The organism is Natrinema versiforme (genome assembly GCF_005576615.1).
Lineage (GTDB): Archaea > Halobacteriota > Halobacteria > Halobacteriales > Natrialbaceae > Natrinema > Natrinema versiforme_A.
The window spans coordinates 1,235,129-2,138,992 of record NZ_CP040330.1 but is presented as its reverse complement, the minus strand read 5'-3'; the positions used below and the strand labels follow the sequence as shown (position 1 = coordinate 2,138,992).

The 903,864-nt window shown below is 64.6% G+C and carries 878 protein-coding genes, 11 tRNA genes, 3 rRNA genes and 11 pseudogenes (1 of these 903 running past the window's edge); 465 read left to right on the top strand and 438 right to left on the bottom strand.

Annotation, left to right across the window (positions count from 1 at the left end; translation table 11 throughout):
- Positions 1–63: 63 nt before the first annotated feature.
- A complete protein-coding gene (locus FEJ81_RS10515; protein WP_138245248.1) occupies positions 64–684 on the top strand; it encodes a DUF7509 family protein in 621 nt (206 codons plus the stop codon).
- A 226-nt stretch (positions 685–910) separates the two neighbouring features.
- Here the strand turns inward: FEJ81_RS10515 and FEJ81_RS10510 are convergent, their stop codons facing one another.
- Positions 911–1,231: a DUF7344 domain-containing protein gene (locus FEJ81_RS10510; RefSeq protein ID WP_138245247.1), complete on the bottom strand. Its 321-nt coding sequence runs from the start codon at positions 1,229–1,231 to the stop codon at positions 911–913.
- 146 nt (positions 1,232–1,377) lie between these two features.
- On the opposite strand from FEJ81_RS10510, the gene cysS reads away from it, so the two are divergent.
- Together cysS and FEJ81_RS10500 are read left to right on the top strand one after the other, a co-directional pair.
- A complete protein-coding gene (cysS, locus tag FEJ81_RS10505) occupies positions 1,378–2,898 on the top strand; it encodes a cysteine--tRNA ligase (RefSeq protein WP_138245246.1) in 1,521 nt (506 codons plus the stop codon).
- Between the two features lie 155 nt (positions 2,899–3,053).
- Complete coding sequence (locus FEJ81_RS10500; RefSeq protein WP_138245245.1) at positions 3,054–3,755, top strand: DUF6517 family protein; 702 nt, start codon at positions 3,054–3,056, stop codon at positions 3,753–3,755.
- A 45-nt stretch (positions 3,756–3,800) separates the two neighbouring features.
- On the opposite strand, the gene FEJ81_RS10495 is transcribed toward FEJ81_RS10500, so the two are convergent.
- From FEJ81_RS10495 to FEJ81_RS10480, 4 genes are all read right to left on the bottom strand, one after another.
- Positions 3,801–4,826, bottom strand: a complete 1,026-nt coding sequence (locus FEJ81_RS10495) for a presenilin family intramembrane aspartyl protease PSH (protein WP_138245244.1) — start codon at positions 4,824–4,826, stop codon at positions 3,801–3,803.
- Between the two features lie 132 nt (positions 4,827–4,958).
- Entirely contained in the window at positions 4,959–5,216 is a 258-nt protein-coding gene (locus tag FEJ81_RS10490) for an H/ACA ribonucleoprotein complex subunit GAR1 (RefSeq protein WP_138245243.1), read from the bottom strand.
- Positions 5,216–5,497: a signal recognition particle subunit SRP19 gene (srp19, locus tag FEJ81_RS10485; RefSeq protein WP_138245242.1), complete on the bottom strand. Its 282-nt coding sequence runs from the start codon at positions 5,495–5,497 to the stop codon at positions 5,216–5,218. The genes FEJ81_RS10490 and srp19 overlap by 1 nt, the downstream gene beginning before the upstream one ends.
- A gap of 108 nt (positions 5,498–5,605) precedes the next feature.
- Complete coding sequence (locus tag FEJ81_RS10480) at positions 5,606–6,670, bottom strand: PGF-CTERM-anchored ABC transporter substrate-binding protein (RefSeq protein ID WP_138245241.1); 1,065 nt, start codon at positions 6,668–6,670, stop codon at positions 5,606–5,608.
- Between the two features lie 60 nt (positions 6,671–6,730).
- Between FEJ81_RS10480 and btuC the strand changes: the two genes are divergently transcribed.
- From btuC to gatE, 3 genes and pseudogenes are all read left to right on the top strand, one after another.
- Complete coding sequence (gene btuC, locus FEJ81_RS10475; protein WP_138245240.1) at positions 6,731–7,828, top strand: vitamin B12 ABC transporter permease BtuC; 1,098 nt, start codon at positions 6,731–6,733, stop codon at positions 7,826–7,828.
- Between the two features lie 110 nt (positions 7,829–7,938).
- Positions 7,939–9,168, top strand: a pseudogene (locus FEJ81_RS10470) (ATP-binding cassette domain-containing protein); the annotation flags it as partial.
- Positions 9,169–9,234: 66 nt separating this feature from the next.
- Complete coding sequence (gene gatE / locus FEJ81_RS10465) at positions 9,235–11,154, top strand: Glu-tRNA(Gln) amidotransferase subunit GatE (protein ID WP_138245238.1); 1,920 nt, start codon at positions 9,235–9,237, stop codon at positions 11,152–11,154.
- Between the two features lie 31 nt (positions 11,155–11,185).
- Here the strand turns inward: gatE and FEJ81_RS10460 are convergent, their stop codons facing one another.
- Positions 11,186–11,668: an Lrp/AsnC family transcriptional regulator gene (locus tag FEJ81_RS10460; RefSeq protein WP_138245237.1), complete on the bottom strand. Its 483-nt coding sequence runs from the start codon at positions 11,666–11,668 to the stop codon at positions 11,186–11,188.
- A gap of 179 nt (positions 11,669–11,847) precedes the next feature.
- Here FEJ81_RS10460 and FEJ81_RS10455 point away from each other — a divergent pair, with 179 nt between their 5' ends.
- Complete coding sequence (locus FEJ81_RS10455; RefSeq protein WP_138245236.1) at positions 11,848–12,798, top strand: DMT family transporter; 951 nt, start codon at positions 11,848–11,850, stop codon at positions 12,796–12,798.
- A 156-nt stretch (positions 12,799–12,954) separates the two neighbouring features.
- Entirely contained in the window at positions 12,955–13,626 is a 672-nt protein-coding gene (locus FEJ81_RS10450) for an HTH domain-containing protein (protein ID WP_138245235.1), read from the top strand.
- 60 nt (positions 13,627–13,686) lie between these two features.
- Here FEJ81_RS10450 and FEJ81_RS10445 read toward each other — a convergent pair whose 3' ends face one another.
- Positions 13,687–14,721: a hypothetical protein gene (locus FEJ81_RS10445; protein WP_138245234.1), complete on the bottom strand. Its 1,035-nt coding sequence runs from the start codon at positions 14,719–14,721 to the stop codon at positions 13,687–13,689.
- 86 nt (positions 14,722–14,807) lie between these two features.
- Positions 14,808–15,575: an RNA methyltransferase gene (locus tag FEJ81_RS10440; RefSeq protein WP_138245233.1), complete on the bottom strand. Its 768-nt coding sequence runs from the start codon at positions 15,573–15,575 to the stop codon at positions 14,808–14,810.
- Positions 15,576–16,495: 920 nt separating this feature from the next.
- On the opposite strand from FEJ81_RS10440, the gene FEJ81_RS10435 reads away from it, so the two are divergent.
- The 4 genes from FEJ81_RS10435 (at position 16,496) to FEJ81_RS10420 (ending at position 21,467) form a co-directional block, all read left to right on the top strand.
- Positions 16,496–17,731: a Cdc6/Cdc18 family protein gene (locus tag FEJ81_RS10435; protein WP_138245232.1), complete on the top strand. Its 1,236-nt coding sequence runs from the start codon at positions 16,496–16,498 to the stop codon at positions 17,729–17,731.
- Positions 17,732–17,933: 202 nt separating this feature from the next.
- Positions 17,934–19,178 (top strand): class I adenylate-forming enzyme family protein, encoded by a 1,245-nt coding sequence (locus FEJ81_RS10430; protein WP_138245231.1) that lies wholly within the window; start codon positions 17,934–17,936, stop codon positions 19,176–19,178.
- 92 nt (positions 19,179–19,270) lie between these two features.
- Positions 19,271–20,464, top strand: a complete 1,194-nt coding sequence (folP, locus tag FEJ81_RS10425; protein WP_138245230.1) for a dihydropteroate synthase — start codon at positions 19,271–19,273, stop codon at positions 20,462–20,464.
- Positions 20,465–20,759: 295 nt separating this feature from the next.
- The gene (locus FEJ81_RS10420; RefSeq protein ID WP_138245229.1) at positions 20,760–21,467 is read left to right on the top strand and encodes a 6-hydroxymethylpterin diphosphokinase MptE-like protein; all 708 of its coding nucleotides are present in this window, start codon (positions 20,760–20,762) and stop codon (positions 21,465–21,467) included.
- Between the two features lie 33 nt (positions 21,468–21,500).
- On the opposite strand, the gene FEJ81_RS10415 is transcribed toward FEJ81_RS10420, so the two are convergent.
- Complete coding sequence (locus FEJ81_RS10415; protein ID WP_138245228.1) at positions 21,501–21,686, bottom strand: hypothetical protein; 186 nt, start codon at positions 21,684–21,686, stop codon at positions 21,501–21,503.
- A gap of 312 nt (positions 21,687–21,998) precedes the next feature.
- Here FEJ81_RS10415 and FEJ81_RS10410 point away from each other — a divergent pair, with 312 nt between their 5' ends.
- Positions 21,999–22,439, top strand: coding sequence for a hypothetical protein (locus FEJ81_RS10410; RefSeq protein WP_138245227.1), 441 nt, complete (start codon positions 21,999–22,001; stop codon positions 22,437–22,439).
- 135 nt (positions 22,440–22,574) lie between these two features.
- On the opposite strand, the gene FEJ81_RS10405 is transcribed toward FEJ81_RS10410, so the two are convergent.
- Complete coding sequence (locus tag FEJ81_RS10405; RefSeq protein ID WP_138245226.1) at positions 22,575–23,735, bottom strand: tubulin/FtsZ family protein; 1,161 nt, start codon at positions 23,733–23,735, stop codon at positions 22,575–22,577.
- 379 nt (positions 23,736–24,114) lie between these two features.
- On the opposite strand from FEJ81_RS10405, the gene FEJ81_RS10400 reads away from it, so the two are divergent.
- On the top strand, positions 24,115–24,390 hold the full coding sequence (locus tag FEJ81_RS10400; RefSeq protein WP_175416398.1) for a HalOD1 output domain-containing protein: 276 nt from the start codon (positions 24,115–24,117) through the stop codon (positions 24,388–24,390).
- Positions 24,391–24,427: 37 nt separating this feature from the next.
- Here FEJ81_RS10400 and FEJ81_RS10395 read toward each other — a convergent pair whose 3' ends face one another.
- The 8 genes from FEJ81_RS10395 to trmB all read right to left on the bottom strand — a co-directional run bounded on the left by FEJ81_RS10395 (position 24,428) and on the right by trmB (position 33,219).
- On the bottom strand, positions 24,428–25,396 hold the full coding sequence (locus FEJ81_RS10395) for a sugar phosphate isomerase/epimerase family protein (protein ID WP_138245225.1): 969 nt from the start codon (positions 25,394–25,396) through the stop codon (positions 24,428–24,430).
- 133 nt (positions 25,397–25,529) lie between these two features.
- Positions 25,530–25,775 (bottom strand): DUF7127 family protein, encoded by a 246-nt coding sequence (locus FEJ81_RS10390; protein WP_138245224.1) that lies wholly within the window; start codon positions 25,773–25,775, stop codon positions 25,530–25,532.
- 89 nt (positions 25,776–25,864) lie between these two features.
- Positions 25,865–26,983 (bottom strand): Gfo/Idh/MocA family protein, encoded by a 1,119-nt coding sequence (locus FEJ81_RS10385; RefSeq protein WP_394349635.1) that lies wholly within the window; start codon positions 26,981–26,983, stop codon positions 25,865–25,867.
- 120 nt (positions 26,984–27,103) lie between these two features.
- Positions 27,104–28,291, bottom strand: a complete 1,188-nt coding sequence (locus tag FEJ81_RS10380) for an ABC transporter ATP-binding protein (protein ID WP_138245222.1) — start codon at positions 28,289–28,291, stop codon at positions 27,104–27,106.
- A 4-nt stretch (positions 28,292–28,295) separates the two neighbouring features.
- On the bottom strand, positions 28,296–29,330 hold the full coding sequence (locus FEJ81_RS10375) for a carbohydrate ABC transporter permease (RefSeq protein ID WP_138245221.1): 1,035 nt from the start codon (positions 29,328–29,330) through the stop codon (positions 28,296–28,298).
- Positions 29,330–30,280 carry a carbohydrate ABC transporter permease gene (locus tag FEJ81_RS10370; protein WP_394349659.1) on the bottom strand — a complete coding sequence of 317 codons (951 nt, stop codon included), beginning with the start codon at positions 30,278–30,280 and terminating at the stop codon, positions 29,330–29,332. Before FEJ81_RS10370 ends, FEJ81_RS10375 begins: the two co-directional genes overlap by 1 nt.
- A gap of 127 nt (positions 30,281–30,407) precedes the next feature.
- The gene (locus FEJ81_RS10365) at positions 30,408–31,874 is read right to left on the bottom strand and encodes an extracellular solute-binding protein (protein ID WP_138245220.1); all 1,467 of its coding nucleotides are present in this window, start codon (positions 31,872–31,874) and stop codon (positions 30,408–30,410) included.
- A gap of 277 nt (positions 31,875–32,151) precedes the next feature.
- The gene (gene trmB, locus FEJ81_RS10360) at positions 32,152–33,219 is read right to left on the bottom strand and encodes an HTH-type sugar sensing transcriptional regulator TrmB (RefSeq protein WP_138245219.1); all 1,068 of its coding nucleotides are present in this window, start codon (positions 33,217–33,219) and stop codon (positions 32,152–32,154) included.
- A 138-nt stretch (positions 33,220–33,357) separates the two neighbouring features.
- On the opposite strand from trmB, the gene FEJ81_RS10355 reads away from it, so the two are divergent.
- Positions 33,358–34,368, top strand: a complete 1,011-nt coding sequence (locus tag FEJ81_RS10355; RefSeq protein ID WP_138245218.1) for a mechanosensitive ion channel family protein — start codon at positions 33,358–33,360, stop codon at positions 34,366–34,368.
- A gap of 117 nt (positions 34,369–34,485) precedes the next feature.
- Positions 34,486–34,929, top strand: coding sequence for a universal stress protein (locus FEJ81_RS10350; RefSeq protein WP_138245217.1), 444 nt, complete (start codon positions 34,486–34,488; stop codon positions 34,927–34,929).
- 45 nt (positions 34,930–34,974) lie between these two features.
- On the opposite strand, the gene FEJ81_RS10345 is transcribed toward FEJ81_RS10350, so the two are convergent.
- On the bottom strand, positions 34,975–35,385 hold the full coding sequence (locus FEJ81_RS10345; protein ID WP_138245216.1) for a universal stress protein: 411 nt from the start codon (positions 35,383–35,385) through the stop codon (positions 34,975–34,977).
- Between the two features lie 184 nt (positions 35,386–35,569).
- On the opposite strand from FEJ81_RS10345, the gene FEJ81_RS10340 reads away from it, so the two are divergent.
- The 6 genes from FEJ81_RS10340 (at position 35,570) to FEJ81_RS10315 (ending at position 41,195) form a co-directional block, all read left to right on the top strand.
- Positions 35,570–35,809, top strand: a complete 240-nt coding sequence (locus FEJ81_RS10340) for a DUF5816 domain-containing protein (RefSeq protein ID WP_138245215.1) — start codon at positions 35,570–35,572, stop codon at positions 35,807–35,809.
- 354 nt (positions 35,810–36,163) lie between these two features.
- The gene (locus tag FEJ81_RS10335) at positions 36,164–37,402 is read left to right on the top strand and encodes an ABC transporter substrate-binding protein (RefSeq protein ID WP_138245214.1); all 1,239 of its coding nucleotides are present in this window, start codon (positions 36,164–36,166) and stop codon (positions 37,400–37,402) included.
- A gap of 51 nt (positions 37,403–37,453) precedes the next feature.
- Positions 37,454–38,530, top strand: coding sequence for an ABC transporter ATP-binding protein (locus tag FEJ81_RS10330; protein WP_138245213.1), 1,077 nt, complete (start codon positions 37,454–37,456; stop codon positions 38,528–38,530).
- On the top strand, positions 38,530–39,474 hold the full coding sequence (locus FEJ81_RS10325) for an ABC transporter permease (RefSeq protein WP_138245212.1): 945 nt from the start codon (positions 38,530–38,532) through the stop codon (positions 39,472–39,474). Before FEJ81_RS10330 ends, FEJ81_RS10325 begins: the two co-directional genes overlap by 1 nt.
- Positions 39,471–40,274 carry an ABC transporter permease gene (locus FEJ81_RS10320; protein ID WP_138245211.1) on the top strand — a complete coding sequence of 268 codons (804 nt, stop codon included), beginning with the start codon at positions 39,471–39,473 and terminating at the stop codon, positions 40,272–40,274. The genes FEJ81_RS10325 and FEJ81_RS10320 overlap by 4 nt, the downstream gene beginning before the upstream one ends.
- Positions 40,275–40,571: 297 nt before the next feature.
- Positions 40,572–41,195, top strand: coding sequence for a helix-turn-helix domain-containing protein (locus FEJ81_RS10315; protein ID WP_229504699.1), 624 nt, complete (start codon positions 40,572–40,574; stop codon positions 41,193–41,195).
- Between the two features lie 2 nt (positions 41,196–41,197).
- On the opposite strand, the gene FEJ81_RS10310 is transcribed toward FEJ81_RS10315, so the two are convergent.
- The 4 genes from FEJ81_RS10310 to FEJ81_RS10295 all read right to left on the bottom strand — a co-directional run bounded on the left by FEJ81_RS10310 (position 41,198) and on the right by FEJ81_RS10295 (position 46,222).
- On the bottom strand, positions 41,198–42,535 hold the full coding sequence (locus FEJ81_RS10310) for a glutamine synthetase family protein (RefSeq protein ID WP_138245209.1): 1,338 nt from the start codon (positions 42,533–42,535) through the stop codon (positions 41,198–41,200).
- Positions 42,536–42,630: 95 nt separating this feature from the next.
- Complete coding sequence (locus FEJ81_RS10305) at positions 42,631–44,076, bottom strand: ethanolamine ammonia-lyase reactivating factor EutA (RefSeq protein WP_138245208.1); 1,446 nt, start codon at positions 44,074–44,076, stop codon at positions 42,631–42,633.
- A gap of 20 nt (positions 44,077–44,096) precedes the next feature.
- Complete coding sequence (gene eutC, locus FEJ81_RS10300; RefSeq protein ID WP_138245207.1) at positions 44,097–44,843, bottom strand: ethanolamine ammonia-lyase subunit EutC; 747 nt, start codon at positions 44,841–44,843, stop codon at positions 44,097–44,099.
- On the bottom strand, positions 44,840–46,222 hold the full coding sequence (locus FEJ81_RS10295) for an ethanolamine ammonia-lyase subunit EutB (protein WP_138245206.1): 1,383 nt from the start codon (positions 46,220–46,222) through the stop codon (positions 44,840–44,842). Before FEJ81_RS10295 ends, eutC begins: the two co-directional genes overlap by 4 nt.
- 393 nt (positions 46,223–46,615) lie before the next feature.
- On the opposite strand from FEJ81_RS10295, the gene FEJ81_RS10290 reads away from it, so the two are divergent.
- Positions 46,616–46,924 (top strand): DUF7116 family protein, encoded by a 309-nt coding sequence (locus FEJ81_RS10290; protein ID WP_138246758.1) that lies wholly within the window; start codon positions 46,616–46,618, stop codon positions 46,922–46,924.
- A gap of 47 nt (positions 46,925–46,971) precedes the next feature.
- Here FEJ81_RS10290 and FEJ81_RS10285 read toward each other — a convergent pair whose 3' ends face one another.
- Complete coding sequence (locus FEJ81_RS10285; protein ID WP_138245205.1) at positions 46,972–48,183, bottom strand: pyridoxal-phosphate-dependent aminotransferase family protein; 1,212 nt, start codon at positions 48,181–48,183, stop codon at positions 46,972–46,974.
- A 135-nt stretch (positions 48,184–48,318) separates the two neighbouring features.
- Between FEJ81_RS10285 and FEJ81_RS10280 the strand changes: the two genes are divergently transcribed.
- From FEJ81_RS10280 to FEJ81_RS10265, 4 genes are all read left to right on the top strand, one after another.
- On the top strand, positions 48,319–49,317 hold the full coding sequence (locus FEJ81_RS10280; protein ID WP_138245204.1) for a metal-dependent hydrolase: 999 nt from the start codon (positions 48,319–48,321) through the stop codon (positions 49,315–49,317).
- A gap of 84 nt (positions 49,318–49,401) precedes the next feature.
- Positions 49,402–50,019: a hypothetical protein gene (locus FEJ81_RS10275; protein WP_138245203.1), complete on the top strand. Its 618-nt coding sequence runs from the start codon at positions 49,402–49,404 to the stop codon at positions 50,017–50,019.
- Positions 50,012–50,671, top strand: coding sequence for a hypothetical protein (locus FEJ81_RS10270; RefSeq protein ID WP_138245202.1), 660 nt, complete (start codon positions 50,012–50,014; stop codon positions 50,669–50,671). The genes FEJ81_RS10275 and FEJ81_RS10270 overlap by 8 nt, the downstream gene beginning before the upstream one ends.
- Before the next feature lie 86 nt (positions 50,672–50,757).
- Positions 50,758–50,958, top strand: coding sequence for a dodecin (locus FEJ81_RS10265; RefSeq protein ID WP_138245201.1), 201 nt, complete (start codon positions 50,758–50,760; stop codon positions 50,956–50,958).
- A gap of 157 nt (positions 50,959–51,115) precedes the next feature.
- On the opposite strand, the gene FEJ81_RS10260 is transcribed toward FEJ81_RS10265, so the two are convergent.
- From FEJ81_RS10260 to FEJ81_RS10245, 4 genes are all read right to left on the bottom strand, one after another.
- Positions 51,116–51,490, bottom strand: a complete 375-nt coding sequence (locus FEJ81_RS10260) for a HesB/IscA family protein (protein WP_138245200.1) — start codon at positions 51,488–51,490, stop codon at positions 51,116–51,118.
- A 92-nt stretch (positions 51,491–51,582) separates the two neighbouring features.
- Positions 51,583–51,804: a hypothetical protein gene (locus tag FEJ81_RS10255; protein WP_138245199.1), complete on the bottom strand. Its 222-nt coding sequence runs from the start codon at positions 51,802–51,804 to the stop codon at positions 51,583–51,585.
- Between the two features lie 86 nt (positions 51,805–51,890).
- A complete protein-coding gene (gene hisD / locus FEJ81_RS10250; RefSeq protein ID WP_138245198.1) occupies positions 51,891–53,189 on the bottom strand; it encodes a histidinol dehydrogenase in 1,299 nt (432 codons plus the stop codon).
- 43 nt (positions 53,190–53,232) lie between these two features.
- Positions 53,233–53,454, bottom strand: a complete 222-nt coding sequence (locus FEJ81_RS10245; protein WP_138245197.1) for a hypothetical protein — start codon at positions 53,452–53,454, stop codon at positions 53,233–53,235.
- A gap of 225 nt (positions 53,455–53,679) precedes the next feature.
- Here FEJ81_RS10245 and FEJ81_RS10240 point away from each other — a divergent pair, with 225 nt between their 5' ends.
- The 6 genes from FEJ81_RS10240 (at position 53,680) to FEJ81_RS10215 (ending at position 61,220) form a co-directional block, all read left to right on the top strand.
- Entirely contained in the window at positions 53,680–54,312 is a 633-nt protein-coding gene (locus tag FEJ81_RS10240) for a metal-dependent hydrolase (RefSeq protein WP_138245196.1), read from the top strand.
- 1,202 nt (positions 54,313–55,514) lie between these two features.
- Positions 55,515–56,988, top strand: a 16S ribosomal RNA gene (locus FEJ81_RS10235).
- 154 nt (positions 56,989–57,142) lie between these two features.
- Positions 57,143–57,214: transfer RNA gene (locus tag FEJ81_RS10230), tRNA-Ala, on the top strand.
- Positions 57,215–57,437: 223 nt separating this feature from the next.
- Positions 57,438–60,359, top strand: a 23S ribosomal RNA gene (locus tag FEJ81_RS10225).
- Between the two features lie 128 nt (positions 60,360–60,487).
- A 5S ribosomal RNA gene (rrf, locus tag FEJ81_RS10220) occupies positions 60,488–60,609 on the top strand.
- The 16S, 23S and 5S rRNA genes sit together here with 1 tRNA gene alongside, the layout of an rRNA operon.
- Positions 60,610–60,806: 197 nt before the next feature.
- On the top strand, positions 60,807–61,220 hold the full coding sequence (locus FEJ81_RS10215; protein ID WP_138245195.1) for a DUF7344 domain-containing protein: 414 nt from the start codon (positions 60,807–60,809) through the stop codon (positions 61,218–61,220).
- Positions 61,221–61,696: 476 nt separating this feature from the next.
- On the opposite strand, the gene coxB is transcribed toward FEJ81_RS10215, so the two are convergent.
- Complete coding sequence (gene coxB, locus FEJ81_RS10210; RefSeq protein WP_138245194.1) at positions 61,697–62,473, bottom strand: cytochrome c oxidase subunit II; 777 nt, start codon at positions 62,471–62,473, stop codon at positions 61,697–61,699.
- A 218-nt stretch (positions 62,474–62,691) separates the two neighbouring features.
- Between coxB and FEJ81_RS10205 the strand changes: the two genes are divergently transcribed.
- The gene (locus tag FEJ81_RS10205; RefSeq protein WP_138245193.1) at positions 62,692–64,980 is read left to right on the top strand and encodes a DUF6789 family protein; all 2,289 of its coding nucleotides are present in this window, start codon (positions 62,692–62,694) and stop codon (positions 64,978–64,980) included.
- Positions 64,977–65,561: a hypothetical protein gene (locus FEJ81_RS10200; RefSeq protein ID WP_138245192.1), complete on the top strand. Its 585-nt coding sequence runs from the start codon at positions 64,977–64,979 to the stop codon at positions 65,559–65,561. Before FEJ81_RS10205 ends, FEJ81_RS10200 begins: the two co-directional genes overlap by 4 nt.
- A gap of 78 nt (positions 65,562–65,639) precedes the next feature.
- Here the strand turns inward: FEJ81_RS10200 and FEJ81_RS10195 are convergent, their stop codons facing one another.
- A complete protein-coding gene (locus FEJ81_RS10195) occupies positions 65,640–66,590 on the bottom strand; it encodes a manganese catalase (RefSeq protein WP_138245191.1) in 951 nt (316 codons plus the stop codon).
- Positions 66,591–66,800: 210 nt separating this feature from the next.
- Here FEJ81_RS10195 and FEJ81_RS10190 point away from each other — a divergent pair, with 210 nt between their 5' ends.
- Positions 66,801–67,196 carry a hypothetical protein gene (locus FEJ81_RS10190; protein WP_138245190.1) on the top strand — a complete coding sequence of 132 codons (396 nt, stop codon included), beginning with the start codon at positions 66,801–66,803 and terminating at the stop codon, positions 67,194–67,196.
- Between the two features lie 55 nt (positions 67,197–67,251).
- Positions 67,252–67,443: a hypothetical protein gene (locus FEJ81_RS10185; RefSeq protein WP_138245189.1), complete on the top strand. Its 192-nt coding sequence runs from the start codon at positions 67,252–67,254 to the stop codon at positions 67,441–67,443.
- Positions 67,444–67,487: 44 nt separating this feature from the next.
- On the opposite strand, the gene FEJ81_RS10180 is transcribed toward FEJ81_RS10185, so the two are convergent.
- On the bottom strand, positions 67,488–68,402 hold the full coding sequence (locus FEJ81_RS10180) for a cytochrome c oxidase subunit 3 (RefSeq protein WP_138245188.1): 915 nt from the start codon (positions 68,400–68,402) through the stop codon (positions 67,488–67,490).
- An 82-nt stretch (positions 68,403–68,484) separates the two neighbouring features.
- On the bottom strand, positions 68,485–69,876 hold the full coding sequence (locus FEJ81_RS10175) for an NAD(P)/FAD-dependent oxidoreductase (RefSeq protein WP_138245187.1): 1,392 nt from the start codon (positions 69,874–69,876) through the stop codon (positions 68,485–68,487).
- Between the two features lie 205 nt (positions 69,877–70,081).
- Between FEJ81_RS10175 and FEJ81_RS10170 the strand changes: the two genes are divergently transcribed.
- Together FEJ81_RS10170 and FEJ81_RS10165 are read left to right on the top strand one after the other, a co-directional pair.
- Positions 70,082–71,056 (top strand): D-2-hydroxyacid dehydrogenase, encoded by a 975-nt coding sequence (locus tag FEJ81_RS10170; RefSeq protein ID WP_138245186.1) that lies wholly within the window; start codon positions 70,082–70,084, stop codon positions 71,054–71,056.
- 160 nt (positions 71,057–71,216) lie between these two features.
- A complete protein-coding gene (locus FEJ81_RS10165; protein WP_138245185.1) occupies positions 71,217–71,648 on the top strand; it encodes a universal stress protein in 432 nt (143 codons plus the stop codon).
- A 27-nt stretch (positions 71,649–71,675) separates the two neighbouring features.
- On the opposite strand, the gene FEJ81_RS10160 is transcribed toward FEJ81_RS10165, so the two are convergent.
- The 3 genes from FEJ81_RS10160 to asd all read right to left on the bottom strand — a co-directional run bounded on the left by FEJ81_RS10160 (position 71,676) and on the right by asd (position 73,919).
- Complete coding sequence (locus FEJ81_RS10160; protein WP_138245184.1) at positions 71,676–71,984, bottom strand: HalOD1 output domain-containing protein; 309 nt, start codon at positions 71,982–71,984, stop codon at positions 71,676–71,678.
- A gap of 50 nt (positions 71,985–72,034) precedes the next feature.
- A complete protein-coding gene (locus tag FEJ81_RS10155; protein WP_138245183.1) occupies positions 72,035–72,682 on the bottom strand; it encodes a helix-turn-helix domain-containing protein in 648 nt (215 codons plus the stop codon).
- Between the two features lie 202 nt (positions 72,683–72,884).
- Positions 72,885–73,919, bottom strand: a complete 1,035-nt coding sequence (asd, locus tag FEJ81_RS10150) for an aspartate-semialdehyde dehydrogenase (protein WP_138245182.1) — start codon at positions 73,917–73,919, stop codon at positions 72,885–72,887.
- Between the two features lie 225 nt (positions 73,920–74,144).
- On the opposite strand from asd, the gene FEJ81_RS10145 reads away from it, so the two are divergent.
- Positions 74,145–74,402 (top strand): hypothetical protein, encoded by a 258-nt coding sequence (locus FEJ81_RS10145; RefSeq protein WP_138245181.1) that lies wholly within the window; start codon positions 74,145–74,147, stop codon positions 74,400–74,402.
- A 213-nt stretch (positions 74,403–74,615) separates the two neighbouring features.
- Here FEJ81_RS10145 and FEJ81_RS10140 read toward each other — a convergent pair whose 3' ends face one another.
- On the bottom strand, positions 74,616–74,807 hold the full coding sequence (locus FEJ81_RS10140) for a 30S ribosomal protein S17e (protein ID WP_006432730.1): 192 nt from the start codon (positions 74,805–74,807) through the stop codon (positions 74,616–74,618).
- A gap of 148 nt (positions 74,808–74,955) precedes the next feature.
- On the opposite strand from FEJ81_RS10140, the gene FEJ81_RS10135 reads away from it, so the two are divergent.
- Positions 74,956–75,963, top strand: coding sequence for a hypothetical protein (locus tag FEJ81_RS10135; RefSeq protein ID WP_138245180.1), 1,008 nt, complete (start codon positions 74,956–74,958; stop codon positions 75,961–75,963).
- Positions 75,964–75,969: 6 nt separating this feature from the next.
- On the opposite strand, the gene FEJ81_RS10130 is transcribed toward FEJ81_RS10135, so the two are convergent.
- Positions 75,970–76,611, bottom strand: coding sequence for a DUF447 domain-containing protein (locus FEJ81_RS10130; RefSeq protein WP_138245179.1), 642 nt, complete (start codon positions 76,609–76,611; stop codon positions 75,970–75,972).
- The gene (locus tag FEJ81_RS10125) at positions 76,608–77,459 is read right to left on the bottom strand and encodes a triphosphoribosyl-dephospho-CoA synthase (protein ID WP_138245178.1); all 852 of its coding nucleotides are present in this window, start codon (positions 77,457–77,459) and stop codon (positions 76,608–76,610) included. Before FEJ81_RS10125 ends, FEJ81_RS10130 begins: the two co-directional genes overlap by 4 nt.
- Before the next feature lie 129 nt (positions 77,460–77,588).
- Here FEJ81_RS10125 and FEJ81_RS10120 point away from each other — a divergent pair, with 129 nt between their 5' ends.
- Complete coding sequence (locus FEJ81_RS10120; RefSeq protein WP_138245177.1) at positions 77,589–77,933, top strand: cupin domain-containing protein; 345 nt, start codon at positions 77,589–77,591, stop codon at positions 77,931–77,933.
- A 92-nt stretch (positions 77,934–78,025) separates the two neighbouring features.
- Here the strand turns inward: FEJ81_RS10120 and FEJ81_RS10115 are convergent, their stop codons facing one another.
- The 5 genes from FEJ81_RS10115 to FEJ81_RS10095 all read right to left on the bottom strand — a co-directional run bounded on the left by FEJ81_RS10115 (position 78,026) and on the right by FEJ81_RS10095 (position 82,391).
- A complete protein-coding gene (locus FEJ81_RS10115; RefSeq protein ID WP_138245176.1) occupies positions 78,026–78,787 on the bottom strand; it encodes a tRNA-dihydrouridine synthase in 762 nt (253 codons plus the stop codon).
- Between the two features lies 1 nt (position 78,788).
- Complete coding sequence (cofD, locus tag FEJ81_RS10110; protein WP_138245175.1) at positions 78,789–79,781, bottom strand: 2-phospho-L-lactate transferase; 993 nt, start codon at positions 79,779–79,781, stop codon at positions 78,789–78,791.
- Between the two features lie 124 nt (positions 79,782–79,905).
- On the bottom strand, positions 79,906–81,459 hold the full coding sequence (locus tag FEJ81_RS10105; protein WP_138245174.1) for a hypothetical protein: 1,554 nt from the start codon (positions 81,457–81,459) through the stop codon (positions 79,906–79,908).
- A gap of 116 nt (positions 81,460–81,575) precedes the next feature.
- Positions 81,576–81,809 (bottom strand): HalOD1 output domain-containing protein, encoded by a 234-nt coding sequence (locus tag FEJ81_RS10100; protein ID WP_202979382.1) that lies wholly within the window; start codon positions 81,807–81,809, stop codon positions 81,576–81,578.
- A gap of 111 nt (positions 81,810–81,920) precedes the next feature.
- Positions 81,921–82,391 carry an Lrp/AsnC family transcriptional regulator gene (locus FEJ81_RS10095; protein WP_138245172.1) on the bottom strand — a complete coding sequence of 157 codons (471 nt, stop codon included), beginning with the start codon at positions 82,389–82,391 and terminating at the stop codon, positions 81,921–81,923.
- Positions 82,392–82,539: 148 nt separating this feature from the next.
- Here FEJ81_RS10095 and ligA point away from each other — a divergent pair, with 148 nt between their 5' ends.
- The 10 genes from ligA to FEJ81_RS10045 all read left to right on the top strand — a co-directional run bounded on the left by ligA (position 82,540) and on the right by FEJ81_RS10045 (position 91,223).
- Complete coding sequence (ligA, locus tag FEJ81_RS10090) at positions 82,540–84,339, top strand: ATP-dependent DNA ligase LigA (protein WP_138245171.1); 1,800 nt, start codon at positions 82,540–82,542, stop codon at positions 84,337–84,339.
- A gap of 67 nt (positions 84,340–84,406) precedes the next feature.
- The gene (locus FEJ81_RS10085) at positions 84,407–84,925 is read left to right on the top strand and encodes a hypothetical protein (RefSeq protein WP_138245170.1); all 519 of its coding nucleotides are present in this window, start codon (positions 84,407–84,409) and stop codon (positions 84,923–84,925) included.
- Positions 84,926–85,052: 127 nt separating this feature from the next.
- Complete coding sequence (locus FEJ81_RS10080) at positions 85,053–86,210, top strand: MFS transporter (RefSeq protein WP_138245169.1); 1,158 nt, start codon at positions 85,053–85,055, stop codon at positions 86,208–86,210.
- Positions 86,211–86,349: 139 nt separating this feature from the next.
- Complete coding sequence (gene hisC, locus FEJ81_RS10075) at positions 86,350–87,504, top strand: histidinol-phosphate transaminase (protein ID WP_138245168.1); 1,155 nt, start codon at positions 86,350–86,352, stop codon at positions 87,502–87,504.
- Positions 87,501–88,055 carry an adenylate kinase family protein gene (locus tag FEJ81_RS10070; protein ID WP_138245167.1) on the top strand — a complete coding sequence of 185 codons (555 nt, stop codon included), beginning with the start codon at positions 87,501–87,503 and terminating at the stop codon, positions 88,053–88,055. The genes hisC and FEJ81_RS10070 overlap by 4 nt, the downstream gene beginning before the upstream one ends.
- Positions 88,052–88,666, top strand: a complete 615-nt coding sequence (locus FEJ81_RS10065) for a CDP-alcohol phosphatidyltransferase family protein (RefSeq protein WP_138245166.1) — start codon at positions 88,052–88,054, stop codon at positions 88,664–88,666. Before FEJ81_RS10070 ends, FEJ81_RS10065 begins: the two co-directional genes overlap by 4 nt.
- An 86-nt stretch (positions 88,667–88,752) precedes the next feature.
- Positions 88,753–89,298, top strand: a complete 546-nt coding sequence (locus FEJ81_RS10060) for a multiprotein bridging factor aMBF1 (protein WP_138245165.1) — start codon at positions 88,753–88,755, stop codon at positions 89,296–89,298.
- 69 nt (positions 89,299–89,367) lie between these two features.
- On the top strand, positions 89,368–90,012 hold the full coding sequence (gene tpiA / locus FEJ81_RS10055; protein ID WP_138245164.1) for a triose-phosphate isomerase: 645 nt from the start codon (positions 89,368–89,370) through the stop codon (positions 90,010–90,012).
- Positions 90,013–90,084: 72 nt separating this feature from the next.
- Positions 90,085–90,513, top strand: a complete 429-nt coding sequence (locus tag FEJ81_RS10050) for a hypothetical protein (RefSeq protein ID WP_138245163.1) — start codon at positions 90,085–90,087, stop codon at positions 90,511–90,513.
- A gap of 71 nt (positions 90,514–90,584) precedes the next feature.
- Positions 90,585–91,223, top strand: a complete 639-nt coding sequence (locus tag FEJ81_RS10045; protein WP_138245162.1) for a toll/interleukin-1 receptor domain-containing protein — start codon at positions 90,585–90,587, stop codon at positions 91,221–91,223.
- Here FEJ81_RS10045 and FEJ81_RS10040 read toward each other — a convergent pair.
- A complete protein-coding gene (locus FEJ81_RS10040; protein WP_138245161.1) occupies positions 91,196–91,930 on the bottom strand; it encodes a J domain-containing protein in 735 nt (244 codons plus the stop codon). The two genes, FEJ81_RS10045 and FEJ81_RS10040, sit on opposite strands and share 28 nt — an antisense overlap.
- Positions 91,931–92,397: 467 nt before the next feature.
- On the opposite strand from FEJ81_RS10040, the gene FEJ81_RS10035 reads away from it, so the two are divergent.
- From FEJ81_RS10035 to FEJ81_RS10025, 3 genes are all read left to right on the top strand, one after another.
- On the top strand, positions 92,398–92,823 hold the full coding sequence (locus FEJ81_RS10035; protein ID WP_138245160.1) for a DUF3054 domain-containing protein: 426 nt from the start codon (positions 92,398–92,400) through the stop codon (positions 92,821–92,823).
- A gap of 296 nt (positions 92,824–93,119) precedes the next feature.
- Positions 93,120–93,335, top strand: a complete 216-nt coding sequence (locus tag FEJ81_RS10030) for a hypothetical protein (protein ID WP_138245159.1) — start codon at positions 93,120–93,122, stop codon at positions 93,333–93,335.
- A gap of 84 nt (positions 93,336–93,419) precedes the next feature.
- A complete protein-coding gene (locus tag FEJ81_RS10025; protein WP_138245158.1) occupies positions 93,420–94,418 on the top strand; it encodes an ornithine cyclodeaminase family protein in 999 nt (332 codons plus the stop codon).
- Between the two features lie 83 nt (positions 94,419–94,501).
- Here FEJ81_RS10025 and FEJ81_RS10020 read toward each other — a convergent pair whose 3' ends face one another.
- Both FEJ81_RS10020 and FEJ81_RS10015 read right to left on the bottom strand, forming a co-directional pair.
- On the bottom strand, positions 94,502–95,986 hold the full coding sequence (locus tag FEJ81_RS10020; protein WP_138245157.1) for a zinc ribbon domain-containing protein: 1,485 nt from the start codon (positions 95,984–95,986) through the stop codon (positions 94,502–94,504).
- Entirely contained in the window at positions 95,983–97,161 is a 1,179-nt protein-coding gene (locus FEJ81_RS10015; RefSeq protein ID WP_138245156.1) for a thiolase domain-containing protein, read from the bottom strand. The genes FEJ81_RS10020 and FEJ81_RS10015 overlap by 4 nt, the downstream gene beginning before the upstream one ends.
- Before the next feature lie 177 nt (positions 97,162–97,338).
- Here FEJ81_RS10015 and FEJ81_RS10010 point away from each other — a divergent pair, with 177 nt between their 5' ends.
- Entirely contained in the window at positions 97,339–98,337 is a 999-nt protein-coding gene (locus FEJ81_RS10010; protein ID WP_138245155.1) for a DHH family phosphoesterase, read from the top strand.
- Positions 98,338–98,366: 29 nt separating this feature from the next.
- Here the strand turns inward: FEJ81_RS10010 and FEJ81_RS10005 are convergent, their stop codons facing one another.
- Positions 98,367–98,831: an Hsp20/alpha crystallin family protein gene (locus FEJ81_RS10005; protein WP_138245154.1), complete on the bottom strand. Its 465-nt coding sequence runs from the start codon at positions 98,829–98,831 to the stop codon at positions 98,367–98,369.
- Positions 98,832–98,983: 152 nt separating this feature from the next.
- On the opposite strand from FEJ81_RS10005, the gene FEJ81_RS10000 reads away from it, so the two are divergent.
- From FEJ81_RS10000 to FEJ81_RS09960, 10 genes are all read left to right on the top strand, one after another.
- Entirely contained in the window at positions 98,984–99,673 is a 690-nt protein-coding gene (locus FEJ81_RS10000; protein ID WP_138245153.1) for a type 1 glutamine amidotransferase domain-containing protein, read from the top strand.
- Positions 99,674–99,805: 132 nt separating this feature from the next.
- The gene (locus FEJ81_RS09995) at positions 99,806–100,852 is read left to right on the top strand and encodes an ABC transporter ATP-binding protein (protein WP_138245152.1); all 1,047 of its coding nucleotides are present in this window, start codon (positions 99,806–99,808) and stop codon (positions 100,850–100,852) included.
- On the top strand, positions 100,849–101,742 hold the full coding sequence (locus FEJ81_RS09990; protein ID WP_138245151.1) for an ABC transporter permease subunit: 894 nt from the start codon (positions 100,849–100,851) through the stop codon (positions 101,740–101,742). Before FEJ81_RS09995 ends, FEJ81_RS09990 begins: the two co-directional genes overlap by 4 nt.
- Positions 101,743–101,924: 182 nt before the next feature.
- The gene (locus FEJ81_RS23170) at positions 101,925–102,101 is read left to right on the top strand and encodes a hypothetical protein (RefSeq protein WP_175416397.1); all 177 of its coding nucleotides are present in this window, start codon (positions 101,925–101,927) and stop codon (positions 102,099–102,101) included.
- An 88-nt stretch (positions 102,102–102,189) separates the two neighbouring features.
- Positions 102,190–102,396, top strand: a complete 207-nt coding sequence (locus FEJ81_RS09985) for a hypothetical protein (RefSeq protein ID WP_006432697.1) — start codon at positions 102,190–102,192, stop codon at positions 102,394–102,396.
- 105 nt (positions 102,397–102,501) lie between these two features.
- Positions 102,502–102,939, top strand: coding sequence for an RNA-binding protein (locus tag FEJ81_RS09980; protein WP_138245150.1), 438 nt, complete (start codon positions 102,502–102,504; stop codon positions 102,937–102,939).
- A gap of 207 nt (positions 102,940–103,146) precedes the next feature.
- Complete coding sequence (locus tag FEJ81_RS09975; RefSeq protein WP_229504698.1) at positions 103,147–103,755, top strand: TetR/AcrR family transcriptional regulator; 609 nt, start codon at positions 103,147–103,149, stop codon at positions 103,753–103,755.
- Positions 103,752–105,221 (top strand): MATE family efflux transporter, encoded by a 1,470-nt coding sequence (locus tag FEJ81_RS09970; RefSeq protein ID WP_138245148.1) that lies wholly within the window; start codon positions 103,752–103,754, stop codon positions 105,219–105,221. Before FEJ81_RS09975 ends, FEJ81_RS09970 begins: the two co-directional genes overlap by 4 nt.
- A gap of 171 nt (positions 105,222–105,392) precedes the next feature.
- On the top strand, positions 105,393–106,631 hold the full coding sequence (locus FEJ81_RS09965) for a cation:proton antiporter (RefSeq protein WP_138245147.1): 1,239 nt from the start codon (positions 105,393–105,395) through the stop codon (positions 106,629–106,631).
- Positions 106,632–106,735: 104 nt separating this feature from the next.
- Positions 106,736–108,499: a YcaO-like family protein gene (locus FEJ81_RS09960; protein ID WP_138245146.1), complete on the top strand. Its 1,764-nt coding sequence runs from the start codon at positions 106,736–106,738 to the stop codon at positions 108,497–108,499.
- 114 nt (positions 108,500–108,613) lie between these two features.
- On the opposite strand, the gene FEJ81_RS09955 is transcribed toward FEJ81_RS09960, so the two are convergent.
- Complete coding sequence (locus FEJ81_RS09955) at positions 108,614–109,102, bottom strand: hypothetical protein (protein ID WP_138246757.1); 489 nt, start codon at positions 109,100–109,102, stop codon at positions 108,614–108,616.
- Positions 109,103–109,255: 153 nt separating this feature from the next.
- On the opposite strand from FEJ81_RS09955, the gene FEJ81_RS09950 reads away from it, so the two are divergent.
- Both FEJ81_RS09950 and cmk read left to right on the top strand, forming a co-directional pair.
- Complete coding sequence (locus FEJ81_RS09950; RefSeq protein ID WP_138245145.1) at positions 109,256–109,771, top strand: cupin domain-containing protein; 516 nt, start codon at positions 109,256–109,258, stop codon at positions 109,769–109,771.
- Positions 109,772–109,820: 49 nt separating this feature from the next.
- Positions 109,821–110,432 carry a (d)CMP kinase gene (cmk, locus tag FEJ81_RS09945; protein WP_138245144.1) on the top strand — a complete coding sequence of 204 codons (612 nt, stop codon included), beginning with the start codon at positions 109,821–109,823 and terminating at the stop codon, positions 110,430–110,432.
- A gap of 100 nt (positions 110,433–110,532) precedes the next feature.
- Here cmk and guaB read toward each other — a convergent pair whose 3' ends face one another.
- A complete protein-coding gene (guaB, locus tag FEJ81_RS09940) occupies positions 110,533–112,035 on the bottom strand; it encodes an IMP dehydrogenase (RefSeq protein ID WP_138245143.1) in 1,503 nt (500 codons plus the stop codon).
- A gap of 598 nt (positions 112,036–112,633) precedes the next feature.
- Here guaB and FEJ81_RS09935 point away from each other — a divergent pair.
- The 8 genes from FEJ81_RS09935 to FEJ81_RS09900 all read left to right on the top strand — a co-directional run bounded on the left by FEJ81_RS09935 (position 112,634) and on the right by FEJ81_RS09900 (position 118,487).
- A complete protein-coding gene (locus tag FEJ81_RS09935; RefSeq protein ID WP_138245142.1) occupies positions 112,634–113,539 on the top strand; it encodes a DUF5794 domain-containing protein in 906 nt (301 codons plus the stop codon).
- A 52-nt stretch (positions 113,540–113,591) separates the two neighbouring features.
- Positions 113,592–113,766 (top strand) — tRNA-Trp (locus FEJ81_RS09930).
- A 78-nt stretch (positions 113,767–113,844) separates the two neighbouring features.
- Complete coding sequence (locus tag FEJ81_RS24515; RefSeq protein ID WP_138245141.1) at positions 113,845–114,144, top strand: DUF7563 family protein; 300 nt, start codon at positions 113,845–113,847, stop codon at positions 114,142–114,144.
- Positions 114,141–114,650, top strand: a complete 510-nt coding sequence (locus FEJ81_RS24405) for a hypothetical protein (RefSeq protein WP_138245140.1) — start codon at positions 114,141–114,143, stop codon at positions 114,648–114,650. The genes FEJ81_RS24515 and FEJ81_RS24405 overlap by 4 nt, the downstream gene beginning before the upstream one ends.
- The gene (locus tag FEJ81_RS09915; RefSeq protein WP_138245139.1) at positions 114,647–114,934 is read left to right on the top strand and encodes a hypothetical protein; all 288 of its coding nucleotides are present in this window, start codon (positions 114,647–114,649) and stop codon (positions 114,932–114,934) included. The genes FEJ81_RS24405 and FEJ81_RS09915 overlap by 4 nt, the downstream gene beginning before the upstream one ends.
- Positions 114,935–114,936: 2 nt before the next feature.
- Positions 114,937–116,556, top strand: a complete 1,620-nt coding sequence (locus FEJ81_RS09910) for a DUF7845 domain-containing protein (RefSeq protein WP_138245138.1) — start codon at positions 114,937–114,939, stop codon at positions 116,554–116,556.
- A gap of 336 nt (positions 116,557–116,892) precedes the next feature.
- On the top strand, positions 116,893–117,738 hold the full coding sequence (locus tag FEJ81_RS09905; RefSeq protein ID WP_138245137.1) for a hypothetical protein: 846 nt from the start codon (positions 116,893–116,895) through the stop codon (positions 117,736–117,738).
- A gap of 494 nt (positions 117,739–118,232) precedes the next feature.
- Positions 118,233–118,487, top strand: coding sequence for a DUF7692 domain-containing protein (locus FEJ81_RS09900; protein ID WP_138245136.1), 255 nt, complete (start codon positions 118,233–118,235; stop codon positions 118,485–118,487).
- 422 nt (positions 118,488–118,909) lie between these two features.
- Here FEJ81_RS09900 and FEJ81_RS09895 read toward each other — a convergent pair whose 3' ends face one another.
- The 8 genes from FEJ81_RS09895 to FEJ81_RS09860 all read right to left on the bottom strand — a co-directional run bounded on the left by FEJ81_RS09895 (position 118,910) and on the right by FEJ81_RS09860 (position 124,846).
- Positions 118,910–119,293, bottom strand: a complete 384-nt coding sequence (locus tag FEJ81_RS09895; RefSeq protein WP_138245135.1) for a hypothetical protein — start codon at positions 119,291–119,293, stop codon at positions 118,910–118,912.
- Positions 119,290–119,559, bottom strand: a complete 270-nt coding sequence (locus tag FEJ81_RS09890; RefSeq protein ID WP_138245134.1) for a hypothetical protein — start codon at positions 119,557–119,559, stop codon at positions 119,290–119,292. The genes FEJ81_RS09895 and FEJ81_RS09890 overlap by 4 nt, the downstream gene beginning before the upstream one ends.
- A gap of 235 nt (positions 119,560–119,794) precedes the next feature.
- Positions 119,795–120,970 carry a hypothetical protein gene (locus tag FEJ81_RS09885; RefSeq protein ID WP_138245133.1) on the bottom strand — a complete coding sequence of 392 codons (1,176 nt, stop codon included), beginning with the start codon at positions 120,968–120,970 and terminating at the stop codon, positions 119,795–119,797.
- A gap of 193 nt (positions 120,971–121,163) precedes the next feature.
- Positions 121,164–121,970, bottom strand: a complete 807-nt coding sequence (locus FEJ81_RS09875) for a hypothetical protein (protein ID WP_138245131.1) — start codon at positions 121,968–121,970, stop codon at positions 121,164–121,166.
- Entirely contained in the window at positions 121,967–122,485 is a 519-nt protein-coding gene (locus tag FEJ81_RS09870) for a hypothetical protein (protein WP_138245130.1), read from the bottom strand. The genes FEJ81_RS09875 and FEJ81_RS09870 overlap by 4 nt, the downstream gene beginning before the upstream one ends.
- Positions 122,486–122,552: 67 nt before the next feature.
- Positions 122,553–124,229 carry a hypothetical protein gene (locus FEJ81_RS09865; protein ID WP_138245129.1) on the bottom strand — a complete coding sequence of 559 codons (1,677 nt, stop codon included), beginning with the start codon at positions 124,227–124,229 and terminating at the stop codon, positions 122,553–122,555.
- Positions 124,226–124,396, bottom strand: a complete 171-nt coding sequence (locus FEJ81_RS23165; protein WP_175416396.1) for a hypothetical protein — start codon at positions 124,394–124,396, stop codon at positions 124,226–124,228. Before FEJ81_RS23165 ends, FEJ81_RS09865 begins: the two co-directional genes overlap by 4 nt.
- An 18-nt stretch (positions 124,397–124,414) precedes the next feature.
- Positions 124,415–124,846 carry a hypothetical protein gene (locus tag FEJ81_RS09860; RefSeq protein ID WP_138245128.1) on the bottom strand — a complete coding sequence of 144 codons (432 nt, stop codon included), beginning with the start codon at positions 124,844–124,846 and terminating at the stop codon, positions 124,415–124,417.
- Positions 124,847–124,934: 88 nt separating this feature from the next.
- On the opposite strand from FEJ81_RS09860, the gene FEJ81_RS09855 reads away from it, so the two are divergent.
- Positions 124,935–125,120, top strand: a complete 186-nt coding sequence (locus tag FEJ81_RS09855; RefSeq protein WP_138245127.1) for a hypothetical protein — start codon at positions 124,935–124,937, stop codon at positions 125,118–125,120.
- A gap of 195 nt (positions 125,121–125,315) precedes the next feature.
- Here the strand turns inward: FEJ81_RS09855 and FEJ81_RS09850 are convergent, their stop codons facing one another.
- Entirely contained in the window at positions 125,316–125,726 is a 411-nt protein-coding gene (locus FEJ81_RS09850) for a type IV pilin domain-containing protein (RefSeq protein ID WP_138246756.1), read from the bottom strand.
- A 325-nt stretch (positions 125,727–126,051) separates the two neighbouring features.
- Here FEJ81_RS09850 and FEJ81_RS09845 point away from each other — a divergent pair, with 325 nt between their 5' ends.
- The 3 genes from FEJ81_RS09845 to FEJ81_RS09835 all read left to right on the top strand — a co-directional run bounded on the left by FEJ81_RS09845 (position 126,052) and on the right by FEJ81_RS09835 (position 128,434).
- Complete coding sequence (locus FEJ81_RS09845) at positions 126,052–126,858, top strand: hypothetical protein (protein ID WP_138245126.1); 807 nt, start codon at positions 126,052–126,054, stop codon at positions 126,856–126,858.
- A 142-nt stretch (positions 126,859–127,000) separates the two neighbouring features.
- The gene (locus FEJ81_RS09840; protein ID WP_138245125.1) at positions 127,001–128,011 is read left to right on the top strand and encodes a Cdc6/Cdc18 family protein; all 1,011 of its coding nucleotides are present in this window, start codon (positions 127,001–127,003) and stop codon (positions 128,009–128,011) included.
- A gap of 141 nt (positions 128,012–128,152) precedes the next feature.
- Positions 128,153–128,434 (top strand): hypothetical protein, encoded by a 282-nt coding sequence (locus FEJ81_RS09835; RefSeq protein ID WP_229504695.1) that lies wholly within the window; start codon positions 128,153–128,155, stop codon positions 128,432–128,434.
- A gap of 5 nt (positions 128,435–128,439) precedes the next feature.
- On the opposite strand, the gene FEJ81_RS09830 is transcribed toward FEJ81_RS09835, so the two are convergent.
- A complete protein-coding gene (locus tag FEJ81_RS09830) occupies positions 128,440–128,703 on the bottom strand; it encodes a winged helix-turn-helix domain-containing protein (protein WP_138245124.1) in 264 nt (87 codons plus the stop codon).
- 234 nt (positions 128,704–128,937) lie between these two features.
- On the opposite strand from FEJ81_RS09830, the gene FEJ81_RS09825 reads away from it, so the two are divergent.
- The 10 genes from FEJ81_RS09825 to FEJ81_RS09790 all read left to right on the top strand — a co-directional run bounded on the left by FEJ81_RS09825 (position 128,938) and on the right by FEJ81_RS09790 (position 134,395).
- On the top strand, positions 128,938–129,360 hold the full coding sequence (locus FEJ81_RS09825; protein WP_175416395.1) for a PadR family transcriptional regulator: 423 nt from the start codon (positions 128,938–128,940) through the stop codon (positions 129,358–129,360).
- Positions 129,357–129,680: a hypothetical protein gene (locus tag FEJ81_RS09820; protein ID WP_138245123.1), complete on the top strand. Its 324-nt coding sequence runs from the start codon at positions 129,357–129,359 to the stop codon at positions 129,678–129,680. Before FEJ81_RS09825 ends, FEJ81_RS09820 begins: the two co-directional genes overlap by 4 nt.
- On the top strand, positions 129,670–130,008 hold the full coding sequence (locus FEJ81_RS09815; protein WP_138245122.1) for a hypothetical protein: 339 nt from the start codon (positions 129,670–129,672) through the stop codon (positions 130,006–130,008). The genes FEJ81_RS09820 and FEJ81_RS09815 overlap by 11 nt, the downstream gene beginning before the upstream one ends.
- Positions 130,001–130,267 (top strand): hypothetical protein, encoded by a 267-nt coding sequence (locus FEJ81_RS09810; protein WP_138245121.1) that lies wholly within the window; start codon positions 130,001–130,003, stop codon positions 130,265–130,267. Before FEJ81_RS09815 ends, FEJ81_RS09810 begins: the two co-directional genes overlap by 8 nt.
- On the top strand, positions 130,264–131,292 hold the full coding sequence (locus FEJ81_RS09805) for a tyrosine-type recombinase/integrase (RefSeq protein ID WP_138245120.1): 1,029 nt from the start codon (positions 130,264–130,266) through the stop codon (positions 131,290–131,292). Before FEJ81_RS09810 ends, FEJ81_RS09805 begins: the two co-directional genes overlap by 4 nt.
- A 341-nt stretch (positions 131,293–131,633) precedes the next feature.
- Positions 131,634–132,065: a hypothetical protein gene (locus tag FEJ81_RS09800; RefSeq protein WP_138245119.1), complete on the top strand. Its 432-nt coding sequence runs from the start codon at positions 131,634–131,636 to the stop codon at positions 132,063–132,065.
- A gap of 216 nt (positions 132,066–132,281) precedes the next feature.
- On the top strand, positions 132,282–133,013 hold the full coding sequence (locus FEJ81_RS09795) for a DUF2321 domain-containing protein (RefSeq protein ID WP_138245118.1): 732 nt from the start codon (positions 132,282–132,284) through the stop codon (positions 133,011–133,013).
- A 191-nt stretch (positions 133,014–133,204) separates the two neighbouring features.
- On the top strand, positions 133,205–133,345 hold the full coding sequence (locus FEJ81_RS23160) for a hypothetical protein (protein ID WP_175416394.1): 141 nt from the start codon (positions 133,205–133,207) through the stop codon (positions 133,343–133,345).
- A 123-nt stretch (positions 133,346–133,468) separates the two neighbouring features.
- A complete protein-coding gene (locus FEJ81_RS24180) occupies positions 133,469–133,603 on the top strand; it encodes a hypothetical protein (protein ID WP_267877904.1) in 135 nt (44 codons plus the stop codon).
- Positions 133,604–133,696: 93 nt separating this feature from the next.
- The gene (locus FEJ81_RS09790) at positions 133,697–134,395 is read left to right on the top strand and encodes a Bax inhibitor-1 family protein (RefSeq protein ID WP_138245117.1); all 699 of its coding nucleotides are present in this window, start codon (positions 133,697–133,699) and stop codon (positions 134,393–134,395) included.
- Between the two features lie 51 nt (positions 134,396–134,446).
- Here the strand turns inward: FEJ81_RS09790 and FEJ81_RS09785 are convergent, their stop codons facing one another.
- Positions 134,447–135,469: a M48 family metallopeptidase gene (locus tag FEJ81_RS09785; RefSeq protein ID WP_175416393.1), complete on the bottom strand. Its 1,023-nt coding sequence runs from the start codon at positions 135,467–135,469 to the stop codon at positions 134,447–134,449.
- A gap of 139 nt (positions 135,470–135,608) precedes the next feature.
- Between FEJ81_RS09785 and FEJ81_RS09780 the strand changes: the two genes are divergently transcribed.
- From FEJ81_RS09780 to FEJ81_RS09770, 3 genes are all read left to right on the top strand, one after another.
- Positions 135,609–138,395, top strand: a complete 2,787-nt coding sequence (locus tag FEJ81_RS09780; protein ID WP_138245115.1) for a PAS domain-containing protein — start codon at positions 135,609–135,611, stop codon at positions 138,393–138,395.
- 151 nt (positions 138,396–138,546) lie between these two features.
- Complete coding sequence (locus FEJ81_RS09775) at positions 138,547–138,945, top strand: hypothetical protein (protein WP_175416392.1); 399 nt, start codon at positions 138,547–138,549, stop codon at positions 138,943–138,945.
- A gap of 204 nt (positions 138,946–139,149) precedes the next feature.
- On the top strand, positions 139,150–139,743 hold the full coding sequence (locus tag FEJ81_RS09770) for an NADPH-dependent FMN reductase (protein WP_138245114.1): 594 nt from the start codon (positions 139,150–139,152) through the stop codon (positions 139,741–139,743).
- A gap of 21 nt (positions 139,744–139,764) precedes the next feature.
- On the opposite strand, the gene FEJ81_RS09765 is transcribed toward FEJ81_RS09770, so the two are convergent.
- The gene (locus FEJ81_RS09765) at positions 139,765–140,409 is read right to left on the bottom strand and encodes a hypothetical protein (RefSeq protein ID WP_138245113.1); all 645 of its coding nucleotides are present in this window, start codon (positions 140,407–140,409) and stop codon (positions 139,765–139,767) included.
- Positions 140,410–140,877: 468 nt separating this feature from the next.
- Here FEJ81_RS09765 and FEJ81_RS09760 point away from each other — a divergent pair, with 468 nt between their 5' ends.
- The 6 genes from FEJ81_RS09760 (at position 140,878) to FEJ81_RS09735 (ending at position 148,881) form a co-directional block, all read left to right on the top strand.
- A complete protein-coding gene (locus tag FEJ81_RS09760; RefSeq protein ID WP_138245112.1) occupies positions 140,878–141,429 on the top strand; it encodes a hypothetical protein in 552 nt (183 codons plus the stop codon).
- 167 nt (positions 141,430–141,596) lie between these two features.
- The gene (locus FEJ81_RS09755) at positions 141,597–142,649 is read left to right on the top strand and encodes a DNA-methyltransferase (protein WP_138245111.1); all 1,053 of its coding nucleotides are present in this window, start codon (positions 141,597–141,599) and stop codon (positions 142,647–142,649) included.
- A 127-nt stretch (positions 142,650–142,776) separates the two neighbouring features.
- Positions 142,777–145,932 (top strand): PAS domain-containing protein, encoded by a 3,156-nt coding sequence (locus tag FEJ81_RS09750; RefSeq protein ID WP_138245110.1) that lies wholly within the window; start codon positions 142,777–142,779, stop codon positions 145,930–145,932.
- A gap of 109 nt (positions 145,933–146,041) precedes the next feature.
- On the top strand, positions 146,042–146,347 hold the full coding sequence (locus FEJ81_RS09745; RefSeq protein WP_138245109.1) for a HalOD1 output domain-containing protein: 306 nt from the start codon (positions 146,042–146,044) through the stop codon (positions 146,345–146,347).
- A 125-nt stretch (positions 146,348–146,472) separates the two neighbouring features.
- On the top strand, positions 146,473–147,351 hold the full coding sequence (locus tag FEJ81_RS09740) for a universal stress protein (RefSeq protein WP_138245108.1): 879 nt from the start codon (positions 146,473–146,475) through the stop codon (positions 147,349–147,351).
- Between the two features lie 126 nt (positions 147,352–147,477).
- Positions 147,478–148,881 carry an aryl-sulfate sulfotransferase gene (locus FEJ81_RS09735; RefSeq protein ID WP_138245107.1) on the top strand — a complete coding sequence of 468 codons (1,404 nt, stop codon included), beginning with the start codon at positions 147,478–147,480 and terminating at the stop codon, positions 148,879–148,881.
- Positions 148,882–148,973: 92 nt separating this feature from the next.
- Here the strand turns inward: FEJ81_RS09735 and FEJ81_RS09730 are convergent, their stop codons facing one another.
- Entirely contained in the window at positions 148,974–149,495 is a 522-nt protein-coding gene (locus FEJ81_RS09730; RefSeq protein ID WP_138245106.1) for a DedA family protein, read from the bottom strand.
- Between the two features lie 159 nt (positions 149,496–149,654).
- Here FEJ81_RS09730 and FEJ81_RS09725 point away from each other — a divergent pair, with 159 nt between their 5' ends.
- Positions 149,655–150,164, top strand: coding sequence for a metal-dependent hydrolase (locus tag FEJ81_RS09725; RefSeq protein ID WP_138245105.1), 510 nt, complete (start codon positions 149,655–149,657; stop codon positions 150,162–150,164).
- A 20-nt stretch (positions 150,165–150,184) separates the two neighbouring features.
- Here FEJ81_RS09725 and FEJ81_RS09720 read toward each other — a convergent pair whose 3' ends face one another.
- Both FEJ81_RS09720 and FEJ81_RS09715 read right to left on the bottom strand, forming a co-directional pair.
- Positions 150,185–150,679, bottom strand: a complete 495-nt coding sequence (locus FEJ81_RS09720; RefSeq protein ID WP_138245104.1) for a metal-dependent hydrolase — start codon at positions 150,677–150,679, stop codon at positions 150,185–150,187.
- 73 nt (positions 150,680–150,752) lie between these two features.
- Positions 150,753–151,772 carry a lysylphosphatidylglycerol synthase transmembrane domain-containing protein gene (locus FEJ81_RS09715; protein ID WP_138245103.1) on the bottom strand — a complete coding sequence of 340 codons (1,020 nt, stop codon included), beginning with the start codon at positions 151,770–151,772 and terminating at the stop codon, positions 150,753–150,755.
- Between the two features lie 393 nt (positions 151,773–152,165).
- On the opposite strand from FEJ81_RS09715, the gene FEJ81_RS09710 reads away from it, so the two are divergent.
- From FEJ81_RS09710 to FEJ81_RS09690, 5 genes are all read left to right on the top strand, one after another.
- Complete coding sequence (locus FEJ81_RS09710; protein ID WP_138245102.1) at positions 152,166–153,752, top strand: sulfatase; 1,587 nt, start codon at positions 152,166–152,168, stop codon at positions 153,750–153,752.
- 129 nt (positions 153,753–153,881) lie between these two features.
- Positions 153,882–154,742 carry a hypothetical protein gene (locus FEJ81_RS09705; RefSeq protein ID WP_138245101.1) on the top strand — a complete coding sequence of 287 codons (861 nt, stop codon included), beginning with the start codon at positions 153,882–153,884 and terminating at the stop codon, positions 154,740–154,742.
- Positions 154,743–154,828: 86 nt separating this feature from the next.
- Complete coding sequence (locus tag FEJ81_RS09700; RefSeq protein WP_138245100.1) at positions 154,829–155,812, top strand: glycosyltransferase family 4 protein; 984 nt, start codon at positions 154,829–154,831, stop codon at positions 155,810–155,812.
- The gene (locus tag FEJ81_RS09695) at positions 155,813–156,910 is read left to right on the top strand and encodes a glycosyltransferase (protein ID WP_138245099.1); all 1,098 of its coding nucleotides are present in this window, start codon (positions 155,813–155,815) and stop codon (positions 156,908–156,910) included.
- A gap of 277 nt (positions 156,911–157,187) precedes the next feature.
- On the top strand, positions 157,188–158,444 hold the full coding sequence (locus FEJ81_RS09690; protein WP_138245098.1) for a hypothetical protein: 1,257 nt from the start codon (positions 157,188–157,190) through the stop codon (positions 158,442–158,444).
- Between the two features lie 3 nt (positions 158,445–158,447).
- On the opposite strand, the gene FEJ81_RS09685 is transcribed toward FEJ81_RS09690, so the two are convergent.
- The gene (locus FEJ81_RS09685; protein ID WP_229504694.1) at positions 158,448–158,759 is read right to left on the bottom strand and encodes a hypothetical protein; all 312 of its coding nucleotides are present in this window, start codon (positions 158,757–158,759) and stop codon (positions 158,448–158,450) included.
- 118 nt (positions 158,760–158,877) lie between these two features.
- On the opposite strand from FEJ81_RS09685, the gene FEJ81_RS09680 reads away from it, so the two are divergent.
- Positions 158,878–159,186: a hypothetical protein gene (locus FEJ81_RS09680; RefSeq protein ID WP_138245097.1), complete on the top strand. Its 309-nt coding sequence runs from the start codon at positions 158,878–158,880 to the stop codon at positions 159,184–159,186.
- A gap of 325 nt (positions 159,187–159,511) precedes the next feature.
- On the opposite strand, the gene FEJ81_RS09675 is transcribed toward FEJ81_RS09680, so the two are convergent.
- Positions 159,512–159,662, bottom strand: a tRNA-Met gene (locus FEJ81_RS09675).
- A 192-nt stretch (positions 159,663–159,854) separates the two neighbouring features.
- Here FEJ81_RS09675 and FEJ81_RS09670 point away from each other — a divergent pair.
- On the top strand, positions 159,855–161,015 hold the full coding sequence (locus FEJ81_RS09670; RefSeq protein WP_138245096.1) for a DUF7115 domain-containing protein: 1,161 nt from the start codon (positions 159,855–159,857) through the stop codon (positions 161,013–161,015).
- Between the two features lie 98 nt (positions 161,016–161,113).
- Here FEJ81_RS09670 and FEJ81_RS09665 read toward each other — a convergent pair whose 3' ends face one another.
- Both FEJ81_RS09665 and FEJ81_RS09660 read right to left on the bottom strand, forming a co-directional pair.
- Complete coding sequence (locus FEJ81_RS09665; RefSeq protein ID WP_138245095.1) at positions 161,114–161,395, bottom strand: hypothetical protein; 282 nt, start codon at positions 161,393–161,395, stop codon at positions 161,114–161,116.
- Positions 161,396–161,457: 62 nt separating this feature from the next.
- Positions 161,458–161,880 (bottom strand): DUF5830 family protein, encoded by a 423-nt coding sequence (locus FEJ81_RS09660; protein WP_138245094.1) that lies wholly within the window; start codon positions 161,878–161,880, stop codon positions 161,458–161,460.
- Between the two features lie 194 nt (positions 161,881–162,074).
- On the opposite strand from FEJ81_RS09660, the gene FEJ81_RS09655 reads away from it, so the two are divergent.
- Both FEJ81_RS09655 and FEJ81_RS09650 read left to right on the top strand, forming a co-directional pair.
- Entirely contained in the window at positions 162,075–163,049 is a 975-nt protein-coding gene (locus FEJ81_RS09655) for a transcription initiation factor IIB (RefSeq protein WP_138245093.1), read from the top strand.
- Entirely contained in the window at positions 163,050–163,313 is a 264-nt protein-coding gene (locus FEJ81_RS09650; protein ID WP_138245092.1) for a MarR family transcriptional regulator, read from the top strand. It begins immediately after the preceding gene.
- A gap of 33 nt (positions 163,314–163,346) precedes the next feature.
- Here FEJ81_RS09650 and FEJ81_RS09645 read toward each other — a convergent pair whose 3' ends face one another.
- Together FEJ81_RS09645 and FEJ81_RS09640 are read right to left on the bottom strand one after the other, a co-directional pair.
- Complete coding sequence (locus tag FEJ81_RS09645; protein ID WP_138245091.1) at positions 163,347–164,504, bottom strand: multicopper oxidase domain-containing protein; 1,158 nt, start codon at positions 164,502–164,504, stop codon at positions 163,347–163,349.
- 177 nt (positions 164,505–164,681) lie between these two features.
- A complete protein-coding gene (locus FEJ81_RS09640; RefSeq protein ID WP_138245090.1) occupies positions 164,682–166,043 on the bottom strand; it encodes an NAD-dependent succinate-semialdehyde dehydrogenase in 1,362 nt (453 codons plus the stop codon).
- Positions 166,044–166,235: 192 nt separating this feature from the next.
- On the opposite strand from FEJ81_RS09640, the gene FEJ81_RS09635 reads away from it, so the two are divergent.
- Positions 166,236–166,541, top strand: a complete 306-nt coding sequence (locus FEJ81_RS09635; protein WP_138245089.1) for a cupin domain-containing protein — start codon at positions 166,236–166,238, stop codon at positions 166,539–166,541.
- A 10-nt stretch (positions 166,542–166,551) separates the two neighbouring features.
- Here the strand turns inward: FEJ81_RS09635 and FEJ81_RS09630 are convergent, their stop codons facing one another.
- Positions 166,552–167,184, bottom strand: a complete 633-nt coding sequence (locus FEJ81_RS09630) for a uracil-DNA glycosylase family protein (RefSeq protein WP_138245088.1) — start codon at positions 167,182–167,184, stop codon at positions 166,552–166,554.
- A 146-nt stretch (positions 167,185–167,330) separates the two neighbouring features.
- On the opposite strand from FEJ81_RS09630, the gene FEJ81_RS09625 reads away from it, so the two are divergent.
- Entirely contained in the window at positions 167,331–167,822 is a 492-nt protein-coding gene (locus FEJ81_RS09625; RefSeq protein ID WP_138245087.1) for a metal-dependent hydrolase, read from the top strand.
- A 33-nt stretch (positions 167,823–167,855) separates the two neighbouring features.
- Here the strand turns inward: FEJ81_RS09625 and FEJ81_RS09620 are convergent, their stop codons facing one another.
- Positions 167,856–168,734: a COX15/CtaA family protein gene (locus FEJ81_RS09620; protein WP_138245086.1), complete on the bottom strand. Its 879-nt coding sequence runs from the start codon at positions 168,732–168,734 to the stop codon at positions 167,856–167,858.
- Between the two features lie 150 nt (positions 168,735–168,884).
- On the opposite strand from FEJ81_RS09620, the gene FEJ81_RS09615 reads away from it, so the two are divergent.
- The gene (locus FEJ81_RS09615; protein ID WP_138245085.1) at positions 168,885–169,988 is read left to right on the top strand and encodes a M24 family metallopeptidase; all 1,104 of its coding nucleotides are present in this window, start codon (positions 168,885–168,887) and stop codon (positions 169,986–169,988) included.
- 41 nt (positions 169,989–170,029) lie between these two features.
- Here the strand turns inward: FEJ81_RS09615 and FEJ81_RS09610 are convergent, their stop codons facing one another.
- The 4 genes from FEJ81_RS09610 to FEJ81_RS09595 all read right to left on the bottom strand — a co-directional run bounded on the left by FEJ81_RS09610 (position 170,030) and on the right by FEJ81_RS09595 (position 173,588).
- Positions 170,030–170,737: a helix-turn-helix domain-containing protein gene (locus FEJ81_RS09610; RefSeq protein WP_138245084.1), complete on the bottom strand. Its 708-nt coding sequence runs from the start codon at positions 170,735–170,737 to the stop codon at positions 170,030–170,032.
- Positions 170,738–170,885: 148 nt separating this feature from the next.
- Entirely contained in the window at positions 170,886–171,968 is a 1,083-nt protein-coding gene (locus FEJ81_RS09605; RefSeq protein WP_138245083.1) for a glutamate--cysteine ligase, read from the bottom strand.
- A 184-nt stretch (positions 171,969–172,152) separates the two neighbouring features.
- Positions 172,153–172,887 carry a hypothetical protein gene (locus tag FEJ81_RS09600; protein ID WP_138245082.1) on the bottom strand — a complete coding sequence of 245 codons (735 nt, stop codon included), beginning with the start codon at positions 172,885–172,887 and terminating at the stop codon, positions 172,153–172,155.
- Entirely contained in the window at positions 172,884–173,588 is a 705-nt protein-coding gene (locus tag FEJ81_RS09595) for a hypothetical protein (RefSeq protein ID WP_138245081.1), read from the bottom strand. The genes FEJ81_RS09600 and FEJ81_RS09595 overlap by 4 nt, the downstream gene beginning before the upstream one ends.
- Positions 173,589–173,997: 409 nt before the next feature.
- Here FEJ81_RS09595 and FEJ81_RS09590 point away from each other — a divergent pair, with 409 nt between their 5' ends.
- Positions 173,998–174,627 carry a DUF7282 domain-containing protein gene (locus FEJ81_RS09590; RefSeq protein ID WP_138245080.1) on the top strand — a complete coding sequence of 210 codons (630 nt, stop codon included), beginning with the start codon at positions 173,998–174,000 and terminating at the stop codon, positions 174,625–174,627.
- 75 nt (positions 174,628–174,702) lie between these two features.
- Here FEJ81_RS09590 and FEJ81_RS09585 read toward each other — a convergent pair whose 3' ends face one another.
- The 5 genes from FEJ81_RS09585 to FEJ81_RS09565 all read right to left on the bottom strand — a co-directional run bounded on the left by FEJ81_RS09585 (position 174,703) and on the right by FEJ81_RS09565 (position 179,615).
- Positions 174,703–175,725 (bottom strand): zinc-dependent alcohol dehydrogenase family protein, encoded by a 1,023-nt coding sequence (locus tag FEJ81_RS09585; RefSeq protein WP_138245079.1) that lies wholly within the window; start codon positions 175,723–175,725, stop codon positions 174,703–174,705.
- 254 nt (positions 175,726–175,979) lie between these two features.
- Positions 175,980–176,615: a fibrillarin-like rRNA/tRNA 2'-O-methyltransferase gene (locus tag FEJ81_RS09580; RefSeq protein ID WP_138245078.1), complete on the bottom strand. Its 636-nt coding sequence runs from the start codon at positions 176,613–176,615 to the stop codon at positions 175,980–175,982.
- Entirely contained in the window at positions 176,608–177,477 is an 870-nt protein-coding gene (locus tag FEJ81_RS09575) for an NOP5/NOP56 family protein (protein WP_138245077.1), read from the bottom strand. The genes FEJ81_RS09580 and FEJ81_RS09575 overlap by 8 nt, the downstream gene beginning before the upstream one ends.
- Before the next feature lie 120 nt (positions 177,478–177,597).
- A complete protein-coding gene (locus FEJ81_RS09570; protein ID WP_138245076.1) occupies positions 177,598–178,725 on the bottom strand; it encodes a DUF63 family protein in 1,128 nt (375 codons plus the stop codon).
- A gap of 86 nt (positions 178,726–178,811) precedes the next feature.
- A complete protein-coding gene (locus tag FEJ81_RS09565; RefSeq protein ID WP_138245075.1) occupies positions 178,812–179,615 on the bottom strand; it encodes an inositol monophosphatase family protein in 804 nt (267 codons plus the stop codon).
- 193 nt (positions 179,616–179,808) lie between these two features.
- On the opposite strand from FEJ81_RS09565, the gene FEJ81_RS09560 reads away from it, so the two are divergent.
- Positions 179,809–185,034: a S8 family serine peptidase gene (locus FEJ81_RS09560; RefSeq protein ID WP_138245074.1), complete on the top strand. Its 5,226-nt coding sequence runs from the start codon at positions 179,809–179,811 to the stop codon at positions 185,032–185,034.
- Positions 185,035–185,601: 567 nt separating this feature from the next.
- Here the strand turns inward: FEJ81_RS09560 and FEJ81_RS23155 are convergent.
- From FEJ81_RS23155 to FEJ81_RS09550, 4 genes are all read right to left on the bottom strand, one after another.
- Positions 185,602–185,775 carry a hypothetical protein gene (locus tag FEJ81_RS23155; protein WP_175416391.1) on the bottom strand — a complete coding sequence of 58 codons (174 nt, stop codon included), beginning with the start codon at positions 185,773–185,775 and terminating at the stop codon, positions 185,602–185,604.
- A gap of 393 nt (positions 185,776–186,168) precedes the next feature.
- A tRNA-Leu gene (locus FEJ81_RS09555) sits at positions 186,169–186,251 on the bottom strand.
- 174 nt (positions 186,252–186,425) lie between these two features.
- On the bottom strand, positions 186,426–186,554 hold the full coding sequence (locus FEJ81_RS24175) for a hypothetical protein (RefSeq protein WP_267877903.1): 129 nt from the start codon (positions 186,552–186,554) through the stop codon (positions 186,426–186,428).
- A gap of 93 nt (positions 186,555–186,647) precedes the next feature.
- On the bottom strand, positions 186,648–187,142 hold the full coding sequence (locus FEJ81_RS09550) for a DUF309 domain-containing protein (RefSeq protein WP_138245073.1): 495 nt from the start codon (positions 187,140–187,142) through the stop codon (positions 186,648–186,650).
- 291 nt (positions 187,143–187,433) lie between these two features.
- Between FEJ81_RS09550 and FEJ81_RS09545 the strand changes: the two genes are divergently transcribed.
- The 5 genes from FEJ81_RS09545 (at position 187,434) to FEJ81_RS09525 (ending at position 191,306) form a co-directional block, all read left to right on the top strand.
- Positions 187,434–188,231, top strand: a complete 798-nt coding sequence (locus FEJ81_RS09545; protein WP_138245072.1) for a M14 family metallopeptidase — start codon at positions 187,434–187,436, stop codon at positions 188,229–188,231.
- Between the two features lie 149 nt (positions 188,232–188,380).
- On the top strand, positions 188,381–188,725 hold the full coding sequence (locus FEJ81_RS09540) for a glutaredoxin family protein (RefSeq protein WP_138245071.1): 345 nt from the start codon (positions 188,381–188,383) through the stop codon (positions 188,723–188,725).
- A gap of 119 nt (positions 188,726–188,844) precedes the next feature.
- Positions 188,845–189,429 carry a DUF7110 family protein gene (locus FEJ81_RS09535; RefSeq protein ID WP_006432636.1) on the top strand — a complete coding sequence of 195 codons (585 nt, stop codon included), beginning with the start codon at positions 188,845–188,847 and terminating at the stop codon, positions 189,427–189,429.
- Between the two features lie 120 nt (positions 189,430–189,549).
- Positions 189,550–189,876: a DUF7577 domain-containing protein gene (locus tag FEJ81_RS09530; RefSeq protein WP_138245070.1), complete on the top strand. Its 327-nt coding sequence runs from the start codon at positions 189,550–189,552 to the stop codon at positions 189,874–189,876.
- Between the two features lie 458 nt (positions 189,877–190,334).
- Positions 190,335–191,306, top strand: coding sequence for a phosphoadenosine phosphosulfate reductase family protein (locus FEJ81_RS09525; protein ID WP_138245069.1), 972 nt, complete (start codon positions 190,335–190,337; stop codon positions 191,304–191,306).
- A gap of 140 nt (positions 191,307–191,446) precedes the next feature.
- On the opposite strand, the gene FEJ81_RS09520 is transcribed toward FEJ81_RS09525, so the two are convergent.
- The 6 genes from FEJ81_RS09520 to FEJ81_RS09495 all read right to left on the bottom strand — a co-directional run bounded on the left by FEJ81_RS09520 (position 191,447) and on the right by FEJ81_RS09495 (position 196,668).
- Positions 191,447–191,647 (bottom strand): DUF7333 family protein, encoded by a 201-nt coding sequence (locus FEJ81_RS09520; protein ID WP_138245068.1) that lies wholly within the window; start codon positions 191,645–191,647, stop codon positions 191,447–191,449.
- Between the two features lie 121 nt (positions 191,648–191,768).
- On the bottom strand, positions 191,769–193,037 hold the full coding sequence (locus FEJ81_RS09515) for an RNA-guided endonuclease InsQ/TnpB family protein (RefSeq protein ID WP_138245067.1): 1,269 nt from the start codon (positions 193,035–193,037) through the stop codon (positions 191,769–191,771).
- Positions 193,038–193,203: 166 nt separating this feature from the next.
- Complete coding sequence (locus tag FEJ81_RS09510; RefSeq protein ID WP_138245066.1) at positions 193,204–193,974, bottom strand: hypothetical protein; 771 nt, start codon at positions 193,972–193,974, stop codon at positions 193,204–193,206.
- Between the two features lie 152 nt (positions 193,975–194,126).
- On the bottom strand, positions 194,127–194,957 hold the full coding sequence (locus tag FEJ81_RS09505; RefSeq protein ID WP_138245065.1) for an aldo/keto reductase: 831 nt from the start codon (positions 194,955–194,957) through the stop codon (positions 194,127–194,129).
- Between the two features lie 194 nt (positions 194,958–195,151).
- Positions 195,152–195,898: a proteasome assembly chaperone family protein gene (locus FEJ81_RS09500; protein WP_138245064.1), complete on the bottom strand. Its 747-nt coding sequence runs from the start codon at positions 195,896–195,898 to the stop codon at positions 195,152–195,154.
- A gap of 71 nt (positions 195,899–195,969) precedes the next feature.
- Positions 195,970–196,668 carry a hypothetical protein gene (locus FEJ81_RS09495; RefSeq protein WP_138245063.1) on the bottom strand — a complete coding sequence of 233 codons (699 nt, stop codon included), beginning with the start codon at positions 196,666–196,668 and terminating at the stop codon, positions 195,970–195,972.
- Positions 196,669–196,789: 121 nt separating this feature from the next.
- On the opposite strand from FEJ81_RS09495, the gene FEJ81_RS09490 reads away from it, so the two are divergent.
- Positions 196,790–197,698: an RsmB/NOP family class I SAM-dependent RNA methyltransferase gene (locus FEJ81_RS09490; RefSeq protein ID WP_138245062.1), complete on the top strand. Its 909-nt coding sequence runs from the start codon at positions 196,790–196,792 to the stop codon at positions 197,696–197,698.
- Positions 197,698–198,213, top strand: a complete 516-nt coding sequence (locus FEJ81_RS09485) for a DUF7122 family protein (protein ID WP_138245061.1) — start codon at positions 197,698–197,700, stop codon at positions 198,211–198,213. The genes FEJ81_RS09490 and FEJ81_RS09485 overlap by 1 nt, the downstream gene beginning before the upstream one ends.
- Before the next feature lies 1 nt (position 198,214).
- Here FEJ81_RS09485 and FEJ81_RS09480 read toward each other — a convergent pair whose 3' ends face one another.
- Positions 198,215–198,667 (bottom strand): response regulator, encoded by a 453-nt coding sequence (locus FEJ81_RS09480; protein ID WP_138245060.1) that lies wholly within the window; start codon positions 198,665–198,667, stop codon positions 198,215–198,217.
- 121 nt (positions 198,668–198,788) lie between these two features.
- Positions 198,789–200,324, bottom strand: a complete 1,536-nt coding sequence (locus FEJ81_RS09475; protein ID WP_138245059.1) for a DUF790 family protein — start codon at positions 200,322–200,324, stop codon at positions 198,789–198,791.
- A 121-nt stretch (positions 200,325–200,445) separates the two neighbouring features.
- On the opposite strand from FEJ81_RS09475, the gene FEJ81_RS09470 reads away from it, so the two are divergent.
- Positions 200,446–201,021: a diadenylate cyclase gene (locus FEJ81_RS09470; RefSeq protein WP_138245058.1), complete on the top strand. Its 576-nt coding sequence runs from the start codon at positions 200,446–200,448 to the stop codon at positions 201,019–201,021.
- Between the two features lie 48 nt (positions 201,022–201,069).
- Here FEJ81_RS09470 and FEJ81_RS09465 read toward each other — a convergent pair whose 3' ends face one another.
- Both FEJ81_RS09465 and FEJ81_RS09460 read right to left on the bottom strand, forming a co-directional pair.
- Positions 201,070–202,533, bottom strand: a complete 1,464-nt coding sequence (locus FEJ81_RS09465; RefSeq protein WP_138246751.1) for a DEAD/DEAH box helicase family protein — start codon at positions 202,531–202,533, stop codon at positions 201,070–201,072.
- A gap of 86 nt (positions 202,534–202,619) precedes the next feature.
- The gene (locus FEJ81_RS09460) at positions 202,620–202,922 is read right to left on the bottom strand and encodes a hypothetical protein (protein ID WP_138245057.1); all 303 of its coding nucleotides are present in this window, start codon (positions 202,920–202,922) and stop codon (positions 202,620–202,622) included.
- A gap of 113 nt (positions 202,923–203,035) precedes the next feature.
- Between FEJ81_RS09460 and FEJ81_RS09455 the strand changes: the two genes are divergently transcribed.
- The 6 genes from FEJ81_RS09455 to FEJ81_RS09430 all read left to right on the top strand — a co-directional run bounded on the left by FEJ81_RS09455 (position 203,036) and on the right by FEJ81_RS09430 (position 210,614).
- On the top strand, positions 203,036–204,244 hold the full coding sequence (locus tag FEJ81_RS09455; protein ID WP_138245056.1) for a nucleotide exchange factor GrpE: 1,209 nt from the start codon (positions 203,036–203,038) through the stop codon (positions 204,242–204,244).
- A gap of 189 nt (positions 204,245–204,433) precedes the next feature.
- Positions 204,434–206,365: a molecular chaperone DnaK gene (dnaK, locus tag FEJ81_RS09450; RefSeq protein WP_138245055.1), complete on the top strand. Its 1,932-nt coding sequence runs from the start codon at positions 204,434–204,436 to the stop codon at positions 206,363–206,365.
- A 252-nt stretch (positions 206,366–206,617) separates the two neighbouring features.
- Positions 206,618–207,802: a molecular chaperone DnaJ gene (gene dnaJ, locus FEJ81_RS09445; protein ID WP_138245054.1), complete on the top strand. Its 1,185-nt coding sequence runs from the start codon at positions 206,618–206,620 to the stop codon at positions 207,800–207,802.
- Between the two features lie 78 nt (positions 207,803–207,880).
- Positions 207,881–209,062, top strand: coding sequence for a sugar-transfer associated ATP-grasp domain-containing protein (locus FEJ81_RS09440; protein ID WP_138245053.1), 1,182 nt, complete (start codon positions 207,881–207,883; stop codon positions 209,060–209,062).
- 105 nt (positions 209,063–209,167) lie between these two features.
- Positions 209,168–209,761, top strand: coding sequence for a DJ-1/PfpI family protein (locus FEJ81_RS09435; protein WP_138245052.1), 594 nt, complete (start codon positions 209,168–209,170; stop codon positions 209,759–209,761).
- A 103-nt stretch (positions 209,762–209,864) separates the two neighbouring features.
- The gene (locus tag FEJ81_RS09430) at positions 209,865–210,614 is read left to right on the top strand and encodes a hypothetical protein (protein WP_138245051.1); all 750 of its coding nucleotides are present in this window, start codon (positions 209,865–209,867) and stop codon (positions 210,612–210,614) included.
- A 25-nt stretch (positions 210,615–210,639) separates the two neighbouring features.
- On the opposite strand, the gene FEJ81_RS09425 is transcribed toward FEJ81_RS09430, so the two are convergent.
- Positions 210,640–212,226, bottom strand: coding sequence for an FAD-dependent oxidoreductase (locus FEJ81_RS09425; protein WP_138245050.1), 1,587 nt, complete (start codon positions 212,224–212,226; stop codon positions 210,640–210,642).
- A gap of 183 nt (positions 212,227–212,409) precedes the next feature.
- Here FEJ81_RS09425 and FEJ81_RS09420 point away from each other — a divergent pair, with 183 nt between their 5' ends.
- The 6 genes from FEJ81_RS09420 (at position 212,410) to FEJ81_RS09395 (ending at position 216,339) form a co-directional block, all read left to right on the top strand.
- Positions 212,410–212,844, top strand: coding sequence for a DUF2267 domain-containing protein (locus tag FEJ81_RS09420; RefSeq protein ID WP_138245049.1), 435 nt, complete (start codon positions 212,410–212,412; stop codon positions 212,842–212,844).
- Positions 212,845–212,996: 152 nt separating this feature from the next.
- Positions 212,997–213,788 (top strand): prolipoprotein diacylglyceryl transferase, encoded by a 792-nt coding sequence (locus FEJ81_RS09415; protein WP_138245048.1) that lies wholly within the window; start codon positions 212,997–212,999, stop codon positions 213,786–213,788.
- 81 nt (positions 213,789–213,869) lie between these two features.
- Positions 213,870–214,469 (top strand): FAD-dependent oxidoreductase, encoded by a 600-nt coding sequence (locus FEJ81_RS09410; protein ID WP_138245047.1) that lies wholly within the window; start codon positions 213,870–213,872, stop codon positions 214,467–214,469.
- Between the two features lie 139 nt (positions 214,470–214,608).
- Complete coding sequence (locus tag FEJ81_RS09405) at positions 214,609–215,112, top strand: YciE/YciF ferroxidase family protein (RefSeq protein WP_138246750.1); 504 nt, start codon at positions 214,609–214,611, stop codon at positions 215,110–215,112.
- Positions 215,113–215,122: 10 nt separating this feature from the next.
- The gene (locus tag FEJ81_RS09400; RefSeq protein ID WP_138245046.1) at positions 215,123–215,944 is read left to right on the top strand and encodes an alpha/beta fold hydrolase; all 822 of its coding nucleotides are present in this window, start codon (positions 215,123–215,125) and stop codon (positions 215,942–215,944) included.
- Positions 215,941–216,339, top strand: coding sequence for a MoaD/ThiS family protein (locus tag FEJ81_RS09395; RefSeq protein ID WP_229504693.1), 399 nt, complete (start codon positions 215,941–215,943; stop codon positions 216,337–216,339). Before FEJ81_RS09400 ends, FEJ81_RS09395 begins: the two co-directional genes overlap by 4 nt.
- Positions 216,340–216,371: 32 nt before the next feature.
- On the opposite strand, the gene FEJ81_RS09390 is transcribed toward FEJ81_RS09395, so the two are convergent.
- Complete coding sequence (locus FEJ81_RS09390; protein ID WP_138245045.1) at positions 216,372–218,039, bottom strand: aldehyde ferredoxin oxidoreductase C-terminal domain-containing protein; 1,668 nt, start codon at positions 218,037–218,039, stop codon at positions 216,372–216,374.
- A 118-nt stretch (positions 218,040–218,157) separates the two neighbouring features.
- Between FEJ81_RS09390 and FEJ81_RS09385 the strand changes: the two genes are divergently transcribed.
- From FEJ81_RS09385 to FEJ81_RS09370, 3 genes are all read left to right on the top strand, one after another.
- Positions 218,158–218,814 carry an HAD family hydrolase gene (locus tag FEJ81_RS09385; RefSeq protein ID WP_138245044.1) on the top strand — a complete coding sequence of 219 codons (657 nt, stop codon included), beginning with the start codon at positions 218,158–218,160 and terminating at the stop codon, positions 218,812–218,814.
- 88 nt (positions 218,815–218,902) lie between these two features.
- Complete coding sequence (locus FEJ81_RS09380) at positions 218,903–219,829, top strand: hypothetical protein (protein ID WP_138245043.1); 927 nt, start codon at positions 218,903–218,905, stop codon at positions 219,827–219,829.
- Positions 219,830–220,521: 692 nt separating this feature from the next.
- Positions 220,522–221,451, top strand: a complete 930-nt coding sequence (locus FEJ81_RS09370) for a M48 family metallopeptidase (RefSeq protein ID WP_175416480.1) — start codon at positions 220,522–220,524, stop codon at positions 221,449–221,451.
- 67 nt (positions 221,452–221,518) lie between these two features.
- On the opposite strand, the gene FEJ81_RS09365 is transcribed toward FEJ81_RS09370, so the two are convergent.
- Positions 221,519–221,788: a hypothetical protein gene (locus FEJ81_RS09365; RefSeq protein ID WP_138245040.1), complete on the bottom strand. Its 270-nt coding sequence runs from the start codon at positions 221,786–221,788 to the stop codon at positions 221,519–221,521.
- Between the two features lie 253 nt (positions 221,789–222,041).
- Between FEJ81_RS09365 and FEJ81_RS09360 the strand changes: the two genes are divergently transcribed.
- A complete protein-coding gene (locus tag FEJ81_RS09360; protein ID WP_138245039.1) occupies positions 222,042–222,629 on the top strand; it encodes a GNAT family N-acetyltransferase in 588 nt (195 codons plus the stop codon).
- Positions 222,630–222,662: 33 nt separating this feature from the next.
- On the opposite strand, the gene FEJ81_RS09355 is transcribed toward FEJ81_RS09360, so the two are convergent.
- Entirely contained in the window at positions 222,663–222,920 is a 258-nt protein-coding gene (locus FEJ81_RS09355; RefSeq protein WP_138245038.1) for a hypothetical protein, read from the bottom strand.
- Positions 222,921–222,976: 56 nt separating this feature from the next.
- On the opposite strand from FEJ81_RS09355, the gene FEJ81_RS09350 reads away from it, so the two are divergent.
- The 5 genes from FEJ81_RS09350 to mce all read left to right on the top strand — a co-directional run bounded on the left by FEJ81_RS09350 (position 222,977) and on the right by mce (position 229,093).
- Entirely contained in the window at positions 222,977–223,306 is a 330-nt protein-coding gene (locus FEJ81_RS09350; protein WP_138245037.1) for a hypothetical protein, read from the top strand.
- An 87-nt stretch (positions 223,307–223,393) separates the two neighbouring features.
- Positions 223,394–225,076: an acyl-CoA mutase large subunit family protein gene (locus FEJ81_RS09345; RefSeq protein WP_138245036.1), complete on the top strand. Its 1,683-nt coding sequence runs from the start codon at positions 223,394–223,396 to the stop codon at positions 225,074–225,076.
- Positions 225,077–225,372: 296 nt separating this feature from the next.
- Positions 225,373–227,637: a PQQ-dependent sugar dehydrogenase gene (locus FEJ81_RS09340; RefSeq protein WP_138245035.1), complete on the top strand. Its 2,265-nt coding sequence runs from the start codon at positions 225,373–225,375 to the stop codon at positions 227,635–227,637.
- Between the two features lie 144 nt (positions 227,638–227,781).
- On the top strand, positions 227,782–228,615 hold the full coding sequence (locus tag FEJ81_RS09335) for an aldo/keto reductase (RefSeq protein WP_138245034.1): 834 nt from the start codon (positions 227,782–227,784) through the stop codon (positions 228,613–228,615).
- A gap of 94 nt (positions 228,616–228,709) precedes the next feature.
- Positions 228,710–229,093: a methylmalonyl-CoA epimerase gene (mce, locus tag FEJ81_RS09330; RefSeq protein ID WP_138245033.1), complete on the top strand. Its 384-nt coding sequence runs from the start codon at positions 228,710–228,712 to the stop codon at positions 229,091–229,093.
- Positions 229,094–229,148: 55 nt separating this feature from the next.
- Here the strand turns inward: mce and FEJ81_RS09325 are convergent, their stop codons facing one another.
- A complete protein-coding gene (locus FEJ81_RS09325; protein WP_138245032.1) occupies positions 229,149–230,108 on the bottom strand; it encodes a hypothetical protein in 960 nt (319 codons plus the stop codon).
- Between the two features lie 135 nt (positions 230,109–230,243).
- Here FEJ81_RS09325 and FEJ81_RS09320 point away from each other — a divergent pair, with 135 nt between their 5' ends.
- Entirely contained in the window at positions 230,244–230,714 is a 471-nt protein-coding gene (locus tag FEJ81_RS09320) for a DoxX family membrane protein (RefSeq protein ID WP_138245031.1), read from the top strand.
- A gap of 58 nt (positions 230,715–230,772) precedes the next feature.
- Here FEJ81_RS09320 and FEJ81_RS09315 read toward each other — a convergent pair whose 3' ends face one another.
- Entirely contained in the window at positions 230,773–231,411 is a 639-nt protein-coding gene (locus FEJ81_RS09315) for a ferredoxin--NADP reductase (RefSeq protein ID WP_138245030.1), read from the bottom strand.
- 273 nt (positions 231,412–231,684) lie between these two features.
- Here FEJ81_RS09315 and FEJ81_RS09310 point away from each other — a divergent pair, with 273 nt between their 5' ends.
- Complete coding sequence (locus FEJ81_RS09310; RefSeq protein ID WP_138245029.1) at positions 231,685–233,442, top strand: 2-oxoacid:acceptor oxidoreductase subunit alpha; 1,758 nt, start codon at positions 231,685–231,687, stop codon at positions 233,440–233,442.
- Positions 233,439–234,305: a 2-oxoacid:ferredoxin oxidoreductase subunit beta gene (locus FEJ81_RS09305; RefSeq protein WP_138245028.1), complete on the top strand. Its 867-nt coding sequence runs from the start codon at positions 233,439–233,441 to the stop codon at positions 234,303–234,305. Before FEJ81_RS09310 ends, FEJ81_RS09305 begins: the two co-directional genes overlap by 4 nt.
- A 126-nt stretch (positions 234,306–234,431) precedes the next feature.
- Here FEJ81_RS09305 and FEJ81_RS09300 read toward each other — a convergent pair whose 3' ends face one another.
- Positions 234,432–235,094: a DUF6517 family protein gene (locus FEJ81_RS09300; protein WP_138245027.1), complete on the bottom strand. Its 663-nt coding sequence runs from the start codon at positions 235,092–235,094 to the stop codon at positions 234,432–234,434.
- 141 nt (positions 235,095–235,235) lie between these two features.
- Between FEJ81_RS09300 and FEJ81_RS09295 the strand changes: the two genes are divergently transcribed.
- Positions 235,236–236,405 (top strand): pyridoxal phosphate-dependent aminotransferase, encoded by a 1,170-nt coding sequence (locus FEJ81_RS09295; RefSeq protein WP_138245026.1) that lies wholly within the window; start codon positions 235,236–235,238, stop codon positions 236,403–236,405.
- 587 nt (positions 236,406–236,992) lie between these two features.
- Here FEJ81_RS09295 and FEJ81_RS09290 read toward each other — a convergent pair.
- Positions 236,993–237,559: a type 1 glutamine amidotransferase domain-containing protein gene (locus FEJ81_RS09290; protein WP_138245025.1), complete on the bottom strand. Its 567-nt coding sequence runs from the start codon at positions 237,557–237,559 to the stop codon at positions 236,993–236,995.
- A gap of 233 nt (positions 237,560–237,792) precedes the next feature.
- On the opposite strand from FEJ81_RS09290, the gene FEJ81_RS09285 reads away from it, so the two are divergent.
- The gene (locus FEJ81_RS09285; RefSeq protein WP_138245024.1) at positions 237,793–238,758 is read left to right on the top strand and encodes an NADPH:quinone reductase; all 966 of its coding nucleotides are present in this window, start codon (positions 237,793–237,795) and stop codon (positions 238,756–238,758) included.
- Between the two features lie 89 nt (positions 238,759–238,847).
- Here FEJ81_RS09285 and FEJ81_RS09280 read toward each other — a convergent pair whose 3' ends face one another.
- A complete protein-coding gene (locus tag FEJ81_RS09280; protein WP_138245023.1) occupies positions 238,848–239,243 on the bottom strand; it encodes a DUF7344 domain-containing protein in 396 nt (131 codons plus the stop codon).
- A gap of 139 nt (positions 239,244–239,382) precedes the next feature.
- On the bottom strand, positions 239,383–240,390 hold the full coding sequence (locus tag FEJ81_RS09275) for a TIGR04024 family LLM class F420-dependent oxidoreductase (protein ID WP_138245022.1): 1,008 nt from the start codon (positions 240,388–240,390) through the stop codon (positions 239,383–239,385).
- Positions 240,391–240,628: 238 nt separating this feature from the next.
- Here FEJ81_RS09275 and FEJ81_RS09270 point away from each other — a divergent pair, with 238 nt between their 5' ends.
- The 3 genes from FEJ81_RS09270 (at position 240,629) to FEJ81_RS09260 (ending at position 244,288) form a co-directional block, all read left to right on the top strand.
- Entirely contained in the window at positions 240,629–241,045 is a 417-nt protein-coding gene (locus FEJ81_RS09270) for a hypothetical protein (RefSeq protein WP_138245021.1), read from the top strand.
- Positions 241,046–241,149: 104 nt separating this feature from the next.
- On the top strand, positions 241,150–242,574 hold the full coding sequence (locus FEJ81_RS09265) for an FAD-binding oxidoreductase (RefSeq protein ID WP_138245020.1): 1,425 nt from the start codon (positions 241,150–241,152) through the stop codon (positions 242,572–242,574).
- 166 nt (positions 242,575–242,740) lie between these two features.
- Positions 242,741–244,288, top strand: a complete 1,548-nt coding sequence (locus FEJ81_RS09260; RefSeq protein WP_138245019.1) for a TrkH family potassium uptake protein — start codon at positions 242,741–242,743, stop codon at positions 244,286–244,288.
- Positions 244,289–244,294: 6 nt separating this feature from the next.
- Here the strand turns inward: FEJ81_RS09260 and FEJ81_RS24170 are convergent, their stop codons facing one another.
- The 3 genes from FEJ81_RS24170 to FEJ81_RS09250 form a co-directional block, all read right to left on the bottom strand.
- Positions 244,295–245,644: a sensor histidine kinase gene (locus tag FEJ81_RS24170; RefSeq protein ID WP_267877939.1), complete on the bottom strand. Its 1,350-nt coding sequence runs from the start codon at positions 245,642–245,644 to the stop codon at positions 244,295–244,297.
- Positions 245,530–246,102 (bottom strand): histidine kinase N-terminal 7TM domain-containing protein, encoded by a 573-nt coding sequence (locus tag FEJ81_RS24165; protein WP_267877902.1) that lies wholly within the window; start codon positions 246,100–246,102, stop codon positions 245,530–245,532. The genes FEJ81_RS24170 and FEJ81_RS24165 overlap by 115 nt, the downstream gene beginning before the upstream one ends.
- 106 nt (positions 246,103–246,208) lie before the next feature.
- Positions 246,209–247,900: a thiamine pyrophosphate-binding protein gene (locus tag FEJ81_RS09250; RefSeq protein ID WP_138245018.1), complete on the bottom strand. Its 1,692-nt coding sequence runs from the start codon at positions 247,898–247,900 to the stop codon at positions 246,209–246,211.
- Between the two features lie 130 nt (positions 247,901–248,030).
- Between FEJ81_RS09250 and FEJ81_RS09245 the strand changes: the two genes are divergently transcribed.
- Positions 248,031–248,891: a UbiA family prenyltransferase gene (locus tag FEJ81_RS09245; protein ID WP_138245017.1), complete on the top strand. Its 861-nt coding sequence runs from the start codon at positions 248,031–248,033 to the stop codon at positions 248,889–248,891.
- 46 nt (positions 248,892–248,937) lie between these two features.
- Here FEJ81_RS09245 and FEJ81_RS09240 read toward each other — a convergent pair whose 3' ends face one another.
- Entirely contained in the window at positions 248,938–249,189 is a 252-nt protein-coding gene (locus FEJ81_RS09240) for a hypothetical protein (protein ID WP_175416389.1), read from the bottom strand.
- Positions 249,190–249,339: 150 nt separating this feature from the next.
- Positions 249,340–249,615, bottom strand: coding sequence for an amphi-Trp domain-containing protein (locus FEJ81_RS09235; protein ID WP_138245016.1), 276 nt, complete (start codon positions 249,613–249,615; stop codon positions 249,340–249,342).
- Between the two features lie 773 nt (positions 249,616–250,388).
- Between FEJ81_RS09235 and FEJ81_RS09230 the strand changes: the two genes are divergently transcribed.
- Together FEJ81_RS09230 and FEJ81_RS09225 are read left to right on the top strand one after the other, a co-directional pair.
- Positions 250,389–250,802 carry a hypothetical protein gene (locus tag FEJ81_RS09230; RefSeq protein WP_138245015.1) on the top strand — a complete coding sequence of 138 codons (414 nt, stop codon included), beginning with the start codon at positions 250,389–250,391 and terminating at the stop codon, positions 250,800–250,802.
- A 268-nt stretch (positions 250,803–251,070) separates the two neighbouring features.
- Positions 251,071–251,355, top strand: coding sequence for a hypothetical protein (locus FEJ81_RS09225; RefSeq protein ID WP_138245014.1), 285 nt, complete (start codon positions 251,071–251,073; stop codon positions 251,353–251,355).
- Positions 251,356–251,630: 275 nt separating this feature from the next.
- Here the strand turns inward: FEJ81_RS09225 and FEJ81_RS09220 are convergent, their stop codons facing one another.
- The 3 genes from FEJ81_RS09220 to FEJ81_RS09210 form a co-directional block, all read right to left on the bottom strand.
- The gene (locus FEJ81_RS09220; protein WP_138245013.1) at positions 251,631–252,809 is read right to left on the bottom strand and encodes a redox-regulated ATPase YchF; all 1,179 of its coding nucleotides are present in this window, start codon (positions 252,807–252,809) and stop codon (positions 251,631–251,633) included.
- Between the two features lie 95 nt (positions 252,810–252,904).
- Positions 252,905–254,026, bottom strand: a complete 1,122-nt coding sequence (locus FEJ81_RS09215) for a hypothetical protein (RefSeq protein WP_138245012.1) — start codon at positions 254,024–254,026, stop codon at positions 252,905–252,907.
- A gap of 43 nt (positions 254,027–254,069) precedes the next feature.
- Entirely contained in the window at positions 254,070–254,801 is a 732-nt protein-coding gene (locus FEJ81_RS09210) for a GNAT family N-acetyltransferase (protein WP_138245011.1), read from the bottom strand.
- Positions 254,802–255,039: 238 nt separating this feature from the next.
- Between FEJ81_RS09210 and FEJ81_RS09205 the strand changes: the two genes are divergently transcribed.
- Positions 255,040–255,489: a hypothetical protein gene (locus FEJ81_RS09205; RefSeq protein ID WP_138245010.1), complete on the top strand. Its 450-nt coding sequence runs from the start codon at positions 255,040–255,042 to the stop codon at positions 255,487–255,489.
- A 71-nt stretch (positions 255,490–255,560) separates the two neighbouring features.
- On the opposite strand, the gene FEJ81_RS09200 is transcribed toward FEJ81_RS09205, so the two are convergent.
- The 3 genes from FEJ81_RS09200 to FEJ81_RS09190 all read right to left on the bottom strand — a co-directional run bounded on the left by FEJ81_RS09200 (position 255,561) and on the right by FEJ81_RS09190 (position 258,697).
- Complete coding sequence (locus tag FEJ81_RS09200; RefSeq protein ID WP_138245009.1) at positions 255,561–256,130, bottom strand: DUF7344 domain-containing protein; 570 nt, start codon at positions 256,128–256,130, stop codon at positions 255,561–255,563.
- 448 nt (positions 256,131–256,578) lie between these two features.
- Complete coding sequence (locus tag FEJ81_RS09195) at positions 256,579–257,277, bottom strand: helix-turn-helix domain-containing protein (RefSeq protein WP_138245008.1); 699 nt, start codon at positions 257,275–257,277, stop codon at positions 256,579–256,581.
- 499 nt (positions 257,278–257,776) lie between these two features.
- Positions 257,777–258,697 carry an HhH-GPD family protein gene (locus FEJ81_RS09190; protein WP_138245007.1) on the bottom strand — a complete coding sequence of 307 codons (921 nt, stop codon included), beginning with the start codon at positions 258,695–258,697 and terminating at the stop codon, positions 257,777–257,779.
- A 161-nt stretch (positions 258,698–258,858) separates the two neighbouring features.
- Here FEJ81_RS09190 and FEJ81_RS09185 point away from each other — a divergent pair, with 161 nt between their 5' ends.
- The 3 genes from FEJ81_RS09185 (at position 258,859) to FEJ81_RS09175 (ending at position 259,999) form a co-directional block, all read left to right on the top strand.
- Positions 258,859–259,128 carry a hypothetical protein gene (locus FEJ81_RS09185; protein WP_138245006.1) on the top strand — a complete coding sequence of 90 codons (270 nt, stop codon included), beginning with the start codon at positions 258,859–258,861 and terminating at the stop codon, positions 259,126–259,128.
- A 76-nt stretch (positions 259,129–259,204) separates the two neighbouring features.
- Complete coding sequence (locus tag FEJ81_RS09180; RefSeq protein ID WP_138245005.1) at positions 259,205–259,528, top strand: hypothetical protein; 324 nt, start codon at positions 259,205–259,207, stop codon at positions 259,526–259,528.
- Between the two features lie 123 nt (positions 259,529–259,651).
- Positions 259,652–259,999: a hypothetical protein gene (locus FEJ81_RS09175; RefSeq protein WP_138245004.1), complete on the top strand. Its 348-nt coding sequence runs from the start codon at positions 259,652–259,654 to the stop codon at positions 259,997–259,999.
- A gap of 459 nt (positions 260,000–260,458) precedes the next feature.
- Here FEJ81_RS09175 and FEJ81_RS09170 read toward each other — a convergent pair whose 3' ends face one another.
- Positions 260,459–262,363: a DHH family phosphoesterase gene (locus FEJ81_RS09170; protein ID WP_138245003.1), complete on the bottom strand. Its 1,905-nt coding sequence runs from the start codon at positions 262,361–262,363 to the stop codon at positions 260,459–260,461.
- 151 nt (positions 262,364–262,514) lie between these two features.
- Here FEJ81_RS09170 and FEJ81_RS09165 point away from each other — a divergent pair, with 151 nt between their 5' ends.
- The 3 genes from FEJ81_RS09165 (at position 262,515) to FEJ81_RS09155 (ending at position 264,029) form a co-directional block, all read left to right on the top strand.
- Positions 262,515–262,922, top strand: coding sequence for an FAS1-like dehydratase domain-containing protein (locus FEJ81_RS09165; protein WP_138245002.1), 408 nt, complete (start codon positions 262,515–262,517; stop codon positions 262,920–262,922).
- Positions 262,923–262,993: 71 nt separating this feature from the next.
- Complete coding sequence (locus FEJ81_RS09160) at positions 262,994–263,488, top strand: Mov34/MPN/PAD-1 family protein (RefSeq protein WP_138245001.1); 495 nt, start codon at positions 262,994–262,996, stop codon at positions 263,486–263,488.
- A gap of 103 nt (positions 263,489–263,591) precedes the next feature.
- The gene (locus FEJ81_RS09155; protein WP_138245000.1) at positions 263,592–264,029 is read left to right on the top strand and encodes an FAD synthase family protein; all 438 of its coding nucleotides are present in this window, start codon (positions 263,592–263,594) and stop codon (positions 264,027–264,029) included.
- Between the two features lie 116 nt (positions 264,030–264,145).
- Here FEJ81_RS09155 and FEJ81_RS23150 read toward each other — a convergent pair whose 3' ends face one another.
- The 4 genes from FEJ81_RS23150 to FEJ81_RS09145 form a co-directional block, all read right to left on the bottom strand.
- Positions 264,146–264,301 carry a hypothetical protein gene (locus tag FEJ81_RS23150; RefSeq protein ID WP_175416388.1) on the bottom strand — a complete coding sequence of 52 codons (156 nt, stop codon included), beginning with the start codon at positions 264,299–264,301 and terminating at the stop codon, positions 264,146–264,148.
- A 126-nt stretch (positions 264,302–264,427) separates the two neighbouring features.
- Entirely contained in the window at positions 264,428–266,155 is a 1,728-nt protein-coding gene (ilvD, locus tag FEJ81_RS09150; protein ID WP_138244999.1) for a dihydroxy-acid dehydratase, read from the bottom strand.
- Between the two features lie 114 nt (positions 266,156–266,269).
- A complete protein-coding gene (locus FEJ81_RS23145; RefSeq protein ID WP_175416387.1) occupies positions 266,270–266,431 on the bottom strand; it encodes a hypothetical protein in 162 nt (53 codons plus the stop codon).
- Between the two features lie 61 nt (positions 266,432–266,492).
- A complete protein-coding gene (locus tag FEJ81_RS09145) occupies positions 266,493–267,200 on the bottom strand; it encodes a glycosyltransferase family 2 protein (protein ID WP_138244998.1) in 708 nt (235 codons plus the stop codon).
- 153 nt (positions 267,201–267,353) lie between these two features.
- Here FEJ81_RS09145 and FEJ81_RS09140 point away from each other — a divergent pair, with 153 nt between their 5' ends.
- The 8 genes from FEJ81_RS09140 to FEJ81_RS09105 all read left to right on the top strand — a co-directional run bounded on the left by FEJ81_RS09140 (position 267,354) and on the right by FEJ81_RS09105 (position 276,068).
- A complete protein-coding gene (locus FEJ81_RS09140) occupies positions 267,354–268,331 on the top strand; it encodes a beta-ribofuranosylaminobenzene 5'-phosphate synthase family protein (protein WP_138244997.1) in 978 nt (325 codons plus the stop codon).
- Between the two features lie 59 nt (positions 268,332–268,390).
- Entirely contained in the window at positions 268,391–268,720 is a 330-nt protein-coding gene (locus FEJ81_RS09135) for a transcription factor S (RefSeq protein WP_138244996.1), read from the top strand.
- A 262-nt stretch (positions 268,721–268,982) separates the two neighbouring features.
- Positions 268,983–269,711: a plastocyanin/azurin family copper-binding protein gene (locus FEJ81_RS09130; RefSeq protein ID WP_138244995.1), complete on the top strand. Its 729-nt coding sequence runs from the start codon at positions 268,983–268,985 to the stop codon at positions 269,709–269,711.
- Between the two features lie 119 nt (positions 269,712–269,830).
- Positions 269,831–270,562, top strand: a complete 732-nt coding sequence (locus tag FEJ81_RS09125) for a GNAT family N-acetyltransferase (protein ID WP_138244994.1) — start codon at positions 269,831–269,833, stop codon at positions 270,560–270,562.
- Between the two features lie 102 nt (positions 270,563–270,664).
- Complete coding sequence (locus FEJ81_RS09120) at positions 270,665–272,011, top strand: DNA polymerase Y family protein (protein ID WP_138244993.1); 1,347 nt, start codon at positions 270,665–270,667, stop codon at positions 272,009–272,011.
- 135 nt (positions 272,012–272,146) lie between these two features.
- Positions 272,147–273,466 carry a J domain-containing protein gene (locus FEJ81_RS09115; RefSeq protein WP_138244992.1) on the top strand — a complete coding sequence of 440 codons (1,320 nt, stop codon included), beginning with the start codon at positions 272,147–272,149 and terminating at the stop codon, positions 273,464–273,466.
- Positions 273,467–274,127: 661 nt separating this feature from the next.
- Positions 274,128–275,417 (top strand): MFS transporter, encoded by a 1,290-nt coding sequence (locus FEJ81_RS09110; protein ID WP_138244991.1) that lies wholly within the window; start codon positions 274,128–274,130, stop codon positions 275,415–275,417.
- Between the two features lie 93 nt (positions 275,418–275,510).
- A complete protein-coding gene (locus FEJ81_RS09105) occupies positions 275,511–276,068 on the top strand; it encodes a carboxymuconolactone decarboxylase family protein (protein WP_138244990.1) in 558 nt (185 codons plus the stop codon).
- A 29-nt stretch (positions 276,069–276,097) separates the two neighbouring features.
- On the opposite strand, the gene thrC is transcribed toward FEJ81_RS09105, so the two are convergent.
- The 4 genes from thrC to FEJ81_RS09085 all read right to left on the bottom strand — a co-directional run bounded on the left by thrC (position 276,098) and on the right by FEJ81_RS09085 (position 279,350).
- Positions 276,098–277,276 (bottom strand): threonine synthase, encoded by a 1,179-nt coding sequence (gene thrC / locus FEJ81_RS09100; RefSeq protein WP_138244989.1) that lies wholly within the window; start codon positions 277,274–277,276, stop codon positions 276,098–276,100.
- Between the two features lie 126 nt (positions 277,277–277,402).
- Positions 277,403–278,224: a fumarylacetoacetate hydrolase family protein gene (locus FEJ81_RS09095; RefSeq protein WP_138244988.1), complete on the bottom strand. Its 822-nt coding sequence runs from the start codon at positions 278,222–278,224 to the stop codon at positions 277,403–277,405.
- Positions 278,221–278,568, bottom strand: a complete 348-nt coding sequence (locus FEJ81_RS09090; RefSeq protein WP_138244987.1) for a cupin domain-containing protein — start codon at positions 278,566–278,568, stop codon at positions 278,221–278,223. The genes FEJ81_RS09095 and FEJ81_RS09090 overlap by 4 nt, the downstream gene beginning before the upstream one ends.
- Positions 278,565–279,350 carry an SDR family oxidoreductase gene (locus tag FEJ81_RS09085; protein ID WP_138244986.1) on the bottom strand — a complete coding sequence of 262 codons (786 nt, stop codon included), beginning with the start codon at positions 279,348–279,350 and terminating at the stop codon, positions 278,565–278,567. Before FEJ81_RS09085 ends, FEJ81_RS09090 begins: the two co-directional genes overlap by 4 nt.
- Positions 279,351–279,838: 488 nt before the next feature.
- Here FEJ81_RS09085 and FEJ81_RS09080 point away from each other — a divergent pair, with 488 nt between their 5' ends.
- Positions 279,839–280,642 carry an IclR family transcriptional regulator gene (locus FEJ81_RS09080; protein WP_138244985.1) on the top strand — a complete coding sequence of 268 codons (804 nt, stop codon included), beginning with the start codon at positions 279,839–279,841 and terminating at the stop codon, positions 280,640–280,642.
- 24 nt (positions 280,643–280,666) lie between these two features.
- Here FEJ81_RS09080 and FEJ81_RS09075 read toward each other — a convergent pair whose 3' ends face one another.
- Positions 280,667–281,959, bottom strand: a complete 1,293-nt coding sequence (locus tag FEJ81_RS09075; RefSeq protein ID WP_138244984.1) for a nickel pincer cofactor-dependent isomerase, group 22 — start codon at positions 281,957–281,959, stop codon at positions 280,667–280,669.
- Positions 281,960–282,051: 92 nt separating this feature from the next.
- Between FEJ81_RS09075 and FEJ81_RS09070 the strand changes: the two genes are divergently transcribed.
- The 6 genes from FEJ81_RS09070 to FEJ81_RS09045 all read left to right on the top strand — a co-directional run bounded on the left by FEJ81_RS09070 (position 282,052) and on the right by FEJ81_RS09045 (position 288,520).
- On the top strand, positions 282,052–283,164 hold the full coding sequence (locus FEJ81_RS09070) for a mandelate racemase/muconate lactonizing enzyme family protein (RefSeq protein ID WP_138244983.1): 1,113 nt from the start codon (positions 282,052–282,054) through the stop codon (positions 283,162–283,164).
- 23 nt (positions 283,165–283,187) lie between these two features.
- Positions 283,188–284,408 (top strand): mandelate racemase/muconate lactonizing enzyme family protein, encoded by a 1,221-nt coding sequence (locus tag FEJ81_RS09065; protein WP_138244982.1) that lies wholly within the window; start codon positions 283,188–283,190, stop codon positions 284,406–284,408.
- Positions 284,409–284,546: 138 nt separating this feature from the next.
- Positions 284,547–284,978, top strand: a complete 432-nt coding sequence (locus FEJ81_RS09060; protein ID WP_138244981.1) for a universal stress protein — start codon at positions 284,547–284,549, stop codon at positions 284,976–284,978.
- Between the two features lie 226 nt (positions 284,979–285,204).
- The gene (locus FEJ81_RS09055; RefSeq protein WP_138244980.1) at positions 285,205–286,242 is read left to right on the top strand and encodes a TAXI family TRAP transporter solute-binding subunit; all 1,038 of its coding nucleotides are present in this window, start codon (positions 285,205–285,207) and stop codon (positions 286,240–286,242) included.
- A gap of 53 nt (positions 286,243–286,295) precedes the next feature.
- Positions 286,296–288,290 carry a TRAP transporter permease gene (locus tag FEJ81_RS09050; RefSeq protein ID WP_138244979.1) on the top strand — a complete coding sequence of 665 codons (1,995 nt, stop codon included), beginning with the start codon at positions 286,296–286,298 and terminating at the stop codon, positions 288,288–288,290.
- Complete coding sequence (locus FEJ81_RS09045) at positions 288,287–288,520, top strand: hypothetical protein (RefSeq protein WP_175416386.1); 234 nt, start codon at positions 288,287–288,289, stop codon at positions 288,518–288,520. The genes FEJ81_RS09050 and FEJ81_RS09045 overlap by 4 nt, the downstream gene beginning before the upstream one ends.
- On the opposite strand, the gene FEJ81_RS09040 is transcribed toward FEJ81_RS09045, so the two are convergent.
- Together FEJ81_RS09040 and FEJ81_RS24160 are read right to left on the bottom strand one after the other, a co-directional pair.
- Positions 288,498–289,151, bottom strand: a complete 654-nt coding sequence (locus FEJ81_RS09040) for an acetyl-CoA hydrolase/transferase C-terminal domain-containing protein (RefSeq protein ID WP_202979395.1) — start codon at positions 289,149–289,151, stop codon at positions 288,498–288,500. The two genes, FEJ81_RS09045 and FEJ81_RS09040, sit on opposite strands and share 23 nt — an antisense overlap.
- Before the next feature lie 30 nt (positions 289,152–289,181).
- Positions 289,182–289,313, bottom strand: coding sequence for a hypothetical protein (locus FEJ81_RS24160; RefSeq protein WP_267877937.1), 132 nt, complete (start codon positions 289,311–289,313; stop codon positions 289,182–289,184).
- Positions 289,314–289,522: 209 nt separating this feature from the next.
- Here FEJ81_RS24160 and FEJ81_RS09035 point away from each other — a divergent pair, with 209 nt between their 5' ends.
- Positions 289,523–290,500, top strand: coding sequence for an NAD(P)-dependent oxidoreductase (locus FEJ81_RS09035; RefSeq protein ID WP_138244978.1), 978 nt, complete (start codon positions 289,523–289,525; stop codon positions 290,498–290,500).
- 154 nt (positions 290,501–290,654) lie between these two features.
- Here the strand turns inward: FEJ81_RS09035 and FEJ81_RS09030 are convergent, their stop codons facing one another.
- Entirely contained in the window at positions 290,655–291,290 is a 636-nt protein-coding gene (locus FEJ81_RS09030) for an IS6 family transposase (protein ID WP_138246746.1), read from the bottom strand.
- A 363-nt stretch (positions 291,291–291,653) separates the two neighbouring features.
- Here FEJ81_RS09030 and FEJ81_RS09025 point away from each other — a divergent pair, with 363 nt between their 5' ends.
- The 5 genes from FEJ81_RS09025 (at position 291,654) to FEJ81_RS09005 (ending at position 296,845) form a co-directional block, all read left to right on the top strand.
- Entirely contained in the window at positions 291,654–292,178 is a 525-nt protein-coding gene (locus FEJ81_RS09025; protein ID WP_138244977.1) for a helix-turn-helix domain-containing protein, read from the top strand.
- Positions 292,179–292,251: 73 nt separating this feature from the next.
- Positions 292,252–293,145 (top strand): alanyl-tRNA editing protein, encoded by an 894-nt coding sequence (locus FEJ81_RS09020; RefSeq protein ID WP_138244976.1) that lies wholly within the window; start codon positions 292,252–292,254, stop codon positions 293,143–293,145.
- 133 nt (positions 293,146–293,278) lie between these two features.
- A complete protein-coding gene (locus FEJ81_RS09015; RefSeq protein WP_138244975.1) occupies positions 293,279–294,517 on the top strand; it encodes a mandelate racemase/muconate lactonizing enzyme family protein in 1,239 nt (412 codons plus the stop codon).
- 402 nt (positions 294,518–294,919) lie between these two features.
- A complete protein-coding gene (locus FEJ81_RS09010) occupies positions 294,920–295,573 on the top strand; it encodes a bifunctional 4-hydroxy-2-oxoglutarate aldolase/2-dehydro-3-deoxy-phosphogluconate aldolase (RefSeq protein ID WP_138244974.1) in 654 nt (217 codons plus the stop codon).
- 72 nt (positions 295,574–295,645) lie between these two features.
- Positions 295,646–296,845: a S1C family serine protease gene (locus FEJ81_RS09005; RefSeq protein WP_229504780.1), complete on the top strand. Its 1,200-nt coding sequence runs from the start codon at positions 295,646–295,648 to the stop codon at positions 296,843–296,845.
- A gap of 53 nt (positions 296,846–296,898) precedes the next feature.
- On the opposite strand, the gene FEJ81_RS09000 is transcribed toward FEJ81_RS09005, so the two are convergent.
- Positions 296,899–297,111, bottom strand: a complete 213-nt coding sequence (locus FEJ81_RS09000; protein WP_138246745.1) for a hypothetical protein — start codon at positions 297,109–297,111, stop codon at positions 296,899–296,901.
- Between the two features lie 137 nt (positions 297,112–297,248).
- Here FEJ81_RS09000 and FEJ81_RS08995 point away from each other — a divergent pair, with 137 nt between their 5' ends.
- The 3 genes and pseudogenes from FEJ81_RS08995 to FEJ81_RS08985 form a co-directional block, all read left to right on the top strand.
- On the top strand, positions 297,249–297,422 hold the full coding sequence (locus FEJ81_RS08995) for a protein translocase SEC61 complex subunit gamma (protein ID WP_138244972.1): 174 nt from the start codon (positions 297,249–297,251) through the stop codon (positions 297,420–297,422).
- Positions 297,422–297,859: a transcription elongation factor Spt5 gene (locus tag FEJ81_RS08990; protein WP_138244971.1), complete on the top strand. Its 438-nt coding sequence runs from the start codon at positions 297,422–297,424 to the stop codon at positions 297,857–297,859. The genes FEJ81_RS08995 and FEJ81_RS08990 overlap by 1 nt, the downstream gene beginning before the upstream one ends.
- 174 nt (positions 297,860–298,033) lie before the next feature.
- Positions 298,034–298,102, top strand: a pseudogene (locus FEJ81_RS08985) (transcription elongation factor Spt5); the annotation flags it as partial.
- A gap of 144 nt (positions 298,103–298,246) precedes the next feature.
- Here the strand turns inward: FEJ81_RS08985 and FEJ81_RS08980 are convergent.
- On the bottom strand, positions 298,247–298,534 hold the full coding sequence (locus FEJ81_RS08980; protein ID WP_138244970.1) for a DUF7565 family protein: 288 nt from the start codon (positions 298,532–298,534) through the stop codon (positions 298,247–298,249).
- 111 nt (positions 298,535–298,645) lie between these two features.
- Between FEJ81_RS08980 and FEJ81_RS08975 the strand changes: the two genes are divergently transcribed.
- Together FEJ81_RS08975 and FEJ81_RS08970 are read left to right on the top strand one after the other, a co-directional pair.
- On the top strand, positions 298,646–299,074 hold the full coding sequence (locus FEJ81_RS08975; protein ID WP_138244969.1) for a hypothetical protein: 429 nt from the start codon (positions 298,646–298,648) through the stop codon (positions 299,072–299,074).
- A gap of 37 nt (positions 299,075–299,111) precedes the next feature.
- Positions 299,112–299,864: a PHP domain-containing protein gene (locus tag FEJ81_RS08970; protein ID WP_138246744.1), complete on the top strand. Its 753-nt coding sequence runs from the start codon at positions 299,112–299,114 to the stop codon at positions 299,862–299,864.
- A 48-nt stretch (positions 299,865–299,912) separates the two neighbouring features.
- Here FEJ81_RS08970 and FEJ81_RS08965 read toward each other — a convergent pair whose 3' ends face one another.
- From FEJ81_RS08965 to FEJ81_RS08955, 3 genes are read right to left on the bottom strand one after another with little or no spacing between them, the layout of a single operon-like run.
- Positions 299,913–300,356, bottom strand: coding sequence for a Mut7-C RNAse domain-containing protein (locus FEJ81_RS08965; protein WP_138244968.1), 444 nt, complete (start codon positions 300,354–300,356; stop codon positions 299,913–299,915).
- 37 nt (positions 300,357–300,393) lie between these two features.
- Positions 300,394–302,145, bottom strand: a complete 1,752-nt coding sequence (gene polX, locus FEJ81_RS08960; protein ID WP_138244967.1) for a DNA polymerase/3'-5' exonuclease PolX — start codon at positions 302,143–302,145, stop codon at positions 300,394–300,396.
- Complete coding sequence (locus FEJ81_RS08955; RefSeq protein ID WP_138244966.1) at positions 302,142–302,582, bottom strand: DUF5788 family protein; 441 nt, start codon at positions 302,580–302,582, stop codon at positions 302,142–302,144. Before FEJ81_RS08955 ends, polX begins: the two co-directional genes overlap by 4 nt.
- 159 nt (positions 302,583–302,741) lie before the next feature.
- Between FEJ81_RS08955 and FEJ81_RS08950 the strand changes: the two genes are divergently transcribed.
- From FEJ81_RS08950 to FEJ81_RS08940, 3 genes are all read left to right on the top strand, one after another.
- Entirely contained in the window at positions 302,742–303,683 is a 942-nt protein-coding gene (locus tag FEJ81_RS08950) for a rhomboid family intramembrane serine protease (RefSeq protein WP_138244965.1), read from the top strand.
- 78 nt (positions 303,684–303,761) lie between these two features.
- Positions 303,762–304,553, top strand: coding sequence for an endonuclease V (locus FEJ81_RS08945; protein ID WP_138244964.1), 792 nt, complete (start codon positions 303,762–303,764; stop codon positions 304,551–304,553).
- Between the two features lie 181 nt (positions 304,554–304,734).
- A complete protein-coding gene (locus tag FEJ81_RS08940; protein WP_138244963.1) occupies positions 304,735–305,673 on the top strand; it encodes an SDR family oxidoreductase in 939 nt (312 codons plus the stop codon).
- Positions 305,674–305,700: 27 nt separating this feature from the next.
- Here FEJ81_RS08940 and FEJ81_RS08935 read toward each other — a convergent pair whose 3' ends face one another.
- On the bottom strand, positions 305,701–306,231 hold the full coding sequence (locus FEJ81_RS08935; protein WP_138244962.1) for a DUF7097 family protein: 531 nt from the start codon (positions 306,229–306,231) through the stop codon (positions 305,701–305,703).
- 103 nt (positions 306,232–306,334) lie between these two features.
- On the opposite strand from FEJ81_RS08935, the gene FEJ81_RS08930 reads away from it, so the two are divergent.
- The 4 genes from FEJ81_RS08930 (at position 306,335) to FEJ81_RS08915 (ending at position 311,299) form a co-directional block, all read left to right on the top strand.
- Complete coding sequence (locus FEJ81_RS08930) at positions 306,335–307,012, top strand: CPBP family intramembrane glutamic endopeptidase (RefSeq protein ID WP_138244961.1); 678 nt, start codon at positions 306,335–306,337, stop codon at positions 307,010–307,012.
- 107 nt (positions 307,013–307,119) lie between these two features.
- Positions 307,120–307,506, top strand: coding sequence for a DUF192 domain-containing protein (locus FEJ81_RS08925; RefSeq protein ID WP_138244960.1), 387 nt, complete (start codon positions 307,120–307,122; stop codon positions 307,504–307,506).
- Positions 307,507–307,730: 224 nt separating this feature from the next.
- A complete protein-coding gene (locus FEJ81_RS08920) occupies positions 307,731–309,263 on the top strand; it encodes a (R)-citramalate synthase (RefSeq protein WP_138244959.1) in 1,533 nt (510 codons plus the stop codon).
- A gap of 362 nt (positions 309,264–309,625) precedes the next feature.
- The gene (locus FEJ81_RS08915; RefSeq protein WP_205522424.1) at positions 309,626–311,299 is read left to right on the top strand and encodes a right-handed parallel beta-helix repeat-containing protein; all 1,674 of its coding nucleotides are present in this window, start codon (positions 309,626–309,628) and stop codon (positions 311,297–311,299) included.
- A gap of 59 nt (positions 311,300–311,358) precedes the next feature.
- Here FEJ81_RS08915 and FEJ81_RS08910 read toward each other — a convergent pair whose 3' ends face one another.
- From FEJ81_RS08910 to FEJ81_RS08895, 4 genes are all read right to left on the bottom strand, one after another.
- On the bottom strand, positions 311,359–312,969 hold the full coding sequence (locus FEJ81_RS08910) for a 4Fe-4S ferredoxin N-terminal domain-containing protein (protein ID WP_138244957.1): 1,611 nt from the start codon (positions 312,967–312,969) through the stop codon (positions 311,359–311,361).
- Between the two features lie 567 nt (positions 312,970–313,536).
- Positions 313,537–313,621: transfer RNA gene (locus FEJ81_RS08905), tRNA-Ser, on the bottom strand.
- 119 nt (positions 313,622–313,740) lie between these two features.
- On the bottom strand, positions 313,741–316,431 hold the full coding sequence (gene ppc, locus FEJ81_RS08900) for a phosphoenolpyruvate carboxylase (protein ID WP_138244956.1): 2,691 nt from the start codon (positions 316,429–316,431) through the stop codon (positions 313,741–313,743).
- A 409-nt stretch (positions 316,432–316,840) separates the two neighbouring features.
- Entirely contained in the window at positions 316,841–317,770 is a 930-nt protein-coding gene (locus tag FEJ81_RS08895; protein ID WP_138244955.1) for an NAD-dependent epimerase/dehydratase family protein, read from the bottom strand.
- 143 nt (positions 317,771–317,913) lie between these two features.
- Between FEJ81_RS08895 and FEJ81_RS08890 the strand changes: the two genes are divergently transcribed.
- Positions 317,914–318,366: a MaoC family dehydratase gene (locus FEJ81_RS08890; RefSeq protein ID WP_138244954.1), complete on the top strand. Its 453-nt coding sequence runs from the start codon at positions 317,914–317,916 to the stop codon at positions 318,364–318,366.
- Between the two features lie 79 nt (positions 318,367–318,445).
- Here FEJ81_RS08890 and FEJ81_RS08885 read toward each other — a convergent pair whose 3' ends face one another.
- Positions 318,446–318,730 carry a sulfurtransferase TusA family protein gene (locus FEJ81_RS08885; protein WP_138244953.1) on the bottom strand — a complete coding sequence of 95 codons (285 nt, stop codon included), beginning with the start codon at positions 318,728–318,730 and terminating at the stop codon, positions 318,446–318,448.
- On the bottom strand, positions 318,723–319,703 hold the full coding sequence (locus FEJ81_RS08880; protein ID WP_138244952.1) for a hypothetical protein: 981 nt from the start codon (positions 319,701–319,703) through the stop codon (positions 318,723–318,725). Before FEJ81_RS08880 ends, FEJ81_RS08885 begins: the two co-directional genes overlap by 8 nt.
- Positions 319,704–319,865: 162 nt before the next feature.
- Between FEJ81_RS08880 and FEJ81_RS08875 the strand changes: the two genes are divergently transcribed.
- Positions 319,866–320,765, top strand: coding sequence for a hypothetical protein (locus tag FEJ81_RS08875; RefSeq protein WP_138244951.1), 900 nt, complete (start codon positions 319,866–319,868; stop codon positions 320,763–320,765).
- 49 nt (positions 320,766–320,814) lie between these two features.
- Here the strand turns inward: FEJ81_RS08875 and FEJ81_RS08870 are convergent, their stop codons facing one another.
- Positions 320,815–321,447: a hypothetical protein gene (locus FEJ81_RS08870; protein WP_138244950.1), complete on the bottom strand. Its 633-nt coding sequence runs from the start codon at positions 321,445–321,447 to the stop codon at positions 320,815–320,817.
- Positions 321,444–322,085, bottom strand: coding sequence for a hypothetical protein (locus FEJ81_RS08865; RefSeq protein ID WP_138244949.1), 642 nt, complete (start codon positions 322,083–322,085; stop codon positions 321,444–321,446). The genes FEJ81_RS08870 and FEJ81_RS08865 overlap by 4 nt, the downstream gene beginning before the upstream one ends.
- A 75-nt stretch (positions 322,086–322,160) precedes the next feature.
- Between FEJ81_RS08865 and FEJ81_RS08860 the strand changes: the two genes are divergently transcribed.
- Entirely contained in the window at positions 322,161–322,763 is a 603-nt protein-coding gene (locus FEJ81_RS08860) for a metal-dependent hydrolase (RefSeq protein ID WP_138244948.1), read from the top strand.
- Positions 322,764–322,988: 225 nt separating this feature from the next.
- Positions 322,989–323,435, top strand: a complete 447-nt coding sequence (locus FEJ81_RS08855; protein ID WP_138244947.1) for a hypothetical protein — start codon at positions 322,989–322,991, stop codon at positions 323,433–323,435.
- A gap of 353 nt (positions 323,436–323,788) precedes the next feature.
- Here the strand turns inward: FEJ81_RS08855 and FEJ81_RS08850 are convergent.
- Positions 323,789–323,863 (bottom strand) — tRNA-Glu (locus tag FEJ81_RS08850).
- Between the two features lie 117 nt (positions 323,864–323,980).
- Positions 323,981–325,240 carry a helix-turn-helix transcriptional regulator gene (locus FEJ81_RS08845; RefSeq protein ID WP_138244946.1) on the bottom strand — a complete coding sequence of 420 codons (1,260 nt, stop codon included), beginning with the start codon at positions 325,238–325,240 and terminating at the stop codon, positions 323,981–323,983.
- Positions 325,241–325,430: 190 nt separating this feature from the next.
- On the opposite strand from FEJ81_RS08845, the gene FEJ81_RS08840 reads away from it, so the two are divergent.
- On the top strand, positions 325,431–326,009 hold the full coding sequence (locus tag FEJ81_RS08840; protein ID WP_138244945.1) for an MBL fold metallo-hydrolase: 579 nt from the start codon (positions 325,431–325,433) through the stop codon (positions 326,007–326,009).
- A gap of 78 nt (positions 326,010–326,087) precedes the next feature.
- Here the strand turns inward: FEJ81_RS08840 and FEJ81_RS08835 are convergent, their stop codons facing one another.
- Genes FEJ81_RS08835 through FEJ81_RS08825 form a run of 3 tightly spaced genes read right to left on the bottom strand, consistent with a single transcriptional unit; the run spans position 326,088 to position 328,381 of the window.
- Positions 326,088–326,918 carry an ATPase gene (locus FEJ81_RS08835; RefSeq protein WP_138244944.1) on the bottom strand — a complete coding sequence of 277 codons (831 nt, stop codon included), beginning with the start codon at positions 326,916–326,918 and terminating at the stop codon, positions 326,088–326,090.
- Positions 326,915–327,181 (bottom strand): DUF5827 family protein, encoded by a 267-nt coding sequence (locus tag FEJ81_RS08830; RefSeq protein WP_138244943.1) that lies wholly within the window; start codon positions 327,179–327,181, stop codon positions 326,915–326,917. Before FEJ81_RS08830 ends, FEJ81_RS08835 begins: the two co-directional genes overlap by 4 nt.
- Positions 327,182–327,241: 60 nt before the next feature.
- The gene (locus tag FEJ81_RS08825) at positions 327,242–328,381 is read right to left on the bottom strand and encodes an RNA ligase (protein WP_138244942.1); all 1,140 of its coding nucleotides are present in this window, start codon (positions 328,379–328,381) and stop codon (positions 327,242–327,244) included.
- 125 nt (positions 328,382–328,506) lie between these two features.
- Here FEJ81_RS08825 and FEJ81_RS08820 point away from each other — a divergent pair, with 125 nt between their 5' ends.
- Complete coding sequence (locus FEJ81_RS08820) at positions 328,507–329,196, top strand: RNA ligase partner protein (protein ID WP_138244941.1); 690 nt, start codon at positions 328,507–328,509, stop codon at positions 329,194–329,196.
- 36 nt (positions 329,197–329,232) lie between these two features.
- On the opposite strand, the gene FEJ81_RS08815 is transcribed toward FEJ81_RS08820, so the two are convergent.
- The 8 genes from FEJ81_RS08815 to FEJ81_RS08775 all read right to left on the bottom strand — a co-directional run bounded on the left by FEJ81_RS08815 (position 329,233) and on the right by FEJ81_RS08775 (position 335,992).
- Positions 329,233–332,262, bottom strand: coding sequence for an FAD-binding and (Fe-S)-binding domain-containing protein (locus FEJ81_RS08815; protein WP_138244940.1), 3,030 nt, complete (start codon positions 332,260–332,262; stop codon positions 329,233–329,235).
- 222 nt (positions 332,263–332,484) lie between these two features.
- Positions 332,485–333,087, bottom strand: coding sequence for a superoxide dismutase (sod, locus tag FEJ81_RS08810; RefSeq protein ID WP_138244939.1), 603 nt, complete (start codon positions 333,085–333,087; stop codon positions 332,485–332,487).
- Positions 333,088–333,294: 207 nt separating this feature from the next.
- A complete protein-coding gene (locus FEJ81_RS08805) occupies positions 333,295–333,696 on the bottom strand; it encodes a DUF7344 domain-containing protein (protein WP_138244938.1) in 402 nt (133 codons plus the stop codon).
- Positions 333,697–333,967: 271 nt separating this feature from the next.
- Positions 333,968–334,432 carry a nucleoside-diphosphate kinase gene (gene ndk / locus FEJ81_RS08800; protein WP_138244937.1) on the bottom strand — a complete coding sequence of 155 codons (465 nt, stop codon included), beginning with the start codon at positions 334,430–334,432 and terminating at the stop codon, positions 333,968–333,970.
- The gene (locus FEJ81_RS08795) at positions 334,429–334,788 is read right to left on the bottom strand and encodes a 50S ribosomal protein L24e (RefSeq protein ID WP_138244936.1); all 360 of its coding nucleotides are present in this window, start codon (positions 334,786–334,788) and stop codon (positions 334,429–334,431) included. Before FEJ81_RS08795 ends, ndk begins: the two co-directional genes overlap by 4 nt.
- On the bottom strand, positions 334,788–335,012 hold the full coding sequence (locus FEJ81_RS08790; RefSeq protein WP_006064297.1) for a 30S ribosomal protein S28e: 225 nt from the start codon (positions 335,010–335,012) through the stop codon (positions 334,788–334,790). The genes FEJ81_RS08795 and FEJ81_RS08790 overlap by 1 nt, the downstream gene beginning before the upstream one ends.
- Positions 335,013–335,023: 11 nt before the next feature.
- Positions 335,024–335,386 carry a 50S ribosomal protein L7Ae gene (gene rpl7ae, locus FEJ81_RS08785; protein ID WP_138244935.1) on the bottom strand — a complete coding sequence of 121 codons (363 nt, stop codon included), beginning with the start codon at positions 335,384–335,386 and terminating at the stop codon, positions 335,024–335,026.
- Between the two features lie 225 nt (positions 335,387–335,611).
- Positions 335,612–335,992 (bottom strand): putative zinc-binding protein, encoded by a 381-nt coding sequence (locus tag FEJ81_RS08775; RefSeq protein ID WP_138244934.1) that lies wholly within the window; start codon positions 335,990–335,992, stop codon positions 335,612–335,614.
- A 131-nt stretch (positions 335,993–336,123) separates the two neighbouring features.
- On the opposite strand from FEJ81_RS08775, the gene tmcA reads away from it, so the two are divergent.
- A complete protein-coding gene (gene tmcA, locus FEJ81_RS08770) occupies positions 336,124–338,415 on the top strand; it encodes a tRNA(Met) cytidine acetyltransferase TmcA (RefSeq protein ID WP_138244933.1) in 2,292 nt (763 codons plus the stop codon).
- 50 nt (positions 338,416–338,465) lie between these two features.
- Here the strand turns inward: tmcA and FEJ81_RS08765 are convergent, their stop codons facing one another.
- Positions 338,466–339,206 carry an SDR family NAD(P)-dependent oxidoreductase gene (locus FEJ81_RS08765; RefSeq protein ID WP_138244932.1) on the bottom strand — a complete coding sequence of 247 codons (741 nt, stop codon included), beginning with the start codon at positions 339,204–339,206 and terminating at the stop codon, positions 338,466–338,468.
- 76 nt (positions 339,207–339,282) lie between these two features.
- Between FEJ81_RS08765 and FEJ81_RS08760 the strand changes: the two genes are divergently transcribed.
- The 3 genes from FEJ81_RS08760 to FEJ81_RS08755 all read left to right on the top strand — a co-directional run bounded on the left by FEJ81_RS08760 (position 339,283) and on the right by FEJ81_RS08755 (position 341,054).
- The gene (locus tag FEJ81_RS08760; protein WP_138244931.1) at positions 339,283–339,768 is read left to right on the top strand and encodes a DUF456 domain-containing protein; all 486 of its coding nucleotides are present in this window, start codon (positions 339,283–339,285) and stop codon (positions 339,766–339,768) included.
- A 44-nt stretch (positions 339,769–339,812) separates the two neighbouring features.
- Positions 339,813–339,977, top strand: a complete 165-nt coding sequence (locus tag FEJ81_RS23140) for a hypothetical protein (protein ID WP_175416385.1) — start codon at positions 339,813–339,815, stop codon at positions 339,975–339,977.
- A 177-nt stretch (positions 339,978–340,154) separates the two neighbouring features.
- On the top strand, positions 340,155–341,054 hold the full coding sequence (locus tag FEJ81_RS08755; protein WP_138244930.1) for a carboxypeptidase-like regulatory domain-containing protein: 900 nt from the start codon (positions 340,155–340,157) through the stop codon (positions 341,052–341,054).
- 31 nt (positions 341,055–341,085) lie between these two features.
- Here FEJ81_RS08755 and FEJ81_RS08750 read toward each other — a convergent pair whose 3' ends face one another.
- The 4 genes from FEJ81_RS08750 to FEJ81_RS08735 all read right to left on the bottom strand — a co-directional run bounded on the left by FEJ81_RS08750 (position 341,086) and on the right by FEJ81_RS08735 (position 346,175).
- Positions 341,086–342,834 (bottom strand): glutamate--tRNA ligase, encoded by a 1,749-nt coding sequence (locus tag FEJ81_RS08750; RefSeq protein WP_138244929.1) that lies wholly within the window; start codon positions 342,832–342,834, stop codon positions 341,086–341,088.
- Between the two features lie 85 nt (positions 342,835–342,919).
- Entirely contained in the window at positions 342,920–343,624 is a 705-nt protein-coding gene (locus FEJ81_RS08745; protein ID WP_138244928.1) for a hypothetical protein, read from the bottom strand.
- 150 nt (positions 343,625–343,774) lie between these two features.
- Positions 343,775–344,827 carry a geranylfarnesyl diphosphate synthase gene (idsA3, locus tag FEJ81_RS08740; RefSeq protein WP_138244927.1) on the bottom strand — a complete coding sequence of 351 codons (1,053 nt, stop codon included), beginning with the start codon at positions 344,825–344,827 and terminating at the stop codon, positions 343,775–343,777.
- A gap of 1 nt (position 344,828) precedes the next feature.
- Positions 344,829–346,175 carry a ribonuclease J gene (locus FEJ81_RS08735; protein ID WP_138244926.1) on the bottom strand — a complete coding sequence of 449 codons (1,347 nt, stop codon included), beginning with the start codon at positions 346,173–346,175 and terminating at the stop codon, positions 344,829–344,831.
- A gap of 367 nt (positions 346,176–346,542) precedes the next feature.
- Here FEJ81_RS08735 and trkA point away from each other — a divergent pair, with 367 nt between their 5' ends.
- Positions 346,543–347,874 (top strand): Trk system potassium transporter TrkA, encoded by a 1,332-nt coding sequence (gene trkA, locus FEJ81_RS08730; RefSeq protein WP_138244925.1) that lies wholly within the window; start codon positions 346,543–346,545, stop codon positions 347,872–347,874.
- Positions 347,875–348,030: 156 nt separating this feature from the next.
- Here trkA and FEJ81_RS08725 read toward each other — a convergent pair whose 3' ends face one another.
- From FEJ81_RS08725 to FEJ81_RS08710, 4 genes are all read right to left on the bottom strand, one after another.
- The gene (locus tag FEJ81_RS08725; protein ID WP_138244924.1) at positions 348,031–348,234 is read right to left on the bottom strand and encodes a hypothetical protein; all 204 of its coding nucleotides are present in this window, start codon (positions 348,232–348,234) and stop codon (positions 348,031–348,033) included.
- Complete coding sequence (locus FEJ81_RS08720) at positions 348,234–349,781, bottom strand: TrkH family potassium uptake protein (RefSeq protein ID WP_138244923.1); 1,548 nt, start codon at positions 349,779–349,781, stop codon at positions 348,234–348,236. Before FEJ81_RS08720 ends, FEJ81_RS08725 begins: the two co-directional genes overlap by 1 nt.
- 133 nt (positions 349,782–349,914) lie before the next feature.
- Positions 349,915–350,601 carry a potassium channel family protein gene (locus FEJ81_RS08715; RefSeq protein ID WP_138244922.1) on the bottom strand — a complete coding sequence of 229 codons (687 nt, stop codon included), beginning with the start codon at positions 350,599–350,601 and terminating at the stop codon, positions 349,915–349,917.
- 139 nt (positions 350,602–350,740) lie between these two features.
- Positions 350,741–350,983: a hypothetical protein gene (locus tag FEJ81_RS08710; protein WP_138244921.1), complete on the bottom strand. Its 243-nt coding sequence runs from the start codon at positions 350,981–350,983 to the stop codon at positions 350,741–350,743.
- 210 nt (positions 350,984–351,193) lie between these two features.
- Here FEJ81_RS08710 and FEJ81_RS08705 point away from each other — a divergent pair, with 210 nt between their 5' ends.
- On the top strand, positions 351,194–352,738 hold the full coding sequence (locus FEJ81_RS08705) for a TrkH family potassium uptake protein (RefSeq protein ID WP_138244920.1): 1,545 nt from the start codon (positions 351,194–351,196) through the stop codon (positions 352,736–352,738).
- A 75-nt stretch (positions 352,739–352,813) separates the two neighbouring features.
- Here the strand turns inward: FEJ81_RS08705 and FEJ81_RS08700 are convergent, their stop codons facing one another.
- Together FEJ81_RS08700 and mvk are read right to left on the bottom strand one after the other, a co-directional pair.
- Positions 352,814–353,554: an isopentenyl phosphate kinase gene (locus FEJ81_RS08700; protein ID WP_138244919.1), complete on the bottom strand. Its 741-nt coding sequence runs from the start codon at positions 353,552–353,554 to the stop codon at positions 352,814–352,816.
- Complete coding sequence (mvk, locus tag FEJ81_RS08695; protein WP_138244918.1) at positions 353,551–354,537, bottom strand: mevalonate kinase; 987 nt, start codon at positions 354,535–354,537, stop codon at positions 353,551–353,553. The genes FEJ81_RS08700 and mvk overlap by 4 nt, the downstream gene beginning before the upstream one ends.
- A 138-nt stretch (positions 354,538–354,675) precedes the next feature.
- Between mvk and FEJ81_RS08690 the strand changes: the two genes are divergently transcribed.
- Complete coding sequence (locus FEJ81_RS08690; protein ID WP_138244917.1) at positions 354,676–355,599, top strand: thiamine-phosphate synthase family protein; 924 nt, start codon at positions 354,676–354,678, stop codon at positions 355,597–355,599.
- Positions 355,600–355,686: 87 nt separating this feature from the next.
- Here FEJ81_RS08690 and FEJ81_RS08685 read toward each other — a convergent pair whose 3' ends face one another.
- From FEJ81_RS08685 to moaA, 15 genes are all read right to left on the bottom strand, one after another.
- Complete coding sequence (locus FEJ81_RS08685) at positions 355,687–356,103, bottom strand: hypothetical protein (protein ID WP_138244916.1); 417 nt, start codon at positions 356,101–356,103, stop codon at positions 355,687–355,689.
- 163 nt (positions 356,104–356,266) lie between these two features.
- Positions 356,267–357,079, bottom strand: coding sequence for a 30S ribosomal protein S2 (rpsB, locus tag FEJ81_RS08680; protein ID WP_138244915.1), 813 nt, complete (start codon positions 357,077–357,079; stop codon positions 356,267–356,269).
- Entirely contained in the window at positions 357,076–358,281 is a 1,206-nt protein-coding gene (gene eno / locus FEJ81_RS08675; RefSeq protein ID WP_138244914.1) for a phosphopyruvate hydratase, read from the bottom strand. Before eno ends, rpsB begins: the two co-directional genes overlap by 4 nt.
- A complete protein-coding gene (locus FEJ81_RS08670; protein WP_006432492.1) occupies positions 358,278–358,463 on the bottom strand; it encodes a DNA-directed RNA polymerase subunit K in 186 nt (61 codons plus the stop codon). Before FEJ81_RS08670 ends, eno begins: the two co-directional genes overlap by 4 nt.
- Before the next feature lie 2 nt (positions 358,464–358,465).
- Positions 358,466–358,660, bottom strand: coding sequence for a DNA-directed RNA polymerase subunit N (locus FEJ81_RS08665; protein ID WP_138244913.1), 195 nt, complete (start codon positions 358,658–358,660; stop codon positions 358,466–358,468).
- 12 nt (positions 358,661–358,672) lie between these two features.
- On the bottom strand, positions 358,673–359,071 hold the full coding sequence (locus tag FEJ81_RS08660) for a 30S ribosomal protein S9 (protein ID WP_138244912.1): 399 nt from the start codon (positions 359,069–359,071) through the stop codon (positions 358,673–358,675).
- Positions 359,065–359,514 (bottom strand): 50S ribosomal protein L13, encoded by a 450-nt coding sequence (locus FEJ81_RS08655; protein ID WP_138244911.1) that lies wholly within the window; start codon positions 359,512–359,514, stop codon positions 359,065–359,067. Before FEJ81_RS08655 ends, FEJ81_RS08660 begins: the two co-directional genes overlap by 7 nt.
- A complete protein-coding gene (locus tag FEJ81_RS08650; protein WP_138244910.1) occupies positions 359,511–359,864 on the bottom strand; it encodes a 50S ribosomal protein L18e in 354 nt (117 codons plus the stop codon). Before FEJ81_RS08650 ends, FEJ81_RS08655 begins: the two co-directional genes overlap by 4 nt.
- A gap of 156 nt (positions 359,865–360,020) precedes the next feature.
- Positions 360,021–360,105: transfer RNA gene (locus tag FEJ81_RS08645), tRNA-Leu, on the bottom strand.
- Positions 360,106–360,234: 129 nt separating this feature from the next.
- Complete coding sequence (locus tag FEJ81_RS08640; RefSeq protein WP_138244909.1) at positions 360,235–360,984, bottom strand: DNA-directed RNA polymerase subunit D; 750 nt, start codon at positions 360,982–360,984, stop codon at positions 360,235–360,237.
- Between the two features lie 3 nt (positions 360,985–360,987).
- Complete coding sequence (locus FEJ81_RS08635) at positions 360,988–361,377, bottom strand: 30S ribosomal protein S11 (RefSeq protein WP_124177304.1); 390 nt, start codon at positions 361,375–361,377, stop codon at positions 360,988–360,990.
- Between the two features lies 1 nt (position 361,378).
- A complete protein-coding gene (locus FEJ81_RS08630; protein WP_138244908.1) occupies positions 361,379–361,900 on the bottom strand; it encodes a 30S ribosomal protein S4 in 522 nt (173 codons plus the stop codon).
- On the bottom strand, positions 361,900–362,427 hold the full coding sequence (locus FEJ81_RS08625; protein WP_138244907.1) for a 30S ribosomal protein S13: 528 nt from the start codon (positions 362,425–362,427) through the stop codon (positions 361,900–361,902). Before FEJ81_RS08625 ends, FEJ81_RS08630 begins: the two co-directional genes overlap by 1 nt.
- 71 nt (positions 362,428–362,498) lie before the next feature.
- Positions 362,499–362,581 (bottom strand) — tRNA-Ser (locus tag FEJ81_RS08620).
- A gap of 198 nt (positions 362,582–362,779) precedes the next feature.
- Entirely contained in the window at positions 362,780–363,796 is a 1,017-nt protein-coding gene (moaA, locus tag FEJ81_RS08615) for a GTP 3',8-cyclase MoaA (RefSeq protein WP_138244906.1), read from the bottom strand.
- Positions 363,797–363,965: 169 nt separating this feature from the next.
- Between moaA and FEJ81_RS08610 the strand changes: the two genes are divergently transcribed.
- Entirely contained in the window at positions 363,966–364,643 is a 678-nt protein-coding gene (locus FEJ81_RS08610) for a helix-turn-helix domain-containing protein (RefSeq protein WP_138244905.1), read from the top strand.
- A gap of 59 nt (positions 364,644–364,702) precedes the next feature.
- The gene (locus FEJ81_RS08605) at positions 364,703–364,918 is read left to right on the top strand and encodes a hypothetical protein (RefSeq protein WP_138244904.1); all 216 of its coding nucleotides are present in this window, start codon (positions 364,703–364,705) and stop codon (positions 364,916–364,918) included.
- Positions 364,919–364,951: 33 nt separating this feature from the next.
- Here FEJ81_RS08605 and FEJ81_RS08600 read toward each other — a convergent pair whose 3' ends face one another.
- Positions 364,952–366,418: an RtcB family protein gene (locus FEJ81_RS08600; protein ID WP_138244903.1), complete on the bottom strand. Its 1,467-nt coding sequence runs from the start codon at positions 366,416–366,418 to the stop codon at positions 364,952–364,954.
- 117 nt (positions 366,419–366,535) lie between these two features.
- On the bottom strand, positions 366,536–366,997 hold the full coding sequence (locus FEJ81_RS08595; RefSeq protein ID WP_138244902.1) for an archease: 462 nt from the start codon (positions 366,995–366,997) through the stop codon (positions 366,536–366,538).
- A gap of 166 nt (positions 366,998–367,163) precedes the next feature.
- Between FEJ81_RS08595 and FEJ81_RS08590 the strand changes: the two genes are divergently transcribed.
- The 4 genes from FEJ81_RS08590 (at position 367,164) to bcp (ending at position 370,476) form a co-directional block, all read left to right on the top strand.
- Complete coding sequence (locus tag FEJ81_RS08590; protein WP_138244901.1) at positions 367,164–367,640, top strand: GNAT family N-acetyltransferase; 477 nt, start codon at positions 367,164–367,166, stop codon at positions 367,638–367,640.
- Between the two features lie 95 nt (positions 367,641–367,735).
- Complete coding sequence (priS, locus tag FEJ81_RS08585) at positions 367,736–368,911, top strand: DNA primase small subunit PriS (RefSeq protein ID WP_138244900.1); 1,176 nt, start codon at positions 367,736–367,738, stop codon at positions 368,909–368,911.
- Positions 368,908–369,879, top strand: coding sequence for a DNA replication complex subunit Gins51 (locus FEJ81_RS08580; RefSeq protein ID WP_138244899.1), 972 nt, complete (start codon positions 368,908–368,910; stop codon positions 369,877–369,879). The genes priS and FEJ81_RS08580 overlap by 4 nt, the downstream gene beginning before the upstream one ends.
- Positions 369,880–370,002: 123 nt before the next feature.
- Positions 370,003–370,476: a thioredoxin-dependent thiol peroxidase gene (bcp, locus tag FEJ81_RS08575; RefSeq protein ID WP_138244898.1), complete on the top strand. Its 474-nt coding sequence runs from the start codon at positions 370,003–370,005 to the stop codon at positions 370,474–370,476.
- A 31-nt stretch (positions 370,477–370,507) separates the two neighbouring features.
- Here bcp and FEJ81_RS08570 read toward each other — a convergent pair whose 3' ends face one another.
- On the bottom strand, positions 370,508–370,834 hold the full coding sequence (locus tag FEJ81_RS08570) for a HalOD1 output domain-containing protein (protein ID WP_138244897.1): 327 nt from the start codon (positions 370,832–370,834) through the stop codon (positions 370,508–370,510).
- Positions 370,835–371,152: 318 nt separating this feature from the next.
- Here FEJ81_RS08570 and FEJ81_RS08565 point away from each other — a divergent pair, with 318 nt between their 5' ends.
- Complete coding sequence (locus tag FEJ81_RS08565; protein WP_138244896.1) at positions 371,153–371,989, top strand: TrmB family transcriptional regulator; 837 nt, start codon at positions 371,153–371,155, stop codon at positions 371,987–371,989.
- A 60-nt stretch (positions 371,990–372,049) separates the two neighbouring features.
- Here the strand turns inward: FEJ81_RS08565 and FEJ81_RS08560 are convergent, their stop codons facing one another.
- Both FEJ81_RS08560 and FEJ81_RS08555 read right to left on the bottom strand, forming a co-directional pair.
- Positions 372,050–374,311, bottom strand: a complete 2,262-nt coding sequence (locus tag FEJ81_RS08560; protein WP_138244895.1) for a CDC48 family AAA ATPase — start codon at positions 374,309–374,311, stop codon at positions 372,050–372,052.
- Positions 374,308–374,556 (bottom strand): DUF7127 family protein, encoded by a 249-nt coding sequence (locus FEJ81_RS08555; RefSeq protein ID WP_138244894.1) that lies wholly within the window; start codon positions 374,554–374,556, stop codon positions 374,308–374,310. The genes FEJ81_RS08560 and FEJ81_RS08555 overlap by 4 nt, the downstream gene beginning before the upstream one ends.
- 235 nt (positions 374,557–374,791) lie before the next feature.
- On the opposite strand from FEJ81_RS08555, the gene FEJ81_RS08550 reads away from it, so the two are divergent.
- Positions 374,792–375,589, top strand: coding sequence for an alpha/beta fold hydrolase (locus tag FEJ81_RS08550; RefSeq protein ID WP_138244893.1), 798 nt, complete (start codon positions 374,792–374,794; stop codon positions 375,587–375,589).
- A 33-nt stretch (positions 375,590–375,622) separates the two neighbouring features.
- Here FEJ81_RS08550 and panB read toward each other — a convergent pair whose 3' ends face one another.
- On the bottom strand, positions 375,623–376,435 hold the full coding sequence (gene panB, locus FEJ81_RS08545) for a 3-methyl-2-oxobutanoate hydroxymethyltransferase (protein ID WP_138244892.1): 813 nt from the start codon (positions 376,433–376,435) through the stop codon (positions 375,623–375,625).
- Between the two features lie 135 nt (positions 376,436–376,570).
- On the opposite strand from panB, the gene FEJ81_RS08540 reads away from it, so the two are divergent.
- On the top strand, positions 376,571–376,804 hold the full coding sequence (locus FEJ81_RS08540; protein ID WP_138244891.1) for a DUF5822 domain-containing protein: 234 nt from the start codon (positions 376,571–376,573) through the stop codon (positions 376,802–376,804).
- A gap of 50 nt (positions 376,805–376,854) precedes the next feature.
- Here FEJ81_RS08540 and FEJ81_RS08535 read toward each other — a convergent pair whose 3' ends face one another.
- From FEJ81_RS08535 to FEJ81_RS08515, 5 genes are all read right to left on the bottom strand, one after another.
- The gene (locus FEJ81_RS08535; protein WP_138244890.1) at positions 376,855–377,394 is read right to left on the bottom strand and encodes an HAD family hydrolase; all 540 of its coding nucleotides are present in this window, start codon (positions 377,392–377,394) and stop codon (positions 376,855–376,857) included.
- A 132-nt stretch (positions 377,395–377,526) separates the two neighbouring features.
- Complete coding sequence (locus FEJ81_RS08530; protein ID WP_138244889.1) at positions 377,527–378,702, bottom strand: acyl-CoA dehydrogenase family protein; 1,176 nt, start codon at positions 378,700–378,702, stop codon at positions 377,527–377,529.
- A gap of 90 nt (positions 378,703–378,792) precedes the next feature.
- Positions 378,793–379,710, bottom strand: coding sequence for a dihydrodipicolinate synthase family protein (locus FEJ81_RS08525; RefSeq protein ID WP_138244888.1), 918 nt, complete (start codon positions 379,708–379,710; stop codon positions 378,793–378,795).
- 169 nt (positions 379,711–379,879) lie between these two features.
- Complete coding sequence (locus tag FEJ81_RS08520; protein WP_138244887.1) at positions 379,880–380,560, bottom strand: helix-turn-helix domain-containing protein; 681 nt, start codon at positions 380,558–380,560, stop codon at positions 379,880–379,882.
- Positions 380,561–380,873: 313 nt separating this feature from the next.
- On the bottom strand, positions 380,874–382,151 hold the full coding sequence (locus tag FEJ81_RS08515; protein WP_138244886.1) for an HAD family hydrolase: 1,278 nt from the start codon (positions 382,149–382,151) through the stop codon (positions 380,874–380,876).
- Positions 382,152–382,306: 155 nt separating this feature from the next.
- Here FEJ81_RS08515 and FEJ81_RS08510 point away from each other — a divergent pair, with 155 nt between their 5' ends.
- The 3 genes from FEJ81_RS08510 to FEJ81_RS08500 all read left to right on the top strand — a co-directional run bounded on the left by FEJ81_RS08510 (position 382,307) and on the right by FEJ81_RS08500 (position 385,414).
- On the top strand, positions 382,307–383,431 hold the full coding sequence (locus FEJ81_RS08510) for a glucose 1-dehydrogenase (RefSeq protein ID WP_138244885.1): 1,125 nt from the start codon (positions 382,307–382,309) through the stop codon (positions 383,429–383,431).
- A complete protein-coding gene (gfcR, locus tag FEJ81_RS08505; protein WP_138244884.1) occupies positions 383,428–384,081 on the top strand; it encodes a transcriptional regulator GfcR in 654 nt (217 codons plus the stop codon). Before FEJ81_RS08510 ends, gfcR begins: the two co-directional genes overlap by 4 nt.
- A 181-nt stretch (positions 384,082–384,262) precedes the next feature.
- Positions 384,263–385,414: an alpha/beta hydrolase gene (locus tag FEJ81_RS08500; RefSeq protein WP_138244883.1), complete on the top strand. Its 1,152-nt coding sequence runs from the start codon at positions 384,263–384,265 to the stop codon at positions 385,412–385,414.
- A 150-nt stretch (positions 385,415–385,564) separates the two neighbouring features.
- On the opposite strand, the gene FEJ81_RS08495 is transcribed toward FEJ81_RS08500, so the two are convergent.
- Positions 385,565–386,527: a transcription initiation factor IIB gene (locus tag FEJ81_RS08495; RefSeq protein WP_006184711.1), complete on the bottom strand. Its 963-nt coding sequence runs from the start codon at positions 386,525–386,527 to the stop codon at positions 385,565–385,567.
- A gap of 162 nt (positions 386,528–386,689) precedes the next feature.
- On the opposite strand from FEJ81_RS08495, the gene rnhA reads away from it, so the two are divergent.
- Positions 386,690–387,283: a ribonuclease HI gene (gene rnhA / locus FEJ81_RS08490; protein ID WP_138244882.1), complete on the top strand. Its 594-nt coding sequence runs from the start codon at positions 386,690–386,692 to the stop codon at positions 387,281–387,283.
- 271 nt (positions 387,284–387,554) lie between these two features.
- Positions 387,555–388,244 (top strand): DUF7108 family protein, encoded by a 690-nt coding sequence (locus FEJ81_RS08485; protein ID WP_138244881.1) that lies wholly within the window; start codon positions 387,555–387,557, stop codon positions 388,242–388,244.
- On the opposite strand, the gene FEJ81_RS08480 is transcribed toward FEJ81_RS08485, so the two are convergent.
- Entirely contained in the window at positions 388,241–388,600 is a 360-nt protein-coding gene (locus FEJ81_RS08480) for a PadR family transcriptional regulator (protein ID WP_138244880.1), read from the bottom strand. The two genes, FEJ81_RS08485 and FEJ81_RS08480, sit on opposite strands and share 4 nt — an antisense overlap.
- Positions 388,601–388,805: 205 nt before the next feature.
- Between FEJ81_RS08480 and FEJ81_RS08475 the strand changes: the two genes are divergently transcribed.
- The 6 genes from FEJ81_RS08475 to FEJ81_RS08455 all read left to right on the top strand — a co-directional run bounded on the left by FEJ81_RS08475 (position 388,806) and on the right by FEJ81_RS08455 (position 393,018).
- On the top strand, positions 388,806–389,336 hold the full coding sequence (locus FEJ81_RS08475) for an inorganic diphosphatase (protein WP_138244879.1): 531 nt from the start codon (positions 388,806–388,808) through the stop codon (positions 389,334–389,336).
- Between the two features lie 169 nt (positions 389,337–389,505).
- Positions 389,506–389,640 (top strand): hypothetical protein, encoded by a 135-nt coding sequence (locus FEJ81_RS24155; protein ID WP_267877936.1) that lies wholly within the window; start codon positions 389,506–389,508, stop codon positions 389,638–389,640.
- Positions 389,641–389,828: 188 nt separating this feature from the next.
- Positions 389,829–391,172, top strand: a complete 1,344-nt coding sequence (locus FEJ81_RS08470; protein WP_138244878.1) for an alkaline phosphatase family protein — start codon at positions 389,829–389,831, stop codon at positions 391,170–391,172.
- Between the two features lie 53 nt (positions 391,173–391,225).
- Entirely contained in the window at positions 391,226–391,594 is a 369-nt protein-coding gene (locus FEJ81_RS08465) for a hypothetical protein (RefSeq protein WP_138244877.1), read from the top strand.
- A gap of 113 nt (positions 391,595–391,707) precedes the next feature.
- Positions 391,708–392,121, top strand: coding sequence for a DUF371 domain-containing protein (locus FEJ81_RS08460; protein WP_138244876.1), 414 nt, complete (start codon positions 391,708–391,710; stop codon positions 392,119–392,121).
- Positions 392,122–392,199: 78 nt separating this feature from the next.
- Positions 392,200–393,018: an endonuclease III domain-containing protein gene (locus FEJ81_RS08455; protein WP_138244875.1), complete on the top strand. Its 819-nt coding sequence runs from the start codon at positions 392,200–392,202 to the stop codon at positions 393,016–393,018.
- Positions 393,019–393,124: 106 nt separating this feature from the next.
- Here the strand turns inward: FEJ81_RS08455 and FEJ81_RS08450 are convergent, their stop codons facing one another.
- Positions 393,125–393,532 carry a hypothetical protein gene (locus tag FEJ81_RS08450; protein WP_138244874.1) on the bottom strand — a complete coding sequence of 136 codons (408 nt, stop codon included), beginning with the start codon at positions 393,530–393,532 and terminating at the stop codon, positions 393,125–393,127.
- Positions 393,533–393,848: 316 nt separating this feature from the next.
- On the opposite strand from FEJ81_RS08450, the gene bluB reads away from it, so the two are divergent.
- The 5 genes from bluB (at position 393,849) to FEJ81_RS08425 (ending at position 398,957) form a co-directional block, all read left to right on the top strand.
- Positions 393,849–394,550, top strand: coding sequence for a 5,6-dimethylbenzimidazole synthase (gene bluB / locus FEJ81_RS08445; protein ID WP_138244873.1), 702 nt, complete (start codon positions 393,849–393,851; stop codon positions 394,548–394,550).
- A gap of 351 nt (positions 394,551–394,901) precedes the next feature.
- Positions 394,902–396,050, top strand: a complete 1,149-nt coding sequence (locus tag FEJ81_RS08440; RefSeq protein ID WP_138244872.1) for an ABC transporter substrate-binding protein — start codon at positions 394,902–394,904, stop codon at positions 396,048–396,050.
- A gap of 24 nt (positions 396,051–396,074) precedes the next feature.
- Positions 396,075–397,223, top strand: coding sequence for an ABC transporter ATP-binding protein (locus FEJ81_RS08435; protein WP_138244871.1), 1,149 nt, complete (start codon positions 396,075–396,077; stop codon positions 397,221–397,223).
- 2 nt (positions 397,224–397,225) lie between these two features.
- Entirely contained in the window at positions 397,226–398,161 is a 936-nt protein-coding gene (locus FEJ81_RS08430; protein WP_138244870.1) for an ABC transporter permease, read from the top strand.
- The gene (locus tag FEJ81_RS08425; protein WP_138244869.1) at positions 398,154–398,957 is read left to right on the top strand and encodes an ABC transporter permease; all 804 of its coding nucleotides are present in this window, start codon (positions 398,154–398,156) and stop codon (positions 398,955–398,957) included. The genes FEJ81_RS08430 and FEJ81_RS08425 overlap by 8 nt, the downstream gene beginning before the upstream one ends.
- 392 nt (positions 398,958–399,349) lie before the next feature.
- Here the strand turns inward: FEJ81_RS08425 and FEJ81_RS08420 are convergent, their stop codons facing one another.
- Positions 399,350–401,284, bottom strand: a complete 1,935-nt coding sequence (locus FEJ81_RS08420) for a beta-CASP ribonuclease aCPSF1 (RefSeq protein ID WP_138244868.1) — start codon at positions 401,282–401,284, stop codon at positions 399,350–399,352.
- A 358-nt stretch (positions 401,285–401,642) separates the two neighbouring features.
- Here FEJ81_RS08420 and FEJ81_RS08415 point away from each other — a divergent pair, with 358 nt between their 5' ends.
- Positions 401,643–402,128 (top strand): hypothetical protein, encoded by a 486-nt coding sequence (locus FEJ81_RS08415; protein WP_138244867.1) that lies wholly within the window; start codon positions 401,643–401,645, stop codon positions 402,126–402,128.
- Between the two features lie 50 nt (positions 402,129–402,178).
- Here FEJ81_RS08415 and FEJ81_RS08410 read toward each other — a convergent pair whose 3' ends face one another.
- Positions 402,179–402,721 (bottom strand): hypothetical protein, encoded by a 543-nt coding sequence (locus FEJ81_RS08410; protein ID WP_138244866.1) that lies wholly within the window; start codon positions 402,719–402,721, stop codon positions 402,179–402,181.
- Between the two features lie 126 nt (positions 402,722–402,847).
- On the opposite strand from FEJ81_RS08410, the gene nucS reads away from it, so the two are divergent.
- The gene (nucS, locus tag FEJ81_RS08405; RefSeq protein WP_138244865.1) at positions 402,848–403,591 is read left to right on the top strand and encodes an endonuclease NucS; all 744 of its coding nucleotides are present in this window, start codon (positions 402,848–402,850) and stop codon (positions 403,589–403,591) included.
- 44 nt (positions 403,592–403,635) lie between these two features.
- Here the strand turns inward: nucS and FEJ81_RS08400 are convergent, their stop codons facing one another.
- The 3 genes from FEJ81_RS08400 to FEJ81_RS24330 form a co-directional block, all read right to left on the bottom strand.
- Positions 403,636–404,091, bottom strand: coding sequence for a YbhB/YbcL family Raf kinase inhibitor-like protein (locus FEJ81_RS08400; RefSeq protein ID WP_138244864.1), 456 nt, complete (start codon positions 404,089–404,091; stop codon positions 403,636–403,638).
- 94 nt (positions 404,092–404,185) lie between these two features.
- On the bottom strand, positions 404,186–404,329 hold the full coding sequence (locus tag FEJ81_RS23135) for a hypothetical protein (protein ID WP_175416384.1): 144 nt from the start codon (positions 404,327–404,329) through the stop codon (positions 404,186–404,188).
- A gap of 12 nt (positions 404,330–404,341) precedes the next feature.
- The gene (locus tag FEJ81_RS24330; protein WP_324618340.1) at positions 404,342–404,644 is read right to left on the bottom strand and encodes a hypothetical protein; all 303 of its coding nucleotides are present in this window, start codon (positions 404,642–404,644) and stop codon (positions 404,342–404,344) included.
- On the opposite strand from FEJ81_RS24330, the pseudogene FEJ81_RS24325 reads away from it, so the two are divergent.
- Positions 404,552–404,866: pseudogene (locus FEJ81_RS24325) on the top strand (GNAT family N-acetyltransferase); the annotation flags it as partial. The gene FEJ81_RS24330 and the pseudogene FEJ81_RS24325 sit on opposite strands and share 93 nt — an antisense overlap.
- Before the next feature lie 101 nt (positions 404,867–404,967).
- On the opposite strand, the gene mutS reads toward FEJ81_RS24325, so the two are convergent.
- Complete coding sequence (gene mutS / locus FEJ81_RS08390; RefSeq protein ID WP_138244863.1) at positions 404,968–407,778, bottom strand: DNA mismatch repair protein MutS; 2,811 nt, start codon at positions 407,776–407,778, stop codon at positions 404,968–404,970.
- 142 nt (positions 407,779–407,920) lie between these two features.
- Here mutS and FEJ81_RS08385 point away from each other — a divergent pair, with 142 nt between their 5' ends.
- Complete coding sequence (locus FEJ81_RS08385) at positions 407,921–409,339, top strand: helix-turn-helix domain-containing protein (protein ID WP_138244862.1); 1,419 nt, start codon at positions 407,921–407,923, stop codon at positions 409,337–409,339.
- Between the two features lie 30 nt (positions 409,340–409,369).
- Here the strand turns inward: FEJ81_RS08385 and FEJ81_RS08380 are convergent, their stop codons facing one another.
- Positions 409,370–409,720 carry a CHY zinc finger protein gene (locus FEJ81_RS08380; protein WP_138244861.1) on the bottom strand — a complete coding sequence of 117 codons (351 nt, stop codon included), beginning with the start codon at positions 409,718–409,720 and terminating at the stop codon, positions 409,370–409,372.
- Between the two features lie 504 nt (positions 409,721–410,224).
- Here FEJ81_RS08380 and FEJ81_RS08375 point away from each other — a divergent pair.
- Complete coding sequence (locus FEJ81_RS08375) at positions 410,225–411,070, top strand: hypothetical protein (RefSeq protein ID WP_138244860.1); 846 nt, start codon at positions 410,225–410,227, stop codon at positions 411,068–411,070.
- A gap of 470 nt (positions 411,071–411,540) precedes the next feature.
- Here FEJ81_RS08375 and FEJ81_RS08370 read toward each other — a convergent pair whose 3' ends face one another.
- Positions 411,541–411,798: a winged helix-turn-helix domain-containing protein gene (locus FEJ81_RS08370; protein WP_394349655.1), complete on the bottom strand. Its 258-nt coding sequence runs from the start codon at positions 411,796–411,798 to the stop codon at positions 411,541–411,543.
- 326 nt (positions 411,799–412,124) lie between these two features.
- Here FEJ81_RS08370 and FEJ81_RS08365 point away from each other — a divergent pair, with 326 nt between their 5' ends.
- Complete coding sequence (locus FEJ81_RS08365) at positions 412,125–412,808, top strand: zinc ribbon domain-containing protein (protein ID WP_138244859.1); 684 nt, start codon at positions 412,125–412,127, stop codon at positions 412,806–412,808.
- Between the two features lie 94 nt (positions 412,809–412,902).
- On the opposite strand, the gene gvpO is transcribed toward FEJ81_RS08365, so the two are convergent.
- The 3 genes from gvpO to gvpA are packed head-to-tail and all read right to left on the bottom strand — an operon-like array spanning position 412,903 to position 414,816.
- Positions 412,903–413,442, bottom strand: a complete 540-nt coding sequence (gene gvpO / locus FEJ81_RS08360; protein WP_138244858.1) for a gas vesicle protein GvpO, halophile-type — start codon at positions 413,440–413,442, stop codon at positions 412,903–412,905.
- A 60-nt stretch (positions 413,443–413,502) separates the two neighbouring features.
- Positions 413,503–414,528 (bottom strand): gas vesicle protein GvpN, encoded by a 1,026-nt coding sequence (gene gvpN, locus FEJ81_RS08355; protein ID WP_138244857.1) that lies wholly within the window; start codon positions 414,526–414,528, stop codon positions 413,503–413,505.
- Between the two features lie 6 nt (positions 414,529–414,534).
- Positions 414,535–414,816, bottom strand: a complete 282-nt coding sequence (gene gvpA, locus FEJ81_RS08350) for a gas vesicle protein GvpA (protein ID WP_138244856.1) — start codon at positions 414,814–414,816, stop codon at positions 414,535–414,537.
- 386 nt (positions 414,817–415,202) lie between these two features.
- Here gvpA and FEJ81_RS08345 point away from each other — a divergent pair, with 386 nt between their 5' ends.
- From FEJ81_RS08345 to gvpM, 8 genes are all read left to right on the top strand, one after another.
- Positions 415,203–415,826 carry a GvpL/GvpF family gas vesicle protein gene (locus tag FEJ81_RS08345; RefSeq protein ID WP_138244855.1) on the top strand — a complete coding sequence of 208 codons (624 nt, stop codon included), beginning with the start codon at positions 415,203–415,205 and terminating at the stop codon, positions 415,824–415,826.
- A gap of 2 nt (positions 415,827–415,828) precedes the next feature.
- Positions 415,829–416,083 carry a gas vesicle protein GvpF gene (gene gvpF, locus FEJ81_RS08340; protein ID WP_138244854.1) on the top strand — a complete coding sequence of 85 codons (255 nt, stop codon included), beginning with the start codon at positions 415,829–415,831 and terminating at the stop codon, positions 416,081–416,083.
- Complete coding sequence (locus tag FEJ81_RS08335; protein ID WP_138244853.1) at positions 416,084–416,674, top strand: Hsp20/alpha crystallin family protein; 591 nt, start codon at positions 416,084–416,086, stop codon at positions 416,672–416,674.
- Positions 416,671–417,594: a hypothetical protein gene (locus FEJ81_RS08330; RefSeq protein ID WP_138244852.1), complete on the top strand. Its 924-nt coding sequence runs from the start codon at positions 416,671–416,673 to the stop codon at positions 417,592–417,594. Before FEJ81_RS08335 ends, FEJ81_RS08330 begins: the two co-directional genes overlap by 4 nt.
- A 77-nt stretch (positions 417,595–417,671) precedes the next feature.
- Positions 417,672–418,292 (top strand): gas vesicle protein GvpJ, encoded by a 621-nt coding sequence (gene gvpJ, locus FEJ81_RS08325; protein WP_138244851.1) that lies wholly within the window; start codon positions 417,672–417,674, stop codon positions 418,290–418,292.
- Positions 418,289–418,633 carry a gas vesicle protein K gene (locus FEJ81_RS08320; RefSeq protein WP_138244850.1) on the top strand — a complete coding sequence of 115 codons (345 nt, stop codon included), beginning with the start codon at positions 418,289–418,291 and terminating at the stop codon, positions 418,631–418,633. The genes gvpJ and FEJ81_RS08320 overlap by 4 nt, the downstream gene beginning before the upstream one ends.
- Entirely contained in the window at positions 418,630–419,592 is a 963-nt protein-coding gene (gene gvpL, locus FEJ81_RS08315; protein WP_138244849.1) for a gas vesicle protein GvpL, read from the top strand. The genes FEJ81_RS08320 and gvpL overlap by 4 nt, the downstream gene beginning before the upstream one ends.
- Positions 419,589–419,912, top strand: coding sequence for a gas vesicle protein GvpM (gene gvpM / locus FEJ81_RS08310; protein ID WP_138244848.1), 324 nt, complete (start codon positions 419,589–419,591; stop codon positions 419,910–419,912). Before gvpL ends, gvpM begins: the two co-directional genes overlap by 4 nt.
- Positions 419,913–420,021: 109 nt before the next feature.
- On the opposite strand, the gene FEJ81_RS08305 is transcribed toward gvpM, so the two are convergent.
- Both FEJ81_RS08305 and FEJ81_RS08300 read right to left on the bottom strand, forming a co-directional pair.
- Entirely contained in the window at positions 420,022–420,237 is a 216-nt protein-coding gene (locus FEJ81_RS08305) for a hypothetical protein (RefSeq protein WP_006432768.1), read from the bottom strand.
- Between the two features lie 369 nt (positions 420,238–420,606).
- Positions 420,607–421,617, bottom strand: coding sequence for a Gfo/Idh/MocA family protein (locus FEJ81_RS08300; RefSeq protein WP_138244847.1), 1,011 nt, complete (start codon positions 421,615–421,617; stop codon positions 420,607–420,609).
- Positions 421,618–421,752: 135 nt separating this feature from the next.
- Between FEJ81_RS08300 and FEJ81_RS08295 the strand changes: the two genes are divergently transcribed.
- Positions 421,753–421,998 (top strand): glutaredoxin family protein, encoded by a 246-nt coding sequence (locus FEJ81_RS08295; RefSeq protein ID WP_138244846.1) that lies wholly within the window; start codon positions 421,753–421,755, stop codon positions 421,996–421,998.
- 422 nt (positions 421,999–422,420) lie between these two features.
- Here the strand turns inward: FEJ81_RS08295 and FEJ81_RS08290 are convergent, their stop codons facing one another.
- Positions 422,421–423,482 (bottom strand): zinc-dependent alcohol dehydrogenase family protein, encoded by a 1,062-nt coding sequence (locus FEJ81_RS08290; protein ID WP_138244845.1) that lies wholly within the window; start codon positions 423,480–423,482, stop codon positions 422,421–422,423.
- A gap of 1,225 nt (positions 423,483–424,707) precedes the next feature.
- Here FEJ81_RS08290 and FEJ81_RS08285 point away from each other — a divergent pair.
- Positions 424,708–425,472 carry an IclR family transcriptional regulator gene (locus FEJ81_RS08285; protein WP_138244844.1) on the top strand — a complete coding sequence of 255 codons (765 nt, stop codon included), beginning with the start codon at positions 424,708–424,710 and terminating at the stop codon, positions 425,470–425,472.
- Positions 425,473–425,685: 213 nt separating this feature from the next.
- On the opposite strand, the gene FEJ81_RS08280 is transcribed toward FEJ81_RS08285, so the two are convergent.
- Positions 425,686–426,459 (bottom strand): SDR family NAD(P)-dependent oxidoreductase, encoded by a 774-nt coding sequence (locus FEJ81_RS08280; RefSeq protein WP_138244843.1) that lies wholly within the window; start codon positions 426,457–426,459, stop codon positions 425,686–425,688.
- Between the two features lie 109 nt (positions 426,460–426,568).
- On the opposite strand from FEJ81_RS08280, the gene FEJ81_RS08275 reads away from it, so the two are divergent.
- The 7 genes from FEJ81_RS08275 to FEJ81_RS08245 all read left to right on the top strand — a co-directional run bounded on the left by FEJ81_RS08275 (position 426,569) and on the right by FEJ81_RS08245 (position 434,869).
- Positions 426,569–427,612 (top strand): zinc-dependent alcohol dehydrogenase, encoded by a 1,044-nt coding sequence (locus FEJ81_RS08275; protein WP_138244842.1) that lies wholly within the window; start codon positions 426,569–426,571, stop codon positions 427,610–427,612.
- A 75-nt stretch (positions 427,613–427,687) separates the two neighbouring features.
- On the top strand, positions 427,688–428,923 hold the full coding sequence (locus tag FEJ81_RS08270) for a mandelate racemase/muconate lactonizing enzyme family protein (RefSeq protein WP_138244841.1): 1,236 nt from the start codon (positions 427,688–427,690) through the stop codon (positions 428,921–428,923).
- A 431-nt stretch (positions 428,924–429,354) separates the two neighbouring features.
- Entirely contained in the window at positions 429,355–430,632 is a 1,278-nt protein-coding gene (locus FEJ81_RS08265) for an ABC transporter substrate-binding protein (RefSeq protein WP_138244840.1), read from the top strand.
- 52 nt (positions 430,633–430,684) lie between these two features.
- Complete coding sequence (locus FEJ81_RS08260; protein ID WP_138244839.1) at positions 430,685–431,638, top strand: carbohydrate ABC transporter permease; 954 nt, start codon at positions 430,685–430,687, stop codon at positions 431,636–431,638.
- Between the two features lie 2 nt (positions 431,639–431,640).
- Complete coding sequence (locus tag FEJ81_RS08255; protein ID WP_138244838.1) at positions 431,641–432,573, top strand: carbohydrate ABC transporter permease; 933 nt, start codon at positions 431,641–431,643, stop codon at positions 432,571–432,573.
- Between the two features lie 3 nt (positions 432,574–432,576).
- Complete coding sequence (locus tag FEJ81_RS08250) at positions 432,577–433,722, top strand: ABC transporter ATP-binding protein (protein ID WP_138244837.1); 1,146 nt, start codon at positions 432,577–432,579, stop codon at positions 433,720–433,722.
- Between the two features lies 1 nt (position 433,723).
- Complete coding sequence (locus FEJ81_RS08245; protein WP_138244836.1) at positions 433,724–434,869, top strand: ABC transporter ATP-binding protein; 1,146 nt, start codon at positions 433,724–433,726, stop codon at positions 434,867–434,869.
- 81 nt (positions 434,870–434,950) lie between these two features.
- Here the strand turns inward: FEJ81_RS08245 and FEJ81_RS08240 are convergent, their stop codons facing one another.
- Complete coding sequence (locus FEJ81_RS08240) at positions 434,951–436,339, bottom strand: GntP family permease (protein WP_138246741.1); 1,389 nt, start codon at positions 436,337–436,339, stop codon at positions 434,951–434,953.
- Positions 436,340–436,731: 392 nt separating this feature from the next.
- A complete protein-coding gene (locus FEJ81_RS08235) occupies positions 436,732–437,598 on the bottom strand; it encodes a fumarylacetoacetate hydrolase family protein (protein ID WP_138244835.1) in 867 nt (288 codons plus the stop codon).
- 110 nt (positions 437,599–437,708) lie between these two features.
- Here FEJ81_RS08235 and xacF point away from each other — a divergent pair, with 110 nt between their 5' ends.
- From xacF to gfo6, 5 genes are all read left to right on the top strand, one after another.
- Positions 437,709–439,148 (top strand): 2,5-dioxovalerate dehydrogenase, encoded by a 1,440-nt coding sequence (xacF, locus tag FEJ81_RS08230; RefSeq protein ID WP_138244834.1) that lies wholly within the window; start codon positions 437,709–437,711, stop codon positions 439,146–439,148.
- Positions 439,149–439,802: 654 nt separating this feature from the next.
- Entirely contained in the window at positions 439,803–440,978 is a 1,176-nt protein-coding gene (locus tag FEJ81_RS08225) for a mandelate racemase family protein (RefSeq protein ID WP_138244833.1), read from the top strand.
- Positions 440,979–441,151: 173 nt separating this feature from the next.
- Positions 441,152–442,546 carry a GntP family permease gene (locus FEJ81_RS08220; protein WP_138244832.1) on the top strand — a complete coding sequence of 465 codons (1,395 nt, stop codon included), beginning with the start codon at positions 441,152–441,154 and terminating at the stop codon, positions 442,544–442,546.
- Between the two features lie 134 nt (positions 442,547–442,680).
- Positions 442,681–443,172, top strand: coding sequence for a universal stress protein (locus FEJ81_RS08215; RefSeq protein ID WP_138244831.1), 492 nt, complete (start codon positions 442,681–442,683; stop codon positions 443,170–443,172).
- An 85-nt stretch (positions 443,173–443,257) separates the two neighbouring features.
- Complete coding sequence (gfo6, locus tag FEJ81_RS08210) at positions 443,258–444,331, top strand: D-xylose 1-dehydrogenase Gfo6 (RefSeq protein WP_138244830.1); 1,074 nt, start codon at positions 443,258–443,260, stop codon at positions 444,329–444,331.
- Positions 444,332–444,444: 113 nt separating this feature from the next.
- Here gfo6 and FEJ81_RS24150 read toward each other — a convergent pair whose 3' ends face one another.
- On the bottom strand, positions 444,445–444,573 hold the full coding sequence (locus FEJ81_RS24150; protein WP_267877935.1) for a hypothetical protein: 129 nt from the start codon (positions 444,571–444,573) through the stop codon (positions 444,445–444,447).
- An 866-nt stretch (positions 444,574–445,439) separates the two neighbouring features.
- Here FEJ81_RS24150 and rdfA point away from each other — a divergent pair.
- The 4 genes from rdfA (at position 445,440) to FEJ81_RS08190 (ending at position 450,815) form a co-directional block, all read left to right on the top strand.
- Positions 445,440–446,066 (top strand): rod-determining factor RdfA, encoded by a 627-nt coding sequence (gene rdfA, locus FEJ81_RS08205; RefSeq protein WP_175416381.1) that lies wholly within the window; start codon positions 445,440–445,442, stop codon positions 446,064–446,066.
- A gap of 62 nt (positions 446,067–446,128) precedes the next feature.
- Positions 446,129–448,090, top strand: a complete 1,962-nt coding sequence (locus tag FEJ81_RS08200) for an archaea-specific SMC-related protein (RefSeq protein WP_138244829.1) — start codon at positions 446,129–446,131, stop codon at positions 448,088–448,090.
- Positions 448,091–448,852: 762 nt separating this feature from the next.
- Positions 448,853–449,632, top strand: coding sequence for an SRPBCC family protein (locus tag FEJ81_RS08195; protein ID WP_138244828.1), 780 nt, complete (start codon positions 448,853–448,855; stop codon positions 449,630–449,632).
- Between the two features lie 13 nt (positions 449,633–449,645).
- Complete coding sequence (locus FEJ81_RS08190) at positions 449,646–450,815, top strand: zinc-dependent alcohol dehydrogenase (protein WP_138244827.1); 1,170 nt, start codon at positions 449,646–449,648, stop codon at positions 450,813–450,815.
- Between the two features lie 54 nt (positions 450,816–450,869).
- Here FEJ81_RS08190 and FEJ81_RS08185 read toward each other — a convergent pair whose 3' ends face one another.
- On the bottom strand, positions 450,870–452,327 hold the full coding sequence (locus FEJ81_RS08185) for an MATE family efflux transporter (protein ID WP_138246739.1): 1,458 nt from the start codon (positions 452,325–452,327) through the stop codon (positions 450,870–450,872).
- A 257-nt stretch (positions 452,328–452,584) separates the two neighbouring features.
- Here FEJ81_RS08185 and FEJ81_RS08180 point away from each other — a divergent pair, with 257 nt between their 5' ends.
- Both FEJ81_RS08180 and FEJ81_RS08175 read left to right on the top strand, forming a co-directional pair.
- Positions 452,585–454,585 (top strand): helix-hairpin-helix domain-containing protein, encoded by a 2,001-nt coding sequence (locus FEJ81_RS08180; protein ID WP_138244826.1) that lies wholly within the window; start codon positions 452,585–452,587, stop codon positions 454,583–454,585.
- Between the two features lie 142 nt (positions 454,586–454,727).
- Positions 454,728–455,147 (top strand): hypothetical protein, encoded by a 420-nt coding sequence (locus FEJ81_RS08175; RefSeq protein ID WP_138244825.1) that lies wholly within the window; start codon positions 454,728–454,730, stop codon positions 455,145–455,147.
- Between the two features lie 72 nt (positions 455,148–455,219).
- On the opposite strand, the gene FEJ81_RS23130 is transcribed toward FEJ81_RS08175, so the two are convergent.
- Both FEJ81_RS23130 and FEJ81_RS08165 read right to left on the bottom strand, forming a co-directional pair.
- Positions 455,220–455,360 (bottom strand): hypothetical protein, encoded by a 141-nt coding sequence (locus FEJ81_RS23130; protein ID WP_175416380.1) that lies wholly within the window; start codon positions 455,358–455,360, stop codon positions 455,220–455,222.
- A gap of 565 nt (positions 455,361–455,925) precedes the next feature.
- The gene (locus FEJ81_RS08165; RefSeq protein WP_202979394.1) at positions 455,926–456,399 is read right to left on the bottom strand and encodes an Lrp/AsnC family transcriptional regulator; all 474 of its coding nucleotides are present in this window, start codon (positions 456,397–456,399) and stop codon (positions 455,926–455,928) included.
- Between the two features lie 362 nt (positions 456,400–456,761).
- On the opposite strand from FEJ81_RS08165, the gene FEJ81_RS08160 reads away from it, so the two are divergent.
- Together FEJ81_RS08160 and lpdA are read left to right on the top strand one after the other, a co-directional pair.
- On the top strand, positions 456,762–457,769 hold the full coding sequence (locus tag FEJ81_RS08160; RefSeq protein ID WP_138244822.1) for a tyrosine-type recombinase/integrase: 1,008 nt from the start codon (positions 456,762–456,764) through the stop codon (positions 457,767–457,769).
- A gap of 128 nt (positions 457,770–457,897) precedes the next feature.
- Positions 457,898–459,283 carry a dihydrolipoyl dehydrogenase gene (gene lpdA, locus FEJ81_RS08155; RefSeq protein ID WP_138244821.1) on the top strand — a complete coding sequence of 462 codons (1,386 nt, stop codon included), beginning with the start codon at positions 457,898–457,900 and terminating at the stop codon, positions 459,281–459,283.
- A 531-nt stretch (positions 459,284–459,814) separates the two neighbouring features.
- On the opposite strand, the gene FEJ81_RS08145 is transcribed toward lpdA, so the two are convergent.
- A tRNA-Val gene (locus FEJ81_RS08145) sits at positions 459,815–459,889 on the bottom strand.
- Between the two features lie 40 nt (positions 459,890–459,929).
- Positions 459,930–460,208, bottom strand: coding sequence for a DUF7553 family protein (locus FEJ81_RS08140; RefSeq protein WP_138246738.1), 279 nt, complete (start codon positions 460,206–460,208; stop codon positions 459,930–459,932).
- A 148-nt stretch (positions 460,209–460,356) separates the two neighbouring features.
- On the opposite strand from FEJ81_RS08140, the gene FEJ81_RS08135 reads away from it, so the two are divergent.
- Together FEJ81_RS08135 and FEJ81_RS08130 are read left to right on the top strand one after the other, a co-directional pair.
- Positions 460,357–462,123, top strand: coding sequence for an adenine deaminase C-terminal domain-containing protein (locus FEJ81_RS08135; protein WP_138244819.1), 1,767 nt, complete (start codon positions 460,357–460,359; stop codon positions 462,121–462,123).
- A gap of 106 nt (positions 462,124–462,229) precedes the next feature.
- On the top strand, positions 462,230–462,424 hold the full coding sequence (locus FEJ81_RS08130) for a hypothetical protein (protein WP_138244818.1): 195 nt from the start codon (positions 462,230–462,232) through the stop codon (positions 462,422–462,424).
- 70 nt (positions 462,425–462,494) lie between these two features.
- Here FEJ81_RS08130 and FEJ81_RS08125 read toward each other — a convergent pair whose 3' ends face one another.
- Positions 462,495–463,028: a cob(I)yrinic acid a,c-diamide adenosyltransferase gene (locus FEJ81_RS08125; RefSeq protein ID WP_138244817.1), complete on the bottom strand. Its 534-nt coding sequence runs from the start codon at positions 463,026–463,028 to the stop codon at positions 462,495–462,497.
- A 124-nt stretch (positions 463,029–463,152) separates the two neighbouring features.
- Here FEJ81_RS08125 and FEJ81_RS23125 point away from each other — a divergent pair, with 124 nt between their 5' ends.
- On the top strand, positions 463,153–463,329 hold the full coding sequence (locus tag FEJ81_RS23125; RefSeq protein WP_175416379.1) for a DUF7838 family putative zinc beta-ribbon protein: 177 nt from the start codon (positions 463,153–463,155) through the stop codon (positions 463,327–463,329).
- A 160-nt stretch (positions 463,330–463,489) separates the two neighbouring features.
- Here the strand turns inward: FEJ81_RS23125 and gcvPB are convergent, their stop codons facing one another.
- Genes gcvPB through FEJ81_RS23120 form a run of 3 tightly spaced genes read right to left on the bottom strand, consistent with a single transcriptional unit; the run spans position 463,490 to position 466,514 of the window.
- Complete coding sequence (gene gcvPB / locus FEJ81_RS08120; RefSeq protein ID WP_138244816.1) at positions 463,490–465,004, bottom strand: aminomethyl-transferring glycine dehydrogenase subunit GcvPB; 1,515 nt, start codon at positions 465,002–465,004, stop codon at positions 463,490–463,492.
- Positions 465,001–466,338, bottom strand: a complete 1,338-nt coding sequence (gcvPA, locus tag FEJ81_RS08115) for an aminomethyl-transferring glycine dehydrogenase subunit GcvPA (protein ID WP_138244815.1) — start codon at positions 466,336–466,338, stop codon at positions 465,001–465,003. Before gcvPA ends, gcvPB begins: the two co-directional genes overlap by 4 nt.
- Before the next feature lie 2 nt (positions 466,339–466,340).
- Complete coding sequence (locus FEJ81_RS23120) at positions 466,341–466,514, bottom strand: hypothetical protein (RefSeq protein WP_175416378.1); 174 nt, start codon at positions 466,512–466,514, stop codon at positions 466,341–466,343.
- Between the two features lie 38 nt (positions 466,515–466,552).
- On the opposite strand from FEJ81_RS23120, the gene FEJ81_RS08110 reads away from it, so the two are divergent.
- Positions 466,553–467,269, top strand: coding sequence for a DUF2270 domain-containing protein (locus FEJ81_RS08110; protein ID WP_175416377.1), 717 nt, complete (start codon positions 466,553–466,555; stop codon positions 467,267–467,269).
- Positions 467,270–467,286: 17 nt separating this feature from the next.
- Here FEJ81_RS08110 and FEJ81_RS08105 read toward each other — a convergent pair whose 3' ends face one another.
- Positions 467,287–468,444 (bottom strand): AI-2E family transporter, encoded by a 1,158-nt coding sequence (locus tag FEJ81_RS08105; RefSeq protein WP_138244813.1) that lies wholly within the window; start codon positions 468,442–468,444, stop codon positions 467,287–467,289.
- Between the two features lie 202 nt (positions 468,445–468,646).
- Between FEJ81_RS08105 and FEJ81_RS08100 the strand changes: the two genes are divergently transcribed.
- Positions 468,647–469,093, top strand: a complete 447-nt coding sequence (locus tag FEJ81_RS08100) for a DUF5518 domain-containing protein (protein ID WP_138244812.1) — start codon at positions 468,647–468,649, stop codon at positions 469,091–469,093.
- Between the two features lie 317 nt (positions 469,094–469,410).
- Here the strand turns inward: FEJ81_RS08100 and hmgB are convergent, their stop codons facing one another.
- From hmgB to FEJ81_RS08085, 3 genes are all read right to left on the bottom strand, one after another.
- Positions 469,411–470,748 carry a hydroxymethylglutaryl-CoA synthase gene (hmgB, locus tag FEJ81_RS08095; protein WP_006431684.1) on the bottom strand — a complete coding sequence of 446 codons (1,338 nt, stop codon included), beginning with the start codon at positions 470,746–470,748 and terminating at the stop codon, positions 469,411–469,413.
- A 225-nt stretch (positions 470,749–470,973) separates the two neighbouring features.
- Positions 470,974–471,552 (bottom strand): DUF2150 family protein, encoded by a 579-nt coding sequence (locus tag FEJ81_RS08090; RefSeq protein ID WP_138244811.1) that lies wholly within the window; start codon positions 471,550–471,552, stop codon positions 470,974–470,976.
- A gap of 169 nt (positions 471,553–471,721) precedes the next feature.
- Positions 471,722–472,573 carry a TatD family hydrolase gene (locus tag FEJ81_RS08085; protein ID WP_138244810.1) on the bottom strand — a complete coding sequence of 284 codons (852 nt, stop codon included), beginning with the start codon at positions 472,571–472,573 and terminating at the stop codon, positions 471,722–471,724.
- Positions 472,574–472,824: 251 nt separating this feature from the next.
- Between FEJ81_RS08085 and FEJ81_RS08080 the strand changes: the two genes are divergently transcribed.
- Positions 472,825–474,396, top strand: a complete 1,572-nt coding sequence (locus tag FEJ81_RS08080; RefSeq protein WP_138244809.1) for a Na+/H+ antiporter NhaC family protein — start codon at positions 472,825–472,827, stop codon at positions 474,394–474,396.
- Entirely contained in the window at positions 474,393–474,665 is a 273-nt protein-coding gene (locus FEJ81_RS08075; RefSeq protein WP_138244808.1) for a DUF7513 family protein, read from the top strand. The genes FEJ81_RS08080 and FEJ81_RS08075 overlap by 4 nt, the downstream gene beginning before the upstream one ends.
- A gap of 51 nt (positions 474,666–474,716) precedes the next feature.
- Here the strand turns inward: FEJ81_RS08075 and FEJ81_RS08070 are convergent, their stop codons facing one another.
- Positions 474,717–475,187: an NYN domain-containing protein gene (locus FEJ81_RS08070; RefSeq protein WP_138244807.1), complete on the bottom strand. Its 471-nt coding sequence runs from the start codon at positions 475,185–475,187 to the stop codon at positions 474,717–474,719.
- Positions 475,188–475,460: 273 nt separating this feature from the next.
- On the opposite strand from FEJ81_RS08070, the gene FEJ81_RS08065 reads away from it, so the two are divergent.
- On the top strand, positions 475,461–477,077 hold the full coding sequence (locus tag FEJ81_RS08065; protein ID WP_138244806.1) for a S8 family serine peptidase: 1,617 nt from the start codon (positions 475,461–475,463) through the stop codon (positions 477,075–477,077).
- A gap of 33 nt (positions 477,078–477,110) precedes the next feature.
- Here FEJ81_RS08065 and FEJ81_RS08060 read toward each other — a convergent pair whose 3' ends face one another.
- Positions 477,111–478,592 (bottom strand): aldehyde dehydrogenase family protein, encoded by a 1,482-nt coding sequence (locus tag FEJ81_RS08060; RefSeq protein ID WP_138244805.1) that lies wholly within the window; start codon positions 478,590–478,592, stop codon positions 477,111–477,113.
- 217 nt (positions 478,593–478,809) lie between these two features.
- Between FEJ81_RS08060 and gcvT the strand changes: the two genes are divergently transcribed.
- Together gcvT and gcvH are read left to right on the top strand one after the other, a co-directional pair.
- Positions 478,810–479,907 (top strand): glycine cleavage system aminomethyltransferase GcvT, encoded by a 1,098-nt coding sequence (gcvT, locus tag FEJ81_RS08055; RefSeq protein ID WP_138244804.1) that lies wholly within the window; start codon positions 478,810–478,812, stop codon positions 479,905–479,907.
- Positions 479,904–480,287, top strand: coding sequence for a glycine cleavage system protein GcvH (gcvH, locus tag FEJ81_RS08050; protein WP_138244803.1), 384 nt, complete (start codon positions 479,904–479,906; stop codon positions 480,285–480,287). Before gcvT ends, gcvH begins: the two co-directional genes overlap by 4 nt.
- Positions 480,288–480,443: 156 nt before the next feature.
- Here gcvH and FEJ81_RS08045 read toward each other — a convergent pair whose 3' ends face one another.
- Both FEJ81_RS08045 and FEJ81_RS08040 read right to left on the bottom strand, forming a co-directional pair.
- Positions 480,444–482,651, bottom strand: coding sequence for a universal stress protein (locus tag FEJ81_RS08045; protein WP_138244802.1), 2,208 nt, complete (start codon positions 482,649–482,651; stop codon positions 480,444–480,446).
- Between the two features lie 411 nt (positions 482,652–483,062).
- Complete coding sequence (locus FEJ81_RS08040; protein WP_138244801.1) at positions 483,063–483,773, bottom strand: helix-turn-helix domain-containing protein; 711 nt, start codon at positions 483,771–483,773, stop codon at positions 483,063–483,065.
- A 149-nt stretch (positions 483,774–483,922) separates the two neighbouring features.
- On the opposite strand from FEJ81_RS08040, the gene FEJ81_RS08035 reads away from it, so the two are divergent.
- Complete coding sequence (locus FEJ81_RS08035; protein ID WP_138244800.1) at positions 483,923–484,567, top strand: metal-dependent hydrolase; 645 nt, start codon at positions 483,923–483,925, stop codon at positions 484,565–484,567.
- A gap of 44 nt (positions 484,568–484,611) precedes the next feature.
- Here the strand turns inward: FEJ81_RS08035 and FEJ81_RS08030 are convergent, their stop codons facing one another.
- Positions 484,612–485,373: a competence/damage-inducible protein A gene (locus FEJ81_RS08030; RefSeq protein WP_138244799.1), complete on the bottom strand. Its 762-nt coding sequence runs from the start codon at positions 485,371–485,373 to the stop codon at positions 484,612–484,614.
- 357 nt (positions 485,374–485,730) lie between these two features.
- On the opposite strand from FEJ81_RS08030, the gene FEJ81_RS08025 reads away from it, so the two are divergent.
- The 5 genes from FEJ81_RS08025 (at position 485,731) to FEJ81_RS08005 (ending at position 491,714) form a co-directional block, all read left to right on the top strand.
- Positions 485,731–487,098 (top strand): hemolysin family protein, encoded by a 1,368-nt coding sequence (locus FEJ81_RS08025; RefSeq protein ID WP_138244798.1) that lies wholly within the window; start codon positions 485,731–485,733, stop codon positions 487,096–487,098.
- Between the two features lie 186 nt (positions 487,099–487,284).
- Complete coding sequence (locus FEJ81_RS08020; protein WP_138244797.1) at positions 487,285–488,250, top strand: hypothetical protein; 966 nt, start codon at positions 487,285–487,287, stop codon at positions 488,248–488,250.
- Between the two features lie 232 nt (positions 488,251–488,482).
- Positions 488,483–489,754 carry a PQQ-like beta-propeller repeat protein gene (locus FEJ81_RS08015; protein WP_138244796.1) on the top strand — a complete coding sequence of 424 codons (1,272 nt, stop codon included), beginning with the start codon at positions 488,483–488,485 and terminating at the stop codon, positions 489,752–489,754.
- A gap of 88 nt (positions 489,755–489,842) precedes the next feature.
- Positions 489,843–491,357: a replication factor C large subunit gene (locus tag FEJ81_RS08010; RefSeq protein ID WP_138244795.1), complete on the top strand. Its 1,515-nt coding sequence runs from the start codon at positions 489,843–489,845 to the stop codon at positions 491,355–491,357.
- A 156-nt stretch (positions 491,358–491,513) separates the two neighbouring features.
- Positions 491,514–491,714 carry a C2H2-type zinc finger protein gene (locus FEJ81_RS08005; protein ID WP_138244794.1) on the top strand — a complete coding sequence of 67 codons (201 nt, stop codon included), beginning with the start codon at positions 491,514–491,516 and terminating at the stop codon, positions 491,712–491,714.
- A gap of 11 nt (positions 491,715–491,725) precedes the next feature.
- Here FEJ81_RS08005 and bioD read toward each other — a convergent pair whose 3' ends face one another.
- From bioD to bioB, 4 genes are all read right to left on the bottom strand, one after another.
- Positions 491,726–492,478 (bottom strand): dethiobiotin synthase, encoded by a 753-nt coding sequence (gene bioD, locus FEJ81_RS08000; RefSeq protein WP_138244793.1) that lies wholly within the window; start codon positions 492,476–492,478, stop codon positions 491,726–491,728.
- The gene (locus tag FEJ81_RS07995; RefSeq protein WP_138246737.1) at positions 492,475–493,698 is read right to left on the bottom strand and encodes an aminotransferase class I/II-fold pyridoxal phosphate-dependent enzyme; all 1,224 of its coding nucleotides are present in this window, start codon (positions 493,696–493,698) and stop codon (positions 492,475–492,477) included. The genes bioD and FEJ81_RS07995 overlap by 4 nt, the downstream gene beginning before the upstream one ends.
- 168 nt (positions 493,699–493,866) lie before the next feature.
- Positions 493,867–494,928, bottom strand: coding sequence for a Gfo/Idh/MocA family oxidoreductase (locus tag FEJ81_RS07990; protein ID WP_138244792.1), 1,062 nt, complete (start codon positions 494,926–494,928; stop codon positions 493,867–493,869).
- 27 nt (positions 494,929–494,955) lie between these two features.
- On the bottom strand, positions 494,956–496,062 hold the full coding sequence (bioB, locus tag FEJ81_RS07985) for a biotin synthase BioB (RefSeq protein ID WP_138244791.1): 1,107 nt from the start codon (positions 496,060–496,062) through the stop codon (positions 494,956–494,958).
- 243 nt (positions 496,063–496,305) lie between these two features.
- Here bioB and FEJ81_RS07980 point away from each other — a divergent pair, with 243 nt between their 5' ends.
- Both FEJ81_RS07980 and FEJ81_RS07975 read left to right on the top strand, forming a co-directional pair.
- The gene (locus FEJ81_RS07980; protein WP_138244790.1) at positions 496,306–497,217 is read left to right on the top strand and encodes a haloalkane dehalogenase; all 912 of its coding nucleotides are present in this window, start codon (positions 496,306–496,308) and stop codon (positions 497,215–497,217) included.
- A gap of 410 nt (positions 497,218–497,627) precedes the next feature.
- The gene (locus FEJ81_RS07975; RefSeq protein ID WP_138244789.1) at positions 497,628–498,614 is read left to right on the top strand and encodes a hypothetical protein; all 987 of its coding nucleotides are present in this window, start codon (positions 497,628–497,630) and stop codon (positions 498,612–498,614) included.
- Positions 498,615–499,089: 475 nt separating this feature from the next.
- On the opposite strand, the gene sucD is transcribed toward FEJ81_RS07975, so the two are convergent.
- Both sucD and sucC read right to left on the bottom strand, forming a co-directional pair.
- Positions 499,090–499,962 (bottom strand): succinate--CoA ligase subunit alpha, encoded by an 873-nt coding sequence (sucD, locus tag FEJ81_RS07970; RefSeq protein ID WP_138244788.1) that lies wholly within the window; start codon positions 499,960–499,962, stop codon positions 499,090–499,092.
- A complete protein-coding gene (gene sucC / locus FEJ81_RS07965) occupies positions 499,959–501,110 on the bottom strand; it encodes an ADP-forming succinate--CoA ligase subunit beta (RefSeq protein WP_138244787.1) in 1,152 nt (383 codons plus the stop codon). The genes sucD and sucC overlap by 4 nt, the downstream gene beginning before the upstream one ends.
- Positions 501,111–501,482: 372 nt before the next feature.
- Between sucC and FEJ81_RS07960 the strand changes: the two genes are divergently transcribed.
- Entirely contained in the window at positions 501,483–502,316 is an 834-nt protein-coding gene (locus FEJ81_RS07960) for a UbiA family prenyltransferase (protein WP_138246736.1), read from the top strand.
- A 182-nt stretch (positions 502,317–502,498) separates the two neighbouring features.
- On the opposite strand, the gene FEJ81_RS07955 is transcribed toward FEJ81_RS07960, so the two are convergent.
- Positions 502,499–502,726 carry a DUF5795 family protein gene (locus FEJ81_RS07955; RefSeq protein ID WP_138244786.1) on the bottom strand — a complete coding sequence of 76 codons (228 nt, stop codon included), beginning with the start codon at positions 502,724–502,726 and terminating at the stop codon, positions 502,499–502,501.
- Between the two features lie 316 nt (positions 502,727–503,042).
- Positions 503,043–503,840 carry a helix-turn-helix transcriptional regulator gene (locus tag FEJ81_RS07950; RefSeq protein WP_138244785.1) on the bottom strand — a complete coding sequence of 266 codons (798 nt, stop codon included), beginning with the start codon at positions 503,838–503,840 and terminating at the stop codon, positions 503,043–503,045.
- Between the two features lie 172 nt (positions 503,841–504,012).
- Between FEJ81_RS07950 and FEJ81_RS07945 the strand changes: the two genes are divergently transcribed.
- On the top strand, positions 504,013–504,342 hold the full coding sequence (locus FEJ81_RS07945) for a hypothetical protein (protein WP_138244784.1): 330 nt from the start codon (positions 504,013–504,015) through the stop codon (positions 504,340–504,342).
- A gap of 3 nt (positions 504,343–504,345) precedes the next feature.
- Here the strand turns inward: FEJ81_RS07945 and FEJ81_RS07940 are convergent, their stop codons facing one another.
- The 4 genes from FEJ81_RS07940 to FEJ81_RS07925 form a co-directional block, all read right to left on the bottom strand.
- The gene (locus FEJ81_RS07940) at positions 504,346–505,113 is read right to left on the bottom strand and encodes an MOSC domain-containing protein (RefSeq protein WP_138244783.1); all 768 of its coding nucleotides are present in this window, start codon (positions 505,111–505,113) and stop codon (positions 504,346–504,348) included.
- 126 nt (positions 505,114–505,239) lie between these two features.
- Entirely contained in the window at positions 505,240–505,494 is a 255-nt protein-coding gene (locus FEJ81_RS07935) for a HalOD1 output domain-containing protein (RefSeq protein ID WP_138244782.1), read from the bottom strand.
- A gap of 197 nt (positions 505,495–505,691) precedes the next feature.
- The gene (locus FEJ81_RS07930; RefSeq protein WP_138244781.1) at positions 505,692–506,780 is read right to left on the bottom strand and encodes an SMP-30/gluconolactonase/LRE family protein; all 1,089 of its coding nucleotides are present in this window, start codon (positions 506,778–506,780) and stop codon (positions 505,692–505,694) included.
- 168 nt (positions 506,781–506,948) lie between these two features.
- Complete coding sequence (locus FEJ81_RS07925) at positions 506,949–507,251, bottom strand: amphi-Trp domain-containing protein (RefSeq protein ID WP_138244780.1); 303 nt, start codon at positions 507,249–507,251, stop codon at positions 506,949–506,951.
- Positions 507,252–507,384: 133 nt separating this feature from the next.
- On the opposite strand from FEJ81_RS07925, the gene FEJ81_RS07920 reads away from it, so the two are divergent.
- The 4 genes from FEJ81_RS07920 to FEJ81_RS07905 all read left to right on the top strand — a co-directional run bounded on the left by FEJ81_RS07920 (position 507,385) and on the right by FEJ81_RS07905 (position 512,435).
- Entirely contained in the window at positions 507,385–507,681 is a 297-nt protein-coding gene (locus FEJ81_RS07920; RefSeq protein WP_138244779.1) for an ArsR/SmtB family transcription factor, read from the top strand.
- A 124-nt stretch (positions 507,682–507,805) separates the two neighbouring features.
- A complete protein-coding gene (locus FEJ81_RS07915; protein ID WP_138244778.1) occupies positions 507,806–508,909 on the top strand; it encodes a sodium:calcium antiporter in 1,104 nt (367 codons plus the stop codon).
- Between the two features lie 83 nt (positions 508,910–508,992).
- A complete protein-coding gene (locus tag FEJ81_RS07910; protein ID WP_138244777.1) occupies positions 508,993–510,084 on the top strand; it encodes a sodium:calcium antiporter in 1,092 nt (363 codons plus the stop codon).
- A 203-nt stretch (positions 510,085–510,287) separates the two neighbouring features.
- A complete protein-coding gene (locus FEJ81_RS07905) occupies positions 510,288–512,435 on the top strand; it encodes a PQQ-dependent sugar dehydrogenase (protein ID WP_138244776.1) in 2,148 nt (715 codons plus the stop codon).
- Positions 512,436–512,544: 109 nt separating this feature from the next.
- On the opposite strand, the gene FEJ81_RS07900 is transcribed toward FEJ81_RS07905, so the two are convergent.
- The 3 genes from FEJ81_RS07900 to lrp all read right to left on the bottom strand — a co-directional run bounded on the left by FEJ81_RS07900 (position 512,545) and on the right by lrp (position 516,353).
- A complete protein-coding gene (locus FEJ81_RS07900; RefSeq protein WP_138244775.1) occupies positions 512,545–514,647 on the bottom strand; it encodes an outer membrane protein assembly factor BamB family protein in 2,103 nt (700 codons plus the stop codon).
- A 15-nt stretch (positions 514,648–514,662) separates the two neighbouring features.
- On the bottom strand, positions 514,663–515,601 hold the full coding sequence (locus FEJ81_RS07895) for a hypothetical protein (protein WP_138244774.1): 939 nt from the start codon (positions 515,599–515,601) through the stop codon (positions 514,663–514,665).
- Positions 515,602–515,897: 296 nt separating this feature from the next.
- Positions 515,898–516,353 (bottom strand): HTH-type transcriptional regulator Lrp, encoded by a 456-nt coding sequence (gene lrp, locus FEJ81_RS07890; protein WP_138244773.1) that lies wholly within the window; start codon positions 516,351–516,353, stop codon positions 515,898–515,900.
- 478 nt (positions 516,354–516,831) lie between these two features.
- Here lrp and FEJ81_RS07885 point away from each other — a divergent pair, with 478 nt between their 5' ends.
- Entirely contained in the window at positions 516,832–517,485 is a 654-nt protein-coding gene (locus FEJ81_RS07885) for a ribonuclease HI family protein (RefSeq protein WP_138246735.1), read from the top strand.
- A gap of 251 nt (positions 517,486–517,736) precedes the next feature.
- Positions 517,737–518,450 (top strand): chlorite dismutase family protein, encoded by a 714-nt coding sequence (locus FEJ81_RS07880; protein ID WP_205522423.1) that lies wholly within the window; start codon positions 517,737–517,739, stop codon positions 518,448–518,450.
- Between the two features lie 109 nt (positions 518,451–518,559).
- Here FEJ81_RS07880 and FEJ81_RS07875 read toward each other — a convergent pair whose 3' ends face one another.
- The 4 genes from FEJ81_RS07875 to FEJ81_RS07860 all read right to left on the bottom strand — a co-directional run bounded on the left by FEJ81_RS07875 (position 518,560) and on the right by FEJ81_RS07860 (position 522,792).
- Complete coding sequence (locus tag FEJ81_RS07875) at positions 518,560–519,384, bottom strand: IS5 family transposase (protein WP_138244771.1); 825 nt, start codon at positions 519,382–519,384, stop codon at positions 518,560–518,562.
- Positions 519,385–519,849: 465 nt separating this feature from the next.
- Positions 519,850–519,924: transfer RNA gene (locus FEJ81_RS07870), tRNA-Glu, on the bottom strand.
- A gap of 203 nt (positions 519,925–520,127) precedes the next feature.
- Entirely contained in the window at positions 520,128–521,516 is a 1,389-nt protein-coding gene (locus FEJ81_RS07865; RefSeq protein ID WP_138244770.1) for an alkaline phosphatase family protein, read from the bottom strand.
- A gap of 55 nt (positions 521,517–521,571) precedes the next feature.
- Complete coding sequence (locus tag FEJ81_RS07860) at positions 521,572–522,792, bottom strand: inositol-3-phosphate synthase (RefSeq protein WP_138244769.1); 1,221 nt, start codon at positions 522,790–522,792, stop codon at positions 521,572–521,574.
- A gap of 301 nt (positions 522,793–523,093) precedes the next feature.
- Here FEJ81_RS07860 and FEJ81_RS07855 point away from each other — a divergent pair, with 301 nt between their 5' ends.
- The 6 genes from FEJ81_RS07855 to FEJ81_RS07830 all read left to right on the top strand — a co-directional run bounded on the left by FEJ81_RS07855 (position 523,094) and on the right by FEJ81_RS07830 (position 528,263).
- The gene (locus FEJ81_RS07855) at positions 523,094–523,894 is read left to right on the top strand and encodes a TatD family hydrolase (RefSeq protein WP_138244768.1); all 801 of its coding nucleotides are present in this window, start codon (positions 523,094–523,096) and stop codon (positions 523,892–523,894) included.
- A 2-nt stretch (positions 523,895–523,896) separates the two neighbouring features.
- Positions 523,897–524,727, top strand: coding sequence for a sugar phosphate isomerase/epimerase family protein (locus FEJ81_RS07850; RefSeq protein WP_138244767.1), 831 nt, complete (start codon positions 523,897–523,899; stop codon positions 524,725–524,727).
- 1 nt (position 524,728) lies between these two features.
- Positions 524,729–525,709 (top strand): UbiA family prenyltransferase, encoded by a 981-nt coding sequence (locus tag FEJ81_RS07845; protein WP_138244766.1) that lies wholly within the window; start codon positions 524,729–524,731, stop codon positions 525,707–525,709.
- Between the two features lie 67 nt (positions 525,710–525,776).
- A complete protein-coding gene (locus FEJ81_RS07840; RefSeq protein ID WP_138244765.1) occupies positions 525,777–526,625 on the top strand; it encodes a sugar phosphate isomerase/epimerase family protein in 849 nt (282 codons plus the stop codon).
- A 77-nt stretch (positions 526,626–526,702) separates the two neighbouring features.
- On the top strand, positions 526,703–527,440 hold the full coding sequence (locus FEJ81_RS07835) for a fumarylacetoacetate hydrolase family protein (RefSeq protein WP_138244764.1): 738 nt from the start codon (positions 526,703–526,705) through the stop codon (positions 527,438–527,440).
- A gap of 112 nt (positions 527,441–527,552) precedes the next feature.
- On the top strand, positions 527,553–528,263 hold the full coding sequence (locus tag FEJ81_RS07830; RefSeq protein ID WP_138244763.1) for an MBL fold metallo-hydrolase: 711 nt from the start codon (positions 527,553–527,555) through the stop codon (positions 528,261–528,263).
- A 115-nt stretch (positions 528,264–528,378) separates the two neighbouring features.
- Here FEJ81_RS07830 and FEJ81_RS07825 read toward each other — a convergent pair whose 3' ends face one another.
- The 10 genes from FEJ81_RS07825 to FEJ81_RS07780 all read right to left on the bottom strand — a co-directional run bounded on the left by FEJ81_RS07825 (position 528,379) and on the right by FEJ81_RS07780 (position 540,082).
- The gene (locus FEJ81_RS07825; RefSeq protein WP_138244762.1) at positions 528,379–528,684 is read right to left on the bottom strand and encodes a hypothetical protein; all 306 of its coding nucleotides are present in this window, start codon (positions 528,682–528,684) and stop codon (positions 528,379–528,381) included.
- Between the two features lie 304 nt (positions 528,685–528,988).
- Complete coding sequence (locus FEJ81_RS07820; RefSeq protein ID WP_138244761.1) at positions 528,989–530,080, bottom strand: DNA topoisomerase IV subunit A; 1,092 nt, start codon at positions 530,078–530,080, stop codon at positions 528,989–528,991.
- The gene (locus FEJ81_RS07815; RefSeq protein ID WP_138244760.1) at positions 530,077–532,554 is read right to left on the bottom strand and encodes a DNA topoisomerase VI subunit B; all 2,478 of its coding nucleotides are present in this window, start codon (positions 532,552–532,554) and stop codon (positions 530,077–530,079) included. Before FEJ81_RS07815 ends, FEJ81_RS07820 begins: the two co-directional genes overlap by 4 nt.
- A 231-nt stretch (positions 532,555–532,785) precedes the next feature.
- Positions 532,786–534,294, bottom strand: coding sequence for a dihydrolipoyl dehydrogenase (locus FEJ81_RS07810; protein ID WP_138244759.1), 1,509 nt, complete (start codon positions 534,292–534,294; stop codon positions 532,786–532,788).
- Between the two features lie 110 nt (positions 534,295–534,404).
- Positions 534,405–535,403, bottom strand: a complete 999-nt coding sequence (locus FEJ81_RS07805; RefSeq protein ID WP_138244758.1) for a potassium channel family protein — start codon at positions 535,401–535,403, stop codon at positions 534,405–534,407.
- Entirely contained in the window at positions 535,400–536,659 is a 1,260-nt protein-coding gene (locus FEJ81_RS07800; RefSeq protein ID WP_138244757.1) for a hypothetical protein, read from the bottom strand. The genes FEJ81_RS07805 and FEJ81_RS07800 overlap by 4 nt, the downstream gene beginning before the upstream one ends.
- A gap of 109 nt (positions 536,660–536,768) precedes the next feature.
- Positions 536,769–537,296 (bottom strand): SPW repeat protein, encoded by a 528-nt coding sequence (locus FEJ81_RS07795; RefSeq protein ID WP_138244756.1) that lies wholly within the window; start codon positions 537,294–537,296, stop codon positions 536,769–536,771.
- Positions 537,297–537,396: 100 nt separating this feature from the next.
- Complete coding sequence (locus FEJ81_RS07790) at positions 537,397–537,819, bottom strand: universal stress protein (protein ID WP_138244755.1); 423 nt, start codon at positions 537,817–537,819, stop codon at positions 537,397–537,399.
- A gap of 52 nt (positions 537,820–537,871) precedes the next feature.
- Positions 537,872–538,651, bottom strand: coding sequence for a sulfite exporter TauE/SafE family protein (locus tag FEJ81_RS07785; protein ID WP_138244754.1), 780 nt, complete (start codon positions 538,649–538,651; stop codon positions 537,872–537,874).
- 174 nt (positions 538,652–538,825) lie between these two features.
- Positions 538,826–540,082 carry an NRAMP family divalent metal transporter gene (locus FEJ81_RS07780; RefSeq protein WP_138244753.1) on the bottom strand — a complete coding sequence of 419 codons (1,257 nt, stop codon included), beginning with the start codon at positions 540,080–540,082 and terminating at the stop codon, positions 538,826–538,828.
- A 758-nt stretch (positions 540,083–540,840) separates the two neighbouring features.
- On the opposite strand from FEJ81_RS07780, the gene psmA reads away from it, so the two are divergent.
- The 4 genes from psmA (at position 540,841) to gyrA (ending at position 547,001) form a co-directional block, all read left to right on the top strand.
- Positions 540,841–541,581, top strand: a complete 741-nt coding sequence (psmA, locus tag FEJ81_RS07775; protein ID WP_138244752.1) for an archaeal proteasome endopeptidase complex subunit alpha — start codon at positions 540,841–540,843, stop codon at positions 541,579–541,581.
- Positions 541,574–542,290, top strand: a complete 717-nt coding sequence (psmB, locus tag FEJ81_RS07770; protein WP_138244751.1) for an archaeal proteasome endopeptidase complex subunit beta — start codon at positions 541,574–541,576, stop codon at positions 542,288–542,290. Before psmA ends, psmB begins: the two co-directional genes overlap by 8 nt.
- Positions 542,291–542,401: 111 nt before the next feature.
- Positions 542,402–544,333: a DNA topoisomerase (ATP-hydrolyzing) subunit B gene (gene gyrB / locus FEJ81_RS07765; protein WP_138244750.1), complete on the top strand. Its 1,932-nt coding sequence runs from the start codon at positions 542,402–542,404 to the stop codon at positions 544,331–544,333.
- 181 nt (positions 544,334–544,514) lie between these two features.
- Positions 544,515–547,001: a DNA gyrase subunit A gene (gene gyrA, locus FEJ81_RS07760; protein WP_138244749.1), complete on the top strand. Its 2,487-nt coding sequence runs from the start codon at positions 544,515–544,517 to the stop codon at positions 546,999–547,001.
- 120 nt (positions 547,002–547,121) lie between these two features.
- On the opposite strand, the gene FEJ81_RS07755 is transcribed toward gyrA, so the two are convergent.
- Positions 547,122–547,655: an Rrf2 family transcriptional regulator gene (locus tag FEJ81_RS07755; protein WP_006431609.1), complete on the bottom strand. Its 534-nt coding sequence runs from the start codon at positions 547,653–547,655 to the stop codon at positions 547,122–547,124.
- A gap of 218 nt (positions 547,656–547,873) precedes the next feature.
- Positions 547,874–548,554: a metal-dependent transcriptional regulator gene (locus tag FEJ81_RS07750; protein ID WP_138244748.1), complete on the bottom strand. Its 681-nt coding sequence runs from the start codon at positions 548,552–548,554 to the stop codon at positions 547,874–547,876.
- A gap of 96 nt (positions 548,555–548,650) precedes the next feature.
- Here FEJ81_RS07750 and rocF point away from each other — a divergent pair, with 96 nt between their 5' ends.
- Both rocF and FEJ81_RS07740 read left to right on the top strand, forming a co-directional pair.
- On the top strand, positions 548,651–549,571 hold the full coding sequence (rocF, locus tag FEJ81_RS07745) for an arginase (protein ID WP_138244747.1): 921 nt from the start codon (positions 548,651–548,653) through the stop codon (positions 549,569–549,571).
- 115 nt (positions 549,572–549,686) lie between these two features.
- A complete protein-coding gene (locus tag FEJ81_RS07740) occupies positions 549,687–550,856 on the top strand; it encodes an NAD(P)/FAD-dependent oxidoreductase (RefSeq protein ID WP_138244746.1) in 1,170 nt (389 codons plus the stop codon).
- 147 nt (positions 550,857–551,003) lie between these two features.
- Here the strand turns inward: FEJ81_RS07740 and FEJ81_RS07735 are convergent, their stop codons facing one another.
- Positions 551,004–551,549, bottom strand: coding sequence for an acyltransferase (locus FEJ81_RS07735; protein ID WP_138244745.1), 546 nt, complete (start codon positions 551,547–551,549; stop codon positions 551,004–551,006).
- A 149-nt stretch (positions 551,550–551,698) separates the two neighbouring features.
- Between FEJ81_RS07735 and FEJ81_RS07730 the strand changes: the two genes are divergently transcribed.
- Complete coding sequence (locus FEJ81_RS07730; protein WP_138244744.1) at positions 551,699–552,061, top strand: DUF7344 domain-containing protein; 363 nt, start codon at positions 551,699–551,701, stop codon at positions 552,059–552,061.
- A 43-nt stretch (positions 552,062–552,104) separates the two neighbouring features.
- Here the strand turns inward: FEJ81_RS07730 and FEJ81_RS07725 are convergent, their stop codons facing one another.
- Positions 552,105–552,914, bottom strand: coding sequence for an Nmad3 family putative nucleotide modification protein (locus FEJ81_RS07725; protein ID WP_138244743.1), 810 nt, complete (start codon positions 552,912–552,914; stop codon positions 552,105–552,107).
- A gap of 184 nt (positions 552,915–553,098) precedes the next feature.
- On the opposite strand from FEJ81_RS07725, the gene FEJ81_RS07720 reads away from it, so the two are divergent.
- On the top strand, positions 553,099–553,284 hold the full coding sequence (locus FEJ81_RS07720) for a hypothetical protein (protein ID WP_138244742.1): 186 nt from the start codon (positions 553,099–553,101) through the stop codon (positions 553,282–553,284).
- 87 nt (positions 553,285–553,371) lie between these two features.
- Here FEJ81_RS07720 and FEJ81_RS07715 read toward each other — a convergent pair whose 3' ends face one another.
- Positions 553,372–554,430: a zinc-dependent alcohol dehydrogenase family protein gene (locus FEJ81_RS07715; RefSeq protein ID WP_138244741.1), complete on the bottom strand. Its 1,059-nt coding sequence runs from the start codon at positions 554,428–554,430 to the stop codon at positions 553,372–553,374.
- A gap of 109 nt (positions 554,431–554,539) precedes the next feature.
- Here FEJ81_RS07715 and FEJ81_RS07710 point away from each other — a divergent pair, with 109 nt between their 5' ends.
- From FEJ81_RS07710 to FEJ81_RS07700, 3 genes are all read left to right on the top strand, one after another.
- Positions 554,540–555,274 carry an MBL fold metallo-hydrolase gene (locus tag FEJ81_RS07710; RefSeq protein WP_138244740.1) on the top strand — a complete coding sequence of 245 codons (735 nt, stop codon included), beginning with the start codon at positions 554,540–554,542 and terminating at the stop codon, positions 555,272–555,274.
- A 192-nt stretch (positions 555,275–555,466) separates the two neighbouring features.
- A complete protein-coding gene (locus FEJ81_RS07705) occupies positions 555,467–558,388 on the top strand; it encodes an efflux RND transporter permease subunit (RefSeq protein WP_138244739.1) in 2,922 nt (973 codons plus the stop codon).
- Positions 558,385–559,140: a TrmB family transcriptional regulator gene (locus FEJ81_RS07700; protein ID WP_138244738.1), complete on the top strand. Its 756-nt coding sequence runs from the start codon at positions 558,385–558,387 to the stop codon at positions 559,138–559,140. The genes FEJ81_RS07705 and FEJ81_RS07700 overlap by 4 nt, the downstream gene beginning before the upstream one ends.
- A 33-nt stretch (positions 559,141–559,173) precedes the next feature.
- Here FEJ81_RS07700 and FEJ81_RS07695 read toward each other — a convergent pair whose 3' ends face one another.
- Entirely contained in the window at positions 559,174–560,241 is a 1,068-nt protein-coding gene (locus FEJ81_RS07695) for an mRNA surveillance protein pelota (protein WP_138244737.1), read from the bottom strand.
- A 200-nt stretch (positions 560,242–560,441) separates the two neighbouring features.
- On the opposite strand from FEJ81_RS07695, the gene FEJ81_RS07690 reads away from it, so the two are divergent.
- Both FEJ81_RS07690 and FEJ81_RS07685 read left to right on the top strand, forming a co-directional pair.
- On the top strand, positions 560,442–561,029 hold the full coding sequence (locus FEJ81_RS07690; protein WP_175416375.1) for a hypothetical protein: 588 nt from the start codon (positions 560,442–560,444) through the stop codon (positions 561,027–561,029).
- 84 nt (positions 561,030–561,113) lie between these two features.
- Complete coding sequence (locus FEJ81_RS07685) at positions 561,114–561,653, top strand: HTH domain-containing protein (protein WP_229504769.1); 540 nt, start codon at positions 561,114–561,116, stop codon at positions 561,651–561,653.
- A gap of 14 nt (positions 561,654–561,667) precedes the next feature.
- On the opposite strand, the gene FEJ81_RS07680 is transcribed toward FEJ81_RS07685, so the two are convergent.
- The 4 genes from FEJ81_RS07680 to FEJ81_RS07665 all read right to left on the bottom strand — a co-directional run bounded on the left by FEJ81_RS07680 (position 561,668) and on the right by FEJ81_RS07665 (position 566,350).
- The gene (locus tag FEJ81_RS07680; protein WP_138244736.1) at positions 561,668–561,961 is read right to left on the bottom strand and encodes a hypothetical protein; all 294 of its coding nucleotides are present in this window, start codon (positions 561,959–561,961) and stop codon (positions 561,668–561,670) included.
- Between the two features lie 113 nt (positions 561,962–562,074).
- Complete coding sequence (locus FEJ81_RS07675; protein ID WP_138244735.1) at positions 562,075–562,329, bottom strand: hypothetical protein; 255 nt, start codon at positions 562,327–562,329, stop codon at positions 562,075–562,077.
- Positions 562,330–562,544: 215 nt separating this feature from the next.
- Positions 562,545–564,707, bottom strand: coding sequence for a ribosome rescue protein RqcH (gene rqcH / locus FEJ81_RS07670; RefSeq protein WP_138244734.1), 2,163 nt, complete (start codon positions 564,705–564,707; stop codon positions 562,545–562,547).
- A 332-nt stretch (positions 564,708–565,039) separates the two neighbouring features.
- Positions 565,040–566,350 (bottom strand): cation:proton antiporter, encoded by a 1,311-nt coding sequence (locus FEJ81_RS07665; protein WP_138244733.1) that lies wholly within the window; start codon positions 566,348–566,350, stop codon positions 565,040–565,042.
- Between the two features lie 158 nt (positions 566,351–566,508).
- Between FEJ81_RS07665 and FEJ81_RS07660 the strand changes: the two genes are divergently transcribed.
- The 5 genes and pseudogenes from FEJ81_RS07660 to FEJ81_RS23735 all read left to right on the top strand — a co-directional run.
- Entirely contained in the window at positions 566,509–567,126 is a 618-nt protein-coding gene (locus FEJ81_RS07660) for a hypothetical protein (protein ID WP_138244732.1), read from the top strand.
- A 129-nt stretch (positions 567,127–567,255) separates the two neighbouring features.
- The gene (locus FEJ81_RS07655) at positions 567,256–567,699 is read left to right on the top strand and encodes an SPW repeat domain-containing protein (protein WP_138244731.1); all 444 of its coding nucleotides are present in this window, start codon (positions 567,256–567,258) and stop codon (positions 567,697–567,699) included.
- A 565-nt stretch (positions 567,700–568,264) separates the two neighbouring features.
- On the top strand, positions 568,265–568,909 hold the full coding sequence (locus FEJ81_RS07650; protein WP_138244730.1) for a hypothetical protein: 645 nt from the start codon (positions 568,265–568,267) through the stop codon (positions 568,907–568,909).
- 120 nt (positions 568,910–569,029) lie between these two features.
- Positions 569,030–569,857 (top strand): ZIP family metal transporter, encoded by an 828-nt coding sequence (locus FEJ81_RS07645; RefSeq protein ID WP_138244729.1) that lies wholly within the window; start codon positions 569,030–569,032, stop codon positions 569,855–569,857.
- A 480-nt stretch (positions 569,858–570,337) separates the two neighbouring features.
- Positions 570,338–570,607 (top strand): annotated as a pseudogene (locus FEJ81_RS23735) (IS200/IS605 family transposon protein TnpB); the annotation flags it as partial.
- An 88-nt stretch (positions 570,608–570,695) separates the two neighbouring features.
- Here FEJ81_RS23735 and FEJ81_RS07635 read toward each other — a convergent pair.
- The gene (locus FEJ81_RS07635; protein WP_138244728.1) at positions 570,696–572,357 is read right to left on the bottom strand and encodes a tRNA uridine(34) 5-carboxymethylaminomethyl modification radical SAM/GNAT enzyme Elp3; all 1,662 of its coding nucleotides are present in this window, start codon (positions 572,355–572,357) and stop codon (positions 570,696–570,698) included.
- A gap of 196 nt (positions 572,358–572,553) precedes the next feature.
- Between FEJ81_RS07635 and mbhE the strand changes: the two genes are divergently transcribed.
- The 7 genes from mbhE to mnhG (FEJ81_RS07600) are packed head-to-tail and all read left to right on the top strand — an operon-like array spanning position 572,554 to position 578,803.
- A complete protein-coding gene (gene mbhE, locus FEJ81_RS07630; RefSeq protein WP_138244727.1) occupies positions 572,554–575,031 on the top strand; it encodes a hydrogen gas-evolving membrane-bound hydrogenase subunit E in 2,478 nt (825 codons plus the stop codon).
- Positions 575,028–575,492: an MnhB domain-containing protein gene (locus FEJ81_RS07625; protein ID WP_138244726.1), complete on the top strand. Its 465-nt coding sequence runs from the start codon at positions 575,028–575,030 to the stop codon at positions 575,490–575,492. The genes mbhE and FEJ81_RS07625 overlap by 4 nt, the downstream gene beginning before the upstream one ends.
- Positions 575,489–575,845, top strand: a complete 357-nt coding sequence (locus FEJ81_RS07620) for a sodium:proton antiporter (RefSeq protein ID WP_138244725.1) — start codon at positions 575,489–575,491, stop codon at positions 575,843–575,845. Before FEJ81_RS07625 ends, FEJ81_RS07620 begins: the two co-directional genes overlap by 4 nt.
- A 49-nt stretch (positions 575,846–575,894) precedes the next feature.
- Positions 575,895–577,544, top strand: a complete 1,650-nt coding sequence (locus FEJ81_RS07615) for a complex I subunit 5 family protein (protein WP_138244724.1) — start codon at positions 575,895–575,897, stop codon at positions 577,542–577,544.
- Positions 577,544–578,149, top strand: a complete 606-nt coding sequence (locus FEJ81_RS07610; protein ID WP_138244723.1) for a Na+/H+ antiporter subunit E — start codon at positions 577,544–577,546, stop codon at positions 578,147–578,149. Before FEJ81_RS07615 ends, FEJ81_RS07610 begins: the two co-directional genes overlap by 1 nt.
- On the top strand, positions 578,142–578,432 hold the full coding sequence (locus FEJ81_RS07605; protein WP_138244722.1) for an MrpF/PhaF family protein: 291 nt from the start codon (positions 578,142–578,144) through the stop codon (positions 578,430–578,432). The genes FEJ81_RS07610 and FEJ81_RS07605 overlap by 8 nt, the downstream gene beginning before the upstream one ends.
- A complete protein-coding gene (mnhG, locus tag FEJ81_RS07600) occupies positions 578,429–578,803 on the top strand; it encodes a monovalent cation/H(+) antiporter subunit G (protein WP_138244721.1) in 375 nt (124 codons plus the stop codon). Before FEJ81_RS07605 ends, mnhG (FEJ81_RS07600) begins: the two co-directional genes overlap by 4 nt.
- Before the next feature lie 8 nt (positions 578,804–578,811).
- Here the strand turns inward: mnhG (FEJ81_RS07600) and FEJ81_RS07595 are convergent, their stop codons facing one another.
- The 3 genes from FEJ81_RS07595 to FEJ81_RS07585 all read right to left on the bottom strand — a co-directional run bounded on the left by FEJ81_RS07595 (position 578,812) and on the right by FEJ81_RS07585 (position 581,997).
- The gene (locus FEJ81_RS07595) at positions 578,812–579,330 is read right to left on the bottom strand and encodes an SHOCT domain-containing protein (protein WP_138244720.1); all 519 of its coding nucleotides are present in this window, start codon (positions 579,328–579,330) and stop codon (positions 578,812–578,814) included.
- A 132-nt stretch (positions 579,331–579,462) separates the two neighbouring features.
- On the bottom strand, positions 579,463–581,643 hold the full coding sequence (locus FEJ81_RS07590; RefSeq protein ID WP_138244719.1) for a DHH family phosphoesterase: 2,181 nt from the start codon (positions 581,641–581,643) through the stop codon (positions 579,463–579,465).
- Between the two features lie 90 nt (positions 581,644–581,733).
- The gene (locus FEJ81_RS07585; protein ID WP_138244718.1) at positions 581,734–581,997 is read right to left on the bottom strand and encodes a hypothetical protein; all 264 of its coding nucleotides are present in this window, start codon (positions 581,995–581,997) and stop codon (positions 581,734–581,736) included.
- 380 nt (positions 581,998–582,377) lie between these two features.
- Between FEJ81_RS07585 and FEJ81_RS07580 the strand changes: the two genes are divergently transcribed.
- A complete protein-coding gene (locus tag FEJ81_RS07580; RefSeq protein WP_138244717.1) occupies positions 582,378–583,106 on the top strand; it encodes a metal-dependent hydrolase in 729 nt (242 codons plus the stop codon).
- Between the two features lie 89 nt (positions 583,107–583,195).
- Here the strand turns inward: FEJ81_RS07580 and FEJ81_RS24400 are convergent.
- Positions 583,196–583,787 (bottom strand): annotated as a pseudogene (locus FEJ81_RS24400) (metal-dependent hydrolase).
- Positions 583,788–583,798: 11 nt separating this feature from the next.
- Positions 583,799–583,993, bottom strand: coding sequence for a hypothetical protein (locus FEJ81_RS07570; RefSeq protein WP_138244716.1), 195 nt, complete (start codon positions 583,991–583,993; stop codon positions 583,799–583,801).
- Between the two features lie 193 nt (positions 583,994–584,186).
- On the opposite strand from FEJ81_RS07570, the gene FEJ81_RS07565 reads away from it, so the two are divergent.
- From FEJ81_RS07565 to FEJ81_RS07550, 4 genes are all read left to right on the top strand, one after another.
- Positions 584,187–584,582 carry an OsmC family protein gene (locus tag FEJ81_RS07565; protein WP_138244715.1) on the top strand — a complete coding sequence of 132 codons (396 nt, stop codon included), beginning with the start codon at positions 584,187–584,189 and terminating at the stop codon, positions 584,580–584,582.
- Between the two features lie 234 nt (positions 584,583–584,816).
- Entirely contained in the window at positions 584,817–585,881 is a 1,065-nt protein-coding gene (locus FEJ81_RS07560) for a ComEC/Rec2 family competence protein (RefSeq protein WP_138244714.1), read from the top strand.
- A gap of 6 nt (positions 585,882–585,887) precedes the next feature.
- Complete coding sequence (locus FEJ81_RS07555) at positions 585,888–586,172, top strand: DUF3006 family protein (protein WP_138244713.1); 285 nt, start codon at positions 585,888–585,890, stop codon at positions 586,170–586,172.
- A 280-nt stretch (positions 586,173–586,452) separates the two neighbouring features.
- Positions 586,453–586,953, top strand: coding sequence for a gamma carbonic anhydrase family protein (locus FEJ81_RS07550; RefSeq protein ID WP_138244712.1), 501 nt, complete (start codon positions 586,453–586,455; stop codon positions 586,951–586,953).
- 36 nt (positions 586,954–586,989) lie between these two features.
- Here the strand turns inward: FEJ81_RS07550 and FEJ81_RS07545 are convergent, their stop codons facing one another.
- The 3 genes from FEJ81_RS07545 to FEJ81_RS07535 all read right to left on the bottom strand — a co-directional run bounded on the left by FEJ81_RS07545 (position 586,990) and on the right by FEJ81_RS07535 (position 589,736).
- A complete protein-coding gene (locus tag FEJ81_RS07545) occupies positions 586,990–588,009 on the bottom strand; it encodes an amidohydrolase family protein (protein WP_138244711.1) in 1,020 nt (339 codons plus the stop codon).
- Between the two features lie 150 nt (positions 588,010–588,159).
- A complete protein-coding gene (locus FEJ81_RS07540; RefSeq protein WP_138244710.1) occupies positions 588,160–588,369 on the bottom strand; it encodes a hypothetical protein in 210 nt (69 codons plus the stop codon).
- A gap of 134 nt (positions 588,370–588,503) precedes the next feature.
- Positions 588,504–589,736 carry an HD domain-containing protein gene (locus FEJ81_RS07535; protein ID WP_138244709.1) on the bottom strand — a complete coding sequence of 411 codons (1,233 nt, stop codon included), beginning with the start codon at positions 589,734–589,736 and terminating at the stop codon, positions 588,504–588,506.
- 109 nt (positions 589,737–589,845) lie between these two features.
- Here FEJ81_RS07535 and FEJ81_RS07530 point away from each other — a divergent pair, with 109 nt between their 5' ends.
- On the top strand, positions 589,846–590,094 hold the full coding sequence (locus tag FEJ81_RS07530; RefSeq protein WP_138244708.1) for a hypothetical protein: 249 nt from the start codon (positions 589,846–589,848) through the stop codon (positions 590,092–590,094).
- Positions 590,095–590,197: 103 nt separating this feature from the next.
- On the opposite strand, the gene FEJ81_RS07525 is transcribed toward FEJ81_RS07530, so the two are convergent.
- From FEJ81_RS07525 to FEJ81_RS07510, 4 genes are all read right to left on the bottom strand, one after another.
- Positions 590,198–591,202 (bottom strand): zinc-binding dehydrogenase, encoded by a 1,005-nt coding sequence (locus tag FEJ81_RS07525; RefSeq protein WP_138244707.1) that lies wholly within the window; start codon positions 591,200–591,202, stop codon positions 590,198–590,200.
- An 87-nt stretch (positions 591,203–591,289) separates the two neighbouring features.
- Positions 591,290–591,781, bottom strand: a complete 492-nt coding sequence (locus tag FEJ81_RS07520; RefSeq protein ID WP_138244706.1) for an SHOCT domain-containing protein — start codon at positions 591,779–591,781, stop codon at positions 591,290–591,292.
- 460 nt (positions 591,782–592,241) lie between these two features.
- A complete protein-coding gene (locus FEJ81_RS07515; RefSeq protein WP_138244705.1) occupies positions 592,242–593,369 on the bottom strand; it encodes a Gfo/Idh/MocA family protein in 1,128 nt (375 codons plus the stop codon).
- Positions 593,370–593,484: 115 nt separating this feature from the next.
- Complete coding sequence (locus FEJ81_RS07510; protein WP_138244704.1) at positions 593,485–596,046, bottom strand: glycoside hydrolase family 3 protein; 2,562 nt, start codon at positions 596,044–596,046, stop codon at positions 593,485–593,487.
- A 186-nt stretch (positions 596,047–596,232) separates the two neighbouring features.
- On the opposite strand from FEJ81_RS07510, the gene FEJ81_RS07505 reads away from it, so the two are divergent.
- Positions 596,233–596,829 (top strand): hypothetical protein, encoded by a 597-nt coding sequence (locus FEJ81_RS07505; RefSeq protein WP_138244703.1) that lies wholly within the window; start codon positions 596,233–596,235, stop codon positions 596,827–596,829.
- Between the two features lie 287 nt (positions 596,830–597,116).
- On the opposite strand, the gene FEJ81_RS07500 is transcribed toward FEJ81_RS07505, so the two are convergent.
- The 10 genes from FEJ81_RS07500 to FEJ81_RS07455 form a co-directional block, all read right to left on the bottom strand.
- Entirely contained in the window at positions 597,117–597,734 is a 618-nt protein-coding gene (locus FEJ81_RS07500) for a nitroreductase family protein (RefSeq protein WP_138244702.1), read from the bottom strand.
- A 252-nt stretch (positions 597,735–597,986) separates the two neighbouring features.
- Entirely contained in the window at positions 597,987–599,063 is a 1,077-nt protein-coding gene (locus FEJ81_RS07495) for a methionine synthase (protein WP_138244701.1), read from the bottom strand.
- The gene (locus FEJ81_RS07490) at positions 599,060–600,064 is read right to left on the bottom strand and encodes a 5-methyltetrahydropteroyltriglutamate--homocysteine methyltransferase (protein WP_138244700.1); all 1,005 of its coding nucleotides are present in this window, start codon (positions 600,062–600,064) and stop codon (positions 599,060–599,062) included. Before FEJ81_RS07490 ends, FEJ81_RS07495 begins: the two co-directional genes overlap by 4 nt.
- 138 nt (positions 600,065–600,202) lie before the next feature.
- Positions 600,203–601,426: an outer membrane protein assembly factor BamB family protein gene (locus FEJ81_RS07485; RefSeq protein ID WP_138244699.1), complete on the bottom strand. Its 1,224-nt coding sequence runs from the start codon at positions 601,424–601,426 to the stop codon at positions 600,203–600,205.
- Positions 601,427–601,497: 71 nt separating this feature from the next.
- Positions 601,498–602,070 (bottom strand): HemK2/MTQ2 family protein methyltransferase, encoded by a 573-nt coding sequence (locus FEJ81_RS07480; protein WP_138244698.1) that lies wholly within the window; start codon positions 602,068–602,070, stop codon positions 601,498–601,500.
- Entirely contained in the window at positions 602,071–603,237 is a 1,167-nt protein-coding gene (locus FEJ81_RS07475) for a mechanosensitive ion channel family protein (protein WP_138244697.1), read from the bottom strand.
- Between the two features lie 117 nt (positions 603,238–603,354).
- Positions 603,355–604,194, bottom strand: coding sequence for a 16S ribosomal RNA methyltransferase A (locus FEJ81_RS07470; RefSeq protein WP_138244696.1), 840 nt, complete (start codon positions 604,192–604,194; stop codon positions 603,355–603,357).
- A gap of 197 nt (positions 604,195–604,391) precedes the next feature.
- Positions 604,392–604,988, bottom strand: coding sequence for a DUF655 domain-containing protein (locus tag FEJ81_RS07465; RefSeq protein ID WP_138244695.1), 597 nt, complete (start codon positions 604,986–604,988; stop codon positions 604,392–604,394).
- A 278-nt stretch (positions 604,989–605,266) separates the two neighbouring features.
- On the bottom strand, positions 605,267–605,623 hold the full coding sequence (locus FEJ81_RS07460) for an RNA polymerase Rpb4 family protein (RefSeq protein WP_138244694.1): 357 nt from the start codon (positions 605,621–605,623) through the stop codon (positions 605,267–605,269).
- A 6-nt stretch (positions 605,624–605,629) separates the two neighbouring features.
- Positions 605,630–605,938, bottom strand: coding sequence for a 50S ribosomal protein L21e (locus tag FEJ81_RS07455; RefSeq protein WP_138244693.1), 309 nt, complete (start codon positions 605,936–605,938; stop codon positions 605,630–605,632).
- Positions 605,939–606,169: 231 nt separating this feature from the next.
- Between FEJ81_RS07455 and FEJ81_RS07450 the strand changes: the two genes are divergently transcribed.
- The 3 genes from FEJ81_RS07450 (at position 606,170) to FEJ81_RS07440 (ending at position 608,606) form a co-directional block, all read left to right on the top strand.
- A complete protein-coding gene (locus FEJ81_RS07450; RefSeq protein ID WP_138244692.1) occupies positions 606,170–607,336 on the top strand; it encodes a cystathionine gamma-synthase in 1,167 nt (388 codons plus the stop codon).
- Between the two features lie 84 nt (positions 607,337–607,420).
- Entirely contained in the window at positions 607,421–608,110 is a 690-nt protein-coding gene (locus FEJ81_RS07445; RefSeq protein WP_138244691.1) for an MBL fold metallo-hydrolase, read from the top strand.
- A 61-nt stretch (positions 608,111–608,171) separates the two neighbouring features.
- A complete protein-coding gene (locus FEJ81_RS07440; protein WP_138244690.1) occupies positions 608,172–608,606 on the top strand; it encodes a hypothetical protein in 435 nt (144 codons plus the stop codon).
- A gap of 96 nt (positions 608,607–608,702) precedes the next feature.
- Here FEJ81_RS07440 and FEJ81_RS07435 read toward each other — a convergent pair whose 3' ends face one another.
- Both FEJ81_RS07435 and FEJ81_RS07430 read right to left on the bottom strand, forming a co-directional pair.
- Positions 608,703–608,969 (bottom strand): elongation factor 1-beta, encoded by a 267-nt coding sequence (locus FEJ81_RS07435; protein WP_138244689.1) that lies wholly within the window; start codon positions 608,967–608,969, stop codon positions 608,703–608,705.
- Between the two features lie 9 nt (positions 608,970–608,978).
- A complete protein-coding gene (locus FEJ81_RS07430) occupies positions 608,979–609,158 on the bottom strand; it encodes an HVO_2753 family zinc finger protein (protein WP_006184530.1) in 180 nt (59 codons plus the stop codon).
- A 396-nt stretch (positions 609,159–609,554) separates the two neighbouring features.
- On the opposite strand from FEJ81_RS07430, the gene nreA reads away from it, so the two are divergent.
- Positions 609,555–610,856 carry a DNA repair protein NreA gene (gene nreA / locus FEJ81_RS07425; RefSeq protein WP_138244688.1) on the top strand — a complete coding sequence of 434 codons (1,302 nt, stop codon included), beginning with the start codon at positions 609,555–609,557 and terminating at the stop codon, positions 610,854–610,856.
- Between the two features lie 161 nt (positions 610,857–611,017).
- On the top strand, positions 611,018–612,454 hold the full coding sequence (arcD, locus tag FEJ81_RS07420) for an arginine/ornithine antiporter ArcD (RefSeq protein ID WP_138244687.1): 1,437 nt from the start codon (positions 611,018–611,020) through the stop codon (positions 612,452–612,454).
- A 24-nt stretch (positions 612,455–612,478) separates the two neighbouring features.
- On the opposite strand, the gene FEJ81_RS07415 is transcribed toward arcD, so the two are convergent.
- The 4 genes from FEJ81_RS07415 to FEJ81_RS07400 all read right to left on the bottom strand — a co-directional run bounded on the left by FEJ81_RS07415 (position 612,479) and on the right by FEJ81_RS07400 (position 615,201).
- Positions 612,479–613,561, bottom strand: a complete 1,083-nt coding sequence (locus tag FEJ81_RS07415; protein WP_138244686.1) for an AI-2E family transporter — start codon at positions 613,559–613,561, stop codon at positions 612,479–612,481.
- 139 nt (positions 613,562–613,700) lie between these two features.
- On the bottom strand, positions 613,701–614,138 hold the full coding sequence (locus FEJ81_RS07410; RefSeq protein ID WP_138244685.1) for a DUF302 domain-containing protein: 438 nt from the start codon (positions 614,136–614,138) through the stop codon (positions 613,701–613,703).
- Between the two features lie 75 nt (positions 614,139–614,213).
- Positions 614,214–614,861 (bottom strand): CPBP family glutamic-type intramembrane protease, encoded by a 648-nt coding sequence (locus FEJ81_RS07405; protein ID WP_138246733.1) that lies wholly within the window; start codon positions 614,859–614,861, stop codon positions 614,214–614,216.
- Positions 614,862–614,913: 52 nt separating this feature from the next.
- Positions 614,914–615,201 carry a DUF5789 family protein gene (locus tag FEJ81_RS07400; RefSeq protein WP_138244684.1) on the bottom strand — a complete coding sequence of 96 codons (288 nt, stop codon included), beginning with the start codon at positions 615,199–615,201 and terminating at the stop codon, positions 614,914–614,916.
- 137 nt (positions 615,202–615,338) lie between these two features.
- Between FEJ81_RS07400 and FEJ81_RS07395 the strand changes: the two genes are divergently transcribed.
- On the top strand, positions 615,339–616,328 hold the full coding sequence (locus tag FEJ81_RS07395; protein WP_138244683.1) for a cell division protein CdpA domain-containing protein: 990 nt from the start codon (positions 615,339–615,341) through the stop codon (positions 616,326–616,328).
- 181 nt (positions 616,329–616,509) lie between these two features.
- Positions 616,510–616,776, top strand: coding sequence for a HalOD1 output domain-containing protein (locus FEJ81_RS07390; protein ID WP_138244682.1), 267 nt, complete (start codon positions 616,510–616,512; stop codon positions 616,774–616,776).
- A gap of 71 nt (positions 616,777–616,847) precedes the next feature.
- Here FEJ81_RS07390 and FEJ81_RS07385 read toward each other — a convergent pair whose 3' ends face one another.
- Positions 616,848–617,333 (bottom strand): metal-dependent hydrolase, encoded by a 486-nt coding sequence (locus FEJ81_RS07385; RefSeq protein ID WP_138244681.1) that lies wholly within the window; start codon positions 617,331–617,333, stop codon positions 616,848–616,850.
- 124 nt (positions 617,334–617,457) lie between these two features.
- Positions 617,458–617,970 carry a CinA family protein gene (locus FEJ81_RS07380; protein WP_138244680.1) on the bottom strand — a complete coding sequence of 171 codons (513 nt, stop codon included), beginning with the start codon at positions 617,968–617,970 and terminating at the stop codon, positions 617,458–617,460.
- 156 nt (positions 617,971–618,126) lie between these two features.
- On the opposite strand from FEJ81_RS07380, the gene FEJ81_RS07375 reads away from it, so the two are divergent.
- The 3 genes from FEJ81_RS07375 to FEJ81_RS07365 all read left to right on the top strand — a co-directional run bounded on the left by FEJ81_RS07375 (position 618,127) and on the right by FEJ81_RS07365 (position 622,107).
- Positions 618,127–619,227 (top strand): pyridoxal phosphate-dependent aminotransferase, encoded by a 1,101-nt coding sequence (locus FEJ81_RS07375; protein ID WP_138244679.1) that lies wholly within the window; start codon positions 618,127–618,129, stop codon positions 619,225–619,227.
- Positions 619,228–619,336: 109 nt separating this feature from the next.
- Entirely contained in the window at positions 619,337–620,785 is a 1,449-nt protein-coding gene (locus FEJ81_RS23110; protein ID WP_175416373.1) for a hypothetical protein, read from the top strand.
- A gap of 68 nt (positions 620,786–620,853) precedes the next feature.
- Positions 620,854–622,107, top strand: coding sequence for an ArsA family ATPase (locus tag FEJ81_RS07365; RefSeq protein WP_138244678.1), 1,254 nt, complete (start codon positions 620,854–620,856; stop codon positions 622,105–622,107).
- 35 nt (positions 622,108–622,142) lie between these two features.
- Here FEJ81_RS07365 and FEJ81_RS07360 read toward each other — a convergent pair whose 3' ends face one another.
- Entirely contained in the window at positions 622,143–622,598 is a 456-nt protein-coding gene (locus tag FEJ81_RS07360) for a universal stress protein (protein WP_138244677.1), read from the bottom strand.
- 121 nt (positions 622,599–622,719) lie between these two features.
- Positions 622,720–623,109 (bottom strand): tautomerase family protein, encoded by a 390-nt coding sequence (locus FEJ81_RS07355; RefSeq protein WP_138244676.1) that lies wholly within the window; start codon positions 623,107–623,109, stop codon positions 622,720–622,722.
- Between the two features lie 109 nt (positions 623,110–623,218).
- Between FEJ81_RS07355 and FEJ81_RS07350 the strand changes: the two genes are divergently transcribed.
- A complete protein-coding gene (locus tag FEJ81_RS07350; protein WP_138244675.1) occupies positions 623,219–625,045 on the top strand; it encodes an SLC13 family permease in 1,827 nt (608 codons plus the stop codon).
- Between the two features lie 195 nt (positions 625,046–625,240).
- Here the strand turns inward: FEJ81_RS07350 and purF are convergent, their stop codons facing one another.
- Positions 625,241–626,713 carry an amidophosphoribosyltransferase gene (gene purF / locus FEJ81_RS07345; protein ID WP_138246732.1) on the bottom strand — a complete coding sequence of 491 codons (1,473 nt, stop codon included), beginning with the start codon at positions 626,711–626,713 and terminating at the stop codon, positions 625,241–625,243.
- 294 nt (positions 626,714–627,007) lie between these two features.
- On the opposite strand from purF, the gene FEJ81_RS07340 reads away from it, so the two are divergent.
- Positions 627,008–628,831 carry a MutS-related protein gene (locus FEJ81_RS07340; protein WP_138244674.1) on the top strand — a complete coding sequence of 608 codons (1,824 nt, stop codon included), beginning with the start codon at positions 627,008–627,010 and terminating at the stop codon, positions 628,829–628,831.
- Positions 628,832–628,874: 43 nt separating this feature from the next.
- Here the strand turns inward: FEJ81_RS07340 and FEJ81_RS07335 are convergent, their stop codons facing one another.
- Together FEJ81_RS07335 and FEJ81_RS07330 are read right to left on the bottom strand one after the other, a co-directional pair.
- The gene (locus tag FEJ81_RS07335) at positions 628,875–629,489 is read right to left on the bottom strand and encodes a DUF6735 family protein (protein WP_138244673.1); all 615 of its coding nucleotides are present in this window, start codon (positions 629,487–629,489) and stop codon (positions 628,875–628,877) included.
- Positions 629,490–629,647: 158 nt separating this feature from the next.
- Positions 629,648–631,162, bottom strand: coding sequence for an HTTM domain-containing protein (locus FEJ81_RS07330; protein ID WP_138244672.1), 1,515 nt, complete (start codon positions 631,160–631,162; stop codon positions 629,648–629,650).
- 166 nt (positions 631,163–631,328) lie between these two features.
- Here FEJ81_RS07330 and FEJ81_RS07325 point away from each other — a divergent pair, with 166 nt between their 5' ends.
- Positions 631,329–631,985, top strand: coding sequence for an HAD family hydrolase (locus FEJ81_RS07325; RefSeq protein WP_138244671.1), 657 nt, complete (start codon positions 631,329–631,331; stop codon positions 631,983–631,985).
- A gap of 50 nt (positions 631,986–632,035) precedes the next feature.
- On the opposite strand, the gene FEJ81_RS07320 is transcribed toward FEJ81_RS07325, so the two are convergent.
- Entirely contained in the window at positions 632,036–632,488 is a 453-nt protein-coding gene (locus tag FEJ81_RS07320) for an SRPBCC domain-containing protein (protein ID WP_138244670.1), read from the bottom strand.
- An 85-nt stretch (positions 632,489–632,573) separates the two neighbouring features.
- Here FEJ81_RS07320 and FEJ81_RS07315 point away from each other — a divergent pair, with 85 nt between their 5' ends.
- The 4 genes from FEJ81_RS07315 to FEJ81_RS07300 all read left to right on the top strand — a co-directional run bounded on the left by FEJ81_RS07315 (position 632,574) and on the right by FEJ81_RS07300 (position 636,373).
- Positions 632,574–633,857 (top strand): DUF7405 family protein, encoded by a 1,284-nt coding sequence (locus FEJ81_RS07315; protein ID WP_138244669.1) that lies wholly within the window; start codon positions 632,574–632,576, stop codon positions 633,855–633,857.
- Between the two features lie 124 nt (positions 633,858–633,981).
- Entirely contained in the window at positions 633,982–634,995 is a 1,014-nt protein-coding gene (locus FEJ81_RS07310; protein ID WP_138244668.1) for an alcohol dehydrogenase catalytic domain-containing protein, read from the top strand.
- A 62-nt stretch (positions 634,996–635,057) separates the two neighbouring features.
- Positions 635,058–635,834, top strand: a complete 777-nt coding sequence (locus FEJ81_RS07305) for an NAD-dependent epimerase/dehydratase family protein (protein ID WP_138244667.1) — start codon at positions 635,058–635,060, stop codon at positions 635,832–635,834.
- Positions 635,835–636,046: 212 nt separating this feature from the next.
- Positions 636,047–636,373: a DUF7535 family protein gene (locus FEJ81_RS07300; RefSeq protein ID WP_138244666.1), complete on the top strand. Its 327-nt coding sequence runs from the start codon at positions 636,047–636,049 to the stop codon at positions 636,371–636,373.
- Between the two features lie 64 nt (positions 636,374–636,437).
- On the opposite strand, the gene FEJ81_RS07295 is transcribed toward FEJ81_RS07300, so the two are convergent.
- Positions 636,438–637,571: a glutathione S-transferase family protein gene (locus FEJ81_RS07295; RefSeq protein WP_138244665.1), complete on the bottom strand. Its 1,134-nt coding sequence runs from the start codon at positions 637,569–637,571 to the stop codon at positions 636,438–636,440.
- A gap of 111 nt (positions 637,572–637,682) precedes the next feature.
- On the opposite strand from FEJ81_RS07295, the gene FEJ81_RS07290 reads away from it, so the two are divergent.
- Positions 637,683–638,792 carry a DNA methyltransferase gene (locus FEJ81_RS07290; RefSeq protein WP_138244664.1) on the top strand — a complete coding sequence of 370 codons (1,110 nt, stop codon included), beginning with the start codon at positions 637,683–637,685 and terminating at the stop codon, positions 638,790–638,792.
- Between the two features lie 223 nt (positions 638,793–639,015).
- Here FEJ81_RS07290 and FEJ81_RS07285 read toward each other — a convergent pair whose 3' ends face one another.
- Positions 639,016–639,678, bottom strand: coding sequence for a potassium channel family protein (locus FEJ81_RS07285; RefSeq protein WP_138244663.1), 663 nt, complete (start codon positions 639,676–639,678; stop codon positions 639,016–639,018).
- Positions 639,679–639,860: 182 nt separating this feature from the next.
- On the opposite strand from FEJ81_RS07285, the gene FEJ81_RS07280 reads away from it, so the two are divergent.
- Complete coding sequence (locus FEJ81_RS07280) at positions 639,861–641,297, top strand: NCS2 family permease (protein ID WP_138244662.1); 1,437 nt, start codon at positions 639,861–639,863, stop codon at positions 641,295–641,297.
- Between the two features lie 136 nt (positions 641,298–641,433).
- Entirely contained in the window at positions 641,434–641,691 is a 258-nt protein-coding gene (locus FEJ81_RS07275; protein WP_138244661.1) for a glutaredoxin family protein, read from the top strand.
- Between the two features lie 58 nt (positions 641,692–641,749).
- Here the strand turns inward: FEJ81_RS07275 and FEJ81_RS07270 are convergent, their stop codons facing one another.
- Positions 641,750–642,715, bottom strand: a complete 966-nt coding sequence (locus FEJ81_RS07270) for a transcriptional regulator (protein ID WP_138244660.1) — start codon at positions 642,713–642,715, stop codon at positions 641,750–641,752.
- Positions 642,716–642,882: 167 nt separating this feature from the next.
- On the opposite strand from FEJ81_RS07270, the gene FEJ81_RS07265 reads away from it, so the two are divergent.
- Positions 642,883–644,202 (top strand): tRNA(Ile)(2)-agmatinylcytidine synthase, encoded by a 1,320-nt coding sequence (locus FEJ81_RS07265; protein ID WP_138244659.1) that lies wholly within the window; start codon positions 642,883–642,885, stop codon positions 644,200–644,202.
- Between the two features lie 70 nt (positions 644,203–644,272).
- Here the strand turns inward: FEJ81_RS07265 and FEJ81_RS07260 are convergent, their stop codons facing one another.
- From FEJ81_RS07260 to FEJ81_RS07250, 3 genes are all read right to left on the bottom strand, one after another.
- Complete coding sequence (locus FEJ81_RS07260; protein ID WP_138244658.1) at positions 644,273–644,476, bottom strand: VNG_1110C family protein; 204 nt, start codon at positions 644,474–644,476, stop codon at positions 644,273–644,275.
- 515 nt (positions 644,477–644,991) lie between these two features.
- Positions 644,992–645,225: a UPF0058 family protein gene (locus FEJ81_RS07255; protein WP_138244657.1), complete on the bottom strand. Its 234-nt coding sequence runs from the start codon at positions 645,223–645,225 to the stop codon at positions 644,992–644,994.
- A gap of 144 nt (positions 645,226–645,369) precedes the next feature.
- Positions 645,370–647,004: a hypothetical protein gene (locus FEJ81_RS07250; protein ID WP_138244656.1), complete on the bottom strand. Its 1,635-nt coding sequence runs from the start codon at positions 647,002–647,004 to the stop codon at positions 645,370–645,372.
- A gap of 220 nt (positions 647,005–647,224) precedes the next feature.
- On the opposite strand from FEJ81_RS07250, the gene FEJ81_RS07245 reads away from it, so the two are divergent.
- The 4 genes from FEJ81_RS07245 (at position 647,225) to FEJ81_RS07230 (ending at position 653,276) form a co-directional block, all read left to right on the top strand.
- On the top strand, positions 647,225–648,337 hold the full coding sequence (locus tag FEJ81_RS07245) for an OBG GTPase family GTP-binding protein (protein WP_138244655.1): 1,113 nt from the start codon (positions 647,225–647,227) through the stop codon (positions 648,335–648,337).
- A 144-nt stretch (positions 648,338–648,481) separates the two neighbouring features.
- Positions 648,482–650,179 carry a Na+/H+ antiporter NhaC family protein gene (locus tag FEJ81_RS07240; RefSeq protein WP_138244654.1) on the top strand — a complete coding sequence of 566 codons (1,698 nt, stop codon included), beginning with the start codon at positions 648,482–648,484 and terminating at the stop codon, positions 650,177–650,179.
- A 48-nt stretch (positions 650,180–650,227) separates the two neighbouring features.
- Positions 650,228–651,016, top strand: coding sequence for a VOC family protein (locus FEJ81_RS07235; protein WP_138244653.1), 789 nt, complete (start codon positions 650,228–650,230; stop codon positions 651,014–651,016).
- 250 nt (positions 651,017–651,266) lie between these two features.
- Complete coding sequence (locus FEJ81_RS07230) at positions 651,267–653,276, top strand: hypothetical protein (RefSeq protein ID WP_138244652.1); 2,010 nt, start codon at positions 651,267–651,269, stop codon at positions 653,274–653,276.
- 29 nt (positions 653,277–653,305) lie between these two features.
- Here FEJ81_RS07230 and FEJ81_RS07225 read toward each other — a convergent pair whose 3' ends face one another.
- From FEJ81_RS07225 to FEJ81_RS07215, 3 genes are all read right to left on the bottom strand, one after another.
- Positions 653,306–653,683, bottom strand: coding sequence for a universal stress protein (locus tag FEJ81_RS07225; protein WP_138244651.1), 378 nt, complete (start codon positions 653,681–653,683; stop codon positions 653,306–653,308).
- A 338-nt stretch (positions 653,684–654,021) separates the two neighbouring features.
- Positions 654,022–654,333, bottom strand: a complete 312-nt coding sequence (locus FEJ81_RS07220; RefSeq protein WP_138244650.1) for a DUF7521 family protein — start codon at positions 654,331–654,333, stop codon at positions 654,022–654,024.
- Complete coding sequence (locus FEJ81_RS07215) at positions 654,330–654,677, bottom strand: ArsR/SmtB family transcription factor (RefSeq protein WP_138244649.1); 348 nt, start codon at positions 654,675–654,677, stop codon at positions 654,330–654,332. The genes FEJ81_RS07220 and FEJ81_RS07215 overlap by 4 nt, the downstream gene beginning before the upstream one ends.
- Positions 654,678–654,760: 83 nt before the next feature.
- Here FEJ81_RS07215 and FEJ81_RS24395 point away from each other — a divergent pair, with 83 nt between their 5' ends.
- The 4 genes from FEJ81_RS24395 (at position 654,761) to FEJ81_RS07200 (ending at position 658,993) form a co-directional block, all read left to right on the top strand.
- Positions 654,761–655,027, top strand: a complete 267-nt coding sequence (locus tag FEJ81_RS24395) for a sugar-binding protein (RefSeq protein WP_138246731.1) — start codon at positions 654,761–654,763, stop codon at positions 655,025–655,027.
- Positions 655,028–656,126: 1,099 nt separating this feature from the next.
- Positions 656,127–656,291 carry a hypothetical protein gene (locus FEJ81_RS23105; RefSeq protein ID WP_175416372.1) on the top strand — a complete coding sequence of 55 codons (165 nt, stop codon included), beginning with the start codon at positions 656,127–656,129 and terminating at the stop codon, positions 656,289–656,291.
- A 265-nt stretch (positions 656,292–656,556) separates the two neighbouring features.
- Complete coding sequence (locus tag FEJ81_RS07205; RefSeq protein ID WP_138244648.1) at positions 656,557–657,621, top strand: glycerophosphodiester phosphodiesterase; 1,065 nt, start codon at positions 656,557–656,559, stop codon at positions 657,619–657,621.
- 244 nt (positions 657,622–657,865) lie between these two features.
- Entirely contained in the window at positions 657,866–658,993 is a 1,128-nt protein-coding gene (locus tag FEJ81_RS07200) for a tyrosine-type recombinase/integrase (protein WP_138244647.1), read from the top strand.
- An 80-nt stretch (positions 658,994–659,073) separates the two neighbouring features.
- Here the strand turns inward: FEJ81_RS07200 and FEJ81_RS07195 are convergent, their stop codons facing one another.
- The 9 genes from FEJ81_RS07195 to FEJ81_RS07155 are packed head-to-tail and all read right to left on the bottom strand — an operon-like array spanning position 659,074 to position 667,598.
- Positions 659,074–660,921 carry a Na(+)/H(+) antiporter subunit D gene (locus tag FEJ81_RS07195; protein ID WP_138244646.1) on the bottom strand — a complete coding sequence of 616 codons (1,848 nt, stop codon included), beginning with the start codon at positions 660,919–660,921 and terminating at the stop codon, positions 659,074–659,076.
- A complete protein-coding gene (locus tag FEJ81_RS07190) occupies positions 660,918–662,852 on the bottom strand; it encodes a proton-conducting transporter transmembrane domain-containing protein (RefSeq protein WP_138244645.1) in 1,935 nt (644 codons plus the stop codon). The genes FEJ81_RS07195 and FEJ81_RS07190 overlap by 4 nt, the downstream gene beginning before the upstream one ends.
- On the bottom strand, positions 662,852–664,450 hold the full coding sequence (locus tag FEJ81_RS07185) for a proton-conducting transporter transmembrane domain-containing protein (RefSeq protein WP_138244644.1): 1,599 nt from the start codon (positions 664,448–664,450) through the stop codon (positions 662,852–662,854). Before FEJ81_RS07185 ends, FEJ81_RS07190 begins: the two co-directional genes overlap by 1 nt.
- A complete protein-coding gene (locus tag FEJ81_RS07180; protein ID WP_138244643.1) occupies positions 664,443–664,820 on the bottom strand; it encodes a cation:proton antiporter subunit C in 378 nt (125 codons plus the stop codon). Before FEJ81_RS07180 ends, FEJ81_RS07185 begins: the two co-directional genes overlap by 8 nt.
- Complete coding sequence (locus FEJ81_RS07175; protein ID WP_138244642.1) at positions 664,813–665,349, bottom strand: MnhB domain-containing protein; 537 nt, start codon at positions 665,347–665,349, stop codon at positions 664,813–664,815. The genes FEJ81_RS07180 and FEJ81_RS07175 overlap by 8 nt, the downstream gene beginning before the upstream one ends.
- Positions 665,349–665,888 (bottom strand): DUF4040 domain-containing protein, encoded by a 540-nt coding sequence (locus FEJ81_RS07170; protein WP_138244641.1) that lies wholly within the window; start codon positions 665,886–665,888, stop codon positions 665,349–665,351. Before FEJ81_RS07170 ends, FEJ81_RS07175 begins: the two co-directional genes overlap by 1 nt.
- Positions 665,885–666,289 (bottom strand): monovalent cation/H(+) antiporter subunit G, encoded by a 405-nt coding sequence (mnhG, locus tag FEJ81_RS07165; protein WP_138244640.1) that lies wholly within the window; start codon positions 666,287–666,289, stop codon positions 665,885–665,887. Before mnhG (FEJ81_RS07165) ends, FEJ81_RS07170 begins: the two co-directional genes overlap by 4 nt.
- Positions 666,286–666,567, bottom strand: a complete 282-nt coding sequence (locus FEJ81_RS07160; protein WP_138244639.1) for a cation:proton antiporter — start codon at positions 666,565–666,567, stop codon at positions 666,286–666,288. The genes mnhG (FEJ81_RS07165) and FEJ81_RS07160 overlap by 4 nt, the downstream gene beginning before the upstream one ends.
- A complete protein-coding gene (locus tag FEJ81_RS07155) occupies positions 666,564–667,598 on the bottom strand; it encodes a monovalent cation/H+ antiporter subunit E (protein ID WP_138244638.1) in 1,035 nt (344 codons plus the stop codon). The genes FEJ81_RS07160 and FEJ81_RS07155 overlap by 4 nt, the downstream gene beginning before the upstream one ends.
- 257 nt (positions 667,599–667,855) lie before the next feature.
- Between FEJ81_RS07155 and FEJ81_RS07150 the strand changes: the two genes are divergently transcribed.
- The 5 genes from FEJ81_RS07150 to FEJ81_RS07130 all read left to right on the top strand — a co-directional run bounded on the left by FEJ81_RS07150 (position 667,856) and on the right by FEJ81_RS07130 (position 671,109).
- Positions 667,856–668,041, top strand: a complete 186-nt coding sequence (locus tag FEJ81_RS07150) for a CbtB domain-containing protein (protein WP_138244637.1) — start codon at positions 667,856–667,858, stop codon at positions 668,039–668,041.
- Between the two features lie 5 nt (positions 668,042–668,046).
- The gene (locus FEJ81_RS07145) at positions 668,047–668,823 is read left to right on the top strand and encodes a CbtA family protein (protein ID WP_138244636.1); all 777 of its coding nucleotides are present in this window, start codon (positions 668,047–668,049) and stop codon (positions 668,821–668,823) included.
- Positions 668,820–669,152, top strand: a complete 333-nt coding sequence (locus tag FEJ81_RS07140) for a (2Fe-2S) ferredoxin domain-containing protein (RefSeq protein ID WP_138244635.1) — start codon at positions 668,820–668,822, stop codon at positions 669,150–669,152. Before FEJ81_RS07145 ends, FEJ81_RS07140 begins: the two co-directional genes overlap by 4 nt.
- A gap of 167 nt (positions 669,153–669,319) precedes the next feature.
- Positions 669,320–669,910, top strand: a complete 591-nt coding sequence (locus FEJ81_RS07135; RefSeq protein WP_138244634.1) for a MaoC family dehydratase — start codon at positions 669,320–669,322, stop codon at positions 669,908–669,910.
- Between the two features lie 128 nt (positions 669,911–670,038).
- A complete protein-coding gene (locus FEJ81_RS07130; RefSeq protein ID WP_138244633.1) occupies positions 670,039–671,109 on the top strand; it encodes a quinone-dependent dihydroorotate dehydrogenase in 1,071 nt (356 codons plus the stop codon).
- A gap of 13 nt (positions 671,110–671,122) precedes the next feature.
- On the opposite strand, the gene FEJ81_RS07125 is transcribed toward FEJ81_RS07130, so the two are convergent.
- Both FEJ81_RS07125 and allB read right to left on the bottom strand, forming a co-directional pair.
- A complete protein-coding gene (locus tag FEJ81_RS07125) occupies positions 671,123–671,371 on the bottom strand; it encodes a hypothetical protein (protein ID WP_138244632.1) in 249 nt (82 codons plus the stop codon).
- A 162-nt stretch (positions 671,372–671,533) separates the two neighbouring features.
- Positions 671,534–672,901, bottom strand: coding sequence for an allantoinase AllB (gene allB / locus FEJ81_RS07120; RefSeq protein WP_138244631.1), 1,368 nt, complete (start codon positions 672,899–672,901; stop codon positions 671,534–671,536).
- Between the two features lie 426 nt (positions 672,902–673,327).
- Between allB and FEJ81_RS07110 the strand changes: the two genes are divergently transcribed.
- From FEJ81_RS07110 to FEJ81_RS07085, 6 genes are all read left to right on the top strand, one after another.
- Complete coding sequence (locus tag FEJ81_RS07110) at positions 673,328–673,510, top strand: hypothetical protein (RefSeq protein WP_138244630.1); 183 nt, start codon at positions 673,328–673,330, stop codon at positions 673,508–673,510.
- Between the two features lie 14 nt (positions 673,511–673,524).
- Entirely contained in the window at positions 673,525–674,022 is a 498-nt protein-coding gene (locus tag FEJ81_RS07105; protein ID WP_138244629.1) for a hypothetical protein, read from the top strand.
- A 185-nt stretch (positions 674,023–674,207) separates the two neighbouring features.
- Positions 674,208–674,927 carry a hypothetical protein gene (locus FEJ81_RS07100; protein WP_138244628.1) on the top strand — a complete coding sequence of 240 codons (720 nt, stop codon included), beginning with the start codon at positions 674,208–674,210 and terminating at the stop codon, positions 674,925–674,927.
- A 191-nt stretch (positions 674,928–675,118) separates the two neighbouring features.
- Positions 675,119–676,108 carry an NAD-dependent epimerase/dehydratase family protein gene (locus FEJ81_RS07095; protein ID WP_138244627.1) on the top strand — a complete coding sequence of 330 codons (990 nt, stop codon included), beginning with the start codon at positions 675,119–675,121 and terminating at the stop codon, positions 676,106–676,108.
- A 480-nt stretch (positions 676,109–676,588) separates the two neighbouring features.
- Positions 676,589–677,080, top strand: a complete 492-nt coding sequence (locus tag FEJ81_RS07090; RefSeq protein ID WP_138244626.1) for a helix-turn-helix transcriptional regulator — start codon at positions 676,589–676,591, stop codon at positions 677,078–677,080.
- A gap of 154 nt (positions 677,081–677,234) precedes the next feature.
- The gene (locus tag FEJ81_RS07085; RefSeq protein ID WP_138244625.1) at positions 677,235–679,529 is read left to right on the top strand and encodes a DUF7282 domain-containing protein; all 2,295 of its coding nucleotides are present in this window, start codon (positions 677,235–677,237) and stop codon (positions 679,527–679,529) included.
- A gap of 187 nt (positions 679,530–679,716) precedes the next feature.
- Here the strand turns inward: FEJ81_RS07085 and FEJ81_RS07080 are convergent, their stop codons facing one another.
- Both FEJ81_RS07080 and FEJ81_RS23100 read right to left on the bottom strand, forming a co-directional pair.
- The gene (locus FEJ81_RS07080; protein ID WP_138244624.1) at positions 679,717–680,220 is read right to left on the bottom strand and encodes a DUF7344 domain-containing protein; all 504 of its coding nucleotides are present in this window, start codon (positions 680,218–680,220) and stop codon (positions 679,717–679,719) included.
- 359 nt (positions 680,221–680,579) lie between these two features.
- Positions 680,580–680,741, bottom strand: coding sequence for a DUF7563 family protein (locus FEJ81_RS23100; RefSeq protein ID WP_007109247.1), 162 nt, complete (start codon positions 680,739–680,741; stop codon positions 680,580–680,582).
- Between the two features lie 591 nt (positions 680,742–681,332).
- Between FEJ81_RS23100 and FEJ81_RS07075 the strand changes: the two genes are divergently transcribed.
- The 3 genes from FEJ81_RS07075 to FEJ81_RS07065 all read left to right on the top strand — a co-directional run bounded on the left by FEJ81_RS07075 (position 681,333) and on the right by FEJ81_RS07065 (position 683,357).
- Positions 681,333–681,665, top strand: a complete 333-nt coding sequence (locus FEJ81_RS07075) for a winged helix-turn-helix domain-containing protein (protein ID WP_138244623.1) — start codon at positions 681,333–681,335, stop codon at positions 681,663–681,665.
- Positions 681,666–681,895: 230 nt separating this feature from the next.
- The gene (locus tag FEJ81_RS07070) at positions 681,896–682,171 is read left to right on the top strand and encodes a PadR family transcriptional regulator (protein ID WP_006431458.1); all 276 of its coding nucleotides are present in this window, start codon (positions 681,896–681,898) and stop codon (positions 682,169–682,171) included.
- Positions 682,172–682,367: 196 nt separating this feature from the next.
- Entirely contained in the window at positions 682,368–683,357 is a 990-nt protein-coding gene (locus tag FEJ81_RS07065; protein WP_138244622.1) for a DUF1616 domain-containing protein, read from the top strand.
- A gap of 313 nt (positions 683,358–683,670) precedes the next feature.
- On the opposite strand, the gene FEJ81_RS07060 is transcribed toward FEJ81_RS07065, so the two are convergent.
- A complete protein-coding gene (locus FEJ81_RS07060; RefSeq protein ID WP_138244621.1) occupies positions 683,671–684,207 on the bottom strand; it encodes a DUF7344 domain-containing protein in 537 nt (178 codons plus the stop codon).
- A 467-nt stretch (positions 684,208–684,674) separates the two neighbouring features.
- Here FEJ81_RS07060 and FEJ81_RS07055 point away from each other — a divergent pair, with 467 nt between their 5' ends.
- From FEJ81_RS07055 to FEJ81_RS07035, 5 genes are read left to right on the top strand one after another with little or no spacing between them, the layout of a single operon-like run.
- A complete protein-coding gene (locus tag FEJ81_RS07055; protein WP_138244620.1) occupies positions 684,675–685,262 on the top strand; it encodes an acyltransferase in 588 nt (195 codons plus the stop codon).
- Entirely contained in the window at positions 685,259–686,476 is a 1,218-nt protein-coding gene (locus FEJ81_RS07050; protein WP_138244619.1) for a DegT/DnrJ/EryC1/StrS family aminotransferase, read from the top strand. The genes FEJ81_RS07055 and FEJ81_RS07050 overlap by 4 nt, the downstream gene beginning before the upstream one ends.
- Positions 686,473–687,498, top strand: coding sequence for a Gfo/Idh/MocA family protein (locus FEJ81_RS07045; protein ID WP_138244618.1), 1,026 nt, complete (start codon positions 686,473–686,475; stop codon positions 687,496–687,498). Before FEJ81_RS07050 ends, FEJ81_RS07045 begins: the two co-directional genes overlap by 4 nt.
- Positions 687,498–688,979, top strand: a complete 1,482-nt coding sequence (locus FEJ81_RS07040; protein ID WP_138244617.1) for a nucleotide sugar dehydrogenase — start codon at positions 687,498–687,500, stop codon at positions 688,977–688,979. Before FEJ81_RS07045 ends, FEJ81_RS07040 begins: the two co-directional genes overlap by 1 nt.
- Positions 688,972–690,066: a glycosyltransferase family 2 protein gene (locus tag FEJ81_RS07035; protein WP_138244616.1), complete on the top strand. Its 1,095-nt coding sequence runs from the start codon at positions 688,972–688,974 to the stop codon at positions 690,064–690,066. The genes FEJ81_RS07040 and FEJ81_RS07035 overlap by 8 nt, the downstream gene beginning before the upstream one ends.
- A gap of 148 nt (positions 690,067–690,214) precedes the next feature.
- Here the strand turns inward: FEJ81_RS07035 and FEJ81_RS07030 are convergent, their stop codons facing one another.
- Both FEJ81_RS07030 and FEJ81_RS07025 read right to left on the bottom strand, forming a co-directional pair.
- The gene (locus FEJ81_RS07030) at positions 690,215–690,421 is read right to left on the bottom strand and encodes a hypothetical protein (RefSeq protein ID WP_138244615.1); all 207 of its coding nucleotides are present in this window, start codon (positions 690,419–690,421) and stop codon (positions 690,215–690,217) included.
- A gap of 105 nt (positions 690,422–690,526) precedes the next feature.
- Complete coding sequence (locus tag FEJ81_RS07025; RefSeq protein WP_138244614.1) at positions 690,527–691,627, bottom strand: DUF354 domain-containing protein; 1,101 nt, start codon at positions 691,625–691,627, stop codon at positions 690,527–690,529.
- Positions 691,628–691,790: 163 nt separating this feature from the next.
- Between FEJ81_RS07025 and FEJ81_RS07020 the strand changes: the two genes are divergently transcribed.
- The gene (locus FEJ81_RS07020; protein WP_138244613.1) at positions 691,791–692,780 is read left to right on the top strand and encodes a glycosyltransferase; all 990 of its coding nucleotides are present in this window, start codon (positions 691,791–691,793) and stop codon (positions 692,778–692,780) included.
- A 95-nt stretch (positions 692,781–692,875) separates the two neighbouring features.
- Here FEJ81_RS07020 and FEJ81_RS07015 read toward each other — a convergent pair whose 3' ends face one another.
- The 4 genes from FEJ81_RS07015 to FEJ81_RS07000 form a co-directional block, all read right to left on the bottom strand.
- Positions 692,876–693,844: an NAD-dependent epimerase/dehydratase family protein gene (locus FEJ81_RS07015; RefSeq protein WP_138246730.1), complete on the bottom strand. Its 969-nt coding sequence runs from the start codon at positions 693,842–693,844 to the stop codon at positions 692,876–692,878.
- 5 nt (positions 693,845–693,849) lie between these two features.
- Positions 693,850–694,779, bottom strand: coding sequence for a DUF362 domain-containing protein (locus FEJ81_RS07010; RefSeq protein ID WP_138244612.1), 930 nt, complete (start codon positions 694,777–694,779; stop codon positions 693,850–693,852).
- Positions 694,776–695,885, bottom strand: coding sequence for a Gfo/Idh/MocA family protein (locus FEJ81_RS07005; protein ID WP_138244611.1), 1,110 nt, complete (start codon positions 695,883–695,885; stop codon positions 694,776–694,778). The genes FEJ81_RS07010 and FEJ81_RS07005 overlap by 4 nt, the downstream gene beginning before the upstream one ends.
- Positions 695,886–696,006: 121 nt before the next feature.
- Positions 696,007–696,939, bottom strand: coding sequence for a polysaccharide deacetylase family protein (locus tag FEJ81_RS07000; RefSeq protein ID WP_138244610.1), 933 nt, complete (start codon positions 696,937–696,939; stop codon positions 696,007–696,009).
- A 269-nt stretch (positions 696,940–697,208) separates the two neighbouring features.
- Between FEJ81_RS07000 and FEJ81_RS06995 the strand changes: the two genes are divergently transcribed.
- Positions 697,209–698,801, top strand: coding sequence for an alkaline phosphatase family protein (locus FEJ81_RS06995; RefSeq protein ID WP_138244609.1), 1,593 nt, complete (start codon positions 697,209–697,211; stop codon positions 698,799–698,801).
- A gap of 96 nt (positions 698,802–698,897) precedes the next feature.
- Here the strand turns inward: FEJ81_RS06995 and FEJ81_RS06990 are convergent, their stop codons facing one another.
- Positions 698,898–700,295, bottom strand: coding sequence for a PAS domain-containing sensor histidine kinase (locus FEJ81_RS06990; protein WP_138244608.1), 1,398 nt, complete (start codon positions 700,293–700,295; stop codon positions 698,898–698,900).
- A gap of 189 nt (positions 700,296–700,484) precedes the next feature.
- A complete protein-coding gene (locus tag FEJ81_RS06985) occupies positions 700,485–701,792 on the bottom strand; it encodes a hypothetical protein (RefSeq protein ID WP_138244607.1) in 1,308 nt (435 codons plus the stop codon).
- Positions 701,793–702,175: 383 nt separating this feature from the next.
- Here FEJ81_RS06985 and FEJ81_RS06980 point away from each other — a divergent pair, with 383 nt between their 5' ends.
- Positions 702,176–703,969, top strand: a complete 1,794-nt coding sequence (locus FEJ81_RS06980; protein ID WP_138244606.1) for a hypothetical protein — start codon at positions 702,176–702,178, stop codon at positions 703,967–703,969.
- Between the two features lie 558 nt (positions 703,970–704,527).
- Positions 704,528–705,481, top strand: a complete 954-nt coding sequence (locus FEJ81_RS06975; protein WP_138244605.1) for a hypothetical protein — start codon at positions 704,528–704,530, stop codon at positions 705,479–705,481.
- A 716-nt stretch (positions 705,482–706,197) separates the two neighbouring features.
- Here FEJ81_RS06975 and FEJ81_RS06970 read toward each other — a convergent pair.
- The 4 genes from FEJ81_RS06970 to FEJ81_RS06955 form a co-directional block, all read right to left on the bottom strand.
- The gene (locus tag FEJ81_RS06970; RefSeq protein WP_138244604.1) at positions 706,198–708,264 is read right to left on the bottom strand and encodes a right-handed parallel beta-helix repeat-containing protein; all 2,067 of its coding nucleotides are present in this window, start codon (positions 708,262–708,264) and stop codon (positions 706,198–706,200) included.
- Between the two features lie 489 nt (positions 708,265–708,753).
- Positions 708,754–710,217 (bottom strand): flippase, encoded by a 1,464-nt coding sequence (locus tag FEJ81_RS06965; RefSeq protein WP_138244603.1) that lies wholly within the window; start codon positions 710,215–710,217, stop codon positions 708,754–708,756.
- Positions 710,218–710,251: 34 nt separating this feature from the next.
- Positions 710,252–711,424 carry a Gfo/Idh/MocA family protein gene (locus tag FEJ81_RS06960; RefSeq protein ID WP_138244602.1) on the bottom strand — a complete coding sequence of 391 codons (1,173 nt, stop codon included), beginning with the start codon at positions 711,422–711,424 and terminating at the stop codon, positions 710,252–710,254.
- 501 nt (positions 711,425–711,925) lie between these two features.
- Positions 711,926–712,522, bottom strand: a complete 597-nt coding sequence (locus FEJ81_RS06955; protein WP_138244601.1) for a DUF7344 domain-containing protein — start codon at positions 712,520–712,522, stop codon at positions 711,926–711,928.
- An 822-nt stretch (positions 712,523–713,344) separates the two neighbouring features.
- Here FEJ81_RS06955 and FEJ81_RS06950 point away from each other — a divergent pair.
- Entirely contained in the window at positions 713,345–714,304 is a 960-nt protein-coding gene (locus FEJ81_RS06950; RefSeq protein ID WP_138244600.1) for a transcription initiation factor IIB, read from the top strand.
- On the opposite strand, the gene FEJ81_RS06945 is transcribed toward FEJ81_RS06950, so the two are convergent.
- Entirely contained in the window at positions 714,297–714,485 is a 189-nt protein-coding gene (locus FEJ81_RS06945) for a hypothetical protein (protein WP_138244599.1), read from the bottom strand. The genes FEJ81_RS06950 and FEJ81_RS06945 overlap by 8 nt on opposite strands.
- 135 nt (positions 714,486–714,620) lie before the next feature.
- Between FEJ81_RS06945 and FEJ81_RS06940 the strand changes: the two genes are divergently transcribed.
- On the top strand, positions 714,621–716,546 hold the full coding sequence (locus FEJ81_RS06940) for a DEAD/DEAH box helicase (protein WP_138244598.1): 1,926 nt from the start codon (positions 714,621–714,623) through the stop codon (positions 716,544–716,546).
- Between the two features lie 129 nt (positions 716,547–716,675).
- The gene (locus FEJ81_RS06935; protein ID WP_138244597.1) at positions 716,676–718,397 is read left to right on the top strand and encodes a helicase HerA domain-containing protein; all 1,722 of its coding nucleotides are present in this window, start codon (positions 716,676–716,678) and stop codon (positions 718,395–718,397) included.
- A gap of 70 nt (positions 718,398–718,467) precedes the next feature.
- Here the strand turns inward: FEJ81_RS06935 and FEJ81_RS06930 are convergent, their stop codons facing one another.
- Positions 718,468–719,589, bottom strand: a complete 1,122-nt coding sequence (locus FEJ81_RS06930) for a DegT/DnrJ/EryC1/StrS family aminotransferase (protein ID WP_138244596.1) — start codon at positions 719,587–719,589, stop codon at positions 718,468–718,470.
- A 246-nt stretch (positions 719,590–719,835) separates the two neighbouring features.
- On the opposite strand from FEJ81_RS06930, the gene FEJ81_RS06925 reads away from it, so the two are divergent.
- Together FEJ81_RS06925 and FEJ81_RS06920 are read left to right on the top strand one after the other, a co-directional pair.
- Positions 719,836–721,464: an alkaline phosphatase family protein gene (locus tag FEJ81_RS06925; RefSeq protein WP_138244595.1), complete on the top strand. Its 1,629-nt coding sequence runs from the start codon at positions 719,836–719,838 to the stop codon at positions 721,462–721,464.
- Positions 721,461–722,471, top strand: a complete 1,011-nt coding sequence (locus FEJ81_RS06920) for a lipid II:glycine glycyltransferase FemX (protein WP_138244594.1) — start codon at positions 721,461–721,463, stop codon at positions 722,469–722,471. The genes FEJ81_RS06925 and FEJ81_RS06920 overlap by 4 nt, the downstream gene beginning before the upstream one ends.
- Before the next feature lie 132 nt (positions 722,472–722,603).
- Here FEJ81_RS06920 and FEJ81_RS06915 read toward each other — a convergent pair whose 3' ends face one another.
- On the bottom strand, positions 722,604–722,846 hold the full coding sequence (locus FEJ81_RS06915; protein WP_138244593.1) for a hypothetical protein: 243 nt from the start codon (positions 722,844–722,846) through the stop codon (positions 722,604–722,606).
- A 305-nt stretch (positions 722,847–723,151) separates the two neighbouring features.
- Positions 723,152–723,445 carry a MarR family transcriptional regulator gene (locus FEJ81_RS06910; RefSeq protein ID WP_138244592.1) on the bottom strand — a complete coding sequence of 98 codons (294 nt, stop codon included), beginning with the start codon at positions 723,443–723,445 and terminating at the stop codon, positions 723,152–723,154.
- A 376-nt stretch (positions 723,446–723,821) separates the two neighbouring features.
- On the opposite strand from FEJ81_RS06910, the gene glmM reads away from it, so the two are divergent.
- Complete coding sequence (glmM, locus tag FEJ81_RS06905; protein WP_138244591.1) at positions 723,822–725,147, top strand: phosphoglucosamine mutase; 1,326 nt, start codon at positions 723,822–723,824, stop codon at positions 725,145–725,147.
- Positions 725,148–725,230: 83 nt separating this feature from the next.
- Here glmM and FEJ81_RS06900 read toward each other — a convergent pair whose 3' ends face one another.
- Positions 725,231–725,437, bottom strand: a complete 207-nt coding sequence (locus tag FEJ81_RS06900; RefSeq protein ID WP_138244590.1) for a DUF7563 family protein — start codon at positions 725,435–725,437, stop codon at positions 725,231–725,233.
- Between the two features lie 391 nt (positions 725,438–725,828).
- On the opposite strand from FEJ81_RS06900, the gene glmU reads away from it, so the two are divergent.
- On the top strand, positions 725,829–727,010 hold the full coding sequence (glmU, locus tag FEJ81_RS06895; protein WP_138244589.1) for a bifunctional sugar-1-phosphate nucleotidylyltransferase/acetyltransferase: 1,182 nt from the start codon (positions 725,829–725,831) through the stop codon (positions 727,008–727,010).
- 450 nt (positions 727,011–727,460) lie between these two features.
- Here the strand turns inward: glmU and glmS (FEJ81_RS06890) are convergent, their stop codons facing one another.
- Entirely contained in the window at positions 727,461–729,272 is a 1,812-nt protein-coding gene (gene glmS / locus FEJ81_RS06890) for a glutamine--fructose-6-phosphate transaminase (isomerizing) (RefSeq protein ID WP_138244588.1), read from the bottom strand.
- A 646-nt stretch (positions 729,273–729,918) separates the two neighbouring features.
- Between glmS (FEJ81_RS06890) and FEJ81_RS06885 the strand changes: the two genes are divergently transcribed.
- Complete coding sequence (locus FEJ81_RS06885; protein ID WP_138244587.1) at positions 729,919–730,101, top strand: DUF5786 family protein; 183 nt, start codon at positions 729,919–729,921, stop codon at positions 730,099–730,101.
- Between the two features lie 189 nt (positions 730,102–730,290).
- On the opposite strand, the gene FEJ81_RS06880 is transcribed toward FEJ81_RS06885, so the two are convergent.
- From FEJ81_RS06880 to FEJ81_RS06855, 6 genes are all read right to left on the bottom strand, one after another.
- On the bottom strand, positions 730,291–731,046 hold the full coding sequence (locus FEJ81_RS06880) for a helix-turn-helix domain-containing protein (RefSeq protein ID WP_138244586.1): 756 nt from the start codon (positions 731,044–731,046) through the stop codon (positions 730,291–730,293).
- A gap of 241 nt (positions 731,047–731,287) precedes the next feature.
- Positions 731,288–734,569 (bottom strand): bacterio-opsin activator domain-containing protein, encoded by a 3,282-nt coding sequence (locus FEJ81_RS06875; protein WP_138244585.1) that lies wholly within the window; start codon positions 734,567–734,569, stop codon positions 731,288–731,290.
- Between the two features lie 264 nt (positions 734,570–734,833).
- A complete protein-coding gene (locus FEJ81_RS06870) occupies positions 734,834–735,256 on the bottom strand; it encodes a universal stress protein (protein ID WP_138244584.1) in 423 nt (140 codons plus the stop codon).
- 378 nt (positions 735,257–735,634) lie between these two features.
- A complete protein-coding gene (locus FEJ81_RS06865; RefSeq protein WP_138244583.1) occupies positions 735,635–736,363 on the bottom strand; it encodes a cytochrome c biogenesis CcdA family protein in 729 nt (242 codons plus the stop codon).
- A 1-nt stretch (position 736,364) separates the two neighbouring features.
- Positions 736,365–736,955: a TlpA family protein disulfide reductase gene (locus FEJ81_RS06860; RefSeq protein WP_138244582.1), complete on the bottom strand. Its 591-nt coding sequence runs from the start codon at positions 736,953–736,955 to the stop codon at positions 736,365–736,367.
- A gap of 1 nt (position 736,956) precedes the next feature.
- The gene (locus FEJ81_RS06855) at positions 736,957–737,718 is read right to left on the bottom strand and encodes an SCO family protein (protein WP_138244581.1); all 762 of its coding nucleotides are present in this window, start codon (positions 737,716–737,718) and stop codon (positions 736,957–736,959) included.
- A gap of 183 nt (positions 737,719–737,901) precedes the next feature.
- On the opposite strand from FEJ81_RS06855, the gene FEJ81_RS06850 reads away from it, so the two are divergent.
- Entirely contained in the window at positions 737,902–739,029 is a 1,128-nt protein-coding gene (locus FEJ81_RS06850; RefSeq protein WP_138244580.1) for a DUF7350 domain-containing protein, read from the top strand.
- A 111-nt stretch (positions 739,030–739,140) separates the two neighbouring features.
- Here FEJ81_RS06850 and FEJ81_RS06845 read toward each other — a convergent pair.
- Positions 739,141–740,396, bottom strand: a pseudogene (locus FEJ81_RS06845) (RNA-guided endonuclease TnpB family protein).
- A gap of 1 nt (position 740,397) precedes the next feature.
- A pseudogene (tnpA, locus tag FEJ81_RS06840) lies at positions 740,398–740,789 on the bottom strand (IS200/IS605 family transposase).
- A gap of 371 nt (positions 740,790–741,160) precedes the next feature.
- Here tnpA and FEJ81_RS23095 point away from each other — a divergent pair.
- Together FEJ81_RS23095 and FEJ81_RS06835 are read left to right on the top strand one after the other, a co-directional pair.
- Positions 741,161–741,337, top strand: a complete 177-nt coding sequence (locus FEJ81_RS23095; protein ID WP_175416325.1) for a hypothetical protein — start codon at positions 741,161–741,163, stop codon at positions 741,335–741,337.
- Positions 741,338–742,715: 1,378 nt separating this feature from the next.
- Positions 742,716–743,921, top strand: a complete 1,206-nt coding sequence (locus FEJ81_RS06835) for an orc1/cdc6 family replication initiation protein (RefSeq protein WP_138244579.1) — start codon at positions 742,716–742,718, stop codon at positions 743,919–743,921.
- Between the two features lie 198 nt (positions 743,922–744,119).
- On the opposite strand, the gene FEJ81_RS06830 is transcribed toward FEJ81_RS06835, so the two are convergent.
- Positions 744,120–745,268, bottom strand: a complete 1,149-nt coding sequence (locus FEJ81_RS06830) for a M24 family metallopeptidase (RefSeq protein WP_138244578.1) — start codon at positions 745,266–745,268, stop codon at positions 744,120–744,122.
- Positions 745,269–745,494: 226 nt separating this feature from the next.
- On the opposite strand from FEJ81_RS06830, the gene FEJ81_RS06825 reads away from it, so the two are divergent.
- The 3 genes from FEJ81_RS06825 to FEJ81_RS06815 all read left to right on the top strand — a co-directional run bounded on the left by FEJ81_RS06825 (position 745,495) and on the right by FEJ81_RS06815 (position 748,761).
- On the top strand, positions 745,495–747,210 hold the full coding sequence (locus FEJ81_RS06825) for an alpha,alpha-trehalose-phosphate synthase (UDP-forming) (protein WP_138246729.1): 1,716 nt from the start codon (positions 745,495–745,497) through the stop codon (positions 747,208–747,210).
- 3 nt (positions 747,211–747,213) lie between these two features.
- Positions 747,214–748,050 (top strand): trehalose-phosphatase, encoded by an 837-nt coding sequence (gene otsB, locus FEJ81_RS06820; RefSeq protein ID WP_138244577.1) that lies wholly within the window; start codon positions 747,214–747,216, stop codon positions 748,048–748,050.
- A gap of 357 nt (positions 748,051–748,407) precedes the next feature.
- The gene (locus FEJ81_RS06815) at positions 748,408–748,761 is read left to right on the top strand and encodes a winged helix-turn-helix domain-containing protein (protein WP_138244576.1); all 354 of its coding nucleotides are present in this window, start codon (positions 748,408–748,410) and stop codon (positions 748,759–748,761) included.
- 47 nt (positions 748,762–748,808) lie between these two features.
- Here FEJ81_RS06815 and FEJ81_RS06810 read toward each other — a convergent pair whose 3' ends face one another.
- The 5 genes from FEJ81_RS06810 to FEJ81_RS06790 form a co-directional block, all read right to left on the bottom strand.
- Complete coding sequence (locus FEJ81_RS06810) at positions 748,809–749,618, bottom strand: zinc metalloprotease (RefSeq protein WP_138244575.1); 810 nt, start codon at positions 749,616–749,618, stop codon at positions 748,809–748,811.
- Between the two features lie 53 nt (positions 749,619–749,671).
- Complete coding sequence (locus tag FEJ81_RS06805) at positions 749,672–749,992, bottom strand: hypothetical protein (RefSeq protein WP_138244574.1); 321 nt, start codon at positions 749,990–749,992, stop codon at positions 749,672–749,674.
- 246 nt (positions 749,993–750,238) lie between these two features.
- Positions 750,239–752,356, bottom strand: a complete 2,118-nt coding sequence (locus FEJ81_RS06800) for a bacterio-opsin activator domain-containing protein (RefSeq protein ID WP_138244573.1) — start codon at positions 752,354–752,356, stop codon at positions 750,239–750,241.
- 147 nt (positions 752,357–752,503) lie between these two features.
- Complete coding sequence (locus tag FEJ81_RS06795) at positions 752,504–752,755, bottom strand: MTH865 family protein (protein ID WP_138244572.1); 252 nt, start codon at positions 752,753–752,755, stop codon at positions 752,504–752,506.
- A gap of 90 nt (positions 752,756–752,845) precedes the next feature.
- Complete coding sequence (locus FEJ81_RS06790; RefSeq protein WP_138244571.1) at positions 752,846–753,619, bottom strand: hypothetical protein; 774 nt, start codon at positions 753,617–753,619, stop codon at positions 752,846–752,848.
- A gap of 175 nt (positions 753,620–753,794) precedes the next feature.
- Here FEJ81_RS06790 and FEJ81_RS06785 point away from each other — a divergent pair, with 175 nt between their 5' ends.
- Positions 753,795–754,184, top strand: a complete 390-nt coding sequence (locus FEJ81_RS06785; protein WP_138244570.1) for a ribbon-helix-helix domain-containing protein — start codon at positions 753,795–753,797, stop codon at positions 754,182–754,184.
- A gap of 45 nt (positions 754,185–754,229) precedes the next feature.
- On the opposite strand, the gene FEJ81_RS06780 is transcribed toward FEJ81_RS06785, so the two are convergent.
- From FEJ81_RS06780 to FEJ81_RS06765, 4 genes are all read right to left on the bottom strand, one after another.
- A complete protein-coding gene (locus tag FEJ81_RS06780) occupies positions 754,230–755,840 on the bottom strand; it encodes a cobyric acid synthase (protein WP_138244569.1) in 1,611 nt (536 codons plus the stop codon).
- A 133-nt stretch (positions 755,841–755,973) separates the two neighbouring features.
- On the bottom strand, positions 755,974–757,446 hold the full coding sequence (locus FEJ81_RS06775) for a hypothetical protein (protein WP_138244568.1): 1,473 nt from the start codon (positions 757,444–757,446) through the stop codon (positions 755,974–755,976).
- Positions 757,443–758,198 (bottom strand): ABC transporter ATP-binding protein, encoded by a 756-nt coding sequence (locus FEJ81_RS06770; protein WP_138244567.1) that lies wholly within the window; start codon positions 758,196–758,198, stop codon positions 757,443–757,445. Before FEJ81_RS06770 ends, FEJ81_RS06775 begins: the two co-directional genes overlap by 4 nt.
- 96 nt (positions 758,199–758,294) lie before the next feature.
- Positions 758,295–758,984 (bottom strand): cob(I)yrinic acid a,c-diamide adenosyltransferase, encoded by a 690-nt coding sequence (locus tag FEJ81_RS06765; RefSeq protein WP_138244566.1) that lies wholly within the window; start codon positions 758,982–758,984, stop codon positions 758,295–758,297.
- 129 nt (positions 758,985–759,113) lie between these two features.
- Between FEJ81_RS06765 and FEJ81_RS06760 the strand changes: the two genes are divergently transcribed.
- Entirely contained in the window at positions 759,114–759,473 is a 360-nt protein-coding gene (locus FEJ81_RS06760) for a winged helix-turn-helix domain-containing protein (RefSeq protein WP_138244565.1), read from the top strand.
- A gap of 42 nt (positions 759,474–759,515) precedes the next feature.
- Here FEJ81_RS06760 and FEJ81_RS06755 read toward each other — a convergent pair whose 3' ends face one another.
- The 4 genes from FEJ81_RS06755 to msrA form a co-directional block, all read right to left on the bottom strand.
- A complete protein-coding gene (locus FEJ81_RS06755; RefSeq protein WP_138244564.1) occupies positions 759,516–760,736 on the bottom strand; it encodes an FAD-dependent oxidoreductase in 1,221 nt (406 codons plus the stop codon).
- Between the two features lie 128 nt (positions 760,737–760,864).
- Complete coding sequence (locus FEJ81_RS06750) at positions 760,865–761,290, bottom strand: CBS domain-containing protein (RefSeq protein ID WP_138244563.1); 426 nt, start codon at positions 761,288–761,290, stop codon at positions 760,865–760,867.
- A gap of 89 nt (positions 761,291–761,379) precedes the next feature.
- Positions 761,380–762,399 carry a hypothetical protein gene (locus tag FEJ81_RS06745; protein WP_138244562.1) on the bottom strand — a complete coding sequence of 340 codons (1,020 nt, stop codon included), beginning with the start codon at positions 762,397–762,399 and terminating at the stop codon, positions 761,380–761,382.
- Between the two features lie 160 nt (positions 762,400–762,559).
- Entirely contained in the window at positions 762,560–763,090 is a 531-nt protein-coding gene (gene msrA / locus FEJ81_RS06740; protein ID WP_138244561.1) for a peptide-methionine (S)-S-oxide reductase MsrA, read from the bottom strand.
- Positions 763,091–763,210: 120 nt separating this feature from the next.
- On the opposite strand from msrA, the gene FEJ81_RS06735 reads away from it, so the two are divergent.
- On the top strand, positions 763,211–763,981 hold the full coding sequence (locus tag FEJ81_RS06735; protein WP_138244560.1) for an enoyl-CoA hydratase/isomerase family protein: 771 nt from the start codon (positions 763,211–763,213) through the stop codon (positions 763,979–763,981).
- Position 763,982: 1 nt separating this feature from the next.
- Here the strand turns inward: FEJ81_RS06735 and FEJ81_RS06730 are convergent, their stop codons facing one another.
- A complete protein-coding gene (locus FEJ81_RS06730; RefSeq protein ID WP_138244559.1) occupies positions 763,983–764,648 on the bottom strand; it encodes a 2,5-diamino-6-(ribosylamino)-4(3H)-pyrimidinone 5'-phosphate reductase in 666 nt (221 codons plus the stop codon).
- Between the two features lie 174 nt (positions 764,649–764,822).
- Between FEJ81_RS06730 and FEJ81_RS06725 the strand changes: the two genes are divergently transcribed.
- The 5 genes from FEJ81_RS06725 to FEJ81_RS06705 all read left to right on the top strand — a co-directional run bounded on the left by FEJ81_RS06725 (position 764,823) and on the right by FEJ81_RS06705 (position 770,909).
- Positions 764,823–765,512, top strand: a complete 690-nt coding sequence (locus tag FEJ81_RS06725) for a metallophosphoesterase family protein (RefSeq protein WP_138244558.1) — start codon at positions 764,823–764,825, stop codon at positions 765,510–765,512.
- 21 nt (positions 765,513–765,533) lie between these two features.
- Positions 765,534–768,044, top strand: coding sequence for a polyphosphate kinase 1 (gene ppk1, locus FEJ81_RS06720; protein WP_138244557.1), 2,511 nt, complete (start codon positions 765,534–765,536; stop codon positions 768,042–768,044).
- 277 nt (positions 768,045–768,321) lie between these two features.
- Positions 768,322–768,549 (top strand): DUF7511 domain-containing protein, encoded by a 228-nt coding sequence (locus FEJ81_RS06715; protein WP_138244556.1) that lies wholly within the window; start codon positions 768,322–768,324, stop codon positions 768,547–768,549.
- Positions 768,550–768,824: 275 nt separating this feature from the next.
- A complete protein-coding gene (locus FEJ81_RS06710; RefSeq protein WP_138244555.1) occupies positions 768,825–769,820 on the top strand; it encodes a phosphate uptake regulator PhoU in 996 nt (331 codons plus the stop codon).
- 105 nt (positions 769,821–769,925) lie between these two features.
- On the top strand, positions 769,926–770,909 hold the full coding sequence (locus tag FEJ81_RS06705; RefSeq protein ID WP_138244554.1) for an aldo/keto reductase: 984 nt from the start codon (positions 769,926–769,928) through the stop codon (positions 770,907–770,909).
- Positions 770,910–770,996: 87 nt separating this feature from the next.
- Here FEJ81_RS06705 and FEJ81_RS06700 read toward each other — a convergent pair whose 3' ends face one another.
- The 3 genes from FEJ81_RS06700 to FEJ81_RS06690 form a co-directional block, all read right to left on the bottom strand.
- On the bottom strand, positions 770,997–771,368 hold the full coding sequence (locus FEJ81_RS06700) for a 30S ribosomal protein S8e (protein WP_138244553.1): 372 nt from the start codon (positions 771,366–771,368) through the stop codon (positions 770,997–770,999).
- A gap of 253 nt (positions 771,369–771,621) precedes the next feature.
- The gene (locus FEJ81_RS06695; RefSeq protein ID WP_138244552.1) at positions 771,622–773,115 is read right to left on the bottom strand and encodes an outer membrane protein assembly factor BamB family protein; all 1,494 of its coding nucleotides are present in this window, start codon (positions 773,113–773,115) and stop codon (positions 771,622–771,624) included.
- Positions 773,116–773,118: 3 nt separating this feature from the next.
- Positions 773,119–775,374, bottom strand: a complete 2,256-nt coding sequence (locus tag FEJ81_RS06690) for an NADP-dependent malic enzyme (protein ID WP_138244551.1) — start codon at positions 775,372–775,374, stop codon at positions 773,119–773,121.
- A gap of 153 nt (positions 775,375–775,527) precedes the next feature.
- Between FEJ81_RS06690 and FEJ81_RS06685 the strand changes: the two genes are divergently transcribed.
- Positions 775,528–775,995 carry a phosphopantetheine adenylyltransferase gene (locus tag FEJ81_RS06685; protein WP_138244550.1) on the top strand — a complete coding sequence of 156 codons (468 nt, stop codon included), beginning with the start codon at positions 775,528–775,530 and terminating at the stop codon, positions 775,993–775,995.
- Between the two features lie 201 nt (positions 775,996–776,196).
- Here the strand turns inward: FEJ81_RS06685 and FEJ81_RS06680 are convergent, their stop codons facing one another.
- Positions 776,197–776,505, bottom strand: coding sequence for a transcription initiation factor IIB family protein (locus tag FEJ81_RS06680; protein ID WP_138244549.1), 309 nt, complete (start codon positions 776,503–776,505; stop codon positions 776,197–776,199).
- Between the two features lie 233 nt (positions 776,506–776,738).
- Between FEJ81_RS06680 and FEJ81_RS23090 the strand changes: the two genes are divergently transcribed.
- The 4 genes from FEJ81_RS23090 to FEJ81_RS06665 all read left to right on the top strand — a co-directional run bounded on the left by FEJ81_RS23090 (position 776,739) and on the right by FEJ81_RS06665 (position 778,951).
- Positions 776,739–776,912: a hypothetical protein gene (locus FEJ81_RS23090; protein ID WP_006431372.1), complete on the top strand. Its 174-nt coding sequence runs from the start codon at positions 776,739–776,741 to the stop codon at positions 776,910–776,912.
- A 46-nt stretch (positions 776,913–776,958) separates the two neighbouring features.
- Positions 776,959–777,043 (top strand) — tRNA-Leu (locus FEJ81_RS06675).
- Between the two features lie 326 nt (positions 777,044–777,369).
- Positions 777,370–778,182: a diadenylate cyclase DacZ gene (gene dacZ, locus FEJ81_RS06670; protein ID WP_138244548.1), complete on the top strand. Its 813-nt coding sequence runs from the start codon at positions 777,370–777,372 to the stop codon at positions 778,180–778,182.
- A gap of 1 nt (position 778,183) precedes the next feature.
- On the top strand, positions 778,184–778,951 hold the full coding sequence (locus tag FEJ81_RS06665) for a mechanosensitive ion channel family protein (RefSeq protein ID WP_006431370.1): 768 nt from the start codon (positions 778,184–778,186) through the stop codon (positions 778,949–778,951).
- A 65-nt stretch (positions 778,952–779,016) separates the two neighbouring features.
- Here FEJ81_RS06665 and FEJ81_RS06660 read toward each other — a convergent pair whose 3' ends face one another.
- Positions 779,017–779,838 (bottom strand): nucleoside phosphorylase, encoded by an 822-nt coding sequence (locus FEJ81_RS06660; protein WP_138244547.1) that lies wholly within the window; start codon positions 779,836–779,838, stop codon positions 779,017–779,019.
- A 60-nt stretch (positions 779,839–779,898) separates the two neighbouring features.
- Here FEJ81_RS06660 and FEJ81_RS06655 point away from each other — a divergent pair, with 60 nt between their 5' ends.
- Positions 779,899–780,333, top strand: coding sequence for a DUF488 domain-containing protein (locus FEJ81_RS06655; RefSeq protein ID WP_138244546.1), 435 nt, complete (start codon positions 779,899–779,901; stop codon positions 780,331–780,333).
- A 105-nt stretch (positions 780,334–780,438) separates the two neighbouring features.
- Here FEJ81_RS06655 and cdd read toward each other — a convergent pair whose 3' ends face one another.
- The 7 genes from cdd to FEJ81_RS06620 form a co-directional block, all read right to left on the bottom strand.
- Positions 780,439–780,837: a cytidine deaminase gene (gene cdd, locus FEJ81_RS06650; protein WP_138244545.1), complete on the bottom strand. Its 399-nt coding sequence runs from the start codon at positions 780,835–780,837 to the stop codon at positions 780,439–780,441.
- 75 nt (positions 780,838–780,912) lie between these two features.
- On the bottom strand, positions 780,913–781,959 hold the full coding sequence (locus tag FEJ81_RS06645; RefSeq protein WP_138246728.1) for an ABC transporter permease: 1,047 nt from the start codon (positions 781,957–781,959) through the stop codon (positions 780,913–780,915).
- On the bottom strand, positions 781,952–783,199 hold the full coding sequence (locus FEJ81_RS06640) for an ABC transporter permease (RefSeq protein WP_138244544.1): 1,248 nt from the start codon (positions 783,197–783,199) through the stop codon (positions 781,952–781,954). The genes FEJ81_RS06645 and FEJ81_RS06640 overlap by 8 nt, the downstream gene beginning before the upstream one ends.
- Complete coding sequence (locus FEJ81_RS06635; RefSeq protein ID WP_138244543.1) at positions 783,196–784,839, bottom strand: ABC transporter ATP-binding protein; 1,644 nt, start codon at positions 784,837–784,839, stop codon at positions 783,196–783,198. The genes FEJ81_RS06640 and FEJ81_RS06635 overlap by 4 nt, the downstream gene beginning before the upstream one ends.
- Positions 784,840–784,843: 4 nt before the next feature.
- Positions 784,844–785,896: a BMP family lipoprotein gene (locus FEJ81_RS06630; RefSeq protein WP_138244542.1), complete on the bottom strand. Its 1,053-nt coding sequence runs from the start codon at positions 785,894–785,896 to the stop codon at positions 784,844–784,846.
- A gap of 129 nt (positions 785,897–786,025) precedes the next feature.
- On the bottom strand, positions 786,026–787,468 hold the full coding sequence (locus FEJ81_RS06625) for a phosphohexomutase domain-containing protein (RefSeq protein ID WP_138244541.1): 1,443 nt from the start codon (positions 787,466–787,468) through the stop codon (positions 786,026–786,028).
- A gap of 82 nt (positions 787,469–787,550) precedes the next feature.
- Positions 787,551–788,189, bottom strand: a complete 639-nt coding sequence (locus FEJ81_RS06620) for a MaoC family dehydratase (RefSeq protein ID WP_138244540.1) — start codon at positions 788,187–788,189, stop codon at positions 787,551–787,553.
- Positions 788,190–788,455: 266 nt separating this feature from the next.
- Here FEJ81_RS06620 and FEJ81_RS06615 point away from each other — a divergent pair, with 266 nt between their 5' ends.
- The 5 genes from FEJ81_RS06615 (at position 788,456) to FEJ81_RS06595 (ending at position 792,284) form a co-directional block, all read left to right on the top strand.
- Positions 788,456–788,770 (top strand): AbrB/MazE/SpoVT family DNA-binding domain-containing protein, encoded by a 315-nt coding sequence (locus FEJ81_RS06615; protein WP_138244539.1) that lies wholly within the window; start codon positions 788,456–788,458, stop codon positions 788,768–788,770.
- Positions 788,771–788,778: 8 nt separating this feature from the next.
- Positions 788,779–789,264, top strand: a complete 486-nt coding sequence (locus FEJ81_RS06610; RefSeq protein WP_138244538.1) for a hypothetical protein — start codon at positions 788,779–788,781, stop codon at positions 789,262–789,264.
- A gap of 42 nt (positions 789,265–789,306) precedes the next feature.
- A complete protein-coding gene (locus tag FEJ81_RS06605; protein WP_138244537.1) occupies positions 789,307–789,855 on the top strand; it encodes a poly(R)-hydroxyalkanoic acid synthase subunit PhaE in 549 nt (182 codons plus the stop codon).
- Entirely contained in the window at positions 789,852–791,435 is a 1,584-nt protein-coding gene (gene phaC, locus FEJ81_RS06600) for a class III poly(R)-hydroxyalkanoic acid synthase subunit PhaC (RefSeq protein WP_138244536.1), read from the top strand. Before FEJ81_RS06605 ends, phaC begins: the two co-directional genes overlap by 4 nt.
- 105 nt (positions 791,436–791,540) lie before the next feature.
- The gene (locus FEJ81_RS06595; RefSeq protein ID WP_138244535.1) at positions 791,541–792,284 is read left to right on the top strand and encodes a beta-ketoacyl-ACP reductase; all 744 of its coding nucleotides are present in this window, start codon (positions 791,541–791,543) and stop codon (positions 792,282–792,284) included.
- 19 nt (positions 792,285–792,303) lie between these two features.
- Here the strand turns inward: FEJ81_RS06595 and FEJ81_RS06590 are convergent, their stop codons facing one another.
- From FEJ81_RS06590 to FEJ81_RS06545, 9 genes and pseudogenes are all read right to left on the bottom strand, one after another.
- Complete coding sequence (locus tag FEJ81_RS06590; protein WP_138244534.1) at positions 792,304–792,942, bottom strand: hypothetical protein; 639 nt, start codon at positions 792,940–792,942, stop codon at positions 792,304–792,306.
- A 2-nt stretch (positions 792,943–792,944) separates the two neighbouring features.
- Positions 792,945–793,772, bottom strand: coding sequence for a DUF4330 family protein (locus FEJ81_RS06585; RefSeq protein ID WP_138244533.1), 828 nt, complete (start codon positions 793,770–793,772; stop codon positions 792,945–792,947).
- Between the two features lie 94 nt (positions 793,773–793,866).
- A complete protein-coding gene (locus FEJ81_RS06580) occupies positions 793,867–794,355 on the bottom strand; it encodes a metal-dependent hydrolase (protein ID WP_138244532.1) in 489 nt (162 codons plus the stop codon).
- On the bottom strand, positions 794,348–794,881 hold the full coding sequence (locus FEJ81_RS06575) for a DNA-binding protein (RefSeq protein ID WP_138244531.1): 534 nt from the start codon (positions 794,879–794,881) through the stop codon (positions 794,348–794,350). Before FEJ81_RS06575 ends, FEJ81_RS06580 begins: the two co-directional genes overlap by 8 nt.
- Positions 794,882–794,969: 88 nt before the next feature.
- Positions 794,970–795,440, bottom strand: coding sequence for a VanZ family protein (locus FEJ81_RS06570; RefSeq protein ID WP_138244530.1), 471 nt, complete (start codon positions 795,438–795,440; stop codon positions 794,970–794,972).
- Positions 795,441–795,684: 244 nt separating this feature from the next.
- The gene (gene hepT, locus FEJ81_RS06565; protein ID WP_138244529.1) at positions 795,685–796,107 is read right to left on the bottom strand and encodes a type VII toxin-antitoxin system HepT family RNase toxin; all 423 of its coding nucleotides are present in this window, start codon (positions 796,105–796,107) and stop codon (positions 795,685–795,687) included.
- Positions 796,107–796,553, bottom strand: a complete 447-nt coding sequence (locus FEJ81_RS06560; RefSeq protein WP_138244528.1) for a nucleotidyltransferase domain-containing protein — start codon at positions 796,551–796,553, stop codon at positions 796,107–796,109. Before FEJ81_RS06560 ends, hepT begins: the two co-directional genes overlap by 1 nt.
- A 657-nt stretch (positions 796,554–797,210) precedes the next feature.
- Positions 797,211–800,024, bottom strand: coding sequence for a type IV pilin N-terminal domain-containing protein (locus tag FEJ81_RS06550; protein WP_138244527.1), 2,814 nt, complete (start codon positions 800,022–800,024; stop codon positions 797,211–797,213).
- 213 nt (positions 800,025–800,237) lie between these two features.
- Positions 800,238–800,923: pseudogene (locus FEJ81_RS06545) on the bottom strand (GDP-mannose 4,6-dehydratase); the annotation flags it as partial.
- Between the two features lie 62 nt (positions 800,924–800,985).
- On the opposite strand from FEJ81_RS06545, the gene FEJ81_RS06540 reads away from it, so the two are divergent.
- The 3 genes from FEJ81_RS06540 to FEJ81_RS06530 all read left to right on the top strand — a co-directional run bounded on the left by FEJ81_RS06540 (position 800,986) and on the right by FEJ81_RS06530 (position 803,071).
- The gene (locus tag FEJ81_RS06540) at positions 800,986–802,206 is read left to right on the top strand and encodes a Cdc6/Cdc18 family protein (RefSeq protein WP_138244526.1); all 1,221 of its coding nucleotides are present in this window, start codon (positions 800,986–800,988) and stop codon (positions 802,204–802,206) included.
- A 134-nt stretch (positions 802,207–802,340) separates the two neighbouring features.
- Positions 802,341–802,694, top strand: coding sequence for a hypothetical protein (locus tag FEJ81_RS06535; RefSeq protein ID WP_138244525.1), 354 nt, complete (start codon positions 802,341–802,343; stop codon positions 802,692–802,694).
- Positions 802,695–802,828: 134 nt separating this feature from the next.
- Positions 802,829–803,071 carry a hypothetical protein gene (locus FEJ81_RS06530; RefSeq protein ID WP_138244524.1) on the top strand — a complete coding sequence of 81 codons (243 nt, stop codon included), beginning with the start codon at positions 802,829–802,831 and terminating at the stop codon, positions 803,069–803,071.
- Positions 803,072–803,923: 852 nt separating this feature from the next.
- Here the strand turns inward: FEJ81_RS06530 and FEJ81_RS06525 are convergent.
- Positions 803,924–804,163 carry a MarR family transcriptional regulator gene (locus FEJ81_RS06525; protein WP_138244523.1) on the bottom strand — a complete coding sequence of 80 codons (240 nt, stop codon included), beginning with the start codon at positions 804,161–804,163 and terminating at the stop codon, positions 803,924–803,926.
- Between the two features lie 800 nt (positions 804,164–804,963).
- Here FEJ81_RS06525 and FEJ81_RS06515 point away from each other — a divergent pair.
- From FEJ81_RS06515 to FEJ81_RS06495, 5 genes are all read left to right on the top strand, one after another.
- The gene (locus tag FEJ81_RS06515) at positions 804,964–806,214 is read left to right on the top strand and encodes an RNA-guided endonuclease InsQ/TnpB family protein (RefSeq protein WP_138244521.1); all 1,251 of its coding nucleotides are present in this window, start codon (positions 804,964–804,966) and stop codon (positions 806,212–806,214) included.
- 98 nt (positions 806,215–806,312) lie between these two features.
- Positions 806,313–807,794: a sugar transferase gene (locus FEJ81_RS06510; RefSeq protein ID WP_138244520.1), complete on the top strand. Its 1,482-nt coding sequence runs from the start codon at positions 806,313–806,315 to the stop codon at positions 807,792–807,794.
- Between the two features lie 194 nt (positions 807,795–807,988).
- Positions 807,989–809,794, top strand: coding sequence for an ABC transporter ATP-binding protein (locus FEJ81_RS06505; RefSeq protein WP_138244519.1), 1,806 nt, complete (start codon positions 807,989–807,991; stop codon positions 809,792–809,794).
- Between the two features lie 84 nt (positions 809,795–809,878).
- Entirely contained in the window at positions 809,879–810,889 is a 1,011-nt protein-coding gene (locus tag FEJ81_RS06500; RefSeq protein WP_138244518.1) for an alkaline phosphatase family protein, read from the top strand.
- 69 nt (positions 810,890–810,958) lie between these two features.
- Positions 810,959–812,098, top strand: a complete 1,140-nt coding sequence (locus FEJ81_RS06495) for a glycosyltransferase family 61 protein (RefSeq protein WP_175416370.1) — start codon at positions 810,959–810,961, stop codon at positions 812,096–812,098.
- Positions 812,099–812,145: 47 nt separating this feature from the next.
- Here the strand turns inward: FEJ81_RS06495 and FEJ81_RS06490 are convergent, their stop codons facing one another.
- Genes FEJ81_RS06490 through FEJ81_RS06480 form a run of 3 tightly spaced genes read right to left on the bottom strand, consistent with a single transcriptional unit; the run spans position 812,146 to position 814,617 of the window.
- Positions 812,146–812,598, bottom strand: coding sequence for an NUDIX domain-containing protein (locus tag FEJ81_RS06490; protein WP_138244516.1), 453 nt, complete (start codon positions 812,596–812,598; stop codon positions 812,146–812,148).
- The gene (locus FEJ81_RS06485) at positions 812,591–813,559 is read right to left on the bottom strand and encodes a GDP-L-fucose synthase family protein (RefSeq protein ID WP_175416369.1); all 969 of its coding nucleotides are present in this window, start codon (positions 813,557–813,559) and stop codon (positions 812,591–812,593) included. Before FEJ81_RS06485 ends, FEJ81_RS06490 begins: the two co-directional genes overlap by 8 nt.
- Positions 813,556–814,617 carry a GDP-mannose 4,6-dehydratase gene (locus tag FEJ81_RS06480; RefSeq protein WP_138244514.1) on the bottom strand — a complete coding sequence of 354 codons (1,062 nt, stop codon included), beginning with the start codon at positions 814,615–814,617 and terminating at the stop codon, positions 813,556–813,558. Before FEJ81_RS06480 ends, FEJ81_RS06485 begins: the two co-directional genes overlap by 4 nt.
- A 127-nt stretch (positions 814,618–814,744) precedes the next feature.
- Between FEJ81_RS06480 and FEJ81_RS23630 the strand changes: the two genes are divergently transcribed.
- The 5 genes from FEJ81_RS23630 (at position 814,745) to FEJ81_RS06455 (ending at position 821,076) form a co-directional block, all read left to right on the top strand.
- Positions 814,745–815,908 (top strand): O-antigen ligase family protein, encoded by a 1,164-nt coding sequence (locus tag FEJ81_RS23630; RefSeq protein ID WP_138244513.1) that lies wholly within the window; start codon positions 814,745–814,747, stop codon positions 815,906–815,908.
- Between the two features lie 378 nt (positions 815,909–816,286).
- Complete coding sequence (locus tag FEJ81_RS06470) at positions 816,287–817,438, top strand: glycosyltransferase family protein (RefSeq protein WP_138244512.1); 1,152 nt, start codon at positions 816,287–816,289, stop codon at positions 817,436–817,438.
- Between the two features lie 116 nt (positions 817,439–817,554).
- Complete coding sequence (locus FEJ81_RS06465; protein ID WP_175416368.1) at positions 817,555–818,697, top strand: glycosyltransferase family 4 protein; 1,143 nt, start codon at positions 817,555–817,557, stop codon at positions 818,695–818,697.
- Positions 818,690–820,294, top strand: coding sequence for an alkaline phosphatase family protein (locus FEJ81_RS06460; protein WP_138244510.1), 1,605 nt, complete (start codon positions 818,690–818,692; stop codon positions 820,292–820,294). The genes FEJ81_RS06465 and FEJ81_RS06460 overlap by 8 nt, the downstream gene beginning before the upstream one ends.
- A gap of 116 nt (positions 820,295–820,410) precedes the next feature.
- On the top strand, positions 820,411–821,076 hold the full coding sequence (locus tag FEJ81_RS06455) for a class I SAM-dependent methyltransferase (protein WP_138244509.1): 666 nt from the start codon (positions 820,411–820,413) through the stop codon (positions 821,074–821,076).
- A 48-nt stretch (positions 821,077–821,124) separates the two neighbouring features.
- On the opposite strand, the gene FEJ81_RS06450 is transcribed toward FEJ81_RS06455, so the two are convergent.
- The 3 genes from FEJ81_RS06450 to FEJ81_RS06440 form a co-directional block, all read right to left on the bottom strand.
- Positions 821,125–822,087, bottom strand: coding sequence for a polysaccharide deacetylase family protein (locus FEJ81_RS06450; protein WP_138244508.1), 963 nt, complete (start codon positions 822,085–822,087; stop codon positions 821,125–821,127).
- Complete coding sequence (locus FEJ81_RS06445) at positions 822,084–823,637, bottom strand: alkaline phosphatase family protein (RefSeq protein WP_138244507.1); 1,554 nt, start codon at positions 823,635–823,637, stop codon at positions 822,084–822,086. The genes FEJ81_RS06450 and FEJ81_RS06445 overlap by 4 nt, the downstream gene beginning before the upstream one ends.
- A 110-nt stretch (positions 823,638–823,747) precedes the next feature.
- Entirely contained in the window at positions 823,748–824,866 is a 1,119-nt protein-coding gene (locus FEJ81_RS06440; protein WP_138244506.1) for a glycosyltransferase family 4 protein, read from the bottom strand.
- Positions 824,867–825,120: 254 nt separating this feature from the next.
- On the opposite strand from FEJ81_RS06440, the gene FEJ81_RS06435 reads away from it, so the two are divergent.
- Together FEJ81_RS06435 and FEJ81_RS06430 are read left to right on the top strand one after the other, a co-directional pair.
- Positions 825,121–826,392 carry a nucleotide sugar dehydrogenase gene (locus FEJ81_RS06435; protein WP_229504765.1) on the top strand — a complete coding sequence of 424 codons (1,272 nt, stop codon included), beginning with the start codon at positions 825,121–825,123 and terminating at the stop codon, positions 826,390–826,392.
- A gap of 50 nt (positions 826,393–826,442) precedes the next feature.
- Positions 826,443–827,375: an SDR family oxidoreductase gene (locus tag FEJ81_RS06430; RefSeq protein WP_138244504.1), complete on the top strand. Its 933-nt coding sequence runs from the start codon at positions 826,443–826,445 to the stop codon at positions 827,373–827,375.
- A 1,190-nt stretch (positions 827,376–828,565) separates the two neighbouring features.
- On the opposite strand, the gene FEJ81_RS06420 is transcribed toward FEJ81_RS06430, so the two are convergent.
- On the bottom strand, positions 828,566–829,498 hold the full coding sequence (locus FEJ81_RS06420; protein ID WP_138244503.1) for a UDP-glucuronic acid decarboxylase family protein: 933 nt from the start codon (positions 829,496–829,498) through the stop codon (positions 828,566–828,568).
- Between the two features lie 1,011 nt (positions 829,499–830,509).
- Here FEJ81_RS06420 and FEJ81_RS06410 point away from each other — a divergent pair.
- Positions 830,510–831,377 (top strand): annotated as a pseudogene (locus tag FEJ81_RS06410) (zinc ribbon domain-containing protein).
- Positions 831,378–831,599: 222 nt separating this feature from the next.
- On the opposite strand, the gene FEJ81_RS06405 reads toward FEJ81_RS06410, so the two are convergent.
- From FEJ81_RS06405 to FEJ81_RS06360, 10 genes are all read right to left on the bottom strand, one after another.
- Positions 831,600–832,235, bottom strand: a complete 636-nt coding sequence (locus FEJ81_RS06405) for an IS6 family transposase (RefSeq protein ID WP_138244501.1) — start codon at positions 832,233–832,235, stop codon at positions 831,600–831,602.
- A gap of 631 nt (positions 832,236–832,866) precedes the next feature.
- Positions 832,867–833,145, bottom strand: a complete 279-nt coding sequence (locus FEJ81_RS06395; RefSeq protein WP_138244500.1) for a hypothetical protein — start codon at positions 833,143–833,145, stop codon at positions 832,867–832,869.
- 69 nt (positions 833,146–833,214) lie between these two features.
- The gene (locus tag FEJ81_RS06390; protein WP_138244499.1) at positions 833,215–835,671 is read right to left on the bottom strand and encodes an MFS transporter; all 2,457 of its coding nucleotides are present in this window, start codon (positions 835,669–835,671) and stop codon (positions 833,215–833,217) included.
- 68 nt (positions 835,672–835,739) lie between these two features.
- Positions 835,740–835,904 carry an HVO_A0556 family zinc finger protein gene (locus FEJ81_RS23085; RefSeq protein ID WP_175416366.1) on the bottom strand — a complete coding sequence of 55 codons (165 nt, stop codon included), beginning with the start codon at positions 835,902–835,904 and terminating at the stop codon, positions 835,740–835,742.
- A 97-nt stretch (positions 835,905–836,001) separates the two neighbouring features.
- The gene (locus FEJ81_RS06385) at positions 836,002–836,829 is read right to left on the bottom strand and encodes an undecaprenyl-diphosphate phosphatase (RefSeq protein ID WP_138244498.1); all 828 of its coding nucleotides are present in this window, start codon (positions 836,827–836,829) and stop codon (positions 836,002–836,004) included.
- Positions 836,830–836,910: 81 nt separating this feature from the next.
- Entirely contained in the window at positions 836,911–838,713 is a 1,803-nt protein-coding gene (gene glmS, locus FEJ81_RS06380; protein WP_138244497.1) for a glutamine--fructose-6-phosphate transaminase (isomerizing), read from the bottom strand.
- 2 nt (positions 838,714–838,715) lie between these two features.
- Entirely contained in the window at positions 838,716–839,897 is a 1,182-nt protein-coding gene (locus tag FEJ81_RS06375) for a sugar phosphate nucleotidyltransferase (protein ID WP_138244496.1), read from the bottom strand.
- A 119-nt stretch (positions 839,898–840,016) separates the two neighbouring features.
- Positions 840,017–841,087 (bottom strand): NAD(P)H-dependent flavin oxidoreductase, encoded by a 1,071-nt coding sequence (locus tag FEJ81_RS06370; protein WP_138244495.1) that lies wholly within the window; start codon positions 841,085–841,087, stop codon positions 840,017–840,019.
- Positions 841,084–841,629 carry a cyclic pyranopterin monophosphate synthase MoaC gene (moaC, locus tag FEJ81_RS06365; protein ID WP_138244494.1) on the bottom strand — a complete coding sequence of 182 codons (546 nt, stop codon included), beginning with the start codon at positions 841,627–841,629 and terminating at the stop codon, positions 841,084–841,086. The genes FEJ81_RS06370 and moaC overlap by 4 nt, the downstream gene beginning before the upstream one ends.
- Positions 841,622–843,100 (bottom strand): NAD(P)H-hydrate dehydratase, encoded by a 1,479-nt coding sequence (locus tag FEJ81_RS06360; RefSeq protein WP_138244493.1) that lies wholly within the window; start codon positions 843,098–843,100, stop codon positions 841,622–841,624. The genes moaC and FEJ81_RS06360 overlap by 8 nt, the downstream gene beginning before the upstream one ends.
- 105 nt (positions 843,101–843,205) lie before the next feature.
- Here FEJ81_RS06360 and FEJ81_RS06355 point away from each other — a divergent pair, with 105 nt between their 5' ends.
- From FEJ81_RS06355 to FEJ81_RS23080, 3 genes are all read left to right on the top strand, one after another.
- Positions 843,206–843,703 carry a hypothetical protein gene (locus FEJ81_RS06355; RefSeq protein WP_138244492.1) on the top strand — a complete coding sequence of 166 codons (498 nt, stop codon included), beginning with the start codon at positions 843,206–843,208 and terminating at the stop codon, positions 843,701–843,703.
- A 120-nt stretch (positions 843,704–843,823) separates the two neighbouring features.
- Positions 843,824–844,144: a hypothetical protein gene (locus FEJ81_RS06350; protein ID WP_138246726.1), complete on the top strand. Its 321-nt coding sequence runs from the start codon at positions 843,824–843,826 to the stop codon at positions 844,142–844,144.
- A 142-nt stretch (positions 844,145–844,286) separates the two neighbouring features.
- The gene (locus FEJ81_RS23080) at positions 844,287–844,445 is read left to right on the top strand and encodes a hypothetical protein (protein WP_175416324.1); all 159 of its coding nucleotides are present in this window, start codon (positions 844,287–844,289) and stop codon (positions 844,443–844,445) included.
- Between the two features lie 19 nt (positions 844,446–844,464).
- On the opposite strand, the gene FEJ81_RS06345 is transcribed toward FEJ81_RS23080, so the two are convergent.
- Positions 844,465–844,743 (bottom strand): acylphosphatase, encoded by a 279-nt coding sequence (locus FEJ81_RS06345; protein ID WP_138244491.1) that lies wholly within the window; start codon positions 844,741–844,743, stop codon positions 844,465–844,467.
- Positions 844,744–844,836: 93 nt separating this feature from the next.
- Here FEJ81_RS06345 and FEJ81_RS06340 point away from each other — a divergent pair, with 93 nt between their 5' ends.
- Together FEJ81_RS06340 and FEJ81_RS06335 are read left to right on the top strand one after the other, a co-directional pair.
- A complete protein-coding gene (locus FEJ81_RS06340) occupies positions 844,837–845,853 on the top strand; it encodes an MBL fold metallo-hydrolase (protein WP_138244490.1) in 1,017 nt (338 codons plus the stop codon).
- Entirely contained in the window at positions 845,853–846,098 is a 246-nt protein-coding gene (locus FEJ81_RS06335; protein ID WP_138244489.1) for a hypothetical protein, read from the top strand. Before FEJ81_RS06340 ends, FEJ81_RS06335 begins: the two co-directional genes overlap by 1 nt.
- Positions 846,099–846,123: 25 nt before the next feature.
- Here FEJ81_RS06335 and FEJ81_RS06330 read toward each other — a convergent pair whose 3' ends face one another.
- Together FEJ81_RS06330 and FEJ81_RS06325 are read right to left on the bottom strand one after the other, a co-directional pair.
- On the bottom strand, positions 846,124–846,441 hold the full coding sequence (locus FEJ81_RS06330; RefSeq protein WP_138244488.1) for a DUF3784 domain-containing protein: 318 nt from the start codon (positions 846,439–846,441) through the stop codon (positions 846,124–846,126).
- Between the two features lie 63 nt (positions 846,442–846,504).
- The gene (locus FEJ81_RS06325) at positions 846,505–847,386 is read right to left on the bottom strand and encodes a DNA-3-methyladenine glycosylase family protein (protein ID WP_138244487.1); all 882 of its coding nucleotides are present in this window, start codon (positions 847,384–847,386) and stop codon (positions 846,505–846,507) included.
- Between the two features lie 144 nt (positions 847,387–847,530).
- Between FEJ81_RS06325 and FEJ81_RS06320 the strand changes: the two genes are divergently transcribed.
- Positions 847,531–848,019 (top strand): DUF555 domain-containing protein, encoded by a 489-nt coding sequence (locus tag FEJ81_RS06320; RefSeq protein WP_138244486.1) that lies wholly within the window; start codon positions 847,531–847,533, stop codon positions 848,017–848,019.
- A gap of 158 nt (positions 848,020–848,177) precedes the next feature.
- Here the strand turns inward: FEJ81_RS06320 and FEJ81_RS06315 are convergent, their stop codons facing one another.
- The 4 genes from FEJ81_RS06315 to FEJ81_RS06300 form a co-directional block, all read right to left on the bottom strand.
- Entirely contained in the window at positions 848,178–848,414 is a 237-nt protein-coding gene (locus FEJ81_RS06315; protein WP_006431330.1) for a UPF0058 family protein, read from the bottom strand.
- 289 nt (positions 848,415–848,703) lie between these two features.
- Positions 848,704–848,883, bottom strand: a complete 180-nt coding sequence (locus FEJ81_RS06310) for a DUF7836 family putative zinc-binding protein (protein WP_138244485.1) — start codon at positions 848,881–848,883, stop codon at positions 848,704–848,706.
- Positions 848,884–848,992: 109 nt separating this feature from the next.
- Positions 848,993–849,973, bottom strand: a complete 981-nt coding sequence (locus FEJ81_RS06305; protein ID WP_138244484.1) for a transcription initiation factor IIB — start codon at positions 849,971–849,973, stop codon at positions 848,993–848,995.
- A gap of 208 nt (positions 849,974–850,181) precedes the next feature.
- Complete coding sequence (locus FEJ81_RS06300) at positions 850,182–850,469, bottom strand: DUF357 domain-containing protein (RefSeq protein ID WP_138244483.1); 288 nt, start codon at positions 850,467–850,469, stop codon at positions 850,182–850,184.
- A 140-nt stretch (positions 850,470–850,609) separates the two neighbouring features.
- Here FEJ81_RS06300 and FEJ81_RS24390 point away from each other — a divergent pair.
- Both FEJ81_RS24390 and FEJ81_RS06295 read left to right on the top strand, forming a co-directional pair.
- A pseudogene (locus FEJ81_RS24390) lies at positions 850,610–850,771 on the top strand (DUF389 domain-containing protein); the annotation flags it as partial.
- 531 nt (positions 850,772–851,302) lie between these two features.
- Positions 851,303–852,679: an FAD-dependent oxidoreductase gene (locus tag FEJ81_RS06295; RefSeq protein ID WP_175416478.1), complete on the top strand. Its 1,377-nt coding sequence runs from the start codon at positions 851,303–851,305 to the stop codon at positions 852,677–852,679.
- A 575-nt stretch (positions 852,680–853,254) separates the two neighbouring features.
- Here the strand turns inward: FEJ81_RS06295 and FEJ81_RS24145 are convergent.
- The 3 genes and pseudogenes from FEJ81_RS24145 to FEJ81_RS06285 all read right to left on the bottom strand — a co-directional run bounded on the left by FEJ81_RS24145 (position 853,255) and on the right by FEJ81_RS06285 (position 856,922).
- Complete coding sequence (locus tag FEJ81_RS24145) at positions 853,255–855,618, bottom strand: BGTF surface domain-containing protein (RefSeq protein WP_267877934.1); 2,364 nt, start codon at positions 855,616–855,618, stop codon at positions 853,255–853,257.
- Between the two features lie 159 nt (positions 855,619–855,777).
- A pseudogene (locus FEJ81_RS24385) lies at positions 855,778–855,882 on the bottom strand (surface glycoprotein); the annotation flags it as partial.
- 437 nt (positions 855,883–856,319) lie between these two features.
- Positions 856,320–856,922: a TetR/AcrR family transcriptional regulator gene (locus tag FEJ81_RS06285; RefSeq protein ID WP_138244480.1), complete on the bottom strand. Its 603-nt coding sequence runs from the start codon at positions 856,920–856,922 to the stop codon at positions 856,320–856,322.
- Between the two features lie 268 nt (positions 856,923–857,190).
- On the opposite strand from FEJ81_RS06285, the gene FEJ81_RS06280 reads away from it, so the two are divergent.
- Both FEJ81_RS06280 and FEJ81_RS06275 read left to right on the top strand, forming a co-directional pair.
- The gene (locus tag FEJ81_RS06280; RefSeq protein WP_394349649.1) at positions 857,191–858,801 is read left to right on the top strand and encodes a COG1361 S-layer family protein; all 1,611 of its coding nucleotides are present in this window, start codon (positions 857,191–857,193) and stop codon (positions 858,799–858,801) included.
- 3 nt (positions 858,802–858,804) lie between these two features.
- Positions 858,805–861,336, top strand: a complete 2,532-nt coding sequence (locus tag FEJ81_RS06275; RefSeq protein WP_138244478.1) for an efflux RND transporter permease subunit — start codon at positions 858,805–858,807, stop codon at positions 861,334–861,336.
- A gap of 95 nt (positions 861,337–861,431) precedes the next feature.
- Here the strand turns inward: FEJ81_RS06275 and FEJ81_RS06270 are convergent, their stop codons facing one another.
- The gene (locus FEJ81_RS06270; RefSeq protein WP_138244477.1) at positions 861,432–862,295 is read right to left on the bottom strand and encodes a sulfite exporter TauE/SafE family protein; all 864 of its coding nucleotides are present in this window, start codon (positions 862,293–862,295) and stop codon (positions 861,432–861,434) included.
- Between the two features lie 103 nt (positions 862,296–862,398).
- Between FEJ81_RS06270 and FEJ81_RS06265 the strand changes: the two genes are divergently transcribed.
- The 3 genes from FEJ81_RS06265 (at position 862,399) to FEJ81_RS06255 (ending at position 863,585) form a co-directional block, all read left to right on the top strand.
- Positions 862,399–862,794, top strand: a complete 396-nt coding sequence (locus tag FEJ81_RS06265) for a CopG family ribbon-helix-helix protein (RefSeq protein WP_138244476.1) — start codon at positions 862,399–862,401, stop codon at positions 862,792–862,794.
- A gap of 201 nt (positions 862,795–862,995) precedes the next feature.
- Positions 862,996–863,235, top strand: coding sequence for a hypothetical protein (locus FEJ81_RS06260; protein WP_138244475.1), 240 nt, complete (start codon positions 862,996–862,998; stop codon positions 863,233–863,235).
- Positions 863,232–863,585: a type II toxin-antitoxin system PemK/MazF family toxin gene (locus tag FEJ81_RS06255; RefSeq protein WP_138244474.1), complete on the top strand. Its 354-nt coding sequence runs from the start codon at positions 863,232–863,234 to the stop codon at positions 863,583–863,585. Before FEJ81_RS06260 ends, FEJ81_RS06255 begins: the two co-directional genes overlap by 4 nt.
- Before the next feature lie 80 nt (positions 863,586–863,665).
- On the opposite strand, the gene FEJ81_RS06250 is transcribed toward FEJ81_RS06255, so the two are convergent.
- The 3 genes from FEJ81_RS06250 to FEJ81_RS06240 form a co-directional block, all read right to left on the bottom strand.
- Entirely contained in the window at positions 863,666–864,070 is a 405-nt protein-coding gene (locus FEJ81_RS06250; RefSeq protein WP_138244473.1) for a hypothetical protein, read from the bottom strand.
- A gap of 194 nt (positions 864,071–864,264) precedes the next feature.
- Entirely contained in the window at positions 864,265–864,600 is a 336-nt protein-coding gene (locus tag FEJ81_RS06245; RefSeq protein ID WP_138244472.1) for a chorismate mutase, read from the bottom strand.
- Positions 864,597–865,469: a shikimate kinase gene (locus tag FEJ81_RS06240; RefSeq protein WP_138244471.1), complete on the bottom strand. Its 873-nt coding sequence runs from the start codon at positions 865,467–865,469 to the stop codon at positions 864,597–864,599. Before FEJ81_RS06240 ends, FEJ81_RS06245 begins: the two co-directional genes overlap by 4 nt.
- A 161-nt stretch (positions 865,470–865,630) precedes the next feature.
- On the opposite strand from FEJ81_RS06240, the gene FEJ81_RS06235 reads away from it, so the two are divergent.
- Together FEJ81_RS06235 and FEJ81_RS06230 are read left to right on the top strand one after the other, a co-directional pair.
- Positions 865,631–866,062 (top strand): DUF5796 family protein, encoded by a 432-nt coding sequence (locus FEJ81_RS06235; RefSeq protein ID WP_138244470.1) that lies wholly within the window; start codon positions 865,631–865,633, stop codon positions 866,060–866,062.
- Positions 866,062–866,307: a DUF7508 domain-containing protein gene (locus FEJ81_RS06230; protein WP_138244469.1), complete on the top strand. Its 246-nt coding sequence runs from the start codon at positions 866,062–866,064 to the stop codon at positions 866,305–866,307. The genes FEJ81_RS06235 and FEJ81_RS06230 overlap by 1 nt, the downstream gene beginning before the upstream one ends.
- A 33-nt stretch (positions 866,308–866,340) precedes the next feature.
- On the opposite strand, the gene FEJ81_RS24140 is transcribed toward FEJ81_RS06230, so the two are convergent.
- Both FEJ81_RS24140 and FEJ81_RS06225 read right to left on the bottom strand, forming a co-directional pair.
- Positions 866,341–866,475, bottom strand: coding sequence for a DUF7128 family protein (locus FEJ81_RS24140; protein ID WP_267877933.1), 135 nt, complete (start codon positions 866,473–866,475; stop codon positions 866,341–866,343).
- Positions 866,476–866,592: 117 nt separating this feature from the next.
- Complete coding sequence (locus FEJ81_RS06225) at positions 866,593–867,495, bottom strand: ribonucleotide-diphosphate reductase subunit beta (protein WP_138244468.1); 903 nt, start codon at positions 867,493–867,495, stop codon at positions 866,593–866,595.
- Between the two features lie 86 nt (positions 867,496–867,581).
- Here FEJ81_RS06225 and FEJ81_RS06220 point away from each other — a divergent pair, with 86 nt between their 5' ends.
- Positions 867,582–868,214 (top strand): helix-turn-helix domain-containing protein, encoded by a 633-nt coding sequence (locus tag FEJ81_RS06220; protein WP_138244467.1) that lies wholly within the window; start codon positions 867,582–867,584, stop codon positions 868,212–868,214.
- Positions 868,215–868,315: 101 nt separating this feature from the next.
- A complete protein-coding gene (locus tag FEJ81_RS06215) occupies positions 868,316–870,565 on the top strand; it encodes an AAA family ATPase (protein ID WP_138244466.1) in 2,250 nt (749 codons plus the stop codon).
- A 30-nt stretch (positions 870,566–870,595) separates the two neighbouring features.
- Here the strand turns inward: FEJ81_RS06215 and FEJ81_RS06210 are convergent, their stop codons facing one another.
- The 3 genes from FEJ81_RS06210 to FEJ81_RS06200 all read right to left on the bottom strand — a co-directional run bounded on the left by FEJ81_RS06210 (position 870,596) and on the right by FEJ81_RS06200 (position 873,699).
- Positions 870,596–871,768, bottom strand: a complete 1,173-nt coding sequence (locus FEJ81_RS06210) for a TrkA C-terminal domain-containing protein (protein ID WP_138244465.1) — start codon at positions 871,766–871,768, stop codon at positions 870,596–870,598.
- Complete coding sequence (locus FEJ81_RS06205) at positions 871,765–873,075, bottom strand: hypothetical protein (protein WP_138244464.1); 1,311 nt, start codon at positions 873,073–873,075, stop codon at positions 871,765–871,767. Before FEJ81_RS06205 ends, FEJ81_RS06210 begins: the two co-directional genes overlap by 4 nt.
- Positions 873,076–873,186: 111 nt before the next feature.
- Positions 873,187–873,699: a DUF7382 domain-containing protein gene (locus FEJ81_RS06200; RefSeq protein WP_138244463.1), complete on the bottom strand. Its 513-nt coding sequence runs from the start codon at positions 873,697–873,699 to the stop codon at positions 873,187–873,189.
- Between the two features lie 74 nt (positions 873,700–873,773).
- Here FEJ81_RS06200 and FEJ81_RS06195 point away from each other — a divergent pair, with 74 nt between their 5' ends.
- Entirely contained in the window at positions 873,774–874,838 is a 1,065-nt protein-coding gene (locus FEJ81_RS06195) for an ATP-binding protein (protein ID WP_138244462.1), read from the top strand.
- A 92-nt stretch (positions 874,839–874,930) separates the two neighbouring features.
- On the opposite strand, the gene FEJ81_RS06190 is transcribed toward FEJ81_RS06195, so the two are convergent.
- The gene (locus FEJ81_RS06190) at positions 874,931–877,162 is read right to left on the bottom strand and encodes a CDC48 family AAA ATPase (RefSeq protein ID WP_138244461.1); all 2,232 of its coding nucleotides are present in this window, start codon (positions 877,160–877,162) and stop codon (positions 874,931–874,933) included.
- 216 nt (positions 877,163–877,378) lie between these two features.
- On the opposite strand from FEJ81_RS06190, the gene larC reads away from it, so the two are divergent.
- Positions 877,379–878,752 carry a nickel pincer cofactor biosynthesis protein LarC gene (gene larC, locus FEJ81_RS06185; RefSeq protein ID WP_138244460.1) on the top strand — a complete coding sequence of 458 codons (1,374 nt, stop codon included), beginning with the start codon at positions 877,379–877,381 and terminating at the stop codon, positions 878,750–878,752.
- Positions 878,753–878,865: 113 nt separating this feature from the next.
- On the opposite strand, the gene FEJ81_RS06180 is transcribed toward larC, so the two are convergent.
- Positions 878,866–879,393 carry a hypothetical protein gene (locus FEJ81_RS06180; RefSeq protein ID WP_138244459.1) on the bottom strand — a complete coding sequence of 176 codons (528 nt, stop codon included), beginning with the start codon at positions 879,391–879,393 and terminating at the stop codon, positions 878,866–878,868.
- A gap of 746 nt (positions 879,394–880,139) precedes the next feature.
- Between FEJ81_RS06180 and FEJ81_RS06175 the strand changes: the two genes are divergently transcribed.
- From FEJ81_RS06175 to FEJ81_RS06130, 10 genes are all read left to right on the top strand, one after another.
- Positions 880,140–881,657: a hypothetical protein gene (locus FEJ81_RS06175; RefSeq protein ID WP_175416364.1), complete on the top strand. Its 1,518-nt coding sequence runs from the start codon at positions 880,140–880,142 to the stop codon at positions 881,655–881,657.
- A gap of 583 nt (positions 881,658–882,240) precedes the next feature.
- Positions 882,241–882,795: an acyltransferase gene (locus tag FEJ81_RS06170; RefSeq protein ID WP_324618338.1), complete on the top strand. Its 555-nt coding sequence runs from the start codon at positions 882,241–882,243 to the stop codon at positions 882,793–882,795.
- A complete protein-coding gene (locus tag FEJ81_RS06165) occupies positions 882,792–883,865 on the top strand; it encodes a DegT/DnrJ/EryC1/StrS family aminotransferase (protein WP_138244456.1) in 1,074 nt (357 codons plus the stop codon). The genes FEJ81_RS06170 and FEJ81_RS06165 overlap by 4 nt, the downstream gene beginning before the upstream one ends.
- Positions 883,855–884,844: a Gfo/Idh/MocA family protein gene (locus FEJ81_RS06160; RefSeq protein WP_138244455.1), complete on the top strand. Its 990-nt coding sequence runs from the start codon at positions 883,855–883,857 to the stop codon at positions 884,842–884,844. The genes FEJ81_RS06165 and FEJ81_RS06160 overlap by 11 nt, the downstream gene beginning before the upstream one ends.
- Positions 884,837–886,249 (top strand): nucleotide sugar dehydrogenase, encoded by a 1,413-nt coding sequence (locus tag FEJ81_RS06155; protein WP_138244454.1) that lies wholly within the window; start codon positions 884,837–884,839, stop codon positions 886,247–886,249. The genes FEJ81_RS06160 and FEJ81_RS06155 overlap by 8 nt, the downstream gene beginning before the upstream one ends.
- On the top strand, positions 886,242–887,561 hold the full coding sequence (locus tag FEJ81_RS06150) for a nucleotide sugar dehydrogenase (RefSeq protein WP_138244453.1): 1,320 nt from the start codon (positions 886,242–886,244) through the stop codon (positions 887,559–887,561). Before FEJ81_RS06155 ends, FEJ81_RS06150 begins: the two co-directional genes overlap by 8 nt.
- Positions 887,561–888,703, top strand: a complete 1,143-nt coding sequence (locus FEJ81_RS06145; protein ID WP_138244452.1) for a glycosyltransferase family 2 protein — start codon at positions 887,561–887,563, stop codon at positions 888,701–888,703. The genes FEJ81_RS06150 and FEJ81_RS06145 overlap by 1 nt, the downstream gene beginning before the upstream one ends.
- Positions 888,696–889,739, top strand: a complete 1,044-nt coding sequence (locus tag FEJ81_RS06140) for a DUF354 domain-containing protein (protein WP_138244451.1) — start codon at positions 888,696–888,698, stop codon at positions 889,737–889,739. The genes FEJ81_RS06145 and FEJ81_RS06140 overlap by 8 nt, the downstream gene beginning before the upstream one ends.
- Positions 889,736–890,617, top strand: coding sequence for a polysaccharide deacetylase family protein (locus FEJ81_RS06135; protein WP_138244450.1), 882 nt, complete (start codon positions 889,736–889,738; stop codon positions 890,615–890,617). Before FEJ81_RS06140 ends, FEJ81_RS06135 begins: the two co-directional genes overlap by 4 nt.
- Positions 890,614–891,633, top strand: a complete 1,020-nt coding sequence (locus tag FEJ81_RS06130) for a GNAT family N-acetyltransferase (RefSeq protein ID WP_138244449.1) — start codon at positions 890,614–890,616, stop codon at positions 891,631–891,633. The genes FEJ81_RS06135 and FEJ81_RS06130 overlap by 4 nt, the downstream gene beginning before the upstream one ends.
- Positions 891,634–891,714: 81 nt before the next feature.
- Here FEJ81_RS06130 and FEJ81_RS06125 read toward each other — a convergent pair whose 3' ends face one another.
- A complete protein-coding gene (locus FEJ81_RS06125) occupies positions 891,715–893,541 on the bottom strand; it encodes a hypothetical protein (protein ID WP_138244448.1) in 1,827 nt (608 codons plus the stop codon).
- A 374-nt stretch (positions 893,542–893,915) separates the two neighbouring features.
- The gene (locus tag FEJ81_RS06120) at positions 893,916–894,890 is read right to left on the bottom strand and encodes a hypothetical protein (RefSeq protein ID WP_138244447.1); all 975 of its coding nucleotides are present in this window, start codon (positions 894,888–894,890) and stop codon (positions 893,916–893,918) included.
- Between the two features lie 381 nt (positions 894,891–895,271).
- Between FEJ81_RS06120 and FEJ81_RS06115 the strand changes: the two genes are divergently transcribed.
- A complete protein-coding gene (locus FEJ81_RS06115; protein ID WP_138244446.1) occupies positions 895,272–896,510 on the top strand; it encodes a GNAT family N-acetyltransferase in 1,239 nt (412 codons plus the stop codon).
- 34 nt (positions 896,511–896,544) lie between these two features.
- Here the strand turns inward: FEJ81_RS06115 and FEJ81_RS06110 are convergent, their stop codons facing one another.
- On the bottom strand, positions 896,545–897,813 hold the full coding sequence (locus tag FEJ81_RS06110; protein ID WP_138244445.1) for a heparin lyase I family protein: 1,269 nt from the start codon (positions 897,811–897,813) through the stop codon (positions 896,545–896,547).
- 364 nt (positions 897,814–898,177) lie between these two features.
- Between FEJ81_RS06110 and FEJ81_RS06105 the strand changes: the two genes are divergently transcribed.
- On the top strand, positions 898,178–899,998 hold the full coding sequence (locus tag FEJ81_RS06105; RefSeq protein ID WP_138244444.1) for a hypothetical protein: 1,821 nt from the start codon (positions 898,178–898,180) through the stop codon (positions 899,996–899,998).
- A 24-nt stretch (positions 899,999–900,022) separates the two neighbouring features.
- Here FEJ81_RS06105 and FEJ81_RS06100 read toward each other — a convergent pair whose 3' ends face one another.
- Both FEJ81_RS06100 and FEJ81_RS06095 read right to left on the bottom strand, forming a co-directional pair.
- Positions 900,023–901,483, bottom strand: coding sequence for an oligosaccharide flippase family protein (locus FEJ81_RS06100; RefSeq protein WP_138244443.1), 1,461 nt, complete (start codon positions 901,481–901,483; stop codon positions 900,023–900,025).
- 262 nt (positions 901,484–901,745) lie between these two features.
- Positions 901,746–902,948, bottom strand: coding sequence for a carboxylate--amine ligase (locus tag FEJ81_RS06095; protein ID WP_229504764.1), 1,203 nt, complete (start codon positions 902,946–902,948; stop codon positions 901,746–901,748).
- 249 nt (positions 902,949–903,197) lie between these two features.
- Here FEJ81_RS06095 and FEJ81_RS06090 point away from each other — a divergent pair, with 249 nt between their 5' ends.
- On the top strand, positions 903,198–903,476 hold the full coding sequence (locus FEJ81_RS06090; RefSeq protein WP_138244442.1) for a hypothetical protein: 279 nt from the start codon (positions 903,198–903,200) through the stop codon (positions 903,474–903,476).
- Positions 903,477–903,491: 15 nt separating this feature from the next.
- Here FEJ81_RS06090 and FEJ81_RS06085 read toward each other — a convergent pair whose 3' ends face one another.
- Positions 903,492–903,864: the final stretch of a hypothetical protein gene (locus tag FEJ81_RS06085; RefSeq protein WP_138244441.1), read on the bottom strand. 482 nt of this gene lie beyond the right edge of the window; 373 of the gene's 855 nt are visible here — the last part of the coding sequence; its start codon lies off the right edge, out of view — the gene reads right to left on this strand; its stop codon occupies positions 903,492–903,494.

Below are 903,864 nucleotides of genomic sequence, written 5' to 3'. Positions count from 1 at the left end.
TTGCCAAGCCAGCGTTCGCTGAAAACACCCTTATTTAAGTAGCACTGGTGAGTCGGTCAGGGTATGGCTCGGGAAATCACCCGGGATCTCGTTGCCGACCGGCTCGGAACCGTCGGATACGACCGCTTTCTGCTTTATCTGATGGGGCCGTACAAGTCGTTCAACCTGAACTACGTGCTGACCGACGAGGAACTGCAGGACGTTTCGGTCGAAGACCTGCCCGGTCCGTTCGAGAAGCTCTTCCAGAACGAGGACGCGATAGACGAAGCGAAAGCGCTGCTGCGGCGCGTACAGGGCTCGCTCCGGGCAGACCCGGGAGTGAACGCGTTCCTCGCGGTCGACGTCGATATAGAGACGGACGAGATCGACGCGGTGACACAGAGCATCGAGTACACGCGGTGTGCGAACGCGACCGTGTTCGTCCTCCCGTTCCTCGGCCACAATTTCGGCGTCGGAGAGGAAGCAGGGAGCATTCTTGAAAACGTCGCGAAAGCGAAGGGAGATCGGATCGTTTTCGTTCACGAGACGAACGTGACCAGCGAGATGATCCGGTCGGCACGGAGTCGATGGGACCTCCGTATAGAGACCTACGAGACGGAGGCGGAACTGATCGATACGGTGCGCCGGTTCGTCGTCACGACGATGAACCGCGAGCGGTTCGGCGACCTCGAGTATCTGGACTGACAGCGACGGCCGGAACGGTCCGCTGCGGACGCGAACGACCGGGCGGAACTGATATATGGCTCATGCCGAACGGTTGCGTATGTTGATACAGGCCGCGACGGAGACGGCGGACGGGCGGACCGACGGGACCCGAGAGCGGCGTTGGCGGGCCGACCTGTCGTAGCATCGCCGTCGTCTCGTCGGAACGTGGCCCTCGTCTCGAGCACTGAGAGAGCCGACGGACGGCTCACTTCCCGCGTCGGTACCAGTCGGGTTCCTCGCGCAACCGAACGGTGCCGCGGTCTGAATCATGAACGATCGTCCCCGCGTCCTCGAGCCGCGGCAAATCGACGTGGACGAGCCGAACCCGGAGCGGCGTGCGGTCGAGCGATTCCTCGTCGTCGCTCGCCAGCGCGTCGACGAGTCGGTCGACGGTCGCGCGGTCGGCTCGAGACTCGAGGTGTGCGACGAGCCGGTGTCGGCGCTGCATCGATTCCCACTGGATTCTGTTCGGGGTGGTGCCGTCGTCCGCGCGGACGGCACCGGAGACGGCGACGTCGTGTTCCATCTTTCTGGTCGTCACGTCGACCAGTACGTCAAAAGGGATTCTGACGAATGCGTCCAAACGTTCGCTCGGTTCGCGAGAATGCGCCGCGAGCGCCTCGTCCGGGTGCCATCACACCGTTTAACTTTCGTCCGGGGGAAGTGAGCGTCATGACCCTGCACGTGACGAACACGTTGACGGGCGAGAAAGAGCCGTTCGAGCCACGGGACCCCGAGAACGTTCTCCTCTACTACTGTGGCCTGACGGTCTCCGACCCGCCGCATCTGGGCCACGCGCGGTCGTGGGTCCACGTCGACGTCATGCACCGCTGGCTCGAGCACCTCTCATACGACGTGCGTCACGTCGAGAACTTCACCGACGTCAACGAGAAGATCGTCGCCCGCGTCGGCGAGGACGAGTTGGGCGAGGACGAGAGTTCGGTCGCCGAGACCTACATCCAGCGGACGATCGACGACATGCGCTCGCTGAACCTCCTGCGCGCGGAGGTCTACCCGCGGGTGTCCGAACACGTCCCCGAGATCATCGACCTCGTCGAGACCCTGATCGAGAAGGGCTACGCCTACGAGTCCAACGGCTCGGTCTACTTCGACGTCACCAGCTTCGACGAGTACGGCAAGCTCTCGAATCAGGAACTCGGCGAGATCGAGTCACAGGGCGATCCCGACGAGCGCACCGAGAAGCGCAATCCGGCGGACTTCGCCCTCTGGAAGGCCGGCGGCGTCGACGCCGATGCGGTCGCGGAACACCGCCACGAGGGCGTCGACCACGGCGGCGATCCCCCCGAGGGGCTGACCTGGGACTCGCCGTGGGGAGAGGGCCGCCCCGGCTGGCACATCGAGTGCTCTGCGATGAGCATGACCCACCTCGATGAGACCCTGGACATCCACGTCGGCGGCCGGGATCTGGTCTTCCCTCACCACGAAAACGAGATCGCCCAATCCGAGGCGGCGACGGACCAGCAGTTCGCGAACTACTGGCTCCACTGCGAACTGTTCCAGATGGACGAGGAGAAGATGTCCTCGAGTCTGGGCAACTTCGTCACGGTCGAGGAGGCGATCGACCGCTGGGGGACAAACGTCATGCGAACGTTCCTGACCGCCGGCTCCTACAACAGCAAACAGCTCTACTCCGACGAGACGATCGCCGAGGCCGAGGAGCGGTGGGACCAACTCGAGCGGGGCTACGAGGCGGCCGTCGAGGCGCTGGACTCGCCCGATGCGAGTTCGAAGGTCACGGACGAGTCGTTCCGCGACGAGATCGACGGCGCGCGCGAGGCGTTTACGACCGCGATGAACGACGACTTCAACACGCGGGAGGCCCAGTCCGCGCTGCTGTCGGTCGCGACGGCGATCAACCGCCATCTCGAAACCGAGGACGAAGGCGGCGACGGCGATGCTTCCGGGGGCTGCGATTACCGCGGGCTCCGGCGGGCCGTCGAGACGCTCGAGGAACTGGGCGGCGTGCTCGGGCTCTCCTTTGCGGGCGAGACGACGGGGTCGGCGGAACTCGCCGGCGACGTCGTCGATCTCGTACTCGAGGTTCGCGAGCAGGAACGCGAGGCCGGCAACTACGAGCGCGCCGACGAACTGCGCGACGAACTCGAGGGGCTCGGAATCGAAGTGCAGGATACGGACGACGGGTCGACGTACCGGCTGCCCTCCGGCGAGTAACGGCTGTTCCCGTTCCGGTCCCGATCCGGATCTCGATCGGCGACGGCTTCGGTCGCGTTCGACCGGACGCCGGCAGTGACGCGCAGCTGAACGGTCATCAGGGAGTGAAGACCACCGCGGCGCTTATTTCTTCGAGTCTGGTCGGAGTGAGTGATATGGATCGACGGCAGTTCCTCGGCGCGCTCGCGGCAGGCAGTGTCGGTACGGTAGCCGGCTGCCTCAGCGGGTTCGCTGACGACGCGACGACGTTTACCGCGGCACCGGCGCGCGTCTCCGAGGACGCGGCGTCAGAAACCGGCTACGAGTATCGGGGGACGCGCAAACGCGTCGACGAACGACAGGTCGGCGGCGAAGAGATCGAGGCGACGAGCTACCTCAGCACGTACGACCGGTCGATCGACCTGCCGTCCGGACGGTTCGGCGACGAACCGGTTCGGGCCGGCGCGTTCGGCGTGGGCACGACGCCGCAGATCAACGTCGGCGGCGAGGACTTCAACCCGATCAGCGACTTCTCGGACAGGGAGATCGCGGCCCGCATTCAGGACCACTACGAGGGTCTCGAGATCGTCCGCGCCGTCGGCGGCCGGGCGCTCGAGGCGCTGGGTGTCCGATTCTCCCTCGAGTCCTACGAGGGGACCGCGTCGCTACAGGGCGAGTTCGATATCGAGGTCGTCCTCGATATCTTCCGGCGCGAGCACGAGGACGACCACATCGTGGTCGCCGCGATCTACCCCGTCGAGGACGTGCTCCCATCGGAACAGGAGCGGATCGACACGCTGATCCGCGGCCTGCAGAGCTACGACGACCTCGAGGTCGACATCGTCGAGAGCGACGGCTGGGACAGTTCCAGCAACTGAGCCGACTGCGTCGAGGATACCGTTTTTGCTCGCGATTTCGTAGCCCTACAGCCCGATCGCGGTGGCGATCGAGAGCCCGCTCGCGAGCGCGCCGAGCAGGTAGCCGCCGATCGCGCCGCCGTTGAGCAGCGGTAGTCCGGCGTGGGCTCGCCCCTTGAGGACCATCCACATCAGTACGAGCAACCCGGCGATCGTTCCGAGCAGCGCGCCGAGTGCCGGCAGGTTGAGCGCGATTCCGGGAACCGCGAGCGTGCCCACGTCGAGGAAGGCGGCCGCGCTGGCGACGAGAATCGTCGGAATGACCGCGTCACCGAGACCGATGAACAGCGCGTCGCGCTCGAGCGCGCCCGCGTCGGGTTCGTCGGTGTCCGCGTCGGGTTCGTCGGTGTTTGCGTCGGTCTCGGTTTCATCGGACTCGTCGCCGCCGTCCTCGAGAACGTCGTCGGTGCTGCCGGCGGCGAGATAGGAGTACGAGAGGGTCATCGGGATCACGAGGACGACGGGAATCTTGAGGTCCATGACGCCGTCGGCGAGGTCGAGCATGTGTTCGGTGCCGTAGACGCTGATGGCGTCGTAGATCGCGAGCACCGAGAGCAAGACCAGCGCGGGGAGCAGTCCGAAACTGATCCCGAAGAGGGCGGCGGCACCGGCACCCATCACGACCCCGGCGCTGTCGATGACGTACCACTCGGGGTACCACAGCAGCGCCGCACCGACGGCCAGCGAGGCCGCGATCGCGAGGGCGTCGGCGACTCCCCCGGAGACGAACGGCCCGACCAGCGACGGGACGAGTTCGGCGAAGACGTACCACGAGATCATCACGCTGACGCCGACGAGCAAGAGCCTGATGAGGTTGTCCAGATCGTACTTGAACGCGGCGAGCATGAGCCCGGTCGCGACGAGCATGACGCCGACGTAGAGGATGCTGTTGGTCGGATCTTGGGGGTTCTCGACGGCCTGGCGCTCGGACTCGGTAAAGGGCTCGAGCAACGCGAGCGCACCGAGTTGGACGCCGAGAAACAGGAGGACCGTCACGCCGACGGCGGCAAGGATCCGGGTTCGGTCGTTCATGGCGCGGCGTTTGCACCCCGCTCCTATTGGCTTTTCCACTCCGGTTCTCGGGACTCGAGCGACAAATTGCCGGCCCGGGCGAGCGACTCCGGGCTACCGTTACCGTGCCATCGCGGTTCCGCGGTTCCGCGGCTACCGCGCGTACAGCGTCGACCCCACCAGCGACGGCAGGTGGACGCCGTCATCGGGCGTCACCGCCAGATACGGTCTGGAAACGGGGCCGAAGACATCGACGACCCGGCCGACATCCTCGAGGTCGTCGTCGAGGACCATCGTGCCGATCTCGTCGCGGAACGCGTCGGTATCGCCGGCGTCGTCACCGTCGGTGTCGTCCGCCCGGAGGACCGCGAGGCCCTGTGCGGTGCGGACGACGGATCCGACCCGGCGCATCAGTCCCGCATCGCGACGACGTACGCCGCGACGGCTTGCACGAGGTCGTTCTTCGTCGAATCGTCGGCGCCGCGGACGACGACTCGGCCCCGGTCGGCCCAGTGCTCTCGGGAGTAGGACTTGTCCCGCTCGATCGTGGCGTCGTACCCGATCTGCTGGACGGCCTTCGCGATCTCGTCGACCGTCGGTTCCTCGACCGCCAGATCCTCGGACACGCGCCGTCCCTCGGCCCGCGAGAGGGCCGCATCGAGATAGGCGGGCCAGATGACGTTCTCGACCATGCGCGTTGCTGGGAGGGCCGGCGAGTAAACCCTTTTCAAAACGATACGTCGGAATTCGACGCGAGTTCGAACGGAACGCGCGAAAACGGAGCGGTATCGGGGTTCGGACTACCGTCGGCTCGCGACGACCCCGCTGACGGCCAGCACGGCGACCAGCGCGGCGGCGACGCCGAACCCGGGGATGGCGCTCTCGCCGCTCGCGTCGTCGTCAGATCCGTCGTCGCTCTCGGCACCCGCCTCGAGTTCGTCGCTCGCCTGTTCGTAGGCATCGGGGTGGACCGTCTCGACGATGTTCACGATCGCGTCGACGATCCCGGGCGCGGGCTGGCTGATCTGATTCGCGTCGATGGCGAGGACGTTGCCGTCCTGATACGCCGTCGTCGCCTGCACCGACTGGTGGACCGGCGGCTCCTCCCTGTCGTCGGGATGGATGATCCAATCGGGGTTCTCGTCGACCACCGTTTCGGCGTTGATCGTCCCGTAGTCCTCGATTCCGGCGCGCTCAGCGACGTTTTCGACGCCCGCTGTCGTCATCGCTTCGTGAATGAACGTCCCCGTGCCGGCGGTGTAGCCGTCGCCCATCGCGTAGTACGCCAGCGGACGCTCTTCGTCCTCGAGTGCGGTCTCGACGATCTCGAGTTGCTCGTCCATCCAGTCGACGGTCTCCTCGGCCCCGTCACACTCGCCGGTGAGTTCGCCCGTCGTCAGGACGTTGTCGCGGACATCGTCGAGCGATTCGGCGTTATCGAACTGATAGACGGTGAGACCAGCGTTGCGGAGTTGCTCGACGTTCTGGGTCTCGGTCGCGTTGGCGGCCAAGACGAGGTCGGGGTCGAGATCGACCACCCGCTCGGGAACGAGCTGGTAATTGTCGGAGATGGCCGTTCGATCGCCGAGTTCGAGGTCGCTCGTCGCCGGGTTGTTGGGCATCCCGACGAGCCGGTCCTCGGCTCCGATCTCGAACACCGTCTGGGCGTCGCTCGGCTGGAGCGCCACGACCGACTCGGGCGCTTCCTCGAGCGTGATCGTCTCGCCCGTGGCGTCGGTCACCTCGAGGGGAAACTCGCAGTCGGCGGTCGATTCGCCGCCGTCGTTCGACTGCCCGGCTGCGGCGGGCGCGAACGCGGAAACGGCGAGCAATACGGCCAACAGGACGGTAAGTTGTCGTCGCATCGTCCCACCCTCCACCCCACTTCAACAAATATTTGGCTGCTGCAAGCGTGCTTGTCGTGTATGTACCGACCGGCCCGCACGGCGGCGTGGTCGGCCGGACTCCTCGTCCTCCTGGTCGCCGTTACCCTCACCAGCGCCGCGCTCGGCCCGGTCAGGATCGACCTCGTGACGGTCGCGATGGCGGTACTGAACGCGGTCGTCGTCCCCGTGGGCGTGACCGTCGGTAGCGCCTCGCTTCCGCTCCTCGGGGTCTCGGTTCCGGTCCCCGGGCTCGAGTACGCCGCGGTCTTCTCGTTCGATATCCCGGCGACCCGCCAGATCATCGTCGCGGACATTCGGCTGCCACGCATCGCGCTCGCGGCGACGGTCGGGCTCGCACTCGCCGCCGCGGGGACGGTGATGCAGGGGTTCTTTCGGAACCCGCTCGCCGATCCGTCGATCATCGGCGTGTCGTCGGGGGCCGCCGCGGGCGCGGTGGCCGCGATCGCGTTCCCGGCGCTGATTCCCGTCGGCGGCCTCCACCTCTCGGCGTTCGTCGGCGCGCTCGGGACGGCGTTTCTCGTCTACGGGATCGCGACCGACGGCGGGCGGACGCCGGTCGCGACGCTGTTGCTCGCCGGCGTCGCGGTCCAGGCCTTTCTCGGCGCGATGATCTCCTACATGCTCGTCCACAGCGGCGACTCGCTCAGGGAGGCCGTCTTCTGGATGATGGGCCACCTCAACAACAGCCAGTGGAGCGACGTGCAGTTCGCCCTGCCGATCGCGCTGGTCGGCGTGCTGATCCTCTGTGCGTTCCGGCGGGAGCTGAACGTCCTCCTGCTCGGCGAGGAGGACGCCCACCACCTCGGGATCGAGGTCGAGCGGACCAAACTCCTCCTGCTCGCGCTCGCGAGCGTCGTCACCGCCGCCGGCGTCGCGGTCGCGGGCGTCATCGGCTTCGTCGGCCTCGTCGTCCCGCACATCATGCGGCTGATCGTCGGCCCGGACCACCGAATCCTGCTGCCGACCAGCGCACTCGCGGGAGCCTCGTTCCTCGTCGCGACCGACACCCTCGCCCGGGCGGGGCCGGCCGTCGTCCCGGTCGGAGTCATCACGGCGGCGCTCGGGGCGCCGTTCTTCCTGTTCCTGCTCACCCGACGGGAGGTGCACTCGCTGTGAGCGGCCCCGACTCCGAATCCGGGGACGGAATCACCGGCCACGACTCGGCGTCGATCTCGATCGCGGACTGCTCGCTGTCGTTCGGCGACCTCTCGGTACTCGAGGACGTTTCCCTCGAGATCGAGCCGGGGGAGTTCGTCGGCTTCGTCGGGCCGAACGGGGCCGGGAAGACGACGCTGCTCCGGCTCATCAGCGGCGCGCTCGAGCCCGATTCGGGAACGGTCACGATAGACGGCGTCGACGTTCACGACGCGTCCTCGCGGACCTCGAGCCGGCTCGTCTCCGTCGTTCCCCAGGACACGTCGCTCTCGTTTTCGTTCCCCGTCCGGGACGTCGTCGAGATGGGGCGACACCCCCACCGCTCGCGGTTTTCCTCGCCGTCGCCCGAGGACCGCGCCGCGGTCGAGCGCGCCCTCGAGCGGACCCGCACGGCCGACCTCGCGGACCGTCCGATCGACGAGGTCAGCGGCGGCCAGCGCCAACGGGTCGTGCTGGCGCGGGCGATCGCACAGGCGACGCCGGTCATGCTGCTCGACGAGCCGACGGCGAGCCTCGATATCAACCATCAGGTCGAGACCCTCGAGTCGGTCCGCGAACTGGTCGCGGAGGGCCGGACCGTGGTCGCGGCGATCCACGATCTGGATCTGGCCGCGCGCTACTGCGATCGGCTCGTGTTGCTCGCCGACGGCGCGGTCGCTCGAGACGGTCCCCCGTCGGCGGTGGTGACAAGCGGGGCGCTCGCGGACTCGTTCGACGCGAACGCAGTCGTGACGCCGAACCCGGTGACGGGGACCGAGACAGTGACCGCGTTCGCGACCGACCGCGAGGCGGCGTCGCTTCCGGATCGAGTACACGTACTCGGGTCCGGCTCGGCCGCTGCCGGGGTCATCGCCCGCCTCGAGGCCGCGGGCATCGAGGTGACGCTCGGCCCGGTCACGAGCGGCGATTCGGCGGCCGAGACGGCCCGCTCGCTCGGAACCGACGCGCTCGTACTCGAGCCGTTCACGCCGATTTCTTCCGCGGACCGAGCCGATGCCGAGCGGTTGGTTCGCGAGGCCGACGTGGCGGTCGCTGCGGGCGTCGGCGCCACCGGCGGGGAAATCCTCGAGCGACTCGACGGGACGCCACCGCTCGTCGTCGTCGGGGATCGGTCGGCCGCCGATTCGTCGCGTTCGGAGCCCGCGATTCGAAACGCCGCCGACCGGGAGCGGGACCGGAACTGGGACCAGAGTCGAGAGGGAGCGCTCGAGGCGACGACGGAGACGGTCCTCGCGGCGGTCGCCGAAGCGGCCGCGCGATGGACCCAGTCGGCGTCCTCGACTGAGTCGGCCGAGGACTAACGGACCGACCGGCGGGGACGGCCGGACTGGACGGTTTTTTACCCCTCCGCCACCGAGTGGCCGCCAATGACCGAGTACGATTACGAGTCCCTCGGACTCGTCGCCGGGCTGGAGATCCACCAGCAACTCGACACGGCGACGAAGCTGTTCTGCCAGTGTCCGACCGAGCTTCGCGAGCCCGCGGAGTCGACGCGTTCGTTCACGCGCTATCTGCACCCGACCCGGAGCGAACTGGGCGAACTCGACGACGCCGCCGTCGAGGAGAGTAAGGTCGAACGCGAGTTCGAGTACCTCGCCTACGACACGACCTGCCTCGTCGAGGAGGACGACGAACCGCCCCACGAACTCGACGAAGAGGCCCTCGAGACGACCCTCGAGGTCGCCCAGCTCATGGACATGAGCCCGGTCGATCAGGCCCACGTCATGCGCAAGATCGTCGTCGACGGCTCGAACACGACCGGCTTCCAGCGCTCGTCGCTGATCGCCACCGACGGCGAGATCGAGACCAGCGAGGGCACCGTCGGCATCGAGGACATGCTGCTCGAGGAGGAGAGCGCCCAGCGCGTCGAGGAGACTGACGACGGCGTGCGCTACAGCCTCGACCGGTTGGGGATCCCGCTGGTCGAGATCGGCACGAGCCCGGACATCTCGAGCCCCGAACAGGCCCTCGAGGCGGCCGAACGGATCGGGATGCTCCTGCGCTCGACCGGGAAGGTCAAGCGCGGACTGGGGACGATCCGACAGGACGTCAACGTCTCCATCGAGGAGGGCGCTCGCGTCGAGATCAAGGGCGTCCAGAGTCTGGACGATATCGACGACATCGTGCGCAACGAGGTCGCCCGGCAGGCCGAACTCGTCGAGATTCGGGACGAACTCGCGGAGCGCGAGGCGTCTGTCGGCGACGTACAGGACGTGACCGCGGTCTTCGAGGAAACCGAGAGCGGCGTCATCGGCGGCGCGCTCAGTTCGGGTGGTTCCGTGATGGCGGTGCCGCTGTACGACTTTGACGGCATCGTGGGTCGAGAGATCGCCCCCGACCGCCGGCTCGGCACCGAACTCTCGGACCACGCGAAGCGCCACGGCGCGGGCGGGATCTTCCACACCGACGAACTGCCTGCGTACGGGGTCACGGAGGAGGAGGTCGCGGCCCTGCGCGATGCGGTCGGGGCGGGCGAGGCGCAGAGCGCCTCGAATTCGGCGAGCGGCGAGCAGCCGCGAGCCGGCCCCGAGGACGCCGTCGCGATCGTCGCCGCCGACACCGAGATCGCGGAGTCGGCCATCGAGGCCGCCGCAGAGCGGGCCGAAACCGCACTCGAGGGCGTCCCCGAGGAGACCCGCGGCGCGAACGACGACGGGACGACGCGGTACCTGCGGCCGCTGCCCGGTGCGGCGCGGATGTACCCCGAGACGGACGTGCCGCCCGTCGAGCCGGACCCGAGCGAGGTGCCCGAGCCCGAACTGCTGACCGCAAAGGTCGACCGCTATCAGGACGAGTACGACCTCGGCGAGGGGCTGGCCGAACAGGTCGCCTACGGCGAGTACATGCCGCTGTTCGAGGACGTCGTCGCCGACGGTGTCGACCCGACGCTCGCGGCCTCGACGCTCGAGTCGACGCTGACCGAACTGCGCCGGGACGACGTGCCCGTCGAGAAGCTGACTCGGGAGCACCTCGAGGGCGTCCTCCGCATGGTCGAGGACGGCGACCTTCCCAACGAAGGGGTGGGCGCCCTCCTGACGGCACTGGCAGCAGAGCCGGATCGAACTGCCGAAGAAGCCGCCGAGGAAGAAGGACTCGGCGGCGCCGACGAGGACGAGGTCCGGGAGGCGATCGCCGAGGTCGTCGAACGAAACGAGAGTCAGGTCGAAGAAGAGGGCATGCAGGCCTTCTCCGGGCTCATGGGCGAGTGCATGGGCGCGCTGCGCGGGAAGGCGGACGGCGACCTCGTGAGCGAACTCCTGCGCGAAGAAATCCAGAAGCAAGCGTAACGCCGGTCGCGCTCGAGCTACGTCCCGTGTTTCACTCGTCGGTCAGTTCCTCGAGCAGCGTCGCTAACTCGTAGCTCTGGAGCGCGTCGCGTTCCTCGACCGCCGAGATGACGAACGTCGAGTCCGTTCGCTCGACGCCCTCGAGTTGCTCGAACTCGGCGATCAGCCGCTCGACCATCCCGCTATCGCTGAGTCGGGCGATGACGATGAAGTCCGTCTCGCCCATCGTGAAGTAGACGTTCGTGACGCCCTCGACGGTCAGCAGCCGGTCCGCGAACTCCTCGTAGGAGCCCTGATAGTCGGCGTGGATCTCGACCAGCACTGTGACGCCGAGGCCGAGTTCCTCGAGGTCGATGTCGTAGCGGTCGTTTTCGATGATCCCCTCCTCGCGGAGGTTGTTGAGCCGGTAGTGGATCGTCGAGATCGGAATGCCGGTCGCCTCGTGGAGCCGTTCGGGACTCCCCGTCTCGCGTTCAGCGATCGCCTTGAGCAGGCGCACGTCGCGGTCGTCCATAGCGGCGGTACGACCGCGTCACACATATGTTTGCCGACCGATGTAATTGGAGATTTCTACAAGACACACATAGACCGTAGAGCGGTATTCGAAACACATCCATATGTGTGATTTTCAATTCGGCAAACGGCGGTTTCTCGTAGAAGGACCTAAATACGGCCATCAGTTTCGAAGGGAGTATGACAATGTTGCGTTCAGTGCCAGACGGGTACCGCGAAGCGGTGCTCTTTTCGATACTCGCACTCTGTTGGGGAAGTTCGTTCGTCGCGATCGAAGTCGGCCTCGAGTACGTCCCGCCGCTGTTGTTCGCCGGCGCTCGGTACGCGATCGCGGGCGCGATCGTCTTCGGGTACGCGGCCGTCGCGAGCGATCGGCTCCGGCCGGTCGGCCGGGCGGAGTGGGCGGCCGTCGCCATCGCCGGCGTGTTCGTCATCGCGCTCTACCACGGCCTCCTGTATCTCGGCGAGTTGTACGTCTCGGGGGCGGTTGCGGCGACCATCGTCAGCACGGCCCCGATACTGACGGCGGCGTTCGCCGGCGTCTTGCTCCCGGAGGAGCGGCTGGCACCCGCCGGCGTCGCGGGCTTCGTGCTCGGACTGGTCGGCGTGATCGCCGTCGTCCAGCCCACCTCGGTCGGGCTCGAAAGCAACATCGCCGTCGGTGCCGTCCTGGTGTTCGGTTCGGCGGTCGCGTTCGCCCTCGGAGGCGTCCTCGTTCGGCCGCTCGACTCGGCGCTGCCGATCGAGACCCTGCAGGCGTGGGCGATGCTCATCGGTGCCGGCGTCTTGCTGGGTTGGTCGGTCCTCCGCGGAGAGTCGGTCGCGTCGGTCGAACTGACCCGCGAGATGCTGCTCTCCTTTGGCTACCTGACGATCGTCTCCGGCGCGTTCGCGTTCTTCCTCTACTTCGAACTGCTCGAGCAAACCGGAGCGACGCAGGTCGTCCTCGTCAGCTACGCCGAACCGGTGGTGGCGATGGGTGTGAGCTGGGTCGCCTTGGGCTATCTCGTCGATTCGCTCACGCTCGTCGGCCTGCTGACGATCCTCGCGGGGTTCGTCGTCATCAAACGCACCGCACTTCGATCCCTGCTTCGCTCGGTGCTCGAGGGGCACTCGACCGCGACGTCGTGATCACGGCTCCGGCCGGTCTCGTCCGACAGAAGCCGACGGCATCACTGCTGCCGTTCGATTCCCGATTGTTCCGGACAGTCACGCCGACCGGCTACAGCCCAGATCTGCGTCGTCGAAAACATTTATCCGGATACACATTGCCGACTCACGTGACCGATGACTGCAACGAGAGACACTGACCCAGCGGAACTCACTGCGGTGTGTCACGTGCGTGCGCCGCTGCTGCTCGAGCCGGTCGACCGGCAGATCGAGACCCTGCAGGCCTGCGAATCCGAAGGGGCGATCGACGACCTGCTGCTCCGGAGTTGGCCGAAGGAGGTCGCGCTGTCCGAGGAGAGCCCTCATCAGGAAGTCCTCGCGAACTACGAGCGGTTCCTGCAGTGGGCCGACGAGCGAGGCGTGACGGTTCGCCCGCCGTTCCGGGAGCGCTCGACGACCTCACAGGTCACCGGGACGACCCGGGAGCTGCTCGTGACGCCGCTGGTGTGTCTCGAACTCTACGCCGACGACGAACTAGTCGGCGTCTTCCCCCACTCCGACGAGGCGACCGAGGAGACCTACACCACCGACGAGGCGATCGCGACGCTTCGAACCGGCGAGATCCCGACGCCGTTCGGCTCCGTCGACGAGACGGACGCGGACCTCGAGTCGGCGACCTCGAGTACCTGCCCCGACTGCGGCGGGTCCCTGATCGACGGGCAGGGGCTGTTCACCTGTGGGGACTGCGGATGGGCCGGGACCGTCACCGAAACCGGGCGGTACGAGTCACAGTCAGAGCAGTCGGAACAGGGGAGCGAGCAGTCGGTCGCCGAACCGCGATCGCGATAGACGAACGCGGCGGTGTGCGAACGTGCCGGCCTGTGACAGGTCACAGCGATTCTTCCGAACCTACTCTCGAGCGAACTCCCCGCCGTACTCGGCGTCGATTTCGACCGTCGATCCGGTCGTGACGAAGTCGACGGTTTTCGCCTCCGTTCCGAGCGCCGACTCGAGGCGCGCTTTGTCGACGCTGGCCTCGCTGCTGTAGGTGACGATGGCGCTCGCGGTCGCGGCCGCATCGGTGCCGGTCACCGCGAGTTGCTGGTGGATACCGAATGCCCCGTCGAGGGCTCCGAATTCGAACTGGAGACTCTCCTCGTCGGTCGCTTGGTCGCTCGAGAGGGTTTCCGAAGCGAATTCGTCGCTGTCGGTGTACAGACAGCACGCGATCCCGCCGTTCTCGCCGGCCCGGAGCAACCGCTCGAACTTCCCGTCTGCCTCGTGTTTCGGCTCCTGGTCGCCGGCGGCCGTCGCGACCGTTCGCTCGACGGCCGCGACCGGATCGAAGCCGGCGTCGCTGCCGTTCGGATAGGAGTAGGCGTAGATGTCGTCCGCGACGCCGACCACCTCGTCGCTCCCGTCGTCGGTGTAGACCGCATACGCGTCCGTCTCGGCCGCGACGGAGTAGCTCGCGCTCTCGAGGTCGGTCGCGAGGCCGTCGCGGTCGTACGAGCCGACGAACGCGTACACACCGTCGGCGTAGACGAACTGCTCCTCACCGTCGGGCGTTTCGTTGTTGTCGAGGTAGGCGTCCCGGCCGGTCGAGGAACTGAGTTGCTGAATCGCGAACGAACAGAGGAGCGCGATGACGACCGGATTCCCGACGAGCGGGTCCGTCGGCTCCTCGCCAGCTTCGGCACCCTCGTCCTCGAGCAGGGTGTTCATCGTCCCGACATCGATCGAGCCGTAGAAGTAGGCGGCGCGATCGTTCGTCGGCAGCATCGAGGCGTACGGCGGGAGGTCGCCGTCGATCGTCTCGTTCGAGCCGTCGTCCTCGTCGGTCGCTCCGTTGCCGTTCCCGTCGGACGTCTCCGAACAGCCGGCGAGGAGTGCCATCCCACCGCCCAGCAGACTCAACGCTTTCCGTCGGCGAAATTCAGTCATCCTATGGTGGTGCTTACTGCGACCGTATTACTGTACTGGCCGCCGAGAGCGGCTGTTTTGAGGAGATTGACAGGTGTCGGGTGCGGTCAGTCCTCGGCCGGGCGCTCGGTCGCTCGCCGGAGGAGCCCCAGCATCGTATTCGCCTCGCGCTCGGTCAGATCGGCCCGGCCGAACACCCGGCGGAGCATCCGCATCGTCTTGTCGCGCTTTTCCTCCGGGCGGTTGATCTCCTCGAGGAGTGCCGCCCACTGGTCGTAGAGCCGATCGACGGTGGGCTCGGGGGCGCGGACGCGCTCGAGGTCGGGCAGCTGCGTGTCGTCGTCCCCGAGGGCGAGCGATCGGAGTTCGTAGAGCGTGATCGTCGCGGCCTGCCCGAGATTGAGGACGGGGTATTCGGCGTTCGCGGGAATCGAGCAGATCTCGTCGATTCGCGAGAGTTCTTCGTTCGTCAGGCCGACCCGTTCGCGGCCGAAGACGAGCGCGGTCGGTGCCTCGACGGTCGGCAGCCGGTCGGCCAGATCGGCGGGCGTCGAGTAGGGGAATCGAACGTGGCCGTGGTCGTCCTCGTTGGTCACCGCGGTACAGCCGATCGTGTGGTAGTTCTCGGCGAGGTGGTCGAAACTGATCTCCGTGGCGTTCGGGAGAATATCCTCTCGAGCGTGGCCCGCGTAGCCGTAGGCCTCGCCATCGGGATCGAGTTCCGGCGGATCGACGAGCAGGAGGTCCTCGAAGCCGAAGTTCTTCATCGCGCGGGCGATCGTTCCGACGTTGCCGGGCGACTGGGCGTCGACGACGGCGACGGCGGGCGGCGTTCGATCCGCGGGACGCCCGGTATCCGACGTGTCGTCACTCATCGGTCTGTGACGTGCGGGACGAATCCGCGTCCGATTGTTCGATGCCGGTTCGACTTTGGCTTTGATTCCGACTCCGCCTTCGGAGATGACGGTTCCCTCCGACTGAGACGGTGTGACGATGTGCGTTCATAGCCGGAGTACCGAGCGGGAACGCAAAAAGGAGCGCGTTCGATTCCCGATCCATCGACTGTTCATGCTAGAGTTTATCTTACTATACTTGTTGTACTTGTTTTGTTGTTCTTGTTTTCTCACTAGTGAGTACTAGTAACTAGATTCTAGAAGTTATTGTCTACATAGAGATAGGTATGGAGGGTGGAAAATACGTACCCGCTGTTAGAACAAACTTATACCGGTATATCCGGACTATTGCCCGAGTCGTAATCGCTACACGACACATGAGAGAGGGACACACCCCCCTCGCGTTTGTAAGTCGAATAATGTGTGGCGGTATTGTTTCGGAACACACCGTTGTCGCGGCTGTAAAATCGTCCTGAAATCGGCATCAATCGCCGGATATCTCCGGATAACTCGTCCCCATCCCCACCGTCTCGCCGTTACAAACGCGACGGGGGTGGGTGTCCCCTGCGGGACCGGCGGATCGTTCGCTCGCTCCGTTCTCGAGTCGACATCTCGTTGAACCCGCGGATAACTGTCCTCGCGCATACCGCGGGAAGTTGCTCCCGGGATCGGGGCTATGAGGGCCATCACCGGCCGCATACCGCGATAATTACATCCGCGACGGGGGTGTCCGTCTCCGATCGCGCCCGGATCCACGGTTAGAAGCGCGAGGGAGGCGCCGGGACTGTATATGAGTCATGCCGCCGTTGTCCCTCACTCGAGTCGCTGAGACGGGTGGTTTACACCCGCGATCGATCCCCACATCTTTATTTCAATCCAGTTGGAAGGAGGCGGGTACTGCAATGTCCGCCAACGACGATCGAGACCCGCTCTTTCGGTACGACGATCCGGTTTTCGCCGACGAGCGCCTGCTCGAGATCACGCACCTGCCTGGTCCGGATCGGATCGTCGGTCGCGACGAGCAGATGCAACGGGTTGCGGACGCCCTGAATCCGGCGATCTTCGGGAGCGAGCCCAACCACCTGTTCATCTTCGGCAAGACCGGCACCGGCAAATCACTCATCTCGCGGTCGGTGACACAGCGAGTGATCACCGAGGCCGGCCACGACGATATCACGGTCAAGTACGCCTTCATCGACTGCGGCGAGCAGAACACCGAGGCGTCCATCGTCAAGACGATCGCCCAGATCGTCAACGAACCCGACGCGAGCGGGGTCACCGTCCCCGACCGCGGCCTCGGCACCGGCGACTACTACAAGCGCCTCTGGCAGGCCGTCGACCACTGTACCGACGTCACCATCGTCATCTTAGACGAGATCGACATGCTCGAGGACGACGAGGTCCTCCGCAAACTCTCCCGTGCGGGCGAGAACCGACGCATTTCGGACTCGAGTATCGGTATCATCGGCATCTCGAACAAGATCGACTTCCCCGATCACCTCTCCGAGCGGGTCAAATCGAGTCTCTCGCGGGACGAACTCGTCTTCTCGCCGTACGACGCGAACCAACTCGTCGAAATTCTCGAGAAGCGCCGCGACGCCTTCCACGACGGGGTGCTCTCCGACGATGTGATTCCGCTCACGGCCGCACTGGCCGCCCAGGAACACGGCGACGCGCGCAAGGCGATCGACATCCTCCGGAACGCGGGGCGCATCGCGAAGAAGCGAAACGATACGCGGGTCACGGCGGACCACGTCCGCGACGCCAAGGAGAAGACCGAGGCCGACCGGTTCAACGAATTGATCGAGGGGTCGCCACAGCAGGCCAAGGCGATCCTTTACTCGCTGACGCTGCTGACCGAGAACAGCTCGGAGAAGGAGTTCCCGACGAAGATCATCTACAACCAGTACAAGGAGGTCGCCAGCCGACTTGACTTCGATGTGCTTTCCGAACGGCGAGTACAGGAAATTCTGCAGGAACAGAACTTCCTCAACGTGATCCAGTCGGAACGTGAGGGCCGCGGTCGCGGCCGCGGTGCACACGCGAAACACCGCCTGCTCGAGAACCCCTCGATCGTCAGGAAGGTGCTCCTACGGGACTCGCGGTTAGCCGTGCTCGAGGACGAGGACGGGGACTAACAGTTCGATCGGCTCGCTTGCCGACCGCTCGTTTCGATTCTCTCTTGCTCCTTTCAACTCCCACCCGTTGTGTTTCTGCCCGGTCGTTCCGAAAATCGTCTCAGATCGAACGGCATATTTGGACACAATAATACGAATGTTTGACTATCTCGAAGAGAGTGAAATTTTATAACTACCTCTCTCGACGTGAGACTATAAACAGATGTCGAACTTCGTGAAAGAGCTACAATCGGTAGCGATGGAGATACCGGGGGAGACGGCGGTAGAGTGCGAGGAGCCGATGACGTTTTCGCAACTCTGGTCCGCGACGGACTCGTTCGCGGGCGGCCTTCAGGATAGAGAGATCACGACCGGGGACAGGGTTGCGGTTCATACGTCCGATCCGCGCTCGTTTCTCATCGCGGTTTACGGAACGCTCAGAGCCGGCTGCGTTCCCGTGACGCTCCCCGCGTGCTACGAGAACAGGGCGGTCAGACGGGTCCTGAGCGAGACAGAGGCGAAGGCGCTCGTCACGGACTCGAGTCCGATCATGTCGCTGTTGACCAGTAGCGAAGCGCTGCGCGTCGCCGTTACCGTTGATACCGACACCCGGATGGGCGTCTCGCTCTCGTCGCTGCTCGAGGACGGGAGCATGAACGGCTCGAACTCGCGGACCGGAATCGACGTGGTGCGTCGACCGGACGACGCGCCTGCACTGATCGCGTACGTCGACCGAGACACCGCGCCGCCCGTCGACCGGGGTGACGAAGCGCCACTCGCCGTCGTCTACACGCATGCGACGCTCACCGCCGCCGCGACCGCTGGGGCGTCGCTCCGCCCGGAGGGTGCCGACGGCGCTGACGGCGACCTCGAGTCCCACTGCAGCGGACTCCAGCTTTCGAACCCGATCGAATTCATGTACGGAGCGAACGCGACGCTTACCGACGGCGGACGGTACCACCCGATCGCGGAGCCGGATTCGGAGGCGATTCGCTCGCTGATCGTGACGGCCGATATCGATCGGACGTTCCTCACCCCACAGCAGTACCGCGACCTCCGGGCGAGCGATCTCTCGACCGAGGAGTACGACCTCACCGTCGTCGAGTCGACGCCAACCGCCATCGGCGGACAGTCCGGCGATACCGGCGACGCCGACCGGCTCTTCGGGCTTCCGGAGACCGGTCTCACCCACCGTAGAACGCCGGACGACCTCGAGTCCGGGACGATCGGAACACCGCTTTCAGACGTTCGAGCGCGAGTCCTCGAGCGCGCCGACGGCGACGAACTCGCGGTCGCCGGCCCGGCGCTCATGGACGGCTACTTCGAGCGATCGAGCCTGACCGACGAGATGACCGAGACGCTCGACGAGGCTCACTGGATTGCGACCGGCGTCCCGGTGCAGTCCCGGAACGACGAGATCGTCCTCGCAACGGAATCGGACGCCGCTCGAGCCGCGTCGACGCGGTGACCGTCGCTCCGTCGCGATGGTGAGCCCGCTGCGAGGCGATACCGGTTCGCCGGAACCGCGGTGCCTTTTTGTCTCGCTTCCTCACTCGGGGTATGAACAGCGTCGACGCCGCCGGCTTGGGGATCGGTGACGACCATCCGCCCCGGATCATGGGCGTCCTGAACGTCAGCGAGGAGTCGCCCTACGATCCGAGCGTCTACGACGACCCCGGCGAGGCGGCACGGTACGTCGACGAGTCCCTGATCGGCGAGGGTGCCGACATCGTCGATGTCGGCCTCGAGTCGGCGAACAAGCGGTTCGACGTGCTCTCGGCCGAGGAGGAACTCGAGCGGCTCCACGTCGCGCTCGAAACCATCGAGAGCGTCTCCGGCGATGCGATCTTCTCGATCGAGACGCGGTATGCCGAGGTGGCCGACGAGGCGATCTCGCGGGGGTTCGACATGGTCAACGACATCTGCGGCTTCGCCGACCCCGAGATGCCGACCGTCTGCGAGGACCACGACGTCGCGGTCGCGAAGATGGCGAGCCCGCCGGACCTCGAGCGGCCGGGTGCCGTCGAGGAGACCGACTGGGCAGAGCGGAAGTCCCCGGAGTGGGCGTCGCAGGCAGGGTACGTCGAGCAGGTCTACGAGGCGCTCAAACAGAACGGCCTGACGGACAAGACGATCGTCGACCCCGCCTTCGGCGGCTGGAGCGAGGCCCAGACCCTCGAGGACGACCGCGAGACCTTCCGCCGACTGCGGGAGTTCCGCGCGCTCGAGCGGCCGATGCTGGTCTCGATCAACCGGAAGAACTTCCTCGGCGAGATCGCGGGCCGCGAGACCGACGAGCGGCTGCCGGTCAGCCTCGCGGCGACCTCGATGGCCGTCGAGCGCGGCGCACACGTCATTCGGACCCACGACGTGGCCGAGACCCGGGACGCGGCGCTGATCGGGGACGCCTTCACCGAGCGTGCGAGCGTCGCCGGCGACGGGGTCGCGGTCTCGCAACTGGACGTTCATTCGACCCGCGAGTTCCGGGCACAGCTCAGAGAGCGCGGCGTCGACCCCGCGTTCGCCGACGACTGGCGGACTCAACTGCTCGAGGTCGAGGGTCTCGACGCCGATGCAAGCGAGCGGCTGCTCGCGGTCGCGGCGGAGCACGGCGCGGATGTCCAACGCGCGTCTGACGGTGATCTCCTCCTCATGGGATCGGAGACGAGTATTTCCGACGTATCAGAACGTCTCGAAGACGAAAGCGGCCGCCTTAGCGATATCGGAGCGAAGCTGTCAAAGCTGCTGCGTTAAGAGAAAGCTTATGCCGGATGCTTCGAAAGGTGGGAGTGGACGCCGGGCGGCCTCCCGGGTAGGGGTACTTTGGAGGCGACCCCCGGCCCATAACACGGAATTATTGTGGTACTACGTTGCCCAGTGACGACTGGGTCCCTCGCGAGGAACTGACAGATACCGAACTGGACGAGCCGCTGTGCCGGCGTGGTCGACGCGACCCATCGCCGACCGATCCGAACGGACCCAGCGGGTGGCGAACCACCGCCGACACCGAACACACAAACCGGTCGAACGACGAGTACGGGTATCCGCCATGAAGTTCGACGAGTGGGAACCGGTCTACGAGGCAATTCTCCGCGATTTCGGCTACGACCGAGCCGGCGACGAGCAGGTGCGTGACCGCCTCGCATCGCTGCTCGAGGACTCGTTCGATCCCGCCGAACTGGGAATCGGTCCCGAGACGACCGTCGCCGTCGCGGGTGCTGGGCCGTCCCTCGAGACCGACCGGGACCTCGAGCGCGCTCGCGAGGCCGATGTCGTCGTCGCCGCGTCGACTGCGGTCGACACCCTCGCGAGCCGCGGGATCGACGCCGACTGCATGGTAACCGACCTCGATAAGAACCCGGAGACCGTCGTCCGGCTCACCGACCGGGGCGTTCCGGTCGCGGTTCACGCCCACGGCGACAACCGCGAGGCGATTCGCGACGTGGTCCCCGACTGCGACCACGGGTACGTGTTGCCGACGACGCAGGCCGCACCGCGCGGTCCGGTCCGCAACGTCGGCGGCTTTACCGACGGCGATCGAGCCGCGTTTCTCGCCGATCACCTCGGTGCCGCCCGGCTCACCTTCGTCGGCTGGGACTTCGACGACCCCGCGGTCGACCCGCCGAAAGCGCGCAAGCTCGAGTGGGCCGAGCGGCTCCTCTACTGGCTCGAGTCGCGCCGCGACGAGCGGTTCGACGTACTCGACGGGCGACGTGATTCGATCGAGACGAGCGCGATTCCGCTCGAGTCGCGGTGAGCCGACAGTCGACGGCTGCCGGTCTCGATACGTTCACCGAATCCGATACTCGACGATGTCGTCGCCGCCACAGGACGGACACTCCGCCGTCGACTCGAGGGTCGTGCCACACCGCCGGCACTCCTCGATGACCGTTCGGTCGGTCCCCCGGGACAAGACCGCCGCGAGTGCTTTCCGCATCGTCGACTGCGTCGTGGTATCGTTCTCCTGACCCCTCATGGCCGTTCAGTTGCGGATATCACAATTCGTTATTGTCTCGTTATCGTGACTGACACGAGCGGCGATCGTTCGATCCTGTGGTAATCGGTCCCTATAATCTCGGTGCCCGCCTGCGATTGGTCTATTTGAGATGTCTCGGCCTGTCCCGAATCGTCGTCGACCGCTCGTTCAACCGATTCTCGCCTCTCTGCCGTCCGGGACGCCACGTCTCCGATCGAGCGCGGGTTCGGCCGATCGCCGCCGCGACGCGATCGCGATTCTCTCGAGTATCTGGGAATAACAGTTAAGACGAACAGGTCACCACGATACGACGTGGATCAACGAATCATCGTCACGACGCCGTTTCTCGTCTATCTGGCGCTCTGCGGGCTGTTCGGCCTCGCCCAGTCGACGGTCGAGGCCCCGCTCACGCAGGGGCAACCGGCGTTTATCGCCATCGTCGGGTTGGTCGGCCCGCTGGTCGCGATCGGGCTGATCTGGGCGCGAAACTACGCCTACGGCGCGCCGGTGTTAGTCTCGACGATGCTCACGAACGCCTGGTTCGTGACGTATTTCTTCTTCCTTCACGACAACCCGGCGAACGTCTTCGCGGTCTCCGGCGACGGGTCGACCGCGTTTCTGGCGTCGACGATCGGACTGATCGCGGGCTCGCTGCTCACCGCCGGCGTCGGCTGCTGGCTGTGGTACCGCGAGAGTCCCGGATTCCGCTCGGCGGTCGACAACCTCGTCGGCCCGTCCGATGCACGGAACTGACTCGAGGGCCCCGGTTTCGCAGTCGCTATCCAGATTCTGTCCGATAGTGACGATGGAGGAGTCCGTTCGGTAGCGATGATAGAACGATGTGCCGTCTCGATGACTATCGAGCAAAGAATCCGTCAGTCGGAACCGCTAGAACAGCGCGTCGAGTTCGCCACCGGTGTCCATCAGCGACGCGAAGTCTTCTTCGGCGCTGGCCCGGACGTTCTCGGTCGTCTCCTGGGCCTCGATCGCGACCTGCTGGAGCTGGTCGATCCGCGGCACGTCCGTCACACCCGACAGCAGGGCGATCGCGCCGACTTCATCCCGGTTGGGGATCGGGTAATCGCCGCCGCGGATCTCCATGCTCCCGGTCTCGTCCTCGAGCCACTGGCGGCCGCGCTCGACGCCCTTGCGGTTGAGCTGGCTCGGCGGACCGGTGGCGACGACCAGCCCGCGGTCGGTGCTGCCGACATCACACGGCAGCGTGAGCCGTCCGAGGGTAGCCTTGCGGACGAGGCTGGTCATCCGGTTCGTCGCCGCGCCCTCGTCGAACTCGTCGCCGCCGGTCAGCGAGGAGAGCAGGCCGTCGTCCGTCTCGACGACCTCGCTGGCGTAGCCGATCGTGGAGACGCCGCCGCCCGAGAGCGTGTTGATGATCTCGCTCGAGTCGACGACGCTCTCGGCGACGTGATCGCCCTGTTCGACCTCGCCGGCGGCGAAGAGGAGGCCGAACCGCTCGACGATTTCACGGTTGATGCGGTCGTAGCCGCCCTCGACGGATTCGCCGGCGCTGCGCCAGACGTCGTTGTCGAAGACGAGCAGGTTGTCGACCTCGGTGACGAACGTCTGGAACGATCGGGCGGCGTTGAGCGTGTAGATCCCGCCCTCGTCGGTCCCGGGGAGGATGCCGAGCCCGTAGACCGGCTGGGTGTAGATCCGCTGGAGGTGTTTCGCGAGGACGGGCGCGCCGCCCGACCCGGTGCCGCCGCCCATGCCGGCGACGATCAGGAACGCGTCGATCTCGTGGACCGGGACCCGGTCGATCGCGCCCTGAATCTCGTCGATGTCCGCCTCGGCGACTTCCGCGCCGAGTTCGTTGTCCGCGCCGACGCCGTGGCCTTTCACGCGCGCCTGTCCGATGAGGACGCGGTTCTCGTCCGATACGTTCTCGAGTCCCTTGAGGTCCGTCGTCGCCGAGTTGACCGCGATCGCCGATTCGATGAAGCCGCCGCCGATCGAGTCGTCGAACGCCAGGAACTCGTCGACTACCTTCCCGCCTGCCTGACCGAAGCCGATGAGTGCGAGTTTCATAGCTGTCTGTCGTGGCCGTTCCCCGGCGCGACCGCGACCGATCAGCAGGGACCGGGCGGATCGACCGGGATTGGAACGGGTTCCACGTCCGGTGGATCGGCGGAAACGGATATTGTTATGGCCATCGTATAGGAGATAAAAAGACTCTCATGGACTCACTACTCTCTTCTAATCATGACTTTCATCGAGTGATACCAGTCGGTCCGTGACGTGGCTACTCGAGCCCCGGGAGCGAGACCGGGGTGAGCGATCGAGAGAACGGACCGATCAGCGGCCGATTCAGACGCGGTAATCAACCGCCACAGCAGATATTACGGCTGTTCATCAGCCACGTATTTTTGCCATTACCCTTATCAGCTGGACTGTCATAGACGACAGTATGTCCACTTCGGACAACACGTCGACGCCCGATGGGGAGGTGCCGCCGACCCAGGCGATCATCGAGGCGATCGCCGCCGAGGAAGGCGTCGGCGTCACCGAGGTCGAGCCACCGGCGTACGACCCGCTGTTTACGGTCATCAACCCGGAGGCGCTCGACGAACTGTTCCACACCACCGCCGGAACCGCCGGCGACGTGGTCGTCCGACTCGAGTACGAGGGGTACGAGATCGTCGTCCGCCCCGGCAGCGATATCGAGGTTCGTCCCCTCCGCTGACCGGGTCACTGGCCCGCTCGAGGAGCCGCCGGTCGGCTCACTCGGCCCAGTAAGCCTCGCCGGGCTGGGTCTCGAAGACCGCCCGCTCGAGCAGATCGATCGCCTTCTCGAGTCCCTCGCGGGAGCTGGTCAGCGAGTCCTCGTGTTCGATGCTCAACGCGCCGTCGTAGCCGACCATCCGGAGCGTCGAGACGATGTCCTTCCAGTGGGTCTCGTCGTGACCGTATCCCACGGAGCGGAAGAGCCACGAGCGGTTCGGCTCGTCGTCGTAGGCGGTCGTATCCAGCACCCCTTTCTCGCGGGCCTGTGCGTCGTAGATCTTGGTGTCTTTGGCGTGGACGTGGTGGATCGCGTCTCGCTCGCCCAGATACCGGATCGCGTCGGTGATCGTGATCCCCTGCCAGTAGAGATGCGAGGGATCGAAGTTCGCGCCGATCCGCTCGCCGGTCTCCTCGCGCAGTCTCGCCATCCCGTGGGGCTCGTAGACCAGCATGTTCGGGTGCATCTCGATGGCAATGTCGACCCCCTGCTCGGCGGCCACATCGGCGATCTCGCCCCAGTAGTCGATCGCCCGCTCCCACTGGTACTCGAGCGCGTCGGCGTGCTCGGGCGGCCACGGGGCCGTGATCCAGTTCGGGACGTCGTCGTTCGGCCCGCCGGCCGGCAGCCCCGAGAAGCAGGTGACGGTCCCGACCTCGAGTTGGGAAGCCAGCCGGATCGCCTCGCGGAGTTCGGTGTCGGCTTCTTCGGCCCGCTCCTCGTCGGGGTGGAGCGGGTTGTTGTGGATCGCGAGCGCGCTAATCCGCATGCCGTACTCCTCGAGCAGGTCGCGAAGTTCCGCCTGTTCGATCTCGTCGTCGAGGTACGCGGCCCGCTCGAGGTGGTCCTGTCCCGGGTGACCGCCGACGCCGGGTTCGATCGCGCCGACGCCGAGTCCGTCGAGATAGGGCAGCGCGCTTTCGAGCGGTTCATCGGCCAGCGGCGGGGTGTGAACGCCGATCTCCATGGAAACAGCGTCCACAGCCGGGAAAATAAAGACGTGGGGCGCACGCGCTCGGTGGCGACGGTTCACCGAGCGCCGGTCGGGGGACTTCGGACTCGAGGGCACCGAGTGACGGGGTGTCCGGATCGCGGAATCGTCAGCCAGAGATCGTCAGAATCCCATCGTTGACGGTAACGTCGCTCGCGCCGGCCGGAACGTCGAACTCGAACTGTGTCTCGCCGACGGTGACGATCGCCGTCTCGTCGATGATGTCGACCGTCGGCTTCTCGCCGGTGGGGCCGAAATCGACGGCAATGATGCTCTCGTCCTCGTACTCGCGATTGCTGATCGTGACGTCGTCCTCGTCGCCGGCCACGTTTTGCAGTTCGGGAGGCGTCTCCATGATTGGCCGTTGGTGGCTCTCCGCCGTAAACGCCGTGCACGCTATTGCCCGCTCGAGACGCGTCCGGCAGTCGTCGATCCGTCCACCCCTTATTCGTCGATCGAAGCGGTGCGGCCCTCGTCGCTCGAGCGGTAGATCCCGTTGATGACTCGCTGGACCGTCAGCGCCTCCGCGACGCTGTTGCCGCGGTCCTCCTCGCCGACGATCCGGTCGAAGAACTCCCGTTGTTCGTCCGAGTGGGTGTCGTTCTGTCGCGTCTCGATCGACGTGTCCTCGAGGTGGTCGGGACCGACCTTGCTCGCCGAGTGGAAGGTGAGATCGCCCTCGAGGAGGTCGAACCGGGCCGCTGAGTCGGTACCGCGGGCGACGAACTCGTGGGTCGCTGGCCGGTTGGTCGCCCACGCGACCTCGAGGGAGATGGTTCGGTTCCCGGCACAGCGGATGAAGGCGCTGGCGGAGTCGTCGACGTCGAACCCGGCGGGGCCCGCGTCGTCGGCCCACATGTCGAGGTAGGCGTACTCCTCGCGGGAGCCGAACTCGCTGCGGGCGACGCCGTTTACCGCTTCGACCTCGGGATAGCCGAGCAGGTAGAGGGCGAGATCGATGGCGTGGACGCCGAGGTCGATCAGCGCGCCGCCGCCGGCGATCTGTCGCCGGGTGAACCACGAGCCCCGACCCGGGATGCCGCGCCGCCGGACGTAGTTCGCCTCGACGTGGGACACGTCGCCGAGGTCGCCTCGTTCGATTCGGTTTCGCACGATCTGGACGGTGTTCGCGAACCGATTGTTAAAGCCCACCATCGCGTAGCCGTCCGACGCATTCGCCGCCTCGGCGATCCGTTCGGCGCTCTCGATCGAGTGACCGAGCGGTTTCTCGAGCAGGACGTGGAGGTTCCGCTCGAAGGCGTCGACCGCGTACTCCTCGTGATACTTGTTGGGCGTCGTGATGATGACGGCGTCGACGGTGTCGTAGAGTTCCCGGTGGTCGTCGTAGACATCGACGTCGTACCGTCGGGCGAAGCGCGTTCGCGCCTCGGCGGCGACGTCCATCCCCCCGGCGAGTGTCACGCCGAGGTCGACGAGTCGCTCGGCGTGGTACTGGCCGATGTTGCCGAGGCCAACGATGCCGGTTTCGATGTCGGATCGATCTCCTATCATTTCTCTGTGATTCTGGAACTGCCGGGGCCGTCTCGTTTCGGACTGATACACCCGTGACCGCTATATCGAATTCTTTGACTCGAGCGACTTCCGTCCGTCGCCAAACGATGCGAGGGGCGGCCGGCCGACGGACAACTCGGAGGACTCGAGCGCGCTCGAGTCGCTGGCGGCTTAGCTGTCGGCTTCCGTCGGCGTCGTCCCGGGCTCTCGCTCCGAGAGGTCGGTGATGCCGTGGACCAGCGCGTCGCCGGTCGCGGTATCGAAGAGATGGATCTTCGACCGGTCGAGGACGACGTCGATCTCTTGGTCCGCCTCGATGTCCGTGTCGGGGGTGACGCTCATCAGCAACTGATTCGGCGACGTGGCGGGATCTTGATCCATCGACCCCGTCGCAGCCTCGGAGAGCAAGACGTAGACGAAGACCTCGTCGCCCATCGGCTCTAATACGTCGGTTCGAGCACTGATCGGGTCCGTCGGCGAACCGACCGTCTCGACGAACCGCGACAGGTGGACGTCCTCCGGCCGAATCCCGAGTGTTACGTCGTCGCCGACCGTAACACCCGGAATCCGCGCCGGATCGAGATCGACGGTGAAGTTGTTCGTCTCGAGGCCGCCCTCGACGAGTGTCCCCTCGACGAAGTTCATCGACGGGGAGCCGATAAAGCCCGCGACGAACAGGTTCGCGGGCTCGTTGTAGCAGACCAGCGGCGGCGCGATCTGCTGGAGTTTGCCGCCGTTCAGCACCGCGATTCGGTTCGACATCGTCATCGCTTCGGCCTGATCGTGGGTGACGTAGATGACCGTCGCGTCGAGCTCCCGGTGGAGCCGCTGGAGCTCCGTCCGCATGTGGACCCGCAGCTTCGCGTCTAAGTTCGCCAGCGGCTCATCCATCAGGAACACGTCCGGGTTGCGAACGATGGCGCGAGCGATGCCGACCCGCTGTTGCTGGCCGCCGGACATCTCCTCGGGCATCCGGTCTAACATCCCCTCGAGTTGGACGATGTCGGCCGCCTGCTCGACGCGGCGCCTGACTTCCTCGTCGTCGTACTTCCGGAGGCGGAGCCCGAAGGAGATGTTCTCGTAGACGTCCATGTGCGGGAACAGTGCGATGTTCTGGAAGACCATCGCGACGCCCCGGTCTTTGGGTGCGAGGGTCGTCACGTCGTCGTCGCCGATGTACACCCGGCCCTCGGTGGGCTGGGTCAACCCCGCGACGGTCTCCATCGTCGTGGACTTTCCACAGCCCGAGGGGCCGACCAGCGTGACGAACTCGCCGTCTTCGACCTCGAGGCTGATGTCGTCGACCGCCGTTTCCTCTCCGTACCGTTTCGTGACGTTCTCGAGTCGTACTCGTGCCATTGTGTTACTCTTTGAGTGCGCCTGCAGTCAGCCCGCTGACGATCTTTTCCTGTGCGATGACCACGAGGATCGCGACGGGGATGACCCCGAGGATGCTCGCGGCGGCCATGAGGTGGTACATCACTTCGTACTGCCCCTGATAGGCGAGAATGCCGTCGAGGATGGGTGCCCAGTTCTCGGGCTGGCCGTCCGTCATCAGGAACGAGAAGAAGAACTCGTTGTAGACGGCGATGAAGGTCAACACGCCCGCGGTCGCGACGCCGGGTGCCGACAGCGGGATGATGACCCGGAAGAGCGCGCCCAGCCGGGTCGTCCCCTCGACGCGAGCCGCGTCCTCTAACCCGTCCGGAATCTGCGAGTAAAACGTCGTCAGAATGAAGATCGCCAGCGGCATGAAGATCGCCGACAGCGGCGTCACGAGCGCGAAGGGCGTGTTGTAGAGGGTGCCGTCGCCGGTGATCGGCTCGAGGAAGAAGAAGGAGGTGTTAAACAGGTCGTTCAGCGGGATGAAGAACGCGGCTGGCGGGAAAAAGGAAATCACCAGCACGAGTAACATGAGCGGCGTCCGGCCGGGGAACTCGAGGCGGCCGAAGGCGTAGCCCGCGAGGCTGGCGATGACGAGGACGACCACCGTCGAAGCCAGCGCGATCACGAAGCTGTTGAACATGTAGACGTGGAAGGGGATGACCTGAAAGACCTCGACGAACGCGCCCGGATTGAAGCCGTTGGGCGTGAAGACGATGTCCTGAAGCTGGCCTTCCGGCGTCAGTGCGACCATCAGCAGCCAGTAGAACGGGAACAGCGTCGTAAAGAGGAAGAAGATCGCCGCAACGTAGAACAGCGCCCGGTAGACCCGTTCGGGGTGGGAGATGGAGTCGGCGACCCACTGCTGGAACGGCCCGCGGTCGAGTTCGGCGTCGCGGTCGTCCTCGAGGATCGACGTGCCGCCGTCGGGCCGACGGAGCGTCGGATCGCGGGACAGTTCGGTCTCAGTGTCGCCAGCGTCGGTCGGATCGATGGAATCTCTGGGATCACTCATCAGTACATTCCTCCGTCGGTGTCGCGGAACAGGACCACGTAGCCGCCGATTATCAGCCCGATCACGAGCGCCGTCGCGAACGCCACGGCGGCGGCGGTCGCGTAGATCCGCGTGCCGCCGAACATCGCCTCGACGACGAGGCAGGTCAGCGACGGGACGGTCGTACAGCCCGCGGTCGACTCGATCAGCCCGAAGACCCGCATCGCGTCCATCGTTCGGAACAACATCGCGACCAGCAGGGCCGGCATCACGAGTGGGAGCGTGATCAGTTTGAACCGCTGCCACGGCGAGGCCCCCGCAACGCGAGCGACGTCGTACAGGCTCCGGTCGACGCTCTGGAGCCCGGCGAGGATCAGCAGGGCCATGAACGCCGAGGACTTCCAGATGTCGGCCACGAGGATGATGATGAAGGCGTCCCGGCTGTTGGCAAGCGGCGTCGAACTGAAGATGCCGAGGCTCTGCATGAGGTCGGAGCCGAACCCGACCGTCGGCTGGAACAGCAGGAAGAAGATCATCCCCTGAATCACGATCGGTACCGCCCACGGGAGGATGATCGCCACGCGGACCCAGCGCCGACCCCGGAAGTCCTGATCGAGCACGTAGGCCTGCCCGAACCCGATCACCGTCTCGAGGACGACGCTGATGACCGCGAACGCGAGCGTGACGAACAGCGCCTGCTGGAAGAACGGAACGCCGAGTTCGATAAAGGGGAACGACGACGACAGTCCAACGTCGAGGAACTGCCGGGCCAGTCGGGCGTTCCCGGTGAGAATGTCGACGTAGTTTTCGATGCCGACGAACTCCCCAAGGGGTTCCATTCCGCGCGTCTCGTCGGCGCGCAGCGACATGACGAACGTTCGGAGCAACGGGTAGAACGCGATCAGTGCGAGCAGCGCGAACGCCGGGAGCAACAGAAGGTAGGCGTACGCTCCCTCGCTCAGGTTTTCCATCCAGTTGACGACGGCGTTGCCGGTCCGGTCCCGGTCGCGCTCCCGGCCCGTTCCGGTCTCGCCGGTCACCGCGCCGCCGTCGGTCGCCAGCGGCGGCGCGATCTCGGTTTCGGTCTCAGTGTCGGGATCAGTCGTCATTCTCGGATACCTCCGCTTCGCTCCGCTCGAGTCGCTCCGCGAGGTCGTTCATCGCGGTGTCGGGTGCTTTCGCTCCGCGGTACGCCGCGTTGACCTCCTGATAGATCAGCGCCGACTGTTCGGGCCAGAGGTCGGTCACCGGCCGCGGAATCGCGTTCTCGCCGGCCGCTTGGAGCTGCTCCGTGTACCGCGCGGACGGGCCGATCTCGTCGGGATCGGCCTCGGTGATCAGGTCGATGTTCGGTGGCAGGAACCCGCCCAGTTCGAAGATCGTGAGTTGGACTTCCTCGGTGGTGAACGCCTCGAGGACCTGCAGGGCCTCCTCGCGGCGCTCCGTAAACGGGCTCACGGCGAGGTTCCACCCGCCGAGCGCCGCGGCGGTGCCACCGACGCCCTCGTACTCGGCCTCGTCTTGGGAAATCGCGGTGGGTCGGGCCATGACGCCGAGATCCTCGCCGAATCCGTCCTCGCCGCCGGTCTCGGCGATCGCGAACGGCCAGTTACGGTTGGCGACGGCGTTGCCGTCCGCGAAGGGATTGAGCGATTCCTGTTCGGTCCACTGCACGACGGCCGACGGGCAGATATCGGGGAAGCCATCGAGCCCGTTCGGGTCGTCGCCGTCGATGAACGCGCGCATCATCCGGATCGAGTCGACCGTCCACTGCTCGTCGACGGTGATCGGGCGGTCTCCGGCGGTAAACAGGTTCTCGGTGCCGCCGAAGTACGCGCCGCCCCACGTCGTCATCACCTCGTTGAACGAACAGCAGGCCAGCCCCTCGTACGCGGCCGCCTGCGTCGTGAACCCGTAGTCGACGTCGGACTGGCCCATCGCGTCGTCGACGGCCGTCGCGAACGTCTCCCACGATGGCGGCTCGCTCCCCCAGTCGCTGGTGTCGTGGCCGGCGTCCTCGATGAGATCCTGCCGGTACAGCATGAGCCCGAAATCCGGGAACAGCGGAATCGCGTGAATGTCGCCCGTCTGTGGATGTTGAGCCGTCTCGAGGATCGCCTCGAGGTAGTTGTTCTCGACGCTGCTGACGACATCGTCCGGGAGCGCCTCGCTCAGGTTGAGGGTCTGCTCGCGCAGGATAAACGGGATCGTCCACCCGCTGTCCATCATATGAATGTCGGGTGGGGCACGTCCCGCCTGGAGGGTCGCCTGCGCGTCTTGCATCCGCTGTGCGGAGTCGCTGACGACCGTCTGAATCTCGACGCTGATGTCCTCGTCGAGGCCGGCGTCCCAGAGCGCCTGCTGAATCGAGGGCTCGTCGCCGTCGCTGTGCATGATCCCCGCGATGTCCGAGGCGGCGGTCATCACCACCGTTCCCGACTGGCGACCGCGACCGAGACAGCCGGTGACGGCGACCGCCCCCGCCGTCGACGCCGATGCAGCTTTCAGGAACGACCGCCGTCTGAGGCGGGAGCGGTCGCGTCGGCCGGTGGTATCGCGTTCCATGCGCGGCAACGGACCACGTTCTCCACCTTAATTGTTAGCTATAAATATGGTAATAAAATGTGAGTGTTCGACTATCGTTTCGGTTATGGTCAGCCATTGTCGAACGCGGCCAGGCGCGCCATCGACCTTCGTTCAGTAAGACTCACGAATCAGCCACTAATTACCGATTGCCGATCGCGGCCAGCATATGCCGGCCGACGGACTACCATTCGGCGGATCGAACCAGAACGGTCGTTTCAATCGATCGCGTGACTCTCGAACTACCGCGACGTGACGATCACTGATCCTCGAGCGCCGGCGGTTCGTTCCGACCGATGCGGATCTCGTGGGCCTCGACGTCCTCGAGGGCGGCGACGCGGCCACCGACGGAGACGTCCTCGCCCGCCTCGGTTTCGACCGTGAGGCTGGCGACTTCTTCGCTAACTTCGAAGGAGATGTCACGGACGCGACCGCGGACGATCCGCTGGCCGCCGACCTCGACATCTCGACCGTCTATCGTCGCGTAGAACTCGCCGCCCTCGTCGAGGAGGTCTTTCACGCACCGCCGGATGGACGCGTACTTCCGGGGATAGGTCCGGGCCGCGCCGTCCTCGCCGAGCAATCGCTCGGCGGTCGTCCAGAGGACGGTACCGAAGAAGCCGGAGATGAGAAAGCCGAGCGCCGACCGGTTGAAGATGACGCCGTATCGGTCCTGGTCGTCGCGCAGCGCGTCTTGGGTCGCATAGATCGAGTAGTTGCCGTCCGCGACGGCGATGACCGGCGTCGTGATCCCCCGTCGAGCGCGGGCGGTCGACGCGACCTCGCCGTATTCGAACTCCGACGGTTCGGGGGCCTCGCTCGCCGGCGTCACGATCAGGTCGACGCTCACGCCGGCCTCGACGGCCGCGCGCAACTCCGCCTCGAACCGGGTCAGCAGATCCGGCGTCAGCGACAGCGAGAGTTCGAACTCCGCGGCGTCGATGACCTCCTCCAAGTAGCGCAGGATCGTCGACCGCGATTTGACCAGCGAGACGGCCTCCGTATCGCGGGCCGGCGCGGTGTACCGGGCCTCGAGTTCCGAGATCATCTGCTCGAAGGAGGTCTGGACGTCGTCGAAGGCCTCGCCGGGATCGATCGCGACGACCTTCATGGGCCGGGACTCGCGCAGTTCGACCAGTCCGCGGTCGCTCAGACTGCGGACGGTGTCGTAGACCCGCGGCTGGGGGATGTCCGTTCTGTCCGCAATCTCGCTCGCCGTGAGCTGGCCCTGCTCTAATACGGTGAGGTAGGCGTCGATCTCGTACTCGCCGAGATTGAATCGATCGCCGACGCGTTCGACGGTCGAGCGGAGTTCGTCTGGTGCCATACGACACCATATGCCCCCGACCGCTAAATGATTTATTATACATCGAGTAGCACGCGTTTTCGAAATCGGGTTGTTTCATATCGGTGCCTGAGCCTGACGGTCAGAACTCTTAACCACACCGGGCCTGAGCCTGTTGGTATGCGCGGGGTCCTCCAATCGGATGGACGCTCGATCGCCGAGGACATCACGAACGAACTTCCAACGTGGGTCCCCCAACAGGCGGTCGAAATCGTCCTCGCAATCGTCGTCCTCGTCGCCGGCTGGTACCTCTCGAAACTCGCCGTCCGACTCGCCGGCCGCACGGTCGCTCGCCGGATCGAGCGGCCGAGCGTCACCCGGACAGTCTTGCGGGGGATCAGGCTCACCGTCATCATCTGGGCCGGGACCGTCGCCGCCGGTATCATCGGGGTCGGCAGCACCCAGATCCTCCTGTCGGTGACCGTCATCTCCGCCGTGATCGCCATCGTCCTCGCGCCGCTCGTGGGCAGCCTGATCAACGGCCTCTACGTGCTGGCCGACCGCCCCTACGAGATCGGCGACATGATCGAGGTCACCGACGCCGGCCACCGCGGGTTCGTCGAGGACATCACGATCCGCTACACGAAGATCTTCACGCTGCAGAACTCCTTTATCGTCATCCCCAACTCCGAGATCCACGCACGCGACGTTATCAACTACTCCGCGGAGGACGAACGCACGCGGATTTCGGTCGGCTTCGAAGTCACCTACGACAGCGATCTCGAGGCCGCTCGACAGGCCGCCGAACGGGCCGCTCGGGGCGTCGACAACGTCATCTCCGGCGGTCCGGACATCCGGATCGGCAGCGCGCGATACGCCGCGGCACCGAACTGCGTCATCGACGAGTACGGCGATAACGGGGTCCTCCTCGAGGTCTACTTCTGGATGAACCATCCCTACAAACAGGTGGTCGTCCGATCCGCGGTCCAGGAAGCCATCGGCGAGCGCTTCGCGGACATCGACGTCGAGTTCGCCTACCCGCGTCGCCACCACGTCTTCGACGACTCGAGCGGCGTCGCACGGGTGTCCGTCGACGACTCCGGCTTCGAGCGACCGGCTGCGGGCTCGCCCGTCGAGCCGGGCGAGCGGTCCGAGCCGAGCGAGAGCCCCGCCGATCCGGCCGATCGGTGACGGCCGCGGGGTCGATCGAACGACGGTCCTCGAGCACTCCCGGTTCGCGGTCTCCCTCGCCCACTATCGTGGGGGTAATTTATGCTATCGCCGGTTCAATTCGAAGGCAGCCGACAGATGTACGACGACATTCTCATTCCCACGGACGGTAGCGAGACGATTCCCGAGACACTCGCCCACGGACTGCCGATCGCCGCGAACAACGACGCGACGGTCCACGCGCTGTACGTCGTCGACAGCCGCGTCACCGCCGCCGCCGACGAGGACACCAGTACCGACCTCGAGCGCTCGCTCGAGGACGAGGGCCGGGAGGCCGTCGCCACCGTCGAGGAGCGAGCGGCGTCCGAGGGACTCGAGACCGTCGGCGAGGTTCGAACGGGGACGCCCTCGAAGACGATCCTCGAGTACGCCGACGAGCAGGGGATCGACCTGATCGTCATCGGGACGCGGGGCAAGAGTCCGCGAGAGAAAGTGACCTCGTTGGGAAGCGTCTCGGAGCGGGTGGTCGACAACGCCTCGATTCCGGTGTTCGTCGTCCGTAACGCCGGCAAAAACGAGTAACGGAGAAACCGAACGAGAGACAACGCAGAGACGACGCGTGAGAAGCTACGCGCGTGCGCTTTCGACCGTGATGACCTCGCAGTCGAGGTGGCTCCGCAGATAGCGGTCGATGTCCGGATTGTCGGTAAAGCGCTGGAAGATCCGCCGCAGGCGACTCGCCTGTTTGCTCCCGATGACGACGGCGTCAGCCGCCTCCGCGGCGACTTCATCGAGGATGCTCTCCTCGACGAGAAAGCCGGTCCGGACGACGTAACGAGCCCGCTCGAGTCGGCCGAACGAGCTTTCGACGGCGTTTTTCAGGTCGATACGCGTCACTTTCTTCCCGTTCTGGTAGAGGTCGACGTGCAGGATCGTCAACGCTGCCTCGCGCTCGCGAGCGACCTCGATAGCCCGCTCGAGCGTTCGCCGCGAGTGCTTTGACAACGGATACCGAACGGGAACCACGACCAACGACATTAGCCGTTCGAACGTTTTCCGTCCGGGTAAACCTTTCAGTACGGACAGTCTACACTGCGAATCTATCTCATATGGTGACTAATACCACTGACGGAATTGGACCGCTCTCTCGGCACGGCTCGTGGCGGCGAATCCGACCCGGACAGACAGTCATTTACCGGGAGCGGGCGTACGAACAGCCAGCATGCAAACCTTGTCGACCGACGACGGTGAAACCGTCTACATCTCGGAGACGGACGGCGACAGGGGATCGAAGGGGCCGTTTCTCGTCGCCTTCGAATCCTCCGACGCGGAGCGCCGTTACGGCTGGTTCTGTACGAACTGCGAGAGCCTCGATAACGCGATGGACTCGATGGGACGGATCAAGTGCAACCGGTGTGGTAACTTCCGCAAGCCCACCGAGTGGGACGCCGCCCACGAGTAACGTCGCCCGCGCCGTTTTTCCGAGAGACTGACCGCGTTTCGACCGACCGAAGCGGCGGTTCTCGCGCTCCGACGCGGTACTCGAGACCAGTGAGAGACGATATCGTCGGTTCAACTGCCGTCGGTCTCGACCGACCGTGTCCGCATGAGCGGGATTGCTCCGTCCCACTACCCCGAAATCACGGACACTCCCTGTTTGGGGCTGGCAGTGGTTTACGTCTATATAAGCGGTCGGTGATATGCGCCATAATCACCAAGTGAAATACGGATAAGGAGTGTGTATGGTATCAATTACGGGTATTGGGAACAACTTCATCCAGTTCTCGAAAGCATCCGGTGACTCCGGGGAGCAGCGATGGTAAACCAACCGTCGTTCGATCGCCGCGCCGTGCTCCGTGGCGTCGGCGGTGCAGCGGCGTCGGGAGTCGCCGTGCTGGCCGGCTGTCTCGGCGGCGAAGACGAAATAGAAGGGGCCGAACCGTGGCAAACCGACGAACTCGCCGAAGTTCCCGCGGAGGAGCATCCCGCGCTCTACGAGCCGTCGGAAACCGAACGCGATTCATCGGAGACGCTCGCCCATCTCACGTGGACGGGATACGATGCGGAGAACGTCCAGGGGCCGTTTCGCGAACAGTTCAACGCCAACACGAACATCGACCTGTTTACGGACAACGCACAAGCGTTCAATCGCCTGCAGTCCGGCGAGTGGCGACAGTTCGAACAGTGTACGTTCGACATGGCGTGGGTCCCGCGACTCGCCGAAGCCGAACTGATCCGCCCGATCGATTACGAGAGTTGGAAGCCGTACACGTTCGATCAGTATATCGACCTCTTCCAGCCCGAGAACGGCTACAAGTACGCGTTCGTTAACGAGGACGATTACACCTTCGACGCCGACGGAACGCTGTACACGTTCCCCCAACGGTTCGGTTGGGCATCGTTTGCAGTGAATACTGATACCGTCGCGGAGTCGGATTACCAGTCGTACGACATCGCGTGGTCCGACCAGTACGACGTCGGCGTCTACGATCTGATGTTCTGGGGCATCCAGATCATCATGCTCCGAGAGGGGATCGACCCGTTCAAAGAACACACCGACGAGGAAATCGAACAGGTCAGACAGGCGACCTTCGATCTCTTCGATAACGCCTCGACCCTCCTGACGGACTTCGCCTCGATGAATCAGGCGCTGACCTCCGGCGAAATCGATATCGGTTTCATCAGCGGCAACTGGATCAACGGATCGCTTCGGCGCGACGGCAACTACGAATTCGAGGCGGTCGTCCCCGACGAGGGATCGGTCATTTGGGTCGAATCGACATCGTTCGTCAAGGGCCCTCAGCCGAACGTTTCGGACAACTACATGGCCTACATGATGCGGGGCGAAAACGCACTGGAGCTGTCGTGGCCGGATTCGGGCGGCACGAACGTCGTCCCCCACCGGACCGCGTGGGAGAACTACACCGACGAACAGCGGCGGGTCCTCCGAATCGACGAGATCGAAGACATCATCGAACAATCGGTGTTCTACGAGGGCGTTCCCGACCTCGAGAAGTTCGAGCCGATCTGGCGCGAAGCGAAGACGAGGATGTAAGCGGACCGAGACTGACTGCAACAAGAATTTACCGGAATTACGTTCTAACAGATGCTCAAAGCTGCTAACTTACGAAAGGAGTATGGATCGACCATCGCCGTCGAAGACGTCGGATTCGAGATCGAATCGGGATCGTTCGCGACGATCGTCGGTCCCAGCGGGTGCGGGAAGTCGACGCTGCTCAGAATGCTCGCCGGCCACCTGTCACCGACTGCGGGCCGGATCGAACTCGACGGGGTAGACATCACCGACTCGCCGCCACAGCAGCGGCCGACGAGTCTCGTGTTCCAGTCGTGGTCGCTGTTCCCGCATATGACCGTCGCAGAGAACATCGAGTTTCCGATCGAAGCGCGAAATTTGGAACCGAACGGGCGAGTCGAGCGACTACTCGAACAGGTTCGGCTCGATCCCGAGGAGTTCGCCGATAAGCCGGTCAGCGATCTCAGCGGCGGCCAGAAACAGCGCGTCGCGCTCACGCGGTCGCTCGCGTACGAACCCGATATCCTGTTGCTCGACGAACCGCTCGCGTCACTCGATTACGTGTTACAGAAGAAACTCCAGCGCGAACTAACCGAACTCAACGCCGAGTTGAACACGACGTTCGTCTACGTGACACACTCCCTCGAGTCGGCCTTGATCATGAGCGACCAACTGTTCGTCATCGACGACGGCTCGGTCGTCCAGCGCGGCAGCCCGGACGAGATCTATCAAGAGCCGGCCAACAAGTTCGTCGCGGAGTTCATGGGCGATACGAACGTTTTCCCGATCGATGTCGTCGACCGGGCCGACGGCACGGTCCGTATCGACCATCCCATGCTCGAGGGTACTCGAGAATTCCCCTACGGGCCCGCCGATCGGCCGGATCCGGAGTATCTGGTCGTCCGTCACGACGACACCGTCGTCAAACCCACACTCGAGAGCGAGATCGGGATTCAAGTGACCGTCGTAAACGTTCTCAACAAGGGGAACACGGCGCTGGTCGAGGTACGGGGGACACGCGACGACGCGGAGTACGTCGCTGAAATGCCCCTCGACCGGGTCGCGGAGATCGGGCTGACGGACGGCGAAGACGCGTACCTGCAGTGGGTACCCGAGAAAACGCACGTCCTCACCGGGGGCGGCTCCTGATGTCGGTCAAAGAGTTCGTTCGCTCGAAGGTTCCGGCGGCTATTGACCGGCCCGGTCGCCGGCTCGCGTCGGTCTCCTCGCTGGGCCCACCGGGCGGGCTCATGCTTCCGTTGCTCGCGCTGCTGGCGTTCATGTTCGTGGGTCCGATCGTCGCGATCGTTCTGTTCTCGGTACAGACCGAGAACGTAATTTCGCTTTCCGTGGCCGACTGGACGCTCGAGGCCTACCGGGAGATCGTACGGGGAACGCTCAGCGGCGAGGGCGTCTACGGGGAGGTGACGCTCAACACGATCGTCATCAGTGCGCTGACGACGGTCGTCGCGTTCGTCGTTTCCTACCCCGCCGCCTACGCACTCGCGACGAAAGTTCGTCGATTCAAACTCCCCATTCTGATCGCGCTCATTATTCCGCTCTTTACGAGCGTCAACATTCGCGTCTACGGCTGGGTGCTGTTCTTGATCAACGACGGCGTCTTCGACCTCCTCGCCGGAAGCGTCGGATTGGACGTCCCGTCGATCATTTACACTCGCAGCGCCGTCGTGCTCGGAACGGTGTACGTCTATCTCCCCTACATGCTGTTCCCGATCTACCTCTCGATCAGTACGATCGACGACTCGCTCCTCGAGGCGGCGGCGGACCTCGGTGCGGGACGAGCGAAACAGTTCGTCGACATCATCCTCCCGCTGTCGAAACCGGGGGTCATCATCGGGTCGTTGTTCGTGTTCGTCCTGAGCCTCGGAGCGGAGGTCGAAGCGGAACTGCTCGGCGGCGGGACGGTCTACACCGCGGCGAGTAACATCAGTTACTCGTTTGGCTACTCACAGAACTGGCCGCTCGGCTCGGCACAAGCCGTCGGCCTGTTGCTCATCACGACGGTCTGTGGCATCGTAATCTTGCGGACGATCGATCTGGCCGAAATCGCATCGCGGGGTGGTTCCCGATGAGCACGCGCTCGAACCGCTCGTGGCTCCCTCGACTGTCGACCGGCCTCTGGTACGGCTACCTCGTCCTCATCATCGCGTTCCTGATGACGCCGTTGCTCAGCCTCATCATCGCGTCGTTCGACAGCGGCCAGACCTTCTCGTTGCCGTTCGAGTTTACCCTCGAGTGGTACCGAAACGCCGTGACCTCGACGAGTGTCCAGTCCGCCGTCGACTCGACGATCCGCATCTCGGTTCCGGTGACGATTCTCAGCACCGTTATCGGTACGGCGGGGGCGATCGCGTACACGCGCTACTCGTTCCGCGGTCGGGAGTACTTCAAGATCGTCGCGCTCTTGCCGATCTTCTTCCCGTTGATTCTCCTCGGCCTCGGGATGTCGATGTGGGCGAGCGTGACCGGACTCGGCTACGGTATCGTGCCGGCGATCATCGGCGAAACCGTCTGGATCTCGCCGATCGTCATGTTCGTCGTCTCGATCAGCGCACTCGGCGTCGACCCGAACATCGAGGAGGCGGCCCGTGATCTCGGTGCCGACACGCTCACCATCTACAAGGACGTGCTGTTACCCCTCATCGCGAACGGAATCGTCTCGGGTGCCATCTTTGCGTTCGTCCTCTCGTGGAACAACTACTACATCGTCTCGTATCTCAAGGGCTCGGAGATCACCATCACGACGTGGATTCACGGGCGAATGACCCAGGGGTTCACGCCGGTCGTCCCGGCACTCGCCTCGCTGATCTTCTACGCATCGCTTCTCTTGCTCCTCGTGGCGATCGTTATGGAGGTGCGGTCCGAGAGGTAATAGGCCAGGTTTCCGATCGGATCGCCGGGGCGATCCACTCCGATCTATTAGCGAACATTCGTTCTACTTTTCCCAAAATGCGTATATATAATATAATGAGTGATCTAAACAGTGGTAGAAATGCGTATATACTGGCCGTACCAGTTACGAATGTAATCAAACGGAGGCGCGACCGTGCTCGAATACACGTTTTATATACGACACGACGGCTGCTGGACCGAGACGATAAACGAGACGTTTCCGGATGTCACAGCGACGATAATCTACTCCTATCGGCTGCTCGGGAGTAGTATTACGATGATCGAGCTCAACAACGTTCGAGGCTCGGCGATCGACGAACTCGTCGCGTGGCTCGACGACCATCCGGTGATGACGACGGCGCAGCTGCTACAGTACGACGAGGCGAGCGAAAACGCGTACGTCTCGCTCGTCGGCGAGTACGACGACGACACCGAACCGGTCCTGAACGTGCTCCTCCGAAACCGGTGTTTCCCGACCGTTCCGGCGACCGTCGCCGACGGACGGGAACACTGGAGCGTGATCGTCCCGACGAACGAAGCGGTAAGTCAAGCCCACGACGAACTCCGGAATCTCGGCTCGATCACGGTCGACTCCCTCGGCGCACCCGAACTCGACGGGCTACTGACCGGACTGATCGATATCAAGCAGGCCGTCCAACGTCTCTCCCCTCGACAGCGCGAGATTCTCGCTCGAGCAATCGACCGTGGCTACTACGATTCGCCGCGAGCCTGCAGTATCGAAACCCTCGCCGAGACCGACTCGGCGAACGCATCGACCGTCGGTAATCACCTTCGTCGGTCCGAGGCGAAGATACTCGAGGCGGTGTTTCCCCTGTTGACGGATGCCGGGCCGACCACGGGAGACGCGACGACCGACGAGTACGTCTCCTCGCGGACCTGAACTCAGAACGCGTCGAGATACGTCTCGCGTTCCCACTCGGAGACGGCTCCCTGATACCGGTCGAACTCGTCTCGCTTTATCGAGATGAACGATTCCACGAGCGGCTCACCCAGTTGGCGAGCCACGACCTCGTTCGCTTCGAGATGGTCGAGTGCAGCCCAGAGGGTTCGCGGGAGCCGTTCGTGTTCCTCTCGCTGCGCGTTTCCAGTCGTCGGCGCGGGCGGGTCGCGCTGATTTTCGATGCCGTCCAGTCCGGCCGCGAGCACGGCAGCGAGCACGAGATACGGATTCGACGACGTGTCGGGGAGGCGGAACTCGAGACGGGTGGCGGGGCCCAGATGCGGGGGAACGCGGAGCACGGTCGATCGGTTGTCCGGCCCCCACGCGATAGAAACCGGGGCCCAAGAACCGGGTCGTAACCGCCGGTAGGAATTGACCGTGGGCGCACAGACCGCCGTAAGCGCGTTCGAATGTGCGAGGAGCCCTGCGATGGCGTGTCGTGCAACCGCCGAAATCCCGGCTCCGTCGGGTCGCGTTCCGGACGGGAACTCGAGGTCGTTCGTCTCGGCCGCGAACGCGTTCGTTTCCAGCGCGTCGTCCCACAAGCTCAGATGGACGTGCATTCCGTTGGCGTCCGCCCCCGTGTACGGAGCCGGCATCATCGAGGCTGTCACCCCGTGCTGGTTGGCCACCGACGTGAGCATGTGCCGAACGAAGGCGACGCCGTCGGCAATTTCGATCGGATCTCCGTGTTCGAAGGTAATCTCGTACTGGCCGGGCTGGGATTCCTGATGGACACACGTCACCTCGAGTCCGGCGGCCGTCATTGCGTCGGTCCAGTCGTCTATCAACTCCGTCGCCCGATCGAGCGCGTCCATTGCGTACGAGCTTCGGTCGTTGAACGGTTCGTAGCCGCCGTCGTCGGCCGATCGAAGCACCGAAAACTCCAGTTCGATACCGACCCGTGGAACGTATCCGGCCGCTTCGAGCGCGGCGGTCACGCGATCTAGGGCAGTGCGACTACAGAGGGCAAACGGCGTTCTGTCGACGTGTGTGAGATCGGCGAACGCGAGCCCGACTCCCTCACGCCACTCGAGCGGTATCGGCGGCGCTGCATCCGGAACAGCGACGACGTCACCGCTTTCGGGACCGTAGGTTGAGTTCTCGAGAAGTCCCGGCTCGAGCGTCAGCTCCGCGACTCCCGCTGCGAATCCGAACCCGTCCTCGCGTTGCCGGTCGAAAGTCGATGCGGGGACGACGTTTCCGCGGGCGATGCCGTTCAGGTCGGTCCACAGCACTCGTACCCGGTCGTACTCGCTCGCTGCGCTGTTCGAACCCATGTGATACTCGGAGAGAAGCGACCCGATTGGGTTAAATCCTCACATCGAGATCCGAGATGACAGTCGTTGCACCATCGCTTTCGCTCGATAGCCAATCATTCGTCAAATACGAGCGTCTTGATCGTTACCGGAACGGCGGCGTTTTCCGCGACCGGCGTTCCGAGATCGACGTACTCGTCTTCGGTGACCGCGAGTTCGTCGAGGACCATCACCGATTCGGCGTCGATCATCGACTCGAGCAGTTGGCCGAGCACTTTCGCGCAGTTCTGTTCGGTCAATAGAACCAACGGCTGCGATCCGTCGAGTCGGGCATCGCAGGCAGCGGCGATCCCCCGCGCGACGAGTCGAAGCCGGTCGTAGGCGAGCGGCCCCACGCTCGAGACGTGGAGGGCGAACAGCCCGGTAATATCCCGGCGGTTCCGGGCGGTTCGGAGCACCGCCGCCGTCCGCGCTCGCACGGCGTCGACGGAGTCCGCCGCCTCGAGTCCCTCGAGTGCGAGCACCGGGAGGTTTCTGGCCGGCAGCAACGCGGCCGCCGGAGCGATCGTTCGACCGGTAAACGTCGTCGTTCGCGTTCCCGCGCCGATGACGGTCGCCCGGATGTCTTCGGCCGACTGCCGGACCGGGAGCGCGTCGAACCGCTCGTGGGTTCGGATCGCGGCGGCGAGACGAACGCCGAGATCACCGTACTCGAGGGGATCGCGAGTATCGACCGCGGGGTCCGAAACGAGGCGACCGACGCCGCCGGTAAACACGACTTCATCGATATCGACCGCAGTCTCGGGGAGATCGGTAACCGCCAGCGCCCGCGTCGTCTCGTCGAACGGCGGCCCCTCGATGGCATCGAAGACACGATCAGCCAGCCGCCGTGCGAGCGCGTTCCAGTCCGCGTCCGACCGCGTCGACCCGATGTCGATCGCGGAGCGGTCCGGCGGCCGACAGCGCCTGATCGGTTCCGCGACCGCGCGGACGAGCCCGTCGTCGTCGAACCGGACGAGCCGGCCGCCGACGTCGAGACATCGCGTCTGCAACGGTTTGCCGTCTTCGAACACGGCGATGTTCGTCGTCCCACCGCCGATATCGACGGTTGCGATGGTCGACCCATCGGTACCGCTTCGATCTCCGGCACCGGACCCGTAGCCGGCCAGCACCGCCTCGAGCGACGCGCCGGCCGTCGCGACGACGAACTCGCCGGTGCGTTCCGCTAACCGGGTTATCAACGCCTCCGCGTTGGCTTTCCGCGCCGCTTCGCCGGTCGCGATGACCGCACCGGTATCGATTTCGTCCGGCGTCAATCCCGCCTTCCGCACGTCGGCATCGATGCGTTCGCCGACGGCGTCGGTGTCGATTTCCTGATCGCCCGCAAACGGTGTCTGCCGGATCGGACTGCGGTAGCGGACCCGCCGCTCGACCACGTCGACGGTCGCTGCACCGTTGTACGTAGGGGCAGAGAGGACGAGATCGCTGACGATCACCTGCGTTGTCGTCGTTCCGATATCGATGCCGATGCTGGACAGCGTCTCGGGGTCCGCGCCGGGCATCTACGGCCACCTCGGACGAGTCACGGATCCCCTCTCTCTGAGCCGCCGCGCTCGGCCTCGCACAGTTCTTCGAGGACGGCTGCGATCTCGGCTCCGGCCTCGACGGGCGGGATGCCGTTTCGATGGATGTTCGAAATGACCGACTTCTCGGATGTCGCCCCGCCCCGTTCCGGATCGGCGACGAAGTACGCGCTCAAGCTCTCGTTCGTCGCCAGTCCGGGCCGTTCACCGACGAGATTCACACAACAATCAGCCCCGAGTTCCGCTCCGATCGCGTCCATCACGTCGACTCGACCGTATTCGACGAAAATCGGCGTGCCGACATCGAGGCCCCGATCGGCCAGTCCGTCGCGTAACACCGGCAGCAACTCGGGAACGTTCGTCTCGACTGCGGTCGAACTGAGCCCGTCACTGACCACGATCTGTATCTCCGGGTCCATCGTGCAGTCCGCTCGAATGCGTTCGGCCGTCTCCTCGGAAATATTGCGCCCCTGACTCGGGTCCGCGAGGAATTCCGTCTTGCTCTCGGCTCGAGATCGGACACTCACGAGGTCGAGGTCCGCCACGAGGTCGTTCGGAACGTGCGTGGTCACGGCATCGCGCGCTTTCGCGTGGTCCAGTCGAAACCTGAGAAGCGTCTCCGTCCGCGGTCGCGATCCCGTCCGGCCGACGCCGACTCGAGACGGATGCGCGTCTCGGATGCGCTCGAGTCGGGGTTCGTCTTCGGGGCCTTCGACGCCGCTCGTCCGGTCGTGATTCGGGGTCATGGCTGGGTGAATATCGTCGGATCGCCCGCGCGATCGGTCAACCGCCCGTCGTCGGTGATTCCTGTCTCCTCGAGCCACGCCTCGAACTCGGGTGCCGCTTGCAGCCCGAACAGGGACCGGAGGGTGGGTCCGTCGTGGTAGCTGTTGGACTGGTAGTTGAGCATCACGTCGTCGCCCATCGGCACCGTGATAAAGAAGTTCGCACCGGCGGCGGTCAGCAACACGGCGAGGTTCTCGATGTCGTTTTGATCGGCCTTCGTGTGGTTCGTATAGCAGGCGTCGATCCCCATCGGCAGCCCGTGGAGTTTGCCCATGAACACGTCTTCCAGTCCCGCGCGAATGACCTGCTTGCCGTCGTAGAGATACTCCGGCCCGATAAAGCCGACCACGGTGTTGACGAGGAACGGATCGTACTCGCGGGCCAACCCGTAACACCGGGCCTCGAGGGTGAGTTGATCGACGCCTTCGTGTGCGTCGTTCGAAAGCTCCGCGCCCTGCCCGGTTTCGAAGTACATGACGTTCGGTCCATCCCCGAGACAGCGGTTCGTTCCAAGTTCGGCTGCCTCGTCGAGCAACTCGACATCGATACCGAACTCCCGATTCCCGCGCTCGGTGCCGGCGATGCTCTGGAAGAGCAGGTCGGCCGGTGCGCCGTTTCGGACCGCGTCCATCTGGGTCGTGAGATGCGCGAGGACGCAGTTCTGGGTCGGGACATCCCACCGATCGATGAACTCCGATGTCGCTTGCAGGAGTTCCTTGACCTGTGTCGCATCGTCGCTTACCGGATTAATACCGATCACGGCGTCCCCGACGCCGTAGGAAAGTCCCTCGCGAACACTGTGAAGGATATTCTCCGTATCGTCGGCCGGATCGTTGGGTTGGAGTCGGAACGAGACGGTTCCCTCCGTTCCGATCGTACTGTTACAGCGCGCGACGACGGTCATCTTGGCGGCGGCGACTACGAGATCGAGGTTCGACATGAGCTTCGTGACGGCCGCGATCATCTCGCTCGTTAGCCCTTTTCTGAGCGCTCGAATCTCCTCGTCGCCCGTCGACTCCGCGAGCAGGAACTCCCGGAGGTCGGCGACGGTCCATCCGGCGATTTCCTCGTAGGTGTCTTCGCAGACACCGTCCCGAATCGTCCGTGTGACCTCGTCTTCGTCCGCGGAGACGACGGGATTCTCGTACAGTGTCTCGAGGGTCAGTCGACTGACGACATCTTTCGCCGCGATACGCTCCGCGCTCGAGGACGCCGCGAGGCCCGCCAATTCGTCGCCCGACTTTCGCTCGTTCGCCTTGGCCAGAACGCTCCGGATCGAGTCGAACTCGTGTTCGGTTCCCTCGAGCGTGGCCGTGTACTCGGTTTCGTCGCTACTCATAGTGGCTCCGCTGTAGTCCTCGCTCGAGTCGCGATAGACTCTGCCCGATCATCGCTGTGTACGCCTGTTCTTCGCCCGTTGATCGATTCCGTCGCGGTACATTGTGTCTCAAATCAACCGCTCAACCATTGGGGATTATGGCGTCCATCTGTGTGTGTTTATACGCAGTCGGGAACAGAACGACCGGAAAGGACGAGAGAACATCCATTATGTGCATGAAAGCGGTCGAAAACCGATCGAATAGAATTCGCCACAGTTAGCAATCGAGATTGGCCGGCAAAACCGAACTCCGCTCAATTGTTCCTTGCACACGTCTCCGAGCACAATATCGTGCTACGTACTAACATTTATGGTGGATGCCGACATAGGGTGTAGTGAATGGGTCCTGTTAACATGCGACTCGTCGAGCAGGCCAGGTCGATCTTCGCTGAGTTGGGCTACACCGTCGAAGGCAACGGCCCCGAGTTCCGCGCCGAACGAGCATGGAAAGTCGTCCACGTCAACACCGTCCTCGAGACAGGAGAGCTCCCGTCGTCGGCATCGGGACAGTTCCACTGTTTCGTCGCCGAACCCGAGGACGCGGACGACCTCGAGGCGCGACTCGAGCGGGCGAACCCGAACTACGAGTGGGCCATTATGGTCGTCGACGGAGAGGACTATCAGGTCGAACGAGCGCCACCAGGACCGCGAGTAACAGCGTAGAATAGCGTCGAACGGACGGCCTCGAAATCGGCCGTCGCGGGAATTCCTTATTCTTCGAGCGCGCGTCGCGTCGCAGTCACACCGGCTCCCGGATCGACGTCCGCGCCCATCGACTCGAGGACGTCGCCCAGCGCCGTCACCACGTAGATCACGTTCTCGGGTCGCGCGGAGTGTCCCATACAGCCGATCCGGAAGATCTCGCCGGCGAGATCGCCGAGTCCGCCGGCGATCTCGAGGTCGTACTGCTCGATCAGGGCGTCACAGACTTCCCCGTCGTCGATGCCGTCGGGGACGCGGACGGCGTTCAGGCTCGGCAGCCAGTACTCGTCGGGGGCGTTCATCGCGAGCCCCATCGCTTCGACGCCGGCTTTCAGCGCGCCGGCCAGTCGCTCGTGGCGCGCCCAGCGGTCTTCGATCCCTTCCTCGGCGACGAGCCGCAGCGCCTCCCGGATCGCGTAGACGTTCGTAATCGGCGCGGTGTGATGGTAGGCCCGTTCGTCGCCCCAGTAGCCCTCGAGCAGGGAGAGGTCGAGATACCACGAGCGCGGGTCCTCCTCGCGGGAGAGGACCTTCTCCATCGCCTCGTCCGAGAGGGTCAGTGGGCTCGCGCCCGGCGGACAGGAGAGACACTTCTGGGGGCCGGAGTAGGCTACGTCGATGTCCCACTCGTCGACGCGGAGTTCGACGCCGCCCAGCGAGGTGACGGTGTCGGCGATGACGAGCGCGTCGTGGTCGTGGGCCGCCGCAGTGAGTTCCGGCACGTCGGGCTGGAGGACGCCCGTGCTCGTCTCCGCGTGGACGAACCCGAAGACGTCGGGGTCGTGTTCGGCCAGCGCGTCCGCGACATCGTCGGGCTCGAGGGGCTCGCCCCACGGCGCCGATACCTCGACGACGTCGCCGCCCGCGCGTTCGGCCATCGAGGCCATCCGGCCGCCGAAGTAGCCGTTCGTCGGGACGAGCATCGTATCGCCGGGCTCGACCACGTTGCCGATCGCGGCCTCCATGGCCGCCGACCCGGTCCCCGAAACGGGGATCGTCCACTGGTTGTCCGTACGGAACGTGTAGCGCAGCAGCTCCTGGACCTCGTCCATGATCTCGATGAACGAGGGGTCGAGATGCCCGACGAGCGGCGTGCTCATCGCTCGGAGCACGCGCGGGTTCACGTCGCTCGGTCCGGGCCCCATCAGGGTGCGATCCGGCGGTGTGAGTTCGCCAACGGACGGCGCGCGAGACACCTCGTTCGGCGCTTCCTGAGCCATGGGCGTGTGCTCGAGTGCCACTCGCAAAGAGCTACCGGCAGCGGCGAAGTATCGGCCCGCAATCGACTCTCCGTGCGCGTTCGTCATACGGCGGGGCGATCAGTATAAGACCACCCATCACGTAGCCGATACGTCGTGTTTATCGGTCACGCCCTGCTCGCGTTCGCCCTCGCGGCACTGGTCGCCGACTGGCGAGGCTGGGAGCGCCGACAGGCGCTTCTGGTCGGTGTCGTCGCGGGCGCGTTCGCGACGATTCCGGACATCGACGTTACCTACGCCCTCGTCGGCCTCCTCGAGTGGAACGCCGGAGACGGCGCGCTCGCGGCCTCGTCGGCCTTCTGGGACGCGAGCCGAGGCGTCCACCGATCGGTCACGCACTCGCTGATCGTCGGCGCGGTCGCAGCGCCGGCGTTCGGATCGTTCGCGGTCCGCGGTCCGGGTTCGGGCCGCGTTCGGCTCGCCCGCAGCGTCGGGCTCGGGATCCTCGTGGCCCTCGTCGCGGTCGCGTTCCTCGAGGGCGGTCCCGTCGCCGCGTTCGTGATGGGGCTGTTCGCGGCGAGCGGCGTCCTCGTCGCCGTCGGAGCCGCTCGCGCAACGGCCCTTTCAGTGAGGACGATCGTGCTCGCGGCGCTCTGGGGTCTCTGGTCCCACCCGTGGGGCGACCTCGCGACCGGCTCGCCCCCTGATTGGGTCTATCCGTTCGAATCGACGCTCCTCTCCACCCGGGTCGTCCTCCATCCGGACCCGACGCTGCACCTCCTCGGCGCGTTCGCGATCGAACTCGCCGCGATCTGGCTCGCACTCGTCGCGATCTGCCGGCTCACCGACCGGTCGCTCCTCGCGTTCGTCGACCGCCGTGCCGCAGTCGGTGCGGCCTACGGCATCGCCGCCCTCGCGGTGACGCCGCCCACCCTCGAGGTCTCCTATCACTTCGTCTTCTCCATCCTCGGCGTCGGCCTCCTCTGTGGGGTCGTTCGGGGTCCGCCCTCGCCGACCTCCCCCGGGTTGCGGCCCCAGTCTCTCCCGCGACCGTCGACCGACTCGACGCTCGAGGTCGCGCTCACCGCCGTGACCGCGGTGACCGTCGCGCTCGCGGCGTACGCCGCCGTCTACCTGTTCGTCGCTCCCGCGTGAGCGGCGGCGCGTTTCGGTCGGTGTCAGTGGTGTTTCAGTTCCCGACTACATACGCTTTAGTGAGAACGGTCAATAGCAGCCACTGTGTCTCAGACTTCACTCGAGGAATTGATCGCCGACGGCCGAGCGAACGCGGCGATCGCGTGGCTCTTGATCGTCGCGATCGCGGCTATCGGCGTCGGCGAACTCGTGACCGGCGGTATTCTGTGGGCGACGTTCGCGACGGTTCTCGTCGCCCTCGCGTTGCTCCCGCCGATCGCCTTCCGGTCGTCGCTGGCGATGCTTCCGTGGGAGGTGCTGCTGTTGGCCGCCCTCCCCGTGCTCGGCATGGCCCTCGGCGCGAGCCGATTGACCGGCCACTTCGCGGCGTACCTCTCGGTCGCGGCCATCGCGCTCGTCCTCGCCGTCGAACTGCAGTCGTTTACGCCCGTGGAGATGACCCCCGGCTTCGCCGTCGTCTTCGTCGTCGTCACGACGACGGCCGCGGCGGGGCTGTGGGCGCTGCTGCGGTGGAGCGCCGCCCAGACGCTTGGCATCCCGTTTACGGCCGACCACGACGCGGTGATGTGGGAGTTCGTCTACTCCGCTCTCGCCGGTCTCGGCGCCGGCGTGGTCTTCGAACTGTACTTCAGACGGTTCGTCCGCCCCGAACACCGCCTTCCCGCCGATGTCCACCCGCCCGCGGAGGGAGACGATGCGTAACCTCGCGAACCGGCTCCCGTCCCAGCACCGCCAGCGTCAGCTCACCTACCTCATGGAAATCGGGCTGATCGGCATGCTGTTCGTCGGTATCGAGCGCGGCAACGGCGGGATCGTGATCAACACCGCGGTGGCGCTGCTCGTGACCCAGCTGCCGCCCCTGCTCGAGCGCGACTACGAGATTCCGATGGACCCGCGGCTCACGCTCTGGATCACCACCGCCGTCTTCCTCCATGCGTTCGGAACCGTCGGCCTGCCGGGTGCCACCCGAACGCTCTACAGTCAGGTCTGGTGGTGGGATCACATGACCCACGCGCTGTCGGCGTCGCTGGTCGCCGGCGTCGGCTACGCCACCGTCCGCGCGTTCGACGAACACGCCGAGGGCGTCCACCTCCCGGGCAAGTTCATCGCGGTGTTCATCCTCCTGTTCGTCATCGCCTTCGGCGTCCTCTGGGAGATCCTCGAGTTCGCCATCGCGCTCTCGGCGCAGGCGCTGGGAACCAGGGCCGTCCTCACCCAGTACGGACTCGGCGACACGATGCTCGACTTCGTCTTCAACTCGATCGGTGGCCTCGTCGTCGCGCTGTGGGGCGGTGCCTACCTCACGGACGTCTCCGGCGCGATCCGGGACCGCCTCGAGACGCGGTCCGACTGATCGCCGCGTCTCGCGGGCAGTCGCTGCGATTTCCGCCCGAACGGACGCCGTGTTTTACGGACCCAGGGTGCGTAGAAACCGGAGCCATGGTATTCAAGAAGATTACGCTCATCGGCACCAGTCCCGAGAGCTTCGACGCCGCGGCCGACGACGCCATCGACCGCGCGGAAGCGACCCTTCAGAACGTCCAGTGGATCGAAGTCGACGAACTGGGCGTCGAACTCGCCAGCGCCGACGACCGGGAGTACCAGGCCGAGGTCACCGTCGCCTTCGAACTCGAGGAGTAGGCCGGGAAGTCGGCGCTTCGCCGCCGAAAATCACTTTTTCGCAGATCTGGCTCGTGAGCCGCGGCTGTCTCGGTGAGAGGAAGCAGCGAAAACGGTGACGACGGTGAGACCGTTGTGAGTCTCGTGCAATCAGCCAAGTCCCTCGAGCGTCGACGCGTTACGTCCGGAACGATTCGCCGCAGCCGCACTCGCTGACGACGTTCGGATTGTCCACGTGGAACCCTTCGGCCTGCAGGCCGTCCTCGTAATCGAGGACGCTGCCCTCGATGTACTTCAGGCTCGCCGGATCGACGAACACCCGCAGGTCGTGGTGCTCGTAGATGGTGTCGTCCTCGTCGGGCTCGTCGTCGAACCGCATTCCGTAGGAGAGACCGGCGCAGCCGCCCTGCTGGACGAACAGCCGCAGGCCGGCCTCCGTTACGTCGAGATTCTCCCCCTCGAGCAGGGAGAGCGCCTGCTCGGCCGCGTCTTCGGTCACTTCGATCTTCGGACGCGTGTCGGCCTCCCCGCCATCCATACTGTCCGTGCTCATACCCTCTCATTCCGGCGCAACGATGTTAACTGTGACGCCATTCACCCACGAACGGACTAGCTGAATCCGGTTACGAATCGTCTCGCACGGGTTCACTCGCCGTAGCAACTCGAGCGGCGGCGGAGCGAGCGGTAGTATGTCCCGAACTGCCGCTCGTCGTTTCGCGAGAGCTCGATGTCGTGTTTCGCGAGGAGTTCGAGCATCCGCTCGAGCTCGCAATCGTACCACATCGAGAGGAGCCGCACGTTCCGCTGTGCGTAGTCGTAGTTGCGTTCGAGGACGCGCCCGTCCGTTGGGTCGACACGCGGTTCCATCTCACCACCTACTCCACCCTCCAGCTACGTAAAACCAGTTTGCGACTCCGTAACCTGAAACTGCCGACAGATGCCGTTTCCGTTGGTTATTTCTCAGTTTCCGATCCGGCCTCGAGTCGCGTTCGGACGCTCTCGGCGTGGGCCTCGAGCCCTTCGGCGTCCGCGAGCGTCGTGATCGTCTCGCCCAGTCCGGCGAGCCCCTCACTCGAGAGGCGCTGGACCGTCGTCGATCGGAGGAACGTCTCGACCGAAAGGCCCCCGGCGACGCGCGCGCCGCCGTTGGTCGGCAGGACGTGGTTGGTCCCGCTGGCGTAATCGCCCGCTGCAACGGGGGTGTTCGGTCCGAGGAAGACGCTGCCCGCGCTGTCGATGCGCGCGAGGATCGACTCGTCGTCGTCGGCGATGATCGAGAGGTGCTCCGGCGCGTATTCCTCGGTAAAGAGGATCGCTTCGCTCATCGACCGGGCGCGGAGGACGCCACTCGCGTCGTTTGCGAGCGCCTCTCGAATCACATCTTCGCGCTCGCGCGCGCTCGCTTGCTCGTCGACGGCCGCGGCCACGGCGTTCGCGGTGTCCTCGTCGTCGGTGACGGCCACGACCGATGCGTTGGGGTCGTGTTCCGCCTGTGCGACGAGTTCCGCGGCGACGAGTTCGGGAGCCGCGCTCTCGTCGGCGACGACGACCACTTCGCTCGGCCCCGCGAGGAAGTCGATCTCGACGTCACCCCGGACTTCGGCCTTGGCCGCGGTCACCCACTTGTTCCCGGGACCGACGATCTTCTGAACCCGGGTGATCGTCTCGGTGCCGTAGGCCAGCCCCGAAATCGCCTGCGCGCCGCCGACGCTGAAGACCGCGTCCGCGCCCGCGGCGTGGATCGCCGCCAGCGTCACCGGATTCAGGTCGTCGGCCGGCGGCGTGACGACCGAAACGTGGTTCACACCGGCTACGACCGCCGGCACGACGCCCATGATCGCGCTCGAAGGATACGCCGCCGAGCCGCCGGGGACGTAGACGCCCACGCGCTCGAGCGGCCGAAAGCGGCGGCCGAGTTCTCGTCCCGTATCGAACTCCCGCCGCCAGTCCTCGGGGAGTTGGGCCTCGTGGAACTCGCGGACGTTCACCGCGGCCGTCTCGATCGCGTCCCGGATCTCGGCATCGATCTCCTCGTAGGCCCGCTCGCACTCGTCGGTGATCTCGAGGTTCCCGACCTCGACGTCGTCGAACTCGCTCGTGAACTCGCGGACGGCGACGTCGCCCTCCTTGCGGACGCGGTCGACGATCTCGCGAACGTCTCCCCTTACGGCCTCGATGCCCGCGTCGCGCTCGAAGAAGGCCGCGCGGTCGTCCGGCCCGAGGTCGGCGATCGTCTGCACGTCGATTGTCATGCTCCGGAATTCGACCGGCGGGCGAAAAACGGTTTCCTTCCGCTCACGCGTCGGAGTCCTCGACGGTCCAGATTCCGACCGCATCGAGGGTCGCTCTGATGAACAGGTAAACGAGCAGTCCGAAGCCGATCAGGGCGAGGGGTGCCTGCAGCAGTTCCGCGGTTTCCGTCTCGAGGACGATCCGGCCGATGCCGCGCACGAAGAAGCTCACGATCACGAGCGCGAACGCGATGACCGCGAGTTTGACGAATCCCGATCGGTCCATGCGTAGTCGTACGGCTACGGCACATAAGTCGTGTCGATCGTCGCTCTACCGACATCGTCACTGACCCCTCTCGGCGACGAGACGGCTGACGACCGTCGAACAACCGCGGCGTAATCGACTGCTACCGGTCACTGAAATAGCGAGCACGGGCCGAGAGACACGTCCGCTCCGCCACCGGCCTACAAGCAAGCCATAACTATTCGTCCGACGCCGAAGTCTCCGAGTATGTGGCCGTGGGAACACGCGATCGTCGGCTATCTCGCCTACTCGCTTTGCTGTCACACCGTTTTCCGCGATTCGCCGGGTGGCCTCGAGGCCGTCGCCGTCGTTTTCGCCGCCGTCCTCCCCGACCTGATCGACAAACCGCTCGCGTGGGAGTACGGCGTCTTCGATGTCGGCTACGGGATCGGCCACTCGGTCTTTTTCGCGGTGCCGCTTGCCATCTTTGTTGGAACTATCGCCCACGCGGGCGCACGGCCGCGAGCGGGTCTCGCCTTCGGACTGGGATACCTGTCACATCTCCCCGCCGACATCGCGGACACCGCGTTCCGGCAGGGTTACCTCCTGGTCGACCTCGCGCTCTGGCCGATCGCAACGGTCGAGGGACAACCACCCGGTCCCGGCGTTCTCGAGGCTTTTCTCCTGCTGTTCGGTCGCTACGCCGGCGATATCCTCGCGGGAAATCTCTCGACGTACCTGTGGGTCCAGCTCGGCCTCGCCGGTTTCACCGCGCTGGTCTGGCTCCTCGACGGCGCCCCGGTCCTCCGCGAGTTCCTGCAAGCGAGTCATCGAGCGGTCAGAACCCTCTCGGGACGGGACACGGCCGCCTCGAGAGAGAACGAATCGAATCGACGATAGTTTCGGCCGTCTGCGCCTCCCGCCACTACCCCAGAGGTCGTCCGGCGAACGCTGTTCTACCCGTCGACCGGTGTGGCATCGCCCGCGACTCGTCCGGCGTCAGCGTCGGCCCGCTCGAGCTCGACTCCGTTCTCCGCCGGGTTCCTCGAGTATGCGCTGTTCGAGCGGTGTCGTGAACCGCTGGCCCTTGTAACGATGACAGCGGTCTCGCGGCCACGCTCTGTCAGTGTCGCAGTTACCCGGTTTTATCGCTATTATCTACCGCGACTGGCAGCCGTGCACTCATCAGTGCGACACATCGAGCACGAGACGGTCTGCTGTCGACTGCGGACGACTCGAGGAAACGGTGCCGATCTCTGTCGACGGAACTGCCAGTCGTTCGGTTCACAGCCGCGCTTGACTCCTTGTCCTCATTCGTTCCTGACACCTGCCAGGACGCCGCTGCAGCTGACGACTGGCTACGGATCGTCACAACTCCGGAATCGTACTCGAGCGCCCCGCTCGAGTCGACTCTGACGATACTGCTCGCCGGATCACCGTCCACGAAATCTCGTCCCCGCGTGAATGCCCAACGTAGGCCAATGAGCATCCGAGACGACGGCCTTATGTGTTCACCCGGCTTTCGACAGTAATGCGAACGACGTGGCGCTCGCCGCCACGTTCCCTCCGGCCGCAACCCGGCGCGGAGGTAGGCACTGTATCCATCTCTCGTCGAGGACCCGGTTCGTACCGGATCTCCTCTCTCGAGGGCACTCGGATTATCGCGGCCGACGCCGAATCGACGGCGTTGCAGTACGATGTCCTTATATAATCAGGACTCGTACTATAGAGTACGCGGAAGTCCCCGCCGGATGCGGTTTCCGACGGAGTCTTGATCCGATGCCCTTATATGTACGAGGGCAGTTGGATATAGACGCGAAAGAAGATGTGATCGACGGGACGTTCAACTCGTTCCGTCATCCCGGATGGTTCCGGTCCGAAGGGGTTATGTACCCCTGACGACTTAGAAATACATCCGCACGAGATGAGGATTCCACCCCTGCGGTCCGCCGTACAGATGGGATCTGATGTTAGCCTTGGTAGTTCGGTGACGCCCGCTCGGTCGTCGAGTCGGAGTCATCGAACGTGGACCATTATGTGTGAGTGTGTACTAACATTCACCGCCAATAGACCCTCCCAGCCAAGCTGGGAGATCATATAGCATTCCGGTTGATCCTGCCGGAGGTCATTGCTATTGGAGTCCGATTTAGCCATGCTAGTTGCACGAGTTCAGGCTCGTAGCAGATAGCTCAGTAACACGTGGCCAAACTACCCTATGGATCCGGATAACCTCGGGAAACTGAGGCTAATCCGGAATAGCGTTCATCGCCTGGAGTGGCACGAACGCGAAACGTTCAGGCGCCATAGGATGTGGCTGCGGCCGATTAGGTAGACGGTGGGGTAACGGCCCACCGTGCCCATAATCGGTACGGGTTGTGAGAGCAAGAGCCCGGAGACGGTATCTGAGACAAGATACCGGGCCCTACGGGGCGCAGCAGGCGCGAAACCTTTACACTGCACGCGAGTGCGATAAGGGGACTCCAAGTGCGAGGGCATATAGTCCTCGCTTTTCACGACCGTAAGGTGGTCGTAGAATAAGTGCTGGGCAAGACCGGTGCCAGCCGCCGCGGTAATACCGGCAGCACGAGTGATGACCGCTATTATTGGGCCTAAAGCGTCCGTAGCTGGCCACGCAAGTTCGTCGGGAAATCTGCGCGCTTAACGCGCAGGCGTCCGACGGAAACTGTATGGCTTGGGACCGGAAGACCAGAGGGGTACGTCCGGGGTAGGAGTGAAATCCCGTAATCCTGGACGGACCACCGGTGGCGAAAGCGCCTCTGGAAGACGGATCCGACGGTGAGGGACGAAAGCTCGGGTCACGAACCGGATTAGATACCCGGGTAGTCCGAGCTGTAAACGATGTCTGCTAGGTGTGGCACAGGCTACGAGCCTGTGCTGTGCCGTAGGGAAGCCGTGAAGCAGACCGCCTGGGAAGTACGTCCGCAAGGATGAAACTTAAAGGAATTGGCGGGGGAGCACTACAACCGGAGGAGCCTGCGGTTTAATTGGACTCAACGCCGGACATCTCACCAGCATCGACAACGTGCAGTGAAGGTCAGGTTGATGACCTTACTGGAGCCGTTGAGAGGAGGTGCATGGCCGCCGTCAGCTCGTACCGTGAGGCGTCCTGTTAAGTCAGGCAACGAGCGAGACCCGCACTCCTAATTGCCAGCAACACCCTTGTGGTGGTTGGGTACATTAGGAGGACTGCCAGTGCCAAACTGGAGGAAGGAACGGGCAACGGTAGGTCAGTATGCCCCGAATGTGCTGGGCGACACGCGGGCTACAATGGCCGAGACAGTGGGATGCAACCCCGAAAGGGGACGCTAATCTCCGAAACTCGGTCGTAGTTCGGATTGAGGACTGAAACTCGTCCTCATGAAGCTGGATTCGGTAGTAATCGCGCCTCAGAAGGGCGCGGTGAATACGTCCCTGCTCCTTGCACACACCGCCCGTCAAAGCACCCGAGTGGGGTCCGGATGAGGCCAACGCAACGTTGGTCGAATCTGGGCTCCGCAAGGGGGCTTAAGTCGTAACAAGGTAGCCGTAGGGGAATCTGCGGCTGGATCACCTCCACAGACCGGGACCGGGGCGTCGCCCCGGCCCACCCTAACTCGTGGCGCGTTGCGCCACGCGGTGCACGTTCGATCGACCATCGGTTGGCCGATCGGGCACCTTTGAACTACCAAGGCTAACATGATACGCGCTGTCCACCCACGTGGGTGGACGTGGGCCCATAGCTCAGTGGTAGAGTGCCTCCTTTGCAAGGAGGATGCCCAGGGTTCGAATCCCTGTGGGTCCATGGCTCGGTGCGGATCGAATCGTGCCCCTTAAGTGGGGCAGACGACTTCGATCTAATCCGACGAAAACTGATGCACCACTCCGCGTAAGTGCGAGTGGGAAGGGTTAATGCAGGCTCGCTGTCTACGAGCGTGCAGATGAGACCGTGTGTACGTGTAGTCCAGGCGTCCACTGGACCCGTTCCCGGGTCACGATGTTGCGACTTTGTCGCAACGCCGATCCGATGAACGTGGCTACTGTGCCAGCTGGTGGATCGCTCGGCTTGAGAGCTGATGAAGGACGTGCCAAGCTGCGATAAGCCCAAGGGAGCCGCACGGAGGCGAAGAACTTGGGATCTCCGAATGGGAATCCCCACCGCAATTGCTTCGCGCAATGGGGAACGTCGAGAATTGAAACATCTTAGTATCGACAGGAAAAGAAAGCAAACGCGATGTCGTTAGTAATGGCGAATAAACGCGACACAGTCCAAACCGAAGCCTTCACGGGCAATGTGGTGTTCGGGCTGACAAGCACTCTCAGAAACTCGACACGAAGTCTCTTGGAATAGAGCACGAGACAGGGTGACAGTCCCGTACTGTCGAGGAGTAAGAGACGAGTCAGTTCCAGAGTATCGGGGGTTGGATATCCCTCGTGAATATCGCGGGCATCGACCGCGAAGACTAAACACTCCTCAAGACCGATAGCGAACAAGTAGCGTGAGCGAACGCTGAAAAGCACCCCACGAAGGGAGGTGCAATAGGGCGTGAAATCAGTTGGCGATGGAGCGACAGGGCACACAAGGTCCCGGACACAATGAATCAGGTGCGAACCTGTAGTAAGAAGTTTGGGAAGCCGGTGTTCTGTCGTACGTTTTGAAAAACGAACCAGGGAGTGTGCCTGTTTGACGAGTCTAACTCGATTATCGAGGAAGGCGAAGGGAAACCGACATGGCCGCAGTGCTTTGCACGAGGGCCGCCGTGTTCAAGCGCGGGGAGTCAAACGGGCACGACCCGAAACCGGACGATCTACGCAAGGACAAGGTGAAGCGTGCCGAAAGGCACGTGGAGGCCTGTTAGAGTTGGTGTCCTACAATACCCTCTCGTGATCTTTGTGTAGGGGTGAAAGGCCCATCGAGTCCGGAAACAGCTGGTTCCAACCGAAACATGTCGAAGCATGACCTCTGCCGAGGTAGTTCGTGGGGTAGAGCGACGGATTGGGGGACCGCACTCCGAGAGGAGTGCGCCCCCCTGTCCAACTCCGAACCTACGAACGCCGCTTGACGCAGGGAGTCCGGTGCACGGGGTAAGCCTGTGTACCGTGAGGGAGACAACCCAGAGCTGGGTTAAGGTCCCCAAGTGTAGACTAAGTGCGATCGAAGGTGGTCTCAAGCCCTAGACAGCCGGGAGGTGAGCTTAGAAGCAGCTACCCTCTAAGAAAAGCGTAACAGCTTACCGGCCGAGGTTTGAGGCGCCCAAAATGATCGGGGCTCAAGTCTACCACCGAGACCTAGCAGCACCACTCAGACTGGTGATCTTGTAGGTTGGCGTTCTGTTCGGGTGGAAGCACGGTCGAGAGATCGTGTGGACCGTTCAGTAACGAAAATCCTGGTCATAGTAGCAGCGTTAGTCGGGTTAGAACCCCGACGGCCGAACGAGTAAGGGTTCCTCAGCAATGCTGATCAGCTGAGGGTTAGCCGGTCCTAAGTCAGCCCGTAAGTCGAAGCTGACAACAGGGAAATAGGTTAATATTCCTATGCCAGTGTGCACTCAAAGCCAACGCTTTGGGGCCGCCTCTGCCGGGTTTTCGCCCGGTCGAACAGTCGAACTTCGTGGAAGCCGTAATGGCACGAAGCGAACGAATGACTGGATAGCGTAAGAGAGGCCAACCTAGAGCCCGTGAAAAGGCGAGCACACTGTCCGTACCGAGATCCGACACAGGTACTCGTGGCGGCGAAAGCCAAGGTCTGTCGGGAGCAACCGACGTTAGGGAATTCGGCAAGTTAGTCCCGTACGTTCGCAATAAGGGATGCCTGCCTCGCGAAGAGGCAGGTCGCAGTGACTCGGGCGCTCCGACTGTCTAGTAACAACATAGGTGACCGCAAATCCGCAAGGACTCGTACGGTCACTGAATCCTGCCCAGTGCAGGTATCTGAACACCCCGTACAAGGGGACGAAGGACCTGTTAACGGCGGGGGTAACTATGACCCTCTTAAGGTAGCGTAGTACCTTGCCGCTTCAGTAGCGGCTTGCATGAATGGATCAACGAGAGCGCCACTGTCCCAACGTTGGGCCCGGTGAACTGTACGTTCCAGTGCGGAGTCTGGAGACCCCCAAGGGGAAGCGAAGACCCTATAGAGCTTTACTGCAGGCTGTCACTGAGACGTGGTCGCCATTGTGCAGCATAGGTAGGAGCCATTACACAGGTAGCCGCGCTAGCGGCTCACCGAGGCAGCATTGAAATACTACCCGATGGTGACTGCGACTCTCACTCCTGGCGGAGGACACTGGTAGCCGGGCAGTTTGACTGGGGCGGTACGCGCCTGAAAAGATATCGGGCGCGCCCCAAGATTTCCTCACCCGAGTCGGAGACTCGGGGAAGAGCGCAAGAGCAAAAGGAAGTCTGACAGTGTCCGGCACAACGACGGACGCTGACGCGAAAGCGTGGTCTAGCGAACCAATGAGGCTGCTTGATGCGGCCCATTGCTGACAAAAAAGCTACCTTAGGGATAACAGAGTCGTCACCCGCAAGAGCACATATCGACCGGGTGGCTTGCTACCTCGATGTCGGTTCCCTCCATCCTGCCCGTGCAGAAGCGGGCAAGGGTGAGGTTGTTCGCCTATTAAAGGAGGTCGTGAGCTGGGTTTAGACCGTCGTGAGACAGGTCGGCTGCTATCTATTGGGGGTGTTACGGTATCTGACGGGAACGTTCGTATAGTACGAGAGGAACTACGAATGGGTGCCACTCGTGTACCGGCTGTTCGAAAGAGCACGTGCCGGGCAGCGACGCACCACGGGGTAAGAGCTGAACGCATCTAAGCTCGAAACCCACCTGAAAAAGAGATACCACCGAGATCACTCGTAGAAGACGAGTTCGATAGACTCGGGGTGTACGCACCAAGGCAACGAGGTGTTGAGCCCGCGAGCACTAACCGATCGAGCCACACATTCATACTACATCGCATTGGATCCGTGACGCGTGAACGGGTCCGGACGCAAACTGGACTACACGTATACTACGGTCGTAGACACGCCACCGATTACGGTTTGACGACGGTTCGAGTCCGTCGGTCGGCATTACGGCGGCCACAGCGGCGAGGTGCCTCCCGTACCCATCCCGAACACGGAAGATAAGCTCGCCTGCGTTACGGTTAGTACTGGAGTGGGCGACCCTCTGGGAACCCCGTTTCGCCGCCACCACTCATACTCAGACTTTCACCCTCACAGAGCGGCTGCTAAAGCAGTCGCTCTGTGGGGGTTTTCTGCGTTTCTACCGACAGTGGTGACTCTGGATTGAATTTAGAACAGTACTGTTCCATGAACCGATTCCGTTCCCCATCGATCCACCAAATATTTTTGGAGCGGGGCTTAACCAGTAGCATCTTGGATAGAAAACCATGGACATAGGGGTAGCAAATCCCGATCTCGACACTATTTACGAACTCCTCTCTGAATCCCGTCGTCGGTACGTTCTGTACTACTTTCTGGAAAGCCAACACGCGAACATCGACGGATTGGCTCTCCAAATTTCGGCATGGGAGCAGGACATATCGATCGAATCCGTCACAGAAGACGAAAAGGAGGCAGTTACGCTATCGTTGATACACAAGCATCTGCCGCGGCTCGCCGATCACGACCTCATTACGTATGATCAACGAAGCGGTGACATCGTTATTGGAAACGACTTCGATTCGGTTCGGTCGACTGTAATACGCGCGAGAGATACCGAATCGATTGATCCGGTGGTCAGTAATCCGACCGAATCATTTCTCTATAGTGATCCGTTGGCGGACCCGACGGATACCGAGTGAGTTTCACTACACTCCGAACTGCCGACTTTCGTTTTGAAGTTGGCGAGAATGACGGTGCGTCATCGGATGTGGAACGAATACAGACAGCGCTCCCGTAACATTCGACGATCCGTGACAGAGTACTAGCCAGATTCCAGCCAGTGTCGGCTGTGGGTATGACGCTACTGCTGATATCAGACTCGAGGCGGTCGGTAGTCGCCACTGCAGAGGTGTGAAAATGTCACCCGGAACACTAACGTCCAGCCTCATCCCGTGGCGGCGTGCCGCGTCGGCTGGCTAACCCTCGTGCCGGGCGGAGAACTCGTGGGAGTTCCCGAAGTACGACTGTCGCGTGCCCGGGTTCGCCGTGCTGTCATCGCACCCGGATGGGTCTGCTCGGACGGGGACTAAAGGCACGCACTTGGCCTAGGTACTGGGCCCGTTTAACTCTTCCATGCTCGGTCCGTCGCGGGTGGGTGGTCCAAAACGATCGCTGTTCAGTTGGGGTCCGGCGTGTCGGTGACGGTTCCGTTGTTCTCCGCGAGCCACTGGTCGTAGGTGTCGCGGTCGACGACGACGACCTCGGCGTCCATCCGTGAGTGGCCGGCACCGCAGAACTCGGCGCAGACGGCGTTGTAGCGGCCGGGTTCGGAGACGATGGTTCGAGCGCGGGTGTAATCGCCGGGGAACGCGTCCTGTTTGACGCCCAAGTCGGGCACGAACAGCGAGTGGATCACGTCGTCGGCGGTGAGCCAGAACGTCACATCTTCGTCGGCGGGTATCACGATCTCGTTTTCGGTCGTCACGTTCGCTCCGGGATAGGTCGCCTGCCATTCCCACTGGTAGCCGCGAACGTGGACGACCTCGTCGTCGGTTTCGGGAAGGTCGTCGAACGATTCGATACCTTCTTGGCTCCCGTTAGTATCGACGTCGTTCGCCTGCGACGGTGAGACGTACGGATTGACGAGGACGCTGTAGCCGGACAGCCCCACGAAAAGCAGGATGATCGCCGTCGCGGCGGTCCACGTGATCTCGAGGGCGGGGTCTTCGGTGGTCGGCTGGGGATCGTCGTTGTCGTGAAACTTGACGGCAGCGTAGACCAGGATCATGAGGACGAACAACGTCAACGGGAGAGCGACGTAGAGCAGTTGGTACTCGAGGCCGTCGATGAGGTCGCGGTTTTCAGACTGTGCGACGGCCGTCCCGGTCAGTGTGAGGAGACCCGAGAGCGCTGCGAGGGCGAGTGCGACGGTCGTGCGTCGGCGGCTACCCATTGGCGGGAGTTTCACGACCGGCGTGATATACGGCCTGCACGGATCGTTGAACTGTCACGATGTCGTACCGGTTTAGGAGTCGGATAGGGTGCGCAGACGTATCATAGGCGGGGACACTCACGGAATTGTCGGTCCATATTTATTGAGGTCGGTGGTGAGTCCATCGCTATGCACGGCGACGAGCGGTGCGGTCGGATCACCGGCGGTGACGGGCGACGATGAACCGTGCGCTCGTCGAGGTCTCGCTGTTCGGGGCCGTCATCGTCGGCTGTTTGCTGGTCGTCGGCTTCGCACAGCGATTGCGAGCCGAGCCGTCACCGGACGGCGGCTACGCGACGGATCGCGAGCGACGGCTGGGGCTCGGTGATGCGAAGGCGGCTGCTGTCCGCTGGACGACGACGACGAACCACCGCGAGATCGGCTTGCTCTACATCGCCTTTGGTACCGTCGCGGCGATCTGGGGTGGGATCGACGCGATGATGATTCGAACGCACCTGCTGACTCCCGAGGCGAACCTCTGGACCGAGCAGACGTACAACGAACTGTTCACGATGCACGGCCTGACGATGCTGATCTTCTTCGTCACGCCGGTGTTCTTCGGGATCGGGAACTACTTCCTGCCGCTGCTGATCGGGGCCGACGACATGGCGTTTCCGCGGCTCAACGCGATCGGGTTCTGGCTGTTGCCGCCCTCGCTCTTGCTCGCTCGGCTGGGGATCGTCGCCGAAGTGACGGGAGCGGTGCTCGCGGTTATCGTTCCGAACGACTGGATCTCGGTTCTGCTGGCGTTTCAGGAGCCCGCGATCGGGTGGACGATGTATCCACCCTTATCGCTCGCACCGAATCCGCAGACGAATTTCCTCTTACTGGGGCTCCACTTGAGTGGCATCGCTACCACGATCGGCGCGATCAACTTCATCACGACGATCATCTACGAGCGCGACGAGTCGATCGGCTGGGCGAACCTCGACATCTTCTCGTGGAACATGCTCATCACGAGCGCGATCGTGATCTTCGCGTTCCCCCTGCTCGGCACGGCCCTGCTCATGTTGCTGTTCGATCGGAACTTCGGGACGACTTTCTTCGCGGTCGAGGGCGGTGGCCCCATCCTCTGGCAGCACCTGCTGTGGTTCTGGGGCCACCCGGAGGTGTATATCATCTTCCTGCCGGCGACCGGACTGATGAGTCTCATTTTGCCGAAGTTCGTCGGCCGCAAGCTGTTCGGGTTCAAGTTCATCGTCTACTCGACGATTGCCATCGGCGTCCTCTCGTTCGGCGTCTGGGCGCATCACATGTTCGTCACCGGTGTCGATCCCCGCGTCCGGGCGAGTTTCATGGCCACCTCGATTGCCATCGCCGTCCCAAGCGCGATCAAGGTATTCAACTGGATCACGACCATGTGGAACGGTGACGTTCGGCTGGCCGCGCCGACGATCCTCTGTGTCGGTTCGATCGGCCTCTTCATCGTCGGCGGCGTCACCGGTATCTTCCTCGCGGTCATTCCGGTCGACGTTATCTACCACGGGACCTACTACGTCGTCGGCCACTTCCACCTCATTCTGATGGGGATCATTCCCCTGATGATGTTCGCCGCCAGCTACTACTGGTATCCGCTGCTCACCGGCCGGATGTACGACCGCCGGCTCGCGATCTTCCAGTCGGTCCTGCTGGTCGTCGGCTCCGCGCTCACGTTCATGACGCTGATGGCGCTCGGCTTCCTCGAGCTGCCCCGGCGGTACGCTACGTACCCCGCCGGTTTCTCGGGGCTGCAGATCGTCGCGACCGTCGGCGCGTTCATCATCGGGATCAGCGTCCTCATGTGGTTGTACAACATGATCTGGTCGTACTTTCAGGGGACACCGATTGAGACCGCCGATCCGTGGGAGCTGAAGGCGACCGAACAGTTCACGCCCGAGTGGCAGTGGTTCGAGGACCGCCTCGAGCGAAAGCGTGGCGTGCCGCCGAGCGAACCCGATTCGGTACGCCCGTCGTACGTGCCCGCACAGGACGAGCGCCCGCTGTCGATCTACGGTCGGATCGAGCCGGTCGCACGGACCGTCGCGAGCGACGCCGGTGTGGGTGCGACCGGCGGCTTCATCGGCACGCTGCTCATGTCGGGCGCGCTCCTCGCGGCAGTGGTACTGGGCGTGTTCGACCTCGAGTCGATCGCGACCCTCGCGACGCTCGTCGGGTTGCCGTCGAATCTGGCGCTCGGGTACGGCCTGTTCCTGATCGCCGGGACGGCGGTCTGGCCCCTGTTGTTCCTCTCGTTGGGCGAGTACCTGCCGGGTGAGCTCACCCTCGTCACCGGGCTGTGGTACGCGACGGTCATCGCCTCCGGATTCGCGATCGGGTTCTACACCGGCCAGACCGGGCTCGAACTGGTGACGTATCTCCTCTTCGTCGTGCTCGCACACTGGATCTACGGACTGGGGCTCGCCGGGACGATCGCGTCTCTCGGCGGCCGCCAGCGTCGTCCGTCTACGGGGGAGGGCGGAAACGAATGAGTTCCGGTGATGACCCGTCTCCCGACGCGACCCAGCCGCCCGCCACCGACGAGACGGGGCCGGTCGAACCGACCACGGGATCGGAGTCGCTGCTGTTGACGTACGCCGCACCGTTTCTGGGCGTCCTCCTGATCGCCGCCGGCCTCCCGCTCGCGATCGTCGGCGGCTACGTCGTGATTCAGGACAGCGTCGGCCTCTGTGGCGACCCCAGTATCACGGCGACGCCGGTCGACGAGTACGACGGAGCCCCGGAAACCGTCGAAGAACTACCCGCCTCGGAGCTCTCGCCGGCCGAGCGACGAGCCCTCGAGGAAGCGATCGACAGCCCACTCCGGGAGGGGACGGTCGACGGCGACCTCGCGAACCGGGCGGCGCTGCTCGAGGGTGCAATCGTCGAGTACGAAGGCAACCGTTACTACGTCCAGATCACGTCTCAGAACTCCTGTCTCGACGTCGAGCCGCTACTGTTCCCGATCGGGGCGATCGCGATCCTCGTTGGCATCGCCGGCGTTCTGACGCCGCCGATCTACCGGAAGATGGCGGGGTTCGAGGAGCGGATGCGACGCGATCGGACGGACTGACCCCTTCTGTACGCACGGGCTACGGAAAACGGCAGAATGCGGCGGTGATGGCGTCGAGACGCGGCGATCTCAGTTGTTCTATTCGTCCGTACTCGTCGACTCGTTCGCGGCGTCCGAGTCGGCCGTGGTGTTTGAGTCGGCCGTGGTGTTCGAGTCGGTCTCGGTATCCGTCTCCGCGGCATCCGCCGACTCGCTGGTCTCGCCCGACTGGGCGGTCCGGTTCGGCACGTTGTTCGTCATCGGGTCCGGTTCGGGCGCGATCACTTCGCCGTCACCCGGCTGTTCGGCGGCGTAGGAGAACTGGCCCTTGCCGTCCGGCGCTTCGCCCTCCGTCCACGGGTAGCCGGGATCCGGCTGTTGCTCGCGTCGGGTCGACATGAACGTGTAGTTGAAGTCCTGATTCTCCTGTTCCTGCGGGAAGCTCGCGGGGACCGGCACCGGATCGTCGAGCGTCTCGAGGGCCTCGAGCCACTGGTTCTGGTGCATGGTGTCTCGAGCGATCAGGTAGGAGAGCATGTCCTTCATGCCGGGATCGTCGGTGTATTCCCAGAGCCGCGTCGCGAGGGTGCGGCCGGTCGACTCCGCCATCACGTTCGCGTAGAGGTCGCCGGCGAGGTTCCCCGATGCGACGATGTAGTTGCCAGTAAACGGCGCGCCGTTACTGTCGACCGGCATCGCCGACTGGCCGGCAGAGAGGAACTGCCGCGGATTCTGGCCCGTCATCGACGCCGCGGCGGCCGCCGTCTCTTGGGCGTCCTCGCTCATCTGTTTGGGCGACCCTCTGAGGTTCTTCGTGACGGCCGACGCGAGCATTTCGATGTGGCCGAGTTCCTCGGCCGCGGTCTCCATCAGCAGGTTTCGATACTCCTCGTACTCCTCGGGCAGGGCCCACGCTTGGAACATATACTGCATGGCGACGCGCATTTCGCCTTCCTGGCCGCCGATGGCTTGCTGGAGGAGTTTCGCGAAGTGGGGGTCCGGTTCCTCGACGGTAACCTCGTACTGCAGCTCCGGTTCTTGGAAGAACATCCACTTGTCCCTGCCGACATCCAGTAGGATAAACCACTGTTGCGGACGGTAGAGAACATTCCATCGATTGGTAATAGTTCGATATAAATCAGTCAGAGATGGCGGAAGACGCGCTGATACATCCGAGATCGACATTCGCAAGATCCCTAATCAGTCATTGTGTCATCATGGCAAACAATTATAACGGCTCCGGTAGTCGGGGATCAGCGCATGAGTGAGGATACATGGACGACATCGCGGCGCGCGTTCGTCACGTACGGTGCGGTATCGACCGGAACGCTGTTCGGTGCCACCGGGGCGACGGCCGCCACGGGATCGGAACCGACCGACAGCGAGCCGGTCGAACAGGGCGTGATGCGTCCCTATCAGTTCACCCCGGGTAGCCGAGCGACGGTCGTCGAATCGGACCTCGACTGGCAACCGGCCCGGTTCGACGATGCCTATCAGACCAACGTGGTCGCCTACGACCACGCGCCGTCGTATCGTGCGTTCCTCTTTACCGATCCCGACGCGACGCTCGAGGCGGATCAGTCGTTCGAGTTCGGGGGCGTACAGGGATCGCCCGGGACCGCCGACCGACAGTTCGTTACCGTCGGCCTCGAGTGACGGCTCGGCCACCGGGGTTTTTCCCCGCTGGCTGTGGTACGAACCCATCCCCGAGGTGACCCTGGTGGGCAACAACGACGACAAACAACGAGCGGCGGCGACGTGTGAGCACTGCGGGGAGTTCGGTATCGTACAGGTCTGGCCGGACGGCAGTCTCCAGCCGCTCGGCCAGTCGAATTTCTGCGACTGCGAGTCGCCCGAGCTACAGGTCCTCGCGACCGATCTCGATCACGACGAGATCCCGTGAACCCGTTCGGGCGGTGCTCGCGAGTGACCGCGTGACCCCTTCGATCACATCGACGCGCCGACGTAGAGGACGACCACGAGGAAGAGCCAGACGACGTCGACGAAGTGCCAGTACAGCGAGACGGTCGCGACCGACGTGTCGCGCTCCGGGCCGTAGTGACCCCGAACCGCTCGCCAGCAGAGCACCGCGATCCCACCGACGCCAAGCGCGACGTGGAGCCCGTGGAGGCCGGTCAGCCCGAAGAAGGCGCTCCCGAAGACGCCGCTCGAGAGGGTGAATCCCTCCGCGGCGACGAACTCGTAATATTCGTAGACCTGCCCGCCGAGGAAGACGAGTCCGAGCGCGAGCGTCGTCCCGAGGAGTCCGAGAAACCGGCGTCGGTTGCCGTCCTCGAGCGCCTCGTGGGCGTAGTGGAAGGTGATGCTGCTGGCGATCAGGATCGCGGTGTTGACGACCACGAGCGACCCCAGCAGCGGCGGGAGTTCTGCGGGCGGCCACGTCCCGATGCGGACGAAGAAGTAGTAGACGAACAGCGCGCCGAACGTCGAGACGTCGGTGCCGAGAAAGAGCAGCGTCGTCGAGACGTACGACGCGCGGGAACTCGGGTTCCCCTGCGCGTCGCGCGCCGGTGCCAGAAACGCCTGCTCGACCCAGCCCGCGACGCCGGCCAGCAGGACGACCGTCCCGACGACGGCGAGTGCGACGCCGAGCAGCGGCGGAGCGAGGCCGGTTTCGGTCCCGAAGATGGTGATCGCGACCCCGCCGTAGAGCCCGGCCGCCCCGGCGGCGGCGACGAGCGGCCAGCGACTCCGGTGGTCGTGTCCGTGATCGTCGTGGTCGCCGCGGCCGCGGTGGTCGCCGTACTCCTCGGGTGCCTGTCCCTCGGGAACGCCGTGGCCCGAGCCGTCGGCTCGAGGGGCGCTCTCGTCGGGCGGATCGGTGCGTCGACCGGAGCCCATACCGCCGCTTCCACGTCGACCCCGAAAAAGGATCACCGCGTACAGGCAGTTAGGCCGCCGTTACATCCCACGCGCGGCCGGCTCAGTAGAAGTAGTCGTCCTCGGAGAGGTGGACGTAGCGGCCGTCGCGGTACGCGAACTTCTTTCGCTTGTACGTCGCGAGGATCTTCGCGGCGTCGATGCCGGCGGTGTACTTCTTGCTGACGAGGGCGTCGTCGGCTCCGTTGCCCTGCATGTCGTTGATGGTGTCGAACGCCCAGTCCCAGTCGTCGGGCCCGTAGTCGGCGACGATGTCGCCGAACGCGACGTTCCGCAGGATCTCGTCGCCGATCGCGTCCTTCCAGATCTCGTTGTAGTTCTCGAGCGAGTCGGTCGCGGCGAGCCGGCCGGCGATTTTGCCGGTGCGGACGGCGACGTGGTAGCCGCCCTCGTGGAACGCCGAGGTGGTACCCATCGCACCGCCGGCGACGGCGATGTTCGCGCCGACGGGGGACTCGATCGGCCGGGTCGACGAGATCGGGTAGGTTTCGGTCCCCTTGGACTTCCCGCGGTCTTCGACGCGCGGAATGTCTTCCTCGATATCGTACTCGTCGCCGTATTCCTGTTCTAAGAGTCGGGTGATGTACTCCGCACCCGAAGGGAGTCGCTCGTCGTCGGGCCGCAGGAGTTTGTACGAACTCGGGTCGTCGACGTCCTCGAGGGTCATTCCGATCGGCATCGTCAGCCCGACGCGGGCGACCGTGCCGTCGTTCGGGAAGACCCACGGATAGGCGGTCTCGCCGGGCATGTACCCCCACCAGAACTTGAGGGTGTCCTCGAACTCCGCGAACAGTTCCTCGGGGAACTCCCGATACTCCTGGTAGGCGATGTGGTTGGCCTCCGGCGGCGAGAGGTGATCGGAGACGCTCCGGCCGGGCGCGGTGAACTGGTCGAGCGCGTCGAGGGTGATCCGGCGCTGGGGACCGTCCGCGAGGACGACGTACTGGGCCTCGAGTTCCTCGCCGGTCGAGAGCGTCAGCGTGTGGGTCGGCCCCTTCGAACTCGTGGCTCGCAGGTCGGTCTCGAGGTCTTTGACGCCGACGCCGACGCGCAGGTCCGCGCCCGCGTCAGTGGCGCGTTCGTGGAGCCAGTCGTCCATGCGCGTGCGGTGGAAGGTGTAGCCGAACTTCGGGTAGCTGGCCTCCATGCCGGTCGACCGCAACTCGACGCGACTGTTCGGGCCGACGAACTCCGTCGCCTCGAGTTCGCGGTGGATGACTTCGTCGGGAATCTCCCGGTAGTCGAAGCCCATGATGTCGATCCAGTAGTCCAGCATCCCGGCGGCGTCGGTCGAATCCGGCCCCGGCCCCTCGCGGTCCTCGCGAGGCACCCCCTGCTCGAAGAGGACCGTCTCTGCGCCGTGGGCGGCGGCCCGTTCGGCCGCGGATGCACCAGCGGGACCCCCGCCGACGATCGCGACGTCTACGCGTTCCATACGCCGTTTGGACTCAGTGTGTCGTTATAAAATCTGCGAGGTGGACTTTCAGCATACCGTGCATTCGTCCTCGTGATCGGCTGACGACCGTGTGATGGCACCCCGTGATACGGAACCCCAACAGTGAGTCGCGGCTCACAGCCAGGCGAGCGATCGGGATGCCGCGAGACGAACGTTTTTCATCGCACTGGACGACTCCACGGACATGAGCGACGCCGATACACCGGACGTACTCGTCCTCCGGAAGGGAACGCACGGCACGCCGATCGAACAGTACGCCGACGCGATCCGCGACCGACTGCCCGACCGCACCGTCGAACTCGCGCGAACCCCGGCCGAAGAGCGCGAGGCGATTCGGGACGCCCGCTTCGTCACCGGGATGACCCTCGAGGACGGCCTCCTCGCGGCCGCCGAGAACCTCGAGGTCTTCGCGTGTGCCTACGCGGGGACCGGCCACCTGCCCCTCGAGGAACTCGAGGAACGAGGCGTCGCAGTGACGAACGCCTCGGGCGTCCACGGGCCGAACATCGGCGAGCACGTACTGGGTGCGATCCTCAGTTTCACCCGTCGGTTCCACGTCGGCGCGCGCCGCCAGCGCCGCCGCGAGTGGCGACATTACCAAGCCCACGAGTTACAGGGATCGACGGTCACCGTCATCGGACTCGGCGCGATCGGCCAGTCCGTCTGCGACCGGCTCGAGCCCTTTGGCGTCGACACGATCGGCGTGCGGTACTCCCCGGAGAAGGGCGGGCCGACGGACGAGGTCGTCGGCTTCGAGGGCGACGGGTTCGACGACGCGCTCGCGCGGACGGACTACCTCGTGCTCGCGTGTCCGCTCACCGAGACGACGCGCGGACTGATCGACAGTGAGGCCTTCGTCACGATGGACCCCGAGTCGGTGCTGGTCAACATCGCCCGCGGCCCGGTCGTCGACACCGACGCGCTGGTCGAGGCGCTGCGCTCGAGTTGGATCCGCGGGGCGTCCCTCGACGTGACCGACCCCGAGCCGTTGCCCGAGGACCACCCGCTGTGGACCTTCGAGAACGTCCAGATCACGCCCCACAACGCGGGTCACACGCCGCGGTACTACGATCGGCTGGCCGACATCGTCGCCGAAAACCGCCGCCGGTTCGACGAGTCGGATGCGGACGCCGACCTCGAGAATCAGGTGCTACCCTGATCGACGCGGCGGGCTGGCCCGCGCTGGCTTGCCCGAGTCGTCCGACTCACTTTTTTCACCCCCTGCGACGAATCACGAGTATGGACCGATATGCAGCCGACGGGGTCGCTCGAGCGGGACAGATTGCACGCGCCGGGACGACCAGTACGGGAGGGGTTCGATGCCGCTAACGTTCGACGGAACGGTGCTCGTCCCCGTGGCCGACCCGGACGACGGCGAGCGGACCGCGACGGCGCTCGCCCCGTATCTCTCCCCCTCGAGTACGGTGCTCGTCGTCAACGTGATCGAAAAGGCGGGCGGAGCACCCGACAAGGCCTCGGTCGAACAGCGCGAGGAGTACGCCAAAGAGATCTTCGAGCGCGCTCGCGGCCCCCTCGAGGGGGAGGCGGGAACGGTCGAGACGGCGATCCTTTTCGGGACTGACATCGTCGAGACAATCTTCGAGGCGGCGACGGAGCGCGACGTCGAGGCCGTGGTTTTCGAGCCCCGCGAGGGGAACCGGTTCGTGGAGCTACTCACCGGAGACGTGGCGCGACGGCTGGTAAAAGAGGCGTCGGTTCCGGTAGTGGCGCTGCCGCAAACCGATTCTTGATTGCCGACTCGCGGGACGAACCTCCCCTTATCGCAGATCGACGAGCGCGACACAGCCCGTCTGGTCGACCGTGACCTGATACCGGGCGTACTCGAACGTAACGGAGCCGACGGAGCGGCCGGTGTCCCCGGTCGCGTGAAACAACGAGTCCAGCGCAGTGGGGTCGATCGAGTCGTACAGCGGGCCGAACTCGTCCGCGAGTTCGAGGCTGTCGATCACCTCGGAATCGGCGATTGCGGTGATGACCGCTTCGCTGAGGGGTTCGTCCGGATCGGCCTGATACGCGTTGGCTCCGTCCTGCAGTCGCGACTCGCCGGGTGAAGGCTCAGTTTCCATACTACACGTATCCGTCCGACGCGGGAAGCGACCACGATTGGATGGCCAACCTATGAAGAGGGGGCGCGTTCGCCGACCGTGCTCCGGAGCAGATTGGCCTGTCCTCGTCGGAGGCGAGCGGACAGCGCCTGATCGGAAATGTCGAGTTTCGCGGCGACCGCCGAGAGCGTCGTCTCCCGCGGCACGTCGAAGTAGCCCTCCTCGAGTGCGATCAGGAGCGCTTCCCGCTGGCGCTCGGTGAGCCCGTATCGATCGCCCGCGGGATCCGATTCGTGGAAGATCCGCTGGATCCGAAACGAGATCCCCTTCTCGCGACAGATGTCGCGATACGCGAACAGCGCCTCCCGCGTCGGGACGCGAGCGCGAATCTTCGTCTCCGACGTGACGGTAATCTCGAGGTAGCCGATATCGTACTTCGCCGCCGTCGGATAGGTCAGGTGGTCCTCTCCGCGCGCCGACAGCGTGACGCTGTAGAGGCGACGATCGCCCGGTTCCTCGAGGAGGGTGAACTCGTCGACGGTGTCGTCGGCGGCCAGTGCCGCCGGGACACTGGCGAGGTCATCGCCGTAGACCCACGATATGAGCTTCGTCGCCCCCGTCTCGGACTGATAGATCTCTTCGACTTCGATCCGCGAGACGGCCTCGACGGTCCGTCGAAGGATCGGCGTCGCGATTTCGAACTCGACGATAAGGGCCATGCGGCTCTCACTCCCTCGTGCTACAACGCGAGGCAGTGTTATACTGTGGCAAGGGATATGATCGACGGACACTCGGAATGGCGTATTCTGATCCGGAGATTGAGGCTGCTAGGGCCGGTGGCGGTCGTTAGCTATCCCTTGAAACGAAAACGAGGGCCGTTTCCTACTGAACGCACAGACTGTCGAGACCGCCGTCTCTCCGCTAGATGTAGCCGTTCTCGAGCAGCAGTTCGCCGTTGAGCACGCTCGCGCCGGCGGCACCGCGGATCGTATTGTGGGCCAGACAGTTGTACTGCAGGCCGAAGGGCGATTCCTGCAGGCCGCCCGCGGCGACGGCCATACCGCCGCCGAGCGTGCGGTCCATCCGGGGCTGTGGTCGGTCGGGCTCCTCGAAGACGTGAATGAGCGGGTCGGGCGAGGAGCGCAGATCGAGCGACGGGTACTCCCGCATGGCCTCGGCGGCCGCGTCGGCGGTGAGTTCCTCCTCGGTCTCGACCCAGACGTTCTCGAGGTGGCCGTCGATCGTCGGGATGCGGTTACAGGAGGCCGCGACGTTCATGCTGTTGTGCGATAGCTCGGCACCGTCGAACTCGCCCAGCAGTTTGCGGGACTCGGTCTCGAGTTTGTCCTCCTCGCTGCCGATGTAGGGGATGGCGTTGTCGATGATCTCCATCGAGCTGACGCCGTCGTAGCCCGCGCCGGAGACGGCCTGCAGGGTCGAGACGTGGACCTTCTCGAGGCCGAAATCGGTCAGGGCCGCGAGCGTCGGGACGAAGGTGATCGTCGAGCAGTTGGGGTTCTTGACCATCGCGCCGTCCCAGCCGCGCTCGTCGCGCTGGACCTCGAGCAGGTCGAGGTGTTCGGCGTTGACCTCGGGAATCACGAGGGGGATGTCGTCGTCCATGCGGCCGTTCGAGGAGTTCGACGAGACAACGTAGCCCGCTTCACAGAAGCCGGGTTCGACCGCCGCGCCGACGCTCGAGGGGAGCGACGAGAAGATCAGATCGACGTCGTTGGGGACTTCGTCGGGATCGGTCGCCATGACGGTCATCTCGGCGATCTCCTGCGGGATGGGGCTGTCGACGCGCCACTTCGCGGCCTGTCGATACGTCTTGCCGGCACTGGAGTCGCTGGCGGTCAGCGCTGCGATTTCGAACTCCGGGTGGGGCTCGAGGAGCTGAATCAGTCGCTGTCCGACTGCGCCGGTCGCACCGAGTACGCCTACTCGTACTGCCATTTTCCGCCACTCCGAGTCGTGTCCGCAAAACCGTTTGGGTTTACGGTAGCGAGTGTCAATCGTCGGAGTTGCCAGTCCCGGTCGACACCGTGTCGGTGACCGAACAGGTTGCCCGTAGCGTCGCGTTATGCGCGGATAGAAGCTATTAAGAAACGGGAGTGCCAGCTATCGACCGATGCATTACCGACAGGATCGACTCGAGGCCGCCGGCCGGAGGCGGTCCCGATGACGAGTTCGACCACGAGTACCGGTGATCGGGGACTGCTCGACACGCGATTTAGTATGGGCGCAACGGCCCTCGCAGCGATCGCGGCGCTGGCCGGTCTCTTCTTCGGGTGGACGGGCTACAACGACGGCATGCTCCCGGTCCTCGGAACGGACCTGAACATCCTGACGGGTATGATCGGCCTCCTGTTCGGTGTCGGAATCGCCGTCGTCGCGTTCGTCGCCGCGCTCTACATGCGGCCCGGACTCGACGAGTAACGCAGGTACAGGACCGTTCTCCGCGCGATCGATCTTCGTGGTGGTAGCATTCAGACGCTCAGTGATCACATCGGCCAGCGCGACGCGAGGACCGCCACTCAGGACTGGTGCCGAGTTCGAAATCCGAGCTAGAACTGAAACGGGAACCTGTCCTAAACCGGGCGCAGTCGCTCGAGCGCGCTCGTGGCGAGTACTCGAGGTGAGAAGACCGACTTATGCGGGAACTTCGGCGCCTTTCTTTCGAGTCACGTAGCCCGCGATACGGTTGCGGACGCCTTTGGACTCGACGTTCGTGAGTTTCGTGACGCTCTCTTTGTTCTGCTCGAAATCGGTCGTGAACGCCTCCGGATACCGCTCCAGGAGGAGGGTCCCGGTCTTCTTGACGTAGGCCGGTTTGATTGCCATGTGGGATGGTTCCGTCCAGAGGCTCTTAATCCCTTTCTCTTCGCCTCCGAACCCCGCCGCCGTTGGTCCGGTTCCGATCGCCCGTCGATGGCAGCGATGTCTCCGTTCACCTGTATTTTAAATACGAACGGGCGGGCAAACCGCCGTGATGGTACTCCATTTCAGAGAGGCGACGGACGTCTACCGGAAGACGCTGCCGTACGTTCTCCTGCAGTTCGGTATCGGGGTCGCGTTCGCACTGATCGGCGTGCTCTATCTGGGGCTTATCGGGTGGCTCGGATTCAGATTCGCCGCGGGCGGGGGCGGAGCCAGTTTGCTCATCGTCGCCGGCGTGATGCTGTTCGGCCTCGTCACCTTCGGGGCGATCTGGCGACTCGTCCAGCGGTACGTCCTGTACATGGTCAAAACCGGCCACGTCGCCGTCATCGCCCACGTCGTCGAGGAGGGTAAAGCGCCGGACGATCAGATCAGCTACGGGATGAATCAGGTCCAAGAATACTTCGTCTCCGCGTCCGGGCTGTTCGTGATCAACGACGCGATCGACGCGGTACTCAAACAGTTCAACCGCGCCGTGGCGCGGTTTCAGGAATTGATCCCGCTGCCGATTCCCCAGCAGTTACAGACGCTGCTCGAGGTCCTCCAACGGTCGGTCGTACTGGCGGTTCGATATCTCGACGAGGCGATCATCGCGTACATGTTCGTCGCCGAGAGCGAGAACCGGTGGCAGTCGGCTCGCGATGGCATCGTCCTCTACGGGAAACACTGGAAGGCAGTGCTCGGCTCGACGCTGCTCGTGGTCGGCGGGATGTACGTCCTGTCGTTCGTCCTCCTGACCCTGCTCGCGCCGTTTGCGGTCGTGCTCGATGTCCTCCCGACCGCGCTCGAGGCGATTTCGTGGCTGTTGGTCGCCGGGCTGATCGCCATCGTCCACACGGGCATCGTCAAGCCGTGGGTGAAGACGGTCGTGATCACGACCTTCCTCATCGAACAGCGCGACGACGTCCCCGACGCGGAGACCCGAGACTGGATCTCGGAGCGGTCGGAACGGTTCGCCGACGTGGTCGAGAAGGCCGAGAACGACGAGCCGATCGACGAGAATCGATCGGAAACAGGACCCATATCGGGCGTCGGCGAAGCCGGAAACGATCCGACCTGACGTAACTCACCACGAGGAGTGCTCGCGCACGCGCTCGAGCGCCTCGCGCTCGCGGGGGCCGCCGGCGCGGTCGACGACGGAGGCGCAGTACGCGAGTCGATCCCGAAGTTCGCCCTCGTCGTACTCGGCGACGCCGAGTCGCGACGCGGCGACGGTCGCCTCGACGACGGCCCCGAACCCGCGGTCGATCGTCGGGACTGCCTCGCGCTCGACGGTCGACTCGACGGGGTGGAGTGTCCACGCTTCCCAGTCCGTTCCTCCGCTGGTCCCGGTGTCGACCTGCTTGACCGCGACGCGCGTCCACGCGCACGAGGACTCGAGAACCGGCTCCGCTCGCTCGACGATCGAGAGGGCGGCGTCGGCGAAGGCGACCGGATCGTCGACGAACTGGACGTACCCCTCGCCCTGCCGGTGGAAATTCCGACGGGTACGGGTGTTCCCCCACGTCCGCGCGGTGACGGGATCGTCGGCACGGAGACCGAGCGCGGCGGCGTTCCACAGCCCGTTCGGTCCCAGCGTCGTCACGACAGACTCGGTGACGCCGGACAGTTCGACCGGCCACTCCGCTGTGTCCGTCCCGCCCTCCCCAGTGGCCGTCGTTTCGCCCGGCCCCGCGTCTTTCCTTCCCGCGTCCCGATCGTCGCTCATAGCTCGATCGCCTCGTGCTCGAGCGCGATGAACAGCCCGGCCGCGGTGATGTCCGCCGTCGTACCGGGATTGACGCCGCGGTCGACGAGGTCCGCGGCGAAGGCCTCGACGGCCTCGCGGTCCGTCTCGAGGGCGTCGTCCGCGACGAGGTCCGCGGCCCGATCGGTCACCTCGCGGGCGGTGGCCTCGTCGTGGCGCGTCGCGACGAGCGTGTCCGGCCGCTCGGCGAGGACGGAGAGGAAGACCGCCGCGGTTCGATCCGGGATCGGGCCGTCGGCCTCGGCAAGTTCTTCGGCGGCCGCGAACGAGCGGTCGAAGCCGCGGACCCACTCGCGGGCGACGCCGTCGCCGGGAACGCTTCGCTCCATGATATCGAACAGCGTTAGCCCGCGCTCCTCGAGTGCCGGGATCGCGTCCGCGCCGCGGCGAACGTCGAGGGCCGCCATGTCTTCGGGCGGCTCGTCGACCCCTACGTCGACGTGGTCGAACGCGCGGTAGAACGACGCCGCATCGCCGACGGTCGTCTCCCGGACGACGGCCTCGGCGACGGGCTGTGAGAGTTCCTCGCGGGCGGCGCGGACGAGCGGGACGAGCAACAGGAGCGACCCGAACTGGGTGTTTCCGCCCTCCTGTGTCGCCATCTCCTCGACGGCCCGCTCGAAGGCCGGCCCGACCGCCGCCCCGTCGGCCGCCAACTCGAGTCCGTCGCGGGCACCCACCGCGCCGGCGAGGAAGTGCTCGAACCGCAGGTCCGCGAGGTCGCGGTGGCGGTCGACGTTCCCCGGTTTGGGGGTACTCGCGACCTCGAGCAGCAGCGCCAGTTCCGCATTACCTGCCGGTGATCGCATACGCCCAATTGCTTCCGGGAGGGCTTAGGGATAGGGATTGAGCCCGGCGACGGGTCGGCGACGAACAGCGAACGACAAGCGGTAAGCGCGTCCCCTCAGTTTAAGTGTCGAACCACCGACTGCTCGCGTATGGGATACGATACGGCCGCGAAGACCGATCCGGAGTCAGTCATCGACGAGGAGTGGGGCGGAATGTGGTTCCTCAAGGAGGACCTCGATACCGCGGAACTCGGCATCTCGGTCCTCGAACTCGAGCCCGGCGGCAAGGGCATGGAACACGACGAGTCCGACTCCGGGCAGGAGGAGGTCTACTACGTCGTCGAGGGAGCGGTCGAGGTCGACCTCGCGGACGCCGACGAGACGGTCGCACTCGAGACGGACGAAGTGATACGGCTGGACCCCGACGAAACGCGCCAGATCCACAACCGCGGCGACGAGCGCGCGAAACTCGTCCTGGTCGGCGCGCCGCTGTAGTGTCGTCGGATTCAAAGCAAGACGCTGCGCAGCCGCACCGGCTGTTTCTCGGAAAATAATTCGGAACCCGACCTTATCGGTACCGCCAGCCGCTATCGGCTCGCCTCGAGACCCATACGCCGTTCTACCGCATCACGAACGCGCTCGAGCACGACCGGATTATCGCTCGGCCGGCCGACGCTGACGGCGTCGGCACCGTACTCGACGTACTCGTGGACGGTCTCGTCGTCGCGGACGCCGTTGTTGGCGATGACGAACAGGTCGGTCGCGTCGACCACGTCGGCGATGACGGACTCGGTGTCCATCGCGTCGACGTGGACGAAGTCCGCGCCCGCAGCCTCGAGCCCGCGAGCCAGTTCCGGGAGCTCGACCCCGGGCACCTCCGCGCGAACTTTCACGCCGACGGTCGCGCCGGTCTCGGCCGCGCGGTCGACGTAGCCGGCGAGGCGCTCGCCGTCGCGCAGGAGCGTTTCCCCGCAGCCGACGGCACAGAGTTCGTCCTGCCGGCAATGGGCGTTGATCTCGAGGTAGGCGTCCCGGTCCCGGCAGACGCGGGCGGCCTCGGCGATCGGTTCGGCGGTCGCACTCCGGACGTTGAACGCCGGCTGGATCGGCGTCTCCGCGAGCGCCTCGAGTTCGCGGTCGATGAAGGCGAGGGGCTCTTCGGGGAGGAATTCGGTCCGTTCGCGCTCGACGAGTTCTCGCGCGGCCGCTCTCGACTCTCCATCGAGTGCGATACCGCCGAGGAACGCGGCACCGGCGTACTCCGCGCCGGCTCGCGCCCAGTCGGCGTCGGCCTCACCGCTCAAGCTTGCGAGCGCGAGCGGCGGCGTGAACGACACGGTCGAGGCCATCTCAGGGCAGGTTCTCGATCGCGTGGTTGATCGCGCGAATCATCCGCTTGGCGTCCTCTCTGGAGTCGATCGCGATATCCGTCTTGACGGTCGGGCGGTCGAACTCGGTGTCGTCGTTCTCGTCGATCACGAACGCGTCCGCGAACGGGTAGGCGGCCGCCAGCCCCGCCGTGCTCGGCTCCGCGTTGACGGCCGCCATCAGATCGCCGGCCGGCCCGGAGAACGCATCGTCGCCGAGGAACGGCGAGACGGCGACGACCGTCGTCTGGGCGAGCGCGTCCGCTACACCTGGTAGCGCGAGCATCGGCCCGATGCTGGTGACCGGGTTCGAGGGGCCGATGATAACGTCGTCCTCGAGCGCCTCGAGGACGCCCGGCGCGGGCTCGGCCTTCGAGGAGCCGCGGAACTCGACGGTGTCGACGGCCGGCTCGCCGCGGTGGGCGACCCAGTACTCTTGAAAGTGCATGTGTCCCTCGTCGGTGTGGACCAGACTCGCAACGGGGTCGTCGCTCATCGGGAGGAGGTCGATGGTGAGTCCGAAGGCGCTCGCGAGCCGCTGAGTCGCCTCGCTCAGCGTGTGGCCCTCGTCGAGGAGGCTCGTCCGCGTGATGTGGACCGCCCGGTCGCGGTCGCCGATCGTCATGAACTCGGCGACGCCCGAAAATCGCCGCCAGTTCGCGAGGTCTCGGCCCTCGGTCTGTTTCTCCTCGGGGAGATACTGCGGGCCGTCGGGGAGCCCCGCGGCCGACGCGATGTCCGAAAGCGCCGAGTTGGTTCGATGCGTGTCGCCGTCGATGCCCCACCACGTCTCGCGGTCGAGGATCCCACCGCCCTGAAACAGCAGCGTATCGACGTCCGGCGAGACGAAGAGCCCGCCGAGCTCGATGTCGTCGCCCGTGTTGGCGACGACCGTGGTCTCCTCCGGCGAGAACGCGGCGGCAGCACCGTCTAACAGCTTCGGTGTTCCGGTGCCCCCGGAGAGGAAGGTAACCATATCTACACCTCTCGAGCGTGGCTACTTAATCGCTTTCGGCCGCTTTGCGCGTTTCGGAGCCCGCGGCGAACGGTCGGGTGTCTCGACCGCGCGTTTCGATCGGCGATCGCGATCGCACCGCCCGCTAGTCACCGATCCAGTCCGCGAAACTCCCCTCGAGCAGCGTCTCCGACTGTCGCGCGACGTACCGCTGTTGCATCGCCTCGATCGCGTCGCCGAGGGCCGCGCCGTCCTCGAGTGCCGCCTCGACCTGCTCGCGTTTCCAGCGGGCCGGCGTCACCCGCTGGCGGACCCGCCGGCGGAGCGGGTAGAGGTACTTCGCGGCGTCTTCCTCGCTGAGCCCGCGGTTGGTCAGCCCGTCCTCGGCGTGGGCCAGCAGGTCCTCGTAGAGCGCGAGACTGTCGGTCGTCTCCTTCCCGTCGTTGGTGATCCACGTCAGGTCGGCCGCGAGGCCGTCGACCATCGCGGCGTAGAAGTTCTCCCGGGCGCGCTGCCAGTCGAGTTCGACGACCGGGTGCTCGAGACGGGTCAGACTCTCCATCAGGCCGGCGAAGGCGGCGAGGAAGGACACCGAATCGCGGACCGTCGGCTGGGCGGGGATCGGGCGGAACTCGATGCGGGCGTTGGCGGCCGAACGGGTGGGGCCGCCGAAGACCGGCCGGACCCACCGCCAGTAGGTGCCGTGTTTCCGGCTGAAGTGGGGGAACTGGTCGTCGAAGCGCTCGCCGCCGTCGACCGGCATCGGGACGATGGTGTCGTCCGCGGCGATTCGATCGATCGCCTCGTCGACGGTCTCTAAGTCGTGCGGAAAGCGGACCTTGCCTTCGCCCGTGGTCGGGTCATTGAGCACGGTTTCGAAGACGCTGATCCGGTGTTCCATCCAGCCATCCCGGAGGACGTCCTCGGCGGTCGCGTCGTCGTCGTAGAGATCGGCGGGGAAGAACGGGGAGTTGACGCCGAGCGCGAGGAGGGGGCCGGCGATCCGCAGCGCGTAGTTGAAGTAGTCGGGGAGGTCGGGGGCGTGGGCCACCTGATAGTGGGGCTGGATCGACGTGATGAGGCTTTCGGGCATGACCGTATCGGTCTGGACGGAGACGTGGGGTGCCTCGATGCGCATCCCCGCGGAGTCGGCCTGATCGGTGTTCGCCATCGCGTGGTAGCGGGCGGAGTCGCTCATGTTCGTCGCGACCCGGATCGCGCGTTCGGTGCCATCCGCGTCCGTCGTCGTCCGCTCGACGCTGTCGGTGAGGTAGGTCTCCGCGTCCTCGCCTTCCGGCGGAATCGTCCAGAGCGCGTCGCTGACCAGTCGCATTCGCTCCGACTGGGTCACGTCGAGGGCCGTCTGCAGGCGCGCCTTGACCTCCGACTCCTGGGCGGCCAACCCCGGTGCGTTCAGCGGTTGCGGACTGGTCGTCATCTCGGCGTTGTGCAGGCCGAGTTCCTTCTCGAACCCGATCAACTCGAGCAGTCGGCGCGGGACCCGCCGCAGGGCGCAGTCGTCGGCCTTGACCGCGTAAAACTCGTATTCGAGGCCGACGATCGCCTGCGGGTTGTCGAAGACACCCTCCTCGACGGCGTCTTTGATGACCTCGGCGTCCGCCTCGGCCCGCTCGCGAAAGTCGACGGCGTCGACCGTCAACACGTCCGCGACCCGTGCGGCGAGTTCCTCCTCTGGCATACCTCCGAGTGCGCGCGCGATTGTCTTGAAAGCACGTCCCTCGCGCTCGAGAACGCCGTCGCGATCCATCGAAACCGAAGTGGGCGAGGGGTGGAGTTCGGGTCGGAACGGAGACGCTAGCGTCGTTTCTCGCTCGTCACGTTGACGTCGTCGGGTCCGGAGACGGTGACGCGGAACCCCTCGTAACTGAACGAGAGTTCGCCATCGAACCCGTGGTCGAAGAGCGCGTCAAGTGCATCCGGCTCGACCGAGTCATAGAGCGGCGCGAGGTCGGTGCTGTCGACGCCTTTCTCCACGCTGACTTTCCGGAGGACAGCCATACTCGGGGGTGAATTTGACAGGCGTTCCATACCGATACGATGTTTCTTCATACTCAAATAGTCTGGTAATAATACGGTTCCACAACGCAAGTCAAAAAGTTATTTTCCGGCTTCCCGACGGGTAACTCGACGAGGCGTCGCTCACGGCGCACTCTTTTTCGGTCCGAACCCGTTGAACGGGCGACTGTACTCCTGTTTGAGCACCTCGGACCGATTCACGTCGATGCCGCTCCGCTCGAGGGATTCGATGATCGCTGCGATTTCGGTCGTCGACTCGCCGATGATTTCGACGTGGAGGTTCTCCTTGCCGGCCAGAATCTCTCGAACGGTGATGACGCCGTGTTTCTCCAGCGTTTCGGCCGCCATTTGTTCCCGATCTGCGAGCGGAACCGTACAGAAGAGGAGGAAGTGATGATGAATGCCCGCCGCCTCGTAATCGAGGACCGTCTCGTAGCTCTCGATAACGCCGCGCTCCTCGAGTTTGGAGATCCGGTCGCTTACCGTCGTCGACGAGACGCCGACCCGCTCTCCGATCTCTTCGTTCGTGATCTCGTATACGTTCGTCTGTAACAGAGAGAGTATTTCCTGATCGGTTGCGTCCAAATTCTCCATGACGTGACTCTTTACGTTCTGCCGATAGTTCTTTTCCCAAACTGCATTGGACCACCGACGCCGCCGTTTCCGGCCGTGGTTCCGACGGCACGACCGTCACCGATCGGTCTCAGAACCGTTTTACTCCCCGCGGCGATACACACCGCCGATGGAGTTCGCCACGTTCGCCGACCGCGCCGGGACGATCGAAGCCGAACCCGCCGACCTCGAGATCGTGGCTCACGTTCGGGAGCTGCTCGCCGACGCCGGCGACGATAGCGAGGAACGACGGGACTCGCAGGATGCGGTGGAACCGCAGACCCTCGAGATCGCCGCTCGCTTCGCGCAGGGGCGGGTGTTCCCCGCGTGGGATTCGACGACGCTCGACATTGGGCCGAGCGCGTGTTACGAGGCGATCGCCCGCGCCGCGGGGACGAACGTGAGCAGCGACGACGTCGAGGACCGACTCGCCGAGGTCGGCGAGATCGGCGACGTGGCCGCGAGTTACGACTTCGGCGGCCAGCAGGGGCTCGGTGCGTTCACTGGCGGCGACACCGACGGTGGGACCGGCGGCGACCTCACCGTCCGCGAGGTCGCCGACACGCTCGCGGACCTCGCCGCTGCCGAGGGGTCGGGCAGCCACGACCGCAAAGTCGACCTGCTCTTCGGACTGTTCAACCGCTGCTCGAGCGAGGAGGCGCGTTATCTCGCTCGACTCGTCCTCTCGGAGATGCGCATCGGCGTCGGCGAGGGGACCGTTCGGGACGCCATCGCCGACGCGTTCGACGTACCCGAAGAGCGAGTCGAGCGCGCGCTCCAAGTTTCGAACGACTACGGACAGGTCGCCCGGATCGCGTGCGACGAGGGGGTCGACGGACTGGACGCGATGGATCTCGCGGTCGGTCGCCCCGTCCAAGCGATGCTCGCACAGGCGGGGACGGTGACCGACGCGCTCGAGGAGTGGGAGACCGCCGCCGTCGAGTGGAAGTACGACGGGGCGCGGGTGCAGTTGCATCACGATCCCGATGGACTCGGCGAGTCCGGCGGATCGACGGCGGAGACGCGCGTCTTCTCGCGGAACATGGAGGAGGTCACCGACGCCCTGCCGGAAGTCGTCGAGTTCGCCGCGAGTAATCTCGAGGAGCCCGCAATTCTGGACGGCGAGGTCGTCGCGATCGACGAGGACGGCTCGCCGCTTCCCTTCCAAGAGGTGCTCAAGCGATTCCGTCGCAAGCACGACGTCGCGAAGGCCCGCGAGGACGTCTCGGTGCGGCCGGTCTTCTTCGACTGTCTACACGCCGGCGGGGAGGACTTGTTGGAAGAACCGTTGACGGCGCGCCACGACCGGCTTCGGTCGGTTCTGATCGGCGCTGACTCCGACGCTGTCGATGATGCCGGTTCCGACGCGGCCACCGTCGACGACGAGGACATCGAGGGCCTCTCCTTGCTCTGGCGGACCGACGACCCCGACGAGATCGAGGCGATCGACGCCGACGCGCTCGAGGCCGGTCACGAGGGGATCATGCTCAAGAACCCCGAGTCGACGTACTCGCCGGGCCGGCGGGGCAAACACTGGCGCAAGCGCAAACCGGACGTGGAGACGCTGGACTGCGTCGTGACCGGCGCGGAGTGGGGTGAGGGACGGCGCGCAACGTTCCTCGGCACGTTCGAACTCTCCGTGCGCGCGGGCGACAACTTGAAGACGGTCGGCAAGGTCGCGACCGGGATCACCGACGAGAAACTCGCGGAACTGACCGACCTGCTCGAGCCACACATCGCGGCCGAGGAGGGACAGGCGGTCGACCTCGAGCCCGAAGTCGTCTTCGAGGTCGGCTACGAGGAGATCCAGTCCTCGCCGACCTACTCGTCGGGCTATGCGCTGCGATTCCCGCGATTTCAGGGCGTGCGCTACGACAAGGATCCCGAGGGCGCGGACTCGCTCGAGCGGATCGAACGCCTTCGGGAGTGAGCGCCACAGCACGCGCTATATAGCACTATTAGTTACGTTTACGATATATCGACTGGCTCGGAGACGTATGCCCTCCAGACGGACGCTGCTGTCTACGGCCAGCACCGCGGCGGTCGGTGCGGTAGCCGGCTGTACGGTGGCCTCGTCGGATCGAAGCGTCGACGGATACGTCCAACTGAAGTCGATCGAGGCGTGGAAGCGTGATCCGGACGGCGAGGAACTGTCCAAGGACGTCATCATCCGTGTGTGGCCGAAATCGCGCCCGGGTCCGCGCGAACCGGAACTGAAGATCCTCGACGACGAGTGGGCCGACCGGTTCGACACGCCCCTCGAACCGGTCGTCTCCGACGAGTTACACGACGACCTCGATCGGACCTACGAAACCCTCCAGTACACGGTCGGCGTCTGTAGCGAGGAATGGATCGACAAATACGACGACGGCAACGAGATAGTGTGCCATAACGCCTCGGTCTCTCGAGAGGAATTCAACACGGCACAACTCTACGATCACGTGCGTGCGTCGTACGAGAACCACGAGCTATCGATCCACTCGCGGGAGGGTGAGTGGACGTTCGACTCGGAGTGATCGAGCGACCGAGTCCGGCACGGATCTCGAGGCGAGACTGTCGATACCACCCACGGTATCGTCGAGAAACGGTGGTAGACGGTTCCGATTTCGGAACTCTTGATACCGATTGTCGGAAAGACAGACCGTGTCCCGGACCCGACTCTTCGCGTCCCTGTGCGGTCTCGTCTTTCTCCTCAACCTCGCCAGAATCATCTTCGCTCCGCTGCTGGACGTCTTCATCGGCGAGTTCGGAATCGGCGAGGCGACGGCGGGGCTCATCGTGACCCTCGTGTGGGTCGGGACTGCCTCCCCGCGACTGCCCACCGGCTGGCTGCTGACGAGAGTTCCGAGACACCACGTCGTGATCGGTTCCGGATCGGTTCTCGCGATCTCCGCGGTGCTCGCCGCGAACGCGAGGACCGTTCGACACCTGCTGATCGGGGCCTTCCTCATGGGCATCGCCTCCGGCGTCTACTTCGTCGCGGCGAACCCGCTGCTAAGCGAACTGTTCCCGTCGCGGGTCGGCCGCGCGATGGGGATCCACGGCGCCGCCAGCCAGATCGGTGCGGTGGCCGCCGCCCCGTTCATCGCGCTTACGCTGCTGGTCGACTGGCGGCTCGCGCTGTGGACGATCGCCGTCGGGGCGGTGCTGTTGACGGTCGCAGCGTGGGTCACCGCGCGACGGACCGAGTTGCCGTCGGCGGGCGAGGCCGACCGCGAGTTCGTCGCCGGCGCGCTCTCGGAGTGGAAACTCATCGTGACGGCGCTGGCGATCGTCGGCGCGACCTCGTTCGTCTGGCAGGGGCTGTTCAACTTCTACGAACTGTACATGCAGTCGAAGGGGCTCTCGAGCGGTGCGGCGGGCACGCTGCTCACGATCGTCTTCGCCGCCGGCGTCCCCGCGTTCTTCTTCAGCGGCGATCTGGCCGACCGGTTTCCCCACGTGCCGTATCTGCTCGGCATCGTCGGGACGTTCGCCGCGACGCTGCTCCTGTTGACGGCCGTCGAGGGATTCCTCGCGCTGGCCGTCCTCAGCGCGGCTGTCGGGATCGTTATCCATGCGCTGTTCCCGGCCACGGACGCGTACCTCCTCGATACGCTCCCGGACTCGACGCGGAGCAGCGCCTACGCCGTGTTCAGCTCCGCCTGGATGCTCGCACAAGCGCTGGGCTCGTCCGCCCTCGGGCTGGTCATCGAGCGGGGGTACACCTACGATGGGGTATTCGCCGGCGCTGCGATCTTCCTCGGGGTCGCGGTCGTCGGGCTCGTGGCCCTCGAGCGGACCGGACGGCTCCCGAGTTGACCCGTCATTAAGCAGAACGTGCCGCTGGCGGGACCGCACGATTCGGGGTCGAACGCTCCCGCCCGCGACGACCCCTCGCAATCCCCCATCCCGAAGACAGGTAAGCACCCTTAAGACCCACGGCCGACAGGATTCCCGTATGCAACCGCGCGACCTGTCCGATCACGTCGCATACGAGGCGGGTCGAGGCATCGAGGAGGTCGCCCGCGAACTCGGGCGCGATCCCTCGGAGTTCGTCAAACTCGCCTCGAACGAGAACCCGCACGGTCCCTCGCCGGCCGCCGCCGTGGCCATCCGCGAGACGGCCTCGAGCGTGAGTTCCTACCCCAAAGCCGCCCACGCCGACCTCACGAGCGCCGTCGCCGACCGCTGGCGCGTCGCCGACGAGCAAGTCTGGCTGGCAAACGGCGGCGACGGGGCGATCGACTACCTCCACCGGGCGGTCCTCGAGCCCGGCGACAGCGTCCTCGTCCCCACGCCCGGCTTCGCCTACTACGGGATGAGTTCCCGGTACCACCACGGCGACGTCCGCGAGTACGAACTCTCGAAGGCCGATGATTTCACGCAGGACGCCGAGACGGTCCTCGAGAGCTACGACGGCGACCGGCTGGTCTTCCTCACCAGCCCGCACAACCCGACCGGCTCGACGATCCCGCTCGAGGAGGTCGCAAAACTCGCCGACGCAACTGACGACGAGACGCTGGTCGTCGTCGACGAGGCCTACGGCGAGTTCGCCGACCGGGACAGCGCCGTCGCCCTGCTCGAGGGCCGGGACGGGTTCGAGGCCCGCGACGATGTCGCGGTCCTGCGAACGTTCTCGAAGGCCTACGGGCTGGCCGGAGTCCGACTCGGCTACGCGATCGTTCCTGGGGAGTGGGCCGACGCCTACGCCCGCGTGAATACACCCTTCGCGGCGAGCGAACTCGCCTGCCGGGCCGGCATCGCCGCCGTCGACGACGACGAACACGTCGAGCGCACCGTCGAGACCGCCCGCGAGTCCCGCGCGTACATGCGCGAACACATCGACGCCCACGTCTGGGAGAGCGAGGGCAACTTCGCCCTCGTCGACGTGGGCGACGCCTCGGCCGTCGCCGAGGAGATGCAACAGCGGGGCGTCATCGTCCGCGACTGCTCGAGTTTCGGCCTTCCGGGCTGTATCCGCATCACCTGCGGTACCGAGGACGAGACCGAACGCGCCGTCGAGACGGTAAACGACGTGCTCGCGGATCTCGATCTCGAGCCGGGGCCATCGGACGGGGCCGACGAGCCGGACGCGGAGGTCGCCGACTCATGAGACTCGCCGTCACCGGCACGCCCGGCACCGGAAAGACGACCGCGACGGAACTGCTCGAGTCCCGACTGGCCGATGCGGACAGCGGCGACGGGGACGAGCCGATAGCCGACCTCGAGGTGATCCACCTCAACCGGATCCTCGAGGACGAGGAACTCTACACCGAGGTCGACGCCGATCGCGAGAGCAAGATCGCCGATCTCGACGCGTTGAGCGAGTGGCTTGCGGGCCGCGACGATGTCGTGATCGAATCGCACCTCTCCCATCACGTCGACGCCGATCGAGTCGCCGTGTTGCGGTGTGAGCCGACGACGCTCGAGGAGCGACTGCTCGAGCGCGGCGAGTCCGACGCGAAAGCTCGCGAGAACGCAGAGAGCGAAGCGCTCGACGTGATCCTCTCGGAGGCGGTCGAGGAACACGGCCTCGAGTCGGTCTACGAGATCGACACGACCGACCGCGATCCGGCCGCCGTCGCCGACGAACTCGAAGCGGTCGCGGCGGGCGAGCGCGACCCGAGCGCCGGCGGGGTCGACTTCGTGGGGTACCTGACATGACCCTCGACAAGTTCCGTCCGTACGTCTCGCGGTTTCTCGACCCGTTCGTCAAGGGCTTCGACCGCGTCGGGATGACGCCCAACGGGGTGAGCGTAGTCGCGTTCGGCATGGCGATCCTGGCCGCGGTCGCGTTCGCCCTCGGCGGGCTCGAGGACCCGGTCTGGTACGCCGTGGCGGCGGCGCTCGTGTTCCTGAACGGCTGGCTGGACATCGTCGACGGCGCGCTCGCGCGCGAACAGGAGGTCGCCTCGGCCGGCGGCGATCTGCTGGACCACGTCCTCGACAGGTACGCGGACATCGTCGTCATCGCCGGATTGGCCGCGGGACTCGAGGACTACCTGCTCGGCTTCGCCGCCGTGACCGGCGTCGTGATGACCTCGTATCTAGGGACGCAGGCCCAAGCCGTCGGGCTCGACCGGGTCTACGGCGGCCTCGTCGGTCGCGCAGACCGACTGGCGATCATCGGTATCGCCGGCTTCCTCGCGTACCCGCTGGCGGGGACGACGCTGGCCGGGTTCACGCTCGTCGGCTGGCTGCTTGTCTTCCTCGCGGTCGTGGGCCACCTGACCGCGCTCCAGCGGTTCTACTACTCGTGGGCCGCCCTCGAGTAATCCACGTCTCACTCCGTTTACCGGGCGTTCTGCCCGGCTGCAACCGCGCCGCATGCTTTATCCCTTACCGGAATATAGAGTCTGTCATGGTTCAGTGCGAGATGTGTGGGGCCGAGACGTCGTCCCCGAAAACCATCAAAGTCGAGGGCGCGAAGCTAGACGTGTGTTCGGACTGCACGGACTTCGGCACTGAAGTCAAAGACACCTCGAGTTCGAGTTCGTCGACGAAGTACTCGACCAGCTCGAGTTCGTCCTCCTCGGGCGGGGGTGGCCAGTCGTCCGGTTCGAGCGCGAGTTCGTCCTCCTCGGGCGGCTCGAGCCAGCGCCGCTCGGACATGTTCGACGACATGGACGAGCTCGCGACCGATTACGACGATCGCGTCCGCAACGCTCGCGAGAACAAGGGGCTGAGCCAGTCCGATCTCGCGAACGAACTCAACGAGAAGGCGAGCCTGATTCGCAAGATCGAACGCGGCGACACGCTGCCGAGCGACAAGGTCCAGTCCGAACTCGAGGACTTCCTCGAGATCTCCCTGAGCGCACAGGGCGGGTCGGCGGAGGACTCGGAGTGGTCCGGCGGCTCCTCGACGGGAAGCTACACGCTGGGCGATGTCGTCAAGCGAAAGGACTGACTGAGCATCGCTCCTCGATCACGTCGCTGACTCGCAAGCTATTTCTTCCGTGCGGGTGCGGTTGCCGATATGTTCGTCCTGGTTAATCTGAAGACGTATCCGTGTGATCCGATCGAAGTCGCGGAAGCCGTCCGCGATGTGAACGAGCGTACCGACGCCCGGCTTGCCGTCGCGCCGCAGGCGGCCCATCTCGAGCGGGTCGCCGAGACGGGCGCGGAGACGTGGGCCCAACACGTCGATGCGATCGAGCACGGGAGCAACACCGGCCACGCGCTCGCCGAGAGCGTCGCCGACGCGGGCGCGGTCGGCACGCTGATCAACCACTCCGAGCGACGGCTGAAACTGGCCGATATCGACGGCGCGGTCCGGGCGGCCGAGCGCGCGGACCTCGAGACGGTCGTCTGTGCGAACAACCCGGCCCAGATCGGCGCGGCCGCGGCGCTCGGCCCGGACGCCGTCGCCGTCGAGCCGCCGGAACTCATCGGCACGGGAACGCCGGTCAGTCAGGCCGACCCCGACGTCGTCGAAGACGCCGTCGAGGCCGCGGCGAACGTCGATTCCGAGGTCTCGGTCCTCTGTGGTGCGGGCATCAGTACGGGCGACGACGTCGTCGCCGCGGGCGATCTCGGCGCCGAAGGCGTCCTGCTCGCCAGCGGCGTCGCGAAAGCCGACGATCCGAGCGCGGCCCTCGAGGACCTCGTCGAACCGCTCTGAGCCGTCGCGGAGCGCCTCGGATTCGGCCACAGTGCCGACCGACTTTTCTCCGTCCCCGCCGAAGGTGTGTGCATGACTGACAATGGAAACGAAAACGGGGCGGAGGCCGCGACCGCAACGGGGGAGCGATCCGTCGCCGTCACGCTCGAGAACCGGTTGATGAGCCACGGGCTCTACCTGACCTCGTTCGCGTGGCTGGACGACACCGAGCCGCCGGGCGAGGACGGGGCCGGGATCGAACTCGAGTACGAGGCCGTCTCCGAGGCACCCGCCGTCACGAACGACGAGGTCGGGGCCGTCCTGCGGACGCTCCTGACGATCGGCGACGAGCGGGAGTGGACGCCCGGCCGACTCGAGGTCACGTCGCTGACGACCGACGGGGACGTTCGCGGGTGGTGGTACGTCGAACGCGAGTGGTTCGACCGACTCGGTGACGAGCTCTCACAACTCGAGTTCTCCCAGCGTGTGCTAAACACCGTGAAAAATTACCAACGCGAGTGAAACTGTCGTTACATTCGATCGGAGAGATAGATTAATAACGCCGCATACGCCTGTGTTTCGTAGACGATCTCATGACTGGAGAACAGGTGTACGTTTCCCACGCGCCCGGTGACCTCGATCTCGTTCAGGACCTGTTCTCGACTGTCAAGAACTTCCCCTTCGGCGTGCATATCGCACTCGAGGAGATCGAGTCCGGCCGGTCGCGAAAGCGACTCGAGGGCCGACTCGCCAACAGCGATCTCGTCGTCGCGGTGTTGACCGAGGACGAGGCCGGAAACCGCTGGATCGAACAGGAAATCGGCTACGCGGTGGCGAAAGGGATCCCCGTCTTGCCGCTCTACGACGAGGGAACCGGTCCCCACGGCTACATCAGTGACGTCGAGGGCGTGGCGATCGATCGAAGCGATCTCACGGTGACGATCTTCAATCTGCTCTGTCGGCTGCGGGGGGCCCTCGCCCCGTTGGGGGCGCTGTCGGTCCCAAACTGGTACATTCGGTTCCCGTGTACGGTCCCCGACTGCGGGCACCCGGTCACGCTCGAACTCGAGGAGGGCCAGACGAAGCTCTGGAAACTCCACAGTCACGGCAAACTCCTGACGGCGGCGTGTGCGTCCTGCGAGTCGACGTACTACTTCAACCCGGCGACGATCGGCTTTATCAGCCGCGCGGACGGTGAGGAGACTCAGTCGTCGGCTCGGAGCCGCTCGTAGGCTTCGGTGACGAGTTTGAACGCCGACTGACTGCCGCTCTGTCGGTCAGGATGGGCGCGCTTGACCTGCGAATGAAACGCCTCGCGGATCGCCTCGTCGCTCGCCTCCGCGTCGACACCGAGCACCTCGCGGGCACGCTGTTTTCGCATGGCGACGTCGGTGATGATCCCCTTCTCCTCGGCGTCGGCTTTGCAGTCGGGACACAGCCGCTCGGTTCGCTCGTCGATCGTCGTGACCCGAAAGCGTTCCGCGGCGACCGGTTCTCGACACTGGCTACAGCGGTTTCGGTCCCCGTCCGTTTCCGGGGAGCCGGTTTCACCGCCGTCCCTCTCGCCGGATTCGGCTGCCGTCTCCGATCCGGCGGTCCGAGCGGCGTCCGCGCCGGTCGCGTCCGCGTCGGCAGCGTCCGAGCCGCCGTGTCCCGGTGCTTCGGCTACACAGGACGGACAGCACGACAGGACCGTTCCGTCATCGAGCACGATGTCCTCGAGCTCGGCCGTGAGACAGGGTTCGGTACAGCCGTCACAGGTGTCCCGACGCTGATCGAGCGAGTCGCCTTTCCGCGCGGCCGCTCTGGCGTGGGGCTCACACTCCGGACAGCAGACGACCTGCTCGCCGTCCGGCATCGTCACCGTCGTCAAGTCCTCGAGCCCGACCGTTCGGCCGCACCCGTCACAGCCGGCCCGACGTTCGCCGACTACAGCCATCACGCGAGCGGTTCGGGTTCGTCCCATATTAGTTCTTCTGCTGACAGTCACTGCCGACGTCATCTCGCCGGCCGAAGCGATCGTCTCGCAGTACACTCGCCGATCCGGGCTCGAGTCTCGAGCAGACCGCTCGAACGGACGGGTGTAGGAACTGCTTACCGAACGCGGGGGACTTGGAAACCCGGCAATCGACGCTGAACGGGATCGATAACAAAGTGGTCCCCCGTCGACCGACCGGTCGTGCGAGGCGACCCTCGCACGGAGACGCGCTGTCCGATGGACGGAACTCGGCGGCCGGCGTCGCCGAGTTCCTCCTCTCCTGTCAGGGATTTCAGCGGCTGTCACGATCGAGACGAGTTCGGCGTTCGTCTCGAGTAAATCCGCTTCTCGACTCCCGTCTCCGGACTCAGTCCCATCGCTCGAGCGGAATCGGGAAATCAATAGGACCCCGGACCCGAGGGTCGCGTATGGACACGGCAGTTCAAACCGGGGCTCGTGATAGCGCGGCCGGCCGGCAACGAGTCGGTATCGCGGTGATCGACACCGTTCTCATCGCCGGATTCGTCCTCCTCGGCCGCATCGAACACGGCGGGAATCCGCTCGCCGAACCGCTCGCCTCGCTCGAGACGATCGCGCCGTTCGTGATCGGCTGGCTCGCTGTCGCGCTCCTCGCGGGGATTTACACCCGCGACCGCCCCGTGGGACGCGACGGGCTACGGCTGACGGCCGTGGCCTGGATCGCGGCGGCGAACGTCGGGCTCATGCTCCGGGCCTCCCCGTTGTTCGAGGGGAGTGCGACGTGGCCGTTCCCGCTGGTCATCACCGGCTTCGGACTGCTGGTCTTGCTCGGCTGGCGACTCGGATACACCCTATACCTATCAGTGGCGAAGTAATTCCTCACGCCGGTGATCAGTGCTGCGAACGTGAACGGAATCGAACGTATAAGAAATAGATAGTGTAATTCTCCCGCAGTAGGTAGACCGTTTCTTCTTCCGGTCTCTGACCAGTAGCGGCGATCGGAACGTGGATCCGAACCGCTCGAGCAGTAATACATCATTATACTGTCCCATGATAACCACTTCATAAGTTATGGGTATGCACCACTGTGGATATCCATTAGAGATCCGTCTACCATGAACCGATTATGGGAAACACTTATATGGCTATTCCTCATACTATAGGATAGATTATGACTGGATATTACGACATTGTTCTCGGCCTCATCCCAGTCGCACTGCTCGGTATCACCGCAGCCCTGATGCTCGTCGGACTGTCTCTGACTACGGCGGTGCCGCTCGGATCGCTGGTCGCGATGGGAATCATCGGACACGCAATGTTCGTCAATACGCCGGCCGACTCCGCCGACGAGCCCCGGTCCGCGCGCCCGCCGATTAACGCGGACTAATCTCACTGTCTCTCCGTTTCTCTCCCCTCTTCCTCGTTTCGCTCATCCGATTGGTTTTCCCGTCTCCGTTCCGTGCTATCGGCCATGACCGACACGCTGTTTCTGACCAGTGCGGCCGTCGACGGGCTCGCGACCCCGGCCGAGTACGTCGACGCCGTCCGCGAGGGCTACCGCCAGCGCGGCGACGGCGCGCCCGCCCGGCCGCGATCGAAGTTCCTCCGCGCTGACCCCGAGGGAATGCTCACGAGCTACGCCGCCGTGCTCCCCGAAACCGGCGCGATGGGCGGCTACATGTACAGCGCCGGCTTCGGTGCCGGCGACGCTTGGTTCATGACGCCGCTGTTCGACGCCGAGAGCGGCGCGCCGCTGGCCCTGCTCGACGGCGCGAGCATGAACCCGTTCAAGACCGGTGCCGCGGGAGCCGTCGCCGTCGACGAACTCGCCCGCGCGGACGCCGACACCCTCGCGATAATCGGCAGCGGCGCGCAAGCGCGAGGCCAACTCCGCGCGACCGCGACCGTCCGGGCGTTCGACGAGGTCCGCGTCTACTCGCCGACGCCCGCGAACCGCGAGGCCTTCGCGGCCGACTTCGACGCCGATCTCGAGGCCGACGTTCACGCGGTCGACTCGAGCACCGCCGCCGTCACGGGCGCGGACGTCGTGATCACGGCGACGAAAGCGAGCGAGCCGGTCTTCGACGGCGACGACCTCGAGCCAGGGACCCACGTCACCGCGATGGGCCAGTACTCGCCGGACAAGCGCGAGTTAGATACGACGACCATCGAGCGGGCGACCTACGTGCCCGACCTCCGCGAGCGGGCGACGGTCGACGCCGGCTCGTTCATGCAGGCGCTCGAGGCGGGTGCGATCACCGAGGACCACGTCCACGCGGAGTTGGGCGAGATCGTCGCGGGGAACGCGCCCGGTCGGACGAGCGACGACGAGATCACGGTCTTCGACAGCGGCGGCACAGGGATCGAGACGGTCGCCGCGGCGTACATGCTCTACGAGCGCGCCAGCGAACGGGGGCTCGGACAGACGATCGAGTTCGCACCCGCGAGCGAGGCGCTGACTGGCGACTGACCGCTCGAGACCGCAGTGCTTGATGGCCGAGCGTGGAGAAACGAACGAAATCCGTTTTCGACGCCGGTTCCGACTCGAGCTAGCTACTCGCCGGCGGGTCGAATCTTGAACCCGTAGCGGGTGACGCCTTCCTGCGTGTAGATCCGGCGGATGGTCGTCTCGACGCGGTCGCCGACCGCGAACGCGTCGGGCTCCGCGTCGGTGCCCATCGCCGGGACGCTGACGGTCTCGTCGCCGCCGTCTGCTCGTTGGGTCTCCGACACAACGCTGGTCTCGAGGGCGACGATCGCGGCCGCGTAGTCGCCGGACTTGGCCTGCTGTTCGGCGAACTCCGGCGGTGCGCCGCCCTGCGAGATGGTCGTCACGGCCTCGATCGTCCCCTCGCCGGCGAGTTCGAGGGGCTCGTACTCGGCGAGCGCACCGCAGTCGTCACACGCGCCTTCCGGCGGGAACGAGAGCGCGCCACACTCCGAACAGCGGCCGGCCTCGAGCCGGTAGCGCTGGGGAAGCGAGCGTTTCCACGAGGGGACGCTGACGTACGCGCCGCCGCCCGACGGCGGCCCGGTGGTCACGACGCCGCGCTGGCGCAGGTACTCGGCGTAGGAGAGCGGGTCCGACCCCTCGAGTGCGGTCTCCGCGGGCACGTCGCCCTCGGCCGAAACGACGAACGCGTCCGCGCCCGCGCCGCTGCCGTGGGAGACCCCCAATACCGACTCGTAGCCATCTGCGAGCGCCGTCGCGAGCGAGACGGGGACGCTCGCAGCGCCGAGGTCACCCAGTTCGTGAACCGTCGCGGCGGCCTGGATCTCGTCGGTCCCGACGCCGGCCGCGCCCGCGGCGCGGTAGGGCAGCTTCCCGTCGGGTGCCTGAATCGCGGCTGCCTCGGGCTCGGGCTCGACCTCGAGGCCCGAGACGGCCCCGCCGATCGTCTCCGAAAACGCCTGCCGGTCGTACTGGGTGACGCCCAGTCCTTGCGTCTCGTCCTCACCAGTGTCCCGGAACCGGGTCCCCGGATACGGCGCGGAATACTCCGCGCGGTCGGTGATTTCGGCCGGGCCGTCGCCGTCCGTTCGTTGCGTCCCCGACGCAACGCTCTCGACGACGAACGCGGCGCTGCCGGCTCCGGCGGCGTGGTCGATCCCGTCGTCGGGGTCGCCCTTCGGCGCGTCGGCGGCGACGACCAGCGCGGTGGTCGACTCGGCCTCGAGCGCGTCGAGGCCGGCCCAGAGCGCGCGGGTGCCGGCGCGCGTGCTCCCGGTGAATACCTGTCTGGTCGCCGCCTCCGAGAGCGCGAGCATCGCGCCCAGCCGGGCAGTCGGGTCCTCCTCGGCCGCCGGCGGTCGCGAGGACGCGAACCCGAGCCAGTCGATTTCGCCGGGGTCGGTCTCGGCCGCCTCGAGCGCGCGGGTCGCGGCCTCGTAGCCCATCGTCAGGGCGTCCTCGTCGGCCGAGGGGACGGCCTTCTGGGTGACGCCGGCGGCGTGGAACTGGCCCCACGCTTCCTCGAAGGCCTCGCTACTGATGCGGAATTGCGGCGCGTACGCGCCGACGCCGGTGATCGCGCTCATGCGTCCACCTCCGATTCCTTCTCGAAGACGTGGATCACTGACGCACCGCCGCTGCCGCCGACGTTGTGGGTCAGCCCGCGGGCGGGGTTCTCGACCTGTCGCTCGCCCGCCGTGCCGGTGAGCTGTTTGTAGGCCTCGACGACCTGTCCGGCTCCCGTCGCGCCGATGGGGTGGCCCTTGGACTTGAGACCCCCGGAGGTATTCACTGGGAGATCGCCGCCGAGTTCGGTCGCGCCGGACTCGATCAACTGACCCGCCTCGCCCTTCTCACAGAAGCCGAGGTCCTCGTAGGCCAGCAGTTCCGCGATGGCGAAGCAGTCGTGGACCTCCGCGAAGTCGAGGTCGTCGGGCCCCACGCCGGCCATCTCGTAGGCCGACTCGGCGGCCCGCTGGCTCGCGGGAACGCCGGTGTAGGTGTCGCGCTGGAAGAGGCCGACGGTGTCGCTGCCCGCGCCGACGCCGGCGACGCGGATCGGATCGTCCGTGTAGTCGTCGACGACGTCCTCGCTGACGATCAGCGCGCAGGCCGCACCGTCCGAGGTCGGACAGCAGTGATAGAGATTCAGCGGGTCCGCGACGACCGGGGCGGACTGGGCGTCCTCGAGCGAGCACTCGAAGCCCAACTGCGCGTGGGGGTTCTTGGCCCCGTTTGCGTGGTTCTTCACCGCGACCCGCGAAAGTTGCTCGCGCGTGGTGCCGTACTGTTCCATGTGGACGCTGGCCATCTGGGCGTAGACGCCGGAGAAGGTGGTGCCCGAGAGCCGCTCCCACTCGGTCTCCCCGGAGACGCCGAGCCAGTACTTCGTCGCGTCCGAACTCATGTCGGACATGATCTCGAAGCCGCCCGCGAGGACGACGTCGGCCATCCCCGATTTGACGGCTTGGACCGCCTGCCGGACCGCGAAGCCGCTCGCCGCGCAGGCGTTTTCGACCCGCGTCGTCGGCACGCCGTCGAGGCCCACGTGTTCGGTCACTGCCGGGCCGGAGAGGCCGAGTTGGCGGCCGCCGACGCCGAGGTTGCCGATAACGGCCTCGTCGATATCCCCGGCCTCGAGTCCCTTCGGTACGCTGTCAGTCGCTGCGTCGAACGCCGTGCGGAACAGGGATCGGTAGCTCTCGGAGGGGAACGCCCCGTAATCCGACTGCCCCGCGCCGACGAGGTACGCGTCTCGCATACTCGCCTTTCGGTGAGCCGCTGTGAAATAAGTGTACACTCGCTCACGGTCGATCATCACAAACGCGCTGCGGCGAGAGCCGGCGGGGTGAGCGATCGCGTTCGAGAACGGAGAGTGGCATTCAGGCGTACTGAGACGCGACACGGGATTCAAGCGTCTCGTTGACGTACCACGGGTATGTCACGCGCGGCCGAGCTCGTGTCCGCCCTCGAGACGACCGACTCGCTGGCGATCGTCTGCCACGACAATCCGGATCCGGACTGTCTCGCCAGCGCGCTCGCGCTCGAAGCGATCGCTCACGAACACGACGTGGGGGACGTGACGATCGCCTACGGCGGCGAGATATCCCACCAGCAAAACCGCGCGTTCGTCAACCTCCTCGACATCAGCCTCCAGACGATTTCGACGACCGATCTCGAGGAGTACGACAGCGTGAGCTTCGTCGATCACAGCAGTCCGGGCGCGAACACGGAAGTGCCGTCGGCGGTCACGCCCGACGTCGTCGTCGATCACCACCCCGGCGAGTCGGCCGCCGCCGCGTTCGAGGACGTCCGCACCGACTACGGCGCGACGGCGACGATCTTCGTCGAGTACCTGCGGGAACTCGAGGTCGACCTGACCACGCGGCTCGCCTCTGCGCTGCTCTTCGCGCTCCACCGGGAGCGACTGGACTTCGTTCGCGAGCCGACCCGGCGCGAGTACGAGGCCGCGCTGTCGGTCTACCCCGACGCGGAACTCGAGACCCTCGAACAGCTCTACGGCAGCGCGTTTTCCCCGGGAACCTTAGACGCCATCGGCCGGGCCATCGCCAGCCGGGAACGCCGGGGCTCCTCGCTCGTCGCGAGCGCCGGGAAAACGACCGAGACGGACGCGCTCCCGCAGGCGGCGGACTACCTGCTCAACCTCGAGGGGGTGAACACGGTCTTGGTCTACGGCATCGTCGACGACGTGATCCGGCTGAGCGGCCGCTCGATCGATCCGCGGGTCCACATGGGCGAGACGTTAGAGGAGGGGTTCGACGAACTCGGCGCGGTCGGCGGCCACCACGACATGGCCGGCGGTCGCATCGAACTCGGCCTGTTCGCCGACGACGGCGACGACGCCGACGAACTCCTCGAGTTCGTCGGGGAACGGCTCACCCGCCGGTTCTTCGATGCATTGAATCTCGACGATTGATGGAGCCGATCGCTCGGCTCGCTCGCACCTCAGTCGATATCGATCGACCGGGCCTCCTCGTCCGACTCGCGTTTCGGCAGTCGGATCGTCAGGATGCCGTTGTTGACGCTGGCTTTGACTGCGTCGTCGTCGACCGGCTCGGGAAGGCGAAGCTGCCGACTGAACGATTTCGTCTCGCGCTCGCGTCGGATGTAGTTCTCCTCCTCGCCCCCGAGATCCTGACTGTGCTCTCGCTGGCCCGACACGGCCAGCGTCTGCCCGGAGAGGCGCAACTCGAGGTCGTCGCTCTCGTAGCCGGGAACGTCGATCGTGACGACGAACTCGTCGCCCTCGTCCGCGAGGTCCAGACTCGTCTCCGCGCCGCTCATCGAGAGATCGAGTTGGCTCCGCTGGTCGACTTGGGTTTCCCACGACTTCGTCGCCGTCTCGATCTGGCGGTTCAGTCGGTCGAGCAGTTCGTCGATACCGTCGAACGGGCGGGGTCGATCTGCCATGGTATCTCTTCTCGAGTGTAGGGGGTCGACGGCGAAAAAGGCCACCTCAGGCCTGTGTGATGGTCTCGCACGCTAATATGTTAGGAGAGGGACTTGCGGCAGAACCGAGGGGTGGGCTGGTCGTTTTTACGCTCCCGAACGTAGCGTTGGATATGACGGACGCACTATTCGTCGTCAGCGAAGAGGGGTACTGGGGAGAGGAATGCGTCGAGCCGCTCGAGACGCTCTCGGCGGCCGGCGTCGAGATCACGGTCGCGACGCCGTCGGGCAGCCCGCCGGTCGTCGACGAGCGCTCGATCGATCCCGACGAGGTCGGCGAGGAGACCGCCGAACACGTCCGGGAGGTCGCAGAGAACGACGAGCGGCTGAACGACCCGATCCCGGTCGCACAGGCCGACGCCGAGGGGTACGACGCCGTCGTCTTCCCCGGCGGGCACGGGACCGCGTGGGACATCAATCAGGACAAACACGCCCGACAGCTCCTCCGGGACGCCGTCGAGGGCAACGGCAAGGCGCTCGTCGTCTGCCACGCCGTCGGCATGCTCGGCTTCGCTCGGGACAGCCACGGGGCGTTCATCGTCAACGGCCGCGACGTGACCGGCTTCCCCAACGAGTGGGAAGAAGGCATCGTCGACGAGCAGGACCGTATGCCCGACGGCCGCAAACTTCCCTACTGGGTCGAGGACGAAGTGAAAGCCGCCGGCGGCAACTGGGACGCCGAACTCGACGCCGACACCAGCGTCACCGTCGACGGCGACCTCCTCACCGCCCGCGGCCCCGGCTCCTCGAGCGCCGCGGCCGAGACGCTGCTCGAGGAACTCGATATCGAACTCGAAGCGTAGCGGAGTCGACTCGACTCGTCCGATCGGGTCCGCTACCGACCGTCGCTGCGTCAACCCGGACGGGGACGGTTCTCGTTCCGTCGTGCTGACAGCCCCTGAGCTATTTCTATCTGTTCGTGTTGAGCGAGTCACATGCCGGCAATTCGAACGCGGGGACTCACGAAACGGTACGGTGCCGGCGACGAGGCCGTCGTCGCGCTCGAGGCGCTCGACCTCGAGGTCGCGGAGGGGGAGGTGTTCGGCTTCCTCGGGCCGAACGGCGCCGGAAAAACGACCACGATCGACCTGCTGCTGGACTTCGTCCGGCCGAGCGAGGGGGACGCGACCGTCCTCGGCTACGACACGCAAGCTGAGACGGACGCGGTCCACGACCGCGTCGGGGTGCTCCCGGAGGGGTTCGACCTCTGGAACCGCTCGTCGGGCCGTCGTCACCTCGAGTTCGCGATCGAGTCACAGGACGGGGACGCCGACCCGGAGACCCTGCTCGAGCGGGTCGGTCTCGACCGGGACGACGGGCGGCGGCCGGTCGGGGAGTACTCGAAGGGGATGTCCCAGCGCCTCGCCATGGCGATGGCGCTGTCGGGCGACCCGGATCTGCTGATCCTCGACGAGCCGTCAGGCGGACTCGATCCCCACGGCATCCGGACGATGCAGGAACTCGTCCGCGAGGAGGCGAGGCGGGGGACGACCGTCTTCTTCTCGAGTCACATCCTCGGACAGGTCGCGGCGGTCTGTGACCGGGTCGGGATCCTGGACGACGGCGAACTGGTCACCGTCGACACCATCGAGGGGCTCCGGGAGACAGCCGGGGTGGGCTCGCGACTCGTCATCGAAGTCGCCAGCGCGCCCGGCGCGTCGGTCGACGACCTGACCGCGATCGCGGGCGTCACCGACGTGACCCGCGCCGAAGACGGGCTGCACGTCTCGTACACCGATCCGCGCGCCAAGGCGACGGTCGTCCATCGGCTCGTCGAGTCCGACGCGGCGGTGCTCGACTTCGATATCGAGGAGGCGACCCTCGAGGACCTATTTGCGGCGTTTACTGGCTCGGACGCCGATGTAGGTGGCAGCGATGCGGGCCTCGAGCGCAATGCGGACGCGAGGGTCGAGGGAGAGGGCGACAGTGAGGGAAGCGGCGAAGGCGCACTCGGGGCGGGCCCCGAGGAGGTGGACCGATGACGTGGGTCGCGATCGCGCGCAAGGACTTCGAGGATATCGTGCGTTCGCGGATGATCTGGGGGATCATCGGGATCTTTCTGGTTCTGATGGGGATCGTCACCGTCGGCGCGTCGTCCCAGATCGAGGATCCCGCCGCGACGGACGTCATCTTCTTTTTCACCAACGTCGGCGGCCAGCTGTTCGTCCCGATCATCGCCCTGGTCGTCGGCTACATGGCGATCGTCGGGGAGCGCCAGTCGGGTAGTCTGCGAATCCTGTTCGGGCTCTCCCACAACCGCCGCGACGTGCTCTTCGGCAAACTCGCGAGCCGGACCGGCGTCATCGCCGCTGCGACGCTCATCGCCTGCGTCTTCACCGTGGTGCTGATGCTCGCTCTCTTCGGTTCGCTGCCCGTCCGGACGGTGCTCGCGTTCGTCGCCCTGACGCTCCTGCTCGGAGCCGCCTTTACCGCCATCGCCGTCGGCGTCTCGGCGATGACCGCCACCCGGACGCAGGCGATGGGCGGCGCGATCGGCAGCTACATCCTCTTTACCCTGCTGTGGCATCCGCTGGTCGCCGGGCTCCACTACCTGCTCGAGGGGGACCTCGTCGGGCTCGAGGCCCCGGGCTGGTATCTCTTCGCGCTCCGGCTCAACCCGCTCGAGGCGTACAGGCAGGCTATGAGCCTGCTGGTCGACGGCTACGTGCCGGCGCTGGTCGGCTGGGAGACCATCGTCGAAGACGTTCCCCAGGGGGCGTTTCAGCAGGGAACGCTCGCGGTGTCGGACCGCGTCGTCGGGGACGTGCCGTTTTACCTGTCGGAGTGGTTCGCCGCCGTCGTGCTGGCGGTCTGGATCGTCGTTCCCGTCGCGATCGGCTACCGACGCTTCGAGCGGGCCGACCTGAACTGAGCCCCTCGAGACGGGGTTGGCGATCGGCGGCGACTCGCGGCCCGCCGGTCGGTCGCCGGAGGCATCTGTCGACCGGGGTCCCGCCGTCGGTCGATTTCCTGGTATCTCGGCGTTTCGGCCGCTGACGGCGGTTACGGACCGCAGACCGAGCGAGTTATCAGCGCCGGTTCCCGAGCACACTCGTGGGTTCCGCCCGATCGAACACGTCCGACCGATCCAGTTCGTTGCAGAGTCGCGGCTATCACATCACCGTCGACGACGGCCGCGACTCCTTTTTCGCACTCAGTATCGAGGATCCGACCAGCGAGGACGCGTGGCTGATGTCGGACACCGTCGTCGCGCTCGAGGAAATGCGATAACTACCGTCGAACTCCGCCCGCGCCGATCGACGCTCTCGTCTTGGCTCGAATCAGTCCCTTTTTACACGCAGACGGGGAACGACAGGCTATGAGCTTCGAGGAAGACGATCGCGTCGTCCTGCACGACGAGCACAGCGAGTTCGACGGCGAAACCGGTACCGTCTCCCAGACAATGGAGTCGATGTTCGGCGACGTCACCTACACCATCAGCTTCGAGGACGGACAGGAAGCCGGCGTCCCCGAGGACGACCTCGAGGCGGCCGACGAGGCCGACGCCGAAGACGACGAGGAATAACCACCGCTCGCGGGCCGATTTTCCGTCGGGTCCGCTCGCCGACTGTCACCGCGCCGGACCGACGCGACTGCGCCCACACTACCCACATCGAGATTCGAATCGCAGATGCCACAGATTCCGCTTCACTACGTCGATTTACGGACGTTTTGCTACGCCACCGAGGACGAAAAGCGCGTCGAGGAGGCGCTCCGAACCTTCCTCCCCGAGGAGTTCGAGATCGAACGCGCCGAGAGCGAGGGCCACTACGGCGACCGCATCCTCGTCCTCTCGGCCCGCGTCGAGAACGCCGACGACGTTCGCCACGTCCTCTCGCGGCTGGCCGACCTCGAGTCCTTCGACGAATTGATCGACGAACTCGACGAGCGGGTTACCGAGAACACGGAACTATTCCTGCGGCTCGACAAGCAGGCCGCCTTCGAGGGCGACGTTCGCCTCGGCGCCGGGATCACCTTCCGCGGGAAGGTCGAGGCCTACCCGGCGAAGAAGGCACAGGCCGTCGAAAACGCCGAGGAAGTCCTCGAGCGACTGCGCGAACAGGACTGAGCGGCCTCGCGGTCTCACTTCGTCCGCGGAGTCCGTTCCGTTTTCCGGCGGCTACTCAACGTCCGACACCGACTGTTACACCGTTCTCGAGCACCGGTCGGCACGTCTCCGACCGAACGTGACTCTGGTTGCGAAGGGCTTTTGACTGGCCAGTCAGTATGCCATATAGAACTGTTCTGAATGACGGACGAGACGAGAGACGATCTTATGGAGGCGACGTATCGAGCACTCTGCAAACACGGGTACGCGGAGCTGACGATGCAGGATATCGCCGAGGAATCGACCAAGAGCAAGGGCACGCTTCACTACCACTTCGAGGGCAAGGGCGACCTCCTCGAGTCGTTTCTGGAGTATCTGTTGGATAGATTCGAGGAGCGGACCCGGACGGTCCCCGGCGAGACGCCAGCCGAACGGCTCCACGAGTTCCTCGACGAACTCCTGACGCCGTCGGACGACGACTCCGCCGAGGAGTTCCGCACGGCCATCCTCGAGATCAAGGCCCAAGCGCCGTACAACGAGGCCTATCAGAACCAACTGAGCGAGTTCGATAGCGCGCTCCACGATCGGATCGCGGGCCTCGTCGCGGACGGCCTCGAGTCGGGCGAGTTCCGCGAGGGGGTCGACCCTGACGAGACGGCCGACTTCCTCACGACGATGTTCCACGGCGCGCAGACGCGGGCGGTCGCCGTCGATCGGTCACCCGAGCGGACGAAGCGGTACGTCCACGACTACATCGACGACACGCTACGCGCAGCCGAGACGAGCAGTGATGGCTCGAAGACGGGAAACCGTGATCCCACGGAGGCTGGCGAATGAGCCTATTGGACCGGCTTTCCGGTCTGTTCAAGGGCCGCGAGGAGTTCGAGCTGACGGAGGGCGGCATCGCGAAGCCGCTGTTCTATCTGTCGCTGCCGATCATCGTGACGAATCTGCTGCAGACGGCCTACAACCTCATCGACACGTTCTGGCTGGGCCAGTACAGTACCGAAGCACTCGCGGCGATTAGCTTTGCGTTCCCGATGGTCTTCCTGCTTATCTCGGTCGGGATGGGGTTATCAGTCGCCGGGAGCGTCCTCGTCGCCCAGCACATCGGTGCGGACGAGGAGAGCGAGGCTGAGTACGCCGCCTCTCAGACGGTGGCCCTGTCGCTGATCGGGGCGGTAATCCTTGGCCTCGTCGGTTTCGCCTTCGTCGAGGAACTGCTGGCCCTGCTCGGGGCGTCTCCGGACGTGTTGCCGCTGGCGACCGACTACATGCAGGTCATCTCGCTGGGCATGGCCTTCATGTTCGGCTTCTTCGTCTTCATCGCGCTCATGCGCGGCTACGGCGACACGATCACGCCGATGCTCGTGATGTTCGGCTCGGTGGTCCTCAACGTGATCCTCGACCCGTTCCTGATCTTCGGCTGGACGGTCGTCGAGAACGCACCACTCGTGGGTACGATCAGCTTCCCCGAACTCGGCATTCAGGGCGCGGCGATCGCCACGGTCTTCTCCCGCGCGCTCGCGCTCGTCGTCGGACTGGCGATTATGTTCCGCGGAACGCGGGGTGTCCGAATCCGGCTTCAACAGATGCGCCCGGACCTTTCCTTCGCCAAGAAGCTCGTCTCGATCGGCTTCCCGGCATCGATCGAGGGCATGGGTCGTGCGCTGTCGATCAACCTGCTGTTGGTGATCGTCGGGCTGTTCCCGACCTACGTCGTCGCGGCGTACGGGATCGGAACGCGCGTGTTCTCGGTCATCTTCCTCCCGGCGATCGCGGTCGCCCGCGGGGTCGAGACGATGACCGGCCAGAACGTCGGTGCCGACAAACCGGACCGCGCGGAGGCCGCCGCCGACTTCGCCGCCAAAGTCATGTTCGTCGTCCTCGGGGTGCTGGGCGTCGTGGCGTGGCTCGCTGCGGAGCCGATCACCGCCGCGTTCACCGACGACCCCGAAGTCATCGAGGTCGGCGTCACGTTCCTCCGATACGTCGCGCCCTCCTTCGGGTTCATCGGCGTCATGCGAGCCTACAACGGCAGCTTCCGGGGAACCGGAAAAACGCTCACCGCCGCCGCGATCGTCCTCGTGACCTACGCGCTCGTCCGGCTTCCGATCGCGTACGGCCTCTCGCAGACGTCGCTGGAGTACCGCGGCATCTGGATCGCCTTCGCCGCTTCGAACGTCGTCGGCGCGGGGCTCGCCTACGCCTGGTACCGACGGGGGACGTGGCGCAGTGCCGACGTGACCGACGATCCGGCGGCTCCGGCGATCGGCGAACCGGATGCGAGCACCGACGACTGAGGATACGGTCGTTTCAGTGACGTGTGGTATCCACTCCAGTAAAGTGTCGCGAGACTGCGTCTTTGATCGAACTCGAACTCCATGGGAGCGTCAAATCTGAACCGCCGTTCACGGGTTGACGAGCGCGTACAGCGGCGCAACTGCCCGATCCGTGACGCGTGGTGGTGATCAATGGTCGAAACCGTCTCGATCGACATTCTGAGTCTCCTGCTCGTCCTCTCGGTCGCGTGGGTGTTCGGCGCGGTCGCCGAGCGCTTCGGCTATCCGACGATGATGGGGGAGCTGTTCGCCGGCATCGCGTTCGGGCCCGCGTTGCTCGGGCTCTTACACCCCTCGGAACTGCTCTCGGTGCTGTCCGAACTCGGCGTGTTCCTCCTGATGGTCTACGTCGGGATGGAGGTCGATCTCAGGGAACTGTTCGAACTCGGCCCCCAGTCGCTGCTGATCGCCTTCGGGGCGTTCGTCATCCCCTTCGGACTCGGCTACGCGGCCGGGATCTGGCTCGCCGTCTCTACCGGCGCGGCGCTCTTTCTCGGCCTCGCGATGGCCGCCACGTCGCTGGCGACGAAATCCCGGATTCTGGCCGACCTCGAGCTCCTCGATACCCGAATCGCGAACGTGTTGCTCGGCGGCGCGCTCGCCTCGGACGTGGGCGTGCTCATCGCGTTCGCCGGCGTCGACAGCTACGTGACCGCGGGCGCGCTCGATCCGGCCGAAATCGGCGTGATCCTCCTGCAGGCGATCGGCTTCTTTGCGGTGACGCTGCTGATCGGCTACCGATTCCTGCCGGTCGCGTGGCGGTACATCGAACGCCAGCGCGAGCGGTACGGATTCGTCGATCGGACGACCGCCTTCACCTTCGCCCTGCTCGTCTCCTTGCTGTTCGCCCAACTCGCGACGCTCGCGGACCTGCACATGATCATCGGCGGCTTCATGGCGGGCATGTTTCTCCGGCAGGCGGACGTCGAGCCGGGGCTCTACGAGCACATGCACACGGTCATCTACGACCTTGCGATGGGGCTGTTCGCGCCCGTCTTCTTCGTCACGGTCGGCTTCCAGATCACGTTCGACGTGTTCTTCGACTCCTTTGCCGTCCTCGCCGGACTTGTCGCCATTGCGTTCCTCGGCAAGATCATCGGCTCGTGGCTGTTCTCGCTGCCGACGTCACTGACCTCCCGCGAGGGGCTCGTCGTCGGCTTCGGCATGAACGGCCGCGGGACCGTCGAGATCATCATCGCGCAGGTCGCTTACGAGGCCGGGGTCATCGGCGCGGAAATGTTCTCGATCCTCGTGTTCATCGCGATCTTCACGACCGCGCTCGTCCCCGTCACCGTCACGTGGGGCGTGCGCCTGCTCGAGGCGGCGGACGAACTCGTCTACGTCGATTCGGCGGCGACGACCGAGAACTGACTCACTGACTGCGGCCTGCCGTTCTCCTCGCACGCACCTGCTCGCGGCTCGGCTCGCGGGCCTCGAGCGGGGCGTTTTTGCCGCCCGCGCCAGCAGGTAGGGGTATGCAAGTCCACGTCGTGGGCGACGACCCCGTTCGCGAGGCCGTCGTTACCGCACTCGATGATGTCGATATCGGCGTTCGGGACGCCGATCCGGCGGACCTCGGCGACGCTCGCTTCGCGGTCGTCAGCGATGTCGCTGGCTCGCCGACGTTCGAGCGGGCGAACGAGGCCGCCCGAACCGGCGGGACACCTTGGATCGCCGTCGAAATCGGCGGCGTCGGCGGGCAGCCGCTGCCGAACGTCGACGCTGCGGTCTCCGGGTTCGCGCCCGCTACGGGCTGTTTCGACTGTCTGCGCGCTCGCGTCGCGTCGAACCTCGAGGAGCGAGCCGACGGCCCGCAGGCCGATCGCGCCGCGGCGCGACTCGCCGGTGCCGTCGCCGGCCGGGAGTGCGTGCGCATCTTCTCGGGCGACGAGGGCTCGATCATGGGACACACGCTTGAGGTGCCACACGCCCGGCGGGAGGTCCTGCCGGTCCCCGGCTGTGCGTGTGCGGCGGGCGACCGGGATCGCACGCTCGAGCGCGACGCCGAGACGCTCGCTCTCGACGCCGCCGTCGAAGCCGCCGAGCGGGCGGTCGACGATCGCGTCGGTCCGATCGCGAGCATCGGCGAGATCGAGTCGTTCCCGGCGCCCTACTACCTGTCGACGGTCGCGGACACGACCGCGTACAGCGACGCCAGCGCGCCGAGACAGGCCGCCGGCGTCGCCACCGACTGGAACGCCGCGCTGATGAAAGCCGTCGGCGAGGGCCTCGAGCGCTACTGCGCCGGCGTCTACCGCGAGGACGACTTCGTCCGCGCGAGCGAAGCCGACCTCGAGAGCGCGGTCGCTCCGACGGACCTCGTTCGACCGGACGACGCGCCCACCTACGATGCCGGCGATGAACACCGCTGGGTCCCGGGCGAGGACCTCACGACCGGCGAGACGGTCCACCTGCCCGCTGCGGCGGTCCAGTTCCCACAGCCCGGCGAGTCGCTGGTCCCGGCGATCACGACCGGGCTGGGTCTCGGTTCCTCGACGGTCGACGCGCTGATCTCCGGGCTGACGGAAGTGATCGAGCGCGACGCGACGATGCTCGCGTGGTACTCGACGTTCGAGCCGCTCGAACTGTCGGTCGAGACGCCGGAGTTCGACGCGCTCGAGCGCCGCGCCCGGAGCGAGGGGCTATCTGTGACGCCGCTGCTCGTGACCCAAGATATCGACGTGCCCGTTGTCGCCGCGGCCGTCCACCGGGATCCGGACGCACTCGAGGACGGCGACCCGGTGTCGGCCGACGACGACGCGTGGCCAGCGTTCGCAGCCGGGTCGGCGGCCGGGCTCGACGCCGAAGCGGCCGCGGCGTCGGCGCTCGAGGAGGCACTCCAGAACTGGATGGAACTGCGGGACCTCGGGCCGGACGGGGCCGACGATGCGGGCGGCGAAATCGGCACGTACGCCTCGTTTCCGGAGCGAGCGCGGGCGTTCGTCGACGCCGAGCGGACGGTTCCGGCGGCGAGCGTCGGCCCCGATCCCGTTCCGACGGGGACCGATCGGCTCGAGGCGCTGTGCTTGCGGACGGCCGACGCCGGGCTGACGCCGTCCGCGGCGCGGCTGACGACCCGGGATATCGAGGCGATCGGCTTCGAAGCGGTTCGGGTGCTCGTCCCCGGCGCGCAGCCGCTGTTTACCGGCGAGCCATTCTTCGGCGAACGGGCCCGGACCGTCCCGGCGGATCTCGGCTTCGAACCACGCCTCGAGCGGGCGTTCCATCCATACCCCTGACCGGTCCGGCAGACGCGAGGATCGGCGGCGAAGACGCCGTCGGCTCGGCGGGTCGATTCGGTTCGAATCCGGCCTCGAGAATCTTCGCTGTGGGGCTCGATCGCTGGTGGGCCGTTAGTCCGTCGACTCGTTCGGCGTTTCGTTCGCCGTCTCGTTCGGATCGCCGCCGCTCGGGTCGGACGCGTTCGCCTCGGGATCGCCCGTTCCGGGCTCGGCGGTCGGACTCGCCTCGTCCGTTCCGTCTCTCCGATCGACGTCCAGAATCAGGTCCTCGTCGGTGAGCCGAACGGTGACGGCTTTCGTACTCGAGGTGATCGTGACTTCCTTGAACGTCTCTTCGTCGGCTTCCCGTGCGTATCTGGTCACGCGCAAGGTCTGCTCGGTCGCGTCGAGATGGGGCAGCGACGCCGACTCGTTCGCCGTGACCGTGTAACTCTCGTCGTAGGTCTGGCGGTTCGTCCCGGTCTCGTAGGCCTCGAGCGTGAGGTCGTAGTGGCGGTCGGACTCGCTGTGGACCTCGATGGGCACCAGCCCCTGAAAGCTGCCCTTATAGTGCTCTCGTAAGTTCTCGATACAGCCCGAGAGTCCCGCGACGGCGGTCACCCCGGCGGTTCGAAGTGCTGTACGACGGTTCACGTGTGGCACTCGGGGGCGGACGACCGTAGGCGTTACTCTTCGGGGCAGTGACCCCGCCGATCGCACCCGTCTGATATCCTCTCCCACGGGATTTTTGCTGCAGGAGCCAAACGACGGAATATGGAGAAAGTCGCGATCGACGACGTAGATACCGAACTCAATCCGATGGGCGTTCACTCGGTTAGACGGCCGATTTCGGACACGCTCGGGTTCTCCGACTTCGCGATGAACTACTTCGAACTCGAGCCTGGCGAGTCGTTCTCCGGCGGGATGCACACCCACCACGATCAGGAGGAGGTCTTCTACGTACAGGAGGGGACCGCGACGTTCGAGACGCGCACGTCGCAACGCGACGCGGACGACGCGAGCGAGGAAAAGAGCGAAGTCACCGTCGACGAGGGCGAAGTGATCCGGTTCGAGCCCGGCGACTTCCAGCACGGCTACAACGACACCGACGAGCGAGTCGTCGGCTTCGCCTTCGGCGCGCCCGAATCGAAACACGATTGGGACCAGATCGAGTCGCTGGTCTACTGCCGGGACTGCGAGGCAGAAACCGCCCACGGCCTCGAGCTCACCGACGAGGGGAACTTCCGGATGACCTGTACCGAATGCGGCCACGCGTTCGTCCCCCAGTGATCCGAGCCGGAGGGGAAGGTTGTTGATGTGGGGCCGATAGCATCAGCATATGGCTGCACAAGACAGTTCGAGTGAGGGAATCGACACGACGCTTTTCGTGACCGTTTCCGGGCCGCCGGGCTGTGGCGCGACGACGCTCTGTGAACGGCTCGCCGACGCGATGGGCTGTCCGTACGTCTCCGGTGGGGACATCTTCCGCGAACTCGCGGACGATCGGGATATGAACCTCAATCAGCTCACCGCGAAGGCCGACGAGGACGACGATATCGACCGCGCCTTAGATCAGCGGCTCCAGCAGATCGCCGAGAAGTGGGGGATGGCCAACAAGCCGTTCATCCTCGAGTCCCGGCTGGCGGGCTGGCTCGCCGGCGAACGCGCGGACCTGCGGATCTGGCTCGACGCGCCCGAGGACGTGCGTCTCGATCGCATCGACGACCGCGGCGAGACCGACGCGGAGATGCGCGTCCGCGAGGTCAGCGAAGCCGGCCGCTATCAGTCGTACTACCAGATCGACATCGGCGACCGGTCGTTCTACGACCTCCACATCAACACCGCCCGCTGGAGCAAGTCCGCCGTGTTCACCATCGTCCGATCCGCGATCGAGGAGTACGATCCGGAACTCGACGAGGGATCGTTCACGACGCCGATGATCGATCCGTAGGTCGGAGTTTCGATCAGAGCGGTACCACACCGTCTCGGTCGGAAGCGGACGACCGCGATGGCCACGTTATCGCGGTCGCGATTCCGCCACGGGTTTTTCGCTACTCGCTGTCCGGCGAGTAGTTCGGCGCTTCGTCGGTGATGACGACATCGTGGGCGTGGCTCTCGGCCTGTCCGGCCGCGGAGACGCGGACGAACTCGCTGCGCTCTTTGAACCCGGGGATGGTCTCCGCGCCGACGTATCCCATGCCCGACTGCATGCCGCCCGCGAGCTGGTGGAGTTCGGACTTCAGCGTGCCCTTGTACGGCGTCGCCGCCTCGACGCCCTCGGGGACGTACTCGTCTTCCTCGTCGGGTTCGTCCTTGAGATATCGGTCGCTGTCGCCGGATTTCATCGCGCCGACCGATCCCATGCCGCGGTACTGCTTGTACTTCTTGCCGTTCATCGTGACGACCCGGCCCGGCGCTTCGTCGGTGCCGGCGAAGTAGGAGCCGAGCATGACCGCGTCGGCACCGGCCGCGACCGCCTTGATCGCGTCGCCGGAGTACCGGATGCCGCCGTCGGCGATCACCGGTACGTCGTGTTCGGCGGCCACGTCGGCGACCTGCGCGACGGCCGTGATCTGGGGCATCCCCGACCCCGAGACGACGCGCGTGGTACAGATCGACCCCGGACCGATGCCGACCTTGAGACCGTCCGCGAAGTCGACGAGGTCCTCGGCCGCCTCTCGAGTGCCGATGTTACCGACGACGACGTCAGCGTCGACGGACTCCTTGATCGCTCGAGCGCCGTCGATGACGTTCAGGTTGTGCGCGTGCGCGGTGTCGATAAACAGAACGTCCGCGCCGGCCTCGTCGGCGGCCTCGGCGCGGTCCTGCTCGAACGGACTGACGGCGACGCCACACCGCAGTCGGCCGTCCTCGTCGCGGACCGCCTCGCCGTACTCGCGGCGCTGGAGAATGCCCTGCATCGTGACGAGGCCAACGAGCAGGTTCTCGTCGTCGACGACGGGGACGCGCTCGATCTTGTGCTCGTACATCAGGTCGAACGCGTCGCGGGCGTCGATGTCCTCGTGGGCCGTGATGACCTCGTCGGTCATCGCTTCGGTGACCGGGTCGTCCTCGTTGACCTCGAGGTGAGGTCGGATGTCCGTACTCGAGATGATCCCGAGGACCTCGCCGTTGGTGTTGACGACGGGTGCGCCGCCGACGCCGCGACGGGCCATCCGTTCGTCGACCTCGCGGACCGTCATTTCGGGGTCGGCGGTGACGACCGAATCGAGGGGGATGATGAGTTCGTCGGCGCTCTTGACGCGGCCGATCTCCTCGACCATCTCGTCGATGTTCATGTTGCGATGGAGGACCCCGAGGCCGCCGTGGCGGGCCATCGCGATCGCCATGTCGCTCTCGGTGACGGTGTCCATCGCGGCCGAGAGGATCGGCACCGAGACCTCGACGTTTTTCGAGACGCGGGACGTGAGGTCCGCGTCGTCGGGTTCGACGCGGCTCTCCTTCGGACGGAGAAGGACGTCATCGAACGTTAGCGCTTCCGGTACCTGCAGTTTCGAAGAATAGGGCTCGTGCTCGGGAACGTCGTTCGCCATGTAAACCGTCCGGACCCCCGGGCAAAAAGCGTTGCGAGATGAAATCAGTTGCGAACGGTTGACGGGGCTCGCAACGGCCGATTCGTCTAGTCGCGTTGGAGCGCCTCGCCCGGTCGCGGTCCGGTTCCGAATCCGGGTGCGGTTCGGATTCGGAACCGGCTCCAGTTCGCGAGTTCGGCTCTCGTCTGCGAGTCGTCCCCGTCGCGTCTTTCATCGTCGTGCGTGACAGTCCATTCGATCGCCGATACTCGAGGCGATCTCCCCGACGGGTACACAGATCGCTGCCAGACCTGTGCATTTCAGTACGAATCTGTCCGCTACTGGCGAAACAGTTCCGGGTCGTGAAATCCCGTCTCACACAACGTTTATTGACAGTCCTCTCGTTTCCCCGAGTATGTACGCTGTGAGTGCAGCCGTCGCCCGAACCGCTGGCCGGACGAGTTTCGACTCCGTCGCTGCCCAGTTCGGGAATTTTACACCAAAACTCACAGCGCGAGGCCCGAAATTCGATGCGATCGACCGGTGTGCGGACCGGTCGGTACGGGACCGCCCGTCATATCGCCCACAGGCCTCGGGTCACGGCCATCGGCCCTGACCGATGAGTACGTCACAACACCCGGTCGCGCTCCAGATGGAGCGCATCATCGGGGGTGATGCCAAGCTCCTCGCGCTGGTGATGATGCTGCCGTTAGTCGACGGCGTCTTCCCCGCGTTGATCCTGGCCGGAGCGCTCAACGAGCCGCTGGGTGCGATTCAGGTCGGCCTGCTGATCTTCGGCGGCAGCGCCACCGTCGCCGTGATTCTGGCGGAAATGGACGGTACGCCCCGCGAACAGGCAACGGTCGTCCTGCTCGTCGGGATCCCGCTGATACTGCTCGCGGCGGTCCAAGCCGCGCTCGCGCCGGCGATCGAGAGCGTGCTCGACATCGACATCTTCGAGCGGTTCGCGGCGCTTGTCATCCTCGCTATCGCGGCCAAGACCGCCAGCGCGACGATCGGCGACTACCTTCCCAACCCCGTCGTCGTCATCGGACTGGGACTGGTCGCGAGTCTCAATCCCGCCGGAGCGACGTTCGAGGTGATGACCAATCTCGTCCTCGTCGCCCACGCGACGCTGGCCGCCGCCGTCGGGGTGGGCTTCGCGCTGACGATCGCGCTCACCGGGCCGTACCTGCGGGAGTACATGGACATCGACCGGTTCCGCTTCGGGAGCGCGGTCGCGCTCGGACTGCTCCCGCTGTCCCTGCTCTGGATGGCCTTCGGACAGGCCCCGCTGGCCGCCCTGATCGTCGCCGGCCTGTTCGCCGTCGACCTCCCGCTCGGCGGCGACGACGCCGACTCGAGCACCGGCACGGACGACGCGGCCGCCCAGATGGGCGCGCTGGCCGACGGCGGAGAGAAAGGCGACTCGAGCGAGCCAGTGGCCGCCGAGAGCGAGGACGAGCCGGACGCGTATCCGGGCGACGACGGCACGGACACCGCGGGGCGGGCCCCGTGGCTGTAGGGCGATTCTGAATCGAAACCACTTTAGGTCGGATGGCCTAACGAAGACTCGAGGGGTCGTGGCCAAGCCAGGCATGGCGGCTGACTCCAGAGGCAACGCGCCCGGGACGACACTCCAGACTGATATACTGATCGGGCACCTGATCAGTGCTCGTGTGATGACCCTCTGGAGTTCCGAGGCGCACCGGAGATATCAGTAGATCGGGGGTTCAAATCCCTCCGACCCCACTCTCACCTTAATTTTAACTTAACCCTTCGGAGAGAAACGTCTCGGAGAGAACTCTCTTCCAACGGAGGGATCCGTTGATGCAGCGTTGGGTTCGATCCAATCAAAATCCGCAGCGCTGCCTTGAGTGCGGAGCACACGTCACGCCTGAGTTCCGGCGCGGCTACGGCGACGAGAACGATCACGCACACCGCTGTTCTGACTGTGATACGTACACCCGACTGAGCGACGGTAGTGCGGCAGGCCAGAACGTCGCGATCGCCGATCCGCTTGATGATCCGACTCGGTTCAACGAGAGCTACGATGATCTCCCGTCCCACGTGCAAGCGGTTTGTCGGAGCGGGTCTAGCGAGGTTGCAACCGACGGTGGTTCGCGATGAGCCAGCCGCAGCAGTCTCAGTTAGCCGCCTCGAGACAGGCTGGCGATCGGTCCGAGTCTGTTGTCCTCGAGCACGTCGATAAGCTTCGGTATGTCCCAGATACGGAAGCACCGCACTACGATGCGCTCGCCGAAGGTCTCCTTGAGCCGAGCTCTGAGATCCCGTTCGTCGGGATCGTCGTCCTCGAGTCCGGAACAGCGGTTGAGATTAAGAGTGTCTCTGTCGTCTACGGGCAGCGTCAGCGCCGCGGTCGATTTCAATTGCGTCGAGTGCAGCACGAGGCGCTGCTCGAATGCGGGGGTGTCTACCTGTTCGCCGTCTGTGCGCCCCACGATCGCGAGTTGATCGCCGCAAAGATCGTTCCGGCGACGCAAGTCGACCACCTCATTAGCGTCGTTACCGAGGGGTGGCGCTCGGCAGGTGAGGGGCGCAGCGAGGAATACGTTCAGTTCACGTGGGCGCGCGTGTTCGATCCCGGAGAGATCGAGGACGGTGATCGGCGATGAACGTCGACGCCGATCGGGACGACCGCGACCTCGAGGCCGAACTGGCGAGCCCGTCGGCCGGCCAGATCGGCATTCCTGTCGACGCAGTCTGCGTGGGCTGTGGGCGGACGCGGGTCAAGCGGGCGAGCCTCGAGGAGATAGACCAAGGCGAGGCCGACCCCACGACGCTCGAGGCGACGGCCTGCACGTCGTTCAAACACGTCTGCTACCCGTGTCAGGGTGCGACGTGGTGGAACCCGGTCGCTATCCTGACCGGGTTGCTCGAGAGTGAGCGAGGTGAATAGCGGTGTCCCAAGTCGAGACGACACCGCACGAGATCGAAGGGCGCTGGAAGTGGCCTGACTGGGGCCGCGGACCCTACGACGCGCTCTCGTCGGTCATGCTCGGGCCCCCCTTCGAGGGCTACCTCGAGATTGACACCGAGATCGACGGCGAACCGTGGCACCTCGAGGTGAGCTACAGCAAGTCGGGATTCGCGCCGCGACTGTCGGATGGGATCAACGCTGAACGCCTGTACGAGTGGGACATCGTCGGCCGCGGTCGCGGTGAACGGAAAGCGTCGTACAACATCGGTCCGCGATTCCCGGATATGCGCCACTGGGAGAGCGGCGAGCGACTGCAACTCCCGTGGGAAAATCAGGTCGGCGAGGTCGACGGTGTGGACGTCGAGTTCCACATGAGTAACCTCGAGCCCGAGCGCGGACTCGAGTTGCTCCCGGAGTTCTTCGGGGCGATCTTCGATCACGCCGGCGAGCGGATTCACTCGGAGTATTTCCGGACCGAACCGCATTCGGCGAGCCGGATGTGGGCGTACGAGCGGTACGTCCGGATTCGTCGCGAATGGGCTGAAAAGCTCTCGTCGGCCGGTATCCTCCAGAAGGTCGCACACTATCTCTCCGACCTCGAGGGCGTGAAGGCCGAACTACACATCGATAACAGGGAGATCGTCAACCACCAGAACAGGCTATTTCTGAACCCCACGTCGGCCGGCGAACTCCTACCCGGCCACACCTACGGGCGAAAGTTCGAAATCTACCAGCTGAAGGACCCGGATGCGGTGTCGAAAGATCACCCGTCGTACCACCCGAAGGTAGAGGTCTTGGTAAACAAGTCGATGAACGACGGTGAAGCGTGGGCGTGGGCCGATCGTCACGAGGTTACCGAGCAAATCGAGGAGACGCTGTTGAACGCGCTCCACTGGGAAGATATCCCGCTCGGTCCCGACGGTAGCGGTGTCTACATCGCGGACGATCACTTCGACGCAGTTGCTCGAGACGATCTCGTCGAACTCTACGAAGATCCGACGCCGCGCCTCGAGGCGAAGTCGGACCACCTGTTGATGACGACGCTTCGAGACATGGGCGAGACCGCTCGGGATGTGACCGAGACGGTCGCGACCGACGGCGGTGCGACCGTCGACGGTCTCGCCGACGAGCTGGGGAAGCATCCGGCGACGATCTACCGGGCGATCAAAGATCTCGGCGAGGTCCTCGAGCTAGATCAGGGCGACGTATCGTTCCGAGCCCGGAAGTACCGTGAGGAACTCCGGGCACTCGTCGAGTCGGCCGAGTACGCGATCGAGAGCTACGCCGATCGGATGCAGCATATCATGGGCTTGGCCGATCACGTCGCCGAGTCCTCACCGTTTCAGGAGTGGCTCGCGAAGAACGGTGCCGACCTCGAGTTCGACGAGAACGGCGAGCCGCGACAGATGCGGATCGACACGATTCTCTCCCGACTGAAGTCGGATAGCTTCGAGAACGTCGCGACGATCGCCAGCGAAGCCCTCGAGAAGTGGTCAAAGTCGGGGAACGATCCGACGGCACTCCGCGGGATCGAGTTGACCTGGAAGACTCCCGGCGGTGGAACCGAATCCGGATTCGTCGGTGCGATCGCCGATCGCTGAAGCGGCCCGCATAGTGGCAACACTCTCGGTATCGCTGTTTTCTGCAAATTCAGTTGACTAACTCTATTCTCTATACAATTCTGGTTGTAGCCAGCGCCCTCGAGGGCGGGGTCGGCACCGCGATCGCACCGCACGCCTGCGGGGTCGTTTCGCGCTTCGCGCGAAAACCCCCTTGGCGGGTGTCGCCAAGGCGACAGCGCCAAAAAAATACAGCGCCCCACCCCCGCCTTCGCAGATCTCCAGTTGAAACACACGAAACGGTGGTGGAGAAACATCACCTCCTGCGAATTCCATGGTAGAAGAAATTATTAGGATACGGTTAATTTGATAACCATAATGTCTGATGGTGGTCTGATTGAAAGAGACTATGACGGTTCTCCTGATTCCAGTTCAGGGGGCACCTCTACGGAGAAGTCTCCAGTTGATTTGTTATATAGTTGGCTGGAGGCATTCACTGATGAGGTATTGGTAGATAGGGAGAAATTGGAGATGACTTTATTAATTTCTTCAGATATATTTCTCATAACTTCATTATCTTCTGATGGATATGAAAAGATCAAAAATATGTCCACAATTGGGCTGAAACCGGTTGGTGTTTCTGACGGGGACGCTATTGTTATAGTATATACAAAATCAGAGGATTCAATATATGAACGTAGTGTGAATTATGGGATAAAGGAAGTTGCTACAGGATTGTTGATCCGATTCCACGAAAAGCATATAGATGAGGCAAAAGATGTGTTTGACCCTGAGTTTATCGTTCGATTAGATGACTCGCGAGTGTTAGCTGCTGTAACTGATTCGGAACTCTACGATCCGAATACTGGTATTTTGTACTCTGGATCAAATCAATTTAGTCTTACAACCATTTCTCACTGGGAAAATGAAATTGGCGACTCCATATTGATGACTCAGGATTTGAAAAGAGTGGTGGACTTGAAATTCAGGTCTGATGTGCTATCAGATAGTATGATAGATCCCGATGGAAAATCCAGAAGCAGTAAAGTATCTCTTCCACTCCTAGTAGTTACCGTATCAACAGCAACTCTCTTTGCGCTCTTAGTCGTCTCAGGAGGTTTGTCTATAGATTTCCGATATCATGAGCACATTGGAATAATCGCCCTGATTGCCCTTAATGTGGCAATTTTCTACCAAGACTTGAATGAGTCGGTGGCACAATGAAAAACATTAGTGTCCACGAGCACATTAGGGTGATTTCCTACATTTTTTCGATATTGGGGACAGTACTACTTTTGATGAGTATCTATTTCAATGCTGCAGCCTTTGGAACGTCTAATTCCATCCTTCAAGCAATTGAATTGCTCTCGATGGTGTTTAAGAACACAGGTACTTTGTGTGGTTCCATTGGTGGTGGAGTCATGCTAATATCGGAAGGCGTGAAAAGATCGGGATCGACTTCAAACAGTCGAAGCGAAGCATCATCATAAACTGCTTCTATTCACCTAATAGCTCTTCTCCCTGGGGTTGTACGTCGACAGAATCCGTTTCCCGAATATGCACACGAGCCGCGACTCGTCGTGTGCATATCGCGAGTCGATCCATCACTTGCGCCGCCGTTCTTCTCTGGATGGCCAACATATTTCACTGATTTCGGGCCGAAATGGGTCGTTCAGTGAGCCGAAAAAACTAGGATTTCGGGGGTCGTGTGTACGAGTATGCGAATCAGAACCGACGGCGACTACGCATACCGACGGGACGCGATCGAACGTGCAGCTGACTTCTACGACTGCAACAAGACGAAAGCAGTGGTGAGTGCCTGCGACGACGTTCCGAAGTTCGTCCAAGCGTCCCGCCAGGTCCTCGAGCGCGACGACCTCACCCTCGAGCAGCGTCGGGAGATCGCCGAGACGCTGTCGACGCGAGCGGTGACCTTCGAGGTCAGTACCGAGATCGTCACCGAGACCGAGTGAGTGTTTCCTCTCAGTACTGGTTGCTGGCTGTGAGTAAGCGTACCGCTGGGGATTCGATGTCTCGAGAAACGCCGGCCAGAGACCGGCGTTAGAGCCCCCATCCCTCAAGTGGTGTGTCAATTGGGGTGGGTCTGAGATCGGGTGTTTGACAATATGGCTATTGGCATCACGGTGGGACGATCTCAGCGCGGCGAGGGTCCGGATGTCTCGGGCCGAACGGATCCTGTCGGGCAACGACCGAATCCATTCCTCGCCACCTGAGACTCGGGGTTGTGATAAAATAACCCTGTTGGCCAATTGATATCATGCGTTACAATTAATAGCAGTATCCAAAAACAACCACATGCCTCCGTATGCCTTCCCCCACTTCCGGAGGTCACCCCCACTCCCCCTTTCGCTTTAACTCGCGTCCGGCATTCGCGCTAAAAAACAGCGTTAATCTGGATCTTCGCCTGTTCGGTCCCACGGTGATCGCCACCACCGTGCCACCGGAGCAGCGGAAGGTCGCTCGAGCGAACCATCTTGTCCTGCAGGAGCGTTAAGCCCGATCTCCCGTGTGGTCGGTAGACGACGAAACAGTACCAGCCGTCGCGACGCCGGAGTTTCTCGTGATACTCCTGGTAGACCTTCCAGTTGCCGGGCTGCCCATCGGCGTGTTCGTGCATTGTACTCTTGATCTCGACGGGCGTGCCGTCCCCGAACCTCGCGTCGTGCCAGCTGGCCCGCTCGAGGTCGAACCGTCGTTTCTCGGCCATCCGTTTCTCGACGGCGGTCCCGAAGTGATTGGCGCGTTTCGAGCGGTTCACAGGTCCGTCCTCCGGTCATCGCGCCAGCGCCGATCCGCTCGAGCGACTGTGTAGGTCATCAATCCGCCGACCGAGCCCGCGGTTACCGAGAGGCCCCACGCGCGATGGGTCACCGCCACGATCGCGACGATGAGGAAGACACCGATCACCGCGAGCGTCTGTTGGTCAAAGACGCCTCGCTCGAGGTCGCGCCGGAGTTCGTACGCGAGATCGATAGCGGTCGATCGAGCCACGAATAGGATGGTCGCGAGAAGCCGTGCAGTCATGCCGATCTCCCCCTTTCGCGCGGGCCGCGATTTTTTCGAAATCGACTCTCAAAAATATCATATTTCTTATATCTACACACGCGCTCCGCGCGTCGATATATATACGCCTCCGCTGACTGCGAGACGTTGTGCCCATCGCTCGCTTCGCTCCCGATCGGGAGCGAGCGCGGTGGGCTGTGGGCCTCTAAACTAAAGGGGGTCAGGTTGCGCTTTACGGCTTTCCACCCCGACGCTGTCATGCGATCACCTGCTCGACGGTGTCAACCCAGTCTCGCTTTTCTCCGCCTTCATCGATGTCTTTCCACCAGTTTGAGACGGTAGCGTGGCTGTACGGGACGAACTTGGCGGTTTCGCGGGATGACATACCCTGCTTTCGGCACTCTTCCATCGTCCACGCAGCTACCTGTTTGACCTCGCCTTCGGCGATCGCCGGTCCGTCCTCGTCGCCGGCAGGAGCGTTCCACGACCAATCAGCCTCGTCGTTCGTGTGCGGTTCGAAGTCAGCAGGTGGAATGCCGGTAAACGGCCGCGGGTCGACATCTTGCAGTTTCCCGCCTGAGATCCGATCGGCAACGATCGCCTTCCCCTTGTCGTTGCGATCGGGCTTCTTGATGATCGTCCCGACGCGCCAGAGCATCGGATGAATCGACGATTCGTCGTGCCCGATATAGATGAGCATCCCGTTGTACTTCCGGATCTTGAACACGAGCGGCCCCATCAGCTTCCGGACTTTCTGTCCGTCTTCGCCCGTGCCACTCGCGTTCGTCGAGAACTCGTCACCGACGAACGCTTTCGGCCGTTGTGAGTTCTCGACCGGGTTCCCGTCTTGACCGACCCATTCCTCGAGCAGGGGGTAGTGAGGAATCCAGCCGTCCTCGACGGTGCCGTCGTCGCGGACCCACTCGTCGTTGCGCGGGAGCGTCCGGATATTTGAGCCGACGAGGAGATCGCCGTTGACCCACCGGTCACGCAGCTGCAGGAGGAGGCACGCGAGGTTCGTTTTCCCGGCCCCCATCTCACCCAGCACGACGATCACCGGAGCAGGGCCGGCGACGATCTCCTGCAGGCGCGTGATTGCCTTGATACCCGAGAGGTCGGCCTTCTGGCTTGGGTCGCCGATGTAGTGTTTCAGCGTGACCGTGTCGCCGTTCTCGAGGGCGTCGCGGGCCGTGTGGCCACCTTCTCCGCGGAGGATGTCACGATTCTTCTGTACGTCCATGTAGGTCGCTGCTGCCTTCCCCTCCCAGCGGTCGGGATCGTGATGCAGTGCCCGGACGGTCATCTGTCGGTCGATCTGTTCGTCGCGGACGAACCCCGTGTGCGGGAGCACTTCGTCCGGGTCCCGATCGAGGTTGCCGCGCTGCCACTCTCCAAAGCCGCCGACCGTGTAGTTGTCCTGTTCGTCACTCATCGGTCGGTCCACCTCCATCGACTCGGTCTGTGGCCAATGAGAAGTGGCGTTGACTCGGTTTTCCGCTGCTTCAGAAGCGCTGTTTTGAGAGTGGTATTTGTACGGCCGGTACCAGCCGTGGCTGCTTCATCGAACATGAACAGTACTGGTGGGTCGATCATCTGATTCCGGAGTTCGCCGTCGTGGATGTATCTCATCGGTCCGTTCCTCCGTCGGTTGCTGCTGGCTCTGCTGCCTGTTCGTCAGCCTCGACGGGCGTGCGCGGCCCGTGGTCTTCGGTGTAGTCGTCGACGTACTGCGAGATATCCTTGATTTCGTCCACGTCGCGGGCTTCGGCGTCGTCCTTGGCTGCCTCGAAGCGATCTTTCACCGTCGTTCGCGGGTTCATCAACCCGCGTTCGTCGGCTTCGGCTTCCTCGTTGATGACGTCGCCTTGGATCTGGAGTCCCATCTTCGAGATGCGGCCACGGAGTCGATTGTACTCGAGGAAGGCGTCGACGAGGTCGCCGTGGATGTCCTCGAGCATGGCCTTGATCGTGACGAGTTTGGAGTCGGCGAGCTGGCTGAAGTAGCAGCCGCGCACGACGAGTTGGCCGGTGTCCTCGTGATAGGTGAACTCGCGGACTTCGAAGGCGTCGCCGTCGTTGCAGTGGTACGGCGACGGCCCCTCGACGGTCTTCTCGCTCCAGACTTCGGGAGCGACGTAGAGCTTCCGGCGGGTATCGTCGATGCCGTTGATGTGGTAGACCTCGACCATGTTCCGGTTACGGAGCTTCCGAGCGCCGGTGACGAACATCCCCAGTAGTGGCGGCCCCATGAGCAACAGCGCGGCGAAGATCCCCTTCGTGATCGGCGGCACACCGGGTATCTCCGGCTGGATGATGAGCAACAGCACACCGAGCGTAACCGAGAGACCGAGGACGACTAGCTGACCCTCGGCGAGTACGTAGGTGAGCCGATCGGCCCAGCCGCCGAAAGTGCCGCTCGTCTTATCGCTCATGCCTCGATCACCCCGCTACTCTCCGAGCGGATGACCCACCACGCGGCGAGCGCGGCAAGGACGACTGTCATGAGAACGCCGGTGAAGAGGCCGCTCTCACCGCCGAACGTCGCGAATGGGTTCGCTTCCTGTTGCTCCTCGAGGGCGGTCGAAAGTCGGACGGTGTCGCCGTCGACGGTGACGCCGACTGCCGACCCTCCTTGCACGGTCTCGACGGGGAAGGTGAAGACGTGGATACCTCGCTCGAGGTCGTGGCTGGTCTTCGGCACCTGAATAGCGCCGGACTCGCCAGCACCGGCGAGTGCATCGGAGATTTCGACGGTACCGCTGATGTTCATCGCGACGGCGACCTGGACTCTGTCCTCGCCGAACTCCCAGCCGACAATCCGGTGTGCGTCACTGAATCGAACCGTCTCGCTGTTCTCAAGTGTGTCGGCGGCTGTGAGGTCGCCGCCGAGTTCGCCGCTCTCGACAGTCGCATTCGTCTTGTTCCCTGCCTGTGCCGACGCGCCCATACTGCCCATAAGCCCAAGGCTCAGGACGACTATCGCCAGAACTGCAAAAATCCGTTTCATGGGTGGATTAGGGGCGGATGACGACGATGACGACGACGGCGACACCGGCGACGATGACTACTAAGCCGACGACCGCACCACCGGCTCCGACACCCTCGAATGGGTTCGAAATGGTGACATCCGAGCCACTGTCGCCGTCATCCTCTGAGACGATTTGCTCACGCTGCTGAGATGCTTCCTCGAGCGCCTCGATATACGCTGTCGCGTTGTACTCGTCATAGGTTGGGTCCTTCCAATTCACGTCTTCCACTTCGTTACCGTCCGAATCGTAGATTGTCGTGATGGTGAGGTTACCTTGATAGAACGTCGTCTCGTTGGCCCCGCCATCGGTCACCATCGTCGTGGTGCCATCGAGATTCGACACGTCGTAGGTTTCGCCCTTCTGGAAGCCGTTAACGGGCGTTTCGGACGAGAACAGCAGGCCCTCGTAGGTCTCGTTGACGCTGTTATACTCGTAGCTCACCGATCCATCTTCAGACGCGATCCGCTCGCGCTCAGTCGCACCCTCGAACTCAACGACCATCGTTGAGTCAAGATCGGTACCGGCGAGATCCAGCGTCGAGCGCAGTGCGAGACTGAACCGGTCTTCGGTGACGTTCGACTCATTATCCGCACCGGACATGTAACGCACCATGCCCTCGGCTCCACGAACCTCATTGGGGTCGAGATCGCCGGAATCCATCGCCGCGTACAGGTCCTCCGCAACGGACGCATCGTAGTTGTTTTTGACCGTCTGAGCCTGCTGCTCAAGTTGATATAGCCGCTCGCCGACCAGCCGATAGTCATACGCAGTATCGGCTTCGAGTCCCGCCTCCGGCACGTTCATCACCGACATTCCCGGCACCCACTTCATCGTCGTATCCCCTTCCATAGCGGTATCTCCACCGTTGTACGGCATATCAATGGTCTCGGAGGTTTCGTTATAATCCTCTAAGGACGCCACAGCCGACCAAGAGGAATCGCTACTGGTGACACTGCCACCGTTACCGTTCACGTACAGTTGAGGATAGACCACATCATAGGTCGTCCCGTTAGCCAACTCATAGGTGCCATCAGCAGTGCCTTCCCAGTCCATCGACTCCATATGAGCATCGTAATACGTCATCGTCCCGGTCGAATATGGAGCGATAAACCGGTCATCCATCTCTGACTGCTGCTTAGAGACGTTAATGAGATAATCCAGCCGAGCAGTATGCTGAGAACTGATCTCCAACAGGTTCCGCTGGTGGACGGAATAGTAATCGGATATCGCCCTAGATGCGTCAGCCGACGCCGCAGCCGCCGACTGGTTGTTTTGGTAGGACTCCGCGATCTCATTCCGCGCCTCGAGCGATGCCAGCGTCTCCGTGTCTTGGAGATAGTTTTGGTAGACGGTATCTTGAGCGTCCCACGATTCCTTGACAGACTGCGCTGAAACGTGCGTATCCGCCTCGATTGCCGCCGTATCCTGCGACGTATCGATCTGGTCTGCGGAAAACGACGAGTGCCCGCACGAGATCGGGAACGCGAACCGAAGGTTCGAGTCACAGGTCCCTTCATACGAGCCGTCGATCCAGCCGTCATCCTCCTGAGCCGCCGCCGGCTCCGCCGCCGCGATCGGCGCGACGACCGAGCCGACGAGCAGGAACGCGAGCAGAACCGTGAAGGCGCGATGGGCTATGGGCCGTGGGCTGTGGGCTGTCACAGGAACCACCCCCCGACCGAGATGAGGAGAGTCGCCACCACGACGTAGGCCGTGATCGAGCCGACCACGAACAGCCCGAGCGCGAGGAACGTATCTTCCGCCACCTTGAGCGCGGTCCCCAGAGACCTGTACCAATCCGTCGTACCGCTGAGAACGTTGGAATTCATTGAATCGAACCTCGAGAGTTACTTGTAGGCGATCAGGTAGAACGCCGCGCCGTTCAGGAAGACCGTGAACCAGCCGACGTACCACATCGACTCGAGGGTGACAGCGACAGCTGGGACGAGCGCGCCGAGGACGTTCAGAATCACGGCGAGTAAGAGCACGACCGTCTCAACGTCCGTGTAGTCCTCTGGCGTGGCTTCGTTCGTGAGCCACCCGATCACCAAGACCCCCATCGAAATGATGAACGCGTAGGTAATCTCGGTCCCGTGAGCGCTATACAGCGCGTCGGTCAGTGCGAAATTCAGCGGCTCGCCGAACTGGAGCGTGCCGACCGAGCCGATCGCGAACGACGCGAGCACGAAGATCGGCGCGAGAATGCTGTCTGTAAGGTCGATACCGTCTTCCCGACGCACGGTGTCGGGGACGTACTTCTGTGGTAGGCTCAGTGCCATACGACCGGTCGTCATCCCCTCCCGTCGAAAAGGTCGGGAAAACCAAGGTTCACCAAACTTTATACCAAGGCGGGTTGCCGCCCGCTGCATGGCACTGAACAAACTCAGACGCTTAGACCAGAACTCGCTCGGAATTACCCTGCCGAAAGACGATCTCCGCGTCGAGGGACTGCTCGATGAACACGGCGACCTCGAGGGAGAACATCACCTCCATATCCGCCATGTCGGCGACGGCGAGTGGACGGTCGAACTCGTCGAAGGAATTGGCACATGATCAACGATCTACCTGATGGGCTTGAGGACACTTCGGAGGTGGTCCATCTGGCCCTCGCGAGGTGCACCTGATAGGTAGTACTATCTCGTAGGCCTTCTTGAAACTGTATGATGTATGATAAACAGATATTATTTAGATAATAGAAGCTATCTACCTTTTAGTCACTAGTCAAATAAGAAATAACTGAATATTGACTTATGCGCTGTACTCGTCGGTCCCAATGACGGTTTCGCTCCCGTCGTAGGTTGCAGTAACGGTGACGGTGTCACCATCACTAAGACCGTTGCCGCTGTCGTCACAGGTCACTGTATTACCAACGCTCGTGATACTCTGCGTACTACCTGTGTTTGGACACTCAACAGTCACTCCATTATCAGTCCGGTCGTCTGACATAAGAGTGACTGTAATTCCATCAGAATCCTGACTAAAGTCGAGTCCAGCTTGCGCGCTCTGACTCTGGCCCTGGCCCATATCGAGCACGAAGGCGGCGATAACGGCAGCGAGGATGACCGTTATTGCCACCATCAAAATGACCCCGATGACTGGGCTTACTGCCCGTTCCTGTTCATTACCGACCAACTTATTCCGAACTGATTTTCCGTCCATCATTTGATTCTCACGCATCGTCCATGAACGGTAGGAACGCTTATCCGGCCCCCCGTGGGACCGAAAGATGCAGGGGGAAAGGGCCAACCCTACAACCCCGTTTTCTGCGACCACCGTCGTCACCGATGCTAATAGCAGCGAGGCCACCGGTACCATATAAGCATATGGGATCGTGATTGTTCAACTATACAGGAAGGCTTTTAGAACTGATAATCAGCGGGTGCTATCCACCGTACAGCGGAACCTTGAAACGACGCCGTCTTGCGATTTACCAAAGACATCGAAAAAGAATAGTGATTTGACGACTCGCGGCTATCGACCCACCATGTCCAATCCTGACGCGCTCGTCACAGAACAAGCCCTCGCGCGCACCTACGACGGCGGCGATTATGATGATGTATGGGAGGTGGTCAATCAGTACCGTCGTGCGATCACCTATCATGCCGACAATCCAAAAGCGGGAATCGGTGAGATCGTTCGCGTCGCGGATGCATCTCGAGTCTCGGTCCAGTCGTGGATCGACGACGGGGCAACCCCATCTGTGGTCCAGGGCCTCTACACGGCTCACGAATACGACTGGATTGGTGTCACCTATGAGGACCTTACGCCGCTGAATATCCTCGCTGCGTCCGTCTACTCCTCTGGAACGATTAGCATCCACAACTGGCACCCGACGTTCTCGGTTGACGATATCGAAAATTCGCTGGTCCTGAATGCGCTCGAGTTGATCGGTGTCGGTCACCAAGATGTCGAGACAGGTGCCGATCAATCCGGGCCGGCGGTCAGACCCGCGACGGATGCCGCGGTTCTTGGGCGTGTCCTCTCTGTGCTTGGCGTCCCGGCTGGCAGCAAGGCAACTCCCGATGATCTTTCGCTCCCATGGTATCTCGAGGAGGCCCCCGAGTCGGTCCGCAAACGGTTCGTCGATATTTATCTCGAGAACCGCGCCCACCCGAAACCGGACAGTGCGGGCTTGCAAATCTCGGAGAGCCGCCCTCGATCCTATCGCGAGGAGCTTGCCGAACTGATCGAATCCGTTGCGGGTGAGAGCGTGACTGCCACCGATAGTACAGTGATGATTTCTGCGGATGCGGCGCGTGCGCTTGGCCTCGAGTCCGAGAATACGGCGTGATCGGTACCGTCGCGAACTCGAGCCCATCGAGAGTGGGAAAACAGTACGTCGATGAACTGCTCTTGGCACCTCGCAACTATAGAACCCATTCACCGCCGATGAAACAATCAGTAATTAATAGATAGTCTGATAATGTCATCTCATGATTACGGATGCTCGAGCCCTCAGACCATCTCATATCCCGAGTGATCTCCACCACCGGGACGCGAAAATCGAGCAGTTGGCCGACGCACTCCGGCCCATCGCGGACGGAGACACCGGTGAGAACGTACTCGTCTTCGGTCCAAGCGGCACGGGGAAGACGACCCTCGCGAGGTTCGTCGTTCGCGAACTCGAGCAGGAGACGCTCGACTTCCGCTGGGGCTATCACAACTGCATCTCCGGCTCGTCGAAAGCCGAGGTCCTCCACGGCGTGATGCGCGATGCTGACCTCGGTGCAAATCTCAAGAAGTTGGGTTCGCCGACGAGTGCGTTCATCGATCGGCTCCGCGAGAGCGACAAGCGCGTTGTCGCGATCATCGACGAGGTCGATGTGCTCGAGGACGACACGACGTTGCAGGCGCTCATCGATGTGCCGAACGTGACGATCGTCGCGATCACGATCGACGAGGACGACCTCTTCGCACACCTCGATTCTCGCGTTCGGAGTCGGCTCCGGAGTTCGGAGACGATCACGCTGGATCGGTTCAACCACGAACAGTTGGTCGACATCCTCCAAGCTCGTATTCGGGCCGGGTTGCGGCCGGGCACGATCTCCAGCGACGCGATCGACTACATCGCCGATATCGCTGCCGGCGACGCTCGCGAGGCGATTGGACTCCTTCGGAGTGCATCGCGGTCCGTCTCGCGGGACGACGACCGTTCGCAGATCACGACCGAGGTCGTCGACGACGTTCGTTCAGCTGCCCTCGAGGAGATCCACCTCGAACGCGTCGAGGACCTCGGGACGCACAAGCGGTTGCTCTACGATATCATCGAAGCGGCGCGGAAGGTCTCGGGCTCGCAGTTACACGAGACCTACGAACAGCGCGCGCAGAACCCGAAGGCCAAGAGCACCCGTCGACGGTACCTCGCGAACCTCGAAGAGAAGTACGGGTTGATCGAATCGAACGGAAACGGGAAGGGAAAGGTCTACGCCGTCCCCGACTTCTGAGTTTTCCGTTCATTCCGTCCGTTTTCCGCTCATCGGGATAGCGACTCTGTAACGCCTACTATTGTCCTCGAGAGCAGTTTTCGACCGTTTTCCGTTCATCTCCGCTCTGGTCTTATCCATATCTGCGGCTTTCACTCGCCCATGTCTGTTCGAACAGGCCAGTCGAGATCGGGCGAATCGCGGTTGAGTACGGAACTCGAGGACGGCCGATCCGTCGACGTCGAGATCACCGGTTCGCCGGACAACAAGAAACGGATCGATGTTCGCGTCGAGCGCGGGCGGCACTGGGTGCTCGCGGTACAGGACCAGGTCGCCGGCCTGATCCTGACGCTGAACGAGAACGGCCAGCGCATCGATAATGAGATCCCCAGTTGGCTCGAGCCGCTGCTCCGACGACTCGGACTCAAGGGGATCGAAGCGTGACGGATTCAGTCTTCCGTGGGCTCGAGAGTCTCGGCGTCGACTTCTCCGGCGAGATACTGCTCCCCAAGGTCCGTGATTTCGTAGTATCCTCGTTCGACACGGGTAACAAGCCCGTATTCAAGCAGAACAGAGAGACGCCGGCTCACATGGCTTCGAGACTTCCCGATGTTCTTTGCGACCACCTGTGGAGACAGCAACAGACCCGACTCGAGGATTTCGAGGATTCTCTCATCGGTTGGCAACTGCATCCAGTCTCCAGGCTGTCGCATTGTTTCTGGGTCCAATACCAGATTCTTACCGGTATCGATACGTCAGAATCTTGCAACCAATACGGGATTGATTTGCAACGAATTAGTGATAAAGTATATGATGGTGTAGTCACGACTGATCCGGTAACGCGAGTTTCACGTGGGCCCGACTGTCCGTTGGGTCCGCTCGGAAAATGCGGTCCGGTGCTTAGGACACCGGGTCCGCGCGGCTCGCGTAAGTGTGGTACGCAAGCCATGTACGACGACAATTCGCGGGGTCTTGAAAGCCCCGACACGACCGACGCATCGACTGCTTCTGACCAGCGACTCGTGGCCGACGGCGGCACGACGTGGGGTGATCTCACTGGCTTCCAGCGCGATACGCTGGCGGCGATTGCTCGCCTCAAGCGCGACGACGAGACCAGTTACGGGCTCGCGATCAAGCGCCGTCTCGAGCGAGATTACGACGGAGTCAACCACGGGCGACTCTACACGAATCTGGACGACCTCGTCGACGATGGGCTCGTCGAGAAGTCCGCACTCGACAAGCGAACGAACGAGTACGTGCTCACCGACAATGGGCGCGCGCTGCTAATCCAGCGCGTCGAGCGCCTCGCGGACGCCTGCGAGATCGGGATCGCCGCGACCGACGGCTCGGGGGAGGGCGATCGCGCATGATCGACATGGACGAACTCTCTGACGAGGAGATCGAGGCCGTCGTCAACACGCGCGGGTTTCAGAAGATGCTCGCCTACCGTCGGCTCTCCGATGGGATCGAAGTCCTCGAGGACGAGGACCAGATCTTCGAATCGATGGTCGCCTCGATTACGAAACAGCATTCGCAGGTCCGCTCCGAAGAGAGCACCCGCGAGTTCTTCCGGCTGTTCCGTAGCGAGGTCGAGACGTTCACCGAAGGGCTCGCCGACGAGGAGAGCAGCGCGAACCAAGGCGACCTCGAGGACCTCTACGTCGACGACGGTGATCGCGATGGGGAGTGACGAGTTCCTCGCGCTCGAGGCACAACTCGAGGTCCTCGAGCGGCAGGCCGATGCGGTCGAACGACAGACCGCGGCGATGGAAGCGATCGCGACGGAGATGCGATACCAGAACGCGGTGCTGTGCGAGATGGTCGCCTGTCTGGACGACCTCTCGGCTCGCGTCGACGACCACCACATGCCGGACTACCCGCCGCACGATCGGTCCGGGCCCGCGCTGCAGACGTGGATTCACGATCGCCTCTTCGAGCGCGACCAGCTCGAGGACGACGGCCCCGAGTTCCGTTGGGGGAACCCGGAGAACTGGAACGGTGGTGATCACGATGAGTGACGACAGCAGTTCGAAACCGGATGAATCGATCCCGTACGTTCGTGAGATGGAGGTCTACGACAGCGCAGAGGACGTGAAGATCGTGCGATTCATCGGGGACAGCAGGACCGTCGAAGTCAGGATCACCGACGACGTGATGGTCGAGTTCGCCGAGGTCGCCGAGGACGTTTTCGATCGGATTCACGCGGACATGGCGGAGATGAACGACCTTCTCGATGAGGTTCGCCGTGACTCGGTTCGGGACGGTGATCGATCGTGAGCCGGGATCTCTCTCCGCGGGAGGCCCGCGATCGGTTCCTCTCGAGACGGAAGACCGAGAACACCGACCGAACCCTCCGCACCTACGAGAATCGTCTCACGCGGTTCGTGGAGTTCTGCGAAGAGCGAGACATCAGCCGTATGTCCGAACTTTCTGGATGGGACCTTGACGAATTCCGGGCCGATCGGGAAGCTGCGGACATTGCCCCGACGACCTTACGCGGATCGATGGTCGCTCTGAAACAGCTACTCGATTACTGCGAGTCCGTCGAGATCGTCGATGACGGGTTTGCCGACAAGGTGAACGTTCCGACTGTCACACGATCCGAAGAATCGAGCGACCAGAAACTTGCACACGACGATGCCGAGAAGTTGATCGACTTCTACCGTTCGTCGAGAAAGTGGCGGGGTCGACCGGAGCACACCGTACTCGAGGTTGCTTGGCACGTCGGGTGCCGAATGAGTGGGCTACGGGCGCTGGACCTTCGGGACTACAACGCCGATGACCAGACGCTCGAGTTTCGCCACCGACCGCCGTTCACTGGTCTCAAAAACAAGGAGCAAGGCGAGCGGGTCGTCGGTATCTCCGAGCAGGTCGTCGAGGCTCTGGATACGTACATCGCCAGAGAACGCGTCGAGAAGCGCGACAAGAAGGGACGAGAACCGTTGTTTTGTGCCCGTCAAGGCCGTCCGTCGAACTCGACATTCCGGGCTTGGAGCTATCAGGGCACTCAACCGTGTTTGATCACGAACTGTCCGCATTCGAAGCGACGGGAGACGTGTAACTACACGCGGCGGAACTTCGCGAGCAAGTGCCCGAGCAGTCGCGCGCTCCACGCCGTTCGTACGGGTTCGATCACTTGGCAGTTGCTCCAAGGTCTCGACATCGAGACGGTCGCGAAGCGCGTGAATGCCCGTCCGGAGACGATCCGGCGGCACTACTACAAAGCCGGTCTCCACGAGGAGTTCGAAGAACTGCGAGCAGATGTCACTCTGAAACTTGACATTCAAGACACCCATGAGTAACTCAACCGTTCAAAATCAGCGTCGTCAAGCCCTGTTAGTTTCGCGTGGTTCAGGAGAGGTGCGCCCTCCGACCCCACTTCCTCAACGACTATTCATAACCCATAGACAGAGTGGGTTTCTTATAACTGAACCTCTGCGTCGGATTTGATATTTCAGTCGTGGAACTTACGGTGGTCAGCTCTGTCTGGCAGTTCTGCCGTAGGTAGGTTGGTGAAAGTGATAAATTTCACTCCGCCCCAATGCGTTAGTGTTTGGTGCCTATCTGTTGCACAGAATTCCGAATAATCCCACAAGCAGCATTCAAGACAAGAAACTAAACCTTCGAGTCTTAACTACATTCTATGCCAGATATAACTGGCTCAATCATAACGCAGTCACAGCGAAGAACCTTCTTTGTCAAATCTGTCATTCTTGTAGTCGGTTCACTTTTAATTCTGACTGGGAGTGTTATCCGCAGTAGTTCACCATATCTTGGCTACTCTATGTGGGTACTGGGAGTGGGTATTGACTGGTACATTATCTATATTGTATATCGAGAAATGAACGGCATTAGAACTGATATCGAAAATACACGCGATAATATTCAAGAGACAGAAGAAGAGATACTTGAGACGCAAATGAAGGTCGAGAATACGGCCCAGCGGATCGAAGGAATTGCCACTGATATGTATGATCGTCAGGGGAGTACAGATCGGTTTGGGAATCTGGAGAGGAATTACGAGAACCTTGCCGAGAATATTAGCAATGATGAATCTGATCCATACCAGTACTAAGGATCTCTAACCCTGCTCTATTTGAATTCCATTCTTAGAGATATTTATCCGTAGCGAAACAATTCATTACAGCCATAGATCGGATGGCAGAACCATATAAAACAATATTTACTTTAGAAATATACTGAATATATAGTGCAAATAGAACGGTCTATTCGACCAACTACGGAGCGGCAGAACGAGAAGAATAAGGTGTAGAAGAATATTCAACCGACTATGACAACCTATGGTCAAGTTTGTGAGACCGGACATATTCTTAATCATAGTACAAATACCGAATGGTTAGCTGGTGACAATAATTACTGTCCTACTTGTGGCGGGGAAGGACTAACAGAGTGTCCTAATTGTCAAAATAATAAAATTATAGTTTCAGATGATGTGCTTTCAAGCGATGCTGAGCTGACACGAGCTGATTTACCCCTTTACTGTGGAAATTGTGGAACAACATTCCCGTGGGCGGGTAACGATGAGGACCCTCAAAGAATCAACCAGCAATTCGTAGCTACGGATCTTGTCGAAGAAAGGTACTACCAGAATATCGTTGATGAAATAAATAGGGTATATCAAGTAGGAGCAGACAGTGCCACCTTGGTACTAGTCAGAAAAGCAATAGAGAACTCCATCATCGACATTCTGCGGAATGAATACACCCTATCTGAGTCTCATCTATTCTTTGATGGAAATATTGGACAACATCGTGGACTTTCAGAGTTGGTCGATAATCTGGATGATCGACTTGATGATTTCGATCAATACAATGTTGGTACCAATCAAACATTGATAACTCGGATTAACGAATTGAAGGAGAATGGAGACATAGAGGCACATTCTGTAGCATCAAATCATTCTCAAGTAGAAATGGATGAATATTCAGAAAAGGCTAATTTTGTTCTAAATATACTTTTCGAATTGAGGCGCAGAACCTGGGAAGAGAATAATTCAAACTAACATCTTCATTGCGTTCCTACCGAGTATACACTCTCCTATTCGAGTCTTAGCGAGTGTCTCCAAGAGGACAGCACCAAAAATCAGCGCCCTATCCCCACTCCGCTGAGTTCCAGTTGAGACAGATGATCTGAGAGTTATTCCAGAGATGGATCGCCACCATATTTTTACCACATAGCCTCTGATCGAGTAGTATGGACTCTGAGACACTCACGTATATCGTGTCTATTGTGGTGATATTCCTCGTGATTTGTGCAACGATGGCCTTGGCGGTCGCGTCCGGGGCGGTAGACATTGTCACCGACTACTACGGGTGGATGGTGTTTGGGTTCTAATTCTCAGACCGGAATCGAGGGAGATCGCTCGAGCCACACTCCTTTTCCCTGCCGTAACAACACGGCGAGTACGGACGCCGCACTCACGGGTCGCTTAAGGCCGCTGCCGACCGAAGCGAGGTAATGAAGACACAGGAGACGTGGGCCGTCCGCCGGTGTGAGGTCTGCGCTCGAGTGACGATCGTCGAGACTGCGAGCGCACAGCGCGTGTGTGCCTGTGGCAGTACGGCGCTGCAGGAGTTTGATCGGCGTCGATAAGCCGTTGCAGTCCCGGCCGCTTTCCGAAAGCGTTGGTCTCCGCAACTAGCACAGTAATATTTATCAACTAATTCTATAGTTGTGTTCACGGATATGTCATCAGTTCACAGCAGTACACAGACCGACCAGTACGCGCCGACAGTCAACGTCTCGAAGGTCGCGGGGATCGCGACCGCGCTCGTCGCGGTGAATATCCTGTTGATGCTGGTGGGGAGTTACACCCCGCTCGCGGATCTCGGTCTCGTCCTCTTCTCGAACTACTTCATCGGAATCGCCGTCTTCGCCGCCACGATCGGTGGCGGCTTCTGGGTGTCGAACAAAGGAATCCAATCGGGGAACGTTCCGGTCGCAGGCGCCGGCGTCACGCTGATCCAGTTCGGCTATACGCTCCTCGGGTCCGCGATTCTCGTGATCGCTCCTCCTGCGCTTCGAGTTCCGGCCCTCGCCATTACGACGGTCGTAACCGGACTCCTCACGGCCGGTATCGTGCTCGTCGTCTACCGCACTGACCGATCGTTCGCGCGCTGGCAGACCTACTCGAAGGGGCTGTTCATCGCCGGCTTCGCCGCGGGTGCCGTCGGGTACTTCCTCAATCCCATGCTCGTGCTGTTCGCGTCCGTCCTGTTCTTCCTCGGCTTCGTCACGGACCTCGCGTACGAGATCTGGGCCGTCAAGGAAAGCAGGTACGCGAGCCCGATCCGGAACGCTATCGGCATCTACGTCGCCGTGATGGGCGTTTTCATCCACATCCTACGGATGGTGCTGTACGTTCTCTCCCTCCTCAATAACTGATCGGCGGTCCACAGGTTTCGATCCAAGTTCCGACCGTCGTCGCACCCAGTCTCATTGTCCGTCGCTCGTTCGCTCGACGACCATCGTCTCGAGGTGCTCGAGTCGCGTCTCGATATCGGGGTGGGTCCGGAGCAGTCCCCGCGAGCCGACCGCCGTCTCGCGCGGGAGGATGTCCAGCGCGCCGGCGGATGTGGCCCACGTGCGTTTGTCCTCGCGCGGACGCTCTCGGTTGTCGGAGAGCCTCTCGAGCGCGCTGGCGAGGTCGCTCGGGGAGCCGGTCAGTTCCGCAGCGCCGCGGTCGGCCGCGAGTTCGCGACTGCGCGAGAGGACGGCGATCGCGAGCTGACAGGCCCACCGCTGAAGAGTCGTCAGCACCGACAGGGCGGCCCACAGCACGAGGTGGGCCAGATAGGCGAGCGGCTGGGAGACCAGCAGCCTCCGCGACGGTGGGTCGTCGGAGCCGACCTGCTCGGCGATGAGCATCGGGACGAGTACGAGGTTCATGATGCGGCTGTCGCCGTTGACGAGGTGGCTGAGCTCATGGGCGAGAACGGCCTCGAGTTCCGCCGCCGAGAGCCGATTCAGGAGTCCCGTCGTGACGATGACGGTACCGTTGGACCGTCCGCCGAGGGCGTAGGACTCCGGACGCCGCCGGTCGGCGACGTAGATGTCCGGCTCTGGAACGTCTGCCTGCTGGGCGAGCCGGCGGACCACTTCAGCCAGTTCGGGGTGTGTCTCCGACGCCGGCGCGCCCGCCTTCCCAAGTTCCGTCCGGAACGCCCGGATCTTGGCTCGAACTGGCCGAAAGTACAGGAGCGGAAGCAGGACGGTCCCGGCCGCGATCACGATGGGAGCGGGGTTCGTGAGTACCCAGTGGAGTAATCCGTAGTACTCGCCGAAAACCGGCAACAGGAGGGTCTCGAGCGCGTAGAGGACCGGCAGGAGCACGAGCCACGCGAGCACGCCGCCGGCGACGATCGCCGTGACGGCGATGGCGACCGAGACGACGAGCAACACGGTCAGTGCGACGCCCATCCGCGAGAGCAGCGACAGCCGGAGCCGGGCGCGTCTCATCACTTCGTTGTTACCTCTATGCGACCGATTCCGTGACCTCCGGTAATGGGTGTTCCGCATTCTGTGGCGGAGGCAACGACGGAATCGCACGCGCCCGACGGGGAAGGGCTTATTCGGTTCCCGGTAAAATGTATCGTGAATGACTTCAGCTTCGCGTGCGGATCTCGACTCTGCAGCACGGGTCTCTCTCCGGCAGCAGGAGGTCGTTGCCGATCTCGGGGAGCGCGCGCTCGAGACCGACGATCTCGAGCAGTTGCTCGCCGACGCCGCCGATGCCGTCGTCGAGACGCTCGATGTCGCGTTCGCGTCGGTACTCGAGGTGTGTCCCGAGGGGAACGGGGGACGCCTTCGACAGGGAGCCGGCTGGAGCGACGAGTGCGTCGGAACTCACGTTTCGACCGCGCCCGACTCGCAGACGGGTCGCGCACTGCACGTTGACGGACCAGTCGTCGTCGAGGACCTGCACACTGCGGCGGTGTCGGGGTCCGAGTTACTCGCCGATCACGGCGTCGTTAGCGGGATCAGCGTCGTCATCGGCTGTGCGGATGACCCGTGGGGTGTTCTGGGCGTCCACGCGACCGAGCAGCGACAGTTCACGGACCGCGACGTGACCTTCGTCCGGAGCGTCGCGAACGTCCTCGCGACGGGGATCGAGCACGCGCGGACCGAGCGCCGCTTCGACGCAATCTTCGACGATCCGAACATCCTCGTCGGCCTGCTCGAGCCCGACGGAACGGTACTGGACATCAACGGAACGGCGATGGAGTACGTCGACGCCGACCTCGAGGACGTGACCGGGGACCCCTTCTGGGAGACCCCGTGGTGGATCGCGAGCGGCGGGGACGAGCGAGCCGACGACCTCCAGTCCGAGGCCCGCGAGTGGACCGAACGGGCTGCGGCCGGCGAGTACGTCGAGTTCGAGACCGAACTCACCCGGCCGAACGGCGACCGGTACACCATAAACGGCGTCTTCAGACCGGTCACGAACGACGACGGCGAGGTCGTCTCGATCATCGTCTCGGATCGCGACGTGGCCGAGCGCAAGCGGCGCGAGCGCCACCTCCGCGACGCGAAGGAACAGCTCGAGGCCGCGACCGAGGCGGGCGCAGTCGGGACGTGGGAGTGGCACATTCCCGAGAACCGAATGATCGTGGGGACCTCGTTCGCGGACACGTTCGGGATCGATCCCGACGACGCTCGCGAGGGCGTGCCCCTCGAGAAGTTTATCGACGCGATTCACGAGGACGACCGCGACCGCGTCGCGGCGGCGATCAATGAGGCTGTCGAGACCGGCGATACCTACGAGGAGGAGTACCGCGTCTGGAACGCGGACGACGACCTCCGGTGGGTGGTCGCTCGCGGTCACGTCGAGCGAGACGAGGACGGGAACCCGGTCACGTTCCCCGGCGCGCTCACGGATATCACGGACCGGAAACGGGCCGAACTCGAGGCCGAGAAGCAGCGAAAGGAGATCCAGACCCTGTTCGACGTGTTACCCGTCGGTGTCGTGGTCGCGGACGAGGACGGATCGCTGCTCAGGGCGAACAACGCCGCGAAGGAGATCTGGGGCGGTGATGTCTTCGATGCGGACGACATCACGGAGTACGAGAAGTACTCGGCGGTCTGGGCGGAGACGGGTGAGCCGGTCGATCCCGAGGACTGGACGATGTCGCAGGTGCTACGGGGCGAGGCGGTGTCGGAGCCGAACGTCTACGAGATCGAGCCGTTCGACGGCGACCGACGGATCGTCATGGAACACGGGATGCCGGTCCGAGACGAACGCGGGAACGTGAGCCGCGCAGTCGTGACGCTGACCGACATCACCGAGCGCCGGGAGTACGAACGGGCCCTCGAGGAGCGCGAGCGCCAGCTCTCGGCGCTGATGGAGAACGTTCCCGGGATGGTCTATCGCTGCCGCAACGAGCGGGGCTGGCCGATGGAGTTCGTCAGCGACGCCTGTCGCGAGATCACCGGCTACGAGCCGGACGCGCTGGAGCGGGGAACGGTCGACTACGGCGAGGATATCATGGTCGACGAGGACCGCGAGGCGGTCTGGAACGCGATCCAGCGGACGACGGACGACCGGGAGCCGTTCTCGGTGACCTACCGCATCGAAACCGCCGACGGTGAAATTCGGTGGGTCCGCTCGTACGGCCGGGTCCTCGCCGCCGACGAGGGGGAGCGCGCGACCCTCGAGGGGATCATCTCCGACATCTCCGATCGGAAACGCCTTGAGAACGACCTCAAGGAGTCGAACGAGCGCTTAGAGCAGTTCGCCTACGCGGCCTCCCACGACCTCCAGGAGCCGCTCCGCATGATCACGAGCTACCTGCAACTGCTCGAGGCCCGGTACGACGACGCCTTCGACGAGGACGGCGAGGAGTTCCTCGCCTACGCCGTCGACGGGGCCGAACGCATGCGCGAGATGATCGACGGCCTCCTCGCGTACTCCCGCGTCGAGACGGGCGGCGACCCCCTCGAGCCGGTCGACCTCGACTGCGCCCTCGCCGACGTTCTCGACGATCTGCAGCTCCATATCGAGGAGACCGATGCCGACGTGACCGTCGACGACCTCCCCGTCGTCGAGGGCGACGCCAGCCAGTTGCGACAGGTGCTCCAGAACCTCCTCGATAACGCACTCACCTACCACGGCGACGAGCCGCCGCGAGTGCGCGTCGACGCGGACCGCCGGGGCCAAGAGTGGGCGATTTCGGTCCACGATTCGGGGATCGGAATCGATCCCGCCGACCAGGAGCGCGTGTTCACCGTCTTCGACCGGCTGCACACCCACGAGGAGCACGAGGGAACGGGCATCGGGCTGGCGCTGTGCCAGCGCATCGTCGAACGCCACGGCGGCGAGATCTGGCTCGAGTCCGAGCCCGGCGAGGGGACGACGTTCTCGTTTACGCTTCCGGCGGCCGAGTGAAGTAGCCACTGAACCGATTTCCACACTGATCGCAACGCCGCCGAGCGGTCAGTACGGATCGTCGACCGGTCCGATCTCGAGCCCCGGTGAAGTTACCAGCTGTGGGATACGATCGACGCTCTCAAATAGGTGGCACTCACTACGAGCACGTATGAGTCGGACACGATCCGCAGACGGTGCGTCGGTGCTGGTCGAACGAACGGCCGGGCTGACGGCGGCACTCGGCGCGTTCGTCATGGTATCGACCGTCGTTTTCACGGTCACGGGAACGATGGGTCTTCACAACGTGCTCGTCGGTGCACTGACCGCGATCCTCGCGTCGTTCCACGCGTACCGAACGGGTGAGAAGCGGTCGCCGAGTATCGTCCTCGCGGCGATCCTCGCGCTGCTCGGTATCTGGATCGCGGTCGCACCGACGGTCGCCTTCGGCGTCGATCGCCAGCTGGTACTCGGGATCTGCGGTATCGCCGGTGCGCTCATCGCGATCCTGTCACTCGCCGGCGTGTACGGGAGCTTCCAGACATCGAGCACCGCTGCAGCGAGCGCGTAAGGCCGATTCCGCCGATTCCGTTTTTCCGCGACGTCCGTTTCGGCAGTCGATCGTCACCCGATTTCGATCGCCAGCACACTTCGCAGAACTCGCGGTGAACAGCGCCGACACGGCCCCGAATCCGTCCGATCGAGACGAACGGCATTCGTGTCAGCGTCCGTTTCGTTCGGACCGTTTTTCCCGTTCCCCGTCGTCCGGAGGGCCATGAGCGACAGCGATGTCCGCGTGGTCGCACTCTGTGGCAGCCTCCGCGAGGAGAGTCACACCCGGACCGCACTCGAGGTCGTGCTCTCGGCCGCTGAGGAGGCCGGAGCCGAGACGGAACTGCTCGATCTCCGCGAGTACGAGTTGCCGATCTTCGACGCGGATCGCGATCGCGAGGCGGCCGGCGACGCCGAGAAACTGGCGGCTCGCGTGCGCGCGGCCGACACGATCGTTCTCGGGTCGCCGATGTACCACGGCTCCTACGCCTCGCCGCTGAAGACGGCGATCGACTACTGCGGATTCGACGAGTTCGCGGACGCGACCGTCGGACTCCTCGCCGTCTCGGGCGGGGCCTTTCCCGTGACGACGTTAGAACACATGCGCTCGGTCTGTCGGGCGCTGAACGCGTGGGTGATCCCCCACGAGGCGGCGGTTCCGAACGCGAGCGCCGCCTTCGAGGACGGCGAGTTCGTCGATCCGAAACTCGAGACGCGGGTCCGAACGCTGGGCCAGCGGGCGGTCCAGTACGCGGCGATCGAACCGGATCCGGCCTCCTTCGAGAGCGATCAGAACGTGGGCGCACAGGGGAAGTGAGCGGCCGATACCGCCGCTTTGTCAGGGATCGAGGAGCCGCTGGAACCGGCGCTGGTGGGCGACGAAAGCGAAGAGCGCGAAGACGAGTGCGCCGATGTGGAGGGCCTCGATCCGGACGACGACCGTCGTGAACCCGAGCGCGACCGGCGCTGAGGAGAGCCCCCAGTCGGTAAACCACGCGGTCGCGAGCAGCGCCGACGCACCGGCGGCCATCAACACCCCCGGGACCACCGGCGTGAACGTCACGTCGTAGTTCGCCGGCAGCCTGAACGCGTATCGCTCGAGGACGAACTGTGCAGTGAGGATTCCGGCGAGGAAGGTCGTCGCGATGGCGGCACCGGTGGTGCCACCGATCAGTTCGGCGGCGAGCAGCCAGACGACCCAGCCGGTGGTGAGGACGACCACTGCACTGAGTCGGTGTGGCTCGAGGAGGTCGTCGAGTTCGCTGACCGTCGCGCCGAAGATACCCGTTCTGAGCAGGGAGCCACAGAAGAGGATCCCGAGCCCCGCGAGCGCGGTCGATGTCGTCCGCGAGCCGACGACGAGACCGAACCAGAGGCCGACCGCGAGGGTTTCGACGGCCGCCGCCGAGAGCGCGGCGGTGACCCCGACGACGCGTCGCCGCGTCGTTCGGCCGAGCACCTCCGGCTGGCGGATGACGCTCATATCACGTCTCCTTTCGGCGGCATCCCTTTCGTTATGGAAGGCATTCTCCGAGCCGAGCCACGACTGGCCGCTCCGATGTGACCTTATACCGCGGGAAGATTCCGATTTATCGATCGCGACGGCGGTCCGATCGCAGACGACGGCGCTCGTTGCGCTCGGCGCGACCATCGATCGCCCGCGTCCGCGCGGACGAGTACCCCTCCGCGAACGGTCGCCGGTCGGCCAGTCGATGAGTGACGTCCCACACGCTCTATTTCCCCAGTACAGGGCATCTCTCGAGGGACGCGCTCGAGCCGCCGATCGGTACTGTACACTGCTATCGCCCCGCACCCTGATAGTTGGAGACTCAGTAGACGATCGTTATACGACGTGTTGGGGCGGGTAACTTTACAATAATACGTGTCGAGCCCGGATCACTGACGGAAACAGGGGATAGAACTATGTACGGCGGTGTGGTCGTGGCGGATTATGCCCGAGATGGAACAACAAGACAAAACGCTGTCCGAGCTCATCGTCAAAGAAGCGATCAACAAAGGAATGGACTCTCCCATGCGCGACTCGATTCTCGAGGCCGTCGAGGAATCCGAGGGCTCTCGATCCGGCGGTCGGCTGCCGCTTGCCGGGGCCCTGTTCGGCCTCGGCGCGGCCGTCGGCTTTCTCGTGGGCCGACAGTCGCCGGAACTCGAGGACTCCCCGATCGAGGACCTCGAGGAGCCGGAGATCATCGAGGACGTGATGGAGACGACGGAGGAGACCGGCGGGATGTCCGAGATGACGGAGGAATCCGAGTCGGAGACGGACGACTCCGGCTCGCGACGACTTCCGGGGATCCTCCTCATGCTCGGTGCCGTCGCGGGGGCAGTGCTCCTCCGGCGTCGCCTCTCCTCCGGCGAGGAAGAGGAGTGGGAGCCGATCGAGGAGTTCGAACCGGCGACGGGCGGGGAGTCCGAGGAGGAAAGCGAGACGGAGGACATGGCGGAGTCCGGAGCCGAGGAGACGGACGAGGAAATCGAGGAGTAACGCCGACCTGCCGTCCCGACTGGATTCGACCGTTTCCGGTCGGTCGCTGTGTCCTGCTCGTCGTTTTTGATCCCTCACTCGCGTCCCATCGCCGACCTCGGTACCCGACGGGCTCGAGCGCCGCCTGACGAAGCACCTAAGGGAGCCACGCCGACAGTGTGAACCCAATGGAGACGACCCACCGCGTGTTCGTCGGTGACTCTCGCGATCTCTCGGGGGTGGACGACGAGTCGGTCGAACTCGTCGTCACGTCCCCGCCGTATCCGATGATCGAAATGTGGGACGACCTCTTTACCGAGCTCGATCCCGCCGTCGGCGACGCGCTGGCCAACGGGGACGGCCGCGCCGCGTTCGAGGCGATGCACGCCCAACTCGAGCGCGTCTGGGACGAACTCGAGCGGGTGCTGGTCGATGGGGGGATCGCCTGTATCAACGTGGGCGACGCGACCCGGTCGGTCGACGGCAGCTTTCGGATTTACCAGAATCACGCCCGCGTGCTCGAGGCCTTCGAGGAACGCGGGTTCGAGCCGCTGCCGGACGTGCTCTGGCGCAAACCGGCCAACAGCGCGGCCAAGTTCATGGGCAGCGGGATGATTCCGCCGAACGCCTACGTCACGCTCGAGCACGAGTACATTCTGGTGTTCCGAAAGGGGGCCGAGAGCCGCGAGTTCGAGCCCAAGGCCGACCGCCGGTACGAGGCTGCCTACTTCTGGGAGGAGCGCAACCAGTGGTTCACGGACGTCTGGACCAACGTCACGGGCGAACTGCAGTCGATCGACGCGACCGACGACGAACTCCGAGAGCGGTCCGCGGCCTACCCGCTCGAGATCCCTTACCGCCTGATCTGTATGTACTCGGCTTACGGCGACACCGTCCTCGACCCGTTCTGGGGGACCGGGACGACCACGCTCGCGGCGATGTGTGCCGGCCGGAACTCCGTCGGCTCCGAACTCGAGGACGCCTTCCTCGAGGTGTTCGACGACGGCGTCGACGAGGTCCCGGCGCTGTCGCGGTCGGTCGGCCGGGCGCGCCTCGAGCGCCACCGGGAGTTCGTCGAGCGCCGCCGCGAGGACGGCGAGGGGTTCGAGTACGAGGCCGACTACTACGAGACGCCGGTCGTGACGGGGATGGAACGCGGCATCCGACTGCGCGAAGTCCGCGATATCGAGGGGATCGACGACGGCTACCGGGTCGAGCACGCGCCGCTCGTCCTCGAGTGAGTCATCGCCGGACCGTTTCGATCTCTTCCGTCTCTCGTCCACCCGTTCGGGAGTGTCTCGACAGTGGTTCGCTCGTTGAAACTGCAACCGACGCGAAGTTTTTACCCGTGCCGACCTACCCAGCGGTATGGCCCGCGGTCTCGAGGACGCCGAGACGACCCCGGTACACGCCCTCGTCGTCGGTTCGTCCGAGTGGATTCGAACGGCGACGGCGGGGCTCGCAGACGAGTCGGTGACCGTGACGGACGCGGTCGCGACCGCGTCTGCGGTCACTGACGGACAGCTCGACGCGGCGAACTGCCTCCTGACCGACGACCGCGACGTGTTCGACGCCGTCGGCGAGGCGTGTCCGATCGTCTACGCCGTCGATCCGGCGCGAACCGAGTCGATCGACCGCCTGCCCGGCGATCCCGACGTGATCGCCAAGACGACGATTCAGGAGCCCCGGCTCCTGGCCCAGCGGCTCCGCCGGGCCGTCGAGTTCGCTGCGATGCAGCGAACTGTCGACCGGCGAACGGAGCGGTCACAGACGTTGATCGAACACTCCTCGGACCTGTTGCTCGTCATCGACGCCGACGGCGATATCTCCTATGCCAGCCCGGCCGTCGAAGACGTCGGGGGATTCGAGCCCGACGAACTGTGCGGGACCCACATTCGCGACTATATCCGCCCCGACGACGCGCAAACGGTGATGGACGCGCTCGACGCCGTTCTCGAGTCCGATTGCGGCGCGTCACGAACCGTCGAGTACACGTGCCAGCACGCGGACGGGGACTGGTACGTCCACGAGGCCGTCCTGACGAACCGACTCGAGGACGACGCCGTCGATGGTGTCATCGCTTCGATTCGGGACATCACGGAGTATCACCGCATCGAGCAGGAGTTGAGCGAGTCGTTCAAGCGCGTCACGGATTCGTTCTACGCGCTCGATGCGGACTGGCGGTTCACGTATATCAACGATCGCGCGCTCGAACAGCTCGATTTCGACCGATCGGATATCCTCGGCCGGCATATTCTCGATGTCTTCCCGGAGATGACCGGGACGGTCTTCCAGCACGAGGCCGTCGAGGCGATGTCGTCTCAGGAGCCGCGGACGGCCGAAGGGTACTACGAGCGCTACGACGCCTGGATCGAGGCGCAAATCTACCCCTCGCAGTCGGGGATCTCCGTCTACTGGCGGGACGTGACCGAGCGCGTCGAGCGCGAGCGGGACCTGACCGAGCGGACGGAGCGGTTACAGACACTGGTCGAGAACGTCCCCGTCGTCCTGTTCGCCCTCGACGACGAGGGCACCTTCACGCTCTCGGAAGGCAGCGGACTCTCGAACCTCGGCTTCGACCCCGAGGACGTCGTCGGCAACTCGTTTTCCGATCTGCTCGAGGACTATCCCGAGGCCTGTGCCGACGCGGAGACGGCCCTCGAGGGGGAGACGGTCACCTCGCGCAGACGGCTCGGTGATCGCGTCTTCGAAACGTGGTACCGACCGATCACGGACGACGACGATACCGTCGACCGCGTGATCGGGGTCGCGAACGACGTCACCGAGCGGGTCCAGTATCAGGAGGCGCTCAACGCCTTGCACGAGGCGACCGGACACCTGCTGACCGTCGACTCGAAAGCGGACGCCTGTGAGTACATCGTCGACATCGCGACCGACGTGCTCGATCTCGACGGCGTCGTCTACCGGTTCGACGATCAGGCGAACGAACTCGTCCCGGCGGCGTGGTCGCCGGCCCTCGAGTCGGCGTTCGGTTCGCCGCCGCGGCTCCAGCCGAACGACAGCATCGTCTGGGACACGTTCGTCAGCGGTGATTCGTCGGTGTACGACGATGTCAGAGACGCGGCCAACGTCTACGACGAGTCGACCGCCGCCCGGAGCGGTCTCTACGTCCCGCTCGGCGAACACGGCGTCTTCGTCGCGCTCTCGGCCGAACCCGCCCAGTACGACGACGACACCGTCGAACTCGCCCAGCTGTTCGCGGCGACGGCCGAAGCCGCGCTCGATCGCATCGGACGGACCCGACGGTTACACGACCGCGAGCGCGAGCTCAAGCGACAGAACCGTCACCTCGAGCGGCTCAACGAGGCCAACGAGGTGCGCCAATCGATCGAACAGCTCCTGTTGCTGGCCGAGTCCCGAACCGAGATCGAGCGCGGAGTCCCCGAACTGCTCGCCGAACTCGAGGACTGTTCGTTCGCGTGGATCGGCGAGCCGGACCCGAGCGGCAATCAGCTGCAACCGCTCTCTCGAGCCGGTCTCGAACGGGAGTATCTCGACGCGGTGACGGTAACGACGGTCGACGAGTCGGCCGCCGAACCGGCGGGACGGGCGGCGCGCACGCGAGCGCCGGTCTCCGTCGAAAACGTCGCCGAGTCGGTCCACGACGGCGAGTGGCGGGGCGATGCGCTGTCGCGAAGCTTCCAGTCCGTCTACGCCGTGCCGCTCGTCTACGACGGCTTCCTCTACGGCGTCCTGTCGATCTACGGCGAGGAACGGGACGCGTTCGACGAGACGCTCCGGTCGACGCTGGCGGAACTCGGCGAAACGATCGCCTACGCGATCGATGCGGTCAAACGGAAGAACGCGCTCGTGAGAGACGACTACACCGAAGTGGAACTCGGGGTCGCGGCCGATGCGACCCTGTGTCGACTCGCGGCGTTTCTCGGCGAACCGGTCTCCTACGAGGGCACGACGGTACGGGCCGACGGCTCGGAGATCGCGTTCGTCGCCGTCGAGGAACTGGCGGACGATCCGGCCGAATGCATCGATCGCGGTTCGATCGACGGGATCAGCGGAGTATCGACGATCGCCGAGCACGAGGACCAAACGCTCCTGCAGGTACAGCTGACCGATCCCTTCCTCGGATCGATCGCCGATACGCACGGCGCGCGATTGCGCGAGTTCGCGGCCGACGAGTCGGGTGGCCGCGCGATCATCGACGTGCCGGAGGCCGCCGAAGTCCGCGCCGTTCTGTCCGGGATCACCCGAAGCGGTCCGTCGGTTTCGATGGTCGCTCGGCGCGAGCAGCGAACGGACGATCCGTCCGCGCTCGGCGGCCCCGCGCGCAACGCCTTGCTCGGTCGGTTCACCGACCGGCAACGCGAGGTCGTCCAGACGGCCTACCACGGTGGATTCTTCGAGTGGCCGCGACAGGCTACTGGCGAGGACATCGCCGCGTCGCTGGATATCTCCTCGCCCGCCTTTCACAAACACGTCCGGTCCGCGGAACGGAAGCTGTTCGCGGCGCTGTTCGAGGGGTCGACCGCGGCTGACATTAACTGATTAACCCTCTATTTCGAACGGCGTTACACAGTTAACAATCAGACTCTTTACGATAACTCGTGAACGGGTAAATGACTTCCCACGGACGTACTGGGGGTACGTACAATAAATGACAGAAATGACTTCACGATCACCGTCGACCGCGATGGGGGATCACTATTCCGTGCAATACGATAGACTCGACGACGAACCGCTCAGCGTTGCCGTTGCAGACGCCGTCGCAACGTTCAGTAACGAAGACGTCACCGAACTCGAACCACTCCATTACTCGATCAACGCCGATGCGCTCGAGCGGCTGTTCGAGCCGCGTGCGAACGGCCTGCGCTCCGGCGGATCGGTAACGTTCGAGTACAGCAACTGTCTGGTGACGGTCACTGCTGACGGCGAGATTCGCGTCAAGTCGCCCGAGCGCTAAGGGCTCTCTTTCGCGCCGATAGTTGCGATTTTGACGCTGTCCCTCTTTTTGCTCGTCGTTGGCACGAGTCGACCCCGACAACGACATCCCATAAACGTAAGCGGATCGGTACCGAACCGCTATCCATGACTACTCGACTCCTCGTCCCGACCGACGGGAGCGACTCCGCGAGGGCGGCCCTCGAGCACGCGCTCGATATCGCCGCCGACCGGGAGGCGACAGTCCAATTGCTCTACGTCGCGGACACGAAGAAACCGAGTTTGACCCGGCTCGGAACGGACGTCGTCGACGTTCTCGAGCGAGAGGGCGACGAGATCCTCGATGCCGCGGCTGCGTTGGCCGAGGATCGAGGCGTCTCCGTCGAGACGGATGTCGTTCAGGGCGATCCGCGGACCGCGATCGTCGAGTACACGACCGGCGGCGAGTTCGATCTCGTGGTGATGGGCGCCCACGGCCGGCGCGGAATCGGCGAGTACGTCCTCGGGAGCACCACGGATTGCGTCGTAAACCGGAGTGGGATACCCGTGTTGACCGTTCGTGCGGCCGACGAAGCGAGACGGGTGTATCCGTACGGCGACGTGCTCGTGCCGACGGACGGCAGCGACCACGCGTCGGTCGCGCTGGACCGAGCCGCGTCGGTCGCCGCGCGACACGACGCGACGTTGCACCTGCTGTCGGTCGTCGACGAACTGCCGGAGGTGATCGACGCGGGATCGACGCAACTCTCCTCGCAACTCGAGGAGAACGTCCAGGCCGTCCTCGACGAGGCCGAAGCGACCGCGAGGCGAGCGGGCGTCGACGAGATCAGGACCTCGATTACGGCCGGCCCCGTGCCTCGGGAGATCACGAGCTACGTCGACGAGGAGGAGATAGACCTCGTCGTGATGGGGACCCACGGCCACACCGGGCTCGACCGCCACCTGCTCGGGAGCTTCACCGAGCGCGTGATTCGGACATCGCCCGTCCCCGTCCTGACCACGAGACGCGCGGACGAACTGGAGTGAGCGCCGCGGTGACGACCCGATGGGTCCGCCGAACCGACGGCGAAACGAGTTCGAACCCGACTGTCACAGACTGCAAACGACGGACAATGGTACTTCGGAGGGGACAGCAGTATTCGGTAGTACTCAATGCCTGACCGATCACGCCCCCCGCTCGCTCGGGCCCGATCGATTCTCACGCGAACCCGGCTCCGGGTCGCGTTCGTCGTCGTTATCCTCCTCTCGGCGGCCGTCGTCGCCGGCGCGGCGTCGAACGACCTCTCGACGGCGACGGAAGACGACGTACCGGAGGCACCGTCGACGGAGAACCACACGGTCGTCACCGAGTCCGGACGGGCCGGCACCATCACCGCCTACGAACCCGACGGTGAGGTCCTCTATTACAATAATACGCGGACGAAGTACTTCGACGTCGATCCCGTCGAGGGCGATCCGTTGACGGTCGAGTACACCGCGACGGACACGATTCACTCCGAGGGCTCGACCTGTTCCGAGCCGCCGTGTGCGCGCAACGTCATCGAGCGCGCGAACCTCTCGACCGGCGAGGTCGAGGTGCTCTACGAGCGCTACGATTACAAGGAGACCGCCGGCGAGTGGCACGACGCGGACCGCATCAACGAGACTCACGTCGTCGTCGCCGACATCGTCGCGGATCAGGTATTCATCGTGAACACCGAGACGGAGGTCGTCGAGTGGCTCTGGGACGCCCAGAGCGACTACCCCGTCGAGGGCGGCGGCCCCTACCCGGAGGACTGGGCGCACATCAACGACGTCGAATACATCGAGGAGGGCGAGATGGAGGGCCGGATCATGGCCAGCCTCCGGAATCAGGATCAAGTCGTCTTCCTCGACCGGGAGGAGGGGCTGGTCGACGACTGGACGCTCGGCGCGGAGGACGAGTACGACATCCAGTACGAACAGCACAATCCCGATTTCATCCCCGAAAGCGAGGGTGGACCGGCCGTCGTCGTCGCCGATTCCGAGAACGGCCGCGTTCAGGAGTTCCAGCGCGAGGACGGCGAGTGGACCCGTAGCTGGGAGTGGGCGGACGACCGAATCCAGTGGCCTCGAGACGCCGATCGACTGCCCAACGGGAACACGCTCATCACCGACACCCACGGCAACCGCGTCATGGAGGTCAACGCCTCCGGCGACGTCGTCTGGCAGGTCGAATCGACGCTCCCCTACGAGGCCGAACGGTTAGAGACCGGTGCCGAAAGCGAGGGCGGGCAGAGCGCCGCGGAACTCGGCCTCGAGTCCCGGACGACGGCCGAGAGCGACGACGAGAGCAGTGGGCTCTTCGGAGTCGATCCGCTCGGCTTCCTCGGCGGCCTCCTCGAGTCGATCCTCCCCCATCGGATCTACAACGGCCTCCTCTTCGCGAGCCCGGTCTGGATGGGAGCGTCGGAGTTCGCGGCCGTCGGGATCGCGCTCCTGACGGGGCTGGTCTGGGCCGGCCTCGAGATCAGGTGGCAGCTCCGGGATGCGGGGGTCAGGTTCCGGCTCCCGGTCTACCGGCAGGGCAGGGACTGAGCCCTGATCGTGACCTCGACGACGTCGCTTCCTCGCTTCGTGACGGTTCCGACGCCGACTGCGGTTCCCGCGACAACCGGCCGCGCTCATGCTCAGACGAGCAGATAGCCGCCGAGCAGGTACAGGCCGGCCAGAATCGACTGGAAGGACAGCGAGCCGACCGCCGACAGGACGAGGAACGATCGGCCGTCCATCTCCGATAAGCCGGCGGGGACGGTGAGCAGCCCCCGGACGAACAGCATCGTATTGCTCGCGGCGACGGCGAGACTTCCCCACCGGTCGAACCAGCCGTCGAACCGCTCGAGTCGCGACTCGGTGACCGGGAACCAGCGCTTTCGCAGGACGTACTCCCGCCCGGCACGACGGACGAGCCCGAACAGCAAGAGTTGGCCGACCGTCGTCCCGACGACTGCGAGGGCGACGATCATAACCGCCGTTGGAATCGACGATCCGATCAGCGCCAGCGCCGACGGCACGACGAGCTCGCTGGGCATGAACCGCAGCAACATCGCACCCTCGAGGACGCAGATCCCGAACAGCACTGCGAGCCCGAGTTCCGAGGTGAACAGGGACTCGAGCCAGGGCGGCGTTTCGGTGAGTTGGAGGGGAACCATCGCGTTCGTCGTCTCGAATTTGACCGTATCGGACGACTGAAGTCGTGGGCTTGCAGTTGCAGCCGTCGTAAGTACGTGCGCTCTCGTGGTCTCAGATCCGCGTTCGGCGATCGGAGCGCGGCATAACTTATATCGGGGTCTCAGTCGATAGGTGAGCCAATGGAACTCGGGCTGGTTTTCTTTCTCACCGTCGCGTTCGCGACACACGCTCTCGTCGGCGTCGCCCTTGTTCGCGGGTTCTCCGATGTCGGTCCGCGAGTCGGGCCGTGGCTGGGGGCCGTCTTCGGGTTCGTCCCGGACGCGGACTTCCTCTTCCCGGCGGCGTGGGGGTGGCCGTTCGTCCACCGTGGGATAACGCATTCGCCCCTGTTCGTGCTGTCGGTCGTGGGCGGGGTGTACGCGCTCAGTCGCCGTCGCTCGTTCGCGCTCGCCGCCGGGCTCGCGACCGGGTCACACCTCGTCATCGATTCGCTCTCGCCGATGGCGATTCCGTGGGTGTTCCCGTTGCGGGCGACGTGGACCCCCGGACTGGATGTCCACGGCGTGATCGCGACGCCCCTGCTCTGGTCGGTATCGCTCGGCATCGTCGCGCGGCGCACCGACGATTTAGACGCCGTCAAACAGTGGTGGTCGCGAGACGGCAGCGTCCGAGGCCGTCAGTCGGAGTAACTCGCCGATCGCCACCGCCATCACACCGGCTGACCGGCTGCCAGCAACAGCGACGCCAGTAACGCGGCCGAGCCGGCGAGCAGAAACGCGCGATTGATCCGGCCGTTCTTCGATTTGAACCACTCGAGCGTGACGTGGACCCGCGAAAGGGGCGCGAACGGCGAGATCCCCATCGGCGTCACGATATCGCCCGCGAGGTGTGCGAGAATCCCGCAGGTCCCGACGACGAAGCCGAATCCGAACCCGAAGCCGCCGTCCGCCCCGAAACTCGAGCGAGCGACGAACACCGTACCGATCCCCGCCACTGAGCCGAACAGGAGAGCGAACCAGACGGTGTGGGTCGGGCCGCGGTGGTCGATCCGCTCGACGTTCTGGTCGATATCGGGGAGGTTCGCCGCCGCGAGCGCGAGGACCGCGCCCCAGAGCGCCAGTTCGAGCGAGTAGAACGCGCTCACCAGCGGCACGAACGGCGCGTACAGAAGCGCGTTGAATCCGGCGTGGCCGTCGCGATACATCGGTCTCGAGTCGTCTCTCTCTCTCTCTCACTCGGGGATCGGACGGGTTAACTGCTCGGCCGGCGTGGCCGACTCACAGGACGTTTCGCATCCCCAACGCCGACACCGAGGCCCCGCCGACGAGTATCGGCATCCAGTAGACCGCGCCGCGGAAGATCAGGACGGCCGCGGTGACGATCGACGCTTCGATACCCGTCGTCGGGACGAGCAGCGTGACGAACGCGGCCTCGATCCCGCCGAGCCCGCCCGGGAGCGGGGCCGCACCGGCGATGTTCGCGAGCGGGATCACGAACAGCAGGATGTACGGCGGGACGCTGTAGCCGAGAGCAGCGAAGGCCGCCAGCAGCGCGGCCACCTGAAAGAGCCAGCCACACAGCGAGAGCCCGACCACGGCACCGAGTCGCCAGCGGTCCGTCGCGATCCGCTCGATGTTCTCGAAGAACCGCCCCATTCGGTCCGCGAGGTCGTCCTCGAGCGTCTCCGAGTCGAATCGCTCGAGGCCGAGCCTGCCGAGACGGGGCGCGATGATGGCCGGGAGTCGGTCGATGATCGTCTCGCGGTATCGCCAGACGAGGCCCATGACGAGCAGGATGCCGCCGATCAGCACGACGGCCGATCCGACGGCCGTCTCGAGGCGGTCGCCGACGGCGGCGGTGGTCGCGTAGTAGCCGACCCCCACGAAGACGAGCGATATCGAGGGGATCACGTTGAGGACGTCGACGCTCGCGATCCCGACGAGACCGGTCTCGTAGCGGGAGCCGGAGACCTTCGAGATGAGCAGCGCCGCGATCGGTTCGCCGCCGGCCTGTCCGAACGGGGTGACGTTGTTGGCGAAGACGGCACCGGCATAGACGAGAAACGACTTGCCGAGCGGGATCTCGACGCCGAGCGTCCCGAGAACGGTCCGGAGCATCAGACTCCAGACGGCTAACCAACAGAGCGCGAGGGCGAACGTCGCCGCGACGAGCGACGGCCGCGCCGAGAGCAGGGAGTCGAGGATAGAGCGCGCGCCGACGATGAACACGAGGACGGCAAACACCGCGATGGCACCGAAGGCACCGATGAGAAACGTGCGCCGGTTTCGCTCGTCCATGGCTGGTATGGAATCTCAGTCGACTTGAAACGTCTGATCGATCGCGGCGAGCGGGCTCGGTCGCCTATCGCGATCCGCCGTTTCGGGCGATCGAGACGCTCGGTCCTCCGGTAGGACAGGCCCCCTCGAGCCGTTCCGAGAAGCCGGTCTCGTCTCCGCTATCGACGGCCCCTCCCTTCAGGGTATCCCGTTCAATGACTCACTACGGCGCCGGCGAGACGATTCCGATACCGTACCGGCTCCATAACAAATTGTGCGCCCGGTCGAATGCACCCAGTGAGTCACCTGAACTCTTCTGCCGTCCCGTCAGCGCCCGCTCTCCGATGCAGTAACGGGGTGGGCTCACGGTCGACCGCTCGCGAGACAGCAGCCGTACAGGGGACGGGGACGGCGATGGAGACGGAACCCGGCACCCGCCAGTCGAACGTCCTCTTCGTCGTCCTGGATACGGTCCGGAAGGACCGTCTCGGGCCGTACGGCTACGAGCGGGGGACGACGCCCGAACTCTCGGCGTTCGCCGAGGAGGCGACCGTCTTCGAGTCGGCGGTCGCGCCCGCGCCGTGGACCTTGCCGGTCCACGCCTCGCTGTTTACCGGCCTCTACCCGAGCCAGCACGGGGCCGATCAGGGGAGTCCCTACCTCGACGACGTCACTACCCTCGCGTCGGTGCTGTCGGCGGCGGACTACGACACGGCGTGTTTCTCCTCGAACGCCTGGATCACCCCCTACACCGGCCTGACCGACGGCTTCGACGCCCACGACTCGTTCTTCGAGGTCCTGCCTCGAGACGTCCTCTCGGGGCCGCTCGCGAGCGCGTGGCAGGCGATCAACGACAACGATTACCTCCGAGAGATGGCGTCCAAACTCGTCAGGCTCGGCGCGATGGCCCACGAGAAACTCGCCAGCGGCGAGGGGGCCGACACGAAGACGCCGTCGGTCATCGACCGAACGAAGTCCTTCATCGACGACAGCGAGAGCGACGAAGGCTGGTTCGCGTTCGTCAATCTGATGGACGCGCATCTGCCGTACTACCCGCCCGAGGAGTACCGCGAGGCGTTCGCCCCCGGTGTCGACCCAGATACGGTCTGTCAGAACTCGAAGGAGTACAACGCTGGCGTCCGGGACATCGACGACGAGGAATGGGCGGACATCCGGGCGCTGTACGACGCCGAAATCGCACACATGGACGCCGAACTCGGTCGCCTGTTCGACTGGCTGCGCGCGACCGGCCAGTGGGAGGAGACGACCGTCGTCGTTGCGGCCGACCACGGCGAACTCCACGGCGAACACGACCTCTACGGCCACGAGTTCGCGCTCTACGACGAACTCGTCAACGTTCCGCTGCTGGTGAAACACCCCTCCCTCGAGGCCGAGCGGCGCGACGATCTCGTCGAACTGCTCGACTGCTATCACACGACGCTCGACGCGCTGGCCGTCGATCCCGACGCCGCGGTCGGCACGGGCGGGGACGACGTCCCCGTCGCCCTCGACCCGACGCGGTCGCTGCTCTCGAGCGAGTACCGAGCGTTCGACGGCGTCTCGGATCCGGACCCCGGCCAGCGAGCCGTCCTCGAGGCCGACGGCAACGCCGACTACGCGTTCATCGAGTACGCCCAGCCGGTCATCGAACTCCACCACTTGGAGCAGAAGGCGAGCGAGGCCGGCGTCACGCTGCCGGCGGATCACCGGGCCTACTCGCGGCTCCGCGCCGCGCGGGGCACTGACCGGAAGTACGTTCGCGCGGACCTCGTTCCGGACGAGGGCTACCGGCTCGACGACGATCCGAGCGAGGAGTCGCCGGTCGATCCCGCGGACGACGACCGCGTCGCGGCCACCGAACGGGCGCTCGCCCGGTTCGAAGACGCCGTCGGCGGCGCGTGGGACGATCCGACCGAGACCGACGCCGATGCTGGGGACGCGCTCGAGGAGGCCGACGAAGCGACGCAGGATCGGCTCCGCGAACTCGGCTATCTGGAGTGAACGTCGTCCTCGATCCGGCTGGCGAAACCCTGGGCAAGCGTGGCGATCCGTCGGATCGAGCGAGTCGGTTCCGGTGACTTTCAGGAACCAATAAGAATACAGTGGTCGACTCGAAAGGTACCGCAACTAATGGAGGACCAGCACTTCCTCGAGTCGGAGTGGGACTACTGTCTCGTGCTGGATGCGTGTCGGTACGACGTGTTCAGCGAGGTCTATGACGAGTATCTCGACGGGACGCTGGAAAAACGCTGGAGCGTGGGATCGTCGACCCCGGAGTGGGCCTACCGGACGTTTACCGGCGATCACGATATCGCATACTTTTCAGGGAACCCGTTTATTAACGATCTCGGTATCCCACTGAACGAACTCAAATGGGGGGCCAGTTGCGACTACGAGTGGTCGGCAACCGAGCACATCAGCGACGTCTTCGACGTCTGGAAGACCGGCTGGGACGACGATCTGGGGACGGTGCCACCGGAGAGTATCGCGGAGGCGTTCCGGAACAATACCGAGGCCGTCGAGCAGGCCGACCGGACGGTGCTCCACTACATGCAGCCACACGCGCCCTACCTCTCCCGCGGAAAGGGCCAGAAGCTCAAGCAGATCCAGAAGGGAATCCGCAAACAGGAGGAGGCCGAAAAGGCCGAAACCGATGGCGGCGGCGCACTCTCGTCGCTCGGCGATACGATTCGCCCGAAAGTCGAAGACAAACTCGAGGGCAGCGAACTCGCCCAGAAAGCGGGGCTCTGGCTCGAGCTCGACCCCGCGGACCTCGTCAAGAACGGGACTCGAGAGGCGGCCCTGGAGCTGTACGAAGAGAACCTGCGGATCGCACTCGAGTCCGTCTCGGAGTTGGTCGACGAACTCGACGGTCGAGTCGTCGTGACGGCCGACCACGGGGAAGCCTTCGGCGAGGAGGGCGTCTGGGAACACCACATCGAGACGCACATCCCGCCGCTAATGGAGGTACCGTGGCTCGAAGTCGAGTAACGTCGCAGTCGACCGACCGTCGCGAGCCTCGATTCGGTCCCGGATCCGCGAGTGTCAGACGGTCGTTACGGTTGGTGTAGTCCGGTATGAAGATCAGCCACTACTTCGAGTTCGAGGACCACGTCACCGGCGGGATCCGCGAGTCCGTCGTCCACCAGCGGAAGATGCTGGATCAACTGGACCTTCGGTACACGACGGCACCGACGCTCGAGGCCGACGTTTTTCACTGCAACCTCATGGGCCCCCGATCCGTTTGGTACGCCAAACGCGCTCGCTCTCGCGGCGTTCCCGTCGTCGCGAACACCCACGTCACCGCCGAGGACTTCGGGGATAGCTTCCGATTTACGAACGCGCTTGCCAAACCGCTGCGACCGTACCTCGAGCGGGCCTACGGGCTGGCCGACGCGCTGGTCTGTCCCTCCGCGTACAACCGCCGGCTGATCGACACCTACGCGGACGTACCGACGACCGTGATCTCGAACGGCGTCGACCGCGAGAAACTCGAGGGGTTCGAGTCGCTCGAGGCCGAGTACCGCGAGCACTACGACCTCGAGTCGCCCACCGTCTTCCTCGTCGGCCACGTGATCAAGCGCAAGGGCCTCGAGATGTTCGTCGAACTGGCTCGCCGACTGCCCGAGTTCGACTTCGCGTGGTTCGGCCCGCTCGATCTCTCCCTGAAGGGGCGGGAAACGACGAGACTGATCGAGGAGTCGCCGGACAACTGCACGTTCACCGGCTACGTCGACGACATCCGCGGCGCGTACGCGGCCGGCGACATCTTCTGTTTCCCGACGCACGAGGAAAACGAGGGGATCGCGCTCTTGGAGGCGATGACCGCCGGGAAGCCACTGGTCGTCCGGGACATCGAGACGTTCTCGTGGCTCGAGGACGGCGAAGACTGTCTGAAGGTTGCCGATTCGGGCGCGGACGGGTTCGTCGACGCGCTGGAACGGCTCGACGACCCCGCGCTCCGGGATCGGCTCGGAGCGAACGCGGCCGACCGCAGTGAGGCGTTCTCGCTGTCGTCGGTCGCGAACCAGTATCAGTCGCTGTACGAGGAGGTGGCCTGAATGAAAATCGGATTCTTCACTGACAGTTATTTCCCCGAGATCGACGGCGTAACGTACACGATCAAACTCTGGCGCGAAGTGCTCGAACGGAACGGCCACGAGGTGTACGTCATCTACCCGGACGGCGACTACGAACCGGGCGAACGCGAAATTCCGGTCACATCGCTCCCGAACCCGTTCTACGCCGGCTACCGGATCCCGCTTACCAAACGCACCTCGACGCTGCCCGACCTCGACATCGTCCACTGTCACGGCCCCGCGCCGATCGGCATCCTCGGACGCTACTACGCGTGGAAACACGACCTGCCCACGATCTACACCCACCACACGCCGCTCGAGGAGTACTTCCACCAGAGCATCAAACTCGAGTCGGTCGCGAACCTCCTCTCGAGCCTGTACGTTCCCGTCGAGAACAGCTTCCTCGGCAGTTTCGATATCGTGACCGCGTCGACGGAACGGATCGACCGCGACGTCGAACACGTCCAGCTTCCGGTCGGGATCGATATGGATTTCTTCCAGCCGACCGAGGAAGACTGGTATCCCGACCGGACAGTGATCGGCTACAGCGGGCGGCTCAGCATGGAGAAAAACGTCAACGAGATCCTCCGGGCCGCCGAGGAACTCCCTGAATACGACTTCGTCATCGTCGGCGAGGGCCCCTATCGCGACTCCCTCGAGCGAAACGCGCCCGACAACGTCGACATCCGGGAGTTCCTCCCCCGCGAGGAGTTACCCGCCTTCTACTCCTCGATCGATACCTTCGTCACCGCCTCGACCGCGGACACCCTCGGGCTCTCGACGCTCGAGGCCAACGCCTGCGGGACCCCCGTCGCGGCTACCGACGCGCCGCCGTTCGACCGAACGATCGGTTCCGACAACGGCGAGCGCTTCGAGTACGGCGATCTCGACTCGATGGTCGAGGCGATCGAAACGTCGCTGGCGACCGACTACGAGACCAGAGTGGCCGTCGAACGCTATTCCGTCGAGTACACGATGACCAACCTCGAGCAGCTGTATCACAACGTGCCGCTCTCGAAAGACGAGGCCGCGACGGTCGTCGAGAGTCCGTGGGGACTCCCCGAGGAAGAGCGGAGCTGAGGTGATACTCGGCGGTCGCATTGTTCTCTCGGTACGCTCGAGCGAATCGGATCAGAAGCGGCAGTACCGTTCTGTCTGATTGACTGCTATACTATCAAGAATTTCACGGACAGAGGGTCTGACGCGGCCGAGGAGAAGACCTATATGCGAACCGTCTAGCCTGCCACGTAACCCAACGGACGGGACCGGACCCGCCGTTCGCCACCATGCTATCTCGAACACGCACCGACGGAGGTGACCGGCTATCGATCGGCGGACGCTGATCGCGCTCGGGGCGTTGGCCCTTGTTCTCGTCGTGCTGGTCCTCGGGTCGACCGCGAGTACCTCCGCTCCGCCGGCTGACCCGGCAGTCGACCGGCAGGAACAACTGGTCACCGTCGACGGAAACTCGTCGCTGTGGCCGTACACGAGCAGCGCGACGACGTTCGAGCAGCGGACGCTCGCGATCAACGTCATTGCCGCCGGCGATCCCGCGGAGACGCGCCGTCACTTGGAGGAACGGAGCCGCGGCGACTGGAACGAGACCAGACCCGATCAGGCGGACGTCGGTACGGCGAGCGAGGACACGACCGCGACGGAAAACGAAACTGCGGTAGCCGAGGAACCCGCCGGCACGGCGACGTCGTGGGGGCACGCCGACGGCTCGACCCGATACGTCTACGTCGCCGCCGAAGACGACCCGACCGACGGCGTGTGGCTCGACGAGAGCTACCAGTTACACGACGGCGACTACCTCGGCTCGCGCCACCACATTCGGGCCTACGAGTCTCCCCACGACGGCGACGAGTGGACGGCGATGCAGGCCCATCAGGAACACTGGGACTGGTTCCGGCTCAGCCACACGGTCACCAGCGCCGAGAACTCACAGCGATACGTCGAACGCGAGTTCATGGACCGCCGGTCCGTCTCGACCGTCTCGCGCGAGCATCTGGGCAACGGCCGCGGCTTCGACTCCGACGGCTGGGTGGCGATCGTCGACCTCGAGACCGGGGGCGACGACCCGCCGGTCCCCATGGGGACGGTCGCCGTCCTCTCGGGTGCGATGCTCGTCGGCCGCGTCGCCTCGCGGACCGCGCCTCGAGAACTGGTCGCCCCGCGCGTTCGCCACGCGTTCCTGTTGGCCGGGTCGCTGATCGGGCTCTACCTCTTCGTCAGATTCGGCGCGGTCGGCCTCGAGGCGCGACTCGGCGATCTCGATCCCCGAGTCATTGCGGGCGCGTTCTACCCGCTGCTCGCGGTCGGACTGCCGGTCTGTACGTACGCCTTCGCGCGCCCGCTGGATCGGTCGACAGCATTCGCCGCCGCCTCGGTCGGGTTCGCGACGGCGATCCTGCTCGATTACACCCTGCTCGGGGTGACGCGACTCCCGGTCAACGTGTTCGTCCATCGGTTCTCGACGGCGATCGCGCTCGGCTTCATCGCCGTCGGCGCGTCACACGCGGAACGGATCGACCCCGAGGACCACGGCTTCGTGCGAATGGGGGCGCTCCTCTGGGTCGTGACGCTCCTCGTGCCGCTGCTCCGATTTCTGTAACGGTCAGTGCTCCAGATCGTCGGGACTCCGATACGGCCGCGACCACTGCGTCGTCGCCTGTGTGTAGCCCACGACGCCGACGAACGTGACGACGTAGCACAGCCACCGCGGGACGCCAAAGCCCTGTATCCAGATCGTCATCACGAGCGCCCACGCGACGAGCACCGCCGTATCGCGACAGATTCGCTCCCCGTTGTGTCGGCAGTAGGCGAGCAACCGGCGGCGCCGCGACTCGAGGACCGGGCGGTTGTCGCCGTCGGTCTCGGTCCCGCTCTCGACGGCCGTGGCGGCTCGATCGAGTTTCGCTCGACTCACTCTGCCCCACTGCTTCGCGAGCGGTGGAATACGCTTTTTGGTTCGACCGATCGGCCGCGGCCGCCCACCCGTGATCGCATGCGAAGACGTAACCCGCACGCGACACGATTGTCACCCCATGGCTGCCGACGACGATCGACTCGAGGGAGAGACCGTGACCGGGACCGGAAGCCGCCTGTCACGCCTTCGAACTCGAGTGAGGACAGGAGTCACGGATCGGCTCGAGCGGCTTCGCTGGTGGTACGCACTGCGAGTCGCCGGCGCGCCTCGCTGTGCGGTCTGTGGCGACGAAGCGGCGTGGATCGCGGAAACAGAGGGCGAACCGCGCTGTTTCAAGCACATTCCCAGCGAGGGGATGGAGGCGATTCGAGAGGTCCGACCGGAGGACTGCAGGACCGATTGGGATGCTGTCGCCGACGGCTCCTGATCGTATTTAGGGTCTCTCGAGCGAGAGGGCGATTGTGACGGTCCGTTCGCTCTACGAGTGCATGCTATAGAGTCCCCAGTGGGCGTGAGACACCGGTTCGGCACTCTCTTCGAGCATCTCGATGGTGCCACTCGTCTTCGACCGATGATGATTATAGGAAACATGTTCAGGGAGGGCTCCGAACCACGGAAAGACTCACTCCGTTCGTCTTTCCTGCCTTGCGCTCACTTCGTTCGCACAAGACCTACGGGTTCGTCGCCCCATCTCGGGCACTGGCTTTCAGACTCGTCACTCACTCCGTTCGTGACGTTGCGTAGAAAGCCAGTGCCCGGGGAGGGCTCCGAACCCTCGATCTCCGCATGTCCCAGGTCCGAGGCTCGGCAGTCCTCGAGGGACACGGAGGCTTCCAAGGCGAAACCGCACCGAATCTCTGAACCCTATGAGTGCGGCGCTATGTCCAGCTAAGCCACCCGGGCTCGGTTACGAGTAGTGCGGTCCGTTTCTTTAACCTTTGTATTCGGATCCGCCGTGCAACGCGGACCCACGGAGCGATCGCCCGCCGCTACGGGGTCGGACTCAGTGACAGGACCGGTGTGCTCGCGTGAGTCGCACGGAACTGCGGGTGTGGGCTAGCAATCTTTATCAAACGGTGTTACGAACAGCGCCCCATGAGCGTTCCCGGCATCGTCCACTCTACTCTCGATGGCGAGGAGATCGCCGCGCGGGTCTCTCTCGGCAGCGACGACGAACTCTTCATCACTCCCACGAGGACGATCGTCTACCGTGCCGACGGTCTCCTGAGCGACGAATCGGCCGACGAATACCCCCACGACGCCGATCGGTTGACCCTCTCCGAGGGGCGGCGCAAGACGAAATTCACCCTCGAGTACGCACTCGAGGGCGAGCGATCCTTTGCCGTGCCCGCGGGGAAAACCGACGACGTATTACATCCCGTCCTCGCCGGCGTGTTGAACGGCAACGAGATCACCGGGCCCGGCGAGACGGTCATCAAGCCCTACCGATTCAGCGAACTGACGCTGATCATCACGAGCGATCGGCTCGTCAAACACATCGGCGGTGCGGTCTGGGACGAGGACTTCGAGGAGTACCACTTCGACGACGTGACCAGCCTCTCGTTCGAGGACGGCAGCGTCGCCACCCAGATCGTCCTCACGGCCAACGGCCGGCCCCAGCGGATCAAGGCCCCCAACGAGGAAGCGAACGATCTCCGGGAACGGCTCCAGCGGGCGCTGTTCGACTACCACGACGTCGGCTCGCTCGAGGAACTCAACGAGCAGATCGGCGTCGACGACGAGCCGACCAGTAGCGGCGGATCGGTCGACTTCGGCGGCGGCGTCGACCCGCTCGATGCCGACCCGCCTGAACCCGACGATCGCGACGTGACCGCCGAACAGACGACCGAGACGGCGGACGCCGGATCGACCGATCCGCTCGCCGGCGGCGCGACGGACGATGTCGCGACCACCGAAGCGGCGACGGCGGGCGACGGGCAGTCGGCCCAGTCGTCGGCTCGAGCGGCCGCGGAAACGGACGAGCACGCCACAGAGCCCGATACCGTAGCGGGGAGTACGGAAGCGGAGACCGGGTCCGTCTTCGAGGAGGTCGCTGAGACGGAGCCGTCGGCCCCTGCCGACGCCGGTTCGACGCCAGCGGCGACTCCCGAGTCGGCACCCGCGGCCGAGACCGACCCCGAACTGCTGGAGCGACTCGATTCGCTCGAGGACGCGGTCGAACGGCAAAGCGAGATCATCGAGCAACAGCAACAGACGATCGATCAGCTGATCGCGGAACTCCGGCAGGGCCGATAACGATCACGGGAGCGGCGGAGTCCGTGTCTTTCTCTCTTCGGATTCGAACGCACGATTGTCGGCTCGGTGGACCGTCGATCTCCGCAGACTCCTGGTGGTCACTCGCTGAACGGCGGGACGTAGTCGAGTGCGACCGCAGCGATCGCGGCGCCGAGAGCGACGAACACGGTGCCGACGACGACGCCAGTCCGAGACGGTCCCACGAGCAGTCCGTACACGCCTGTGACCACGAAGAGTAAGGCAATCGCGAGCAGAAAGACGGTTCCGAGCACGTCAAGCAACGCGTCCGTGATCGCGGTTCGAAGTACCGTGTAGAGTTCGCCTTGCGTGAGCCCGTGGGCGTCACCGGGATCGGCGTCTCCGTCGGTATCCGTCTCCATACCGCAGAATGTGTTGATATAGTTATAAAAATGACGGGATCGCAACTCGAGTCGAGCCCGTTCTACCCGTCCCGTCCCGTCACTTTTCGGATACACGAGGAGCCAAAGGGGCCGAGTTCCCCTGCCTCGAGGTCGATGAAGTAGCCGGTCGATAGCCCGGAGCCACAGCGCCGACAGGAGAACTCTCCCTCTTTCGTGATGACGTCACGTTCGAAGCGGACGTACTGGGAACTCTTCGGGCGGACGATGCCGTCCTCGCGTTCGATGATCCCGCGGAGTTCCGCCTGATCGAGGATCGTTCGAGTTACCGTCGGATCGGCCGTGACCGTCTCGATCCGGTCGACGGCGTCGGCGAGCGAGAGCGATTCGTGCTCGAGGCGGGCGAGCAGCGCCAGACCAAGCTCGACGCGGTCGTCGTCGGCCTCGAGGTCCGTGTCGACGCCGGATTCGCGTTCGCTTTCGGTCCGGTCCCCGTCGCGAGTCATTGTCTGTGCTGTCGTCTCGGGGCGAATAAACGTTGCTCCTCCCGAATCCGCTTGCCACCGCTCCGGGGTCGTCGCCGCGCGTCGTCCGTTCCCACGCGCTGGGAATCCGCCGTTCGTTGATACCCGTGCTTCCCTCCAATCCAAGCGAAGCAATCACACGCGGCCGGGGTCGCACCCCGGCGGAGACAGAACCAATGACTCAGACGATCGTCGGTACGGCTACTGAGGAATCGGCCCGGAACGGAGAGCGCGAGATCGCTCCTGAACGGCGGGGGGCGGAGTGTCCGGAGTGCGCCGGGTCGGTCCACCGCGACGAAGAGCACGGCGAGCGGACGTGTACGGAGTGCGGGCTCGTCCTCGACGCGGACGCGATCGATTACGGTCCCGAGTGGCGGAACCTCGACGACGGCGCCGACGACCGACGGCGGGTCGGCGCACCGGTATCGAAACTCCGACACGACAAGGGACTCAGTACGACGATCGGCTGGCGAGACGAGGACGCCTACGGCAATCAGATCTCGGGCCGAAAGCGCGAACAGCTCCGGCGGTTGCGGACGTGGAACGAACGGTTCACCTCGAAAGACGCCGCCGAACGGAACCTGAAACAGGCCTTCGGTGAGATCGAACGCATGGCGTCGGCGCTCGGGCTGCCGGAGCCGTGTCGCGAAACGGCCGGCGTCCTGTACCGCCGCGCCGTCGACGAAGGACTGTTACCCGGCCGCTCGATCGAGGCGATGTCGACCGCCTGCCTGTACGCGGCCGCCAGACAACACGGCACGCCGCGGACGCTGGTCGCGTTCACATCGGTGAGTCGCGTCGAGAAACTCCCCATTCAGCGAGCCTATCGCTATCTCTCGAGCGAACTCGGGCTCCAGATCGAACCCGCCGATCCGATCCACTACCTCCCGCAGTACGCCTCGGAACTCGAGATCAGCGACGACGCCGAGCGGCTGGCTCGGGAGATCCTCGAGGCGGCGAAAGCACAGAGCCTCCACAGCGGGCGGAGCCCGGCCGGGCTCGCGGCGGCGGCGATCTACGGGGCGGCGCGGCTCACGAACGAACGACTCACGCAGGAACGGATCGGCGAAGAGACCGGCGTGAGTCGGGTCACAGTCCGAAACCGATACCGAGAGTTACTGGACGCTTACGGCGAGGTTCACGATCGATAGATGTCTCGACAACGACTCGAGCGGACCGTCCTCGACGCGCTCGCGGACGAGTCGCCTCGCTACGTGGTGGATCTCGCCGCGGCGATCGACGAACATCCGATAACCGTCGAACAGGCCTGTGACCGCCTTCGCGACGGTGAGAACGTCCGTTCGGTCGGCTGTCGTCGGTACGAGATCACTGCGGTCGGGCGTCGGCGGGTCGATGACGCGCAACCGGCGACCGGCGAGTCGGCCGTCTCGACGGAAACGGAAAGTCGGTCGTAACCGCGGTCGGTGACGCGTCGGTGTTTTCTGCGATCAGCCCTCGTAGCCCGCGTACTCCATGAGGTTGGCGAAGATGTCGGTGTCCATCGCGTCGCGGTAGACGATGCCGTTGACCATGCCGCCGGGGTAGGAGTTGCCGTTCATCGCGTGGTCGACCTTGTGACAGTGCATCAGGTAGATGCCGGGGTCGGCGTCGGCCTCGAACTCGACAGTGTGGCGTTCCGCGGGCGCGATGTTGGTAACGTCCTGTTCGTACTGGGCCGCCTCGGGGATCTGCCCGCCGTCTTTCTCGATGAGCCGGAACCGGTGGTTGTGCGTGTGCATCGGGTGGGACATGTAGCCCGCATTGACCATGTGCAGACGGACGGTGTCGCCGTGGTCGACGATGATCGGCGACCCCTCCTCGGGGTGGAGCGTCCGTGGGAGGCTCTTCCCGTTGATGGTGAACACGTCGGGGTTCCGGTTGCGGGGACTGTAGTCAACGTCCTTGCCGGCCATCTGACGGTTCACCCGCGAATCCCAGTCTTTCAGCGTGAAGAAGTACTCCTTGTCCGCGGGCTCGTACCCCTTCGGATCGACGCGGAAGATGCCGTACATCCCCATGTCGATGTGGCGATGGGTCTGGTAGTGGCAGTGGTAGAGGTGCGTACCCGGGACGTTTGCGGGAATCGTGTACGTGTGTTTCTCGCCGCCGTCGACCCGAATACCGGTCGTCGTGGGGACGCCGTCGTTCTCCCAGGTCTTCTTCGCGCCGTGGAAGTGTAGCGTGTGCGGGTGCGGGTTCCCCGTGTTGTCCAGCGTCACCTCGATGTCGTTGCCTTCGGTCGTCCGGAGGATCGGCCCCGGAACGCTCGGCTTACCGTCGTCGGCCTTGAACGCCCAGACCTGCGGGAGTTCCACCGGGCCGCCCATCGAGTCCATCGGGTGGACGGCGTGTCGGGACGTCACCGACTGTAGCGTCACGCTGCCGCCCTGTTCGTCGACTTGGACGACCTCCGGCGAACTCGTCCACGGGAGGTCGGAGTCCGACGACTCCGTCGACCCCTCGTCGGATTCCTCCGGCTGGGAACCCTGCTCGGCCCCCTGACTCGTACAGCCGGCCAGTCCGGTCAGTGCCGCTACGCCGCCGGTCGCAGCAACGAATTCGCGTCGCGATAGCCCCAGTCCGGGTGCGCCGATACGATCACTCATGACAACTGGTCCTAAGAAGGCCCCGTGTATAACGGGTAGAGCAGGTTCTTAGGAATCGGGAAGTCCCGAGAACATGTTCACCGATACTACTTAAACGACGGACGCTGCGCCTCGAGCGCCAGAAAGATGTCCGCGACGTATCCCGAATTCGGGACCCGAAGCCGGGTCGGCGGATCGTTACTCGACCCAGACCGTCTTTCGATTGACGAACTCGAGCATTCCCTCCCGTGCGAGCTCGCGGCCGTACCCCGAGTCGTTGACGCCGCCGAAGGGGACTCGCGGGTCGGACTTGACGAGTTGGTTGATGTAGACGCAGCCGGCGTCGATGTCCCGCGCGAGACGCCGGCCGCGCTCGCGGTCGGTCGTCCAGACGCTCGCGCCGAGGCCGAACCGGGTGTCGTTCGCTTTCGCGACGGCCTCGTCTTCGTCATCGACTTCGAAGACGGCGGCGACCGGCCCGAACAGTTCTTCGGTGGCCGCCGGACAGTCCGCCGGCACGTCCGCGAGCACGGTCGGCGGGTAGAACGCACCCTCGCGATCCAGCGGTTCCCCGCCGGTGAGTACCGCCGCACCGGCCTCGACGCTCGCGTCGACCTGTTCGTGGAGGTCCGCCATGAGGTCCGCGCGCGCCTGCGGGCCGATATCGGTCGCCTCGTCCATCGGGTCGCCGACGGTGAGCGATTCGACCTCCGCGACGAACTCCTCGAGGAATTCGTCGTAGACGTCGGTGTGGACGAGGAACCGCTTGCCGGCGATACAGGACTGCCCGCCGTTCTGATTGCGCGCCCACGCGCCCGTCTCGGCCGCGTCCGCGACGTCGGCGTCGTCGAGGACCACGAACGGATCGCTCCCGCCGAGTTCGAGGACCGATTTCTTGAGTTGCTCGCCCGCCGTCGAGGCGACCGCACGGCCCGCCGGGCCGCTCCCGGTAACGGTTGCGGCCTCGACGCGGTCGTCCTCGATGAGGTCGGCGACCAGATCCGACGGGATCAGCAGCGACTGGAAGACGTCCTCGGGATAGCCGGCTTTCCGGAACACGTCCTCGATCGCCTGCGCGCAGCCGGGGACGTTCGAGGCGTGTTTGAGCAGCCCGACGTTCCCCGCGGTGAGATGCGGCGCGGCGAACCGGAATACCTGCCAGAACGGAAAGTTCCACGGCATCACCGCAAGAACGGGTCCGAGCGGGTCGTAGACCGTCTTCACGTCCGTTCCGGGCGGACTCGGATGGGCGTCGGCCTCGAGGTAGGCGCTGCCGTGTTCGGCGTAGTGGTCACAGACCCACGCGCACTTCTCGACCTCGCCGATGGCCTGCGAGATCGGTTTCCCCATCTCTCGGGTCATCGTCTCGGCGTACTCGCGTTTGTTCTCCCGGAGCACGTCCCCCGCCGCCGCGAGCAACTCCTCGCGTTCGCGAATCGGTCGCTCGCGCCACTCCGCGAAGGCGTCGGTCGCCTGCTCGAGGGCCGCCTCGACGTCTGCCTCGGTGTGTTCCTCGATCGTCTCCTCTCGTTCGCCGGTGGCCGGATTGACGACCTCCATGCATACTCGTTATTCGTTATACCTTGTTTAACTTTTCCCGAATAGTTGTAACTCAGTTCGAACTGACCTCGTATTTCTGTCCTGAGGACGATTTGGTACTGCCCGCTCGAGTAACTCGCATCCGCTCCCGATCACCGTCGGCCGAACCTGTTCGTTCCAAGTTACATGCCCGCGTACCCCCACCGTTCGCGTATGCCCGAAGTCACGTCGCTGGAGACGCTCGAGGAAGCGCCCCACGCCGAGGTATTCGAGGACCGCATCCCGCGGACCGTGCGACTGCGACTCCACGCGGACGAGCGGGTCCCGAAACACCGCCATCCGGAGTCGAACGTCGTCATCCACGTCATAACCGGTGCCGTCGAACTCACGCTCGGCGAGGCGGTCTACGACCTCGAGCCGGGCGATGTCGTCCGGTTCGACGGCGATCAGGACGTGTCACCTTACGCGGTCGAGGAGAGTACGGCGCTCGTGGTTTTCGCGCCGAAAACGGAGTCGTAACGGCCCGCCGTCAGCCGACCAACGTCGCGACGCCTTTCGTCTGCCGGTAATCGCTCGCGAGTATCGCCTCGAGTTTCGAGACGATCGCCTCGCGGTCGCTGTCGGTCCACTCGACCGGGTCCGCGACGGGAACGACCATGAACCCGCGGCCGCGGATGTCGCGGGCGTGAAGCGACGGCATGTCGAGGTCGAACCGTCGGCGCTGGGTCGTGTACTCCCGGAGGACGTGATCGGTCGCGCGAGCCCCGACCGGGAGGAGGATGTGGGCGTTGATCGCGCGGAGTTCGGCGTCGAAAAAGCGCTCGAGGTCGGCGTAGTCCTCGTCGGTCGGGCGCTCCCCGTCCGGGAGGCTACACATGTGGACGTAGCTCCAGAAACAGTTCTCGAGGACGGGTTCGTCTTGCGGCCCGCTTGCGAAACCGGTCTCGCGGAGGATGTCTTGGACGGCGGCTCCGGCTTCGGTTTCGGTGAAGGGAACGCCGGTGGTTTCGCCGCCGTGGACGCCGGGGAAGTCGCCGATGACGTGGAAGTCGGCGTTGGCGTCACCGTAGCCGAACGCGGCCGGCCGGTCGCCGGAATCGGAGCGATCGAACGGCGGTCGCAGTCCGAACGGGTTGCTCGTCCTGTCGGTGACGTTTTGCACGCACGGGAGATAGCGAGCGGCGGTCAAAACCCTAGCGGTCGCGGCGGACTGCTCCGGCGGAGTCGCCGTTTCCCGCCTCTCGGCCGGTCTCGACGGCCGATCCGATGACGGTGGGTTTATATTCAGTCGTATAGATAATGGTTTATATGTATCAGGAGGGGCACTACGGCGGTGCGCTTCTGGCGTACGCGCCCGTTGGCACCGTCGTCTCCCTGTGGGGACACGCGCCGGTCGCGATCGTCGGCGGCCTCGTCTGCGTGGGGCTGTCGACGCTTCCTGACTTCGATCACCGACTCCCGCTGATCGAGCACCGCGGCCCGACCCACACGGTTCCGTTCGCGTTACTCGTCGGTGCCGGCCTCGCCGCCCTGGCCACCGTCCTCGTCGATGCGTCCTCGGCCTTTGCCGACGCTGGATTCGTCACCTTCGCTTTTCTTATCGGTCTCGTCTCGATCGGTTCGCACCTCGTTGTCGACGCGCTGACGCCGATGGGCATCCGACCGTTCTGGCCGCTCTCACGGCGGCGCTACTCCGTCGATCTGACGACGGCGGCGAACCCCCTCGCCAACTACGGGCTGTTCGGACTCGGCGTCGGGGCCGTCCTCGTCGGGACCCTCATCGTCGTCACGCTCGGCTGAGTTCGATCCGAGAATTGGGACGATTCGGCGGGCCTACGGCGAGAGCGCGTCGGCCGTTCCGCTCGAGTCGCCCGCTCCGCGAGTGAGGAGGATTCCGGCGACGAACGTCACGAAGAGCGCGACCGCGGCGACGAGATAGGGCACCTCGAGCGCGGGGTCGACGGCCTGCCGGCCGAAAAAGAGGACGGCGATCACGATCGGCGGTGCCGCGAGCAGCGGGGCCACGGCGCGGCCCGCAAAGCGACGGCGGCCGATCATCGTCGCGACGATCGCCGCGCCCAAGAGCGTGAGGGTCACGCCGTACTGTGCCATCTGCATGGTGGGCGAATAGCTCGAGAGTTCGGAGCCGACGACGGGACTGAGCGCGACGTGTGCGGGCAGCGCGACGATGCCGACAGCGAGCGCGCCGGTGACGTGAGAGCCGGTCAGTCGGTGGGCCCAGACTAGGACGGTGGCGACGAGGAACAAGGTGAAGATGAGAACCGCCGTCCAGAAGTGCAGGGAGAGGATGTCCATCGTGTACTGCGTGACGGTCTCGCGGCCGAGCGCGACCTGTACCGGCGTCAGGACCATCCCGAGGACGACCAGTGCGGTCACCCGCCGGTCGATGTCGGGGAGTCGCCACGCCGCGAGCGCGGAGCCGATGATGGCGAAGCCGGCGAACATCGCGACGAAGCGGTGGAACCACTCGTAGAAACTCGGCAGGCTCCCCGGGAACAGGTTGTAGGGCCCGGCGTCGCACTGGGGCCAGTTGGCCTCGCAGGCCAGCCCTGAACCCGTCGCCTTCGCGGCGATACCCAGCAGGATCGTCGCCGCGACCATGACGAGCGTAACGGTCAGCAGATGCCGAAAGCCGAACCGATCGATCAACGATCGCAGTCTCGAGTCGGGCGCGTGATTATCGTACGACACGGGCGTTCAGCGGCAGTTAGGACGGGCCGTACTTATGTTGACCGAGTCACCCGGTCGCCACGCAGTGAGCGTTTCGGCGGCCCGTACCCGACCGTTCGGCGACGACCCGGCGTTCGCCGCATTCAAGAACACCCCACGCCAGCACACGACATGGACAAACGCGAGCGACTCGAGGCCGTCCTCGAGTCCCACGACCTCGATTCGGTCTGGTTCGCCCGGCCGAACTCGTTTGCGTGGCTCACCGGCGGGAACAGCGTGATCGACCGCGAGAGCGACACCGGCGTCGCCGCGATCGGCTACGACGGCACCGATGTTCGCCTCGTGACGAACAATATCGAAGCCGACCGCATCGCGGCGGAGGAACTGCCCGATCTCGAGGCGAGCGAGGTGTCGATCGAGCGGTTCCCGTGGCACGCGTCGTCGCTGTCCGAAGCCGTCGCCGAACGCGTCGGCAGCGACGAGCGGGCCGCCGCGGATATCGATATCCCCGGCCTCGAGCGCGTCGATCCGACGACGGTGCGCCAGCCGCTGACCGAGCGCGACCGCGAGCGATACCGCGAACTCGGCGGGCAGACGGCCTCGGCCGTCGAATCGGTCTGTCGGGAGCTCCAGCCCGGGGACACGGAACACGAGGTGGCGTCGGCGCTGCGGATCGCCCTCTCGGCGCGGGACATCGAAGCGCCCGTCGTACTCGTCGGCGGCTCCGAACGCGCCCAGCAGTACCGCCACTACACGCCGACCGAGGCCGAGCTCGGCGACTACGCGCTGGTCTCCGTCACCGCCGAGCGGGCCGGCCTTCACGCCAGTTGTACCCGGACCGTCGCCTTCGATCCCCCGTCGTGGCTCGAGGACCGACACGAGGCCGCCGCGCGCGTCGAGACGACGGCGCTGGCGGCGACGCAGGCGGCGGCCGAAGACGGTGGCGACGCGGGCGACGTCTTCGCCGCCGTGCAGGACGCCTACGACGCGGTCGGCCACGCGGGCGAGTGGGAGCACCACCATCAGGGCGGGGCCGCCGGCTTCGCGGGCCGGGAGTGGATCGCCACACCGGACCACGACGCATCCGTCAACGTACCGATGGCCTACGCGTGGAATCCGACCGTCCAGGGCGCGAAAAGCGAAGACACCGCACTCGTCACCGACGACGAGATCGAGGTGCTGACGGCGACGGATCGGTGGCCGACGACGACCGTCGAGGCGGTCGATCGGGAACTCGAACTCGAGCGACACGGAATCCTCGACCTCGAGGCGTAGCGACGGAGCCGACGAGACGACGGGTTTTGGGCCGGAACGGACTAGTCGTCGATATCGCGACCGTCGGCATCGTCACCCTCTGTGGCGTCGCCGGTCTCGTCCGACTCCGTGTCGACGGTGTCGATCTCCATGTCGTCTTCGAACTCGATGACATCGGCGTCGGCATCGGTCTCGGGGTCTGGGTCGGCGTCCGATTCGACCTCGTCGGCCGGCGGCGGTGCCGTATCGTCGACGGTGATCTTCACCGGTTCGACGTCCTCCTCGAGTTCGGGTCTGGACTCGCGTTCGTCCTCGCGGTCGAGGACGCGATCGAGCGTGAAGATGGTGTTCAGTTCGTGTTGGACCTGATCGACGACGCCGCCGACGAGTTCGCTCGGCTGGATCGCCGTGTACTCGTAGGGGTTGTTCCCGGCACCCTCGTTGGCGCGTTTCTCTCGCGTCACGCGGTCTTCCTCGTGGAGCTCCGCGAGCGCTTCGCGGACGGTGCTGGGATAGAGGCCGGTCCCCTTCGCGACCTCCTCGGAGGTGCTTCCGGGGTTCGCCAGCAGGTACACGTAGATCTTCGCGCGGGTCTCCGTGTCCAGAATCCACGAGAGCAGGTCGACGATCCGCTGGTCGAACTCCTCGACGGTCGGGCTCCGGCCGAAGTCGCCCCCATCGTGCTCGACGAATTCGTCCGCCCCCTCGAGCGATTCGTCTCCGTCGTCCGCGCCGTCGCCCGGGCGCTCGTCAGTGTCGTCGGAACTCATCTGTGGCTTCTCGTACAGGACGAGGCTTCGAGCGGAGTTAAACCTTTGCGGGGTGTCAACGCGATCGTCGCGCCGCCATAGCGACCGCGTATCGGTCGATCGAGCGGCTCGAAGCGGGCGTTTTCTCGAGGAAACGACTACCGCGGACCTACTGGGTCTGCAAACGGAGGGAATCACACAGCGCGTCGGGGCCCTCGTCCTCGAGCAGGCGACGTTGTCGATCCGCGCCGCTTTCGCGTTCGTAGACGTCCTTGATGCCGTCGATCCCCAACCGCTCGCACTCGCGGTCGACGAGTTCGCCCAGTCCGACGGTGCCCTCGAGGTCGCGGTCAATAAAGGAGGCGTCCTGCCCGTAGCGGATGGCCCGCCACTTGTTCTCGTCGAGCAGTTCCCGGCGATGGCGGTGGCCGCTCGTCCCGTCCTCGTAGGCCTCGGACAGCGCCTCGACGAGCGCGTGGGTGTACTCGACGAACGCGAGCACGACGTCGGGATCGGCCTGCCCGTCCGGGGTGCGCACTTCGACGCTCCCGTGGGCCGTGTGGGGGCGCACGTCGTACCAGAGTTCGCCGCGGTCGTTGATCGAGTCGGTCTCGAGCATCCGGCGTTCGAACCGGTCGAACGCCTCGAAGTCCTCGAAGTAGGTCGGCATCCCGGTGTTGGGAAGCGCCTCGAAAATCTTCGCGCGGGCCGATTGGAGGCCGGTGTCGAACCCGTTCCAGTACGGCGAGTTCGCCGACAGCGCGAGCATGATCGGCACGTACCACCGCAGTTCGTTGGCGATCCAGACCGCCTTGTCCGCGTCGTCGACGCCGACGTGGACGTGGACCCCCGCGGTCGTGTTCCGGTGTTGTGGGTACTGAATCCGGTCGAGTTGCGAGCGATAGCGGGGCTTTTCCGCATGCTCGAGTTCGCGCCACTTCGCGAGCGGGTGGAGGCCGGCGGCGGCGATCTGGTAGCCGTGGGCCTCCGCGTGGTCGACGAGCGCCTGCCGGATCGCGAGCAGTGAGTCGCGGGCATCGTCGGGGTCCTCGATCAGCGGCGTCTGGGTCTCGATGACGAACTTGAACAGTTCGTGGTCCAGTCGGCCCTCGAGGATCTCGGGGGGTTCGTGTTCGTAGACGAGTTCGTCGGTCCCGCTGGTGGGACGGCCGTCCTCGTCGACGACGAAACACTCCTCTTCGATCCCCAGCGTACCCATGCGCGTAAACGATTCCCGGGACCCGCGTTCCATCGTTGCCACGTTTTGCCCGCGGCGATAAATACGGTTTGGACTCGGAACCGCTCGGCCGAGACGGCCGACTTCAGACGGCCAGAAAGCAGTACGCTATCTCCTCAGCGATCGCCGTAGAGCAGTCAGCGATGTTCTACCCCGAGATCACGCCACAGTCGAGCGGTTCCACGGGAGAGGATAGTCGTCAGTCGTCCCGGGCGTCCCACGGACACGGGAGCATATCGGCGACCGACTGGGTAGCCACGATCCCGTCGTCGGTGACTGCGACCGTTCCGTCGGAGCGCGAATCACTGATTCGCGCATCGAACGCATCCGTCGCTTCGTGCCCCGTTCGCGCTCGAGCGGTCAACTCGTAGCGACCGAACTCGTCGGTCGCCTCGAGGTCGCGTTCCTTGCCCGGTTCGAGCGAGACCGTCTCGTCGACGACTCGCTCTCCGTCAGCAGCGGTCAGTTCGACGTGGACCTCGTGATCGCGGTCGGCGCTATTGGTGACGGAGACGACCGCTGGCTCCGGCAGTCTGACCGTGTCGGTCGCCTCGAGTTCGAGCGTCCGTGTCTCGCCATCCATTTCGACGCGTGGATCGTAGGGTGTGCCATCGACCACCACGAACGACCTGTCGGGATCGACGGCGTCGTCGAACAGGAGATCGTCCGTCTCGTACCGTCCGTCCTCGAGTGCGGCGTCGACCTCTGCCCGAATCGCGTCGGGCAACGACTCGTAGTCGATCGACACGAGGTGACACTGTTCGAACTCCCCCTCCGTCGTCGACTTCGGGCTGCCGTTTTCGGTCGCATTGTCTCCGTCATCAGTGGACTTCGACCCCGGTTCGGTCGTCCGATCCATCTCGAGGCAGCCGCCGAGACCGAGGCCGAGACTGAGGGATGCCCCTCCCGTCGCGAGAATCGAGCGTCGATTCATGTCGTTACTGAGACCACGCCCTCAGTGGAGTTGAAGTGGACGCGTCGCTCCCGGCCGACGGTGAGGCTCACGCGGGCGAGTTCGACGTTCTCGGGGCGTTCGACGCGAACGACCGAGTGCCGCGAGGTCAGGTCGTCCGTCCGTTCGTACGGCGTCGTCTGACACCCGTGGAGACGGAGGCCGCGGTCTGTCCGCTCGGCGCGCTTCCAGTGGTGGGCGATCGATCCCGAGCCGAAGCCGGACTCGACGACCAGCAGGATATTCTCCGCGAAGTCGATCTCGTCGATGGGTTCTTGGGTGTCCTCGCCGCTGCCGTTGTCGCTGTCGGCATCGAGTTCGAATACCTCACGGACCTCGTCCGCACTCGTGAGGGCTCGAACGGCGTACACCTCGTCCTCGATGTCGGCCGTCGATAACAGCAGGTCGGCGCGGGGAGCCGGTACCGTCTGGAACTCGAGGTCGGAGTCCCCCGACATGTTTGAACAGAGAGACAGTTGGTTCCACTCGTCGCGGTCGTTAGGTTGTGCCTCAATTTCGTAGGGCGGTTCGTCGACGCGAGGGTCTTCCGGAATCGCGCTCGTCGGTTCCGTTCCGCCGTTTCCGTCGCCGTTCCCGCTACGGTCGTCGGCCTGTAGACAGCCGGCCGACGCGACCGTCGCAAGGGCGGTTCCGGCGAGGAACCGCCGTCGATCCAGTGTCATCTGTTCCTCCCTACGGTGGGATTTTGTAAAGTTCTTCCAGTAGGTGAAAGACGCACTTGAGCTACGTCGCCGCGATTCCTCGTTCCCGGACGGGACAGTCTGCTCGACCCCCGTTGTACGAGTCCCCGGCCCGGGGTCCTGACACCGCGGTCTCTCAGCCCTCACGGGGCCGATCGACGCTCTCGAGCGTTCCACTGACGGATACCTCGCACTCCGATACCATCTCGAACGCTACTGTGGGTTCGGTGCTCCCTCGAGATATCTCCTCAGAACAACGACATTACACCACTGAGCGGGGTCGGAATAGGTCTCTTACCCTGAGCCCTCGTTCCGGCGAATTCGGATATTTCTACTCCTGGAACGCTCGAACGAAACCGCCGGTTTTTGTCGACCTGTGACGGTACCGTCGATGGATATGATGCCACGTACAAGAACCGTCGGTATCGCAGTGATCGCGGCGCTCGTCCTCCTCTCGGGGGCGAGCATCGCGTTGGCCGCGACCGACGCCGGCACGGTCCAAGACAACGAGACGGAGAACGAAACGGCGACGGTGACCTTCGAGAACCAGACGTCGAACGGGACGGCAGTCGCGGTCAATAACACGACGCTACCCGAGGGCGGCTTCGCCGTCATCCACGCGGCCGCGCCCGTCGACGGGGACAACGCCACCGACGACGAGAACGGCGACAACGCCACCGACGACGAGAACGGCGACAACGCCACCGACGACGAGAACGGCGACAACGCGACGGCGGACGAGAACGAGACGGTCACGAACCTGTCCGAGGAGTACGAGCCCGGAGACGTCCTGGGTAACTCCACTCACTTGGAGTCCGGCGATCACGAAAACGTGACCATCGAACTCAACGAATCCCTCGAGGAGAGCCAAGTCCTGATCGCGATGGCCCATCAGGACACCAACGACAATCAGACCTATGACTTCCCCGAGGCCGACGATCCCTACGTCACTGACGAGGAACCGGTCACCGACGACGCGATGATCACGCTCGAGGAGGACCAGAACGAGACGGCCGAGTGACCGAGTGTCGGCACGCTCTTTATCCCAACGCTCGGGAATCCTCGCCCTTCAGGGCGGGGAGGATGTCAATTTAGCTCACTCGAGCGAAATGACGACCTTGCCCTGGTGGCTCCCGTCTTCAACGTAGCGATAGGCCTCGCGGATGTCTTCTGGCTCGAAGCCGAACGTACGGTCGATAACCGGCTCGATAGCCGCGGCTTCAATCGCGCTGTTCATCCGGTCGAACATTGCGCGACTACCAACGCCCATCGAGCCCTTGACGGTGAGCCCTTTCACCAGAATCGGGCCGGGATGGACCTGCCCGTCTTGGCCAGAGAGGACGCCAATCAGGTGGACGTGGCCGTCGAAATCGGCGGCTTCCACCGACCTCTCGAGGGTTCCGGGGCCACCGACCTCAATGACGTGGTCGACGCCGCCGGTCTCTTCTCGAACGGCCTCGCCCCACTCGGGTGTCTCCTCGTAATTGAGTGTCCACGTCGCGCCAAGCTCGCGGGCGCGTTCTAATTTCTCGTCGCTCGAGGAGGTGACAAAAACGTCGGCGCCTCGCATCGTCGCGAACTGCAGCGCGAACATGGAGACGCCGCCGGTACCCAGCACTAAGACTGTGTCATCGGCAGTGAGGTCGACCTCTTCATGGAGTTCACGCCACGCAGTCAATCCAGCGCAGGACAGCGTTGCTCCCTGTTCGTACGAGAGGGTGTCAGGAAGGACTGCGAGACTGTCGGCCGGGAACGTCACGTACTCCGCTAAGGCTCCATCACTGTTGCCGCCGGTCGTCCGTCCGATCTTCTCAGGTGCGACCGGGCCGTCAACCCAGTCGGGCGCAAAGGGCGTTGCAACGCGGTCGCCCTCCGAGAGGCGCTGTACGTCCTCGCCGACTGCAGTAACCTCGCCGGCCCCGTCAGAAAGTGGGATGACCGGCAGTTCGGCACCGGGGTACGTGAGGTCCGAATTAGCAATCGATAGGTCCCGGTAGTTAAGAGAGGCCGCTCGAATCTCGACGAGCGCTTCGTCAGCCGCCGGTTCGGGACGGTCGCGTTCGACTTCGACGATTCCTGAGTAGTCACTCGAGGACTCCTGAACTTCGTAGGCTTTCACAACGAACCGAAAGAACGTGAAGGGGTTGACTCTTCGGTCCGGTGAGCGTTTTGCCGGATTCGCGAACACTCGACGGTGCAAGCGTCTCATATCGGCCAGCTCCTCTTTCTACTAGCGCGGTACGCAGAGTACGCACCGCGCAATTTCCCCGCCCCTGTAGGGACACCACAGACTGCGTCCGATAGTGTCGATACTTGTTGCAACTACTACAGCCGTCGGCCCAGCGCTCCCGGATCAAATGTGGTGGACCTCGATCAGAGCGGCCGCGCGACGATTCCGAGATGGTCCGCGTGATAGCTCTCGAGCCGCCGCGTCTCCACGATCTCGTACCCCCCCGAAAGCTCCTCGCGAACGTCCTCGAACACGGCCGCCGGCTCTCGAGTCACGTCCTCACTCCGGGCCTTCACGGCCAACAGGAGTCGCCCGTCGTCGGCCAGGAACTGCCGGTTCTCGAGCGCCACGCGGGCCTGTCCTCTCGTCGCCACGTCTTGGACGATCACGTCGACATCCGACTCGACGACGTGGGCGTAGGTCTCGGGCTTGCGGGCGTCTTTCAGCAGCGGAAAGAGCCGCTCCCGGCTCTCGGCGGTCTCGAGCAGGTCCCGGACCGGTCGCGCGGCGAACTCGACGGCGTAGGTCGGGCCGGCGAAATCGGCGACGTGGCTCACGGTGGTCCCGCTCGCGGCACCCAGATAGAGCACGGTTTCACCGCCCGCGAGGCCGGTGTCCATCCCCAACTCGAGCATGGCTCCCAACTTCGACCGGTTCGGGTTCCACGCGCGCCACGCTCCATCCGTCGGCTCGCCGTAGACCGGTTCGCCTCGTGTCGCGAGTCGCTCGGCCCCGTCGAATTCGCGGCGCTCGACTCCCGCCGGAAGCTCGTTACTCATCGCCGGCACCTCCGTCGCTGTCGTCGTCTATCGTCCGCGCCTGAATCGTCTCGATCCGCTCGGCCAGTTCCGCCTCGAGTTCGGGTTTCGACTCGCCGGAGTAGTGGTCGACCCGGGCCGCGATGGCGAGTTTTCCCGCCACGGCACGCGCCGCGGAGCCCCGATTTTCGGGGTGTGTGCCCCGAACCGCGTCGTGCGTGTAGATGATGCCGTGTTTGGGCGAGGGCGCGTGGCCCCGCAGGTGGGCGAACAGGGCGTCCTCGGCGCCGAGCACCTGGATCGTCCCACTGGGTTTCTTCGCGAGTTCCTCGAGGCCGCCGGCCAGCGAGATCAGCCGGGCCGCCAGCACGGGCTCGGCCAGCGTCGCGAGGTTCGGCGCGACGGCGGGCGTCTGGCGCTGGACGAACTCCCGGAGATCGTCCGCCTCGTCCGCGAGGTCGGCGACCCGTTCGGCGAGCGAGCGGATCGCGGGTTCCTCGAGGCCGTCGTCCGAGTCGCCGCTCGCCAGCGCTCGAGCGTAGTCGACGCCGGTTCCCGCCTCGGGGTCGACGGTGCCGGCCCACTCCGCCAGCCGCTCGGCGAGTTCGTTCGCCGTCCGATCGCAGTCGTCCATCGCGCGCACCGCGTGGACGAGTTGGCGGTCGTCGGCCCGCTCGCGCTCGGTCACCGCGGCCCGCGTCGCCGCCGTCGTCGCCTCGCGGAGGGCGTCGTAGTACTCGTCTTCGTCGCTCGCGAATCCGGCCTCGAGCGCGAGGGCGGGCCAGTCGCGCGGTTCGTCGGCGCTCCCCTCGCGAACCGCGGTGATCGTCGCATCGGGATCGTCGCGGTCCCCGGCCGCGAACCACCCGTCCGTATTACTCATGTACGCTCGTTCCCGCCGCGGGCGATTAAAGGCCCCGTTCACGGATTCCGGTGAGCAAGGCCGGTAGCGGCGGCTCTCGAGCGGGGAGGCGAAGCCGAACGAAACGCAAAAAGAGCCGTCTCAGACGCCGAACGTCGCCCGCAGCATGTCTCGGGTGCCGGGACCGAGGCCGACGGCGACGACGGTGATCATGAGGAGGATCGCGTAGCGCGGGCTGTCCTCGAAGACCGTCTCGTCGAAGATCCAGATGACGAAGACGGCGGCGACGACTTTCACGAGCAGGAACGGCCACGCCGACCCGGTGGCAGCGACGACATCAGCGGGGAGCACGTCCGCCGTCGTGTCCGCGATTGCCCGATTGATCGGGTGCTTCGGGACGAGGTTGGCCGGCAGGCCGAGGGTCGTCGCCCAGTCGAGGCCGATGACGTTCGCGACCCCGTCGACCGCGTGGGCCCAGATGACGACGATGCCCATCGACTGCGTCCCGCGGTTGAGTTCCGGCGCGTACCGCTCGAGTGCGACCCACGTGATCGCCGTGGTCAGGGTCGCGCCGACGAGGACCACGACCGGAATGAGCGGATAGAACTCGGCGTAGGGTTCCGTCGCCGCGACGTAGGCCAGATAGGCGATCGTGATCGCCAGCGCGGCCGTGCCGATCCCGGCCAGCGGGTACTCGTAGCCCGAGACGTGGTCGTTGCGATCGAGCCAGACGGAGGTGACGACCGCGAAGAGGGCGATGAAGAAGACGGTAAAGTAGATCAGCGGGCTGATGATGAACCCGGACCACGGGAGCTGGATCGCCATCTCGCCGGTCGCTTCGAAGGCGGCGGCGTTGGCGTCTTCGACGACCCGCAGCGCCCCGCCGAAGAGCATGAACGGGAACAGCGCGAAGAAACCCGCGCGGTAGCGTTCGATCTCGAGGCGGCGGACGAGGAAGATCACGCCGAGTAGCAACAGGACTAACGTCGGGATGTAGCCGGCATACGAGACGAAGGTGTAGCCGGGTTCGGCGGTCGGACCCGCGTTGGCACCGGCCTCGCTGCAGGGTATCTGCTGCCCGCCGGCCCACGCGACGCAGTTCCAACTGTGGGCGTCGGCGACGACCGGCCCCCAGAAGTACTGCCAGATGATTTCGACGTACACCTGCTGGTAGAACAGGACCGCGCCGAGGACCACGACGGCGACGAGACTCGCGACGGTCGCGGCCCAGACCCGCTCGGCCCCGTACCGGTCGATGAAGTCGTCCATACCGAATCCCGTTGGGGGGAGCGCTTACCGTTTCCGGTTTCAATACGCGTGACTATCCGCTCGTCCGACCGTGGGCACCGGTCGGCTCAGTCCTCGATCTCGCGGGCGGCCGCGAGCACCTCGTCGTGAATCTCGCCGTTCGAGGCGACCAGTCCCCGGCTATCGTGTCGCCAGCGGTCGCCCTCGAGGTCGGTCACGACGCCGCCGGCCTCGCGGATCAGTCCGACGCCCGCGACGGTGTCCCACGAGTTCGCCCGCAGATTGGTCATGGTCCCCTCGAGCGCGCCCGAGGCGACCATCGCGAGCTCGAGTTGGGCGCAGCCAAAGCGGCGCATGTCGCCGAATCGCTCGACGGTGGCACGGGTGGCCGCGGCGTACTGGTCGCGCTGGTCGAAGTCCCACCAGAAGGTCGGACAGACGGTGGCCGCTTCGGGGTCGGTACAGTCGCTGACCGACAGCGGTTCGTCGTTGCGAAACGCGCCGTCCGGCCCGACGCGGTAGACGTCACCCAGCGCGGGGCAGTCGAAGGCGGCGCCGACCGGCTCGCCGTCGACGACGGCGGCGACGGCGGTTCCGAACGTCTGCGCGCCGTCGACGTAGTTGCTCGTCCCGTCGATCGGGTCGACGATCCACGCCGGCCCGTCCTCGGGGACGGCCTTCAGCGCGCCCTCCTCCTCGCCGACGATCGGGTCGTCCGGGAACGACTCGCGGACGGTCTCGATGACGGTCTCCTGTGCGTCGCGATCGATCTGCGTCACGACGTCGGTCTTCCCGTCTTTCTCCTCGATGGTGAGATCGGTTCGAAACGAGTCGGCTGCGACGGCGGCACCCGCACTCGCGGCGCGAACTGCGACGGCCGCACGCTCGGGATCCCGTTCGGCTTCGCTCATTGTCCGTTCTCGGTGGGCCGGGCTGAAAAGTGGTTGTGCTGACGATCTATTGGCCGGTTTCCGCTCCGATTCGGATAACTATCCAACAACATACAATCAGAACTGAATTATGTCTCTATAATTGTTCATTCAGTCATCGATAGAGATAAAACTGCCACAATGTATTTACCACCGTACTCTCCACCTCGGCTGTATGTCTCCCCGCCCGTCCGGGACCGGACGGCGACTGCGGTCCGGCCTCGCTCTCGGCCTGCTCCTGCTCGTCGTCTGCGGTCTCGTCGCGACGCCCGTCTCGAGCGGCGCGACTGTTGCCCCCATCACCGTCGAAGACTCGCCAAACGCCGAGGACACCGCGATCCGCGTCGACGACACCGACGGCTCGAGCGGGCTGACGATCGATCGAGCGCTCGAGAGCGACGCCGATGCGGAGACGGTCGAGGTGATCGTCCGGTTATCGGAAGCGGACCCGTCTCCCGGTGCGACTCCGGTGCAGGCCGCGGAGGCGTTCAAGCGGCACGCGGAGCGGACGCAGAGCGAGGTCGTTTCGTACGCGCGCTCGACCGACGGCGTGGCGATCCGCAACCGGTTCTGGGTGACCAACGCCGTGTTGCTAGAAGTCGACACGAGTCGCGTCGACCTCGAGTCGTTCGGCCGGTTCGAGGACATCTCGACGCTCCACACGAATTTCGAGGTGGAACTCGACGGCGCGGCCGCCGCGGGCGCGTCGGCGGGATCGACCGGTGACGCGACGGCGACGACGGCGTCGACCGAGTCGGTATCGACTGACGGAGCGGACGCGACGGACGGACTCGCAGGGATCAACGCGCCCGCGGTCTGGTCCGAGTACGGGGCGAACGGCTCCGGCGCGACGGTCGCCGTGCTCGACACCGGCGTCGACGTGTCCCACCCCGACATCGACCTCTACACCGCCGATCCGTCGCACCCGACCTATCCGGGCGGCTGGGCGGAGTTCGACAGAAACGGGAACAGAGTGGCCGAGTCGACGCCGCGGGACTTCGGCGACCACGGGACCCACGTCAGCGGCACGGTCGCGGGCGGCGACGCGAGCGGCACCCACATCGGCGTCGCACCCGGCGTCGACCTGCTCCACGGGGCCGTCCTGACGAACTGCGACGACACCTGTAGCGGGTCGTACTCGCAGGTCATCGAGGGGATGCAGTGGGCGATCGAACGGGACGCCGACGTGGTGAGTATGAGCCTCGGCGTGCAGGCCTACGAGGAGAAGTTCGTCGACCCGGTTCGGAACGCGCAGTCGTCGGGAACGATCGTCGTCTCCTCGGCCGGTAACAACGGTGACGGGACCAGCGGATCGCCGGCGAACATCTACGAGACGTTCGCGGTCGGTGCCGCGACCGACTCCGGCGAGATCACCGACTTCTCGAGCGGCGAGACCGTCGTGACCGACGACGCCTGGGACTCGCCGCCGGCGGACTGGCCGGCCGAGTATACGGTTCCCGACGTCGCGGCCCCCGGTTCGTGGGTCGAGAGCGCGGAACCCGGCGGCGGCTATCAGTTCAAGTCGGGAACCAGCATGGCCGCACCCCACGTCACCGGTTCCATCGCACTCCTGCGCTCGGTCAATCCGGCGCTCCGGCCCGACGAAATCATGGCCGCGCTCGAGAAGACGGCGTGGAAACCGAGCGGTGCCGACCCGGGACAGGACACCCGGTACGGCTACGGGATCGTCGACGTGAAAGCGGCGGCCGACGCGACCTCGCTGACGACGGTGTCGGGAACCGTGACCGATCGGGCAGGGGAGCCGATCGCTGATGCGACCGTCGCGGTCGACGGCGGCCGATGGACCGCGACGACCGACGAGCACGGGGCGTACGAACTGCGGGTCGTCCCCGGCGATCGGACGGTCGTCGTTGACGCACCCGGCCACAAGTCCGATACCGCGACCCTCGAGCTCCCGGCGGGCGAGACGGTGACCTACGATGTGACGCTGGACTTCGTCGATCGCCCTGCCGACGAGGCGTTGCCGGACCCGATCGAGGCGAACGGAACGGTGACGACCGCGTTCGACGTGGAGGCGCTCGAGTCGCTCACGGTCACGCCGACCGAGAACGCGACGCTCGAGGAGACCGGACTCGAGTTCTCGGTCGACGGCCGCAGTTTCGGACCGAACGAGACCATCGCGTTCGACTCGGCGGTCACCGACGACCAGTTTGCCGTCACGACGCAGCTCCCGGCCGACCTGAACGGCACGCTCGAACTCGACTACGAGTTCGCCCGCGGGAACGAGACCCAGACGATACGCGCGGGCCCGGTGCGGGTCGTCCCGGAAATCTACGACGTCGGCGTCGTTGCCGGCCCCGACGACCCCGCCGCAGCGCGACTGCGAACCGAGTTGGCCGACAGCCTCCCGATCGCCTACCGGACGAGCCACGTCAACACCACTGATGCCGTGTCCGCCGCCGAATCGGGCGCGTACGATGTCTTCGTCGCACTCGAGTTGCCCGCGCCCACGACCGACGGCGATGGGAATCCGACCGCAGCGTTCGTCGACGCGACGGCGGCCAACCGGACCGGCGTGCTCTCCCTCGGCAACGGCTCCAGTGACGACGCGCTTGGTCGACTCGCACGGGACACGTCCGCGGTCGGGGGGCTCGAGACCGCGAGCCACGACGGGCCGCTCGAGGTCGTTATCGACGAGACGCACCCGCTCTTCGCCGGCGTCGGCACCGAGCGGGAGGCCGTGACGCTCCGCGAGAACGCGACGACCCGGACGTGGTTCGATGCGAAGGGCGCGCAAACACTCGCGTCGTCGACCGACGACGGCGTGCTCGCGGACGGGACGGCCGTGTCGATCGATCGGTCGGCGAACCGGATCGTCCTGGGAGCGACGCCGCGGTCCGGACCGCTGACCGACGACGGGCGATCGATCGTAACCAGCGCCGTCGAGTATCTCGGCGCGGGGCGATTCCACGTGACCGAGGATTTCGACGCGTACGGCGTCAGTGGCGGCGCCGCGGAAACGGCGACGGTCGGCGTCCCCGAGACCGGCTCCGTCGCGATCGAGTTCGCCGAAGGGACGACGGTCGATCCGGCAAACGTCACCCTCGCGGTCAACGGGACCGAAATCGCGCCGGGCGAGGAAGTCTCGGTCGACGACGCGACCGTCAAGCGGGGGCTCGCGGTCGACGTCTCGGTCGCCGACGGCATCGACGGCGAAACCGTCCGACTCGCGGCCACCTTCGAGTCCGACCGCGTGACGACATCGGCGATCCGCTTCGAGGGCGAGCCGCCCGCGCGATACGCCGGCACCGTCGCGGTCAACGGCAAGCCGGCCCGGGACGGCCTCGCCGTTCGGGCTACGTACGACGGAACTGTCGTCGCGGAAACGACGACCGCCGACGGCCGGTTCGGCGTTCCGATTGGAGACGGCGGCAGTGGGGTACTCGAGGTCAACGCCGCCGACGTTCCCGAAAACGCGACGCTGACCATCTCGCTCGAGAACGCCGCGCTGGACGCGTCGCCGACGTGGACCGCGGGCGAGGAGTCGCGAACGGATCTCGCAGTCTCCTACGACGACCCCTTCGACGCGGCAACCGTCACCGCCCCGCGGTGGACGGCGGCCGGCGACGAGATCGGGATCGCGGTCGCATTCGACGGCGGCGCGGCGCAGTACGTCACCGATCGCGCGTGGCTCGAGGGGTACGAGACCGAGCCGCGGAACCGGTGGAACGCGACGCACACGTACGGCTCCGAGGACGAGGGCGTCGTTTCGGCCGGCATGGAACTCACGGATCTGGCCGGCGAGACCCGAACGGTCTCGACGCGCGTGCTGGTGATCGACGGCTCGCCGGCGACGGTCAACGGAACCATTAGCCTTCCCGCGTCCGGGTCGGGAACCGACGGGACGGCCGAGAGCGGCGTCGGCGGCTCCGTTTTCGTCACGCCGGCCCACGGCAACTGGATCGACGAGCGCCCGGTCGAGAACGGGGCGTTCGAAGCCGCGACCGAGGGGAACGTGAGCACGCACGGCGTCTTCCTCGAGACATCGGGCGCGTACCCGCTCTATCGGACTATCCTCGACCGCGCGGTCAGTGACGGCGAAACGGTCGCCGTCGAACTCGCCGCGGGCCACGAACTCGAGGTCGCGGTCACGGACGAGAACGGCGTCGGCGTTCCGAACGCGACGGTCTCGGTCATGCCGATCGACGCCGGCGAGACCGACGACGCCGTCGTCACGCGCGAGACGACGACCGACGAATCGGGGCTGTGGACCGGTCCGAACGGCGACGGATCGGGCGCGTCGGTCGACGGCCCGGTGACGATCACCGTGACGCCGCCCGACGGCGCCGGACTCGTCGACGAGACCGTCGTCCGAACGCTCACCGTCGACGAGGACACGACCGCGACGTTCGAGTTCGCGGAGCGCTCCCGCGAGAGCGGCGATGGTGGTAGCAGCGGCGGCAGTGGCGGTGGCGGCAACGGCGGTGGCGGCAGTGGCGGTGCCCCCATCGGCGGGCAGCCGGGCGGCGTTCGTGACGGCAACGAGACCGCCGGCGACGCGATGAACATCACAGCGACGACAGTGAGCGACGGCCGCGCACTGCTCGAGGTCGACGGATCGGGGGCAGGCCGGTCGGCGACGACAGCGCTCGACGGCGTCGGTGCGGACGGCGTCTCGTTCCGACGCGTCGGGGTCGTGTCGGCGACGGACCGAGCGAGCTACGCGTTCGCGCTGCGCGCCGGCAACCTCGGGGCCGCCGCTCCCCGCGACGGCGCGTTCGCGTCCGCGGACTTCGACCACGACGCGGGCGACGCGATCGACTCGCTGACCCTCGAGTTCGCGGTCGCCGAGGCGGCGCTTCCGGACGGCGCGATGCCCGAGGATGTCGTCGTCTCACAGTACCGAAACGGCGAGTGGCAGTCCGTCGAGACGAGCTACGACGCCGGAACCGAGACGCACGCCGCGACCGTCTCCGGGCTCCCCGCGATCGCGATCAGCGCGGATCCACAGGAGAATCGCCACCGGTCCGCCAGCGTCGAACCGGCGCTCGAGGTCGTCGACTCGAGCATCGAGCCGACCGAAACGCGGGCCGGCGACCCGATCCGGATCGACGCAACGATCGAGAACGTCGGCGACGGGGCCGGCACCGAGACGGTCACCGTCGCCGCGGACGGCGCGGTGCTCGCGACCGAACGGGTCGATCTGGCTCCCGGCGACCGACGGACGATCTCGTTCGAGGCGACCCTCGAGTCCTCGGCGACGATCACCGTCGACGGGTCGGCGATCGGCGACGTGACGGTGACCGACGGATCCGGAGCCGACGGGTCAGCGGTCGACGAGCCGAATTCTCAGTCCGATACCGTGCCCGGATTCGGCGTCGGCGCCGCGATCGCAGCCATCGCGACCGGGCTCGTTGCCCGCGCGTGGAGTCGCCCCTGATCGCTGCGTGGGGCTCGTCGGACGCTCCCACAGACGAGTCGGCGATCCAGTCGCAGATCAAACCGCGGTGAGCGATCGGGCTCGATGACCGGTCGATTTTCGTTCGAGTCACCGACTCCGTTCTCGGTTCGTCGGTACTCCGACCCGGTCAATCACCGTGCGGTGGCGCGCGCCGTGGCGCGGTTCGCCAGCGACGAACCGCGATACAATGCCGTGCGAGGTCTTCGCGAACGTGTGAGCGAAGGCGTGTCAGTGCCCGCTCTGACAATGGCTGAGCGAACGCCGGTCGGCGTGAGCGAATCGGCTGGGGAGGGCGTGGCGATTCCCTGCCGCCACGAGAGCAGGACAGGTGTCCTCATCGTCAGTCCCTGCTGAATTCGGCCGTGCTATTCATACCGAGACTGCTCATGTCGCTCACAGACATCCAAAGATCGGCAAACGACAGCCTTCGAGGCGGCGACTCGAGGGCCCGCTTCCGACCCGGCCGCCCGACGGGGTGGTGTGGTGATTTCGAACGATACCGTCGACCGGCCGGCTGATCGTCGGGGCTCGAGCCGGTACCCCGAGTCAGTCATCGCAGTTGCCCAGTCCGGGCGGCACCGAACAGCCACAGGGGCTGGCCGAGGCCGTCAGGGGACCGGTCGCGGTGACGAATCCGACCGGTTCGCCACACCGCGGACAGTCGGGCAGCGGTGACGTGTCGTCACCGCCGTCGTCACGCTCGTCGGACTCGCTACGCATCCCGACCGCCTCTCGATGGACTGCGGGGAGTCGACACTAATCGCGTCGGGCGATTCGATCGCCGTGCGGGATGTTTATATCCCGGAACCAGTAACGGAAACATGGTAACTGAATCCCGGTATGGGATTTGGAAACCACGTCTCGGGTGCTCTCTTCACCCGGGGCATTCGTGTGCTGCCCCTGATTTCGGCGTGTGGCTTCCAGTTTGTCAGTTGAATTGTTGTGCCTTATATCTACTGCAAATAGAATGAAAGAGAGTCCGGTCGCTCGAGCGCAAGGTCGGACTCCTGACGGCTGAGGCGGTACGTATCGACGGTCAAGTCACTAGGAGGCGAGTGTCGGCAGAAGGTTTGCGAGGGCAAGACGCTCCGTCTTGCCGCGCACTATGGTGAGTGCGAGGGGAGGGGATCGAACCCACGAACTCCTACGAGAGCGGATCTTGAGTCCGCCGCCGTTGACCGCTTGGCTACCCTCGCACGCAGTTCGCTCTGAGGCCGTCGCAGGGGTTAAATCGTCCGATTCCCGCTCAAGGATTCGCCGGTGTCAACGCTCGCCGAGAGCGTGCTGCAAACCGGCCTCCGGGAGGGGACTGCGCTACGACCCGCTCGAGGACCGCCGAGAACACGTCGGCGGAGACGGACCCGACGCGATCACGTCGCCCGCGTCTCGAGGTCCGCCTCGGTGTACCGGCGACCGCAGTTCAGGCACTGGTAGCCGCCCTCGATATGGGCGTAGAGCCGCTCCCCGCAGTGCTGACACCGGCCGTAGGGTTGAGGCATCTATTCGGTGTGGGGGACCGGATCGAGATAAAGACGGCGCTTACACATGCGCCGAGCGGCGTGCTCGACGGCGGTGTCGATACCTCACCCCGCTCACTCGAGTCGCGCCGCGTACTCGCGGTCTGCCTCCCTCGCCACCGGGTACTCCCCGTCGAGTTCGATCCGCCACCCGTGGAGTACCGACGGGTCCTCGAGCGCGTTCGTGAGCGTGGTCCGCACGTCGAGAAGGGCGACGCCGTAGTAGTCCCGGGGCACGCCGCGGAGGTATTCGAGCGCGGTTTCGAAGAGCGACCGCATCCCGGCGTCGTCCTCGAAGTCGAAGTGTTTGTACGCCCCGGCGGCCACCTGCACCATCCCGTGGAGAAACGCGCTCTCCGTGGTCCCGTTGCCGTAGTTGTACCACTCCGCTTCGAAACAGTCGTGTGACTCGTGGAACTCGCCGGCGTTGTACAGCCGGACGCCGTGAATCACGGCTCGCCGGAGCGTTCCGTGCTCCCACCCGTTCGACGGCCCGCGGTCGGCGTCCCACCCGGCCGGCGCGTCGGAGATCGGCGGCCCGACGGAGTCGTCGCGGGTGTGGTCGTCCATGGCCGTTCCTTTTCGCCCCACCCACGTAACCGCGTCGGACGGGTGGATTCCGTAACGGACGTTTATATCCCGTGAGTCACTCTCCCGTGCACGGAATACGTCGACGAAATCCCGGCGACGGACGATCTCGTCGCGGTTCACCGAGCGTGACAGGTCGGCGGTGCTCGGTCCACCGATTCCCCTCTCAGTGGGATCTGTTGGCACGGTACCGGCGGTTCGAGCCCGACGGCTGACCCGTCCGCGCTGTGAAAGACCGAATCGCCTTTCCCGTTTCGGCCCAACTATCACGTAATGAGAGTCGCACAGCTCGGGTCGGGAACGCCGGAGATCGCAGTCGTCGCGGGCGTTCACGGGGACGAACCCTGTGGCGTCCGAGCCGTCGAGCGCTTGCTCGACGAACGCCCGACCGTCAAACGGCCGGTCAAACTCATCGTCGCCAACGAGGACGCCCTCGAGCGGCAGGTTCGCTTCGTCGACGAGGATCTCAACCGCGCGTTCCCGGGCGATCCGGACGCGAAGACCCACGAAGGACAGCTCGCCCATCGACTCGTCGAGGAACTCGAGGGCTGTCTGACCTTCTCGATGCACTCCACGCAGAGCCACGCCGATCCATTCGCCATCGTCAACGGGGTCAGCGAGACGGCGCGGGAGATCGTTCCCCAACTGCCCGTCTCGGCGATGGTCGAGACGAGCAACTTCGCGGAGGGGCGGCTCTTCTCGGCCGTCGACACCGTCGAAGTCGAGTGCGGACTGCAGGGCTCGGAGACGGCCGCCCAGAACGCCGACCGACTGACTCGTGCCTTCCTCACCGCGGTCGGCGCACTGCCCGGCGACACCGTCCGGCGCGACCTCCCGGTCTACCGGCTCACCGACGTTATTCGCAAAGGACAGGCCGACACCTACGAGGTCTTCGTCGAGAACTTCACCGAAGTCGAGGCGGGGGATTCCTTCGCCGCGGCCGACGGCGACGAACAGGTCGCCGCCGAGCCGTTCTACCCGGTTCTCATGTCTCCGAACGGCTACCGGAACGTCTTCGGCTACGCCGCGGAGAAACTCGAGGTCCTCGAGACGCCGACTGCGGCGGACTGACGAATCGATTCTCTCGCCGATTTACCGTTGTCGCCGTTGGTTTCCGTTCTTATCCAGCAGCCCCTGTGTTGCAGATCGAGTGCGATTCGGGTCCGATCGTGAGTGCCGATGACGCAAAGCATATCCCCGTCACGGCCGTAGCTGCGGGTATGGAGTTCCCACCGAATCAGGGTCTCGATCAGGAGGAGGTCAACGAGCAGGTCGCCGACGCCATCGCGGAGAACGAGGTCGTCCTCTTCATGAAGGGGACCGAGCTCATGCCCCAGTGTGGCTACTCCCGCAAGGCGCTCGGCCTGATCGACCAGTACCGCGACGAGTTCGAAACGATCGACGTCCTCGAGTCCCTCGACGAGTACCGCGCGGCGCTCAACGAGGAGAGCGGCTGGGAGACTATCCCGCAGACGTTCGTCGACGGCGAGTTCGTCGGCGGTTCCGACATTCTCGAGGAACTCGATGAACGCGGCGAACTCGAGGAGACGCTGACCGGCGCATAACTGTCGCGACGCCGAGAGTAATTTATATATCCTGATATTTCACGGATTTAATAGCAGGTCATATAAGTCACGCGCTCGTACTAACGGATCACGAGTATCGCCGTACACACCTTCCCACAATGTCAACAGAGGAATCCAGACACGTTTATCGGCTGCATTCGACGCTCGAACTGCCCCTCGAAGATCTCCACGACCACATCGACGACGCGACGTTCCCGGAGGGAGTCACGGACGTCGAGATCACCCGGCGCAATAACACGCTGATCCTCAAGGCCGTCGCCGAGGACCAGTCCGTCAGCAAGTACACTCCCACGGCACAGCTCAAGGCGAGCGTCACGGAGAACCGGGTCTACGAGGAGGATCCGGACGAGCGACGCCAGAAGTCGTTCAGTTGGGACGAGGAAGAAGAGGAGGAGATCGAATCGGAACTCGTCGAGTTCGCCGCGTTCAAGGGCGACCGCGAGACCGTCCTCCAGAACTCGCTGTTGCAGTACCAGATGTTCCTCGTCCTCTGTGGAATCGCCGAAGCCGCCGAGAAGGGAACTCTGACGGCGATTTCGGAACGTGACGGCGACCTCGAGGCGACCCGAATCGTCGACGGCGAGCCGCGACCCGCCGACATCGAAGTCGTCGAGGGGCCGCGCGATCACGGCTCGGGACAGGGCGGTGTCAACTGGCGGGACAACAAGTTCATCACGGACTAAGCGCCCGGTCTTCTCGTCGGTATCCCGCTGAACCGAATAGCCGTTCGTTTTCCACTCGAGTCTCCACCCGCCGCGAGCACCGGCGATAGACGTTTGTACCCCCGATGGCGAACGGCGAGTATGGACGATCCGGGCCCGTACGCGCTCCTCGGTCGCCTCGCCGTCGCGGCGTTCGTGATGATCGCCCCGACGCTTTGCTTTCTGGGACTGGTCCGGGGCCTCGAGCGGCTGCGGGACGACGAGTTAATCGACGCGTGGGCGCGGACGCGAGGGACGGACGGCGCACACGATATCGCACCGGACGACGACGTGCTCGCCGTACTGGCCACGGAGATGGAGCTCGAGGCCGCGGATTCGTCGAGCGTTCGCTGTCCGTCGTGTGGGACGCCCAACCGGGCGGGCGTCTCGTTCTGTCGCGACTGTCAGGGCCGCATTCGCTCGTCCTGACGGTCCGATCGACCCCGGACCGATGTCTCACTCGACTCCGTCCTCACTCCTCGCGCACATCGACTCGCCGGTGACCTCGCGGGCAGGTGCTCCCATCGCCGCGTCGTGACCTCCCGCCGGGATCGATCGCGGTGATGGTGATCCAGCCGCTCTCGACCTCGAGCGCGACCGACTGCCCCCACAGACGCACCCGTGACTGTTTCTCCCTCCGTCTCGTTGGCGATCGTTTGAGTTTCATCTCGGTCGCCCCGGCCTGCAACATTTACCGCTATCCTCGATGCCGAGCTGCTCGTTCGAGCGTTCCGAAACCGAGTCGATCACCCGTGACCGCTCGCGGGAGAACGGGGCTCGTAGCGATTCGGCGACCGGTCCGACACACTGTGTGCCCCTCCGTAATCCCGTCAGAGCTTTCCGCCGACCCAAAGGATTTACACCTGCTAATTATATCTAATTACGAGATGGCCGAGAACTTTCCCGACTACGTCGACGTCGACTATAGCGACGGCGAGGGTGAAGATCCCGAGGAGTACCCCCACATTCAGGACAAGATCGAGAAGGCGATCGAAGTCACCCGCGAGGGCCTAGAGGAGTACGAGAACCCGGCGGTCATGTGGACCGGCGGTAAGGACTCGACGCTCACGCTGTACTTCATTAAGGAGGTCGCCGACCGCTTCGATCTCGAGGTACCCCCCGCGGTCTTCATCGACCACTACCAGCACTTCGATGAGATCCACGACTTCGTCGACCACTGGGCCGACGAGTGGGATCTCGAGGTAATCTACGCGCGCAACGAGGACGTCGGCGAGTACGTCGACGAACACGGCCTCGAGCCCGGCGACGACATCGACATCTCGGAGCTCTCCGAACACAACCAGCACCACGTCGAGGACATCCTCGAGTACGAGGAGGACACGTTCCCGTTCCTGCTGGACACCTACGTCGGCAACCACCTGCTGAAGACGGTCGCGCTCAACGACGCGCTCGAGGAGTACGACATCGACGGCGTCATCTCCGGTGTGCGCTGGGACGAACAGGAGGCCCGCGCCGACGAGACGTTCTTCTCGCCGCGTCACGACCCCGACATCTACCCGCCCCACGACCGCATCCAACCCATCCTGCAGTTCGACGAGGCCGCGGTCTGGGACGCCTTCTGGAACTTCGTGGTGCCGGACACGGTCGAGAACTTCCCCGAGGAGGGCTACGTCCCCGAGGCCGACGACGACCTCCCCGAGGGCGTCGAGCAGGACGACGTCCCGATCTCGCCGAAGTACTTCGCCGGCTTCCGCTCGCTCGGCAGTGAGATCAGCACCGAAAAGAACACCGAGGACCCCGCGTGGCTGCAGGACCTCGAGGGAACCACCGAGCGCGCGGGCCGCGCCCAGGACAAGGAAGACCTGATGGAGCGCCTGCGCGACCTCGGCTACATGTAGGCCGCTCGCAGTCGACCGCTGACTGACGTTTCACACCGCTTTCCCCGGTTTCGATCGCTCGAGCGCTGCCGCTGCTGTGTCGCAATCGAGCGCAGTCACATTGTGCCGACAGCGAGAACGATAGACGCGACGAGAAGTCGTTACCGACCCCGAGCAGTCGCGCGGTACTCCCCGTGTTTGACGCCGAGGGCGAGCATGAGCAGCCCGAACGCGATCATCGACGGTGCGACCATCATCATAATCGTATCCGTCGGCATCATGTCCATACCGATCAGGCCACCGACGCCGAGCGCGATCACGACGACGAACACGGCTGCCGTCTTGGGAAGATCGAATTCCATGTGCAACCGTTGGGAATCCCACACCTAATGGTATCGGGAATCGGCAGTCCGTTCACGACCGTTGGTCGGAAATTGACATCCTCCCCGCCCTGAAGGGCGAGGATTCCCGAGCGTTGGGATATTACGGTTCGCAACCCACCTGTTCGCTTGGTACGAAACGCCCCGAGGTTTGATTGAACAGGTAGGCTACTGGCCGTGCCAAACGACCGGTACTCATATCCCCAGTCGGAGGATTCTGAGTTATCTTTCTGCGAATGTTTACCGCACCATTCACGTCTGCGTTCATCGTCGCACCACACGACTCACAGACGTACAAACCACGCTCTACACGATTCGCATCGCACTTCCGCCCACAACACGAACACGTCTTGCTCGTGTCCCGCTCGCTCTTCCGGTCAACGAGAATACCGTGTTCCTCAGCCTTGTATTCCAGGAGCGTCGTGAAACGGTCAAACTCCCATCCGTGGAGTTTCTTGTTCCCGCGTTTGCCCCAGTTCCGAGACTCGCCGTTCTCGTCTTCTCGAATCTTGCTCAAGTCACCGATGGCGAGGCGACCGACCTCATGGTCGATACACCGCTCAACGATGTGCTTGGAGAGAGCGTGCAGGAAGTGGTCCTTCCGCCGAGAGAGTTTCTGACGGGCACGAAGCGCACGCCGAGACGGGCCGTTCTCACCCTCGGTGTCGTACTCGTCGTGGGTGAAGTAGTGCTTGTCCTGCTTCAGCACGTTCCCCGGATACAACTCGGCGTCCCCGTCATCGTAGGCGATGGCGAGGTAATTGCTGATGCCGAGGTCGATTCCAGCAGTGTTGTCGCCGGGTGCGTCCTCGACGGGGATTTCGACTTTGCAGACGAGGTGGAGTTCCCAGCGGTCGCCGTTCCACACGGCTCGCACTTGCTGGATGTGTTCCACAGTCACATCTGGGCGGGTTTCGTACTCTGCGAGAATGAAGTCCGAGCGGTGGCTCTTCAGGTTGAAGCCTTTGCTCAGACGGAGTTGGTTGTGCTTGGAATCGTGCTTGATGCCGTTCTGCTTCCACGTCACGGTGGAGCGTGGGTGGTTGTCGCCTCGCTTCCGGTATCCGGGGGGATTCGCGTCCGTGTCGCCGTTCTTGCGCTTTTTGAACCAGCCGTTGAACGCTTCAGCGAGTTCTTCGAGAACGCGCTGACTTGACTGAGAATGTAGGTCACTATAGCGTTCGTGGTCTTTTAATTCGCGCTTGAGGTCGGCTTCAGACGGAATCTCGCCGGTTCCGTCCCATTCTTGTTGGGAGTGGTAGCGGGCGACGTTCCACAGTTTGGATGCTGAGTGTCCGCAGTCATCGAGGTCGCCGCGCACCTGTTGGTGGTTGACGATTTTTGCCCGATATGTGCGAGTTGTCTCCAGCATCGTCCTGTGTTCATAAGTACTTATGGAAATTAGTATATTAAAGGTAACGAGCGGGGCGTGGAATATCCCGCCGTGCCGTCGACTGTGGATTGGTAGGGACTTGTCGGCTGTATCCCCGCCCTGAAGGGCGGGGTTTTAGCCTTATAACTTCCATAAACCGCGCGGATTACTGCGAGGGTCGAACCAGATTCGCCAGCGCGACGACGCTGCCGAGGAACCAGCCCAGCGGGAAGGAGATGCCGACCCACATCCCGGCGTAGGCCGCCCCCTCGAGCGTGTAGTTGCCCCGCAGGAACTCGCTGATCCCGCCGACGAACAGGACGTTGTCGAGCACCCAGACGGCGAAGTCGTAGCTGGGGTCGAGGACGTAGGGATGCAGCGACGGTGTCACGAGGGCGGCGACGACCGGCGGGAGGAACAGCGCCGTCATCGCGAACGGGTAGGCGAAGACGACCGTGAGCCCCCGGCCGCCGACCTTCGCGGACGTCGCTGCGAGCGCGGTCGCGACGGTTGCGACGCCGCTTGCCGCTGCGACCGCGATGACCGCGTCGAGGGGGATGTCGACCTGATTCATGTACGACATCGCACCCCAAGCGATCGTCAACAGCCCCCAGCCGAGCAGCGCGATGCCCGTGACGCCGACGATGCCGAGGCGGGTTCGTGTCGAGTCGAGTTTCGCCGCGTAGTAGCGGGTTCCGAGGCCGAGGACGGTAAGCGGATAGAGGACGAGCAAGCCGATGACGCCGAGGACGCTCCAGCCGTGATAGCCGATCTTCTGCGGGAGCGTCTCGGGCTTCCACTTGCCCATGACGGAGTGGCCGCGGCCACGTTGCCGGGGGAAGACGATCTCCATCCAGGCTCCGTGTAACCGCTGAATGTCGGCTCTGACCGCGCCGACGAGCCCCCCACCACCACCGCTTTTCGAGCGGGTAGACATACGCGAGCCAAAAAGCCGGTGTACCGTAAACTTTCCTGCTTTTTCTTCTCCCGCGACACGTCTCCGAAACCGGCCTCCCGTCCGCGAAAAACGGTGTGCAGACGGTTTCAGGGAACCCTGTGACGAGCTATCGCAGCGAACGCCGTCGCCGGTCAGTTCCAGGGCGCGAAGCCGGGATCGACTTCGCGGCTCGTCTCGTCGATCGCATCGATCGCATTGATGTCTTCGCGATCGAGTTCGACCGTCACGGACTCCCAGTTGTCGCCGATGTGGTCCTCGCCGGTCGCTTTCGGGATCGCGGTAACGCCCTTCTCGCGTGCCCACGCGAGACTGACCTGCGCTTCGCTGGCGTCGTGTTTCTCCGCGATCTCCCGAATCTCGGGCTGGTCGAATACCTGTCCGCGCGCCAGCGGCGAGTAGCCGACCACCTCGATATCGTAGTCGTCGCAGGCCTCTCGGATCTCCTCCTGTGGGAGCAGCGGATGGAGTTCGACCTGATTCGCGAAGATCGGTGCGTCACAGACGTCGACGGCCTCCTCGAGCTGTTCGGGCTGGAAGTTGCTCACGCCGACGTTCTCGATCAGCCCCTCGTCGTAGAGTTCCGAAAAGGCCGAGAGCGTCTCCTTGGCGTCGTACTCGTCGGCCGGCCAGTGGATGTACAGCAGATCGAGGGAGTCGACGCCGAGTCGGTCGAGGCTGGCCCGAGCCGTCTCGAGGACGTCGTCGTGTGCGAGGTTCGAGGTCCAGATCTTCGTCGCGAGGAAGATATCGTCGCGATCGACATCCGCGGCGGCGATCCCCTCGCCGACGGCGTCCTCGTTGTCGTAGGCTTGGGCGGTGTCGATATGTCGATACCCCGTCTCGAGGGCCGTCTGAACGCTTTCGGCACACTGTTCGGGGTCGTCGTTCTGCCACGTCCCGAGGCCGAGCATCGGCATGCCGTTCGCAGTTGGACACGTCTCTGGATCGATTTGTTCAGTCATAGTCGAACGGTGGGAGACGACGAGAAAAGGGGTTGCGTTTGCAGTAGCGTCTTCCGCAAAGGATGTGTGAGATTCGGTACCGAGACGGTGCGCTCGCCGCGAAATCGATCTCTCCCATCGAGAGCGAATCCGACTCGAGGCGGGGCCTCCTCGGGTTCGTGTTGGAAACGCTCAGATATCGGCCGCGAGCGAGCCTACTGGTACATCCGCAACGGTTGGGCCTGCGAACTCTCGTCTTGCCCGATCGCCTGCATCTGCTGGGCCAGTTCCTCCCGTTTCGCTCGGATCTCCTCGGCGCGGTCGACGAGTTCCCCCACGTCGACGTCGAGATCCGTGATCGGGCCGATACCGTCCTCGAGCAAGACGCTCGCGGACTCCGGATCGGGGAACTGCGGATCGCACTCGACGACCAGCCCGAGGCTGCCGTAGCCCTCCTGTGCCGCGCGGTTGATGAGCGCCCCCGTCGGTCCGGTGATGACGCCGTCTTCCGGCGGGACCGGGATGTCGGTCGCCTCGAGCGCCTCGCCGCCGTCGCCGGTCGCGATGCCGTAGATGTCGGGTCGGTCCTCGCCGTCGCGCTCGGCGGGGAGCCCGCTGAGATAGATCGGCGTCGCGTCCTGCTCGACGATCCACCCGGTGAGACAGTCGGCGACGCTCTCGACGGCCTGCGAGGCGATTGGCGCGTCGCTCTGGAGCGCGATGACATCGTGTTCCTCGCTGACGTAGAGACGGACCGGCGGGCGAGCGGTTCGGTCGCCGCCGCGGTAGACGCCGATTCGGGGGAGCCCCTCGCAGTGCACGCTCGCGTAGTAGCGCATGTCGAGTTGCTCGACGAGGTGATCGGTCGCGATCTTGCCGACGAGGCCGACGCCCGGGAACCCTTCGACGAGCGTGGGGTTCTCGAGGTCCGCGTCCGGTCCCTGCAGGCGGATTGCTGCCATGGTCGGACCGATGCGCGTCAGCGCCATAAAATCGAGGGCGGATGATCCCGGTATCTCAGCTGTGCCCGCTCTCACGGCGAGTAGACGAGCATCTCCGTCGATCCCGACTGAAACTCGAAGGGGACCGTCTCGAGGGTCGGCTCGTACCCCTCGTCCGCGAGCATCGAGACGGCGGACTCGAGGTGGACGGACGGTTCCGCGTCGAGCCCTTGGAGCGGATAGACGCGGACCTCGTCGGTCGCGACGCGAGCCAATTCCCGGAGCGACTCGCGGTGGAACGCCTCGCCGAACCGATCGCCGTACAGGAACAGGAAGTGCGACGAGAGGACGAGCGAGAACGAATCGCGATCGAACGGTAGCGACGGCAGCGCCGCAGCGACGTACCGCTCTCCCGTCCCGTCGTTCGCGTAGTCCTCGAGAAATCGGTCGGCGGCCCGCCGGAGATAGCGGCGGCGCTCGGCCGGCGAACCGTAGAACGACCACTCGAACAGCGCCCGTTTCTCCGGGAGCTGTTCCCCGACCGATTCGCGATCCTCGCGACATCGCCGTTCGAGTTCCGTGACCGATCGATCGTAGACGACGTCGGCCCCGACGGCGTCGATCCCTCGTTCGGTCGCAGTCGCGACGAACGACGCGACGCCCGAGGGACAGTCGAGCACCCGTCGCCCCTCGAGTTCGGTTGGCTCGAGGTCGAACATCGCCACGTACTCCTCGAACGTCCGTCCGATGACGGCACAGTCGGTCACCTCGAACGTCGTCGGTTCGCCCATGGCGTACAAGTATATACTATATTGTATATATTTGTCCGTCTGACGGGGTGGTTCCTCGTCAGTACAGCCACTGCCGAACGCTTCGAAACCCACAAACGCCAGTCGCTCGAACCCAGAGCAAATGGAGCCACTCGAGCGGTATCGACCGATCATCGACGATTTCGACGCCTTTCTGGCGGCCTGCGAGCGGCCGCTCGGCAACGCCGTCCGCGTGAACACGATCAAGGCGACCGTCGAGCGCACGCTCGAGGCCCTCGACCGGGAGGGCGTCGGCTACGAGCAGGCCGACTGGAACCCCCGCGTCGTGGACCTCGAGACCGATTCGCCGGGATCGACGTGGACCTCCTTTCACGGCTTTACGCACGGGCAGGAGGAGGTTTCGGCGGTGCCGCCGGTCGTCCTCGAGCCCGAGCCCGGCGAGCGGGTCTGGGACTGCTGTGCGGCCCCCGGCGGGAAGGCGACCCAGATCGCGGCGCTGATGGACGACCGCGGGACGGTCGTCGCGAACGACAACAACCTCGGCCGGATCTCGGCGCTGCGCTTTAACGCCGAGCGACTCGGCGCGACCAGCCTCGCGGTGACCAACGCCGACGCGCGCAATTACTCGCTGTCCCGCTTCGATTTCGACGAGTTCGACCGCGCCCTCGTCGACGCCCCCTGTTCCTGCGAGGGGACGATCCGGAAGAACCCCGACGCGCTGGACAACTGGTCCGAAGGCCACATCTCCTCGGTCGCGGGCATCCAGAAGGGAATCATCCGCCGGGCGATTCAGGCTACCCGCGAGGGCGGCACCGTCGTCTACTCGACGTGTACCTTCGCGCCAGAGGAGAACGAGGCCATCGTCCAGCACGCGCTGGACACCGAGTCCTGTCGCGTCGTCGACTTCGACCTCGGCCTCGAGCACTCCCCGGGGCTGACCGAGTGGGAGGACGACGAGTTCGACTCGAGTCTCGAGAAGGCGGCCCGAATCTATCCCCACCAGAACGATACCGGCGGCTTCTTCGTCGCGAAACTGGAGGTGACCGCCTGATGGCCGACCGAAACGACGGCCAGCGGTTCGACCGGCTGCCGGCAACCGAGGCCGAGCGAACCGTTGAGGGGCGGGCGACGCGCGAGGAAGTCGTCGACTTCTTCGCGGATCGGTTCGGCATTCCGCCGGAGACGTTCGAGGACTACTCCGTCTGGGAGAAGGGCGCGGGCAAGATCTGGATCTACGGCGGCGACGCGCCGACCCCCATCGAGATCGAGGCGATCGGGATGACCTGTCTCCGGACGCGACAGGAACACTGGAAGCCCACGACGGACTTCGTCCAGCGGTTCGGGGTCCACGCGACCGACTGCGTGATCGAACTCGACCGCGAGCAGGCTCGACGGTTCGCGAGCGGCGAAGATCAGGACCTCGAGCGATGGGACGGCGACTGGGGGTATCTCATCGCCGCCCACAGCGTTGCGGGGAAGCGCGAACCGATCGGCGTCGGCCTCTACGTCCACGGGGAGCTCCGTTCGATGGTCCCGAAGGGGAGACAGCGCGACCTCGAGTCGTAACTTACGAGGGAACCGGCGGCAGCGTCGCCTCGTCGATCCAGAACGATTCGACCGCGCGGCCGATGTCGGCGAACTCGTCGGGATCGGTCGGCTTGGTGAGGTAGGCGTTCGCACACAGTTCGTAACTCTTGACGATGTCTTCGGTCGCCTCCGAACTCGTGAGGACGAGCACCGGCAGCGAGGAAAGCGCGGGATCGTCCTTGATCGTCTCGAGCACTTCGAACCCGTCCGTTCGCGGGAGGTTCAGATCCAGCAACATCAGATCTAGATCGGGGCCGGCCTCGACCGCGGCGCGGTCTTGCAGGAACTCGATCGCGGCGCTGCCGTCGGTAACGGTATGAAACGTCGTCGCGAACCCCGCCGATTTGAACGCCTCCTCTATGAGCCGGACGTCGCCGGGATTGTCCTCGACGAGCAAAATAGAGACGGGGTCGCTGGAGGGAGCCTGGGACACTATGTACAACTAGGATCTTATCCGGTTAAGGCTGATTACAAAGTACGTTGGGTGTCGATTTCGCCGCCGGACCAGTCGCCGTCGCTCGGCTATCGTCTTCTCTATCGGTGATACCTACCGCTCACTTCCGTTCGACGATCGTTCCGCCGGCCAGCCCGTCCCACTCGACCCGGTAACCGAGCCGCGAGAGGACCGCGCTCGAGTCCGAGATGCCGCGGGCCTCGAGTTCCGCTTCGGCGTCCGAAAGGGCCATGTCCGACTCGATCGCGTCCGCGAGCGACTCGAGGACAGCGGGGCGAATCAGCGTCCGCCCGACGCGGTCGTGCTCGGGGAAGTCGACGTCCGCGAGCGCGTCCGCGCTCACGCTCCGGCGTTCGGCCAGCGTCTCGAGTGCGATCGCGTCTTCCTCGGGCCGCAGTTCGTCGGGCAGTCCGGCCGCGCTCTCGGCGACCAACTGGCGTTCGTACTCCCGGAGGACGTCGGCGACGTCTTTGACCCGCACCGTCCCCGAGTACGGGATCGCCCGGTGGTCGCGGGCGGCGATCTCCTCGCCGACGCCCAGCGATTCGTCGACCGCGACCAACATGTCCACGTCCTCGAGGTCAGAGAGCTGCGAGAGCTTCTTCTCGACGTACTCGGGTGTCCAGAACCCCATGATCTCGAAGTAGAGGCGGAAGTCGCCGTACTCGTACTCGAACGCGAAGTCTGGAATCATCACCCGGGTCCCCGTCGCGAGCGGCTCCGGTTCGCGGACGAGTTCCCAGTCGAGATCCAGATTCGAGAAGCGAGCGGCAAAATCGGCTTCGACGCCGCTGTCGAAGGTCACGTCCGCGATGGGCTCCGCGTCGGGCACTCGAATCGGGTCCTCGTGGCTGAGCGCGAGCGTCCGTTCGGTGCCCCGGTCGTCGATCGTCGCCTCGAGCGACCACGCCTCGCTCTTCGCGACGGTTCGGAGGAGTCGCGCGAATCGAGTGCCGTAGCGCCGCGTCGCACGGAAGAGGCGGGTCGGGCCCGTGACGACGACTTCGCGATCGGACAGGCCCTCGCTGCCGTCCGTCGACTCGCCCTCGAGCCGCCGGATCTCGTACATCAGTCGCAATCGCTTGATCGCCGAGATCAGCGCTTTCGGCTCGCTCGAGCGGACGCGCACCTCGGTCGCGTCGAACAGCGCGGTCTGACAGAGCGAGAGATTGTACCGACTGAGCAGTTCGTCCGGGTCCCAACGCGCGTCGACCGCGGTGAGGACCTGTCGCGTCTCGAGGTCGGCGTAGAGCGCGGTCTCGAGGGCGTCCGCCGACACGTCGAGGGACTCGCTCGCGCGGATGAGCGCCATCGCGCGCTCGTCTTCGGTGACGACGCCGACCGCTTCCGCGGCTTCGAACGCGGCTTTGCGGGCGCGCTCGGGGTCGATTTCCGCGTCCGTCTCGAAGGTCGCTTCGCGCTCGAGCAGCGCCGAAAATCCGCGGACGAGTTTGAAATCGTCCGCGTCGCGCTCGAGGTCCGTCAGTGCGCTCTCGAGATCGGCACGGGGCTGCCCGACGTGGCCCTGATACGTGCCGATGACGCGGGCGGCCAGTGGCCGATGGCTCCGGTCGGCGAACTGCGGGTGGTAGCCACCGCCGGCCCGCGAGACGCGCAGCAGGTCCTTCGTCAGCATCTATCTCGTGTCGGCGCGGCGTCGCCAAAAGTGGCCCGGACGGCACCCGCTCGAGCCGTCTTCCTCCTCTCGCGACCGTTCAGGCAGCGACATTACGGCGATCCCGTCCCAACTCAGTCGTATGGATCGCTCGGCGCTCCGGATCGAGTACGAGACCCACGACGGCGTCCGGGAGCTGGTCGACTGTCTCGTCCACTCGTTCGAAGGGATCAGCCTCGACTTCGACCGGTGGGACGAGCAGTACGTCAAGGGGCCCGGCATGTACGTCGCCGTCGTCACCGGCCCCTCGGTCGCGGACTTCGCGGATCCGATGGGGGACAACACGTGGCCGACGGACCGCTGTCGCGACGTTTGTCTGGATCTGGACACCTTTTTCGAGGCGGCGCGGGAGGTGGCGATGACGCGGGACGGCGCGCTCGTCGTCAGCGTCGACGGCGTCGTGCAAAATCAGATGGTCCGATTTCGGGACATCGTTCCCGGCGCCCTCGAGGCCGCCGAGGAGACCGACAGCGAGTACGAGGACTGGATGGGATCGCGCCACATGAGCGCGCTGGACACCTCACGACGGCCGAACGTGATCTCGACGGTCACGCTCAGCGAGGAGACCGGCCGCGTGACGATCTTCCAGCGCGGCTCCTTCCAGACGTTCGAGCGCTCCGAACTCGGCGGACAGTGGAACGTGGACGGCTACGAGTGACGTGACTGTGATTCGTCGCTCTCATCGGTCTCTCCCGCTCGTAAACGGCTACCGCCGCCGACTGGCGACGCGTTCCTCCCCGGTGTCCTCGCTCACCACTTCGTAGAGCAGCGCGCGACTGCCGTCGGCCGTCGGCCGCAGAATCCGTCCCAACCGCTGCGTGAACTCGCGTTCGCTGCCGCTGCCCGAGAGCACGACCGCGACGTTCGCGTCGGGGACATCGACCCCCTCGTCGAGCACGTTCGAGGTCGCGATCCGGGTGTAGGTGCCCTCGCGGAAGCGCTCGAGGATCTCCCGTCGCTCCGCGGCCCCGGTCTGGTGGGTGATCGTCGGCAGCAGGAACCGCTCGCTGACATCGTACGCGAGGTCGTTGTGCGCCGTGAAGACGATGGTCCGCTCGCCGCGGTGGTCGTCGAGGACGTCCGCGAGCGTCGCGAGCTTGTTCTCGCTGCCGAGCATGATCTCCCGTGCGCGCTGGCGCGCGAGCAGCGCCTCGCGGGCTTCGGGGTCGGAACCGGACCGCTTGACGAGTTCCCGATAGTCCGAGCCGCTTCGCATCTCGATGTTCGATTTCGCGAGGTAGTCCGTGAAAACGCCCTGTGCCCGCTCGTACTCCTCGCGCTCGTCGGGGGTCAGCGAGACCTCGAGTCGCTTGACATCGTAGTTCGCGAGGTGGTCGCCGGCGAGTTCGTCCACGTCGACGCGGTGGACCAGCGGCCCAACGATCTCCTCGATGACCTCGTGTGCGCCGTCGGGGCGCTCGAAGGTCGCGGTCAGTCCCACCCGGGCGGGCGCGGCGAGCAGCCGCGCGATTTCGCGGTAGCCCTCGCCGCCGAGGTGGTGGACCTCGTCGAAGACGACGAGACCGAACCGGTCGCCCACCGAGTCAGCTTTGAGGTACGCCGAGTCGTACGTCGAGACCGTGATCGGCTCGAGGCGCTGTTCGCCGCCGCCGAAGCGCCCGATCGGGGGTCCGAACTCGCGCTCGAGTTCCCCGACCCACTGCTCGAGCAGGTCGATCGTCGGCACGACGACGAGCGTCGGCACCGAGAGCCGCTCGATCGCCGCCAGCGCGATGACCGTCTTGCCGCTGCCGGTCGGCAGTTCGAGGACGCCGGCGGGCGCTCGCGGGACCGAATCGAGGGACGGCGCATCGGCCCAGCGGTCGGTCTCGAGCCACGCCTCGAGGGCCGTTTCCTGATAGTCGCGGAGTTCGTACGCCGAGTGGAGATCGGAGACGGACTCGAGATCGAGGACCCGGTCGTCGATCGCGGCGTCGGCGTCGGTCAGTGCTGCCCGCAGGGCGGCGTAGCCGCCGGCCGGAACGCGCCAGCCGTCGGTCCGCGGATCCGCCTCGAGATCGGGAACCGACGCGCGGAGCGACGACGGCGAGACCGACGCTCCCTCGAGGCCGTCGATCCGGATCGTGCCGTCCTCGTATCGGAGTTCGATCGGCGTCGCGCCGTCGCTCGATGTCCGCGTCACGGGCCACAGTCGGGGCAGGACGTACAAATACTGTCGGGTGTTCCCCTTCGTCCACCGCCGTCGGTCCTCGCGTGGTGCGCTGCCCGACGCGGAGCCGGGGCCCTCTCGCCTCGTCACTCGCCCTTCCGTTCGTCGAAGTGCGTTTCACAGAGCACGTGAAAGACGGTACCGTCGGATTCGACGTCTCCGCGGGGCGTTTTCTTCAGCAGCGTGATGGCGTAGGCCGCCTCCTCCTCACAGTCGATGCACGTTCCGCCCGCGCCGGAGAGTCCCTTAGTCTTGTCGCCGCGGTCGCGTATCTCGGCGCAGTCCCGACAGAGCCACCACTTGTTTTCGGTGTCCGAGACCTCGAAGATCCGATGGGCCATCTTGTGCTGGTCGAACCGCACCTGCGACCCACAGAAGAGACAGTCCATAGGGAAACCCGTTCCCAGCAGCGCCATAACGGTTCTCCACGAACTGTAAGGGACTCGCACGCGCCGATCCGGCTACCTCAACCCTTTTATTACCGCTGTTCGTTGACTGGCACATGAGCGAAGACGAGGGCACGAACACGTCCGCCCAGGGTGTCCCGTCCGAGGAGGAATCCGACGACGGCGAGACGGCCGACGCGGATCCCGGGGCGTCGACGGACGGGGAATCGGAACCGACTCCCGACTCGAGCGACGCGACATCGGACTCCGCGAGCGCGGACGCCGACTCGAGTCGCGACGCGACCGACGGGGACGCCGACGCGCCGTCGGAAACCGAGCCGGCCGCGGATGCGGACGACGCATCCGGGGACGCGCCGGAAACGAGCGAGGACGTCCAGCGGGTCCTCGACCGGGTCACCGAGTACGACGACGAACTCGCCCGCAAGGTCAACTCGATCGTCGAGGAGGCCCGCGATCTCAACGGCACCGTCTCCCACCAGCGCGAGGAACTCGAGGATCTCACGGAACGCATCGAGTCCCAGGCCGAGACCATCGGCGAACTGCAGGACGAACTCGACGAGTACGAACAGGCGATCGACGAGCGCGACGAGCAGCTGGCGGAGTACGAGGCGGAAGTCGAGGACCTCAAGAGCCGACTCAAGCGCAAACAGGCCGACTTCCAGAACTACAAGAAACGCGCCAAGAAGCGCCAGCAACAGATTAAAGACCGCGCCACCGAGGACCTCGTCGAACGGCTCATCGGCGTCCGCGACAACCTCAAACGCGCACTCGAGGAGGAGAGCGGCGACGCCGAGAGCCTCCAGGACGGCGTCGAGATGACGCTCCGGGAGTTCGACCGCATCCTCGAGGACGAGAACGTCTCCGAGATCGACCCTGAACCGGGTGCCGAGACCGACCCGCAGCGCCACGAGGTCATGATGCAGGTCGACAGCGATCAGCCCGAGGGGACCGTCGCCGATGTCTACACGCCCGGCTACGAGATGGGCGATAAGGTCATCCAGAACGCACAGGTGACCGTTTCCAACGGCGAACTCGCCGATGCGGAGGGTGACGATGTGGACGCAGAAGCCGACGAACAGGGCGGCGAACAAGCCGATGATGCCGACGGTGAGGCGGCAGACGAGACGGCCGAATCCGACGGCAGCGAGGACACAGCAGTCGACGCCGACGCAGACGACGATTCGACCGAAGGAGACGATTCGTCGGCTGCTGCCGAGGGGGGAGACGACGACGGCGAGGCGATCGAACTCGGCGGCGAAGTCGCCGCCGACGGCGAGGACGCTCCCGCGGACGAGGACGAGTAACGCGAGTGGAGACCACCCGCGACCACGACGCCGAGCGCCTGACCGACCGAGTCACCCCGGATTTTACCGCGTTTTTACTACAATCCAACTGCCGCGAGAGCGGCTGTAACGCGCCGTTTCCGGATTTTATTCGGTCGTGCTGTCTGGCTAGTAACCTTTAAAACAAAGTGCGCACAATACCCCTCCACAATGGCGAGCAACAAGATTCTCGGAATCGACCTCGGGACGACGAACAGCGCGTTCGCGGTGATGGAAGGCGGCGATCCGGAGATCATCGTCAACGCCGAAGGCGAACGGACGACGCCCTCCGTCGTCGCCTTTACCGACGACGAGCGACTCGTCGGGAAACCGGCGAAGAACCAGGCGATTCAGAACCCCGAAAAGACGATCGCCTCGATCAAGCGCCACATCGGCGAAGAGGACTACACCGTCGAAATCGAGGGCGAGGAGTACACGCCCGAAGAGATCTCGGCGATGATCCTCCAGAAGATCAAACGCGACGCCGAGGACTACCTCGGCGACGAGGTCGAAAAGGCCGTCATCACGGTCCCCGCGTACTTCTCCGACCGACAGCGCCAAGCGACCAAAGATGCCGGCGAGATCGCCGGGTTCGAGGTCGAGCGCATCATCAACGAGCCGACGGCCGCCTCGATGGCCTACGGCCTCGAGGACGATCAGGACCAGACCGTCCTCGTCTACGACCTCGGTGGCGGCACCTTCGACGTCTCTATTCTCGATCTCGGCGGCGGCGTCTACGAGGTCGTCGCGACCAACGGCGACAACGATCTCGGCGGCGACGACTGGGACGAGGCCATCATCGACTGGCTCGCCGACGAGTTCGAGGACGAACACGGGATCGACCTCCGGGACGACCGACAGGCCCTCCAGCGGCTCAAGGATGCCGCCGAGGAGGCCAAGATCGAACTCTCCTCGCGCAAGGAGACCGAGATCAACCTCCCGTTCATCACGGCGACCGACGACGGCCCGATCCACCTCGAGGAGTCGATGACGCGCGCCAAGTTCGAGTCGCTCACACAGGACCTGATCGACCGGACCGTCGAACCGACCGAGCAGGCCCTCGAGGACGCGGGCTATAGCGAGGACGAGATCGACGAAGTCCTCCTCGTCGGCGGCTCGACTCGGATGCCACAGGTCACCGAGAAGGTCGAAGAGCTGACCGGCAAGGAGCCCCAGAAGAACGTCAACCCCGACGAGGCCGTCTCGCTGGGCGCGGCGATTCAGGGCGGCGTGCTGGGCGGCGAGGTCGACGACATCGTCCTGCTCGACGTGACGCCGCTCTCGCTGGGTATCGAGGTCAAGGGCGGCCTCTTCGAGCGACTCATCGAGAAGAACACGACGATTCCGACCGAGGAGTCCAAGATCTTCACCACGGCGGCGGACAACCAGACCACGGTGCAGGTCCGGGTCTTCCAGGGTGAGCGCGAACTCGCCGAAGAAAACGAAATGCTCGGCGAGTTCCACCTGACCGGCATCCCGCCGGCCCCCGCCGGCACCCCGCAGATCGAGGTCACGTTCTCGATCGACGAGAACGGCATCGTCAACGTGAGCGCGGAGGACAAGGGCAGCGGCACCACCGAGGAGATCACCATCGAGGGCGGTGCCGGCCTCTCGGACTCCCAGATCGAGGAGATGCAGCGCGAGGCCGAGAAACACGCCGAAGAGGATCAGCAAAAGCGCCAGCGCATCGAGGCCCGCAACACCGCCGAGGCCACGATCCAGCGCGCCGAAACGCTGCTCGAGGAAAACGACGAACAGGTCGACGACGACCTACGCGCCGACATCGAGGGCGCGATCGAGGACCTCGAGGCGACGATCGACGACGACGAGGCCGACGCCGAGGCCATCGAGTCCGCGACCGAGGCCCTGAGCGAGGAACTCCAAGAGATCGGCAAGCAGGTCTACCAGCAGGAAGCCGGTGCGGGCGCTGCCGGCGGTGCCGCTGGCGGTGCGGCCGGCGGCGCAGCGGGCGCCGGCGGTGCCGGCATGGGCGGCGGCCCCAACCCTGGCCCTGACGCCGGCGCTGCCGACGGCGAGGGCGAGGAATTCGTCGACGCCGACTTCGAGGACGTCGACTTCGAGGACGACGAAGACGAGGAGTAACGCCGATAACTCGCCACCTGCCCTCGATTCGCCGCTCGGATATTGGATTCCACGCGTCAACGTGAGGGTAGTTCCGCGGTGAGCATCCGCGAGCACAGCGAGCGGTTCCCCGCCGAAGCGGACGGAGTCCGCGGAGGCGGTCTTTTTCATCGAAGTTTTTGCGCCGAGTGGTTCGCCCGTGGCGAACCCGAGGCGGAAAAAGTTCGGAACGGTCGTTTCAAGTGTCTCAACCGAGTATCGGTGGCACAACGAATGAGCGAGGACTTCTATGACGTTCTCGGCGTGAGCCCCGACGCGTCTACCGAGGAGATAAAACAGGCGTATCGGTCGAAGGCCACCGAGTACCATCCGGACGTCAGCGACGACCCCGACGCCGAGGAGAAGTTCAAGAAGATCCAGAAAGCGAAGCAGGTGCTGACCGACGAGGAGAAACGCGAGGCCTACGACCAGATGGGTCACGACCGCTACGAGCAGGCCGAGAAACACGGCTTCGACGCCAGCGACGCCGGCGGTGCCGGCGGGATGGGCGGCGGCCCGTTCGGCGGCATGGGTGGTGGCGGAATGGGCGGCGGTGGCATGGGTGGCGGCGGTCTCGGCGATCTCTTCGAGCAGGTCTTCGGTGGCGGTGGTGGCGGCGGTCGCGGTCGCCGTCGACCCCGCAAAGGGCGAGACCTCCGAACCGAACTCGAGATCGACTTGGAGGAGGCCTACGAGGGCGCCGAAAAGCAGTTCACCGTCGAGCGACCCGAGGAGTGCGATGTCTGCGAAGGCGAGGGACACCCGCCGGAAGCCGACGCCGAAACCTGCCCGCAGTGTCAGGGCCGCGGGCAGGTGACCCAGGTCCAGCAGACGCCGCTCGGTCGGGTCCAGCAGACGACGGCCTGTCCCCGCTGTGAGGGCGAGGGGACGCTGTACTCGGAAACCTGCGGCGAGTGTCGCGGCGAGGGCTACGTCCGGAACGAGGCGTCGCTGACCGTCGAAGTCCCGGCCGGCATTCAGGAGGGGCAAACGCTCCGCATGGAAGGCGAAGGCGCGCCCAGCCCCGAGGGCGGTCGCCACGGCGACCTGCTGATCGACGTCTCGATTCGCGAGCACGAGGAGTTCGAACGCGACGGCGACGACCTCCAGTACCGGCTGCCGATCTCGTTCCCGCAGGCCACCTTCGGCGACACCGTCGAAGTCCCGACGCTCGAGGGGGCCGCCGAGTTCGAGATCCCCGACGGGACCCAGAGCGGCGAGACGTTCCGCCTCGAGGGCAAGGGCATGCCGCGGCTGCGCGGGCGCGGACAGGGCGATCTCTACGTGCAGGTCCAGGTCGTCACCCCCGAGAGCCTGAACGAGGAACAGCGCGACGCGCTCGAGGAGTTCGCCGAAGCCGGCGGTGACGAAATCGAAGTGAAGGAAGGCTTCTTCGAGAAGATCAAGCGGGCGTTTTAACGAGCGAAACAGTTCTCGCTGGCGGGCGGATCGTTATCTCGCCGATAAGTATGGGCCACGCCCCCGAAGTCGTCGTCGATGGACATCGCTCGACTCTATCGGACGGCGGATCAGGGACGCAAGCTACTCCGCGCGGAACGGCGGACTGGCTCGTCGTTCGACCTCTCGCCCCGTCGCCGGCTCCGGCTCTACCGACGCGGCTTTCTGAGCAAGTCCGGCGTCATCTACGACTTCGAGTCGCACGATCCGGCCGCGTATCTCACCGACTTCCAGCGGTTCGTCGGAACGAAGCGGATCAACGGCCACTGGAACGCGCTGATCGACAACAAGCTCGCCTTTCACCGCGTCCTCGGGGAGTTCCCAGAGCATCGCCCGGCGGTGTACGGATTGCTCGCCGACGGACGGTTTCACACGTTCGACCCGGCCTCCGAGCGGGTGACCGTGACCGACGGCGGTGAGCGAACCGTCGGTTCGCGATCCTCGTCGGAGGTCCCCTCCGACGGCGGCATCGAACTCGAGCACCCGGACGAGTCGGCGACCGCGGGACCGACACCGGACCCACTCGAGTGGCTCGACGACCACCTCTCGGAGGGGGAGCGCCTCGTCCTGAAGTGGTTCAGCGGCGGCGGCGGGAACAACGTTCACTTCCTCGAGCGGGCGGACGGCGAGTACCGCTTCGACGGCGAGCCGACGGGCGAAGCCGCCCTCGCCGAGAAACTCGCGGACCTCGAGCACTACCTCGTCTGCGAGTTCGTCGAACAGGCCGACTACGCGGCCGAGTTGTTCTCCGAGACGGCGAACACGCTTCGGGTCCTGACGATGTACGACGAGCGGGCTGGAGAGGCGTTCGTCCCGATCGCGATCCACCGGATCGGGACCGCGGATTCGGTCCCCGTGGACAACTTCTCGAACGGCGGACTGAGCGCTCATATCGACCGCGAGACGGGCCGTCTCGGTGCGGGGGCTGAATATCCCCACGACGGCGTCGTCGACTGGCACGAGACCCACCCCGGAACCGGCGCTCGTATCGAAGGGACGACGGTTCCGGGCTGGGACGAGATCCGCGAGCGCCTGCTCGAGATCGCGGAGACGCTCTCACACGTCCCCTACGTCGGCTGGGATCTGGTCGTCACCGACGAGGGCGAGTTCCGGATCATCGAGGCCAACAGCTATCCGGGCGTCGCCTCGCTCCAGGTCCACCGGCCGCTGCTGGCCGACGATCGGACGCGGCGGTTCTACCGCGAACACGGCGTCATCTGAGGCGACCGACGCCGCGCGAGCGACTCGTCGCTTCTCCTCTGACAGTCGTGATACCATTCAACATGGTTATGCCCGCTGCACCCGAACGGACGGACGGGAATACCCATGCCAGCACAACAGATCCTGCTCCTCGCCGGCGATTACGTCGAGGACTACGAGATAATGGTCCCGTTTCAGGCGCTCCAGATGGTCGGCCACGAGGTCCACGCCGTCTGTCCCGAAAAGGAGGCCGGAGACACCTGTCCGACCGCGATTCACGACTTCGAGGGCGACCAGACCTACACCGAGAAGCCGGGGCACAACTTCGAACTGAATCACGACTTCGAGGCCGTCGACCCCGCGGACTACGACGCGCTGGTCGTCCCCGGCGGCCGCGCGCCCGAATACCTCCGGACCTACGACGAGATCCTCGAGATCACCCGGCACTTCTTCGCGGAGGACAAACCCGTCGCGGCGCTGTGTCACGGCGTCCAGCTCCTCGCGGCCGCGGACGTCCTCGAGGGCCGAACCTGTACCGGCTATCCGGCGCTCGAGGCAGATGTCCGGATCTCCGGCGGCGAGTGGGAAGACGGCGTCACGCGGGACGGCACCCTCGTGACCGGGCAGGCGTGGCCGGACCATCCCGACTGGCTCGCGCAGTTCCTCGAGGTCCTCGGAACCGATGTCGATCACGCCGAGCCGGCGGCCGCGGACGACTGATCGCGAGCGACGGGGACCGAACCTCGCCGTATAGCGGGGATCGAAAGCGAGACGGGCGACGCGAGTCGGCGTCCTTTTTCTTCCCCAGGACGCAGTCTCGCGTATGAACGCTGGGACGGTCGACGACCTGCTCACCCGGGAGCTGCGGGACGATCGGATCGGGCTCGTCGACGCGACGGGCCGGGAGTACGACTACCACTGGCTCTGTACGACCTCGTGGAAGGCCGGCAACTTCCTGCGCCATTCGGGCGTCCGCGAGGGCGTCACCGTCGGCGTCGTCGGCGACGGCCCCCTCGCACTGCTCGCCTGTTTCGGGACGACGCTGCTCGAGGGGACGACCCGTTTCGATCCGCCGACTGACCTCGCGGACGCGGCGGACTTTCGGACCCTCGTCGCACCGGTCGAGTCGCTCGCGGACTACGACCTGCCCCGAGGCGCACAGCGCGTCGGCTACGGGGACGAACCAGACGCGCCGGATGTCCACCACTTCGACGCCGGCCTCTGGAGCGAGAACCCGTCGTTCCCGCCGCTGGCGATCGATCCGGAGACCGCCGTGCTGACCGACGGCGAGCGAACGGTCACACACGGGCAGGTCCTCGAGGCCGCGCGCGGCGTCGTCGAAGCCGCCGGCCTCGAGGCGGACGACCGCGTGGTCGTTCGCGCGCCGCTGTCGGACCCCCGAACCGTCGCGGCCGGCGTGATCGCACCGCTGCTCGCCAAGGGCGTGATCGTGCTTTCGGGCGACGAGGACGAGAGCGACGGCGAACGCGGAACCTACGCCGTCTCGAGCGAGGGAGTCGAGTCCGTGCCCGAACCGAACCGGATCGACCTCGAGTCGGTGTCGCTTCCGTAGCGTCGACCGGTTCTCGAGGTCTCGACTACAGTTCTCGATACAGCAGTCCCTCGACGGCGGGTCCCGACAGCACCTCGCCGTCGTGGGTGAACCGCGAGCCGTGACAGGGGCAGTCCCACGTCCGTTCGGCGTCGTTCCACCGAACGAGACAGCCCATGTGCGGACAGGTCGCCGACACGGCGTGGGTCGTCCCCTCCTCGTCGCGGTAGACTCCCAGCGGCTGGTCCGTTCGCCGAACGACGCGAGCGTCCCCGGGGTCGGGGAGGCCGTCCGAACCACGCGCCTCGAGCGACGCCAGCAGCGACTTGATCCGGTCGCCGACGAAACTCCCGCCGACCTTGGCGTTCTCCTCGAGGAAGCGCTTCGCGGAGGCCTTCGGTGTGAACCGCTGGGGGTCGAACACGTCGGCCCACGGGTTCTCCCCCTCGGTAATGAGGTCGGCGAGGATCATCCCCGCGGCGGTGCCGCCGGTCATCCCCCAGCCCTTGAACCCGGTGCCGACGTAGACGTGCTCGGAGAGCGGGTCGATCTGACCGATAAAGGGCACGTCGTCGACCGGCGAGTAGTCCATGGTCGACCATCGGTACGCGATCGATTCGACGTCAAAGTGCTCGCGGGCGAACGCCTCGCAGCGCCGGTAGCGTTCGGAGGTCGGCACTCCGTCGACGCTCGGCTTGTGGCTCTGGCCGCCGACGATCAGGAGTTCCTCGGCTTTTCCCTCCTCGTCCGAACCCACCGACTCCGTCACCGGATACCGCCGTATCGTTGCCGGCGGCGAGGCGGTGTTGTAGTACATGCCCGCCGGCGGCGAGCCGTCGATGCGGACGGCGAGCAGATAGGCTCGATGGGGGTGCATCCGCGCGAAGTAGCCGGCTCGATCGAAGAACGGGAAGTGCGTCGCGACGACCACGTCGTCGGCGACGACATCTCCCCGCTCCGTTTCGACGCGACACGGTGAGCCGGGTTCGATCTCGAGCGCGCGGGTCTCCTCGAAGACGTAGCTGTCCTCGCCGTGGATCTCGTCTGCGATCGCGAGCAGGTACTTCCGCGGGTGGAACGCCGCTTGCTCGTCGAAGCGAACCGCACCGTCGACCTCGTACGGAAGGGGTGTCTCCTCGACGTACGAGGCGGGGAGCCCGAGCCGTTGGGCCGCGTCGACCTCGTCGCGGACCTGCGAAACGTCGTCGGGCGAGGCGGCGTAGGTGTAGGCCTCGGTGCGCCGGAAGTCACAGTCGATGTCCGACTCCTCGACGCGCCGCTCGACGGCGTCGATCGCCGCCTCGTTGGCTTCGGCGTACTGGCTCGCCTTCTCCTCGCCAAACTCGGAGACGAGGGTGTCGTAGACCAGCCCGTGCTGGGAGGTGAGCTTGGCCGTCGTGTGTCCGGTCGTGCTCTCGACGATCCGATCCGACTCGAGGACTGCAACGGACTGACCGGCTTCTTTGAGTTCGATCGCCGCGGTCAGCCCGGTGATGCCGCCGCCGATGACCGCCGCGTCGACCTCGAGCCCGTCCTCGAAGGGGTCGTAGTCGGTCGTCGGCGTCGTGGCCAGCCACAGCGACTCCGGGTCCGGGGACTCGGTTGCGGGTGCAGGTGCGGTATCGTCCGACATTGGAATCAACGCGTCGAGCTATCCACACTCGGCCCAAAAGGGGTCGGGGGTGAAATCGCTCGCTCGAGCGACCCGTACCGATCACCGACCGATCGCGTCTTCCGCGCCCGTCGCCTCGCTGAACGGTCGGGCCGATCGACTATCATGGACCGGTTTTTTCGGCGGTCGCGTGGTCCACCGCCTATGGACTACCACGAATTCGTCGGCGAGGTACAACACCGGCTCGAGCTCCCCGGGATGGGCGAAGCGGTGCGGGTGATTCGTGCCGTCCTGCTGACGCTCGGCGAGCGGATACAGGCGGGCGAAGCGTCCGATCTCGCGGGGCCGCTCCCGATGGAAATCGACCGGTTCCTGCTCGAGGCGGAGTCGGGCCAGCAGTTCGATTTCGACGAGTTCGTCGGCCGCGTCGCCGAGCGCGCGGGACTCGAGGACGACGAGGACGGCCGGCCGGAGGCCGTCTACTACGCACAGGCGATCGTCGCGCTCCTCGCGGAGATCGTCCCGGGAAGCGAGTTCGAGGAGGTGCGGGCGAACGTCCCGGACGACGACTTCGAGCAGTTGTTCGAACTCGTCGGCGTCGACGAAGCGTTCGAGGAGGAAATGGAACGAAGCAACTGACGACCGCCGCGGGGTGGACGCCGTGACGAGGCTCGAGAGATGGCGGTACAGTCGAGACGCGACGCAGTTCGTCGCTGTCACCTCGAACTCCGACGGGACGACTCGGCGAATCCGGCACAGGACGATCGAACGATCGGCCGTAACTGAAGACGATGGGAACTCAGAAACCCGACACATCCGCACGAAACGGACACGGTAGCGCTGTCGAGACGAACGTATCGTCCCGCGCGAAGCGAGCCGGATCGGCGCTCGCCCGATACGGACGGAACGGATCGATCGCCGTCCTCGCCGGCTGTGCGCTGCTCGTACGCGCCGCCCGGTCGTCGACCGGTACCGGGACTCGAGCGGGACAGGCTCTACTCGGAGGGGCGTTGTTTGCCGTCGGGTTCCGACAGCAGCAGGCGGACGGCGGCCCCACTGCCGGCGAGATACTCGCTCGCGACGACGGCGAACGCTCCGAACGGACCGGCGATTCGAAGACGGTCGCCGACGATGCCCACACCGCACGCGAACGAAACGACGTCACGAGCCAGCCCGAGACGAATCCCCGCGGCGTCTCGGGTGAGCCGGACGTGGAGACGGTGACGGAAGCCGACGACGGCGACGTCCGGTTCACGGCGACGGGCGATGAACTGCGCCCGAAACCGTCCCTCGAGGACGAGGCATCGACTGATCCGCGGAATACCGACGCGGGAGACGACGGCGTCGAGATCGACCTCTCCGAGTCCGCGCTGGCCGACGAGGCGAGCGAGGCGACCGGTCCCACTCCCGAGCAGGCCGAGCCCGCCCAAGTCGAGGACACCGAACCGGATCGGAGTCCGTCGGAAGACACCTCTCACATGGAGGCCGACGTGCCGGACGGCAGCGACTCCGACGCCGCTTCCGGTGCAGCCGACGACGAGCGACCGGGCGACGGGTCGACCGGCACGGGCGACCTGACATAACGACGGCCGACGAGCAGCGACTTAAGACAGTCTCGATCGCTGTCGGAATTTTTTATCCCGTCGTCCGTGGTCGCTGCGAGTATGCCAGATGTCGTAATCGTCGGCGGCGGCGCAGCCGGACTGAGCGCGGCCCTTTTCACCGCGAAAAACGACCTCGAGACCGTCGTCTTCGACACCGACGAGACGTGGATGCACAAGGCTCACCTGTTCAACTATCCGGGAATCCGGAGCATCAGCGGCAGCGAGTTCATGGAACTGACCCGCGGACAGGTCAGCGACCGCGGGGCGGACATCCGCGTCGGCGAGGAGGTCACCGACGTCGAACCGGGCGACGACGGGTTCCGGGTCGAGACCAGCGTTGCGTCGGAGACGCAACGAGCAGACGGCGAAGCCGTCGACGACGGCGAGTACGAAGCGGACTACGTGGTACTCGCGACCGGTGCCGACCGTTCGATGGCCGAGGACCTCGAGGTCGAGTTCGCCGACGACGGCACTGTCGACGTGGACCTCGACACGGAGACGAGCATCGAGGACCTGTACGCGACGGGCGCGATGGTCCGGGACGAGGAGTGGCAGGCCGTGATCGCGGCGGGCGACGGTGCGTCGGCGGCGCTTGACATTCTGAGCAAGGAGAAAGGCGAGCACTTCCACGACTTCGACGTGCCGGACGACGTGGCCTGATCGGAGTCGAACGGAGACGCGTGGAACAGGATATGCGGTTTCGTCGATGTTCGGTCGGAAAATCACTGGTCAGCGACGCGCCTGCGTGTTCGTGGCCCACGACTAAGCGGCTGGTCAGTGGTAGTTCACCCGTATGGCAATGAACGATCTCCACGAGCTGTTCGTCCACAAGCTCGCCCAACAGTACTACATCGAACAGGAACTCGTCGAGACGTTAGACGAGATGGCCCGCAACACGACCAACGACCGGATGAGTCAGGGGTTCGCCGATCACCGCGACGAGACCCAGACGCAGGTCCAGCGCATCGAGGACGTCTTCGCGGCGCTCGACCGACCCGCGGAGGCGCGGGACTGCGCCATCCTCGACGGTCTCGAGGAGGACCGGCGCGAACTCGAGGCTGAAATCGAAGACGACGAACTGCTGAACATGGTCTACCTGAACGCGGGGATGATGACCGAGCGCGTCGAGATGACGGCCTACGAGGGGCTGACGACGATCGGGGAGCAGCTCGAACTCGGCAACAACGTGCAACAGCCCCTCGAGTCGAACTACGACGAGGAGAAGTCCGCCTTCCGCGAACTCGAGACGATGGCGACGGCGAAGGACATGAAGTCGCTGTGGGATCGCCTGACCCCGTCGTGAACCGAGCGTGATGCGAAGCGATACCGGGGAACTCCCCGGGTCTCACCCCTACGTGCGTACCGGGACCGGGCGCAGTTCGCGAGCGCTCGTCGTCCTCCCGGGCATCGGCGACGCGATGTTTTCGGGGACCTATCCGTCGTTTTCGGGCTGGGGACTCGCGCCGTACTTCGCGCGATACCTCGACGAGTATACGGTCTACGTCCTCAGCCGGCCGCGCGGGCTCCCGGCGGGGTACGATCCGGACGACGCCGTCGACTCGCACGAACGGGCGTTCGCGGAGATCGCGGACGGGAACGAGGCGGTCGACGTGATCGGCGTCTCGATGGGCGGACTGATCGCGCAGGAACTGGCCCGCCGGCGGCCGGATCTCGTCGACCGCCTCGTCCTCGCGAACAGCACCGCCCGCATCGCTGACGACGCGGAGTCGACGGTTCGGGAGTTCGAACGCCACGCCCGCGAGCACGACTGGGCGTCGATCCGCTCGGGGCTCGCCGCCGTGATGTTTTCCGACGCTCGAGCGATCACCTACCCGCCGACCATCCAGACCGTCGGCCGATTCCTTCAACCGCGACCCGCGGAGCCCGCCGACGTCTGGCGCTCGCTCGAGTTCGCGCACGAGTTCGATAGCCGGGACCGGCTCGAGGAGATCGATCGACCGACACTCGTTTTCGGCGGCGGCCGCGACCCGATTTTCCCGCCGCCGCTCACGAGAGAGATCGCGGTCCGAATTCCCGACGGCACCGTGACGCTCGCGCCCGGATCGAAACACGCCGCCTTCCACGAGCGAAAACTGACGTTCGACTCGCGAGTTCGCTCGTTTCTCGAGCGGTGAGCCGCCGATTCGCCGACCCGCCGCTAGTCGCTCGCCTCCTCGCCTCCCTCGATTACAAGGGACGCCGCGTCGAACGAGACGGTGTGCAACTCGAGTGCGTCTTCTTCGGCCCGTTTCGCGACGCCGTCGGCGAGAAGACGGTCAGGTACGAGACGGACGCCGACACCGTCGGCGACCTCTTGGACGAACTCGAGGCGGCGTATCCGGGCCTCGAGGGCGAACTCGAGGCGGCGTATCCGGGCCTCGAGGGCGAACTCGCGGCCGAGGACGACGGGCTGGCGGGGGACACGGTCGTCACGAAGGACGCGAAGCACGTCGTCCACATCGACGGCCTCGAGACGGCCCTCGAAGACGGTGCCGTGATCCGGCTGGTGCCGTCGGTGTACGGCGGATGAGCGGGCAGTTCCGTTCCCGTTGTTTCTCCGGCTCAGTCCGCCGACGGTGCGATCGGCTCGAGGGCCCTATCCGGAACGACGCCGTCCTCGGTCCAGCCCCGCGCCGCGTAGTACTCGTCGATCGCCGCCTCGAGGTCGGGGATCTCGTAGGGGAGGCCGTCGTCGCTCCGGTCGAACCCCCGCTGGTTGTTGAAGTGGCGCTCGCGGCGAACGGTCCGCGCGCCGATTTCCATGAGGGCGGCGTAGTCGGCGTCGAACAGCGTCTCGAGCCGATCCGGGGTGACGTAGTCGCTGCCGAACGCACAGACGATGCCGGTGTCCCGGAACGCCGAGGCGTTTTCCTCGTGGACGAGTCGCTCGGCCTTCCCGAGGGTGCCCTCCGGATCGAGTTCGCCGCTGTACTCGGGAGTCAGCATGCCGGCGTACATGTGGTCCGCACCGCGGTTCGCGACGGCATAGGAGAGCCCCTGCCCGTGGAGGACGCGCCCGTCGTGGGCGGCGAACTCGGTGCCCTTGACGGTGTAGTTGTCGACGCCGAGGTCGTCGTGACAGCGGTCGACGCCCTCCGCGAGGCGGTCGCCGATCCCCTCGCGATAGGCGATCTTCTCGGTGAGTTCCCGCGCGAGGTCGGCGTTGCCGAACTCGTCTTCGCTCGCGAGGTAGGCCGCGACGGTGACCCCGGCGGAGATCGTGTCCATCCCGAGGGAGTCACACAGTTCGTTCGCCTTCATCACGTCGACGATGTCCCCGACGCCCTGGCTCGAGCCGAACGCGTAGACGGTTTCGAACTCCGGGCCCTCGGTTTCGACGCCGGCCTCCTCGTCACGCGTCGGGAGCTTACAGGCGTAGGCACACGCCGAGCACGCGCCTTTCTCGTACTTCTTCGCTTCGACGGCGTTGCCGCCGATCCGGTCTGCGTGTTCGAACCCGTACTCCTCGAAGTACCGGGTCGGAAGCGCGAAGTTGTCGTTGATGAACTCGGTGCTGCCCGTCGTCCCCTGTCGCCGCAGTAGGTCGTCCGATTGCGCTGCCTCCCGGTGGATCTCCATCTCCGGCGGGTTCGGGATTTCGACCGGCGGCTCCGCATCGCCCTCGAACGTGACGCACTTGACGTTCTTCGATCCGAGAACGGCACCCAGTCCGCCGCGACCGAACGCCCGCGAGTCGAAGGTCATCGCCGAGGCGAACCGGACCCGGTTCTCGCCGGCCGGCCCGATCGCGATACAGTTGTCCGGCCCGAGGTCGTGGCGTTCGGCCATGTACTCGGACGTTTCGGGCACCGTTGCACCCTCGAGTACGGGCACTTCCTCGAACTCGACGCCGCTGTCGGTGACGTGGACGGCCAGCAGCTCGTCGCTCGCCCCCGCGAGTTCGAGGACGCCGATCCCCGTCCCGACGACGTTCCGCGAGAGGTAGCCGCCGGCGTTGCTCGAGACCAGCCCGTCGGTCAGCGGCGAGAGGGCGGTCATGTTCAGCCGGCCGGTAAAGGACATCCGGGACTGCTGGAGCGGTCCCGGTGCGAGATAGGCGCGGTTCTCGGGACCGAACGGGTCCGCGTCGAACGGGATCCGTTCGTGGGCGAGCGCCGTCGCGACCGCCCGCCCGCCGACCGCCGCCTCGAGCGTGTCGTCGATGCTCGTCTCGGTCGCCGTTCGGTCGCCCACGTCGACGGTGAGAAGCGGTCCTTCCGCGTGTAGCATGGGACCACACACCACGGCGATCGCCTTAGCTCTGGGCCCCGACCGCCGCGGCGATCGCGGGCTGCCGAGCCGATGATCGCAACAGAATTATAATCCCGCCGGAAATACCCGTGCCAGTATGACGTACGATGCGGTCCTGTTCGACTTCGACGGGGTCGTCGTCGAGAGCCCGTCGTCCCAGCGGCTGTCCGCTGCCCTCGACCGAACGTACGAGCAACTCGGCCGGTCCGAACCGGCGACCGAGACGCTACAGGCGCTCCTCCGGGGCGACTTCGAATCGATCGCCGAGCGCTGTCGCAGCCTCGGCATCGAGACCGACGCGTTTTGTGCGCAGGCCGCCCGCGAGATGGTCCGTGCCCAGTGTGAGGAAGTCGAGCGCGGGCTGCGCTCGGCCTACGACGACGTGGCCGCCGTTCGGTCGCTCGAGTTGCCCCTCGGCATCGTCAGCGACAACCACCCGTCCGTGGTCTCGACGCTGCTCGACCGGTTCGGACTCCGGTCGCTGTTCGAGACCGTCTACGGCTGTCCGCTGACCCCCGACGGGCTCGCCCGGCGCAAGCCCGATCCGACGAACATCGAGACCGCGATGGACTCCCTCGAGGCCGACGACGCGCTGTACGTCGGCGACCGAGCCGTCGACGTGCGGGCGGCCGACAACGCGGGCATCGACTCGGTGTTGCTCTCGCGATCCGACGACGACGCGCGACTCGAGTCGGACGTGACCCCGACCTACCACCTCCCGTCGCTCTCGCGGCTTCCCTCGGTCCTCGAGTAGCCCGCCCTTTCCGCCAGCGAGACCGTGATCGCGGGCCGGTGGCAGATTCGTGGTCGCGCTTTTTCCGCCCGCTCGTCGTAGCCAGCGTATGGAACCCGACGATACGTGGGCGAGCCTCCGGCAGCAGTGTGAGGCCCTCGAGCCGGGTACCGAACTGCTGACGCCCGTCTCCGAGCGGCCGTTCGAGGTCGAGCGGACCGACGACGACCGGATCGTCGTCCGGTTCGGCGACAGCGGGGAGACGCGACCGCTCTGGCGCGAGCAGTTCGTCGTCTTCCTCGAGCGACTCGACGAGGGCGAGGTTTCGATCGACCACCTCCAGCCGGGGGTCGAACCGCACGCCAGCGTCGTGACCCTCGCCGACGAGTACGCTGCCGACGACGAAACGATCAGGTACGACGCCGACGGGACCGCCGGGGACAGTCCGTTTCTCGTTCCCGCGTCGGACGCCCGAAACCCGCCCGAACGCGTCCACGACGACGCCCTGTTGCTGGCCGCCTTGCTCGAGGAACTCGACGCCGACGATCCCGCGGCCCTCGATACCGACTCGCTGACGGACCTCTACGTGCTCGCGTCCGACCTCCAGCACGGCTCCAACCGGGTCCGGCGATCGGCTCGAGACCCGCTGCTCGAGCGACTCGGGCCGGACCAGGAACTCCACGGCCGCTACGGAACCGTCCGACGGACGACCCGGGAGCGACGCCAGCCCAAAGACGCCGAAACGATCTTCGCCGCCCTCGACGAGCGCGGCATCCCCCGCGAGTGGGTGACGGGCGTCGACCGGGACAAACTGGATGTCGTCCTCGCCGTGACCGATCTCGAGGAGAGCGAGGTCTACGACGTCGACGAGGATGTCTACGTCCAAAAGACCAGCGTCGACGAGGACGAGAAGTACTCGCGGCTACAGGGGATCGCCGACCGGATCGACGACCTCGAGGGTGCCGAGGGCGAGGAATTACGCGACGAACTGGACGCCATCGAGGAGCAACTCGAAGAGGCGCTATCGGCCGGCTGATTGCTCGAGAAGCAATGCTGGCTGACAGCCATGTCACATTCCGAGTTCGATCGGTTTAAAACATTCACGATTCGACACTTCCATTGTTAGAACAACAGTTAGGTGAGTATGCAAGTCTATCAGAACAGGTTGATCATCCGAAAGGTTATCCATCGAAATCACCTACAGCAATTTATGTCGCCCGATGAAACTACCGCTGGCGGTGGCCTCTATGCCAGACTCCCGTTCAGAGTACAACTCGGAATTGCACTGCTTAGTTCGGTGTATCTTGTGGCGGTACTGACCGACATCATCGAGGACCCGATCCCATCAGATGTGTGGGCAGTCCTGTGGTTCGCGGTAGCTGTTGGCTTACTCGTACGTGCGGTGCATCTGAACAGACGGTCGTGAGATACCCACACGCAACGTGACTTTCAACTGTTGGATCGTTAGTTTCGCCCACCTCGTGTAGTGCTTCAAGACGTAACTCCGATCGAAGTCTGCGGGATCGATGCTACTACATCATATTCGTCGAGCAGGGGATGACTGCGAGGTGAACAAGCACTTGCCATACAGCTATATCAAGCTAGTTGGACGCTTTACACGGTGTTGATGGGGAGAGAATCGGAGTGAGTTCGATACCCGTTTCAACCGGCCGCCCGTAGGTCGGTTCGACACCGATGTCTGCTCGTCCCGCGGGGACCCGGCTCCTGATGGCACTGGTCGGCTGCCTGCTGTTGGTGTGGTATCTCGGACTGGCGGCTGTCTGTTACTGGGCGCTGTCGGTGCTCCGGGCCTCGGCGCCCGACCCTGCGACGGCGGTCCTGTTGATCGTCGCGGTTGGGCTCCTCGGCGGCTACCTGAGCTATCGGCTCGGCACGAAACAACTCCTCTCGAGCCTCGAGGCGGTCGAACTGCCGCGTTCACACGCGCCCGGGTTCTACCGGCGGATCGACACACTCGAGTCCCGCATGGCCGTCGATTCGCCCACGATCCTGATCGCCCGGCTGCCAATGCCCAACGCCTTCGCGCTGGGCAGCAAGCGAAACGGCGTCGTCGTCCTCGACCGCTCGCTCCTCCGGGTGCTGTCGCTCGACGAACTCGAGGCACTCGCCGCCCACGAACTCGCCCACCTCGAGCGCTACGACGCGTTCATACAGACGCTCGCCTACAGCGTCTTCCGGACCGTCGCGGGGCTGGTCGTTCTGGTGCTGGCTCCGTTCTTGCTCCCGCTGGCCGGGATCGCTCGAGCGGTCGCGTGGGCGCGCGGCGATCCGGCGTCGTGGTCGCGGACGGCGTTCGGCCGACTGCTGCAGGTCGTCGAGGGCGGCGTCGTGGCCTGCTTTCTCCTCGTGACCCTCGCCGTCCGCGCACACTCGCGCCGGCGGGAGTACGCCGCCGACGACCGCGCCGCCGCGGTCACCGGCAAGCCGGTCGCACTCGCTCGCGCGCTCCGGACGATCCAGCGCACCGCCGAGCCCGCACAGGGGTTGCTCTCGACCCTGTACGTCCACACCGAAGCGGACGAAGACGAGTTGACCCGACTCCTCTCGACCCATCCCTCGACCGACGACCGGATCGAACGGCTGCTCGAGCGAACGCGAACCGCCGCTCGTGATTCGTCTCGAGAATCGATTCGATGAGCGATGCTGTCCGGTCTCGGAGTCGGTCCGATCACCGGCACCGCCCGCGGTCGCGGATCGTTCGTCGCTACCGGACGTTGGTCCAGCCACAATCGACGCAGACGTCGGATTCGCCGTCGGGTACCGTGTACCCGGTACAGACCGGACAGTCGGTCGCGAGGGTGCCGCCGTCGGCGACGACCCGGTCCGACGACCGATCGGCCTCGAGCAAGTCCGGAAGGGACGGGTGACACGCCGCACAGACGCGCTGGGTCCGTCTGTGCGTCATGGTCTCAGTTCGGATTCGGTGCGTGAACCGTCGAGCCACCTCGTCGCCGCAGCGTTCGCATTCGGCCATGATATGCCAACAATGAACACGATGGGTGAAAAGTATTTCCCACGTGTTCGGATATACTGAGATATATGGGATCACTATCTATCCTAACTCGAGTATAAAACATCATTCATGGATATATGGTGCCAAAATAGATTATTTGTCTGATAGTGTCTCGAGCGAGCGCGTCGCCGCCGTCACAGCGGCGACAGCGCGGCACTGACGAGTTACTGGCAACCCACAAACGCTTTTGGCTGCACACCTCCTACGTCGCATCATGTACGTGCGGGACGCGAAAAACAGGGAAGAGGTCTGGTTGCTGGATCACATCGAGTCGATGGGACTCGACGAGACGGCGTTTCGCTCCCGTGACTACGTCATCGCCGTCGACGAGGAATCCGGTGAGAAGGCCGGGTTCGGCCGCATCCGCATCCACAAGACCGACGACGGTGACGAGTCCGTCTGCGAACTGACCAGTATCGGCGTCCTCGAGGGCTGGCGCGAGCAGGGCGTCGGGGCCCACATCGTCGAACGGCTCGTGGAGTACGCCGGGGATCAGGGGTTCGAGACCGTCTACGTCCTGACCGGGACGGGTGCCTACCTCGCCCAGTTCGGCTTCCAGCGGCTCGAGGAGTCCGAACTGCCGGCGGTTCTGCAGGAGCGCCTCGAGGACAAACGGGAGGGTACCGATCCCGACGCGGTGCCGCTGACGATCGACGTCGACGAGTTCCGGATGCCCGACCGGTTCCGGGAAGCGTTCAAGCGCGCGCCGGAGGGGCGCGACGAGACGGACGACGAGGAGTCGCCGGAGGACTTCGGCATCGATCCCGACTCGGCCACGTACAAGTACGATACGGGCCGGTAACCGACGCGGATGACACCGGTCGTTCGGTCCGTCTCACCGGTCCGATCCCGCTCCGGCGGGCCGCTGGTCGAAGCCGTGACGGAACGCGATCCAGCCGATTCCCGAGAGAAAGAGCATCGGCGGGAGGATCGCGAACGCCCACAGCGGGTCCAGTCCCCAGCGGAGCAAGAGCCCAAGGTTCACCAATCCGAGCGCCAGAAACGGCGCGACGTAGCGGGCGGCACGGCGGCGGTCGCCCGCGTCGTCCGCCCGCCCCGGCGGCTCCGACAATCCCGACGAATCCGCGGTCATAGGCGGGCCGTCGACGCCTCGAGACATAAGCGGTAGTGGCGATCCGAGTGACAGTCATGACTTCGAATAAACCCGATTCGACGGTCGAGGGCGGCGAATCAGCCGACGGCGAGGACGACGCGGTGTGCGTCTGGCTCGTCGAACGAACCTACGGGGACGACGAACTCAATCTCGTCATCCTCGTCTACGCGACCGAAGACGGCCGCCGGTACCACCGCCGCGAGCGCGCGCTCACGAGCTTTACCGGCCCCGCTCGAGAGACGAAGGCCGGTCTCCGCGTCTCGACGGACGCGCTCGGAACCGTCGACGACCCGGCGATGCGGGAGCGCTACGCCGAGGAGGCGTCGCGGATGGCCGACCGACACGACCCGGACGACAACGTCTGAGGCGATTTCAACCGTCCCGGCGAGACGAACGGGAAAGCTTGACGTGTTCATCAAAGTTGAAGCCCCGGCCCGTCCACGATAACCATAATGTTCGACCCCGATGAACTCGAGGAGATCCGTGCCAGCAAGGCGGAGTGGCACGAGGCGGACGTCGAGCCGGTCCTCGAGCGGTTCGGCGAGCGAAAGGAAACGTTCACGACTGATACGGGCGGGCAGGAGGTCGACCGGCTCTACACGCCCGACGATATCGGGGACCTCGACTACGAGGAGGACCTCGGCAACCCGGGCGAACCGCCGTACACGCGCGGGGTCTACTCGACCGGCTACCGGGGCCGGCTCTGGACGATGCGCCAGTACGCCGGGTTCTCGACGCCGGAAGACACTAACGAGCGCTATCACTACCTGCTCGATCAGGGCCAGACCGGGCTCTCGATGGCCTTCGACCTGCCGACGCAGATGGGCTACGACTCCGACGCCGCGATGGCCGCGGGCGAAGTGGGGAAGGCCGGCGTCGCGATCGATTCGCTCGACGACATGGAGACCGTCTTCGACGGGATCCCGCTCGACGAGGTCTCGACGTCGATGACGATCAACGCGCCCGCATCGGTGCTGCTGGCGATGTACATCGCGGTGGGCGACCAGCAGGGCGTCGACCGCGAGGAGCTTCGCGGGACGATCCAGAACGATATTCTGAAGGAGTATATCGCGCGCAACACGTACATCTATCCGCCGGAGTCGTCGATGCGGATCATCACGGACATCTTCGACTTCTGTGCCTCTGAGACGCCGAAGTTCAACACCATCTCGATCTCGGGCTACCACATCCGCGAGGCCGGTTCGACGGCCGCCCAAGAACTCGCCTTCACGCTGGGCGACGGCATCGAGTACGTCGAGACGGCTATCGAGGCCGGCCTCGACGTCGACGACTTCGCGCCGCAGCTCTCGTTCTTCTTCAACGGCCACAACAACATCTTCGAGGAAGTCGCCAAGTTCCGCGCGGCCCGCCGGATGTGGCACGACATCATCGAGGAGCGCTTCGATCCGGACGACCCCAAGTCCAAACAGCTCAAGTTCCACACCCAGACCGCGGGCTCGATGCTGACCGCCCAGCAGATCGAGAACAACGTCGTCCGCGTCGCCTATCAGGCGCTGGCCGCGGTGCTCGGGGGCACCCAGAGCCTGCACACGAACGGGAAAGACGAGGCGCTCGCGCTGCCGACCGAGGAGTCCGTCCGCACCGCGTTGCGAACCCAGCAGATCCTCGCCCACGAGTCCGGCGCGGCCGACACCATCGACCCGCTGGCGGGCAGCTACTACGTCGAATCGCTGACCGACGAGGTCGAGGAAGAGGCCTACGAGATCATGGACGAGGTCGACGACCGCGGCGGCATGCTCGAGGCCGTCGAACAACAGTGGGTCCAGCGCCAGATCCAGGACACGGCCTTCGACCGCCAGAAGGAGATCGAGGAGAAAGAGCGGATCATCGTCGGCGTCAACGAGTTCGAGGTCGACGAGGACCCGGCGATGGACGTCGAGGAGGTCACCGAGGAAGACCAGCAGCGACAGATCGACAGCCTCGAATCGGTCCGCGAGTCCCGCGACGACGAAGCCGTCGACGCGGCCCTCGAGGCGCTGCGCGACGCGGCGCGGAGCGACCAGAACCTGATGCCGTACATCATCGACGCGGTCAAGGCCTACGCCACGGTCGGCGAGATCTGTAACGTCATGCGCGACGAGTTCGGGGAGTACCAGCCCGGCGGCGCGGTCTGAGAACCTCGTCGGGATTCGGCCCTCGGCGTCGAAGTCGAATCGGTCGGCGAGACTCCCCAGCGGATCCGTGCCGATCCTGTGTGACCAATTCCCAAATAGAAGCCCGAGAGCGCAGTCCGAGCGGTTGAATCTCGAATTAGACTCGAGTAACATCGCCGATGTCTCTCGAGTAATACCGTTTTACACCCGACTCCGTCGGGCGATTCGGAGACAATCTACTATTGGGCTAGGAATTCGGGGAAACAGTCGAACCGGTTTATCCTCGTATCGGGCAACGGCGCTGGTGTGAGCCCAACATGAGCGAGCAACCCGACGAGCGATCGACCCCCGGAACGGAGTCGGCCGGCAACTATCCATCGACGTCCCGCCGCCGCGTACTGCAAGCCGCCGCGGCCGCGGGTGGGGTCGTCGGTCTGGGCAACGTCGCACTCGCCCAGGAGACCGAGTCGATCGAGCTCGGCGGCGAGACGAGCGGCTGGATCGGCGTCGCACCCGAGGAAATCGCGGACGAAACGAACCCGACGCTGGAACTCGAGGAGGGAACCACCTACGAGATCACGTGGGAGAACCTCGACGGTGCCGCCCACAACCTCGTCATCGTTGACAGCGAGGGCGAGGACCTCGAGCGGACCGAACTCATGAGCGAGCAGGGAGAGACGCAGTCCCTCGAGTTCGAGGCGACGAGCGAGATGGCCGAGTACTACTGCGAGCCCCATCGAGCGACGATGCGCGGAGATGTCTCGGTCGGCGGTGGCGGTAACGGAGCGGCCGAAGAGTCCGGAGACGGTGAGGCGGAGGCCTTCTTCGAGCCGGGAACGGAGATCGGCGTCCAGACGCTCGCGGAGGGAATGACCGCGCCGACGGACTTCGCCGTGGCGGACGAAGACGAGGACCGGTACTTCGTCGCCGACCAGACCGGCGAGCTCTGGGTCGTCACTGACGACGGCCTGCAGGACGAGCCGTTCCTCGATGTCAGCGACCAGCTCGTCGAACTCGGGACGTTCGAGGGCGACTATGCGGACCCGAATCAGGACTACGACGAGCGGGGGCTGCTCGGCGTCGAGTTCCACCCCGACTTCGCGGAGAACGGCCGCTTCTTCATCCACTACAGCGCCCCGCCGAACGACGAGACGCCCGAGGGCTGGAGCCACGTCGAAGTCGTCTCCGAGTATCAGGCGAACGGGGACATGAGTCAGGCCGACCCCGACTCCGAACGGGTCCTGATGGAGTTCCAGAAGCCCCAGTACAACCACGACGCCGGGCCGATGGCGTTCGGCCCCGACGGCTACCTCTACGTCCCGATGGGCGACGGCGGCGGGGCGAACGACGACATGGAGGGCCACGTCGAGGACTGGTACGACGACAACGCGGGCGGGAACGGACAGGACGTCAGCGAGAATCTGCTCGGCGGCGTCCACCGGATCGACGTCGACGTCGAGAGCGACGAGCGGCCGTACGGCATTCCGGACGACAACCCGCTGGTCGACGTCGACGACGCCCGCGACGAGTACTACGCGTGGGGGATGCGAAACCCGTTCGGCATCTCGTTCGACAGCGACGGCCGGCTGTTCGTCTCCGACGCCGGGCAGGACCTCTTCGAGGAGGCGAACATCGTCGAGGCCGGCGGCAACTACGGCTGGAACATCAAGGAGGGGACCCACTGCTTTAGCACGGACAGCCCGAGCGATCCGCCGGAGGACTGTCCCGACTCGGCCCCCGACGAAGCGCCCTACGACGGACAGGAGCTTCAGGACCCGATCGTCGAGTACCCGCACGTCTACGACGGCGAGCCGGTCGGGATCACGATCATCGGCGGCCACGTGTACGAAGCCGGTGATATCGAGGAACTAGACGGCAAGTACGTCTTCGGTGACTGGACGGCCGACCCGGCCCGTCAGGAACCCGCGGGTCGGCTCCTCGCCGCCTCGGAGCCCGAAGACGGCGGCGAATCGATGGGCGGCGACGCCGGCGGCAACGAGACCGAAGGGATGAGCCCCAACGAGTCGGAAGCCCCCGAAAACGCGACGGAGGACACGCAGGACGAGCCCATCGACGAGGGGAACGAAACGGCCGGTATGAACGAGTCGGCCGGTATGAACGAGTCGGCCGGCATGAACGAGTCGGCCGGCATGAACGAGACCGCAGGAGATGGCGGCGGAGCGGACGCCGCGGATCAGGAGGTCGTCCCTCGAGACGAACTCTGGGACATGGAGGCCCTCCAAGTTTCGGGCACCGAGGACGGCTCGTTCCCCTACTTCGTCCGGCAGTTCGGTCACGACGACGACGGGAACGTCTACGTGCTCGCGAATCAGGAGGGCGTTCCCGAAGGCGACACGGGCGCGGTCATGCAGATCGTCCCGCCGGACGAGGGCGATTCCCTCTCGGCACCCGAGACGGACGACGAGGCGGCTCCCGAAGAGCAGGAAGCCGACGAGAACGCGACGGAGGACACGCAGGACGAGCCCATCGCCGAGGGCAACGAGACTGCGGACAACGAAACCGGGATGAACGATACCGCGACCAACGACACCGAGGCCGACGCCAACGCGACCGACGCGTAACGCCTCGAGTCGTCACCCGCGACGGAGAGCCGATCGACTCGCGCCGTCGACGATTTTTTTCGGAATCCGCCGAGCAGCGATATCGGTCGGCGGTCGTTCCTCGCCGGGGTGACCTTGATACCGAGCGGCGGTGTACGGCCGTCCATGAGCACGAATACGACGACGGGGACCGTCATCGCGCAAGGGGCCGAGGTCCCGGCGCTCGGGCTCGGTACTGCGCGCATGACCGGCGACGACTGCCGGCGAGCCGTCGAAACCGCACTGGCGGTCGGCTACCGACACGTCGACACCGCCCAGCTGTACGACAACGAGGCCGCGGTCGGCCGGGCGATCGCCGAAAGCGAGGTCGACCGCGAGGACGTCTTCGTCGTGACGAAGGTCCACCCCGACAACGCGGCCCCCGCAGACGTGCGCGAATCCACGCAGGCGAGCCTCGAGCGGCTCGAACTCCAAACCGTCGACCTCCTGTTGTTACACGGACCGAGCGACGAAGCGCCGCTCGCGGAGACGATCGGTGCGATGAACGACCTGCAACGTGACGGGCTGGTCGACCACATCGGCATTAGCAACTTCGGGGTCGACGGGCTCGAGGACGCGATCGCCCGTTCCGAAACGCCGATCATCACGAATCAGGTGGAGTACCATCCCTTCCACCGGCGCGATGACCTCCTCGCGTACTGTCTCGAGAACGAGGTCCTCCTGACGGCGTACAGCCCACTCGCGGAGGGCGATGTCGTCGGCGACGAGCGGCTGGCGGCGATCGGGGAGCCATACGGCAAGTCGGCGGCACAGGTCGCGTTGCGATGGCTCGTCCAGCACCCCTTCGTCGCGGCCATTCCGAAGGCGGCGAGTCGGGAACACATCGAGGCGAACGCCGATATCTTCGACTTCGAACTCTCGCCCGAGGAGATGCGCGCCGTGTTCGACCTCGGCGGCGGGGTTTCGGATCGACTGGCCGCGCAGTTGGGGCTCGAGTGATCGGCCGCTGACGCCACAGTCCGTCGCTCGATCCGGATCGAATCCAACGAAAAATCATAACAGTAACACGGCCCCTCCACGCAGTACGATTACGATGCACTTCGATCACGCCGGGATCGCGACCGACGACGCAGCGGACCTCGCGGCACTGTACGGCGACCTTTTCGGCCTCGAGGTCGCCCACGAGGAGGCGTTCGACGGCATGCGAGTCGTCTTCCTCGACTGCGGCGACGGCTATTTCGAACTGCTCGAGCCGCTCGAGGAGGGGACGATTTCGCGCTACCTCGAGGACGACGGGGCGGGCGTCCATCACCTCGCGCTCGCGACGGACGACCTCGAGGGTGCCCTCGAGACGGTCCGCGACCACGACGTGACGCTGATCGACGAGGAGCCGCGACCGGGCGCGTGGGGCCACTCGGTGGCATTCTTGCACCCGGCGGACACCGGCGGGATTCTGGTCGAACTCGTCGAGCACTGATTCGAGCCGCCGATATCGGGTCGATTTGCCGCCGCTTTCGGCCCCTTTTTGGCCGTTAGTCCGCCGAATACTCGGCCGCGGTGATCTGCTGGTCCTCCTCGTCGCTCCGATGATGGACTTCGACGCGGTTCGGATAGCGCCCCGAGAGGTCGATCCGCGCCTCGTAGTCGACGACGCCGAGGCAGTCGGTACAGTTGTCGGCTTCCTGTTCGCCGACGGCGACGGTCACCGTGAGAACGTCACCGCCCTCGTCGTAGGCCGCGTCCGCGAGCGACAGGCCGTGACAGGGCGTCGGCGTTCCGATGTCGCCGTCGACGACGACGGCCTCGTCCGCGAACTCGACGGTCGCACCGTCGCCGTCGGTCCGGCCCGCACACTCCCCCTCGCCGACCGCGAGCGACGCGTCCGTGACTTCGGGCACTGGACAGGGGATCGACGTCGAGGTCGATTCGGTCTGCACGCCGGATTCGCTGAGCGCGATGCTCGTTCGAGAGCGAGTACAGTCGAACGGCCGCCGGTCGACGCCGTCGGTCACGGTCGACTGACTCGTGCCGTCGTCGCTACTCGTGGCCACGGTGACCGTGTACGACCGCGGCTCGACGAGGACGAGTTCGAGCGCCTCGCCCGCCGCGATGTCGAGATCGCGCTCGAGCAGTGCGTTATCATCTCGCTCGTCGCTACTGTCCTCGCTATCGCCACCGTCGCTCCCGCCGCCATCGCCGCCGTCGGTCGTAATCTCAACGGAGATCGTTCGATCCGTCTCGCCCTCGTTCCGTAACTCGAGTTCGTGTGGCGGGTGCGCGGCGAGGAACGGCACCTCGTCGGGGTCGCCGACGACGATCGGGTCGTCCGCTTCCGGTTCGGCGGCGTCCCGGTCGGTTCCGTCGCTCGAGTCGGCGGATTCGTCATCGATATCCGGACGCTCCGACTGGAGCCGTTCGAACGTCGAGCCCGTACAACCGGCCAGTCCACAGATCGCGCCGGTCGTGCCGGCGAGGAGGTCTCGTCGTCGCATACGCGATCCCACCACGGTGAGGGATAAACACCTTTGTCACGGGCTCTAACCTGTGTTTTTCAGAGACTGTCAGCGCTCGCGAGACACGCAAATGTCACGGCCGTACTGAAACCCGTCGCGCGTCTACGCCACCGTATGCGTAGCCCCTTCCAGCGCGAGACGCAACACAGTAGCGAGCGTGGAACGCTCCGCCGGGCGGAAGCGGACGAGAACTCGGTCGCCGAGAGCGGGCCGTCCCGGCTCGGGCGGGTCCTGTTCGGTGCCGTCCTCGCGTTCATGGCAATGGACAACCTCCGGAACCTCGAGGCGCGGATCCAGTACGCCGAGTCGAAGAACGCGCCGATCCCGTCGCTGTCGGTGCCGGCGACGAGCGGCGGGCTCCTGTTCGGCGGTCTCGGCGTGGCGCTGTGGCGAGTCCCCGCCGCGTCGGCCGCCGCGGTCGCGGGATTTTTCGCCGGTGCGACGCCGGTGATGCACGACTTCTGGACGGTCGACGACCCCGAACTGCGACAACAGGAGTTCTTCCACTTCGCGAAAAATGCCGCGCTGCTGGGGGCGGCGCTCGTGTTCGTGAAACTGGGACTGTCCGAGGATCCTCGAGAGTAAGAGCGAGTCCGTCGGTCGGCGACTCGAGGCCGATCCGATAGCGCGGCCGCCGCCGTCGTCAGCCGAAGTTCTCGATCAGCGCCTCGTCGGCGTCGCCGCCGGCGTCCTCGATCGCGTCGGCGACGGCCGTGACGAAGCCGTCGAAGCCGAAGGCGTACAGCTGCCCGTCCTCGCGGTGGGACGCGATCGCGTCCGCCAGTTCGTCGGCCGCGTCACCGTCAACGAAGACGACCGTCGCGCCCGCGTCCTCGAGCGCCTCGAGGCGCTCGGTGTGGGCGGGTTCGTCGGCCTGATAGATCACGACGGCGTCGTGTCCGGCGTCGTGGGCCGCTTCGGCGATCGCAACCGCGGGGCCGACCCCCGGGCCGCCGGCGACCGCGACGACGTCGTCCTCGCCCTCGTAGGTGATCCGGCCGAACGGTCCGTCGACGTGGACGGTCTCGCCGCCCTCGAGGGCAGCGAGCCACGGCGAGAGGTCGCCGTCCGGGTCGACGCCGACGGTGAGTTCGAACGTCTCGCCGACGGCGGGCGACGAGAGCGTGTAGTGGCGCGAGAGCACCTCGTCGTCGGGCCGGGCCCGGAGCAGGACGAACTGTCCCGGCAGGGCGTCGAACCCCTCGGGCGTCGCGAGCTCGAGCGTGACGGTATCGGGGCCGACTTCGCTGACCGATTCGACAGTGACTGGGGTCCCTTCCATGTCGAATTCGTTCGGCGGCCGGTTGAAAAGGCGTTCCGTTCCGCCACTGACGACGGGTCGACTTGCGTACCTATTCGATGCTCCGGAGTATTACTCGGAACTCAATTACAAATTCTCCGCGTCGCCGTTTCTTTCTCGAGATATCGCCGTCTTCGTAATTAATAACGACTAATCGTCGTGTTTGTCTATGCCGAATATATCATTCGTCGTCGCAATCTGTCGGTTGGGGTTTCAGAAGCCTTTTCATTTATGGGGGGTAAGGCTCAGGACAACATGGCTGAGGACCTCAACTGGGCGGTCGGAGGCGAGGCCGGGGACGGCATCGACTCCACGGGTAAGATCTTCGCTCAGGCACTCGCCCGAGCCGGACGGCACGTATTCACCTCCAAAGACTTCGCGTCGCGTATCCGCGGCGGGTACACGGCCTACAAGATTCGGACCTCCGTCGACAAGGTCCAGAGCGTCGTCGACCGACTCGACATCCTGGTCGCGCTCACCCAGCGGACGATCGACGAGAACTTGGACGAACTCCACGAGGGCAGCGCCATCATCTACGACGGCGAGCGCTCGTGGGACGCCGAGATTCCCGAGGAGATGACGGCGGTCGACGTCCCGCTGAAGTCGCTGGCCGAGGAGGCCGGCGGCGCGATCATGCGCAACATCGTCGCGCTCGGTGCCGCGTGTGAGATCACCGGCTTCGATGTCGAATATCTGGACGAAGCCCTCGAGAAGCGCTTCGGTGGCAAGGGATCGAAGATCGTCGAGAACAACAAGGAAGCCGCCCGCGCGGGACAGGAATACGTCCAGGAGAACTACGATCTGGACCACCTCGGCTACAACATCGACACGACGGACAACGATTACGTCCTCCTCAACGGGAACGAGGCCGTCGGGATGGGGGCACTCGCGGCCGGCTGTCGGTTCTACGCCGGCTATCCGATCACGCCCGCGACGTCGATCATGGAGTATCTCACCGAACGGATCGAGGACTACGGCGGCCACGTCGTGCAGGCCGAAGACGAGCTGTCGGCGATCAACATGTCACTCGGGGCCGCACGCGCCGGTGCCCGATCGATGACCGCCACGTCGGGTGCCGGGATCGACCTCATGACCGAAACCTTCGGGCTGGTCGCGACCAGCGAGACGCCGCTCGTCATCGCCGACATCCAGCGCTCCGGTCCCTCCACGGGGATGCCGACGAAACAGGAACAGGGCGACCTCAATATGGCGCTCTACGGCGGCCACGGCGAGGTCCCGCGATTCGTCGTCGCCCCCACCTCGATCACCGAGTGTTTCTGGAAGACGGTCGAGGCGTTCAACCTCGCGGAGAAGTATCAGACGCCGGTCTTCCTGGTCTCCGATCTGGCGATGTCGGTCACCGAACAGACGTTCCCGCCGGAGGCCTTCGACATGGACGAGGTCGAGATCGACCGCGGCAAGCTCGTCGACGAGGACGAGGTCGACGAGTGGCTCGACGCGCAGGGCCACTTCCGCGCCCACGCCGTCACCGAAGACGGCGTCAGCCCGCGTGCCATCCCCGGCACGACCGACGCCGCCCACATGTCCACCGGCCTCGAGCACGACGAACTCGGCCGTCGGACGGAGGAAGAAGACGAGCGCGTCCATCAGGTCAACAAACGAAACCGCAAAGTCGAAACCGCACGAGAGAACGAGGACTGGGACTACCGCGAGTTCGGCAACCCGGACGCGGACAACCTCATCATCTCGTGGGGGTCGAACGAAGGCGCGCTCATCGAAGCGCTCGACTACCTCGAGGACGACGGGATCGACGTCCGCGTCATCTCGGTGCCCTACATCTTCCCGCGGCCAGATCTGACCGAGGAGATCGAGGCTGCCGAGGAGACGATCGTCGTCGAGTGTAACGCGACCGGGCAGTTCGCCGACGTGATCGAACACGACGTGCTTACCCGCGTGAAGCGCATTAACAAGTATACGGGCGTTCGATTCAAGGCGGACGAACTCGCAGACGACATTACCGACAAACTCACCGAAGAGGTGCCAGCACAATGAGCTCCGACGTACGATTTACCGACTTCAAGTCCGACAAGCAGCCGACGTGGTGTCCCGGATGCGGCGACTTCGGGACGATGAACGGCATGATGAAAGCCCTCGCGAACACCGGCAACGATCCCGACAACACCTTCGTGGTGGCCGGGATCGGCTGTTCCGGCAAGATCGGGACCTACATGCACAGCTACGCGCTGCACGGAGTCCACGGTCGCGCCCTGCCGGTCGGAACCGGCGTCAAGATGGCCCGGCCCGACGTCGAGGTCATGGTCGCCGGCGGCGACGGTGACGGCTACTCGATCGGTGCCGGTCACTTCGTCCACGCGGTCCGCCGGAACGTCGACATGACCTACGTGGTCATGGACAACCGCATCTACGGCCTGACGAAGGGACAGGCCTCGCCGACCTCGCGCTCGGACTTCGAGACCAGCACGACCCCCGAGGGCCCCAAACAGCCGCCGGTCAACCCGCTCGCACTGGCGCTGGCCTCCGGCGCGTCCTTCATCGCGCAGTCGTTCAGTTCCGACGCGATGCGCCACGCCGAGATCGTGCAGGAAGCCATCGAGCACGACGGCTTCGGCTTCGTCAACGTCTTCAGTCCCTGTGTCACGTTCAACGACGTCGACACCTACGACTACTTCCGCGACAACCTCGTCGACCTGCAGGAGGACGAGGACCACGATCCGAACGACTACGAGGCCGCCAAGGAAGTCATCCTCGACAGTGATAAGGAATACCAAGGCGTGATGTATCAGGACGAAAACTCCGTGCCGTATCACGAACAGCACGGCGTTACCGAGGACATGTCCGAGATCCCCGACGGCGCGCCCGAGGACGCGATGGATCTCGTCCGCGAGTTCTACTAACGCCGCGTCGCCGTTCGGCGCAGTTCCCCATTTCAGCCATTTTCAGTGACCGAGAGCCGCGGCGCTACGCGATGAGCGCTCGAGAGAACGCAGACGCGTTTGCCTACCTACCGGCTCGAGATGACTTTAGCTATCGAACGGGTGCTCGACGGACTCCATCAGCACTTCGACGTTCGCGGATTCCTTCGTATTCATCTTCGGGAGGGTTCCGAGCAAGACGAGCAGATCGTCCTCGTGGGTGAACGACGTGATCTTGATCTCGATGTCGATCGGCTCGCCCGCGAGGTCGGATTCGCCCATGAAGACGTCGGTTTCGCGTTGCTCGTCCAGAATCGGGAGTTCGAACGACTCCTCGTGCTGGATGTTGCGGATCTCGCCGCCGTCGATCTGGTTCAGGAACTCCGCGAGCAACTCCTCGTTCGACATGTCGTCGAGCGGGTTGACCGAGCGGCCGGCGACCTCCATCCCCGGGATCGAGACGGCCGCGAAGGCGCTGCCCTCGCGCTCTTGCCCCTTGTATTCGAGCTGTTTGGAGTAGACCGAGGTCCAGATCGAGGCCTCCACGTCGCGTTCGATGCCGGCGGGGAGTTCGACGGTTCGATCGATCGTCTCCTCGGTAACCTCTTTCTCGTCGTAGCCGGTCTCCTCGAGGGCCTCGTCGGTCGGTGCGACGCGGTCGGAACTGAACTCGAGCGGTCCGTTGCCGAGGACGAAGTCGAGACAGCCTGCTGTCAGTGCGAGCGTCCCGGTCGCGCCCGCGGCGAGCAGCGATCGTCGAGATGTCGTCATTATCCCAGAATTCGAGAGGGAGGGCATATTCCTTGTGGCACTGTTAGTCTCGCAGACAAGAGTCTCACGGCTTCTGATAGCCGTTTGACGCGACTGGCGAACACATCAAGAGTTATCGGGGTCGACAACCCCCGTGTAGCCATGACCGAATTCGCACGGCGAGTCGAGCAGGTGTCGATCAGCGGCATCCGCGAAGTGTTCGAGGCCGCGGGCGACGACGCGATCAACCTCGGGCTCGGACAGCCCGATTTCCCGACCCCCGCCCACGCTCGCCGCGGCGCGATCGAAGCGATCGAATCCGGCCGGGCCGACGCCTACACCTCCAACAAGGGCACCCAACAGCTCCGGGAGGCAATTTCGGCGAAGTACGACCGCGACTACGGTCTCGAGGTCGATCCCGGTGACGTGATCGCCACGTCCGGCGGCAGCGAGGCGTTGCACCTCGCGCTCGAGGCCCACGTCGATCCCGGCGAGGAGGTCATCTTCCCGGATCCCGGCTTCGTCTCCTACGACGCGCTGACTCACATCGCCGACGGCACGCCGAAGCCGGTCGGGCTCCGGGAGGATCTCACCCTCGATCCCGCCACTGTCGAGGACGCCATCACCGAGGAGACGGCGGCGTTTATCGTCAACAGCCCCGCGAACCCGACGGGGGCCGTCCAGAGCGAGGCCGACATGCGCGAGTTCGCCCGCATCGCCGACGAGCACGACGTGCTCTGTCTCTCCGACGAAGTCTACGAACACATCGTCTTCGAGGGCGAGCACCACTCGCCGCTGAAATTCGCCGACACGGACAACGTGGTCGTCATCAGCGCCTGCTCGAAGACCTACTCGATGACCGGCTGGCGGCTCGGCTGGGTCGTCGCTGGGGCGGCTTCGCCGCCTTCGCCTCGTCGCGCCGACGGCGCGACGCAGACCAATCGCCGCATCGAGCGCATGCTCCGGGTCCACCAGTACGGACAGGCCTGTGCCTCCGCGCCCGCGCAGTTCGCCGCCGAGGCCGCCCTGACCGGTCCGCAGGAGCCGGTCCAGGAGATGGTCGAGACGTTCGAACAGCGGCGGGACCTCGTCCTGGACGGGCTCACCGACGCCGGACTCGAGGTCCCCACACCCGAAGGCGCCTTCTACGCGATGCCGAAGGTCCCCGACGGCTGGTGTGACGAAGTGCTCGAGCGCGGCGTGGTGGTCGTCCCCGGCGACGCCTTCGGCGCGAACGGCGAGGGCTACGCGCGACTCTCCTACGCGACCGGCACGGAGGAGTTGAAGGAAGCGCTCGAGATCATGGACGCCGCGACGCAGGCGGTTCGATAATCGGTCCCTTCTGTGCTTTCGGTTAACGCTGCTCCTCGAGTCCGCGGTCCGGATCAGTGGCCGTCGCTGTCTCGGCGTTCGAAGAGCGATCACTCTCTGGGTCATCACTGATTGTGGTGCGCGCTGGGTTGCGGCGAGCGAATCGGCCGGGGAGATAGCTCTGTTGCGATTTGATTCTTCGGGGAAATATACTACCGATAGTCGTTCTTGAACCCGTTAGCGATCAGTGTCTATCCCCCTGCGTTTCTCACACTCTCCACAAAAGTTCGCGGAGAGGTCCGATACCGAACTGATATGCTTCTCTGAAGTGAAGTGATCGTGGGTCGCGTAGTGGTCTGCCCACCCACAACGAGTGTTTTCTGCGAAGTGCCACTTCCGATCTCCCTTCCGTTTTATCTCCACTCTGATACGTAGACAGTCAAAATGTATCAGTGTTAGGTACTTCCACTGTTCTGGACAGTGGGAGTCCCACCGCGTTCGCTGCGAATGGAACAGCGTCCGCGTCCGTTCGCGACTCGACTCGAGCGACTCGTCACCGAACGACTACCGGGAACGGGTGCCGCCCGAATGGCGACGAAAACGGACAGTTAGCTGCTCGCCGTCGCGAACTCGTCGACGATCGTTTCACAGAACGCCTCGAGGTCACCCGGATTCCGGCTCGTCACCAATCCGTCGTCGACGACGACCTCCTCGTCGACCCACTCACCGCCGGCATTGCGAACGTCGGTCTGCAGGCTGTGGTAGGACGTTAGCTGCCGTCCGTCGACCACGTCTGCCTCGATCAGCGTCCACGGGCCGTGACAGATCACGCCCGCCGGCTTGCCAGCCTCGACGTGCTGTCGCAGGAGGTCCACCCCGGCCTCGCTCGTCCGGAGCGTGTCTGCGCCGACGGTCCCGCCCGGGACGATCAGCGCGTCGTAGTCGTCGGCCGAGACGTCTTCGAACGATTTCTCGATCTCGTAGCTGTCGCTCTCCTCGAGGTCGTTGTTCACAGTTTGGGCCTCGCCGGACTCACTGCCGAGCACGTCGACGGTCGCGCCGGCGTCGGTGACGGTCGCCTTCGGCTCGGTGAACTCGACTTCTTCGGTGCCTTCCGCGGCGAGGAAGATTCCCACTGTGGTGTCCTCGAGCGGTTGCTGATCGGATTCGCTCATATCGACAGCGAGGGGGCTCGTGCAGACAAGGATTGTACTTGCTGGTGCAACATAGTCGCCACTGGAACGATTTACACACCGATCGCGAAGCCGGCATGCGATCGGGTGTGCAGTGACTTCCAGTGACGACTATCGGCAGTCGGGGCCCCGACGGGAGCGGGCCGCCCGTTGGGGGTGTCCGCTCTGCCGTCACGTATACCGTTTTACGGTCCCGCTGCGTGCTACCGAGTAGGATGCGAGCTGTACGCCTTCACGAGCACGGCGACGCGGACGTACTGCAGGTAGACGAAATCGACCGCCCGGAGCCCGCCGCGGACGAACTACTGGTCGAGGTGGCTTCGGCCGGCGTCAACCCCGTCGACACCTATTTCCGAGACGGTTCCTACACGCCGGTCGACGTTCCGTTCACTCCCGGCGTCGACCTCGCGGGCACCGTCGCCGAGACGGGAGCCGCCGTCGACGGCTTCGAGGCGGGCGACCGCGTCTACGGCACCGGTATCGGGAACGGCTCCTCACAGGGGGCCTACGCGGAGTACGCGACGGTCCCGACCGACCGCGTCGTCCACCTCCCCGACGGCGCGGACCTGACCGAAGCCGGCGGCGCGGGCGTCGCCACCGTCACCGCGTGGCGCGCGCTGGTCGATCACGCCGACCTCGAGCCCGCGGAGTACTGTCTGGTCCACGGCGGCTCCGGCGGCGTCGGACACGCCGCGGTCCAGATCGGGGCCGCCGTGAGCGCGCGGGTCATCACCACTGCGTCCGAGGAGTACCACGACGGACTCGCCGACTACGGGGCCGAGACGGTCCTCGACTACGCGCGCGACGACCTCGCCGACGCCGTCCGCGACGCTTCCGACGGCGGCGTCGACGTGGTGCTCGACCACCGGCTGGACGACTACCTGCAGTTCGACGCCGACGTTGCCGCGACCGGCGCACGCGTCATCGGAATCGGCGAAAACAGTCCGGACCCCGGCTTCACGAACGACGGTGCCGCCCGGTCGAAGGACGTTAGCTACCAGTTCATGAGCATGTTCAACACGCCGGACCTGCGCGTACCGCTGCGCGGCGTCGCCCACCTCATGAACGTCGGCAACCTCTCGATCGACGTCGCACAGTCGTACGACCTCGAGGAGGCCGCGGCGGCCCAGCGGGCAGTCATGAACGATAGCTTCCTCGGAAAACTCGTCATCGAGCCGTAACCGAACGGTCGGTCGATGCTCGAGAAACGGAGATGGGAATGGGAACCGGAGACGGATGAGAGACGCCGGTGACAATCCGGCTATCCGGCTTACTTCGGGGGTTCGTTGACGGCGTCCTGTCGGGACAGCAGCGCTCGTCCGCGGTCGCGGAGCGTGACCGTTTCCGTCTCGGTTTCGTAATCGACCACGTCCGCGTTGGCTAACTTCGGTATGTGCGTGTGGTGCAGCGAGATGCGGACGGCCCGGCGATCCCTCGCTGAGACGTCGCCGTGGTCCGAAATCGCGTTCGGTTCCGCGCCCGCTTCCTGCGCTGCGATCTCTACTGCCAGTTCCGTGAGCGCGGCGGAGCCGTCGGTCTCGGCGAGGTACTGCAATACCGCGCGACGGCGGTGATCCGCCAACAGGTCCATCGCCGTATCCACGGCGTCGGACTCCGTCTCGCCGAACGCGGTGAGACTCTCGGGCGAACTCAGTAGTGGGATCATACATCGGATACGCGCCGGACCGTATATATGCGACGTGTGAGTCCGATCGAAACACTCCCGCGAGTGTCCCCGGACGAAGCGGGGCGGGGACGGAGTCCATCGCACCGGCTCGCTGGTCGGAGACGGCGGAAATCGCCGATCAAGCGAGTTCGGCGATCGCTTCCATCGTCGTCCGCTTGTCCGCCTCGGTCATGCCGTCGACGAAGCCGACCCGAACGGCGTCGACGGCCTCGATCTGGCCGTAGTCGCGGACCCACTCGCGGACCTCCTCGGGAGTGCCCGCGGGGGCCAGTTCGTCGAGTACGTCGTCGGGCAGGGCGTCAGCCATCGCGTCCGTGTTCCGGTCGTCCCACGCGGCCCGGATCTCCTCGACCACGTCGGGGTAGCCCTGTCCGGCGACCGAATCGCCGTAGTAGGGGCCGTAGGCCCCGAGCATGAACGCGATCGTGCCGCGAGCCTTCGCGCGCGCTTCCTCGCGGTCCTCGCTCGCGACGCCGCGAACGATCGGCGCGACCCGCAGGTCAGAGAGCTCCTTCCCGCCGAGTTCGGCACCGCGTTCCAGATCATCGAGGCGATCCCGCAGACCGTCTTTCGTAAACAGTTGGGGTGCCCAGCCGTCGCCGAAGCGGCCGGCCATCTCGGTGGCTTTGGGACCGAGAGTTCCCACGTCGATCGGCGGCGGGTTCTCCGAGGGGCCGCGTTCGTACCCCAGCCCGGGGATCTCGAAGATATCGCCCTCGTAGGAGGGGGTGCCCTCCTCGTAGACGTTGCGCATGATCTCGATCACCTCGCGGGTGCGCCGGAGCGGGCGGTCGAACGCCTGGCCGTGCCAGCGCTCGGTGATCGCGGGCGAGCTCGGTCCGATCCCGAACCGGTACCGCCCGTCGGCGGCGGCTTGCATCGTGAGCGCGGTCTGGGCGAGCATCGACGGCGTGCGCCCGTACGGCGAGATGACATCGTTGGAGATGCCCAGTTCCTCGGTGCGGTCGGCCGCCAGCGTCAGCGGCGGGACGATGTTCCAGCCGGTCGTCTCGCCGACCGTGAGCCGGTCGAAGCCCAGTTCTTCGGCCTGTATGGCCCGCTCGGCGACCTCCTGTGGCCGGTCGTAGTCACCGAGGCGCACCAACAGATCCAGTTCGGCGGTCACAGTGCTCCCCTCCGCGATCGCCCTCGAGTCGCGCGGCAAACTGTCATCATCATTGATAGCGTTATGCACTCACATAAAATTGGACCGTTTCCGTCCGTTCGTGCGAGGGAGTCGTCGTTGAGACGATTCTTCGCCGCTTGAGGGTACGACATACCGCCGCTGGACTGCCTCACGCACTCGCTCACGGAGATTTCCAAAACCGGAACGTTCTTTCTTACTAACAGTAAATCCCCTATCCATGTCGGTCTCGAATTCGGACGTCGACGATCGCGTATTCAAAGTCATCGGCGGCGGATCGGCGGTGATGAACGCCGTCGCGTTCACCGCCGTGGGTATGATCGCGCTGGACAGTATCGTCTACGGCGCGATCGCGGGCGTCTTCGCGGGCGCTGGGGCGTCGCTGTTCCTCCCGTGGTTTCTCCGCGTTACCGCCGCCCAGAACGAGGCGAGCGAGGAGGGAGGCGTCTCCGACGCCGCCAGTCGCGCGGACGGCAGCGCGCGAACGGGCGTGGTCGGCCTCGGACTCGAACTCGGCGGCATCGGAATGCTCGCCGCCGGGTTCGCCCTCGACGAGCCGGACCCAGTCTTCGGGATCCTCGTCGCCCTCGCGGTCGCGGTCGTCGTTTCGCTCGCGGCGGCTGTCGTATTCGACTGAGCGACTCGAGCCGCGGTCGGCGGCTCGTTCCGTCCCGCTACACCTCGCGTTCAGCGCGCGAGCCAGTGGGAAACGTTGATGCTGCCAGTGACTAACGTGGGCATATGACACACGACTGTTCGTTTCTCGAGGAGATCGCCCTCGCGGACGATCAGGTCTCGTTCGCTCCCGGACGACTGGAATCCCACGCCACCGATTTCGGGACGGAGCGAACCGACGAGGGGACGCTCCCGGACGCCGTCGTCTGGCCCGAGTCCACGGCCGACGTGTCGGCGGTCCTCGCCGCCGCGACCGACCGCGGCGTCCCGGTGACCCCCTACGCCGCGGGGACGGGACTCGAGGGAAACGCCGTGCCGGCCCACGGGGGAATCAGCCTCGATCTCACGCGCATGGACGACGTGGTCGACTACCGGCCCGACGACTTCCAGATCGATGTCGGCCCGGGGATCATCGGCTCGGACGTCGACGAGTACGTCGCCGGCGACGGCCTGTTCTTCCCGCCGCTGCCCTCCTCGGGCGACATCTCGACGATCGGCGGGATGATCGCGACGGACGCCAGCGGCATGAAGACGGTCCGGTACGGCGAGATCGCCGACTGGGTGCTCGGCCTCGAGGCGGTGCTCGCCGACGGCACCGTCATCGAGACGGGCTCGCGAGCGAGCAAGACCTCGAGCGGCTACAACCTGACCGATCTCATCGTCGGCAGCGAGGGCACCCTCGCGGTGGTCACCGAGGCGACGCTCGAACTCGCGGGCCGCCCCGAGCAGATCCGCGGCGGCCGGGCGATCTTCGAGACCCTCGACGACGCGGCTGAGGCCGTCTTCGACGCGGTCCGGACCGACATCGACGTCGCCCGGATCGAACTCGTTGACGGGCTGAGCGCGACGATGGCGAACGACTACCTCGGCAGCGACCTGCCCGACGCGCCGATGGTCTTCCTCGAGTTCCACGCCAACCACGGCGTCGACGAGGAGATCGACCTCTGCCGGTCGATCTTCGAGGACCGCGACGTCGTCCGCTTCGAGATGAGCGACGACGACGCCGACATGGCGACACTCTGGAAAGCGCGCCGGGAAATGGCCTACGCCGTCTCGACGTACGATTCCGACCTCGAGCCGCTCCACCCCGGCGACGTGACGGTCCCGATCAGTTCCTACCCCGAGGTCGTCCGCGAGACGAAACGGCTCGCCGACGACTACGATCTCCTCGTCCCCTGCTACGGCCACGCGGGCGACGGCAACCTCCACTACGGCGTGCTCGCCGACCCCGACGATCCCGAACAGGTCGAGCGCGGCGAGCGCCTCTACCGGGACATCGTCGAACTCGCGATCGGACTGGGCGGGACCGCAACGGGCGAACACGGTATCGGCGAGGGGAAACAGCAGTACCTCGAGCCCGAACACGGCGCCGGCGCGGTCGAGACCATGCGGGCGATCAAGCGGGCGCTCGATCCGACCGACACGCTCAATCCGGGGAAGATCTTCCCCGAGACGGCCGACGGCGAGCGGGTTCGGGGCCTCGAGCGCTGAGCGGCCGGTCGAACCCGCGGCTTCGCTCGCTGCCGACGGCGGGCGACGCGGGCGACGGCGTACGCGAGTGCGACCGAGACACAGTCTTTATTGCCGAACACGGAATCTGTCGGAAGTAGCTGCCGTTTCGTCGCTCCGAGCCGTTCGCAGTGAGTAATTGATACGTATGATAGGTCGGATTCGCGTCGACGTTCGATCCAGTTGTAGCCTCGTCGGAACGGTGTTGAAGTATCTCTCGCTGACGCTCCTGTTTCCGACGGTCGTCGCGCTGTACTACCGGGAGTCTCCGCTGCCGTTCCTCGTCGCACTCGCCGTCGCAGTCGCCGTGGGCATGGGACTCGAGCGCCTCGAGTCGGAGCCCAAACTCGAGCACCGCGAGGCGTTTCTGATGGTCGCGCTGACGTGGCTCGTCGTGCCGGCCATCGGAATGATTCCGTATCTCGTCGCCGGCACGGGGACGATCGCCGATCCAGTTAACGCGCTGTTCGAGAGCGTGAGCGGCTTTACGACCACCGGCGCGACGGTCATGGGCGAGATTTCCGTCGACACCCACTCCCGATCCGTGCTGATGTGGCGACAAGTCACCCAGTGGCTCGGCGGGATGGGGATCCTCGTGCTCATGGTCGCGATCCTCTCGGAGCTCTCCGTGGGCGGCACGCAGCTCATCCGGGAGGAAGCGCCGGGGGTGCAAGTCGAGAAGCTCACGCCGCGGATCAAGCAGACGGCGCGGGCGCTCTGGCTGCTCTACGCGTGGTTTACCCTCGCCGCCGTGGTCGTCTACTATGGCCTCAACCTCGTCGGGCTGGCTCCGAACATGACGTTTTACAACGCCGTCGCCCACGCGCTTACGAGCCTGCCGACCGGCGGATTCTCGCCGGAAGGGCGCAGCATCGAGGCCTTCGAACCGATCGTCCAGTGGGCGGTCATGCCGTTTATGGTCATCGCCGGGACGAACTTCGCGCTCTACTGGTACGCGTGGCGCGGCCGGCCCGAGCGCCTGACCGGCAACGCGGAGTTCCGATCGTACCTGCTGTCGATGGGGATCGTCGGGGGCCTCCTCTCCGTGCTGTTGTTCCTCGGTGTCGGCCTCGCGACCGTCCCCGACGGCATCGCCGCGATCCCGGGCAGCCTCGAGCGCTCGCTTCGCCACGGGCTCTTCCAGACGCTCGCGATCGTGACCACGACCGGCTACGCCAGCATGGACTTCAATACGTGGAGCGAGTCGGCGCAGGCAATCTTGCTCTTCGCGATGTTTCTGGGCGGGTCGGCGGGCTCTGCGGCCGGCTCGATCAAGATCGTCCGCTGGTACGTCGTCGGGAAATCCATCCGTCGCGAACTGTTCAGGACGATCCATCCCCAAGCCGTCCGCCCGGTTCGAATGGGCGGGACCGGGGACGTCGTCGACGAGGAGACGATCCACAGCATCTTCGTCTTCATGGCGCTCTTTCTGACGCTGTTCGTCGTCTCGACGGTAGTGCTGTTCCTCGACGCACACCGCACCCCCGACCTCTCGCTGTCGGCGCTCGAGGCGACGAGCGCGACGATCGCGACGCTCGGAAACGTCGGCCCCGGCGTCGGCGTCGTCGGGCCGATGAACAGCTACGAGCCGTTCTCCGATGCCGCGAAGCTGTACATGGTCTTTCTGATGTGGATCGGCCGGCTGGAGATCCTCTCCGTGCTGGTCATCCTGACGCCGGCGTACTGGCGCTCGTAGCGCCGATTACTCGCGGTCGGCGGCCGGAGCCGCCGACGGTCGGTCCGCCATCTCCGGCGTCGACTCGGAAACCTCGACGCCGGTGATCTCGAACCTCGCGCCGCCGGTCGCGGCTTCGGTCGCCGTCACGGACCAGCCGTGGTCGGCACAGATGTCCGCGACGATCGAGAGCCCGAGCCCCGTCCCGTGTTCGCTCGTCGTGTACCCCGCCTCGAAGACCGCCGCCGGATCACCCTCGAACCCGGTCCCCGAATCGGCGACGTAGAACCCGTCCTCGAGCGTCCCGACCGTGACGGTGATCGGCGTCTCGTCACACGTCTCGCTTCCGTCCGATCGCACGTCTCGAGCCGGCGATCCGTGGTCGACCGCGTTTCGAAACAGGTTCTCGAGCAATTGCCGGAGCTGCGTTCGGTCCGCGTCGACCGTTCGCTCGTCGTCGATCGAGAGGGACGCCCCGCCGGTTTCCACCGTCGACCACGCTTCGGTCGCGACGTCGGCGAGCGCGACCGGCCGCACCTCGAGTGCGGCTCGCCCCTCCCGGGCGAGCGCGAGGACATCGTCGATCAGCCGTTCCATCCGCTCGTGGGCGTCCGCGATCGTTTCGACGTGCTCCGGATCGTACTCCTCCTCGAGCAGTTCGAGGTAGCCCTTCGAGACCGAAAGCGGGTTCCGCAGGTCGTGGCTGACGACGCTCGCGAACTCGTCTAACTTGCGGTTCTTCCGCTCGAGTTCGCGTTCACGGCGGACCCGTTCGGTCACGTCGTGGACGATGACGGTCCAGCCGATCGGGCGGCCGCGGCCGTCGTCGATCGGCGCGGCCGAGAGTTCGTAGTAGGACCGATCGCCGCCGTCCGCGAGCGAGAACTGGGCGGCGTCGTCGCCGGTCTCGTCGGCTGCCCCCTCGCTGCCGTCGCAGCGGTCCGACGCGTCGATCACCGCGTTGAAATCGACCGGCAGGACGGTATCGATCCGCTCGCCGACGAGTTCGTCGCGGCCGAAGCGAGACCGCGCAACCGGGTTGCTGTCGACGATCCGCCGGTTCGAGTCGACGACGAGGACGCCGTCCTCGAGGTTCGCAACGACCTCGTTTCGGGCGATCGGCGTGATCTCGAGGAGCCGGTATCGGTAGAGGCCGACCGTGAGCGCGAGGCCGGTGACCGTCAGACCAATCGGCGTCGTGCCGATGATCTCGAGCGACGACGACGCGACGACGGCCGTCGTCCACGGGACCGCGACTGCGATCAGGACGGCGAGCCCCTGCCAGCGGTGGAGGCGGTTGCTCCGGACGACGAGTTCCAAGACGATAATCGCGGTGGCCGCGAGACAGAGCGTCGCGTACCCGAGGTGGGCGAACAGCCCGATTTTCGGCGTCGCGGTGACGACGGTCGCCGACTGCCCCACGGGATATCCAGCGCGACCGTCGCCTCAACCGGCGTGCCCCACAGCAGCCGCATCCGGTCGTTTGTCGCCAACAGGCCGATCATAACGGCCGGCTCGATCACGAGCAGTCCCAGCCGACGACGGGTGAGCCACCGATCCCTGCCCGTGTACTCGAGGGCAAACACGAGAAACAGCGTCGGGATGACGGCGGCGGGCAGCCACTGGAGGTCCGCCCAGCGGGCCTTCCAGAGGAACGTCGCCGATTCGATCTCGAGGACGTGTGCGCCCAGCCAGAGCGCGACGCTCGCCATGAGCATGGTCAGAGGAACCGAGCCGGCGGCTGGACGCGACCGCGCCGCCGCGACTGCGGTGCCGACGGCGACGACCAACGAGAGCAAGAGGACGACGCTGTAGGGGTTGATCACCCATCCCATCCGTGAATACGCTTTCTGCGGCGAGGATATCCAAGTGTCTACCGGCCGCGCGGCGGCGAATCAGGGCCGGATCGACGACCGGAGTCGCGGAGTGGTCGGCGGCGTCTCAGTCGTGGACCAACACGTCGAGCACGTCGGGGCCGTCGCGCTCGAGGGCGTCCTCGAGGGGGTCCTCGATCCCGTCGGGTGTTTCGATGCGTTCGGCGCGAGCGCCGTGGCTCTCGGCGTTTTTCACGAGATCGACGGCGGGATCGAAGTCCATGCCGACGAAGTCGTAGTCGTCTTCCTCGCCGCCCATGATTTTGAGCGTGTTATCCTTCAGGATGCGGTAGTTGCGGTTGTCGGAGATGACGACGGTGAGATCCAGATCGTAGCGGGCGGCGCTGTAGATCGAGTGCGGGTAGTACTGGTAGGAGCCGTCACCGATGAAGCCGACCACGTCGCGCGGGTCGTCCAGTTGCGCTTCGGCGACGGCGGCACCGACCGACGCCGGGAGCCCGTAGCCGAGGCCGCCGCCCTTGTTCGACGTGTACTGCTCGGGTGCGAGCTCCCACCGCACCAGCATGGCGTACTTCGAGGTGACGCCCTCGTCGACGATGGCGGCGTCACCCGCAACTCGCTCCATGGCGTCGACCAGTTCGGCCTTCGAGGAGCGTGGATCGTCCGCCTCGTCGCCCTCGCCGTAGCCGGCCATCTGGGCCTCGACCGTCTCTTTGACCTCGGCGACGACCTCGATCCGATCAGCCACGGTATCGTCCGAGAGCCGCTGCTGGACGCGCTCGGTGAGGCCCTGCAGGACGAGTCCCGGATCGCCGATCACGGCCGCGTCGGCGGGCTGGTTCTTGCCGACCTGCCAGCTGTCGTCGCTCAGGTGGATGCAGGTCGTGTCGGAATCGACCAGCGCCTCGTCGTGGCGTGTCAGCGTCGTGTTCGTCGACACTCCGGCGAAGCAGATCGTATCGGTGTCCATCAGCATCGACGCCAAGCCCTCGCTGGTCGGGAGGTGGGACACCCACTGGTCGTGGTCCGTCGGGAAGTCCACCTCCGAGGAGAGGATCTCGCCGTGGACGCGGGCCCCCGTCGCCTCCGCGAGTTCGACCGCCGCGGCGACGGCGTCGGCGCCCGAGCGAGCGACGTGATCGCCGACGACCAGCACCGGTTCGTCGGCCTCGGCCAGCAGGTCGGCAGCGCGCTCGAGCTGGGCGGGATCGCCGCTGCCGGCGTTGGGAATCGGGCCGAGCCGTTCGGGTTCGGCGTCGGTTTCGGCGAGCATCACGTCGAGGGGAAGCCCGAGAAAGACCGGACCGGTCGGCGGCGTCATCGCGACTCGGAACGCCCGCCGGAGCATCGTCGGCAGCGCCGAGACATCGAGCACCTCGTCGGACCACTTGCAGAACTGCTCTGCCATGTCGACCAGATCACCCGAGAGGATCGGCTCCTCGTGGCGGAAGTCGGTGCTGTGGTTGCCCGCGGTCACGACCAGCGGCGCGCCGGCGATCTTGGCCGCGTAGAGGTTGCCCAGTCCGTGGGCCAGTCCCGGCGCGATGTGGAGGTTCGCGACGCCGACCGGCGTGATCGACTCGTCGTGATGGGCGTGGTACCGCCGTCGCTGGGCGTAGCCGCCCGCCATCCCGACCGCGATGTCCTCGTGGAGCCCGAGCCGGTACTCGAGGTCGCTCTCGCCGATCGCGTCGACGATCGGCAGTTCGGTCGTCCCCGGGTTGCCGAAGACGTAGTCGACGCCGTAGGATTCCAGAGCGTCAGTGAAGAGGTCCGCACCGGTGTAGCCATCCGTCATGCACCCTCGTGGCACGGCACAGCACATCAAATTGTGTGTTTCGGAAGCCGCCCGGCTCGGTTCCGCGATCCGTTCCAGCGCGTGCGGCCCCGACCCGGGTATTATACAGCAGTTCGTTGTCACTCGAGGCATGCGCCTCGCGAGAGACGGGTCGGGTATCGGCGCGACGGCTCGAGCGCTCCGGTCACAGATCCATCCCGTCTTCATGACGCCGCCGCTGGCCGCGTCGCTGTTCGGGGCGATCCTCGCGGGAAGCGTCGATCCGCTGCTCGCCGCGGTCCACGTCCTCGCGATGTTCGCGGCGGTCTACACGGCCCACGTGAAAGACGGCTACGTCGATTTTCACGTCCGCGGCGAGGACGACGACCATCCGCTGACCGCGAGCGGCTGTCGGATCGCACTCGCCCTGTCGACGGTGGCGTTCGCGCTGTGCTGTGTCGCTCTCGGTTTTCTCGTCGGTCCGTTCGCGGTCGCGCTGGTGCTCCCGACGTGGCTGATCGCCTACCACCACGCGCCACAGCTCGACATGAATCCCGTGACGGCGACGACAGGCTACCCGCTCGGCATCGCGCTGTCGGTACTCGGCGGGTTCTACGTGCAGGCCGGGACGATCACCGCCGTGCCCCTCGGCTTCGCCGTCGTCTTCCTCGCGCTCCTCTCGGGGATCAAGGTGATCGACGACGCCCAGGACTACGCCTACGACCGGTCGATCCGAAAGCGGACCGTCGCGGTGGCGGTCGGCCCCGACCGTGCCTACGGCGTCGCCTACGGGCTGATGGCCGTCGCATTAGTCGCCGTCGTCGGCTTCGCTATCGCCCGCATCTTCCCCCTGACGGCGCTGCTCGCAGCCGCCGCGTTCGCCGCGGTCGCCGCGATCTCGCGGCGGGCCGACCCCGAACTCGCGACCATGTTACTCATCCGCGGCTCGTACGTCTTCCTCGCCGTGCTCGTGGCCGCCGTTCGATTCGATCCGCTCGCCGCGCTCGTGTGAATGCGAGTGTGAGTTCGTCGACCGCCGCCGAAAACCCGAGCCGACCTTACAGCGATTCCCGGAAGCCACACCGCGGACAGTACATGCTCCCTGCTTTGACGAGTGTGTAGCTCTCGTTACAGCGGCCGCACGGACAGCCTACCGAGACGCCTACCTCGGTCCCGAGCGCAGCGACCGTGTTCTTCAACAGCCGTTGCTGGCGCTCGGCCGCCTCGAGTCGCTCGCTCAGGGCGGCCAACTGCGCCGGGATCGTTCGATCGCGCCGGGGCTGTGAAACGCGGGACGGATGGGGTGCCATGAGCCGTCTACGTCGCCAGCGACGAAAAGCACATCTCCACCCGACAGCGGCCGTGAAAATGCGAAATTCCATCGGATAGGTCCGGGCCGAGCCGTCGCTGACCGCGGTTCGTTCGGATGCTCGACCGCTCGAGCGGCCCGCCGCCGCTCGCTATTCGGCCTCGGCCTCTGTGGACCCCTCGGAGACGTTCGGCGGTTTCCAGTCCAGCTTGACCGTCACCGTCTCGCGGTTCCCGCGCAGGATCGACGATCGCTCGCGGACGCCGACCTCGTAGGCGATCGACTCCGACGGCCGCAGATCGACCGTCTTGTTCCCCGTTCGAACCGTCGCCTCTCCCTCGCCCTCGAGTTCGTCGGCCAGCTCACGGAGGTGTTCGGCGGCCTCTTCGCGCGTTACTTTGTCGGCGGAGAGTGTCTTATCCACCATGGGACGACCTACCACGAGCCCCGGAATAAATCGTCCCCCTAACGACGTTATATTGGTGGAAGCGGACTATCAATCGGTTTTGGGGCGTGAGAATAACTCGAGAGATAGTTTCATTCAACCTGATTTGTCCGTACTCTCAGGAGAGGGTATCTTCTCGTTTCACAAATTGTACTACTTAGACGGCAACCCTCTCACACACCATCTTATTACCCACCCTTCGATCCTATCCCCATAAATAGGGAATGGATGGCAAGAAAGCATCCAAAACAGAAAAGAAGCGCCGTAAAAACCGCATCGGAACTGCTATTGCTCACAATGACAGTATTTGGTGAAGCCTGTTTGACCAGTGTTGCTAGTACGTAGTGACTCGTTACAGCCATCAGCAGTACTCCAATAGTGAATAAGAATGATTCGCATAAATATTTCATACAACATTTAATACATCATGTTACTAAATAACTATTGGTTCTAAATCATTTTACGGGGTTGTGAATTCTCTTATATCAGTATTCAGCTACACTCAAAATCTTGGTCACTGACCGAGTCCACGTGTAGCACAACAGTCAGATCCCATTCCGGTCTACCCTGATTTTGCGATCATTACAGATACGAATATGTCAGCAGAATATATAGAAACTGAAAATAATTGGAGTATATGGAGCCGTCATTTCGTCGTGACACCTCATTTTTCTCATGAGGAGCGATTAGATCACGCAACTCGGACGTCCCGCAAGAGGTAATAGTTTTCTCAGAGGAACAGCATGGTTTATGCTATGCCCTCCCGACGCGAAACACTCCTCGCTGGCGGAACCCTTCTGAGTTCGACGTTCGCTGGCTGTCTGGATACATTCAGAACAACTGGCTCACTTCAGGAAGTACAAGTTGATCTCCATAACGGAGATGACGAAACTCACACGTTTCATCTTGCTCTCGAACTCGAAACCGAAATCATGGAATGGGAGTCGTACTCTGTCGATGCAGAAACCGCAAAACAGGTCGTGATCACGCCGCTTGAGGATTCATCACCCGTAGCGTTACATGGAACTGTTGATGACTTTGCAGATGATGTTGAGTTCCTTGGAGTTGACGGCTTGGATGAAGATTTTTGTCTCCAAGTATCCTTCTGGTATCAGCTTGGCAATGGTCAACTCACTCAACTTGCACAATCAGCCGATATTAGATGTTGATATTTGATAGCAACCAGAGAGACGAAGTGTTGTTACGGTAACTGTACCACCTGTACTGGTCGCCACACCTGCTTAAAATACAGTATCTAGTTTGTTAATTCGATATTAGTTAGAACTGAAATTTTGATTACCGATACTGAGTCCACACAGTGTACACAACGTATAAATCCATCTTGATCTACGCCACTCTGTGCGGTCACTGCACGTACGAACCTGTCACGAGATTATGAACAAGAAATTACTTATCATCAGAAATTAGGCCGTTAATATGAACCGGCGCGAGTTTATCGGTTTTGCTGCGGGAGGTGGAATCAGTACAACGGCAGGCTGTCTGTTCGCTGATAGCGAGGAGTATGCGACGTTGCAGGAGATGTATTTTATTAATGTCCATAGCAGTCCTGTAACGGTGGAACTCAGTGTCGAGAACGAAAATACCGAAGACATATTGCATACAGAGGAACGTGAAATCTCGCCAGAAACGGACTGGTATCCCGATTGCGTCTGGCCGGATGAACCCATCACAGTAGTAGTTAACCACATTAATGACAATTGACGGACTAGTTTCACCACGTCAGATGAAGACGGTTGTCTGAGTCTACTAGTCGAGGTACGTGAACAGCAACCGCCACTGTACCTTCATAACTCCTCTGAGTGCCCTGTCGGGTCGCCACGGTGTCATACGGATACCGAGGAGTAGTGGGACACGAAGATACGAGGGATGAATTTTGGCTACCAGCGTCTCGTGTGTTTTCCACCTACCGTTACCTACGTGACCCATATTGATTGCTGTGATAAACTAAAACTAATGGATAGAAGATTGGAAATAATTTAATTAGTACTCACGATCTTGATCACGTCGCCCTCCTCGAGTTCGTACTCCTCGCCGATTTCCCGGTTCGACTTGGCATTAACAGCGTGCAGATAGCCGTCGCCGATGTCGGAGTGGACGCTGTAGGCGAGGTCGACGGGCGTCGAGCCATCGGGCAGCAGGAAGGCGTCGGGGAGGACGTTACCGCTCCCGTCGGACCACTTCGAGGCGTCCTCGACCGGATAGGCGGTGAGGTGATCGAGCAGGTCGTAGACCGCGTGATCGAGCGCCGTCTGGACGCCTGTGCCGCCCCACTCGGCCATCGTGTCCGCGAGGCCCTCGAGGGCCTCGCGCTGGGCGTCGTTGACGTCGTCGCCGATTGCGATCGTCTCGTCGCCGGGGTCGTACTCGATGAGGCCGTTGTCGGCGGCCCGGCGGAGCGCGAGTTCGCCCTCCGCGGTGGTCGGGATGACGGGCTTGTCCAGCTCGAGCAGGCGCTCGACGTTCTCCTCGGGGGCGACGTCGATCTTGTTCGCCGCGACGACGATCGGCTTGGTCCGCCGGCGAACGTCGCGTGCGAGCGCCTCGCGGTGGTCGTCCTCCCACTGGATGGGGTCGTCGGGGTAGTCGAGATCCCGGAGGGTCATCGCGATCTGTTTCGGGGACGCGCCGAAGCCGGAGAGCATGTCCGCCAGCGCGTCGTCGATGTCGAAATCGGGCGAGCGGGACTTTCGCTCGACTGACTCCCAGTTGTTCTCGACGATGCCGGCCAGCCAGAGGTCCATCTCCTCCTCGATGAAGTCGATGTCCTCGAGCGGGTCGTGGTCGCCGATATCGACGGGCTCGCCCTTCTCGTTCGTGCCGCCGGAGGCGTCGACGACGTTGACGATCACGTCCGCGTTCGTGAGTTCGTCGAGGAACTGGTTGCCCAGTCCCTTCCCCTCGTGAGCGCCGGGGACGAGCCCCGCCACGTCGAGCAGTTCGATCGGGACGTAGCGCTTGCCGTCCTCGCAGTTGTCCGCGTTACACCGCTCGTCGCGCTCGAGGCAGGGACAGTCGGTCCGGACGTAGCTCACCCCGCGGTTGGCGTCGATCGTCGTGAACGGATAGTTGGCGACGTCTACCTCCGCCATCGTCGCCGCCGTGTAGAACGTTGACTTGCCGGCGTTCGGTTTCCCGGCAAGCGCGATCGAAAGCATGCCTTTCGGTAGCGCCGTCCGGAGGAATTGTCTTTCGATTCGACCGACCTCGCCGACCGCACGACCCGCTCGAGCGGCCGGCAGTCCCCCGAGCGCTATCTCGTCCCCGGTTCGAACGACTCGAGCAGCGCCGCCGCTTCGCGGACGCCCTCTTCGAAGACGGCGTGGTCGGACGCCGAGACGCGATCGGTGTGTGGGTCCCAGTCGACGGCTCGAATCTCCGCTAACTCGGGCAGCGTCGCGTGTCGCAGTCCGATTGCGACGGCGTCGGCCGAGTCGTCCACGTGATACGAGACGGCGCGAGCGAGGGCGTCGACCGATCGGTCCGCGCCGTCCCACTCGTGGTACAAGACCGCGAGGGCGATGCGGGCGCGCTCGCGCCGGAGGACGTCGAGGACCGTCTCGGCCGTCGACGGAACGGCCGCGACGGTGTCGACACCGGGATCCCGCGCCGGTGTCGGCGACTCGAGCGGGTCGTGTGAGCCGACGGGATCGGCCGAGACATCGCGGGCGGACGCCTCGAACGCGTTGGGGAGAGTACCGTCGACCCCGCTCCCTTCGGACGGTTCCACGGGTTGCGCGGGAGCGCCGGTCCGGCCGAGCGGATCGACGTCGGTCCAGAGCGGGGTCGTCGTCTCAGGTATCGCCGGCACGTCGCGTTGCGACTCGAGCGCGGTCGACGGGAGCGCAGTGGTCGTCGCCGATTCGCTCGACGCCGTGGTCGTCGCCCTCGAGTCGGACGGCTCAGTCGGTGCCGGCAGCGCGACACCGGCCGCTCTCGGCGGTCCGCTCGAGCCGATCGACTCGTCGGGCAGCTCCCGGACGGCGCTCACGAAGCCGGTCGCACCGCCGACGCCGGCCAGCGTCGTCGTCAGCCCCAGCGGGTCACGGACCGCACTGCTCTCGAGGGTGACATATCCCGTCAGCCAGAGCGCGAGCGCGCAAGCGAGGACGATCCCGGCCGACACCTGTGTCACGGCCCGCCAGCGATCGGCCGACGAGACGTTTCGATCGGCCAGCCAGTAGCCGCCGGTGGCCAGCCCGGTCGGGACGAGCAACGAGACGAACAGTTCGAACGCGACGATCGGCCGGGCGGCGGGCGTGCCGAGCGTCTGGACGATGCCGGCGATCGAGAGAACGAGTCCCATCCCGACGATGGCCGCGGTCGATTCCCCCCATCCCTCGGGCTCGAACCCGACGGGGGTCACGTAGCGCATACCCGTCCGTTTCAGGGACGGTTACATAAATCGAACTGTCAACTCAGAGTTCGACAGCCATCATCACCTCGTCGACGTAGTGACCGTTGAGCTTGTAGTGATCTTCCCGGATCGCCTCGGTCTCCCAGTCGTGTTCCTCGAGGAAGGCGATCGCCTCCTCGTTGGTCGAGGGCACGCTCTGGTAGACCTTCTCGTAGCGGTTCGAGCCGGCCCACTCGAGGCCCCGCGAGAGGAGGTGCGAGCCGATGCCGTGGCCGCGGTAGTCTTCGAGGACGCCGACGGTGAGTTCGGCGGTGTGGCTCAACTTCTCTAACTCCGGGGCGTGGAGGTGGACCCAGCCGATGACCTCGTCCTCGACCGTGGCGACGAAGAACATCCGCGACTGGAGTTCGTTGTGCCGGAGCAAGGCGTTCTCGTGGTCGATCTCGTCGGCAACGCTCTCGGCCTCGATGTACGTCTTCTCCTCTGCGACCTGCCGGATCGCGCCGACGATTCCCGCCAGATCCTCCTGTCGTGCCGGTCGGATGTGGAACTCGAGGTCCTCGGCGACGTACTCCTCCTCGGCCCCCGCGTCGATCGTGACCCGTAGTTTGCCGTCGGCTTCCTCGAGTCGACCGTCACGTTTGAGGATCGCGATGTGGTGGCGGAATCCGCTCGGATCGAGATCGAGTCGCTCCCGGGTTTCCTCGGGGTCGACCGCACCGTGGCGCTCGACGTACTCGTAGATCCCTTTGCGGTCCGCGTGACCGAACTCGAGCGTCTCAGTCGATTCCATGGTATAAGATACCACCCAACAATACTTAGTCCTTGGCCGGTCCAATGCCTCGTCGCAACTGGCCCGTCTTCCCCGTCGTCCCGGTGCGACGCTCCGGAATCTCCCGGTGAGACGTTCGGAATTCACCCTTAAGGCGACAACTGGTACAGGCGGAGGGCCTTCCGCAGGTAGTTCTTCGGCTGAGTACGCGAGGTGAACGCCGCCCGATCGATGTCGGCAGTGGGCATCTCGCGTCGCAATGATCGGATCGAACGTGGTGGTTGCTGGCTGCGCGCTCGCCGTCGCGGTAGCGGTCGGACTGGTGGCCCACGAGTGGATGCACGCGGCGGTCCTTCGACTGGCACGCGTCGAGTACTCCGTCTCCTATTTCCCCGGCCGTCCCGACGGGATCATCGCGCTCCTGACGACCCGTCCGTGGGCCGCCGTCTACCCCCGTCCGACCGGCGGCGAACCGCCCTGGACGCTCCGCCTCGCGGCGCTCGCGCCGTTCCTCCTCGCGATTCCCGTCTTCGGGCTCGCCGCCGCCGGCTACGTGACGACCGACACGCCGGTCGTCGCCGCGGCGGCCATCGGCTGGCTCGCCTGTGCGCTCCCGAGCCCGCAGGACTTCTCGGTCGCCTTTCACGCCCATCGGCTCCTCGAGCGGTCCGCCGAGCCGAACGCGGCAGCCCCTTCCCGCGCCGACTGACGGTCGTCGTTTGGCTGCCGCTCGGACGAGACCCTGATTCGACGAGTGAGGACTGCGGACCGAGAACCGACCTACCGGCAGTATGCGTCGGTCGACCACGCGTGTGCGCCCGTGACGACCGCAAACGAGCCGAGAACGATCCCCGCGCCGACGAGCCCGGGGATCGGAACGAGCCCCGCCGCGATCGCGCCGACCAAGAGCGTACAGAGAGCGACTGTCCCGACGTACCGCCGGAGCCACAGCTCGGACGAACCGGTTCCCCGAGACGGCTCGAGATACGAATCGAGCTGTGCCGTCAGCGGCGTCGCCTCGACCCAGCCGCGGTCCTTGTCGTAGTCGACGATCCCGTGGTTGTCGAGTTTCGGCAGATGGGACTGGTACAGCGAGATATAGACGCGCTGGCGTTCGCTGGAATTGAGCTGTTCGACGGTCGTCTCTTGCTCCCACGCGGCGACCTGCTCGGCGAGTTCGCGCAACCGGACCGGGCCGTCTGCCGCGCGGAGATAGCGGAGCACGTCTCGACGGCGCTTCGTCTGGAGGAGGTGGTAGATATCGTCCAGCGAGAGGTCCGACGGGGCGTCGCCTGTATCGGACGCTCGAGGCGACACGTCGACGCTGTCCGTCCGGCTGCGTCCGATCACTTCAACTCTCGCCTGACTGTATTCCCGACCAACAGATAAAACTAGGCACTGGTTCGGCTGAGATTCGACCGATCGCAAAAAGCCGATTTCGGGCCGTGAGACGGCCCGTCGGTGGTCCGATTGGGACGCGGCCACACAGCCACGAATGACCGCGAATCGGTATCTGAGCACGGGTGATCCACCGGCGCTCGCAGCGACGTAGAGTGCGTCGGGCGGTCGGCACCACGCCGACATCATATTATTGGACTGTCCAGTAATAAAGCTATCTGTTGGCTCAAATAGCTCCAATCACGAGTGATATTGTGGACATAGGAATTAAAATTGGCCAGTCATTAGATGGACGACCACTATGGTATTGGTGTAGGGGTGGGGGAGCGGTAGAGCGATAGTGCGGAGCACCGGTGAATTCCATCAGGCGCGTGACTCGAGCCGACGAGCGGCGGTCGGCTCAGGGATCGATCTCCATCGGCGCGGTCCGATCGGACAGTTCCGCGCTGACGAGGGCGGCGTGGCTCCGCCGGAGCCGTTCCGAGAGCGCCTGATGTGAGACGTCTAACTCCGCGGCCAACTCCTTGAGCGTCACCCCTCTCGGAACGTCGAAATAGCCGAGTTCGTGGGCCTTGTGAATCGTCTCGTACTGCGTCTCGGTCAGGGGCGTCCGTGCGCTCTCGAGGTCGTCCACTCCGCTGATTCGGGTGACATCGGCCCGGAACTCGTACTGCTCGAGGAGTTCGTGACACGCCGAGACCGAGTCCCGATCGTGAAAGAGCAGTTTCACCGCCCACTGGCCCTCGTGGCCCCTGGCCGTCAGGATCGCCCCGTCGTTTTCGGTGACGATCTCCTCGAACAGTTTCACGCCGTCTCCGAACTCGAGGCGGAACAGCCAGCGGTCGCTCCGGCTGATGTCGGTCCCGTTGTCCGCCGAAGACTCCCCGCTGTCGTCGGCTACGCTCGCGATCACGTCGACCGACGGATCCGCCTCGAGTGCCCGGTAAACGGTGTCACGGTCCGAGCCGCTCGTCCAGACGAGCGGTGGCGAGCCACCGATCATTCCGCCGACCTGAAACTCGAACGTCGGCGCTCGATCGAACGTGCGAGCGAATCCGAGTCGGTCGGCCGGAATCCCGAGTTCGACGACTGTGGTCATCACCGAAGTCCACCACAGAGACGTATAGACGGATTTGGTTTCCGGTAGCCTTTCCCGCCACCCAATTCCGACGACTATCACTTTCAGCCGACAGTTCACTGGGGTAATCTATCGGTCTGCGTGTGTCGTATCGTCGGTATCGTCCGTCGCTCGAGCCGTGACGGTTGCATCCGCATTCGCGGTGGAGTGTCTCGGATTCGTCTCCAGTACGGGAGTGGATGTCCGAATCGAGCCAACCTCCTGTCGAACGGAACCGTTCTCAACCTGTGAAACTCCCGATCAGATACAAGTAGCATCGCAACCTTTTTTTTTCGACCGGTCACCGGCGGAAACTGACCGACAGGGAATGCACGACGACCGCCGACCGGTGCGTTCGCCGGTGCAGTCGGCGACGGCTGCACCCCCGGCGGCGGACCGACTCGCTCGTCGCTGTGCGAGCTGATTTTCCGACTCGAGAGAACGCGGCAGAGAGAATCGACCCCGTCGCTGAACCGCTCCGTTAGCGCTGGAGCCGTGCGACTGGCTCCGCTCCATCGTCGTCGAATTCGACCAGCCCGTCCGACTCGAGGTCCGTGAGGAGGTCCGTGAGCCACTCGCGGCCGTACTCGCCGTCGGGGGCGTAGTCGACACGGATGCGGTGGCCCAGAGTGTCCAACTCGAGTTCGTCGTACTCCCGGAGGGTGCCGATCACGCGGCCGCGGAACTGCCGGCGGCTCCCTTCGAAACTCGGTTGGGTCGGCACGTCGGGGGCGGTGAAATCGCCGCTGGCGTAGGCGCCACACCATTCGCGCCACGGACAGCCGACCTCGTCGCAACGGGGCGTCTGCTCACAGGCGACCCCGCCCAGTTCCATGATCGCGTTGTTCCAGACCCGCGAGCGGCCCGCTGGCATGAGGTCGCTCGCGGCGTCCTCGAAGGCCGCGTCGTCGTCCGGCACGTCGAAGGCGCGGTAGAGGACCCGTTTGACGTTCGTGTCGACGACCGCGTCGCCGTTGTTGAACGCGAAGCTCGCCACCGCGTTGGCGGTGTACGGACCGACGCCCATCAGCTCCTGTAGTTCCGCCGGCGTCTCGGGGAACTCGCCGCCGTACTCGTCTTCGACCTGGCCCGCCGCCTCGTGGAGGTACTTCGCCCGGTTGTTGTATCCCAGACTGTGGTCGGTCCAGAACCCGACGACATCAGCGCGGTCGGCGTCGGCCAGTTCAGCGGTGGTCGGCCACCGCTCGAGGAACCCCTCCCAGGCCTCGACGACGCGGCCGAGTTGGGTCTGCTGGCTCATGACCTCGCTGACGAGGATTTCGTAGGGGTCGTCCGTACGTCGCCACGGGAACTCGCGGTGGTCGTCCTCGTACCACTCGATCAGCGCCTCGCGCACCGCCCCGTGGTCGTCGGGTAACTGCGCCCCGTCCCCTGCTGTCATCGGCGAAGGTTACGCCGTCGGCTGTAAGTCAGTGTCGCAATTCGGCGGCCCGCGTCCGGGACTGTCACGCCGCCCGCCATTCGGGAGCGCGAGATCCGTCGGCGATGCTCGAGACGAGCCGAATCACAGTATTTTTCGCGCCAAAAGGATAGGTATTCCACATGAGTTCGTACTCGCTCGGATCGGTGCTGATCCTCCTCGGGTTCGCGATACTCGTCGGTCCGTTCATCGTCCTGTTCTTCCTGACGATCGGACCCGCCGGGTGGGTGCTCCTCGGCGGATCGCTGATCGTCGTCGGGGCCCTCGTCTCTCTGTGGGAGAACGCCCGTTCGGACGGGTCCGATCGCCGAACGTGGACGAACTGCGACAACTGTGGGAGATGCATCTACGACGGCTCTCACGCTTGCACGCATTGCGGTACTGACCGCTGACCGACGCCCGGTGCGCGACGCCGCGGCTCGAGGCGACCACGAAAGGTCTATCCGACCGGCTCGAGTCCCCTCCCGTATGAGCCTCGACGATCTCAACGATGACGTGACGGCGTCGTACACCGACATCGGCGACGAGTTGTCGCTGTCGCTCGACCGCGAGACGCGCAACGAACTCGCCCTGCTCGAGTCCGCCCTCGAGCCCGAGGAGACGGACGAACTCGTCCGCCGGGCGATCCACATGCTCTTTCAATCGACCGTCGACACCGGTAAACTCGACTTCCAGTTGCGGTCGGCCTACGACGTGACCTACGACGAGTACCTCTCGGGGATGACCTTCGAGGAGATGACCGGCGCGGATCAGTATCCGTCAATGGACGACGAGCGCCGCTACCAGTTCTAACAGTCGTTGGTCCTACGATTTCTTTATTCGGAATTGGGCGCGAAGCTGATATGCTCGATCCGATAAGTGCATCTGCGAACTGAACACCAGAAGTGTTATTGACCCAATTGGGACATCTGATGTATGGGAGACAAAATCTCATTTGATGGTCTAACACTTGCTGGCGTTGCGAATGACGAAGATGGTGAAGTGGGAGCAGATACAGTTTTCCACTTTGAGCAGACCGGTGAACGAATCTATGCAAACTACTCTGGTGGCGATATTGCAGATGGTCACTTGGTTGGCACGTTTGATGGGGAGCAGTGGGACATCAGATACACCCAAATAAATACAGATAACGAAACCGCGACTGGCCACTCTGTTGGTGATGTCGAACTCCTTGACGATGGGCGTGTGAGAGTTGAAGATGAGTGGGAGTGGGAATCAAAACCCGGTACTGGTGAATCAATTCATGAAGAAATTGATGAGTAGATAGTCGTCACAAATCACATCGTGACTGGTCACTATTTGTCCTGTACTTATCGCGAGTTTCACGAGTTTATAGACAGAAACCGTACTACTATCTACTGCTACCGCTCGCGACCGTCGGCGACTCGCCGGCGAACAGAAATTCTCAACGATAGTTCGGTCGTGATATGCCGACGCATTCTAGCACTATGCAGTCTCGAATCGCCATAATAGGCGAACTTATCAGTGCTCAGTTCCTCGAGTCACATATGGCAATCAGTCAACATTCACTCGAATCCGAATATCATTGTCCCGAATGTTCGGGCTCGCTCTCGGCCCGATACGAGTCACTCGCCTGTGACGACTGCGGCTACACGCCGCGTCACGGCGCTGACTGAGCCGACTCGTCGGCTCCTCGAGACAGATGTCCAGTACTGCTAGAAAACGAATTTTTCGCCGATCCAACCCTTGTCGAGTCGCGTTTTAGTCGTCGATCGGGGCCGCACTCGAGAGCGCTTCGTCGATGTCGGCCTCGGCCATCTTCTCGACGAGGGCGTCGATCACTTCCTCGCGCTTGCCGGTGACGAACTTGATCGAGCCGACGACGAGGTGCCCGCCGCCGGAGACGCCGCCGCCCGCGATTTCGGCCTCGAGTTCGGAGACCATGTTCGGGATGTCCAGTCGGACGCCGTCACTGCGGAGCACGGCGAAGTCCGGACCGTAGCCGACCGTGATGACCGGGTCGCCGGTCTCCTCGATCTTGCGATCGTGGATCTCGCCGGTGGTCTTCCCCGGCGCGGGGTAGGTAAACCGGTGGGCGTAGTTCTCGACGTCGATCCGGTAGAGGTGAGCGCCGTTCTCGAGGGTCTCGTGTTCGAGGTGGGGCATCGCGGCCTCGAGTTGCTCGTCGACTTCCTCGCGTCCGCGGTCGGCGAAGAAGTCCACGAGTTCGCGGTGGCGCTGTTCGTCGTCGCTGTCGACCTGCAGCAGGTCCTGAATCAGCTGGTCGCCGGAGTTGTAGCGCAGCCAGAAGGCGGCGTAGTCCAGCGCCTCGCTGACGTCTTGCAGCCGGTCCTCGTCGTAGCCCTCCTCGGCGGCGAGCTCGATGTAGTCGTCCATCGCGTCGGCCTTCGAGCGGTCCGAGAGGCCGGCGACGGCGGGGACGTGGCGGAGTTCCTCGCCCAGATCTGGGTAGATCATCCGCGCGAGCTCGACACAGAGCATCCCGGTCGTGATCCGGTAGTCCTCGTCGTGGAGGTAGGGATTGACGTGGGCGTCGAGCAGGTCCTCGACCGCGTCCGGGTCGGGGTGGTGGTGGTCGACCGTAACGATCGGGATGTCGTAGTGGGCCAGCGTCTCGTAGGCCGGGACGTCCTCGGCCGTCGAGCCGTTGTCGAGCATCAGCAGGAGTGGGAGCTGCTGGCCGTGTTTCTCGCGGTCCTCGAGCGCGAAATTGAGGTCCCGCGTAGCGTCTTCCATCTCGTAGAACGGCGCTTTCGCGGGCAGCCGTTTGATGAGGTGGCGCGGCGCGTCCTCGTCCTCGTGGACGTCGGCGATAAAGCGCTGGAGCGCGATCTGGACGGGGACGGCGGCACACATCCCGTCGCCGTCGGCGTGGTGGCGCACGCGGATCGGCCGCCCCTCGAGGACCGTCCGGCGGAGCAGTCGGGCGACTTCCTCCAAGTCCGGGCGGAGTTTCTCGAAGGCCGGCCAGTCGATCAGCGGTTCGACGTCGTGGGATTCGGCGCGGGCGTCGAGCGCGTCCTCGAGTCGCTCGCGGGCCTCGGCGGCGTCCTCGCCCTCGAGTTTCGAGAGGCCGTCGACCTCAATTTGGACCGACCCCTCGCGGTGTTCCGGCATGCCGGTGACCCGGACGACGTCGCCGACTTCGATGGTGGGATAGGCGCGGACGCCGGCCTCCTCGAAGGCGGCACAGGGCACGACGCCCTGTTCGTCGGAGACGTGGAAGATCGTCGGGCCGCCGGTCTGTTTGACCTGCGTGACCGTCCCCTCGAGGTGGATCTGTTCGCCGATGGCGCCCTCGAGTCGGTCGGTCCCGGTCAGCGAGTAGTCGTGGCCGACCGCTTCGACCTCGTAGTCGTCGATGTCGACCGGCTCGAAGGCCATGTCGCCGTTCTCGCGAACGCTTTCGAGTTCGACGACGAGTTCGTCGCCGACGGCGAAGGTGCCCTCGAGGACGGATTCGTGGACGAGTCCGGAGACGGAGTCGGAGAGATCGACGAAGACGCCGTAGTCGACGATACCGTTGATCTCGGCGAGATAGTAGCGGCCTTGCTCGACATCGTCGGCGGTACAATCGGAAGCGAGATCGTAGACGACGGAATCCCCGTCGTCTGCGCCGGGGTCCCCGGCGGAGTCACGCGTCATCTTGGTTCGCTGTTTGAGGTGGTCGCGTATAACCCTTGTCAAGAAGCGATGGGGACTCGAGCGGCCGAGTTCTCATCGAAGCGGTCGCCGGTCTCGAGTGACAACAGCGTGAGCAGTAGCTACAAAAGGAATCGTCGGGACCAGTTATAGCATGGACGTTTCACACCCGCCCGAGGAGGGCGACGAGTACACCGTCGAACGGACCTTCGATCACGAGAATGTCCGCGAGTTCGGCGAGCTATCGGGCGACCAGCAGCCGATCCACACCGAGCCGGACGAGGCGGGCCGACTGACCGTACAGGGGCTGCTCACCGCGACGCTGCCGACGAAGATCGGCGGCGATCTGAACTACATCGCCCGCGGGATGGAGTTCGAGTTCGTGCAACCGGTCCACACCGGCGAGCGGATCACCTGCACCTGTCGCCTCGAGTCGGTCACCGAGTGCGACGAGTACTACGACATCCAGAGCACCGCGGTCTGTACGAACGAAGACGGCGAGGACGTGCTGCGAGCCGACATCGACGGCATCATTCCGAAAGACGCCGTTTCGGACGAGTGAGGCAGTGATCGTCTCCCGAGCCGAACCGGTGCATCGGAACGTTTAGCAACCGCAAGGCCGCAGGTGGGGATATGGGGCTGTTCGACGCGCTGTTTCGCTCGAGCGAGATTCTCGGCATCGCCGAGGAAACCCTCGAGTTCGCGCTCGAGTCCTCGGAGGCGACCCACCCGAACGAGTACATGGGGTTCCTCCGTGGGACCGAGGCCGAACGCCTGGATCTGGACCGGGAGGGGCTGGTCATCACGGATATTCTCGTGGTGCCCGGCACCGAGTCCAACAGCGTCAGCGCGACCGTCAAGACGAATCAGATTCCGAACGACGTGAAGGCGCTGGGGAGCATCCACTCCCATCCCAACGGGGTGATCAAGCCCAGTAACGCGGATCTGGACACGTTCGGTCGCGGGAGCGTCCACGTCATCATCGGGGCACCCTACCGCCAGACGGACTGGAAGGCGTTCGATTCACAGGGGAAACCGACCCAGCTGAACGTGATCGACGTCGACCTGCCCGAGACCGAGGAGTTCTTCGATTTCACGCAGGCGGATATCGACGAGGAACTGCGATGACGCGACGTTCGCCTCTCGAGACGATGCTATCAGTGACTACCACACGACCGACGACGGGATCGCCACGGAAACCGCACGCCGCCGGATCGACGGCGAGGCAGCCATGAGCCGGACAGTCATCGCGCAGGGAACCTTCGACATCCTCCACCCCGGCCACGTCCACTACCTCGAGGAGGCCGCCGCGATGGGCGACGAGCTCCACGTCATCGTCGCGCGGACGACCAACGTCGACCACAAGGCGGCCCCGATCTGTCCGGCGAGCCAGCGCCGGGACGTCGTCGGCGCGCTCGAGGCCGTCGACGAGGCCCGACTCGGCCACGAGGAGGACATCTTCGTTCCGATCGAGGCGATCGATCCGGACGTGATCGCGCTGGGCCACGACCAGCACCACGACGACGACGCTATCGCGGCCGAACTCGAGGCCCGCGGGATCGACTGCGAGGTCCGCCGGGCGAGCGCTCGGGAGGCGGGCGACGACGCCGACGAACAACTGCTCTCGACGCGGCTGATCATCGATCGGATCCTCGAGCGTCGCGGGTGAGGCAGTGAGGGAGTAGAATCGTCTCGCGGGCCGTTCGCGGACGATGGCTCCGTCGAGAAATCGTAATCGGGGCCGATACCGGCCCAATTGATGGCTCGATCGACGACTCGATTCGATCAGTTCTCGAGGACGACCGGCGGCGGCAGCCGGAGCGAATCGACCGTGTGCCCCGTCTCGACGAAGTGCTCGATCGCTTTCTCGGACACCTCCTTTTCCGTGTAGCCGTCGGCAGTGCTGATCTGCCAGTCACACTCGAGGCAGTATTTACACATTCGTCTGTCTATCCGGTAGTCGGTCACATAGGCGGGAAAGACTCGTGCAGGAAATCGAAGGCGGCGGGATCGCGAAACCGTTACCCGCGAGCGGGTGAATCGGGACGGCCGGACGGGAGCCGGCGACTACTCGTCTTTGACGCCGGGGTTCGTCACTGCGCCGTTGGCCGCCGAGCCGAACGCGCGGCCGAACTTCGCCAGCACGCCGCTCTCGTAGTTGGGGTCGGGCTGCTCCCACTCCTCCCGGCGGGCCTCGAGTTCCTCCTCGCTCAGGTCGACCGCGAGGGTCCGGTCCTCGATGTCGATGGTGATCACGTCGCCGTCCTCGATGAGGCCGATGGGGCCGCCGGCGAACGCCTCGGGAGCGACGTGGCCGATCGAGAACCCGCGAGTCGCGCCGGAGAAGCGGCCGTCCGTGATGAGCGCCACGTCTTCGGCGTGGCCCTGTCCGGCGACCGCGCTCGTGACGCCGAGCATCTCGCGCATGCCGGGGCCGCCCTGTGGCCCCTCGTTGCGGATGACGATCACGTCGCCGCTCTCGACGCGTCCCTCCTGGACGTACGCCATGGCGTTTTCCTCGTTCTCGAAGACCCGGACGGGGCCCTCGTGGTGGAGGTCGTTGTCGCCGGTGACCTTGAGGACGGAGCCGCCGGGCGCGAGGTTGCCCGTCAGGATGCGGATCGCGCCCTGCTCGTCTTTCGGCTCGTCGACGGTGTAGAGGAAGTCCGCGTCGAGGTCCTCGATCGCCGGCGGGTCGAGCGCCTCGAGTTCCTCGCCGATCGTGTCGCCCGTGACCGTCAGCGCGTCGCCGTGGAGCAGGTCGGCCTCGTAGAGGGCGTTGAGGACGACCGGGACGCCGCCGACCTCGTGGAGGTCGTGCATGACTCGGGAGCCGCCGGGCTGGAGGTTCGCGATCTTCGGGGTGCGCCGGCTGATCTCGTCGAACTCCTCGATGGAGAGGTCGACGCCGGCCTCGGCGGCCATCGCCAGCAGGTGGAGGACGGCGTTGGTCGAGCCGCCGACGGCGACCTGTAGCGCGATTGCGTTCTCGAACGATTCCTTGCTGAGGAAGTCGGAGGGCTTGCGCTGCTCCTCGACGACCTCGACGGCGAGTTCGCCGGCCTCGCGGGCGACGTCGTAGCGCGATTCGGCCTCGGCGGGCGGGCTGGCGCTGCCCAGCGGCGCGAAGCCGAGCGCCTCGGAGATCGAGGCCATCGTGTTTGCGGTGAACATCCCGCCACAGGAGCCCGCACCGGGACAGGCGTTGCGCTCCATCTCATCGAGTTCCTCGCTTTCCATCTCGCCGTCGGCGACGGCACCGACGCCCTCGAAGAGGTTCTGGACCGTGACCTCCCGACCCTCGTGCTCGCCGGGCATGATCGAGCCGCCGTAGAGGAAGACGCTGGGCAGATCCGTTCGGATCGAGGCCATCATCATGCCGGGCATGTTCTTGTCGCAGCCGCCGATGGTGACCAGCCCGTCCATGCGCTCGCCGAACGAGACCAGTTCGACGGAGTCGGCGATGAGTTCCCGGGAGATCAGCGAGGCCTTCATCCCCTCGGTTCCCATCGAGATGGCGTCGGAGATGGTGATCGTCCCGAACTCGATGGGCATGCCGCCGGAGTCGTCGATTCCCTCGAGGGCGGCATCGGCGACGTCGTCGAGGTGGACGTTACACGGTGTGATGTCCGCTGCTGGGTTCGGCACGCCGATCATCGGCGAGCCGAAGTCCTCGTCGTCGAACCCCATCGCACGGAACATCGCGCGGTGGGGGGCCTTGTCCGGACCTTCCGTCACCTCGCGGCTCCGCAACTGCTCGTCTTTTCCGTAGTCGAACTCGTCGTCGCTGCTCATGGTCGGACCTTGCGTCGAAGGGGCATAAGTCACCCTTTCTCGGCCAATCGTTCGTGGGGTTTTGATTCCGGCGAACAAGTTCGGCCGAGAGCGGGGGGTTGTCGTTCGCGGCGGTCAGGTCCGGAGCCAGAGCCGCGGATGCGCCTCGCGGAGGTGGTCCTGATACCGCTCGACCAGCGCGGCATAAGAGCTCTCGACCGCGTACCAGTCACACCGGTCACAGCCCCGTTCGACCGCACCATCCGGCCCGTGATCGAGGTCGTCGGTTCGGTTCATCGTCTCCGTCTCCAGAGTACCCCAATATCTGTCTTCTGGCCCGAATCGGCTCGAGTTGCCGTCAAAAGTAGTCTCGAGTCGGCGACGATCCGGGCAGTGCGTACTCGAGGTAGCCGACGAGATAGGTCCAGAAGAGCCGCGCGTAGCCGACCCGGTTCTGCCGTCGGGTCGACGTTTCGACGGGACAGGTGTGATCATAGACGACCGGTCCCTCGCGGGCAAGCCGCAGGGAGAGGTCGGTGTCCTCGAGAAACTGTAAGTCGTCGTCGAACCCGCCGATCGCCTCGAACGCCGTCCGGCGGACGCTGCAGTTACAGCCCGGTTGCTGGACGAATCCGACCGGCCAGCACGCGCGATACCACCAGTCCGAGAGGACCCGAAAGAGCGCACGGTGACGGAGTCCGCCCTCGAGCGGCCGGAGCGGGCCGCCGACGCCGACGACCTCAGGAGTCGCGTAGTGGCGGTAGTGACGGCGCACCCAGCAGGGCGGAACGATCGTATCGGCGTCGGTGAACAACACCACCTCGCCGCCGGCGACCGCCGCACCCAGATTTCTGGCCGGCCCGGGACCCGCCCGGCGGTCGTCGACCACCACGCGGTCGACCGCCGGATGTGCTCGAGCGACGCGCTCCGTGGTCGCATCGCTCGCGACGACGATCACCTCGAGTCGCCCGTCGAAGAGTTGGGCCGCGAGCGAGTCCAACGTTCGCTCGAGGCGGGAGCCCTCCTCGCGAGCGGGGACGACGACCGAGGCGTCGGCTGCCGGCATCGTCGGGGACTGTCGGGGCGAGCAATATAACCGCTGTGTCTATCGACCGCGCTGGGGTTGCGCCGGGAAATCGGTACAGTACCCCGTCTCAGTCGTTGCCACCGTCGAAACCCCCTTCCCGAGGGGGTTCGTAGCCGGGCACGATCACGATTCATGACGACCGCGACCGTCAGCGCGGGCGCGCGCCTCCACGTCGGCTTCCAGAACCTCTCGCTCGCTCGCGAGCGGCTCTACGGCGGCATCGGCGTCGGACTCGCGGAGCCGCGAGTGACCGTTACGGCCGAGCCCGCCGCCGCCGTCGAGGCCGCCGATCCCCTAGTCCGGGCGTACGCGAACCGCGCCGTCGACATCCTCGAGGTTCCCGGCGTCGCGCTCGCGCTCGAGGAGTCCCTGCCGCGCCACGTCGGGCTTGGCAGCGGGACCCAACTCGCTCTCGCCGTGCTCACGGCGACGGCACGAGCCCACGGCCTCGAGCCGCGAGTTCGCGAGCGCGCGCCGGCGATGGGCAGGGGCGGTCGCAGCGGCGTCGGCGTCGCGACCTTCGAGGGCGGCGGCTTCGCCGTCGACGCCGGCCATCCGACGAACCGGTTTACCACCGAGCCGCCGGCTGAGGGCGATTGGACGGTGCCGCCGGTCGTCGCCCGCCACGACCTGCCCCCGGAGTGGCGGTTCCTCGTCGTCGTCCCCGACGCCGAACCCGGCCGTAGCGGCGACAACGAGGACGCGAGCATGCGCTCGGTCGTCGAACGCGCCGATCCCGCCGTCGCCGACGAACTCGCCGGCGTCGTCACCCGGAAACTGCTGCCGGCCGCCGCCGCGGGCCGCCTCGAACCCTTCGGCGAGGCGATCGCCGAAATCGGCCGCAAGAACGGGGCGTGGTACGCCGATGCACAAGGCGGCGTCTTCCGGCCGCCCGCGGGCGAACTCGTCGAAACGCTCGAGGACTGTCCGGTCCTCTCCGGCGTCGGCCAGTCGTCGTGGGGCCCGGTCGTCTACGGTGTGACCGACACCGCCCACGCCGACGAGGCCGAGGCCGCGGCCGCCGCCGCGCTCGCGGACCGCGGGCTCGACGGACGGGTTATCCTCGCGGAGCCGGCCGAGACCGGGGCTCGAGTCCGAACGACGGACTGACAACGCTCGAGTCGATCGAAGTGGAGCGTTTTTGCGTGCCGAGCCCGTAGCGGCCCGATATGCAATTCTGCGACGACTGCGGCTCGATGATGAAAGCCGAGGGCGACCGCATGGTCTGTACGAACGACGACTGCGGGGCCTCGAACGAGCGGGACCGCGAACAGGAGGACGCGTTCGTCACGACGGAGTCACAGACCGACGGCGACGTGATCGAGTCCAGTGAGGAGGCCAACTTCGAGGGCAAGCCGAAGGCCACGGACGTCATCTGCGACGAGTGTGGTGCGGAGGAGGCGTGGTACACGCTCAAGCAGACCGCCTCGGCCGACGAGCCGCCGACGCGCTTTTTCAAGTGTACCGACTGTGGAAACCGCTGGCGGGAGTACAACTGAGTCCGGTCTCGCTTCGATACCGTCGCGTGATCGTTCTCGGTGATTACTCTCGAGATGTCGGCTCGCTGAGACGTCCGCTCAGAGGTTCAGTTTCGTCCCGTAATTCTCCGTTTCCGACGCCGGAAACCGCTCTCGAGGGGTGCTGTGATCACTCTCCTGAGTGGTGGTAATATAACTGTACAAATGACACTCAACCATCAAGAGTAGATTGGTCGTGCAATGATCTCACACATATACTCTCGACGGACGATAGATGGCGGTCATGGACCGGAGACAGGTTCTGAAAGCGGCCGGCGTAACGTCGACGATTCCCCTCGCGACCGGACTGGGCGCAGCAAGCGGTGACAATGGAAACCACAGCGAGCGGGAGCAGCAAGCGTGTTCACAGGCGGACTGCATTCATCCGGTGCTCGGCTACTCGGGCCTCGAGGGCGACGAGCAACTGCCGGGATCACTCCGGCCCGATCACGCGGTCGAGTTGGAAACACGGCCGACGGAGGGACGACCGGTTCCGGAGTTCTTCTTCGAGCCGACCGGACTCTTCGTCGAGCCCGGCGACGTGGTCCAGTTCCAGCTCGCGACGCCCGACCACACCGTCACCGCATACCACCCTCAGCACGGCCGGCAGCGCCGTGTCCCGGAGGGCGTCCCGCCGTTTTCGTCGCCGGTGTTGGGGATGGATACGTTCTGGCTGTACCGGTTCGACGAACCCGGCGTCTACGACGTGCTGTGTTCGCCCCACGAGATCTTCGGCATGGTAATGCGCATCGTCGTCGGGGAGCCGACGGCCGATTTCGGCCCGGAAGGGGCCGTCGAGACCGAGGACGGTGAGGTCGAACTCCGCCCGCCGGAACTCACCGCCGAACTGGTGTACGCCGATCCGACTATGGATCCGGCGACCATCGCGGAACGCGGTTCAGTCAGTTGGGACGACCTCGCGGCCGAGAGCAAACAGCTCCTCGTCGAGTTCCCCGAGCCACCGGCGGAGTGAGAGCGGTCGGGCGGCTACTCCATCTCTGTCCGACATCTGTTCCGATCCAGGCTCGGTGAATGATGTGCTATACGATATCGATGAACAAGGACTAAGCGGACGGCCCGCATATCGGGAGTATGGACGCGATTGAACGGCCGACGTTTGCGTCCGACGCCAGCAGACGCATCTACGAGTACGTCGAACGCCACGGAACCGTCGAGCGCCACAAGGTATTGGACATCCTCTCCCTGCCCGCCGAGGAGTTCCGAACCCGGCTCGAGGGGCTGAAATCGGACGGCTATCTCGAGGAAGAGGGCGGCACGCTCCGGATCGCACTCGAGTTCGGCGCCGTCGAGAAACACGAGTTAGACGAGTTCACCGTCACCGTTCGCCCCGCTCGGCAGGCTGACTTCGACGGCCTCGTCGACACTATCCGGGACGTCACGGCCAAGGAGACCTACGTCGTCGCCGAGACGATCGCCGAGCAACTGCTGTACGAAGACGCCGTCACCAGACACAACCCGGTGCAGTCCCGGACGTTCTTCGTCGCGACCGTCGACGGCGAGGTCGTCGGCTGGACGCACCTCGATTGCGAGCAGACCGATCCGGTTCGGGAAGTCGCCCGGCAGACCGTCGGCGTCCGCGAGGCCCATCGGGGATGCGGGATCGGTAGCAAACTCCTGCAACGCGGCCTCGAATGGGCCGAAGCGAACGGCTACCGCAAACTCTACAATAGCGTGCCGGTCGTCAACGACACCGCGCTCGAGTTCCTGACCGTACACGGCTGGGATACCGAGGCGATCCGCCGGGACCACTACACGATCGACGGCGAGTACGTCGACGAAGTGATGATGGCGCGCGAACTGTAGCACCGTTGCTGGACGGCGGCGGTTCGCCTATCGGACCGCCGACCGCGACCGCACCGCGGGCGCAACGTTCACGTCGGTCCGGACGAATCGACCGGTAGACGAATGTCCGACGGGCCGCGGCTGCCGGGCGTCGAGCGCGAGGCCGACGAGGACCGGATCGTCTGCCACGTCGACGCCGACTGCTTCTACGCCTCCTGCGAGCGGTTGCGCGAGCCCGAACTCCGCGAGGAACCCCTCGTCGTCGGTATGGGCTACGAGGAGGGGGAGACGATCGGTGCCGTCGCCACCGCCAGCTACGAGGCCCGCGAGTTCGGCGTCGAGAGCGCACAGGCGATCTCGACGGCTCTCGAGCGGCTCCCCAGACGCGCGGCGTTCGAAAACGGGACGCTCGACGATTCCGACCTCGAGCGCGACGAAACGGGCTACTACCGGCCCGTCGACATGGACTATTACGAGTCCGTCGCGGCCGACGTTCGCGAGATTCTCCACGACTGCGCCGGCGTCGTCCGCGAGGTCAGTATCGACGAGGCCTACCTCGACGTGACCGAGCGGACCGCGTGGGAGGTCGCGGACGGCTTCGCCCGCCACATCAGGGACCGCATCCGCCGGGAGGTCGGCGTCACCGTCAGTGTCGGCGTCGCCCCCACGATGAGCGCGGCCAAGATCGCCAGCGACTTCGACAAACCCGACGGACTCACCGTCGTCGAGCCCGGCGACATCCGGGACTTTCTCGCGCCGCTCGAGGTCGACCTGCTCCACGGCGTCGGCCCCGTTACCGCTCGAGAGCTTCGAGAGATGGGGCTCGAGACGGCGGGCGACGTGGCCGCGACCGACCCGGAGCCGCTGGTCGAGCGGTTCGGCGAGCGCGGCCGGGAGCTGTACGACCGCGCGCGCGGCGAGGACGACCGCCGGGTCGAGCCGAAGGGCGATCCCAAAAGCTTCTCGCGGGAGTCGGCTTTCGCCGAGCCCGTCGAAGACCCCGACCCGAAGTACGAGCTGATCGAGACGCTCGCGGCGGCCGTCGCGGATCGCGCCCGGCGCGAGGGCGCGCTGTACCGGACCATCGGCGTCAAAGCCGTCACGCCGCCGTACGACGTCAACACCCGCGAGAAGTCGCTTCCCGGCCCGATCGACGACCCCGACCTCGTCGACCGTATCGCTCGCGACCTGTTCGCCGAGTTCGAGCGCGAGCCGGTCCGCAAGCTCGGCGTCCGGGTCGCCAATCTCGAGTTCGCGACCGCCGACCAGACCAGCCTCGAGGGCTGGGAGTCCGCCGCCGGATCCGACCCCGAAACCGAACTCGAGGTTGAGGCCGAGGCCGAGACCGAGGTTGAACGGGAGTCCGCGGACGAGTCCGAGCCCGAACCGGACGCCGATCCCGATCCTGATCCGGACCCGGCGTGTGGCGATCGCTTGGTCGGCCAAACGTCTCTCGCGGATTTCTCGTAAGCGGCGGTTCGCGGGCCGGCTCGGCCGAAACAGCCACTGTCCTCGAGCAAACAGTATACCGAACCGGAAAGAACACCGAAATTATAACCCCGTCCCGATAACTATCGTCACAGAACACATCGCCCCTATGCTCATATGACAGAGGATTTTTACGACCTTCTCGAGATCCCGCCCGACGCCTCCCAAGACGAGATCAAGGACGCCTATCGCGATCAGGTCCGCGTCTACCACCCCGATCTGAACGACGACGACCGCGCGCAGGCCCAGTTCACCGCGGTCAAAACGGCCTACGACATCCTCGGTGACCCGGTCGAACGGCAGGCCTACGACCGACTCGGCCACGAGGATTACGTCGCGAAGCGAACCAGCGGCCTCCCCTCCCCCGACGTCTGGAAGAGCGACGACGGAGACGAGGATGACTCGAGCGGCACGGAACTGAGCTATTCGGAATCGGAGACGGCGTCCGCCGAAGCGTCGACCGCGTCGTCGGCTGGCGCCGCAGCGTCCAGTTCGTCGACCGGCGGTCGGTCGTCGTCGACCGCCGGCTCGAGCGGGGCGACGTCGACGGCCGGAACGGCGTCGGCCTCGGCTAGCACCGCCAGCGGTGCCTCGAGTACAGCAAGTACCGGAACTGGATCCGGAACGGGGACGGGGTCCGCCGGCAGTAACGGGTCGGGAACCAGTAACCGAACCGGTGGGTCGGGCGGCGGGTCCGCTCGCGGAACCGCCCGATCCGGCGGGACCGCGACCGGTTCCGGGTCCGGAACCGCTGATACCGCCGGTAACCACCTCACCCGCTGGTGGCGGCGACAGAACTTCTCGTTGCCGCTGATCTGGCTCTCCGTCCTCGTCTACGCCGCCGGCCTCGGCCACTTCGGCCTCGAGAATCAGGACGGTCTCGGCTCGCTCTGGACCGACCTCCGGTCGACCGGTGCCGACCCGGCCGGGCTCTGGACGCTGCTCTCGGAGAGCCGCCACGGGCTCGAGACGACGCTCGCGTTCGTTCAGGGCGTCGAATTCGTCGCGCCGCCGCTCGAGGCGACGCTGTGGTACGGCGCGCTGGCGGGTGTCGTCGCGCTCGCGCTGGTGAGCCTGCTCGTCGTTCGTGCGGTCACCAGAGAGAACACGTGGGGGCGGCTGACGATCAACGAGACGATCGTCGTCGCGCTCGCGCTGGGGGCGACGACGACGTTGGTCGGCGGTCCCCTGCTCGCGGGTGCGGTGCTCATGCCGTTGCTGTTCGGCGTGATCGTCCGCCGGACCAGACGCGGCCCGGGCTGGAAGCCGTCCTACGGCTACGTCCTCCCGGTCCTCGCGCCGCTCGCCGGATTCGGCGTCGCCGCGGCCGGCGCCGCGTCGCTCCCGATCGATCTCGCCGCGTTCGTGATCCTCCCGCTCGCGGGCGCGCTGGGACTGCCGCTGCGGGCGACCATCAGAAAGCACTTCGACCGGTAACGCTCTGCGACAGACCGAACAGTCGGCGGTCGGACGCTGACCTTTCTACGTTTTCTTCCGGAGAATGTCTTCAATTGTCAACTACGACCGAGTCTGCACTCCGTTAGCGGTGGCGTCTATACCTACTTCCTATAGATACTATATCTGGTACTATCTTGCATTTACCAGATAAAGAATACTTATCTAAACGACTATTCTACGAGTTATATGATTTCTAGGCGTATCTTGGCGTGACTTATCCCGCACTTATCTGGTGTAGGAGGCTCGTAACCGCAGCCCGCCATTCATTCCGAGTTGTCCAAAAGATCTGGACGAATAATATTGTTCAGGAAAATATTTTCGGGTTATAAGAAACTATTAGCTATTATAGCGGGAATTTTACTTTCTTATTGTATATCCTAAGCTACCAGTCGTGTCATACATTTAGTATATGGGTGCCGGCTGTGTATCTATTTTACTCTTTCCGACACATATCTAAATATGATAGGACGTGTTGAGACAACGATCGGACCGGGGACGCAGCTGACTCCACGGGTCGCACCTGTTGACGGAGCGGAACTCGGTCGGCTTCACAGAGCTGCCGCGAAGCCGACACGATCGTGTAAACGCTGCTGGAAGACGTGCTTTTACCATCCGAGACGATGGCCAGACGAGTAGTGCTATGGATACGAACGACCGGTCTATCATCAAATTCGTAATGCTATCCCACGCGATGGTACACACCTACGAGCTCTCTATCCCGATTCTGATGCTCCTGTGGGTCGGCGAGTTCTCGATCTCGATCGGCTCCCTGGCCGTCGTCGTTTCCGCGGGCTACGCCATGTTCGGGTTAGGAGCGCTTCCGAGCGGTATCCTCGCCGATATCTACGGATCGCGAACGCTGATCGTCTGCTGTCTCGTCGGTATGGGCGCGTCGTTTCTCCTCCTGAGCGTGGCACCGACCCTTCCAGTACTCGTGCTCGCGCTGGTTTGCTGGGGCGTCGCAGCGAGCATCTACCATCCGGCGGGGCTCGCACTCGTTAGCAGGGGCGTCGTCGACCGCGGATCCGCGTTCGCCTATCACGGGATGGCGGGGAACGCCGGCATCGCACTCGGTCCGCTGGCGACGGCACTGCTCTTGCTCGTCGTCGACTGGCGGATCGTCACCGCCCTGTTGGCGATTCCCGCCTTGCTCGTCGCGCTGTACGCGCTGTGGGTTCGATTCGACGAAACCGCAGGCACGAAGGACCGGCAGGCGAACGCCGACTCGAGCAACGCGACCTCGGCATCGTCGCTATCGGAACTATGGTCTGGCTCGAAGGCACTGTTTGCAACCGGTTTCAGCATCGTCTTCGTCATCGTGATGCTCAACGGGCTGTTTTACCGCGGGGCATTGACGTTGCTCCCCGAGATACTCACCACGATGCTCGAACCGGTCGTCGGCGATATGCAGGTCTTCGACCCAGATTCCCCGATGGCGGCGGAGTTCGAACCGTCCCGATACGTCTATACGGGCCTCCTGATGGTCGGCATCGGTGGACAGTACGTCGGCGGAACCCTCACCGAGCGAGTAGCGACCGAACGAGGACTGATGGTCGTCTTCGGATCGCTCGCGGTCACAGCACTCGTTTTCGTTCCCGCTGCACGGGCGAATATCGCCCTGCTCGCTCTGGTCAGCGCAGTGCTTGGATTTCTGCTCTTTATGATCCAGCCGCTCTATCAGGCGACGATCGCACAGTACTCCCCGGCGAACGCTCGCGGCCTCTCCTACGGATTCACGTACGTCGGGACGTTCGGAATCGGCGCGCTCGGTGCCGCGATCACCGGACTTATCTACGACGGTTTCGGTGCGTTCGCGATGTTTACGACGCTCGCCGGCTTCGCATTTCTCGCGTCCGCACTCAGCTATTCGTTGCTCGCCAGCGGCTATACCGGGGGGAGTCAGGGCACAGCGGAGCCTGGAGACGATTAGCGTCGGTCCCGCGTTGAAACGCCAATCTCGAGCCAATCTGAACCGTCTCTCGACGCGTCAACTATTACACTCGGGTCGTCGAAACGGTGTGTGATGAGCGACCAATCATCGAGGATACCGACGGTCTCGCGGAGATCACAGGTGCCCGAAGACCAGCACGAACAGTACGACCGCATCGCGGACACTCGCGAAACAGTCAGCGGTCCGTTTCCAGTGCTCCTGAACAGCCCGGAGCTGGCCGGACGGGTGGGCCATCTCGGGACGTACGTCCGATTCGAGAGCAGCCCCTCCGGACGGGAGCGGGAACTCGCGATTCTCACGACGGCCCGCGAGTTCGATTGCGCCTACGAGTGGGCGTTTCACGAGCCGGTCGCCCGGCGAGAGGGTGTTCCGGCGAACGCGATCGAGGCCGTCGCTCGCGAGGAGTCTCTCGACAAGTTGGCCGATACCGACGCCCTCGTCGTCCGGTACGGCAGGGAGTTGCTCCGCGAACACGCCGTTTCCGAAACGACGTTCCAGCGCGCCGCCGCTCACTTCGGCAGTCAGGGAATCACGGACCTAACCGCGACGATAGGGTATTACAGCATGCTGGCGTGCGTGTTAAACGCGTTCGAAGTCCAGCCGGAGGACGAACCTCCCTTCTCGTCGTAAGGCGCACTCGAGACGGATCGAGAACCGAGTTAGGTATCGACGATGGACGTCAGCGCTCCTTCGATGTCGGCGACTCCGATCGTTCGACTCCGGATGTCGGTGTCGTAGCGCTCCTTGTATCCCGACCCGGTCAGAATCGCGACGACGTCGTCACTCGCCTCGAGAGCCCCCGTCCGTGACAGCTGGCGAACGCCGGCGACTGCGACGGCACTCGAGGGCTCGACGGAGACGCCGGCTCTCGTCGCGATCCGGTCCATCGCCTCGCGGATGTCCTCGTCGGACACCGAGACGACCGCGCCGCCGGTGTCGCGAGCGGCCGTCAGCGCACGCGTGCCGCTCGGCGGGTCGCTGTTCGCGATCGACACGGCGATCGTCTCCGCCGGCGTCACGGGTGTCACCGCCGCCTCGCCGTTTCGATAGGCGGTCGCGATCGGATCGCACGCGGCCGCCTGACAGAGGATCAGCCGCGGGACCTCGTCGATCACGCCCGCTCGAGTGAGTTCTCGGAGCGCCTTCCAGATCGAGCTCGCCTGTCCGCCGCTGCTTATCGGGAGGGCGATCGCGTCCGGCACCGCCGGTGCCAGTCGCTCGAGAATCTCGTAGGCGACCGTCTTCTGTCCGGCGACGCGGAGCGGCGTATCGGCATTGACGAAGTTCACGCCGACGTCGAGCGAGAGCGTGTCCGCGTAGAGCCGCCCGTAGTCGCCGTCGACCCTGAAGACGTGGGGATCGTGACGAGCGATCAACTCGAGTCGCTCCGGCGGCGTGTCCGCCGGGACGAACACCGCACACTCGAGGTCGGCGCTCGCGGCGTACGCGCTCGTACTCAGCGCCATGTTTCCGTGGGAGACGGTGCCGACCCACTCCGCTCCGCCCTCGATCGTCCCCCTGATTCCGACCGCGCTCCCCCGGTCCTTGAAGCTCCCCGTCGGGTTTTGCCCTTCGTTTTTCAGGGACAGATTACAACCGACGTAATCGTCGAGGCGATTCGCGCGGAATAGCGGCGTCCCGCCCGGCGCGATTCCGGTCGAATCGGACACTGGGAGGACGTCGGCGTACCGCCACATGTCGTCGATCGATCCGGCGTCGGGCCACTCGAGTCCGTCCGGATCGACATCGAACCAGAGCGGCTCGCCGCAGTCACAGCGTTTTCGCTCGGCGGCCGTATACGCCTCCCCGCAATCGTAACACGAGACCGTTCGCTCCATTTGCCGTATCGGTCTCGCCGCGACGGTAAAACGCTTTGTCAGCCGGAGGCCGGAATTGGAGTCGGGCGGCGGTCACGTCCGTCCGAACTCGTTCGTGTCGACGCCGAATCGGTCTCCCGTCAGCAGTCAACGGACGACCGGCGCGTCGACGGAGCCGATCGTCTCGACGGACGCGCGAACGTGATCGCCCGGATCGATCTGCTCCGCTCCGGGCGTTCCCGTGCTGAAGAGATCGCCCGGCCGTAACGTCATCACGTCGGAATGGAACGAGACGATCTCTCGGGGCGGGAACAGCATGTTGCTGACCTCGTTCTCGGCCGCGACCGTCTCGTTGACGATCGTCTGGACCGTTATCTCCTCGAGCGACGGCGGTTCCTCGGGCACGGCGATCGTCGGTCCGACGACGAGGAACGAGTCGAAACTTTTGGCCCGCGTCAGGAATCGCGGGTTCCGCTGGAGAATATCCTCAGCGGTCATGTCGATGACCGGGAGGTAGCCGGCGATCACGTCGTCGGCTGACTCCTCGTCGACGTTGCGACACTCTCGACCGATCAACACGGCGAGTTCGGCCTCTGCCGTCACGCCGTCAGTCTGCTCGGCCGGTGGGAGCCGGATCGGTCCACCGGGCCCGGTGAGGGCGTTGTCGGGTTTCAGGAAGCTCGCCGGTTCGTCGGGCCGCTGTTCGTCCAGATCACCGGCGTGTTCGGCGTAGTTCAGGCCGATTCCCCAGAGCTTCCCGAACCGGGAAAGCGGCGGTCCGAACCGGACGTGCTCCCGGTCGATCCGGTCGGCGGGAGCATCGTCGATGTCGGGCAGCGTCCCGCTCGCAGCGCGGGGAAGCGCGTCGCGGACGGTCTCGGCGTCCGGAGCGGCCGACGAAAGGGGGACGAACCCCTCGCCGTCACCGAGCAGCGGTCGCCCATCGGCAGTTCGTGCGAGGTACTTCATTCGTCCCTGTCGGTCCAGAAGTCGAACGATCGGCCGGGCGCGAAGACGTCCAGTCCGACCGCCAGTTCGTCGCCCGTGTTCTCCACGCGGTGGGGTTCATCGGACTCGAGCAGGACGGAGTCGAACTTCTCGAGGGTCACTTCGTCGTCCTCGGTCGCGACCGTGAGTTCGCCCTCGAGACAGAGACAGACCTGCTCGTTCTCGTGGTCGTGCATCGGTGAGCTGTGTCCGGGCGGTTTCTCGAACCACTCGAAGGAGAACTGGTCGCTGCCGGCCATCGAGACGCGCCGCCAGCCGTCGTCGGGTTCGTACGTCTCCGCGTCGTCGAAGTCGACCGGCCTCATAGGGTCGCCCCCGTGGAGCCACCGTCGATCAGTACGCTCTCGCCGTTGATATACCCCGACAGCGGCGACGAGAGGAACGCGACGGTGTTACCGAGTTCCATCGGATCGCCGATCCGATCGAGCGGGTTGCTCGCCCAGTCGTCGAGCCCCTCCTCGTAGGAGTCGTAGTCGCCGCGATCGACCGCCTGCTCGACGAGGCTCTCGATTCGCTCGGTCTCGTGGGGACCGGGGAGGACGGCGTTCGTCCGTACCTCGGGAGCGAACTCCTTCGAGAGGGTCTTCTCGAGACCGATAACGCTCATTCGGACCGAGTTCGACAGCACGAGGCTATCGATGGCTTCCTTGACGCTTCGGGAGGTTATGTTCACGATGGTGCCCTCGCCGTCGCGGAGGTGGGGTTCGGCCTCGCGCGCGAGTCGGACGACGCTCATGACGAGCAAATCGTACGCCTGATACCAGTCCTCGTCGTCGGTGTCGAGGAACGGCCCGGACGGGGGACCACCCGCGCTCGTCACGAGGTGGTCGATCCCGTCGAACTCGTCGACGGTGGTCTCGACCAGCGTCTCGATATCGTCTTCGTTCGTGAGATCGGCCTGTTGGGCGACGACACGTCCCGAGGCAACGTCCTCGATATCGGCTTTCGCGGCGTCGAGGCGCTCTTCGTCGCGGCCGTTGATGACGACGTTTGCACCCTCTCGAGCGAGGGCTTTCGCCGACGCTTTTCCGAGTCCGCTCGAGGACGCGGTTACCAGCGCTACGTTTTCCGTGAGTTGTAGATCCATTCGTCCGTATTCCCCCACGAGAGGGGCAAAAAACTTGTCGTTGCGGTAAGTGATACCACCCACCAATCACGATGATTTGGTCATCAGTTCCCCATACTAGCAGTAGCTCTAGTTCCATATCGCGGAATTGCTACTTTCCTCTCGATAAAGCGGTATCCCCAGATCGGGCTGACAGACTCAATGCGACGGAAATACCGATCGTTTCTCAGTATTATTGATCGTATTATCGCGCCCTCTACAGCATCCTTTACATTCATATTTTCGTAATCTAGGGGCACTTGATCAGGTGATGGAGGCACGCTCCTTTCCGCATTGCGGAAGTCAGTTAGTCGGTGGAACAGGCGGGCAAATTCTCGGAGCAGCGGAATTTGATCGCGCTCGAGGGCGTTGTTCCGGACGAACGGACTCGATCGCGATTGCGGGTGCCGTTCTGAACGAACGAGTTCCATATAGCGGAACTTTTAAACTGTAAAAAACGATGTCATCGTATGACAGAACGAGACGCCGGCGGTGGAAATCGGATCGGAAGCACGAAGACGAGTTTCGCGATCGTCCACGAGCTTCAGGAAAACGGGCCGTCCCGTCTCTCCGAGATCGCCACCGAACTTGATCTCACCGAGAGTACGACACATCGTCACCTCAACACGCTCTGTGACCTCCGGTACGTGTCGCGGCAGGGCGAACGATATCAGATCGGGCTCCGATTCGCACGGCTCGGGCGAGCGGCACGGACGAGAGACCCGGCGTACGAGACGGCGCGGCAACACGTCCAGGACCTCGCCGAGGAGACCCAGGAGCGCTCGCAGTTCGTCGTCGAAGACTACGGTCTCGGTATTTACCTCCACGTGGAAACGGGCAGCAAGGCAGTCCGAGCCGGGTTCGACGTCGGTCGACAGATCCACCTCCACGGGTCGTCGGCCGGCAAGTCGATCCTCGCTCACTACCCGCGGGACCGCGTCGACGAAATCTTCGATCGCTGGGAACTGCCGGCGCTCACCGACAACACCATCACCGATCGCGAGGCGCTGTACGACGAACTCGAGGCCGTTCGCGAGCGCGGGGTCGGGTTCAATCGGGAGGAACACGTCGACGGAATCAACGGCGTCGCGGTCCCCGTCGTGCGGGACGGATCGGTTCTCGGTGCCCTCGCGGTCGCTGGTCCGTCCCATCGGTTGAACGGGGATCGACTCGAATCGGAGGTACCCAATATGCTGCTCACAGCCGCGAACGAACTCGAATTAAACATTACTTACTCGTCACCGGACAGTTCGGCCGACCACATCGTCGAGTGAGCGAGGCACAGACGGTCGACCGTCTCACTCGAACAACGCCGTCCCGTCGTCGAACGTCAACTGGACCCGATTTCGAACCGCGACCTCGTCCTCGATGTCCTCGAGCAGAGCGTCCGAGACGTAAAACTCGTCGAGGTCAGTCGTGTTCTCGATCCAGGCAACCCTAGCCGTCTCCGGGTCGTAGCCGCCGAGTGCGTTCAGTGCGACCCTGAGTGCTAGTTCGTCGTTCGGTGCGACGGGAGGAAGCTTCGCTTTGGCGAGTGACCCGCTCGTCAGCGCGTTCGCGTATGTTTTCCGCAAATCGAGTTGGTCGACGGCGGCTCGACGGGTTATGTCCGCCAGTCCGATTCCGTTGCCGTTGCCGCTCGTCTCGTCCGTAAGCCCGCGGGCGTAGATGAGATCGATCGCGGGTGTCTCCGGATCGGGCGCGTTGATGACTTGGTACCTGCCGATCACGTTCGTATCCATTCCCGCACCGGAGATTTCCTTTCCGAGTTCGTCGACGACGAGCAGATCGATATCGTCGACCGGGAGCGTCGCCATCTCTGCACGAGCGCGTTCGAGCAGTTCCGGTCCGCGCTCTTCGAACGCGGATCCCGGAATCGCTTCGATGACGCCCGTCTCCTCGTAGAAGTTTTCCACGAGCGCGAGTCCGCCGAGCAACGGGACCGACTCCCTGATAGCCGCAGTGAGTGACTCGATCGTCGGCACGTACCCCTCGGCGAGCGCCGTCGAGTGGAACGCTTGCGCCCCCTGTTGCTTGCCGAGGCCGACCGTGAGCATCTTACAGAGGCCGCTTTCGATCCGACCGGTGAAGTTCGTATGCGGCTTGACTCGATTTATCACCATCACTGCGTCGGCCTCGAGCGCGGCGGTGGCGAAGTAAACCGGCGTCTCGGTCCCGTCGACGGACACGTCGTCGAGTTTCGCGACGTCCATGCGCGCATCGATCGGCGCGCCGATACGGTCCTCGGTGATATCGAGCGCCGCGAGAATTTCGCGTTGGCCCTCGGAAGTCGCACCGCCGTGACTCCCCATTGCCGGGACGATGATCGGTGCGAACCCTCGTTCCTCAATGGCCGTGACCGTCTCGGCGACGATATCCGCAATCAGGTGAATTCCCCTGCTGCCGACGCCGACGGCGACCGTCGATCCCGGCTCGAGCTCCTCGAACGCGAGTCGATCTACCTCCGATCGGACCGTCTCTAGGGGGTCTGCAATAGTCTCAGTAGCCGGCTCGTAGCTGACTCGAGCGAACGACGGGTACGGTTGCGAGTCGATGAGTTTCGCTATATCTGCCTGCTCGGGAAACTCCATACCCGATGTCTAGCCGCCCGACGTATAGTTCTCCCCTCGTAATACTTGCCTGTATGTGAGTATCTTTCATTGTTCTCCCTCGTCCTCCCGGTATGGAGATCGACCGCGTCGAGTCCTTCCCAGTAGAAATACCGCTGGAGGAGCCGGTATCGTTCTCGAACAGAACCCTCACGTATCGGGATCACGCGATCACGTACGTCCGGACCGAGAGCGGCCATGAAGGCGTCGGCTACTCGCTCGGATACGAGGGAGCGGGGCTCATCTCGGAAGCAGTGGAGTCGCTCCTCGCGCCGATCGTCGTCGATGAAGATCCGCGGGACACCGAGCGGTTGTGGCGAGAGATGTTCGATGGAACGGTCCAGATCGGCCGATCGGGCGTCCTCCTTCGCGCGATCTCGACGGTCGACATCGCGCTCTGGGACATCAAAGCGAAAGCCGCCGACCAGCCGCTGTACAAACTCCTCGGCGGCCACGCCGATTCGGTCCCCGCGTATGCGAGCGGGGGGTACTACCGCGACGAGAAGGGCCACGAAGGGCTCCGCGACGAGATGCGGCGCTATCTCGACGAGGGCCACGACATCGTCAAGATGAAAGTCGGCCGCCGGTCGATCCCCGACGAAGCGGACCGAGTCGAAGCCGTTCGCGACGAGATCGGGCCCGATCGGACCCTGTTACTCGATGCCAACGGTGCCTGGTCGGGCACGACGGAGGCGATCCGAGCATGCCGCGCGTTCGAACCGTTCGACCCGTACTTCATCGAAGAACCGGTCATGGTCGATAGCGTCGGCGCGATGACGGCAGTCAACGACGCCATCCCGTACCCGGTTGCGACTGGCGAACTCGAGGGACCGCGCTATTCCTTCGAGCGACTCATCGCTGACGGCGCTGCGGACATCTTACAGCCCGACGCGACCGTCTGTGGCGGCATCACGGAGTGGCTCAAGATCGCCCACTACGCGGCGGCCAACGATATCCAGATCGCGCCACACTACAACTGGAATCTTCACTCGTCGCTGCTCGGTGCGATCGAGAACGGACTCTGGACCGAGTACTTCTACCGCGATATGGACGTGAAAGTATTCGACGACATCGTCGAGAGTCCGCTTCGGCCCGACGATACCGGGATGATTCCGCTCCCGGACGATCCGGGCCACGGCGTGCGGCTGGACGAAGACGCGCTCGAGCGATTCAGACAGACAAACTAGCATGACTACCACTACACAGAACAATGAAAGACTTCTCAAACCAGATATCGAACCGGAACGCGGATCGCGACGTCGAAATAACCGACATTCAGACCTCTGTTGTCGACGGCAACTTCGAATGGAACCTGATCAAGATCGAAACGGACGCCGGTGTGACGGGGATCGGCGAGTCCTATCGTGGCGGCGGCGTTCCCGAACTCGTCGAATACACGAAGCGGTTTCTAATCGGCGAGAACCCGCTCGACGTCCAGCGACTCTACAGGCGAATCATTCAGGAGATGTCCGGCCACGGCGGGACGACAGGCAAGGTCATTACCGCCGCATCGGGCATCGAGATCGCGCTGTGGGACGTCGCCGGGAAGATCCTCGACCTCCCGGTCTATCAACTCCTCGGCGGGAAGTTCCGCGACGAGGTTCGGATTTACTGTGACTGTCACGCGGGCGAGGCCTACGCCGTCGAGGATGGCTATACCGAGTACGCCGACGCCGACGCGTACTCACCCGAAGCGTACGCGAACGAAGCCCGCCGCGTCGTCGACATGGGCTTTACCGCGCTCAAGTTCGACCTCGACCTCGAGATGGACAACAATCCGGATCCGTTCAACGGTCGGCTCAGTAACGGCGCCATCGAACACAAGCGAACGATCGTCGAGGCCGTCCGCGAGGAAATCGGCTACGATGTCGATCTGGCGTTCGACTGTCACTGGGATTACTCGGTCGAGAGCGCCAAACGGCTCGCCCACAAACTCGAGGTGTACGATCTCATGTGGCTCGAGGACCTGATCCCGCCGGAGAACATGGACGCACAGACGGAGGTCACGAAGGCGACGAAGACCCCGGTCGCGACCGGTGAGAACCGGTTCCGGGTTCACGAACTCTCCGACTTGATCTACGACCACGGCGTGGATATCGTGACGCCGGATCCGACGACCGTCGGCGGACTCGGCGAAACGATGCGGATCGCGGACCGCGCCGAAGAGAACTACATGCCGATGTCGCCCCACAACGTCTGCAGTCCGATCGGGACGATGGCCTGCGTCCACCTCGGTGCCGCCATCCCGAACTTCGATCTCCTCGAGTATCACGCCCTCGAGGTCGACTGGTGGAACGACTTACACACCCGCGACGAGGCGCTCATTCAGGACGGCTACATCGAAGTGCCGGAGGCTCCCGGTCTCGGGATCGAACTGGACGACGCGGTCGCCGAGGAACACCGACTCGAGGGGACGGACGGCTTCGAATAGCGCTCGGAGAAACTCCCCTCGGCGAGTAGACGGTTCGGACGGGACTCGATGCGACCCCGTCGTCCGGTACCGTACTGTTATTTGTGGTGTGTTATCATGAACCAGAATTTATTATCTAGCAGCGCGCTAGCTGACGGCATGTATCGAATACTCGTTCCGATCGGCGAAAACGAACAGCGGGCCCAGACGGCGGCGGACATCGTCACCGAACTTCCCGGACCGGCCGCCGAAAAGGAAGTCGTCCTGCTGAACGTCTTCGAAGGGTTCGAAGTCTCCGGAGAAGGCAGATCGATCAGCTCCGAAGACCTCTACGACAAGAGCGCGTTCCCGTCGAGCGTCACGGCCGTCGAGGATCACCTCGAGGCGGCGGGAATGTCGGTTACGAAGCGCCGAGAACACGGTGATCCGGCGGACCAGATTCTGGCGACTGCGACGGAGATCGACGTCGAGACGATCGTCATGAGCGGTCGGAAACGGAGTCCGACCGGGAAAGCGTTGTTCGGGAGCGTCACACAGTCGGTACTGCTCGGTGCCGATCGACCGGTGACGGTAACGATGCGGGAGGGGTAGTACTGAGACTGCGTAGAAACGGAAACGAGTTCTCGAGCACGTAGCTCACTCGGACGGCTCTGCCGGGGACGAGACCGTCGGTGCTGCGCTCCTACAAGTCGGTCGCATTTGTATCGTTACTCGGAATATAATGACATTATAACTCTCCAATGTCATTGTTCCTGTACTCACTAGTAGAAACCAAGAGGTAGATTGTTAACCGTGCCATGTAATACCACAAATGGATATGCCAGAAGATGGTGTTAATCGACGCCGATTCATTCGAGGGGCAGCAACTGCAAGCGCGATCGGTCTCGCCGGCTGTATCGGCGGTGGTGGCGGCGATGAGATGCAGCTTCGCGTCGGCACCTCCGCGGGCGGCACGCAAGACGTCGGTCTGGCCGTCGAACGCGCGGTAAGCCAACACAGCGACGAACTCGATTACTCGACGGTCGAGAGCCCCGGCTACATCGGGACGCTGTACCGGCTTGATCAGGACCAGTTCAACGCGGGGATCACCGACAACAACTCGATGTCGAAGGCGGTAGAGGGCCGCGGTGACTTCGAGGACCGCGGGGTCGACCTGATACCCTACCAGGGATTCGCCGCGTTCCCGTACAGTATCTACATCGTCGCTCGTGATGACACGGATATCGAAACGTTCGACGATCTCGCCGGTGCGAACGTGTACCCGGCTGAACCCGGGTACTCAACGCGCGCGACGACGCTGGATGTCTGGAGTCAGGACCCGACGGCGGACGTGTACGACGAAATGAACATCATGGACATGGGTGTCAGCGACGCGCCGGGTGCCATGGAGGAGGGGCGCATCGACGCTGCGATCGCCTACGGGACGCCGGGCGTCAGCTACACCGGCTGGGTGACCGAGTACGACGCCCGCGTCGACGTCCACTACGTCGAACCAACCGATGCACTCGAGCAATCCGCCGACACGTACGCCGGGGCCAGTTCCTCACGGACCCCGTACGAGGACTGGGGCCTCGAACAGGACATCGGGACGGACGAGGTCTTCACTTGGGACCTGCAAGTCAACTACGTCTTCCACCCGGACGCCAGCGACGATGCGGTCTACGAACTCTGTCGCGTCGTCGACGAGCACAACGATACCGTCAACGAGGCCGAAGATCAGTTCAATGACTTCGAATCGACGGAAGACATGCTCGGTCAAGCCCTCGAGGGCGACGACTTTCCCTTCCACCCCGGTGCGGTCGAGTATTACCAGGATAACGACGCCTGGGACGACAGTCTCCCCACTCCGGAATAATCGACCGATAGCATCGAAGAGGGGACGCCCCAGCTAGTATACGACTCCATACAATGACTTCAGAAACAGAATCCAACCGTTCGTCGGTATCAAGAGTTCCCCGCGTGCTCGATGTTAGCGTGACACTCAGCTCGCTCGTGTTCTGGGCGATCGTCCTCTACTGGGCGCGCACGCAGGGGTGGGCCCGAGTAAAGTACGGCGTGATTTTCATCGGTGCGATTCTCACCGTGTACGCGCTCGATCAGACGCGGCAAGCGTACGAAGGGGGCGATCGGATAGACGCCGCCGTCCTGTTGCCGGCCTCGATCGTGCTCATCACGGCATCAGTCTACTTCGCCATGAATTTCGAACGCGTCTACGTCCACCAGCAGGGGTACGCGTTCGAACACGAGTATATGTTAGCACGCCTCATTATTCTTTCGATACTGTATCTCACGTGGCGCGAGTTCGGGAACCTGTTCCTCGGACTCGTCGGCGGGGTCATCCTGTACGGGATGTACGGGAACATGGCCCCGGGGATACTGAACCATGGCGGGATGACCGAACTGACGCTACTGCAGTCGTTGGTCACTGATCTGTACGGCTTCTACGGAAGCCTAACGCAGTTGACCGCCGCGTGGATCGCACCGTTCCTCCTGTACGCCGGCCTGCTGTTTGCCTACGGCGCGTTCGATCTGATCCTTCGGGTCGCGATCGAATCGGCGAACTACATCAGGTCCGGTGTGGCCCAGACGGCGGTACTGTCCTCGACTGTCATCGGGTCGATTAACGGCTCCTATACTGCCAACGCCGCTATGACGGGTTCGTTTACTATTCCGACGATGAAAGACAGCGGGATGGCATCTCATCGAGCGGCCGCCATCGAAGCCGTCGCATCGACCTCCGGACAGGTCCTCCCGCCCGTTATGGGTGCGTCGGCGTTCGTCATGGCGTCGTATCTGGGTGTCGCCTATCTCAGTATCGTCGTCGCCGGGATCGTTCCAGCGGCGATTCTCGTCGCGTCGGTCGGTATCGCCGTCCACTACACTGCGATCAGTGACGCGAGCAGTCAGGAGATGGACTTCACCGAGTTCTTCGACGAGGAACTGTCGAACCGACAGAAGCTCACCGAAGCGGTCCGGTTCGGCATTCCGTTCTTCGTCCTGATCTATTTCCTTGGGATCGCCCAGTACACGGTCATGACGGCCGCGCTCTGGACCATCGTCTCGATGGTCCTCACCGGCGTCTTCTTCCCCATGGTTCAGCGCCTGATAGACGACTCGGTGTTCGGGGCCCTCTCGGAGTTCGTCACCCAGTTCTGGAACACGATCCACGGCTTCCGCCGCGGTGCGATAATCCTCGCACCGATCGCGATCATTCTGGCAGCGGTCAACGGCGTCGTCGACATCTTCAGCGTGACCGGCGTGCCGAACAAGATCGCGCTGCTGCTGATCGACCTCTCGGGCGGCGTCCTACTGCTCGCCGTGCTCCTCGCGATGCTCGTGAGCATCCTGATGGGCGTCGGGATGCCGACGGTCGCGGCGTACGTCATCGTCGCGATCCTCATTGCCCCGACGCTCATCTCAGACTTCGGCATTCCCGAGATCACGGCTCACTACACCGTGTTCTACGCCGCAATTCTGGCGGGCATTACCCCGCCGGTGGCGACCGCAGCCGTCGTCACGGCCGGCATCGCCGAGGCGAACTTCTGGCGGGTCTGTGGCGCGGCGATCAAGATCGCTGCACCGCTATTCGTACTACCGATCGCGTTCGTCTACAATCCAGGAATGATCTCCATGTCGTTCGGACTGACGACTGTGATAGCCGGCTCGTTGGTGCTCCTGGGTGCGATCACGATGATTTACGGGCTCAACTACCCGTTCAGGATGGGCTTCGGCCGCCGGCTCGCGCTCCGGCTCGCGTTGACCGTCGTCGGGACCGTCGTGATGGTCTATCCCGGCCGATACGTCAAGCTCGCCGGAATTGCCCTGTTCGTCGGTGTCTTCGTTATGGAGAAGGTGATGGTCCGCGGCATGAAATTACCGTTCCTCAGAGGGGTAGGACAATGAGCGCAGGATCGTCCGACGAGCCACCTGAAGAGATGGTCGACACCGAGAACGTCGGCGGACTCGAGGAGATCCTTCCGCCCCACTTGATGCCGATCTGGAGCCGGGTCCAACTGATTCAGGACTTCCGCAGCACCCACGGCAAGACATACATCTCGATCATGGAGGCGATCATCGCGATCATCCTCACCGTCGGCTACCTCTACTGGCTCACCCTCTACTTCGGCGGGTGAGCGTCGGCGGGACTCTCCGTCTCGCGGATTCGTTGCGGTCGCTCGAGCAATCGGAGCGAACGCGACGATCAGTACCGACGCGAAGCCGACGTTCGCCGTGACCCGACGCCGAGAGGAGCGAATCGAGCGCGCGGAGATGGCGGTTACGCCTGCCACTCGACTGCTCGCTGGACGTCGTGGGGACGTGGTTGTGCTGACTCCGAACGCTCTCGAGGTAGTCGCGGAGTCGAGATTCGAATGAAGGATGAGCGTAGTTCTCGATGATCAGTTCGGCGCGTTCGACCGGTGACCAGCCACGGACGTCCGCGACCCCCTGCTCGGTGACGAAGATGTCGATGTCGCGTTCGGTGTGATCGACGTGGAACGTCATCGGGACGACACGCGAAACATCACCGTCGTCGTGCGTCGACGGGAGCGCACAGATCGTCAGCAGTGCGTTACGGTTGAAATCACCCAAGCCGCCGACCCCGTTTATCATTCGTTTCCCACCGACGTGCGTCGAGTTGACGTTTCCGTAGATGTCGAATTCGATCGCGCTGTTCACGCCGATGACACCGAACTGATCGATCAGCTCGGGATGGTTCGAGACGTCCGCCGACCGGAGAACGATATCCTGCGCATCGTTCGACATCCGCAAAGAGGCGATCTTGCCCCTCATCGGTCAGGGCCAGGCCGTCGCGCTCGCACATTCTAATCCACCGGCGTCGAGCATATCAAACAGTCCGTCCTGAATGACCTCCCCGAAGTAGACGACGTCATGGTTGCCGAACTCGATCTCCTTAAGTTCGCCCATCAACGCGTTGCCGAGCGAGCCAACGCCGAAACACACAACGCGAAGAACCGGATCGGTCTCTCCGGGACGGGACACGACCGACAGAGCACCTCGATGCAGGTGCTCGAGACCCGAGTGGACCATTCCGGCGCTCGGTCCCGGATGGCAGCACCTGAAGATGTGATTCGTTCGACAAAGGGCCTATGTAACACTCCCCGTTTGACGAATGTATGGTTAACCACGAGTGGACCGTCCTGCTTCCCGCCGAGATTCATCCGGCAGGGCCGAAATCGATCGCCGATATCGCGACCACGGTGAGCCGAGACGAATACGAGACTCGAGCGCAACTCCTCGCCGACGCGGATCGGTTCGACGCGGTTATTACGCGCACCGAACCGATCGACAGGGAATTCATCACCGCTGCGTTCGAGCTCGAGATCATCTCCAAACACGGGGTCGGATACGACAACATCGATGTCGATGCCGCGACCGAAAACGGCATCCCCGTGACGAATACGCCGGGCGTCAATTCGCGCGCGGTCGCCGAACACGCGATTACCCTGTTGCTGGCGGTGCGGCGACGCCTTCGGCTGGCGGACGGCGCCGTTCGATCGGGAACCGGAGAGAGATACGACACTGTCACCGACCAGTTCCGGAACGATACCGTCGGACTGTACGGCTATGGGGACATCGGATCCGAAGTCGCGAGCTTGGTCTCCAGCCTCGGGATGGACTGTCTTGTCTACGATCCGTACGTTGACGAAAGCGAACTAGCCGCACACGTCACGAAGGTCGATCCGGTCGCCGATCTGTTCGATCGGGCCGATGCAGTTTCCGTCCACGCACCGCTGACACCGGAGACGCGGGCCGCCATCTCCGAGGCGGAATTAGGGCGATTGGCTCCGTTTGGGATACTCATCAACACGGCGAGAGCCGAAATCGTCGACCGCGACGCGCTCATCTCGTCGCTCGAGGCGGGCGAGCTCTCCGGTGTCGGTATCGACGTGTTCGCCGACGGGCCACCGTCACAGGCGCATCCGCTACTCGAGTACGAAAACGCCGTGCTAACGCCGCATATCGGGGCCCAGACGACCGAAGCGCTCACCGAAATGAGTCGTCGATCGGTGAACAACGTGCGATCCGTACACGACGGAACGATGCCGGAAACGACGCTTAACGGCGATGAACTATCGTCTCCACTGTCGTAGACCCGACCGCTCGAATATGGTGCCGATCTCAGACGCATCCGAGACAGAGACGAGTGATTGTCTATGCCAGAAGTGAGCGTTAGATTACCATAACTCAATATTATCGTTTAAAATATATGTTACCGAATCAATCTCTCCCTGTGATCGGCATTGGTCAGATTAGCTGGTTCCAGCAGTATGCGTAGCTCTGCAACCATGTTTCAGCAGTTGCTGGATCGGCGTTTCTGAAACAGTTTCCAAACTGAGAGGTATGTCGCTTTATCTCTTGGAAGAGACGTTCGACAGCGTTCCAATTTCCATGTTTTTCGTATCGAAATCGGAGCCCAAGATGATGGAGTGCAGCTTTGAGCCAGAGTGCTGAATCGACGAGAAACACGGCGTCTTCGACATCGTGTTTCTCTGTGAGTTCGCGGAGAAACATCTCAGTGAGTGCGGTTGTACGCGTTGAATAGAGCTTGAAATGGAGGAATTCGTGTGTTTTGGGATCGATAGCAGCGTACAGCCAGTAGCGTTGATCGTCGAGTTGGATCACGGTTTCGTCGAGCGCAACGTGATCCGGCTGTTTGCCAGCTGCCGGCTGTAAATCGGCTTTTTGCACCCAATTATGGATCGTCGATCTTGCCCGTTCGACACCGAATCTCTCTAAGACAGAAACAGTATCCGAAAGTGATAATTTGGCCAGATGGAGCTGGATACTCAGTCGCATCAGTTCGCGCGGTGTCGCCTCGCGCTCCACAAAATCTAATTGAATGCCGCTACTAGAGCCGTTGAGGCGGCTGAGTTCTGGCATGGACACCTAGAATTCTGACCGCCTCGCTTTTCAGACCGTATCTGAACAGCGCCTCGCCGACAGGCCCTCATACCTATGGTTCTGCCCATATGAACACAATAATATAAATAAGCGATATAATTCAGATATATGTGCTAAGAGTGTAGTGCATATGTGGCCTATATTCTCACAACGGCATACGATATTCAATGTCGTATATTATTAATAGGTTGGAGTACATGTATGATCCATTGATTATATATGGAGCTGGTACCTTCCCTCTCCGGGAAGAAATACGAATAGGGAAGAGGTCGCCTGACCGGTATCGATCGACACCACCCACGGTACCGAACAGTTGAAATGCGACAGATGCCAAAGCCTCGCATGGCCAAATACTCGACCGGTTCGTCCGGCGGTGGTGGCGGGACGAACTGCGAACTCTGCGGTGCCGAGAGCAACTCGCTCACGCTCGCATCGGTCGCCGGAGCCGAACTCGAGGTCTGTCCGGACTGTGCGCCCCACGACGATTCCGAGACGCACGGCCGGGACGAGAATCGGAGTCGGAGCGAGCAAGACAGCGGTTCGGACGACGAAACTAACCGCAAACGGAAGGCGGCCCAGAACGTCGCGAAGGCGAACCCGGTCTGGGACGGCGACTCCGAACACTGGGAGAGCGAGGGGACGAACTACGACGACGACCCCCTTCCCTACCTCGTCTCGGACTACGGCGAGGCCCTCGTCGAGGCCCGGCGGGACGCCGGCCTCCAGCGCGAGGAACTCGCCGAGGAACTCGGCGCGCCGGCGAAAGACATCCTCGCGGTCGAACAGGGACGCGCGACCCAAGCCGGCGTCGGCGGCGGACTGATCGAGGCCCTCGAGGAGCGCCTCGACGTGACCCTCGCGGAGTAAGCGAGACTGTTTTCTCGAGTTCGTGACCGTCTCGGCGAGCAGACTTTTAAGCGATGGCAACAGACTGTGACCGATGACCGGGCAACGGGCGGCAGCGGAGCCGTACGCCACGCGGTTCGAGACCGAGGTGACGTCGATCGACGGCCGACGGGTCTGGCTCGAGCGCAGTCACTTCTTCGGTGCGAGCGGCGGACAGCCGGCCGACCGCGGAACGATCGGGGATATCGCGGTCGCGGACGTGCAGTTCGTCGACGGCGAACAGGTCCACGTGCTGGCCGAGGACCCGTCGTTCAAGCCGGGCCACCGCGTCCTCTGTTCGGTCGACTGGTCCTTTCGGATGTACTGCATGCGAGCCCACACTGCCAGTCACGTCCTCGTCGGGGCCGCCCGGCGACTGCTCGAGGGGGCGACCTACGCCGGCCTCGAAATCGGCCCGGAGACGGTTCGCGTCGACCTCGAGACGGGGACGGTCCTCGACGACGAGACGCTGATCGAACTGGACGAGGCCGTCAACCGCGTCGTCTGGGAGTCACGGCCGGTGGCGTGGGACGACGTGCCGATTGCGGAGGCGCGCGAGCGCGAGGCGGTCGCGTTCGACGCCGAGGGTGCCGACGCGGGCGCGGTACGAAAGGGCCGGGTCCGCATCGTCACGATCGAAGACGAACCCGTCAATCGGGGTGGGAACCGCCTCTCCGGGGCGACCGGCCCGACGGATCCGTGGGACGTGTCGGCCTGTAGCGGCACCCACGTCCGGAACACCCGCGAAGTCGGCCCCGTGACGGTGCTCGGCCGCTCGAGTCCCGACGCGGGCGTGACCCGAATCGAATTCGCCGTCGGCCCGCAGGCGATCGATCGACGAACCGCAGAGAAGCGGGCCGCTTTCGCCGCGACATCGGCATTGGATGTCGATCTCGAGGAGGTCGGCGACGAACTCGAGCGCGTGCGACCCGCCAGCGGGCGACAGTAACGGCAAGGGGTGCAGGCGACGGCTCTCGCAAGCGACGAATTCATATCTGCGCGTTTCCACCGCTCGACCAACGGTGTCGAGACTGCCTCCGGCAGGTAGAAACTATTACTAACTTACGAGTGAATTTGTTCCCATGGGAGTCGATTACTCGCAGTTGCACGATCCGAACGCCGAGTACACGATGCGTGACCTCTCGGCAGAAACGATGGGCGTTACGGGCGAGCGCGGCGGCGGCCGAGACGTCGAGATAACGGACATCCAGACGACGATGATCGACGGGAACTTCCCGTGGACGCTGGTCCGGATCTACACCGATTCCGGCATCGTCGGCACGGGCGAAGCCTACTGGGGCGCCGGCGTCCCGGAACTGATCCAGCGGATGACGCCGTTCCTCGTGGGCGAGAACCCGCTCGACATCGACCGGCTGACCGAGCACCTCGTCCAGAAGATGTCCGGCGAGGGCTCGATCGGCGGCGTCACCGTCACCGCGATCTCGGGCATCGAGGTCGCCCTGCACGATCTGGCCGGGAAGATCCTCGAGGTCCCAGCCTATCAGCTGCTGGGCGGCAAGTACCGCGACGAGGTCCGCGTCTACTGTGACTGTCACACCGAGGACGAGGCCGACCCCGACGCCTGCGCCGACGAGGCCGAACGCGTCGTCGAGGAGCTGGGCTACGACGCCCTGAAGTTCGACCTCGACGTGCCCAGCGGCCACGAGAAAGACCGCGCGAACCGCCACCTCCGCGAGCCCGAAATCGAGCACAAGGCCGAGATCGTCGAGAAGGTCACCGAGCGCGTCGGCGACCGCGCCGATGTCGCCTTCGACTGCCACTGGACCTTCTCCGGCGGCAGCGCGAAACGGCTCGCGAAGCGCCTCGAGGAGTACGATATCTGGTGGCTCGAGGACCCCGTCCCGCCGGAGAACCACGACGTCCAGCGGGAGGTCACCCAGAGCACGTCGACGCCGATTACCGTCGGCGAGAATGTCTACCGCAAGCACGGCCAGCGCCGCCTGATCGAAGAGCAGGCGCTGGACATCGTCGCGCCGGACATGCCCAAGGTCGGCGGCATGCGCGAGACGCGGAAGATCGCGGATCTCGCGGACATGTACTACGTCCCTGTCGCGATGCACAACGTCGCTTCGCCCGTGGCGACGATGGCCGGGTCCCACGTCGGCGCGGCGATTTCGAACTCGCTCGCCGTCGAGTACCACTCCTACGAACTCGACTGGTGGGAGGACCTCGTCGAGGAGGATGTCATCGAGGACGGCTACATCGAGATCCCCGAGGAGCCCGGACTGGGCGTCACGCTCGACATGGACGTCGTCGAGGAGCACATGGTCGAGGGCGAGGAGTTGTTTGACGAAGCGTAAGCTTCGTCGGGCTCGCCGAGCTCTGCTCGGCGGTGTTTGACGAGGCGTAAGCCGACGTCAAGCCAGCAAATCTCCGATTTGCGTTGTTCGACGCGGCGTAAGCCGCGTCGAGCTCGGAAGGCGAGCATCGCGAGTCTTCCGCTGTTCGACGAAGCATAAGCTTCGTCGGGCTCGCCGAGCTCTGCTCGGCGGTGTTTGACGAAGCGTAAGCCGATAGCCCCGGCGACTTCTCGCGGGTCCGATCGCGCTCGAGGTGCGTGCCACTGACCGCGACTGCTTTTTCGATCGTGAGTAAATTTATTGGGGCCGGGGACAGACGGTTCGCCGTATGGAACGTCTCGCCGGATGGAGTAGACGGTTCGCGAGCGAGCGTCGAACGGCGGTCGCAGGAGGGACGGACGAATGACCGAGAAGCGGGCAGTCAGAGAGCGGATCACCGAGAGCGGTGTCATCGCGGTCCTCCGGGGCATCGACGAGGACCAAATCGTGCCGGTCGCTCGAGCGATCCACGACGCCGGCGTCGACGCGCTCGAGATCACGGCGGACGGGACGCGCGCGGCCGAGCAGATCGCGGCCGTCGACCGTGAACTCGCGGACACCGACGCGGTCGTCGGGGCGGGGACCGTCCTCGACGCGCCGACCGCACAGGCCGCGATCGACGCGGGCGCCGAGTTCGTCGTTTCGCCCCACACCGACCCGGACGTGGTCCGGACCTGTAACCGCCACGGCGTCCTCGTCGCGCCCGGCGTCATGACGCCGACGGAGGCCGTGACGGCGATGGAAGCCGGCGCGGACCTCCTCAAGATGTTCCCCGCGTCGACGGTCGGACCGGGCCACATCGGCGCGCTCGCGGGGCCGCTGGGCGATGTCGACATCATTCCGACGGGCGGCGTCTCGCGGGAGAACGTCGCCGACTTCTTCGACGCCGGTGCGGTGGCCGTCGGTGCCGGCGGTGCCATCGTGGACGATTCGGCCGTCGCCGACGGCGACATGGACCGGGTCCGAGAGACGGCCGCCTCGTTCGTCGAGGCAGTCGACGAAGCGCGAAGCGAGTAGTCGACCGGGGCACGCTCGGCGACCGCGTTGCGAGCAACCCCGAACCGATCGGCTGTTGCTGGGAACCGTTTTATACCGCTCGTCGGGGTGGCAATGGGCGTGACTTCAGACCCAGACCGTTGCACTCGCAGACGGCTACTGCGTGCGACCGGCGTCGTCGGTGCAGCCGGGGCCGCCGCGGCGTTCGGGCTCGGCGGTTCCGGAGCCGGCGTGGCCCAAAACGAGTCCGCGGACTCGAACGCATCGGACGGGGCAGAACAGCCGGCGGAGACAGAGGTGGACAGCGAGTACGCGGCGGTGTACCGCGATACGATCGACTCCGTCGTTCTCGTCACCGTCACTGGGACAGGCGGGCCCGAGCCCGGCGGCGGCGGACTCGGAACCGGGTTCGTCATCGACGACGAATACGTCCTGACCAACAACCACGTCGTCGAGGCCGCACGCGAGGGCGATATCGAACTCCAGTTCAGTAACGAAGAGTGGCGAGCCGCGTCGATCGTCGGGACGGACGCCTACAGCGACCTCGCCGTCCTCCGCGTCGAGGACATGCCCGAGGTCGCGTCCGGTCTGTCCCTTGCCGAGTCCGAACCGATCATCGGACAGGAGGTGCTCGCGATCGGCAACCCGCTCGGACTCGACGCGTCGGTCTCGCAGGGGATCGTCAGCGGAACTGGCCGCTCGCTGCCCAGTCCCACCGGGTTCTCGATCCCGGCCGCGATCCAGACCGACGCGCCGATCAACCCCGGGAACAGCGGCGGGCCGCTGGTGAGCCTCGAGGGGGAGGTACTCGGCGTCGTCTTCGCGGGCGCCGGCCAGACCATCGGGTTCGCCATCTCCGCGGCGCTGGCGAACCGCGTCGTACCCGCGCTCATCGAGGACGGATCGTACGACCACGCCTACTTGGGCGTCGGCGTCCAGCCCGTCGGTCCGGAAATCGCCGCCGAAATCGGCCTCGAGGAAGCGACCGGCGTGCTTGTCATGGAAGTCGTCCCCGACGGCCCCGCCGACGGGGCCCTCCAGCCGGCCAGTACCGCTCAGCCGGGCAGCGGTGACGTAATCGTCGCTATCGACGGCGAGGAGATCCCGAATCAGCCGGCGCTCTCGTCGTATCTCGCGCTCGAGACGTCGCCCGGAGACACGATCGAACTCGAAATCGTCCGCGAGGGAGAGCGCCGGACCGTCGAGGTCACCCTCGAGGAGCGGCCGGAAGCCGAACGGCCGCGGACCCCGATCGGCGGCCCGCGCGAGGAGCCGCCGGCCACGGATCCCTAATCGACCTCGGCCACCCGCTCGAGAACGGATCGCTTCGCTGCGAGTCGCCGATCTCAGCCTGCTTCCTCGTCCGCATCGGATTCGTCTGCCTCCTCGGCTTCCTCGAGGTCATCCGCGTCCTCGCGGGGCGCGTTCTGGGTTCCGAGGTCGCCGTCTCCCTCGTCGACTTCGTCCGGATCGCGGTCGATCCGCTCGAGTTCGTCCTCGATTTCGGCCTCTCGTTCCGCCTCGTACTCGTTTGCTCTGTCGGAATCGTCTTCAGCCATGTAGAGGCGTTCGACCTCGAGCGGTTTGGACGCGGGGCCGTCGAGTGCAACGTCGCCGACAGCGCCGGGCGCCCGGCCGCGGACGTTCACGAGACACGAAAGACAGATAAAAGACCCCACGCTGTGAATAGACAGATATGGACGTTCCGTACGACCTCACCTCGTACATTCGGGTGTTGAAAATGGCGACGACACCCACTACTAACGAGTTCTTCCAGGTGTCGAAAATCGCCGGTGCAGGGATCCTCCTGGTCGGTCTCATCGGATTCCTCATCGGTGCGATCATGCTGTTACTGCCGGGTGGCATCTAATGGGAATCTTTGCTGTCAAAACGACGGCGAGTCAAGAACGCACCGTCGCGGACATGATCATCAACCGCGAGGAGCCGGAGATCCACGCCGCGCTCGCCCCCGACTCGCTGACCTCCTACGTGATGGTCGAAGCCGAGGGGAACGCGGTCCTGAACCGCGTCCTCGAGGACATTCCCCACGCGCGCAGCATCGTCCCCGGCAAGTCGGATATCTCGGAAGTCGAGCATTTCCTCTCGCCGAAGCCGGACGTCGAGGGAATCGCCGAGGGCGACATCGTCGAACTCATCGCCGGCCCGTTCAAGGGCGAGAAAGCGCAGGTCCAGCGGATCGACGAGGGCAAGGATCAGGTCACCGTCGAACTGTACGAGGCGACGGTTCCGATTCCCGTGACGGTGCGGGGCGACCAGATTCGCGTACTCGATAGCGACGAACGGTAGTTCGTCGGACCATGCGAACGGCGCTTCGCGCCGTGAGCAGACTCCGACGAGCGATAGCGAGTCGGTTCACTCGGTGCGAACCTTAGGTGAGCACTGAGATCGTTTTATACTACATTTTGCGAGGAGCGGTAGCTGAGCACGGCGAGGCTACCCGACGACGTAAAATTTAGGTGCGCGACGGTTCCGATTCCCGTGACGGTGCGGGGCGACCAGATTCGCGTACTCGACAGCGACGAACGGTAGTTCGTCGGACCATGCGAACGGGTTCGCAGCACCCGAGAGCAGCGAGCACCGAGGGAGTCTTAACTACAGTTTGCGAGCAACGATAGTCCTACACGGCGAGAATATCGGTCGCGGCCCTAACACGGCCAACTCCGAGACCGGTCGTTACCGCTTCAGTTCCGTTGCGATCGCTTGCATGTCCGCTTCCGACTCGATCTCCTCGAGCAGCTCTTCGCGTTCCCGGACTTCCTCGGAACTGGCACCGTAGGCGCGGACGTACTCGGCGCGGCTGTGGTCGGTAAAGGCGTGACGGATCGCGAGGTAGCCGTCGGGGACGACGGTCCCACAGACCTTACACTCGCGGCGCTGGTGCTCCGTCGCCTGATGGACGACGGCCGACTCGACGTCCTCGAAGACTGCTCCACAGCCGTCGATCCCGCATTCCCATGCCATTCGATACTGCCACTCGAACGGCCGTCCTAATGATCCTTTCGCAGCGATACCCCTCGACCGGAAGCGGTGTGCCCGACAGCCCTTCGTCCCTGCGGCCCGTCCCCTCGAGATATGCCGGCGACTAACAGGTCGACGCTGGCCGCGTTCGACGCCGACCGCGTGCGCCGTGTCGTCCAAGAGACGGTGTCCGGCCCGCTGTACGCCTTCTGCGAGTACGACACGGAGTCGTTTCGACCGCTCTATATCGACGATCGAACGATCTCGATGTACGACAGCCGCGAGGCGATGCTCGAGCACTTCGAGCGAATCCACACGAACGTGCACATGGACTTCATGCAGAGCAAACTCTTCCGGAATACGCTGTTTCCCGAGGCCGAACGGGTCGAGTACATCACCACGTCGATGGACTTTCTGAAGATCCTCCGGGTCTACGTCGGCGACGACGGGCTGTTCATCTCGATCGACCCGGACGAGCCCGTCGTTCCCATCGTCGACGCGATCAAGGGGACCCTCGAGTGGCCGCCGAATCAGAATTCATAACTCGGCTGTCCCGGAAGTAGTGATCGTGACCGATGGAGTGACGTTCCGAATCGACTGTCACGTGAAGGTGCTCTCCGATCGCGTCGTCGAGCGGGCCAAGCAGATCGGCCTCGACGCGGTCGTCTATGCACCCCACTTCACCCGCCTCCCGGAGATCCGCGAACGGGCGGCGGCGTACTCCAGCGAGGACCTTCTGGTGATCCCCGCCCGTGAGGTGTTTACCGGGTCGTGGCGGAACCGAAAACACGTCCTCGCGATCGGCCTCGAGGAGCCCGTCCCGGACTTCATCCCGCTCGAGGCGGCGATGGCCGAATTCGAGCGACAGGACGCGACGGTGCTCGTCCCCCATCCGGGCTTTGCGAACGTGAGTCTCGGCGAGGGAGACATTCGGACGCACGCGGAGACGATCGACGCGATCGAGATTTTCAACCCGCGTCACCTCCCGCCGGACAATCGCCGCGCGCGGAAACTGGCCGACGAGCTCTCGATGCCGCCGTTTACCTCCTCGTACGCCCATCTCCCCCGATCCGTCGGCGTGGCCCACACCGAATTCGACGCGGCCATCGAGAGCGAGAACGATCTCGTGACCGCACTCGAGGACGGCATCGCTCGCCGCGTCGTCTACGACAACGGCTTCGATCGGTGGGCGACGACAGCGGCGGAACTGGGCCATCTCGTCTACGAGAATACGTGGAAGAAGATCGACCGACTGTTCCTCTCGGGGACGGAGCCGACCCATCCACAGCACATCGCCTACGACGGCCGGTTCGACGACGTTGCCGTCTATTAGCGCTCCCTGTCGTCCGCGCTCTCCCGTTCGATAGCGCGGCTTCGCGTCTCAGATTTCCGAGAGCGTCGCTACGACTCGATCCCAGTGACTGCCGCGCCAGAAATACTGTCCGCAGTCGCGACAGACCCACATCTCGACTCCCGAGGGGTCCGGGGCGTACGCCGGCGTCGTGGTCGCCGGATCGACGTCCGCGAGCGGGCCGTTACAGCGGCCGCAGAACGCGGGTTCGGCGGCCGGCGAGAGGTCGAGCCCCGCAGCGTCTAGTTCAGCGAGTTGGGCATCGACCTCGCGGGACTCGAGCAGGATCGCCTCGTCGGCACGACCCGCGAGTTCGACGTCTCGAGTGACGACCGTTCGGCCCTCGTCCCGGGCGACGGCGAGCAGGTCGTCGTCGGCCTCGAGCCCGCGGTCGCCGGCGTCGGCGGTATCGTAGTTGCATATTCGCAGGTAGGCGACGAGCCCGCCGCACATGACATCGAGGAGTAGTTGCATGGTGTTGGAGTGCTGTCGGAGGGAGAGACCGAATCGATCAGTGAAGGAACTCGCGGAGGTCCCCGACCGCCCACGTGTTGATCACATCGTCGGGTTCGGCCCACCCGCGGCGCGCGGTGTGGACGCCCCAGCGCATGTACTCGAGCGTCGAGGGCTGGTGGGAGTCCGTGTTGACCGAAATCGGCGCGCCCTCCTCGAGGGCGGCTTGGACGGCGCTGCCCCACAGGTCCAGCCGGCGGGGATTGGCGTTGACCTCGAGTGCGGTGTCGTGAGCGGCGGCGGCTTCCCCGAGCGCGGTCGCGTCGAACTCGAGGCCGGAGCGCTCGTTGAGCAGGCGGCCGCTGGGATGGCCCAGTACGTCGATCGCCGGGTTCTCGATGGCGTGGACGAGCCGCTCGGTGGCGGTTTCGGCGTCCTGGTCGAGCGCGCTGTGGGTCGAGGCGACGATCACGTCCAGCGTCTCGATCACCTCCGCGGAGAGGTCGATCTCGCCGTCGGCGTCGACGTTCGCTTCGATGCCGGCGAAGACCTCGATCTCAGCCTCCTCGCCGACCGCACGAATTTCCTCGGCGTACTCGAGGATCTCGGTATCGGAGAGCCCCATGCCGCCGACGATCCCGGGTCCCTCGGCGTGGTCGGCGATGCCGAAGTAGTCGTAGCCCCGCTCGGCGGCGGCCTCGACCATCGCGGCAACGTCGGTGTTGCCGTCGGACCACTCGGTGTGGCTGTGCAGGTCGCCGCGGATATCGTCTCGAGTGATCAGCGCCGGTAGCTCGCCGCGTTCCGCGGCGGTGATTTCGCCGCGATCCGTTCTGAGTTCCGGCGGGATCCACGGCAGGCCGAGCGCGTCGTACATCCCTTCCTCGGTCTCGCCGGCGACGCGCTCGCCGACGCGCTGCCCGCTCTCCGGGTCCTCGATTTCGCTTACATCGAAGGCGCCGTACTCGTTGAGCTTCATCCCGCGGTCGATCGCGTAGTTGCGCAGGGCAACGTTGTGGTCCTTGCTCCCCGTGAAGTACTGCAGGGCGGAGCCGAACTCTTCGGGGACGACCACGCGCAGATCGACGCGACTCTCGCCGATACGGATGCTCGCCTTCTCGGGGCCGGATTCGATCTCGTCGTCGACCGACCTCCATCCGACGAACGCCTCGACGACGTCCTCGCCGGCGTCAGTCGCCGCGAGCACGTCCACGTCGCCGATCGTCTCGCGCCACCGGCGGATCGACCCCGCCACCTCGCAGCGCTCGACCGCGTCGATCAACTCGAGGAATTCGAGCACGTCGTCGGCGAGCGGTCGCGCCTCGCCCAGCAACTGGCGCTGGCCGACGGTCCGGGCGAACTCGAGGTTCTCGAGGATATTCTGCTCGGTCTTCGGGCCGAATCCCTTGACCTCCTGTACCTCGCCGGCCTCGGCGGCCGCCTCGAGGTCGTCTAACGTCTGGACGCCGAGTTCGCGGTAGAGCTTCCCCGCGGTCTTGGGGCCGACGCCCTCGATGCGGGTGATATCAGCGATGTCGATCGGGAGATCGGCCCGCAGTTCCTCGAGTTCGTCGATCGAGCCGGTCTCGACGTACTCGATAATCTTCGAGGAGATGGCGTCGCCGACCCCGTCGATGTTCTCGACGGTCTCGTGATCGCCGGCCTCGATCCGATCGGCGAGCGGCGACGGGTGCGAGCGGATGTTCTCGGCTGCGCGCCGGTACGCGCGGGGTTTGTAGTCGACGCCGTCGGCCTCGAGCAGGTCGGCGAACTCCTCGAAGCGGGCGGCGAGTTCGGCGTTGGTCGTCATCGGCCCCTCCGGGAACTGGTGTCGTCGTCCTGTCCCAGCGCCTTCTTGAGGAACGACATCCAGCGCTTGCGGTCCTGGGCCTGCTGGACCTGCTGCTCGCGCTCTAAGTCCGTCGGTCCCAGACTCTCGAGGGCGTTTAACGCCCGATCGATGCCGATGATGCTCTGGGCGAGTTCGTCGCCCACCTCGCGGCTGATGTCGCCCTCCTCGATCCGCTCGAGTCGCTCGAGCCGCTCGCGTCGCAGGTTCCGCTTTGCCTGCTCGACGCGGTCGCGTTCGCCGGCCGGGACCGTCTCGCGGCGCTTGATCTCGAAGACGAACGTCCGGAGGTCGATCTCCTCCCCCTGGACCGTGATCGTCTCCGGGATGTCCGCGCCGACGGTCGCGCCCTCGCGCTCGACGCGCTCGAGCAGTTGCTTGCGCTCGTACTCTTGCACGTCCAGAGATGGGGGACGGGGAGGCAAAAATGTACAGTCTACACCGACCTGTCACCAGCGTCGGCGGCCCAGACTCGAGCGTTGGGCCGTTCGCGCGCGCCGATAGTTATGACGGTCAAACCCCAAATCCCTTAGCGGCTCCCCACATACCCCCGGTCAATGGCCAAGTGCGACGTGTGTGGGAAGGACGAAAACATGCCGTACAACTGTCGGCACTGCGGCGGGACCTTCTGTGCCGACCATCGGCTCCCCGAGAACCACGACTGCTCGGGGCTGCAAAACTGGAACGATCCACAGGGCGTCTTCGACAGCGGCTTCGACGACAGCGTCAGTTCCGGTGGGAATACCTCCCGGGCCTCGAGTCTCATGGACAAGCTTCCGATCGATACCGGTCCGGGCGGGCCGCTCGCGTACTTCCGCGGGAACGCGACCTACACGTTCCTGCTCTTGATCTGGGTCACGTACGCGCTTCAGGCCGCCGCTCTGATCGTCGGCGGTGTGTCCCTTCACCAGTCCTTGTTCGTTCTCTCCTCGCAGCATCCGGAGTACGTCTGGACCTGGGTCACGTCCATCTTCGCCCACTCGCCGTTTCTCCTCCCCGGCGGTAGCTTCTTCCACATCGTGGGGAACAGTATCGTGATATTCTTCTTCGGCCCGCTCGTCGAGCGCTACGTCGGGTCCCGGAACTTCTCGATCCTGTTCATCGTTAGTGGCGTCCTCGCCGGACTCGGCCAAATCGGGATCACGGCCGCACAGGGAAGTTCGACTGCCGTCCTCGGAGCCAGCGGTGCCGCACTCGCGATTCTGGGCGTACTGACAATCCTGAACCCCGGGCTCAAGGTGTACCTCTACTTCATCCTCCCGGTTCCGATCTGGCTGCTCACCGCCGGCTACGCGTTCATCAGCGTCGCATTCCTCGGAGTCGGTAGTGGCGGTGCCGGCGGCATCGCCCACATGGCCCACCTCGTCGGGCTCGTGATCGGGCTCGCCTACGGCGAGTACGTCAAGCGAAACCGAAACGTCAGCGCGCCGAACCAGCTCCAGTTCGGCGGTGGCGGCCCTGGCGGACCGGGCGGTCCGGGCGGTCGCCGTCGGTTCTGATACTTCGACCCGTCCGCGGGACCGTCGTCCCGCTACAACCCCGCAACTGATTTTCACCCGGCGTCTATTCGCACTCAGATGAGTCAGCCTCGTCCCGATCTCGCCCCCGACGCCGGCCTCTCGCGCGATGAGATGGAAGCGCTTCAGCGCGAAATCGCCGACGCCGCCGTCTTCGAAGACGCGTTCGCGTTCGACCCCAACACGATCTCGAACCCGCTCGCGACGACCTCGAGCGGGGGACAACCGCCGGTCGTCGTCGGCGTCGACCAGTCGTTTCTCACGAACGACGACGGCGATCAGGACCGCGCGCTGAGCGCCGTCGTCGCGATGCGTGGCGGCGAGGTCATCGAGCGCGTCTTCGCCGTCACGCCCCTCGAGATCCCCTACATCCCTGGCCTCCTCTCCTTTCGCGAAGGCGCGCCGATCCTCGCGGCGCTCGAGGAGTTGTCCGTCGACCCGGACCTGTTCCTGTTCGACGGCAGCGGCCGCATCCACTTCCGGCAGGCCGGCATCGCGACCCACATGGGCGTGGTCAGGGACGTGCCGAGTATCGGCGTCGCTAAGAGCCTGCTCTGTGGGTCTCCCCGCGGAGATACCGACGACCTCCCCGAAGGGACGACGGTCGGCATCGAATCGAACTCCAGAGTCGACGCGCCCGACGGGACCCTGCTCGGCTATGCCGTCCAGACCCGACAGTACGACTCGCCGAACCGGTACATCAACCCGCTCTACGTCAGTCCCGGCCACCGCGTCGGCCCCGACACGGCGGCCGATATCGCACTCGCGCTTTCCTCGTCGTACAAACTCCCGGAGCCGGTCCGACTGGCGGACAAGTACGCAGACGACGCGAAGAAAACTCTCGACGACTAGGCCCGCGACTCAGCCACTGGCCACAGCTGCCTGACCAACCGCCCGTTGTGGGTGGGACTTTCGAGGTGTTTGCTGTCCCGTATCGATCGTCCGAGTCGTCGTCATCTCAACGATGTCTTGAAATTACGGATAGCGCGACAAACCGTCGATACTTAGGTATCGTCTCTCGAACCCGTCACACATGGCCACCGCTGAGGACGTCGAGAGGACAGCCGATGACGGGCCGGACGGGACCGTCGTCGAGGACGACCGCGGCCGCGAGACCGCCGGGACCGACGACGATCGCTACACGCGCAAGAAATCGGTCCTCATCACCGGCTGCTCGTCGGGGATCGGCCGCGCGACTGCCCAGGCCTTCCTCGCCGAGAACTGGCAGGTCTTCGCGACGGCGCGCAACGTCGACGACATCGCGGCCCTCGGGGAGGCGGGCTGTGAAACCCTCGAGTTGGACGTTACCGATCCCGAACAGGTCGCGTCGGTCGTCGAGCGGGTCGTCGATATCGCCGGCGCGATCGACTGCGTCGTCAACAACGCCGGCTACGCCCAGATGGGGCCGCTCGAGGACATCGCGACGGTCGACCTCCACCGGCAGTTCGACGTCAACGTCTACGGCCCCCACCGGCTCACCCGTGCCGCGCTGCCGCACATGCGCGCACAGGGCGCGGGCCGGATCGTCAACGTCTCGAGCATCATCGGTCGGATCTCGTTCCCCGGTGCGGGTTCCTACGCCGGCTCGAAACACGCGCTCGAGGCGATGAGCGACTCCCTGCGCGCCGAGGTCGACGAGTTCGGAATCGACGTCGTCGTGATCGAACCCGGTCCGGTCGAGACGAACTTCTCCGACCGCGTCGACGAAGAACTGCCCGAAGACGAGCGGACGCCGGCCTACGAGTCGCTATACGACCTCTACGACGAGGCCCAACTGATCGGCGGCGGGGGCGGCGGTCCGTTCGCATCCGATCCCGAAGACGTCGCGAAAGCGATCGTCGAATCCGCGACCAGCCCCGATCCGCCGGCGCGGTACCCGGTCGGCCCGCTCGCCCAGTACGGCGTCTACGCGCGCTACCTGCCGGATCGACTGCGCGATGCGGTCTACGGCCTGCTTCGAAAACTCGTCTGAATCGCCGCTCGCCGAACGGACGGCCGCCTATCCGTCGTCACCATCGTATCGCTCGGCCGCCGACTCGAATCCCAGTTCCGACTGTTCGCGGCCGCGACGCTGCTCGAGCGCGGCGATCGCGTCGGGTTCGGGCGCGGCGTCGTCGGTGATCCGCGCCCAGGAGTTGTGGACTTTGGCGTGGCACCACCGACAGAGGTAGATCGTGATCTCGTGGGAGAGGGTCTCGCCGTCGCGCGCATACGAGAGGTGGTGTTCCTCGAGCAGCGGGCGTTCGTCGTCGTGGGCCATTCGCTTTTCTTCGAGCCCGCAACGGACGCACTCGCGGTCGCGGTTGCGCGAGCGGAAGTGCGGGCAGTCGGCCCACGACCAGTCCGATTCGGGGTCGACCACGGGACACGCGTAGTCGTCGGCTGCGCGATCGCGACCGAATTCCGGGTCGTGTCCGTGGTGCTCGAGGGCGTACCGACACTGTCCCTCGCCGGTGAGGTGGTCACAGAGCCCCGCGAACTCGTAGGGGTCGTCGACGCCGACCGAGGTCCCTTGCGGCGTTTTCTCCATCGTCGCTCGGCCGTCCTTGGGGCACCGAGTAGTTGAAGGTGGCGTCCGGCGGCTGCGGTTCGACACGGAAAGCTAGAATATGTCACGGTTACAACTCGAATCCATGAGCAGATCGAACTCGATCACACTCGCCGCCGCCGTCGTCGCCGGATGGATCGCCCTCGAGTTCGCGCTTCGACGCGGCCTCGTCATCGCCGCCGCTGCCGTCGGCGTTGACCCGGGGTTGGTCGACGCCCTCGTCCTCGCGATCGGCTTCCCAGCCATCGCGGCGGTCCTCTCTTGGTACGCACTCGAGCGGGGACAGGACCGCGAGCGGTGGGGCTGGGACTGGACGCCGCGAGCCCTCGGAGCCGGCGTCCTCGCGGCGCTCGTCGGCTTCGTGCTGGTCGCCGGTGCTGCACAGGTCGATTCGGCGCTGTTCGGCCTCGACGAGAGCGCGACGACGCGCGGCGACGGACTGTCCGCGGCGATCGCGCTCCTGTTGCTCGTCGGGAACGGGGTCGTCGTCCCGATCGCGGAGGAGCAGGTCTGGCGGGGGATCGTCCAGACGAACCTCGTCGACGGCTGGGGCGTCCCTGCGGGGATCGCGGTGACGGCACTCCTGTTCGCCGGCAAGCACGTGATCGTGGATCTGTCGGTGATCCGCATCACGACGCTGCTGACCCTCGGCTTCCTCTTCGGCGTCGTCCGTCATCGCTGGGGAACCGCCAGCAGCACGGTGACACACGTCCTGATCAACACCGTCTCGACGGTCGGTCTCGTCGCGGCGGCGTTCGGCTGATCGCACCCGATCGACGGCGAGGGTGGGCCGGCGTCCGCGGTTCCGACCGCCCCGACCGACCGCCATCGGCGGGAAGGTTTTTGCTGTCGCCGTTCCGACTCGAGGGCGTGCGACTCGTCCACGACCCGGTCTCTGCTGACGACGAATCCAGCGATGATGATACCGACCGCGACGCTCGGGTACTGGCGACGCAGGTCGACCTCGCGGACTCGATCGTGAGCCAGACGCTGGGGCTCATGTTCCGGCGATCGATTCCGGACGACTACGCGCTGGCGTTCCAGTTCGGGTCGGCGAAGACGCGGGACCTCCACATGCTGTTCGTCTTCTTCCCCATCGACGCCGTCTGGATCGCCGACGGCGTCGTCCGGCGCGTCGAGACGCTCCGCCCGTGGCGGAGCTTCGCTCGCGCGGAAGCGGACCTGATCGTCGAACTCCCCGCCGGCACCGCGGCCGATGTCGAACCCGGCGACCGACTGGGTCTCGAGAGCGAGTGAACGGCCGCAGACGACCGAACGCGACTCGCGCCGCGAGCGCGGTGTGGCGTCCGAACCCGGCCGCATCGAGCCATGACCGGCGGATTTAAGTCAGCATGATACGTTAGCCCACAGTACAATGGCACGAGATTCCATCTCAACGCCGGACGACGAGGATAGAGGAAGTCGGGGCGACCCGGCTGGATGCGAAATTCTCCGACGAAACTAAGCCTACTTCATCACCCGTGCCCGTACCTCACTCCGCCGAACAGACGATCGAATCGGACCGTACAGTGCGCCTTCTCGACACGACGCTTCGCGACGGCGAACAAGCGCCGGGCGTCTCGCTTTCCCCCGACGAGAAAGTCGAGATCGCCCGCTCGTTAGAGCGAGCCGGCGTCTCCGTCATCGAAGCCGGCAGCGCCTGTACCGGGGCGGGTGAGCGACAGGCGATTTCGCGGGTGACCGACCTCGATCTGGACGCCCGCGTCACCAGTTTCTGTCGCGGGATGAAAGGCGACATCGACCTCGCGCTCGAGTGTGACGTCGACGGCGTCCACATCGTCGTCCCCGCCAGCGACCGTCACGTCGAGGGCAAGGTCGGCACCTCCCGCGAGGACAACCTCGAGAAAACCGCCGAACTCGTCGCCTACGCGAAAGACCACGACCTCTGGGTCGAGGTCATCGGCGAGGACGGCTCCCGGGCGGATCTGGACTACCTTGAGGAGCTAGCCGAAACGTCGCTCGACGCGGGTGCGGATCGGTTCTGCTTCGCCGACACCGTCGGTCACACGGGGCCGGAACACACCTACGAAGCCGTCTCCCGACTCGCCGAACTCGGCCCGGTCAGCGCACACACCCACGATGACCTCGGACTGGGCGTGACCAACGTGCTCGCAGCCATCTCCGCCGGTGCAGACCTCGTTCACTGCACCGTCAACGGGCTGGGCGAGCGCGCCGGCAACGTCGCCTTAGAGGAAGTCGCGATCGCCCTCTCACACGTCTACGACCTCGAAACGCTCGAACTCGAGGAGCTGTACGATCTCGCACAGATCGTCTCTCGGGCGACGGGGGTTCAACTCGCGCCGAACAAGGCCGTCATCGGCGAGAACGCCTTCACCCACGAGAGCGGCATCCACACCGACGGCACCCTCAAGGACGACAAGATGTACGAGCCCTACGCGCCCGAAACCGTCGGCCGTGAGCGCCGGCTCGCGCTGGGCAAACACACCGGCCGCGCGGGCGTCAAGGCCACCCTCGAGGAACACGGCGTCGAGGCCGACGACGACGAAATCGCCGAGATAGCGAACCGCGTGACCGAACTCGGCGACCGCGGCCGCCGGGTGACCGACGCCGACCTCCTCGCCGTCGCCGAGGACGTGACCGGTGACGACCGCGAGCGCGTCGTCGATCTGCTCGATCTCACTGCCACCAGCGGGGGTGCCGTTCCGACCGCGAGCATCCGACTGGCCGTCGACGGCGAGGAACGCGTCGCCAGCGGCACCGGCTCCGGTCCCGTCGACGCTGCCGTCTCCGCCGTCCGCGAGGCGCTCGGCTCGATGGCCGACGCCGAACTCGAGTCCTATCACGTCGACGCCGTGACCGGTGGGACCGACGCCGTCGTCACCGTCGAGGTGACGATGGTTCGCAACGACCGCTCGGTGACGGTCGCCCGCAGCGAGGCCGACATCACTCGCGCGAGCGTCACGGCGATGGTCGACGCGCTCGACCGACTGCTCGCGTCCGACCAGCAGCCGCTCGCACCGGCCGACGACTGAGCCGACCACTTCGTCCCACTCGTCGGCTGACCCACCATCGTTTTCGACGATCCGGTGCCGATAGTTCGACTCGAGTCGCTCGAATACGCGTGCTTTCGGACAGTCGACCCTGTCGGATCAATAATCAGACAGCTATTGGCCTGCCGTCTCACAACGGACTCGTGGGGAGCGCGATTCGGTCCGGTATAGTCGGCAATTTCTCCGCGACGGCGCCAGGATGACTGCGTCTGGATATGCGGGCCCCTACTGCGATCGTTCAAAACAGTTGCAGGCAGGAAACAGAGTGCCAGCGGTTTACAGCGGCACAAGTATCAGTAGACTGGTTATAACAAATCGTGCAAGTTCGTGACAGTCTGGACGTGATGGAAGATGACCATCAGCGAGACCAATCGACTAGTACCGCTGGCAAGACGACGCGCCGTTCGTACGTTCGACTGCTCGGTGCGGTGGGGCTCGGCGGCGCGCTCACTGGGGTCGCCGCGACGGGTTCACAGAGCGGCGTCGCTGCGGCACAGAGCAACGGTAACGGTACCGGCTCCGCAGGCGGGATCCGCGTCAGCGATTCGGGGACGATGGTCGGCGACGACGTGGCACAGCTGGATTTCGGTGCGTCGTTCTCGGCGACCGAGTCGGGTTCGGACACTGTCACCGTAGGGAGCGAGACGAACCCGAACATCGTCAACGTCCGCGAGGATCTCGGCGTCGAACCCGAGGGGGACGATTTGTGGGCTGCGATCGAGGACCACTACACCTCGTTCGAACCGACGGACCGCAACCACTGCTACGAGATTCCCGCGGGAACGTGGCACGTCGAGACCGACAACATCCACTTCGACGCCCACGAATTCCTCGGCATCGTCGGCGCTCCCTTCGCCGTCCTCGAGGTCGCCGATCAGGACGTCGATCGGCTGATGACCGTCGGATCACTGGACGCGTCGCTTCCCCACGCACAGCGGACCGTCATGCGCGATCTCCAGGTCGACATTCGCGGCGACTACGACGCCGGCATCGCCCGCTGGTTCACCTACCGGTACGGGCACATGGAGAACATTTCGATGCGGGGAAAACGCGACAAGTTCAATCCCCAGTACGGCGGCGATCGGCACACGATTCTGGTCGACGGCGTCCGGCCCTCGACGACCAACGTTATCAGCGGCTGTCACCTCAACAACGGCGATACGAAGTACGACCGATCGACCCACGTCGGTCACGCGATCCCGTTCAGTTCGGACGTCTACAACCACGGCACGAACTACTGGGAAGGCTGTCAGGTATCCGGCTACATCGACAACGGAATCTACGTCTCGGGCGACGACGGCCGAAACATCGTCACCGGTTGTCACGTCCGGAACTGTGCCGGTGCCAGCATCCGAATCGGCCCGAACGACCACGTCCAGGACTGTCAGATCACGATGACCGAACATCCCGGATTCCCGTGGTCCGGCCTCTGGCTCGAGAACGGCGGCGGCCAACTGGTCTCCCAGCTCCTGGTGAACAACCAGATCAAGAAGGACACCGAGATCGTCCGCCTCACTCAGGACGGGCCGGCCCGGTTGACCGACGTTCACATCACCGACGAGGGAACCGATGGCCGGGCGATCCGCGTCAACGACAACGACGACGCGCCGACCGCGTTCGACGGCTGTACGATCACCGACCGCTCGAGCCCGTCCACGGCCGATTACGCGGTCTACGTCCGGTCGTCGAACGTCTCCTTCGACGACTGCGAGTTCGATATCGCGCCGCAGTCGTCGACGGATCGACACGGCGTCTTCGTCACCGACGGCGGCGACGACCTCGACCGACTCACGCTCGAGAACTGCACCATCGACGCCGACGGCGCGAGCCTTCGGTTCGCCGAGAGCGGGGCGGACCACACCGTCGAGAGTTCGTTCTTCGAGGGACTCGTCATGAGCGACCCCGAGACGACCCTCTCGTCGGTGCTGTGGACGGGCAACCGCCACCGCGGCGAGACTGCCTTCCGCGGCGAGCGCTCGCAGTGGCAGGGTGACTTCAACTTCGGATTCGACGTCTGAATCCCGCCGATCGAGCGGCGGCGGGACAGCGCATGGACTCGAGCCAGCACGCCGGCCGGTTAGGAGTAATCGAGACCGATCGTCTGGTCGTCGAGGACGTCCTGTCGAACGTCGACCATTTCGACATCCTCGTAGCTGGTCGGCCCTTCGACCTGCTCGGCGTTCGGTCCCGGCTGGTTTCCGAGATAGGTGACGTTCGGGTTCGTCCCGATGTCCTCGAGGAGTTCGAACTGTGATTCGGGGCCGTCGGCGAACGCCTCGAAGCGCTCCTGTGCGAGTTCCTCGCTCGGCCCCTGAAACTCCTCGTCGTCGCCGGGTTCTTCCCCGAGTTCGAGCCGGACGAGGATGTCCTGCGTCTCGAGGTCGAGCCCGCTGTCCTCGATCGCACTGACGACCGAGAGGACCGTTTCCTCCTTGTCCGGCAGGCTATCGCCCGCTGGGGCCTCCTCTTCGTACTCCTCGGTCGTCAACTCGACCCCTTTCGCGAGGGCGACCGCTTCTTCGGTGAGGTCGTCGACGGCGTCGAGGACGGCATCCAGATCGCCGTCGACGCCCTCGAGCGACGATTCGACCGAGTTCGGCGACGGGAGTTCGGAGTCCATCCGGATGACCGTTCGGGCCCGGCTCGGGTTCTCCTCGTAGCGCTGCGGGTCGCTCGCGGGGTTGTTCTTGTCCCCGAACTGGATTACGTTCGGCGGACAGGCCTGCTCGCAGGCGGTCGTCCCGACGAGTTCCTCGCCCGCGTTACCGTCTTGGCGAGCCGGATCGAAGACGCACTTCGACATGACGCCCCGCGGCGCGCGCCGACTGACCGGCCGCCCGCGCTCGTCGTAGATCCCTTCGGGCTCGAGTTCCTCCCGCTCGACGTCGGGCTCGTCCCACTGGAAGTAGTTGACGCCATAGGGACAGGCGACCTGACAGTACCGACAGCCGATACAGACTTCGTAATCGGTCAGGACGAGTCCGCCCTCGTCGCGCGTGTGGCGGGCGGTCGTCGGACAGACCTTCTCGCAGGGGGCGTCCGTGCAGTGCTGGCACGGCCGCACCAGATAGTTGAAGTCCCGAACGCTGTCGAAATCGTCGGGGTCCGGCGACTCGACGTTGCCGTCCTCGTAGGCGAGGACGTACATCCAGTTCGCCCCGTCGTCCCACTGGTGTTCCTGATTGCAGGCGGTCACACAGGAGAGACAGCCGTCGCAGTGCTCGAGGTCGATCGTCATCCCCCACTGGGTTCCTTCGGTCTCTTCGGTTTCGGTCGTCTCCTCGGCGGCGATATCGGCGGGCTCGCGGTTCTCCGCCGTGGCCCACGCACCTAGCCCGAGGAAGCCGGCACCCGCACTCGCTTTCTTGAGCATCTCGCGCCGGGACTCCTCGCTCGCACCCAGTCGCGAGAGCATCGATCCCATCCCACCCTCGTCGACATCGTCCGGGCTGGCGATCGGTCGTTCGTCCTCGCCGAACTCCTCCATGACATCGTCGTGATACCGCTCGTGGAACTCCGCTTCCGCCAGTTCCCCCTTCGTCACTCGCATGGCGTCTTTCGCCATCTCCATCCCGAGTTCCGTGTCGTACTCCGTGTCCTCCAGTACGTCCTCGAGTTCGTCTTGCCACGCCTCTCCGAGCGGATGAAACGCCTCCTCGTCGTCCCCCGGCTCGTCGTCGAAACTCATCGGTCCCACCGCGTCGCGGCTGTTGGTTCTCGAGTGGCAATCATTGTGGCTTGAGTCACTGCACATATCACTAGTATGGTCGTAGTGACCCTGCCTGCGAATGACGGGCGAGAAACCGCTCGCGTGCTCGAGAGTCCGGTCCGGCGGGTTTCAGAACGGAGGGTCGTGAGACGGGCCTCGAGCGGTCGGGATACTCGAGAATCGTCCAAAACTCGGAGTGGATCCCGTTGTTCGCTGTTTACCGCCACTGTAACAGCGCCGAGAGGGAGATTTGAACTACGCCGAGACGTGCTCGCTCGCGGCTTCGCCGCTCGCAATCGCGGTCGCATAGCGACCGCGCTCTCGCTGCGCTCGTCTTCTCTCGTTCAAATTCCCGCATCGTTTTCCAGCAACGAGGATTGATTCGCGCCGCTGTGCGGCGCTCATCGGTTTGTTGCTGGAAAAGCGCCGAGAGGGAGATTTGAACCACGGTCGTTTCGCTTCGCTCCACTCCCTGATTCAAACTCCCTGCCGTTTTCCGACGAACGGACGACTCGCTGCGCTCGTCGGTTTTGTTCGTCGGAAAAGCGCCGAGAGGGAGATTTGAACTCCCGAGTCCGTGAGGACAGTAGATTTCGAATCTACCGCCTTGGCCGGGCTAGGCTATCTCGGCTCACTCATACCTACCCGAGTGACGTTTTTACCCGTTTCGATTTTCTCGCTCCCTGTGATAGGTTCGCTCACGCCGATCGGGGTTGTGGCCCGCTCAGCCTCGAGCGAACCCGCGCTCGCTTACCCCGTGTTCTTCATGCCGGCCGCGATTCCCTTGACCGTCAGTCGGAGCGTCCGCTCCTCGATATCCGTTCGGTGGTTTCGGTTGAGCAAGTGGACTTGGAGGACGTTCAGCGGGTCGACGTACGGGTTCCGGCGCTCCAAGTTCTCGCCGAGCCAGTCGCGGGTGTGCAGGCGGTCGCGCTGCCCGATCTCGGTGATCAGGTCGGCGGCTCGCTCGTACTCGTCGGAGACGCGGGGGAAGAACCGCTCGCGAAGTTCCGGATCGGCCATCTCGGCGTACCGCTCGGCGATCTCGAGTTCGGTCCGTGACAGCGAGAGCGCGGCGTTGTCGAGGGTCGTCCGGAAGAACGGCCACTCGTCGTACATCTCTTGGAGCGTCTCCATCGATCCGCCGTCCTCGAGATACGCTTCCATGCCGGTCGCGATGGCGTACCAGCCCGGGAGGATACACCGCGATTGGGTCCACGAGAACACCCACGGGATCGCCCGCAGGTCCTCGACGGTCCGCTCACCGCTCCGGGAGGCCGGACGCGACCCCAGATCGAGGTCCTCGATGACCGTGATCGGCGTCGCCTGCTCGAAGTACTGGACGAATCCCTCGCTCTCGAGGAGGTCCCGATATTCCTGCCGAGCGGTATCGGCCATGGTCTCCATGGCGTCGACCCACTCCTCGTGAACCTCCTCTTCGGGTTGGTCGATCGCTTGCTTTCGCGCCCGAAGCTGGGCGTTGAGCATCTGTTCGATGTTGCGCTCGGCGATGCGGGGGTTGGCGTACTTCTCGGCGATGGCTTCGCCCTGTTCGGTGAACTTGACCTGTCCGGTCACCGTCGAGTTTGGAAGCGCGAGCAGGGCCTCGTTCATCGGCCCGCCGCCGCGTGAAATCGAGCCGCCGCGGCCGTGGAACAGCCGCATCGTCACGTCGTGGTCGTCACAGATTTCGCCGAGTCGGCGCTGGTTCTTGTACAGCGACCAGTTCGCCGCCAGAAACCCGTTCTCCTTGTTCGAGTCCGAGTACCCCAGCATGATCTCCTGGGTCTGTCCGCGGGCCTCGAGCACCTGCGCGTAGGCCTCGTTCTCGAACAGGGTACCCATGATCCGGCGAGCACCGGAGAGGGCGTACTCGGTCTCGAGCAGCGGAACGATATCGATCCCTGCGTGCTCGGGCAGGGACACCACTCCGGCCTGATCGGCCAAGAAGAGCACCTCGAGGACGTGGCTGGGTTCCTCGGTCATCGAGATGCAGTAGGTGTCGATGGCGTGGCTGCCGTACTCGGTCTGCCAGTCGGCGAGACTGTCGAACAGTCGGAGGACCCGCTCCGAATCGTCCGAGAGGTTCTCGGTGTCGCTCAGATTGATGACGGATTCCTCCTGCAGGACGGCATCGGTCAGGAACTCGACGCGTTCGTCCTCCGAGAGTCCGTGGTAGTCGATCCCTTCAGCCTCGAGGGCTTCCGCAATGGCGTCGGTGTGTTTCGCCTGATGCTCTCGCAGGTCGAGACTCGCGAGCGAGAAGCCAAACGTGGCGACCTGCCGGCGGATCGGGTCGACGTGGGCGTCGACGACGCTCTCGGCTCCGTTGTTCCGCAGGCTCGTCGCGATCACTTCGAGGTCCTCGAGGAGATCGTCGACATCGTCGTAGCCGCCCGGGCGGACGTCGCCGACCCGGCGGAGGCGCTCGCGCATGAGCTTGAGTTTCTGCCGGTAGGGCTCGCCCGGATACCGCTCTTCGGCCGTCCGAGCGCTGCCGGGCAGTCGCTCCCGGTCCGCCTCGAGGGAAGCCTGGAAGGCGGAGCCGGCGTCGATGCGGCTGCCGTCTTGGCTCAGCACTCCCGAGAGACGCTTGAGTTGGGTTCGGTACTGCTCGACGATGACCGACCGCTGGCGCTCGAGTGTATTGGCGGTCACGTCGGGAGTCACGTAGGGATTCCCGTCGCGGTCGCTGCCCGCCCACGACCGGAATTCGAAGAGTTTCGGAATCTCGAGGTTGCCCGGGAGTTCCTCGTCGATGGCGTCGTCGAGTTCGTCGTAGACTTCGCCGACGACATCGAACAGCGTGTTCTCGAGATACCACTGGACGTTGCGCGCTTCGTCTTCGGGTTCAGGTTGGCGGTTGCGAACCTGTGGCGTCTGCCAGAGGCTGGTCACCTCGGCGTCGATGTCCCGCCACACCTGACTTTCTTCCTTATCGGTCAGCAGCCGCTCGTCTAACGTTTCGATGTACGTCGAAATCTCCCGGAGCTTGGATTTGACCGTCTTCCGGCGGGCTTCCGTCGGATGCGCCGTGAAGGTCGGCTCGATCAGCACGTCGTCGAGTACCTGCTGGACGGTTTCGATATCGGCCTCGCCGAGTTCCTCGGCTGCGGTCTCGAGGCTGTCGTCGAGGGTCCCCTCCTGAGACTCAGTCCGGATCGTCCGAACCCGCTCGCGCTCTTCGGCGAGGTTGATCAACTCGAAGTAGGTCGTGAACGCACGGGCGACGATCCGCTGTTGGTGTGGCGAGAGGTTTTCGAGTTCCGTGACCAGTGGATCTCGCGACTCGAGTTCGCCTGAACGGTACTCGATGGCGGCCTGTCGACACGACTCGACGGTATCGAACGCCCTGCGAGACGTTTGGTCCTCGAGAACGTCCCCGAGCAACGCGCCGAGTTCGCGGACGTCCTGTCGGACATCCCTGTTGTGAAGTCGCATATCATGGAGATATAGATGCCATGGTAAAAATCCCTCGCAGGAGCACTGATTCGCCCGTTCATCGGATCCCGTGATGACTATTAGCAGGGTTCGACAGCCGACGAACGGCCAATGTCGGCTCGATAATCAGTGCGGCGAATCGGTACGGGAACCACTAGCTCGAAACCAGATATTTACTACGAATGTAAATTATATCCCTCGTTGAACGAGCGATGGCTCGAGAGAATTCACGACTGCAGACCCTCATTCTATGCAATTAATAATCATCTACACATCGAGGACCGAGCCGGATTCAGTTTATATCATGCTGTATTTTCTCGTACGGAAATCAGCCGCCACTCGCGTTCGAACTGAACGGTCTCGAGACGAGTCTCGAGCGCCACCACGGACGCCGACAGTCCAAGGGTCGTTATTCGTCGGTGTACTGCGCACAGACGCGGCGAATCCCCTCCTCGAAATCGATCCGGGGCTCCCAGCCGACTTCCTCGCGAATCTTCGAGGCGTCGGCACAGGTATCGTGGACGTAGACCGAATCCGGGATCGGGTTCTCGACGTACTCCGGTTCCACCTCGGTCCCCAGTTCGTCGTTGAGCATCTCGACGACCGTGTTGAAATCGTAGGCGTCGCCGGTCCCGAGATTGTAGATGCCGTCGAGTTCCGCCGCACCGGCGGACTCGAGGCCGCGGACGATATCGGAGACGTGGGTGAAGTCCCGCGTCTGGGTGCCGTCGCCGTAGAGCACGGGCGACTCGCCGTTGGCGATGTCGTCGGCGAACTGCGCGATCACGTTGGCGTACTCGCCTTTGTGCTCCTCGGCCCCGCCGTAGCCCTGATAGACCGAGAAAAATCGCATTCCGGCCATCGACATGTCGTAGTGGTTCGAGAAGTACTCCCCGTAGCGCTCACGCGCCAGTTTCGAGGCTTCGTAGCCCGTGTTGACGCTGACGTCCATCTCCTCGGGCGACGGCTCGGTGCGGCTGCCGTAGATCGACGACGTCGAGGCGTAGACGACCGTCTCACAACCCTCCTCCCGGGCCTGCTCGACCACGTTGACGAACCCCTCGACGTTCACTCTGGCACCCGTCGTCGGATCCTCCTCGTGCATCGCGTACGAGGACAGCGCCGCCAAGTGAAACACCACGTCGACGTCCGTCGGCAGGTCGTCGTCCAGAACGCTCGCGTCGACGAACTCGACCTCGTCGGACAGGTTCGCCGGCGTGCCCAGATAACAGTCGTCGACGACGGTCACGTCGTTCGTCTCGGCGAGGTGATTCGCCAGATTCGAGCCGATAAACCCTGCGCCGCCGGTGACGAGAACGGTCTGCTCCTCGAGAGTCATACGGAAATCCCCTACCCGGCAACGAATAGATGTTGTGAAACCTCGACTAGAACTGATGACGCGGCACCGAAGCCGACCCGCGGACTGCTCCCATTCTGCCTCGGCCCACAGGCTCTTGCCGATACGTACCACACCACACGGTTATGCGGTACTACGAGGATATCGAGGTCGGCAAAACCTACGAATTCGGCGAATATCACGTCACGAAAGAGGAGATCCTCGAGTTTGCAGAACAGTACGATCCCCAGCCGTTTCACACCGACGAGGCAGCCGCCGAGGACTCGGCGTTCGGCGAACTGGTCGCCTCGGGCTGGCACACCGCCGCGATGTGTATGCGGATGCTCGTCGACGGCCCGATGCAAGACCGGGCCGGCATGGGTGCCCGCGGCGTCGACGAACTCCGGTGGAACCGGCCCGTCAGGCCCGGCGACACGCTCTCGATCCGCACCGAGGTCGTCGACAAGCGCGTCTCCGAGAGCGACCCCGAACGCGGCTACGTCGATAGCCGCCTCGAGGGAGTCACACAGGACGGGGATGTCGTCATCTCGTGGATCGGACTCGGCATGATCGCACGCCGAAATCCGGGAGACGACTGAGTTGCCGACGACAGCGCCGGCCGAAACGGGGCGAGTATGATGGCCCCGCAGCCGGAACCGGTGCCCGAGCAACTGCCGCTCAGGAGCGGTGTATCTCGAGGTACGTCGTGTACTCTTTTCGGAGCAGTTTGCGCCGATTCGTTTCGATCGCCAGCAGTTCGTGGTCGGTCTGTGCCGCCAGCTGCGAGTACTCCCGTTTCGCCCGTCGATCCGTACTCCGAACGCGAAGTATCGACCCGTTCTCGAGGTCCTCGAGCGCGCGCTGGACGCGAGCGATGCCGCTCGCACAGCCCCGTCCCCGGTTGTCGACCGTCAGGTCGGGATCGACATCGGGGGCCGTTTCGGGAATCTCGACCTCAGTCATCGCCCTCTCCTCCGCCGGCATTCCCCGCTCGTCCGGCAGCCGTTCCCTCGAGGTCGCAGACGCCCTCGACGGGCGAGCAGGCCCGCCACATCGGACAGAGTTTGAAGATGACGGCCAACAGCCCGATGCTGCCGATTTTGGCGATGACGGCCCATCCGATCGCCGTCCCCGCGTAGCTCTCGAGGCGGACGCCGAAGACAGCGACGGCCTGATACGCTCCGGTCAGGAATATGAGCGGGATGATGAACCGAACCGTCCAGCGGAAGCGCTCGAGTTGGTCGCCCGCCGCTCGAACGACGGCCGTCGTCGGTCGCTTCTGTCCTGTCGGGACGGCGATGAAGATGTTCCAGACGGCCCCGCCGATCCACGCGGCGAACGCGAACAGGTGTATCGTCCGGACGCCCGCCGCGACCGGGTCGAACCCGCGCAGACTCACCTCCGCGATCCCCGTTCCCGCGACGACCGCCAGCGAGAGGGTCAGCGCGAGGAGACCGGCTGGACTCCGGAACTGAGTCTCGGCGGTTCCCGAGCGCCGTGTCGTCACGGCGATCGTTCCGAGCCACGCTGCGAGCAGCACACCCAACCCGACCGTGAGCCCCCCGGCTCCGAGCGCCGAGCCGTACGCCGCGAGGACGATCGGCCCGGTCACCGCAAGGAGAGCGACGGCCCCGGTCGCGATTCGATCGAATCGCGCGTACATCTCGGCACAGTAGTCCCCGGCGTTCGCTCCGAGATCCCGCGGCCGCACGAAGCAGTGTTTCCAGACGAGGCCGCCGGTGAGCACGCCCGTCGCGACGAGGTACGACCACTTGGCGAGCGTGACAGCCACCGACTGGCCGCCGAACCGGCCGGTCACCCACGTCCCGAGCAGCGACCCGGTCAGAATGACGGCGAGTGCGACCGTCGGCAGGAGGTATCTATCGAAGAGATCGGTCGAGACGGTCGTCCGAACGCCCGCCGGTGAATCAGACATGGCTGGTCACTCGCTCGAGGATTGTCGCTCACCGACGCTAAGTTCGATCGCGGACATATTCGCCTCGCGGTGCAGCCGGCGGACGAGCACTCGCCGCCCAGTCCCCGAACATCTCCGGAAACAGCGTTTCGGTCGGCCGAACCCGAGTTGTGGCGAGTGTCGATGGACCGACCAGCACCCGATGCCGATCGAACGACGGACAGCCGCTGGGAGCGGTCGTCCGGCGCGGACCGCGCGGAACCGATCGTCGAGCGCCGTCCGTACGTCGAACTCGCGCTCGAGCACCCGGACCTCGAGCCGACCGCGTACGGCGACTCGTTCTTTCCGGACGCGATCCCGTACGCGCTCGAGGGCACCCATCGTGTCTTTTACTGGCGGCCGACCCTCGAGTCCGGATCGGGCGAGCCGGGCGAGTGGAGCGGCGTCTGTGCGACGACGGAGTCGCTTTCGCCGGTTACGGACCGTGGGCCGACCGACTTCGATCTCGTGTCGCGACGTGACGAGACGACGGCAGTGACCGTCGACGGGACGATCGCCGGCGATTCGACGCGGACGCTCGTGGAGTCCTACGCCGTCCCCGACGTTCGAATCCGGGCGCTGTCCGAGTCGCGCCTCGAGGTGCTGGTCGACGGCACCGCGGTCGTCGTTCCGGCGGGGACGCGACGGCGCGTCTCGCTCGCCGAGCGGACGGTGATCCGAGTCGACGGGGAGGAAAGCCCGACGGAGACGACGCCCGAACTCCGCGTTCGATTCCCCGGTCAACGCGAGCTACACCATCCGGTGATCGGGGCGAACTACCGGTTGTTCCCGTCGTTCGGGCTCGACCTCGAGGCCGTTCCGTCCCCGCTCGCCGTCCCGACGGCCAATGGCGAACTCGATCACGAAGCCCTCGCGGCGTCGCTGGGCGTCGACCTCTCCGCTCGCCCCTATCCCGAACGCGTGCTCTGGCAGGCGTTTGCCTACACCGCGTTCGATCCGCACGCGGATTCGGTCCCGGAACTGTGGCAGTTTCCGACGGGCCATCTCGCGCTCTCGGACGACCAGATCGGCGGTGATGACTGATCGACAGCTATCCGTCAGCGGTCGGGTTCGGGCAGGAGAAACCGTTTCGTCAGGACTGCACCGTGAGCAGCCGCTCCCGGACCGTCTCGGCGACATCGGTCAGGTAGACCTGTCCGAACAGCCCCACGAGGAGCGCGCCCAGCGAGTTGAACATCAGATCGCGGACCGTGTCGTCGAGCCCGTGCTGGGCCAGCGGCATTGTCAGGCCCGTCTCAGCGGCGAGGATGTCGAGCCCGAACTCGAACAGCTCCCAGATGACGCCGAAGGCCATCACGACGGCGAAGATGTAGACGAACGCGATCCGACTCGGGATGTGGATGTCGTCGACGTGGAGGTCGACCGCTCGAGCGGCCGTGTAGCCGACGCCGGCGATGAGCGACGCCGACAGCGCGTGCGTGAGGTGATCCCACCAGCCGATCTGTCCGTACAGCCCCGCCGACCCGAGCGTGTGGAGGAACACGGCGGACGTGATCCAGAGGGCGAGCCACGGATCCAACGGCAGGTCGTAGTTGCGTTCCAACAGCGCCGGCAGGACCGTGATCAGGAGCGCGACGCTGCCGTTGACGATCGCCTTCGGTTGGCCGTCGAGGAGTCCGTAGCCGACGAGCGCGACCAAGACGAGTTGCATCGCCCGCGTGAGCCGTCGCTGGTTTCGAACCGAGGGCCGCGGCAGCCGCGTCATCGGCGCACCGCTCGCCTGAGCGCGCGCCGGAGCTGTCGGTCGCGGCGTCTGAAGTAGGCGTCGAACAACACGCCGGCCGCCAGCCCGGCGACGGTCACGGAGAGCCACTCAGCCATCAACACCTCGTTCGTCGAGAGATACGACGTGCCGAACGCCCGATCCAGGTTCCATCGGACCATGGTCCAGGCCGCGACCGACGCCAGCGTCGTCAACACGACGAACGCGATGGCGAACCAGTGGGTCACTTGCAGCGACGTGAACATGTGGAGCTCAACTGTGATGAGCAGCGCCAGCCCGGCGACCGCGAGGTAAGCGGCGAACGTCCCGACGCTGCCGCCGAACAGTCCCCGAACGAGGATGGGCAACGTCGCGATGACGAGCAACTCCCACGGCAACATGACGCGCCACTCGCCGTAGGCGACGGGCGGAATCAGAACGACCGTGCCGACCCCGGCGACGAAGACGAGCCACTGGCGGTCGAAATCGAGCGCGCTCTCGACGAACACCGTCGCGAGGACGCCGACCACCAGCCACGCGAGGAGGGCGTTCGTTCGACCGCTCCGAAACAGTCGTTCGAACACGTCCGCCGCCGCGTCCGCGCGGGGTTCCGGCGACACATCGCTATCGTTCCTCGGCATTTTCGGGTTCGACACACCATCGAGTCATAAATCCGCCGGTGGGCTTATCTCGCCGACTCCCCTTCGAGGTGATATATGATGCTCCCGACACACGCGCTGCTGGGGCTGGCCATCGCAGCGCCGTTCGTCGTCTTCGCCCCGGAACTCGCACCGGCGGCGCTCATCGGGGGGTTCCTCGGCGGCGTCCTCCCGGATCTCGATCTCTACGCGGGACATCGGCGAACGCTCCACTATCCGACGCTGTACGTGGTCGCTTCCGTCCCGATCGCGATCGCGGCAGCGCTCATTGCAGCTCCGTGGCTCGTCACCGCCGCGTTCCTGCTCGTCGGGGCCGCCCTCCACTGTCGGATGGACCGCTACGGCGGCGGCCTCGAACTCCGGCCGTGGGAGGGGACCTCCGACCGAGCGGTCTACGACCACGTGCGACGCCGCTGGCGAGCCCCGAAGCGCTGGGTTCGGTACGACGGCGCGCCGGAGGACCTACTGCTCGCGGCGCTCGCCGGCGTCCCGCTGTGGATACTTCTCGACGGGCCGTTCCGATGGCTCGTCGGTGCCGCCCTGCTGGTCGGCGGGCTGTACGTCCTCTTTCGCCGGCGGCTCGCGAACGCCGCGCCGGTCGTCTTCGACGCCGTCCCCGAGCCCGTCGACGACTACGTCCCGAACCGGTACAAGCAATAGAGAGTACTGATACGATCACCAGACGCCTACCACGGCCGTAACGCCATCGCCGGGACGGGCTCCGACGGCGGCTTACTCGAGTTCTTGACCCTGACGCGGGACGTACATGTCACGTCGATCTCAGAACGGATCGCTCGCCGACTCTTGCCGCTGATCATACCACGGTCACAGTGAAAACGACCAGTGACTTTACCCTACAAGACGGTGGCCCACACTCGAACGACGATGAGTGAAGGTTCAATCAGCCTTCCCGGCCGGAGCCAAAATACCGCTCTGACGGTAGTGATCCTCATCGGCGGATACGTGCTCCCGTTCATCGCGGACCACCTGAGCGGTCCCCGCGGGGTCGGTGAAACGCTGCTGTTCTTGCTCGGACACACGTACTTCCACTTCTATCTGCTCTGTGTGGCCGTGACGGCAGTCGTATTGGGAATGGCGTGGTACTATCTCGAGGCGCGACCGCTGGCCTGCAACTACGCGCTCAGTGGGATCGGATACGGACTCGTTACTGGGATCGTCTTCTCCGCGTTCTACGTGGTGTTTGGCACACAGATCTACTCGTTCGTAATGAACGAAATCTACGTGGCGATACTGCTGGGGATTGGGTTCGTCATCGGATCGGTCACGGTCACAGGGGTGTTACGTCGCTACACGATCGGGTATCGGTCCTGAGGTCGAACTGGCAGTTGAGATACCGACGGCCTCTGAAAAGTGATTGGTGGCGAACGGATACGATCGGTGCTGTTGCCGGCGCACCGGTGCCCAGTTCGGTGCGGATGCGCTTCTCAGCGTCGAATTTGCCGATACGCCGGGGTTGCGTGAGTTCCATCAGCGCGTAGCGGGTGTCGGGGGACACCATCGCTCAGGCGGTCTTGGTCGGGATGGTGCCATGTGAGGTCGTCTCGATTCGTCGGGTTGACGAGGTGTCGTTCATCGATGCCGACGATGGCGTGCCCACCGAGGTTTTTGGATACGGCTTGCTCTTATAGCACGGAAGTCGTCTGAACCCTTCGAAAACAGCAGTATGCTCCGACTGGGATTCGAACCCAGGTCATTGCCGTGAGAGGGCAATATGATTGGCCGGACTACACCATCGGAGCGGGCTTCGTCTCCATCCAATCGTAGCGCAGTACGATGTTTAAGGATTCCGTTTCGTCTCGAGAGTGGCGGACAGTCCCACGCAAGAACCGATCAACGACGGGATACCGGTGCGGCGATCACTCGTCGAACGGCGACTTCGTCGCTTCGGGTTCGAAGCCCTCGAGGCTGATGATGTTTTCGCGGCCGACGCGGAGTTTGCTGATGGTGCCGTCGTCTTCCATGTCCGAAAGCAGCATGCTGACCTTGGATTTCGACCAGCCGGTTTCGTCGACGATGTTGACCTGTTTCATTCGGCCGCCGTTCTCGCGGATGAGTTTGACGACGCGGTCCTCATCGGTCATGAGCGCATCGTCGGTGAGGGGTGCCGCGTCATCCGAGTCGGGGGTCGCGTCGGCGTCCGGTGTGGACGCGCCGGCGTGAGTTGCGGCGGGCGGTCGCGTCGACTCGGACGAGCGTTCGGCCGCGCCGGCGCCACCGGCCGGATCGTCGGCACCGGGACCGTATCGTCGATACCAGACCACGGCTGCGATCCCGATCCCGGTCACGAGGAGCCCGGCGACGAGATACCAGACGATGTCGGCACCGGTCATCGCCGTAATCGGGTCGCCGCTCCCGCTGCCGGCCGCGGCACTGTCGGGCCGCTCGAGAACCGCACGCGGGCGGCCGTCGACGAACTGCTGTTGACCGTTCCACTGGACCGAGTTCGCCGACTCGAGCGAGTTGCCTGCGTACTCCCCGTTCGGTTCGATAGAGCGGAAGGTGAGGTCGCCGCCGGCCTCGTAGGCGATCGCCTGCCCGGGCGGCAGGTAGAGGTCCTGGAAGACGTCACCCGCGACGACGGTCCCGTCGTTGACGGCCGCGAACCCGTTCCAGGTAAACGACATCTCGATGACCCCTCGCTTGCTCGGCCACTCCTCGATTCGGGCGGACCGCCGGAAGTCCGTCGCCTCCATCTCCCGGCCGGTCTCCGCCGAACCGGCCTCGGTCAGTAACCGCGATCGGTTGATGAACTGATCGTAGAGGCCGGTTTCGTTCGCTTCGAACCGCTCGATGAAGGTCTCGAAGTTCGCTTCGGCCTCCGTCTCGTTCTCTTCGTTCGCGAAGTGGCGTTCGTACCGGAACGTCCACGTCGCGCTCCCGTTCTCGTAAATCGTGATATCGAACGTCCGATTGTCGAAGTTCTGGGCTTCCTGTGAGACGAACGGACTTGAGTCAGCAGCGTCGGCCGTCGTCTCGACCTGTCTCTCCGCGAGAGCGGGCTCCGTCGCCGACGGGTCGGTCGGTCCGGCCGTTGCCGAGGCGACCGATCCGCTGATACCGGCAACGGACGCGAGGATGACGAGAACGACGAGTCCGACGGAGACCGGCCGATTCATTCGTCTACCACTACGTGCCGGAGCTAAAAATGCTTGTGAATACGTGAGTCGATCGAAATAGACGCCGCTCTGCGCTATTTCCTACGTTGCAGGTCGTCAGGGTGGTGTTTTCCGTTCAAACACGTTTGCCGTCCGCCGTCGACCGACCTGTGTCGATACCCACAAATCGGTCGACCGCGTATCGGTCGCCATGATCACTAATCTCGCGGGGAACGTGCAAGCGTTTACCAGCAACGTCTTTCTGGTGACCGGCGACCGGCCCGTACTCGTCGATACCGGGGCGAACTTCGACGTCGTCGACGCCGTCCGTTCCGAGGTCGACGACCTCGAGGCGGTGATCCTCACGCACACGCATCGTGACCACGTCGGCAATCTCGAGGCGGTCAAAGACGCCTTCGGTGTCGACGCGTGGGGGTACGACGCCTCGATCGAGGGCGTCGATCACGCCATCGCCGACGAGGAGACAGTCCGGTTGGGCGACCACGAGTATGTCGCGCTTCACACGCCCGGCCACAAGGACGACCACCTCTGTTTCTACTCCGAGGCGGCGGGGGTCCTGTTCGCGGGCGATCTGATCTTCCAGAACGGGAGCTTCGGCCGCACCGATCTCGAGGAGGGCGATCGAGCGACCCTGATCGAGAGCATCGATCGGGTACTCGAGCGGATCGATCCAGAACTCGCGGCAATGCACACCGGCCACGGGTCGAGCGTGACGAGGGAGCCCTACGATCACGTCGAACTCTCGGCACAGATGGCGCGCCAGTCCTGAGTCCTGACCGCACCGGGAACCGCTCCACAATCCGGCATTTCTCTCCGCTCGCGAGCGGAGACTCCGGATCCGGTCCGGTTAGCGCCGTGCGGCGGCGTCGAGGACCGCGTCGTAGGCGTCGGCGTACGCGTCCGCGATCCGCACGGGGTCGGTCCGGGCGTCCTCGCCGAGGGCCGGAAGCGACACCCGCTCGAGCGGATCGAGGTAGTCGAGGGCGTCGCCGACGCGCTTCTCGACGGCCCCGTCTCTGGGGCTCGAACTCGCGATCTCGCAGGCGCGACAGTAGCGGTCGCCGGCGTAGGTCCGCACGCGGCCGGGTTCGACGGCCGCGACCGCGGCGACCGAGGACGGATCGAGCGCCTCGAGCGGCCGCGCGATGTCGCTGTAGGACTCGACGACGGCGACGTCTTCCGACTCGATGTCGGCGGCCAGTCGCTCGAAGGCGGGGACGTACCGCTGCCGAGCGAGGTCGTTGAACTCGTCGACGGTCTCGACGGGAATCGCGTCCTCGAGCGGGAGCGCCTCGGCGACCGCGTCCGGTATCTCGGCGGTCGCGTTGCGGACGAACAGCGGGTCGTCGCCGTCGCGACCGACGCGGTCGACGAGGAACTCCCTGTCGGCGCGTCCGAGCAGCCCGCTGTCGCCGCCGGGGGCGGGCCGCCACAGCCGGTGGACGGGATTGAGTCGCTCGGGCGGGCGGTCGCGGCCGTCCGCCGCCGAGAGCCGGGCCGCGTCCTTGCCGTACAGTCGACCGTCGGCGAGCGCTCGCCGGCAGTCGTCGTGATCGAACCAGAAGTCGTTGCCGGCGCGGGGTTTGTAGCCGACGCCCCCGGTTCGCTCGAGCAGGCCGGCCGAAAACGTGGTCTTGCCGGCGTCGACGCGGTCGGCACCGACCACGAGGAGGATCATTCTTTCAGGCCGTAGTAGCCGGGTTCATCCTCGTCTCGTGGCTCGGCGACCACGAGGTCGTCCGCGTTGGTCATGACCCACGGGATCGCCCAGTCGAGCAGGATGTCCTCGGTCTCGGGGTCGAGTTCGGCGTCGGGCTCGACGCCCTGCAGCATGCGGGCGATCTCGTAGACAGTGTACATCTGGTCGTCCTCGAACAGTTCCGCCGGCGTATAGAAGTCACACGGCGGCAGCTCCTCGAACTCCGATTTCGAGACGGGCATACCCCTCCGTACCGCGGGCCGACGCCTAAATGATTCGTTCGCGCTCGAGATCGCGCACCATTACTCGTCCCGCGTGCCGCCGTCCAGATAGTACCGGATCCGATCCCGGCTCGACTCTGCGACTTTCACGAACTCGATGACCCGCTCGCCGTCCTCGAGCCGATCCGACTCGAGGTCGATGGTGAGCGACTGCTCGCGGAGGTGCTCGAGGAGCGCGTCGATCGCGTCGGGATCGCCCCTGACCGTGTGCCGTTCGCCGATCGTCTTGCCGTCTGCCACGTCCCGAATGGTCGAGACCATCGGCTCGAGGATCGACTCGCCGAGATCGTGTGCTCGCTCCCGGAGGCGATCGTCGTCCTCGTCGAACTCGGCCGCCTGAAACGCGTCTCGAACGATTCGGGAGAAGACGAAGTCGCGGCCGTGCTCGAACGGCAGCGAGAACGCGTAGGCGAGTTCCTCGCGGTGCTGGGACGCCGTCGTGTACTTGACCATCGACTCGCCGTCGCCGGATTTCATCACGACGCCCTCCCGACCCGCTGTCTCGAGATCGTCGATCGCATCGCCGACCGTTTCGACCGCGGCCGACGGCTCCGCCCGTCCGAACTGGCGCGGTTGGCTGAACCCGTACTCCGCACAGAGCGACCGCCGATCGGCCACGGCGAGGGGGTCGCCGGACTCGCGGACGCGGACGTCGAACACCCGGAACTCGTGGGAGCCGACGCCCTCGTAGTCGTGGGTCGTGTAGGGCGTCTCGGGCCCGATCAGTTCGGTACAGAGGGTCTTTTCCGGGTGATCCGCGAAGAACTCCTCGAGCGGGAGCAGATCGCGCGCCCGCGAGGTCGTGTACGGACAGACGTAGCCGCTTCTGGTGAACGCGAGGGGGTCGCTCCCCTCGCCGTCGGGAACCGCGATCCGGACGTTGAACCCGTCCAGTTTCTCCTCGATCGCGACTGTCTCGTTCTCTTCGAAGAACGAGGGGATACCGGGATCGAGCACGAGGATCCGCGGCACGCTCGGATAGCCTCGGACGACGCTGTCGGTGTCCGCGACGATGACGGTCCCGCGCTCGACGCCGTGGCGGGCGGCGGTGAGGATGTAGTGCGTCCGGCCGGCTACCGACCGCTGCTCGAAGTGCTCGAAGAGATCGGCCGGGTCCTCCGCGGTCGCCTCGAGCCGGTCGAGGTAGTCCTCGCGGTCCATACGTCGTTCGACCACGTTCCCGCTCAAAAACACCGGGCCGGTCCCGATCGTCAGTCGGATCGATCGCGGCCGCCCCGGAGTTCGGCGGGATGAGGCCTATGTGCGTTCCCGCCGAAGGCACGACTATGCCCGGGGAACTGCCGCGCCAACAGTTCGTCCTCGACACGTCGCTGTTCATCACCGAGGAGATCCGGCGGGACGACGAGTCCCTCGAGGCGGCCGTCGTCCGCCTGCTCGATCTGGTCGCGACCGCTCGGCTCGAGCTCAACATCTCCTGTTACGTGCCGCCCTCGATCCACGACGAACTCGCGACGATGTTGCGCGAACGGGATGTCGACGAGGCGGTGTTCTCGCGGCTCGATACGTGGGTCGTCCGCAAGAGTCCCGACCGGTACGGCGTCACGATTCCGGCGAACATCGTCTACAACTTCATCGACGAGATGAGCGATCGAGTCGATCGCGGGCTGCGCGTCTCCGAACAGGCGATCCGCGAGGTCGAACAGCTCGATCCCGAAGCCCTCGCGGCCGAACCGAACACCGACGACGGGCGCGAGGAGTACATGACCGACGCCGATCGGATCCTCTCGAACATGCGGGACAAGTACCGCCGGGCGCTCCGGCAGGGCGTCCTCGATTCCCGGGAGGACTTCGACCTGCTCGTTCTCGCGCGGGAACTCGACGCCGGCGTGGTCACCGAAGACCGGGGCATCATCTCGTGGGCCGACGAGTTCGGGCTGCGGTACGTCCGCGGCGGGCAGTTCCCGACGCTGCTCGAGGAGTACCTCCGAGCGGCCGGCGTCGAAGACGAGACGTAAGGGGCCTGCAGACCGAACTCGATGGCACACCGGCCGCTACGATTCGAGTCCCCGCGCGAGTAATTCGACGGGATGGGCGGGCCGGTCGTAGCCCTCGAAGTCGCCCACCTGCGTTCGACAGGAGGTGCCCGGCGCGACGACGATCGACTCGCCGTCACCGTCCGCCCGTCCGACCCCCCTGGCCTCGAGTTCCTCTCGGAGCAGCGAGCCGATCGCTTTCGAGAGCTCGTAGTGTTCGGCCTCGTAGCCGAAACTACCCGCCATGCCACAGCAGCCCGAGTCGACGGGGTCGACGGCGTAGCCGGCCCGCCGGAGCACGCCGACGGCGTGATGGTCCGCGCCGCGGGCTTTCTGGTGGCAGTGGCCGTGGAAGATCAATCGCGCGTCCGCATTCTCGGACTGGGCGAACGGCAGGTCCTCGTCCAGCCGCCGCTGGTCGACGTACTCGCAGACGCCGAAGGCGTTCGCCGCGAGGAGTTCGACCCGCTCGTCCGCGAGCAGGCTCCGGTACTCGTCGACGACCATCGCCGCGTCGGAGGGCTCGACGAACAGGACCGCCCAGCCGCGCTCAAGGTACGGCTCGAGGTCCGCGAGCAGTTCCCGGCCCTGCTCCGCCGCTACGTCGAGCATGCCGGTCGAGTAGGCCGCCCGACCGGTCGGACCCAGATCGGGAATCGCGACGCGGATGTTCGCGGCCTCGAGGACCTCGACGGCGGCCTTCCCGAGTTCAGGGGTCGAGTAGTTCGTCTCCGTGTCGGGAAAGAGGACGACGCCGGCCGTCGCGTCTTCGGCGGCGACCTGTGGCCCACCTCGCTGCCGGAACCAATCGACTAGCGACTCCCGCCGGAAGGTCGGCAGCGTGCGATCGGCAGCGATTCCGACGGTCTTCTCGAGTGCCGTTCGCGCACCCGGAAGCGCCGTCGCGCGGTTGGCAATCGGCGCGAACGCGCTCCCGACCGCGGCGAGCCGGTCGACGTTCGCGAACAACCGTTCCCGCAGGCTCGTCCCCTCGCGGTCGTGGTACTGGTGTTTCACTTCGGCCTTGAGCTTCGCGAGGTCGACTCCGGTCGGACAGTCTCTCTGACAGCCCTTGCAGCCGATACAGAGGTCGAGCACCTCGTCCTGAAACCGCTCGCCGTAGAGTTCCTCGGGGTCGATCTCGCCGCTGATCGCCGCCCGGAGCAGGTTGGCTCGCCCCCGCGTGGTCGCGATCTCCTCCTCGGTCGCCCGGTAGGTGGGACACATCACGTCGCCGTCGGTCTGCCGGCAGGTGCCACAGCCGTTACAGAGTTCCACGAGGTCGGCAAACCCGCCCTCGTCGTCGAAATCCAGCGTCGTCCGGGGCTCGAGCGCGGCGTAGTCCGGGCCGTAGCGGAGGTGTTCGCGGATGTCGGTCGGGTCCTCGTCCCGGTAGACTACCTTCCCGGGGTTCAGCCGCCAGTCCGGATCGAACGCCGATTTGAGATCCTGAAACGCCTCCCAGAGATCCGGCCCGTACAGCTTGGGGTTGAACTCCGTCCGCGCGAGGCCGTCGCCGTGCTCGCCCGAAAAGGAGCCGTTGTGTTCGCGGACGAGATCCGTGACGTCGTCGGCGATCGCGCGCATTTTCTCGACGTCGTTCTCCGCCTTGAGATTCAGGACCGGTCGAATGTGGAGCGTGCCGACCCCCGCGTGGGCGAAGTAGGCCGCCGTGGTGTCGTGGTCCTCGAGAATTCCCCGGAATCCCGCGACGTACTCCGCCAGCTCGTCGGGCGGGACGGACGCGTCCTCCACGAAGGGGTAGGGCTTCGGATCGCCCTCCATGCTCATCAGCAGCGGGATGGCGGCTTTCCGGAGCTTCCAGAGTTTGTCCTGTTTCGCCGGCGAGAACGCCTCGATCGAGCCGAACGCCGCCCCGCCGTCGACGAGATCGGTCGTCGCGGCCGCGATCGCGTCCGGCAGGTCGTCGACGACTTCCGAATCGAACTCGAGCATCAGCGCCGCCTCGGTTCCCTCGGGAATCGGCTCCGCGTACTCGGCGTACTCCGCCGACTCCGCGGCTAACCGGAATACCTCGTCGTCCATGAGTTCGACCGCGCTGGCCTCGAGCGCGAGGGCGTCGGGGACCGCGGCCAGCGCCTCGAGCAAGTCGTCGTAACAGTAGACGCCCAGTGCGGTCTCGTCGGGTCGGGTCACGAGCGAGAGCGTGGCTTCGACGACGACGCCGAGGGTCCCTTCGGCACCGACGAGCAGTTTCGAGAGGTTGAGTACCCGGTTCCCTTCGGGGCCCTCCCGGATCACTTTCTGTAGGTTGTAGCCGCTGACGCTCCGCTTGAGATCCGGATACCGCTCCTCGATCTCCGCCGCGTTGTCCTCGACGAGTGCGCGTACTGTCCGGTAGATTTCGGCCTCGCGGTCGTCCTTCGAGACGATCCGGTCCCATTCGGGGCTATCGAGGACGACGTCTCGAGTGCGGATCAGCGACCCGTCGGCGAGGACGACCTCGCACTCCTCGACGTAGGCGTCGGTGATCCCGTACCGTACCGAGTGTGCGCCCGTCGAATTGTTCCCGATCCCGCCGCCGATCGTCGCCCGGTTCGACGAGGCCGGATCGGGGGCGAACCGGAGGCCGTGGGGCTCGAGTGCGGCGTCGAGGTCGTCCTGGACGACCCCCGGCTGAACGACGGCGGTCCGTTTCTCGGGATCGATAGCCCGAATCTCGTCCATATGTCGTGACAGATCGAGGACGACACAGCCCGGCCCGACCGTCTGTCCGGCGAGCGAGGAGCCAGCCCCCCGCGGCAGAACCGGCGCGCCGTGGTCGGCCGCGACGCGCATCGCCGCACGGATGTCGTCGGTATCCCGCGGGAAGACGACGCCCGCCGGTTGCGCGCCGTAGATGCTTCCGTCGGTCGCGTAGAGGACGCGCGTGTACTCGTCGAACCGCACGTCGCCGTCGCAGGCGGCCCGAAGGCCGGCCGCGAGCGCCCCGCCGTCACCGTCTGATCCCGTCTCGAGCGGTGTGCCCCGTCGCTCTCCGTTTCGATCCTCGACCGTCGCGTCGACGCTGCTATCCTCGGCGGCCATATGCGATGATTCATCGTGATACACGCAGTTAAACCGTGGTACTCGGTCACAGTCCGTGTAGTGTTGGGAACACACAGCCGAGCGATTGAGGAGACGAGGGAAACGGTCGACGAACGTCTTGGCTGAGAGGGTGAGTGTGAGACTGACCGCTATCGGCGGTATCCATCACTGGACTCCAAAAAAGTCGAGATAGACAACTCGTCGCGTCTACTGCCGGTTAGATCACTCGAAGTGATCGAGACACGTCTGGTACTCCTCTTCGGCCTTCTCCCAGTTGACGACATCGAAGAAGGCGTCGATGAAGTCCCCGCGGTCCGGACCGTAGTCGTAGTAGTAGGAGTGCTCCCAGACGTCCAGCGCGAGCACGGGATGTGCGCCCCAGAGCGCGCCCTGGTCGTGCTTGTCAACCGCGATGTTGCGAAGCTGCTTCGCGACCGGGTCGTAGACCAGCAGCGCCCAGCCACCGGCGGCACCGGCTGCCTTCTGGAACTCGCCCTTCCAGCCCTCGTAGGACCCGAAGTCCTCCTCGATGCGATCCGCGAGATCGCCTTCGGGTTCGCCGCCGCCGTTCGGCGACATGTTCTCCCAGAACAGCGTGTGGAGATAGTGACCACAGCCGTTGTGGGTAACGTCCTTGAGGGCACCGGGCGTCGAGCTATAGTCGCCGTCCTCACGGTTCTCGGCGAGGGTCTCCTCGGCTGCATTGAGGCCGTTGACGTAGCCCTGATGGTGCGTATCGTGATGCCAGGTCAGTACCTGTTCGGACAGAGCCGGTTCGAGCGCGTCGTAATCGTACGGCAGTGGTGGAAGTTCGTGATCAGCCATAGTATGCACCTCACGTCCTGTATCGGTATCTCGCCTGTTAAGTTTTGAGGAGTGAGACGATATCACACCTCACAAAGTCACGGCCGCTCCGTCGTGCGATTTACCGACACGTCACTGGTTCCACCACGGACTAGGTCTTAAAGCTTTCAGCGGCTCCCGGTCGGTATCCCCACTGTCGTATCGATCACCACTAGCCGCCTCGTCGGACTACTTGATTTCCTTGTGGTGTGCGTGTTCGAGCCACTCCTCGAGCGACGGTTGACTCCAGTATCGAACCGTCTCGCTCCGCTGATCGTGTTCGAGGATCCCCGCGTCCTCGAGTTTCGGAAGGTGAATGTGCTGGAGTTCCGTCCGGACGCCCGTTTGACCGGCGGCCGAGTCGGCCACGGTAATCGGTTCCGCTGTATCCCCCTCGTCGCCGTCTATCGTCCGTTCGAGAGCGATAACGTTCTCGGCGAGGTTTTCGACCGTCGCGACACCGGCCGGCCGGTCGTTCAGGTAGTAGAGCGCGTACCGCCGCCGACTGTTCGAGAGCAGTTCGAAAACGAGATCGAGCGACGGCGTCGCATCCCCCGTCACTGCCGTCGCCTCGCCCTCCCGTTCACGCATTCACGAACCACCTACCGTATGTTACCATTCGAAACCACCAAGGGAGCCTACTACAGCCCTCACATTAGACCTTACGTCTCCCTAGAAATATACGTGTGTTAAATCCGATATTATTCTCGGCATGTGAATAGTGACGCGTCGATAGCTCGACGAACAGCAATTTCCGGACCGGTCGCTGTGGCTGTGAGATTGAATCGGCGGCACTCCGAACACTCGTGACCGCTACCGATCGTTCGGTTACAATAAAACGGCTTTCAGGCCGTCGAGAAGCTTACTCGTAGAGCCACTCGGCGTCGTGCTGATCGTAGTCGATCAGTTCGTCGTCGTCGAAGTGGATCCCGATTTCGCGTTCGTTTGCGCCCTCGTCCTCGTGGTCCGCCGCGTGGACGACGTTCCGACCGAGATCGAGCGCGTAGTCGCCCCGGATCGTGCCGGGTTCGGCCTCGAGCGGGTCGGTCTCGCCGATCATCTGGCGGACCTGTCGGGTCGCGTCCTGGCCCTCCCAGACCATCGGGACGACCGGTCCCGAGGTGATGAAGTCGACGAGGTCGTCGTAGAACGGCTTGTCCTCGTGTTCACCGTAGTGTTCTTCCGCTCGCTCGCGGGGCATGTTCTCGACTTTGATACCGACGAGCTTGAGCCCGCGGTCCTCGAGTCGAGAGACGACTTCGCCCACGAGTCCGCGCGCGAAGGCGTCGGGCTTGACCATCACGAAGGTTCGCTCGTGATCGCTCATGCTTCCTCGGCTTCGGTTTCCTCGGTCTCGTCGACGGTTTCGTCCCCGGCGGGCACGTCTTCCTCGTCGTCGTCGACCGCTTCGGCCTCCGTTTCCAGGTCCTCGTCTTCGCCGGCCTCGACCTGCTCGGTCTGGTCGGCCTCCTCGTCAGCAGGCGTGTCGGCCTGTGTGGGACCCTTGCCGCGACGACCTTCCTCGGTCCACTCGAGGTCGCGCGGTTCGCGCCCGAGCTTGTAGTTTTTCTCCGCCTTGGAGTCGACGAAGTGGAGCACGCTGCCGTCGTTCTTGACGTACATGATGCCCGTGCCGGGTTCAATCTCTTCGCCCGTGTAGTCGCAGGTTCGTTTCTCGACCATTATTGTCCTCCGATGGAGTCGGCCTCGCGGGCGGTCTCGCGAAGTTGGAGTACGTCCCCTTCGCGGACCGGTCCGAGGCAGTTCCGGGTGATGATGCGTCCCTGATTCTCGCCCTCCTTGATTCGGCATTTGACCTGCATGGCTTCGCCGTGCATGCCGGTCTTGCCGACGATCTCGATGACCTCGGCGGGCGTGGAGCCGCTTTCTTCCTCTTCAGCACTCATCTCTGATCACCTCAGTCGAGGTCCTCGAGCTTATCAGCGATATCCTCGACGTCGTCTTCGGCTTCGCCGGCGTCGACGACCGCCGCGGCGGCCGAGCCGACCTCGAGGCCGGCCGCGTGGCCGACATCGTCTTGGGTCTCGATGAAGACGACGGGAATACCCTTCTCGTCGGCGAGCTCGGGCAGATGCATGACGATCTCCTCGGGGGAGACATCCTCGGCGACGTAGACGAGCTCGGCGTTGCCGCGCTCGATCGCCTTCGTGGTTTCGTTCGTTCCTTTCTTTACGCGTCCGGTGTCTCGTGCGACCTCGAGCGCTTCGAGAGCGTCGTCGGCGAGGTCGGCTGGGATGTCGGTATTGACGTAGACTGACATTGGTTGTTCACCTCTCCTACACGTGGGCTCGCGCTCCCCTGCCGTCCGGGCACTGGGTACCCGTGCCGGACCGATTCCGGCGGAAGTCCTGTGAAGCTAGGAGCATCATCAACCCCGCGTAGGGTGTACACTCGAATAGCGCTGCCCCCCTTAAAAGCGTGTTCAAACGCACGAGGCCGTGGGATACCACCGCACGGCCCGATAGCAGTGATCTATCCCGAATAGTCAATTCTGTTTCATATGCTTCTCGATGCCCGCCTCCAATTCTCGTCGCAGCGTCTCGGCTTCGTCCTCGTCGTAGTCCGTGTGGTACTCCTTCGACACGCCCTCCCGTGCGAGGTTGTAGTGCAGGTCGGGCAAGATGTCGTGGTGATCGAGACACTGCTTTGCGCATTCCAGCGGGCAGCCGTCGATGACGACGATCTCCCGTCCGGACGTCGCGGTCTCGACCAGCGGCGCCACGTCGCCGCCGACGCCGGCGATACACGACATCTCTGCGATCCCGTCCCTGTCCAGCGAGACGGCCAGATCGTTCGCCATCTGCGCTGCGCTCGAGCAGCCCGAACAGGAGTACACCAGCGGGCGGTCGTCGGCTGCGTCGGTCATACCGAAATCCCCGCTCGAGATCCCGATAACGGTACTCCCGTACATGTGCGCTCGACGCGGGGATCGGCCGGGATTCCGTCGCCCCCAGAACGTTCCGGAGCCTATTACTCTCGCGGAGCCCACGTCGGCGCATGGACGTCGATGCGGCCGCCCTCGCCGAATCGCTCCGCGAGGAAGCCGAGCGAGCGAACGAGCGACGGCTGTTGGTGCTCGCGGGCGACCACGAGCGGGGGTACGACGCCCTCGAGTCGATCCTCGAGGCGCTTCCGGTCCCGATCACCGGAACGACGCTCGTCGGCCCCGACGACCGGCTCCGCTGTGAACGGCTCCGGCAGGTCAACGCGGACGACCTCCTCGGGACGACGCGGGACGTTATCGCGGTCGACGCCCACGCGGAACTCCAGCCGAACGCGCTCGGGAAAGTCGCCGGAGCGGTCGACGGCGGCGGCCTCCTGATCCTGCTGACGCCGCCGCTCGAGGCGTGGCCGGAGCGCCGCGGCGAGTTCGACGCGTCGCTGGCCGTCCCGCCGTTCGAACTGGACGCGGTCACCGGCCGGTTCAGACGCCGCCTCGTCGAGACGCTGCGAGCCCACCGCGGGATCGCGATCGTCGATCTCGACCGCGATCGACTTGAGGCCGACGGGCTGACCGATCCGGCTCCCCGACTGGCGACGGCAGCGCCGGCCCCTCCACCGGATCACCGGTTTCCCGCCGCTGCTTACGAGGCCTGCCTGACGGCCGATCAGGCCGACGCCGTCGCCGCCTTCGAGTCGCTGCTCGAGGACGGACAGGCCGTCGTCCTCGAGGCCGACCGCGGCCGGGGCAAGTCGAGCGCCGCGGGGCTGGCCGCGGGGGCGTTCGCCGCCGATGGCGAGGACGTGCTCGTGACCGCCCCCGCCGCGCGGAACGCCGCGGAACTGTTCGACCGGGCGGCGGAACTCTGTGCGACGCTCGCGGACGACTCCGATCGCGGCCACACCGTCGAATCTCACCGGATCGAGACGGCCGCCGGCGGCTCCGTTCGATTTCTCGAGCCCAGCGCGGCCGTCGACGACCTCGAGTCGGCGGACATCGTCATCGTCGACGAGGCCGCCGCGCTCCCGGTCGCGACGCTCGACTCGCTGCTCGCCGCCGGCCGGGTCGCGTTCGCGACGACGATCCACGGCTACGAGGGTGCTGGGCGGGGCTTTTCGGTCCGGTTCCGGGACCACCTCGCCGAGAGCGACCGCGCGGTGACCGACTGCACGCTCGTCGAGCCCATCCGGTACGCGGCGGGAGACCCCGTCGAGGTGTGGGCCTTCCGCGCACTGCTGCTCGACGCGCGTCCCCCGGTCGACCCGCTTGTGGCCGACGCCACACCCGAGTCGGTCGACTACCGGCGGCTCGAGCCCGACGACCTCCTCGCCGACGACCGCCTGCTGCGGGAGGCCTTCGGGCTGCTCGTCCTCGCACACTACCGGACCGAACCCAACGACCTCGCGCGGCTGCTCGACGCGCCCAACCTCGAGGCGCGGGCGCTCCTCTCCGAGGGCCACGTCGTCAGCGTCGCCCTGCTCGCACGCGAGGGGAACCTGCCGGCGGAAACCCGATCGATGATGTACGAGGGCGGCCGGGTGCGGGGCAACATGCTGCCGGACGTGCTGACGAGCCAACTGCGAGACGAGGCGGCCGGCGAGCCGGCCGGCCTCCGGGTCGTCCGCATCGCGACCCACCACGCGGCCCGCTCGCGGGGGCTGGGCTCGCGCCTGCTCGAGCACATCGGTGAGGAGTTCGCCACCGGGAGCGACGCCGGTGACGAATCCGGTGCCATCGACTGGCTCGGCACCGGCTTCGGCGCGACGCCCGGCTTGCTTGCGTTCTGGCGCGAGAACGGCTACCGGACGGTCTTCGTCTCGACGACCCGCAACGACGCCAGCGGCGAGTACTCCGCGCTCATGCTCGCGCCGACGAGCGACGCGGGACGGGCACTCCACGACCGCCACGCCGACCGGTTCGTCCGCCGGTTCGCCGCCCTCTGTTCGGACCCGCTCGACGACCTCGAGCCGGACGTGGCTCGAGCGGTGCTCCGGAGCGTCGACGCCGACGCCGGACCCCCGCTCGCGTTGGCCGACCACGAGTGGGACCTCGTCGCGAGCGCGGCCTACGGCCCGGGACTGTTCGCCGTCGATCCCGGTCCGTTCAGGGACCTCGTCGTCCGCTATCTCGTCGACAACCCCACTGATATCGACCTGAGCGGCCGCGAGGAACGCTTACTCGTCCGCCGCGTGCTGCAGGGTCGGGACGTGGAAACCGTCGCTGACCGCCTCGGCTATCACTCCTCGAGCCAGTGTCTGCGAGCGCTCGGCGACGCCTTCCGCCCGCTCGTCGATCTGTACGGGACGGACGCGGCGCTCGAGGTTCGGGACCGGTTCGTCGACGAGTGATCAGCGGGCCTGCGTCCAAATCGAAATAAATGCGGCTCCGCACACCGAACTTAGAACAGTCGCCGAAGCACTCCTTCCGGAGCCAGATCCAGGAACCACGCGATCAGCCGCCACCGCCGCGTCACGTAGACGTGGCTCCGCTCCTTCCGGATCGCTCGAGCGATCTGGGCCGCCGCCATTTCGGGTGAACACTCCCAGAAGCCGCCCAGCGAGAGGTCGGTGTCGACGAAGCCGGGTTCGATGGTCGTGATCGTCACGTTCGCATCGCGGTCGGCCTGCCGGTCGCGCAGCCCCTCGAGATACGTCGAGACGTAGGCTTTCGACGCGCTGTAGGCCTGCGTCCCGCCGCTCCCGAAGTGAGCGGCGACCGAGGAGATCCCGACGAGGTGGCCGTCGGCCTCGCTCGCGTGGTCGGGCGTCTCCTCGAAGTACTCCATCGCGGCCGTTGCCATGGCGGTGAACCCGCGGACGTTGACGTCGACAGTCTGCCGTTCGGCCTCCCACTCGAGGTCGTGATTGACCGGTGCGACGCCGGCGCTGATGACGACGAGGTCGACCGACGGCATCGCCTCGGCGAGTTCGAAAAACCCCCGCCGGGCGTCCTCGGTCGCGGAGATATCCATCGTCGCGACGTACGATTTGGTCGGCAGTTCCGCCCCGATCCGTCGCATGCGCTCCGTCCGACGGGCGGCCAGCCCGATCTCGTAACCGTCGGCCGCGAGCCGCCGGGCCAGCGCTTCGCCGATGCCCGACGACGCGCCGACGATGATCGCGCCGCGCTGTTGTGTCATGATCACACGTTCGAAGCCGGCAACGTAACGCTACTGAAGGCGGTAGGCCTTTGCCGCGGTCCGTCGTCGAGGGCGTATGGTCGATGCGGTCACCATCCTCGCAGTCGCGTTGCTCGTCGGCGGCGTCGTCGGCACGGTCGTCCCGCTGGTCCCCGGCGGTCTCCTCTCGCTCGCGGGCCTCGGCGTCTACTGGTGGGGCTCCGGCTTCTCCGACCCCGGAACGATCACGCTCGCGGTCCTCGCCCTCCTCGGTGTCTTGACCGTCGTCGTCGAACTCTTCGGCGGCTCGATCGCCGCTCGAGCCGGCGGTGCCTCGTGGGTGACGAGTGCCGCCGCGGCCGTCGTCGGCATCCTCCTGATGGTCGTCACCGGCCCGGTCGGGCTGCTCGTCGGACTCTTCGGGACCGTCTTCGTCCTCGAGTTCGTCCGCAACGGGGAACTCGAGGGAAGCACGCGCTCTGCCGTCTACACGACCGCGGGCGTCCTCGCGTCCACGGCGGTACAGGTCCTGTTGACGGTGTCGATCCTGCTCGGCTTCCTCGTCGCGGTCGTCCTGTTCTGAGCCGCGGCGCAACGACTGTATCCGTGGGTCTCGTTCGCACGCCTATGGAGTGTTCCGAAGGCGACTGCGAACGTCCCGCCGCAGTCGAGTTACACGTCCCGTGGGACGAGAACCGGCTCGTCTGCGCCGCTCACGCTCGCGTGCTGGGAAGGCGGGACGGCGTGGTCGCCGACCCGCTCCCGGACCGAGGCGACGAGTTACTCGAGTGACCGACTCGAGCGCAACGAGCGGTCTCGCTTCGGGTTCGGTTGCCGGAGCACGGCCGTCGCCGTAGCCGGCGAGTCAACGGACCGGAAAGACAGTATTTCGCGTCTATCGCCGTTTCTGACGCTTTTCTCGTACGGAACTGTTATGCACGAATCTCCCGGTGGTACGGTCGAAACCCCATGACAAGCCATCGCCGACAGATTCTCCGGCGGACGGCGCTGCTCGGTTCGGGACTGTTCGGAACCGCGTCCGGAACCGCCGTAGCGGCCGCCAGTGAAACCGACGACGGACGTATCGAGGGAACGATAACCCATTTCGGCACTCCGGTGGACGAGGCGACGGTGACCGCCGATGACGGGACCGAAACCACGACCGACGAAACGGGTTCGTACACGCTGTCCCTCGAGCCCGGCAAGTACACCCTCATGGTCACCGCCCCCGGATACACACCGGTTTCGACCACTATCAACGCCGCGAACGACGAAACCCGTACGAGGGAGTTCGCCCTCGAGCGTGAGTGGGGACCGGGCACCGGCGAACTCGAGGTGTACGCGACCCCGGTCGGTGGCGGCAGCACGATCCCGTGTGAGATCACGGTCTTCGGTGACGACCGGTACGACGTCACCGCATCGCGCGGCTCGATCCCCGACGGCGATCGCTGGGGGAGCGGCTTCGACGTGAGCGAGGGCTGGTGGGAGATCTTAGTCACGGACGCCGAGGGATACAGTGACGGCTATCAGGAAGTGCGCGTCGAGGACGGCGAGACCGCATTCGGCTGGGTCCAACTCGAGGCGGGCGACGACGAGATTTCAGAAACGGGGCGGATCGAGGGGCGCGTCGTTGACCCGAACGGAACCGCCGTCACCGACGCGACGGTCCGGACCGGCGGCGCACGGGTATCGGTCGACGGCGAGGGCGAGTTCGATCTCGAACTCGAGCACGGCCAGCACTCTCTCGTGATCGATGCAGTCGGATATCAGCGAGTCACAGGCGACGTACAGGTCAAATTCGGCCGGACGACGGAGCTGAACGTTACGGTCCGGCCGAGCGCCCCGGGAAACGGCTCAGAGCGGGCGTGATGGTCCGATAGCGTAGTCGATCGGACTCGCGTCAGGGATGCGCGTAATAGACGACCGTCTCCCCGTCCTCGTCGTCGCTGTCGGCTTCGTGGCGGTCGATCCGGGCGAAGCCGACGCGCTCGAACTGCACCATCTCGTCGGGCTCGAGGTCGCCGACTCCGGGTTCGGCGTGTCCTCGCACGTCGCCGTCCATCGTCCGCATGCGGACGGGGACGCTCTCGTCGGCGGGGACCCAGTGGACGACGTCGACGCCGCCCTCGCGGACCGCGTCGATGTCGTCGTCCGTGTACCGGAGGACGCCGTCGTTGAAGCGGAAACAGCCGAATCCCTTCAGCCAGATGCGCTGGTCCCCGTCTTCACTCTCGTCGGGAATGTCGGCTACCTCGAGCATGACGGAGTCGCTGACGGGAATCTCCCGAACGCCGCGGCCCTCGTGGTTGGGGTGCAGCGGCGGGGTCGCTTCGGCGGGTGGCTCCCCGGCGAGGGGGATCTGGTTGCCGTCGCGAACGAGGAATCGGCGGTCGGTTTCGTCGTCGATCAGGTCGCGGTTGTTCGCGTAGATCGAACTCATCGCGAGGTCGACGTCGGTGGTCGAGGTGCCGAGGCCGGTCATCGCCTCGACGATGGCCTCGCCGCGGATGCCCCGTCGGCGCAGGCTCTTCAGCGTCGGCGCTCGCGGGTCGTCCCAGCCGTCGAGTTTCCCCTCGTCGATCAGCGCCGAGATGGTCGACGTGCTCACCTTGACATCGTAGTCATCGAGTTGGACGTGCCCCCAGTGGATGACCTCGGGATACTCCCAGTCGAAGTAGTCGTAGACGAACTGCTGGCGTTTGGCCGAATCCTGCAGGTCGATCCCGCGGATGATGTGCGTGACCTCGAGCAGGTGGTCGTCGACGCCGGACTGGAAGTCGAGCATCGGCCAGCAGCGGTACTCGCTGGCCTCCTCGCGGGGGTGGGGCGTATCGATCATCCGGAACGCGACCCAGTCGCGCAGGGCGGGATTCTTGTGTTCGATGTCCGTTTTCACGCGGAGGACCATGTCGCCGCTGCTGTACTCGCCGTCGATCATGGCCTCGAACTCCTCGAGAACCGTCTCCGAATCCTTGTCGCGGTGGGGACAGGCCTCGCCGGAATTCTTCAGCTCCGAAAACTCCTCGCCCGAACACGAGCAGGTGTAAGCGCCGCCCATCTCGATGAGGTCGCGGGCGTGGTCGTAGTAGGTCTCGAGTCGGTCGCTCGCCTTGTACGTCGCGTCGGGTTCGAAGCCGAGGTAGTCCAGATCGTCGAGGATCGCATCGTAGGCCTCGAGATCGGGGCGCTTGGTTTCGGGGTCGGTGTCGTCGAACCGCACACAGAACCAGCCGTCGTAGCGCTCGCGGTAGGTGCCGATGACGGCGGGCATCCGGGCGTGACCGACGTGCCACGGGCCGTTCGGGTTCGGCGCACACCGCATCCGGATCTCGTCGTAGTCGTCGGCGTTCGGCAGGTCCGGCAGGTCGTGTTCGTCCTCCTCGTCTTCGGCCTCGATCTCCGCGAGTTCCTCGGGTGCGAGTTCCTCGAGACGCTCGCGTTTGGCCTCGTAGTCGAGGTCGTTGACCCGTCCGACGACGCCGCCGGCGATGCCCGGAATCTCGTCGCCGTGCTCGCGAAAGTCGGGATTGTCGCCCATCAGCGGCCCCATGATCGCGCCGACATCGGCGTCGCTCTCGTGTTTGACGGCGTTTAACAGCGCGTGCTTCTCGGCCTCGCGCTCGATGCGCTCGCGTAACTCGTCGTTCATTACCTCGGGATAGTCGCGCCCGGCCCAAAACCCTCGCGATTCGCCGTGTCGTCCGGTCCGAAGACCGCGGGCCTCAGTTTCGGTCTCAGTCCTCGAGGTCTTCGGCGTACACTCTCGAGTTGAGGACGTTGCTCATGAGGATCATCGCGGCCGTGTCCGCGGCGGACATTCCACCCTCGGTCTCGTTTGCGCTCGCGTTGTTGGTCGTGCCGTCGTCAGCGCTTGTGTTACCGCTCTCGGTTTCGTTATTGCCAGACCCGTCGTCACCCTCGATTCCGTCACTCGACCCGCCGTCGTCGCTACTGCTCTCGTTGCCGCCGTCCTCGCCGCCGTCGACGGCCGCGTTGTACCGCTCGCACCACTCGGTCTTGACGCCCCAGCCGTGTGCCTGCCCCTCGAACGGGTTCGCCACCTCCGCGTAGAGCATGTCGATCCCCGCGTCGTTTTTCACGAGGTTCTCGTTGTAGACGGTCGTGATGACCTCGAGTTCGGTCGTCGACTCCGATTCGGTCGCGGCGTTCGACTCGTAGACCAGTACCAGATCGGAGCCGTCCTTTCGGAGCGATTGGACCGAGAGATCGTTTCGTTCGACGAGTGCGTAGAACTCGCCGGGCGTTCCCTCCCGGGGCTCGCTCGGCTCGACTGGTTCGATTTCGTTCTCGTCCGATCCGGTCGTCCCGAGCAGCGAGCCGACACAGCCGGCGGTCGCGGCCGTACCGACGGCCACAGCCGTGCCGAGAAATCGCCGCCGGGAGGAGCCGGATGGTCCGTGCGGGGAGTCGTCAGTCATACTCACCGCTCGGGGAGGTACCTGCAAAAAGACCCGGACGATATCGAACGGTGAGTTCGGCCGGCAGACGGGTCTGTGTCTCTCGAGCAGCGCACGACTGTCAGAACTCGCGAACCGAGGCGAGAAGAGCCGCCCCGAGCGATCGTCGCTTCAGTAGCCCCGTTGGATCAGGTAGTCCGCGATCTCACAGAGCAGGTCGCGGGCCTCGTTGTCCGGCAGCACCTCGAGTCGGTTCTTCCCCTGCTCGACCAGATCCTGGGCCGTTTCGTTGGCGTAGGAGATCGAGCCGGCCTCCTCGAGTTCGGTGACGGCGTCGTCGATCTCGGCCTCGGTGACCGCATCGACGTCGTCGGTGTCGACCAGATTGTCGACGTCGACGCCCTGCTCGCGGGCGTGGACGGTGATCAGCGTCTGCTTGTTCTCGACGAGGTCGCTCCCGCGCTGTTTGCCGAGTTGCTCGCTGGGAACGGTCAGATCGAGGACGTCGTCCTGAATCTGGAACGCGCGGCCGATGTCGAGCCCGTAGCCGTAGAGCGCGTCGATCGTCTCCTCGTCGGCTCCCAGCAAAATCGCCGGGAGCGACGCCGAGGCAGCGTACAGCACGGCCGTCTTCTGCTCGACCATCTCGAGGTATTCGTCCGGCGAGACATCGATACGCTCCTCGAACGTGACGTCGAGTGACTGACCCTCGCAGATCTTCGTGCAGGTGGTCGCGAGCACCTCAAGGGCTTCGACGATGCGATCGGGATCCGCACCCGTCTCGAGCATGATCTCGAAGGCCTTCGAGTAGAGCGTATCGCCCGCGAGAATGGCCGTCTCGAGGTCGTACTCCTTGTGAACGGCCGGAACACCGCGCCGGAGGTCGTCGTCGTCCATGATGTCGTCGTGGATCAGGGTAAACGACTGGATGACCTCGACGCTGACCGCGGCGGCCATCACGTCCACCGCGTGGCCCTTCTGCAGCGAGGTGAACGACCGGTACTCGCCCGACAGCGGCTCGGTATCGGTCAGTGCCTCCGCGGTCGTCAGGAGCACCGCCGGCCGCAGCCGCTTGCCGCCGGCGTCCAGCAGGTATCTGGAAGCCTCGTAGAGTCGTTCGGGCCGCTGGATCGGTAGCTCCTCGGGAATCGCTTCGTTGACCTGCTCGCGGCGCTGCCGGATCGCCTCGAGCACCGCCTCTTCGCGTGCCTCGGGACTCGTCATATCAGTCGACTAATTGGATGAGGTTCCCGTTGCGCGTCACGTGGAGGTCTCGTCCCATCTTGTAGCCCTCGCTCTCACAGAGGTTGACGTAACTGGAGTAGCCGCTCATGTCCTGGTGGGCCGGGATGATGTTCTCGGGCTGGAGCGCGTCGAGCATCTCGTAGTGGCCCTCCTGATTGAGGTGGCCGGAGACGTGGATGTCGTCGTAGACCCGTGCGCCCTGCATGCCGAGCAGTTTCTCGGCCTGATAGCGCTGGCCCTCGTTGGTCGGTTCCGGAATGACGCGAGCGGAGAAGACGACCTTGTCGCCTTCCTCGAGTTCGTACGGCGTCTCGCCGCGGGCCATCCGTGTGAGCATCGCGCGGGGTTCGCCCTGATGACCGGTGACGATCGGCAGGTAGTTCTCTTTCCCCTCGTTCATGATCCGCTTGAACGTGCGGTCGACGGACTTGCGGTGGCCGAACATCCCCAGATCGGAGGGGAAGTCGACGAAGTCGAGCCGTTCGGCGGTCCCGGAGTACTTCTCCATCGAGCGGCCGAGCAAGACCGGCTGGCGGCCGATATCGTCGGCGAATTCGACGAGGCTCTTCACGCGAGCGATGTGACTCGAGAAGGTGGTCGCGACGATGCCGCCGTCGTAGTCCTCGATGCTGTAGAGGACGTCGCGGAGGTGTTCGCGAGCGACCGTCTCGGAGGGCGTCCGGCCCTTCTTGTTCGCGTTGGTACAGTCCTCGATGTAACAGAGGACGCCCTCGCGACCGATCTCGCGGAACCGCTCCATATCGATCGGGTCGCCGATGACGGGCGTATGGTCCATCCGTTTGTCCAGCCCGTAGACGACCGCACCCTCGGGCGTGTGGAGGACCGGGTTGATCGCGTCGATGATCGAGTGGGTGACGTTGACGAACTCGAGGTCGACCTCGCCGGAGTCGCCGATCGCCATCGTCTCGCCGGCTTCCATCTTGACGAGATCGTTCTCGACGCCGAACTTCTGCTCACCCTCGATCTGCTGTTTGACCAGTTCGATCGTAAACGGTGTCGCGACGATCGGTGCGTTGTACCGGTGGGCCAGCTTCGAGATAGCACCGATGTGGTCGAGGTGGCCGTGAGTCGGCACGATGGCTTTCACGTCGCCCTCGAGGTCGCTCATGACCCGGTCGTCGGGGATAGCGCCCATGTCGATCAGGTCGAGGCTGTGCATCCGTTCGGTTTCGACGTTATCGTGGATCAGGACCTGCGAGAGGTTCAGACCCATGTCGAAGATGACGACGTCGTCGCCGGCGCGGACGGCAGTCATCTGCCGTCCGACTTCTTCGTAGCCGCCAATGGTTGCGATTTCGATTTCCATGGTTCGTAGCACTGAAAGCCGCTCTATGGACTCTCATCGAAACGGTCCGCGGACGCCCGGTCGTGTACGGCCCCGGCGTCTTGCAGCGCGTCGGCCATCCCGCTATGCGCTCGGTGCGACGGCGGTTCCGTCTTCGATAGCTCGCGACATCGCAAGCCCCGAACGCACTTGCCCGCGGGTTTCGCTACTGGCACATACACGCCCGGGTGTTAAAAACGCAGTGGGTTAGCTCGTCACCCGTGACGCCGCCCGTATCGTCGGTTTACGGCACCTCAGCGGGAACCTGTCCGGATCCTTCGAACACCGCAATCCATTTGCCGATCGCTCCGAAACCGGTTGCCACTATCATGCTTCCGGAGGGATCGTCGTGTACGTAATCATCGTCGGAGCCGGCGAGGTCGGCCGGTCGATCGCCGCCAATCTGGAGGACGGCCACAACGTGGCCGTCATCGATCAGGATGCCGATCTCGTCGAAGAACTCACCTACTCGCTGGACGTGCTCACGATCCGCGGCGACGGAACTGACCTCGAGACGCTGCGCGAGGCCGGCCTCAAGCAAGCGGATCTCGTCATCGCCTGTACGGACAACGACGAGACGAACGCGGTCGTCTGCGGCGCGGCGAAGGCGACGAGCGAGGTGTTTACCATCGCGCGGGTCCGCCGCCGCACGCTGCTCGAGACGTGGCAGGGGTCACAGGGAGCCTTCGGCGTCGACTTCATGGTCTGTACGGACCTGCTGACCGCGCAGGCGATCTTCCGGATTTCCGGCCTCCCGAGCGCACACGACGTGGACACGTTCGCCGGCGGCCTCGTCCGCATGGCCGAGTTCGACATTCCGACGAACAGCCCGATCGCGGACCGGACCGTCAGCGAGGCCGACTGCTACGATTCGCTCACGTTTGCCGCCATCTTCCGGGACGACGAGATGGTCGTCACCAGAGGCGACACGGTCATTCGGGGCGGGGACCGGGTCGTCGTCATCGGCAGTCCGGAGTCGATCAACGAGTTCGCCGACGAGGTCGCCCGAACGCCGGACGAGGCCGAGGAGGTCGTCATCGTCGGTGCCAGCGAGGTCGGTTTCCAGACCGCCCGCGAGTTCGAGGACCACGGGTTCCGTCCGCGGCTGATCGAACGGGATCCCGAACGGGCCCGCGAGGTCGCCGAAGCGCTCCCGAATACGATGGTCATGGAGAGCGACGCGACCAACTCCGAGTTCCTCGCCCGCGAACACGTCGGCGAGGCCGACGTCGTGATCGCCGCCCTCGACAGCGACGAGAAGAACCTACTCGTCTCCCTGCTCGCCGACCGGCTCGGCGTCGATCGGACCGTCGCTATCATCGAGAATCCCGAGTACGCCGACCTCTTCGAGACGGTCGGCATCGACGTCGCGATCAATCCCCGCGAGGAGACCGCCGAGGAGATCGTCCGCTTTACCCGGACCGATAACACCGAGAAGGTCGCGATGCTCGAGCACGACCTCGCGGAGGTCATCGAGATCGAGATCGGGGAAGAGAGCGTCCTCGTCGGCCGGAACATCGCCGCCGCGACGAACGACCTCCCCGACGGCGTCGTCATCGGTGCGATCTCCCGGGGCGGCGAACACATCACGCCGCGCGGATCGACGGTCGTCCAGCCCGGCGACCACGTCATCGTCTTCGTCGACGCGGCGGCACTCGACGAGGTCGTCGAACTGATTTAGGACTCCTGTCTTCGTCTACTCTCGATATGCGCAGTCGATCACCGCCGGATAGCTGGTAGACGGATCTGGTTTCGGCCAGTATTCGCGACTCGAGATCGCGACCGCTCGAGTCCTGACCCTGATCTCGATCACACTTCCCGTCGCGGCCTCGCCGATTCAGTGGCGAATGCCGCGGTAGAGAACGTACGCGACGAAGAACACGACGTAGGCGGCGGCGAGCCCCGTCGTCACGACCGACCGACCGACGAGCGCGATCACGAGTATCAGGAGCGGGCCGACGAGCAGGAGCGAATCGAAGATCCGGTCTTCGGCTCCCGACTCGAGGAGCTCGCCGACGATCGGCAACTCGTTAATCCGCATTAGTAGAGCCCTCCGCGGCGGAAGCCGGCTCGTAGCAGCACCAAGACGGGAATGATCTCGAGGCGGCCGATCCACATGTTAAAGAGGAACATGATCTTGCCGAGCGTCGGCAGCGATTCGGGGCCGGTGATCCCCGCGGAGAGGCCGACGTTCCCCTGTGCGCTCGCGACTTCGAAGAGCACGTTCTCGAGCGTGTACTCGCCCTGCGGGAGCAACAGCAGAAGCACGAACGTGCCGATTCCGAGGAAGATCAACCAGAGCGCGGTGATGATCGCCGCTTCCTCGAACTCCTGGCGCATCTCCTGTTCGTTGAGGCGGCGGCCGTTGATCCGCAGTCGGCGAACGGCCGTCTCCGGATAGAAGACGTCCGAGATACGGAATCGGATGCCCTTCAGCAGCGTGAGCGCCCGGATCAGCTTGATCCCGCCGACCGTCGACCCGGCCGCGCCCCCGATGAGCATCCCGAAGGAGACGGTGAGCTGGGCTTGGGTCGGCCAGCGTCCGAGCGCCACGTTGGTCGCGTCGACGGCGGTCTGGAAGCCGGCACAGGTCGCCGCCGAGATGAACTGGAACGAGCCGTACCGGAACGCCGTAAACAGGGAGTCGTACGTGTCGCCGACGTACACTAACGCGGTGAGCAGGGCCGTTCCGATCCCCATGTAGATGAACACCCAGCGGGTCTGAAGGTCGGCGTAGAGGTTCCGCAGGTCGCCCCGCAGGATGAGGTAGTGGACCGGGAACGCGATGCTGCCGAGCAGCATGATCGGCAGCAGCGCGAAGTCGATGGCGGCGCTGTCGTAGGTAGCGATCGAGTTGTCGGTGATCGAGAAGCCGCCGGTCGCGAGGCCGGTCATGCCGTGGTTGATCGCGCCCCAGATCGGCATCCCGACGACCCAGAGCAGCAGGATCGAGACGAACGTAAAGAGGATGAAGATCCACCAGATCGTCTGCACGGTCGAGACGATGCTCGGATGGATACGCTCCGAGCGGGCTTCGCTCTCGTAGAGGGTGAGAGAGCCGCTCCCGGGACGAGCGAGGATCGCCGTCGTCAGGACGATCACGCCGACGCCACCGACCCACTCGATGAACGAGCGCCACCACTGCAGCGTGCGGGGCAGGACCTCCTCGTTGTCGGTCATCGTCAGTCCGGTGCCCGTAAAGCCGCTCATGCTCTCGAACAGCGCGTTGAGGGGGTTCGTAAATGCCGCTAGCGTCGACGTCTGCGAGGGCTCGCCGAGGATCGGCGGCGCGAACTCGACCGTCCACGCGATGAGGACGAACGGAAGTGAGCCAAAGATTGCGACGCAGAACCATCCCAACGCGGCGATGATCATCCCGTGAAGCTTGCCGGGCTTGGTCGCCTTCCGGAACCGCGAACTCAGGGCGTAGCCGATCGCGAACGGAATCAACCCGGAGACGAGCAACGCCGGAATCGCGTAGTACTCGCCCCAGACGATCGGAATGAGGATCGAGACGAACAGGAGACCCGCGAGCGCCTGAAACATGCGCCCCAAGTCCCGGCCGATCGTTTCCACCGCCTCGTTCATGTCTCTCCCCTTGCACCCGCCGAACTTGCGTCTATACTGCGCTGACGATCACGTACTCGAGTCGGCGACCGTTCGCTCGAGGCCGTCCGTCGCGGTCGATCGGGACGGTACTCCCGCGCGCTCGTGTCCGTCATCATCGTAATCGGTCTTCGGGGTGGCCGAACACGTCGGTGAGTTCGGGATCGGCACCGAACGCCGAGTAGACGGTGAGCAAGTCGCCGGCCTGGACCGTCGTTTCTCCGCGCGGCGTGATCGGTTGGTCCTGTCCGTCGCGTTCGATCGCGACGATCAGGACGTCCTCGGAGAGGAGATCCTCGTCCGCCGCCTCGATGAGCGTCTTGCCGGCGATCGGCGCGTTTTCGGTGACCCGGATCTCGAACACCTCCGCCTGTTCGCCGATCTGCATGTAGTCGACGATCGCCGGGCGAGCGACCGCTCGGTAGAGGTATTCGGCGATGAGCTCTTGGGGGTTTTCCATCGTGTTGACGCCGATCTGGCGGAACACGTTCATGTGCTCGGGATCGTGAACGACCGAGACGATCGTGGGGACCTCGTGTTCCTGCCCGAGCAGGCAAACCATGATGTTTGTCGGGTCGCGGTCGGTCGTGCTGATCAGGGCGTCCGCTTTCTCGATTCCAGCGTCTAAAAGCGCGTCGTGGGCCGTTGCATCGTCGTTCAGGACCAGACAGTCGTACTCGCTGGCGACGCGATCCGCGCGTTCGGGGTCGTTCTCGATGACGACGACCTCGTTGCCCGACCGGGTCGCGATATCGATGAGCGGCATCCCGATATCGCCCGCACCAACGATGACGATATACATTATATCCGTCTTCTTGCGTGTCCGTTGAAAATATATCGCTTTACTGACCTCGAAGGGATCCGCGATCTCGAGCCCGAATCGGCCGAGCCGTCTCCGTCCCGGTACCGCGTAGGCCGCTATCGACGGGCCGACCCCGAGGTCACTTCCACGGCGGCGTCTGCCGTCGCCGCTTCGACCGCGCTTCGGATTCGGACAGAATCCGTTCGATCGCCCAGCCGACCCACAGGAAGACGACCGCCATGAAGACGACCATCTCGAGTCGGATGACGGACCCGTATCGCACCGCGAGGACGAGGGCCGTGATCGCCACCGCCGCGGCGACGACGCTGAACACGTCGTAAAACGAGTGGGGGTGACGAACGCTTGGTAATCGAACGCTCATGCGTGAATATACGCGCCGTTCGTATATAGCTCCTCGTCACAGATCGCAGACAGGATCTCCCCGCCGAATTGGTCGGATCGACGCCGCGAGTCGCGGTAACCCGGGGTCGACGACCGTCGCGGTGGCGGGTGCTTACGATGGATTAATAGGACCGAATCGAAATGCCGTTAGATATCGTGTCCAGACGTGACTGCGAAATAGGGGTGTTCCATGCGGCTCCGTACTGATTGGCGCGCCAGTCTGGCGCTCGTCGGAACCGTCCTCAAGTATCTCTCCGTCCCGCTGGTGATTCCGCTCGTCGTGGCGCTCATCTACGGCGAGCCCGTGTTCCCGTTCGTCGCGACGATCGCGCTGACGATCGCGGTCGGCTACGGCCTCGAGCGACTCAGCCCCGGGCCGGACCTGCAGGTCCGCGAGGCGATGTTGTTCGTGGCGATTTCGTGGCTGGCCGTCGCGATCGTCGGCGCGGTGCCCTACGTGCTCGCGGGCTGGGGGACCGAATCGACGCTCGCCCATCCCGTCAACGCCCTGTTCGAGTCGATGTCCGGGTTCACGACGACCGGGGCGACGGTGCTCGGCGAGATCTCGCTCGAGCGCCACTCCCACGCCGTGATGATGTGGCGACAGCTCACCCAGTGGCTCGGCGGGATGGGGATCATCGTATTGATGGTCGCGATCCTGCCGGAGATCGCCGTCAGCGGCGCACAGCTCGTCGAGTCGGAAGCGCCGGGGCCGGAGCTACAGAAGCTCACGCCGCGAATCGCCGAAACCGCGCGGATCCTCTGGCTCGTCTACTTCGCCTTTACCATCGTTTACATGGCCATTCTCTACGGGCTCCACCTGGCGGGGATGGCACCCGAAATGAACCTCTACAACGCCGTCGCCCACGGCTTTACGACGCTCCCGACGGGCGGGTTCTCACCGGAGGCCGACAGCGTCGCGGCGTTCTCCGCGATCGTGCAGTGGACCGCGATCCCGTTCATGATCATCGCGGGGACGAACTTCGCCCTGTTCTGGCACGTCTTCAGCGGGGAAGGTCACCGCTTCGTCCGCAACTCGGAGTTTCGCGCCTATATCGGCGCGATCGGTGCGCTGACCGTTCTCCTCGCAGGAATCCTCTATACCGGTGCCGCGCCGGCGCTCGGCGACCTCGGCGGCGTGACCGATGGGGTCCTCGAGAACTCGCTGCGACAGAGCGCCTTCCAGATCGCGTCGCTGCTGACCTCGACCGGCTACGCGACGAGCGACTTCGTCGACTGGAGTTCGACGGGCAAGATCGTCCTCCTCTTTGCCATGCTCGTCGGCGGCTGTGCCGGCTCGACCGGCGGCGGCGTCAAGGTCGTCCGGTGGCTGATCGTCTTCAAGGTGCTCCGCCGGGAGCTGTTTACCGCCTCCCATCCCGAGGTCGTCCGCCCGATTCGGCTCGCCGGCAACGTCGTCGACGAGGACGCCATCCGAGGCGTGCTCGGCTTTACCTTCATGTACCTCCTCATCTTCGCGATCGCGACGCTGCTCATCGCCCTCGACGCCAGCCGCGTCGCCGCCATCGACAACATAACGCCGCTCGAGGCGTTCAGCGCGAGTCTCGCGACGATCGGGAACATCGGCCCCGGATTCGGGTTCCTCGGTCCGTTCGGCAGTTATCTGGACTTCCCGATCCCCTCGAAGCTCCTGATGATCTTCCTGATGTGGATCGGCCGCCTCGAGATCATCCCGGTCCTCGTCATGTTCACGGGCGGGTTCTGGACCCGCTGAGCCGTCGTCGCGTTTCGAACGCCGCTAGTTCTCATCACGATCCACCAAAAGAGAGAGCAAACGACCGCGACGAGCTCAGTCGATCGTCGTCCCCGGATTCTCGCCCTCGAGGAACGAGGCGAGCGCCTCGAGCCCGAAGATCGACGCCGCGGCCTCGAGCTCGAGCAGCGTCCGCACCTTGCCGGCCATCCCGCCGGTCACGTCCGTCGCGTCGCTGGCCCCGAGGACGTCGGCGACGGTCTCGAAGTCGCCGATCCGGCCGATAACCGCGTCGTCGCCGTCCAACACGCCGGGAACGGTCGAGCAGAGGCCGACCCGGTCGGCCCCGAGGTCGCGAGCGAGGGCCGCGACCAGTTCGTCGCCGCTGATCACCGTCGCGCCCGCGCCGGCGTGGGCGATCACGTCGCCGTGGAGGACCGGGACGAACCCCTCGCCGAGCATCGTTTCGACCTGCCCCGTCGGGAGGTCGAGGTCCCCCGCCCGGTCGCGGTGGGCCGCCGAGAACGGATGGACCGGCACCGCGTCCACGTCGCGCTCGAGCAGGCGGCCCAAGACGAACTGGTTCAACGTCTTCATCGCGCCGTGGATGTCGAGGGCCGCGCTCGCATCGTGGGTTCCGTCAGTCGTGCTAACGCCGTGCTCGCTGGCGTTGTGGTGGCCGAAGCTCCCGCCGCCGTGGACGATCACGAGGTCCTCGAGGCCGGCGTCTATCGCCGCGGCGACCGCGTCGGCCGCTCGCTCGAGGGCTGCGCTGTCGAGGGTCTCCGGGCGGCCCTTTTCGGTGATGACGCTGCCGCCGAGTTTCAGGACGATCATTCGAGGCGCTTCACCCCTGTTTCGGCGAGTTCAGCGCGGAAGGCGTCCTCACAGCCCGGCGTAAACGAGAGGGCGGTTTCCGTCTCTTCGGTGGGGTCGAGCGCGACCATACAACCGCCGCCGCCGGCTCCGGTGAGCTTCGCGCCGTGGGCGCCCGCGTCGCGGGCCGCCCAGACCATCGTATCGAGCGACCGCGATGAGACCCCCAGCGCGGAGAGGAGGCCGTGATTGAAGTCCATCAGCCGCCCGATCTCCTCGACGTCGCCGTCGGCGAGCGCGTCCTCGCCGTTCCGGACCACGTCCCCGATCGCTTCGACCGTGTCGGCCGCGAAATCGTACTCCTCTCGCAGGGCGCGGACGCCTGCGACCAGCTGCCCGGTGTCCCCTGCACCGCCGTCGAATCCGATCACGATCGGCAGGTCCGGTGCCTCGAGCGAGCGGCAGTCGTCGCCCTCGACGCGGACCGCACCGCCAGTCGCCGAACAGAACGTGTCGGCCCGCGAGGCCTGTCCCTCCTGGACCTGTGACTCCGTCTGATAGGCTCGCTCGGCGAGTTTCTCGGGCTCGAGCGTGACGCCGAGTTCGCGGGTCGCGGCGTCGATGGCGGCGACGACGACCGCCGCCGAGGAGCCGAGCCCCGCACCAAGCGGGATGTCGCTCTCGATCGTGACGTCGAAGCCGGCGTCGTCCTCGCCGGTCACCGCGCGCACCTGCTCGATCGCGTCGTCGACGTACTGCGTCGCCGCCGTCACCAGCGACTCAGGCACGTCGACATCGGGGCGACTGTCCGCGGTCGCGCCGTACTCGACGGTAAACCCGTCGAGACTGAGATCCTCGGCGTTGACTCGGAGGCGACCGTCGTCCCGTCGGGTCGCCTCGACTCGTGCCCGTCGCTCGATCGCACACGGAACGGCGGGTTCGCCGTAAACCACCGCGTGCTCCCCGAACAGATACACCTTCCCGGGAGCGCTCGAGAGTGTCATGCCCGGCCGTTCGTCCGACGACGGTTAATAGCTATCTTTGTCGTCGCTGCCGCCCGGTGGTGATCCGTCGATCCGACGGCCCGTCGACTCCGTGCCGGCGGAGGCGGACTTATGTGCCTGCAGTCGAACCTCGGTCGTATGTCGCTCGTCTTGCCGAGTGAACTCGTCGTCGATCGGTTCCTGCCGACGGTACGGGCGATGCTGGCCACCCGGCTCGCCGACCGCGGACTGACCCAACGGGAGATCGCCGACGAACTCGGCGTGACCCAAGCCGCCGTCAGCAAGTACGTCGGCGGCGAAAGCGGCGGCGACGACCGCTTCCGGGACGACCCCGAAACCGTCGCGACCGTCGAACGCATCGCGGACGGCCTCGCGAGCGGCGAGCTGGACGGCTACGACGCGCTCGCCGAACTCCTCTCGCTCGTCCGCAGTCTCGAGGATCGGGGCCCGATCTGTGAACTCCACGAAGAAGAGATGCCCGAACTCCGCGGACTGGGCTGTGATTTGTGCGTTCGCGGGCTCGACCCCGACGTGCGGGCCGAACGGGACGTGCTCGCGAACGTCCGCACCGCCGCGCGAACCCTCGCTTCGATTCCCGGCATGGCCGACGTCGTTCCGAACGTCGGGACGAACGTCGGCATGTGCCTGCCCGATCCCCGCGACGAGACCGATGTCGCTGCGATCCCCGGTCGGATCTACGCCATGGGCGGACGGATCGAGATCCCGGCGAACCCCGAGTTCGGCGCGTCCAAACACGTCGCGACGGCGGTCATCGCCGCGACCGCCGTCGAATCCGAGGTTCGGGGTGCCATCAATATCGCTACCGACGACGACCTGCTCAAGGCTGCCCGAGAACACGGCATCGACCCGCTCGAGTTCGACGCCGACTACGAGGACCGCGGCGAACACCTCCGGAGTCGGTTCGCGGACCGCGGAACGGTCCCCCGCGTCGTCTACCACCGCGGCGCGTTCGGGATCGAACCCGCGACCTACGTCTTCGGCGCGACGGCCGCCGACGCCGCCGAACTGATCACGGACTTGCTCGAGACGGCCTCGTCGTAATCGGTTGCCGGTCCACGGCACTTGCGCTGTGCCCGCCACGACGCAAGCGGCGGCACGTCGGTACGAACGCTACGTCTCACGGCGGAGTCACCTGCGGAGGTCACACTCCGAACTGTCGCTCTCGCGTTCCCGCTCGAGGGTCCGATAGCCGGTAACCAGTCGGTCGGGAATCTCCTCGGCGTTCGCGTACAGGCTCTCGAGAACGACACTCACCTCCTCGAAATCGCGACCGCGGTAGGCGCACAATGGGTCGTTTTCCCACTGGACGAACCCCGCCTCTTCCAGTAGCGGGAGATGATGGTGGCATAATCGAAGCCGCAACTGTTCGAGCTCCGACGACCCGTTTTGGTTCGATGCGGCCTCCGGCAACCGGATGGACTCGCCGGCCGAGACCTCGATCAGTGCTTCGACGATCCGTCGTCGCGGTTCGGCCGACAGTGCAGTAAACACTCGATCCCACCGGCGAATCTGGTCTTCCGTGGTGTGTGACCGTGGGCCATCCATACCATCATTACTAATTCGCTATACGGTAAACGTTGTGGGAGGGTGTCACTGAACACGACTGCCGCTATTTTCGACCCAGAGGATCCATCCGTTCGAACTTCCGAACGCAGTCGCTATCAGACCGGCGGCAACGAGAAAACGAACAGTATCGATATCGAACGTGTTAGACGCCGCTCTCGAAGTCCTCGAGCGAGTAGGACGGCTCGGCACCGCGGCGATCGAGGACCTCGTTAGCGAGCAGCCAGTAGACGACCGAGAGGGCCTTGCGACCCTTGTTGTTCGTCGGGACGACGAGGTCGACGTTACTGACCTGGTTGTTCGAGTCACACATCGCGATGACCGGGATGCCGACCGTGATGGCCTCCTTGACGGCCTGGGCGTCGCCGATCGGGTCGGTGACGACCAGCACGTCCGGCTCGATGTAGCCGTCGTACTTCGGGTTCGTCAGCGTGCCCGGGATGAAGCGACCGGTGCGGGCGCGAGCGCCCACGGCCTCGGCGAACTTCTCCGCCGGGAACCGACCGTACTGGCGCGAGGACGTGACCAGAATCTGCTCGGGGTCGTAGTTCGCGAGGAAGTCCGCGGCCGTACGGATCCGGCCGTCGGTCTTCGAGACATCGAGGACGTAGAGCCCGTCGGTCCGGACGCGGTGGATGAACCGGTCCATGTCCTCGGTCTTCTGCTGGGTCCCGATATGGACGCCGGCGCCGAGGTAGTCCTCGACGGGGATCAGCAGGTCCGCCTCCTCGTCGGACATGACGTCGTCGTCGAGGGTCGGACCGGCATCCTCGGCCTCGGCGTCGTCGTCGGCTTGTTCTGCGTCGGCCGCGGGCGATCCCTCGGCGTCGGCGGGCTGTTCGTCTACTGGCTCGACGTCGTCGGCGTCGGCGGCGGGGCCAGCCCCTTCGGCTGGCTCCTCGTCGATCGCCTCCTCGGCGGCGTCGAGCCCTTCCTGGGTTGCGTCGTTCTCTGTCATGTCGCGTCGTCTGCGATTCGAATGAGCTCGTTGAGCTTTGCGGTTCGCTCGCCGCCGACGGCACCCGTCTTGATGAAGGGCGCGTCGGTCGCAACGGCGAGGTGTGCGATTGTCGCGTCTTCGGTCTCGCCCGACCGGTGGGAGACGACCGAGTCGTAGCCGTTCTCCGTCGCGAGTTCGATCGCGTCGAAGGCGTCGGTCAGCGTCCCGATCTGGTTCGGCTTGATCAGGATGCTGTTTGCCGCGCCGCGATCGATCCCCTCGACGAGCCGATCGGTGTTCGTGACGAACAGGTCGTCACCACAGATCAGCGTCTGGTCGCCGACTTCGTCCGTGAGGTCGGCGAAGGCGTCGTAATCGTCCTCGTCGAGGGGATCCTCGACGTAGACGAGATCGTACTCTTCGACCAGTTCGGCGATGTACTCGATCTGCTCGTCGGTGTCGCGGCTCCGGTCGCTGTACTCGTACGTTCCGGAGTCGGAATCGTACAGCTCCGCACCGGCGACATCCAGTCCGAAGCCGATGTTGAAGCCGACTTCCTCCTGAACCATCGAGACCGCCTCGGCGACGACTTCGAACGCCTCGCCGTCGTCGATCGATGGTGCCCACGCACCCTCGTCGCCCTTGCCACAGGGAACACCGCGTTCCTCGAGCAGGTCCGCGACGGCGGCGTGGACGGCCGCGTTCGCGAAGACGGCGTCCGCGACGCTGGGTGCACCGACGGGTGCGGCCAGGAACTCCTGGATGTCGGTCGCGTCGGCGGCGTGTTCGCCGCCGCCGACGACGTTACCGAGCGGAATCGGGAAGTTCTCGCCGCGGAACGTCCCGCCGAGATGCTGGAACAGCGGGGCACCGAGCACGTCGGCACCGGCCTTGGCGGCGGCCATCGAGATCGCGACCGCGCTGTTGGCACCGATCTCCGAGAAGTCGTCGGTGCCGTCGGCGGCGTGCAGTGCGGCGTCGACGTCGCGCTGGTTGCCCGCGTAGACCTCGCCGACGAGCCGGGGAACGGCGTGTTCCCGGGCCGCGGCGATCGCCTCGCCCGGCGGCCGCTCGACGGCCTCGTACTCGCCGGTACTGGCACCACTCGGTGCTGCAGCACGGCCGAAGCCGCCGCTCTCGGTCACGACATCGGCCTCGACCGTCGGATTTCCTCGCGAGTCGAGGATGCGACGCAGCCGGATGTCGGTGATGAGCGTCATTTCCTGTCGTACCCCCGTTTGACGGTAAACGGCAGCACGCCGGCGTCGTACTCCTCGGCGGCGATGAGGATCGGTTGGGTCTGCTCAGTCTCGGTCAGCACCGGCGCGCCGTAGGAAATCTGCAGCGCTCGAGCGCCGAGGATGCGTGCCTTCTCGTAGCGGTTGTGCTGTTGTTGTTGCATTGTTACTGGTACGGGGAGACGACGTCGACGAGGTCTTTGTGACTGACGAGCATGCGCCGACAGCAGTAGCGCTCGACGCCGAGTTCGTCGAGAACCTTCTCGGGGTTCTCGTCGCCCTCGTTGGCTCGCTCGTCGAACTCCTCCCAGTGTTCGGCGACGACGTTGCCACAGGTGAAACACCGGACCGGTACCATCATGCTTGTATCACCTCAGCGGTAGGACTTCTGGTAGCGAGCCCGAGCGCCCGGGCCGCCCCACTTCTTCGGTTCGGACTGGCGGACGTCGTTGACCAGCAGCGACCGGTCGAAGTCCATGAACGCGTCACGGAGCTCGGCGTCGTTCGTGTGCTGGACGATGCCGCGCGCGATGGCGGTTCGGACGGCGTCTGCCTGTCCACTGATACCGCCACCCTCGACGCGAACGTCGATATCCATCTCCCCGCGTAGGTCCTCGCCGACGATGCGGAACGGCTCGAGCATCTTGAGCCGGGACATCTCGGGTTCGACCAGTTCGACGGGTTGGGAATTGATTCGAACTCGACCCTCGCCTTCGCGCACCGTGGCGCGAGCGACGGCCGTCTTTTTCTTGCCACTCGTATTGGTTACCATGTGACGTTAGCACCTAACTGTTCGGACACTTCGTGTAGGTGGACGAAGCGGATGTTCGACAGGCGATCCAGCGACGTCCCCTCGAGGACTTCCGTCTCGTGGTCGTCGTCGTTCTCGTAGGGGTTGCCGACGTAGACGCGGACGCTGTCGAGTGCCTCGCGGCCACGGGGTTTCTTGTACGGCAGCATCCCACGAACGGACCGCTTGAAGATCATGTCCGGTCGTTTGGGGTAGTAAGGCCCGCGGTCCGAGCCCATGTTTAGCCGCGTGCGGTACGTCTCGAAGATGTCGTCTTCGTCGCCGGTGATGACCGCGTCCTCGGCGTTGACGATCGCGATGCGGTCGCCGTCCAGCGCGCGCTGGGCGACTTCGCTTGCGACCCGACCGAGAATACAGTCCTGTGCGTCGACGACGAGATCTGCGTCGAACTCTGCGAGACTCATCGAATCACCCGGACGTTAGACCCTTCGGGGTTGTCCTCGAGCGCTTGCTCGAGGGTGACCGACTCGCCGACCTGTTCGATCTTCGTCTCTGCGGACGAAGAGAACTTGACGGCGGCGACGGTGACGTTTTTCTGTAGTGCGCCGGAGCCCAGCACTTTGCCGGGAACGACGACAGTCTCTTCTTCGCGTGCGTACCGCTCGATGCGGCCCAGGTTCACCTCAGCGTGGGTGCGCCGGGGCTTCTCGAGTCGATCCGCAACGTCTCGCCAGATATCGGCGTCCGTTTCGCGGGACGTCGACTTCAGCTCGGCGATAAGATCGTTGAGCCTCGGATTAGTCTTGCTACTCATTGGTATCCTCCAACTGCTAACTGATCGACGACGCGAGGAACTGCGCCGTCGACGATGGAATCGAAATTGTTGTCCTGACGGCCGACGCGTCCGCAGTGATCGCAGTCGATCTGCAATCGTCCGGTCACGGAGTGTCGGTCGGCAGTAGAGAAGTGATGCAGGGAGCAGGATTTGAACCTGCGGACTCCTACGAGACAGCGCCCTGAACGCTGCGCCGTTGGCCTGACTTGGCTATCCCTGCTCGCACTTCCGTCTACCCGTCGCCCCTTCAAACCCCTTTCGATTCCAGTGGACACGCGATCGCCGGTCTCGTCGCTCACGGCGTCGGCGAGCGGCGTGCCCGAATTGGGTTGGGGGCGTCGGTTCATATCTACAGCTGTACTGCGTCTTCGAGTTCCGTCGCACGCGCCGCGATCGTGTCCGCGGCTCGCGTGACGAGCTCCTCGATGGGGAACGAGCCGTCCGTCTCCACGTGGAAGACGAAGGCGTTCGGGACGTCCTCGACTCGGACCTCCTTGCCCGGATAGCGGTTCGAGAGGTCGTGATCGAACTCGCTCGTTGCAACGAGTTCGCCGTCGTCCTCGATGACGCCGCGGATGATCCGGCTCTCTTCGTCCTCGAACTCGGGGAGATCGCCGTCGACCTCCACGCGCTGGAGGTGTCGGTAGCCGACCGCGACCCCTCCCTGATGTTTGGCGTGGTTCTTTCCGCGGTTGACGACGGCGTCGGCCTCGGCCTCGAGGCGCTGGCCGTCCTTGAGTTCGATAATCGGGACGTTCTCGTCCGCGGGTTGGACGAGGTCGTCATTGGAGACGAGGTCGCCGGAGTAGGCGGTCGCCGGCCCTTCGACGTCGATCGAGAGCGTGACGGTGTCGTCCTCACCGAACTCGCCGACCGGCGGCGTCGTCAGCGGGACGAGCCCCATTCGGAGCGCGAGTTGCTCGTCGAACATCACCGACGAGTTCTCGACGAACCGGACGGTGTCGATCGCCATCGTCGGCACGTCGGCGACCATCGCTCGACGGATGCCGTTGGCAAACCCGGGTGTCACGCCGCGAACGAGGAACCGCGCTTCACGATCCTCGCGTTCGACGAACTCGACGTCGTACTCTGCACTCATGGTCTAGTAGCCGCCCTTGCCTTTCGGAGCGCGCGATCCGTCGTGCGGGATCGGCGTGACGTCCTCGATGCGCCCGATCTCGATGCCCGAGCGGGCGAGCGCGCGGATCGTCGCCTGCGCACCCGGACCGGGGGACTTCTGAAGGTTGCCGCCGGGGCCGCGCACGTGAACGTGCAGGCCCGTGATGCCGGCCGCTTTGACCTCTTCGGCGACGGACTCGGCCATCTGCATGGCCGCGTACGGCGACGCCTCGTCGCGGTTCTGCTTGACCGCCGTCCCACCGGAGGACTTGGCGATCGTCTCCGCGCCCGTGAGGTCGGTCACGGTCATGACGGTGTTGTTGAACGATGCGTGAACGTGGGCAATGCCCCATTTATCGTCGTCCTGACTCATGTTACTGACCCTCCGCGCGTTCGGGGTGGAGTTCGTCCGCGAGCGGACTGTTCTCGTCGAAGGCCACCAGATCCTCCTCGTCGATGTCGACGACGTAGGAGGGAACGCGGTGGCGCTGGTCGCCGACCACGATGTGGCCGTGGATGATGTACTGGCGGGCCTGCTGGGCCGTGTTCGCCAGTCCGGAGCGGTAGACGACCGTCTGGAGTCGGCGCTCGAGGACGTCCTCGACCTCAAGCGACAGGATGTCGCCGAGTTCGTCGGTCTCGTCGAGGATGCCGACGCGCTTGAGCCGACCGAGGAACTCCTCGGAACGGCGGATGACGGTTTCGTCGTCCTGGGCCTGACCGAGCAGTTCTCGGGCCTCGCGCCGGTAGGAGCGAAGCTCGGACTGTGCTCGCCAGAGCTCTTCTTTGTTCTTGAGACCGTAGCGGTCGACGAGGGAGTGCTCGCTTGCGATGCGTTCTCCCTGGTAGGGGTGGTTCGGCGTCTCGTATTGCTTGGTGTCAGTGCCGAGTGGCATTATTCACCCTCGTCCTCTTCGTCGGCGGCGGCCTCCTCGGCCTGTTCTTCGCGGATCTCTTCGACGTTGACTCCGATGGTGCCCTCCGTTCGGCCGGTGGACTTGGTTCGCTGACCGCGAACCTTCTGGCCGCGCTTGTGGCGCGTGCCCTTGTAGGAGTCGATCATCTTCATCCGGTTGATGTCGTGCTGTCGAGTCAACTGGAGATCGTTGCCGATCTCGTGGGTCGTCTCGCCGCTGTAGAAGTCGTCCTGTCGGTTGTTGAGCCAGTCGGGGACTTCGTCAGCGTAGTTCTCGACGACTTCGATGACGCCATCGATGACGTCGTCGTCGAGTCGGCCGAACGTCGCCGTTCGGTCGACACCCGCTTCCTCGGCGATGAGTCGGGCGGTTCGGCGACCGATCCCGTTCATCTCCGAGAGCGAGCGCTCGACGGACTTCGTCCCATCGAGGTCGGTTTGCCCGATGCGGACGAAGTATCGAAGATCTTCGTCGTCTTCTTGTTCTTGAGGTTCTTCGGCGCTCATGTGTCGTGTATCTGTGTCTGGTCTGCGCGCGTTGCAAATTGACTGGCGGGAAAACGCCAGCAAATGTCCGACGTTGTGGCGGGGATTTGAACCCCGGAGGCTTGACGCCACATGGTTAGCAACCATGCGCCTTAGGCCGCTTGGCTACCACAACTCCGTCGGTCTATCGTCGCCCTTGCGGACTCGGGGATCGCTCCCCTACACGTAACGCACTCGGTCCTACCCCCGTCTTCTACTTAAGGGCAACGAAAGGTGGCGACAGATCGTGTGGCCCGCTCTCGTACCATTCCCCGCTCGAGTCCCGGAGATTCGACTCGAGTCGGCGACCGAGAGTCGAAAACCTGGTCCGGAGTCAGGCCCCGGCGTACTCTTCGATGTACTTCTCGTTGATCTCCCACTCGCCCTCCTCGTTTTGGATCATGTACTCGCCGTAGTAGGGAACCCGGTCGGCGACGACATCGCGGAACGCCTCGCGGATTTCGGGTTTGGTCATCTCGCCCATCGTCTTGAGGTCGTCGTTGCGGTTGAGACAGCCCTTCAGGTACCCCTCGTGAGTCACGCGGACGCGGTGGCAGTTCGCACAGAAGGTGGGGTTCTCCACGGGATCGACGATTTCGACCATGCCGCGACCGGCGGCGTCCGATCCGGTGTCGGCCGCGTCGCTCGCCCCATCGCTGACCCAGTACCGCTTGCGGTCGTGCATCTCGCGGTGTTCGACCTCGTCGGCCTGCTCGGCCAGCCAGTCGTGAACCCGCTGGATGTCGATGTTCCACTCCGGCTTGCCCGTCAGTTCGGGCATGTACTCGATCAACTGGAGCTGAAGCCCGTCGTTCGCCGCGACGTGGTCGACCATCTCCGGCACGTACCCCGCCGTGTGCTCGAAGACGACCATGTTGAGTTTCACCGGATCTAAGCCCGCGTCCAACGCCGCCTCGACCCCCTCGAGGACCTTCTCGTAGGCTCCGCTTTTCGTCACCGCGGCGAAGTCCTCAGGATCGAGCGCGTCCTGCGAGACGTTGACCCGCTCGAGTCCGGCGTCGACGAGATCCTCGGCCCGACCGGGAAGGAACGTGCCGTTCGTGGTCAGCGACACCTCCATCTGGTCGGGCGTGCGTTCGATGATCTCCGCTAAGTCCTGTCGGAGCATCGGCTCCCCACCGGTGAACTTGACCGCGTCGACCCCGAACTCGGCGGCGACCTCGAGGAATCGGACGACGTCGTCGGTCGACATCTCGTCGTCCTGCGGGTCCATTGGTCCGCGGGTGTCCCCGAGCCCCTCGTTGTGACAGTAGACGCAGTCGAAGTTACACCGATCGGTGAGGGAGACGCGAACCCCGGTGACCTCCCGCCCGAAGTCGTCGGTGAGCATGCCACTGAGTTGCAGCCGGATCCGCTTAAACGCGCCGGGAATTCGAGCGGCTCGTAACCGATTTCGGTTTCCGAATGCTGTCAGCGCGGTGCAACGACGGCACGCGAGTCGCGGGGCCCGAGTCGAGCGGAGTCGGACACTCTTGGTCGTCCGCGTGGTGATGGGTCGCATGAGTACCATCGCGGAGCTCGCCGTGCCCGCCGCGGAGTTCGCGCTCCGGCACACGCTCGAGGCGACCGACGACCTCGATGTCGAGATCGAACGCGTCGTGGCGTACGACCCGGAGCACGTCATGCCCTACGTCTGGTTTTCGGGCACCGAGCCGACGCTCGAGACCGTCGACGACGCGCTGGCGGACGATCCGAGCATCGAGGCGGCGGAACGGTTGACGGACCTCGGCGACGAGTCTCTCTACCGAATGAACTGGGTGGACGACGTGACCGTCATCCTCCACCTGCTGACCGAGGAGCAGGCGACGGTCCTCGACGCACAGGTCGAAGGCAAACAGTGGCGGTTCCGCGTCCTCTTCCCGGAACGAGAGGCGCTCTCCCGGACCTACGACTTCGCGACCGACGAGGGATTGAGCGTCGAGATTCGGAAGATCCACCGGCTCGAGGAGAACCGCCACGGCCGGTTCGGGCTCACCGACGCCCAGTATGAGACGCTGGTTGCAGCCCTCGAGCGCGGTTACTACGAGATTCCGCGCGGGATGGACATGGACGGACTGTCGGACGAACTGGGGATCTCCCATCAGGCGCTCTCCGAGCGACTCCGGCGCGCACACCGCACGCTCGTCGAGGAGGTGGTCGACATCGGCGGGTCGGATGCGCGCGATGAAAACGAGTGATTGCGCGGCATCCACCGGCCGGCAGAAGACCTACCCCGTCCACGCTCGAAGGGGGCGGCATGGACGAGGACATGCTCGCCGACCAGCGTCGCCTCGTGGAACTCGTCGAGGAGGAGGGATGGGACGTGACCGACCTCGAGATCTCGGCCTACGACAGCCCCTGGGCCGACGAGGACGACCCCGAAGCGACGGTGACGATCACCGCGCGGAAACCGTACGAAGGCGAGGGCGACGATGACGACGAAGACGACGAGAGTCCGTATCGGCTGAAGTAGGGCTCGAACGACCGAGCCGATGGCCTCGATCGATCAGCCCTTGATATTGCAAACGGGGAAGGTCCGCGCGACCTTGTCGCCGATCCCTAACTCGTCGGAGACGCGGACGACCTCGTCGACGTCCTTGTAGACGCCCGGCGCTTCCTCGGCGATCGTGGCCCCCGATTGGGCCTTGACGTAGATCGCCTGCTGGTCCTCGAGGTCTTGCTGAACGTCGCCGCCCCAGTACTCGTTTTTGGCCTGCGTGCGACTCATCAGTCGGCCCGCCCCGTGGGCAGTAGAGCCGAAGGTGAGGTCCATCGAGTTCTCGCCGCCCCGGAGGACGTAGCTCCCCGCGCCCATGCTACCGGGGATGATCACCGGCTGGCCGACATCGCGGTAGGCTTTCGGCACCTCGGGGTGGCCCGCTGGGAACGCCCGCGTCGCGCCCTTCCGGTGGACGTAGAGTTCGCGCTCCTCGCCGTCCTCGCCGACGGTGTGGGTCTCCTTCTTCGCGATGTTGTGGGCCACGTCGTACAGCAGGTGCATGTCCATGGACTCCCACGAGCGGTCGAAGACGCGCTCGAAGACCCGCCGCGTGCGGTGCATGATCAGCTGGCGGTTGACCCACGCGAAGTTGATCGCCGCGTTCATCGCGCCGTAGTAGTCCTCGGCGAGCTGTGATCCCGCGGGCGCGGCCGCGAGTTCCTTGTCCGGAAGCTGATCCAGCAGCCCCTTGTGCTGTTGCTCGATCTTCCGCAGGTAGTCGTTGCAGGTCTGGTGGCCCAGTCCGCGGGAGCCACAGTGGATCAGGACGACGATCTGGTCCTCTTCGAGCCCGTAGGCCTCCCCCACGCCGGCGTCGAAGACATCCGTGACGCGCTGGACCTCGAGGAAGTGGTTGCCCGAGCCCAGCGAGCCGATCTGGTTCTTGCCGCGGTCCTTGGCCTTCTGGCTCACCTTCTCGGGGTCTGCACCCTCGCGCATCCCCTCATCCTCGCAGTGGCGTAGGTCCTCCTCGACGGCGTGGCCGTTCTCGAGCGCCCAGTCGACGCCTCGAGCCAGAATTTCGTCGACGGCGTCGATTCCGGGCTCGACGATGCCGCCGCCGCCCAGCCCCGACGGAATATTCGCGAAGAGGGAGTCGACGAGTTCCTCCTCGCGGCCCTGGATCTCGTCGTATGTCAGGTTCGTCCGCATCATCCTGACGCCGCAATTGATGTCGTAGCCGACCGCTCCCGGCGAAATACAGCCGTCTTCGGCGTCGAGTGCACCTACCCCGCCGACGGGGAAGCCGTACCCCTGATGCGTGTCCGGCATACAGATCGCGTGGTTGGTGATGCCGGGCAGGTGGGTCGTGTTCGTGATCTGCTCGAGGCTCTTGTCCTCCTTGATCTCTTCGAGCAGCGCTTCGCTCGCCAGCACTCGTGCGGGGACGCGCATGTCGCCCTCCTGTGGGATCTCCCAGACGTGCTCGCGCACCCGCTCTAACGTGATGCCGTTCGCGTCGAAGGTGGTCATACCCGAAAGTCGAACCCCGGCGATGAAAGATGTTCGTCTTACCAGCGACCTCGAGAGACCGTCTCACTGACGGATTGGGACGACGACTGGACCCGATGCAAGCAGTTGGGTCTCGGATTAGACATCGAAAACGACGTACGCTTCCCAGCTGCCGGGCTCGCCCTTACCGACGCGCTCGAGGCGCATCTCCGAGTAGGTCACCGCCTTCACCTCGCGGGCGTCGACCGCTGCGAGGGGGACGCCGCGGGCGCTGGCCTCGAGGTGCCAGTCGTCCGGTTTGCCGTCCGCGCTCGATCCGTCGGCCGACGCCGGTCCCGCAATCGAGTCGACGCGGTGGTCAGCGGGGAGTTCCGCTCGGGTATCCCGCAGGTAGATCAGTTCGTCGAGGTAATCGAACAGGAGCGCCTCGCGGCGCTCCGCGGTCACGGAGAGCGAAAAGCGGTCACCGGTCTCGGCCGGTATCTCGTCACACGACGCGGCCGCGAGGCCGTCGGCCACCGCGGCGAAGACCGACTCGAGCGAGTCGCCGGTCGCCGACACCGCGATGTCGGCCGTGTGGTCGCGTAGTTCGAACCCCATTTGGGTGCCTCTTTTCTGCCGTGACTCCTATGCCCGTCGTTTCTGACGCGACCCGGCGAATCATGTGATCGCAAAAACAAATCGACCGCACATGTCGTCTCTGTCTGACGTTCCGGAGGATCGACTGCCGGTGGAATTATATTGACGACGGTGGTAGGCCACGGTAGTGAGCGTCAACATCGACAGTCGCGTCGTCGCCCCGGGGAGCGACGATTTCGTCGACGAAGCCTGGCAGCTAAAGGAGGAGATCAATCGTCAGGAGGATGTGCTCAAGCAGCGACACGATTTCTTTACTGACGCGTATCGTCGGTCGACAGTCCACTGTTACGTTCAGGACGGCGAACTCATCGGATTCGCCGCCGTTCGACGCGACGGCTACATTCTCTTTCTGGCGGTCTCCCCCGGGTTCCGCGGCGAGGGGATCGGGAAACGACTCGTCGCCCACGTGGCCGACGACCACGACACGATCACGTGTCACGCCCGCACGAGCAACGAGAACGCGTTGCAGTTCTACGAACACCTCGGCTTCGAGATCAAGCGCCGGATCGACAACTACTACGAGGACGGCGGTGACGCCTATTACCTGAAACTCGGCGCCGATGTCGGCCTCGCCGACCGAATTTCCGACCTGATCCGTCGGTGAGTCGAGTCGACCGTCGCGTTGTCGCGAGACGATGAGTCGCGACGCCGACCCATTCGGCAGGGTTATACACCACCACCGACGACTACCCGAAGCGCATGGAGGAGCGAACGAGGGCCTATCTTCGGGGCCGGTTCCGCGATCACTATCGACGGACAGCGATCACGCCGCCGCCCGCGGCCAACGAACGCGAGTGGGGCTTTATCCCGTGGACGGAGGGCCCGGACACGACCATGGTCCGCCACCGTTCGCTGCTCGAGCTGGGCGACCTCTCGGAGTTTCTCGTCCGGAAACGCCCGCGCCACGTCTACTTCTCGGCGGGGCGCTTTCGCGATCCGGGCGCGAGTTCGATGCACGAGAAAGACTGGCAGTCCGCGGACCTCGTCTTCGACCTCGACGCCGATCATCTGCCGGGTGTCACGCTCGGCGAGGACAGCTACGCCGAGATGCTCGCCCAGTGTAAGGACGCCCTGCTCCGACTACTCGATTTCCTCGAGGACGACTTCGCCTTCGAGGACCTCGAGATCGTCTTCTCGGGCGGCCGCGGCTATCACGTCCACGTCCGCGACGCGAACGTCTTGGACCTCGATCGGGAGCACCGGCGCGAAATCGTCGACTACGTCCGGGGCATCGGCCTCGAGTTCGACGAACTGATCGAGACCGAGACCGTCGCCGGGTTGGGACGGAAGACGCCGACGGAACGCCGAACGCTGCGGGTCGAGGGCGGCTGGGGGGCTCGCATCCACGACCACTTCATGGCCTTCATCGACGAGTTGCTCGCGGCCGACGAGGACGACGCCCTCGAGCGACTGCAGGCGTTCGACGGCATCGGCGAGGGGAAGGCCCAGGCCACGCTGAACGCGGCCCGCAACAATCGGGAGCAACTCGAGGCGGGCAACGTCACCGTCCACACCGCGGTCGCGCAGTTGGCCGAGCGGTTCGCCGGCGAGGCCGTCGAGCGGGACAACGCGCCGATCGACGAACCTGTCACCACGGACACGAACCGACTCATCCGCCTCCCCGGCAGTCTCCACGGCGGGAGCGGGCTGAAGACGGTGCGACTCGAGCGCGACGAGATCGCGGATTTCGACCCGCTGGTCGACGCCGTCCCCGAGACCTTCGTCGGTCACGAGATCACGGTCGACGTCAGCGACGGCGGCGAGGTCGAACTCGGAGGAGATACCTTTACGGTCTCCGAGGGTGACCAGTCACTACCCGAGTACGTCGCCGTGTTCCTGATGGCACGCGGCCGCGCCGAGAAGGAGAAAGAATGAACCTCGACGAACTGCGTTCGGTCCAGAGCAAGGAGCGCCAGAAGGACAGCCTCCAGAACCTGCGTCCCTCGTTCTATCAGGAGGTCGGCGAGTACATCGCCGATCTCGAGGACGAACGCGACCGCGTCGCCGAGCAGGCCGAGGACCCCTTTTCCGCGCCCGAGGTCGGCCGGCTGACCGACGAGATCGAGACCGCCAAGGACGTCGTCGAAGCGATCTACGAGCGCCGGATGGGCAAACTCGTCAAACAGGCCAGCCTCGCCGCGGCCGGAATGGCGGCCGACGACGAGGGGCTGACCGCCGAGGAGGCCGACCTCTTCGACGATCTGGTCGACCGCATCGGTTCGAACAAGAGCCGGGTGCTCGACGTCCTCGAGGGCGTCGAGGGCGCGGCCACCGACCCCGACGCGGGGTCCGACGCCGCGGCCGGTGGACCCGGCGCCCGCGAATCCCGTCCCGACGACCCGTCACCGTCCGGCGCGGCCGGGGACGAGACTCCGCCGGCACCGCCCGAGGAACCGGTGGGGGCCGGAGCCCCCGAAGCGGGCGGGAAACCGGGGGCGGACGGCTCGAGCGCCGTCTCCCCCGCCGACGTGATGGGCGGAGAGGGGCCGTCGGCGGACGCGCCGGAGGCGGACGCCGTCGACGGGAGCGAGCCGGCCGATCCGGCGAACGGTCCACCGGACGGCTCTGGCGACTCACAGGGCGACAGTGTACCCGACGGGGCCGCTGGGCCGGACTCCGACCCGGTCCCGCCGAACCCCGACGCGGATCCAGCGGCCGGCGAGCAGGACGCCGGTGCAACCGCCGATGTCGATCGGACGACGGTTCGGATCACCAGCGACATCGGCTCGATTCTCGGCGTCGACGACCGCGAGTACACGCTGACGAGCGACGACATCGTCACTCTTCCGGAGCAAAACGCGGCTCCCCTCGTCGAACGGGAGGCCGCCGAACGGCTCGAGTGAGTCGGCCTCGACCTACTCGCCGTTTTCTCAACCCCGCTCGGTTTCCGTTCTCGAACTGTGTCCCTCGGACGCGGAGCCGCGTGAAATCGCAACGTATACGGTAGCGGTCACTAACTCGCATCCATGCTCGATGTCGGCGACGAAGCGCCGGAGTTCGAACTGCTAAACCAACACGGAGAGACGGTCAGCCGCTCCGATTTCGAGGGGAAGCGGCTCGTCGTTTACTTCTATCCTCGCGCCAACACGGAGGGCTGTACCACCGAAGCTTGCGGGTTCAACGACGCGCTGTCGCAGTTCGAGGACCGCGACGTTTCCGTCGTCGGTATCAGCGACGATCCCGTCGACGACATCGCCGACTTCGCCGACGACTACGACCTCGCGTTCGATCTCCTCTCCGACGAGTTCGGCGAAGTCGCGACGCTCTACGAGTCCTACGGCGAGAAGCAGCTGTTCGGGAACACCTTCGACGGCGTCTTCCGGAACACCTACGTCGTCGGTCCGGACGGCCGGATCGAGGCGGTCTACGAGGGCGTCTCGCCGGACGGCCACGCCGACGGTGTCCTCGCGGACCTCGAGCCGGCGGACATCGCCCACTGACGGGGAGCAGCCCGCGTTCCGTTCCCGTCCGTTACCCGTTCGATTCCCCCTCGGAATCGGTCGGGCCCAGAACGCGAACGCAACCGCGGTCGGAAACGCGGAGCAGGTACTCGTTCAGAGATAGTTCGACGGTAACGCCCGCGTCCTGCCGATTCTCGTCCATGAGCGCGTCGAGGGCCTCGGGATCGACGTGGTCGTACAGCGTGAATCCGTGCTCGGTCGTACATTCGATCGGATCGGTATCGAGCGCGGCAGAAATTGCGTAGACGACGGCGATGCTGGCCGGCGTCGTTTCGTCGTGGGACCGTTCAACGAGGATCGGTCGCTCGTCCGAGGGATCGCGATCGGGTCCGGGCATTATCCGCTCGCCCTCCTGCATCTCTCTCGTCGATCGTCGATTCCCCCGCCCCGGTCGATCGGTTGTCCGACCATTACCAGTGGTAGCTGATCATTCACTACGAAGCTTTGGCTTGAATAGGAGAGTTCGATCGACGTACCAGTGGTGTCACGCCGGTCGTGACACGCGCAGTCCGCCGATTCGAGTAAGGGGATACTACTCCCCGTTCGCCGGGCGCACGTCCCGATTTTACCGGACTGAAGAAGTGGAATACCTTTTCCGTATTTCGCACCGATTACCCCCACACTATGGCTCCCTCAACGAGCGGTCGGTTCACCCATGTCTGAAGCCGATGCCATCGAAGCACTGGAGGAGCTGGGGCTTCGCACCTACGAGGCCCGGTGCTTCGTGGCGCTGACGCAGCTCTCTGAGGGAACGGCGAAGGAAATCAGTCAGGTCGCCGACGTTCCCCAGTCGCGCGTCTACGATGTCGTCGACCAGTTACACCGCCTCGGCCTCGTCGACATCCAAGAGTCCGACCCGCGAAGATATGCCGTCGTCTCCGTGGACGTCGCCCGGAAACGGCTCCGACAGGAGTACCGCGACCACCTCGAGACCGCGACGACGAACCTCCGTGAACTCGAGCGGCGGACGACCGACGACGACGGTGTCTGGAAGGTCGCCGGCCATCAGGACCTGTGCAATCGGACGGCCGCGGCCGTCGAGGACGCGACGAGCGAGATCTACCTGCTCGCGGCGGACGCGGACCTGCTCGAGCCCGCCCTCCTCGAGCGACTCGCCGCAGCGCACGACCGAGGCGTCGCGGTGTTCGTCGAGGTGCCGTCGACATCGGCCCGGGGTACCGTTCGAGAGGCCGTCCCGACGGCTCGCGTCTCCGTCACCGACTTCGCGTTCGATTCGCAGGGGCCGGCGGATCGGTCGCTAGGCCGTCTCCTGCTGGTCGATCGGGAGACGGTCGTGTTGAGCGCGCTGACGGAGGGGATCGTCCCGCGGGAAACCGCGGAGACCGGGATCTGGGCCAGCGAACGCGGCCACGGCCTGATCGTCTGGTTTCGATACGTTCTCGAGGAGCGGCTGGCGACGGTCGAGTTCGAAACCGGCGATCCGGTCGAGCCGCGCGATCCGAACGCGGAGTGTACAGCCTGCGAAGAATAGGGAGCGAAGACGTTTCCGACCCGGTCAGCGGTCCGGGCGTGGTGACAGCGGGCGGCGACCTTACTGGAAGGTCCGTCCGAGCTGTTCGTCCTGTCCGGGCTCGGCCTGCTGGAACTCCTCTTCGAGGTCCTCGTACTGCTCGCGGGTCTCGGGGGTGACGCTCGGGTTGACCTCCTCGAGCGCCGTCTCGAAGTGTTCGCGGCTGATGCGAACGTTGCCGATGGTGTCGCCCATGTCCTCGGGGTCGACCGAGTTGATGAACTCGCGGCTGGCGGCCATCGACGCCTCGCGGCAGACCGCTTCGATGTCGGCACCGACGTAGCCGTCCGTCCGACTGGCCAGCCACTCGAGGTCGACGGATTCGGCCAGGGGCTTGTTGCGGGTGTGGACGTCGAAGATCGCCTTGCGCGCGTCCTCGTCGGGGACCGGCACGTGGACGTGGCGGTCGAGCCGTCCGGGACGGAGCAGGGCGCTGTCGATCAGGTCCGGCCGGTTGGTCGTGGCGATCACGACGACGTCCTCGAGTTCCTCGAGGCCGTCCAGTTCCGTCAGGAGCTGGGAGACGACGCGTTCGCCGACGCCGGAGTCGCCCTGCCGCTGGCCGCGTTTGCCCGCGATCGAGTCGATCTCGTCGAAGAAGATCACGGTCGGTGCGTTCGACCGCGCCTTCTCGAAGACTTCGCGGACGCCCTTCTCGGACTCCCCGACGTACTTGTTCAGCAGTTCGGGGCCCTTGATCGAGATGAAGTTCGACTGGGCCTCGTTGGCGACGGCCTTGGCGAGCAGGGTCTTCCCGGTGCCCGGCGGGCCGTACATGAGGACGCCCTTGGCGGCCTGCATGTCCATCTGCTCGAACACCTCGGGGTAGTCGAGCGGCCACTGGATCGTCTCGCGCAGTTGCTCTTTGGTGTCGCCTAAGCCGCCGACGTCGTTCCACGTGACGTCGGGGACTTCGACGAAGACCTCGCGCATCGCCGAGGGCTGGATGCCCTTGAGCGCCTCCTTGAAGTCGCGTTCGGAGACTTCGAGTGAGTCGAGCACGTCGGCGTCGATCTCCTCGGACTCGAGGTCGAGTTCGGGGCGGATGCGCCGGAGCGCGTTCATCGCGCTTTCGCGTGCGAGCGACTCGAGGTCGGCACCGACGAAGCCGTGGGTGTTCTCGGCGTACTGATCGAGGTCGATCCCCTCGTCGAGGGGCATCCCGCGGGTGTGGACCTGCAGGATCTCCTTGCGGCCCTCCTTGTCGGGGACGCCGATCTCGATCTCGCGGTCGAAGCGACCGCCGCGCCGGAGCGCGGGGTCGATGGCGTCGACGCGGTTGGTCGCGGCGATGACCGTGACGCGGCCCCGTTCCTCGAGGCCGTCCATCAGCGAGAGCAGTTGGGCGACGACGCGTCGTTCGACGTCACCGCCGGCCTCCTCGCGCTTTGCCGCGATGGAGTCGAGTTCGTCGATGAAGATGATCGAGGGGGCGTTCTCCTCGGCCTCCTCGAAGACCTCGCGGAGTTGCTCTTCGGACTCGCCGTAGTACTTCGACATGATCTCCGGCCCGGAGATCGTCTCGAAGTGAGCGTCGATCTCGTTGGCGACGGCTTTCGCCATCAGCGTCTTCCCGGTGCCCGGCGGGCCGTGCAGGAGCACGCCCTTCGGCGGCTCGATGCCCAGCTGCTGGAACAGCTCGGGGTGGCGCATCGGCAGCTCGATCATCTCGCGGACCTGATCGAGTTCGTCGTCCAGACCGCCGATGTCCTCGTAGGCGACGTTCGGGACGCCTTCGGCGGACGCACCGCCGCCGGACTGGACCTGTTCGGCGGGCGTCTCGGAGATCTCGATGCTCGTCGAGTCCGTGATGACGACGGTGCCCGACGGCGAGGTGCTCGCGATCTTCAGCGGCACCGACTGGCCGGAGCTGGCCATGGGACCGAACGAGAGCGAGAACGGTACGGTCTGGCCCTCGGTGACGGCCTGTCCGGACAGCTTGTCGCGGACGAGCGGGCCGATATCCCCGCGAATGCGGAGATTCTGGGGCAGCGCGACGGTGACCGACGTGGCGGGCTTGACGTCTGCGGGCTCGATCGTGACGTTGTCGTCGATCCCGACATCGGCCTCCTGGCGCAGGCGACCGTCGATGCGGACGATGCCGCGTCCTTCGTCTTCGGGGTAGCCGGGCCAGACGCGAGCGACGGCCTGACTGTCTCCTTTCCCCTTGATGACGATGTAATCGCCGTTCTCGAGGTCGAGTTCGTTCATCGAGACGCGGTCGATCGCGGCGAGTCCGCGGCCGGCGTCTTTCTGTTTCAGTGGTTTGACGGTGAGCTTCATAGTTCCTCCTCCAGTTCGACAGTGAGCACGCCGTTTTTCATAAACGTGTGCGCGTCGTCGGCGTTCTCGGGCAGTTCGATTTCGTACTGATCGTCCGCGAGGACGACGATAACGGTCCCGTCGACGACGTCGACGGAGGCGTCGGTCTCCTCGGTTCCGAAGTCGACGGCCATCACCGTACCGTCCTCGTACTCGTATCGGCGGGCCACCTGCCCCTCTTCGCGGGTGAATTGTTCGAGAGTCATGCTGTAACTAACCCAAGGTAAGCACTGCTACTATATAAGCCTTTCTACGGTTAATCGCAGTAAGGCGTGATGGTCACTCACGAGTCCATTGTTCGTAGTTCACAGCGAGAGTATCCGCGCTCGATCGATCGAGCGGTACTCAGTATGTAACCCGGAACGAGCATAGTCCCGTTGCTGGCGTTCTCCAGTCGGCCCGAATCGAGTCTTTATGCCCGCCCCGCTCGTGTCCTTTCGTATGGACACGGTATCACACCACGGACGGGAGACGGCCTACGACGTCGTCGACCGCGGCGGCGACGGCCCGCCGATCTGCTGTATCCACGGCAGCGGCGGCTCGAGCGATCTGTGGACCGGCCAGCACCCGCTGGCGGACCACCACTCGATCGTCTCGGTCGACCTCAGCGGACACGGGGAGTCGGACGACATCGATGCGAGCGCCGGCTACACGACGCTGTCGGCCTACGCCGACGACGTACTGGCCGTCGCGGAAGCGACCGACGCGGAGATCCTCGTCGGGAACTCCCTCGGCGGTGCCGTCGTCCTGCAGATCCTGCTCGAGCGCGACTTTTCCCCTGAGGCGGCCGTGTTGACGGGAACCGGTGCCCGGCTCGGCGTTCTCGAGGACCTGCTGTCGTGGCTCGAGTCGGACTTCGAGCGGGCGGTCGAGTTCCTGCACGGCCCGGATCGGCTCTTTCACGACCCCGATCCCGAGATCCGAGAGCGCTCGATGGAGCGGATGCACGAGTGCGGACAGGCGGTAACGCGGCGGGACTTCCTGACCTGCCACGAGTTCGACGTCCGCGACCGCGTCGGCGAGATCGATATCCCCGTCCTCGCGGTGTGCGGGGAGTACGATCAGCTGACGCCGCCGTGGTTCCACGAGTATCTGGCCGACGAGATCGACGGGGCCGGACTCGCCGAGATCGAGGACGCGGCCCATCTGGCGATGGTCGAGCAATCGACCGCGTTCAACGGGGCCATCGAAGAATTTCTGGCGACCGTCGGCGAGGATCGCAGCCGGGACTGGTACTGAGGGTCGGATGGCCCCCGTTTCCGGACGATGGTCTCAGTAGATGTCCTCGAGGTCGCGCTCCTCGTGGCTGTGTTCGTCCGCGGGGAACTCGCCGGACTCGACCGCCGACACGTACGCGCCGATCGCGGATTCCATCTCCCCGCGGACGTCGCCGAACTGTTTCGAGAACGAGGGCGTCCACTCGCTGAGTCCGATCGCGTCGTCGACCACGAGCACCTGCCCTTCGCAGTCCGGGCCGGCACCGATCCCGATCGTCGGGATGTCCAGTGCCGCCGTCACGTCGGCCGCGAGGTTCGACGGCACGTGCTCCAAGACGAGCGCGAACGCGCCCGCGTCCTCGTGGGCTTCGGCTAACTCGAGGATCCGCTCGGCGGCCTCCTGATCGGTCCCCTGTCGCGGGTAGCCGCCGTACTGATTGACGTGCTGGGGTGTGAGCCCGAGGTGGGCCATCACCGGAATCCCGAGCTGGACCAATTTTTCCGTCAGATCGATGGTGTGGGGGCCACACTCGAGTTTGACCGCGTGGGCGTCCTCCTCTTTGAGCATCCGTCCGGCGTTCTCGACGCTCGCTCGCTCATCGACGCCGACGGAGAGAAACGGCATGTCGGCGACGACGAGGGCGTCGTCGGTCGCCCGCGCGACCGCGCCGGTGTGGCGAGCCATGTCGTCGACGGTCACCGGGAGCGTGTCCTCGTAGCCCAGACTGGTGTTTCCGAGGCTGTCTCCGACGAGGATGATATCGACGCCGGCCTCATCCACGATCGACGCCGTGGGCGCGTCGTAGGCCGTCAGCATCGTGATCGGTTCCTCGCCCGCCTTCGCTCTGAGATCCCGCACGCTAGGCATACCCACAGGTCGGTCCCCCGTGATTAAACCTCGTTGCTCTCCGGCAATCGTCAGCTCGAGCGCCGCGTGCCCTCCTCAGCGCGCCGACCCGGAGAACCCGGCGCGCTTAAGAGGGGCCGGTCGCCATACTCACGCGTGCCAGAACGCGTCGAGACGAGTTCGCCCGACGGGGTCGACTACGGCTGGGTCATGCAGACCACGTTCGTCGCGACGATCCTCGTCGGCGCGCCGCTCGTCGCCGCGCTGTCGACGACCGCGACCCTCCCCACGTGGGCCGACCGCGTCGAGTTCGCGATCCGGGTCGGGGCCCCGGTCTGGTTAGTCACGTCGATCGTGATCTTCGCCTACGCGAAACGAAACCAGACGTAGCCGACTCGGCTGCTCGAGGCCCGACCGAACGTCGACCGACTGCAACGAATTCAAACGCCCGACGGTCCCTCGCCGACGTACTCGAAGTCGACGCCAGCCCGTTCTGCCGTCTGCTGATCGCGCGCGGAGTCACCGATAAACAGCGCTCGCTCGGGTTCGGCCCCGAGTTCGCTTACCGTCGCGAGCAACGGTTCCGGATCCGGCTTCCACGTCCCGACCGAATCCCGGCCGACGACGACGTCGACCGCCGCCGTCAGCGCGTGTTCCTCGAGCGCGATCCGACACGCCCGCTCGCAGTTCAGCGAGCAGACGCCGGTCGGCAGCGACTGCTTGAGGAGGTCGTCGGCGCGGGCGAGCCGGTCGGCGGTCCGCGCGCCGTCGTGTTCGTGGGCGGCGATCGCGGCTTCCACGTCTTCGGCTAGCCCCGCGTTGGCGGCGGCCTCGAGCATGTCCCAGAGCCCGTCGCTGGGCGGGTCGACGGCCGCGCTGTCGTACACCTCGCGGACGTCGACGGCGACGGCGTTCCAGTCGACGTCGAGATCGACGAGGGTCCCGTCGAGATCGTAGACGACGGCGTCGTACTCGGTCACGGCTGCCGATACGGGCGGGGGCAGAATATGAACTTCGGTCACGGCACTCGCTCATGATGTATCGACCGGTCGAGTCGAGCAGTGGTCAGTCCTCGAGCCGAGCGACAGTCATCGAACCGCTGTCGCTCACTCTCAATCCAGCAGTTCCCGGGCGATCACCGTCTTCTGGATCTCCGTCGTCCCCTCGTAGATCTCGGTGATCTTGGCGTCGCGGTAGAGCCGCTCGACCTCGCCCTCGGTGACGTAGCCGTAGCCGCCGTGGATCTGTACCGCTTCGTTGGTCACGAACATCGCCGCCTCGCTCGCGAAGTACTTCGCCATGCTCGCCTCGAGCGCCGCGCCCCCGGCCGCCCGCTTTTGGGCTGCGTCGCGGGTCAGTAGTCGCGCGGCGCGGGTCCGTGTCGCCATCTCCGCGAGTTTGTGCTGGATCGTCTGGATGTCCGCGATCGGGCCGCCGAACTGGTCGCGCTCCTGACTGTAGGCCATCGCTTCCTCGAGCGCGCGTCGTGCGAGCCCGACGGACTGGGCGGCGATGGCGATTCGGCCGCCGGTGAGGATGTGGAACGCGGCCGAGAGTCCGTTTCCTTCCTCGGTGAGCCGGTTTTCGGCCGGAATCCGTACGCCGTCGAAGGTCAGACTCGTGGTGTCGCTCGCGCGCAGGCCGAGTTTGTCCTCTTTCTCGCCGACGGTCAGGCCGTCAGCGTCGCCGGGGACCAGAAACTGCGTGACCGAGTCCGGATCGTCCCGGTCGGTCTTCGCGAAGAGAACGTAGACGCCGGCGCGCTCGCCGTTCGTGATCCACTGCTTCTCGCCGTCGATGACGTATTCGTCGCCCTCTCGAGAAGCCTCGGCTTCTCGAGGGTCAGCCGAGGTTTCCTCGGCGGAGTCGCGTCGCGCCTCCGTCGACATCTCCGCCGGGTTCGATCCCGCGTGGGGCTCCGAGAGCGCGAAGGCACCGACCGGCCGCCCCGCGGCCATTTCGGGGAGCCAGCGCTCCCGTTGGTCCTCGCTTCCGAACTCCGCGATACAGGACGTGGCAAGCGAGTGGACTGACAGCGCCGTCGCCACGGCTAACATCCCGTAGGCCACCTCCTCGTTGACCACGGCGGCCGTCACCGGGTCCGCGTCATAGCCGCCGTAGTCCTCGGGGACCGTCAACCCGGTCAGATCGAGGTCGGCGAGTCCGTCCCAGACATCCTCCGGGAACCGCTGGTCCCTGTCGGCCTCCAGCGCGGTCGGCTCGATCTCCTCGCGCGCGAACTCCCGGACGACATCGCGGACCGCCGCCTGTTCCTCGGTGAGTTCCATGGCGGCCATTCGACGGCCGTGGCAAAAATCTCCGTGTCGGATTCGGTATCGGTCTCAAACGCAGACTCGGCTCAGGCTTGCGTGGGGAACTCAGAGTCCCTCGAGATCGAGCGCCCGAAGTTCGTCACGCAGTTCCGCCGCGCCTTCGTCGTCTTTGAGTCGGAGCGGGCTCCGCAGCGGGCCGGCGTCGAAGCCCCGTATCCGGAGCGCGGTCTTGACGCCGGACATGTACGCGCCGCCGGCCTTGAACGCGTCCCGAACCCGGAAGATCTCGCTTTGCAGTTCTTGCGCGCGGTCCTCGTCGCCCGCGTCGTAGGCCTCGTAACAGTCGACGACGAGTTCCGGGAACGCGTTCGCGACGGCGCTGACCGCGCCCGAACAGCCGACCTCGAGCCCGGTGAAGATCAGCGAATCCGACCCCGCGAGGAAGGTCAGATCGGGGTGGGCGTCGATCCCCTGTGCGAGCCACGGCACGTCCTTGCTCGAGTCCTTGACGCCGGCGATGGTGTCGATCTCGGCGAGTTCGGCGAGGGTATCCAGCGAGAGTTCGTTCCCGGTCTTGCTCGGGATGTGGTAGACATAGACCGGCAGGTCGACGGCCTCGGCGACCCGGCGATAGTGCTCGAGGGCACCCTCACGATCCAGCGGGTAGTAGTAGGGCGTGACGACGACGATACCGTCCGCGCCGACGGACTCGGCGTGCTCGGCGTGGCCGACGGTCTGGTGGGTACTCGGCGCGCCGACGCCGGCGATGACCGGCACCTCGCCGCCGACCTCGTCGACGACCGCGTCGACGACCCGGTCGCGTTCCTCGCCCGACAGCAGCGGGAACTCGCCGTTGGTTCCGAGCGGGAAGACGCCGTGCGCCCCGCGGTCGACGACGAACCGGGCGTGTGCGGCGGTCGTCTCGTAATCGACGGACTCGTCCTCCTGAAAGGCGGTGACTGTCGGCGGAACGATGCCGTGAAGCGACAACGGATCGGCCGCACCGGGGTCGTGATTCGCCATGAACGCCCCTCCGCCGGGCACGGTCAAAAAACGTCCGTCGTCGGCCCACCGTTAGCCTGCCTCGGTCGGGCAGTTGGCCGGAGCCGATCGTCACACGCGGTACTCGGACCGGGTCCGGATCAGTCGGGGTCAGATCGGGGTCGGAGTCAGGGCCGAACCGGTCGTCGGATCAGTCTGGCGTCGCCATCTCGCCCGTCGGCTCGTCTAACTGTTCGCCCGCGAGTACGCGGTTCGCCCGGCGGAGCCGCTCGGAGAGGGCCTGATGGGAGATATTGAGTTCGTTCGCGAGTTCCTCGAGCGAGATCTCGCGGGGAACGTCGTAATAGCCCTGTCGATAGGCCTCGGCGATGGCCTCCTGTTGGGGTTCGGTCAGTGCCGCCGTCGTCTCGAGGTCCTCGTCCTGCCCGGCCTCGACCATGCGCTTGACGTCGATCCGGACGCCGCGCTCTTCGATGTCCGAGACGGCGCTCGAAAGCTCCTCGCGGTGGGGGAAGAGCAGTCGGAGCGTCCACTGGCCGTCCGACACGTGGGCGTCGAGCACCGTCCCGCCGTGTCGGTAGACGCAACAACAGACCGAGCCGACTTCGTCGGTGTACTCGAGCCGGTAGAACAGCTCGCCGTCCTCGGTGTTCTCGAGCAACTGGCGGTGCTCGGCGACGGTCGGATCTCCCTCGAGAACCGGCTCGAGGTCGTCGCGGTCGACGTTCGAAAACCAGACGAGCGGGACCGTTCGGGACGGCCCCTCCGCGACGACGCTTTCGACGCGGACCTCGAGGGCCGGTAGTTGCTGGAAGGTCTCTGCGAGTGCGAACTCGGTCGTCGAAAGCGAAAGTTCTGCGATCGTCGTCATTGGTATCACCTCGTAGCGCTGGCTCGAGTCCGATCCGCGACCGATACAGCCGTGGGAGTGCCGGGACTCGATCGGTATCATAAGTATCCAGCCGATCCGCTCGGTCTCGTCGCGAATGGGCCGCCACAGCGACCGTGAGGCCGCCGCTGACGACCCCGCTCGCTCGGATCGTGCTGATAGAAGGGAAGACTCGAATACGCTTGATGAGCGGGCCTTTGTGTTCCGGCCGTTTAAGTGAGCACGTCACCCCTGGCGACGATCAGAATCCCGTGGCGGAACGGCGATTCAGACGGTCACACTCGGCGTCGTCGGCTCACCCGAGGCGGGCTAACCGATTGAGCGCGTACACCGTCCGGAGCACGTCCACGCTTTTCCCCCGATCGAAGACGAGTTCGTCCGTCTCGAGGACGTGCTCTAAGGTGTCCTGTGAGGCGTGTTCCGGGGCCGCTGCGATCCCGGCGTCGGTGTCGGCGACCCACTCCATGACGCGCAGATCGCTCTTGGAGTCGCCCATCACGAGCGCGAACGGGTCGTCGACCCCCAGCACGTCGAGCGCGCGTTCGACGCCGACGACCTTGTTCAGTTCGAGGCTGCCGATCTCGGCCGCGTCGGCCTCGTAGTAGGCGACATCGATTCGCTCGAGGACCGCCGCGAGTCGCTCGGGTACCCCATTGGTATCGATGTCGGGATACGCGCCTTCGCCCTCGAGGACGGCCCTGATTTCCGGGTCCTGTGCGGCGTAGAACGCGCGGGTCCAGTCGACGACCGTCTCGCCGTCCAGTTCCGCGCCGCCGTTGCCGTTGCTGCCGTCGCCGTCGAGCGTCGTCCCGACGGCGTCCGCGAGCAGATCGATGAGATAGACCAGTGCCTCGTCGATGACCTCGCGAGCGTCCGCGGAGCCGGTCTCGTAGTTGGGCTTCATCGTGACGTTGAACTCGTTGCCCTGCAGGTGACAGCCCCGGCGGAGTTCCTCGGGCGCTTCGGGGAGCACGCGCGAGCGCACGTCGTCGAAGACGGTCCGGATCGACTCCTCTAAGTCCTCGTAGAGCAACTGCTTCGTCTCCGCGCCGTGGCCCGGCGTGAACACGCCGGTTCCCGCCTCGTAGACGATCGAGAGGTCCCCCGAGTGGACGATCTCGCTGCCCAGCCCCTGAATCGCGAACCCCTTGACGTTCTCTAGGGTCTGGCCCGTACAGATGACGATCGGGACCCCGGCGTCGTAGAACTCGGTCAGGAGGTGCAGCGTCTCCCGGGGAATCTCGTTGTCGGTTCCGCCGGCCGAGCGCAGCGTCTCGTCGACGTCGAGCACGAGCACGTTCACCGCGCGGCCGTACTTCGCCTCGAGGTCGAGCGCGGTAAAGGCCTGATCGCGGGTCGCCCGTGCGGCGACCTCTGCGAACGTCTCGCCGGCCGCAAAGGCCGATCGGATCTCGTCCTTTCGCTCCTCGAGTTCCTCGGTCGCCCCCTGCCAGTGCTCCAAGGCGACCCGCGAATCGACGGCCGGGAAGATGTCGACGAACTCCTGGTACTCCCGCAGCGTCTTCGTGTCGTACTCGTCGTAGAGCCGATAGACGAGATCGTATCGTTCCATGTCAGATACAGACAGGGGAAGCCGGATAATCGTTTTCAGTATCGGTCGTCCGACGACGCCGGCGGGCACGGGGCTGTCGAACGGCGGCCCGAATCGCACAGCTATTTACTCGAGTGGGAATAAATATTTAACATCACGGTTCCTACCGGGTGCGTATGAAAGCCATCGCAGTCGCGCCCGGGGCGGGTGTCCCCGAAGTCGTCGAGCGGCCTGTTCCCGAACCATCTCCCGGCGAGGCGCTCGTTCGGATCTGTCGCGTGGGCGTCGACGGGACCGATTACGAGGTCATCGAGGGGTCCCACGGCGGGGTCCCCGACGGCGACGACCGGCTGGTTCTCGGCCACGAGGCCGTCGGCATCGTCGAGGATGCAAATGGGACCGATCTCGAGGAGGGCCAGTACGTCGTGCCGACGGTTCGACGGCCCCCCGCCGGCGTCGAGACCAACGCGTACTTCGAGCGCGGCGAACCCGACATGGCACCCGACGGCGAGTACGTCGAACGCGGGATCGTCGGTGCTCACGGCTTCATGGCGGAGTACATCACGAGTCCGGCTGCGGATCTCGTCCCGATTCCCGCCGACTTAGCCGAGTGGGGATTTCTCGTCGAGCCGATCAGCATCACCGAGAAAGCGATCGAACACGCTCGCGCGACGCGCTCGGCGTTCGACTGGCAGCCCGAGTCCGTCCTCGTCCTCGGCACCGGTTCGCTGGGGCTGTTGACCGCCGCGATGTTCACCGAGACGCTGGGCTACGAACGGGTCTACTGCCTGGGCCGGTCGGACCGGCCGGACCCGACGATCGACATCGTCGAGCAACTCGGCGCGACGTACATCGATTCCCGCGAAACGCCGGTCTCCGAGATCGCGACCGCCTACGAATCGATGGACATCGTTTACGAGGCGACCGGCTACGCGAAACACGCCTTCGAGTCGATCGACGCGCTCGCCCCCAACGGCGTCGCGGCGCTGCTCGGCGTCCCCGGCGACTGGGAGTTCGAGGTCGACGGCGGCCGTCTCCACCGCGAACTCGTGCTCCACAACAAGTCCCTCGTCGGCAGCGTCAACTCGAATCGCGGCCACTTCGAGGCGGCCATCGACACCCTCGCCGGACTCCCCGACTGGGTGCTCGAGGGGATCGTCTCCGGCGTCTACAGCCTCGAGTCGGTCGAGCGAGCGTTCCCGGAAGCGACCGCACGCGTCCCGGCGGGCGGCCGCGGGGCGGCAGGAACCGTGGATGACGACACGACTATAAAAACGGCGGTCGAATTCGAAGGCATATGAAAAACGTCGACGACCTGATCGAGAGTGCGGCCGAGCTCGCGGCCCGGGGCCTCTCGAAGGGCGAGATCGCAGACGAGTTGAACGTTTCTCGAGAGACCGCGAGCTGGCTCGTCGAGCGCAGCAGCACGAGCGCGCAGCCGACCGACCAACCGACGCAGCGACCGGACAACGGCGGGAGTAGCCCGCAGGACATCCACGTCGACTGGTCCGCGATCGGCCGGGACAGCAAGCGGATGAGCCACATCGCGTCCGCGATGGCAGACATGCTCGCCAAACACGGCGACGACGTCGACCTGACGATCGGAATCGAGAAGGCCGGCGGCCCCATCGCCACCCTCGTCGCCCGCGAACTCGAGACCGACCTCGGGACCTACACCCCCGCGAAACACCAGTGGGAGGAGGGCGATATCGACGAACTCGGCGGCACGTTCTCGCGGAACTTCGCCGGCATCCGCGACCGCGAGTGCTACATCGTCGACGACACCGTCACCAGCGGGACCACCATGCGCGAGACGATCGAAGCGATTCGCGCCGAGGGCGGGAAACCGCTCGCTTGCGTCGTCCTCGCGGACAAGCAGGGCCTCGAGGAACTCGAGGGCGTCCCCGTCTACTCGCTGTTGCAGGTCATCAGCGTCGGAAAGGACGAGTGACGACTGATCGCCTGCCGCCAGAACGTGCTGGCTGAAGGCTGAAAGCGCTGGTTGTCAGTTATTCGCTCGAGCGGCCGTCTTCCGGCTCGATGGCCCGCTATCGTCCGGTCAGTTGCCGTTCAAACGCCCGTACCAGAAACAGTATACCTGTCTGTGAGAAATCACGTGTACGCTCCCGACTATGACCGATACCGACCGGACGACAGTGTTGCGGCGGCGATTTCTGGAAACGACGGGTGCGATCGGCTCGCTCGCAGTCGCGGGCTGTTCGCAACTGGACTCGAGCGACGACTCGAATCCGACGCAGGAAAACGAGCGGGACGGTACGGAGACGGGTGACGACCCTTCGCCCGCCGTTTCGGTTCGCGAAGACGTCACGTACGCGGTTCGGGATGCGGGCGAGATGAAACTGGACCTGTACGTTCCGGAACGGACAGAGACCGACGGCGAGCCACCGCTCGTCGTCTACGTCCACGGCGGCGGGTGGGTCTTCGGGACGCGGAAGAACGCCCCGGATCTCGAGCGATACGCCGCCGAGTGGGGCTGTGCGATGGCGAGCGTGAGTTATCGCTTAGCGGTGGTTCCGGACGACGCCGACTTCCCGACCGACGGCATCGCGGACAATCCGACCCCGAGAGGCGTCTTCCCGGACCAGATCGTCGACGTGAAGGCCGCGATCAGGTGGCTCCGCGCGAACGCCGACGAGTACGGATTCGATCCGGACAGCGTGGCGGCGTGGGGCGCATCGGCCGGGGGCCATCTGGCGGCCCTCGCCGGCACCCTCGAGGACATCGAGTCTCTCCCCGGAGATGCCTATCCCGACACCGCAGTCGCGAAAGATGTCGCCCCTGACCAGTCGGGTGCCGTACAGGCGGTCGTCGACTGGTACGGCATCAGTGATATCCTCGAACTCCCGAGCCAACCGGGCGGGCTCGAGTCGTTCCTTTTGGGCGGCGACGTCTCGGAGAATCAGGACAAGGCCAGACGGGCGAGTCCGACGACCTACGTCGATCCGGAGACGCCGCCGTTTCTCGTCATGCACGGCCGCGAGGACCAGGTCGTTTCGATCCAGCAGAGCCGGCTGCTGCTCGAGTCGCTGCAGACGGCCGGCGTCGGTGTGACGATGTACGAACTCCACGAGCTGGGCCACGTCTTCGACGCGGAGTCGGAACGGACGGCGATGGCACAGCTCACGGCGGAGCCGCGTCCCGCACAGACGGTGACCGCGACCGCCCACCTCGAGTCCGGTGGCGAGACGGACGACCTGTTCGGGAGCGTCCCGCCGGCGGGCCCGGACGCGATCGACCGGTTCCTCGAGCGGGCGATCGCGTGAGGCCGTCGTCCGCCCCGCTGCGATCGATGGAGAAGCGGACACGTCACTAGATCTCCGGTCGCAACTGGGTCCGGGCGACTGGGCGGCGAGATTGCGGTAAAAAAGCCGAAGTGGTCGAAGTCGGCGCCGAGCGGCGTCGGCGAGCGGAACTTAGCCGTGAATGCCCATCGCTTCGATCTGTTCCTGATACCGGTTCCGGATCGTCACCTCGGTCACCTGTGCGACATCGGCGACCTCTCGCTGGGTCTTCTTCTCGTTACAGAGCAGCGACGCGGCGTAGATCGCGGCCGCGGCGTAGCCCGTCGGTGACTTGCCCGAGAGGAGCCCTTCCTCGGCCGTCTTCTCGATGATCTCGTTGGCCTTGGTCTGGACCTCTTCGGAGAGTTCGAGTTCGGAACAGAAACGAGGGACGTACTTTTTCGGGTCGACGGGTCGCATCTCGAGGCCGAGTTCCTGCGAGATGTATCGATACGTGCGACCGATCTCTTTGCGTTCGACGCGGGAGACTTCCGAGATTTCCTCGAGGCTTCGCGGAATCCCTTCCTTTCGACAGGCGGCGTACAGCGCGGATGTCGCGACGCCCTCGATCGAGCGGCCGCGAATGAGGTCTTCCTTGAGCGCGCGGCGGTAGATGACCGACGCGACCTCGCGGACCGAGCGCGGGACACCGAGCGCGGAGGCCATCCGGTCGATTTCGCTGAGTGCGAACTGCAGGTTCCGTTCGCCGGCGTCTTTGGTGCGGATTCGCTCCTGCCACTTGCGCAGTCGGTGCATCTGACTGCGCTTTTTCGAAGAAATCGAGCGTCCGTAGGCGTCCTTGTCCTTCCAGTCGATCGTCGTCGTCAGTCCCTTGTCGTGCATCGTCTGCGTCGTCGGCGCGCCGACGCGGGACTTCTCCTGTCGTTCCTGGTGGTTGAACGCCCGCCACTCCGGGCCAGGATCGATTTGTTCTTCCTCCACGACGAGCCCACAGTCTTCACAGATGAGCTCACCCCGGTCGGAGTCCTTAACGAGATTATCCGATTCACACTCGGGGCAGGCACGTACCCCTTCCTGATCCTCGGTCTCGTCCGTCTCGCGCGTTCGCTCCCGCTGGCGGGTGGACCGTGTCATCGCACTTTTATAGTAGTATCACCACACTATATAAATTTTGGGCGGCGGTTTTGCACCACCGAGAGGTATCCGCCGAAAACAGCGAGTACAAGAGTTGAAGGTCGAGGTTTACGATTCGGTACCGGAAAGTCTTTATACGGATATGGCCGATCACGGAGACGAATGCCGGTTATCGAGTGCGACGTCGAGACGGCTCGCGAACGGCTCGAGGCGGCGGACGTCACCGTCGACTCGGGAAACACTGACCACGAACGCTGGCGAGCGAGCCGCGGCGGCGCAACCGCCGTCGCCTACGACGACAAGGTCGTGATTCAGGGCTCGGACCCGCGGGAGATCGAGGCGCTGCTCCGCGAGGACGGCGGGCGCGCACACGTCTACTTCGACGGCGGCTCTCGCGGGAACCCCGGCCCGGCCGCGATCGGCTGGGTGATCGTCACCGGCGACGGGATCGTCGCCGAGGACGGCGAGACGATCGGGACGGCGACGAACAATCAGGCCGAGTACGAGGCGCTGATCGCCGGTCTCGAGGCCGCTCGCGACTACGGCTACGACGAGGTCCACGTCCGCGGCGACTCCGAACTCATCGTCAAGCAGGTCCGCGGCGAGTACGACACCAACAACCCCGAACTCCGCGAGAAGCGTGTGACCGTCCACGAAATCCTGCAGGCGTTCGACGAGTGGACACTCGAGTACGTCCCGCGAGAGGTCAACGACCGCGCGGACGGCCTCGTCAACGAGGCGCTGGATCAGGCCTAGGGTCGCTCAGACGGAGTCCCGCTGACTCATTCCGGACTGAACGACTGCGGTGCGGGGGCGTGCGCTGTGGCCGGCCGAGCGAGGGCGATTCCCGCCACTCCGAGAGCAGAACACGCGTCTTCAACACCGTTTTCTGCGAATTCGGCCGTTCCGTTTCCTAGTTCACTCGCCAGTCGATCGACCAAATCGGGGTAGAACCAGCCCTCGAGCGAATTCCTGACGCGGAATCGGATCGGCAAGGGCAAAACCGCTCGAGTGCATACGAGTTCCCATGACCGATCCGAACGCGGTAGACGCCGACGCTGACGGCGGTGAATCCAGTGACGTGACGCGACCGTCAGACACCCCTGAGGCGTCCGGCAGCGAGGCCGCTGACGCCGAGACGGACACCGAGAGTGCGGACCTCTCGCGAGGAATCGTCGACGAGGTCGAACGGCTGACTCGACTCGAGCGCAGCGCAGTGGACGAAAACGAAGTCGAGGCCTACGAAGACCGGCGCGACGACCTGCTCGACGAACACGACTTCACGGCCCGCATCCGCGACGACGACGGCGACGATGCGCTCGTACTCCATCCCGCGGAGTGGCACGACGAGGAAAACGGCGTCATCAGGACCGAGCGGATCGACGACATCGACCGCGCGGTCGAAATCCCGCTCGAGGGGACGGCCGATCCGGACGATTGGGAGGCTGTCGACGACCACAACCGGGACCTCGTCGCAGCGGTCAGGGAGGCCCACGGCGATGTCCACGGCGATAACGCCGCCATGCTCGCCGATTTCGCGGGCAATCACTACGCGAAGCCGATCGAATCGCTAACGAGCGAGGAACTCGCGGAGTTCGGCACTGACTACGCGGTTCGGAACGCCTGGCCGTCGGCAAAACAACAGGAAGTGATCGCGGAGTCGATCGAACACGTCTTCGAGACCGCTGGTGAGCCGGTCCCGGAGATCCGGTTCTAGTAGCTGTTGTCGACGATCTCGCTGATCTCATCGGCGCGGTCGTCACTGGTGACGACCTTCGAGAGGGTCCACTGGATGCCGTCGAGGACGGCGTCGTAGCCGTCGTCGGTCAGCGAGTACTGGTTGGTTCGCTTGTCGAGTTCGCTCTTCTCGACCAGTCCGAGATCGACGAGTTCGTCGAGGTTGGGGTAGAGTCGACCGTGATTGACTTCGGTCCCGTAGTAGTCCTCGAGTTCTCGCTTGATCGCCAGGCCGTACATCGGCTCCTTGGCGAGGATAACGAGGATATTGTTCTGGAAGGCTGTGAGTTCGCGTGCAATACTCTGTTCGCCGGTGATTGATTGTGCCTCTGACATACGTATGCAAATGTTACCAGACTATTTAAGACTTGTCAACTATCCCTTCGTATCAGTCGGTCGGACAGGCCGATACCGACCGCTACACCGCCGGACACCGGTGTACGTGCCCGATTCGTGTCTGTCGGTTATCTGGCAACCGTCGCATAGATAGTGACACTCGATTACGAAAGTACTTTTTGATCGACGGTGGATGCTCCGGTACATGGTCAACCTCTGGGAAGACCTCGAGACCGGACCGAATCCGCCAGAAGAGATCTACGCCGTCGTGGAGTGTCTCAAGGGCGAGCGAAACAAGTACGAGTACGACAAGGACGTCCCCGGCGTCGTGCTGGACCGCGTGCTCCACAGCAACGTCCACTATCCGAGCGACTATGGCTTCATCCCGCAGTCCTATTACGACGACGAGGACCCCTTCGACGTGCTCGTCCTCGTCGAGGACCAGACATTCCCCGGCTGCGTGATCGAAGCCCGTCCCGTCGCCCTGATGAAGATGGACGACGACGGCGAGCAGGACGACAAGGTCATCGCCGTTCCGAGCGAGGACCCGCGCTACGATCACATCGAGGACCTCGAGGACATCCCCCAGCAGGAACTCGACGAGATCGACGAATTCTTCTCGAGCTACAAGAACCTCGAAGAGGGCAAGGAAGTCGAGACGCAGGGCTGGGAGGACAAGCAGGCGGCCTACGACGCGATCGAGCACGCACAGGAGCTCTACGACGAGAACTTCTAGAGCCGATCGACGGCAATACGGTCACCGACGGACCCATCGCGTCTGCGGTGGGCTTTTCTCGCGGTCGCCGGCGACTCGAGTGGATTCCCGAGAGTTATCCGCGCCCGTCCGGGACATGCATTATGAGCATGGGTAATTTTATCCCCGAGACGGCCATAGTCGTTCCCGTATGGTAGCACCCGATCCGTCCCCGCGACCGTCATCGTCGGCCGACGACGCAGCCGAATCCGCCGCCGGCATGGCCCACCCCACGGTCGTCCCGGCCAACTTCGACCCCGAGAACTCGGGCGACCGCGACGATTAACTGTCCGCGTCCGCAGACCGTCGGAGAATCCAGTGATCGCCGTTCGTCACTCAGTTCACCGATACTGTAATAAAACATATACCATTGTAGCGCCAGCCGGATGGTAACTTGACGCACGGAGTGTCAGCCGTTCGCAAAACACTATCTCGAAACGAACCTTCTTGTATGCGGTCGAACTACGTCCGTCCATGGGTCTGTTCGATCGATTGCGGGGCGACGGCGACCCCCGGGTCGCATTTATCGGGGTCGACGGCGTACCGTATAGTCTCCTATCGGAGAACGAGGAACTGTTCCCGAACTTCGCTGCGATCGCCGACGACGGGACCGCCGCGGAAATCTCGAGCATCGTCCCGCCGGAGTCCAGCGCCTGCTGGCCGTCGCTGACGACCGGCATGAACCCCGGCGAGACGGGCGTCTACGGCTTCCAGGACCGAGAGGTCGGCACGTACGACACCTACGTCCCGATGGGCCGGGACGTCCAGGCCGACCGCGTCTGGGACCGCGTACAGGAGGACGGCCGCAAGGCCACCGTGATGAACGTCCCCGTCACGTTCCCGCCCCAGCGCGACGTCCAGCGGATGGTCTCGGGCTTCCTCTCGCCCGGCCTCGACAAGGCCGCCTACCCCGACGACGTGCGCGACTACCTCGAGACGCTCGATTACCGGATCGACGTCAATCCGAAACTCGGCCATCAGGAGGACAAATCCGAGTTCATCGAGGACGCCCACGCCACGATCGACGCCCAGTACGAGGCCTTCCAGCACTACATCGAGGAGGACGACTGGGACCTCTTCTTCGGCGTCTTCATGACCACCGACCGGGTCAACCACTTCCTGTTCAAAGACTACGAGCGCGACGGCGAGAACAAGGACGCGTTCATCGAGTTCTACCAGAAGGTCGACGACTACATCGGCCGTCTGCGCGAGTCGCTGCCCGACGACGTCACAATGATCGTCGCCTCCGACCACGGCTTTACCAGCCTCGACTACGAGGTCCACTTCAACGAGTGGCTCCGAGAGGAGGGCTGGCTCTCGTTCGGCACCGACGATCCCGAGGAACTGAACGACATCGCCGACGACACCACGGCCTACTCGTTCATCCCCGGCCGCTTCTACATCAACCTCGAGGGCCGCGAACCCCGCGGCTCCGTCCCCGAGGAGGAGTACGACGCAGTTCGAGACGAACTCAAAGCCGATCTCGAGGCCCTCGAGGGGCCGAACGGCAACAAGGTCGTCGAACGTGTCGTCGAGAAGGAGGAAGCCTTCCGCGGCGACCACGACGACATCGCGCCGGATCTGGTCGCGATCCCGAACAACGGCTTCGACCTGAAGTCCGGCTTCAAGGCCGACTCCGAAATCTTCACCAGCGGGCCGCGAAACGGGATGCACAGCTTCGACAACACGTCGCTGTACATCGACCACCCCGAGGCGACGATCGACGATGCCGACCTGTTCGACATCACGCCGACGATCCTCGACTTGATGGACGTCGACTACAGCCGCGGCGATTTCGACGGCGCGAGCCTCGTCTAAGCGGCGGTCTCGAGCGGCGGTAGGTATTTCTCCGCAGGCAGTTTCGTGCGGATATGAACGACGCCCTGATCGTCGGGAGCAGCCTCGCCGTCGCAATCCTGCTCGGCGGCATCACCGGCACACTCACCGAGAGCGCGGCCGTGCTCGGGATAACGGCGGCCGGAATCGCGATCTATCTGGCCGTCGGCATCGGCCTCCCGCAGTACCTGTTTGCACGCCGGAGCGGGTCGCCACTCCAGTTCGGACTGGCCGTCCTCGCGGTCGGCGCTGCGGCGAGTGTCGTGGTCGCCGGCGTCGCGACGGGCACGCTACACGACGAGTCGGGGCCCGGCTTCGTCGCGATTCTGCTCGTCGCCGTCCTCGGTAATGCCGTCGGTGCCGGCGTCCGCGCGTTCCGGTCCGGCTATCGCTCTGCGTCGTAACCGATCCGCATCGCAACGGAGACTGGACCACACGAATGCGATCCGTGACGCCGCGCCGGCGCGCAACGACCGCGATTCGATCCCGTTTTCCGCCCGGCAACGAACCGCCGTCCATGGACGAAGTCATTCATGCTCGCGGCCACGAGAACGTCAGCGCCGAGCACGCGAGCACCTTCGAAGTGACGACCGATGACTACCTCACTCCCGCGGGCGACTGCATCCTCGCGATCGAGGCCGACCGCACCCCCGCCGATTTCGACCCCGAGTTCGTCGCAGCCTGTCGGGACGAAACGGCGACGATCTCCGTCACCATCGAGGCCGACGGCTACACGGAGACCGTCGAGGGACGCGGTGACCCCGACCTCGAGTTCGAAAACGAGCGCAGCGCGGTCGGGCGCACGAGCGACTACGTCGACGACCGGACGATCGTCGTTGGTGCCGAGTTCGCGGCCGAAGGGTTCGACCGCGATCTCGTCGACGCGCTGGCCGACGGGGCCGAAGCGACGGTGACGATTTCCGTCGAGTGATTCCGTAGCCGGGGACGGCCGCGGGCTCGAGGCCCGGGTTCCGCCGCGGTTTTGACCCCGCGGCCCCTACGCGGCGATATGAGCGACGATCCGGAGCCCGCGGTCAACATCAGCGGCGGGGCGACCGGCGGCGGCGTCGCGGCCGAGTTCGATCCCGCCACCGCGGACACCCGCGCGGAAGAAGTCGTCGACCGACTCGGAGAGCTGTTCTGGCAGAAACAGTACGGCGGCCGGGACGCCTTCACCTGTCTCGTCCGAACGATCCTGAGCCAGAACACCAGCGACAAGGCGAGCCAGCCGGCCCACGACGCGCTGGTCGAGCGGTACGACGGCCCCGATATCGACCTTGCCGAATCGCTCGCGAGCGCCGAGCAATCGACGCTCGCCGAGACGATCAGCGGCGCGGGGCTGTACAACCAGAAGTCGGAGACGCTCATCGACACCGCCGAGTGGGTCCTCGCGGAGTTCGGTTCGGCCGCCGCGTTCGACGCCTTCGTCAAAGACGAGGAGCCGTCGGTCGTCCGCGAGACGCTGCTCTCCGTCCGGGGCATCGGTCCGAAGACCGCCGACTGCGTCTTACTCTTCGCGGGCGGTCGCGGCGGCGTGTTCCCCGTCGACACTCACGTCCACCGGATCTACCGCCGCATGGGGATCGCGCCGCCGGACGCGGACCACGAGGCCGTTCGGGCCGTCCTCGAGCGCGACGTGCCCGCCGAAAAGTGCGGGTTCGGTCACACGGCGACCATCCAGTTCGGCCGCGAGTACTGCAGGGCGCACAAGCCCGCCTGTCTCGAGGACCCGGACGCCTGTCCGATGGCCGATATCTGCGATCAGGTCGGAGTCTATCCCGCGACGGACGAGGTCGTCGATCCCGCTGCCGCTCCCGAGGGCGAGTGACTGCTCGAGGCGGCCAGCGAACGCGGTACTGGCCGTAATTTTACGAGGTGTGACTGTCGCCGACTGGAATTCCGGCTCGCAGGATGCGAATAGAAGAGCGGTTCCGCTACTGCTCCGCGAGCCACTCTAACGCGTCCGCTTCGCTTCCGAACGTCCGGTATTCGAAGTCGGGATCGATCGCGTTCAAACTCGATTCGATGCGTCCCATATCCAGACTCGAGATCGCGGAGTCCGCGTACACGCCGGCCCCTGCCCTGACGCCGTGGTCGATCAGGTTCGGCAGCCAGGTCTCGCCGAGCCACTGCTTGTCCTCCTCTTTGTGCGCCATGAACTCCTCGGTGTTGACGACGTACCGTTCGACGCCCGCCGCTTCGATGACTGCCTCCCATCTGCGGGCGACGGCCCGTAGCTGTTCCCCCGAGAGGTATTCGTTGTACGTGAAAATCGGCACGCCGAGCCGCTCGTCTCGTTCGATCGTGTACTCCTCGGTCTCTTCTACTATTGTCGCGGTCATGTAATACAGCGTTTCTATACGCTGTGTTTAACTGTTCGGACTACTATCAGATGTGAGACGCTCGTCGCCCGTGCGGAGACTCCCGATATCGAAATCAGTGTCGACACGAACGATCCGGAGAGGGCGAGCAAACTCTACAGCAGCGGTACGGGTTCCGTCCGCGTGTAGCCGAGAGTCGCCGACCGCCTGACGATGCTCTCCTTCTTTCACGAGGACGCGATGACGCTTCGAGGAGATCCGTCACACTCGAACACGGGTCGCGGAACTCGACGGTCGGTCGCTAGCCTTATCCAACCGTTCTCGATACATTGAAATAATGGTCGACTTCACGGCCGCCGAACGGGACGCGGTGTACAAAACGATATACGCTCGGCGCGACATCCGGCAGTTTCGCGACGAGCCGATTCCGGACGACGTTCTCGAGCGAGTCATTGCGGCCGCCCACCACGCGCCGAGCGTCGGCTTCTCGCAGCCGTGGGACTTCGTTGTTGTCAGGGACGAGGGGACGAAAGCCGATATCGCCTCGATCGCGGAGCGAGCGATCGCGGCCGCCCGCGAGGGCTACGAGGAGCCGAAGCGGGCCGCGTTCGCCGACCTGAAACTCGAAGGGATCCGCGAGTCGCCGGTCAACGTCTGCGTGACCTGCGATCCGACGCGGGACGCGCCCCACGTGCTGGGACGGAGTTCGATGAAGCGAACCGACGTGTACTCGACGTGTCTGGCCGTCCAGAACCTCTGGTTGGCCGCTCGAGCGGAGGGCGTCGGCGTCGGGTGGGTGAGCGTTCTTTACCCGTACGAAGTACAGGAGATATTGGGCATTCCGCCCCACGTCAAGCCGGTTGCGTACCTCTGTCTGGGGTATCCGGCGGACGGTTTCCCTGACGAACCGGTCTTGCAACAGGAGGGCTGGCGTGACCGGCTCGATGCGGACGCCCTCGTCCACGAGGAGCGGTGGAACCCGGACCGTACGCCCGTGGCCGATCGCGACCCGACGGCGGAGTCGGCGGAGTCGTCGTGATCGGCGACCGACTGCGACCGCGACGGGTTCAGCGCGTGGTCTCGGGGGCGAAACGGACGCCGGATGCACGGAGAGTAGACAGACATGCGAGTGGTTCACAACGAGGCGTTCGTTCGCTCGTGCGGCCGAGCCGATCCGAGTCGCTGCTCGAGGAGACTGACCGCTGATTCGACGCTGTTACCCTCGATACGGCATGGGTTTCCGTTCCATTATTTCGGACGGAAAGTCGAATCGCGGAGGAGATCGATCCAGCTGCAGTCGGGATCTTCGAATCACTATGCACGATTCGTGATACGTTTTCCTGACTTCACAACGGTTATATGTCGGTATCGGGGTACACCCGGGGTACCAATGCCTGCAGGCCCAGATCGGGATGCAGAGACGAGCGGGTGCGAGTCGAAGTCACCGTCGCCGAGCGAGCGAGCGCGCAACGCCGTCTCGCGCCGACGGCTGTTGTCGGCGACGGCGGCCGGCTCGGCGACCGCCCTCGCCGGTTGTACCGAACTGCTCTCCAGCGGGAGCGACGATCCGCTGCGCGTCAGCGTCTGGAGTGGAAACTACGCCGATCGATTCGAAGAGTCGGTCGTCTCGAGATACGAGGACGAGTTCGACGCGGAGATCCAACTCGAGCCGGGGTGGAACAACATCCTCAGCGACATTCAGACCGCGCCGGACGACGACCCGCCGTACGACGTGACGATCACGGAAGGGAACTTCTACTACTACGGCCGACAGGACGATCTCTTCCACGAGATCAGGACGGAGAACGTTCCCAACTTCGACGAGGTCATCGACTACTACGCGGAGTTCCGGAACACGGAGTACGGAATGCCGGTCGACGGTGCCCCCTGTACCATCATCCACCGCGAGGGGATGGATTTCGAGCCGGACTCCTGGGCCGACCTCTCCGCTCCGGCCGTCGAAGACAGCAACGGAATCGGCGTCGATACCGGCTTCTGGTGGTACCCGATGTACGCCGCCGCCGTCGGCATGGACGACCGGGAACTCGGCGAAGAGATGCACGACGCGGCCCTCCACGACGATGTCCTCGAGACCGTCCGCGAGTGGCCCGTCGAGAGCTGGGCGAGCTCCGGCGAGGACGTCTGGCAGGCGTTCCAGAACGACGTCATCGACGTCGCCCAGTGGTACTACGAGCAGACGGAATACGACATCGACGACTACGACGGCCTGACTCACACCATGCCGGAGCAGACGACCGGCTACCTGAACCACTGGTGTGTCGTTGAGGGCACCGACAAGCGCGATCAGGCCGAGGAGTTTATCAACTTCCTTATGGATTCCGAGGTCCAGACGGCGTGGTCCGAGGAGATGCCCACGCTGTTCTGTAACGAGAACACCGAGTACGCCGGAGATCTGGCCGACGACCTGCCGAGCAACAGCGAGGAGGCACGGAACATCGCCTTCCCGGACTGGGAGTTCCTCGCGGAGCACAGCGGCGACCTCTCCGACGACTTTACCCAGATGCAGTCGAACGCCTAACGGGTCGCCACCGCCACAACATTCATGTCTGAAATCACGCTTGCCGGACTCGAGAAACGGTACGGAGACACGCTCGCCGTCGAGGATGTCTCGGTGACGATCGACGACGGCGAACTACTGTGCCTGCTCGGGCCCAGCGGCAGCGGTAAGTCCACGACGCTGCGGATGCTCGCCGGCCTCGAGACGCCGACCGACGGCGAAATACGCATCGGCGACGAGGACGTGACCGACCGTCCCGCCTACGAACGCACCACCGCGACGGTGTTCCAGGACTGGGCGCTGTTCCCCCACAAGACGGTCCTCGAGAACGTCGCATTCGGGCTGAAGATGCAGGGCATCGGGAAAGACGAGCGCCGCGAGCAGGCCCGCGAGATGCTCGAACGCGTCCGGATGGCCGAGTACGCCGACGACGACCCAATGAACCTGAGCGGCGGGCAGAAACAGCGCGTCGCGCTCGCACGGTCGCTCGCCGTCAACCCCGACGTGTTGTTGCTCGACGAGCCGCTGTCGAACCTCGACAAGCGGCTCAGCGAGGACATGCAGATCGAACTCCGCGAGATCCACGAGGAACTCGAGGAGACGTTCGTCCACGTCACGCACGACCAGGACGAGGCCTTTACCCTCGCCGATCGGATCGGCATCATGGCCGACGGGAACCTCGTGCAGGTCGGCGAGCCGAACGAGGTCTACGAGAACCCGAAGAACCGGTTTATCGAGGGCTTCCTCGGCGATACGAACTTCGTCGCCGGCGAAGTCGGGCAGACGACGGCGGAATCGGTCCGCGTCGAAACCGAACTGGGTCGTGCGGTCGTCCTCCCGACGACGGACGACGGAGATGCGGACGCGCTCGCCGATGGCGATTCGGTGGATCTGTCACTTCGTCCCGAAGTACTCTCGATCGAGCCGGCGGACTCGGGTGCGTCCGACGGCCCAGAGGCACAGCCCGTTCGCACCGACGGGAGTACGAGGAACGCCGTCGTCGGCACGGTCGAGAACGTCCTCTATCGAGGCTCGACGGTTCGCTACTCCGTCGCAGTCGACGGCACCTCGGTGTTCGTCGAACGAACCGTCGCCGACTCCGGCGCGTTCGACGCCGGCGACGAGATCCGGATTAGCTGGGACGGCGCGGACGTCCTCGCGTTCCGCGACGACGGCTCGAGGGTCGACCTGTAACGATGTCCGGAACGCAATCATCCTCATCGCTTCCGGCCCCGATCGCGCGACTCTGGGAGCCGCTGCGGGAGCGGTCCCGCTCGAACCGGGCGCTGCTGTTGATGGCACCGCTGCTGGTCTTTGAGTTGCTGCTGTTCGTCGCGCCGTTTCTGATCCTGCTGCGGATCAGTCTCACGGACGGGTCACAGGATCTCCGCTACGCCCCGGGAACGTGGTCGATCTCCGGGTACACCGAGGTGTTTACCACCGACGTACTGCTAAACGCTATCACCTACTCGATCAAGCTGGGGCTGGTAGCGACGGCCATCACGGTCGTGATCGCGACGTTTTACGCCTACGCGATCTGGCGAGCCGAGGGCGTCGTCAAGTCGGCGCTGCTGTTCTCGGTCATCTTGCCCCTGCTGACGACGCTCGTCATCAAGACGTACGCGTTCTGGCCGCTGCTCTCGCCGAACGGAACGGTCAACGGGATACTCACCTCGTTGAACCTGGTTTCGGAGCCGATCCAGTTCGTTCCCGGGACGGTCGGGATGGTCGTCGGCCAGGTCTACATCGTGTTGCCCTACGCCGTGCTGGCGATCTACAGCGTCCTGTCGACGATGGACTGGGGAATCGTCGAAGCCGCCCGCGACCTCGGGGCGAGCCGACCGCGCTCGGTCCTCGAGGTCGTCGTACCTCAGGCGATGCCCGGCATCATCGTGGCGACGGTGATCTCCTTCGCCTGGAGCGTCGGGGCCTACGCCGCGCCGGGGCTCCTCGGCGACGGACAGAATCAGGCCAAGGCGTTCGCGCTCGTGGTCGAGAAGCGGTTGTTGTCGAACCCCCAGTGGGAGGTCGCGACCGCGTACGCGGTCGTCATGTTGCTCCTGATGCTCGTGAGTATCGTCCTTCTCACTGTCACACTCAACCGATTTGGAGGTGAGTTCGAATATGCATAGAGAGCGACTCGAGAACGTCGTCTTCCGGGCGGGCTATCTGGCGATCCTGACGTTCATGCTGTTGCCGCTGGTCGTGGTCGTCGTGACCTCCTTTGCGGAGTCGGGGAACCTCGCCTTCCCGCCCGAGAACTACTCGCTGGTCCACTACCGCGCGTTCTTCGAGGAAACGCGCTGGCTGTCGGCGTTCGATAACAGCCTCCTCGTCGGCGTCGGGACGACGGTCGTCGCGACGACGCTCGGCGTCACGGCCGCCTTCGGGCACGAAATCGACGACGGCCGCGCCGGACAGGCGCTCGCGCCGCTCGTCCTCGTCCCGCTGCTGATCCCGCCGATCATCCTCGGGATCTCGATGCGCGTCTACTTCGTCAGAGCCGGCCTCGAGGCCTCGTTCCTGAGCCTCGTCCTCGCGCACACGCTGTGGGCGACGCCGCTCGTCTACTTCGTGATGCGGTCGGTGTTCAGCCGGTTCGACTGGCAACTGCTCGACGCCGCGAAAGACCTCGGCGCGGGGCCGATCCGGTCGTTCGTCTACGCCGTCCTCCCCAACGTCAAACACGGGATCTTCGTCGGCGCGCTGCTCGCCTTCATCATCAGCCTCCAGGAGTTCGTGATGGCGCTGTTCCTCTCGAGTCGCAGCACGGAGACCATCCCGGTCGTCGCGTGGACCGAGATCCGGCAGTCGCTGGATCCGATGGTGAGCGTCGTCTCGACGTTCCTGATCGTCATCTCGCTCATCGCGATCGTGATCGCGACGATCGCCACGAACCTGGACTGGCTCTCGAAACAGCTGTCCTGAGCGGCTCGTCCCGTTCGGTTCTTTCTTCGACGGTCTCTCACCGACCCGAGGATGCGGTAGCATAGTGAAACCGAACAGCCGGGTGAATTCTGGGGCAGTGACTACGAATAGTGCAACGGCTACGCAGTGCAGTGGCCGTCTCGAGGGCTCGCCGACTCGGCGAGCCCTCGAGTCACGGGGGAGGGCAGGCGACCGCGCGGCGCGCGAACCTGCGCGCCGCGCTGCGGTGCGATCCTGGTGGACTGAAAGGGCGAGCGGTGCGAGGTCGCGCAGCGACCTCGAGGTGGAGCGGCGAAGCCGCGGAACGAGCGACGCCAGTCGCTCGCGAGGGTGCTCAAAAATCGCTCCGCGACTTTTGGCATCTCGAAAACGCTTCGCGTTTTCGGAGACTTTTACAAGAAGCGGAAGGTCTCGAGGTTCTTCGGCGCGAAGGTGCGCATGTCGTAGTCGTGGTACAGCGCCGATGAGAGGTCCTGCGTGGAGCGCTCGTCGCCGTGGACACAGAGCACCTTCTCGGGGCGGGGATTCATCGTTTTGACGAAGTTCTCGAGGCCGGCGCGGTCGGCGTGGCCGGAGAAGCCGTCGACGGTCTCGACGTCCATGTTCAGCGAGAGGGTGCCGCGGCCGCCGCCGTTGCCCATGGCACCGACTTCGCTGGTGGGGATCTCGTCCCAGCCGTTCTGGATGCGCCGGCCCAGCGTCCCCTGTGCCTGATAGCCGACGAAGACGAGCGTCGAGTCCGGATCGGGACCGATGTGGCCGAGCCAGGACATGATCGGACCGCCGGTGACCATCCCGGAGGTCGAGAGGATAATGCAGGGTTCGCCGTCGGCGACGTCCTGTCGCTCCTCCTCGCCGCCGTCGATGTGGTTGAACTCCTCGGCGAGGAAGGGGTTCTCGTCCTCGTGGAAGATGCGGTCGCGCAGGTCGTCACGCAGGTATTCGGGGTAGGTGGTGTGGATCGCCGTCGCCTCCCAGATCATGCCGTCTAAGTGGACCGGCATCGAGGGGATGTCACCGTTGCGCATCGCCTCCTCCAGGACGAGCATGATCTCCTGTGACCGGCCGACTGCGAAGGCGGGAATGACGACTTTGCCGTCCTGCTCGTAGGTCTCGTTGATGACCTCCTTGAGTTTCTCCTCGGAGTCCTGCTGGTCGGTCTGGTAGTCGTTGCGACCGCCGTAAGTCGACTCGAGGACGAGCGTCTCGACCCGCGGGAAGTCGTTGACCGCGCCGTTGAACAGGCGGGTGTCGTCGTAGTGAATGTCACCGGAGAAGGCCACGTTGTAGAGGCCGTCGCCGATGTGGAAGTGCGAGACGGCCGAGCCGAGGATGTGGCCGGCGTTGTGGAAGGTGAGTTTGACGTCCGGCGCGATGTCGGTGACGTCGCCGTACTCGAGCGGGATGCAGTGTTTGATCGCTTCGCGGACCTGCTCGCTCTCGTAGGGCGGGCTGCGGCCCTCTTTGGCCGCGACGTCGAGGTAGTCCAGCGTCAGCAGCCCCATCATGTCCCGCGTGGGCTCGGTACAGTAGATCGGGCCGTCGTAGCCGTACTTGAACAGGAGCGGGATCAGCGCGGAGTGGTCGAGGTGGGCGTGGGTCAACACGACCGCGTCGATGGTCTGTGGCCCCGCGCCGAGCGCCTCGGGCGCGTGGAGGTAGGGGACCTCCCCTTCCGCACCGGGTTTGTCGCCGCAGTCGATGAGGATCCGCGTCTCGGGCGTCGAGAGGATAAAGGAGGCCCGACCGACTTCGCGACAGCAGCCCAGCGTGGAGATGCGGACGTACTCGTCGTCGGACATCTCCTCGCGGTGGATCTGTCGGCCGACCTTCTCGAGAATGTCCCGGCGCTCGTCGCGTTCCTGCTTGAGGAAGCTGCGAACGTTCGAGACCGTCGAGGATTCGATCGGCGGCGTGCGGACGACTTCCGGCGTCCAGCCGACGTTTTTGGTGATTTCGCGGAGCGTCGACCCGTGGCGGCCGATGACCATGCCGGGCTTTTCGGCCTCGATGACGACCTCGCCGGTGTCGGCGTGGAAGTCGAGGTCCGTGACCCCCGCGTCCTCGGGGATGACGTTCATGATCTCCTCGCGAGCCTGTTCGGGTCGCGAGAGGACGCTCGGGTCCGGTCGGACGGTGATCCGCTTGCGAAGCTTGCTCGCGAGCTGCCGAATCAGATCGCCCTGCTGGGCGAACTTCTTCGGGTCGCGCGTGTAGACCACCAGTTCTGGGCCTTCGTATTTCACCGAGGAGACCGAGATATCGCTCGGTAACTCGCTCGTGATCTGTGCTTTGAGATCGTCGAGTTGCTGCTCTACAGTGCTCATAGGTCGCCAATGTGGCTTGCGTGAACTCGCCGTCCGGAACCGGACACGACGTCAGGACAGGAGTCGGAGATCGGAGACGGCCGAGAGAGATCGGTGCGACGACCACCAAACGACGGCCGCCGCGCCGGAATCGAGAGCGCGCCTCGTCGCCCGCGCTGGACGACGGCGCTCGTCTGCCGGTTCGTCTCCCGAATCATCGTATCCGACTCCGTGTCGTGACGAACATGCTCCCGGATCGGTTATCCTGGTTCGTGCGGGACAATTCCAGGGAGAACCCGCTTACCCGACGCTATTCTTTGCGTGGTATAAAAGCCTTCGCAAAAACCAGGGCCGTGGGGACGGTAGTCGTCACTCGCAGATGTACATCTCACCCGCTCGAGTCGCCGAGGAACGTGATTGGGTCGTAAATCGGGCCGAAACCGTCGTCCCACTCATCAACGACGTCCGCGACGACCTCGGAGAGGTCTTCGGCACCGATGTCGATACGGTCTCCGAGTCGGACTATCGCGAGGCAGTCGACGCCGTCTTCGCGGACGGCGATCTGGCCGTCAACGTCGCCGCGATGGTCGCGATCTTGCGAGAACTCGACGTGGAGGGCGACTATCCCGGGTTCGTGGTCGACGAACTCCTCGGGCGCGAACTGGCCGCGACGATCGCCGGCCCGCAGCCGCTGCGGACGCTCGGCGAGGCCACCTTCCACTACGCCGACGTTCGGATCCACGGCGAGGCCGACGAAAACGCCGGTATCGACGACTGCGAGGCGGCGCTCGCCGCCGGCTTTCAGGAGCGACTACCCGGCTGGAACTGGACCGAGCGCGAGAGCCCGTTCGCCCTCGAGCGCTGAATCCGCCGCCGGCGAGCATGGTAGCGACCGCCGAGTCTGTCGGGGACGAGTTAGCTCTCCGTTTCGTTCCCGGTAGCCGTCTCGTTGCCGCCGTCGGAGCTGTTCGTCTCATTGCCCGCGTCCTGCTCCTGTTGCTGCTGTTGCTGTTGTTCGCGCATCGCCTGCTGTTGTTGCTGTTGCTGGACGAACACTTCGTACTGATCGCCGGGATAGATGCCGTCGATGTCGCCGTCTCGAAGCGCACCCATGATCGCTTCGTCGGACCCGGTAACGCGGAAGAGGCCGTACTTGGCCTCGGAGTCCTCGACCGTGAAATCCCGATCGGACGCCGAATCCTCGAACGCGTTCCCGGCCTGCTCGACCAACTCGCGCTGTTTCGCCACCGCTTCCTGTCGGGTGAGATTCCCGCTCTCGAAGTCTTCGTTGAGACTCGCCATGTCCTCCTGATTCGGAGAGACGGCCACCGTGACCGCATCGCCCCCCGAATCGTCCGACTGCGTCAGCGAGTCGAGTTGGGAACAGCCGGCGAGCGACGCGGCCGCGCCGGTACCGGTCAGTGCGAGGAAGCCGCGGCGAGTCGAGAAGTCCGTCATCGTCTCTGACGCAGGGACGAACGAAAATATACCTTCTGCGTTGGGTTCGCCTCGAGCGCGGCGCGTCCCGACGGTATCCGCCCGACAGCGGGCACCTTTTGTCCGTCCCCGCGCTAGGGCCGTCCAGTGACGGATTCAGAGTACGGCCAGCGAACGGAAACCCTACAGGGACCAACGCCGACGGCCGCCCGCGACGTGATCGCACGCGGGATCGATCGCGACGCGATCGTGACCGCCTACGGCCGCTGTACTGTCGACTACGAGGGGCGGGCCTCGAGCCGTCTCGAGGCGGGCGATCGCCACGTCATGCTCAAGCCCGACGGCGCGGCGCTGGTCCACACCGACGAGGGCCAGCAGCCGGTCAACTGGCAGCCGCCGGGCTGTGACCACGAGGTCTCCTGTGAGGACGGCGCGCTCGTCCTCGAGAGCCTGCGGTCGACGCCGGACGAGCGGCTGTGCGTTCGGTTTCGGGAGGTGCTGCAGGTGTCGGCGTTTTCCGGCTCCGACGACAACGAACTCGCGCTCGTCGGCACCGAGGAGGACCTCCGCCAGCGGATCCTCGAGGAGCCCGCGCTGCTCGAGACCGGGTTTACGCCGCTGGCGACCGAGCGCGACACGCCCGCGGGTGCGGTCGACATCTACGGCGAGGACTCCGCAGGCCGGGCGGTCGTCGTCGAACTGAAGCGCCGGCGGGTCGGCCCCGACGCAGTGGGCCAGCTTCGGCGCTACGTCGACGCGCTCGAGCGCGACCTCCACGCCGACGCCGCCGTGCGCGGGATTCTGGTCGCCCCCTCGGTGACCGACCGCGCGAGCCGGCTGCTGGCCGACCACGGCCTCGAGTTCGTCTCGCTCGAGCCGCCGGCCGAGTGAGTTCGTCGCAGTTCTCGTCTCGGCGACCTCGTCGATTCTCTGGCTCAGGCCGGATACGTTCCCTCGAGCCGCGTCTGCGCGAGCACGTGGCCCTCGATCGCCGACTCGAGGTCGTCCGCGTCGGCGTCGGGTCCGAGCTCGAGCGTCGTATCCAGCGCGTACAGTTCGAACCGGTAGGTGTGTTCCGTGTCCGGTGGGTTCGGACCGCCGTAGCCGTGATCGCCGAAGTCGTTCGTCCCTTCGGACGCGTCCGCGGCGTCCCAGTCTTCCGGAATCGTCGCCGTCTCGGGCGGGACGTTCCAGACGACCCAGTGATCCCAGACCTTCCCGGCGGGTTCTTTCGCGTCCGGATCGTCCACGATCAGCGCGAGCGATTCGGCGTCGTCCGGGACGCCGTCGATCTCGAGCGGCGGGTTGACGTTCGCGTCCGTGTAGCCGTACGTCTCGGGGATGCGTTCGCCGTCGTCGAATGCGGGGCTCTTGAGCGTGAGGTCACCCATTTCGATCACCACCGTGTGAGGCTCGTCTCGGGAGTTCGCCGGCCAGATAGAATAATCTTACAGGCGCGGTCACGCCGGCGAGCCGGGAGACCGGCTACCGCCGACCCACGAATATCACGATCCCCAAGATCAGGAGGCTGATCCCCCACCACAGCGAATCGCCCGGCAGGAACGCGAGCAACAGCGTGACGATACCCGAGGTGATGAGCGACCAGCCGATCGTCGATCGATATGTCATACGAGCATCTCGTCACGGCCCCAGTTGTGTGTTGTGCCGGGAATCTCCACCACCGTTTTTTACAGACATATTACACTGGTTAAGATGGGTGCTGTACTGACCTGCCGTCGCTATCGCCCGGACGACGGCCCCCGAGTTCGAGAACTCAACAAGACGGCCATGCGAGACGTCAGTGCCCGCCTCGAGGGCGTCTCCGACACCGACCTCGAGCGAGTCACTGAAATCTATCTCGAGAGCGGCGGCGAGTTCCTCGTTGGAGAGGTCCGCGGGCGGATCATCGCAACGGGTGCGGTTCGGCCGACCGAGGACGATCATTACCTCGAACAGTTCGTGGATGAACTCCCGCCGTCGGCGGCCGTGTTGACCCGAATGCGGGTCGATCCGGACTATCAGCGGCGAGGCGACGGCCAGCGGCTCTACACGGCCCTCGAGGAGCGCGCTCGAGCGCGTGGCTATACGGAGATCGTCCTCGACACCATGGCGAAACAGACCGCGGCTCGCGGGCTTTACGAGGCGAACGGATTCGAAGGAGTGTGGCGCGAGACCGTCGAGGCGTTCGAGGAACCGTTCGATCTACTCGTGTATCGAAAGTCGCTGTCTGAACCGGCGGAGACTCCGTGCATCCGGTCGCCGACCGACTACTCCTCGAGCAACTGCTTCAGCCGATCGAGTTCCGTCAGCGCCTCGACGGGGGTGAGGTGGGCGAGATCGAGCGCGCGGAGTTCCGCGGCCACGTCGGTCGGCACGTCACCAACGTCGGAGCGGAGCTCCGACGAGGATCGCGAACCAGGGGTTCGCTCACCGCCGTCCGCGGTGGCAGTCGATACTGTCTCTCCGTCCGTCTCAGCACTCGGTTCGGTTTCATCGCTCGCCTCGCGGCGGTCGTTATCCGCGTCCGCAACCAATTCCCGCGAGCGCTCGACCACGTCCTCGGGGACGCCGGCCGCGGTCGCGACCTCGACGCCGTAGGAACCCGTCGCCGCACCGGGCGCGATCTCGTGGTGGAAGACGACCTCGCCGTCTTCTTGGTCGACTTCGAAGTGGAGCGTGAACGCGGCCGCGAGGTCGTCGGCGAGTTCGGTCAGCGGGTGGTGGTGGGTCGCAAAGAGCGTCGTCGCGCCGACCTGATCGTGGAGGTGCTCGGTGATCGCCTGCGCGATGGCCATTCCGTCGGCCGTCGAGGTCCCCCGGCCCACTTCGTCCAGCAGGACGAGCGAGTGCTCGTCGGCCTCCCGCAGGATGGTCGCGAGTTCGTCCATCTCGACCATGAACGTCGAGCGTCCGCCGGCGATGTCGTCGCTGGCCCCGACGCGGGTGAAGATCCGGTCGACGGGGGTGAGCCGGGCGGCGCTCGCGGGCACGAAACTCCCGACCTGTGCGAGCAGGACGATCTGGGCCACCTGCCGCATGTAGGTCGATTTCCCGGACATGTTCGGTCCCGTGATCACCGCCAGCCGCCGATCGCTCGCGAAGCGGGCGTCGTTCGGCACGAACGACTCCTGGGTGCGCTCGACGACGGGGTGGCGACCGCCCTCGATCTCGAGGGTCTGACTCCCGTCGCGCTCGAGGATCTCGGGCCGGCAGTAGTCGTACTGGGCGGCGGCCGTCGCGAGCGAGACCAGGGCGTCCAGCGTCGCGAGCGCCTCCGCGAGCCCTTGGACGCGTTCGACCTCGTCGGCGATTTCGCGGCGTACGTCACAGAAGAGTTCGTACTCGCGTTCGTCCGCGCGCTCTTCCGCGCCGACGATCTGGTCTTCGCGCTCCTTGAGTTCCGGCGTGACGAACCGCTCGGAGTTCTTGAGCGTCTGGCGGCGCTGATAATCATCGGGCACCGACTCGAGGTTCGGGTTCGTCACCTCGATGTAGTAGCCGTGGACCGAGTTGTAGCCGACCTTCAGCGAGTCGATCCCGGTCCGGTCGCGTTCCCGCGCCTCGAGATCGTCGATCCACTGCTTGCCGTCTCGAGCGGTGCCGCGGAGGTCGTCTAAGTCCTCGTCGTACCCCTCGGCGATGATGTCGCCCTCGGTAATCTCGATCGGCGGGTCCGAGACGATGGCGTCGTCGATCAGGTCGCGGACGTCCGCCAGCGGGTCGAGGTCGTCGTGAAGCCGCCGGAGCCGGTCGCAGTCGGCGTCGGCGAGTTCCTCCCGAACGTCGGGCACCACGGCGAGGGTGTCCCGCAGCGAGCGCAGGTCCCGCGCGTTCGCCCGCTCGCGGGAGATCCGCCCAATCAGCCGCTCGAGGTCGTAGACGTTCCGCAGGCGCTCGTGCAGTCGCTCCCGGGTCCGGACCGCGCCCGTGAGCTCCTCGACCGCGTCGAGTCGCGCTTCGATCCGGTCGGGCTCGAGCAGCGGCCGCCGGAGCCAGTCCCGGAGCTTTCGGCCGCCGAGCGCGCTGGCGGTCTCGTCGAGCACGCCGACCAGTGTTGCCTCGTCCCGCCCGTTGACGGCTCGGGGTTCGAACAGTTCGAGGCTTCGCAGGGCGACGGCGTCGAGCAGCAGGTACTCGCGGGGATCGTATCGCGTGAGGTGAGTGAGGTACTCGAGGTGCGCGTCGTCTTCCTCCGACGGTGCTTCGCCCTCGGCGCTGTCGGTTGCGTCGCCGTCGTCCGTCTCGCCGCTCGCACCACCGTCGTCTATCTCACTGTTTTCTTCCTCGCCGCGTTCGCCCTCGTGCGTGCCGCCGCGGACGTACTCCGCGTAGGAGAGCAACGCGCCGCAGGCCCGAATCTCGGCGTCGCTCGCGAGCAGGGCGTCGGGGTTCCGGAAGTACGTCGAGAGCTTTGCGCCGGCGCGGTCGCGGTCGAACGCGCCCGCGTCGTACGGCGTGACCATGCAGTCCTCCGGGAAGATGTCGGCCGGCGCGTCCGGTCCGACGACTGCTTCCGCGGGTGCGAACCGGCTCACTTCGTCCGCGATCGCCTCCCTCGAGGTCGAACTCGTCGCGAGGAAGTCGCCGGTCGACACGTCGAGCAGGGCCAGCGCGAGGTCGTCCTCGCCGGCGGCCCCCTCGCCGCGGGCGACCGCCGCGACGAAGTTGTTGTCGTCGCTCGCGAGCAGTTCGTCCTCGGTGAGCGTCCCGGGCGTGATCACGCGCGTGACCGCCCGCTCGACGACGCCCGAGGTCTCGCCGGGCTCCTCGACCTGATCGGCGACGGCGACCCGATAGCCGGCCTCGAGCAACTCCTCGATGTACGATTCGGCGTTGTCGATCGGGATGCCGGCCATCGGATACTCGCCGGTCGAGTCCTCGCGGCTCGTCAGGGCGATCTCGAGCAGGCGCGCGGTGCGTTCGGCCGCGCCGCAGAACGTCTCGTAGAAGTCCCCCACCTGAAAGAGGACGATGGCGTCGTCGTAGCGCGCACAGAGGTCGTGATACTGCGCCATCATGGGCGTCAGCTCGTCGCGCTTTTCGGCCATCGCGGCGGGCGGGCCAAGCGCCGGGTCCATACTCGAATTCGGCCGCCCGGCGCTGAAATACCTTGCTGGATCGGCCCCACTGCCGGCTCGAGGCCGCGCTTCTCAAGTTGCGTGACTGTCAGGAAACGGAAAAAGCGTATTACGATCGATCACAGATGGTCGGACGACCGGGATGGAACGGGAATCGTCGATCGGAACGCGCGCGGTCGCCTGCCTCCTCGCCGTGACGATCCTCGGCGGCGGGCTCGCGGGTGTCGCGGCGGGAGCGTCGAGTGCCGAACCGGCACTGACGGGTACGGCTGCGGCCTCGATCAGCGACTCCCTCGAGACCGACGGGACGACGGGGACGCTCGAGGACGCGACCGACGAAACGACGGATACCGTCGCGGAGACGACCGACAACACGACCGGTGCCGTCGAAAATACCACCGACGGCACCACCGATACGGTCGAAGGCACGACCGATCGCACGACGGACGAACTCGAGAACGCGACGACCGACGGGGACGGCTCCGACGGTGCGATCGACGCGACCGTCAACGAGACGACCGAGACGGTCGATGAGACCGCCTCGAGCGGGACCGATGCGGTCGACGGGACAGTCAACGAAACGGGAGACGCGGTCGACGAAACCGTCTCGAACGCAACCGAGGCGGTCGACGAAACCGAGGATCTCGTCGATACCACTTTCAACGAAACCGGGCGCAACGCCTCGCTCGAGGCCGAAGCCGGCGTCGACGGCCGGTCCTCGAGTTCCGACGGCAACGACGGCGACAACGGTGTCGACAGCGCGAGCGAGAGCGAGTCCGCAGCCGACAACGCGAGCACCGGGGGCGGCAACGGCGACGGAGCCGACGCGTCCGAGATGCCCAGTCCCACCGAGACGGCGACCGACGCGGTGCTAGTTGGGATGCTGGGAGCGATCACCGCCTCCGGCGCGGCGGCCGGCAGTGCGGCGGCGGGCGGCGGCGCGTCCGGAGCCGCCGGGAGCGCGGGCGCGGCGTCGGCCGGCTGGCTCAGCGAGTTCCGCAACGTAGAATCGCTCCGGCGGGCCGGGACGGACCTCTGGAAGGTCCTCCCGCTGTTCAGGTACAGCCAGTACGACGATTCCGACCCGCTCGAGCACGACCGCCGCCGGGCGATCTACGAGACGATCGAGGCCGACCCCGGCTGTTACCTCTCGCGGGTCAGCGACCGGGCCGACATCCCCCTCTCGACGGTCCGCTATCACGTCCGGATTCTCGAGGACGAGGACCTGGTCACCGCGCTCAAGCGCAACGGGAAGCGCCGGTACTTCCTCGAGGAGACGGACGCCGAACTCCGGGCCGCCCTCGCGGAGCCGGCCAAACGCGACGTGCTCGAGGTGCTGTCCGACCTCGGAGCGGCGCACAACGGCCGGCTCGCGGACGAACTCGAGCGCGACCCGAGTACGGTGTCCCATCACCTCGCCGCGCTCGAGGAGGACGGGCTGGTCGTCCGCAAGAAGGACGGCCGATCGATCGTCAACCAACTGCCCGCACGGGTCGAGGCGGCGCTGCGCGACGAGCCGGCAGCAGAGGCTGACTCGCAGCCGGCTCCGGCCGACGACTGACGCTGTTTGCAGTTTCTCTCGAGTCAGTTCTCACTCCGAGTCCGAATCGGCCGTCTCGAAGTACAGTTCCGCGTGGTTCGCACAACCGGGATTGAACGGGGCGTCACAGGTCGGACAGCTGTAGTCGGCCGCGCGGTAGTCGGGAGCGGTGAGTTCGGTTCCGCAGACGCCACAGAGCACGGACGGCTCGTCGAACCGCCCGCGCGGCCACGGCACGGCCTCGTGGGCCGTCGATTCCTCGTGGCAGCGAAAACAGGGGTAGTAACGCTCGCAGCAGGCGAATTTGAACGCGACCACGTCGCGGTCGGTGTCGTAGTGGGCACACCGCGTTTCCGGACCGACTGCGACACCATGGATGTCGTGGTCGTTGATTGATTGCACGGGTGGAGCGACGGCTAGCGGGTGCTTCGGTTTTGTGATTGTGTGATAGCGGCGCTCGTTGGTGCAGTTTCTTCAGCAGGCTGGATAGAGGCCTCCGACGGATTCTCGAGGTTCTTGAAGGTGGTGTGTCGACGGGACTCGGTCTCCACGCTCTGTAGTTCAGGAAAAATCACCGCCAACGAACACTGTCTTCTACCCGTTGTAAACAAATTTCCAACACACTCTTCAACGAGGTGTCGTTGAATTGCTCCCCGAGCAGGTGGTGGTCTACGTAGACCTCCATTGGAGCCGGCAGTGTCGGCTGTCAAGACAGCACACGTAGCGTTTAGTTAATTCTACACGATAGGGGGAGAAAATAACGACGTGAAATTTCCCGCCTACGTCGACTGTGTATACCCAAACAGACGATATGATAGGTAACAAAGATTAGATAATCTGATAGTATTTATATATGAGGTGATCTAGGTAGTATTATGTACTTCGAGAATATAGTATTAGGTGGTTATGAACCGACGAACAATAATTAGAGCAACAACAGGAAGTATCGCTGCTGCAGGAGTTCCAATCGCTGTTTCCGCAAGAGGTTCTGAAAGCTTTTCAACTGAAGATGCGAGCCGATATGAGGGATTTGTAGTTGAGATAGCGTCGGAAATATACCTAACCATTGTTGATAAGAAAACTGGGGCGGTGAAGGTTGACGAAGTGGATGGAGATGAAGAAATTGGCAGTAGGAAAGTTAATAGTATAAAAAAGGACAGGTATGAGACCCAAGTGACGAAAGAATCGGCGAATTCTGAAGACACTGATCCGCATCACCAGTCTAAAAACATCGCTCAAAGAGACACAAATAGTGATAACAGACAAGCTAAACAGTTTGCATTAGCACATGACAAGCAAATCCGGTCTGCTATAGAGAAACAGGCTGACACTCCTGAAATTGTTGAAAAGACAGAATATTATATTAGAAAAAAACAAGGAGACAAAGACTGTAAAAACGATTGCAATCATCATTGGGTGAGTGGGACTTCAATGAAATTTAATGACATGGTTGCTGAAGCCTCGAAATCAGCTATTACTGCAGCTATTCTAGGAGCATTAGCTGCGTCTGGATCTGGAGCACTTTCGACTATCTTCGGAAGTAAAACTGTGGATATTATTGTTGGAGCAGTGGCCGGTGACTTAGTCGGTAATTCACTCACAATTGGTTACTATGATTATGACTTCAACTATAAACTTGGATCAAAGAAGATGATCTCTGGTGGCTACGGTCTTGGACCCTGGAAACCAGGTAAAAGTGGACTCGTTGAAGTTATAACAAAGCCTGGACATGGGGATTGTGATCTCTATTAGGCACATTCATTAGTTCAAACTAATACACTGATCATAATTGGTCTGGTTGGATGTCATATACTAATAATTAATATACCTATATATTTAACGAAGTTGAACGCCATTTACGGCTGGTCTAGAAGCCAGTCAAAACATTAATTGTATGACAGAATAAACAAAATAGATACTATGAGATCAGACAGGAGAAAATTTTGGTCAAGGAGAACAGTAGCCTATATAGTGGGAATGACAATTGCTCTGACAGTATCTGATATCATAAACCCATCAATTGGAATAACAAATGGAGTATTGGATATAATTATGACGATTATATATGCGTACGTTTTCATCACACTTCTAGAACTGGCACTAACAATGCGAAAGACTACATGATGGAATAAGTGGGACTGGACTATCCGACGATCTATTTTGAGCTAGGTGGAGATGAAAACAAACCAGGGGAACGCAGGCTAGATCGTTCGTGCTCCCCATTACTCCGGTTCAAGTTCGCTCGCGTCAATCTCGCCCTCGAGATAGGCGTGACCGGCGTCAGTGATCGTGTAGTAGCCGTCGTCAACCTTCTCGACGAGTCCGTACTTGATAAGGACACGAAGCCGCTCGTGAACGGTACTCTGTGATTTGTCGATGTTCCGCGCGATAGCTGTGGGGCCGATCTCGAGACCCTTATCGAGAGCTTCGAGAATGAAATTATCCGTAGGGAGCTGCATCCATTCTCCCGGTTGTCTCATCATCGTTGAAAGGGAGAATCGACATTTAGTTGATTCGAACGCGGTTCTTTGTCGGATGATATTGTCTGAGATACTGTGCTAAACAGTCCGAATATTTATTTTGGAGGAGGTGATACTGGGTAAGTAACGCGAGCTACACGCGGACCTGACCGTCCGTATAACCCTCGGAAAATGCGGACTGGTGCCCCTAACACCGGGTCCGCGCGGCTCGCGTAGCCATGGGACGCAAGCCATGTCCACTGACAGTTCACGGGACCTTCAAGGTCCCGACGCGAGAGACGCATCGCTGCAGTCCGAACGCGCCGCTGCCACTCGCGGTGATCCCAATGTGTGACCGCGCGGAAACGGCGATCGGCGTCGACGTCGGCGAGTACAACCTCTACACGGCCTGCCCGATCGACCTCCCGGACTGGCGGGGCGCGCACGCGGTCTGTGGCGACGACCTTTGCCAACGCCTCGACGACCTCCGACTCGAGACCGCCGCCTTGCTCGCCAGTTCGTACGACCGGACGACGATCGCCGCCTACGTCCAGCAGCGCTGCGACGCCCTCGTCGCGGCACTCGACGCCGCCGCGCGAACGGTCTGCGAGTACGCGACCGCCTACGACGACCCAGTGCTGGTCACCGAAGACAGCCACTACCGGCCCGACCTGTGGGCGTGGCTCACCGACCCCGACGCACATCGAGGCTCCACGTGGCTCCTCGCCGCGGCACACCTGCGGCTGCGAGCCGTCGCCGCCGAGTACCGACTCCCGGTGACGACAGTGCCCGAAGCGTACTCCACGCAGGAGTGTCACGCCTGCGGCGTGCTCGGGACTCGAGAACTGAACACGACCGTTCGATGCGTGAATTCGGACTGCCACGTCGACACCGTGACCGCAGATTTCAACGCCGCGAGGGTCCTCGCCCGGCGCTACTACCCCGGCCGGTGCTGTGACTACCGACCGCGTGCGTCATCGTGTCCCGGCGATCTCCCGGGACTCGCCGCCGACGGCGGGCTCTCGGACTGAGCACTCGGACGAACGGGGAGAAGACGAGAACAGTGAGCGACGGCGTTGTCACTCGAGCCGGGACGAAACCAACCCGCGCTCGAGCACACCACACTTACTCGAACTCGGTGGTGTCGCCGCGGCGGTAGCGGTCGAGTCGGCGGTAGCCGTGGACGGTGGCCTCGGTGTCGAGTTCGATTACGTAGCGGCCGATGATGTCTTGGGTGTCGGGGACGGCGCGGCGTTCGACGACTTCGACGACAGCGCGCCAGCCGTCGTCGGTCGGCGAGATTTCGCTGACGCCGTCGAACTCGTGGCCGATGAGTTGGCCCGCGGTCGACTGGACCGTCTTGCGGACCGCGAGGATGCCGGCGATCTCCTCCTGCTCGACGTCGACGTCTTTGTCGACTTCCTCGGGATCGGTCACCTCGTCGGCGGTCATGCTGACCGTTCCGCGGGACTGTGGCTCCTCGACGTCGTTTTCGCCCTGTTCCTCCTCCGGCTCCTGTTCGGTTGCTTGACTGTCGCTCACTGTTGGATCACTCTCGTCGTGTTGGTAGCAGAACCCGTCGTCTCGGGCTGGCCGCGAGCAGCGCTCGCCGTCCGTCGTCAAGGCCTTGCACTGCTCGCGTGATTGCGCGTCGGCTTCTGCCATTGGTCTGGATTCGGTTCGTTATGTGGACCGTACGGTTCGATTGATCGCCTCCGTGTCGGGTCAGATGGTCTCGTCGATCTGCGATCGCAATTCGTCGACGTCACCGCCGTTCTCGCCGGCGATTTTCGGGACGAGAACGTCCGTGAAGACGTGAGTCAACGTCTCGTCGTCGAACTCGCCGCTCCCGTCGTGGCCGTCGAAGACGGCGAGTCCCTTCGCGGCGGTGATCGCCGCGCGGGTCCCGACGACGATGTCGAGTTCGTCCCGGAGCGCTCGCGTCTTCGCGACGATCGTCGCGATATCGTCGTCCGAGAGGTCGACGTGCGCGCCGACGATCTCGCGTTCGGTCTCCTCGTCGTAGTAGTCGACGTGGACGCCGATGAACCGGTCGAGCAGCGCATCCTGCTGTTCGTGGACGCCGGCGTACTCCACGTCGTTCGACGTGAGGATCGCCCGGAACTCGGGGTGGACGTCGATCGTCCGATCCGCGCCCCGTTTCCCCGGTCGCTCGAGGACGCCCTCCTCGAAGACCGAGAGCAGGACGTTGTGGGCCGCGGGATCGCTGCGCGAGAACTCGTTGTAGACGAGCGTCGCGCCCTCCCGGACCGCGACCGAGAGCGGGTTGTCGACCCACCGTTCGCGGACGATCTCGGTCTGCTTGCTGACGCCGCTGACGAACTGATCGTTCTCTTTGTAGCGTTCGCCGCCAGCGTGGGAGCCGACGAGCGCGGCGGTGTCGACCGCCTCGTCACCGTTGAGCCAGACGACCGGCCGGCCGCGTTCGGCGGCCGCCGAGAGCGCGAGCGCCGTTTTCCCGCAGCCCGTCGGCCCGATCAGGTGGACCGGCTGGTCCGCCTCGAGCCAGCCGTTGATCCGGCCTCGGAGCGATTCGACGGCGTCGGTCTCGACGAACGGCTCGGGAACGACCTCTCCGGGATCGGAGAGGGGACTGTCGCCGTTGCGTTCGCTGTCTGTCGGTGCCTTTCGCGCGAGCTCTTTCTTCGCTCTGCGACCCTCCTTCTGCTCGCGACTGGCCGTGATCTTCCGTCCGCGGACCTTGCGCTTGCGCGACGTGTCGTCGGCCATCGAGGGTTACTCTGATGCCGACTTCGGCGACGATTCGGGACGCGGCTCGACCTCGAGTTCCTCGAGTTCGTCGAGGTCGCCCTCTGCGGTGGCCTGTTCAATTTTTGCGATCTCCTCCGCGTAGTGCAGGAACGTGTCGACCGACGCGACGACGACGCGGGCTTCGATCGTCAGCAGTTCGATCCCGACGACCGAGATGCGCGCCCAGACGTCGATGACGACGCCTTTGTCGAGGACACGGTCGAGTACTTCCGCCAGACTCGAGGAATCGGGTGTTCGTTGTGCCATAACACCTCCCGTTTACCCGCCGTCTCGTAACACGACTTGGACTGCGACTGCAAGCCGAACCGAGTGCGGTCGCCGTCGACGTGGCCGTCGCGGGTTCAGTGTGAATCGACGCAGCGGGCTGCGACTGCAAGCACCACGATAACCCACCGCGGTGACGAACAGTCGCTGACGATACTCGAGTGCTCGTCGCGGTCCCCTCGGCCGTGCGACACGCGACTGCCGCATCATAGTCCCATGTCATCCACCCGCCCCAGCGTCGACCGAGACGTATTACGCACGCGTTTATCGACCCGTAGGTCTCGGCGACGGATCCGTAACGGGCGTCGACTAATGAGCGCGGGGCAGGGAGGATCGAACCAGATGCACACTACGCGAGTGATCCATCGATGAGTAACCGGTACGTCTACGGCATCGTCGACTCCGACACCGTCGAGTTCGAGACCGACGCCGTCGCCGGTGCCGACCGCGTCTACACGATCTCCCACCGCCGGCTCGGTGCCGTCGTCTCCGACATCGACACGACCGATCCCGAGGAGACAGACGAGGACGCCCAGATTCACGACGAGGTCCTCCGCGAGATCATGGACTACGACGGCGGCACGACCATCGTGCCCATGCAGTTCGGCATGGCCTTCGAAGGCGACCGGGAGCTGAAGAACGTCCTCCGCGGGGCGCGACCGGCGTTCCGGCGCGCGATGAACGACATCGAGGGCAAAGTCGAACTCGGCCTCAAACTCGTCCGCGAGGAAGACGCCGACGTCGACCGCGAGACCCTCGAGGACGAGGTCGCGGAGCGACTCGAGCCCATCGCCGACCAGTCCGTCGAGAACGACCTGTTCAGCGACCGGCTCGTCCTCAACCGCTCGTATCTCGTCGACGAGGACGAGCGCGAGACGTTCGACGACGCGGTCGCCGAGTTCGAGGACGACCGCGACGATCTGATCGTCCAGTACACCGGTCCGTTCGCGCCGTACAGCTTCGTCGACGTGAAAATCGGAGCCCAGCAATAACCATGTTCGTCCTCGACGACCTCCTGCTCCGGCCGTTCGTCGGCATCGTCGACGCGCTCCACTCCATCGCGCTCGACGAGATGTACGACGTGGAGGCCCTCGAGGACGAACTCAAGGAGAACCAACTGCTGTACGAACTCGGCGAGCGCTCCGAGGAGGAGTATCGCCGCCGCAAGGAAGAACTCGAGGCGGAGCTCGAGACCGCCCGTGACGTCCACGAGCAACTCTCGAGCGGCCGCGTAGAGGTGAAACGATAAATGAGCGACAGCAATCCCGACGACGACCGCGACGAATCGGCCGACGACCGCGCCTACGAGAACGACCACTGGCTCTCGAGCCTGCTGTCCGCGCTGGAGTCGCTCGAGAACGGCCCGGCGTCGACCTCCGGACGGCGGCGAGGCGACCGGACGATCTTCGATTACGACATCTCGATCCGATCGGCCGACGATCTCTCGGGCGATTCGCCGCTCGATCGAGCCCGGTTCGGCGACGACCGCTCGGGTGATCGAAACCGCAATCAGGCCGGCGACGGCGACAGCAACCGGTCGCGAAAGCGCCGGGTTCGATCCTCCGGCCCCTCGAGCGACCACCACGTGGCGACCCGGACCCACGACGACGAACTGCTCGTCACCGCGGATGTCGCCGGTGCGGACCCGGACGACGTGACGGTCGGCTTCGACGACTCGACGCTCGTCGTCGCCGTCGAGGGGAACGAACTCGACCGCGTCGACGTTCCGTGGCGGGAGACGACGGCCGAGGCGGTGCTCAAGAACGGCGTGCTCACCGTCCACATCCGGCCGGAACGGTCGGAGACCGAACACTCGGACGAGACGGGGGACGACGGATGAGCGACGCCGAGGCGGGCGACTCGTTCGACGCGCTGCTCGAGGACGCGACCGAGAGCCTCGGCCGGCTCGAGGAGACCCTCGGCGAGAGCGACGCGATCGACGACCTCGACGACGACACCCTCGAGACGGTCGTCGGCGACCTCGACACCCTCGTGCGGGTCGCCGAGGAGGTCGGCGAACTGCTCGAGGCGATGGATCTCAGCGAGTTGCCCGAGGCGGTCGACGGGGACGAACTCCTCGACGCGATCGAACTCGGCGAGATCCCCGACGTGCTGGCCGACGACGACCACGGCGTGACCGACCTCGTCGACTTCACGGAGCTGTTCGACGCGATCGATCTGCTGAACGCGTGGAACGCCGCGGACCTGACCGACGTGTGGCAGGAGAAACGCGAACTCGACGACGCCATGGACGCCCTCGAGGACGGCGACGACGCCGGAATGGTCGAAGACGCGGTGTCGGACGTCACGAACGGCGACGGCGAGAACGGCGATGGCCTGCTCGGCGACGACGAGGACGGCGTCCTCGATACGGGGATGGACGCCGGCTCCGCGGCGAAGGAGGCCCTCGGGGACATCGACGTCGCGGAGGACCCCGAGGCCTATCAGGCGGCGATCCAGCAGCAGGCGATGGAGGGGATCGACGCCTTCCGATCGGCGCTGCTCGAGACCCACGAGCAGTTCGAGAAGCTCTACGAGTTCAACCGCGAGAAGATGCGCCGACAGGACACGAGCACAAACTCGCGGAACCCGACGGCGGCGGCGACGATCCCGACCGAGCGGCGCGACCTCGGCGGCGGTGCCCGCTATTCGACGGTCCCACAGGAGGTCAAACTCTCGACGGCACCGACCCGGAAGCGGATCTACGGCCGCCGGTTCGAGATCGAGCGGGAACGACAGCGGAGGAACGACAATGATTGACATACAAACAGGACGACAGAACGGCTGTGCGACGCGGACGAGCAACCAGCGGCCGGCCCCCCTCGGAGGTGAGCGCAGTGCCGGATGACTTCCAGCCCAGCCGGCAGAAGGCCGACCTCGCCGAAGTCGTCGAGATGCTGCTCGACAAGGGAATCGTCATCAACGCCGACATCGCCGTCTCGATCGGCGACACGCAACTGCTCGGCGTGCAACTGCGCGCCGCGATCGCCTCCTTCGAGACCGCGGCGAAGTACGGCCTCGAGTTCCCGGAGGGGACGGACATGCGGCGGGTCGCCGAAGCGGTCGACGAACCCGAACTCGCGGAGGGAGACCGACCGAACCCGGTGATCGATCCGACCCGCGGCGTCAACGTGACCGCGGAAGACGACGCGGCGACCGAATCGGGCACCGACGGCGCAGACAGCACCGGAAGCGACGGCGGGGGCGGCGAGTCGGGCGAGAGCGATCTGGCCGTCGGCGACGAGGAACTGGTGAGCGAACGTCTCGGTGCCAGACCGAACCCCGACCGGCCCACCAGCGGCGGTTTCGACCTGCTCAGTGACGATTCGGAATCGGACGCGAACGCGAGCGACGATTCGAGTGCGACCTCGAGCGGGGACGAGGCGGAATCCGACGATGGCGACGCCGAGGAAAACGAGGCCGCTGCGGAGGCCGAGACGGAGGGTGAGGAATCGTGAGCACGATCGACGTCGGCGACGGCGAAGACGCGCGTCAGGGGCTCGTCACCCTGGTCATCACCGTCGTCGAGATCCTGATCGAAGCCCTCGAGCGCGAGGCGGTCCGGCGCATGGAGTCGGGGAACCTCTCGGACGAGGAGATCGAACGCCTCGGCGAACAGCTCGCGACGATCGAGGCCGAGATCGAGCACCTCAAGGAAGACGAGGGGATCCAGGACGGCGTCGACGACCTCCGCGGCGATCTGGACGGACTGGTCAACGACGCGATTGAGCAGCTTCACGGCGAGCCGACGGCCGTGCGCGAACCCGGCTACTCCGTCTTCGGAGGTGAGGACGAATGAGCCGCGACGGCTCCGGCGGTCCCGCCGCGGAATCCGAGCAGCGCCCCCTCGAGAACCGCGAGGCGGGCGAGTCGGCCGAGACGCCGTCGATCGACGAGGGACGATACCTCTACTGTATCGTTCGGACCGACGCGGAGGCCGCCCTCGAGACGACCGGCGTCGACGGCGAACCCGTCTCGGTCGTCGTCGAGGACGGCATCGGTGCCGTCGTCCACGCCTGCGACGGCATCTACGACTCGGCGAACCTCGCACAGGTTCGCCGGTGGCTCGTCCGCCACCAGACGGTGGTCGACGAGGCGGGACAGGCCTTCGGGACGCCGATCCCGTTCCAGTTCGACACCATCCTCCGGGGCGACGACGACCGCGTCCGCGAGTGGCTCCGCGAGGAATCGGACACCCTCGAGCAGGCCCTCGACGGACTCGCCGGCCACTGGGAGTACCGCGTCGAGGTCGTCGAAATTGACCCCATCAGCGACGAGTCGCTGATCGAGCGCGACGAGCGCCTGCGCGAACTCGACGAACAGATCGGCGACTCCGGTGAGGGGACCGCGTTCCTGCTCGAGAAGAAGTTCGACCAACGGCTCACGGAACTCCGGGCCGCGCGACGGGAGTCGCTGACCGCCGATCTCGAGGAGCGGCTGGCCGCCGAAGCGCGGGAGGTCCACGCCCTCGAGCGCTCGCCGAGCGCGAAACTGTCAGACGACGTGGCGGACGGCTCGGGATCGGGCGACTCGAGCGACGATGACGCCGACGGCGGCGAAACGCTCTGTCGCCTGACGCTGCTGGCCCACGAGGACGACGAGGGGGCGATCGGCTCGATACTGGACGACGTGGCCGCAAACGAGGGCCTCGAGGTCCGGTTTACCGGGCCGTGGCCGCCGTACACGTTCGCACCGGAACTCGGCGGCGGTGACAGCAATGGTGACCCGACCGCGAGCGATCCGAACCCACACCCATGAGACCGCGAAAGGACGACGACGCGCTCGTCGACGTGCTCGACGTGTTGCTCAGGGACGGCGCGATCCTCCGCGCGGACGTGATCGTCTCGGTCGCGGAGATTCCGTTAGTCGGGATCAAGCTCACGGCGGCCATCGCCGGGATGGAGACGATGACCGAGTACGGCCTCTTCGAGGAGTGGGACGCCGAGCGCCGGCGCGCGGCCGTCAGCCGCCGTCAGTACGACGAGCCGGATCCGGAGCCGGAATTCGAGGAGGTGACCGAACTCGGCGTCGGCAGTTCTCACGAAGACAGACGGGAGCGAGACGACGCTGCGGAATAAGCGGGCGACTCGAGGCGGCGAGTCCGGAGCCTGCGAGACGCGAGGAGTGGCTGTCGACCGGAGCGATTCGATCCTCGGGCCGGCGGTCGGCCCTGCCCGAGGCCGACAGTCAGGCGTACTTCGGGCGCTCCGTCGTGTGCTCGACGTCGCCGGTGACGGTTTCCTCGTCGCTGTCGTCGTCGTAGACGTACTGGCCCGTCCCGCCACAGAGGGTGCACTCGTAGGTCTCGGAGATTTCGTTGATCATCTCGCCGTCCTCGAAGTAGACGCGACTCTGCGTGATCTGCAGGAACTGGGCCGTCTCGCAGTTAGTGCAGGTGATCATACCCGTTCGATAGCCACGACCGGTTGTAGTTATCCGGCTTGTAACCGAAAGGGGAGCGCGACTATCACAGCCTTACCGCCGCCGCAGTCGTCGCTGGTCGAACGGTCGACCCCGGTCGACGCCGGCCGCCGTTCGGACGCGATCGACCGCGGGTAACAACTCCATAACCGCAGGACGGAACCGGTGTCCGCGAGCGGAGTTTATGGAGTGGTTGGGCCGACGAAAAACCGTCTTTCCTGCTGAAACACCGAGATTAATATCTACCGCCACGGCCGTCTTTCGACCCGATTCGACCGACAGAAATCGGGACATCTCCGGCCGCTCCGAACAGTGAAATCCGGCGGTCAGTCGCCGGCCTCGAGGCGGCCCTCAGCGGTCGATCGCGATCCGATCACCGGTTCTCGCCGCGTCGTACGCCGCCTCGGTCAGCGCCGTCACCCGGAGTGCGTCCCGGACCGTCGCCGGCGGGTCGGTGCCCTCGTCGAGGCTCTGGAGGAAGGCCTCGGCACGGGACCGCTCGTTTCGAGGGTCGATGTACGGCGCGTATTCTCCCGCGTCGGAATCGATCTCGAGGACGTCCCGCGAGCCCCACTGTGTCCCCTCGAGATAGACTGCTCCCTCGTCGTCCCAGAGGTGGACGTGCTCGCGGACCGACGGCGCGTCGCCGTGAAACGAGAACGTCCCGGTCGCCCCGTTCGCGAACTCGACATCGAGGTGGGCGCGGCGATCGACCCGCTCCTCGTCGTCGTGGAAGTCCATGCTCGCGGCGACCGACTCCGGCTCGAGCCCGGTCGTCCAGAGGACGCCGTCGAGGACGTGACTCCCCGTATCGTACAGGAAGCCGCCGCCGGACAGGTCCGGATCGAGCCGCCACGTTCCCCGCGAATCGTCGATCCAGCCCTGCGTGATCGAGGCAGTCAGCCACGTCGGGTCGCGGTCGGCGAACCGGTCGCGGGCCGTTCGGAACGCCGTCTGGAGGTGGCGCTGATAGCCGACCATGACGGTCCGATCGCTCCGTTCGGCACGGTCCACGAGGTCGCGGGCCCGCTCGAGGTCGGTCGTCAGCGGCTTGTCGCAGTAGACGTGGCAGTCCCGCTCGAGGGCGGCGACGACCTGCTCGTAGTGCAGCGTGTGCGGCGTCCCGACGAGGACCGCGTCGATGGCCCCGTCCTCGAGCATCGCCGCGTACTCGGCGTACCGGCGGTCGCCGGGCACGTCGAACTCCCGCCCGACCCGCTCGAGGCGATCCGAATCGAGATCGCAGATCGCCCGGACGGTCGCGTCCGGATGGCGGTGGAACTGGCCGCCGACGGTGGTTCCGATGTATCCCAGACCGACGATACCGAGCCGAAGCGGACGTGTCGTCGCGCCGTCGCTCATACGGTACTCCACGAGTTCCACTGCCATCCCTCTGGAGTCGTCGCAGGCAAGCACCGCCGGCGATCGGTGGCAGTCTCCGGCCCGTCGCGGCGAACCGCCGCTAACCCTTTCCGTCCGCACCGGGAACGTCCCCGTATGGCAAGCGACATCACGATGTACGTCCTCGAGGGCTGTCCGTACTGCGAGGCCGTCACCGACCGCCTCGAGGAGGCGGCCATCGAGTACGAGCGCGAGGAAGTCCCGGCGCTTCACTCGGGCCGAGACGAGGTCAAGCGAGTCTCGGGACAGCGGGCCGTCCCCGTGCTCGTCGACGAGGACCACGGCGTGACGATGGCGGAGTCGGAGAACATCCTCGAGTACGTCGAACGGACACTCGCCTGACCGCGATTCGGCACGCAAGGGATCGATCCGTAGCACGGGGCTACGGCCGGGTTAGACGCCGCCTGCGACCGGTCCGGTGACGCTACCGGGAGCCAAACGTCCGCATAACAATACTCGGAACGCGCGTTGGCCAACGTGCGGGGAGGAACGACCCCGCCGGGTACGCGCTCGGCCTACACGACGCGCTGACCAGCCGATTGCGTGCGTTCATGCCCGGATCGCTCGGACGTGGTCTCGCCCCCACTTCGAGTACGCTCATGTCTCTCACGCCCAGGGCGGCTCCCGCCCCGCCCGGGTTTCAGAACGGAACCGAAAGCGACGGCTCGCGGATTCTCGCTGCGCTCGAACCTGACAGCCAGCGGCTCGCATCGGAAAAATGGTGTAGTCGACCGCAATCGATCGATTTCGGCCTCGAAGCCCGCTCAGAACTCCGTGATGACCGGAATACCGACCGTCTCGTAGTCGTCCATCGAGGCCAGCGTCTCCGGTGCCTCCTCGAGCGACAGCGTCTCGCCGATGATCTTGCTCGGCTCGAGGGTGCCCTGTGCGATCAGGTTGAACAGTTCCTCGTAGCGGACCAGCGGCATGCCGAAGGAGCCGTGAAAGTCGATCTCCTGCATCGTCATCACGTCGACCGGGAGATCGATCTGGCCCTGCTCCTCGCCGGTCGTCAGCCCGACCTGCACGTGGCTGCCGCGGGTTCCGAGACTGTTGACCGAGTTCTGGCAGGTCTCGGTGATACCCAGCGCGTCGATCGAGACGTCGGCCCCGTCGCCGGTGAGCTCTTTGACCGCCCGCGGCGCGCTGTCTACCTCGGTGCTGTTGATCGTCTCGACGGCGCCGAGTTCCTCTGCCCGCTCGAGTTTGCTGTCGAGGACGTCGATCGCGATCGGGTGTGCACCGAGCGCCTGCGCGATGTGGATCGCCGAGAGGCCAACGCCGCCACAGCCGTGGACGGCGACCCAGTCGCCGGGTCGGAGATTTGCGCGGTCCGCCAGCGCGTGGTAGGCCGTCATGAACCGACAGCCCAGCCCGGCCATCTCGGTGAAGTCGACCTCGTCGGGGAGTTTCACGCAGTTGAAGTCGGCTTCGCGGACGGGGAAGGCCTCCGCGAACGCCCCCGGCGCGTACTCCGACAGGCCGAGCGGAATGACCGTCTCGCAGTTGTTCGCTCGCCCCTCGCGGCAGTGCGTACAGGTCCCGTCGCCGAGGTGGAACGGCACCGCCACGCGGTCGCCCTCCTCGAGCGTTTCGACGTCGTCGCCGACGGCCGAAACGATACCTGCCGGCTCGTGGCCGAGGATCTGGCCCTCCGGAACGCCGGCACCGATCCAGCTCCAGTCGCCCTGCCACGCGTGCCAGTCGCTGCGACAGACCCCGCACGCTTCGGTTTCGACGATGACCTGATCCGGAGCCGGGTCCGGGTAGTCGACGTCTCTAACAGCGAGCGGTTCCCCATGTTCCTCGATTACGGCCGCTTTCATGGTTTACCAGTAGTACGAACGAGTATAAAAGTGTGGTCGGCTCACGGTTTATTTATAATAAATCTATCTCCAGTTTTACAGCGTTGTATCGTCGTCTAGTTGTCGGAAGCAGACCGCTCTCGGTCGAAATACGAAGTGAACAGTCGGAGCGAGAACAACGGCTCACCAATTAATCAGAGAACGGAGATGGACGAGTTGGACGATCGGTCCGGTCCGTGGCACACTCTCTCGGTTCGTCTCCGGTTGTCCACGGTATCGGCGCGCTGTTGTTCACAGCTTCGAAGTATATATCACCTTCCAGTAATAGAACTATATAAAATATATCTGGAATTCTCTACTGAGTGCACAGAAACGACCACTCACGGGATCGTCTCTCCGTATCGGCCTACAGACGCAACTATATCGGGTTTTGAGGGGGTATGGGTCTCGACTCGAGCCGCGACGTTGTTTGGACAACTAACTCTCCATCCCCAACCGCTATTCCAAGCTCAAGAGCCCACTGAAAGGTGTTATTAGGTGACGATACGGTACGTCGGAACGATTGAATATGCGTGATACAGTAACATAACGATACCTATTTGGATCCCGACTATATTCTTGTTACATAAGAATTCATATGTCTATCCAGAAGTAGCCGTTAGCGGTACACGTTGACCACCACACGGGATCCGCGATGTGCTCAATCCGCTCACCGCTCACGATCCGGCCCTCGTTCGTTCACCGATCAACAGCGAAGCGGAGAGCAAGAAGATTACAGGCATATATTTGTAATCCGTGCGCGGGTTTCGATCAGCGACCCACACGGATACGGACAATCAGATCGGAAGCCGTTCACGCAAAGGGACAAACGACCATTATGTAATGGCGAACGGGTGCCGACATGATTCCGTGGCGTAATATCGGTTAGCAGCACCTCTGAGTCACGTTCACACCGTATATCCGACTACGGATGGAAGAGACGTATCATCAGACAACGGGTAGCAGCGCTCACAGCTGATTCGAGTGGCTATTTCGGATGTTTGCGTTATAGGGGAACATACTTTCTCTATGGATGAACGTCCCTCACACCATACTCGAGCGATAACGGTAGTCCCTCACACGCATATACCGGTCATGGGACGCGGACCGTGAGCCAGCGGTCTGAAAGCCCGGTTCGTATTCACGACCGCACGTTCATGAATGATGAACACATAGATATTTATAGGAAACGTATACTAGTCAGTATATGGGCAAGCGAGCGAACAATCCAGTGAAGTCGGTCATCACGACGTTCGACATTCTACAGACGCTGCGTCGACTCGACGGCGCCGGCGTCACCGAACTGTCGAACGAACTCGAACTGCCGAAAAGTAGCGTCTACAACTATCTCAGCACGCTCGAGCAGGAGGAGTACGTCGTCAAGGAGGACGGAACGTACTACATCGGGCTTCGGTTTCTCGACCTCGGACGGTACGTGCGCCAGCGCGACGACCTCTACGAGACGGCCCGGCCCGAAATGGAAGCGATCGCCGACGAGACCGACGAGCTCGTGAATCTGCTCGTCGAGGAACACGGACAGGGAGTCTACGTCTGCCGGGTTCGTGGCGATCAGGCCGTCAACGTCGCCGCGAGTACCGGCCACCGTGTCGCGTTGCACAACACGGGCCTCGGGAAGGCAATCCTCGCGTACCTGCCCGAGGACCGCGTCGACACGATCCTCGACGATCACGGGATGTCGGCCGATACCGAACACTCGATCACCGACCGCGGGGAACTCAAAGCCGAACTCGCGGAGATCCGTGACCGCGGTGTCGCGTTCGATCGAGAGGAACGAATCGGCGGTCTCTGCTGTGCCGCCGTTCCGATTCTGGACCTCGAGGACCGACCGATCGGGGCACTCAGCGTCGCGGGGCCGACGAGTCGCATGAAGGGCGAGCGGCTCGAATCGGAACTCCCCGAACTCCTCAAGAGCGCGGCGAACGTCATCGAACTGAACCTCACGTACTCCTGAGCGGTCACGGCCACCGCCTCGTCACCCTACCACACAAACTGTTGTTCAGCAATGGCGAACGTGGTTTCACGGCCGATGACGCGACGACGCCGTTCGTCTCTGTCCGCTCGAGGGTACCGCAATCGACGTGAGCGGAGACGGATTCCTCTCACTTCCGTCAGCGGATTCTTCGGCGACGGATCCAAAAACGTGAGTTCGGTCGGAGCGGGGCGATCAGAACGCGCTGTCCGCGAACCCGCCGTCGACGGTGACGACCTCGCCGGTCACGAACGAGGCGGCGTCGCTGGCGAGGTAAATCGCCGCGCCGACGATCTCCTCGCGCTCGGCGACGCGACCGAGCGGGGTTCGATCGTCGATGCGCTCGCGTTTCTCGGTGCCCTCAGCGTAGGTGTCCGCGTTCTGGGGCGTGATGACGAATCCCGGCGCGATCGCGTTGACCCTGATATCGGGCGCGAGTTCCTTCGCGGATGCGCGTGTGAAGGCTTCGACGCCCCCCTTGGCGGCGGTGTACGCCGGCAGGTTCGCCATCGAGAGCCGAGCCGCCAGCGAGGAGATGTTGACGATCGAGCCGCCGTCCTCCATCGCCGGTGCGAAGGCCTGCGTCACGCGGCGGACCCCGTCGAGTGCGACATCGGTGACGAACTCCCAGTCCTCGTCGGAGATGTCCTGGACCGTCGCCCGGGAAATCGCCCCCTGCGACGCGACGACGATGTCGATGCCGCCGAGTTCGTCGACCGCCGTTTCGCGGACGCGCTCGAGGGAGTCGGCGTCGGTGACGTCGCAGGTGACTCGCGCCGTCTCGACGCCGCGGTCTTCGATTTCCGTTGCGGTCTCGTCGACCGTCTCCTCGCTGCGACTCGTCGCGATGACGTCGGCACCCTCCTCGGCGAAGCCGAGGGCGATCGCCTGTCCGATCCCGCTCGTCCCGCCGATGACGACGGCTCGCTTGCCACTGACGGTCACCGGACTGTGTTGGTAATCGACCATACCGCAAGCGAGACCGTCCGACCTCATTATGTTTACCCTCTCGAGCGAGGGCGATCCGTCCGATGCTGAACCCCGCAGAATTATAACTGCGGACGAACGATACGGTATCATGCGCGGATTAGCCAAGACCAGTCGAAGCGAAGGAGCCATGGAACTCGCCGACCGCGAGCGGCCCGAACCGGAACCGGACGAGGCGCTGATCGAGGTCGATTATGCGGGCCTCTGTGGAAGCGATGCGGGGATCTACGAGTTCGAATCGGCGTTCGAGCGAATGGAACTGCCGACGGTCATCGGCCACGAGTATTCGGGTCGCGTCGTCGAGGTCGGCGACGCCGTGACGAAGTTCGCGGTCGGCGACCGGGTGGTCGAGCGGCCGATCCGCGGCTGTGGCGACTGCTACCAGTGCGAGATCGGCGAATCGAACGTCTGCCAGAACTCGGTCATCACGGGCGTGGACCACGACGGTGCCTACGAGCCCTACATCGCCGTCCCCGAGGACGCGCTCCACCCCGTCCCCGACAGCGTCGAACAGCAACACGCGGCGATGGTCGAACCGACCAGCATCGCTGCCCGAGCCGTCATCCAGAACTCCCGCGTACGCGCCGGCACGCGAGTCCTCGTCGAGGGGCCCGGTCCGATCGGACTCCTCACCGCCCAGGTCGCCCGCGCACAGGGCGGCGAGGTCGTCGTCAGCGGCGTCGGCCAGGACACCGAGTACCGCCTGCCCCTCGCCGAGGAACTCGGCTTCGAGACGCTCAACGTCGCCGGCGACGATCTCGACGCCGCCCGCGACGAGCTGACCGACGGCATCGGCTACGACGTCGTCTTCGATACGACGGGCCACCCGTCGGGGCTGCCGTCGGCCGTCGACGAGGTTCGGAAGGGCGGCCAGATCGTCCTCATCGGACAGACCGGCGAGACGACGATGCCCTACTCGCCGCTCGTGCGCGCGGAGATCGACCTGCAGTGTTCCTACGCGTCGAAGTACGAGGACTTCGAGAACGCGCTGCGCCTGATCGACACGGGCGACGTCGACGCCGAGACGTTCATCGACGACCGCTTTAGCCTGCTCGAGCCCGACGAAGCGTTCGAGACCTTCGTCGAGGGCGGGACCTGCAAACCCGTCTTCGACGTCTCGGTTCTGCGAGACTGAATTACCTCGCTGATATTTTCTCGTCGGGCGACCGTTTCAGACGGAAGTTTTAGTAGTGCCTGTTGTAATCTACCACTGTCGATGGATTACAGACAGCTATCCGACCCGAACGCAGAGTATACGATGCGGGACCTCTCCGCGGAGACGATGGGGGTTTCCAACTCCCGCGGGCCGCGCGACGTCGAGATCACGGACGTACAGACGACTATCGTCGACGGGAACTATCCGTGGACGCTGGTCCGGGTCTACACCGACGCCGGGCTCGTCGGCAACGGCGAGTCCTACTGGGGTGCCGGCGAACGCGAGATCATCGAGCGGATGGCCCCGTTCCTCGAGGGCGAGAACCCCCTCGACATCGATCGCCTCTACGAACACCTCGTCCAGAAGCTCTCCGGCGAGGGATCGATCGCCGGGAAAGCAATCTCCGCGATTTCGGGGATCGAACTCGCGCTGCACGACGTCGCCGGGAAAATCCTCGAGGTGCCGGCCTACCAGCTCATCGGCGGCAAGTACCGCGACGAGATGCGGATGTACTGTGACTGCCACACCGAGGACGAAGCGGATCCCGACGCCTGCGCCGACGAGGCCGAACGCGTCGTCGAGGAGCTGGGCTACGACGCCCTGAAGTTCGACCTCGACGTCCCCTCGGGCCACGAGAAGGACCGCGCGAACCGTCACCTGCGCGGTCCCGAGATCGAACACAAGGCCGAGATCGTCGAGAAGGTCACCGAGCGCGTCGGCGACCGCGCCGACGTCGCCTTCGACTGTCACTGGTCGTTCAGTTCCGGCAGCGCACACCGACTCGCCGACCGCTTAGAGGAGTACGACATCTGGTGGCTCGAGGACCCGATCCCGCCGGAGAACCACGACGTACAGGCGGAGGTCACCAAGCGGACCTCGACGCCGATCACGGTCGGCGAGAACGTCTACCGGAACCACGGCAACCGCCGGCTGTTCGAGGAGCAGGCCGTCGATATCGTCGCGCCCGACGTCCCCCGCGTCGGCGGCATGCGCGAGACGCGGAAGATCGCCGACCTCGCGGACATGTACTACGTCCCGGTCGCGATGCACAACGTCTCCTCGCCGATCGGCACCATGGCCAGCATCCACGTCGGGGCGTCCATCTCGAACTCGCTCGCCGTGGAGTACCACTCCTACGAACTCGGCTGGTGGTCGGACCTCGTCGAGGAGGACATCATCGAGGACGGGTACGCCGAAGTGCCGGAGAAGCCGGGTCTCGGGATCACGCTCGATCTCGACGCCGTCGAGGAGCATCTGGCCGACGGTGCCGAGATGTTCGATGAAGCGTAGCTTCATCGTGCTCGCAAATCTCCGATTTGCGTCGTTTGACGAGGCGTGAGCCGAAGTCAAGCTCACGGAGCTTCGCTCCGGGTTGTTCGATGAAGCGTAGCTTCATCGTGCTCGCAAATCTCCGATTTGCGTCGTTTGACGAGGCGTGAATTCGAGTCGATCCGCCTCGAGTCCGACGGGCCGTCGCTGAACCGACCGAGGACGAGTGCGAGGGTCTGTCCCACTCTCGCCTTCGCACCGATTGCCGCTTCTCTGGCGCGACGGTCTCCCGTCTACTGGCTAGACAGCGCCGCTCGAGACCCGTTGTCGATCGGAGACGGTGAGAGCGATCGCGAAGATCCCCATTAAAATCCATTAATTACGATGGATTTATATGCCAGTGGTAACACCTCACAATCGGCATGGTTGACAATGACAATCCGGTTGGCAGTATGGATAGGCGAACGTATCTCACGGGGATCGCAGCGAGCGGTGCTCTGGGCATGGCTGGGTGTCTCGGTGGGTCCGGCTCGGACGAGTTCGAAGTCCTGCACGGCTGGACGGGGGGTGACGGCAAGGAAGCGATCGATGCGCTTACCAGCGGGTTCGCGGACGACAACTCGGATATCAGTCAGGACAACTTTCAGGCCGTCGGTGGGGACGGCAACGTCGACCTGAACGCGACCATCCTGCGTCGGTTGACGAACCAGAACGTGATGAGCGCCTTCGCCAACTGGCCGGGCAAAAACCTGGAGCGTTACCGGGACAGTCTGATGGACCTCGAGGAGGACGTCTGGGAGGCCGAAGGCTACAAGGATGTCATGCAGGATCGCGTTATCGATTACTGCGAGTTCAACGATAAGATGCCGGTGGTGCCGATCGGCTCCCACCGAATGAACAACCTGTTCTACAATACGTCCGTCTTCGAGGAAGCGGGCGTCGACGCTGAGAGTCTCAGTAGCGTCTCCGATCTCATGGACGCGCTCGAGCAGATCGATCAGGAAACCGATGTCACGCCGTTTTCGCACGCGATGGTGGCGCCGTTTACCGGGCTCCAGACGTGGGCACAGATCCTGACGAGTCAGAGCGGCGTCGAGGCGTACATGGACTTCATCAACGGCGACGGCGACCGGGACGCGATGATCGAGGCGTTCGACGTCCTCCAGGAGATCCGGGAGAACTACATTCCGGGAGACGCCTCCTCGATCGGCTACACGGAGGCCGGACAGAAGATCATCGGCGATCTCGATACCGACCAGCCGCCGGAAGCGGCGTGTATCCACGGCGGCAATTGGCTGTACGGGATGTTCCGTGCCGACGACAGCTTCAACTTCGGCGAGGAGTGGGACTGGATTCCGTTCCCCGGAACCGAGGGCGTGTACTTCTACCACGTCGACTCCTTCGTCACACCGGCCAGCAACCCGACCGAGGAACAGACGATCGAGTGGCAGAAGTACGTCGGAACGAAGGAAGCCCAGATCGCGTTCAACAACCCCAAGGGTTCGGTGCCGCTCCGAACCGACATCGACCCGAACGAACTGACGGACTTCCTCGCGATGACCTACGAGCATCTGACCGACTCCGAGTCGTATCCGCCGACGATCGCCCACGGCCTCGCCGTCGAACCCGAGATCCTCGACGAGTGTAAGAGCGTGATCGGGAATAATTTCCAGAACCCGTACGACGCCGAAGCAGCGGCGGACGGACTGCTCGACGCGGTCTCTCAGTAAGCACGTTATCATACCTAAATTTTTATTAACGTGGGACAGAGTCAATAGGCTGATGGCAACACAGGAAACGACAGAATCGACAACAGTACCGACCGAGGAGGTGGTGGACTGGCAAACAAAGCTCAGATATTTCCTGAACAGCGACTTCGTCCGGTCGTCGCCCTACTGGGGGATCCCGTTCGTCCTGATGGGAATCGCCGTGTACGGCGGCATCGGGTACAACGTCCTCATTTCCCTTACCGACTTCTCGGGGATCAGTTCGCCGACGTACACCGATCTCGACTTCGAGATGTACCGGACCGCGTTTGCAAACGAGGCGTTCCGTGAGGCCGCGATCAACAATCTCATCCTGCTCGTGGCCTTTACGACCGTCTCGCTGATCTTGGGCCTGTTCCTCGCGATCTTGCTGGATCACGGCATCAGGTACAAGGACAAGATACAGACCGTCTACCTGCTGCCGATGGCGCTTTCGTTCGTCGTCACGGCACAGCTCTGGCGCTGGATGTACAATCAGGAGAGCGGATTCCTCAACGTCGTCGTGACGGGACTCGGATTCGAACCGATCGACTGGCTGGGGAATCCGGAGATTGCCCTTGCATCGGTCATCTTCGCGCTAGTCTGGCAGTTCAGCGGGTACGCGATGGTGGTCTATCTGGCGGGGCTTCAGTCGATCCCGCGCGATCAGTTCGAAGCCGCGAAAGTCGACGGCGCGAGTACGCTTCGCACCTACCTGCGGATCATCGTGCCACAGCTAAAGGAATCGTCCGTCAGCGCCGCCGTCGTCCTGATGGTGTTCGCGCTCAAGGCGTTTACCTTCCTCTACTCGCTCGTGGGCCAGTACCGACCGCCGAACGGAACGGACATCCTCGCTACCCTGATGGTCCGTCAGGCGTTCAAATTCGGTAAGTGGGCGTACTCGGCCGCGATCGCGACGATGTTGCTCCTGTTAGCCCTGAGCGTCATCGCGCCGTATCTCGTCTACCAGCACCGACAGGGGAGCCTCTAACAATGTCACAAGCAAGCTCCGATTCGAACCTCGATGTCGTGTCGCTCGTCGAGAACGTGAACCGCAGGCGGATCGGCCAGTACGCACTGGTCATCTTCTTCCTCGGATTCTTCTTCATTCCCCTCGAGACGGGGATCATGACGGCACTGAAGACCAACGAAGGCGTGGCGCGTTCGCTTCCGTTCGCACCGCCGACCGGAGAGACATTCACGCTGTCGAATCTCCAGTTCGCGCTCGAGCGCCTCTCGCGCTCGTTCGTGAACTCGCTGCTCATGGCCATTCCCGCGACGATCCTCAACGTGTTGCTCGCGAGCATGGCCGCCTACGGCTTGACGATGGTCAGCTGGCGCGGCCAGATCGGCATGCTGTCGCTGTTCCTCGTCGGCGTCTTCGTGCCGTATCAGGCCGTACTGGTGCCGCTGTCGCGATTCTGGAACAACATCTTCCCGCTTGCGGATCTGCTGGAGCCGACGTTCGCGGTGATTCCGCTGTTACAGGGATATCACTCGCAACTCGTTCCGCTAATAATCACCCACGTCGCGTACGGGATCCCGATCTGTACGATCCTCTTCCGATCGTACTACAAGGGCCTCCCGAACTCGCTGGTCGAAGCGGCGAAGATCGACGGGGCGAGCATCACGAAGATCTATCGGCGCATCGTCCTGCCGATCTCGAAGCCGATGTTCGGCGTGGTGTTCATCTACCAGTTCACCCAGATCTACAACGAGTTCCTGTTCTCGTTTACCCTCATCGCAGGGTCGAACGCCGACGCGGCACCGGTCACGCTGTTGTTGCCGGCAGTCGGCGCGTCGACCTCCGGGATCGACTACGGGATCCGGATGTCGGCGGCGTTCCTCGCAGCACTGCCGACCATCCTCCTGTACGTCGCGTTCGCCGAAGAGTTCGCCAAAGGACTGCGCACGGAGAGTGGATAATCGATGGGACGCATTCAACTCGATCACATCACGAAACGGTTCGGAGACGCGGTCGCCGTCGAGGATGTCACCCTCGACGTCGAAGACAGTGAGTTCCTCGTCCTCGTCGGCCCGTCGGGCTGTGGGAAATCGACGACGCTCCGGATGATCGCCGGCCTCGAGACGCCGACGGAGGGCAACCTCTACATCGACGGCGACCACATGAACTATCGCGTTCCCCAGAACCGGGACATCGCGATGGTGTTTCAGGATTACGCGCTCTATCCCCACATGACGATCCGGGAGAACGTCCGGTTCGGACTGGAAGAGGAGGAGGGCTACACCCCCAACGAGATGGACGCGCGCGTCGAGGAGATCGCCGCCGACCTCGGCATCGAGTCCCTCCTCGATCGCAAGCCCGGCGAGCTCTCGGGCGGCCAGCAACAGCGGGTCGCGCTGGGTCGAGCCATCGTCCGCGATCCAGAAGTCTTCCTGATGGACGAGCCACTCGCCAACCTCGACGCCAAACTCCGGGCGCAGATGCGGTCCGAACTCCAGAACCTGCAGGAGGACCTCGACGTGACGACGGTCTACGTCACCCACAACCAGACGGAAGCGATGACGATGGGCGACCGGATTGCGGTGCTGAACGACGGTCACCTGCAGCAAGTCGGCGAGCCCCTCGAGCTCTACCACGAGCCCGCAAACCAGTTCGTCGCGGGCTTCATCGGCGAGCCGATGATGAATTTCCTGTCCGGCCACCGGTCCGAGAGCGGGTTCGCTGGCGACTACCTCGAGTACCCCTTCGACGAACGGCTCGAGGCCGCCGTCGGCGACGTCGAGGACCTCGTGCTCGGAATCCGTCCGGAGGCGATCGACGTCCGACGGGCGGAGGATGCGGCGGCCGAACGCGGCGATCACGAGTTCTCGATGACCGTGACCGTCGCCGAAACGCACGGCAACCAGAACGTGGTGCATCTCACCCACGCCGATGCGACGGACGAACACGACGTCTTGCAGGCGGTGACCGACGGCATGCACGTCGTCGAGCCGGGCGACTCGGTCGTGGTCACGCTCGATCCGGATTCGATCCACATCTTCGACGGGACGAGCGGCGACGCGCTCCGCAACCGTCGGCTCGAAACCGAACGCGAACTGACACAGGTGTAATATGGCGGGCTTAGAACTCGACGACGTAACCAAGGTGTATCAGGACGGAGAGGCGAGTGTCGTTGCGGTCGAAGACGTCTCGGTCGAGGTTCCCGACGGGGACTTTCTGGTCCTCGTCGGCCCGTCGGGCTGTGGGAAATCGACGACGCTGCGGATGATCGCCGGCCTCGAGGAGGTCACCGACGGCGATGTCAAACTCGGCGAGCGGACGGTCAACGACGTGTCGGCACAGGACCGCGATATCGCGATGGTCTTTCAGTCGTACGCGCTGTATCCCCACAAGTCCGTTCGCGAGAACATGTCCTTCGGACTCGAGGAGTCGACGGATCTCTCGAGTGCGGAGATCTCCGAGACGGTCGAGGAGACGGCGGCGCTGATGGGTATCGACGACTTGCTGGATCGCAAACCCGGCGAACTCTCGGGCGGCCAGCAACAGCGGGTCGCACTCGGACGGGCCATCGTCCGCGATCCCGACGTGTTCCTGATGGACGAGCCGCTCTCGAACCTCGACGCGAAGTTGCGCGCCGAGATGCGCACCGAACTCCAGCACCTCCAAGAACAACTCGGCGTGACCACGGTCTACGTCACCCACGATCAGACGGAGGCGATGACGATGGGCGACCGGATCGCCGTACTGGATCAGGGGGAACTCCAGCAGGTCGGCACGCCCCTCGAATGCTATCACGAGCCGAACAACCTGTTCGTCGCGGGCTTTATCGGCGAGCCGTCGATGAACTTCTTCGACGGCACTCTCGAGGGAGACGCGTTGGTGACCGACGACTTCGAGTATCCGTTGTCCGCGGAACGAGACGCGGACCTCGAGGACGGAACCGACCTCGTGCTCGGGATTCGGCCGGAGGATATCCGGATCAGCGACCGAGGGACCGGAGACCGTGGATTCGAGGCGGACGTCTCGGTCGTCGAGCCGATGGGCAACGAGAACATCGTCCATCTTCGGTTCGACGGTGCGACGGCGGCCGAGGAGTTCATCGCGACGACCGAGGGCGTGCCGACGGTCAGCGGCGGTGATCGAGTCACCGTCGAATTCCCCGAGGAGGCGATCCATCTCTTCGACGCCGAGAGCGGAGTGGCGGTCAAGAACCGCCGACTGGCGTTTACCGGAACGGCCGACGGCGTCCTCCCGTAGGCGGATCTGTGTTTTCAGGGACGGGTCGAAAAAACGGCGTGTGACTGCGGGACGACTACGTTTCAAACGCGGCGAGACGATTCAGGCGAACGGGAGGATCGTCGAGAAGATGAGCGTGCTGAGCAGGCCCGTGATCCCGATGAGGGTCGTCGCGACCGTCCACGTCTTGAGCGTCTCGCCCTGCGTGAGGCCGCCGATCTCCTTGACGATCCAGAAGCCGGAGTCGTTGTACCACGAGCAGAACGACGCGCCCGCGCCGATGGCCATGACGAGGTAGGCGACGTTGACGTCGAGGCCGCTCGCGAGCGGAGCCATGATCCCCGCAGTGGTGACGATCGCGACCGTCGCCGATCCTTGGACGACGCGGACGCCGGCGGCGATAACCCACGCCGTCACGAGCAGTCCGAGGCCGATCCCTTCGAGGCTGTCGGCGATGTACATCCCGGCACCGGCTGCCTGCAACATCGCACCGAACGCGCCGCCGGCCGCGGTGATCGCGGCGATGTTCCCGCCGCTTTTGAGCGCGTCCGTGAGTTCGTCGGAGAACGCCTCGCTGTCGAGGTCGCTCATGCGGTAGTAGGTCAGCGCCGCGGCGAGGGCGGCCGCCGTGAGCGCGAGGTTCGGGTCGCCGAAGAAGCCGGTGATGTCCCTGATCGCCGCGTCTTCGCCGAAGAGCGTCTGTGCCGTCGTGTCCGCGGTCACGAGGAGCACGGCGAGCAAGATCGGGAGCAGCGACTCGACCATACCCGGAAGCGAACTCGTCGGGACCTGATTTTGGGCCTCGAGTTCTTCGACCGTCGTGCCCATCGAATCGCGGAGCGGAATGTCGAGCCGGCGGTTGATCCAGTAGCCGTATCCGAGCCCCGAGACGAGCGCTGTCGGGACGCCGACGAGCACGCCGATCATGATCGTGCTGCCGAGATTGGCGTCGAACTCCTCGACGGCGAGCAGCGGGCCGGGCGTCGGCGGCACGAACCCGTGCGTGACGACACCGGCGGCCCCGACCGCGACGATGTACAGGGTGTAGTTCTTCCCGATTCGCGACCGCGCGGACCGCGCGAGCGGCGCGAGCAGGTAGAAGACGTTGTCGAAGAACACGGGAATCGACATCACGAAACTGCTACTGAACAGCGACAGTTCCGTGTTCTCGTCGCCGAACACGCTCGTGAACCCGCGGACGATTCGGTTCGCAGCGCCGCTTTCGACCATCGCTTTTCCGATGATCGCGGCCATCAGGATCGGAATACCGATCCCGGCCATATTGTCACCGAACGCCGACGCGAACTCGCCGGGGACGGTGGCGAAGGCGACCTCCGGTGCGACGATCCCGACGGTAAATCCCGCGATAACGAGCGAGATAAACGCCGGTAAGTCGAACACGACGAGCAGTAGGACGATTGCCACGATACCTGCGACGAGCGAGACGAGGGGCGCTTGCCCTCCCAACTGCAATACTGTGCTATTGAACATCACACATGGACATAGATAACCGTTATATTTTATATTTTTTAATGGTTCCAAATCTCTCCGTCGAAAGAATAATTCTCAGAATATGGTTTAAAACCGCGCGACGGACGGTTATAGGAGTTACACTTCCGTTAATCGACTCGAGGCGGCCGATCACGGTCGTTCGATCGACTGTCACCGCTCAGACCTATCAGGTCACTAACGCTGTCCGGACGCAGGGAGTCGTCGAGGCCGGCCTCGAGAAACTGGCCCCCAGTGGACCGAGAGCGCCGCCCACAGAGAGACGGAACGGGGCGCTTTCGAAGGACCCGCTCGAGGGAATGACGAGCAATTTCGGATAGAAGAGCGACGATCCGGTTGCTTCGGGGTGTCTGACCCTACGCTGTCGGTGTCGATCAGACTTCGATAACCGGATTCGAGAGTTCCCCGATCTCGTCGATTTCGATGCGAACCTCGTCGTCGGGGTGGAGCGTAAAGCCGTCGTCCGGGACGAGCGACGTGCCGGTCAGCAAGACACCGAGTTCGGGAACGACGTCGTGGTCCCGCCAGTGTTCGACCAGTTCCTCGCAACTGCGAGCCATATTGCCGATCGACGTTTCGTCGTCGTAGAGCACCTCGCCGTCGCGGGAGATCGACATCGACATCGTCAGTTCGTGGGGATCGCCGACGTCGTCGGCGGAGGCGACGCAGGGGCCGATCGAACAGCAGCGCTCATACATCTTCGCCTGCGGCAGGTACAGCGGGTTCTCGCCCTCGATCGAGCGGCTGCTCATGTCGTTGCCGATCGTGTAGCCGACGATCGATCCGTCGTAGAGGACGATTCCGAGTTCCGGCTCGGGTACGTCCCACGTGGAGTCCGCGCGGATCCCGACGGCCTCGCCGGGACCGACAGTTCGGCTCGCCGTCGCTTTGAAGAAGATCTCCGGCCGGTCGGCCTCGTAGGCGTGCAGGTACATCTCCGGCATCCCGCTCTCTTCCTCCCGGGCCTCCTCGCTGATTTCGTAGGTGACACCCGCCGCCCAGACCTCCTCGGGCACGACCGGTAGCGTTCCGTCTGGAAGCGAGTCAGGAGAGACCGTCGGTGCCTCGTCTGCAATCTCGCTCGCCAACTCGTCGACGCCGACATCCGCGATATCCGCCGCCGCCGCAAGGTCCCCGAAGCTGTCCAGCCGCGGTTTGACGGCCGTCAGATCGTACGCTGTCTCGTCGTCGACAGCGATTAGTCTATACTGGTCGCCAGTCGAGAGGCGCTGATACCGCATGGAGACACCAACTACCTAATACGATATAAATGTCTCGTCCCCGAACGGGTCGGGCCACGGAAGCGTCGGAACGGCAAGAATTATGAGCGAACGGGACGACGTACACACGTATGGCAGATCAGCGGCTGAACTACGTGAGCGGCGAGTGGACCGAATCGCACACCGGCGAAACGTTCGAAACGACCGATCCCGCAAACCCCGGGGAAGTCATCGCGACCTATCCCCAATCCGACGCCGAGGACACCGAGCGAGCGATCGAAGCGGCGAGTGCAGCCAGCGACGAGTGGGGGTCGACGCCCGGTCCCGAGCGCGGCCGAATCCTCGCGAAGACCGGTTCGCTCCTCGATCAGCGAAAGGAGGAGCTGACCGAACTGCTCGTACGGGAAGAGGGCAAGACCCGAAGCGAGGCCGGCGGCGAGGTCCAGCGTGCGATCGATATCTTCCACTACTACGGCTCGAAGGCCAGCGACATCGGCGGCACGGTCAAGAGCTCGAGCGCCCGAGATACGAACCTCTACACCAAGAACGAACCCCTCGGCGTCGCGGGCCTTATCACGCCGTGGAACTACCCCATCGCCATCCCGGCATGGAAGATCGCACCTGCCCTCGCCGCGGGTAACGCGGTCGTCATCAAGCCTGCGACGCTCGCGCCCGGCGTCGTCCACGAGATGGCCGGCGCACTCGAGGAAGCCGGCCTGCCCGACGGCGTGCTCAACGTCGTCACCGGTCCCGGCAGCGAGGTCGGTGGCACGATCGCCAGCCACGAGGGCGTCGACGCCATCTCCTTTACCGGCAGCACAGCGGTCGGGAACACCGTCTACGACACCGCGACTGAGGACGGCAAGCGCGTCCAGCTCGAGATGGGCGGCAAGAACCCGACGGTCGTCAGCGACAGGGCCGACGTCGAGGAAGCGGCCCAGATCGTCGCCGACGGCGCGTTCGGCGTGACCGGGCAGGCGTGTACGGCCGCCTCCCGCGCTATCGTCCACGAGGACGTCTACGACGAGTTCGTCGAGAGGGTCGCCGACCGCGCCGCAGCGATCGACCACGGCCACGGACTCGACGACCCCGGTATGGGGCCCCACGTCAGCGAGTCCGAACTCGAGAGCACGCTCGAGTACGTCGATATCGCCCAAGAGGAGGGCGCGACCCTCGAGTTCGGTGGGAGCGAACTCGACCGCGACGGCTACTTCGTCGAGCCCGCGGTCTTCTCGGACGTCGATCCCGAGATGCGCCTCGCACAGGAGGAGGTCTTCGGACCGGTACTGGCGGTCATCCCCGTCAGCGACTTCGACGAGGGACTCGCCGTCGCCAACGATGTCGACTACGGGCTCTCGGCGAGCGTCGTCACGGACGACCACACCGAAGCGAACCGCTTCGTCGAGGAGATCGAAGCCGGCGTCGTCAAGATCAACGAGAAGACGACCGGCCTCGAACTCCACGTTCCCTTCGGCGGCATGAAGGACTCCTCGAGCGAGACCTACCGCGAGCAGGGCGACGCCGGACTGGACTTCTACAGCATCAGCAAGACGGTCTACGACAACTACTGATCGACTGCCGTCCGTTCGAGTCACAGGCGATATCGACGCTATTTTTCGGCGGTTGCAGTCCGCTCGGTCCGGTCGCTGCGTGCGTGGCAGTACGGGATTCAGTATAGCGCCACACCTGTTGAACAGTACCGGCTCGGACGACCCGATCGCGACGACCGATACGCGGTAGCGGTCAACTGTGTTTTCCAAGACCGAGACGTTGTTATGTAATATTGAACGCCGTGTTGTCGGTCCGGATCGCCGTTTCCACGCATCACACACATCGTTCTGTAATGCAGGCGGATCGATGACGGGGTTGCTGCCGGAAATCGGGCTCGAGGCGGCCAATATCGGAGAGGGGCTGTTGGGGCCACTGTGAACGCCGGTAGATCGTCGGTGATCGATCGGACTCGCAGCCGTTCAGCAATCATTGATAGAACGCCCAACAGCATTCGGCCGAAGAGTTGACTTCTCGCGCCGAAAGTCACGGTTGCGGTGGTTGTGGCCGTCTCGAGCGGACCGTCTCGACAGCTAGCCGCCAGTAACACTGAACTCCAATTCGGTATTGATGAACGCTTGGTCGTCATTCGGAACACCCCCTTCGGTGTCGGGAAACCGGTTGACAGGAGGCCACGACGGCGTATCTTTATCAGTCGTCCGAAAGAGGTGACGAACGTGACACCGACGATCACGAAAATCGAAAGTCGAGAGTTCGAGTACCCCCTCGAGGACGTGGGGACCGACGAGCACGGGTTCAACCTCGTCTACGAACCCGGCGAGACGACGATGCGGAAGCTCTTCGGGGTCAAAATTCACACGGACGAGGGGATCACTGGCGAGTACGTCGGCGGGAACTCGCCCGCGGCCGCCCAGTACAACATCATCGCGAAGTACCTGATCGACAAGGATCCGCTGCAGCGGGAGAAACACTGGTCGGAAGTCAAACGCGCGCTGCGGAAGTACGATCGGATGGGAATCGGCCCCATCGACATCGCGCTGTGGGACTTCGCGGGCAAGTACTACGACGCGCCGATCCACGAACTGCTCGGCACCTACCGCGAGCACATCCCCGCCTACGCGTCGACGTACCACGGCGACGACGCGGGCGGGCTCGACTCGCCCGCCGCGTTCGCCGACTTCGCCGAGGACTGTCGGGACCGCGGCTTCGGCGGGTTCAAAATCCACGGCTGGGGCGGTGGTGACGACGCTCGCGACCTGACCCGAGAGATCGAGGCCGTGCGCGCGGTCGGCGACGCCGTCGGCGACGACATGGACCTCATGCACGACCCCGCCTGCGAACTGGAGACCTTCGCCGACGCGCTCGAGCTCGGTCGCGCGCTCGACGAGGCGGGCTTTTTCTGGTACGAGGACCCGTTCCGCGACGGCGGCATCTCCCAGCACGCCCACCGAAAGCTCGCCCGGAAACTCGAGACACCGATCCTCCAGACCGAACACGTCCGGGGGCTCGAGAGCAAATCCGACTTCGCGGCCAACGACGCCACGGACTTCCTGCGAGCCGATCCAGAATACGATGCCGGGATCACCGGTGCGATCAAGGTGGCTCGAATGGCCGAGGCCTTCGGGCTCGACGTGGAGTTTCACGCGCCCGGCCCCGCCCAACGGCACTGTATCGCCGCCTGCCGGAACTCGAACTACTACGAACTGGCGCTGGTCCACCCCGACTGTCAGAACACCCAGCCACCGGTCTATCAGGGTGGGTACTCGGATCTGATGGACGCCGTCGACGACGACGGGACCGTTCCGGTTCCCGACGGACCGGGACTCGGTGTCGAGTACGACTGGGAGTACATCGAGGAGCACACGACCGGCAGCGTTCACACCTACGAGTAGTCGATCGGATCGTCCCGGTCGACTCGAGCCGTCGACTTCTGAACCGTCGGTTTCGGTTCGCTACGTCCTGCTGGCGACTGGTATGGCTGTCAGACCCGTCAGCTTGCTCGGCCGCGCCGACAGGACAAATGCATGGTTTTTTATGGTCATGCAGATAGTTCCGAAATGAACACATGGCAGCCACCGCACCACTGTTAGCCTTTGGTATCGGAATCGTCTCCGTGATTCTGCTCCTCGTGGTCTGGGACGTTCCGACGTTCATCGGGTTGATCATTTCGGCGTTGCTCGTCGGGACGACCAACGCGTTCTTTTTAGACGGTGTCGGCTTCGGCACCATTCCCGAAGGCGTCGCGACGGCCTTCGGCGAGAACATGGCCGGCGTCGGGATTCCGATCCTGATGGCGGCGGTGATCGGGAAATCGATGACGGACTCCGGTGCGGCGAATCGGATCGTTCGATCCTTCCAGTCGTTCGTCAGCGACGACAACGCCGACCTCTCCCTGTGGGTCAGTAGCTCGATCCTCTCGATTCCGGTGTTCTTCGATAACGTCTTCTACCTGATGGCGCCGCTGGCCCGCGCCATGCGCGCTCGAATCGGGAAGAACTACGCGCTGTATATCGTCGTCGTCGGCGGCGGCGGCGTCGCGATGCACGCCTTCGTGCCGCCGACGCCGGGCCCGCTCGCGGTCGCCCAAGAACTCGATCCCGAGCGAGCCATCCTCGGCACGACCATCGTCGTCGGGCTGGCGGTCGCCCTCCCCGCGGCGCTCATCAGCGGCGTCCTCTTCGGTCGGTTCATCAATCAGTACGTCGACATCCCGCTCCGAGACACGATGGGAACGACCGTCGAAGACCTCGAGGAGCAGGCCTCGAAGCCGGTCTCGAACCTGCCGTCGTTCGCCGAGTCGGTGCTCCCCGTCGTCGTCGCCGTCGCCTTCATCGCCGCCAGTACGGCCGTCAACACGTTCAGCGATACGTACCCCGCCCTCGAGTCCATTCAGCCGGCGACCGACTACGTCGGCAACGTCAACTTCTCGCTGACCTTCGCCGCGGTCATCGCCTCGCTCACCTACCTCCGGATGGACGACTTCCCCCGCTCGGTCTGGGAAGACGAGATCACCGACGCCTTGCGCAACGGCGGGAACATCGCCGCGATCACCGCGGCCGGCGGCGCGTTCGGGGCGATGCTCGCCGAAGCGGGTATCGGCGAACTCGTCGCGTCGACCCTCGACGGCCTCGGAATCGGTCTGCTGGTGACGGCGTGGCTTATCGCCGCGATCATCCGCGTCGCGCAGGGGTCGGTCACGGTCGCCATGCTGACCACGGGCGGGATCATGGCCCCACAGGTCCCCGAACTCACCGTTCACCCGGCCTATCTCGTGATGGCGATCGGCTCCGGGGCCGTCATCTGCTCGTGGTTCAACGACTCCGGCTTCTGGATCGTCAAGGAGATCGGCGGCCTCACGAAAGCCGAGACGCTCAAGACGTGGACCGCACTCACCGTCGTGCTCTCGATCTCGAGTCTCGTCGTGCTCCTCGTCTACTCGACGCTCTTCCCGCTCGTCTAGCGACGATCCGTTTCAACTGGGTCGGCCGTCCACGCGGTCGATGCAACCCTCGAACCGGCTCGGATCGATGCTTCCGTCGAACGCGATCCGGTACCAAACGGAATATTTAATCCGGTTCCTCGCAACGACCGTGTATGGAACACGGACTCGTCGTCGTCGAGGACACGGATCGCCACGCGACGCTCCTCCGAGAAGCGGCACAGTACACACGCGGCGGGGACGCGAAACTGACCGTCTTGGCCTTTGCCACAGGCGAAGAGATCGGTCCCGGCGTTCGGAAAATCGAGTCGATCGGCGAGATCGAGGGAGTCTCGGAAGACGACGGCGAAGACGTCATCATCAAGGCGGCGGAAGCCGAACTCGAGTCGTTCGTCCGGGAGACCCTCGGCGAGACTGATATCGACTACAGCGTCGGCGTCGATATCCTCTCGGAGGGGTACGGGATGGCGACGCTCAATGCCGCCGACGAGTACGACTGCGATCACGTCTTCATCGCCGGTCGCAGACGCTCGCCGACCGGCAAGGCGATCTTCGGTGACTGGGTCCAGCGGGTGCTCCTCAACTTCGACGGACTCGTGACCGTCTCGCTCGACGAAGACGGGGGGACGGCAGAGACCGGTTCGTAGCGCGGGAGACGGCGACGGTCGGACCCTGCTATCGTCACACACTGGCATCGGTCATTTTTTATCAGATCGAGGTATAGAGGCGAGCATGCTCGATTGGATCGACAGGTACGAGGAACGGACGTGGCAGACGACCGAGAGCGGAACCGTCAGATACGCCCTGATCGGACTGGGCTGGTGGACGATCGACGTCGCGCTCCCGGCGATCGAATCGTCGGATCTCGGCGAGGTCTCGGTCCTCGTCAGCAGTTCGACCGAAAAGGCGACCCGACTCGCCGACGAAAACGACGTGGCTCGGGGCATCAGCTACGACGAGTTTCACGACGGCGCTGCGAGCGACGAGTACGACGCGATCTACGTCGGGACGCCGAACGCCTACCACCTCGAGTACGTCGAGACCGCGGCCGAACTGGACAAGGCGATCCTCTGTGAGAAGCCCATGGAGTCGACCCTCGAGCGCGCCGAAGCGATGGTCGACACCTGCGAGGAGGCAGATGTGCCGCTCATGATCGCCTACCGCATGCAGACCGATCCCGCGGTGCGCCGGGCCCGCGAACTGATCGCGGACGGCTTTATCGGCGACCCGGTCTCGGTCTACGGGCACAACACCCAACCCCTACTCGAGATGATTCCCGATCCGGATCAGTGGCGACTCGATCCCGAACTGAGCGGCTACGGCACCTCGGTGATGGACCTGGGGATCTATTCGATCAACACCACCCGATTCCTGCTCGATCGCGACCCCGTCAGCGTACACTCGGAGATGGCCTCGAACCACGAAGCGTTCGGGGACGTGCCCGACGAGCGGTCCTCGTCGCTGCTGCGCTTCGAGGACGACATCCAGATGACCTCGACCTCGAGTCAGAACGCCCACGAGGACACCCACCTCAAGATCACGGGAACGGACGGGCAGATCGAACTTCGCCCGGCGTTCCACGGGGAGTGTTCGTTGCACTTGTCTCGAGGCGAGCTCTCGGTCACGGTCGAACACGACAGCTTCGACGCCGAACGCGAGATGGAAGAGGAGTTCGACTACTTCGCCGACCGACTCCTCAGCGACGCCGAGATCTATCCCGACGGGCGACACGGCCTACAGGACATGCGGATCATCGAAGCGCTCCACGAGTCCGCCGAACGGGGCGAGCCGGTCGACATCGCGTAGGCTCGCGATCGACGCGGCGGGGAACTGTTTACTACCGCGGATGCGATCAGCGAACCGTTAGAGACGAACCCACGACTACGGCGATCAAAGGCGGTCGCAATACCTCGTCCCGCTCAGTCCGCAGCGTGGCGCGGGATGTGACCGCAGTCGGCGCACTGCCACGATTTGCCGCCGAACGTGAGGTCACCATCGCAATCGGGACACCGGGACGGCTGTACGACTAGCTGCTGGCGCTCGGTCATCGTTCGCTCTTCGGCGGAGCCTCTGTTAAATCTTCTCCCCGGTACCGCCGCCAGCGGACCCAAATGGAGGGTGAGAACCGGAACAGCGGTTCGAAACGACGTGGGGCTCGAGCGTCTCGCGGATGGTTCTGTTACGTAATGAAAAACGATAGATATCATTCGGCGATCACATCGGGTGACCAATCGGTCGTGAATCTCCGCCGATACCGACTCCACTGCTCGGTAGTCCCCGAATCGGCGTGTGATCAGAAAGGTGATCCCACGCGAACACGTTCGTCAAATCGTTCGCCAGTGATGAACACGAACGCGAATTCCGTGCGATAACACCGTCGCCGCTTGGACCGGTCCCATCGTCCAGTTACGTTCGACTACGCCCCGCTTTCACGTTCGTCCGTGGAAAGCGACTCTCGTTCCGTGATGCGACCGGCGAACGGCCCCACTCGGCGACGCGAGCCGGCTATTTACAGGCATATCTTTGTAACTGTTCGTTCGTATCATAATTCTGTTATCGGTTCGCGTTCCAGTGATGCCGCTTCCGTCCGCCCACTGCCTCGTTTCGGGAGCGGTTCTCGTAACTAACTCGAGGAAAACGTGACTGGAACGTTCGGCACCGTCCGATAGGTCGGCCGAAACGTCGGGAAATTCGCCAGTGCCGAACGTTCGTACTACTCAGTACGGGACGAGCTGGGGCTGACGAGGGAGTCGATACGGTTCGCATCCGAACGGAAGCGAAGTAAGTCGATGATTGGAAGGTGAGCGGATCGAGGTCGGCTCGGATGAATCTGTTCGTTTCCGATTCGTACGGCTGGTCGTTGGCCCGGCAGTCAACCACAACACTTGTACGATAGGCCTCAGTGACATCCGGTATGGCAGACGACTCGAGCGGCGGGCGACGAACGAAAGTCGAGCGAGTGATGGACCAGTACGGGCTCGAGGAGTGGGGAGAGCGCCTGGAGGCCGAGTGGATCGGTGACGGGACGGAGCGAACGAGTCTGCGCGACCTCGCGACCGAATTCAATCAGGCCGTGCTCCGCGCGGCCGTGCGCGAGGCGGGCGCGTCCGTGCTCGATACGGATATCGATTCCCTCTACCGAACACTGACCGACGACGACGTGTCTCGATCCGACGCGGTTCGCAAACGCCGCGAACTCGAGCGATCGGGGGTCGACATCGACGACGTTCGATCGGACTTCGTCACCCACCAGACGATTTATACGTATCTCACGAACGTTCGCGACGCCTCGCTCCCCGAGGAGGACAGCGAGGACCGTATCGAACGGAAGAAAGAGACCGTTCAGCGACTCGCGGGCCGCACCCAGGTCATCACCGAATCCACGCTCGACGAGTTACGCAACGCCGACGAGATTACGGACAAGGACTACGAGGTGTTCGTCGACGTTCGCGCCATCTGCGGACAGTGCGGGGCCGACTACCCCATTGCAGAACTGCTCGATCAGGGCGGCTGTGACTGCGACGGGACCGAACCCGCCTGACGAACGGCGGAAAGCGGCCGTAACCAAATAGCATTTATATTCAGCGGCGAGAAACGACGCATATGTCATCTCCAGAATCCGTCTCATCGGCGATTACCGTCGCAGCGGAGAACATCGGCGGCATCGACAGTACCGAAGTGACGCTCCAACCCGGCGTCAACGTCCTGACCGGCCGGAACGCGACGAACCGAACATCGTTTCTCCAGACGATCATGGCGGCGCTCGGCAGCCAGCGATCCTCGCTGAAGGGCGACGCGGACGCCGGCAGCGTCGAGTTGGCCTTCGACGACGACCAGTATACGCGATACCTCGAGCGGCGCAACGGCGAGGTCGTCTTCGACGGCGATCCCTACCTCGACGACCCGGAACTCGCGGACCTCTTTGCCTTCCTGCTCGAGTCGAACGAGGCGCGCCGAGCCGTCAGAGCCGGCGACGACCTCCGCGAACTCATCATGCGGCCGATCGATACGGACGAGATCGAGGCCGAAATCAGCAGTCTCGAGGCCGAAAAGCGCGACATAGACCAGCGCCTCGAGGAACTGTCGCGGCTCGACGCCGAGCTGCCCGACCTCGAGGAGGACCGGGTCGCACTCGAAAACGAGATCGAGACCACGACCGAACGGATCGATGAACTCGAGGCGGAACTCGACGAGTTCGACTTGGACGTGGAGGCGAGTCGCGAACGGAAAGCGGAGATCGAATCGGCCTTCGCCGACCTCCAGGAGGCACGGACCGAACTCGAGTCCATCGAGTACGATCTCGAAACCGAACGGGAGAGTTACGCGGAGCTCGAACGGGAACGCGACGACCTCGAGGCCGACCTCGAGGAGGTCGACGACACCGAGGAGTCGCCGGAGCGACTCGAGGGGCGAGTCCAGGAGCTTCGCTCCCGAAAGCGATCCCTCGATACGACCGTCAGCGAACTCCAGAGCGTGATCCGATTCAACGAGGAGCGCCTCGCGGACGACGGATTCGAGTTCGATCTCGAGGAGTCGACCGAGACGAGCGATGACACCGAGAGTGACGGTGACATCACCGAGCAACTCCTCGGGGACTCGAACGATGTCGTCTGTTGGACGTGCGGGTCGCAGGTCGACCGCGAACGGATCGAATCGACGCTCGACCGATTGCGATCGCTCCGCCAGCAGAAACTCGACGAGCGAAGCGACCTGCAGGAACAGATCGACGACCTCTCGTCCCGACAGAAGGAAATCCGCCAGCAAACGCAGAAACGCGGCCAGATCGAGACGCGACTCGAGGCGATCGAGGACGAACTCGAGCGCCGCGAACAGCGAATCGAGGAACTCGAGGCCGACCTCGAGGACCAGCAGGAACGCGTCGACGACCTCGAATCTGACGCCGAGACGTTCGAGGACGCCGAGTACGGCGACGTTATCGAGGCCCACCGCGACCTGAACCGGCTCGAACTCGAACTCGAGGATCTCGAGGAGGAACGCGACGAGGTCCAAGACCGGATCGACGAGATCGAGGCGAAGATCGAGGAACGCGGCGAGGTCGAGGACCGCCGCGAGACCATCGAGGACGAACTGACCGATCTCAGAACCCGCGTCGACCGGATCGAGGCGAACGCCGTCGACGCGTTCAACGAGCACATGGAGTCGATCCTCTCGATCCTCGAGTACCGGAACATCGACCGCATCTGGATCGAACGACGCGAGAAGACGGTCCGAGAGGGACGCCGGAAAGTCTCGCGGACCGCGTTCGACCTGCACATCGTCCGGACCACCGAGGACGGCCGGACCTACGAGGACACCGTCGACCACCTCTCGGAGAGCGAACGCGAGGTCACCGGACTGGTCTTCGCGCTCGCGGGCTATCTGGTCCACGACGTCTACGAGGTCGTCCCGTTCATGCTCCTGGACTCGCTCGAGGCGATCGACTCGAACCGGATCGCCGACCTCGTCGAGTACTTCGAGGAGTACGTCGACTGTCTCGTCGTCGCCCTGCTACGCGAGGACGCCGAAGCGCTGTCCGACTCGTACGCGTACGTCGAGGAGATCTAACCCGGATTCACCGAGTCGGGGCTTCGATTCGACTGGGTTGGGCGCGCTTGCTGTCCCACAGCGACCGGCCGGATCTGTTCGCCACCGTTTGGCAGCGCCACGCTATACCAGAATACAGGTAGTATTTTCCACCCACCTATTTTCTGACTCTTGTATTTCAGTATACAACTGTGAGTGGGTCGGATTCGAAACTGCTGATATCCCGGGCTTTCTGCTCTGTCTCGAGTGATAGGATATACCGTTCGAGATCATCCGTCAGAGACGAGGATTGATCGAATACTGGTAAGACGGCGTGATACCGGCTCAATAGAGAGGGGAGATCGGTTTCGAATGTAGTTTTGAGCCATAAGGTGCGACTTTCGATATGTCGAATTTGAATACTGCTACTGGAACCGAGGTATGTGCCAGTATTCGGTTCCACAGAGCAGACGAATTGCTCGAATGGGTGCCCGACTCGAGCGTCAGTACCCGTCCCGAAACGCTTGCACGTACCGGTGGCCCACACGCTCACGGCTGAACCACTTCACGACCGAATCGGTGCCGAGACGAACTTCAGGGCCGAATGGTGCCGAGACGATCAGACGGCGGGCGTTGCATTTGCAGTTGAAAGCTACAATATCGCACTCGTCCTGTTTGCCGTGTGAACTGTTCCTCGATGACACCGACACGCTCGATGAAACCGAGACTGACACGTCTGTCGAACCGGAGCGAACACGGAACACGACCGCAGGCTCGCTCGAGTCGGGAGTCACGTGGTCGAACATGAGTGGCGCACTGTCAACAGCGATACCGGAAACGCTGCGATCGGGAGCGATCGGACAGCCGTACTCGGCGGAGGGAACCGACGGCCGAGGGAAACGGATGGCCGCTGCGGCCGCCGGCGGTCTCCTCCTCGCCGCCGGTCTCAGGCGGCGGTCGCTCGGCGGGACGGTACTGGCCGTCGGCGGCGGCTGGCTGATCGCTCGGGGACTCAGCGGGACCGATCGGCCGGTCCGAACGCTCGCCTCGGCGATCCGCGACCGCGAGGGTGTCGCGGCTGACGTTCCCGAGGGGATGCCGACCGTGGAGCGATCGATAACGGTCGGCGCACCCGCGGACGAACTCTCGGAGTACTGGCGCGACCCCGAGCAGTTGACCCGGATCATGGATCCCTTCGCGGAAGTGACGGGAGCCGGCGAGGACCGACTTCACTGGGATGTGGAGACCCCCCGCGGACCGAATCTGACGTGGGAGACGGAGATTACGGCCGACGAACCCGGCGACTCCCTGCGCTGGGAGTCCCTCGAGGGGGCGACGATCCCCCACGAGGGCGAAGTGCGCTTCCGGTCGGCAGCGGGCGACCGGGGCACGGTAGTCACGCTCCGATTACAGTTCGATCCGCCGGCCGGGAGTCTCGGTGCCGCCGCGTTTCAGCGGCTCGGCATCGTCCCCGAAACGGTCGCGAAGAAGGCGCTCCGCCGGTTCAAGAGCCTCGTCGAGACGGGCGAAATCCCGTCGCTCGAGCACAATCCGTCCGCGCGCGGGAGCGGTGATCTGCTATGAACGGTGAGAGCGCGTGAGAGCCCTCTGCTGGCACGACGTCAACGACCTGCGAGTCCAGTCGGTTCCGGATCCGGAGATTGTCAACCCGCGCGACGTCGTCCTCCGGGTGACCATGACCACGCCGTGTGGTTCGGACCTGCACTTCATCGACGGCTACCTCCCGACGATGCGCGAGGGTGACGTGATCGGCCACGAGTTCATGGGCGAGGTCGTCGAAACCGGCCGCAAGGTCGAGGCCGTCTCGGCGGGCGATCGGGTGGTCGTCCCCTCGTTCATCGGCTGCGGGAGCTGTGGCTACTGCCGGGACGACCTGTGGTCGCTCTGTGACAACACGAACCCGAACGCGGAACTGCAGGAACCGATCCTCGGCGATACGACGGCCGGCATATACGGGTACACGCACGCCTTCGGCGGCTACGCCGGCTCCCACGCGGAGTACGTCCGGGTACCCCACGCCGACGAGAACTGCTTTCACGTCCCCGACGAACTCGAGGCCGAGCAGGCGCTGTTCGCGTCCGACGCGTGGGCGACCGGCTACATGGGCGCGGACTTCTGTGACATTCGAGACGGCGATATCGTCGCCGTCTGGGGCTGTGGCGGCGTCGGCCTCATGGCACAGCACAGCGCCGCCCTCATGGGTGCCGAGCGCGTCATCGGTATCGATCGGTTCCCCGAGCGCCTGCGAGCGGCCAGAAACGAGGCGGGGTCCGAGACGATCGACTACACCGCGGTCGACAGCGTCGTCGACACGCTCAAAGAGATGACCGGCGGCCGCGGCCCCGACGCCTGCATCGACGCCGTCGGGATGGAAGCCCACGGAACCGGGGTCGCACACGCCTACGACCGCGCCAAGCAGTCCCTGCGCCTCCACACCGACCGCGGGACCGCGCTCCGACAGGCGATCCGCGCGTGTAAGAAGGGCGGTACCCTCTCGATCCTCGGCGTCTACGGCCTCCTCGACAAGTTCCCGATGGGCGTGGTGATGAACAAGGGGATCACCGTCCGCACCGCCCAACAGCACGGGCAACGGTACGTTCCGGACCTGCTCGAGTACGCCGCGGAGGGCGAACTGGACCCGTCGTATCTGGCGACCCACGAACGCTCGCTCGAGGAGGGGCCGGCGGCCTACGAACTGTTCAAGCACAAGAAAGACGGCTGCATTCGACCGGTATTGACGCCCTGAATCGGCCGGAAGTCGGGCCAGGCGTCGTGAGGCGAGTTGGTGGCGGAGCGGGACTCAGTCGCTCGGCGACGTTTCGGGACGGTACCCGCGACTGATGACCTTCCAGTGGCCGGCGGCGAACCGGTAGTACGTGACCACGGCGGGGACGAGGGTCTCCAGGACCAGCGCCGCGTAGAGCGCCCCGATTCCGAGCGGGGGTATCAGCTCGAGGCCCGGAAGCGGGACCGAGACGGCACCGAGGGTGGCGACGGGGAGCGCGAACACGTACAGCCCGAGCAGTTGGCCGTAGAACGGCCACCGGGTGTCGCCGCTGGCGCGGAGCGGGCCGGTCGCGCCGCCGCTGACGCCGCGGAAGATGACGCTCACGCAGGCGACGACGATGAAGGTGGTCACGAGCGGCAGGATCGACGGATCGTCGACGAAGAGCCGGCCCACCTGCTCGGCGAAGACGAGCACGAGGGTCGCGCTGAAGAGATAGACGGCGACGCCGAACCAGAGCACTTCGTGGCCGTATATGTCGGCGTCCCCTTCGTCGCCGGTGCCGAGTTCCTGCCCGACCAGACTGCTCGAGGCGAGCGAGAAGCCCCAGCCAGGGGTGTCCATCAGGTCCCGGACGCGGCGAGCGATGACGTAGGCGGCCACCACGTTCGGCCCGAACAGCGCGACGATGGCGAGCATCGGGAACTGTGCGGCCCGCCGGGCGACGTTCGTAAACAGCAGCGGGGTGCCGATATCGACCACGTCGCGGACGTCCTCGAGGGTCGTGTACGGCCGCGAGAGGTCGATCGTCACGGGGAACTCGCCGATCAGGGGGAGTCGACCGAGGGTGAATCCGGTGATGAACGCCGCCAGCACGAGGACGTTCGCCAGCACCGTCCCGATCGCCGCGCCCACGACGCCCATCTCGAGGACGAACAGCAGGACGGCGTTGACGGCGATGTTGACGACAGCACCGCCCGCCCGAAGGGTCATTGGCGTCCACGCGTCGTCGGCTCCGACGAGGGTTCGGCTCCCGATCAGATTCAGGCCGGCGAACGGAACCCCGAGGGCGACGACCCGAAGGTAGTCCGCGCCGTAGGCCAACGAGGCGGCGTCGTCGCCGACGAGCGAGATCAGTCGCTCGGGAACGGTCCAGTAGAGGGCCGCCAGCGGGACGGTAATCGCGACGACGACGAGCGCGCTCGTCGTCACTGCGAGCGACAGTTCTTCGGTCGCCTGCGCGCTGTACCGCTGGGAGACCAGACTGATCGTCGCGCCGGCGATCCCGCCGCCGACCGCGAAGGCGATCGCCCAGAAGGGGGTCGCGAAGCCGACGCCAGCGATCGCTGCCGGGCCGAGGGCGATCCCGACCATCGCCACGTCCGCCGCGGACTTCGACATCCGGGCGATTCCGGTAACGATCCGCGGCCACGCGAGATCGGTGGCCCGCTCGACGCGACGGGGGTCGACGATCCCGGCCCGCGCGAGCAGATAGCCGATCGAGAGCAGGAGCCAGCGGAACGGATTCGGCACTCGAGAAGCCACGTTCGACCTTCTGGCCGCAGCGCTAAAACGCTTTATACCTCAACGATACATCATGGTCGATCACTCGCTATCGGCGGCGCTACCGGTAGTATGCGAGCGAATGGGTCACGTATTACTACGTTTCAATATGAATTAGAGTGGGCACAGCGACGGGGGTGTCCCGCCTCGAGCCACAGTGTTCGCTGCCCGGGCGACCCGCGGGTGCAGGCAGCACTGGCTTGTCCTGGACCGGCCCACCCACGGATATGTGTGCACGGCTTTCCGAATCGTCCGTCGGAAAAACGGTCGAGAGTGCGAACGGCGAGGTGATCGGGACCGTCGCGGCGGTCGAGGGGGACACCGCCGTCGTCGAACCGAACCCGGGAGTGATGGATTCGATCAAGGCCGCCCTCGGCTGGGAACGGGCGCACGAGGACACGGTGATGGTCCACGAGGACGCGATCGAAACGACCGCCGACGACGTGATTCGGCTCGAGTCGGACCCCGAAGCGCCGAACGCGCAGACCGGGACCGACGAACCGGCTCACAGTCCCGAGACGGACGATCCGACCCTCGAGACCGAAGGCGGGTCCGCCGATTCCGACGGGCTCGAGCGCGACGTCGCCACGGATCGGGAGCAGACCGGCGACGAGGGGATCACCGAGGTCGAACGCGCGGGGCCGGCGAGTAACACGGAACGGACCGAGCCGACGGATCAGACGACGGAGACGGGCGGCGCTGACGAACCGGCGGACATCGACGAGACACATCCCGCGGCGGACACCGCAGAGACGGGAACCGAACCCGACGAGTCGGCGGCGGACACCGATCCGCTTCGTACCGAAGAGCGAGGGACGTTCGAGGCCCCGAGCGCGGCCGACGAAGCGGTCGATACCGACGCACGAGACGGACTCGAGGAGACCGCAGCAATCGACGAAACCGCAACGATCGATGGGGCGGACTCGGCGGAGACGGCCGACACTGCGGGACCGACTGGAGTCGAGGGGACCGATCAGGCCGACGAATCAGTCGACGAAGACGACTTCGGGGAACCGTCCTGGAACGACGAGACACCGGCCACGGGGACGACGGCCGACTCGACGGAGGACACTCCCGATCAGGGGGATCGGGGGGAGCAGGGGGTGCCCGACGAGGCGGCCTCAACGGTCGATATGGCCGACGAGCGCGGTGTGACCGACGGGGAAACGCCGACGGAAAGCGAGCCGGACGACGGAGCCGTGAGCGACGACCGATCGGACTCCGAAACGGACCTCGCCGATGCGGTCACCGGCGGCGTCGACGGTGGGTCGCTCGAGGACGTGAGCGACGGGCTGGACGACGCCGACGAGCGAAACCCGACCGCGGACGTGAATCTGGCGGACGAACTGGACACCGGGATCGACATCGAATCGGTCGACGAACCCGGCGACACCGACACGGTCGCCGCCGATGCAGAGACCGGAGACGACACGAGCAACGTAGTCGACCGACTGGACCGCAGCCCCGACCTCGAGTCGGTTGTCGAAAGCGACGAACCCGACGAACGCGAGCGTGATGCGGGCTCGAGGGCAGCCGCGGAGACGGATCTGGCCGACGAGCTAGAGACCGGCCCCGATCTCGAATCAGTTGCGGAGGCGGATCGCGACCCCGGAGCCGACATCGGTCCCGACGCGATCGAGGGAGAGCCGACGGACACCGGCGGCGGCGTCGAGGCGGTCGATCGCCGGATCGTCACGGACGAGGCCGACGGGATTGATCACCGTCCCGCCGAGACGGCCGGAGACCGCGATCGAACGGCACTCGAGGATCTCGAGACGGAGTCCGAAACTGCGCCGGCCGAAGCGAGTTCGACCGACGACGATCGAAGTCGACCGTCCGGTCCGTTCTCGGCCGCCGTCGCCCTCCAACGAGCGGCACTGAAACCAGGCACGCAGGCCATAGAGCACGGACTCGAGTTCCAACGGGAACTCGCCCGCAGTGCCCTCTCCGGGCAGGTCGCGCTGCAGCGCCAGCAGTTGGCGCTCCTCGAGACGGCCGCCAGCGCGCCCTTCGAAATCGCCGCCGCGATGTCGGAGTCCGATGAGCGCGAGGTCGGCGGTCGACTCGAACTCGTCGACGGCGTCGACGCGATGTACCGCAAGCGCCTCGTAGACGCGGGCATCACCTCGCTCGACGATCTCGCTCGAGCGGACGTCGAGACCGTCGCCGAGGCCGCCGCGGTCACCGAGAAGCGCGCGGCGGGCTGGATCGAGCAGGCCGACGGCTGAGCGGTCCCAACGGTTGCCCTCGAGCGTTTCGGATCTCAAGGTCGGGTTCGATCGGGACCCGGCTCCGCGGCTCGAGCGCGTCGACGCCGTCCGGCTTTATTGTACTCGAGGCCATTGGTCGCGAGAGACGCGAGTTCGACTCATGACGACTGACGATCAATACAAGCTGTTCGGCGTGTACGTCTCCGAGCACGTCTTCGACGCGCTCGAGTCGCACCTCTACGAGGCGGCCGGCGTCGTCGACTACGACGACTACTTCGACGGCACGGACGCGGTCCCGGCGGGCGATCCCGGTGCCGACGCGACAGATCGGCTCGTCTCGGACGTCGTCGCCGACTTCGCCGACCTCTACGACGAGGCGGATTTCGAGGCCGCTCGAGCGGTCGCGTCCGACGCGTTCGTCCTCGCGCACCTCGCCGCCGAGCCACAGACGGTGACCCGCGCCCGCGAACGCTTTCAGGCGGCCGCCACGATTCAGGAGACGGACAGTCGAACGGTACACACCGCCATCCTGTCTGCGTATCTCGCCCGGGAGAACGGAACCGGACTCGAGGATCAGTAGCAACTCGGCGGCTCGGCGGTGAGACGGCGGCTCAACTCTCGGTTGACGGCCCTGTCAGCGAACGAGCGACCGTCAGGCCTCCTGCAGGTCGATAATACTCACCCAGTGGTCGCCATACTCGGCCTCGTGGTCGCTCGCCGCCTCGTTCGCGTCGGCCCAATCCGCGTGCTCGCGATCGAGGTCGCACCCGTCACACTGTAGCTGGTAGGGCATGCGGGTTCGTACCACTCGAGACGGCTTAAGTTTCGTCGCTGCTTGCTCGTGGGGGAACAGCTTCTACTGAAAGTCTGCCAAAATCGGGGGTGACGTACTGAGATCGGACGGAACTGCTGAAATAGATTTGCCACGTCTCCGTGCACATCGATCAGCGATCGTCATTCAATAGCGGCGAGAAACTCGTCGAGCGTATCCGTAAGCTCATCAGCCTCATCGATTCCCTCGTTCTGATCCGCTGAATATCGAACGATGATCACACCGGTGTCGCTTGTATTCCGCGCTCGGTCAACTTGATGCACACCCTTCCAAATTCCAGTCACCGTAACGCGACCGTACGTCGCGTGATCGTATTGGTTCCCTCGCTCGATTACGGATTCATCCTCTAAACTGCGTACTTCTTCTGTATTACTCATGTGTCACCTGATAGACCCGAACGCCGAACTCACACTCCACTATTTCTCGAATGGGTATTAAATACACTGGCCGTGATTCCAATCACCGACATCTGCCGCCCTTATTTTGAAAAATTCGAGATTATGTGTGTAAATATTTCTATATCACATCATGGTTTGTCGTCCGGTTGGCTGAACGGCCCGAAGGAGTGGCTGTAATCGTTTCGAATCAACTTTTCAATGTGAATCTCTGCTCCTAACGCGTCGATATCGTGTGCGATCCGTGTGATATCTCCTGCATCCGTCCCTAACGCCTCAAGGTAGATGTTCTCCTGCCCGGTCATGAATTCCCGAACTTCGATCACACCCGGAATATCGAGAATGCCCGTTGCTAACTCTTCGCGCTTACTGATAGAGGCAGTACACGTAAAGGCGAAGTGGAGATCGAGGCCAGCCTCTTTGTAATCGATATCGACGCTGTACCCTTTGATGATACCGCTCTCCTCGAGTTCTTCAATTCGATTCCTGACGGTGTTTCCCGACACCCCGACCTCGTTAGCGATGTCTGTGACGGTGTTGCGAGCGTTGTCTTGGAGATAGTGGAGGATGCTTCTATCGACATCATCGAGCGATGAGCCATCCATGTTCAGTGGTTACTGCGGGGCAGTGAAGAGGGTTATACCGAAAATAGATGGGGCTCTCTACCGGCCGACGGATGCGTCACCTGTATTGGCACAACAGCCTCGATCTCCTTCCTCGAAAATACTGCCGTCTACTCCTTCGCTTACTCCCCGTCCCGCTGGTGGACATCCACCGAGAGTTCTCACAAACGAAGTGAGTGGGACGAATTCGCTGCTCGCGGATTGCTCGCAGCAAAATAAGTGGGTTGGGGCAGATTCGAACTGCCGCGCTCGCTCCGCTCGCGGCCCGCAACGCCATATCCTTCCACACGACCGCTTCAATTGAGGCTTCCAGCGCACCACTTCGCGGGGTGATTCATTCAATAATGACACGAAGCATGACGGTCTCCAAGGCGGTTGAACGGTATCTCAAAGAACGGAAACTCGAAGTCTCGAGATCGACCCATCGTAATCACAAATACGCTCTAAACCAGTTCGTGGAGTGGTCCGATAAGGCCGGTCTGGATGATATTTCGGAACTGGATGGGTTTCACATCCATGACTTCAAGATTTACCGCCGGGAGAACAGTGACATCAACGAAGTTACCCTTTCCAACAATCTCTCTGTGATCCGCGTATTCGTCCGCTGGTTAGGGAGTATGGAAGTTGTAGACTCAAATATAGCGGAAAATATGGTTATCCCCAATCCCGATGATGACGCGCGAAGTGATAAGATTGGGCCGGACATCGCCGAGGAGATTCTGGCATACTTGGGGAAGTTCGAGTACGCAACTCTCCGTCACGCTCTATTCGCCGTACTGTGGGACACCGGCTTCCGTCTTGGAACTATTCGAACTCTCGATCTTCGTGACTATCATCCTGATGAAGAGTACGTTGAAGTACATCATCAACCCGATAAGGGCACGCCGCTCAAGAACAAGACCAAAGCCGAACGAGAAGTGAATCTCCACGGTTGGGTCTGTGAAGTGCTGGATGATTACATCAAGATACACAGAGACGACGTGACGGATGAGAACGGACGTGAGCCGCTGTTCACTACTCGACATGGCCGTCCAGTCAGCTCCAATCTTCGTGCGAATATCAATGCACTGACTCGGCCATGTCACTACTCCGGGGAGTGTCCTCATGGTCGAGATCTCGAGACCTGCGAAGCGACGACAATGGAGCAATCTCAGCGGTGTCCGTCGTCAGTGCCCCCACATGCACTCCGTCGAAGTGCCATCACAGTGTGGTTGAATGAGGGCCATAGCAAAGAACTCCTCTCCGACCGAATGAACGTCAGCACGAAGACTCTGGAAAAGCACTACGATGCACGAACAGAGGGTGAGAAGCGAGAACTTCGTGCCGAAGTCTTTGAGATGGACAACGGATAATCCGGCCATATTGAACCCCAGTTTATTTTCCGTTTTCGAGTTTGAAACACTCATTCACTACATATGCGAACTTACCATAGGGGACTCCCCCAGTCTCTTTTGGCAGTGTCGTTGAAGCACCCATTGAGATGGCTGAGAGTGATACCTATGACCTTCTCGTACTCGGTGGCGGCATGGCCGGTCTCCCGGTGAGTATGAAGAGCACCCACAAGGGGCTTGATACTGCCCTCGTTGAGCAAGACCTACTCGGCGGGACGTGCTTGAATCGGGGATGCATCCCGACAAAGACGATGATTCGGAGCGCTGAAGTCGCTAATCTCATCGACCGCTCCGAAGAGTTCGGTATCGACCTCAAAGGCGACGCCGAAACGAACATGGAGGCAGTCGTAAAACGCCAGCAACAAGTAGTCGAGAGCATCCGAACCGGGGCCTACGATAACGTAGAGAACACGGACGGCCTCAACCTCGTTGAAGGACACGGAACCTTCGAGTCGCCCACGGAAGTCGCAGTTGGTGACCAGGTGCTAACTGCGGATAAGGTCGTTATCAATACCGGGGCACGCCCCGCAAAGCCCCCTATCGACGGGATTGACGAAGTAGAGACGCTGGATAGCACGAGTGCGCTGGAACTCTCAGAAGTCCCCGAACACCTCGTGGTTATCGGTGGTGGCTACGTTGGCTGTGAATACGCGCAGATGTACGCCCGCTTCGGGGCCGATATAACGGTCTTCCAGCGCCCCGACCGCTTGCTCTCGGACGAGGAGCCAGATGTGAGCGAGGTCATCGAGGCTGCCTTTGAGTCTGAAGGCATCGACGTACATACCGCAACCAGCGTCGAACGACTCGAACAGGATAACTCTCAAATCGAGGCCACGGCCAGCAGGAATGGCGAGACGATGACCGTAGATGCGTCCGACGTGATGATTGCCACCGGACGACAGCCTAACACCGACACCCTCGGTCTCGAACAGACTGGCGTGGAGACGGATGAGAAGGGATTTGTCGAGGTGGACGAGCAGTTCCAGACCACCGAGGATTCCATCTGGGCACTCGGAGATGTTACTGGGATGCCGATGTTCACCCACTCAGCCCGGGATGACGCAGATATGTTGTACCGGCACCTTGTCAAAGACGAGTCGGTTGATACTGATGATCACCATATTCCCCATGCTGTGTTCACCGACCCAGAAGTTGGCCGTGTCGGGCTAACGGAAGAGCAGGCCAGAGACCAAGGATACGAGGTAGCTGTCGGACGCTCTGACTACGAGGAACAGGGCAAACCGAAGGCGCTGGGTGAGACCGAGGGATTCGTGAAGATCGTCTCTGACGCCGAGACAGAAGAAATCCTCGGGGCGCACGTTGTTGGTGAAGAGGGAGCCGCTATCGTTCACGAACTCGTCGTTGCGATGGAACTCGGCGGAACTGCTGAAAACGTTGCTGACGCAATCCACATCCATCCGACGCTTCCCGAGGTCATCAACGCAGCCGCCAGTGGCGTCCACAAGCCATCGTAAGCGGAACGACTGGCACCTCGTTATTAGAGGTCAATCCTGCAACACGCGCCTTCAGTCAGTTCGTTCTCCTCGATATACGTTGCTAAACAGGCGTAGTTACAGAACTGTCCCGCTGATTCACGCTCGTCTTCCTGTGCTTCCTCCACGAATACTGCGTCGTGTTCGTACACATCACTTCCGCAATACGTACAAGCAGTCTCCATATGTGAATCGAGGAGCTGAGTACAGGAAGTCGTTTCCCTCTGTTCAGTCCACTCCCTGTATTGATCACCTCCGTTCCCAACAGACTCACTTTATCGTAGCAATCCTACTTCTTTAGCCTCGATAAGGCGGCAGCCGCTAACGTAGTCTAAGACTATCCGGTTGAAACAGAGGAAAGTATAATCTCGAGCGTGTCCTTCGAGCGTACCGTATCCCGTCACCGGGTTCGGACGAAAAGAGGTGCTGACTACATGAAATTGAATCCACTTTCAGCAGAAAACCGCAAGACAGCTCCGCTATGCCATCCTTCAAAACCAGTAAGAGATTTTATGGGTTGGGGCAGATTCGAACTGCCGACTTCCTCCGTGTGAAGGAGGTATCATAACCGGACTAGATCACCAACCCGCACGAGGTGATTCCCGTGCGTTCGACTTAAGACTTCCTTTCACCGATCGACGGTGGCCTCGAGCAAGCGACGCGCCGTCACCCGATCACGAACGGACCCGAGCGCCCTGCGGGCCCGCGCCGTGGCGCGGGCCTCGAGTGCGGTCACGTCTTCGCGGACGCCGTCGAAACGGCCGGATTCGGGCTCCGGATCGGAATCCCGACCGAGGTATGTTCGGACCCGATCCGCAAGCGGCTCGAGGGACTCGGTAAGACCGAGGCGGGCGTGTTCGGCGGCGCGGGAGAGGTAGTAACGGCTGTCGTCGAAGTGCTTGTTCATGTGATTCTCTCCCATAGAGAGGCCGAGCGAGGATATAGTTCTTTCGTCGGCAACAGAATCGGATCGAGCCGACGGGAACGGACTGGAGCGACCGCACCCGCTCTCGCGCGACCGATTCGCATAGGATCCTGCGCGAGAATGACCGCCCATGAACGAGTTACAGCCGGTCGCCCTCGAGCACGAGGGGGCGACCGCCGATCTAGTCGTCGAGGGCGGCCGCGTCTACTGCTCGAACCGCCGGGAGTTCCTCGAGCGCGACGTCGCCGTCGTCGGCGACAGGATCGCCGCGCTTCTCGAGGACGCCGACTCCGTCACCGGGCCCGAAACGACGGTCGTCTCGGCGACTGACCGCGTCGTCCTCCCGGGGTTGATCGACGCCCACACGCACGGGGACATTCAGCTGATTTTCGACCGGGCGGTCCCCGACCTGCTCGCGACCGGCACGACCGCGGTCGTCACCGAGAGCTCCGGGCTCGGGTTGCTGTTCGGCAGCCGCGGCGTCGAGACGTTCCTCGAGCGGACCGCCGACTGCCCGATTACGACGTATCTCACCCTCCCACCGCAGGCCTTCGTCGACACGTTCGAGCCGGCGACCGGCACCACCGCCGAACTCGAGGCGCTCTCGAGGTTGCTCGATCGCGAGCGGGTCGTCGGCGTCGGCGAGATCGACTGGGTCCACGTCGTCGGCCGGGACGCACCGCTCGAGCGACTCTACGAACGGGCACGCGACGGCGGCGTCCCGATCGTTGGCCACGGAGCGGGCTGTCGGGGCGACTCGCTGCGCGCGTTCGCGACCGTCGTGGACAACGACCACGAGGCCATTTCGGCCGAGGGCGTTCGGGAACGCGCCGAGAACGGCATCCACGTGGTCGGCCGCTGCGGCTCGATCCGTGACGATCTCGACGCGCTCATCGACGCCTATCCGGACCTCGATCCGGGGAGCGTCTCGCTCTCGACCGACGGCGTCTGGCCCGGGGACCTGCTCGAGGGGTTCGGCATGGCCGAGATCGTCCGGCGGCTGATCGACGCGGGAATCCGGCCGGCGGACGCGATCGACGCCGCCTCTCGAAACACCGCGGCCCACTTCGGGCTCGCGGACCGCGGCGTCGTCGCACCCGGGGCCGTCGCCGACCTGCTCGTCGTCGAGGACCTCGAGACGATGACCGTCGAGACGGTCCTCTCGGAGGGCGACCGCGTCGTGGCCGACGGCGACCCCGTCGTCGAGGCCAGAACCGACCCGTACCCCGACTACGTCTACGGCACCGTTTCGGTCGACCTCGAGCGCGAGCGCTTTACCGCGCCGCTCGAGGCCGCATCTGACAGAACCGTCCGCGCGATGGCGGTCGAGCAGGGGCTCGTGACGACCGAAACGACGGCCGACGCCGGGATCGATACCGGCGGGGACGGCTCGGGCCAGCGGCTCGGTCCCGACCCCGACGGCGACGTTCTCACCGCGACGCTGCTCGACCGCGACCCGGCGACCGAGGACCGGGGCTTTACCGGCTTCCTCACCGGCTACGGCCTCGAGTCGGGTGCCGTCGCCACGACCGGGACCTGGGAAACGACCGGACTGGTGACCGTCGCTGCGGACACCGATGACGCCGTCGTGGCCGCAGGTCGCGTCGCGTCGATGGGCGGCGGCTTCGCGGTCGCTCGCGACGGCGAGGTCGTCACGGACCTCGCGATGCCGATCGCCGCGACCGCAGCGGAACTCTCCCCCGAAACGTTCGCAACGAAGTTCGGCGCGCTCGAGGACGCGCTTCGAGAGAGCGGCGTCGGTATCGAACGGCCGCTGTTGACGCTCCAGACGCTCATGTTCCCCGGCGTTCCCGCGCTGAAACTCACGGCCTCGGGCTACGCGGACGTCCTCGGACGGTCTGTCGTCGGCCTCAATCCGGAGAATTCGTCGGAGTGAGCGCCCCTGTCGCGTCGATCCGTCGCGTCCGCTGGCCGGCGATCGGGGGCGAGTTCCAACGCCTTTTGGCGGACGGTTCAAGCAGTCGGTCGCCGACTAGAGGAGTATGGCAACGAAAGAGACGGCCGCGGCCCCCGCTCGCGAAGCAACGAAGCGGTTCCTCGTGGACTGCGACGGCTGTTCGTACGAGCGGGCGGCCGACGGCCGCGAGGAGGCGACCCGTATCGGAGCCGACCACCGGCGAGCGACGGGACACGAACTCGTCGCGGTCGAGTTGCCGCCGTCGCTCGAGACCGCGTAGCCTCTCCGCCGTTCGCTCGGTTCCGACGCGCTGAAGGGACGATCCGGCGTTCGATTCCGAGACTCGAGGGCTAGTAGTCGGGCGCTTCCTCCGGTTCGCCGTCGCGGGCGTTGACGACGCGGGCGAACGTGAACAGCCCGTCGGAGAGGCGATTGAGGTACTGGACCGCGTCCTCGTTGATCTGTTCGTCCGTCGCCAGCGCGACCGCCCGTCGCTCGGCGCGCCGACAGACGGTGCGAGCGTGGTGTAAGGCCGCCCCGTCGTCGCTGCCGGTCGGCAGGATGAACGAGGTCAGGGGCTCGAGTTCCTCGTCGTACTCGTCGATCCAGTCCTCGACGGTCTCGACGTGGTCGGCGTCGATTGCGGGGTCGTCCTCGTCGGGATCGGGGTTCGCGAAGTCCGCCTGCACGACGTGGAGGTGGTTCTGAATTTCGGACAGGCGGTCGTCGATATCGTCGTGACCGGTCGGCCGAACCGTGCCGAGCAGGGCGTTGAGTTCGTCGACGGTCCCGTAGGCCTCGATTCGGGCACTCGACTTCGAAACGCGGGTCATATCCCGGAGATCCGTCTCCCCGTCGTCGCCGCGGCCGGTGTAAATCGACATGGCCGAACCGACGGCGGGATTCCACTTAACTTCCCTGTCACTCGAGCCCCAGCGGCGTTCCGGCGGTCTCGAGTCGGCCCGAGGAATCAGTACGTTAAACTCGCTTCGCTCACTACCGTCGGGTATGGCTCTGGAACTCGAACACGAGTGTCCGAACTGCGGGGGCGAGAAGATGTTCTACCGCGCCGCCAGTACGACACTTCACCTCGGCGAGAAGGTCAAATGGCACTGCCCGGACTGTGACTACGGCTTCGTCCGCATCGGCGACAACGGCACCGCCGTCGACTCGAGTACGGCGTAAACCGTCGGTTTCCTCGATTTTCACGTTACTCCCGGAGACGACTCCGCGTCCGAGTCGCCTACCCAGCGTTCTCGCCGGAACTCGAGGAGCGGAGATCGACTAGAGCACTGCTTCTCAGCGGCTCTGTCGCGATCGAGGATCCAAGGCAGGAGACGACCGCTTATTCCGAGAGCGCTTGCCACGAGAGCCGCGGGGTCCGCGCGGCGCTCGTCTGGTCGATCCGGCGTGCGGTGGTCCGTTCGGGCGCGTCCTCGAGTGCCACATCGTCCTCGCCGGCGACGGCGTTGAACGCGGCGGCGAGCCGATCGAGCGTGTCCTTGCTCTCGACCTCGGTCGGCTCGGTCATCAGGGCCTCGGGGACGATCTCGGGCCACTTGGTCGTCGGCGGGTGGACGCCGTAGTCGAGCATCCGTTTGGCCACGTCGGCTGCGTCCTGTTCGCCGGCGCTGGCGACGAACTCGTGGTGGAACGGTCCGTACGGTACGTCGTACTCGACCTGCTCGGCGAGGTAGTTCGCGTTGAGCACCGCGGAGGCGCTCGCGTCCGACAGCCCCTCGTCGCCGAGGCGCGCGATGTAGGCGAATGCCTTGACGAGCACCAGCCAGTTGCCGTCGAACCCGTGGACCTTGCCGATGGTGTGCTCGGGCTCGAAGCGTTCGTATATCGAATCGCCGGATGTCGATTCCTCGCCGCGCTCCCTGACTCGAGGCGCGGGCAGGAACGGGGCGAGGTCGTCGACGACGCCGACCGGACCCGCGCCCGGTCCGCCGCCGCCGTGGGGCGTCGCGAAGGTCTTGTGGACGTTGTAGTGCATCACGTCGAAGCCCATGTCGCCCGGCCGAGCGCGGCCGAGCAGGGCGTTCAGGTTCGCGCCGTCGTAGTAGAGCAGCCCGCCCACGTCGTGGACCATCTCGGCGATCTCCTCGATGTCACGCTCGAACAGGCCGAGCGTGTTCGGATTGGTCAGCATCAGTGCGGCCGTGTCCTCGCTCAGGGCGGCCTCGAGCGCCTCGAGATCGACCCGCCCCTCGTCGTCGCTGGGCAGGGAAACCACGTCGTAGCCGCCCAGCGCGGCGCTGGCGAAGTTGGTCCCGTGGGCGCTCTCGGGGACGATGACCTCGTCGCGGTGGCCCTCGCCGTTGTGCTCGTGGTAGGCCGCGGCGACGCGGATGCCGACGAATTCGCCGGCCGCACCCGCAGGTGGCTGGAGCGTCACCGCGTCCATCCCGCCAATCCGGCCTAGATAGTCCTGCAGCCGATAAAGAAGTTCGAGGGTGCCCTGAACGGATCCCTCGGACCGGTCGGGGTGGACGGCAGCCGAGGGCAGCGCGGCCACGTCCTCGGTGAACTTCGGGTTGTACTTCATCGTACACGAGCCCAGCGGGTAGGGCCCGCTGTCGATCCCGTAGATCATCTGAGAGAGCCGCGTGTAGTGGCGGGCCAGTTCGGGTTCGGAGAGTTCCGGTAACTCGAGGGTGTCCCGGGTGAGGTCGTCGGGGAGCGGGGAGTCGTCGCCGTCGCCATCGCTCTCGTCGCCACCGTCACCCACACCACCGTCGATTTCGACTCGCGTCAGATCCTTCTCCGAGAGCAGCGGTTCGTACTCGCCGTTCTCGATGTACCGGGCTTGGTCGTAGCGCGAATTCGCCTCGCCGGCGGGTCGGTCGTCGCTCATCGCGCCACCTCCTCGACGGCCTCGGCGAACCGATCGATTCGGTCGTCGGACACGCCGGCGACGCAGACTTGAATCTCGTGGTCCCCGACGACGTGGACCGCGAAGCCGCGTCGCTCGAGGTCCTCGGCGACGGCCGTCGCGGGCTGGTCGACGCGGGCGACGAACTCCCGGAGGTGGTGGCGGTCGTGGACCGGTGCTTTCACGCCGACGATGTCGTCGAGGCGGGCTGCGAGGTCCCGCGCTCGCCGCACGTCGCGCTCCGCGAGGTCGACCATGCCGCTCGGGCCGAGGACGGCGGCGTGCATCGCGGTCCGGAGCGCGACCCACGCCTGATTCGTACAGATGTTACTCGTCGCGCGTTCCCGGCGGATGTGCTGTTCGCGGGTCTGCAGCGTGAGCGTGAACGCCCGGCGGTCGGTCGCGTCCTCGCTCGCCCCGACCAGCCGGCCGGGGACCTGCCGGAGGTAGTCCTCCCGCGTCGCGAACAGGCCCAGTCCCATCCCGTAGCTCGTCGGGAGCCCGAGCACGCTCGCATCGCCGACGACGACATCCGCGCCCACGTCGACGGGGCGCTGCAGTACGGAGAGCGCGATCGGGTCCGAACCGAGGACGAAGAGCGTGTCGTTGGCCGCCGCGAGGTCGCCGACCGCCTCGAGGTGCTCCTCGATTGTCCCCCGTACCGTGGGGTTCTCGGCGTAGAGCATGACGACCTCCTCGTCGACGGACGCCTCGAGTGCCCCAAGATCGACGTTCCCGTCGTCGACCGGGTAGGTCTCGACCGCGAGGTCGGTGCCGGCGACGTAGTTCTCGAGGGTGCTCCGCCGTTCCTCGCGCAGGCGTTCGGGGACGAGCACGCGGTGGCCCGTGGTGTCGCGGACGCGGTCGGCCAGCGTGGCGGCCTCGCCGAGCGCCGTCGCCGCGTCGTACATCGAGCAGTTCGCGACCGCGAGACCCGTCAGTTCGACCAGCAGCGACTGGTACTCGAACAGGGCCTGCAGGAACCCCTGCGAGATCTCGGGCTGGTACTGCGTGTAGGACGTGAGAAATTCCGAGCGGTCCGCGAGGTGGTCGACCAGCGACGGGACGTAGTAGCCGTAGTGGCCGCGCCCGAGCAGTTCGGTCAGGTCGTCGTTGCGACCCAGCACCGAGCGAACCAGCCGCCGCGTCTCCCGCTCCGTTCGCGCGTCGATGTCGAAGCTACCCTCGAACCGGACGTCGGCGGGAATGTCGAAGAGGTCCTCGACAGTGTCCGCGCCGACCGCCTCGAGCATCGCCGTGCGGTCCTCCTCCGTGTGGGGAGCGTACGGACTCCCCGTGGCGTGTGATCCGTGCATGACTAGCAGTGGTCTCGAGCGATCGAGCCGTTCGCGCCCCACCCGCGCCGATCGCAGCGTTCGATCCGAGACACGATACTGTCCTCTAGCGGGCACGGGGTAATGAACGCACCCGTTTCGGCGGTATCGACCGCGGTCGACTGGCGCTCGAGCGCGTCGGTCCCTGCAGTCGCCACACGGATCACTATACACGGTCCCGATGTCGAGGGGTGGCATGGTCGACGATACTTCCGACACAGACGAGGACGGCCCGCTCGATCGAGACGATCAGGAGATCGGCGCGACGGTCGCGGGAGACGACGACGCCCTGCTCGGCGTCCTCCCGCACTTCTACCGCGGCGAGGTCAGTCAGGCCAACAGCGCACAGGACCGGATCGATCGCACGACCGACTGGGCGATCACGCTGCTCGCCGCCGTGCTCTCGCTCGTCTTCTCGAGCCGGAACATGCCCGCCTTCCTGCTCCTGATCGGGATCTTCGTCCTCTCGATTTTCCTGTTCTACGAGGTGCGACGCTACCGGTTTTACGACCACTGGCGCGCCCGCGTCCGGTTCGTCCAGGAGAACGTGTTCGCGAACGCCTTGGAACCCGTCGGCGTCGAACACCCGGCGTGGCGCGAGGAACTGAGCGACGATCTGCGAAATCCCACGTTCAAGGTCTCGACTCGAGAGGCGCTCTCGAGGCGAATCCGCCGAGTTTACGGACTCCTCTTCGCGGTTGCCGGGGTCGGCTGGACGTTCAAAGTCACGATGTTTACCCCGGAACAACAGTGGACCGAAGCCGCCGAACTGCCGGGGCTCCACGGCGCGCTCGTGGCGGTCATTCTCGGGCTCTTCTTCGCCGGTGTGATCGCGATCGGACTGTGGCCGGGCGGACGGGAGGCGAAAGGCGAAATCCACGGGGTCGAGCCGGGTGACTGGAAAAACGAGTGAGCGCTTTGGCCGAGCGATCAGGAGTCCGACTCGGGGTCGATGTCGCTCTCGGCGGCGGATCCCGCGTCGGCCGCCGACTCCGTGCGCCCCGTCGCATCCGGAGCACCGGTACCGGAGCTCGAACCCTCGAGCGCGGTTTCGGTTCCCGGTCCGCCGGCGCGCTCTCGAGCGAAGAGATCGAGCGCGACTTTCGCGCCGCCGAGGACGACGGGTCCGATGAACAGCCCCACCGCGCCGAAGGTGATGAGCCCGCCGAAGATGCCGATGACGGCGATCGTGGAGTTGAAGGCGCTCGTGTGGCCGATGAGCGCGGGGCGGAGATAGGTATCCGAGAGCATGACGAGCACGCCGTAGACCGCGAGCGCGCCCGCGGCGACGGGGCGGCCGACCGCGACCAGATAGATCGACACCGGGAGCCAGACGCCGAAAGAGCCGACCAGCGGGAGCAGCGTGAGCACGAAGGTCAGGAGGGTGAGCAACACCACGGCGGGGATTCCGAGCACGATGAGTCCCGCCCCAAGCAACACCGCCTGAATCGCCGCGACGAGGACGTTGCTGATGACCGAGGCTTCCATGAGTCCATCCAGTTCCGCGAACAGCTCCCGCTGGATCTCGTCGTCGATCGGGACGACGCGGTACAGCCACTCGAGCAGGTCCTCGCCGTCCCGCAACAGCGCGAAGCAAACGAACAGCGTGATGGTCAGCCCGATCGCGACGCTCGGGAGCCCGCCGACGATATCGAGCACGCTGTTCGCGAGTCCCTCCACGGCGGTCGAAATCGCGTCCTGATAGGAGTCGTACAGCCCCGCGAGATCGACCGGATACCCGTTGTCGGCGAGTTCCGATTCGATCATCTCGAGGTCGATGTTCTCCGTCCGGATCGCGTCCACGAGCTGTGTCGTCTGTCGGAGGGCGACGTTGAGGAGATACACCAGCGGAATCAGGATGACGAGCACCGCGGTGATGACCGAGATGGTCGCGGCGACCATCGGCCGGACGTGCTTCTCGAGCCGGGACTGGAGGGGTAACAGGATGTACGCGAGGACCCCGCCGAAGAGGACGTACTGCAGGTACGGCAGGAGAACGAGAATCCCGAGCCCGGCACCGACCACCGCGAGCGCGGTCAGCGCGGGTTGCTCGACGGCCCATGCCGGCGGATCGGGACGATCTGCCATACTCAGACATGTGACCGCAATATCCATTAGTCCACTGATACGAGTGGTCCCACTACTCAAGGACCACGGCCTCCAGCGAACCCACGCACGTACGCAGATCTCGTCATCGTCATACTAACTCCGAATGTGGAGGCAACCTATGTAGTATACCCACAATAACTGAGACAAATAATTAAAATGGATGTACCGTGAACAAGATCGTATGGGCCTGGATGACAGAATTGACGAACTGTGGTCCGATGGAACATGGAGATATCCAATAATTTCAGGCCTTTCATCAATGCCGTTTGTAATAGCAATACAACATATGGATATCGAGTTTTATAGTGTTGTGCCGCCGTTTCTCGCTGGATTTGTTGCCGGGTTGTGGGCTGTGAAGAACCCAGTCTCCAGTACTCGTATTGGATGGCGGGCTGGAGTAGTGGGTGGACTTTCTCTCGCATATGGCGGTCTGCAATTTCTATTCTCAACATCACAGATTTGGTTCAGTTCTCCACCACTCTTTGTGACGATATTCACACCTATTGGTGTTTCACTGGTTATTTTAGCATATATAGTGATATATGGGATAATCGGTAGTATCGGTGGAATGCTCGGGAATTGGATCTGGAATAACTTCGGTCGAACGACGAATCTCACTCTTCAGTAATTCCGCAGCACACAGTGAGTATTGCCGAAATTGGAAAACGATTCTCGTCTACGTTTCAAGAGACTCGCGAACGCAATCAAGAGTCGCACTCGCGGCCTTTCTTCCGACAGAGACGTAGAATATCGATCTCGAGGGAGTCTGACTAACACTTCGCTTCTGAAGAGTGAACGTGACAAGACACAGCGGGACTCGTTTACTATTGAAAACGCGGCCTACTCGACGTACCGGTACTTCCGCTCGCCCATGCCGACGTACCTTTTTCCTCGCTCGCGCAAGGGCTCGCTCGCAAAAAGCTACGCTAAAAACCGCTCTGACCGCTACTCGACATACCGGTACTTCCGCTCGCCCATGCGGCCCCAGCCGTCGAAGACGAACTCCTCGCTCGGCGTCGTGAACTCCTCGACGTCGACGTCCATCTCGTGGTTGTGGGCGTCGTGGATCTCCTCGTAGTCGTCCCACGACATCTCGTAGCGTTCGGCGAGCTGTTCGTCGACGTTCAGCGCCTCGATCTCCTCGGCCCAGCCCTCCCGAACCGTCTCGGAGTGGATCTCTGCCTGCGCGCCGCTGCCGTAGGAGCCGACGAGCAGTTGCTCGCCGGTCATCTCGCGGTCCTGCTCGAGGGCGTGTTTGAGCGCGCTCGCGCGGGCGACGTGGACGGAGCCGGTGTACCAGTTGCCGACCTCGCGGGCGATCGTCAGCGTCGGATCGATCGTCGTGTCGTACCACTCGGCGTACTGCTCGGTGTCCTTGAGGAGGTCCATGTACTCCCGGAGGGCGTCGCGGTACTCCTCGTCCGAGTCGAACGCCTCGGGACGGGGTTGGCGACCGATCTCTTCCGCCAGTTCGTCCTCGAACTCCGTGTTGCGGGTGATGTGGCGGTACGCGAGCAGGGCGGCCTTCCGGACCATGCCCGGGAACGGCGTGTGGAACGGGGCGAAGACGAGGTCGTCGGGATGGACCTCGCCCGCGACGCTCTCGTAGTCCTCGAGGGCTTCGCGCATCCGGGCGAGGTAGACCTGCACGGAGCGTTTACCGTCGACGCTCGGGAACTGCTGGTTGGGCTTGAGGAAGTCCGTTTCGTCGGCCGAGCCGTAGCCCTGTTCGGCGGAGAGTTCGACCAGATTCGGGTCCTCGCTGATGAGCATCGCGACGGCACCGGCACCCTGGGTCGCCTCCCCGTCGTCACCGCGGGCGTAGAGCGCGGTGTCGGTCGCGATGACCAGCGCCGAGCGGCCGCGATTACGGCCCGCGCGGATCCAGTTGTACGCGTCGTCTAAGCTCTGGGTCCCCGCGATACAGGCGAACTTCCGTTCGCCCTTGTTCGCGTGATGGAAGTCCGACTCGTAGACCTGCTCGAGACAGCCAGCGACGTACGTCGAAACCGGCTTGGAGTTGTCGAACGCGCTCTCGGTCGCGACGTCGATACGGCCGATATCATCGGGCTCGAGGCCTTTGCGTTCCATCAATCGGTGGGCGGCGTTTGCCCCCATCGTGACGATGTCCTCGTAACTGTCGGGGAACGAACTGGCGTTGAGGCCGAGTCCCTTCGTGTACTTTTCCGGGTCTTCGCCCTTCTCCGGGGCGAACGTGCCGGGGAGGTCGAGTTTGAGGTTCCCGGTCCAAATTTCGACGGCGTCGATACCGACTGCAGTCATGTCTGGTCAATATAGGTGACGATACAAGGTATTGTCGTTCGGTGTTTCGACGGTCGTCGATGAAAAACCGGCCGCCGCTCGAGTCGACGAAGCCGTGACGCGACGCTTCGCCGGTCCCGCGAAGGCCGTGAGACCCGTCTCGAGTCGGGGAGACCGACCCGCGGCTATCCGGTTGCTAAGTACTGTGCGTCGAGAATACGCGAACCCGCGGACCCGCGAACGCAGCTATTCGTCTTCCTCGACGACCTCGGGGTCGCTCATCGCGCTCTGGAGGCTGTCGAGGCCGTTGATCCACTCCGTCACGAGGCCGTAGTCGAGGTCCTCGGCGACGGTCATGTCGAGGTCCTGCTCGTCGATGATGAGCGTCCCCGCCTGCGCCGCGTAGCCGAGCGCGGCGTCTAGGTCTTCCTCGGCTTCGGCGTCGGCCGCCGCGCTGAGGTAGTCGCCGACGGTGCCCTCTTCGGCCGGGCCGTTGGCGACGTACTCCTCGGCCGCGAAGAAGACACAGACCAGACTCGTCTGGACGCCGTCGACGAGGATCAGTTTCTCCTCGTCCTCGATGTCGACCTCGCTCAGGACGATCTCGCGAACGTCGTTGATCTCCTCGAGCGTTTCCTCCTCGCCGAGTTCCCCGTCGTCGTAGGCGGCGACGATCTTGGCGATCGCGATCGCCGTGTCGTCCTGCAGGTTGAGCAGGAGTCGAGCCGAGTCTTCGTCCTCCGGATCGATGTCTTCGTCTTTGATGCGATCGATCCAGTTCTGCCAGCGTTCCTCCGAGTAGAACTCGGTCGGGGGATTGCTCATACAGACACCTACACCGGCCGCTTGAAATGCCTTTCTCTACACCGGACGGTTCGAGTGACTGTTTAACCGAGGTGGAAGAATCGCTTAGTGGGCCTTACAGCCACTCTACCTCCCCTCCTGTACACTTTAGCGTCGTTGCTGTCCGCACTCGAGTGAACGTAATCAGTGATTACTCCGTTCGGTCGAGGGTCGCCTCGGTATCGATCCCGTACACTCGCTTCGGCGTCTCGACGTGGGCGTTCCGGACCGCCTCGTCGTAGCCGTTCTCGAGGAGCCATCGGACCCGCCGGGGAACCGTCTTGGGGCCGAGTACCGCCCCCGGCCGGTCGGGGTCGTCGATGTAGTCGGTCTCCATCAGGAACGGCTCGCCGCGCTCGGCCGCGGTCTCTAAGCGGTCTTTCTCGCACATGACGCTCGGCGTCGGTCCCTCGAGGCGGCCGCTCGCGTAGTGTTTGACGACCCGATGGGGCTCCATCCCGACCTCCGTGGCCCACGCCGCGACCTCGGTCATGTCCTCGCTGGCTTCGGCGTGTAACTGGACGGCACACTCGAGGTCGGCCCCGCGTTCGAACGCCCGGCGCATGACCGCGTTCGAGGCGTCCCAGACCGCGTCGTCGACCTCGTAGTGCGGCCGGCCGGATTTCAGCGCCAGCGCCTCCCCTGCGTCGACGTATTCGGCGGCGACGTCGATCCCGGCCTGCATGAGGTCGCGAGCCGCCTCGGGCGCGAAGTCGCGGTCGTCGACCAGCCGCGAGATCAGGCCCGGGTGGACGCCGAGGACGGGCCACGCACGGCCCTCGAGTTCGCTCGAGGCGTCGGCGACGATTTCGATGGTTCGTTCGAAGACCACGCGGAAGTCCTCGCCGGTCTCGGCCTCGACGCCGAGGTGCCAGGAGGGTTTGTTCACCACGAGCAGGTGGGTGCCGTCCAGCCGAGCGAAGTCCCGAACGGCGTCGATCCCGCGGTGGTTGTCCGGATCGAGGTGGAGGTGGTCGTCCAGGATCGGCGTCTCGTCGGTCATAGCCGTTACTGGGCGGCCCGCGCTGGAAAGGTCACCGACTTCGGCGCGGGGAGCGGTGGGCGCGAGCGGACGGAGAAACCGATCGGCGATCGGTCGAGATCCGATCGGAATTCGATAGGTAAATCACAACCTTCGGCCCTACTGAGTAAAGGATTGATACCGATCGACTATCGAATTGGACAAATCTGTCAACAATAGTTATTATGACCCATCCAGATAGTGAGAATGTGTTACAGTATGAGTGATCGACTATGAGTGTGGACGGAGAGCCACCGTCCGACGAGGGGCCGGCCGACCAGTTCATCAGCGGCGAAACAGAGGGCGGTCCGAAAGTCGAGTTCTACGGCGGCCGCGGGATGAGTGCGCTTCCGATCGTGTTCTTCATCCTCTGGGCCATCGTTCAGACCGCACTCTGGCGAATCGAGGATACCGGCGGCCTCATCGTCGGCATCCTGGTCGGATTGATCGTCGGGATGTTCTTCGTTCGGGGGAACTGGCAGACCTACGCCAACACGATCTTCGAGGGGATGACCCAGCCCGTCGCGGTGACGGCGATCGTGGCGTGGATCTGGGCCGGCATGTTCGCCCAGCTCCTGCAAGACGGCGGCTTCGTCGGCGGGCTGGTCTGGCTGGCCGACGCCGCCGGCGTCGGCGCGGCGTTGTTCCCGGCGATCACGTTCGTCCTCGCCGCCGTCTTCACGACCGGAATCGGGACGGGCTACGGCTCGAGCGTCGCCTTCGTCGGCCTGTTCTTCCCGGCGGGGGTCTTACTCGGCGCGAACCCCGTCTTGCTGTTCGGCGCGATCCTCTCGGGGGCGATCTTCGGCGACAACCTCGCGCCCGTCAGCGACACGACGATCGTCAGCGCCGTCACGCAGGACGCCGACATCGGCGGCGTCGTCGCCTCGCGGTTCAAGTACATCATCGTCGCCGCCGTCATCGCCTTCGTCGGCTACGTCGTCGCCGGCGGGATGATGGGTGGCCTCGAGATCGGTGCGGAGGCCCAAGAGATCTTCCTCGATAGCAGCGAGGCCCTCGGCCTCGTCCACGTGATCTCGATGCTCGCCGTGATCGGCGCAGCCGTCGCCGGCCGCCACATCGTCGAGGCGATCTCGTGGGGGATCGTCATCGCGATCGCCTTCAACCTCGTCTTCGGTCTGGCGGGCCTCAGTGATATCGTCATGTTCAACGCGCCCGAGGACGCGCCGCTGGCCCAGCCGCTCGAGTCCCTGCCGATCCTCACGATCGTCGAGGACGCCAACGCGGTCGGCGTCGGCGGGAGCCTAATGGACGGCGTGGCGGGATTCCTCGAACTCTCGATCCTCGTCTTGCTGATCATCGGCGCGGCCCAGATCATGATCCGCGGCGGTGCCTTCGAGGTGCTCCTCGAGTGGTCCATCGAAAACCTCGCGACGAACGTCCGGAACGCCGAACTCACGATGGTCGGCACCGCGGCACTGATCAACGCGATCATCACGATCAACACCGCTGCAGAGGTCGCGATCGGCCCCTACATCTCGAAGATCGGCGAGCGGTTCAACCTGAACGGCTACCGCCGGGCGAACATCTTGGACGGGCAGACCGCCGCCATGGGCTACATCTTCCCGTGGTCGGGCGGCGTCCTCGCCGCCTACGGGGCGATGCAGCAACTGCCCGGCGACTACGAGTGGTTTACCGAGTCGATGGTCGTCACGCCGATCGACGTCGTCCCGTACGTCTTTCAGGGGTGGCTGTTGGTCGCCGTCTTCATCGTCGCCGCGCTGACCGGCTTCGGCCGCGAGTACGTGACTGACCGCGAGACCGAGGAGGTGGCTCGCGTATGAGCCTCCTCGGAAAGTACTTCAAAGGCTGGCGGTTCCGCACGTCGCGGCCCGCCTTCAAGCAAGGCAGCGAAGTTGACGTCTTCATCGCGGAGTCGAACGGCACGTCGGGCCGCGCGTACATCGGCGACACCGAACTGGTCATCGAGGGTGCCGGGCCGGACTGCGTCGAGAAGCAGGTGCGGGTCCGCATCACGGAGTTCGACGAGGCGGCCGCGAGCGGTCGCGGCGAGTTCGTCGAGGTCGTCGGCGAAAGCTCCTACGACGCGTAGCTCACCGCGGCATCCGCGCGGTACTTCGTTTTCAGCGACTCGAGAGGCGTCTCACTGATCGAGCGTGATCGCATCGTCGGCCGCGTTCTGTAGCGCGTCCGAGCGGCCGTGTGACCCCGGCGCGATCGCGATCGTTTCCACGCTGACGGTGCCCGCGTACTCGAGGACGGGCTTGAAATCGGTATCTCGCGAGGCGATCGCGAGCCGATCGACGGTGCCGTCGCCGGTCAATGCGGTCGCGTCGACGGCGAGTTTCACGTCGACGTCGCCGCTGGTGACGATCACTTCGAAGCCGCGGGCCTCGGCGGCCTGAATGAGGCCGGGCGTGGCGTGTTCGTCGAGGTAGATTCGGATGACGCCGACCCGCCCGAGTTCGCGGGCCGCGTCGCGGAGGTCGTCGAGGTCGACATCGAACTCGTCGCGGAAGACGTTCGGCCCGTCGACGAACAGGCCCACTGCCGGCTCGGCGTTGTGCTGTGGATCGCCGGACTGGGCGAGACGGGCGCGAACGCGGTCGAACATACCCCGGAGTTCCCCCGGCCGCGAGATAGATGTGACGAAACGCGGTGGGTCGGTGAGCCGCGGCGATCCGGACGATACATCCGGTCAGACCGCAAAAACGCCGGAACGGTTTCTCGCCGTCACCGTCGTTGCTTCAGCGCCGCCCTGTACATATTCTCGGTATAAGTGTACATTTTGTTCGATTCTAACCAGATGGGTGCGATATTTGTCGGCATAAACGATCCTGAGTTCGATAAGAGTTTACTAATTTCAGGTATTGATGACTGTCGTCCCATGACACAGAACGGTCCCCCCGACGACACCCCCGACCGAACCTACGACCGACGAACGATTCTGACCGGTGCCGGCTCGATCGCCGTCGGCGGCCTGATCGGCTCGAGCGGCGTGGCAAGCGCGACGCCCGGCCGCGATCCGGGCCCGAAGAAAGACGAAATCCTCGTCGGCGTCTCCCCGTCGGCGACGGACGTGGCCAGCGAGGCCCGCGCCGCCGTTCCCGGGAACGCCGACATCGTACACGCGAACGAGTCGATCCACTACGCCGTCGTCGAGTTCCCGTCGGAAGCGCCCGATCACGCTCGCGAAGACTTCATCGATGCGATCACCAGCTCACCGGCCATCGAGTACGCGGAACCGAACGTGACCGTCCAGTCGCTCCTCGAGCCGAACGATCCCTATTACGACTACCAGCACGCACCCCAGCAGATCAACTGCGAGACCGCCTGGGAGACCACCCGCGGCAGCGACGACGTGGTCATCTCCGTCGTCGACCAAGGGATCCAGTACGACCACCCCGCGCTCGAGGCGTCCGTCGACGATCGGATCGGCGAGGATTTCGTCGACGGTGACGGCGATCCGTACCCGTCGCGGGGAGCGGATCACGGCACCCACGTCGGCGGCATCGCCGCGGGCGGGACCGACGACGGCACCGGCCACGCGGGCATCAGCGACTGCTCGCTGCTCTCGGTCCGCGCGCTCAACGAGAACGGCGTGGGATCGCTCGCGGACATCGCCGACGCGATCCAGTGGTCCGCCGACGCCGGAGCCGACATCGTCAACCTCTCGCTGGGCGTCGACGGCTCCTACGACACGCTGACCGCGGCCTGCGAGTACGCGGCCGACCGCGGCGTCTTCCTCGTCGGCGCGGCCGGCAACGACGGCAGCGATCGGGTCTTCTCACCCGCCGCGGAGGACACCGTCGTCGCCGTCTCCGCGCTCGAGGACGGCGATTCGATCGCCTCCTTTTCGAACACCGGACCGGCGATCGAACTCGCCGCGCCCGGCAGCCGGATCGTCTCGAGCGTGACCGGGGACGACTACGCACGGATGTCGGGAACGTCGATGGCAGCGCCGGTGGTCTCGGGCGTGGCGGGGCTCGCGCTCTCGGCCCATCCCGACCTCTCGCGGACGGAACTCCGCGAACACCTGCGGGCGACCGCGGTCGACATCGGCCTCGACGGAGACGAACAGGGCCACGGGCGCGTCGACGCGGCCGCAGCGGTCGAAATCGACCCGTTTTCGGACGACGGCGCAAGCGGGGACGAGTCCGGCGGCGAGTGCGGCGACGAGACCGTCACCGCGAGCGCGAGCGGCTCGCTCGACGGCAGCGGCTGGTGGGGCGAGAGCGATCGGTACAGCTACGCGCTGAACACCGCCGATCCCTGCTCCATCACGATTTCGGTCGACGGGCCCGCCGACGGCGACGTCGACCTCTACGTGACCGCCGACGGCAGTAAACCGGACCGGTGGACCTACGACGAGTCGTTGACGGGGACGGGAGCGGTCGAATCGATGACGCTCTCGCTCGAGGGCGACGAGGCGTTCCGATTCTACGTCTACGCGACCAGCGGCAGTGGCGAGTACACGTTGCGACTCGAAGAGCGGGGACGGTAGCGCCGACGGAGGCGCCGCCGGCCGCTCACCGCATCACTCGAAAATGAAGTAATCGCGCTCTTCTCCCTGCACAGAGATCCATTTTGGCTCGGTGAGTTCCCGGGTAATCCACTCGCCGTGATACCGGCCGAGGCCGGACTGCTTGACCCCGCCGAAGGGCGCGTTGTGGTCCTCGTTGATCGGCTGATCGTTGATGTGGACCATGCCCGCCTCGACGCGATCGGCGAGGGCTCGAGCGCGCTCTTCGTCCTCGCAGAAGACCGCCGCCGAGAGGCCGTACTCGGTGTCGTTTGCCAGTTCGATCGCCTCCTCGTCGTCCGCGAACGGGATCACGGGCGCGACCGGCCCGAAGTGCTCGTTACAGGCCGTCGGCATGTCGTTGGTCACGTCCGAGAGAACCGTCGGCTCGACGAACAGGCCGTCGGCCTCGCCGCCGGTCTCGAGGGTCGCGCCCGCCTCGAGCGAGCCCTCGATAAATTCGACTAAATCGTCGCGCTGGGTTTCGTTCTGGACCGGTCCGAACGTGACATCGTCGTTCTCGGAGGGGTCGCCGATCACGAGCGACTCGGCGTGGTCGACGAGCAGGTCGACGTACTCGTCGTAGAGATCCTCGTGGACCAGATGGCGGTTGATCGAGATACAGACCTGTCCCTGATGGAAGAACGAGCCGAAGGCACCGGCACGGGCGGCCCGCTCGAGGTCGGCCTCGTCGGTGACGATGAAAGGCGCGTTGCCTCCGAGCTCGAGGGCGGGCAGCGCGAGGTTCTTGCCGGCCGTCTCGGCGACGCCCTTGCCGACGGGCGTCGAACCGGTAAAGGAGACGACCCGCGGGATCGGGTGGCCGGCGATCCGATCGCCGATGTCCGAGCCGCGACCGGTGACGACGTTGACGACGCCGTCGGGAACGCCCGCGGCTTCACAGAGCTTCGCGATGAGCAGTCCGCCGGTGATCGGCGTGTCCGTCGCCGGCTTCAGGACGACGGTGTTGCCCAACGCGATGGCGGGTGCGAGCGCTCGCAGGGAGAGGTGCAGCGGGAAGTTCCACGGCGAGATGATCCCGACGACGCCGACCGGCTCGTGGACGATGTGGTTGTCCTTGTCGTCGATCGACGAGGACGGCCGGACCTCTTCTTCCGGCGGTTCCAACTCCAAGGCCATCTCCACGTCGCCGGTCGCGGTGGCGAACTCGCCCATCGCGCGGTAGCCGGGGGTGCCGGCCTCCGTCGCGAGCAGGCCGGCGATCTCCTCGAAGCGTGCGTTGAGTTCCTCGAGCAGGTTCTGGACGATCTCGTTGCGCTCTTCTCGAGGCGTCGTCGCCCAGTCCGATTGTGCGGCCTCGGCCGCCTCGTAGGCGGCGTCGACGTCCGCCTCGGTGCCGGCGGGGACGTTCGTAAACACGTCCTGTTTCGCCGGGTTCTCGACCGGGATCGTCTCGCCGCCAGTGGCGTCGCGCCACTCGCCGTCGATATACAACTGATCCCAATCAGCCTGTGGCTCGAGCGTTGGGGTGCTCATACTGTCTCCCGACTACGTTATTTTCGGGCATACGTTTTCCGCAACCGGAGACGGTAGCTCCTCGCGTTGTAATCGGAACCGGTTACGAACCCTGTGCGTAATCGGTTCGCACGCGATCGGCTTCGACTCCGGTCGTCGATCCCACAGGCACCTCGAGCGGCCGTCTCGCGCTCGAGCGACGAAAAGACATTACTACTCCGCGAATGACGTTCCGGGTATGCCGCTTCAGACGCCGCCGTTACGTGGGATACACGATGATCGCGGGGCGAAGTTTACGGAGTTTGGCGGCTGGGACATGCCGGTCGAGTTCGATTCGATCCGGACCGAGCACGCGGCCGTCCGGGAGGACGTCGGGGTCTTCGACGTCTCGCACATGGGTCAGATTCACGTCACCGGCCCGGACGCGACGGCGTTGATGCAGCGGCTGACGTCGAACGACATCAGCCGGCTGGCGGTCGGCGACTCCCAGTACGCCGCCATCACCGACGAGGACGGGATCATCATCGACGACACCGTCGTCTACCGACTACCCGACGAGTCCCATCCGACCTACCTCTTCGTCCCGAACGCCGGCACCGACGAGGCGACCCACGAACGGTGGCTCAGCTACCGCAACGAGTGGGACCTCGAGGCGACCGTCGACAACCGGACCGACGAGTACGCGATGTTCGCCGTGCAGGGGCCGAACGCGGCCGATCTGCTCGAGGGCATCGCCGAGGGACCGGTCACCGACCTCGACCGGTTCGAGGCCCAATACGCGACGATCGAGGGCGTCGACTGCTGGACGGCCCGGACGGGCTACACCGGCGAGGACGGCTTCGAACTGATCGTCCCGTGGGCGGCCGCCGCGGAGATCTGGACGGCCATCGACTGCCAGCCCTGCGGGCTCGGAGCCCGCGACACGCTCCGCATCGAAGCCGGATTGCTGCTCGCCGGGCAGGACTTCGATCTCGACTCGAACCCGCGGACGCCCTACGAGGCCGGCATCGGTTTCACCGTGGCCCTCGACACCGAGTTCGTGGGCCGGGACGCGCTGGCTGCGATCGAGGAGAGCGGCGTCGAGGAGCGACTCGTCGGCTTCCAGTTGATCGACCGCGGGGTTCCGCGCCACGGCTACGACATCACGACCACCGAGAGCCGGGTGATCGGCACCGTCACCAGCGGGACGATGAGCCCGACCCTCGAGAAACCGATCGGCCTCGGCTACGTCCCGGTCGAGTACGCCGAGCCGGGGACCACCCTGCAGGTGGTCGTCCGCGGCCAGTCGAAAAAAGCACGAGTCGAAACCACACCTTTCATCGATACAGTACAATGAGCTTCGACATTCCCGACGATAGACGGTATCTGGAATCGCACGAGTGGGCCCTCGAGACCGACGGCGTCGTCCGCGTGGGCATCTCCGACTTCGCACAGGACGAACTCGGCGACGTGGTCTTCGTCGAACTCCCCGACGAGGGCGACGAACTCGCCCAAGAGGCGGAGTTCGGCGTCGTCGAATCGATCAAGGCCGTCTCCGATCTCTACGCGCCCGTCGGCGGCGAAGTCGTCGCGATCAACGACGAGCTCTTCGACGCCCCCGAACTCGTCAACGAGGACCCTTTCGGCGAGGGCTGGATGCTCGAGATCGACCCGGACGACCCCGACGACCTCGAGGCGCTCCTCTCGGCCGACGAGTACGAGGAGCAGATCGCCTGAATCGGTCCGTTTTCGGCGCGAGTCAGCCATCGCTCTTCGGCAGCGCCCGTTCTCTCACTCTCTTATTCTGGGCCTCGTTGCGCTCGAGGACAGTTCGAGGCGCTCAAGTCGTCAGAAACGAAGGAAACCGGCGCGACTCGAAGCGAACGACTGCGGTCAGAAGACGAACCGTTCGACGATCCGGCCGAGCAGTCCCGGGCGGTGAGTGCCGTGTGCGTGAACGCCGAGCGCGGGTGACTCGGTCGCGTCGATGAGCCGGTCCGCGAGGTCGTTCCCGAGGACGGTTTGCAGCCGTCCGCCGTCGCGACCGATGACGAGGAACTCGGCAGTCTGTGCGACCCCGATCAGTTCCTCGACCGAGCCGTCCGTTTCGACGATTTCGGTCGTGACCGGCGCGGAACAGAGGTCGACGAGTTCGTCCTGATAGTCCTCGATCGTCCGCCTGAGATCGGCCGACGCCGACGACTCGATCGCGTACACGAGCCGGACCGTCGCGTCTAGCTCGGTGGCCAGCGCGTCGGCGATCCTGACCTTCGACGGATCGAACGGATTCCGATCGGTAAGCACCGTGACCTCCCCGACGGCGTCGAAGTCGCGGTCCTCGACGAGGACGACGTCACAGGGGGCGCGGTGGAGGATCCACTCGATCGGACTCCCGATGAACTGGTGGCGGAGCCCGCCGGGCTGGCGCTCCATCAACAGCGCGTCGACCCCCTCGTGGGCCGCGAAGTTGACGATCGCGTGTTTCGTGTCGTGGCTCACGATTTCTCCGTAGGTGATCGGGACATCGAACTCCGCACACAGCTCTCCGGTCTGTTCCTCGAACTCGAGGTCCGCCGGCGACTGCGTCTCAGAGGCGTAGCCCAGCGACACCTGATCCGGCACCTCGTCGAACTGGATGACCGTGACCCCGCCGCCGCGTTCGCGCGCCACGTCCGCGGCGATGCGGATGAGTTGCCGCTCGCGGGCTTCGGCGGTCCCCTCGGTCAGCGCGACGAGGACGTTCGAGGTCGTCGACTCCAGGGCGTCCTCGGTTCGGTCGACGGCCGAGCGGCCGGTCGTTCGGCGGACCGTGTCGACGGCGATCCCGGCGCGGTCAATCCGCGGGCGCGCGTAGACCCAGTACCAGCCGATGCTGCCCGCGGTGATGACGGCCGCGCCCGCGAGGGCGACGGTCCCCATCTGGGTCAGCAAGACGAAGCCGCTCGCGATCCCGAAGAGCTGCATCGCCGGGTACAGCGGCGACTCGAAGCTCGGCTCGTACTCCTCGACGTCGGCGTGGCGGAACGCGATCAGGGCGACGTTGATCAGGATGAACACGAGGATCTGGAACGCGCTCGCAAGCTTGGCGATCTCGAGGATGGGGACGAACGCGATCAGGACGAGCATGACGCCGCCGGTGAGCGTGATGGCAGTCGTCGGTGTCCCGAATCGGTCGCTGACGGTCGCAAAGCGGGGCGGTGCGAGATTGTCGCGGCTCATCGCGAAGGGGTACCGCGACGAGGAGAGGATCCCGGCGTTGGCGGTGCTGACGAGCGCGAGGATCGCCGCGAGCACCACGGCGATGACGCCCGGTCGGGCGAGTGCCCCCTCGGCGGCGATCGCCATCGGCGTCTCCGAATCCGCGAGGGACTCGAGCGGCGAGATGCCGACCATCACCGCGACGATGAGGACGTACAGGATCGTGGTGAACGTCAGCGAGCCGAGGATGCCGAGCGGGATGTTTCGGCCGGGGTTTTCGATCTCCTCGGCGACGCTCGCAACCTTGGTGACGCCCGCATAGGAGACGAAGACGAGGCCGGTGGCGGCGAGCAGGCCGCCGACGCCGTCGTCGAACGAGCCGTCGAACTGGCCGGGGTCGATGCCCGTCGCCCCGCCGCCGACGAACCACGCCAGCGCGGCGAGCATGACGACGACGATCGCGACCTGCAACTGGCCGGTCTGTTTGGCCCCGATGACGTTGACCGCGATGAGAACCGTCGCGAGGACGAGCGCGACGGGTTTGACCGGGAGATCGAAGAGAAGCACGAGATAGGGAACGCCGCCGACGAGCGCCAGCGCGCCCTTGAACGCGAGCGAGAACCACGTGCCGACGCCCGCAACCGTTCCCAGTATCGGCCCCATTCCGCGTTCGATGAAAATGTACGTGCCGCCGGCCTCGGGCATCGCCGTTGCCATTTCCGACTTGCTCAACGCGGCGGGAACCACGAGCAGTCCCGCGAGCAGGTACGCGACGACGACGCCCGGGCCGGCGATTTTGATCGCTAACGCCGGCAGGATGAAGATCCCGCTCCCGATCATCGCACCGATACTAATCGCCATCACCGACGGCAGTCCGAGGTCTCGTTCGAGGTCTTTTGTCATTGGATCTGAGTGTGGTGTCGTGAGGCCGCGAGTCACCCGGATCAGGGATCACGCGACCAGCGCCGGAGTGCATCTCGTCTCTCGCTCGAGCGCGATCGTCGGTCCGCTGGATGATACACTGCTCGAGGGGCCTGAAGCCAGAGAGATGTGAGACGGTATCCAGAAACCGGATACCCGCTTACGAGTGAAATGCAACGACAACGAAATAAACCCCACGGATTCCCGATTGATGTGAGATACGTTCGCATCAATACCGAATCGAAAATCCGTTCGGTCGAAACGAGAAATACGAACCGAACGATCGTACAATAGTGCTGAGCCCCGCGGCGTTGCGTACCGTTCTCCCACTGCTCTGGCGGAACGCTATCTTTAAACAGCGAGAGAATTCCGCCGTTTACGGCGAGGAGGATGTCACTCGAGGGTGACGAGGTGCTCGAGCACGTCGTCGAGCGGTGCCGACGTGACCGCGAGCGAGTAGCCGTCGATGCGTGCGAGTTCCCCCGCGTGATCCCAGAGGTTCTCCTCCTCGAGGCCGTGGAGGATCACGGCGTTCGGCGTCGGGTTGACCATTCGGAGCGCGATGCCGACGCCCTCGCCGCGGGTGACGTTGGTGAACACGAGCACGCGGTTCGTGCTCTGGCCGTAGAGTCGGAAGAACTCCTCCGTCGAGAGGCGCGTGATCGCCTCGATGCTGTCGATGACCGTGTGGCCGCTGACCTGTTGGGTGCCGCCCGCGGCCACTTCGGTCGCCTCGAGGTCGTCGTGCAGTCGCTCGAGGGGCAGCGAGGTGGCGTACTCCCGCAGGTCGTAGACGACGTCGCTGTCGAAGCCCGCCGAGAGGACGCGGCCGTACTGCCGGATGCGCTCGCCGCCGCGGCGCTCGTCGATCGAGAGCAGCCCCTCGACGAGTCGGCCGACGACGCCGATCCCCGGACTCTCCCGGCGGCCGCTCTCGTAGTCCGAAATCACCGACGACGAGACGTCGAGTTCGGCCGCGAGATCGGTCTGTGAGACGTCGAAGTCGGTGCGCCACTTCCGCAGGGTGGCACCGGGGTCGTCGCTCAGCGTGATCTCCCCGGCGATCTTCTCCGCGAGTTCCCGTTTCGGTCCGCGTCCGCTCATACCCGACGGTCGGCCGGTCGGGCCAAGTAGCTACCGGAGACGGACCGATCGCCCGGCGGGCGAGGCGGCGATCGATCCCGACTCGATCGACGAGCGCTCCAGTTCGGTGGTCCAAACAATCAAGCCCTCCCGGTTCGAGTCGGCGGAACGTGCCATCGACCGTCGTCCACGTCGCGTTCGCGGGATTACTCGGGGTTGCATTGCTCGGCGACGAATTCGATACCCGGGCGATCCTGGTCGTAATGGGGTGTGCTGCTCTCCTCGATTTCGATACAGTGATCGGGATTGCCATCCCCGGAACCCACCGCGCGGCGCTGCACAACGTCTGGATCGTCCTCGTTCCCGCCGCCCTCCTGCTGTGGGACGGCACGGTCCGCGAGCGGTCGATCGTCGACGAACGGTGGGGTATCTACGGCCGCCGCGTCGCGTGGACCGGGGTGGCGGCGGTGCTGTTCGCGCACATCCTGTTCGACGCCTTCTTCAACGGCGTCAACCTCTTCTGGCCGCTCCACGACCGGTTCTACGACCTATCCGGCTCGCTGCTCGTGACCGATCAGCGCGGGCTGGTCCAGACGTTCGTCGAACTCGACGCTGGGGCCCTCGCCGAGTCGACGGCCCGCGGAACCACGGAAAACACGCACTACCGAACCGGGTTCGACCCCACGCGCGGCGAGCCCGCGACGGCCGTCGAGCGGATCTTCCCCATCGCGGCGACCGGCGAACGGTTCGTCCTCACGCTCGCCGGGTTCACCGCGGTCGTCGTCCGCATCGTCGAAGAGCGCCGACCGAACTGACGAGCCGCCGGTCGCGGACGATTTCCTCGGCCGCCGGATTCGACCTACTCGGCCGACTCCTCGCTCGAGGACGGCGGTTCCGTGGTCTCGACGCGATCGCGGAGCCACGCGATCGCCGTCTCGACCGTCTCGGGATCGGTACTCGAGACGCGGATCCGACCGGGGCGGTTCTCGCTCCGCGGATAGCTGCCGACCGAAACGTCGAAGCGCTCGGTGACCCCCTCGAGCGCCTCGTGGAGCGATCCCTCGGGTGCCGGCGTGTACAGCGTTTCCGCGGTCGATTCCCCCTGGAATTCGTCGGCGACCGCCTCGAACATCGCCGTCATCTCGTCGGGAATGCCGGCGAAGACGTAGACGTTCTCGACGATACAGCCGGGAGCCCACCCCTCGTCGGTGACGATCGGCGTCGCCCCCTCGGGGATCGAGGCCGCCGCGTCGATGTCCAGTTGGAGGTCGTACTCCTCGACCATCTCCGGGTTTTCGTCCCGGAACGCGGCCGCCTTCTCGACCAGTCGCTCCCGGATCTCGCCGTGGACGACGAACTCGCGCTCCAAGCCGTCGGCGACGGCTTCGACGGTCACGTCGTCGGGCGTGCCGCCGATGCCGCCGGTGACGATCACGGCGTCGAACTCGTCGTGCCAGCGAGCGACGTAGTCCGCGATGAGATCGCGGTCGTCGGGGATCGTCAGGATCCGGCCGACAGTGCTGCCGCGCTCGGTGATCCGCTCGGCCAGCCACGACGCGTTGGTGTTGGTCGTCGATCCCGCGAGGATCTCGTCGCCGACGGTGACGATCGCGACGTTCATAGCCGGGGTTCGACGCCCGGCCAGTTATCGGCTCGGATTCCGGCCGTCGCTCGAGAGGGAACGGGACTGCGCGACCGTCCGCCGGGAACCCCAACCCAGCTCGAAACGCGCTCGAGGCCGTCCGAACCGGCCGCCCGTCGTCGGTCGCCAGCGCCACGATTTTGTAAGTCCTGTGCCAAGTGGCCGTATGGACGTCTTCACCGGCGACGAGCGGCCCGTCGTGTCCCCGTCGCCGAGCGATATCCGTCGTCCCACCGGCGCTGCCGCGGTGGGAGAGCGAATCAGTGATCGAACGCGGGGCGGATCGGACCCGATACCGGCGACGCGAGATCCCCCGCGGCGACCGGGGTGGGGTCGATGGTAGCCGTCGACCTCGCATTCTCGTTCGGGCGACTCCTCTTCGCTCTCTTCCTGGTCTTCCTGAACGGCTTTTTCGTCGCCGCGGAGTTCGCGTACGTCCGTATCCGGCCGACGCAGATCGAAGAACTCGTCGCGGAGGGGCGGTCGTCGGCGAAGCTCGTCCAGGAGGCCGAGGAGAACCTGGACGACTACCTCGCGACGACCCAGTTGGGTATCACGATCGCCTCGCTGGGGCTGGGGTGGGTCGGCGAACCGGCCATCGCTTCGCTTCTCGAGCCCGTGCTGGGACCGGTGCTTCCCGCTGGGACGCTTCATCTGGTCTCTATCGCGATCGGGTTCAGCATCATCACCTTCCTGCACGTCGTCTTCGGGGAGCTCGCGCCGAAGACCCTCGCTATCGCGGACGCCGAGCGGATCGCCCTGCTCGTCGCCGCGCCGATGAAGTTCTTCTATTACATCTTCATCCCCGGGATCATCGTGTTCAACGGGACCGCGAACTTCTTCACGCGGCTCATCGGCGTCGCGCCGGCCTCCGAGCGCGACGAGAGCCACAGCGAGGAGGAGATCCTGCGGATCGTCGCCCAGTCCGGCGAACAGGGTGCCGTCGACATGGAGGAAGTCGAGATGATCGAATCCGTCTTCGACCTCGGCGAAACCGTCGCCCGCGAGATCATGGTGCCGCATCCGGACGTCGTCACCGTTCGCGCCGGCATGCCCCTCTCCGAACTCCGCGGCGTCGCCGCCAGCGGGAACTACACGCGGTTCCCCGTCGTCGACGAGGACGCCGACGAACCGGTCATCGGGTTCGTCCACGCGAAGGACGTCCTCCAGGCCATCGAGGCCGCAGACGGGGACGACGCGGGCGACGAACCGGCCGGTGAACCGACCGCACGCGACCTCGCTCGAGAGGTCCTCATCGTCCCCGAGACCCGCCGGATCGACGAGATCCTCGCGGAGTTCCGCCGGCGGAACGTCCAGATGGCCGTCGTCATCGACGAGTGGGGAGCGTTCGAGGGGATTCTGACCATCGAGGACGTCATCGAGGAAGTCGTCGGCGAGATTCAAGACGAGTTCGACGTCGCCGAGATGGAGCCCTCGATCGACGAACTCGCCGACGGCCGATACGAAATGGACGGCGGCGTCCCGCTCGCGGACATCAACGAGATCCTCGGAACGGAGTTCGAGGGCGACGCGTTCGACACCATCGGCGGCCTTGTGTTGAGCCGCCTCGGTCGTGCGCCCGAGGTCGGCGACGCGATCGAAGCCGACGGCTACGAGGTGACCGTCGAGGCCGTGGAGGGAACGCGCGTCTCGAGCGTGACCGTGAGCGAGGTCACCCCAGAGGCAGAGGAGTCGACCGACTGAGCCGCTACGCGGGACGATGCGGGTCGCACCGGGGCCGAGCGATTCTCCGTGGGATGTCATCTCGTGGGTCATTCCGTCTCGAGTCGACGGTCCGCTATTTCGGACGGTCGCTCACGAGACCATGACTGTAATCAGATATAACATATATGCGACATCTTTATGCTGTGAGATGTGTTTCCTCCGGCTATGGAACGACGGACCTTTATCGGCGTCTCGGGCGTTGGACTCGGACTCGCGGGCTGTCTCAACGCGGCTGTCGACGATTCGGACGCTGAGGCCGAGCCGGAATCCGGGAACAAAACGAGCGAGACCACGGACGAGTCGTTCAGCGACGCGAACTCGTCGACCGGCGACGAGACCGAGTCGGAAGACGATTCGAACACCGACGAATCCGAGGAGGGGGCAGACGAGGCCGCGGAAGACGACGACTCCGATGACGAGAGCGGGGACTCGGAGCAGACCGTCTCGTTTCCTTCCTGTACCCGGGCGGAGCTCACGGGGACGTTCGAAGCCGGCGATGTCGCCTTCGCGAACACGGGGTTCTACGACGACGGGCTGTACGGAAACACCATGCTCGAGGACGGGTTCGTCTTCGGCGAGGACGTCGACGCGCCGTTCTCGGGAACGGTGGTGTTCGAAATCGGCGGCGACTCCGCCGTCCGCGAGGGCGACGGCGAAATCACCGTCGAGATCCCGGAATACGGCAGTGACGGCACCGTCATTTCGGGACTCGCGACCGAGGAGATGGATTATCGGACGGGCGGCACCACACACGGAAACCCGAACGCGCGCGAGTGTCTGAGCGAGATCGAACCGAACGATACCGACGACGGGACCGACGGCGGAAACGCGACGTTTTCGGTGACGGCCCTCGAGACCAATACCCCGGTCGACGCCGGCGACTTTCTCGAGGTGAGCGCGACGGTCGAGAACACCGGCGGAGCCGAGGGCACGCAGGACCTCGCGTTGATCGTCGGCCACAGCGCGGAGCGGGTCGAAGAGCAGTCGGTAACCCTCGAGGCCGGAGAGCAGACGGGCCTCACGACGGGGTACCGTACTCCGTCGGTCGCTACTGATCAGGAGTTCCCAATCCGCCTCGAATCGGACGCCGATGCGGCCGAACGATCCGTGCTCGTCTACGGCACGAACTGAGACCCCCGAACCGCGCCGCTCTCCGATTTGCAGCCCGAAACGCGCGACCGGCGATCTCCTCGAGGATCACAGCGATACGCGCACACCCTTCGACGCGGTCCACCTCGCCGAGTTGACGGAGACGCGCTCGTCTCTGCTGGCCGGCCGAACGAGTTGCTCTCATTCCTTTCTTCCGATAGAGTCAATAGACACACATAAAAAGATACAGTATATCATGTGTGAAATCATTAGTATGAACCGACGAACGCTACTCGCTGCCGCTGGCACGGGCACCGCTGCACTCGCCGGCTGTTTCGACAGCGAGGAGCAGTCCGCCACGAACGGTAGCGAGACGCCTGTCGCGAAACAGAATAGCGACTCGAGCGCTACCGACGGCGGCGACGGCAGGAGCGAGAGCGAGCGCGAATACGAGTGGTACCACGACGTCGGCGGCCGGGTCGATACCGTCGCGAACGGAACCGTGTTCGGTACCGAAAACAGCCTACTCGAGGAGTCCGATCGGTTGGGTGGCGGTATCTTCGCGCTCGACCGCGAGACCGGCGATCACCTGTGGACGCACGGCTCTAGCGGTATGCACTCAACGTACACGGAACCGACCGTGGCTGACGCCGTCTACGCCGGCTACGGCGACGACGTGATCGGCAACGGTGCCGGAAAAACGATCGCAGTCGGACACGACGGCGAGTTGCGGTGGTCACGGGAGACCGGCAGCGTCTACTCCCGCCCGCGAGTCGCGGACGATACCGTCTACGTCGGCGGTGACGACGGCGTCGTTCACGCGTTCGCGACGGACGACGGGACGACGCGCTGGAGCGAGCGGGTCTCCGAACCGGCGACGGCGTCACGGAAGATAACGGTCGCCGCTGTGACCGACAGCGTCTACGTGACGACCGGGCGACTCCTCTCGCTCGATCCGGACGACGGGAACGTCCGCTGGACGTATGGCGATGGCGACGATCGAATCCGCGATGCGACGATCGACGACGGGACCGCGTACGTCTCGACCCGGGACGGTATCGCCGCAATCGCCGACGGAGCGGAACGCTGGCACGCCGATTCGGAATCGTCCTGGTCGATCAGGGCCGTCGATACCGAACGGGTCGTCGTCGACGCCGGCAACGAACTCGTCGGGCTCGATGTCGAAACCGGCGACCGACAGTGGACGATCGAGGGAGTCGACCGGGCAACGGTCTCGGTTCCCCACGAGCGGATATACGTCGCGGGCGACCGGGTACGGGCGTACGGGATAGCCGACGGCGACGAACTGTGGCGCGAATCGATCACCGACTCGGCATCGGTCGAGTCGCTTCAAATCGCCGGCGACGGCGATACAGACGCACACAGTGTGATCGCACGGATCGGCGACACGCGATTCTCCCGGCTCGATCCGACCGGCGACGTAACGGGGACCGCCTCAGTCGATGCCCAGATCAAGCACTTTGCCGTGGACGACGCCGTGATCGCGGGAACGCGTGACGGCATCTACTCGCTCGCCCTCGAGTGAGCGACTCGGTGAGCGAATCGGCCCGAACCGGATCGGGTGGATCCGGGCTCCGCAACCACTAAACGCGACTCACACCTACCCGTAGTCAATGACTGATTGGACCGAGAAGTACCGCCCGACGACGCTGTCGGAGGTGCGCGGAAACAACAAGGCCCGCGACAAACTCGAGGAGTGGGCCGAGAGCTGGGATGAACACCGGAAATCGGTGATCGTCCACGGCAGTCCCGGGATCGGGAAGACCTCCGCCGCCCACGCGTTGGCAAACGACATGGGCTGGCCCGTCATGGAGCTAAACGCCAGCGACAGCCGCGGGGCCGATGTCATCGAGAAGGTCGCCGGCGAAGCCGCAAAGAGTGGCACGCTCACCGGCGGCGAGGCGGGCCGCCGGCTCGTCATCTTGGACGAGGCGGACAACTTTCACGGCAACGCCGACTACGGCGGGTCGCGGGAGGTCACCCGCGTCGTCAAGGACGCGAACCAGCCGATCGTCCTCGTGGCGAACGAGTTCTACGACATGAGTAAGTCGCTGCGCAACTCCTGTGAGACGATCGAGTTCCGCGACGTCTCGAAGCGGTCGATCGTTCCCGTGTTGCGCGATATCTGCCGCCGCGAGGGCGTCGAGTTCGAGGAGGAGGCTCTCGAGAAGATCGCGGAATCGACCAGCGGCGACCTGCGCTCTGCGGTCAACGACCTGCAGGCCGTCGCCGAGGAGACCGAGCGGCTGACCGTCGACGATGTGGTGACGGGCCAGCGCGATACGACGGAGGGAATCTTCGACTTCCTCGACGAACTCATCAAGGAGAAAGACGCCGAGGGGGCCCTGCGGGCCTCCTACGACGTGGACGAGACGCCGGACGACCTGCTCAACTGGATCGAGGACAACGTCCCGAAGGACTACGAGGGGGCGGAACTCGCCGACGCCTACGAGTTCCTCGCGAACGCCGACCGCTGGCTGGGCCGCGTGCGGGCGACACAAGACTACTCCTACTGGCGCTACGCCACGGACAACATGACCGCCGGCGTCGCCGCCTCGAGACGTGGCGACAAGGGCGGCTGGACCCGCTACGGCCCGCCGAGCTACTGGTCGAAACTCGGCCGGACCAAGGGGACCCGGAACACCCGCGACGCGATCGCCGAGCGCATCGCCGAACGGGAGGGGACGAGCGTCGCGACGGCTCGGCGCGAACTCATGCCGTTCCTCTCGGCGATGACCCACCACTGCAAGAACCGCGAGCTGACCGTCCGGATGGCCGCGGCCTACGACCTCGACGAGTCGGCGGTCTCCTTCGTCACCGGCAGCGGCAAAGACACTAACAAGGTCCAGTCGATCGTCGAGGACGCCGAGGAACGCAAAGCCGAGCAAGCCGTCGAGCACTCGGGCAACGCCTTCTTCGAGGCCGAGGGCTCGAGCGAGGGCGACGCGGACGCCGCCGAAACGGGGGCCGATGGGAACGCTGACGGCGACGCGGCCGATGACTCGAGCGGCCAACAGGCGCTCGCGGCCGCGGAGGCGGACGAGGGAGGCGACGGCGAGCCGTCGGACGAGGCGTCCGCAGCCGAGGACCCGGACGAGGATCAGTCGGGACTGGGCGACTTCCTCTAATCGACGACCGAATCGCCGCCCGGCGACGCCCTCGGTTCGGCGGCCGCGGAAACGGGCCTTTCCGGACGTGTTTCTCCCTCATCGAACATATCAATTCGCAGATTGACGACACTATTACGTCGATGAACGGTGTGCCATCTCATGGTGACCGACCGAATGACAGACCCCCATAGCTGCCCGCTCTGCACCGAGTCGTACGACGACCGAAACGACCTTCGCGTCCACCTCGAGGTCGAACACCGAAAATCCGAGGTCGTCTCCCAACTGGTCGAACTCGACGCGGCGGGGACCGATCTGTCGTCCGGACGTGAACCGGCGGCGGCCGACGACGAGCTTCCGGCACCATCCGCCGACTGACCGCGACGCGCTTAGATTCCGTCGACCGGAAGCGACGCCAGAAAGTCCGAGGAAAGTGCGCTGCCGATACCGGCAGCGAGGTGACGCGGGTCGGATTCTCCCGCAGGCACATCGTCGTCCAGCGGCGGGACCGTCTCGACCGCGTGGCCGGTCATCCGCTCGAGTTCGTCGGGGTTAGTCCGTTCGGCCACCGTCTCGCCGGCGTACTCGTTGACGACGATTCCGCAGACATCGATCCCGCGGGCCTCGAGCGCGTCGACCGAGAGCGCGGTGTGATTGAGCGTGCCCAGCCCCGAGCGTGCGACGACGACCGCCGCGGCCTCGAGATCGGCGACGAGGTCGATCACCTCGCGGTCGCCGGCCAGCGGTACCCGGAGTCCGCCGATTCCCTCGACGATCGGGACCGGGGTCGCCTCGATTTCGCGCTCGCAGGCCGCGCGGATCGTCTCGTATGCGAGGTCCTCGCCCGCGACCTCTGCGGCGACGCGGGGTGCGAGCGCCGGCTCGAGGTAGCGCGGGCAGGTCGCGGCCGCGGGGTCGTCACAGGCCGCGGCGACGAATCCGGCATCACCGACGAGCGAAGCTCGTCGAGCCGACGACTGTGACTCGTCGACATCGTCGGGCGGGTAGCCAGTCTGGGCCGGTTTGATCGCCCGCGCGTCGCGGCCGGCCTCGCGGAGCAGCCGCGTGAGGCCGGCCGTCACGACCGTCTTTCCGACGCCCGTTCCGGTGCCGACGACGGCGATCGGTCGGGTCGCGGTCACAGCAGCCCCACTTCCTCGCCCGCCGCGCGGAACGCCTCGAGACAGTCGATGATGTCGCTCTCGTCGTGGGTGGCCATCGGAACGACGCGGAGCCGGCTGGTTCCCTCGGGAACCGTCGGCGGTCGGATCGCCGGTACGACGACGTCGCGCTCGCGGATCCCGTCAGCGAGGGCCATCGCGTCCGCCCGGTCGCCGACGACCAGCGGGAGGATCTGGGAGTCGCCCCAGACGTCGAACCCCATCGACTCGAGGCCGTCGCGGAGGTGAGCGACGTTCTCCCAGAGGCGCTCTCGAGCGTCGCCGTGTCGGGCGACGTGCAAGGCTTCGCTCGCGGCCGCGGCGGCCGGCGGCGCGAGTCCGGTCGAGAACACGAAGGAGCGCGCGTCGTTTACCATGCACTCGATCAGGTCCGCGCTGCCGGCGACGTAGCCGCCCTGACTCGCCAGGGCCTTCGAGAGCGTCCCCATCTGAATCTGGATCCGGTCCTCGAGCCCGTTGGCCTGTACGACGCCGCCGCCGTCCGCGTAGAGGCCGGTCGCGTGGGCCTCATCGACCATCACCCACGCGCCAAAGGCCTCGGCGGCGTCACAGATGGCCTCGAGGGGCGCGACGGTGCCATCCATGCTGAACACCGAATCGGTGACGATCAGCCACGACTCGTCGGCCGGGTCTCGGCCGTCCCGCGCGGCCGCGTCGGCCCGTTCCTCGAGGGTCGATCGCAGGCTCGCGGCGTCGCAGTGGTCGTAGACGACAGTGTCGGCGTCCGTGAGCCGGCAGCCGTCGACGATGCTCGCGTGATTCAATTCGTCGGAGAAGACGACGTCCGGCTCGAGGGCGGTGATCGTCCCGACGTTCGCGGCGTACCCCGACGAAAAGGTCAGCGCGCGCTCGGTCCCCTTGACCTCGGCGAGCAGTCGCTCGAGGTCCCGATGGACCATCGTGTCGCCGGTGACGAGCCGGCTCGCTCCGGCCCCGGTGCCGACGGTCGCGGCGGCCTGCCGAGCCGCGTCCTGAATTCGCTGATCGTCCGTCAGCCCGAGGTAGTTGTTCGAGGCGAAAACGAGCGCCTCCCCCGCCTCGAGGACGGGTAGCTCACCGCCCGAGGGCTCGGCGAAGTAGCCCCGCTCCGCGACCCGGTCGACGGGCGAGAGGGCGCGTTTCAAGTCGTGGTCCTCGAGGCGCTCGAGTCGGTCCTCGAGGTCGAACCCGCGGTCGGCCATTCGGCTAAACGGACTCAGTGCCACGGTTTCACTCTCACGGTTCTAATCGGTCGGTCGGTTCGACCCGAAACGGCTGGAGCGGCCGGCTCGAGACGGTAAGTCGCTGTGTGGGCTGGAGTATCGGTGTCATATGTGTTCGAGAGTAGTCGGACGATGCCGGGCCGACGCTCAGAAGCCGGGCAGCAGGTCCGCCGGGCCGAAGACGCCGTACTCGCCGGCGCGGTTCCGCCGGACACCGGTCTTGAGATAACCAAGTGCGGGCCCGTTGACGTTCGCCTCCATGCTCGTCTCGTCGCCGAGTTCGAACGTGTTCGTCGCCGTCTCGCCGTCGAAGGTCCGCCCGGTCACGCGGACCGTGGTCGTCGTCGGCTTCTCGTCGTTGCGAACGTCGAGGATCCCGCCGACCGTGACGTCCTCGGCGTCGCAAACGCCCGCGCGCTCGAGGAGGACGTCGTCGGCGTGTTCCATGTCCTCGAACTCGATGACGCCGTCGTGGTCGTCGATGATCGCCTCGATCTCGGCTTCGGAGAGCTCGCGCGCGGTCTCGATGTCGTACTCGGGGAGGTGCGCGATGTCCTCGCGGACGGTGCCACGGTTGTCCTCGTAGCCCGATTTGAGGCCGACACCCCAGTGGATGTCGACATCGGTAACCTCGACGAACGACTGCGCGGCGAGCGCGGCCGCCCCGGTCAGCAGGCCGGGGGTCGCGCCCGCGCCGCAGACGAAGGTGATGCCGGCCGCCTCGAAGTCCTCGCTGCGGTCGTCGAGCATGCCGATCACGCGCGAGCGCTTGAGCACGTCGACCAGCACGCCCGCGTAGTCGCCGTCGACGAAGCGGTCGGCGGTCCGCGGGATGAAGTCGTGTTCGTAGTTCGGCAGGGCCAGCAGGACCGCGTCGATTTCGTCGCCGCGGTCGATGACCTCCTGAATGGGGTCTTCGCTCGGGCGGGCCTGACTCGAGGCGACGACGCCCCGCTGCTGGCCGTGTTGTTTGACACCGCCTTCGGCGGCGGTCGTCCCGCCGGATCCGCCGTCCGTCGCGACCTCGTTGTCGATGTTGCCCTCCGTCGCCGCCAGCAGTTCGTCCACGTCGAGGCCGTCGCCGTCGAACGCGACGCCGTGGCGATCGCACGCCGCGACGGGCGTCAGCGCGTCTTTATGCTGGCTCACTTCGAGTGCTCGTCGGCCGATACCGCCGGTTCCGAGTACCGCAAACGTGATTTCGTCCATGACTGTCGATGTGTTGAATCCGCCGTCTCAGTCGTCGCTCGGTTCCGCGCCTGTACTCGCCGTCTCGTCGCTCGAGGACTCGGCCGACCCGCCGTGGCGGGCCTTGACCGCCTCGGGGTCGAACTCGTTGGTGTCCCGATTGGGCTCGAGGCCGGCGCGTTCGATGATCTCTAAGTCCTCGCCGGGGGATTGACCCTCGGTCGTCAGGTAATCGCCGGTGAGGAGGCCGTCAGCGCCGGCCTCGAGCGGCAGGTGCTGCTCGTCGGGTGCGAGGTTGACCTCGCGGCCGCCGGTCAGGCGGACCCGCGACTCGGGGTGGAGCAGTTTGTACACCGCGACCGTCTTGACGATTTCGTCCGTGCTGATGTCGACCCCCTGCTCGGCCAGCGGCGTCCCCGCGACGGGGTTGAGGACGTTGACCGGCAGCGAGGAAATGCCGATGTCTTGCAGGGCGATCGCGGCTTCGACCCGATCGGTCGGCGTCTCGCCCATCCCGAGGATGACGCCCGCACAGAGGTCCATTCCGGCCGCCTTGGCGACCTCAAGCGTTTCGACCCGGTCTTCGAAACTGTGCGAGTCGACGATCTCGGGGAAGTAGTTCGGCGAGGTCTCGATGTTGTGATTGTAGTGGTTGATCCCCTCATCGGCGAGGATCGCGGCTTCCTCCTCGGTGAGAATGCCAAGCGAGGCGTCGACCTCGAGATCGCACTCGTCGCGGACGAGGCGGATCGACTCGAGGACTTCCTCCCATTCCTCGGGGCGGCGTTCCTTCGAGACGCCCTTCTCGGCGACGACGATGCCGAAGCGCTGGGCACCGTCGCGTTCGGCGCGTTTTGCGGCCTCGAGGATCTTCTCGGGCCCGAGGAAGCCGTAGGTGTCGATACCGGTGTCGAAGTGGACCGACTGCGCACAGAACCCACAGTCCTCGGCACAGTTGCCCGCCTTCGCGTTGACGATCGAGCAGGCATCGACCGTACCGTCGCCGAAGCGATCGCGCACGGCCGCGCCGGCTTCGGCGAGTGCGTCGACCGGTTGGGCCATCAGCGCGAGCCCGTCGGTGCGATCGAGCCGTTCGCCGGCCAGCACCCGCTCGAGGGCGTCGTCGACCGTCTCGTTTCCAGTCTCGTAAACCACGATCCTAGAATCGGTTAACGATAATATAATGTTTTTGGATGATTATCCCGATTGACCGGTACTCGAGGACCATCGCTTCTCACAGGAGGGGAATACACCGCCCGATACGTCCGAAATGGCGTCTCGGCGTGAGTGACAGCGAGTCGACGACATCCCTGTGCTCGGATCGCTGCGTCCGGAAACGGTGGGCGGATTCATCTCAGTTTCCGAACCTTTGAATAGTGGCATGTGGTGTCGTGGCATATGGTTGTCAGTCTCTCAGAGGAACGGTTCGCGGACGTGCCGAACTTCGACTACGAGCCGCAGTACGTCGATATCGGCGAGTTAGACATGGCATACGTGGAAACGGGCGGTCGCGAGGGCAGCGGCGATGCCGAGGAGACGTTCCTCTGTCTCCACGGCGAACCCACGTGGTCGTTCCTCTATCGGAAGATGATGCCCACTCTGGCCGAACGCGGTCGCGTCGTCGTCCCCGATCTGATCGGCTGTGGCCGCTCCGATCGGTACGAGGACCGCGACGCGTACTCCGTCGAGATGCACTACGACGCGCTGCAGACGTTCGTCGAGAAACTCGAGCTGACGAATATCACGCTCGTCTGTCAGGACTGGGGCGGCGTCCTCGGACTGGCGCTCGCGGCCCACGAACCCGAGCGGTTCGCGCGCCTCGTGCCGATGAACACCGGCGTACCGGACGGGACCCAAGCAATGAGCGACCGGTGGCACGAGTTCGCGGAGATGGTGGCGACCGCGGACGACCTCGACATCGGCAGACTCGTCCGGAACGGCTGCTACCGGGACCTCTCCGAAGCCGTGGTCGACGCCTACCGCGCCCCGTTCCCCGACGAGCGATACATGGCCGCTGCGCGGACGTTCCCCGGCCTCGTCCCCCAGTCGCCCGACGATCCGGGGGCGGACCTGCTGGCGGAAACCCAAGACCGGCTCGGCGAGTGGGAGAAACCGGCGTTCGTCCTGTTCGGGCGGGAGGACCCGATCACGTCCCACGACCGCGACCCGCTCCGGCACCACATCCCGACCGCGAGCGAGCAGCCCGATATCTGGATCGACGAGGCCGCCCACTTCTTACAGGAAGACGCCGGTGAGGAAATCGCCGAACACATCGTCGACTTCATCGATCGAACGTCATCGGCCCGCTAGCAGACGGGGTCTCGATTGCGCTCAGCGCGGTGTCCCCACGTCTGACTTCTCGAGGCTGCGCCGGTTCCGCGTGCTCGTCTGCGTCACGCTCGAGGCGCTCGCCGTCTATCGACGCCTCGAGGGATCTGATCCGCCCTGGTATCGTCTCGCACGTATCCCCGCGAATACGATAGTTCGCAGTGGTACCGCCCGTCCGTGCCGGTCGTCGAGTTTGGACCCGTCCTGTCGTCACCCGTGATTGTCCGTATCGGCATGCGTGACCCTATTCAACTGCCCAGTTGTCAACTTCCGCGACCGTCGAACCCGCCTGACGGCCAGTACACTAATGCAGTACTTCTCTCATCTATCGTGACTGAGAAAATTCCAAAAATTAAAGTCGCGTGATTATCCACTAGCACAGAAGCGAGAGTATGACAGAGAGTACAACGGACAATCCGGGCGACGGGGCACTCGAGGTGGGCTCGAGCGTCGACGACCTGTTCGGGGACATCGAGACCGGCGGCGATTCGGGGGACGAACGCCGGGCTGCCACGGCAGAGGGGGACCGGACCGACGGCGAGGAAACTGACGGCGTCGAGGATACGACGGCCGCCGACGTCTTCGATCAACTCCGCGCAGACGCGGCCGACGAGGGCGGTGCCGACGAGGTGCTCGCGGACGAGAGTCCGGACGATATCATCGCGAGCGCGGACGAACCGGACCCCGAGCCGGAGACGCCCGTCGACGACGAGTTGGTGGCCGACGACGACGAACTGACGGATCTACTCCTCACTGGACGCACGAAAGACCGGGAGTTCCTCTGGATCGATCCGAACGGGTCCGACGATTCGCCGGGCGACGAGACCGGAGACTCGGCCGCGACTGAGGAAGACACCGATGCGGCCGCCGAAGAACCGTTGGCTGCCGACGCGCCGCCTGCGACCGACGCCGAGACGGAAAATGACGACCCGCTCTGGGACGCCGATGACGAGGAGGGCACCTCGAGCGATACCGAGGCCGTCGACGAGCCGTCCGAAAGCGGGTCCGGTGTTGAGAGCGAGTCAGACGACGGTCTCGAGTCCGACGCAGCCGATACGACGGCCGTGACTGCGGAAGACACGACCGCAGCGGCCGATACCGATGACGCCCCAGAGGCGGAACCCGACTCGAGCACCGACGCCGTGGCGGACGACGATCGCGATGATCTAGAAGACGATACCGCGGACGACGACGGCGACGGCGCGGGCCTCGAGATCAGTTCGGAAACCCCTCCGGCCGAAGACGCGACGGTCGAGGATGGCGACGACGCCGAGAACGAGACCGTCGCCGACGACGATGCGGACGCGACGGCGACCGATGACGGCGAGTCGTCGGGGCCGCTCGGTCGGCTTCGGTCGACGCTCGGCGGGTTGTTCTGACTCGCTCGGCCGACGTCCCGCTGACGAGTCGGTAGCGATCGCGCGTTGCGGAATCGCATCGATTCGCGCCACGATCGCCCGATACACTCCCGGATTTTCCCTCGCGCTTCGATCGGCCTCGAGAGAGCGGTCACGGTTCGGGGTGCCAGGCGAGCCCATCCCGTCGAATCGCGTACGATTTTGCGCCGCACTCAGGACACCGCGTGCCGCCCGTCTCCGGATCGTCCGCTCGCTCCGGAATCGTGTGCTCGTTCCCGCAGTTTTCACACTCGAGCCAGACCGGCATACGGGCGAATGATGTGTGGCTTCCCCGTGATCCTACTGCGCGAATACGACGGGCGTGCACTGCGAGTCACACAGCGGAGCGACGGTTCCGTGGCTCGAGGGCAGTGAAGATCGGCTTGAGTACAAAAGACCGCAAAACGGTCAGCCCGCGAGCGCGGTCACGGGCCGAGGCGGTCACGGGATCGAAGCGCTACGAGAGGAACTCTTCGATGTGGTTGGCGACTTCTTCGGGGGTGTCGCCGACGGGGACGCCGGCGTCGTTGAGCGCCGAGATCTTGCTCTCTGCGGTGCCGGTACCGGAGCCGGAGACGATCGCACCGGCGTGGCCCATCCGCTTGCCCGGGGGCGCGGTACGGCCGGCGATGAAGCCGGCGACCGGCGTGTCGACGTAGTCGTCGATGAACGCGGCCGCTTCCTCCTCGTCTTCGCCGCCGATCTCGCCGCACATGACGATGGCGTCGGTGTCGGGGTCGTCCTCGAACAGCTCGAGGGCGTCGACGAAGTCGGTGCCGATGATCGGGTCGCCGCCGATACCGATGGCCGTCGTCTGACCGATGCCGCGAGAGGTCAGGCTATCGACGACCTGGTAGGTCAGCGTCCCGGAGCGGGAGACCAGACCGACGTTCCCCTCCGAGAAGATGTTGCCGGGGAGGATGCCGAGTTTGGCCTCACCGGGCGTGATGAGGCCGGGACAGTTCGGGCCAATAAGTCGGGTATCCGTCTCGGAGAGACGCTTGTTGACTCTCGCCATGTCCTGGGTCGGGATGCCCTCCGTGATCGCGACCGCGAGGTCGAGATCGGAGTCGAGTGATTCGAAGACCGCGTCGCCGGCAAAGGCCGGCGGGACGAAGATGACCGAGGTGTCGGCGTTCTCCTCGTCGACGGCTTCGTGGACCGTGTCGTAGACCGGCACGCCGCTGACTTCCTGCCCGCCCTTGCCGGGGACTGCACCGGCGACGACGTTGGTGCCGTACTCCATCATCTGTTCGGCGTGGAACTTGCCTTCCCCGCCGGTGATGCCCTGTACCACGACGCGCGTGTCGTCGTCGACTAGTACGCTCATTGGTCGTTCACCTCCCCAGCGTACTCGACTGCACGCTGGACCGCGTCCTCGAGGGTCTGTTCGACCGTCACGAGGTCCTCATTCAGAATCTCCATGCCTTCCTCCCAGTTGGTCCCGGCCAGTCGGACGACGACCGGTTTGGGGATCTCGTCGAACTGCTCGAGCGCCTCGTTGATACCGCGGGCGACCTCGTCGCCGCGGGTGATCCCGCCGAAGATGTTGAAGACGACCGAATCGACGTTATCGTCCGAGAACACCATGTCGAGCGCGTTCGAAATGCGCTCGGCCTTGGCGCCGCCACCGACGTCCAGGAAGTTCGCGGGCTGGCCGCCGTAGTGGTCGACCAGATCCAGCGTCGTCATCACGAGTCCGGCGCCGTTGCCGATGATGCCGACGTTGCCGTCGAGACGGACGTAGTCGAAGCCGTACTCGTCGGCCTTCTGCTCGAGTTCGTCGCCGCCGGCTGCCTCCTCTTCCATCTCGGCGAGTTCGGGCTGGCGGAACAACGCGTCCTCGTCGATGTTCATCACGGCGTCGGCCGCGATGACCTCGTCGTCGCTCGTGACCATCAGCGGGTTGATCTCGGCGTCGGCGCCGTCCTTGTCGTCCCAGAGCTGATAGAGCGTGGTGAGGACACTTGAGACGTCGCGCGCGATCGACTGATCGACGCCGGCGTCGTAGACGGCCTTCCGCGCTTGGTAGGGATGCATCCCGAAGGAGGGATCGATGTGTTCGCGGGCGATCGCCTCGGGATCTTCCTCGGCGACCTCTTCGATGTTGACGCCGCCCTTGGTCGAGACCATGGCGACGGGTTTGCCCTCGCCGCGGTCCATCGTGATCCCGACGTAGAGTTCGTTCACGAAGTCGACCGCTTCCTCGACGAGCACGCGGTCGACGTGATACCCCTTCAGATCCATCCCGAGGATGGAGTCGGCCGCCTCGCGGGCCTCCTCCTCGTCCTCGGCGAGTTTGATTCCGCCGGCCTTCCCCCGGCCGCCGACCTGTACCTGCGCTTTCACCGCTACTGGATACCCGATCTCCTCGGCCGCGGTGACGACGCCGTCGACGTCGGAGGCGAGCTCCGAAGCCGGCGTCGGAATCCCGGCATCGGCGAAGACGTTCTTCGCCTGATACTCGTGTAATTTCATGCCATTTGAACGGCCGTTCCGACCTTGCTTAAATCCTGCCAGTTTCCACTCGCCGCGGGACATCAATCGACGTGTATCGACCCCATCGGGCCCGTCACCGCCGTACCGTTTTTCTTTCCACCGTCTTTCTGTGGGTTTTCAACCGAAGGTGGGTGTGGCCTACCCGCACGTTCGGACTCGGCACCGAACCATCGCGGTGAGTAGTCGATTTTCCAATATCGTCTTTCGGGGTATCTCTCGCAGGGCGGCCGGTTCGAGTCCGGGACTGCCGGAACCGTCCGACACAGCATTCAAACGTCACCTCTCCCTACTACCCCACGAGGCGCACCCGCTGTGACGAACCCCACCGCAACGCATCGGACGCCGGGTTGGGTGTCATCGGTGAAAACCGCCCTCCGATTTCTCGTCCACAGCAACCTCTTCATCTCGCTTGCCACGGTCAGCGTCGTCGTCACGACCGTTCTGCTCGCAGAGCTTCCCCTCGAGCCCCTGCCGGTATTCATCGTCTTCGCGGCCACGATGTTCGTCTACACCGTCAACCGGTTCACCGACCTCGAGGAGGACGAGCAAAACGTCCCGCAGCGCGCGGCGTTTACGAAGCGGTACGGTCGGCTCTGGCTCGCGCTCGGGATCGGCCTCTACGTGGCTGCGATCGGGGTCGCCGTCGCGCTCGGCCTGCCCGGCGCGGCGTACATGCTCCTCCCGCTCGCCGTCGTCCTCCTGTACTCCGTCGGCGGGGTCAAGCAAATCTTCCTCGTGAAGAACCTCGTCGTCGGCCTCGCGTGGGGTGCGATTCCCCTCGGCGTCGGCTACTACTACGGCGAGTTGCGCTCGTCGGAGATCCTGTTTCTGTTCGCGTATATCACGACCATGATCACCATCGCCGCGGCGATCTTCGACGTCAAGGACATTGAGGGCGACCGTGCGGAGGGGATTCCGACGGTCCCCAACCTGTTCGGGCCGCGGTGGACCAGACTCCTGTCGCTGTGTTCGACCGTCGCCGTCGCCGCGGCGGTCATCGCCCTCGTCAGCACCGGCGTGCTCTCCGAGAAGTTCCTCGTCGTGCTCGCGATGAACGCCTACGTCTGTGCGTACATTCCCTTCGCGACCCCCGACCGCGGCCCGCTGTACTACGGCTTCGTCGTCGACGGCGAACACGTCTTCCTCGCCGCCGTCGTGATGGCCCTCGAGTGGGCGGTCTGGTGACTGCCCATCGCAGTCGACATCCGATACCGATCGCGTCCGGGCGAGAGCGATACGTCCTCGCCCGTTCGACCGCGGATTTCGTATCCGGGTCAGAACGAAGAGATCGTGTGACCGGCCACGGCTACCCGGTAGTCACGACTGGGTGCAGCCGCTGCCGACGCCGTCGGCATCCGGAGACACGGTCAGTCCCGGTCGTCCTCGCTCCAGTCGCAGTCCTGGCACTTCCAGCCGGTAACGAGTTCGGTGACCGACGGCATGTACACCACTTTCAGTACGTTCCCGCCACAGTCCGGACACTCCTCGTCGGCCTCCTCGATCGAATCGACTTCCATCACGGAGTCGCCTTCGACCAGTTCCGCGAGTTTTTCGGCCGTAACCATTCGCCCCTGAACGACGCGATTCTCGCTCACACCCGGAGTACCGGACGCGACATCCTAAGCGTTTCCTGAATCGAATTCCGCGGAACGGAGCCGTTTCTCGAGGCCAACTCACTCGAAACGAAAGGCAGTCCCGGACCGGGACCGGCGTCGGCGTCGAGCGGTCTGCGTCGCGGCCCGTCGACGTGTCCTCCCCCATCCGCTGCCGTCAGCGCCGCGTGAACCACCACCTACCGCATCGGTACTCCGGTGCGAGGCCGTATCAGTGTACCCCGCACAGCATGTGCACGGCGTGCACGCGTCGACTCGAGTGCGCCGACCGTCCGACGGCGACCCGACCAACGAAGGGCTACGCCTCGAGATCGATCGCCGTCGCTCGCTCAGCGAGGGAGTCGAACCGGTCGATCGCCCACTCCCGGACTCCCGCGTCGGTCGACTCGAGGAGTGCCGTCGGGAGTCCGCTCTCGTCGTGGACGCCGATCTGGACGGCGTCGTCGACGATCCCGAGATAGAACGAGATTTCGCGCTCGACGACCGAGACGGTAACCGAGTCGGCGTCGGCGATCGCCGCGAACGGATCCGCGACCGATGGTTCCGTCCGCAACGTCTCCGCGACCGATTCCGTGACGATCAGTTCGAAGACCGCACCCGATTCGATGGCTTCCCTCGCCCGTTCGAGCGGGGTGGCTCCGGTCGCCGGCAGTACCACTCTGGCGCGTATCGCATCGGCGAGACTCGCCGCATGGTATTCGACCGGCCCGTACGGGTTCGCCGTGGTGGATTCGACGACCGTCGCGTCGACCAGCCGTTCGGTGTCGAACGCGAGTTCCGTCGCCGGAACCCGCTCGAGTACCGGACGCAGGCGCTCCGCGGCGTCGACCCGTTCGAGGGCCGTCGAGAGGCCGCTCGTCGCGAGCGAGCCGGCCGACGTGAGTTCGTAGCACCGGTCGCGTTCGCGGATCAGCCCCCGCTCTCGCAGCCCCGTCAAGGTCCGTTGCAGCGTCGTTCGCACGACGTCGACCTCGGTTCGCAACGCGTCTCTGGAAACGGCACCCTCCGCGGACAGCGTCTCGAGGATCCGCACTCGGCTCGGCGAGCGCGCCACGTACTCGAGCGTCTCGATCGCGTCCCCCTTTCGATCGGCCATCACGTCTGGTCCTCCGAGCGAACCTACTTTATCGCACTGGCCCCGCGGGCGGTACTCGCCGGGACGGCATCGGGACGGCAGCCGCGAGCGACCGCGATCCCGACCGGGAGCCGCCGACCGGCCTGTGTCTGCGGGCACAACCGTATAGAACGTCACGGCCGAAGACCGGGGTATGGAGACGCGATGGGCGACCGTCGACGGCGTTACCCTCGAGCTACCGGCCGACAGTACCGTCAGCGAACTCCGAGACGCACTCTACAAACCCGACGACGCGGCGTTAATCGCGGTGACGGGTGACCTCGTCTCGGTCGTCCACGACGAGGACCAACCGCTCTCCGAACTGGTCGCCGGCTGTGCGGACACCTACTACTTCTGCCGGCCGGACGAACCCGAACGGAACGAGGTACTGGCCGCACCGGAACTCGAGAACGCGATGGAGGGGCCGAGAGACGGGAGCAGAACAGCCGAGACGACGTTCCAGCGCCCCGGAATCGACCACTGAGAATTAGATGGTTTCGACCCGGTCGCCGACGCGAAGCGTGGTCCCGCGGTCGCGCTCGGCGACGCGCGTGATGATCATCAGCGAGTAGTAGTGATCGAACGCGGCCGTGTCGGCCCAGTCCGGGAACGTTTCCTCTCGCTTCTGGATAAACCGTTCCTGAAACTCTTGAATCGGCTCCCCGGTATCGGGATTGCGTTGGGGCACGACACAGCGCCCACAGGGCGTGACACCCTCGAATCGAACGCCGCCGATTTCGAACGCCGGCGCGTCCTCGCCGACGAACCGGTCCTCCCAGAAGGGGTCGACGCCGGACACCTCGATGTTCGCCCGAATTCGCCGCCGCGCACCCTCAACGGTCATCCCGTCGAACCACGACGCGACGGTCTCGAGCGTCGCCGTACTGACCACGGAGGGCCCCATCTCGCGCCGATCGACGAACCCGAGCGACGCGTCCCGCTCGAGCGAGAGATCCGCGTCGAAGAACTCGCTGAACCACGCCGCCGCGGTCTCGCGGTCGGCATCGAGGTCGAACCGACGGGGCTCTCCCTCCGGCGGATCGACCGTGAGGACAGTCGTCTCGGGATCGAAATCGGTGTCGAGAACGTGTACTCGGTCGGTCCGTTTGCCGTTGAGCACGTCGCCGTCCGCGTCGAACAGGGCGAACTCCCTGTCGTGGGCCACCGTCCCGCCCTCGAGCACCGGGGCCGTCTCGAGATCGATCCCGTCGAGTCCCTTCACCGGATACGCGCGAAGCCGCTCGAGTTCTGCCATCGGCGGTACGTATCAGCCGAGACACCATTAGTCTTCGTTCGAACGAAATCGGATCGCAACGGTCGAACGCCACGCCGGCGTCGTCCGCCGATCGACGGCCGGCAACCCGGTCGTCCGAACGGACCGTCAATCGATCGTCACGACGGGGGTATCGCTCTCGTCGAACTCGATCGTCACCTGATGGTCGGCGTACGTAAAGCCGACGTGGCCGGACCGGCGACCGCCCGACTCCGTGGTCGTGAAGAGCGCTGTGAGTGCATCGGGATCGACCGCGTCGAACAGCGGCGGTAACGAGAGGGGATCGACCCCCTCGAGCGCCGCGACGCCGGTAACGATCCGCTCGTGCACCTCGTCGGTGTCGACCGCGAGGGATTGTTTCATTGCCATCTACCGCTACACCGCTGTATTAATAGCTTTCGAAGCTCTAGTGGCGGTAAATTATAACCGATGGAAACTGAGGAACGCATCGATTTCCGAGAGCGTTCGCCAACGAAACGGCGAAAACCCGCCGGGCGAGACCGGTGATGCGGGACGACACGACCGCGAGCGCTCACTCGCCCGCTCGCGCTCGCCGTCGATCACTCGTCGGTCGATTCGGTTTCGGTAGCCGTTCCGCCGTCCCCGTCAGCGTCGGGGAAGTGCCCGCGTACGCCAACGTCGGTCCTCGCGAGGCTCGGCTCCGCGGCCGTCTCGTCCTGCAGGAAGGTCCCGTACGCGAAGTTCGCGATGTACAGCGAGGTCGCCGTCTCCTCGGTCGTCCCGAAGTGAACGTCGGCGGGGAAGTCGAGTCCCTCACCGGTGACGACCGTCTCGATCTCGTGGTCCGGCGTCACGCGCGCGATCTCGTTTTGGGCGTTTACCGCCACGTACAGCGATCCCTCCTCGTCGAACGTCATCCCGTCCGCGCCGACGAGTCCCTCGTCCTGCACGACGGTTTCGGGGTCGCCAGCATCGCCGTCCTCGACCGGGACGCGGATGATCGACCCCGCGTTGAGGTTATCGACGTAGACGTCGCCGTCCGGATGCACGGCCAACCCGTCCGCGCCGACCGGGCTATCGGCCGACATGTCCGGCTCGAGCGACTCGTCCGTGACCCACTGCTCGGCCTCGCCGTCGGTCGTCACGCGCCAGACCGCGCCGCCGAGGTGATCGGAGACGAGGAGCGCGTCCGAGTCGGTCGGATCGGGAATAATCCCGTTCGGCGTCGTCTCGTCGGCCGGGAGTTCCGCGATCCGTTCGGGCTCGCTGTCCGCCGCGACGCGCCACACGCCGTGGGTCTCCGGTTCCCCCGAGCCGTTCGCGGCGTAGAGGTCGCCGCCGAGCACCGTGATCCCGAGCAAGAGTCCCTCCTCGCCGGTCTCGATCGTCGCGAACGTCGATTCGTTCCCGTCGGCGTCGACCGCCCGAATCTCGCCCGACGGTCCCATACTCAGGTAGGTGGTTCCCGCCGAATCGATCGCGAGGTTCTCGGGCATCGCCGGCGGCTCGAAGTCGGCGACGATCTCGAGGTCACCGTCCGTGCCCGTCTCGTCCTGTCTCCCGAATACCCCGGTCGGAACCGCTGCCAGCGCTCCCGCCGCGGCGATACCTCCGATTACCGATCGACGAGATACCGCCGATCGAGCGCCGCTGCCGACTATCGTCTCGAACACGTTGTCATTAGTCATGGTGCTGCGACGGATCGGACCACCCGAAATCCGGTAAAGCGCGTCAATCGTTTCTCGACAAATCGATCGGTTACCCGCTGTTACAGGCGTGAAAAATAGTGTTAGATCGCTTCCACGATCCATTATCACCGATCGGCACGGACGGGATGTGGCGCGAACATCCACCGGCTACCGAACCGACAGGTCGTCGCCCCCGCTCGGCTCGGTGAACTCGAGTTCGATCTCGAGTTCGCGCTCCCGTTGCTCGGCAAACTCGATCTCGACCTCGACGGGATCGCTGTAGTCGAAGGGGATCTCCCACTCCGACGCGGAGATCGTAAACGAGGTACCGGCCTCGAGTTGGTCGGCGAGGTCGTGGAGGAACGCCGCCGTCTCCTCGCGGGAGAGGTACACCTCCTGTTCGAAGAAGCCGCTCGTGATCGTCCGGCGGTCGCTGGTTCGCTCGTCCGGGAAGTCGACGCGGTCGCTCATGCCACTGACTGGCACGCCGACGGAGATAAAGCCCCGTTCACGCGGTTCGATACGTCGGCTTCGGGGCCTCGAGCCGCGAGTCTAGCTCGATCGCCGAAACCCTTCTTGTGTACAGCGCGCGATATCTAGTGCTATGGACCTGCTCGACGCGCTGGGCAACGGGACGCGCCTCGCCATCCTCAGGGAACTCTCGCGGGAGCCGATGTACGTCTCGGAACTCGCGGAGGCGACCGGAACGGACGGCAAGACGGCCGTCCACCACCTCTCGACGCTCGAGGAGGCCGGGCTGGTCGCTCACTACCGGCGCGGCAACCGGAAGTACTACGAACTCGTCCGCAACGTCGAGTTACGGGTCGCGCCGCCGCCAGAGCGGACGTTCATCCTGCAGGCCGACGAGGTCGACGGGGCCGATCGGCTCGCGCGCGACTGATCGAACCGCCGTCCGCCGTCGACGGGGAGCCGGCGGTCCGATCGCTCGAGCGTGTATACATTTCCCACGGCAATTCATCCCCGCCCTGTTAGCTATATGTGAACAGCTACCGTGGATCGGGGACATGATCGAAGCGGCCGTCGAGAGCGTCGTCGAAGCGCGGGGGCTGTGGGTCGCGTACCTCGTCCTCGCCGTCGGCGCGATCGTCCTGACCTACAGCGTCGAAAAACTCATCAGTTACCTCACGCGGGCGGCGCTGGGCTTGGGCGTCTCGATATTCGCGCTGGCGATCGTCTTCACCGGGATCGAGTTCGACGACACCGTCGTCGCGCTCGTGTTCGGTGCCGGCGAACTCAAGCAGGTCGCGCTCGGGACCGCGCTCGGGACCGCCCTCGCGATCACCGGCATCACGCTGGCCGTCGCGGCGATCTACAGACCGTTCCCGGTTGAGGTCCCACGCGACTACCTGCTCCTCCTCGTGGTCTCGCCGCTACTTTTGGTCCCGTTCGTCGTCGCCGAGACGCTCACGCTCGGCCACGGACTCGTCCTCACCGGCGTTTTCGTCGCGCTCTTCGGCTACATCGTGCTCCGAGAGATACAGCGCGACGTTCCCGTCTTCAGGGACTCGGAGATCGCGGAGCGAATCGAGGCCGACGGCGGCGTGCCGATCGACGAACTCGCCATCGGCGATGTCGACAGCGGGACCGTCCTCGAGGATATCCCCGAAGACCGGTACGTCGCCGAACGGCGCTACGAGGGCGTCTTCTGGCTCGGGTTCGCCGGCGTCGCGCTGATCGGCGTGATGGCCGGCGCGATGCTCCTCGAGACGGGCTCGGAAGCGATCATCGAATCGTGGGGGATCGAGGAGACCGTCTTCGGCGCGACGGTGCTGACGCTCGTGTTGACCGTCGAGAACCTGCTGTTGACGATCGAGCCGGTCCGCCGCGGGATCCCGGAGATCGGCATCGGTCACGTCATCGGGAGCGTCATCTTCTCGGTGACGGCCAACGTCGGGGTCATCACGTACGTCGCCGACGTGACGATTCCGCGGGCGGTCCTTGCCTTTCATCTGCCCGCCGTCGTCGTCCTCACAGCCGTCGCCGCCGCCGTCATCTCGACCGGCCGAATCCGCCGCCGTCACGGCTACGCGCTCGTCGGCCTCTACGTCGCCTACTGGCTGTGTTCGCTCCTCGTCTTCGGCGGCATCCCGATTCCCGAGGCGCTGTGAGCGCTGAACGGGCGCGCGTTCGCTCGACCCCCTCGGAGATCGACACTTGGTAATAAGTACCATAGCAGTGTAGACGCGGGGACATGGTCGTTCCGAGCTCCCCGATAGCCCTCGTCGGGCTGTTTCTCGTCGGCGTCGTGCTGGTGATCTGGTGCGTGGAGGTCTTCATCGAGGCCGTCGCCCAGAGCGCCGTCTCGCTCGGGATTTCCGGCTTCTTTCTCGCGGTCGTGTTAGCGGGTGTCGACCTCGAGAACGCCGTTCTCGGCGTGACCGCCGCGTTCGTCGCCCTTCCCGACCTCGCGCTCGGGACGGTGTTCGGCGAATCGCTGTTCGTCCTCGCCGTCGCCGTCGGGCTCGCGGGGATCCTCGTTCCGTTTCGGATGGACGTTCCGCGGCTGTATCTGCTCGTGCTCGTTCTCGTCCCCGTCCCGGCGTTCGCGATGTCGATCGACGGAACGATCGACCCGCTCGAGGGGGCTGCGCTCCTCGCCCTGTTCGTTCCGCTGCTCTCGGCCATCTTCTGGCGCGAGCGGCGTTCCGAAACGACGTATCTGCTCGCGGACGAGGTACAGGAGGTGGTCGGACTGGAGACCGAACCGGATGCGGGGACCGGCACGGGAACGAAAGCGGTGAACGGCGGCGACGAACCGGACGGGCGAGCGGATCGGGCGCTCGACCTCGATCTCGATCTCGATCTCGACCTCGACGAACTCGTCCCCTCGTTCGAGCATCGAAGCGGCCTCTTCAATCTGGGCGTGGCCGTCCTCGCGACGATCGGGCTAACGATCGGGTCCGGCATTACGGTGGTCAGCGCCGAAGGGATCTTCGTCGCGCTCGGGATCTCGGGGCTGGCGTTCGGCGCGACGGTGTTGAGCTTCATCGCTTCGATCGAGGAGTTAGCGCTCACCGTCGAGCCGGTGCGGCAAAACCGCCCCGAACTCGCCGTCGGCAACGTGGTCGGTAGCACCGTCTTCTACATGACGGCGAACGTCGGCATCATCGCGGTGCTTCATCCGATCGGGTCCGGCGGCGACGTTCTGACGGTCCACTGGCCGTTCCTCGCCGGCTGCCTGCTCGTCGTGACGGCCATGCTCGCGCGGGGTCGCGTCACCCGCCTTGGCGGGGTCGTCCTGTTCGCCCTCTACGTCGCCTACTGGATCGCGAACTACGCGTAACCGAGACCTCCTCGCTCGAGCCGAAAGACGATGTTAGGGCGTCCTAAGCAGTGATTGTGGACCCGTATTTCGAACAAGTCGATCTTGAGCGGGGAACGATCGAACCGGTTTATTGCTGGATATCGACACCACGCTACCCGGTACGCGGGCGGATACGCAGGGGTCGAGATCCGCGATCCGACACGGCGTACTACTGAGAGACTATGACACGAAACGACGACTCCAAACGGGCGACCTCGAGGCGGACGGTCCTCCGATCGACTGCGGCGCTTTCCGTGGCCGGCCTCGCGCTGCCGGCGGCGGCACAGGAGGACGCCATCACCGGCGAGATCGAACTCGGCGGGCGAACGAGCGGCTGGCTCGGCGTCTCGCCGGAGCCGATCGCGGACGAACGCAATCCGACGCTCCAGTTGGTCGCCGGCGAGGAGTATACGCTCACGTGGGAGAACCAGGACGGTGCCGGACACAACTTCATCATCGAGGGCGAATCGGAGGGCGAGAACTACGTCGCGACGGACGTCCTCGCGGACGCGGGCGAAACGCAGACCGTCGAGTTCACCGCGGAGGAGGGCATGTCGACGTACTACTGCGGCCCGCACCCGCAGTCGATGCGCGGCGATATCGAGTTCGTCGACGACGCGGCCGGCGGCGACGGGACCGGCGAGTCCGACCAACTCATCGGCGAGGGACCGGCGGTCGGCCTCGAGACGGTCACCGACGAACTGACCGCGCCGGTGACGCTGCAGGTCGCCGACGAGGAGGCCGATCGCCGCTTCATCGTCGACCAGACGGGGTACATCTACGTCCACGACGAGGACGGACTGCGGGAAGAGCCGTTCCTCGACGTCACGGATCAGCTCATCGAGTTTCAGGACTTCGACGAGCGCGGCCTCCTCGGGCTCGCGTTCCACCCCGATTTCGAGGAGAACGGGCGGTTCTTCGTCCGGTATAGCTCGCCACCGCGGGAGGGAACGCCGGAGGAGTACGATCACACGTTCGTCCTCTCGGAGTTCCGGACGGCGGACGACGACCATTCGACCGCCGATCCCGACTCCGAACGGACGATCCTCGAGATCCCGGAGCCGCAGTTCAACCACAACTCCGGCACGATCGCGTTCGGTCCCGACGGCTACCTCTACGTGGCCACGGGCGACGGGGGCGGCGCGAACGACACGGACGAGGGCCACGTCGAGGACTGGTACGACGACAACGAGGGCGGCAACGGACAGGACACCGAGGAGACCCTCCTCGGCGGCGTCTTGCGGCTCGACATCGATGTCGAAAGCGACGAGCGAGCCTACGGAATTCCGGACGACAACCCGCTGGTCGATGCCGAAGGACACCGCGACGAGTACTACGCGTGGGGGATGCGCAACCCGTGGGGCGAGTTCTCCTTTACCGGCGAGGGCGAGTTCCTGCTCGCGGACGTCGGACAGGAACTCTTCGAGAGCGTCAATCACGTCCAGCGCGGCGGCAACTACAGCTGGAACGTCAAGGAGGGGGCCCACTGTTTCAGTACGGAAACCCCCACGGAGCCGCCCGAGGACTGCCCCGATGAGGTCAGCGAGGACGCCGGCGACCCACGCGCCGGCGAACCGCTGCTCGATCCGGTCATCGAGTACCCCCACGAACGCGGCATCCTCGAGTCCGACGGTGCCGAGGGTGAGGGCGAGAACGGCGGCGGCGAGGACACCGGTGACGACGGGGCGATCGGCGTCTCCATTACCGGCGGCTACCTCTACGAGGGCGACGAGATCGACGAACTCGAGGGGACGTACGTCTTCGGCGACTGGAGCCAGGACGGCGAGGGGCCGGGAACGCTGTTCCTCGCCCGTCCCCAAGCGGGAGCGACCGACGGCGACGATGGGGATGGCGATGACCTCGAGGATATGTTCCTCGATCCGCCGACCGACGACGGCGGGAACGAAACCGAGACCGCCAACGAGACCGCCAACGAGACGGAGACCGGTACCGAGACGGAAAGCGACGCTGACGGTGGGACGACCGGGGACGGACTGTGGCCCATCGAGCAACTGCAGGTCGAAGGCGAGGCCGCCGAAGACGGACGGCCGACCCAACTCGTCTACGGCTTCGGCCGGGACGCCGACGGCGAACTGTACGTCCTCACCACCAGCACGCCGACGGTCGAGGGCGACGGCGCGGTTCACCGGATCGTCCCGGCGGACGAGACGGACGGCGAAACGGCCGACGACGAATCGGAGACGGCCGACGACGAACCGGAGTCCGCCGAGGAAAACGAGACGGAAGTCGAGCGAGAGCCCGAAACCGAAGCGGAAGCCGAGGCGGACGGAAACGAGACGAACGAGCCGAACGAGACGACCGAGTCGTAATCGGCGACGATTCGCGACAACGGGCGTCGGCCACGGCTCCCCGTCGACTGGGACTCTTTTTCGAATCGAAAAATCCGCAGGTTCGATCGCTCACCTCCCGTCGAGGGCGCTATTCCTCGAGCGAGAAGACGGCGATCGTATTGCCCTCCTCGTCGACCTGATTTCCGCCGCCGCCGGGTATCGCGACGTACTGTTTGCCTTCGTTCGGATCGTACCAGCTCATCGGCGCTCCGTCGACGCCGTGATCGCCGACCTCGTGGGCGGCCAGCCGCTCGCCCGTCTCGGTGTCGAAGGCGTGGAGTTGCCCGGTCGGACCGCCGGCGAAGGTCACGCCCGTCGCGGTCGTCAGCGACCCGCCCCACGGCGGCCCCGCTCGCCAACTGAACCAGTTCTGCCACTTCAGATCGCCTGTGAGCGGGTCGATCCCGGCGACGACGCCGGCCATCTGGTTCCACTCCGGCACTTCCTCGTCCTGGAACTGCTGGACCTCTTCGTCTTCTTCCTCCTCGTCTTCCGTGTCTTCCTCCGCGTCTTCCGTGTCTTCCTCCGCGTCTTCCGTGTCTTCCTCCGCGTCTTCGTCGGCCGCCTCGCCGTCGTCGCGCTCCTGTTGTTCTTCGTGCAGTTCGTCTCCGCCGCCCCCGTCGTCTGCCGTCTCGTTTGCGGGCGTCTCGTCGCCCTCGCGCTGCTCGCCCACTTCCGCCTCGTCCGCGTCTGCTGCCGTCTCGTTTGCGGGCGTCTCGTCACCCTCGCGCTGCTCGCCCGCTTCCGCCTCCTCCGCGTCTGCTGCCCCCTCCTCGTCTTCGGGCGTCTCGTCGCCTTCCCGCTGCTCGCCCTCTTCGGCGTCGACCGGTTCCGTCTTCCGGACGGTGTCCATCCCGATGTAGGTCTGGCCGGCCTCGTAGTCCACTTCGAACCACGAGAACTTGATCGGGTAGTTGGTCCCCTTGACGACCAGCGTCCGCGTCTCAGGATCGTAGGCGCTGGGCTGGGGATTCGTCCCGCCGATGAGATCCGGCATGATCCACGGGGAACTCTCGAGGTCGTCGTACGGCGGCAGGTTGAACGTGTTCAGGTGCTGGACGTACTCATCGCTGCGCTGGTGGAGCTGTCCCGTCTCCATGTCGACCGTGTACACCCACCCCGTCTTGCCGGGCCACGTCGCGAACTTGCGGGTTTCGCCGTCGACCTCCGCGTCGAAGACGACCGGCGGGCTCGGCGAGTCGTAGTCCCACCAGTCGTGGGGCGAGTCCTGATGGTGCCACTCGTACTCGCCGTCCGCGGCATTGACGGCGACTTTGCCACAGGAGTAGGGGTTGTATCCGGGCCGGACGGTTCCGTACCACGGGCCGGGATTGGCCGACGGGATGACGACCGATCCGTTCTCGGAGTCGATCGCGCCCGAGGCCCACGCGGTCGCGCCGCCGTGCTCCCACGAGTCGCCGACCCACTCGTGTTCGGGCGTCATGTTGACCCGCCACTGCGGGTTCCCCTCGAGGTCGATCGCGTCGAAGAAACCGCTGACACCGAACTCGCCGCCGAAACTGCCCTTCATCAGCATCCCGTCGTAGATCAGCGGCGGGAACGACGACGTGGTCCCGCGGGATCGCTCCCAACTGAGTTCCTCGTGGACGAGGTCGTCGGCGACCTCGCCGCGGTAGGCGGCCGCACCGTTGTAGTACCACCGCTCCTCGCCGGTGTAGCGGTCGATGGCGATGACGCCGAGATCGAGGGTGCTCTTGTAGACCGTGTCACCGAGGACGGCGGGCCCGCGCTCAGCCGGCGGCGTCTCGTCGGACGCGCCGTCCTGATTTTCATAGAAGTGCGTCCACAGGACCTCGCCCGTCCGCGCGTTGATCGCGTACAGCATGTCCGGCCCGACGGTGGTGTACATGATCGGCGGATCGCCGCCGACGACGACCGGCGAGCCCTGGAAGTCGTTCGGGTCGTCCGCGACCTCGAGTCGATACTCGGCCTCGAGTTGATCGACGTTCTCGGGCGTGATGACATCGGCCGTCGTATGGCGCTGTGCCTCGTAGGACCCGCCCATGATGAGCCAGTCCGTCGGTTCCTCGCCCGTCTGCTGGAGGTCGTCTTCGGTGACGTCGACTTCCGGAATCTGATCGATATCGCCCTGTTCGACGGTCGATTCACCCGGTTTTTCGTTCCACGGTGCGTCTTCTGGCAGTTCGACGAGGTGTGATTCGTAGGTCATGTTGTCAACACCTGATTAGTTCGATGCCGGGTTCCGTGGCGCACGCTTGTCGTCCGTGATCCGGATGACGTCGTTGATGAGGAACTCCTGGCTGATGATCATGATCGCGGTACTGGCGGTCGTCAGCGTCGTCAGGTGGTCGTCGGCGATATCGCCGGCCGCGAGGTCGCGCGCGGCCGACCCCAGCAGGTAGTAGCCGCCGAGCATCGACTTGGTGTCCCACAACCCGCGATCGATCATCTCCTCAGTCACGAGCGGCGCTCGCTGCCAGAGATAGTGATCGAGCCCGTCGATCCACAGCAGCGATCCCTCCGCGGCCCGCTGGTGGAGCGGCGCAACGTACTCGTGGACGACGCCGTCGTCGACGGCCTCGGCCGGCGGATAATCCGGCGTCGCCATCCACCACGAGAGCTGCTCGCGCGAGTTCACGATGTTGGTCACCAGCGCCGTCTGTTCCTCCGTCGCGAAGCCGATCTCCGAAAGCGTCGCCGGCAGTGCGTCGATGTGTAACAACTGCCGCGTCGTCTCCTCGATGTGTGCCGGCTCGAACGCCGGCAGGTTCTCCTCCGCGCTCGCGAAGAAGCCGACCTCCGAGAGGTGATCGTTGATCGCCCACGCGGCCGTCGTCAGTTCCTGATACGCCGATACGCCCTGCTCAGGAGTCCCCATCGCCGCTAGCTGCGGAAGCAGCTCGAAGCTCTCCTCGAGGGCTGCCAACTCTTCGTTCAACAGCGTTGCGTCGAGCGTTCCGGTCAGGCCACCACGGACCGCCTCTCCCATCTCGGCGAGCCCGCCGGCCGCGCCGCTTGAAACCTCCGCGCGGAGATCACGGAGCGTCGCACCGGCGACGGCCCCGCCGGCGATAACGCCGAGCGCTTGCAGGAATTCGCGACGGTCCTCGTCGCTCACTTCCCCGTAACTGTACCTGTCTTCTGGATTGGTACCATATGCCATGACGCTTGCTCACCGACACCACCGCAGTCATTAGAAGCTTCTACAGTTGCGGGGTTTAGGGAATATTTCTTCGCGGTGGAGCGGGAGCGACAGTGCCACTCGATAGTCCCGGTATATGATGGGCGACGGCAAGCGGTGATTGAGACGCGGCTCGCGGGTAAACCGGCAATTGTTACCTCTCGAGCCGCAGTAATCACGAGCCGGGCGGCGGCCGAGGAGAGAGACACCGCTGGGGTGGAGGGAATATCCACGGGCGTAAGTCCGGTTTTCGCCGTGGCTCGAGGGAGAACCGTCGCTTACTCCGTGTCGAGTTCGAACTGTTCGTTCTCGCTGACGGCGTTGAGTACGATGCTCGTGTTCGACTGGTTGATGTCGGGATCGGTGATCAGCGTCTTGATCTGATCGTTCATGTCGTCCGTATCCTCGAACTTCCCGATGGCGATCACGTCGTAGTCGCCGGTGACCTCGTAGACGGAGATCATCTGGCGGTGATCTTTCAGCGTCTCGGTGATTTCGGGCAGGGCGTTCCCCTCGGCTTTGAGTTGCATGACGGCGGTCACATCGTAGCCGACCTCGTCGTAGTCGATCTTCGGCGTATACCCCTCGATCACGCCCTCCTCCTCGAGATCGGAGAGGTGATTCGAGACGGTCGTCACGGAGACGTCGAGTTCTTCGGCGAGACTGCGCAGGCTTGCGCGGCCGTCGTTGAGTAGTTCATTTACCAGATCCGAATCCAGGTGTTCGTAGGTCATTGACTGGTATGACACACTCCACCTACTAGGAGTTTACGAATATCCAGTTCTATCCGCTTCCAGCGAGCCGGTGTTGCGATGTAGGCGGACAACGCTTGCAGAGGTGTGAATTACTGCAATCGCAGTGACTCACCGGCGACTGTTCAGAGCGGGCGTCTTTCCTCAGCGTGGACAAAAGCGGACGCCGATCGTTGCATTCGGGGACTCGAGATTTCACGAAACGGGTCGTTCCCACCATCACAAATCAAATATAATCATTCTCCGAGGGATATAGCCTCTATATTCAGCAGGCCGGTTGTATCAGCCACCGAGGGTCTCACGAGTGCGACTGAGTTAAAACGGGCTGCCACCGATGCCACCTGAAGAGATTATCCCGCTTGACCATCGAGGACCGATATGCAGTGGTGCACCCAGTCAGCGAGATCGTCCGGGACCGAAGGTGTAAGAGTCCGGAACCGAAGCCCGAAGGGTGAGTAGCGTGACCGACGACCCCCTGCCGAGCGAACACCTCTCGCCGTTGGCCACGCTCGTCGACGAAGCACTCGCAGACGTCGGCTACGAGGTCGCAGCCGCCACCGACGCCATCGACGACGCCGTCCCCGGCTACGGCGGTCTGTTCGACCCGGCGACAACACCGGCTGAGTTGCGTTCCGCGCTCGAGAGCCTGTTGGAGTCGGGACTCTCCCGGCCACCCGTCCCCGAGCCGACGAGCGACACGTTCGTCCTCTACGTTGACGGCAGTTCACGTGGCAACCCCGGCCCCGCAGGGGCGGGCGCTGTCATCATGGGCGCTGCGGAGGACCAACTCGCCCGTCTCGGCCGCCCCGTCGGCTCCCGGACGGGGAACAACACCGCCGAGTACGTCGCCCTCCAACTCGGGCTCTCCGAACTGCTGGCCCGCTACGAACCGCGCACGCTGGAGGTGCGCATCGACTCGATGACGGTCATCCGAGACATCTGGGGCGGCGAGGACCCGACGGAACCGGGCGTCGAGACGTACAGCGAGGCCGTTACGGCGGCACTCTCGAGCATCCCGGACCACCAGTACACGCATCTGGCCGACAGCGACCCGAATCCCGCCGACGCACTGGCGACGGTGGGTGCCGATATCGCGGCGTTTGGACCCGGGTAGCAGACCTACACCGCTTGACATCGGCCTTGTTTAGACGTAGATATACAGTAGAACGAGGCTGCTCCCCTTACTCTTTAGATTAAATCCGGAATGAAACACTCGGTCAGGTGGGCGTGTAAATCTATCGCTGAGATCATGGACACTTTCGATAGGTGCCTCAGAACGACAATAGCCACTGGAGTAGGGATGTACCCTTATGAAGACGGATTACGTCCTGTCGGAACATGGGTATAACTAGCCATGGGTCGGACATGCTCGAAGAGGATGGCGTGGTTGGACTGTTTGCAGCATATACACTTGAGCGGCCTCAAACAGCCGACGATGATGTTGAGATCTTCACTAAAGAAGTTAGCAACATCCTTGAAGATAGCAACAGGTCAGAAGAAGTGCTTGTTGATACGTATCTACTGAGTGGGCTTACCCCCGGAGTGGACTACCTTGTCCGTATCCATGCGCACGACTTGACGACTGCTCAGGAAGTCCTCCGAGAGTTTCAGGCCACATCGTTTGGACGGTACTCGAAACTCGTCGATGTGCTTATTGGGATTATCCGCGATGCCGTCTACCTCCCACAAACACCTGATCTCGATGCGATCGAAAAGGCGGCCACCTTCGAAGGAACGGAACCGCCAGACTACGCAATTATTATCCCAGTAGATAAGAACGCCGAGTGGTGGAATCTTCCCGACTCTGACCGTATTGAGAAAATGCGAGATCACATCGAAGTGGCGCTTCCCTATCTCGATCGTATCCGCCGTCAGCTCTACCATTCCAGCGGTCTCACCGATTACGATTATATTACCTATTTCGAGACAAATGACCTCAGCGCGTTTATCGATCTCTACAGAGACTTGGAATCCGTCCCCGAATACCACTACGTTTCCGACGGTAATCCTACGTTGATCGGTCGTATCGAATCGTCCGAGACTATTGTCGATAAACTTCTCCAATCTGAAGACATTTGATACATTCAAATCTCTTGGTAAATAGTTGGTAGGCCGGCGGCTAGTGTAGTATATTCGTCACCCACATTGACCGATAGAAACGGATCACACGCGAGGAGCGTGTCCTGAATCAGATAGCAATCTCGATATTTCGAGCAACGGATTTTAACACAATTTCGCGGAACTGACCGAACCACGTTCGTGCTCGGAGCGTATCGCTATACCGTTGTTTGAGAGCGAAAAAGATCGCCTCGACCGCAGACCGGTAATGATAGGTATTGTTATCTTGGCGAACGTTATAAGCTACATCTAATGGCACAAACTCACGATGCTTGATCACAGGGCGAACATCTGCCTCCCGTAGGCGCTGACGAAGGGCGTCCCAGTCGTAGCCTTTGTCGGCAGTGACCGTCTGAAGCTGGTCGAGGTTCCGTGTAAGTACTTGCCGTCCGACTTGCGTGTCGTGCGGTTGCTTCATTGAGCAATGGACATCCAACACAGCACCGGTCTCACAATCAACTAACGCAGTCGTCTTCACCGATCTGAAGGTGTAGTTTGTCCGATTTGCGTAGTGACGACTGGCCGAGTGCCGGTCGAAGCCAGTCGCGTCGATAGCCTGTACCTCGCCGGTATCGTGAAGATCGGCAGAGAGCTGAAGCAGAGTTCGCCAGATCGTCATCTGGAGCTGCTGGTTCCGTGCGCACACGGTCGTAAAGTCCGGCAGTTGGCTGACGTTGAGACTCATCTTCTCGACGATACCGGGCATCTCGTGAAGGACATCAAGGAGCCGTCGATATGGCAGGTCGAGGTATTCGCGGAGACCGTGGGTCACAATAATGACCCAGTCAGCGTAGCCGCCGTCACCCTTCTTGACTGCTGGCGCAGGATCACCTGAGACAGCGCGTTGTGCCAGCGTTACGAGACGATCTGTGAAACGGGAGAGACGAGAGGACACACTACTCGGTTCCGGCTCTGGTGGTGGTTAGTTTGCCGGAGTGAGTCTTCCTCTCCAGCGTCTAAACAAGGCCCTTGACATCCGAAATCCCGACTCTGTTGAATCCGCAGAAGCCACTAAAAACCACGTACCGACTCCACCCTTACACCGGCAGAAATTGATCCGTTTGCGCTCACCGGCCGATAGGGATCAAGCTCGAATTATCCGAAAACCGCCGTAGAAGTGCTTCGTCTGGGATTCTCCGTCTGGGATTTGAACTACGCCGAGACGATCACCTCGCGACGCTCGGTGCTGCGACTCGTCTAATTCAAATTACCGGAGCCGCAGTTTCGGCTCACGAGTTTGTTCGCCGAAGAATGCTCGTCTGGGATTTGAACCACGCGAAACGCTCGCGATGCTCGCGTTTCTCTCATTCAAATCCCAGAGCGTGCGCTTCCTTCTTCGTCACGTCGTTCCTCAGAAGAGTGCTCCGTCTGGGATTTGAACCCAGGTCATCGGCTCGAAAGGCCGAAATGATTGGCCGGACTACACCAACGGAGCGTTCACTGCGTTCACGCGCCGCGCCTCGACGGACTTCGTCCGTCTCGCCAACGGTGCGCGTCTCGCAACTCTTTCTTGCTGAGGGCTAATGAAAAGCGTTCCGTTCCGCGGCGGCAGTGGCATCACATCACGCACGCTGCAACCCTTATTCTGCCGACAACAAACACTGTCGTCGCCTCGAGAACGCCCGCCAACCCCAACGGTCAGTCTTCCTGACGAAGCGACGTGCCCTCGAAGGCCATCGAGAGCTCACCCTCGAGCCCGAGCAGATCCGCGATCGTCGGGGTCACGTCGGTCGCGTCGACCGGCTCGTCGCCCTCGAGCGCGGGCGCGGCCGGGCCGCCGAGACCGAACGTGCCGAGCGCGGACTCGTCGACGCGGCCGTGGGAGCCGCTGACCTGCGCGGCGTCGAGCGAGACGAGTCCCTCGTCGCCGAAGAAGAGTTCGCAGGGGTCGAAGCCCGGTTTCTTGTGGATGTCCATGTCGGTCGCGTACGGGGGCGCGGCCGCGCGGTCGTCCCACCAGTAGTACTGGAACCACGCGTCCCGATCCGCCACGAGGACGAGTTCGCCCGCGTTGAGGTGATCGATGCCGTACTCCCCCTTGCCCGACTCCTCGAGGACGGCATCGACGCCCTCGAGATCGGCGAGCGCGTCGCGGGCGTCGGCGACCGCGTCCGGGTCGGCGTAGACGTGTGCGATCTGGTGGTCGACCATGGCGAACGCGTCCGATCCGGGGATGTCGACGTCGCCGTCTCCTCCCGTCTCGAGCAGCCCGGCCTCGCGGAGTGCGCGGTTGGGAAACACTGGTCGGTCCACGTCGTGAAAGCCGTACTCGCTGACGAGGGTGAGCAGGGTCTCGTCCCAGCGGTCGGTTTCGGACAGGTCGGTGAGGAAGTCCGCGAGGAGGTCGTCGACGACCGCGAGTTCCTCGTCGAAGGCGTTGCTCCCGGGGCCGTTGCTCTGGCCGACGTAATCCAGATGCGGGACGTAGACCCAGAGCAGGTCGGGATCGAAGCGCTCGATCGCCTCGCTCGCGGCCGAGAGGATCCAGCGGCTCCCCTCCTCGTTCGCGCCGGGACCCCAGTAGTTGTGCAGCGGGAAGTGGTCCAGGTCGTCCCGGAGGTCGTCGTAGAAGCCGTTGGGGTTGGTCCAGCAGTTCATCTCGAGCATATTGTTGTCCTCGTCCTCGATCGGCGAGGGGGTGAGCGCGATGTCGGCGCTCGTTCCGATCAGGTGCTGGAAGTTCAGGACGCCGGTGGTCAGTCCCGCCTCGCTGGCCGTCTCCCAGATGCGATCGCGGCCGTCGCGGTCGCGCTCCCAGAACGCGGCCGTCTGGCGCTCGCGGTCGTACTCGCCGCTCGAGACGTCGCCGTGCTCGGCGGGACCGCGCCCGGTTGCCAGCGTCGTCTGGGCCGGCACCGTCACCGCGGGGAACGGCGGCCGGAGGTCGGTCACTGAGTCGGACGGGAAGTGTGACTCGAGGGTCGGCGTTCGGTCGGCGTCGATGTGCTGTGGCTGGAGGCCGACGACATCGAGGACGATCACGCGGTCTGCACTGTCGGTCGTCTCGGCGATGGTGGGGTCTGTCATTGGTTCTGGGTATCAGACATCGCAGTCGTGCGGTCGAACGGGGTAGTCAGACGCATCAGCGATGCTGCTCGGCGTAGTCGTACAGACGGTCCAGTTGGCGGGAGAAGTCGTGTTCGTCGACCCCGATGGGGGCCTTGAAAAAGGACGCGAGCTGGGGCTGGAGCCCCCCGTTCCCGTGTTCGTCGGCGTGGGCGACCAGTCGTACCAGATCGAGGACCAGCGGCGCGGCCAGCGCGGAGTCCGACCCCTCCCACGTGAACTGCATTGTCATCTCCGTGTCGAGGAAGCCCTCGAAGTGAATGTAGTCCCACGCCGTCTTCCAGTCGGCCAGCGAGGGCGTGTAGTCGATCCGGACCCGATTGTGGCCGATGTCGGGGAGGATCGAGTCGAGCACGTCACCCTTGCTCGAGAGTTTGCCGGCGGCGTTTTCCTCGTCCTCGAGCACGAGTCCGTCCTTGTTGCCGAGGATATTGTGGCCCTCCCAGCTCATCACCTGCAGGTTTCGCCCGGCGAACATCGGGGCGAGCGCGGACTTGACGAGCGTCTCGCCGGTCTTGGCGTCGCGACCCATGTGAGGGACATCCTTCGCGGTCGCGAGTTCGCGGATCCCGCCGAGCGTGTTGCCCGTACTCGGCGTGAAGTTGACGAACGGGTGGCCGCCATCGATCGCGGCGTAGGTATAGAGCACGCTCGCCGGCAGGTCGCGGTCGTCCTCGTCGATCGCCCGTTCGAGGGCGTCGCGGGTGTCGTACCGCTCGGGTGCCGCCAGTTCGGGTTCGGTCGAGGCGACGTTGACGACGACCAATCGCTCGAGGTCGTGGCGCTCGCGGAACGTCTCGTAGTCGTCCCGGATCTGATCGACGACGTCCCGGACGGCGAGGCTCTCGTCCAGTCGTTCGCTGTCCTCGGAGACGGCCGCGCCGCAGTTGACCGCCGTCCCGACCTCGATCCGGTCGTCGATCTCGGCCAGATCGTCCCGGACGGCGGCGAGCGTCTCGGCGTCGGGGACGCCGTTCCGGTCGCGCTGGCGTTCGGCTTGGGCGACGAGCGACTCCGGAGCGATGTCGTGGCCGCCGAAGACGAGCCCGTCGACCGGCGGCAGGTCGAGACTCGCGACCGGCTCGCGTTCCGTGACCATTCCGGTCGTCCCAGTCAGTCCGCGAGCGATCGCGCGGGCACCGACGATCGACATCGTCGCGACGTTGCCGCGTGCACCGACGAGCCAGACGCCCGTTCGGTCTGCGCCGTCGGCCGGTTGCTCTCGCCTGTCGGTCATCGGGTCTCATCCCCTCCCGACGGCCGTTCGATCCGGACTGTCGACGCGTTTCGGCCGCCCTCGGTGTCGGGGCCGATCCGCGGCGGATACGCCACTGCCGTCGTTCGTTCGCGTCGGGTCATTCCCGCGATGGTGGGGTCCGAACGGCTTTCGTTATGACTCGCGTAGCAGGAGTAATACGGAGTTGGTCGCTCGTAACGCCGTATTCCGCCGTCGGAAGTGACTGATTCGCCGTTTTCAACCTCGCGTTTGCCGATCGAACGATCACAGCACCAAACCGGTCGCTCGTGGCACGGCCGGTATGCGGATTATCGATCCTCACATGCATATGGTATCGCGCTCGGCCGACGACTACCGGCGAGCGCGACGGGCCGGTATCGAGTGCTGTATCGAGCCCGCCTTCTGGAGCGGTCAGGACAAACACAACGCGGGGTCGTTCTTCGATTACTTCGAGCAGATTATCGAACACGAGACCGACCGCGCCGAGCGGGCCGCCGGCATGGACCACTACGTCACGATCGGCTTAGAGCCCAAGGAAGCCAACTACCGCGAGATGGCCGAGGAAGTCGTCGACCGGATTCCGGAGTATCTCGACCGCGACCCCGTCGTCGGCGTCGGCGAGATCGGCTTCGATCAGGTCACCGACGACGAGGAGTGGGCGTTCCGCCGCCAGCTCGAGATCGCGGAGGACCGCGAGCTTCCCGTCATCATCCACACGCCCCACACGGACAAGCCGTCGGGGACCGAGCGCATCGTCGAGATCATCGAGGAGATGGGAGTCACCCAAGAGCGAATCATCATCGATCACAACACCGAGAACACGATCGATATTTCGACGCGAACGGACTGCTGGATCGGCTTCACGCTCTACCCCGGCAAGATCGAGGCCGAGTCGGCGATCGACCTGCTCGAGGAGTACGGCACCGATAACATGATCTTCAACAGCGCGGCGGACTGGGATCCCTCGGACCCGCTGGCGGTGCCGAAGGCCCGCGACATGATGCTCGACCGGGGCTGGGACCGCGAGGACGTGCGGAAAGTCGTCTTCGAGAACCCCTACGAGTTCTTCGACCAGTCGCCGAACTTCGACTACGAGGCCTGACGATGCGGTTTGGCTTCTCCACCAACGCGTTCCGGGAGTACCAACTCGAGGACGCCATCGAGTCGATCGCCGACGCGGGCTACGACGGCGTCGAAATCCTGCTCGACGAACCGCACCTGTATCCGCCCGATGCCACCGACGAGGAACGCGAGCGCGTCACCGAGGTCCTCGAGCGACACGGGATCGCCATCAGCAACGCCAACGCGTTCATGCTGACCGCGATCGAGGGCTTTCACCACCCCTCCTACATCGAACCCGACGAGGAGTACCGGCAGCGACGGATCGACTACACCCTCGCGGCGCTCGAGACCGCGGCCGACCTCGGCCACGACTACATCTCGATCGAACCCGGCGGGCCGATCCCCGACGGGAAATCGCGGGAGTGGGCACTGGATACCTTCGTCGACAGTCTCGAGCAAGTCATCCCGAAAGCCGAGGAACTCGGCGTCGACCTGCTCGTCGAACCCGAACCCGACCTGCTGATCGAGACCGGCGAGGAGTTCCTCGAACTCCTCGAGCGGGTCGACTCGCCGAGCGTGAAGTGTAACTTCGATGCCGGTCACTTCTACTCGGTCGGCGAGGACCCGGCCGAGCTAGTCGAACCCCTCTGGGAGCACACGGAACACTACCACCTCGAGGACATCCCGGCCGACCGGACCCACGAACACACGCAACTCGGCGACGGGGCGATGGACATCGACGGCTTTCTCGCCGAACTCGAGGATCGGGGCTACGACGGGTTCGTCACCGTCGAACTCTACCCCTACGAGGAGACGGCGATCGAGACCGCACAGGAGGCGATGGCCTACCTCGAGGAACACGGGTGGGCGTAGGGTGGCCGGTTGCGTCCGGTCGGGAGCCGACGAAAACGGCGATTCGGACGCCCTCGAGGAGACTGACACGGACGCCGGTCTGCGGGCCACGGTCGGTGCGTACGCGGCGCTGATCCGCGTCCCGAACCTCTGTACGGCGCCGCCGGACGTGATCCTCGGAGCCGCGCTCGTGGCCGCCGTCGGCTCCGACCCGCAGCCGGGTACGGTCGGCGGGCTCGCGGGCTGTTCGGTCCTCCTCTATGCCGCCGGCACGACGCTCAACGACGCGTTCGACGCGCCGATCGACGCGCGCGAACGGCCCGAACGCCCGATCCCCTCCGGTCGCGTCTCGCGGCGAGCCGCGTTCGCGCTCGGGGTCGCATTGTTGCTCGCCGCCGTCGCCCTCGCCGGCGTCGTCGCGGGCGGCCCCGGTGCCGTTGCCGCCGGACTGATCGCCCTCGCGATCGTCGCCTACGACGGACTCCTGAAGGGGACCGCCGCCGGCTTCCTCGCGATGGGTGCGACGCGCGGGCTGAACGTCGTCCTCGGGACGACCGCCGCCGGGAGCGCGCTCCTCGAGTCCCCGAACCGACTGCTCGCCGTCCCCGCGGTCGTCACCGGCTACATCGCCGCGGTCACGTTCATGGCCGCTCGAGAGACCGAGGGCGGCAACCGGGGCGCTGTCAGCGTCGCCGCTGCGGGTGCCGTTGCAGCGGTGCTCGCCGTCGGCTGGTATCTCGTGACTGTCGGCCCGTCGCGGCTCGAGACGGCGGTCGCCCTCGCGTTTACCGCCGCGTTCTGCTGGTGGGTCGGCCGGCCCCTGCGAGCCGCACACGCCGATCCGGTGCCGAGCACCGTCGGGCCAGCGGTCGGTGCCTGTATCCTCGGACTGGTGTTGCTCGACGCGGCCTTTGCCGCCGCGGCCGGACTCCGTTGGGCGGTCGCCGCTGGCGTCTTCCTCGTCCCGGCGGTGGGCCTCTCGCGGGTGTTCGACGTGACGTAGTTCGGTCGCCCCTCGAGTGTGACGGGCCAACGAATTAGTGGCGCTCCGGTGTAGGAGACGCAGATCGATGGTCGAACTCGCTTTTTCGACGAACGCGTACACGCGCCACTCGCTCCCGGCGGCGATTCGCCGGATCGCCGACCACGGCTATGCCGGCGTCGAACTGCTCGGCGACGACCCCCACGCCTACTTTCCGGAGTTCGGCGACGGCGACCGCGAGGCCGTCCTCGAGGCTATCTCCGAAACTGGGCTCGCGGTCTCGAACGTCAACGCGAACACGGCGATGGGCTACTACGACGACGCGCCGCCGTCGGCCTTCTTCGAACCGAGCGTCATTCGGGCGGACAACGAGGCCCGCGAGTGGCGCGTCGAATACACGAAGCGGGCGATCGACCTCGCCGAGGCCGTCGGCTCGCCGGCGGTCTGTCTGGCGACCGGCCGGCCGCTTCCGGGGACGCCGCCCGAGGAGGCCCGCGAGTACCTCCGCGACTCGCTGCACGAGATCCTCGACTACGCCGACCCCCGCGACATCGAGGTCGGCATCGAGTTCGAACCCGAACTGCTGATCGAGAACACCAGCGAGGCGCTCGAGTTGATCGACGAGATGGGCCGCGACTCGCTCGGGATCAACCTCGATATCGGCCACGCGGCCGTCTACGGCGAGGACGTTCCCGAGAGCATCCGCGCTAGTGCCGGCTCCATCACGGGCATCCACCTCGAGGACATCGTCGGCGGCCGCCGGGGGAAACACTACCACCGGATCCCCGGCGAGGGCGACATCGACTTCCGGGCGATCTTCGACGCGCTCGCAGACATCGGGTACGACGGGTTCGCCACGCTGGAACTCTACACCTACCCCGACGAACCCGACCGCGCGGCGCGGGACGCGATGGCACAACTCGAGAGCTACCTGTAGCTCGCCGCCGGTCGAACCCACCCTCGAGCGAACCGCCTCCTCAACGCTTTTTATCCCCTGCACCCATTCCACCGAGCGTGAAATACGTCCGATTCCGCGACCCCGCCGGCGCGGTCCGTCGCGGCGAGTACGAGAACGGAACCGTTCACTTCGCGAACGAGAGCTACGCGCTCGAGGACGACGAGATCGACGTGCTCCCGCCGTCAGAGCCGTCGAAAATCGTCTGTATCGGGAAGAACTACGCCGACCACGCGGCGGAGCTCGATTCGGAGGTCCCCGACCGACCGCTGCTCTTTCTCAAGCCGCCGAACGCGCTCGCGGCCCACGGCGACACCGTCACCCTCCCCGCGGGCAAAGACCGGATCGACCACGAGGCCGAACTCGGCGTCGTCATCGGCGAGCAGTGCCGCCACGTTCCCGAAGCGGACGCGATGGATGTCGTGGAGGGCTTTACCTGCGTCGACGATCTCTCGAACCGCGACGATCAGCGCCAGGAACAGAACTGGATCCGCGGCAAGGCCTTCGACGGGGCGGCTCCCCTCGGCCCCGTCCTCGCGACCCCGGACGAAGTTCCCGCGGACGCGTCCGTCCGGACCCGCGTCAACGGCGACCTCAAACAGGACGGCTCCCGCGAGCAACTCATCTTCTCGATCCCGGAACTGATCGCCGAGATCACGACCTACCTCACCTTAGAGCCCGGCGACGTGATCGCGACCGGCACGCCCGAGGGCGTCGGCCCGCTCTCGGACGGCGACACCGTCGAGATCGAAATCGAGGGCGTCGGCACGCTCGAGCACTCGGTTCGAATCCCCTGAGGTCGGTTCCCGAGCCGACTCCGCAGGGCAGACCTACGGATCGAACCGCGGCTCGGGGCCCCAGCCGACCGCGAGTCGAACACTTTTCGGCCCGCTCGCGGAACGATCACGCATGACCGTCAGCTTCGACGCCGTGACGATCGACTGGTTCGGCAACGCGGCCGTCCGACTCGAGGGACAGACCGGCGCGGTCATCTACAGCGATCCCGTTCTGGCTCGAGACGGCGGACTGGAAAGAACGGAGCCTCGAGACGGGGATCTGATTCTCGTCAGTCACGACCACCACTACGATCCCGACTCGATCAGGCGGGTCGCCCGCGAGGACGCGCTGGTCGTCGTCCACGAGTCGATCGGGATCGACGCGAGCGAGAGCGGCGGTATCGACGAACGGCCGGACGAACTGCCGCTCGAGGTCGAACGCGTCCGCGCCGATGAGTCGTTCGTCCTCGGGCCGCTCGATCTGTTCACGACGCCGGCCGCCAACGCTCCCGACGGTCCCAATACGGACGAGGACGGAACGCCGGTCCATCCCGAGGGGCGGGGCTGTGGCTTCGGCGTCACCGTCGACGGAATCACCGCGTTCTGGCCCGGCGACACGGACGTACTACCGTTTCACCGGGAGATGGACGTCGACCTCTTGCTCCCGCCGATCGACGGGACGGGGACGATGGATCGCCACGACGCCGCGTCGCTGGCCGACGACATCGACCCCGACCTCGTGTTGCCGGTCCGCTACGATCCCGCCGATGCAGACGAAACCGACGTCGATGCGTTCGTCGTCGACATCGCGAGACGCCGCGTCCCGGTCGTCCTCGACGAGTAGACGACTCCGTGTGAGACGCGTCGAAACCGCGCCACGTCTCTCGAGCGGGTCGCTCGAGTGTCGGGGACGAAGACAACGAGCGGAGAGAGGAGATAGCGAGGCCTCGAACCGCGGTTCAGACGCCGATTCGCGTCCACGCGAACACCGCGATACCGATGAGTATCAGCACCGCGAACGCGGCCCACTGGCCGAGCCCGGTGTCCGCGATCGGCGCGAACACGTCGACGAGGCCGGTCCCCTGCAGGAGGCCGATGCCGAGCGCCACCATGGCACCGATCGCGATCAGCCCGATCGCGACCCCCTCTTTCATCATCCACGCGGTCTCGTCGGCTTCTTGGGCGTTGGAGGTCGTCGGCTCGTCTATCGCCCCCTCGTCGGGGTCGCTGTGCAACGGCCGTTCGCTGTCGTTTTCGTCGGCCATATCACCAGTCTAGCTGATGAAAGTACCCGCAGACGGGAACCGGTTGTACCTGCAGACACAGGGAATGCAACCGGGACGATTCGGCGACCGAGGCAGAGCGGGACTGAGACCACCAGCTGCGGCAGACGTTTGCCGTCCTGACAGGGGTCTCGACTATCGACAGAAGCAAGTCGCACGTGCGGCGCTCGGCTATCCGATTGGAGTGCGCGATGAGACCGCGACTCGAGGAGAACGAAGCCTACAGGACGCCCATCTCACTGAGCCGTTCAGGGATCATCTCCCTGAACGACGGTTCGAGCGCCGTCTACAGAATGCCCATCTCACTGAGCCGTTCAGGGAGATAGGTATCCGTCACGAAGTCGAGACCGTGCGACGCCAGTGACTGCTGTTCGGACTTCTTCCCGATCTCGAGTTGGAGTTCGATCTGTTCCTCCCAGTAGTCGGTCTGGAACCGCGGGTCCTCGAGTTCGCTCTCCAAGGCGTTGATGTCGGAGTCCGCCAGCGGGTCGGTAGGCAGTTCGTACTCAACGATATCGGCGGGCTGGATGCCGATAAACTTCGCTTCGGGCGTCGCGAGGTACTCCGAGAGGTGGGCCGACTTGATCGAGCCGTAGGCGACGGAACCGTAGATGCGGTACGACCACGGGTCGCCGTCAGTGAAGACCACCACGGGAAGCCCGAGTTCGTCGTGGAAACGCTTCGTCAGCCGGCGCGTGGCCCGTGCGGGCTGTCCGCCGAGGTGGACGACGATCGCGTCGTACTCCTCGTCGAAGCCGTTCTCAACGAGTCGGTCGCGCATGCCGCCGGTCTCCACGCAGAGGACGAAGTCGGCGTCGTTGTCGAGAAACTCGATCATGTCCGGGTTGTTCGGGATCTGGTACCCGCCCTGTCCCACGTCGAGCTGGCAGTGGATGTCGCGGTCGCCGCGCTTCGTCTGCTCGCGGATGTGGATTGGCCCCATCACCTTCGCGCCCGACTCCTCGGGGCGCATGTGGAAGTCCTCGCGGGTGACCCCCGAAACGATCTCCAAGTCCTCGACCATGCTGTTGGACTCGTCTTGGCTCGTGAACTGGGCCTCGTCGTTGTCCCAGCTCTCCGAGAGGTAGTAGAGTTCACGCAGGGTCGACGAGCGGTCCTCCTCGAGCTGTTCCGCGAGGAACTCGATGGTGTAGATCGCCTTCAGGAGCTTCCGTGCGCCGCGGACGGAGTTGGCCGATCGGGTCGACTCGCGGTCGCCGTAGACCCAGACATCCATCTCCTCGTCGTACTCGATGTTGTTCTTCGTCCGTGTCGGCACGGACATGTGTGGAATCTCGCCCAGTTCGAACTGGTCGTAGAACTGCGCCGCGAGATCGATCAACTGCTCTCGTGCCTGTTCGGTATCGTCTGCGCTCATTGTTTCACCGTCAGTTTCTCCGTTTCGACGCCTTTGACGTCCAGATCGAACGTCGCGTCGTCCGGTACCTCGTACTCGAGGGCCGCCTCGTCGTCACTCGAGACCTCCGGTTCCCACTTGACGAACCACTCGCCGTCCATCTCGACGACGGTCGCGCCGTCGGAGAGATCGGTGGGTTCGGCCGAGACGATATCGGTGATCTCGAGGGACTCGTTCGTCCCCGAGTTGTTCTCGACGACGACGGAGACCGCTTTTCCGTCGCCGTTTGCCTCCGTGTGGCGCTCGACGAGGACGTTGTTCATGATCCGTGCGATCGCGTCGTCGATGTCGGGCTCGTCGCGGCCGGTGACTTCGGCGACCTTCGCGGCCATCTCCGGGAGGATCTTCCCGAGGACGTTCTGTTTCTTCCGGCGCTGTTGCATCGACCGGCGCTTGTTGAGATAGCTCTTCAGATCGCGTGCGGCCTCCCGGATCGCGAGTTCGATTTCGTCTTCGATCTCCGGGACGTTCGCGACGGCGTCTTTCGATTCGCTGGTGAAGGGGACGTTCGTCGAGGCGACGTGGACCATGATCACGACCGGCCCGTTCGGCAGGCCGGAGCCGCCGGGCTGGTCGAGGCCGTAGTTGCGCCAGCCGATCGACTTCACTACGTCCGTCGTCGCACAGGCCCCGCGCTGGTAGACCAGCGGCACCCGGTTCGCAAAGCGCATGACCTCGCCGGTTCCCTCGGCCGGCAGGTCGCCGCCGTAGGCGATCCCGGCCTCGACGATGAACGGATCGCCGCCGGAGACGCCCGCGTCGCGGGTCGCCGAGGCGAAGAAGTCGGCGTCGAACTCCTTCTCGAGGCCGGCGGTGATCAGGTCCTCGGAGATGGGCGCGAGACACCGCGTCGGCGGTGCCATGATGTCGGTCGCGCGCATCGCGTCGACGAGGTTGCTGGTGGCGTCGCGGTCGCCGTCGAGTTCGCGAACGAGCGGCGGGTCGTCCGGGACGGTGGCCATCACGTCCCAGATGGCTTCCGTGACGTTCTCACGGGCCGTCTCGCCGAAGGAGACATCGTCGTACTCCTCGGTGAGGTCCGCAGCCCGGTCGACGTACTCGCGCAGCGTTTCGGAGGTGAACCGGTGGCGAACGTCCTCGGGATCCTCGAACTTGCCCGCGAGCCGGTCGGCGAAGGCATGGATGACTTCGTCGTCCTTGCGGGTGCTCGTCGCGTCATCCGCGAGGTCGTAGAGGTCGGCGACGAGTCTCGAGTCGCCGTCGGCCTCGGTCGCCGGCTCGCCCTCGTCGTCCGTCTCGGCCGCATCGTCGTCTGCCTCGGCGACATCGATCAACTCGAGCCAGACCGCCTCGACGGCGTTTTCCCGAACGGTGTCGCCGAACGTCGTTCCGTGGTCGTCCTCGACCGCCTCGGCGGCCGATTCGACGGCCTCGCGCAGTTCGAAGTGGGCGATGCGGTCGGAATCCGCGACCGCGTCGGCGATGGCGTCGGCGAACGCGCTCGTCGCGTCGGCACCTTTGTTCGCCGTCGCGTCCTCGACTGCGGCGTGGAGGTCTATCTCCTCGTGGCTCGCCGGCGGCCGCCAGCGCATCTCGCGGCCGTAGTGACGGTCGCGGAACGCGTCGATGATCGAGTCGGCGGTCTTCTTGCCGACGCGGGTGAACTCCTCTTGGACGAACCCCGAGACCGTCTGGGAGTCCGTCGCCGTCAGCATCTTCATCACGGTGCCGAGTTCGACGCCGTGGGGGTGGGGCCGAATCTCCTCGGTCTCCTCGGGGAGTTGGTCGGTCGCGCGCTCGAACTTGAAGTGTTCCTGCGGTTCGCGCAACTCGAGGCGGGCGTGGGGGTTGACGACCGCCGTGTGCTTGATATAGTCGTGGAGCTGCTGGCGGGCGCGCATGTTGGCCTCCATCTCGAGTTCGATGCGGGTGCCGTGGGGGCGGTCCCACGTGGTCGTCTCCTCGACGCTGATTTCGGGCTCGTTGCTGTCGGTATCGACGATGAGCTCGAAGTACTCGGCGTCTTCCGACCCCTGCGTCCGACTGGTGATCTTCGCGGGTTTCCCGCTGGTCAGCTGGGCGTACAGAACTGCAGCAGAGATACCGATCCCCTGCTGGCCGCGGGATTGTTCGCGTGCGTGAAAGCGAGAGCCGTAGAGCAGTTTCCCGAAGACCTTCGGGAGCGTTTCTTTCGTGAGTCCCGGGCCGTTATCCTCGACGATCAGGCGGTAGTAGTCGCCGGCTTCCTGAATATCGACGTAGATATCCGGGAGAATACCCGACTCCTCGGCGGCGTCTAAGGCGTTGTCGACGGCCTCCTTGACGGCCGTGACGAGGCCTCGAGCACCGCTGTCGAAGCCGAGCATGTGCTTGTTCTTCTCGAAGAACTCGGCGATGGAGATCGACTGCTGGCTCTCCGCCAGCTCCTCGGCGATCCCCGGCTCGTCACCGAGTGTCGACTGGAACGACGTCATCGTTGTCCCATACTAACGGTGGGGCTAAAAGCTGTGTGCTACCGCAGTGAAAGTGAATCGTCCCCGACCAGTCCGCCGATTCGATGGCCGTGACGGCCCGCGATCGGGCCCGATCGCCGGCTCGAAACCGGTATTTCCGTCTCGGGGTCGGTGACCGCGCGGCCGCTCGAGTGTCCGTGCTCGAGGGAGAATCCGCGAGCTGACGCGAGCTCTGACTCGGCGGTGGGGCTCTCAGTGGTCGTGATCGTGGCTGTGCCCGTGGTCGTGACTGTGGCCGCGTTCGTGCCCGGTATCGTGCCCGTGATCGTCGGAATGCCCGTGGCCGTGGGTGTCACCGAGCGTGAATTCCCCGGAGAACGCGCGCTGGACGACCTCCGAGAGCGCGGGGTGGATGTGGATCGACTCCCGGATGTCCCGCACCGTCCCGGTGCCCGCCGTCATCGCCACGACGACCTCCTGAATCAGATCCGAGGCCTCGGGGCCGATGATGTGACAGCCCAGAATTTCGCCCTCGAGGTCGATGATCGGCTTGACGAACCCCTCCGCTTTCATCGCCGACCCGCGGGCGGTCTCCTCGTAGCGGTAGGTGCGCTTTGCGTACTCTCGGTCCGCCTCCCGAAGTTCCTGTTCGGTCAGCCCGACGCCGGCGACCTCCGGCGACCCGAAGACGGCGAAGGGCATCGCCGAGTAGTCGACCGCCTCGAGGTCATCGCCAAAGAGGTTTCGCGCGACGGCCCGCGCCTCGTGGTTCGCGTTGTGTTTCAGCAGGTACTCGCCGACGATATCGCCGAGCGCCCAGACGCCCTCGGCGGTCGTCCGCAGGTACGCGTCGGTCTCGACGAATCCGAACTTGTCGGTTTCGATGCCGGCGGCCTCGACGTTCAACGTGTCCGTGTTGGGAGTACGGCCGGCCGCGACGAGCAGTTCGTCGCCGGTGACCGAAATCTGCTCGGTCGGGCTCGCCATCGCGCCGTCCGCGTCGGCGAAGGGGCTCGCCTCGACGGTGATCGAGCCCTCGGACTGCATAGCCGCGGTGGCCTCGTAGCCGGTGTAGACGTTGAATCGGTCGGCGTAGCGCTCCGTGAACGCGGCGGCTACTTCCTCGTCGGCGTCGGGAAGCAGGGTCGGCCGCCGGCCGACGATCGAGATCTCGCTACCGAAGGTGCCGAAGAACTGGGCCAGTTCGGCGGCGATGTAGCCGCCGCCGACGATGACGAGGTGGTCCGGTGGGGTCTCTAACTGGAGCGCCTCCCTACTGGTGAGGTAGTCGACGGTCTCGATGCCGTCGATCGGCGGAATCGCCGGACGGGTGCCCGCCGCGACGAGGACGGTCTCCGCCGCGAGGCGCTCACCGTCCCGGTCCCCGCCGGAGAGCTCGAGCGTGCGGTCGTCGACGAACCGGGCTTTCGCTCGATACAGGTCGATCCGGTCGGAAGAACTGAGGCCGCGCTCGATCGAGTCCGAACTGCCGTGGACGTCCGCGGTGACCTCGCGGACGATCTCGGCGAACTGAACGCCGTCGACCGACGCGTCGATCTTAAACTCGTCGGCACGATCGATCGTTTCCATCACGTCGGCGTGGTACAGCAGCTTCTTCGACGGAATACAGCCGCGGTTGAGGCAGGTGCCGCCGAGTCGTCCCTTCTCGACGACCGCGACCGACTCTCCCTGATTCGCCGCCGCGTTGGCTACGTCGAGGCCGGAGCCGGAGCCGATGACCAGAACGTCGTACTCCTCCATACGGATGCGTCGGTCCGGAGCGCAAAGAACACCGGTCTGCGTTTCCGCGACGTGCGTGCTGAATACTCCCGAAACGTGGTCGAAAACTGATCGGGAAACCGCGGGCAGGCTCACTCCTCGACCGGCGGCCACTCCCAGGCGTCGCCGCGGACGATGCCGAGTAGATGCCGGCGGCGCTCGGTCATCGCCTCGAATTCGGCCTCGAACTCCGCGTCCGAGACGGTCGGGATGTCGTCCTCGCGGAGTCGATCGAGTTCGGGCCATGGCGGTACCTCGTCGGCGGGCTCGATGAACGCGGCGTCGAGCGTTTCGATGTAGCTCTCGGCGCTCGAGCGCCCGTTCTCGATGATCGCGGGGTCGGGACTGGCCTCGTCGGGGACGCCGTAGCGAAAGAGTGCGAGCGCCTCGTCGAAGACGGGGACCGCCACGGCCGACGCTCGATCGGCCTGTTCGCTGTGGTAATAGTGGAGGATCGGATAGGACTTGTGCTGTTCGGCCAGCAGGCTCAGCTCCGAGGCGAGGGACTCGACGGTCAGATCGAGCCCCTGGAAGTCCTCGCCGGTCCAGCCCGTCCGGACGAAGGCCTCGCTTCGCTCGCCCAGTCCCGTGACGGTGCTCGCGAAGGAGCGTTTGTTCGAGACGGCTCCGAGAACGGTGAGAATGTAGGAGACGCCGAGCGTGACGAATGCCATCCCCGAGGCCGTCGTGAGCGAACTGGCGATCTCCCAGACATCGCCCAGCGGCGTGTAGTCGCCGTTGCCGTCCGTGAACATCGTGTAGGCGACGTAGTAGAACCGGCCCGACCAGTCGGCGACGGCCCCGGAGCGGGTACTGACGAGCGAATGCGGGTAGCTAGCGAAGACGAGCGTCCACCCGAGCCAGATGAGGCCGATCCACATGACGAGCGTGAGGACGAGAATGAGCGGGCCCGCGATACTGAGCGCTTTGTCGTGATTGCCGCTCGTGGTTCGGAGCCCGTGCCAGACCCCGGTCGTGAGCCGGCCCGAGAGGGGGCCGGAGCCGCCGTCGACCCAGAGCGTCGTCCAGATGATGTCCACGATCCCGATGACGAGGATAACGATCCCGGCGACGAGATAGAACGGGTTCATTCCACGACTGCCCGCTCCTCGACGACCTCGGCCAGCACCTGCGCGATTTCCGCGTTGGTCTCGGGGCTGTAGTGGCCGCCCTCACCGCGCTCGACGTACAGCGACTCGACATCACCGTCGTCGGGCGAGAGATGCGTGGCCATGTCGATCGTCGTCAGCTCGTCGTAGCGCTCGTCGAGTCGATCCATCAGGTCGCCGTAGATCGGGCCGTGTTCGGACTCGTAGGTCGCGTACCGGAGCTGCTGGACCATCACGAACGTCGGCTCGAACCCCTGCTCGTCCGCGTAGTCGACGAACTCCTCGATGAGCGCGTCGAAGAGGGCCTCGTGGGTGTCGAACAGCCGTTCGTGATACCGCACGCGGGGCCGCTCCAGCCGCAACGCCGATTGGGTCTGTGCCAGATCGAAGTCGATCCCCGGAATCGATCGCTCGAGCCGACGCTCGAGTTCCTTTCCGGCCGTATACGCCGCGTACCGGACGTGTTCGTTCTTCTCGAGGAAGTCAGCCGTGTAGGGCCGCGTCGCGAAGTGCGGTTTGAACCAGTGGTCGTAGTGGAAGTCGTACTCCCGCAGGAAATCGGCCTTCGACTCGAGGTCGAGCAACTCCTCTTTTTCGTCGACGGGGCTCTCGACGCGCTCGAGGTCGCCGTCCTCGAGGACGTACCGGGGTTTGACTGCGAGGATGTTCCCGAACTCCTGATAGTGTTTCCAGACCGAGAGGATGCGGGCGATCGAGGAGGCGGTGACGACCATGAACACGTGGTCGGTCGGGTCCTCGGGGTACTGGCGTTTGAGTCGCATCAGCGCCTGATCCAGACCGTAGTTGCCGCCGCCGTAGTTGGCGACGTGGGTGTCGAGTTCCTGCGCGAGGTAGTTTTGGAACGTCTCGTCGTTGTCGACCTCCCGACAGAAACAGTAGGAGTCGCCGTAGGTCGAGACCGTGAGATCGGCGTCGGGGTCGCGCTCCTTCGCGGGGCAGACCCGACTCGCGTACTCGTCGGTCGAGTACGTGACGACGCTGCGGACCTCCTCACCGGGGAGGTGGTCGCCCGTGTCCTTCTGTTTCTCCCGATTGGGTTGGGGACACCAGCCCAGTTCGGGATCGAAACTGCTGAACTTCCCCAGTAACTCCCGGTCGATCTCGGGGAACTCCTCGGTGGCGACCGAGGGAATCCGTTCGAGCGCTCGATACGACACGACTTCGAGAATCACCGCGCCGACGACGAGTGCGAGCAGTATCGCGACGAGCGGAACCATCGGACCACCCTACCAGAACGCGGGATAAGTGGATTGGGCCGGAGTATGCCACAATCACGATTCGCGAGCGGATTCGCCGCGATATCGAATCGCGGAACGCGTCGGCGAGTCAGGTCACCGTCCGCCGCACGTCGACGTCCCGGCGGCGCTCGCGAATCTCGTAAGCGCTGTACGAACCCAGCCCGACCGCGAGCAGGCCGACGACGACGTCGGTCCAGAAACCGAGATCGTTCGCGGTCTCGGCGAGGCCCGATCCGGTGCCGAGCAGGAACGGCGACGCGACGAGCCACAGTCCGAGGAGCGCTACGAGCGAGGCGACGCCGATGCTCCCGAACTCCTCGTTCGACCGGCGGTAGTAGTTGTACGCGCCGGCGACGAACAGGGTCGCCCCGACGAGCGCGTCGTTCCAGAACTGGCCCGCGGCGAGCTCGAGGACGAGGGCCTGTACGATCAGCGCGAGCCCGAGCAGGCCGGCGACCGCCGACAGTCCTTTTCCCCGTTCGTCCGGGTTCGGTCCGTACGGCGTTCTGTCCCCACCGGTCAGCCCCTCGCCGCCGCGGGCGTCGTCTTCGGACGCGCCGTCCTCGTCGCCCCGCCACGGGGTTTCGGGATTCTCCGTGCCGTCGTACTCGCTCATTGGCTCTCGAGTCGGGGTCGGCCTCTCGGGGCAAAGAGTTCGCTGCCCGTGTTTGCAGGGTCCGGGGGAGTCGGTGCGCTCGGCTCGCCGCGACGGTCCGTCACCGGACGACGGTCACCGGCACGGGCGAGTGTCTAACGACGACCTCGGCGACGCTGCCCAGCAGGATCCGCGCGACGCCCGACCGGCCGTGGCTGCCGATGACGACGTGGTCGATGGATTCCCCCTCGGCGAACTCGAGGATCTCTTGGGCCGGTGTCCCCAGCCGCGTTCGCGTCTCGACGTCGACCCCGCGGTCCGCGGCGATCGACTCCGCGGTCTCGAGCAGGTCGGCGGCCTCCGAGAGCAGTTCCTGGGACTCGTCGCTCGACTCGTCGTCGGCCGTGTTCGGGATGAAGGGCAGCGACGTGGTGTCGACGACGACCAGCACGATCACGTCGCCGTCGGGGAACAGGTCGAACGCGTACCCGAGGGCGTCGCGGGCGGGTTCGGAGTCGTCGAAGGGAACGAGGATTCGGGCCACGGGCGGGGTGTCGACGCCCGTCGCCTTCAGTCTGGGTCCGGCAGGAGCCGTCTCAGAGCGCGAGGTAGGGCCCGACGCCCAGCAGGACGACGCCCAGCGCGACCTTCAGCCGCTCGGGATCGATGACGTGGGCGACCCGCCAGCCGACGACGACGCCGAGCAACAGCGGCGTGCCGACGACGACCGCGAGCGGCATCAGCACGTTCCCCTGCAGGAAATAGCCCGACGCCGCGAACGTCGCGATGAAGATCGACTGGACCTGTGCGACGGCGACCGCGAGCAACATCGGCACGCCGACGAGGACAAGCGCGGGGACGGCGAGTACCGGGCCGCCAATCCCCAACAGCCCGCTGGCGATCCCGAGAACGAACCCGAGCCCCGCGAGGACGAGCCGGCCGGTCCCGCTCAGCGGCTCGAGATCGTAGACCGGGCTAAAGCCCCGCCGCTCGCGATAGAGGATGATCCCGCCGACGGCCATCGCGACACCGCCGAGCAGGACGCCGAACACCGATCGCGGGACGAACGCGTTCACGTACGAGCCGACGAGCGCGCCGAGGACGCTCGAGCCGCTGAGGACGATCGCGATCGCGCGGCTCTCGCCGGTGTTCATCTCCCCGGAGTGGAGGTAGGCGGCGCTGCCGACGAGTCCCGTCACGACGAACGTCGCGTGGGCGGTCCCGGCGACCTGACTCGAGGCCAGCGGGGTCAGCGAGTACAGCGCGATCGTCACGAAGATGCCGCCGGGACCGATCGTGGTGATGCCGATGCCGGAGAAGAAGGCGATCGACACGAGCAACAGGACCAGCGAGGGACCGAAGGGCAACTCGAGCATCTGGGAGGGTATCCAGTGGTCCGTGGCGCTCGAACTAACTCTTCTGATTTCGACCCCCTCGGGTCAGCTACCGATCAAATAGTCGAGTACACTCTCGCGAACCGAACGGACGGACCGGTCGAGTACGCTCTCGCTCGGAGTCGACCCGGCGGAAAACGGAACGCCGATCCGCGATTAGAGAATGCCCACGATCGTCTCGTAGAGCGACTGGACCGTCATGAGGCTCCCGATCAGCAGCACGATTCCCGCGGCCAGGAACCCCGCGTTCTCGTACCACGCGATGTCGTAGTACCTGTTGACGGCACCGATGAGGGCGAAGACGGTCAGGGGAAGCCCGATCGCGCCGTTGACGGCCGGCATGATGATCGCCATCTCGACGGGGTCGAATCCCGTGTAGAGCAGCATCGGCAGGGCTGTCGCGGCCGAGAAGACGACCAGTGCGATGACCGTTCGTCGGAACGCGGTATCGCCGAAGACCGTGTGCCGGCCGAGCGATTGCGGGATGATGAACCCGGCGCCGAACAGCGTCCCGGTCGCCGACGTGATGGTCGCACAGAGCACCGCGATCATGAACACGACGAGCGCTCCGTGACCGATGATCTCCGCGAGCGGGACGCCGGGGCCCGTCAGCGTCATGCTCCCCTCGGAGAGGGTGACCGCCGAGACGATCATCACGAAGCTGCCGATGGTGAGCGTCGTCGCGATCCCGGCGGCGTTGTCACGGCGGTAGTCCCAGATGTCCGACCACTCCTTCGTCGGCTGGATGCTCGACTGGATGAAGAAGTTCGGCCAGTAGACCGTCGTTCCCAGCAGGGCGATGACCGCAGTGAGGTAGCCGATATCGGTCGCGAGCGCCGGCTGGAGTCCCGCTGCGACGGACTGCCACGGAACGTCGAGCCCCGCGAGGAGCAGGCCGTACGAACCGAAGACGGCGAACACCATCACGGCGATCACCGCTTCGATCCGATCGTAGACCTTCATCTGCACGATGCCGACGCCGAACCCGGCCGCGAGGACGATGCCGACGATCACGTTGTCGAAGAACGGAACGAGCCAGGCGAGCGCCGCTCCGGCGACGGCGTAGTTCGACACGGCCCACAGCGCCGACATCAGCGAGATGCCGACGAGGAGCGGTCGACTTCCGATCGGAACGGCATCGACGATGTAATCGGCGAGCGGTTCGTCGGCGACGGCGAGTCGAGCGCTCATGTCGTGGAGGGCGATATCGATGAAGAACGCGAGCGGGAGGACCCACAACAGGGAGTACGCGAAGTTCGCGCCCGTGTCGGCGAGGATGTACACCGACCCCGCTCCGAACACGTTTGCAGCGAACATGATACCCAGACCGTATCTGTAGAGCGCCCCGTGTATCGTTTCGCCGCCAGGAATGGCCTTGACGAATTCCGACGCCGAGGCCGACTCGCCGCTCATGCGCGATCACCCCGAGGGTCGAGCGCGGCTCCGGCGGTCACTGCGCCTCGAACGGGCGGCTCGGACGCCGTCAGCCGACCGCCGACCGATGGCGGGCGGAACGTCGACTGGCGAGATACGGACTGCCAATCGGGTCCTCTCAGCGCGGAAGCGGGCCCGGCCCCGAAGAACGTCGCCCTGAGGGGGAGTCCGGGCCCGCGTTGGAGAATGGTTTCGTTCGCCGTTTCGACAGGGATACCGACCGCGGTACAGTGGTCTTCCATGTGTGGTAGTCGTCCGAAAAGTCGCAGGTGTCTGGCCCTCGAGGCCACGCACGATCGCGGGCCTCGAGTCGACGCAATCGGGCGGATTTCACCTGTGTACTGTGGGACGGAATGCTGTACCCGAAGCAACGACTGGGATCCGTTTGAGCGGAAAGCTTGAGATAGCAGACGACCCCTCGGATAGCTGGCTCGAGTAATCCGATATTTACCCGAGTGGGACACGTGAGTTCAGCAGACACTCTCGGGCGACGGAACGACCACGGAGCGACAACGAGTGCCTACACGCTCCGATTCGCGCCGAAATCGGCCGAAAACTCCCGTTTCGACTGTCGACGAGGCGTCTCGTTCCGTCGACCGCGGCTTGCCGAGTCACCACTCACGCACGAGTGCCGGCATCACCTTCTTGGGAGTCCGGGGCGAAGGGGAGAGTACACACGAAGTTGCCTTCAGACGAAGGCCTATATATTTCTATCCCTTACCACAGGTGAAGACCAAATGCAAGGACAATCCCAACAGCAGGCCTACGACCGGGGAATCACCATTTTCTCCCCGGACGGACGCCTCTATCAGGTCGAGTACGCCCGCGAGGCCGTCAAACGCGGTACCGCGAGCGTCGGACTCCGCACGCCCGACGGCGTCGTCCTCGCCGCCAACCGGCAGGTCAGCTCGACGCTCATGGAACGCTCGAGCGTCGAGAAGATCCACAAGGCCGACGAACACATCGGCGTCGCGAGCGCCGGCCACGTCGCCGACGCCCGCCAACTCGTCGATCTCGCACGCCGCCGCGCGCAGGGCGAACAGCTCCGCTACGGCCAGCAGATCGGCGTCGAGACGCTGACGCGAGCGGTCACCGACCACATTCAGGAGTACACCCAGACCGGCGGTGCCCGCCCGTTCGGCGTTGCCCTCCTCGTCGGTGGCATCGAGGACGGCGAGCCGAAACTGTTCGAGACCGACCCCTCGGGGACGGACTACGAGTGGAAGGCGGCCGCCATCGGCGGCGACCGCGACGTCATTCAGGGCTACCTCGAGGAGAACTACCGCGACGATCTCGACGTCGACGGCGGTCTCGAACTCGCCGTGAGCGCACTCAGCGAACCTGAAGACGAGGTCGTCGCCGCCGAGGACGTCGACGTCGCGACGATCACGACCGAGGACGAATCGTTCCAGTCGGTCGACGACGACCGCCTCGAGTCGATCCTCGCGGAGATCGAGACGGAGGAGAGCGATGAATAACTGGACCGGTGGGTCGGGCCCGCAGGGCAACGCCGATCCGTCGCCGTACGACCCCGAACTCGGCTCGCTCCCCAACGGGACACAGAGCGACGAACACGGGGACACCGTCAACAAGACCGGGACGACGACCATCGGCATCACGACCGACGAGGGCGTCGTCATCGCGACGGACATGCGCGCCAGCCTCGGCGGGCGGTTCGTCTCGAACAAGGACGTCCAGAAAGTCGAGCAGATCCACCCGACGGGGGCGCTGACCCTCGTCGGCTCGGTCGGCGGCGCGCAGTCGTTCATCCGAACGCTGCGCTCCGAGGTCAACCTCTACGAGTCCCGACGCGGCGAGACGATGCCGATCGAGGCGCTGGCGACGCTGGCCGGCAACTTCGCCCGCGGCGGTCCCTTCCGAGCGATCAACCCCATCCTCGGCGGCGTCGATAGCGAGGGCAGCCACGTCTACAGCATCGACCCCGCCGGCGGCGTGATGGCAGACGACTACACCGTCACCGGCAGCGGGATGCAACTGGCCTACGGGCTCCTCGAGCAGGAGTACGAAGAGGGCCTCTCGCTCAAGGAGGCGCAGTCGGTCGCGGCTCGCGCGATCAAAAGCGCCGTCGAGCGCGACACCGGCTCGGGCAACGGCGTCTTCCTCGCCGAGGTCACGGACGAGGGCGTCGACATTCAGGGCCACAACGACTTCGACGCGGTCATCTAAGGGCCGTTTCCCGTTCGTTCGACCGCTTCGTCAATCGGCTGACTGCTCGCGCTCGCGCGCGTACACGTGACTTTTATTAGGGCCGGACCGCTATCCGAAAACAGGTTTTACATGTCCCAGGAAAGCGAGTACGGCGCCGGACAGATTCAGGTCCTCGAGGGCCTGGAGGCTGTGCGAAAGCGACCGGCGATGTACATCGGCTCTACCGATTCTCGAGGCCTCCACCACCTCGTCTACGAAGTGGTGGACAACTCGATCGACGAGGCACTGGCCGGCCACTGCGACGACATCACCGTTTCCATCCACGAGGACGGCTCGGTGAGCGTCGCCGACGACGGCCGCGGCATCCCCGTCGATACCCACGAGGAGTACGACCGCCCTGCACTCGAGGTCATTCTGACCGTCCTCCACGCCGGCGGCAAGTTCGACAACAAGTCCTATCAGGTCTCCGGCGGCCTCCATGGGGTCGGCGTCAGCGTCGTCAACGCCCTCTCCGAACGTCTCGAGGCCGAGGTCAAACGCGACGGATCGGTCTTCCGCCACGCATTCGAGGCAGGTGAACCCGTCGGCGACATGGAGCGGGTCCGCGACATGGAGCCGGACGAGGAGACGGGCACCCAGATCCGGTTCTGGCCCGACACGGGCATCTTCGAGACGGGCGAGATATCCTTCTCGACGCTGTCGAACCGGCTTCGGGAACTGGCCTTCCTCAACTCCGGCGTCCGCATCACGCTCCGCGACGAGCGCGTCGACGCCGACGACGACGAGTCCGTCGCCGAGACCTACGAGTACGACGGCGGCATTCGCGAGTTCGTCGAGTATCTGAACGAGACGCGCTCGGCGATGCACGACGACATCATCTACTTCGAGGACGAGGAACAGAACATCCAGATCGAAGTCGCGATGCAGGCCACGCAGGAACTGCAGGGCTCGATCCACGCCTTCGCGAACAACATCAACACCCGCGAGGGCGGGACCCACCTCACCGGGTTCAAGACCGCGCTCACCCGGACGGTCAACGACTACGCCAACGAGAACGATCTCCTCTCCGATCTCGACAACAACCTCTCGGGCGAAGACATCCGCGAGGGACTCACCGCGGTCATCTCGATCAAACACCCCGATCCCCAGTTCGAAGGCCAGACGAAGACGAAACTCGGCAACTCCGAAGTTCGGGGAATCGTCGAGAGCGCCATGCACGAGGGACTGGGCACCTACTTCGAGGAACACCCCGACACCGCCCAAGCGATCGTGATGAAGGCCGTCGAGGCCGCGAAGGCCCGAATGGCGGCCAAGAAGGCAGAAGAGCTGACGCGCCGAAAATCGGCGCTCGACTCCACCTCGCTGCCCGGCAAACTGGCCGACTGCCAGACCAAAGAGCCCGACGAGGCCGAACTGTTCATCGCGGAGGGCGACTCCGCGGGCGGCAGCGCGAAACAGGCCCGAAATCCGGAGTTCCAGGCCATCCTCCCGATCAAAGGGAAGATCCTCAACGTCGAGAAACACCGGCTCGACCGCATCCTCGAGAACGACGAGATCCGGAACATGATCACCGCGATCGGCGCGGGGATCGGCGACGAGTTCGACATCGAGGACGTCCGGTACAAGAAGATCATCATGGCGACCGACGCCGACGTCGACGGCGCCCACATCCGTACCCTGCTGTTGACGTTCTTCTACCGGCACATGCGCCCGCTGCTCGAGGGCGGCTACGTCTACGCGACCCAACCGCCGCTCTATCGCATCCGGTACCGCGGCGAGACCTACGACGCGATGACCGACGAGGAGCGCGACCGGATCGTCGAAGAGAAGTGCGACGGCAACCCCTCGCAGGTCCAGCGGTTCAAGGGACTCGGCGAGATGAATCCAGAACAGCTCTGGGAGACGACGATGAACCCCGACAACCGCATCCTCAAGCAGATCACGATCGAGGACGCGGCGGCGGCGGACAAGATGTTCTCCGTCCTGATGGGCGACGCCGTCGACCCCCGCAAGCAGTTCATCAAGGATCACGCTCCGGAGGCGGAGTGGATCGATATCTAACGAAATTTTGCTCTGCGGGCGCGGCCATAGCCGCGCCCTCGGCAAAATTTCGATCAAAAGCACTCCTCGCTCCCGACGGTCGCTCGTCGGCCCGCTCGCGAGTTCGCGCAGCGAACTCGCTCACGGATGCAGTGCTTGACACCACCCGAAACCAACACACCTCACGAAACCAGATGAAGACATGAGCTCAGACGTACCCGAACCGACCGACGTAGAGGCGCGAGCGGTAGAGAACGTCCGAATCGAGGACGAGATGGAACAGTCGTATATCGACTACGCGATGTCCGTCATCGCGGGGCGGGCACTTCCCCGCGTCGAGGACGGCCTCAAGCCCGTCCACCGACGCATCCTGTACGCGATGCACCAGATGGGCGTCTCGAGCGGGAGCAGTCACCGCAAGTCCTCCTCGATCGTCGGGGAGACGATGGGTGACTACCACCCCCACGGCGACAGCGCGATCTACGACACTCTGGTCCGGATGGCCCAGGACTTCTCGATGCGCTATCCGCTGGTCGACGGCCAGGGGAACTTCGGCTCGATGGACGGCGATCCGGCCGCCGCACAGCGGTACACGGAGGCCCGAATGTCGGCCATCTCCGAGGAACTGCTCGAGGATATCGACAAGGGCACGGTCGACTTCTCGGCGAACTACGACGACCGCCTGCAGGAACCCGACGTACTGCCGGCGGCGTTTCCCAACCTGCTGGTCAACGGCTCCTCGGGGATCGCGGTCGGGATGTCGACGAACATCCCGCCCCACAATCTGGGCGAGGTCGTCGACGCGACCATCGAACTGATCGACGACCCCGATGCGACCGTCGACGACCTGATGGAACACGTCAAGGGGCCCGACTTCCCGACCGGCGCGAACATCGTCGGCCGGGACGCCATCTACTCGGCCTACAAGACCGGCCGCGGGCGCATCCGCGTCCGCGCCGAATTCGAGGTCGAGGAGTGGAAATCGAACCGCGAGCGGATCGTCATCACCGAGCTCCCCTTCCAGGCCAACAAGGCCCGCCTCGTCGAGCGCATCGCCGAGGACGTCAACGAGGGCGAGATCGAGGGCATCTCCGACCTGCGCGACGAGTCCGACCGCGACGGCGTCCGCGTCGTCATCGAACTCAAACGCGGCGCGAACGCCGAGGTCGTCAAGAACAAACTGCTCGAGAACCACTTAGAGCGGACCTTCGGCGTCATCAACCTCGCGCTGGTCGACGGGCAGCCGCGAGTGCTCTCGCTCAAGGAGACCTTAGCGGAGTATATCTCCCACCGTCGCGAGGTCGTCCGCCGGCGCAGCGAGTACGACCTCGAGGAGGCCGAGGATCGCGCTCACATCCTCGAGGGCCGGCTGACGGCCGTCGAGAACGCCGAGGATGTCGTCGAACTGATCCGCAACAGCGAGGATCGGTCGGCCGCTAAAGCCGCGCTACAGGAAAGCTACGACTTCTCGGAGGAGCAGGCCACCCACATCGTCCGCATGCAACTCGGCAGCCTCACGTCGATGGAGGCCGCCGAGATCGAGGACGAGTACGAGGAGGTCCAAGCCGAAATCGAACGCCTGACGACGATCCTCGAGAGCGAGTCGGAACTGCTCTCGGTCATCAAAGACGAACTCCGCGAGATCAAAGACGAGTACGGCGACGACCGCCGGACCTCGATCATCGAGGATCAGGGCACCGTCACCCACGAGGACCTCATCCCCGAGGAGGAGGTCTTCGTCGTCATGACCGAGGACGACTACGTCAAGCGGATGCCGATCGACGCGTTCGACCCGCAGGGTCGCGGCGGCAAGGGGATCATCGGCGCGGACGTCAAGGAAGACGACCGCGTCTCGACGGTCTTCCGGGCCAACACCCACGACTACCTGCTCTGCTTTACGAATCAGGGCGAAGTCTACCGGCTCAAGACCTACGAAATCCCCGAAATGGGCCGGACCGCCCGCGGGAAATCGGCGGTCAACATCCTCGATCTCGACCCCGGCGAGGACATCACGGCCATCGTCGACACCGACGCCTTCGGCGACGACGAGTTCGTGACGATGGTTACCCGAAACGGCTACGTCAAGCGCACCGCCGGCGAGGAGTTCGATAACATCCTCTCGACGGGGATCATCGCCGCCGACCTCGAGGAGGGCGACGAACTCGTCGACGTCGAGGTCACCGACGGCTCGCAGGATCTGGTCATCGCGACCGAGGGCGGCATGACGATCCGCTTCGACGAGGACGAGGTCCGCGCGATGGGTCGGAACGCCCGCGGCGTCAACGGGATCAAACTGCAGGGCGACGACGCCGTTGCGGGGCTTGTCGCGACCGACGAGGGCGACGAGCAGGCGCTGTTGACGGTCACCGAGAACGGCTACGGGAAGCGGACGCTGCTCTCGGAGTACCGCACGCAGTCCCGGTACGGGAAAGGGTTGATCGATATCAAGACCGGCGAACGAAACGGCCCCGTGACGGCCGTCAAGGCGGTCGACGACGACGATCAACTCGTCATGATGAGCGAGCGCGGACAGATCGTCCGCACCCGCGTCGACGAGATCTCGACCGTCGGGCGGAACACGATGGGCGTGATCGTCATGGAGGTCGACGACGGCGACGCGGTCGCCGCGGTCGACGACATTCCGGCGGCGGCTGCCGACGCTGCCGATGCGGACGACGACGCGAACTGACGATATCGAACACCCAGCCCGTTTCGGGTCGTCTCGCGGATCGTTTTCACGCGTCGAACCGAGATCCGAAGAGAGCGAGCGCTGGAAGGGAAACAGAAGAGAACGCGGGCGACTGCCGAGTCAGTGTGTCGGTTCTTCGGAGGGGGCGACCATGTCGTCGATCCGCAGGATGAGGATGTTGTTCGTGTCGTCTTTGCCGTCGACGGTCCCCTCGATGAGCAGTTTCGAGAGCGGCGTCGGACCGACGGTGACGGAGTCGTCCTCGTGAATGTCGCTCAGCGTGCCCTGAATGTGGATCTCCGCACGACAGAGTTCCGGATGGTGAACGCTCGAGAGGTCGATCTCTTCGATGATGGTGTCGTCGACGGGTTCGCCCTCGTGTTGCATCGGGACGGCTGCGGGCTCGTCCATCTGCTGGATCTCGAGTGCTTCGTAGGCGGCGGCGGTCGGTTTGTAGCCGCCTTTCGGCCCCGGTACGCCCTCGACGAGTTGGAGGGCTTTGAGACTCTGCATCTGGTTGCGGATCGTCCCCGGGTTCCGGTCGACCTGTTCGGCGATATCCTCGCCCTTGATGGCGTCTTCGGTCTCCTTGTGGAGGTTCGTGAGCGCGCGGAGGATTTTCTTCTGACTGGGTGTGAGTTCGATGGATGACATAGATGATGATTCGTATTTGGTTTCCTTAAACCCGGCGGGTGAGCCGGAGTGTTTCGGCGGTATTGTGCTGTTTGAATCGGGGACGGGAAGATGTTTCTTTTCGGTCCGCCGCGGGAGATCGGTATCCGTTTTATTACACTCTTCACCCATGGAATGAGAATGGCCTCGAGCGGAACGCCGTCGAGGAGGTCAGTTCTCGAATGTGTGTCGATCGCTGGCTACAGTTCCGGTTCCGCGGGTTCCGCGACCCAGACGTGGGTCGCGACAGATTCCGGCAGCGACACGGGCTCGTCGGCCTCGCTCGAGCGGGCCGTCACCATTCCGAACGGGGCGATCTCGAGGATTTCGAGTTCGACGCCGGGCTCGACACCGTGCTCGGCAAGATAGGAGAGGACGTCCGGGTCGCGGTCGGCGACTTCGGCGACGGTCACGATATCCCCCGCCTCGAAGGCGGCGATGGACTCCCCGTCGGGCCGCTCGGGGCGCTCGAGGTCGGCGCTGGGAATCGGTGACCCGTGGGGGTCGACCGTCGGCTCGCCGAGGGCGTCGGCGACACGGGCCTCGAAGTCCTCGCTGATGTGGTGCTCGAGTCGGTCAGCCTCCGCGTGGACTTCCGACCAGTCGTAGTCGAGGTGTTCGGTGAGGTAGGCCTCGAGCAGCCGGTGATGGCGGACGATCTCGAGGGCGACGGTCTCGCCCTCGTCGGTCAGGGTCACCCCGCGATACTTCTCGCGGTCGACGAGTTCGCGTTCCTCGAGTTTGTCGAGCATGCTCGTGACTGTCGGCGACGTGACATCCAGCTCCGCGGCGATCTCCGAGGTCTTGATCCGGTCGTCGGTCTCCCGCTGGAGCCGGTAGATCGCTTTGAGGTAGTCCTCCATCACGTCGCTCAGCATCATGCTGATCCGGATTTAGAGTCGTCTAACCCTAAAGCTATCGCCAGCGAGGGAGTCGGGGACCGCCACGACCAAACCGGCAGACGGTGTACCGGGCGTATGGAACGGACCGTCAGAATCATCGGCGCGCCGATGGACTACGGAGCGAACCGCCGCGGCGTCGACATGGGACCGTCCGCGATCCGGTACGCCGGCCTAGCCGACGGCCTCGAGCGAGCGGCCGTCGAGCCGGTCGACGACGGCGACCTGTCGATGCCGCGAGCGGAGGAGCGGGATCCCGACGCCGACCAGCCCAGTCGCGGCAACGCGAAGTTCCTCCGGGAGGTCGAGGACGTCTGTACGCGAGTCGGCGATCGGGTCGCGGCGACGCTCGCGGACGGCGAGTTTCCGCTCGTGCTGGGCGGCGACCACTCGGTCGCGATCGGCTCGCTCGGCGGCTCGGCGCGAGATGCCGACCTCGGTGCCGTCTGGTTCGACGCCCACGCGGATCTGAACACGCCCGAGACGACGCCGAGCGGAAACGTCCACGGCATGCCGCTGGCCGCGGCCCTCGGTCGCGGTGCGTTCGGCGAGACGGAGTGGGCACCCGCACCTCGACTGCGGGAATCGTCGATCGCCTACGTCGGGCTCCGCAGCATCGACGAGCGCGAACGCAAACTGATCCGCGAGAGCGAGATGACGGCCTTCACGATGTCCGACATCGACCAGCGGGGCGTCTCGACGGTCGTCGAGGAGGCCCTCGAGATCGCGGCCGACGGGACCGACGGCGTCCACGTCAGCCTCGACCTCGACTGGCTCGACCCGAAGACGGCACCCGGCGTCGGCACTCCCGTCCGCGGCGGCGTCACCTATCGGGAGGCCCACGCCGCCCTCGAGGCCCTCTCCCGGCGCGACGAGGCCGACGGGATACTCCGATCGATGGACGTCGTCGAGGTGAATCCGATCTTGGACGAGGCCAACGAAACGGCAACGTTGGCTGCGGAACTAACCGCGAGCGCGTTCGGAAAGCGGATTCTCTGAACGGGCCGCCGACGCGAGCCGCGCCGGATACCGACCGAATCGACGGTATGAGAACAGTGAACATACTGGTTCCGGTTTCAACAGCTTTGTATCATAGTGTTTCGCACTGTGGGATATGACAGAGAACGTCGTCGTGCTTGGTGCCGGATACGCCGGAACCGGTGCAATCAATAAGCTCCAATCGGAGCTCGGGGACAACGCGCGGCTAACCTGGATCGCTGATGTCGACTACCATCTCGTGTTGCACGAGTCCCACCGCGTGATTCGGGACCCCGACGTCCGCTCGGACATCACGTTCCCGGTCGAGCAGATCGCGGACTCATCGACCCGGTTCATTCAGGACGAGGTCACCGGCCTCGACGTCGACGAACAGGCCGTCGAACTCGCGGAGGGTGACGACGTCGAGTACGACTACGTCCTCGTCGGCCTCGGCAGTCAGACCGCCTACTACGGCATCCCCGGTCTCGAGGACCACTCGCTGACCCTGAAGAGCCTCGACGACGCCATGGAGATCCACGAGGCGGTCACAGAAGCCGGTCGGGACGCGACCCGCGGCGAGCCCGCACAGGTCGTCATCGGCGGCGCCGGGCTCTCGGGTATCCAGACCGCCGGCGAAATCGCCGAATTCCGCGACGAGCACCGCGCGCCCATCGAGATCCACCTCGTCGAGGCCTTAGAAGAAATCTTCCCCGGTAACGATCCGGAGGTCCAGCAGGCCCTGCGAGACCTGCTCGAGGAGGCCGGCGTCCAGATCCATACGGACGACCCGATCACCGAGGCCACCGAGGATCACATCGAGTTCGACGAGGGCGAGCCCCTCGATCACGACGTCCTCGTCTGGACCGGCGGCATCACCGGCCGGGACGCCCTGGACGACGCCGACCTCGAGAAGGAGCACAACCGCGTCAACACCGGCGCGAACTTCCAGACCTCCGACGAGCGCGTCTTCGCGATCGGCGACTCGGCGATCATCGATCAGGGCGACCAGCCCGCGCCGCCGACGGCACAGGCCGCGTGGCAGGCCGCGGACGTCGCCGGCGAGAACATCGCCCGCGCGATCGAGAACCGCCCACTGATGACCTGGGAGCACGAGGACAAGGGGACCGTCATCTCCGTCGGCGAGAAGGCCGTCGCCCACGGCGTCAAGCCGGCCTTCGGCATCTCCCTGCCGGTCGACACCTTCGGCGGCTTCCCGGCCCAGAACCTGAAGAAGATGATCGCCGCCCGCTGGATCGCCGACATCACCTCGTGGAACGCAGCGCGCAGGTCCTGGTCGTCGCTATAAATCGCGCCGTTCGTCCCTGACTCTCCCGTTTTTCCGCGCTTCCTCGCAGCGACGTTTCGACGGCAGTCGCTATCGTTCCGACGACACAAACGGCGATCACCCTGCTAGTCTCGAACTCCAAACAGCGAACAGCAAACAGCCCGCCGATCACGCGGCGGCGTCGGCCGGCTCCTCGTCACCGCTGTCGCCCCCCATCCGTCGGGCCGGGACGCCCGCGACCGTCGCCCCGGCCGGCACGTCGCGAGTCACCAGCGAGTTCGCCGCGACGCTTGCCCCCTCGCCGATCTCGACGCCGGGCAGCACGATCGCGCCGGCCCCGATCATCGCCCGCTCGCCGACGACGACCTCGCCGGTCCGGTACTCGTCTTGGAGGAACTCGTGACAGAGCAAGGTCGCGTCGTAGCCGACGATCGCGTCCGCCTTCACGGTGATCAGTTCGGGCCAGAAGACATCGGGCGTGGCCTCGAGCCCCCACGAGACGCCCTCTCCGACCGTAACGCCGAGGCGACCCAAGAGCCAACGTTTGAGCCGGAGGCTGGGCGAGATCCGGACGAGCCAGACGACGACGTAGTTGATCGCAATCCGGAGCGGGTTGCGAGCGGTGGTCCAGTGGGCGAGCGAGTTGCGCGGCCCGGGCGTCGCGTGACGCTCGACGCGGTCGTGTCGCGGCGTCGTCTCGTCGGAATCCGTCACTGCGCGTACTGTTTGCCGCGTCGCTACATCAAACCGATCGATCCGGAACCGGCCCTCGAGCCGCGGGCGGCGTTCGATACCGGCCGCGGACCCGCAAGGCCTAACCAGTGAGGGGTCACCGTCGTTCCGTTCGGCGATAACAGAATCCTGTGTCACAACATCGCTCGAAAACGCGCGAGATCGACGCCGCCTTCGCACTCCTCTCGAACGCGACGCGTCGAGCCGCCCTCCGCTATCTCAGCGACGTGGAGGGGGCGACGGCTCGAGAACTGGCCCGTCACCTCACGTCGGGAACGCGTGACGCCGACGGCCTCGATTCCATCGCCGAATCCCGGCAGGCCGTCGTCACTGCACTGGTCCACAAACACCTCCCGCGGCTGGCCGAACACGATATCGTAGCGTACGACGGTCCCCCTGACGAGGTGACGCTCGGGTCGAACTTCGATGCGATCGAACCGTTCGTCGACCATCTCGAGCGTTCCGACGACGAATCGGCCGACCGAGAATCGTGAACTGAACGGGCTCGAAGCGGTCGCCGGGTTGGCGAGCGCAGTCTCAGACGCGTTCGGGCTGCTCGGCCGAGCGCGACCCGGGGCGGCCGACCAGTTCCCGGAACGCAGCACCCGACAGTCCGCAGCGGTAGGCCGGCTTGTACATCATGTTCGCGCCGCCGGCCCGAACGTCCCACTCCGACTCGATTTCGTCGCGCAGGTAGTACTGCGCCCGCTCGTTACCCTCCTTGACGTAGTAGTCGCTGAGCCGGATCGGGTCCCGCTCGAAGAGCCCGCCGGGCTCGCGGCCGTCGACGATCACGACCGGCTTCTCGAGGTAGAGGTCGCCGTCCCGAGCCCGCTTCGCGTGGGCGTTTTCCGGGTGGGCTGCGAGGATCGCCTCGCGCTCGGCCGGTGGCGTGTCGGGGCCGACGACGGCCACGCCGTCGACGGTGAAGTAGCCGATCAGGTAGCGGTGTGCCCGGTCCCCGTCGGGCCGGCGCAGTCCGGCGTAGAAGCCGACGACGTCGCCGGGCTCGAGCGCCCGCAGCCGCGAGACGTAGCCGCTGGTCCGGTGCTCGCCGTAGGTGAGCGCCTCGAAGTTCGGATCGCGGTGGAGGGGCCACGACTCGAGATCGTCGCCGGCGACGGTCTCCGCGCCGCCGCGGACCGGCTGCGGGGAGATCCGGGTCGTCAGGTCCGCCGCGACGCCGTCGCCGGCCCGTAACTCCCACGACCCGAGCGTCTCGGTTTCGGACGTGACCCGCGTTTTCTCGAGGATCGGGACGTACTCGAAGCGCCCGTCGTCGTACAGAGGAGCCAGCGCGCCGACGTTCGTGCTATCGGCCCCGACGCCGGCGAGAACGACAGTCATTGGTTCGTACGTCTCGGTCGGGCGGATGCAGCGATAAAACCGCCGATCGTGTGCGCTGTTCCTATCGGGACCGATCCGTCGGGACGGCGTCGACACCGTCACGGCCCGACCCGTGGCGTCAACGACAGTGACTTGCCGGCCTACCTGAATTAGCCTGAAGTATGGCGGCGCGGTACGAGTGCCAATGGACACCGAGGCTCGGCGGGCGGCAGCGGTTTGCACCGAGTGTGACAACGTGATCGCGGTCCGGATACTGCGAGACGAAACGGTGCAGCCGATCGGCATCGACGGACAATGTGCCTGCGGAAACGAGACGTACCGAGTTCTCGGCACCGGCACGGAGGCGGTCGACGAGGACGCCGGCCACTGATCCTCAAATCGGTCAACCGAGTAGTCGACATCGCGACTCCCCGTCGTCCGTCAGGGACGAGAGCAGAGACTCGAGAGGACCCATCGCTCAGAACTCCGTCACGACTTCGACGCCGCTGGTCTCGTACTCGGTCATCGCGGCGAGCCGATCGGAGACGTCCTCGAGGGCGACGCGACGCGTCACTAAGCGCTCGGGCTCGAGCCGGCCGGCCTCGATCATCCGCAGGAGTTCGTCGTAGCGCGAGGGCGGCATCCCGCGGGAGCCGACGACGGTGACATCCCAGCGGGTCACCTCGTCGATCGGCAGGGCGACCTCGCCGCGTTCGGCGTCGGTCGTGAGCCCGATCTGGACGTGAGTCCCCCGGATGCGGAGACAGTCGAGGCTGTTCCGGCAGGTCTCCGCGCGGCCGAGCGCATCGACGGAGACGTGTGCGCCTCGGTCGGTGATTTCCTCGATGGCCTCGGGGACCGACGCCTCGGTCGCGTTCACCGTCGCGTCGGCACCGAGCGTCGTCGCCATCGAGAGCGGTTCGTCGCGGATGTCGACCGCGATCACCCGCGCCCCGAGCGCCGCCGCGATCTGGACGGCCGCCAGCCCGAGCCCGCCGCAGCCGTGGACGGCGACCCAGTCGCCGCCGCCGACCTCGGCCCGGTGGGAAAGTGCGTGAAACGCCGTGACGTACCGACAGCCCAGCGCCGCCGCCTCGGTCGCGGAGACGGAGTCGGGGAGGGGCGCGACGTTGAACTCCGCGTGGGGCACGTGGATCCGTTCCGCGAACGCACCGGGAACGGTCGACTCGAACCCCAGCGCGTACCCGTCCTCGCACACGTTTCCGTGGCCGTTGCGACACTGGTAGCACGATCCCTCGCCGAGGTTGAACGGAATCGCGACCCGATCGCCCGCCTCGAGCGTGTCGACCCTATCGCCGACTCGAGCGATCCGGCCCGCGGGTTCGTGACCGAGGATCTGTCCGAGCGGGACCTGATCGTCGGCCCACTCACCGTGGCCCTGCCACGCGTGCCAGTCGCTCCGGCAGATCCCGCAGGCCTCGACGTCGACCACGACGCCGTGGGGCTCGAGCGTCGGTGGATCGACCGTTTCGATCGCGAGCGGTTCGCCGTAGGCCTCGAGTACTGCAGCGCGCATACCGGCACGACGGAGGCCGGCGAGTTATACCGTTCGTCCCGCGACGGCCGGCAGCGACGCGACGGCGGCGAGAGGTATCCTTATCGGGGCGGGCGTCCCAAGCCCGCGTATGCGTGTCACCTTTCTCGGCACGGGCAGCGCGTTGCCCACCGGCGAACGCTTTCAGGCGGGGGTTCTCGTCCAGGACGACGGTCGGACGCTGCTGGTCGACTGCGGCGCCGGCGCGCTCCAGCGGCTCCAGCAGTCCGGCGTCGGCTACGAGGCCGTTTCGACGGTTCTCCTGACACACCACCACCTCGACCACGTCGCCGACCTGCTGCCGCTGATGAAAGCCCGGTGGCTCGCCGGCGAGGACCACCTCGAGATCGTCGGCCCGCAGGGCACCAAGAAACTGGTCGACGACCTGCTCGAGGTCTACGAGTACATGCAGGACAAACTCGAGGTACAGGTCCGTGAGGTCGTTCCTGGCGAGTTCTCCGTGGCGGGATTCGATGTATCGGCCTACGAGACCCGCCACTCGCTGCCGTGTCTGGCCTACCGCTTCGGCGATCGCTTCACCTTCAGCGGCGACAGCGAGGCCTTCGCGGGGCTGGCGAACTTCGCCGAGGGATCGGCGATCCTCGCCCACGACTGTTCGTTCCCCGACGACGTCGACGTCTCGAACCACCCGACGCCCGACGCCCTCGGCCGGGAACTGGCCGGCCGGGAAATCGGCCGCGTCTACCTGACTCACCTCTATCCCCACACCGAAGGGCGACACGAGGAGATGCTCGAGTCGATCGGTGCCCACTACGACGGCGACGTGCGGTTCGCCGAGGATCTCACGACCGTTTCCATCGAGTGACCGCGCCGACGCAGGCCAGATCGTCGCCCCGTTTTCGTCGTTCTTCCCGATAGCGAGCCTGGAATCGACGCTGCCGACCGGCTGTTCGGATAGTGATACGAAGGCCGAACAGGTATGTGCGACAACGTTTGTAGGATCGTAACAACAGATGGACCCTGCCGAATTCTCCCGGACCGACAGTGAGGTGGTCGAATGAGCGTGCCCGAACGGCTCGCGAACGCCATCACCGCCCACACGCGGATCGTACTCGTGGTTCTCCTGCTCCTGACGGCGGCCGTGGGAGCGGGGATGCCGATGGTCGACGACGACTCGTCGCTCGACCAGTTCGAGGGCGAATCCGGCGAAGCGAAGGGCCTCGAGCGGATCAACGGCAACTTCACGAGCGAACAAGCGGAGAACACGACCCGCGTGCAGGTGATCGCACGCGGCGATAACGTCCTCACGAAGGAGTCGCTGGTCTCCTCGCTCGAGTTCCAGCAGGAACTCCGAGCGAACGAGTCGATCAACGAAACGCTCGTCGAGGACCAGCCGATAACCGGCGTCGAAAACCTCGTCGCGATCACGGCGATCAACGAAGAACGGGGCGCACAACTCGGTGCCGGCGTCGAAGAAGCGATCGCGCTCCAGCGGGAGTACGAGCAGCTAAACGAGTCCTCCAACGAGAGCGATCCCGAGTATCAGGCGCAAGCGGACGAACTCGAGGCGCAGTTCGACACCATCGTCGAGGAGTCGACCGAGGGTCTCAGTGAGAATCAGACCGCCCAGTACGCCGACTCGATCGAGCGGATTCGCGCGATCGAATCCCAGCGATACGGACTCGACGAGAGCGATCCCGAGTATCAGAACCTCACTGCGGAACTCGAGCAAGCTCGCGGCGCCGCCACGGCGGGCGTCCTGCAGAGCGGCGAGAGTAGTCCGCCGATCGACGACCAGATCGCGGCCCTCGAGAACCTGAGCGACGAGGAGTACGAACGGACCCTCGAGAACACGCTCTCGTCGAACGAGTCGGACGACAGCGCCGCGATCGCGTTGATGCCGACCGCCTACGAGCCGGGCAGCACCGAGGCCGAGGCGCGGATGACGTCGGTGAGCCAGTCGTCCGGTGGCGAGGGCATGGAGGAGATGGGCGGGGTTAGCGACCGCGTCGTCGAGAGCCAACTCGAGATCCGCGAGTTAGCCGAGACGCAGGACCAGGATTACCTCGTCTTCGGCGGCGGGCTGATCACCGACGAGATCGACCGTTCGATGAACGACAGCCTCGCGATCGTCGGCCCGCTCGCGTTGCTGTTCGTCGTCGTCGCACTGCTGATCGCCTACCGCGACCCGCTCGATATCGTGCTCGGGGTCGTCGGCATCATCGCCGTCCTCGTCTGGACGTTCGGGTTCATGGGCTGGGCCGACATCGCGTTCAACCAGATGTTCGTCGCGGTCCCGGTCCTGTTGATCGGGCTGTCGATCGACTACGCGATTCACGTCTTTATGCGCCACCGGGAACAGCGGGAAGCCGACGGCACCGGCGGGACCGTCCGCGGCTCGATGACGACCGCGCTGGCCGGCGTCGGTGCCGCCCTCGTCTGGGTGACGGCCACGACCGTCATCGGCTTCCTCTCGAATCTGGTCAGTCCGATCGGGCCCATCCGGGAGTTCGGCATCGTCAGTTCCGTCGGCATCGTCGCCGCGCTGATCGTCTTCGGCGCGCTGATCCCCGCCGCCAAGATAGAGATCGACGAACTCCTCGAGGCCCGCGGCGTCGACCGACACAAACGGGCGTTCGGGACCAGCGGCGGCCGCTTCAGCGACGTGCTGACGATCGGCTCGAGCGCGGCCCGCCGGATCCCCCTCGTCGTCCTCCTGATCGTCGCCCTGCTCACCGCGGGCGGGGCCTACGGTGCGACGCAGGTCGACACCAGCTTCCAAGAGGAGGACTTCCTCGCGGATAGCCCCCCAGAGTGGACGCAGAAGCTGCCCGGCGGGATGGCCCCCGGCGAGTACCACGCGAAAGACGACCTCGAGTACGTCAACGAGCACTTCCAGCGCCAGGATCGGCAGGCCCAACTCCTCGTCGAGGGTGATGTCGACGATGACGACTTCCTCGAGCGGATCAACGCCACTCGAAACGACACCGCCGAGAGCGACATCGCGTACACGTTAGCGACGGGCGAACCCGATATCCAAGACCCGCTTTCGACGATGGAAGGAGTCGCCGGACAGAACGAGTCGTTCAACAAATCGTTCACCGCGGCCGACACCGACGACGACGGCGTCCCCGACGAGAACGTCTCGGGGCTGTACGACCAACTCTTCGAGACCGACGAGGAAGCCGCCAGTCAGGTCCTCTCCCGGACCGACGACGGCGAGTACCGATCGGCTCGGCTGGTGATCGCCGTTCAGGGCGATGCCACGAACGCGGAGACGACCGCGGAGATGCGCCCGATCGCGAACGACTTCGAAGACGGGGACGACGGCCGATGGACCGCCATCGCGACCGGCGACCCGATCGTCAGCTACATTGTCGAACAGGACCTGCTCGATACCGTCCTCGAGAGCCTAGTGATTACGCTCGTGGCGGTGTTCCTGTTCCTCTCGGCGGCCTACTGGCTGACCGGCGGCAGCGCGACGCTCGGGGCCGTGACCCTGCTCCCGGTCGCGTTCTCCGTCAGCTGGATTCTGGGAACGATGTACCTCATCGGGATGCCCTTTAACGTGTTGACGGGGATGATCACGAGTCTGACCGTCGGGCTCGGGGTCGCCTACAGCATCCACGTCAGCGAACGGTACCGGCTCGAACTCGAGCGCCAGGGCAACGTCTGGTCGGCGCTGCGGACGACCGTCACCGGCACCGGTGGCGCGTTGCTCGGCAGCGCCGCGACCACCGTCGGCGGCTTCGGGACGCTCGCCTTTGCGATCCTCCCCGCGCTCCGCCAGTTCGGGATCATCACCGGACTGACGATTACCTACGCGTTCCTCGCCAGCGTCGTCGTCCTCCCGACGCTGTTGGTCCTGTGGACCCGGTACTTCGGCCCCGACGTGTCGTTCGACGCGTCGGGTGCCCGGACGGGAGCGCCGACCGCGAGCGACGGCGGAACCGAGCCCAACGGAGGTGACGGCGAGTGAGCACCGGCGAACTCGAGGCCGTCGAGGCCTTCGAACAACTCGGACTCACCAGCTACGAGGCCAAAGTGTTCATCGCGCTCCACCAACTGGGCGCGGGCACGGCACGAGACATCGCCGAAATCACGGACGTCCCGCGGTCGCAGGTATACAGCGTCGCCGAGAGCTTGGAGGAGCGGGGCCTGCTCGCGGTCCAGCAGTCGAACCCGATTCGGTACCGGCCGGTCAGCGTCGAGGAGGCGCGGGATACCCTCCGAGACCAGTTCGAGCGCGAGCAGGATCGGGCGTTCGAGTACGTCGAAACGATCAAAAACGAGCCGGCCGGCGAGGAGACCCAAGAGGATATCTGGACGGTTCGCGGCCGGGACCGCGTCGACGACCGAACCGCCGACATCCTCTCGCAGGCCGAGGAGCGGATCGTCTTCGGGACCCGGCTCCCGGAACTCGTCACGGACCCGATCGAACGGGCGCTCGCGGAGCGCGCGGCAGCAGGCGTCGCGGTGAGCATCGTCAGCCGGCACGACGAGATCGAGCGCCGGTTCGCCGGCGTCGAGGGCGTCACCGTCGAGGACCCGCCGGCCCACCGAACGGACGACCAGCGATCGGGCCGGATCGTCATCGCCGACGACGACGGCATCCTGTTGAGCGTCCTCGGCGGCGAGGGCGGCGAGACCGCGATCTGGAGTTCGGGCTCGCTGTTTGCCACCGTGTTGATCCAACTGATCGAGGCCAGCGACGAAATGCAGGTCGAGTAGGCGATTCGGCTCGCGGCCGTCTCCCGCACTCGCTCACTCGAGTCGGTACCGAAGCAGGGCCGCGATCCCGCCGAGGTTCGACAGCTGCTGGCCGGGCGGGAACTCGCTCGAGAAGACGGTCACGTCGCCGCCTTTCTGTTCGGTCGTGCGGACGATGTCGTCGACGCTGATCGCCCACTCGCCGTCGGGACCGCGCTCTTTCTGCAGTCGATCGTCGAGGACGAGCAGGCGTTCGATTGCGCCGAACTCGGCGGCCTTTTTGACCTGTTCGGGGCCGTAGGCCGCCTTAGCACCGTCGGCGATGCGGCGGGTGAGTTCGTCGATGTATTCGGCCTCGCTCTCGATGCGGGTCTCCTCTTGGACGTCCGCGACGGCACCGCGCTTGAGTACCTCGTGGACCCCCCGGTCGCCGACGGCCGCCGTGTCGACCATCGTGATCAACTCGGTGAGTTCCGATTCGTTCTGCTCGATGTACTTGTAGGCGTCCTGTTTCGTAAAGCCGGGCCCGGCGAGGATGATGGCGTCGACCTCGAGTCGTTTGAGGACCGTCGCGAGTTCCTCGAACAGCTCCGAGCGCCCGCGGGCGTACTCGCCCTTCCCGGTCGTCCCGGTGATCGTCGCCCGCTCTTCGGTGCCGTACTGGGCGACCGTGTGCACGTGGGCCTCTCCCTCCTCGACGGTCGCGATCGCCACGTCCGGGTTCTCCGTGGCTTCTTCGGCCTCCTCGAGGCGGGCCTCCTGATCGGGCTTGAACCGCTTCTCGATCGAGATCTCGTCGCGGGCCTCGACGTTGAGCGTGTGGTGGAAGTTCAGCTGATCCTCGCGCGAACAGGCGACGATCTCGCCGCCGATCCGCAACCGGTTGGCGAACTTGTGGAACTCGATGTCCTCGACGGCGATGGCGACCCACATGTGTTCGCGCTCGCCGCCCGTATCCCGCATCTGGTCGTCGTTGCGCTGGATCCGCCGGGTCGTATCGCCCGCGACGCGGTCGCCGGGCTCGAGGACGTACTGCAGGTGCCAGAGGTCGTCGACGCTCTCGGGGACGACCGTAATCCGCTCGCGGCCGCCCTCGACCTGCTCCCGGTCTTTGATCTGCATGGGCAGTCGTTCGCGGGGTGGCGGTAAGTGGGCTGCGATCGGTGCTGCCGGGCAACGGCGACCGATTCGGCCTGCCGTTCGAACCCGCGATCGCGCAGCGACTCGAGGCGACCGTCGGGACGCCGGAGAAAGTCTGGTATATGCTCGCGTTCGACACTGTTATGGAGCAGCGGGATTGCCGCCGTCGGCCCAGTTTGGGTATGGCACACGCATCCATCGATCAGTTAGCGGACTTCGGCGTCCGATCGCTCGTGACCCACGCAATCATGGCGCTGACGTTCGCGGGGGCGATCGGGGCGGGCCTGTTCGTCGGCGGCCAAATCGGCCTCGTCTCGTTCGTCGCGCTGCTCAACTTCACCGCCGGCACGTGGCTGGCACAGTCGATTCACTCGCTGGGAAACGCCCGGACCGACGACCCGTACAACGGGATCGTGACGGTGTTGTTCGATACGACGGGCGAGAAGACGTTTCACGGGTTCGACGCCGGGCGGTTGGGCCGACTGCTGGCCCTGATCGCGGCCGTGACGGCGGTCTCGCTGCTGACCGCCGCCGAGGTCCTCTCGGGCCCGGCGGCGTCCATCGGGGCCGTCGCGATCGGGGTCGTCGCCCTCGTGACCGCGATGGTCGGCTTCCTGATCGCGCTGGGCTCGTCCTACGACGCATCGGAGCGGCACGTGGCTCTCGACGAGACCGATCGCGCCGAACCCGGACCGACGACCCACACTCGAGGCGAGTCTCACCCGACGGGCGGCCCGACCGACGGCGCCGAGTCGACCGACGGACGGTAAGGGCGTCCGACGCGGTGCAAGTTTTATTGCCGTCCCGGTAGCCGCGACGAGTGCGGTTGCAAGCGGCCACGGACGACTCAGCAAATGACGGACTCAGCCACCGATCCGGACCGAGAGATCCGCGTCGAGGTCTTTCTCCGGCACTGCGCGGACGCGGACATCGTCGAGCACCTCAAAGAGACCGCCGCCCGATCCCGCCGACTCGAGGAGCGGGTCGGCCCCGCGGACGTGCGCGTCGAGACGTGGTCGCCGGTGTGTCCCGCGCTCGAGGAACTCGACGATGCCGGCCCGTCGGTCTCGCTCACCGTCGACGCGTTCCGGTCGTGGGCCGACCGCGAGGGGTACGCGCTGTGTGCGTTCGACCGGCGCGAAACCCCCTCGATGCTCGATCGGCGACGCGCCGTCCACATTCGGGTGCCGACCGCCTGCGTCGCCGTGTACGAAGACGATGATCTCCAGTGTGTCGCGCCCTGCTCGGATGGGGATCGCACGTACACCGTCGAGGACTGTCTCACCGCGCTCGAGGCCGGGCGGACCGAGCCGTTCGCCGATCGGGACGAACGGACGGAACCCCGAGCCGACGGCCACGTCGAGAATCACGCGCACCTCGAGGAAGAGGAGTGAAGGGGTGACCGCGTTCAGTCCCGAAGCTCCTCGAGTTTCCCCTTCGCCTTCTCGAGGCCGGACTCGAACGTTTCCTCGATCTCGTCGACCGAGCGTTCGACGTAGTGGACGCGCTCTTTGGGGACCCGGCGAACGACGTCGTTGCCGTTCTCGTCGGTGCCGTACGCGAACAGCCAGTGGTCCTGAAAGTAGGCGATTCGGTCGTTATCGACGGTCGCTCGCTCGTCGGTCTCACCGGGCGTCTCGTAGACGATGGTCGCGGTGCCGAGATCCGGTTCCGTGTCGGTGTCGGTATCGATGTCCGCCATGCGAATCGCGTCCACGGTCTGCCGTGTAGTCGTGGACCCGGCACGTGCAGCCTCCGCTCGAACGGCGACCCGAGAACCGCGCAGTCGAGAAAGCGAACGTCGGTCGGCACGCGTCAGTCGGAGCCCGACCCGGATTCCGTCGGGGAGTCCGGCTCCTCCCCATCGGCGTCGCGGACGCCGCTGTCGTCGGTCGGGGTCGGTTCCGCGTGCTCCGCCTGATACGGCTGGGTGCCGGGACCGAGCGCGAGGAACACCACGAAGCCGATCATGACCACCATCGCGACGAGGATGACCGCGGTGACGATGATCGGCCCGTCGATCCCACCACCGACTTGCGCGGGGACGACCGCCTCGAGTGGGTGCATCATCGACCGCCTTAGGCCGGGGACACCAATCAGTGTTGAGCCGTACATATCGGGGTCGCGGTCGACCGAAGCGACGGGAGAAACGCGGTGGCTCGCGCTGTCTCTCGCTCCGGGACAGTCGCCGCCGGTCCGCGTTCATACGGTCTGCTGTATGTCACTGCTGGCGCAACTCCCGACCGCTCTGGGATTGCGCCGACAAATCGGTACAGCAACCCGTATCAGTCGTCCGCGACCCGGCTGCCACCCGGCGGCATGAAGTGTTGAATCCGGTCGGGACTGGCGATCTTGCGGACGAACGTCTCGTCCTCGAACCGCTCGCGGAACTGGCGGTACAGCCGCTTTGCCGCGTCCGCCTGCGCGTACCGCCCGGGCTCGAGTTCGATCGTCGTTACCGCGCGCTCTTCGATCGCCGACGGCGGGCCGCCGATGACGCGGGTGTAGGGCTCACACTGAATGCCGACCGCCGCGCCGACCGGCGTATCCCGATAGTACGTTCGGTCGCCACGGATCGCGAACCCGCCCTTCTCCAAGTACTCGCCGCTCTCGGGGGTCTTCGAGACCTGATCGGAGTCGACGGCGTAGACGTCGCCCGCGTAGCGGCCGTCCTTCCAGACCGACGAGTAGGAGACGGCGAACTGGGCGGCCTCCTCGATGCTCGAGTCGGGCAGTTCGATGTCGCTCGAGGAGGCCTCGCTCGGATCGGTCGCCTTGAGCACGGTGACGGGACCGCCGTGGGCCTGCGTGTGGAGGACCGTATCGCCGGGCTCGAGATACTTCTTGACGAGTTCCTCGTTCTGGTCGGCGTTGCGGCCGCCGATCACGAGGTAGTCGTCGCTGGTGTGGAACCAGCGAAAGCGGTCGAACCACGGCTCGTTCTCGCGGATCGGAATGGACGGCTCCGAGAGCCAGTCGCGTTGGGTCTCTTCCTCGTCCTCGTCGGGCTCGGTGTCCGCTGCGGGCCCGCTCTCGTCGGCCTCCCACTCGTCACGGCGGCGTTTGGCGTCCTCGAGATCCTCGCGGGTGTTCTCGATCGCGGCCAGCGCGCCCTCCTTTTTCTCCTCGACGCGCTTGGCCTCGGTGTAGAGCCGGTCGGCGTTCTGCTCGACGCCCTGCCCGGCGACAAGGCTGATCCGTTCGCCGTCGATATCGACGGTGACGGTCCCCTCGCTACCGTCGACGTCGACGACGGCCTCGGCGGCGCTGATACCCTGCTCGGCTCCCTCCTCGAAGCGCTCTCGAATGTCGTCCCACGAGCGGTCCTGCTCGCGGGCCCCCTGAATCGTCGAGAGGATGTCGTCGACCAGCCCGTACTCGGCGTAGAGCAGTTCGGCCTGCTCGCGCAGCGCTTCGGCCTCCTGCTCGAAGCCCTCGATCGCCCCCTGCTGTTGCTCGATGATGCGCTCCTGTTTGGCGATCTCCGACTCGAAGTCCGGCCGCTGGTCCGTCGGGTCCGGTTCTTCCTCCTCGGCGAGTTCGAGCCGGAAGAAGTAGTCGTCCAGCGCCGAGAGGAACGAGTCGTAGGCCTCGCCATCGAGGTCGTCGTGCTCCTCGAGCGGGAACGGCGTCACGTCGACGACGCTGGCGTTGGCATCATCACTGTCGCCCTCTCCGTCGTCATCTTCCTCGTCGTCGCGCTCGAGGTAGAGCCGCGGATCGAAGTTCCCGTTCCGGATGTCGAGCGCGAGCCGCTCGATCGTCTCGTAGAGCCGCTCGTAGACGTCCTCGTCGGCGTCGTCGATGTCCATCCCCTTCTCGACGCCGGCACGGACACACAGCTCCTCGGCGTAGAGGCCGCCGAAGTTGAGTTGGGTCGCGAGCGTGCGGACCACGTCCGTATCGGAGTCGTCCATCTCGTGGTCGAAGGCCTCCCGGGAGACCGTCAGCGGGTTCGTCCGGGTGTCGGGGAACTCGTAGCGCGAGCCCGGCACGACGGTCCGGGACTTCAGTCGGACGGTCTCGAGGCAGTCGATCACCTCGTACTCGCCGTCGGTGACCGCGACGTTGCCCTGCCCGAACAGTTCGACGATGATCCGGGTGGTGCCGTCGTCGCGCTCAAAGACGAACTCGAGGATGCGGTCGAACTCGTACTGCTCGACGCCGGCGAAGTCGGCCCCGGAGAGGCGGTTGCGCAGCATCATCGCGAACTGCGGCGGTCGGCCGGGGGCGTCGGGCACCCGTTCGGGGGCGACCGTGTGGGCGCGCTTGACCTCGCCGACCTCGAGAATTAGTTCCATGCGACCGCGGTCGAAGTCCCGCATTTTGAGCCGGACGAGGTCGTCGCCGTAGAGGTACGCTTTGTCGACCTTCGCGCCCTCGTAGGCCCCGAGTTCCCCGACGAGAGCGGCGAGGTCGACGCTGGTGAGTTCCCGCTTTGGATCCATACCCGAAATTGCCCGTCCCGGTCAAAAAGACGTGTCGCTCCGACGCCAGCGCCCAGATTCCAATCTGACCGTGTGCTGAGGGAGGAACGTACCCAGCGGTAAGTACAGGCGGAGGCGTTACCGCTGCGGTCGAAACGCAAGCGCTGCACCCGCGAGCGACCGAAGGGAGTGAGCGGCCTTTTTAGCGTAGATTTTTGCGCCGAGAGGTGAGTGAGCACAGCGAACGAACCCGAGGCGGAAAAAGGTACTTGCGCACACGTAGTTGCCATTCAATACAGGAGAGGAATGTATTTCCAAATCCTATTTCGAAGGCGAATTTCTGCTGCACTCTTTCAACTCGAACCTTCTTCTCCAATCGTTTCTCCAAGTTCTGGACTTTCTTCTCCAAGGGTCTTTTCAATGATCGGTGTTGCTGAGATTCCAAGCACAATGCCTGAGATCAGAATTGTGGTTCCAGCGAGTGCCCAGATAACGTCTGGATCTGCGAAGGGTGCCTGATTGAGGCCGTATGCGAGGTAGTAAAACGTCCCGATTCCGCGCAATCCGAAGAACGAAATCGCCAATCGTTCACTCCAGCTTCGGTCGAAGCCGAGCAAGCCCACGATCCCCGAGACAGGCCGAACGATGAACACGATCGCCACTGCGGCGAGGAACAGCTCGAGTGTCAGCGGTGCCAGCAACCCGCCAGCGATCGCGCCGCCGAAGAGCGTCATGATCGTGATCTGGAGCAACTGTTCGGACTTCTCGGAGAGGTCATGCATCGGTTCGTAGAACGCGTGGCGACGTTCATAGTCCCGAAGTACCGTCGCGGCGATGAAGACGCCGATGAAGCCGTATCCGCCGAGGAACTCAATCAGTCCGTAGACGGCGAAGGTCCCGCCCAGCGCCTCGAGCCCAAGCATTGCCTTCGGGAGGGGGTCCTCGACCGGCTTGATGAACACCAATCTCGCCAGCAGGTAGCCGAAGACCAGTCCGCCGCCGACTCCAACGACGATTCTGAATAGTACGTCAACGAGTATCCACTCGCCGATCCAGTTGGCGGGGGCAACGCCGACGAGTGCCATTGCGATCGCCAGGTTCGTGAACGGGAATGCAAACCCGTCATTGAGCCCCGACTCGGCTGAGAGCGCGTAGCGAACTTCGTCCTCTCTGCCAGCCGCACCTTCTTTCGGTTCCTCTTCGGTGCTTCCTCCTGGCCCTTCGACCTGTACTTCCGAGGCGAGCACGGGATCAGTCGGCGCGATCACGGCGCCGAGAAGCATCGCGGTCGGAATCGCAAGTCCGACCCACCAGCCGACGAGCGCCGCCAGACCGATGGTCAGCGGCATCGTGATCCCGAGCAGTCGCCATGCGCTCTCCCACGATCGTAGTCCAGGCGGTCGATCAATTTTCAAGCCGACAGTCATCAGCGCGATGATGACGCCGATTTCAGTCAGTCGTTCAGTCATGTGGCCCTGCGCAAGCGGGTCGGGTGCAGGTATGCCGAGGGGCAACGAGAAGAGTATGAACCCGAACAGGATGTAGAAGAGCGGATCTGTCATTGGCAATTCCGCGATAAACCGCGGTAGAATCGCTATTCCGAGGACGGCAACCCCAATGAGTATAAGCAATAGATCGTACAACTGGAAGACTTCGAAGGCCATCGAGAATTGGTATTTGAGCCGTCTCAAAAGGGATTGGCGTTGCAAATTACGTAACATGACCGTTCCCGACAAGGCACGCACCTGCGGGGAGAACCGTTTTCAGCCCTGTTCGTATAGATACGTTCTACCAGTGAACTATATGCCCTAATTCTCTATTTATGAACCGACGCACATTGCTGAAACGTGGCGGGATCGGTATCACGGCAGTCGTCGCAGTGAGTGGTTGTACTGAAGAGACGCTCGAGGAAGCGGAAACAAGACCCCCGTTTCTTGACGACGTGAACGTTGAGGAACTCGAACTGCCGGTCCACCAGCAGTTGGATGTTGTCGAGGAGGGTGTGTTACGGGCCGAAAATGCCGAAATTGAGAACGTCAGCGGATTGGAGACATTCCTTGATGAACAGGAGATTCTTGTCGAGGACCTCTCCGAGACAGAGAAAATCATCGAGGAGAAGTTAGAGATCGAGCGCGAGGATGTTGAGGTGATCGAAAACGAACCACACGGCGAGGGGAAAGTACTCGAACTAGAGTTTGTGCAACCGGCTCGCACCGAAACTGGGTCACTTGACGCGGTCGGAGTAATCGCCGGCGGCTACGCGTCGCTCACTAACACGGGGTACGATACAGAACTTCTTGAGGCGACAGTTCTCGACGAATCTCAGCAGTCGTTTGCCACCTTTCACGTCCTCATAGAGTGGGCGGAAGCGTACAATGAGGGAACCATCACAGCCAGAGAGTACGGAAATAAACCCTGGATGTCAACAAAATCTGAGTAGTCTCGCAGTATATACACACGTCTAGTGCAAGAACTGATCAGCAGGCACGACCGACTAGCGGACGGTCCCGGCGAGCGCAGCCACTGCCCCCTTTGCTTGCCAGCCGATTCACGAGTTGTAGAGGCCACTATGAGTGACACACCGACCGATCCAGAAGCGAATCGCACCACTGAGACCAACCGTCGCCACAACACCCTCAATACGGACAGGATGCAGTGGGTGAGCGCGATTGTCGCCATAGCCGGACTGGGGCTCGTCGCCTATCCGTTCATGTTTGAGGCCACAGAGGCGGCGATCTGGAACGATACCCTCACCGGCACGGCAATCTTCCTGCTCGCAGGCTACAATTTCGTCCGTCTATCACGGGACCGGGTGGCGAGCGTCGGCATCGCCTCGTTGACCACACTACTCGGACTCTGGGCGCTTGTCTCGCCAGCGGTCATCGAGATGGGGAGTGCTGAACTCGCGGCAACCACCGGCGCCGGCGGACTGATTACGGCTGCCCTCTCATTCTACAATGCCTACGCCAATAACAGGGCCGATACCCCCGAACACGCTCCCACTCGCGCTTAAATAAACGGCTGAATCAAGCACTACTGTTTGTCCACAGATTGCCATCCAGATAATCAACACAAGCCTGCAACGGACGGCCCAATGGCTATCGACGTAACTCCCTAACAGTATCATGATCTGCCCCAGTGGATACACACGTGAGCGGGGCAGGTCACGCAGTGGATCGGAACGGCCAAGCATCTCGTGAACGCTCCTGCACTGAATCACCGAACAATCATCCCGTTCCGTTCACTGCGTCCCTGGTGAGGGCAATGCAGCGTCACCCCTACTGCGTTTGTCTTTTAAGAACCGTGGCAAAAGATGTGCCGTTCAGTATGCACGCATAGTGTCCACCGATTCCACTGCGATTAGTCGTCCGAAGCAGATAGCTACACAAGATCGATTGATTCCGTCAGTGGCGACTCGAGAAGCGACCACTGTCGGAGGTCGGAAAGCCTAATCCTCGCCGTCCCCCACCACCGGATATGCACGACGCTGTCGATGGCACCACGTACGATCCGGCCGGGACGGCTCCGCGTCGCGGACGCCGAGACCGAGTACCAGATCCCCGCGGAGGGCGAGCCGTATGAGCGCGGGCGACGAACAACCGTGGGAGACCGTCTCCCAGTTCCCCGACTTCCTCGAGCACCTCGAGAATCAGGGCGGAGCCACCGTCAGCGGGATCATCGATCGAATCGAGGCGGACGTCGACATGGACGGCGTCGTCTACCACGACCGCGGGATCCGATCGCCGGGCTACGACGCGACGTTCGTCCCGGAACAGGATGGCTCGCGGCTGCGGCCCGCGTTCAGCGTCGAACTCCACACCGTCGGCCCGCGCAGCGTCTGGGCGGTGTTCGACGCGACGCTCTCGTGGGACTTCTACCTCCTCGAGTCCGAGGGCGTCGCGGCGATCGCGTGGGTGAGCGACGAGGAGTACAACGCCGAAGAGGCAGGCATGTTCATGTCGAAACACGACGCGCTCGCCGCGGGGCGGTTCTCCTTCGGCACCTTCATCTACGCCGGCGAGGACTGGCAGGAGCAACGCGACCTCATCGAGGGAACCGACACGCCGGCGTTCCTCCAGCGCGACGACGGCAGTACGCTGGTGCCGACCGATCAGTCGGATTTCTACAACGTCGTTAACGCCACACCCGAGGACTTCCGCACGAACGGCGGCGGCGCACCGCCCCACCTCGGCCTGCTCGAACTCGAGGTCACGATCGACTGACGAGCCGCGGGCCCCGAACTGAGACGAGTCGTGATCGAGCGACTCGCCTCGCGGTCGCTGTGGCCGGCAGTGTGTCTCCCGATCGCAAACGTTTTCGAGACGGCGGCGAACCGAACCGATATGTCACCCTTCGGTGAAGTCGTCTTCGTCGCCGCGATCGCGGGCTGTACGACCGGGATCGGGGCGCTGCCGCTCCTGTTTTCCGACCGGGTGAGTCACCGCGTCTACGACGGCTCGCTCGGACTCGCCGCGGGCATCATGGTCGGCGCTGCCGTCTTCGCGCTCGTTCTCCCCGGCCTCGAGCTCGGCTCCCCGCTCGAGGTCGTCGTCGGAATCGTCGCCGGCGGCGGGTTCCTGCTCGCGGCCAACGCCGCGTTTCCGCATCTGCACCTCCTGTTCAGCGAGGAACGCGCCGAAGGCCCGAGAACGGGATCCGGTCCCGCCGGCGACTTGCCGTCGGCCGCGGAGGAGTCCGACACTGATTCCGTCCGCGACGACGACCTGCGCCGAGCCGCACTGGTCGGCGGCGCCGTCACCATCCACAACGTCCCCGAAGGGCTGGCGGTCGGCATCGCGTTCGCCAGCGGCGAGACGGCGCTGGGAGTCGCCATCGCGACGGCGATCGCCGTCCAGAACGTCCCCGACGGGTTCGCGATGGCGGTCCCTGCGGTCCGGGCGGGCGTCTCCGGCCCCAAGACCCTCCTCTACACCACCCTCTCGGGCGGCGTTCCGGAACCGATCGCCGCGGCCGTCGGCTTCTCGCTGGTCGCGTTCGTCTCCGGGCTGTTCCCCGTCGCCGCCGGCTTCGCCGCTGGCGCGATGATCGCCGTCGTCTTCCGCGAACTCATCCCCTCGAGCCACGGTCACGGCTACGCCGACACCGCGACGGCGACCTTCGTCCTCGGGTTCGCGACCATGCTACTCGTCGACACTGTCCTCGCAGTCTGAACGTGAACCGTCGGGTCGAACTCGCTCCGCGGCCGGAGTCGGCACTACCCGTTCTTGCTGTGCTCTCTCCCAGCGCTAGAGGGAATCATCAAGCCATTCGGGCGACACGACCGACTCGAGGTGACGGAACGGTCGGTCACGAGCAACGGAGCGACCGCTTCGACGCGGTGAGAGACGGCAAGAGGGTTCGGGTGTCGAGCGCGCCGAGCGTGTCGCGTCGGGGGGATCGAGCGATAGGTGGCGTCGGCGCGCTCTGGCGAGAGGCAATCGGTGTGCCGCTGTCGGAGTGGGGGATAGGTTGACAACGGTGCCGACGGGCGTCGGCATTCGCTATTACCGATTCTATCCCTATAAATTTTCTGTGGCCGATCTGTCGAGATAACACAGTAGTCCGCTGCGAGTGACTCGACGAGACTGTCGATGAGGGGGGACGACAGCACGAGCCGAAAAACGGCGACCGCACCGCGAGGGCGGCTCGGTACCTGCGGCTTCGAAGGCCACGCGGACCTCGCCGCGAGCGAGACGTTCCTGAGGCGTCATCAGAACTCGGAGAGTTCTGATTGGCGAACGAGACACGAGGTGTCTCGTCAACGGCACGAAACGGTAGCACGGCCGATGGCACGGCCCGTGTGCCTCAAGTGGGACAGTCACGATTGGCTAGAGTCATCACACTCTCCCCGTCCCAACGAGGAGCACACGAACCCGCAAGTTGCCTCCGTGGTCGTTCGAGACGACGAAGTCGTCTCGTGATGACGAGAGAGCTTGCTCTCTCAAACCAACTCGGCATAGCCGAGACTCCCAGCGTGAGGAAACCCCGGCGTTCACGCCGGGGAGGATGTCATAGGCGCTTGCTGACGTACGGGCCGTCCTGATGGTAGCCGAGTTTGTTCCGGTAGTACTCTCGAGCGCCGATACCGGAGATAACGCTGACCTTGTCGTAGCCGGCGTCGGCGGCGAGGGCCTCGGCCTGTTCCATCAGCCGGCGGCCGTAGCCCTGATGCTGGTGTTGGTCCGTTTCGCCTTCGTCACCCATTGTGACCTCCGACCCGTAGACGTGCAGTTCGCGGACGAGCGCCGTGTTCTCGAGTTCCGGACGGACGGGGTCGTTTGGGAACCGGAGCCGGCAGAAGCCGACCAGCAGGTCCTTTTCGAAGTCCTCGAACGAGATGAAGTGCTCGGTGCCGCCACACGCCTCGTAGGTCATCACGTCGAGTTCGATGTCGTCGGGTTCCTCGTCGTGCATCCCGGCCTCGCGACAGCGGATGCAGTCACACGTCCAGCCGTGGTCGTCCATGCGCTTGCGAGCGAGTTGCCGGAGGTTCGACTTCCAGACGCCGGCGTCGATGAAGTCCGCCGGGATGTCCCGCTGGACGCGCTGGAGGCGGGTGTACCGGGGGATCATGTCCTTGATCTCCGCGACCAGATCGGCGGCCTCGTCGTTCGAGAGCGGTTCGTACTCGTCTTTGTGCCACCAGTCGTAGGTCGCGGTGCCCCGCACTACGAGCGTCGGGTAGATCTTCAGGTAATCGGGCTTCCACTGCTCCTGTTCGAAGAGCCGGCGGAAGTCCTCGAGACACATCTCCTTGCTCATGCCGGGCTGGCCGGGCATCATGTGGAAGCCGACCTTAAAGGCCGAGTCCCGCAGCCGCTGGTTGGCCTCGATCGACGCCTGAGCACCGTGACCGCGGTGCATGTCGCGGTTGACCCGCTCGTAGGTCGTCTGGACCCCGACCTCGACTTTCGTCCCGCCGAGGTCGAGCATCCGGTCGATCTGCTCGGGGTCACACCAGTCGGGCTTCGTCTCGAAGGTCGTCCCGATGTTGCGGATGTCCGCCGTCTCGTTTTCCGCGATGACATCCTCGAGGTATTTGAACTCGTACTCCTCGGGATCCTCGGCGAAGCTGACTCCCTGTGCCGGTTCGGGCTCCTTGTCGACGTCGTAGTCGTTCATCGCCTCGAGGGCGCGCTTGACGAACCATTCCTGATAGTCGTGGCTGCGAGCGGTCATCGTCCCGCCCATCAGGATCAGTTCGACCTTGTCGACGGGGTGGCCGATCTGGCGCAGTTGCTCGAGTCGCAGCGTGACCTGCCCGTAGGGATCGTAGTCGTTCTGGACCCCGCGGGCCGCGGCGGGCTCTTCGCCCGTGTAGCTTTGTGACGAGGAGAACTCGGAGTCGGGGCCGCCGGGACAGTAGAGACACTTGCCGTGGGGACACCGCTCGGGCGAGGTCATGATCGCGACCGGCGAGACGCCGGAGGCCGTCCGGACCGGTTTGCGCTGGAGCACGGTCTCTAGGTCCTCGCGGTGCTCCTCGGGCGCGTAGTCCAGCAGTTCGGAGTTCTTGGGCACCTTGGGTGCCGAGTGTTCCGAACAGGCCTCGAGCTTGGCTTTTTCGACCTCGTCGCGCTCGACGTCGCCGGCGAGAATCCGCTCGACGAGCGTCTCACAGACCCGCTCGAACGCTTCGGTTTCGGTCGGTTCTGGCGTCTCGGTACTCACTACACGTGATTCGTGGCCGTTCGCGAATAAGCGTGTCGGACTCACCGATTCGACGGGACCGCGACCGATCCGAGACCGATACCGCGGATCAAACGGGTCCGCCACCGAGCGGTCGCTGCCCGCGATTCCGTACACGGCAGCACCGTCCGAAAGGTAACTGTTTAAGGGCGGTCTCGCCCTACCCTCGGCGTACTGAATGTCTCCCGACCTGGCGATCGTCGTCGCCGCGGTCGCGCTGCCGTTTATCGCCGCAGCACTGACGCCGCTGTTCTTTCGCGTCCTCGGAGAGGGAACGGGATTCGCCGGGAGCCTCGTCGCGCTGTCGTCGTTCGGGCTCCTCGCCAGCCAGTACGGTGACGAGGGGACCGTCGCGCTCGAGTGGATCCCCTCGCTGGATATCGCGCTCCGATTTCACGTGGACGGCTGGGCGCTGTTGTTCGCGCTGCTGGCGTGTGGTATCGGGACGCTCATCTTCACCTACTCGCCCGCGTACATGCACGGCGAATCGGGGCTGGTCAGGTTCTACGCTGCCCTGCTCGCCTTTATGGGCTCGATCGTCGGCGTCGCGCTCGCCGCCGACCTGATCGCGATCTTCCTCTTCTGGGAACTCACGAGCCTCTGTTCGTTCGTCCTGATCGGTCACTACACCGCCGACGACTCCTCGCAGTACGCCGCCCGCATGGCCATGCTTATCACCGTCGGCGGCGGGCTCTTCCTGCTCGTCGGCCTCCTCTTGCTGTCGATCGTCGCCGGCGACGTGGTCGGCCCCGCCTCGGCGTTCGATCTGGCCGCGATGCTGGAACAGCCCGACGCGATGGCGGCGGCCCTTCGGGATCGGGGGCTGTTCCTCCCGGTCTTAGGGCTGCTCGCGATCGGCGCGGGGACGAAGTCCGCGCAGGTCCCGCTTCATTTCTGGCTGCCGAACGCGATGGCGGCCCCGACGCCCGTCTCGGCGTTTCTCCATTCGGCCACGATGGTCAAAGTCGGCGTCTACTTCATCGGCCGCATCCGCCCGATGCTCGTCGGCCCCGAGTGGCTGTTCCTCTTCGCGACGCTCGGCCTGACGACGATGACCGTCTGTGCGATCATGGCCGTCGCGTCGACGGACATCAAGGAACTGCTCGCCTACTCGACGGCGAGCCACCTCGGACTGATGGTCGCCGGCTTCGGCTTCACCTCCGTCTACGGGGCCGAAACCGGCGTCTTCCACCTGCTGAATCACGCCCTGTTCAAGGCCGCGCTGTTCCTCGTCGCCGGCATCGTTGCCCACGAGGCCGGGACCCGTGAGATCGACAAGCTCGGCGGACTCCGGCGCGACCTGCCGGTGACGGCGGCGATCACCGCGGTCGTCGCACTCAGCATGGCCGGGATTCCGCCGTTCAACGGCTTCTACTCGAAGGAACTGCTCTTCGAGGCCGCCGTCGAGGCGAGCCACCACCACGACATCGGGCTGTTGGGCTGGCTCTACCCCGCCGTCGCCGTCTTCGGCAGCATCTTCACCGTCCTCTACTCGCTGAAGTTCCTTTCCCTGTTCTTCGGCGATCGACCCGACGACCTCGGGCACGTCCACCGGCCGCCCGTTACCCTGCTCATCCCGCCAGCCGTGCTGGCGCTGCTCGCCGCCGTCGTCAGCGTCGACCCCGAACTCGCCGTCGACGCCATCGTTCAGTCCGGCCTCGAGGCAACGGCGGTCGACCCCCACGAGATGCACGTCGACATCCCGACATCGTACTCGCCCGCGGTGGGGATGAGCGCGGTCACGATCGGCGTCGGGATCCTCGCGTTCCCGGCCTACGGCCGGCTTCACGACGGCATCCGCGCGATCCCGCGGGCGGTGCCGCCGATCGGCGCGAACTGGTGGTACGATACGATCGTCGACGGCCTCAGCGACGAGGGACGAGCGTTCGCCGAGTACGTTCACAACGGCCTCCTGCGGACCTACGCCACGTGGACCCTCGCGGCGACCTGTACGCTCGCGCTCGCCGGCTTCGTCGCGGCGGGGGCCATCGCGCCGACCGAGTTCGGCCTCGAGGTCACGCTCGCGATCGGGCTCGTGTTGCTCGTCGCGGTGATCGGTGGCTTGGCCGTCGTGGTCTCCGAATCCCACATCGCGGGCGTCCTCACCCTTTCGATCCTGGGCTTCATGGTCGCCATCTTCTACATCCTCGCGAGCGCGCCTGACCTCGCGTTGACCCAGCTCGTGGTCGAAACGCTCGTGCTCGTGATCTTCCTGCTCGTCATCGAAGAGATCCCCGAGTCCTACGAGGTCGAGGTCGGTCGGAGCGTCCGCGACGCCGTCCTCTCCGTCGCCGTCGGCGCGACCGCGTTCGTCACGGTACTGGTCACGACGAGTGCGCGCCCCGACGGACCGACCGACATCGCCCGCTACTACGCCGAGCAGGCGGTGCCGGAGGGCGGCGGGACCAACATCGTCAACGTGACCCTCGTCGACTTCCGCGGCTTCGATACGCTCGGCGAACTCGCCGTGGTCGCGCTCGCCTCGATTTCGATCCTCACGCTGATCGTTATGCGCGGCCGCGGCGACGGCTACGAGACCGACGCTCGAGGCGACGACGCCACCCCCGGCGAGGAGTCCCCTGCGGACGACTCGAGAAGCGACGAACCGACCGGAACACGGAGCGATAGCCCAGCCTCCGGAGGTGGAGACGAATGACGACCGTCATCATGCGCACGACCGCTCGGGCGATCGTCCCGATCATCCTCGTCGTCTCGATTTCGCTGTACTTCGAGGGACACAACCTCCCCGGCGGCGGGTTCATCGGCGGGGTCCTCACGGTGACGGCCTTCGCGATCATCTACATGGCCTTCGGGCTGGACTTCCTCGAGCGGGGCGTCCTCGGTCGCGACGTCGACCCCGGCAAGGAGCACTCGCGGGACCGGGTCGTCGTGGCCTACCGCCGGCTGTTCGCCTACGGCTTCGCGATCGCGGTCGCCAGCGGGCTCGGACCGCTCCTGTTCGGCGAGCCGTTCCTCACGCAGGCGTTCGTCATGCTCGAGGGGGTGCCGGTCTACGACCACCTCGAGGTCGCGAGCGCGCTGGCATTCGATTTCGGCGTCTACTGCGTGGTCGTCGGTGGATTGCTCACGATCCTCTCGGTGGTGGGAGCCGAATGACTGCGGTCGTCCTCGCGGCCGCGGTCGGCGCGCTCTTCGCCCTCGGCACCTTCCTGCTCCTGCGGCGGGATCTGGTCCGGGTCGTCTGGGGGCTGGCGATCATCAGTCAGGCCGCGAACGTCTACCTGCTGGCGATGGGCGGCATCGCGCCGGCGACCACCGATTCGGTGCCGGTCCTCGCGGGCCATGGCGACCACGTTCCGCAGACCGCCGATCCGCTGGTGCAGGCGCTCGTGTTGACCGCCATCGTCATCGGCTTCGGGATGACCGCGTTCGCGCTCGTCCTGTCGTATCGGGTCTACGAGGAACACGACACGCTCGACGTTTCGGAACTCGGTGATCGCGAACGATGAACCCGCAGCCAACGACGGCGACGACGAGAGTAGCATCGGGTGATCGACGATGACCGCACCGCCCGTCGGCACGGAATCACAGCTCGTGATCGCGCCGATGCTGGTCGTGCTGGTCGCGGCCGTCGGCTCGCTCCTGCTCGGCCGTCGACCCCGGGCTCGAGCGGCGGTGAGCCTCGCCGGCGGCGCGGCCTACGCGGTGGCGGTGGCCGCGATCGACTGGTACATCGTCCTCGCGCCGGACGCGCCGGGGATCGCGACCTATCAGGTCGGCGACTGGGCGGCCCCCTTCGGTATCACGCTCGTGGCCGACGGACTGTCGGCGTTCATGCTGACCATGGTCGCGATTCTCGGCGTCTGCTCGCTGGTCTTCTCGACCAGACACCTCCCCGGCGGTGAGGGGCGCAGCTACTACTTCCCGCTCTTTCACTTCCTCGCGCTGGGGGTCACCGGCGCGTTCCTCACCGGCGACCTCTTCAACCTCTTCGTCTGGTTCGAGGTGATGCTGATGGCCAGTTACGTCTTCGTCGCCTACAGCGGCGGCCCCCAGCACACCCGCGCCGCGTTCTGGTACGTCTCGCTCAACCTGCTCGCCAGCGCCGTCTTCCTGCTCGGCGTCGGTGGCATCTACGCGACGACCGGCACGCTCAACATGGCCGATCTGGCCCAGCGCCTCGCCGACCCGGCGGCCTACGGCCTCGATCCCGTGCCTGTCGTCGGCCTGCTCGGCCTGCTCCTGTCGGTGTTCGCGATCAAGGCCGGGCTGGTCCCCTTCCAGTTCTGGATCCCGACCGCCTACCGGGCCGCGCCGCCACAGATCACCGCCCTGCTGGCCGGCGCGACCAAAAAGGTCGGGATCTACGCCATCATCCGGCTCTCCTTTACCGTCTTCGCCGGCGCGGAGGTCGCCGTCGATCTCTCGGTTCCGCTTCTGGGCGTGACGATCGCGGGTGACTCGCCGCTACCGTTCGTCGGCGCGGCGCTGTTCGTCATGGCCACCGCCAGCATCCTCCTCGGCGGCATCGGTGCCGTCGGCCGCGACTCCATGGAGGGCGTCTTCGCCTACTCGAGCATCGGACAGGTCGGGTTCATCGCGATCCCGGTCGCGATCGCGGCGACGACGGCCAGCCCGGACCTGCGCCGGTTCGCCATCATCGCCGCGTTGGTGTTCGCGCTCAACCACACGCTGGCGAAGGGACTGCTCTTCCTCGCGGTCGGCACGGTCAGAGCCGCGACGGGGACGACCCGCCTCGACGATCTCGGCGGGCTCGCACGCCGGTCGCCGCCGTTGGCGATCGCCGTATTCGTCGCCTCGCTCGCGCTCGTCGGCATCCCGCCGCTCTCGGGCTTTTTCGGCAAGTTCCTCGTCTTCGACGCCGCCGCTCGAGCGGAGAACGGCCCCGCGATCGTCCTCCTGCTCGCCGGGTCGCTGCTGACCATCGCCTACGCGACCCGCATGTGGAATCGGAGCTTCTGGGGTGCTCGGACCCCCGCCGTGGAGGTGGCGACGGTCGATTCCGTGCAGGTGACCGTCCTCGTCGTCCTCGCGACGGCGATCGTCGCGGTCGGCGTCGGCTTCGAGCCCGTCTACGAGTTCGCGCGAACGGCCGCGGAGGCGGCACTCGACACCGAGAGCTACGTCGACGCCGTCGATCCGCAGGCCGCCGACGATCTGCTCGGCTCGAGCGGGGGTGAGCACTGATGCGAGTGCGCACGTGGCCGGTCGTCGGCGTCATATTCGCCGTCCTGTGGGTGTTCGTCCGCGGCATGCCGCTCACGCCGATCTCACTCGTCCGGGGCCTGCTCGCGGGGCTGCTCGTCGGTCTGCCGGTCGCGTTCGTCTTCCGGCGGCTGTACGGCAAGTACGTCGACCTCGGTCGCGGAGTCCGGGCGCTTCCCTACGCCGGGCTCTACCTCGGCGCGTTCGTCTGGGAACTCCTGCGGGCCAACCTCGACGTCGCCTACCGCGTGCTCTCGCCGGGCATGCCGATCGAGCCCGAAGTGATCCTCGTGCCGCTCCGGGTCGAGTCCGATATCGCGATCACCGTCATCGCGAACAGCATCACGATCACGCCCGGGACGGTGACGCTGGACTACGACGACGAGACGAACGCGCTGTACGTCCACGGCGTCAACGGCCGCGATCCCGAGGCGATCGCCGAACCGATCCGTACGTGGGAGGACTACGCCCTCGAGCTGTTCAACGAGGACGCCTCGCCCGCGGACCCGCCGCCGGCAATCGTCGTCTCCGGCGGGGAAAGAGACAGTACCACGGGCCGCCAACGCGGAGGTGACGACGATGACTGAGAGCGATCCCGCCGTCCTCGAGACGGCGATCCGGGCCGCGTTGGTTCTCGTCAGCGGACTCTGTGTCCTCTGTGGCTACCGCGTGATCCGCGGCCCGACGAACCCCGACCGCGTGGTCGCGCTGGACGCCATCGCCACGAACGTCGTCGCGATCGCGGTCCTGTTCGCGCTCCTGACCGATCGGGGCCTGTTCATCACGGTGAGCCTCGTGCTCGCGATCATCGGCTTCATCGCGACCGTCGCCGTCGCCAAGTTCGTCACCGAGGGCGAGGTGATCGAATGATCCAGACCGCCGTCATCATCGCGCTGATCGTCGTCGGCGTCTTCTTCCTGACCGTCGGCACGGTCGGCCTGTTGCGCCTGCCGAACGTCTACAACCGGATGCACGCCACGAGCAAGCCGACGACGCTCGGGACCGCCGCGATCTTCCTCGCCGGCTTCGTCGAGTTCGGCCCCGGTTCCGAGGGCCTGACCGCGCTCATCGGGATCGTCTTCCTCTTCCTGACGGTGCCAACCGGCGCGCACATGATCGCCCGCGCCGCCGAGCGGATCGGGATCCCCTTCCTCGGGAGCGTCACGTGGCCCGACCCGTCGGCGGTCGAGCGCCCCGACCGCGCCGAGCGATCGGACGAGGCCGAACCGACCGACGACTGAAATCTCCGTCAGCGTTCGTACTCGAGGTCTCGATCTTCGTCCCGCTCTCGGTCATCGTCCCGGTCCCGATCTCGATCCCGATCACGCTCCCGCCCTCGAGCCCACTCCTGTGCCCCCTCGAGCGTCTCCGTATCCAGTAGTCGCTCGAGTTTACGCTCGAACTGTTCGTCGGTCAACTCGCCGGCGGCGTAGCGTTCGCGAAGGGTCTCGAGGGCGTCACGCGCAGTAGTCCCGGAGTCGGTCGCCGTCGTCTCTGGTTCCGAAACCGTCTCCGATTCGTCCGTGCCCACGTAGTCGTCGGCCCATTCTCGCTGATCCTCCTCGTCGCCGAACAGGATCGCAACTAACGGCACGACGGCGACGTAGCCGACGAGCAACGCCGCGAGCCACCACGACTGGCCCGTGAACATCGCACCGAGCCAAAACGCCGTCACGAGCAGCGACGCGATTCCGGTCGCGTTCTCACGAAGGCGGGTTACCGGGGTATCCGCGTCGCGCTCGCGATCGGACTTCTCGATCGCATCCATAGAGACTCATCGTTTGGCTATCGGAAATACGTTATCGGCTCGAGGTGTTATCAGGGAAGTCGCCACCGCTCGATTACCGGGACACCGAACGCCGTCGCTAGCGGACTGTGGACGACAGAGGAGAGCGAAGCGTTACGCGAGCGTCTCGCCGAGCGCCTCGAGTGCGGCTTCACGAACTGCGTCGCGTTCGCCGGGCAGGAACTCGACGTGACCGTCGCGGCCGCCGACGACGCTGACGCCGCCGTTGGGCACCGCTTCGGCGATGGCATCGCCGATGTCGCGCACGTTCACGGGGTCGGTCGCGCGGACGTGGAGTTCGTCGTCGCCGACGCCGAGCGTGACGAACGGCGGGTCCGCTCGATCGCGCTCGCTGCGGTGGAGCGCGTCCAGCAGCAGGATCGTCGTCGGGAAGTTGTACCGGTGGGTGAAGGCGTCGGTGTCGAGCACGGAGACGGTGACGCCGTTGACGCCGCGAACGGAGAGGTTCTCCCGAGCCGTCTCGAGTTCGGTCTCGAGCTTGTCGCGGAACTGTTCGGAGACGTGGGCGGCGAGATCGCCGTCGTCGTCGAACAGCAGGTCGATGACCAATTCGCGCTTGTCCTTGTAAGACTGGTAGTAGGCCTCGAGCGCGACGGCTTCGCGCCGTTCGGAGACGCCGGTCTCGTCGTAGCCCGCCTCGGTGGCGAGCTCGAGGTAGTCCGCGGGCGTGTTCTCCCAGTAGCTGACCGCGGGGAGGTGCTCTAAGTCGTCGCGAACGTCGTCGTTGACGTGGGCGGCGACGTTGGTCGCCAGCGCGGTCGACGTGACGTCTGCGACGTCGGCACCGGCGATCGACGGGGCGACAGCGACGTCGACCGCGTCGGCGATCTCGTCGTCCGCTCGGCTATCGTCGATGACGAGCGCGTCGGCGTCGTACAGCGAGAGCAGCTCGTAGCCGTCGGTGGACTCGATGGTCGACCCGGCGTCGACGAGGACGACGAGCGGCAGTTGCTCGCCGTGTCGGTCGCGGGCCTCGAGCATCGAGGTGACGTCGCTGGTGGCGGCGTCCATGTCGTAGACGCGGCCGTCGAGCGGGCGCCGTTCGAAGTAGTGGTACTCCGCGTCCTCGCGGGTGTGTTTCTCGCGGATCAGCGGGAGGACGGCGCGCTCGATGGCGGCGCCGGCGACGTAGCCGTCGGCGGTCGCGCCGTGGCGGACGACGACCGGGCGTGCCTCCATGACGGCACGGCGGATCGCAGTCGCCGCGTCGGCGATGCCGTCCTCGACGGCCGCCACTGCCTCGTGGTCGGCCAGCGGCGCGACGTCGGCCGGTCGGGCCTCGCGTTCGATCGCCGTCTCGAGGCGGTCGACGACGGTTTCGCGGTCCTCACCCTCGAGGATCTCGAGGGATTCGGTCTCGACCTGCAGGTCGCCGTGGTGGTGTTCGACCTCGCCCTCGAGGGCGACGATGTCGTCGAGTTCGACATCGGGGTAGGCGCGAACGCCGGCTTCCTCGAACGCCGCACACTCGACGGTGCCGGTCTCGTCGCGCAGTTCGAAGACCGTCGGGCCGCTGGTCTGGCGGACGCCGGTGATCTCGCCCTCGAGGCGGACGACGCTGCCGACCTGATTCTCGATGGCCTCGATGGTCGTTCGTTTGAGCGCGGGTTCCGGTTCGGACTCGGGCTCGGCGTCGGCCGCGTCGTCGGTTGCGGGCGCCGAGGCGGCGGCGGACTCGGTCGCGACGGAGCCGCTACTCGTGACGGTGCCAGCGGTTTCCGCGGCCGCGGGCTGCTCGTCGACGGTGTCCGTCTCCGAGTCGGGCTCGGTCTCCTCGGCGGCCGCCTGCAGTTCGCCGGCTTTCGTCGCTCGGTCGTCGGTCAGTTCCTGCTCGCTCTCGTCGGTCGTCTCGGCTGTCGACTCGTCGGAGGAGTCATCGGCATCGTCCTCGAACTCCTCGGGACGGAACTCGTCGTCGGCCGTCTCGATCAGTTTGCCGCGGAACTCGCGTTCGCGCTGGCGGATCGACCAGCCGAGGTCGACGTTGCCGTTGTCTCGAACGTCGAGCACTTGGACGTAGACATCGTCCCCCGGCTCCCAGTCGAGACTCTCGAGTCGTTGGTCGAGTTCGCTTCGATGCAACAGACCGGTGACGTGGTCTCCGATGTCGACGAAGACACCGAAGTCGGCGTAACCGTCGACGGTTCCCCGGTAGTAGCGACCGGGCGTGAGCTGCGAGGCGGCAGTGCCGCGAAATTCGAAAAGGGCATCCTCCTCGTGGCTCTGACAGATCTCGCCGTCAACGGGTGTGCCGCAGATGATACAGTTACCCATCTACTCGAACCAAGCGGTTTCGCCCTAAAACGGTTGTCGAAATGCGTCCGCGAGACGAATCGCGGTCGTACCCGCGATATCGGGCCGCCGTCAGTCGAAAACGGGCGAATCTTCCTCGAGCGACTCGATATCGTCCACGAGCGACCGAACGTCCTCCGGGAACAGCGAGACCTGGATCTCGTTGTCGTCCTCGTCCTCGAAGACGAGTTTGACGCGCTTGTCGCCGAACTCCCTCGCCTCGGCGCTGTCGACGTCGAACAGTTTGACCGTCGCCGCCTTGTTGTTCGGGCCGACGTTCTTGATCGCGCCGTCGTTTAGCTCTACCATGAACTCCTCGAGCGTGAGTGCGAGCATAGTCGGCGTACGGCCCCCGGGTAAAAAACGCCACGGCATCGCCGTCCAGAGCGGCGATCGGCAGCGGAACGCCATGGATCCCGCCGTGTGGGTTGCCAAGTGGTGGTCACGGTGGTTCTGGAAATCACAATCGTCCCGACCGCGATGCCATCGCGGTCGGACGGGACGCTCCCAGACCGCATGCGTGGTGTGTCAGTTCGCTTGCGGCGTTTGCCCCATCCCGGACCGAACGTATAAGAGTTGGTGATAGTACATATTCCTCGCCGGCCGTAAAGCAGTCATTGAGCACTGGACGACGGCGAGAAACCGCCATCCGCCATCGATCCGTCTCGGAACCTCGCCCACTTTTATGGTTGCTTCACCCGAACCCAGCAGGTGCTATGGAACTCACTTGGTACGGCCACTCGACGTGGCACGTCACCGTCGGGGAGACGGAGTTACTGATCGACCCGTTCTTCGACAATCCACAGACCGACCTCGAGCCAGCGGACGTCGACACGCCCGACTACGTCCTGTTGACCCACGGTCACGCAGACCATATCGCCCACGCGGGCGAGTTCTCGGACGCGACGCTGGTCGCGACGCCGGAACTCGTCTCCTACTGTGAGGACGAGTTCGGCTTCGAGGACGCCGTCGGCGGCATGGGGATGAACCTCGGCGGCACCGTCGAGTGCGGCGACGCGTATGTCACCATGCACCGCGCCGATCACACGAACGGCATCATGACCGAAAACGACTCGAGCGGCGGCATGCCGGCCGGCTTCGTCATCTCCGATACGAAGCCGACCCAGGTCAGCGACGAGGAGTCGACAACGATCTACAACGCCGGCGACACCAGCCTGATGAGTGAGATGAGAGACGTCATCGGCCCCTATCTCGAGCCCGACGCGGCGATCGTCCCGATCGGCGACCACTTCACGATGGGCCCCCAGCAGGCCGCCATCGCCGTCGACTGGCTCGATGTCGACCACGCGTTCCCCCAGCACTACGACACGTTCCCGCCGATCGAGCAGGACCCCGAGGACTTCGCCAGCGAAGTGCGAGGCACGGGTAGCGACGCCGAAGTCCACGTCCTCGAGGCCGACGAGCCGTTCGAACTCGAGGCCTGAGCGGACGAGTATCGAACGCCGACGAGCGATCAATTGCCGGTACTATTTTCTCGCCGTCTCGCCGCCGCGAGCGACTCGGGCGCTCGGTCTCAGTCGTCGCTCGCGTGGTGCTGGGTGTCGGTGTTCTCGGCGGCACCGATTCGGTAGCGGGTCTCGAGCGGATAGCGGTCGTTTCGAGCGAACAGCAGGTGGAGCGCCACGCCGGCGGCGAGCAGTCCGAAGTTCCAGAACGGCGACCCGTAGTAGATCACGTCGATGATGACCGGCTCCGAGTAGACGGGCCAGAACGGGGAGAGCGGCGGTGCGATGTCGGGCGCGGAGAGCAGATCGGCGAAGAGTGGCTGATACCGCCGACGATCAGCCCCGCCGTCGCGAAGACGAAGACGGTCTCGGTCGCGATTTCGGTGCTCCGGATCCTGCGATTGGCTTGAACCAGTCGGTGAGGTACCGGGCCGCGACGGCTCCGGCGAGAACGCTCAGCAGAACGACGAACAGGACGGTATGGGTCACCCCGTGGTGGGTCACCGGGAGCACGTGTCGAAGCGCCAGATCGGTATCGGGGAGCATCGCCGTCACCAACGCGAAGGCCGCGAACCCGAGCGCACCGCGTCGGCCCCAGACCGTCCACGCCGGCGCGGCGAACAACAGCGCCATCCCGAGATGACCGGTAACGTCGACCATGGCCGCTCGAGCTATCGGAACCGTCGAACGAGTCTGAGGAACAGCGACACGGCCGTCCCGATACCGGGGACGCGAGACGAGAGCGCGGCCGCGGCGAGGAGGAGGAGCCCGCTCTTTCGACGCCCGCGCCGGAACGCCATCACGGCGTCGAGTACCGTCGAAACGATGCTGAGCTTCTTCGCCGAGTCCTTGTTGAGAGTTGCCATCGTCCGTTCGCGACCATTGCGTCGCGACCGGCAAGTCGGGTCACGCTGCAGACGCAGGGTGTCGACGCAGTCGTCGCAGTTGGGGCCGTATCCGGCCGGGAGAGACGGCCTCGAGAGGAGTTCCGAGCCGGAGACACGCGAGTAGCGATCGGCACCAAACGTTTACAGCACCGCCCGTGGACGTCACGACCGCATGGCGAAAGCAGTCACCACCGTCTCCGAGGAGGGGTACAGCGCGACGAACGAGATCCGGGACTTCGAGACGACGATCGACGCCAACGGCGAGGAGGCTCCGGACACGCTCGAGACCCTGCTCGCGGCCTACGGCTCCTGTTACGTGCCGGCGCTGCGCGTCGGCGGCCAGCAGCGCGGGGCCGACGACCTCGGGCGGATCGAAATCGAGACGAACGGCGACCTCAACGACGACGACAAACTCGAGTCGGTCGCGTTCGATATCCGCGTCGAAGCCGATGTCGACGACGACACCGGCGAGGAGATCATCGAGCGCGCCTTCGAGCTCTGCAAGGTCCACGACGCGCTGAAAGACAGTCTGCACGCGGAGACGAGTTTCGAGGGCGACGCGTTCTGAGATCGATCCGGCCGCCGTGTCGGTTCGTGAGTCGTGATTCTCGAGTCGTTCGCGGTTCGCAGTTTTCGCGCCCGTTTTCGATGGATTTGACGGGTGCCGACGAACGGGGACGATGGGGTCCCAGCTATCGGTACCGACGGTACTGACGATCCGATTGGTTAGAAATTCCGACAGTCACCCCGTCAGGCGGGTCCGAACGCACATATCCGCAGCGCCCGTCGGACCGGAACACGAATGCGACGAGGGGCTCTGGTCGTGGCGGTCGCGGGACTGCTGGTCCTCGCGGGTTGTAGCAGCGGAATCGACAGTATCGACGGCAACGACGGGCCGACGAGCGACGTGAGCGGGGAACTCGAGATCCACCACATCGATGCCGGACAGGCCGATTCGACGCTCGTCGTCACCCCCGCCGGCGAGACGATCCTGATCGATACGGGCGATTACCGCGACGACGGGGAGGAGATTATCGACTACCTCGAGGCCCGCGACATCGACCGCATCGATCATCTCGTGGCGACCCACGGCCACGCCGACCATATCGGCGGCCATCCCGAGATCATCGAGTACCTCGAGGAGGAGGGCGAGGGCGTCGGTGCGGCCTACGACTCCGGCGTGCCCCACACGACCGCGACCTACGACAACTACCTCGACGCGATCGAGGCCTACGACGTGCGACTCTTCGAAGTCGCGACGGGCGACAGTCTGCCGATCGAGGACGGCGACCTCGAGGCGACCGTCCTGAACCCGTCCGAGGGCGGGGAGGGCGATAGCGTCGACGCCAACGGCGTCGTCCTCTCGCTGGCGTTCGGCGAGTTCTCGTACCTGACGACCGGCGATATCGAGACGAGCACCGAACGCCGGTTGGTCGAGGAACACGGCGAGACCCTCGCGGCCGACGCCTATCAGGCGGGCCACCACGGCTCGTCGACCTCCTCGAGCGACTCGTTCCTCGAGGCGGTCAATCCGGAGACGGCGATCGTCTCGAGCGCGCTCGACTCCCAGTACGGCCATCCCCACGACGAAGTCCTGCAGGCGTTCGCCGACCGCGGGATCGAGACCTACTGGACCGGCGTCCACGGCGATATCGTCGTGACGAGCGACGGAACCGACACGTCGGTCGAGACGGAGCGCGACGCGCCGACCGATCCGGCGGCGTTGCTCGAGCGGAAGCAAGACGCGCAGTCGTCGCTCGACCGACCGCCGACGGCCGACGTTCGAACGGCGAGTGACGGGGAACGGCCGTCGATCGACGGCGATCGACCACCGATTGATGACGCTGGCGCGCGTACCGCGGGGTGATGACCGATGAGTGAGACCTACACTGCAGTCCTCGACCGGATCGTCGACGGGGAGACGGCGGTCCTCCTGCTCGAGGACGACGGCGACGCGGTCGACGAGCGCACCGTCGACGTCGAGCGCCTGCCGGCGGACGGCCGACACGAGGGGGCCGTCTTCGAGGTGACCGTCGACGAGGAAACCGTGCTCGAGGCATCGTACCGCGAGGACGCCGAACGGGAGCGCCGGGAGTCGACGCGAGAGCGGTTCGATCGGCTCTCGGAGCGGTTGTCCGACGTCGACCGGGACGAGTAGGGGTGGGGAGAGAAACGAAAGGGGGATTCCGAACCGTGGGTGGTTCGGGGGGATGACACGGCGGCAGGCGCTGTCCGTGTGGACGATAGCGTGCCGCCACGTCTCGTGTATTACCGTCCGCGCATTAGCCGTGGTGCCAAAATGTATTGGTTTTGGAAATAGACGAATCCGTGTCTGTCTTGTAACGTAACAGGTTGGCCGACAGCGGTCATCGAGTCTTGCGCGACGACCGGCGATCGCGATGGCCACCTTCAAGACGGTTCTCGAGACAGGAACGGCCATGCTACGATCGTTCGACGGGACGGAACCGCGGGTCGCCGACTCCGCGTACGTCGACGACGCTGCAGTCGTCATTGGCGATGTCGTCATCGAGGACGAGGCCAGCGTCTGGCCCAACACCACGCTCCGGGGCGATCACGGCACGATCGTCGTCGGCGAGGGAGCGAACGTCCAGGACAACGCCGTCCTCCACGAGACGGCCGAACTCGAGCCCTACGCGACGGTGGGCCACAGCGCCATCGTCCACGACGCGACCGTCGCCGAGCGTGCGCTGGTCGGGATGAACGCGGTCGTCCTCGACGGGGCTCATGTCGGCGAGGGCGCGGTCGTCGCCGCCGGCAGCGTCGTCACCGAAGACACCAAGATTCCCGAATCGACGCTCGTCGCCGGCGCGCCCGCCGAGCCGAAAACGGAGATCGACGACCCGGCGCTCGAGGCGGCGGCCGACCGGTACGTCGAACTCGCGAGAGAACACGCGGAAACGTCGGAGCGACTCGACTGACGCGACCTGCAGTTCGCTCGTTTTGCCGGCGTCGCGTCACCCGTAAACGACTTCCTGAACGTCGTCGACGCCCGCCCGCCGGACCACGGCCCGAACCGGGTCCCGCGCGCCCACGAGGTTGTCCGAATCGCCATCGAGCACCAGCAGTCGGGCCTCCCGGCCGGGTTCGATCAGGCCGTACTCGAGGTCGGCGATCTCGGCCCCGTTGATCGTCGCCATGCGGAGGATGTCGGCCGCGGAAAGGTCGGAGAGCTTCGCGAGGAACTCCATCTCGCGGAACATCGACGGCGAGTTGAGCATCACGTTGTCAGTTCCCAGCGCGAGCGTCGTCCGTTCGTGGAGGTCCGCGTAGGGCGAGAGCCCCACGTCGGTGACGAGGTTCGAGCGCGGGCAGACGACGATCGGTACCTCCTGTGCTGCCACCCGCTCGAGGTGACGGGGCTCGGGGTGGACCATGTGGACCAGAAAGTCCGGCTCGAGGTCCAGGGCTGGATCGATGTCGCTCGCGTCGACCTCGCCCGCGTGGATGCCGAAGGGTTTGCCCGCCTCGCGGGTCGCCGCTCGCTCCCGGTCGAAGCTGTCGTCGTTCGCGCCGCTCGCGCCGTAGCCGTCGCCGGCGCGCATCGCGTCGATGGAGCCCCGAGCGAACGACAGCGCGTCGATGTCGAGACCCGCTGCGGCGTCCTCGAGCATCCGAACGCCCGCCACGTCGCCCTCGCGGAAGTCCAGACAGGCGGCCGTGCCGGCCCGCTGCATGAATCGTAGCGACTGCTCCGTCGCGGTCACCAGTTCCTCGCGGGAGGCGTCCCTGAGAAGCCGGTGTTTCAGCCCGTCCGGCGGGGCGACCAGCTCCTCGAGCGAGAGGCCGCCGCCGGCCTCCTTGGCGATCGAGTCGCCGATGTGGGTGTGGGCGTTTACGAAGGCCGGGAGGATGATGTCGTCGCTCTCGACCGCCGTTTCCTCGATGGCCTCGATGCGGCCGTCGTCGCCGATGACGACCCGTCCCTCGACGGGTTCGAACTCGCGACCGCGGAGGATCGTTCCCGTTCGTTCCATACGGGGTAGTTTGTGGTCACCGCCTTCAACGGTTCGGGGCAGGATCAGCGTCGGATCGGGAGGTTGCCGGTCGATTGGCGATGGACGATAACCGAGTGAGCGACGGGAAGCAGGCGACGGACGGTGGACGGCAGACAGTAAGCGGCGAGCTCAGTTCGACTCGTCGTCGACCTCGAGCGGTTCGTACAACACGGCGACCAGTCCGGAGAGGACGAGCAGGGAGAGGCCGACGACGACGGCGGACTCCGACCGCTCGAGCGATTCGATCGTGATGAATCCGCCGGCCCAACCGACCAGTACGACGGCGATAGCGGTTGCGACGACGAGGAGTATCGAGAGGCGACTAACGAATGTACTCATCACCGAGTCCTCTCCGCCGACGGGGGATAAGCCGCGAGCCTGAAGTGGCTACCCCGATCGTCCGCGCCCAGCGGAGCCGATGTGGTCGATGTGGCCGACGAAGCCGATATGCCCGGCGTCGTCCGTCGATACCGTTAGTCGACGAACTGGTCCAGCGTCGTATCCAGCCCGTCCCGGACCTCGCTGACCAGCGCGCCGTCGATATCGAGCCCGAGCACCTCGACCGCGGCCCGGCCGACACGGTCGCGCAGGTCCGGCGGCGAGTACACCCCGAGCCGCCACTGCGAGTACTGGGCCGCGCGCAGCGCCTCGACCAGCGGCGACTGCTGGCCCAACTGGCGGATCTCGCCGTTGACCATCACGCGCGTCGTGGACTCCGTCATCGAGGGGCGACTCGGCACGTCGAGGATGACGTGGTCCGGATCGACGCCGGCCCGGTCGCTGATCTCCCGTTCGAACTCGCGGATCGTCTCGTGGTCGGCCTCGATGATCCCGCCCGGCACGTCGTCGATTTCGGCCCACACGGCCCGCTTGAACAGATCGCGCTGGTCCAGTCGTCGGCAGAACGCCGCCGTCTCGTCGCACGAGCGAAGGGCCACGGTCAGATCGTAGTCGTCCATCCGCTGGAGGGTCTCGGCATCGATATCGGTGGTGGGAACGTCCAGTAGCCGTTCGCTCGCCCGCCGGAGCATCGCCTTGCTGATCCGGGCGACGCTGTGGCTGTAGACGGTCGGGTTCATCAGCGCCCGCGCGACCAGCAGGCTCTCGGCGGTCTGGACGTTGCCCTCGTCGAGGACGAGTTCGCCGTTCGCGAAGGTGAGTTCTCGGACGAGTCGGCCGTGGTCGATCGTCCCGTAGGGGACCCCGGTGTGGTGGGCGTCGCGCACCAGATAGTCCATCCGGTCGACGTCGAGTTCGCCCGAGACCAGCTGGCCGAACCGCCCCTCGCCGGCGACCAGATCCGCGACCGCGTCGGGCGCTAAGCCGTGCGCTTCCAACACGTCCCCGACCGCCCCGTCCGCGAGCAGGTCGTGGACATCGTCGTGGTAGCGACCCGTTCGGCGGTGGGTAAGCGCCTCGATATTGTGACTGAACGGGGCGTGACCGACATCGTGGAGCAGGGCCGCCGCGTGGACCCGCTCCGCTTGCCGCCCCTCGACGCCGAGTTGCTCGAGGGCCTCGCAGACGAGGTGGTAGACGCCGAGGCTGTGCTCGAAGCGGGTGTGATTGGCCGAGGGATAGACAAGCGAGACGGTCCCGAGTTGGCTGATCCGCCGGAGCCGCTGTAGTGCCGGCGTATCGAGGAGGTCGCGGGCGACGCCGTCGACCTGAATATGGTCGTGGACGCTGTCCTTGACGATCTTCATCGGTCACGTTTCGGCCCGTTGGTACAAAAACTGTCGTCCGAGTACGGGGTCCCGAGTTGCGAATACCGGCTCAACTACTACCGGCGTGGCCGTGGACGGTCGACGTACGATGACCAATCTGAAGATCCCACCCGACGCCGACACGGAGCGGACGAAAGCGCTCGTCCGAGAGCACCTCGAGATCGGCGATATCGTCGAGGTCCGCAGCGAGGAGCGGACCGAGGACCACGAGACGGATGTCACCGGCGAACTGACGAGTTTCGAACCCGGCTATCTCGAGATCGACGGCCAGCCGCTCGGCGAGGGCAGCGTGCGCTACGACGAGATTCAGACGGTCGGAAAAATCGAGTCGGAGTAGTCGTTCGGGCGATTTCAGGGCGGCATAGTCGACCGCGCGGCCTCGAGCCAGCCCGGCCGACTGGGTCGACCGCGGCGAGTCACTGCTCTCTCGGAGCCACCGCTCACTCGTTGACGAGCAGCAGTTTCCCGAGGAAGTCGCCGTTTTCGCCGCGACGGTGTGCCTCGGCGGCATCGTCGAAGGCGAACCGTTCGTCGATGTGCGGTTCGACCGCTCCGTCGTCGACGAGCGCCGCGATGTCGGCGAGTTCCTCGCCGATGCGGTCCTGCCGGTCGCCGAGCAACACGGGCAGGATAACGAGCACGACGCCGAGTTCGAGGGAATTCGCGTGCATCGGTCCGAGGTCGAGTTCCTGGGCCGCGCTCGACTCGGTCGTCACGACGGTGCCGTAGGGCCGGACCGCCTCGAAGGCCGTCTCGAGGTGCTCGTCCCCGATCGGGTCGACGACGGTATCGAAGCCGCCACCGGAGGCGTGCTCGGCGACGTAGGTCTCGACATCGGTCTCGGTGTAGTCGACCGTCGCGTCGGCGCCGAGGCGCTCCGCGAGATCGCGTTTCTCCTCGCTCGAGCCCGTCGCGGTGACGGCCGCGCCGAACCAGCGGGCCAGTTGGACCGCGATGTGGCCGACGCCGCCGCTGCCGCCGTAGACGAGCACCTCGTCGTCGATATCGACGCTGGTCTTGTCGTCGAGGAGCTCCCACGCCGTGAGCGCGACGACCGGGAGGGCGGCGCTCTCCTCGAGCGGGATCGAGTCCGGCGCGTGCGCGAACGTGCCGGCGTGGCCGACGACGTAGTCGGCGAGGCTCCCCTGCCGGCCCGCGCCGCCGGGCATGCCATACACCTCGTCGCCCGCCTCGAACCGGTCGACGTTTTCCCCAACGGCGTCGACGACGCCCGACACGTCGCAGTGGAGCGTCGCCGGGAGTTCGGGGGCGAAGTCCGGCAGCGCGCCCTGCCGGATCTTGTAATCGACGGGGTTGACACTGGACGCAGCGACCTCGACGCGGATCTCGTTCGGCTCGGGGTCGGGGACCTCGAGGGTCGTCTCCGCGAAAACGTCCGGGTCGCCGTACTCCTCGATAACGTAGGCGGTCATCTCCGCAGTCATAGCGAGTCACCGTTGGGTCGCCAGCCGGGAATACTCGACGCCTCCGGCGATCGGCGAGCGCAGGTGTCGTGGCCGACGGACCCGCAGCTAGCGGTCGCACTCCCGTTCTCGCTCGTGGTCGAGATCGGTCTCTCGCTCGAGCGGTTCGGTCCGAGTCGCCTCGTCCGACGCCTCATCGACTCTCACAGTGTCCGTCGGCGTCTCGTCGGCCGCTCCGGAACCGATCGCGTCGTCCGGAATCTCGTCGACCGCCACGAGCCGCTCGAGTCGGCGTTCGAACTCCGTCTCGTCGATCTCCCCCGCCGCGTAGCGGCGTTTCAGCTCCTCGAGCGGGTCCGATTCGGCGTCCGTCTCGGTGGTTTGCGTCGTGCCCGTCGCGTCGGCGTCCTCGAGCAACAGCGCGACTTCGTCGCCCCAGAACAGCAGGACCGGCGTCAGCAGGAACCATCCGATGACCGAGATCGCGCCCGCGAGCGCTCCGAGGCCGGCAATGCCGGCGATACTCGTCAGTGCGAACGTCAGGATCGCCACCAGTAGCCAGCCCTCGTTGGCGATGAACGCCCGAATCCTGTCGTCCATTCCCACGGAGTTATTCTTAGCGGAGCTACAAAAAATCCGGTTACGCGCTGGGTGTCAGTCAAGCGTCGGAACGGATCGGACGTGTGCCGCCACACTGTCGTTCTGACGCTCGACGACTGCGCCGGTCCGTCTCCGCTCCAGACCGGCTGTCGATCCAGTACAGTGGCGCGTGCTGTCCCGTGATGAACGACAGTGAATCGCGGGACGAACTCGCGCGAGGGATGAGTGAGTGACCGAAGGGAACGAGCGAATCGGGTGGGGAGGACGTGGTATTCTCTGCTGCCAGTACACGCAGCGGGCTCGTTTCGTCGGTGTACGTCCCGCTGTTGCTGGCAACGGGGCGGACCACACCCCAGCCCCAGCCGATCGGCTCACGTTTCTCGGACTGAGGTCACTCGAGGCGGGCCCGGAAGCCCGTCTCTAGGGAGAGCGAGTGCTTTAGAACGAGACCGGAACCGCGTTACTCGAGGGCGACCCGCTCGCCGCGCTCGTCGCTCCGTTCGATCGCGTCGAGGACCTGCTGAGCGGCGAGACCGTCGTCGAAGTTCGGTTCGAACGCGTCGCCGCTCGCAACCGCGCTGAGGAACTCGTAATTCTCGTGGACGAAGGTGTGCTCCCAGCCCAGCACGTGGCCCGGCGGCCACCAGTGGTCGACGTAGGGATCGTCCGCGTCGGTGACCAGAATCGTCTCGTAGCCCCGATTCTCGTCGGCTCGCAGTACCTCGAGTTCGTTCAGCCGCTCGAGCGAGAACCGGAGACTGCCCTCGGAGCCGTGGACTTCGATCGTGTGGTCGTTCTTGTGGCCCGCCGCGACCCGCGTCCCCTCGAGGGATCCGACGGCACCGTTTTCGAACTCGAGTTGCGCGGTGTAGGCGTCGTCGACGGTGACGGGACGCGTCTCGTCGCCGTCTTCGACCGGCCGCTCATCCACGAACGTCTGGAGGTGGCCGCTGACTCGTTTGATCTCGCCCGCGAGGTCGTCGGACCCGACGAGGAATCGCAGGAGATCGACCGTGTGCGAGCCGAGGTCGCCGAGCGCGCCCGAACCGGCCATCTCCTCGTCGTTGCGCCACGACCACGGGGCCTCGGGGTCGACCAGCCAGTCCTGCAGATACCGGCCGCGGACCTGACGGATCTCGCCGAGTTCGCCCGCCTCGAGCAGCCGCTTCGCGTACCGGATCGCGGGTACGAACCGGTAGTTGAACGCGCAGCCCGCGGGCACGTCGTCGCCCGCCTCGCGCGCCGTCTCCGCCATCACGTCCGCTTCCTCGAGCGTCGGTGCGAGCGGCTTCTCACAGAAGACCGGCGTTCCGGCCTCGAGGGCGGCGATCGACGGCTCTCGGTGGACGTGGTTCGGACCGAGGTTGTAGAAGACGTCCACATCGTCGACGACCTCGGTCCAGTCCGTCGATATCGACTCGAACCCGAGTCGATCGGCCGCGTCCGACAGCGCCTCCTCGTCGCGGCCGACGAGCACGCTGCGTTCGATCTCGGGTGCGTCCGGGAAGAACATCGGCAATCGAGCCATCGCGTTCGCGTGTGCTTTCCCCATGAATCGATAGCCGAGAACGCCGATCTCGAGAGTCATGGTCACCCGTTCGCCGAGCCGACAGTTAGTTGTTGGCGAAGCGGGTGCGGGACGCGGTCGCGTTCCCGCGACGGCTGCAGCCCCAATGGTCACTGCCGCGGTGGGCCCCGTCGTATTACCGTCGCCGCTTGAGTCGTCGGTGGAGCGCCATCACGTCGCTGAAGTCCTCGTCCCCGTCCCCGTCGATGTCGTAGCGACCGGGCGTCGGCTCGGGATCGGTGATGGAGGCCGTCTCTCCGACGGTCAGCGTCGTCGTCTCGCCGCCACCGCCGTCCTCGTCGCTCGCGTTCACGCCCCAGTCGGAGCCGACTGCGAGCTCGTACTCGCCGGCCTCGACGACCCGGGGCCCCCAGCCGGGAACGTCGCCGGGGACGACCTCGAGCGTCGAGAGGTCGAGGTCGACGGCGACGGTCTCGCGCTCGCCCGGCTCGAGGGCGACCCGCTCGAAGCCCATCAGACGACGCTGGGGCTGGAGCACGGAGCCGTAGGATTCGGTGTTGTAGATCTCGACGATGTGCTCGCCGGCCGTGTCGCCGGCGTTCTCAACGGTGACGTGGGCCGTCACGGTCGGCGTCGAGGCGGGGTTCGTCACCGACTCGGTCGACAGCGACAGGTCCGCGTACTCCCAGTCGGTGTAGGAGAGGCCGTGGCCGAACTCGAACTGGACCATCTGATCGCCCGCACTGTCGGGATGGCGCGGCGGATACTCGTCGTAGATCTGGGGGACGTGCCCGACGTGGGACTCCCACGTGAACGGAAGCTTCCCGGAGGGGTTGTAGTCGCCAAAGAGCGTGTCGGCGATCGCGACGCCGGCATCGCTGCCCGGTTGGCCGGCGAAGAGCACGGCATCGAGGTGCTCGAACGTCTCCGCCGTGCCGCGCGGGCTTCCGGCGAGGATCACACCGACGAGCGGGACGTCGTCGCCGGTCTCGCTATCGACGAGTTCGACGAGTTCCCGCTGGGCCTCGAGGAAGCGCATCTTGTCCCGGTCGCCGAAGCCCTCGTTGTGCGTTCCCTCGCCGAGGACGACGACGACGGCGTCGGAGCCAGGTGCGGCCTCGCGGACCGCCGCCGCCTGCTCGTCGGTGACATCGAAGAAGCCGTTATCGAAGTTCTCGTAGAGGCTCTCGTAGGCCGCGGGCTCGTACTCCGTCGGGACGTGTGTGAGCCCGTCGCCGAGCCGCGCTGCCAGTTCGCCCTCGATCGTGTTCTGGCGCGGTCGCGGGCCGTCCTCGGTCAGGTTCCCGTCCTCGATCCCCTGCCAGCCGAGCGTCCAGCCGCCGTGTTGCATCAGGAACCGGTTTTCCATCCCTTCGTGGACGCCGGGCCCGGTCAGCAGCAGGTCGTCGACGCCCTCGAGCGGGAGCGTGTCGTCCTCGTTTTGCAGCAGGACCAGCGACTCCTTGGCGAGTTGCTCGGAGACATCGGCAGCGCCGCCGACGATGTCGCCGATCTCGTCTTCCGGCGCGAGCGGGTCCGCGAACAGCCCGAGGTCGGCCTTGAGCTCGAGGATGCGACGGACCGACTCGTCGATGCGTGCCTCGGAGAGGTCGCCGCTCTCGACGAGGTCGATCACGGTGTCGATGAAGTCGGTCGGCGCCGTCTCGCCGCCGCACATGTGCATATCGACGCCGGCTTCGATACCCTGCCGGACCGACTCGCGCCAGCCGGCGTCGGTCTCGGGCAGGTACTCGTGGTTGGAGAGCATCCGCTCGAAGTCGTCCCAGTCGGTCAGGACCACGCCATCGAAGTCGAATCGGTCCCGCAGGACCGTCGTCAGCAGCCACGAGGAGGCGTGGGCCGGCTTCCCGTTGACCGCGCCGCTGTTGACCATCACCGTCTTGGCTTCCTCGAGCCCGCGCCGGTAGGGCTCGAACTGGCGGGTCCGCAGGTCCCGCATCGAGGTCCGTGCGTGGGTCCGGTCGGAACCGGTGTTCGGGGTGCCGTAGCCGGCGAAGTGCTTGACCGTCGCGGCGACCCGGCCGTTGGCCTCGAACCCGCGGGCGCGAGCCTTCCCCATCTCGCCGAGCAACATCGCGTCCTCGCTGTGGCCCTCGAAGTAGCGGCCCCAGCGCATGTCCCGCAGGACGTCCAGCGTCGGCCCGAAATTCCAGTGGCCGCCGATCGCCGCGACGGAGTCGCCGGTGTGGGTCGCCGCCGCCTCGACGAGATCGATGTCGCGCGTCGCGCCCATGTTGAGTCGCTGCGGGAAGCTCGTACACCCCTCGAGCAGGCAGTTCCCGTGGAGCGCGTCACAGCCCCAGACGAACGGGATCGCCGGCTCGTTGACCGTGAGGTTGTACTCCTGGAGGCCGTTGAGTCCCTCGACGAACTCCTCGCCGTCGAACGTCGGTCCCGTCGCGCCGCCGTTGAGGATCGAACCGACGTGGAGCTCCGAGAATAGCTCGCCGACCGTGTCCACGTCGTCGTGATCGTTGAACGCGGTGTCGGGGCCGAACCCCTCGCCGAGATCGTCGATCGCGACCTGGGTCATCTGGCCGACCTTCTGCTCGAGGGTCATCGCCTTGATCGCGTCCTCGAGACGCTTCGATCGCTTCCCGTCGCCGGCCGCCGCACTGGTGGCTCCGAGCCCGGCCGCGGCCGTCGCCGCACCGGTTGCCTTCATGAACGTCCTGCGCGATTCGTCGACGCCATCGTGATCGTTTCCGTTTGGCATGCAACTCTCTGCCATAACTCGATACTGCATAAATAATTCCTAGCTATCTAGCGGATAACACGTAGCTATGTCGGACACACTGCGTGTAGCGTTCGAGTAGACTCTCGTATGCAGGGAATACGCCGTCCACGCCGGATCCCGGCGGTACCGTTTCCCCGGCTCGGACCGTAGGCTCACCGGAAACCGATGAGCAACACAGTCCGATTCGACGACGCGGAGAGCGTTCGGCTGTCGAACGTCACCGTGGAAACGCGACCGCCCGACGGACTCGAATTCAGGGTGGAGGGCACTCTGAGAGCGACCGAGACGCTGCTCGGCGAGTTCGCGGGAACGACGTTGAACCCGGTTCGCGTGACCGTACCGGACGGCGACGCGGACTCCGTCGCGCTCGATCTGACCGGCCCGGCAACTCTCAGACTCGAGACCGTCGATGTCGGCGTCGCGACGCCGGACGGGGACGACATCGCGGCCGGGCTCGACGCGCACCGGTCGTCGGCGGACGAGGACCGCGAGCCGATCGAACCGCCGCCCGACGTGCTCTCGTTCACCGTCGAGGGGGAGATCCGGGACGTGCCGTCGGAGACGTTCGCGGCACTTCCGGCGGCCGTCTCGAGCCTCGAGTCGATCACGTTCGCCGTCGAGGACTCGGTTCGAAGCGACGGCGGACGAGCCGACGACGTGGTCCTCGAGTGCACCCTACTCGGCTACGGGATCGTCGTTCGCCGCGACGGCTCGATCGTCGTCGGGAGCGCCGAGAGGCCGGGGAATATCGATCTTCTCTGAGAGCAGTGAGATCGACCCGGCTCGATTGCGAGTCGGGTTACGCCGATCGATCACTCGAGGAGCCTGCCACGGACCGCTCGAGCACGGACACCACAGGGGGTATCCGCCCTATTCGTCCCAATTGATCGCCTCGGTTCGCTCCGCACGGCGGAGGATGAACGGTCCGAGCGAGCCGGTTCGCCCGCGGAGCGTGTCGCTCGACAGCGGGTTGTCCATAGCGGCCGTTCAGTCGTCGGACGAAAAGCCGTTGAGCTTGGAACGGGGGATCGAGCGAACGATCGGATCGACTACTCGAAGCCGCCGCGGTGGACGATCTCCGAGAGCGGCTTACGGTCGCTCGGCTGCTCGCGCTCCCGTAGCTCCTCGGGGAGCGTTTCGGGCGGCGCGCGCTCGCCGATCGCGACCATCGCTTCGACCGCGAACTCCTCGGGGACATCGAGTTCTGCGGCCGCGCGTTCGTAATCGAAGCCGGCCATTCCGTGGACGGCCAGATCGCGGCGTGCGCCCTCGAGCGCGAGGTTCTCCCACGCCGCGCCGGTGTCGAAGGAGTGGACGGGGGCCGGTTCGCCGTTGTGGTCGAACGTCGTCTTCGAGACGATGACGGCGAGCACGGCGGCGTCGCTCGCCCACGCGCGATTGTTCTCGGAGAGCAGATCGAGGAACGCGTCCCACTCCTCGTCCTCGCGGTCGGCGACGAGGAACCGCCAGTGCTGGTTGTTGAACGCGGAGGGTGCCCAGCGGGCGGCCTCGAACAGCGGGAGATACTCGTCCTCCTCGAGCGGCTCGCCGGTCATCGCGCGTGGCGACCATCGGTTGACGAACAGCGGATCGATATCGTGGTCGGGATCGCGGTGCTCGGCGACATCGTCACTGAGTTCGCGTCGGCTCTCGAGAGCGTCTTGCATCTCTCGTTTATTCGGTCTCGGACCACATATATATTATTAGACAGGGAGGATATCAGGTAACACTCGTGTCCGTGTTCTGTTTCTTGATTCAACAGTAAACTTCATCGAAATATGCGTGCGAACATCTCACACGAGATGCGAGCACGTGCCGTCGTCGAAACGGAATACGGGCGTGAAGAGAACGCGGCAGTGATCGCAACCGGCGATTCGCTCGCCGGTCGAACGCAGTGACGCGACGAACCGCGTCAGTCGTCAGTCGTCGGCCGGCGTCGGCGCACCGCGCTCGATATCGATGGTGCCCGCGTCGAGGTCCTCCTCGACGTTACGGGCCGCCTGCACCATATTCGCCATCTTGCCGTAGGCGACCTCGCGGGGCAGCAGCTTCACGCCGCAGTCCGGCGAGACGACGAGCTGTTCCGGCGGGACGACCTCGAGGCCCTTCTTGATGTTTTCCTCGATCTGCTCGACGGACTCGACTTCCGCGACGTGGGCGTCACAGACGCCGAGCGCGAGATCCTTGGTGAACTCGGGGTCCTTGAACACATCGAGCTGGTCGTAGTCGCCGTTCGCGAGTTCGAGGTCGAACTCGTCGACCGGGAACTCGAGGATTTCGGGATAGATACGGGAGTAGTCGCCGTAACAGACGTGGAGACCGATGCGGACCTCCTCGGGGAGGTCGGCGACGATGCGCTCTAGGGCCTCGCCGACGATGGCGTGGTCGTCGGGCGTCGTCGCGAGCGCGGGCTCGTCGATCTGGATGTAGCGCGCGCCGGCGTCGACGAGTTTCTCGATCTCCTCGTTGACGAGGTCGGCGAGCTCGAGGGTGAGTTCGTCGTCGTCCTCGTAGGCCTCGTTAAAGGACCAGTTCGCGAGCGTGTAGGGACCCGTGATCGGGACCTTGACCGGTCGGTCGCTCGCGTCGGCGGTGAACTCGTACTCGTCGACGAGCCAGCTGTCGTCGTACTCGACTTCGCTGACGACGCTCGGCTTGTCGAAGTAGTTGTGTCCCCAGACCTTGACGGGGCCGTTGAACTCGTAGCCCTCGATACGGTGGGCGAAGAACTCGACCATCTCGTTGCGCCGCATCTCGCCGTCGACAACGACGTCGAGGCCGGCGCGCTCGTGCTCGTTCGTGATGAGTCGCGAGGCGTCGTCTTTGGCCTCCTGATAGTCGTCGGCGTCGAACCCGTGATCCTCGTCCTGATAGAGTTCCTTCGCGCGGTTGAGCCACTTGGGCTTGGGGTAGGAGCCGACGACGGTCGTCAGCAGGAAGTGGTCGGAATCGTGCTCGGGCGGTCGGAACTGATCTTTGTTCTCGTTCGTGCTCATGCTGCTGTCACCTCCGCGAGGTCTGCGGCCTCCGCAAGGACCTCGAGTTTCTCCACGTACTTGCCGTAGGGCAGGTAGAACGTCTCGGTGTTCGTCGTCAGGTAGACCGTCTCGAACTCGGTGACGCCGAGTTGGCCTTCGACCCACTCGACCCGGTCGCGGATCGCTTCGGGATCCTCGACGAGCGTGTTCTGGCCGTCCGCGAGGCCCAGCGCGATGTCGTCAGGTGCGCCGTACTCCTGAATGTTGTAGAGGTTGTCGTCCTGATTCGCGACGAAGTCGAAGCCGACCGCGTCGATGTCGGCGTCGAGCAGGTGCGCGTAGACCTTCTCCTCGAGTGCGCCCCAGTAGGGCTGGACGACGACGTCGGCGTCGGTCGCGCCAGCGACCTGATCGATCGCCTCGCTCGCGCGCTCGTCCTGTCCGTCGTCGGGAGCGTTCTCGACCAGCGAGGGCTCGAGCAGGAACAGCGTCTCGTGCTCGGGGAAGGCGTCGACCTCACCCTCGAGGAAGTCGGCAATTGCACCGAGGAAGTCGGCCTCGTCGCCGTACTGTTCGTCAGTCGCGAGGTCCGAAAGCGAGTACGGACCGGGGAGAACTGCCTGCAGGTCGTCGCCGTCGGTCAGTTCCGCGGTCGCCTCGAGTTCGGAGGCGACGTCGCCGGTGGGCTCGAGGTCGTCCTGGACGACCGGCTCTCGGTAGAAGTTGTTGTTGTCGTAGTAGCGGACGATCCCGCGCGTTTCGACGGCGTCGGCGACGGCCAGCGGGTGGGCGAGCATGTCGTCCCAGCGCAGTTGCCCCTCGACGACGCGGTCGAGGCCGGCGTCTTGCTGGACGCCGATCACTTCGTCGCGGGCCTCCTCGTAGGCCGCGGTGATTGCCTCGCCCTCGTCGCCGCTGATGAGGTCGTGTTTCTGGTGTCCTTTCAGGTCTGAAAGGTCGTCTTTCGCCCAGTCCGGGAGCGGATACAGCCCCGGCGTGGTCGAAACGTACTCAGTCATCGTGGTCACGGCTAGGCTATACCGACGCTTAATATTTTCCATATACTGAAATGCGTGTCAGTAATTCCCGCGAGTATGCGGACGGTACAGATCGTAGCCGGTGAGGGAATCTGGCGGCGTTTCCCGACGATCCGTGGCTCAGTCCAGCGCCAGCAGCGCGAACGTCTCGTCTTCGACTTCGGCGACGACGTACAGCGTACCGTCGTCGAGGACCGGACCCAGACCGACCCGACCCGCGAATTTTCGTTCGAATCGGACCGCAGGGCCGCCGTCCGGGCTGTCACCGGGTGTTGGATCGACCGCCCAGAGTCGGTCGCCGCCGACGAACAGCGTGTCGCGACCGTACGCGGGGGCTGTATGTCGCCAGTCGCCGGTGTCGTATTCCCAGCGATGCTCGCCGGATTCGGCGTCGACGGCGTGGAGTCCGCGACCGTTCGCGACGAGGACGAGATCGTCGACGACGCCGATCCCGCGTTCGGCCCAGCCCGTGTCGTCCGTCCAGGTGATCTCCGGGTCCGAAAGTCCGTCGTCCATTAGCGCGTACGTCGTCCCGTTACGACAGGTGACGTAGATCGAGTCCGTATCGGCGCTCGGCGGACACGTCGGCGTCGACGGGAGCTCCCACCGCCGCCAGCCCGTCCCCTCCTCGGAGAACAGGGAGACCTCGCCGGCCTCAGTCGCGACGACGAACCCGTAGCCCTGGAAGACGGCGAGGTGGTCGAGCACCTGTCCGAAGACCTCGCGTTCCCACCGGATCTCGGCGGTCTCGGGATCGAGCGAGACGACGCGTTCGCCCGCGCCACAGACCAACTGGCGTCCCTCGTACGTCGTCGGCGTCGTCACGCTTCCCCGCGTTTCGAACTCCCGATTCCACAGTTCGTCGCCGGTGTCGGCCTCGAGGGCGTAGAGGGTGGTTCCGACGGGGACGTAGACCACGCCGTCGCGAACCAACGGCGCTACCCGGCTGTCCTCGAGGGTCCACAACTCCGTTCCGTCCGCGGCGTCGAAGACCCGCAGTCTTCGGCCGTCGGGGTGATAGACGCGACCGCCAGCGACGACCGGCGCCCGATACCCAAGTTGTGCGACATCGGCCCGCCAGCGCTCGCTGACGCCGTCGACCGGTGCCTGACCGTCGGCGACAGCGCGGGTATTGGCGGCGTTACAGCCGAAACTCGACCAGTCGCCGTCGGCACCGAGAATGTGATCGCCGGGGTCAACCCGCCTCTCGACGCCCGATTCGGGCGGCTCATCGGGCTCTGGATCGGGGCCGAGGGCGGCTGGGAGCTGCGAACAGCCCGCGAGCGTCATGCTCGTAACGGCGGCGCCGACGCTCGTCAGCAGCGTCCGTCGAGTGGAGGGCATTACTCACCGGTTATCAGAGGTTCGAAAAGTACCTTTCCATAACATTATCGCACCGGCTTCTCGTTGAGCCCTCAACGGAACAACTCGAGCACCGTCAGCGTCTCGAAGGGGAACGACTCGTCGGCGACGGCGACAGCGCTGAACCCGTGTTTGCCGGCCTCTTCGACCACCTCGTCGACGCCGGTGAGACTGCTCACGAGCAGGTAGACGACGCCGTCGGGGGCGAGCACGCGACCGACGTGCTCGAGGAACGGATCGATGACGGCTCGGCCGTCCTCGCCGCCCGACAGGGCGCGTTCCATCCAGTCGTCCCACTCGTTTTCGGGATCGGTCGGCAGGTACGGCGGGTTGAACGCGACCGCGTCGAAGGACCCGTCCCGAAACGGCGAGACGAGATCCGCTCGCACCGCCTCGACGCCCTCGGTGCGGGCTTGGCGCACGGCGTGTGGGTTCAGATCCGATGCGACGACGCGAGCGCCCGTCTCGTCGGCGATTTGTTTGGCGACGTAGCCCGAACCCGTGCCGACCTCGAGGACGACCTCGCTCCCCTCGAGTCGGTCACAGGCCGCCTCGGCCAGCAGGTGAGAGTCCTCGGCGGGTTGGTACACGTCCGGTTCCTCGTCGCGTCGGTCCTCGAGTGTCATCTATCGATCCTCCGGTGTCGTCATGCGGTGTTCGCGCGATTCGCCGTCGCCGGATTCCCCGGCCGGCGTCGCTTCGCCGTCGTCGGCGATCCGAAAGCCGCCGGTCTCGGCCCGTCCGGACAGTTCGCGCTGCGGGTACGGGATCTTGATTCCCTCGTCCTCGAAGGCCGCCTTGACGGCGCTGATCGCGGCGGTTCGAGCCGTCCAGTAGCGTCTGGCGCTCGGCTTGTCGATCCAGAAGCGCGCGCCGAGTATCACCGACGAGTCGCCGAAGGACTTGGCAACGATCTGCGGCGACGGCGCGGCCAGTGCCTCGTCGATATCTTCGATCGCGGTCTTCGCGAGGTCCGCGGCACGGTCGATATCGGTCGCATAGTCCACGCCGACCTCGACCTCGAGTCGCAGTCGCCCCCGCTTCGAGCGGTTGGTCACCATGCTCGAGGCGATGACGTCGTTGGGGATCATGACGTACTCGCCGTCGAACGACCGGACGCGAGTGTTGACGATCGAGATGTCGGTGACGATTCCCTCGTTGTCGTCGACCGCGATCCAGTCGCCGATCTCGAACGGCCGGGCGAACATCAGGACGAAGCCGGCGAGCATCGTCCCGAGGGTCTGCCGAGCGGCCATCCCCAGGACGATCCCGAGGAAGCCGGCCCCGACGAGCAGGCTCCCGAGGTCCTCGATCCAGATGCCGAGCACGACGACCAGCGAGACGGACCAGATGATCACCTGCGAGAGGCGGTGGGTGACCTTCCGCTGGTGGGCCGTCACGGCCGAGGACGAGCCGAACACCTCCTCGATCACCCGGCGGACGAACCGGGTGACGATGACCGTCACGACGAGCAGGAGAAACGAGAAGATCGCGCGTGCGACGCCGTCGCCGCCGAGCCCGAAGTCGTTGTAGAGCCGGCTCAGTTCCGCCGTCTGGCCCCAGACGCCGAGTACGATACTGAGGCTCATCCCACAGGTTGCGATGAGCAGGGCCATGGAAGCGATATCGGCGTACAGCGGCCGCGCCCGCTCGGCGACCCACGCGTGGAGCCGCCGGTAGGCGAGGAGGACGCCGACGACGAGTCCGAGCGCCACGATCGACACCGCGAGTTTCAGCGGCGTCGTCGGAAACACCGCCGAGAGCCGGTCGAACTCCGTCAGTAGTTCGGACATGCGTTCGTCTCTCAAACCCGTCGGTCGCGTAGCTTTGAGTATCCGTTGGTCGGACTGTTCCCATCGACCCTCGACCGCGACTCGAGCCGAACGGGCCCCGCGAGCCGGGCCTCGAGATTACTCGTCGATCGGGCCACCAACATCCCTCGCGAGTTGGGCGAGCGCGGCGAACTCGGAGGGTGCCATCGCGCCGGCCCGCTTTCGGAGCACGTCCTCGTCGGCCGCGTCGACGACCGCCTCGGGTTCGGCGAGTCCGGAGATGTGAGCCGTGTTCCGGATCCCGTTCCGGATCGTCTTCCGGCGCTGGGTGAACAGCGCCTTGACGAACCGCAGGAAAAAGTCCTCGTTGTCGACCTCGTAGTCGGGCTCGCGCGGGATCGCACGAACCACCGCGCTCTGTACCGCCGGCGGCGGCGAGAACGCCTCCTTCGGGATCGACTCGACGAGTTCGACATCAGCGTAGTGCTGGCTCGAGACCGAGAGCCGGCCGTACTCCGACGTGTTCGGCTCGGCGACCATCCGTTCAGCGAACTCCTGTTGAAACATCAAGACGAGCGGCTTCTTCTCGGGAAAGAGCCGAAAGGCGATCTCGCTCGAGACGCCGTAGGGGAGATTCGAGACCGACGCCGTGAAGTCGGGTAATTCGACCTTGAGTGCGTCGCCCTGAACGACGGTCAACTCGCCGGCGTCGATCTCGTCGGCGAACTCCTCGCGCAGAAATGCGGCGAGTTCGCGATCGCGTTCGACTACCGTCACCTCGTCGCCGACCGCGAGCAGCCGGTCAGTCAGCGCGCCCGTTCCGCCACCGATCTCGAGGATATGGCTCGTGTCGGCGTCGGTTTCAGTCAGGTAGGTCGGCAACCGGTCCAGCACGCGGTCGTCGACGAGGAAGTGCTGGTCGCGGTCCGGATCGCCGCGGACGCCCGCCCGGGCGATCAGTCCGTCTGGATCTCTCATTGCCGGCGCTACGGCCGGGGCCGGTGTAAACGCACCGTCTCACGGCCGGTTTTGTGTCTCGGATTCGCTCCCCACAATCGCTCGCGAACGGGCACTTGAGGGTTGATCGGAGAGGGAACGGAAGGAAACAGAACGGCGTCGTCCGCGACATCGCATCGCGGGTCGCTTCGATTCGGAGAACGGAGCCGGGTCGCTCGCTACTGGTTCTGTTCCTGTTCGCGCCGCCCCACGAACGTCTGGTATTTGAGATCGTCGTCGCGGAGCTCCTCGAGGATGCGCTCGACGAGGATCTCGTCGGGGTCGTGCAGGCCGGAGACGCGCTCGGACAGTTCCTCGAAGCTCTCGAAGGGCTTGCGCTTTCGCTCGTCGAGAATCCCGTTGCGGAGCTTCTTCCCGATGCCCGGCAGCAGGTTCAGCTGGTGGAGCCGCAACGTGATCGGCTGGGCGTCGTTGTAGAAGTCGACGAACCGCTCTTCGTTCTCCTCGACGAGATCAGCGACGACGTACTCGAGTTCGGATTGGGCACCCGAGGAGAGATCCTCGTACTCCACTCGGTGACATTCGGTGACAATGTCCCGTTCGGCTGGCGGTTCGACGATGACTTCGCTCCCGATGGTCAGGCGCTCGTCCTCGTCGAAGGCGACTTGATAGAGCTGAAAGTCCTCGATACCGACGGCGTAGCCTGCCGGCGACTTCGCGTACTGCGGTCGGCCGTCGTCCGACAGCCCGTGTGCGAGGTAATCCAACACGACCGCACGACGAACGTCCAGCTCATCGCGATCAGCTTCGCTCATTGGTTTACAGTACGGCCACGCCGTACTTAAAGAGTCGGCCCGCTTGCAGGAGACTGCGTGTGACTGCCACCGGGGGCGTTACCATCGCGTTCGGTCCGCGGTTCGATATCGGCGTCGTCAGTCACCGACACCAACCAGAACGAACGCACCGCTACCTGCCAGTCGGTGGCGGTCACGGACAAATCGAAACCGGCCCGGGTACGCGGCCTCGAGCGCCGATGCTGGTCGGGTATCGGCGAGCGACGAAGCCACCTCCGAACGCCACGAAGGGACCGCGTTCAGGCGTACTGTGCGACGATATTGAGAATTTCGTCGAGTTCGTCCCCCGACAGCGAGTACCGCTGCTGTGCGTACACCGACCGGAGTTCGTCCCGGTCTTGCGGCAGGAGGTTGGCGATCTTGTAGGCCGTCGGCTCGTCAACCTTCTCGATGGTCTGCAGGTCGTCGACCAGCGACTGGGCCTCCTCGGGCTCGAGGACCGCAAATCGGTTCGCGTGTTCGATCGCTCGCGCGAGCTCGTAGCGCAGCTCGCGATCCTCGTCCATCGCGCGTTCGGCTTCGATGTCGGCGAGCAGCTCCTTCGTCTCCGAGACCGTCAGGAACTCCTCGTCGACGATCTCTTTGAAGATCGTCATCCCTGATCAGATCCGGTTCTTTTCCTGATTCTGTGCGCGCATGTGGGCCGCGGTCACGAGCAGGGTCTTGTCCTTACCGCCGTCGTTGATCTCGACTTTGAAGGCGCTGCCCTGTTTCCCGACGACTTCGCCGGTGTGACCGTCGAATCGCGGGTGGAAGCGACCGTCCGGAACACTTGGGTCGATCTTCAGGTGGACTTTCTCACCCTCCTCGTACTCCTGAATCGCACGCTGTGGCGGCGAGGTACCGCGGTCTCGAGGATCGTTCGCGAGCTTTCTCCGGGTTCCCTGACGAGGGCCATTAGATTTCGGCATAGTCGTACGACCGCTTTGTCCGGTGACGGTTATAAAACACACGTATTCCCACGCACCTTTTTTCACGGGGTCCTCGGTCAGCATAGCTGACCTCGAACCCCGTCAAAAAATCTGCTCCAAAAAAGGCCGCGCTCGCTCCGCTCGCGCGGTACGACTCCCTCTCCACCGCCCTACACCCATTCTCCACCTCCCGCCGCAACAATGATCCGGCCGCGCGGCACTCATACGAGTATGGACGAAGATGCAGACCGCCGGATCGAGACTCGCTCGATTCACGCTGGCCAGGAACCGGACGAGGAGACTGGCGCACTGATGACCCCGATTCACGCCAATTCCACCTACAAGCAGGACGCGCCGGGCGACCACCGCGGCTACGAGTACTCGCGGACCGGGAATCCCACGCGCACCGATCTCGAGGCGAACCTCGCGAGTCTGGAGAACGCCGAGTACGGCCGTGCGTTCGCCAGCGGAATGGCCTCGATCAACACCGTCCTCAATCTGCTCGAGGCCGGCGACCACGTCGTCACCGGCAACGACGTCTACGGCGGGACCCACCGCATCTTCACGCAGGTCTACGAGGACTACGACCTCGAGTTCTCGTTCGTCGATATGACCGACCTCGACGAACTCGAGGCCGCGTTCCGCGATGAGACCGCGCTGCTCTGGCTCGAGACGCCGACGAACCCGCTCATGTCGATCGTCGACATCGCGGGTGCGGCCGAGATCGCTCACGCCCACGACGCGCTCTGTGCGATCGACAACACGTTCGCGACGCCGTACCTCCAGCGGCCGCTCGATCTGGGTGCCGACATCGTCTCGCACTCGCTGACCAAGTACCTCGGCGGCCACTCCGACGCCGTCGGCGGCGCACTGCTAACGAACGACGAGGAACTCGACGAGCGACTCGGCTTCTATCAGAACTCCGTCGGGGCGACGCCCGGTCCCTTCGAGTCCTTCCTCGTCCTCCGGGGCACCAAGACGCTGCCCGTCCGCATGGACCGCCACTGCGAGAACGCCCGCGCGATCGCCGATGTCCTCGACGACCACCCCGATGTCGACCGCGTCTACTACCCCGGCCTCGAGTCCCATCCCGGCCACGAGATCGCCGCCGAGCAAATGGACGACTTCGGCGGCATGCTGAGTTTCGAACTCGACGCGAGCTTAGAAGAGGCGAGCGAGGTCGTCTCGAACACCGAGATATTCACTCTCGCGGAGAGCCTGGGCGGCGTCGAGAGCCTGATCGAACAGCCCGCCCCGATGACCCACGCCGCGATTCCCCGCGAGGAACGCATCGAAGCCGGGCTCTCGGATAGCCTGATCCGCGTCTCGGTAGGGATCGAACACGCCGACGACCTGATCGCCGACCTCGAGGGAGCCATCGACGGCGTTCTCTCCTGAGTCGTCGAATCCGGTGTTTCGAACACTCGAGTCGCGTCGCCCGTGAGGGCTACGCCTTTGGGGTCGGCCCGCCAATCGGCCCGCATGACTGATCGCGACGATCCCGGCGTGTACGCACTGCCACTGACCCTCGAGTACGGCGGCGACGAACGGACGTTCACCCCGACGGCGGTCGAGACGGCCCGCGGACTGGTGTTGCTCGACGCCGGCCCCGCCGGCGCGGTCGGCCAGATCGAGACTCATCTGGCCGGAATGGGGTTCGAACTCGCGGACATCTGGCTCGTCGTCCTGACCCACCACGACGCGGACCACGCGGGCGGGCTCGCGGAACTGCTCGAGCGAGTCGACGCGATCGTCGCGACCCACCGCGACGAAGCGCCGTACGTCTCGGGCGAGCAGGAGCCGATCAAGGGGTCGGACGGCGGCGACCGGTATCCGCCCGTCGACATCGATATCGAACTGACCGACGGTGTCCGATTGCCGACTCTCGCGGGGCCAATGGAAGTCATCGCCACGCCCGGCCATGCGCCCGGACATCTCTCGTTGTACTTCCCGACGGGGAACCTGCTCGTGGCCGGCGACGCGCTGGTCGCGGACGGCGACGAGCCCCTCGCCGGTCCGAAACCGCGGTTCACGCCCGATATGGACCGCGCGATCGAGTCCGTCGGGGCGCTGGCGGATCTCGAGGTCGACCACACCGTGTGCTATCACGGCGGGTACGTCGATCGAGGGACCGAACGGATTCAGGAGATCTACGAGCAGGGAAGGGAGTGAGTGCGAACGCCGACGAACAGAAGCGGAATTCTCATCGGTATCCAACCCCAATCGGCGCGTAATGCGACTCGAACTCCGCGTCTGTCAGCACTGTCTCGACGGCGACCACGGCAACGAAAAGCGGACCGCCCTCCTCAACGACATGGTCGACTGCGCCGAACAGATCCAGGAGTACAAGGAGGTTATCGACCTCGACGAAGTCCACATCCGCAAGGTCAGGGACGACGAGCCGGGGAAGCCGGCGGCGCTGCCGGTCGTCTCGGCGACGATTCAGAACGATCAGGTCGTCCTGAACGACACGCAACTCGTCGCGGAGGGCCAAGACGGAAACATGCTGGTCTATACCAGCCCCGACGACGTGCTGACGGTCCTCGCCGGAAACCTCGACGAGATCAGCAAGGCCGTCACCGCAGACGTGACCGTCGATCTCTCCCCGATCAGCGCGGAGATCGTCTCACAGGCCGACCTCGGTGCGAACCGCGAGCAAGAACAGTAGCGACTCGAGTCTCTCTCGTCGGCCCGACCGCTCGAGACGAAAACGCGCGGCTCACGAACGGAATTATTCGAAACGGCGAAAAACGAACGCCGTGCGTTAGATGCGGCCGACGTTCTCGACGCCGACGCTTTCGACGCCCTCAACGTCACCGAAGCTCTCCTCGACGGCTTCCGTGCCGCCCGAACCGTCGGGGACGATCACGGTCGGGTAGAGCGCGACGAGACCGAACGCGACCTCTTCGCGTTCGACGCCGTTGATCTTCGCGCCCTCGGGGAGGGTGCTCTCGAGGCGCTCTTGGAGCGCGTCGAGGTCGATTTCGGGGCTGTCCGGCATGACCTTGATTTTGGCAGCGACTTTACCCATTGTGAAACCTTATGGTCCGGTGAATCCGCAGTCGGGGCACTCGTAGAGGTTGCTCTGCTTGCGACACTTGGCACAGCGGTAGATCTGCTGGCCGCAGTCGGGACACTTGAACGCGGCTGCGTTGGTACCCGCGATGTTGAGCCCACAGGAGACGCAGGAACGCGTCTCTCGGTCGTCGGTCGTACTCATACCCCTTCTTTCCCGCCCGCCGTTTTTAAACTACTCGATAGCAGAATGCTACGCGTCATCGTCTCCCGTCGCCATCGTTCCGCCGGTGTCCCGGCACACTCGAGTCGTCCACGGCGAGAGACCACCGTTGGCGCGTCGGCTCGCCGAAAGCCGGTGGCTGTGTCCTCTCGTCTGCGCGTTTTCCGACTCAGAAAACGCGCTGGCGATTACTTTATACCCCGGCTCGAAGCAGTGAGTGAGGTTCGGTTGCAGACGCGACTGGACCTCTGCCTCTGACACTTCTGCCGACCGAAACCAAGCAAGGAGCCACACGAATAGCGTGATCGCTCGGATCCCGAACGCGCTCCGCCGCCCGAAACTCAACATTCAACACCGTCCCCGCCCTAGCTCGAGTGAATGCGCCTCGGCGACTATATCGAGGACTTAGAGCCCGATGAGGAGGCCGAACGTCGCCGCCTCGCCAAGGAGAAGTCCTACGCGATCACGGATCACCTAGAGGAGTTCGAACGGAAGTTCGACGACGCCCTGAGCGGCGACACGCTCGTCGGCTCGACCTCGCCGTCGATCTTCGTCGGCCGGTCGAACTACCCGGACATTCCCGTCGGACTGCTCTCGCCGGTCGGCGACGAGGACGACGCCGCGGAGTACGTCACCGACGGCGACTGGTACCAGCAGGGCTATGCCATCGACGACGTGCTCCAGCGCCGGACCGGGCTCCTGAACTCGAGCAAGCGCGCGAACGTCGACTCCCCGAGCATCGCGAGCCGGATGACCCCCTCGGTCGACGACGTCTGGGACGGCTTCGTCGGCGTCCAACGGGAGGTCGCCATCGCCGACCGGCCGGTCGACCTCGAGATCGGACTGGACGACAAGCCCGACCTCGGCCTCGACGCGGGAACCGACGTAGCGACGCCGCGCGGGCCCCGGGCCAACGCGACCAACGCCGAACTGCGGGAGAACCCCTACGTCCCCAAACCGGTCAAGAAGACCCTCGAGGACGACGACTGGCAGGCACAGGGCGCGATGACCTACCTCTACCGGCGCGGGTTCGACGTCTACGAGATCAATTCGATTCTCTCCGCAGGCGCGCTGGGGCAGACGAAACAGCGCCGACTGGTTCCCACGCGCTGGTCGATCACGGCCGTCGACGACACCGTGGGGCAGTACCTGCGCGGGCGCATCCGCAACGCGCCCAGCATCGACGAGGTGCAGGTCTGGGCGAACGAGTACGTCGGCAACCGCTACTGGGTCGTGCTCGCGCCCGGCAACTGGGAGTTCGAACTCGTCGAGATGAAGGCGCCGGGCAGCATCTGGAACCCCGACCCGCACGACGACATCTGGCTCGCCAGCGCCTCGGAGGGCTACGAGGGGCGCTCGAGCTACGTCGAGGAAACCGCGGGGGCCTACTACGCCGCCCGACTGGGCGTCTTGGAGTACCTCGAGTCGATCGGCCGGCAGGCGAAGTGTCTCGTTTTGCGGGAGGTCTCCGACGACTACTGGGCACCCGTCGGCGTCTGGCAGGTCCGCGAGAGCGTCCGGAACGCCTTCGAGGGAGAGTACGGCGAGGCGGAGACGTTCCACGAGGCGGTTTCGGAGGTCGCGACCCGACTGCCGGTTTCCTACGCGCGATTACGGCGGAAATCGGAACTCGCGGCCGGACTGCAGGCCAACCTGAGCGCGTTCTCGAGCTCGGAGTGAGCCCGTCGGCCGTTATTTTCGCCGCTGTCCACCGAATTCGACCAGCGAGCCGACCGCCGAGAGACTGTTCACTCAGCGGTAATGTGACCACTGCTATCGCGAAACATACCTTCGGGTAATAAACCGCTCACCTTTTATTCCCCAAGTGCATACCACAGCCGATGTCAGCCGACTTTACACCGACGACGATCGACGACCTCGAGCCCGAACGGCGGCCGTCGTTCGCTCTCGCGCTCGTTCCGGTGTTCGCGGTCGTCGCCTTCCTCGGCGTCGGATCGGCCGTCCTCGGCCTCGATCCGCACGTCCCGCTGCTCTGGAGTATTGTCTTCGTCGGCGCGTTCGGTCGCTATCTGGGATACAGTTGGCCCGAACTCTCCGACGGAATCTCGAACGGCCTTCTGATGGGGATACAGGCGCTGTTGATCATCTTTACGATCTACGCACTGATCGCCACGTGGGTCGACGCCGGCACGATCCCGGCGATGATGTACTACGGCCTCGAGTTGCTGACGCCGACGGTGTTCCTGCCCGTCGCCGCGATCTTGGCAGCCGTCGTCGCGTTCTCGATCGGCTCCTCGTGGACGACGGTCGGGACGCTGGGCGTCGCGTTCGTCGGGATCGGTGCGGGGCTCGGGGTCTCCGGGCCGCTGACCGTCGGTGCGGTCATCTCGGGAGCCTACGCGGGCGACAAGCAGTCCCCGCTGTCGGACACGACCAATCTCGCGGCCGGCGTGACGAACACGCCGCTGTACGACCACATCCGCCGGATGCGAACGGGGACGGCCATCGCGTTCGGACTCTCAGTGTTAGGATTCGCCGCGTTCGGCCTGCAGGCAGGCGGTGAGATTCCGGCCGGCCGCATCGTCGAGATCCAGACCGCGCTCGCGGGCACGTACGACCTCTCCGTGCTCGTCTTCCTGCCGCTCGTGGTCACCTTCGGTCTCGCGCTCTACGGCTACCCCGCGCTCCCCACGCTCGTCGCCGGCGTCTTCGCCGGCGTCTTCACCACGATTCTGGTCCAAGGGACCGGCTTCGTCGCCGCGTGGGGAGTCTTCATGAGCGGCACCGAGCCCCAGACCGGGACCGACCTCGTGAACGAACTCCTCGCGACCGGCGGCCTCACCGGCTCCGCGTGGACGATCACCGTCGTCGTCGCCGCGCTCTCGCTCGGCGGTCTCCTCGAGCACACCGGCGTGCTGGCCGTCCTCGCTCACCGCCTCTCGCAGGGCGTGGGCAGTTCCGGCGGCCTGATCGCCGGCACCGGGCTCTCGGCGATCCTGATCAACGCGCTCACCGCCCAGCAGTACATGAGCATCGTCCTCCCGGGGCTGACGCTGCGAAACCTCTACGACGAGTTCGGCCTCGACAGCGAGGAACTCTCCCGGGCCGTCGAAGCCGCCGGGACCCCCACCGGCGCGCTCATTCCGTGGCACGCCGGCGGCGTCTTCATGGCCTCGGCAACCGGCGTCCCCACCCTCGAGTACGCGCCGTTCTACCTGTTCGGATTCCTCTCGCCGGCCGTCCTATTCCTGATGGCGCTGACCGGTCGCGGGATTCCGACGGTTAACCGGGCCGAGCGGGCCCATACCGCGGACTGAGCGGCGTATAGACCATCGAATACACTACTGTTTTGCTTCCACGAAGGATTGCTCTCGATCGGGTCCGGTCGCGGAGTCGGTGTCGTCCGAATCGGCCCGCTCGAGCCGATGGGCGACGGTCACGCAGGCTTTGAACGCCGCGAGTATCATGGGGCCGACGAAGAGCCCGACGACACCGAAGAGGTAGATGCCGCCGACGACGCCCACCAGTGCGGTCGCCGGATGCAAACTCGAGCCGCGGTCGACGAGGTACGCGCGCAGGTAGCTGTCCGTAACGGCGAGCACGGCGACGCCGTACCCCAAGAGGACAGCGGCGCGTGCGGGACCGCTCGAGGCCGCGTGGGCGACCGTGACCGGACCCCAGACGAGCCAGACGCCGATCGTCGGGAGAAACGAGGCGAGAACGAGGATCACTCCCAGCGTGGTCGCGTACGGCACGCCGAGGATTGCGAGCCCCAGCCCGCCGAGTATCCCCTGTACGACCGCGACGAGGACGTGACTGCGGAGGACCGCCCACGTGACGTCGTGGACGTCCGCGAACAGTTCGTCGAGCACTCGCGTCTCGAGCGGCGCGGTCTCGCGGAGCCAGTCGAGGAAGGCCGCGCCGTCGACCAGCAGGTAGTACACCAGGAAGACGAGGACGACCAGTCCGACCGCCACGTCGATCCCCGTCGTCACGATATCGATCAGTCGAGTCAGCGTCACCTCCGCGGCACCCGCAAAGGATTCCTCGAGTTCCGATCGCACGGCGGACTCGAGTGCGGTGACCGTCCCGTCGGCCAGTCCGAGGTCGTCCCGGGCGACTTCGCGGCCGTACTCGACGATCCGGTCGGCCTCGAGCGACTCGAGGGTCGACAGGGCGGTCCGGAGAACGACCAGCGAAACGAGGAGCAGCGGAACGACACCGGCCACGACGGCGACGCCGGTGAGCGCGAGGCCGGCGAGTCGCGGACCGACGCGCGGTTCCAGTCGCTGGTAGGCCGGGCGGAGAACGACCGCGAGCAGACAGGCCGCCAGCACGTACTCCACGAGGGGGAGGACCAGCAGGGCAGCAAGTCCGCAGAGGGCGGCGACGAGGAGGGCGAAAAACGCCGTTCGGGCGTCCATATTTCATCCTCTTGAACAGAAAACATAAATGTTGGCGTTTGTGACTGTACGGTTCGACAAGGAGAACCCGATCGGGACGGAATCGTCGCGCTCGGGACGCCGATTCCGCGAGGAGGAGACGAGACGGTTGTGGCCGGTTCTAAAGGTTCGCGTAGGCCTCGTCGACCATCTCGCTGGTCGTGTCGACGATCTCTTGCCAGTTCTCGTCGTCGGGAGCGATGCCGAGCAGCCGCGCGATCTTCATGATCGAGACGTGGTAGACGACCTGCCGACCCGGCTCTTCCTCCCAGACGACGACGTTACAGGGGAACAGCGCCCCCATCTGCTCGGTCACGTCCAGTACCCGATCCGCCATCTCGGGGTTACAGGCCCCGAGCACGTAGTAGGGATCGCGGTCCGCGTCGACCTTTTCGTTGAGCAGTTCCGAGGGCGAGAACTCGGCCGGGACGCCAAAGCCCGCCTCGGTGAACACCTCGCGGGTGTGCTCGATGGCCTCCTCGTGGTCCATCTCGAGTACCGCGCGGTGCTCGCCGTAGTCCGCCGGATCGATCTGCGTCGGGTCGATGGGAAGTGCCATACGCGACGGTTGGTCGTCCCGGCCCTTAATCGGTCCCGTCGTCCGACCAGGTGGGCGGCGACCGCCGCGACCCCGCTACAGCGGGATCGGCAGCCACTCGAGGAATCGCACGAGGAACGTCGGATCGAACAGCGGCTCGTGCAGGACGAGCCAGTCGAGCAGGACGAGGCCGCCGCCGTGGGCGACGACCGACGGGAGAATCGAGTTCGACTTGTAGTCGACGGCACCGAACAGGACGTCCGTCGGCCCCGACAGCAGGAACTCGATGGGCGGTTTCGAGGCGTGGTGGAACATGTAGACGACGGGGCTGATGAAGACGGCGACGAACCCGATCTCCTTGACGCCGACACAGAGCAGGCCGCGGTAGTAGGTCTCGGCGGCCAGCGCGAGGACGAAGAGTTTGATCGCGTGCGGGATGAACGCCGCCGGTGCGGCCGAGGTCTCCCAGATCGGGTAGAACGCCCGGATCGTCGGCAGCGTCGATCCGACGACGTAGAACGGGGCGACGAACAGCGCGAGGAGGACCGTATTGCGGATCGCGACGCGATCGATGCGCCAGCCGATGCGGTTCCCGTGGGCGAGCCCGAGCGCGAGCGGGCCTCCGATCAGGAGGATAGCGTCGACGACGACCCGCTGGTCGAGGTCACTGGGGACCAACCGCATCCACAGCAGCGTCACCACGGCACCGACCAGTAACGCCTTCTGGACCCAAGAAAAGGACATGTACTCACGGAGCCAGTGATCGTCGCGTCGCCCCGACTGTGACGCCACGGTGTTACTCGTCCGCAGTCGGAACCGGCCCGGTCCCGATCACGTCTCGAACGTGCCCCTCGAACTCCTGATGGCGCTGGAAGTACGTCTCGTCGACCGACTCAAGCACGGTCGACAGTTCGCGGGGACCGTCCGGCGTTCGGATGACGGCATCGCCCTCGAGCCGATCGACTTCGCTCTTTTCCTTCGGCCACGCAAGTCGCGAACTGACGCGGGCGAGCGGCGCGCCCTCGACCGGGGTACCCTCTCCGAGTGAGACTGCTGGCTCGGCGTCTTCGTCCTCGTCGCTCATAGGCCGTCGTTTGCGAGCGCGGTGATTCAAGCTTTCGTTTCCGCGGGTCGCGCTCGGGTCCCGCCGCCGGACGACCTCTCCGACAACCGAGGTGTGTCTGACGTATCGTTTTGTGATGGGCCGTCGAACGACTGCCTATGACAAGCCTGACGGAGGCCTACGATGGGACCGCACCGGGGGTGACGAGTCGCCGACTGTACGCGGGGACGGCGCTCGTGGTGCTCGGTGCACTTCTGGCCGTCGTGGCCGTACTCGTGGCGACGACCGACCTCTTCGGCGGGTACGCGGTCGAGCTCTCCGAGGGGATGGCCGCGCAGTTCGCGACCGTCCGCGCCGCGGGCGTACTGGCCGGGCTCAGCGTCCCGACCGCTCTCGTCGGCGTCTTCGTCGTATTACCGGCCAGTCGACGCGTCCAAGCCACGGCCGCGATCAGCGCGAGCCTCTGTCTGCTCGGCGTCGCACTCTTCTGGCACGCCTACCCCCAACACTGGCGCTACGGCGGCAACCAACTCACGCTCGAGGTCTCGGCCATCTACCTGCTCGGGCTCCTGCCGGCGATCTGGTGTCTGTTCAGCGCCGTCGCCACCTTCAAAATGCGCAACGATCCCGGCGGCAACCTCCAGATGAACGTCACCCGCCACAACAAGACCGTCGTCGAGGTCGACGACTCGAGCGACGCGGGCGGGTTGGGCGGCATCGGCTTCCTCGGCGGCACGCCGGACGGAGACGTCGACACGCAGACTAACGCGGACGCCGACGGAGACGTGTCCGGGTCCAAGCGAGCATCGTTCTCGTACGACGAGGGGTCCGCCGGCCGCTCGTCGCGATCGGCGACCGGCTCCGGTACCGGATCGACTCCCGGCCGGACCGTCGGCGCTGCGACCAGCGACGGCGGCTCCGCGGCCTCGGATATCTCCTCGCCGCTCGAGGCGGGCGACGGTCGCGATGCGGAAATCGTCGAGTCGTCGACCGAGACGCCGGCCGAACCGACGGATCGCTACTGCGGGAACTGCGAGCACTTCGAGTACGTCCGCTCGTCGGAGGGAATGGTTCCCTACTGTGCCCGCCACGAAACGGCGATGGACGACATGGACGCCTGCGACGAGTGGTCGCCGAACCGACGATAAGTGAGAGCGACCGGTGTATTTCGACCCGTCACGGACCAGATTAGGCGATTTTCACGTGGACTCTCGATTCAGAATAGCAGTAGTCGACTGCGTTACCGATTCCGATAACCGCAGGTTTTCGCGCGGATAGTCACCGCATATCTAAGTGGGATATCGACAGTCTGTCGGACAGGAACGAGACATGGGAGAAGAACTGTTTTCCGGTCGATACACGTGGTCAAGCACGACGCCGACCGTCGCCATCGTCAACGCGATCGCCGGCATCGAAGGCGTCGACCCGACCGACCTCTCGACGGCGCTGGGAACGACCCTGTACGAACAGATCGATCCGGAAGCGCTCGATACGCTCGTCATCACCGGCTCACACCCCGAGGTCGCGTTTACCGTCGACGACTATCGCGTCGAGATCGACGAGAACGATCTGTCGATTGCCGCCGCCCACGATTGACGACGGGTTCGCACTGTCCCTCGCTGACGTTCACGAGACGGTCGGCCACGCGCCTCGCTCACGGCACGAGCCTATATCCCGAGCGTCTTCCGCCCCATCTCGAAGCCCCACTGGGGGATCTCGAAGACGATCAGGGCGACCAGTACCAGTTCGGCGACGGTGACGAACGCCATCATCAGATCGGCGCGCTTGCTGCTGACCGCGACACCGATGGGCAGCCCGAACTCCTTCTTCCAGACGGGGTAAAACAGGGCGATCCCGCGTTTGCTCCCCGCGACATCGAGGACGTAGTGGGTCAACACGCCGATCCAGACGTACTCGAGGTTCCCGAAGACGTACGGAAAGGCGACGAAAGCCGCGAGAATCGGCAGGTTATGGAGCGTCTTCCGGTGCTTGCCGAACGCGGTGTCGACGTCCGGAAACAGCGCCCCCAGCGAGACCGGAACGCCGATCATCACGATCGTTCGAAACGTCTCCAGATCCCCCGTCGGCTCGAGCAAATATCCCAATCCGATGCTCAACAGAACGGCGTTGAGCACGTGACCCTTCTTGTTCATCTACCCGCATCTGTGGAGTCGACCGGGGAATAGTTTACTCTCGAGACTGTCACCGATCCCTGTCTGTTTCGGTAGACGTGTCGCTTCTCAGATGTGTATCTGCTATCGGAGCCCCCTCTCCGACTCAGCGCGCCTCGAGTTCCGCGAGCAGGTCCTCGAGCGCCTGCTCGACGGTCGCGGCGCGGACGTCCGCGCGATCGCCGTCGAAGACGTAGCGAGAGACGGTCGAGTACGAGTCCTCGGACCCCCACGGCCCCGCGTAGGAGACGCCGATGTAGACGGTGCCGACCGGGTTCGCGTCGGTGCCGCCGGTGGGGCCGGCGACACCGGTCGTCGAGATACCCCACGTCACGTCCGCCACGTCTCGGATTCCCCGTGCCATCTCGTGAGCCACGGGTTCGGAGACGGCACCGTGTTCGTCGAGGGCTTCCCGACTGACGCCGAGGTGGCGGCGCTTGGCGTCGTAGGCGTAGGTCGTCAGCCCCGAATCGAAGTAGTCGCTCGCGCCCGGGACGGCGGTGATCGCGGCACCGATCAGGCCGCCGGTACAGGACTCGGCGACGGCCAGCGTCTCCTCGGCGTCCCGCAAGGCGTCGGCGATCTCTATCGGCAGCTCGCGGTCGATGTCGTCGTTCATACCCGAATCGAGGGGCGGAATCGTTGTGAAAGCGAGGGTTGCCGGCCCAGTGTGGGTCACCACCCAACTGGTTCGGCCAAACTCGAGCGGCCGAATTCCGTCGCGCTCGGCGCGGAAACGAAAAGCCAAACCAGCAGCGGCCGTCCAGTACCGACTATGGATTACGAGACGCCGCTTTTCTTCCGGGTCATGGAGTACGCGGACGCGGCGGACCGCGACGTCATCGACATGGTCAGCGGGAACCCCGACTGGGAGCCCCCCGAGGCGCTCCGGGACGGCCTGCGCGAGTACGCCGACCTCGAGCCCGACCGGTTCCAGTACCCGCCCAGCGAGGGGCTGCTCGAGTTACGCGAGGAGATCGCCACGCGCCGCGGCATCGACGCCGAGCAGGTCATCGTCACGAACGGCGCGGGCGAGGCGAACTACCTCGCGATGGCGCGGGCCCTCGAGCGAGACTCCGGGAACGAGATCCTGCTGACCGATCCGGTCTATCCCTACTATCCCGGCAAGACGACGATGCTCGGCGGAACACAGCGGTTCGTCGCGACCGCCGACGACGGGCAACTCGACCCCGCCGCCGTCCGCGCGGCCGCGAGCGAGGAGACCGCCGCGATCGTCGTGACCACGCCGAACAACCCGACCGGCGCGGTCTACCCCGCCGAGACGATGCGGGAACTCGTCGCCGTCGCCGAAGAATACGACGCGATCCTGATCAGCGACGAGGTCTACGACCACTACGACCTCTCGGGCGAGTTCGCGAGCGCGCTCGAGACCGATTCGGCCCACCGGATCGTCACGAACGCGTTTTCGAAGTCGATGGCGATCACCGGTGTTCGGGTGGGCTACGCGATCCTCCCGCCGGAACTCGTCGACGACGCCAAGAGCCGACACATGCTGGTCAACGTCGCGACTACCCGACCCGGCCAGTACGCGGTCCTGAACGCCCTGCGCGAGACGAGGCCGGACTACTACGAGCGCAACCGCGAACGCCTCCGCGAGCGCGTCACGACCTTTACCGACGCGCTCGAGGCGGCGGGAGCCGAGTACACCCGTCCAGACGGGTCGTTCTACGTGATGGCCCGCTTCGACGACTACCCGGGCACGCTCGAGAACGTCGAGCGACTGATCGACGAGGCCGGCGTGGCCGGGATGCCCGGGGAGGCCTTCGGCGACTCGCGGACGGAGTGGTTGCGGTTCGCCCTCGTGACCCCGCGCGTCGAGGAAGCGGCCGAGCGACTGGCAGCCTACTTCGAGTGAGTGCCGTCGCCACCGAAACGGTCCGTGCGTCGTCGCCACCGAAACCGTTCTCGAGCGGCGACTGTCCGGCCGCAATACAGATACGCGGGGAGGCCGTGGCCAGTGAGGAATGCTACTCAAGGCCGTCGTCGCCGCGTTCGTCGTGACCCAAGTCGGCTACCTCGTCGTCAACTGCGGACTCGTGGTCCTGTTCGCTCGCCGCCCGGTCGACGCAGTCGACGAACGGACGCTCGGTCGAGTGCTCGAGGGAACGGTGGCCGACCCGAAGCGACGACCGCGGCGACCACGGCCTCGAGGCGGCGGCGATCACAGCTCGTCGTCCAGCGGCGACCCTACGGCTCGGCCGGCACCACCCGTCGACCACAATTTCGGACCCGACTGTCGCCTCCCCGCACGTCTCCGGCGGCGGATCCACGTGTTCGTCCCCGTCGCCGGAGACCGGTGGGACTCGCTCGAGGGGACCCTCGCGTCGATCGCGGGCCAGACCTATCCCGCCAGTCAGGTCTCCGTGGCCGTCGTCTACGGGCTCGAGGACCGCGCCGCGGTCGATCCGTCCGACGCCGTCGAATCGGGACGAGCGAACGGTCTGGCGGTGTCGCTGATCGGGATCGACGGCGAGATCGTCACGGATGCCCGGGTGACGGATCGGCGGGCAGGTACTGGTGGCGGCAGCGGTTCTCGAACCGAAGCGGCCGCGCTGTCCGAGGCACTTGCGACACGCTCGTTCGCCGCCGACGACATCGTCACCGCCTGTGTCGCGGGCACGCGGCTCCCCGTCGACGCGTTCGAACTCGCCGTCGTCGGCCTCGAGGAGTACGATATCGTGCGGGCGAAACGAACCGCGGGGAACGTCCACGACGGTCCCGTCCCCCTGCTCGAGTCGATGGGGAGCGCGGTTCGATCGGATCTGCCGTCCACGAACGCGGGAAGTGAGCCGTGCCGACCGCTCGAGGAGGGAACGTTCGCGACGGCCCGCGTGCTAAACGACCTCGAAGGCCGGCGACGCGACGACGCGACGGGAGCGACGACCCGCGGCGGGACGGAACCCCGCCGAAACGGCGCGGTCGGCGTACTGGATCGGTACCTCCGAACTCGGTGTCCCACGGCTATCGACGCGTGGGTTCAGCAGAGCCGACAGCAGGTTCGCGACTCGTACCGGTGTCCACACGCACCCGATCGATCCAGGTCCGACCGGGTCCGATTCGTTGCAGGGACGGCGGTGATGCACTTGCTCGCAGTGACGAACGTCGTCGGAATTCCGCTCGCGATCGCGGTGCTCGTCTCGGCCGCGCTCGGCTGGGTTTCGCTCGCCGGCCCGCTGGGCGTTCTCGTCGCCTGCAACGCGGCCGTTTGGGCATACTACAGCGTGGTTGCCTACCGCGCGGCTCGAGACGCCGTTCCACTCGAGGGGTGGGCGAGGCTCCGCTACGCGCTCGTTTCGAGCCCGCTCGCCCACGCGCTGTACGTGACGCTGTGGGCCGTGCCGATCGCGCTGGCGCTTTGCGATATCGTCCGCGGGGACGAGCCACCGGCTCGGCCCTCGGTGACGGAGCGATAGGGGCAGTCGGTTAGGCGACCGTAATCGAGACCGACGAATACTCGTGTCGGGACCGGGAAACGCGCGGTATGAGCGGCATCGACGTCGAACCGGTCGACGAGGACGGGGACGCGGCGAGGGACAGCGACGACGGACACACCATCGAGGTGACGCCGACCGACTCGGTCGACGACGCGGAGACGGGCGAGCGCGAGACCGTCGACGTCGAACCGTCCGACGAGCCAATCGACGGTCCCGAGTACGTCCTCTACGGTGGGAAAGGCGGCGTCGGGAAGACGACGATGGCGGCCGCGACCGCGCTCGACAGCGCCCGCGGCGGCACCCGGACGCTGATCGTCTCGACCGATCCGGCCCACTCGCTCTCGGACACCTTCGAGACCGACATCCCGGCCGAGCCCGACCGAATCCGCGACGACATCCCTCTCTACGCGGCCGAGATCGATCCGGAGGCCGCAATGGAGCGAGGCGAGACTCCCTTCGGCGGCGCGGGCGCAGGAGCGGGTACAGATGCAGAGGCAGACGCAGAGGGCCCGTTCTCCGGCGGGGCGAACGGGGTCGGCGGCGGGAGTTCTCCCTTCCCCGGCGGCGAGGGAGCCGAGGGCGGTCCCCTCGGCGGGCTCGGCGAGATGCTCGGCGGCGAGTCGCCGATGGACGCCCTCTTCGGCGGCGCGATGCCCGGCGCGGACGAGGCCGCGGCGATGCAGCTCCTGCTCGAGTACATGGACGACGAGCGCTTCGAGCGCGTGATCGTCGACACGGCCCCGACGGGCCACACGCTCCGGCTGCTGCAATTGCCCGAGATTATGGACTCCATGATGGGCCGACTGGTGAAGTTCCGCCAGCGCATCGGCGGCATGCTCGACGGCGTCAAGGGGATGTTCGGCGGTGGCGAGGAGCCCGACGACGGCAGCGACCTCGAGGACCTGGAAGTCCTCCGCGAGCGCATCGAGCGCCTGCGGGCGGCCCTGCGGGATCCCGCGCGGACGGACTTCCGGATCGTCATGATCCCCGAGGAGATGAGCGTCTTCGAGTCGAAGCGCCTGCGCCAGCAGCTCCGAGAGTTCGAGATTCCCGTCGGCACCGTCGTCGTCAACCGGGTGATGGAGCCGCTGTCGAACGTCACCGACGACGTCGACGGCGAGTTCCTGCAGCCGAATCTCGACGACTGCGAGTTCTGTCAGCGGCGGTGGGATGTCCAACAAGGCGCGCTCGCCGAGGCACAGGATCTCTTCCGCGGCACCGACGTTCGGCGGGTCCCCCTCTTTGCGGAAGAGGTCCGCGGTGAGGGGATGCTCGAGGTCGTCGCGGCCTGCCTGCGGTAATCGATCGAACCGACGCGCCGCCGCGAGCGTGACTGTTAGTTTGCCGGGACAACCGTTACCGGCCGATCGCTATCGAGGATCACCGCCTGCGCGACGCTCCCGAAGAGTACCTTGCCGACCGGCGACCGACTGCGGACGCCGATAACGATCAGATCGCTGTCGTACTCCTCGGCCGCCTCGAGGATCGTCTCCGCGGAATCGCCCGTCGCCGTTCGAACCGTCCACTCGAGATCGCCCGCTTCCAGTACGTCGACCGCCGCCTCGACCGACCCGGGGAGCGACTCGTCCCCCTGCAGGCGCTCCATCTCGTCGGCGTACTCCTCGGCGAACCCGCCCGCCGCCCACTCGGCGTCCGTTCCGCCGGCGTCTTCGCGGACGTGGAGCACGTCGACCGAGATCTCGGTCGCTGCGCCCGGGAGGTCGCGGACGGCCGCCGCTTGGTCCCGCGCTCGCGATTCGGTGTCGTCGACGGGAAGCAACACGCGGTACATGCGTAGCCGTTCGGGATCGAGACGGATAGTGGTTTCAGCGGTCGATGCCGCTACCGTCCGCGGGGACCCCGCCGTTCGAACCCGGCCGGAGTGGGTCGGATATCGGCTCGAGTCCCGAGACTCAGTCGCCATCTTCGCCGTCACCGTCCCACTCGCCGCCGACGCGGTCGACGCCCATCATCGACTCGCCCGGATGTTCGGTGAACACGACCTTCATGTTCTCGTCGGGGACATCGAACGTGTCCCCGAGGTAGGCCATGGTCGCCAGCGCGAACGAGCGTTTTCGCTCGAGCGATCGGCCCTGCCGTATCTCGGCGTCGAGAAACACCAGCGGGCCATCGACGGCGCGCCCGAGGTGGAGGTCCGCCGGCTCGCGGTCCCGGATCGTCACGGCGACGTGTCCCGCGGTCGTCGCCATCTCATCGGTATACAGCTCCGTGACCCGGTCGGCGAAGGCGGTTTTCTCTGCATCCGATAGCGACAGTGTCGTATCGAACTGCAGCAGTGGCATACCTCGACTTGTCCGGACCGCCTCGTATCCTGTTCGCTTCCGTTTTCGGTCGTCGCGATGACGTAAGCGATCACTATTTATACGCCTTCCTGTGGGAGCAACGGGGAGAATGGTGACGGAGCGAGAGTCGACCGTGGGATCGGTCTCCCGGCGGTTGTGGGCGTATCTGTGGACCGTCAACACCCGGACGAAGGCGTATCTCACGCTCGACGCGCCGGCCATGATCGCGGACATGGACGACCTGACGGCCGAGGAACGTCGCCTCGCACGGCGGGTGTTCCCCGACGGCGGTCGCGACCGGGAGGCGAGCGAGGGTGCCCGAACCGGCGACGGGACTCACCGCGGCGGTGACGGCAACGACGGCTCCGGCGGTGGCGACCGCAGCGACGACGGTGGCTCGCCGTTCGATGTCGGCGGCACGTACGGGCTCCGGCAGAAGATCGGCTTCGTCCTCGGACCCGTCCTGTTCGCGCTCATCTTCCTCTCGCCGACGCCGGACGGGCTCTCGGCCGCGGGAAAGGCCGTCGCCGCCGTCACCGCGTGGGTCGCCGTCTGGTGGATGTCCGAGGCGATTCCGATCCCCGCCACGTCGCTGCTCCCGATCGTTCTGTTCCCGCTGACCGGGGCGCTCCCCGTCGCGGACACGACGCCGTCCTACGGCCACCCGCTGATCTTCCTCTTCATGGGCGGGTTCTTCCTCGCGATGGCGATGCAGCGGTGGGGACTCCACCGGCGAATCGCGCTGCGGACGATCAAAGCGGTCGGCACCGAGCCTTCGCGGCTCATCCTCGGGTTCATGCTCGCGACGGCCTTCCTCTCGATGTGGGTCTCGAACAGCGCAACCGTGATGATGATGGTCCCCATCGCGCTGGCGGTCATCTACCAGACCGCCGATCTGGTCGACGAGACTGGTCTCGAGGTCGACACCAGCGAGGGGAACTTTTCGTTCGGCGTCGCGCTGATGCTCTGTATCGCCTACGGCGCGTCCGTCGGTGGCGTCGCGACGTTGATCGGCACCCCGCCGAACGTACTCTTCGCGGGGCAGGCCTCGGAGCTGTTCGACCAGTCCGTCTCCTTCGCCGAGTGGATGCTCTACGGCGTGCCGATCTCGATCATCGGCCTCGTCGCCGTCTACGGCTACGTCACTCGAGCGGTCTCGCCCCAGTTCGAGGAACTCCCAGCCGGCGCGGACACGATTGACCGCGAACTCGAGCGGCTCGGATCGATGAGCAGACAGGAGCGGATGGTCGCCGTGGTCTTCGTCGCGATGGCGGCGTCCTGGATCGGCGCGAGCCTGATCGATCCGCTCTTCGGCGTCGCGCCGCCGGAGGACGCCGATACGATCGTCGCCATCGGCGGCGCGCTGGTCCTGTTTACGCTGCCGACGACGACCGCCGAGGGCGACCACACCTTCCTGCTCGACTGGACGAACGCCGTCGACATCCCGTGGGGGGTCATCCTCCTGTTCGGCGGCGGGCTCTCCATCGCGAACGCCTTCGGCGAGACCGGCCTCGCGGCGTGGATCGGCGAGGGGCTCGGCCTCCTCGAGGGCGTGTCGATGATCGCGATCCTGTTCGCCGTGGTGCTGATGACGATCTTCCTGACGGAGGTCACCTCGAACACGGCGACGACGGCGATGCTCATGCCGATCCTCGCCGGCGTCGCGGTCGGCATCGGCGTCCACCCCTTCGGACTCATGATCGCGGGCGCGACCGCCGCCTCGTTCGCGTTCATGCTCCCGGTCGCGACCCCGCCGAACGCGATCGTTTTCGGTAGCGGCTACATCACGCTGCCCCAGATGGCCAAGGTCGGCGTCGGACTCAACGTCATCGGGATCGTCCTGATCACGCTGGTCGCGGTCGGCTGGCTCCCGATCGCGTGGGGGATCGATATCGGCACGCTCCCGGCGGAGTTCGCGGAGGCGTTCCAAGGGTGAGCAGGAGACGACGGACACCGTTTACGACCGCGAGCGCCGGTGGCGCGAGCGGGCCGACGACTGACCCGGAAGCCGCGCGACGCGCGGCTGGAGGGGAAGGAGGAGTGCTTTTGATCGAAATTTTGCCGAGTGACGAGCGGACGGATGCGCTATCGGCGCATCCGTCCGCTCAGAACGCAGCGCAAAATTTCGTTGTTAGTCGTCCGCGGGCAACTGCTGACCGCCCACATCGGGACGGCTCACGTCGCGGTCGGTTTCTTCGCCCTCGATGTCGTAGGGGTACTCGCCCGTGACACAGCCCAGACAGAGGTCGATCCGTTCTTTCTCGAGCACGTCTGCGACGGCGTCGGTCGAGAGATAGGCGAGACTGTCGGCGGCGATCTCGTCGCGGATCTCGTCGGTCGATTTGTCCGCGGCGATCAGCTCCTCGCGGGTGGCCATGTCGATGCCCATGTAACAGGGGGCGACGATCGCCGGCGCGCCGATGCGGACGTGGACCGCCTCGGCCCCGCAGTCCTTGAGCAGTTGGACGAGCTGGGTCGAGGTGGTCCCGCGGACGATCGAGTCGTCGATGACGGTGACAGTCTTGCCCTCGATCGTGGACTTGATCGGGTTGAGCTTCAGCCGCACCGCGCGTTCGCGCTCGTCTTGGGTAGGCATGATGAAGGTACGGCCGACGTAGCGGTTCTTCATCAGCCCCTCGGCGAACTCGACGCCGTCGTCATCCGCGTCGCGGGCCTCGCCGTCGGCGGTCGTCTCGCTCGCCGCGTCGGCGTAGCCCGACGCGAACGCGCGTCCCGAGTCGGGGACCGGCATCACGACATCGGTCTCGACGCCGCTTTCCTCCCAGAGCTTGCGACCGAGGTTCCGCCGGGCCTCGTAGACGAGCGTGTCGTCGATCACGCTGTCGGGGCGTGCGAAGTAAACGTGCTCGAAGAAGCAGTGGGCGGTGTTCTCGTTCTCGACGAGCTGGTAGGAGTCAAAGCCCTGCCCGTCGTCCTGCAGGACGACGAGTTCCCCCGGCCGAACGTCGCGGACGAGTTCCCCATCTAAGGTGTCGATCGCGGCCGACTCGGAGGCGAGGATGTAGCCGTCCTCGAGTTCCCCGATACAGAGGGGGCGGTTCCCCTGCGGATCGCGCACGCCGAGGACCGTGTCGTCGTGGGTGATCGTCAGCGAGTACGAGCCGTGGATCCGCCCCATCGTGCGCTTGACGGCGCGGACCAGATCCTCCTCGAGGAGGTTGCGCGCGAGGTCGTGGGCGATGACCTCGGTGTCGCCGTCGCTGGTGAAGGCATGCCCCGCGGCGGCGAGTTCGTCGCGGATCTCGTCGGCGTTGACGAGGTTGCCGTTGTGGCTCAGACCGAGCGAGCCGCTCTTAAAGGAGACGGAGAAGGGCTGTGCACAGGAGGAGTCGACCGAGCCGGCCGTCGGATACCGGACGTGGCCGATCCCCGCGGCCCCGTTGAGCGCGTCGAGGTCGTCCTCGCCGAAGGCGTCCCCCACGAGCCCCATTTCGACGTGGCTGTGCTGTTGGAACCCGTCGTGAGTGACGATCCCCGCGGACTCCTGCCCGCGGTGCTGGAGTGCGTAGAGCGCGTAGTACAACGGTCGTGCCGCGTCTCGACCGTCGAGTGCGACGCCGACGACGCCACACTTTTCGGTCATCCCTGTTCGCCGGGGAGTTTCGCCCCGCCCATCAGTCATGGGAGTCAGTAGGGCACCGAGCCGATAAAAATCCCCGTGTTTGTGCTTCTTCGACTCCCCCTCGAGGAGAAACATACCCACATTCGTGTATATGTTGTGGACGGACGTGTACCGACACGCGAACGTACAGCGGACCGGTTCGCTCGAGCGGATGTCGGCTATTCCGAACGGGCGCGGTCGATACCAGCGTCTCCCATGGACCGGCGCGCGGCAACATGACACAGCGTTCAAGACAGTCGCCACGAGTCACCACGTATGCGACTCGAGGAGTACTGGGGGGTCGGCCCGAAGACGCGGGAGACGCTGGTCGACGAGTTAGGGAGAGAGGCGGCGATCCGGGCGATCGAGAGCGGCGACGTGCGGGCGCTCGCGGACGCCGGACTCGCTCGCGGCCGCGCGACCCGTATCCTCCGGCGGGCGACCGGCGGCGCTGGCATGGATATCCTCTCGACCAGCGACGCGCGGTCGGCTTACAAGGAGCTACTGGATCTCGCGGTCGAGCACGCAGTCACTCAACGGGCGGCCGATCGAATCCGGGTGCTCACACCGCTCGACGGCCGTGAGGCGATGGAATCGCGACTCGACGATGTGCTCGCGGCCCGGGACGCGTGGGCCGACCTCGCCGAGGCCGATCGGACCGCCGTGCTCGAGGCCTACGAGCGCTACGACGAGCGCGATGGGAGCGAGCACGCGGCCGTCGAGGCCGCGCTGGCGCTGCTCGAGGCCGGGGTCGACTCCGGCCCGTTCGCCGCGATCGCGGACCTCGAGGCGGAAACGCTCGCGAAGGCCGCCGAGGCGCTGGCGGCGCTCGACGGCGGCAGGGTTCGAGACGGTGCCGACGCAGAACTCGACCGGCTCCGGGACGATCTGGGCGCGATCGAGGACATGGACGCGAACGCGCTCGCGTTGATCGACGACCTGCGCTCGGCGGGCGTCCACGACGCCGAGGGATTCCGGCAGTCCTTCGAGGACCACGTGCTGAACGAGACGGACGCGACGATCGATCGCGTTCGGGACGCGATGCCCACCGACGCGACGGATGCGACCGACTTCGTCGGCGGCACGTTGCGAACGCTCCGGAGCGATCTCACGGAAGCAGTCGACGAGCGCGAACAGGCCGTCGCGAGCGACCTCGAGGAAACGCTCGAAACGGCCCGCGATGCGATCGACCGGGCCGTCGCAGCGGTCGACGACATCGCCTTGCACCTCTCGCTGGCTCGCTTCGCGCTCGAGTACGACTGTACCCGTCCCGTGTTCGTGGAGAGCGAGGCACGGAGCGGCTCGGAAGACGAGAGCGCACGCACTGGGCGAACCGACGACGCCGCGGTGTCCGTCGTCAACGCGCGCAACCTCACGCTCGCCGCACACGACGGGGAGTCGGTCCAACCGGTCACCTATGGCCTCGGCGAGCACGGCGTGACGAGCGTCCCCGAGGGCGTCGGATCAGTCCCCGGCGACCAGCGGGTCGCGGTCCTCACTGGAGCCAACAGCGGCGGGAAGACGACCCTGCTTGAGACGCTGTGTCAGGTCGTCCTGCTGGCGACGATGGGGCTGCCGGTCCCCGCGGATCGGGCCGAGGTGACGCCGGTCGACTCGCTGGTCTTCCACCGCCGGCACGCGAGTTTCAACGCCGGGGTCCTCGAGTCGACGCTCAAGTCGATCGTCCCGCCGCTCTCGACAGGCGGACGGACCCTGATGCTGGTCGACGAGTTCGAGGCGATCACGGAGCCGGGCAGCGCGGCGGACCTCCTCCACGGCCTCGTCACGCTCTCCGTCGACCGCGAGGCGCTCGGTGTGTTCGTCACCCACCTCGCGGACGACTTAGAGCCGCTCCCGCCGGAGGCGCGGGTCGACGGCATCTTCGCGGAGGGACTGAACCCGGACCTCGAGTTGCTCGTCGACTACCAGCCCCGGTTCGACACCGTGGGCCGCTCGACGCCGGAGTTCATCGTCTCGCGGCTGGTCGCGAACGCCGGCGACCGGAGCGAGCGCGCCGGGTTCGAGACCTTAGCGGAAGCGGTGGGCGACGAGGTCGTCCAGCGGACGCTCGCGGACGCGCGCTGGACCACCGGCGAGTGAGTTTCTCGAAGCCGAGCCGTCTTCCAGTTCGTCCTCGCACCGCTCACTCGTCGGTTTCTCCAGAGCCGTCCGTCCGCTCGTCGCGCTCTCGACGCTCCTCTTCGAGCCAGCGATCGGGCGTCGGCGTGTACGACGAGTCCTCGACCGACTCGCCGTACGTGTAGAGGATGCCGTCCTGATCCTCGCAGACGCGGGCCTCGAGGTACGCCTGTGCGGCCCGCCGCGAGAGCGCGCCCATCTCGATGATATCGGCCAGCGCGGTCTTGGTCGCGCGAAACCAGGTCTCGATACGCTCGCCCTCGGTCCCGGCCCCGGCTCCGCCCCCGTCGTCGGCCCGGGCGGCGACGATCGCACCCCGGCCGTCGTCGCGGCCGTCACCCCACTCGAGCCAGCAGACCCGGTAGGCGTCGACCGCGTAGTCGTCGGCCGGCGCGACGAGATAGAGCGCCTCGTGAACGCAGGGATCGAGGAAGTCCTGCAGGATGCGGTCGCGAGTGATCGAGTCCGCAAGCAGGGACCCCTCGATCGCACCGTCAGCGAGCGGGGTCGTCGCCGTGATCTCGTCGGCGAGCGACAGCGCCTCGCCGCCCCAGTGGCTGTACCGCAGGTCGTAGAGGCGATCCGGCCGCCGGTAGGCGACGAGCGCCCTATGGCCCATCGTCCACCCGACCGGAACGGCGTGAATCGGACTGCGCGACGCGCGAGTCGGGACTCATCTCGTGGCTCACGGCGGGTCTGGTCGCCCGTCCGTACTTGAACCTACGGACGGGATCGGTGTTCCGGCGTCGGATCCCGTCTCGCCACCGGCACCGGAGATCAACACGAACGGGTAACCGTCTCGTGGGGGATCGGCTCGCCGACCGGCCCGTCCGCGTCGACCGGCTGTTCGACGCGATAGATCGTCACCGACTCGGTCCCGGCAGGGGCGCGGTCACAGAAGTACGCGCCCGCCGACTCGAGGGCGGCGTCGCCCGCCCCCTGTCCCTTCGTCCCGTACCGCTTCCAGAGCGTCGTCGGGTATCGATCCATTGCGTTGTCCGGGCGGTCGAACGTCGCCGGATCGCCGGTGACCAGATCGGTCGATTCTCCGGACTCGGGGGTCGCCTCGACGACGTACCAGCTGTAGGAGTCGGGCGGCTGGGGCGCAAAGAAGGCCCAACTCGCGCTCCCCAGCGCGCCGTCGTCGCTCGAGGCCGGAGTATCGACGAGTCCCGCCGCGGCGACCTGCCAGCCCACCACGGCGAGGAAGAGACAGACGAGAAGCCCCGCCGCGGCGAGTCGGGTACCGCGCCGAACGCGCGGTGAGACCGTTGACTCGGCTACCGTCTTCCCCGTTTCTCCAGACTCCCCTCTGACCGCGCGGGACTCGAGACGCCCCTCGAGCCCACTCGCCGAAACGAAGCGCTCGATTCGGTCCCAGACCGGCGGCGGGAGGAAGACGAGCAGGACGGCGACCATGACGAACGGGAAGGCACCCAGACGCATCGTCGCCGCCATGCTGAGGTGAGCGCCGACGAACGCGGCGACGGTCGCGGTCCGGAGCCGACCGGGCGCGACCACGAGCAGCACCGACGCGGCGAGAACCGCGATCCAGAGCCAGTTGATCGCGGTCAGGAGAGCGGGGAACTCCGCGATCGTCGGCCCCGCGTGGTCGATGAAGTCCTCGAGTCGGAAGATCCGCTTTACGGCCACGCCGGACAGCCACGCGTCGCTCCGGAACTTGAGGATCGCATTGATCGCGTAGATGACGACGATATGCAGGCAGAGGATCGCGGTCGCCGTCGAAACTACGCGAGGATCGTCCCCGCTCGCGGACCGGAACTCGAGTCGACGCGGACGGAGCGACCACCGGGCCTCGAGCGGAAGGACGGCCGCGAAGAGGAGCAGCGAGATGAGGATCGTATCGCCGCCGTTGACCAGATACGGGTTGCGGGCGTGAAGCGACGCGAGGAGCAGCGCCGCGCCGACGGCCGCGAGCCGGTGGCGGTAGCCGACAAGCACGCACGTCGCGAAGAGACCGGTGATCGCGAGCAAGAGCCCCTGTGCCCACGCGGAGCCCGAGAGGGCGTGAAGGGACCACTTCGCGAGCGCTGGCGACACCTCCCTGAGAGCGGAGCGGGGGAGGACCCCCTCGTCCGTGTAGAACGTGACCAGTCCCGGGAGCCGAAGCAAGAGCAGATCGAACAGGACGACGAGTCCCAGCCCGATCCGGAACGCGGCGAGCGCCCGCGGATCGATTCCGAGACGCGACCTGACGACCGCCCGGAGCGACTCGAGCGTCGTCACGGGATCGTCGGTCGGCGTCGCGGAATCGGATCGGGCGGTTGTCATAGCGGGACCAGTGAAGTGGCTCGCGGGTTGTCAAGCGATGTATAAGTATTTTCTCGTCGCCCGATAGGTAGGGACCGAGGCGGGGCGTCGGATCGGGCAAGTGAGGAGAAACCTCAGTCGCTGTCCGACACAACGCCGAAATCCCCCCGGTCCTACGACAGGCCACATGGGTGCCCAAACGGCGTACGACGCGGTCATCTTCGACAACGACGGCGTCCTGACGACGCCGACGGATCGGGACGTACTGATCGACGCGATGACCGACGCCTTCGAGAGCGTCGGCGTCACGGATCCGCCCGCCGACCACATCGAGACGTTGCTCAGTCCGGACGTGACCTCGCTGCGTCGAACCGCTGACCACCACGGTATCGATCTCGACGACCTCTGGCGCGCCCGCGAAGACGCCGCGATCGCGGCCCAACTCGCCGAGCTTCGGGCCGGTCGAAAACGCCACTACGACGACGTCGCGACGCTCGAGTCGCTGTCGACCCCGACGGCGATCGTCAGCAACAACCAACACGAGACGATCGGGAACGTCCTCGAGCACTGCGACCTCGCGGTCGATGTCTGGTACGGCCGCGAGCCGACCCTCGAGGGCATCGAGCGCAAGAAGCCGACGCCGTATTACCTCGAGCGGGCGCTGGCAGATCTCGCGGTCGAGAACCCGCTGTTCGTGGGGGACAGTCGCGTCGACATCGCCGCGGCCGACGCGGCCGGCATCGACGCGGCGTTCATCCGGCGGGATCACCGCAGGGAGTACGCCCTCTCGAGCGAGCCGGCACACGAAATCGAGTCCCTCGAGGCGCTGCTCGAGTTGGTCTGATCGCTCGGGCGGGGTTGATTCGACAGGCGTGACCGAGTACGGAGCAGGAATCAGGCGATCGGGCTCGCGCTCGTCCGGCGTTCGGCCCGGGCCGCGATCGCGTCATTCATCTCGATGAACGCCCGTTCCACGCGCCCCTCGTCGAACGTGAGCGGGGCGAATGCGCCGCGGACCGTCTCCCGCTGGAGGAGTCGCGTTCGCTCGCCGTCGTCGATCGGCACGAGGTGGAACTCGTGGTAGCGGTCGAACGCGAAGGGCACCACGAGCCGGTCGAGCCAGCCGAGTCGTCTGTGAGGGTCGACGGTGACGGCCATCGGTCCGTCGAGTAGCCGGGTGAGATCGGCGGGTTCGGCGCTGCCCTCGCGTCCCGCCGTGTCGACGGCGACCCCCTCGATCGTGCGACGGATCGGGTCCCACTCGGGATAGGTGTCGAACGAGAGCAGCGCGTCCCAGACGGCCGCCGGCGGGGCGTCGATCTCGACGAACACTTCGACCTGATTCATGCGAGAATGTACCACTCTCAGACGGATGGCTGTACCGGTCGGTGTGACCGCAATAGCCTTAGTCGCGAACCACCGAGGGTCGTGTATGAACGGTCCGGACCGCGGGCTCTCGCGTCGCGCGTTCGTCCGCAGCGCCGTCGCCATCGGCGGTGCGAGCGCGCTCGCCGCCTGCCTCCAGCGCGAGGAGACCGAGGACGTGCCACAGGCCGCGCTCAGCCCCGAAGAACTTCCCGACCGCCAGCACGCGTGGAACGAGTTCCTCGCCGAGGACGACCACGGGAACATCGAGCCGCCCGAACACCACCTCCTGCTCGGCCTCGAGTACGTCGGCGACGGGCCAGCGGACGCCGAAGACGAACGCGAGCAACTCGAGACCGCGTTCCAAACCCTCGAGAAAGCGTACAAACGCGGGAACGAGGGACTGGCGTTTACGATCGGCTACGGTCCGGCGTACTTCGATCGGTTCGAGACTGACCTTCCCGAAAGCGTCGACCTGCCCGATCCCGAAGCGCTCGCGCCGATCGAGGACCCCGAACTCGACGAGTACGACGCCCTGATCCATCTGGCCAGCGACTACGGCCACGTCACGCTGAGCGCCGAAGAGGCGCTGCAAGGCGACCTCGAGGAACTCAACGGGCTCGAGGTCGAGGGCACCCTCGAGGGGGTCTTCGACGTAGCCGAGCGCCGAACGGGATTCATCGGCCGCGGCCTCCCGGCGGATCGCCAGTCCGGCGTCAGCGGCATCCCGGACAGCGAGCCGGTTCCCGACGACGCGCCGATGTTCATGGGGTTCAAATCCGGCTTCAGGAAGACGCAGGCGAGCGAGGACCGCGTGACGATTCGGGACGGTCCCTTCGCCGGCGGGACGACCATCCACCTCTCGAAAATCCGGCTACACCTCCACCAGTGGTACGAACAGGACAGCCGCGATATCCGGGTCTCGAAGATGTTCTCGCCGACCCACGCCGACGAGGGGCTCGTCGACGGGGCCGGGGACAACCTCGGCGACTCGAGTCGTATCGCCGAGGTCGGCGGCGACGCGGCCGAGGACGCGCGACGCGGAACGGTCGGCCACGCCCAGAAGACGGCTCGAGCCCGCGAGGACGGCGAGCCGATCATCCTCCGCCGGGACTTCGATTCGACCGACGACGACGCGGCGGCCACTCACTTCCTCTCGCTGCAGCGCTCAATCGCGGACTTCGTGAAAACGCGCAACGCGATGACCGGGAGCGACCTCACCGACGGCTCGATCAGTTCGCGGACGAACAACGGCATCCTCCAGTACATCAGGGTCCGCAACCGGGCGAACTACCTCGTGCCGCCGCGCGGGCTCCGGGCCTTGCCAGCGCCGAATTCGGAATCGGCCTAACGGCGACCGATCGACCGATCGAGCGGCGCTGATCGCCGACATCGATGTGCGGAACCGCCTCGAGGTCCCGACCGCAGTGCCGCCTTCCCTAGGGTCTTTGCCCTCGAGGTCGAGTCGAAAACCGATGCGAGCCGCAGCGTTTACCGATCTGATCGGTCCCGAGGGAGTGGACGTGATCGACCGCGACGAACCCGAACCCGGCCCCGACGAGGCGCTGGTCGACGTCGAGGCCTGCGCGATCAATCGCCACGATCTCTGGATTCTCGAGGGGGATTCGGCGATGGTCGACGCCGACGACCTGCCGTTCGTCACGGGACTCGACGTGGCCGGCGTCGTGAGCGAGGTCGGCGCGGACGTTCGGGGGCTCGAGCCCGGCAACAGGGTCGTTCTCTGCCCGAACGAGACGTGTGGCTCCTGTCGGTTCTGTCGCGAAGGCCCGGAGAACACCTGCGAACGGTTCTCGCTCTATCACGGCGGGCTGTCCGAAACCGCCCGCGTGCGGGCCGATCGGCTGATTCCGTTGCCCGACGACGTCGACGCGGCGACCGCCGCCGCGATTCCGACGGCGTACATGACCGCGTTCCACATGCTGCGGCGGGCCGAGGTCGGTCCCGGCGATTTCGTTTTCGTCCCCGGTGCGACCGGGGGCGTCGGCGTCGCGACGATCCAACTCGCAGCCATCTTCGGTGCAGAGACGATCGGCACGTCCTCGTCGGCCGAGAAACTCGAGCGGGTGCGCGACCTCGGGCTCGATCACGGGATCGAATCGACGGATATCGACGAGATTCGCGGCGAAGTCGAGGAGATCGGCGCGCCGGACGCGGTCATCAACCACCTCGGCGGCGAGTTCACCCGACTCGGACAGTCCGTCATGCGTCGCGGCGGGACGATGGCGATCTGCGGCCGCACGGCGGGCAACGAGTCGACCGTCGACGTGGCGAACCTCTTCCTCGGCCACAAACGCATCGTCGGCTCGACGATGGGAACGCAGGACGACCTGCGACGGCTCGTCGACCTCGCGGCCGACGGCGAACTCGACCCCGAAATCGACGAGACGTACGCGCTCGAGGACACCGACGACGCCTTCGCGGCGATGCAGGATCGTGAGAGCGTCGGCAAGATCGTCGTCGAGCCGTAGGCCGGCGTCAGACCGGAACGCGCCGCCCCGAATTATTTCTACACCGTTGCTGTATGGTCCGTATGACGAATATCGCCATCACCGGTGCGGCGGGTAACGTGGGCCGAGAGGCCATCGACGCGTTCCCGGACGACGAGTACGATCTGACGCTGTTCACCCACAGCGAGACCGAGGACTTGGACGCAGACCCCATCGAGATCACCGACCGCGAGCAGTTCATCGACGCCCTCGAGGGCCAGGACGTGTTGATCCACCTCGCGGCCAACCCCTCGCCGCGGGCCGAGTGGGACGAGGTCAGCGGCCCGAACGTGGAGGGAGTGTACAACGCCTTCGAGGCCGCCGAGGAGAACGACCTCGAGCGGGTGGTCTTCGCGAGTTCGAACCACGCGGTCAACATGGCGAACACCGCCTCGGCGATCCGGCCGGAGTCGACCGGCGGCAGCCCCGACGCCGTCCGGCCGAGCGATCCGACGAACCCCGACACGTACTACGGCGTCACGAAGGTCTTCGGCGAGGCGATGGGGTCGTACTACGCCAAGCGACACGGGTTCGACGTGGTGAACCTGCGGATCGGCTGGCTGCTCACTCGCGACGAACTCCGGGAGATCTGCGACGAGCGAGACGCCGCGGGCGAGCGCTACGCCCGCGCGATGTGGCTCAGCCCCGGCGACTGCCGACGGGTGCTCAACGCGGCGGCGACGACGACGCTCGATGACTCGCCCCTGATCGCCCACGGCGTTTCCGACAACTCCGAGCGCTTCCTCTCGCTCACCGAGACCATGCTCGATCTCGGCTACCGCCCGCAGGACGACTCCGAGGCGGTTCTGAGCGACGACTGAGCGGGCCCAACGGGCTCGAGTCGACGGACTCCCGTTTTGATGGCGTCAGGAGTGCGAATCACTGGCCGTTGCTCGAAACGATCGATCGTCGCTCGTCTCCCGAGATCACGCCCGTCGACGTGTCACGGATCAGTGATTTCTCGGCCGAATTCGTTCCCGCGAGGACCCATCGAATCGAAAGACGGAATACCGACACGTTCGTAGCGCCGCACATGTCAACCAAGGTGTCCGAGTCGTCGGGCTACGGGCCGAACACCCAGATGTCCCTGTTCGGCTACATCATGGCGGCGATACTCGTAATCGTCCTGATTCCGATGATACCGGTGCTCGTCCCGGCGTGGATCCTCTGGAAGGTGTTCGTGGCAGAAGACGAGTTCGAACACAGCTTCGAAAACTGGCGGCGCGAGACCGGTCACGACGGCTCGAGAAACACGCAAGAAGCCGATACCGAGTCGGTCGACGCCGACGAGGGGGACACCGAAACCGACGCCGAAGATGTCGGCCAAGCCGAAGCCGACCAGACGGCCGCCGAATCGTAAGCCGTCGTCCCGTCTCTCGTTTTTTCGCCGCGCTTTCGATCGCTCGCTCGAGTCCGACTCTCGCTTAGTCGTCGGCGTTCGCCGTTGCGACGAGGTCCGACGGCGGGCCGCCCGGGAGGTCGTCGCGGTCGTGGGGGGCCTCGAACGCGAGGTCCGGCCCGCGAGCGACGATCCGGTGGGGGTTCACGTCGGGGTGGGTCGTGTAGTAGTGTTCCTTGATGTGGTCCATATTCACCGTCTCGGCGACGCCGTGCTCGCGGGTCGCGTCGCTCACGGATCGTTCCTCCCCGTTCGCTCCGTCGAGACGCTCCCCGCGGTCGCGTCTCGCACCGCTCCCCGCTCGCGGTTCCGTTCCCTCCCGCTGGTCGGGAACGCCCGTCTGGTAGAGATCCCGGAGGTACGGCCAGAGGTTGTCGTACTCCCGGATGTACTGGACGTTACACATGAAGTGCGTGTGATAGACGGTATCGAACCGGACGAGCGTCGTGAACATCGCGATGTCGGCTTCGGTGAGCCGATCGCCCGCGAGATACCGCTGGTCGGCAAGCACCTCGTCCCAGTGGTTGAGCGCGGCGAAGAGGTCGTCGACCGCCTCGTCGTAGGGGCCCTGTTTCGTGGCGAAGCCGGCGCGGTAGACGCCGTTGTTGATCGGGTCGTAAATCTCGTCGATGATCCGGTCGATGTCGTCGCGGTAGCCCTCGGGGTAGAGATCGACGTCTCGATCGGCGTAGTCGTCGAACTCAGTGTCGAGCATCCGCATGATCTCTTCGGACTCGTTGTTGACGATGGTGTCTTCCTGCGTGTCCCAGAGTACCGGTACCGTCACACGGCAGGTCGCGTCCGGATCCGCGCGGACGTATAGCTCCCGGAGGAAATCCGCGTCGTGGACGTGATCGGGTGTACAGCCCTCTTTTTCGGGGGTAAACTGCCAGCCGCCCTCGCCGCGGTAGGGGTCGACGATCGAGACCGAGATCGCGTCCTCGAGGCCCTTCAGCGCTCGCGTCACGAGCGTTCGATGCGCCCACGGGCAGGCCAGCGAGACGTACAGGTGATACCGACCCGCCTCGGGTCGGAATCGAGCGTTCGGCTCATCGCGGATTTCGTCGCGGAACGGCGTCGTCTGGCGTTCGAACGAGCCGTCGTCACCGGTCGACTCGTACGCGTCCGTCCGCCACTCGCCGTCGACGAGCATGTTCATACCCGAGGTAGGGCCGGGACGTTCAAATGGTCTCGCTAACACTCGCGTCACCGGCTCGAGCGGCGGTGGACGAAGACAAGCGTTTAAGCGACTCCCGTGAGCACTCGAGGTATGGCAGACGACGGGGATCGACACCGCCAGAGCCGCCTGTTCACGGACGAGGACGGCGCGTTCGACGCCAACCGCGCGCGGGAGGAGTCCCTCCCGGTCGAGGACGGCGAGGTGATCGATACCGACGAGTTGGCCGATCACCAGCGCTACGTCGAGGGCCGCGGCGTCTACGACGAGCGCAATCGGGTCAACGACCTCACGGGCAAGGAGTGGAAGTACGCCACGAAGTCCGTGATCGCCGAGAGCTACCCGCCCGCGGTCCAACACGACCTGCGCAGCGAACACGGCGGCCAGAAACCGCCGCGGCTCTGTGCGGACCTGATCGACCGGTTCAGCAAGGCCGGCGATACCGTCCTCGACCCCTTCGCGGGCGTCGGCGGGACCTTGCTCGGCGCGAGTTTCTGCGAACACGAGGGGACCGGGCTCCGGGAGGCCATCGGCTTCGAGCGCACCGAGCGGTGGATCGAGATCTACCGAGAAGTCCTCGCGGAGGAAAACGACGAGCGCCGCGCCCGCGGCGAGCCGCCGCTGGCCGAACAGGAACTCCGACACGGGGACTGCGCCGACCTGATCGAGGACGTCCCCGACGATTCCGTCGACCTCCTGCTGACCGACGTCCCCTACTGGCACATGGACGAACTCGAGCAGACGCGCAACGAACGCGAGACCCGCGAGAGCAAGTTGGGGTCGTTCGACGGCGCGGCCGCGGCCGCGACCGCCGGTGGCGATCTCGAAGGCGATAGTGCTGCTGGTACCGCCACCGACGCCGACGACGCCGGTCTCGAGACGGACGACGGGCCCGACGAACGTCAAACGAAAGAAGCGTGGCTCGACGACATGGCCGCGAAGTTCGACCGATTCACCGAGGCCGTCGCGCCGGACGGCCACGTCGTCGTCTTCATCGGCGACATGTACCGCGAGCAGTCCTACGAGTTCCTCTCGGCGGATCTCGCGCGGGCGATCGAGTCGACCGCACCGCTCTCGCTCGCGGCGAACCTGATCTGGTACGATCCGACGAAGGACCTCCACGTCTACGGCTACCCGTTCTCCTTTGTCCCCTCGATGGTCCACCAGAACGTGCTCGTCTTCCGTCTCGAGGACGGGACCTGAACCGCGTTCTGGAGCGCGCCGGCGGCGATGTCTGACTCTCGTCCGTCGATCGTCTGACGCGGTTTTATTAGTTCCCGGTGTGACGAAAGGAACAGGCGCGCGGCGGTCTCCCCACCCCTCCCCCCATCCCAGCCGTCAGCGCGCCTGCTCCCGGTTTTCTACCCTTTCGGAAGCGCCAGTGGCTTCGCTCGAGCGCAGCGACAAGACCGAGTCGAAAGCACAGTCAGGCGCTTGCGGGCAACAGCGCGGATCGAACCGCGGACGCGCGATCGGTCTCGGTGATGACCGCGACCTCGTCGCCGACCGCGAGTTCGGTGCCCGGCAGCGGGATCGTCAGCGGCTCACGTGCGCGCCCGTGGGCGTAGATCCGTGCGGACTCGGGCAGTTCGAGTTCGCTCATCCGCTTGCCGACCGCCGGCGACCCCTCCCGAATCTCGAGGACGGTCAACTGGAGGTTCGCAGCGAGATCGGCGACGACGTTGAAGTCGCCGCCGAGCAGGGCCGTCTTCGCGCCCGCAGCGCCCAGCCGCTCGGGATAGACGATCTCGTCGACCTCCTCGGCGTACTTCTCGTAGATGTCCTCGCGGTAGTCCTCGTCGATCCGCAGAACGGTCCGACAGCCGTGGTGGGTGCCGACCATACACGCCGCGAAGTTGGCGTTGAGATCGGGCGTGAACGCACCGATCGCGTCGGCGGTTCCGATCTCCGCGTCGACGAGTACGTCTTCGTCGGCCCCGTCGCCCCGGACCGTCTCGAACCCCTCGTCGCTCGCGCGTTCGATGCGGTCGGCGTCGTTGTCGACGATGACGACCTCGTGTCCCTCCTCGGCGAGGATGGTTGCCGTCCGCGAGCCGACCCGACCGTATCCCACGATGACAAACCTCATGGTACCACGGTACGCGCTCGGGGGTGAAATACGTTCGTCCCGTCACCTCCTGCCGACACGAGTCGACCGGCGAGCGAGCCGTCGGGTCTACTCACTATTCTATCCACAAGCGTGTATACACAGCGCGTCAATGCGGACAAGAACGTTTAACTAACCGGTGTGGTTATGCTCGAGCATCCAATATGGGGGCTATCGAGACACTCGCAGCGTTCTTCGGCTTCGACGAGCACGATACCGACCTCGAGACCGAATCGATCGCGGGGCTGACGACGTTCTTGGCGATGTCCTACATCATCGTCGTCAATCCGGCGATCCTCGGTGAGGCGATCGCGCTCGAGGGCTACAGTTCGGGCGAAGTCACGCAGATGATCACCGTCGCGACGATTCTCTCGTCGGCGGTCGCGATCTTCGTGATGGCGTTCTGGGCGAACAGGCCGTTCGGCCTCGCGCCGGGGATGGGACTGAACGCCTTTTTCGCGTACACGGTCGTCCTCAGCCTCGGCGTGCCGTGGCAGGTCGCGCTCGCGGCGGTTTTCGTCGAAGGGATCGTCTTCATCGTCCTGACTGCGATCGGCGCGCGCCGGTACATCATCGAACTCTTCCCGGAACCCGTCAAGTTCGCCGTCGGGGCCGGTATCGGCGTCTATCTGCTCTTCTTGGGACTCCAGGAGATGCAGATCGTCGTCGCGGACCCCGACACGCTCGTGACGATGGGCAACGTCGCGACGAGCGCCGTCGCCGCGCTCTCGGTCGTCGGACTCGCGCTAATGCTCATCCTCCACGCCCGCGGGATTCAGGGCTCGATCGTCATCGGAATTCTCGCCACCGCCGTCGCCGGCTGGCTGCTGACGGCCCTCGACGTCGTCTCGCCGGGAACGCTCACGCCGCCGGGGAGCTACGAGCAGGTCAGCAACGAGGGGCTTGTGAGTCTGATCGCGAACGTTCAGTACGACTTCACGCCGCTCGTCGCCGGCTTCGTCGACGGGCTCGGGATGATCACTGACGATCCGCTCGTCTTCGTGCTCGTGGTCTTCACGTTCTTCTTCGTCGACTTCTTCGACACGGCCGGGACGCTCATCGGCGTCTCCCAGATCGGGGGCTTCCTCGACGAGAACGGGGACCTCCCCGAGATCGAGAAGCCGCTGATGGCCGACGCGATCGGGACCACTGTCGGGGCGATGATCGGGACCTCGACGGTGACGACCTACATCGAATCCTCGACTGGCGTCGAGGAGGGCGGCCGGACCGGATTCACCGCGCTCGTCGTCGGCCTCCTCTTCTTGGTGTCCCTGCTTCTCGTGCCGCTGATCAGCGCGATTCCGCAGTACGCGTCCTACCTCGCGCTGGTCGTCGTCGGCATCATCATGCTACAGGGCGTCACCGACATCGACTGGCAACACCCCGCGTGGGCGATTTCGGGCGGGCTGACGATCACGGTCATGCCGATGACCACGTCGATCTCGAACGGGCTCGCCGCCGGGATCATGAGCTACCCGCTCGTCAAGGCCTCGATGGGCGAAGCCGACGACGTCTCGCTCGGCCAGTGGGCACTCGCCGTCGCGTTCATCCTCTACTTCGCCGTCTTCTTCGCCGTCGACGCCGAAATGCTCTCGTTCTAACGGAGCAGTTTGGTCCGCCTTTCCGTCGATCATACGCGCCCCGACGCCGAACGACGAATGCGTCCTGACCGCCTCGGCTCCGGCAATCGCCCGGCCGACCGGTGGGCTGATACGTCTTCCGCGGCAATATCCCCGCATGGCAGACATCACGATGTACGAGCTTCCCGGCTGTCCGTACTGCGCCAAAGTCCGCTCGAAACTCGACGACCTCGAGGTCGATTACGACGTTATCGAAGTCCCCCGCTCGCACGACGAGCGCACGGAAGTCGAAAAAGTCAGCGGCCAGACCGGCGTCCCGGTCATCGTCGACGAAGCGAACGGCATCGAAGGCATGCCCGAAAGCGACGATATCGTCGAGTATCTCGAGGAGACCTACGGCACCGGCGCGGCGTGACGACGTCTCGGTGGCTTGGCGTCGACTGTAAAACGAGCCGAACAGCGCGTATCGGGCTTCAGACCGCTTCTTCGTACTCGGAGCGCTCCCGGATGACATCCCGGAGGTCGTCGGCGTTCCGGAACTTCGCGAGTTCGTCGCGCTCGACCAGCGCGGTGCCGTCGACCGATTCCTGTTTCGCGCGGTCGACGACGTAGACGGATCGCGTGCGGGTGACCTGCCCGATCGAACTCATGATCCGGGCGCGTTTCTCCGCGGCCTTCGTGAACTTCGAGTGACCCGTCAGGACGATCTCGCTGTCGTCTTCGTCCTCGCTGACGGCCGTAAACGGCGACCGAGCCGTCGGGTGGACGCTGTAGCCGGCCCGCGTGAGCACGGCGACGACCTGTTCGTCGTCCGGATCCGCTTCGGGGTCGTCCGGCATTGCCTCGCTCTCGTGGACATCGTCGGCCCCCTCGAGTACGTCGACGGGACTCGTCAGCGGCGCTTCGAACATCTCCTCGAGCGCCATCGCGACCTCGACGGAGGCGTTCATCCCGTCCTCGTACTTCGAGACGGTCCGTCGGGAGACGCCGAGTTCGCCGGCGAGTTGGCCGAGACTCCAGTCGCGGTCCTCTCGCTCGTCGGCTAACAGGTCACCGTCGATGTTGACGTAGAGGCCGCCGGGAGCGGCGTAGATCAGCGGCGGAACCTCTTCGATGAACAGGTTGTACGCCGTATCGGGGCTGAACACGGGGACGCCATGTCGGAAGTAGACGACATCGGGTTTCAGATCCTCGTCGCGACTGCGCAGGCCGATGACTAGCGGCGTCGCGTTGAGGTAGGTCCCCAGTCGCCGCATCTCCTGGCCCGTCGCCTCGTTGAACGCGTCGATGTTCGCGAGGATCTTGACGAGGATCAGGTCCTCGCCACAGCGCGCGGCGATATCGAAGCTCTTCGGTCGGATCGCACACCGATCACTGACCATGAATCCCGCGTCCTCTAACATCGCGGTTACGTTGCCGACTAGCGCGGAGCGGGACATACGGGGTTGTAAGCGATTCCTCATATAAGACGTTTTCCCCGTGATGCCCGGGTGCCGTGTCGCGATTCGTCCCCGTATCGGGAGTATACTTATATATCAGGTTCCGCCTGTCGGCGACGGCGCGGCGTCCCGAAAGGGGTTACCCGATCCCCCGCCAAGAGCCGCCGATGACCGTCGTCGGGATCGACGATACCGACTCGCGAGAGCGAGGGATGTGTACGACCTACGTCGCCGCGACGATCGCCGAGCGACTGCGCCGCGAGGGGGCAGCGATCGAGCGACTCCTCCTCGTCCGGCTCAATCCCGCTGTCGAATACAAGACGAGAGGCAACGCCGCGCTGGCGATCCACACCGACTGCGATCCCGACCGCGCCGAGGCCGTCGCCCGCGACCGGCTCGAGTCGCTGGCCGAAACCGCGGACGAGCGGACGCATCCGGGGCTCGTCGTCGCGGACCACGCCACCGAAGCGGGCGCGATCCCCGACGACATCGAGCAGTTCGCGTGGAGTGCGATCCGCGATCACCTCGAGCCGGCCGACGCCGCGGCGGCGATCGAGCGCCACGGCTATCGGTCGTGGCACGCCGGAAACGGCCGCGGCCGGATCGGCGCGCTGGCCGCTGTCGGCGCGTGGGCGGCCCTCGAGGAGTGGACGCACGAGTATATCTCCTATCGCGAGTCCGAGCGGTGGGGAACCGCCCGCGAGGTGGACCACGAGAGCGTCTTCGCCGCGGCGGATCGGGGCTATCCCGAGGTGTGGGACACCGTCGACCGCGGCGAGGACGAGACCGTCTGCGTGCCGCACACGCCCGGCCCGATCCTGCACGGGATCCGCGGCGACGAGCGGGCCGCGGTCCGGGCGGTCGCCGAGCGGATCGAGAGCGAACCCGTCGCCGCGAGCCAGCTGTTTCTGACGAATCAGGGGACGGACATCCACCTCCGGGACGGCTCGATCGCGACTATCGAGGACGGGCGGGCCTACCGGCTCGAGGGGCGGGTCGCGAGCGAGCCCGAAACCCGGCGCGGGGGTCACGTCTTCGTCGACCTCGAGTCACCGGAACCGACGGGTGGAGGCGGCGGAGACGAAGACGGTGAGAGCGCACCCGAACGGCTCACCTGTGCGGCGTTCGAGCCGACGAAACGATTCCGAGATCGGGTGCGGGAGTTGTGCGTCGGCGACCGAATCACCGCCTGCGGCGAGGTTGCAAGCGGCACGCTCAAACTCGAGAAGTTCGCCGTCCGCGAACTCGTCCGCACCGAGCGGGTCACGCCGACCTGTCCCGACTGCGGACGGACGATGAAGAGCGCAGGCCGGAATCAGGGCTATCGCTGTCGGGACTGCGGAACCGGGACGGCGGGGAAAGCGGAGCGACCGCTCGAGCGCGACCTCGAGGAGGGCTGGTACGAGGTCCCGCCGTGTGCGCGTCGGCACGTCGCGAAGCCACTCGTCCGGGGCGGGTTCGACGCGCCGACGCATCCGGAGCGGTGACGGCGAGACTGGAGACGACCGAACTCGAGAACAGAACACGAACGGAACCGCCGCACTCGGCGAAACCCGATCAGCGCACGCTGACGCCCTGTCGAGCGAGGAACTCGCTCGCTTCCTTGATCTCGACGGGGCTGCCGATGATCCGGCAGCGGTCCTCACCGTCCGGGAAGACGGTGACCGTGAACTCGTCGTCGAGCCGCGACTCGAGCCCCTCGAGCGCCGCCCGTGGAAGGACGATCTGGGTGCTGTCACGCAGCTGCGACGCGTTTGACATACATCTAGAATCCGTCGCCCGGCGTTTATGTGTGTCGAAGTCCCGTTTGCATCGGTAATGGACCCGTGTGGTAGCACCAGGATATATCGCGTTTCGGCCGCTTCTCGAGGCCGACTTTCGGTAGCGTGCGGTCACTGAAACACCGTGCCTGTCCGATCGTATACCAGCTGTTCGACTACTGTACCGACCAGTTAATTCGGCGTTAGAGCGCCGCTATACGCTGATATGGTTGTGCCGGCGCTGGCATGCAGGCCAACTATGCGAGTTGGTAGCACACATACGATTGTCCGTTCCCGAAATCCGGGGTGACCGGATCCCGGGCGGATGAGATCCCAGTCGATCGGGAACGGACCGGCGTCGGCTCGTGCTACCGCGAGTGACCGGCGACTCCGATTCGCTGGTGAACCGACGACGCTACCCGGCGCGTTCAGAGTACCACCGTACGAGGGCGATCGCTGACCGACAATACCCTTTTGCCGCGTGATGTCCCTACACCGATCCGAACCGACTCGACCTCAGCGGCGCACCACGGCGAGGTCGCTCTTCGTCTCGATCGACCGCACGATCCCCCAGAGGAGGAGCCGCGTCGCTCGCTTGTGCTCCTTTTTCTGTCGGTGGAGGTGCTTCGGTCGAGCGTGTTGATAGTCGTACGCCGCGAACGCATCCGGAGAGATATCCCCTCGGTGCTCCATATCGTCTCGTATCTCCCGCAGTAACGCGTGGAGATTCATCCATTCGTCGTGACGCATCGCCACGAACCGCCAGTGGACTCTCCCTCCTGAACCTTCGGCCTGAAAGAGTAACCCCGCCGCCGGCCGATCCGGGTTCGGGACTCGAGGCCCCGGATCCGGCCTCGAGCGCCCACTCGACGTTCGCGGCCGATCGGACCGATCTCAGCCCGTTCCGTGGACCGTCACCGTTCGCGTGTCGCTCGCGTGGGGCGACCGAACCATCACCGGGAACACGTCGTCGTTGGTCACCGGGTAGGTCTCGTAGCCGAGCGAAACCGTTCCCGTCCCGCCGGGCGGGAGGCTCACGCTCGCGGCGTCGACCACTTCGGGCGAGCGGCCGACGACGAGTTCGACGTCGTGCGTGCCGGCGGCGTCGCCGACGTTTTCGACGGCGGCGGTCACCGAGAGCCACTCGCCGCCGGTCACCGGCGCGTTCGTTCCGGTGATCGACACCGCGAACGACGGCTCACCATCACCACCGTCGTTCCCGTCACGTCCGTAGACCAGGACCGTCCGCGAGGCGGTGTCGTCGCCCGTTCCCACCCGGACAGGGAACTCGTCGTCGTTTCGGACGGGATAGATCTCGTAGCCCAGCGAGACCGTCGTCGTCTGGCCCGCGCCGACGGTCACGCCCTGCGTATCGACCGTCGTCGGATCGCGGCCGACGACGAGTTCCACGTCCCGGTCGGCCGGCCCGTCGCCCGTGTTCGCGAGCGTGGCCGTCACCTCGAGCCACTCGCCGCCGGTCACCGGCGCGTTCGTCTCGAGCCCGGTCACCTCGAGGTTGCCCTGCGTCCCGTCGTCCTCGGTTCCGATGACGGTCACGTCCGTCTCGGAAGCGGCGTGGGCCGTCTCGACGCGGACCGGGAACGTCTGCGTGTTGCGCACGGTGGCCGTCGTGAACTCGAGGTCGACGGTCTCGGTCTGGGTGGTGAACACTTCGACTGTCCGACTGTCGACGTGCGTGGGGTCGTGACCGACGATCAGGTCCGCTTCGACGTCGACGAACCCGTGATAGGTGGAATCGCCCTCGGCGTCGATCTCGGCCTCGACGACGAGGTCCTCGCCCGCGTGGACCGGCGCGTTCGTGCCGGTGATCGTGACGTTTCGGAACGCGACGACCGACGGCCCCTCGGTACGGACGGACGCCAACCGGCCGTCCCGGCAGGCGACCCACGCGATCATCGGATAGCCGCCGATGAACCAGATCGCGTTGCCGCCGGTCGTCGAATACGTGACCGTCCCCGTCGAGCCCGAGAGGTCGGTCCGGTCGACGTACGTGGCGTTGCGCCCTTCCTGCCAGAAGAGCCGATGGAGACGCCCAAAATCGTCGGCAGCCGACGCGGTCACGTCGACCTCGTCGCGGACCGTGATCGTGGCGTCCGGTCCCGGATCACACGTCACATCAGCGTTCGGCGGGTCCGGCGCGCTCTCGGTGACCTCGACCGTCCAGATAACGGTCGTGCCGTCGACGGTCACGCTGACCTCGTGTGTTCCAGACTCGTCGAACTGACCGTAAGCGGCCGGATTGCCCGTGATGTAGGTGTAACTGTAAAACGGGTCGTACGGCGTGATAGCGTCCCCGTCCGGACCGTCGACCCGCCAGTCGGCCGCCTGCGGTTCGACACCCGGAGACGCCGCGGCTTCGAAGACCACGTCGTCGCCGGGCCTGACCGTCGTCGCGGTCGCCGCCGGGCAGACCCGCTCGAGCGATCCCGTCTGGGCGTGTCCCACCCCCGTCGCCGCGAGGGCACCCACGCTACTCCCCACCGCCGTAACGTATTCTCGCCTGCGCATATGCTATCATATGTCCCACAAGACGGTATAGCTAATACAATATTGGCAATAGGAACGAAATCGAGGAAACGATTGTTCAATTCGCCGGGAAGAGCAGAGCCGACACCGCAGACGGTGTCCCTCGAGTCGACTCGAGACGGAGTGATCGGCAGCCGTCGCCGCGCGTTCTCAACGCGTGTCTCGAAAGGGTTTTTCGGCGCGACCGGTTGCATACTGACAAATGGGGCTCGAGGATGAAATCGAGGCAATCGAAGACGAAATAGCCAATACGCCCTACAACAAGTCGACGGAGGCCCACATCGGCCGGCTGAAGTCGAAGCTCGCGGAGAAGAAGGAAAAACTCGAGAAACAGCAGTCCGGATCGGGCGGCGGCGGCGGGTATTCCGTCGAGAAACACGGCGACGCGACCGTCGCGTTGGTCGGATTCCCGAGCGTCGGCAAGTCGTCGCTGTTGAACTCGCTGACCAACGCCGAAAGCGAGACGGGGTCCTACGAGTTCACGACGCTCGATGTCAACCCGGGGATGCTGAACCACCGCGGCGCGAACATCCAGATGCTCGACGTGCCGGGACTGATCGAGGGCGCGGCGGCGGGCAAGGGCGGCGGCCAGCAGGTGCTGGCGGTCGTCCGCAACGCCGACCTCATCATCTACATGCTCTCGGTGTTCGAACTCGAGCAGTACGATCGGCTCCAAGAAGAGCTGTACGACATCAACATCCGCGTTGATCAGGAGTCCCCGAAAGTCACGGTCCGTCCGAAGATCAAAGACGGCATCAAGATCACCTCGAGTACCGACCAAGACCTAGACGAGGAGACGATCAAGCAGGTCATCCGCGAACACGGCTACGTCAACGCCGTCGTCAACCTCCAGGAGAACGTCTCGATCGACCGGTTGGTCGACGGCCTGATGGACAACCGGGAGTACATCCCCTCGATCACCTGCGTCAACAAGGTCGACCTGATCGATCCCGATTACAAGGAGACGGTCGACGAGCAGTTGCGCCAGCGCGACTTAGACCCTGAGGAGGTCACCTTTATCAGCGCCGAGGAAGAGAAGGGGCTCGACGTGCTCAAAGACCGCATCTGGGAACGACTCGGACTGATCCGAGTCTACATGGAGAAGCCCGGCCGCGGCATCGACTGGGAGGAACCCCTCGTCGTCCCGAAGGGAACCACCGTCGGCGAGGCCATCGAGAAACTCGGCGGCGAGATGGAAGAGCGGTTCCGCTTCGCCCGGGTGACCGGCCCCAGCGCAGCCCACGATCAACAGCAGGTCGGAACGGATCACGTCCTCGAGGACGAGGACGTGCTGAAGCTGATTCTGCGGCGGTAACCGGCGCTATATCGGGCGATTCAGGGACTATTTCGGAAATCGATCCTCGACCATCGCCGGTATTCCATCGAGTACGATCGTTGAATCGACACTATTCGGATCGGAACGATCAAGAATATCCGGCGGCCCGATGACTAGGTAGCTATGGTTGATATCGGGTGGCTCTCGCTCGTGCCGCCGGTGCTCGCGATCGTGCTCGCGATCGTGACCCGCCGGCCGATGCTCTCGCTGTTTCTGGGCATTTGGTCGGGCGCGGTTATCCACACCGAGGGCCTCGGCCTCGCACAGACGTTCGACTGGATCGTCAGCGCGATCATCGCGGACGATGGTTTCCACGTCCAGATCCTCGTATTCACGCTCCTGCTGGGCTCCGGCGTCGCGCTCATCTGGCGGCTCGGCGGCGCGATCGCCGTCCGCCAGTGGGCGACCGCAAACCTCCGGTCCCAGCGGGCCGTCGGGCTAACGACGTGGATACTGGGACTCGCCATGTTCTTCGACGACTACGCCAATACCGCCATCGTCGGGAGTACGATGCGCGAGATCTCCGACGAACTGCGGGTCTCGCGCGAGAAGCTCGCGTACATCGTCGACTCGACCGCCGCGCCCGTCGCAACGCTCGGCATCTCGAGTTGGGTCGCGTTCCAGCTGTCGCTGATCAGCAGCGCCTACGAGGACATGGGCGTCGCGGCGGACGCGCCGAGCGCGTTCCAGACGTTCGTGGACTCGATCCCGTACAACACCTACGCGCTGCTGGCGATCGTCATGGTCGGGATCGTCGTGGTGTCCGGGCGGGACTACGGCGAGATGTTAGACGCCGAGCATCGGTCGCGAACGACCGGTGCAGTCAACCGCGAGGGCGCACAGCCGCTCCAGAAGGTCCAGGAGGATCTGGGCGAGCCGATCGACGAGCGGCCGATGCTCCGGACCTTTTTCGCGCCCGTCGTCGTCCTGATCACGGTGACGCTGGCGGGTGCCTTCTGGACGGGCTACCAGTCGTGGCTCTCGAGTCAGGCCGAGGTGGGAGCGCCGACGGCGGTCGGTGCCGCCGCGGACGAAGTGGGGCTCACGCAGGTCCTGATCGACATCGTCGGCGCGGGCGACTTCGCGACGGCGCTGACCTGGGGCTCGTTCGCCATGGTCGTGTCGGCGATCGCGATCGGGATCGCCTACGGCCTGTTCGATCTCGGCGACGGGGTCGACACCGTCATCGACGGCTTCGGCATCATGCTGACGGCGGTGACGATCCTCGTGCTCGCGTGGACGATCAGCAGCGTCGCGGAGACGCTCGGCACGGGCGACTACGTCGCGAGTCTGGTCGAACCCTACCTCTCGGCGGAGTTGCTGCCCGTCCTCATCCTGATTGCCGCGGCGTTCGTGGCCTTTACGATGGGGTCGTCGTGGGCGACGATGGGGCTCGTCACGCCCATCGCGATACAGGTCGCCTACGAACTGGGAACCGGGTTCGAACTCGTTCCGGTCGCCGTCGGTGCCGTCTTCTCCGGCGCGATCTTCGGCGACCACGCCTCGCCGATCTCCGACACGACGGTGCTCTCGGCGACGTTCAGCGGTGCGGATCTGATCGACCACGTGCGCACGCAACTGCCCTACGCGCTGACCGTCTTCGCCGTGGTCGTCACCTGCTATCTGCTCAACGGCTACCTCGGGGTCCCGCCAATCGTCTTCCTGCCGCTCGGCGTCGTCGCCCTCGTCGGCCTCGTCAACATCCTCTCGCGGTTCGACGCCGACCGGAAGGGCCTCGAGCCCGTCGCGCCGACCCCGGCCGCGGACATCGCCGATCCCGAGAGCGATATCGACTCGGATTCGACGGAACGACCCGAGTAGACCGCCGCCTTCGCCACGTTTTTTGGAGTCGCAGGCGTCGTTTCGCGTATGGACGGAACGCTCGATCATACGATGATCCGCGTCGCTGACCTCGAGGAATCGCTCGACTGGTATCAGACCCACCTCGAGTACGAGGAGAAGGATCGCTTCGAGGGCGACGGCTTCACCATCGTCTATCTCGGTCCCGAGGAGATGCACGACGAGGGCGCAATGCTCGAGATCACCCACAACGAGGGCGAGGAGCTCGAGGTGGGCGACGCGTGGGGCCACATTGCCGTTCGCGTCCCCGACGGCGAACTCGAGGATTACTACCAGCAGCTGATGGACGAGGGCGTCGACGACTACCGCGATCCGGAGTCCTGTGGCGGCGACTACGCGTTCGTGAAGGACCCCGACGGCCACGAGATCGAGATCGTCCAGCGCGAAGAGGGCGCGCTCTGGTCGCTCGATCACACGATGCTCCGCGTCGAGGACGCGGACGAGGCGCTCGGCTTCTGGACCCGCAAGTTCGAGTACGACGAGGTCGGCCGCTGGGAGTCCGACACCTTCGCGAACTACTTCGTCGAGCCCCGAGACGCCGCCGAGGAAGCGATGTCCGTCGAACTCACCTACAACTACGACGGCCGCACGTACGACATGGGCGACGCGTGGGGCCACCTCTGTATCCGTATCGACGACCTCCAAGACGACTGGGAGCAACTCCTCGAGCGCGGTGCCGACGACTACCGCGACCCCGAGAGCAACGACAACATGTACGCGTTTACGAGAGACCAGGACGGCCACGAGATCGAACTCATCGAGCGCGACCTCGAGGCCGACTCGCTGTTCCCGTTCTGAACGGACCACTGCCACGCTGTCGGGAGACGGACTGCACTGATTTTCCGCGCCGATACCGCCGACCGCGAGCGTGACACCAAACGCTATCGCGCTGTCTTGAAACCGCAGTCGCGATCAGCCCCGAGTCCAATCAGCGCGACTCGGCGTCGATCCGCACGAGGCGGCGAGCGAGAGCAACGATCTCGAGAAAAGTCACGAGTCCGATAGTATATGCGAACCTACTTGTACCATCGTGACGAACCGTTGTCACATGCGAGACCGTCCCCGCCGAACCCTCCTCAGTGGGATCAGTGCGTCGCTCGTCGGCACGGCTGCCGGCTGTCTCTCGGTGCTGGACGAGACCGACGAAACGCCCAGCGAGGAATCCGACGCGTCCGACGATCCGTTCGCCGACCTGCTCGCCGCCGTCCCGGCCGACACCGCCGACGAGAGCGCAGCGCTCTCGGCAGTACACGAATCGCGACTCCGGGACGCCGACGTACAGGACCTCGTCGGCCCCTACGACATCACACACGGCACGGGACTGGCGGAGCTGTTCGCCGGCGACACCGGCACCGTTTCGCGCCACGTTACCGTCATGGACGAGGGCCTCGAGTCGCCGTTCGTCACGGTCTTCGAGACCGAGTCCGGCGATTTCGACCCGGCGCGCGACATCGACGCGGCCCTCGAGACAGACCTCACGACTCGGGAACACGACACCGGGACCGACTACGAGTTCGCGCCGCTCGCGGACGCGGGCGTCGTCGCCGCACTCGACGGCGTCGGCATCGTCGCCGACTCGGCGTCGACGGTCGACGCCGCGATCGCCGCTCGAGACGGCGACGCACCGGCGGTTCGCGACGCGGTCCCCACCTTCGACGAGGGGCTCGCGGCGTTCGCGGACGCCGATATCCGGACCGTCACGACCGACGACGAGTGGTCGTGGACCTACGACGCCCTCGAGCCCGAGGACGGGGAGTACGCGATCCTCGCCGCGACGGTGTCCGAACCGGACACGCTCGAGATCCACCACGGGCTCTCGCTCGTCGATGACTCGCTCGTCACGGACGATCTGGTCGACCGGTTCCGAGCACAGCTACGCAGTGGCGGGAGAGAGATCGTCTCGTCCGATGTCGACGGCTCGCTCCTGACGGCGACGGTCGAAATCGATCTCGCCGCCGAACGCCACGAGAGCCCGGGTCGTCTCGAGGCCGGGGAACTGGACGCCGACGAGCAGTACGTGGAAATCGAGGTCGGCGCGGGCGATCCGACGCCGGTCGACGAACTCAGGCTCGAACTCGACGGCGAGCCCTACGACGAGGCGATCTGGGCCGACGGTCGGGACGAGATCGAAGGGGGAGACACGCTACTCGTGGCGACCGAGGACGCCGAGCCGTACCTCCGGATCTCGCTCGTCCACGAGGGAGACCGCGGCATGCCCACCCACACGACCCTGCACGCCGACTTCGAGTGGACCGTCGACTACGACCTGGACGCGAGGACGCTGTCGGTCCGCTACGAGGACGAGTTCCCGCTCGACGGCGATCACGTGATCCTCGCGCTGTACGACGCTGACGACGCCGAGGCGATCGTATCCGAGCCGGTCCGGACGACGAGGCCGTGGACCGGCACCGACCTCTCGACCGGTGATGGGGCGACGCTCGAGGACGTCGCGCCCAAAACGGCCGTCTACGTCTGCTGGAAGGAACCCACGCGCTCCAAGGCGCTCGCCAGCGATCGGATCCAGCCGATCGGGGAGGCTACGGTCGACTACGAGTACGAGACGAAGACGGCGACCGTCGAACTCGCCTTCGAGGACGACCGGACCAGACCGGCCGCGGAGTATACGGTCTTGCGCGACGGCGAACCGGCCGCCACACAGTGGCGCGACGAGGGCGAGACGGTGTCCGACGGCGACACGCTCGAGCCCGCGTCGGTCCCCGTCGGGACGACTATCAGTGTCGTCTGGGGAGCGAACGACCTCCCTATCGGCAGCGGGGAGGCCGACTCGTCGGTCTCGTTCGATCTCACGGTCGAGAACGGGACGGTGACGCTCGTCCACGACGGCGGGCGGCCGCTGCCCGTCTCCGGGCTCGTCGCGGAGGTCCATATCGACGATGAGGAAATCGACGTTCCGCTCGACGAACGGACGGACGGACCGTTCGCATCGGGGGATACCGTGACGCTCATCGATGAACTCGAGCGGGACGATCCGCCGCTGAAAGTTCGGGTCCGTCGCGACGGCGAGTACATCGACGACGCGTACGACGGAGAGCTCTGATCGAGCGAGACGCGAGCACACCGCTCGAGCTAGAGGTCCGGAATCGGAACGACGACGACTGGCCGGCTCGAATCGGTGAGAAGCCGCCGTGCGGTCGAGCCGAGTTCGTGCGCCGCATCGGGGTCGCCGCTGTGTGTGCCGATCACGATCTCGTCGGCGTCGAACTCGGCCGCCGCCTCGAGGAGCGCCTCGCCGGGGGTCCCCGATCGAAGCTCCGTCTCGACGTCGCCCGCAGCCGCGAGTCGAACGGGCGCGACGTTCAACGCCTCCTCGCCATCACGGCGTGCCGTCGCGTCGTCGGCGACGGCGACTGCGATCACCGCATCGTCGTCGGTGACTCGGTCGCCGAGATAGTCACAGATCGCCGCCGTCGTGTGAACGGAGCCGGTTCCGACGAGATATTGCATAGCGGTCCTACGGCGACGATATCGAAGAAAGCTGTGGAACCGAAATCGGAATCGATATCGACGGACGGCACGGGATTTTCCGACCCAGAAAACGCGCTCGTATCACTAATAGGACGGCACGGAATGGACCACACGGGGGACGAGAGGTCAGCCCTGCACGCCTTGGTGGTCCCCCGATGCTTCCCCGCATCTGATCATCCCCACGGGTTGCGACGCCTGCCCCAGTCCCCGCGATCCCCCTCTCGCGGGGACATATGCGTCGCCTTCCTATCACTGGTAGCAGAAACGGTGGTCCCGGGATCGCTTCGGCCCTACACGTTTCCAGTCACTACTCGCTGTCAATGCTGCCCGTACAGCGAGTAGGTGATCGCAACTAGACCGACCAGTCGACTCACGTTCTCGAGCAGTGCGATGACGATTCGTTCCGGGCTGACCAGCGTGGTGACCACGACGTTGACGAGGAACGGAAACAGCGTCAACAGGAGGAGCCCGACCGCGAGGTAGAGCATCGACGACGCGTCGTTGCGTCGGTAGCCGCGGTAGGCCTGATAGGCGATCACCGTCCCGAAGAGGGCAACGAGGAACAGACTCGCGACGGTCAACAGCTCGAACATCGTCGCCTCGTCGACCCGTACGACGCTCCGACTCATCGCATCCCCTCCCACATGCGAGTGAACTTGTCGGCGACATCTTCCTCACGGTACGTCAACTCGAGGGCGAACGAGCCGTCCTCCAGCGACAGTTCGAGTCGGTCGAGGTTCGCACTGTAGACGCTGTAGTGGTTGCCGTCCGGTGCGAGTTCCGTCTCTTCGGTGACGAGGTGACACTCCTCGAGACGGTCGAGCCGCCGGTAGATCGTCGGGAGGGACGCGTCACACCGTTCGCTCAATGTACTGGCAGACATGGGTTCGACGCTCGTGTGGGTGAGGATATCCCGTGCGTACTCGTCGTCGAGGACCGCGAGCAATGTAGACAGGTCAGATTCCTCACTCACTGGTATAGCTGTTCGTTTCGGTATAACTATGAAAAGCAGTCCGGTTTTTCTGAACGAGAAAACACGATCGCGATCGGAGATGACTGCCGATCCGCACGGTCGAGAACTTCCTCTGGGGAGACAGCCTCCCCGATATCGCGGCCGAATGGCGGGCGCTGTGGGACGAAGAGTCACTGTACGTCCTCGTCGCCGTCACCGACTCCGATGACGGGACGCGGGACGCCGATATCGAACGCACTTCGATCCCGATAACAGCCGCGGGACGACCTATGACGGGGAAAACGACCGCCAGATACTCGTCCCGCGAGGCACGGAGACGGCAGTTTCCGGCTGGAACTCGGCTCCGATAGCTGCGGGTACCGAGGTCGAAACGGTCGAGACCGACGACGGGTGGCGGACGATGCTCGCGATCCCGTGGGCGAACTACGGTGTGCGTCCCGTCGTCGGTCACCGTGTCGGAATGGATATCCACATCGCCCTGAAGAACGACGGCGAGCGGAGCGGAAGCTCAGTTGGTTCGACGAGTCCGACAGCGCGTGGCAAAACCCCGAGTAGTTCGCTACTGTCGAACTCGGCGAGTGACCGATGGTCGCCCGCTCGAGCCAAGCCGATCGACGACCGACTGGTCTCGGTTCCCGTAATCGGTCGCCAGTTGCGGAACGAGAATCGCTGATATCGTCGATTATGTATCGCGGTATATGATTTATCGACGCTGTCGAAGAGAAACGCAGCCAGTCTGGGGACCAAGAGAGACGCATCGGTCCGCTCCCCATCAACGCCCGCTCGAGCCAGTCGAGCAGTCGCTCGAGAACTCCCACAGCCGAAACCGATGAATTTTGCCCGCGAATTACTCGATGGACTCGGTTTCGAGTCTCCGAGTAGTATCAACGCTCTCGTCCGAATCGCGATCTCATCGGCTGTAACTGCTGGCGCTGTCGCTGCAGTAGTCGTGACAGGAGACGAGTCCGTCTTCGAATCCGCTCCGGAACCCATATCGAAGTCGCTGTCATCTCCACCATCGCATCGTCGATCAGAATTCGGTCCCTCTCGAGTGTCGTCCCGTCAACGATGACTGCTGGGCAGTGTTCTCGTGCCCCATCGGCCGCGATGGAAGCTCGAGACTCGGTTCCTGCCGCGTGAGACGGACTGGTCCCCAGCAATCGCTCGATCGGAGGGGCGTCAAAGAGGGGGACCTCGAGCAGCGGTTTCTGACCGGATCGGGCTCGAGGCGACCGAAGACGGATACAGCGATGTAACCAGATCGATCACCGAAACGACTTCATCGCGGCCGGCTCTCCCGGTCCGGCGGAACGCTGCGCGATACGAGCAGCCATCCAACTCTCTGCGAGATACTGGTCATCCGATCGGCACCTGTCCTCAAGCGACCCGCTCAGTCCACGCCAGTGGCTCGGCGAACCGTTTATCGCTTCCCGCCGGATTAGTTCGCCCATGACCCGCACGACCTATCGCTGTCCGTGTGGCGCACACCTCGAGTTCAAACAGGACCTCGAGAAGGAACGCGGAACGCCGACACCGAACTGGAAGTGTAAATACTGCGGGACGCCGGTGCCGGGGATGACGGCCGAGAAGATCAGACACCAGCATCCGTCCTGAGTCGGCGATCCGAAATCGTGACTGATGCGACCGGTGCCGGAAATAAATCACATTTCGATATATCGAATCGCGGATTCTCGAGTTAGCGAGAACGGTCCGCCCTGCGATTCGATGGATCGATCTCGAGTCAATGTGCGTGCAGCCCTCACCCCGAGGCGAGCAGCGGGAACTCCGCTGCAATCAATTCGCACGGGTACTCGGCTATTTCAGTATATCGCAGAATTATAATATCTTTTATCTGTCGGTCCGGTCGGCCGATCCGAAGATGTCCGAGACGAACGACGACGAACGGCGAACCGGCCACCCAGACACGTCCAGTTCCGCGCTCCGACGACGATCGTTCATCGTCGCGGCGGGCGCATCAGTGACCGGAACGGCCGGCGTTGCGGGTGCGACTCCCGGTCGCGGGAACGGGAAGGCTCCCGACGAACGCCATCCCGCTGAATCGAACGCGAACGGATTCCGCGGTTCTACCGGCGATCCGGACCTGATCGCTCACCGCGGCTTCGCCGGGCTGTATCCCGAAAACACCGTCGGCGCGGTCGAAGCCGCGGCACGCGGCTGGCAGTCGCCCGCCGCGCCGTCGCGCGGTGCCGACATGATAGAGATCGACGTCGTCCCGACGGCCGAGAACGACGTCGTCGTCTTCCACGACGATCGGCTCGCCAGCCGCGACGGCGGCGAGCGCGGGCTGACCGACACCGAGGGCGTCGTCTGGGAGACGGAGACGGACACCGTGACGAGTGCCGAAGTCCTCGAGAGCGGCGAAACCGTCCCCCGATTACGGCCCGTTCTCGAGGCGATTCCACCGTCAGTCGGGGTCAACGTCGAACTGAAGAATCCGGGGTCGTTCGACGTGGCCTTCGCCGAATCGCTTCCGGGGGACGAACTCGAGGAGCAAAAAGAGATCTGGCAGCCGTTCGTCGCGCGGGTGCTCGACATCGTCGACGAGTTCCACCACGAGTACCTCTTTTCCTCGTTCTACGAGGCGGCGCTGGCGACGACCCGCAACGCGTCCGACTATCCGGTCGCACCGCTGTGCTGGAGCTCCGTCGCGGACGGTGTCGAAATCGCGCGACGATACGAGGCCGAAGCGATTCACCCGCCCTATCACATGATTCGGGGAACGCCGTTCTACGCCGATCAGCGCTACGAGGAGGGCGCGGGCTGGTCGGAGACCGATCTCCTCACAGTCGCACACGAGGAGGGTCGAGACGTGAACGTCTTCACCCTCGAGACGTGGTACCAGGGCGAACAGCTCGCGGCGGCCGGCGTAGACGGAATCATCAGCGATCACGCCGACGTGCTCCGATTCGGCGCGACGAACTGAATCAATCGCGGTCGGGAATAGCCGCGCACCGTGCCGGTCGAATCGCGTTTTTCCGACCCCGTGAGACCGAAACACGGATTTAGGATCACGGAACAGTATGGGACGAACCGATGTCCCGTGGCGACACCGACACGATCCGCCCTCGCCGCGGTGAGAGCCGCCTCGAGCGGCCGGACAGCGGCCGAAACGGGGGCCGACGGTCCGCGCCGCGTCGTCGCGCAGCGACTGGGCGGGTGATCGTGCCGTGACCGAGGTCGCGATCACGGACGCGGTCGACGCCTATCTCCAGCGGAAGGCCGTCGGGGATCCCGACGGACCGGGTGCGGGGGCCTACGCGTCCAACGCGGAATCGATCCTCCGACGGTGGGCCGACTGGCTCGAGCGAGAACACGGGCTCACCGCCCTGTTCGCACTCGAGGTCGATCAGATGCGCGCGTACGCGGAGGAACTCCGCCATCGGACCGACCGCGGGGAGTACACCGCCTCGACGGCCGGCACCTACTACGCGGTCGTCCGGGCGTTCCTCTCGTGGTGTGTCCGCGGCGGGATCCTCGCGGACAACCCCGCCGCGACCGACCGCGCGGAGGCGGCGTTACCGACCGCCGAGACGCGCCCGGAAAGCGACACGTGGACCGCACGACAACGGCGCGAACTCGAGCGCCACGTTCGCGAACGCGCGCTCGAGGCCGCCCCCTCGACAAGCGAGCGACGCACGCGGCTGCGCGAGTACGCGATGGTCGCCGTGCTCGCCCACTCGAACGTCCGGGGGGCCGAATTGTTCCGGGTGCCGGAGGACGACCGGCGCACCGGTGCGACGTGGGACGATGTCGACTTCTATACGGGGACGATCCGCGTGCTGGGAAAGTCCCAGCGCCTCGAGGACGTTCCGCTTCCCGCCCGTGCACGGACGCCGCTGCGGCGCTATCGGGTGGTCCTCGACCCGCCGTCGAACGACTGGCCGCTGTTTCCGACGGGCCACGCGCCGTCGATCGCGGCGCGAGTTCGGTCGGTGTTTCGCGACCGAGGGCGCGACGAGAGCGATATCGAGTCGCTGTTCGAGGACGCGACGGCGACCGAACTCGCTCGAGAGCACGCCATCGCGCTGCCGGCGATTACCACCGAGGGAGCGCGATCAGTCCTGAAACGACTCTGTGAGGACGCGGGCGTGGATATCGACGGCAACTACCTGACGCCGCGGGGCGTGCGAGGCGAGCACGACGGCGACGGTGACGCGTACCGCCGCGAGGCGACGGCGTCGAAACCGACGCTTCGGGCGTCGGTGCTCGAGCAGTCGATCGTCGTTTCGGGAGAACAGCCGTCAATTGGCGACGACGATGGGCGGTCGCGAGACGAGCAACCGGACCGTAATTGAAACGCGAAGAGGCCGGCCATCGAAATCGGGAGGACGGCGTCGGGAGGACGACGCTCGAGTCGCTATCGCTGCTATCGGTTTCAGACGACGAGGAGCCACAGGATCGCCGTCAGAACGAGCGTCAGCAGCAAGACGGTGGTGCCGATGCCCGTTCGGAGGTGGATCGTGGACGGACGCCCGCCGTCCGTCGGCTGGCGCTCGTCGACATCGACCATCCAGTCGGGAAGACGACCCACGGCCGCGTCGATCGCGAGGACGGGATTGTTGCCGATCCAGTAGCAGCGTTTGACTCCGCCGACGACCGCTCTATCGACGGCGGCGTACGTTTCGGTCACCGCGAGCATCGTCCACCGGCTGAGAGAGTACGTCGCCGGATAGACGACCATCGCCGGATCGCCCAGATCGAGTTTCGAGAGGGGTTTCCGGACGAGGACGAACGTGACCGCGGCGACGCCGGTCAGAATACCGGCCGTCTCGAGGTGGGAGAGGCTGTAGGGATGGAGTTCGCTCTCGCCGCCGTAGTACGAGAACGTGAAGTGACCGCCGTGGCCGTGGAGCGTCGGCGCGAGGTCGGCCAGTCCCTGCCACCAGACGCCGAAGAGGAGACAGGCACCGCCCAGCCCGAGCATCGCGACGATCTGGCCGGGTTTGGCGTCGGCGACCTCGATGTCGCTCTCGCCGTGGAAGAAGACGTAGTAGCCGAGTTTGATGAACGACAGCAGCGTCCCGATCGCGCCGAGCCAGAGCAGCCAGTACAGCGCTTGATACTCGGGTTGGCCGTAGTAGCCCGGATTGGCGGCGTCGAAGATCATCCCCTTGCTCACGTAGCCGTTGAATCCCGGAATCGCGGTGATCGAGAGCGCGCCGAGCCCGAATCCGATCGCGGTCAGGGGCATCTCGCGCCAGAGCCCGCCGAGGTGATAGAGATCCTCCTCGCCGGTCCGGTAGATGACGACCCCGACGGCCATGAACAGCAGGCTCTTGAAGAGCACGTTGTTGAACAGGTGGCTCATCGAGCCCGCGACGGCCAGCTGCGATCCGATCCCGATTCCGGCGACGATGTAGCCGAGCTGGGCCTGGATGTGATAGGACAGCAGCGCCCGCATGTCGTGTTGCAGCAGGGCGAAGGTCGCGCCGTAGACGGCCATCAGCCCACCCATGTACGCGATGTATATCGAGAGGTCGTGGGAGCCCTCGACCGGGAACGCCCGGTAGAGGATGAACGCGCTCGTCTTGGTCGTGTACACCGAGAGGAACACCGAGGCCGCGACGTGCGGTCGCGGGTAGGTGTCGGGCAGCCACGTGTGGAAGCCGATGAAAGCGACGTTGACGCCCATCCCGAGCACCGCGAGCAGCGCCGGGATTCCGGTGGCGATCCCGTCGCTGGCCGTGTAGAGGAACGACCCGACCTCGACGTAGTGGACCGCGACCGCAAGCATCACGAGCACGCCGCCGGTGCCGTGGAAGATCGCGTACCGGAAGCCGGCTCGGACCGCCTCGCCGCCGTAGTGCCAGACCACGAGCGTGCTCGTCACCGCCATCAGCTCCCACATGAACAGGAGCACGAGCCAGTCGCCGGCGAAGGCCGCTCCGATCGACGAGGAGACGTAGACGAGCGCGAACGCGACGAGCGTCTTACTGGCCTCGCTCGAGTAGGCGTAGATAACGCTACAGACGCCGAGGAAGCCAAGCCCGATGCCGACCATTCGGGAGAAGCCGTCGACGTAGAACGGGACGACCTCGAACCCGAGGAAGCTCCCGGCGAGGTGTTGGCCCTCCGGCGCGACCAGCGAGATCGCGAGCACGGCCGCGAGACTCAGCGCGCCGACGGTGAACCCGGCGATCCGCGGCAGGACGAGCACGAGCAGCGCCGCCGCGAAGACCAAAAGCGGCGGGTAGGCCGCCGTCAGCAGGTCAGAGGGGATCATTCGCCGACCACCTCCAGGGCCTCCTCGAGGGACAGGCCCTGCAACTGCTCGAAGGAGTCGACGCCGAAGACGCCCTCGACGATCCGGGTCGCCAGATCGAGGAAGACGGCGTAGTCCGGGACGACGCCGAGGACGATCGCCCCCGTCGCGATGATCAGGATCGGCGCGAGCATGAGCCACGTGCTCTCGGCGAACAGCGAGCGGCGTTGCCAGCCGTCGGCCGGCGGCCCGCCGGTGAGGTGGTCGTCGTGGTCGCCGTGATGATCCGTGGCGTCGACGGACTCGCCCGTCGAATCGCTCCCGTCGGGAACCGTGTGGTCGCTTGGGTTCTGGTCGACGGCGTACTCGAACGTTTCGTCCCCTGTGGCGTCGTCTGCCTCCGCGGCCGTCTCGCTTCGCTCGCGCTCGCTATCGGCTCGTTCGCGTTCGCCCCCGTCAGCGGCGACGTGGCTCTCGTCCGGCTCGCTCCCGTAAGACTGGAGCAGCCCGCCCCGCGGGAACTCGAGGAACGGTTTGGCGTTGTGTCGGTCCTCGCTCTCGAAGAAGGCGGTGTAGACGACCGGCCAGAAGTAGCCGATGTTGAGCACGGCCGAGAGCAACAGTGCGCCGGCGAACAGCCAGTACTCGCCGCCCATGTAGCCGGCGCCGATCAGCATGTAGAACTTGCTGACGAAGCCGGCAAGCGGCGGCAGTCCGGCCATCCCGGCCGCGCCGACGGTAAATGCGGTCATCGTCAGCGGCATCCGCTTGCCGATGCCGGCCATCTCGCTGATGTAGTCCGTGTGGGTCTCGACGTGGATCGAACCCGCACAGAAGAACAGCGTGAGTTTCGCGAACGCGTGTGCGGGAATGTGGAACAGCGCCCCGACCATCGCGTAGGGATGCAACATCGAGAGCCCGAGCACGATGTAGGAGAGTTGGGCCGTCGTCGAGTAGGCGAGCCGGCGCTTAAGGTGGTCCTTGCGCAACGCGATGATACTCGCCGCGGTCAGCGTGAACGCGGCGACGAGGGCGACCGGAATGTTCAGGCCGACCTCGCCGATTCCGGGCACGTCGAGCGGCAGATCGTGGATCAGCCCCGGGCCGTAGACCTCGAGGATGACGCGAGCGATGCCGAAGGCACCGGACTTGACGACCGCGACCGCGTGGAGTAGCCCGGAGACGGGGGTCGGCGCGACCATCGCGTCGGCGAGCCACGAGTGGATCGGCATCAGCGCGGCCTTGACGCCGAAGCCGGCGATGAGCAGGAAAAAGGCGGCCTGCGCATAGACTGGCTCGACCTGTGCGGCCGCGGCGAGTGCCTCCATGCCGCCCGCCTCGAAGGCGAGCGTCGGCCCGCCGACCAGCCCCGTCAGCCAGTAGATCAGGACGGTGCCGGCAAGCAGGAAGACCCCGCCGCCGAAGAACGTGTAGGTCAGGTACTTGCGGCCGGCGATGCGGGCCTCGCTGTCCTCGTTGTGGGCGACCAACGGATAGGTCACGAGCGACAGCAGTTCGTAGAAGACGAAGATCGTCACCAGATTCGCCGCGAAGGCGATCCCGACGGCAGCGGAGAGGCTGGCCGCGAACGACGCGAAGAACCGCGTCTGGGAGTGTTCGTCGAGCCCGCGCATGTACCCCGTCGCGTAAAACGACGTGAAGATCCAGAGGAAGCTCGCGAGCAGGGCGAAGAAGATCCCCAGCGGGTCGGCCCGCAGGGCGAAGTCGATCCCCTCGAGGAACTGGATCCCTGTCGAGTCCGCGAGACTCCACCGGAAGATGGTGCCGTCCATGACGGCGGGGAGCATGCTCGCCACGATGGCGAACTTCGCGAGGGCGGCCAGGACTGACCAGCCCTCGCGGAGGTTCGGTCGGCGATGCGACGCGACGATCAGGACGATGGCGACCGCCGACACCAACACGGCGGCGAGCGGCCGAATGTCTGCAACCATTAGTTGAACACCTCCGTGAGGAACGGCGAGAGCAAGTCGGCGAGCGTGCCGCCGGCGAACCCGAGCGCGACGGCACCGAGCGCGGCGACGACGACGATCGCGACCATGCCAGTCGAAACGGGGTCCCGCGTCTCCCCGCCGCGGATCGCGGCAGCAGCGGTTCCCGTCCCGTCGAATTCGGGATCGGCGGCGGCGGATTCGTCGCGATCGGCGTCACCGCCGTCGGTCGCCACCGCTCCCTGCGCGTGCGGTCGGTCGACCGCAGCGGGCGGCGTGAAGTACATCTTCTCGAGCAGGCGAGCGGCGTAGGCTAAGGTGAGCATGGTACTGAGGAAGATCACGGCGGCGACGGGCCAAAGCTGGGACTCGACGGCACCCAGCGCGATGTACCACTTGCCGACGAAGCCGACGCCCGGCGGGACGCCGACGAGCGCGAACAGGAGCACGGCCATGGAACCGGCGATGACCGGTCGCTCCTTGGCGAGGCCGGCGTACTCGTCGACGGTGCGGGCTCCGTAGCTCGCCGCGACGAGTGCGGCCCCGAGGAAGAGGCCGGCTTTCAACAGTCCGTGACCGACGAGGTGGATCGCGGCACCGACGAAGGCCGTCTCGGAGTTGCCGGCGATGACGACCCCGTAGGCGGCCACCACCAGCCCGAACTGCGAGACCGACGAGTACGCGAGCATGCGTTTGACCTCGGTCTGGATCACGGCGAGTACCGTGCCCGCGAGGACGCTCACACAGCCGATCGTGAGGACGACCGCGGCCGCGTTGGGCATCGTCGCGAGGTACTCGACCTCGAAGACGGTGACGATCAACCGGCCGAACGCGTAGGCCGATGCCGTCGAGACGAGCGCCGCGATCAGCGGCGTCACGCCGTCGGGTGCCTGCTGGTAGGCGCTTGGCTGCCATGTGTGCAGCGGCCACTGGGCGACCTTGACGGCGAAACCGACGACCATGAACGCGAAGCCGGCGTGAATCAAGGTTTGTGCTTGTGCGTCCGGGATCGCCTCGGCCAACTCGAGCATGTTGAGCGTCCCCGTCGCCATGAAGACGAACGCGACGCCGATCAGGTACATCGAGGCGGCGACGGTGCCCAAGATCAGGTACTGCAGCGAGGCGACCGCCGACTCGGGACCGTCGCCGCTGGCGACCAGCGCGTAGGTCGCGAGGCTCGTGATCTCGAGGAAGACGAACAGGTTGAACACGTCGCCGGTCAGCGAGATGCCGAGCAGGCCGCCGGTCAACAGCAGGTAGGCGGTGTAGAACGTGTTTCCGCGCGGGCCCCCATGTCGCGTGTACGCGAGGACGCCGGTGGCGACGGCGGTCACGAGCAGGACGATCAGCATCGAGAACTCGTCGGCGACGAGTTCGATGCCGTACGTCCGTTCGTAGCCGCCGAGTTCGTGGGTCACTGCTTCGTTGCCGGCGTAGACCTCGCTCGCGAGGACCACAGCGCCGGCGAACAGCCCGAGCGTTGTGAGTCCCGCGACAGGCCACCCCGTCCGGTCGAACCACAGGCCGAGCGCGATCGGCAGCGTCGCGGCGAGGATCGGGGCGACGATCAGCAACGGCAGGATCAGATCGACGTTACTCATCGGCACGCACCTCCCTGAGGGTGTCCTCGCGGAGCGTCCCGTACTCCGCGTAGATGCGGATAACCAGGGCCAGTCCGACCGCCGTCAGTGCGATGCCGACGACGATGGCGGTCAGCACGATGACCTGCGGTAGCGGGCTCGCGACCATGACCTCCCCCTTTTCGCCGTGGTGGGGGACGATGGGTGCCGTCGCGCCCGGTTCGTCGATGTAGGCCATCGAGATGAAAAACAGGAAGATGGCCGTCTGGAAGAGGCTCACCCCGATCAGCTTCTTCACGAGGTTCTCGCTGGCGATCACCATGTAGATGCCGAGCCCCAGCAAGACGAACATCAGGACGTAGGTGTAGCGATCCATCAGGAGTTCAATCATCGTCGCTCACCTCCGCGGCGGGCGAATCGGGGCCTTCGGAAGCGTTGGTGTCACTGCTGATGCCACCGGTCCCGCTGGGCCGCTCGGGCGAAAAGCCCGCTGCCATCGTAAAGAAGAGGCTGATAATGGTCCCCGAGACGATCAGCGAGATGCCGGCGATCTCGACGGCCTCGAGCCCCCACTTCTGTTTGACGTGGAAGACCGCGTAGAGTCGATCGAACTCGAGGAACCTACCACCCAGCGCGATCATTCCGAGGCCGATCGCGCCGAAGATGACGACGCCGCCGGTGACGAGACCGGTGATAAAGGAGTTTCTGAGCCACTGTCGGGTCGGTTCGATGCCGAACGCGAAGGCGAGCATGAGGACGGTGACGCCGACGATGGTCCCGCCCTGGAAGCCGCCACCGGGGGCGTCGCCCCCGTGGAAGGTCATGAACAGCCCGTAGGTGAGCGTAAACGGTGCGATGATCTTGACGGCGGTCATGATCACCTGACTCTCGGTGTAGGTATCGTCGACTGATCCGGACATTAGGCGAACACCTCGCGTTTCAAGACGAGCAGGGTTGAGACGCCGGCTGCGAAGACGACGACCGCCTCGCCGAAGGTGTCGAACCCACGGTAGGCGGCGAGGACGGACGTGACCGCGTTCTCGACGCCCGTCTGCTCGTACGTCTCCGTGATGTAGTGTTGGGTCACCTCGGGGTTCTGCCAGACCGGCGTCTCCGTGCTCCCGACCGTGTACATTTCGGGGAGCACTGCGGTACAGAGCAGGAGGACGAACGCACCCACGACGACGAGCGCCGGCACGTGAATCCGCTCTCTGAGCGCGTCGGTCGTGGGCCGGGTCGTGCGCGCGATCGTCAACAGGAGCAACAGCGTCGTGACGCCGGCACCGATCGCGGCCTCGGTCATGGCCACGTCGGGTGCCAGCAGGAACGTATAGAGGATGGCCATCCCGAGGCTGTAGGCGCCGAAGACGATGATGACCGACAGCACGTCCCGGAACAACACCGTCGCGACGGCCGTCGCGAGGATGAAGATCACGAGCGAGTACGCGAACAGACTCATCGGGCCTCACCGTCCGTTTCGGTCGGCACGTCGGTTCCGGCGGACGCTTCGGGTTCGGCGGCGTCCTCCTCGGCGAGGACCGGCTCGACGCCGGTCTCCGCGGCCGAGCGGGCGATAGCGTGGGCCGCCGTCGGGTTCGTGACGAACACGAAGAACAGCAGGAGGACGGTGTAGACCGCCGCGTGCTGCCAGCCGAAGGCGACCGCGACGCCGGCGAGCGCGAAGCCGGCCCCGAGCGTGTCCGTCTGGGAGGCCGTGTGAGCCCGGGCGTAGATGTCCGGGAGCCGGAGGACGCCGACCGTCGAGACGAGCGTGAAGAACACGCCGAGTCCGAGCAGGACGACGATCGTCCAGAACCGGACGGTCCCGACCGTCGACTGGAGCGCGATCGGCTCGATCACAGCACACCACCCCGTTCGACGGTGAACTTCGAGATGGCGATCGACATCAGGAAGTTCAACAGGGCGTAGATCAGCGCCACGTCGAGGAACCACGACTGATCGAGCCCCGCGGCCAGCAGGGCGAGGATGACGACCGTGTTCGTCCCGAGGACGTTGACCGCCAGCAGCCGGTCTTGGGTCGTCGGCCCGACGACGGCGCGATAGAACATCGCGATCGCCAGCACGACGAACAGGCCGGCCGCGACGAGGAAGACGTTCTCGAGCGAGACCGGCGTCACAGCTCGTCACCCCCGACGATTTCGGCGTCGTCGCGTTCGCGCGGCGAGGGGATCGCCGCCGATTCGCGGCCGTAGAAGACGAAGCGAATTCCCCTCTCTAAGCCGCCGTCGAAGAGGTCGTCGCGTGCGGCGGGAATCAGCGTGTGGACGAGCAGCTGCTGGTTGTTGGCCCGGACCGTCAGTGTGCCCGGCGTGAGCGTGATGCTGTTTGCCAATGCGGTCAGCGGCAGTCCGCTTCGAACGCGGGCGTTGACTCGCGTTAGCGATGGCTCGATGGGCATCGACGGCCGGAGGATGACCGCCGAGACCGCGATGTTTGCCTTGACGATCTCCCAGAGCAGATAGGGGATGTAGAACACGAATCGAACGACGCGGAGCGGCGACTGGACGCGGTCGAGCGGCACGGTAAACGTCACCTGCGCGAGCGAGACGGCGGTGATGCCGGCGACCGCCGCGCCGGTGACGAGATCGAACCAGTAGGTCGGATCGCCCAATACGAGATAGAAACCGTAGGAGATCAGGAACGTCGCGAACAGTCGGTCGAAGTCCTCGGTCCCGCTGACGAGACGGCCGCGTCGGGCCGATCGCTCGACCGGAGCCTCGTCGTAGGCCAGCCCGACGCGCTCGAGTTCGCGCTCGAGCGGTTGGAGCATCTGTGCGGTGACCCCGGGCTGGTACTCCGGATCGATGACGACCCGGTCGATACCGTGTTCGTCGGCGTAGGCGTCGAAGATTTCGGCGTAGTCTCGCGGCCCGAAGAGGTACTCGTCGGCACCGAGCGTCGCGGTCTCGACCGTCACGTCGGCGTCGCCGGCGTCCTCTTCGACCCAGTTTCGCGCCCGCGAGAGCAGCCCTTCGGCGTCCTCGTGTTGCTGGTCGCTCTCCGGCACGTCGGCGTCGTAGGGGAGCGCGACGACGAGATGACACTCGAGCGAATCGGCCGCCTCGAGCCCGGACTGGACGGCGTAGCCGACCGTTTGCCTGACGGTTACCGTATCAGACAACGGGACGAGCAGACGGTTAGCCGCCACGGCATCTCCCTCCTGGGGACCGACATTGGGTACTCATGGCTCTCGTTGTTAGTCGAATCAAGCGGTAGCCGTAGGAAAACGATTTCGTTATCCAGCGGTAGTCACGGGTTTCGACGTGTTCGGCCGGGGTGATCGTGACGGACGTTGAACGTTCGAACCGTCTCCCCGTCGAACGGTCGTCGCAAGCGCGATTCATTGCCGTCGCCGGACGATCGGTAGTTTTACAACCACAGTTTCAGTAGAGAAAACTGACTTGCATGACGACGACCGAAACCGTTCACGGTCGAATCGGGGCCGCCCGTGACGACCTCACGACAGCACAGCTACTGGCCGTCTTCGCGTTCGTCGCGGCGCTGACGTTCGCGTTGCTGTTCCTCCAGGAACCGCTGGTCCACGACTCGATGCACAACTTCCGACACGCAGCCGGCGTCGTCTGTCACTGAGACCGATGCTCGTCGACTACCTCGAGCGGGGTGTGCTCGCCGGCGCGATCGCGGGAATCGTATACGGAACCTACATGGCGGTCGTTGCGAACCCGCTGATCGGCTACATGGAGACGGTCGCAGCGGGCGGCGATCACGCCCACGAAGCAGGGGAACACGCCCACGAGGCCGGGGAGCATGCCCACGCCGCCGGCGAACACGCTCACGCGGTGAGCGAAGCGACGACAGCCGCGGTGAGCGTCGGCAGCGGCGTCCTCTGGGGAATCCTGCTCGGCGGCGCCTTCGCGCTCGCCTTCTACTTTCTCGAGCCGGCCCTGCCCGGCCGCGGGCGGGTCAAGACCTACGTACTGGCCGGCGCCGGCTTCCTCACCGTCTCGGTCGCGCCGTGGCTGGTGCTGCCGCCGACGACGCCGGGTGCCGAGCAGGCGTTCGATCCCACGCTCCGGATCGCGATCTACGCGGGGCTGATGGCCGTCGGCGCGCTCGTCGCCGCGCTCTCGATTTACGGCTATCGCCGCGTCTCGGCGCGAAGCCGACAGCTCGGAGGGGTCGCAGCCGCGATACCGATCGTCGCGCTCGTGGCGGTCACCGCGATCGCGGCGCCGACGATCGTCGAGTCCGGCTCGATGCCGGCCGAGCTCGTGACCGCGTTCCGCGGGCTGACCGCGCTGAGTCAGGCCGCGCTCTGGGCGTTCGTCGCGGGCTGTTTCGGCTGGCTCCAGACGCGGGCCGGCGTGCACTCGACCGCCGAGCGACGCGACGACCTCCTGACGAGTCCATGAAAGACCGAACCGCGGAACACCGCGACCGCCTCGAGGCGCACGTCTTCGTCTGTACCAACGACCGTGACGGCGAGTACGCGAGTTGCGGCGCGGTCGGGGCCGAGGAGACGGTGGCGGCGGTCAAAGACTGGCTCCGCGAACGCGACGCCTTTTGGACTGCGGTCTCGGTCAGCGAAACCTCCTGTCTGGGACTGTGCAGCGAGGACGGTACTGCGGTCTCGATTCAACCGCGAAACACGTGGTACTCGGACGTGACCCCCGAGACGGTCCCCGACCTCCTCGAGTCGGAGTTCGGCCCGAACGCGGCGGCGGTTCGCGACGAGAACTGAGTCGGCGGACACGGCGGCACGGCGTTCCGGAATCAGGAGCAGGCGCACCGCTTTTCTCTCGTCTGAATGGGTATCCGCCGACGGTCCGACTTCTGTGCGATGCAGGCGATCTCGATGAGAGCGCGCTCGTCCGAACCGCTAACTGGCTACCGGTCCGATCGAGTCACATGGCAGAGACGGACGACGCGACCGACCCGGAGGAGACCGACGACGAATCGCCCGACAAACGACTCGTGGAGGGCTGGCACGGCCGCTACTACGAGGACTTCGCGGTCGGCGACATCTACAAGCACCCGTTCGGCCGCACCGTCACCGAGACGGACAACGTCTGGATGACAAACATCACGATGAACCTCAATCCGATGCACTTCAACGAGGCCTACGCCGCGGAGACGGAGTTCGGCGAGCGCCTCGTCGACGGCACGTTCGTCATCGCCTTGGCCGTCGGGATGAGCGTCATCGACGTCTCGGTCAACGCCACCGCGAACCTCGGCTACGACGACATCCGCCACCACAACCCGGTCTTCCACGGGGACACCATCTTCGCCGAAAGCGAGGTCCTCTCGAAGCGGGAACTCGAGTCCCGCGATCACGTCGGTATCGTCGAGACCGAACTCCGGGCGTACAACCAGCACGGCGATCTCGTCCTGAGCCTCGAGCGCACGCCGATGGTGCTGAAACGCGAGCACGCCGAACCCTCGGCCGCGAAACCGCCGGGTTGGCTCGAGGGAATCGGCACGCAGCCGGAGGACGTCTGACCGGGCGCAGTCGACTCAAACGGGGACTTCGACCGCGCTCGAGTCGCTCCGAAAGCTGACTGTGCCGACGTGCTCCGGTCTCGAGCGCTTCGAGACGTTTACCTGTCGGCCAGCCCCACGTAGTGGCAATGACGCTGTACTCGCGGATCCGCCCCCTCGCGTTCACACTCCCGGCCGAGACGGCCCACGATCTCGGCAAACGGACGCTCCGGGCGGCCCAGTCGACGCGGCCGACGCGGGCGGCGCTGTCCTACGCGTATCGGTACGACGATCCCGCCCTCGAAGTCGACCTGTTCGATACCACGTTTCCGAACCCGGTCGGCGTCGCCGCCGGCTTCGACAAGAACGCCGAAGTGACCCACGCGCTCGAGGCATTGGGTTTCGGCTTCGTCGAAATCGGAACCGTCACGCCCTATCCGCAGGCGGGCAACGACCGACCCAGGCTCTTCCGCCTGCGCGAGGACGAGGCGATGGTCAACCGGATGGGGTTCAACGGGCAGGGAATGGAACGGGTCAAATCGCGACTCGAGGACGACGGCACCCCCTCTATCCCGCTCGGGGTCAACGTCGGCAAGATGAACTCCTCGAACGAGCGCGAGGCGATCGAGGACTACCGGCGGGTCTTCGATCGGCTCTCGCCGTTCGCCGATTACGTCGTGGTGAACGTCTCCTGCCCGAACACGCCCGACGAGTTCGACGAGGGCTCGCCCGAGCACCTGCGAGCGATTTTCGAGACGCTCGAGGCCGAAAACGACCGCGACATGCCGATACTCGTGAAGATCGGGCCCGACGAACCCGAGGCATCCGTCTTCGATCTCGTCGACATCGTTCGGGAGTTCGACCTCGACGGCATCGTCGCGACGAACACCTCGACGAGCCGCGAGGGACTCGACTCGCCCCGACGAGAGGAGTGGGGCGGACTCAGCGGCAAGCCGCTCGAGGATCGCTCGACGGCCGTCATCCGCTCGCTCGCGGAGTACACGGACGGCGAACTCCCGATCGTCGGCGTCGGCGGCGTCGACTCGGCCGAAAGCGCCTACGCGAAGATCCGCGCCGGTGCCTCGCTCGTCCAGTTGTACACCGGGTTCGTCTACGAGGGGCCGTCGACTGCAAAACAGATCAATCGGGGGCTCTCGAAACTGCTCGAGCGCGACGGCTTCTCGTCGGTCGAAGACGCGGTGGGCGCGGACCTCGAGTGAGCGGGGCCGGCGATCAGTCGGCGGGCTCCGGATCGTCGAGCGCGTCCTCGAGTCCGTGGTGTTCGGCGGGGCCGACGACCTCGTCGCTCCGTTCCTCGCGTATCTCTCGCGTCCGGGACTCCTCCCGTTGGGACTCGACGACCGGCTCCGCGTCGCCGTCGGTCACGGAGAGGTACACCGACCTGAGCTGTTCGGTCTTATCCGTCTCGGTCGTCTCGTCCGGTTCGTCTCGGTCGGCTGCCTCGGGTGCTCCATCAGTCATGGCGGGCGATCTTCATTGCGGCCGACGGACGGAGTGTAAATATAAACCGACCGCCGCTTTCACGAACTGAGAACTGTCGCGCGAACAATACACGAACGGTCGCAAGCAACGTGGCGTCTCGGAGCGGCGATGTGGGCTTGTGCGTTGTTTCGTTCGACAGTATCACTCGACATCGACGCGGGTCCCGTACCCCGACTCGCCGACGACGGCTCCGTCTTCGAAAACGGGCTCGCCGCGGACGACCGTCGCGACCGCCTTCCCGGTAAAGGATTCGCCCTCGAACGGCGTCACGCAGTTCTTCGAGTGGAGGTCCCGTCGATCCTCGAGCGTCCACTCGCGGTCCGGGTCGACAATCGTGAAGTCCGCGTCGGTGCCGACCTGCAGCGACCCCTTCTGCGGGTACATCCCCCAGACCTGTGCCGGACGGGTGGAGTGCCGGCGGACCCACCCCTCGAGCGTGAACCGCCCCCGATCGACGAAGCTGAGCATGGCCGGGACTTCGGTCTCGAGGCCGACGAAGCCCGAAATCGCGTCCCACGTGTTGCCGAACGGGTCGTCGACTTTCTTCTCCTCGGGGGTGTGGGGCGCGTGGTCGGTGGCGATGCAGTCGATCGCGCCGTCGTCGATGCCGACGCGCCAGAGTTCGTCGCGTTCCGCGGCGTCCCGGATCGGCGGTTGCACTCGAGCGACATTGCCCTTCTCGCGCATGACATCCTCGGTGAACCAGAGGTAGTGAGGGGTCGTCTCCGCGGTCACGTCGACGCCGCAGTCCTTCCCCCGCGCGACGGCCTCGGCGGCCGACCCCGACGAGACGTGGAACATGTGGATCTTCGCGCCGGTTTCCTCGGCGAAGGTGATCATCCGCTCGACGGCCTCTTGCTCGGCGATAACGGGGCGGGAGTGAGAGTGGTCGATCGGCTCGTTTCGCCCCTCAGCTTTGAACCGCTCCGTGTAGTGGTCGATGATCTCGCCGTTTTCCTCGTGGAAGCCGAGTCGCTTGCCCGTCTCCCGGATCTTCTCCATCGCCTCGAGGATCTCGCCGTCGCTCGGCGGCGGCACGTCCCCGACCGTCGAGCCGAGGAAGACCTTGAATCCGAGCGCGCCGGTCTCGTCGATCTCGGGGATCAGATCGAGGTTCTCGCTCGTGACGACCGCGTAGCTCTGGAAGTCGACGTGGGCCGACGCCTCGCCGCGCTCGAACTTGAGCTCGAGGTGCTCGGGCCGGTCGATGACCGGGTCCGTATTCGGCATTCCGACGACGGTCGTCACGCCGCCGGCCGCGGCCGCTCGAGTCGCGGACTCCCAGTCTTCCTTGTACTCGAGCCCGGGCTCGCGGTTGTGAATGTGACAGTCGACGATACCGGGAACCAGCACGTTACCGTCGGCATCGAGGACGCGGTCAGCGTCGGGGAGCCGGTCGCTCCGGCCGACGGCGACGATTTGCCCGTCTTCGACGGCGACCCCCGAGTCGGCCGAGCGACCCGCGGACGTGACGACGGTACAGTTGCACACGACGAGATCGACGGTCATTGGCGTGGGATTGCCGAGGGCCGCGCATATAGCTTCCCCAAACGGGTCCGGCCCGGCCGCGACCTCCGGCGACTCACCCGATGGAGCCGAGCGAACTGGAGACGCAGAATCGCGGTCGGCGGCTCACTCTCCAGACTCGACGTTCAGATACTCCCGATAGGTCGTTTCGACCGACTGCGGGACCTGATACTCCCGGTGTTCCGCGATCGCCGTCACAACGAGGAGGAACGCGAGTAGTCCTGCGGCGATCAGTTTCGAATCGGTCGGGTCAATCCGGTCCCATGTCCGGTGCAGCCAGAAGAGATCGGTAACCCGTCTCTAACGAAGATGGTCGAACGATACAGTGGATTTATATGTGGATGGCAGAATGAATAGGTTAGATAGACATTCTGTTTATATAGAATGTCGCCCAAAGGTGAACACCATATGACCGACCGATATGCAGACTTGTTCGCTGCCGGCGTCGAACAGTACGACAGTGCCGAAGACGCATGGTCCGATATCAAAGATGCACGCGAACAGGTTGATTGGGATACCGACGCGGTTCGCGTTGACAGTGGTTCCTCGGGGGAGCAGTTTCGGTTCCAGACCGCGGCGAGCGACGACTAAGTTGGTCTCGCTGAATGCTGATTTTGGACAGTAACCTCTGGATTCATGCGCTCACCGTCGGTGGCGGGTATCCCGATGAATGCATCGAGCGGTTTCGGAACGAACGTGAGTTGAGTGCGGTCAGCGCCTATATTTTCTCCGAAGTGGCTCAAAACATCGACTCGGATACTACAATCGAAAGTGAGACTCGTGACGACGCGATTCAGCGGTTCTCCGCACTCCTCTACAACTGCCGTGCGATCCGATCCTGTCCGCAAGCAGAAATTCGAGACATGGATCTCGAGGCCGAGCGAGCAGAAAGCTATAACAAGGCGATCGGCGATCTTGCAAAGATTCAACCGAAAGACGTGCCGATTTTTACCTTGGCATACCAGACCAAAGATCAACAGCCGACAGTCTGTACTGACGATGAGTCGTTTGCTGAGTTTTCACCGTCCGAGTACGGACTGGATGAGATTTCGATTGAGCATGTGAGTGTGAGTTGGGACCGTGTCGAACAGCCGGCCGAATAGGCCTCGGTCGCTTACTCCGATATCCCTCGAGTATGGGCGTCTCGCTCGAGAATCAGCCGTGAAACAGATCGATGGACGAGTCTGTCCCACCGACCAAGCCCAACACCGGCTGTCCCTTAGCGATTTAGCGGAACATATCAACAGAGTGGACTAGGTTTATAAGATATGTCTCTAGTCGTGACTGTATGCGAATCTTAAATTGGGCCGTCACAGCCGTCGTTGGTATCGCTATTACAGCCGCCGTCGCCGGGCAGCCGCTTGTGTGGCCGGCGCTCGCGATCGGTGTTGGTTCGGTTGCCACAGCCTCGCTACTCGTCGTCCGCCGCGGTGGGCGGAAATACTACGCCGCGACCGGGACTGCCTACTGTCTCGGACTTGCGGGGTTGATCTACGCGACCGAGATTCTCCCGGCCGGCTACGCCGAATCGCCGTATGCCGTCTTGCTCTCGCTCGGACTCGTCAGTGGTGCGATCGTGCTCGCACAGAACGCCGGCCGTCAGTTCATGAAACGGGTCGTCGGCGACGGGAGTGGTGAGAGTACGGCGACGAAAATATACGACGCAGTTGCAGCGATCATCGGGCTGTTCGGCATGGTCTGGACCGTGCTCACCGCACAGGAAAAGGCGATGCGCTACGGCGGCGTCTCTATTGGTGGCACCTTCGGGCTGGTTCTGAATTTCCTCGGCATCGAACTCCCGATCCCGTGGGTTATCCAGAGCGGCGTCGACGCGTCGATGGTCCTGTTCATCGGCGGCGTGTTAATCGGTTTCCACACGCTCGAGTCGCTGCATACGACGTGGCACGCGACGAAAGCGACCGCGAAGGCCAGTTCGAGCGCCGGGAAGTCGTTCAGCTCGAAAGCCGCGAGTGCGGCGAGTAACGTCCGGTCCTCGAGCGACGAGTGAGCCGATAGTCACTCAAACTGACTAGTTTTAAGTCAGACTGGTCGCCTGATAGCTTGCCGCGATCGATCCCGACAGTCGGGACAGAGCCGCGAATAAGGGAGACCGTAAGCACGGCCTACGCGTACACAACCGCGAGATCAACGGGGGTACGAATGTGATACTAAACAGCGAGGAACTGGTCGTCCCAGGAAATGGACTCGCCAGCGATCCGCGACAAGACGATACTCGTGACCGGCGGTGCGGGCTTCATCGGCAGCCACCTCGTCGACGCGCTGACGCCGCACAACGAGGTCAGGATCCTCGACAACTTCACGACCGGCGACCGGGCTCACGTCCCCGACGAGGTGACGGTGATCGAGGGCGACGTTCGCGATCCGATCGCGCTCCAGAAGGCGGCCCGCGGCGTCGACGTGATCTTCCACCACGCCGCCGTCGTCAGCGTCACCCAGAGCGTCGACGAACCCCGGCAGAGCAACCGGACGAACCTCGAGGCGAGCCTCCTCGTCCTCGAGCAGGCCCGTCAGGAGGACGCCCGGGTCGTCGTCGCCTCGAGCGCGGCCGTCTACGGCCACCCCGAGGAGCTGCCGGTGTCGGAGACGGCGCCGACGAATCCGACCTCGCCCTACGGCGTCCAGAAGCTCGCGCTCGACCAGTACGCTCGGCTCTACGAGGAGCTGTACGACCTTCCGACCGTGGTCCTGCGGTACTTCAACGTCTACGGTCCACGCCAGCAGGGGCCCTACAGCGGCGTCATCTCGACGTTCCTCGAGCAGGCGCGGGCGGACGAGCCGATCACGATTCAGGGCGACGGCCAGCAGAGCCGCGATTTCGTCCACGTCAGCGACGTCGTCCGGGCGAATCTGCGGGCGGCGACGACGGACGCGGTCGGCGAGGCGTACAACATCGGCACGGGCCAGCGCACGACGATTCGGGAACTCGCCGAAACGGTCCGCGACGCGACCGGTTCGTCATCGACGATCGTCAACCGCGACCCCCGTTCCGGTGATATCAGACACAGCGGCGCGGACACGTCGAAGGCGGCCCACGACCTCGGGTTCGAGGCGCGTCTCGGCCTCAAGTCGGGTATTCGGTCGCTAGTCGGCGACGGGCAGTCCGAAGCGGCCGAGATGGACGCCGGGACCACGCTCGAGCCGAACCGAGAAGGCGGTTCGTACAGCTAATTCGGCTCGAAGCGAGCGGCTGACACTCACCCCACGGCTGCGGTCGCGTCGAACCGTCGGGCTCGAGCGAAACCGGCACAGACGGTCCTCGAGGGGGAGAGACACACTCGTGTTCGATCGACGGAGAATCACGCCAACATTGTCTTACCGGCTGAATCCGGAGTGAATCCGCGCTAGCCGTTCCAAACGTCCGGTCGAGTTTATTCAATCCGTCGAGCAAAGCCAGCCTATACCATGACTGACGAGTGTTCCAGCAGCGCGCTCACGAATTGTGCCGCTCCGATCCCCCCACCATCAGACACCGGCCGTCCGTCGACACCTGCGACGACCGAGAGCTTCCCTGCGTCGACGCCACAGTTGTCATCATTCGTCGTGATATACTTCCGAGGTAGTAACAGAATATGAGTTATAAAAACCGATTTGTAGACCGATCACGACGGTACAGGACATGAATCACGCGACTACAGACCATCCGAAGCCATGAGCATCCGACGGGTTTCCACTCGCCTCGACTCGCGCGGGTCGTCGATCGGTGGTGCAGTCGCGTCGGTCAGTTCCACGTGGTCCGAGTACGTCCCGGGATTTGCCCGGCCGCTCCAACTGGAGGGAGGCGCCCATCTCGCGGCCCTCGCCGGAATGGCCGCGCTCGCGCTGCTCGGTGGGATACTCGTCGCTCGCAACCGATACGAAGAGCCGGCTTCGCTCGCGAACGAGGCGGAGTCGGACCACGAGGAGTTCGTGACCGATCGGGAACGAGTGCGCCAGCTCCTCAGGGAAAACGGGGGACGGATGAAGCAATCGAACATCGTCGACTCCGTCGACTGGTCGAAAGCGAAAGTCAGCCGATTGCTCGCCGACCTCGAGGACGACGATCAGATCACCAAACTGCGGCTCGGACGCGAGAACCTCGTCTGCCTGCCGGGACACGAGCCGACGGCGTCGAAGTCACCCGAACAGGCGAACGACGACTAAGCGGTCGGTCGTTCCTATCAGCAATCGTTGTTTTCCGTCGGCGGCCGAGCCACTGAATCCCCACTGTCTGGCCGTAGTATCCGATTTCTCAGCGTAATGGTTCTGCCGGTTTATCCGCCAAACCAACGACGAAATGGATGCCTTCACGGCAACCATGAACGCACGAAATCAGTTACTCGTCGTACTTACCGCACTGATGCTCATCTGCTCGAGCGGAGCGATGGTCGCAGCGGCCGCGACCGGTGGGGCCCAGAGCAGCGATGTCAGTGAGGACGAATACGACGGCACAGACGCTGAACCGACGAACGAATCAGTAGCCGACGAGGACAGCGCGGACACGGCGACCGGACTCGACGAGGGCGAGACGACACCGATCGATACCGAGTCCGACGACGCCGATACCGGTCTGGAGAACGAGTCGGACGGTCAACAAGGCGCGTACGTGACGTTTAACGAACAGACGGCCGAGAACGACACGGTCGTCGTCGAGAACGTCTCGCTCGCGAGCGGCGGCTTCGTGACGATCCACGACAGCAGCCTCCTCGTAGGCAACGTCTTCGAGAGCGTCATCGGCACGTCAGCGTATCTCGAGGCGGGCACGCACGAGAGCGTCGAGATCACGCTCAACGAGTCGCTCGAGGAAGACGAGACGCTGATCGCGATGCCGCACCGCGATACGAACGACAACCAGCAGTACGATTTCGTCGAGACCGAGGGCCAGGCTGATGGACCGTTCGTCACGCCCGAGGACGAGCCCGTGACCGACGACGCGACGGTCACCATCGACGGGGAAGACGACGAGGCTCCGGTCGACGACAACGAGACCGTTGTCGATGACAACGAAACTGACGTCGGTGACGACCCGATCGACGACAACGAAACTGACATCGGTGACGAACCGGTCGACGATAACGAGACCGACATCGGTGACGAGCCGGTTGACGACAACGAAACCGATGTCGGTGACGAGCCGATAGATGATAACGAGACAGACATCGACGACGAACCGGTCGATGACAACGAGACCGATATCGATGACGAACCGGTCGATGAGGAGCCTGTTGATGATAACGAAACCGACGAGGCTCCAGTCGATGAAGAGCCGATCGACGACAACGAAACCGACGAAGCACCCGTTGACGAAGAACCGATGGACGAGATGCCGATCGACGCTGACAACCGTCCGATCTTCGTCACGGTCGAGGATCTCACTGTCGAAAACCTGAACGTCGAAAACGCGAGCGTGTATGTTCTTGTCGTCGGCGAGGATATCAGCGCTGACGAACTCCCGGACGACATCGACAACATCACCGACGAGGAGCCCGTTGACAACGAAACCGACGAAGTTCCAGTCGATGAGGAACCCGTCGACAACGAAACTGACGAAGCTCCGGTAGATGAGGAACCTGTCGACGAGGAACCCGTCGAAGAAGAACCGGTTGACGACAACGAAACCGACGAAGAGCCGGTAGATGAGGAACCCGTTGACAACGAAACCGACGAAGAGCCGGTAGATGAGGAACCCGTTGACAACGAAACCGACGAAGAGCCGGTAGATGAGGAACCCGTTGACAACGAAACCGACGAAGAGCCGGTAGACGAGGAGCCAGTTGACAACGAGACCGACGAAGCTCCAGTCGATGAGGAGCCCGTTGACAACGAAACCGACGAGGAACCTGTCGATAACGAAACTGACGAGGCTCCGGTTGATGAGGAGCCCGTCGATAACGAGACCGACGAGGAACCCGTCGACAACGAAACTCCAGTCGATGAGGAGCCCGTCGATAACGAGACCGACGAGGAACCCGTTGACAACGAAACTCCAGTCGACGAGGAGCCCGTTGACAACGAAACCGACGAAGCTCCAGTCGATGAGGAACCCGTCGATAACGAAACTGACGAGGCTCCAGTCGACGAAGAGCCCGTCGATAACGAGACCGACGAGGAACCCGTCGACAACGAAACCCCAGTCGACGAGGAGCCCATTGACGAAGAAGTGACGGCCGATTCGTTCGAGGTCGCTGATCTCGAGGCACCCGAGAGCGCCGCGGTCGGCGACACGCTCACGGTGACGGCGACGGTCGAGAACCCGACCGAGGAGGAACGCACCGAGCGGACCCAGTTCCGCCTCGACGGTGACCTCGTCGCCGAGCAGAACGTGACGCTCGAGGGCGGCGAGAACGATACCGTCGAATTCGAGGTCGAAACGAACGATATCGAGGCCGGCAGCTACGTCCACATGGTGCTGACCGACCAGTCCGGCGAAGTCGCGATGATCGAGCTGACCGAGGAGACCGAGACCGGCGTCGACGACACCGAGTCGAACGACACCGAACTCGGAGACGATGAGAACGAAACGAACGAGACCGACGACGGTCTCGACGCCGACAACGAGACTGACGGCGTGACGACCGACGACTCCGCCGCGATCGGATTCGTCGTAGCCTAAGCGGAGAGACCCAACGGACAGCGCGTCTTTTCGCGCCGTTGCGGTGACGACGGCGACGGTACTCGATTTTTCAACGACGCTGCCGCCGCCATTGGCCCCGAGAGGGCGGTCGGTGTCGACGGACTGGTATCACGGAACATCGACCGACCGGTTCGTCGAGAGAAACACGGAGGGTCTGCTGTGGTCGCTACCCGAGTAGCCGATAGAGGCTGCTCGCCGCGACCGCGAGGAACACGAGCACGCTCGAGAGCACCGGATCGATGCTCGAGGCGAGCGGCAGATCGAGTCCGGCCAACGCGATGACGGCGAGGCCGAGGATGCAGAGGCCGAGGTGGAGCCGTAAGACCTGCGAGTGATCGTCGGCGTGGCCGTCGACGTACTGGAGCACCTCGTCGAAGTGACGGCCGGATTGGATCGTCTTCGCGTCGGAGTCGTACTCGATCACGGCGTCTTCCTCGAGTTGGGGGAGATGCGTCTGCTGGAGCGAGACGTAGACGCTCTTGTAGAGGTTGTTCGGGACGGGCGTCGTCTCGGACTCGGTCGCGGCGATCTCGGTCGCCACGTCGGAGACATCGATCTGTCCGCCCTCCTCCGCGAGCAACTGAACGATAGCCCGCCGTCTATCGTTGCCGAGGATATGAAACACCTCACTCTCCGCGAGCGGTTCAGTCCTGTCCGTTTGAACTGACATCGATCAGAGAGAAGGGGGACGGAATCTCGAGGGACAATCCACCACCAGTGACCATGTATCCCCACTTCACTCACCACTAACTTTAACTTTTGCAGGTTACGCCATCGTTCGATTCCAACCGCGAACGCGAGTGTTTCGCGAACGACAGTAGGAAGCGAATACGGGCGTCCATGCCGTCGGTTCAGTCGGTCGAATCTCTCCGACAGTCGATGGTGAGTGCCGGGATGAAGACGACGGGTGCCGGTCCGAAGAGCGGACCGAGCCGGCGTGCGGTCTCGAGCCGGTCTCTGTCTGCTTCAGCGCAGCGGCGGCTCGGGTATCGAGCGTGACTGACAGTGGGAAATGAGAAAACGGAGGGCTCAGTCTCCGGGGAGATGACCGCCGGATTGCATCTCCCGATAGGTCGTACAGGACGGACAGCCGTGAACGATGTCGCCGTTATCTCCGAAGACGCGAGCGAACTGCTGTGTCACGTGCGTCCCGCAGTTTCGACACCGAGCACCGGCTGTCGACGATTCCATGGGCTTCCAATCGTGTTGTGTGGAGTTCATGGTTTGGGGGGTGTACTCGGACGCGTATCCCGAATTCGCCGTCGGCCGAAGCGGTCGTCCCGACCGTGGCGGACTCGGTTCGGCGGCGGTACCGCCGATCTCCCGCGATACCCGTCCGGGCATCATCGTATCGAGGGGAGCAAACGCGAATAAAGGACGTTGACCGTTCACTCGAGGCGGTGGCGTGAGAACCGGGAAACACCTACTTTCCGTCCGATATGCGCCGCGAGACGTTTTAAAACTGCAGAATACGGAATACGCGCTCGATCGACCTCAATCCGAATTCAGCCGTATTGGGCGGTCAAACACTGAGTTGATCGGATCGAAAATGGACCGAAAGCTGTTGTTTCCGGATCGAAATACGATCTTACGTCGCGCAACGAAATTGCGCCGGACAATAAGGTACATCGTTATAAAATACCACTATCGCTTACCGATTTTTGTGCTGGAATGTAATGGTGGAACCCCCGACAGTGGTGGGCCAACTGCCGACTGTCTCGAATCGTCACCTCTCACGGAGAGCGAACGGATCCTGCCCGTCATCAACGGGTGACCACGACTATGTCAACGCAAGCGAGTAACACGCGATCGGAGTCGACTGCCAATCCATCGGCCCAGCTCGATGTCCTCGGGGACGACTGTGCCCGGACGATCCTCATGGCGACGAGCGACGGCCCGAAGACGGCAAAGGAACTGACCAAACGGACGGATAGTTCGTCGGCGACCGTCTACCGACGAATCAACAACCTCCTCGAGAGCGATCTCGTCGCGGAGTGCGTGCGGTTCGACGACGACGGGTCGCACACGACTGCCTACGAGGCGACCGTCGATGTCCTCCGCGTTCGGATCGACGCGGACGGGATCGATGTCGCAGTTTCGGATACCGAGGACTAATCGCCCTCGAACGTCTCGAGCACTGACCACTCGGCGTCTCTCTACGAATCCTACCGGCACTGCCACGTGTTGGCCGACTCGAGCGCGGAGACGATTTCGCGCCCGAAACCGGAAACCGGTTGCGGAATAGTCAGTTTCGATCGAGTAATTCCATTTAAATGGGACAAACGGGATCTGTATGAGACGGATAACAAATATCTATTCAGTAGAACGGTCAGTGTGATTGAGCAATGCACGATCTGACCGGCTTCCAGCGTGATCTGTTGTACGTGATCGCAGGTGCTGACCGACCGTCGGGGCAGACCGTCAAGGACGAAGTCGAGAAGTACTATAGTTCGGAGATCAATCACGGGCGGCTGTATCCGAACCTGGACACCCTCGTCAATAAGGAACTGGTCGAGAAGGGGCAACTCGACAGGCGAACGAATTACTACGCGATCACAGACGCCGGTCGACAGCGGATCGAAGAGCGCCGGGAATGGGAGGCACAGTACGTCGACTTCTAGGGGCGAGCGCCGATCGGGACGGAGACCGGACTCCCGATGAGTGTTCTCTATCGCGTTCTGAGCCGGTCAGCAGCCGGTTTGTATCGGTAACTCGGCCATAACAAAGAACCGAAACGTGGAGCGATGCCACGAGAATGGCATTCGTATGGTCAGTACGTAGATCGAACGCCGAACGGCGAACGCCGGTGTATCGTCGATGAGTCATCGGACGAGTACCTGGACGCGGTTCGAATTCGTTCGTCGCTACCCGTTCGACCTCGCGGCGGTCTCGATCGGCGCAGTGTTCGCATATCTCGTCGTGACATCGTTCGCGAGCGAGAGCACCCTGCGGTTGGCCGTGACGTTTCCGCTCGCCCTCTTTCTCCCGGGCTACGCGCTCGTTTCGATCCTGTTCCCGGCCGGTGAACGAGACGCACGGGAGACGGCGTCGACGGCCGCCGAGAGCCGCCCCCGCGGAATCGACGCCACCGAACGCGCGGGACTCGCCTTCGTTCTATCGCTGGCGATCGCCCCGCTCGTCGTCTTGCTGTTGCCGCTCGTCGGATTGTCGTTGACCGCGACGTCGATCGCCGCCGCTCTCGTCGTCGTTACGGTCGTCACCGCGCAGGTCGGTGTCCTGCGACGGCTCCGAACGCCGGCCGGTGAGCGGTTTTCCGTCTCGCCCATCGCGAGTCTCGGGTCGCTCGGACGCGGCGATACGGCGCTCGCGACGGCCTCGTCGATACTGCTCGTATTGGCGGTCGGGACGGCGGTCAGTGCGCTGTTCGTGGCGTTTCTGCTCCCCGCGTCGGCGGGCGGGTTCACCGAACTCGCCCTCTATAGCGAAGACGAAGACGGGGAAATCGTCGCCGGTGAACTGCCCAGCGAGGTCGAGTCGGGCGAATCGATCCCGCTGACGATCACGATCGAGAATCAGGAAGGGAGCGATCAGGAGTATACGGCCATCGTCCAGGAACAGCGCCTCGAGGACGGTGAGGTCGTCGACAGAGCGGAGTTACGGCGGATCGAGGCGAGCGTCTCGGACGGCGCGACCGGGACCGGGGAGCGGTCGGTGACGCCGACGGCGGAGTCGGGCGAAACGGTTCGGATCAGCGTGTTGCTCTACGAGGGCGAGCCGCCGGCGTCGCCGACGAACGAGAACGCGGACGAGGAGACCCACTTCTGGGTAACGGTCACCGGCGAGTAACGCGCTGCCGACGGCTCGAGAAGCGATCGACGATCGAAGCGTCGTCCGTCGCCGGGCGACGGTTGGGATTCGAGTTCGATTTTACTGGTCTCCGACGAGAGCGGCGACTGGATGGTTCTCGGTCGTTCGACGGAGAGGCGTACGGACGAGACGACGACCTCGTCAGCGAACGGCACAGAACAATCAGTCACGGGCACCGTGGCTGCCACGGCCGTCGCCGTCTCGAGCACCGACGCTGGGCAGTTTCGGAAGACGGGTGGACAGGAACAGCTGCGTGTGAGTGCGACGGGGACCGCAGTAACACGACCGGTGATTATCGACTCGCACGTCCGAACGGGAGGGCGAGTCCCGGACGACGCGAGACGTGCTGTGCGACCGAGAGAACGAGGACGGCGAGACAGAGCACCAGAGCGACGACCGGCGCGGCGGCCGTCGTCAGCGGGCCGATCGCGAGCGCCGAGAGCCCGAACGCGACGACGCCGATCGCGGTCACGGCGGCGTAGAGCCGGTGCCACTGTCGCCGGTCCTCGAGGTGACGATCGAGGTACGGCTCGAAGCGGTCCTCGCTCGGCAGGAGCTCGATCTCGTGTCCGTCCGGGTCCCAGTCGACGATCCCGTGGTCCTCGAGCATCGGCAGGTGGGTCTGGTACAGCGAGATGTAGACCCGCCGGCGCTGGGTCCGGGTCACGTCGTCGGGAGCGGTGTCGTTCTCCCAGGCGGCGACCTGCTCGACGAGCGGTGCGAGATCGCAGGAACCGCCCTGTCGTTTCAGGAACTGGACCGTGCGCCGCCTGCGCGCGTTGCTGAATACGTCGAACAGTTTGGCCTGTGTGAGTTCGCTGTCAGACATGTGTGTCCTCGTCGTCTCGGATCGGATCCCGTTCCCGTCTGACGGGTGTAGTCGGATTCCTCACAGTACCGGGTGCCAGCCTGTGACACTTTACTATCACTCGGCTACCCCTGCGAAAGGGAATTGTACCAGTTAGCGGCGATGACTGACTCCTACGCCGATGTTTCAGCGCTCGAGGCGGGTGCCAACGCACGATCGCGGCCACGCGCGGGCGGCTCGCGGCGATCGCGGTCACACCCCCTCGGCGAGGCTGTAGTTCGCGGCTACGGGACGCTCAGGCCGGGGATAACAAAGCCTCGTTACCGGCTGTTTGAGCACGATTGCCCACGCGGGTATCGATTCACTATGAAACGAATACGCGACCGACCACGATGCCGATTAGCGGTCCGAACGGACGGGACGACGCGGTGTCGCGTTCGCTCGAGCGAGACCCGGAACGACCCCCGTGACGACGGCGGTGATTCGCGATGAGCGAGGCGATTCGCGACGTCGTCCGCGGCGACGACTGTACGATCGAGGACGCGACGGTCGGCTACGGCGAGTTCGACGAGCCGACGCGGATCGGCGACGACGCGACGATCAGGGCCGGTTCGATCGTCTACGGCGACGTGACGATCGGCGACGGGTTCGCGACGGGACACGACGTTCTCGTCCGCGAGGGGACGACGATCGGCGACGACGTGCTCGTCGGCACCAAGACGGTCATCGACGGGCAGACGACGATCGGCTCGCACGTCAGCCTCCAGACGAACGTCTACGTCCCGACCCAGACGACGATCGGCGACAACGTCTTCATCGGGCCGGGAGCCGTGCTGACGAACGACCAGTACCCCGTCCGGACCGACGACGGACTCGAGGGGCCGACGATCGAGAACGGCGCGTCGATCGGCGCGAACGCGACACTGTTACCCGGCGTCACGATCGGCGAGAACGCGTTCGTCGCGGCCGGGGCCGTCGTCACGGAGGACGTGCCGGCCGACAGCATGGCCGTCGGATCGCCGGCGACTATTCGGGACTTACCGGAGCAACTGGAGGGGGCGAACCAGCTCGCATGACCGACACCGAGACGAATCCCGAGACGGAGACGAGCATCGACGCTGGCACCGGTACCGGCGCGGGAGCGGACACGACCGAGGCCGAGATCGACCCCGAACAGGGCGCGACGCCGGTCCCGATCGCCGATCCCGAACTCAGCACCGACGCCGTGCAGCGCGTCGAATCGATTCTCGAGGACGGCCGGCTCGCCGACGGCCCGGAAGTCAGGGCGTTCGAGGAGGAATTCGCGGCCTACTGCGGGACCGAGACGGGCGTCGCGACGGCCAACGGGACGACCGCGCTCCACGCCGCGCTCGAGGCCGTCGGACTCGAGGAGGGAGAGGCGGTTATCACCTCGCCGTTTTCGTTCGTCGCGAGCGCGAACGCGATCCGGCTGGCGGGCGGGAAACCGGTCTTCGCCGATATCGACCCCGAGACGTACACGCTGGACCCGGCCGACGTCGAACGGGTACTCGACGAGCGGGACGACATCGTCGGCATCCTCCCGGTTCACCTCTACGGCCTGCCGGCCGACATGCCGGCGCTGTGTGACATCGCCGAAGCACATGACCTGTTCGTCATCGAGGACGCCTGTCAGGCCCACGGGGCGAAGATCGGTGGGCAGCGAGTCGGCGAGTTCGGCGACGCCGCCTGCTTCTCGTTCTATCCGACGAAGAACATGACCACCGGCGAGGGCGGGATGATCGTCACCGACCGCGACGACATCGCCGACCGCGCCGCGAGCTACGTCAACCACGGCCGGGATATGAGCGGTACCGGCGGTTACGACCACGTCGACCTCGGCCACAACTACCGCATGACGAGCGTTGCGGCGGCGATCGGCCGCGTCCAACTCGAGCGGATCGCCGAATTCAACCGCGCGCGCCGCGAGAACGCCGCCTTCTACGACGAACGGCTCGCCGACCTCCCGCTCGAGACGCCGACGGAGCCGACCGGCTCCCGGCACGTCTACCACCAGTACACCGTTCGAACCGACGACCGGGACGCCCTCAAGGAGACGCTCTCCGAGCGCGACGTCGGGACCGGCATCTACTACGAGACGCCGATCCACCGCCAGCCGGCCTACGAGACGGTCAGCACGGCGGCGGCGTCGCTCCCGGCGGCCGAACGGGCGGGCGACGAGGTACTCTCGCTGCCGGTCCATCCCGGCCTCTCGGAGCGCGACCGACGGACCGTCGTCGAAGCAGTTCGCGATCACTTCACTACCCAATGAGCACCACCAGACGGACGGACGAGACGACCGACGAACCGATCCGAGCCGGCGTCATCGGCGTCGGCTCGATGGGCGAAAACCACGCGCGCGTCTACGACGAACTGCCGGCGGTCGAACTCGTCGGCATCACCGACCGCGACGAGGAGATCGCCCGGCGGGTCGCCGCCGAGTACGGAACCGAACCGGTCGCCCTCGAGACGCTCCTCGAGCGCTGCGATGTCGTGACGGTCGCCGTCCCGACGCACGCCCACTACGAGACGGTCTCGACCTGTCTCGAGGCGGGCGTCGACGTGCTCGTTGAGAAGCCGATCGCGGAGACCGTCGAACAGGGCCAGCAACTGGCCGAGCAGGCCCGCGAGGCGGGACTGGTCTTACAGGTCGGCCACATCGAGCGATTCAATCCGGCGGTCCAGACGGTCGCGGACCTGATCGACGATCTGGACGTGATCAGCGTCGAAGCCGAGCGACTCGGGCCGCCGATCGATCGGACCGCGCCGGGCAATGTCATCTTCGACCTGATGGTCCACGACGTCGACATCGTCGGTTCGATCCTCGACGAACGACCTCACTCGGTCACCGCGATGGGGACCGAAAACGGCCAGTACGCCACCGCGACCATCGAGTACGACGACGTCGTCGCGACGGTAACGGCGAGCCGCGTCACCCAGAAGAAGGTGCGCAAACTCACCGTCACCGCCCGCGAGTGTCTCGTCGAGGTCGACTACCTCGAGCAGTCGGTGTTGATCCACCGCGACTCCTACCCCGAGTACCTCACGGACGACGGGCAGTCCCGGTACCGCCACGAGAGCGTCGTCGAGCGGCCCCGGGTCGACACGGGCGAGCCGCTCCGGAACGAACTCGAGTCGTTCGTCGCGACCGCTCGAGACGGCTCTGAACCGGCGGTCACCGCCGAGGACGGCATCGCGGCCCTCGAGACGGTCCAGTTGATCGACCGGCTCGCGACGGGGCCGGAAGACGAAACCGACGACGAAAAGCGCCGAGAGCCGGAGGTGGAGGCCTGATGGCGGAGTCTTCGACCGACGGGCTCTACGGCTCGAGCCAGTCGCCGAACCGACAGCGCGACCGGGTAACAAGCGGCGAGGTTCCGGTCGCCGTCTACGGGCTCGGCAAGATGGGGCTCCCGCTCGCGGCGGTCTACGCCGAGACGACGGGGAACGTCACCGGCGTCGACGTCGATCCGACCGTCGTCGAGACGATTACCGACGGCGAGAGCCACGTCGTCGGCGAACCCGGCCTCGACGACCTGGTCGCCGAGCAGGTCGACGCCGGTCGCCTTACGGCGACGACCGACGGGTCGGCGGCCGCAGACGCGGCGCGGATCCACGTCATCATCGTCCCGACGCTGCTGGACGACGAGAACGAGCCGAACCTCGCGACGGTCGAATCGGTCGCCGGCGACATCGCGGCCGGCCTCGAACCCGGCGATCTGGTGATCGCCGAGTCGACGCTCCCGCCGGGGACCTGTCGAGACGTCCTTCGGCCCCACCTCGCGAGCGAGAGCGGCCTCGAGCCCGACGAGTTCGGGCTCGCGTTCTGTCCGGAGCGCACGTCCTCGGGGACGGCGCTGCGGGATATCCGCGGCCAGTATCCCAAGGTCGTCGGCGGCGTCGACGACGAGAGCACGCGCGCGGCGGCGGTCGTCTACGACGAGCTCTCGGACAACGACGTCCACCCGGTCACGGACGCGACGACCGCGGAGTCCGTCAAGGTGTTCGAGGGGATCTACCGCGACGTGAACATCGGGCTGGCGAACGAGTTGGGTCGACTCGCGGACGAACTCGACGTCTCCGTTCGCGAGGCGATCGACACGGCCAACGATCTGCCGATGTGTCAGCTCCACGACCCCGGCCCGGGCGTCGGCGGCCACTGCATTCCGTACTACCCGCACTTCCTGCTCGGCCGAACCGACGAGCCGATGGCCGTGACCGAGACGGCGCGCCGGGTCAACGACGAGATGCCCGCGGTCGTCGTCGACCGCCTCGAGCGGGAACTCGCGGCGACCGGCACCGACCTCGCGGACGCCTCGGTCGTCGTCCTCGGAATAACGTATCGGCCGGGCGTCGAGGAGACCCGCGCGTCGCCCGCGCTGGGAGTCATCGACGGCCTGCGCGAGCGAGGGGCCGAGGTCGCGGGCGTCGACCCGCTCGTCGATCCGACCGACTACGGCGCTCGAGCCGTGGGAATCGACGCGTTGGCCGAGGAGGCCTTCGACGCCGCCGTGATCGTCACCCCGCACGCGGACTTCGACCGGATCGACTGGCCCGGCCTCGAGCCGATGGTGGTCCTCGACGGCCGGGACGCAGTCGACCTCTCGGCCACGGCTCACCGCGAGTACGACCTCGGCGGCTCGAGCGACGGCCGACCCCCGCGGGGGTCGCCCGCTCGCGAGGGCGACGCCGGGTCGACAGAGACGAACGAGCGAGCGGCCGCCGCCGACGGCGAACCGGCGGCCCACCGCACGGACGGAGGGAACGATGTATAAGGGCAAACAGATCGGCGTCGTCGTGACGGCCTACGACGAAGCGGCCTTCGTCGGCCGCGTCATCGAAACCGTTCCGGACTTTGTCGACCGAATCTACGCAATCGACGACAGGTCGCCGGACGAGAGCTGGGACGTGATCCAGCGGGTCGCCGACCAACTCAACGAGGAGGCGGACGACGAGACCGCCGACTCGGAGCTCGCGGTGGCCGACGGCGGCGACGGTCGCCGCGTCGTTCCGATCCGCCACGAGGAGAACCACGGCTACGGCGCGGCGGTCAAGACCGGCTACCGGCGCGCCGCCGAGGACGGGATCGACATCGTCGCGGTGATGAACGGCGACGGGCAGATGGATCCCGCCATCCTCGACCGGATCATCGACCCGGTCGTCACCGGCGAGGCCGACTACGCCAAGGGCAACCGGCTGCGCAGCGCCGAGGACCGCGCGGAGATGTCGACGTTCCGCTTCGTCGGGAACGCGATGCTCACCGGCCTCTCGAAGTTCGCCTCGGGCTACTGGTCGATCGGCGACCCGCAGAACGGCTACACGGCCATCTCGCGGGAGGCGATCGAGGAACTCGACCTCGAGTCGATCACCGACCAGTACGGCTTCCTCAATCACCTCCTGACCCACCTCAACGTAGCGGGCTGTCGGGTCGCTGACGTGCCCATGTCCGCGGTCTACGGCGACGAAGAGAGCAGCATCAAGTACGTGCCGTTCGTCCGGTTCGTCTCGCTGCTGTTGCTCCGGAGCTTCTGCTGGCGGCTGAAGACGCGGTACGTGGTCCGGTCGTTCAACCCGGCCGTCGTCTACTACGCTGCCGGGACCGCGGGGCTGGCCGGCGGCGCGGCGGGCGTTCTCGGCTCGGCCGCTCGAGCGATCGACGGAAACGACGGGTTCACGGCCGGCCTCGCCTCGTTCGTCGCCGGCCTGCTCGGGCTCGTCTCGCTCGGCACCGCGATCAGGCTCGACGCCGAGGCCAACGAGGACCTCGAGGTCCCGTGTGCCGACGCGACGGAACAGGAGCGACGCGACGGAGCCGACGGGGATCGCGACGAGCGAGCCCCGGCACGGAGCGAACCGCGGTAACGGGCTCTCTCGAGCGGGCGCGATAGTCGAACGAGAGTGCGTCGTTCGAGTTTCGGACGGTTGCGAGCGACGAGGAGAATTTCTGCCGATCGGTCGAACGACGAACGATCTCTCTACTGACGGACCGATCTCGTGTCGTCGATGTCGGTCACTCGATCGAGTACGTCACGATGTCCTCTCCCTCACAGGCGGGACACTGAGTCGTGCCGGCCGAGACGTTCGTCCCACAGTTTCGGCACTCGTGGACGACCGTGACCGAGGGCACGTTCTCGCCGCCCTCCGGGGCTGTGTCGGGTGATTCAGCGGCTGTCTCACCGCCGGAGAACAGCTCACTGAGGAGTGTAGAGAGACTCATAGAACGGGGGACTAGTCGGCTCTTTTCCGGAGATGACCAAAAGTGTTTCGTGACCGCCGAACCGACGGAATCGGCGATATCGCCGCGAGAGCCCGCCGAGCACCGCTACATCGACCGCGATCGCGGTTGCAGCACTCGCTTCGTCGATCGCTCGAGGCGCTCGAGTTCGCCGCGGGACGTGGCCACGTCGACGAGCAGGTCGGTGAGGTTCACGAGGTCGCCGACGTACTCCCGTCGCTGTTCTTGCCACCGAGCGTTCGCCTCGTCGTCGGCGAGGATCTCGAGGGAGCGATCGCAGACCGCGTCGTACGAATCGAACTGCTCGGCCAGCCCGGCGCGCTCGAGTTCCCGGAACTCGCCGTACTCGTGGTCGTCGGTGCCCCGATAGCGGAAGGCGGGCGTGCCGAGCAGCGCGGCCTCGGTGGCCATCGTGCCGGTGTCGGCGACCAGCAGCGAGGCCTCGGCCATGGCGTCGTGGATCAGCGCGGGATGGAGGTCGTAGGACCGCGCGGGGAGGTCCCGAAGGTCCATCTCGCCGCCCTCGTCGGAGACGAAGACCGTCGCGTCCTCGCTCAGACGCTCGATCAGGTCCCGTCGCTGTTCGGGGCGGAACCCCTCGAGGTCCGCGTCGTGGAGGGCGTCGAGGGCGTTGAATCGGACGAGGACGTACGGCTCGTCGGGTTCGACGTCGAGGTACTCCCGAACGTCGCTGTCGGCCTCGAAGACCTCGGGGTGGAGATAGGCACACTCCTTGAAGCCGTCGAAGGTGTAGTGGGCGTCGCCGAGATCGCGGCGGGTGACTTCCGGGGAGAGGATACAGTCGGCGAAGGGGCGCGAGACGGTGTGGTTGAAGTCGCCCGGCTCGTCGTCGAGGACGAGCACGACCGGCGTCCGCGAGAGCGTGCCGGCGTAGGCCGCGTAGGGGCCCCGACCGAAGATCACGTCGGGATCGAACCGGACCGCTTCGGTCCCGATGGTGAGGAACTGGCCGCCGAGTTCGCGAGCGAACCCGAGCCTCGAGTAGCCCTCCGTTTCGTGGTCACCGTACACTCGGTAGGGCATGTCGAAATAGTCGAGTAGGTCGGTCGTACAGGCGTACTCCCGGGTCAGCACGAGCACGTCGTGTCCCGCTCGCTCGAGGCGGTCGACGGCGTGTCGATACAGGTGGACGTGTGCTGGCGTATTCGCCAAGACGAGGATCCGCATCGAGGATAGCTACCCGTCGTCGACCCTTTGTAATACCATCGCTACGGGGGGCCTCGCACGGAAGTCACCGGATACGGCCCGCACGTCTAGGTGTACGTGAAGAAAACTCGAGCGGGCCCTGCGGATAACAAAACGCTGCGAGGCCGTCCCTTTCCCCACCGAGATGCACGTCCTCACGCTCACCGCGAACGCCGACGCTCCCTTCATGAATCAGCAGATGGCCGCGCTCGAGGATCGAGGCGTCTCCTTTACCACGGTGCCGGTGGCCGGCGAGGTCGACGCCGACACCGACCGGAGTCCGGCGGATTACATCCGGACGGTGCCGGAAGTCATCAAGGAGGCCGGAAACGGCTACGATCTGATCCACGCCCACTACGGGCTGACGGCACCGATGGCGCTCGCACAGCTCCGCAAGCCGGTCGTCCTCTCGCTGTGGGGGTCGGACGTCCACGGTCCCATCGCCCCCGTCAGCCGGGCCTCCGCGCCGTTCTGTGACGAGGTCATCGTCATGTCCGAGGAGATGCGGGAGGTGCTCGGCCGCGACTGTACGGTGATCCCCGACGGAGTCGACCTGGAGCTGTTCCGGCCGGAGCCACAGGAGCAAGCGAAGGCAACCGTGGGCTGGGACGACGACGAATCGGCATACAACGTGTTATTCCCGTACTCGCCCGCACGCGGGGTGAAGAATTATCCGCGGGCCGAACGCGTCGTGAGCGTCGTCGACAACCTCCTCGAGCGACCGGTCCGGCTCCGAACCGTCTACGGCGTCGACCACGACGCCGTCGCGGACTACATGAACGCGGCCGACGCGCTCGTCCTGACCTCCGACAGCGAGGGGTCGCCCAACTCGGTCAAGGAGGCGCTTGCTTGCAACCTCCCCGTCGTCGCCGCCGATGTCGGCGACGTTCGGGAGCGACTGGCCGGCGTCAACCCCTCCCACGTCGCAACGAGCGACGAGGACCTCGTTCGCGGACTGATCGATGTCCTCGAGCGCGACGAGCGGTCGAACGGCCGCGAGGCCGCCAGCGAGGTCAGCATCGAGCGGACGGCCGAGCGGATGCTCGCGGTCTACGAGCGGGTCGCCGGGACGGTGATCGAGACCGAAGCCAGCAGCGAGCGAAAGCGGGTTCAGGGCGCGGCCGGGCTCGAGTGAGCCTCGCAGTCACGACAGGTTACAACTTCTGCGGAGGACCGATTCCAGACAAATAGGGCTTCTCTCGCGTCGATTTCCGAAGCAAGGAGCGACGACTACCGCATTTCCGTCCGATACCACTCCATCGCCTCCGGAACGTGGTCCTCGATCGGCCGGTACTCGTAACCCAGTTCCTCGCTCGCTTTCCGCGAGCTATAGAAGAGCCGTTGGGTCGCGAGATTGGCCATCTGCCGGTCGAAGGGGAACATCCGGCGGTCGGCGACGGCGTCGACGACCTCGGCGACGGGGCCGGCGGCCTGAATCGCGGTCGCCGGGACGCGGATCCGGGCGGGCGAGCCGCCGGCGGCGTTGGCGATCCGGGAGACGGCGCACTCGTAGGAGAGGTTCTCGCCGCCGAGGATGTAGTGTTCCCCGCTGGAGCCGTGCTCGTAGGCCGCCAGAATGCCGTCGATGACGTCCGAGACGCCGACGATGCTCAGGCCGCCCGGGAGGTGGGCGGGCATCGTCCGATCGACGCCCATCGAGAGCAGTTGGGCGGTGAACTCCTCGTCGCCGGGGCCGAAGATCGAGGTCGGATGGACCGTGACGGCGTCGTCCGTTTCGGCGTACTGATCGACGAGGTCCTCCGCCTCGGCCTTCGACGCCTGATAGGCACCGATCGGTTCGGCCACGTCCGTCTCGTCGGCGAGGTCGGCGTCCGCCGGCGGACGGCGCGTGCCGGCGGTACTGGTGAAGACGACGCGGCCCGCGTCGCCGTCGCGACAGGCCTCGAGCACGCGCTCGGTCCCGTCGCGATTGACCTCCCAGACGGTCTCGGGGCCGGCGCTCCAGAGGCCGATCCCCGCGAGGTGGAAGACGGCGTCGGCTCCGTCGACGAGGTCGCGCAGCGTCTCGCCGTCGGAGAGGTCGCCGACGTACCACTCGACGCCCTCGAGGTCGCCCCGGTCCGAGGTCGGGCGGCTGAGCCCGCGGACGGTCCAGCCCTCCGCGAGCAGGCGGTCACAGAGCCGCGAGCCGAGGAAGCCGGTGGCACCGGTGACCGCGGCCGTGCGCGAGTCGGTCATCGCGGTCATCGACCGCCCTCGAGTTGCGGCGGGACGGCGTCGCCGGACACCGCCGCGTAGACGCGGTAGGCGGTCGAGACGGCGGGGTGGGTCTCGTCCGGCGGCGGCAACTCGCCGTCGGAAACCCGTTCTCGGAGCCGGTCGAAGTCGACGTCGCCCTCGACGGAGACCGGTCCGTCGTCCCCGCGAGCCGTCTCGAGGGCCGCGTCGGTCTCGAGCGAGCGGCCGAGCAGTGCGGTCGCGGTCGCGTCGATATCGACGGGAGAACCGGCAAACAGGGTATCGCCCGCGGCGGGTGCGTCGCCGTAGACGGTCGTCGCGTCCAACACGGCGAGGGCGGGGTCGACGGCGCGGGTCGCCGCGACCGGCACCCGCGCGGGATCGGCCGAGCAGTCGACGGTTCCGGCGAGCGTTCGCATCGCGCCCGCGACCGGCCCGTCCTCGGACGGCCGCAGCGACGGGACGACGACCGCGGTGCTCTCGGCGAGCCGGCTCGGGACCGAGACCGCGGTCGGGCTCCCGTCGACTTCACAGATGTCGTCCACGTGGCGGTCGTCCGCCAGATCGACGAGATCCGCGTCGAAGCGCTCGAGCAGGCTCGCGTAGCCGAGGTACTCGGCGGTCCGATCGAAGGCGATCCGATCGTCGCTCGCGCCGGCGACGGCGATTTCGGCGTCCGTCCGCCCCTCGAGGCGGGCGACGATCGCCCCGATCACGGCGGGGTCGGTGACCATGCCCGAGGAGGGGTGGAACGGGTAGTGGGCGTCCGGGACGAGCGTGATCCGGTCGGCGTCGGCCAGCGTCTCGAGGGCGGGCTCGAGGAGGTTCCGAACGGGCGACTCGAGGGCCGCCATCCGGGCATCGACATCGGGAATCCAGCTACCGCGGCGGTCGTCGGCGTCGACTGCGGTCGCGCGGACCGGCGTCGCGCTCATAGGGTCACCTCCGGCGTCTCGGGTTCGGCCGTCTCGTCGTCGCTCTCGGCGGCCAGCTCGTAGGCCGTTTCGGCGAGTTCGAGGGTTCGCCGACCGTCGGCCCCGTCGACTGGCGGCCGCTCGCCCTCGCGGATCGCCTCACAGAAGTCCGCCAGCGCGTCGTAGTGGGCCTGCAGGTAGAAGGTCGGCCCGAAGACATCCGGCTCGTCGTTCGTGAACCGGCCGGCGACGTTCGATAGGGCGGACTTTGCAGCGCCGGCGTAGAAGTTCTCGGGCAGGTGCTCCTGGTTGCTGATCGTCCCCGTCACGCCCTCGAGGCGCAGCCGGGTGTTGACCTCCGGGAGTTGCTCCCACTGGTAGGTGCCACAGTGGAGCGTGATCGTCGTTCCCGTCTCCGGGGCCGCCATGAGCACGGTCGCGGCGTCCTCGGCTTCGGTCTCGAGCGTTCGTCCCATCGACGCGTCTTCGACCTTGAGGTCGCCGAACAGCCACTCGAGGAGGTCGAAACAGTGGACGCCGAGTTCGACGAGGGAGCCGCCGCCGGCGGCGTCGGGGTCCATCGGCCACTCCGGCGGTGCCTCGTCGGCGGGCGGCTTCCCCAGCGGGTGGTCGTTGAGCCGCGTGATCGAGGCGTAGGGGACGTGGCCGACGCTGCCCTCGTCGTAGGCCTCCTTGACGCCAGCCATGTCGGGCTGGTAGCGCAGCGTGTGATCGACGCCGACGGCGATGCCCGCCTCGTGGGCGGTCTCGAGCATCTCGTCGGCCTCCTCGGTCGAGCGAGCGAGCGGTTTCTCGACGAAGACGTCGACGCCGGCCTCGGCGGCCCGTTCGACGGCCTCGGCGTGGAGGAACGGCGGCAGTGCGACGACCGCCGCGTCTAGCTCCTCGGACTCGAGCAGCGTCGCGTAGTCGTCGTACGTTCGAGACACGCCGGCGCGTTCGGCTCGGTCGCGGTTCCCGGGAACGGCGTCGGCGGCCGCGACGACCTCGACGTCGGGCATCGCGACTGCGGACTTCAAGTGTACCAGACCGATGTTGCCGACGCCGAGTATCCCGAGGGACAGTGCACTCGAGTCGGTCCATCGATTCAGAAGCGGTGGTGCCATCTGCCCGAAAACGGGTCGGCTGCGGGCTTTGTTATCGTCGTCATACCCGTCCGCGACGGGGAGTAGCGCCTCCATTCGACCGCCGGTCGGCGATCGGCGGTCTGCGGTCAGCGGTCGGTGGTCAGTTCCAGCTCGCCGTCGCCTGCTCGTCAAACCCCGAGGGACTCACGATCCGATCGGCGACATCGGCCAGCGTCTCGACGGTGAGATCGGTCGCGGACCGCTGGCGCTCGAGGTGGGAGAGGATCGCTCGCATCCGCTTGTCGTCTCGCTCGCGGGTCAGGTTGTTCGGGTGGAGCCACATGTGAAAGAGGCCGTCAGTGCGTGCGGCCTCGTCGATCCCGCGGCGAGCCAGCGCGACCATGGGGTCTTCCCAGATCGATTCCGCGACCGTTCGCGCCGGCCCCTCGAACCCGAACAGGAACATCGACGCGGGGACGTTGACCAGGCCGTGCTCGTCGACGACCGGCTCGACCAACATCGACTGATCCCGGATCGTCGAGTCGAAGACGCCCCGAACGCCGTCTCGAGTCGGCGATTTGCCGCGGTAGGCCGTGACGCCTTGCTCGGCCAGCACGTCGCGGTGGCCGATATCGTTGCGCGGATAAATGAACGAGTCGATCGACTGGTTCCAGTCGGCCGCGATCTCACGGCTGCGCTCGAGTTCGGCGACGGCGAGATCGCGGTCCGTCTCCGGCCGGCCGAACAGGACGTGGGAAAAGGAGTGGCTGGCGAACTCGTGATCGACATCGGACTCGAGCATGTCGTCAACGAGGTCGGGACCGAATCGAAGCTCCTCGCGATTCGCCCAGTCGGCTCGCTCGTGCTCGAACCACCCGTCGGGGGCCGGATGGTCGGCGTGGCTGCCGTCACAGGAGTCGAGCATGAGGTGGCCGACGACGGCCCACGTCGCGGGCACGTCGAACTCCGCTAACAACTCGACCATGACCGACCAGCCCCGCCGGCCGGCGTCGACGCGGTCGCTCGGCGGTTCGGCGAGGTCGTGAAATCCCCAGCCGAGTTCGGCGTCGAGGGAGATTACGACGCTGCCCACTGATCCCACCACGATTGAACGCGTTTCATATCCGGACGGTCGCGTTTGGATGGCTTTGTTATGGAGGTCTTGTCGAGCCCGCGACCGGACACCACTGGGCGCGTGAGCCGTCCAGTGAGCGCCGGCAGACGGACGAGCGCCGACCGATGTGGTAACGTCACCGAACAGCGTTGCCTCGAGCGGAGCGGTCCCTGAAACCTCTCTATAACAAAGCGCTCATCGGGCGACTCACAGGACAGCAGGCGTCTTCGACGTCTCATACAATAATCATGAGCGGATCTACGACTCCCTCCGAGCGAGCGTTCGTGCTCGGACTCGACGGCGTGCCGTGGAGACTCATCGAGCGATGGAGCGACGAGGGGGAACTCCCCAACTTCGCCCGGATGCGCGAGGAAGGCGCGTCCGGAACGCTCGATAGCACTCGCCCACCGACGACGCCGCTCGCGTGGCCGTCGATCGCCACGGGGGTCTGGCCGGATAAACACGGGATATACGGCTTCCAGAACCTCTCGTCGGAGTATAGCCACGAGATGTATACGAGCCAGGATCTGGCACAGCCGGCCCTCTGGGACCAGCTCGGGCCAGCCCACGTCGGGAACGTCCCGATGACATATCCGGCCCGCGAGATCGACGGCACCATGGTCACGGGGATGATGACGCCCTCGACGGACCAGGAGTTCGCGCATCCGCCCGACCTGCAAGACGAGATCGACTCCCGCATTCCGAACTACGAGATCAGCCTCGACTATCCCGAGTACGCCGACCGACTGGACGACTTCGAGGTCGCCGTCGACGACATGCTCGCGAAGCGCCGCGAACTGATGCAGACCCAGATGGACCGCGCGGGCGACGACTGGCAACTGTTCTTCTTCGTGTACACCGCACCGGACCGGTTCCAGCACCTCATCTGGGACATGGACCGGCTGCTCGCCCACTACAAGAAACTCGACGAGGTCCTCGGCGAGGTCATGGACTACACGGACGACCACGACGCGGACCTCTACGTCGTCTCCGACCACGGCTTCGGTCCGATCGAGGACCTCGTCTACGTCAACCGCATCTTAGAACAGGAGGGCTACCTGTTCCGGCGCGAGGACGACGGGACCCGCGGCGCGCTCGCGAGCCTCGGCATCTCCCGGGACGCGATCACGGGCGCGCTCAATCGGGTCGGGATCACCGAGGAGACGCTCGTCCAGTCGCTGCCCCGGCGGCTGGTCGACTCCGTCGCCGAACAGATCCCCGGCGATCACGCGCTCTACGACGTCGACTACGAGCGGACCGTCGCGTTCGTCCACGACACGGGCAACTGCTACATCAACGACACCGAGCGCTTCGACAGCGGCGTCGTCTCGCCGAGCGAGGTGCCGCAGGTGAAAGCCGACATCCGGGCCGCCTTCGAGTCGGCGACCGACGACGACGGCGAGGCACTACTCGAGGTCCACGACGGTGACGAACTGTTCCCGACGGACGAGGACTCGCCGGATCTGGTGGTCGGCGGCCGCGGCGTCTACGAGTCCCGCAGCGGGATGGCAGACGAGGTCCTCGGCGACACGGGGACCTACGACGCGAGCCACCGCAGCGAGGGGATCGTCCTCTGTCGCGGCCCCTCGATCGCTCCCGGCGCGGAACTCCGCGGGGCTCGAGTGGTCGATGTCGCTCCGACCCTGCTCCACGGGATCGGCGAACCGGTCCCGGAGAACTCCGACGGACGGGTGCTGTTCGACGCGTTCGACGAGGCGGGCACGCCCGCGAAGACCAAAGTCGAGCGCACGACGCTGACGCGAATCGAGAGCGACGAGGAGGTCGACGAGGACTTCGACGACGTCGAGGATCGGCTGAAGGGCCTCGGCTACATGGAATAACGCGGCCGATCGGAGACCGTTCCGAGCACTGTTCTACAGCCCCGCTGTGGGGGTCTCGCGTCCGGATACTCAGTTAGCCGTGGGCCACACTGCAGACTACAGCTGTCCGCGCGGCAGCGTCACGGTGATCGCGTTTCCCGTCTCGGTGCGCTCGAACGCGATGTGGCCGTCCGAGAGATCGACGACCCAGTAGACGAGCCACAGTCCCAGTCCGGACGTGTGATAGACATCGTCCATCTCCCAGTCGCCGGTCAGGACGCGAAACTCGACTTCCGGAATCGGCGGGCAACTGTCCTGAATCTCGATATCGACCGTCTCAGGCCGAGATCGAACGGTAACCGAGATGTCAGGCGACTTGTCTGGCGCGTGGTCGACGGCGTTCTCGAGCAGTTCCGTCACGGCCAGTTGGATCTCGTACAGTGCGTTCGCGGTCGCCGCGTCCGGGAGCGCCGTTCGGATCATCGCGTCCGGATACCGCTCGCGTATCGGTTCGACCGCGTCGGCGACGACGGGGACGAGATCGATCGTGTCCGGGACCGACTGCGCCGTGAGCAGCTCGATGATTTCGCGTTGTTTGTCGGCGCTCTCGAGGAGGTCCGCTCCCTGCTGTCGAATGATCTCCGCGCGCCCGCGAGACGGCTCCTCGGCCTCGCGGGCGATACACTCGGCGTTGCCGAGGATGACCGACAGATCGTTCCGCAGGTTGTGCCGGAGGAGGTTGTCCATGACGGCCAACTGGCGCTCCCGCCGCCGCCGATCGGTAATGTCCCGAGAGAAGCCGACGATCCGGACGACCTCCCCCTCTTCGATGATCGGTTCGGAGCGCACCCAGACCCAGCGGCCGTAGTCGGTGGTCGGGTTGACGCGATACTCGACGTCGACCGACTCGCCGCTCGAGGCGCGGCGCATCGCCTCGCGAACGCAGGGAACGTCGTCGGGGTGGACGACCTCGAGAAACTGCTGTGGGTCCGCCTCGAGGTCCGCGACGGACTGGCCGAAGACGTCCTCGTAGGCCGGGTTGACGAACAGGACCTCGGACCAGTCGCCGTCGAACATCCAGAGCACGTCGCCGACGGTGCCGGCGATCGTTCGGAGCCGGCTTTCGGCGTCTCGGCGGTCTCGCTCCGCGGCGATCTGATCGGATATATCGCGCGAACTGACGACGTAGCCCTCGAGGGCATCGTCTGGCAGGTCGGTAAAGCGACTCTCCAGCCACACCCACTCGCCGCTCCGGGTCGCGTGGCGATACCGAACCGTCGCCGACCGGTCGCCCGTCGCGCTGACCCGCTCGAACCGATCCGCGACCGTCTGCCTGTCGTCCGGATGGACGTACTCTCGGGACTGTTCGCCGACGAGTTGTGCCGGTTCGTAGCCGAGAATAGACTCGCTCGCGTCGTTGACGTAGAGATACCGCCCCGACTCGTCGACAACGGCGAGTTTGTCCTGGGCGTGCTCGAGCAAGATCGAGGCCAGATCGCCGATATCCACGTCCATTGCCCTACTGTGCAGTGAGTTCTCACGGAGCAAAGAAAAACGTGGTGGGACGGATACGGAGCTGAACCGGCGGAAACAATCGTTCGGCCGGCCGACACGTACCGATCAGAAGAGCGTCGCGGGCCGCGAAACGGCGATATCGGACGAGTTACCGATCACGTCGGACGAGTCACCGATGGGACCGGGCGGTCACCGATCCGATCGGACGCGTCGAAGTCCGGCCTTCGCCATGATCCATGCCGGATAGACGGTGTTGTAGACGGTACTGGGGGCGTTCCTCGCACCCGCTCGAAGCAGTCGATGGGAGAGCGGCGGCTCCGACGCCGAGATCAGTTCGGCCAGTTCGGCGGTCTCGAGCCACTCGAAGAAGGTCCGTTCGGCCGGCGTCGCGGGCTCCGTCTCGCGGGCGCGATCGCGGATGTCCGCCCACATGTGTCGCTCGTCCTCGCCGAGCACCCAGTCGCCGCGCTCGAGGGACCGGCGGAGTTGGTGGTAGTCCGTGTCGGCGAACGGGTAGCCGTGATCGGCCGGCTCGAGCCCGGAGAGACGGAGCCCGACGGCGGTGCGATAGCACTTTTCACACTCGCCGCAGTTGCCCGCCATCTGGTCGTTGCAGGTCTGGAGTTGGAGGTCGGGATCCTCGGTGCGGACGTAGTCAGCGATGACATCGAGCCGTTCCTGTCGGGTGAGTTCGTAGGCGTCGTGATGACACTGCGTGCCGGCCCACCGGACGCGCTCGTCGATGTCGGGTCGGGACCCCCACTCGAGGTCGATCCCGTCCCAGTGGGTCGCGGCGACGTAGAGGTCCTCCATCCCGCGTGCGTAGGCCATCGGCGCACAGAGGCCGAGCAGCCCGAGCCCGTGGCCGACGGAGCTGTACCAACCGCCGTCGACGTGGCGCTTGTAGTGGGCCAACAGCATGGGATGGTCGAGAAAGGAGAGCATGTTCGATTCGACGAACGCGGTCTCGCAGTCGTGGTCGTCGGCGAAGCTCGAGACGCGCGATCGCAGGGCGTCCCACTTCTCGTCGTCCGCGGAATCGGGAGTGATCGTCCAGCCCCGGATACTGACCAGCGTCGGCGATTCCTCGCGGTGGCGGACGTACGAACACGTCGAGTCGACGCCGCCGGTAAAGAGCAGGCCGCTCTCGTTGCCCGTCGCCGGCTCCGGCTCGATCGTCCGCCGGGCATAGAGAGTTCCGCCCTCGAGGAAGTCGTGCATCTCGCACAGCGACTCCTTGACCTCCTCGAGCGCCCGGGCGAACGTCGCGTCGACCTCGTCGACGTAGACGTCCGCCCCGTTGGCCCACGCGACCGGGCAGATCTGTGCGAGGACCGGGATCGCGAGCACGCCCTCGGGGACGTCCTCGATCGACACGTCGTAGCTGGTCCGGAACGGTTCGTCGCTGAAGAACCGCTCGAGGTCGGCCGAGGAACGAACCGAACACTCGAGGGTCCCGTCGTCGGCGGTGATCCGATCGATGATAATCGATGACATAGGTGAAAGGCGTGTAGCTCTCGAGTGAGTGGATCACGACCGGCTACAAAAACCACCAGAACCGTTGATCGGTCCGAAATCGAGAAAGCAATCCATAGACGACTGTTCGAAATCGATAGGTGCGACATACTCCGATTGGGCGGAGAGTGACGGCAGTTCGGTCCCGATTTCGGGGCAGATCGCTCCCGATTGCGGAACGAATCGCCCGCTCGAGTCTCGGAATTCGCGGAGACGAACCCGCTTTGTCGGTCGACTCCGTACTCGCGGGCCCGCTGCCGGCCAGTGATTTCGACGGTAGGAGACGTATAACAAACCACGTCAGCGCCGACCTCACGGGCAACGATGTATCTCGAGACTGGCCCCGACGAGCACGGTGAGAGGGTATGAGACGGTCGACGCTCAACGTGACGGTCGCGGTCGGGTTTCTGGCGGTCGCGATGGGGATTCTCGTATCGAGAGCGAACCCCGCGACGGCCTACGAGTCCTCGGTCTACGCGGGACCGCCGACGATCGTCTGGGCCGGGTTCGCGCTCGCGCTCGCCATCGCGGTCGGGACGACCCTCTCGTGTCGCGGTCGCCAGCAAGGGTTCGGAATCGCACTCGGCGCGACGACGGTGACGGCCATCGTGAGCCTCCCCGTGATCCGGAACTACTACTTCGCCGGCATGGGCGACGCGCTCACGCATCTGGGCTGGACGCGGGACATCATCAACGGCGGGACCGCACCGCACGAGCTGTTTTATCCCGGGCTCCACGCCATCGCGACGGTGCTGTACTTCGTCGGCGGCGTCCCGATCGAACGCGGGCTCCAGATCGGTATCGTCGTCCTGTTCGTCCCGTTCGTCGTCTTCGTCCCGCTCGCCGTCCGCGGCATGGCCGGCAACGGACTGGCGGTCGGTCTCGCCGCGATCGTCTCCTGGATGGTGCTCCCGGTCAACAACATCGCGACGTTCATGGGCGTCCACACCAACTCGAACGCGCTGTTTCTCGTCCCGCCCGTCGTCTTCGCGGTCGTCGCCTACCTCCGGCGGCGGTCGACGCTCGAGCGGCTCCCCTTGGGACTGTCGCCGTTCAGCGCGCTCGTATATCTGACCGCCCTCGCACTCCTGTTGGTCCACCCCCAGCAGATGTTCAATATCGTCATCCTCGTCGGCGCGATCAGTGGCGTCCAGTATCTCGCCCGACGACGGTTCGACGATCACCCGATGCTCGAGCATCCAACGACGTACGCACACACGATCACCCTCGGGGGGATGTTCGGGCTCTGGGCGCTGGGCAACGAGCGGTTCAGGAGCGCCGCGACCGGGCTCATCTCCGGCCTGTTGATGCAAGATATCGGTGCCGGAGCCGAAGTCGACCAGCGGGGCGGATCGCTCACCGAGATCGGCGGCAGTCTCGCCGAACTGTTCGTGAAGCTCTTCCTCGACGCGGCGATCATCGGCCTCATCGTCGGCCTGTTCGTGTTGGCCGTCTGGCTCGGCCGGACGCGACTCGACGGCGAGACGAAATCGCTCGTCAACTACGTCGCGCTCGCGCTCGTCCCGCTCGGCGGGCTGTTCGCCGTCTACTTCGTCGGGACCCCGACGATGGCGTTCCGACAGGTCGGCTTCATCTACGTGCTCCTGACGATCCTCGCCGGGATCGCGCTGGCACAGTTCGTCGGCGGGCTCTCGGGCGTGATTTCGCGGCCGGGAGCGAACGCGGTCACGGCGTTGGTACTCGGTACCTGTCTCGTGCTCGGGCTGATGACGGTGTTCGCATCGCCGCTGATCTACAATCCGGGCCAGCACGTGACCCCCGAAATGGCGAGCGGGTACGAAAGCGGGTTAGACCACGGGGCCGAGGACGTCCCCTACGCCGGCATGGGGTACGATCCCTACCGGTACGATCACGGGATCAACGGCATCTCCGGCGGCGGCGACAGGATCGGCGGCGCGTCGGCGGCCACCGGCTCCGTCAACGCCACCGTGTTCTCTCAGGGCAACTACAGCGGGGCCTACCCGACCGACGAGTACTACTTCACCGTCACGGAGTGGGACAGAACGAAAGAGATTGCCGTCTACGACGAACTCAACTACCGCAACGCCGCACTCGAGGGACTCGATACCGAGCCGGGTGCGAACAAGGTCATCTCGAACGACGAGTTCGAGATGTACGCCGTCAGCAGCGAGCCGTAGGGTCGTCGCTCGGTCGAGGCCACGCGACCCGCCGTCGGCGCCGTCGACACCGTCGCGGCTCGAGCCGCAGCGTCGAACCGATCAGTGGACCACACTGCACTCGAGGGGCACCGGCCGCCAGTTCGTGACGACTCGGACCGCGACGGGTGAACGGGTAGTTCTCGAATGGATCACGGTATCAGTTACCACTCGTTCCGCTCGAGGCCTCGTCCCTACTAGTCGTGGATCGATCAACGGGCGCAAATCGGGCGGTAATAGACTATTACGACTCGAGAAATACGATACTGCCCGATCGAAACGGCCCGTCGCGACCAGTTGGTCCAATCGCTCCGTCACTGTCGAATACGGCGTCAGATTCGATTCTGCGCGCGATATTCCGATATTTCCTCGGAAAAGACGCTGTTACGGGACGAATCTCAGTCAGCAATTCGTTCGTATCTTCGTGACTAAATGTCGGTAGATTCTTCGGTATTCTACAACGTTAGAAATATAGTCTGTAAATTTAAGCCATAGCGCCAAGGAAAAGTTTATGAGTGTAAGTTGGTGTTACGGAATTGTATGGCGCAGAACCCCCGTACGTCCGAGACGGAACCTACTCCGACTGCAGGCCGTAATAGCGGATTAACACGCCGTAACTACGTTCGCTCGCTGGCCGCGGTGGCGACCGCAGCAACCGCGATCGGCGGAGCCGGCGCCGCGGCCGCTGCCGAGGACGACTACGAGGTCATCGAAGCCCAGGGACAGACGATCACCATCGACGCCGGTGAGACCTGGGAGAACAAACTCATCGACATGACCACCGGTCAGGACATCATCGTCACCGCCCACAGCAGCGACTGGACGATTCGAAACGTCGGCTTCAAGGGCGAGAACACCTCCGGCACCGGGTCCGCCACGTTCGGCATCTCCGATACGAGCGGCGGCACGTCCACCGTCGAGAACGTCTACCTGGGCGACGGCGCGAGCACGGGCAACACCAATCCGAACGGCCACGGACAGACCGCCTTCTGGGTCGCCCCGGATCACAACGGCCATATCGACTTCGAGAACGTCAACATCCAGAACTTCTCGGACAACGCGATCTACGGCTCCGCCCCCGGCAACAAGGGCGGCGGCACGATCCACATCGACAGCAGCTTCGCCGCGAACTGTTACGTCTCGCACTTCCGACTCGGCACCGAGGGCAGCAAGGTCACCAACTCGAGCGTCTACGTCGACGGCAGTGAGGGCTACGTCGGCCGCGGTATCTGGGCGTGGGCCCCCGGCACGGTCGAGGTCGAAGGCTGCCAGATCGAGATGAACGGCCAGAACAACGCCATCGTCGCCGGTGCGAACGGCAACCCGACGGAGGTCACCGTCGCGGAAACCGACTACGACGAACAGGCCGGGATTTCCGAAGAGGCCGGCTCGAGCGTCCAAGTCGGCGACAGCGTCGGAACCGACCCCAGCGCGTTCATCCCCGACGGCGTGCCGACCAGCCCCGAAGAAGCGGCCTCGGGCTCCCAGAACTAACGCGATCGTCGCCGCGATCCCGCTGACGCACCCCTCCACCGAACCGCTGACGCCCTCCCCGCTGACGAACCCCTCTCCACCCCGCTGACGCACCCCTCCACTTCACGCAGTCCCCCGCTGACGCACCCTCCGCCGCGTGATGATGTGCACGCGGCTTCACCGCGCGCGATTGCTGACTCGTTTTCCGTACTGCTTCGCTTCGTTCGACCGGATTGCCGATAGCCACCGAGGAGGGCGACGACTCCATCTCGAGTTCGTCGTCGGTCACGGTATCGACCCGACGTACAGAGCGGAACCCGTGGCCCTGCAGTCGATTGCAGCCCTCGAGTCCGAGCGGCCGAAGCCCGTCGCTCCACTCGAGGTAGCCAAGACGGCGAGCTATCGCGTTCGTTCGAGTATCGTGACAGCCAAAAATCGCACCGACAGCCGGGCGAACTGTCGGCGGTGGCGCGATACAGAACGGTCTCCCAGTGTCTGCAACCCACTACTCGAGCCACAGTAAGAAACGGACCAGTTTGGAAATCGGAGCCGAGATGGGAGGTTGTGACGGTATCGACAGTCGGAGAGCATTGCCCATCGCCCGGCGAGTGAACGGGCCGAAACCGTTTATTCGAGTCAGGAATCGTGACGTATCAGGTTCTCACGGGCCGGGAATCGAGAGGAAGAGCCGAAATCGACCGAGCCGATCCGAAATCGTCACCGAAACCGCGACGGAATTACTGTTTACGTGCGTTGTACTGGACGTCGACCGTCGCGTCGCCGAGGATTTTGAAGTCCTCGATGTCGCCGTCGAACCAGTAGGCGTCGAGCCAGCCGGCGACGCCGCCGCGGACCGTCGTGTCCTCGACGATATCGTCGTCGTCGATCGTCGCGTCCCGGTACTGAGCCTTGATGACTTTGCCGGTTGCGCGGAACGAGTACGTACTCGGCTTGGAAGCGCCGGTGCCGTCGAAGACGATCGCGTGCGGGAGGAGCTCGGGGTCGCCGTACTCCTCGAGGTCGATCTCCTCGCCGTCGACCGTGATCGTTGCCTTGCCGCCGGTCATCGTGACATCGGTCAGCGTCCCTGAGAAACGGAAGCGGAGATTGTCGCTGGTGACGGTGCTCTGGACCGTCGAGCCCGAGATCGTGGTCGCTTCGTCCTCCGGATCGTCCTCGCCCGCGAACTCGATCTCACCGTCGACCGTGATCTCGAATCCGACGGGGACGCCGGGTCCCTGTACCTCGAGGACGTGGGGGAGGTCGTCGCCGAAGTCCGAGGGATGGACCCGCTCGCCGTTGACGGAGACCGTTCCGGGGCCGTCGACAGTCAGTTCTTCGATCTCGCCGCTGAATTTGAAGGCGTCCTTCCAGTCGGCGACGCCGCCGTAGACGGTACCGCCCTCGATGGCGTCCTCGTCGTCGATCGACGCGCCGTCGTAGCTGCTCCGTTCGACCTCGCCGCTGACGGAGAATTCGTAGCGAGTTGAGTCCTCGTCGCTCCCGTTGATGAGGATGATGTTCTGCAGGACATCGTCGATGTCGGCGGGGTCGATCTCGACGCCGTTGACGCGGACGGTCGCGTTACCGTCGACCGACAGGCGCTCGATCTGGCCGTCGAACCGGAACGCGTCGAGGTAGTCGGCGACGGTGCCGCTGGCGCGTTTGCCGTCGACCGACGCTGCTTGGTCGATCGTCGCGTTTTCGTCGGTGCTCGCCTCGACCGCGTCGCTGACGACGAACTCGTAGCTCGTGGAATCCGACGTGCCGTTCCCGTCGAAGACGATCGTGTTCGCCAGCGACGATTCGCTCGGGTCTTGTCCCGGCTCGGGGCTGGGCGACGGCTCGGACGAGCCACCGCTTGCAGCTTCTTCGGCCGAGGTCGGGACGCCGTCGGGAATCGAGAGATCGGGGTTGGATCCGAGCCCGCTCCCGCGGGAGAGTTGGATGTTCCCGCGCTGACTGATCCCATCGAACTGCGTGTTATCGATGCTGATCCGTGTCGTCTTGCCGTTTCGGCCGAGGTGGATCGCGTTGGTGTAGGACCCGGAACTGAAGTGGCAGTTCGAGACCTCCATCCGTCCGGGGTTCCAGCCCCAGAAACAGCGGCCGTTGTACCGACCGTTACTGTCGTTGTACGCCACGGAGTTCGTACACTTCGAGCCGTTGGAGCTCAGCCGGTAGCTCGAGACGTAGTTGTTCGCCGCGTAGCAGTTATCGATGTGGACGGTGCCGCCGTTGCCGTTGTAGCCGGGGGCGGACGCGTAGATCCCGTTGTTGGGCCAGTCCTGAACGTTACAGTTTCGGATGTCGATGTGACCGCTGTGTTCCGGGGCGACCCAGATACCACACTGTCCGTGGGAACTGTAGCTGCTCGGCCGGAGACAGCCGTCTCCCATGTAGACGTTTTCGATCGTCGACGTGTTGCCGTCGACGTCGGCGACCGCGATCGCGTGCCTGTCGTGTCGGTGGGTCCCGACGAAGCCGACGTTCCGGATCGTCCAGTTCGTCGACTCTCGAGCGTAGAGCCCGAACCAGTTGCCGTTCGAGAAGTCGATGATCTTGTTCTCGAAGACCTCGCCGTCGTCGATGTTGTACCACTCGTTGGAGGCCTCGATGACCTCGTAGTCCTCGGCGGCGGCCGCGCTGCCGGTCGCCAGTCCGCCGCCGATCACGGATGCCGCACCCGTTAGCTTCAGGTACGAGCGACGGTCCAGTAATCTATTATTACCGCCCGTATCACCGCTCTCGGGGCCGCTATCCGCAGATTCGCCGTCATTCAATACCGAATTGTCGCGTGCCATGCGTTCGGGTAACGATAGTATGCCACCATAAACTTTCTCCTTAATTCTGTATAAAATAAACAGACTATCAGAGATTCATTGCTATTTCTTGTTTAATATATTGTACTAGAGTACAATTGTTTTATATTGGAATCGACAGACGGCACCGGGGTAATACGCTATTACCGCCGTTTCGTCCGGCTATTCGGACCGTCAACACCGGCGATAAGTTACAAAGGACAGACAGAATGGAACGCAGACTGAACGCCGATCGCGGCAACCGACGACGGTCCGGTCCGTTCGCACTGCCGTTCTGGGAACGAGATACGTTCGGGGCTGGAACTCGCGGCTCTCGGACGGCGGAGCGGCGGCCCAACGGAGCGCGGCGACCGCGGGTTCCGACGGACCGCCTCGAGCGGCGACTCGCTCGGGCAACGGGAGCGGGCGACTCGAGTGACGCGGCCGCCGACGCGGTGAACGCGGCGCGTCACCGCGATAGCCTGCGGTCGGTCAGATGTGGGCTTTGATCTCGTAGACGTCGACGAGCCCGCTCGCGACGGACAGCACCGCCCAGACCGCGACGCCGGCGGCGATGACGGCGAGCAGGGTCGCGATCCCGGTGACGAACGGCTGTAAGGCGACGACGGCGGCGGTCATCGCGACGGTCACGCCGCCGGCGGCGCCGATCGACTTCCCGAGTCGCCGCCAGTGAAGGTCGAGTTCGCGGTCGATGAGATAGACGTTGTACACCACCATGAGCCCGTAACAGAGCGCCGTCGATGTCGCCGCGCCGACGACGCCGATCGCCGGGATCAAGACGAGGTTCAACCCGAAGTTCAACCCGCCGGTGATCCCTTTCCCGACCGCGCGTTCGGTCGCCCGGCCGAGGTAATCGAGGCTATCGTTGGTGATCTTGTCGACCGCCTGAAAGAGGACGAAGACGCTGAACACCTGTAAGACCGGCGCAGCGCCGGCGAACTCCTCGCCGAAGACGAACCGGATTCCGGGGTCCGCGAGGAGGACGATCCCGGCGACCGCCGGCAGGTACAACAGGAGGACGTACTCGAGGGACTGCTCGTAGACGCGGGCGGCCCGCTCGAGTTGTTCGGACGACTTGTGCTCGCCGAACGTCGGCGCGACGGTAAAGCCCAGCGAGTCCGCGGGCGCGATCACGAACGTCGAGACCTGCTTGGCGAGTTCGTAGAAGCCGACGGCGACCGGGGTCAGGAAGAAGCCGACCATCAGCGTGTCGACGCGTTTGTATAACGTGTTCGCACCCTGTGAGGCCGTCAGTGGCAGGCTGTACCTGACGATGCGTTTCGGGAGGCCGGGCTCGCCGACATCGGTCGTCGGATACGACGCGAGGATTTGATAGAGGAAGTAGCTTCCGACGAGTACGGCCACCAGATAGCCGGCGATGAAGCCGGCCAGCGCGCCGTACGCGCCGAAGCCGGCGACCACGAAGAGGACGATGAAGCCGAGTCGCCCGACGCTCGAGACCGTACTGGTCGCCGCGGTCAAAGTGACTTTGCCGAAGCCCTGGAACGCGATCAGCAGGTAGCCGTGTGCGACCTTGACGACGATGTAGATAACACCGAGCGCCAGTAGCGGTACCAGCCCCGGCTCGCCGTAGGCGGCGGCGATCGCGTCCCGGAAGAGGAAGAACAGGACGCAGACGACCGCCACGGTGAGGACGTTGAACGCGATCGATGAGCGGACGATGTGGCGGATCTGGGACTCGTCGGTGTTTCGATACTCGGTGACGAACTTCGCCATCGACTTCGGGATTCCGAGGGTTCCGAACAGGGTCCCGATCGAAAAGACGGCGATGGCGAGGAAGATCAGTCCGTACTCGTCGGGCGAGAGGAAGACCCGCGTGAGCAACAGAGTGATCGCCCCTTGTGCGCCGAGTCGAAGCAGTTCGGCACCGAACGTGGCCTTGACTCCGCGGACGAGGCGCTGTGAGAGTGACATTGGAAACGAGGAACTGGGCGGCTATCGCCGGTCGCTACAGGTCGGCCGGAACGGACTCCTCGTCGTCGGGCGTGGCGGGCTCCTCCGCCGGCGTGGCGTCGGCCGCTTCCGACGGGTCCGCCGTCTCTGCCGCACTCTCCTCTCGGCTCGGCTGGGCAGCATCGCGGATGGTCTCCATGATGCGGATCGTCCACTTCGACTGCTCGAGGGGCACCGGGACCTCGGCGTCGCCCTCGATCGCGTCGACGAACTCGTCGAAGATCGCACAGTGGGAGTTCGTCTTGGTCTCCGACTCCCAGCTGTCGTCGAACCGCGAGGTCGCGACCGCTTTGACGTTCTCGAGCGTGCTGGAGGCCTGCGCGAGGGAGACGTCGAGACTCTTCTTCGAGCGGGCGATGACCGAGGAGGTGTAGTCCTCGTCGACCTCGTAGAGCGACTGATTGATCTCGTCGACGATGAGCGACTTCTCGGAGCCCGTGATCACGTGGAGGCGCTGGGGCAGCGTCCCCGAGAGCATCGTCACGTTACAGAGCGCCCCCTCCTTGGAGACGTACTGTGCTTGGGCCTGATCGTATTCGAAGTCCTCCTCGTAGTCGTCTGAGAGGACGGTCTGTGCGGAGATGTCGTCGTCGCGTTCGGGCCAGCCGCCGATGCCCAGAATCGAGTAGATCGGGTGGGGAAGCCCCTCCTCGAACTCGCCGCCGGGGAGCTCAAACACCCACGACCCCCGGTTGACCTGGTCGGGCGGGGTGAGTCCCGCGTAGAGCGTATCCACGGACTTGACGTGGCCGAGTTCGCCGGCGTCGATTAGCTCTCGAGCCTTGCGGACCGCCGGATAGAACAGGTGGTTGTGGATGACCGTGACGGGCGTGTCGTGTTCGCGCGAGAGGGTCTGCAGCTGCTCGACCTCCTCGGCCGTGACGGTCGCGGGCTTCTCGATGATGACGCCGACCCCGGCCTCGATCGCCTGGCGAGCGATCTCGAAATGGGTCTGGACCGGCGTACACACGTGGAGACAATCGAGTTCGTCGAGGAGTTCGGTGAAGTCCGTGACGGCCATCGTCCCGAACTCCCGGGCCCGTTCCCGAGCCAGTTCCTCGTCGAGATCACAGACCGCGACCAGTTCCATGTCAGGGTTGTTCTGGGCGCCCGCGAGATGCGCTCGCGAGACCGTTCCTGCGCCGACGACTGCGGTTCGAACGACCATGACAGAGCGGACAGTACTCCGATCATTAGTTTTAGTCCGATTACTTCACGAGCGCCAACTATCCCTCGGCACGCCGGCCGAGTATGGACCCGTTACTGATACTGACGATCATCACTTTCGACAGCCCGACGCGATGAGACCCGAGATCGACCCGCCGACACCGGCATCCGACGGGACCTGCGCTCCGCTCGAGCGAGTCGCGCTCGAGTCAGGCGATGGCTCTCGAGGATGTAGTTTCGAAGAGGCGGCTCCCGCGCCGGGAACAGCTGCTGGCACGCGACTGTTCCGGTACTGGATGACGGTCGTCGGGAGCCATGTGAACGTACGCAATCGGGTGGTAAAAACCCTTCTCAACGGTCCGACAACAACGGCCCGTGTGGGATCGATCGACGAACGGACAGCTACCGCAGCTGCTGGCGCTGGTATGTGGATGCGGAACGACAGAAGTACTCCGACCGGTTGTCGTGGGTTACGATTCGGACCGTCGCCGTGAACGGTGGATCACTCGATCCGAGAGAGTTTGCCGTCGACGTTGCGTTCTTGGGACCGGTTCCGGACGACGTGTGCGGTCGAGAGACAGAGGAAAGCGGCGACGACGACGCCCGCGAGGGCGGCAAGCGGCACGGTCGACAGCAGCGGCGCGCCGAGAACCGCTGCGCCGAGGAGGGCAGTACCGACCACGCTGAGCCCGGCGTACCATCGATCCCAGCGGTCCTGACGATGGGTGTCCGTATCGAGGTACATCATCAGCAGATCGGCGTTGTCCGCGAGCGAGATCAGCCCGCGATCCTGATCGTACTCGACGATCCCGGCGTCGTCCATCTTCGGCAGGTGGGTCTGGTAGAGGGCGACGTAGACCCGTTTGCGTTGGTCGGAACTGAGCGCGTTGACCTCGGTATCGTTTTCCCACGCCGCGATCTGTTCGGCGAGTTCGCCGAGGGTCACCGTTTCGTCGGCTTCCAGCAAGTACGCGAGGACTTCCCGGCGACGGCGGTTCTTTAAGAGCTCGAAAATAACGTCCTTGGAGAGCCGTTCATCCTCGTCGGCGTCGGCGACCGACGCGATCTCGTCCGGGAGCGACGTATCGATCGAGGACATTAGGCCGTCCCTCCGGCTGTATAGACTCCATTCGAGCTGCGGGTCCCCTGACGCCGAGGCTTCGTCGTCCCGAAGCGTCGGCTCGCCGGCGACCGCTGTACGTTCGAACGGCGGGTCGAAATCACGATTGACACACCAAGTTGAACACCAACAGAGATACTCTTAAGCACAGCCACGTTTCGCACCGTCTGCAAAGGAGGTACGGAACGACTTCGGGAGGGTGCCGTCGCGACGCCTGACCGCCGCTGGGACGGGCGATTCCGGCCGCCGTCGAAGCCGATCGGTATCGACTGATTGCGGGCGTATATCGGCGGCGTACGGACGCCCCGTCGGCGGCGGAACCCGACGTTGGTGCGGCCCGGCGGACTGGTTCCAAACACGGCACTGGTACCGAACGTTCGAACCGACCAAGATAAAGTCGAACGACAGTTCACAGCCGAACGACGGATTTACTCCGTGAAGCAGCGATTTACGGAATCAGCTCGACGCAACGATCGCTAGATTTCATGTGGCACGTACACATTGGTCATGGTGGGTCGAAACGGGCGATCGACGGCCGTTTCACCCGGTCACGACCGATGGGACACGGTCTCGATACGACCGTCGCACCTGTTTGCTCGAGGCAGCTGACGGTCGTATCGTTCATCTACCTCTCTTCGGTGGTATCGTCGGGAGACGATCAACGACTCCCGGTATATGAGTCGCCGTGATCGGTCCGCTGAATCGACACACTGACTGCCGACCGGCGCTCTCGTAAGTCGGTGTTTCCCGCGAAACCATGTGAACCCCTTACAGTGGCGGCATGACTTTCCTCCGGTACTGATGACGCGGTCTATCATCGATCAACACAGCACCGAATCACAGGCCGAGGAGGTTGAGACCGGTCTGTGTCCCGACTGCGAGACCGACACGATCGTTCACGATCCGGATCGCGGGGAACAGGTTTGTGCGGAGTGTGGCCTCGTCCTTACCGAAGATCCCATCGATTATGGGCCGGAATGGCGCGCGTTCAACGCACAGGAACACGACGAGCTGTCCCGCGTCGGCGCGCCGCTGACCCAGTCGATGCACGACCGGGGGCTGACGACGACCATCGACTGGCGAAACAAGGACGCGAACGGCCACTCGATGTCGGCCGACAAACACGGCCAACTCCATCGACTCCGGGTCTGGCAGGAACGAATCCGAACGAAAAACGCGGGCGAACGCAACCTCAAGTACGCCCTCTCGGAGATCGACCGCATGGTAAGCGCGTTAGGCGTCCCCAAGCCGGTCAAAGAGACTGCAAGCGTCATCTACCGGCAGGCGCTCGAGCAGGATCTCATCCGCGGCCGCTCGATCGAGGGCGTCGCAACCAGCGCGCTCTACACCGCGTGTCGTAAGGAGGACATTCCCCGGAGCCTCGAGGAAGTAACGTCCGTTTCACGCGTCGACCAGCGAGAGATCGGTCGGACCTACCGCTACATCGCGGACGAGTTGGACATCAACTTGGAGCCGACGAACCCCCGACAGTTCGTCCCGCGGTTTTGCTCGGAGTTAGACGTCGACAAGGACGTCGAAACCAAAGCCATCGACATCATCGATCGGACGACCGAGCAGGGGCTGCACTCCGGCAAGTCGCCGACGGGGTTCGCCGCCGCGGCCATCTACGCCGCCGGCCTGCTCTGTGACGAGACCATCCCGCAACGCGCGGTCGCCGACACCGCCCAGACGACCGTCGTCACTGTTCGGAATCGGTATCGCGAGCAACTCGAGGCGATCGATCAGCAGCCCGCTACATGATCGAGCGCTCGTCCTCGGTTGTGTCTCCGGTGTAGAGTTCCTCGTCGGCCAGCGCGTGGAGGTTGGCGTAGGGGACGAACGCAATGAACTCGTCGTCACCGTCGTAGAGGTCGACGCCGTTCTCGGCCCGGTCGTACCGTTCGCATTCGATCTGTCCCTCGGGGAGGATCGCGCGATACATACTGAAACCCCACACCGTCCAGTCAAATATAGCTATCCGGGCTCGAGAGAGCGACGGACACGTCGCGGGAGCGCGGTCGGCGAACACCGCCGGCGAGCGAAATCGGTTTACCCGCACCGCCGCTACGACTCGCCAGTGACCGACGAACGTTCTTCGACGCCCACCGACGAACAGCGAAGCGAGCCCGCGGACCCGACCGACGCGGCGGCGACCGACACCGGCGAGGAGAACGAGACCGGCGACTCGAGCGACGACGGCGACGAGTTCACGATCGCCGACTTCCACGACGCCAGCCAGCGGGAGGGCCGCCCAGTTCTCACCGCCGCGGCCGTCTCCCGCGCCCTCGAGATCCCCCACGACGACGCCAACGATCGGCTCGAGACCCTCGCCGAGCGGGGCGAGCTACAGCGCCACGCGGTCTCGACCGATCCGGTGGTCTGGTATCCGACCGAACTCGAGGACCTGACCGATCGCGAGCGGGTGGTCATCTTCCCGAAGCGTCGGGAGATCATCGTCGATCGACCCGACCAGTTCACGCGCGCGCAACTCTCGCAGTTCGCCCACCTCGCGGACGGGAACGGCGAGCAGGGCTATCGCTACGTCGTCCGGCCGGAGGACATCTGGGGGACGCCACACGACTCCTTCGACGACCTCGCGCGGACGATGCGGCAGGCGCTGGGCCAGCGCTCGGAGCGACTCGAGGACTGGGTCGAGAGCCAGTGGGACCGGGCCCACCAGTTCCGGCTTGTGACCCACGACGACGGCTACACCGTCCTCGAGGGCCAGAGCGCGGAGATCATGGGCAACGTCGCCCGCCAGAAACTCGACGAGGAACACGTCCACGCGCCGATCTCCGAGACCGAAGACTGGGTCCAGGAGGGCTCGGAAGCCGCGATCAAGCGGATCCTCTACGAGGCCGGCTATCCGGTTCAGGACCACCGCGAACTCGAGTCCGGCGAGGAACTGCCGATCGATCTCGAGGTGTCGCTGCGGGACTACCAGCGGACGTGGGTCGACCGCTTCGCCGAGGCCGGCGAGGGCGTCTTCGTCGGCCCGCCGGGCAGCGGGAAGACCGTCGCCGCGATGGGCGCGATGGCCCACGTCGAGGGCGAGACGCTCGTACTCGTACCGAGCCGCGACCTCGCCCAGCAGTGGGCTGATACGATCATCGAGTACACCTCGCTCGAGCCCCACCAGATCGGGCAGTACCACGGCGGCCGCAAGGAGGTCCGCCCGGTGACGATCGCAACCTACCAGATCGCGGGGATGGATCGCCACCGCTCGCTGTTCGACGACCGCGAGTGGGGGCTGGTGGTCTTCGACGAGTGCCAGCACGTCCCCTCGGACGTCTACCGGCGCAGTACGCACCTGCAGTCCAAACACCGGCTCGGACTGTCGGCCAGCCCCATTCGGGAGGACGACCGCCAGACCGAGATCTTCACCCTCGTCGGACCGCCGATCGGCACCGACTGGGAGGCGCTGTTCGACGCGGGCCACGTGGCCGAACCCGAACTCGAGATCCGCTACGTGCCGTGGGGCGACGACGAGCAGGCAAACGCCTACGGCTCGGCCGACGGACGGGAGAAGTACCGGATCGCCGCGCGCAACCGGGGCAAGATCGACGAGGTCCGCTACCTGCTGTCGGCCCACCCCGACTCGAAAGCCATCGTCTTCGTCGACTACCTCGAACAGGGCCGGGAACTCTCCGAGGCGCTCGAGGTCCCGTTCCTCAGCGGCGAGACGCCCCACCATGAGCGCCGGCGGCTGTTGGACGAGTTCCGGCGGAACGAGCGCGATCTGTTGCTCATCTCGCGGGTCGGCGACGAGGGGATCGACCTGCCGACGGCCGATCTGGCGATCGTCGCCTCCGGGCTCGGCGGGAGCCGCCGGCAGGGCACCCAGCGGGCCGGGCGGACGATGCGACCCGCCGGCGGCGCGCTCGTCTACGTGCTCGCGACGCGGGGCACGCGCGAGGAGGATTTCGCCCGGAAACAGCTCCAGCACCTCGGTCGCAAGGGGATGACAGTCCGCGAGCAGACGGTCGAGCGCGACGAGGACTGAGCGGGCCGGTCTTGAGGGACCCCGCGATCCGGCGGCTATCGAGACTGAGCCGAGGCCAATATTCAAGGTTGCGGGTTCGAACTGTACGGATAGTATGAACGAACCGCGCGGACGCGAGGTGGTGGGCCAGTGAGCGACGAGGAGTCCAAGCAGCGACAGATACTCGTCGGCGAGACCGATAGCGGTGCCGACCTCAAGCTGCCCGTCGTCGAACTGCTCACCGGTCGCGGATTCGTGACGGGGAAATCGGGCTCCGGCAAATCGAACACCGCGTCGGTGATCGCCGAGGAACTGCTCGAGGCCGGCTACCCCCTCCTCATCGTCGACACGGACGGCGAGTACTACGGGCTCAAAGAGGAGTACGAGATGCTCCACGCGGGGGCCGACGAGGAGTGTGACATCCAGATCGGGCCGGAACACGCCGAGCAGATGGCCACGATCGCCCTCGAGGAGAACGTGCCCGTCATCCTCGACGTCTCGGGCTATCTCGACGAGGACGTGGCAGACGAGTTACTTCGGGAGGTTGCCCGGCAGCTGTTCGTCAAGGAGAAGAAGATGAAGAAGCCGTTCCTGCTGGTCGTCGAGGAGGTCCACGAGTATATCCCCGAGGGCGGCGGCGTCGGCGAGACCGGCAACCTGCTGATCAAGATCAGCAAGCGCGGGCGCAAACACGGCCTCGGCATCGTGGGGATCAGCCAGCGCCCGGCCGACGTGAAGAAGGACTTCATCACGCAGGCGAACTGGCTCGTCTGGCACCGGCTGACCTGGGACAACGACACGAAGGTCGTCGGCCGGATCATCGACACCGAGTACAAGGAACTCGTCTCCGACCTCGACGACGGACAGGCGTTCGTCCAGACCGACTGGACCGAAGTCGACGTCCGGAAGATCCAGTTCCGCCGCAAACGGACCTTCGACGCGGGCGCGACCCCCGGCCTTGACGACTTCGAACGCCCCGAACTCAAGTCCGTCTCCGACGCGCTGGTCGGCGACCTCCAGAACATCTCCGAGCGCAAGGAGCGCGAACAGGACCGGATCAACGAACTCGAGACCGAACTCGAGAAAAAGGAAAAACGCATCGAGACCCTCGAAGACGAACTCTCGTCGGCGCGGGACGTCTCGAGTGCGGCCAGACAGATGGCCGACGCGCTGAGCAACACGGACACCGTCCAGTCGCAACTCCCCGGCGAGGGCGAGGATCTGCGCCGGCTCCACGAGGAGATCGCCGATCTCGAGGCCGAGCGGGACGAGCTACAGGAAGAACTCGAGTCACGCGACGAGCGAATCGAGAGTCTCGAAGACCGACTCGCGGGACAGTCGGCGGAAGTCGATCGCCTCCGATCGGAGAACGAGCAGTTACGCGCGGTCGTCCGCGACCTCGAGAGCGACGAAAGCGAATCGGCGACCGACGAGAACGCTGCAAGCGACGACGATTCGGCGTCGATCGTCCAAGCCGGCGGCGACGATATCGAGTTCGGCTACACGCCCGCCGACGAGGAGCCCGATCGGGAGACGGCGGCGGACGACGAATCGGGATTCGTCGTCGCGGACGAAGAGCGCGAACTGGCGGACCTCCTCGAGGTCCAGTGGATCAGCGATCGGGTCGCTCGCGCGTGCGAGGGATCGCAGTGTTCGGCCGAAACGGCCGAGGCGATTCTGGGTCTGTTCGCGACGGAGGGCCGGCTCCGGACGGAGACCGTCGCCGCTCGAGTCGACCGCTCGCGGGTCGCCGTCCAGAGTCTCGTCTCGGAGCTTCGCACGGAGGGGCTGCTCGAGCGATCGGCCGAACGGACGTACGCGCTGAGCGACGACGTTCGCGCGGAACTGTCGGCGACGGCTGCCGATCAGTAGCGCGGAACTCGCGTTCGGTCGACCGGACGGAACTCGCGTCCGATCGACTGACGAGAGAAAGAAGACGATCTCACCGCCGTAATCGATCGCCGACTGTCTCGATCGCCGACGGCTCGATCCCCTGATGAACCGGCAGCGCGACGAGTTCGTCCGCGAGCCGGATCGACGTTTCGTAGGTCTCGTCCTCGCGGACATTTTGACGGAGTATCGGCCACGTGTGGGCACCGACGACGCCACAGTCCTCGAGTTCCGCAAGGAACGCTTCCGACTCGCTCGTCCGCACGGGGAACTCGTACGGACTGATTCCCGCCGGCAGCCGTTTGAAGAGCGGAGTCAGGTCGTTGCGACCGTCCACGATCTCCTGCCACGCCCGGAAGTTCTCCCGGCGGGCGGCCCGGATCGCGTCGGGGTCAGCGGCGTCCGCGACGGCCGCAGAGAACCGCGACATGGGGACTTTCGCGGCCTCGTAGCGGCCGCTCGGATCGACGGACGACGAGTCCTCGGCTCCGTCGGAGAGGACCGCCTCGACCGACCGATGGAGCGACGGGCTGGTCTCGAGGACGCGTTCGGCGACCGAGGCGGCCACGAACCGGCAGTCGCCGGCCGCGATCCGGCCGGAACGGCCGGCCAGCGAGGAGGGGGAGAACTGCGATTTGACCTCGTCGTCGGTGCAGTAGAGCAACGCGCCGTCGGGGACCGGCAGCAGTTTCCGCAGCGTCGTGATGCCGAGGTCGCCGTGGGTTCCGAGCAGCGTTCCGTCGCAGACGCTGAGCGGCGAGTGGGCGTTGTCGTCGACGTGATAGCAGTCGTACTCGTCGGAAAGCGACGCGATTCGCTCGAGGCCGGGCTGTGGGAACCCGAAGTAGTTGACCGACATGACGGCGGCGGTGTCATCGTCGATCCGTGACTCGAGATCGGCGAAATCCGGCGCGAGGGTCTCCTCGACGGCGTAGAACCGCGACTCGAGTCCGAGGTCGTGGAACGGCTCGACGACGGCGGGAGAGAGGTAGGCGGGAACGAGGACGTTCTCGCCGGAGTCGACGAGGCCCGCGAGCCCGTCCCGGAGCGCGACTTTCCCGGCACCGTAGTAGGTGTGCGTGCTGTCCGGTGCGTGCCGATCGACGAACGGATCGATCCCGGACCCCGATTGCGAGACTGCAACGTCGAATACGGAGGGGGTAGCGCTGATCATGCGTGAGATCGGTGTGAAGAGACGGTGGCAGTAGCGACGAGCATCGGCGTAATACGGTGACGAGCGGGGCCTTAGTGATACGGACGGTACAGCTCGCGATCGCGCGGAAATCCGCGCGTACACGAATCGCTCGATCCTGACAATCACGCGGGCTGAACTACTATTCCGACCGTAGAGCCGGCAGCGCGAGCTTACGGCCCGCAAGCACGTTGCATAACAAAGCCGAACCGACCGGACAACGCTTCCATGGCAGGTTCGACCGACGACAAAGACCTTCGTCTGCTCGTCGTTGGGCTGGACGCCGGCTGTCGGCCGGTGCTCGAGCCGTTGTTCGAGTCGGGCGAACTTCCTACCCTTCGGGGGCTGTTCGAGCGCGGGACGGCGGGCCCCCTCGAGTCCCAGATTCCGCCGTGGACGGCGAGCGCGTGGCCATCGCTGTACACCGGCAAGAATCCGGGCAAACACGGTGTCTACGATTTCCTCTCGTTCGACGGCTACGACTGGAGCGTCGTCAACGGGACCCACGTCCGGGAGCGCCCGGTCTGGGAGCTCCTGAGCGATCACGGGCTCTCGAGCGTCGTCGTCAACGTTCCCGTGACCCATCCCGCACGGGCGTTCGACGGCGCGTTGATTCCCGGGCTGACCGCCCCCGAGGACCCGGACTGCCATCCGGACGGAATCCTCGAGGACGTCAAACTGGCCTGTGGCGGCGATTACTGGCTCTACCCCCGGAGCGGGCCGGCACCGGCCCGCTCGATCGAGGGGTACGAACGGACGATCGAACTCCGGGGGAAGGCGTTCCGGTATCTCTGCCGCCGGATCGCGCCCGACTTCGGTTTTCTGCAGTTCCAGCAGACCGACTCCGTGTTCCACGAGCGACCCGGGGACAAGAAGGCGATCGAGGCGGTCTACCGCGAGGTCGACCGCCAGCTGGCGGAGACGCTCGAGCGGACCGACCCCGACAACGTCCTCGTGGTCAGCGACCACGGCATGGGGAAAGTCTCCGGCGACGCGTTCCGGATCAACGAGTTCCTCCGAGACGAGGGCTACGTGCACTCTCGGAGCGGCGGCGAGGGGATGCCGAACTGGTCGAAGTCCTGGGAGAACGACCTCCTCGAGGGGGCCGAGGCCGGCGACCACGAGTCGAGGCCGCTCGAGCGGGCGATGAACCTCGCCGCGACGGCCGGGCTCACGACTCAGCGCGTCGCGAGCGCGCTCGACCGCGTGGGCCTGAAAGAGGCGATCGGCACGCGGGTGCCCAACGACATGATCCGGGCGGCGAGCGAACAGGTCGACTTCCCGGCGTCCCGGGCCTACGTCCGCTCGAAGAGCGAACTCGGCGTCCGCATCAACCTCGCCGGGCGGGAACCGAACGGGCAGGTTCCCGAATCGGAGTACGAGACCGTCCGCGAGGAACTCATCGAGACGTTATCGGCTGTGCGGACGCCCGACGGTGAGCCGATGTTCGACGCCGTCGAACCCCGCGAACGGTACTTCGAGGGGGACCACGTCGACGACGCTCCCGATATCGTGACGGTGCCGGCGGGGTTCGACAACGCGCTCGACGCCGATCTCGGCAAGGCACGGTTCGGCGAGCCGATGGAATCGTGGAATCACAAGCGAACCGGCGTCGTCGCGGCCGCTGGACCGGCATTCGACGCGTCCGCCGCTCTGGAGGACGCGTCGATTTTCGACGTCGCACCGACGATCTGTTCGCTGTTCGACGTGCCGGTCGACGCCGCGATGGACGGCGACCCGCTCCCGGTGGTCGACGGGAGCGCGGAGCGAGCGTACCCGGCCTACGACCGGGAGACGATCACGGCGACCGACGACGGGACCGTCGAAGACCGACTGTCCGACCTTGGTTATCTATGAGTATCGAGATACGCGTCCTTGATCCGCGAACCGATGCAGACGAGTGGAACCGCTACGTCGAACGATCCGACGGAACGAACCCGTTCTTCCGGGCCGACGCGATCCGGTTGCAGGCCGAGGACACCGGATCGACGCCGCACCTCCTCGCCGGCTTCAAAGGCCAGGAACCGGTCGGCGTCTTCCCGGTCTTCGAGTACACCAAGGGACCGGTCACCGGTGCGTTCTCGCCGGCTCCCCACTCGTGGACCTCGTACCTCGGCCCCTCCCTGCTGAACGTCGACAAGCTGAAACAGCGTAAGGCCGACCGCCGGACCAAGCGGTTCATCGAGGGCTGTCTCGAGTGGATCGACGACGAGATATCGCCGCTGTACTGCAAGTTCGTCACGGCGGAGTTCGACGACATCCGGCCGTTCGTCTGGAGCGAGTACGACGTCGACCCCGGACACACGTACGTCGTCGATCTCGAGGGCAGCGAGGACGACCTATTGAAGCGGTTCAGCAGCGACGCCCGGAGCAATATCCGGAACGCCGACGAGGGCGGGTACACGATCGAGGAGGGCGACGCCGACGACGTCGAGCGCATCGTCGAGAAGGTCAGGGAACGATACGAGAGCCAGGGCCAACCGTTCCGGCTGAGTACCGACTTCGCTCGCTCGGTCTACGAAACGCTTCCCGACGGGGCGATCCGGCCCTACGTCTGTCGCGTCGACGGCGAGTTCCTCGGCGGCATTTTGGTCGTCGAGTCCGACCGGACGCGGTACCGGTGGCAGGGCGGCGTCAAACCGGACACCGATGTCGATATCGCGATCAACGACCTCCTCGACTGGCACGTCATGCGCGACGGCCTCCACGGCTCGGTCGAGGAGTACGATCTCGTCGGGGCCGGCGTGCCGAGCATCAACCGGTACAAGGCGAAGTTCAACCCGCGCCTCGAGACCCACTACGAGATCACGTCCGGTTCCTTCGGGGTCGACCTGCTGGTCGACCGGTATCAGAAACACCGATAGCACGGTCCCTGTCGGCGAACGCGTCGTCTTCTCCGCACCACGCATCCGAGAGAGCGATCGCGTCCTCGAGAGTCCGGTACTGTCGGGTCGGAATCGCAGCAAAAAACGAGGTCCCGTCGTACCCCAGTGCCCTCACTCGGAGCCGTCGCCGCTCCGCTCGAGGAGGTTGCCGGGAACGCGACAGCCGCAGGGGCTGGCCTCGTGGGTCGTAGGGCCGTAGCTCACGACCAGCGCGATGGGCGCGTCACAGCGCGGACAGCGGACCGGTTGTCGTCCCGTCTGTGAGGTGTTCGCAGCGATCGAGTCGCCGTCGAGCGTGAGTTCGTCGTCCGCGGATGACTCAGAATCGGCGGACGGCTCAGTGTCGTCGCTCATCCGTCCCTCCCACTGCGAGCGGGGACCGGCCCACGGTGTGACCACTGGCGTCTGCTCGATGTTCGAACGCGATACTGTCGTCGTGCGAGACGTTTATGTCTCGGTAGGAACAAGTGCAACATGGCTTGCAAAGCCGGGAATGGCTTGGAAGCCAGTCTCGGGTGTCCTATCACCCGGGGCATTTCAACGCATGCCCCCTCGCTCGTTGGAGCTGACTTCCACCTAAATGTCGGCTCGTTAGTGTCTTATAACTAATGGATTCTGCAGGTCGGAGTACGGCGGGCCGCTCGAATGCGACGTGAAACTCACTCGGCGAGCCGATACTTCGACTGTCGGGCGTCCTCGAGACAGACCCGGCTGGTGACGAGGTCCTGATCCGCTAACTTGCCGAGCGCGTAGCGAACGGTCCGGGGACACAGTCGGGACTCGGCCGCGATCCCCTCCTGTGTCAGCGGGGCCTCGTACTCGAGGACCTTGTAGACCAGTTTCGCGCTGGGCGGGAGTTCGGCGAGCGTTCCGTCGCCGGTCCCGTCGTCGCCGCTACTCTCGCCGGACTCGGCGGCCTCGTCGATCTCGCGGTCGGGTTCGGTCGCACTCATAGGCGGTATCCGATGGGGGCGGCCGGTTCGGGTTCGGATCGCGGCGCTCGATCGACGCGTCTCGCGGTCGGCCGGAGCCGAGTCGCACTCTCGTCGGCGATCCGAGTCCGTCCGTCGGCGGCATGCTGTACCGGTTTCATTCTCACTCGAGCGTACCGGTGTGACTCATATATACGGCACCGACAGTTCAGAAATACAGGGAGATACTAACGATCGGTCGATCGGCCTCGCAGTCGCGGCCGTCGCCGCGAGCGGTCGCTGTCGAACGCCGCGTGCGATGGCGGAGCGGCGGCGATATCGAGGTCTGGCTCCGTTGCGGACAGCCAATCGGATTAACCCGTGCATAGTAAGGCGCTCGCCCCTGTCAGGAGGAGGTATGTTCGGAACCAGCGGTATCCGCGGACGGGTCGGAAGCGAGGTGACGGCGGCGTTGGCGCTGTCGGTCGGCCGCGCGGTCGCCTCGGAGGGACACGAGCGCGTCGTCGTCGGTCGCGACGTTCGCGAGAGCGGATCGATGTTCGTCGACGCGGTCGGCGCGGGACTGCGCGAGTGCGGCGCGGACGTGCTGACGGTCGACGTCGAGGCGACGCCGACGATCGCTCGCGCGATCGACCACCTCGAGGCCGACGCGGGCGTCGTCGTGACGGCCTCGCACAACCCGGCGACGGACAACGGAATCAAGCTCTGGAATCCGTCGGGGAAGGCGTTCGGGCCCGACCAGCGCGAGGCGATCGAGCGGCGGATTCGCGAGGACGACTACGAACTGGCCGACTGGGACGGCGTCGGCGGCCGCTCTCGTCGCGACGGCGTCCGGGACCACCACGCCGACGCGCTCCGGGGAGCGGTCGACCTCGAGCGCGAGCCCAGCGTCGTCGTCGACGTGGGCAACGGTGCCGGCGGGATCACGGCGGCGGTGCTCGACGATCTCGGCTGTCAGGTGCGGACCCTGAACGGACAGGAAGACGGCTCGTTTCCCGGACGGCCCAGCGAGCCGACCGAGGAGACCCTCGAGACGCTGTCGACGCTGGTCGCGGCGACGGACGCCGAACTGGGGGTCGCCCACGACGGCGATGCCGATCGGATGCTTGCGGTCGACGGGACCGGAGCCTTCGTGCCGAAAGACGCGTTACTCGCCCTGTTCGCCCGCGAAGCGGCGGGTGAGGGGGACCGCGTCGCCGCGCCGGTCGATACCAGTCTCGCCGTCGACGACGCGCTGGCCGGCGTCGGCGCGTCGCTGACGCGCACACAGGTCGGGGACGTTTACGTCGCGGAGCGGACGACCGAGCCCGATGTCGTCTTCGGCGGCGAGCCCAGCGGCGCGTGGATCTGGCCCGCGGAGACGCGCTGTCCGGACGGCCCGCTCGCGGCCTGTAAGCTGGTCGAACTGGTCGCCGAGCGGGGATCGCTGTCCGAACTCGTCGCCGATATCGAGCAGTATCCGATCCGGCGAACATCGATCGAAGTCGAGGACAAAACGAGGGTGATGGCCGACGTGGCCGACCGGGTTCGCGAGCGATACGACGAGATCGAAACCCTCGACGGCGTCAGAGTCGAGACCGAGAGCGGCTGGTTCCTGCTCCGTGCGAGCGGCACGCAGCCGCTGATCCGCGTGACCGCGGAGGCGCGGTCGGCGGCCGACGCCGAGGAACTGTTCGAGACCGCACGGGCGCTCGTCACCGAGACGGTCGCGGTGGACGCCTGAAAGGGGGCGTGCTGTCCCACGAGAGCTACGAATCGACGGCGAGCGAAGACTTCGACGGCGCTCGAGTCAGCGGGGGACGAAACTTATCTCGCTTCTTTCGGGATGAAATCGGAGGTCTTCATCTCACGGTACGTCGCACAGTCGGGACAGGCGTGGACGACATCGCGGTTGTCGCCGAAAACGCGAGCGAACTGACGCGTCACCTGGTTGCCACAGTTGACACATCGAGGGGCGGTCGTTTGCTGGCCGGACGTCATGGGCGTCCACTTGGCGGATGAATCCGTCGACATCAACAACCCGTAGCGACAGAACGGTATTTACTATAGACCGCATAATTCGCCTCGAGACCGTTAGTCGAGTATTTCGGCGGCGATCGACCGGTGTGAGAGACAGTTCCGATATCGAGAGTTTCGAGGGCTCTTTCGTGAGAAATGAGATATTTCGAGACGGTAATATAGTATTTCACCGGCGATGAATGGCAGATTGACTGGTAGATCGGGCGATGTCGGTCGGGACCGGCGAGAGCGGTGACTCGAGTGCGACTCGGGTTCGAGCGCGACCGGGACCGAACGCGAAATCAGGACCGTCGTCGACGCGGAAAGTGGTCAGAAAACCGATTAGTTCTGGTCCGTAGCTGTAATAACTATATAATTATCCGCCGGATCGGGGTACGTGAGCGTGATGAAAGCCATCGTTCTCGCCGCAGGACAGGGTACACGGATCAGGCCGCTCTCCGCGTCCCGTCCGAAACCGATGCTCCCGGTCGCCGATCGGCCACTCGCCGCGCAAACGGTCGATACCGCCGTCGACGCCGGTGCGGACGAAATCGTCCTCGTGGTCGGCTACGAGGGCCAGACGGTCAGAGACTACTTCGGCGCTGAGTATCGGGGCGTGCCGGTCTCCTACGCCGTCCAGACGGAACAGGCGGGGACGGCCCACGCCGTCAACGCCGCCCGCGAACACATCGACGGTCCCTTCGCCGTGCTGAACGGCGACAACCTGTACGACCCGGCGGCGATCGACCGCCTATTCACGGAGTGTCCGGCAGTCTGTGCCGCCGAAGTCGCCGACCCGCGGAACTACGGCGTCCTCAGCACGACCGACGACACCGTCATCGACATCGTCGAAAAGCCCGAGGAACCGCCGACGAACCTCGCCAACGCCGGCGCGTACGCCTTCCCGGCGGACGCGAAAGAATGGCTCGAGGTCCCCGCGAGCGAGCGGGGCGAACGCGAGATTACGGACGTACTCGCGCGGGTCATCGAGCAGTACGCAGTCACGCCGGTGACCCTCGAGCGGTGGCTGGACGTGGGCCGGCCGTGGGAACTACTCGAGGCGAACGAGTGGAAACTCGCCGCCCTCGAGCGCCGGATCGACGGCGCGGTCAGCGACGCGGCCCACCTCGAGGGGCGGGTGGTCGTCGAGGAGGGCGCGACAGTTGAGCCCGGTGCCGTGATCGAGGGCCCGGTGCTGATCCGGTCGGGCGCGACCGTCGGGCCGAACGCCTACGTCCGCGGCGCGACGCTGATCGGGGAAGACGTCTCGGTCGGCAACGGCGTCGAAGTGAAAAACAGCGTCCTCTCGCGGGGCACGTCGGTCAGTCACCTCTCGTACGTCGGGGACAGCGTCCTCGGGCGAGACGTCAACTTCGGCGCGGGGACGAACGTCGCGAACCTCCGTCACGACGATGCGGACATCTCGGTCACCGTCAAAGGCGAGCGCGTCTCGACCGGCCGCCGGAAGTTCGGCGTCGTCGCCGGCGACGGAGTCAAGACCGGCATCAATACGAGTCTCACACCCGGCCTGAAACTCGACACCGGCGCGATGACCGAGCCCGGCGAAACCGTCGAGCAGGACCGGTAAGATCCGGTTCGAATCGGTCGCCTCGAGTTCTCGGCCGACCCCTGATATAGTTGGTTCGTTGATATACCATAGCTATCAGGTGTGCCCTTTATATCGCGTCGAACTCCTAGCCTAACTGGAGGGTATCGGTCGATACCCACGAGTCCGGTGGCGTCGCCACCGGGACGTTCGATCGCCAGAGTGACCCTCCACGTTCGATTCCGACATCGTTCGAGTACGGGTCGTACACCGACGCCGTGCGGACCGGACTACGGGGGTGGTCTCGTCCTGCGGCCTCGATGACCCCTACTCGAGTCCGATTGTCGTTCTGCCGTGCCGCCGATACGAACTAATCCGGGAGCAGTCGGTCTTGGAGACGAAACGGAACTGTGACTCGAGCCCAGCGGATCGAAGCGCGAAGATGCCGGCAACGAAAAGAGTCGAGCGGCGGAACCGGACTGTGCTCCGGCGCTATTCGACGGTGACGCTCTTCGCGAGGTTCCGCGGCTTGTCGATCGGCCGGCCGAGGAGGTCGGCCGCGTAGTAGGAGACCAGCTGGAGCTGGACGTTCGCGAGCAGTCCCGCCAGATCCGGCTCGGTCTCGGGAATCGAGAGGTGCTCGTCGGCGGCCTCGACGGCCGGGTGGTCGTCCGGACAGACCGCGATAACGGGTGCGCCGCGGGTCTGGGCCTCCTCGGCGTTTTTCAGCGTCTTCTCGTCCTCTTCGCCGGTGAAGATCGCGAACACCGGCGTCTCGGGCGTGACCAGCGCCAGCGGCCCGTGTTTGAGTTCACCGGAGGCGAAGCCTTCGGCGTGCTCGTAGGTGATCTCTTTGAACTTCAGTGCCCCCTCGAGCGCCACGGGGTAGCCGAGGCCGCGGCCGATGAAGAAGTACGACTGACTGTCGCTGTAGCGCTCGGCGATCGACTCGGCGGTCGACTCCGCGAGCAGGTCGTCGATCCGTCCGGGCATCGACTCGAGTTCGGGGAGCAGCGACTCGAGGTCGGCCGGCGGCTCGTCCCGGAGATCGCCGGCGATGCGCTGGCCGAGCAGCGTGAGCATGACGGCCTGCGAGGAGAACGTCTTCGTCGCGGCGACGCCGATCTCCGGGCCGGCGCGGATGAAGAGCGCGTCATCGGCCTCGCGGGCGGCCGTCGAGCCGACGACGTTCGTCACCGTGAGCGTGCGAGCGCCCTCGGCCTCGGCTCGCCGAAGCGCGTTGAGCGTGTCGGCCGTCTCGCCGCTCTGGGTGACTGCGATCACCAGCGTGTCGTCATCGATCGGCGGCGCGGACACGCTGTACTCGTTCGCGAGCAGCGCGGTCGACTGCACGCCGGCCTGATTCAGCGTGAGCGAGCCGTACAGCGCGGCGTGGTAGGAGGTACCACAGGCGACGAACTGGACGCTGTCGATGTCGTCGAAGGTGCCGGGTTCGAAATCGGACAGGGCGATCCGCTCGATCGCGGAATCGACCCGCCCCTCGATCGCCTGGGCCAGCGACGTCGGCTGTTCGTTGATCTCCTTGAGCATGAAGTGGTCGTACTCGCCTTTCCCCGCCTGCTCGGGGTCCCACTCGACCGTCTCGGGCGTGCGCACGACGGAGTCGCCCTCGAGGTCGGTGAACTCGACGCCGTCCTCGTCGACGATGACCACGTCGCCGTCCTCGAGGTAGACCACGCTGTCGGTGTACTCGAGGAAGGCGGGCACGTCGCTCGCGAGGAAGTACTCGCCGTCTTCCATGCCGACGACGAGCGGGGAGCCCTGTCGGGCGGCGTAGAGGACGTGTTCGCCGGAGACCATCGCGGTGACGGCGTAGCTCCCCTCGAGTTCGTCGATCGCCTGTCGGAACGCCGACTCGCTGTCGTATCCCGCGTCGAGGTAGTACTGGACGAGGTGGGGGATGACCTCGGTGTCGGTGTCGCTCGTGAACTCGTACCCGTTCGCCGCCAGCCGTTCCCGGAGCGCGGCGTAGTTCTCGATGATCCCGTTGTGGACGACCGCGACGTCCTCGCTCTCGTCCGTGTGCGGGTGGGCGTTCGCGTCGGTCGGCGGCCCGTGGGTCGACCAGCGCGTGTGGCCGATTCCGACTTCGCCCGAGAGCGGTTCGCCGATCGATTCCTTCAGTTCCTCGACCCGCCCGGACCGTTTCTGGACCTTGATACCGGAGCCGTTCTGGACGGCGACGCCGGCCGAGTCGTAGCCCCGATACTCGAGGTTCTCCAGTCCGGTCAGAAGCGGCTCGAGTGCGTTGCCGTCGCCGACGCGGCCGATAATTCCACACATCTGCTGATCACCGACCGTCGGGCCGTTCGAGACGGTCGTGTGGCCCGGACACGATAGTAGTTCCCGCGGACGACGCGTCGTCGGACCGACCGGTCTCCGGCGGAGAAAGGAGATCCAACGGGGCGGCCCGGTGATCCATCGCGATTGGTCGAGAGGGTGGACGGTACGCAACCATGAGAGCATTTCAAACCTCCCGAACCCATTACTATAGACGGACTACTGAATCCCGTAGTCCGCGTGTACTCCGCCGCTGACTGGCAGTGACAGGAGTATCACATGCTGAGAGCTGACGTTATTTCTATCCATTATTTCCATTCGCAAATCTCTCAGCGGCCCGCTCGAGCCGAATTTCCGGCGTCTGACGCGGTCGTCCGAATCGTATGCCGACCGAACAGCCGACGGCCATTCGAGTACGAAGCGACGAACGGGCGGTATTTGCTGCCAACTAGCGGTAGGGAACGGAAACAGGCGACATCGAACCGTCGCGCTGAACGAGGGTCAATCGGGAGTTCGAAACGGGTTCGATCGAGCCTCGAGCGGACCTCGAGCAGAGCGGTCGCCCCGCGTGGCCCGCCGCGGAGCGAGCAGCGAGTACCGAGATGGAACAAACCGCCACACCTTTTGCAGTGGCACGGGAGTATCGAGTATGGGTTTTGGTAGCTACGACGAATCCGAACAACAAGAGCAGACGACCGACGACGAGGACGTAGAGGCCGTTAACGTCCACGAAAACGAACATCAGGGCGAAATGTCGTTCGAGTCCGACGTCTCGACGGACGAGCTAGTCGATCAGCTCGGATCGATGAAAGACGACGAGGACGAAGAATAAGTCCATCGGGGGACGGGGCGGCGTCGATGCGAGCCCGGCCGCACTCGCGCGACGCCGTCTCGAGACCTCGATTCCGACTCCGATCGGCACGGTCAGTGGTTTGATTTTCTCATTTCCGACTCGACGCGGAGCGATCGGGACGGCTCGTCTCGAGATCGAGAAACGGAATCTAACGGTGCGGGTCGGCGCTCAGGAGAGCGTCGCCGCACAGAGTTCGCCGATCGCCCGCCGGAGCCGCTGGGAGACGGCCGACTTCGAGACGTCGAGTCGGTCCGCGAGTTCGTCCTGGGAGATGCCGCGCGGAACGTCGAAGTACCCCTCCTCGTGGGCGACGACGAGTAACTCCTGTTGTTTGTCGGTCAGGGCGACGACGCCGTCGTCCTCGTCGTCGGAGACGCGGAGGTGATCGACCGTGACCGAGATATCCCGTTCGCGACAGTACTCGTTGAACGCGACGAGGCGCTCGCGGTCGGGGAACCGAAGCTGGACGAGCCAGCCGTCCCGAGCGCTCGAGAGTTGGAGAACTCGGCCGCCGACGGCGGCGGTTTCGGCGGTAAAGGTGCGCGCGCAGTCGGTGATCGCGACGCGGTACACTCGCCTATCGGGGTAGCGGTCGACGAGGACCGGATCGGTGACGGTGGGGTCCGTCTCGAGCCCGGTTTCGAAGTCGTCGAAGTCGGAGCCGTAGGCGGTGACGAAGACGAGGGTTCGCCCCGGTTCGACGGCGGTCCAGTACTCGGGTTCGACGGTGACATCCGAGGCGTGTCGCAGCGTCGAGCGCAGGAACAGTTCCGGGTGATCGAGTCGGAGCTGAGCGACGATTCCGCCCTCGGCCTCCGATCGGATCTCGGACCGGTTGCCGGTGTCAGCGACGGTCTCGGTCGCGGCGTCGGTCACACCCTCGGTCTCGGCCACATCTTCGGCGTCGGCGATATCGATGCTCATCTGACCATCCGCCATCCGGAGAGATGACCGTCGTAATTGCTTCTTACCTCGAACGCACTCATTGAACAACGTATTACGAGCCGACTACATGGTCGTGGACGCTATACACGGAACCCACGCCGGATTCGACCGCTATATTGATTCATCCGTCAGATAGTCGTCCGTTTTCGTTGATACGGAAAGGGCGAATTATCGCGACGAAATAGCCGGTAAGAACTCGATACCGGTCGGTCGTCGCGGCTCACTCGCCGGCGCGTTCGTCGAACAGCAACGCGAACAGTTTCCGCTGGGCGATCCGGAGGTGCCGGCTGAACGTCGGCTGCGAGACGCCGAGCGACTCGGCGACCTCCTCGCCGGTGCGCTCGCGGGGCCACTCGAAGAAGCCGCCGTGGTAGGCCGCCTCGAGCGTCCGACGCTGTCGCTCCGAGAGGTCCTCGGCCAGCCTCTCGAACGGCCGCGCGGAACGCGGCGGCCGGTCCCGCTCCCGGCGCGCGACCAGTTCCGTTCCGGGATGAACCGCCTCGAGCGCCCGGAGAAACGAGCGGACGCCGACCGGGTCCCCGAGGTCGATCACGAGTCTGGTCCGATCGTCGACCGGCGCGAGCGACCGGAGGACGCCGCCGTACTCCGCGATCGTCCGCGCGACGGACGGCTCGGCGGCCTCGGCGACTCCGATCTCGAGGACGGTGTCGCCGGGTCCGCGACCGGCGACCGAGACCGAGTCGACCGCCGGCAGCGAGCCGACGGTCTCGGGAACCGCGTCCGTATCCGCGTCGTCCTCGGCGTCGGCGACCGAGCAGAACACCGTCGAACCGCCCGACGATCGGGGAATCACGGCCCGAACGTCGACCCGTCGGCCGAGCCGGTGAGCGATCGCCGAGAGCGGTTCCGAGCCGTCCCGGAGAACGACCTCGAGTTCGGTGACGCGATCGGCGAGGAGCGCGCGTCTCGTCTCGATCGCGGCGATGGCCTCGCCGGCGATCGCCGCGAGGTGTTCGCAGGCGCGGCGGGTGGTGTCGTCGAACGCCGACGACCGCTCCGCGTACGCGGTAAGCGTTCCGTAGCGGAGGTCGCCCGATTCGATCGGGACACTCAGTACGGCCCGAAAACCCCGCTCGAGCGGGCGGTGTCGCCAGTCCTCTCCGTCGAAATCCGCCGACCGGCTAAGAGTGTTGGTGGTGGTGTCGGTGTCGGTATCGAGAGTCTCGAGGACGACTGATTCGCGGACGCAAGCGGCGGTCCCGGTCGGCGAATCGGCGGTCCGATCCAGCGGGACCGTCATCGACTCGAGGAACTCGCCGTCGCGACCGGCCCACGTTTCGGGGACGATCCGCTCGCGGCCGTCGTCCGCGCGGCCAACCCACGCGAGTTCGATCCCGTCCGCTCGACCGGCCGCCTCGAGGGAGACGATCGCCTCACAGAGCCGCCGTTCGACTCCGTCGCGCGTCTCGGCGTCTAGCAGTGACTTCGATTCCTCCCACACGCGTTCCGTCCGCTCCGCGACGGCCTGCAGCCGATCCCGGTCGCGCCGGCACGTTCGGAGCGTCTCGGCGCGCTCGAGGCCATCGAGTGCCGTCCCGGCGGTGTCCGAGAGGATTTCGATCGACTCCGTATCGATCCCGTCGAACGCCATCGGCTCCGTACTCGTCGCGAGGACGAGCCCTCGGTTCGCGACCGGGACAGCGAGGACTCGCTCAGCGCGGAGACCGGTGCGGGAGAGCGCGTCGCCGAGTTCCGCGCGATCGTAGACGGTCGGCTCGCCGCTCTCGAGGAGCCCCGAAAGCGGCGTGTCGTCGGGCTCGATCGGCGGCGGCTCGATCGCTGGCCGGTCGCCGCCGGGAGGCTGCTCCGTCGCCGTCGTCTCCCTCGTCGTCACCGTCGCCGGTCGGAGCCGGTCGTCGTCGACGAGATACCAGACGGCCGCGTCGGCGTCGGCACACTCGCGGACGGCGTCGGTGACCGCCTGTCGAACGGCGGACGGTGTCTCGGCGCGGCGAAGCGTCGCGACGGTCCGCCGGATCGTCGACAGCGCGGCGGCACGGGAGTCCCGCCTGTCGCGGACGACACAGAGCGTTCGGTCGGGATCCGGCAGCGGCGCGACGAACACGTCGACGGAGACGGTCGCGTCGGTCGCGAACTCGCCCGCGACGGGGTCCATCCACCTGACGACCGGCGAGCGGGCCCGCTCTCGGATCGTCGCCGCGAGGTCGTCGTCGAACACCGCCTCGAGGTCCCGGCCGACGAGCGAGTCCGTCCCGGCGAGGTCCAGCAGGGCCGGGTTCGCCAGCCGGACCGTCGAGTCCTCGAGGACGGCGATGCCCTCGTCCAGCGCGTCGACGACCGACTCGAGAAGCGCAAGGCGGTCTCGGTCCGTCGCGGCCGCGCCGGACGCGGCGTCGGGTACCACCTCTCGCGCGTGGACCGAGACGCCGTCGTCGCCGGGATGGACGGCGACGACGAGCCGGGCCTCGAGGGCGGGAGCGTCCGTCTCGAACTCGACCACCGAGTCCGTCGTTTCGGCCTCGCGGACCCGATCGGCGAGCGTCGTGCCGACCCCGTCGGGAAGCAGCTCCCAGACGACCGTTCCCGTCGGGAGATCGCCGTCGAGCGATCGCTCCGCGAGGTCGGCGAGCAGCCGACCGGCCGCTCGATTGGCGAACCGGATCTCGCCCCGCGGACCGAGGGTGAAAAACGCGTCTTCGAGCCGGTCGAGCCCCGCTCGAGCGTCCTCGCTGCCGGCCGCGTCGGTCGCCGCACCCGCGCCGGCCCGGGTGACGACGACCCCCTCGACGGCCGGGTCCTCGAGCCGGTTCGTACAGGTCAGGTCCGCGACGCGCCACGTGCCGTCGGCGTGGCCCAGTCGGACCGTGACCCGTTCGGTCGTCCCGACCGGGGCCGCGGCGACGGACGCGAGCGCCTCGCGAGCCGCCTCGCGATCGTCCGGGTGGACGAGCCGAGCGATCGTCGTTCGCTCGAGTTCGGTCGGCGTGTACCCCATCCGCGACTCGACCGCCGGGCTCGCGTACTCGATCTCCCCGGCGGCGTCACAGACCCAGACGACCGCCGCGGCGTGCTCGAGGATCGATCGGTGGCGGCGGTCCGATTTCTCGGCGGCCAGCCGATACCGTTCTCGCTCGGCGGCGTTTTCGACGCGCGCGGCGAGTACCGCCGCGGACGCGTCGCGGTCGACGACGTCGCTCGCCCCGGCCTCGAGCGCTCTGTCGGCGGCTTCCCCGTCCGTGACGGCGATGATCGGGCGGTCGCCGATTCGGGCCGCGAGCCGCTCGAGCGTCGCGTCGGCCGGCGTCGATCCGTCGCCGGTCGGCGCGAACGGGCAGACGACGCAGTGTACCTCCCGGTCGGCGAGTCGCTGGCGGGCTCCCTCGAGCGTTCGTTCCCTGAGCAGCGAGACGCCGTCGAATCGCGCTGCGAGCGCGGCCATCGCATCGTCGGCCGGGTCGGAGTCGCCGGCGACCAGCACGCACAGCGCGTCGCCGACGACGGTCGCGGTGCCGTCGCTCACGGGATGACCACCTCGGGAAGTCGTTCGCGGGACTCGAGTACGGAGACACGCATGGACGCGTATCCGGCCGGGAGCGTCGGCTGACGAGATCGCTTCGACTGACCGCTCTGTGTCTGCGAGCTGACGGGCGCGCCTGCGTGACGAGCGGCCATGATAGCGGCCGCATCGCCCGCTCGCCGATTAAGTATCTGTTTCGTACTCGCGAGTAACACGGGAGTAGGAGTCCGCGTCACCGATTCGGTCACGCTATCGGCCCGACGATCGTCAGGGTCGTTCGCGAACGGTGAGGACCGGCACCGGCGCGTTCCGGACGATTTCCTCGGCGACGCTGCCCGAGATCAGGTGATCGAGCCCGGACCGGCCGGCCGTCCCGACGATGACCATATCGACCGGGTTCGTCTCCGCGAAGTCGACGACCTGTTCCTGCGGGACGCCGTGGCGGATGTCCGCGGTCACCTCGACGCCGTTTTGCGACGCCGCGTCTCTGGCGTGTTCGGCGGCCCGCTCGGCTTCGCTTTCCGGATCCGAGCGCAACTTATCCTCCTTGTTCGCGGCCTGTGGCCCGTCCTCGGAGACGGACAGGACGTGCAGGGTCGCGTCGAGTCCGCTCGCCAGTTCGATCGCGTGATCGGTCGCCCGTTCGGCGGCGTCGCTCCCGTCCGTCGCGAGCAGCAAATCCTGATACATCGCTTGCATACTCGTTCGGGAGACGGCGGGATAGGTTCCTGACCTGCCGTTGCCTGCCGGGACCCGCGACCCGATTCTCAAAAGACGACGTCCCAGACGTGCCCGCAGTTCCGACACTCGAACTGTCGCTTCAACCCGTCATCTGTCACCGATCGATCGACCTCCACTCCCGACTCCTCGAGGCAGTTCGGGCACCGATATCGGCTCACGAGCCGGACCCTGTACGTGATCGGCGATAAAGCAATCACCCTCATAATTTGGATTAAGAAGCGAAAATGACAGGTTCAATACTGCCTCGTCGATATCGGTTACGGGATCAGACAGCTTCGGACGAGTCGGACGGCTTCGAACGACGAATGTGGGCTCCGCACACCGCGATCAGGGGACGAGGACGACGATGGTGGGATACAGTTGCCTGACGACATCGATGACATTGATGACATCGAGGACGACGATGGCGAGATACAGTTGTCCGATGCCGGCGACGATCATGACCGCGCCCGCGATGCGCTTGAGCGTGCCAGTATAGGCCGCGAGTCGGCCGGCACTGGCAACGAGCCCCATCCCCGTTGCGACAGTCAGCGAAACCATGAGCACGACGAAACTCCCGACGTACGTTCCGAGGAGGATCGCCGCCGAGGTCGTCGGGAGCGAGAGCGCGCGGGTGACCACGCCGAAGAAAACCGGTGCGACACAGCCCGCCGCCGCCAGCGCGTAGCCGACGCCGAAGATCGCGAACCCGAGCACGCTCGAGCGTCGCTTCGGAAGCGCGATCGACGGCGACGGCGCACGGCCGGAGACGACCAGAAGCCCGAACGCGATCAGGACGATCCCGGCGACGAGTTCGAACCACGTGACGGCCGACAGCGTCTCGTATCCGACCCAGAACGTCGCTCCGAGCAGGACGCCGAAGGTGACGAGCACGCCGAGACCGGCGACCAGCCCGCGACTTAGCGCACCGCCCAGCGACGCCCGATCGCCGTCAGTCTGGCTGACGTAAAAGCCGACGTATCCCGGAAGGAGCGGGTAAGAACACGGCGAGAAAAAGGTCGCAATCCCGGATATCAATCCGAACGAGATCGACATCACGAGCGCCGAATCAATCATGCTATTCGTCCCCGTCGGCAGCGTCGCCGTCCTCGAGGGCCCGTTCGATCCCGGCGACGAGTTCGTCCGCGGTCTTGACGCCGGTCTCGGCCCACCGAACGCGCCCCGAGGCGTCGATCGATACGGCGGAAGGGTAGGGCGTCCCCCAGTAGAGGGAGGTGAGTTCCGCGGTCGGATCGAGACCGATCGTCCAGTTGCCGTCGTGGTCGTCCCACCACGCGGCGAGTTCGCTCTCGCTGATCGATTCGCTCGTCACGGACAGAAAGCGGACCTCGTCGCCGACCCGTTGGTGTGCCTCGACGAGCGCGTCCATCTGTTTCTTACAGGGCGCACACCACGTCGCGAAGAAGTCGACGAAGGTCGGCCGATCCGATGCCGGAACACGAACGGTACCGGCCTCGCTCCCGGGCGCGTCGGCCGTCTCGATCTCGAGGGGGTCACGGCGCTTCCCGACGATGCCGGACGACCCGTCGGAGTCGTCCTCCCCGGTACTGGAGTCACTGGGGGACGGGATACCGAACGCGGCGACGGCACCGCCGCTGACGAGCACGCCCGCACTGCCGATGCCGGCGAGGAGATCGCGTCGCCGCATCCTATTCGGTCACCCCCACGACCGTTCGCGCGTCCTCGACCATCACCTGCGTGTTGACAGTTTCGCGCTGGTTGGATGCTCTCGGGTAGGCACGCTCGACGATGCCGCGATCGTTGACGAGTTGGACGAGGGCAGAATGCGTGAACGTGTACTCGCCGCCGGAATCGGACGACTCGTTCGCCGATTCGTTCGTCGATTCGTTCGCCGACCCCTCCGACTGCTCGTCGTCTCGCTCGAGCGGGAGTCCGAACGTCTCTTTGAGGAGAGTTTTGGCCGTCTCGTTGTCCGCCGGTCGGAGGAAGTGCCAGTGGTCTGCATCGACGTCGATCCCCATCTGCGTCCCGTACGACCGGAGGGGGTCGGCGGTGTCCCGGTCGGGATCGAACGTCACCGCGAGCAACCCGAGCTCGTCCGCATAGTCGCTGTCCATGGCGTCTTCCTGTATTCGATGGAAGTGTTGGAGGAGCTGCTGGCACATGCCGTCCGGGCAAGACGAATAGAAGTACGTAATCACGAACGGACGCTCGCCGACGAAGTCCTCGAGCGAGACGGTCTCCTCCGCGATCGGATCCTGGAGGGAGAACGACGGGAACTCCTCGCCGTGAATCGGATACGAGGGATCGCCTCGTCGCACGTCCGGGTTACCGAGGACGGTATCAGTGTCGTCCGTATCGCCCGTGTTCTCGCCGTCCCCGCCGAGGCAGCCGGCAACGCTAGTCAACCCTGCGATTCCGGCCGTTCCGAGGTATGTCCGCCGGTCCATGTATAGATCGTAGGAACGCCGAATCAAAGGTTCATTGGTTCGGTTCACGAAGGGGCGCGTTCATCGAGAGGTTCCACCGGATCGACCGAACCGTTCGGCGGACGGTGAGACGACCGCGGGCCTTGCCGCCCGTTCGAGCGGCGAACCAACAGGCGTTTTGTCACCGGTGCCCAACGGCCGCTAATGAATCGTCGGGGTTTCCTCCGTGGTACTGCCGGAATCGGAGCCGTCGGAGCCGCCGGGCTCGCGGGCTGTCTCGAGCGGCTCGGATTCGAAGAAGAGTCCGCGTGGGCGAACCCGCCGCTCGTGGAGAATCGCCCCGACGCGGTCTATCTCCCCTCCTCGCGCGAGGAGATGCGGAGCTACGGAATGGCTGCCGACGGCGACTACGCGGTCGCGCTCTCGTATACCTTCCCACACCGGTTCTGGCTCGTCAACGGCGACGAGACGGAACTCGTCGAGGTCAGCACCGACGATAGCCTCCACCTCATGACCACCGTCTGGGACCGCGAGACGCGCACCGTCCTTCCGGTGGACATGCAACTCGAGATCCGACAGGACGGCTCCCCGATCGACGACGGCATCTCCTCGCCGTGGCCCATGATCTCCCAGCGGATGGGGTTTCACTACGGTGACAACGTCCGGCTCCCCGGCGAGGGCGAATACACGGTCCGCGTTCGATCCGGTCCGGTCGGGGGCGACCTCGAGCGAACCGGCGGGTTCGAGGGCCGACTGGAATCGCAGGGATCGCTCGAGGTCGACTTCGAGTACACCCGGTCGGACATCAACGACCTCTCGTTCCAGACGATCGACGAGAATCGGTGGGGCGACGAGGGCGCGCTGTCGCTGATGGACCACGGTGACGGCGGCGATCACGAGTCCGGACACGGCGACGGCGACGTCGGCCCGCCACCGATGGGACAGGCCCCAGCCCTCGAGGACCTCCCCGGGGAGTCGCTGGGCACCGAACGCAGCGGCGACGCGGCGTTCGCCGCGCTCGTGACCGACGCCGATCGGTTCGCCGACGGCGGATCGTACCTGGCAGTGTCTCCCAGAACGCCATACAACGACGTTCTCATCCCGCTCACGTCGCTGTCCGCGACCGTCGAACGCGACGGCACTGTCGTCGGCGAGGGATCGCTCGCGCAGGCGCTCGACGACGAGCTCGGATACCACTACGGGCTCGCGGTCGACGAACTCGCGACGGGGGACCGCGTGACGGTCACCGTCGACGCGCCGCCGCAGGTCTCCCGCCACGACGGCTACGAGACGGCGTTCTTCGAGTTCGAAGACATCACGTACACCGTCTAGTCGCGTCGCGGCGGCTCGAGCAACGGGGGTATGCCGTCGGGGCTCGGAACAAGGAATACGTGACATCCTCCGCGCCGTGAACGGCGCGGCTTCCCTGCATGGGAATACCAGTTACCTACCGGAAGTGGGTTCCGACCCGTCCTCTCCGAGCGTCATCTGCCGTGGTTGGCTCTGCTCGGTGGGGGTCGTGGCGCTGTCACAGGCACTCCTATCCCGTGAGATGTCATCGCCCGTCGGTTTCAGCGGCAGGCTCTCACCCCACGGGTCGTGGCGGTCAGCGATGGTGACCGCCGCGTTAATGTCTGCGTGATACTCCGTGACCCAACACTCGCCGTTTTGGCACCGGAACTCGTCGCCGTCCCGATACCCGATGTGCCCGCACTCATGACATGTCTGACTCGTGTAGGATGGCTCGATGTACTCGATCGGGATGCCAGCCTCTCGCGCTTTGTCCTCGATGCGCTCCTGCAAGCGAGCGAACGCCCATGCGTGGAGGCGTCGGTTCATCCACTCCCCATAATCGAGGTTGTCGCGGATGTCCGAGAGGTCTTCCAGTACGATGACTGGCTTCTCAAAGCGTTGGGCGTACTCGACGCCACGTCGGACGCCTTCTCGATGATGTCGGTGAGTGCGTTCTGGTAGTGGTCGAATCGGTCGTCAATTCGCCACTGGGCGGCGTCACGCTCTTGGAGTCGCTTCAGCGTCGTGAACATCTCTTTGCGAAGGGAACGAGCGCGTCCGCCGTTGATGAGCAGTGGATCAGCCGGAGTACCCTGCTCGCAGGCACAGCCCGCGAGCAGGTGTGCTTCGCCAATGTCGAAGCCGACTGGTGTTACATCGTCGTCGGTCGGTTCGTAGTCCGGTTGTTCGACGGAGAATTTGACGGTGACGTGGAGCGTCCACGACGTGCGGTGACGTTGCAGGCGGAGTTGCCCTGCTGACGCCTCACCATCCAGGAGGTCGTGCCACAGTCCCTCTTGGGCCGGGTTAATCCGAAGTGGAATCCAGAAGTTCGTCCCGCGACCGGGCTGTGGCACCCACCACGTGAACTCGTAATCGCGTTCCGACGAGTGATCGAACTCGGCGGCTTGGTTGGTGAGTCGCACGGGATGGTCGTCGTCCAACTCCTGTGCATCGTAGGTGCCATGGAGTTGCGGGACGTAGTTGCACAGGGCTGCTTTCGCCTGATACGGCAGGTCGTAGGGCGTCACCACGTCGCTGGTGGCGGTCATCGTCTCGCATCCTGCCTCGAACGCCTCGTGGAGTCCTGCCCGGTAGCTATTGAGCAGGTCACACAGTTTGCGCTCTTTGTGGGCAGTCGGCGGGACGAGCGTGGCCTCCAGCGGTTTCGTGGTTGTGGCGGTCATGCTACTGGTCGGCCACGTAGTCCATCAGTACGTCAATGCTCACCTGTCCGGTCGTGGCGAGGAAGTACCCCGGTTGCCAGAACGCATCTTCGAGACGGTCTTTCACTTCGGGGTACTCCTTGCGAATCCGGCGCGAGGTGACACCCTTGAGCGAGTTGATGAACTTCGTGAGGTCTGTGGTGGGTTTGGTCGTGAACAGGATGTGAACATGGTCGGCCCCGCCGTCCACGCTCTTAATTCGGCCTCGAAGTCGTCTGCAATCTCGTGACCGACTTCGGCTACGCGCTCTAGCCGCTCATCTGTGAGGATGTCGGCTCGATACTTCGTGACGGTCACGAAGTGATATTGGAGCGCGTAGACTGTGTGCGGCCCAGATTGCAGGTGATACTCCATTTGGCCTCATCAAATATAAAATACCCAATTCCAATAATTCTTGTGCCATTGGGTATTCAGCGGGGCAGACCCGAGTGGATTGTTGCACCGGGATTTCGCGATTCACGCCCGCCGTGAACGGCGGGATTCTCTCGCTGGAAGAAGATAGCGCGATCGGCGGTCGATTTCGGCACGGAAATCACGGCTTTCGGACGGCAACAGTCTTCAGGCGGGTTCAAACGAACGGCGAGCGATCGATGGGGGACTCGCTTCTCGACCCTGCCGATCCGGCGCGTAAATCCGCCTATATAGCGATCGAACGATCGGAAGGGACTGCCAGCGTTCTCGTACGGCTTCGATAACTATCGGGGACCGTGGACTATGCTCGAGCGATGTCTCGCACAGATCATGCAGATATGCATATCGGCTGTCCGGAGTGTGACGCAACGGTCGACGCGTCCGTTCCCCCGGGTCCGGGGATCCACGCGGAGAGCGACTCGAACCGACTGCTGGGGAAGGAAACCCGGTGCCGGAACTGCGGTCACGAACTCGAACTCTACTACTACTGAATCCGGACCGGACTACTGAGTCCGGCCCGGGACAACCGGAATCGGCTCCCGGTCTCACCGGACTGCCCAACGCGCGAGAGTCGAATATCGTCGCCCGCCGAGCGGCGATGTCTCCGAACACTGAGCGACGGCAACTCTCCGAACACTGAGCGGCGGTTCCCGCCGGTAACGTCCATCGCTTTCTCGAGAGAGATAGAGAGATCGCGACTCGAGCGTGAGAGGCGGCCCACACCGGGTTTCCGGTGAAATGTATCGGGTCAGTGAGACGGCGGTGGGTCACGGGAGTGTGACACACCGTGTTTCCGGTGAACAGAACCGCGATTGGGTTCCGAGACTGTCGCCGTAATCGATGGGAGAGAGAGATCGGTTCGCGGACACCGTATTTCCGGTGTATTCGAGCGCATCCGGGGGCCGGGTCGACCTCGAGCGATCGGAAACGTAGTGATCGTCGGACTCGAGTTCTGCGGATCAGTGTAGAGAATCGCTCGTGGGCGTGGAGACGTGTCCCGGAACAGCTGCCATACTGTCCCGGACGGATCCGTGCTGAACGAGTCGTGTCCGAACGCATCTGTGCCGAACGGAACTCCAGTAAGCGGACACACCGGGTTTCCGGTGAATCAGTGCCTCGCCGGCCGGTGGACCTGTCTCGAGTGACCCGACCGAACGGCAATGGTTCGAAGATTGCGCTCACACCGTATTTCCGGTGAAATGGGACGGACGGGGCGGTCGATACTGCAGACCGAAAGCCAGTTCAGAAATCCACGGGCGAATCGTAGCGCGCGGTTGGGCGTGGAACTGGTCGAGGAACCGGAAGCGTGATTCAGCAGTCACACACCGGGTTTCCGGTGAAATCCGTCGACGGGTGAACCCCTCTGCGAATCGCGTCTCGATATCGGACGACCGATGTGGTCGACTCCGCTACGGCCACCCCTTCTTCGGACGCCTCTCTCGCCATCTATAGAAATATATAAATTCATGTTATGAGTAAAGTCCACTAAGTAGATCGAGATACCTTTCGACGAGAAGTCGAGAAAAGGAGCGCACTTGTTCTGATGGGCCAATTCGGCTCCGATGACGGCTATCGACTCTCGCCGGCACGGGAGATATCGTACTGCACATCGGGTTTCCGATGACAGAACCTCCGTTTCAACTGCACCCCTCACCCGTCGTTTCCCCGTTTCACCGGAAACACGGTGTGTGTCCACGCCCGCTCGTTCACCGACATCGTTCGACGAGCGGGAACCCCTCGAGGTTACCGAACGAAAACGAAATGGCCGAAAACACACCGCTTGACGCCATCTGCGGTGCTTTCCCGTCCGCGCTCGAGCCCGCGCTGCCAAACGGAAACACTATTTCACCGGAAACCCGGTGTTCGACCATGTCGAGTTCCGGCGACGACCTGTTCACGCGCGACGATCCGATCTTCGAGAACAAGGAACTGCTCGAGATCAATCATCTCCCCGCGGAGGGGCGAATCGTCGGCCGGGACGACGAGATTTCGGAACTCGCGAACGCGGTCAACCCCGCGATTTTCGGTCAGAGCCCGAGTAACCTCCTCATCTACGGCAAGACAGGTACGGGAAAGTCCCTCTGTGCGAAGTACATCTCGGAACGGGCCGTCCGCGTCGCGGGCGACGAGGACGTCACCTCGGCCTTTGCCTACGTCGACTGCGCACAGGACAACACGGAGACCCAAGCCGTCCAGACGATCGCCCACGCGCTGAACGAACCGGCACGCACCGACGTGCGAATCCCCGATAAGGGGCTCAGCACCTCGACGTACTACAAGCGTCTCTGGAAAGTACTCGACTCCCAGTACGATGTCGTCCTCGTGATTCTGGACGAGGTCGACAAACTCGACGACGACGACATTCTCATGCAACTCTCGCGTGCGGGCGAGGCCGGCAAGCTCGAGTCGTGCAAGATCGGGGTGATCGGCATCAGTAACAAGATCAAGTACAAGGATCGGTTGGACGAGCGGGTCAAGTCCAGCCTCTGTGAGCGCGAGTTCGTCTTTCCGCCCTACGACGCGAACCAGCTCAGGGACATCATGCAGGCCCGCAGCGACGCGTTCAAGGACGGCGTCCTCGAGCCGTCGGTGATCCCCCGGGCCGCGGCGCTGGCCGCCCGCGAGCACGGCGACGCGCGGAAGGCGATCGACATCCTCCGCTACGCCGGGGAGATCGCCCAGTCGAAGGGCAGCGAAACGGTCCGAGAGGAGTTCGTCGTACAGGCCCGCGAGCGGGCCGAGACCGATCGATTCCGGGAACTCATCCGCGGCTCGACCCCGCACTCGCGGTACGTCCTACAGGCGCTTGCAGTCCTCTCGCTCAACGCGACCGAGGAAGACGGGTTCCGGACGACGAAGATCTACGACGTCTACGAGGAGATCTGTCGCCAGGAGCGCTCCGATCCACTCTCGCTCCGGCGGGTCCGCGACCTGCTGAAAGAACACGCGTTCCTCGACATCTTGGAGCAGGCCCGCCGGAGCGGCGGCAGCGCCGAAGGCAGTTACACCGAACACCAGTTACTCGAGGATCCGGAGGTCGTCCGGACGGTCCTCGTCGAGACCGACGAATCGTAGGGCCGCCAACCGCCGGTTCATTTCGCCGAAATCAGCATATTTCCGTGGGCAACGCGCCGACATTTCACCGGAAACCCGGTGTCCCCGTTCGACACCGCCTCGAGCCGACGGCGTGTCACTCCCTACGCAACAGTGGCTCACCACTCAACGGCGGCTTCCCACTCAGCGGTGGTTCCCCACTCAGCGGCGACTTCTCGCTCAGCGGCCGGCCTCCCAGCCGCGCGGCGTGTCGTTCAGTCGCTCGGCACCGTCCTCGGTCACCGCAACGAGGTCCTCGATCCGGACGCCGAACTGACCCTCGAGGTAGACGCCCGGCTCGACGCTGAAGACCATGCCGGGCTCGAGTTCGCGATCGTTGCCCGCGACGATATAGGGCGGTTCGTGGACCTCGAGGCCGACCCCGTGGCCGGTTCGGTGGACGAAGGCGTCGCCGTAGCCGGCGTCCTCGATGACCGCTCTGGCCGCGCGGTCGACCGACCCGGCCGTAACGCCCGGATCGATCGCGTCGATCGCGGCCTGTTGAGCCTCTTTGACGGTGTCGTGGACCCGCTCGTACTCGGCGGGCGGCTCGCCGACGACGATCGTCCGCGTCTGGTCGCCGGGATATCGGCCCGTTCCGGCCTCGAGATCGGCGTCGACGAACGCGCCGAAGTCCAGGACGATCGGCTCACCGGCCTCGATCTCCCGCGAGCCGCCGTGGTGGTGGGGTCGGGCACCGTTCGGCCCGGCGGCGACGATGGTCTCGAAGGCCGGCTCCTCGCCGCCCACCGCGGCGAGCAGTCGATCGATCTCGCTCGCCAGTTCCGATTCGGTCATGCCGACGAGGTCGTCCCCACGCGTGCGGATCTCGAGCGAGATGCGGTCCGCGAGTTCGCCGGCCCGCCGGAGCGCCGCGAGTTCGACGTCGTCCTTGCGGATTCGTAGCGGCTCGAGGGCGGCACTCGCGAGGCCGAACTCGGCGTCAGGCAGTAGCTCCCGGAGATCCTGCGTGAACGTCGCCCACATTCGATCGTCGACGAGGACGGTCGCCGGCTCCGTCCCGTCGAGCGAATAGCCCGCCAGTACGTTCTCGGCAGTCTCGAGCGGGTCGTCCGCGTCGGTCCAGCAGCGCAGTCGAAGGTCCGCAATCGGAAGCTCGGACAGCTGGTCCTCGTACATCGCCGGCGCGACCAGCGCGGGATCACCGGTGTCGGGAACGAACAGTAACAGGTGCCGTTCGGACGGCGATTCCTCGAAGCCGGTCAGATAGGTCAGGTTCGGACTCGGAAAGCAGACGACCAGATCGGCGTCGGCGCGCTCGAGTCGACGCTGACAGGCCGCGATCCGGCGATCGAACGGGGATTGCATGGGGGACGGTTCGCTCGAGCGGGAAATCAACGTTTGGTTGGAAAGCGGTCGCGTGATGATCGGGTCGGAGCGTTTCGTCGCTCTCCGTCTCTCTTGGCGGTCTCGCCTCGCGATTCTCACGGAGATTGAACAGTCGGGATACTGCGATTGCTAGCAGGAAGGTATTAACCCCCCGGCGATCGCAGGCCGCGAGGCAACCCGTGGGGACGCTGTGGTATTTCAGCGAATGCGAGTTACCGAGCGGTTGTCGTCGACGACTGTACGCAAACGACAGCGACGGGCCGACGGCCGCGGTCGAACGGACGAGGAATTCGGCTCGAGCGGCCCGACCTGTCCCGGTTCGTTGATCGTGGTTTCGAACCGGCAACCGTATCGTCACGAGTACGAAGACGACGCTCCGGCGGCGGACGCCGATTCCGCGAGCGGCGACGGCTCCCCGCCAACGGGTGCCGACGGCGGCGCTCGTTCGACGGCCGACGCGCGATCGATCACGGTCGACGAACCGACCGGCGGCCTGACGGCCGGTCTCGATCCCGTGGTCCAACAGACCAACGGGACGTGGATCGCGTGGGGCGACGGCGAGGCCGATTTCGACGTGACGGACGAGCGGAACTGCGTCGCCGTCCCGCCGGACGAGGAAGCCTACACGCTGCACCGCCTCGATCTCTCCGAGGAGGCGGTCGACTCCTACTACTACGGCTTCAGCAATCGGGTCCTCTGGCCGCTCTGTCACGGCTTTCCCGACCTGATCGAGGACCGATCGAACGACTTCGAGTGGTATCGGACGGTCAACGAGCGGTTCGCCGAGGCGGTCGCCGACCACGCGACCGACGACTCCGTCATCTGGCTGCAGGACTACCACCTCGCGCTCGCGCCGCGGATGATCCGGGAGTCGGTCCCCGCCGGCGCGACCGTCGCCCAGTTCTGGCACATCCCGTGGCCGTCGCCGTCGACGTTTCGGTACTGCCCGGCCGGCGGTCACATCCTCGAGGGGCTGCTCGGCAACGACCTGCTCGGCTTCCACGTCGAGCGGTATGCCGATCAGTTCCTGGACTGCGTCGACCGGTTCCTGCCGGGAGCGACCGTCGATTACGCTCGCCGAACGGTCCGGTACGAGGGGACGACGACGCGGGTCGTCGCGACCCCGATGGGCGTCGACGCCGAATCGTACGACCGGGGAGCGCGGTCGACCGACCCGGACCGGCTCTCCGCGCTGTTCGAAGAGTACGGGATTCCGCAGGGAACGATGCTCGGACTGGGGCTGGACCGCCTCGACTACAGCAAGGGGATCCCCGAGCGGTTGGCGGCCCTCGAGCGGTTCTTCGAGCGGAATCCGGACTGGCGCGGCGAGTTTACGTTCGTCCAGAAGGCGACGCCGTCGCGCACGGAGATCGACACCTACGAGGAGTACGGCGAACTCGTTCGCAGCGAAGTAAAGCGGATCAATCGCCGCTTCGAGACCGACGACTGGCAGCCGATCGTCTACACCGAGGACGTCCTGCCCGAGGAAGACCTCTATGCGCTCTACCGGCGCGCGGACGTAATGGTCGTGAGCCCGTTGATCGACGGCATGAATCTGGTCGCACAGGAGTACATCGCCGCCAGCGTCGACGGCGACGGCGCGTTGCTGCTGAGCGATCGGACCGGCGCACACGATCGGCTGGGCTCGCACGCCCTGACGATCGATCCGACCGACACTGACGGGGTGGCGTCCCAACTCGAGCACGCGCTCTCGATGCCGCCGTACGAGCGCCGACGGCGGATGAACACGCTTCGCCAGCGCGTCTTCAACGGCGACATCGAATCGTGGATGGACACGCAGTTCGACTGGATCAGACGCGTCCACGGCGACCGGCGGCCCGGCGACGCGAGCGCGGAAACCGGCTCTGGCTCCGGCTCGGACTCGGGCTCCGACTCGAAAGAACCGACGCCGCCAGCGTAGCCGATGGCCGGAACCGAGTCACAGCCGCGGCCGCTCGAGGAGCGGAAGCCGCGACTCCGGGACCGGCTCGAGGACGCCGCTGGACTGCTCGTCTGTCTGGACTTCGATGGGACGCTCGCGCCGATCGTCGAGGATCCGGACGCCGCGGCACCGACCGAGCGAAACCGGGACGCGGTGGCTGCCCTCGCGGAAACCGCGGCGATAACGACGGCGGTCGTCAGCGGCCGCGCGCTGGCGGACGTCCGCGAGCGCGTCGACGGCCCGGCGATCTACGCCGGCAACCACGGGCTCGAACTCGCCCGCAACGGCTCCGTCGCCGTCCACCCAATCGCGCGCAAACGCGCTACCCGGATCGACCGTCTCTGCTCGATCCTCGAGACCGCGCTCTCGTCGGTCCCGAACTGCCGGATCGAAAACAAGCGCCTGACGGGAACGGTTCACTTCCGGTCCGTGCCGCCGGCCGCCGAACCGATCGCCCGGCGGATCACGCGCGAGGTGGTCGACCGGTTCGGCGGCGACGCCGTCGAGGTTTCGACCGGCAAACGGATCCTCGAGATCGGACCGGACTTCCCGTGGGGGAAGGGGAACGCGGTCGAGTTGATCGCGGCCGACGAGCCGCCGGCGACGACCGTCGTCTACGTCGGGGACGACGTCACCGACGAGTCGGCGTTCCGAGCGGTCGAACCGGACGGGATCGGGGTCCGCGTCGGCGGCGACGATCCCTCGAGTGCCTCCTGTCGGGTCGAGTCACCCGCGGAGGTCGCGTCGTTTCTCTCGTGGCTCGGCTCGACCGGTGCCGAACTGGTCGACGGTCCCCGCCCGACCGCGACCGTCGACTGACGACGACGGACGGGACGGTGGCGTCGTCCTGGCTTCGATCGACCGATTCGTTGTCCGTGCCGTCGGCTCGCTCCTGTGTGGTGTCCGACGAAGGAGGACGGCTGTAGGGAGCGGGTGGGAGCCGAGTACGGGCAGGTGGTGACCGAACCCGATACCGGGGAGCAGCGGTTCGTGAATCGGGCTCGGTTCGACTGCGACGGTGGGGATCCGTCTGGGGGTCGCTCGACCCACCCGATCGGGCATACGTTATGCCTCTATTTAATATTGTGGGTGGCAATTACCATCGAAAACACCACGTCTCGAGCCGAAAGTATTAGTTACCACTGGAAATATAGACCGGTACGAGAGTGAACGAGAGTGAAACTCCGCCAACCAACTGATTTCCTGATCCTCGAGGCGCTCGAGGACAAGGGACGAAACGTCGCAACGAATCTGGCTGCACACACGGGAAAGAGCCGGAAGAACATCAACACCAGACTGCCGGTGCTCGAGGACTACGGGCTCGTCAACAAGATCGGACCCGCCGAGCGGTCCGGGCTCTACGAGATCAGCTCCGCGGGGAAAGCGGCGCTGGTGTACCGAGATCAGTACGACGAGGTCGACGACTTCGAGGCGCTCATCGAAGGGCCAAACGCCGGCACGGACCAGGAGGGCGAGCCACAGGCCAGTTTCGCCCGCGGTGAGGACGACGACGACGAAACCGAGGAGTAACGAGACGAGCGACTCGACGTCGTCTCGATTCCGTCGCCGGCCGGTCGTCACCGCGTCCTGTTTCGTCGCTCCGGGAGCGATCGGTCGGTTCGCCGAGCGGTGCCGTTCGAGAAAAGCCCGCCCTCGTAGGCCGCGAGTTCGCGGCGGGCACACGACGAAAAGGCGAGGCTGAGTTTCCGTTTTCGGTCGTCCGTGCTCGGAATCGCCGTCCCACAGTGCGGGCGGTCGGTATCGTACGACGGATCCCACGCGTAGCTGCTGAGCATCGGCGTCGCGATCACGGCCCCATCGCGGCGGAACGCGACGCCGTGTTCGTGTTCCAGTCCGAGCGCGTGTCCGATCTCGTGGACGAGCACCTGAATCGACCGCGTCGGCGTCGCGTACGGAACGATCAAGCGCGCGTCGTCGTCGACCAGTTCGTCGAACGACTCGAGCGCGGCGATGTGTCGGGCCCCGCCGACCGATGCGATGTGGGGGATTCCGTATCCGGTCGGTGCTCGTTCCATCTCCCCGTCGGTCACCAGCAGGTTGACGTCCGACACCGGTTCGAGGTCGCGGCGGCCGAGCGCGCCCGCAGCGACGGCCCTCGGCCACTCGCCGCGGATGGTGAGTCGCGCGGCATCCTCGGTCGAGACCGAGACGGAGCCGCCGATAGAGACGTCGAGTGTCCAGTACTCGAGGGCGAACACCTCCTCGAGATACTCGAGGATGCGATCGGCGACCCCGTCGTAGGTCGCGGCCCGTTCCGAGAACCAGATCCGGACCGCGAGCGTCTCGTCCGGGTCGCGCGTCGCGTACGCTAACGTGCCGAGCGAGGCCATCGACCCGACCGTTCCGAGGAACACGCGACGCTTCACGGGCGACATCGGTCGGGTGAGACCCAGTGTTCGCGGGTGAATGACGACACGTATTACCTCTCGGTCGGTGCCGTCTCGCCCTCGTCGGTGGCCGTTCGATTCGAGCCCGTCGTCGGCGATCTGTCTCGAGGGTCGACGACTCGAGCGCGATCGTCGGCGACGCGGATTTCGACCCCGGTCGGCAACTCGGCGGGCTCGATCGGCGCGAGCGAGAGCAACGCCTCGGCTTTGGTTTCGACCAGCCACCGGGCCGGCGCTCGCTGTCGCATACAGAGCGCCCACGCGCCGGTCCGCAGCCGCCGCCTGACCTGCCAGTCGGTGTAGTACCGGTTATTCGACCCCTCGAAGAGGGCCCTGAACGGTACTGCTACCACGTCAATCTCGCCCCACGCCTCCCCGCCATCCACAGCCGAACTGCGTCCCCCAGACGGTCGTCATTCCTACCCGATCGATCGGCCGTCACCCGCATCGCTACTGGGGTTCATATGGTCAACTTTTAAGAAAACGTGAGAGTCACTCCAGCCTGAATTCGGTCCCGAAATCGAACCGCGAGTCCCGTGAGCCACGGGTCGCCGGGCTCGCACGGCGCAATCGCCGACGGCAGGACGGCTCGAGGCCGGCTAGCTGTGTCCGCCGCCCTCGAAGAACTCGCCGAGAATCGCCTTGAGCCCCTTCCGCAGGTGCTGGTGCATCGTCGGCGGCGAGATGTCCATCGCCTCGGCGATCTCCTCGCCGGTGCTCTCGCGCGGCCAGTCGAAGAAGCCGCCGTAGTACGCGAGTCGCAGCGTCGTGAGCTGGCGGTCGGTGAGCCGATCGAGGATCCGGTTTCTGCGCTGGGCCGCCGTCCGAACCGGTCGATCAACCTCCCGCCGAGCGACGAGTTCAGTGGTCTCGTAGACGAGCGTCAGCGCCTCCGCGATCTCTCGGACATCGGCGTCCTGGGAGACCTCGACCAGATAGGTCCCGACGCCGTTCTCGACCGTGACATCCCGGATCGTCGCGCCGTGATTCGTGAGCGTCCGGACCCCCGACTTCGCCAGCCGCATCTCGATCGTACAGCTCTCCTCGCCGTCGTGAATGAGTCGACACTCCTCGACGGACTCGTGCTCACTCGCCGCCGCGAGGACCGTCTCGCCGTCAAGTCCGTCGATCGTGACGTACTGAAAGGTCCGCCCGTTCGCCGTGGTGCCTGCCCACTCGAGCGAGCAGATACAGCCGTACTCCTCGGAGAGATCGAACGCGAACGTGTCGCCGCCGTCGATCCGAAACTCGAGTTCGACGACGGTGTCGGCAAAGAGCAGTTGGCGGTTCTTGACGGCCATGATCGTGAACCCGATCGTCTCGCCGAGCAGCCTGAACCCGGCCCGCTCGCGTTCGCTGAACGCGTCGTCTCGACTCGCGAGGACGGTGAGCACGCCGTAGGTCGCGTCCTCGTGGGTGATCGGGACGGCGATTGCGGATCGGACATCGTCCGCGCGGGCGGCTTCCTGTAGCGGCTCCGGGACCGTCTCGTCCTCGAGAATCCGGTTCGTCGTCCGGATCTCGCCGGTCTGGATCGCCCGCATGGCCGGACGCTCGTGGTCGCCGTCGAGATCGCGGACGCGGTCGAGGTAGGTCTCGGCCTCGCCGGCTCCGGTCCGGAAGGATAGTCGGCCGTCGCCGGTCCGCTCGGCGATCCACGACCCGCAGTACAGCTCCGAGTCGACGAGTTGCTCGCAGACCTCGCGCTCGATCGCGTCGCGGGCCGGTGCCTCGACCAGCGTCTCGATCACCTGCCTGACGACCGCGTTGATCCGGTTGAGCGTCTCGAGTTGGGCCTGTCGCGAGCGGAGTTTCCGTTCGCGCCGGACCCGTTCGGTGATGTCTCGCGCCAGCCAGACGACGGCCCGTCGGCCCCGAATTCGCTGGTCGATCGGGACGACGCGGGCCTCGAACCGACGGCGGCCGTCGGTCGTCTTCGCGTCGTACTCGACCGATTGGACGTCGTCGGTCCTGATCGCCCGATCGAGACAGTCCTGCAGTTTCGCGGCGACCTGATCGGGAAACGCGTCCTCGAGTTGCGTTCCGGGAAGCTCGTCGACGGCCGTCGAGTACAGGTCGGCCGAGTCGGGTCGGACCTTCGCCTCGAGATACGTGCCGTCCTCGCCGATGACGAAGGCCTCGTCGGGCAGTTCGTTGGCGAGAATGCGGTGGTATCGGCCGTCGTCGCCGTCCGACGGCGGCTGGGGTTGTGACCGAACCGTCGAGACGATCCGATCGATCGGGTCCTCGTCGCGTTCGGTCGGGACGTACTCCGTCGCGTCGGCCCTGAGCGCGACGGTAGCGAGCCGTTCGCTGCCCTCCCGTGGCGCGACGATAGTCGGAACGTCCGGGAACGTCGCGTGGACGCGCCGGAGAACCGTCTGTATCTCGCCGGGACAGTCGAGTTCGAGGACGACGGCACACGGTGGAGCCGACGCCGCCTCGCCGTCGTCCGCCGACGCCGTGCTCTCCGGGGCGGTCTCGCCACCGTCTGATACTTCCGTCTCCCCGTCCTCGCGGTTCGAATCGGTCGCCCCGTCGGCGTCGGCGTTCCCGTTCGATGGCACAGATCCGAGGACGCTCTCGAGGTCGCCGGATGCGGGGACCGTTCGAACGTCGTGCTCGATCGCCTTCTCGAGGCGCGGCCGGAGATAGCTCTCTCCCGCTCGAGTATCTGTCACGACGACGATCGATTCCGATCGGTGCGTTCCGGTCATCCGTTACCCCCTGTTTGCTCGGCTTCGGTCGTTTCTGTCCGTCACCGCGCTCCGTTCTACCAACGCGGATTCGGAATAAAAGCCTGCTGGTCGTTCCTCACCCGTCGACGGGACGCCGTCGGGAACCGCCGTCCGAGAGCCGCCGGCTCACAACTCGCCTCGCTCCCGGAGCTGTGCGAGCAGGTCGTCGACGAGCGACTCGACGTCTTCGTACGGAAAGTCACCGCCGGAGGTCTTGGTGTTCAGTTCCATCGCAGTCATCGAGAAGTCACCGGATTCGAACGTCGTCCCGGGACCGTTCGGCAGCGCCGGGACGAGGTCCATCGGCCCCGAGACTGGATAGTCGGCGTCCTCGAAGGCGTCGATCATCTGCTCGCGGAGTTCGGCTTCGTCTGCCATTACGTACCGCGATTCGGGGCCCGAAATAATAAAGCTGCAGGTGGGCGCGAACGGAGCAGAGCCGCCGGTTGCGACTCGGCGGCCGGTTGATCAGAGCCGGCGCATGAACTCGGGGAGAATCCCCCGCTCGCTCGAGTCGGCGGCCGCGGCCGGTTCGCCGGCGGGACGGTCGGTCCCGCCGTCGTCGCGAGCCTCGGCGAACGGGTCGGGATCCGAGCCGTCAGCACTCGCAGCGGCCGCTGTCCCGGTGTCGCTTTCCGTCGGCGTCGCGGCGTCGGTTTCCGTGGTTGCGGCGTCGGTCCCCGTGGTTGCGGTATCGGTCCCCGTCGTCGCGTGCTCGTTCATTCCCGACCCTGCGTCCGTTTCGGCGGTGGCTTCGACGGCGGACTCGAACGCCGCCTCCGATTCGGGGCCGAAGTAGTAGGGATCGCTCGGGGATAGATACTCCCGGAGCTGGATGTTTCCGTACCCGGCCAGCGCGAGCGCGGGGACGAACAGCGGTTCGATCCCGAACAGCGTCGGTCCTGCCGTCAGGATCACGAGGAAGACCGAGAGCGGCGAGTAGACGAGGAACGCAACGAGCCGAAAGGCGTTCCCGACGTAGGCGTCGACGACGTAGGCGTACACGCCGTACGCGCCGACGAGCAGGCCGAGATCGGCGTAGAGCCCGACCAGTAGTCCGACCTCGCCGGCGACGAAGCCGTGGATGTGGACCGCGATCGCACCCGTCAGCACCGTCGTTCGATTGACGTAGGTCTCGTCGAGCGCCATCCCGAACACCAGCACCGCGAGCTGGACCAGCGGCGCTGCGATCCACCACGGGAGGGAACTGAGGAGAACGCCGGGATACACGTCGATCCACACGTCAGAGTGAACCCGGTCCGATCCCTTTAACGTTCGTTCCGTTTCGAGACTCGATACGGACCTGCCGAATCGCTCGAGACTGCGGGCACTGCGCCGTGATCTGTCACATACCCACACCGACACATACGCTGAACAGTAGAAACAATAATTAGTCAGTAGCGAGCAGTATCCGGACATGGCGAAAGATACCGTCAGGTACCCCGACGACGTGGTCGAAGAGATCGACTCGCTCGTCGAAGACGGTATGTTCGAAAGCAAATCCGAGTTCTATCGCTTCTCCGCGGAGTACGTTCTCGCCCTGATCGACTCCGATCACGAGGTGAAGACGTTCAACTTCGACGAGATCAAGTCGGAACTCGATATCAGCGACGAAGACCACGCGAAAGCGCTCGGGGCCGACGGTGGAACGTTCTTCCTCGACGCCGTGATCAACGTCCGAAAGCACGGCCTGCGCGGCAACTACGAGGCCGCCGAACGGTTCATCGATACCCACTATGAGGAGACCGATCAGGAGTGTATCATCCTCGAGGAACTGCTCGGTACCTACCGCGGCGATTCGGCATAATCGATCGAACGGATTCTGTAGCCGCTGTAGCCGCTGCAGATTGCCTCACTCCGCCTCTCCGTCTTCTGCACCGAACGGCTCGCCGAGTGCATCCAGATCGACGTGCTCGCGAACGAGCCGCGCCGCCCGGTCGGACGGCGTCGATCCGGTTTCGTCTCCCGCCATCGACGAGGCCGCCGACTCCTCGGCTGTCGGCCGGTCGACGCCCGCCCGCTCCGCAACGGCGTCGAGAAACGCCGTCCGAACCGATTCGTTGTCGAACAGGCCGTGCAGGTACGTCCCGAGCACCCGTCCGGCGGCCGCACTCGAGTCGCCGAGCGGCCGGCCCACGTCCTCGAGCGCCTGCGTCCGACCGGCGTGGATCTCGTACCCCGACGCGGAGCCGTCGGCCCCCGAAAGCAGCGGCGAGGCGGTGCCGTCGACGGGAACCGTCGTCCGCTCGAGGCGCTTGTCGCCCGCAAAGCGGGTCTCGACCGGCAGTAATCCCAATCCCTCGACGATGTCGTCCTCGCCTGTTCCCTCGAGCGCGGCGTTGGTGATCCGCTCGCCGAGCATCTGGTAGCCGCCGCAGACGCCGACGACCGGCCCGTCGAAGGCTGCGAGCGCGTCGGCGAAGCCGGCTTCGTGAAGCATCAGCAGGTCGTCGACCGTGTTCTTCGTGCCCGGCACCACGACGGCGTCGGCGTCGACGCCCGCGAGCGGGTCGCCCCGCCGGTCGCCGTCGACCGGCACGTAGACCACCGAGACGCCGGGTTCGGCCGCCAGCGCCTCGAGATCGGTCGCGTTCGAGATTCGGGGGAGCCGGGGGACGGCGATCCGGATGCGGCGATCGTCCGGGACGCCGTCGTCGTCGCCGACGACGCCCCGCTCTTCGGTACCGGGGAGGCCGACGCTGTCTTCCTCCGGCAGTCCGGGGTCGTCGTAGGGTAACACGCCCAGAATCGGGACGCCGGTCTCCGTTTCGATCTCCTCGATACCGGGCTCGAGCAGCGACGGATCCCCGCGGAACTTCGTGATGAGCGCGCCGACGATGCGGTCGCGGATCGCGTCGGGGACGAGTTCGATGGTCCCGTAGAGGCTGGCGAAGGCCCCGCCGCGTTCGATGTCGACCAACAGGAGGATGTCGGCGTCGGCGAAGTGGGCGGTCTCGACGTTCGCGAGATCTCGATCGTGGAGGTTTATCTCGCCGATGCTGCCCGCGCCCTCGGCGACGACCACGTCGTTGTCGGCCGCCAGCCTGCGGTAGGATGCCTCGGCGGCCTCGCGCGCTCGCTCCCAGTACTCCTCGTAGTAGGTGCCGGCGGGGACGTGATCGTGGGCCTCGCCCTGCAGCACCAGTTGGCTCTCGCCGTCGCCCCGGGGCTTGAGGAGCACGGGATTGCAGTCGGTAGTCGGCGTGGTTCGGGCCGCTCGAGCCTGTACGAACTGGGAGACGCCGATTTCTCCCCATTGGGCGTCGGCGCTCGCTCCGGTCCCGTCGTCGGCTCCCTCGCCGCCGTCCGGGCGGACGACGACGCGGGCGTTGTTGCTCATGTTCTGGCCCTTGAACGGGGCGACGGCGACGCCGCGGTCGGCGAGCAGCCGACAGAGACCGGCGGCGACCGTCGACTTGCCGACGTGGCTCGCAGTTCCGGCGACGAGAAGGGTTCTGGTCATCCGCGTTAGGACGCATTCGCGCTGCCGATAGTATCGTCCTATCGGTTCCTTCGCGGCGGACTCGTTTCGTCCCTCGTCGAGCGGACGACGAGATCGCGAACGCGAACTCTCGATATTGTCCCGATTCGAGCCGCTACGTTCCGTATCGCGCGTCCCAGCGCGGTCCGGCGCGACTCGAGAGGACGATCCCGACGACGCCCAGCCCGATCCCGGCGACGCCGAGACCGGCGACGAGTTCGAGCGACGGCGGGACGACGACAAAGCCAGCGACCAGCGTCGGCACGAGCGCGACGGCGACGCCGAGGGTAAACGTCGCGAAGCGGACGGCGTCGAAGAGGAACTCGTTGGGATCGAAGCCGGCGATGTAGACGGTCAGCCCGTAGTAGTACAGCGCGTAGCCGGCCAGCAGTATCGCTCCGACGACGGCGTCAGGCAGCGTGGCCTCGAACCAGAGCACGGCCGCCAGATAGGGCACGGCGACCGTCGGCGCGCCGACCAGGACGAACGCGAGCCGCTTCGCGCGGAAGACGTCCTCGATCGAGACCGGGTAGGTGAGGTAGGCCTCGAGCGAGTCGAACTGGGTCAACCAGTTGTACGTCGTGAAGGCCGAGAGGGCGAGGACGCCACCGAAAAAGATCCCGGGCGCGGGCGCGATGCCAGTGATCGAGTCGACGACGCCGACGAGCGCGGCCACGAGCGCGAGCAGGATACCGGCCGAGACGAACGGTTTCCAGACGCCGCCCGACGAGCGCGCGAGATCGAGCAGTGACTTCGTGACCAGCGCCGCGTTGTCGATGGGGAGGACCTCGCTGAGCCCGGCGAAGCGGTCGGTCGCGGTCCGCGAGGGGCGGCCGTCGGTCGGATCGTACAGCAGGAGCGACCCCGCGGCGACGACGAGGGTGACGGCGGCCAGTCCGCCGGCGGTGACCGCGGAGCCGTCGATCGGGACGAGAACGGACCGGAGGGTGCCGAGCCCGCCGGTTGCCCAGATACCGCCGACGGCGACCGCGATTGCCAGTCCGATCGCCCACGGTGGCGCGCCGCGGGTGCGGACGGCGATCAGCGCGACGGTCGTCGCCATCCCGACCGCGAAGACGAGACACAGCGAGAGCCAGAACAGTCCGACCGAAAGCGGCGTCATCGCCGAGAGGCCGTCGACGGCCACGCTCCCCAGCGCCATCGGCAGCACGAACGCGACGCCGTAAAACAGCGCGTCCTTCAGGAGGAACGCGCCCAGTAGCCGCCGGCGCGAGAGCGGCAGCGTCGTCGACGACGAGAGCAGCAGCGACAGCCGGCCGAACACGTTCTCGAGCATGTCCGAGCCGGCGAAGCCCGCGGTGCCGCTGTAGAGCCCGAACGCGAACGCGAGGATGTGCAGGCCGCCAACGACGGTCTCCGTCGCGGTGCCGGTCTCGACGAGCGCCACGGTCCCGCTCACGGCCAGCAGTGCGATGACGAACGGGAACAGCGCGAACCGCCAACCGCCGAACAACTGGGTGTGAAGTCGCCACTCCTCCCGGAAGAGCACCGCGAGCAATCGCCGCGTCGAGAGCCCCGAGCCCGTTCGTTCCGACCCGGCCGGCTCGGTGGTCGCGGCCTCCGTCATACGTCTACGTGCTCGAGCGTCGGGGTATCTCGCGCGTCCTCGCCTTCGACGCGGTCGAGGAACACCTTGAGCAGCGACTCGTCGCCGTCGTCGTCCGCGAGCGAGCGCTCGGTCACGAGTTGCCCGTCGGCGACGATGCCGACGCGGGTACAGATCTCCTCGGCGACGTCGATGTTGTGCGTCGAGACGAAGACGGCGTTGTCGCCGGCCGCGTAGGAGACGAGAAAGCGCTTGACCTGTTCCTGGACGAGCGGGTCGAGGTTCGCCAGCGGCTCGTCGATGAACACCACGTCGGGCTCGTGGACGAACGCCTGCGCGATCATCACCTTCTGTTGCTGGCCTCGAGAGAGGTCGGTGTGCAGCGTGTCGAGTTTACTCTCGAATCCGAGACGTTCGGCCCACATCGCGGTCTGGTCGGCGACCCGCTCCGGCTCGAGGTCGCGCACTTCGCCGACGAACTCGAGGTACTCGCGGGGCGTGAGAAAGCTCGGCGGCGACCCCTGTTCCGGCAGGATACCGACCTTCCGACGCGTCTCGATCGGCTCCGCGACCGGGTCCGTACCGAGAACGGTCACGTCGCCCGAGTCCGGCTGAATCTGGCCGGTCAGCACTCGGATCGTGGTCGTCTTGCCGGCGCCGTTCGGACCGAGAAACCCGTACAGCTCCCCCCGATCGACGGTGAATTCCATTCCGTCCACAGCAGTGATAGATCCGTAGGACTTCCGCAGCCCGTCTACGTGAATCGCACCCATTGAACGCCGGATCTTTCTCACGATCTGATAATAACTGTGTTGGTCGGCGAATAGTGACATGCCGCGGCCGCCGTCGATTACCGCGGCGACGGCCGATCAGAACTCGGTTCCGCGCCGCGCCCGCTGTCCCTCGTCGATCGGGTGCGTCACCTTTCGAACGTTCGTGATCAGGTCGGCCCGCTCCTCGAGGTACGTCGGCTCGGCGTGACTGCCACAGACGACGAGTTCGAGGTCGTCGGGTTTCCGTTCGATGAGATCGAGGACGTCGCCTTCACTGATCAGGTCGCGATCCGCGGCGTAGAGCACTTCGTCCAGAATCAGCATGTGCATCCCCGCCTCCGGCGGCGCGTCGAGATCGATGGGCGCGCCGAGATCGGCGTCGCGTGCCGCCTCGAGTAACTCGCGGGCGCGCTCGAGGCCTGCTTGGGCCTCGGCCTCGTGGTCGGCCTCGTCGCTCTCGTCCGCCATCCCGTGCCAGCCGTAGTGGCCGAGGTTCTCGTAACTGATCCCCGGCAGCGCGGCCATCGCGTTGTACTCGCCCCGGACTGCGTCGACGCTCGAGGCCCCGCCTTTCATGAACTGGAGCATGTGGACCCGGTAACCGTGGCCCGCGGCTCGCATCCCCATGCCGAGGGCGGCCGTCGTCTTTCCCTTTCCGTCTCCCCACCAGACCTGGACGAGGCCGAACTCCTCGGGGGCGGCGGGTTCGATTCGCTCGGCTTCGGGCGTTCGGCCCTGCCCCGGCGTGTTCTCGACCGCGGATTCGGGCGGTTGATCGTCGCTCATACGGGGTCGGTCGGCCCCGTCGCACATGTAGTTGCTCCATCCGATTCCCTCCGTGTCGGGTCGCGTCCAGCCAGTGACACCCCCAACCAAACGTGTCTTTAGGCCTCGCTCCTAACGTGGCTGCACCCAATGTCCCTCGAGTTCTCCTCGTCCGACGGCTCCCCGGAGTTCGAGCGCGTGATCGCCGCACTCGACGACGGTGCCTGCCGGGAGATTATCGCGGTGCTCGAGGAGCCGATGACGGTCGACGACATCGCCGAGGCGGCGGACCGCCCGCTCTCGACGACCTACCGAAAACTCGACTGCCTGACGGAGGCCGGGCTGGTCAAGGAAGCCGCCGGCGTCCGCGAGGGTCGCCATCAGAAGGCCCGGTACGTCGCCAATCTCGAGCGGATCTCGATCGACCTCGACGACGCAAACGAGTTGCGCGTCGATATCGACCGCTCGACGGAGCACGACTTCTGGTCGGAACTCAACCGCGAATTCTGAGGCAGTTCTGTCGCCCGCTCGGCTCGAGAGCCAACGCTGCTGCTATTTTCCGACGATGTCGGCGTCGGTCGGTCCCTGCCCGTCGAACTGCCGGACGAACTCGTCGAGCCGGGCCGGATCCGACGCGCCCGGAAGCCGCTCGTCGGCGGTAACACAGTCGGCGTCGACGCCGAGTCGATCACAGACGAGATCCGCAGCGGCTTCGGCCATCCTGCGGTACGTCGTTAGCTTCCCGCCGACGACACTACAGCTATTCTCGAGGTCCTCGTCCGCGTGGTCGAGCAGGTGAAAACCGCGCGAGATCCCGCGGCCGCCGCGAGCGGCCTCGTCGGGTTCGTACAGCGGGCGGACGCCCCACCACGTTCGGACGCGGTCGGCGTCGGCGACCGGCGGGAGCATCGCCGCACATTCGGTGACCGTCTCCTCGATCTCCCAGTCGGCCCGTTCGTAGTCGTCCGGATCGCCGACCGGAACGCTCGTCGTCCCGAGGACGGCTTCGCCGCCGTGCGGGACGACGATGTCGCCGTCGTCGGGCTCGCGACACCGGTTGCACACCGGCTCGAGGCCGTCGTACTCGACCGAGACCATGACGCCGCGGGTCGGGCGCATCTCGACGGACACGCCCGCCATCTCGGCGATCTGCCCCGCGTACGGGCCGGTCGCGTTCACGACGTAGCTCGGCCGCACCGTCTCGTTGGCATCGCCGCCGAGTGCGACCGCCGTGACCTGCCCGTTCTCGCGGCGTATCGACTCGACCGGTGCGTGAGGACGAATATCCGCCCCGTGTTCTCGAGCGTCGGCCGCGTTGGCGGCGACCAACCGCGACGGGAGGACCACGCCGTCGGGGACCCACATCGCGCGAGCGACATCGTCGGAGAGATCCGGAACCGCCTCGCGGGCGGTGTCTCCGTCGACGACTTCGGTCGGAATCCCAACGTCCTCGCAGGCGTCGCGTTTCGCGTCGAAATAGGCCGGATCGTCCTCGGCGAGTTGTACGAAGAGCCCCTCGGTCTCCCGAACGCACGCGCCCCCGATCCGGCGCAGGATCCGGTTCTCCGCGAGGCACTCTCGAGCCTCCGGGCCGTCGGCCTCGGCGTAGCGCGCGCCGCTGTGGAGCAACCCGTGCGAGCGGCCCGACGTTCCCGACGCGAGCCCGTTCCGATCGACGAGCGTGACGTCGACGCCCCTGAGCGCGAGGTCTCTGGCGATTCCCGCTCCGGTAGCGCCGCCGCCGATCACGAGAACGCCCGTTTCACTGTCCATACTCGAGCGAGGACGCCCAGACTGACGTACCTTTCACTACTCGGGCCGAACTCCGAAGAAACGTCTCGGATGTCGGCGAGATCGAATCGTCTCGTTTCGTCTCGAGCTGTCCGCGCTCGACGACGGGACTACGGGCTGTAGTCCGGCGACTGGGCTTCGATCGTATCGGCGACGTTATCGAGTTGCTCGCCGATCGTGGCGACCAGATCGTCGAGCGTCGCGACGCCGGCCAGTTCGCCGTCGTCGTCGACGATCGGGAACCGGCGGACGTTGTTGTCGCGAATCGCCTCCGAGATGGTGACCGGGTCGTCGTCCTCGTGGACCGTCACCGGCCGTTCGGTCATCACGTCCGCGACCGATACCGACCCGACATCGTCGTGGTCGTGGATCGCGAGCGCGGCGTCGCGGTCGGTGAGCATTCCGATCGGTTCGTCGTTCTCGGTGACGATGACCGAGCCGACGTTTTCCGCCTCGAGCCGTTGGGTAACCTCCTCGAGCTGGCTGTCGGGACTGGTCGTGACGACGTCTTGGGGGCCGAGTTTGCCGACGGACATGGTTCGGATCGACCGACGCCCGGCTCGGTCTTCAGTGGTGAGCTTTCAAGCGAAACCATCCTCCGACTCGAGTGTGAACCGACCGCTCGTCACCGGTACCCCAGTACTCGGAGCTTTTCGGTCACTTCTTCTTCGTCCATCCGAGCGGACTCGATCGGCGCCTCTTCGACGGTCCGTCTCCGATCGTCGCTGTCGACGATGTGCCACGGGACCCGTCGCAACTCGTCGGCCGCCAGGTACTCGAAGTGGCCGTATTTTCTGTCCGTGAACGGCAGGAGCCGTTCACCCAGCAGCTCGCCGTGGTCGGCGGAGATAACGGATTTTCCGGGGAGCTCTCGGGTCAACTGCTCGGCGTACGGAAGCACGAGGTCGAGGGTTTCGGCGTACGCTTGCCGGAGGTCAGCAACGTCGATATCGAACGCGTCGTCCTCGACGACGCGGTACAGTTGCACGTTCAACGCGCCGAACCGATTCCCGCGACCGCCGCGTGAAAGCGACGAGAGATCGCCCTCGGACGCGATCTGCTGGTAGATCTCTAGTCCCGTCTCGCCGATGAGTGGAACATGTGGCTGGAGGAAGTGGACGATCAGCCGCTTTCGCGGATGCCGCTCGTGGGCTTCGATCGCCTTCTCGACGACGGTTTCCGGACGGATGACGTAACTGTCCGCCAGTATCTCGGGGTTCGTGATCGCGTCCGCGTCGACGGCTTCGGCCTCCGTGACCGGTTCGGGCGGAACCGTGTAAATCGCGTGAAACACGTCGTCGCCGATGTCGGCCGTGAACGCGTTCCCGCTGACGTAGACGGTATCGTGATGGGTCTCTCCCGAGAAGTTCGCGTCGATCCATCCCGGGCTGCTCGAGCCGGCGGACAGCCGGGACTCGAGGGTGCCGTCAATCCGATTCTGGGCCGCAAAGGCGTCGTATCGACAGGCGTCGAGTATCAGCAGGTCGTCCCAGTCTTCCGCCATTACGTCGACGCCGTCCCCGTGGCGGAGCTCGTAGGCGGTCCGATGGGCCGACCAGAGGTACTTGCAAAGCTCCGTCCAGACGAGGTCGGGGTTGCGGAGCCCTCTCCGAACGCTCCCCAGCGAATATTTTGTGAGCGGCATTCCCACGCTAGAGCGTATCGGCGAAGTCCGATATAGTGTCGGGGTGGATCGGCAAGCACTGAGAGAATCGTCGCCTCCGGTTTCTCGAAGAAGAGTGGGAAACTCCGTTCCGAGTTTTCGGGATCACGCCACTGGGTATCCGTCTCCGCTGACGGTCTCCCTAGTGTTCCGCGGCGACGTTCTCGGCGAACTTCTCGCGGACCTTCTCGACTTTCGGGGCCGCGTGCATCGTACAGTAGGCGTCGTTGGGATTCTTCTCGAAGTAGTCCTGATGTTTCTCCTCGGCGCGGTAGAACGTCCCGAGCGGTTCCAACTCGGTCACCACGTCGTCATCATACTCGGAGTCGAGCGCGTCGATGTAGGCCTCGGCCTGGGTCCGTTGGTCGTCGTCGTGATACAGGACGATGGAGCGGTACTGGGTTCCGACGTCCGGTCCCTGTCGATTGAGTTGCGTCGGGTCGTGGGTCGCGAAGAACACCTCGAGCAGTTCGTCATAGCTGATCGCGTTGGAATCGTACTCGACCTGGACGACCTCCGCGTGGCCGGTGTTTCCGGAACAGACCTCGCGGTAGGTGGGATCGTCGGCGTGTCCACCGGCGTAGCCGGACGTGACCGAGTCGACGCCCTCGAGTTCCTTCATCGCCGCTTCGGTACACCAGAAACACCCACCGCCGAACGTGGCTCGTTCCATAGCCGCCCGTAGGGCGCGACCGAGGAAAGATGTGACGGGTGGCCGTCGGGCGGCGCGACGACACTGGTCGCGGTCGCCGCCGTGCGAACTGATTTGACGGAGGCTAGCAAACGACGGCGTATGTCGTGGGACACAGTTCGACTCGAGTGGGACGACGACGTGGCGACGCTGACCGTGGATCGACCCGACGCGCTCAACGCCCTGAACGTCGCGACGCTCGAGGCGATGGGCGAAGCCCTCGAGGAAGCGGCGGCGGAAGACGCGCGGGCGCTCGTCTTGACGGGGGCCGGCGACGCGTTCATCGCCGGCGCGGACATCACCTACATGCAGGACCTCTCCGCGGAGGCGGCACAGGAGTGGGGCGAACTCGGCCACGACGTGGCCGACGCGCTCGAGGCGTTTCCCGCGCCGACGATCGCGGCGGTCAACGGCTACGCGTTCGGCGGCGGCTGCGAGATGGCGCTGGCCTGTGACCTGCGGGTCGCCGGCGAGTCGGCGCTGATCGGTAACACCGAGATCGATCTCGGGATCATCCCCGGCTGGGGAGCCACCCAGCGGCTGCCGCGGCTGGTCGGCGACGCGACCGCGCGCCGGATGATCTTCCTCGGCGAGCGCCTCGACGCCGACTCGGCCGCCGAGGCGGGCCTGTTCGGCGAGGTCGTGGCGGACGACGAACTCGAGACGGTCGCCGGCGAGTTGGCCGACCGACTCGCTTCGAAACCGGCCTTCGCGATGCGGACCGCCAAGCAGGCGCTCAATCGGGGCTACGAGGGCTCGCAGGAAAGCGGCCTCGCGTACGAGAAACGCGCCTTCGCGAGCCTCTTCGGCACGCACGACCAGCGCGAGGGGATGACGGCGTTCGTCGAGGACCGGGAGCCGGAGTTCGAGTAACTTAGCGGTCGTCGACGCGCCACGTGAGCACGACCCCGTCGTCGAGCCGGTCGACCGCCTCGAGGTCGAGCGCCGGGAACTCGGCGACGAACCCCTCGCCGTCGGCCAGCGTCGGTGCGTCGCGGCCGCCGATGATTTTCGGGCCGACGAACACCCGGAGCTCGTCGACCAGTCCGGCCTCGAACAGCGAGAAGATGAGTTCGCCGCCGCCCTCGACCATGATCTGCTCGAGGCCGGCCTCCTGCAGCGTCGCGAACGCGCGCAGGAGGTCGACCCGGTCGTCACCGGCCGTGATCAACTCGGCGCTGTCGGCGAGTTCCATCCGGCGATCGACGGGTGCGGCCTCGCTCAGACAGACGTAGGTCGCCGCCGCGTCGTCGAGGACCGCCGCGTCGGTCGGCGTGCGCCCGCTCGAGTCGACGACGACCCGCGCGGGGTTTGCCGGCCGGCCGTCCTCGCGGCGCTGGGCCCGCAGGTCGTCGTCTTTGACGGTCAGGTGCGGATCGTCCGCGAGGACGGTGCCGACGCCGACCGCGACGGCGTCGCTCTCGGCGCGCAGCCGATCGACGCGCGCGAAGTCGTCCGCGCCGCTGATCGCGAGCTGTTCGCGCCGGCGCGAGGAGAGTTTGCCGTCTGCGCTCGCGGCGGCGTTGACGATGACGTACATATCCGTGCTGTGGCGGGGATCGTACAGAAATCCCCCGGTCTCGACACCGCGGTTCGACGCGGCGTACGCCGCGAATTCGCCGTCTCGTGACCGCTATGCGGTGCTATATAGCGTACAATACGGAACATATAAACGACTTATCCGGTTTCGGCTGAGGGTTCGAACGCATAACACGTGACGACCGCCAACTCCGCGTTCGACGACACGGTATCGTTCGACCACCGGCACATCGACCTCGAGAACCGAGACGACGTCTACGTCGTCGGTGACGTCCACGGCTGTCTGGACGAACTCGAGGCGCTGCTGGGCACGCTCGACCTCGGCGCGAACGACCTCGCCGTGTTCGTCGGCGATCTGGTCCGAAAGGGGCCGGAGAGCAAGGCCGTCCTCGACCGCGTCAGGCGGTCGCCGCGGCTGATTTCGGTCCGCGGCAACAACGAGCGAAAGCTGCTCGAGGGCGACGCCTCGCTGTCGGCGCTCGACGCGGTCGATTACCAGTACATCGAGTCGCTTCCGACGGCGATTTCGTGGGACGGCGGACTCGTCGTCCACGGTGGGGTCGATCCGAGCCGACCGCTGTCGGCGCACTCGGGCGACGACGTGCTGACGATGCGGTCGCCGGACGGCGACGGCTACGACGGCCCGTTCTGGTTCGAGACCTACGAGGGGCCGCCGCGGGTCTTTTTCGGCCACACGGTCCTCGAGGAGCCGATCGAGCGGGAGTGGGCGGTCGGACTCGATACGGGCTGTGTCTACGGCGGCGACCTCACGGCCTACGACGTTCGCCGCGACGAGTTGCGCAGCGTCTCCGGGACGGGGCACGTGGAGCGGCCGTCCGAGAAATTCGTCACGGCAGATGGCTGACCGCGACGGGGGGATTTCGGGATGAACGAACGAGATTCGGGAGCAAACGACGAGGCAGTATCGACTACGGAGGAACAGGCAACCGACGAGGCGGCGAGCGGACGCACGGAGTTCGCGTTCCGGTCGTTATTCGACGGCGGAGACGCGGAAGACGACACGGAGACCGATGCCCGCTCGCCCGCTCGAGATGGGTGGGGAGAGGACAGCGAATCGGCCGCCGAAGCCGACGGGGTCGAACTGGACCCCGATTCGATGCCGGATGGCGAGGCAACGACCGATGCCACTCCGGGGACGGATGAACTCGAGGAATCCGAGGAAATCGACGAATCCGACGAGTCCACCGACACCGTCGAGATCGAGCGCTCCGATGCGACCGACGGAGTCGACTGGGAAGCGAACCCGGATCGGAACGAGTTACCGGTCGTCAGGTCAGACGACGCGGAGACGGCCCGGGCGGATGTCGATCTCTCGGACCCGTCGTACTACCTGAACCGCGAACTCAGCGAACTCGCCTTTCAGCGCCGCGTTCTCCACGAAGTGCTGGACGCGGACAACCCGCTGTTAGAGCGCGTGAAGTTCCTCGCGATCGTCACGACGAACTTAGACGAGTTCTTCCGCAAGCGCGTCGGCGGGCTGAAACAACAGATCGCGGCCGGCGTCACCGAGGAGACGCCGGACGGCCGTACGCCCCGCGAGCAGTGGGAAGCGGCCCTCGAGGAGGCCCGGCTGCTGTTCGAACGGCAGGCCGCGTGTTACCGCGAGGAGATCCAGCCGGCGCTGGCCGACGCGGGAATCCACATCGTCGACTACGACGACCTCACGGTCGTCGAGCGCCAGCAACTGCGCGAGTACTTCGAGAGTTCCGTCCTGCCGACCCTGACCCCGCTGACGTTCGATCCGGCCCATCCGTTCCCGTTCATCTCGAATCAGAGTCTCTCGCTCGCGGTGTTGACGCGGGAACGACCCGGCGCGGAACTGACCTTCTCCCGCGTGAAGATCCCGCGCAACCAGCTCCGGTTCGTCCAGTTCGGCGACGACACCCGGTACGTCCTCTTGGAGGACATCGTCCGGGCGAACCTCGATCTGCTCTTCCCGGACGTCGAAGTCGTCGACACCGCCCTGTTTCGGGTGACGCGCAACGCCGAGGTCCGCCGCGACGAGGAGGTCGCCGAGGACCTGATCGAGATGATCGAGGAAGTCATCGAGGAACGACGCTTCGCCACCGCCGTCCGGCTCGAGATCGAGCCCGACGCGCCCGAGCGGATCCGCGAGATCCTCACGCGCGAGTTGGATCTCGACGACCGGGAGATGTTCGACCTCGAGGGCCCGCTCGACTATCGGGACTTCGCCGACCTGACCGATCTCGATCGGCCCGCGTTGAAACTTCCCGAGTGGTCGCCACAGCCCCACCCGCGGCTGGGGCGCTGCGAGGACGCGACGAACGTGTTCGACGCGATCAGCGACGACGACGTGCTCGTCCACCACCCCTATCACTCCTTCGAGGCGACCGTCCAGCGGTTCCTCGAGGCGGCGGCCAACGACCCCGACGTGCTCGCGATCAAGGCGGCGATCTACCGCACCGCGAGCGATTCACAGATCATCGAGAGCCTGATCGAAGCCGCTCGCAACGGCAAGCAGGTCGCCGTCATGGTCGAACTCAAGGCCCGCTTCGACGAGGAGAACAACCTCGAGTGGGCGAAGAAACTCGAGGAGGAAGGGATCCACGTCGCCTACGGGACGATCGGCTACAAGACCCACACGAAGACCTCGCTGGTCGTCCGCGAGGAAGCCGACGGGGTGCGGCTCTACTCGCACATCGGGACCGGCAACTACCACTCCGAGACCGCGAAGAGCTACGAGGATTTAGGACTGCTGACGGCCGACCGTGATATCGGACAGGACCTCGTCAAGCTCTTTAACTACTTCACCGGTCACTCGATGCACCGGGACTACCGGGAACTGCTTATCGCGCCCGGGAACATGCGCGATCGCTTCGTCGATCTCGTCCGCGCCGAAGCCGAGCGCGCACGCAACGGCGAAGACGCGCGCATCGTCGCCAAGATGAACCGGTTAGAGGACCCGGACATGGTCCGGGAACTCTACGAAGCGTCGATGGCCGGCGTCGATATCGATCTCATCGTCCGGGACATCTGTCGGCTCCGGCCCGGACTCGAGGGGGTCAGCGACACGATCGACGTCTACAGCGTCGTCGGTCGCTTCCTCGAGCACTCGCGGATCTTTTACTTCCGAGCGGGGGGCGACGACCGATACTACATCGGCTCGGCCGACTGGATGACCCGCAATCTCGACAATCGGGTCGAAGCGATCACGCCGATCGACGATCCGCGACTCCAACGGCGGCTCAACGGCATCCTCGAGACGCTGCTCTCGGACGATCAGAACCGGTGGGTGATGCGATCGGACGGGAGCTACGAGCGGTGCAAGCCCGCCGGGGGCGGCTCGACGACGAACGTCCACGAGACGTTCATGCGGTCCGCACTCGACGACGTGCGGACCAGCGCTCGAAAGTAGCGATCGCCGAGTTGCGAGAGCGGTCCGCGCCCCTGACTCAGTTTTTCGGTCCGGCGAGCTTTCGTCCGTCGGTTCTCAGCGGTAGCCGGCGGAACGCACGAGCCAGCCGTCGATTCCCGCCGCTGGATCTATGGATCGGTCGGCGACCACCGCGCTCCGGGCGGGGACCGGCACCGATACGGAGTGCCTATGATCAGTACGGACCGCTCAATATCACAATTAGCAGTGGCTTTGTACGTGTCCTCGGTCGGTTCGCATACGCGACTGCTCCCGACCCATGACCGGATCCACCAACGATTACGACGATCAGTCATCCCGAAAGCGACTGGCCGCGGCCACGCAGTACTCCGACGAAACGATCGACCTCGAGTCGATCGTCGTCCGATACGAGAACCGACCCGACCGGTGTACGATCACGCCGCGTGAGTGTCCCGAGGCGGAGCGGATGACGACCTGGCTGTCGGCGAACACCGACGTCGTCGTCGACCTCGCTGACACGCGGTAATCCGGTCCGGTGCCGTCTCGGATCGAGTCCCAGTGACCGGTCGTCGGTTCGCCGTTCTCGAGTGCAACGGTTCGGACTCGACTGGTTCGATAGTCGATCTCCGTCTCTCCGGATCCACTATATATCTCTATATACGTCAACCGTTATCGATTGAGGTGTACTGACCAATGGGTACCGAAAATGCCTCTAAGAAGCCGATTTGCGGGGGTAAATCGGCAGTCTATATGGCTCTATAGACTAGTGGATTTATATTGTTCCAGTCGGAACCCGTTCGTATGGAGACGCGAAAGGTTCAGGTGACGGGAGGGTCGACCTTCACCGTCTCGTTGCCGAAGACCTGGGCGACGGACAACGATGTCAGCAGCGGAACCACAGTCGAATTCTACCCCGAAGGGGACGAACTCCTCCTGACGCCCGAACAGGAGACGCGCCGCGAGGAAGGGACCATCGATGTCTCGGGACTCGAGGGCGAAGAACTGATGCGAGCCGTGATGACGATGTACGTCAGCGGGTTCGACGTAATCTCACTCGAGGCGGGCCGGATCACGACCGAGCAGCGCAGCGCGATCCGCGACGCGACCCAGCGACTCGTCGGCGTCGAAGTCCTCGAGGAGACGGGCGATAGCGTGGTCATTCAGGACCTGCTCGACTCCTCCGAGTTGTCGATCGTCAACGCCGTCACGCGCATGCGCCTGATCGCTCAATCGATGCTCGAAGACGCGGTGACCGCACTGATCGAGAACGACGACGACATCGCGTACGACGTGATCGATCGCGACGACGACGTCGACCGCCTCTGGCTGGTCGTCTCGCGGATCTTCCGCGCGACGCTGCGATCGCCCCGCGCAGTCGAGGAACTCGGCGTCTCCCGCGAGGACTGTTTCGACTTCCACTCGAGTGCTCGCCAACTCGAGCGGATCGCCGACCACGCCGTCAAGATCAGCGACATCGCGCTCAAGCTCGACGACCTCCCCGCCGACGTGGCCGACGCGATCCACGGCCTTCACGCCGAAGCCGCGACCGTCTTCGAGCAGTCGATGGACGCGCTGTTCGCCGAGGAAGCCGACGAAGCGAATCGGCTCGGCCACGACGCGCTCGCGGCCGTCGTCGACATCGACGAACACACCCGCCAGATCGACGACATGCTCCGCGATCTCGAGCCCGCACAGGCCCAGTCGCTGGGGCTGATCGTCGACTCGCTGTCCAGAAGCGCCGACTACGGCGGCAACATCGCCGAAACGGCGTTACAGAAGGCGGCACCGCGGCCCTGACCCGCGCTCGGAAATCACGCGGACCCGCGGACTCGTTTTCCGTCGTATCAGTCTCCGAAGGTATCCGTGGTGGCTTTACCCACCGCCGAACCGAGAGACGACAGTATGGAGTACACGCGTCTCGGCGCGACGGGGCTGGAAGTCTCCCGACTCTGTCTCGGCTGCATGAACTTCGGAACCGACCAGCCGTGGATGGTCCACGACCGCGAGCAGGCCCGCGCGGTGATCGACCGCGCCCTCGAACTCGGAATCAACGTCTTCGACACCGCGAACGTCTACTCACAGGGCGAGAGCGAGGACATCGTGGGCGCGGCCCTCGCCGATTCCGACCGCGATCGATCGGAACTCGTCGTCGCGACGAAGGTGTACGGCCGGATGCACAAGGGACCGAACGGGGAGGGTCTCTCCCGCAAACACGTCCTCGAGCAGGCCGACGCGAGCCTCGAGCGGCTGGGAACCGACTACATCGACCTCTACCAGATCCACCGCTGGGACGACGAGACGCCGATCGAGGAGACGCTCTCGGCGCTCGATTCCCTCGTCGACGCGGGCGACGTGCGCTACGTCGGCGCGAGCACGATGCCGGCGTGGAAGTTCATGAAGGCGCTCTCTGCGGCCGACGTCGACAATCACGAGCGCTTCGTCTCGATGCAGTGCGAGTACAACCTCGTCGATCGCCACGAGGAGGCGAACGTCTTGCCGCTGTGTGCCGATCAGGATATCGGCGTCCTCCCGTGGTCGCCGCTGGCCGGCGGCTTCCTGACGGACAAATACGAGCGAGACGCGGACCCTGATTCGGGCCGGGCCGCGACAGACGAGTTCATGCGGAAACGCTTCACCGACGAGAACTGGGCGGCCCTCGAGCACGTCCGCGACATCGCCGATTCCCGCGACGCGACGCCGGCACAGGTCGCGCTCGCGTGGTTGCTCCACAAGGATCTCGTCGACGCACCCATCGTCGGCCCGCGGACGATCGACCACCTCGAGGACGCCGTCGGCGCGCTCGAGATCGAACTCAGCAGCGAGGAGATCGAGCGAGTCGAAGCACCGATTACACCGGTCTGGAACCCCGACATCGGGGACATCTGAGCGAGGCCAGAGAACCGTCGGCTGAAAGACGAGCCGCTACCGGACGGTACGCTCGCGAGTTACGGCGAATCGAAAACGGGGGCGACGCTACTCGAGGAGAACGGCGTTGACCTGACCGGTCTGTCCGGGACGGGAGGTGACGCGGGCCTGCCCTTCGCTCGTCTCGATGACGGCACCCTTCGTGATGATGTTCCGGCGGATGTAGTTCGGGTTGGCGTCGTTCTCGACGACGTCTTCGATCTCCGCGGAGACCGTCTCGCCGCCCTTGTTGACGCTCGCGACGTCCGTCGAGAGTGCTCGCGTCTTCGTGACGTTCCCGCGAGCGTCGACGGTTCGGAATCGCTGGTCGCCGACTTCCGTCTCGGTCGGGAGCCGACCGAGTTCGTCCTTGCGGCGCTTCCGAACGTTCTTCAGTCGACCACCGGTTCGCTTGCGCGTAGAGCGTCCCTGATCTTGCATACCCGGTAAAAATCCGGGCGTATACTTGAATGCACTGCTACGAAATTTTACTCTGCGGTCTGCTGCGCTGGTGGCTTCGCCACACAGCGCAGCGTCCCTCGGTAAAATTTCGATTAAAAACACTCCTCCTTCCTCTCCGCTCGTTTCACTCGCGTCGAGTCAGTCGTCGGCCCGCTCACTCAGCCTTCGGCTTCGCTCGCGGTAGCGATCGGTGAGACCGCACCGGTAAACCGTTCAGTTGCGTGAGGGCTAATCACTCGTCCGGAACCAAACAGTAGGCGTGGCCGCGCTCCTCGAGCACCGTTTCCTCCTCCTCGTCGTAATAGTTCGAGAAGACCCCCCGTTCGGCGTAGTAGATGCGGCCGTCTCGCGGGATCGCACCGCTGGTCACGTGGCCGCGGTTTTCGACCCGCCAGCGCCGCTCGCCGGTCTCTCTATCGAGGGCGTACAGGTGGGTGTCGTAGGTGCCGACGAGGATCGTGTCCGCAGTGGCTGTTATCGAGCCGATGACGCGGCCACCGACGTTCGTCGACCACAGTTCGTCGCCGGTGTCGGTGTCGAGCGCGTACACGCGGCGGTCGTCGCTTCCGACGTAGACGACTCCGTCGTCGGGATCGATCGCCGGATTCGACATCACGATGTTGTCCGTTTGGAACGACCACTCCTCGCTCCCGTCCTCGAGATCGAGGCGGTAGAACCGGCCGTCCCACGAGCCGACGAAGGCCGCGCCGTCGTAGACCGGGATCGTCCCTTTGATCTGTGCGCCGAGGTTGAACCGGCCGCCCGCCATCGATTTGCCGTCGGGACCGCCCTCGCCGCCGGCCTGAAACGACCACGCGAACTCGAGGGAGGGAAACTCCCAGCAATAGACGACGCCGTCGTTCGAGCCGGTGACGAGTCGGCCGGCCCGGCAGTCGATCGCTGGTGAGGGATGGGGCATCCCCCAGATGCGGTCGTCGCTCCACGTGGGGGTCCCGGTCGCGGCGTCGATCTCCCAGAGCGTGCCGCTGGCGGGATCGCTGTGCTCGGTGAGCAGGTACAGGTTGCCGTCGATGTAGGCGGGACTCGAGCCGATCGCGATCGCGTTGCCGAACTCGCGGGCCGACGTTCGCCAGATCACGTCGCCGGAGGCGATATCGATGGCGTAGCAGTCGCCGTCGTACCCGCCGATGTAGGCGGTGCCGTCGACGATCGCCGGCGTCCCGTGAAAGCCGAGGCTTCTGGACGCGCCAGTATCGATGCGCCAGCGGCGTTCGCCCGTCGGCGTAACGGCGTCGATTCGGCCGGTGTCGCTCGCGATAAGGATAGTGTCGCCGTCCGGCGTCGGCCGGGGCGTCGACTTGGCCGCGGTGTGGCCGATCCCGTTGGTCGGGAACGACCAGTCGACGCGAACCGCGTCCGGAACGGTCTCCTCGGGGTAGTAGCCGTACCGGCGCAGGCCGCGTCGAAACATCGAGATGTCGTCGTCCGCCGGGAGCGGGACGTAACCGTCCGCGTCGGCGGCCGAACCGACCGACGAACAGTCCGGTGGCGAGCGGTACCGTCGTCCGGTACAACCGGCGAGCCCGATCGTCCCGGCAGTCCCTGCTGTACAGAGGAGTCGCCGCCTCGAGAGCCGCGTGTCGCCAGTGTCAGGGCCCTGTCGCTCCGCGACGGCCGTTGCCGAGGGTCGATCGGCGTCGGCGTTGGCGTCTCGGCGGTCGGGACTCGAGTCGGCGTCCCGGCGGTCGGCGGCGTCCTCGCTCACGCGTTACTCCTGTTGGGCGTCGACGACCGCCACGCCCGCCAGATTCACGATGTCCTTGACCTCGTCGCCCCGCTGGAGGACGTGGACCGGCTTGTCCATGCCGACCAGCATCGGGCCGATGGCGTCGGCCCCGCCGAGTCGCTGGAGCAGCTTGTAGCCGATATTCCCCGACTCGAGGTTCGGGAAGACCAGCACGTTCGCGGGCTCGTCGAGTTCGGAGAAGCCGTAGGTGCCCTCGAGGATGTCCTCGACGACGGCGGTGTCGGCCTGCATCTCGCCGTCGACCGTGAAGTCGACTTCGGGGTCGTCCTGTAACATTGCGGCCGCCTTGCGCGGCTTTCGGGTTCCCTCGTTGTCGACGCTGCCGAAGTTGGAGTACGAGAGCAGGGCCGCCCGCGGCTCGATGTTGAACCGTCGCGCCAGCTTGCCGGTCTGTTTGGTGACCTCGGCGAGGACCTCCTCGTCGGGGTCCTGATTGACCGTCGCGTCGGCGATGAAGATCACGCGGTTCTTGAACGTGAGCATGTAGACGCCGGCGGCGTAGTCGACGTCGTCGTCGGTGCCGACGACCTGCAGCGGCGGTCGGAGTGCCGAGGGGTAGTGATGGGAGAGGCCGGTCAGCAAGGCGTCGGCGTCGCCCTGTTCGACCATCACGCTCCCGAAGTAGTTCGTATCGCGTTCGATGAGTTCGCCGGCCTCGCTGCGCGTGATGCCCTTGCGGGCGCGGAGTTCGTGGAGCCGGTCGGCGTACTCCTCGTAGTCACCGACGGACGGATCGGCGACGGTCGGGTCGAAGTCCAGCCCGAGGTTCGCGGCCGTCCCCTTGATCTCGTCCTCGTCGCCGATCAGGACCGGCAGGGCGATCCCCTGCTCCTGGATCTGGTAGGCCGCGCGGATCATCTTCTCGTTTTCGCCCTCCGCGAGCGCGACCGTCTTGGGGTCGCTCTTGGCCTTGTTGAGGACGACGCGCATCATTTCGCGGGACTTTCCGAGGCGGGCCTCGAGTTGTTCCTCGTACTCCTCGAGGTCGATTTCGGTGCGAGCGGCACCGGACTCCATCGCGGCCTCGGCGATCGAGGGCGCGACGCGGAAGAGCACGCGGGGATCGACCGGCTTCGGGATGATGTAGTCGGGGCCGTACTGAATCGGCTCGTCGCCGTAGGCCTTGACGACCGCGTCGGGCACGTCCTGTCGGGCGAGTTCGGCCAGCGCCTCGGCGCAGGCGACCTTCATCTCCTCGTTGATCTCGGTCGCGCGCACGTCGAGCGCCCCGCGGAAGATGAAGGGGAAGCCGAGGACGTTGTTGACCTGATTCGGGTAGTCCGAGCGGCCGGTGGCCATGATGACGGTGTCGTCGCGGGCCGCCTTGGCCTCCTCGTAGCCGATCTCGGGATCGGGGTTGGCCATCGCGAAGACGATCGGATCCTCGGCCATGGACTGGATCATCTCCTGGGAGACGATGCCGCCGATCGAGAGGCCGACGAAGACGTCCGCGCCTTCCATCGCGTCCGCGAGGCCGCCTTCGGGGAGGTCTCGAGCGAACTGCTGTTTGTACTCGTTGACGTCGCCCTCGGCCGCGCGCTCCTCGGTGATGATCCCCGAGGAGTCACACATCGTGATGTTTTCCTTCTGTACGCCGAGTGACTCGTAGAAGCGGGCCGACGCGATCGCGCTCGCCCCGGCACCGGAGAAGACGACCTCGAGTTCCTCGAGGCTCTTTCCGGCGATGTCGGCGGCGTTGAGCAGCGCCGCACCCGAGATGATCGCGGTGCCGTGCTGGTCGTCGTGGAAGACGGGAATGTCGATCTCCTCGCGCAGGCGCTCCTCGATGGTGAAACAGCCCGGCGCCTTGATGTCCTCCAAGTTGACGCCGCCGAAGGTCGGCTCCATCATCTTGATGGCCTCGACGATCTTGTCGGGGTCGGCCTCGTCGAGTTCAACGTCGAAGACGTCGATGTCGGCGAAGCGCTTGAACAGCACGCCTTTGCCTTCCATGACGGGCTTGGAGGCCTGTGCGCCGATGTCGCCGAGTCCGAGCACGGCCGAGCCGTTCGAGACGACGCCGACGAGGTTGCCCTTCGCCGTGTAGCTGTAGGCGTCGGTCTCGTCCTCGTCGATCTCGAGACACGGCGCGGCGACGCCGGGCGAGTACGCGAGCGAGAGGTCCCGCTGCGTGTTCGTCGGTTTCGTGGTCGAGATCTCGATCTTTCCGGGTGGATCGGTGCGGTGGTACTCCAGTGCGTCCTCGTCTAGTCCCATACCGGGTGACACTGCAGGGGACTACTAAAAACAATGCGAAGGGGAGTTTCGACAATCGTCGAACCTCCGCGGTCGGAACGTGCTCCGAGACGCCCCCGCGAGAGAATACGGCGTTTCGACCGTTTTATACGCACCGCGGCAGTGAAGTGGGGTATGGACGTCGCGCTTGGTGGGACCTTCGACCCCGTTCATGACGGCCACCGGCGGCTGTTCGAACGGGCGTTCGAACTCGGGGACGTGACCGTCGGGTTGACCAGCGACGAACTCGCGCCGAAGACACGAGACGTTGACCGACGCGTCCGCTCCTACGACGAACGGAGCGCCGACCTCGAGACCGAACTCGAGTCGATCGCGGCCGATTACGACCGCGAATTCGAGGTCCGCATGCTCGAGTCGCCGACGGGAATCGCGACCGAACCCCAGTACGACTACCTCGTCGTCTCCCCCGAGACCCGCGAGGGCGGCGAGCGGATCAACGAGATCCGACGCGAGCGCGGCCACGACCCGCTCGAGGTCGTCGTCGTCCCACACGTGCTCGCCGACGACGGCGACATCATCTCGAGCACCCGGATCGTCAAGGGCGAGATCGACGAACACGGAAATATCGTCACCGACGACTGACGCGGCCGCCGACCGATACGAGTCGAGCCTACCGATCGACCGTGGGCTGGTCAGTTGGCGCGGCGAAGAGCGCGATACTGCTCGAACGACGATTCTGATGGCAATTTCCGATAGAAACACCCCGGTGCGTTCGTTCTCGTATCGTATACTTATGCGAACCCAGTCCGCCACTGTGCGGGTAACAGTCCCTGTACGAGCGTCTTACCACCGCGGCGGCTCGAGTCCGGCCGACTCGAGGAGGTCCTTCCAGCGCGATTGGATCGAGAGCCGAGAGACGTCTGCGGCCTCGGCGACCGCCCCCTGCGTGCGGCCGTCACCGGCGACGAGCGAGCCGGCATAGAGGCTGGCGGCCAACACCGCTTGTTTCGAGCGATCGGCCGCAGGAACGTCGGCGAGGAAGAGATCGACCGCACACGACCGCGCTTCCGATGAGAGCTCCAGTCGGTCGGCGACGGTCTCGAGTTCCTCGAGCCACGGTTCGTACTCGACGCGATCCCGGGCGCTGTGCATACGAACGGCTACCGGAGCGGCCGGCATAAACGTACGGACCGCGGCCTCGGCGACGCCGGTCGCCCAGCGTGAGGCTGCGTCGTCCACCAATGGTTCACTACGGACGGCAACGTTCAGATACGAATACCTCGGAAATACGGCCGTTCTCGGTCGATTTCACTAGGAGACAACTACTAAACCAGCCGTCAGCCGAAGGTGAGGATAGCACCCGTCGCGGCGGCGGTCCGACCTCTATGAAAGAGCCAACCTGCAAACTCGTCTGTACCGGCTGCGGGCTCGAGATGCCCTACCGGGAGCGGTCGCTGGCCGAACAGGCCGCGGAGCTACACCAACTTCGGGACCCAGAACACGTGACGTTTATCGTCCCGCCGGATTGGTCACCGGAGGAGCCGGTCAAACACAGCTAACTCGGACCGACAGGTACTTACTCGATTCGCGAAAATCGGGAGACGAGCGCGGGTAGCCAAGCTAGGCCAACGGCGCAGCGCTTAGGACGCTGTCCCGTAGGGGTCCGCCGGTTCGAATCCGGTCCCGCGCATTGCTGTCGCGAGCAAACTCGCGAGCAACAGCACTCGCCGACCGGTTCGAATTCGGTAGTCACAGCACTCGAGCAGCCCCAAGTGCCCCGTCTTCATCCAATCTGAATTCGGATCTGACACTGACCGCATCCTCGAGCGACCGCAAAAATAGACAGACAAGGTACAGAGCCGGGAACGGGTTCACGGGCGACTCGAGCCGCGTGCTGTGACCGACTCAGCCGATGGTCACTGACACTAATTACGCCCGGTAGAACCGGATATTATCGGCAGACACGTGTCAGACACTCCATAACGCTTATTCGCGCAGGCCCGGGTTGTATCATCAATGGCCGGGTTAGACGACGTGTTTGGGGAACTCTTTGCGAGTGTCGATGCAGTTGTGCTCTTTTCGCCAAGCGGATCGTACTACGAACGGTTCGCGGATGTCGAGGATCTCGACGTGGTCGTCGTCGGCACCGAAAACGCCGTCGGCGCGGAGACGTTCGTCGAACTCCCCCTCGAGTTCGAGGAGATAACCGATCGGATTCGGTTCGGTCTCGAGGGCGCACTCGAGCAGGGCGTGATCGAGGACGGCGACGACCTCGCCTGTGCGACGAGCGTCTTCAGCGACAGTATCGATACGGTCTCTCGGGTCCGGGCGGATGCGGAGACCCAGACGGGGATCTACGACCTGTTCGTCAAATCCCGCGCGGACCCGGAGGTGGTCAAGGCGGTCCTCGAGTTGGCGATCGAACTGGGACAGAAGGGCCAGAAGGGGAAGCCGGTCGGCGCGCTGTTCGTCGTCGGCGACGCGGGGAAGGTGATGAACAAGTCCCGCCCGCTCTCGTACAACCCCTTCGAGAAGTCCCACGTCCACGTCGGCGATCCGATCGTCAACGTCATGCTAAAGGAGTTCTCGCGGCTCGACGGCGCCTTTATCATCTCCGATGCGGGGAAGATCGTCTCGGCCTATCGCTACCTCGAGCCGTCGGCGGAGGGGGTCGACATGCCGAAGGGACTCGGCGCGCGACACATGGCCGGCGGTGCGATCACCCGGGATACGAACGCCATTTCGATCGTGCTCTCCGAGAGCGACGGGCTCGTCCGGGCGTTCAAGGCCGGTGAACTTATTTTGGAGGTCGATCCGGAGGCGTACTGATATGGTAGCGTGGCAGCCGTTGTTCAACGAGCCGGCCGTGATAGCGGCGGCGGTACTGGCGCTCGGGTTCGTCGTCGGCTACCTCGTCGGGCGGCTCAACGAGGAACTGCTCTCGGCCTCGGGAGTGCCCGAGGCCGTCGAGGGGACGCCGTTCGAGCGGACGGCCCAGTCGATCGGCACCTCGACGGTTGAGATTGTCGCGCGCCTGAGTTCGTGGTTCATCTACGGGATCGCGGTCCTGACCGCGATCCACATCGCCCAGTTGCTCGATACGGACGCCTTCTGGCTCCGCGTCACGGAGTTCATCCCGCAGCTGTTCATCGCCGTTCTCGTGCTCATTCTGGGATTCATCGTCGCGGACAAGTCGGAGCTGATCGTCAGCGAGTACCTGCGCGGCGTCAAGCTCCCCGAGGTGTCGGTCATCCCGAAACTGGTGAAGTACTCGGTGCTGTACGTCACCTTCATCATCGCGCTCGGGCAGGTCGGCGTCCACGTGCTGGCCCTGCTGATCCTGCTGACGGTCTACGCCGTCGGCATCGTCATCGTCGGCACCGTCGCGTTCAAGGACTTCCTCGTCTCGAGTGCGGCTGGGATCTATCTGTTGCTCAACCAGCCCTACGGAATCGGCGACGAGATCCGGATCGGCGATCAGACGGGCATCGTCCAGGAGGTCGACCTGTTCGTCACCAAGATCGAGGACGACTCCGAGGAGTACATCGTCCCGAACCGGAAGGTCTTCGAGAACGGGATCGTCCGGATGCGGGACTGACGGGACGCGTCAATTGACGGGACACAGTGATTCTGTAGATTCCTCGAGCGGGAAGACAGCTATCGCTACTCGAGCGAGAGTCCGGCGTGCCAGCGGTCGACGCCGGCCTCGCGTTTGACTGCGTCCATTTTCGCCAAAAGCCGCGTCGCGAGCGACGCCGTCTCCGCGGCGCGAGATTCGCCTTCGGTCCTGAACTCACCGGTTTCGCGGTTGGCGTAGACGGTACAGACCGCACCGGCACGGAGTCCGTACAGGTTCGCGAGCGTCAGAACGGCGCTTGCTTCCATTTCGATGTTTTTGACGTTCGCTTCTCTGAGTTCGTCGAGCATGTCGTCCGCGCCGGCGGCTTCGAAGCCCTCGAACCCGGGACGGCCCTGCCCGGCGTAGAACGAGTCCGCGCTCATCGTGATGCCAGTGTGGTAGTCGTAACCGAGCCGTTCGGCGGCGGCGACCAGCGCGGAGACGACCTCGTGATCGGCGGCGGCGGGGTAGTCCGGTCGGACGTACTCGTCGCTGGTTCCCTCTTGGCGGACTGCCCCCGTGGTGATCACCAGATCACCGACAGCCATCTCGGGCTGGATCGCCCCGCAGGAGCCAACCCGAACGAAGGTGTCGACGCCGACTCGAGCCAGTTCCTCGACGGCGATCGCGGCGGAGGGGCTGCCGATTCCGGTCGACGTGACCGAGATCGGCGTTTCCTCGTACGTGCCCGTCGCCGTCCGGTACTCGCGGTGGTGAGCCCGGATCTCGTGGTCGTCCCAGAATGCGACGATCTTCTCGAGGCGCTCGGGATTGCCGGGGAGGAGCACGGTGTCGGCTACGTCCTCGGGACCGACCTCGAGGTGGTACTGGACATCGGCGTTCGGGTCTTCGCTGTCGCGAGCCATTGAGTACCGGCGGTTCGATCCGACGGTGTATATAAATGCGGGGCACACGTGGCTCCTGATATGGAACGCGGGACGCTCGCGGACACCTACGTCGCGGCGATCCAGCACGATCTCGTCGAGTTGCCGGCGGACGCGACGCGCGTCGGCGTCGTCCGCCAGCCGACCTCGTGGTTTCACTCGGCCGTCGACGAGAACCGGCCCGAACTCGGCCCGCCGGCCGACCTGCTCGAGGAGATGCGCGACGCCGAAGAGGAGATGAAGATGCAGGGACTCTGCGAGGAGGGCGCACACAATGCCGCGTGGGATCGGGTCGGATTCGAGGACGCGTACCGGGCGTATCTCGAGGACTCGAGCGAGGCGCGGGACGCGATCGCGACGCTTGCCGATCGGCTGGCCGCCGGCGAATCGCTGGCACTGGTCTGTTTCGAGAACACCGAGAAAAAGCGGTGTCACCGGACGATTCTCAGGGAGTACCTCGAGGAGACGACATCGTAGCGTGAGCGCGGTCGTGGGGCCCTGCGGAATACGAATCGGTCCGGAACCGCCGCCCCGTTACGGAAGTGCGAGGAAAAAGCCCCGCCCATTAGGACGGGGAGGATGTCACTCGAGCGTTTCCTGCGTGATCGTGTTCGGCAACAGTTCGCCGAGCGTGTACTCGGTCGGGGCGCCGTCATCTCCTTCATCACAGAGCACGACGAGGTCGTCGTCGCAGAACTCCGCGAGGGTCTGGCGACACATCCCGCAGGGCGTGACGGCGTCCCGGCGGCCGGAGCTGACCGCGAGCTGCGAGAACTCGCGGTGGCCGTTCTTGACCGCCTCGGCGACCGCGACCTCCTCGGCGTGGAGGCTGTTGCTGAAGTTCGCATTCTCGAGGTTACAGCCGACGAAGACCTCGCCGTCGTCGGTCTCGAGGGCGGCACCGACCGGGTACTCGGAATAGGGAACGTGAGCTCGTCCCTGAACGTCACGAGCGGCGTCGATGAGATCGTGTGCAGTCACGACGGGTGATAGCTCGAGCGGGTGTAAGAAGGCATCGACCGGTGCGGTTTCGACGGCCGCCGTGGCCGGCGGCGGTCAGTCCTCGCCGGACTCGTAGTGGTCGCCGGCGGCATCCGGTAGGCGGGTGCGGCCGACGAGCACGAGGACGACGATGACCGTCATGTGCGGGATCGTCCGAATGAGTTCCGTCGGAACGGAGTAGCCCGCCGTCTGAAGCATGTCCTGCATCGAATTGAGCCCCGCGAAGAGGAACGACCCGACGAGGGCACCGATCGGGTGGTAGTTCGCGAGCAGGTAGGTCGCGATCGCGATGAACCCGCGGCCGTTGATCGCGGTGTCGCCGGCACCGGTGAACGTGCCGAGCGTCCCGAGGGCGAAGCCCGCGCCGCCGAGTCCGGCGAAGACGCCCGAGAGGAGTACCGCGGCGTAGCGGACCCTGTGGACGTCGATACCGGCCGTATCCAGCGCCTTGGGATTCTCGCCGCTCGCGACCACCCACCGCCCGAAGTTCGTGCGGGAGAGGAGATACCAGCCCGCGACGGCAGCGACGAGCATGATGTACACCTGCGGTTCGGTGTCGAACAGCAGGTAGCCGACGAGCGGAATCTCCGACAGCACCGGGAGGGTCACCTTCCCGAACCGAGTGATACTCGCGGTGTTCGGGCTCCCGAAGAGGATCTGCGAGGCGAACGGCGCCAGCCCGAGCGAGATAAGCCAGACCGCCAGCCCGGCGATGATCTGGTCCGCCTCGAACTCGAGACAGACGATCGCGAAGACGAGTGCGAAGAGGACGCTGACGAGGACGCCGGCCAGCAGTCCCCACCACAGATTCGTCAGGCCGAACGTCGTGCCCGCGTCGCCGAGCCAGTCGACGACGATGATCGAGGAGAACGCCGAGACGATCAGCAGGCCCTCGATGCCGATGTTGATGACGCCGCTCTTCTCGGCGAAGATACCGCCGATCGCCGCGAGGGCGATCGGAACGGCGAGTTGGAGCGTCGACGTCTGCCAGCTCGCCGGCGTCAGCCAGAGACCGAGCAGTAAGACGGCGACGGCACCGAAAGCCGTCGCGAGCGGCCGCCGAGCGAGGAGTTCGCGTGTTCGGTCCAGCGGGTTACGCATCGCCATCACCCCCATCGTCGGCCGCCGAGTCACCGCCGTCGGGCCTGACCGGCTCCGTCGTTCCGAAATCGACGTATCGTCGGCCGATCAGCCGGAAGAACTCCGGCATCGCGACGAAGAGGATGATGAGCCCGGTCAGGACGCCGACCAGTTCCTTGGGAACGCTCGTGGCGGTACCGATCGATTGCGAGCCGCTCTCGAAGATGCCGAACAGAAACGCCGCCGCGCCGACGCCGATCGGGCTGTTGCCGGCCAGCACCGAGACGGCAATGCCGTCGAAGCCGAGCGACGGCACGTTCTCGAGCCACTGGCCGTGGACCATCAGTACCCAGAAGGCACCGCCGATCCCGCCGAGCGCACCCGAGAGGGTCATGCTGGCGACGGTCATCCGCTTCTCGTCGACGCCGCCGTAGGCGGCCGCGCTCGGCTGCTCGCCGCTCGTCCAGAGCTCGTAGCCGAACGACGTCCGAGTGAGCAGCCACGCAATACCGATCATGAGCGCGACGGCGAACGCGAGTGCGAGCAGCGAGAAGTTTACCTCCTCGAACCCGATCTGGGGGATGCTCGGTATCTCGGCGTACTGAGGGATCGGTCTCGTCTCCGGATTGCTACTATCGGGGTCCTGAAACTGCCAGGAGAGCAGCGTCGACGTGATGCCGGCAGCGATAATATTGAGCATGATCGTCGTAATGACTTCGTTGGCGTCAGCGTAGGCCTTGAGCACGCCCGGAATCGCGCCGTAGAGCCCGCCGCCGACCGCGCCCGCGAGGACGCCGAGCGGGATGAGGACGACGGTCCCGACGAATCCGCCGGGAACGACCGACGCCGCGTAGACGACGGTCACGGCCGTCGCGAGGCCACCGACGACCAACTGTCCCTGCGTCCCGATATTGAGCAACCCGGCGCGGAACGCGACTGCGACCGACAGCCCCGCGAAGATCAGCAGCGTCGTCCACTGGAGCGTCGTCGCGAGGCGGTAATTAGTCAGCGACCAGCCGCCCTCGAGCGGGTGGCCTAGCGCCCCGAAGAACAGTTCGTAGTAAACCTGCATCGGGTTGTAACAGAACGTCGTCCCGCCCAGCTGGAGGCCGGTCCGACAGGAGGCGAACGCTCCGGAGACGAAGACGAGGATACCGCCGATGAGGACGGCGGCCAACAGCGCCGCGACGCTGATGACGATCCGGTCGAGGACCGACAGTCGAGCGAGGCGCTCGAGGACCGACTCGAATCGGTCCCTCACTGTGACTCACCCGGGTCGGAACCGCCGTTGAACTCCTCGTCCGGCCGTTGGCCGGCCATGCGGAGCCCGAGGTCCTCTTCGGTGACGTCGTCGGGGTCGGTGACGTCGATGAACTCTCCCTCGTAGATGACCGCCAACCGGTCCGACAGCGACCGGACCTCGTCGAGATTCGAAGAGACGAGGAGGACCGCGACCCCCTCCCGGCGAAGCTCGAGCAGGCGGTCGTGGATGAACTCGGTCGACCCGATGTCGACGCCGCGGGTCGGATGGGTCGCGACGACGAGCGAGGGGTCGCGTTCGAACTCGCGGCCGACGATGAACTTCTGCTGGTTGCCACCGGAGAACGAATGCGCCTCCGCGTCGGCGTCCGGCGGTCGGACGTCGTAGGTCTCGATGATGTCTTCGGTGTGGTCGCGGACGCCGTCCCAGTCGATGCGGCCGCCGGCGGCGAACTGCGGCGATCGCTGGCTCCCGAGGAGGCCGTTTTCGACGAGGTTGAACGGCATCACGAGCCCGCGTTCCTGACGATCCTCCGGGATGTAGGCCATCCCGTTCCCGATTCGCTGGCGGCGGGACCACGCCGTGATGTCCGTCCCCTCGTAGGTGATCGTCCCCTCGTCGGGGGTCCTGAGGCCGGTAATCGCTTCGACCAGTTCGGCCTGTCCGTTGCCGTCGACGCCGGCGATACCGAGGATTTCGCCCGCGTGCACGTCGAGGTCGATCCCGGAGACCGCCTCGACGCCGCGGGCGTCCTCGACGGTAACGTCTCGCGTCGAGAGGACGGCATCACCCGTCTCGACCGGCTCCGACTCCGCCTCGAGGATGACTTCACGGCCCACCATGCGCTCGGCCAGGTCTTCCCGATTCGTCCGCCCGGGGTCGACCGTTCCGACGGACTTCCCGTCCCGGAGGACGGTGATCGCGTCGGCGGCGTGGGTCGCCTCCTCGAGTTTGTGCGTGATGAAGATGATCGTCTTCCCCTGGGCGGTAAGTTCCTCGAGGACGTCGTAGAGGGCTTCGACCTCTTGGGGTGTGAGAACGGCGGTCGGCTCATCGAGAATGAGGACGTCCGCACCGCGAAACAGCGCCTTGAGGATCTCGACGCGTTGCTGGACGCCGACGCTTACGTCTTCGACGGCGGCGTCCGGATCGACCTCGAAGCCGTATCGGTCACAGAGGTCGCGAATCTCGCGGCGGATGCGGTCGCGATCGATCGCCATCCCGAACCACTTCGTGGGTTCGTTCCCTAAGGCGATGTTCTCGGCGATCGTCATGGGATCGACCAGCATGAAGTGCTGGTGGATCATCCCGATGCCGGCGTCGATGGCCTCCCGGGGCGAGTCGAACGTCCGCTCCTCGCCGTCGACGACAACCCGTCCCTCCTCGGGCTCGTAGAGTCCGTAGAGGACGTTCATCAGCGTCGTCTTGCCGGCCCCGTTCTCGCCGAGCAGGGCGTGGACGGTTCCCCGTTCGACGCGGAGATCAACGTCGTCGTTCGCCACGACACCTGGGAATCGCTTGGTGATGCCGTCGAGGTGGACGGCGAGATCGCTCCCCGTCTCCGAGAGACCGGCAGCCCCCCGCCCCACCGCTTCGGTCGATTCCGTCCCGTCAGTCGTTTCCACTTCCGACTCGGTCATACGGTTACAGGTCGCTTGGGACGTCGATCTCGCCGTCGATGATTGCTTGTCGGGACTCCTTGAGCTGGTCTTTGATCTCCTGTGGGATCTCGTCGCCGAGTTGGTCACCGTAGACGGCGCCGACGCCGTCCTCCTCGAGGCCGAGGGTTTCGGACTCGCCGCCCTCGAAGTTGCCGTCGACGACGGATTGGATGGCGTTGTAAACGGCGTTGTCGACGCGCTTGACCATGCTCGCGAGGATAACGTCGGCGAATTTATCGTTGGAGAGCGACTGGTCGTCGTCAACGCCGAGCGCGAACCGCTCCTCGTCTTGGGCCGCCTGGAAGACGCCGATACCGGTTCGGCCGGCCGCGTGGAAGATGATATCCGCGTCGTTGTTCTGGTACATCGATCGGGCGGTCGACTGTCCCTGGCCCGTGTCGTTGAAGTCGCCGACGTACGAGGTGACGACCTCGGCGTCGTCGTTCGCGTACTCGACGCCGGCCCGGAAGCCGGCCTCGAACGACTGGATCAGCGGCGTTTCGGTGCCGCCGACGAAGCCGACGGTGCTGGCGTCGGGGTTCGTCTCGCCGGTACCGGCGGCGAACTCGCGATCGGTTAGCAGGCCGGCCAAGTGACCGACTTGGAACGAGCCCTCGGGCTCGCCGAAGGTGTAGCTCCGAACGTTGTCTTCCTCGACGACCTCGTCGACGATGATGAAGTTCTGGTCCGGATAGTCGGGGGCGTTCTCCCCGAGTGCGCCTGCCTGAGCGTAGCCGATACAGTTGATCAGATCGTAGTCGCCGGACTCGGCGAAGTCCCGCTGTGCGCTCTCGAACTGCCCTTCGTTGTCCGGCTCCGTTTTCTGGAACGAGAGGTCGAAGTCCTCGCGCGCCTCCTTGACTCCCTGCTGTGCCATGTCGTTGAACGAGTCGTCGCCGGTGCCGCCGGTCGCGTACACCATCCCGACCTGATACTCCGTGTCGCCGCCGTCGCCGAACCCACCGACGCAGCCGGCGATACCGGCGAGTCCGACTGCACTCGCACCTTCGAGAAACTGTCGTCGATTCTGTACCATGTGCCGGGATAGCGCAGGGACGTGGTATATACCCGTCGAAACTTCGGAATCTGACTGGTCGGGTGTCAACTATTCGCCTGCTATTCGTTCCATCGTTGTGATCTGTCGTCGATAACTGATGGACCCGGCTTACGCGGTTTCGGTGACTGCCGTCTCGATGACCGCCCGCGCCTCCGCGACGAGTTCGTCGACGGAATCGCTCTCCGCGTAGAGGCGCACGTAGGGTTCGGTGCCGCTGGGGCGGACGAGCAGCCACGAGGCGTCCGCGAACTCGAGGCGGACGCCGTAGTCCGTGTCGACGGTCGCGTCCGGGAACGCATCGGGCAGGTCGTTCTCGAGGGCGGCCATGACGTCGGGTTTGGCCGGGTCCGGGCACTCGACGCTGACCTTGCGGTAGGGGCGTTCGGTGACCGGCTCCCGGAGCGAGTCGGTGTCGCCGGCGTCGGCGACGAGCGCGGCCACGACCGCGGCGCTCGCGACGCCGTCGATCCAGCCGCCGAAGGCGGTGTGGATGTGTTTCCACGGCTCGGCGGCGAAGACGATTTCGGTGTCGTCGGACCCGCGGGAGCGCTCCCGGGCGATGCCCTCGTGAAGCGACCCCAGTCGGACGCGTTCGACCCGGCCGCCGGCCGCGCGGACCCGCTCGTCGATGCGTGCGGAGGCGTTAGGTGTGGTGACGACGACGGAGTCGGCCGCGTCGCTGTCCGCCGCGTAGTGGGCCGCGACGACGGCGAGGACGGTATCCTCGTGGATTACCTCGCCGTCGGGGCCGAGGACGACGAGCCGGTCGGCGTCGCCGTCGTGTGCCAGTCCGAGGTCGAAATTGCCGCTCGCGGCGTCACCGCTCGCCCCGTCCGAGGCGCGTGGGGCCTCGCTGCCCCCAGCGAGGAACTCGGTGAACTCCGAGAGCGTCTCCGGGGTCGGTTTGCTCTCCCGGCCGGGGAAGTGGCCGTCGACGGACGCGTTGATCGCGACGACATCGGCCCCGAGGCGCTCGAGGACCTGCGGCGTCGCGAGCGCGCCGACGCCGTTCCCGCAGTCGACGGCGACCCGAAGCCCCGCGAGGGGGTCGGCCGGAGCGTCGCCGTCTCGAGACCGAGCGCCGAATTGTTCGCGAACGTAGGTTTCGACGGCCGAGCGGTAGCGATCGAGGACCGCGAGCCGCTCGGACTCGCCCCACTCGTCCCAGCGGGCGAGCCGGGAGTCGTCGCTCGCGACGCGGTCGTCGATGATCCGTTCGGCGTCGCTGTCGTACTCGACGCCGTCGACGAAGAGTTTGATGCCGTTGTCCTCGGGCGGGTTGTGGCTCGCGGTGAGCATCACGCCGCGACGCCCCTGCGAGGCGAAGGCGAGTGCGGGCGTGGGCACCTGTCCGACGCGGCGGATGTCCGCACCGGCGCTCTCGAGGCCGGCTTCCATCGCCGCCGCGAGCGCCGGCCCCGTTACCCGGCCGTCGCGGCCGACGACGAACGTTTCGCCGGGCTCGCCGGCGGCTCGACCGACCGAAAGCGCCAGCGACGGCGATACCTCATCGACCGGACCGCGGATTCCCGCGGTTCCAAAGAGAGTCATGTGCGCCCGTTCCGCGAGCAGCTACTTAGCAACGTTGCAACGGCTTGATCGGCGGCAACGGGCCTCGAGCCGTCGAAACCGGCTATTCGGCCGGCAGGTCGTCGATCAGGACGACGGCCTCGCCGTCGATCACGGTCGCGTCGTCGTCCTCGTCGCGGACGACCGTCTCGAGTCGGTACTGGTCGTTGCCGAGGTCCTCGACGATCTCGACGCGGGCCGAGACCCGATCGCCGATGCCGACGGGGCCGCTGAACTCGAGGTCCTGCGAGAGGTAGATGGTGAGGCCGGGGAGCCGAGCGAGGGCGGCGCTGATGAGCCCGGAGACGAGCGTGCCGTGGACGATGCGTTCTCCGAAGCGGGTGTCGGCCGCGAAGTCCCCGTCGAGGTGGAGTCGGTTCGTGTCGCCGCTGACGGCGGCGAACGCCCGAACGTCCTCGTCGGTCAACGCCTTCTCGAAGGTGACGGTGTCGCCGACGCTGATGTGGTCGGGGTCGTCGACGGTCCGGTCGAACTGCCAGTCGAGATCGGCGTAGTCGACCGACGGGACCGACGGGGCGACCCTGTTCGTCTCCGGCTCGTCCTCGCCGTCGGTGGAGGGCACCATCGCGGAAACGGCCGCACGATTCGCCGCTGTCGCAGTTCGAAGAAACCCTCGCGTCATCGCCGACCACGCGTTCGTCATGGCCGTCAGGTTGTCTTCGCCGCGGTTCTGGTATGGCATCTACGGGCGGCTAAGAGTGGGGTGTATATCACTTCTTTGGCTGTCACAACGCGGTTTTACCGCTCTGAAATACCGGTAAAATCCGGTTGGAACGCCGCTCTCTGGCACAGGTAGCCCGAAATCGTGACTCCCTCGAGTCATCCCTAGCCAGTCGTGACGGTCACCAGAACCATCAATCAGTGCACCGATCCGTGCTATACCATTCTCTGCCATCTAATGGTATCTAGTGGAAAGTCTTATCATGTCTGCGATCCAATGATCTATCGATGACGGACGACTCCGACCGATCGCCCTGGTTCCCGCCCGCGATGTTTACCGAGCAGATGCAGGAAGCGGGCGAGCAGGTCGCCGAATCCCAGCAGGAGATGATGAAACAGTTGCTACAGGCCACGTCGGCGAACCCGCTCGAGAATACGTCGGCCTTCGGGCCGATGAACATGGGTACGGCGACGTTCAAGGCCCGCGTCCAGAGCGGCGGTCGGATCAGCATTCCCGGCCCCGAACGGGAGGCCCTCGACATCGAAGAGGGCGATATCGTCCAGACGATCGTCGTCCCCGTCAAACGCGACCGAGAGGAGTAATCACGACCATGACCCAGAACCCATTCACCGCAGTCTTCGACGCACAGCGCACCGCACTCGAACAGAGCCAGTCCCTGACCCACGACGCCCTCGAGGCCCAGCAGACCTCGATCAGCGCCTTCGCCGATGCGATCGAGACCTCGAGTTCGCTCGCCGAATCCAACGCCGAGCTGACCAAGGGCGCGATCCACGCCTACTTCGACGCCCTGGAGGCCTCGCTGCCCGAGGAGGCCGCCGACTTCGGCGAGCTCCGCGAACTCGTCGACGAGAGCTTCGAGTCGGCCACCGAGGCCCAGTCCCAGTCGGTCGACGCCTCCCTCGAGGCCCTCGAGGAGTCCGAAGTCGCCTACGAGGAGTTCGCGGCGAGCTACTCCGAGGTCGTCGACACCTCCTTCGACGCGGCACTGGAAGCCCACGAACAGGTCGAGGCGAACGTCGGTGCCGTCGCCGAAAACGTCGAAGAGGCCGCCGACGAGTTCGACGTCTCGGCGTAACCCGGGGAACCGCTTTTCACAGTACGTAATCAATTTTCACCCATGTCCGACTCACAACCCCCCATGCAGGACTGGAACGCGTTCGCCGAACAGTGGAACGAGCAATTCCTCGAGGCGCTCGAGGACAACATGGAGGCGCAGGCGGAGTTCGTCGAGAGTTGGTCGGAGACGGTCGGCGAGGTCAGCGAGGACAACGAACTCTCCGACGGCGTCGAGGGCTACGCGAAGGCCTACGAGACGTGGATGACCGCCTCCCAGCAGATGGTCGACCGGATGAACGACCAACTGGAGGGCGAGGACGTCGACATCGAGGAGTTCCGCGACATCTGGCTCAACACGGCAAACGACGCGTTCAAGGATGTCATGTCGACGACCGCCTTCGCCAAGATGACTGGCGAGACGGTCGGCGACGTGCTCGAACTCCAGCAACAGGCCGACGAGGCGGCCCAGGAGACGCTCCGAACGCTCGGGTTCGCGACCGAGGAGGACGTGGTCGAGATCGGTGACCGCCTCGTCGAACTCGAGCGCCGCCAGCACGCCGTCGAGGAGAAACTCGACCGCGTCCTCGAGCACCTCGAAACCGAGCAATGAACAACCCCTTCGCAACCGCGCTGAACATGCAACGGCAGGCCTGGGAGGCGACCGCCGACCTGGCCGAGAAGACGCAGGTCGCCCCCGAGCGCACCGAAACCGTCGAGAACATCGAGGTCGGGCAGACGCCGAGCGAGGTCGTCTACGAGGAGAACAAACTCCGGCTCCTCCACTACGAACCGATGACCGAGGAGCAACACGACATCCCCATCCTCGTCGTCTACGCGCTGATCAACAAGCCGTACATCCTCGATCTCCAGCCCGACCGCTCGGTCGTCCAGACGCTGCTCGAGGCCGGCTTCGACGTCTACCTGATCGACTGGGGCGAGCCGTCCAAACTCGACCGCTCGCTCTCGCTCGACGACTACGTCAACCGGTACGTCGACAACTGCGTCGACGTGGTCCGCGAGCGCTCCGGGCAGGATTCGATCAACATCCTCGGCTACTGCATGGGCGGGACGAAGTCGGCCATGTACGCCTCGCTGTACCCCGAGAAGGTCGAGAACCTCGCGCTGATGGCCTCGGGGCTGTGCTTCGCCGGCGACGGCGGCGTCCTCGAGCTCTGGGGTGCCGAGGACTATTACGACCCCGAAACCGTCACCGAGACCTTCGACAACGTCCCCGCCGGGTTCTTAGACGTCGGATTCGCGCTGATGGACCCCGTCGCGAACAACGTGACGAAGTACGTCCGGTTCTACGACAACATGGAGGACGAGGACTTCGTCGAGAACTTCGCGCGCATGGAGCGCTGGCTCGACGAGGGGATCGACATGGCCGGCGAGGCCTACGAGGAGTTCATCCGCGACATCTACCAGGACAACAAGCTCTACGAGAACGAGCTTCGACTGGGCGGGGAACACGTCGACATCACGACCATCGACATGCCCGTCCTCCAGATCGTCGCCGAGTACGACCACCTCATTCCTCCGGAGGCCTCCAAACCGTTCAACGACGCGATCGCCTCGACTGACACCGAGGTCCTCGAGTTCCCGACGGGCCACATCGGGATGTCCGTCTCCTCGCGGAGCCACGAGGAACTCTGGCCGCAGGTCTGTGACTGGTTCGAGGAGCGGTCGAACGGCACCGATGTCGAATCGGAACCGGAGACGCCCGAGCCCACGGACGCGGACGCCGCTCTCGCCGAGGACGTCGAAGGCGACGAATCCGGTGCCGAGGATCTCGCGGACGGCGGAGCGAGCGTCGAGACCGGGTCGGATGCCGAGACGGATCTCGACGCCGAGACGAGCGACCGTCACGGCGAGGATCGTTCCGCGGACGAAATCGTCGAACGCGGCGACGACGACGTGCAGACGGAACCCGCGGAACCCGGCGAGATGACCGTCGACGAGGACGTCGTCGAGGAAGTCGCGGGCGAGGAAGCCGCGTCCGAAATCGAGGCCGAAACCGACGATCTCACCGATCTGACCGGCGTTGGCGGGGCGTACGCCGACGACCTCACGGCGGCCGGGATCGAGACGTTCGACCAACTCGCCGCGGCCGACGTGGCCGAACTCGCCGCCGAGACGGGGATCTCGCCGAGCCGGCTCGAGGACTGGATCGAACAGGCTCGAGAACTGTAGCGCGGTCTCCTTCCCGTCGAGGGCGGTCAGTCGGGTTGTTCTCTCCGATAGCCGGCCGGCAACTAACGGGTCGTTATTTATCACCGGTCGTCGAATGTGTGACTCATGTCCATGGATGGTCGCACCTGCGTAATCACGGGGTCGGCGAAAGGGATCGGTCGCGGAATCGCCGAATACCTCGGCGAAGAGGGGGCGAACGTCGTCGTCAACTACCGCTCGTCGGAGGGCGACGCCTACGAGGCCGTCGACGCCATCGAGTCGGCGGGCGGCTCCGCCGTCGCGGCCCAAGCCGACGTATCCACCCGCGAAGAGGTCGAACATATGCGCGAGGTCTGCCACAAGGCCTTCGGCCAGTGTGACGTACTGGTGAACAACGCCGGCATCACTGCTGACAAGCAGTTCACCGAGATGTCCCGCGAGGAGTGGGACCGCGTAATGGACGTCAACCTCGGCGGCATGTTCAACTGCACGCAACTGTTCTACGACGACATCTGGAACGCCGACGAGGGCCGACTGATCAACATCTCGAGCGTCGTCGGGAAACAGGGCAACTTCGGACAGGCAAACTACGCGGCCGCCAAAAGCGGGATGTTCGGCTTCACGCGGACGATCGCGCTCGAACTCGCTAAGGGCGGCTCGACTGCTAACTGCGTCGCGCCCGGGTTCACCCGGACGGACATGCTCGAGAGCGTCCCCGACGCGGTGCTCGAGCGGATCGTTTCGGGCATCCCGCTCGAGCGGTTAGCGGAGGTCGAGGACGTCGCCGCGGTGGTTCGGTTCCTCGCGAGCGAGGATTCGTCGTACGTGACCGGCGAAGTGATCGACGTCAACGGCGGGATGGACCTGTAGTCGGGTCCCGTTCTCAGTTCTATCGATCGGGGTCTTCGTCGTCGGCAGTTTCCGCCGGTTCGTTCGCAGGCTCGTCCGACTCGTTCTTTCCGGTTCTCCGGTGGGATTCAGGCGACTCTGGCGGCTCTGGCGGCTCGAGTACCGCCGCGAGCAGCGAGACTGGCCGGCTCTCGCGGAGATCCGCGAGCGACCGCGTCGATCGGAGCGCGACCGCCGAGAGCGCCGCGGCGACGAGATGGCCGGCGAACAGCGCGATCGAGAGCGCACCCAACAGGGTGAGCGCGAGCAACGAAACTGGTACGCAGGCGAGACCGACCGCGCCGGCGGTTCGAATCGGCTGTGCCCGAACCGCCGCGGCGGCTCGCGACACAGCGGGTTCGGTCCGCGAATTCGCGTAGCCGTCCGCGAGCCGGTCGCCCGTCCACTCGAGGACTCGAATGATCGGGCCGACCGTGTAGGTCTCTCGGAGATCGATCACGATCACGTCCGGGTCGGGCTCGGCCGTGAGCCACCGATAGCAGTACGAGGCACGGACCCACTGGGAGATCGTCTCGCCGAGGCGGCGCAGGCCGCTGGCCTCGACTGCGGCGGCGGCCCGCTCGGGGAGCGACTCGAGGAATCGAACGACCCGCGACCGCTCGAGTGCGCGATCCAGCATGATCAGTCGGTCTCGTCGATCGGTTCCGACGGCCCGCGGCGGAGCAGGTCGCCGCTGATGTCGTAGCGCTCCGTCCGGAGGGTGAGCCGGGAGCCGGTCTCGAGCGACCGACCGCCGAACGTCTGCGTGCCGGCCCGGTCGAACGTCACGAGATCCGCCTCGAGGTCGACGGCGATCGCCGACGAATTGTCCAGCTCGGTCGTCGTAACGTCGGTGACGGTCGCGACGGTTCGTCCCGCGAACCGGTACTCGTCGCCCGACTCGATCGCGTCGGCCGTCGTCGCAGACACGTTCGACTCGAGTCGAACGGTCGTCCGTGCGGTGCGCAGCGTCGTGCCGTCCTCCTCGAGTCGCTGGACGGTTCCCTCGAGTTCGTAATCAGCAGTGTCGATCGCCACGTCCGAACCGATTCGAACCGAACTGTTGTCGAACTGGAACGCCGTTTCGTCGGCGTCGGTCGGCGGATACTCACCGTCGATTTCGGCGCGGACGACCACGTGTCCGTCGTCGCCGCCGTTCGTCGGAGAGACGTATACGTCGGTGAGCGTGAGGTTGTGACCCTCGGTAGCGACGGCCACCTGATCGCCCTCCGCAACGGTCTCCGCGACGTAATCGGGCTGGGTGCCGAGATCGATCGTGGCGTAGCGCGTCGCCTGTTGGCTCGTATTGTTCTCGTCTCCCGTCTCGGGGCCGCCAGTTCCGTTTCCGTCGTTGAGGGCACCGACGACGGCGACGCCAGCGACCAGAACGGCGACGACGAGACAGACCGCGAGCGCGTCGATAACGTTGACGACGCCGAAGAGGTTTCCCTCGTCGTCGATCAGCGGCATGAAGTCCTCCGGATGTTCATGCGGGAGAAAGCCGGTTGCGGGACCATAGGCATTGTTATGTCGATGCTCTCGACGAGAGCGGTCGCCGGGCAGCCTACTGCGGTCGAATTGCGAACCTGTCGAGTGCGAACGCGATCACCGCGACCGAGACGGCGACCGCGAGGACCGCCGGATCCGAGGACACGTACAGACTCGGCGTCGGATGGCGCGCCCACGTGAACGGGTACAACCACGCGCCAGCAGCCCCGTCGGCGTAGGCCTTGACCCCGTCGATCACAAGGTGAGAGAGCACGCCCGCGAGGAGGGCGGCGAACGCCCGTCGGTGCCGGTCGGCGACGACCATCGCGCCGATGCCCGCGAGGACGATACCGCCGCCGAGCGTCGACAGTGCGCCGAAGTCGAAGGGGGTGCCGAGGGCCGCCTCGAGCGTTCCGTTCGCGACGAGCAGCGTGATCCGATTGAGATCCGGCAGGACCGCCCCAACCATCACGACGGCGATCCAGCGGTCCGGGATCGGGCGATACCAGCTCGCAATCGTACAGCCCGCGTACGCGAGCAGGACATGTGAAAGGAGATCAGCCACGGCGGTGTCCCTCCCTGGGTTCGGCGTCACGCTCGGGGTCGGCGGCTCTCGGTTCGAACGCGAGTTCCCGAACATCGATCCGCCAATGCCGGAGGAAGTGCCCCGCCGCGAGTAGCAGGCCAACGACCGACGCCCCGAGTTTGAACGCGGTCGCCGACGGATCACGGTTCACGACTACCGTTCGATCCGCGTGCATCGTCGACGCCGACTCGAGGACGCCGTACACCTGTACGACGCCACCCGGTTCCACTCGCTGTTCGACGCCGGTGACTGTGAGTTCGGCCGCAACTGCATCGCTGTCGTCCGTGACGTGGATCGTAATCGTTTCGGCGTCGGCATCGACGGCTCGAACCTCGCCGAACAGGAGCACGCGGTCGCCGACGAAGGCGTCGGCTCCCCGGTCCTGAATCTGATCACCGGTCGGGTGGGGCCAGTTCTCGTCGTACGCCGCGCCGTAGTGGACACAGAGCCCACCGAGGACGACGAGCAGTGTGGCGACGACGGCGAGCCTGATCGCGGGACGCATTCGGTGCCCGCGACGATGGACGGCGCGTCCTTGATCGTATCGGTACTCGAGCGAGTGTCGGTGCTCGAGTCGTGTTTGGGACTGGGTTTCAGGACTCGTTACTCGAGCGGTTCGGACCGAGGTGAGGCCTGTGCTCAAGGCTGGAGAGCACGAGTGCGGTCCCTGCTCCGACAGTGTTACTCGCGATATCGGCCATCGACGCGACTCGAGCGGGACGGAACAGCTGTCCCGCTTCCATCAGCGCGCCGTAGATGATCGTGACGCAGAACAGCAGGAGAATTGTGCGGGCACTGGTTGTCTCTCCGTCCGGAAAGGCGTACTCGAGGCTTAGTGCCAATGCTGCGTACGCGAGTCCGTGGCGCAGGTCAAACCAGTCGAGTTCGGGGATGATAATAATCGCTGCCCGCGCGCTATCGGTGGGACCGGTCAGTAACGCCTCGAGGGGCACCGTGATCGACGGCGGCGATGTGACGACCGACCAGTAACAGATGAGCCCCGCGACGAGGATGGCTGGGACCCATCGAACGGACGGCCCCGGAAACGGGAGACGGACGGGCATCGTCAGCGCGTTGTCCGTCGGCCGGCATAGTAAGGCGGCGGCTGCTACTCGTCAGGAGCGGACTACTTCGGATGGTGGTCATCGAGTACTTTCGGATTCGAGTCCCCAGACTGGTAATCTCACAGACAACTTCTACGAGCGCGGGACTATCTATGTTGGCCGTAAGTCGATGTAGAACCTTGCCGTTGCAGCGTTACCTATCAACTGTCCTGTAGGTTCAGACATAAACTGGTGCTTCGTAATGTCACTGGTCTCGAAACCACACTGCGATTTCCTGTTGGAACTGATCGATCCACTCGAGATCACCCTGTAGAACATCATATACAAGGTCGTGATCGACATTACCGTATCGATGTGCGAGATGGTTCCGAAAGCCAACGGCCTCCGCGAGCTTCGCGCCCGTCTCAGCGGAGACGATATCGGCCGCAACAAGCGCTTCGATTTCTTCGCGTGATGTCTCGGCGGTCTCGAGATTTCCAGCCGCTCGGATATGGCTCGCTAGATCGATACAGGACTGGATCGCGTTCATCAATGAACGTTCAACAGCACGTTGGAGGACGATATTGTCGAGATACTCCTCTCTGGCAACCTCACGCATCTCCTTACATTCGTTCGTATACTGGTTGATCAACTCGAGTCGATCCACGACGATCGCTTCATCGACCATTAGACGTTCCCTTCGGCGAGGCGATCAATGAATTCGCGTCGCCGCCGTTCACGCTGTTCGCTCGACTCATTGGTCTGCTGTGCGAGCTGTCGCTCGTCTGCCGCTTTCGTCGCGGGATCGCCGTACACGAGGAACCCATCTTGAAGCGCGTTCTGTGCGACGGTGTCGGGAAGCGCCTCGAAATCACTCACGTCCACGAAGGGAGCGGTATACGACTGGAGCGCGCTGTCAATTCGATTCCGCTGCCGAAACCGCTCGCGTCGCGAACACTCATCGACGAATCGTACGCAAACGTCGAGATCGGATGTCGGCGATCCCGATCCGGTGACAAACGATCCGAACAGGACGGCATAGCAAACGTCGGCGTCATCGAATACCGATCGAAACCCCTCGAGATCGATATCGACGGCGAGATCCCCATCCGAAACGCGAGCATTGTCCCGCATGATTCCATCTATGGGATGAACCATCTTATACCATCTGCCACAGTACTCCGCCGTTTTGCCATCGTCGAAAGCGAGTCATCGGTTTCACAGACGAAAGGACGAGGGGCATCGTATTCGAACGGGATTGAGCGGCAGTCAGCATCTTACCTCGGTCGTTACAGACCGGCCCTGTCCGAAATTCGCCTCCCTCGAGCGCGATGATTCGAACAACGATGTCGCGGCCGCGATCCTCGTATGAACCGGTTACAATCACGCGGTTTGTCGTGCCCGTACGAGAAGGTACGGACGTGGAATCTGTGTCGTTCATCACAAACCGGGAGGTGACACAGCGACAGGCGCATCGAATCGGCAAAACGTATGAGAGTCGGTGGGGAATCGAGACCTCGTATCGACAGATCGGAGACTTCCTCTCGAGAACGTCGTCGACGTTCTCGGTGCGGTTGTTCTACTGTGGCGGGGCAACGATCGACCATTGACCTCCTCCCACCCCTAAGGGGTGGGCTTTCGCTTCGCTACCGCTGTAAGGAACCGGCTGATCGCAGACAGCGACGCTTGCACAGTCTAACAGTCAGAAACGCTGGAGAGCGCTCTGAGTACGGCATTCCGGGCCCTGTGCTCGGAGGCCAGTGGATGATCCAGTAGCGAGACCGGAAGCGTTCATCCGTCGAGACGTTCGTGGCTGATCGCGTCGCTCCCCTTGAATACGATCACGACCGCAACCGGATCACGGTCGCGCTCGCTCGCCTCGTCGAGGTCCACCGTCGTGGCATCGCCCTTCGAAACCGTTTCGTAGTCGTCCCAGCCCTGCGGTTCGTGCATCGTCGGCTCGACGACGACCCCGAGATCATCGGCGGCGATCTCATCACCGCCCGTGTGTTCGATGGTCACGCTCCCATCGTCGGAATCGTATTCGACATCGAACTCGGCGTCCGGGACGACGACGTGCTCGGTAACCGCCCGCGGCTCATCGGGAACGGTCCACTCGACCGTGATCTCGGTACCGGCCTGGTACTCCCCGAGTTCGATCTCTTCACCGCCGGTCAGCGTCTCGTACTCGTCGGCCGGCTGTACGCCGGCCGGTTCGCCGTCGACGAGGAACCGGAAGGCATCGGCGTCGCGGTTCGTCTCCTCACGGTAGACGGCGACGAGTTCCCCGTCACGTTCCTCGATTCTAAACGCCAACCGTGGCTCCGGCGTGAAGTGGAACAGCGACCGGTGGGAGACGTAGCCGTCCCCCTCCTGGACCAGCATAACCGAGATTCGATCGTCGATCGCGACGTCTTCGATCACCACGCTATCGCCCTCAGTGAGGGTGTCGTACTGCTCGGCGAACAGGCGATCCCCGTCGCCCGATCGCGGTCCGTCACCAGCGTGCTCGACCGACAGCGCCGACGGATCGGCGGGCTGTGTACCCGTATAGACGAGTTCGATCGTCTCCGTCTCGGGTTCGTAAACCGCGTCGAGCGCGTCCCGACCAACGGTGATGCGGCCGAGATCGTATTCGGTGTCGTCGGGCCCCTCCCAGACGAGTTCGACCGATTCGAACGGGGCACCAGCAACGCGTACGTCATCACCGGGTGAGAACGTCTCGTACTCGTCGGCCGGCTGTGTCGCCGCCGGTTCGTCGTTGATCCGCAGTTCGAGGGCATCGGCGGCGATCTCGTCGCCCTCTCGGAACTCGCCGACGACCGTTCCCTCGGCATCGTCGTACGTGAAATCGACGCGACCGTGCGGGCGAAGGACCTGCTCCTCGATGACGACGGGATCGTCCGGATCGGGCTCGAGCCACTCGACGGTCACGGTGGTTCCGTGTGAAACCTCGCCGAGTTCGAGTTCGCTGTTCGCCGACAGGGTATCGGTTACGTCCGCGAACTGCGTTTCGGCGGGTTCGTCGCCGATCAGCACGCGGAATTCGTCCGCATCGTGTTCCCGATCACCTACGTACCGTGCGACGAGGGTCCCCTCGCGGCGATCGAGGTAGATACGCGGCGGTCGAACGCGAATCTGTGCCAGCGACCGCTGTCCGCGGTTCGGATTGGCCGGTGCCGTCGGCTCGAGCGAGACACGGTCGCCGAGTGTCACGTCTTCGACCGTGATGGTTTCGCCCTGTCCGAGCGATCCCGACACGCTCTCGAGATCTTCGAGCGTCGTTCGGTCGGTCCTCGTCGGTCCGTTGTTTCGGTCCTGGCCGCCGTCGCGCTGCCGGTGAACGATCTCGAGACGGCCCGGATCCGCATCGAGTTCGCCGGCGTACGTGATCTCCACCGAGTCCGTCTCGGGATCGTGGCTCGCCTCGAACGATTCCGAGCCGACGAGCGTCGTGGCGTAATAGTAGTAGACGTCCTCGCCCTCGTCGAACCAGCGCAGCCCGACATTTGCGACCGGCCCTGTCTCGAGTTCGAAGGAATCTCCCTCGGTAAACGTGTCGTACTCATCGGCGAGCTGTCGATCCGCGAGTTCGCCGTCGATCCATACCTCGAGGTCTGCGGCGTCGATTGCTTCGCCACTGCTGTGTTCGAACGTCACCCGTCCCTCGTCGGCGCTCGACTTCGCCCGAACGCGGGCGTCGGGCGCTGCGTCACGGTCGCGTTCGGGTGGCAGGTCGACGACCGCCTCGACGTGGGCGAACGTTCCGTCCCGCTCGATCGTTGTCTCGACGAACTCGCCCTGTTCGATGCGCTCGAGTTGCTCGAGGATCCAGTCGTCGTCGACGTCAGCATCCGACGCGAGTTCCAAGACGTACTCGGACTCGACCGTCCCGGTCCCCGACCGCTCCGCCGGCGACTCTTCGAAGCCAGCGCCGAACGATTCGACCCTGTCGTCGAACTCGAGATAGTCGATCGCCTCGAGGTCAGGGAAGAACACGACGAACTCCGCGGACTCGAGCCGTTCGAAGACGGACGTGGTTGCGTCGGGACTGACGAGGACCGTCTCAGTCTCTCCGGTGGCGGCATCGACCGCCGTTCCGGCAATGTCCGTCGGATCCGTTTCGGTCGCCGAGACGGCGATCAGTCGGTCATCTGCAGCGGCGAAAGCCTCGCCATCACTCACCTCGGCGATTCGCCAGTCACCTCGTTCCTCAGTGTTGGCGGCGTCCGTACTCGGGCGGTCGAACGAACCGGTCGCGGCGCTGAGTTGGAGATTACCGTTCTCCGTGTCGACCGAGACGATATCCGATACCGCTTCCGGGTCTATCTCGCCGTCGACCTCCGCTACCCCCTCCAGGATCTGCCGCGTCTGATAGTCGACGGCCTCCGCGTCTCGTCCGTCGACGTGGGAGTACTGCAGTCGGAGGTAGTTCGCGTCGAGGGCCGCATCCGCGGGGAGCAATTCGAGGACGGTCTCAAGGTCGCCGTCGGCCGACGACATCGCTTGGCCGTCGTCAGTTTGGTTCGTCGCCGCGCCGGCTGAACCGGAGAGGGCAACGGTCGCGACGATACCGCTTCCGACGATGACTTCGCGTCTTCGCATAGCTGGACCTTTCGAACGAATCACAGTTAAATGGATGGGATATTGAAATGTGTCTTTCGGTGGATTGTTTGGAACGTATACAAAATCCGTACTCGTCACGGAATCGGCTCGAGCCGTCACAGGTCGACTCGAGGTCTCCTCGGGAGGGCAGCAGACAATCGAGGTCTGAGGCCACCGATTGAGATCGCGGAGGTAATTAGAGAGGATGTGCGGTTATGACGAGCGGACGAGTGGGTCGTACCACTCGCGGTTGTCGCGATACCAGTCAATGAACTTCGAGACACCTTCTCTGATATCGACAGTGGGCTCGTAGCCGAGTACGTCGTTGGCTTTCGAGATGTCGGCGTGCGTGTGTTCGGCGTCGCCCTCGCGGGCCTCGTCGAACTCGAGCTCGAGGCTCGGATCGATCGCGTCGCGGATGACTTCCGCGAGTGTGAGAATGTCGATGTTGTCCGTCGAGCCGACGTTCATGATTTCACCGTCGGCGCTGTCGTCCGTGAGAAGTTGTTCGTTGACCCGGACGATATCTTCGATGTAGGTAAAATCGCGGGTCTGGTTTCCGTCGCCGTAGATCACCGGCGGCTCGCCGTGCAGACACCGAGAGAGCAGGCTCTCTCGAGCCTTCGTTCGCTACGCTCACGAAGACACCAGGAGACGAAGTTCGTCATCGCCATGTTCGGGCGCATCCGCGGGCCGTAGACAGTGAAGTAGCGGAGTGCGACGGTGGGCAGGCCATAAATCTCGTTGTAGACCCGCGCATACTGCTCGCTCGCGAGTTTCGAGACGCCGTAGGGCGAGACCGGATTCGTCGGGTGGGCCTCGTCGTAGGGCAGGTACTCCGGCTTGCCGTACACCGACGAGGAGGAGGCGAGGATGACCCGCTCGAGGTCAGTGTGTCGGGTCGCCGAGGCCAACTGCTATGTTAGGTGACCACATAGACACTCGTAGTTCCGCTGGAGCCATGCGCGACTACGACGATCTCTTCGACGAGACCGCGCCCACGGAGAGCGTCTTCGCCGACAAGCGAGCACTGGATCCGCTGGCCGCCCCCACGGAGGTCCACGCCCGTGAGGGCCAGGAGCGCGCCCTCGCGACCATACTCAACGGTATCCACGACGGCTACCTGCCGCCGACCGTCTCGGTCTACGGCCCGCCGGGCACCGGGAAGACGCTGACGACACGGCGGGTCTGTCGGGAGTTCTCCGCCCGCCACGACAGCGTGGCCGTCGAGTACGTCAACCTGAAGGAGTGTCGGACGCTGTTTAGCGCGGCCAACGAGATCCTGTATGAGCTTACGGGCGAACGAAAGGGTGCCTACGAGGGGTTGGACGGCGTCTTTACGGAGATTTGGGCGGCCCTTGTCGAGTATCCCGAGTGGACGGTGCTCATCCTCGACGAGATCGACCACGTCCGGCACGACACCAACTACGATCCCAGCGAGTTCTTCTATCGGTTGCTCCGCGGCGAGGGGAAACTCGCCCGCGGGATTGCGCTATCGGTCTGGCTGGTGAGCAACGAGTTACTCGAGGTCGATCTCCGCCTGGATAGTCGCGTCGAAAGCGCGATGAGCGACGAGGCCGTGTTCTTCCCGCCGTACGGAGTCGCTGGCCTCGAGGCGCTGCTGGCGCCGCGCCTCGCACGAGCGTTTCACGAGGGCGCCCTACCGGACGCGGTCGTCGAGTACGGCGTGCAGGAGGCCGCCCGGCGGTGGGGCGACGCCCGGAAGGCGCTGACGCTGTTTCGGCAGGCCGGCGAGACCGCGACCGAGCGCGGGCTCACCCAGGTGACCTCTGACTGTCTCGACGCCAACCTGGAGGCGACCGAACGCGAGGCGACGATCGCGAAACTGCTCGAACTTCCGTTCAATCACTTTCTGGTTCTGACCGGGATTACCGGACAGACGGAGAGAACTGAGCGCAACCAGCCCGTGACGACGAGCGAGATTCGAACACTCCTCGATGATGACGCGTATCCTGAGGAGTTCGATCTCGGCGAGCGTGCGATCCGCGACGTGGTCACCGATCTCGAGACGATGGGGCTCGTTGAGACCTGGATCGACGCACGGGGTCGCGACGGTCGCGTGAAACAGATCACGACAACGTTCGAGCCGGCGTGGGTCTCCGAGGCGATCGATCCGTACACGACAGAGTCGGACTACCTGGCGGTCAGAAACGAGCGCTGACCGTCGGTGCCAGTGCCATCGTCCCAGTGCAATACCTATGGGCCTCCAACCCGTATGGTACCGTGCCCCACCCCATCTGATCAATCATGCCATCATCAGAACGCGCTCGGCGCAGACAGCTCTGGGAACGCTACGTGCTGCGAGGGGAACGCCGCGAGGCGGTTGTCCCGGAGATTGCAGCCGAATTCGACGTGGAAGAGGCGACGGTCACCGAGGATATCGCCTTGATTTCCGAGTGGTTGCCACGCCTCGACGAGTTCCGCGATATTCATGGGATTACCCTTCTCCGGGAGCTCCGCGCGAACCGCCAACAACTTCATCAACTCGCGGACCGCGCCCGCGACGACGATGATCTGACGCAGGAACGGAAGATTCGGGAGGAGATCAACCGGTCGATCAACTTCGAGCGGCAACTGCACGAGGGAGATCTCAAGACAGAACTCTCGGCCAGTGACAAGACGGTGGATGAACTCGCAGATTCGCTCTGACTTCTCGCTCAGCCAATCGCTGGAACCGGTACGCCGGCGACGAGTTCGGCGCCATCTGGCTGGACGAGCCCAGCCGCGATGCGGTCGATCTCCACGACCTGCTGGAGATGCTCGGCAGTCGGTTCCGCGGCGTTGTGGGCCCGAGAGTCCAGTGTTGGACGCTAACTGGCAACGGCTACAACGACGCCTGGGCGATCCTCGGCCAGCGCCAGGGTACGGGCGACCCGATCGGCCTCGACCTCGAGGTAGTACGCGCCTCGACGCTCGACAACCCGTATCTCGACGCCGGCACGCGCGGGCGCTCCGCGCGCCAGTTCGGCGGCACCGACCGCGAGGTCCAGGCGCTGCGGGGCGGCGTCGTCGCTGCCCAGGGGTAGGTCTACGACGGGTTCAGCCGTGACACTCCTCATCCTCCACGCTGCGGCCCGCGAGCGCGTCGCCGACAGCTGGCGGGATCCGGCGCTGCTCATGGCGGGCCGATCCCCGTGTCAGTCTCGAGCTCAGCAAGCCGGTGTTCGAACAGTTCATCATCCGGATGCGTTCTCCGAGTCGGAACGCCACCTCGAGGACGTTCGGGTCTGGCTCGACGACACCGCGAAGCCAGGGGGACGATCGACGACGAGCACGACCCCGCCCGGATCGCTACGCTCAACCGTGCCAGCGACGGCGGCGAGGTCGTGACGAAGACCTCGACGAGGGGCTCGTGGCGGTGCGCACCCGCCTCGAGGCCGATGGCAACCTAGACGTGGGCTCCCGCGAGAAGGTAATCATGACGATGGGTGGGGTTCCCGGTGGCACCTACCTCTCGTCGTCCACGGGGGAAAGGCGGCGCGCGGGCGAGCCACCCCGTAGTGAGACAGTCAGTACCGAGACAACGCAATCAGAACAGTCCGCAGTTGGGCTCCTGATCTCGGAGCGGTGTCAAACCCTGATCCGGGAGTTCCTCGGCTACAAGGCCGACCACGTTGACACGGCGGTCGCAGAGGATCACTGCTCGACGCACTGCGCTACGCCTGTATGGGTGTCGCCGGTCGGTAGACGCGTCACTACCGGGCGCGATGGAGGCTGTCGATCACTCGCAGTATGAGTCATGCGGTGTGTTGTTGGCCGCGCCGCCTTCCTCCGCCGGCGCCGGCGAGAACTGCAGCATGGTCTGCCGAGCGCACACCCATCCGGGTGTGGCGCGCGGTGCGGCCCGCAGCCCCTGCCGACCCGTAGTGGCCACAGTCTCAGGCTTCGCGGGGGTCCTCGACGAATTCGTAGAGACCTCCTTTATTCAATCGGCGAATCCAGCCTGCATTAGTGAGGTTTCGGAGGGCATATTCGACCTGCCCCTTTTCTAGATCCGTTTGATCGCGAAAAAATTGTGGGTTTGCGCGTCCCCATGGATCATCGGATTCCCTCCCTTCTTTGAACAATCCGATAATAACCTCCTCTCGCTCGTTCGGTTCATAGCTCTGGTTAACCATTAGTGATGTATCTTGTCTCGCAGAACATAATACTGCACTCTATACTGAACGATCTGTTTAGCAATCATCTAAGCACTTTGCTAAGCAAAATATAAGGCGCTGGCCGAAATAGAACCACATGAGAAGTGCGGGTCGTCACAGAAAGACTGTGGCTCGGTGCTGGCACACCGAACCGTGCTTCTCAGAGGCTCGAGAAGCAATGATAACTACGGATTCCATCACTGAAAGCGATCCGGTTGACGAATTGTGCGATCACGACTGGTGTGACCGTCCGACTGGGGATCGACTCTCCTGTTTCGCGTGCTTCGACGCGGCGCGCCACCCGGAGGGGAGAACCGATGCCCAGTGACGACGCCTGTCGGCACCGGTCGCCGAACGACTGTGCCCCCGACGACGAGACCACGGTCATCGCAACCCCAGAAGCGGTGTTAGCTGGCCATCCCGTTGGACCGTACGCCAATGGCGCCGTCTTCATCAGCTGTGGTGAGGCGCTACACGAGACCGACATCGTGTTCGCGTATGCGTATCGATGTGCCGAGACAACGGACTGGATCGTTTCAAGACTGTATTGCCACGGGTGCGTACCTGAGAGAGTCCGGTCACCGACGCTCGGTGTGACGGAGGTGCTTGTCGGGGGTCGCCTCGGGACGATCACACTGTCGACGGCGCGCAGCCATCGATTGTGTCTGACCGAATTGGCGGTCCGGGCGTTCAGCCCACCGACTGAAGGGTGTCCACCATGAGATCGCCTCGCTTGGGTGTAGTTCGCCGCTCACCGGTGATGGTCCACCGCTTGATACATGGCGAGTAATTACCTTACTCGAACGGCAATCACGCGGCTCCGCGTCTCACCAACAGACGCGAGGCTGCTTGAGAAGACCAGTCGAGCATGGCGCGAGGGCTGTCAACTTGCAGCTGATATCGGCTGGCGGAACGACATATGCGGGAAGCGTCGACTCCAATCGCTCGCGTACGACCGCATCCGTGAGGATACTGGCTTGGGGAGTATGCATGCCACCCTCGCGATCCACCACGCTGCGGATGCGCTCTCCGCCGTTGCAACTCTGGAAGAACACGACCAATCGGTATCGAAACCGGAGTTCACGTCGCCCACTATCAGGTACGAGCCGAAGACCCTCTCGCTATTCGACGATCAGACAGTATCTCTGACCACGGTCGAGCAACGCGTTCGGTGTGAGTTGGTGCTTCCCAGCGACGATGAGGGGTATCAGTGGCAGTTCATCGAGGCCGATGCATGGGAAATCGGCGCATCGACGCTCGTCACGCGTAACGATTCGTACTTTCTCCATCTCGGTTTTCGACGGCCGCGGCCGTCGGTCGAGGAGCGAGAGCCAAAACGCGTTCTCGGGGTCGATCTCGGGATCGAGAACCTCGCTGTGACGTCGACCGCGCGCTTCGAATCGGGTCGTGAGTTCGCACACCGACAACGACAGTTCGAGGCCGTTCGCAGTGGACTACAGAAAACCGGGACCCAATCGGCACACCGCACCCTTGCCGCCATTAGTGGTCGCGAAGCACGCAGTCACCAACAGTCCCTCCACGAAGTCGCGAATGCAATTCTCGAAGAGACAGAGGAGTACGACTGTTCACATATTGTCTTCGAAAACCTTCGTCACATCCAGAATCGGATCTCGGCTGACCGGACGTTCCACCAGTGGGCGCACCGAACGCTCGTCGAGTTCGTTGAGTACCGGGCCGAGGAAGCGGGTATCGAAGTCGTCTTTGTCGATCCCGCGTACACGAGTCAGCGCTGCTGCGAGTGCGGTCACGAGAGTCGAGAGAATCGTGTGTCTCGAGATCACTTCGCCTGTGAGGAATGTGGAATGGAAGCGCACGCGGATTACAACGCGGCGAAGAATATCGGCTGGAAATTCCTCCGTTGCGGGCCACAGTCCTCGCAACGGACGGGCCACGGTCAGCTGGCCCTGAAGTCGGGAACTGTGACGCCGAATCGGGGGTTCATCCCGTACTCCGACTCGGAGGCCGAGGCCGAGAATATCGACAAGTCCGGCTCTGAGTCGGACAGCTGATGTGGAGTCATCGATTCCTATATTTAAACTCTATTTAATGATACTCGAGATACAGATACCAAAGAGTATATCACAATGTCGTGGGACGAGAGTAACCAATGCTTACTGGTTGGCGGTTTCGGATCGGCAGTGTACTCGGCGTGGTTGCGTTGACCGTCGCCTCTGTGACTGCCGCCAACTACACGCTCGCACAGGAATTATTTACGTCCTACGTGCCGCTGTTCAATCGCCTCGAGGTCACTACCCTGACCGGTTTATCGCTGTACTGGACCCTGAGTTTGACTGTTCTCGCCGTTGTCGTATCCCTCCTGCCGCTGTACAAACCCCGTCCACGACGGATTCTAGATACCATCGTCCTGGCACAGAAACGCGTGCTGGTCGCAGGCCTCATGCTCGCAACGTTGGGCTACTTCCAGTGGTCCCACCGACTCCCGAGGGCGACGCTGGTCATGATCGTCGGAATCTTGGCGCTCGTGATCCCTGCTTGGTTTGTCTGGATCCGCCGGCAACCGAGCAGCTCGGACGGACGCACGCTCATCGTCGGCGACGATCTAGCCCAAATCGAACGGATCGCGCCCGCGATTGACGCACCAGTTCTGGGTTATCTTTGCCCGTCGAACGTCGGTTACCATGAATTCAACGAGAACGATATCGCTGGTGACTCGGAAGTGCGAGCCGATGGCGGACTGACCCTCGAGACGGCTAGTGACGCGAGCCTCGAGTCAAAAGGACCAGACGGACTCGCCGGCCTCTCGCGACTCGGAGGCCTCTCGCGACTCGAGGACGCACTCGTCGACCAAGACATCGATACCGTCGTGCTCGCGTTCCGGAACGCCGACCGCGCGGAGTTCTTCGGGGCACTGGACGCCTGTCACGAACACGGCGTCGACACGAAGGTCCACCGAAAGTACGCCAACAGCGTACTGGTCTCCGAGGGCGACATCGGCGAGTTAGTCGACGTAGATCTCGAGCCCTGGGATCCATTGGATCACCTGTTCAAGCGGGTGTTCGACATGGTGTTTGCAACGGCTGCTCTCGTTACACTTGCGCCGCTAATGGCAGTCATTGCGGTTGCAATCAAACTCGACAATCCCGGGTCGATCCTCTATAGTCAAGATCGTACTGCCGTGTTCGGCGAGGAGTTCTCCGTGTACAAGTTCCGCAGCATGGTCGAGAACGCCGAATCCGAGACCGGTGCAAAAATCAGCGACGAGGATGCGGGTGGCGTTGATCCACGCGTAACGCGCGTCGGTCGTATTCTTCGGCAAACGCACCTCGACGAAATTCCCCAGCTGTGGTCGATTCTCGTCGGCAATATGAGTGTCGTTGGACCGCGTCCAGAGCGCCCGGAACTCGACACCAAGATTCAGCGCGACGGGATTGACTGGGAGAAACGCTGGTTCGTGAAGCCGGGGCTGACCGGTCTAGCCCAGATCAACGATATCACTGGACACGCGCCTGCGGCGAAACTTCGGTATGATCTCGAGTACGTCCGTCGGCAGTCGTTCTGGTTCGACGTAAAGATCGTTATCCGTCAAATCTGGAAGATTCTAGTAGATGTTTTGGCTCTTAATTGGTAGATATACTGTTTTCAATATAGCGCCAAATTAGTGCTCTATCAAACGAGGCCGGTAATTATGATAGTTATCTTCTTGGTTCTACTGAACATATTCCGACAAAGACATTAGTACTATTTTTATATCTTGTTCCATCTACGTATGTGGACCGACGAGATTATGATGCCTCCACCTGGATGGTAGAGTAGATTATCATTATGTCAGATTCAGATTCTGAGGGAGCAGATAGGTATGAAAAAATCGATGCTCTTCTCGATGTTGCCCGTTTCAACCCGAGGTTTACTGGATCGATTATTCTGCTTGGTCTGGTCGCAGCAATGTTAGAAGGAGTCGGTCTGAGTTTTATTCTTCCGATTATCGAGATTGTCCAGGTCAACGATCCAACTGCGCAGGCGAGTGGTGTGATGGCTATCTTTGTGACTACATATCAAATGCTTGGAATCCCGTTCACACTTGGCAACGTCGTAGTCGGTGTCTCAGCTGTGATGACAGCCCGCTACACAAGTAGTTTCTTCGTCGACTGGTTTCGGGAGGCTTTGCGAACCTACTACATCCGTGATTTGCAGCTTCGGGCATTCAATAATGCACTTAATGCTCGCGTAGAATACTTTGATGAAGAAGGATCTGACGATATTTTGAATGCAATCGTCACACAAACCTTCTACGCCGGACGAGTGATTATGCGCGTCGTACAATTAATCGAACAAATTTTTCTCTCAATTGTATATCTCACACTTGCATTCATGTTTGCACCCTACCTTACAGTGGTTGCAGCTATTACTCTCGGTGGTCTCACAGTGTTGCTCCGACACGTAATTGAACCAGGGTACAAAACTGGCGATCTTGTTGCTGACGCAAATGAACGTCGACAGGAAACTGCTCAAGCAGGAACGCAAGGGATTCGTGATGTCCGTATCTTTGGTCTCGCCACCGAACTGTACAACGACTTTATCGACGCAGTAAATCAATATACCAGTGCACGAATCAAGCTTCGACGTAACGAAGCAGCACTTAGTCGATTTTATAATCTCGGCGTTTCTGTTTCGGTATTCCTCCTTATTTTCCTCGCACTCACATACGCTAACCTTTCGATCGGTGCAATGGGTGTATTTCTCTTTGCAATGTTTCGACTTGGGCCGAAAGTAAGCGCTGTGAATCAAAAGTTCTACCAAGTCGAGAACGACCTTCCGCATCTGGTTCGAACCCAGCAGTTCATCCGTGAACTGGAAACCAACAAAGAGCCAAACAATTCTACTCACGAGGTCCCGTCTGAGGTTGAATGCGTTGAATTTGACGACGTGTGGTTCTCATATACCGACGACAAGCAGGTACTTCGCGGCATGAATTTCGAGGTTGAAAAAGGCGAATTCATCGGGTTCGTTGGACAGTCGGGGGCAGGCAAGTCAACGATCGTATCTCTTCTCGCCCGGATGTACGAAGTTGACCGAGGGAACATCCGAGCTAACGGAGTACCAATCGACGAGATGAATATCGACGAGTGGCGAGATCGGTTGTCCGTTGTTCGGCAAAACCCGTTTATTTTCAACGACACACTTCGATACAACCTGACCATTGGGAACAGAGAGGTAACTACCTCAGAGCTAGACCGAGTGTGTGAAATCGCAAAAGTCGATGAGTTCTTGGTAGACCTTCCGGACGGGTACGAAACGCAACTAGGTGATGAAGGCGTGCAACTATCTGGTGGTCAAAAACAGCGAGTAGCACTGGCTCGAGCATTGATTGAGGACGCCGATCTATTGATTCTGGACGAGGCGACGAGCGATCTGGATTCAAACCTAGAGAAGCAGGTCCAAGAAGCAGTCGAGGGGATGGACCGCGATTACGCAATCATCACCATCGCACATCGCCTGTCCACAGTCAAGAACGCAGACCGGATCTTTACCGTGGAAGATGGACGAATTACCGAATCCGGTACGCACCAGGAGTTGGTCGATACTGATGGAAAGTATGCGGAGTTGTACGGTCTCCAGTCCAAAAAATGAATATGTTTATGTGCCCAGCAGATACACACCACGTAATTGCTATTTAGAACGATCGAGTACAAATCACAATATTGTCAGATACCCATGAGTGTATTAAAGAAAGTGGTCAAAGCCTATCGAACAGAAGGCCTGAGTACGCTATTGAAGAGAAGTATTGCTCGCGCATCCAATACATTATATCCAAAACCAACGGTGACTAACAACTCGACACCGTTCCCGTTCTGGTTATTGAAATATCCATACAACGCTCTGTTTACCGTTAAACACGGGTCGGGAACGGATATAATGGATGAAGATTGGGACACGCTTATTTTGCTCGATGCCTGTCGATTTGATGATTTTAGTGATATAAATTCTATTTCTGGCGACTTAACTCACAAAATCTCTCAGGGAGTGGATAGTAGACGATTTATAGAAAGAAACTTCGTCGGAAAAGATATACACGACACGGTATACGTAACTGCAAATCCTCATGTGAGATTAGTCGATAATGATATTTTTCATGATGTTATTACAGAACCGATCTCTAATTGGGATTCGGAGATGCAGTGTGTAAGACCAGGTGATGTGACAGCTTCCGCGATTGAGGCTCACGAAAAGTATCCTAACAAACGAATTATCGTTCATTATATGCAACCGCATGATCCTCCCTTGGGACCTACTGCAGAAAAGTTGCGAGAGAAGGCCCAAATTGGGGGTGCTGCACCCAATGAAAGACGATCCCAAGGAAAACGTATAATGGAGTTAGTCGCAACTGGGGAAATTTCCGAAGAAGCAGCACGCGAGGCATATCGAGAGACGCTCGAAATTGTTTTGGAAGATGTCGATACTCTCCTCAAAAATATCGCTGGTAAAGTAGTAATTAGTTCCGACCATGGTGAAATGTTTGGGGAAAGACCCTATCTGCTTTTAGGGAAACTGTACGAACACTACCGCAATCCCAAAACAGTCGAACTGTGCAAAGTACCGTGGTTGATCGTTGAACGGGGTTCGAAGCGACGCAATATAACAGTAGAAAGCCGTACTGAAGCGACTTCAGCGATAGATACTTCTGAGTTAGAAGAACAATTAGAAGCCCTGGGGTACAAGAATTAACGCCATTCTTGAGGGTCGCATTCCGAAAACACATATTTCATAATTAATATGAACCAGAATGTTTTTACTATGAATACACACACCTTATCAAAGACTGCAACTCCGGTTCTTGAGCGTCTGCTACGAAACAGAGTTCTGAATCGCGAAGAACTCGTAGCGGCTCACAACACCTATTATTATACGAATGGCGGTACAGTGTCGATTGATCTACCAGAAAAAAGTGAGACTATCCCCAACAGAATTAAAGAATTTTCCGAAGTACACCATTTTGATACCGCTTTTGTTTCAGTAGTAGAACACGCAGAGCTATTCAGCTCTTGGGGGATTGGTAAAACAGGAACTGATAAAATGATCCTCGAAACAACTTCGAACGGCGATCAAACCACTCAATTATGGAACACTGCACCCCGATTTTGGGAGAAAGTAGCTCGTGATTACGTTCGAGATAAAAAATCTACTCCAATAGAACTATCAGGTACATACTTTCCATTGTTCGGCCGTTGGAATGGATATTTTCACTGGCTATTCGATCACCTGCCAAAATTGGAAGGTGTAGAGCGTTACGAAGAAGAGACTGGAGAATCCGTTACAATCATACTTCCGCCTTCCCCCTCACAGTGGATGAAAGAAAGTCTACGGCACGTGGGATACACTTCAAACAATTGGATTGAATGGGAATGGGAACACGCGTCTACCGAAAAGTTACTCGTCCCCTCTCTTCGTCGTTCTCGAGATATACTCGATCCAACTGCCGTATTCTGGCTTCGCAACCGAGTTTTCAGTAATTCACCTTCCAGTAACTGTGACAATGACGAGTTTTCGCGCAGAATATATGTGTCTCGCCGTGATGCAACAACCAGAAAGGTTATTAATGAGGTAGAACTAATGAATGCAATTCGGAAATATGGATTCGAGCTTTATGTCCCTGGTAAACTCTCTTTCCAGGACCAAGTACAATTATATTCGCAAGCAGACATGGTTGTCGGACCACACGGCTCAAATCTAGCAAATATCGTATTCTCTTCAGATACAGATATTATTGAGTTTTCTTACGAACCAATCGGTTCTGCGTGCTATCACGGAATTTCGGAAATACTCGATATAGATTACAGATTTGTGACTGCTAAGAACAAAGGTGGTGATATACGCGTAGACGTAGAAAAGATCGAGGAAGCAATTATTAATTATTTGAACAATGGATCAGTCTGATATTTAAGATGGTTTTAATATATCGCTAGGACAATTTGCGATTTCAGCTAAATACTCGCGTTTCGAGGATCAACACTACGAAAATACTTATCGACATAGTCATGAAAGTCCGGCAGTGACTCCTCAAAAATTTTGATTTCGCTGTGTTGATTGTCCGCTTCAAAATCAGTCTCTTCCGACCACACGTGATATCCATGTGCGATATAATGTTTCTCGTATCCGATCTCTGAAGTTCTATAGAAATGTTCGAACGTTCCGATAGCCTCGTGGATTTCAACACCAGTCCCCAGTTCCTCGTTTGCAAGACGATGAACGGCCTCTCCTAGTTCTTCACCCTTCTTTACGCGGCCGCCAGGAACGAACCACTCGCCTCTAGCGGGTTCATTGGTCCGCTTACCGAGAACGAAGCCGTCCGGACACTCGACTACAAGATCGACCGAAGGGATCGGCACATTCCTCACAATGGTTTCCCACTCCTCTTCTGGAATCCATTCACTCATGGATTTCGTCCTTGTGCGTCTTATACCACTCGATGGTTTTCCGAAGACCGTCACGGAATTTCGTTGACGCAACCCAATCGAACCGCTCTTTGGCCCTTGAGGTATCGAGTCTCCGTCGTGGCTGACCGTCTGGTTTCGACGTATCCCACTCAACGGTTCCATCAAATCCCGTCTCTGCTACGATCGTCTCAACCAGATCCCGAATGGATATCTCCTCACCGCTTCCGAGGTTCACCGGGTCCGACGAATTGTACTGTTCTGTCGCAGCTAGAATACCTTCCGCTGCGTCTTTCACATAGAGGAATTCTCGAGTCGGATCGCCAGTGCCCCAGGCCGTAATTGAGTGTTCATCGTTCTCTCGAGCTTCAATACATTTACGAATAATCGCGGGAATAACATGCGAGGATTCTAGGTCGAAATCATCTCGTGGTCCGTACAGATTCACTGGAAGCAGATAGATGCTGTTGAAATCCCACTGTTTCCGATACGCTCGCGATTGTGTTAAGAGGGCTTTTTTTGCGATACCATACGGAGCATTCGTCTCCTCAGGATACCCATCGAATAGATCATCCTCGCTAAACGGGACGGGTGTGTGCTTTGGATAGGCACAGATCGTTCCGAGGATCGTGAATTTATCAACGCCATGCTGTCGGGCCTGTTCCATGAGTTCGATACCCATGATAGCGTTATCGTAGAAGTACCGACCCGGATTTTCTTTGTTCGCACCAATGCCCCCGACGGTTGCCGCGAGGTGAATAACGGTGTTAGCATTTGAATCCACGAAGGCACGTTTTATATCGGATTTCTCTCGGAGGTCGTACTCGTCGCTTCGTGGAACAAAAATGTTTACAGAATCGGATCGAGCCGCTAACTCTTCGACGAGGTGGCTGCCTAGAAAGCCGGCACCGCCCGTCACCATTACCGTTCGGCCATCCCAGAACTCCTTCGTTTCATCGCTCATCGCCAGTCCACCCGACCGTACCAGCTCTCGGAGTTATTCGCATACCAATCGATGGTTCGACGGATTCCTTCACGCCACGAAACTTTTGGCTCCCAACCGGTCTCCTCGTAGAGCTTTTCGTACCCGACGAGCAGCTCTTCGACGTCGCTATCGCCAGGACGGAATCGATCCTCATCCTGAACGATCTCGGGGTTATCCCAGTAACCGTGTTCTGAGCCTACCTCGAGGATTGTGTCCGCCCATCTTTGCATTGAGATATTCTCACCGTGTCCGTAGACGTATTGTTCGCCTGCCGACCCACCGAGTGCAACATGCAGATGGCCACTCACGCCATCTGCGACGTAACACATATCGCGCTTTGGAGTTAAGTTACCTAACTCGACAATTTCTCGTTCTAGCGCCTGAGTGATTATTGTGCCAGTGATGTACCGTGGGTTTTGTCGAGGGCCATAATTATTGAACATCCGAGTAGTGACGGTTGGGAGTCCGTAGGCATCGTTGTAATTCATCGTGAGGAAGTCTGCAGCCAACTTCGACGTTGCGTAGATGCTGGTCGGATTAACTGGAGAGCGCTCACTGAGTAGCACTCGGCCGTCTTCTTCGAACTCGTGTTTTCCGATCATCTCCTCTTTTACGTTCCCGTATTCCTCACTCGTTCCAGCCGTATCAAATTTCGCGATGTCGAGATCGAGGTCAACAACGGACTGGAGAAGATTAAGGGTCCCAGTGATGTTCGTGTCCACAGTTTCGTACGGTCGATCCCACGACTCCCCGACGTGAGCTTGTGCAGCAAGATGGAAAATGAGGGTATCGCTGTGTCCTTCGAGTGATCGAAGTGCTTCGTCCACAGAGTGTTTGTCTCGAAGGTCGCCTCTATGGACCGTAATTTCGTCGCGCAGGTATCTAATGTTGTTCAATTCGCCGCTAGATGTCGCCCGTACAAACACGTGCACATCTGCTTCATATTCGATTAATCGATCCACAAGGTGAGATCCAATAAACCCGTCCGCTCCAGTGATGAAAACCGGACGATCTGCAAGCTCTGATCTGAGGTTCATCTATTGACAAAGCTACTGCCAGGCACTATCTATCTGTTGGAATTGAGATGTTCAAATCCCATTACAAAATTTTGACATCTATGGTTAGAGAAGATTACTTAAGTATCCACACAAAATGATCTGCCAAATGGGATCACAAAAACATAAAATTTCGGATGTATCTTTATTCATCATTTCTATACTTCTGCAATTAGGGGTCGCAATTCATGTTCTAGATATTATGAATTACCAAATAAATCTATATTGGATTGCAACCCCATTTATTTTCACTATTTTCCTGCTCATAAACCATGATCGTATGACTATTTATAGGAATTCGATAAGATTTGTTTATGCATATATAATATTAATACTTTCTATATTTATATTCAATATTTCTTATCTACCGTTTGATGAAATGTTGAAGCAAATTTTGGCGATTTGCATAGGAATAATATCGATTGCATCAATCACAAGCACTACTTCCAATCAATTCTTTAAATATCTAGTGATTACCGGTATTCCGATAATTAGTGCCGATCTATTAGCACATTTAGGTATAATTCCAATCGCTAGTGAATCAGCAGTACTATTTCCGGGGTTTTCTCAGGGAGGCATAGGTATTAATACACTATTTGGAACACACGGTATTATAGTATCTACAACAGTGATTAGCGGCATTAGTATGTGGAGAGACATTGACCGGGACGACATACGCTTAGTACTATCATTTGTGATCTGCGGTGGTATCGTTAGTATCTTTGCGTCACAGTCTCGAAGTAGTGTCATTGCTCTTTTTGCTGGATTCTGTATTCTCGGGTGGTATAAATTTCGGAATAATAGATTATTTAAACCGACCATTATTATAATAACATTAATATCGATATTTGGTGTATTTTGGTTAGTAAGTCTTCGATTCCAGTCCGTTATAGGCCGACTTGACCAGGTTTCTATTGCAATGAATATACTTTTTAAAAATCCAGTACAGGGAATCGGATGGGACCAATTTATGATGTATTCTCCCCATCCACTTCATTTTACTCCATTAATTTACTTCACCTCTAGTGGGATTGTGGCCGGATCTATATTCTTAACCATATTTATTTACCCACTTATTATTGGCTTTCGAGTAGTCCAAAACTCGCCAAATGCCAATATTCGGCCAATAATAGTTCTCATTTCGTTATACGTAGTTGTACTTATTGAGATATCTCTCTACCCCGCAACTCCCAGTGTTCACCAAGTTGTCCTAGGTGCAATCTTATGTGCAGTGTCCGATAAAACCACAGCAAAAAATTATATGAATAGTTAATACATTTAGTTAGGATTTGGAAAGTCCTCACTCAGCATAGAACGTTCTCAACAAGTCATCTGATAATAGGTATTTGTCTGGCTGATAGCGGACGCGACACGACTGACATCTACGAGATCAGCTCTCGTGAGACCACTAGAACACTCCTCGTTCTGAGGACGGGTCACCGTTGCGAGATTAGTTGTATGATAAATCAAAGCTACTTCTTGATATTGCGCTATTTGATCGACATAGCACTGATCCGGCAGCTATATTTCTCCAGAACTTTGCGAGAAACACAATCTTTCAGATAACGACCATTATACACCTCTAATCGGGATCCGAAATATATACTATACTCCCTCAATAAGACTTCTTCTGAGGATGAAGCAAAATTCTATGCGACCAAACATCGGATTACTTAATCTATCATCTCATGAAAATTATCTTCTTGATCTCTGTAAAATTACTGCTGAAATAGCTAACGTTACAGTTTTCACTACAGAAGGGATTTGCAAACGAATAATCGGCAAGACTTCTACTCTCCAAAATGATATTAATTGGGTTACAAAAAAAGACCATGAAACGGATCATTCCTTCCTATCGCGCATACAGTCCCAAGAGATGGTTAATCTTGATTCACTAATATCATTCCCGTTCTATGGAACTATATTCGACTATCTGCAATACGATAACTTTAACCCAAATTGCCAATTCATTCTTTTCGCATACGATTTAAATGGATGGATTGGTAGAGAAATCGGACTCACTCCAAAAATATATAATTATCTAAAATACCCCATAAAACAAAAATTCCTAAAAAAAATAGATCTATTGTTAGTGGAATTTGAGCCAATAATGGTATATGCTAGAAATCACTTCCATGAAACTACTGTCGAGACGTTCACATCAGTCATACATAAAAATAATATTAAAGAAAGTTCCGAGCTTAGCCAAGCCCATGATCAAGAAAGCCCGATTACAATAACCGTACCAGGTTTGATAGACGAAAGCCGACGAGAATATGAGACTATTCTTAGAGCGCTAGAAAGTCTATCCAATATTGGTATGAATGATATTGAATTCGTATTATTAGGTCAACCAGTTGGTGACTATGGCGAAAGTATCATTAGAAGAGCTAAAAAATTTGAAGGTCCGAGGATGAAGGTAGTTAGTTTCCATAATTGGATACCTGAGAAAGAATTCTCACACTATATTGAAAAGAGCAACCTTCTTATTAGCCCTCTACGAAGAACTAGAAAATCAGATGGGTTTGTTGAACACTATGGTCAAAGCAAGGGGTCTGGTGCTATTTCAGATGCAATCCGCAATGCGACACCATTATTACTTCCAGAATGGTATGAAGTTCCCGATCGGCTAATGCCTGGTATCAATACATTCAAGTCAGATAATGATCTATCCCGTATTGTTTCCAAGTTTATAAAAGATAATAAGATACGTCAAAATTTAAAAGAAGGGGCAAAGGAAGCTGCCAGTGAATATACTAGAACTAAGCAAAAGAAAAGACTGCACGAGATTATACAATTATAATATAATTCCAATACTGTTATTAAATATTAAAAATATCGCTCCAGTTTGGAAATAATCGGAAAGTTGAAGACCACTAATCGGAAAGGCCTACACAATTCATGCATATTACTATCGTCATGTTAGTTGACATTTCTGGAGAATCTGGACAAAACTTATATTCTCGTCAGATCGCTAACGCACTATCTAGAATTGATGGTGTTCAGTTGACCATTATTTGCCCAACACCGTCTAACGATCCCCCGGAAGTTCTATCATCAGACAACGTAACTCCAGAATACATAACTGAAAAGAGGCGACGGGATCCAGCGTGGCATATTAGTGCCCAACCAGAAATACTACGAAAATTAAGAAAAATACAAAAGAACAACAACATTGATGGGATCGTTTGTTCATTGAAAGTCAGTTTACTAACTCCACCATTTTATTCATATTCGAATGATATTCCCCAAATACTATTAGTTGAGGGATTGATGGAAAAAACAATCTCAAGGATGTCACCGTTTATTGGTGCATCTCTCTTAGCAAGGATAATAGCAACAATAAATGCGAAGAACAGCACGTATACTTTCGCGGCATATGAAGAAGCAAAAGAGTGGATACAATCTCGAGGAAATATCGCAGATGACTCAATAGAGATATTCCACCATGGAGTAGATACAAATCAGTTCAGTCCGGTACCACGATCTGCCGCCAGAGAAAGAATTCACGAACCTATTGACGATGAGGATTTTGTTATAACATTTGTTGGCAGCTTCAAACAGTATCACTGTCTCGAACCACTACTAGAAGCAATTGACCGCTTAGATGAAGATGTTAAATTATTATTGGTAGGAGATGGCCCTATGCTAGATAAAACTAAGTCACTCGCTCATGATTTGAATATAGATTCGTATTTCCCAGGATTCATTGATCATAATCAAGTGAATATATATATTTCGGCGAGTGATCTCGCATATGGTGTTATTGATCCAGATCATTGGGGTAGCCCTATGAAAGTATTTGAGTATTTAAGCTGTGGAGTTCCAGTTATTGCAACAAAATCCACTGAACTGGAATTCATCGGAACACATGACCTAGGTGAATTGATAAATGATTCTTCGCCAGATAGCATTCGATCGGCGATCGAGGTATTAATTGATCTGCCTATCGAAGAGCGGAACCAGATGGGGAACAGAGGTCGAGAATATAGTATTGAAAACCGAACATGGGATACGTTAGCGGAAAACATAGTCAAAAAGATAGGAGAATACCATGACTGATACAATAGTTATAGGTCTAGATGGAGCTACCTGGAATGTTCTGCAACCATTAATTCGTGATGGGGCTCTTCCCAATATAAAGCAAGTTATTTCATCCGGAAGTTCCGGAGACTTAGAGAGCACGTTCCCGCCTATCACTGCCCCTGCATGGCTCTCTATGGCGACAGGACAGAATCCGGGAAAAACCGGCGTTTTCTACTTCCTCAATCGTGAAAGTCCAGACTCGTTCGAGTTCGAAACACTGGGGTCGGACAAATTCCATGGGCAGAGCTTCTGGGACATTTTATCAGCTCACGATCAGTCAGTAGGTATCTTCAATTACCCAATGCTGTATCCGCCGTACGAAACAAACGGATTCATGGTTAGTGGCCTGGGATCGGAAGCAGATGAAACAATTACGTATCCTGAATCACTCGGTTCGGAACTCGATGATGTGACTGACGGCTATCGAGTAAAAGTTCCGTATGCTGATCCGAAATACCAGGGTTATCCCGAAAAGTTGGAATCCGACCTGTTAGATATCATCGGGAAGCGTGAAACCGCGATCGAGTACTTAATCTCCGAAAAAGATCCCGACCACTTCTTCGGAATTATAAGCGCTACTGATTGGGCACAGCACTACTTCTGGCGCTACGCTGACGAAGACCACGTTCTGTACGATTCGACAGCTGGTCACGAAGAAATGTTGGAACGAATCTGGATGCGAGTCGATGAGGCAGTTGGCACGGTAGCAGACATCGCTCGTGCTGAAGACGCCGACCTCGTCATCGTCTCGGACCATGGATTCGGCCCTATTAACAAAACGTTCCATTCGAACGAGTGGCTCGAGCAAGAGGGATACCTGAATCGCACAGAACAGTCGCTTACCGATCAAGTCCGGACCACGTATTTCCCGTATCTTCGTCGAATCGGTGAATCAGTCGTTAGTCTGGTTCCCCAATTAAATGACTTGGCAAAATCGGTCGGTAAGTCAGTCCGGAAAACGCCTGGCGAAGACATCGATTTCGAGAGCAGCATTGCCTTCGCCCCGAGGCAAAATCTCACTAGCGGGATGATTTATCTCCTTTCCGATGATCCGGAAGACAAACAGGAAATTATCGATGGATTAGAATCGCTCGTGACACTCGAAGACGGGCCAAGTGAAATCGATATTTACGAGCCGGACGGTGTCTACCATGGTCCAAAAACAGATCTTGCTCCTGATCTCATGATCGAAATCGACGATTTTGAATGTGCCGTCGATCCTCGTCCAAAGGCAAGCGGGCAAATCTTCTCTGATGGCCCACCATCGAAAGCTCGTAGCGGTGGACACAATCGTGAGGGAATCATCATCGCCTCCGGACCATCGATCGATTCTGGAACGGAAATCGAGGGGCAGATCTACGATGTGGCACCGACTTTACTTTCTCTCCATGGAGCGCCGATTCCGAAGGAAATGGACGGCGAAGTTCGAACAGAATTACTAATCGAGACGGATGTAGACGGAGTCATACCGTCGAAGCACCCCATTTCGGACCTCGTTGACAGTGATACCGGGGTTGGACGAGAAGACGATGACGCTGTTCAACAGCGTCTAGAAGATCTTGGATATATCTGATATTGTGTATTGAAACGTGCTACTGAGTAAATTCAATCTAATCTATCAACAATCTAGATAAATTTGATAAAGGCGAACGATAATACCTATATGAGCGATAGCCGTGAATCGGACCAATGGACTCGATCAGTCGGTGGAACGAAGCACAAGAAGTGGAGACGGATTATCACCAAGAAATATCATACGGACAACTAGATTGGCTGGCTGATAGATTTGATCTCTCTCCGGATAATCTGTTCGGACAGAAATCTGTATTAGAAGTCGGATGTGGTACTGGAGGTCTCGTTTATTCTATAGAAGAACACGTGCCGGATGCGGGTACAATAATCGGCCTCGATCCGATCTTAGGCAAAGTTTCAAATCCCCGCCTCTCTGGAGAACCGGTCATTCAAGGTGCTGGTGAGTCTCTTCCCTTCGATGACGATTTCTTTGATGTCGCTGCAAATATAAATGTGCTTGACCATACTGTTCAGCCCTCCACGGTTTTAGCGGAAATTGCTAGAGTGTTAAAGCCTGGAGGGACGTTTCTATTCAAAATAAATACGTATTCACTACCGGAATACATCAGAAATAGAATACAGTATATAGATCGCCCTCATCCCCACCATTTTTCTCCGTCGGAGATTCGTGATATGTTGCTAAACCAAGGCTTTCATATCGAGCACGAGTCGATCGAATCACGTAAATTATTTACTCGGAATGTTAGCGACTGGAGTATAAAATGGATTGCATCCACGCTCTTCTTCCGATTTCAAACGATGTATATTAGATGTGGTTTATAATATGGCCGCTTATTTTGATACTGTATCACTCGGCAGTTGAAAATGAGTTCATCCCCATCGTCCCTGCCGAGTTCGGATTCCCACTTCCCGCATTGGGAGGCGCTCGATTTCACCGTTCTCTGCAAGTTCGCTAGCCATGGCTAACACACGTTCGAACCGTTCCATGTCCTTTGACGAGGCGTGTCCGAGATTGAAAGGGTGAAACCACAGATGGAACACGCCACCCGTCTGAGCGGCGCGCTGTAGCCCCTTTTTCGCTCGAGCGACGCTGCTTCCGGTAGGCGCGTATTGCCAGCCGCCGTGGCTCGGGCGGAATATCTGTGATCCGGGTAGTTCTACGAGACCGTCGTTCAGCGTTGGCTCTACGATTGGTGGTGTTCGTTGCGTCGCCTCGTCGAGGAACCTGAGTGGCGGTTTCGCCGTATCAGGAACTAACGATCGCTCGTACCAGCGTGCGTCTACTTCTCGATAGGTTCGGATCCCGTTATCACGGAGTACGTCGACGTGGCCGATATCGTTTCGCGGGTAGACGAACGTTTCTGGCTCCTCGCCATGTTCTCGGAGTGTTTTGATGGCGATCTCGAGTTCTTCCTCGGCGTTTCGTCTCGAACACCCGTTCGCTCCGAGAGGCATATGTGTCGCTCCGTGGAGGCCGATTTCTTGGTCCGTTTGGCAGGCCTGTAGCCGATCGACGATCCACGGAGCGTACCACAACCCCTCGTCGAGTCCGCTCGAACACGGCATTTCGGCGAACCAGTCGTCGATCCACGGGAAATCCGGCAGGGTCCGGTCTGCGTGTCCCCGTCCGTGCCGACAGTCCACGAGGAGGTGCGAGACGAGCGCCCACGTCGCCGGAATCTGGTACTCGTCGAACAGCTCACAGAGCCGTTCGATGATGTCCGGCGTCGCCCGGTACGCTGTCTTATGTGCTTCGAGCCGTCCGACGTCGAACGTTCCCCAGGCGAGTTCGGTGTCGAGCGAGAGGGTAAATACGCCGGTCGTGTCGGTCATTCCATGTAGCCCAGATCTTCGAGTCGGCTGGTCACATCACGGTCGACGGATTCCCTCGTCGAATCGTCGGCAACCTCTGAGTCATTCCGTGATACCGCTCGGTTCCTCGGTTCCGACTCGGAGGAGAATAGTTCGAGTCGGACCTGCCCGTCCATGTATTCAGGAACGTCAGTTCGATGAAGGTGGAGGAGTGTCGGCGCGATATCGAGAATGTGCATATCTCGGATTTCGGTCTCTTCGTCGATATCGGGACCGTATCCGATGAACATCCCTGTGTCCTTATTTTCGCCGTGCCACTTGCTCGGCGAGCCGAATACGGAATCGCTCCCGATTTTCCCCTCGATATGGACGCCGGGAGCTTGATCGAGAATTATGTCAGGCCCCTTTTCTACATGTGATCCATCGTAAACGTCCTCACCCGGTAGAACTCGGTCGAATACCGGGCTCCCTGCTCTGTCAGTGAGACCGTCGAGATCTGAAATCAGTTCGTCCATGATTCGCTCCCTCTCATCGAGATCATCAGATAAGACGTACACTGGACCCTGTCCACTCGCAACCGCCTTTGAACGGTCCCAGTCGATAACCTCTTCTTTGCCGCTCTTATCGACTGATCCTTCCGAATCAGGAAGCGCCATCTGGATCCGTTTCGGGAGCAACCGGCGGGCCCACCACTCCACTCCTAACATTGCTAATACTGGGCGGACATGTTCCTGCGTAATTCCGATCCGATGGAGATAGTCGCTTATGCTCGACTCGGTGTAAAGATAGCCGTTCTGTTCGAGCCACGTGTTAATTCGAAACGTCGTTTTGATTTCGTTGGAGCCGTGATCGGACATCACGAAGAAGTTGTCTAGCTCATCGCTCGACAGAATGTGGCCGACTCGTTCGTCGATCTTCTCCCACGCTCGTTTTACGACATCCATGTCCCAGTAGAAGTGCTGGAGAACGTTTAGGTAGAACACAGTCATGTGAATAATCTCGTATTCTCCGCTCTCGAGTTCGTCCTCAAGCACGTCGAATCGTGAGTCAATCAAATCGTAGATCTCCTCAACGCAGGCGTTATCCGGATCGTCGCCGGATAGAAGAGCCATTTTTTCTGGATGGACAGAGTAGTCGTACTGCACCTTGAGTTTCGATTCCAGCGATTCAGGATACGTATAGCCGGTTTGGTCTGCTCCAGGCCCGCCCGCAATATGTATGCCATCCGTCTCGGATGGTGGATACGACGTTGGCAGATTGATGACTGCAGCGGTCTCATCGAGAAGTTGCCAGTAATGGGTCCCGTCGAAGTCTTCGGCAGCGCTCCTGTTCTCGATCTTGCAATCGTCTCTATCGATAGATTCCCACCAAAACACACCCAACTTTCCTGGATTGGTGCCGGTAGCGTAACACTGCCAGTTCGGGCAGGTGACTGGAGGGAGACAACTCTGCATATCTTCAGCAACGCCGTCTCGCGTCAATGTAGCAAACGTAGGAAGAGAACCATCGTCGATCCACGGTTGGATCAGCTCGAAGCATCCCCCGTCTAATCCGAGGACAACCGTCGTCATTTGCTGGGGATCATCTCTCAATGGTTATATTCTCTGTGTCTTTCTCATCATAGTCTTTCCGCACGTTCCCGGCGTGAACGGTATTTTTATTCCAGATACCCTGTACTGTCTCATGATTCTGTAATAAGCTCATCGTACAGGTGGTCGATCGCTTCGAGCATAGCATCAACAGAAAACGCCTCAGCCCGCTCGAGTCCCCGAGCACCCATCCGTTCCATCTCCTCATGATCAGCTAACAGCGTGGTCAGCCGATCAGCGAGAGCATCGGCATCCCCTGTCGGAATCAGATAACCGGACTCACCCTCGGCGACCTGTTCCGGAATTCCTGCAATATCGGTTGCAACCACCGGTAACCCACTGGCCATCGCTTCCGTAATCACGCGCGGTGTCCCTTCTCGATACGACGGCAGGACGAGCACGTCACTCGCAGCTAGCACGTTCGGAACGTCGTCGCGGTAGCCCAGCAGAGACACGCGATCGGAGAGTCCTCGATCGGCGATTTCCTCCTCGAGATCGTTGAACAACGGCCCCTGCCCCACGAAGTAGACGGAGACATCGGTCTCGAGCGACGCCACAGCCTCGAGCATGAGATCGAATCCTTTCCCCTCGGCGAGGCGTCCGATCATGACGATCCGCGGGCGAGTCCCGGGAAGGTCCATTGCAGGCTCGGCATCTCGAAACGCCTCGAGGTCAACGCTGCTGTAGATCGTAGTGTACTGGTCTGCAGTACCGATCCCGCGCTCGAGATACTCGTCGGCGATCACGTCGGCGTTGGTGACGATGCGATCGGTGGACTTTGCAGCCGCGCGCTCGCAGGCGAGGACGAACTGGTTGAGCGCAGCGCTCCGATCGTCGGCGAACGGCACTCCGTGCACGGTGTGAACGACATGTGGAACGCCAGCCAAAGCAGCCGCGAAGCGTCCGATAATGCCGGCCTCAGTGCTGTGCGTGTGGACGATATCGAAGTCGTTCCGTCGCAGGTACACCGCGAGCGAAGCGACGGCAGGCAGCGTCGTCACTGGATTGTAGTGGCGAATTAGCGGAAACTGCCTCGTTTCGACACCGGCACTTTCGAGTCGGTTGACCTGATCCTGATCGACAGCAGCACCGTAACCGACGGTGAACTCGTAGTCCTCGAGGCCGAGCACTGTCGCCATCGTCTTGGCCTCTGCACCGCCCTTGAGCAAGCGCGTGATGAGATGGAAGACGCGAGGCCGAGAGTCAGTCATCGAGAGATCACACTCGTGGCAAGACACCTCGAGAACTTAAGACTCGTTTTCCGCAATTGGTGTGAGGCGATGTCGTGATCTCGTAGTTGACTGCTGGGAAAGGTCGATTTTCAGAATTTTGAGGCGAACGAGGGTGTCGTGCCGTGTGATTTCGGTTTGACTAGTTGGAAAGCAGATATTGGAAGTGCTGATACCCTTATACGAAACTCCGTAAACGATGGAGTGAAATCCCTGAGGTGTATCCGATGGCGTATATGGCTGAGCAAACGCGGGTCGGTGTCGTCGGCTTGGGATACGTCGGACTCCCTCTGGCGCTGGCGATGCACGACGCGGGTTACGATGTAGTCGGTGTTGACGTCGATGCGGACACGATCGAACGACTCCGCAGCGGTGAATCGACGGTGAACGACGTGTCGGACGCGAGAGTAGCCGATGCCGTCAAGAACGGTCTCGTCCCCACGACTGACTACGATTCGCTCTTCGACGTCGATGGAATCTCGATCTGTGTCCCGACACCGCTTCGAAAGACGGACACGCCGGATTTGTCCTTCGTCATCGACGCAGCCGAACGACTCGCACCCATCGTTCCGAACGGATGTACGGTTATCCTAGAGAGTACAGTCTATCCCGGGGCAACGAAGGAGGCGATCGGTGACGTATTCGCCGAAAACGGCGCAACCATCGGAGAAGATATTTATCTTGCTTTCTCACCTGAACGGATCGATCCCGGAAACGAAGAGTACGGGCCGACGGACATCCCGAAAGTGCTCGGTGGTGTTACGCCAACCTGCGGTGATCGAGCCGAAGCGCTCTATGAGCCGGTTTTCGACGAGGTAGTGCGCGTCGAATCAGCGACGGAAGCCGAACTCGTGAAACTCCTCGAGAACACGTTCCGCGCGGTCAACATTGGCCTCATTAACGAGCTCGCACAGATCGCGCACGAACTCGACGTGGATATCTGGAATGCGATCGAGGCCGCAGAGACGAAGCCGTTCGGATTCATGCCGTTTTATCCGGGACCGGGACTCGGCGGCCACTGCATTCCAATCGATCCGTTCTATCTCTCCTGGAAGGCGAACCAGCAGGGCGTCGACACGCGGTTCATCGATCTGGCGGATACGGTCAACCGGGAGATGCCGGCGCACGTCGTCCAGCGGGTCGTGGAACGACTCAACGATCGCGGGGTCGCAATGTCGAACGCGACGGTACTCGTCATCGGCGGTGCGTACAAACCGGACGTCTCGGATACGCGGGAGTCGCCAAGCATCGACATCATCGCGCAACTCGAGGAGTGGAACGCGGTTGTCGAGTATCACGATCCCCACGTCCCGACCCTCGACGTCGGGGGAATCGAATACGAGTCGGTTCCGTTGACGACTGAACTGCTCGAGACAGTCGACTGTGCGGTCATCGTCACGGACCACTCGGTACTGGATATCGAGGCGATCGTCGACGGCGCACCGCTCGTGTTCGATACGCGGAACGCGACGAACGGGCTCGATAGTTCGAACGTGGTCCGGCTGTAATCATCTCGGAGCCGGAACACTCAACCGTACCCCCTCGAGAACAGGAGAGTATGCCGACTGCTTTAGTGACCGGCGTTGCCGGATTTATCGGATCGAACCTCGCGGATACTTTGCTCGAGCGTGGATACACCGTCCGCGGTGTCGACAACTTCGAGACCGGGAGAAAGCAAAACCTCGAGTCGCTCTCGACAGACGAAGCGTTCGAGTTTCACGAGGGCGATATCCGCGACGCCGACCTGATGGCCTCGATCAGCGAAGGTGTCGACTACGTCTTCCATCAGGCTGCCGTGCCGTCGGTTCCACGGAGCGTCGACGATCCCGTAACCACGACTGACGGCAACTGTACCGGAACCGCGACCGTTCTCGATGCCGCCCGCAAAGCCGACATCGATACTGTCGTAGTCGCGTCCTCGTCGTCGCTGTACGGCTCGAGCGACGAACTTCCGAAGGTCGAGACGATGCCGACGCGCCCCGAGTCGCCGTACGCCCTCTCGAAACAGTTCACCGAAGAATTGACTCTCCAGTGTAGCGAGTTCTACGACATCGACACTGTCGCGCTCCGATACTTCAATATCTTCGGCCCGCGACAGGACCCCAACGGGGAATACGCCGCCGTTATCCCGAAGTTTATCAATCTCCTGGTTCGCGGGGAGCAGCCGGTCATCTACGGGGACGGCGAGCAGTCCCGCGACTTCACCTACATCGACAACACGGTTCAGGCGAACGTGCTCGCTGCGGAGGGCGACGTGACCGGCGAGGCGTTTAACGTGGCCTGTGGCGGGCGCGTGACGATCAACGAACTCGTGGACACCCTCAACGAACTCCTCGGGACGGACATCGAACCGGAATACGACTCGCCACGTCCAGGCGATGTCCGACACTCGAACGCCGATATTTCGAAGGCTAAAGACTTGCTCGGATACGAACCTGATGTCGACTTCGAGGAGGGCCTCGAGCGGACGATTCCGTACTACCGCGACTAGTTTGACAGAGTACTCCGGACAGGAAAGTATCGTCGACGACTCGACGCTAGCTGTCACAACACGTTCGGCCTGCATGAGGAGTATCATGAACCTCGCCGCACGTCGTACACTTGAATTTGGTAATGTAGTTGCGACGCATAGAATGGGTACCAAGGTGACCGATATTCAGAATGGGGCCCATACTCTGGGTGGTAACACTATAGACTCCACCCGAATCTATAGGACGTAGGCGAAAAGACCACACCATCCAAAATCCTTCCATGGATATTGACCCGAACGAGTTAGCGGAATTCGAACTTGAGCATTCTCTCTTCAATCTACGAGTAGATGATGTACCACTTTGGGAATGTATTCGATTTTCATATCCAAAGATCCAACAACAAAATGGTGTTGACCAATCATATACTCATGCTACTAAGTAATGGAGAGAATGCATTCAATCATACATTCTTTCCTTAAAATTTAATCTCAAGTGACCTATAAAACTTGGTCATTCTGGGATGATTAGAAGTTGTCTCAAGGATCCAGCGCTGCCAAGGCACGATATAGATCAGTACTGTACACACTGTTACGAGTATCTCATTCCGCAGTCTGTACCGCGCGTTGAGAGCAGCATCACGCATTGCTTCGACTCAATCAGGCTTCAATGCACAAAGTTATTCACTCTTTCTATAACAGTAACTACATTAACAAGAAGACCACCATTAATCGTCTAAGACGATATAAAGAAGTCGTAATCAAAACCAAGCTGTTGATAAGTGAAATAATAAAAATTATAAATTCCTGCCCCAGAAAAATAGAGAGTTGCAGTTGAATCAGTGAATGTGGTATTTGTAAATTCTGTACCATGTACCCCAATCACATAATTTATATCCCATAATTATTTGCTTTATATTATATATTTGAGTTAAGTGATTTATATCTTCGAACTCTCGCTTTCTAAGTTCACTAACGAGTTTCGATTCATTCACCACCTGCCTATTATCAGCATTATTATGCGAGGTGTGAATTTGCTGTCTATAATCGCTAGTGAAATGAGGGACCCTCTCGGTGAAGTAATCACGAACCCAAACTAAATCAGCTGGGCATGGGTCTCATCTGAAATATTCAGTTCTGAATCATTCTCATCGATTTCAAACTGTCCCCTTCAGCATACGAGAAAAATTTCAGACGCTATACGTTTCCGGGATTCAGTTGTCAAAATATGTAATTGTATCTTCTAATCCCTCACGTAGCGATATTTTTGGTTCCCAGTCCAATTCTGTCTTAGCACGGGTAATATCAGGCCTGCGCTGGCCTGGATCATCTTCAGGAAGAGGTTCGTAGACGATATCCGATTCAGTATCGGTCAAACCAAGTACTTCATACGCCAGTTCCTTGATGGTGCGCTCGTTCTCTTTCCCAATATTATAGACATTATGTTCAGGGTTATCAACCCGCATAAGTGAAATCAGCCCCTCAATGAGATCGTCTACGTAGCAGAAGCTTCGAGTCTGTTCACCATCACCGTAGATTGTGAGATCGTCTCCGCGAAGTGCTTGGGTAACGAACGTCGGAACTACTCGCCCGTCATCGGGACGCATTCGTGGTCCATACGTATTGAAAATGCGTACTGTACGGGCGTCAACATCGTATTTTCGCTGATACGCAACGGTCAGCGTTTCTCCAAATCGTTTGGATTCGTCATAGCAGCCTCGAGCTCCTCGAATATTTACGTTCCCCGTGTAGGTTTCCGGTTGCGGATGAACCTTAGGGTCACCGTAGACTTCACTCGTACTGGCGAAAACCATCCGGGCGTCGCAGGCCCGGGCCTGGTCTAAGAGTCGGCGTGTTCCTTGGGTATTCGCTAACGCGATGTTGACGGGAAATTGGGTAAAATCTGCTGGAGAAGCCCGAGATGCTAGGTGATAGATCCGATCAACAGATGGGAGAGATTCCGAGATGCGAACGTCGCGGTCGTTGACTTTAAATGAGGGATGGTCTTCGAATTCCTTGATGTTCTTTCGCCGCCCACTACCGAAATTGTCGAGACAGATTACTTCATGTCCCTCAGATAGTAGTCGTTCACACAAGTGGCTCCCGAGAAACCCAGCCCCGCCTGTTACGAGTACTCGTTTTGTCATACTTGGGTAGGGTGTTTCAACTCGTATCAATCAATCGGAGTCGCTCTTCGGTATTCTAGCGGAACACATTTACGTCGTTTGGAGAAATTCGCCTCGAAACGTTATTGGTCGCAAAAGTGTACTCAACGAACCAAGCAGGGTGCTAAATTACCGATCATCCGCAAGCCCACTGGCATCAAGCTCACCGGCAAGATACGCACCACCTGACTTGGAGAGGACATAGAACCCTCGGGATGGCCGATTGACTAGCCCGTACGAAGCGAGCGTTCGACACTGAGTACCGATGTAGTCGTTGTTCCGATCGATTTCGTCCGCAATGGATTTCAGTGTGCCGGCACCGTGAGTTTCGAGATACTCGAGGATTTCATCGTCCGCCCGCGTCATCCACTCGGCTCGCTTTCGCATCTGTAGAGCACTGCTAAAGGGAGTTGCATCAAAGTATACTATAGCACATCTATCACTAGCTATTCCATTATTACAGATATGCTAAATATGGTTTTTGTTAGACAATATTATAATATCGATCTGCGGGACGGAAAACGGATCCAAGAGTGAGGATCCGTGAAAAGCGCGGTTCGGTGGTGGAGTCACCGAGTCCGCCAGAAGTTCCTGTAACCAGCCTACGGAAGCATGACAGACGACGAGACACAGGGTAATGAAAGCCCCGACTGACAGGACGAATTACAGCAATCGACTACCGCCTATCGCCAGCTGATCGAGGCGATCGACGTCCACACCAGCAATTTGCTCCATGAGATCACCAACGACGAAACCCTCGAGAAAGACACCACCCGCGCAGCGAAGCGTCACTGCCGGGAGCTGCGGGCGGAACTCGACTGCCTGCGATGGCACCTCTCTGGGACTGAAGAGTGGAACCTCCAGACGACCTCCAAGTGGGAAGGGAGTGTCACGACGGTCAGCGGCCCTTCGAGGCGGCACGACGAGATGCCTTCGACAATGATGGCACATCCGAGGACGGTACCCAAACGGACGAGACGGGAGGTGAGGGCGATGAGTGATCACTCGAGCACTAATCCGCCACAGAAAGAAACCGCGGCCCTCAAAAACGAACTCGAGCACCTTCGAAAGCGAATCGCGGAGCTCGAGACGAAACTAGAGACGAAAGACGACCGGATCGCCTCGAGGAGACCACTGCGACGCTCGAGGACCGACTCGAAGAGTGCGAACGCACACAAACGGAGGACGAAAATGTCGTCGACGCGGCGTTGAACAAAGCCGGAACGAACAAAGACCGAATCGAGGAACTACAGTCGCAAGAACTCGAGAAGGGCGCGCACCTGCGGATCGACACCGTCGACGAATACAACCTCGAGATACGCGGCAACCGACTCGAGCGGGTCACCAAGGACGACGGCCGGACGTATTTCCGAGTCTCCGAGAGCGCAGACCCCCTCGACGATGGTACGTCTCGCTCGCCTACGGGGACTTGCTCCCGATCCAGCAGCTCGCGCGGATGGACGAGGAGGCGCTCCGACCGACGGCGAACGCGTTGCCGACGCGATTGGCCGCGAAACTGTGGAACGCCAGAATCGACTCGAGTATCGGCGACGATCCCTGGCGGACGGGCTGTAAGGGAATCGAGGCCTCCGTCAAAGCGAGCGACCTGAAACACTGGACCCGCAGACAAGAGGACGGCATCAGCGAGAGCTACGCCACAAAGCTCGTCTCGCGGACGATCGGCGCGATCATCGACCTCTCGAGTCACCAGCTCACCGTCTGCAAACGGACCGAGCGAAAGAACGGCCTCGAGTACACCGAACGCCGGCTCGTACTTCCCACCGATGCAGCAATCCCGGGTGAGGCCCCGGACTCGAGCAAACTGGACCAAAACCCGGAGACAGCTGGCGTCTACGGGTAACCGTAGACCCGGGTAAAACTCACCCTCGAGAGAGGCTAACTCTCTCAGCACACAACACCCACACATCACACAGACGGTTGGTTAGTAGGGTTGGGTAGCTGTCGGTAGGTCCCTCGAGCGGTTCTCGGCGGTCACTTCCGAATACGGTCTCGAGCATCCATACTGGAGACGACAGCTGTCCACGGACTGTACTGAACATCGGCCTCGAGATCACGGCCGTGTTCAGATTAACTGATTCCATGCGAAGGCGAACGATCTGAGCCACTGATCAGCAGTTTCTGCGTAGGCATTGCTAAAACAGTTTGAGAAGGATGAGGTTCGACGTTTTATCTCACGAAATACACGTTCGACACTGTTCCGATTTCCATGCCGTTCGTATCTGAAATCGAGGCCATGTCGTTGACAGGCATAGTTCAGGGACTTGTCTCCATCGACGAGAAACACAGCGTCATCGACGTCGTGTTTCTCGCATAATTCCGTGAAGAATGCACTAGCGATAACCTTAGTTCTAGTCGGTTCAAGCTTTGTATGGAGCAATTCGTTTGACTCTGGATCGACAGCTGCGTACAGCCAGTACTGTTCATTACCGAGCTGGATCACTGTCTCGTCAACCGCGACGTGATCCGGACTTCGACAGGAATTGGGCTGTAGATCGGCCTTGTGAACCCAGTTATGAACAGTCGAGCGGGCCCGGTCAACACCTAATATCTCGAGAACGCGAACAGTATTCGAAAGCGAGAGTCCAGCAAGATGGAGCTGAATACTGAGCTTCATCAACAGCCGCGGTGTTGCCTCGCGCTCCACAAAACCCAAGTCAATCTGGCCGATAATAGAACTGAGGCGTGCGTTTTCGGGCATAGAACACTTTGAAAACGCTACGCCTCACTTCTTCAACCTTATCTGAACACCGCGGAGATCACTCACCCTAGCCATTACAGGGCTCTTACTGAAGCCTGTGACTGTCGAACCAGTCCGTCCGACCGGCCTCACAACCGGTGCACACTGATGGCACCTGCAATCACCCACTATCTCGTCGGCGCATCGCTCCTGTTGTTACTCATAACACCTATCGCGCTCCGATATCGATTGACGCCGTGGATACCGGTGTGTCTCGTCGCACTCGGTGGAATCTGGGGACTGGGGCCCGATTTCCACCATATCGCGCCGATCTACGAGACCGAGTTACGCGCGTTGCACGACTCACCATGGGTCGATCTCTTCGCTTTCCACTACACACTCGATCGGCCAGCCGTCCGCGCACAGTATACCGCGAGCGTCTTCGGATCGATCCTGGTCTTTCTCGGCGCCGTCACGGCATTCATGGTTGCCGCAGAGCTACGCATCCGAACCAACAGATACAGCCTCCCTACATCTCGTCGCACTGAGCGTAGCACTGTTCCTTCTCTTGTTGTTTGTCGCCGCTACAAGTGGCTGATTCGGCTCTCTCACACCTGCTAATCAGATTGTCAGACGACCTAAAAGACGATCGCTACTCACTCTGAAGCGAATCCGCGATAAATTTGAGTTCGTTCTTGCGGAAGGGACCCTCTGTTTTGTCTGGGTTATCCTCATCTAATATGCCGATTCTCAAGAGAATTCCCGCCCGCATCTGTGACTTGGGAGGAAGACGGTTTGTATCAATTCCGTAGTCCACGGCGTCACAGATTGCAGCGAGAGCTTCTTTAGTGAAAGCAGTGGCTTCTTGACGTTCGTATCTCCCCACGGCCAGCCGGATCTCGTTTCGAAGGTCATCCACAGTCTGTGGCATACTGACAACAAGGAGTGGACTCGACCTGTATATTTCGGCCTGATCAGTGAAGGATATATCCGTGGACTCTCACTCCTCGAGCCCCACTGAACTCCCGTTCAGCACGTCCGCTTCGGTAACGGTCACCGTTCGATCGCCAGCCGTATACTCGCCGGCGTACGGAACCGTCACTGTCGCCTGCCCGTTGTCACCCACAGACGCGGTTCGTTCGTACGCTATCGACTCACCGGACACTGATACGTCGGTCCCGACGGTCACGTTCGCGCCCGGCTCTCCACTCATCTCGAGCGTCGCGCCGGGAACCACGGCGAACGCAGCGGCATCGTCGCTGACGAGAATCGCCTGATAATGCGCGAGCCCGTCTTCGTCGTCACCGCCCGTACCCCGCTCCTCGAGTAACTGCGCTTGCGCGCTCTCATCCGGTGTCTCCCCGTCGATATCGGTCACGACGACGTAGCCGACCCGGCCGTCGAATTGGTCGTACCAGCTATCCGGATCTGACCCAGACTGGAATTCCCCGTAGTTGCTCTGGGCGTATCCGTACCCCTGCGATTCGCCGTTCACCAGATAGTTGTACATCCGGTTGTCGCCCCACTCGCTGAGCACGAAGTTCTCGGGATAGGTCTGATTCGCCGCTTCGGCGTGGTCGTCGATCGCACTGGCCGCCCCGACCTGTGCCTCGTCGTGGGTCACGTCCGCCGTCAACCCGGGCACGTAGATCAGACTCAGTCCGAACACGAGCAGCCCGATGCCGAGGACGTACCCGACCTTTCGGCCATCGGGGACCGAAATCGGGGGCTCGAGCGCCCGCCCGCCATCGGTGGCGACACTGTCACGGTCTCGAGTGGTCCTCGAAGACGCCGAATCTGAATCACGGAACGGAACCGGCGTCCTAGCCAACTCAACGACCGCGAGCAACTGGACGAGCCCCAGTCCGGTCAGTACGGCCAGCGGAATCGCCAACTGCCCAGCAAAGCGAACCTGAACCCCCGCCAGCACGAGCAAATACCCTGTGTAGGTCCCGACGAGCAACCAACCTGGTTCGTACCGGCGGGCGACGGTCCACGCGACCCAGCCGAGCACGACGAGCGCGAGGTAAAAGCCCATCCCGAGCTGGTACATCGGCCCGAAGAAGACGGCGTATTCCGTCGCAAACAGCGAGGCTGTCTCGGTCGCGCCCTCGCGAAAGAACAGGGCGTCGACGCGGGCCATCGCTTCCGCCCAGTCCTCGGGTTGGAGTCGCCGAAACGCGAGGAGGCCGCCGGCCGCGACGAGTCCCTCGATCGCGAGCAACCCGCCGAGATGACCCTCGAGCCGCCGCCACAGTTCGCCGAGCGCGACCACGGCGATCGCGCCGCTGAGGACCAGCGCCGGCGTGGTCGCGACGAACTCCGCGTGCCAGCCCCAGCGGTGGTGCAGGGCGAGCGAGAGCGCACTCCCGACGGCGAGCCCGACGAGTAGCGGCAGATTCGCACGCGTCGGCGACACGCCCGCTCGAGCGTCCATCGCGACGCGGAGCGCGACGTAGCCCGCGAGCGGGACCAACAGCAGCGGCGAGCCGCCCCACGCGTGGATCCCGGCCGCGACCGAGAACCCGAACGCGGCGGCGACGACCCACGTCACGGGGTCCTGAAGGTGGCCCCGAACGGCCACCTGGTCGTCACTACCGCGCTCGAGTCGCCGTTGCAGATCGACGGCGAGCCACGTCAGCGTCAGGAGCGTGACGCCGAGCCAGAAGTACTGGTGAAGTTGGTGATCGATGAACCCGAGCCCCGTGTAGACCGCGTTGATCGGCGTCACGGCGAAGGCGAGCACGGAGGCGATCCCGACTCGAACGTCTCGAGTGAGCAGGACGGTGAGCTTGTAAATCGCGAGCCCGAGCGCGACGGACGCGACGATCGGCAGCCACGCTGCGACTGTCTCGGCCGCGCCATGTCCGCCGCCGAGTAGTTCGGCGAGAAACCAGTTTGTCGCGTGGGCGAACGGCCGTGTCCCGAAGACAGCACCTGACGGATCCGTAAGAACACCAAAGTCCGTGGGCCCCGAGGATCGTCCAAGCAACTCCTCCATCCAGTACCGGAAGTAGTAGGGATCGTTCGCGGGCGAGACGACGTAGCCCTGCTGAAAGACCGACCGAAACGCCGTCATCCGCGCACCGGCGACGGCGATCAGCGCCCCGACTAACGCGATCGCCGCTCGAGGATCAATGGTCCGGAACCGTTCGAGATCGAAATCGCGGTCGGCAGGTACTGAACGCGAGTCCGTTTGGACCTCCTCGCCTGCGATCACTGCGTCGACGGCCTCGGGGTCTGCAACCCGATACGCACCGTCGACCTTCTCAACGATGCCGCTCGACACGAGTTCCCCGAACGTTCCCGAATCCAGATCGATATCGTCGAAGGTCCAGGTGTCGTGTTCGGTGTCGACAGTAAGGACGGCCTCGAGCGCGCGCTCGCCGTCCTCGCGGTCTTCGAGAAAGGTCGCCGTCGCGTCGGCGAGTCGGCTCGAGTCGCCGTCAGTAGGCATTGTGACTCAGGTGAGTGTACGGGGCTATCACGTTTTCGTTCCCGAGAGCCGTCGATCGCCGGCCCGCGTTACCACACCTGTGCGCCGGGCGTGTGGCAGTCGTCGCAGACGACCGCCGCGTTTCCGTGGTACCGTTCACGAACGAGCGTCCCGTCCTCGCAATACGAGCACCCGTCCCCCTCGAGCGCATCGAGGACGGACCGTCCAGTAGCGGCGTCGTCCGTTAGTTGCATCTATTCGACACCAAGTCAGGAGTCTGTTATAACTTTTCTGGACGGAGAAATGCGATCCCGCCGAGACGGTTCCCGGACCGGTCGTCGACTGATCGTTTCACACGACGATGGAAACGACGCCACCGCCGACGATCGCGAGGCCACCGAGACCGAAACAGACGAGCCAGAACGGCACGCGATCGACGACTCGCATGAGCGCGTCGATGGTGAGATAGCCGACGATCGCACTCAGCCCGAGCGCGACCGCCGCTGGGGCGGGATCGATACCGGGGAGGCCGCCGGCACCGGCGACGGTGAGTGCGGCCGCGCCGAGGCTCGCGGGAATCGACAGCAGGAACGAGAGCCGGAAGGCCGCCGGCGGATCGTAGCTGCGGAACAGCAACGCACTGGTCGTCACACCCGACCGCGAGATACCTGGAAGGATCGCAACGCCTTGAACAGCGCCGACGAGGATCGAGTCCGGCAGCGTCGGCGCGTCGCGGACGCCCATCGACACCGATTCCGAGCCGAGTTGGAGGACCCCCGTCAGTACCAACAGGACGCCGATGACCGCGATGAAGACGCCGCCGGTGAGCTGGCCGGCGAGGTCGACCGCGTAGACGTACAACGGGATGCCGACGAGTCCGGTCATCAGCGTGGCGACGACGACGTACGACGGGATGGCGTTCTCGCCGCGGTATGCATCGCCGGGCCGCCAACCGGGCACCGCGCGGACGGCCGTCGCGATGTCGTCACGATAGTAGGTCGCCGCCGAGAGCGTCGTCCCGACCTGCAGGAACAGCGCCAACTGCACTGCGACCGCGGGGTCGGTCCCCGCGAGCGTCAGAAACAGCGAGAGGTTGCCCTGGCTCGAGACGGGGAGCCACTCGACGATCCCTTGGACGATCCCGGCGAGGATCGCGACGATCAGGTCGACACGACTCACTGGTATCCCTGCGCCATCGCTATCACTTAAATGACCGCGATTCGGATCGGCGGCCGAATCGCGCGACTCCGTCCAGCGGGGTCATTCGACCGTCACGCTCTTGGCCAGATTCCGCGGCTTGTCGATCGACCGGCCGAGCAGGTTCGCGACCCAGTAGGCCACCAGCTGTAACTGCACGTTCGCCAGCACCGATGCACTGAGGTCGTCGACGGCGGGGATCTCGAGGACGTGATCGGCGTACCGAGTCACGTCGGACTCGCCGTCGGTGATCGCCACGACGGGCGCATCGCGGGCTTCGACCTCTTTGACGTTCCCGATCGTCTTTCGGGCCGTCTCGCCGTCGCCGGTGACGATCGCGAACACCGGTGTGTTCTCGGTCACGAGCGCGAGCGGGCCGTGTTTGAGTTCGCCGGCCGCGAACCCCTCCGCGTGCCGGTAGGTGATCTCTTTCATCTTCAGCGCGCCCTCGAGTGCGACCGGGTAGTGGTAGCCCCGTCCGATGGAGAAGTACGCGTCCGCGTCGACGAACGCCTCGGCGACCGCCTTGGCCTCGGTCGTCTCGAGGACGGTCTGGACCTGCCCGGGAACGTCCCGGAGCGCCTCGAGTTCCGCGCGGGTCGGATCGTCGCCGAGTTCGAACGCCAGCATCGCGAGCGCGAGTTGCTGGCTCGCGAACGTCTTCGTCGCGGCGACGCCGATCTCGGGACCGGCCCGGATATAGAGGGCGTGATCGCACTCCCGCGCGGCCGAACTCGCGACGGTGTTCGTCACCGCGAGCGTTGTCGCCCCGGCCCGGGCGGCCTCGCGCAGGGCGCGCAACGTGTCGGCGGTCTCGCCGCTCTGGGTGACGCCGACGACGAGCGTATCGCCGTCGACGGGGACGCGATCGCTCGCGTACTCGCTGGCGAGGAACGCCTGCGCGCTCACGCCGCCGGCACGAAGCCGCTCCGCGCCGAACATCGCCGCGTGATAGGAGGTGCCGCAGGCGACGAACTGGACCGGCCCGTCGTGGTCGATTTCCGCCAGTTCCTCGAGATTGACTGTCCCCTCGAGTTCGTCGATCCGGCCGCGGAGACACTGTCGCAGCGAGGACGGCTGCTCGTGGATCTCCTTGAGCATGTAGTGATCATAGCCGCTCTTCTCCGCGTCTTCGGGATCCCACGCGACCGTTTCGATCGGCCGGTCGACTGTCTCCCCCGTCTCGTCGGTGACGACCGCGCCGTCGGCGGTCAGCCGGACGAAGTCGCCGTCCTCGAGGTAGCAGACGCGGTCGGTGCGGTCGACGAACGCGGGGACGTCGCTCGCGAGGTACGTGCCGGTCTCGCCGAGGCCGACGACGAGCGGGGAGTCCTGCCGGGCCGCGTACACCGTCTCCGATCCCTCGAAAACCGCGGCGATCGCGTAGCTGCCCTCGAGTTGGTCGATCGCCAGCCGGAACGCCGCTTCGGCGTCCGCGCCGCGGTCGAGGTAGCGCCCGATCAGGTGGGGCACCACTTCGGTGTCGGTCTCGCTCCGGAACGCGACGCCCGCGTCGGCGAGGTCGTCGCGCAGCCGCTGGTAGTTCTCGATGATCCCGTTGTGGACGACGGCGACGCGCCCCGCCTCGTCGCTGTGGGGGTGTGCGTTGGCGTCCGTCGGCGCGCCGTGGGTGCTCCAGCGCGTGTGGCCGATCCCGACCGACTCGCCCGCGAGGTCGCCTCGCGGAACTGCCCCCTCGAGGGCCGAGAGTTCACCGGCGGCTTTGTGGACCGCCATTGTGGGTGTCGGTACGGCCAGTCCCGCGGAGTCGTAGCCGCGGTACTCGAGCGTCGAGAGGCCATCGAGGACCACGTCCACGGCGTCGTCCCCGCTGGCGGCTCCGACGTAGCCGACGATTCCGCACATCGTTACTGCACCTCGGTTCCGTCGTCGACCGTCCCGCGAACGGTCGTTCCGGCGTTGATGACGGCGTCGGAGCCGACGATCGTTCCCGGCGCGTAGGTCGCGCCGCCATCGTCGCGAACGCGGTCCGCCAGCAGCGCGCCCAGTCGCTCGCCCTCGTGGACGCGGTCGCCGACGCGGACGTCGCCGGGGCCGCCGACGACGGTCGACCCGGTTCCGACCCGGACGTTACGGCCGGTGACACAGTCGACGAGCGCCGCCCCCGAGCCGACGCGCGTGTCGGCGTCGACGACGCTGCGTTCGATGACGGCATTCGCGCCGACCGTCACGTTCTCACCGAGCGCGACGTTGGGTCCGACGACGGCCCCGGGGCCGACGACGCAGTCCGCCGAAATCGCGACCGGTTCGACGATCGTCGCTGAGCCGTGGACCCGCGCGGTCGACGACACCGTGCTCTCGATGCCGTCCGCGCTCTCGAAGAGGGTCTCCGCGACCTCGAGTAAGTCCCACGGATACGTCGCGTCGATCCAGATCCCGTCGGACGTGACGCCGCGGACGGTCTCCTCGGCGTCGATGGCGTTCGCGATGCCGTCGACGAGCGAGTACTCGTTCAGGTGTGGCTCCGGTCCGTGGAGATAGTCGAAGAGTTCCGGATCGAACGCGTAGACGCCCGCGTTGAGCTGATAGGAGCGGTCGTCGCGGGGATGCTCGACGATGGTCTCGACGGTGCCGTCGTCCTCGCAGATCACGCCGCCGTACTCGCCGACGTTCGCGTGCCGAATGAGCCCGAGCGTCGCAATCGCGTCGTCCGCGCTCTCGTGGGCGTTGCAGACGTCCTCAACGATCTGTCCGGCGACGAGCTGGTCGCCGTTGAGGACGAGCCGCGGCTCCGAAACCGCGGACTCGGCCGCCAGCAGCGCGTGGCCGCTACCGAGTTGCTTGTCCTGGACGACGTACTCCAGAGAGGCGTCGCGGTACGTCGACCCGAAGTGCGATTGGACGTGCGTGTGACCGTAGCCGACGACGACGGTGATTTCCGTGATCCCGGCGTCGACGAGCGCATCGAAAACGTACTCGAGAATGGGTTTGGTCGCCGCGGGAAGCATCGGCTTGGGTCGATGCTTCGTCAGCGGCCGCAGACGGGATCCCTCGCCCGCCGCGAGGACCACCGCAGAACGAATACTCATGTCGAGAGTGACAGTAAGACACTACTATTAGTTTTGTGGCTCGGCTTTCCGTCCGTCACCGGCTCTCGAGTTCCCCGGCGTTCGGCGGGACGTGCTAGCTCGCTGTGAGAAAGCAGCTCTTACTCGAGGTCCTGTCCGCGCCCGCCTCCCGAGCGTCGACCCGGCAATCCCGAAATAGCCGTCCGCGTCTCCGTGACGAGATCCTCGAGCAGCGCACCGGCTGGTCGCACCTCGTCGGTAAGGCCGACGCTCTGGCCGGCGAACAGCGCCATCGCCTCGATCTCGCCGTCGACGGCCGGCGTCGCGAGCGCCTCGTCGTAGCGCTCGATCGGCTCACCGCGACCGTCACCGTCGTCGATCCGAGCGATAACGTCGGTCTCCCCCGGCCGTTCCCCGGCGGGCGGCCGACCCTCGCGGTCCCAGCGCTCGAGCGTCTCGTTTCGCAACACACGATGTGGTGTTCCGGGCCAGCCCTTGTCGAAGAGAGTCGTGTACTCGGTTGCGGTCTCGTCGCTCTCGCGGAGTCGCCGCTGGTACTCGTCGTGGACGGCCGCCTCCTCGGTCGCGACGAACCGGGTGCCGAGCCACGCGCCGTCAGCGCCGAGGGCCAACACAGCCGCGATCCCTCGACCGTCAGCGATCCCGCCGGCTGCGACGATCGGGACCTCACCGCCTACCGTATCCGCGACGCGAGGGACGAGCGCCGTCGTCGCCACCTCGCTCTGGACGTGGCCGCCCGCCTCGAGACCCTGCGTGACGATCGCGTCGACGCCGGCATCGACGGCCGCGCGGGCCCCCTCGGCGCTGCCGACGGTCTGAGCGACGACCGCGCCCGCGTCGTGAATCCGATCGACGTAGGGGGCGGCCTCGCCGAACGAGAAGGTGACCACATCGACGCCCGCCTCGAGGATCGTCTCGAGGTGCTCGTCCGTGTCGACGACCGTCGTCGCGTCGTCGAGGACGAGGTTGACCGCGAACGGCTCGTCGGTCCGCTCGCGCGTGTCGCGGATCACCCGGCGAGTCTCCTCGAGATCACGCCACGTGACCGCGAGGTGGCCGAGCCCGCCGGCGTTCGAGACGGCGGCCGCGAGGTCGGGCGTCGTCGCGCTCCCGATCGGAGCCTGCACGATCGGGTACTCGATCCCGAGTGTCTCACAGAGCGGCGTCCGGAGCTTCGTCTCACCGCTCATGCCTGCCGTTTTTCCTTATCGAGCACGCGGACGTTCTCGATGCCCGTCTCGGGGTATTGGCCGTCGTCGTCTTTCTCGACCGCTTTGACCATATCCCAGACGACGTTCAGGCTGGTCGTCACGCCCTCGAGGGCCTCCATCTCGCAGCCCGTCTTGCCGGTGGTCTCGACGCCGACCCGGACCTCGACCCGGTCCTCGGCGAGCGAGAACTCGGTGTCGACGTTCGTGATCGGGATCTGGTGGCACATCGGGATCGTCTCCCACGTGTGCTTGACGGCCTGAATCGCGCCGATGCGGGCGGTCGCGAGCACGTCACCTTTGCCGACCTCGTCCTCGCGGATCGCCTCGACGGTGGCGGGCCGAAGGTGAATTTCCCCGGCCGCGACCGCGCGACGCTCGCTGTCGGGTTTGTCGCCGACGTCGACCATCTGGACGTCGCCCTCGTCGGTGGTATGTGTGAGATCGTCGGCCGCGCGTTCGCCGTCGCTCGCGTCGACCGCATCGGTGTTTGACTCGTCGCGCGCGTCGTCGTTCTCACTCATCAGCATCACCCCACAGGGCCGCCGGAATTTCGTCCAGCATATCCGACGCGAGGAGCCCGTTCGCCTCGGTCTCGGCGAGTCGCTCGCCGGCGAGTCCGTTGACGTACGCGCCCGCCGTCGCCGCGTCGAACGGGTCGGCGTGCTCGAGCAGCGCCGCGACGATGCCGGCGAGCGTGTCGCCGGTGCCGCCGACTTTCATGCCGGGCGCGCCGGCGCGGCTGATCCGGGTCCGTTCGCCGTCGGTCGCCACGTCGTCGACGCCCTTCGCGAGCACGACGTGGCCCAGTTCGGCTGCAAAGGACTCGATTTCGTCGACCGCGTCCCGGAGCGAGTCGGTATCCGGGCCGCCCATGCGGGCGAGTTCGCGGCGGTTGGGCGTACAGACCAGCGTCGCGTCCGTCTCGAGGTCGGGAACGACCTCGAGCGCGTCGGCGTCGACGACCGCCGGCCCGGTATAGGACTCGAGGAACGCGCGGGCGGCCTCGAGGGTTTCGTCGGCGGTGCCGAGACCCGGACCGAGGACGACGATATCGTCGTGGCGCTCGGCCGTATCGACGAGGCCGTCGACCTGCTCCGGGGTGAGCCGGTCGTGCTCGTAGGGCTGGACGATGAGGTCCTCGGCGTAGCCCTGGATCTCGCCGGCGACGGAGTCGGGCGCGGCGACGAAGGAGAGTTCCGCGCCGGCACGGAGCGCCGCCTGCGCGGCGAGCGCCGGCGCGCCGGTGTAGGGACCGCCGCCGATGACGAACGCGCGGCCGTCGCGGCTTTCGGGGCGAGCGAGGTCGACATCGCCGGGGCCGGCGAACCGCTCCGCAGCGGCCGGAATTCCGATGTCCGCGACCGTCACGTCGGCCGCGAGTTCCTCGAGTCCCGGCTTCGTGTCGTGGAAGGTGACGACCCGGTCGGCCTCGACGCCGTTTGCCGCGTGGTCGCCCGCGTCGGCGTCGAAGCCCGAGGGCACGTCGACCGCGACCACGGTGGCGTCGGCGTCGTTGATCGCGTCGGCCGCGGTCGCGGCGGGCTCTCGAAGGTCGCCGCTGATCCCCGTTCCGAGCATCGCGTCGACGATCACGTCCGCGTCGGGGAGGGCGAACTCGCTCGAGTCCGTGATCTCTCGCGTATCGTACTCCGCCTGCTCGAGGGCGTCCCAGTTCTCGCGGGCGATGTCCGTGCCGATGTTCGCGGCGCGCCCGAGCAGCAATGTGGTAACGTCGTACTCACGCCCGAGACGCGACGCGTCTCGGTCTGATGCCGAATGACGTTCGGTACCATCGAGGAAACGGGCGGCGACGAACGCGTCCCCGCCGTTGTTCCCGCGGCCGGCGACGATGGCGACTCGAGCGCCGGGGTCGGCCGCCTCGCGGACCGCGCGGGCGACGGCGTTCCCGCTCGATTCCATCAACTGCTTTCGCGGCGCGCCCAGCGCCGCGGCGTTCGCGTCGACGGCGGCCATTCGCTCGCCTGTAATCATGCTCGAGGGTTCGACGGGCCGTCCGTTCAACGTTGCGGACCCCGTGTCGGGAAACACAACATCGTTAGGCCACAGAGCCAATCCGATCGAATCCCTATCGCCGCCGTGAACGTCTTCTGGCTCGACGAGGACCCGCGGCTCGCTGCGCGCTATCACTGCGACCAGCATGTCAACAAACTGCTGCTCGAGGCCGCGCAGGTGCTGTGTACTGCGGCCCGCGAGAACGGTTACGAGGCGGACTTTCTCTACAAGCCGACCCACGTCGATCACCCCGTGACGAAGTGGGCGACGGACTCGCGGGCGAACTGGCTCCGACTGCGGGATCACGCCGAGGCGCTCAACGCGGAGTTCGTCGAGCGCTACGACAAAGACGGCGACCACGCGAGTTGGGAAGTCATCGACCGTATTGACCCCGACGAGATTGCGTTCCCCGCCGAGGAGCCGACGCCGCGTCCACAGACCATGCCCGACGAGTACAAACGCCCCGACGACCCGGTCGCCGCCTACCGCGCCTACTACGCCGGCGAGAAGGCCGACTGGGCGGAGTGGCAGTACACCGAGGAGCCGCCGTGGCTCGAGGCGTATTTGCCCCAGCCCGGGTGATTTTCTCGGTCGAACCGTGATGCTCTCGATCCCTCACGAAGCCAGTGGTAGCGGTGTCGATCGGCATTGCTCTCGAGCACGGTATGCTTATATGATATGAAATTCTCATTCGACCCACCGATGTTTCCGCCGATCGCCGGTCGCGACTCGATCGTTACGGACAGTGTGAACCCCCTTACGCAGGCCTACCGGGATGTCGTCATCTACGGCGACGCCGACTCGAACGATGTCCTCTACGAAGGGCCGATCGTCGTCCACGCCAACGGCTGGATCGAACTCGAGGGCGAGCGCCTGCTCTCGCCGCACGCGATCCACCACATCGATATCTACGACGACGAGCGCGGCGAGCGGAGTGGAGACGACGAAACCGACGCACGGGGAGACGATAGAAAGGACGGTGACGAAAGCGACAGCTATCGAACGAACCGGTTCAGTCCGTGAGAATCGGATCGACAATCGCTGCTCGAGTCGTCAGGTCCGTGGTTCCGCGCCCCGTGCGACGGTTACTCAATCACGATTGTTAGTTCGTAACGCCGAAACTATATTTCTGAGTTCATAAATAGACGCAGTTCGTAGGCGGGTCATGGACGCACTCGAATCCGACAATACTCTCGAAACCGCTCCCGCTGACTACCCCGACCTGCCGCTCGAGCAGTCCGAACCCGAACTCTATCTGCCGGGGACGCCGACGGCCTCGTTCCTCGAATACGTCGATATCGCCGTTCGAACGCTGTTTCGCTGAGACGATTCGCGAGCGCGGATCAGTACCGAATTTCGAACCCGTCCTCGCCCTGCGGGTCTTCGTACTCGGTCTCGACGCTCTCGACTTCGGCTGCTGGACTTCCGGTGTGACACCACTCGATCAGTTCCTCGACGACGTCCTCGGGTCCCTCGAAGACCGCCTCGACGCGGCCGTCGTCTAAATTCTTCACCCAGCCGTCGACGCCAGCCTCGCGGGCCGTGTCGCGAGTGTTCGCACGATAGTAGACGCCCTGTACCGTCCCCGAAACGAAGACGTGTGCGCGGATTCGCTCTGCCATGTGCGAGCCCTCGACCGCGACCGCCAAAAATCCGGCTCCGAGAGACCGGGCGGAAGCGACAACGGGAGGTGCCTCGAGCCCCTAGCCCTCCCAGTGACGATACGGCACCGAGACGGCATTCACTTCGAACGCGAGGGCGGGGAGCCGCGGGTCGTCGCCGACGCCCGGAGCGCCGTCGGCGCGGTCAACGTGGTGAGCCACGCCCACGCCGATCACACGTTCCGAACGACGCCGGAGACCGTCGTCTGCTCGGCCGAAACGGCGGCGATCGCCGAGGCCCGCACCGGCACCGGCTTCGAGTTCGTCGAGTCCGCGCCCGGTATCGACCTCATTCCCGCCGGCCACGTCGTCGGTTCCCGCGCAGCGATCATCGACCTCCCGGACGCCGACGGCGGCCCTCGGCGCTACTGCTACACCGGCGACTTCTCCACCCGCGATCGGTGCTACCTCGAGGGGTTCGACCCCCGCGCCGTCGATGCGGACGCGCTCATCATGGAGACTACCTATGGACTCCCGAAGTATCGGTTTCCGGCACAGGACGACCTCGAGGCCGCGATTACGGACTGGATTCGTGACAACGACGACCGCCCGCTGTTCCTGTTCGGCTACTCGCTGGGTCGCTCCCAGAAACTCCAGTGGCTCGCCCGGGACGCGACCGGCGACGCCGACCGTGAGATACTCGTCTCGGCGTCGATTCGAGACGTAAACGACGCCATCGAGACCGCGACGGAGGGCGACCTCGCGTTTCCGGGTCGGCGATACGACTCGCTCCGCGGGCTGACCGACGAGATCGTGATCCTCCCGTCGAATCAGGCGCGAGCCGACTGGGTCGAAACCGCCGTCGAGCGTGAGGACGGACTCAAGGCGGGCTTTTCGGGCTGGGCCGTCGACGACTCCTTCCGATACCGGGGGAACTACGATGTCACCTTCCCGCTGACCGATCACTGCGACTTCGACGAACTCGTCGCGACGGTGCGCGCGATCGACCCCGAGATCGTCTACACCACCCACGGCTCCGACGAGGCGTTCGCCGACACCCTCGCGACCGAATACGGCTATCGGGCACAGCCGCTGAAGCGAAACCAGACGACGCTGGGTGAGTTCCGCTGATGGGAATCATCGACCGCTTCGAAGACGAGTACGTCGATGTCTCGAGCACCCGTGCATCGCTTCGGGAGCTACTCGAGTTGCTCGTCGGCGCGGTGCTGTTCGTCGTCGGCGCGAGCGCGCTGACGTACTACCTGCTCGGCCAACGGATCGCGCTCTGGGTCGCGGGAATCCTCGTCGTGGTCTTCGCGATCACGCTCCTCTCGCAGGCCTACTGGGCCATGGCCGGTCGCGACGATTACGAGTGAGACTCGAGCGTCGAGAATCCCGCGCTCACGTCGGCTCCTCGTAGCGGCGAGCGCCGACGATCATTCGGGCGGTGAGCGCGAGGACGCCGACGGCGAACGCGAGCCAGACCGCCTCGGTGCCCGCGAACGGCTCCGCGTATTCGACGACGGCAACCAGTAGGACGAGCGCCGCGACGTACAGCGTGTTAGTGCCGACGAAATCCGCCAGCCCCTCCTCGTCGGCGACCTGATCCGGATCGTAGCCCGCGATCAGTCGGACCATTCCGAACCACTTGATCAGGATCCCCAGTGCACCGAGGGCCCCCGCGGTTGCGAGGAGCGGGAGGACCGATTCGGTGGCCATACGAGGATATTGACAATCCATTCACAAAATCGTTCCGCGGCGAGCCGCCCGGACCGACGGCCGTTACTCCCCGGTTCGAAGATGGTGGAAGACGTACGTCTGGGCGTAGCCGGCGTACTCGCCGCCCAGCCGTTCGCGGAGCGCTCGAGCGGTCGCGGCGTAGGACCCGCGGTCGCAGTCGGGAAAGTAGTCCTCGATCGCCGACTTGATCCACGTATCGAGCGGCACGGCCTCGTCGAACTCGAGCGAGAAGAGGAGCACGCAGTCGGCAACCTTGTCGCCGACCCCGACGAATTTGGTGAGGTACTCCCGCGCGGCTTCGTACTCGAGGTCGCGCGCGTCTTCCGGATGCGCTTCGCCGCTGGCGACCATCTCGGCGGTTCGGACGACGTAGGGGGCGCGGTAGCCGAGTCCCAGTTCGCGAAGCTCCGTTTCGGTCGCCGTCGCGAGTTGCTCCGGCGTCGGGAACGCGTGATAGGTCTCGCCGTCGAAGACGATTTCGTCGCCGTACTCGCTGGCCAACGTCTTCACCATCGTGTGAATGCGCCCGACTCGCATCTGGGCCGAGCAAATAAACGAGATCAGACAGCCAAAGGGCGGATCCCGAACGAGGCGCATCCCGCGGTGGGCCTCGTAGGCCTCGCGGAGCAATTGGTCGTCCGGCCCGGCCGCAACGATCGCCTCGAGGTCGTCGTCGAGGCGCAACAGCCGGCGCACGATCGGTTCGGCGTCGGCCGTCGACTCCCACTCGAGGCGGCCGTCGCGGGTCCTGACGCGGATCACGTCCCCCTCGACGACGGTCGAGTACCACGCGCCGGGTGCGGGCGTCTCGCTGTACATCTCGCCGTCGTCGCGCCGCCAGAGGTAGCTCTGACCGCTCTCGAGCGTGCGATACAGGTCGAGTCCGCCGGCGAGGTCGTCGAGTGGGATCGTCCCCGTCTCCATTCGTTCGAGCCTTCGGGGGCGCGGGCTTTTGCCTTTCGAACTGCCCAGGCGTCGCGTCGCACGGTCGCGTTCCGGTGGCCGACACGGTGCAGTTCGTCCGTCGTCGGGCGAACCTTCTTACTGTAGGCCATACAACGTCTGTGTATGGATTGCAGGGTCGTCGTCGAAGCTGCCGTGCCGGTATTCGACGTTGAAACGGAAGACGAGGCGATCCGGATCGCCATCTCGAAGACGGGCGAGATGTTGAACCCTGACCTCAATTACGTCGAGATCAACATGGGCGAGCGAACCTCCCCATCAGGAGAGGAGCTTCCGCCCGCGTTCATCGCGGCCGACGAAGCGCTCGTCGCGCTCGAGTTGGAGATGACCGTTTTCAACGTCGAGCGCGAGGAACACGCCTCGCGCATCGCGCGCAAAGAGATCGGCCAACGCCTCGAGAACATCCCGCTCGAGGTCACGCAGATCGACGTCCTCGAAGACGAGGAAGACGACGAGGAGTCGGACGAAACAGACGAATCACCGGACGCCGAGCAGGCGGACGACCGGGCCGAGGCGGCGAGCGACTCGGATGCCGGGGCCGACGACGAGGACGACGAAGAAATCCTGCCGGAGTTCGAAGACCTCGTCGAGTAATCCGCAGCTGTTGACTCACGACCGGTCCCTGCTTGCCGTCTTCCGCTTTCGAGAATCCGACCCGCGATGAGTAACTGATCCCGTAGTCGATACGTCTCCATCCAGAAACGAGTCTCGCCAGTAGGGACTGTGATCGATCGGAGGATGCGACGAGTTGCTCAGTCCGCAGTGGCGGCGACTGCTTCCTGCTCCTCTTCCCGCATGTTCGTCGTAATTCCCTCGGCGATCGCAAAAACAGCGGCTTTGTGATCAGTCTTCGACTTGTGAATCGATGTCGGCCGGATCCCCTTCGACTCGTACTTCTCGAGGTCGATCTGACAGTCGTTCCACTCTGCACACTGGTTCGATACCTCCGCCAGAAGGCCGTGAAGGTGAATGAGCTCCTGTTTCTTCATAACCATCCACTCCTACCCACTGCAGGGTTATATTATTATCTTGAGTCGCGTTAACACGAGACCCGTGTTGACTGGCTGGTCTGTCACTGCTCGGGACGATTCGAATGCACTCCCTACGCGAGGAAAACAGCGGGATGACGCGTAGTTACTATTTTATTTATCGGCGTAATGAGTTCTTTCGTTCCAGTTTCCGATACGCAGATTCTGGAGAGTTAAAACGTGGCTACTGCTGGAACGATGGTCGGACACCTGGCGTTTCGCCGAAACGAAAATCGCCGCCAACCGCTGGCTACCCGAGCTGTTTCAGGGTCTGCAGATCGCGATCCGTCCGCATGAACTCGGCCGTCCGATGAGAGGCGTGACAGTTCGGACAGTGAAACATCTCGGCGGGCGCGGGTAATTCGTCCGGAGAAACCTGCCAGTCTTTCGCACATTCTGGACACAACAGTTGGACGGTCGTTCTATCCATGTCACACACTTTCACATGAGCGGTGAAAAACGTTGCCGCAGTTCCGCTCGACCGAAAAGACCACCCGCGTCAGCGGGACGACAGATGACAGCCGCCGATGCCGACCGCTTTAGGCGGGCGCGGCAGTGTCCGAGGCCTCGAGCAGTTCCTTGTACCGGTTGCGGATGGTTACTTCGGAGATGCTCGCGACTTCGCTGACCTCGTTTTGGGTGACCTTCTCGTTGGTCAGGAGCGCGGCGGCGTAGACCGCGGCGGCCGCGAGGCCGACCGGCGACTTGCCGCTGTGGACGCCCTCCTGGCGGGCCGACTCGAGCAGTTCGCGGGCCATGCGCTCGGTCTCGTCCGAGAGATCGAGGTCGCTGACGAACCGCGGCACGTAGTGTTCGGGGTCGGCCGGCTTGACCTCGAGGCCGAGTTCCCGAATGATGTAGCGGTACGTGCGGGTCAGCTCCATCTTCTCGACGCGGGAAACCGCCGAGATCTCGTCGAGGCTGCGCGGCGTGCCGGCCTGACGGGCGGCGGCGTACAGCGACGCGGTCGCGACGCCTTCGATCGATCGGCCCGGCAGCAGGTCCTCCTCGAGCGCGCGGCGGTAGATGACCGATGCGGTCTCGCGGACGTTCTCGGGAAGGCCGAGCGCGCTCGCCATTCGGTCGATCTCGCCGAGCGCCTGCTTGAGGTTGCGCTCCTTGGAGTCGCGGGTGCGGAAGCGCTCGTTCCACGTGCGGAGACGCTGCATCTTCTGGCGCTGGCGACTCGAGAGCGAGCGGCCGTAGGCGTCCTTGTCCTGCCAGCCGATGTTCGTCGAGAGGCCCTGGTCGTGCATCATGTTCGTCGTGGGCGCACCGACGCGGGACTTCTCGTCTTTCTCGGCGGCGTCGAAGGCTCGCCATTCGGGGCCGCGATCGATCTCGTCTTCCTCGACGACGAGTCCGCAGTCAGCACAGACGGTCTCGGCGTGCTCGTCGTCGGAGACCAGCCGACCGCCACACTCCGGACAGTGTTCCTGCTCGTCGGATACCGCCGTGGTCTCCTCCTCCGTCTCGGTCTCTCGCTCGTTCGTATAGGTTCGGATGCTGGTGTCTGTCATGGTGTATCGGGTGGGTTACTCGGGGCTCCCGGGTGGGGTAACCAGAAGAAACCCGGTCGCCTCAGCTAACATAGAGTAAGGCCGTAATCCATATAAATGTTCCGCCTACTTTATAAACTAACCGCGAAAATTGGTATATATGTTCCGGTTACATGGTGATTAATCGTTTGGGATGGCAAGGCCCAGATTCACGTCGCTGAACCCGGACCTACTCGACGGTGAAGAGGTGACCCTCCGTCGGGACATCGAACAATCCGACGCGGGCACCGGCGTCGAGCCACGCGTGCCCGTACGAAAACGATGCCAGCGCGTTGACGAGGTCATCCTGCTCTCGAAAGTGATTGCCGTCCTCGAGATAGGACGCGGCCATCTCGTAGCAGTCGGCAGCCGCCTCGGCCATCGGGGTCCCCTCGGGCGGCGCGATCGACGCCTCCTCGAGTGCCGCCGCGAGCAACTCGCCGTACCGGTTCGTTTTCTCCTCGAGATCAGCGCCCATGATCGTTCCTCGTCGCTCGGGCCCGTAAGTGCGTCGTCCGTAGTCGGCCGCCGGAGTAACTACCACATACGTTTCACCCGTCCAGCGGTGCCGTTCCGTCGGCGATCGACATCACTGCCATCTCGCAGGTCCAGAATCGGATTTCGCCGGGACTGCTCGCGCTCATCGTCGGCGTCTGTGCCGGGGCCGCGGGCGCGTTCGGTCTCGCGACGGCGATTCCCGTGTCGCTCGCGGGCGTGATGATCGCCGTTGCACTGATCCCCGCCGCGGCCGCGGTCGGTATTGGGCTGGCGTGGAGCCACGCGACCGTCGCCATCGATACCTTCGTCCTAGTCGCCGTCAACGCCGCGTCGATCCTATTATCGGGACTCGCCGTCTTCTGGTACCTCGGCTACCGGCCGGCGGGCTGGACGATGGGGACGCTCCGCGGAAACGTCTCTCGGGACTGGATCGGAACCCTCGCCGTCGTGCTCGTCCTCGGCCACCACGTCGCGTTCGAGAACGATCAACGACGGGTCAGAACCGTCCTGGACGACGACGAGTATACCCGCCTCGAGCTAGTCGAAGTCCGAACCGAGTTCAACGACGGGGGCGTCGTCAGCGACGAGACGAGCGTGACAGTCGTCGTCCAGCGGCCCGCCGACCACCCCTATCCCAGCCTCGTCGACCGACTCGAGACGGCCCTCGAGGCGCGAACCGATCGAGAGATGACGGTCTCCATCGAGTTCGTCGACGGTGCGACATCGGCGGACGAGGACCCACAGCCGTCGTCACAAGAGGGGGCGATTGCTGAGAGCGCAAGGGGTTTAGGCGCTCTATCCATACCTTGTTACATGAGCGACCAGCCACGCGTCGAGATTTATACGAAGACTGACTGCCCGTATTGCGAGAAGGCCAAGGACCTCTTCGACAGCAAGGGAATCGAGTACGAGACGTACAACGTCACCGACGACGACGATCTCTTCGAGGAGATGGTCGAGCGTGCGGACGGCCGAAAGACCGCCCCCGAAGTATTCATCGACGACGAACTGATCGGCGGCTGGGACGACACCAGCGCGCTCAACGAGACCGGCGAACTCGACGAGAAACTCGGCATCGCGACCGACGACGATGACGAGGTCGTCGAACACCGCAAACTCATCATCGCCGGCACCGGCATCGGCGGGCTAACCGCCGCGATCTACGCCGGCCGCTCGAACAACGAGCCACTGGTCATCGAGGGCGACGAACCCGGCGGCCAGCTCACCCTGACCACCGACGTCGCCAACTACCCCGGCTTCCCCGAGGGTATCGGCGGCCCGGAACTGGTCAACAACATGAAAGAGCAGGCCAAACAGTTCGGCGCCGACCTGAAAAACGGCATCATCGAGTCCGTCGAGCGCGTCGAGCAAAGCTCGACTGCAAACCAGAACGCGTCGCGTTCTGGTGACGACTCGAGCCGTCCCTTCCGCGTCGAGATGAAAGACGGCGACGTCTACACCGCCGACGCCGTCATCGCCGCCTCGGGTGCCAGCGCCCGCACGCTCGAGATTCCCGGCGAGGACGAACTCATGGGCTACGGCCTCTCGACGTGTGCGACCTGTGACGGCGCGTTCTTCCGCGGCGAGGACATGCTCGTCGTCGGCGGCGGCGACGCCGCCATGGAGGAGGCCACCTTCCTCACGAAGTTCGCCGACACCGTCTACATCGCCCACCGCCGCGAGGAGTTCCGCGCGGAGGACTACTGGGTCGACCGCGTCGAGGAGAAGGTCGAAGACGGCGACATCGAGATCATGAAAAACACCGAACTGATCGAGATCCACGGCTCCCAAGAGGAGGGCGTCGACCACGTCACCCTCGTTGAAAACGACAAGGGCCACCCCACCGACCGCCTCGAGGACCCCGAAACCGAGGAGTTCGACTTCGACGTGGGAGCCGTCTTCTTCGCCATCGGCCACACGCCCAACACCGACTACCTCGAGGGCACCGACGTGAAGATGGACGCCGATGGCTACCTGAAGACCAAAGGCGGCGAGGGCGGCGGCCAGACCGAAACCCACGTCCCCGGCATCTTCGGTGCCGGCGACGTCGTCGACTACCACTACCAGCAGGCCGTCACCGCCGCCGGCATGGGCTCGAAGGCCGCACTGGATGCGGACGAGTACCTCGAGGACCTCGAGCGAGCCGACTCGAGCATCGAAGAGGTCGAACCGGCCGCGGCGGACGACTGATCGGTTTCAGCGGCTGCACAGCGCGTTGTCTCTCTGACTGAACCGACTGTCTCGGTCTTTGTTGCGACGCATCGTTTTGTCTTCTCGAGTTACACTGGCAGAATTGCATAGTCTGGCACAGTGATGTCGGACCTGTAATCAACTCGCAGACTCGAGGCGAGCGTGAAATCGTACGGACGGCGTCGGTCTCGAGCGCATCGGAACGTACTGTCTCGTCGGCGGCGTTGGCCTAGTCTTGATCTCCGCGAGACAGTTCGAACGCGATCAGTTGGGCAATCGCTCGAGCGTGTTCGAGCAACTGGTCTGTGAGCGACCAGTGTCGTTTCGGACTTGTATCGGTCGACAATAGGTAGCCACACGCCTCTTCAAACGAGCCGGTGGCTTCAGTGTCTCGAGTGCAACGCAGGTGTCCCCGACGACTCCGTCGGTTCTCGCAGCCGAGCGGAGACAGTCGCAGCTATCCCTGTGTCGTTGTATCGACTCGAGACGATCCATACCCGTCGCTGGTGGGTGTAGTGTGCGATAAAAGAAAGCCGCGGAAGTTAGGGCCGGCGTGAGCCGGTAGTTGTTACAGCTTAGTTCTGGCGGCGGAGTGCCAGCATGGCAGCGCCGAGCAGCGCGACGAGGGCGACGCCGACACCGAAGCCGGGCGTACCGTCGTCGTCGCCGTCATCGGAGCCGTCGGAGCCGTCAGATCCGTCGGAGCCGTCGGAACCGTCGGAGCCGTCAGATCCGTCGGAGCCGTCGGAGCCGTCGGAGCCGTCGGAACCGTCGCCTTCGTCACCGACAGTCAGCGTGCCAGAGTCGTTCGACTCATCGTCCGTGATGAGCTCGTAGTCGTAGTCGCCCTTCTCAGCGTTCTCGAGGAGGGTCGCTTCGAGCGTGGTGGAGCCGCCAGCTTCGAGTTCGACCTCTTCGTCGATGACGGTCTCGCCGTCAAAGTCGAAGTGGACGTTCTCGGAGGCCGTGCGGTCGTTGGAGTTTTCGACGTCGATCGTCACGGAGACGTTGTCGCCGACTGCGGGCTCGGCGGGGTCGAACGTGACGTCGTAGTTGAACGGCTGAGCTTCAGTCCCCTCGATGAGGACGGAGTCGATCTCGTCAGAGACCTTGCTGCCGTCGTTGTTGTTGGCTTCGAGGGTGAACTCGGTGCCAGCGTCGTAGTCACCGAAGTTGAAGGTGGACTCGAAGGTCCGCTCGCCGTCGACGAGTTCGACAGCGGGATCGTCATTTTCGACGAACGTACCCGAGGCCGCTGCACGCGTACTGATTTCCGTACCGGGCGCGAGGTTGGTCGAGCCCTGTGCGGTTGCGTTGTTGACTGCGTTGACTTCTGCAGCGCTGTCGTCCCACTCAAGGTCGCGTTCCTCGAGGGTGAACGTGGTTTCGTGGTTAGTTTCGGCGTCTTCGTCTTCGACGTAGACGTTGTCCTCAGTGATCTGGAAGGAGACGTCGTAGTCCTTGCTGTCGTAGTTGAAGTCGCCGTCAGCGGCGGTGACGAGGAGGATCAGCTGATCGCCCTCGTAGTCGCCCGCGTTGACGAATTCCATCGTGAGGTTGTTGTCGCCAGTCGTCGGGCTGGAGTTCCAGACCTGCGCATCCTGGTTGGCGCGCGGGTCTGCCTCTTCGATCTCGAGGGTCATGTTCGCGTCAGCGAAGTCGCTGCTGACGTTCGAGGAGTCAACCGAGTCAAGGAAGCCGGTTGCACCGAAGTCATCGAGGGTGACCAGCATGTGGTCGTCCTCGGCGAACAGTTCCGTCTCAGTGACGGTTGCGTCTTCGTAGTCCTCGAGGTCGTCCATGCTAGCGTCGGCGGGCGCCGTGTGCGTGGCGATGTCGCCGGCTGGCTGGCGGTCCTCGAGCGTCAGGTATGCGGAGTCCTGACTGTTGACGACTTCGGGAACGGCCGAGTTGGTGGTGTTCCACGAGTCACCGATGATGAGTTCGTAGTCTCCAGTTGCGAGCGGCTTGTTGAGTGCGTCAGCACTGAAGTCGCCACTGTAGACCGTGTTCTCGCTGACGTTGATGTACTGAAGGTTGACATCGACATCATCGTTGCCAGGTGCGGTGTAGTATTCATCTTCATCGCTGAAGGTGGTACCGTTACCGGCCTTGTGCGTGTTGACTTGGACAGTGACCTCGTCACCGTCGTAGTCCGACGCGTCGATGATCAGGCCAGCTTCGTATGCAACATCATCGTATTCACCGATCTGGAGTGCTGCCTCGTCGGTGTTGTCCATATCGATGGTGATGTTCGCGAGACTGCCTCGCTCTTCAACGAAGGTACCTTCGGTGAACGAGCGGTCAGTGTCGTCGTCGGTGACGGTGATCGTTGCGTTGTCGGAAGCGCTGGTGTCGCTGGCTTCGACATCGAACTGGTAGTCACCGGCGTCGATCTCCGAGAAGTTCGCGGTGAAGTCACCACGAGCATCGAGAACGATCACGTCCTCCTCGGTGTCAACGTAGTTGACGTTCGAGTCGGAGCCGTAGGTACTGAGATCGTCGTCGGTAGTGGCCGCACCGTCGTCACCGAAGATCGACCAGAGTTCTTCAGCATCGAGACCGTCAGCGCTGACGTTCGCGGTGAAGTCTGCGCGGATCTTCGAGTCGATCTCGAGTTCGGTCTCTGCGTTCGTACCCTCGGTGTTTGCTACCGAGTCATCGTCGAACGAGGTGCTGAGATCCTGCACTGCGATGTCGAATCGGATCTCGTCACCGCTGAGAGTGCCACCGTGGATACTCCCAGTGTCCTCGGTAAACTCGTAATCGAGGTAGTATTCGTTCGTTTCGAGGCCTTCAGTGTCAGTCACGACGACATAATCGTCACTGTCGATACCATTGAAAGCAGTAACGTCACCGACATCATCGAACTCGCTGTCAACGTCACCTGCGGCGTAGACTTCGAGTTCTTGTGCGATGTTGTCCGTGTCGTTATTCACTAGGTCGACAGTGTTAGTGGCGTCAAGACCAGTGCTAAAGTCATCACCGTCATCACCCACGACAATTACACCGATCTGCCCTTCGTAATATCGGTTGTCGTGAGTAAACGGTTTGTCAAGTTGATTAACGTCACTATCATCGTCCACATTCGATGCTGCCGCCCCGCCCACAAACGCTGCGGACATGGCGACAACGGAAAGAACCATAAGCGCGGCCAGGACTACTGCACGTCCCTTTTCGCGATAGGTTGCGTCGTCTGTCATTTATGTTGTGTTATGGTTGTGTTTCGGTTGGTTATCGAGCGATTCACCTGGAGTGCGAGTCATCGCCGATACCGCATCGATCCCGGCTTGGGGGACTCGCACCGGGTAGGGGTGTTTCATTGGTATTAAGGATTTAGTAATAAGCTTTCTGGAAGCATAGATCTCTGTCGTTGATCGGTAAAAGTCTCTTAACCGCTCGAGTGAGACGGTATACCGCCGAAACAGGCCCTAAATAGTACGGCACAACGACAGTCGTTATAAAATATTATTACGTGGTTTGAGGCTCCCCTGGCCGACCTCAGTCTGGTATCCTCGAGTGAGTATGCCCACCGATCACGAGAGAAAAATCCGAACGCAACAGTAAGACGAACTTACGAGCCGCGACCAGCAATGGTGCTCACCCAAAGAAGCGGAGAGAGTTCGATTCGAGTTACGAATTAGTTCTTGTACACGCGCGACTCGAGATACCGCTCCAGTTCACTGTGGACTTCCTCAAGCCACGCATCGGCATCGGTACTCGAGCGCCGAAGGACCGCGCCGATGAGTATCGTTTGGAGGGTCTCGGCGACGGCGTCCGGATCGCACTCTTGAAAGAGCCCGGCATCGATCCCCGTGCGGAGGGCCGCCGCGAGCGACTGTTTGAACACGCGGTCGCTTCGGGTGAAGTGCTCTCGGTAGTCCGGATCGTGAACCGCCTGCGCTCGGAGTTCGAGGACCGTCGTCAGGAACGCGTGCCAGTCGTCGTCGACATCCGTTGCGAACCACCAGTCGAGCATCTCCTCGAGTCGGTCCCGCGGATCGTCGACCCGTCCGCGACCAAGCTCGTCCTCGAAGTGCTCGAGTAGGTACTCGAGACACGCGATCACTAGCGCGTCCTTGTTCTCGTAGTGGTGATAGACCAGCGACGGACTCTGCTCGAGTTCGTTGCCGATCTTCTGCATCGTCAGATCGGCGTAGCCGTATTTTCTAAGACAGCGATAGGTGGCGGCCAGGATTTCTTCGCGCGTATTCGCCGGATCCTCGAACACGCCGTCAGTCACGACCAGTCACCTCGACGTTGTACTGGACTGTGTCGGGTCTCGCTCGAACGGCCACTGACGAAACGAGCGATGCAGTCGAATTCATACCGGTCAATCGCATCGCGGTACCATAACGGGTTTGATTGAACGTTTATTCAAAAGAGTTATACCCCCCACTTCCCAGACAGTAGGTAATGAGCGATTGTCACTTCGCCGAACACGTTTCGTGGAAGGCGAACTCGCCGACCGTCGCGTCGCCCGCTCTCGAGAGCCCTGACGGGTGGTCCCCGTGACCCGCCGTCGGACCGTCGCCCTCGTCCTCGCAGCCGTCACCGTCGTCGGGTTCGTAGCCCCCTTCGGTGCCGCGGGGGCGCTGGCACAGCAGGCCAGCGGCGAGTTGACCCGCGGCGAACCGGACCTCGATCTCGTCGATTCGAACCCGGACGTGACGCCGGGGACCGAAGCTACGCTCGAGGTAGACATCAAGAACGACGGCGACCTTCATACCGGATCCCGGGCCGATAGGGTGCTCACGGCTCGTGGCGTGACCGCCGAAATCGACGATGCCGGTCCCTTCGAGTCGGCCTCGGGCGAAGTGGCGGTCGGCCCGATTCAGGATGGTGCGATCGCGACGGCACCACTCGCGATCGAAGTGCCCGAAGACGTCGACCCGGGAACGTACGAGATCGAAGTCGACGTCAAGTACTCCTATACGAACCGCGTCTCGGACGCCTCGGGCTCCCAGCAGCGACTCACGAAGACCGAGTCCCTCGAGTATCGAGTGACGGTTCCGGACGAACCGCGCTTTACTGTTTCGAACGTCGTAACCGATGTCTCGCCCGGTTCGAGCGGGGACGTGACGATGGAAATCGAAAACACGGGAGCCGAACCCGCGAATCACACGCGGGTATCCGTCACCGGCTTCGGTGGCGTGACGATCGACGGGGGAACGAGCCAGAACGCCATCGGCGACCTCGCACCCAACGAGTCGACGACGACGACCGTCGAGGCGACGATGGCCGAATCGACCGGCGCGGTGAACAAACCCATCGAGGTAGCGTTCACCTACGAGGACGGCTCCGGAATCGACCGGACCGCCGACTCCGTGCGAACGGCGCTGTCGCCGACAGCCGAACAATCGTTCTCGGTCCGAAACCTTGAGGAGACCCTCTCGGTCGGATACGAGGGGAGGGTAACCGGCGAAGTCGTCAACGACGGACCGCGACCCGTCGACGACGCAGTGCTGGTCATCGAGCCGATGAGTGACTCGCTGTTCGTCGAGGACACCCGCTACGCGCTCCCCGAACTGAAACAGGGAGAAGCCGCGACGTTCGCCTACTCGACGGACGTCAGCGGGCAGGCCGATGCTGGTGCCCGGCAACTCCGCTTTACCGTCGAGTACACCGGGAGCGGAGACACGACCCTGCAGGACGGTCCGATCTCCGAACGAGTCGTGGTCGACGAACGAACCGATGAGTTCTCGCTCAGCGACGACGGGGTGTCGGTCCGGCAGGGCGACTCGGGTGACCTCGTCCTCGAGATCACGAACGAGCGCCCGGAGACGCTGTCGAACATCGACGCGAGACTCTACACCGATAGTCCGCTCGACGCGCCCGACGACGAGGCGTTCGTCGACGAACTCGAGCCGGGAGAGTCGGCCGAAATTCCCTTCGAGGTCTCGGCGTCGGAAGACGCGAGCGTCGAAACCCACCCCGTAGAGCTCGACTTCGAGTACGACACCGCACGCGGCGAGACGGTCCTCTCGGATGTCTACCAGTACCCGATCGAGGTCGAAGCCGGCGGCGATGACGGTAGCGGGTTCCCGTCGGCTATCGTCGGGATACTCGCTGCTCTCGCCGTGAGCGGTATCGGAGTCGGCCTCTGGTGGCGACAGCACTGATCGATGCCCGATATCGATGAGATCCGCGACCGGGACGACGCCGCGGTGAGCGATCGCTCCCTTCCCGATCGTCTCAATACGGCGATCACCGACCACCCGTTGCGGGTCGTCCTCGCCTTTGCCGTCGTTACCGTCCTATTCGTCGGTGGAATCGGCGGCGGCGAGCAACAGGCCGGAACCGACCAGTTCACGGAGGGGATAGAAGAACAGCAGGCCCTCGAGGACATGCAAGACGACTTCGCCCGGGAGGGCCGCGAGGGCGGCGGCTCGACCGCGAGCTTGTTCATCGAGGAACGCAACACCCTCTCGAAGCAGAGCCTCCTCCGGATGCTCGAGTTTCAGGAGCGTGCGGAAAACGATGCGGGGCTCAGGGTCGAGTCGTCGACGAGTCCGGCCTCGCTCGTCGCTCAGCAACTCGATCCGGAGGCGGACACGCCCGAAACGCAGCGACGCGCCATCGAACGCGCCTCTCAGCGGCAGTTAGAAGGGGCTATCGCGGACGCCGACGAGGCCGCCGGGCTGCCGGTGAGTACGGACTTCACCCGTGAGTCGGCACAGGCAGACGTCGCTCAGATCGCGGTCACCTACGATACGCCGCCGAACGCGGACACGGACGACACGGCCGAGCTACAGTCGGAAACGGCCGCGTTAGCCAACGATATCGACGGCTACGAAACGGGCGAGAACGTCGAGGTGTTCGGTAGCGCGATCATCGAAGAGGAGATGCTGCAGTTGCTCGGTGACACCGCGATCGTCGTCTTCCCGGCGGCGCTCGTGTTGATCCTGTTCTTCCTGATCGTCGCCTACCGCGACCCGATCGATCTCGCCCTCGGGCTGGCCGCGCTGATGATGACGATGCTCTGGACGTTCGGGTTCATGGGCTATGCTGGCATTCCGTTCTCGGATATGATGATCACGGTCTTCCCGCTCCTGCTGGCCGTCGGGATCGACTTCGGAATCCACATCATCAACCGCTATCGCGAGGAGCGAGCGACGGGTGCGGCGATCGGCGACGCCATGGGTATCACGACGCGCCAGCTCACGGGTGCGTTCCTGATCGTCACGATGACGACCGTAATCGGCTTCGCCTCGAACCTGACGAGTTCGATAGGTCAGCTCCGTGACTTCGGTATCGTCGCCGGGGTTGGTATCCTGTTTACCTTCCTCATCTTCGGCGTCTTCCTCCCGGCCGGGAAGGTCGGACTGGATCGGCTCCGCGACGGGACTCGATTCCCGAAGTTCGGCACGAGCCCGATGGGGAACGAAGACTCCGTCCTCGGTCGGATCCTTCCGGTTGGGGTAACGCTCGCGCGGATCGCGCCCGCGATCATCCTCGTGAGCGCGCTCGTCTTCGGCGCGGCAGCAGCCGGCTACGGCACGGGCGTCGATTCGGAGTTCTCGCAGGAGGCGTTCTTCCCGGACGAGGATCGGCTCGCCCAGTACGAACAGTTTCCCGAACCGCTCGCACCCAGTCAGTACACGTTCATGACTGTACTCGACTACCTCGAGGAAGACTTCGATCAGGGGCTCGTGGGGTCGGTAACCGTCTATGTTGACGATCCGGACGTGAGATCGGCCGCCGGACTCCGCGACATCGACCGGGCGCTTACCAATCCGCCCGAGACGTTCAAGGAAACCGACCGGCGCGCGGAGGCGGACAGCGTCGTCGGCACGATCGAGCAGCGCAAGTCGACCGACCCCGAGTTCGCGGCAACGGTCAAGCAAACCGACTCGGACCACGATGGGCTTCCAAACCGGGATATCGACCGGGTCTACGACGAACTGCTCGAAGAAGAGTCCGCCCAGCAGTACGTCACGAGCGACCGTAGTTCGACCCGCATCGTGTATCAGGTCGACTCCGACGCTGACCAGACGGACGCGACCCACGCCGCCCAGGCGGTCGCAGACGAGATGGAGATGGACGCGACGGCGACGGGCGAATTGGTAGTCAATCAGGCTGTCATCGACCGCATCGGCGACTCGGCGATCAAGAGTCTGGTCGTCGCGTTCCTCCTCACTGCGGTCTTCCTGATGCTGTCGTACTGGTGGCTCGAGGGGCGGATGGTCTACGGCGTGATCAACCTCGTTCCGGTCCTCGTGACCGTCGCGATGCTGGCGGGCTCGATGCGCCTGTTTGGAATCGCGCTGTCGCCGATCAACACCCCGATCCTGTCGATCTCGATCGGGCTCGGCGTCGACTACACGGTCCACTTCATGCACCGGTTCGTCGACGAATACGAGGCGGGAGCCGACGTCCACGAGGCCCTGCAGGTGACTGTCCGCGGCACCGGCGGTGCCCTGACCGGCAGTATGCTCACTACCGTCTGCGGACTCGGCGTGTTGTACCTCGCGTTGATCCCCATGATCATGGAGTTCGGACTCCTGCTCGCGCTGGGGATCTTCTACGCCTATCTCACGTCGATCTTCCTGCTCCCGTCGACGATCGTCGTCTGGGACCGCCTCGAGCGGCGGTTCGGCCCGCTCGGAGAGATTCAGTGGCGGGAGTCGGTTCGTTCCTTGACAGGGAAGAACTAGGCGACTCGAGTCCCAACGGCGGATCGGTTCTCGCGCTGCTCTACTTTGTTCAAGTAGGTGATCTCCACCAGAGAGACAGATGGAACGATTTGACCTTAGAATAGACCACTGATAAATCCGACACCCATGATGATGAGGACGGTTGCGGAGAACGCCGGGAGGTATGGCGTATACTGCTCGACTTTCTCCTCGGAGTGCTGATAGCCCGCAATCAACAGCATCGTCAGACCGACGATACCCACGATAACGGTGATGGCGTATGCACTCATCAGTTCGAGGCAGTAGTTCGACCCGGCACAGAGCGCGATGATCTCGAACTCCTCCTCGTGGGCGAACCCGAGAACGAAAGCGAACCACGCGATACCGAGGAGGCCCCGGTCGGCGGCCTCGTCGTGGTTATCGTGGGAGTGAGAGTGCCCACCGACGAGTGGAACGATCCCCTTCAGCCGAGAAATCAGTCCACTGGTATCGTGCTCGTGGCCGTGACCATGTGAATGGCCTTGCTCCTGCGAGCGACTGTGGTGCCCGTCCGAGTTGTGTTCGTGGTCATGCGAGTGTCCGTGGTCGGAGTTGTGGTGATCGGAGTCGTGGTTAGCATCGTGGCTACCGTGAGAATGTCCGTGGGAGTACTCACGAATGCCGAGCGCGATGAGTAAGCCACCAGCCACGAGACTAACTGGGCCACCGATTTGAATGTTACCGAGAATCGTAATCGGCTCGTTGACTTGTGTGATATTGAAGTACTCCTTCGCGTAGAAGAACACTCCGACCATCGCAATACTGCTGACGAGATGGCCAACGCCGAGGATGAAACTCGCCGCGAACCCGTATGCCCACTTGTTCGTTTGGTCGAGCGCATAGGATGCGGCAACGGGCCAGCCATGACCCGGTTCGATGCCGTGAACGGCACCGAGTGCGACCGCCCCGAGGAGAAGCCCGAGCGCGTCATCGTGTAACATCTACGGAGAACTCCGCCGAGGACGCGAATAACGGTTGTTAATACCGAATCGGACGAATCGTCATACGCGGGCCCTCTTGTAGAAGAAGGACGAATCAGTAGCCGTGCGAACGAGTTTCAACATCCCAGACGAGGTAGTCGAGGAGTTCGATCGGGTGTGGACGGAACAGGGAATCGAAAATCGGTCGCGGGCCGTCCGAGAGGCGATGCTGGAGTATATCGAATCCCATACTCGCCTCGAAGAGACAACTGGCGAGGTCGTTGCCCTCGTCGCTTTCGATTATCGACACCACGAAGTGATACAGGAACTCCACGCCGTCCAGCACGGGTATCAGGACGTGATTCTCAATACGAGTCATACTCACCAAGGCGAGTGGTGTCTCGAGTCACTATTCTGCCGAGGCTCTGCCGAGCGGGTCCATGAACTGACGTACCGTCTCCGTGATTTCGATGGTGTGCGCCGCGTGAAGGTGATGGTCATCCGTGATAGTGGGTTGTAAACCCACGAACCAGCTACACAGCAATTGAATGTTACTCCCAATATCGTCCGGTAGAAGTGGTAGTAACCCGGTTAGTGCTATCTCTTGTTCCTTTGCTCGACCTTGTTCAGGTAGATGAAATCCATGGTACGAGTCACAGAAAATATCCGTCGTGGGTAATAGTGGGTAACATTTATTCAGCAGTAGGTCCAAGTCGGTAACATGACGAAAGTGGATGCTCGGGACCTACGAACTAACGAGACCGATGACCGAGGTCGAATCTATCTCGGAACGGAGTACGCGAACAAGCGTGTGACCGTCGCCGTCGTTGAGGTAGAATCTGACCATCCCAACGAAGACGAACTGGCCGCCGCCTACCGCGAAGCTTCTGGGAGTGCAGAAGAACTTGCAGAAGAGTGGGACGACGCGTCGGACGAGGCGTGGGACGGGCTGGATAAATGAGCGAGGACTCGGAAATTCGTCGCGGCGACGTTGTTATCGTTCGGCTTGATCCTGCGGAAGGGCACGAGATGAAGAAAACTCGTCCTGCGGTAGTCGTCCAGAACGACGTTGGGAATAAAAATGCTAGTACGACTATCGTTGCACCTGCGACGGGGACATATCGGGGGTATCCGTTCGAGATTCTCATTGAAGCAGTGGACTCGCCGTTCGAGAAAGATTCCTCGATTCGCCTCGATCAAATTCGTGTCGTCTCCATCGAAAAACGGATTCACTCGGTGCTTGGAAGTCTCGATAGAGAGTCGATGGAGGCAGTGGACGAAGCGTTGAAACTGAGCCTCGGACTGAACTGACGTATCTGCAGCGATCAGTATAGGTGAAGCACGTATCGTTCAGTATAGGGTGTGGGTGTATCAGGAAGGTGATCGTGCCCTTAGCTGGGTTCGGGTGCCAAGAGGCGATGATACAACAGTTCAGTAATGGGCATCGCCCAGATGAACGCGACTGTAAACTGAAGGAATGTCCCGATATGTTGGTGGGGCAAAATCAACCACACAGCGATGGTGGCCCCACAGATACAAACAAGGGTTACAATTGATGCCGTCACGCTGTTGGCATCTTGATGGTTGATATCGGCCAGTCCAATGGCGGCCACAATTCCGAGAAATAGACCTACTGTAATAGCCGCTAGCGTTGCCTCAAGCGAAACAATCCGTCGGGCAGGCTCAATCAACAGCAATGTCGGGGTTAGAGCGAGCGAAAACAGAAACGACCGAAGAATCCGTGCCCACTCGTCAGCACCCAGTAACGGGTGCTTCTCAGTGGAGGTCTGATTCATAAGAAAGATCACAGACTGTGCGCACATATGTTTTCCTACCCACAGAACGCATCGCTACATTAACACGTGTAGTGTCCACTCGCTCCGGTGATCGGTCCACTGCTCAAACTATTCGATACAAACCAACTGAACAGCAACCGGAAGAGTTCTAATCGCTTGTCGGGCGTTAAACGCGCTCAGAAACTCGCTTAGTGCTATCTACTATCCCTTTGCTCTACTTTGTTCAGTTCGATCAACAGCCGGAAGATCGCCTTGACCAGATTCGCGTCGACGTCGAACTGTTCGGCGTTGTCGCCCGCCCGGTCCATGACCTGCTGTTCCTGTTTCTCGTCGGTCGTCGGCAGCCCCTGTTCGTCCTTGACCGCCGCGATCGTGTCCGCGACGTACGTTCGCTGGGCGATCAGTTCGACGATCTCCTGATCGATCGTCCGGATCTCCTCGCGCAGTTCGTCGAGGTCCATCTCCTCAGGCGTGCGTTCCTCCTCGTCGATTCCACCGTCCGTCGCTGTGTCCGTTGGCTCTCGAGTCATGTCGTTTGGGTACCGTCCGTTCGCGTCTGCAGTAATCGTGTCGTTCCGTCGCGTTCGTCCCACCGTCGCTCGACTGCCTCGAGCGATTCCCGCTCCCCGACGGCCACGTAGCTCGGTCCGGTTCCGGACAGCGAGACGCCGGCGACGTCGGGCAGGGCCTCGATCATCGGCCCGGTCGGGAACTCGAGTGCGGCCGAGAAGGCGAAGCCGTTGACGGTCATCGCCTCGCCGTAGCGGCCGTCGAGCGCGAGTTCCTCGACGAGTCGGGCCATCGGGGCGACGCGCTTGCAGGCCGACACGTCCGCGTCGGCGCTGTAGGACTGTTCGGGCGGGGTGTAGACTAACGCCGTCCAGTCGATCTCCTCGCGGGCGAGCAACGCGTCGGTCGCGTTGTCGGTCACCGTCACGCCGCCGAGCATGCTCGCGCTGGCGTCGTCGAACGCGCCGGTGGCGGTTACGCCGGCGTCGCGAGCGGCCCGGACGCCGAGTCGGCAGGCCTCGATCCGCTCGACCGAGTCGGCGACCTCGAGGGCGGAAAGCGTCGCGAGCACCGTCGCGTTGGCCGCGGCGCTCGAACTCTTCAGGCCGGCGGCCATCGGAATCTCGCTTTCGGTGCGGACGCGAGCGCCCACGTCCGTCTCGTCCAGTCCGGCCGCGTCGGCGTACTCCGAGACCGTCAGTTCGACGCAGCGCTCGATGAGCGTCGCGTCGGCGTCGGGCCGGCCGGCGATGTCACCGACGATATCGCTGTCACTCGTGAGTTCGACGGTTGCCGTCGTCTCGAGGTCGATCGCGAAGGCCGACCCGGTGCCGGTCGCGAGCGCGTTGAGTATCGTCCCGGCTGCGGGGGCGACAGCACGGCCATCCATACCACAAGCGACTCAGACCGCGTATTTACGGCTGACGGTCTCGGCGAATCGGGTCGCCGGGCGTTACGGTCCGCGGGCGACGGCAAACGACTCGATCAGATAACAGACGAACCGGCGACTGGAACACACCGCTTTTCCCCGATCCGACCGAACGAACGCACATGAGCGCGCGCAACAACGTCGCCCCCAGTACGATCGGCGTCGACTTCGTCGACGGTGGCGTGGTCGTCGAGTACCACGACGGCCGGGAGGTATTCTACCACGGACCGCCCGAACCCGTCGATGGTTCCCTCTCGACCCCGCCGGGCAAGGAAGTCCACGTCCTCGTCACCGATCCCGACGGCGTCGAGGGCGTCATGACCTACGTAAACGACCGGAACACCCACGACGACATCCTCGAGACGACCGGCGTCGGTCGCGTGATGCTCGATCGCGACGACGAGGAGGAACTGTTCCCGGGCGTGACCGTCGCCACGGAGGCCTATTCGATCCGCGTCGAGGCCGACCTCTCGCTCGTCGACGGCCGCGTCTTCGTCTTCGCGGAGGACGAGATGAGCGAGCACGCCTACGAACTCGTCGAGAGCGCCGACTGATGCCGTTACAGAAACCCTGGCGCGACCTCAATCGGGAGACGGTCGCCGCCGCGCCGGACCGGCCCGGCGTCTACGAACTCGGCGACGGATCAGGGACGGTGCTCGCGGTCGACCACGGCGTCCTCCGGGACGAACTCAAGACCGCGCTGGCCTACGGCGACGGCGACCGCGTCCGCTGGACGGAGACACATACGCTCGAGCAGGCCAGCGAACTCGCCGACGAGCACCGCGAGCGACTCGAGTGACCGGCTCGCGGGGTGGGGTCGGGGTCGGTCGGCTCACTGAATGTACGTCGGATCGGAGCCGTCACACCGCTGTTCGTGTTCGGACGCCTCCGACTGCTCGTCGAAGAGTAGTCCGCAGGTCTCACACTCGTACCAGGTAGTGTCGTCGCGTTCTGTCTGGACTACCATGCTAGACGATGGTACACGGACGACAAAAGGCGTTTCTCCGGTCGCTGCAGCCGAGGTCGACCCTCGAGTTGGAGCCGTCTGTGATCGAGTCCGACGGCGCGTCGCGAACCGCCGTCGTCAGGCGTCGAGTTCGGTCAGTTCCTCGACGTCCGGAATCGCCTCGCTCGCGCTGGTGATCTGTTGCATCCGCTGTTCGTGTTTCGTGTACGCGTAGTCGGCCAGATCGGACGGGCTCGGGCCGGGCCCCGCCTCGGTGCTGGCCCCGTCGTCGCCGGCCAGGCTCTCCTGGACGAGCGGCACCAGTTCGTCGATCGTCTCGCGGAGCAGGTCGGGGTCGACCTCGCCCTCGCTGACGAGCGACTTGAGTTTCGCCATCCCGAAGCCGACGTGGCGTCCCTCGTCGCTGCGGACCAGTTTGAGCCCCTCGACCAGTCCCGGCAGATCGGGCAGTTCGGGTTCGTTCTCACCGTAGGCGAGGGTGAGCCCGTAGTAGCCGGTCTGGGCCAGGATCCCTTCGATCGTCAGGTGGTAGTGACAGTAGGCCCTCGCGCGGTTCTCCGGCGTGTCCTCCTCGAGGAGTCGCGCCATCGCCCGCTCGTTGCGCTCGAACAGTTCGTCGTAGGGCTCGTTGAACCACGCCTCGTCGGTCGGCGAGGTGAGGTCCTGCCCGCGACGTTGTTCTTCCGGACGGACCACCTCGCGCCAGTAGCGGTCGAAGAAGTCGGTGTGTTTGGACTCCTCGTAGAGCTGCGTCGTGATGAACATCTGATCGCCGATGTCCTCGAGGACGACAGCCAGCGGCGAGAGGTCCTCCGTCACCGACTCCTCGCCCGCGCCGAACAGCGCGAGCGACTGCTTGAGTCCCCGAAAGGCCGGCTCGGGGAGGTCGGTGACCCCCTCGCGGTCCGCCTCGAGGTCGACCTCGTGTGGATCCCAGTGTTTCTCGACCGCGTTGCGGTAGTAGTTGTACGATCGAACCGTCGTCTCGAGTTGCATCGGTGGCTGGTCGTCGGGGTCCATGCTTAGCCGAACATATGCGCCGGTTCCCGATCAACCTGTATCTAATCCATAAGGGTGTTTAAGTCCCGTCGCACGAAAGGGAACGTATGGGCCTCATCGCGGAGTTCCAGCTCAACTCTCCGGATCTACCGTTGACGGACGCGGTGTCGGCCGTTCCCGACATCACACTCTACATCGAACGGATCCTCGTCGTCGATCCCGACCGCCCGGTCGTTCTCTGCCGGACCGCAGAGCGTGCCGACGGCTTCACCGCGGCGCTCGCGGACGATCCGACGGTCGAGACCTATCGGCGGATAGACGAGCGAGCCGAGGGCACGATGTATCGGATCAGGCTCCGGGACCCGCCGCTGCCGATCTATCGGAAGTACGTCGAACTCGGAACGACGCCGCTGGGCGGGGTCGTGACCGTCGACGGTTGGTGGGCGCGGGCGCGGTTCCCGGACAGGGAGGCGCTCGCGGAGTACCGCGCGTTCTGTACGGACCGGGGCGGAACGTTCAAACTCGAGCGACTCACCCGGGAATCGTCGTCGGACGACCCGCCGTTCGGACTCACCCGCGAGCAGTACGATGCGCTGGTCGCGGCCCGCGAAGCGGGTTATTTCGAGGTTCCGCGGGCAGCGTCGACCGAAGACATCGGCGACCGGTTGGGGATTTCGGCACCCTCGGCCTCCGAACGGCTGCGACGCGGCATCGATCGGCTCCTCGAGAACGCGCTGTAATCGACTCGAGTCCGGTCTCGATCGTCGGCAAACGCTCCCGACGAGTGCCGACCGCCGGCGATGGGACAATTCTCAAGGCGACCGACGCGAAAGGAACGGGTATGAGTTCGTCGGAATCGGACGGCGTGACGCTGTCGGTTCGGGCTGCGGAGAAGGGAGACGCCGGCCGGGGCGTCGCGCGGATCCCCGAACCGGCGCGGCGACAGCTCGGTATTCTCAGCGGCGATACCGTCGTGATCGAGGGCGACGAGACGACCGTCGCCAAGATGTGGCCCGCAGACCAGTCGGTCCCCGAGAACGCGGTACAGATAGACGGAGACACGCGGGCCAATGCCGGCGTCCACGTCGGCGATACGGTCTCCGTCAGAGCGAAAGACAAGTCGACCATTACCGACGCCGACCGGGTCACGCTGGTCGCGCCGCCGGGGCTCCCCGATCGCCAGCGGCGAGCCGCCGAGAGCGAAGCGACGGAGAAACTGCGCAACCGGCCGGTTCGCGCCGGCGAACAGGTCCGGATCGAGGGGATCGATCAACAGCCGTTCAGGGTGACCGACACGGACCCGGACGGCGACGTTCGAATCACGGACGCGACGACGATCCGCATCGTCGACGCCGAAGTCGGACCGGGCGACACCGCGACCTCGAGTGGCTCCGGAGCCGGCGGCCGCAGCCATCGATCGAGCGAATCGACGGGTACGCCGACCGCGACCGACTCCGGCTCCGAGGTCGCGGCCGACGAGCCCGAACCCAGTCCGAGCTCCGGAGTCACCTACGAGGACATCGGCGGGTTAGACGAGGAACTCGAGCAGGTCCGCGAGATGATCGAACTCCCGCTGTCGGAGCCGGAACTGTTCCGGCGACTCGGCGTCGAACCGCCGTCGGGCGTCCTCCTGTACGGCCCGCCGGGCACGGGCAAGACCTTGATCGCCCGCGCGGTCGCCAACGAGGTCGATGCCCGCTTCGAGACGATCTCGGGACCGGAGATCATGTCGAAGTACAAGGGGGAGAGCGAGGAGCGGCTCCGCGACGTGTTCGAGACGGCCGAAGCGAACGCGCCGACGATCATCTTCTTCGACGAGATCGACTCGATCGCCGGCACCCGCGACGACGAGGGTGACGCCGAAAACCGGATCGTCGGCCAACTGCTGACCCTGATGGACGGTCTCGACGCCCGCGGCGAGGTCATCGTCATCGGCGCGACCAACCGCGTCGACGCGATCGATCCCGCGCTCCGCCGGGGCGGCCGGTTCGACCGCGAGATCCAGATCGGCGTCCCCGACGAGGAGGGTCGCCGAGAGATCCTCGAGGTACACACTCGCGGGATGCCACTGGCCGACGACGTGGACATCGACGCAATTGCGCGGCGAACCCACGGCTTCGTCGGGGCGGATCTCGACGCCGTCGCGAGCGAGGCCGCGATGGCCGCGATTCGCGACCGGCCGACCGATACCGATGAGCAGCGAACGTGGAACCGGAATCCGATGGTTCGGAAAACCCACTTCGATACCGCGCTCGCGGCCGTCGAACCCTCGGCCATGCGCGAGTACGTCGCCGAGTCCCCGACCACCGATTTCTCCGATGTCGGGGGCTTGGAGACGGCTAAACAGACGCTCCGCGAGTCGGTCGAGTGGCCGCTGACCTACGACCGGCTCTTCGAGGAGACGAACACCGATCCGCCGTCCGGCGTCCTCCTGTACGGCCCGCCCGGAACCGGAAAAACGTTACTCGCACGCGCACTCGCGGGCGAAACCGACGTTAACTTCGTCCGCGTCGACGGTCCCGAGATCGTCGACCGCTACGTCGGTGAGAGCGAGAAGGCGATCCGCGAGGTGTTCGAGCGCGCCCGCCAGTCGGCCCCGTCGATCGTCTTCTTCGACGAGATCGACGCCATCGCGGCCGCTCGAGGCGACGGCCACGAGGTCACCGAACGCGTCGTCTCGCAGCTTCTGACTGAACTCGACGGGATGCGGGAGAACCCCAACCTCGTCGTGCTGGCCGCGACCAACCGCAAGGACCAGATCGATCCCGCGCTGCTCCGGCCCGGTCGGCTCGATACCCACGTCTTCGTCGGCGAGCCCGATCTCGAGGCCCGCGAGAAGATCCTCGAGGTCCACGCACAGGGGAAACCGCTCGACGACGATGTCGACATCGCCGAACTCGCGGGCGAACTCGAGGGCTACACCGGGGCCGACCTCGAGGCCCTGATCAGGAACGCCTCGATGCGGGCGATCCGCGAGGTCGCGAGCGAGTACGGTCCCGAAGCGGCCAACGAGAAGGCGTCGACGGTTCGCATCGAGCGCCATCACATCGAGGCCGCTCGAGACGAGACGGATGACGTGAATCGGGCCTGACACAGCCGATTCGGCACTCGTCCGGATCTATTACGCTGCCGACCCCGGCTCGTTCGCCGACAGCGGCTCCAGTTCTGCGGGGGTGCCCATGACAAAGAGCCGGTCGCCGTCCTGCACGGTCTCGTTTTCGTTCGGAAACGGGATCGCGTTGCCGTCGCGTACCGCGAGGAGGACGGTCCCCGAGAGCCAGCCGACGAACTCGTTGTCGATCGGGTCATCTTCTGCGACCGTCACCGAGCGCACCGTCTCGTCGGCGGCGCGGAGCACGGACACGAATCCGTAGCCGTCGTCCGGCGACACCGACCGCGTCGCCAGGCGATACCTCGAGTCGGCTCCGAATCCGCCTCCGAACTCGTCGACAGCGTCGGCATCGACGGTTATCGTCGCGACGGCACCGGTCGCGGCCCGCAGCGTCCCAGTTGCGACGAGCCGACTCGAGTCGCCGTCGTCCCCGGCCGCCCAGACCTCGATCGGATCGCCGGCGCTGGCGGTCGGCGACGGAGTGGCGCGGATCGCGGTGGCGGCAGTGCCGTCCGGAAGCGTCGACCCGAGTCCGGTTCGCTGTCGACCGACCGCAAGGCGCTCGATCCCGCCGTCGTCTCCGACCGTGATCGAGACGTGGTCGATGTCGTAATCCCGCTCGAGGCGGCTCGAGAGCCGCGACTTGAGGGTCGACGCGTCGCGGTACTGGGGAACCAGCACCGTCCGCCCGGCGAGGTCGCGTTTGGTCGCCGCGTCGGCGGCCGGATAGCCGTCGACATCGCCGATCCGTTCGGGTAACTCGATCGGCGTCGGTCGCCGCGCCGATCGGACGAGTGACGCGCCCTCGCCAGCGGCCGCCAGTCGATCGATATCGAAGACGTCGCAGGCGAACCGGTCGCCGATCCGACGCCCGCCCTCGGCGGTTCCCGCACTGACGGCGATCGCACCGAGGAAGTACGCGGCGGTCGCGTGATGGACGAGCGGCGTCTGGTCGATAACCGTCGCGTGCCCGAGACCGACTGCGTTGAGCCAACCCGCGACGACGGCGAGGCCGGCGAAGACGCCGGCGCCGACCGGGGCGACTCGAGCGCTGGTGGCGCGGTAGCCGAACGCGACTATCGTCGCCGTGATGCCGGCGAGCAGGGCGAACCCGAGAACGTTGACCAGCGCCGTTTCGGTCCACTCGGTCACGACCGCCTGCAAAACGACGACTCCCGTCACGGTCGCACCTCCGTCTCCACAGTCGTGTTCGGACCCGACTTCGAGTCGCGAGCCGCGTCGAGCGCTCGTTTCACCGTCGTTCGCTCGCCGGCGACGAACACGTCGTCCCCGTCCTCGAGGTCCTCTTCCTCGGGGTCAACGGCCCACGTCTCGCGGTCGGCTATCGTCTCGGCACTCGTCGCTGCCGTTTCCTCGGTATCGATTTCGATCTCGGTGCGACGGGTCGCCGCGAGGATATGGAGTTCGTCGTCGGTCACGTCATCGACTGACTCGAGGGCCGTCTCGATCGCTCCGAACGAGGCGCGACGGATCGAGTAGTCGGCCCGCTCGAGTCGAGAGATCGCCTCGCGGTCGGCGTCCGTACCGCCGGCGGGGACGACGATTCGAGCGCGCTCGGCGGCGAGCAACGCGTCGGCGCCGGCGGACGGAACGGCGACGGTGACGCGCCCGTCGCCGCCGGCCGTTTCGGCGGTCGGTCGCCCCCTCGCGTCGAGCCGCGTGCCGCGCTCGACTCCCGGTTCGGTCTCGGTCCGGCCGCCGGGTCCCGTCGGACCCCTCCGATCACTGCTCAGAACCGTCCCCCGAACTGCCTCGTCCGGAACGTGAACCGCGACATCGTCGCCGGGTGCCAGTCCCGTCGGCAGGAGCGCGTCGATCGAGACGGCGCGCCACCCGTCGGGGACGGCCGTCGAATCGCCGCCCGAGGGCGGTGCCGCGGCGACGGTCGCCCGACCGCGGCCGTCGATCGACACCGAGACCGCGGCCAGTGCGTACTCGGTTCGGAGCCGCGTCTCGAGTCGGGTCTCGATCGCCGAGAGCGGGAGGTCAGCGGGGAGCCGCCACGAGTCCGCCTCGAGCGTCGCCCGCAAGTCGGGCGAGAGCGACGGGTAGCCGTCCAGACTGCGAACCGCCCCCGTCGTGCGGATCGTCACCTGTCCCGTCGCGTCGATCGAATCGATAGCTTCGGCGGAGAGGGCTCGCCGCCGGAGGACCGGCCGTTCGATTCCGATCGGTAGCTCCGTCGCGGCGCGTTCGCCCTGACTGACGGCGTACACTGCGAGCAGACAGACCGCGGCGGCCCCGATCGCCAGCCGCGCCGATGATCGTGCGCTGGTCTCGAGCACACCCGCGACGGCGGCGTTGAGTCCGGTCAGCGACAGCGCGATCGCGACGGTGCCGGGCCACGGAAGCGTCGATCCGCGATGGTGAAACGCGGCCCCGAGGAGTCCGACGATGATCGCGGGGCCGATGCCGAAGACCAGCCCGAACGCCAGTCCGGTGATGAGTTCGGTCGTCGTCCCGATCATGGTCGCTCGAGCCCGCGGCGGCGGTGCGTTCGGCGTCGACCCGGCGTTCGGTGTCGGCGCGGTGCGGTACGCCGGACCGCGATCGCGGCTGAATAGCGTGGCGTCACGGTCTCAGCGGGAGACGACGCGGATGTCCGGGTTCGGTTGTTCGTCGATGTAGTTGCTGTCCGAGGGCGGGATGACCTCCAACTGGATCGCTCCCATGTCCTGGTCCGCGCGGAGGCTCTGGCTGCCGTCGAAATCCAGTGCCGCGTGATTATCGTCACCGGTGGATTCGTCGAGCACGCCGTCGAGCTGTGCGGAATCGGCGGTGGCAACGATCGTCGCGTCCGAGACGTTGTTGCCGTTTTCGTCGATCGCGTACGCGTTCACTTCCGCGCTCGATCCGGTGGCGTCGGCCTCGATCACCTGATCGTCGTCGGCGATTTTCACGGTTACCTCCGTGTCACCGACGCTGCCGATCCCGCCGAGCATGTTCAGCATGATCGCCAGCGCCGCGACGCCGACGACCAGTGCGATCACCAGCCGAATCGGCAACCCCTCGATCGCGCGGTCATCTCGAGCGAACGACCGCGAGCCGTCCCTCCTGTCCGTCGAATCCGAGTCGGTCCGTTTCGAAGTCACGCCCCGCTTGGCCCCGCCTTCCGTCTTAAACGTTGGATCGCGGGTTCAAATACGAAGCCGCGGGAAGTCGGCCCGTGAGTTTCGTACTCGGTCGCGACGCCGCCCCCGCCGACGGACCGATCTGTCGCCTCGGCGCCTACCGCGCGCTCGACGGGAGCGACGGCGCGGCCATCCACCTCGATCTGGACTCCCCCCACGCGGTGTTGCTCGTCGGCAAGCGCGGCTACGGGAAATCCTACACGATGGGCGTCATCGCAGAAGGGCTCGCGCGATCGCGCGGCGTCGCACCCGTGATCGTCGATCCGATGGGTGCGTTCGACACGCTGTCACAGCCTGCTACCGGCGACGCGGTCCCCGCACGCGTGATCGACGACCCGGCCGTCGCGCCCGACTCGCTCGATCCCCGATCGTGGTGTACGCTGCTCGGGCTCTCGCCGGAGAGCGGCGCTGGCGGACTGCTCTGGCAGGCCGCACAGGCCGAATCGACCATCGACGGCATGCGGACACACCTCGAGTCGGCCGACGCCTCGAGCGCCGCGACGCGCGCCGCGGAAAACCACCTCCGCCTCGCCGAGTCGTGGGGCGTCTTCGATGCCGACGGACTCGCGGCCGCCGATCTCGCGACTGCGGAAGTAACAGTCGTCGACGTCTCGGGACTTGCGGACGCGCCGATGAACGCCGTCTGTCGCGGGATCGCGGAGACGCTGTACCGCGCCCGGATCCGCCGGTCGATCGATCGGTTGCCGTGGCTCCTGCTCGACGAGGCCCACACCTTCTTCGACGGCGTCGCCGAACCCGCCCTCGAGACGATCCTCACGCGCGGCCGCGCGCCCGGTGTCAGTCTCGTCGCCGCGACACAGCGCCCGAGCGCCGTCCCCGAGGTCGGCATCTCCCAGTCGGACATCCTCGTCTCGCACCGGCTGACCGCTCGAGCGGATCTGGCGGCCCTCGAGAGCGCCCAGCCGACGTACATGAACGGCTCGCTGGCCGATGCGGACCGTTTGCCCGAGTCTCCGGGTGATGTCGTCGTGATCGACGACGCGACGGAGACGGTTCACGCGGCACGGATTCGGGCCCGCGACACGCCACACGGAGGCGACAGTCCGAGCGCGAGCGACAGCGCGTCCGGTGGCGGATGACACGGACGAACGATTACTCGGCAGCGAAAACGGGAAACTGAAAACGGAAAACCGAAATCGAACCGGCGATAGACGATCGCGTATCCCTGCGACTACTGGAAGCCGATACGACTGCCGCGGCGACCCGACGGGTCCGGACCGCCGCTCGTACCGCCCTGGAACTCCTCTTCGATCTGCTCGTAGTAGTCGAGGATGTCGTCGGTGATGGTCGGCCGGACGTTCTCCATGGCCTGCCGGAAGTGACGCATCTCGACGATGTCGGCCTCCTCGTCCTCGCGCAGCGCCTCGATGGCCGCCTCGCGCGCGATCGACTCGAGGTCGCTGCCGACGTAGCCGTCCGTGATCTCGGCGATTTCCCGTAGCGTGACGTCCGCGGCCAGCGGCGTGTCCTGCGTGTGGATATCGAGGATGCGCTCGCGGCCGTCGACGTCGGGTTCGCCGATCATGACCAGCCGGTCGAACCGGCCCGAGCGCAGCAGTGCGGGGTCGATCATGTCCGGCCGGTTGGTTGCGCCGATGACCATCACGTTGCCCATCTCCTCGAGGCCGTCGAGTTCGGTCAGGAGCTGGTTGACGACCCGCTCGGAGACGTTCGAGCCGGTTTCACCGCCCCGGCCCGGCGCGAGCGCGTCGAGCTCGTCGAAGAAGATGACCGTCGGCGAGACCTGCCGGGCCTTGCGGAAGGTCTGGCGAATGGCCTTCTCCGACTCCCCGACCCACTTCGAGAGCAGCTGCGGGCCGCGCACGGAGATGAAGTTCGCGTTGGTCTCGTTGGCGACGGCCTTCGCCATCAGCGTCTTCCCGGTCCCCGGCGGGCCGTACAGCAACACGCCGGCCGGCGGATCGACGCCCAGCCGCTCGAACCGCTCTGGGTTCGAGAGCGGCCACTCGACGGACTCCTGAACCTGGTCTTTGGCATCCTGTAGGCCGCCGACGTCGTCCCACGAAATCTTCGGGAGTTCGACGAGGACCTCGCGCATCGCCGAGGGCTCGACTTCGTTCAACGCGCCGCTGAAGTCCTCGCGCTTGACGATCATCCGATCGATCAGACTCGGCGGGATGTCCTCCTCGTCGAGATCAATCTCGGGGAGGTAGCGTCGCAACGCCTTCATCGCGGCCTCCTTGGTCAGGCTCTCGATGTCGGCACCGACGAAGCCGTGGGTCTCGTCGGCGAGGTGTCCGAGGCTGACATCGTCGGAAAGCGGCATGCCGCGGGTGTGGATCTGCAGGATCTCCTCGCGGCCGGTCTCGTCCGGCACGCCGATCTCGATCTCGCGGTCGAAGCGGCCGGGGCGGCGCAGTGCGGGGTCGACCGAATCGACGCGGTTCGTCGCGGCGATGACGATGACCTGTCCCCGGGACTCGAGGCCGTCCATCATCGTCAGCAGTTGGGCGACGACGCGGCGTTCGACCTCGCCGGTGACGTCTTCGCGTTTGGGCGCGATGGAGTCGAGTTCGTCGATGAAGATGATCGACGGCGACTCCTCGGTGGCGTCCTCGAAGATCTCCCTGAGTTGCTGTTCGGACTCGCCGTAGTACTTCGAGATGATCTCCGGGCCAGCGATAGAGAAGAAACTGGCGGAGGTCTCGTTGGCGACGGCCTTGGCGAGCAGGGTTTTCCCGGTGCCCGGCGGGCCGTGCAGGAGCACGCCCTGTGGCGGCTCGATGCCGAGCTTCTTGAAGATCTGCGGATGCTTCATCGGGAGTTCGACCATCTCCCGGACCCGCTGGATCTCGTTTTGCAGGCCACCGATATCCTCGTATGTGATCCCGCCTCCGGTCTTCTCGAAGCCCGAGATGGGTTCCTCGCGGAGTTCGACATCGGTGTCTTCCGTGATGAGGACGACCCCTTCGGGTTCGGTTTCGACGGCGATCAGCGGAATCGCCTGCCCCGGCGACCGCATGAACGGATGGTTCGTCGAGGACATCACGGGAACGATGTCGCGGCCGACGACCGGGCGCTTGAGGATCTGGCGTTTCACCATGCCGGCGGCGTCGGAGCCGAACTGGACCGACGCCTCCTCCGGCGGTGCGAGCGTGAGCTTGTCCGCTTTCGTCGCTTCGGCCTTGCGGATCGTGACCCGCTCGCCGATACCGACATCCGCGTTCTGGCGGGTGAAGCCGTCGATGCGGACGGTGTCGGTGTTCCAGTCCTGCCGGTCTGCACGCCAGACCTTCGCAGCAGTCGTATCTGCACCCTCGATCTCGATGATGTCGCCCGGACTCAGCTTCAAATGCAACAGCGTGTCCGGGTCGAGTCGGGCGATACCACGACCCGAGTCGTTCGGGTATGCCTTCGCAACCTCCAGTTGGACTTCGTTCATGATTTAGGGATGGACGGCGATGTCAATGACTCCGATACGTGCGCGGATAGGTTTTTTGCTAGGGTGAGTCATTTCCTGTGCTAGTAGCTATCACACATGGGTAGGACCGGACGCTACAAAGATGTACCGGCATCGGTTGGTTTTGGCCCTATCGACACCGCGTCCGTGGGGACTAGGACAGGTGGCTTTTTGCGTCTTCCGCTCCGGAACGGAGGTATGCGAGTCCTCGCCTTCGACGGCCGAATGGGTGCGAGCGGTGACATGATCCTCGCTGCCCTCCTCGACGCCGGTGCCGACCCCGACGCCTTAGAGTCCGTCACCGACGCCCTCGAGGTGGAGTATCGAATCGACGCGGCCGACAAGAGCGGTATCGCCGCGACGGCGGTCGACGTGGTCCTGACGGACGCGGACGTCGACGGCGGGAACGATGGCGACGGTTCAGACACCGAGCACGCACGCGAGGAATCCGAGGGTGGCCACGACCACAGTCACGACGAGAACGGCCACAGTCACGACCACGATGGAGACCACGACCACAACCACGATACTCACCAGCACGGCGACGAGGTCCCCGCTGAAGGCCACGGGCCCCACCGCAGCTACCTCGAGGTCTGCGACATCGTCACGGAGATGGACCTCGAGCCGGCGGTCGAACGCGACGCGCTCGCCGTCTTCGAACTGCTCGGCGAGGCCGAAGCCAGCGTTCACGGCGAGGATCTCGAGGAGATCCACTTCCACGAGGTCGGGGCCGACGACGCGATCGCGGACGTGGTCGGTGCCGTCGCGTTGCTCCACGACATCGGGCCCGACCGCGTCGTCACCACGCCGCTGTCGACCGGCGGCGGAACGGTGACGATGAGCCACGGCGAGTACCCCGTGCCGACGCCGGCGGTCGTCGAGATCGCACAGCGGGCCGACTGGTCGCTGTGCGGCGGCCCGGTCGATGCGGAACTCCTGACTCCCACCGGTGCGGCGATTCTGGGTCACATCGCCGACGGCGTCGACTCGCTGCCCGCACTGGACCTCGAGGCTGCGGGCAACGGCGCGGGCGGCTACGACCTCGATCCCCACCCGAACGTGCTCCGCGTCTTGGTGGGAAGCGCCGAGAGCGGCGGGGAACTGGTCGAGGACGATATCGCGGTCCTCGAGACGAACCTCGACGACGCGACCCCCGAAGTGCTGGGTGGACTTCACGACACGCTCGCGGACGCAGGCGCGCGAGACGTTTCGATCCTCCCCGCGACGATGAAAAAGTCCCGCCCGGGCCACCTCGTGAAGGTTATCTGCAAGCCGGCGGACCGAGAGCGGGTCGCTCGAGCGCTGGCCGAGGAGACCGGGACGCTCGGGGTCCGTGACGCCGGTGTTACGCATCGCTGGATCGCGAATCGTGAATTTGAGACCGCGACACTCGAGATCGACGGCGAGGGGTACGAGGTCACCGTGAAGATCGCCAGCGACGCCGACGGCGAGGTCTACGACGTGAGCGCGGAGTACGACGATGCAAAAGCGGTCGCTCGAGAGACGGAATTAGCGACTCGAGATGTACTTCGCGAGGCTGAGCGAGTCGTGAACTCCTCGCTCACTGGATAATGGACTCAGTGTGCCAGCCATGATACTGCCAGAAATCGAACTCGAGACAGTTCGTCGTTGAGTACGGGACGTGATCGCGAAAAAAGTAGAACGGAATTACTGAAGCAGATTAATTAACCCAGGGTGACGTTGAGGCCCGCTTCGAGCTCCCCAAGGATGCTATCGAGGGTGTCACTGATGTCGGTCAGATCGTCATCGTCGGTCACGTTGCCGTTGTCGCCATCAGTGGCGTTCCCGTCAGCACCGTCGTCGCCGGCGCCGACGTTGACATCGGTGTCGCCGGTGTTGACGTCCTCAACGTCAGCATCGATCTCGTTATCGTTCGAGGCGGTCGTCTCCACGTCCTCGACGCTGTTGGAGTTCGCCTGTGAGACGTCCTGGCTCTGCACGGCGGACGTCTCAGCGGTGCTCTTGTCCGAGCTGCTGTAGGAGGACGCGGCCTGCGTCTGCGAGTTACTGTTGCTCTGCTCGTTGGTTATCGTCGTGTCCGCGTCGGCGTCTTGATCGACGTCGAAGTCCGGATCGTAATCGAACCCGTCGTCAGTTTCGTTTGCCTGTGCCGCCGCTGTTCCAGCAGCCCCCATAAAGGCGAGGCCGCCGATCACTGCTACCGTCAGTGCGAGCGTGAGTGCGCGTTTCATATTGGTTTCGGTCACCGTGTTGCAGTCGGGCACCACGCGTGTCAACCACAACGAGAGGACCCCTCGAGGAGGGAACCTCCTCGTCTGACAGCCGATCGCTCGGCACGAGACTGGCTGTCTCCTCCCGGTCTCCCGCTGTGGCGCGTTGCCCAGTCGCTACTCATACCAGTATCCCATTTGAACCCGGCAAACGGTTTCGAGGCGAATCGCGGCATTAGAGGGCCTGATCGGACCGCTTATCGACTCAGGCGGATCGTTCACTGACTGTCGGCGGAAACTGTCGTCGTTTCGACGACCCTATTGAGTCGATGGCCTGCGGTTTCAGGGGCCCACCGTTCGGCCCACCGTCCCCGAAATGTCTGCTGTGAAACGGTTGCTGATCGGCTATGAGCCGCTAATACTTGACTTCGATTCCCGAAACGGTAATCGATCCGCGACCGTCCGGACTGGTTTAGTTATCTGTCGGTACGATCGGAACGGATCAGATATAAGATGGTTTCGGTCGCGGCCCATAGTTCCGGGACACCCCGCCGAAGTCACTGATTTCTCTCGGTAAGCAGTCGCCTTCGGTTCCATAGGCCGGTTCATACGGTTCCCAACCTGTCGATAACAAAGGTACTCTTGCGGATAGGATGGTTTGCGTCGCAGAGACTCAGAAACGAAAGACCATCACGATACAGATCAAACGCTCAATGAATTCCAACACAACGAGACGCTCACGAACTACGACACTCCTTATGGCCTGTATGGTTGCCCTGTCGATGATCGCAGCCGGCGTGCCGGCAGCCACCGCAGGCGGGGAAGGGGAACTGGACGCAGGAACGATACACGCGCTCGAGGACGGGGAGGAACTGTATCTCGTCTTCGGTGCCGACCTCGACGGGCAGTCGCTCGAGGAGTACGTCGACGAACACGCCGACGACTCGAGCGGTACCTCCGCCGAGATCATCCAGCACCAAGACGTCGATCAGGTCAACATCAACGAGCAGGGAACTGCGGTGTCGATCGCGATCGACGGCGGTGACGCGACCGCCATTCAGGAATCGAACCAGGAGAACGACAACGTCCAGAGCGGTGAGGTGACCGCCGAGAGCCGCGACGTGCGCAGCGCGGAAACGCAGTTCGAGAACGTCGGCGATGTCAACATCATCGTCGGCGACGGCGGCGACCAGCAGTTCGACGGTTGGGCTGTCAAAGACAAGAAGGGCGACAAGACGGTCACGCAGGAAGCCGTCGCTGGCGTGAGCCAGGCCCAGTCGGTCGGACAGGTCAACTACAACAACCAGAGCACCGCGTTTGCGCTCGCAGTGAACGAGAGCGATGCGACCGCCCTCCAGCAGTCCTACCAGCGAAACGAGAACCTCCAGGAGGGGATGGCAAACGCATCCAACGTCTACCTCGGTGACGGCAAGTTCGGTCACAAGAAGGACAAGACGGGCGATCACGGTGCCGGCTCGAGCGCGGGCCAGAGCGCCGACGCGCTGCTCGAGCAGTCACAGGATGTCACGCAGACGAACGTCAACGAACAGGACGGTGCGGTCGCCATCGCAATTGGCGAGGGCAGCACCGCCACGGCGATCCAGTTCACCGACCAGAGCAACCTCAACGAGCAGATCGGTAGCGCCTCCGCCTCGAACCTGATGGCGTCGGCCGCCGGGATGGACGTCGCGACCGCGGGTAACGTCAGCGGCGATGTCCTCTCGTCCGAGACCGAGGTTCACGAGCCCGACAAGAAGGACAAGAAGCAAGACGACATCGACGGCGAGCAGACCGCGACCGCCGGCGTGGCACAGGGCCAAGAGGTCGAACAGCAGAACATCAACCTGCAGAACACCGCCATGGCCATCGCACAGAACGACAGCGAGTCCACCGCGATCCAGCTGGCCTACCAGCAGAACTACAACGCCCAGGTCGCGTACGCCGACGCGATCAACGTCTACGCGAGTCCGGGCTACGTCTCCGACGACGTCACGCGGACTTCGAGTACCACCGTCACGGTCGACGGGAACGCGGGCACGGCTACCCCCGGCACGTCGTACGACTATGCCGGCAACGCCACGCAGACGAACGACGCGGAACAGACCGCAAGCGCAGCGATCGAACAGAGTCAGATCATCACCCAGGAGAACCTGAACGAGCAGCACACCTCCGTCGCAGTCGCCGAAGACGGTGGCAGTGCCGGCAGCTCGCAGATCAGTCTGCAGGAGAACGAGAACGTCCAGCTCACGTCCGTCTCCGCGACGAACACTTGGGTCGAAGCGTAATATTCGCTACGTCCGCCACACGGTCGATTTCCGACCGGCGTGACCGGTAGCGTCGTTCCTTTTGTTTCTTCGTTCGCGATTTCAGAACGCGGTTTTCCCGGCGCTTCGATACCCGATCGCTCGCCGACCGGTGTCGTGATCGGGGACGGGTTCGGATACTGTCCTCTCAATCCGGTCGAAACGAGACGCGCTCGAGAGCGACGCGAATCGATTTCGAACCGCGATACTGCACCGATTCTCCCCTTTCTGAGAGGAGGTAATTTCGACTAGATGTACGCCAAGAAACTTTTTCGAGACCGACGACCGCGCTACTCGAAACGAGGCCGTCACCGCGGTTTTCGCGCGCGGGGATGTCGACTCACCGGTCCGCGTTTCGTCCCGGAAACACGATCTTGGCTCCGAGCAGTCCCACTATTCACTAGTAGCCATTGTCATCGTCGAGAAACGGCGTGATAGACGGCGGGATGTGACCGCTGTCTCGAATCCGCGGTTCTACGGCTGTTTACCGCTGAAACGATCTCTCTTGCTTTTGAAATACAGTGGCCATGTCGGGACCGAGAGCATGAGCACGGGGGTACCAGACATGACTACAAGAGGGACGGAGACGATCGGATACGAATACGACGAAGAGAGCCGGAAACCGGTTATCGGGGCCGATCCGACGATCAGACCGGGAACGATTATTTACAACGATGTCGTCATCGGTGACCGGTTCGATACCGGCCACTTCGCGCTCGTTCGTGAGGGAACGGAGATCGGTGACGATGTCCTCGTCGGAACGAACGCGGTCGTCGACGGCACCACGACGATCGGCTCGAGCGTGAGCCTCCAGACGGGTGCGTACGTTCCCGCGGAGAGTACGATCGGCGATCACGTCTTTCTCGGGCCACACGCCGTCCTGACGAACGATCCGTATCCGCTCCGGCGGGAGACGGATCTCGAGGGGCCGGTTCTCGAGGATCACGTCTCGGTCGGCGCGAACGCGACGATCCTTCCGGGCGTAACCGTCGGCCGGGAATCGTTCGTCGCCGCCGGCGCCGTCGTGACGGACGACGTTCCGGAGCGGACGCTGGCGGTCGGCGCGCCGGCGAGCCACGAGCCGCTGCCGGAGTCGCTTTGCGGGGGGAACGACCGGTGATTCCGATCGCGAACCCCGAACTGGGCGAGCGAGAGACCGACCGCGTCTCGGCCGTTCTCGAGAGCGGGATGCTCGCCGACGGGGACGAGGTTCGGGCGTTCGAACGGGAGTTCGCCGACTACTGCGACACCGAATTCGGCGTCGCGACGGCGAACGGAACGGCGGCGCTCCACGCCGCGCTCGAGGGACTCGGCATCGGCGCGGGCGACCGCGTGCTCACCACGCCGTTTTCGTTCGTCGCGACGGCGAACGCCATCAGACACGCCGGCGCGGAGCCGGTCTTCGCCGATATCGAGCCGGCCACGTACAACCTCGATCCGGCCGCGGCCCGCGAGGTCGCGCGGACGGACGACATCGACGCGATCCTCGTCGTTCACCTGTACGGCTGTCCGGCCGAGCTAGACGCCTTCGTCGACCTCGCCGCCGAACTCGAGGTGCCGCTGATCGAGGATTGCGCACAGGCCCACGGTGCGACGTACCGCGGCGAGCGGATCGGGTCGTTCGGGGACGCCGCCTGCTTCTCGTTCTATCCGACGAAGAACATGACGACCGGCGAGGGCGGGATCGTCCTGACCGACCGCCGCGACGTCGCGGCCGGGGTCGAGCGGTTCGTCGATCACGGTCGCACGGACGAGGGGACTCACGCGTCGGTCGGTCACAACTTCCGGATGACGTCGCTCGCGGCCGCGATCGGCCGCGCGCAACTCGAGCGGTTACCGACGTTCCTCGAGCGGCGGCGGGAGAACGCCGCTCGGCTGACCGACGGGCTCGCCGGAACGTCGCTGTCGCTGCCGACCGAACCGGCACACACGCGACACGCGTATCATCAGTATACCGTTCGGACGGACGATCGGCGGGCGATGCGGGACCACCTCGCGGCACACGACGTGGGGGCCGGCGTCTATTACCCCGCCTGTATCCACGAGCAACCGGCCTACGACGGCGTGACCCACGACGCGCCGGCGGCGGAGCGAGCGGCCGCCGAGGTGCTGTCGATCCCGGTCCACCCGAACGTCTCCGCCGACGATATCGACCGCATTACGGGGGTGATCGCCGACTATGCCGCCTGAACGGCAACTCGATGTCGGCGTCGTCGGCGTCGGCTCGATGGGGCGAAACCACGCGCGAGTGTACCACGGGCTCCCCGACGCGAACCTCGTCGGCGTCTTCGACATCGACGCGGACCGCGCGACGGCCGTCGCGACCGAGTACGGCGCGTCCCCGATGGGACTCGATGACCTCCTCGCGTCCGTCGATGCCGTCTCGGTCGTCGTCCCCACCGCACACCACTACGACGTGGCGACGGACTGTCTCGAGGCCAGCGTCGCGACCCTCGTCGAGAAACCCGTCGCCGAGGACCTCGAGACGGGGCGGAAACTCCGATCGGCGGCGAACGCGGCGGCCGTTCCGGTCCAGATCGGGCACATCGAACGGTTCAATCCCGCCGTGGAGACGCTCGAGTCGATGATCGCCGACCTGTCGGTCGTCGGTATTTCGGCCGAGCGGCTCGGCCCGCCGCCGGACCGCGCCATCGACGACAGTGCGGTCCTCGACCTGATGATTCACGATATCGATATCGTGCGCTCCCTGCTTGATGCAGAGCCTACTGCGATACAGAGCAGTGGCGTCAGTGACAACCGACACGCCGCGGCGCTCCTCGAGTTCGACTCCGGCGCGATGGCCTCGCTGACGGCCAGTCGATTGACCCAGCGGAAGGTGCGGACGCTCGAGGTGACCGCCGAGGAGTGTCTCGTCGAAGTCGATTACATCGACCAGTCGATCGAGATCCACCGCCGCTCGGTCCCCGAGTACGTCGAAGAGAACGGCGACGTCCGGTTCAGACACGAGAGCCTCGTCGAACGACCCCGCGTCCCGAACGAGGAACCGCTTCGCAACGAACTCGCGGCGTTCCTCGAGACGGCCGCCTCGGGCGAGCCGCCGCGGGTGACGGTCGACGACGGGCTCGCCGCTCTCGCGATCGCAAAGCGGATCGAGGCGCAGGGAGAGAGCGATCGAACCGCCGCGGGCGTGGAGGTCGCACATGACTGAGCAGCGCCACCGACGCGACCGCGACGGCGACCGCCTGTACGGGGTCGATCGACCATCAGCCCGACAGCGGGACGCGTTCGCGAGCGGGGCGATTCCGGTCGCCGTCTACGGGCTCGGCAAGATGGGGCTTCCCGTGGCGGCGGTGTTCGCGGAGACGACGGGGAACGTCCGCGGAGCCGACATCGACCCGGATGTCGTCGCGTCGATCAACGACGGTAACTGCCACCTAAAGCGGGAGCCGGGACTCCCGTCGCTCGTCGGCGAGACGGTCGCCGACGACGCACTGTCCGCGACGACGAGTCCGCGCGAGGCCGCCGAGCGGGCGTCGGTCCACGTCGTCATCGTCCCGACGCCGATCACCGACGAGAACGAACCCGACCTCTCGGTCCTCGACGCCGTCACCGAGGCGATCGGTGCCGGGCTGGATGCTGGGGACCTCGTCCTCGTCGAGTGCACCGTCCCGCCGCGGACGACGAGCGACCGGGTGCTGCCCGCACTCGAGGACGCGTCGGGGCTCGACCGCGGCGAGTTCGGACTGGCGTTCTGTCCGGAGCGGACCGCGAGCGGTCGGGCGCTCGCGGACATCCGCGGCGCGTACCCCAAGGTCGTCGGCGGCGTCGACGCCGAGAGCACCCGCGCGGCGACGGCGGTCTACGAGACGATCAACGACGAGGGCGTGATCGCGGTCGCCGACACCGCGACGGCGGAGGCCGTGAAGGTCTTCGAAGGGCTCTACAGGGACGTCAACATCGCGCTCGCGAACGAACTGGCGACGTTCACCGACGACTTCGGTATCGACGTCAGGGATGCGATCGAGGTCGCCAACACGCAGCCCTACTGCAATATCCACGACCCCGGACCCGGCGTCGGCGGCCACTGCATTCCGTTCTACCCCTACTTCGTCATCGAGCCCTTCGAGACGGACGCGCCGCTGTTGCGGACCGCTCGAGCGGTCAACGACTCGATGCCGTCGTACACGGTCGATACGCTCCGCGAGGCGTTCGCCACGGAGCGAACCGAGTTGGCCGATACCGCGATCGCACTCCTCGGACTCACCTACCGCCCCGGCGTCGAGGAGACTCGGGCGTCGCCGGCGCTCGGGATCGCCGACCGACTCGCGGCGTTCGGGGCCGAGGTCTACGGCGTCGATCCGGTCCTCGACTCGTTCGAACCGTTCGAGGAGCGGGGGGTGACCCCCGTCTCGCTCGAGGACCTGTATGACCGACCCGTCGACGGCGCAGTGCTGGTCACGCCCCACGAGGAGTTCGACGCGATCCGGTGGGACGACCTCGAGCGCGAGGGCGGCCGACTCGTCGTCGTCGACGGCCGGGCGGCACTGGAAGACGAAACGGTCGCGGAGACCGACCACCGAGTGATCGTCATCGGGGGTGAGACCGATGAGTGATTCCCAGTACGCGACGCCCGACCTCGGCGCGGACGAGGCGCGGATCTGCATCGTCGGACTCGGCTACGTCGGGCTCCCCTTGGCCTACGAGTTCGACGCCGCGGGCCACGAGGTATGGGGGTTCGACATCGACCCGGCAAAAGTCGAAACCCTCGAGTCGGGGACGGACCCGACGGACGATATCGGCGACCGCGAGATCGCGACCAGTTCGATCGAGTTCACGAGCGACGCGAGCGTGATCGCCGACGTCGAATACGTCATCGTCACCGTTCCCACGCCCGTCGACGGCTCCGAGAAGCCGGACCTCTCGTTCGTCGCCGACGCCGGGCGGATCATCGGCCGGCACATTCAGCCCGGGTCGATCGCGGCCCTCGAGTCGACCGTCTATCCGGGCGGGACACGGTCGGTGTTCGCGCCGGCGATCGAGCAGCACTCGGGGATGACCGCCGGCGAGGAGTTCGGCGTGGGATACGCCCCGGAGCGGGTCGTGCCGGGCGATCGAGAGCACACGATCCGAACCGTCACCAAGCTCGTCAGCGGACTGACCGAGGGGACGCGGGCCGAACTCGCGTCACTGTTCGAAACCGTCGTCGACGCTGACGTCCACGAAACGCCGACGATCGAGGCCGCCGAGACGGCCAAGTGCATCGAGAACGTCCAACGGGACCTGAACATCGCCCTCGTCAACGAGCTGGCGATCGCGTGCAGTCACTTGGGCCTGGACACGAGCGCCGTCCTCGAGGCGGCGGGCACGAAGTGGAACTTCCACGAGTACGAGCCGGGACTTGTCGGCGGCCACTGCATTCCGGTCGACCCGTTCTACCTGATCTACGAAACGGAACGGAACGGCTTCTCGCCGGAACTCATCCGGAAGGGGCGGGAGGTCAACAGCTACGTTCCGGAGCACGTCGCCAACATGACGATGAAGGCGCTCAACGACGGCGGAAACGTCCTTCGAGACAGCACCGTTCTGGTGCTCGGGTTGGCGTATAAGCCCGATGTCGGCGACATCAGAACGTCCGCGATCGATGGGGTGATCGAATCCCTCGAGGAGTTCGGCGTGTCGGTCGTCGGGGTCGATCCGATCGCCGACGACGACGCCGTCCGCGACGAGTTCGGGATCGAGGTTCGATCGACGGTTTCGCCCGACGGGGCCGACGGCATCGTGATCGGAACGCCACACAGCGCCTTCGACGACCTCGACTTCGAGGCGATCGTGTCGGCCATGAGCGAGGAGCCGATCGCGGTCGACGTCGACGGAACGTTCGAAGAGCGATTGGACGGACTCGTCTCCAGCTACAAACGGTTATAATGTACCGAGAACACACGATCGGCGTCGTCGTTCCGGCGTACAACGAGGAGGGGTTCGTCGGCGATGTGATCCGCGAGATGCCCGCGTTCGTCGACCGGATCTACGTCGTCGACGACCGGTCGACGGATCGCACGTGGGACGAAATCACCGCGAGCGCGCGGGCGGATGCAACCGACTGGAACCGAAGCGACGGGACCTACGGCGACGGGCTGGCGACCGCCGACGGCGGTGCCGTGGGTGGCTCCGCGGAAACCGCCCCCGTCGACATCACCAGTGACACCCTCGAGCGGCGCGCATCGGTCCGCGATCCGATCGGTCGCGTCGTCCCGATACGACACCGGGAGAATCGGGGGGCCGGCGGGGCGATTCTGACGGGGTATCTGGCCGCATTGGACGGCGGGAGCGAGATCACCGTGACCGTCGACGGCGACGGACAGATGGACCTCTCTCAGATGCCGAAACTCCTCGACCCGGTCGTCGAGGGAGCCGATTACGCGAAGGGGAACCGGCTCCTCTCCGCGGAGTACCGGGCCGAAATGCCGCCGTTCCGGTTCGTCGGCAACTCGGTCCTCTCGTTGCTCACCAAGATCGCCAGCGGCTACTGGAAGGTGAGCGATCCCCAGAACGGGTACACCGCCATCTCGCGCCACGCGCTCGAGACCATCGCCGTCGAGGAGTTGTACGAGTACTACGGCTACTGCAACGACCTGCTGGTGACGCTGAACGCCAATCGGATGCGCGTCGCCGACGTGGCGATCCCGTCGGTCTACGGCGAGGAGGAGTCCGGAATCACGTACCGGACGTACATCCCCAAGGTGTCCGGCATGCTCCTCCGGAACTTCCTGTGGCGGCTGAAATCGCGGTATCTGGTCGTCGATTTCCACCCGCTCGTGTTGTTCTACCTCTTCGGCGTCGCCTCGGCGTTCGTCGGGGTCCTGAGCGGCCTCTGGTCGCTCTTCACGGCCGCGCGGACGCGAGAGGAGGACCCGGACTCGAGCGGGGACAGGAGCGGGAGCGCGAGCCGAACCCGCGACGCCCTGACGAGCGCGGCGCTCGCGCTCTTCGGCGGCGTCTCGGTGGCCTTTGCGATGCTGCTCGACATGCGCGAGAACGAAGCATTGGAGGACCGAATCTATGAGTGAGACCGCCGAGCGCGTCGTGAGCACGATCCAACACCCCGCGCACGTCCACTTCTTTCGGAACGCGATCGGCGAACTCGAGGACCGGGGATACGACGTGCACGTGTTCGCGCGGGAGAAGGATCTCGTCCGCGATCTGCTCGAGGCCTACGACATCGAGTATCGGACGCTCGCGGCCGAACCCGGCAACTTGTACGAACTCGCCAAGGTGCAGGCGAAATACGAGTACGAGGTGATCCGACGCACTCGCGAGTTGGAGCCCGCGGCGTTGATGGCCATCGCGGAGCCGTCGATCACGCACGCGTCGCGTGTCAGCGGCGGGCGGAGCGTGCTGTTTACCGACACCGAGCACGCGACGGTACAGAACCTCCTCGCGTTCCCGTTCTCCGACGTCATCTGTACGCCCGACTCGTTCCGGGACGATCTCGGTTCGAACCACGTCCGGTACTCGGGCTACCACGAACTGGCGTATCTCCATCCGGACCGGTTCAGTCCGGACCCGACGGTACTGGACCGGATCGGTGCCGACGCGGACGAGACGCTGGTCGTGTTACGACTGGTCTCGTGGACGGCCGCACACGACGTGGGGAAAGACGGGCTGCAAGAGGTCGAACCGCTCGTCGAGCGACTCGAGGCGGCCGGCTGTCGGGTGGTGATAAGCGCCGAGGCGGCCCTTCCACCGTCGCTCGCGGACAGGGAGGTCTCCGTGCCGCCACACCGGATACACGACCTGCTGTCCCACGCCGACCTGCTGATCGGCGAGAGCGGGACGATGACCATCGAGAGCGCGCTCCTCGGCACGCCCGCGATGTTCGTCTCGCCGTTCTCCGCCGGCGTGCTGACCGAACTGGAAGACCGGTACGGGCTCGTGTTCTCCCGATCCGAAACGGAGACGCCGGCGGATCTGTCGCGACTTGCCACCACGATCGTCGCGGCGGATCCGGCGATCTGGCAACGGCGACGGCGAGCGCTCCTCGAGGAGAAGATCGACACCACGGCGTTCATCGTCCACGCCGTCGAGCAGGTGATCGACGCGTGACCTCGGTCCCGGATGACGCCGCGTTCGCGCTGTGTCTGACCCACGACGTCGACCGGCCCTACAAGACCTACCAAGCGCCGTACTACGCGGTGACGGAGCGCGATCCGTCACAGCTGCGCTCGCTGGTGACGGCGGAGCGGCCGTACTGGCAGTTCGACGCGATACGCACCCTCGAGGCGGAGTTGGGCGTTCGGTCGTCGTTTTACTTCCTGAACGAGAAACCCCTCCGGGAGAAGCCGCCGCGGGAGTGGGTGCGACCCGAGGCGTGGCAACTCTACGCCGGCAGATACGACATCACCGACGACGAGATCGTCGACGCGATCCGGACGCTGGATCGCGGCGGCTGGGAGATCGGTCTCCACGGCTCCTACGACTCCTACGACGACCGCGACCGACTCGCCGCCGAGAAGGCGACGCTCGAGTCGATTCTGGGCCACGAGATCGTCGGCGGTCGCCAACACTACCTCAACGTGGATCGGCCGCGGACGTGGCGGTACCACCGCGAGATCGGACTGCGCTACGACGCGAGTCTCGGCTCGAGCGACGACTACGGGTTCGACGGCCGCTACGACGTCGTTCGGCCGTTTGACGACGAGTTCGTCGTCTTCCCGCTGACGATCATGGAGACGGCGTTGGTAGAGAACACCCCCTCGATCGACCGCGCGTGGTCCGAGTGCCGCCGACTCCTGACGGAAGCGGCGGAAAACGACGCCGTCGCGACCGTCCTCTGGCACCCCCGGTACATGAACGAGGCCGAGTTTCCCGGTTACCGGCGGCTCTACCGGCGGCTGATCGAGGAAGCGCTGGCGATGGGGGCGTGGGTCGGCCCCTGCGGCGAGTACTACGACCGACTCGAGACGGTGACTGCCAACGCATGAGCATCGATATCACTCAATTCGACGCCGACGACCGCATCGATCGCGAGCAGTGGGACGATCACGTCCGCACCTCTCGCGGCGGGACGCTGTTCCACACGTTCGATATGCTCGAACTCATCGAACGCCACGCGTCGGCCGACCTGTACCCGTTCATCGGCTACAAGGGACAGGAACCGGTCGGCGTGTTTCCGGTCTTCGAACTCAGCAAGGGCGGGATCTCCGCGGCCTTTTCCCCGCCGCCGCGGATGGGGATCCCGAGCATGGGACCGGCACCGCTCAACGACGGCCACCTGAAACGCCGGAAAGCCGAACGCCGGCTGCGGCGCTTCGTCGAGGGCTGTCTCGAGTCGATCGACGAGCGGATCGGGCCGCGGTACAGTCGCGTCTGCACTTCGGTCGGCGTCGACGACCCCCGGCCGTTCACGTGGAACGAGTTCGATGCGTCGCCCCGGCACACGTACGTCCTCGCCATCGACCGGGACCCCGAGGACCTCAAACAGTCGTTCTCCAAATCGCTGCGACGGTACCTCGACCCCGACGAGGACGACGCCGAACGCTTCCGGATCGAGGAACGCGGTACGGAGGCGATCGAGTTCATCCACGAGCAGGTCACCGCGAGATACGAGGCCCAAGACCGAACGTACACGGTCCCCCTCGAGTTCCTCCTCGAGGCCTACGAAACGCTGCCGGCGGGGCGGCTCAGACCGTACGTCGGGGCGGTCGATGGCGACCTCGCGAGCGGGATTCTCGTCTTCGAGGGGCCGTCGACGATCTACTACTCGGCGGGCGGCGGAAAACCGGACGTCGACTTCCCGATAAACGACCTCCTGCACTGGCGGATCATCCGCGACGCGCGGGACAGAGGCATCGAACGCTACGATCTCTGCGGCGCGAACACCAAACGAATCTGTACGTACAAATCGAAGTTCAATCCCGACCTCGCCACGTACTACGAGGTCGAACGGGGAACGCCCGTCATGAACGCCGTCTCGAGTCTCTACAGGCGGCTCCGGTAATCGAATCGGAGGCCGGTAGGGCCCGTTCTGTGAATCGGTCGGTCGAATCACGCCGCAGTCGGGTGCGGCGCACCGCGGCCGTTATCGGATTCGTTCCGTGTCGAGGTAGGTGTGGGTTCCGCCCTCAACGTAGGTGAGATCGACCAGTTCACCCGTGATCTGCAGCCGGTGGACCCCGCGCTCGATCGTTCCGGTCACGCTGTCGGCCGAGTCGCTCGTCACGTCCGCGCTCGTGTCGGCGTCGGGTTCGATGGTGCCGTCGACGGTAATCTCGTAGACGGACTCGGTGCCGTTACCCACGATGGTCAGGGTCGACGACGATCCGTCGCCGTACTCGGCGGGATCGACCCGCTCGTCGTTGACCGAGACCCGCGCCGGCCCGTCGACGCTGAGGTCCTCGAGTTCGCCGCTGAAGACGAACGCGTCTCGCCAGCCGCCGACGGATCCCGTGACGGTGCCGCCGTCGACGGTGTCGGCGTCGTTGACCGTCGCTCCCCTGTAGTTCGACGCTTCGGCCGTGCCGCTGACGGTGAACTCGTAGTCGGTCCCGCCGACGGTGCCGATGCCGTCGATGAGGATCGTGTTGTCGAGGCTCTCCTCGGGTTCCGGCGGGGACTCCGGATAGTCGTCGAAGGTGACGACGTCGTCGCCGGCGCCGTCGGCCGGGCCGCGCCACGCGCGTTCGGGATACGGATCGAACGCCATCGCGACGATGTCGCCGTTGAAGTAGAACCCGTCGTACGTGCCGGGGCCCGCGGTGGCTTCGACGACCGCGTACTCGCCTTCCTCGCTGACGGTGACGGTCTCGTTGTAGCTCGCTCGTCCCCAGTCGGACTGGACGATCTCGCCGTCGACGTAGAGCGTGTACGCCGAGGCGGAATCGCCGTTTCGGAAGGAAAAGCGCTCTTCGTACTGGTCGCTCTGGCTCGGAGGCACGACGTTGTCGTGGGCGTCGTAGTCGAAGCCGCCGCTGCCGCCGTCGCGGTCCTCCGGCAGGCCGCCGACCGCGATCCGGTGGTTATCGTAGTAGATATCCGTATCTCGCGGGGCGACCTCGGAGCCGCCATAGCGCATGACGGGACCGAGTAGCTGGTGGGCCTGCTGCGGTTCGGTCGTCCAGCGGAAGTCGTCGCGATGGTACACTTCCTCGCCGTCGACCCAGACGCGGACGAGCCCGTCGGCGTTCGCCTGGCCGTTCGAGATCGTGTTCATCTCGATGTAGGTCTCGACGCGCTGCCACTCTCCGGGTCGGAAGATATCCGACCGGACGACATCGGATTCGCCGGACGAGGCCCGGCGATCCATGTGGTAGCTGTAGACGTTCAGCCCGAACGGCCCGCTCGAGTTGCCGTCGTGGTCGTAGACGTAGAGCCGAACGGACCAGCCGTCGTCGCCCGACGGCGGGCCGTCGACGCCGGAGTGAGCATCGCCCCACTGGATATTGATCCCGGCGTTGAGAAAGCGGACGTTGTCGCCGGTGGCGTTGAACGTCATCGATTCACCGCATTTGATGTCGATGGACTGGTAGACCGCTTTCGGCGCGTCGTAGCCGTCCTGTAGGATGTCGTAACTGACGTTCTGGTTGGTATTCCGATTTCGCTCCGTGTGGATGGACAGGACCTGCCCGTCGTCCCTGTCCGAGGGAGTGAACCCGTAGGAGCCGTTCCCGGACGTGTAGTGGTAGATGTCGTCGGGACTGCTGTACTGGTCGTAGTCGAGTTCGATCCAGTCGACCTCGCTCGCGGCGCTCACTGTCCCGGTCGCTGCGCCCGCGCCCGCCGCAAGTGCAGCGGCCGTTCCGGTCAGTTTCAGATACGAACGACGGTCGATCTCGTCGTCGGTCGTCGATCGCCGTGGGCCATCGGCGTCGGTACTGTCGTCATCCGCTACCGATCTGTCGCGTGCCATTCGACCGGGTAATGAGAATATACCGCTATAAACTTTTCCGGACTCATTGTTGTTCATATTTTCAGAGTGTATATTTATCTTAGTACTAGTATTGGGAACTATATTCTATCTGTACCGATAACTTATATTCCGCCGCGTCGCCGTCCGGGGGTTCCATTTGTCTACCCTCATCTCCTTCCGTATGCAATACCAAAACGGATGCGAGTAAAATAATATTACCGGCGATGAACAACTCGAGCGAAACGCTTCACCGCACACTGTGGCGATACATCTTCCGTAATACCGAATTACCCGCACAGAACTTCGTCGCGACGGACCGGCAGTGGCGGAACTCAGGGCACGAAACCGTCCCTTCGGCGACCCGCCGGGGCTCGTTACGAGCGCCGAGCGGACGGCGCGCGGTCGGATGCGGCGGGTCCAACGACGATCCGGTGATCGCCGTACTGAATCGATTGCTCGGCCGGGGCGACCTCGCTGCCGCCGTACCTGACGCGGGGACCGAGATACTCGATCGCCTGCGCGTCCGTCGTCGTAAAGCGGAGATCCTCACGTTCGTAGGCGAGTTCGCCGTCGAGCCAGTAGCGGATGACGCCGTCGGAATTCGCCCGGCCGTTCTGGTACGTGTTCATCCGGACGTATGTCTCGAGGTCGACCCACTCGCCGATGGGGATCGCCGCGTCGGTGAGCTCGATCTCGCCGGAGCCGCTGTGATAGTCCATGTGGTAGGTGTACGTCGCCAGCCCGTACGTTCCGGCGGGCGGGTTCCCGCGGTTCGCCAGACAGACGACCGACGACCAGCCGTCGGCGCCCGTCGGCGGTCCGCGCCCGCCCGAGCCCGCGTTGCCGGCCTCCGTGTTGAACCCGATAGCCGTGAACCGACAGAGGTCGTCGGGGGCCATCTCCCAGCCGTCGCTGATGGAGACCCGCTGTCGCTGGTAAGCCTCCGACGGCTGCCCGTAGCCCTGTTCGGACAGCCAGTACATCGCGTTCGTGCCCCAGCTATTGCCGCTGCCGACCGTGATCGAAAGCGACTGCGACCCGGACTGGGTCGGGTGCTGACCCATCGCCGCGCTCGCTTCGTTCCCGTTCCAGACGCGGTACGCGTCCGACGGTGCGTCGATTCGATCGTAGTCGATGTCGATCACGCTCGAGGCCTCGTCCGACGTGCCGGTCGCCGGCGCACCGTCAGCGCCGGCCGCCGATGCGCTCGCGGTGCCGGCGGTCAGCCCGGCCGCGACCGCCGCACCGGTCGCTCGCAGGTACGACCGACGGGAACACGCGTTGTCGGACGCCCGATCCGTACCGTTCGTCGACTCGTCGCCACCGAGTAAGAACCGATTGGGGACCATGCGACTCGAGTAATCAATTGTTCCGTTATCAACCTTCGTTTCCTGACTTCGTACCGAAAATACGACTGTTTGATGGAGAATATTAACGCTCGTAGTAATTCGGTCTCTCCGGAACGTTCGACGGTCGCGGGACGAGGGTCGAGTAATAACGTATTGAATCGCCAGTTGCAGCCGACGAGTGAACTGTTTCGATCGCGTCTCGGAGCGGACCGACACGGGACGGAGTTGCGCGACCGTTCACGCACGAGGACCTGCGCGCATCCACAGACCGAGCTGTCTTTGTACCAATCCTGTACGTCGCCTGTACGGGATTGTTTGACTTATTTCACAGTACATTCCCACAACACAAAACGACACATAGGTCGGTGGTGGACTGGCCGTATGACCGATACCGAGGACCGACAGCGCGACTCGGCGAGTACCGATACCGGTGGTATCGCGAGCGGATCGACGATCGAGGATCGACTCTCGGAGTTCGATCCGCGGGAACTCGCCCGCTCGCTCGGCGCACGGGCGAACGGGGACCGCGAGCGATCGGAGGGCGGTGGCGACCGGAACGACTCACCGCTCTCGGCGGTGTGCTACCGGTCCATCAGCGGCGCCAACGAGAACCAGTGGAACAACGCCGTCTCCCAGTCCGACCGCGGAACGCTGTTTCACCGGTACGAGTGGCTCCGCGCGATCGAGGATGGGTTCGACTCTGACCCGTGTCACATCGTCGTCGAGAAACGCGGGAACCCAGTCGGACTCATGCCGAACTTCGTCACCGACCTCTCGCTGCCCGATGCCGTCGTCGACGCGCTCCCGGTGACCCCGCCCGTTCGGCAACTCGTCTCCGCCGATCCGGGATTCGGCGGGCCGGTCGTCACCTCGAGCGAGGGCGATACCGTCGACCTCCTGTTCGACGCCCTCGAGACGGTGGCCGGACCGCGGATCCTCTCCCATCGCGTTCGCGCGTACGACCCGGAGTACGTCCGGTACGGTCGCTACCTCGAGGCGCGGGGCTATCGCTCGACGCTCGACTCCTGTCTCTTGGTTCTCGACCTCGGCGACGGGTGGGAGGCCATCCGCGAGAACATGGACAAGGAGCGCCGACGGGACCTCCGGAAGGCCCACGAGCAGGACTACCGCGTGGAGATCGACCCGCTCGGGGACGACCTCGAGACCACGTATCGGTGGTACGCGAAGAACGTCGATCGCGTCAACGGCACCGCCCATCCCCGGGAGTTCTTGGAAGCGATCGCGGACCGGCTCGAGGAGCGGGTCCGCGTGTTCCGGGCCGTCGTCGACGGGGACGACGTCGGCCGATACGTCTACCTCCTCGACGAGGAAGGCGGGACGCTCCACCACTGGCTGTCGGCGATTCCGGACACGGAGAACTACCAATACCATCCGTCCGAACTCATGCACGAACGAGCGATCAAGTGGGGGATCGAGCGGGGGGACGACCGGTACAGTTTCGGACGGACCGGCTCGCACTTCGATAACTCGGTGTTCACGTTCAAACGGAAGTACGGCGGCGACGCGATCCCCCTGGTCGAGATGGAGACGGGGTACTCCCGACTCGGCTGGTCGCTCTACCGGTTGGGCCGCTCGCTGTACCTCGAGCGGACCCAGTGAGGCCCGCGGCCGGCCGAGACGAACGGGGCCTCGATCACTCGCCGGCGTAGTCGTCGATATCGACTTGGTCTCCGTCGACCCACAGCTCGGCGGGGTCGGGGTCCGCCGAAATCGAGACGATTTCGCCGTTATAGAAGTAGCCGTCCGTACTCGAGGGCACGATCGTCGCTTCGACGACCGTCTCCCCGTCGTCGGTAATCGAGACGGTGTCGTTGTACGTCGCCCGCTGGCCGTCGATGTTGCTCCACTCCGAGTGGACGATCTCGCCGTCACAGCGGATCGTGTACGTCGTCCGCTCGTCCCGGCTCACGAACGTGATCCGTCCCTCGTACTCGTCTCTGACCGTCGGGCTCACGAACCCGTCTTGCTCGTCGTAGGACGGGATGGGCGGGGCGTCGCCGAGGACGAGCCGATGCTCGTCGTAGTACAGCCGGAGATCCGTCGGCGCGTTCTCGCTGCCGCCGTACCGGACGATCGGACCGGCGTGTTCGACGGCCTGCGCGTCGGTCGTCGTCCACCGAAAGTCCGTCCGTTCGTACACCAGTTCTCCGTTCAGCCAGTACCGAACCTCGCCGTTGGGCACCGCCTCCCCGTCGACGATCGAGTTCATCCGTACGTGGGTCTCGAGTTCGAACCACTCGCCGCTCGGGATCGGTGCCGCGATGACCTCGAGTTCGCCGGCCGAGTACGATTGGTCCATGTGGTACGTGTAGGCGGCCAGATTGTACTCGTCGGTCCCGTTCCCGTCCGGTCCGCGAGTGGTGACGGTCACGAGGTTCGACCAGCCGTCGTCGCCGGTGGGCGGTCCGTTGCCGCCGGAACCGGCCGGACCGGCCTCGTCGTTTAGCCCGGTACACCAGAACCGGCAGACGTCCTTGCCCTCCATTTCCCAGTCGTCGCCCAGCGAGATTACCGCTCGCTGGTAGACCTCGCTGGGTTGGCCGTAGCCGTTGACGGGCAACCAGTACGTCGCGTTGCTGCCGTTGTTCTCGCCGTTCCCGATCCGGCAGCGCATGGCGCTGTCGCCGTTGTACACTCGATCATCGACGAACGAGTAGCTCTCTCCCTCCTTGCCCGTCCAGATGCGGTAGACATCCCCCGGCCGATCGTGTTGGTCGTAATCGATGTCGATCACCGCCGCGTCGTCAGCCGGCTGTTCGGGCGGTTCGATGGCGTCGTCGTCGGTCGCGTTGCCCTGATCCGTCCGGCCGTCCGTCGGCGTGAACCTCGCGGCACCGACCGCCACCCCCACGCCCGCCAGCAGCGCTCCCGCGCCCTTTAGATACGACCGTCGAGTTCGCATTCTATCGACGGTATCGGCTCCGGTGACAATACAGTTCGTACTGTGCCCGTTCGGAATCTCTGATTAGGCGGGTCCCGGTCGAGTAATCGAAACCTACGCTGATACGACCCGCGCGAACGGAACAGCGACGGCCGATCCCGCGGACCGCTCCGGCTCGACCGGCTCCCCGATCGAGATCGGCCGGCAGTAACGTTCACGAACGCACGAACGACGGTGGATAGCTTTTCCGGAGTGGTCCGCGTAGGGGCGAGCCATCCGTGCCCGCGACGACAGCAACTGCAGCGCTGCCCGGACGAAACGACCGGTGTGTCGCCCGCTCGAGCCGTCGCGACCCGGCGATCACCCGTCCGCTCGAGGGGGTCCGATGAGTCGGCGACTTGTCGCCCTCTCCGTCGGCGCAATGGTCGCGCTGCCGATCGTAGCAGTGATCGGGCTCGCCGTGCCGCTCTGGCTCGGGCTATCTAACCTCGCCGTTCTGGGGCTGTACGTCGCGATTCCGATGGTCGCCTCGCCGCTCGTCGTCCGTCGAGTCGGCACCGACCGAATCGCCCGCCACACCCAGCTCGGCTCCCTCGGGGCCATCGACTGGCGACTCCTCTCGATCGTCTTCCACGTCATCCTGAGCGCGCTCGTACTCCTCGTCGCCCGCACCGCGGTTCGTCCCACGGTGTTCTTCCTGGGCGTCGGGGCGCTGTACACGACGTGTTTCCTGCTCGCCGTCTCGAGCGGCGAGAGTGCGAGCCGGACGATCGTCCTCTATCACGTCGCGGTCGCGCTGTTGCTCGTGATCTTCAGCGTGACGCTCAACTACGACTTCTTCGTCGGTCGAACCGATCTGTCGACCCACATCTCAATGACGAATTTCGTCGTCGAAACGGGGTCGACGCCGTCACAGCCCGCGTCGTACGAGCCGTTCGTCCTCTGGCACGCCCTCGCGGGAGCCACGTCGCAGGTGTTCGGCGACTGGGTCTCACCCCACGCCACGATGTATCTGCTCTCCGGGCTCACCTTCGGCGCCGGCGTGCCGATGATGTACTCCTTTGCCCGCCGAGTGTACCCCAACGAGCGGGTCGGGCTGCTATCGTGTCTGCTCCTGATCTCCGTCCCGATGTACATCTTCTACGGGATGTATTCGATCCCCCGGAGCATCACGTCCGTGCTCTTCCTCGGACTGCTGCTCGCGGCCGTGACGCCGCCATCGGCCCGAACGCGGGCGCTGACCCTGCTCTTCCTCCTCGGAATCGTGGTCTATCACCCCGTTTCGATCCCGTTCGTGCTGGTCATCCTCGGCGTGTTGTTCGTCGCGGAGCGGCTCCTCGGCCGTCGAGCCCGGATCGTCGACGGGTTCCTCCTCGCGTCGGCGGCCCTCGTCACGACCACGTACTGGCTCTACCGCGCGGAGTTTCTCGTCGCGCGAATCGCGGACGCGATCGTCACGAGTTTCGCCGGCTCCGGCGGGGAGTCCGCCCCCTCGAGCGTGCTCACTGCGCCGTGGGTCGAACTCGCCAATTACGTCCCGTACGCGTTCCTCTTGGGGTTCGTCTTGCTCGGGTTCCTGTTCTGGCTCCGGTCGACGCGGACCCACGACACGACGTTCGTCGCGGTCGGCGTACTGACCGTCGTACTGATCCCGCTGGTCTTCCCGGGACCGACGCTCCTGTTGGACTCGCTGGTCGGCGTGAACGTCGGTCGGTTCGAGCACTACAGCTTCATGCTCGTGGCGCTGACCGGGGCCGTCGGGCTCCACCAGCTGTTGCGCCGGGGCGGGTTCAAGGCCTTCGTCGTCTTGCTCCTCGTCGTCTCCTGTTTCTCCGTCGCGGCCGTCTCGAACGACTTCGTCGCCACGGACAACCCGATGGTCGAACGCCCGTTCTATACGTACTACCTCACCGAGCAGGAGCGGGGGTCCTTCGAATCGATCGACGAGCGACGCGCCGGCGAGATCGGTGCCGACCGAGTCACCTGTCGCTATCTGACCGAGGTCCGCTCGTCGACGTGTACGATCGCCAACGCCGCGGACGAGGACCTGTTCGCGGGGTACGACGGCGTCGTCGTCCGCGAGGGCGAACTCGAGCGGCGGCCGTTACAGTTCAGAGAGTACGTCCCCGAGTCCGAGTTCCCGCGGGAGGAGCTAAACGACCGCCACCGAGTCTACGATTCGGGCTCGGTGTCGTACTACGCGTAACCGACTGGCTCGCGCGACTGGCGCTCACCCCCTGAGTTGGACGAGGAGCCGCCGGAAATCGAGGAGCCCGAAGAGGTGGCAGGCGAGTAGCCAGATCGCCACGCCGACGCCGACGCCGAGCACCAGCGAGGCGTACCCCGTGAGCGCGTCCGTGAGCCCGTAGACGCTGGTCCCCATCACCAGCGAAATCCCCGCCACCTTCGAGAGGCTGATCCCGACCCGTCGGGGATCGAAGGGAAGCTCCGTGTAGACGATCGCGACGGAGCAGACCGCGTAGAGCCCGAAGGTGACGACCGTCGCCGCGGCGGCTCCGGCCGCCCCGTAGAGCGGGATCAGGACGAGATTCAACCCGAGGTTGCCGAACGACGTGACGGACTTGAGAACCGCCCGCGACCGCGCTCTGCCGAGGTAATCCAGCGCGGGACCGGAGATCTGTTCCAAGGCCTCGAACAGGACGAACAGCGCCAGTACCCGGACGACGAGCACCCCGTCGGCGTACCCCTCGCCGAAGATCGTCGGAATCGCGACGTCGGCGATGGCGAGAATTCCCGCCACCGCGGGGACGTAGAGGATCAGCGTCTTCGAGAGACTCTCCTGATAGACCTCGGTCGCCTGCTCGAGTTGCCCGCTCGCCTGCTCGGAGCCGTAGGTCGGCGACAGCGCGAACCCGATCGAGGCCGCCGGCACCCGCGTGAACTGACTGATCTGTTTCCCGAGCGTGTAGAAGGCGACCTGCGTCGGGTTGGTAAAGAAGCCGACCAGAACGGTGTCCAGTTCCTGATCGACCTCGTCGGAGAGCCGCGTCACGCTCATCGGGACGTTGTATGTGAGGATCTTGGCTCGGACTGTTCCCCGACTCGAGTCGGACGCATCGATCCCCGTTGTCAGCCGGTAGACGACGACGAACCCGGCGACGGCGGCGACCGCGTACCCGAGCACGTAGCCGGTGACGGCCGACAGCGGCGTCGGATCGTACAGGACGAGTCCCACGACGAAGACGAGCGTGCAAGCGCCCTCGAGCGAGTGGACCTTCGCGCTGGCGGCGATCGCCTCGAACCCCTGCATCACGAACCGGTGGTGGGTGTGGATCGAATAGAAGAAGACGTACCCGGATCCGACGACGAGCAGCGGTGCGAGCGCCGGTTCGTCGAGGTGTGTCGCCACCGGTTCGGAGAGGGCAGCGAGCGCGAGCGAGACGACGGCCGCGGCGACGGCGAGTAGTTTCCAGGACTCGAGGACAGTCCTGAACGCCGTCCCCGGGTCGTCCTCCTTGAACTGCGCGATGTATCGCGCCGCAGAGCGCGGGAGGCCGGATTCGCTGAAAAATCGCGCGGTCGCGAAGATGGATATCGCCAGCGCGAGCAGCCCGTACAACTCCGGCCCCAGCGTTCGGGTTAGGAATATGAGTAATACGCCGGTGCTGATGACGTGGACGACTCTCCCGCCGAAATCGGAGAGCACGTTGGAGAGCAATCGGCTCACCATGGCGGGAGCGTGCGGAGGGGATCGCGGTGTGTGACTCGACGGAATCGACGAGGCGAGGTTCTCGAAACCGCGGGCGCTTCGAACCCGGTTCCCCCCATCGATTAGGGGGTCGCGTGCTCGAGGTCGCGCGATCGATACTCGCAGCGAGCGGCCGTCGGATTCCGACCGTGAGTCGTCTGCTGGTTCATGTATCGACAGTCCTCCGCCGGACACGCACTAATAACTTGGCGGCGAGTGTGACGACCGGACTCCGACGAGCCCGCTACCGCAGTCTGGTTCTGAGGAGGTGACAGAGCCCGCAAGCGAACGGAACCGGATCGTCGAGTCTGAACTCGTCGAAGTGGGGCGCGAGGCAGAACGATTTGAGTATCTCCCACGTCCGCGTCGTAAACTCCGGTCGGGCCGCCATGCTCGATTCGTCGCGAAGCACGCTGAGGAGGTGGTTCAGTTCTCCATACAGGAAGTGGCTCTTGACGCCGACGTCGTAGCGGGGATCGATCGACTCCGGTCGACCCGTGGCGAGACACCAGTAATCGTACGGAAAGTCCGCGCCGGCGCGGACGGCACACGGGAGCGACTGCCACATTCGGGGGTTGATCTCGAGCAGTTTGTACTCGCCCGTCTCGCTGTCTTTCGCGTACTCCGCGCACGCGAGGCCGTGCCACTCGAGGTGATCCAATAGCCGACTCCCGACCGACTCGAGTTCGGGATCGTACATCGACTCCCGATAGACGCCGCCGCCGCTGGCGTAGGAGTTGCCGCGAATCTGTCTGTGCTGAAACGTGGTCACCGGCTCGCCGCGGTCGTAGAGCGCACCGAAGACGTACTGCGTCTCCGAGCGGATGCGCTCTTGGCCGATCGGCACGTGCTCCATCTCCGCGGTGAGCGCGGCGATGTCGGGTTCGCTGCCGGGCTCGACGTGTCGTATCCCGTCCGCGAAGCCGGATTCGGTCGGCGAGTACGACGGTACGTACTCGCTGGCGAGGAGGTTGTACCGTGATTTGACGATGTACTCCGCATGCCCGTCGGCGAACTCGTCGAGGCTGCCGGTTTCCGGCACCGGAACGCCCGCTTCCGACGCGGCCTCGAAGAGCGCGATTCGGTCGTGAACCGTCTCGAGCGTCTCGAACGGCGGGACGACGAGCGAGACGTGTCGATCGAACGCCTCGCGATACTTCGCGAAGAGATAGGTGTCCTGCGGTCGCATCGGGACGATCGTCTCGATTCCCGGCCGCGCCGCGATCCGTTCCAGTGCGTCCCTGTAGGCGAGCAGGTCGTCTCGAGGTGCCGGGATACGGAGCCGTTCGTCACAGAATCGGGACGCGCCGGCCGGAACGTCCCTGTGCTCCGACGCGACGACGGTTCGAACGCCGCGCCGAGCGAGCGACCGGACACACGAGTAGCCGCCCGGAGCGAACCCCGTCGGAATGAGCACTGACGCCTGAGCGTCGGTTCGGTCGACCATAGGGCGTTATCGATACCACTATCTGCTCACCCTCGGTAAAAGCGGTCCGTCCGTCCCGGCGGCGAAAAGGATCATTTACATACCATTTAGAGCGGCGGGCAGCTACCCGCTCGCGATCGCTCGCGGACCGCCGAGTCGACGCCTGCTGCGTGACCGAGTGCGGTATCCGTCCGAAAGACACCATTACCCATGACCACCTGCCCCGACCAAGAGGTGGCTTTACGAGTCCGGTCGTCCTGTCTACGGCCGATGACGACGCGCCGCCGGTTCCGAATCGTTCGGTGGCAGATCGCGGTGATGGGAGCGACGGCGCTCTCGCTCGCCGTACTGGACTCGCTCTTCTACGGCCTGTTTTTCGGAGTATCGCTGCTCGGACTGGTGGTCGTCACGGAGCTCTCGATGTCGCGGCTCGTGGCCCTCCCGTGGCGCTCGCGGCTCCGACGGCTCGCGGCGCTCGGTCTCCTCGGCTACGCGGTCGTCGTCGTCCTCCGTCTCACCGACATCCTGTCGGCCGGTCCGCTTCCGTGAGGCTCCCTCGAGCCGTCACTCCCCCTGAGGCGGCCACCGACACGTGACCAGCCACTCCGTCTCGTCGGACCCCGGTGCGACCTCGAGGCGGACCGGGCGATCGAGTCCGGTCGCGAAGCCAACTGCGAGAAACGAGGCGACGGGGTGATCGAACCGGTCGAGATCGTTGAGGACGCTGCCGGAGACGGTGAGCGTGAGAGAGCCGTCACCGACCTCGGACGGCTCGACTGCCCGCGCGAGTTCGAATAGGTCCACGAGACCCGCCGCAAGCTGGGCGGCAAGCGGCCGCGGCGCGCTCCCGAGTTCCTCGTGTAACTCGCGTTCGAAATCGCAGAAGAGTCGACCGCCCGAGGGCTCGAGGGTCGTCCCGGTCTCGTCTCCGCCTCGA

Bases quoted from the DNA above. Each gene is read 5' to 3' on its own strand.
- FEJ81_RS07355 (WP_138244676.1), bottom strand. From the start codon at position 623,109: ATGCCACTGCTGCAGTTCGATACGACACTGTCGCTATCGGATGCAGAG.
- FEJ81_RS08510 (WP_138244885.1), top strand. From the start codon at position 382,307: ATGAAAGCCATCGCAGTCGCGCCCGGGGCGGGTGTCCCCGAAGTCGTC.
- FEJ81_RS06710 (WP_138244555.1), top strand. From the start codon at position 768,825: ATGGAGACGCGAAAGGTTCAGGTGACGGGAGGGTCGACCTTCACCGTC.
- FEJ81_RS08250 (WP_138244837.1), top strand. From the start codon at position 432,577: ATGGGACGCATTCAACTCGATCACATCACGAAACGGTTCGGAGACGCG.
- FEJ81_RS10390 (WP_138245224.1), bottom strand. From the start codon at position 25,775: ATGGAGACGCCTCCCGAACTGCAAAACGTGGCCGGCGACGAGGACGAC.
- FEJ81_RS09755 (WP_138245111.1), top strand. From the start codon at position 141,597: ATGGAGACGACCCACCGCGTGTTCGTCGGTGACTCTCGCGATCTCTCG.
- FEJ81_RS06470 (WP_138244512.1), top strand. From the start codon at position 816,287: ATGCGACCAAACATCGGATTACTTAATCTATCATCTCATGAAAATTAT.
- FEJ81_RS10440 (WP_138245233.1), bottom strand. From the start codon at position 15,575: ATGAGTGACGACACGTCGGATACCGGGCGTCCCGCGGATCGAACGCCG.
- FEJ81_RS08555 (WP_138244894.1), bottom strand. From the start codon at position 374,556: ATGACTCTCGAACAATTCACCCGCGAAGAGGGGCAGGTGGCCCGCCGA.
- guaB (WP_138245143.1), bottom strand. From the start codon at position 112,035: ATGGCGAACGACGTTCCCGAGCACGAGCCCTATTCTTCGAAACTGCAG.
- FEJ81_RS09785 (WP_175416393.1), bottom strand. From the start codon at position 135,469: ATGAGACGCGCCCGGCTCCGGCTGTCGCTGCTCTCGCGGATGGGCGTC.
- FEJ81_RS08450 (WP_138244874.1), bottom strand. From the start codon at position 393,532: ATGACCGCGACAATAGTAGAAGAGACCGAGGAGTACACGATCGAACGA.
- gvpA (WP_138244856.1), bottom strand. From the start codon at position 414,816: ATGGCACAACGAACACCCGATTCCTCGAGTCTGGCGGAAGTACTCGAC.
- FEJ81_RS09120 (WP_138244993.1), top strand. From the start codon at position 270,665: ATGTCCGACGGGCCGCGGCTGCCGGGCGTCGAGCGCGAGGCCGACGAG.
- FEJ81_RS07065 (WP_138244622.1), top strand. From the start codon at position 682,368: ATGAGTCATCGGACGAGTACCTGGACGCGGTTCGAATTCGTTCGTCGC.
- FEJ81_RS09780 (WP_138245115.1), top strand. From the start codon at position 135,609: ATGACTTCAGCTTCGCGTGCGGATCTCGACTCTGCAGCACGGGTCTCT.
- FEJ81_RS10490 (WP_138245243.1), bottom strand. From the start codon at position 5,216: ATGCGCCGGGTCGGATCCGTCGTCCGCACCGCACAGGGCCTCGCGGTC.
- FEJ81_RS10325 (WP_138245212.1), top strand. From the start codon at position 38,530: ATGTCGGTCAAAGAGTTCGTTCGCTCGAAGGTTCCGGCGGCTATTGAC.
- FEJ81_RS07535 (WP_138244709.1), bottom strand. From the start codon at position 589,736: ATGAAGATCGTCAAGGACAGCGTCCACGACCATATTCAGGTCGACGGC.
- FEJ81_RS06350 (WP_138246726.1), top strand. From the start codon at position 843,824: ATGTTTCCGCCGATCGCCGGTCGCGACTCGATCGTTACGGACAGTGTG.
- FEJ81_RS07590 (WP_138244719.1), bottom strand. From the start codon at position 581,643: ATGGGTAACTGTATCATCTGCGGCACACCCGTTGACGGCGAGATCTGT.
- FEJ81_RS08845 (WP_138244946.1), bottom strand. From the start codon at position 325,240: ATGAATCGGCCGGTCTCCGTCGGACTCGTCGTTCTCGTCATCCTCGCG.
- FEJ81_RS10015 (WP_138245156.1), bottom strand. From the start codon at position 97,161: ATGCGAGACGCGTACCTCGTCGGCGCGGGGCAGTCGGATTACGGGGCG.
- FEJ81_RS09860 (WP_138245128.1), bottom strand. From the start codon at position 124,846: ATGGCACTGAGCCTACCACAGAAGTACGTCCCCGACACCGTGCGTCGG.
- FEJ81_RS08280 (WP_138244843.1), bottom strand. From the start codon at position 426,459: ATGGTCGATTACCAACACAGTCCGGTGACCGTCAGTGGCAAGCGAGCC.
- FEJ81_RS07360 (WP_138244677.1), bottom strand. From the start codon at position 622,598: ATGTACCGCGTGTTGCTTCCCGTCGACGACACCGAATCGCGAGCGCGG.
- FEJ81_RS23130 (WP_175416380.1), bottom strand. From the start codon at position 455,360: ATGCCCTACCAGCTACAGTGTGACGGGTGCGACCTCGATCGCGAGCAC.
- FEJ81_RS10170 (WP_138245186.1), top strand. From the start codon at position 70,082: ATGAGCGACGCCGATACACCGGACGTACTCGTCCTCCGGAAGGGAACG.
- FEJ81_RS10350 (WP_138245217.1), top strand. From the start codon at position 34,486: ATGTACGACGACATTCTCATTCCCACGGACGGTAGCGAGACGATTCCC.
- FEJ81_RS06245 (WP_138244472.1), bottom strand. From the start codon at position 864,600: ATGACTCGAGAGCCAACGGACACAGCGACGGACGGTGGAATCGACGAG.
- ndk (WP_138244937.1), bottom strand. From the start codon at position 334,432: ATGAGCGATCACGAGCGAACCTTCGTGATGGTCAAGCCCGACGCCTTC.
- FEJ81_RS07280 (WP_138244662.1), top strand. From the start codon at position 639,861: ATGGGGGCTATCGAGACACTCGCAGCGTTCTTCGGCTTCGACGAGCAC.
- FEJ81_RS08260 (WP_138244839.1), top strand. From the start codon at position 430,685: ATGGCAACACAGGAAACGACAGAATCGACAACAGTACCGACCGAGGAG.
- FEJ81_RS09420 (WP_138245049.1), top strand. From the start codon at position 212,410: ATGGACTACCACGAATTCGTCGGCGAGGTACAACACCGGCTCGAGCTC.
- FEJ81_RS08400 (WP_138244864.1), bottom strand. From the start codon at position 404,091: ATGGGTGACCTCACGCTCAAGAGCCCCGCATTCGACGACGGCGAACGC.
- FEJ81_RS06730 (WP_138244559.1), bottom strand. From the start codon at position 764,648: ATGTACGTCATCGTCAACGCCGCCGCGAGCGCAGACGGCAAACTCTCC.
- FEJ81_RS06990 (WP_138244608.1), bottom strand. From the start codon at position 700,295: ATGGACGTGGATATCGGCGATCTGGCCTCGATCTTGCTCGAGCACGCC.
- FEJ81_RS10100 (WP_202979382.1), bottom strand. From the start codon at position 81,809: ATGGAACGCCTGTCAAATTCACCCCCGAGTATGGCTGTCCTCCGGAAA.
- FEJ81_RS08385 (WP_138244862.1), top strand. From the start codon at position 407,921: ATGGAACGGGAATCGTCGATCGGAACGCGCGCGGTCGCCTGCCTCCTC.
- FEJ81_RS07430 (WP_006184530.1), bottom strand. From the start codon at position 609,158: ATGAGTACGACCGACGACCGAGAGACGCGTTCCTGCGTCTCCTGTGGG.
- hmgB (WP_006431684.1), bottom strand. From the start codon at position 470,748: ATGACTGCAGTCGGTATCGACGCCGTCGAAATTTGGACCGGGAACCTC.
- FEJ81_RS06750 (WP_138244563.1), bottom strand. From the start codon at position 761,290: ATGTCCGTCGGCAAACTCGGCCCCCAAGACGTCGTCACGACCAGTCCC.
- FEJ81_RS24515 (WP_138245141.1), top strand. From the start codon at position 113,845: ATGCAGCGTTGGGTTCGATCCAATCAAAATCCGCAGCGCTGCCTTGAG.
- FEJ81_RS23145 (WP_175416387.1), bottom strand. From the start codon at position 266,431: ATGAACCGAACCGACGACCTCGATCACGGGCCGGATGGTGCGGTCGAA.
- mvk (WP_138244918.1), bottom strand. From the start codon at position 354,537: ATGACACTCTCGAGCGCTCCCGGGAAGGTGTATCTGTTCGGGGAGCAC.
- FEJ81_RS06255 (WP_138244474.1), top strand. From the start codon at position 863,232: ATGAGCGAGGACTCGGAAATTCGTCGCGGCGACGTTGTTATCGTTCGG.
- FEJ81_RS09405 (WP_138246750.1), top strand. From the start codon at position 214,609: ATGAACGATCTCCACGAGCTGTTCGTCCACAAGCTCGCCCAACAGTAC.
- FEJ81_RS09435 (WP_138245052.1), top strand. From the start codon at position 209,168: ATGCCAGCACAACAGATCCTGCTCCTCGCCGGCGATTACGTCGAGGAC.
- FEJ81_RS10205 (WP_138245193.1), top strand. From the start codon at position 62,692: ATGAACCGTGCGCTCGTCGAGGTCTCGCTGTTCGGGGCCGTCATCGTC.
- FEJ81_RS08500 (WP_138244883.1), top strand. From the start codon at position 384,263: ATGACCGATACCGACCGGACGACAGTGTTGCGGCGGCGATTTCTGGAA.
- FEJ81_RS10340 (WP_138245215.1), top strand. From the start codon at position 35,570: ATGCAAACCTTGTCGACCGACGACGGTGAAACCGTCTACATCTCGGAG.
- FEJ81_RS07525 (WP_138244707.1), bottom strand. From the start codon at position 591,202: ATGACTGCGGAGATGACCGCCTACGTTATCGAGGAGTACGGCGACCCG.
- eno (WP_138244914.1), bottom strand. From the start codon at position 358,281: ATGACGCTCATCACCGACATCCGGCTGCGTCGCATCCTCGACTCGCGA.
- FEJ81_RS09810 (WP_138245121.1), top strand. From the start codon at position 130,001: ATGAGTGACGACAGCAGTTCGAAACCGGATGAATCGATCCCGTACGTT.
- gvpM (WP_138244848.1), top strand. From the start codon at position 419,589: ATGAGACCGCGAAAGGACGACGACGCGCTCGTCGACGTGCTCGACGTG.
- FEJ81_RS09460 (WP_138245057.1), bottom strand. From the start codon at position 202,922: ATGGACTGTCTCTTCTGTGGGTCGCAGGTGCGGTTCGACCAGCACAAG.
- FEJ81_RS07335 (WP_138244673.1), bottom strand. From the start codon at position 629,489: ATGGGCCATAGGGCGCTCGTCGCCTACCGGCGGCCGGATCGCCTCTAC.
- FEJ81_RS09145 (WP_138244998.1), bottom strand. From the start codon at position 267,200: ATGCCGGCAGCCGACGCCTCGGTCGTCGTCCCCGCTCGCGAGGAGGGC.
- FEJ81_RS09735 (WP_138245107.1), top strand. From the start codon at position 147,478: ATGCCTGACCGATCACGCCCCCCGCTCGCTCGGGCCCGATCGATTCTC.
- FEJ81_RS24175 (WP_267877903.1), bottom strand. From the start codon at position 186,554: ATGCCTCAACCCTACGGCCGGTGTCAGCACTGCGGGGAGCGGCTCTAC.
- FEJ81_RS10435 (WP_138245232.1), top strand. From the start codon at position 16,496: ATGTCCGCCAACGACGATCGAGACCCGCTCTTTCGGTACGACGATCCG.
- FEJ81_RS10335 (WP_138245214.1), top strand. From the start codon at position 36,164: ATGGTAAACCAACCGTCGTTCGATCGCCGCGCCGTGCTCCGTGGCGTC.
- FEJ81_RS08370 (WP_394349655.1), bottom strand. From the start codon at position 411,798: ATGAGACAACCGGGAGAATGGATGCAGCTCCCTACGGATAATTTCATT.
- FEJ81_RS06390 (WP_138244499.1), bottom strand. From the start codon at position 835,671: ATGCCTACTGACGGCGACTCGAGCCGACTCGCCGACGCGACGGCGACC.
- FEJ81_RS06760 (WP_138244565.1), top strand. From the start codon at position 759,114: ATGTCCCTCGAGTTCTCCTCGTCCGACGGCTCCCCGGAGTTCGAGCGC.
- dacZ (WP_138244548.1), top strand. From the start codon at position 777,370: ATGGCCGGGTTAGACGACGTGTTTGGGGAACTCTTTGCGAGTGTCGAT.
- FEJ81_RS06125 (WP_138244448.1), bottom strand. From the start codon at position 893,541: ATGGCACGCGACAGATCGGTAGCGGATGACGACAGTACCGACGCCGAT.
- FEJ81_RS08300 (WP_138244847.1), bottom strand. From the start codon at position 421,617: ATGAGCGACGGCGCGACGACACGTCCGCTTCGGCTCGGTATCGTCGGT.
- FEJ81_RS09370 (WP_175416480.1), top strand. From the start codon at position 220,522: ATGGCACTGGTCGGCTGCCTGCTGTTGGTGTGGTATCTCGGACTGGCG.
- FEJ81_RS06500 (WP_138244518.1), top strand. From the start codon at position 809,879: ATGAGTGTATTAAAGAAAGTGGTCAAAGCCTATCGAACAGAAGGCCTG.
- lpdA (WP_138244821.1), top strand. From the start codon at position 457,898: ATGGCTGAGAGTGATACCTATGACCTTCTCGTACTCGGTGGCGGCATG.
- FEJ81_RS06680 (WP_138244549.1), bottom strand. From the start codon at position 776,505: ATGCACAGCGCCCGGGATCGCGTCGAGTACGAACCGTGGCTCGAGGAA.
- FEJ81_RS09340 (WP_138245035.1), top strand. From the start codon at position 225,373: ATGAGCGAGCAACCCGACGAGCGATCGACCCCCGGAACGGAGTCGGCC.
- FEJ81_RS07125 (WP_138244632.1), bottom strand. From the start codon at position 671,371: ATGACTGATGGAGCACCCGAGGCAGCCGACCGAGACGAACCGGACGAG.
- FEJ81_RS07585 (WP_138244718.1), bottom strand. From the start codon at position 581,997: ATGCTCGCACTCACGCTCGAGGAGTTCATGGTAGAGCTAAACGACGGC.
- FEJ81_RS07660 (WP_138244732.1), top strand. From the start codon at position 566,509: ATGAACCGACGCACATTGCTGAAACGTGGCGGGATCGGTATCACGGCA.
- FEJ81_RS09095 (WP_138244988.1), bottom strand. From the start codon at position 278,224: ATGAAGTACCTCGCACGAACTGCCGATGGGCGACCGCTGCTCGGTGAC.
- FEJ81_RS07610 (WP_138244723.1), top strand. From the start codon at position 577,544: ATGCGAGTGCGCACGTGGCCGGTCGTCGGCGTCATATTCGCCGTCCTG.
- FEJ81_RS07175 (WP_138244642.1), bottom strand. From the start codon at position 665,349: ATGTCCGGATCAGTCGACGATACCTACACCGAGAGTCAGGTGATCATG.
- FEJ81_RS06625 (WP_138244541.1), bottom strand. From the start codon at position 787,468: ATGACTCTCTTTGGAACCGCGGGAATCCGCGGTCCGGTCGATGAGGTA.
- gatE (WP_138245238.1), top strand. From the start codon at position 9,235: ATGACCGAGTACGATTACGAGTCCCTCGGACTCGTCGCCGGGCTGGAG.
- FEJ81_RS08420 (WP_138244868.1), bottom strand. From the start codon at position 401,284: ATGAGCACTGTAGAGCAGCAACTCGACGATCTCAAAGCACAGATCACG.
- FEJ81_RS10070 (WP_138245167.1), top strand. From the start codon at position 87,501: ATGAGACTCGCCGTCACCGGCACGCCCGGCACCGGAAAGACGACCGCG.
- FEJ81_RS06965 (WP_138244603.1), bottom strand. From the start codon at position 710,217: ATGTCACTCTCACAGCGCCTCGTCCGCGGAGTCAAGGCCACGTTCGGT.
- FEJ81_RS09290 (WP_138245025.1), bottom strand. From the start codon at position 237,559: ATGAGCGAATCCGATCAGCAACCGCTCGAGGACACCACAGTGGGAATC.
- FEJ81_RS07595 (WP_138244720.1), bottom strand. From the start codon at position 579,330: ATGGATGCGATCGAGAAGTCCGATCGCGAGCGCGACGCGGATACCCCG.
- FEJ81_RS07750 (WP_138244748.1), bottom strand. From the start codon at position 548,554: ATGATGCTGAGCGACGTGATGGAGGACTACCTCAAAGCGATCTACCGG.
- btuC (WP_138245240.1), top strand. From the start codon at position 6,731: ATGTACCGACCGGCCCGCACGGCGGCGTGGTCGGCCGGACTCCTCGTC.
- FEJ81_RS09365 (WP_138245040.1), bottom strand. From the start codon at position 221,788: ATGGCCGAATGCGAACGCTGCGGCGACGAGGTGGCTCGACGGTTCACG.
- thrC (WP_138244989.1), bottom strand. From the start codon at position 277,276: ATGGAGCGAACGGTCTCGTGTTACGATTGCGGGGAGGCGTATACGGCC.
- FEJ81_RS09495 (WP_138245063.1), bottom strand. From the start codon at position 196,668: ATGGGCGAACCGACGACGTTCGAGGTGACCGACTGTGCCGTCATCGGA.
- FEJ81_RS08330 (WP_138244852.1), top strand. From the start codon at position 416,671: ATGAGCGACGCCGAGGCGGGCGACTCGTTCGACGCGCTGCTCGAGGAC.
- FEJ81_RS06945 (WP_138244599.1), bottom strand. From the start codon at position 714,485: ATGTATCGCGCGATCCTCCCCGAGGGACAGATCGAATGCGAACGGTAC.
- FEJ81_RS09715 (WP_138245103.1), bottom strand. From the start codon at position 151,772: ATGGACGAGCGAAACCGGCGCACGTTTCTCATCGGTGCCTTCGGTGCC.
- FEJ81_RS09410 (WP_138245047.1), top strand. From the start codon at position 213,870: ATGCCAGATGTCGTAATCGTCGGCGGCGGCGCAGCCGGACTGAGCGCG.
- FEJ81_RS06575 (WP_138244531.1), bottom strand. From the start codon at position 794,881: ATGCGTCCCGCGATCAGGCTCGCCGTCGTCGCCACACTGCTCGTCGTC.
- ilvD (WP_138244999.1), bottom strand. From the start codon at position 266,155: ATGAGCAGCGACGACGAGTTCGACTACGGAAAAGACGAGCAGTTGCGG.
- FEJ81_RS07270 (WP_138244660.1), bottom strand. From the start codon at position 642,715: ATGTCCCGCTCCGCGCTAGTCGGCAACGTAACCGCGATGTTAGAGGAC.
- gyrB (WP_138244750.1), top strand. From the start codon at position 542,402: ATGTCCCAGGAAAGCGAGTACGGCGCCGGACAGATTCAGGTCCTCGAG.
- gvpL (WP_138244849.1), top strand. From the start codon at position 418,630: ATGAGCCGCGACGGCTCCGGCGGTCCCGCCGCGGAATCCGAGCAGCGC.
- FEJ81_RS07495 (WP_138244701.1), bottom strand. From the start codon at position 599,063: ATGAGCACGAACGAGAACAAAGATCAGTTCCGACCGCCCGAGCACGAT.
- glmS (WP_138244497.1), bottom strand. From the start codon at position 838,713: ATGTGCGGAATCGTCGGCTACGTCGGAGCCGCCAGCGGGGACGACGCC.
- FEJ81_RS07330 (WP_138244672.1), bottom strand. From the start codon at position 631,162: ATGACAACCGCCCGATCCGATTCCGCGACGCCGACCGACGATCCCGTG.
- coxB (WP_138245194.1), bottom strand. From the start codon at position 62,473: ATGGGTAGCCGCCGACGCACGACCGTCGCACTCGCCCTCGCAGCGCTC.
- FEJ81_RS09070 (WP_138244983.1), top strand. From the start codon at position 282,052: ATGGAGATCGACCGCGTCGAGTCCTTCCCAGTAGAAATACCGCTGGAG.
- FEJ81_RS08600 (WP_138244903.1), bottom strand. From the start codon at position 366,418: ATGACCACCTTCGACGCGAACGGCATCACGTTAGAGCGGGTGCGCGAG.
- FEJ81_RS07040 (WP_138244617.1), top strand. From the start codon at position 687,498: ATGGCGGAGTCTTCGACCGACGGGCTCTACGGCTCGAGCCAGTCGCCG.
- FEJ81_RS08935 (WP_138244962.1), bottom strand. From the start codon at position 306,231: ATGGAGAAAACGCCGCAAGGGACCTCGGTCGGCGTCGACGACCCCTAC.
- FEJ81_RS06950 (WP_138244600.1), top strand. From the start codon at position 713,345: ATGACGCGGTCTATCATCGATCAACACAGCACCGAATCACAGGCCGAG.
- FEJ81_RS09195 (WP_138245008.1), bottom strand. From the start codon at position 257,277: ATGACCACAGTCGTCGAACTCGGGATTCCGGCCGACCGACTCGGATTC.
- FEJ81_RS06915 (WP_138244593.1), bottom strand. From the start codon at position 722,846: ATGAGCGACGACACTGAGCCGTCCGCCGATTCTGAGTCATCCGCGGAC.
- phaC (WP_138244536.1), top strand. From the start codon at position 789,852: ATGAACAACCCCTTCGCAACCGCGCTGAACATGCAACGGCAGGCCTGG.
- FEJ81_RS09400 (WP_138245046.1), top strand. From the start codon at position 215,123: ATGCGAAGCGATACCGGGGAACTCCCCGGGTCTCACCCCTACGTGCGT.
- FEJ81_RS07440 (WP_138244690.1), top strand. From the start codon at position 608,172: ATGCGACTCGAACTCCGCGTCTGTCAGCACTGTCTCGACGGCGACCAC.
- FEJ81_RS07385 (WP_138244681.1), bottom strand. From the start codon at position 617,333: ATGAACAAGAAGGGTCACGTGCTCAACGCCGTTCTGTTGAGCATCGGA.
- lrp (WP_138244773.1), bottom strand. From the start codon at position 516,353: ATGACCTACGAACACCTGGATTCGGATCTGGTAAATGAACTACTCAAC.
- msrA (WP_138244561.1), bottom strand. From the start codon at position 763,090: ATGGAACGAGCCACGTTCGGCGGTGGGTGTTTCTGGTGTACCGAAGCG.
- FEJ81_RS09040 (WP_202979395.1), bottom strand. From the start codon at position 289,151: ATGTCGAACGATGCGCAGGATATCGTTCTCCGGTCGGCGGACGTCTCG.
- FEJ81_RS09625 (WP_138245087.1), top strand. From the start codon at position 167,331: ATGTATCAGGAGGGGCACTACGGCGGTGCGCTTCTGGCGTACGCGCCC.
- FEJ81_RS09240 (WP_175416389.1), bottom strand. From the start codon at position 249,189: ATGGCACCCCATCCGTCCCGCGTTTCACAGCCCCGGCGCGATCGAACG.
- FEJ81_RS07095 (WP_138244627.1), top strand. From the start codon at position 675,119: ATGGACTCGCCAGCGATCCGCGACAAGACGATACTCGTGACCGGCGGT.
- dnaK (WP_138245055.1), top strand. From the start codon at position 204,434: ATGGCGAGCAACAAGATTCTCGGAATCGACCTCGGGACGACGAACAGC.
- FEJ81_RS07305 (WP_138244667.1), top strand. From the start codon at position 635,058: ATGACGAATATCGCCATCACCGGTGCGGCGGGTAACGTGGGCCGAGAG.
- FEJ81_RS06785 (WP_138244570.1), top strand. From the start codon at position 753,795: ATGGCGAAAGATACCGTCAGGTACCCCGACGACGTGGTCGAAGAGATC.
- FEJ81_RS06490 (WP_138244516.1), bottom strand. From the start codon at position 812,598: ATGAGTGAATGGATTCCAGAAGAGGAGTGGGAAACCATTGTGAGGAAT.
- FEJ81_RS10245 (WP_138245197.1), bottom strand. From the start codon at position 53,454: ATGGACCGATCGGGATTCGTCAAACTCGCGGTCATCGCGTTCGCGCTC.
- FEJ81_RS06225 (WP_138244468.1), bottom strand. From the start codon at position 867,495: ATGGACCCCGACGACCAGCCACCGATGCAACTCGAGACGACGGTTCGA.
- FEJ81_RS08930 (WP_138244961.1), top strand. From the start codon at position 306,335: ATGAGCAGATCGAACTCGATCACACTCGCCGCCGCCGTCGTCGCCGGA.
- FEJ81_RS08610 (WP_138244905.1), top strand. From the start codon at position 363,966: ATGAGTACCATCGCGGAGCTCGCCGTGCCCGCCGCGGAGTTCGCGCTC.
- FEJ81_RS10445 (WP_138245234.1), bottom strand. From the start codon at position 14,721: ATGACTGAATTTCGCCGACGGAAAGCGTTGAGTCTGCTGGGCGGTGGG.
- eutC (WP_138245207.1), bottom strand. From the start codon at position 44,843: ATGACCCCGAATCACGACCGGACGAGCGGCGTCGAAGGCCCCGAAGAC.
- FEJ81_RS09030 (WP_138246746.1), bottom strand. From the start codon at position 291,290: ATGCCAGAACTCAGCCGCCTCAACGGCTCTAGTAGCGGCATTCAATTA.
- FEJ81_RS08815 (WP_138244940.1), bottom strand. From the start codon at position 332,262: ATGGCCGCCGAGGATAGCAGCGTCGACGCGACGGTCGAGGATCGAAAC.
- FEJ81_RS08550 (WP_138244893.1), top strand. From the start codon at position 374,792: ATGGACACGGTATCACACCACGGACGGGAGACGGCCTACGACGTCGTC.
- FEJ81_RS09470 (WP_138245058.1), top strand. From the start codon at position 200,446: ATGGATCGCTCGGCGCTCCGGATCGAGTACGAGACCCACGACGGCGTC.
- FEJ81_RS07905 (WP_138244776.1), top strand. From the start codon at position 510,288: ATGACACGAAACGACGACTCCAAACGGGCGACCTCGAGGCGGACGGTC.
- FEJ81_RS08750 (WP_138244929.1), bottom strand. From the start codon at position 342,834: ATGAACGACGAGTTACGCGAGCGCATCGAGCGCGAGGCCGAGAAGCAC.
- FEJ81_RS09990 (WP_138245151.1), top strand. From the start codon at position 100,849: ATGACGTGGGTCGCGATCGCGCGCAAGGACTTCGAGGATATCGTGCGT.
- glmS (WP_138244588.1), bottom strand. From the start codon at position 729,272: ATGTGTGGAATTATCGGCCGCGTCGGCGACGGCAACGCACTCGAGCCG.
- FEJ81_RS10285 (WP_138245205.1), bottom strand. From the start codon at position 48,183: ATGGCTCAGGAAGCGCCGAACGAGGTGTCTCGCGCGCCGTCCGTTGGC.
- FEJ81_RS07030 (WP_138244615.1), bottom strand. From the start codon at position 690,421: ATGAGTCTCTCTACACTCCTCAGTGAGCTGTTCTCCGGCGGTGAGACA.
- FEJ81_RS08570 (WP_138244897.1), bottom strand. From the start codon at position 370,834: ATGCCCGGACCCGATCGCGATCCCTCGGACGAGCGACCGATCCTCGTT.
- FEJ81_RS10010 (WP_138245155.1), top strand. From the start codon at position 97,339: ATGTCACGCGCGGCCGAGCTCGTGTCCGCCCTCGAGACGACCGACTCG.
- FEJ81_RS07365 (WP_138244678.1), top strand. From the start codon at position 620,854: ATGAGCGGCATCGACGTCGAACCGGTCGACGAGGACGGGGACGCGGCG.
- FEJ81_RS07935 (WP_138244782.1), bottom strand. From the start codon at position 505,494: ATGAAACAATCCCTCGCGGTCGACACCGACGAGGTGCACGAGCGGATC.
- FEJ81_RS10305 (WP_138245208.1), bottom strand. From the start codon at position 44,076: ATGCCCGGCGCGGACCCCGAGACGCTGTCCAGCATCGGCATCGATATC.
- FEJ81_RS06795 (WP_138244572.1), bottom strand. From the start codon at position 752,755: ATGGCAGACGAAGCCGAACTCCGCGAGCAGATGATCGACGCCTTCGAG.
- FEJ81_RS06985 (WP_138244607.1), bottom strand. From the start codon at position 701,792: ATGTCATCGATTATCATCGATCGGATCACCGCCGACGACGGGACCCTC.
- FEJ81_RS07865 (WP_138244770.1), bottom strand. From the start codon at position 521,516: ATGACAGACCCCACCATCGCCGAGACGACCGACAGTGCAGACCGCGTG.
- FEJ81_RS08465 (WP_138244877.1), top strand. From the start codon at position 391,226: ATGAACGACGCCCTGATCGTCGGGAGCAGCCTCGCCGTCGCAATCCTG.
- FEJ81_RS06450 (WP_138244508.1), bottom strand. From the start codon at position 822,087: ATGACCGACACGACCGGCGTATTTACCCTCTCGCTCGACACCGAACTC.
- FEJ81_RS06955 (WP_138244601.1), bottom strand. From the start codon at position 712,522: ATGTCCTCGATCGATACGTCGCTCCCGGACGAGATCGCGTCGGTCGCC.
- FEJ81_RS10120 (WP_138245177.1), top strand. From the start codon at position 77,589: ATGGGATACGATACGGCCGCGAAGACCGATCCGGAGTCAGTCATCGAC.
- FEJ81_RS10020 (WP_138245157.1), bottom strand. From the start codon at position 95,986: ATGAGCGCGATCACCGGCGTCGGCGCGTACGCGCCGCAATTCCGCATC.
- FEJ81_RS06800 (WP_138244573.1), bottom strand. From the start codon at position 752,356: ATGACCGGAACGCACCGATCGGAATCGATCGTCGTCGTGACAGATACT.
- FEJ81_RS10125 (WP_138245178.1), bottom strand. From the start codon at position 77,459: ATGCGATCACCGGCAGGTAATGCGGAACTGGCGCTGCTGCTCGAGGTC.
- FEJ81_RS08715 (WP_138244922.1), bottom strand. From the start codon at position 350,601: ATGTATATCGTCATCGTTGGTGCGGGCGATATCGGGATGCCGCTCATC.
- FEJ81_RS07060 (WP_138244621.1), bottom strand. From the start codon at position 684,207: ATGTCTGACAGCGAACTCACACAGGCCAAACTGTTCGACGTATTCAGC.
- FEJ81_RS10215 (WP_138245195.1), top strand. From the start codon at position 60,807: ATGGACATAGGGGTAGCAAATCCCGATCTCGACACTATTTACGAACTC.
- FEJ81_RS07285 (WP_138244663.1), bottom strand. From the start codon at position 639,678: ATGAGGTTTGTCATCGTGGGATACGGTCGGGTCGGCTCGCGGACGGCA.
- FEJ81_RS09390 (WP_138245045.1), bottom strand. From the start codon at position 218,039: ATGCTACACGCGGAAGGACCGCTTCTCACCGTCGACGTGGGCGACCGA.
- FEJ81_RS07180 (WP_138244643.1), bottom strand. From the start codon at position 664,820: ATGATTGAACTCCTGATGGATCGCTACACCTACGTCCTGATGTTCGTC.
- FEJ81_RS08990 (WP_138244971.1), top strand. From the start codon at position 297,422: ATGGGAATCTTTGCTGTCAAAACGACGGCGAGTCAAGAACGCACCGTC.
- FEJ81_RS06330 (WP_138244488.1), bottom strand. From the start codon at position 846,441: ATGGCCACCGAATCGGTCCTCCCGCTCCTCGCAACCGCGGGGGCCCTC.
- FEJ81_RS09915 (WP_138245139.1), top strand. From the start codon at position 114,647: ATGAACGTCGACGCCGATCGGGACGACCGCGACCTCGAGGCCGAACTG.
- FEJ81_RS08685 (WP_138244916.1), bottom strand. From the start codon at position 356,103: ATGGATGGCCCACGGTCACACACCACGGAAGACCAGATTCGCCGGTGG.
- FEJ81_RS07950 (WP_138244785.1), bottom strand. From the start codon at position 503,840: ATGGCCGATCGAAAGGGGGACGCGATCGAGACGCTCGAGTACGTGGCG.
- FEJ81_RS06420 (WP_138244503.1), bottom strand. From the start codon at position 829,498: ATGACAAAACGAGTACTCGTAACAGGCGGGGCTGGGTTTCTCGGGAGC.
- FEJ81_RS08665 (WP_138244913.1), bottom strand. From the start codon at position 358,660: ATGATGGTACCGGTCCGGTGTTTCACCTGTGGCAACGTCGTCGCCGAA.
- FEJ81_RS06150 (WP_138244453.1), top strand. From the start codon at position 886,242: ATGAGTGATTCCCAGTACGCGACGCCCGACCTCGGCGCGGACGAGGCG.
- FEJ81_RS09655 (WP_138245093.1), top strand. From the start codon at position 162,075: ATGACTCAGACGATCGTCGGTACGGCTACTGAGGAATCGGCCCGGAAC.
- FEJ81_RS09185 (WP_138245006.1), top strand. From the start codon at position 258,859: ATGAGTTCGTACTCGCTCGGATCGGTGCTGATCCTCCTCGGGTTCGCG.
- FEJ81_RS08835 (WP_138244944.1), bottom strand. From the start codon at position 326,918: ATGATCCTCCTCGTGGTCGGTGCCGACCGCGTCGACGCCGGCAAGACC.
- FEJ81_RS07010 (WP_138244612.1), bottom strand. From the start codon at position 694,779: ATGAGCGCGACGCCGGTCCGCGCGACCGCAGTCGACGCCGACGACCGC.
- FEJ81_RS09065 (WP_138244982.1), top strand. From the start codon at position 283,188: ATGAAAGACTTCTCAAACCAGATATCGAACCGGAACGCGGATCGCGAC.
- FEJ81_RS06310 (WP_138244485.1), bottom strand. From the start codon at position 848,883: ATGGATAGAACGACCGTCCAACTGTTGTGTCCAGAATGTGCGAAAGAC.
- FEJ81_RS24140 (WP_267877933.1), bottom strand. From the start codon at position 866,475: ATGGTAGTCCAGACAGAACGCGACGACACTACCTGGTACGAGTGTGAG.
- FEJ81_RS08255 (WP_138244838.1), top strand. From the start codon at position 431,641: ATGTCACAAGCAAGCTCCGATTCGAACCTCGATGTCGTGTCGCTCGTC.
- FEJ81_RS10330 (WP_138245213.1), top strand. From the start codon at position 37,454: ATGCTCAAAGCTGCTAACTTACGAAAGGAGTATGGATCGACCATCGCC.
- FEJ81_RS08430 (WP_138244870.1), top strand. From the start codon at position 397,226: ATGTCCGGAACGCAATCATCCTCATCGCTTCCGGCCCCGATCGCGCGA.
- FEJ81_RS08525 (WP_138244888.1), bottom strand. From the start codon at position 379,710: ATGGCGAATCACGACCCCGGTGCGGCCGATCCGTTGTCGCTTCACGGC.
- FEJ81_RS09615 (WP_138245085.1), top strand. From the start codon at position 168,885: ATGGACAAACGCGAGCGACTCGAGGCCGTCCTCGAGTCCCACGACCTC.
- FEJ81_RS09175 (WP_138245004.1), top strand. From the start codon at position 259,652: ATGGGAGACAAAATCTCATTTGATGGTCTAACACTTGCTGGCGTTGCG.
- FEJ81_RS24160 (WP_267877937.1), bottom strand. From the start codon at position 289,313: ATGGGCGAACTTAAGGAGATCGAGTTCGGCAACCATGACGTCGTCTAC.
- FEJ81_RS06465 (WP_175416368.1), top strand. From the start codon at position 817,555: ATGTTAGTTGACATTTCTGGAGAATCTGGACAAAACTTATATTCTCGT.
- FEJ81_RS07325 (WP_138244671.1), top strand. From the start codon at position 631,329: ATGGGTGCCCAAACGGCGTACGACGCGGTCATCTTCGACAACGACGGC.
- FEJ81_RS10460 (WP_138245237.1), bottom strand. From the start codon at position 11,668: ATGGACGACCGCGACGTGCGCCTGCTCAAGGCGATCGCTGAACGCGAG.
- FEJ81_RS07860 (WP_138244769.1), bottom strand. From the start codon at position 522,792: ATGACCGACAGGCGAGAGCAACCGGCCGACGGCGCAGACCGAACGGGC.
- rocF (WP_138244747.1), top strand. From the start codon at position 548,651: ATGGAACGGACCGTCAGAATCATCGGCGCGCCGATGGACTACGGAGCG.
- FEJ81_RS07780 (WP_138244753.1), bottom strand. From the start codon at position 540,082: ATGAGCGGCGAGTCGGCCTCGGCGTCGGAATTCGTCAAGGCCATTCCT.
- FEJ81_RS07235 (WP_138244653.1), top strand. From the start codon at position 650,228: ATGGACGGAACGCTCGATCATACGATGATCCGCGTCGCTGACCTCGAG.
- FEJ81_RS09220 (WP_138245013.1), bottom strand. From the start codon at position 252,809: ATGCTTTCGATCGCGCTTGCCGGGAAACCGAACGCCGGCAAGTCAACG.
- FEJ81_RS07710 (WP_138244740.1), top strand. From the start codon at position 554,540: ATGCGTGTCACCTTTCTCGGCACGGGCAGCGCGTTGCCCACCGGCGAA.
- FEJ81_RS08670 (WP_006432492.1), bottom strand. From the start codon at position 358,463: ATGCAACAACAACAGCACAACCGCTACGAGAAGGCACGCATCCTCGGC.
- FEJ81_RS07855 (WP_138244768.1), top strand. From the start codon at position 523,094: ATGCGGATTATCGATCCTCACATGCATATGGTATCGCGCTCGGCCGAC.
- FEJ81_RS07515 (WP_138244705.1), bottom strand. From the start codon at position 593,369: ATGACTCTCGAGATCGGCGTTCTCGGCTATCGATTCATGGGGAAAGCA.
- FEJ81_RS10400 (WP_175416398.1), top strand. From the start codon at position 24,115: ATGTCCACTTCGGACAACACGTCGACGCCCGATGGGGAGGTGCCGCCG.
- FEJ81_RS10085 (WP_138245170.1), top strand. From the start codon at position 84,407: ATGCCCTCCAGACGGACGCTGCTGTCTACGGCCAGCACCGCGGCGGTC.
- FEJ81_RS06605 (WP_138244537.1), top strand. From the start codon at position 789,307: ATGTCCGACTCACAACCCCCCATGCAGGACTGGAACGCGTTCGCCGAA.
- FEJ81_RS06175 (WP_175416364.1), top strand. From the start codon at position 880,140: ATGGTTGCCCTGTCGATGATCGCAGCCGGCGTGCCGGCAGCCACCGCA.
- FEJ81_RS07350 (WP_138244675.1), top strand. From the start codon at position 623,219: ATGGTGACGGAGCGAGAGTCGACCGTGGGATCGGTCTCCCGGCGGTTG.
- FEJ81_RS10180 (WP_138245188.1), bottom strand. From the start codon at position 68,402: ATGGGCTCCGGTCGACGCACCGATCCGCCCGACGAGAGCGCCCCTCGA.
- FEJ81_RS23090 (WP_006431372.1), top strand. From the start codon at position 776,739: ATGAAAGAGCCAACCTGCAAACTCGTCTGTACCGGCTGCGGGCTCGAG.
- FEJ81_RS10005 (WP_138245154.1), bottom strand. From the start codon at position 98,831: ATGGCAGATCGACCCCGCCCGTTCGACGGTATCGACGAACTGCTCGAC.
- FEJ81_RS08840 (WP_138244945.1), top strand. From the start codon at position 325,431: ATGATCACTAATCTCGCGGGGAACGTGCAAGCGTTTACCAGCAACGTC.
- FEJ81_RS06850 (WP_138244580.1), top strand. From the start codon at position 737,902: ATGAATCGTCGGGGTTTCCTCCGTGGTACTGCCGGAATCGGAGCCGTC.
- FEJ81_RS09310 (WP_138245029.1), top strand. From the start codon at position 231,685: ATGGCTGAGGACCTCAACTGGGCGGTCGGAGGCGAGGCCGGGGACGGC.
- mnhG (WP_138244721.1), top strand. From the start codon at position 578,429: ATGATCCAGACCGCCGTCATCATCGCGCTGATCGTCGTCGGCGTCTTC.
- FEJ81_RS09565 (WP_138245075.1), bottom strand. From the start codon at position 179,615: ATGAGCGAAGCCGAACGGGATCCCGAGCGTGCGGCCGTCGCAGTTCGC.
- FEJ81_RS09155 (WP_138245000.1), top strand. From the start codon at position 263,592: ATGAGCCGGACAGTCATCGCGCAGGGAACCTTCGACATCCTCCACCCC.
- rpsB (WP_138244915.1), bottom strand. From the start codon at position 357,079: ATGACAGAGAACGACGCAACCCAGGAAGGGCTCGACGCCGCCGAGGAG.
- FEJ81_RS07915 (WP_138244778.1), top strand. From the start codon at position 507,806: ATGATCGAAGCGGCCGTCGAGAGCGTCGTCGAAGCGCGGGGGCTGTGG.
- FEJ81_RS09170 (WP_138245003.1), bottom strand. From the start codon at position 262,363: ATGACGCGTGACTCCGCCGGGGACCCCGGCGCAGACGACGGGGATTCC.
- FEJ81_RS07230 (WP_138244652.1), top strand. From the start codon at position 651,267: ATGCGAGACCGTCCCCGCCGAACCCTCCTCAGTGGGATCAGTGCGTCG.
- FEJ81_RS09775 (WP_175416392.1), top strand. From the start codon at position 138,547: ATGAGTCGGACACGATCCGCAGACGGTGCGTCGGTGCTGGTCGAACGA.
- FEJ81_RS06515 (WP_138244521.1), top strand. From the start codon at position 804,964: ATGGCGAGTAATTACCTTACTCGAACGGCAATCACGCGGCTCCGCGTC.
- FEJ81_RS06660 (WP_138244547.1), bottom strand. From the start codon at position 779,838: ATGGCTCGCGACAGCGAAGACCCGAACGCCGATGTCCAGTACCACCTC.
- FEJ81_RS06865 (WP_138244583.1), bottom strand. From the start codon at position 736,363: ATGATTGATTCGGCGCTCGTGATGTCGATCTCGTTCGGATTGATATCC.
- FEJ81_RS07100 (WP_138244628.1), top strand. From the start codon at position 674,208: ATGCGAATCTTAAATTGGGCCGTCACAGCCGTCGTTGGTATCGCTATT.
- FEJ81_RS08915 (WP_205522424.1), top strand. From the start codon at position 309,626: ATGGAAGATGACCATCAGCGAGACCAATCGACTAGTACCGCTGGCAAG.
- FEJ81_RS08635 (WP_124177304.1), bottom strand. From the start codon at position 361,377: ATGAGTCAGGACGACGATAAATGGGGCATTGCCCACGTTCACGCATCG.
- FEJ81_RS07265 (WP_138244659.1), top strand. From the start codon at position 642,883: ATGACCGTCGTCGGGATCGACGATACCGACTCGCGAGAGCGAGGGATG.
- FEJ81_RS09135 (WP_138244996.1), top strand. From the start codon at position 268,391: ATGCAATTCTGCGACGACTGCGGCTCGATGATGAAAGCCGAGGGCGAC.
- FEJ81_RS08275 (WP_138244842.1), top strand. From the start codon at position 426,569: ATGCGCGGATTAGCCAAGACCAGTCGAAGCGAAGGAGCCATGGAACTC.
- FEJ81_RS06250 (WP_138244473.1), bottom strand. From the start codon at position 864,070: ATGAATCAGACCTCCACTGAGAAGCACCCGTTACTGGGTGCTGACGAG.
- FEJ81_RS06205 (WP_138244464.1), bottom strand. From the start codon at position 873,075: ATGATCGGGACGACGACCGAACTCATCACCGGACTGGCGTTCGGGCTG.
- FEJ81_RS08530 (WP_138244889.1), bottom strand. From the start codon at position 378,702: ATGGAACTCACCGAGGAACAGGCGGCGGTCCGCGATGTCGTCCGGGAG.
- FEJ81_RS09475 (WP_138245059.1), bottom strand. From the start codon at position 200,324: ATGCTGACGAAGGACCTGCTGCGCGTCTCGCGGGCCGGCGGTGGCTAC.
- FEJ81_RS06295 (WP_175416478.1), top strand. From the start codon at position 851,303: ATGAGCGACCAGCCACGCGTCGAGATTTATACGAAGACTGACTGCCCG.
- FEJ81_RS23630 (WP_138244513.1), top strand. From the start codon at position 814,745: ATGGGATCACAAAAACATAAAATTTCGGATGTATCTTTATTCATCATT.
- FEJ81_RS09050 (WP_138244979.1), top strand. From the start codon at position 286,296: ATGACTTCAGAAACAGAATCCAACCGTTCGTCGGTATCAAGAGTTCCC.
- FEJ81_RS08040 (WP_138244801.1), bottom strand. From the start codon at position 483,773: ATGAGCGGACGCGGACCGAAACGGGAACTCGCGGAGAAGATCGCCGGG.
- FEJ81_RS09230 (WP_138245015.1), top strand. From the start codon at position 250,389: ATGCCCTCCCGACGCGAAACACTCCTCGCTGGCGGAACCCTTCTGAGT.
- FEJ81_RS09225 (WP_138245014.1), top strand. From the start codon at position 251,071: ATGAACCGGCGCGAGTTTATCGGTTTTGCTGCGGGAGGTGGAATCAGT.
- gcvT (WP_138244804.1), top strand. From the start codon at position 478,810: ATGCCGCTTCAGACGCCGCCGTTACGTGGGATACACGATGATCGCGGG.
- FEJ81_RS08020 (WP_138244797.1), top strand. From the start codon at position 487,285: ATGGAACGACGGACCTTTATCGGCGTCTCGGGCGTTGGACTCGGACTC.
- FEJ81_RS06230 (WP_138244469.1), top strand. From the start codon at position 866,062: ATGCCGTTACAGAAACCCTGGCGCGACCTCAATCGGGAGACGGTCGCC.
- FEJ81_RS09840 (WP_138245125.1), top strand. From the start codon at position 127,001: ATGATTACGGATGCTCGAGCCCTCAGACCATCTCATATCCCGAGTGAT.
- gcvPB (WP_138244816.1), bottom strand. From the start codon at position 465,004: ATGAGCGACGACCGACCCGCCGGCGAGGCGAATTCGCGCTACGACCAA.
- FEJ81_RS08460 (WP_138244876.1), top strand. From the start codon at position 391,708: ATGGACGAAGTCATTCATGCTCGCGGCCACGAGAACGTCAGCGCCGAG.
- gfo6 (WP_138244830.1), top strand. From the start codon at position 443,258: ATGCTCGATTGGATCGACAGGTACGAGGAACGGACGTGGCAGACGACC.
- FEJ81_RS07390 (WP_138244682.1), top strand. From the start codon at position 616,510: ATGGGAGAAGAACTGTTTTCCGGTCGATACACGTGGTCAAGCACGACG.
- mce (WP_138245033.1), top strand. From the start codon at position 228,710: ATGCACTTCGATCACGCCGGGATCGCGACCGACGACGCAGCGGACCTC.
- gvpN (WP_138244857.1), bottom strand. From the start codon at position 414,528: ATGGCCGACGACACGTCGCGCAAGCGCAAGGTCCGCGGACGGAAGATC.
- FEJ81_RS09315 (WP_138245030.1), bottom strand. From the start codon at position 231,411: ATGGAAGGGACCCCAGTCACTGTCGAATCGGTCAGCGAAGTCGGCCCC.
- FEJ81_RS06610 (WP_138244538.1), top strand. From the start codon at position 788,779: ATGACCCAGAACCCATTCACCGCAGTCTTCGACGCACAGCGCACCGCA.
- FEJ81_RS09115 (WP_138244992.1), top strand. From the start codon at position 272,147: ATGACAGAGGATTTTTACGACCTTCTCGAGATCCCGCCCGACGCCTCC.
- gvpF (WP_138244854.1), top strand. From the start codon at position 415,829: ATGTTCGTCCTCGACGACCTCCTGCTCCGGCCGTTCGTCGGCATCGTC.
- FEJ81_RS08365 (WP_138244859.1), top strand. From the start codon at position 412,125: ATGTGTGACCGCGCGGAAACGGCGATCGGCGTCGACGTCGGCGAGTAC.
- FEJ81_RS09110 (WP_138244991.1), top strand. From the start codon at position 274,128: ATGGATACGAACGACCGGTCTATCATCAAATTCGTAATGCTATCCCAC.
- FEJ81_RS07555 (WP_138244713.1), top strand. From the start codon at position 585,888: ATGAGTGAGACCTACACTGCAGTCCTCGACCGGATCGTCGACGGGGAG.
- FEJ81_RS07150 (WP_138244637.1), top strand. From the start codon at position 667,856: ATGACGACGACCGAAACCGTTCACGGTCGAATCGGGGCCGCCCGTGAC.
- FEJ81_RS06115 (WP_138244446.1), top strand. From the start codon at position 895,272: ATGACCGATACCGAGGACCGACAGCGCGACTCGGCGAGTACCGATACC.
- FEJ81_RS08605 (WP_138244904.1), top strand. From the start codon at position 364,703: ATGGACGAGGACATGCTCGCCGACCAGCGTCGCCTCGTGGAACTCGTC.
- dnaJ (WP_138245054.1), top strand. From the start codon at position 206,618: ATGAGCGAGGACTTCTATGACGTTCTCGGCGTGAGCCCCGACGCGTCT.
- FEJ81_RS06855 (WP_138244581.1), bottom strand. From the start codon at position 737,718: ATGGACCGGCGGACATACCTCGGAACGGCCGGAATCGCAGGGTTGACT.
- FEJ81_RS10375 (WP_138245221.1), bottom strand. From the start codon at position 29,330: ATGAGTGATCCCAGAGATTCCATCGATCCGACCGACGCTGGCGACACT.
- FEJ81_RS10515 (WP_138245248.1), top strand. From the start codon at position 64: ATGGCTCGGGAAATCACCCGGGATCTCGTTGCCGACCGGCTCGGAACC.
- FEJ81_RS09350 (WP_138245037.1), top strand. From the start codon at position 222,977: ATGACTTCGAATAAACCCGATTCGACGGTCGAGGGCGGCGAATCAGCC.
- FEJ81_RS09515 (WP_138245067.1), bottom strand. From the start codon at position 193,037: ATGCTGGAGACAACTCGCACATATCGGGCAAAAATCGTCAACCACCAA.
- FEJ81_RS09530 (WP_138245070.1), top strand. From the start codon at position 189,550: ATGGACGATCCGGGCCCGTACGCGCTCCTCGGTCGCCTCGCCGTCGCG.
- FEJ81_RS09455 (WP_138245056.1), top strand. From the start codon at position 203,036: ATGAGCGAAGACGAGGGCACGAACACGTCCGCCCAGGGTGTCCCGTCC.
- FEJ81_RS07025 (WP_138244614.1), bottom strand. From the start codon at position 691,627: ATGCGGATCCTCGTCTTGGCGAATACGCCAGCACACGTCCACCTGTAT.
- gcvH (WP_138244803.1), top strand. From the start codon at position 479,904: ATGAGCTTCGACATTCCCGACGATAGACGGTATCTGGAATCGCACGAG.
- FEJ81_RS07625 (WP_138244726.1), top strand. From the start codon at position 575,028: ATGACGACCGTCATCATGCGCACGACCGCTCGGGCGATCGTCCCGATC.
- FEJ81_RS09645 (WP_138245091.1), bottom strand. From the start codon at position 164,504: ATGAGTGATCGTATCGGCGCACCCGGACTGGGGCTATCGCGACGCGAA.
- FEJ81_RS08940 (WP_138244963.1), top strand. From the start codon at position 304,735: ATGGCCACCGCTGAGGACGTCGAGAGGACAGCCGATGACGGGCCGGAC.
- FEJ81_RS08515 (WP_138244886.1), bottom strand. From the start codon at position 382,151: ATGGAACGATACGATCTCGTCTATCGGCTCTACGACGAGTACGACACG.
- FEJ81_RS08980 (WP_138244970.1), bottom strand. From the start codon at position 298,534: ATGGCATGGGAATGCGGGATCGACGGCTGTGGAGCAGTCTTCGAGGAC.
- FEJ81_RS06765 (WP_138244566.1), bottom strand. From the start codon at position 758,984: ATGAGCGACGATCAACCGCCCGAATCCGCGGTCGAGAACACGCCGGGG.
- FEJ81_RS06775 (WP_138244568.1), bottom strand. From the start codon at position 757,446: ATGACGGAGGCCGCGACCACCGAGCCGGCCGGGTCGGAACGAACGGGC.
- FEJ81_RS07505 (WP_138244703.1), top strand. From the start codon at position 596,233: ATGAGCAACACAGTCCGATTCGACGACGCGGAGAGCGTTCGGCTGTCG.
- FEJ81_RS08890 (WP_138244954.1), top strand. From the start codon at position 317,914: ATGCGGTACTACGAGGATATCGAGGTCGGCAAAACCTACGAATTCGGC.
- FEJ81_RS09560 (WP_138245074.1), top strand. From the start codon at position 179,809: ATGTCTCCCCGCCCGTCCGGGACCGGACGGCGACTGCGGTCCGGCCTC.
- FEJ81_RS06525 (WP_138244523.1), bottom strand. From the start codon at position 804,163: ATGGTTAACCAGAGCTATGAACCGAACGAGCGAGAGGAGGTTATTATC.
- FEJ81_RS09765 (WP_138245113.1), bottom strand. From the start codon at position 140,409: ATGAGCGTCATCCGCCAGCCGGAGGTGCTCGGCCGAACGACGCGGCGA.
- FEJ81_RS07310 (WP_138244668.1), top strand. From the start codon at position 633,982: ATGCGAGCCGCAGCGTTTACCGATCTGATCGGTCCCGAGGGAGTGGAC.
- FEJ81_RS06560 (WP_138244528.1), bottom strand. From the start codon at position 796,553: ATGCGGGACAATGCTCGCGTTTCGGATGGGGATCTCGCCGTCGATATC.
- FEJ81_RS07550 (WP_138244712.1), top strand. From the start codon at position 586,453: ATGCTACGATCGTTCGACGGGACGGAACCGCGGGTCGCCGACTCCGCG.
- FEJ81_RS09160 (WP_138245001.1), top strand. From the start codon at position 262,994: ATGGGGCTGTTCGACGCGCTGTTTCGCTCGAGCGAGATTCTCGGCATC.
- FEJ81_RS06735 (WP_138244560.1), top strand. From the start codon at position 763,211: ATGTCGTGGGACACAGTTCGACTCGAGTGGGACGACGACGTGGCGACG.
- FEJ81_RS10050 (WP_138245163.1), top strand. From the start codon at position 90,085: ATGACTGACAATGGAAACGAAAACGGGGCGGAGGCCGCGACCGCAACG.
- FEJ81_RS06275 (WP_138244478.1), top strand. From the start codon at position 858,805: ATGCCCGATATCGATGAGATCCGCGACCGGGACGACGCCGCGGTGAGC.
- FEJ81_RS09270 (WP_138245021.1), top strand. From the start codon at position 240,629: ATGTCGGTCTCGAATTCGGACGTCGACGATCGCGTATTCAAAGTCATC.
- FEJ81_RS08995 (WP_138244972.1), top strand. From the start codon at position 297,249: ATGGACGTTCCGTACGACCTCACCTCGTACATTCGGGTGTTGAAAATG.
- FEJ81_RS10135 (WP_138245180.1), top strand. From the start codon at position 74,956: ATGGTACTCCATTTCAGAGAGGCGACGGACGTCTACCGGAAGACGCTG.
- FEJ81_RS08285 (WP_138244844.1), top strand. From the start codon at position 424,708: ATGGGCAAGCGAGCGAACAATCCAGTGAAGTCGGTCATCACGACGTTC.
- FEJ81_RS07055 (WP_138244620.1), top strand. From the start codon at position 684,675: ATGAGCGAGGCGATTCGCGACGTCGTCCGCGGCGACGACTGTACGATC.
- FEJ81_RS07450 (WP_138244692.1), top strand. From the start codon at position 606,170: ATGGACGAAGATGCAGACCGCCGGATCGAGACTCGCTCGATTCACGCT.
- FEJ81_RS10240 (WP_138245196.1), top strand. From the start codon at position 53,680: ATGTGGCCGTGGGAACACGCGATCGTCGGCTATCTCGCCTACTCGCTT.
- arcD (WP_138244687.1), top strand. From the start codon at position 611,018: ATGTCAGCCGACTTTACACCGACGACGATCGACGACCTCGAGCCCGAA.
- FEJ81_RS07080 (WP_138244624.1), bottom strand. From the start codon at position 680,220: ATGTCAGTTCAAACGGACAGGACTGAACCGCTCGCGGAGAGTGAGGTG.
- FEJ81_RS10130 (WP_138245179.1), bottom strand. From the start codon at position 76,611: ATGAGCGACGATCGGGACGCGGGAAGGAAAGACGCGGGGCCGGGCGAA.
- FEJ81_RS09430 (WP_138245051.1), top strand. From the start codon at position 209,865: ATGAACGCTGGGACGGTCGACGACCTGCTCACCCGGGAGCTGCGGGAC.
- FEJ81_RS07250 (WP_138244656.1), bottom strand. From the start codon at position 647,004: ATGCGCAGGCGAGAATACGTTACGGCGGTGGGGAGTAGCGTGGGTGCC.
- FEJ81_RS06745 (WP_138244562.1), bottom strand. From the start codon at position 762,399: ATGCCGCTCACAAAATATTCGCTGGGGAGCGTTCGGAGAGGGCTCCGC.
- FEJ81_RS10105 (WP_138245174.1), bottom strand. From the start codon at position 81,459: ATGCCAGAGGAGGAACTCGCCGCACGGGTCGCGGACGTGTTGACGGTC.
- FEJ81_RS06480 (WP_138244514.1), bottom strand. From the start codon at position 814,617: ATGAACCTCAGATCAGAGCTTGCAGATCGTCCGGTTTTCATCACTGGA.
- FEJ81_RS08825 (WP_138244942.1), bottom strand. From the start codon at position 328,381: ATGGACCGCGAGGACTACCTCGACCGGCTCGAGGCGACCGCGGAGGAC.
- FEJ81_RS09190 (WP_138245007.1), bottom strand. From the start codon at position 258,697: ATGACAGCAGGGGACGGGGCGCAGTTACCCGACGACCACGGGGCGGTG.
- FEJ81_RS09885 (WP_138245133.1), bottom strand. From the start codon at position 120,970: ATGAGTGACGAACAGGACAACTACACGGTCGGCGGCTTTGGAGAGTGG.
- FEJ81_RS07085 (WP_138244625.1), top strand. From the start codon at position 677,235: ATGAACGCACGAAATCAGTTACTCGTCGTACTTACCGCACTGATGCTC.
- FEJ81_RS08215 (WP_138244831.1), top strand. From the start codon at position 442,681: ATGGAACACGGACTCGTCGTCGTCGAGGACACGGATCGCCACGCGACG.
- FEJ81_RS07930 (WP_138244781.1), bottom strand. From the start codon at position 506,780: ATGACTAATGACAACGTGTTCGAGACGATAGTCGGCAGCGGCGCTCGA.
- FEJ81_RS08030 (WP_138244799.1), bottom strand. From the start codon at position 485,373: ATGAACGTCGCGATCGTCACCGTCGGCGACGAGATCCTCGCGGGATCG.
- rnhA (WP_138244882.1), top strand. From the start codon at position 386,690: ATGCCGGTTATCGAGTGCGACGTCGAGACGGCTCGCGAACGGCTCGAG.
- FEJ81_RS09970 (WP_138245148.1), top strand. From the start codon at position 103,752: ATGAGCCTATTGGACCGGCTTTCCGGTCTGTTCAAGGGCCGCGAGGAG.
- FEJ81_RS08305 (WP_006432768.1), bottom strand. From the start codon at position 420,237: ATGATCACCTGCACTAACTGCGAGACGGCCCAGTTCCTGCAGATCACG.
- cysS (WP_138245246.1), top strand. From the start codon at position 1,378: ATGACCCTGCACGTGACGAACACGTTGACGGGCGAGAAAGAGCCGTTC.
- FEJ81_RS07685 (WP_229504769.1), top strand. From the start codon at position 561,114: ATGACGGACTCAGCCACCGATCCGGACCGAGAGATCCGCGTCGAGGTC.
- FEJ81_RS10355 (WP_138245218.1), top strand. From the start codon at position 33,358: ATGCGCGGGGTCCTCCAATCGGATGGACGCTCGATCGCCGAGGACATC.
- FEJ81_RS08135 (WP_138244819.1), top strand. From the start codon at position 460,357: ATGAACGAGTTACAGCCGGTCGCCCTCGAGCACGAGGGGGCGACCGCC.
- FEJ81_RS06995 (WP_138244609.1), top strand. From the start codon at position 697,209: ATGAGCGGATCTACGACTCCCTCCGAGCGAGCGTTCGTGCTCGGACTC.
- FEJ81_RS09180 (WP_138245005.1), top strand. From the start codon at position 259,205: ATGAGCCTCGACGATCTCAACGATGACGTGACGGCGTCGTACACCGAC.
- FEJ81_RS08480 (WP_138244880.1), bottom strand. From the start codon at position 388,600: ATGTCAGAGGCACAATCAATCACCGGCGAACAGAGTATTGCACGCGAA.
- FEJ81_RS08140 (WP_138246738.1), bottom strand. From the start codon at position 460,208: ATGAACAAGCACTTCGACGACAGCCGTTACTACCTCTCCCGCGCCGCC.
- FEJ81_RS07415 (WP_138244686.1), bottom strand. From the start codon at position 613,561: ATGGACGCCCGAACGGCGTTTTTCGCCCTCCTCGTCGCCGCCCTCTGC.
- FEJ81_RS09525 (WP_138245069.1), top strand. From the start codon at position 190,335: ATGGCCGAGAACTTTCCCGACTACGTCGACGTCGACTATAGCGACGGC.
- FEJ81_RS09825 (WP_175416395.1), top strand. From the start codon at position 128,938: ATGTACGACGACAATTCGCGGGGTCTTGAAAGCCCCGACACGACCGAC.
- FEJ81_RS09855 (WP_138245127.1), top strand. From the start codon at position 124,935: ATGGCACTGAACAAACTCAGACGCTTAGACCAGAACTCGCTCGGAATT.
- FEJ81_RS08440 (WP_138244872.1), top strand. From the start codon at position 394,902: ATGCCTGCAGGCCCAGATCGGGATGCAGAGACGAGCGGGTGCGAGTCG.
- sucD (WP_138244788.1), bottom strand. From the start codon at position 499,962: ATGAGCGTACTAGTCGACGACGACACGCGCGTCGTGGTACAGGGCATC.
- FEJ81_RS07245 (WP_138244655.1), top strand. From the start codon at position 647,225: ATGGGGCTCGAGGATGAAATCGAGGCAATCGAAGACGAAATAGCCAAT.
- FEJ81_RS24155 (WP_267877936.1), top strand. From the start codon at position 389,506: ATGGTAGCACCCGATCCGTCCCCGCGACCGTCATCGTCGGCCGACGAC.
- FEJ81_RS07815 (WP_138244760.1), bottom strand. From the start codon at position 532,554: ATGACGTCGTTCCAGTCGACACTCGGTGACGAGCCGGGGATCGCCGAG.
- FEJ81_RS08470 (WP_138244878.1), top strand. From the start codon at position 389,829: ATGGGTCTGTTCGATCGATTGCGGGGCGACGGCGACCCCCGGGTCGCA.
- FEJ81_RS10455 (WP_138245236.1), top strand. From the start codon at position 11,848: ATGACAATGTTGCGTTCAGTGCCAGACGGGTACCGCGAAGCGGTGCTC.
- FEJ81_RS10165 (WP_138245185.1), top strand. From the start codon at position 71,217: ATGCCGCTAACGTTCGACGGAACGGTGCTCGTCCCCGTGGCCGACCCG.
- FEJ81_RS08100 (WP_138244812.1), top strand. From the start codon at position 468,647: ATGGGCCTGGATGACAGAATTGACGAACTGTGGTCCGATGGAACATGG.
- FEJ81_RS09975 (WP_229504698.1), top strand. From the start codon at position 103,147: ATGGAGGCGACGTATCGAGCACTCTGCAAACACGGGTACGCGGAGCTG.
- FEJ81_RS08860 (WP_138244948.1), top strand. From the start codon at position 322,161: ATGATGCTCCCGACACACGCGCTGCTGGGGCTGGCCATCGCAGCGCCG.
- FEJ81_RS09280 (WP_138245023.1), bottom strand. From the start codon at position 239,243: ATGATCCCACTACTGAGTTCGCCCGAGAGTCTCACCGCGTTCGGCGAG.
- FEJ81_RS07220 (WP_138244650.1), bottom strand. From the start codon at position 654,333: ATGAGTCGGAGCGTCGTACGGGTCGACGAGGCGACGATGTTCGAGCTG.
- ppk1 (WP_138244557.1), top strand. From the start codon at position 765,534: ATGAACGAACGAGATTCGGGAGCAAACGACGAGGCAGTATCGACTACG.
- FEJ81_RS08580 (WP_138244899.1), top strand. From the start codon at position 368,908: ATGAACCTCGACGAACTGCGTTCGGTCCAGAGCAAGGAGCGCCAGAAG.
- FEJ81_RS08875 (WP_138244951.1), top strand. From the start codon at position 319,866: ATGGACCGACCAGCACCCGATGCCGATCGAACGACGGACAGCCGCTGG.
- FEJ81_RS09355 (WP_138245038.1), bottom strand. From the start codon at position 222,920: ATGACCGCGGATTCGTCGGGATTGTCGGAGCCGCCGGGGCGGGCGGAC.
- FEJ81_RS08700 (WP_138244919.1), bottom strand. From the start codon at position 353,554: ATGATCGTCCTGAAACTCGGCGGCAGCGTCATCACCGAAAAGGGCCGC.
- FEJ81_RS07500 (WP_138244702.1), bottom strand. From the start codon at position 597,734: ATGCAAGACGCTCTCGAGAGCCGACGCGAACTCAGTGACGATGTCGCC.
- FEJ81_RS10195 (WP_138245191.1), bottom strand. From the start codon at position 66,590: ATGTTCTTCCAAGAACCGGAGCTGCAGTACGAGGTTACCGTCGAGGAA.
- FEJ81_RS23140 (WP_175416385.1), top strand. From the start codon at position 339,813: ATGGAGTGTTCCGAAGGCGACTGCGAACGTCCCGCCGCAGTCGAGTTA.
- FEJ81_RS07490 (WP_138244700.1), bottom strand. From the start codon at position 600,064: ATGACTGAGTACGTTTCGACCACGCCGGGGCTGTATCCGCTCCCGGAC.
- FEJ81_RS10145 (WP_138245181.1), top strand. From the start codon at position 74,145: ATGACGAGTTCGACCACGAGTACCGGTGATCGGGGACTGCTCGACACG.
- FEJ81_RS10260 (WP_138245200.1), bottom strand. From the start codon at position 51,490: ATGAGCACGGACAGTATGGATGGCGGGGAGGCCGACACGCGTCCGAAG.
- FEJ81_RS08735 (WP_138244926.1), bottom strand. From the start codon at position 346,175: ATGGAAATCGAAATCGCAACCATTGGCGGCTACGAAGAAGTCGGACGG.
- ligA (WP_138245171.1), top strand. From the start codon at position 82,540: ATGGAGTTCGCCACGTTCGCCGACCGCGCCGGGACGATCGAAGCCGAA.
- FEJ81_RS07130 (WP_138244633.1), top strand. From the start codon at position 670,039: ATGACGCTGTACTCGCGGATCCGCCCCCTCGCGTTCACACTCCCGGCC.
- FEJ81_RS07205 (WP_138244648.1), top strand. From the start codon at position 656,557: ATGTCCGAGACGAACGACGACGAACGGCGAACCGGCCACCCAGACACG.
- FEJ81_RS24150 (WP_267877935.1), bottom strand. From the start codon at position 444,573: ATGACCGAGCGCCAGCAGCTAGTCGTACAGCCGTCCCGGTGTCCCGAT.
- FEJ81_RS08195 (WP_138244828.1), top strand. From the start codon at position 448,853: ATGAGTGGCGCACTGTCAACAGCGATACCGGAAACGCTGCGATCGGGA.
- FEJ81_RS09745 (WP_138245109.1), top strand. From the start codon at position 146,042: ATGACAGAAATGACTTCACGATCACCGTCGACCGCGATGGGGGATCAC.
- FEJ81_RS09305 (WP_138245028.1), top strand. From the start codon at position 233,439: ATGAGCTCCGACGTACGATTTACCGACTTCAAGTCCGACAAGCAGCCG.
- FEJ81_RS07480 (WP_138244698.1), bottom strand. From the start codon at position 602,070: ATGACACTCGAGGACCGACGCGACGAGGAACCGGACGTGTACCAACCC.
- FEJ81_RS09440 (WP_138245053.1), top strand. From the start codon at position 207,881: ATGGACATCGCTCGACTCTATCGGACGGCGGATCAGGGACGCAAGCTA.
- priS (WP_138244900.1), top strand. From the start codon at position 367,736: ATGGAGGAGCGAACGAGGGCCTATCTTCGGGGCCGGTTCCGCGATCAC.
- FEJ81_RS06595 (WP_138244535.1), top strand. From the start codon at position 791,541: ATGTCCATGGATGGTCGCACCTGCGTAATCACGGGGTCGGCGAAAGGG.
- FEJ81_RS06315 (WP_006431330.1), bottom strand. From the start codon at position 848,414: ATGAAGAAACAGGAGCTCATTCACCTTCACGGCCTTCTGGCGGAGGTA.
- FEJ81_RS08830 (WP_138244943.1), bottom strand. From the start codon at position 327,181: ATGCCCGTCTCGAAATCGGAGTTCGAGGAGCTGCCGCCGTGTGACTTC.
- FEJ81_RS06460 (WP_138244510.1), top strand. From the start codon at position 818,690: ATGACTGATACAATAGTTATAGGTCTAGATGGAGCTACCTGGAATGTT.
- tmcA (WP_138244933.1), top strand. From the start codon at position 336,124: ATGGACGTCGATGCGGCCGCCCTCGCCGAATCGCTCCGCGAGGAAGCC.
- FEJ81_RS07540 (WP_138244710.1), bottom strand. From the start codon at position 588,369: ATGAGTACATTCGTTAGTCGCCTCTCGATACTCCTCGTCGTCGCAACC.
- FEJ81_RS10190 (WP_138245190.1), top strand. From the start codon at position 66,801: ATGAGTGAGGATACATGGACGACATCGCGGCGCGCGTTCGTCACGTAC.
- tpiA (WP_138245164.1), top strand. From the start codon at position 89,368: ATGTTCGTCCTGGTTAATCTGAAGACGTATCCGTGTGATCCGATCGAA.
- FEJ81_RS06645 (WP_138246728.1), bottom strand. From the start codon at position 781,959: ATGCGTAACCCGCTGGACCGAACACGCGAACTCCTCGCTCGGCGGCCG.
- FEJ81_RS06920 (WP_138244594.1), top strand. From the start codon at position 721,461: ATGAGTATCGAGATACGCGTCCTTGATCCGCGAACCGATGCAGACGAG.
- FEJ81_RS07820 (WP_138244761.1), bottom strand. From the start codon at position 530,080: ATGAGCGCAGACGATACCGAACAGGCACGAGAGCAGTTGATCGATCTC.
- FEJ81_RS08595 (WP_138244902.1), bottom strand. From the start codon at position 366,997: ATGGGGTTCGAACTACGCGACCACACGGCCGACATCGCGGTGTCGGCG.
- FEJ81_RS07110 (WP_138244630.1), top strand. From the start codon at position 673,328: ATGACCGACCGATATGCAGACTTGTTCGCTGCCGGCGTCGAACAGTAC.
- FEJ81_RS07940 (WP_138244783.1), bottom strand. From the start codon at position 505,113: ATGGCAGAACTCGAGCGGCTTCGCGCGTATCCGGTGAAGGGACTCGAC.
- FEJ81_RS06180 (WP_138244459.1), bottom strand. From the start codon at position 879,393: ATGAAACGCGCACTCACGCTCGCACTGACGGTAGCAGTGATCGGCGGC.
- FEJ81_RS09575 (WP_138245077.1), bottom strand. From the start codon at position 177,477: ATGAGTAATACGGACGGGTGGTTCGCGGCCGGGGACCGCGACGATCCC.
- FEJ81_RS09235 (WP_138245016.1), bottom strand. From the start codon at position 249,615: ATGGTGGATAAGACACTCTCCGCCGACAAAGTAACGCGCGAAGAGGCC.
- FEJ81_RS09905 (WP_138245137.1), top strand. From the start codon at position 116,893: ATGTCTGATGGTGGTCTGATTGAAAGAGACTATGACGGTTCTCCTGAT.
- FEJ81_RS09790 (WP_138245117.1), top strand. From the start codon at position 133,697: ATGTCATCAGTTCACAGCAGTACACAGACCGACCAGTACGCGCCGACA.
- FEJ81_RS09800 (WP_138245119.1), top strand. From the start codon at position 131,634: ATGCCAGATATAACTGGCTCAATCATAACGCAGTCACAGCGAAGAACC.
- FEJ81_RS09760 (WP_138245112.1), top strand. From the start codon at position 140,878: ATGCCCGAGATGGAACAACAAGACAAAACGCTGTCCGAGCTCATCGTC.
- FEJ81_RS06635 (WP_138244543.1), bottom strand. From the start codon at position 784,839: ATGACCGAGTCGGAAGTGGAAACGACTGACGGGACGGAATCGACCGAA.
- FEJ81_RS09700 (WP_138245100.1), top strand. From the start codon at position 154,829: ATGAAGATCAGCCACTACTTCGAGTTCGAGGACCACGTCACCGGCGGG.
- FEJ81_RS07410 (WP_138244685.1), bottom strand. From the start codon at position 614,138: ATGGCACTTCCCATCGACCCGACGCAGATCGATCCGGCGGACTACGGC.
- FEJ81_RS06705 (WP_138244554.1), top strand. From the start codon at position 769,926: ATGGAGTACACGCGTCTCGGCGCGACGGGGCTGGAAGTCTCCCGACTC.
- FEJ81_RS06300 (WP_138244483.1), bottom strand. From the start codon at position 850,469: ATGGGCGCTGATCTCGAGGAGAAAACGAACCGGTACGGCGAGTTGCTC.
- ppc (WP_138244956.1), bottom strand. From the start codon at position 316,431: ATGCGACTTCACAACAGGGATGTCCGACAGGACGTCCGCGAACTCGGC.
- FEJ81_RS08710 (WP_138244921.1), bottom strand. From the start codon at position 350,983: ATGAGCGTTCGATTACCAAGCGTTCGTCACCCCCACTCGTTTTACGAC.
- FEJ81_RS09815 (WP_138245122.1), top strand. From the start codon at position 129,670: ATGGGGAGTGACGAGTTCCTCGCGCTCGAGGCACAACTCGAGGTCCTC.
- FEJ81_RS09670 (WP_138245096.1), top strand. From the start codon at position 159,855: ATGAGCGTTCCCGGCATCGTCCACTCTACTCTCGATGGCGAGGAGATC.
- FEJ81_RS09140 (WP_138244997.1), top strand. From the start codon at position 267,354: ATGACGACCGCGACCGTCAGCGCGGGCGCGCGCCTCCACGTCGGCTTC.
- FEJ81_RS08485 (WP_138244881.1), top strand. From the start codon at position 387,555: ATGACCGATCCGAACGCGGTAGACGCCGACGCTGACGGCGGTGAATCC.
- FEJ81_RS09000 (WP_138246745.1), bottom strand. From the start codon at position 297,111: ATGGCTGAAGACGATTCCGACAGAGCAAACGAGTACGAGGCGGAACGA.
- FEJ81_RS23125 (WP_175416379.1), top strand. From the start codon at position 463,153: ATGGCTCTGGAACTCGAACACGAGTGTCCGAACTGCGGGGGCGAGAAG.
- FEJ81_RS07680 (WP_138244736.1), bottom strand. From the start codon at position 561,961: ATGGCGGACATCGATACCGACACCGACACGGAACCGGATCTCGGCACC.
- FEJ81_RS06665 (WP_006431370.1), top strand. From the start codon at position 778,184: ATGGTAGCGTGGCAGCCGTTGTTCAACGAGCCGGCCGTGATAGCGGCG.
- FEJ81_RS08005 (WP_138244794.1), top strand. From the start codon at position 491,514: ATGACAGACCCCCATAGCTGCCCGCTCTGCACCGAGTCGTACGACGAC.
- FEJ81_RS07580 (WP_138244717.1), top strand. From the start codon at position 582,378: ATGGAACTCACTTGGTACGGCCACTCGACGTGGCACGTCACCGTCGGG.
- FEJ81_RS24165 (WP_267877902.1), bottom strand. From the start codon at position 246,102: ATGGGATGGGTGATCAACCCCTACAGCGTCGTCCTCTTGCTCTCGTTG.
- FEJ81_RS08235 (WP_138244835.1), bottom strand. From the start codon at position 437,598: ATGCGGTATCAGCGCCTCTCGACTGGCGACCAGTATAGACTAATCGCT.
- FEJ81_RS07720 (WP_138244742.1), top strand. From the start codon at position 553,099: ATGGACACCGAGGCTCGGCGGGCGGCAGCGGTTTGCACCGAGTGTGAC.
- FEJ81_RS07445 (WP_138244691.1), top strand. From the start codon at position 607,421: ATGACTGATCGCGACGATCCCGGCGTGTACGCACTGCCACTGACCCTC.
- FEJ81_RS08565 (WP_138244896.1), top strand. From the start codon at position 371,153: ATGTCTGAAGCCGATGCCATCGAAGCACTGGAGGAGCTGGGGCTTCGC.
- FEJ81_RS06240 (WP_138244471.1), bottom strand. From the start codon at position 865,469: ATGGATGGCCGTGCTGTCGCCCCCGCAGCCGGGACGATACTCAACGCG.
- bcp (WP_138244898.1), top strand. From the start codon at position 370,003: ATGCTCGATGTCGGCGACGAAGCGCCGGAGTTCGAACTGCTAAACCAA.
- FEJ81_RS06145 (WP_138244452.1), top strand. From the start codon at position 887,561: ATGTACCGAGAACACACGATCGGCGTCGTCGTTCCGGCGTACAACGAG.
- FEJ81_RS09385 (WP_138245044.1), top strand. From the start codon at position 218,158: ATGACGTACGATGCGGTCCTGTTCGACTTCGACGGGGTCGTCGTCGAG.
- FEJ81_RS08175 (WP_138244825.1), top strand. From the start codon at position 454,728: ATGACGACTGACGATCAATACAAGCTGTTCGGCGTGTACGTCTCCGAG.
- FEJ81_RS10365 (WP_138245220.1), bottom strand. From the start codon at position 31,874: ATGGAACGCGATACCACCGGCCGACGCGACCGCTCCCGCCTCAGACGG.
- FEJ81_RS09010 (WP_138244974.1), top strand. From the start codon at position 294,920: ATGACCGAGAAGCGGGCAGTCAGAGAGCGGATCACCGAGAGCGGTGTC.
- idsA3 (WP_138244927.1), bottom strand. From the start codon at position 344,827: ATGACGAGTCCCGAGGCACGCGAAGAGGCGGTGCTCGAGGCGATCCGG.
- FEJ81_RS23080 (WP_175416324.1), top strand. From the start codon at position 844,287: ATGGACGCACTCGAATCCGACAATACTCTCGAAACCGCTCCCGCTGAC.
- FEJ81_RS06130 (WP_138244449.1), top strand. From the start codon at position 890,614: ATGAGCATCGATATCACTCAATTCGACGCCGACGACCGCATCGATCGC.
- FEJ81_RS06495 (WP_175416370.1), top strand. From the start codon at position 810,959: ATGAATACACACACCTTATCAAAGACTGCAACTCCGGTTCTTGAGCGT.
- FEJ81_RS09725 (WP_138245105.1), top strand. From the start codon at position 149,655: ATGGAACTCGGGCTGGTTTTCTTTCTCACCGTCGCGTTCGCGACACAC.
- allB (WP_138244631.1), bottom strand. From the start codon at position 672,901: ATGACCGTCGATCTCGTCGTGTGCAACTGTACCGTCGTCACGTCCGCG.
- FEJ81_RS09695 (WP_138245099.1), top strand. From the start codon at position 155,813: ATGAAAATCGGATTCTTCACTGACAGTTATTTCCCCGAGATCGACGGC.
- FEJ81_RS08200 (WP_138244829.1), top strand. From the start codon at position 446,129: ATGTCATCTCCAGAATCCGTCTCATCGGCGATTACCGTCGCAGCGGAG.
- FEJ81_RS23160 (WP_175416394.1), top strand. From the start codon at position 133,205: ATGGACTCTGAGACACTCACGTATATCGTGTCTATTGTGGTGATATTC.
- FEJ81_RS08240 (WP_138246741.1), bottom strand. From the start codon at position 436,339: ATGTTCAATAGCACAGTATTGCAGTTGGGAGGGCAAGCGCCCCTCGTC.
- FEJ81_RS07140 (WP_138244635.1), top strand. From the start codon at position 668,820: ATGAAAGACCGAACCGCGGAACACCGCGACCGCCTCGAGGCGCACGTC.
- larC (WP_138244460.1), top strand. From the start codon at position 877,379: ATGCGAGTCCTCGCCTTCGACGGCCGAATGGGTGCGAGCGGTGACATG.
- FEJ81_RS10450 (WP_138245235.1), top strand. From the start codon at position 12,955: ATGACTGCAACGAGAGACACTGACCCAGCGGAACTCACTGCGGTGTGT.
- FEJ81_RS06975 (WP_138244605.1), top strand. From the start codon at position 704,528: ATGGCGCAGAACCCCCGTACGTCCGAGACGGAACCTACTCCGACTGCA.
- FEJ81_RS09985 (WP_006432697.1), top strand. From the start codon at position 102,190: ATGAGCTTCGAGGAAGACGATCGCGTCGTCCTGCACGACGAGCACAGC.
- FEJ81_RS07170 (WP_138244641.1), bottom strand. From the start codon at position 665,888: ATGAGTCTGTTCGCGTACTCGCTCGTGATCTTCATCCTCGCGACGGCC.
- FEJ81_RS09320 (WP_138245031.1), top strand. From the start codon at position 230,244: ATGCGTAGCCCCTTCCAGCGCGAGACGCAACACAGTAGCGAGCGTGGA.
- FEJ81_RS09210 (WP_138245011.1), bottom strand. From the start codon at position 254,801: ATGGAATCGACTGAGACGCTCGAGTTCGGTCACGCGGACCGCAAAGGG.
- polX (WP_138244967.1), bottom strand. From the start codon at position 302,145: ATGACGACCAACGCCGAACTCGCCGCCCGCTTCGAGGAGTTCGCCGAC.
- FEJ81_RS06925 (WP_138244595.1), top strand. From the start codon at position 719,836: ATGGCAGGTTCGACCGACGACAAAGACCTTCGTCTGCTCGTCGTTGGG.
- FEJ81_RS06830 (WP_138244578.1), bottom strand. From the start codon at position 745,268: ATGCAATCCCCGTTCGATCGCCGGATCGCGGCCTGTCAGCGTCGACTC.
- FEJ81_RS09300 (WP_138245027.1), bottom strand. From the start codon at position 235,094: ATGACGACATCTCGACGATCGCTGCTCGCCGCGGGCGCGACCGGGACG.
- FEJ81_RS06260 (WP_138244475.1), top strand. From the start codon at position 862,996: ATGACGAAAGTGGATGCTCGGGACCTACGAACTAACGAGACCGATGAC.
- FEJ81_RS09640 (WP_138245090.1), bottom strand. From the start codon at position 166,043: ATGGAGGTCGTCAATCCGGCCACCGGCGAACGAGAGGAGACGATCGAG.
- FEJ81_RS09820 (WP_138245123.1), top strand. From the start codon at position 129,357: ATGATCGACATGGACGAACTCTCTGACGAGGAGATCGAGGCCGTCGTC.
- FEJ81_RS09250 (WP_138245018.1), bottom strand. From the start codon at position 247,900: ATGACGGATGGCTACACCGGTGCGGACCTCTTCACTGACGCTCTGGAA.
- FEJ81_RS07830 (WP_138244763.1), top strand. From the start codon at position 527,553: ATGACCGTCAGCTTCGACGCCGTGACGATCGACTGGTTCGGCAACGCG.
- FEJ81_RS06105 (WP_138244444.1), top strand. From the start codon at position 898,178: ATGAGTCGGCGACTTGTCGCCCTCTCCGTCGGCGCAATGGTCGCGCTG.
- psmB (WP_138244751.1), top strand. From the start codon at position 541,574: ATGAATAACTGGACCGGTGGGTCGGGCCCGCAGGGCAACGCCGATCCG.
- FEJ81_RS23165 (WP_175416396.1), bottom strand. From the start codon at position 124,396: ATGAATTCCAACGTTCTCAGCGGTACGACGGATTGGTACAGGTCTCTG.
- FEJ81_RS09035 (WP_138244978.1), top strand. From the start codon at position 289,523: ATGGTTAACCACGAGTGGACCGTCCTGCTTCCCGCCGAGATTCATCCG.
- FEJ81_RS23155 (WP_175416391.1), bottom strand. From the start codon at position 185,775: ATGCGTAGCGAGTCCGACGAGCGTGACGACGGCGGTGACGACACGTCA.
- FEJ81_RS07380 (WP_138244680.1), bottom strand. From the start codon at position 617,970: ATGAACGACGACATCGACCGCGAGCTGCCGATAGAGATCGCCGACGCC.
- FEJ81_RS07020 (WP_138244613.1), top strand. From the start codon at position 691,791: ATGCACGTCCTCACGCTCACCGCGAACGCCGACGCTCCCTTCATGAAT.
- FEJ81_RS08245 (WP_138244836.1), top strand. From the start codon at position 433,724: ATGGCGGGCTTAGAACTCGACGACGTAACCAAGGTGTATCAGGACGGA.
- FEJ81_RS08725 (WP_138244924.1), bottom strand. From the start codon at position 348,234: ATGCGGATTAACGAGTTGCCGATCGTCGGCGAGCTCCTCGAGTCGGGA.
- FEJ81_RS10415 (WP_138245228.1), bottom strand. From the start codon at position 21,686: ATGAGGGGTCAGGAGAACGATACCACGACGCAGTCGACGATGCGGAAA.
- FEJ81_RS08855 (WP_138244947.1), top strand. From the start codon at position 322,989: ATGAGTGAAGGTTCAATCAGCCTTCCCGGCCGGAGCCAAAATACCGCT.
- FEJ81_RS08755 (WP_138244930.1), top strand. From the start codon at position 340,155: ATGACAAGCCATCGCCGACAGATTCTCCGGCGGACGGCGCTGCTCGGT.
- FEJ81_RS06585 (WP_138244533.1), bottom strand. From the start codon at position 793,772: ATGCCGCTGATCGACGACGAGGGAAACCTCTTCGGCGTCGTCAACGTT.
- FEJ81_RS06910 (WP_138244592.1), bottom strand. From the start codon at position 723,445: ATGAGTGCGACCGAACCCGACCGCGAGATCGACGAGGCCGCCGAGTCC.
- FEJ81_RS08065 (WP_138244806.1), top strand. From the start codon at position 475,461: ATGACACAGAACGGTCCCCCCGACGACACCCCCGACCGAACCTACGAC.
- FEJ81_RS08070 (WP_138244807.1), bottom strand. From the start codon at position 475,187: ATGTTCGACCGCGTTCGCGCCCGTCTCGCCCAGTCCGGCGATCCACAG.
- FEJ81_RS06395 (WP_138244500.1), bottom strand. From the start codon at position 833,145: ATGCCACAGACTGTGGATGACCTTCGAAACGAGATCCGGCTGGCCGTG.
- FEJ81_RS07990 (WP_138244792.1), bottom strand. From the start codon at position 494,928: ATGGACGAAATCACGTTTGCGGTACTCGGAACCGGCGGTATCGGCCGA.
- FEJ81_RS06170 (WP_324618338.1), top strand. From the start codon at position 882,241: ATGACTACAAGAGGGACGGAGACGATCGGATACGAATACGACGAAGAG.
- bluB (WP_138244873.1), top strand. From the start codon at position 393,849: ATGGTCGACTTCACGGCCGCCGAACGGGACGCGGTGTACAAAACGATA.
- FEJ81_RS09795 (WP_138245118.1), top strand. From the start codon at position 132,282: ATGACAACCTATGGTCAAGTTTGTGAGACCGGACATATTCTTAATCAT.
- xacF (WP_138244834.1), top strand. From the start codon at position 437,709: ATGGCAGATCAGCGGCTGAACTACGTGAGCGGCGAGTGGACCGAATCG.
- FEJ81_RS06870 (WP_138244584.1), bottom strand. From the start codon at position 735,256: ATGTATCAGGATTTGCTGCTCGCGACGGACGGGAGCGACGCCGCCGAA.
- FEJ81_RS23110 (WP_175416373.1), top strand. From the start codon at position 619,337: ATGCTACTCAAGGCCGTCGTCGCCGCGTTCGTCGTGACCCAAGTCGGC.
- FEJ81_RS07975 (WP_138244789.1), top strand. From the start codon at position 497,628: ATGACAGAGAGTACAACGGACAATCCGGGCGACGGGGCACTCGAGGTG.
- FEJ81_RS08475 (WP_138244879.1), top strand. From the start codon at position 388,806: ATGGTCAACCTCTGGGAAGACCTCGAGACCGGACCGAATCCGCCAGAA.
- FEJ81_RS07510 (WP_138244704.1), bottom strand. From the start codon at position 596,046: ATGCCAAACGGAAACGATCACGATGGCGTCGACGAATCGCGCAGGACG.
- FEJ81_RS07900 (WP_138244775.1), bottom strand. From the start codon at position 514,647: ATGACCTACGAATCACACCTCGTCGAACTGCCAGAAGACGCACCGTGG.
- FEJ81_RS08165 (WP_202979394.1), bottom strand. From the start codon at position 456,399: ATGGATGGCTCATCGCTCGATGATGTCGATAGAAGCATCCTCCACTAT.
- FEJ81_RS06655 (WP_138244546.1), top strand. From the start codon at position 779,899: ATGGAACGCGGGACGCTCGCGGACACCTACGTCGCGGCGATCCAGCAC.
- FEJ81_RS06770 (WP_138244567.1), bottom strand. From the start codon at position 758,198: ATGGGTGCGATTCACGTAGACGGGCTGCGGAAGTCCTACGGATCTATC.
- FEJ81_RS08975 (WP_138244969.1), top strand. From the start codon at position 298,646: ATGCCGGCGACTAACAGGTCGACGCTGGCCGCGTTCGACGCCGACCGC.
- FEJ81_RS06370 (WP_138244495.1), bottom strand. From the start codon at position 841,087: ATGAGCGGTGAGACGAAGCTCCGGACGCCGCTCTGTGAGACACTCGGG.
- FEJ81_RS06825 (WP_138246729.1), top strand. From the start codon at position 745,495: ATGCGAGTTACCGAGCGGTTGTCGTCGACGACTGTACGCAAACGACAG.
- FEJ81_RS09900 (WP_138245136.1), top strand. From the start codon at position 118,233: ATGCGAATCAGAACCGACGGCGACTACGCATACCGACGGGACGCGATC.
- FEJ81_RS07805 (WP_138244758.1), bottom strand. From the start codon at position 535,403: ATGAACCCGTTCTATCTCGTCGCCGGGATCGTTATCCTCGTCATCGGG.
- FEJ81_RS06430 (WP_138244504.1), top strand. From the start codon at position 826,443: ATGCCGACTGCTTTAGTGACCGGCGTTGCCGGATTTATCGGATCGAAC.
- FEJ81_RS07475 (WP_138244697.1), bottom strand. From the start codon at position 603,237: ATGTCCGAACTACTGACGGAGTTCGACCGGCTCTCGGCGGTGTTTCCG.
- FEJ81_RS08075 (WP_138244808.1), top strand. From the start codon at position 474,393: ATGAGCCTCCTCGGAAAGTACTTCAAAGGCTGGCGGTTCCGCACGTCG.
- FEJ81_RS09600 (WP_138245082.1), bottom strand. From the start codon at position 172,887: ATGAATCGACGCTCGATTCTCGCGACGGGAGGGGCATCCCTCAGTCTC.
- FEJ81_RS06485 (WP_175416369.1), bottom strand. From the start codon at position 813,559: ATGAGCGATGAAACGAAGGAGTTCTGGGATGGCCGAACGGTAATGGTG.
- FEJ81_RS06345 (WP_138244491.1), bottom strand. From the start codon at position 844,743: ATGGCAGAGCGAATCCGCGCACACGTCTTCGTTTCGGGGACGGTACAG.
- FEJ81_RS06550 (WP_138244527.1), bottom strand. From the start codon at position 800,024: ATGCGAAGACGCGAAGTCATCGTCGGAAGCGGTATCGTCGCGACCGTT.
- FEJ81_RS06780 (WP_138244569.1), bottom strand. From the start codon at position 755,840: ATGACCAGAACCCTTCTCGTCGCCGGAACTGCGAGCCACGTCGGCAAG.
- FEJ81_RS09720 (WP_138245104.1), bottom strand. From the start codon at position 150,679: ATGTATCGCGACGGCCACGCCGGATTCAACGCGCTTCTGTACGCGCCG.
- FEJ81_RS09015 (WP_138244975.1), top strand. From the start codon at position 293,279: ATGGGAGTCGATTACTCGCAGTTGCACGATCCGAACGCCGAGTACACG.
- FEJ81_RS07755 (WP_006431609.1), bottom strand. From the start codon at position 547,655: ATGTCATCCATCGAACTCACACCCAGTCAGAAGAAAATCCTCCGCGCG.
- FEJ81_RS07045 (WP_138244618.1), top strand. From the start codon at position 686,473: ATGAGCACCACCAGACGGACGGACGAGACGACCGACGAACCGATCCGA.
- mutS (WP_138244863.1), bottom strand. From the start codon at position 407,778: ATGGACCCGGCGCTTGGCCCGCCCGCCGCGATGGCCGAAAAGCGCGAC.
- FEJ81_RS06455 (WP_138244509.1), top strand. From the start codon at position 820,411: ATGGACTCGATCAGTCGGTGGAACGAAGCACAAGAAGTGGAGACGGAT.
- FEJ81_RS09830 (WP_138245124.1), bottom strand. From the start codon at position 128,703: ATGCGACAGCCTGGAGACTGGATGCAGTTGCCAACCGATGAGAGAATC.
- FEJ81_RS07705 (WP_138244739.1), top strand. From the start codon at position 555,467: ATGAGCGTGCCCGAACGGCTCGCGAACGCCATCACCGCCCACACGCGG.
- FEJ81_RS06090 (WP_138244442.1), top strand. From the start codon at position 903,198: ATGACGACGCGCCGCCGGTTCCGAATCGTTCGGTGGCAGATCGCGGTG.
- hisD (WP_138245198.1), bottom strand. From the start codon at position 53,189: ATGACAATCGACGTGCAGACGATCGCCGACCTCGGGCCGGACGACCGC.
- FEJ81_RS10045 (WP_138245162.1), top strand. From the start codon at position 90,585: ATGACTGGAGAACAGGTGTACGTTTCCCACGCGCCCGGTGACCTCGAT.
- FEJ81_RS08495 (WP_006184711.1), bottom strand. From the start codon at position 386,527: ATGACACGGTCCACCCGCCAGCGGGAGCGAACGCGCGAGACGGACGAG.
- FEJ81_RS07825 (WP_138244762.1), bottom strand. From the start codon at position 528,684: ATGGCCGACGAAAACGACAGCGAACGGCCGTTGCACAGCGACCCCGAC.
- FEJ81_RS08220 (WP_138244832.1), top strand. From the start codon at position 441,152: ATGGCAGCCACCGCACCACTGTTAGCCTTTGGTATCGGAATCGTCTCC.
- FEJ81_RS08085 (WP_138244810.1), bottom strand. From the start codon at position 472,573: ATGACCGACGAGACGCCGATCCTGGACGACCACCTCCACCTCGATCCG.
- panB (WP_138244892.1), bottom strand. From the start codon at position 376,435: ATGCCTAGCGTGCGGGATCTCAGAGCGAAGGCGGGCGAGGAACCGATC.
- FEJ81_RS07545 (WP_138244711.1), bottom strand. From the start codon at position 588,009: ATGGAACGAACGGGAACGATCCTCCGCGGTCGCGAGTTCGAACCCGTC.
- FEJ81_RS06155 (WP_138244454.1), top strand. From the start codon at position 884,837: ATGACTGAGCAGCGCCACCGACGCGACCGCGACGGCGACCGCCTGTAC.
- hisC (WP_138245168.1), top strand. From the start codon at position 86,350: ATGCAACCGCGCGACCTGTCCGATCACGTCGCATACGAGGCGGGTCGA.
- FEJ81_RS08950 (WP_138244965.1), top strand. From the start codon at position 302,742: ATGGCCAAGTGCGACGTGTGTGGGAAGGACGAAAACATGCCGTACAAC.
- FEJ81_RS07320 (WP_138244670.1), bottom strand. From the start codon at position 632,488: ATGAATCAGGTCGAAGTGTTCGTCGAGATCGACGCCCCGCCGGCGGCC.
- FEJ81_RS23150 (WP_175416388.1), bottom strand. From the start codon at position 264,301: ATGTGTAAATACTGCCTCGAGTGTGACTGGCAGATCAGCACTGCCGAC.
- FEJ81_RS07910 (WP_138244777.1), top strand. From the start codon at position 508,993: ATGGTCGTTCCGAGCTCCCCGATAGCCCTCGTCGGGCTGTTTCTCGTC.
- FEJ81_RS10040 (WP_138245161.1), bottom strand. From the start codon at position 91,930: ATGGCTGTAGTCGGCGAACGTCGGGCCGGCTGTGACGGGTGCGGCCGA.
- FEJ81_RS06435 (WP_229504765.1), top strand. From the start codon at position 825,121: ATGGCTGAGCAAACGCGGGTCGGTGTCGTCGGCTTGGGATACGTCGGA.
- FEJ81_RS09500 (WP_138245064.1), bottom strand. From the start codon at position 195,898: ATGGCAGCAATCCGCCTGCAGGGACCGGACGCGGACCTCGAGAACCCC.
- FEJ81_RS07690 (WP_175416375.1), top strand. From the start codon at position 560,442: ATGGCACACGCATCCATCGATCAGTTAGCGGACTTCGGCGTCCGATCG.
- gyrA (WP_138244749.1), top strand. From the start codon at position 544,515: ATGAGCTCAGACGTACCCGAACCGACCGACGTAGAGGCGCGAGCGGTA.
- FEJ81_RS07810 (WP_138244759.1), bottom strand. From the start codon at position 534,294: ATGGAGGAGTACGACGTTCTGGTCATCGGCTCCGGCTCCGGCCTCGAC.
- FEJ81_RS08060 (WP_138244805.1), bottom strand. From the start codon at position 478,592: ATGAGCACCCCAACGCTCGAGCCACAGGCTGATTGGGATCAGTTGTAT.
- FEJ81_RS09710 (WP_138245102.1), top strand. From the start codon at position 152,166: ATGGAGACGGAACCCGGCACCCGCCAGTCGAACGTCCTCTTCGTCGTC.
- FEJ81_RS09545 (WP_138245072.1), top strand. From the start codon at position 187,434: ATGAGAGTCGCACAGCTCGGGTCGGGAACGCCGGAGATCGCAGTCGTC.
- FEJ81_RS07945 (WP_138244784.1), top strand. From the start codon at position 504,013: ATGGAGACGCGATGGGCGACCGTCGACGGCGTTACCCTCGAGCTACCG.
- FEJ81_RS06505 (WP_138244519.1), top strand. From the start codon at position 807,989: ATGTCAGATTCAGATTCTGAGGGAGCAGATAGGTATGAAAAAATCGAT.
- FEJ81_RS09995 (WP_138245152.1), top strand. From the start codon at position 99,806: ATGCCGGCAATTCGAACGCGGGGACTCACGAAACGGTACGGTGCCGGC.
- FEJ81_RS10255 (WP_138245199.1), bottom strand. From the start codon at position 51,804: ATGGAACCGCGTGTCGACCCAACGGACGGGCGCGTCCTCGAACGCAAC.
- FEJ81_RS09845 (WP_138245126.1), top strand. From the start codon at position 126,052: ATGTCCAATCCTGACGCGCTCGTCACAGAACAAGCCCTCGCGCGCACC.
- FEJ81_RS09650 (WP_138245092.1), top strand. From the start codon at position 163,050: ATGTCTCGACAACGACTCGAGCGGACCGTCCTCGACGCGCTCGCGGAC.
- FEJ81_RS09245 (WP_138245017.1), top strand. From the start codon at position 248,031: ATGCGCCTCGCGAGAGACGGGTCGGGTATCGGCGCGACGGCTCGAGCG.
- FEJ81_RS06445 (WP_138244507.1), bottom strand. From the start codon at position 823,637: ATGACGACGGTTGTCCTCGGATTAGACGGGGGATGCTTCGAGCTGATC.
- trmB (WP_138245219.1), bottom strand. From the start codon at position 33,219: ATGGCACCAGACGAACTCCGCTCGACCGTCGAACGCGTCGGCGATCGA.
- FEJ81_RS08790 (WP_006064297.1), bottom strand. From the start codon at position 335,012: ATGAGTGCTGAAGAGGAAGAAAGCGGCTCCACGCCCGCCGAGGTCATC.
- FEJ81_RS09205 (WP_138245010.1), top strand. From the start codon at position 255,040: ATGATCGGATCGAACGTGGTGGTTGCTGGCTGCGCGCTCGCCGTCGCG.
- FEJ81_RS08180 (WP_138244826.1), top strand. From the start codon at position 452,585: ATGTGTGCACGGCTTTCCGAATCGTCCGTCGGAAAAACGGTCGAGAGT.
- FEJ81_RS09935 (WP_138245142.1), top strand. From the start codon at position 112,634: ATGAGTACGTCACAACACCCGGTCGCGCTCCAGATGGAGCGCATCATC.
- FEJ81_RS08745 (WP_138244928.1), bottom strand. From the start codon at position 343,624: ATGACTGACGACTCCCCGCACGGACCATCCGGCTCCTCCCGGCGGCGA.
- FEJ81_RS09165 (WP_138245002.1), top strand. From the start codon at position 262,515: ATGGACGTTTCACACCCGCCCGAGGAGGGCGACGAGTACACCGTCGAA.
- FEJ81_RS08820 (WP_138244941.1), top strand. From the start codon at position 328,507: ATGCCCGGGGAACTGCCGCGCCAACAGTTCGTCCTCGACACGTCGCTG.
- FEJ81_RS07460 (WP_138244694.1), bottom strand. From the start codon at position 605,623: ATGACGATCTTCAAAGAGATCGTCGACGAGGAGTTCCTGACGGTCTCG.
- FEJ81_RS06620 (WP_138244540.1), bottom strand. From the start codon at position 788,189: ATGCCATACCAGAACCGCGGCGAAGACAACCTGACGGCCATGACGAAC.
- FEJ81_RS23100 (WP_007109247.1), bottom strand. From the start codon at position 680,741: ATGGAATCGTCGACAGCCGGTGCTCGGTGTCGAAACTGCGGGACGCAC.
- FEJ81_RS09055 (WP_138244980.1), top strand. From the start codon at position 285,205: ATGCCAGAAGATGGTGTTAATCGACGCCGATTCATTCGAGGGGCAGCA.
- FEJ81_RS08805 (WP_138244938.1), bottom strand. From the start codon at position 333,696: ATGCGTGAACGGGAGGGCGAGGCGACGGCAGTGACGGGGGATGCGACG.
- FEJ81_RS07295 (WP_138244665.1), bottom strand. From the start codon at position 637,571: ATGAACATGCTCGTCGACGGCGAGTGGCGGACGGACGCGTACGAGTCG.
- FEJ81_RS07840 (WP_138244765.1), top strand. From the start codon at position 525,777: ATGGTCGAACTCGCTTTTTCGACGAACGCGTACACGCGCCACTCGCTC.
- FEJ81_RS10395 (WP_138245225.1), bottom strand. From the start codon at position 25,396: ATGGAGATCGGCGTTCACACCCCGCCGCTGGCCGATGAACCGCTCGAA.
- FEJ81_RS07070 (WP_006431458.1), top strand. From the start codon at position 681,896: ATGCACGATCTGACCGGCTTCCAGCGTGATCTGTTGTACGTGATCGCA.
- FEJ81_RS10495 (WP_138245244.1), bottom strand. From the start codon at position 4,826: ATGAACGACCGAACCCGGATCCTTGCCGCCGTCGGCGTGACGGTCCTC.
- FEJ81_RS09060 (WP_138244981.1), top strand. From the start codon at position 284,547: ATGTATCGAATACTCGTTCCGATCGGCGAAAACGAACAGCGGGCCCAG.
- FEJ81_RS07470 (WP_138244696.1), bottom strand. From the start codon at position 604,194: ATGAGAGATCCAGACGGACTGATCGCCCGGGCGGGCGTCCGCGGCGAT.
- FEJ81_RS06190 (WP_138244461.1), bottom strand. From the start codon at position 877,162: ATGAACGAAGTCCAACTGGAGGTTGCGAAGGCATACCCGAACGACTCG.
- FEJ81_RS08010 (WP_138244795.1), top strand. From the start codon at position 489,843: ATGACTGATTGGACCGAGAAGTACCGCCCGACGACGCTGTCGGAGGTG.
- FEJ81_RS06235 (WP_138244470.1), top strand. From the start codon at position 865,631: ATGAGCGCGCGCAACAACGTCGCCCCCAGTACGATCGGCGTCGACTTC.
- FEJ81_RS07995 (WP_138246737.1), bottom strand. From the start codon at position 493,698: ATGGCCGACCGCGGGTTCGACCTCGAGGACCGACTCGAGCGCCTCGAG.
- FEJ81_RS08870 (WP_138244950.1), bottom strand. From the start codon at position 321,447: ATGACGCGGCTGCCGCGGCCCTCGGTTCGAAACCAGCGACGGCTCACG.
- FEJ81_RS08885 (WP_138244953.1), bottom strand. From the start codon at position 318,730: ATGACTGAGGTCGAGATTCCCGAAACGGCCCCCGATGTCGATCCCGAC.
- rqcH (WP_138244734.1), bottom strand. From the start codon at position 564,707: ATGGATCCAAAGCGGGAACTCACCAGCGTCGACCTCGCCGCTCTCGTC.
- FEJ81_RS09610 (WP_138245084.1), bottom strand. From the start codon at position 170,737: ATGAGTTCCGACGACACTGACGAGCGCCCGGGCGACGGCGCGGACGAC.
- FEJ81_RS10035 (WP_138245160.1), top strand. From the start codon at position 92,398: ATGGACACGGCAGTTCAAACCGGGGCTCGTGATAGCGCGGCCGGCCGG.
- FEJ81_RS07530 (WP_138244708.1), top strand. From the start codon at position 589,846: ATGACCAATCTGAAGATCCCACCCGACGCCGACACGGAGCGGACGAAA.
- FEJ81_RS10200 (WP_138245192.1), top strand. From the start codon at position 64,977: ATGAGTTCCGGTGATGACCCGTCTCCCGACGCGACCCAGCCGCCCGCC.
- FEJ81_RS07925 (WP_138244780.1), bottom strand. From the start codon at position 507,251: ATGAGCGACCGCGTCGACTTCCCGGACGAGCGAACCAGCGACCGCCGG.
- nreA (WP_138244688.1), top strand. From the start codon at position 609,555: ATGCGCCTCGGCGACTATATCGAGGACTTAGAGCCCGATGAGGAGGCC.
- FEJ81_RS07340 (WP_138244674.1), top strand. From the start codon at position 627,008: ATGCGACTCGAGGAGTACTGGGGGGTCGGCCCGAAGACGCGGGAGACG.
- FEJ81_RS24330 (WP_324618340.1), bottom strand. From the start codon at position 404,644: ATGATCGTCCTCGGTCGGCCGAACCGCACCCGTTGCGATGATCCGCCC.
- FEJ81_RS09360 (WP_138245039.1), top strand. From the start codon at position 222,042: ATGTACGTGCGGGACGCGAAAAACAGGGAAGAGGTCTGGTTGCTGGAT.
- FEJ81_RS06715 (WP_138244556.1), top strand. From the start codon at position 768,322: ATGACCGGATCCACCAACGATTACGACGATCAGTCATCCCGAAAGCGA.
- FEJ81_RS06405 (WP_138244501.1), bottom strand. From the start codon at position 832,235: ATGCCCGAAAACGCACGCCTCAGTTCTATTATCGGCCAGATTGACTTG.
- FEJ81_RS09890 (WP_138245134.1), bottom strand. From the start codon at position 119,559: ATGACTGCACGGCTTCTCGCGACCATCCTATTCGTGGCTCGATCGACC.
- FEJ81_RS10270 (WP_138245202.1), top strand. From the start codon at position 50,012: ATGCGTAACCTCGCGAACCGGCTCCCGTCCCAGCACCGCCAGCGTCAG.
- FEJ81_RS07145 (WP_138244636.1), top strand. From the start codon at position 668,047: ATGCTCGTCGACTACCTCGAGCGGGGTGTGCTCGCCGGCGCGATCGCG.
- FEJ81_RS06700 (WP_138244553.1), bottom strand. From the start codon at position 771,368: ATGCAAGATCAGGGACGCTCTACGCGCAAGCGAACCGGTGGTCGACTG.
- FEJ81_RS10095 (WP_138245172.1), bottom strand. From the start codon at position 82,391: ATGGAGAATTTGGACGCAACCGATCAGGAAATACTCTCTCTGTTACAG.
- FEJ81_RS06270 (WP_138244477.1), bottom strand. From the start codon at position 862,295: ATGTTACACGATGACGCGCTCGGGCTTCTCCTCGGGGCGGTCGCACTC.
- FEJ81_RS09105 (WP_138244990.1), top strand. From the start codon at position 275,511: ATGAGCGACCAATCATCGAGGATACCGACGGTCTCGCGGAGATCACAG.
- FEJ81_RS07255 (WP_138244657.1), bottom strand. From the start codon at position 645,225: ATGCGTCACGACGAATGGATGAATCTCCACGCGTTACTGCGGGAGATA.
- FEJ81_RS06570 (WP_138244530.1), bottom strand. From the start codon at position 795,440: ATGCCCGTCCGTCTCCCGTTTCCGGGGCCGTCCGTTCGATGGGTCCCA.
- FEJ81_RS08765 (WP_138244932.1), bottom strand. From the start codon at position 339,206: ATGACACAACAGCGCGGCGCGATCATCGTCGGCGCGTCGTCGGGCATC.
- moaA (WP_138244906.1), bottom strand. From the start codon at position 363,796: ATGCTCACCGACGACTTCGGGCGGGAGGTCACCGGGGTTCGCGTCTCC.
- FEJ81_RS08345 (WP_138244855.1), top strand. From the start codon at position 415,203: ATGAGTAACCGGTACGTCTACGGCATCGTCGACTCCGACACCGTCGAG.
- FEJ81_RS07105 (WP_138244629.1), top strand. From the start codon at position 673,525: ATGCTGATTTTGGACAGTAACCTCTGGATTCATGCGCTCACCGTCGGT.
- FEJ81_RS08080 (WP_138244809.1), top strand. From the start codon at position 472,825: ATGAGTGTGGACGGAGAGCCACCGTCCGACGAGGGGCCGGCCGACCAG.
- FEJ81_RS08015 (WP_138244796.1), top strand. From the start codon at position 488,483: ATGAACCGACGAACGCTACTCGCTGCCGCTGGCACGGGCACCGCTGCA.
- FEJ81_RS08630 (WP_138244908.1), bottom strand. From the start codon at position 361,900: ATGCCACTCGGCACTGACACCAAGCAATACGAGACGCCGAACCACCCC.
- FEJ81_RS08295 (WP_138244846.1), top strand. From the start codon at position 421,753: ATGGCAAGCGACATCACGATGTACGTCCTCGAGGGCTGTCCGTACTGC.
- rdfA (WP_175416381.1), top strand. From the start codon at position 445,440: ATGGCAGACGACTCGAGCGGCGGGCGACGAACGAAAGTCGAGCGAGTG.
- FEJ81_RS10115 (WP_138245176.1), bottom strand. From the start codon at position 78,787: ATGGCCTCGACCGTGTCGTTCACGCCGCCGCTCGCGCTCGCAAGCTTG.
- FEJ81_RS09705 (WP_138245101.1), top strand. From the start codon at position 153,882: ATGGAGGACCAGCACTTCCTCGAGTCGGAGTGGGACTACTGTCTCGTG.
- FEJ81_RS07035 (WP_138244616.1), top strand. From the start codon at position 688,972: ATGTATAAGGGCAAACAGATCGGCGTCGTCGTGACGGCCTACGACGAA.
- FEJ81_RS08435 (WP_138244871.1), top strand. From the start codon at position 396,075: ATGTCTGAAATCACGCTTGCCGGACTCGAGAAACGGTACGGAGACACG.
- FEJ81_RS10065 (WP_138245166.1), top strand. From the start codon at position 88,052: ATGACCCTCGACAAGTTCCGTCCGTACGTCTCGCGGTTTCTCGACCCG.
- FEJ81_RS06590 (WP_138244534.1), bottom strand. From the start codon at position 792,942: ATGCTGGATCGCGCACTCGAGCGGTCGCGGGTCGTTCGATTCCTCGAG.
- FEJ81_RS07190 (WP_138244645.1), bottom strand. From the start codon at position 662,852: ATGGTTGCAGACATTCGGCCGCTCGCCGCCGTGTTGGTGTCGGCGGTC.
- FEJ81_RS08640 (WP_138244909.1), bottom strand. From the start codon at position 360,984: ATGAGTGCAGAGTACGACGTCGAGTTCGTCGAACGCGAGGATCGTGAA.
- FEJ81_RS06095 (WP_229504764.1), bottom strand. From the start codon at position 902,948: ATGGTCGACCGAACCGACGCTCAGGCGTCAGTGCTCATTCCGACGGGG.
- FEJ81_RS06100 (WP_138244443.1), bottom strand. From the start codon at position 901,483: ATGGTGAGCCGATTGCTCTCCAACGTGCTCTCCGATTTCGGCGGGAGA.
- glmU (WP_138244589.1), top strand. From the start codon at position 725,829: ATGAAAGCCATCGTTCTCGCCGCAGGACAGGGTACACGGATCAGGCCG.
- FEJ81_RS07075 (WP_138244623.1), top strand. From the start codon at position 681,333: ATGTCAACGCAAGCGAGTAACACGCGATCGGAGTCGACTGCCAATCCA.
- FEJ81_RS09020 (WP_138244976.1), top strand. From the start codon at position 292,252: ATGACCGGGCAACGGGCGGCAGCGGAGCCGTACGCCACGCGGTTCGAG.
- FEJ81_RS08290 (WP_138244845.1), bottom strand. From the start codon at position 423,482: ATGAAAGCGGCCGTAATCGAGGAACATGGGGAACCGCTCGCTGTTAGA.
- FEJ81_RS08410 (WP_138244866.1), bottom strand. From the start codon at position 402,721: ATGACGGACTTCTCGACTCGCCGCGGCTTCCTCGCACTGACCGGTACC.
- FEJ81_RS07135 (WP_138244634.1), top strand. From the start codon at position 669,320: ATGGCAGAGACGGACGACGCGACCGACCCGGAGGAGACCGACGACGAA.
- FEJ81_RS10370 (WP_394349659.1), bottom strand. From the start codon at position 30,280: ATGGAAAACCTGAGCGAGGGAGCGTACGCCTACCTTCTGTTGCTCCCG.
- FEJ81_RS08895 (WP_138244955.1), bottom strand. From the start codon at position 317,770: ATGACTCTCGAGGAGCAGACCGTTCTCGTCACCGGCGGCGCAGGGTTT.
- purF (WP_138246732.1), bottom strand. From the start codon at position 626,713: ATGACCGAAAAGTGTGGCGTCGTCGGCGTCGCACTCGACGGTCGAGAC.
- FEJ81_RS07695 (WP_138244737.1), bottom strand. From the start codon at position 560,241: ATGCAGATCAAAGACCGGGAGCAGGTCGAGGGCGGCCGCGAGCGGATT.
- sucC (WP_138244787.1), bottom strand. From the start codon at position 501,110: ATGAAATTACACGAGTATCAGGCGAAGAACGTCTTCGCCGATGCCGGG.
- FEJ81_RS07725 (WP_138244743.1), bottom strand. From the start codon at position 552,914: ATGACTGTCGTTCTCGCCGGCGTCGGGGCCGATAGCACGAACGTCGGC.
- FEJ81_RS08760 (WP_138244931.1), top strand. From the start codon at position 339,283: ATGGTCGATGCGGTCACCATCCTCGCAGTCGCGTTGCTCGTCGGCGGC.
- FEJ81_RS07520 (WP_138244706.1), bottom strand. From the start codon at position 591,781: ATGGACGACAGGATTCGGGCGTTCATCGCCAACGAGGGCTGGCTACTG.
- FEJ81_RS09325 (WP_138245032.1), bottom strand. From the start codon at position 230,108: ATGCGACGACGAGACCTCCTCGCCGGCACGACCGGCGCGATCTGTGGA.
- FEJ81_RS10500 (WP_138245245.1), top strand. From the start codon at position 3,054: ATGGATCGACGGCAGTTCCTCGGCGCGCTCGCGGCAGGCAGTGTCGGT.
- FEJ81_RS09980 (WP_138245150.1), top strand. From the start codon at position 102,502: ATGCCACAGATTCCGCTTCACTACGTCGATTTACGGACGTTTTGCTAC.
- srp19 (WP_138245242.1), bottom strand. From the start codon at position 5,497: ATGGTCGAGAACGTCATCTGGCCCGCCTATCTCGATGCGGCCCTCTCG.
- FEJ81_RS07880 (WP_205522423.1), top strand. From the start codon at position 517,737: ATGCTCGAAGAGGATGGCGTGGTTGGACTGTTTGCAGCATATACACTT.
- FEJ81_RS09570 (WP_138245076.1), bottom strand. From the start codon at position 178,725: ATGGACGACTTCATCGACCGGTACGGGGCCGAGCGGGTCTGGGCCGCG.
- gcvPA (WP_138244815.1), bottom strand. From the start codon at position 466,338: ATGCACGGATCACACGCCACGGGGAGTCCGTACGCTCCCCACACGGAG.
- FEJ81_RS09965 (WP_138245147.1), top strand. From the start codon at position 105,393: ATGGTCGAAACCGTCTCGATCGACATTCTGAGTCTCCTGCTCGTCCTC.
- FEJ81_RS09260 (WP_138245019.1), top strand. From the start codon at position 242,741: ATGATAGGTCGGATTCGCGTCGACGTTCGATCCAGTTGTAGCCTCGTC.
- FEJ81_RS06305 (WP_138244484.1), bottom strand. From the start codon at position 849,973: ATGACAGACACCAGCATCCGAACCTATACGAACGAGCGAGAGACCGAG.
- FEJ81_RS09730 (WP_138245106.1), bottom strand. From the start codon at position 149,495: ATGGTTCCCCTCCAACTCACCGAAACGCCGCCCTGGCTCGAGTCCCTG.
- FEJ81_RS09295 (WP_138245026.1), top strand. From the start codon at position 235,236: ATGACCGAATTCGCACGGCGAGTCGAGCAGGTGTCGATCAGCGGCATC.
- FEJ81_RS07740 (WP_138244746.1), top strand. From the start codon at position 549,687: ATGACAGAGAACGTCGTCGTGCTTGGTGCCGGATACGCCGGAACCGGT.
- FEJ81_RS07570 (WP_138244716.1), bottom strand. From the start codon at position 583,993: ATGGCAACTCTCAACAAGGACTCGGCGAAGAAGCTCAGCATCGTTTCG.
- FEJ81_RS07195 (WP_138244646.1), bottom strand. From the start codon at position 660,921: ATGATCCCCTCTGACCTGCTGACGGCGGCCTACCCGCCGCTTTTGGTC.
- FEJ81_RS08945 (WP_138244964.1), top strand. From the start codon at position 303,762: ATGAGTCAGCCTCGTCCCGATCTCGCCCCCGACGCCGGCCTCTCGCGC.
- FEJ81_RS08025 (WP_138244798.1), top strand. From the start codon at position 485,731: ATGGTAGCCGTCGACCTCGCATTCTCGTTCGGGCGACTCCTCTTCGCT.
- FEJ81_RS07620 (WP_138244725.1), top strand. From the start codon at position 575,489: ATGACTGCGGTCGTCCTCGCGGCCGCGGTCGGCGCGCTCTTCGCCCTC.
- FEJ81_RS09345 (WP_138245036.1), top strand. From the start codon at position 223,394: ATGTTCGACCCCGATGAACTCGAGGAGATCCGTGCCAGCAAGGCGGAG.
- FEJ81_RS09085 (WP_138244986.1), bottom strand. From the start codon at position 279,350: ATGGATCTACAACTCACGGAAAACGTAGCGCTGGTAACCGCGTCCTCG.
- FEJ81_RS08910 (WP_138244957.1), bottom strand. From the start codon at position 312,969: ATGAGTTTCGACGACGAGCCGGGGGACGACGAGGAGGCGTTTCATCCG.
- FEJ81_RS09590 (WP_138245080.1), top strand. From the start codon at position 173,998: ATGGATATGATGCCACGTACAAGAACCGTCGGTATCGCAGTGATCGCG.
- FEJ81_RS06980 (WP_138244606.1), top strand. From the start codon at position 702,176: ATGAGACGGTCGACGCTCAACGTGACGGTCGCGGTCGGGTTTCTGGCG.
- FEJ81_RS06880 (WP_138244586.1), bottom strand. From the start codon at position 731,046: ATGAGCATCGATATCGCCGACGCCGAAGATGTGGCCGAGACCGAGGGT.
- FEJ81_RS06375 (WP_138244496.1), bottom strand. From the start codon at position 839,897: ATGAGTATTCGTTCTGCGGTGGTCCTCGCGGCGGGCGAGGGATCCCGT.
- FEJ81_RS07300 (WP_138244666.1), top strand. From the start codon at position 636,047: ATGTCAACCAAGGTGTCCGAGTCGTCGGGCTACGGGCCGAACACCCAG.
- FEJ81_RS08965 (WP_138244968.1), bottom strand. From the start codon at position 300,356: ATGCAACTACTCCTCGATGTCATGTGCGGCGGGCTCGTCGCCTACCTG.
- FEJ81_RS06360 (WP_138244493.1), bottom strand. From the start codon at position 843,100: ATGATTACAGGCGAGCGAATGGCCGCCGTCGACGCGAACGCCGCGGCG.
- FEJ81_RS09025 (WP_138244977.1), top strand. From the start codon at position 291,654: ATGGCCAAATACTCGACCGGTTCGTCCGGCGGTGGTGGCGGGACGAAC.
- FEJ81_RS08415 (WP_138244867.1), top strand. From the start codon at position 401,643: ATGTACATCTCACCCGCTCGAGTCGCCGAGGAACGTGATTGGGTCGTA.
- FEJ81_RS07795 (WP_138244756.1), bottom strand. From the start codon at position 537,296: ATGAGCGAGTACGACGGCACGGAGAATCCCGAAACCCCGTGGCGGGGC.
- FEJ81_RS06835 (WP_138244579.1), top strand. From the start codon at position 742,716: ATGTCGAGTTCCGGCGACGACCTGTTCACGCGCGACGATCCGATCTTC.
- FEJ81_RS07715 (WP_138244741.1), bottom strand. From the start codon at position 554,430: ATGCGCGCTGCAGTACTCGAGGCCTACGGCGAACCGCTCGCGATCGAA.
- FEJ81_RS06860 (WP_138244582.1), bottom strand. From the start codon at position 736,955: ATGCGGCGACGCGATCTCCTCGCCGGCATCGGCAGTGCGGGCGTGCTC.
- FEJ81_RS08375 (WP_138244860.1), top strand. From the start codon at position 410,225: ATGAACCGACGAACAATAATTAGAGCAACAACAGGAAGTATCGCTGCT.
- FEJ81_RS09380 (WP_138245043.1), top strand. From the start codon at position 218,903: ATGGAACCCGACGATACGTGGGCGAGCCTCCGGCAGCAGTGTGAGGCC.
- moaC (WP_138244494.1), bottom strand. From the start codon at position 841,629: ATGAGTGAGAACGACGACGCGCGCGACGAGTCAAACACCGATGCGGTC.
- FEJ81_RS10155 (WP_138245183.1), bottom strand. From the start codon at position 72,682: ATGGCCCTTATCGTCGAGTTCGAAATCGCGACGCCGATCCTTCGACGG.
- FEJ81_RS07895 (WP_138244774.1), bottom strand. From the start codon at position 515,601: ATGGCATATGGTACCAATCCAGAAGACAGGTACAGTTACGGGGAAGTG.
- FEJ81_RS06960 (WP_138244602.1), bottom strand. From the start codon at position 711,424: ATGGTCGTTCGAACCGCAGTCGTCGGCGCAGGAACGGTCTCGCGAGCG.
- FEJ81_RS08090 (WP_138244811.1), bottom strand. From the start codon at position 471,552: ATGAGCAATCCCCCGACCGAGTTCTACTCGGAGGAACGCTGGCAGAAC.
- FEJ81_RS08690 (WP_138244917.1), top strand. From the start codon at position 354,676: ATGTCGCTCGTCTTGCCGAGTGAACTCGTCGTCGATCGGTTCCTGCCG.
- FEJ81_RS10175 (WP_138245187.1), bottom strand. From the start codon at position 69,876: ATGGAACGCGTAGACGTCGCGATCGTCGGCGGGGGTCCCGCTGGTGCA.
- FEJ81_RS08705 (WP_138244920.1), top strand. From the start codon at position 351,194: ATGCGGCTCCGTACTGATTGGCGCGCCAGTCTGGCGCTCGTCGGAACC.
- FEJ81_RS09835 (WP_229504695.1), top strand. From the start codon at position 128,153: ATGTCTGTTCGAACAGGCCAGTCGAGATCGGGCGAATCGCGGTTGAGT.
- FEJ81_RS07375 (WP_138244679.1), top strand. From the start codon at position 618,127: ATGGATTACGAGACGCCGCTTTTCTTCCGGGTCATGGAGTACGCGGAC.
- FEJ81_RS10265 (WP_138245201.1), top strand. From the start codon at position 50,758: ATGGTATTCAAGAAGATTACGCTCATCGGCACCAGTCCCGAGAGCTTC.
- FEJ81_RS07485 (WP_138244699.1), bottom strand. From the start codon at position 601,426: ATGCCCTCCACTCGACGGACGCTGCTGACGAGCGTCGGCGCCGCCGTT.
- FEJ81_RS09130 (WP_138244995.1), top strand. From the start codon at position 268,983: ATGGACCGGAGACAGGTTCTGAAAGCGGCCGGCGTAACGTCGACGATT.
- gfcR (WP_138244884.1), top strand. From the start codon at position 383,428: ATGAAAAACGTCGACGACCTGATCGAGAGTGCGGCCGAGCTCGCGGCC.
- FEJ81_RS07920 (WP_138244779.1), top strand. From the start codon at position 507,385: ATGGACCTGCTCGACGCGCTGGGCAACGGGACGCGCCTCGCCATCCTC.
- FEJ81_RS09770 (WP_138245114.1), top strand. From the start codon at position 139,150: ATGAGCGACAGCGATGTCCGCGTGGTCGCACTCTGTGGCAGCCTCCGC.
- cmk (WP_138245144.1), top strand. From the start codon at position 109,821: ATGGCTGCACAAGACAGTTCGAGTGAGGGAATCGACACGACGCTTTTC.
- FEJ81_RS08045 (WP_138244802.1), bottom strand. From the start codon at position 482,651: ATGACAAAAGACCTCGAACGAGACCTCGGACTGCCGTCGGTGATGGCG.
- FEJ81_RS10310 (WP_138245209.1), bottom strand. From the start codon at position 42,535: ATGGGTTCGAACAGCGCAGCGAGCGAGTACGACCGGGTACGAGTGCTG.
- mbhE (WP_138244727.1), top strand. From the start codon at position 572,554: ATGTCTCCCGACCTGGCGATCGTCGTCGCCGCGGTCGCGCTGCCGTTT.
- FEJ81_RS07225 (WP_138244651.1), bottom strand. From the start codon at position 653,683: ATGCAATATCTCGTCGGAACCGGCTCCGTTCACACGACGGCGGCGATC.
- FEJ81_RS10510 (WP_138245247.1), bottom strand. From the start codon at position 1,231: ATGGAACACGACGTCGCCGTCTCCGGTGCCGTCCGCGCGGACGACGGC.
- FEJ81_RS07565 (WP_138244715.1), top strand. From the start codon at position 584,187: ATGGCGAAAGCAGTCACCACCGTCTCCGAGGAGGGGTACAGCGCGACG.
- FEJ81_RS06690 (WP_138244551.1), bottom strand. From the start codon at position 775,374: ATGGGACTAGACGAGGACGCACTGGAGTACCACCGCACCGATCCACCC.
- FEJ81_RS08655 (WP_138244911.1), bottom strand. From the start codon at position 359,514: ATGAGTCTCGCAGAGTTCGACGCAGATCTCGTCGTCGACGCACAGGAC.
- FEJ81_RS10160 (WP_138245184.1), bottom strand. From the start codon at position 71,984: ATGGAAACTGAGCCTTCACCCGGCGAGTCGCGACTGCAGGACGGAGCC.
- FEJ81_RS09550 (WP_138245073.1), bottom strand. From the start codon at position 187,142: ATGGACGACCACACCCGCGACGACTCCGTCGGGCCGCCGATCTCCGAC.
- FEJ81_RS07015 (WP_138246730.1), bottom strand. From the start codon at position 693,844: ATGACCGACTCGCGCACGGCCGCGGTCACCGGTGCCACCGGCTTCCTC.
- FEJ81_RS08520 (WP_138244887.1), bottom strand. From the start codon at position 380,560: ATGACGACGATCGCAGAACTTTCGCTTTCGACGACCGAGTTCGCACTC.
- FEJ81_RS08265 (WP_138244840.1), top strand. From the start codon at position 429,355: ATGGATAGGCGAACGTATCTCACGGGGATCGCAGCGAGCGGTGCTCTG.
- FEJ81_RS09635 (WP_138245089.1), top strand. From the start codon at position 166,236: ATGCCCGAAGTCACGTCGCTGGAGACGCTCGAGGAAGCGCCCCACGCC.
- FEJ81_RS10345 (WP_138245216.1), bottom strand. From the start codon at position 35,385: ATGTCGTTGGTCGTGGTTCCCGTTCGGTATCCGTTGTCAAAGCACTCG.
- otsB (WP_138244577.1), top strand. From the start codon at position 747,214: ATGGCCGGAACCGAGTCACAGCCGCGGCCGCTCGAGGAGCGGAAGCCG.
- FEJ81_RS06755 (WP_138244564.1), bottom strand. From the start codon at position 760,736: ATGGACAGTGAAACGGGCGTTCTCGTGATCGGCGGCGGCGCTACCGGA.
- FEJ81_RS24180 (WP_267877904.1), top strand. From the start codon at position 133,469: ATGAAGACACAGGAGACGTGGGCCGTCCGCCGGTGTGAGGTCTGCGCT.
- FEJ81_RS10405 (WP_138245226.1), bottom strand. From the start codon at position 23,735: ATGAAACTCGCACTCATCGGCTTCGGTCAGGCAGGCGGGAAGGTAGTC.
- FEJ81_RS09485 (WP_138245061.1), top strand. From the start codon at position 197,698: ATGGCCGACCGAAACGACGGCCAGCGGTTCGACCGGCTGCCGGCAACC.
- FEJ81_RS08880 (WP_138244952.1), bottom strand. From the start codon at position 319,703: ATGTCTGATTCACCGGCGGGCGTTCGGACGACCGTCTCGACCGATCTC.
- FEJ81_RS06120 (WP_138244447.1), bottom strand. From the start codon at position 894,890: ATGGTCCCCAATCGGTTCTTACTCGGTGGCGACGAGTCGACGAACGGT.
- FEJ81_RS10025 (WP_138245158.1), top strand. From the start codon at position 93,420: ATGACCGACACGCTGTTTCTGACCAGTGCGGCCGTCGACGGGCTCGCG.
- FEJ81_RS09510 (WP_138245066.1), bottom strand. From the start codon at position 193,974: ATGTCTACCCGCTCGAAAAGCGGTGGTGGTGGGGGGCTCGTCGGCGCG.
- FEJ81_RS10420 (WP_138245229.1), top strand. From the start codon at position 20,760: ATGAAGTTCGACGAGTGGGAACCGGTCTACGAGGCAATTCTCCGCGAT.
- FEJ81_RS08775 (WP_138244934.1), bottom strand. From the start codon at position 335,992: ATGACCGACGCAGCCGACGACCGCCCGCTGGTGTACTCCTGTTCGGGC.
- FEJ81_RS07560 (WP_138244714.1), top strand. From the start codon at position 584,817: ATGCGACGAGGGGCTCTGGTCGTGGCGGTCGCGGGACTGCTGGTCCTC.
- FEJ81_RS09285 (WP_138245024.1), top strand. From the start codon at position 237,793: ATGCGAGCTGTACGCCTTCACGAGCACGGCGACGCGGACGTACTGCAG.
- FEJ81_RS08425 (WP_138244869.1), top strand. From the start codon at position 398,154: ATGCATAGAGAGCGACTCGAGAACGTCGTCTTCCGGGCGGGCTATCTG.
- FEJ81_RS08795 (WP_138244936.1), bottom strand. From the start codon at position 334,788: ATGGTCGAGAAACGAACCTGCGACTACACGGGCGAAGAGATTGAACCC.
- FEJ81_RS07850 (WP_138244767.1), top strand. From the start codon at position 523,897: ATGCGGTTTGGCTTCTCCACCAACGCGTTCCGGGAGTACCAACTCGAG.
- FEJ81_RS09415 (WP_138245048.1), top strand. From the start codon at position 212,997: ATGGGAACTCAGAAACCCGACACATCCGCACGAAACGGACACGGTAGC.
- FEJ81_RS07605 (WP_138244722.1), top strand. From the start codon at position 578,142: ATGACTGAGAGCGATCCCGCCGTCCTCGAGACGGCGATCCGGGCCGCG.
- FEJ81_RS07240 (WP_138244654.1), top strand. From the start codon at position 648,482: ATGGTTGATATCGGGTGGCTCTCGCTCGTGCCGCCGGTGCTCGCGATC.
- FEJ81_RS09505 (WP_138245065.1), bottom strand. From the start codon at position 194,957: ATGACTGAACAAATCGATCCAGAGACGTGTCCAACTGCGAACGGCATG.
- FEJ81_RS09875 (WP_138245131.1), bottom strand. From the start codon at position 121,970: ATGAGCGATAAGACGAGCGGCACTTTCGGCGGCTGGGCCGATCGGCTC.
- FEJ81_RS09960 (WP_138245146.1), top strand. From the start codon at position 106,736: ATGCAAGTCCACGTCGTGGGCGACGACCCCGTTCGCGAGGCCGTCGTT.
- FEJ81_RS10030 (WP_138245159.1), top strand. From the start codon at position 93,120: ATGACTGGATATTACGACATTGTTCTCGGCCTCATCCCAGTCGCACTG.
- FEJ81_RS09595 (WP_138245081.1), bottom strand. From the start codon at position 173,588: ATGACACTGGATCGACGGCGGTTCCTCGCCGGAACCGCCCTTGCGACG.
- FEJ81_RS06885 (WP_138244587.1), top strand. From the start codon at position 729,919: ATGGGTTTTGGTAGCTACGACGAATCCGAACAACAAGAGCAGACGACC.
- FEJ81_RS07650 (WP_138244730.1), top strand. From the start codon at position 568,265: ATGAGCGCGGGCGACGAACAACCGTGGGAGACCGTCTCCCAGTTCCCC.
- FEJ81_RS08105 (WP_138244813.1), bottom strand. From the start codon at position 468,444: ATGGCAGATCGTCCCGATCCGCCGGCATGGGCCGTCGAGCAACCCGCG.
- FEJ81_RS08660 (WP_138244912.1), bottom strand. From the start codon at position 359,071: ATGGTAACCAATACGAGTGGCAAGAAAAAGACGGCCGTCGCTCGCGCC.
- FEJ81_RS10060 (WP_138245165.1), top strand. From the start codon at position 88,753: ATGGTTCAGTGCGAGATGTGTGGGGCCGAGACGTCGTCCCCGAAAACC.
- FEJ81_RS10140 (WP_006432730.1), bottom strand. From the start codon at position 74,807: ATGGCAATCAAACCGGCCTACGTCAAGAAGACCGGGACCCTCCTCCTG.
- asd (WP_138245182.1), bottom strand. From the start codon at position 73,919: ATGGCAGTACGAGTAGGCGTACTCGGTGCGACCGGCGCAGTCGGACAG.
- FEJ81_RS09850 (WP_138246756.1), bottom strand. From the start codon at position 125,726: ATGGACGGAAAATCAGTTCGGAATAAGTTGGTCGGTAATGAACAGGAA.
- FEJ81_RS07455 (WP_138244693.1), bottom strand. From the start codon at position 605,938: ATGCCGAAATCTAATGGCCCTCGTCAGGGAACCCGGAGAAAGCTCGCG.
- FEJ81_RS24405 (WP_138245140.1), top strand. From the start codon at position 114,141: ATGAGCCAGCCGCAGCAGTCTCAGTTAGCCGCCTCGAGACAGGCTGGC.
- FEJ81_RS07980 (WP_138244790.1), top strand. From the start codon at position 496,306: ATGGTTGTCAGTCTCTCAGAGGAACGGTTCGCGGACGTGCCGAACTTC.
- FEJ81_RS07395 (WP_138244683.1), top strand. From the start codon at position 615,339: ATGACAAGCCTGACGGAGGCCTACGATGGGACCGCACCGGGGGTGACG.
- FEJ81_RS10380 (WP_138245222.1), bottom strand. From the start codon at position 28,291: ATGGCACGAGTACGACTCGAGAACGTCACGAAACGGTACGGAGAGGAA.
- FEJ81_RS08335 (WP_138244853.1), top strand. From the start codon at position 416,084: ATGAGCGACAGCAATCCCGACGACGACCGCGACGAATCGGCCGACGAC.
- FEJ81_RS09540 (WP_138245071.1), top strand. From the start codon at position 188,381: ATGGAGTTCCCACCGAATCAGGGTCTCGATCAGGAGGAGGTCAACGAG.
- FEJ81_RS23105 (WP_175416372.1), top strand. From the start codon at position 656,127: ATGACCCGCACGACCTATCGCTGTCCGTGTGGCGCACACCTCGAGTTC.
- FEJ81_RS08865 (WP_138244949.1), bottom strand. From the start codon at position 322,085: ATGCCGAGGAACGATAGCGATGTGTCGCCGGAACCCCGCGCGGACGCG.
- FEJ81_RS09080 (WP_138244985.1), top strand. From the start codon at position 279,839: ATGACAGAACGAGACGCCGGCGGTGGAAATCGGATCGGAAGCACGAAG.
- FEJ81_RS08720 (WP_138244923.1), bottom strand. From the start codon at position 349,781: ATGAACGAGGCGGTGGAAACGATCGGCCGGGACTTGGGGCGCATGTTT.
- FEJ81_RS09660 (WP_138245094.1), bottom strand. From the start codon at position 161,880: ATGACTCGCGACGGGGACCGGACCGAAAGCGAACGCGAATCCGGCGTC.
- FEJ81_RS09605 (WP_138245083.1), bottom strand. From the start codon at position 171,968: ATGGAACGCGGGTCCCGGGAATCGTTTACGCGCATGGGTACGCTGGGG.
- FEJ81_RS06930 (WP_138244596.1), bottom strand. From the start codon at position 719,589: ATGATCAGCGCTACCCCCTCCGTATTCGACGTTGCAGTCTCGCAATCG.
- FEJ81_RS06970 (WP_138244604.1), bottom strand. From the start codon at position 708,264: ATGGCACGCGACAATTCGGTATTGAATGACGGCGAATCTGCGGATAGC.
- FEJ81_RS08125 (WP_138244817.1), bottom strand. From the start codon at position 463,028: ATGTCGATTTACACCGGCCGCGGCGACGACGGGGAGACGGATCTCCGG.
- FEJ81_RS07290 (WP_138244664.1), top strand. From the start codon at position 637,683: ATGGCAGACGACGGGGATCGACACCGCCAGAGCCGCCTGTTCACGGAC.
- FEJ81_RS07645 (WP_138244729.1), top strand. From the start codon at position 569,030: ATGTCACCCTTCGGTGAAGTCGTCTTCGTCGCCGCGATCGCGGGCTGT.
- FEJ81_RS10290 (WP_138246758.1), top strand. From the start codon at position 46,616: ATGCGACTCGTCGAGCAGGCCAGGTCGATCTTCGCTGAGTTGGGCTAC.
- FEJ81_RS06160 (WP_138244455.1), top strand. From the start codon at position 883,855: ATGCCGCCTGAACGGCAACTCGATGTCGGCGTCGTCGGCGTCGGCTCG.
- FEJ81_RS09520 (WP_138245068.1), bottom strand. From the start codon at position 191,647: ATGGAATTCGATCTTCCCAAGACGGCAGCCGTGTTCGTCGTCGTGATC.
- glmM (WP_138244591.1), top strand. From the start codon at position 723,822: ATGTTCGGAACCAGCGGTATCCGCGGACGGGTCGGAAGCGAGGTGACG.
- FEJ81_RS06615 (WP_138244539.1), top strand. From the start codon at position 788,456: ATGACGGACGACTCCGACCGATCGCCCTGGTTCCCGCCCGCGATGTTT.
- FEJ81_RS08625 (WP_138244907.1), bottom strand. From the start codon at position 362,427: ATGAGCGCCGAAGAACCTCAAGAACAAGAAGACGACGAAGATCTTCGA.
- FEJ81_RS23095 (WP_175416325.1), top strand. From the start codon at position 741,161: ATGTCTCGCACAGATCATGCAGATATGCATATCGGCTGTCCGGAGTGT.
- sod (WP_138244939.1), bottom strand. From the start codon at position 333,087: ATGGCTGATCACGAACTTCCACCACTGCCGTACGATTACGACGCGCTC.
- FEJ81_RS07260 (WP_138244658.1), bottom strand. From the start codon at position 644,476: ATGTCAAACGCGTCGCAGCTGCGTGACAGCACCCAGATCGTCCTTCCA.
- FEJ81_RS07275 (WP_138244661.1), top strand. From the start codon at position 641,434: ATGGCAGACATCACGATGTACGAGCTTCCCGGCTGTCCGTACTGCGCC.
- FEJ81_RS06215 (WP_138244466.1), top strand. From the start codon at position 868,316: ATGAGTTCGTCGGAATCGGACGGCGTGACGCTGTCGGTTCGGGCTGCG.
- FEJ81_RS09335 (WP_138245034.1), top strand. From the start codon at position 227,782: ATGAGCACGAATACGACGACGGGGACCGTCATCGCGCAAGGGGCCGAG.
- FEJ81_RS10295 (WP_138245206.1), bottom strand. From the start codon at position 46,222: ATGAGTAGCGACGAAACCGAGTACACGGCCACGCTCGAGGGAACCGAA.
- FEJ81_RS08160 (WP_138244822.1), top strand. From the start codon at position 456,762: ATGACACGAAGCATGACGGTCTCCAAGGCGGTTGAACGGTATCTCAAA.
- FEJ81_RS08455 (WP_138244875.1), top strand. From the start codon at position 392,200: ATGAGCGACGATCCGGAGCCCGCGGTCAACATCAGCGGCGGGGCGACC.
- FEJ81_RS10000 (WP_138245153.1), top strand. From the start codon at position 98,984: ATGACGGACGCACTATTCGTCGTCAGCGAAGAGGGGTACTGGGGAGAG.
- FEJ81_RS06335 (WP_138244489.1), top strand. From the start codon at position 845,853: ATGGGAATCATCGACCGCTTCGAAGACGAGTACGTCGATGTCTCGAGC.
- FEJ81_RS07665 (WP_138244733.1), bottom strand. From the start codon at position 566,350: ATGGCCTTCGAAGTCTTCCAGTTGTACGATCTATTGCTTATACTCATT.
- FEJ81_RS09870 (WP_138245130.1), bottom strand. From the start codon at position 122,485: ATGGGCGCGTCGGCACAGGCAGGGAACAAGACGAATGCGACTGTCGAG.
- FEJ81_RS09740 (WP_138245108.1), top strand. From the start codon at position 146,473: ATGACTACTCGACTCCTCGTCCCGACCGACGGGAGCGACTCCGCGAGG.
- FEJ81_RS07675 (WP_138244735.1), bottom strand. From the start codon at position 562,329: ATGATGCACCCACTCGAGGCGGTCGTCCCCGCGCAAGTCGGTGGTGGG.
- FEJ81_RS06900 (WP_138244590.1), bottom strand. From the start codon at position 725,437: ATGTCGACGGATTCATCCGCCAAGTGGACGCCCATGACGTCCGGCCAG.
- FEJ81_RS07465 (WP_138244695.1), bottom strand. From the start codon at position 604,988: ATGAGCGAAGCTGATCGCGATGAGCTGGACGTTCGTCGTGCGGTCGTG.
- FEJ81_RS09580 (WP_138245078.1), bottom strand. From the start codon at position 176,615: ATGAGTAACGAGCTTCCGGCGGGAGTCGAGCGCCGCGAATTCGACGGG.
- FEJ81_RS09490 (WP_138245062.1), top strand. From the start codon at position 196,790: ATGGAGCCACTCGAGCGGTATCGACCGATCATCGACGATTTCGACGCC.
- FEJ81_RS09680 (WP_138245097.1), top strand. From the start codon at position 158,878: ATGGCTGCCGACGACGATCGACTCGAGGGAGAGACCGTGACCGGGACC.
- FEJ81_RS07785 (WP_138244754.1), bottom strand. From the start codon at position 538,651: ATGCTCGAGTTGCCCTTCGGTCCCTCGCTGGTCCTGTTGCTCGTGTCG.
- FEJ81_RS07400 (WP_138244684.1), bottom strand. From the start codon at position 615,201: ATGAGCGACGAGGACGAAGACGCCGAGCCAGCAGTCTCACTCGGAGAG.
- FEJ81_RS09090 (WP_138244987.1), bottom strand. From the start codon at position 278,568: ATGAGGCCGGTCGACTTCGACGACGCGGAGACGTACGAACCCGACGAC.
- FEJ81_RS06320 (WP_138244486.1), top strand. From the start codon at position 847,531: ATGGATTGCAGGGTCGTCGTCGAAGCTGCCGTGCCGGTATTCGACGTT.
- FEJ81_RS07090 (WP_138244626.1), top strand. From the start codon at position 676,589: ATGAGCATCCGACGGGTTTCCACTCGCCTCGACTCGCGCGGGTCGTCG.
- FEJ81_RS09125 (WP_138244994.1), top strand. From the start codon at position 269,831: ATGGACGCGATTGAACGGCCGACGTTTGCGTCCGACGCCAGCAGACGC.
- FEJ81_RS08560 (WP_138244895.1), bottom strand. From the start codon at position 374,311: ATGAAGCTCACCGTCAAACCACTGAAACAGAAAGACGCCGGCCGCGGA.
- FEJ81_RS10315 (WP_229504699.1), top strand. From the start codon at position 40,572: ATGATCGAGCTCAACAACGTTCGAGGCTCGGCGATCGACGAACTCGTC.
- FEJ81_RS09075 (WP_138244984.1), bottom strand. From the start codon at position 281,959: ATGGAGTTTCCCGAGCAGGCAGATATAGCGAAACTCATCGACTCGCAA.
- FEJ81_RS06540 (WP_138244526.1), top strand. From the start codon at position 800,986: ATGCGCGACTACGACGATCTCTTCGACGAGACCGCGCCCACGGAGAGC.
- FEJ81_RS10480 (WP_138245241.1), bottom strand. From the start codon at position 6,670: ATGCGACGACAACTTACCGTCCTGTTGGCCGTATTGCTCGCCGTTTCC.
- rpl7ae (WP_138244935.1), bottom strand. From the start codon at position 335,386: ATGTCAGTCTACGTCAATACCGACATCCCAGCCGACCTCGCCGACGAC.
- FEJ81_RS06140 (WP_138244451.1), top strand. From the start codon at position 888,696: ATGAGTGAGACCGCCGAGCGCGTCGTGAGCACGATCCAACACCCCGCG.
- FEJ81_RS07405 (WP_138246733.1), bottom strand. From the start codon at position 614,861: ATGTCCTTTTCTTGGGTCCAGAAGGCGTTACTGGTCGGTGCCGTGGTG.
- FEJ81_RS06630 (WP_138244542.1), bottom strand. From the start codon at position 785,896: ATGGTACAGAATCGACGACAGTTTCTCGAAGGTGCGAGTGCAGTCGGA.
- FEJ81_RS07315 (WP_138244669.1), top strand. From the start codon at position 632,574: ATGAACGGTCCGGACCGCGGGCTCTCGCGTCGCGCGTTCGTCCGCAGC.
- FEJ81_RS10430 (WP_138245231.1), top strand. From the start codon at position 17,934: ATGTCGAACTTCGTGAAAGAGCTACAATCGGTAGCGATGGAGATACCG.
- FEJ81_RS06440 (WP_138244506.1), bottom strand. From the start codon at position 824,866: ATGACTGACTCTCGGCCTCGCGTCTTCCATCTCATCACGCGCTTGCTC.
- FEJ81_RS08650 (WP_138244910.1), bottom strand. From the start codon at position 359,864: ATGAGTAGCAAGACTAATCCGAGGCTCAACGATCTTATCGCCGAGCTG.
- FEJ81_RS09950 (WP_138245145.1), top strand. From the start codon at position 109,256: ATGGAGAAAGTCGCGATCGACGACGTAGATACCGAACTCAATCCGATG.
- FEJ81_RS08110 (WP_175416377.1), top strand. From the start codon at position 466,553: ATGGTCGACGATACTTCCGACACAGACGAGGACGGCCCGCTCGATCGA.
- FEJ81_RS07655 (WP_138244731.1), top strand. From the start codon at position 567,256: ATGAGTGACACACCGACCGATCCAGAAGCGAATCGCACCACTGAGACC.
- hepT (WP_138244529.1), bottom strand. From the start codon at position 796,107: ATGGTCGATGAAGCGATCGTCGTGGATCGACTCGAGTTGATCAACCAG.
- FEJ81_RS06510 (WP_138244520.1), top strand. From the start codon at position 806,313: ATGCTTACTGGTTGGCGGTTTCGGATCGGCAGTGTACTCGGCGTGGTT.
- FEJ81_RS09215 (WP_138245012.1), bottom strand. From the start codon at position 254,026: ATGCGCTACGTGACCCCCGTCGGGTTCGAGCCCGAGGGATGGGGGGAA.
- FEJ81_RS07800 (WP_138244757.1), bottom strand. From the start codon at position 536,659: ATGGTTCCGCTCGTCGCGATACTGCTCGCACTCGTCGTCGGCGCGGTG.
- FEJ81_RS07435 (WP_138244689.1), bottom strand. From the start codon at position 608,969: ATGGGTAAAGTCGCTGCCAAAATCAAGGTCATGCCGGACAGCCCCGAA.
- FEJ81_RS23135 (WP_175416384.1), bottom strand. From the start codon at position 404,329: ATGACATATCGATCGACGATCGGCTGGTCGCTCATCACCTCGGGTATC.
- FEJ81_RS06220 (WP_138244467.1), top strand. From the start codon at position 867,582: ATGGGCCTCATCGCGGAGTTCCAGCTCAACTCTCCGGATCTACCGTTG.
- gvpO (WP_138244858.1), bottom strand. From the start codon at position 413,442: ATGGCAGAAGCCGACGCGCAATCACGCGAGCAGTGCAAGGCCTTGACG.
- FEJ81_RS07050 (WP_138244619.1), top strand. From the start codon at position 685,259: ATGACCGACACCGAGACGAATCCCGAGACGGAGACGAGCATCGACGCT.
- FEJ81_RS09535 (WP_006432636.1), top strand. From the start codon at position 188,845: ATGTCAACAGAGGAATCCAGACACGTTTATCGGCTGCATTCGACGCTC.
- FEJ81_RS09045 (WP_175416386.1), top strand. From the start codon at position 288,287: ATGAGCGCAGGATCGTCCGACGAGCCACCTGAAGAGATGGTCGACACC.
- FEJ81_RS09750 (WP_138245110.1), top strand. From the start codon at position 142,777: ATGGCCCGCGGTCTCGAGGACGCCGAGACGACCCCGGTACACGCCCTC.
- cofD (WP_138245175.1), bottom strand. From the start codon at position 79,781: ATGGTTACCTTCCTCTCCGGGGGCACCGGAACACCGAAGCTGTTAGAC.
- FEJ81_RS06110 (WP_138244445.1), bottom strand. From the start codon at position 897,813: ATGCGAACTCGACGGTCGTATCTAAAGGGCGCGGGAGCGCTGCTGGCG.
- FEJ81_RS09265 (WP_138245020.1), top strand. From the start codon at position 241,150: ATGACACACGACTGTTCGTTTCTCGAGGAGATCGCCCTCGCGGACGAT.
- FEJ81_RS07005 (WP_138244611.1), bottom strand. From the start codon at position 695,885: ATGGCACCACCGCTTCTGAATCGATGGACCGACTCGAGTGCACTGTCC.
- FEJ81_RS07615 (WP_138244724.1), top strand. From the start codon at position 575,895: ATGACCGCACCGCCCGTCGGCACGGAATCACAGCTCGTGATCGCGCCG.
- folP (WP_138245230.1), top strand. From the start codon at position 19,271: ATGAACAGCGTCGACGCCGCCGGCTTGGGGATCGGTGACGACCATCCG.
- FEJ81_RS07185 (WP_138244644.1), bottom strand. From the start codon at position 664,450: ATGAGTAACGTCGATCTGATCCTGCCGTTGCTGATCGTCGCCCCGATC.
- FEJ81_RS08130 (WP_138244818.1), top strand. From the start codon at position 462,230: ATGGCAACGAAAGAGACGGCCGCGGCCCCCGCTCGCGAAGCAACGAAG.
- FEJ81_RS06685 (WP_138244550.1), top strand. From the start codon at position 775,528: ATGGACGTCGCGCTTGGTGGGACCTTCGACCCCGTTCATGACGGCCAC.
- FEJ81_RS09665 (WP_138245095.1), bottom strand. From the start codon at position 161,395: ATGGAGACGGATACCGACGGAGACGCCGATCCCGGTGACGCCCACGGG.
- psmA (WP_138244752.1), top strand. From the start codon at position 540,841: ATGCAAGGACAATCCCAACAGCAGGCCTACGACCGGGGAATCACCATT.
- FEJ81_RS09425 (WP_138245050.1), bottom strand. From the start codon at position 212,226: ATGTCGGACGATACCGCACCTGCACCCGCAACCGAGTCCCCGGACCCG.
- FEJ81_RS06325 (WP_138244487.1), bottom strand. From the start codon at position 847,386: ATGGAGACGGGGACGATCCCACTCGACGACCTCGCCGGCGGACTCGAC.
- FEJ81_RS10320 (WP_138245211.1), top strand. From the start codon at position 39,471: ATGAGCACGCGCTCGAACCGCTCGTGGCTCCCTCGACTGTCGACCGGC.
- FEJ81_RS23085 (WP_175416366.1), bottom strand. From the start codon at position 835,904: ATGCAACTAACGGACGACGCCGCTACTGGACGGTCCGTCCTCGATGCG.